This is a genomic window from Haemophilus influenzae, from assembly GCF_001457655.1.
Lineage (GTDB): Bacteria > Pseudomonadota > Gammaproteobacteria > Enterobacterales > Pasteurellaceae > Haemophilus > Haemophilus influenzae.
In genome coordinates, this window is sequence record NZ_LN831035.1 from 1 (window position 1) to 922,746 (window position 922,746).

Here is a 922,746-nt window from a genome sequence, read left to right on the forward strand (position 1 = left end):
GTGACTCTCTCAAATCTTTGGCAAAGTTGCCTGTTACAACTTCAAGATCAAGTTTCAGCCAGCGATCTTAGCACTTGGCTTCGTCCTTTACAGGCTGATGTAGTATCAAATAACCACATTGTTTTATATGCTTCTAATATGTTTGTGAAAGGTTGGGTGGAAACCCATTATCTCGCACAAATCCAGCAAATTTGTCAAACACTTGCACAAAATCCTGAACTGCGTATTTCTTTAAAAGAAGGGGTCAAGCCTGCACCCAAGATAGTGGAAAGTACACCAAATACAACACTTAGATCAGAAAGTGCGGTAGATTTTCAAACAGAATCTAATACGCCAATAAAATTTGAATCCCATCTCAATACTAAACATTTATTTGATAACTTTGTTGAAGGTAAATCGAACCAACTGGCACGTGCAGTCGGTCAAAAACTTGCTCAAGCACCGGGCGAACCATCAGCCAATCCTTTCTTTTTATATGGCGGCACTGGTTTAGGGAAAACTCACTTGTTACACGCCATTGGCAACGGCATTTTAGCCAATAAACCGAATGCGCGAGTGCTTTATATTCACGCCAACAACTTTATGCAGCATATGGTAAAAGCAGTGCGTGATAATAAAATGGATCAGTTTAAAAAATTCTATCGTTCTCTTGATGCGCTTTTAGTGGATGACATTCAATTTTTCGCTGAAAAAGAAAAAACCCAAGAAGAATTCTTCCATATATTCAATAACTTATTTGAAACGGGTCGCCAAATTATCTTAACTTCGGATCGTTATCCTAAAGAAATTGAAAAAATTGAAGAACGTTTAAAATCACGTTTTGGCTGGGGCTTAACAACAGCCATTGAGCCGCCCGATCTTGAAACTCGCGTAGCGATTTTATTGAAAAAGGCGGAAGAACATAATATGAACTTGCCAGAAGAAGTTGCTTTCTTCATTGCTCAACGCTTACGTACCAACGTGCGTGAACTTGAGGGTGCATTAAATCGCGTGAAAGCAATGCAAGACTTCAAAGGCGGCGACATTGATATTGATTTCGTGCGAGATACCTTAAAAGATATTTTGGCTCTACAAGAACGCTTGGTTACCATTGAAAATATTCAAAAAGTGGTAGCTGAATATTATCGAATCAAGGTTTCAGATTTAAAATCAAAAAGTCGCGCACGTTCAGTCACTCGTCCACGCCAAATTGCAATGGCGTTAGCAAAAGAATTAACAAACCGCAGTTTGCCTGAAATCGGTCGTGCATTTGACCGTGATCACACGACCGTATTAAACGCTTGCCGCGAAGTGCCAAAATTCCGCGAGCAAGACAATAGCATTCAAGAAGATTGGGCGAATTTAATCCGCACTTTGTCTGCATAATCTAAAATTGAAAAAGATATAAAACAGCAAAGAACTTTTCGCTAGACAAATACCTTGCCTTCCCCTGCTTGCGGGAGGACAAAACACAAAGTGTTTTGAGCGTTGGCTTTGCCAACGACCCCGAAGGGGCGAGCGTAGCGAGTAACGTGCCCATAGGGCGGAAGGGGGCTGGTTAATCCCCCCTCAGCCTTCGGCAGCTCCCCCCAGAAATGGGTGGAGCCAAGAAATACAATAAATCCTGCATAAAAGGAGAACGCAATGCAATTTAGCATTTCAAGAGAAAATTTATTAAAACCGTTGCAACAAGTATGTGGCGTATTGAGTAATCGCCCAAATATTCCTGTATTAAACAACGTATTGTTGCAAATTGAAGACAATCGTCTGACTATCACTGGTACAGATTTAGAAGTTGAACTCTCTAGTCAAACTCAGCTTTCATCGTCTTCTGAAAATGGCACTTTTACCATTCCAGCAAAAAAATTCTTAGATATTTGCCGCACTTTATCTGATGATTCAGAAATCACGGTGACTTTTGAACAAGATCGTGCATTAGTGCAATCGGGGCGTAGCCGTTTTACGCTGACAACCCAACCTGCCGAAGAATATCCAAACCTCACAGATTGGCAGTCTGAAGTGGATTTTGAACTACCGCAAAATACCTTACGCCGTTTAATTGAATCCACTCAATTTTCTATGGCAAACCAAGATGCGCGCTATTTCTTAAATGGTATGAAATTTGAAACAGAGGGCAATTTATTGCGAACGGTGGCAACAGATGGTCATAGACTTGCGGTGTGTACTATCTCACTTGAACAAGAATTACAAAATCATTCTGTGATTTTACCGCGTAAAGGCGTGTTAGAACTTGTTCGTTTATTAGAAACAAACGATGAACCAGCACGTTTACAAATTGGCACCAACAATTTACGTGTCCATTTAAAAAACACGGTATTTACATCAAAATTAATTGATGGTCGCTTTCCTGACTATCGCCGAGTATTGCCTCGTAATGCCACAAAAATTGTCGAAGGCAATTGGGAAATGCTGAAACAGGCTTTTGTTCGTGCGTCCATTTTATCTAATGAACGCGCACGCAGTGTACGTTTAAGCTTAAAGGAAAACCAGCTTAAAATTACTGCCTCAAACACAGAACACGAAGAAGCAGAAGAAATTGTCGATGTCAATTACAATGGCGAAGAATTAGAAGTGGGCTTTAATGTCACCTATATTCTTGATGTACTGAATGCACTTAAATGTAATCAAGTGCGAATGCGCTTAACTGATGCGTTCTCCAGCTGCTTAATTGAAAACTGTGAAGACAGCAGCAGCGAATATGTCATTATGCCAATGCGTTTATAATATGGCGATTTCTCGTTTACTGGTCGAAAAGTTTCGTAACTTAACAGCAGTGGATCTTGATTTTGATCCCTGCTTTAACTTTTTAATCGGCAACAACGGCAGCGGAAAAACCAGCTTATTAGAAGCCATTTTTTATCTTGGTCACGGGCGTTCATTTAAAAGTGCGGTCACAAATCGCATCATTTCTTACGACCAACCGCACTTTACCCTATTTGGACAAATCCAAGAAAGCCAACATCAATGGTCTGTCGGCTTACAAAAACTGCGTCAAGGCAGCACCTTAGTAAAAATTAACGGCGAAGATGGCAATAAAATTTCCGATCTTGCCCATCTTCTGCCAATGCAATTAATCACGCCAGAGGGCTTAACCTTACTCAACGGCGGGCCAAGTTATCGCCGAGCGTTTTTAGATTGGGGATTATTCCACCACCAAACAAGTTTCTATTCCGCTTGGAGCAATCTCAATCGATTACTTAAACAACGAAATGCCGCCCTTGCACAAAATCAGCCTTACTCTGCCATAAAAATTTGGGATGTTGAACTTGCCAAACTTGCCCACCAAGTAAGTCAATGGCGTGCCGAATATGCAGAAGCTCTCCGCCCTGAAATTGAACAAACTTGCCAACTTTTTTTGCCTGAATTAGAAATTAATGTCAGCTTTCATCAAGGGTGGGAAAAAAATGCTGATTATTATGAAATTCTTCAACAAAATTTTGAACGAGATCGTGCCTTAAATTACACCTTTGCTGGCCCTCAAAAAGCGGATTTTCGTTTCAAAGCACAAGGATTGCCAGTGGAAGATGTGCTTTCTCGTGGACAACTTAAACTTTTAATGTGTGCATTAAGACTAGCGCAGGGCGAGCATTTAATGAAAGAAAAGCAACGCCATTGTATTTTTTTGATCGATGATTTTGCCTCGGAATTAGATCAATACAAACGTGCCTTGTTGGCAGAACGATTACAACAAAGTGGCTCACAAGTGTTTGTTACCGCCATTACGCAAAGACAACTAAAAGAAATGCAAGTGGAAAACAAAAAAATGTTTTCTGTTCATAATGGCATCATTAACGCCTTAAATTAGCCAAAAGTGCGGTGGAAAATACGCCAATTTTTTAAAAATATCAAAAATTATTATCATTACCTCGTAAATGTAATTCAAGTTTTGAGCGATTTATGCTATAAAGCTCGCTCATTATAAAGATGAAGACAACTTGCAAATTATCAACGCAACACAGCCAAAATTTGAATCAACTTGTAACCGTATATCAAATTGTGTCCTATCAAATCTACTTTTTAAACTTAATTAATAAGGACAGCTTCTATGCTAAATAAAAAATTCAAACTCAATTTTATTGCGCTTACTGTCGCCTACGCATTAACCCCTTATACAGAAGCTGCGTTAGTGAGAGACGATGTGGATTATCAAATATTTCGTGATTTTGCAGAAAATAAAGGGAGATTTTCTGTTGGTGCAACAAATGTGGAAGTGAGAGATAAAAATAACCACTCTTTAGGCAATGCTTTACCTAATGGCATTCCGATGATTGATTTTAGTGTTGTGGATGTAGATAAAAGAATTGCCACGTTGGTGAATCCACAATATGTAGTAGGCGTAAAACACGTTAGTAACGGCGTGAGTGAACTACATTTTGGTAACTTAAACGGCAATATGAATAATGGCAATGCCAAGGCACACCGAGATGTATCCTCTGAAGAAAACCGATATTACACCGTTGAAAAAAATGATTTTCCTTCAGAATTAAAGGGGCAGGCTACAACTGGAGAAGAAAAAGCTCAAAAACGCCGTGAAGACTACTATATGCCACGTCTTGATAAATTTGTTACCGAAGTTGCACCAATAGAGGCTTCAACTGCAAGTAGTGATGCTGGCACATATAATGATCAGAATAAATATCCTGCTTTTGTAAGACTAGGAAGTGGTACCCAATTTATCTACGAAAAAGGAGCTTATTACAAATTAATCTTGTCGCAAAAAGATAACAAAGGAAATCTGTTGAAAAACTGGGATATTGGTGGAGATAATCTCAAACTAGTTGGTAATGCTTATACCTATGGCATTGCAGGCACACCTTATAAAGTAAACCACGAAAACAATGGGCTTATCGGCTTTGGAAACTCAAATAATGAACACATCGATCCAAAAGGAATATTATCTCAAGATCCGCTTACCAATTATGCTGTTTTAGGCGACAGTGGCTCCCCATTATTTGTATATGATAGAGAAAAAGGGAAATGGCTTTTTCTTGGGTCTTATGATTTTTGGGCGGGTTATAACAAAAAATCTTGGCAAGAATGGAATATTTATAAACCTGAATTTGCAAAAACTGTTCTAGATAAAGATACTGCGGGTTCTTTAACTGGTTCTAACACCCAATATAGTTGGAAAGCCACTGGTAGTACAAGTACGATTACGGGGGGAATAAAACCTTTAAGTGTTGATTTATTTGATAACACAAAAAAAACTGATGGAGAAAAAGCTAACCATGGAAAAAGTATTACTCTTAAAGGAAATGGAACGCTTACCTTAAATAATAATATCGATCAAGGCGCAGGCGGCTTGTTCTTTGAAGGAGATTATGAAGTTAAAGGCACTTCTGATAGTACCACTTGGAAAGGAGCTGGCGTTTCTGTTGCTGATGGAAAAACAGTAACGTGGAAAGTACATAACCCACAATCTGATCGTTTAGCTAAAATCGGCAAAGGAACATTAATTGTAGAAGGAAAGGGAGAAAATAAAGGATTGCTTAAAGTAGGTGACGGTACTGTTATCTTAAAACAACAAGCTGATGCCAATAATAAAGTTAAAGCCTTTTCACAAGTAGGTATAGTGAGTGGTCGCTCAACTGTTGTACTTAATGATGATAAGCAAGTAGATCCAAATTCAATTTACTTTGGTTTTAGAGGCGGTCGATTAGATTTAAATGGTAATTCACTTAAATTTGATCACATTAGAAATATTGATGAGGGGGCTAGATTAGTTAATCACAATACCAGTAAATCCTCTACTGTAACAATTACTGGGGATAATTTGATTACAGATCCAAATACGGTTTCTATATATTATGTAAAACCACGAGATGAAGATGCTCCTTATTATACCTTTCGACAAATACAATATGGATACCAACTCTATTTTAATGAAGAAAATAGAACTTATTATGCGTTAAAAAAAGGTGCTAGCATTCGCTCAGAATTTCCTCAAAACAGAGGAGAAAGCAATGATAGTTGGCTATATATGGGAACTGAGAAACTAGACGCTCAAAAAAATGTAATGAACCATATCAACAACGAGCGTATGAATGGCTTTAACGGTTATTTTGGCGAGGAAGAAAATAAGGCAGATCAAAACGGCAAATTAAACGTTACCTTTAGTGGCAAAACCGATCAAAATCGCTTTTTATTAACAGGCGGTACAAACCTTAATGGCGATTTAAAGGTTGAAAAAGGCACCTTATTCCTTTCAGGCAGACCAACACCGCACGCAAGAGATATTGCAGGTATTTCTTCGACAAATAAAGATCCTCACTTTGCTGAAAATAATGAAGTGGTGGTAGAAGACGACTGGATTAACCGCAATTTTAAAGCAACAAATATTAATGTAACCAATAACGCAACCCTTTATTCAGGTCGCAATGTTGCAAACATTACTTCAAATATCACAGCTTCTAATAATGCAAAAGTACATATTGGCTATAAAGCAGGCGATACCGTTTGTGTACGTTCTGACTATACGGGCTATGTGACTTGTACTACTGACAAATTATCCGATAAAGCCCTTAATAGCTTTAACGCCACCAATGTATCTGGCAATGTAAATTTATCAGGTAATGCAAACTTTGTTTTAGGCAAGGCTAACTTATTCGGCACAATTCAAAGCACGGGAACTAGCCAAGTTAATTTAAAAGAAAATAGCCATTGGCATTTAACAGGAAATAGTGATGTTCATCAACTAGATCTAGCAAATGGACATATTCATTTAAATTCAGCAGACAATTCAAACAATGTGACAAAATATAACACACTGACTGTGAATAGCTTATCAGGCAATGGTTCTTTCTATTATTGGGTTGATTTTACCAATAATAAAAATGACAAAGTTGTTGTAACCAAATCCGCCACAGGTAACTTTACATTACAAGTAGCAAATAAAACAGGCGAGCCTACAAAAAATGAACTCACGCTTTTTGATGCTTCAAATGCAACAAGAAGTAATTTAGAAGTGACATTAGCAAATGGCAGTGTTGATCGAGGTGCTTGGAAATATACGTTGAAACAAGATAGTGGACGTTATTACTTGCATAACCCAGAGGCGGAAAAAAGAAACCTAACTGTCGATACGCCAAGTATTGCAACACCTAATAATATGCAAGCTGATGTACCTAGCGTATCAAGTAACAATGAAGAAATAGCTCGTCTTAAAGCACCAGTTCCACCACCAGCACCACCTGCACCTGCTACAACAAATGTAGCACCGCGAACTCAAGGTAGTTTTGGTGTTACGGTTACCCATAGAGATCCTAATGGTAAGATGTTAGACGAAAAAGCTGTATTAAAATCAGACTTTGAAAAATCAGTCGATAAACACAAACTTCATTTTAATGGATACGTTACAGATAAAATCTCAGAAGAAAAAGTGAATACTTACGTTATTACTTACAAAAAAGTAGACGAAGTTATGCCAGCAGACGAAGCTATGCCAAATGATGTACCTAGTACTTCTGTTACTGAACCAGCAATGGCAAACGAGCAACCAGAAACTCGTCCTGTAGAAACCACTCAACCAGCGATGGAAGAGGCAAATACTGCTAACTCAACGGAAACTGCTCCAAAATCTGATACCGCAACACAAGCTGAAAATCCAAATTCAGAAAGTGTTCCATCAGAGACAACTAAAACAGTGGCTGAAAATAGTAAGCAAGAAAGTGAAACAGTAGAGAAAAACGAGCAAAAAGCCGCCGAAACAACACCTCAAAATGATGAAGTTGCAAAAGAAACTCAATCAAGTGCAGAAACTAAGACTAAAACAAATGAAGTGGCTCAAAGTGGAAGTGAAGCCGAGGAAACTCAAGAGGCTGAAACTACTCGCGAGCCTGAAATAAATTCTACTGAAGAAACAGTAGTGAAAGATGCTTCAGAAAACAATAAACCAAAAAGTAGAGGTAGAAGAAGTGTTAGCTTGCCTTCAAATAATATAAATCCAACAGGAACAGAGGATACTGATAAAGTAGAAACAAAGAAAACTCAAGAAGCCCCACAAGTGACTTCTCAAGTGTCTCCGAAACAAGCAGAGCCTGCTCCTGAAAAAGTTCCGACTGATACAAATACAGAAGAAGCTCAAGTTCAAGCTCAAACACAACCGACAACTGTTGTTGCGGCAGAGACGACTTCGCCAAACAGTAAACCAGCGGAAGAAACTCAACAACCAAGTGAAAAAACTAACGCTGAACCTGTAACGCCTGTAGTATCAGAAAACCAAGCAGAAAATAAAGCTTCTCAACCAACAGAAACAGAGAAAACGGCTAAAGTAGAAAAAGAGAAAACTCAAGAAGCACCTCAAATGGCTTCTCAAGCGTCTCCGAAACAGGAACAGTCTGAAACTGTTCAACCGCAAGCAGAGCTTGAAAGTGAAAAGGTTCCGACTGTTAAGAATGCAGAAGAAGTTCAAGCTCAACTGCAAACACAACCAAGTGCAACAGTAAGCACTGAACAACCTGCGAAAGAGACTAGCTCAAATGTTGAACAACCTGCACCAGAGAATTCAATAAATACTGGATCTGCAACCGCAATGACAGAAACTGCTGAAAAATCCGATAAACCACAAATGGAAACTGTGACCGAAAATGATCGTCAGCCTGAAGCTAATACTGTTGCGGATAATTCTGTAGCAAATAATTCAGAAAGCAGTGAGTCAAAGAGTAGACGTAGAAGAAGTGTTAGCCAGCCTAAAGAGACTTCTACTGAAGAAACAACAGTAACTTCTACTGACAAAACAACAGTAGCTGATAATTCAAAAAGCAGTAAGCCAAATCGTAGACATAGAAGAAGTGTTAGCCAGCCTCAAGAGACTTCTACTGAAAAAACAACAGTAGCTGATAATTCAGAAAGTAATAAGACAAATAGTAGACGTAGAAGTAGAAGAAATGTTAGCTCGGAACCAACTGTTACAAGTGACAGCGATCGTTCTGCAGTACCATTGCGCGATCTCACAAGTACAAACACAAATGCGGTAATTTCTGATGCAAGGGCAAAAGCACAATTTGTTGCATTAAATGTAGGGAAAGCAGTTTCTCAACATATTAGCCAGTTAGAAATGAATAACGAGGGGCAATATAACGTTTGGGTATCTAATACTTCAATGAACAAAAATTATTCCTCAGAGCAATATCGTCGTTTTAGTTCTAAAAGTACGCAAACTCAACTTGGTTGGGATCAAACAATCTCAAACAATGTTCAGTTAGGTGGCGTGTTTACTTATGTTCGCAATAGTAACAACTTTGATAAGGCAAGCAGTAAAAATACTCTAGCACAAGTTAATTTCTATTCTAAATATTATGCGGATAATCATTGGTATTTAGCGGTGGATTTAGGCTATGGTAATTTCCAAAGCAACTTACAAACTAATCATAATGCGAAATTTGCTCGCCATACTGCACAATTTGGTTTAACCGCAGGCAAAGCATTTAATCTTGGCAATTTTGCTGTTAAACCAACTGTAGGGGTTCGTTATAGTTACTTATCAAACGCTAATTTTGCATTAGATCAAGATCGCATTAAAGTAAATCCAATATCTGTCAAAACAGCCTTTGCTCAAGTTGATTTAAGTTATACTTATCACTTAGGCGAGTTTTCCATTACGCCAATTTTGTCTGCTCGATATGATGCAAATCAAGGCAGCGGCAAAATTAATGTAGATAGATATGATTTTGCTTACAACGTGGAAAATCAACAGCAATATAACGCGGGACTTAAATTGAAATATCATAATGTGAAATTAAGTCTAATCGGTGGATTAACAAAAGCAAAACAAGCGGAAAAACAAAAAACAGCGGAAGTGAAACTAAGTTTTAGTTTTTAATAAGCCTGTTTGAATTAGCGTTATAGACGACAAAGCCCTGTGTATTACAGGGCTTTATTTTTGAATGAAATTCAGTGATTAAGTGCGGTGAAAAATCAGCTCATTTTTTATTTTTAACGTAAAAACGCTGGAATATTTTTTTCGTATGCTGAGATTTTGTCTTCGTGCTGTAGAGTTAAGCCGATATTATCTAAACCGTTTAGCAAACAATGACGGCGGAATTCATCCAGTTCAAAGTGATAAACTTTATCCCCTACAGTGACCGTCATCGCTTCTAAATCTACGTGGATTTGTTTGCCATCATTTGCCCATACCCATTGGAAGATTTCTTCTACTTCTTCTTCGCTTAAACGAATCGGTAACATGTGGTTGTTTAAGCTGTTGTTATAGAAAATATCTGCAAAACTTGGGGCGATCATTACTTTAAAGCCGTAGTCTGCTAATGCCCAAGGGGCATGTTCACGAGAAGAACCACAACCAAGATTTTTACGTGCGAGCAAAATCGTCGCACCTTGATATCGTGGATAATTCAAGACAAATTCTGGATTTGGCTTAGTGCCGTCCACATCTAAATAACGCCATTCGTGGAATAAATGTTTGCCGAAACCTACGCGAGTGATGGCTTGTAAAAATTGTTTTGGAATAATTGCATCAGTATCTACATTCGCCGCATCCAATGGAACGACTAAGCCTGAAAGTTGTTTAAATCCTGCCATTTTTCTTTTTCCTCTTATTGAGCCTTAATTTAATGCCACTTCACGAATATCAACAAATTTACCGAACATTCCTGCCGCCGCTGCCATTGCAGGACTTACTAAATGGGTACGCCCATTACGACCTTGACGCCCTTCAAAGTTACGGTTTGACGTGGAAGCACAGCGTTCCCATTCGCCTAAACGGTCGTCGTTCATTCCTAAGCACATTGAACAACCTGGATTACGCCATTCTGCACCTGCGGCAATAAAGATTTTATCCAAGCCCTCTTTTTCCGCTTGTTCTTTCACTAAGCCAGAACCCGGTACTACTAAAATACGTTTTACATTATCCGCTTTTTTACGACCTTTCATTACAGCCGCTGCTGCGCGTAAATCTTCAATACGCGAGTTGGTGCAAGATCCGATAAATACTTGATCAACTTTAATATCTTTTAAATTAGTGCCAGCTTCCAAGCCAATATAATGTAAGGCTTTTTCTGCCGAAGCACGTTGTACAGGATCTGCCATTTCTTGCGGATTTGGTATGGTTTCATTCACAGAAATTACCTGCCCTGGGTTTGTCCCCCAAGTGACTTGTGGTGCGATGTCTTTTGCTTCTAGCGTTACCACAGTGTCAAATTGTGCATCATCGTCAGATTTTAAGGTTTTCCAATAAGCAACCGCATCATCCCAATCCTTGCCTTTCGGCGCGTGTGGACGATCTTTCAAATATGCAAATGTGGTTTCATCTGGTGCAATCAAGCCTGCTTTTGCACCCATTTCAATCGCCATATTACATACAGTCATACGCCCCTCCATAGAAAGGTCTCGGATCGCTTCGCCGCAGAATTCTACAACGTGTCCTGTTCCGCCTGCCATAGTGGTTTTACCGATAATGGCAAGAATAATATCTTTTGCCGTAATACCTGATGCGACTTTACCACGCACTTCAATTTTCATACTTTTTGCGCGAGCCTGTTTTAAAGTTTGAGTGGCTAATACGTGTTCTACTTCAGAAGTACCAATACCAAAAGCCAAGGCACCAAATGCACCGTGCGTTGCGGTGTGTGAATCGCCACAAACAATTGTCATACCCGGTAAGGTTAAACCTTGTTCAGGCCCCATAACGTGTACAATGCCTTGCTCTTTGGTTGTTATATCAAATAATTTAATACCTGTTGCTTTGGTATTTTTATCCAATTCTAACACTTGAATTTTCGCTTGACCTTCAAGTTTATTGACGTCTCGTACTTGAGTAGAAATGCTGTGATCCATTGTGCCGAAAGTTTTGTTTACTTGACGTACTTGGCGATTTGCGACGCGTAACCCATCAAAGGCCTGCGGGCTGGTTACTTCGTGAATCAAATGACGGTTGATATACAAAATCGGCGTTTCGCCCTCTGCTTCATACACAATGTGTGAATCAAATAATTTTTCGTAAAGTGTTTTTGCCATAATATTTTTCTCTATTCGTTAAGGGAAGTGCGGTTAAAATTCGACGTGTTTTTCAGCCGCACTTTAAATACTTTGTCCCCCTGTTTATTGGGGATATTTCTAAATAACTAAGAGTGGGAGATTGCCCCCCTTCCGCCCTTCGGGCACCTTCCCCCGTAAACGGAGGAAGGCAAGTATTAAATTGCTTGTGTAATCAATGTACCCATTTCTGCCGTTGAAACTGGTGTGGAATCATCTGCTAAATCAGCGGTGCGATGACCACTTGCCAAGACTTTTTGAACCGCACTTTCAATAGCATCTGCTGCTTCATTTAAGTTGAAGCTGTAACGCAACATCATCGCGGCAGAAAGAATTTGTGCGATTGGGTTGGCAATGCCTTTGCCTGCAATATCAGGGGCAGAACCACCAGCAGGCTCGTATAAACCAAAACCTTCTTCGTTGAGGCTTGCAGATGGCAACATTCCCATAGAACCTGTGATCATAGCCGCTTCGTCAGAAATAATATCGCCGAAAATGTTAGAGCAAAGTAAAACATCAAAAGATTCTGGTGCCTTGATTAATTGCATTGTGGCGTTATCGATATAGATATGCTCTAAAGTCACTTCTGGATAGTCTTTTGCCATTTCTGTCACGGTTTCACGCCATAAAATAGAAGACTGTAATACGTTAGCTTTATCCACAGAAGTGACTTTTTTATTGCGTTTCATTGCTGCATCAAAAGCCGCACGTGCAATGCGTTCGATTTCATATTTGTAATACACTTCGGTATCAAATGCTTTGGTTTGTGTACCATCCCCCTCACGGCCTTTAGGCTGACCAAAATAAATTCCGCCCGTTAATTCACGTACTACCACCATATCAAAGCCTTTTGCGGCAATATCTGCACGTAATGGACAGAATTTTTCGAGTCCTTTATAAAGGGTAGCAGGGCGAAGATTACAGAATAATTTGAAATATTTACGCAAAGGCAATAATGCACCACGTTCTGGCTGTTGATCTGGCGGTAAATTTGTCCATTTAGGGCCGCCCACAGAGCCAAACAAAATCGCATCCGCTTCATCACAGCCTTTTAAGGTTTCTGCTGGTAATGGATAACCGCAATGATCAATGGCAGCACCGCCCACAAAAAACTCGTTAAAGTTAAGTTTAAAACCAAATTTTTCTTGAACTTTGTTTAATACTTTAATGGCTTCAGCCATTACTTCGGGGCCGATACCATCGCCTGCTAATACTGCTATATTGTATGATTGCATATTATTTTTCCTATTTTTTACTTCAAAAGTGCGGTTAGTTTTTTCGTATTTTTCCCCTCTTTGCGAAAAAGGGGAACTCGATAGATTAATGCTGTTTATGATTCTTAATATCTGCCACTTTATGCGCTCGATAAATGGCATTGATAGCGTGGACTAAAGCAAGTGCGGAAGATTCAACAATATCTGTTGCTAAACCGACACCGTGGAATTTACGCCCTTTGTGTTCCACCACAATATCCACTTGCCCTAATGCTTCTGCACCCTCGCCTTTAGCGGTTAAGTTATAGTGAGACATTTTGATTTCTAAGCCAGTTAAATTTAAGATGGCGTTGTAAACCGCATCCACTGGGCCATTGCCGCCAATTGAAGACGTACTTAATTTTTCGCCATCCAACTTCAATTGAACAAAGGCTGTTGCTGGATATTCTTTCGTTGAATGAGCAGAAAGTTTATCTAATACTAAGCGATCCTCGTCCCCTTGTTGCATATCGATAAACGCCAAGGCTTCCAAGTCATAATCGAACACTTGACCTTTTTTATCCGCCAATTTTAAGAACGCGTCATACAATTTATCCAAATCATAATCTTGTTCGTTATAGCCCATATCCGTCATATGACCTTTCACAGCTGCGCGACCAGAACGGGCAGTTAAATTCAATTTTTCTTTTTTCAATCCAATGGTTTCTGGAGACATGATTTCGTAGGTATTTTTGTTTTTCAACATACCATCTTGATGGATACCAGAAGAATGAGCAAAAGCATTTGAACCCACAATGGCTTTATTCGGTTGAATCGGCATATTGCAAAGTTGGCTAACCATTTGGCTGACACGATGAATTTCTTGGGTATTGATACGAGTATCCACGCCCATAAAATCCTGACGAACTTTCATTGCCATGACTACTTCTTCAAGGGAAGTATTGCCCGCACGTTCCCCAATTCCATTAATAGTACATTCAATTTGACGCGCACCATTTTGCACTGCCGTTAAAGAATTAGCGGTTGCCATACCTAAGTCATTGTGGCAATGCACAGAAATCACAGCTTTGTCGATATTCGGCACGCGATTACGCACTTGAGCAATAATGTTGCCATATTCATTTGGTAAGCAGAAACCGACTGTATCGGGAATATTTACTGTAGTTGCACCTGCATTGATTGCGGCTTCAACAATACGACAGATATTATCAATGCCTGTACGCCCCGCATCTTCGCAAGAAAACTCAACATCATCCGTATAATTACGTGCGCGTTTCACTGCTGCAACTGCCATTCCTACTACATCATCAAAAGAACGTTTTAATTTCGCTTCAACGTGCAATGCGGAACTTGCAATAAACGTATGAATACGGAATGCTTCAGCAACTTTCAATGCTTCGTATGCGGCATCAATGTCTTTATCTACGGCTCGAGATAACGCGGCAACACGGGCGTTTTTAATATGGCGTGCAATGGTTTGAACAGATTCAAAATCTCCTTGAGAAGAAACGGGGAACCCCACTTCCATTACATCCACGCCTAAGCGTTCAAGTGCTAAAGCGATCTGTAATTTTTCTTTTACCGTTAAACTTGCTTTTAACGCCTGTTCCCCATCACGCAAGGTGGTATCAAAAATAATAACGCGATCTGTCATAACAATATCCTTACTAAAAGTTCCTCTAAAATCACTCCAAAAGTGCGGTGCGTTTTTCCTGTATTTTTTAGACAAAAAACCCGCGACTTATAAAGTGCGGGTTTAAAATTGGGTATTTACATCTGACTGTTTTTTATCCACAACTTAGCCGCACGCAAAATGTGAGAGCAGCAGGTTGAGAGATAAAGAAACAATACGAGACATAAATAAAAATCCTTCTGTGTAAAACGTTTTCCATATTACGAATAAAAAACTGGCTGTCAAACTATTTTTTGGCATTTTATATTAAAAATAAACCTGCTTACACTTCATAAAATATACATTTAACTAATAAATTTAATAAAATTAGCACATTTAACCAATACCATCTTAATCAACAAATTTTTCTTATTGGATTTTTTATATTTTCAAAATAAGAAAAATTTTGCAATTTTTTATTCATTAAAAAGAATTTTTGCGATCTGCATCGCAAAATGCTTTTAAATTAATCGTTTCTCTCCCTCGTTTTTTCCATACTAGATTTTCAAATAAAAAGGAAAAAATATGAATGACATTACCTACACATTACTCCGTTTAATGCAAGTACCTAAACTTGGCGGCGTTGGCATTGATAAAATTTTGTCCAATATTACCTTAAATGAATTACTTAATTATGATGATGTTGCTTTCCGACAAATGGGATGGGGAGCCATTCAAATTCGCCGTTGGTTCAAACCTGAAGCAAAATTTATTGAGCCAGCACTCGCGTGGTCACAAAAAGAGGGAAATCATTTAGTAAATTATTTTTCCCCTTTTTATCCCTTTTTATTGAAACAAACCGCAAACTTTCCGCCACTATTATTTGTAAAAGGAAATTTAACCGCACTTTCACAACGCCAAATGGCAATGGTTGGGAGCCGTTATTGCACGACTTATGGAGAATATTGGGCAAAACATTTTGCAACAGAACTTTCATTAGCGGGTTTTACCATAACAAGCGGTTTAGCATTAGGAATTGATGGTCATTGTCATCAGGCTGTCGTTAATATTCAAGGGCAAACTATTGCGGTCTTAGGCAGTGGATTAGAACAAATCTATCCCTCTAAACATCAAAGATTATCAGCACAAATCATCGAAAATAATGGTGCATTAGTCTCTGAATTTTTACCAAACCAAGCACCTATTGCTGCTAATTTTCCACGTCGTAATCGGATTATTAGTGGGCTTTCAGTCGGCACGCTTGTTGTTGAAGCCACCGAAAAAAGCGGATCACTTATTACTGCACGGTATGCGTTGGAACAAAACCGAGAGGTTTTTGCTGTGCCAGGCAATATTCAAAATGAATCAAGTCAAGGTTGTCATCGCCTAATTAAACAAGGTGCAATGTTGGTAGAAAATGCTAAAGATATTTTGGAAACCCTCTATCAACATTCAATCCATAGCCAAACTGAAATTGATTTTGACCAGATCGCCGTGCCTAATTACACGCCACCACCTGATCCTCGCCGATTAGTAGAAGCACCAAGCCACCCGAAACTTTACTCGCGTATTGGTTACACGCCTGTGAGCATTGATGATTTAGCGGAAGAATTTAACTTGAGTGTCGATGTTTTGCTTGTTCAGTTGCTCGATCTTGAGTTGCAAGATCTTATCATAAGTGAAAATGGCTTATATAAACGCGTTTAACGTAAATTTTTATGCTAAGATACGCCCATTCTTTTTTCATAAAAGGACGATTATGTTAGCGATTATCTCCCCTGCCAAAACCCTTGATTTTGAAAGTGCGGTAAAAAATTTTCCTGTTTCTCAACCGCACTTTACCGATTACAGCGAACAACTTATTGAGGTTTGTCGTAAACTTTCTCCGCAAGATCTTTCATCATTAATGTCTATCAGCGATAAGTTGGCAGGTTTAAATGCCGCACGCTTTGCAGAATGGACAAAAATTCACAATGAAGACAATTCTCGCCCTGCACTCTTTGCATTTAAAGGCGATGTTTATACAGGTTTAGATGCTGATTCCCTTTCGGAAGATGATGTCATTTTTGCGCAATCCCATTTACGTATGCTGTCTGGGCTTTATGGACTTTTAAAACCGCTTGATTTAATGCAACCTTACCGATTAGAAATGGGGACAAAATTAGCCAATCCGAAAGGAAAAGATCTGTATGCCTTTTGGGGAAATGTGATTACCCAAGCAGTTCAACAAGCTATTGATGCACAAGGCGATAATGTATTAGTCAATCTAGCCTCTGATGAATATTATAAATCTGTTAAAGAAAACCAACTTAACGCCAAAATTATCAAGCCAGTTTTCTTAGACAATAAAAATGGAAAATACAAAGTAATTAGCTTTTATGCTAAAAAAGCACGAGGCTTAATGTGCCGTTATCTTATTCAACATCGTTTAACCAACATTGAACAATTAAAAGAATTTGATTTAGCTGGTTATTGGTTTGATTCAGCATCCTCCACTGAAACTGAATTTGTCTTTAAGCGAGATATTAATGAATAAAATTTTTGTTATTTTGACCGCACTTATACTTTCAGGCTGTGCAACTAAGCTGACCCAATTAAATGTGCCTACGCAGTTAGAATATAATGGCAAACATTATGTACTTACTGGCAGCCAAGATTTAGGAACCATTGCACGCTATGCGTATATATCTAAGCCAGATACGCTAGAAAATTGGCAATCTGAAATTGAAATTCTTTTTGATCGCAATCAACCAGCGCGTTCAATTAAAGAACGCATTGCATTGAGAGAACGCATTTATCGCAATACAGACGTGAAAGATTTTCATTTTGATACTATTCCAGAAAATTCGACCAATCCAAATGAATTAAATGGATATGTCATCTATTCGCCAACGAAGGAAAATCCATCTTGGCAAGTCAATGTAATGAAAGGACGACAATTGCCCCAATGTGGCTTTGTGCAATTTCAATATTCACAGAAAATACAGCAACCAACGCGTTCTAAACATTTATCTGTCGATAAAGTACAACAACATTTGCAAAAATACGTTGTGGATATAGAAAGAAAACATTTACAAAATTTGAAATGGCAACTGTTCTGTGAAAAATAATGTAGATCAAAATCTCGTCAAATTTTGCTAGAGCAGATTCTTTGAATGATGTAATCTTATGCCCATTTTCAATTATGGTTAAAAGTAGGTAAATTATGATTAAAAAAATTGCAGTTTTAACAAGTGGTGGCGATGCGCCAGGTATGAATGCCGCAATTCGTGGCGTAGTACGTTCTGCACTTGCAGAAGGCTTGGAAGTGTTTGGTATCTATGATGGTTACCAAGGTTTATACAATAATAAAATCAAACAATTAAATCGCTATAGCGTATCTGATGTCATTAATCGTGGCGGTACTTTTTTAGGCTCTGCACGTTTTCCTGAATTTAAAGATCCTAATATTCGGGCAAAATGTGCGGAAATTTTACGTTCTCACGGCATTGATGCACTTGTGGTTATCGGTGGTGACGGTTCTTATATGGGGGCAAAATTATTAACCGAAGAACACTGTTTCCCTTGTGTTGGATTACCCGGTACTATTGATAATGATGTGGCAGGTACTGACTATACCATCGGTTATCAAACCGCATTACAAACTGCAGTGGATGCAATCGACCGTTTACGTGATACATCAAGCTCACACCAACGTATTTCTATCGTTGAAATTATGGGTCGCCATTGTAGTGACTTAACGATTTCTGCGGGGATCGCTGGCGGTTGCGAATATATCGTCGCATCAGAAATTGAATTTAATCGCGAAGAATTAATTCAACAAATTGAACGTAGCATTATTCGCGGTAAACGCCACGCTATTATTGCTATCACTGAACTTTTAACTGATGTTCATTCTCTGGCAAAAGAAATTGAAGCTCGCGTAGGCCACGAAACTCGCGCAACCGTTTTAGGGCATATTCAACGTGGTGGTTCTCCTTGTGCTTTTGACCGTATTCTTGCCTCACGTATGGGCGCATACGCAGTAGATTTATTGCTACAAGGCAAGGGCGGCTATTGCGTAGGTATCCAAAATGAACAGCTCGTTCATCACGATATTATTGATGCCATTAATAATATGCAGCGTGTATTTAAGGCTGATTGGCTTAAAGTGGCAAAACGTTTGGAATAATCCTTTATTCACTATATAAATCACTAACACTTAATTCATCTTTTTATCTTTCTCAAACAGACACAACAATGTGTCTGTTTTTTCTTAAAAAGTGCGGTCAGTTTTTCTCTTATTTTCTACAAATCATTTATTTTTAAAGATTGAAAATAAATGCGACTGCCAGTTCTACCTAGATGATCTTTTTGCTATCAAAATAGAGATCCGATAAAATGCCTCAGGCAAAATAAGGGATAAAATTATGACAAAGAAAAAAGTAAAACCCAATTCAAATACTATCGCACTGAATAAACGTGCAAGACACGATTATTTTATTGAAGATGAAATTGAAGCAGGTCTTGAATTACAAGGCTGGGAAGTCAAATCTATACGCGCAGGCAAGGCAAATATTAGTGATAGTTATGTTATTTTTAAAAATGGCGAAGCCTTTTTATTCGGCGCAAGCATTCAGCCATTAAATGTTGCATCAACGCATATTGTTTGTGATCCAACTCGCACTCGTAAGTTATTGTTAAATAAACGCGAATTAGCATCCCTATTTGGCAAAGCAAACCGAGACGGTTTTACCATAGTTGCACTTTCTCTTTACTGGAAAAGTGCGTGGGCAAAAGTCAAAATTGGTTTAGCCAAAGGTAAAAAACAACAGGATAAACGTGATGATATTAAAGAACGTGAATGGAAAGTAACAAAAGATCGCATTATGAAAAATGCACATCGAAGATCTTAAATTGTAATAATAAATTAGCCCCAAATTACTTGGGGCTAATTTTTAAAATAGAATGAAAAACATTCAATCTTTTTGTTAATAAAAGAATATCGCCTTATCCCATACCGTATTTTTTTAATTTTTTACGTAATGTACCACGGTTGATACCAAGCATATTTGCTGCACGGGTTTGATTACCACGAGTATATTGCATAATCATATCTAACATAGGGTGTTCAACTTCCGCTAATACTAGCTCGTAAAGATCATTCACATCTTGACCATCTAATTGTGCTAAATAATTACGCAACGCTTGTTTGACTGAATCGCGTAATGGTTTGCTGGTCACTTGTGATTGCGCATTTAATACTGATACCGTTAAGGCATCGGCAGAATTACGTTGTTGTTCTAACATTTTTCTTTATCCAAAATTAAATTGAAAAAATCTTCCAATACAATCAGCTGCTCTTTTGGATCACTAATTGCATTAAAAGTCTGTTTAAAAACGGAATCAGGTTGAATTCCCTGTAAATACCAAGCTACGTGTTTACGCGCAATGCGATAGCCTTTTTGTTCGCCATAGAATTGATGTAATTCTTGAATATGACGCAAAATCTGACCACACTTTTCTTTTAAACTTGGCATTTGACTTATCGAGTTATGCTCAATTAGGTTTTCTACCGCTTGAAATAACCAAGGGTTACCTAAGGCAGCACGACCGATCATAATGGCATCCGCTCCAGTATAATCAAGAACGAATTTTGCTTTCCGAGCAGAATCAATATCGCCATTAGCTATAACTGGTATAGCAATCGCTTGTTTAACGGCTTTAATGTTATCGTACTCCGCTTCACCTTCAAAAAGACAAGCGCGTGTACGACCATGCACCGTTAATGCTTGTATGCCACATTGTTCTGCAATTTTGCCGATTTGAACGCAATTTCGATTAGATTTATCCCAGCCTGTACGAATTTTTAAGGTCACTGGCACATTGACGGCGGACACTACTTCTCGCAAGATTTTTTCCACCAAATAAGGAAATTGCAACAACGCAGAGCCTGCGAGTTTGCGATTTACTTTTTTGGCAGGGCATCCCATATTAATGTCAATGATTTGAGCGCCATATTCCACGTTAATAGCAGCGGCTTGCGCCATCTCGAGTGGATCACTACCTGCAATTTGCACCGCATTGAGACCTAAATCTTCGCTATGTGCCAAACGCAATTTGGATTTTTCGGTATGCCAAACTTGCGGATTTGTGGACATCATTTCTGAAAATGTAAGCCCCGCACCATAATATGCACAAAGACGGCGGAAAGGCTGGTCGGTAATACCTGCCATTGGTGCAAGTAAAACACGATTTTTTAATTGGTATGAACCGATTCGCATTTTACGTTCCTTTCCTAGCAAGCCTAAATCTAATTTATATCGAACTGCTCGACAACCGACAAGGCTGGCTATAATACGCATTTTGCCTTGCTTTGCAAAGTGAAATTTGTTTAAAAAATACACTTTTTTTGATTGACAAAAAGAAATTAAAGCGTTTTTAGCTTACCCGTAATTCGGCACCATTCTTCTCTCGCCGCGACTGGCTCTAACGCAAATGTTTGCGTATAGGCATCGCATACCGATTGAGCTTGAGTTTCTAAAATGCCCGATAAACCAAGATCGCCATTCGGCTTAACAAGTTGGCTAATGATTGGGTAAAGTTCTTTGAGAGGGCCAGCAAGAATATTCGCCACCACGACATCTGCTTTTAAATCAGAGGGTTTTTCATCAGATAAGAACAGCTGTAGGCGATCTGCCACGCCATTTTGCTCAGCATTATTGCGACTGGCCAGAATGGCTTGTGGATCGATGTCAATTCCCACCGCACTTTTCGCACCAAGTTTTAATGCTGCAATGGCTAAAATACCAGATCCACAACCAAAATCGATGACGCTTTTATCTTTTAAATCAAGACCATCTAGCCATTCTAAACATAGTGCGGTTGTAGGATGAGTGCCTGTACCAAATGCTAAACCTGGGTCAAGCATAACATTGACGGCATTTTCATCAGGCACATCACGCCAACTTGGACAAATCCATAAACGCTTACCAAATTGCATTGGGTGGAAGTTATCCATCCACTCACGTTCCCAGTCTTTATCTTCTATTTGTTCAATTTTGTATGCCGTATTGCTATCTAAGTGTTTTGCTTCTTTTAATAAGCGGACAATTTCTGCCATATCTGTTTCTGCATCAAATAGTGCAATAACATCGGTATTACCCCATAAACGCGTTTCGCCCGGCAAAGGCTCAAAAATCGGTGTATCTTGACTATCCATAAAAGTTACAGAGACGGAGCCGATTTCTTCTAAAAAATCACTCATTTGTTCTGCTTTTTCATTGGTGCTGTTCAGGCGAATTTGAATCCAAGCCATTTGTTTTTTCCTTTATTTCATAAAATGGGGCATATTATACCGATTTTTTTAAAAGTTTCGGCAGTAAAGTCGAGCCAAGTGTGGCGAGCATGATGATTGTTATACCAAGTGCGGCTGAAAATGATAGCGTTTCGCCAAGTAATGATACAGCAAATAAGATGCCGAATAGCGGTTCAAGTGCGACTAAAACACCGGAGATATTGGCATCCACACTATTAAGGCCTTTATTCCATAACCAATAGGCAAGCCAGCTACAGCCAATGGCAAGATATAATAAACCTGCAATACCAGTAGAATTTAATGATATTTGCCAGTTTTCTGTGAGTAATAGCGTAAATGGCAATGTTGTGATGGTGCCAAGAACAATGCTGACGGAGGTATAAGCCTGCGTTGAGACTTTGGCTACAACTCGCTGTGTCCAACGTAATACGGCAGCGAAAATGATCCCAGCACTTAGTACTAATAAACAGCCGAATAAACTGATGTTATCAATGCCTTCATTATTTTTTCCGCCATTAATTAAAATTGCCACGCCAATAAATGCCATTGCACCGAATAGCCAGTGAAACCATTTTGCTTTGTCTTTAAAGAAGAAATGCCCGACAAATACAACGAGCAGCGGTTCTAGCCCAATCATGGTGACTGCACTGGACGCAGATGTATATTTTAGTCCGATGAATTGCAATAAAAATACGGCGGTATAGTTAAAGAATGCCAACCACCAAAGCTGTTTACGCATTGGTTTATCAATTTTTTTCCAACGACGTAAAAAGAGTGGCATGACAATAATCATTGCAATAATTAACCGCACTTGCACAACAAGCACAGGATCCATCATCGAATAAGTGAGCTTACCGACGATTAATGAACTGCTCCAAATAAGTAGCGCAAGAATTTGATAGAGCATTGATGTATCCCTGTGAATTGTTCCAATTCTATGTTTTAGCGTAGAAATTGCTGAAAGTGAGAAAATTAAATATCACCTTCCTCTCATTTAGAAGAAGGTGACAGCATATTGATTAATACTTAAAGTGCGGTAACTTTTAATTGAGTTTTTTCAATACGACGTTCGCCCAATTTATTACCCACTAAAAAGGCAATTAATCCAAATACTAATGACGGCACGATTTGATGGAAGTTAAATAATTTTATGCCAAGTTGAGTGAGCAAGATATAACTCCCCAAGCCGATAATCATTGAGCTTAACGCACCATAAGCATTTGCTTTATCCCAGTAAATACCCAGCACAATTACCCATAAAAATGCGGCTTCCAGTCCGCCAAAGGCAAATAGGTTTAACCAAATAATCATATCTGGTGGATTGAGGGCGGCAAAGATTAAAAGTGCGGTCAAAATCAGCGTAATAATTGATGAAAAATAGCTCACTTTTTTCTCATTTTTTGCGGCCTCTGGTTTCGCAGAAAGGTATAAATCTTTGACAAAAATAGAAGAAGATTGAATAAGTTGTGCATCAATTGTGGACATAATCGCAGACATCGGTGCAGCTAAGAAAATCCCCGCAACAATAGGCGGCAATACTTTTATCATTAATGTTGGAATTACTTGATCTGATACCGTTAAATTTGGAATAACCGCTCTGCCAAGCGCACCAGCTAAGTGCATACCCAACATAATAATTGAAAGTACAATGGTTCCAATCAGCATACCGCGATGTAAGGCTTTACTGTCTTTAAATGCCATACATCGAACTGCGGTATGTGGAAGACCAACCACCCCGAAACAGACAAGTATCCAGAAAGAAGCCATAAATTGGAAATCTAACATTCCATTTGGCCCGTAAGGCGTGACTAAGTCAGGATCAATTTCAGTTAATTTATTAACCGCACTTTCTACACCACCGAGGGCATAAATCGTGCCAATAAGGAGGATTATAGTCCCAAAAATCATTACGGTACCTTGAATGGTATCCGTCAGTACGACGGCACGGAAGCCCCCGATAAAAGTATAGATACCTACCGTTAAAGCAAATAAGAGTAATGCTTGAGTATAAGAAATGCCGATGGTTGTTTCTAATAAACGCGCACCACCAATAAATTGCACGGTCATAGCCGCAAAAAATGCGAGAAGAAGAGCAAGGCTTGATAGCCAAACTAAATATTTGTTTTTATAGCGATAAAAGAAAAGATCATTAATAGTTAAAGCATTGGTTTCTCTTGATAATAGCGCGAATTTTTTACCTAATGCACCTAATGCAAGCCATACGACTGGCACTTGAATCATCGCAAGTAATACCCAACCTAATCCGTATTTATAAGCTGCGCCTGGCCCTCCGACAAAAGAACTTGCACTGGCATAAGTTGATGCAGTTGTCATTGCGAGCACAAAACCAGTCATCGAACGATTTCCCACATAATATTCTGTTAAAAAATCGCCTTTTGTACGTTTTACATAGGCAAAAATTGCCGCACCAAAAACAAAAGTGAGATAAATAATTAAAGGAAGAATAATACCTAGATTCATTTCTGACTCTCCTGATCGTTAATTTCAAGAGAAATATCCTGAAAAATAATTTTGATAATCCAATAACCAATTACAATAAACAGAATAGGCAAATAAATACAAGAGAGTTCGAACCAGAGGGGGAAACCAATCGGCCCTTGAGTTTCTTTAGGTAAATAAGCACATAAGCACCAACCTATCACATATAAAATAGATAAGCTCAATGCCCAACTGGCTTCTTTACCAGCTTGTTGATAACGTTGTTTTAATGTCATATTTTTTCCTTAAATTTTTATAAGTGAAAGTATATTTTTTGAATGGTATAAGAGGCGCATATATCCTACGCTCCTTATACTTATTCATATTACAACTTTTTTGAATAATTCAAAATGTTTTGCTCGTTTTAGTTTTTATTATCATTAAATAAATATCGGAATATATAAAAAATGGCTAACCTTTGTTAGCCATTTAACGTTTAATTATTCATGCATACCTAATTTTTTCTCCAAATAGTGGATGTTTGTTCCACCTTTTTGGAAATTCTCATCTTCAAGAATTAATTCATGAAGTGGAATATTGGTTTTAATACCATCAATAATTGTTTCAGATAAAGCATTTTGCATACGACGGATTGCCACTTCACGTGTATCGCCGTAAGTGATAAGTTTTGCGATCATCGAGTCGTAATGTGGAGGCACAGTATAGCCGCCATAAACGTGAGAATCCCAACGAACGCCCAAACCGCCAGGCGAATGTAAGTGATTTACTTTGCCCGGAGATGGTAAGAATGTTTTTGGATCTTCTGCGTTAATGCGGCATTCTATTGCATGGCCTTTAACTTTAATGTCCTCTTGTTTAAAGGAAATTGGCAAGCCTGCCGCAATGCGCAATTGCTCTTTCACTAAATCTACACCTGTGATCATTTCTGTTACTGGGTGTTCTACTTGGATACGGGTATTCATTTCAATAAAGTAGAATTCGCCATTTTCATATAAGAATTCAAAGGTTCCCGCTCCGCGATAGCCGATTTCTACGCAAGCTTTTGCACAGCGTGAGCCAATATCGCGGCGAACTTCTTCTGTGATACCTGGCGCTGGTGCTTCTTCCACAACTTTTTGGTGACGACGCTGCATTGAGCAGTCGCGTTCAGCCAAATAAACCGCATTACCGTGAGTATCTGATAACACTTGAATTTCCACGTGACGTGGATTTTCTAAGTATTTTTCCATATAAACCATATCATTGTTGAATGCAGCTTTCGCTTCTGCTTTGGTCATCGCGATAGATTCTTCTAATGCGTCTTCGCTACGAACAACACGCATTCCTCGGCCACCGCCGCCGCCAGATGCTTTGATGATGATTGGATAACCAATACGTTTGGCGATTTCTTTATTTTTAGCAATATCATTACCTACAGGGCCATCCGAACCCGGTACACAAGGCACACCTGCTTTTTTCATTGCTTTAATAGCTGAAACTTTATCGCCCATTAAACGAATAACATCTGCAGTTGGGCCGATGAAAGTGAAACCTGAACGTTCAACTTGTTCAGCAAAGTCAGCGTTTTCAGATAAGAAACCGTATCCAGGATGAATTGCATCCGCACCTGTTACTTCGGCGGCAGCAATGATAGCTGGAATATTTAAATAACTTTTTGCGGAAGGTGCTGGACCGATACAAACGGTTTCATCAGCGAGTAAAACGTGTTTTAAATCACGATCAGCAGTGGAGTGAACTGCCACAGTTTTAATACCTAATTCTTTACAAGCACGTAAAATGCGTAGAGCAATTTCACCGCGGTTAGCAATCACAACTTTTTCTAACATAAAAGAGTCCGTTTAGTCAGATAGACGTGAATTTTTATGTAGGCTCTTGAAATATTGTTCTCCCTATAAAATTTGGCGTGAACAGATTTCAATTTATATCGCCTACGATAAATTCGCTCTAATTGTTTGTATATGAAATAGGCGGACTAAAGTCCGCCCGACAAAAATATTGGAAATTATTCAATAACGATTAATGGTTCGTTAAATTCAACGGCGTTACCGTCGTTGATAAGAATCGCTTTTACAACGCCAGCTTTGTCCGCTTCAATGCGGTTCATCATTTTCATTGCTTCAACGATACAAAGCGCATCGCCAACTTTCACTGATTGCCCCACTTCAACGAATGCTTTTGCTTCTGGGCTTGGGCTGCGATAGAAGGTTCCCACCATTGGAGAACGTACAAGATGGCCTGATAATTCATCCGATGCGGCTGGTGCGGATGTCGCAGCTGCTGGAACTTGAGCTGGTGCAGCGGCAGGAGTTGGTGCTACTACTGGTGCTGCAGCATATTGAACGGCTGCAGGAGCAATTACTGGCGCAGCACGGCTAATACGTACTGTACCCTCTTCTTCTTGCACTTCTAATTCAGTAATGCCCGATTCTTCTACTAATTCGATTAATTTTTTGATTTTACGAATGTCCATACGTTCTTCCTAAAAAGATTGAAATTTTAACCGCACTTTTAAAGGAAAAAGTGCGGTTATGAATAAACTTACTTTTGTGTTGCAAAGATTACCTTAATTTTTTCAAATTTGCGATAAAATTCTGTGAATTTCGCCAAAAATGCTCGATTTTCTATTTTTTAGCAAGGTAATCCATAGCAAATAAAAAGGCAAACTCGTAACCTTTTGCGCCCAAACCGCAAATAACAGCTTCAGCCACATCGCTAAAATAAGAATGATGACGAAATGGTTCACGTTTATGCACGTTAGATAAATGAATCTCCACAAAAGGAATTGAAACAGCTAAAAGTGCATCGCGCAATGCTACACTGGTATGGGTGTAAGCCGCAGGATTAATTAAAATAAAATCGACTTGTTGAAAACTTTCGTGGATCTTATTAATTAATTTTTCTTCACTATTGGCTTGAAAACATTCCACTTTTACATTGTGTTGAGTGGCTAAAGTTTGTATTTTCGCTTCAATGGATTCAAGAGAAATACTGCCATAATGTTTTGGCTCGCGAGCCCCTAACATATTTAAGTTCGGGCCATTTAACAGCAAAATTCTGTGTGTTTGCGACATTTTTAATCCTTTTTGTGTGGCGCATTATACTGGTTTTTTCGATTTTTGGTGGTCGAATCAGATAATTTTAGTGATAAATTCAGATTCTAAATCCACAATAGGTAAATTAGAACTAGGCCAAGCACGTAGTACCTGATATTCCATCAAATCTAAAGTATCTAAGCCTGGAGTTGCATTCGGAGTGTATTGTTGTGCAATTCGCGCGAGCTGAGAGAGCCCTAAACTGCTTTCGATACTTGAACTTATAACCGCTTTTAGGCCTAACGAATGTGCTTGGTTAATGAGCTCAGCACAACGTTGAATTGAACCAATTAAAGTGGGTTTGATGACGACAGCCGATAAGTGCGGTTCTTTTTCTAGACAAAAATTAGGCTCTCGCACGGATTCATCCCACGCAATAGCAATGTCGGTTTGAGCTGCAAATTCACGGCTGAGTTCTTGTGTTTTACAAGGTTCTTCTAAAAATTGAATACGTTTTCTATGTTGCAGTTTGACTTGAGCGGCAAACTGTAACGCTTTTTCTAACGACCAATGGCGGTTTGCATCAAGCCGTAATTGTAAATCAGGAATGGCTTCTAAAAACATATCGGCAATTAATCCATCGCGATTGGCTTCGTATATGCCCACTTTCATCTTTGCCACCTTTTCGCCTTCCATGCTCGCAAGTTTGGCGTACAATTCATCTGGATCGCCATAACAAAGTGGTGCTGTATGGTAATTGCCTTCAGCTTGTAAATAACCTTTCATTTCATCCATTGCGCAACTGATACCAAAAGCAACGGAGGGATAGGTGCCATCTAATGGTACGCGAGGTGCGTCACAGCTTGCATTGCACCATGTTGTTAGCCATTCAATTGCTTGTTCTTGAGCTTGGTCTAAGGTTTCTTCGCTAAAACCAGGTAGCGGAGCGATTTCTCCCCAACCGTCTCGGCTGCAACTCACTCTTACGATTAAGCCTTCACGGCGTTTTAAAAAACGATCACGCAGAATAAGTTGGCTATCAACGGGGATGGAATAACGGTAAAGATTAAATGATTTTTCAGCCATGCTTGCTCTCAATACAAAAGTGCGGTCAAAATTCACGAAGATTTTTAACCGCACTTTAGAACGATAAATTAAGGGTTACGTCTGAATTTACTGAAGTCTGGGGCGCGTTTTTCGTTAAACGCATTGCGACCTTCTTGACCCTCTTCAGTCATATAGAACAACATTGTTGCGTTACCCGCTAATTCTTGAAGACCAGCTTGACCATCACAATCCGCATTTAATGCTGCTTTCAAACAACGGATTGCGATTGGGCTATTGCGTAACATTTCACGACACCAACGCACGGTTTCTTTTTCAAGATCAGCGTAAGGCACAACCGTATTGACTAAGCCCATGTCTAATGCTTCTTGTGCATTATATTGACGGCATAAGAACCAAATTTCACGCGCTTTTTTCTGCCCCACTAAACGAGCCATATAGCTTGCGCCCCAACCGCCATCGAATGAACCGACTTTTGGCCCAGTTTGCCCGAAAATGGCATTTTCAGCAGCAATCGTTAAGTCGCAAAGCATATGTAATACATGACCGCCACCAATTGCATAACCAGCCACCATTGCTACAACTGGTTTTGGACAAGAACGAATATCGCGTTGGAAATCTAATACATTTAAGTGATGTACGCCGCTGTCATCTTTGTAACCACCGTAATTGCCACGCACTTTTTGGTCACCACCAGAACAGAATGCTTTTTCGCCTTCGCCAGTTAATACAATGACACCAATGTTTTCATCGAAACGTGCATCGGAAAATGCAGTGATCATTTCTTTCACTGTTTGTGGGCGGAACGCATTACGAACTTCTGGGCGGTTAATGGTAATTTTTGCAATGCCATCAGTGGATTTATGATAGCGAATATCGCTATAGCCTTCACTGTGATCGACCCATTCAACAGGCGCATATAACACATCATCTTTTAGATTTTGCATAAGAATTCCTTTTAATTAACGTAAAAAAGTGCGGTCATTATAGCGGAAGTTTTTCAGATCAGGAAAACTAAATTCATTTGCTGCTTTATCTGTTGTGAAGATATTGCTAGAATTTTGTGCATTCTCACTTTTATAAGGATCAAATGTGAAATTAATTGCAACCTTAGGTATGGCAGCATTGCTGTCTGGCTGTTCAATGTTTGATAGTCAACAATCCGCAATTCCAGCGGAATTTGCTGGGGCTGATTACCAACTTTCCGATCAACATGCAAAACAATGGGCGATTGCAAGTAAGCAAGTAGAACAATGCGTTTACCCAAATTTAACTCGAATTTTGCAACAGCATTTTTCAAAAGAAGATAGCTATATTCACTCACAATATGTCTTTTTCTATCCGTTGGAAAAAATTATTGGCGAACAATATGTGAAGATTATCCAAGCCGATGAAAAATCAATGAATTATGCAAGCTATCAGTTTAAAAAATTCCGTACCAAAGTGAGCAATGTTGAACCTTTAACTAAACAGTCTTGTTTGAAGTTGCGTAACGAAGCGCACGATGATTTGGCTGTCGTGAAAGGTCAATATAAAAATGGTATGGTGGAAGTGCAAAAAAATGAAGATGGCACACCAAAAAATTCTGATGGCATTGCAACCAATCAAAATAAATTCTTCTTTGATATTATCAAATGGGGATCGATGTTGTTACTTTAGTCTAAAATTCGATGCAATAAAAAACCGCACTTTAAAGTGCGGTTTTATTTTTCATTCTTTCTAGCTAAAAATTACGCTAATTTTTTGATTTGTGCAGCTAATTTAGATTTGTGGTTTGCTGCTTTATTAGCGTGGATTAAGCCTTTAGAAGCCATACGGTCTACAACTTTTTGCATTTCAACGAATGCTGATTCAGCTGCTGATTTTTCGCCTGCTGCCACTTGAGCATATACTTTTTTGATATAAGTACGCATCATAGAGCGTTGGCTTGCGTTGTGTTGGCGACGTTTTTCAGATTGAACCGCGCGTTTTTTTGCTGACTTGATATTAGCCAAGGTCAAACTCCTAAAATTTCTGTTGATTGATAGACAAAATAAAGGGCGTCAATATGCCGATTTTTTATACTTTTGTCAATGGAAAATTTGTGTTGATTTCGGTGAGACACAACCGAAAGTAAGTATCGTTATTTTTACAAGCTCTTTCAATATAGGCTCACACAAACGATGTGCGGCGGATTTTATCAGTTTTTTTTCACGGAATATAGCGTAAAAACAAAATTTCTATACAATTAGGCAAAAATTTTAGGCTTGAGAAGAATATTTTGAGTAAACGACTTTTAAAATCTAGCATTGTTGTTAGTTCTATGACTTTATTATCAAGAGTGTTAGGTCTTGTGCGCGATGTAGTTATCGCTCATCTCATTGGGGCTGGCGCTGCGGCGGATGTTTTTTTATTTGCTAATCGTATCCCAAATTTTCTTCGTCGTTTATTTGCTGAAGGGGCCTTTTCTCAGGCTTTTGTCCCTGTTCTCGCAGAATATCAACAATCTGGCGATATGAATAAAACCCGTGAATTTATTGGAAAAGTTTCTGGTACCCTTGGGGGATTGGTGAGTATTGTTACGATCCTTGCGATGGTTGGATCGCCTGTCGTTGCCGCTTTATTTGGGATGGGCTGGTTTACCGATTGGATGAATGATGGCCCTGATGCACATAAATTTGAACAAGCCTCTCTTCTTCTTAAAATAACTTTTCCTTATTTATGGTTTGTTACTTTTGTGGCATTTTCTGGTTCTGTGCTTAACACGATTGGAAAATTCGGCGTGATGTCCTTTTCACCCGTGTTATTAAATATAGCGATGATTGCCACCGCACTTTTCCTTGCACCACAAATGGATAACCCAGATCTTGCACTGGCTATCGGGATTTTTCTTGGCGGATTATTACAGTTCTTATTCCAAATTCCATTTATGAAACAAGCTGGTTTACTGGTGAAACCAAAATGGGCTTGGCGGGATGAAGGCGTAACCAAAATTCGTAAATTAATGATCCCTGCGTTATTTGGTGTATCGGTAAGTCAAATTAATCTTTTGCTGGATACAGTGATTGCGAGCTTCTTAATGACGGGCTCTATTAGCTGGTTGTATTATTCCGACCGCTTACTGGAATTTCCTCTCGGTTTATTTGGCATTGCGATTTCTACCGTAATTTTACCAACGCTTGCTCGCCACCACGTCAATCGTGAAGGCGATTCAGATAAAAGTGCGGTTGATTTTCGTAATACAATGGATTGGGGCGTGCGAATGATTTTATTACTTGGCGTTCCTGCTGCCATTGGTATTGCTGTATTGGCTCAGCCAATGTTACTTACGCTCTTTATGCGTGGAAATTTTATGCTAAATGATGTTTATGCCGCCTCTTATTCTTTATGGGCGTTTAATGCGGGTTTGCTTAGCTTTATGTTGATTAAAATCCTCGCCAATGGCTATTACGCTCGCCAAGATACCAAAACCCCAGTAAAAATCGGCATTATTGCCATGGTGAGTAATATGGGCTTTAACCTATTGGCAATTCCTTTCAGTTATGTGGGTTTAGCTATTGCTTCAGCGATGTCCGCAACTCTTAACGCCTATTTGCTCTATCGCGGCTTAGCCAAAGCGGATGTGTACCATTTTTCACGTAAAAGTGCGGTCTTTTTTGTCAAAGTTTTATTGGCAGCAATCACAATGGGTGCGGCAGTTTGGTATTACGTGCCTGAAATCAACCAATGGGCGAAAATGGATTTCTTTATGCGTGTTTATTGGCTTGTTTGGTTGATTGTCTTAGCCGCGATAGTTTATGGCACAACGTTGATTTTATTAGGCGTTCGCAAGCACCATTTGCTGACAAAAAACTAACTTCTCGCTATAATGCCGAAATTCTCTTATTTTCATGGATAAGGACATGCAATTAATTCGTGGGCTTCATAATGCAAATCGTGTTTTACAAGGTTGTGCGCTAACGATCGGCAACTTTGATGGTGTGCATTTAGGGCATCAAGCAGTCCTCCGCCATTTACGCCAAAAAGCTGACGAATTAAATTTACCCATGGCGGTATTGTTATTTGAATCTCAGCCGCGTGAATATTTTATGGGGGAAAATGCACCTGCGCGTTTAATGCGTTTGCGTGACAAAATTTATTATCTCGAAAAGGCTAAGGTCGATGTCGTAATTGTGGCGAAATTTGACCGCACTTTTGCTGAACAACCAGCTGATGTTTTTATTGAACAAACGCTTGTTAATCATCTACATGTGAAATTTTTAAGTATTGGCGATGATTTCAAATTCGGCTCAAAACGCCAAGGTAATTTTGCCATGTTGCAAGCAGCTAGTAAGCGTTTTGGTTTTATTGTTGAAGATAACCGTAGTTTTTGTCTAGATGCACAGCGAATTAGTAGCACGGCAATTCGCGAAGCGTTAGCGAATGATGACTTACAACTTGCAGAAAATTTACTCGGTAAACCTTATCGTATTTTCGGGCGTGTGATTCATGGAAATAAATTAGGCAGAACAATAGGATTTCCAACGGCCAATATTCGTTTGCATAGACAAGTAAATCCAATCAAAGGCGTTTATGCCGTAAAAGTGCGGTTAAAATCGGGGGAGATTTTTAACGGCGTGGCAAACATGGGAAAACGTCCAACTATAAATGGATTAATGCAATTATTAGAAGTCCATTTATTTGATTTTTCTCAGAATATTTATGGCCAAATGGTGGAAGTGGAATTCTGCCACAAGATTAGAAACGAGATTAAATTCCCGTCTTTTGATGATTTGAAAGTGCAAATTGAGAAAGATGTAGAAACTGCGAAAGCGTTTTTTAACAGTTAATTTTAAAATGTAAAAATTGGAAAATAAAATGACAGTCGATTACAAAAACACTCTTAACCTACCGGAAACCAGCTTTCCAATGCGCGGTGATTTAGCTAAGCGCGAACCTGATATGTTGAAAAATTGGTACGAGAAAAATCTTTACCAAAAAATTCGTAAAGCGAGTAAGGGCAAAAAATCTTTTATTCTGCACGATGGCCCTCCGTATGCGAATGGTAACATTCATATTGGTCACGCTGTAAACAAGATTCTGAAAGATATTATTATTAAATCCAAAACGGCGTTAGGTTTTGATTCGCCTTATATCCCGGGTTGGGACTGCCACGGCTTGCCAATTGAATTAAAAGTAGAAGGTTTAGTGGGCAAACCAAACGAGAAAATTTCTGCGGCTGAATTTCGTCAAAAATGTCGTGAATATGCCTCGGAACAAGTAGAAGGTCAGAAAAAAGACTTTATCCGTTTAGGTGTGTTGGGCGATTGGGATAATCCATATCTCACGATGAATTTCGATACCGAAGCGAATATTATCCGCACTTTAGGTAAAGTGATTGAAAATGGTCATTTGTATAAAGGCTCAAAACCAGTTCACTGGTGTTTGGATTGCGGTTCTTCTTTAGCAGAAGCAGAAGTGGAATATGAAGACAAAGTTTCTCCGTCAATTTACGTTCGTTTCCCTGCGGAAAGTGCGGTTGAAATTGAAGCTAAATTTTCTGCACAAGGTAGAGGACAAGGTAAATTATCAGCCATCATTTGGACTACCACACCTTGGACGATGCCGTCTAACCGTGCGATTGCGGTGAATGCAGACTTAGAATACAACTTAGTCCAACTTGGCGATGAGCGCGTGATTTTAGCTGCTGAATTAGTTGAGTCAGTGGCAAAAGCGGTGGGCGTAGAACAAGTTGAAATTCTGGGTTCTGTAAAAGGTGCTGATCTTGAATTAAGCCGTTTCCATCATCCATTCTATGATTTTACTGTACCAGTAATTTTAGGCGATCACGTAACCACTGATGGCGGCACGGGTTTAGTACATACCGCACCTGATCACGGTTTAGACGACTTTATCGTGGGTAAACAATATGATTTACCAATGGCGGGTCTTGTATCGAATGATGGTAAATTTATTTCAACGACCGAATTCTTTGCAGGCAAAGGCGTATTTGAAGCAAATCCGCTTGTGATAGAAAAATTACAAGAAGTAGGTAACTTATTAAAAGTTGAGAAAATCAAACACAGCTATCCACACTGCTGGCGTCACAAAACGCCAATTATTTTCCGTGCAACACCGCAATGGTTTATCGGCATGGAAACGCAAGGTTTACGCCAACAAGCATTAGGCGAAATCAAACAAGTTCGCTGGATTCCAGATTGGGGTCAAGCACGTATCGAGAAAATGGTTGAAAACCGCCCAGACTGGTGTATTTCACGCCAACGTACTTGGGGTGTGCCGATGACCTTGTTCGTGCATAAAGAAACCGAAGAACTTCATCCGCGTACCTTAGAGCTACTTGAAGAAGTGGCGAAACGTGTAGAAAGAGCGGGTATTCAAGCGTGGTGGGATTTAGACGAAAAAGAATTATTAGGGGCGGATGCAGAAACCTATCGCAAAGTGCCAGATACCCTTGACGTATGGTTTGACTCAGGATCAACCTATTCTTCTGTTGTTGCAAATCGCCTAGAATTTAATGGTCAAGATATTGATATGTATTTAGAAGGTTCCGACCAACACCGTGGCTGGTTTATGTCTTCTTTAATGCTTTCTACTGCAACAAACAGCAAAGCACCATACAAGCAAGTATTAACTCACGGTTTCACTGTGGATGGTCAAGGCCGTAAGATGTCAAAATCTATCGGTAACATAGTGACGCCACAAGAAGTCATGGATAAATTCGGTGGTGATATTTTACGTTTATGGGTTGCTTCAACAGACTATACAGGCGAAATGACCGTTTCTGATGAGATCTTAAAACGTGCAGCGGACAGCTATCGTCGTATTCGTAACACCGCTCGTTTCTTATTAGCAAACTTGAATGGTTTTGATCCAAAACGTGATTTAGTCAAACCAGAAGAAATGATTAGCCTAGATCGTTGGGCGGTAGCTTGTGCATTAGATGCACAAAATGAAATTAAAGATGCATACGATAACTATCAATTCCACACTGTGGTACAACGTTTAATGCGTTTCTGTTCGGTAGAAATGGGGTCATTCTATTTAGATATTATCAAAGATCGTCAATATACAACCAAAGCAGACAGCCTTGCGCGTCGTAGCTGTCAAACTGCGTTATGGCATATTGCTGAAGCATTAGTTCGTTGGATGGCACCGATCTTATCTTTCACTGCCGATGAAATTTGGCAACACTTGCCACAAACTGAAAGTGCTCGTGCGGAATTCGTATTTACTGAAGAATTCTATCAAGGCTTATTTGGTTTAGGCGAGGATGAAAAATTAGATGATGCTTACTGGCAACAACTGATTAAAGTTCGTTCAGAAGTAAACCGTGTATTAGAAATTTCTCGTAACAATAAAGAAATAGGCGGCGGTTTAGAAGCAGAAGTGACCGTTTATGCTAATGACGAATATCGTGCATTGTTAGCACAATTAGGTAATGAATTACGTTTCGTATTAATTACCTCAAAAGTAGATGTAAAATCTTTATCGGAAAAACCTGCTGATTTAGCGGACAGCGAATTAGAGGGTATTGCGGTAAGCGTAACACGTTCTAACGCAGAAAAATGCCCTCGTTGCTGGCATTATTCTGACGAAATTGGGGTAAGCCCAGGACATCCAACACTTTGTGCACGTTGTGTAGAAAATGTAGTGGGCAATGGAGAAGTTCGATACTTTGCATAATTAAATTCATTGTAAAACAAAAAGTGCGATTGATTTGCTCTGTCCTTAAAAGTTAGACTAAATAAGCAACAATTATGGACAGGTTAATTCGCCGCACTTTTTATAGGGAGCAAACAATGGCAGAAGAAACAATTTTTAGTAAAATTATCCGTAAAGAAATTCCGGCAAATATCGTCTATCAAGATGAATTAGTCACTGCATTTCGTGATATTTCCCCTCAAGCTAAAACACATATTTTGATTATTCCAAATAAAGTCATTCCCACAGTGAATGATGTGACGGAGCAAGATGAAGTAGCGCTAGGTCGATTATTTAGCGTAGCGGCTAAACTCGCTAAAGAAGAAGGTGTTGCGGAAGATGGTTACCGCCTAATTGTGAATTGTAATAAACATGGTGGGCAAGAAGTATTCCATTTACATATGCATTTAGTTGGTGGAGAACCTTTAGGTAGAATGTTAGCGAAATAATGAAAAAATATTTTCTAATTTTAGCGAGCTTCATGCTCGTGGCTTGTTCAAGTTCAGAACAAAACTTAACTTATTCAACAAAGCCGATTTTGAATATTACGTCGTCTCTTTCGCCTTTGATTCAAGTTGAAACGACTCAAAAATCAGCGGTTATAAAAAATAAAAGTCAGCAACTTTTGAATATAAGTTACCATTTGTATTGGTACGATCATTTAGGGGTAACCCAAATTTGGGAAAATCAGCAAGAAAGCTATTCCGCTCAATTTTTGCTAAAACCACAAGAGCAAAAATCAATTGATTTAACTAAACCTACTGTAGAAAGTAAAAATTATCGCCTTTATTTAAAATAATTTATGAGCTCGTTGTTAATTGATTTAAACGGAAAAGAGTTGGAACAAGAGGAAGTTGAGTTACTTTCTCACCCTCTTGTTGCAGGATTAATTTTATTTACTCGAAATTTTGAAAACAGAGAACAAATTCAAGAATTAATTCGTTCTGTTCGCCAACGAGTGAAAAAGCCTTTATTAATTACGGTGGATCAAGAAGGTGGACGAGTTCAACGTTTCCGTGATGGATTTACAATGTTGCCTTCAATGCAGGCTTTTCAAGAAACTCTGTCAGCAACTGAACAAGTGAGTTTTGCTAAAGAAGCAGGTTGGCAAATGGCAGCAGAAATGATTGCCTTGGATATTGACTTGAGTTTTGCTCCTGTGTTGGATTTGGGGCATGAATGTCGAGCGATTGGCGATCGCAGTTTTTCATCTGATATAAAAAGTGCGGTAAATTTAGCCACCGCTTTTATTGATGGTATGCATCAAGCAGGTATGGCATCTACAGGTAAACATTTTCCCGGTCATGGCCATGTATTAGCCGATTCTCATTTAGAAACACCTTATGATGATCGCACAAAAGACGAAATTTTTAGTTTCGATCTCCAACCTTTCCAACAGTTGATTTCACAAAATAAACTCGATGCGATTATGCCTGCTCACGTAATTTATTCGCAATGTGATAGTCAGCCTGCAAGTGGTTCAAAATATTGGTTGAAAGAAATTTTACGCAAGAAATTAAATTTCCAAGGTACAATTTTTTCCGATGATCTAGGAATGAAAGGCGCGGGAGTAATGGGGAATTTTGTAGAGCGTAGTAAAAAAGCACTCAATGCAGGTTGCGATCTTTTATTACTGTGTAATGAACGTGAGGGTGTCATTCAAGTATTAGATAATCTAAAACTTACTGAAAATCAACCGCACTTTATGGCTCGTCAAGCTCGCTTACAAAGTTTATTTAAACGTAGAGTGATTAATTGGAACGACTTAATTTCAGATCAACGTTGGAGACTTAATTATCAAAAATTAGCTGATATTCAAAGCCGTTGGTTAGACATTCAGGCAGCAAAAAATGATTGATTGTCGATACTATCAACAAAATAAATGTCGTTCTTGCCAATTGCTTGAAATACCTTATAGTCAGCAGCTAACTGAAAAACAATATCATTTAAAGCAGCAACTGATTTCTATTAATTACGATGAAGCTCAATGGGTGGCTCCTTTTCAATCTAATGAACAAGGCTTTCGTAATAAAGCTAAAATGGTTGTTAGTGGTAGTGTTGAACGCCCGATACTTGGCATTTTAAAAAATAATGATCCACAAAGTGCGATTGATTTGTGTGATTGTCCTCTTTATCCTACACATTTTTCAGCAATTTTTTCAATTCTCAAAGATTTTATTGGTCGCGCAGGTTTAGTACCTTATAACATTGCTAAACAAAAAGGCGAGCTTAAATATATTTTGCTGACAGAAAGTATCGCGACGGAAAAATTGATGTTGCGTTTTGTGTTACGTACAGAAAATAAATTGCCATTAATTCGTCGAGAATTGCCCAAATTATTGGAAAAATTACCGCACTTAGAAGTGATTAGTATTAATTTACAACCACAGCACGCGGCTATTTTAGAGGGCGAACAAGAAATTTTTCTGACAGAACAACAATTTTTGCCTGAAAATTTTAACGGTATTCCACTCTTTATTCGTCCACAAGGCTTCTTTCAAACTAACCCTAAAGTGGCTGCAGGTTTATATGCAACCGCTCAACAATGGGTGGCTGAATTCCCTATTTATAACCTGTGGGATTTATTTTGTGGCGTAGGGGGATTTGGCTTACATTGTGCTAAAGCGTTGCAGGAAAAATGGGGAAAACCCATTAAATTAACAGGAATTGAAATTTCTTCCTCTGCTATTTTGGCAGCCAGTCATTCTGCGAAAATATTAGGTTTAGAACATGTAAATTTCCAATCTCTAGATGCAGCAAGCGTGATTGAAAATAAAAATAAAAATAAGCCAGATCTTGTGATTGTAAATCCGCCGCGTCGTGGAATTGGAAAGGAATTAAGTGAATTTCTCAACCAAATTCAACCGCACTTTATCTTGTATTCCAGCTGTAATGCCATGACAATGGGTAAAGATTTACAGCATCTAACTTGTTATAAACCATTGAAAATTCAACTTTTTGATATGTTTCCGCAAACATCTCACTATGAAGTATTAGTTTTACTAGAAAGAAAAAAGATTAATTAAGGTAAGCTAGAAAAGGCTAGGGAATTTGAAAGAAGGGTGGTGGAACTAAGCAGAATTGGTCTTAACAGCAAGTGGCTTACTGCACGCATCCCTGCGGGATTTCTACCCAGTCCACCATAGATTAAAAAATGCATCTCGGTGTTCTAGCTTTTGCAGCATAAAACTATGCAATAAGGTTTAAACCTTTAAAGCCACTATATCAGGAGACCAATCCTGTCTTCCTACAATATCCGTAAGAATTGGAGCAATGATAAAATCCTTTATATTAATTGTCAATTAATGTTTTGAATATTATTTCCAATTAAACAAAAACCACCCAAATTAATTTCGGATGGTTTTATTTTGAATAAATTATGATGAAAAATTATCTTGCGCCATATACAACGATTGTTTTTCCATGAGCGTGGATAAGATTCTGATCCTCCAACATCTTAATAATGCGCCCCACAGTTTCTCGTGAACAACCCACCATTTGCCCTATTTCTTGGCGTGTAATTTTGATTTGCATACCATCAGGATGCGTCATTGCTTCAGGCTGTTTAGCTAAGTTCATTAAAGTTTGAGCGATGCGACCTGCGACGTCTAAAAATGCCAAATTCGTGACTTGACGTGATGTATTTTGCAAACGTCTTGCCAATTGTGCAGTGAGAAACATTAAGATTTCAGGGTTTGCCTGAATCAACTGGCGATATTTCTTATAGGAAATTTCAGCAATTTCACATGTTGTTTTTGTTTTTACCCAAGCTGATCGTTTTGAACCTTCATCAAATAATCCCGCTTCGCCAAAAAATTGTCCTGCTCCTAAGTAAGTGAGGATCATCTCTTTGCCTTCATCATCTTTTGAAGATACCATTACAGAACCTTTAATTACATAATACAGCGTGGTCGCATCTTCCCCAGCATGAATTAAAGTTGATTTTGCAGGATATTTATGCAAATGGCAATGAGTAAGAAACCAATCTAAAACGGGATCTCGTTGAGTTGCTTCTTCTTGAGAGGAGGTTACAACTTCATCAATTTCGGTTAATTCATTTGACATTCTTGCTCCTTACATTCCTGTTTCAAAAATTCCGTTTTATTTTTGATGTCAATGGATTCATGTAATTCAGACCATACAATCAACGCAATTCCATTGCGAATTTGAGTCAGTAAAAGTTGTTTTTTCTGGTTGAGTGAAAGTTCTTCTATACCGTAATCGGTTCCTTCGCGTAAAATCACGCTTTCTACGATATTATCTAATGTTTCTGCTTCCAGTTCTTGCCAAGGAATAATCATATATTTACTCGGTAAAGTCAATTAGGCAAAAAGTGGCTCGATAAAACGCCATTGTTGTTCAAAAGACTGACTTGAATTCAGACGGAAATTTGTACGAACATAGCGCATAAATTGTCCTTCGCAGAGTGTCACTAAATGTGAGGCAATTATACGTTCATCCACGTTGAAAGCACGCCCTTCACGTAATTTACGCATTTGCAAAATATTGACAAACTGCATCTCAAGACGATCGAAAAATTGTGCCACACGTGCTTGTAATTGCGCTTCTTCAAACATTAACGCGTGACCTGTTAGAACACGTGTTAAGCCGGGATTTTTTCGAGCAAAATCCAAAATTGTTTGTAAAATGTCGTGAATGCGATTCATTGTTTGAGTTTCGTTACGCATTGACGCTGTAATTCGGCTCAGCAAAGTACTTTCAATATGTTCAATTAGTGCTTCAAACATTTTTGTTTTGCTTGGAAAGTAACGATATAACGCAGCTTCCGACACACCAACTTCTTTTGCTAGACGAGCGGTTGTCATTCTTTCCATTCCACGTTCAGAATGAAGCATATGTATCAATACTGTAAGCACTTGCTGACGACGTTCTTTTACCGTTCTTTTTTCAATTTTCGGTGTTTCAATTTTAGGCGCAATTTCTTCTACGCCTGATAAAGATAATTGTTCTTCTACCATAAATTATTGTTTACCTGAATGACCGAAACCGCCTTCTCCACGTTCGGTTTGTTGAAAATCTTCTACAATATTAAATTCAGCTTGTACTACTGGCACGAAAACAAGTTGAGCAATACGATCGCCGACTTCAATTTTGAATGGTTCATTTCCACGGTTCCACATTGATACCATTAATGGCCCTTGATAATCGGAGTCAATTAATCCCACAAGGTTTCCTAACACAATGCCGTGTTTATGGCCAAGACCCGAGCGAGGCAAAATCACGGCAGCTAAATTGGGATCCGCAATATAAATTGATAGCCCTGTCGGAATTAATTTGGTTTCGCCTGGTTGAATTTCAAAGCTTTCATCGATCAACGCACGTAAATCAAGACCTGCTGAACCTTCAGTTGCGTAAGTTGGCAGAGGAAATTCATTTCCAATGCGAGAATCTAAAATTTTTACGTCAATTTTTTTCATTTAATACTCCGTTTGAAATTCATTTTTAGGTAAAAGTGCGGTTGGAATTATAAGGTTTTTTGATAGCGTTCGATGATTTCATTGACTAAATCAGCGGCAAGTTCTACTTTTGATTTTAGCGATAATTTTTTATGACCATTTTTCCAAAAAAGCTGCAAGGCATTTTCATCCGCGTTAAAAACTTGTCCGCCAGATACATCGTTGGCACAAATCATATCAAGATTTTTGCGTTCAAGTTTATCTTTTGCATAATCATCAATATTTTGGGTTTCGGCTGCAAATCCAACAGTAAAAGGACGATGTGTTTTTAAATGTCCTACATCTGAGATAATATCGGGATTTTTAATTAACTTGATAGATATTTCATCGCCAGATTTTTTGATTTTTTGTTCTGCAACTTCAGCTACTCTGTAATCAGCAACAGCCGCACAACCAATAAAAATTTGATTTTTTACCGCACTTTCAAGAGAGGCTTGCCACATTTCTTGTGCTGAGATGACATTAATTCGATTTACATTTTTTGGTGTTGTTAAATTCACTGGGCCTGAAATCAGTGTGACGTTTGCCCCACGTTTGGCAAATGCTTCAGCAATCGCAAATCCCATTTTCCCTGAACTATGGTTAGAAATATAACGAACGGGATCGATTGCCTCACGCGTTGGGCCTGCTGTAATGGCGACATTTAATCCTTGTAGATCTTGTTTTTGAGAGAAAAAGTCAGAAAGTGCGGTAAAAATTTCCTCTGGTTCTGACATACGCCCTTTCCCCATATCGCCGCAAGCTTGAAAACCACTATTGGGGCCGATAAGCTCAATCCCACGTGTTTGAAGAGTCGTTAAATTTTGTTGAGTAATGGATTGGTGATACATCTGCTGATTCATTGCTGGCACAAGAAAAATTGGCGCATCAGTTGCAAGACAAATTGTTGAAAGTAAATCATTCGCCATGCCTACAGTAAGACGGGCAATAAAGTCTGCACTAGCTGGCGCAATAATAATGGCATCAGCCCATTTGGCAAGTTCAATATGCCCCATTGCCAGCTCTGCTTGTGGATCAAGTAAAGATTGCGATACAGCATTGCCAGAAATGGCTTGAAGTGTCAAAGGAGTAACAAATTCTGCTGCAGCTGGGGTTAATACTACACGTACTTCAGCTTCTGCTTTGCGTAATAAACGAATCAACTCTATTGTTTTATAGGCTGCAATGCCGCCCGTAATACCGACGACAACACGTTTTCCGTTTAAATTCATTTTCTTCCCTTGTTAGTACTTAACCACAATTTCGTTATTTTACTTTAATTTTATTGAATGCCCAACGCTATTTTTACGATATGCATCGCAGATTTTGAATCACTTGCTCGTCAAACCTAAAAAGTGCGGTCAAAATCTTTCTTATTTTTCTTTTATAAATATATGGAAAACAATGATGAATTAATGCCACGGGAAAAATTGCTGGCATTCGGAGCAAAAGCATTAAGTGATTATGAACTACTTGCGATTTTTTTACGTACTGGTATCAAAGATTGTCCTGTTATGTCACTTTCTAAAAATGTATTAACGCATTTTGGCTCCTTGCACGCTTTACTTTCCGCAGATAAAAAAGCTTTCTGTTCTGTAAAAGGCTTAGGTATTACGCAATTTATTCAACTGCAAGCGATTACGGAAATGACCAAGCGTTATTTAAAGCAAGAGATGTTAAGTACGCCGATTATTAATGATCTTGAAACGGTAAAACTTTTTTTACTCACTGAATTGCAACACGAGGAAAGAGAAGTATTTATGGTTTTATTTTTAGATAATCAACATCGTTTGATTAAAAAAGAGCGGTTATTTTTAGGTACAATTAATGTATCAGCGGTTTATCCGCGAGAAATTATTAAAGAAGCACTCTATTGTAATGCGGCAGCTTTAATTTTGGCACATAATCATCCTTCAGGTATAACGGAGCCGAGTTATTCGGATCAACTTATTACTAAAAAAATTCAAGATGCGGCTGAACTAATGGAAATTCGCGTGCTTGATCATTTAATTGTAGGGAAAAGCGATTGTTATTCTTTCGCGGAGAATTGTTTATTATAAATTTTTATAATATTGACCATTTTTTTACCGATTACATTCAGGAAAATCGCATTTACACTTGAGAAATGAAAACAAAGTCAGTATAATTTGCGACCTTTAATATAGTAAGCGGGTCGGATTAGCGCGACCTGACGAGGTAGCAAGCTAGGTTTAACCAGCTTTAAACAATCCGAACCGTAAGCTCGAGCTTATATTTAATTATTGGAGATTATTATGTCTAGAGTTTGTCAAGTAACAGGCAAGCGTCCAGCTGTGGGTAATAACCGCTCACACGCAATGAATGCGACACGTCGTCGTTTTCTTCCAAACCTTCACACTCACCGTTTCTGGGTTGAAAGTGAAAACCGTTTCGTAACCTTACGTTTAACTGCGAAAGGTATGCGTATTATTGATAAAAAAGGCATTGATGCAGTATTAGCTGAAATCCGTGCTCGTGGCGAAAAAATCTAAGGAGCTAAAAAATGGCAGCTAAAGGTGCTCGTGAGAAAATCCGTTTAGTTTCTACTGCAGAGACAGGTCACTTCTACACAACTGATAAAAACAAACGTAATATGCCTGAAAAAATGGAAATCAAAAAATTTGATCCAGTAGTGCGTAAACACGTTATCTATAAAGAAGCAAAAATCAAATAATATTGATTTAATTATTTTAAACCCGAGTAGAAACTCGGGTTTTTTATTTGTTCTTATTAGAAACGTTTGCTTTTTATTTAGCCGTTTGACTCGTAAGAAGCTAAATTTGCTTTTCATATTGCAAAAAGAATATACAATTGTCCCCGTTTTGACGTAACCCTACATCAAAACCTGTTTCCAACCTAGCCCGTCCAATGGGCAAACTAGGGTAAAAACAAAAAAGCTGAAACGCTTTTTTTAATAAGTAGCGAGTCAAATGCCCTATGTGTCTGTTTTATAAACAGTAAATTTATCGCAAGGCACCCGACTTATTTTTTTCACCTCTTTTAGAAGGTTTTAATCAAAAATGACAATGATTACCCCTGTACAAGCAATTCTTGCTTCAAACCAACATTTTTTAGATCGCCAAGATGTAATGGAATCCAACGTACGTAGTTATCCTCGCAAATTACCTTTTGCCTATGCAAAAGCACAAGGCTGTTGGGTTACTGATGTTGAAGGTAATGAATACCTAGACTTTTTAGCAGGCGCAGGAACCCTTGCATTAGGACATAATCATCCTATATTAATGCAAGCCATTAAAGACGTATTAGATAGCGGATTGCCGTTACACACTTTAGATTTAACCACTCCACTTAAAGATGCGTTTAGTGAAGAATTATTGTCATTCTTCCCGAAAGATAAATATATCTTACAATTCACAGGCCCTTCTGGTGCAGATGCAAATGAAGCAGCCATCAAATTAGCCAAAACTTACACAGGGCGTGGCAATATCATTGCTTTCTCTGGCGGTTTTCACGGTATGACCCAAGGGGCATTAGCCTTAACGGGTAATCTTGGTGCAAAAAATGCCGTTGAAAATTTAATGCCTGGCGTACAATTTATGCCATATCCACACGAATACCGCTGCCCATTTGGCATTGGTGGCGAAGCAGGCGCGAAAGCAGTTGAACATTACTTTGAGAACTTCATCGAAGATGTAGAAAGTGGCGTAGTAAAACCAGCTGCAGTAATTTTAGAAGCAATCCAAGGAGAAGGCGGCGTTGTTCCAGCACCAATAAGCTTCTTACAAAAAGTACGTGAAGTAACCCAAAAACACGGCATTTTAATGATCGTCGATGAAGTGCAAGCGGGTTTCTGCCGTTCTGGAAGAATGTTCGCCTTTGAACACGCAGGCATTGAGCCTGATATTATTGTGATGTCAAAAGCAGTTGGTGGCAGCTTACCATTAGCTGTATTAGCTATTCGTAAAGAATTTGATGCTTGGCAACCTGCAGGACATACAGGTACATTTCGTGGCAATCAATTAGCGATGGCGACAGGTTACGCTTCACTTAAAATTATGCGTGATGAAAACCTCGCACAAAATGCCCAAGAGCGTGGTGAATACTTAACCAACGCATTACGTGAATTAAGCAAAGAATATCCGTGCATCGGCAACGTACGTGGTCGTGGCTTAATGATGGGGATCGATATTGTAGACGAACGCCAAGCGAAAGATGCGATAGGGGCTTACCCGCGCGATTGTGAATTAGCGGCAGCAATCCAAAAAGCTTGCTTCAAAAACAAACTCTTGCTCGAACGTGGCGGACGCGGTGGCAACGTGGTTCGCGTGCTTTGTGCGGTAAACATCAACCAAAGTGAATGTGAAGAGTTCATCAAACGCTTCAAACAATCTGTTGTAGACGCATTGAAAGTGGTGCGTAGTTAATTAAAAGCGGTCTGATTTTGCAAATGTTTTGCGAATTTTGACCGCTTGTAAATTCAAAATGGTAGGGAAATCCCACCTTTTTTCTACTCAACTGTATAAAACTGGGATATACTTATGCTATATACAATTAAGCATAAGGAATAACTATGATTGAAGCCTCTGTTTTTATGACTAATCGAAGTCAAGCTGTGCGTTTGCCCGCTGAAGTTCGCTTTTCTGAAGAAATCAAAAAATTATCGGTTCGTGTATCGGGCAGTGATCGGATTTTATCGCCTCTCAACCAATCTTGGGATAGTTTTTTCTTGAATGATCAAGCAGTTAGCGATGATTTTATGAATGAACGAGAAATTGCATTTCAACCAGAGCGTGAGGCTTTATAGTGTTGAAATATATGCTTGATACTAACATTGTGATTTACGTGATTAAGCGTAGGCCATTGGAAATTCTTTCTCGCTTTAATCAAAATGCAGGAAAAATGTGCGTGAGTAGCATTACTGTGGCTGAACTCTATTATGGAGCTGAAAAAAGCGAATATCCCGAAAGAAACATTGCGGTTATTGAAGATTTCTTATCACGCCTCACCATTTTAGATTACCAACCAAAGCATGCAGCTCATTTCGGCAATATTAAAGCTGAACTCTCTAAACAAGGGAAATTGATTGGCGAAAATGATATTCATATAGCTGCTCATGCTCGTAGTGAAGGGTTAATTCTGGTTAGTAACAATTTAAGAGAATTTGAGCGAGTTATAGCATTACGTACAGAAAATTGGGTGTAATTCATATCTAGGAATAATTATGTCAAACCTCAAACAACACAAACAAGCTTTGTTTTGCAACGATAACGAAGCCATTAACGATTATGAAACAGCGATGTATAATGCGGTGCAAGCAGTCTCTGCTTGGCTGAAAAATGAAAAAATGTACACAGGCGGTTCAATCAAACAAATGCGAGCCTTAATAAGCGGTTTTAATCCGACGAAAGAGGGTATGGGTGTACAGAAATCACTCGATCATTTGGTAAAAATTTTCCTTAATCCAAGCCTTAAAGTACATCATCCACACTCACTTGCCCATTTACATTGCCCAACGATGGTAACAAGCCAAATTGCGGAAGTACTGATTAATGCGACCAACCAATCAATGGATTCATGGGATCAAAGCCCAGCAGGTTCAATTATGGAGGAGCATTTGATCAACTGGCTACGCCAAAAAGCAGGCTATGGCGAAGGCACATCAGGCGTGTTCACTTCTGGTGGTACTCAATCTAACTTAATGGGCGTATTGTTGGCACGCGATTGGGCGATTGCAAACCACTGGAAAAACGAAGACGGCTCTGAATGGTCAGTACAACGTGATGGTATTCCAGCAGAAGCAATGCAAAAAGTGAAAGTGATTTGTTCAGAAAACGCACATTTCTCTGTACAAAAAAATATGGCAATGATGGGCATGGGGTTCCAATCGGTCGTGACCGTGCCATCAAATGCCAATGCACAAATGGATCTTATTGCACTTAAACAAACACTTGCACAGCTTAAAGCTGATGGCAAAATTACTGCCTGTATTGTCGCTACCGCAGGCACAACAGATGCTGGCGCAATTGATGATTTAAAAGCAATCCGCAAACTTGCCGATGAATATCAAGCGTGGTTACACGTTGATGCCGCTTGGGGTGGCGCATTATTGCTTTCCAAAGATTATCGCTATTTCTTAGATGGTATTGAATTAACTGATTCCATCACGCTTGATTTCCACAAACACTTCTTCCAAACGATCTCGTGTGGGGCGTTCTTGTTGAAAGATCCTGAGAACTATCGCTTTATCAATTACAAAGCGGATTATCTCAATTCGGAATATGATGAAGCTCACGGCGTGCCAAACTTAGTGGCAAAATCGCTACAAACAACTCGTCGTTTCGACGCATTAAAATTATGGTTTACCCTTGAAGCATTGGGCGAAGATCTTTACGCTTCAATGATCGATCACGGCGTAAAACTGACCAAAGAAGTCGAGCAATACATCAACGATACTCCTGCCTTAGAAATGCTTGTGCCAAGTCAGTTTGCATCGGTGTTATTCCGTGTCGTACCAAAAGACTATCCAGCTGAATTTATTGATGCACTAAACCAAAACGTGGCAGATGAACTCTTTGCTCGAGGAGAAGCGAATATTGGCGTGACTAAAGTAGGCGACAAACAATCACTGAAAATGACTACCCTAAGCCCGATTGCAACATTGGAAAATGTTAAAGCGTTATTAACTCAAGTACTAACAGAAGCAAATCGCATTAAAGATGACATCAAAAATGGCACTTACACACCACCCATTGATTAATTAGTTAGTCAATTAACACAAAAAATAACCGCTTGTATCTGAAAACAGGCGGCTATTCTGTAAAATAAAAATCTTTTAGCATAGATCAAACGAGATATATAAATTTTATCCATTAGATAACTACCTATATTTTTGAAATATTCATCATTTTAATTTTCAAAGAATATAAAAAAATGGTAAAACTAACCGCACTTTATATCATTATTCTATCCACTTACTAAGTTGAAAATCATGCCAGAACTTCCTGAAGTCGAAACTGCACTACGTGGTATTAGCCCTTATCTTAAGAATTTTACGATTGAGAAAGTTGTCGTGCGCAAGCCTAAATTGCGCTGGGCTGTATCAGAAGAATTAATAACGCTAAAAAATGTAAAAATTGTCGATCTCACTCGTCGAGCAAAATATTTGATTATTCACACGGAAAAAGGCTATATCATCGGGCATTTAGGTATGTCTGGATCTGTTCGAATCGTGCCACAGGATAGTGCAATAGATAAACATGATCATATTGATATTGTAGTGAATAATGGCAAGTTATTACGCTATAACGATCCTCGCCGTTTCGGTGCTTGGTTGTGGACGGAGAATCTAGATGACTTTCATCTTTTCTTAAAGTTAGGCCCTGAACCACTTTCTGATGAATTTAATGCAGAATATTTATTCAAAAAATCTCGTCAAAAATCTACCGCACTTAAAACTTTCTTGATGGATAACGCTGTGGTAGTGGGCGTTGGAAATATTTATGCGAATGAAAGTTTGTTTATTTGTGGCATTCATCCCCTTAAACTCGCTAAAAATTTGACGCGCAATCAATGTTTCTCTTTAGTGAACACGATTAAAGATGTTTTGAGAAAAGCCATTATTCAAGGTGGAACAACACTTAAAGATTTTTTACAGCCCGATGGTCGCCCAGGTTATTTTGCACAAGAATTATTGGTATATGGCAATAAAGATAAACCTTGTCCAAAGTGCGGTGGAAAAATTGAAAGTTTAATTATTGGACAGCGTAATAGTTTCTTTTGCCCGAAATGTCAGAAAAGGGGTTAGAACAAATAAATTTTCAAATTGAAAAGAAAGTATTAAATATAATGAAAACAGCGGTCAAAATAGACCGCTATTTTTAATTTACTGGAAATTCTTCAATAACAACTGGAATTTGTAAGATTTTGCCTAATCGTAGAATGGTGACGAGAACTTTTGAATTAGGTTTTGTATTTGCGATAATTTGCATCATTTCTCTGGCTGAAATCCCCTCTTGATTATTTAATTTCAAAATCACATCGCCAACTTGAATACCTGATTTCGCAGCTGGGCTGTTCGGGCTTACGTCTGTGATAACTATGCCTTCTTCACTACTTGAACTAATATCACTTTGTACACCAAAATAACCTCGAATCACACGTCCATCACGCATAATTTTACGTAGTACATCATTTGCAATATCTATTGGAATGGCAAAATTTAGTCCTTCTGCGATTTCATTGGCGGTTTTGCCAATACTTAGCGTGCTAATTCCAACCAATTCCCCAGCAGAATTAATTAATGCGCCACCTGAGTTGCCGCGGTTAATTGAAGCATCAGTTTGAATAAAATTTTGTCTGCCCACCGAATCGCCTACCGCATTACGACCGATTGCGCTAATGATTCCTTGAGACACGCTTTGTCCTAAGTTGTAGGGATTACCGATTGCTAATACCACATCGCCGACGTGAGCTTGACGCGCTGAATTTTGTGGAATAGTTGAAAGATTATCTGCACGAATTTTAAGAACAGCGAGATCAGTGAGATCATCTGAACCAACAAGACTGGCCTCAAAAATATTTCCGTTTTGCAACGCTACTACAATTTGATCTGCATTTTGGATGACGTGTTTATTCGTCAGAATATAGCCATCTTTACTCATAATCACACCAGAACCTAAGTTATTCACTTGTAGCTGATCATTATCATTAATGCTGGCGGAAGAAAAAGAGCGGTTATAAACATTCACTACTGCTGGAGAGGCAATACGCACGGCATTTTTGAACGATATAATATCGTCTGAAGTGAAGATATTGCTGTTATTCAGTCTTGGAACCGCAAACAAAATCACGCCCGCAGCAGCCAAGCCCCAAAGTGCGGAATGGAAAAGTTTTTTAAGCATTTAGACTCCTTTCGGTGTGTAAGTTAATTTTATATCGTCACCGATTTGTTCTAATTCATTGAGTTGCCATAATGGTGCATCGGCAAGTTTAGTTAAATTCGGTAATTGGCATAGACCACGAGCATTGTCTCCAAGTAATTTTGGCGCAATGTAAATAATCAATTCATCCACTAATTTCGCATCAATTAAACTGCCCGCTAAATTTGCTCCAGCTTCTACCCAAAGGGTATTGATTTGTCGTTTTCCCAGCTCTCGCATTAATTCTTTTAGTAAATTTTCTTTCGGAAGAATAATTTGTTCACAAAAATCAGGAAAGCCTGTTAAATCTCGTGTTTCACTAGAGACTAACCAAACGGGAGAATGGGTTAAAAAAAGTTTATGAGTCGGCTGAATGCGATGTTGTGAATCTAAAATGACTCGCACAGGCTGGCGAAGCCATTCTTTTTTATATTCTGTTTTAAGATTTTCAGGAAATTCGTCCCAGCGTACATTAAGGCTTGGATCATCTGCAAGTACTGTCGCAGAAGTAGATAAAAGTGCGGATGATTTTGCTCGCATTTTTTGTACGTCCGAACGAGCATCTGGGCCCGTAATCCATTTACTTTCTCCACTTGCCATTGCAGTTCGTCCATCTAAACTCATGGCAAGTTTTAGTTGAACAAAAGGCATACCTTGACGCATTCGTTTTAAAAAGCCTTTATTTATTTTTTCCGCTTGATCGTTTAATAGATTCACTGCACTTTCGATACCAGCATCAGACAACATTTTCAAACCTTTTCCTGCGACTTGAGGATTCGGATCTTGCATAGCCGCAATGACTTTCACTACGCCCGCCTCAATTAATCCTAATGCACAAGGTGGTGTTCTCCCATAGTGAGAACAAGGCTCTAAGGTGACGTAAGCGGTTGCTCCTTTAGCATTTTCACCAGCTTGAGCTAAAGCAACGCGTTCAGCATGAGGTTGTCCTGCCTTAAAATGAAAGCCCTCCCCCACAATTTCACCATTTTTAACCAATACGCATCCCACCGATGGGTTCGGTGTAGTGGTATATTGACCTTTGGCGGCTAAATCTAAGGCACGTTGCATAAATACGCAATCTTGTGAGGAGAATTCAAGCATAATTAATCCTTTAATTTTTCAATTTCGATAGTGAATTGATCAATATCATCAAAACTTAAATAGACTGATGCAAAACGAATATAAGCCACTTTATCGAGTTTTTTTAATTCATTCATCGCAAGTTTACCCACTAACTTACTTGGCACTTCACGTTCTCCAGTTGCACGCAGTTGAAGAATTATGTGATTAATTGCTTTTTCTACATCATCTGCACTTACAGGACGTTTTTCTAAGGCGTGTTGAATACCGCTGCGCAATTTATCTTCATTGAATGGCTCACGTGTACCATCAGTTTTGATAATTTTCGGTATGATTAATTCTGCCATTTCAAAAGTAGTAAAACGTTCGTGACAATGACCGCACTCACGGCGGCGGCGAACTTGATAACCATCAGATACTAAACGGCTATCAATGACTTTAGTTTCTTCTGTATCACAAAATGGACAGTGCATAGATAATTCTCCATAAAAGGGTGTTATTCTACTAAAAAATAGGTTATTTGACGATTAGCTTTGTGCCTTTCTTGTCTTCTTTTGTGCGAATAATAAGCCAAACCAAGCTTTTGTTTGTTTTAATAATTTCGCAATATTTTCAGGTTGTTTAAATCTTGAGGTCTGCGCTAATACTCGTGACCAATATGGATCGGCTTTTGACCCGAAACCATTACTTTCAGTTAATTCCTGAAGTTTTTCAGAAACGGAATTTTCATCACTTACAATAAAATCACTTATATTTCTTACTGTTGGCACCAATTGTATTTCTATTTGGCTTTGTAAATAATCTTTTACGTAAATTTGTAATTGAGCAAGCGCAACTTCACGCTCAATAGGCGGTAATTCGAGAACCTTATCTTGCGTAATTAATTTTGCTGGTACCGCATTTTCTTGTGTAACACATTGAATTAAATAATAAATCCAAGGACGAATACAATAACGATCTTTGTATTTCGCAAAATGCCAGTGAATGACTTGTGAATTATCGCCAAATAAAGCCTCCATATAACCAAATAAACGGATTTTTTGATTTTCGTTTTGCCAATCTACGGCAATATTAAAATCTATAGAAGCCTGTTTAGGCTCGCCAAGATCGGCTATTTTCTCTTTAAATTCTAAAACATTATCGCGAATATTTTCAGCATAAACCTTTCCAAACTCTGCGCGCGGTAACACGCCTTTTACTTCTGCTTGTCTAAAATAATCAGCAAAATTTTGTTCATCAAGGTAAATTAAGTCATTATTGAGAGAATAATTATCTAACCCACTTAAAGTGAAGTTTTCACTGTCAGCAATGCGTTCATCTTTATCGCGGAAATAAACACCAAGTTGTTTTTCAAAGAAAAATTTCACTGGATTTTCCACAAAGCTGACTAAAGAATCCAGTTCAACTTCTTCGATTTTTTCTGGGTTTTCTGTCATAGTGACGGCAAATTCCGAATTACTTGCACTTGCGTCAAATTGAGCCATTGGCAACCATTTTGTCGCAAAAGAGCGGGTAAATTTCTCGTTATATTTGAAATTATCTGGGCTAAATGCGGTCATTGGATGTTCAATGACAGTAAGGACATTTTCCTTTTGCCCTTGATTAATATAATCCACGAGTTGGCTTACCAATACGGAGGGTTCTTTCGGTTGATTATCGGTAATGGAACGCCCAATATAGCTGATATAGCAATAATTACGTGCGGCTAATAAGGCCTCTAAGAACAAATAACGATCATCATCACGGCGAACACGGTCGCCTTTTTGATAATGATATTGCATTAAGTCAAAACTGTTTGGTGTTTGTGTTCTTGGGTAATCGGCATCATTCATTCCAAGTAAACAAACCACTTTGAATGGCACTGAACGAATTGGTAATAAGGTGCAGAAGTTTACTTTCCCTGCAAGGAATTTGAGGCTATTTGGCGCATCTTCCAATTTCATTGTGATGACATCGGCAATCACATCTGCTTGTAATTTTTCAGTAAAATGGAGCATTTTTAGATGCTCAGCTAATTCATTAATTTTCTCTTGAATATAGAAAATCGTGTCGCTAGTGTCTTCATTTTGTACGAAGAAATCTGATAAAAGTGCGGTTAAAATTTCTTGCCATTTTTCGATGGAATGTGCTTGTTGCAGGGTTTCATGCAGCAAGGAAAGTGCGGTGAAAAAGTACGATAAATTTCCAGCAAGTTCACCTTTTAAGCCATAGCTGCTGTTTAACCCCAAACTATCTTGCCAAATACCCTGCTCTTCACGCATCGCATAGCCTAAAATCATTCTTTCTAATCCAGCTTGCCAAGAATTAAAATTGATGCCATCTTGATTTTTTTGCAAACCGAAACGAATCCCTGAATCCGCCACCCATTCTCGCACTAATGGTAAATCAGCAAGAGAAATATTAAATCGTTCTCGCGTCGCAGGAATATCCAACAACGCTAACACATCTTCCGCACTAAAATTGCTTTCTTTTAAGCGTAATAAAGTTAAGTAACTTGAGACCAACACATCGCTTTCTGAAAGTTTATTATCTGAAAGTGAAAATGGAATTTGTGGAGCATTTCTATTTTTTTGCCCGAAAACGGCCTGAATATAAGGCGTGTATTGATTTATATCTGCCACCATAACAACTACATCTTTTGGCGTAAGGTTAGGATCTTGATTGAATAAATCGAGTAAATAATCGTGCAAGACTTCCACTTCCCGCATAGCACTGTGGCAAGAATGTAGAGTTAAAGTGCGGTCATTTTTTGCGATATTTAACGGTTTATTTTCTAAATGCAGAATTTGAGATTGCAATTGTCCAAGTAAACTGTTCGATTTAATTTCTTGATAAGCATTGACGGGATAAGTTGGAATATGTTCTTCATCTCGCACTAAGGTATAGAGAAAATCTCGTCCCATTTTCCCCCAAGCCGCCAGCAATGGATTGCCTACTTGAAGGTTTTCATTTTGATAAGTGACGTCAAACTGAGCGTTTTCTAGTTGAGAAAGTTGTTCCTCAGAAAAGAGCGGTTGATTTTCATTTTGTTTATTGAATTGATAACGCTGACGAGAACGCAAATAATCAAGGCGTAGATCACTAATATCCCCCCAATATTCTTGGCAAGGATTATTAAAAAATAAATGAATATCCACTTCAGAGGATATCGCTTGCAAAATATTGAGATAAGCAGTTGGAAGCGCTGGAATACCAAAAATAAATATGCGTGAAGGTAATTTTTTCGGTGCTTTTTTATCCGCAAGCAAGGCTAAGAACTGATTATGCAAAGCCGCTCGATGTGTAGCATCATCAACATCTGATTTAACATCGACGACCAACGCACGCCATAGCTCCCCTTGCCATTTTATATTGCCTTGAATTTGCTCAAACAACGTATCGTTTAGGTTAGGTTGTTGCTTTCGTATTTGCGCAGTGATTTGTTCATCTTCGCCTTTTTCCCAAGCAAAAATCCATTCAGCTCGGTAAACTAAATATTGGTCAAATAAGTCGGCTATTTTACTGCTAAGTTGATAAAGTTTGTATTGTTCAGAATGTGGCGAAGATGCTAAATAATTTCGTAAAGGCAAAAAATTTTCTTTCTCGAGAAAAGTCGGGATTAAGCGTATTAAACGCCACATCATTGAATCTTTATCAAAAGGGTTTTCCAATGCCGTTGCGGGTAAATTTTGAGCATAAAGCTGCCAAATAAAACTTGCTGGCATAGGAAATTTTAGGTTCGCTGAAATGCCTGTTTCTTTGGCGAGTTCAATTTGTAGCCATTGTGCCATATTAGGGCTTTGCACCAAAATAATATCTTGTTGAAAAGGATCTTCAGGTGGTAAAGATTTGAATAAAGAAGAAAGAATTTCTTTTTGTTTTTCAAGCTGATTGGAATAATAAATAATGAACACAATGGCGACCTTTTGATGATTTAACCTAGAAAAAACAACGCCATTTTACTGAGTTTTTATCAAAATTTCACTCGTAGGATAACGCACAATAATGCGTTCATTTTCACATCGAATACGAAAAGTTAAGCCATTTTGTTGTATCAATTGTTCACAAGCTAACCCTAAAAATTGGCGTTGAGCTTGATTCTCTGCAATTTGTGTTGCCTGAAAATCTTGATAAATTTTTACCGCACTTTTTCGCTGTTCTGCCGTCCATTGATTAAAAACAAGAAATAAAACGCTAAATAAAGCTAAAGAAAATAACAATGTAATAAGAGACATTCCTTTATTCATCCTGAACATTAAAATCACTCCAACTTTTTTCTGCTAACTTCCACTGACTATATTGTTGCACTAAAGCGACCACCGTCTTTTTCCCATAAGCTAAAGTTACGCCATCTAAAGTTAAATTCCCGTTGGTAATCACTGCGCCACTAATCCTCCCTTTGCCAGTCAATTTTAAATCGCCCTCTGCAATTAATACGGCAGACACCGTGCCATTAATTTCAACCTCTGCTTGTGAATCTGAAAACCAATAAAGTTTAGGCGTTTTATTCGCGTTTAAAATTCTGGGCGGAGAAGAAAAGTGCGGTCGAAAATAGGCAAGTTTTTCGCCACTCACAAAATCTTTCAATGCGCCTTGATTATCTCCCTTTTTAGGCGATTTTTTAAATAGGCTCATTCTTTCACACCAAAGAAAATATTGAATTGAATCTGTGGCACCATCAAGCGTAATGCTGATTTGCTTTACACTTTCATCATTATTTAATGATAAATCAAGGCAGGCAGTTTGTTTTTTCAAGGCTGTTATTCTTTGTAATTGTAATGTTCTTTCCACATACAGTTTTCGTTGATTTTGTTGCGCCCGAAAAAAACTTAAATTGCTATCATCTAACAATAAGATTACGCTTAATAAGCCTGAAATAAAAATCAGAATAGTCAGCGTAATAATACCTTTTTGTATTGTCATTGTTTTTGATTCCAAAGAGCAACGACAAGGGAGGTTTCATAACTGATATTTGGGGTTTGTTTTAAATTTCCTTTTAGCTTGATTTCTAATCCTTTGCCTTCAATTAACCAATTAAATTGTAACCTAGTGATTTCATATTCGTTGTTATCTAATAAATCTGCCCATCCACCACCAGCGTTACAAGCGGTTTGTTGAAAAGCACGTTTACAAGTTTCTGCCGTGCAATTAGTAGGAATAACACTTTGATAAGTCAGTTTGGTTTTTATCATTTTGTTACTCACTTTATAGCCGAATAATTCTTCAGTACTACTTTTAGATGTATTTTTACCTTTTTTCATACAGGTTTTCGGCGAACCTTTGCCAATACACCCATTTTTATTTAAATCATAAAAGAACAACACGCAGCTATTAGGTGGTGCATTATCTTCTTGGCTAATAAAAATAGCTGTGCCTTGTTCATCTAATTCAAATAAAGATAAATTGCTTTCCGTCAGTTTTGCATTTAATGCTCGAAATCCTAATCGGCGAAGATCTTTACCTATTAACTGTAATGTTCGTTGTAATTCAGCTTGTAATTTTAAATGTAATAACATCTGTTGATTTTGCGTTTGTATTTGCACATAAAAATGCGAAATGCTTAGCAATAATAAAGACGACAATGCTAGTGAAATCATCAGCGCTAATAGGGTTTGCCCTTTTAATAATACTTTCATCATTAATTACAAGCACTATCAAATTGATTAGTTTTCAAACGAATACTGCCAACATTGAAAAATAAAAATAACGTACGTTCATTTTCCGCTTGTAGAATAAAGCAACGAGTAACGATAGTATTACGAATGCCATCAAATCTCGTGATTTCTTTTGGATAAATATGATGACTTTGAATCATCGTTTTGTTAGGAAAATAAGGGTAATAAAAATGAGCATAAACCTCTTTCGGGCAATTTATCGGATTTAAACAATCACAAGTTTGGTTATTTTTTACTTGTGCCGTTAAGCACCATTGCTGTGTCGCAAGATTACGATTGATAAGTAAAAACCACACTTCCGATGAATTTTCTGCCCGAGCCTGAATTTGGCGTAGAAATAAATACAGGCGATGTTGCTCTTTGGCTAAAATCGTTTTAGGCGAATCGGTTTTCCATAATGGTACTGCAAAATTCAGCACAATACTGATAATGGCTAACCCAATCAATAATTCCACTAATGTCATACCTTTCTGCATAAAACGCTCCAATTTTCTACCGCACTTTAATGGCAAATAATTAATGGAAAAATCACTTCATACTATTTTTGCGATCTGTATCGCAAAGTTTTTCTGAAAACCTATAAAAACCATTGTTTTATGATTTTCAACTGGTTATTTTGGCAAATCTCGCTATAATGGCACAGAATTTTTCTGTTCTTTAAAAGCTGGTGGAAATATGAATCCAATGTTAAATATCGCTATTCGTGCGGCACGAAAAGCGGGCAATGTGATTGCTAAAAATTATGAACGCCGTGATGCTATCGAAAGCACACAAAAAGGTATTAATGATTATGTAACAAACGTTGATAAAGCGTCTGAAGCAGAAATCATTGAAGTTATTCGTAAATCTTATCCTGATCACACAATTATTACGGAAGAAACAGGCGCAATTGAAGGCAAAGATAGCGATGTACAATGGATTATTGATCCGCTAGATGGTACTCGTAATTTTATGACAGGGCTTCCCCACTTTTCTGTGTCTATCGCAGTTCGTGTAAAAAATCGCACTGAAGTCGGGGTTGTTTACGATCCAATCCGTAATGAATTATTTACCGCTGTGCGTGGCGAAGGTGCAAAATTAAATGAAGTACGTTTACGTGTAGATAGTAAACGTGAAATTCAAGGTTCAATTTTAGCCACTGGTTTCCCATTCAAACAACCAAAATTAATGCCAGCTCAATTTGCAATGATGAATGCCTTAATTGAAGATGCTGCGGATTTCCGTCGCACGGGTTCTGCTGCATTGGATTTATGCTATGTGGCGTCAAACCGTATTGATGGTTATTTTGAAATGGGCTTAAAAGCATGGGATTGTGCTGCTGGCGATTTAATCGTGCGTGAAGCAGGTGGCTTAGTCTGTGATTTTGATGCTGGTAATGGCTATTTACGCAGTGGCAATATCATTGCTGCTCCATCACGCGTAATTAAAGAAATGTTAAATAAAATTCGCCCTTGTTTAGGTGCTGAATTTAATCATTAATTTTTAGAAGCACAATAGCACCTATCAAGGTGCTATTTTTAATTTTATTAATGAAACATACTTGATTAGCGACTTTATCTGCGCATCAACGAAAAAACGACGACATTATGCTTCCAGAACTTGGCTTTTTCCTTCTTTTACTCGCAACAGCTAGCGCGTTTTTTCTTGCGTTAGTGCCTCAATTTGGGTTATTCAAAAAAAATTCGACTTTAATTAATGCTGCTTGGCCGCTTAGTTATATTTTTACCCTTGCGACGACGTTCTCAATTGGTTTGCTTGCTTATTCTTTTGCGGTGGATGATTTCACCCTTGAATATGTCGCGGCACATTCTAATTCCCAATTACCTACATTTTTTAAAATGGCTGCCACTTGGGGAGGACATGAAGGTTCAATGTTGTTTTGGTTATTTTCATTGAGTTTATGGCTTGCTGCTTTTGCTTTTTTTAATCGAAAAAATGACCGCACTTTTTCCGCTCAATCTTTATCTTTATTGGGATTGATTTGCTTTGGTTTTGCGGTATTTATTTTATTTTATTCCAATCCATTTGGACGCATTTTCCCTGCTCCCGCAGAAGGGCGCGATCTCAATCCAATGTTGCAAGATGTGGGATTAATTTTCCATCCGCCGTTATTATATGTTGGCTATGTGGGCTTTGCGGTAAATTTTGCAATGAGTTTGAGTGCGTTGATTTATAACCAATCTGCACGACAAATTGCCCGCTCAATGCGTGGATGGGTGTTGGTTTCTTGGTTGTTTTTAACCATTGGTATTGTGCTTGGTGCGTGGTGGGCTTATTACGAACTTGGCTGGGGCGGTTGGTGGTTCTGGGATCCCGTAGAAAATGCGTCTTTAATGCCTTGGTTGCTTGGTTTGGCGTTATTGCACAGTTTAATGGCGACGGAAAAACAAGGCGTATTTAGTTATTGGACAACGCTTTTTTCTCTGCTTGCTTTTGCCTTTAGCGTATTAGGCACGTTTATTGTTCGTTCTGGTGCGCTTACTTCTGTGCACGCCTTTGCATTGGATAACACGCGCGGTTATGTGTTGTTATTAATTTTCTTTGTTTTGACAGCGTTAGCCTTTGGTTTATTCGCTTTACGAGCGGGAAGTTCATCAGAAAGTGCGGTGAAATTTCAGTTCATTTCTAAATCGGGTGGCATTTTATTACTGAATATTTTGCTGACCATTGCGACGGTTTCTACCTTTTTAGGTACTTTTTACCCGATGTTATTCCAAGCGATGAATTGGGGCTCAATTTCGGTGGGAAGTCCTTATTTTAATAGTATTTTCTTCCCCATTATTACGGCGATTTTAATCTTAATGGTAATTGTGCTTAGCATACGTAAGGGGCAATTTGATCGCACATTATTGATACGTTGTGGGTGGTTGCTTATTCCGTCTTTGATTCTTGCAGGCCTAATGATTTGGCAACAGCTACGCCATAATTCTGCGTTGAATTTTCACGCTTTCGCCTTTGTGTTATTAACTCTTGCGATTTGGCTTTTATTCGTCACGTTATGGCAAAATTGGCGACAAATTCGCTTGTCTCAATTTGGGATGATTTTAGCGCATTGTGGCGTGGCGATTGTGACTATTGGTGCGGTGATGACTGGGTATTTTGGCAGTGAAATTGGTGTGCGTTTAGCACCGCAACAAAGTCAAACGCTGGGGCAATATGAATTTCATTATCGCCAATTTTCTAATGAAATTGGGCCAAATTTTACGGCAGAAGTCGCCTTTTTTGACGTAACTAAAAATGGTAAACCTTATGCAGAAATTATCCCAGAACGCCGTTATTACGATGTACGAACAATGACAATGAGTGAAGTGGGGCTTGATGGTGGTTTTTGGGGCGATTTATATATTGTGATGGGCGATTCTCTTGGCAAAGGGGAATTTACTTTCCGCTTACATTATAAACCACTGATTCGTTGGCTTTGGGCGGGCGGTATTTTAATGGCCTTTGGCGCACTTTTTAGCGTTTTCGGATTACGCAGAAAACAGGAAAAATAATGAACAAAAAACTTATCTTTTTTACACCTCTCTTTGTGCTTTTAGGCGTGTGTATATTATTAATTGCAGGGTTAAATCAAGATCCGAAAAAAATTGCTTCGGCTTTAATTGATAAACCTGTTCCAGAGTTTTATCAGGCTAATTTACATGAGCCATCACAAATCGTAAGCCCGAACGAGTTTCCTAAACAGCCATTTTTATTAAATGTTTGGGGAAGTTGGTGTGGTTATTGCAAAGAAGAACATCCTCTGTTAATTGAGATTGCAAAAACGTTGCCTATTGTGGGCGTGGATTACCGTGATAATCCGCAAAATGGCATTGAAATGCTTAAGCGAATGGGCAATCCGTTCGTCTTGACCATTGATGATAGTCATGGGAAATTGGGATTAAAATTGGGCGTGGATGGCGCGCCAGAAACTTACCTTGTGGATGAAAATGGTGTGATTCGTTATCGCCATTCTGGTTTACTGGATAAAGAAACTTGGCAAACAGTATTTTTGCCGAAAATTAAAGCATTGAAGAACAAATGAAAAGCATATTAGATATTTTTACTCGCGGTTTTATTCAGGTTCAAAAAACAGTCTTTTTTGCAACCGCACTTTTATTCGCATTTTCCTTATTCGCCCAAGCGGAAATGGTGGATACCTATCAATTTCAAAATCAAGATGATCGTACTCGCGCCGTAGAGTTGGCAAAATCTTTACGCTGTCCACAATGTCAGAACCAAAATTTGGTGGAATCTAATTCTCCAATTGCTTATGACTTGCGTCTTGAAGTGTACAAAATGGTGGATGAGGGCAAAAGTAATCAGCAAATTATCGATCAAATGACGGCTAGATTTGGTGATTTTGTGAATTACAAACCGCCATTCAAATGGAATACGGCGTTGTTATGGTTATTGCCAGTCGCCCTTTTAATTCTAGCTGCAGTATTGCTTTATTTCTCAAATAGGAAAAAACAGTTTTCAGAAAAAGTGGTTGCACAACAACTAGAGAATGATGAAATAATTTCCCTCCCCTCAACCTTTGGCAGCTCCCCCCGCAAGCAAGGGGAGCCAAGTAAACTTTCTAAGAGAAAAGTGAATAGCAAAATTTATTTTGTGCTTTTTACTTTACTCATCGCTATTCCAACTGCTTATTATTTTTCTCTTGATCGTTTTAGTCGTGTTCAACAAGGCGAGCAATCGATGATTGAGCAACATAATCAAAATGTTGAAATGAATGATGAACACAAAAATCAAAATGTGATTGAGAAGATCCAAAATAAACTGCGTATCGATCCAAATAATGCGGAAACTTGGCTTCAACTTGGGGAAGCCTATGTGCAAAATAATGAATTTGATAGTGCGCTTGTGGCTTATTCTAATGCGGAAAAATTGTCAGGCAGTAAACCTAATATTTTAGGCTTGGCAGCCACCGCACTTTATTATCAAGCAGGCCAGCAAATGACCCAAAAAGTAGAACAACTTTTGAATGAAGCTTTGGCAAAAGATAAAAATGAAGTATCTAGTCTTTCTTTGTTGGCGACAATTGCCTTAGAAAATCGCCAATATCAACAAGCTGGTATGTATTTACAGCAGTTATTAGATTCAGGTAATGCGGCAGTGGATCGTCGTTCAGTTATTCAACGGATGAAGATGTTGGATTTTTTACAACGTGGTGAAAAAGGACAAAATCCGTGAGCCAATATTCTGAAAACATTATTATTGGTGCGGGTGCGGCAGGATTATTTTGCGCGGCACAGTTGGCTAAGCTAGGCAAGTCGGTGACAGTTTTCGACAACGGCAAAAAAATCGGACGTAAGATTTTGATGTCGGGCGGTGGGTTTTGTAATTTCACCAATTTAGAGGTTACGCCAGCTCATTATCTTTCGCAAAATCCTCATTTCGTCAAATCGGCACTTGCTCGTTATACCAATTGGGATTTTATTTCTTTAGTGGCGGAGCAAGGGATTGCTTATCACGAAAAGGAATTGGGGCAATTATTTTGCGATGAGGGTGCAGAACAAATCGTTGAAATGCTGAAATCTGAATGCGATAAATATGGTGCTAAGATTTTATTGCGTAGCGAAGTTTCTCAAGTTGAACGGATTCAAAATGATGAAAAAGTGCGGTTTGTTTTACAGGTAAATTCAACCCAATGGCAATGTAAAAATTTGATTGTTGCGACAGGTGGGCTTTCTATGCCTGGGCTTGGCGCAACGCCATTTGGTTATCAAATTGCGGAACAATTTGGCATTCCTGTTATTCCGCCTCGTGCGAGTTTAGTGCCTTTTACTTATCGAGAAACAGATAAATTTTTAACCGCACTTTCAGGTATTAGCTTGCCTGTCACTATCACGGCACTGTGCGGAAAATCTTTTTACAACCAGCTTTTGTTTACTCATCGTGGTATTTCAGGCCCTGCGGTGTTACAAATTTCTAATTATTGGCAGCCCACTGAGTCAGTGGAAATCGATTTATTACCGAACCACAATGTGGAAGAGGAAATTAATCAAGCAAAACAACATTCACCAAAACAAATGTTGAAAACCATCTTGGTTCGATTATTGCCGAAAAAATTGGTCGAACTTTGGATTGAACAAGGCATTGTGCAAGATGAAGTTAGCGCTAACATCAGCAAAGTGCGGGTAAAAAATCTGGTGGATTTTATTCATCACTGGGAATTTACTCCAAATGGCACAGAGGGCTATCGTACAGCTGAAGTCACAATGGGTGGGGTGGATACTAAAGTAATTTCTTCTAAAACAATGGAAAGCAACCAAGTCAGCGGTTTATATTTTATTGGTGAAGTATTGGATGTGACGGGCTGGCTCGGTGGTTATAACTTCCAGTGGGCGTGGAGCTCGGCTTATGCCTGCGCTCTAAGTATCTCAAGACAATAAATAGATAAAGATCAAAGCATACGCATTTTTTACAAGACAAAATCTCAAAATAGCTTTATCATATCGCCTGTTTTAGGCTCGCCTAACCCGTTTTAATTAACTTAATTGAGGAAAATAAAAATGGCAAAAATCGTTAAAGTGATTGGTCGCGAAATCATCGACTCACGCGGTAATCCAACTGTTGAAGCTGAAGTTCATCTTGAAGGTGGTTTTGTTGGTTTAGCAGCAGCTCCATCTGGTGCATCAACTGGTTCTCGTGAAGCATTAGAATTACGTGACGGCGACAAATCTCGTTTCTTAGGTAAAGGCGTATTAAAAGCTGTGGCGGCAGTGAACAACGAAATTGCACAAGCTATCGTTGGTAAAGATGCAACAAACCAAGCTGAAATCGACCAAATCATGATCGATTTAGACGGAACCGAAAACAAATCTAACTTTGGTGCAAATGCAATCTTGGCGGTATCTTTAGCAAACGCAAAAGCAGCTGCAGCATCTAAAGGTTTACCACTTTACGCTTACATTGCAGAATTAAATGGCACTGCTGGTGTTTATTCTATGCCATTACCAATGATGAACATCATTAACGGTGGCGAACATGCAGATAACAACGTTGATATCCAAGAATTCATGATTCAACCAGTTGGTGCGAAAACATTACGTGAAGCACTTCGTATCGGTGCTGAAGTATTCCACAACCTTGCAAAAGTATTAAAATCTAAAGGCATGAGCACTGCAGTTGGTGACGAAGGTGGTTTCGCACCAAACTTAGCCTCTAACGCAGACGCTTTAGCCTGTATCAAAGAAGCAGTAGAAAAAGCAGGTTATGTATTAGGTAAAGACGTTACTTTAGCGATGGACTGCGCATCTTCTGAGTTCTATAACAAAGAAAATGGTATGTACGAAATGAAAGGTGAAGGTAAATCATTCACTTCTCAAGAGTTCACACACTATCTTGAAGAATTAACTAAACAATACCCAATCGTGTCTATCGAAGATGGTCAAGATGAATCTGACTGGGAAGGTTTTGCATACCAAACTAAAGTGTTAGGCGACCGTGTTCAATTAGTGGGCGATGATTTATTCGTAACTAACACCAAAATCTTAAAAGAAGGTATCGAAAAAGGTATCGCAAACTCTATCTTAATCAAATTCAATCAAATCGGTTCTTTAACTGAAACTTTAGCAGCAATTAAAATGGCGAAAGATGCAGGTTACACCGCTGTAATCTCTCACCGTTCAGGCGAAACTGAAGATGCAACTATCGCTGATTTAGCGGTGGGTACAGCAGCAGGTCAAATCAAAACTGGTTCTATGAGCCGTTCTGACCGTATTGCGAAATACAACCAATTAATCCGTATCGAAGAAGCATTAGAACGCGCTGGTACTCCAGCAGCATTCCCAGGCTTAAAAGCGGTTAAAGGTCAAGCGTAATTCACGCTGAATTTACTGTAAAATCTCACCGCACTTTGTATAAAAGTGCGGTGTTTTTATATCTAATATTTAAAGGAAAGAGAATGTTACATTTAACTTTAGAGGACGAACTCTTTTTAGGAACGCCAAAGCAAGTGGGAACACATTCGACAGTATTTGAGCATTTTGCCGTAATGTTTGAAGATGACGGCGAAACTGGCTATTTTTATGCGCTCGATATGCGTCAAAATGCTCAACCGATAGTGGATATGTTGCACGTGTATAATGTTGATTCAACCTCTAATCATCATGAAGCACGCAAACTTGAAATTTGTTGGGATGAGAGTGGTTATTTAGCCTTGTTGCTTATTAATGGCTATCCTCATGCTGTATTTGATTTTGCCCGTTTAGTCGGCTATAACAGCAATAAATATCCACAACCAGATTTAATGAGTATGTGGACTCGTGAAGAAATTACTAATAAACAGGCTGAGCAATGGCTAGGCGTAAAAACCATTCGATAAAAATTGAGAACAATGAAAAAGAAAAATCAGATTTTAGTTAGTTTATCTATTGTGGCCTTATTAGGAGGCTGTTCAGAAGAGCAAGTACAACGTGATGTGTATCAGTCTTTAGACGATTGTTTAGCGGATTGGAAAAAAATTGAGCTTTGTGAGGCAGATAAAAATACTGAAAGTACTCAGAAAACTGAAACTACACCACAGCAGGGGCTTGGTTTAAATATTCGTGATAATGGTAATGCAGAAAGTGCGGTAAAAAATCCAGCTGAAAATAATGTACAAGCTAATCAAAGCGAGAACAATGCTGAATCAACTGCAAAAGCTGAAAGTACCGATCCTTCTTTAGGAGCCGCAATTGCTGGTGGCGTTATAGGGTATATGGCGGCTCGTGCAATTAGTAGTTTCCTTGGCCCAAGCTATCATCCTGGAAATCGAGCTGTCACCACACCAACAGGGCAAGTTGTGCAACCTCAAACGAATCGTTCTGTTGGAAAACCAATGCTCGTGAAAGGAAATGCAGGAAGCATGAATAGCAAACCTGTATCTCGTGGTGGTTTTAGTAGCCCAAATAATACTCATCGTAGCAGTGGGGGCTAAATGAAACGTGTAACTGGGTTTCCTACTCGACCAAATATGGTGCAACAGCTACTTAATGTTGGATTTGATTATTATAACTTGCCTTCCAGTGATGGATCTCATTATTGGTCTGATAATGTTGCCTATGAATTTACCTTAGCGGAAATTGATCGCATTGAGGATACAACTAATGAATTGCATTCAATATGTTTAGATTTTGCGGCGGATGAAATTAAAAAAGGCGATTATGAAAATTATCATTTTACGGAGTTGCAAAAACAGCTTGTTGAAACCTCTTGGCGTAATCAAGATCCTTATTTATATGGACGCTTTGATTTTGGCTATGATGGCAACAACCTAAAAATGTTTGAATATAACGCCGATACACCAACATCTTTGTTGGAGGCAGCGATTGTCCAATGGCAGTGGTTGGAGCAAATTGAGGGCTTGAAACATCGTGATCAATTTAACTGGATTCATGAAGAATTAATAAAACATTTCCAATTTTTGAAACAACAAAGTGGCAAAACAGATTTCCATTTGAGTGCCATGCAGGATGCTGGCCGTGAAGATTGGGGCAATGTGGATTATTTAGCTGATGTGGCTTATAACGCAGGTTGGAATATTCATCAATTAGCGGTGGAAGATATTGGCTATAACAGCGAAACAAAAAAATTTGTAGATTTAAATGATCAACCTATTGAAATGTTATTTAAATTGTATCCGCTAGAATGGCTAAGCCACGCTGAGTTTGCTCGCCATATTACAACGGCTGAAACACGATTTATTGAACCAGCGTGGAAAATGTTGTTAAGTAATAAAGCACTATTGGCAAAACTTTGGGCGCGTTATCCTAATCATCCGAATTTATTGCCTGCTTATTTTACGCCTTTTGAATTACCAAAAGATTTATTGATGTGGGTGAAAAAACCATTGTTAGGTCGAGAAGGTGCCAATGTTTTCTATTATGAGAAAAATAATGGTGTAGAATTTGCAGCGAAAGGAAGCGAACACTCAACGTTTTATGCTAATTCAGGTTATGTTTATCAACAAAAATTTGAATTGCCAAGTTTTGATGGAATGTATCCAATTATCGGCTCTTGGGTTGTGGGGGATGTGGCTTGCGGTATGGGATTACGCGAAGATTTTACTGCAGTGACGGGGAATGATAGCCATTTTATACCTCATTATTTTGTGCCATGATATATATTTAGCATTACTTAAATACAATATTTACCATAAAAAATGGAAGCTATTATAGGTTATTTTTACATTCAAATTTTTGAACGATTACAAAATCGTTCAAGTATTATGTAATGAATTAGTAATATTTCATTGAAAAAAATCTGCACCCTAATCAGTTAAACCTTAGCCTAACTTTTGGGTGCAGATTCATTACTACTATTATTTATTTAAAATAATTAACTCGAAAGATTATAACAATCCACCTTGACCTAATGCAGGATCAGTATCACGAGCTTTTAATGCATCTTCAACGGTTAAACCTAATGCTTTCGCAACGCCTTCACCGTATGCGGCATCACACCAGTGGCAGTTACGAATATGACGATATTTGATGAAATCAGGTGCATCGCCCATTGCAGCTGCAGTGTTGTTGAATAACGCTTGTTTTTGCTCTGCACTCATTAAGTTAAATAATGCACGCGGTTGGCTGAAGTAATCCTTATCATCGTTACGATAATCCCAGTGTGCCGCATCGCCATTGATACGAAGTGGTGGTTCAGCAAAGTCTGGTTGTTGTTGCCATTGGCTGAAGCTGTTTGGCTCGTAGTGTGGCAAGCTGCCGTAGTTACCATCTACACGACCTTGACCATCACGTTGGTTGCTATGAACAGGGCAACGTGGACGGTTTACTGGAATTTGACGGTAGTTCACACCTAAACGGTAACGTTGTGCATCCGCATAGTTAAATAAACGAGCTTGTAACATTCTGTCAGGGCTTGCGCCAATACCCGGAACCAAGTTACTTGGTGCAAATGCAGATTGTTCTACATCAGCGAAGAAGTTTTCTGGGTTACGGTTTAATTCAAACTCGCCGACTTCAATTAATGGATAGTCTTTTTTCGGCCATACTTTAGTTAAGTCGAATGGGTGATAAGGCACTTTTTCCGCATCTGCTTCCGACATAATTTGTACAAATAATGTCCATTTAGGGAAATCGCCACGTTCAATCGCTTCATATAAATCACGTTGATGGCTTTCACGATCATTTGCGATGACTGCAGCCGCTTCTGCATCAGTTAAGTTTTTGATGCCTTGTTGTGTATGGAAGTGGAATTTTACCCAAAAACGTTCGCCCGCTTCGTTCCAGAAACTATAAGTGTGAGAACCGAAACCGTGCATATGACGATAACTTGCTGGAATACCACGATCACTCATTACAACAGTGACTTGGTGTAATGCTTCTGGTAATAATGTCCAGAAATCCCAGTTATTAGTTGCTGAACGCATATTAGTGCGAGGATCACGTTTTACTGCTTTATTTAAATCTGGGAATTTACGTGGATCACGTAAGAAGAATACTGGCGTATTGTTACCTACTAAATCCCAGTTACCTTCTTCAGTATAGAATTTTAATGCAAAACCACGAATATCACGCTCAGCATCTGCTGCACCACGTTCGCCTGCCACGGTAGTAAAACGTGCGAACATTTCCGTTTTTTTACCCACTTCACTAAAAATTTTTGCACGAGTATATTTAGTAATATCGTGTGTGACAGTAAAAGTACCAAATGCACCAGAACCTTTAGCGTGCATACGACGCTCTGGGATCACTTCACGTACGAAATCAGCTAATTTTTCATTAAGCCATAAATCTTGTGCAAGTAATGGACCACGCGGACCAGCTGTTAAGCTGTTTTGGTTATCAGCAACGGGTGCACCGTTACCCATTGTTAAGTTTGTTGCAGCTAAGTGCGAGAAAGGACATTGAGAACTCATTGTAGACTCCTTGTGAAGTTAATAAATTTAGTTAGGTTGAAATGAATTTCTTGCGTATCATATAGAAAGGTTTAAACAATCGAAATCTATTAAATTAATCAAAAAAAACTATAATTAAAAAAACTTAAAATCTACCTAAATATTCCAAATTACTTACTTGATATCTTTATAAAGCCTGATTTTCAACCGCATTTTTCGCCTTTATCCCTTTTACGGATTCAAGTATAATACCAACATTTTTAATCACATTAGATCAACGATTATGAGTACAAAATTTAACGTAAAAACATTCCAAGGTATGATTTTAGCCCTGCAAGAATATTGGGCAAACCAAGGCTGCACCATTGTGCAACCTTTTGATATGGAAGTGGGCGCAGGTACTTCTCACCCAATGACCGCATTGCGCGCATTAGGCCCAGAGCCAATGGCATTTGCTTATGTTCAACCTTCACGCCGCCCAACGGACGGTCGCTACGGTGAAAACCCAAACCGTTTACAACACTACTATCAATTCCAAGTAGTGATCAAACCTTCTCCAGATAATATTCAAGAACTTTATTTAGGCTCGCTTGAAATGCTCGGTTTCGATCCAACACAAAACGACATCCGTTTCGTGGAAGATAACTGGGAAAACCCAACATTAGGTGCATGGGGCTTGGGTTGGGAAGTATGGCTAAACGGTATGGAAGTAACCCAGTTTACCTATTTCCAACAAGTGGGTGGCTTAGAATGTAAACCCGTAACAGGTGAAGTGACTTACGGTTTAGAGCGTTTAGCGATGTACATTCAAGGCGTAGATTCTGTGTATGACTTAGTTTGGTCTGACGGTCCATTAGGCAAAACCACTTATGGCGATGTTTTCCATCAAAATGAAGTTGAGCAATCAACCTATAACTTTGAACACGCAAACACCGATTTCTTATTCTACTGCTTCGATCAATACGAAAAAGAAGCACAAGAGTTATTAGCCTTAGAAAAACCGTTACCATTGCCAGCTTATGAACGTATTTTGAAAGCAGCACACAGCTTTAACTTATTAGATGCGCGTAAAGCAATTTCGGTCACCGAACGCCAGCGCTATATTTTACGCATTCGTGCCTTAACCAAAGGCGTGGCGGAAGCCTATTATGCAAGCCGTGAAGCCTTAGGTTTCCCAGGTTGTAAAAAATAACATTTAAAGGTAATTCAAAAAAGTGCGGTGAAATTTGACCGCACTTTAGGAGAGCAAAATGAGCAAACCCATTCTTTTTTATGCAGAAACATGCCCAGATACCGCGCCATTTGTCGCGGAGTTGGATCGCTTAGGTGTGGATTACGATGAAGTAGAAATTATGACTTCATTACCTAATCTCAAACAATTCATTCGTTTACGCGATAGCAGTGCAGAATTTGATAACTCGAAAGCAAATGGCTATTTAGGCATTCCTGCATTGTTATTACCAAATGGCGATGTTGTTTTAGACCTATCAAAGTTAAAAGTAATTTTTTAAGTTTTGGGAAAGATAGAACAGCAGTTTTCATGCAACCCTATGAAAAATACTTAAAGCTGAATTCGCAGAAACTGCGAGCGGATCAAACGGATACAGAAAGAAAGCTATGGCAACGCATCAATCGAGATCAATTATTAGGATTTCGATTTAATCGACAAAAGCCACTTTTAAGTTATATCGTTGATTTTTATTGTGCAAAGACAAAGCTGATTATTGAATTAGATGGTAGTCAGCACTATAAACCTGATTATCAGGAAAAAGATGCATTGCGAGATGCAGAATTAAATTCACTTGGTTTTACAGTGATGCGGTTTAGCAATGATGAAGTCATGCGTAAAATTGAAGCGGTAGTAGAGCAGATTTATTTGTTTTTAGAGAATGTAAGGACTGATTGAGTATGAGGTTGGATTAACCTCTGCCACAAACGCTTGCGTTTGTGGCAGAAGTTAAACGAAGAAAACAATTAAATCGTGTGTGAGCTATTAAAATTCTCACTCCACATTGAATCAATTATATTAATCTAAGGAAAATGCTATGACATTACAGAAATTTTTGTTACCCCCATTATTATTTTTATCAATAAATACCTTTGCAGCACCAGCATATTTGCTTTTTGGTGGAGATAATCATGATAAATTTTTAGGCTGTTTGAACTGTAGTAAACATGATAACTCATCAATTTGGAATAAATATGGTGAATTCGGCTCTAAATATAATAGCGATAGTATTTGGAATAAATACGGAACTTATGGCTCTAAGTATAACAGTGAAAGTCCTTGGAATAAGTATTCTACAAGTGGGCCAGTGATTGTTGATAATGAAGGTAACTTTTATGGTAAATTCACAACTAATAAGTATGATAATCAGACAAGAATTAAATCTCTTCTTTGGATTTTAGAAAATCATGAATATATTATTGAAAATATTAATGATGTGATAGATAAAATGTAAATAAGTAATCAATGCAGCAAGTTGCACCTTACCAGAGAAAACAAAATGACAACCCAAAACTTCCTTGTAGAAATCGGCACAGAAGAGCTGCCACCAAAAGCTCTCAAAACATTAGCGACCTCTTTTGCGGATAACGTTGAGGCGGAATTGAATCAAGCAGGTTTATCATTCGATAAAATCGAATGGTTTGCGGCACCGCGTCGTTTAGCCGTAAAAGTGTTGAACTTAGCAACCCAACAACCGAGCAAAGAAATCGAAAAACGAGGGCCTGCAGTATCAGCCGCCTTTGATGCGGAAGGTAAACCAACTAAAGCGGCAGAAGGCTGGGCGCGTGGTTGTGGCATTACTGTTGAGCAAGCAGAACGCATTGCAACTGATAAAGGCGAATGGCTCGTTCACCGTGCAAAAATTAAAGGTCAGCCGACCAAAAACTTACTTAACGATATTGTGGCAAATGCGTTAGCGAAATTGCCAATTCCAAAACCAATGCGTTGGGCAGATAAAACCGTGCAATTTATCCGCCCAGTTCACACTGTGACTATGTTGTTAGGTGATGAGTTAATCGAAGGCGAAATTTTAGGTGTGGCAAGTGCTCGCACCATTCGCGGTCACCGCTTCTTAGGCGAGAAAGAATTTGACATTCAACATGCAGACCAATATCCGCAATTATTGCGTGATAAAGGTTCTGTGGTGGCAGATTTCAATGAGCGTAAAGCAGAAATTTTGGCAAAATCTCAAGCAAAAGCGACCGCACTTGGTGGCGTGGCTGACATTGAAGAAAGCCTGCTTGAAGAAGTCACTTCCTTGGTGGAATATCCAAATGTTTTAGCGGCAAAATTTGAAGAACGCTTCTTAGCGGTGCCTGCGGAAGCCTTGGTTTACACCATGAAAGGAGACCAAAAATATTTCCCGATTTATGATAAAGACGGCAGATTATTACCGCACTTTATCTTTGTCTCGAACATCAACCCAGAAGATCCAACCGCGATTATCGAAGGGAACGAAAAAGTGGTTCGTCCACGTTTAACCGATGCGGAATTCTTCTTCAAAACCGACTTAAAACAAAAACTGGTTGATCGTTTACCACGTTTAGAAACCGTGTTGTTCCAACAACAACTTGGCACATTGAAAGACAAAACTGACCGCATTGAACAACTTGCAGGCGAAATTGCAAAACAAATCGGCGCAGATGAAGCGAAAGCAAAACGTGCGGGTTTACTGTCAAAATGTGATTTGATGACCAACATGGTATTCGAATTCACTGATACGCAAGGCGTAATGGGTATGCATTATGCTCGTCACGACGGTGAAGATGAAGAAGTGGCAGTGGCGTTAAACGAACAATATATGCCACGCTTTGCGGGTGATGAATTACCTAAGTCTTTAGTGGCAAGTGCGGTCGCTTTAGCGGATAAATTTGACACCTTAACGGGTATCTTCGGCATCGGCCAAGCACCAAAAGGTAGCGCAGACCCATTTGCATTACGTCGTGCGGCATTAGGTGCATTACGTATTATCGTTGAGAAAAATTTGCCTCTTGATCTGAATGACATTATTAGCAAAGCATTTGATTTATATAAAGAACTTGATAACGAAAGACTACGTAATGCACCTATTGCCAAAACAAGAGGTGGATTTAGTGAATACCCAGAAGGTTATGTTTCATTCTTTACACGTGGTGATGATTTAGTTCCAAAACAAAAAATCCTTGATGAGGTAGTAGACTTCATGCTCGGTCGTTTCCGTGCATGGTATCAAGATGAAGGCATTGCGGTGGATGTAATTCAAGCGGTATTGGCACGTCGTCCAACTCGCCCTGCTGATTTTGATGCGCGCGTGCGTGCGGTTTCACACTTCCGTACTTTAGATTCAGCGGAAGCGTTAGCAGCAGCAAATAAACGTGTTAGCAACATCTTAGCGAAAGCAGGTGCGGCAATTGGCGAGATCAATTTAACCGCTTGCGTAGAGCCAGCAGAAAAAGCCCTTGCTGAAGCGGTACTGGCATTACGCACTGAAGTACAACCGCTTATCGCACAAGGCGATTACACCGCAGTATTGGATAAATTAGCAAACTTACGTGCGCCAGTAGACAGTTTCTTTGATAACGTGATGGTAAATGCTGAAGATCCAGCACTACGCCAAAACCGATTAGCGATTTTAAATACGTTACAAGGGTTATTCTTACAAGTAGCTGATATTTCAGTGCTTCAATAATGTAAAAAGGGATGGTTGATTTTTCGTCAATCATCCCTTCTTTTATAGACTTCAAGTGATTATTTCTCTATAATTACCGCACTCTCCCCCCTTAGCTCAGTCGGTTAGAGCAGGCGACTCATAATCGCTTGGTCACTGGTTCAAGTCCGGTAGGGGGGACCATTTTTCCAGCAAAAAATTTCTTTTTTATCAAAAATCTTATTTCAATATTGTCTATTTTATTTGCCTTGTGACTACAAACAAATTTTTACAGATAAATCAGCGAGTTTGATCCACACTTCATCACTAAATTCTTGTTTAGCAAGGCGTTCAATATTGGCGAGTTCTTGGATAATTTCGTAGAGCTTTTGGTAGGTTAAACGTTGAATTGCACTTAAAAAGAGCGGTCGGCGATTTTGCCAGATTTTTAGACGATCAAATTCAGCCTTAATTTGTTGAGTTGGAAGTTTTTCCGTTGTCATAATACGTTGCTGTGGTTTTGTGAGTTCAAGCAACGTAAATAATTCTCGCTGTAGTGTGCGTAATAAAATAACAGGTTGCACATCTTCAGCTTGTAAACCTTTTAAAATACGTTTAGCACGATTTGCTTTTCCCACTAGCAAAGCATCAATCCATTGAAATGGTGTAAAAATTGAGGATTGTTCCACCGCGCTAATGACACGATTGTAGTTAAGTTTATGATCAGGATAGAGCAAATCTAAAAGCTGCAGAGCTTGTTTAAGAGCGAACAGGTTATTTTCATAACTATAACAAAGTTGTTGAATTGCTTCATTATCGGCATCTAATCCCATTGCTTTAGTACGATTTTTTACCCAACGTGGCAAGTTTTCTACCGTCGGTGTTTGACAATTTATCAGTATTACATTTGGTTCATATTGATTAAGTGCAATAAACCACGCTTGCTTTTCAATCGCTTTAGTCAATTTTGCTACCTGTAAAATAAGCAAGACATCTTTATTCAATACGGATATAAGTTCTTGCAGGTTTTTCTGCAAAAGTGCGGTGAAATTTTCAGGTAAATTCAAGCTTAGTATTTGTTTACTAAAAAATAACCCCATAGATTGACAAGATTCTATAAGTTGCACCCAATCAGTTTGGCTATCAACCTGAATGCTATTTTTTTCATCAAAACCTTGCTGGTTTGCCACTTGACAAATAGTATCCTCAGTTTCACTAAGTAATAAAGGATCTTGCCCATGCGAGAGATAAACTCTAGCTAAACCTTGAGCAAGATTATAATTTAGTTGCTCTGGAAAAATACGGTTCATTATTTGCTTTTTATTTGATTTTGTAACGCAATTATTTTTACGATTAATTGACGCGCTACTTGCTCGCGCATATCATTCCAAATTACCTCACGTTCTTCTGATTTGGCTAATGCTGCACGTGCATTATCAAAGAAAGTACGGTTTACTTTCGCATTGATTGGATAGCTTTCGCCATTAGCAAGGCGAAAAGTGGCTTCAACTTCCAATATTAAAAGTTTTTCTGCTTCACGTCCGTGCTTAAAAATAGATGCGACTTGATCTGAAGTAATCTGTTTATTAATACGTAAAATGGGAATATTTTGTTTTACATTAACAATATTAACCTGATTTTCCTGTAACTTGCGACGCATAATAACAGTGAAATCATTATAAGGGTCATCACTTTCAAGGGCTAATGTTCGCCATTCATTTGGCATAGTAACCGACTGTTGAAAATGCCAACCGCAAGCAGAAAGAATTGCTAATGTTGCGATAAGCAGTAAAGTCTTGATTGATTTGATCATAAAAACTACCTTTAATTGTAGGACGTGTAAAATGTAAATATTTCACGTACGTATAAAAAATGGTGCGTGAATTTTGAATTCACACACCCCACGTATTATGGTTTCACTACTACGTTTAATAATTTACCTGCGACATAAATCACTTTGACAATATGTTGATTATCAACAAATTTCTTCACATTTTCATCCGCGAAAGCAATCGTTTTGACTGTTTCTTCATCTGCATCTGCCGCAACGGTAACTTTGCCACGAACCTTACCGTTTACTTGTACCACAATAAGTTTTTCGTCTTCTACCATTGCATCTTCGTCGGCTTTTACCCATTCTGCGGTATCAATAGCACTTTCATTGCCAAGAGCTTGCCATAATTCAAAACAGATATGTGGCGTAATTGGATAAAGCATACGAACAACTGCACTTAATGCTTCCGCCATGACTGCTCGATCTTGATCGCTTTCTAAGGAAGCCTTAGTCAGTTTATTCATCAACTCCATTACTGCTGCAATCGCAGTATTAAATGTTTGACGACGACCAATATCATCACTCACTTTCGCAATTGTTTTATGTACTTCACGACGAAGCGATTTTTGCGCGGCTGAAAGTGCGGTGATATCTAGGCTAGTTTTTGCTGGATTCTGTTGATATTGATATACCAAATTCCAAACACGTCCTAAGAAACGTTTCGCACCTTCTACGCCAGATTCTTGCCATTCCAAGGTCATTTCTGCTGGAGAGGCAAACATCATAAAGAGACGAACAGTATCGGCACCATATTTTTCTACCATTTCTTGTGGGTCAATACCGTTATTTTTAGATTTCGACATTTTGGTCATGCCACTGTGGACTAGTTCACGCCCTTCAGGATCGGTGGCTTTAATAATTCTGCCTTTTTCATCACGCTCAAGGGTCACTTGGGTTGGGCTTACCCAAATACGCTCGTTGGTTGGGCTGGTGTAGTAGAAAGCATCTGCAAGCACCATACCTTGACATAATAATTTATCGGCTGGTTCCTCACTGGTTACAAATCCTGCATCGCGTAACAATTTGTGGAAGAAACGGAAGTAGAGCAAGTGCATTGTTGCATGTTCAATACCACCGATATATTGATCCACTGGTAACCAATAGTTTGCTTCTTCCGCATCAAGCATGCCATTTTGATATTGTGGACAAGTGTAGCGCGCGTAATACCAAGAGGATTCCATAAAGGTATCAAAGGTATCCGTTTCTTTTAATGCAGGTACACCGTTGAAAGTGGTTTTCGCCCAGTTTGGATCCGCTTTAATTGGGCTTTTCACGCCATCCATTACCACATCTTCAGGCAGAATAATAGGTAAATCTTCTAACGGTGCAGGCACAACATCGCCATTTTCAAGGGTTAGCATCGGAATTGGTGCACCCCAATAACGTTGGCGAGAAACGCCCCAGTCACGTAAACGGTAATTAACTTGACGTTTTCCAACACCTAATTTTTCTAATTTATCTGCAATGCCGTTGAATGCGCCATCAAAGTCTTTACCATCAAATTCAGCTGAGTTCACTAATTTACCGTGCTCAACGAAAGCTTGTTTAGTTAAATCAATTTCTTCATCTGCAAGCGGTGCGATCACTTGTTTAATTGGCAAACTGTATTTTTGAGCAAATTCAAAGTCACGTTGGTCGTGAGCTGGAACCGCCATTACTGCGCCAGTACCGTAGTGCATTAACACGAAATTAGCGACCCAAATCGGTAATTTATCCCCCGTCAATGGATGAATGGCGAACAAGCCCGTTGCCATTCCTTTTTTCTCCATTGTCGCAAGATCAGCTTCTGCCACTTTGGCGTTTTTCGCTTCTTGGATAAAGGCGGCTAATTCAGGATTATTTTGAGCCGCTAAACTTGCTAATGGATGTGCTGCAGCAATGCCTAAATAACTCACGCCGTAAAAGGTATCTGGACGCGTGGTGTAAACCGCCACTTTTTCGTTGGTATTTGCAACATCAAAGGTAATTTCTACCCCTTCAGAACGACCAATCCAGTTACGTTGCATGGTTTTTACCATATCAGGCCATTGCGGAAGGGTATCTAAACCACCTAATAATTGCTCTGCATAGTCAGTAATTTTGATAAACCATTGTGGGATTTCTTTTTGTTCCACCGGTGTATCACAACGCCAGCAACAACCTTCGTGTACTTGCTCGTTTGCGAGCACTGTTTCATCATTCGGGCACCAGTTTACGGTTGAGGTTTTTTTGTACACTAAGCCTTTTTTGTAAAGCTCTGTGAAGAACCATTGTTCCCATTTGTAGTATTCTGGTTTACAGGTTGCGATTTCACGATCCCAGTCGAAACCAAAGCCTAAAAGCTGAAGTTGTTTTTTCATGTAGGCAATGTTTTCGTATGTCCATTTAGCAGGCGCAGTTTTGTTTTTGATTGCAGCACCTTCTGCTGGTAAGCCGAAAGCATCCCAACCAAAGGGTTGCAACACGTTTTTACCTAACATGCGTTGATAACGAGAAATGACATCACCAATAGTATAGTTACGTACATGCCCCATATGCAGGCGGCCAGAAGGATATGGGAACATAGAAAGACAGTAATATTTTTCTTTAGATTCGTCTTTGATTGCTTTGAAAACTTTATTTTCTGCCCAATATTGTTGAACCTTTGGTTCGATCATATCGGGGCGATATTGTTCTTGCATAAAATCACCTTAAATTTTAACCGCACTTTTGCAGCATTTTGACAATAGAAAATGTGCCATAGAATACCGTAAAATGGCAAAAATTAATAGGGAGAGAAATAAAAAGTGCGGTGGTTTTTTAGTTGTTTTTCACAATAAATTTTCAATTTTTGCAGAACAGATTAGAACAAAGGAATCCATGGCAAGCCAATATAACTTATGATATAGTTTACCACCAAATTTATAGAGGTCTCTCAATAATAAAAATAATGATAGAGTTGGATCAAACAAATATACCAAAACACGTTGCCATTATTATGGATGGTAATGGTCGTTGGGCAAAACAGAAAAATAAAATGCGAATTTTTGGACACACCAATGGCGTTACTGCAGTACGCAAGGCAGTGGCTTATGCACGACAAATCGGTGTGAAAGTACTCACACTTTATGCCTTTAGTAGCGAAAATTGGAGTCGCCCAGAACAAGAAATCAGCGCGTTAATGTCGCTTTTTATGCAAGCCTTAGATCGAGAAGTAAAAAAATTACATAAAAATAATATTTGTCTGAAAATTATTGGCGATGTATCTCGTTTTAGTGAAACTTTACAAGAAAAAATCAAAAAAGCGGAAAATTTAACAGAAAAAAATACCGCACTTACGCTCAATATTGCGGCAAATTACGGCGGTTGTTGGGATATTGTTCAAGCAGCTAAACAAATTGCAGAAAAAGTTAAAAAAGAAGAAATGTCAGTTTCAGATATTAATAACTCGACGTTTCAACATCATCTTGCAACGCAAAATGCACCACCTGTAGATTTATTAATTCGCACCAGTGGAGAACAGCGCATAAGCAACTTTTTATTATGGCAAATTGCCTATGCGGAATTATATTTTTCCGATGTACTTTGGCCCGATTTTAATCAATTAGAATTTAATCGTGCTATTGCAAGTTATCAACAACGTCATCGCCGTTTTGGTGGGACAGAATAATTCAACGGATTAAAATTATGCTTAAACAACGAGTTTTATCTGCTATTGTGTTAATTGCTGCAGTTTTATGTGCACTATTTTTATTCACACCTTTTTATTTTGCCCTTGCGTTAGGTATGGTAGCTGCTTTGGGGATCTGGGAATGGACTCAATTTGCTCGTCTTAAACAACCTTTGATACGTTTTTTTGTGACTACCTTTTTAGGCGTATTTATCTTCTTATGGCTCTATACTGAGGGTAACTATTTAGATGCAGGGCGTGTGTTTGAACAACATCTTCAGCTTTTATTGATAAATGCTGTTAGCTGGTGGGGTTTAGCTTTGTTACTTGTGATCAGTTACCCTAAATCAGCTAAATTTTGGTCTAAAAATCCACTTTTACAACTTTTATTTGCCTTTTCTACGTTGATTCCATTTATCGCAGGTGTATTACGTTTACGTTTAGAACACTATACCCATGATCCTTATCACGGCTTATTTTTATTACTTTACGTATTTATACTTGTTTGGGCGGCTGATTCTGGTGCTTATTTTAGCGGACGTGCCTTTGGCAAACGTAAACTTGCCCCTAAAGTATCGCCAGGTAAAAGTTGGGAAGGGGTCATTGGTGGCTTAATTACAGCATTAGTGCTTGCTTTTATCTTTATTCATTTCTCTAACAATACTTTAGTAGGCGATCGAAATATTACTGGATTTATCATTCTTTCTGTAGCGACAGTTGCAATTTCAGTATTGGGCGATTTAACTGAAAGTATGTTTAAACGTGAGTCAGGAGTTAAAGACAGTAGCCAATTGATTCCTGGTCATGGCGGTGTGTTAGATCGCATTGATAGCTTGACTGCCGCAGTACCTTTTTTCAGCTATTTCTATTTCTTTGTCTTATAAGGATTTTTAATGTCATTTTTGTGGTCACTAGGTTCTTTTATCATTGCTATTGCTGTATTAGTATCCGTTCACGAATATGGTCACTTTTGGGCAGCGAGAAAGTGCGGTATAAAAGTCCATCGTTTTTCCATTGGTTTTGGAAAAGTAATTTGGAAACGCATTGACAAATATGGTACAGAATTTGCGATTTCAATGATTCCTTTAGGCGGCTATGTAAAAATGCTTGATGGACGTAATGAAGTAGTTCCTGCTGAGCAAAAATCACAAGCATTTGACAGTAAAAGCGTATTACAACGGTCATTTGTAATTATTGCAGGCCCTTTAGCTAATTTTATTTTTGCAATTTTTGCTTATTGGATCATCTACCTTTATGGAATGCCAATGGTTAAACCTGTGATTGAATTAATAACACCAAACTCAATCGCAGCACAAGCCCACATTGAACCCAATACGCAAATTCTTACAATTGATGGCGAAGAAACTCAAGATTGGGAAACCATCAATATGCTACTTGCCACAAAAATGGGGGAACCTAATGTTAAGATTAGCCTTTCTCCTTTCAATTCTAATGTTGAACAACAACGGACTTTAAATCTTACAAATTGGATATTCGATCCTGAAAAAGAAAGTGCTTTTGAGGCATTAGGGATTATGCCTATGCGTCCTAAAATTGAAATGGTGCTTTCTAAAGTTGTTCAAAATTCTCCCGCTGAGAAAGCTGGTTTACAAATCGGTGATAAAATTTTAACAGAAAATTTAACCGCACTTCCTTGGCAAGATTTTATAAAACAGGTCGAACAAGGCGAATCTTTTTCTATTAAAGTTGAACGTAATGGGGAAACGCTTGACAAAATTATCACTCCAGTGCGTAATCAAAATGGCAAATGGTTTGTTGGGGTTAGCCCAACCTTAACAAAATTAGCGGATGAATACCGTACTGAATTAAAATATGGTATTCTTGAATCTTTACAAAAAGGCATTGAAAAAACAGGACAGCTTTCCCTTTTAACCTTGAAAATATTAGGGAAATTACTTACTGGCGATTTGTCATTAAATAATTTAAGTGGGCCAATTTCTATTGCAAAAGGTGCTGGTGCATCAGCAAATATTGGATTGGTGTATTTTTTAAGTTTTATGGCATTGATTAGTGTAAATTTAGGGATTATGAATTTATTTCCATTACCAGTATTAGATGGCGGTCATTTAGTTTTTTTAACAATGGAAGCTGTTAAAGGAAAACCTGTTTCTGAGCGGGTGCAAAGCATCTGTTATCGAATTGGCGCAGCACTGTTATTAAGCTTAACGGTGTTTGCATTATTTAATGATTTTTTACGTCTATAATTTATATAGGATACAATCGATGAAAAAACTTCTAATCGCAAGTTTATTATTCGGTACGACAACGACTGTGTTTGCCGCACCTTTTGTGGCAAAAGATATTCGTGTGGATGGTGTTCAAGGTGACTTAGAACAACAAATCCGAGCAAGTTTACCTGTTCGTGCCGGTCAGCGTGTGACTGACAATGATGTGGCTAATATTGTCCGCTCTTTATTCGTAAGTGGTCGATTCGATGATGTGAAAGCGCATCAAGAAGGCGATGTGCTTGTTGTTAGCGTTGTGGCTAAATCGATCATTTCAGATGTTAAAATCAAAGGTAACTCTATTATTCCCACTGAAGCACTAAAACAAAACTTAGATGCTAACGGGTTTAAAGTTGGCGATGTTTTAATTCGAGAAAAATTAAATGAATTTGCCAAAAGTGTAAAAGAGCACTATGCAAGTGTAGGTCGCTATAACGCAACCGTTGAACCTATTGTCAATACGCTACCAAATAATCGCGCTGAAATTTTAATTCAAATCAATGAAGATGATAAAGCAAAATTGGCATCATTAACTTTCAAGGGGAACGAATCTGTTAGTAGCAGTACATTACAAGAACAAATGGAATTACAACCTGATTCTTGGTGGAAATTATGGGGAAATAAATTTGAAGGTGCGCAATTCGAGAAAGATTTGCAGTCAATTCGTGATTATTATTTAAATAATGGCTATGCCAAAGCACAAATTACTAAAACGGATGTTCAGCTAAATGATGAAAAAACAAAAGTTAATGTAACCATTGATGTAAATGAAGGTTTACAGTATGACCTTCGTAGTGCACGCATTATAGGTAATCTGGGAGGTATGTCTGCCGAGCTTGAACCTTTACTTTCAGCATTACATTTAAATGATACTTTCCGCCGTAGTGATATTGCAGATGTAGAAAATGCAATTAAAGCAAAACTTGGAGAACGCGGTTACGGTAGCGCAACGGTAAATTCAGTACCTGATTTTGATGATGCAAATAAAACATTAGCGATAACCCTTGTTGTTGATGCTGGACGACGTTTAACTGTTCGCCAACTTCGCTTTGAAGGAAATACCGTTTCTGCTGATAGCACTTTACGTCAGGAAATGCGCCAACAAGAAGGAACTTGGTATAATTCACAATTAGTTGAGTTAGGAAAAATTCGCTTAGATCGTACAGGTTTCTTCGAAACAGTCGAAAACCGAATTGATCCTATCAATGGTAGTAATGATGAAGTGGATGTCGTATATAAAGTCAAAGAACGTAACACGGGTAGTATCAACTTTGGTATTGGTTACGGTACAGAGAGTGGTATTAGTTATCAAGCAAGTATTAAACAAGATAATTTCTTAGGAACAGGGGCGGCAGTAAGTATAGCTGGTACGAAAAATGATTATGGTACGAGTGTCAATTTGGGTTATACCGAGCCCTATTTTACTAAAGATGGTGTAAGTCTTGGTGGAAATGTTTTCTTTGAAAACTACGATAACTCTAAAAGTGATACATCCTCTAACTATAAGCGTACGACTTATGGAAGTAATGTTACTTTAGGTTTCCCTGTAAATGAAAATAACTCCTATTATGTAGGATTAGGCCATACCTATAATAAAATTAGTAACTTTGCTCTAGAATATAACCGTAATTTATATATTCAATCAATGAAATTTAAAGGTAATGGCATTAAAACAAATGACTTTGATTTTTCTTTTGGTTGGAACTATAACAGCCTTAATAGAGGCTATTTCCCAACTAAAGGGGTTAAAGCAAGTCTTGGTGGACGAGTTACAATTCCAGGTTCTGATAACAAATACTACAAACTAAGTGCAGACGTACAGGGTTTCTACCCATTAGACAGAGATCACCTCTGGGTTGTATCTGCAAAAGCATCTGCAGGATATGCAAATGGTTTCGGAAACAAGCGTTTACCGTTCTATCAAACTTATACAGCGGGTGGCATCGGCTCATTACGTGGTTTTGCTTATGGTAGTATTGGTCCTAACGCAATTTACCAAGATCAAAATAATAATAATAATAATAAAAAAAATAATAATAATAAATTTACAAAAGTCAGCTCAGATGTTGTTGGTGGCAATGCAATTGCAACCGCAACTGCAGAATTAATTGTGCCAACTCCATTTGTGAGCGATAAAAGCCAAAATACAGTCCGAACCTCCCTATTTGTTGATGCGGCAAGTGTTTGGAATACAAAATGGAAATCAGATAAAACTGGATTAGATAGCAATGTATTAGCAAGATTGCCTGATTATGGCAAATCAAGCCGTATTCGCGCCTCTACAGGTGTCGGATTCCAATGGCAATCTCCTATTGGACCATTGGTATTTTCTTATGCTAAACCAATTAAAAAATATGAAAATGATGATGTCGAACAGTTCCAATTTAGTATTGGGGGTTCTTTCTAATAAATTGAACTTTTTTCTTCATCAGAACTCAAAAACAACGTTCTCTGTCTAATTTAATTGGGCAGAGAAAATATTAAACCCATCATTTAATTAAGGATATTTATCAAATGAAAAACATCGCAAAAGTAACCGCACTTGCTTTAGGTATTGCACTTGCTTCAGGCTATGCTTCCGCTGAAGAAAAAATTGCTTTCATTAATGCAGGTTATATTTTTCAACATCACCCAGATCGCCAAGCGGTAGCAGATAAACTTGATGCTGAATTTAAACCTGTAGCTGAAAAATTAGCAGCAAGCAAAAAAGAAGTTGATGATAAAATTGCTGCTGCTCGTAAAAAAGTAGAAGCAAAAGTTGCGGCTTTAGAAAAAGATGCACCTCGCTTACGTCAAGCTGATATTCAAAAACGCCAACAGGAAATTAATAAATTAGGTGCGGCTGAAGATGCTGAATTACAAAAATTAATGCAAGAACAAGATAAAAAAGTTCAAGAATTCCAAGCTCAAAATGAAAAACGTCAAGCTGAAGAACGTGGTAAATTATTAGATAGCATTCAAACTGCGACAAATAATTTAGCAAAAGCAAAAGGTTATACTTATGTGCTTGATGCAAATTCAGTTGTATTTGCGGTAGAAGGTAAAGATATTACTGAAGAAGTATTAAAATCTATTCCTGCTTCTGAAAAAGCACAAGAGAAAAAATAATAGGTTCTCATAATGCAAAAATCCTATTCTTTACAAGAATTGGCAACTCAAATCGGCGCTACCGTTCGCGGTAACGCCGATGTTGTTGTTGAGAATATCGCGCCTCTCGATAAAGCCCAATCAAATCAACTCACTTTTATTTCTAACATAAAATTTCGTGCATTATTGAAAGATTCTAAAGCAGGGATTTTGGTTGTTTCTGAAGAGGATGTTGAACACTGTTCTCCAGAAAGCAATTTACTTATTGTTAAAGATCCTTATGTGGCTTACGCAATTTTAGCTCAATATATGGATAGCACGCCAAAAGCAGCACAAGGAATCGCAAAAAGTGCGGTCATTTTTGATGACGTTTTATTGGGCGAAAATGTATCTATTGGTGCGAACGCAGTGATTGAAGAAGGTGTTGTACTTGGTGATAACGTGATCATTGGTGCAAATTGCTTTGTTGGTAAAAATACCAAGATAGATTCAGGCACTCAGCTCTGGGCTAATGTCACTGTTTACCATAACGTTGAGATTGGAGCTAATTGCTTAATTCAATCAGGAACAGTTATCGGTAGTGATGGTTTTGGTTATGCAAATGATCGTGGTCGTTGGATTAAAATTCCACAAGTTGGTCAAGTAATAATTGGTAATAACGTTGAGATTGGTGCGAATACCTGTATTGACAGAGGTGCATTAGATGCCACGATTATTGAAGATAACGTTATTATCGATAACCTTTGTCAAATTGCGCATAATGTTCATATTGGCACTGGTACAGCGGTTGCGGGTGGAGTTATTATGGCAGGTAGCTTAACTGTTGGTCGCTATTGCTTAATTGGTGGTGCAAGTGTGATTAATGGTCATATGGAAATTTGTGATAAAGTAACCATTACTGGAATGGGAATGGTTATGCGCCCAATTACAGAGCCTGGCGTATATTCCTCTGGTATTCCATTGCAAACGAATAAAGAATGGCGTAAAACGGCAGCTCTAACATTAGGCATTGATGGCATACATAAACGCTTAAAAGCATTAGAAAAGAAAATTTCTTAATTGATACCCCATCATTACAAGTTTAATAACTGATTAAAATGCAGATTTTTATGTGTATAAAATTTACTTAACGAAATAAGTTGAAATTCTTTTAAAAATAAATAAGCCCAACTTTAAATTGGGCTTACAAGCATACATTTTTTATCGTTAAAGAATTATGCGTTACCGCCAGTGATTTTTGCAACTTCAGCAGCAAAATCTTCTTCTTTTTTCTCAATACCTTCGCCTACTTCTAAACGAATGAAGTTAGAAACAGAAGTATTTACTGATTTTAAGAAATCCCCTACAGATACAGAAGGATCCATTACAAATGCTTGACCTGTTAATGAAACTTCACCAGTGAATTTCTTCATACGACCTTCAACCATTTTCTCTGCGATTTCTTTTGGTTTACCAGAGTTGATCGCAATATCGATTTGGATTTGGCGTTCGTGTTCAACCACTTCAGCAGATACATCTTCTGGGTTCACGAATTCAGGTTTAGATGCAGCTACGTGCATTGCTACTTTTTTCAGTTCATCAGCAGAACCTTCGCCCGCAACTAATACGCCAATTTTTGCACCGTGTAAGTATTGTGCAATTACTTGACCATCTAGGTAAGCAACACGACGAATATTCATGTTCTCACCGATTTTAGCAACTAATGCAGCACGTTTTTCTTCAAATTGCGCTTGTAATGCTTCGATAGTGGTACCTTTGTTTGCTGCTGCGAAATCAGCTACTTCGTTTGCTAAACCTAAGAAACCTGCATCTTTTGCTACGAAGTCAGTTTCACAGTTCATTTCAACTAATACACCGAAACCATTTTCTACACGAGCAAGGATAACACCTTCAGCTGCAACACGGCCTGCTTTTTTAGCTGCTTTAGCTTGACCAGATTTACGCATATTGTCGATTGCTAACTCAATATCACCGTTTGCTTCAACTAATGCTTTTTTACATTCCATCATACCTGCGCCAGTACGGTCACGAAGTTCTTTTACTAATGATGCTGTGATTTCAGCCATTTTTAAAATCCTCTGTCGAAAATGCGGTTTATTTTGACCGCACTTTTAGATAAAAATATAGGGGCTAAATTTTAGCCCCTATGCCAATTAATCGCTTGATTATTAAGGGCTTCGCCTTATTGCAAAACTTAAATTATTCTGCGTCAGCTGCTAATTCTTCAGCAACTTGAGCTTCGTTACCACGACCTTCTTTAACCGCTGCTGCAGCTGCAGAAACGTAAAGTTGGATAGCACGAGTCGCATCATCGTTACCAGGGATAACGAAATCTACGCCAGCTGGTGTTGAGTTAGTATCAACGATAGCAAATACAGGAATACCTAGGTTGTTTGCTTCTTTAACAGCGATATGTTCGTGGTCTGCACCGATAACGAATAACGCATCTGGTAAGCCGCCCATATCTTTGATACCGCCAAGGCTTAATTCAAGTTTTTCCATCTCACGGCTACGCATTAACGCTTCTTTTTTGGTTAATTTATCAAAAGTACCGTCTTGAGATTGGGTTTCTAAATCTTTTAAACGTTTAATTGATTGACGAACGGTTTTCCAGTTAGTCAACATACCACCTAACCAACGGTGGTTTACGTAATATTGCTGACAATCTAATGCTGCTGCTTGAACTGCTTCAGACGCTGCACGTTTTGTACCAACGAATAATACTTTACCGTTGTTGCTAGCAATGCGAGTTAATTCCGCTAAAGCTTCGTTGAATAAAGGTAAAGTTTTTTCAAGATTGATGATGTGAACACCGTTACGAGCACCAAAAATGAAAGGTTTCATTTGTGGGTTCCAGTAACGAGTTTGGTGTCCGAAGTGTACGCCTGCGTTGATCATGTCGCGCATTGAAACTTGTGCCATAATATTTTCCTTTTGTTGGGGTTGAGCCTCCACATATCAGCTAATCGACCGTTTGGCACCCCGATTAAGCCTTGTTAATATGTGTGTGTTGTTAGTAATTAAAAAACTGCTTTTGAAAGGCAAAAACAGCGGGGCGATTTATACCATAAAGTGCGGTTAAAAACCAGTTTATTTTGTTTATTTCTCCACTTTTCTTGCTTTGATAAATAACAATGGTGGTCGGTGTGATAAATCTTTAAATTCATTATGCCATTGCGGTTGGTCAGCAAGCATGGGTTCTTCCATTTGCTCAATTTGAAACCTTGCATGAATTAAATTATTGATAATTGTTGCTGTTGTTCGATGATAGGTTTGAAAAGGTTGTTTGAACCAATTTCTATTGCGTTCGCCCTCTTCTCGGTAATGATTTAAACGATAAGCGACTTGCTGTTTTTTGTCATTTTTTTCCCAGCGTTCTCCCTCTTTATGGCAGGTAGTTATCGGATGTTCTTGTGAGAAAATTAATGTGCCATTAGACGAGAGTTTGTCATGGATCGTTGATAATAATGTCGGAAAATTTTCAATATAATGAAAGGCAAAAGAGCTAGTAATCACATCGAAATGACTTTCTGGTAACTCAGCTAATTTTTCTATTGGTAAGTGATATAAGGAAAAACGCCCTGAAAATTGACCGCACTTTTGAAGATCTTTTTCAGCTTGTTCGAGCATTTTTTCGGAAAGATCAGTTCCAATTACTTTAGCCGCCCCTCGTTCTAAATAAAGTTGTAAATGCCCTCCCGTACCACAGCCTAAATCGAGTAATTTCTTCCCTTTTAAATTAGGCAACAATGAAAGCATGGTGGGCTTTTCGATAATTTCATTGAGGCTAATTGGATTTGCACGGAGTTTCTGATAAAGCTCAAAGAAATTATCTTTATCATAAACACTAATTTTATTATTCATTTATTGCCTTAAAATAAAAATTTACGTGATTTAAATCACTCAAAAGTAAATACTTAAACGAGAAGTTAAAATTTAATATTTTTATAGATAAAAAATAATTTTATGAATGATCATTTGATATTTCTTCTTCAATTTTCTCACTTAGAATTTCTTCTGTTTCTTTATTTAATGCTTTTGTATCAAGATGCGGTTTAATAAATGGTCTTGGTGTCCAATATTTTTTTACTATTTCATTCGAAAAACCGTGTAAAACTTCTTCATTTAACCGTTCTTGATCCAATGTTCGTACTTCCTTAATAATTTCTTCCGCTTCAATTTTATCAATACCTAATTTCATCAATGTTGCTCGACTAAGTGTAATTGCTGATTCAAAAGTTTCACGCACAATAAAATCTACATCCTGCTTAATCAAACTAACTGTTGTTTTTCTGTCATAAGTTCGGGTTAAAATCGGTAAATTTGGATAAGCCTCTTTCATTTGACTGACAATATGTTCAATTCTTTGTGTATCGTTAATACCTAATACGACACATTTCGCCTTTTCAATTCCTGCGGCTCGTAAAACATCTAATCGAATACCATCGCCATAATAAACTTTAAAACCAAACTTTGCGGCAGCACGGATATTTTCGATATTACGATCAATCACTGAAACGCTAATTCCACGAATTAATAATGTTTGGCAGACAATTTGACTAAAACGTCCAAAACCAATAACTAAAACGTTATCTTCCAAATCCACGATGGTGTCTAGATCATTTTCATCAAGTTGATCAAGATGTTTAGGCTCTGTACGCTGTATAAGTTTGCGAGCAATTTGAGCGATAATAGGCGAAAAAAGCATCGAAATAATCACTGCAGCAGTGAATGTCGCTTGTTCTTCATTACTGATTACTTCTGCAGTTGCTGCGGCTGAAAAAAGAACGAAAGCAAATTCACCACCGTGTGCCATCAAAGACATTCGCCCTATGGCTTCTCGATGATCAAGACGGGTAATTCGGGCAATAATATAAACAGCACTGGCTTTTCCAAGTATATAAAGAAAAACAATTCCAAGTAGCAATATCCAATGATTAAACACTAAATGCAAATCTAAGGACATTCCTACGCCCATAAAAAATAATCCAAGTAATAAACCGCGAAATGGTTCTATATCCGCTTCAAGCTGATGGCGAAAAGCTGATTCAGACATCATCACACCAGCAACAAACGCGCCCATTGCCATTGAAAGCCCGCCAATTTCCATTGCTAATGCCGCACCTAAAACGACCAATAATGCACCAGCTGTCATCATTTCACGAATACGTGCTTTAGAAATTAAACGAAATAGTGGGTTCATTAACCATTTTCCAGCCACAATTAACCCCACAACAGCACTTAATGCTATGCCAATTGATACCCAATCAGTGTGTGGTGTAGCTTCTTTCGAATGGGGAGCAAGAAAAGCGACAGACGCCAAAAGTGGTACGATAGCAATATCTTCAAAAATTAATGTCGAAATTACACGTTGTCCTTTTGACGTAGAAGTAAGCCCCCTTTCTTCTAGTGATTGCATTACAATAGCAGTAGAGGAAAGCGTGAAACCCATACCAGCAATAAATGCAACTTCTTTTGTTAATCCTAATAAATAAATACCCGAAAAAGTGAGTAAGCAACCACATAATCCAACTTGTAACAAACCTCTGCCGAAAATAGCTTTACGCATTGCCCAAAGGCGTTCTGGATACATTTCAAGCCCGATAATAAAAAGAAACATTACCACACCTAATTCCGCTAAATGTACCACTGCTGTTGGATCTTGCACTATGCCAAAAACAGATGGGCCGATCAAACAACCTGCGACTAAATAACCTAGCACGCTACCCAACCCGAGTCTTTTAAATAACGGCACAATTGTTACACTAGATGCGAGTAAAATAACGACTTTAATCAGTTCTGGATTGGCAAGTTGAGACATAATGGCTCCCATAATGCAAAAAATACAAATATTTTGGCTAGTATATTAAAAAGTTATATGTGATAAATCATACTACATCTTTTAATATAACTTTAAACTACATTCATTTTATATGAAATTGTGAGTTTCATTTAGTAACCGATGAATTAATTTTGCATTCGCAGGTGGAAACTGTCCTGCATCTAGTTCGCGTTGTTCGATCCAAAAACCTTCTTGCCCCTCTCGCCCAAAAGGTTCGCCAATCCATTCATCTACCAGATAAAAGAAAAAAGAAATAATCTTTGTTGGATATTCAAATTGAAAACGTTCATAAAGTTCAGCATTTAATGCAACGATGCCTATTTCCTCTTCCAGTTCACGTTTTAAAGCCTGTTCTGAGGTCTCTCCCGCATCTACTTTTCCACCAGGGAATTCTAAAGATTGGGCAAAATCCTGTCCTTCTAAACGCTGCGTTAAATAGATCTGACCAAATTCATTACGAATAATCCCCGCAGCAACTTGTATAATTTTTTTATCCATTTTTCTATCCAATGTAGAGGTATGAAAAAAGTGCGGTGAAAAATCACCGCACTTTGATTGTTCATTAGTGGCGTGCCACACGACTGCCGTGACAATGCTTATATTTTTTACCCGACCCACAAGGACAAGGCTCGTTGCGTCCAATGCGACGATCTGAATAATCTTCAGTCTCTGAATTTTGAGTTGTCTGACTATTTTCATCCACAGGTAAATTATTTTGATTGATACGAGCAGCCATTTCTTGACGAGCACGTTCAGCTTCTTCCATTTCTTCTTGAGTACGCACACGTACACGGGTTAAAGTCGTGATAACGTGGTGTTTTAAGGAATCTAGCATTTCCGTAAACATACGGAAAGATTCTTTTTTATACTCTTGTTTTGGATCTTTTTGCGCATAGCCACGTAAATGAATACCTTGGCGTAAATAATCCATCGAAGCTAAATGTTCTTTCCAAAGTTCATCTAAGGTTTGTAACATAACACCTTTTTCAAAGTGGCGCATAGCGTCTTCGCCAGCCAAAACCTCTTTTTCTTTGTATTCCTTTTCTGCAATTTCCACAATGCGTTCGCGCAAACTTTCTTCGTGAAGATTATTATCTTCTTCTAACCAATTAGAAATCGGTAATTCCATACCAAACTCTTGGGCTAAACGTTCTTCAAGCCCTTTAATATCCCATTGTTCTTCCAAAGATTGCGGTGGAATATATTGATCAATCACACCATTAAACACATCGTGGCGAATGGCATTGATGGTTTCAGAAATATCATCATTATCAAGCAAATAATTGCGTTGCTCATAAATGGCATGACGTTGGTCATTTGCCACATCATCATATTCAAGTAGGTTTTTACGACCATCGAAATGGAAAGCTTCAACTTTTGCTTGAGCGGATGCAATCACTTTCGCCAACATTTTCGATTCCATTGCCTCGCCCGGTACAGTAAACGCTTTACGCATTAAATTGAGCTTACCCTCATTCAAATAAATGCGCATTAAACCATCTTCTAAAGAAAGATAGAAACGAGAAGAACCGGGGTCACCTTGACGACCTGAACGGCCACGTAACTGGTTATCAATACGGCGAGATTCGTGACGCTCTGTACCGATAATATGCAACCCACCTGCTTTCATTACAATTTCGTGGTTTTTCTCCCACTCTGCTTTAAGGGCTTCAATTTGTTCTTGAGTTGGATTTTCTAATTTAGCAGCCTGCGCTTTCCAGTTACCACCAAGAATAATATCCGTACCTCGCCCAGCCATATTCGTTGCGATAGTCACCGCACCAGGATAACCAGCTTCTGCCACGATTTCAGCTTCTTGTTGGTGGAATTTCGCATTCAACACATTGTGTTTGATGCCCGCTTTATCTAACGCTTTAGATAATTCTTCTGATTTTTCGACTGAAATCGTCCCCACTAATACTGGTTGCTGGCGTTCTACACAATCTTTAATATCTTCAATAATCGCATTAAATTTATATTGTTCATTTTCAAACATCACATCAGTGCGATCATCACGAATCATTGGACGATTTGTTGGAATTACAACAGTTTCCAAGCCGTAAATTTGTTGGAACTCAAACGCTTCAGTATCCGCAGTCCCCGTCATACCTGCAAGACGCTCATATAAACGGAAGTAGTTTTGGTAAGAAATTGACGCGACAGTTTGGTTTTCGCTCTTAATATCCACCCCTTCTTTTGCCTCAATGGCTTGGTGCAAACCATCTGACCAACGACGCCCCGCCATTGTACGACCAGTGTGTTCATCAACAATCACGATTTCACCGTCCTTCACAATGTAATCGACATCTTTTTCAAACAATGTGTGCGCACGCAATGCAGCCATAACGTGATGAAGCAATACAATTCGACTAGGAGAATACAAAGAGTCCCCCTCAGGCATTAAACCTTGCGTAATTAACCAATCTTCTACTTTTTCTTGACCACGTTCGGTTAAATGCGCCTGTTTAGATTTCAAATCTAAAGTGAAATCGCCCTCTCCTTGATATTCTTCCGTATCTTCTTTTTCTTGTTTAATTAAACTTGGGATCAATTTATTTACCGCAATATAAAGCTCTGAACTGTTTTCTGCCTGGCCAGAAATAATCAATGGCGTACGTGCTTCATCGATTAAGATAGAATCCACTTCATCCACCAACGCATAGCCTAAAGTACGTTGGAAACGCTCTTCTTTTGAGTGGGCTAAGTTGTCACGTAAATAATCAAAACCAAGTTCACTATTGGTTGCATAAGTAATATCTGCCGCATAAGCTGCACGTTTTTCTTCTGGCGATAAACCAGGAATATTGACGCCTACGCTCATACCCAAAAATTCAAATAACGGACGGTTTGTTTCTGCATCTCGGCGAGCAAGATAATCATTCACCGTGACAACATGAACGCCTTTACCTTCAAGAGCGATTAAATAACAAGGAAGAGTCGCCGTTAATGTTTTACCTTCACCAGTACGCATTTCTGCGATACAGCGGTTAGTCAATACCATCCCACCGATAAGCTGCACATCAAAATGGCGCATACCAAGCACACGCTTACTTGCTTCGCGTACCGTTGCGAATGCTTCTGGTAAAATTTGTTGCAAAGTTTCGCCACCACTTAAACGATCACGAAACTCTTGTGTTTTTGCTTTTAATTCATCATCACTTAATGCCTCAAAAGCAGGCTCCATTTTATTAATTTTTACGACTTGTTTTTTTAATTTACGTAAAACGCGTTCATTACGACTACCAAAAATTCTTGTTAAAATGCTCATAATTTCTCTTTTTAAATATATAAGTTAAATAGTTAAATGCTTATGAAATACTTTATTTCATGCACAATAATTTTTTAAAATATCGCTATTTCAATAGCAATATTCTTCACAAAAAACAGAAAAATTAAATAAGTAAGGGGCCTGCTCGAATTGGCGCACTAAGATTCAATACATCCGCTAAAAAGTGCGGTTGAATTTTAGGTTGTTTTTCAGTTTGACGGGAAATTGAAGGTTGAGGAATGGCTTGTCGTTGCACTTCACGAGCAACTTTTACCGTTTCTAACGCTTGTTGAATGGAAACACTTGAGGAATAATTTTCCGTATTATTTTGATTTTCAAAACTTTGTGCGTTAGGCAAAGCAAAAATCGCGATGATACTTAAAAGTAATCGCGACCAAAAATTCGGTTTGACAGTGCCTGAAATCATTCGTCTCATTGTTTATTATGAAAATTGCGTGTATTGTAGCGGAAATCTAAACTGATGTCATTTACTGGGGGCTGACTTTATGGAAAACAAGGCTGATCGTTATCAAAAAGCAGTCAATATTATGGATGTGCTTGAGCAATCGCCCTTTGCCAAAATAATCAAAAAAGGTCTTGCCATCAATGAACTTAATCAAAAATTTAACCGCATTTTTCCACAGGAATTTCACGGCAAATTTCGTATTGGCAACATAACAGATCATTTAATTTTTATTGAAGTGTCTAATGCTATTGTTCGGCAGGGGATTCTATTTAAACAAATTGAATTATTAACACTAATTCAAGAAGAATTTCCGCAAGTAACAGGGTTTGAGATAACGATCAATCCTGGATTTTAAGTTTCAAATATAAGGAAAAATAAAGAATTACTTATCAATCAAACTTTTTAATAATGCTTTCTCTATTTTTTTCTCCTCGCGTCTTTTCTGAAAAAATGTACTCAATTTTTGACTACACTCTTCTGCCAATACGCCAGATGTAATCTCTAAAGTATGATTCATCTTGTAATCATCAAAAAAATGAAAACGTGATCCAATCGCGCCAGTTTTATAATCAGATGCACCGAACACAAGGCGTTTAATACGGCTATGCAAAATTGCCCCTGCACACATTGTGCAAGGCTCTAATGTCACATAAAGCGTGCTATTCAGTAGGCGATAATTTTGAATATTTTTCGCGCCATTACGCAAAGCGATAATTTCAGCATGTGCGGTAGGATCGCTTTGAACAATGGAGAGATTCCAACCTTCTCCAATAATATTTCTAGCGTCATCAACCAAAACCGCCCCCACAGGAATCTCACCTAACGCTTCCGCTTTATCGGCAAGCTCAAGGGCGTAGCGCATCATTTTCTCGTCAAATTCTGACCGCACTTTTGCTGCATCCATTAGACGGAAAAAGGATATTTAATTGGCTCATGAGATTGATAGCCAACGACTTTAAAATCATCCATCGTGACCCAAGTTTCTAAATCTTCAAGGCTTTTTATATCTGGATTGATTTCTAATTTTGGCAAGGGGAAAGGCTTGCGTTTAAGTTGCACATCACGCATTAACTCAAGCTGATCTTCATAAATGTGCGCATTCACAATTTTATGATATGCCTTACCTGCTCTTTTACCCGTAATCTGAGCCATCAGAGCCAAGAAAGTAAACACCTGAATTTGATTGAAATTCAATCCAAGCGGAACATCACAGGAACGTTGATAACTAGTAAGATGTAAAGTATCGCCCACAAGAGAAAAAGTATGCGTGTGCATACAAGGACGAAGACAACCAAGATCAAATTCCCCAGGGTTAAAAAAAGTTAAAATCTCTCCTCTATCATCAATACCTTTCGTTAAGTTATTAACAATTTTACGTAGCTGATCTATGGTTTCTCCATTAGGCTTACGCCATGCTCTGCCTTGCACACCATATACGCGCCCCATATCATCAACGCCTCTACGATGCGGATTTGCAAGCCAAGCTGCATTTACATTCGCATTAGCATCCCAAGTTTTCGTGCCAAGTGCGCGGAAATCAGCGGCATTGTCATATCCACGAATATAACCTAGAAATTCAGCAATGGCCGCTTTCCAATAACTTTTACGGGTAGTAATCAGCGGAAATTGATTATTCGCCACATCATATTCTAAATCTGCATTAATGACCGTGAGGCAATGCTTACCTGTACGTTCATTAGCAACCCACTCCCCTTCACTAACAATGCGGCGACAAAGATCAAGATATTGCTTCATAAAAATCTCCTATTTTATGACCGCACTTTTGCGTGAATAAGCCCAAGCCATAATGAAAGCACCACCAATAATCATTGGTAAGCAAAGGGCTTGCCCTCGTGTAATAATCCCAAAGAAATTTTCAACTTCAGGTTCACGCACATATTCCACAATAAAACGGAAGACACCATAACCAATTAAGAATAAACCTGCAACAGAAGCCATTGGACGTGGCTTTTTAATAAAAATATTCAGAATCGCAAACAACACCAGGCCTTCTAAAAAGGCTTCATAAAGTTGTGATGGATGACGAGGCAGTAAAAGAGGATCATTCGGGAAAATCATTGCCCAAGGCACATTCGTTTCGCGTCCCCATAGTTCAAGATTAATGAAATTACCAATTCTGCCTAAACCTAAACCAAACGGAATCAAAGGCGCAACAAAATCAGCCGTTTGCCAAAAATTACGTTTTTGTGAATAGGATGTCCAAATCATAGCAACAATTACACCAATTAAGCCACCGTGGAACGACATTCCACCTTCCCAAACGCGGAATAAATAAAGTGGTTCTTGTAAGAAATGATCGAGATTATAGAAAAATACATCGCCAACACGTCCGCCAATAAACACCCCCATAAAACCATTGAAAAGTAAGGTATCAACTTGATCTACTGTCCAACCGCTATTTGGGCGATTAGCACGGCGAACCGCAAGCCAACGTGCAAAAACAAAACCTAAAAGGTACATCAAACCATACCAACGTAAGCCGATATTACTATCGCCAAGCGTAAAAATACTCGGATCAAAGTGGGGAAGAAGTAAATAATTTGAATTCATAATTTTCCTTATTTCAGAAACATATTGATCGCAACCACAATTAAGAAAAGGGCGAAACCTTTTTTTAAGGTTGAAACAGGCAATTTAGCGGTTGCACTTGCGCCTAATTTGGAAGTAAAAAATGAAGTGGCAGTAATACCTAACACTGCGGGAAGATAAATATAACCGAGCGAATATTCAGGCATTAATGGATTTCCCCAACCACTCACTATAAAACTAAACATCCCTGATATACCCAATAACATCCCACAAAATGCGGAAGAACCGATAGCTTGTTTGATATTAATGCCACGAGCAGTTAAAAACGGTACAATAAATCCACCACCGCCAATTCCCGCAGCACTAGATGCCATACCAATCAAAATACCGCCGATTACGGAAGCAAGGGGGGTAAGTGGTTTTGTTGTGACTTGATCTTTTTTAATCGAAAGTACCATTTTTGTGGCTAAATATACCACTAAGCAAGCAAAAATTTTGGCAGAAATTTCACGATCAAGTCTTCCAATGAATAAACCACAAATAAAAACAGAAAACATAATAACCGGAGCTAAAATGCGAACTGCCTGCCAGACTATGTTACCTAATTTATGATGACGTTGTGCCGATCCAATGCCAGTAATCACAATGGTAGCAAATGATGTTCCAAGTGCGGTAGACATCAACAAAGACTCTGGTACATCTACAATAGGCAGTAAATACACTAACGTTGGCACAATTACTAACCCACCGCCGATACCAAATAATCCTGCAAGAAAACCCGCTAATGCACCAACAAGTAAACAAAGAAGAATAAAAGTGAACATTATTGGCCTCTTGATTTATAAAAATGGCGTTTCGTGTATTTTGCCTGAGAATATTTTTTGTTTGCCGAATAATGCTGTGAATTTGCTTCACGAGATGCGGAAAATATTAGTGGATTGTCCGTAAATAGTATCGAAGCAAACTCTTTCATTACCTTTCGATAAACATCTCGCTTAAAAGACACAACTTGACGAACAGGATACCAAAAACTTACCCAACGCCACCCGTCAAATTCTGGCGATTTAGTTGTTTGCATATTGATGTTTTTTTCATCGCTAACAAGCTGTAGCAAAAACCAGCGTTGTTTCTGCCCAATACACATCGGCTTGCTATCATAACGCAATAAACGCTTTGGCAATTTATAGCGTAACCAATGTTTAGAAACATATAACAGACGCACATCTTTAGGTTGTAAACCAACTTCCTCGTGTAGTTCGCGATACATCGCTTGCTCAGCACTTTCATTATCATTAATGCCACCTTGCGGAAACTGCCACGAATTTTGCCCACAACGCTTCGCCCAAAGCACTTGCCCTTTGCGATTACAAATCACAATACCCACATTTGGACGGTAGCCATCAAAATCGATCACTATCGTTTTACCTTAAATTTTTCCTATAAAAATAGCTCAAGATTGTTTCATAAATCAGTGCTTTTATCAACCAAAGGACATTATGACAAAATAATCATATCATCACGATGCATTGCCACCGCGCCATATTCATAGCCTAAAACATTCTCAATGTCTGCTGATTTTCTGCCCTTAATTAATTGTAGAGCATCGCTGTTATAGCGTGGCATACCCAGCGCAATGTCTTTACCTGATTGAGTGCGTATTTTGACTACTTCACCACGCGAAAAACGCCCTTCCACGTTAATAATACCAGCGGGTAATAAAGATTTATTTTGTTCAAGAATGGCATTTTGCGCACCGTTATCAATGGTAATAATACCTGCCGATGGTGCGGCGAAAAGCCATTGTTTGCGGCTTTCTAATCGATCAGATTGGTGTGCAATAAATTTTGTACCAATATTTTGTTCATAAGCAAGATCTGCAATTACATTTGGGCGATTACCTGGAGCAATAATGGTTTCAATTCCAGAGCGAGTCGCAACATCGGCAGCAATGATTTTGGTCATCATTCCACCAGTACCAAGATTTGTACCACTTCCTCCTGCAATTGATCGAATATGATCGGTGATTTGTTCTACAACTGGAATTAATTTCGCTTCAGAATTTTTACGCGGATCACTATCAAATAAACCTTGTTGATCAGTCAATAAATAAAGCTGTTCCGCTTGCACAAGAATAGCGACTAATGCCGATAAATTGTCATTGTCACCTACTTTAATTTCCGCAGTCGCCACTGCGTCATTTTCATTAATCACAGGAATAATGTGGTTATCTAAAAGTGCGTGTAAAGTATCTCGCGCATTTAAAAAACGTTCGCGATCTTCAATATCTGCACGAGTTAATAAAAGTTGCCCGATATGGATATCATAAATAGCAAATAATTTTTCCCAAGCCTGAATTAATTGGCTTTGACCAACCGCTGCAAGCAGTTGCTTTGAGGCGATAGTGGGTGGTAATTGAGGATGATTTAAATAATGGCGACCCGCTGCAATCGCACCAGAAGTCACGATCACTATACGAAATCCATCATTATGCAATTGTGCAATTTGACGAACGATTTCCATCATGTGCGGTGAATTCAGTTTTGGCGAACCCTGAGTTAGCGTGCTTGTACCGAATTTCACAACGATTGTTTTTTTGTTCATAATCCTTTCCAAGTTCTTAAAATTGGCATTAACGTTATCACTAAATCAATGAAAAATCACTTAATATCAGGTATAGTAACGGCAAATTTTAGGGGGATTTATGACATTTAGTTTAATTGTGGCGACAACATTAAATAATGTGATTGGTAAAGATAACCAAATGCCTTGGCACTTGCCTGCAGATTTAGCTTGGTTTCGTCAGAACACCACTGGTAAACCTGTCATTATGGGGCGTAAAACCTTTGAAAGTATTGGTCGTCCACTACCTAAACGTACCAATATCGTACTTTCTCGCCAGCTTTTTGAACACGACGGTGTGGTATGGAAAGATAGCCTTGAAAGTGCGGTCAATTTTGTCAGAGATTTTGATGAAATTATGTTGATTGGTGGGGGAGAGTTATTCAAACAATATTTACCCAAAGCAGATAAGTTATACCTTACTCAAATTCAAACAGAACTAGATGGCGATACTTTTTTCCCTCAATTGAATTGGGAGGAGTGGGAAATTGAATTTGATGAATATCGTAAGGCGGATGAACAAAATCGCTATGATTGCCGATTTTTAATTCTTACCCGAAAATAAATCAAATAAATGAAACAATACTTCTAGAACATTCATTAATCTAGCAAAAACAAAGAGATGACAATTTCCCCTTGAGTTCCCCTTTTTAAAGTTTCATAATGACCTTTCATTTTATTTTTGATAGTTTTAAATATCCCATTTTTAAACATTATCCCAGCTTAGGGAAGGCATTATGACGCAAATTGCAACTGAAAACCCATCAACTAAATCTGTATCAAATAAAACTGACCGTAAAAAAGGCTTAAGCATTTTTATTCTTGTCCTGCTTATTATTGGTATTGCTTGTGCTTTGTATTGGTTTTTCTTCTTGAAGGATTTTGAAGAAACAGAAGATGCTTATGTGGGTGGTAATCAAGTGATGGTGTCATCACAAGTTGCAGGTAATGTGGCGAAGATTAATGCTGACAATATGGATAAAGTCCATTCAGGCGATGTACTAATTGAATTAGATGATACCAATGCAAAACTTAGTTTTGAACAAGCAAAAAGCAATCTCGCCAATGCGGTGCGTCAAATAGAACAACTGGGTTTTACTGTGCAGCAATTGCAATCCGCTGTGCACGCCAATGAAATTTCTTTAGCTCAAGCACAAGGCAATTTGACACGCCGAGTTCAACTTGAAAAAATGGGCGCAATTGATAAAGAATCTTTCCAACACGCAAAAGAAGCTGTCGAGCTTGCCAAAGCAAATTTAAATGCCTCTAAAAATCAATTGGCTGCTAATCAGGCTTTATTGCGTAACGTTCCATTACGTGAACAACCGCAAATACAGAATGCAATTAGTTCACTCAAACAGGCTTGGTTAAATTTGCAACGTACAAAAATTAGAAGTCCAATTGATGGCTATGTAGCGCGTCGTAATGCTCAAGTAGGGCAAGCCGTTTCAGTGGGCGGCACATTAATGGCGGTGGTTTCTAATGAACAAATGTGGTTAGAAGCTAACTTCAAAGAAACCCAATTAACGAATATGCGCATTGGCCAGCCGGTGAAAATTCATTTTGATTTATACGGTAAAAATAAAGAATTTGATGGCGTGATAAATGGTATTGAAATGGGGACTGGTAATGCGTTTTCTCTCTTACCTTCACAAAATGCTACTGGTAACTGGATTAAAGTGGTGCAACGTGTACCTGTGCGAATTAAATTAGATCCACAACAATTTGCCGAAATGCCATTGAGAATTGGTCTTTCTGCAACGGCAAAAGTAAGAATTGCAGATTCATCTGGCCCAATGTTACGAGAAAAATCAGAACAGAAAACTTTATTTGCTACTGATACACTTAAATATGATGAAAGTGCGGTAGAAGATTTAATTGAATCTATCATTCAGCAAAACAGCCATTAAGGCAGTGCTATGGACAATTCCGCAAAAAAATTCCCACCTATTCAAGGTGGTGCCCTGATTTTATTAACGCTGGCTTTATCTCTCGCCACCTTTATGCAGGTATTAGATTCTACGATTGCAAATGTGGCGATTCCTACTATTGCCGGCGATTTAGGCGCATCTTTTAGTCAAGGTACGTGGGTAATTACTTCTTTTGGTGTGGCAAACGCGATTTCTATTCCAATAACAGGTTGGTTAGCAAAACGTTTTGGCGAAGTGCGGTTATTTTTAGTCTCAACTTTTTTATTCGTTGTCTCTTCTTGGCTTTGTGGGATTGCAGATAGTCTTGAGGCATTAATTATTTTTCGCGTCATTCAAGGTGCTGTCGCAGGCCCCGTGATCCCTCTTTCGCAAAGTTTATTATTAAATAATTATCCTCCAGAAAAACGCGGAATGGCATTGGCGTTTTGGTCAATGACTATTGTTGTTGCACCTATTTTTGGCCCAATTTTAGGCGGATGGATTAGTGATAATATCCACTGGGGATGGATTTTCTTTATCAATGTTCCGATTGGTTTGCTAGTTGTGCTAATCAGTTGGAAGATTTTGGGTAGCCGAGAAAGTGAAATTGTTCATCAACCTATTGATAAAGTTGGTTTAGTCTTACTTGTCTTAGGTGTGGGATCTTTGCAATTAATGCTTGATCAGGGTCGTGAGCAAGATTGGTTTAATTCTAATGAAATCATTATATTAGCGGTGGTTGCTGCGGTTTGTCTGATTGCATTAATTATTTGGGAACTAACAGATGACAATCCTGTAGTGGATATTTCGCTTTTCCATTCTCGTAATTTTAGCGTAGGGTGTTTATGTACTAGTTTAGCCTTTTTGATTTATCTAGGTTCTGTGGTATTAATTCCGCTCTTGCTACAACAAGTCTTCCATTACACCGCGACGTGGGCAGGGCTTGCGGCTTCCCCAGTTGGATTATTCCCAATTTTGCTTTCACCGATTATTGGGCGTTTCGGTTATAAGATCGATATGCGAATTTTAGTGACGATAAGCTTTATTGTATATGCAATAACATTTTATTGGCGAGCGGTAACTTTCGAGCCATCAATGACATTTGTTGATGTAGCTTTACCACAATTAGTGCAAGGTTTAGCGGTGTCCTGTTTCTTTATGCCACTTACTACAATAACGCTGTCTGGCTTGCCTGCGCATAAAATGGCTTCAGCCTCTAGCTTATTTAACTTTTTGAGAACTTTAGCGGGTTCTGTAGGAACATCTTTGACCACATTTATGTGGTATAACCGTGAAGCTGTTCACCACACTCAATTAACAGAACACATTAATCCTTATAACCCGATTTCCCAAAGTTTTTACCATCAAATGAATCAATTTGGTTTAAGTGATACGCAAACTTCAGCTTACCTCGCTCAACAAATAACATCGCAAGGATTTATTATTGGCGCAAATGAAATATTTTGGTTATCAGCTATGGGATTCTTAGGATTGCTTATTGTGATTTGGTTTGCAAAACCACCTTTTAGTACTCAGCATTAAAATAAATATATATTACATACCAATCACAACACAATCGGTAACAGTTTTAGCTCTACTTTGCGCCTGTACTGCAAGCTCTCGAGTATCAAAACTTGCTACACGAACACGGTTCCATTCGCCGTTAGTTTGTATTTGAGCATTTAATCCTGTCATCTGTAAACGACCTTGCAAATTTTCAGCTTGCGCTCGATTTTTAAAAGCACCGCATTGTAAACCAAATTTCTTGCTATCCCGTACATTATTAACCGTTTTTATTTGTTCTACTTTTTTTGCGCTTTCAATTTTCTGTGAGTCTTGCTTTTTAATTGATTCCAATTTTACGATTTCTGACTCTGTATTTTTCATATCTTCCGTTTTTTTGGATTGAGTTCTCGTTGCATCTTCTATTCTCTGTTGCTCAGCCAGTTTTCTAGCTTCATCAGCCGCTTTTTGATCTCTTTCTATTTGAATTAAAACTTGACGTTGTTCTTCTGTTAAACGCATATTTTGTTCTACACTCGCTGGATTATTATCTACAGGTACAGTACGCGTTTCTAAGGCTTTAATATAACTCCACACTTCCTCTGGACGATTAGGTAACACACTTTTAGGTTGAGCTTTTTCCTGTTGTGTTATAGCTTGCTGCACGCTTACCTTACTGTTCTGATTTTTCAACAAATAAAGTCCAACAACAAAAACTAGAACAATAAATAAAGCAAGAAAAATCAAGACATTTGTATTCTTTTTCTTATTTTTTTTCTTATTATTTGAGCTACGACGCGCAGCAAAATCTCGATGTGCCACAATAAATTCCTAGATTTGAAGTGATAATTTTAATAATTCAACAAAATTCGCTAAGTTTACTGAAAAATAGTCTTTAAATAAAGACTAACATAAGTGGATTATTTATATAATTAACAGAATAAAAAAATACCGCACTTATACAGGTTATGCTCAAAAAAGTTGGATAAAACAACTATTTATAAGTACAAATTACGTAAGATAACCTAAGTGCGGTTTGTTTTTTCTATGTTTTAATTAGTGGGTTGTTTTATTTTCATCAAAAACCGGTAATGGTTTGTGTTCAGTTGCGATATAGCTATATACCACAGGCAAGACGAACAAGGTGAAAATAGTACCAATGGATAATCCCGCTACAATCACTATCCCAATACTAAAGCGAGATACCGCTCCCGCACCTGTTGCATAGAGTAATGGAATTAAGCCAGCTACCATTGCCGCCGTTGTCATTAGAATTGGACGCAAACGCACTTTTGCCGCGTGAGTGATTGCCTCAATTCGAGTTTTACCATAGTTTAGCTGTTCTTCTTTTGCCACTTCACACATTAAGATACCGTGTTTAGTGATTAATCCCACGAGAGTAATCAACCCAACTTGAGAGTAGATATTTAATGTTGTTCCTGCGATGCTAAAGAAGGATAAAATATTTAAGCTCACCAATGCACCACTTACGGCTAATGGTACGGAAATCATAATTACCATTGGGTCACGTATAGATTCAAACTGAATGGCAAGCACCAAGAAAATAATTACAACAGCAAGAATGAAAGTCGTCGTAAGTGCATTACCCTCTTGTACTAATTGACGAGCTTCGGATTTGAAATCATAAGTGTATCCTTGTGGCAAATTATCATTTGCCTGTTGTTGAAGCCAAGCAATGGCATCACCACTTGATATACCCGGCATTGGTACAGCACTGATTTCAGCCGAATTTAATTGGCTGAAACGCGGTAATGATGTTGGCTGAGTTTCTAATTTCATACTAATAACACTACTTAATGGCACTGATTGACCATTAGATGCAGTTAAATAATAATTTTGGAAACTTTCTGGCGATAAGCGATCATCTCGTTTTACCTGCGAAATGACTTTATAAGCGCGTCCATCCGCATCCACACGCGTAACTGTCGCACCAGATAAGAAACTCCCTAAAGTATTACTGATTTGTTGCATCGTGATGCCGTAAGTACCAGCTTTCTCTTTATCTACTGAAATTGTCATTTGCGCCGTGTCATAGGTCAAATCTAAATTTGTATAAATAAATTTGCCAGAGGCTTTCATCGCACTGAGGAATTTCTCTGCGGTGTTTGCCAAAGATTTATAATCTTGCGCAGTTTTCAATACAATAGAGACTGGAGCGCCTTGTTCCCCTGTATCAATTTCAGGAATGTTAAATGCTGATACTGACACTTCTGGAATTGATTTTGCTTTTTCATTAATTTCATTCATTATTGCGGATTGTTTACGTGAACGTTCTTTCCAATCTTTCAATGTGATGATATTTAACGAGCTATTAGAAGTTGGCGCACCAGCAATGCTCATACCAAAAGAGACTTCGGGTGTTTCCATTACATTTTTCATATATGGTTGCATTGCATTTTGAATGTAATCCACATTTACGCTAGATGGCGCGTTACCAATTGCAATAAATGCGCCTTTATCTTCATTTGGCGTTAATTCACTAGAAAGTGAATTAAACAAAAATGGGAGCGTTGAGAAAATCACGACCGCAAAAGCCAGCATTGATTTACGATTGAGCATAACGAGATCAAGCATGTATTCGTAAACACGATTTACTTTACCTAAGGTATGTTCTACGCGTTCTTCCATCCATGTTGGTTTAGCATTGGATTTGAGTAACTTACTACTCATCATTGGCGATAACGTTAATGCCACAACACCAGAAATAAATACTGCACCAGCAAGGGTTAAAGCAAACTCTTTAAACAATGTGCCAGTAATCCCCCCCATTAAAGCCATTGGTGAGTAAACTGCGATCAATGCGATAGTCATAGAAATTACAGGCACGGCAATTTCACGCGTACCAATAATCGCCGCTCGGAATGGCGTTTCTCCCGCTTTAATATGACGATCAATATTCTCCAGCACCACAATAGCATCATCTACAACTAAACCTATGGCAAGAATTAAAGCAAGCAAGGTCATTAAATTAATAGAAAAGTTGAAACTTTGTAGCAGCATTAATACGCCAATAAGAGAAATTGGAATAGCCAATATTGGAATTAAAATAGCACGGAACGAACCGATAAACATTAAAATTACCACTAAAACGATCAAAGTAGCTTCACCAATAGTTTTTATGACCTCGTGAATAGAGCTATTAATGGCAATAGTGCGGTCATAAAGAATATCGCTTTCCATACTGTCTGGCAGTTGTGTTTTTATACTTTCATATAAAGGGCGAATTTTTTCTGCGACAGTCAAAGGGTTTGCTGTCGAGGTTGGATTGATGGCTAACACAACGGACTCTGCACCATTTGCCGTAGCACGCGAATTATCATTTTCTTTATTTAATTCAACGGTTGCAATATCACGCAAACGCACTAAATCATCGCCATTTGATGAAATAATTAAGTTGCTGAGTTGTTCCACTGATTTCGTTGTAGTCTCTACTTTATTACGATAACTCACATAATAGCCATTATCGTTCCCCGCAGCCGTTTGTACATTATTTGCAGAAAGGGCAGACATCACTGTTGGCACAGAAAGATTTTGAGCTGCCATTTTTTGTGGATCTAGCCAAATACGTAATGCATACTCAGCCGCACCAAATACTTGTACTTCTGCCACGCCTTCAATCGTAAAGAATTGAGGTTTGACTACACGATTGATGTAATCAGTTACCTGACTAGAATCTAGTTTTTTAGATCGGAAACTGATATACATAATACCGCTCCCACCTGAAGAAGAGGATACACTAGGATCTTCAATACCATTTGGTAATGCTGACTTTACTGCATTCACTTTGGCTAACACATCTGCTAACGTGCCTGCAGGATCGGTATTTAATTTCATTTTTATTGTAATAGTCGAACTACTAGGCGCACTAGTCGAAGACATATAATCAATATTATCGGCTTGCGCGATAGATTCTTCCAATTTTGACGTAACAAATGCTTGGATTAAATTCGCATCTGCCCCTGGATATGCGGTACTCACTGTAATGACTGTAGTAGTCATTTTAGGGTATTCACGCACTGCCAATTTCGAGATTGCTTGCAACCCTAAAATAATCATTAACAAACTAATTGAAACTGCTAAAACAGGACGGCGAATAAATATATCGGTAAATTTCATTCGGATTTCCTCATACATTAAAGTGGTGTTTTATGTGCAGGCTCTACTGCACCCACAATGTCTTTTTTAATCCATTCCACAAGACTTCCATTACCAATACCTTGCTGACCGCCTGTAATAATTTTATCTCCCGCTTTAACTTCATTTCCCTGTAATTGAGCATAAACACCTTGACGATCTTTAGTAAATACGGTGATCTGTTTCGCACGATAGAGACGATCCAATTTTTCATTACCTGACATTTTTCCTTTTTCTTCTTCAGATAATGGTTCAAGTAAATAGGCAATTTCGCCATACATATTGTAGCTAATAGCTACTTGTGGAACGACAACTTGATTTGTTTCAGTTGGTAGCGCAATGCGTAAACGAGAGAACATACCTGAAAGCAATTTATGCCCATCTTCAGGATTAAATGTAGCTTGAACATCAACTAAACCTGTTGATGAATTAATGGCAGGTTCAATAGCCGTAATTCGAGCTGAAAATGTTTCGCCCAAGCGAGCATCTGTTGTCGCTGTAACGCGCTGACCGATATGTAATTTATCTAAATCATTTTGTGAAAGAGCAAAATCCACTTTCATTGAGCTAGTATCTTCTACACGCACAATTTCTGTTCCAACATTCACATATTGTCCAACATTGATTTTCACAATACCTGCTTTGCCATCAAATGGCGCAACAATTTTACGGCGCTCAATTACTGCTTTTAAAGATTCGATATTGGCTAGTTGAGCGTCATAAGCCGCTTTTGCGTTATCCATTTCTTGACGTGATACAGCATTGCTGTTTAATAAACCCACATAACGCTGGTAAGTTTGACGAAGTGCTGATAATTGTGCCTGAGCAGCTTGTAGATTAGCTCGTTCAACAGAACTATCAAGTTCCACAAGCACCTCACCTTTTTTCACATTTTGTCCATTTTGCACAAGTACTTGAGAAATCGTACCTGCATTTTGTGTACTGAGCAATGCGCCTTGATTTGGACGCACAAGACCTGTTGTGTTAATAACTGGCGTCCATTCACGCGGTTGAACTTCAAGTGCGGTTACTGGGCTTGAAGATTCTGGCATTTCTGCAATGGCTCGGCTTATCATTACGCCTTTTATTATATTAAAACCGATGACACCGACAAAAATTAAGACAAATACCACTAAAATTATTTTCATCAAGAAAATATGTGAGCGTTTTGGTCTTTGATGTTGAGTTTGACTCATGTTTAAAGCTCCGTTATAAAAATAACAACAATTATTTCTGAATCGCACGCCAAGAGCGTTCAATCACAGATTCTAAAATTTCAGGCTTAAGATCGAAATCGATAAATTTTGCATCAGAGGCTAAATTTATCGCCGTTTTCAAACTTAATAAAAAGAGAATATCTTCAGATAATTCCGCTAATAAGCCAGCTTTTTTGGCTTGGTCACAAAATAAATCCCAACGACAATTTTTAACGTTTTTACAAATATCCTTGAAATTAGGCAAAGATTCATATTGCTTTAAATTGGATAGAATGGTGGGATTTTCTTGTAAGAAATACCAAATATTTTTCCACATTTGTCGATACTGTTCGAAAAAAGGCTTAGATTCATCAAAATCTTTTTCAAGTGTTGCCATAAACATTGAAAACACTCTATGTGCAAATTGTTCAAGCAACTCATCTTTGTTTTTGAAATAAAGGTAAATCGTTCCTGCTGCTACATTTGCCTCTTTTGCGATTTTATGCATAGAAAGCCGATCTAAACCTTCTTTTGCCATTAAACGATCGGTAGCAAGAAAAATTTGTTCGGCTAAATCAGTTTTAGCTTGTCGCATAAGATCCTTGAGTAAAATAAGGAGCAATAATTGCTCAAAAATGAATGGACGTTCATTTTATTTATTTTTTATTTTTTGGCAAGTTAAAAAACAAAAAGCGTAACAATACTTATCTGTAGGTAATCCGTAAACCCATAAGATGAATGATAAACAAAGGAGGATATAAAAAATAGGAATATAAAATGCAGTCAAAATTAACCGCACTTTTCATCATCAAATCAAGGTGTAGAATGAGGCTACCTTATTTTGTGTGATAAGAACGATGTCTTGTATGCCCTTGCGGTGGTACTGCACGTTTTAACCGATACGGTTTCGGCAGTTCAAGCAAGGCTTCTGTTTCATATTGGCTCACTGGGATAGAATGGCCAATATATTCTTCAATTCCTGGTAAATTCATCGCATATTCTTCGCAAGCAAAACTAATCGAAACGCCACTTTCCCCTGCTCGTCCAGTACGGCCAATTCGGTGAACGTAATCTTCCCTATCATCAGGTAAATCATAATTGAAAACATGCGTCACATCAGAAATATGCAAGCCACGAGCAGCCACATCTGTTGCTACTAAAATATCTAAATCACCGTCGGTAAATTGTTTTAATAACGATAAACGTTTTTTCTGGGCTACATCGCCAGTCAGTAAACCAACACGATGTCCATCAGCCGCCAAATAACCCCAAATTTCTTCACAACGATGTTTTGTATTCGCAAACACAATACAGCGCTCAGGCCATTCATCTTCCATTAAGGTTAAGAGAAGTGCCATTTTATCCTGATTAGATGGATAAAAAAGTTCTTCTTTAATACGATGACCTGTTTTTTGTTCCGGTTCTATTTCAATATATTCAGGATCATTCATATCCTCAAATGCTAATTCACGCACTTTATAAGAAAGCGTCGCTGAAAATAACATCGTTAAACGCGCTTGCGGAGCGGGGCATTTACGCAATAAATAACGAATATCACGGATAAACCCAAGATCAAACATTCGATCCGCTTCATCTAGCACGACAACTTGGATTTCATCTAAACCAATTACGCCTTGTTTTACATAATCAATGACTCGCCCCGTCGTACCAATCAAAATATCTACGCCACGCTCAATCACTTGTAGTTGTTTATCATAACCATCGCCACCATAGGCAAGTGCGGTCTTTAATCCACTCGCTTTTGCAAGAAATTCTGCGTCATTACTAATCTGTACCGCTAATTCTCGAGTAGGTGCTAAAATCAAAGCTCTTGGGTGAGGATATTCAAGATTAGGATCTTGGTGAGTTAAAAGATGGTGAAAAGTAGCCGTTAAAAAAGCCATTGTCTTGCCTGTACCCGTTTGAGCTTGTCCTGCAACATCTCGTCCATTTAAACTGATAGGCAAGGATAAAGCCTGAATTGGGGTACAAAAATCAAAGCCTTTTTTTGCCAAAGCACCTCGCACAATCGGATGTAGAGGAAGAGCGGAGAATCGTTGTTGGCTTAAATAATCTTGTTGCATAAAAATCACATTTTAGAATAATAAAATCACGTTTAGCATAGCATTTTTAGGAAAAATCCTCAAAAAAAGCACCGCACTTATAAAAATTAACCGATAGGGTTTCCTATCGGTTAATCTCTATTTAATGCTCCATCCGTCACTCACATTTGGATCCATTGCAAAATCAGCAGTATCACTTGGAATCGCTTTTTCTTCAGCCGCCCATTCGCCAAGATCAATTAACTGGCAACGTTTGCTACAAAAAGGTCGAAAAGTACTTTCATTTATCCAAGGCACCGATTTTTGGCAAATCGGACAAGGTACTTCAATCATTTCGTCAGGCATTTTTATTTTCCGCTTGTTGTAAATAAAACTGGTGCAATTCTAGCACCTTTTGCTGCAAGTGCGGTAAGTTTTGGGCCAGTTCAGAATCATTGTTAATCACATCATCTGCCCATTTTAAACGCTCTTGTTGAGAAACTTGAGAATTCATAATTCGTTGAATTTGCTCAAAATTATTGTTATCTCGTTGTGATGAACGAGCAAGTTGAGTTTGTGGACTCACATCCACCACCAAAATACGATCACAAAGTGCGGTCAATTTATTTTCTATTAATAAAGGGACGACAAATAATGTGTAAGGCGCAGTTTGTTCAGCTAATTTTTGTTTCATTCGTTCACGAATAGCGGGATGTAGAAGGTTATTTAACCACAATTTATCTTCATCATGGTTAAACACTCGCTCTCGTAAAGCCGCGCGATTAAGCTCGCCTTGTTCCGTTAAAATTTGAGCCCCAAAATGTTCAACAATTTTTGACAATAAGGGGGAATCTTTCGCGACGACTTCTCTAGCAACCACATCCGCATCCACTAGAGGTACGCCAAGATCGGTAAATAAATTAGCAATCGTTGTTTTACCACTACCAATGCCACCAGTTAAGCCAACAATATAAGTCATATAATTTCCCATAAAAAATAAGCGGCGATATTAATCGCCGCTAAACATATAATCAACGAAAGAAAATAAATCATTTCGGATAAACTGGAAGACGTTTACAAATTGCTAATACTTTTTCTTTAGTTTCAGCAATCACTTGTTCTTCATTTTCTTTGCCTAAAGCATCTAAAACATCACACATCCAGCCAGCTAATTCACGCACATCATTTTCATTGAAACCACGGCGAGTCACAGATGGTGTACCTACACGGATGCCAGAAGTGACGAATGGTTTTTGCGGATCGTTTGGTACAGCATTTTTATTCACTGTAATATTTGCTTTGCCTAATGCCGCATCAGCTGCTTTACCTGTTAATCCTTGTTTAATAAAACTTACTAAGAACAAGTGGTTTTCAGTGCCATTTGACACAACGTCATAACCACGTTGTTTAAATACCTCAACCATTGCTTTCGCATTTTTGATTACATTTGCTTGGTATTCTTTATATTGAGGCTCTAATGCTTCTTTAAAGCAAACTGCTTTTGCCGCAATAATATGAACTAATGGACCACCTTGATTTGCAGGGAATACGGATGATTGTAATTTTTTGTAGATTTCTTCATCGCCACAAGATGAAAGAATTAAACCACCACGCGGACCGCCCAACGTTTTATGGGTTGTTGTTGTCACAACATGTGCATGAGGGAGTGGATTTAGATATAAACCCGCTGCAATTAATCCCGCTACATGCGCCATATCCACAAATAAATACGCACCAACTTCATCTGCGATTTCACGCATTTTCGCCCAATCCACAACTTGTGAATAAGCCGAGAAACCAGCAACGATAAGTTTTGGTTTACATTCTAATGCTTTTTGACGAACATCTTCATAATCAATTAAGCCATCCGCAGTAATTCCATAAAGTACGGAGTTATAAATTTTGCCAGAGAAACTGACTTTTGCACCGTGAGTTAAATGACCACCGTGAGCCAAATCCATACCTAAAATAGTATCGCCTGCATTAATCAATGCACCATACACCGCAGCATTCGCTTGTGATCCAGAGTGCGGTTGAACATTCACGTAATCTGCACCAAATAATTCTTTCGCACGGTCAATTGCTAACTGTTCCACAATGTCCGCATACTCACAACCACCGTAATAACGTTTACCTGGATAGCCTTCCGCATATTTATTAGTGAATTGTGAACCTTGCGCTTCCATCACACGTGGACTCGCATAGTTTTCAGATGCAATGAGTTCGATATGTTCTTCTTGACGACGATTTTCATCTTGGATCGCTTGCCACAATACTGGATCGTAATCAGCGATAGTCATATTTCTTGTAAACATTGTGTTCTCCTGTTATGTAATTTATGGCAGATAGTTTAACTGTTTATGGATAAAAACTTAATTAAAATTTCATTCCTAAATTTTCATTACTTAAATGAAATTAATTCATCATAGCGTCTAATTTAATGAACATACTCTTGTTTACCATTAGATTCTATTTTTAGGTATCCAGCATCACCTGTGAGAATATTTCCATTAACAACCCCCTTATCGCAAGTGCTAACTGAATAGTTATATCCCATTATATTAATAATAAAGCTAGATAACTGATTATGAAATGAAATCTTACATGATTCAAAATTGTCCAACACTAGTTTCTGTATTTCTTCATTTGGACTATATAGAACTAATGGCACAATATAATTATCTTCATCAAATGTCCCTTGCTTATAAGTGTCGCCTTTTACATATTGACCATGATCTGATGTATAGGCAATTATCCAATCTTTAGAAGATTTATTAGATAAGTAATGGTAAACCTCTGAGATAAAGTTATCAGTATTTAGAATAGTATTATCATAATTATCTGTTGCGTTATTTTTTCCAAACACCTTCTCTTTTTCATCTAATAATGCCCCATAGGGAATATGACTCCCTCTATGATGTAAAACAACAAAATGATAACCATTATCTAAATTAATATTTTTAAAAGCAGGAAGTAATTTATTATCAGGCATTGAATCTCTTAAAGAATACCCTTCATTATCTGGAAAACGAATATCATCAATCCAAGCTCCTCCTAAAAAATTGATCATATGCATATCATCCCTAGCTTGAGCTGAATAAAAATATGTCTGAAAGCCTTGCTCTTTCGCTAAATTAAATAAATTCGTATCTCCTTTAGCTATCTGTTGTATTCCATTTGGATAAGGAATTGCATTAAAAAACATTGGTAAAGAAATTGCTGTTAGCTTTCCTCCTGAATAAGTTTTACCAACAAGAGCTCCTGATTTATATTTTAAGCTATCTAAAAAAGGAGATGTTTTTCTCCCGTAACCAAAAGCACTAAAATGACTTGAGGTCGCACTTTCCCCCATAATTAAAATTATATTCTTAATTTTCGGAGAGCCCGATTTCATAGGCTTAGATTTATGATAAAGAGGAATATTAGATAAAGAAAATATCTCATAAGGAACAATTCGTCCTATAAAATAACCCAACGATAAATAATTGGATTTTAATCGAGAATAAACAGTGTTAGGTGAAATAAAACGCTCATGGGATTTTGTTGTATACGCTCGAACAAAAACATACATCATCACAGCATAAAAAATAAAGTCAAAAATCCAAGAAAGTTTATATACTTTTCTTTTTATGAAACTTAAACTTAAAAACACAGCAACTTCAAATAAACCAAATAACAATGGATATATGAATTTATCTATCATTGTTAAGCCAGCATTTGTTATCTCATTAATTTCTTTAAATGCAAGTGAGTAATTAACAGGTCCAATCCAAGATTGGTATACTGCATAATGTACATTATTAACAACAATACTTATTGCAAATAAAGCGCCAACTAATATTCTTGTAATTCTATATTTTGAAAAAACAAACAAACAAACAAACAAACAAACAGACAAATAACTTTCAGTGTATCTCTCAATACTAGAAATATTAAATAATTTTCTATAAATAACTTCTAATGAAAGAAGAATTGCAGAATATAATACTACGATGACAAATTGTCGCATAAGTTGATATAACCTCATAAAGTAACAAAATAATAATTCTAATTTATTGTCAGAGCAATCGTAAACGTTGCCCTAACAAAATCCTAAATCCTAGGAAAATACAATTCTACCCTGTACAATATTTTTTATCTAATTAAATTCAACAAGATTTCTAACTATTTTGCTTGTTCTCGTTCCACAGCCCTGTAACCAATGTCTCGACGATAAAAACGCCCAGACCATTGAATTTGCTCAGCCAATTTTAACGCTTTTTGTTGTGCTTCAAATACACTTTCGCCTAACGCAGTCACACAAAGTACACGACCGCCGTTTGTGACTAGCTTGCCTTCTTGTTCTGCGACACCCGCTAAGAAAACTTTCTCGTTTTTGACCGCACTTTTAGGCAATCCGCTGATTTCATCGCCTTTGCGATAATCCTTTGGATATCCCTCTGCAGCCAATACGATACCTAAAGAAGCTCGTGGATCCCATTGTGATATTACTTCATCTAATTTGCCGTCACATGCTTTAAGACAGAGTTCAACAAGGTCTGATTTGAGACGTAGCATTATTGGCTGCGTTTCTGGATCACCAAAACGACAATTAAATTCGATCACTTTCGGCTGCCCATTTGGCATAATCATTAATCCTGCATATAGGAAACCCGTGTAAACACTGCCTTCCGCTGCCATGCCATTAACGGTTGGGTAAATCACTTCCTTCATAATGCGACTATGAATTTCGGGTGTTATTACTGGTGCAGGCGAATACGCGCCCATACCGCCTGTATTTAACCCCGTATCATTTTCGCCCACGCGTTTATGATCTTGGCTAGTAGCCATAGGTTCTACGTTTTTACCATCTACCATGACGATAAAACTTGCTTCTTCGCCATCTAGAAATTCTTCAATCACTACTCGGCTGCCCGCTTCGCCAAAGGCATTACCAGAAAGCATATCGCGTACTGCATCTTCGGCTTCTTGCAATGTCATCGCAACGATTACGCCTTTACCCGCCGCCAAGCCATCCGCTTTAACGACAATTGGTGTGCCTTTTTCACGCAAGTAAGTCAATGCAGGTTCGACTTCGGTGAAGTTTTGATATTCCGCTGTTGGAATTTTATGACGAGCGAGAAAATCTTTAGTGAATGCCTTTGAACCTTCCAATTGCGCAGCCGCTTTAGCTGGCCCAAAAATCTTCAATCCAGCTTCACGAAATGCATCAACTACCCCAATCACTAAGGGGGCTTCAGGACCAACAATGGTTAATCCAATTTGTTTATCTTGAGCAAATTTCACTAATGCTGGAATATCTGTCGCAGAAATATTCACGTTTTCTACTTTGTGTTCCAATGCAGTACCAGCGTTACCCGGTGCGACAAAAACTTTATCTGCTAATGGAGATTGTGCAACTTTCCAAGCCAAGGCGTGTTCACGACCGCCGTTTCCGATGATGAGGATGTTCATGTTGTAGTCCTTGCGTATGCCTAATTTAAAAAAAGTACGGCTATTTTTTACCTGCAATTCCCCCTCTTTTGTAAAGAGGGGGATAGTTAGATAAATTAATGTCTAAAATGTCGCATTCCAGTCAATACCATTACCATATTATGTTCATCCGCCGCATCGATGACTTCTTGATCGCGCATTGAACCACCTGGATGGATCACACATTGAATTCCCACTTTCGCTGCAGCATCAATGCCATCACGGAATGGGAAGAACGCATCAGATGCCATCACACAACCTGCCACGGTCAAGCCTTCATCCTGTGCTTTGATACCTGCAATTTTGGCCGAATACACACGGCTCATTTGACCTGCACCAATGCCGATAGTTTGATTGTCTTTGGCGTAAACAATGGCATTCGATTTCACAAATTTTGCCACTTTCCAGCAGAATAATAAGTCTTTTAATTCTTGTTCAGTTGGCTGACGTTTACTCACGACTTTTAAATCATCCACGCCAACCATACCTAAATCCGCATCTTGTACTAATAAACCGCCGTTTACACGTTTGAAATCCAAACGTTCGGAACGAGAAGTCCATTCACCACATTCAAGCAAACGCACATTTTTCTTACGCTTCATTACTTCTTGCGCTTCAGCAGAAACTTTCGGTGCGATAATCACTTCAACGAATTGGCGTTCCACAATTTCATTCGCCGTTTTTTCGTCTAATTCACGGTTAAAAGCAATAATGCCGCCAAAAGCAGACGTTGGATCGGTTTGGTAAGCGCGATTATAAGCGTCTAAAATATCCTTACCTAACGCCACGCCACATGGATTGGCATGTTTAACGATTACGCAAGCTGGATCGTCAAATTCTTTCACGCATTCAAGTGCTGCATCAGTGTCGGCAATATTATTGTAAGACAAGGCTTTACCTTGCAGTTGATTAGCTGTAGCCACGCTCGCTTCTTTCACATTTAAATCAACATAAAATGCCGCATTTTGATGGGCGTTTTCGCCGTAACGCATAGTTTGTTTACGCACGAAGTTAAGGTTTAAAGTCCGTGGGAATTGACCGCACTTCGCATTCGCCTCTTCTTCCTCTGCAATATGATAAGGTTTTACTAGCTGACCGAAATAGTTGGCAATCATAGAATCATATTGAGCGGTATGTTCAAATGCTTTAATCGCAAGGTCAAAACGAGTTTCAAAAGTTAGGCTGTTTTGATGTTGATCCATTTCGGCTAGAATTGCGTTGAAATCATTGTTATTAACTACGATCGCCACATCTTTGTGGTTTTTCGCTGCAGAACGCACCATGGTAGGCCCCCCAATATCGATATTTTCTACCGCATCAGTCAAGGTGCAATCAGATTTTGCCACAGTGGCAGCAAAGGGATATAAATTCACCACCACCATATCAATGCCTTCAATGGCATGTTGCTGCATGATGGCATCATCTGTACCACGACGACCAAGAATCCCGCCATGTACTTTGGGATGTAAGGTTTTCACTCGACCGTCCATCATTTCTGGGAAACCTGTGTAATCAGACACTTCCATTACAGGTAAAGCATTTTGTGCTAAAAGTTTTGCCGTTCCACCTGTTGAAAGTAGTTTTACACCACGTTTAACTAAACCTTGAGCAAACTCTACAATACCCGTTTTATCAGACACACTCAGTAAAGCCTGACGAATTGGACGATCTGCCATTGTATTTTCCTTTCATTAAATAGTTAAAAATAAGCGATGAGAATTATAACGCAAACGTTTGCTTAAATATAGAAAAGATTAAATATAATTTCTTAAAGTGCGGTAAAAATACGATAAATTTCAGGCATAAAAAAGCCCACATAAATGTGGGCAAAAATAAGGATAAAATTATGAAACTACAACTAAACTACTTTTTAAAAAACTTATTATCTAAAGCACAAGCACCTGCGCCAGAAAATACAAAATATAGAAAGAGAAGTGAGTAAAGTAATGCAAGCTCACCGCCATTTGCAATTGGGAAAAATAGGTTTCCTTTTCCTGCTACGTGGAGAAAGAAATAGGCATATGCCATTTCCACTGACAAAATAAACGCGGCTTGGCGTGTAAATAAACCTAAGATTAATAAAATGGAACCAACAATTTCAATTACGCCTGCCACTAGTAGCATTGGATCGCCTACTGCACCATTTCCTCCAGTCATAGAAATTGGAAATTCCAAAAATTTTGCCGTGCCGTGTAAAATAAACATATAAGCGACAACGATACGTAAAAATGCCAAGAAATACGGGCGATATTTTTCAAGATTGTTCATTTGCTTTCCTTTTGTTTAAAGATGAATTAAAACGGCGTCATATTAATCTTTAACGGGTAGTTAAACAATAATTAAAATTGAAAAATACTTTTTACCAAAAGTAAAAAATAACTAAAGTAGCTTTTCAATCCAATTAGAAAAAGCATCAGCATCCATAAAGCCCGTTACTCTACTTCCTTTAATTTCATTATTTTGCTGATCAAAAAATAAAATCGTAGGCAATCCCATCACATTAAAGCGTTCCATTAATGCTTTATTTTCTGGGCTATTCTTTGTCATATTCACTTGTAACAATAAGATATTTTGAAATTGCTGTTGCACTTGTGGATCTGAAAACGTCAGCTTTTCAAATTCTTTACAAGCAACACACCAATCCGCGTATAAATCCAACATAGCAATTGAATGCGGATTTTCCGCTAAAGTGCGGTCAAGTTCTTCAGTATTTTTAATTTGCTTAAATTTAACTTGAGAAACAGGCATATTTTCTACCGCACTTTGTGTTGTAGTTTGAGTTTGCCAAATCCAATTTTGCAGGGGTTGTACAGTAACCATAGCCAACGCAAAACTAATAATTTTAATAGCATAGCCAAAACCGTTCTTAGACATCTGCAACGCAAACCAAATAAAAAATACTGTCGCTAATCCAGCCCATAAGCGTGGCTCCCATACTTCAGGCAAAATACGAGAAAGTAAAAATACAGGTAACGCCAACATCACAAAGCCGAATGTTTGTTTTACGGTATTCATCCACTCACCTGATTTGGGCAAAATTTTATTACCAAACAATGTGATTAACATTAGCGGCACGCCCATACCAAGTGCGAGCAAATAAAGGGTTACTGCGCCTGTAAATAAATCGCCACTTTGTGCCACATAAAGTAAAGCACCAGAAAGTGGCGCAGATGTGCAAGGCGATGCCACCAGCCCAGCAATCATTCCCATCGCAAAGGCACCGCCAAAAGCACCCGAGGTTTGTTTTTGGCTCCATGTATTCAATTTATTTTGTAAGCTATTTGGCAATTGAATGGTAAATAAGCCAAACATTGAAAGGGCAAGAGCAACAAATAAAATAGAAAGCCCGATCATCACATAAGGATGTTGCAAGGCGATTTGAAACGGTAAACCGATGGCTGCCACTGCAAGACCTAACAAAGTGTAAGTCAGAGCCATGCCTTGAACATAAAGAAAAGCTAAACTAAACGCTCGCATCATATTTGGACGTTGTTGCTGACCGATAACAATAGCAGAAAGCAACGGTAACATTGGCAATACGCAAGGCGTAAAAGCCAGTCCCAATCCTAATACAAAGAAACCAAAAATTGCCCATTTACTATGGAATAAACCATCAGCTAAACGATCTTGTTCAGATAAAAGTGCGGTATTTTTTTCAACTGTTTTTTCGACAATTTGCTTTTGAGAAACGGCTAAATCCCCAATTCGTAATACTTTAGTTTCAGGCGGATAGCAAAAACCTTCGGTACATCCTTGATAAGTGATTTCAACCTTATCATCAGCATTATTAAATGCGCCCCTAAATATGCCATCAATTGAGTGAGTAAAAACTTTTACTTCGCCAAAATAAGGATCTTGATGTAATTCCGCCGCCTGTTGGGTATGTAAAGAGAGAGGATTTGATTTACCGACTAACTCAGCACTAATTTTATCTTGATACAAATAATAGCCATCGGCAATATCCCAATGGGCTTGTAACTGGCTTTTATCTGTAGATAAAGTAGCAGAAAAAGCAAAAGCATCATCTACTTTTAAGAAGGTTTGTTTTTTATCGAATAAACCTGAATTAGCCGCAAAAGCGGTGAAAATCAGCGTAAAAAAAAGAAAGAGTTTTTTCATAGAATTGAGTGTAAAAATATAGATGCTCGAAATTCTATCACAAAGAAAGTTGAATACCTAAAACTATGATTTAGATCACAAAAAGGAAAATCAGGTAAAAAATCACCGCACTTTTTTATTGTTACAATAATGTTGCACAGATAGAATGATAGCTTTGATAGCATACGCCAAAATAAGTATAAGGATGGAAAATGACTACTCCAAAAATTCTCGTTGTTGAAGATGAAATTGTCACTCGAAATACGCTTAAAGGGATTTTTGAAGCGGAAGGATATGATGTGTTTGAAGCAGAAAATGGTGTTGAAATGCATCATATATTGGCAAATCATAATATTAATTTGGTTGTGATGGATATTAATTTACCAGGTAAAAACGGCTTATTATTGGCAAGAGAACTCCGTGAAGAATTAAGCTTACCTCTTATTTTTTTAACTGGTCGAGATAATGAAGTGGATAAAATTTTAGGTCTGGAAATTGGTGCCGACGATTATTTAACCAAACCTTTTAACCCTAGAGAACTGACTATCCGCGCACGTAATCTATTGCATCGCACAATGCCGCATCAAGAAAAAGAAAATACATTTGGTCGAGAATTCTATCGTTTTAATGGTTGGAAATTAGACCTAAATAGCCACAGTTTAATTACACCAGAAGGACAAGAATTCAAACTTCCTCGCAGTGAATTTCGTGCAATGTTACATTTCTGTGAAAATCCAGGAAAATTGCAAACGCGCGAAGAATTGCTGAAAAAAATGACGGGACGAGAGTTAAAACCTCAGGATCGTACCGTAGATGTCACAATTCGACGTATCAGAAAACATTTTGAAGATCATCCAAATACTCCAAATATCATTATGACTATACATGGAGAAGGCTATCGTTTTTGTGGAGATATTGAATAAAGTGATTTTTCTACAGAAAAATTCCTTTTTGAAATTCACTTCCTGTTTTGTTAGAATTCGCACACTTTTCAATATCTAATGGAAAGTGAGTTCGGATGAAGGTAGCTGGAGAGCGGGGAATTGACCCCACACCGACGATGTAAAATCTTTCAGGTGCGATGGCAGGGACTGTTACTGGACGAACCCTTGGAGAGATCCATTTTAGAAATGGACGCCGAAGGCGCAAAAGAGCGGTTAATTTTTCAATCGTTTTTCAAACGCTCAGGCAAAAGGACAGGGGCAAAAGACAATCTATTGTAAGTGTGGAAATTATTTATTTTTTACGGCACTTTCTTTTCCATTGTATCTTTTCGTCTTCTTGTCGTGTTTATTTTTGATTTAAACGACGAGGAATCACAATGACAATTGAGTCAATTCTTTCAGCTATTGATAGCTTTATTTGGGGTGCACCTCTACTCATACTCTTATCGGGCACGGGGCTCTATTTAACGTTACGCTTAGGCTTTATTCAAATTCGCTATTTACCACGTGCACTAGGTTATTTATTTAAAAAAGATAAAGGTGGAAAGGGGGACGTTTCCTCTTTTGCCGCACTTTGTACTGCATTAGCAGCAACAATTGGAACGGGTAATATTGTGGGCGTGGCAACTGCGGTACAAGCAGGTGGGCCAGGGGCTATTTTTTGGATGTGGCTGGTTGCTTTGTTAGGAATGGCAACAAAATATGCTGAATGTTTACTCGCGGTTAAATACCGTGTTCGCGATAAAAATGGCTTTATGGCTGGCGGCCCGATGTATTACATTGAACGTGGACTAGGTATCAAATGGTTAGCAAAATTATTTGCATTATTTGGTGTGATGGTGGCCTTTTTCGGGATCGGCACATTCCCACAGGTCAATGCGATTACCCATGCAATGCAAGATACTTTTAATATTCCAGTTTTAGTTACTGCAATTATTGTGACGCTTTTAGTCGGCTTAATTATTCTTGGCGGTGTAAAACGTATTGCAACCGCATCATCGGTAATTGTGCCGTTTATGGCGATTTTATACGTCACGACTTCACTGGTTATTATCCTTTTAAATATAGAAAAAGTACCAGATGCGATTTTATTGATTATTGATAGTGCTTTTGATCCGCAAGCTGCGCTAGGTGGGGCTGTTGGCTTTACCGTAATGAAGGCTATTCAATCAGGCGTTGCACGCGGCATTTTCTCCAATGAATCAGGTTTAGGAAGCGCACCAATTGCAGCTGCAGCGGCACAAACTCGTGAACCTGTTCGACAAGGCTTAATTTCCATGACAGGTACATTCTTAGATACCATCATCGTCTGTACAATGACAGGTATTGTATTGGTATTAACGGGAGCGTGGAACAATCCTGAATTAGCGGGTGCTACCGTCACAAACTATGCCTTTGCACAAGGTTTAGGCACATCAATTGGTGCAACGATTGTAACAGTTGGTTTATTATTTTTTGCATTCACGACTATTTTAGGTTGGTGTTACTACGGTGAACGTTGCTTTGTTTATCTCGTCGGTATTCGTGGCGTAAAACTATATCGTCTAGCTTATATTATGTTGGTTGGTTTAGGGGCATTCTTACACTTAAATTTAATATGGATTATCGCCGATATTGTAAATGGTTTGATGGCTTTCCCAAATCTTATCGCGCTTATTGGATTGCGAAAAGTGATCATTGAAGAAACAAAAGATTATTTTCAACGTTTAAAAATTAATCATTATGATCAAGATGAAGTGATAAAATAGTGAAATAAAAGGTGCTGTTCAGCAAATTCTGTGAAACAACACCTTTATTTTTCTATTTTTAATCAGCACTATAATACAATTTTCCGATTTCAATTTTTTGACGACCCGTCTCTTCTCGCCATTTATTACTATCACGTAAAGAATACACACAACCGCAATATTCCTGTTGATAAAACCGCTCACGCTTACTAATTTCAATCATGCGTTGCGAGCCACCTTCTTTTCGCCAGTTATAATCCCAATAAATAACATCATCATATTTTTCCGCCGCACGATGTCCACAGCCATTGATTTGATTCATATCTTTCCAGCGAGAAATTCCCAAGCAACTAGTAAATACAGGGAAACCATGTTCATGAGCATATTCAGCAGCTTTTTCAAAGCGCATATCAAAACACATTGTGCAGCGAATACCTCTTTCAGGCTCCCATTCCATACCCTTAGCACGATCAAACCAATTTTGACGATCGTAATCAGCATCAATAAATGGAATACCAAATTTTTTTGCAAAACGGATATTTTCTTCTTTACGAATCAAATATTCTTTGAGTGGATGAATGTTTGGATTATAAAAATAAATTGTAAATTCAATGCCTGATGCAAGAATTGCTTCCATCACTTCGCCAGAGCAAGGCGCACAACAAGAATGCAAAAGGAGCTTATTGTGTCCATCTGGCAACTCAAGTTTTTCACGAATAAAAGGTGCGTTAGGATCCTTACGGATTTTTTGTTTTCGCGGTTTAGCTTGAAAATTGACCGCACTTTTTTCTAGTTTAGGTTGAAGTTCTGTATTCATAAAGTTTAATTAAAATTAATGGGTATCAAGTATATAAGCTAAATTATAGACTAATAATTTCTATCTACAGACAAATATGCCAATGAAATCAACGCTTGTTTATATTCACTTTCTGGCAAAATTTCGATTGCATCCACTGCTTTTTGAGCCTCTTCTTTTGCACGATTCATTGCGTAATCTAAAGACTTATGCTCAGTCATAATAGCTAATACTTCATCAATTGCTTCACGTTTACCACCTTGCTCAATCGCTTCGCGAATTAAAGCTGCCTGTTGAGCATTTCCATGACGCATAGCGTGTAGTAGAGGAAGGGTTGGTTTTCCTTCAGCTAAATCATCGCCTACATTTTTACCTAGAGCTTGTGCATTTGCACTATAATCCAATACATCATCCACGAGCTGAAATGCAGTGCCAAGATAACGCCCATAATCTTGTAAAGCCTTTTCTTGAGCTTCTGTTCCACCGGCGACAATTGCCGCAGCCTGACCAGCCACTTCAAACAAACGGGCAGTTTTGCTATAAATTACACGCATATAATTAGCTTCGCTCGTTTCGGGATCATTAACATTCATTAACTGCTGAACTTCGCCTTCCGCTAAAACATTAGTCGCATCAGCCATAATACTTAAAATTTTTAATGATTCTAACTGTGCAACTAATTGAAATGCACGCGTATAAATAAAATCGCCTACCAACACACTCGCCGCATTGCCAAATTCAGCATTCGCCGTAGCACGCCCACGACGCATATCAGACTCATCTACGACATCATCGTGTAACAAAGAAGCGGTATGAATAAATTCAACAAAAGTAGCACAAGTAATTGAATTAGATCCTTCAAACCCTAAAGATCGTGCTGCGAGAACTGCGATCAACGGGCGGATCCGCTTACCACCACCTTGAACAATATAAAAACCTAACTGTCCTATTAGCGGTACATCTGAATTAAGCTGAGCAAGAATATTTTGATTAACTTTTTGCATATCTGGATCTGCAAGTTTCTGGATCTCGTCTATGCTCATAAGATCTTGTTTCTTCATTTTTCATCATTTATCAGTCAAAAGTGCGGTGCATTTTACCCGAATTTTCAGACTTTCTGAAATCAATCCGCAAATGAAGGGAATTTTTTTATTTTATTATAAATAAATTCTTGCCATAGGTAGGATTTTTCCGTAGAATTTGCGACCTATTTATATGAATTTTTAAGTGTGGACTGCTAAGAAGCAGGAAAACACAATTAAGCGGAGTATTTATGTACGCAGTTTTCCAAAGTGGCGGTAAACAACACCGTGTGAGCGAAGGTCAAGTTGTTCGTTTAGAAAAACTTGAACTTGCAACTGGCGCAACAGTTGAGTTCGATTCTGTGTTGATGGTCGTTAATGGTGAAGATGTTAAAATTGGTGCACCAGTAGTTGCTGGCGCAAAAGTAGTGGCTGAAGTAGTTGCACAAGGTCGTGGCGAGAAAGTTAAAATCGTTAAATTCCGTCGTCGCAAACACAGCCGTAAACAACAAGGTCATCGTCAGTGGTTCACAGAAGTGAAAATCACTGGGATTCAAGCATAATTTCAGAGGAGATCAAGTAGATGGCAACTAAAAAAGCTGGTGGTTCAACTCGTAACGGTCGCGATTCTGAAGCTAAACGCCTTGGTGTTAAACGTTTCGGTGGCGAATCTGTATTAGCAGGTAGCATTATTGTTCGCCAACGTGGTACTAAATTCCACGCAGGTAACAACGTAGGAATGGGAAGAGATCACACCTTATTCGCAACCGCAGATGGTAAAGTTAAATTTGAAGTAAAAGGCGAGAAAAGCCGTAAATACGTAAGTATTGTTACTGAATAATTTAAAATCTATTCCATTGAAACGCCCTACAAATTTTGTGGGGCGTTTTGTCTTTCTTAATTTCACATAAGTGAGAACGCAATGAAACAACAACCTTTACTAGGCTTTACCTTTGCGCTTATTACCGCTATGGCTTGGGGGTCATTGCCTATTGCCTTGAAACAAGTTTTGTCTGTAATGAATGCGCAAACTATCGTATGGTATCGTTTCATTATTGCTGCAGTTTCATTATTGGCTTTACTTGCTTATAAAAAACAATTACCTGAGTTAATGAAAGTTCGCCAATATGCGTGGATTATGCTTATTGGAGTAATTGGTCTTACCAGCAATTTTCTATTATTTAGTAGCTCGCTGAATTACATTGAACCGTCAGTTGCACAAATTTTTATTCATTTATCCTCTTTTGGAATGCTCATCTGTGGTGTACTGATTTTCAAAGAAAAATTAGGGTTGCACCAAAAGATCGGACTTTTCTTATTATTAATTGGTTTAGGCTTATTCTTTAATGATCGTTTTGATGCATTTGCTGGACTAAATCAGTATTCAACAGGTGTCATTTTAGGTGTAGGGGGTGCTCTTATTTGGGTCGCTTATGGAATGGCGCAAAAATTAATGTTACGTAAATTTAATTCACAACAAATCTTGCTAATGATGTATTTAGGTTGTGCCATAGCCTTTATGCCGATGGCTGAATTCTCGCAAGTACAAGAACTCACACCTTTAGCTCTGATTTGTTTTATTTACTGCTGTTTAAATACCTTAATTGGATACGGCTCTTATGCGGAAGCACTTAATCGTTGGGATGTATCAAAAGTCAGTGTTGTTATCACACTTGTACCTCTTTTCACAATTCTATTTTCCCATATTGCGCATTATTTTAGCCCAACAGATTTCGCGGCACCAGAATTGAATAATATTAGCTATATTGGTGCATTTGTTGTAGTATGCGGGGCAATTTTATCCGCGATTGGACATAAATTATTACCGCATAAAACTCATTAAAGTGCGGTTTATTTTGGAGAAGTTTTAATGAAATTTATTGATGAATCCCTTATTCGAATTGAGGCTGGAGATGGTGGCAACGGTTGCGTAAGTTTCCGTCGAGAGAAATTTATACCGAAAGGTGGCCCTGATGGTGGTGACGGTGGCGATGGTGGCGATGTCTATTTACAGGCTGATGAAAACCTCAATACCTTAATTGACTACCGTTTTAATAAACGCTTTGCCGCAGAGCGTGGTGAGAATGGACGGAGTTCAGATTGTACAGGACGTCGCGGTAAAGATATTATTTTACCTGTTCCCGTAGGAACTCGCGCTATTGATAATGATACCAAAGAAACCTTGGGAGATTTAACCCAACACGGTCAAAAAATGTTGGTAGCCAAAGGTGGTTATCACGGTTTAGGGAATACCCGTTTCAAATCATCGGTAAACCGTGCACCGCGTCAAAAAACAATGGGAACACCGGGTGAAAAACGCGATTTATTATTGGAATTAATGCTACTTGCTGATGTGGGAATGCTCGGTTTTCCTAATGCAGGTAAATCCACTTTTATTCGTGCCGTTTCAGCCGCCAAACCAAAAGTTGCAGATTATCCATTTACTACCTTAGTACCAAGTCTCGGTGTTGTGAAAGTAGACGATTCGCACAGTTTCGTAGTCGCTGATATTCCTGGATTAATTGAGGGCGCAGCAGATGGTGCAGGGCTAGGAATTCGCTTTTTAAAACATTTAGAACGTTGTAGAGTGCTTATTCATTTAGTTGATATAGCCCCAATTGATGGATCTAATCCAGCAGATAATGTCGCTATTATTGAATCTGAACTTTTCCAATACAGTGAAAAATTATCAGAAAAGCCACGTTGGTTAGTATTCAATAAAATTGATACGATGAGCGATGAAGAAGCTGAAGAGCGAGTTCGAGAAATCACTGAACAATTAGGTTGGGAAGAAGACTATTACCTGATTTCAGCTGCAACAGGGAAAAATGTTCCGCCACTTTGTCGTGATATTATGGACTTTATCATAGCAAATCCACGCGAAGCTGAAATACAACAAGTTGCACCTGAAGAAGTGAAATTCAAATGGGAAGATTATCATCAAGAACAACTAGCGGAGCATCAATTTGATGATGACGAAGATTGGGATGATGATTGGACTGAAGAAGATGATGAAGGAATTGAGTTCATCTATAAACCTTAAGAAAGTCTAATTTTGTAAGCATTAAAAATTTAAAAGCACCTAAAACTTTTAGGTGCTTTTTGCTATCAATTAACTCTCAAAAATTTCACAATCAGTAAAGAAATAAGCAATTTCACGATTTGCATTTTCTATACTATCTGATCCGTGAACCGAATTCTCACGCTGACTTAATGCAAAATCTTTACGAATTGTCCCTTCTTCTGCAGTTTCTGGATTAGTTGTACCAATCAAAGTGCGGTAATCTTTCACTGCATTTTCTTTTTCAAGAACAGAAACCACTATCGGCGAAGACATCATATATTCAACTAAAGGCGCAAAAAATTCTTTGCCTTGATGCTCTGCATAAAAGCCTTCAGCCTGCTCACGAGTTAGGCGTACCATTTTAGAGGCTATGATTTTAAAGCCATTTTGCTCAAAACGAGTTAAGATTGCTCCAATTAGATTACGCTTTACCGCATCAGGTTTAATAATCGAAAAAGTTCTTTCTGTCATCATATCTCCTTACTTCAATGATTTTGATAACATTAAATTTGCTAAAGTTTGCACACCAATCCCTGTCGCCCCAACAGCCCATAAATCACTACTAGATTTACGATAAGTTGCGGAACAATCAATATGCAACCAATTTTGTTGATAATTTTTTACAAAATACGATAAAAATGCCGTTGCTGTACTTGCCCCCGCCCCAACTGGAACAGAACCAATATTAGCAATATCTGCAAAAGATGAATTAATTTGTGAGCGATGAAAATCTTCAAATGGTAAACGCCAGAAAGGTTCATTTTCTTCTTGTGCTGATTGGAAAAGATTCTTCACGAGATCATCATCCATAGATAATACCGAATGATAGTCATTTCCTACAGCCATTTTTGCTGCGCCAGTTAAAGTTGCACAATCAATAATAAAATTTGGATTTTGGTTGTCCGCTTCAATCAATCCATCAGCCAACACCAAACGCCCTTCCGCATCAGTATTCAGCACTTCTGCTGTCACGCCATTTTTATAAGTAATAATATCGCCTAGTTTAAAGGCATTATTGCTTATCAAATTCTCTGCGCAACATAAATACAGTTTAACGCGTTGATTTAATCCGCGAGCGATAGCGAAACCTAAAGCCCCCGTTAATAATGCTGCCCCACCCATATCGGTTCGCATTGTGCTCATTCCATCACTTGGTTTGATACTGTAGCCGCCACTGTCAAAAGTAATCCCCTTACCAACTAAACAAGCTAACACTGGCGCATTCGGATCTTGTGTTGGATTGAAATCAAGTTGCAACATAGCTGGCAAGTTAGCTGAGCCTTTACCCACAGTCCAAATTCCGTGATAACCTTGTTGCTCAAGTTCCTCACCAGAAATAATCTTAAAACTTACCGCACTTTTTTCATTATAAATATCAGCTTGGTTTAAGATAAATTCAGCCGCACGTTCTGCTAATTTTACTGGTGTTAGGCTTTGTGCTGGCTCATTAATAATCCCACGCACAAAATCGCCACATTCGATACGCGCTAATAATTCATCTTGTAGATCATGATCCAAATGAGGAAACTCAATCCCGTAATCTTGTTTTGCGGTATAAAAACCTTGATAAAACGCCCAGCAAAATTCTAAATCCCATTCTTCACCGAGCAATTCCACATTTTTAATTCCCTGCCCACGCAATTTACGAGCAGCTTGTTGAACTAAAGTGCGGTCAGTTTTTTCATTATTTTTTAAATGAATTGTTGCTTTATTAGAGTCAAAGCTCAAAATAGCATTTTTTCCCCAAGCATCATTCGCTAAGTTATTTGAAAGTGTAATTTGCATATTTATTCCCCCATGTATAAACAAAATAAATTTAGAAACTATACCAGCTTTATTTCTAATAGTTAATTATTTGACCTTATTCACTCACTTTTTGACACCATTCTTGATGATTTAAATACCAAATTACCGTTTTTCTTAATCCCGATTCAAAAGTTTCTTTAGGTATCCAGCCTAGTTTATGATTGATTTTACTTGTATCAAGCGCATAACGAAGATCGTGACCTGGTCTATCTTGCACATAGCAAATTAAATCTTCATATTTATCAATATGTTTTGGTTTATTAGGTAAAAATTCTTCCAGCAAAGAACAAATAGAACGCACTACATCAATATTGGACTTTTCATTATTTCCGCCAATATTATAGGTTTCCCCAATATTTCCTTTCATCAAAACGTTATATAGTGCATCAATATGATCTTCAACAAATAACCAATCTCTAATTTGCAAACCATCGCCATAAATAGGCAGTGTTTTTCCCTCTATCGCATTTAAAATCATCAATGGAATTAATTTTTCAGGGTACTGATACGGGCCATAATTATTTGAACTATGTGTAATAATTGTCGGTAACCCATATGTTCTATACCAAGCCTGCACGAGATGATCGCTTGCCGCCTTTGAAGCAGAATAAGGGCTGCTAGGTTTATAAGCTGATGTTTCAGTAAATAAACCCTCATTACTTTTTAAATCCCCATAAACTTCATCGGTGGAAATATGTAAGAATCGGAAGCTGGATTTTTTTTGATTATCTAAACGATGCCAGTAATCTAGAGTTGATTCAAGTAGGCAGTAAGTGCCTACAATATTGGTTTGTATAAACTCCGAAGAAGCATTTATAGAACGATCAACATGGCTTTCAGCGGCAAGATGGATAACAGCATCAGGTTGATATTGTGAAAAAATATAAGACAACGCTTTAGTATCACAAATATCTGCTTGTACAAAAGCATAACGTGGATGGTTTCCTACGGTTTTAAGTGAGGCTAAATTTCCTGCATAAGTCAGCTTATCAACATTTACGATTTTATTATGTGTCTTTTCAAGAAGATAATGGACAAGCGCAGAACCAATAAACCCCGCTCCACCAGTCACTAGAATTGTTCTATTTGTATTCGACATTTTTACCCGAGTCTCGTTATAAACAATTTCAAACGAAAAGTGCGGTAAATTCTACCGCACTTTTAAAAATGATTACGTCAATGACATTACGCATAATACATTTCAAATTCAACTGGATGTGGTGCCATATTTAAACGTTCCACTTCTTTACGTTTGATACTGATAAACGCATCAATAAAATCTTTAGCAAATACGCCACCTTGGGTTAAAAATTCATAGTCTTTTTCTAATGAATTCAATGCTTCTTCTAAAGAGCTTGCAACAGCTGGAATATCTTTTAATTCTTCTGGAGGAAGATCGTAAAGATTTTTATCCATCGCATCGCCTGGGTGGATTTTGTTTACCACGCCATCAAGACCTGCCATTAATAATGCAGCAAATGCTAAATATGGGTTTGCCAATGGATCTGGGAAACGCGCTTCTACGCGAATCGCTTTCGGATTGGTTACAGCAGGAATACGAATTGAGGCTGAACGATTGCTTGCAGAGTAAGCCAACAATACTGGTGCTTCATAACCAGGCACTAAACGTTTATATGAATTAGTACTTGGATTAGTGAACGCATTTAAGGCTTTAGCGTGCTTAATGATACCGCCGATGTAGTAAAGTGCGGTTTCAGAAAGGCCTGCATATTTATCGCCTTGGAAAATATTTTTTCCGTCTTTACTTAACGACATATTACAGTGCATACCCGAACCATTATCTCCAGTAATTGGTTTTGGCATAAAACACGCCGTTTTACCATGCTCCAATGCCACATTTTGCACCACATATTTATAGATTTGAGTTTCATCCGCTTTTAAAGTTAGCGTATTGAATTTAGTCGCAATTTCGTTTTGCCCTGCAGTAGCCACTTCATGATGATGGGCTTCGATGACTAATCCCATTTCTTCTAAAATCAAGCACATTTCAGAACGAATATCGTGCGCACTATCAATCGGTGCAACGGCACAATATCCACCTTTTTTCAATGGGCGATAAGCGTTATTGCCTTCTTCATATTTTTTATTCGTGTTCCAAGCAGCTTCTATATCATCAATAGAAAAAGACGCTTTATTCATTGATACATTAAAACGCACATCATCAAATAAGAAGAATTCAGGCTCTGGACCAAAAAAAGCTTGATCAGCAATACCTGTTGAACGCATATAATTTTCTGCACGAATTGCAATAGAGCGCGGATCGCGATCATAGCTTTGCATTGTCGTTGGTTCATAAACACTACAACGAATAGAAAGTGTCGGAATTTGTGCGAATGGATCGACAACCGCCGTTTCAGCTATTGGCATAAGCAACATATCGGCTTTATTAATGGTTTTCCAACCTTCAACAGAGGAGCCATCAAACATCTTGCCGTCTTCAAACATATCTTCATCAACAAGGCTAACTGGGATAGAAACACCATGTTCTTTACCTTTAATGTCAGTAAAACGAAGCAATACAAACCTAATATCATTCTCTTCGATCAATTTAAACACGGAAGCAATGGCATTTGACATAGTAGATCCTCTTTCTATATAAAAAATTAAGGAAGTATTATAGTCTAATCAAATTAGACTTTCATTAGATTTGTTGTGGCGTTATAGTAAAAAGCACAGAAAGCCTGTATAATAGCTACTATTAAAAATAAGTTATATTTTATTCAATGAACGGTACAATATGCCCAATCAATCAATCAATCAATCAATCAATCAATCAATCAATCAATCAATCAATCAATCAATCAATCAATCAATCAATCAATCAATCAATCAATCAATCAATCAATCAATCAAAGCCTGTCATTATTGCAGGTAATGGAACAAGTTTAAAATCAATTGACTATAGTTTATTACCTAAAGATTATGATGTTTTCCGTTGCAATCAATTTTATTTTGAGGATCATTATTTTCTTGGTAAGAAAATAAAAAAGGTATTTTTTAATTGTTCTGTAATTTTTGAACAATACTATACGTTTATGCAATTAATTAAAAATAATGAATATGAATATGCTGATATTATTCTATCATCTTTTCTGAATTTAGGGGATTCAGAATTAAAGAAAATCCAGCGTTTAGAAAAATTACTACCACAAATCGATCTTGGTCATAGCTATTTAAAAAAACTACGAGCTTTTGATGCTCATTTACAATATCACGAACTATATGAGAATAAGAGGATTACATCAGGCGTTTATATGTGTGCAGTGGCAACTGCTATGGGTTATAAAGATCTTTATTTGACAGGCATTGATTTTTATCAAGAAAAAGGGAATCCTTACGCATTTCATCATCAAAAAGAAAATATTATTAAATTATTACCTTCTTTTTCACAAAATAAAAGTCAAAATGATATCCATTCTATGGAATATGATTTAAATGCACTTTATTTCTTACAAAAACATTATGGTGTAAATATTTACTGTATTTCGCCAGAAAGTCCTCTATGTAATTATTTTCCTTTATCACCACTGAATAACCCATTTACTTTTATTCCCGAAGAAAAGAAAAATTACACACAAGATATTTTAATTCCGCCAGAGTCAGTGTATAAAAAAATTGGTATATATTCCAAACCAAGAATTTACCAAAATCTGGTTTTTCGGTTGATCTGGGATATATTACGTTTACCTAATGATATAAAAAAAGCTTTGAAAGCAAAGAAAATGAGACTACGCAAATAAACCTGAGGTATAATGCCTCGTTTTCTTCAACATAAGACAACAACCTATATTAGGATTAGGTGCAGTAAATTGCACCTTTTTTATAAAATCATATACCGTGCAAAATTGCACCTTACTCGAAGCATTAGATAATGAAAAACGAAATCAATATTAAAAAACTCCGTAACATCGCAATCATTGCGCACGTAGACCATGGTAAAACCACTCTTGTAGATAAACTTCTGCAACAATCTGGTACTTTTGAATCTGCACGTGGTGATGTAGATGAACGCGTTATGGACTCAAATGATCTTGAAAAAGAACGTGGCATTACAATTCTTGCAAAAAATACCGCGATTAACTGGAATGACTACCGTATTAACATCGTGGATACTCCAGGACACGCCGACTTCGGTGGCGAAGTTGAACGTGTGCTTTCTATGGTAGATTCTGTTCTATTAGTTGTTGATGCGTTTGACGGCCCAATGCCACAAACGCGTTTCGTGACTCAAAAAGCATTTGCTCACGGATTAAAACCAATCGTCGTGATCAATAAAGTTGATCGCCCTGGTGCGCGTCCTGACTGGGTTGTAGATCAAGTATTTGATTTATTTGTCAATCTTGGTGCAAGCGATGAACAGTTAGACTTCCCAATTATCTATGCTTCAGCATTAAATGGTGTTGCAGGTCTTGAACACGAAGATTTAGCCGAAGATATGACGCCATTATTTGAAGCTATTGTGAAATATGTAGAACCGCCCAAAGTAGAACTTGATGCGCCATTCCAAATGCAAATTTCACAATTAGACTATAACAACTATGTAGGTGTCATCGGCATTGGTCGTATTAAGCGCGGTGCGATTAAACCAAATCAACCTGTTACTATCATCAATAGTGAAGGAAAAACTCGTCAAGGTCGTATCGGTCAAGTACTTGGTCATCTTGGTTTACAACGTTATGAAGAAGACGTTGCTTATGCAGGCGATATTGTTGCGATCACTGGTTTAGGAGAATTAAACATTTCAGATACGATTTGTGATATTAACGCAGTGGAAGCATTGCCATCATTAACGGTTGATGAACCAACAGTCACCATGTTCTTCTGTGTAAACACCTCTCCATTTGCAGGGCAAGAAGGAAAATATGTCACATCGCGTCAAATTCTTGAACGCTTAAATAAAGAATTGGTTCACAACGTAGCGTTACGCGTAGAAGAAACCCCAAACCCAGATGAATTCCGTGTTTCTGGTCGTGGAGAATTACATCTTTCTGTGTTAATCGAAAATATGCGTCGTGAAGGTTATGAACTTGCGGTTTCTCGCCCTAAAGTAATCTATCGTGATATTGACGGTAAAAAACAAGAGCCATACGAACAAGTAACTATCGATGTGGAAGAACAGCATCAAGGTTCTGTAATGGAAGCATTGGGTATTCGTAAAGGCGAAGTTCGTGATATGTTGCCAGATGGCAAAGGCCGTGTTCGTTTAGAATACATTATTCCTAGCCGCGGATTAATTGGCTTCCGTGGTGACTTTATGACGATGACTTCTGGCACAGGCTTACTTTACTCAAGTTTTAGCCACTATGATGAAATTAAAGGTGGAGATATTGGCCAACGTAAAAATGGTGTATTAATCTCGAACGCAACAGGTAAAGCACTGGGTTATGCATTATTTGGCTTACAAGAACGTGGTAAGTTAATGATTGATGCAAACGTGGAAGTTTATGAAGGTCAAATTATCGGTATTCATAGCCGTTCAAACGACTTAACTGTAAACTGCTTGCAAGGTAAAAAACTGACGAATATGCGTGCTTCAGGTAAAGACGATGCGATTGTGCTGACTACACCTGTAAAATTCAGTCTTGAACAAGCCATTGAATTTATCGATGACGATGAATTAGTGGAAGTGACACCTGAGTCGATTCGTATCCGTAAAAAACTTTTAACGGAAAACGATCGTAAACGTGCAAATCGTACAACGACAAGTACTAGCACGCATTAATAAATAAAGCTAAACGCTAAAATTTAGAAAAAATTAACCGCACTTTGGGGATACAACTAAAGTGCGGTTATTTTATGCTCAATTTACTAAGGAGAAAGTCTTTCTCTAATCCAATTATCACTTTCTTTACGATAACGAATGCGATCATGTAAACGGCTTGGACGCCCCTGCCAAAATTCCACGGTTTCTGGCACAACTAAATAGCCGCCCCAATAATCTGGTCGAGGCACCTTTAACGGATGTTTAGCTGCAACCAATGCTGCTTTTGCTAGCAACGATTTATAATTAGAAATCACCGCACTTTGCTCACTTGCCCAAGCTCCTATACGACTGGTATAAGGTCGGGTAGCAAAATATTTATCGGATTGTTCTGCTGGAATTTTAACCGCCTTACCTTCAATCCGCACTTGGCGTTCCAATTCAGGCCAAAAGAAAGTCAGCGCGACATAAGGATTGCGCTCAATACAACCGCCTTTTCGACTAAGATAATTCGTAAAAAAGACAAAACCTTGCTCATTGACTTCTTTTAACAAAACCATTCGGCTATTTGGGCGACCTTGTTCATCAACAGTCGCAATATTCATTGCGGTTGGCTCATTGACTTGAGCATGAATAGCCTCTTTCTGCCACTGTTCAAATTGCGAAATTGGATTTTTATGGCAATCATGTTGTGAAAGCACTCGTTTAGTATATTCATCACGAATATTGTGTAACTCCATTTTCTCTCCTTTCAAATTTGATGAAAAACGCAAATAGAATAAAGGCTGTAAAATCATTCGTCAATTTTCACAAAATATAAAACTCAAATGTCATCGACTCTTGCAATTATTAGAAATATGCGTATCATCTAACCCCCTATATTCAACCTCGGGTTCCCTAACCCCGATTTATTTAAACTAAAAAGGTACAACATGAAATTAACCTCTCCGATCTTTAATGATCAACAAAAACGTCGTGCAATCATCTGGCTCAGCTTTTTCCACATATTCATCATTGCAGCGAGCAATTACTTTGTACAAATCCCTTTTGAAATCACGCTAAAATTAACCGCACTTGGTGCAGCAAACGATTTTTCTTTCCACAGCACTTGGGGAACGCTCACATTCCCATTTATCTTTTTAGCTACCGATTTAACCGTACGCATTTTCGGTGCGGAAGATGCGAGAAAAATCATCTTCGTGGTGATGTTTCCTGCACTTATTGTAAGTTACGTCATATCTGTTTTATTCTCTGAAAGCAAATTCCAAGGTTTCGAATCATTAACGCATTTTGATCTGTTTGTATTCCGTATTGCTATTGCGAGCTTTGCCGCTTACGTTATAGGACAATTGCTTGATGTGATCGTATTTAACCGCTTACGCCAGTTAAAAACTTGGTGGGTGGCGCCAACTAGCTCAATGACATTTGGCTCAATGGCGGATACATTCGTTTTCTTCAGTGTAGCCTTCTATCAAAGTGCAGATCCGTTCATGGCTGAACACTGGGCACAACTCGGTTTTGTAGATTACCTATTTAAGCTATTTGTCGGCATTATATTATTCGTACCAGCCTATGGCGTAGTATTAAATGTTATTTTACGAAAATTACAAATGCTCGTAACAGAACACGTTCCTGCATAAAATTTTTACCGCGCTTTTCATACTTTAAAAATATCTATAAAAAGTCATCACTGTTATAGTGCTGGGGAAAGATCGTTAAGTTCTTCAATTTTAAAATATCCTTAAAATATACAGTGATAATTTTATCCCCGTCTTGCATTATCCTCCTTACAGTGTCAAACTCTCCGCACTTTTTAAAACTGTAAAAAATAATGACAAAAAAACGTAAAAACTTAATCAGCCAAGATCCTCATTACAAACGAGAATTGGAAAAATACGGCAATCCAATCCCGAGCCGTGAATTTATTTTAAGCGTTATTCGAGACAATAATGCACCGATGAATCGGGATGAAATTTTGACCGCACTTTCCATTCGAAATGAAGAGCAAATAGAAGCGATGCGTCGCCGATTACGCGCGATGGAAAATGACGGACAATTAGTGTTCACCAAACGTAAACGCTATGCCTTACCAGAAAAATTAGATTTATTTAAAGGCACGGTCATTGGTCATCGCGAAGGTTTTGGTTTTTTACAGGTCGATGGCAAAAAGGATGATTTATTCATTCCAAACCATCAAATGCAAAGAGTCATGCATGGAGATTTTGTCTTAGCGCAACCTGCTGGATTAGATCGTCGTGGTCGCCGTGAAGTGCGAATTGTGCGCGTATTAGAAAGCCGTAAAAAACAAATTGTGGGTCGTTTTTTCTTAGAAAACGGTTTTGGCTATGTGGTGCCTGATGATAGCAGAATTGGTAGAGATATTCTCGTGCCAAATGAACATCGTAATGGCGCACGTATGGGACAAGTTGTCGTTGTCGAATTGCAAGAACGTTCTGCCAGTTTTAACCAGCCAATTGGCGCTATCACTGAAATTCTAGGCGATAATATGGCGAAAGGAATGGAAGTGGAAATCGCCTTGCGTAACCACGATATCCCCCATAAGTTTCCAAATGCGGTGGAAAAATACGTAAAAAAATTTACTGAAGAAGTCCCTGAAGATGCCAAAAAAGGTCGTGTGGATTTACGAAATTTACCGCTTGTGACAATTGATGGTGAAGATGCTCGTGATTTTGACGATGCTGTTTATTGTGAAAAACATAACAAAGGCTGGAAACTTTGGGTCGCGATTGCGGATGTCAGTTATTACGTACGTTTACGTTCCGCTTTGGATGTAGAAGCGCATAATCGTGGTAACTCGGTCTATTTTCCGAACCGAGTGGTACCAATGCTACCTGAAATTTTATCCAACGGCTTATGCTCTCTAAACCCACAAGTGGATCGTTTGTGTATGGTGTGTGAGATGCAAATTTCTGCCAAAGGTAAGCTCATAGATTATCGCTTTTATGAAGCAGTGATGAATTCTCACGCCCGCCTCACTTATACCAAAGTAGCCAAAATGCTTGAAGGCGATGAAGAATTACGCGCTCGTTATTCTACGCTTGTACCTCATTTAGAAGATCTTTATAAACTCTATCAAGCGTTGCTTGGTGCACGTCATCAACGTGGTGCGATCGATTTTGAAACCATTGAAACCAAGTTTATTTTCAATGCAATGGGGAGAATTGAGCGTATTGAACCCGTTGTTCGTAATGATGCCCACAAAATCATTGAGGAATGTATGATTCTTGCGAATATCGCAGCAGCTAATTTTATGGAAAAACATAAAGAGCCAGCGTTATATCGCATTCATGCCACCCCGAGCGAAGAAAAATTAACATCGTTCCGCACTTTCTTAAGTGAGTTTGGTTTAACTTTAGAAGGCGGATTAAAACCAACTACAAAAGACTATGCTGCTCTCTTAGAAAAAGTTAAAGAACGGCCTGATCATGAACTTATTCAAACAATGTTGCTACGTTCATTAAGTCAAGCCGTCTATCATGCTGATAATATTGGGCACTTTGGCTTGGCTTTGGAAGAATATGCTCACTTTACTTCGCCAATTCGCCGTTATCCAGACTTAACACTTCATCGAGGTATCAAATATTTACTCGCTAAAGAACAAGGCGCTAAACGTAAAACCACCGATACAGGCGGTTATCATTACTCTTTTGATGAAATGGATTTACTTGGCAATCACTGTTCAATGACCGAACGCCGTGCCGACGACGCTACTCGTGAAGTGGCAGATTGGCTGAAATGTGAATATATGCAAGATCATATTGGCGGTGAATTTAGCGGTGTTATTTCATCTGTGACGGGATTTGGTTTATTTGTACGCTTAGATGATTTATTCATCGATGGTTTAGTCCATATTTCCACCTTAGAAAACGATTATTACCAATTCGATGCAGCAAAACAGCGTTTAATCGGCGAAAATAGCGGAATGCAATATCGCTTAGGCGATAAAGTTCGCATCAAAGTTGAAGCAGTACATTTAGAAAATAAAATGGTCGATTTCTCGCTAATAGGTAGTGAACGTAAGCCTCGTCGAGCTGGAAAAACGGCGAAAGAAAAAGCTAAGAAAGTTTTTAAAGAGCTACCGTCCAAAGCCTCCAAAAAACGAAAAAGTGCGGTAAAAAAGAAAGAAGTTTCGAAGAAAACATCTAGAAAACGAAAATAATTCACTTCCTATTTTAAGAATGAATTAAAAATTCAAATAAGAAAAAGAGAAATTTATGTCAGAACAAATCTACGGCATTCATGCTGTTAATAGTATTTTAACCCATTCACCAGAGCGTCTAATTGAAGTCTTCGTACTTAAAAGACGTGAAGATAAACGCCTACAGCCACTCTTAAATGAGCTTTATTCCCTGGGAATTGGTGTGCAATTTGTTAATCGACAAACACTTGATAAAAAAGCCGATGGTGAGGTTCATCAGGGTGTCATTGCTCGAGTACAAGCGGCAAAAGAACTCAATGAAAATGATCTTGATGAAATTCTTGCGAATAAACAAAATCCGCTTTTATTAGTTTTGGATGGCGTGACGGATCCACACAATTTGGGAGCATGTTTGCGAACAGCGGATGCAGCGGGCGCAGTGGCAGTGATCGTACCGAAAGATAAATCTGCACAATTAACATCTATTGCACGTAAAGTTGCTTGTGGCGCGGCAGAAACCGTGCCGTTAATTCGTGTAACCAATCTTTCTCGCACACTACGCGATTTACAACAAAACCATAATATTTGGGTGGTTGGCACTGCTGGCGAAGCCACTGAAACCATTTATCAAAGCAAACTGACAGGACCACTAGCACTTGTTATGGGAGCTGAAGGCGAAGGAATGCGTCGTTTAACGCGTGAACATTGCGATCAACTGATTAGTATTCCAATGGCTGGTTCAGTTTCATCATTAAATGTATCTGTCGCAACAGGGGTATGTTTATTTGAAATTGTACGCCAGCGTTTAGGTTCATAAGAAAAGTGCGGTAAATTTACCGCACTTTTTTAATACCTATTGTCTCGCTTGAACTTCTGCGTTGGCATAATCAATGGTAACAACCTTACCAGGTAATAACGCACCAGATAGAATTTGTTGTGCCAGGCTGTTTTCAATTTCTTGTTGAATAGCACGTTTCAATGGACGTGCACCATAAATTGGGTCATACCCCACTTCACCAATGAAATCTAATAAAGCATCGGTAAACACTAATTCATAGCCACGAGTTTCCATACGTTTTGCTAAGCGTTCTAATTGGATACTTGCAATCGCACGGATATTTTCTTTACCAAGTGGATGGAATACCACCGTTTCGTCAATACGGTTGATGAATTCGGGACGGAAATGTTGGCTTACCACTGACATCACTAAGGCTTTCATTTCGCTATAGCTTTCGTCTTTATTACCTTGGATTAAATCAGAACCCAAGTTAGAGGTCATAATTACCACCGTATTACGAAAATCTACGGTTCTGCCTTGACCATCAGTCAAACGACCATCATCCAATACTTGTAATAAGATATTGAATACATCCGCATGTGCTTTTTCAACTTCATCTAATAAGATCACTGAATATGGACGACGACGAACAGCTTCAGTTAAATAACCACCTTCTTCATAACCAACATAGCCTGGAGGTGCACCAACTAAGCGAGAGACACTGTGTTTTTCCATAAACTCTGACATATCAATGCGCACCATCGCATCTTCACTATCAAACAAGAATTTAGCCAAAGTTTTGCAAAGTTCTGTTTTACCTACACCTGTTGGCCCTAGGAACAAGAAAGAACCAATTGGGCGATTAGGATCGGAAAGACCTGCACGGCTACGACGAATCGCATTTGCTACCGCATCAACTGCTTCTTCTTGACCAATCACTCGTTTATGTAGTTCATCTTCCATGCGCAAGAGTTTTTCTTTTTCGCCTTCCATCATTTTGGATACAGGAATACCTGTGGCTTTAGAAAGCACTTCTGCGATTTCTTCATCTGTGACGCGATAGCGTAAAAGCGTCATTTCTTTTCCTTCGCTGGTTTCAGCTTGCTCAAGTTGCTTTTCAAGATCAGGGATGCGGCCATATTGCAACTCTGACATTTTCGCTAAATCACCCGCGCGACGAGCTTGTTCTAGTTCGGTTTTTGCAGTATCTAACTCTTGTTTAATATGTTGAGAGCCAGAAAGCGTTGCTTTTTCAGATTTCCACACTTCTTCAAGTTCGGCATATTCACGTTCTTTTTCAGCCAATTCTTTCTCTAACATTTCTAAACGTTTGCGACTTGCTTCGTCTTCTTCTTTTTGTAACGCCTGTTGTTCCAATTTTAGTTGGATAATTCGACGTTCAAGGCGATCAAGCGGTTCAGGTTTAGAATCTATTTCCATACGAATGCTAGACGCCGCTTCATCGATCAAATCAATGGCTTTATCCGGCAATTGACGATCGGAAATATAACGATGTGAAAGCGTTGCGGCAGCGACAATCGCAGGGTCAGTAATATCCACGTGATGATGAATTTCATAGCGTTCTTTCAAACCACGTAAGATAGCAATGGTATCTTCTACACTTGGTTCGTCCACAAATACTTTTTGGAAACGGCGCTCAAGTGCGGCATCTTTTTCGATATATTGACGATATTCGTCTAACGTTGTTGCACCCACGCAATGTAATTCACCGCGCGCTAAACTTGGTTTTAATAAGTTACCCGCATCCATCGCACCATCGGTTTTACCCGCGCCGACCATAGTATGAATTTCATCAATAAAGAGGATCACGCGACCTTCTTCTTTAGAAAGTTCATTGAGCACCGCTTTTAAACGTTCTTCAAATTCTCCGCGATATTTTGCACCAGCAATCAATGCGCCCATATCTAATGAAAGCACACGTTTATTTTTCAAACCTTCTGGCACTTCGCCGTTTACGATACGCTGTGCCAAGCCTTCGACAATCGCCGTTTTCCCTACACCTGGTTCACCAATTAACACAGGGTTATTTTTGGTACGACGTTGTAATACTTGAATGGCTCGACGAATTTCTTCATCACGCCCAATTACAGGATCAAGTTTGCCACTTTCTGCACGAGCGGTTAAATCAATCGTATATTTTTCAAGAGCTTGTCTGCTTTCTTCTGCATTTTGATCGTTCACGTTTTGTCCCCCTCTAATGTGCTGAATAGCTTGCGAAATTTGTTCTTTTTTCGCACCGCACTTTTTCAAAATATCGCTGATCGTTCCTCGTTCTTCTAAAGCTGCAAGCAAAAACAATTCGCTCGAAATAAATTTATCTTGGTTTTGCTGTGCGAATTTATCGCATAGATTAAGTAAATTAATAAGCTGGCGTGAAAGTTGTACATCTCCACCATTGCCAATCACTTGCGGCAATTTATTTAGTTCTGTCTTTAATTCATTACGCAATAAAGCCACATTTACGCCACTTGCTGTCAAAATTGGCGCAATAGAGCCGCCCTGTTGATTTAAAAGTGCGGTCAATAAATGCACGGGTTCAATAAATTGATTGTCTTTTCCGATAGCAAGTGATTGTGCTTCGCTTAACGCTTCTTGGAATTTTGTCGTAAATTTTTCAATGTTCATACGCTTTCCTCAATTTGATTTCGGCTTTCGCCATTCGCATAAACTAAGTAAGCTCGGTTGAATAAATTTCAAGAGAAAAAATGAAATATTTTGATTTTATCTATCAATAAGATTTTGATGATAGGTTTTAATCCACCAAAATATCAAACAGTGGCACATCCCAATGCTCAGTGGGAAGATTTTCTACTTGCTGACATTGGTGCGCTAAACCAACTGGAATAAAAGACTTATTTTGCCAATTCTGCAACGTGCGATCATAAAATCCACCGCCCATACCAAGGCGATTTCCTTTTTTATCAAAAGCCACCAATGGCGTAAATAAAATATCCAGTTCATTTAATGGCAAAACATTTTGAACATTTAGCTTTGGCTCCCAAATGCCAAACTGATTTTGTTTCATTGGCGTATCAGGTAAATAGCGTAAAAACAATAAATAGTGTTTAGTAAAAGGATGTAAAACAGGCAAATACACATTTTTATTTTGCATCCACAGGGATTGGATTAAGGCTTTTGTTGAAATTTCACCATCAAAAGAAAAATATAATGCAATATTTTTGGCTTGTCGTTGCTCGATAAGATTTAACGCCTGTTGGGTCACTGATTGTGCTGCTTGTTGCTGTTGAAGTGCGGTTAAATTTGCGCGTATTTTTCGAATTTCAGCGCGGATTTGCTGGCGTTTTTGAGTATTCATAGAAATGAAAGGAGAAGATAGGACCCAGAGTGCCGCTGCGGGCAGTAGTCCTTGAACCCGACGGTTCAAGGAAATCAGTTGATACCGTTTTCAGGTTTCTTAGCCCAATGAACGAGTCAAAGGTTAAGCCTACACACCAACGATAGGAAACCAATTTATAAGATTTAAAGTATCGGCTCAGGGACATAGCCTACTGACGAACACTCCAGGTAATTCTTATGGGTTTATACTAGCCCAAATTCTCAGTATTGACTAGCATTTATTTGTCAAATTTAACGAGTTGCTTATAAAACGACAAAATGACTCTAATTTGATCATTAATTTAATGCGGTTCTTTTGTAACACGAATATTTTCTAATGAATGATCTAATTGTTGGATACCCGTTCTCAATACCTCTTCAATTTTAGCCGTTTTATTTTTTTCTTGGCTTAATTCAAAACTCAAATTGAGTGCCACAATAGAGAGCACACGATCAAGCTGAATAAGGCCTGTCTTTTCTTTCATTTCGGAAACCAATATATCTAAATTACGCGCAGCTTGGCGCAGTAATTCTTCTTGTTCAATGGGTACATTTAAACGCAAAACCTGACCCAAAACTAAAATTTCGACCAATTTTAACGACATTTGATTTCCTTAAATTAAATATTTGAATGGCTGATATTATGCCATAGCAAAAAATATTCGTCATAAATTTTACATTAAACCCGCCATTCGCTCATCACCATAAATTACGCTATAATGCCCACATTTTTCAGTTTAAAACGAGATTTTTATGGCCCAAATTGCAACAAATCCGCTTGTGCTAGTGGATGGTTCTTCTTATTTATATCGTGCATTTCATGCCTTTCCTTCTTTAACTAATGCCGCAGGTGAGCCAACAAACGCGATGTACGGCGTGTTAAATATGTTAAAACGCCTCATCTCACAAGTACAGCCCACTCATATAGCCGTTGTTTTTGATGCAAAAGGGAAAACATTTCGCGATGAAATGTTTGAACAGTATAAATCTCATCGCCCGCCAATGCCTGATGATTTACGCAAACAAATTCAGCCTTTGCACGATATGATTCGTGCATTGGGCATTCCGCTTTTAGTGGTGGAAGGGATTGAGGCAGATGATGTGATCGGTACTCTCGCACTACAAGCATCAAGTTTGGGTAAAAAAGTGCTCATTAGTACTGGCGATAAAGATATGGCACAGTTGGTGGATGACAATATTATGCTCATCAACACCATGAATAATAGCCTATTGGATCGTGAGGGTGTGATTGAAAAATACGGTATTCCACCTGAACTCATTATTGATTATCTCGCACTTATGGGCGATAGTGCAGATAACATTCCTGGCGTTGCTGGCGTGGGCGAAAAAACCGCACTTGGTTTACTACAAGGCATAGGAAGCATGGCTGAAATTTATGCCAATCTTGAAAAAGTAGCGGAACTGCCAATTCGTGGGGCGAAAAAACTAGGTGAAAAATTATTGGCTGAAAAACCCAATGCCGATCTTTCTTATACATTAGCAACCATCAAAACGGATGTTGAACTTAACGTGACAACAGATCAATTGTTGCTTGGAGAAAGCCAAAAGGATCAACTCATTGAATATTTTGCTCGCTACGAATTTAAACGCTGGCTTAATGAAGTGATGAATGGTGCTGACTCCATAACCCAAACCACTGAACAGCCAGTGAAAATGAACCAGTATCAGGCGACCTCACAAGATCAAAGTGCGGTGGAAAATACGCCTAAAATTCAAATCGATCGTACAAAATATGAAACCTTACTCACTCAAGCGGATTTAACGCGCTGGATTGAAAAACTCAATACAGCAAAACTCATTGCAGTGGATACTGAAACAGATGGCCTCGATTATATGTCTGCTAATTTAGTGGGTATATCTTTTGCTCTTGAAAATGGCGAAGCCGCTTATTTACCATTGCAATTGGATTATTTGGATGCGCCAAAAACACTCGAAAAATCGACCGCACTTGCGGCTATCAAACCCATTTTAGAAAATCCTGACATTCACAAAATTGGACAAAATATTAAATTTGATGAAAGCATTTTTGCCCGTCATGGCATTGAATTACAAGGTGTTGAATTTGATACGATGTTGCTTTCTTATACGCTAAATAGTACGGGTCGTCATAATATGGACGATTTAGCCAAACGTTATTTAGGTCATGAAACTATCGCATTTGAAAGCATCGCTGGAAAAGGAAAAAATCAGCTTACGTTTAATCAAATTCCATTAGAACAAGCCACTGAATACGCAGCAGAAGATGCGGATGTGACAATGAAATTACAACAAGCACTGTGGTTGAAATTGCAACAAGAACCAACGCTTGTTGAATTGTATAAAACAATGGAATTACCATTACTTCATGTGCTTTCTCGCATGGAACGTACAGGCGTTTTGATTGATAGTAATGCCCTCTTTATGCAATCTAACGAAATTGCCACAAGATTAACCGCACTTGAAGAACAAGCTTACGAATTAGCAGGTCAGCCATTTAATTTGGCTTCCACCAAACAATTACAAGAAATTTTGTTCGATAAACTTGGCCTACCTATTTTACAAAAAACGCCAAAAGGTGCGCCATCAACGAATGAAGAAGTATTGGAAGAATTAGCCTATAGCCACGAATTACCCAAAATTTTGGTCGAACATCGTGGGTTGAGCAAACTTAAATCCACTTACACGGATAAACTGCCTCAAATGGTCAACTCACAAACGGGACGAGTGCATACCTCTTATCATCAAGCGGTGACAGCGACAGGACGTTTATCATCAAGTGATCCAAACTTACAAAATATCCCGATTCGGAATGAAGAAGGTCGTCGTATTCGACAAGCATTTATCGCACGTGAAGGTTATTCTATTGTCGCTGCTGACTATTCTCAAATTGAGCTACGCATTATGGCACATCTTTCTGGCGATCAAGGCTTAATTAACGCCTTCTCTCAAGGCAAGGATATTCATCGCTCCACGGCTGCTGAAATCTTCGGTGTATCATTAGATGAAGTCACCAGCGAGCAACGTCGCAATGCTAAAGCGATTAATTTCGGCTTAATTTATGGGATGTCCGCGTTTGGACTTTCACGCCAACTTGATATTTCTCGTCCTGATGCAAAAAAATACATGGATTTATATTTCCAACGCTATCCGAGTGTACAGCAATTTATGACCGATATCCGTGAAAAAGCGAAAGCACAAGGCTATGTGGAAACGTTATTTGGTCGCCGTTTATATTTACCTGATATCAATTCTAGCAACGCAATGCGTCGTAAAGGGGCAGAACGCGTAGCGATAAATGCACCGATGCAAGGCACAGCTGCGGATATTATTAAACGAGCGATGATTAAACTTGATGAAGTAATCTATCACGATCCCGACATTGAAATGATTATGCAAGTACACGATGAATTAGTGTTTGAAGTGCGGTCAGAAAAAGTCGAGTTTTTCCGTGAACAAATTAAACAACAAATGGAAGATGCATCGGAATTAGTTGTTCCGTTGATCGTAGAAGTCGGTGTAGGTCAAAATTGGGATGAAGCGCATTAATTGGATAAGTAAGAATGAATTTAGAAAGACTTAACGAAATTGAAAAACCATTACTCCACATCGTTAAACACGATGTTGTGCCAGCCCTAGGCTGTACCGAACCCATTTCTCTTGCACTCGCATCTGCTACAGCGGCGAAATATTTAGGCAAAACACCTGAACGCATTGAAGTAAAAGTTTCGCCTAATCTGATGAAAAATGGATTGGGCGTTGCAGTGCCAGGAACAGGTATGGTTGGATTGCCTATTGCTGCGGCAATGAAGGTATTGTCGAACACGATCTTGATCGAACTATTGATAATCTCTGCGCTATTGCATCAAAAAGTATGCAGCATATCGACAGACAGGTTATCGAAATTATAGTAAGCAAGCCTTGTCCTTAATGAAAATAAAGTGCGGTAAAAAAATAAAGAAATTTCAATTTCACTCGAACTTATCGTAAACAAAAGGGGTGAGTATAAATTTACACTCAACCCTTTATCTTCATTAAGAGACAATATTATTTATCACTTTCTTTTTCATGTGGATTGCCTTTGACACCAATATGAGAAATTTCCCCATTAGCATCAATCAAATAAGCTTGGCCAAAACCTCTTACAAAACGACCTGTTCCAAATGTAAGTTCAACTAAATCAAAATCAGTAAATTCACGAATTGTTTTAATTCCGCCTACATCATTCATAGTTTCGGCTAATTTATCTAAGACTTTTTCAACAATTGGATCTTCACGAGGAATAAAACGTGCACTTGCTTTATAACGTAAGCGAGTACGCACAATAATTGACTTCGCTTTGTTTTCATCTTCTAAAAACATCACTTCTACTTGATTTGGATTGCGTTTTAAATTCTCATAATGCTCTGCAATGGCACTGATATAAATATAATATTTTCCATCAAAGAAAATAATTGGTGCATAAGACGCCATCGGTAAGCCATCTTTATCTAAAGTAGAAAGCACACAGCTTTTAAACTCTTGACGAAATTCATCAATTTTAGCCTTAATACGATCGTAATTTGCTACTGGTTTATTTTCTACACAAAGATTGATGATAGCTTGCTTAATTGAACCTGCGTCAGCTTGTTGTGGAAATTCCACACGTAATGTTTTGCCACCATTATATTTAAAATCTAAACCAGCAAAATCTACATTAACTAACGTCACATCTGTGATTTCCTTTTCGCCACCAAATTTTTTACAAAGGGCAGCCATATCATCTTGATGATGATCATTCATATGAGTGATAATTCGATTGAAATCCATTTTTGTTCCTTATATTAACAATTAATTTTTATTATTCTACGGAATCATATCCGATAGAAATAATGCAGAGCATTATACTCAAGTTAAAGTTATTTAACATATTTTTTACAGAATAATCCTTGATAAATAAAAAGCCCTTATAAATAAGGGCTTAAAATAAGTAAATCAATATGAATTATTTACCATCAACACTCACACCATAAAAAGCGTCATAGCCAAATGGGCTTTGTACATAACCTTTTACACGAGGACTAAGTGGCGCAAAACCAACAGAGTGGGCAACTGGAATCCAAGGTGCTTGATTATGGACAATAACTTGAGCTTGTTTATAAAGTTTCGCACGTTCTTCCTTATTGGTTAATCCAATAGCCTCATTGAGTAAAGCATCAAATTCTGAATTATTGAAACGTGCCATATTAGAATTACCTATATTTGAGCTACCTAATAATGGGGATAAGAAATTATCAGGATCGCCATTGTCGCCAGACCAACCAAAGATACCCGCAGTTAATTCTCCCTCTTTTGCTCGTTTTCTATAATCAGCCCATTCATAAGTCACTGGGTTAGTTTTTACACCAATTTTCGCCCAATCCGCCATAATTAATTCAGCCATACGTTTTGGATTTGGATTAGAAGCACGAATAATAGGTTGAATCCAGAAATCAGTTTCAAAACCATTTGGATAACCCGCTTCTGCTAAAAGTTGTTTTGCTTTTTCTGGATCGTACGGATAATCTTGGATTTCATCATTATAACTCCAAATTGTTGGAGGAAGTGGGTTTTTAGCTGATATTCCTGCGCCTTGATAAACCGCTTCAATAATCGCTTTTTTATCCACTGCGTAATTCAACGCTTGGCGCACTTTGACATTATCAAACGGTGCTTTTTCGGTATTGAATGCGATATACGCTACGTTCAAACCTTTTTGTTCCAAAAGTTGTACTTTTGGATCGGTTTTCATTTTGGCTAAATCCGCTACATTTGGGAATAAAATTAAATCGCAAGTACCCGCCTGTAATTTTGCATAACGTGTTGTTGCATCAGGCACAATGCTAATGACTAAACGATCTAAAGGTGTTCTACCTTTCCAATAATTTTCATGCGCAACATATTGTATGGCTTGATCTGTTTTATAATCCACAAAAACAAAAGGGCCTGTCCCCACTGGGCGACTATCAAGTGTTTCTGGTTTACCCGCTTTCAGCATTGAATCAGCATATTCTGCAGAATAAATAGAAATAAAATCCATACCAAGACTAGCCAAGAAAGTCGCATCTGTCTTGTTTAAGGTAATACGAATTGTGTTATCGTCTACTTTCTCCACTGATTTCAACAATTCAGGGAATTTCATTGCTTTAAAATATGGATAAGTCCCCTTAGATACATTGTGATATGGATGATTTGGATCTAACTGACGTTGGAATGAAAATACAACATCATCTGCATTAAAATCACGTGTCGGGGTAAATTCTTTTGTTGTATGGAATTTAACACCCTTTCTTAAATGAAAAGTATAACTTAAACCATCATCGCTAATTTCCCAGCTTTCAGCTAAAGCTGGTTCAATATCCGTTGAGCCTTTTTTAAATTCAACTAAGCGGTTATACACTTGTTGTGAGCTTGCATTATAAGAAGTACCTTCAATTATTAACGCAGGGCTAAATCCCAATGGAGCTTTCGCTGTGCAATAAACGAAAGTATTATTTGACGAGGATTTTGCTTCAGTTTGAGCAGTAGATTTATTTGCCGAGCTAGATTGATCACAAGCTGCCAAAACAAGAGTTGCAGCGGCGAGAGTTAATGTTGCTTTTAGTTTCATAAGCATACCTCAATGTTAGGCAGGGAATGCCCTACCATTTATGGTTAAACGATGGAGCTATCTCCACCAACAAGAAATATCAATAAGATATAAGCAAATTTCCCTTTTTTTAAATAAAAAAATTCTATGGATTATAACAAATTAATCTAAGGCATTTTTCGTAAATGATCGCCATCATTTTTGTGTAATTTCATAAGCGACCAAACAAGGGCGATTACAAAAAGTGATGAAGTTAAAAAAGTATAGCTGAATGCCTGTTGTAAGCAATCACTTGCGTTAAAGAAATGTCGATAAAGATTTAAGATTATTGATGACACAGCAATACCAAATCCAATCCCAACTTGCTGTACAATACTTAATACGGTAGAGCCTGTGCCAGACTGTTGTTTTGAAAGATCGCCTACAGCCAGCGTATTAATTGAAGTAAAAATGATCGACATACAAGCCCCATACCACATAAGATTACAAATAATCCAAGTTAGAGAGCTTTGTTTATCTAACCAAGCCATTGAAATCACAGAACCTGCCATCAAAAGTGCGGATGAAATTAACGTGGTTTTATAACCCCAACGATTTAAAATTCGTCCAATTAATATTTTCAACATCACAGAAATTAACGCAATCGGTGCTAATAGCCAGCCAGACATTTCAGCACTGTAACCGAAAGATAATTGGAACATCAAAGGCAATAAAAAGGGCACACCAGATGCAGATAATCGGATAAAAATATTAGCAATAATACCTAATCTGAATGTACGAGTTCGGAAAAGGGATAAAGGTAAAATGGCATTTTCATTGTTTTTAGCATAGCCACAATAAGTTACGAGTAACAGAATACCAACAACTAATATGCTATAAGTTACACTTGAATTATGCTGACTTTCTCCGAGTAAATCCAAACCAAGCGTAATACCAACTAACCCCAATGCAAAGAGTAAAAAACCTGTCCAATCTAATTTCTCTGCCTTGCCCTTGATATTGTTCATCACGCTGCCCGATGCCAAAATTCCTAGCACACCAATTGGAATATTAATTAAAAAAATCCAGTGCCAACTGGCGTGAATGACTAACCATCCACCTAAAATAGGCCCTAGAATTGGCCCAATCAAACCTGCAGTTGCCATTAAATTCCAAGCATTCACTAATTGTTGTTTGGGGACAGCTTGAATAATAGCTAAACGCGCAACGGGCATCATAAAGGCACCGCCTATCCCCTGAATCACTCGGGCTAAAATAAGGCTCTCTAAATTAGAGGCCGCGGCACAAGCAACTGAACCTAAAATAAACGTGAAAACTGCACCACGAAAAACAGTCAATGTCCCAAATTTTGCCGCAGCCCAAGCGGTAAGAGGAATAAATAATGCAACAGCTAAAGAATAAGCGATGATCGCCATTTGCATTTCAAAGGCGGGTTTATGTAAATCGGAAGATATCGCGGGTAAAGCTGTATTTAGAATGGTCGCATCGAGGCTTTGCATAAAAAGTGCCATTGCTGCTACCCAAGCTAAACCGCGATAGGCATTGGATTCAGTAGTCATCGTGCTCCGTGAAAATGGTGCAACCAATTTTCAATAAAATCGGCAATTTGCGGAATGCGGTTAATATCCAACAAAGTGCGGTCAATTTCAAGGGAATAATTCGTTGCAACTGCGAGCACATATTCGTCAATTTCGGGTAAAGGTTTTGTCATTTCTTGACGATGGAGCAAAATCTTTGGAATTGGCTCTTGTTTAAAGCCTTCCACCAACACTAAATCCGTTAAAGTGCGGTCAAATTGTTGCGCTAAATAATCCAATGAAACAGGTTTTGGCGTTTCCGTCATAATCGCCCAGCGTTCATCATTCGCTACAATGACTTGAGAAGAACCCGCCTCTTTCATACGCCAGCTATCTTTTCCTTCTTTATCAACTTGCATATTGTGATGGCTATGTTTAATCACTGAAACGCGAATGTGACGAGCGATCAGTTCTGGAATAAGTTTTTCTAATAATGTTGTTTTACCACTACCGCTATAACCGGTAATTCCAAGTAAAGGAATCTGATTGTTCATAAAAATAACCTTAAAAATCACCGCACTTTAGATACGGAAAACCCCGAAAGATCGGGGTTAATAAATTAAGAATGTTTTGCTACATAATTGGCAAAAATAAGTCCGCCAATAGCAAGAAGCGAAACAATGCCAAGCCCTATAGTAAGCCACATATTATTTTCCCTCCACTAATTGACGAAATTTACGCCCCATCACAAGGCAAGCATAAGCAATAATGAGCAAAAAAATAATATTTCATCCTTTTAGGAAAAGCGGTTGCTCGCCATAGAGTATAACAGGCATTGCTAGAATAGCAACTTTTGCCACATCATCACTAAGTTTGACCAAGCCTCTAAAGAGCTTTTTTCAATGGGTAATTTAAATAACTAGCTTTATAGTTTGCGATCTAGATCGCAGAAATAATAAAAAGCGAATAAAAAACTTAAGATAATATGCGCAATAAAACAGGCTGAAATTCTGTTTGTTGCCCTAATTTTCTGCTATAAGATTTTACAAAAATGAAAGAAAGTGCGGTTAATCCAAAGATTAAAATGGCACGCAGAATTTCATTATCGCTTATGTAATCGGACAACATAGTCACAATCAATAAGGTCAAAAGCGGTACAACATACATCAATAATGCCGACAACAACATCGACTTTTCTTCTAATCCAATTTCAACAATTTGACCTTCGCGTAATGGCATTAATGTTTCCACATTAAAAATATGCTCGCCACGTTTACCGTTTAATTCGGAAAGGCTTGATGTTCCACAACTGTTTTTAGCTGCACATTGGCCACAGGCACTTTGGGATTGGCATTTCACTTTGGCAATGCCATTTTCATAGCTAATAACAACGGCACTTTCTCTTAGCATTGGGATGCTCCCATATAAATATCAAAGCGATGATTTTTCGTTTCACGGCTAAAGTGCGGTTGTTTTCCACAAAGAAATTCCGCATAGTCAGGACGCTTCACGACCACACGTTTTTTAGCTAATTGGAGTGCAGGTAAAAGCAATTCATCAGCATCTAAATCAGCCCCGACTAAATGCTGGAATACACGCATTTCCTTTTTTACTAGTGCAGATTTTTGTTTATGCGGATACATTGGATCGAGATAAACCACATCGGCATAATCGCTATTAGGATCAAGTTCATTAATATGCTGAACATTCAGCAAGTGCAAATTTTGTTGCAACATCTCGCCGATTTCCTCATCTTGATAAGCACGATTTAAACCATCTTGCAGAAGTAAAAAAACAACAGGATGGCGTTCTACTAAACGAACTTGGCAGCCAATTGCGGCTAACACAAAGGCATCACGTCCTAGACCAGCTGTTGCATCAATAACCGTTGGCAATGCCGAACCTTTAATCCCTACTGCTTTCGCTACGGCTTCTCCACGTCCACCACCGAATTTACGACGGTGAGCCATTGTGCCACCAACAAAATCAACATAAACCGCTCCGAGTTTAGGTTCGTCTAGTTTACGAAGTTCTAAACGGTCATCGGTTTGAACAAGTGCAAGTGGGCTCTTTTCATTATGAATAATGTTGTGTTCAGCACAAAGTGCGATCAATTCTGCTAATGTTTTTTCTGTCGATTCAGAAATCAGCTGAATTCCTACTTGCGAATGAGCCATAGGCCGCTTTCCATGTGGTCAGTGTAAGGGAATTGGTCAAATAACGCCGCTTTTTCAATGCGGTGCGTTTTTGATAGTTCAACAAGATTATCACACAGCGTATGTGGATTACAGGAAATATACAAAATGCGATCGTAATTTTGTACAAGTTTCACTGTATCAGGATCAAGCCCCGCACGAGGCGGATCGACAAAAATGGTATTACATTCATAAGATTTTAAATCAATCCCTTTCAAGCGGTTAAAGGCTCTAACCCCATTCATTGCCTGCGTAAATTCCTCTGCCGACATACGGATAATTTGTAAATTATCCACTTTATTTTCAGCAATATTAAATTGTGCGGCGGCTACGGAAGGTTTGGCGATTTCTGTTGCCAATACCTTACGGAAATTTTGTGCAAGTGCGATAGAAAAATTACCGTTTCCGCAGTAAAGCTCTAATAAATCACCTTCGCTATTTTGGGTACAATCAATTGCCCATTCAAGCATTTTGCAGTTTACCGTTGCGTTTGGCTGGGTAAAACTATTCTCGACTTGGCGATAGACATAATTTCTGCCATTCACAGGTAAAACTTCGTCCACATAATCTTGCTCAAAACAGATTTTTTGTTTACTTGCACGCCCGATTATTTGCACATCAAAATCTTGCTTTTCGAGTAAATCTTTCAAATTTTTAGCCGCACTTTCCCATTCTTCAGTGAGTGTTTTATGATAAAGCAAGCTCACAATAATCTTATTACTCAAGGTGCTAAGGTAATCAATTTGGAATAATTTTTTGTGTAGCACTTCTTGTTGTTTTAACAAAGGTAATAAGGTTTGCATCATACGATTAATTAGCATGCTGGCGATTGGAAATTCATCCACGCGATAACGCTGCAGCGTCGCTTGATCAAACATAATATGGTAAAAATCATCTTGCTCGTGCCAAATACGAAACTCCGCACGCATGCGATAATGACTTGTTGGAGAGTCAAAAACTTGAATATCTGGTGCATTAAAAGGGTGTAAAAGTGCGGTTAATTTTTCAAGTTTTTTTTGTAGCAGTTCGTTGTATTGAGAAATCGGTAATTGCATAGAAATTAGTATTCATAGGGTGTATGAATACGAATCGTTCATACAAAGATAGGAGAATAAAGTTATCAGCCGTGAATTACGCGTGATTTCACAAGCTATTCAAAAACAAAAGGCAGACTTCCGCCTGCCTTATTTAACGTATCTTATTCGCCGGAATAATCTTCACCGCCAGAGGCAGCTTCACTCACATCACTAGATAAGGTGTAAACACGTTTTTTAGTGTTAATACGAGTACGATATTTATTCCAAGTTTTTTCAAAGAAAGTCTCTGCTGCGCGCTCACCACGGCAAAATGCGACGAAATCTTTTTCTTCTTTAGTCGCTGGCTCACGTTCCCCTAAGTCTAATGCTTTGAACGCTTGACCATATTGCTCAAGCACCTGTGATTCTTTAATTGTGTAATCACCGTGACGGGAAAAACCACGAGGGTAGTTTTTGTCGTCAAAGAAACGACGCGTTACGCTAAAACTTGCAGCCATAATATTCTCTCTTCTTTCATTAATATTTACAAAATAGGGCTGGCATTAAACCAATTTTTCGTTATTTTTGCAATAAACCTTTTACGGTTTGCACATAATCTTTCACGAAATCATCATAATTTAACCCTTCAGGGTTTACACGGAATTTTCCATTTACATAAAAATCAGGTACGCCACGCACTTTAAATTGTTCTGCTGCATTCACTTGTTTATTAACTAAACCATTTACTGCAAAACTATTAATGCCACCATCAAATTGCTCGGCGGTTATGCCATTCGATAAGAAGATAGCTCGAATATCATCCATTGATTTCAAGGCATCCTTTTGAGCCGCTTCAAATAATGGTGATTTTACTTTACTTTCTGCACCTAATGCCATTGCTAACGCCCAAGCACGTGTTAAGTTTTCAGATTGATGACCTAAGAAATTTACATGATATTGTTTAAATTTCACATCTTTTGGTAAAGCATCTACGACTTGTTGTGGAATTTTGTATTCCATTTCAAAGGCGTAACAATGCGGGCAATAGAATGAGAAAAACTCAATCACTTCTTTTTGCTGTGAAGCCTGTTGACTCACTTGAACATATTGTTTGCCTTCTTGTAAATCTGCGGCAAAACTATTTACAGACATAAGCGTGCTGACACCTAAACCTAACGCAAGTAATACTTTTTTCATTTCTTTCCTCTTATTTAATGATACCGCGAGCACGGAGCAATGCGGTTTTAAAATCTTCTTCGTAATCTTTTTTGAGACCAGGAATTGGCTCATATTTATCTGTACCATCCATTTTTAACTGATAAATAATCACTTCATCAGTTAATTCATTTAATGGTTTTTGGAAACCTGATTCATTGGCAATTTTTTGCAAAATTTCCATTAAACTCAAATCCGAGTCTTTAGACCAATAAAACTGTAAAAGTTCCAAAACTTCATTTAAACGCTTACATTTCATTGCTATTTCCGTTTTAATCGTAAAAAATAGGCAAATGATACTTGAAATAATGATAGATTAAAATATGACAATTACAATAAGTGCGGTAATTTTGGCAGGTGGCAAAGCACGCAGAATAGGCGGGCAAGATAAAGGATTACAGATTTTAGGTAAACAATCTTTAATTGAACATGTTATTAATCGCTTACAACCACAAATTCATCAGATTTCAATTAACACTAACCGAAATCAAACAGAATATGCAAAATTTGGCTTTCCTGTTTTCTCCGATGAACTGCCCGATTTTCAAGGGCCATTAAGTGGCATGCTAACAGCTCTAGAAAAGAAAAAAAGTGACTTTATCCTTTTTACACCTTGTGATACGCCTTTTTTTCCTATGAATCTTTTAGATAAACTCAAAAGTGCGGTTAAAAATGACCGCACTTTAATTGCGTATGCTTGCGATGAAGAACGTGAACATCCCGTTTTTTGTTTAATGTCCGTTCAGCTAAAGGAAAAATTGCGACACTATTTAGCATCGGGTGAACGACGCCTTTTACAATTTATGAAAGAAAATGGCGGGATTTCAGTAAAATTCACGCAAGAAGAAGGTAACTTCGAGAATTTTAATACGCTAGATGATTTAAAGAAAACAGTCATCTAACCGAACACTAACAAAAGTGCGGTTTATTTTTATTATTTACGAGCACCAAATATCGCAATCAATTCTTTCACTTTTACGCGTTTTTCTGGGTTTTAAAATAGTTATGGTAACTAGCTGGCTTAAACCCACCATACGCAACTAAATTAGCTCTAGTCCTAACACTTTACGACCGTTAATACTTGCGATATTGACCATTTCATCTAAGTGAGGGAAACGGCAACCCGCAGCTAATAGGCTTAATTCTTGCCATAAATCGCCTTCACATAGAGGAACCATGTAATCACAAATATTATCTGTGCCTAGGGCAACAGTGATACCTTCGGGAATCATTTCATCTGCTGGCGTGAGTGCATTATGGAATGGCATAAGATCTTCTTTGCGATTACTGTCAATCCATGCCATAGGACAGGCTATCATCATCATTTTGGCTTTACGCATTTTTTCGTAAAGTTTGTAGCGATATTCTTTTGAATGTGAGCCAATGGAAATACCATGGATACCTACAACTCGCCCCTCCATTCCGTGTTCAATGGTTTTGTCGCAAAGTTGCTCGGTTTCTTTTTCACTTGGATTGTTGAATTGGTCTACATGTACATGACACATAATTCCAAGAGATTTGGCCTTATCTAACAAGATATCCATCGCTTCTAAGCCACGTCCATAATCCAATTCATCACGATATGGTAAGCCGCCAATCATATCTACCATTTCTGCACCAATATCAAACCATTTACGCGCAGTGGGTTCTATTACCCCTTTTAAAGTTTGATTGGCAAATTTTAAAATAATGTCATGTTTATACACTTCGCGGGCTTTGTGTGCGGCAATAATTGCACGATCTTCACAAATTGGGTCTATATCGACAAAAGTACCAAATGCGGTTACACCTTGGGATATCATTAATTCAATAGATTGGCAAAAACGTGCGTAATAATCATCAACACTGGAAGTGCGTTTTACTTCATCCACTAAATCCCATTTTTGTTGCAAATTACTACTATGATAAATCCCAATTTTCTCTGGCGTCATCGTAAAAGCGCGGTCAGCATGAGCATGGGCATTTACCCACCCGCCTTTTTTGATAATTTCATCGCGAATATAGGTTTTAAAACTACGAACATGGCTTTTCATACAAACTCCGTAAAAAAGAAAGGATAAAAAGACGAGAATGTATATTAATTGAAAGGTACTGTAAGTACGGCGAGAAGCATTATGATAATGTTATGAAAAACTCACGGATTTTCATTAATAACATTTTTCAGTCTTAAACTGAGGCGTGAGTATAAAGACTTAAGGGCAAAAAATCCATTCTTTTGTGCACTTATAGATTATTTTTCAAAGAAGAAATTTTGTAATTGGAAGGCTTCTAAAAAAATTCCAAGTGGCGGTCTGTCTGAAGATTGCTCAATATAATCTTTATCGAATTTTTTGTAATTCCCTTTGCGATCAATGTGATATTGTGTTCCATCAGGTTGAATCACCACATTCCAGCGGAAATTCGAGGCAAGTACCCAGTCATCTCCTTTAAGATCAAAGAGATTGCGTCCCTGACTATAATCCATCAACGGGTTTTCTACACGGAATACTGTCTGCATTAATGCAGAGAAAATATCCGCATGATTACTTAATCCATTCTGTTTACCTACTGGTAAATCTTTCCAATATACAAGCAATGGCACTTGAATTTCATCACGCCCAAAGTAGTTTTCTCGCTCTTTTTGATTCATTTCATTAAAGGTTAAACCATGCTCTGACGTGATTATGACTAATGTATTTTCAAGCGGTGTACTTTCTAACGCTTTTGTTAAAAGAGAATCAATGTCTTGCAAAGTGCGGTCATAATCTGATGGGTTTTTAGCATCCAAGGCTAAATCCAAATAAGCAAACCAAGGTGAGTCAGTTTTTTGTGCTTTAATAAAATCATTGAGATTTTTTACCGCACTTTCATTATTTGGTTTGTTGGTTTTATTCGATGAAAGTTTTATTTCACGAAATAATGCTTGGCGGAAGATGCTATCTTTGAAATTCGTAGCAGAAAATAAACCCAATTGATAATTTTCAGCACGTAATTTTTCGATTAAAACAGATTGGGTATGATTGCTTAAAATGCTATCGGTGTAATTTGCATTTAGCCCGTAAAATAACCCAATTAAGCCTGCGTTATTACTATTGCCTGTGCTGTAATGATTAGTAAATTCCGTTGAGCTTGTTGCAAATTTAGCAAGTTTTGGCATCTTTTCATTAGAAATCGCATCATGGCGTAAACCCGAAACCGTTACGAGCAGAATATTAGGTTTGTGCGTAATTGGTGCATAAGTGAGTTCTTTTTTCGGATAATCAATTTTTAAGGCATCTAAACGACCTTCTTGCGCCAATTTTTGCGTATATTCTTCCCCATCCAAGAAACCGTGTTTTTCTAAAAAAGAACGAGCTGTCATTGGATAAGATAAAGGGAAATTAGAGCGTTGCATAGTGATCGGACGATACAAATAAGCATCTGCCCAAGCATAAATTAAATGCGTCGCGATGAATGTTGTGGTTAAGAATATACCAGTGCCTTTTAGCCATTTTTGGCGTTCAAGACTACGTAATTTTTCCCAACTCCAGCGAGAAAATAACATTTGTGCCAGTAAAATTATTGGCATTGGTGCAAAGAAAATTTGCCAATCGCGTGACATTTCACCATTTTCTGGATTGACCAGCAAATTCCATACAACAGAGGATAAATGCAGATTAAAACGATTGAAAACGGCGGTATCAAATAATAATAAGGTTGTGCAAATGGTGGAAAAAATTACGGTTAATCCGCGAAAAGTGCGGTGATTTTTAACAATAAAACTCAGTGGAAAGACCACGAGTAAGTACAACGCAAAAACGTTGAAACTGAAATGCCCGAGCAAACTCACAAAGAAATAAAGTTTTCCTGCGAGAGTATCTGGCCAGTCAATGATAAAGGCATAACGTGCGCCAATAAGAATAGCAACAATGATATTAAAAAAGGCAAACCAATGGCCCCACGAAATTTTTCGTGAAACGTCATCGCGGTATTGTTTGCCGCTGAAGGTGCCTTTTTTAATCCATTTCATATTAACGTGTTTTTACCGCATTAATTAAGGAATTCGAAAATGCTTGAGCTAATGCCTCACGTTGAGTTTGTGGCACGCTGGTGGTTAATAAATTACTTGCCATGTTACCCAATGCGATTAAGGATAGATCTACAGGGGCTTTATGTTTTTCTAATACTGCGATCATATCGTTTACAATCGCACTTAATTGAGCATCAGAATATTTAGAATGTTGAGCCATAATGTTAAAAATAAAAAAAATTTGGCTTATGATACCCGATTATTTGGTAGAACCTAAATAATTTCTTTTTTCTTGCTTAAAAAGTGCGGTTATAATTTGCGGCAAATTTTTCAAAGGTGACAAAAATGAGTATTACCGTTAATCAAATTGTTTTGCATCAGTTAGTCAAAAATGTGGATGGCGACAGTATAAAAATGGAAAGCGTATTACGCGACGAGTTGCTGTCCATTACACCAGAAGTAGAACAAATGATGTTGCAATTGCATCAAGGCTATCAAAATAAAGCTAAGGCTTTTGGCGTGTTTCAGGAAAAGTCTATATTTGCACAACATTTAAATCGTTTATTAGAGCAAGAAATTGAATTTTTAGGTTTTAGTCAATATTCAACAAAATTGCTTGCAGATGAGCTAGGTAAATATAACTTTGCTGAAAGTGGCACCTTGATTTTATGTCAATATAATTTCTTAGCGACAGATTATTTGTTTATTGCATTGCTTGATAGCCGTCATAGTATGTTAGTCGATGAGCATTTAGATATTCGCCGTACAGAATATTTGGATATTACTCAGTTTGATATTGCGGCACGGATAAATTTGACGGATTTGCAAGTAAACGCGAACTCTAATCGTTATTTAACCTTTATAAAAGGCCGTGTTGGTCGCAAAATTAGTGATTTTTTTATGGATTTTTTAGGTGCCGAAGAAGGATTAAATCCACAAGTTCAAAATCAATGTTTATTGCAAGCTGTGAGTGATTACTGCGATCAAGGCGAACTCAACAAAGAGCAAACTCAAGCGGTAAAAAAACAAGTGTTTGAATATTGTAAAGGTCAGCTTTCAAATGGTAACAATATTGAATTAAGGGAACTTTCTGATTCATTACCCACTCTAAACGAACAGCCTTTTGTCGTCTTTACGGAAGAACAGAATTATGGTTTGGAAGAGAGTATTCCACCAATACGTTCAACATTGAAATCGCTAACAAAATTCTCTGGGTCAGGAAAGGGCGTTACCCTAAGTTTTGATGCGGAATTATTGAATACACGTATTCAATGGGATCCTATGACAGATACCCTAACCATCAAAGGCTTACCACCAAATTTAAAAGATCAATTACAAAAGGCTTTACAATCAGAGAATTAATTTGGAAATACACCCAATTTTGGATATTATTTGACAGAACTTTTGCACAAATTAAGGTAAAGAAAATGCAAGTTAAAACACTTTTAGGCGCAACCTTTTTAGCATTAAGCCTCGCTTCTTGTTCCACCGTTGAAAAAGTTGTATATCGAATTGATGTACCGCAAGGCAACTATTTAGAGGCGACTACCGTTGCGCAAGTTAAAGAAGGCATGACTTCTCAACAAGTACAATATTTGTTGGGAACACCAATATTAATCGACCCTTATAATAACTACACTTGGTACTACGTATTCTTACAACAACGTGCCTATGAAACGCCAGTTCAACATACTTTCACAGTAAAATTTGATCAACGTGGGATTGTGACAGAAACCCATCTTGATAAACCTTTACCACAGGTTTCACAACAAGGCGAAAATAACACCATTATTGAAACAGGTGAGAAACCAAAATCAAGCTGGTGGAAATTCTGGAAATAATCTTTTTATTTTCACCGCACTACAATAAGAATAATTGGTAAAAGGAATCTCCAATGTCAAAACTCTTACTCGTTGATGATGATATTGAATTAACTGAACTACTTTCTACACTTTTAGAACTTGAGGGTTTTGACGTTGAAACTGCAAATAATGGATTAGAAGCATTACAAAAACTCAATGAAAGCTATAAACTGGTTTTACTTGATGTAATGATGCCAAAGTTAAATGGTATCGAAACATTAAAAGAAATTCGTAAAGTCTCTAACGTGCCAGTGATGATGCTAACAGCAAGAGGCGAAGACATTGATCGCGTATTAGGCTTAGAATTGGGAGCGGATGATTGTTTACCCAAGCCTTTTAACGATCGTGAGCTTATTGCAAGAATTAAGGCGATTTTGCGTCGTAGTGTATCTCCTTCAAATAATACCGCAAATGTAGAAATCCTTTCTTTTGACGGAATTACTCTCCACTTTTCTCACGGAATTGCAACCTATAATGAAGAAAATCTAAATTTAACGGATTATGAATTTAAGATTCTTTGTTTATTGCTTAAATCTAAGGGAAATGTGGTAAGTCGAGAAGAATTAAGTTTAGAAGTGATGGAAAAACCACTCACTCCATTTGACCGTTCTCTTGATATGCACATCTCTAATTTAAGACGCAAATTACCAGAACGAAAAAACAAGCCCTCTTGGTTTAAAACTTTACGCGGAAAAGGATACGCTTTAGTCACCTAATTTTTATGAAATTAGGTTATTTTTTCAATTTAAATCAACTCACTATCCAAACATTTCTTATGTTTTGGTTTTCTTTTTTTCATAATGATGAGCCTTGTGATCACTGTACCTAATTTCGATCTCAGAATTTATTCCCCCATTAAAAGAAGCGAATATTGTTAATTATCAAAAAGAAATATTAGGCGGGCTATCAATGAATATAAAATTGCCATTATGGATCACCCATTAAATAAAAATGATAACAATTTTTACCGCACTTTTACCTTTAAGCATTGTCCACAGCAAAAGAAATGACGTCATTAATTTTTTCACAATCTAAAGCGATCATCATTAAACGATCTATTCCTAATGCGACACCTGAAGCATCTGGCATACCCGCTTCTAAGGCAGCAAGAAAGCGTTCATCAATTTCTCGAGTAGGCAATTCACATTTTTGTCTTTGTTGATTATCTAATTCAAAGCGATGACGTTGTTCTTGCGCATCGGCAAGTTCGTGAAAACCATTGGCTAATTCTAAACCTTTATAATAGAACTCAAAGCGTTCTGCTACCCGCTGATCTTCTGGGCTTACTTGTGCTAGAGCTGCTTGTGTTGAAGGGAAATGATACACGGCAATAGGTCGTTCTTTTCCAATTTGAGGCTCAACGACTTCACTAAATAAAAACTGTAATAACGTATCGCGATCTTCATTATCTTCAGCCATAAAATTATGTTTACGTGCTGCTTCAATTAATTCTGAACGTTCTGCTGACAAGGGATCTAAGCCTACATATTCTTGGAAAACAAATTGGTAGCTTAAACTTTCTGCAGGTGGACAATCTAAAATTTGTTGGAGCAAATCATCTACTTCATTAATTAAACGATGCATATGAAAGTGCGGTCGATACCATTCCAACATAGTAAATTCTGGATTATGGCGATTTCCAGCTTCTTCATTGCGAAACACTTTACTGATTTGGAATATCGGCCCACTCCCTGCTGCAAGCAAGCGTTTCATATGATATTCAGGGCTTGTAGAAAGCCAAAGTGTTTTGGATTGTTCACCGAAAGGCGCAAGAAATTCCGTGCTAAAGGTGGAGAGATGTAAATCAGTGACGCCAAATTCACTTAGAACAGGGGTCTCTACTTCAAGCAAACCGCGTTCTGTAAAAAATTGACGAATTTCAGCAATAATTTTTGCCCGTTTAAGAAGATTTTTTATATCGGCAGAAGGTTGCCAATGATTAAGTGCGGTCATTTTTAATCCTGTTTTAAAAATTTTGCACATTGTAAACGAGAGCTACTCTCAACTCAATCTTAGCTTTTTTGAGGTAGATCACAAAATACGATCTTTTCCATCTTTAGACATAAAAAACGTTATTAATTTGTAACAAAAAATGGCACAATGCCCACACAATATTACCCTTTTAGGGGATTTATTTTTACTTTCTATTGATTGGAGGATATCGTGCAAACAGTTAATGTCGATATTGCGATTGTTGGTGCTGGTGGCGGTGGTTTACGTGCAGCGATTGCCGCAGCAGAAGCAAATCCTAACTTAAAAATTGCATTAGTTTCTAAAGTATACCCGATGCGTAGCCATACTGTAGCAGCAGAAGGTGGTGCAGCGGCAGTTATCAAAGAAGAAGATTCTTACGATAAACACTTCCAAGATACCGTTGCTGGTGGGGACTGGCTTTGTGAGCAAGATGTAGTGGAATATTTCGTGCAACATTCCCCTGTAGAAATGACTCAATTAGAACGTTGGGGATGTCCTTGGAGCCGTAAAGCTGATGGCGATGTAAACGTACGCCGTTTCGGTGGAATGAAAATTGAGCGCACTTGGTTCGCTGCAGATAAAACAGGTTTCCACTTATTACACACGCTTTTCCAAACTTCTATTCAATATCCACAAATCCAACGTTTTGATGAACACTTCGTATTAGATATTCTTGTTGATGATGGCCATGCTCGTGGTATGGTTGCAATGAACATGATGGAAGGTTCGCTTGTTCAAATTAATGCCAATGCGGTTGTTATTGCAACTGGTGGTGGTTGTCGTGCATTTAAATTTAATACCAATGGCGGCATTGTAACAGGTGACGGCTTATCTATGGCATATCGTCACGGTGTACCACTTCGTGATATGGAGTTTGTTCAATATCATCCAACAGGCTTACCTAATACGGGTATTTTAATGACCGAAGGTTGTCGTGGCGAAGGCGGTATCTTAGTGAATAAAGATGACTATCGCTATCTTCAAGATTACGGTCTAGGTCCTGAAACGCCAATTGGCAAACCGCAAAATAAATATATGGAACTTGGCCCTCGTGATAAGGTTTCTCAAGCATTCTGGCAAGAATGGAAAAAAGGTAATACCTTAAAAACTGCGAAAGGCGTAGATGTGGTGCATTTAGATTTACGTCATCTTGGTGAAAAATATTTACATGAGCGTCTGCCATTCATTTGTGAATTAGCAAGTGCTTATGAAGGTGTAAATCCAGTAAATGAACCAATTCCAGTTCGTCCAGTTGTTCACTACACCATGGGCGGTATTGAAGTCGATTTCAATAGCGAAACACGTATCAAAGGTTTATTTGCTGTAGGAGAATGCGCATCTTCAGGTTTACATGGTGCAAATCGTTTAGGATCTAACTCTTTAGCTGAACTTGTTGTGTTAGGTCGCGTTGCAGGGGAATATGCGGCACAACGTGCAGTTGAAGCTCAATCGGTAAATCAAAGTGCGGTTGATGCTCAAGCAAAAGATGTTGTTGCTCGCCTAGAAGCTCTTCACAAACAAGAAGGTAATGAATCTTGGTCTGAAATCCGTGATGAAATGGGTACCGTGATGGAAGAAGGCTGTGGTATTTACCGTGACCAAGCAAGTATGCAAAAAGCAGTAGATAAAATTGCAGAGTTAAAAGAACGTTACAAACGTATTCGCGTATCAGATAATTCAAGCGTGTTCAATACAGATGTACTTTACACCGTTGAGTTGGGTTACATTCTAGATGTTGCACAATCTATTGCAAATTCAGCGATTGAACGTAAAGAATCTCGTGGTGCTCACCAACGCTTAGATTACACAGAACGTGACGATGTCAATTATTTAAAACACACACTTGCTTTCTACAATGAGAATGGTGCGCCGCGCATTGAATACAGTCCGGTGAAAATTACTAAATCTCAACCTGCAAAACGTGTTTACGGTGCGGAAGCAGAAGCTCAAGAAGCAGCTGCGAAAGCTAAGGAGCAAGCAAATGGCTAATTCACCAGTAATGAATGTTGAAGTATTACGCTACAATCCTGAAATCGATCAAGAGCCACATTTAAGCACCTATCAAGTACCTTATGATAATCAAACTTCATTGCTTGATGCGTTAGGCTATATTAAGGATAAACTTGAACCATCTCTTTCTTATCGTTGGTCTTGCCGTATGGCGATCTGCGGTTCTTGCGGGATGATGGTAAATAACAAACCAAAATTGGCTTGTAAAACGTTCTTACGTGATTACAGCGGCCATATGCGTATTGAGCCGTTAGCAAACTTCCCAATTGAACGTGACTTAGTGGTTGATTTAAGCCACTTTATCGAAAGTTTAGAGGCAATTAAGCCTTATATTATTGGTAACGAAGCACCAGCATTAGATGGTAAACCACATCCATCGAAAGAATTGCAAGTTAGCCGTACTAAACAAACGCCAGCACAGCTTGAGAAATATCGTCAATTCTCAATGTGTATCAACTGTGGTTTATGCTATGCCGCTTGCCCTCAATTTGGTTTAAATCCTGAATTCTTAGGCCCTGCAGCTATTACGATGGCTCACCGTTATAATCTTGATAACCGTGACCATGGTAAAGCAAAACGTATGTCATTATTAAATGGTAAAAACGGGGTTTGGAGTTGTACTTTCGTTGGCTATTGCTCAGAAGTTTGTCCAAAACATGTGGATCCTGCTTCTGCAATTAACCAAGGCAAAGTGGAAAGTGCCAAAGATTATGTTATCTCTATGCTAAAACCAAAAGGCTAAGGGGGAAGGAATGTCAGTAACAGTGAGTAAACGTAAAAAATATGTTCGTCCAATGACAGCGACTTGGTGGCAAAAATTGGACTTCTACAAAGCTTATATGCTACGTGAAGCGACTTCAGTCTTTGCTGTATGGTTTTGTATTGTATTGCTTTATGGTGTTCTTTGCCTTGCAAGCAATCCAATGCCAGGCTTAGGCATCTTGAGCTTTATTGAGTTTTTAAGAAACCCTATTGTAGTGTTCTTAAATATTATTACGCTTATCGCAACGCTTTATCATACGGTGACATATTTCTTAATGACACCAAAAGTGATGAATATCATTGTGAAAAATGAACGCTTACCACACACAGTTGTAAGAAATGCACTTTGGGCGGTAACCGCATTAGTTAGCGTGATTGCGTTAGTTTTAGTTTATATTTAAGGGAGAGAAAAAATGGTTGATCAAAATCCAAAACGCTCCGGCGAACCGCCAGTATGGTTAATGTTCGGTGCGGGCGGCACAGTGAGTGCAATTTTCCTTCCTGTCGTTATTCTAATCATCGGTTTGTTATTACCATTTGGTTTAGTCGATGTGCATAATTTAATTACTTTTGCTTATTCTTGGATTGGTAAATTAGTTATTTTAGTGCTTACTATTTTCCCAATGTGGTGTGGTTTACACCGTATTCATCACGGTATGCACGATCTTAAAGTGCATGTGCCAGCTGGTGGATTTATCTTTTATGGTTTAGCCACAATTTATACCGTTTGGGTATTATTTGCGGTAATAAACCTGTAATAAAAATGTTATAAATAAAAAAACGAGTCTTAGATTCGTTTTTTTATTTTGTGTATTAAGTAAATATTTTTTATTTTGTGTATTAAGTAAATATTTTTAGTTTGTTGTACTTTAGAAATTCGATTGCATTTTTTATAAATCGCTCAAGTATTCAGTGCCTAAATTTCCCATTTGTCTCAAAATCCAAGCTTGTTTTTTACGAACTAATAAGCTTGGCTTATTTACTTTATAAATGATTGGATTGGGCAACACAGCAGCTAAAAGTGCGGCTTCATTTTGAGATAAATTTTTAGCTGATTTTTTAAAGTAATAGCGACTTGCCGCTTCCACACCAAAAATGCCGTTTCCAAATTCCGCAATATTTAAATACACTTCTAAAATACGTTTTTTCGACCAAGTCAGCTCAAGCAACATAGTCGCTGGAACTTCTAAACCTTTTCGTAGCCAATTTTGTCCGTGCCAAAGCATTAAGTTTTTAGCAGTTTGCTGGGAAATAGTTGATGCCCCTCGGATTCCTTTGTTAGATTTTTCGTTATACCGAATTGCTCGTTGGATAGCCTCAAAATCAAAGCCTAAATGTTCAGGAAAACGCTGATCTTCTGATGAAATCACAGCTAATTGAATGTTTGGAGAGATATTTTCTAGGCTGACCCAGTTATATTGGATTTGATATCGAAAATCACCTTGTAAAAGATTAGCGATTTTTTGTTGTACCATATAAGCGGAAAATGGAATAGGTACAAAGCGAAAAATCAGCAACAAAGCAAAAACGGCGAAAAAAAAACAAAAGACAACTCGCTGCCAGTTTTTTTTCCACCATTTAGGACTAAATAAGTGAGAAAGTGCGGTAAAAATTCGCTTAGTTTTTTTCAATGAGATCAAGATGTTGTTTCATCCATTGCATAAAATCAGGATCCATCGTTTTAATCATATTGGAACCTCGAGTGATTGTGGCGGCACTTGTATTCAGATTTTGTTGAATTTCACGCTGAGGCATATTTTTATCAATCAGCTGAGAGACAATCTGCAAGCGTAATCCTACAGCATCTCGTTCGTCTGCAGTTAATAATAAAGTTAGAAATTCCTGCGCTTTATTTTCTTCAAAGGCGATTTTTAGCATTTGAAGAAATGCATTCCATTGTTCTAAATTACGGCTGATATACATAATTACGCTCCCATTTTACACTATTAAACTAGTGCATTTAGTATAGCCGATTCAATTCTTCTTGGCTAAAGATTTGTGGGTTTTCTTTATTTTGCAAAATTTGATAGTAAAAATCATAAGCGACTACATTTTGCACATAACCACGAGTTTCATAAAAAGGAATAGATGCAACAAATTCATCTAATGCTAATTTTCCACTCGCACGACTTAACCATTTTTCTACTCGATTTGCCCCTGCATTATAAGCGGCTGCAATCAATATTCGATTATTAGGATATTTTCCATTGAGTTCATTAAGATGTGCGGTACCTAGCAAAATATTATTCAATGGTTTGAATAAATCTTGTTCGCCTTGATAAGGTAGTTGATTATTCTCTGCAGTCAATTTTGCCGTACTTGGCAAAAGCTGCATTAAGCCTCGAGCATTTGCTGAAGATTGTGCCATTGGATTCCAAGCACTTTCTTGACGAGCGATTGCCATAGCAAAAGTTTTGCTGATATTCAAATTCTGTAATGCAGCATTGAAGTATTCAGAATAAGCATTTGGCAGACGAAGAGACAGGTAATCCCACGCTTTTGCCACAATAGAAGCATCAACAGCTAATTCAAACCATTGCTGATTTTTGGCATATTCAGAAAGTTTTAGCTGAGTTGTAAAATCAACATTATCAAGTAAAATTCGCCAACGTTGTTTTGCTAAACCATTTCGTCCAAGTTCTCTTAATTCTGTAATCATTGCAAAAACTTGCTTAAAAGGAAGTTGTCCAGCTTGAGTAAAACTTGGCACAATAGGGACATTCAGTTGATATGCTTGTTTTAATTGTGTAGCCGCTAACATTGGATAAAAGCCACGCTCTTTTGAAAGTGCGGTCAGTTTTTTGGTATTTTTTAATATATCTTGTTTAGCTTCCCAATAACGCCATTCTTGCTTACTTTTTGATTCGGCAGAAAGCAAATTTAGCCAAGAGGTTAATTCAGTTTTTTGCCAAATAGCCATTCGTAAACGGCGTTCGGTTAAATTATCAGTCTGTAATTGTCGGATTTGTTCATCACGCCATTTTTGAAAATCAGCGTTTTCATTATCAAAAAAACGATTTAAAAAGGCGATTTTCCACTGTTTGATTTCATCTTCTGAGAGAAGCCAAGTATTTGCCCATTTTTGATAGGATTCAAAACTTAGGTTATTCATTTGTTCAGGTAGCGTTTTAAGATAACGTGGGAAAGCATCAATTAATACGGTTTTATCTAAAGTGTTAGGATCACTTTTTCTTACAATTTCAGCAAGTTGTTTAGGATTTTCTAATTGATTTTGTTCTTTTTGAACCCTGTTATTTTCTCTAGCATTATCTGAAGTTGCTGATGTTTGTTGTTCGTTTAACGTGGATAGTTTTTGTAATAAGGCTTGAAATGCTGGTGTCACAAAAGGGTAATTTTGTTGCACTAACGCATTGAGTTCATTTATTGCTTGTTGTTTTCCTTGAATATCATCATTCTGCAAAAAGGCGATTTTTGTCTCCCAAAATCGAGCAAGCAGATCATATTGCAAAGGGTAGCCTTGCAATGAGTCTATTAAGGTTTTTGTGATATTTTGAGTCGCTTCAGAAAATTGCTGTTTTTTTACCGCACTTTTTAGCAAACCTTCAACTTGCAAAAAGACTTCACGTTGTTTTAGACGTTTTAAGTAGTCTTGATGCTGTATTGACGCCCAGTTTTGTTTCTCTTGCTCAAGATTGATTGATGCTGTTGCCGTATTAGGAAAATCGGCAAAAGCAGAAAGTGCGGTAAAAATACAGAGAGAAATTAAGGCGACTTTTTTCATATTACGTTATTTAAATTAAAAGACTTTTTTAAACGGCTTTACAATAACATCCGCATATACACCAGCCTCTACATAAGGATCTTGTGCTGCCCAGTCTTTTGCCGCTTGTAGATTTTCAAATTGAGCAATAACGGTTGAACCTGTAAAACCAGCTTCACTCGGATTTTCATCATCAATTGCAGGATTTGGGCCTGCTGTCAGTAAGCGATTTTCCGCTTGAAGTTGTTTTAAACGAGCCAAGTGTTGCTCGCGTACGGCAAGACGCTTTTCTAACGTATTGGGAATATCTTGGGCAAAAATGACATAGTACATAATGATTTCCTTTTATTTACAAGGGTTGTTCTGAAATTAAGGCTAATGCTTTTTCTAACTCTTGGTTATTTTCACGGGGAATCGTGCGAGAGCGACCATTATTATCAACTGCAACAAAAGTAAATACCGCATCGGTGACACAATAACGTTCACCAATTGGCTCACTCGCCACTTTTTTTACCCATACTTCTACTTTAATTTTAATGGAAGAACGCCCAACTTTGAGACATTCACCGTAGCAACAAACAACATCGCCCACAGAGATTGGTTTGATAAAATTCATACTTTCAACGGCAACAGTAACCACGCGTCCGTGTGCGATTTCTTTCGCTAAAATCGCGCCGCCCATATCCATTTGAGACATAATCCAGCCACCAAAAATATCTCCGTTAGCATTGGTGTCAGAAGGCATCGCCAAAGTTCGTAGTAAAAGAACTCCTTTTGATTGGCGACCATTTTTATCAGTAAAATTGGCAGACATTATTTCTCTCCGTCTTTTGAATTTGAGCCATCTTTAGGCAAATAACGATAAATATAAACTCCCGAAATAATGGTTGCAATCACTGTCATACCAATAATTCCAAAAGATTTGAAATCAACCCAAGCTTCTTCCGACATATTATGGCTGATATAAATATTCACCAACATGCAAATAATAAAGAATAATGCCCAGCCAAGGTTAAGTGTATTCCAAGCCTTTTCGGGCAGTTGTAGCTCTTTACCAAGTAACTTTTTGATTAATGGGGTTTTAAATTGAAATTGTGCGACGAGCAAAACAATAGCAAATAAGCCATTGATAATTGTCACTTTCCATTGCAAATAGCGGATTTCATTAAAGTAAGCGGTTAAAAGTCCAAAAAAAACGACCGCACTTGCCATAATTTTTTGTTGTTTTTCAACCATTCCGTATTTCCATTTTAAAATCACGATCTGCAAAATTGTTGCAACCACTAATACGATGGCTGCTTCACGTACACCACCGAGTTTGTAAGTGATAAAAAATAAAATTAAAGGGATAAAGTCAAGGAGTTGTTTCATATTGATTAATCCTTCATAAATAAGCTGTAGAAACGATAAGTCACTACTAGCATGAAAATATTAAGTAATGCGGTGAAAATGCCTATTACCATATCAAATATAGCATTATTGGAAAATGCGCTTAATTGGAAAATAAGAATTGGCACGAAAAAATAAACCAGTAGGGTGTAAATAAACAATACGCCTTTTCGAGTATTTCCTCGCATCCAAATTTTTCGGATAGTTTGCGAAAGTGCCTCTTGAGTAGAAAGATAATGTACTACCGTTAAATTTAAACGGACAAAGAACCAAACGCCAACAAGCATCGCGATAAGTGACATAATAGAGGGCGATTTTTTTGTGAGTAATGCAGCAAAGGCTTCACCAAGACCAAGTAACATTGGTGCAACCATTAATAGATCTAACACAATTACGCCTGCAAAACGGCGCAAGGTAAGTGAGAAGGTTTCACCTAAAGTGCGATAATTTTGTAGGCTAATTTTATGGATTGAGGTTAATCCCCAAGCTGCAATAAAGCTCGTTAAAATTTGAGTGATTGCAACTGAAAATATAAAACTTGTGATATCTGTATTGGCGAGATTTAATACATCATTTTTATTTTCATCATTAACTGAAAAACTTAAAAGTGCACTCGCGCTTTGCACAATAAATAAAATTGCGACAAATTGCAGCATAATTTTTTTCTGATTACGGAAGAAATTCCAACTGTCTTGCAATACTTGTGTAAAGTTAATTAGCATTTTTTTCTCTCTATGAAAATGGTGGCGCAATTATACAGGGTTTGCCGATTATTGCATAAATATCCTTAATTCAGAATTGAATAGATAAAACAAAAGTGGACAAATTTGCCCACTTTTCATTCATTTTATTAAGATTGCGTCAGCTTTATTTTTTCTTCGCATATTTTAACGAGTCAATGGCTACCGCTAGAATGATAATGCTACCTTTAATGATGTATTGCCAGTAAGGGTTTACACCGATGTAAGTTAAACCGTAGTTGATAACAGTAAAGATAATAACCCCAGTGATAACACCAATTACTGTACCTACCCCACCAGCAAAAGATACGCCACCCACTACGCAAGCGGCGATAGCATCTAATTCATACATAAAACCTAAGTTGTTAGTTGCAGAACCGATACGACCCGCTTCAAGCATACCACCAAAGGCATAGAACATACCTGCAATCATATAGATTGCAACTAAGTTACGAGCAACATTCACGCCTGAAACTTTAGCTGCTTCTGGGTTACCCCCAATAGCAAATACGTTTTTACCGAAACGAGTTTTGTTCCACATAATCCATACTAATAATGCTGCAATAGCTGCATAAATCGTGATGTAAGAGAGTTTAAAGCTGCCGACTCGGAAGAATCCTTGAGCAAATGTTGAGAAATTTTCACTAAAACCTGCGATTGGAGAACCACCTACAGCATCATAGTATAGTGAGTTGAAACCATATATGATGATCATTGTACCCATGGTTGCGATGAATGGAGTTACATTTAAGTAAGCGATAACTAAACCATTCACTAAACCAATTACTGCACCGATAGCACAAACTGCGAGAATAACCACTGGAATTGGTATTTGTCCCATTTCAGGGAACACGCGGTTAATATTTTCCATTGATTGCAACATTGTTGCAGAGATAACTGCAGACAAACCAACTTGACGACCTGCAGATAAGTCAGTCCCTTGTGTAATCAATAAACCCGCAACCCCTAAAGCAATAATTAAACGTACAGAAGATTGGGTTAAGATGTTACTGAAATTGACTAAATTTAAGAATGTCGGATCTTGTGCAATGATGATGCCGAGCAAAATCAATAACACAAAATAAATCGCATTTTGTTTTAAGAGATCAAAGGATTTGTTTTTTTCTAAGGCACTCATAATTCATTCCTTATGTTTATAAATATTTTGCCGCGAGTTGCAAAATTTCTTCTTGCGATGTTTTTGCGCTTTCAACGATACCTGCTAATTTACCGTTACTCATTACTAAAATGCGATCAGTCACACCCAGTAATTCTGGCATTTCTGATGAAATCATAATAATGCCTTTATCTTTTTTAGCGAGTTCTTGAATAAGTTGGTAAATTTCAAATTTTGCCCCAATATCGATACCACGAGTCGGCTCATCTAGCATCAAAATTTCAGGTTGAGTTAAAAGCCAACGACCAATAATGACTTTTTGTTGGTTACCACCAGAAAGAGAACCAATTGTAGTTCTGTGTGATGGTGTTTTAACATTCATTGAATCAATTACCCACTGGGTATCACTTTTCATCTTCTTCGTGCTAAGTAATTTCCACGGAGTGAGATAAGATTTCATATTTGAAATCAATGAATTAAACTCAATACTTAAATTAGAATAAATCCCCGTTGAACGACGCTCTTCAGTAACCAATGCAAAGCCATTATTAATCGCTTCAAGTGCGGTATGATTTTTCACAGTTTTTCCGTGTAACTTAATCGTTCCTTCGATTAATTCACGTACGCCAAAAATAGCTTCAACGATATCGGTACGTTTAGCCCCCACAAGTCCTGCAATACCGAGAATTTCACCTTTGCGTAATTCAAAAGATACGTCTTGAATGGATGGTTGATTTTTAGCGGTAAGATTTTCCACCTGCAAAATAACTTCTTTTGGCACGTTGGTTTTTTCAGGGAAACGCTGTGTTAATTCACGCCCTACCATCATTCCAACAATTTGTTCCATTGTGGATTCTTTCACGTTTACCGTGTTGATCCATTTACCGTCGCGTAAAATAGTAATTTCATCACAGATCTTGAAGATTTCATCCATTTTGTGAGAAATATAAATAATGCCGCAACCGCGTTGTTTTAATTTGTCGATAATTTTAAACAGATGCTCAACTTCTTTTTCAGAAAGCGAGGATGTTGGTTCATCCATGATTACGATTTTAGCGTTATACGAGAACGCCTTCGCAATTTCGATCATCTGCATTTGAGAAACTGAAAGTTTGGCGACTTTTTCTTTCGGATCTACATCAATATCCAATTCATCAAAAATCGCTTTAGTATCACGGTACATTTTGGCGTGATCAACAAAAGGACCTTTAAGTGGATAGCGTCCAAGCCATAAATTATCCATTACGCTAGTTTGGCGCACGAGATTGAGTTCTTGGTGCACCATTGAAATACCATTTTCAAGGGCTTCTTTAGATGTTTTGAAATTGACGGGTTCGCCTAAGAAAAGAATTTCGCCTTCATCTTTGGCATAAATACCGAATAAACATTTTAGTAATGTAGATTTGCCCGCGCCATTCTCACCCATTAAGGCATGAACAGAATGTGATCGAACCGTTAAGTTTGCGTTATCTAAGGCTTTTACGCCCGGAAAGGACTTGCAGACATTGGTCATTGTGAGCAGCACTTGGCTGTCTTGACATTGAGTTTGAGCTGTCATATCCAACCTCTTTAAAAAGGGGAAGATCCACTTCCCCTTAGACTACAACAAAAATTGATGGAAAATTATTTTAAAAAGTCACCTAAGTTGTCTTTATCCACACCAACATAAGGAATGCGTACAACACGGTCTTTTAATTCCCATTTTGTGCCTTCAGTTGCAGATTTACCTTGTGCTAAATTGTTAGATAATTGAACAACTGCTTTACCTTGGTTTACACTATCGTTTAATACTGTACCCGCAAGTTCGCCTTTACTAATCAATTGTAATGCTTCTGGTAACGCATCCACACCAAAGATAGGTAATTTTTTACCGTGCGCTTTTGTTGCTTCTAACGCACCTAATGCCATACCATCGTTGTTAGAAATAATGACTTCAATGTCGTTCGCTTTAGAGCTAGATAACCAAGCATCTACTTTATCTTTCGCCATTGCAGCATCCCACATACCAGTATCAATAAATAATTGTTCAGTTTGGATACCTTTCGCATTAAGTTCTTCTACAACATATTTTGTACGCACTTCCGCATCTGGATGACCAGGTTCGCCTTTTAATAATACAAATTGGATTTTGCCATCTTTATTTAAGTCAAGAGCTGGATTCGCTTTCCATTGTTTTGCAATTAAATCCCCTTGAATTAAGCCTGATTCTTTTGGATCAGTACCTACATAGTAAGCCTGTTCATAAGAACCGATAGCTTTTGCACCAGGGTCTTTGTTAAAGAATACGACAGGAATATTATCTGATTTTGCCTTGCCAATAATAGTTGGAGCTGCCGCTGGGTCCACCAAGTTAATCGCAAGTGCTTTCACGCCTTTAGAGAGTAAGATATCAACTTGGTCATTTTGAATAGATTGTGCATTTTGAGAGTCATTCATTAAGAGTTTAATGCCACCGACTACTTTAGCTTCTTTATCAATTTCTTTGCGCATTAAAGACATAAAGTTATCATCATATTTATAAATCGTTACCCCAATACGATTATCTGCAGCAAAACTTGCAGATGCTGAACCTAATGCAATAGCGAAAGCGACGGTACTTAACACGGCTGTTTTTTTCATAATAACACTCCTATTTGGAAGGTTGATGTGGATAGATAAGGTTGTGTACATCATAAATAAATTATCGTAATTAATCTATGAGCAAATTTGCAAAAATGAAAATGATTACATAAAAAATTATGAATTTGTGATCCATGTCACAAATTAGCGCGATTCCACCGAAAAACGGCGTACCAAAGTAGGGTTAAATTGAACTACTGGAGGTGTAATTATTTTCTCGTCAGTTAGACTTAATGCTAATTTAGCCGCATAAGTTGCCATTAAATCAATAGGATAGCGAATTGTGGTTAGTTTTGGGATCAAATAACGGGCAATCGGCATATCATCAAAACCAATAATTGAAAATTGGCTTGGTACGCTGATATTGTTTTCATTGAGAACTGAAATGGCTCCCGCCGCCATTGAATCGTTATAAGCAACGACAGCCGTAAGATTTTTGTTATAACTAAGTAAATCAATCATTGCTTTTTCGCCGCCTTCAAAGTCTGGACTATTGAGTGTTATCGCCTGTTCAATGATGGGATAATTGTGATCTTTTAATGCGGCAAGATAACCATTTCTTCTTTCAACTTCATCAAAAATGGCGTGATTTGAACCGATATATGCAATATGTTGATGCCCATAACGAATAAGCATTTCCGTGGCTAAATAAGTGCCTTTTTGGTTATCTAAACTGACACAACGATGTTCATAACCTTTAATAACACGGTTAATGATTACCATTCCTTGCACAGTATTTAAATAATGGCTTAATTCATCATCAGATAAGGCTTTAGAATGTACAACAAGAGAACTACAACGCTTACGTAATAAGGTATTAATTGCTTCCCGCTCTTTTTCCGCATGATGATAACCAATACCGATAAGAATCGTTTTTTGATGCGCTTCTGCTACTTTATCCACCGCTTTCACTAAAATCGCAAAAAAAGCATCCGTCACATCGGTTACCACCACGCCAATTGTATCGGTGTTCTGCACGGCAAGGGCTTGAGCATTTGCATTAGGTTGATAAGCTAACTGTGCAATAGCTTGTTCCACCGCAAGGCGTGTATTTTCACTAACAGAAAGAGAGTGATTTAATACTCGGGATACGGTAGCGACAGATACATTGGCTAATTTAGCGACATCTCGAATAGTACTCATAACTTTTTCCTTGTTATAATCTATAAATCTTATATTTTGATCATAAATAATTTACGATAAATTGAAAACGGTTACTTTCATAAGTATGAACTAAATCATAAAAAATTTTGCTTATTTTCTTATTTTGTGACAAAGATCACGGTTTATTTACAATAATTTAGTATAAATTAATGTAATCGCTTACATTGATAAAAAACAGGAGTCAAAATGACCGCACTTTTTGAACCTACAGAACATCCACATCGTCGCTACAATCCGTTAATCGATCAATGGGTTTTAGTTTCGCCACATCGTGCCAAACGCCCGTGGCAAGGGCAACAGGAAAAAGTCAATGAAGAACAAAAACCAAGTTATGATCCAACTTGTTATCTTTGTCCGAGTAATAAGCGTATTACAGGGGAATTAAATCCAGATTATCGTAAACCTTATGTATTTAAAAATGATTTTTCCGCGCTTTTAGAAGATACGCCAGCCCCTGAAAAATCCTCCGATCCTCTTTTCCAAAGTTCTCAAGCTCGTGGGGAAAGTCGAGTCATTTGTTTCTCTCCCGATCATAGTAAAACATTGCCATTATTGACCGCACTTGAGATTGAAGAAGTGATTAAAGTATGGCAGGAACAACTTCGTGAACTTGGTGCGAAATACCAATGGGTGCAAATTTTTGAAAACAAAGGGGCTGCAATGGGGTGTTCTAACCCTCATCCGCATGGTCAAATTTGGGCAAATAGTTTCTTGCCAAATGAAGTTGCTCGTGAAGATCGTACACAACGTGATTATTTGCTAAAACATGGCTCAGTAATGTTGGTTGATTATGTAAAACGAGAATTGGCGTTGAAAGAACGTATTGTCGTTGAAACTGAACATTGGGTCGCTTTAGTACCTTATTGGGCTATTTGGCCATTTGAAACATTGCTTCTACCAAAAACTCATGTAAAACGTTTAACTGAATTAAGTGACGAACAATCAAAAGATCTTGCGGTTATTTTGAAAAAATTGACGACCAAATACGACAATCTCTTTGAAACCTCTTTCCCATATTCAATGGGATTTCATGCGGCACCGTTTAATGGCGAAGATAACGAACATTGGCAGCTACATGCTCATTTTTACCCTCCTCTTTTGCGTTCAGCAACTGTGCGTAAATTTATGGTGGGGTATGAAATGTTAGGCGAAAACCAACGCGATTTAACGGCAGAACAGGCAGCGGAGCGATTACGTGCTTTGAGTGAAGTTCATTATAAAGAAAGAACTAAATAATATAGTCAGTTCCCCTCTTTAGCTTTAGCAAAGAGTGGTGCAGATCGAGTATAGATTTAATATAAAGGATAGAAATATGACCCCAATCCAAAATGCTCAACAAATTTTCAATAGACAGCATAAAAATTTGCCAGAAATTACCGTCTATGCCCCTGGTCGAGTAAATATTATCGGCGAACATACTGACTACAACGACGGCTTTGTTATGCCTTGCGCAATTAATTTTGGTACGGCCGTTTCTGGTACAAAACGAGATGATCATATTTGGAATGTTTATGCTGCAGATCTTGATGAAACTGATGAATTTTCTCTCAATGTTGAAATTCCTAAGAGTGAACACAAATGGGCTAATTATGTGCGTGGGGTGGTAAAATTTATCCAAGAACGTTACCCGCACTTTCAACAAGGTGCAAATTTAGTGATTTCTGGTAATGTGCCGCTTTCTTCTGGATTAAGTTCTTCTGCAGCGTTAGAAGTTGCGGTGGGTAAATTCTGCCAACAACTTGGCGATTTACCGCTTTCTCACACGGATATTGCATTGAATGGGCAAAAGGCTGAAAACCAATTTGTCGGTGCTAATTGTGGCAATATGGATCAGTTAATTTCTGCGCTTGGGCAGGAAAATCACTTACTGATGATCGATTGTCGTAGTCTTGAAACTATTCCAACACCAGTGCCACAAGATGTCGCCGTGATTATTGTGAATTCAAACGTACCGCACGATTTAGTAACAGGCGAATACAATACTCGCCGTCAGCAATGTGAAGAGGCAGTAAAATTTTTTGGCGCGAAAGCATTACGAGATGTTTCAGTTGAGCAATTCCAAAAAAGAGAAGCAGAATTGACCGCACTTTCTCCGTTAGCAGCAAAACGTGCTCGTCATGTCGTAACAGAAAATCAACGAGTACTTGATGCGGTAGAAGCATTGAAGAACAATGATTTGACTTGTTTAGGTAAACTAATGGAAGCATCTCACGATTCAATGCGTGATGATTTTGAAATCACCGTGCCACAAATTGATTATTTAGTTGAATTGGCTCAACTTGTTATTGGCAAAAGTGGCGGTGCACGTATGACGGGCGGCGGTTTTGGTGGCTGTATTGTCGCACTTACGCCGCATGATAAAGTCGATGCAGTTCGTAAAATTATTGCGGATAATTACGAGAAAACGACTGGTTTAAAAGAAACTTTTTATGTGTGTACCGCATCACAAGGTGTGCGAGTGATTTAAGAGAAAATGATGTTAGAACAAACCACTTTTAATGCGCCTGATGGTGCACCTTATCAGCTTATAACCCTACAAAATGAAAATGGGATGCGTGTTCAATTTCTGGATTGGGGCGCAACTTGGCTTTCTTGTAAAGTGCCAGTAAATGACACATTACGCGAGGTTTTATTGGGTTGTAAGGTAGAGAATTATCCCACTCATCAAAGCTATTTAGGCGCAAGCGTAGGGCGTTATGCAAATCGTATTGCAAATGCACAATTTGAATTGAATGGCGAACTTATTAAATTAAGTAGTAATCAAGGAAAGCACCAGCTTCATGGTGGAGAGGGTTTTGATAAACGTCGTTGGAAAATTCAAGAGTGCGGTGAGAATTTTGTGTGTTTTTCATTACAGTCAGAGCATGGTGATCAAGGTTTTCCTGGTAATGTGGATGTGTCTGTAACCTATACGCTAACAGATGATAATAGCGTAAAAATTGAATATGCAGGGATTTGTGATAAGGATACCGCATTGAACTTAACGAATCATGCCTATTTCAATTTAGAAAATGCAGAGCAAGGCAGTGACGTGCGTGAACATACATTACGTTTAAATGCTGATTTTTATCTGCCTGTAGATAATGAGGGGATTCCTAATTCTCCATTAAAGCACGTGGTGAATACAAGTTTTGACTTCCGTATTGCTAAACCCATCAAGCAAGATTTTTTACAAGGGGATCAGCAAGCAACAAAAGGTTACGATCATTCCTTTATTGTCAATAAGGCTTGGCAAAAGCCTTGTGTGTTACTAACCTCTCCAACTGGCGATTTAAGTTTGGAAGTAAGAACCTCGCAAGCTGCATTGCAGGTTTATACGGGTAATTATCTTGCAGGTACACCAACGAGAAATGGCGAATTATATGCCGATTTTTCTGGCATAGCACTAGAAACCCAATGTTTACCAGATACGCCAAATCATCCTGAATGGCAAAATTACGGCGGAATTCAAAAAGCAAGCGAACAATATTATCAATGGACAGAGTTTAAATTTAAATAAACCATTATTTATAATAAAAATGTCATTACAAGATCTATAAATTAGGTTCATTTCTAGCATTAAAAGCTGTGACACACCACCAGCCTCTTAATCTAATTTAATTGGTCAAGCGATGGCTTTTTTATTTACAAAGGTTTACACTAATTTCAAATTTACTCAGGAAATCTATTATGCTCATTTCTCATTCTGACCTTAACCAACAACTTAAATCTGCTGGAATCGGCTTTAATGCAACAGAACTACACGGCTTTTTAAGCGGTTTACTTTGTGGTGGATTAAAAGATCAAAGTTGGCTACCGCTCTTATATCAATTCAGCAATGATAATCACGCTTACCCAACAGCATTAGTTCAACCCGTTACAGAACTTTATGAACAAATTAGTCAAACCTTATCAGATGTTGAAGGCTTTACCTTTGAACTTGGTTTAAGTGAAAATGAAAATGTCTTTGCACAAGCGGATAGCTTATCCGATTGGGCAAACCAATTCTTACTTGGTCTTGGCTTAGCACAACCTGAATTAGCAAAAGAAAAAGGTGAAATTGGCGAAGCGGTAGATGATTTACAAGATATTTGCCAACTTGGTTATAATGAAGATGATAATGAAGAAGAACTAGCGGAAGCACTAGAAGAAATCATTGAATATGTTCGCACCATTGCAATGTTGTTCTATTCTCATTTCAACGAAGAAGAAATTGAGAGCAAACCTGTATTACATTAAGGAGATCTAGGATGGAATTGGCTTATATGGCTAAATTGCCTAAAGAAGAATTTGAGGAACGTCGCACACGAGTATTCGCTCAAATGCAACCTAATTCAGCATTATTGCTTTTTTCTGAAATCGAAAAACGCCGTAATAATGATTGTACCTATCCTTTCCGTCAAGATAGCTATTTTTGGTATTTAACAGGCTTTAATGAACCGAATGCAGCTCTGTTATTACTGAAAACAGAACAAGTAGAAAAAGCCATTATTTTTCTTCGTCCACGCGATCCGTTACTTGAAACTTGGAATGGTCGCCGATTAGGTGTTGAGCGTGCACCACAGCAACTTAATGTAAATGAAGCCTATTCTATTGAAGAGTTCGCTACCGTACTGCCAAAAATACTGAAAAATTTGACCGCACTTTACCATGTGCCAGAAATTCATACTTGGGGTGATACATTGGTGTCAGAAAGTGCGGTGAATTTTAGCGAGATTTTAGATTGGCGACCAATGCTCAGCGAAATGCGCCTTATAAAATCGCCGAATGAAATCCGCTTAATACAACAAGCGGGACAAATTACGGCACTTGGGCATATTAAAGCGATGCAAACAACACGCCCAAATCGCTTTGAATATGAAATTGAAAGCGATATTTTGCATGAATTTAATCGCCATTGCGCCAGATTTCCTTCTTACAATTCCATTGTTGCAGGAGGAAGTAACGCCTGTATTTTGCACTACACAGAAAATGATCGCCCACTAAATGATGGGGATTTAGTGCTGATTGACGCTGGCTGTGAATTTGCCATGTATGCAGGCGATATCACCCGCACTTTTCCTGTAAATGGAAAATTTAGCCCGCCTCAACGTGAAATTTATGAGTTAGTTTTAAAAGCCCAAAAACGTGCGATTGAATTACTTGTACCGGGCAATTCCATTAAGCAAGCCAATGATGAAGTTATTCGTATTAAAACCCAAGGATTAGTGGATTTAGGCATCTTAAAAGGAGATGTGGATACACTTATTGAACAACAAGCTTATCGCCAATTTTATATGCATGGATTAGGGCACTGGCTAGGGTTAGATGTGCATGATGTGGGTAGTTATGGCCAAGATAAACAACGGATACTCGAAATCGGTATGGTAATTACCGTTGAGCCTGGTATTTATATTTCAGAAGATGCAGATGTGCCAGAGCAATACAAAGGCATTGGCGTGCGCATTGAGGATAATTTACTCATGACTGAATATGGTAATAAAATCCTAACCGCTGCTGTCCCTAAAGAAATTGCAGACATTGAAAATTTAATGAATTTTTAATAAAAATGTTTAAATTGTGATCTAGTACACAGTTTTTTATTGCTCAAAATGTTAGCATTGGAGCCAGTTAAAAACCGAACCAATCAGTTAAGGAGTCGATTATGTACAAACACGTTTTAGTAGCAGTAGATCTTTCTGAAGAAAGTCCAATTTTACTTAAAAAAGCAGTTGGGATTGCTAAACGCCACGACGCAAAACTTTCTATCATCCACGTTGATGTGAACTTCTCGGATCTTTATACTGGATTGATTGATGTGAATATGTCTTCAATGCAAGACAGGATTTCCACGGAAACACAAAAAGCCTTATTAGATTTAGCTGAAAGTGTGGATTATCCAATTTCAGAAAAATTGAGTGGCAGCGGCGATTTAGGACAAGTTTTAAGTGATGCCATCGAACAATATGATGTGGATTTATTAGTGACGGGACATCATCAGGATTTTTGGAGTAAGTTAATGTCTTCAACACGTCAAGTGATGAATACGATTAAAATTGATATGTTGGTTGTTCCGCTTAGAGATGAATAATTAACAAGAAATTGTTTTTTGAATAATCTGAAATAACTTAAATTTTAACCGCACTTCTCAAATAGCGTCGTGAAGTGCGGTTTTATTTTGGGGTTTTGGCAAAAAGCCTTTTTATAAATTTCAAAAATATGCAAAAATAGGGCGATTTAGTTTTTATTTTATTATGGGTAACAAGGATTCTTTTTAATGAAAACAACAGCAGAAATAAGACAATCATTCCTTGATTTTTTCCATAGCAAAGGTCACCAAGTAGTTGAGAGTAGCTCACTTGTGCCGGAAAATGATCCGACTTTGCTTTTCACGAACGCTGGGATGAACCAATTTAAGGATGTATTCCTTGGAATGGATAAACGCCCTTATTCTCGAGCCACCACCGCACAACGTTGCGTGCGTGCTGGTGGTAAGCATAACGACTTAGAAAATGTTGGTTATACCGCGCGTCACCATACTTTCTTTGAAATGCTCGGTAACTTCAGTTTTGGTGATTACTTTAAACAGGATGCGATTAATTTTGCTTGGGAATATTTAACTTCTCCACAATGGCTTGGTTTACCTAAAGAAAAACTCTGGGTAACCGTGTATGAAACTGACGACGAAGCCTATAATATTTGGAATAAAGATGTTGGTGTTCCTGCTGAACGCATTATTCGCATTGGTGACAATAAAGGCTCACCTTACGCATCAGACAACTTCTGGGCAATGGGCGACACAGGTCCTTGCGGTCCTTGTACTGAAATTTTCTACGATCACGGCGATCATATTTGGGGCGGACCTCCAGGCTCACCAGAAGAAGATGGCGACCGTTATATTGAAATCTGGAACGTTGTGTTTATGCAGTTCAACCGTTTAGCAGATGGCACAATGGAAAAATTACCTCGTCCGTCTGTTGATACAGGTATGGGTTTAGAGCGTATTTCTGCTGTGTTGCAACATGTGAACTCAAACTACGAGATTGATATTTTCAAAACATTAATCGCAAAAACGGCGGAAATTGTAGGCGCAACAGATTTAACTAACAAATCACTACGTGTTATTGCTGACCATATTCGTTCTTGTGCATATTTAATCGCCGATGGCGTTATCCCATCAAATGAAGGGCGTGGTTATGTCTTACGTCGTATTATTCGCCGCGCAGTTCGTCACGGTCATCTATTAGGTGCCAAAGAATCCTTTTTCTATAAACTCGTGCCAACTCTAATTGAAGTAATGGCTGAAGCTGGAAAAGATGTAAAAGCAAAACAAACAAATGTTGAAAAACTATTACGTCTAGAAGAAGAACAATTTGCTCGTACTCTAGAGCGTGGCTTGAGCTTATTAGATGAAGCACTTTCTCAAGTGAAAGATGGCATTCTTTCAGGTGAAGTTGCATTCAAACTTTATGATACTTATGGTTTCCCATTGGATTTAACGGCTGATGTATGCCGTGAGCGTAACATTACTATTGATGAACAAGCGTTTGACCGTGAAATGGAAGCACAACGTACTCGTGCTCAAGCAGCGAGCCAGTTTGGTGTGGACTACAACAGCGTTATTCGTGTAGATGGCGAAACTAAGTTTGAAGGCTATACTGAAGTAGAATCTCAGGCAAAAATTACCGCACTTTTCTATGATGGTAAATCAGTGGAAAGTATCGAAGTAGGTCAAAGTGCGGTCGTTATTTTAGAAAATACGCCATTTTATGCAGAATCAGGTGGTCAGATTGGCGATAGCGGATATTTAAGCACACAAGGTGTAACCTTTAATGTGAAAGATACCCAAAAATATGGGCAAGTATTTGGACACATTGGGGAATTAACGCAAGGAAGTTTAAAAGTTGGACAATCAGTGAATGCGATTGTGGACGCTAAACGTCGCCACAACACATCACTCAATCACTCAGCGACACACTTATTGCACGCTGCCTTACGTCAAATTCTAGGTTTACACGTTGTGCAAAAAGGTTCGCTTGTTTCAGATAAAGCCTTACGTTTTGACTTTGCGCAACCAGAAGCCATTACCAAAGAGCAATTGAGTGAAATTGAAACATTAGTAAACCAAAAAATCCGCGCTAACTTTCCAGTTCAAACGGATATTATGGATATTGATTCCGCAAAAGCGAAAGGAGCAATGGCTCTCTTTGGCGAAAAATATGGCGATAAGGTTCGTGTATTAACGATGGGCGATTTCTCAATTGAGCTGTGTGGCGGTATTCACGCAAAACGCACAGGCGATATTGGTTTATTTAAAATTATTACTGAAAACGCAGTGGCTGCAGGCATTCGTCGTATTGAAGCTGTAACAGGTCAAAATGCCATTGACTGGTTACATAATCAACAACGCATTCTGACCCAAAGCGCAGACTTATTAAAATCAGACGTAAATACCTTAGTGGAAAAAATCCAACAACTTCAAGACAAAACGAAGAAAGTGGAAAAAGAATTACAAGGTCTAAAAGAAAAAGCCGCAATGCAGGCTGGTTCTGATTTTGTAAAAAGTGCGGTCAAAATCAACGGTGTTTCTGTTATTGCACAACAATTAGATGGTATAGAAACAAAATCATTACGCGTAATGGTCGATGATTTAAAAAATCAACTCGGATCAGGCGTAATTGCATTTGCATCAATATTAGATGAAAAAGTTAATCTCGTCGTTGGAGTGACAAATGATTTAACCGCCAAAATAAAAGCTGGAGAACTTGTTAATTTAATGGCTCAACAAGTTGGAGGAAAAGGCGGTGGCCGTCCAGATATGGCAATGGCAGGAGGTTCCCAACCAGAAAATGTGGCACAAGCAATTAAAGTGGCACAAGACTGGTTAAACAAAAATCTGTAGTACAAGCTGGTTGGTGGAATGCCAACCGTTCCTTGATTGATAGGATATCTAATAAATGCAAACTAAGGAGATAAAAGATGTTAATCTTAACTCGTAAAGTTGGCGAAAGTGTACTTATTGGAGATGATATTTCTATCACGGTTTTGAGTGTACGTGGAAACCAAGTTAAACTCGGTGTTGAAGCACCTAAAGAAGTATCCGTTCACCGAGAAGAAATTTACCAACGAATTAAACAAACGAAAGATGAACCCTATTTAGGTTCCTCTTAGTTAAACAATGGATATAATAATATGAAAGCAATTATTCCTGTCGCCGGTCTTGGCACACGTATGTTGCCCGCCACGAAGGCGATTCCGAAGGAAATGCTCACTTTGGTGGATAAACCGTTAATTCAATACGTGGTAAATGAATGTGTAGCTGCTGGCATAAAAGAAATTGTGCTGGTAACACATTCATCAAAAAATGCTATCGAAAACCATTTTGATACATCTTTTGAATTAGAAACAATGCTGGAAAAACGTGTGAAGCGTCAGCTTCTAGAAGAAGTTCGTTCTATCTGTCCAAAAAATGTAACCATTATGCACGTTCGTCAAGGTAATGCGAAAGGTTTAGGTCACGCCGTGTTATGCGGTCGTCCTTTAGTAGGAAATGAATCTTTTGCCGTTATGTTACCAGATGTATTATTAGCTGAATTTAGTGCAGATCAGAAAAAAGAAAATCTTGCTGCAATGATTCAACGCTTTAATGAAACTGGCGCAAGCCAAATTATGGTAACCCCAGTTCCGCAAGAAAATGTGAGTAGCTATGGTGTTGCAGATTGTGGTGGCATTGAGCTTAATGGCGGCGAAAGTGCAAAAATTAATAGTATTGTTGAAAAACCTTCTATTGAAGACGCACCATCAAATCTTGCTGTGGTTGGGCGTTATGTTTTTTCAGCAGCAATTTGGGATTTGTTAGAAAAAACACCAATTGGTGTTGGCGATGAAATCCAATTAACCGATGCTATTGATATGCTCATTGAAAAAGAAACCGTTGAAGCATTTCATATGACAGGGGAAACTTTTGATTGTGGCGATAAAATTGGTTATATGGAAGCTTTCGTAGAATATGGTATTCGTCACGAAAAATTAGGTAAAGAATTTAAATCCTTTATCAAAAATTTGGCAAAAACGCTATAAATAGCACTAATACAAATAAAATGGACAAAATGAAAGATTTTGTCCATTTTTGTTTTATTATTAATATAGAATATTGCTTTATGAATAAATATGCACAATAATAGAATAATTAATTAAAACAAAAAGGAAAAATTATGGCACTTTGGGGTGGGCGTTTTACACAAGCCGCAGATAAGCGTTTTAAAGATTTTAATGACTCATTACGTTTTGACTATCGTTTGGCAGAACAGGATATTCAAGGCTCAATTGGCTGGTCCAAGGCCTTAGTAAAAGTGAATGTATTAACTGTTGAAGAACAGCATCAACTTGAGCAAGCACTAAATGAATTACTTGTTGAAGTGCGGTCAAATCCGCAAGCAATTTTACAAGATGATGCTGAAGATATTCATAGTTGGGTTGAGAGTAAGCTAATTGATAAAGTAGGCAACCTTGGTAAAAAATTACATACTGGTCGTAGCCGCAACGATCAAGTGGCAGTAGATATAAAACTGTGGTGCAAACAGCGTGTGGTTGAATTACAAGAATCCGTGCGTAATTTGCAACGCCACTTAGTTCAAACCGCAGAAAACACACAACAAGCAGTAATGCCTGGCTACACCCATTTACAACGAGCTCAACCAATCACTTTTGCCCATTGGTGTATGGCATATGTGGAAATGTTCGACCGCGACTATTCACGTTTAACAGATGCGTATAATCGTATGAATACTTGTCCACTTGGTAGTGGTGCGCTGGCTGGTACGGCTTATGCTGTAGATCGTGATTCACTTGCGCACGATCTTAGTTTTGCTTTCGCAACTAGAAATAGCTTAGATAGCGTCTCTGATCGCGATCATATCGTAGAATTACTTTCTATCGCCTCTCTTAGTATGGCACATCTTTCCCGCTTTGCTGAAGATATGATTATCTTTAACAGCGGAGAAGCAAATTTCGTGGAACTATCCGATCGTGTGACTTCTGGTTCATCATTAATGCCACAAAAGAAAAATCCTGATGCTTGTGAGTTAATTCGGGGCAAAACGGGGAGAGTAATTGGTTCATTAACATCTATGTTAATCACCTTAAAAGGCTTGCCACTTGCGTATAATAAAGATATGCAAGAAGACAAAGAGGGCATTTTTGATGCCTTAGATACTTGGCAAAACTGTGTAGATATGGCAACGTTCGTCTTAGATGAATTGAAAGTAAATGTTGAACGTACTCGTGAAGCTGCGTTAAAAGGATATTCAAACGCAACTGAATTAGCGGATTATTTAGTCTCTAAAGGCGTACCTTTCCGAGATTCCCATCATATCGTGGGCGAAACAGTGGTTTATGCAATCGAGAAAGGCAAAGGATTAGAAGATCTGACTATCCCTGAATTCCGCCAATTTAGTGAAGTAGTGGGAGATGACGTTTACGAGATTCTTTCTCTCCAATCTTGCTTAGACAAACGTTGTGCAAAAGGTGGCGTATCGCCATTGCGTGTTGCCGAAGCTATTGCAGAAGCCAAAACAAGATTTGCTTAATTAATATTATAACTTAGAGATCACATTGGATTTTACAAGCCTCTAAGTACCACCTATTTATAAGCAAAAACACTTAAATAAGATGATAAAAACAAAAAGTGCGGAAAAAACCACCGCACTTTTTATCTCAATTAGGAATAATCAATGACCAATCAACAAGACTATACTCAAGACAATGACAAACTTTACCGTTATCTTTTCCAACATCGTGCAGTTCGTGGAGAATGGGTTCGCTTAAATAAAACATTTACTGATACATTAAATACCCATCAGTATCCTAAAGCAGTACAGGATTTATTGGGAGAAATGATGGTAGCGACTAATTTACTCACTGCCACACTAAAATTTGCCGGCAATATTACCGTACAAATTCAAGGCGATGGCCCATTACGCTTAGCATTAGTAAATGGTAATGATCAACAACAAATCCGCGCCCTTGCTCGAGTGGATGGCAACATCACTGAAAATATGAGTCTGCATAATATGATTGGTAAAGGCGTATTGGTCATTACTATTGCACCAAAAGAAGGCGAACGCTATCAAGGTGTAATTAGCTTGGATAAACCCACGATCACGGAATGCTTAGAAGATTATTTTGTACGCTCAGAACAGCTTCAAACTCAATTAATTATTCGTACTGGAGAATATGAAGGCAAGCCAGTGGCAGCAGGTATGTTATTACAAATTATGCCTGATGGTTCTGGTACACCAGAAGATTTTGAGCATTTAACTACGCTCGCAGCAACAGTAAAAGATGAAGAATTATTTGGTCTCCCTGCAGAAGAGTTACTCTATCGTTTATATCACGAAGAAACCGTCAATCTTTATCCAGCACAAGATGTACAATTTTTCTGTGGCTGCTCTGCTGAGCGTTCTAGTTCTGCATTACTGCTCATCTCTGATGAAGAAATTGACGAAATATTAGCCGAACATAAAGGCAGTATTGATATGCAATGTGAGTGTTGTGGTACACACTACTTCTTTAATAAAGAAGCGATTGAAAAATTAAAATCAACAAGAGTTTAAAAACAATCCCGACACAATGTCGGGATTTTTGCTCTATATCACAATATCACTAAAAAGAGGTAAAGTTCTTAAAAAAATGTTTAAAAATGAGATCTACTTAACATTTTTTTATATTGACATCCATTATAATAAGCCACAGTTAAATTTTAATCTTATATATTAGAGGTGACTTATGACAGACTTAAATAAAGTGGTAAAAGAACTTGAAGCTCTTGGCATTTATGACGTAAAAGAAGTTGTTTACAATCCAAGCTACGAGCAATTGTTCGAAGAAGAAACTAAACCAGGCTTAGAAGGCTTTGAAAAAGGTACTTTAACTACGACTGGTGCAGTGGCAGTAGATACAGGTATCTTCACAGGTCGTTCTCCAAAAGATAAATATATCGTGTTAGATGAAAAAACAAAAGATACTGTTTGGTGGACATCTGAAACAGCAAAAAACGACAACAAGCCAATGAACCAAGCTACATGGCAAAGCTTAAAAGACTTGGTAACTAACCAACTTTCTCGTAAACGCTTATTTGTAGTTGATGGTTTCTGTGGTGCGAGCGAACACGACCGTATTGCAGTACGTATTGTCACTGAAGTAGCGTGGCAAGCACATTTTGTAAAAAATATGTTTATTCGCCCAACTGAAGAACAACTCAAAAATTTTGAACCAGATTTCGTTGTAATGAACGGTTCTAAAGTAACCAATCCAAACTGGAAAGAACAAGGTTTAAATTCAGAAAACTTTGTTGCTTTCAACTTGACTGAACGCATTCAATTAATCGGCGGTACTTGGTACGGCGGCGAAATGAAAAAAGGTATGTTCTCAATGATGAACTACTTCCTACCTCTCAAAGGTGTTGGTGCAATGCACTGCTCAGCTAACGTTGGTAAAGATGGCGATGTAGCAATCTTCTTCGGCTTATCTGGCACAGGTAAAACAACCCTTTCAACGGATCCAAAACGTGAATTAATCGGAGATGATGAACACGGTTGGGATGATGTTGGTATCTTTAACTTTGAAGGTGGTTGTTATGCGAAAACCATTCATCTTTCAGAAGAAAATGAACCAGATATTTACCGCGCTATCCGTCGCGACGCATTATTAGAAAACGTGGTTGTTCGTTCAGATGGTTCTGTTGATTTCGATGATGGTTCAAAAACAGAAAACACTCGCGTGTCTTACCCAATTTATCACATCGATAACATTGTAAAACCAGTTTCTCGTGCAGGTCACGCAACTAAAGTGATTTTCTTAACTGCAGATGCATTTGGCGTATTACCACCAGTATCTAAATTGACACCAGAACAAACTAAATACTACTTCTTATCTGGTTTCACAGCGAAATTAGCAGGGACTGAACGTGGTATTACTGAACCAACGCCAACTTTCTCAGCATGTTTCGGTGCAGCATTTTTAACGCTTCATCCAACTCAATATGCAGAAGTGTTAGTAAAACGTATGCAAGCAGCAGGTGCTGAAGCTTACTTAGTGAATACTGGTTGGAATGGCACAGGCAAACGTATCTCAATCAAAGATACTCGCGGAATCATTGATGCAATCTTAGATGGCTCAATTGAAAAAGCTGAAATGGGCGAATTGCCAATCTTCAACTTAGCAATTCCTAAAGCATTACCAGGTGTAGATTCTGCAATCTTAGATCCTCGCGATACTTACGCAGATAAAGCACAATGGCAATCAAAAGCTGAAGACTTAGCAGGTCGTTTTGTGAAAAACTTTGTTAAATATGCAACTAACGAAGAAGGCAAAGCTTTAATTGCAGCTGGTCCTAAAGCTTAATTAAAAATACTAAAAATATTAACCGCACTTTGGGTAACTGAAGTGCGGTCATTTTTTATCTGTTTTCAAGCTGATAAATGTATTCAAAAATTTAAAAAAATCCAGTAAAATCACGGCGTTCTAACTTTCATCAATTAAAAAGGACAATGCAATGCTTAACCAAATTAAAAAAGATGCTCAAGATCGTATGGAAAAAAGCCTTGAAGCATTAAAAGGTCATATTTCAAAAATTCGTACTGGTCGTGCTCAACCGAGTTTACTTGATGCAATTCAAGTTGAATATTACGGTGCGGCGACCCCACTTCGCCAATTAGCAAACGTAGTGGCAGAAGATGCGCGTACTTTAGCCGTAACTGTTTTTGATCGTTCTTTAATCTCTGCGGTAGAAAAAGCAATTTTAACCTCAGATTTAGGTTTAAACCCATCTTCAGCGGGTACCACAATCCGTGTTCCGCTTCCGCCATTAACAGAAGAACGTCGTCGCGATTTAATCAAGATCGTAAAAGGCGAAGGTGAACAAGGTAAAGTTGCGATTCGTAATGTGCGTCGTGATGCGAATGATAAAATCAAAGCATTATTAAAAGACAAAGAAATCAGCGAAAACGAACAACATAAAGCAGAAGAAGAAATCCAAAAAATCACAGATATTTACATTAAAAAAGTAGATGAAGTATTAGCGGATAAAGAAAAAGAATTAATGGATTTCTAATCATCAAAAAATACGAAAGGCAGACAGTTTTGTCTGCCTTTATTTTATTAGGTATGCGAATTTAGACGTACCAATGAAAATATAATCAACAAAGTGCGGTAAAGATTCTATGCAAAAACAAAACATTGTCATTCTTGGTTCAACGGGATCAATCGGTAAGAGTACCCTTTCTGTTATCGAAAATAACCCTCAGAAATATCATGCATTTGCACTCGTCGGCGGAAAAAATGTAGAAGCAATGTTTGAACAATGTATCAAATTCCGACCGCACTTTGCGGCTCTTGATGATGTAAATGCGGCTAAAATTTTACGTGAAAAATTAATTGCGCATCATATTCCAACGAAAGTATTAGCAGGACGACGAGCTATTTGCGAACTCGCAGCACACCCAGATGCCGATCAGATAATGGCGTCGATTGTTGGTGCAGCAGGATTGTTACCGACTCTTTCAGCGGTTAAAGCAGGTAAACGGGTATTACTGGCAAATAAAGAATCACTGGTAACCTGCGGACAGCTTTTTATTGATGCCGTAAAAAACTATGGCTCGAAGCTTTTACCAGTAGATAGTGAACATAATGCTATCTTTCAATCATTACCGCCAGAAGCACAAGAAAAAATCGGTTTTTGCCCACTTTCTGAATTAGGTGTAAGTAAAATTATACTCACTGGTTCTGGCGGACCATTCCGTTACACGCCACTTGAACAATTCACCAACATAACACCAGAACAAGCAGTTGCGCACCCTAATTGGTCTATGGGTAAAAAAATTTCTGTCGATTCAGCTACAATGATGAATAAAGGCTTAGAATACATTGAGGCTCGCTGGCTTTTCAATGCAAGTGCGGAAGAAATGGAAGTCATTATTCATCCACAATCAATTATTCATTCTATGGTGCGTTATGTTGATGGCTCAGTCATAGCTCAAATGGGAAATCCAGATATGCGTACACCAATTGCAGAAACTATGGCATATCCTCACCGCACTTTTGCTGGAGTAGAACCACTCGATTTCTTTAAAATCAAAGAACTGACTTTTATTGAACCTGATTTTAATCGCTATCCGAATTTAAAACTGGCTATTGATGCCTTTGCTGCGGGTCAATATGCGACAACAGCAATGAATGCAGCTAATGAAATTGCCGTACAAGCATTTTTAGATCGTCAAATTAGTTTTATGGATATTGCAAAAATTAATTCGAAAACAATTGAGAGAATTTCGCCTTATACCATTCAAAATATTGATGATGTACTCGAAATTGATGCACAAGCAAGAGAGATTGCGAAAACACTAATTAGAGAATAGACCTAGAATAACTAGGTCTAGTTTATTCGATTTAATGGAATACAAATTCCAAAATGCACATATAGGCTGCAATACAAAATAAAATAATCGCCAATAATTTTCTTGTTAAAACTGGATTCATTAATCCACGCAATTTCATTGAGAAGAAACTCATTCCAAATGAACCCAAGGTAACGACACCAACTACAAGAAAGTTTACATATCCTAGTTGGCCACTTAGGCTGATATCATAGGGAAAAGCTCTAGTGAGATAGCCGTATAGATTACCAATACCACCAATAATCATCATATAGTTCGTATAAACGGCAATTTGTTGCGTTTTTACCCCCTTTAATTGCCCGACAAGGGGCGCAAGAATAGAACCGCCTCCAATACCTGTAATACCCGCAATTAAGCCTCCTCCACAAAAACTAATACTACCTTTAGCTCGTTCTATAGGAGACATATTAAACACTTCTATTTGTATTCTCGATCTGTTCAAAAATGTTTTAATCGCTAGTGCACTTAAACTAACCGTAAAAATTAAACTAATTATCGCTGTAGAAAAATAAAAACTTAATTCAAAACCAATTTGCACCCCAATCACCATAGCAATAGACCATAAAATCATATTGATATAATCAATTTTAATTTTTTGCTTATGGAAAAATAATAAATTAATCAATGCGGTACACATCACAATGGTGAGTGACGTAGCTGAAATAACTTGAATCGGTAACGCAGGAAACAATGTACGTAAAATTGGCACCATCAATACCCCACCGCCAATACCAAAAATAGCAGAAACCATATTGGTACAAATACCGCAAATCAGTAAGATAAAAATTGTACTAAACGCCATCTTAGATCCTATTTAAAAATTCATTTAATCATACTTCATTTTGACGTAAGAGCATATGCGCAACTTATGATCGCTATCATATACAGTTAAAATTATTCTGCTATGATAAAAAGAATAAGGAGGATACGTAGATATGAATTCATTTCAATTAATGGCAAAACCTACTGGTTCAATTTGTAATTTAGATTGTAAATATTGCTTTTACTTGGAAAAACCTCACTTAAATCAACGGGCTATGACTAATGAAGTATTAGAAGCCTATATCAAATCCTATATTGAAGCAACGCCTCAACAACAAGTTACTTTCCTATGGCAAGGCGGCGAGCCAACCCTAGCAGGTCTTGATTTCTACAAAAGAGCGGTCAATTTTTAATTAATATTTTTGATGAATGGTATGCCAATGATGTCGGCAAAATTGGTATTCAATTTATTGAACAATGGTTTATGGCTTACCTTGGTTTACAACCAAGTTTATGTATTTTTCGTGAAACCTGCGGCGATCAATTGGTTATTGAACAAAATGGCGATATTTATAGTTGCGATCATTATGTTTATCCTGAATATAAACTCGGAAATCTTATTGAAACCCCTCTAATACAGCTCCTTGATAATAATACTAAACAAAAGAATTTTGGTGCAGCGAAATCTTTTCTTTCCGAACAGTGTAAAATCTGTAAGTTTCGCTTTGCATGTCACGGAGGATGTCCAAAACATCGTACAATTCAAGGATTTGGTAAAGCACATAATCAACTTTGTGAGGCATATTATTCAGCACTTTCTCATATGGATCCATATTTAAAGTCATTTGCAAAATCATTTGGCAAAATAAAATAATATTTATCTAGTTCAAAATTTTGTTAAACACTTCACATTTTCATAATTTGCTTATAGAAGAAAAATATAGAAATTTGTATAGTAATCTAAAGTTATTGATATATTAAAAGACGCCTTTATGTTTACATTGTCCTATTATCTACCACAAAACTTAAATAAATGTATTATTTCTGAGAGTAAAACTCTAGAAAAAAACAGCTTAATTTATGCACAAGGCGAGAAGCCTAAAGAATTTTATTTTTTAAAACAAGGGCTAGTTGGTCTGTATCATAGTCTGGAAAATGGCAAAGAAACATTGACTCGACTTTATCACGCTAATGAATATTTTGGTTTTCGTACTATTTTTAGTGAAACATCTTATCATTGCAGTGCAAAAGTATTAATGGAAGCCGATATAGTTAGAATATTTCCTGGTAATCACGCAAATTTTATTGCAAATAACCCTGATTTTTCTTGTTATCTTATGAAACAACTTTCTAATGAATTATATGATGCAGAACACCGAATAAGTAATACAGCTTATAAGCGTAGTTACGAACGTATTATTGATGCCATTGAAAATTTAACTGAAAGTTATCCCGATTATCCTTGGACCTACCGAGAAGTAGCGGAATTTTGTGGATGTGAAACTGAAACCGCAATTCGTATTAGTAGAGAGCTTAAAAAACAAGGAATTTTAGATAAAAATACACGACATCTACGAATATGCTCTTAAAATTTACCACTGCTCGCTGATTGTAAATAATATATCTAAGTAATGATTAAATCAGATAAAGATTTTTGTAATATATAAAATAAAAAAGCCCACTATATAAAGTGAGCTTCTTTTTAGAATTAATTTTTATTCCTCAGTTGTTGCCTCAGCAACTTCTGGACGATCAACTAACTCAATGTATGCCATTGGTGCATTATCGCCTGCACGGAAACCACATTTCAAAATGCGAGTGTAACCACCTGCACGTTGAGCAAAACGTGGACCTAATTCATTAAATAATTTTGCAACAGTTTCAACGTTGCGAGTACGAGCGAATGCTAAACGACGGTTAGCAACGCTATCTACTTTTGCTAATGTAATTAACGGTTCAACTACACGGCGTAATTCTTTAGCTTTAGGCAAAGTAGTCTTAATGATTTCATGACTAACTAAAGCACTTGCTAAGTTACGGAACATCGCTTGACGATGACTACTATTACGGTTTAGTTGACGACCACTCTTACGATGGCGCATGATCTTATCCTTCTCAGAAAAATCTTAACCTATGACCAAACTAGTCTTCAGCAATACTTGCTGGCGGCCAATTTTCAAGGCGCATACCAAGTGACAAGCCACGAGAAGCAAGAACATCCTTAATTTCAGTAAGAGATTTCTTACCAAGATTAGGGGTTTTTAATAATTCTACTTCAGTACGTTGCACTAAATCACCGATATAATGAATTGTTTCTGCTTTCAAACAGTTAGCAGAACGAACTGTCAGCTCTAAATCATCTACAGGACGTAATAAAATCGGATCAAATTCCGGTTTTTCTTCCTTAATCTCAGGCTGACGAACATCACGTAAATCAACGAATGCATCAAGTTGCTCCGCCAAGATTGTTGCTGCACGACGAATTGCTTCTTCTGGCTCAAGTGCACCATTAGTTTCTAACTCAATAACGAGCTTATCCAAATCTGTACGCTGCTCAACACGAGCTGCCTCTACATTATACGCAATTCGTTCAACCGGACTATAACAAGCATCAACAAGCAAACGACCAATTGGACGTTCTTCTTGCGTATGTGTACGAGATGAAGCAGGAACATATCCTCTACCACGCTGAACACGTATACGCATACTAATTGAAGCGTTTTCATCAGTTAAATGACAAATCACATGATCTGGATTTACAATTTCAACATCACCATCATGGGTAATGTCCGCTGCAACAACAGGGCCAATTCCAGATTTATTTAATGTCAGAATAACGTCATCTTTATTCTGTACTTTAACCGCTAGACCTTTAAGGTTCAAAAGTACTTCAAGAATATCTTCTTGAACACCTTCCTTACTACTATATTCATGCAATACGCCATCAATTTCTACTTCAGTTACAGCACAACCTGGCATTGAAGACAGAAGGATACGACGCAATGCATTACCTAGAGTATGACCAAAACCACGCTCTAACGGTTCTAAGATCACTTTAGCATGTGTTGAACTAATTTGTTCAATATCTACTAAACGTGGTTTTAAAAATTCTGTAACAGAACCCTGCATTTTATCCTCTCTTTGGTTTTAAGCTTAACTATTATTTAGAGTAAAGCTCAACGATCAGATGTTCGTTAATGTCTGCTGATAAATCAGAACGTTCAGGAACACGTTTGAATACACCTTCCATTTTTGCAGAATCAACTTCTAACCATGTTGGTTTTTCTCTTTGCTCTGCTAATTCTAATGATGCTTTAATACGAGCTTGTTTTTTCGATTTTTCACGAATAGCAACTACATCATTTACAGAAACTTGGAAAGATGGAATATTAACAACACGACCATTCACAACAATTGCTTTATGACTCACTAATTGACGAGCCTCTGCACGAGTTGCAGCAAATCCCATGCGATAAACAACGTTATCCAATCTACCTTCTAATAACACTAATAAATTTTCACCAGTGTTACCTTTCAAACGGTTTGCTTCTTTATAGTAGTTACGGAATTGACGTTCTAAAATACCATAGATACGACGAACTTTTTGTTTTTCACGTAACTGACTACCATAGTCAGACAAACGCGGTTTACGAGCACCGTGCTGACCTGGTGCTGTATCAATTTTACATTTTGAATCAATCGCACGCACGCCTGATTTAAGGAATAAATCAGTGCCTTCACGACGGCTGAGCTTGAGTTTAGGACCCAAATATCTTGCCATTTTCTTTCTCCAACTATCCTATACGTCTTAAACACGACGTTTTTTCGGTGGACGACAACCGTTATGAGGAATCGGAGTCACATCAGTAATATTCGTGATACGGAAACCCGCTGCGTTTAACGCACGAATTGTAGATTCACGACCTGGACCCGGACCTTTAACCATAACTTCCAAGTTCTTTAAGCCAAATTCTTTAACGATTTCAGCACAACGCTCTGCCGCAACTTGCGCTGCGAACGGAGTTGATTTACGAGAACCACGGAAACCTGAACCACCTGCAGTTGCCCAAGCTAGAGCATTACCTTGACGGTCAGTAATAGTAACGATTGTATTATTGAAAGATGCGTGAATATGTGCTACGCCATCTACAACTTGTTTTTTTACACGTTTACGTGCACGAACTGGTGTTTTAGCCATTCTTATTTACCCCGACTATTTTTTGATCGGCTTACGTGGACCCTTACGGGTACGCGCATTAGTTTTAGTACGTTGACCACGTACTGGTAAACTACGACGATGACGTAAACCACGATAGCATCCTAAGTCTAAAAGACGTTTGATGTTTAGTGTTACTTCACGACGTAAGTCACCTTCAACGGTAAATTTACCAACTTCGTCACGCAGTTTGTCAATCTGCTCTTCAGACAATTCTCTGATCTTAACATCTTCAGCAATACCCGCTGCTGCACAAATAGCTTGTGAACGAGTTTTACCAATACCGTAAATGGCAGTTAAAGCGATTACAGCGTGTTTATGATCAGGAATGTTAATGCCTGCAATACGGGCCACTATGCACTCCTATATTTTAATTAATTTGATATTCTGATCTTGAAAAGCCCGTTTTCAGGATACTCAAACAGAATATCAAGGACATAAATGAGTTGAGCAGTATAACTACTCAACTGGTTCTTGGCAAGAAAAATGTTAATTAACCTTGACGTTGTTTATGTTTAGGGTCGCTACACAATACGCGTACAACACCCTCACGTTTAACAATCTTACAGTTACGACACATTTTCTTTACGGAAGCACGAACTTTCATTGCTTATCCTTTTACTTTAAATGAACAATTATTGTCCAAAACCCTTAAGGTTTGCTTTTTTCAACGCAGATTCATATTGAGAAGACATTAAATGACTTTGAACCTGAACGATGAAATCCATAATTACAACGACTACAATTAAAAGAGATGTTCCACCGAAGTAAAATTTAACATCCCAAGCCGATGTCATAATATAAGGAACTAAACATACAAACGTTACATAGAGACCGCCAATTAATGTAAGACGAGTCATCACTTTATCAATATAACGTGATGTTTGTTCACCGGGTCTAATTCCTGGAATAAATGCACCAGATTTTTTTAGATTATCTGCTGTATCACGAGGATTATATTGCATTGCTGTATAGAAAAAACTGAAGAAAATAATTGCAACAGCATAAACAAGCAAATAAAGTGGTTGACCAGGATTCAATAACATTGATAAATTATTTAACCATTCAAATTTATCATTTTGCCCAAACCATTGTGTTAATGTAGCTGGGAATAAAATAATACTTGAAGCAAAAATTGCTGGCATTACATTTGCCATATTCACTTTCAATGGTAAATGTGTTGAATGACCACCTAAAATTTGACGACCTTGCTGACGCTTCGCATATTCAACGCGAATTCTACGTTGTCCTCTTTCAACAAAAACAACAAAATAAGTTACTGCAAATACAATAGCTGCGATCAGAAGAAGAACTAATGGATGCATCTGTCCTTGACGAGCCTGCTCAATAGTTTGAAGAATGGCCGATGGTAAACCAGCTACAATACCGCCAAAAACAAGAATTGAAATACCGTTACCAATACCTCTTTCAGTTATTTGCTCACCCAACCACATAAGGAACATTGTCCCAGTGACTAAACTAACAACTGAAGTGAAGTAAAAACTAAATCCAACATTTGGCACTAAGCCAGACAACATATTTGGTAAGCCTGTTGAAATAGCTACTGCCTGAATCGTTGCAAAAACAACTGTCGCATAACGAGTATATTTAGAAATTTTACGCTGACCAGCAGCACCTTCTTTCTTTAATTCTGCTAAAGCAGGAGAAACCGTTGCAAGCAATTGAATTACAATAGATGCCGATATATATGGCATGATTCCTAATGCTAAAATGGATGCACGGCTTAGAGCACCACCAGAGAACATGTTAAACATGTCAATGATAGTGCCTTTTTGTTGTTCAACTAATTGAGCTAGAACAGTCGCATCAATACCAGGAACCGGAATGAATGAACCAATTCGATAAACGATAAGTGCACCTAAAACGAAAAGTAATCGGCTTTTTAATTCACCTTTACCGCTATTAGTACTTCTTGCTTGATAACCTGGTTGTTTAGCCATTTGCTAATTATTCCTCAATTGAACCGCCAGCAGCTTCAATTGCTGCTTTTGCACCTTTAGTTACACGTAAACCGCGTACCGTTACTGCAGATTTCACTTCTCCAGCTAAAATTACTTTAGCGAATTGGATATCTTTAGTTAAGATATTTGCTGCTTTTAATGTTTCTAAAGTTACTACATTACCTTCAACTTTGGTTAATTCATTTAAACGAACTTCTGCAGTCACTGCAGATTTCATTGAAGTAAAACCAAATTTTGGTAAACGACGGTATAACGGCATTTGACCACCTTCGAAACCGCGACGAACACCGCTACCAGTACGAGATTTTTGACCTTTATGACCGCGGCCACCAGTCTTGCCTAAACCTGAACCAATACCACGACCGAGGCGTTTAGCACTATGCTTTGCACCTTCAGCCGGAGATAGAGTATTTAAACGCATCTCTTACTCCTCCACTTTAACCATGTATGAAACTTGGTTAATCATACCACGTACTGCAGGCGTATCAATTAACTCAACAGTGTGGTGCATATGGCGAAGACCAAGACCACGCAAGGTAGCTTTATGCTTCGGTAAACGAGCAATTGAGCTACGAACTTGTGTTACTTTAATAGTTTTAGCCATTATTCATTACCCCAAGATTTCATCAACAGTTTTACCGCGTTTTGCAGCAACCATTTCTGGTGATTTCATATTTGCTAATGCATCAATAGTTGCACGAACAACGTTAATCGGGTTGGTAGAACCATACGCTTTAGAAAGAACGTTACGTACACCTGCAACTTCCAATACCGCACGCATTGCACCACCAGCGATGATACCTGTACCTTCACTTGCTGGCTGCATAAATACACGTGAACCAGTATGAACACCTTTAACTGGATGTTGTAATGTACCTTCATTTAAAGCGACATTAATCATATTGCGACGTGCTTTTTCCATCGCTTTTTGGATCGCTGCTGGAACTTCGCGAGCTTTACCATAACCAAAACCTACTCGGCCATTACCATCGCCCACCACAGTTAATGCAGTGAAACTCATAATACGACCACCTTTTACAGTTTTTGATACACGGTTTACTGCGATTAGCTTCTCTTGCAGTTCACCAACTTGTTTTTCGATGTTTGACATCTCAATTTACCTCATTAGAACTGTAGACCAGCTTCACGTGCAGCGTCCGCTAAAGTTTGGACACGACCATGATATTTAAAACCGGAACGATCAAAAGCAACAGCTTGAACGCCTTTTGCTAATGCGCGTTCTGCAACAGCTTTACCGACTGCTGCAGCAGCATCTTTATTACCGGTGTATTTTACTTGCTCACGAATTGCTTTCTCAACAGTTGAAGCAGCGGCAAGCACTTCTGAACCGTTTGGTGCAATAACTTGTGCATAAATATGACGTGGAGTGCGGTGAATAACTAAACGAGTTACACCTTGCTCTCTCATCATATGACGTGCACGAGCTGCACGACGGATACGAGCTGATTTCTTATCCATAGTGTTACCTTAATTATTTCTTCTTAGCCTCTTTGATACGTACCACTTCATCAGCGTAACGTACCCCTTTACCTTTATAAGGCTCAGGACGGCGATAAGCACGAATATCTGCTGCAACTTGACCGATCAACTGTTTGTCTGCACCTTTCAACACTATTTCGGTTTGAGATGGACATTCTGCAGTAATACCTACCGGCAAAGTGTGCTCTACTGGGTGAGAATAGCCTAAACTTAATGCAATTGCGTTACCTTTAAGTTGAGCTCTGTAACCTACACCCACCAATACTAATTTTTTAGTGAAACCTTCAGTAACACCGATAACCATTGCATTAACTAATGCACGTGCAGTACCCGATTGAGCATTTGCTTCAACAAAACCTTCACGTGGAGTGAACGTAAATTGTCCGTTATCTTGTTTTACTTCAACTGATTCATGAATTTTGCGAGATAACTCGCCATTTTTACCTTTTACTGTTAATAGCTGACCGTCGAGTTTAACTTCAACGCCGGCAGGAATATTAACAGGTGCCTTTGCAACACGAGACATTTTCCTACCTCTCTATTAAGCTACATAACAGATGATCTCACCGCCTAAACCTGCTTGACGAGCAGCACGGTCAGTCATAACACCTTTAGATGTAGAAATAACTGCAACACCTAAACCGCCCATAACTTTTGGTAATTCATCTTTACGTTTGTAAATACGAAGACCAGGACGACTTACACGTTGGATGCTTTCTACAACTGGTTTGCCTTGGAAATATTTTAAAGTAATTTCCAATTCAGGTTTAGCACCTTCTAAAACTTTTACGCTTTCGATATAACCTTCAGCAGCTAATACGTTGGCAATTGCCACTTTTAGCTTGGAAGAAGGCATATTGATTGCAACTTTGTTCGCAGCTTGACCGTTACGAATACGGGTCAGCATATCTGCGATTGGATCTTGCATACTCATTGTACTTTTTCTCCGATTCCAAAATAAAGTGGTATATTACCAGCTCGCTTTTTTAAGGCCTGGGATTTCACCGCGCATTGCAGCTTCACGAACCTTAATTCGGCTTAAACCAAACTTACGTAAAACGCCATGAGGACGTCCAGTTTGGCGGCAACGGTTACGTTGACGAGATGGGCTAGAATCACGTGGTAAAGTTTGTAACTTTAACACTGCATCCCAACGATCTTCATCAGAGGCATTGACATCAGAAATGATTTTCTTTAATTCAACACGTTTTGCGTAGAATTTTTCAGCCAATTTAACGCGTTTTACATCGCGTGCTTTCATTGATTGTTTAGCCATTATAACCTGCCTTATTTACGGAATGGGAAATTAAAGGCAGCAAGTAGTGCTTGACCTTCTTCATCATTCTTAGCAGTAGTTGTGATAGTGATATCTAAACCACGTACACGATCTACTTTATCGTAATCGATTTCAGGGAAGATGATTTGTTCACGCACACCCATGCTATAGTTACCACGACCATCGAATGATTTCGCACTTAAGCCGCGGAAGTCACGAATACGTGGAACAGCAATTGTAATCAAACGTTCAAAGAACTCCCACATACGCTCACCGCGTAGTGTTACTTTACAACCGATTGGATATCCCTGACGGATTTTAAAGCCAGCAACAGATTTACGAGCTTTAGTTACTAAAGGTTTTTGACCGCTGATTGCTGCTAAGTCCGCTACTGCGTTGTCTAGCAATTTTTTGTCGGTCAATGCTTCACCCACACCCATATTCAGGGTAATCTTTTCGATTCGTGGGACTTGCATGACAGATTTGTAGCCGAATTTATTTTTTAATTCGCTTACTACTTGATCTCTGTAGTAATCATGCAGTTTCGCCATCGCATTACTCCAGTTTGTTAGATAATTTCATTGTTAGATTTGAAGAAACGTACTTTTTTGCCGTCTTCGAATCTAAAACCTACACGGTCAGCTTTATTTGTTTTAGGATTGAAAATCGCAACATTTGAAGCGTCAATTGCAGCTTCTTTTTTCACCAAACCACCAGCCTTTCCTAATGCAGGAACTGGTTTTTCATGCTTAGTAATGATGTTGATACCTTCAACAAACACTTTACCGTTTGGTAACACTTTAGTTACCTTGCCACGCTTGCCCTTATCTTTACCAGTAAGAACAATTACTTCATCATTTTGACGGATTTTAGCAGCCATTACATTCCCCTTACAGTACTTCTGGAGCTAAAGAAATGATCTTCATGAATTTCTCAGAACGAAGTTCACGAGTCACTGGTCCAAAAATACGAGTACCGATTGGTTGCTCAGTGTTATTATTTAAAATTACACAAGCGTTACCATCGAAACGAATAACTGAGCCATCTGGGCGACGAACACCCTTCTTGGTGCGCACAACAACTGCTTTTAATACATCACCTTTTTTTACTTTACCGCGTGGAATTGCTTCTTTTACAGTAATTTTGATGATGTCACCAATCGCAGCATAACGACGGTGCGATCCACCTAGAACCTTGATACACATTACGCTGCGAGCGCCTGAATTATCAGCAACATCCAGCATAGTCTGTTCTTGGATCATATTAGTGCTCCGTTAAGATTAAAAAAACACCCTTTCGGGACGAACCCATCCACACTATTCAGATAGAATGGCAGATAGGCGGCGGATTTTATCAAAAGAAAAAGAGAAAGGCAATGATAATTTAGCTTCCTCTTATTGATCTATTTACTAAATAATCCAGTTAAAATTTACCGCACTTTTGGAATTATAAAAATATCCTCATCCTCTCAAAAATTTATCGAATGAAAAATAAACTGCAGAAAAAATGAAACGCTCTCTTCTCTTACCTTAGATAAATTCATCAGTTTTCAGATTTTGGGAAAATTTCCTTGCCTAAAAGCCAAAGATACAGATCGAGCTCTTTTAAGTTAAATCTTTCTAATTTATAAAATCTTTGAAAATCTATCAAAATCTCTTTAAATTTTCTGTAATTTTTTAAATCTTTCCTTTTAAAGGCTGAAAATTTATCTACTTTATTAAAATAGAGGAGATCTTGCTCCACATAGCTATCATAAATTGGGAAAGCAATTGGATTATGATGACTACAATATTTAGTTGCAAAAGAGTAAAAATACTTCTCCTTACCACCAATTGTTACTTCTCCTAATTCACGAACTAATTCAATATCACCAGATTTTAAACGTTTATCTAGATCTTTAATACCCAAAATATGCTTTGCAACATGATGAATAGCAAATATATTTGTACTATAAACATTGTTAGGAATATTTATATTATCAAGCACTGGCTCTATAAAAGTATCATCTAACAAATATAATCCTGTTACATATTCTCCTAATAAGATTCTAAAAGTCTCTCGATCATATATATCTGCTTCTGTATCCAAATCATTTTCATCATAAAACTCTGTGATGTCAATCTCCTCTTCTTGATAAGGAAGATCATGTATTAATATATACTTCATTGTATCAGATAAATGACACCACCAATCCCAATCTTCATTAGAAATATTCCCAGTAGTATCTGTATCATTGATAAGTTCTTCTGGGAATTTATCCTCTGCTAATTTTGACGTTTCTTTACGGGTATCAACGCCGTTGATGAAATTAATTAATCTATGTCCCAAATAACGAGTATTCCACTCATCAGAATATTCAAAACCAAGATCTTCAGAAATTTCTCTTAAGTACCATTATTAAAAATATTTTTTTCAGTATTTGTTTAGGTGTTATGTCAATAACACCTAAAAGAAAAAGTGCGGTTAAAATTCATTGAATTTTAACCGCACTTTAAAAACAAAAAAGCCAATAGATTTACACTATTGGCTTTTATTTTATTACTCTTTGTTATTAATTAAGCAATAACTGCTTTCTCAACAACACGAACTAAAGTCCAAGATTTGGTTTTTGATAGAGGGCGACATTCGCGAATCTCTACGGTATCACCAACTTTGGCTTCATTGTTCTCATCGTGTACGTGTAATTTAGTTGTACGACGGATAAATTTACCATATAAAGGGTGTTTTACCTTACGTTCAATAGCAACAACGAAAGATTTTTCCATTTTGTCGCTAACAACTTTACCTTGTACGCTACGAATTTTATCAGTCATTACTCACCCGCCTTTTCGGTTAATACAGTTTTTACACGTGCAATATCACGACGCACTTGCTTAGCCTGATGGGTTTGTTGAAGCTGACCGGTGGCTGTCTGCATACGCAACTTGAATTGTTCACCTAAAAGGTTTACTAATTCAGCATTCAGCTCTTCAACACTTTTTGTACGTAAATCTTGAGCTTTCATTACATCACCGTCTTAGTTACGAAAGTGGTCTTAACTGGCAATTTAGCAGCTGCTAATGCAAATGCGTTTCTTGCTACTTCTTCAGACACACCATCCATTTCATAAAGCACTTTACCCGGTTGGATTAAGGCTACCCAGTACTCAACGTTACCTTTACCTTTACCCATACGGACTTCTAATGGTTTTTCAGTAATTGGTTTATCTGGGAATACACGAATCCAGATTTTACCTTGACGTTTTACTGCACGTGACATTGCACGACGTGCCGCTTCGATTTGACGAGCGGTTAAACGACAACGACCAACTGCTTTTAAACCGTAAGTACCGAAACTAACTTCAGTACCGCTCGCGATACCACGGTTGCGGCCTTTGTGAACTTTACGGAATTTTGTACGTTTTGGTTGCAACATTTAGCGTTTCTCCTTACTTACGACCTTTACCGCGAGGAGCCTTTTTAGGCTTGTCGGCAGGTTGTTGTTCTGATTGCGCAACGGCAGCCATTCCACCAAGAATTTCACCTTTGAAGATCCACACTTTAACGCCGATTACGCCGTAAGTTGTATGAGCTTCTGCAGTGTTATAATCGATGTCCGCACGAAGAGTATGTAGAGGTACGCGACCTTCACGATACCATTCTGAACGTGCGATTTCTGCACCACCTAAACGACCGCTAACCTCAACTTTGATACCTTTAGCACCTAAACGCATAGCACTTTGTACCGCACGTTTCATTGCACGACGGAACATTACACGACGTTCTAATTGAGAAGCGATGCTATCTGCAACTAATTTCGCATCTAATTCAGGTTTTTTCACTTCAGCAATGTTAATTTGAGCAGGAACGCCAGCGATTTTAGACACTGCGTTACGTAATTTTTCAACATCTTCGCCTTTTTTACCGATTACGATACCAGGACGAGCTGTGTGAATAGTTACACGAATACTTTTAGCTGGACGCTCAATAGTAATACGTGAAACTGAAGCATTTGCTAATTCTTTATTTAAGAATTTGCGTACTTTGAAATCGCCTTCAAGATTGTCAGCGAAGTCTTGTGTATTCGCGAACCAAGTAGAGCTCCAAGGTTTAACAATACCTAGGCGAATACCATGTGGATGTACTTTTTGACCCATTGCTATTCCTCTACTTATTAACGATCTGACACAACCACAGTAATGTGGCTAGTACGTTTTAAAATACGATCTGCACGACCTTTAGCACGTGGCATAACACGTTTCATGCTAGGACCTTCATCAACGAAGATTTTAGCAACTTTAAGATCATCAATATCTGCACCGTCATTGTGCTCTGCATTTGCAATAGCTGATTCTAAAACTTTCTTCACTAAAGCTGCTGCTTTTTTGTTAGTGAAAGTTAAAATTTCTAATGCTTGCGCAACTTTTTTACCACGAATTAAATCGGCAACTAAGCGAGCTTTTTGGGCAGAAGTGCGAGCGTAACGATGTTTTGCGATAGTTTCCATCTCTTTACCTCTTATTTCTTAGCTTTCTTATCTGCCGCGTGACCGCGGTATGTACGAGTCGGTGCAAATTCACCAAGCTTATGACCGATCATTTCATCAGATACATAAACAGGAACGTGCTGACGACCATTATGGACTGCGATGGTCAATCCGATCATTGATGGAATGATCATTGAACGACGGGACCAAGTTTTAATTGGTTTTTTATCCCCGCTTTCCACCGCCTTCTCTACCTTCTTCAACAAGTGTAGGTCAAGGAAAGGACCCTTCTTGAGAGAACGTGGCATGGCTAATCCTCTTTAATTTAATCTATTATTTGCCACGACGACGTACGATATATTTATCAGTACGTTTGTTGTGACGAGTTTTCTTACCTTTAGTTTGAACGCCCCAAGGAGTTACTGGGTGTTTACCAAAGTTACGACCTTCACCACCACCGTGTGGGTGATCTACTGGGTTCATTGCAGTACCACGAACTGTAGGGCGAATGCCTCTCCAGCGGTTAGCACCAGCTTTACCCAATACGCGAAGCATATGTTCTGAGTTACCAACTTCACCGATTGTAGCAACACATTCAGCTAATACTTTACGCATTTCGCCAGAACGTAAACGTAAAGTTACATAGTTGCCTTCACGTGCGATGATTTGTACATAAGCACCAGCAGAACGAGCGATTTGACCGCCTTTACCTGGTTTTAATTCAACGTTATGTACTGTTGAACCAACTGGGATATTACGCATTGGTAATGAGTTACCCACTTTAATTGGTGAGTTTATGCCAGCTTGGATTTGATCGCCTACTGACAAACCTTTAGGTGCTAAAATATAACGGCGTTCACCATCTTTATAAAGCACTAAAGCAATGTTAGCAGAACGGTTTGGATCATATTCTAAACGCTCAACAACCGCTGGAATGTCTAACTTGTTACGTTTGAAATCTATTAAACGGTAGTGTTGTTTGTGACCGCCACCAATGTGACGAGTAGTAATACGACCATAGTTGTTACGACCACCAGTTTTAGATTTAGTATCTAGAAGAGGTGCGTAAGGTTTACCCTTGTGTAATTCAGGGTTCACGATTTTAACAACGTGACGACGACCAGCGGAGGTCGGCTTACATTTAACGATAGCCATTCTCTAATTTCCTCCGATTACTCTGCACTGTCCACGAAGTCCAAGTTTTGGCCTTCGGCTAAAGTTACATAAGCTTTTTTCCAGTCGCTGCGACGACCCATTTTGTTACCACGGCGTTTAGTTTTACCTTTAACAACCACAGTACGAACTGAATCTACTTTTACTTCAAATAATTGAGCAACCGCAGCAGCAATTTCAGCTTTGTTCGCATCTAAAGCAACTTTAAGTACAACAGTGTTAGATTTTTCAGCATTGTTAGTTGCTTTTTCAGAGATGTGCGGTGCACGTAGCACACTTAGCAAACGTTCTTGACTCATGCTAGGATCTCCTCAATTTGTTTCACAGCATCAACAGTAACAATCACTTTATCGAAAGCGATTAAGCTAACTGGATCGATACCTTGAACATCACGTACATCAACTTTATATAAGTTACGTGCGGCTAAGAATAGATTTTCATCTAAACTTGCTGTGATAATTAACGCATCTTCAACGGCTAAATCTTTTAATTTTTGTACTAAAACTTTAGTTTTTGGTGCATCTAATTCAAATTTTTCCACCACAACCAAACGGTCTTGACGAACTAATTCAGAAAGAATGCTTTTGATAGCACCACGGTACATTTTCTTGTTCACTTTTTGGCTGTGATCTTGTGGTTTAGCCGCGAAGGTTGTACCACCAGAACGCCAGATTGGTGATTTAATATCACCAGCACGAGCACGACCTGTACCTTTTTGACGCCAAGGTTTTTTACCCGAACCAGACACTTCAGCACGAGTTTTTTGCGCACGAGTACCTTGACGCGCACCTGCTGCATAAGCAACAACAACTTGGTGGATCAACGCTTCGTTAAACTCACGTCCGAAGGTAGTTTCAGAAACAGTGAGTGCGTTTGCACCTACAACTTGTAATTCCATCTCTATCTCCTAGACTTATGCTTTAACTGCCGGCTTAACGATAACATCGCCATTGATAGCACCAGGTACAGAACCTTTTACTAATAGCAATTTACGCTCAGCATCTACACGAACAACTTCAAGTGATTGAACAGTTACACGTTCAGCACCTAAATGTCCTGCCATTTTTTTACCTTTAAACACACGACCTGGTGTTTGGTTTTGACCAATAGAACCAAGTACACGATGTGATAAAGAGTTACCGTGTGTAGCATCTTGAGTACGGAAGTTCCAACGTTTAACACCACCTTGGAAACCTTTACCTTTAGAAGTACCAGTAACATCTACTTTTTTAACATCTGCGAAGATGTCTACATTGATTTCTTGACCTAAAGTGAATTCTTCACCTTCAGTACGAAATTCCCATAAACCGCGACCAGCTTCAACACCTGCTTTCACGAAATGACCTGCTTCAGGTTTAGTTACACGATTCGCTTTTTTAGAACCAGTAGTAACTTGAACTGCAGTATAGCCATCGTTTTCAAGAGTTTTAACTTGAGTTACGCGGTTGGCTTCAATTTCGATAACGGTAACTGGTACTGACACGCCGTCTTCATTGAAGATACGGGTCATACCAACTTTACGACCGACTAAACCAATCATTGTAATAACCTCTTAATTAACCTAGGCTGATCTGCACGTCCACGCCGGCAGCCAAATCTAAACGCATTAATGCATCAACAGTTTTTTCTGTTGGCTCTACGATATCTACTAAACGTTTGTGAGTACGAATTTCGTATTGGTCACGTGCGTCTTTGTTTACGTGTGGAGAAATCAACACGGTGAAACGCTCTTTACGAGTTGGTAAAGGAATTGGACCACGAACTTGTGCGCCAGTACGTTTAGCTGTTTCTACGATCTCCGCAGTAGATTGATCGATCAAACGGTGATCGAAAGCTTTTAAGCGGATACGGATTCTTTGGTTCTGCATTAGACCAGAGCTCCAATAAAATTTAGCTAATAAAAAAACTAACACCAATCACAATTCTAACTTCAAATATAGAAAAGGAGGTGCAAGTTACCTGTTATATAGTCTCCAAATCGGAAACATTGTTAGCCTGACATATCGTCATGCCCGTTCAATAAATGATTACATTAAACGGCTCTCATATTGAGAGTCCGTGTATTCTATAGAAAGACAACCCTATTTGCAAGCTTTTATTTTAACTATTTTGTTGGCCTAAAAGCCTCTAATAATTTATCAAAAATATATTCTTCAAGGTGTGTGTAAACCGTTTTTCTTTGACGACATAGTGTCACTTTCCACGGAACAGGACTTTCGATTTTACGACACAAAAATTCTTTTGAATGATAAAGCTCAGCCATAGGTAACGGTAGAATAGTTAATAATTCTTTGTTTGTTTTGACCGCACTTAGCAGAAAATCCCAACAACTCGAATCCAAAACAATATCTGGATAACAATTATTGCGCTCAAAAGCTTCCTTCAAATGATGATGAATCATAAATGTTTGATCAAAAATTGCCATTTTCTGCTGATGTAAATCAGCCCATGTGATTTGTTGTTTTTTTGCTAAGACATGCTTTGGTGAAAGAAATAAGGCTAATTCAGAACTATGAATTTCAATTGAATCAATAATATTTTTTGATATTCGCTCGGGATATAACAACACGGCTAAATCAACTTTATCTAAAAGAAGTTCACTCTTTAGAGCATAAGCTCCAATTTCTTTAATAATAAAATTAATATCTGGATTCTTAAGAATAAGATGAGGCAATACAGAAGAGAACACGGCTGATAAAACTAAGGGAGGAATACCAATTGTTATCGTGCCTTTCTTACAATCTTTTGATTTATAAAGATTTGTTCTCATATCATTGTAACGCTTGATCACTTCTTTTGCATCACGATAATAATTTTCCCCCGCAAAGGTTAGTCCAATAATTTTTCCTGATGCCCGTTTAAATATCTGAATATTTTCACGATTCTCAAACTCCGTAATCATCATACTTAATGCAGGTTGAGACACATATAAATTTTGAGACGCTCGGCTTAAATTAAAATCATTATCTACGATTGAAACAAAATATCTTAGATGCCTAATATCCATCATTTTCACCCCCCTAAGGACTGCCATTTTTACAAAATATAGCACAAGGATTGTTTAAAACACTATCAAAATAACTTATACCCGCCTAAGAAAGATGTATTTCTTTTACGAAATTTTTTTTGCTATTTTTAATATCAATCTAGTTCCTTTATTGCCTATCAAGGATCATCACAAGAAACATATCCATTTGAAATATAAGATACTTATTTGTTGATATTCTTTCTTTTAATCTCGTTATTAGGAGGTCTCTATGACACAAAAACATCTTAAGCTTAATAATCTAAATCAACACCTACATGATGGTATGAGCATCATGTTTGGTGGATTTATGGGTATCGGCACTCCAGCCAAACTTGTCCAACAAATCTTAGATTCTGGCGTAAAGGATCTCACACTCATAGGCAATGACACAGCCTTTATTGACACTGGCGTAGGGCCTTTAATTGTAAATAATCGAGTCAAACGTTTAATTACATCCCATATTGGTACAAATCCAGAAACTGGCAAAAAAATGATTGCTGGTGAAATAGATGTAGAACTCGTTCCACAGGGTACCTTAGCTGAACGGATTCGTGCAGGTGGCGCCGGATTAGGTGGTATTTTAACACCAACGGGTGTCGGCACTGTTGTTGAAGAAGGAAAACAAAAAATTCAAATTGATGGCAAAGAATATTTACTTGAACTCCCACTAAAAGCTGATATTGCCATTATCCATGCTCAAAAAGGTGACATGAATGGCAATTTAGCTTATGAATTATCTGCTAGGAACTTTAATCCACTAGTTGCTTTAGCAGCCAAAACTGTCATTGCCCAAGTTGATAATCTACTAGAGGTCGGTCAGTTACCCCCAGATGAAGTCATCACGCCAGCCGCATTAATTGATTACATTGTTTGTTCAGAATAAGGAGAACGCCATGAATGCAAAAGAATTAATCGCTCGCCGAATTGCGATGGAATTACATGATGGAGATATTGTTAATCTCGGTATTGGTTTACCAACACAGGTTGTTAATTATTTACCTGATAATGTCAATATTACACTTCAATCAGAAAATGGCTTTCTTGGTTTAACTGCATTTGACCCAGAAAATGCTAATTCAAACTTAGTAAATGCTGGTGGTCAGCCTTGTGGAATTAAAAAAGGCGGCGCTACTTTTGATAGTGCTTTTTCTTTCGCTTTAATTCGTGGCGGTCATGTTGATGCCTGTGTGCTAGGTGGACTTGAAGTTGATCAAGAAGCAAATCTCGCTAACTGGATGGTGCCTGGCAAAATGGTACCAGGAATGGGCGGAGCAATGGACTTAGTGACTGGTGCAAAAAAAGTGATTATTGGCATGGAACATTGTGCCAAGTCAGGTTCCTCAAAAATTCTAAAGAAATGTACATTACCGCTCACAGCAAGTAAAAAAGTTGCCATGGTGGTTACCGAATTGGCAGTATTTAACTTCATTGAAGGCAGATTAGTTCTAAAAGAACATGCTCCTCATGTGGATTTAGAAACAATTAAAGCCAAAACAGAAGCCGATTTCATTGTTGCCGATGATTTCAAAGAAATGCAAATCAGCCAGAAAGGACTTTAATTATGATTAGTCGCGTTTCTCGTTTTATGACGACATTCGTCAGTAAATACCTGCCAGACCCACTTATTTTTGCCGTGTTACGCACCTTTGTCACATTCATTTGTGCTTGGGGATTAACCGATAGTACACCTGTTGATTTAGTTAATATGTGGGGTAATGGCTTTTGGAATTTACTTGGTTTTGGTATGCAAATGGCATTAATTGTCGTAACTGGTAATGCTCTTGCAACCTCACCACAAATTCGTAAGTTTCTTTCTACAATCGCTTCAATAGCAAAAACACCAGCACAAGGTGTTGTCTTAGTTACGTTTATGGGTTCAATTGCCTGTATCATTAACTGGGGCTTCGGTTTGGTCGTTGGTGCGATGTTTGCAAAAGAAGTCGCGCGGAGAATAAAAGGCAGTGACTACGCCTTACTGATTGCCTGCGCCTATATTGCATTTATGACATGGGGTGGAGGTTTTTCAGGCTCAATGCCACTTTTAGCCGCAACACCAGGCAACCCAGTTGCTCATTTAATGGTGAGCGAAAGCAACCCACAAGGTATTATTCCTGCAGTTAGTACGCTTTTCTCTGGGTACAATATTTTTATCACGTTAAGTTTAGTCATTTGCTTGCCTTTCATTACCTATATGATGATGCCCAAAAATGGCGAAGCAAAAAGTATTGATCCAAAACTTATTGCGCCCGATCCAACATTTGATAAAAAATTGGATAAAGATGCAACACTTGCTGAAAAAATGGAAGAAAGCCGCTTCTTAGCCTATACAATCGGGGCATTAGGATATAGTTACCTCGGTATGTATTTCTACAAAAACGGATTCAATCTCACAATTAATAATGTAAACCTTATTTTCTTAATCACAGGAATTGTGCTTCATGGCTCGCCAATGGCCTATATGCGAGCAATTATTAATGCCACAAGAAGCACAGCAGGGATCTTAGTGCAATTCCCATTCTATGCGGGTGTGCAACTAATGATGGAGCATTCAGGCTTAGGTGGTTTAATCACAGAATTCTTTATCAATGTTGCTAACAAAGATTCTTTCCCATTATTAACCTTCTTTAGTTCTGCCTTTATTAACTTTGCAGTGCCTTCTGGTGGCGGTCACTGGGTCATCCAAGGACCATTTGTTATCCCTGCTGCTCAAGCATTAGGTACAGATCTGGGTAAGTCTACAATGGCAATTGCCTATGGTGAGCAATGGATGAACATGGCTCAGCCATTTTGGGCATTACCAGCACTGGGTATCGCAGGGCTTGGCGTGAGAGATATTATGGGCTTCTGTATGACCGCACTTATCTTCACCGCACCAATTTTTATTATTGGTTTATATTTCTTATAGAAAAGGAGTTAAAAATGGAAAATGTTGTTATTGTTAGTGCAGTTAGAACACCGATCGGCAGCTTTAATGGTGCATTATCTTCCGTAAGTGCGGTTGATTTAGGCGCAATTGTGATACAAGAAGCCATCAAACGTGCCAACATTGAAAGTGCATTAGTTAATGAAGTCATCATGGGGAACGTATTACAAGCAGGACTAGGGCAAAATCCAGCCCGTCAAGCAGCATTAAAAGCAGGAATAGAGAAAGAAATCCCTTCTTTAACAATCAATAAAGTATGTGGATCTGGTCTAAAAAGTGTCGCATTAGGTGCACAGTCTATTATCAGTGGTGATGCTGATATTGTTGTTGTGGGTGGCATGGAAAATATGAGCCAAGCACCTTATCTTTTAGATAGCAAAGTACGACAAGGCGTCAAAATGGGTAATCTCACATTAAGGGACACAATGATTGAAGACGGACTAACTTGTGCTAGCAATCACTATCATATGGGGATTACTGCCGAAAATATTGCAGAACAATATGGTATTAGCCGCCAAGCACAAGATGCACTCGCATTACGTTCACAAACCTTAGCATCTCAAGCCGTGCAATTAGGTGTATTTGATAAGGAAATTATCCCTGTTATGGTAAAAACTCGCAAAGGTGACATTATTGTTTCACGAGACGAGTATCCTAAAGCAGATACTACAGCTGAAGGTTTAGCTAAATTAAAACCTGCTTTCAAAAAAGAGGGTACTGTCACCGCAGGTAACGCTTCTGGCATTAATGATGGTGCTGCAGCACTTATTTTAGTTAGCGAAAGCAAAGCTCATGCACTTGGATTAAAAGCCATTGCAAAAATTAGAAGCTATGCCAGCGGTGGGGTAGATCCATCTGTTATGGGATTAGGTCCAGTTCCAGCAACGCAAAAAGCATTGAAAAAAGCAGGAATAAATCTTGATGATATCGATCTGATAGAAGCAAATGAAGCCTTTGCCTCACAGTTCTTAGGTGTTGGCAAAGATCTCAATTTGGATATGAATAAAACCAATATTCATGGTGGAGCTATCGCACTTGGGCATCCAATCGGCGCGAGTGGTGCAAGGATTTTAGTAACGTTATTGCACAATCTTATCGAAAAAGATAAAAAACTTGGACTTGCTACACTTTGTATTGGCGGTGGTCAAGGTATTTCTATGATTGTAGAACGCTTATAACTATTTACTTCCTAAACTACAACAGCGAAATATTTCACTTCTAACTAAAAAAGCGAATTTCTTTTAAGAAATTCGCTTTTCTTTTGATATCCAATTATTCTTTCCTCTCCATCATCGCAATATGCCTTGTTGCGGCAATCCACGCCCCAACATAGCCCATAATTAAACAGCACACTAATAAGAATACAAATTCGCCAACGCCTAATCCATTCAAACTGAATTGGACGGCAAAAATATCCGTTACATATTTCACCGCAGAAGTAAAATAGCTGATAATAAAGCTACTAAAAATTGCTGCAACTAACCCACCTAACAGGGCATAAATCATCCCAGTATAAAGATAAGGACGAAGGATAAACTGATCTGTTGCACCAAGCAATTTCATCACATCAATACTTGAGCGGCTACTGTACACATCAGAGCGAATACTGTTACCAATAACTAAAAATACCGCTATCGTCATTAATACAGTGCAGAAAATTGCCACATGGGCGATTAACCATGAAAGTGCGGTTAATTTTTCCATCCAATCGTTATCTAAGCGAACTTCTTGCACGCCTTTAATTTTATTTAAATTGGTACGTAATTCGTCACGTTTTTCTGAAACATTAAATTCGCTCGTCGGTTTTACAATAACGACCGCAGGCAATGGATTATCATCTAAAATTTCTAATTCTTCGCCAAAGCCAGACCAGCTTTTAAATTCCTTTAAACTTTCTTGACGAGAAACATAATTCAGCGATTCTACGCCTTTTTGCTGGCGGATTTTTTCTACCACTAAATTCGCGTTTTCCTCACTTAAATTTTTATGAAGATAAATAGTCAATTCACTTTCAGGATAAAATTGAGTGGTGGCTAAATGCAAATTTTTCCACATTAAATAGCTCACAGTTGGGATCGTAAGCGAAACGGCAATCACTAAAATCGTGAGCAGCGTGCCAAATTTACGTTGCCATAAATCCGCCCATACTGCACGCAAAGTATAGGCTGTTTGAACAAAAACAGATGCATCCGTTGATCGGCTCATGATTATTCCTTAATAACGTAAATAACCTTGTTCAAGCACAAGACAAGGTTTTGGTTTTTGTTGAATTAAATTAATGTCGTGAGTAGCAATTAACACAGTCATTCCTAGACGATTAAATTCTTCAAACAAATTAAAAATCCCCACGGAAAGTTCATCGTCTAAATTACCCGTTGGTTCATCTGCCAATAAGAGTTGAGGTTTATGCACAATCGCACGCGCAATATCAACGCGTTGCTGTTCTCCGCCAGAAATTTGCGGAGGCAAATAGTGGGCTTTATTACGCAATCCTACACGATCTAAAGATGCCATTGCTCGAGTATTTGCATCTTTTGGATGCATACCTGCAATAATCAACGGCAATGCCACATTTTCCACTACAGTACGATCTGTTAATAAACGATAATCTTGATGAACCATACCAATTTGGCGACGCAGAAATGGAATTTCATATTTTGACAAGCGAGTAATATCATGCCCGTTAAACCAAATTTGACCCGCGTTGGCTTTTTCCATCCCCATAATAAGCTTGAGTAATGTACTTTTCCCTGCGCCTGAATGCCCAACTAAGTAAGTCATACTTCCCACTGGAAGATGAAAATTCAAGCCTTGTAAGGCGGGCTGTGTTGCACCATGATAGGCTTTAGAAACATTTGAGAACTTAATCACAATTTTTCCTTATTCTTTTTATTCTTCATGAATGAATAATGCCTCAATAAATTCTTTCGCATTAAACTCACGTAAATCTTCAATTTTCTCGCCTACACCGATATAGCGAATAGGCAACTTAAACTGATCGGCTATGGCAAAAATCACGCCACCTTTTGCCGTGCCATCTAATTTAGTTAGAGAGATTCCTGTTAAACCCACAGCCTCATTAAATAACTTCGCTTGGCTAATGGCATTTTGTCCCGTACCAGCATCCAGCGTAAGCATAATTTCATGTGGCGCAGTTTCATCATATTTTTTCATAACACGAACAATTTTTTTCAGTTCGTCCATTAAGTTATTTTTATTTTGTAAACGACCCGCCGTATCCGCAATAAGAATATCAATATTGCGTGCAGCCGCTGATTGCATCGCATCAAAAATCACAGACGCAGAATCAGAGCCCGTGCTTTGCGCAACAACTGGAATATGATTGCGTTCTCCCCAAACTTGAAGCTGCTCAACAGCCGCTGCGCGGAAAGTATCACCTGCTGCGAGCATCACCGATTTTCCTTCAGCCTGAAATTTACGTGCGAGCTTACCAATTGTCGTTGTTTTACCCACGCCATTTACGCCCACCATTAAAATCACATAAGGTTTTTTCGTGCTATCAATCTCTAAAGGTTGTGCTACTGGCTCAAGAATATCCGCCATTTCTACTTTTAATTGTTGATATAAAAGCTCAGCATCTTGTAATTCTTTGCGACTTGCGTGTTCAGTCAAATTTTTGATGATTTTACTTGTTGTCGGCACGCCAATATCCGCAATCAACAGTTGTTCTTCTAATTCTTCAAACAACTCATCATCAATTTTCTTTCCTAAGAAAAAACTACGAAAACCTGCACCAATATTTTGTTTAGTTTTCAGTAATCCCTTAACCAAACGACTAAAAAAGCCCCCTTCACTTGGCTTTTCGCGAGTTTCAATTTCAGCAACAGGCTGAAGCTCATCTTCTAACTTTTTCGCTTCGATGATTTCTTCAATCGGCTCAAGTGCGGTTGAAATTTCCTGTATTTTTTCTTCTTCGACTAAATCATTAGCTTCAAATTTTTCAATAGACGGCTCGATATCTGTAATCTTTTCTTCTTCAATTATTGGCTCAATTTTAGGTTCATCTTGCTTTTTATTACGTCCAAATAACGATGCCCAAAATCCGCCTTTTTTATTTTCTTCAGCCATAAAATGCTCTCTTAACTGTAATCCGATAAAAATGTCGTTCATTCTAGCAAAAAATCGTCTAAACTAAGCACAATTTTCAATAAAAATCGAATCTTTATGAAAAAAATACAAACGCCAAATGCAAAGGGCGAGGTTCGCATTATTGCAGGGCTATGGCGAGGGCGAAAACTTCCTGTATTAAATTCTGAAGGCTTACGCCCAACTGGCGATAGAGTGAAAGAAACGCTTTTTAATTGGTTAATGCCTTATATCCACCAATCTGAATGTTTAGATGGCTTTGCGGGGAGTGGTTCGTTAGGTTTTGAAGCACTTTCTCGCCAAGCAAAAAAGGTGACTTTTTTAGAATTAGATAAAACCGTTGCCAATCAATTAAAAAAGAATTTACAAACGCTCAAATGCTCATCAGAACAGGCTGAAGTGATTAATCAAAGTAGTTTGGATTTTCTAAAACAGCCACAAAATCAACCGCACTTTGATGTCGTGTTTTTGGATCCACCCTTTCATTTTAATTTGGCAGAACAAGCAATTAACTTGCTTTGTGAAAATAATTGGCTAAAACCCAATGCGTTAATTTACGTAGAAACAGAGAAAGACAAACCACTCACCACGCCTGAAAACTGGACGTTATTGAAAGAAAAAACCACAGGAATGGTGAGTTATCGTTTATATCAGAATTAGAGAAAAATTATGTTAGATATTGTTTTATATGAACCAGAAATCCCACAAAATACGGGGAACATTATTCGCCTTTGTGCCAATACAGGATTTCGCTTGCACTTAATTGAACCCCTAGGTTTCACTTGGGATGATAAACGCTTACGCCGCTCAGGTTTGGATTATCACGAATTTGCGGAAATCAAACGCCACAAAACCTTTGAAGCCTTTTTAGAAAGCGAAAAACCCAAACGCCTTTTTGCACTTACAACAAAAGGCAGTCCAGCTCATAGCCAAGTGAAATTTGAACTTGGGGATTATTTAATGTTTGGCCCAGAAACTCGTGGCATTCCGATGTCAATTTTAAATGAAATGCCGATGGAACAAAAAATCCGCATTCCAATGACAGCCAATAGCCGCAGTATGAACTTGTCTAATTCGGTTGCAGTAACGGTTTATGAAGCGTGGCGACAATTAGGCTATAAAGGTGCGGTAAATTTACCAGAAGTAAAATAAACAAAAAAGTGCGGTTAAAATTTAATAAGATTTTTAACCGCACTTTTGTTATTTAAATGGAACTTGTTTTCCAAACATTTTTCTTTTTACTCGTCCAAATTCGTTTTTAATTTTTTCTAAAATAGAGAACTTGCGTTGATTTCCGTGTACTCTAGCTCGTCCTTCTTTTAAACTACTTTCAAAAGGATTCTCTGGATGCAACACAAAATCTTGAACGCAAATACCGGGGGAAAGTTGTACTATTTTATAATCTTTAAAATGTAAAAAATCCTCAAAAACAAGGGAATCAACTGCTACATCAAGTGGTTTATTTTTTACTAATTCAAGTAAATATTTAGCCCCTTTCGCTGTAACAGTATATCCCGCACATCCTGATTGTTTCACTGTCATAGGATAAATATTTCTATCGCATTTTACAGATTGTGGCTGTTTAAAGAACATTTTGCCATTTGCTTCTAATTTTAAGACATGAATATCATCAGAAATATAATCAATTTCTAATAATTCTTTAGCATTTTCTCCGAGATGAATATCATCTTCAAAGATATTGATATAGTTTAAATTATTTTCTAATGCTACATCCCATAAAACAATATGGCTTAATGCACAACCAATTTCTTCATCCGATAACTTGGCTTTAGGAGAACGATCTAATGTAATATTAAATTTTTTAGCAGTTTCTTCAATAATTTCGGGCGTGATAGCATCAAAAAATGCGAAAGGAATATTCTGCTTACCGAATTCTTCTGTAATATGTTTTCGGCGTTTTTGTTCAGTCGTTAAACTAATAACATAATTGTGCTGTGCTGTACTGTGCATAAAAGTTACCAAAATAAATAAAAAGATGGAACGATATAGTATAACAAGTGCAGTGAAAAATCATAGAAATTTTAACCGCACTTTTCTCTCTAAAATTAAATATTATGTGCTAAACGATATTCAACCAAATCTTCAATGGTAAGCACAGAATAACCAAATTTCTTTGCAAATTCTACAATTTCGGGGGTGCGCCCCATTGTGCCGTCGTCATTCGTGATTTCACAAATAACGCTTGCTTCTTTAAATCCTGCCAGACGCGCTAAATCAACGGAAGCTTCTGTGTGTCCGCGACGAGTAAGTACGCCACCATTTGCGGCTCGAAGTGGGAAGACATGACCGGGACGATGTAAATCTGTTGGAACTGCATTATCCGCAATCGCGGTTTTAATGGTTGTGACTCGGTCTGCGGCAGATACGCCTGTAGAAACACCTTTCGCGGCTTCAATCGTCACAGTAAAAGCCGTTTTGTTTACGCTATTATTGTGTTCTACCATTGGCGGTAAATCGAGTTGTTGGCAACGTTCATCAGTAATGCATAAACAAACAATGCCACTGCCATAACGAATTAATTTTGCCATTTGTTCTGGCGTGATTGTTTCTGCTGGGAAAATTAAATCGCCTTCATTTTCACGATCTTCATCATCTAAAACTAATACGCCAGTTCCATTTTTAAAGGCATTAATTGCATTAAGTACGCGTTCTTCAGCGGTGTTGCCGAATGGAGATAAAATTGACTGATTCATAGTAATTTCCTAATTTGAGATTTCAATTAAATACCAGAATCAGGGCTGAGAAATGCAAATAAAATGAACGATTTGGGAACCCAACTCGTTTTATTCTCTTTCATCCAGACTTTACTGTCGGCTTTGGAATTTCACCAAATCTGCTGACTTTAAAAGTGAAAATTAGGACAATTTAGCTGGAAAAATTTGCCAAAAATTGACCGCACTTTTAAACGCTCGTGGGCTTTACCACCGGTAGGGAATTTCACCCTGCCCTGAGAATGCGAGCTAAGTATAACGCAAAATACCTAGGCACTAAATCAGAACGTGAAAAATATTTTCATTTAGCCTACAATAAACACACTCAATTCTTACGCTATCAAGAGCAGATTATGTCAAAAACAAAAGAGAAAAAAGTCGGTGTCATTTTCGGGAAATTTTATCCTGTACACACAGGTCATATAAATATGATTTATGAAGCGTTCAGTAAAGTCGATGAACTACACGTTATCGTGTGTAGTGACACGGTGCGCGATTTGAAATTATTTTACGATAGTAAAATGAAACGCATGCCAACCGTGCAAGATCGTTTGCGTTGGATGCAGCAAATTTTCAAATATCAAAAAAATCAGATTTTTATTCATCATTTGATTGAAGACGGTATTCCAAGTTATCCAAACGGCTGGCAATCTTGGAGTGAAGCAGTTAAAACCCTATTTCATGAAAAACATTTTGAACCTTCAATCGTATTTAGTAGCGAACCTCAAGATAAAGCGCCTTACGAGAAATACTTAGGTTTAGAAGTTTCGTTAGTCGATCCTGACCGCACTTTCTTTAATGTGTCCGCCACAAAAATTCGCACCACTCCATTCCAATATTGGAAGTTTATTCCGAAAGAAGCTCGTCCTTTCTTTGCCAAAACGGTGGCGATTTTAGGGGGAGAAAGCAGTGGTAAAAGCGTGCTTGTGAATAAGTTAGCCGCCGTATTTAATACCACTTCTGCGTGGGAATACGGGCGTGAATTTGTATTTGAAAAGCTCGGTGGCGACGAGCAAGCGATGCAATATTCTGACTATCCGCAAATGGCGCTTGGTCATCAACGATACATTGATTATGCCGTGCGCCATTCTCATAAAATTGCATTTATTGATACGGATTTCATTACCACGCAAGCGTTCTGCATTCAATATGAAGGAAAAGCTCATCCATTTTTAGACTCAATGATTAAAGAATATCCCTTCGATGTCACTATTTTACTTAAAAATAATACTGAATGGGTGGATGATGGCTTGCGCAGCTTAGGCTCACAAAAACAACGCCAACAATTTCAACAACTACTCAAAAAACTGTTAGATAAATATAAAGTTCCTTATATAGAGATTGAATCTCCAAGTTATCTTGATCGCTATAACCAAGTTAAAGCAGTCATTGAGAAAGTGTTAAATGAAGAGGAAATCAGTGAATTACAAAACACAACCTTTCCTATAAAAGGGACATCTCAATGATTTTATTTGCTGGTGATCCGCACGGAAGCTATGATCACATTTACCCTTTTATAAAAGAACAGGAAAATGTCGCACTGATAATTTTAGGCGATTTACAGCTCACGACAGCAGATGAGTTGGATAAACTTGCGCAACATTGTGATATTTGGTTTATTCATGGAAATCATGATAGCAAAACCATTAGTGCTTTTAATGCAATTTGGGGTTCTAAGTGGCAATCACGCAATTTACACAATCGCGTAGTTGATATTCAAGGAACTCGCATTGCGGGATTAGGCGGTGTATTCCGTGGGCAAATTTGGATGCCACCAAATCGCCCCATGTTTTTTGATCCTATTCATTATTGCCAATATAGCCCACAGGAGAAGATTTGGCGAGGCGGTGTGCCTTTGCGTCATCGCACGTCAATTTTTCCATCAGATATTGAAATCTTAGAAAACCAACAAGCAGATGTGTTGATTTGTCACGAAGCCCCTAAACCACATCCGATGGGTTTCCAAGTAATTAATGATTTGGCAATGAAGATGGGGGTTAAGCTAGTATTCCACGGACATCATCACGAAAACTTTACTTATCGAACAAAGTATCCCTACAAAATCACGAATGTAGGTTTCCGCAGTCTTGCTGATGCAGAGGGAAATTATTTGCTACAAACCATCGACGATCGTGAAAAATAAATCTATTCCAAAATAAAAGCCGATTCATTTTTCTTCTTTAAGTTAAACGCAAGCGACTTAGGTCGCTTGTAACATCAAAAATAAGAAGGCTCTCGCTCATTGATACGCCATTGATACGCCATTTTGAATTTTGATGCCTAGTTATAGTTACAAGACTAGAGAAGATTATATATTTTATATATAAGAAAGCAAAAAGCCGCTAAATCTCTTTAGCGGCCTTTCTAAATTTGGCTCCTCCTGCGGGACTCGAACCTGCGACATATGGATTAACAGTCCACCGTTCTACCGACTGAACTAAGGAGGAAATGGTGCCTCGAGGCGGAATCGAACCACCGACACGGGGATTTTCAATCCCCTGCTCTACCGACTGAGCTATCGAGGCGTTATCGTTATTGGCTACTGCCTGACAACGGGGCGTATTAAACTATTTTTTCGGTTTTCGGTCAATAACTAAATTCAAAAAAAATGGAAAAAACATTTCGTTTGAATAGTTAATCATCAATATGTTTATTAAAACAACGAAATAATAAAAACTATTTTAAAATTTACCGCACTTTTTTAATAAAAAATGCTCAATGGTGTTAGCCAGCGAGCATTTTTGATTATCTGAAAAAATTCAATTATCGTCTAACACGGAATTTTTTCTGTGCCTTATCAACTTTCAACAAATAATTGCGTGCTTGTGATGATGGGTGAACTGTCGTTAGAATGCGATAAACTTGTTCTGGATACATTTGATTGATTTTGTAAATCGCCGTATCCTTATCATTATCAAAAACACGTAACACTGCGCCTGCACCACTATTATATGCAGAAATCATGGCGAAACGTTTTGAGGTTGGATTCGTAATTCCATCTAAATATTGATTTTGCAAAATCCATAAATAAGACACACCAGCATCAATATTATTCGCAGGATCATATAAATAACGCGTTGATGGCTGTCCACCTTTGCCTTTCATTGCAAATACATCTCGACCTGCTGTATGAGGCACAACTTGCATTAATCCAATAGCATTTGCGTAGCTAATCGCATATGGGTTAAAACTTGATTCTGTTTGCATAATGCCCAAAATCAAACTTTCATCAATGCCATAACGTTGTGCAGCTTTACGAATTAATGGTAAATATTTTCGTGCACGCACTTCTACGTGGTTTGCAATCATAGGAACAGAAACAAATTGCACGGTATGCCCATTCTGTAACCGACGTGTTTGCAATTTATTTTGAATCAAATAAGTGGCGAAATTACTTGCGATAACTTGATTAGCAATTTGTTGCCCTTGATGATCTACAACCTGCCCCAAAAGAAATGGACGAGAGCTAATCGGCACATCACCAGATGCAAATAAATCAATACCTTTTGCATCCGCTCCCATTAACAAGGTATGAACAATAGCATTATGTAATCGATTTAAATCTTGCTGGGTTTCAATAACGATATTACCTTCATCAAAACTCACATGGCTACGCGTATAAAAAGAATCTGTATATTTCACATAATCTTTACGGCTTGCCACTAACAATTCATTGACGCCCCAAATGCGGTCAATATTATGCGAGAATTGCCCTGTGAGAATATCTAACCCTTGCGTGTCTTTAGCAAAGGCTTCATCATAGTTAATACCTTGATTCGATGAATTACTACAAGCATACAAAAAAGGCAATAATGCCAATAATAAATATTTTTTCATTGTAGGATAGATAACTAATTTGATGGTGGAACATAACCTTCAATATGAACATCTTTACCTTCAAACAAAAAATTAACCATTTCTTGTTCTAATAATTTACGGTGCTCTGCATTCATCATATTAAGTTTTTTTTCATTCACAAGCATCGTTTGTTTCTTAATCCATTCGCCCCAAGCCTGTTTACTTACTGAATCAAAAATACGCTTCCCCAACTCTCCTGGATAAAGTTGAAAATCTAAGCCTTCCGCTTCTTTTTTGAGATATTCACAAAATACTGTTCTTGCCATAATGATTCCTTACAAATTGTATTAAAAGATTTTTCACAGGCTGAGCCAGCCCGATCGGTTCAGGATTTTGTGGATCATACCAATATTTGACCGCACTTGATAGGTTTGATTGGTATTCTTTTGTGCTTTCCATCACTTTTCGCCAGTCTAAATTAGCCTGCTCTACGCATAAAGTGCTCTCCATTTCAGCATAAATTGGATGAATATCTAAATGAAAATGGCTAAATGTATGTCGAAAACTCGGCCATTCTTGATAATGCGTGACTTTTTCTTGGGCTAAAAAATGAAGCAACGAGGATTTATCTTCAAATTGTGGAAAACAAAATAATCCGCCCCATAATCCTGAGTTTTCTCGCTGTTCCAAACATACTTTGCCATTTTTCGACAAAATTAAAAAATAGGTAGTTTTTTCTGGCATCGCTTTTTTAGGTTTTTTAGCTGGAAATTTTTCCCAGTTTGCATTTTTATAAGCCAAACAATCTATATTTAACGGACAAAGATCGCATTTGGGCTTAGTTCGCGTGCAAACCATTGCACCAATGTCCATCATTGCTTGATTAAAATCTGCCACACGCATCGTAGGTGTAACTTGCTCCGTTAATGCCCACAAGCGATTTTCTACTTTTTTCTCGCCACTCCATCCCTCAATAGCAAAATAACGCGCCAACACACGTTTAACATTACCATCTAAAATTGGATAAGGCTGATTTAAAACAGAAGATAAAATGGCACCAGCAGTTGAACGTCCCACTCCAGATAACGCCCAAACTTGCTCAAAATTTGTTGGGAAATTTCCATTAAATTCATCCCGCACTTTTTGAGCGGCTTTATGTAAATTACGCGCTCGTGCATAATAGCCTAAACCCGTCCATAAATGTAACACTTCATCTTGTGAAACATTGGCAAGTGCGGTGATATTTGGAAATGTTTTGATAAACCGCTCAAAATAAGGAATTACCGTCGCAACTTGCGTTTGTTGCAACATCACTTCAGAAAGCCATACACCATAAAGCGTTTTATTTTGCTGCCAAGGTAAATGCTTGCGTCCAAACTTGTCGTACCAAGCTAAAACAGATTTGGCAAATGGCGCATTGATGGAAGATTTTGCTAACATAAAAAGAAAAGTGCGGTTAAAAATGCTGATGATTTTACACGAAAATAGAGCTTGTTTATCTGCATTTTTTCAGTATAATTCGCAACCTATTTGGTGCCAATTATGGCGTATTATTCACTCACGCGGTGTGGGGAGAAAGTTCCTATAGCGGCGTGGCTTCATTTTGAGGTTTTTCTATGAAACAAGGTATTCATCCAGAATATAAAGAAATTACTGCGACTTGTTCTTGCGGTAATGTGATCAAAACACGTTCAACTTTAGGCAAAGACATCAATCTTGATGTGTGTGGTAACTGCCACCCATTCTATACTGGTAAACAACGTGTTGTTGATACTGGTGGTCGTGTTGAGCGTTTCAACAGCCGTTTCAAAATTCCAAGCACAAAATAATTTGGACTTGTTTAAAAACCCCGCCAATTTGCGGGGGTTTGTTTTATAAAGCTAGCACTACAATACGTTGAACTTAATTAAAGATAATAATGTTCTACGTAATTTAATTTATCATCAAGTTTTAAAACTAAAGGCTGACCTGTTGGAATTTCAAAATCCATAATTTCAGCATCAGAAATACCAATAATATGTTTTGCCAACGCACGGAGTGAGTTACCGTGAGCAACCACTAAAACACGTTTGCCAGAAAGCATTGCCGGCGCAATTTGATCTTCCCAGAATGGAAGTGCGCGTTCTAATGTTAATTTTAAATTTTCTGCGTTTGGCACTACGTCAGATGGAATATTTGCGTAACGACGGTCATTGTGTGCAGAATTTGGATCTTGCGGATCTAAATCTGGTGGAGAAATATCATAAGAACGACGCCAAATATGAACTTGTTCGTCACCGTATTGCTCCGCAGTAGCTTTTTTATCTAAACCTTGCAAAGCACCGTAGTGACGCTCATTTAAACGCCAGTTTTTCACTTGCGGAATCCATAATTGGTGGGATTCTTCTAATACAATATTACAAGTTTTGATTGCTCGAGTTAAAACAGAGGTAAATGCGATGTCGAATTCATAACCTTTTTCTAACAGTTTTTTACCCGCAGCTTTTGCTTCTTCCACACCGCGTTCAGTTAAATTCACATCACGCCAACCCGTGAATAAATTTTTTGCATTCCATTCACTAAAACCGTGACGGATAAATACTAATTCCATAAGAATCTCCTAATGTTTTCAAATAAAAAGAATGCACATTTTATAGCAAAAAATCCTTAGCTTTAAAAGTTAAAAGGAATGATTTCCTGATCTTTAGCAAAAAATAACCATCAAACTTTTTCGACTTTTCACAAATATGATAAGATTTGCGAGTTTTACGGATTTAGGATGAATTATGTTGCGTTTAGGCGTTAATCAAAAAACATCATTATTATTAACCGCACTTTTAAGCTGCGGTTTATTAATATTTTCGCCTGTCAGCCAATCTTCCGATCTCAATCAAATTCAAAAACAAATTAAGCAACAAGAATCTAAAATTGAGAAGCAAAAACGTGAGCAAGCTAAGTTGCAAGCGAATTTAAAAAAACACGAGAGTAAAATTAACACTGTTAAGGGAGAACTGCTTGAAACCCAAATAAGTTTAAAGGAAATTCGTAAGCAAATTGCCGATGCAGATAAGCAGCTCAAACAATTAGAAAAACAGGAACGTGAGCAAAAAACACGATTAGCTAAACAAATGGATATAATTTACCGTTCAGGCATTAATCCATCGCTGATTGAACGAATGTTTGCCCAAGATCCAACAAAAGCAGAGCGAATGAAAGTTTATTATCAGCATTTAAATCAAGTTCGGATTGAAATGATTGATAATTTAAAAGCAACGCAAGCACAAATTGCAGTACAAAAAAAGGCGATTCTCTCTCAACAAAAGAATCACCGAAATCAACTTTCCACACAAAAAAAACAACAACAAGCATTGCAAAAAGCACAGCAAGAGCATCAATCTACGCTGAATGAACTCAATAAAAATTTAGCCCTAGATCAAGATAAATTGAATGCACTAAAAGCAAACGAACAAGCACTTCGTCAAGAAATACAACGAGCTGAACAAGCAGCGCGCGAACAAGAAAAACGTGAAAGAGAGGCACTTGCTCAACGCCAAAAAGCTGAAGAAAAACGAACATCAAAACCTTATCAACCAACTGTGCAAGAACGCCAATTACTTAATAGTACAAACGGTTTAGGGGCGGCAAAAAAACAATATTCCTCACCAGTTTCTGGTTCAATTTTGCATACTTTTGGTTCTATCCAAGCAGGCGAAGTACGTTGGAAAGGTATGGTAATTGGCGCATCAGCAGGCACGCCTGTTAAAGCAATTGCTGCTGGACGCGTCATTTTAGCGGGATATTTAAATGGTTATGGTTATATGGTTATTGTTAAACACGGCGAAACTGATTTAAGTTTATATGGCTTCAATCAAGCTGTATCAGTGAAAGTTGGTCAGCTTGTTTCAGCAGGGCAGGTTATTGCTCAAGTAGGAAATACAGGGGAAATATCACGTTCTGCGCTTTATTTTGGTATTAGCCGTAAAGGAACGCCAGTAAATCCTGCAGGGTGGGTTCGTTGATGAATATTCTGATAAAAAGTGCGGTAAAAAATTTCATTGTTTTTTCTACCGCACTTTATGCCTCTTTTTCTTTTGCTCAAAGTAAACTTGCTATTGTGATTGATGATGTAGGCTATCATCTCAAAGAAGATGCGGCAATTTTTGCGATGCCACGTGAAATTTCCGTAGCAATTATTCCTGCTGCGCCCTATGCTCGAGCACGTAATCAAGAAGCAAAATCTCAAGGTAGAGATATTTTAATCCATATGCCGATGCAACCAGTAAGTGCAGTGAAAATAGAAGACGGTGGGCTGCATTTAGGAATGTCTGCAGCACAAGTAAATGATCGCGTTAATACGGCTAAAAATATTGTGCGTGATGCCATCGGTATGAACAATCATATGGGGAGTGCAGCAACGGCAGATCCCCAATTAATGACTTATTTAATGACCGCACTTCAAGAAAAACATTTATTCTTTTTAGATAGTCGAACAATAGGAAAATCTGTAGCTGGGAAAATAGCAAAAGAACAAGGCGTGCGTTCATTAGATCGCCATATATTTTTAGATGATAGTAACGAATTCGCAGACGTTCAACGTCAATTTAAAGCAGCAATTCACTATGCTAGAAAACACGGCTCCGCCATTGCAATAGGTCATCCTCGCCAAAATACGATTGCAGTTTTACAAGCAGGACTTCGTAATTTACCCGAAGATATTCAATTAGTCGGAATGGGAAATTTATGGCGAAATGAAAAAGTTATTCCGCCCAAGCCATTTATTTTATTATTCAGCGAAGTGCCTGCGCCAACTTCTATAGAACCTTTTGAGCCTGTAGGATTATTGCGTGGAATTCCAAAATAAAACAGTTGCTAATATTTAAAAATAAACATTAACAACTGCTTTGTCTACTATATCAATTTATCAATGGAATAAGTTATAAATACGTCTTTTAATATTAGTTTTTAGATTAAACAACTCTCTCATAATCACTATTTTTAATGATCTCCGTTTCTTTTGTTTCTCATAAATAGTTGATTCTATCTCGCCATCATCTTCTAAGCAAAATGGTACTATTGCATAAGGTGGCACTTTATTCTCAAAAAAACGATCCATTGTCACATCCACGGTTAAATACCACTCCTTGCTTTGTGTTAAAAATTTCCTTGCTGCTTGGGGAGTTAAATAATAACCTGTAGTACCAGCAAATCCTTTACTAAATTGATATATCGAAAGATTACCGAAATTAGAGATCAATTTTCTTTTATTTTTCAAACGATCAGGTTGTAACCAGAAAAATTCAAACGTATTTTTATCGCTATTAATAAAATCAAGTACTTCTAAGAAATTATTTTTAAATTTAGCATCATCTTCTAATACAATAATAGGGTAATCTAATTCTACACATTTCTCCCACATAGAATAATGGCTCGCATAACAGCCTAATTGACCCAAGGTTAAAGGATACCCCTTTGCATTCAACCGCTTATTTTCATTGTAACGTTGAAACAATGGGTGATTCGGATTTGATTTGCCATAAATAGCATCAAAAAAGTGAATTTCTTGTATTAAATTATTCGAAAATAACTGTTCAAACTGTGCTTGCATATAAGCTTTTCGATCTGTAGATTTTTCTAGATTAATAATGAAGATAGGTGTAATAAACATAATCTCTCCATAGTTATTTAAATGGAACGATAAATTTCTGCTTATTTTGTTTAGCAGTAATTCTTTTATGTTTAGTAAACAATCTTATTATTTTTTCTAATATTGTTCTCTTTTCTTTTACCTTATTTATTTCTTGAAGAATAATTTGTTTGCTTTGTGATGTACTATTTAAGTCACTCTTTGCTTGCTTGCCAAGACTATCTAAAATTTCATTTCTTATTATCAAGTTATTATTAATATGTGTTAATGTGATTAACATAATTCCACCTTCATAAAATATTTATTTATAAAAAGACAAATCGTAAACGATGTGATTTGTTTAGTTATGGTAGATAATTATACCCCTACCTATTCATTTTACAAATACGTAAATTCCGTTTTAAAAGTAACGCACACAGTGAAAATCTGTTAGATTTCCACCGCACTTTTTTAGCGTTCAACTCCATTTATTTCTCTAAAATACCATTCTTGCATTTCTGAATAATCTCATCCACGCGCCGTCTTCTGTCCAGTTTTCTGGGTGCCAAGAGTTACTCACAGCACGGAACACGCGTTCAGGGTGTGGCATCATAATAGCAACTCGCCCATCCAGATTTGTAATTGCAGTAATGCCCTCCACAGAGCCATTCGGATTGGCAGGATATAGTTCGGTAGGATTACCGTTATTGTCGATGTATTGTGCAGCAATGATGCCTTGTGCTTTTAAGCCTACAAGCTGTTCAGCTGATTTAAACTTAACTTGCCCTTCCCCGTGGGAAACCGCAATGGGCATATGTGAGCCAGCCATTCCTGCAAACCAAACTGAAGCCACTTCATTAATTTTCACTAAACTCACACGAGCTTCAAAGCGTTCAGATTTGTTGCGTACAAAATGCGGCCAGTTTTCTGTACCTGGGATAATTTCCGCCAAGTTAGAGATCATTTGACAGCCATTACATACACCTAAGGTCAGTGTGTTTGGATTGATAAAAAACTGGCTGAATTGCTCGTGTAATTTCGGGTTAAATAAGATGGATTTTGCCCAACCACCCCCTGCGCCAAGCACATCCCCGTAAGAGAAACCGCCACAAGCAACCATTGCATTGAATTCAGCTAAATTGCGACGGCCAGTCATTAAATCAGACATATGCACGTCAATTGCATTAAAGCCTGCACGATCAAATGCTGCTGCCATTTCATAATGGCTATTTACACCTTGTTCACGCAAAATTGCAATGGTTGGTTTTACACCTTTATTGATAAATGGTGCAGTAATATCTTCGTTCACATCGTAAGTCAAAAATGCGGATAAACCTTTGTCGTCAGGGTTTTTCTTAGCTTCAAACTCTTGCTCAGCACAATCTGGATTATCGCGTAAGCGTTGCATTTGGTAAGTTAATTCCGCCCAAATACTACGTAATTCAGTGCGTTTTTCGCTGAATAATTTATGGCTGCCGCGGCTGATCTCAAAGCGATCATCAGCAGTTACCGTACCTAATTGGTGGGTAATACCAAGCAAATTGTGAGCTTTCAACACCTCACGTACACTTTCTAATTGGCTATCGGCAACTTGGATAACCGCTCCCAGTTCTTCGTTAAATAATACCGCTAAATCGTTGTCGCCTAAAGCTGAAATATCAACTTCTACCCCACAATGCCCTGCAAACGCCATTTCTGCAAGAGTTGTGATTAAACCGCCGTCCGAACGGTCGTGATAAGCCAACAATTTATCTTCTGCCACTAAAGTTTGCATTGCATTGTAAAAATCTTTTAAGCGTTGAACCTTTACCACATCGGCAGGCTTGTCTCCTAACTGTTTGTACACTTGAGCAAGTGCAGTCGCACCTAATCGATTATGCCCTTCGCCTAAATCAATTAGCAATAAACTCGATAAACCTTTGTCGGTACGAAGTTGTGGCGTAAGCGTTTTACGTACATCTTCTACACGAGCAAAAGCGGAAATTACTAATGAAAGTGGGGCAGTCACTGATTTTTGTTCGCCATTATCGATCCAAGTGGTTTTCATCGACATTGAGTCTTTACCCACAGGAATAGTTAAACCTAACGCAGGACAAAGTTCTTCGCCCACAGCTTTTACTGCTTCATAAAGTCCCGCATCTTCGCCTGTGTGACCTGCTGCACTCATCCAGTTGGCAGAAAGTTTAATACGTTTCATCTCGCCAATGTGGGTGCCAGCAATGTTAGTAATCGCCTCCGCCACAGCTAAGCGTGCCGAAGCCGAGAAATTTAGCAAGGCAACTGGAGAGCGTTCGCCCATTGCCATTGCTTCGCCGTGGTAGCTATCCAGTGAAGCAGTAGTAACAGCCACATCAGACACGGGGATTTGCCAAGGACCCACCATTTGATCTCGTGCCACCATACCTGTTACAGAACGGTCGCCAATAGTAATTAAGAAAGTTTTTTCTGCAACAACGGGTAAACGTAATACACGATGGAATGCTTCTTTTAATTGAATACCTTCTGTTTTAAGTGATTGATTTTCCACTGTTTTTGATAAAACCTCACGCGTCATTTTCGGCGTTTTGCCTAATAACACATTCATTGGTAAATCAATCGGATTATTATCGAAATGACTATCGTGCAAGATTAAATGTTCTGCTTGTGTTGCTTCGCCAATCACTGCAAAAGGGGCACGTTCACGCTCACAAAGTGCGGTAAATAATTCGAGGTTTTCTGGCGCAACGGCTAATACATAACGTTCTTGCGATTCATTACACCAAATTTCCAATGGCGACATACCTTTTTCATCACAAAGAATAGAACGCAGATCGAATTTTCCTCCACGCCTGCCATCATGTACCAATTCAGGCATTGCATTAGATAAACCACCCGCCCCCACATCGTGAATAAACAGGATTGGATTTTCTTCGCCTAATTGCCAACAGCGGTCAATAACTTCTTGGCAGCGGCGTTCCATTTCCGGATTTTCACGTTGAACAGAAGCAAAATCTAAATCTTCTTTTGATTTACCACTGTCCATCGAAGAAGCAGCACCACCACCTAAACCGATGTTCATTGCTGCCCCACCCAACACGATCAATTTAGCACCGATTGGAATTTCGCCTTTTTGAACCTGTTCGCCACGAATATTACCGATTCCTCCCGCTAACATAATCGGCTTGTGATAACCGCGTACTTCTTTTCCTGCAAAACTATTTACTTTTTCTTCATAAGTACGGAAATAACCTAATAATGCTGGGCGACCAAATTCATTATTAAATGCCGCACTACCTAAAGGCGCATCTATCATAATATCTAAGGCAGAAGCAATGCGATTTGGTTTAGACAATGGATTTTCCCAAGGTTGTTCAAAGTTTGGAATAACGAGGTTAGACACCGAGAAACCTGTTAAACCTGCTTTGGGTTTTGCCCCACGCCCCGTTGCCCCTTCATCACGAATCTCCCCGCCAGAGCCTGTTGCAGCACCAGGAAATGGCGAAATTGCTGTGGGATGGTTATGCGTTTCCACTTTCATTAAAATGTGCGCATCTTCTTGATGAACACGATATTGTCCATCAGGATCAGGAAACCAACGGCCGACTTTCGAACCTTCCATTACTGCAGCATTATCTTTATAAGCAGAAAGCACAAAATCAGGCGTTTGCTCAAAGGTATTTTTGATCATTTTAAACAGCGATTTATCCTGTTTTTTGCCATCAATAATCCAATCGGCATTAAAAATTTTATGGCGACAATGCTCTGAATTCGCTTGTGCAAACATATAAAGCTCCACATCCTGTGGATTACGCTTTAAGGCAGTAAAACTTTCCACTAAATAATCCATCTCATCATCTGCCAACGCTAAACCCAAGGCAATATTCGCCCGTTCTAATGCTTGACGGCCACCATTTAAAATATCAATGGTAGTTAATGCTTTGGGTTCTTGTTGAGTAAAAAGCAAGGCTGCTTCTGTTTCGTGATTTAACACGGTTTCTAACATACGGTCGTGTAATAAATCTTTCAGCGTAGCCAATTCTGCTTCGGTTAAATCACGCTCAATATTGAAGTAATAGGCTATACCACGTTCAATACGATTTACCTTCGACAAACCACAATTGTGAGCGATGTCTGTCGCTTTTGAAGACCAAGAGGAAATTGTCCCCACTCGTGGAGTCACAATTAAACAATATCCTGCAGGCTTGAGTTCAGAAAACATTGACCCATAATGCAATAATGCTTGTAATTTAACGATTTCATCTTCTACAAGCGATGTTTTTTGTTCAACAAAATGCAAATACTCTGCATAAACTGACGTAATAGGCAATTGATATTGCTGGCATTTTTGTTGAAGTTGAGTTAAACGAAATTCAGAAAGAGCAGGCGAGCCACGAAAGGTTTTGACAGTCATATTGCAGTTCCGTATAAAAGAAAAATAAAAAAACAGACGTATTATAACGAACAAAGCAAACGTTTGCATTCAAAATAAAACAATAAGATTTATGTTCAAACATACTCCCTATTTTCAAGTAATACAAAGCTTATACTCGCTCTACAACCGCTAAAAAATCAATCAATTTATCTATTGCTAATAAATTTTAAAACCTTATGAACAGCCAGCCAAAGATAACCCAATTGAAGTATTTTTGTTTGATAATGTGATATAACAGACGTAAAATTACACACTTTCATAAACTCGGAAATTTTTATACTTTTAATTAATTTAAGGATACAACAATGAGCTTATTTTCAGAACCATCTAAACGTCGTTATGGCGTTGCAATTTTTTGCAGGTTTTATCTCTGCTTTCGTTAAATGGGGAGCGGAGCATCCTTTTCCACCGAGCAGCCCTATTGATTTCACGGATTTAACTGGATTGGGGTAACGCACATACTGTTTTCATTAGTCTTTGCTATTGGTTATTGTGTGGTGGCTGAAATTTTCCCGAAAATCAAATTCTGGATAGCTTTAATTGGTGGAAATAATTAGAAAGCGTGGTATAGTTTAAACACTTTTCACTTAATCTAAATAAAGAGGATTTTATGACAGTTACATTAGCAGGAAACCCTATTGAAGTTGGCGGACATTTCCCTCAAGTGGGCGAAATAGTAGAAAACTTTATTTTAGTCGGTAATGATTTAGCCGATGTTGCATTAAACGATTTTGCAGGTAAACGCAAAGTCCTAAATATTTTTCCAAGCATCGACACAGGTGTGTGTGCGACTTCAGTACGTAAATTTAACCAACAAGCGGTAAAATTAAGTAATACTGTTGTGCTTTGTATTTCAGCAGACTTGCCCTTTGCTCAAGCTCGTTTTTGTGGAGCTGAAGGGATTGAAAATGCCAAAACAGTTTCGACTTTCCGTAACCACGCATTACACTCACAATTAGGCGTAGATATTCAAACTGGCCCGTTGGCAGGTTTAACTTCTCGTGCGGTTATTGTGTTAGATGAACAAAACAATGTTTTACACAGCCAGTTAGTTGAAGAAATTAAAGAAGAGCCAAACTATGAAGCTGCATTGGCAGTGTTAGCGTAGTAGATAAAAGATTTAAAACAAGAACCGCCGAGAGGCGGTTTTTTATTATGCTAATAATCTATTTCTTTAAGTAAAAAATCTAGAGATTGTATGAAAAATGCTTGTTCTGATTACTTAAAGTTATCAAACAGCTCAATAAAAATATATTTAGATACAAAATGTTTACGCTAATTTAAGAAAAACGCCCCATCTTTTTTAAGATAAATGGGGAAAAAATATTAAAGAGTTATAAACCCATCATAAATATGGGTCGCCTCGCCTGTCATATAAAGTGGATGACCAACACCATTCCATTCGATCATGAGCGAACCGCCCGGTAAATCTACTTGGACATTGTTGTTTAATAAGCCTTGCATAATTCCAACTGCAACAGCTGCACAAGCACCACTTCCACAGGCTTGAGTTTCGCCAGCACCACGTTCATAAACTCTAAGCTTAATATGTTCTTTGTTGATGATTTGCATAAAACCAGCATTGACACGCTCAGGAAAACGTTCGTGGCTTTCTAACAAAGGACCAAGCTGTTCAACATTTGCTGTTTGAATATCATCTACTTGTACAACACAATGAGGATTCCCCATTGAAACTGCACCACATAGTACGGTTTGAATATCTGTACGCAGAATATAATTTTTCTCAAATTTATTTGCGGTAAATGGAATTTTTGCTGGTTCCCAAATTGGTTCGCCCATATTCACACGAATTTGATTATCATCTTTTACCGTCAAAACCATATTACCCTTTTGTGTGCTAACCGAGATGTCTTTTTTGTTAGTTAGCCCTTTTAATGTCACAAACCGAGCAAAACAACGAGCACCATTTCCGCATTGCGAAACTTCGCTTCCATCAGCATTAAAAATTCTATAATGAAAGTCGAGTTCAGGATCGTAAGGAGCTTCAACAATTAAAAGTTGATCAAACCCAATTCCACAATGGCGATTGGCTAAACGTCGGATCGTTTCTGGAGTAAAAAACACATTTTGAGTGACTCCATCAACCACAACAAAATCGTTACCTAATCCGTGCATTTTGGAAAACTGCATTTTTCCATCCTTTGTATAAATTCAAGATTTTTGCATTATAAAGAGCGGCAAAAATCATGGCAAATAAAGCACTCTAGTATAAGCAAAGTGCGGTAAAAATACCGTAAATTTTTACCGCACTTTATTCATTCTTGGTACCAGATTACATCCAAGCGTTATTGCGAATAATGCCTACTGCAATACCTTCAATTTCAAAATTTTTTTGTTCTTCAAGATTGACTACTATAGGATCAAATTCTTCATTTTCTGCGTGTAGATAAATGATAGAACCTTTTTTCTCAAGACGTTTTACTGTTACTTCATCTTCAATACGTGCAACCACAATTTGTCCGTTACGTACATCCTTAGTACTATGCACAGCTAATAAATCACCATCTAAGATACCAACATTTTTCATTGATAAACCATAAACTTTAAGTAAGAAGTCAGCCTGTGGTTTAAACATATCTGCATCTACTCGATATGTCGCTTCAATATGCTGCTCTGCAAGAATCGGTTCTCCAGCAGCCACGCGCCCTACAAGCGGTAAACCGTCAAATTCATCATTCGAACTATTGTCTAAAATACGAATACCACGAGATGCGCCGGGAATGATTTCGATTGCACCTTTACGTGAAAGTGCTTTCAAATGTTCTTCTGCGGCATTTGCAGATTTGAAACCTAATTCTCGAGATATTTCTGCTCGTGTTGGTGGCATACCTGTTGTTTCCAAATGGCGTTTTAATAAATCCAACACTTCTTGTTGGCGTGCGGTTAATGGTCTCATATACACTCCTGTTTTTAAATACAGATAACTGGTATTGTATACAGATTGTGTAAAGTTGCAACTGTTATTTTTTAAATCTGTGTATTAAGTCACATTTTGTCGCCAAATTTTCTAAATTAGTTGAGATCGGATGTGTTAAAATATTTGAGTTTTTGGACGATAAAAACACCAAAGGGCTAAAAATAGTTCTATTCACAAACTGCTTTTTAAACGTCTATAAGATCTACAAACTTATAACAAAGAGAAAATTTATTATGGCAAATTTTATAAATATGTATCGCCAATTATTGAGCTTGCCGCTGTCTGCATTGGTGAAAAATAATCCTATTCCCGCCAATCCAATAGAAGAGCTTTCACTTAATATTCATCAACCTATTGTTTATGTTTTGCCTTATACATCTCAAACTGATTTCGTTATTTTCCGCCGAAATTGCTTAGCGTTAGGCTTGCCCGATCCCGCAGAGAAAAATGAAATTAATGGCGTTAAGTTACCACGTTATGTATATTTAGACGAAGGTCGCCGAATTTTTAAATCAAAAGGTGCAAAAGACGAAACCACTACCATTTTCAATAAATATCTTGAATTACACCGCACTTCTGAAAGTTTAGATGTGCAACTTATTCCTGTTTCTGTTCTTTGGGGACGTTCTCCTGGACAAGAAGATAAATCAGATTTGCCTAATTTGCGTTTATTAAATGGTATACAAAAAACATTTGCAGCAATTTGGTTTGGACGTGATACTTTTGTGCGTTTTTCTCAAGCGGTTTCATTACGTTATATGGTAGTTGAACATGGCTCAGATGAAAAAATTGCACAAAAGCTGGCTCGAGTTGCAAAAATGCACTTCGCAAAACAACGTATTTCAGCGACAGGCCCTCGTTTACCAAATCGTCAAGCAATGTTTAATAAATTATTGCAATCAGAAGCAATCCGACGAGCAATTGAAGATGAAGCAAAATCAAAAAATATCAGTATTGAAAAAGCACAAAAAGAAGCATATAAAATTTTGGATGAAATTGCAGCTGATGTCAGCCATTCAAGTTTACGTGCAGTAGATCGTTTTTTACGTTGGCTTTGGAATAAACTTTATTCAGGTATTGATGTACAAAATTCGAATCGTGTCCGTAAATTAGCGTTAGAAGGTCATGAAATTGTTTATGTGCCTTGCCACCGTAGTCATATTGATTACTTATTGCTTTCTTATGTGCTTTATCATCAAGGTCTTGTTCCGCCACATATCGCGGCAGGGATTAACTTAAATTTCTGGCCTATAGGTAGAATGTTTCGTAGTTGGGGGGCATTCTTTATTCGCCGCACTTTTAAGGGAAATCGACTATATTCTGCCATTTTTCGCGAATATTTATCAGAACTATTCCATCGAGGCTATTCCGTCGAATATTTTATTGAGGGCGGTCGTTCTCGTACAGGTCGTTTACTGGCACCAAAAACAGGTATGATGTCAATGACACTTCAAGCATTGCAACATAGTCAAACTCGCCCCATTTCGATTGTTCCTGTTTACGTTGGTTATGAACACGTATTAGAAGTAGACACTTATGCTAAGGAATTACGTGGTGCAGCGAAAGAAAAAGAAAATGCGGGTTTAGTACTTCGTGTAATTAAAAAATTACGTAATCTTGGTCAAGGTTTTGTAAATTTTGGTGAGCCAATTACGCTTTCAAACTATTTGAGCCAACATTTCCCTGATTGGAAAGAGCAAAATCACGAAGAAAAACCACAATGGTTTACACCTGCGGTAAATAATATTTCTAAACAAGTAATGATTAATATTAACAAAGCAGCGGCAGTTAATTCAATGAACCTTGTGGGTACAGCACTACTTTCATCTCGTCAGCGAGCACTTTCACGTGAGCAACTGTTAGAACAACTTAGTAGTTATCAACAATTGTTACAAAATGTCCCTTATTCTACGGACGTAGTGCTACCAAATGTGACACCGCAAGCAATGTTAGAACACGTATTAGCTTTAGATCGTATAGGTGTGTTAATTGAAAAAGATAATTTTGGCGAAATTGTACGCTTAGAACGTTCATCTGCTGTACTAATGACTTATTATCGTAATAATATTCAGCATCTATTCGTATTACCATCTTTAGTTGCGAGTATTATTTTGCATTACGAAGCGATCCAAAAAGATTTATTATTAGACGCGATTAGAAAAATTTACCCTTTCTTACAAGGCGAATTGTTCTTACATTTCAATGAAGATGAATTGAATGTACAAATCCATCAAATCATTAATGAATTTGCACGCCAAAGCGTTATTAATTCAAATGATAACTTCTTATCTATTAATAAATCAAAAGTACGAATTTTACAGCTTTGGTCTGCGGGAACGCGGGAAATCTTGCAACGTTATTACATTACTGTCACTATTTTACAAAAACAACCTGCTATTTCTCGAGCTGAACTTGAAAAAGAAAGCCAGCTTGTTGCTCAACGTTTATCAGTATTACACGGCATAAATGCACCAGAATTCTTTGATAAAGCGGTTTTTTCAAGCTTTATTGCAAACTTGAAAGAGCAACGTTACTTTGATGAATCTGGTTATACTGTTCTTGATAAAATAGAAGAATTAGCTTCAACGCTTTCCCATTTGATTTCAACAGAAATTTGCTTAACGGTGAAAGGAACAATTGAAAAATCCGAAGATCTTTCTTCATAAAACAATACTGAGGGCATCATTGATGCCCTTTCTTTTATATAAATGATTTAGATCGCATTTAACGAAAAATTATACTTAATCAATGCAATTTTAATCTTGGTTTTAAATAACGATTCAATTTATCAACGAGAATAATCAAACCAATTTTAATACAACCGTGCAAAGCATGTTGGTGCATTCGATACAAAGACACATAAGCAAACTGCGCAAATTTACCTTGAACGGTAAGTGGATTTTTACCAAACTTATTGGTTAGACTACCAAGTGCGGTAAAATTTGACAGAGAAACTAAAGTACCTTTATCGTTATATTTAAAAGATTTCAGTGGTTTATTTTCAAACAATGCAAAAATATTTTTTGCACAAGCCTTTGCCATTTGATGTGCAGCTTGCGCTCTTGGCGGAACCAATTTACCATTTGATTGTATTAATGCAGCACAATCGCCAATCGCAAAAATACTATCATCAACGGTAGTTTGAAGTGTATCTTTAACCACTAATTGATTGATACGATTAATTTCTAATCCATCAAATTGCTGCGTTACTGTTGAGGCGCGAACTCCTGCTGCCCAAACAATAAGATCAGCTTTAATCTCCCCGCCATCTTTGGTAATAAGTGTATTTGGCTGCGCCTCAGTAATCATTGTGTTTAATTGCACATTGGTGCCCATTTCCTTTAATTCATCTAACACTGCAGCAGATAAATTTTCAGGTAATGCTGGCAATAAACGTGTTCCTGCTTCGACTAAAGTAACTTGTAAGCAAGAACTATCAATTTTACCATAACCGTAAGAAGACAAATCTTCAGCCGCATGATAAAGTTCTGCGGTTAATTCCACACCAGTAGCACCACCTCCCACAATAGCAATATTTACTTTATTTTCATCCACTAACTTTTGTTTAAATTCTTCTTCGCCAATGTCATCTAATGCGCGGTTTTCTGAAAATTTTAAAAATAATTCCAACAGTTTATGTTGAAAACGTAAAGCCTGTTTTGAACTATCTAAAAAAATACAATTATCAGCCACCCCTTTTGTGTTGAAATCATTAGATTTACTGCCAATGGCAATCACTAAATAATCGTAAGGAATTCGACGAGCAATGACAAGCATATCGCCCTCTTGTCCATAAACAGGTGCAAGTTCAACATATTTTTGCTCGCGATTAATACGTATAATTGAACCTTGCTCAAAACTGAAAAAATGATTTTTACCGTGCGCACGATAACTTAAAGAATCAACGCCATCATCCATTACGCCTGTTGCAATTTCATGCAATAAGGGTTTCCATAAATGGGTGGCATTGCGATCAACCAGCGTTACTTTAGCTTGTTTTTGACGACCTAATTTATTACCCAAAAATGTTGCTAATTCAATACCGCCAGCACCCCCACCAACGATCACGACGTTTTTCATAAAGCTCTCCTAAAAGTTTAAATTGTTAAAAATGTTACATTAATGTAATGATAACATAACAACGAAACAGGGCGGAAAACTTTCATAAAAATAACCGCACTTATATATCAAAGTGCGGTTATTTTTTTGAGTTATTTTAAGTTGATATTAGAATAACAAAAACGGTGCTATTTCAGCACCGTTCTTTGTTATCGAATCACATTTTAAAGAATAACGTGAGAAAGACCTAAACCGATTAATAAGCAGAAAAACATGCTCAATAAACCTGGAAGCATAAAGCTGTGGTTTAAAATGTATTTACCGATTTTGGTTGTACCTGTGGTATCGAAGTCAAGAGATGCAATGATTGGACCATAGTTAGGGATGAAGAAGTAACCATTTACAGCAACAAATACACCGATTAATACAGGTGCAGGGATACCTAATGCGATACCAAGAGGGAACAATGTCGCTACTGTTGCACCTTGGCTGTTTACTAATACTGAAAGTACAAATAGCGCAAAAGCAAATGCCCATGGTGCAGTTTCAACTAAGCCTTTCACCATTTCTTTTACTTCAGTAATGTGTGCCTGCATTAAAGTGTCACCTAACCAAGCAATACCGAAGATTGCGATTACTGCACGCATACCTGCATGGAATACAGAACCTTTGGTAATCGCTGTGCCATCTGGTTTACAAGTTAAGATAATCAATGCACCAATAGAAAGCATAATAATTTCAATGGTATGTGCCATTCCCATTGGTTTTCCATCAAAAACAGGTCGAATAGAAGGAGCTGCACCCATTAACACGACAAGTAAAGCTCCAAATAAGAATAAAGAAACAGAAATTTTAGCTGTTTTGCTCACTTCTACTTCTTTGACTAAAGTGGTAGAAGCAAAAATATCTGCATATTTTGGATCATTCAAACGACGTTGATATTCTGGATCATCTTTTAATTCTTTACCCATTTTATTAACAAATAAGCAAGCAAGGAAAAGTCCTAGAATAGTTGAAGGAATGGTTACCATTAAAACATCGCCAAGATGAATACCTTGTGGCTCAAGGTAAGCAACCACAGCCACCACTGCTGCAGCGATTGGGCTTGCTACGATAGCAAATTGTGATGCAATTACCGCCATTGACATTGGGCGTTCAGGACGGATACCGTTTTGACGGCTCACTTCAGCGATAACTGGCAATACAGAATATGCCACGTGACCAGTACCCGCTAAGAGAGTGAATAACCAAGTTACTGCTGGCGCAATAAACGTAATGTGTTTAGGATTACGACGTAAGATTTTGGTTGCGATTTTGATCATGTAGTCTAAACCGCCAGCTGCTTGCATTGCTGCCGCGGCTGCCACTACAGCCATAATCATAAACATAACATCAATAGGTAAACCTGCTGGTTTCAAGCCAAAGCCAAAAGAAAGAATGGCAAGACCTAAACCACCAAATACACCTAAACCGATACCACCTACACGTGCACCCACAAAGATACACAATAATACGATGGCAAATTGTAGTAAAAACATTGCAGACATACTGCCCCCCTAAGTTAATAAAAAAACACTTTATTTTATTTGTTGAAACGGCGTGTAATATAGCAACAAATAGGTAGAGATTCCATAACTTGGATCAATAAATAATGTTGAAAAATTCTGTTATTTTCCATCAGCTGAAATAAAGATAATTTAATGTATTCTATATTTTGAATATTTTTTTGAAAGATAACCCAAGTGCGGTTATACTTGAGCCCTATTTTGACGTACTTAATCAGTAGAGAAAACAATGCAAGAATTTATCTCAATGGCAACAGAGTTTGCTCAAAAACATACGCTTTTAGCAGTTTCTTGGTTTGCGATTTTCGTGATGGTGATTTATACCTTCTACAAAGGCGCAACGAGTAAATTTAAAGTAATTACGCACAATGAAGTTATTCGGTTAATAAATTCCGATGAAGCCATTGTGGTAGATTTACGTAGTCTTGAAGAATTTCAACGTGGACATATCATTAATAGTATTAATGTGCTTCCAAGCGAAATTAAAAATCAAAATATCGGAAAATTAGAGTCGCATAAAGAGAAAGCTCTTATATTAGTCGATACAAATGGTACTTCAGCCTCTGCTTCTGCAGTATTTTTAACCAAACAAGGTTTTAATTCTGTATTTGTGTTGAAAGAAGGCCTTTCCGCGTGGGTAGCAGCAAATTTACCTTTAGTTAAAAAACATAAATAATAAGGAATAGAAAATGTCAGAACAAAAACAAGACGTTGCAGCAACAGAAGAACAACAACCCGTTCTCCAAATTCAACGTATTTATGTGAAAGATGTGTCTTTTGAAGCTCCAAATCTTCCACATATTTTCCAACAAGAATGGAAACCAAAACTTGGTTTTGATTTAAGCACCGAAACAACCCAAGTTGGCGATGACTTATATGAAGTGGTATTAAACATTTCTGTTGAAACTACACTTGAAGATAGTGGTGATGTCGCATTTATTTGTGAAGTAAAACAAGCGGGCGTATTCACTATTAGCGGTTTAGAAGATGTTCAAATGGCGCATTGTTTAACCTCTCAATGCCCGAATATGCTTTTCCCTTATGCACGTGAATTAGTGTCTAACCTAGTCAATCGCGGTACGTTCCCTGCATTAAACTTATCTCCAGTAAACTTTGATGCATTGTTTGTTGAATATATGAATCGCCAACAAGCAGAAAATGCAGAAGAAAAATCTGAGGAAGAACAAACTAAACATTAATTAAATGGTAAAACAAAAGGCAAGCTAGAAATGATCTGCACCCCAAAAGCTGGACTAAATAACCAACTAAGGTGCAGATTTTTTATGACCAAATACCACACCCTTTGCAAACAACAAGTCAATGCACCGTTTGACGTATCCACATCCCATTGTGCAATTAGCAGTCTTGTTTGCCATAAGCATCTTGGCGAAGAATATGACGCACACCTTCATCAAATTCTGCTAATACGCAATCTGCATCTTTCGGATCTTTACCGCACGCATCTAAGTAGAATTTAATTTTTGGTTCAGTACCTGAAGGACGAGCAATTAAGCGTCCGCCATTTTCCAAGTTAAATACAAGGATATCGCTTTGACGATCTGTTTTAATATGGTCGATAAATTGTGCCACTTTTACGCCAGCGATTTCTGCTGGTGGATTGTTACGAAGTGCGGTCATTAATTTTCCAATTTCTGAAAGATCGCTGACTCGAATAGAGATTTGTCCACTCACATAAGCACCAAATTCTTTGGTAAATTCATCAGCATAATCTGCTAAAGTTTTGCCTTGTTTTTTCAAGTTACGCACAAGATCTAAGAACACGATTGCTGCAGAAATACCGTCTTTATCGCGTACTTTGTCTGGATCCACTAGATAGCCCAATGCCTCTTCAAAACCAAACAATAAGCCAGATACTTTACCGATATATTTGAAACCAGTTAAGGTTTCTTCTGATTGGAAACCGTATTTTTTCGCAATTTCAGCAAGTGCTGGAGAAGAAACAAGTGAGCAAGCCAATGTGCCTTGTTTACCTTGATATTGTTTTGCTAAGTACCAACCTAAGAAACAGCCTACTACGTTGCCGTGTAATGATTTCCAGTTGCCTTGTTCATCAGGCACAGCAACGGCTAAACGGTCTGCATCTGGGTCATTCGCAATGATAAATTCAGCGTTCTTTTCTTTTGCCACTTTAATTGCTAAATCCAATGCGCCTTTTTCTTCTGGATTTGGGAAATTCACCGTTGGGAATGTGCCATCTGGCCAAACTTGATCTGCCACTACGTGGGGTTGTGGTAATCCTGCTTTTGCCAGTGTTTTACTTAAAACTTCATAGCCCACACCGTGCATAGCGGTATAAACATAGTTAATGTCGCAAGCGGGTTCTTTAGCTAATGATGCAGTTTTTGTAATGTACGCATCTACCACTTCATCATTTAACACCACATAATTATCGCTACGTGGTAAATCTTGGATATTGCCAGCCGCAACTTTATCAATTAATGCTGCGATGTCTTTATCTGCCGGTGAAACGATTTGACCGCCACCATTTGCTTTACCTAAATACACTTTGTAGCCATTATCTTCTGGTGGGTTATGGCTTGCTGTTACCATTACACCTGCAGTGGTATCAAAATATTGGATAGCATAGGCTAAAACTGGCGTAGGTAATTTGCGTGGTAATAAATAAGCTTTTACGCCTGCACCCACCATAATTTCAGCGGTGTCACGGGCAAAAACATCAGAGTTTTTACGGCCATCGTAACCAATAACGATTGATGGTTCTTTATCGTAACCTTTTAAATATTCCGCTAAACCACCAGCAGCTTGAGAAACTAACACTCGGTTCATCCCCATTGAGCCAGCTTGTAAACGACCACGTAAACCTGCCGTACCAAATTGTAAACGACCATCAAAACGCGCATGTAATTCTACTTCTGCCGCTTTATCTCCGCCTTTTGCTGCATCTAAAAGTGCGGTTAATTCTGCACGAGTTTCTGTGTCAGGATCTTGGTTTAACCAATGTTGTGCAACCTCAAAAAGTGTTGTCATAGCGTTATCCTTATTCGTTGAAATAAATAAAAAATCGCCGTTAGACTAGCGGAAATCTAACAAAATGAAAACGGCTAATTATCAATTTTTTGATCTACTTAACATTTTTTATTCACGCAATCGGTTATCCGAGCCAATTTGGGAACACTATTTGTAGCATAAGCATTTGTTTGAAAAATTCGCTATAATACCGCTTTAATATTTACGGCAAAATTTAACCGCATTTTAAGGATTTTCAATGTCATTCCAACCTCGCTTCGTCCATCTTCGCACACACACAGATTTTTCGATGATTGACAGTATCGTCAAAGTAAAACCTCTTGTGAAAGCTTGTGCTGCCAATGAAATGGTTGCTATGGGATTAACGGATTTTACTAATTTTTGTGGTGTGGTTAGTTTTTATAGCGAAATGCTTTCTTCGGGTATGAAGCCCATTATCGGGGCAGATGTAAAAGTAAAAAGCCCATTATGTGGCGATGAATACTTTGATCTTACTTTGCTGGCTAAAAATAATGAAGGCTATAGAAATATTACTTTATTGTTATCAAAGGCTTATCAACGCGGTTATAACGATTTACCTTATATTGATCAAGATTGGTTAATTGAACATCGCGACGGCGTGATTATTTTATCAGGGGGAACGCAAGGCGATGTGGGTAAAAAATTGTTGAAAGAAAACGTAGCCGAAATTGAAAGTGCGGTCGCTTTTTACCAAGAATTTTTTGCCGATCATTTTTATTTAGCATTAAGTCGTACAGGTCGCCCAAATGAAGAACGTTACATTCAAGCAGCATTGAAATTAGCAGAACGTTGTGATTTACCATTGGTCGCAACTAATGATGTGATGTTTTTGAATGCAGAGGATTTTGAAGCCCACGAAATTCGCGTAGCGATTCACGATGGCTATACTTTAGACGATCCTAAACGTCCGAAATGTTATACCTCACAGCAATATTTTCGTAGTGAAGAAGATATGTGTAAGCTGTTTGCAGACATTCCTTCCGCTCTCGAAAATACCTTATTAATTGCGCAACGTTGTAGTGTGACTTTGCGCCTTGGTCAATATTTCTTACCTCAATTTCCAACTGGCGATTTAAGTACAGAAGATTTCTTAGTGCAAAAATCCAAAGAGGGCTTGGAAGAACGTTTAGTTTTTTTATTCCCTGATGAAAAAGTGCGGTTAGAAAAACGACCAAAATATGATGAACGCTTGCAAGTTGAGCTAGATGTAATTAACCAAATGGGGTTCCCAGGTTATTTCTTGATCGTAATGGAATTTATTCAATGGTCTAAGGATAACGATATTCCAGTAGGGCCAGGTCGTGGTTCTGGTGCGGGTTCATTAGTGGCTTATGCATTAAAAATCACTGATTTAGATCCGTTAGAGTTTGATTTGCTATTTGAACGTTTCTTAAATCCAGAACGTGTGTCTATGCCCGATTTCGACGTGGATTTCTGTATGGATGGTCGCGATCGCGTGATTGAGCACGTTGCAGAAACCTATGGTCGTGGCGCGGTATCACAAATTATTACCTTTGGCACAATGGCGGCGAAAGCGGTTATTCGAGATGTAGGGCGAGTGCTGGGGCATCCTTATGGTTTCGTTGATCGTATTTCTAAATTGATTCCGCCAGATCCAGGTATGACGCTTGCCAAAGCGTTTGAGACCGAGCCGCAATTACAGACTGCCTACGATAGCGATGAAGAAGTGCGAGCATTGATTAACATGGCGCGCAAGCTGGAAGGTGTGACACGTAATGCAGGTAAACATGCAGGTGGCGTGGTCATTTCGCCAACCTTAATTACTGATTTCGCACCACTCTATTGTGATAATGAAGGCTTACATCCGGTTACTCACTTTGATAAAAATGATGTGGAATATGCAGGGCTTGTGAAATTTGACTTCCTAGGCTTGCGTACTCTCACTATCATTAAATGGGCATTGGATATAATTAATGTTCGTATGGTGCGTGAAGGCAAGCCTCGAGTAGATATTGCCGCCATTCCACTTGATGATCCTGAATCTTTTGAATTACTTAAACGTTCCGAAACCACCGCTGTGTTCCAGTTGGAATCACGAGGTATGAAAGATTTGATCAAACGCCTGCAACCTGACTGTTTTGAAGATATTATCGCATTGGTAGCATTGTTCCGTCCGGGTCCGTTACAATCGGGTATGGTAGATAACTTTATCGACCGTAAACACGGGAGAGAAGAAGTATCTTACCCTGACGCAGAATATCAACATGCAAGTTTGAAACCTATTCTTGAGCCGACTTACGGCATTATTTTGTATCAAGAACAAGTGATGCAAATTGCGCAGGTGTTGGCTGGCTATACGCTGGGTGGGGCTGACTTATTGCGTCGAGCAATGGGTAAAAAGAAACCAGAAGAAATGGCAAAACAGCGTTTAGTGTTTAAAGAGGGGGCTGAGAAAAACGGTGTTGATGGCGAGCTATCTATGAAGATTTTCGACTTGGTGGAAAAATTTGCTGGCTATGGTTTTAATAAATCTCACTCCGCTGCTTATGCCTTGGTGTCTTACCAAACTCTTTGGCTTAAAACTCATTTCCCTGCAGAATTTATGGCTGCAGTGATGACATCTGAAATGGATAATACGGATAAAATCGTAGGTTTGTACGACGAATGTTTGCGTATGGGCTTAAAAGTGACGCCACCAGATATTAATATCGGAAAACACCATTTTAGTGTCAATGAACAAGGCGAAATTGTGTATGGGATTGGCGCGATTAAAGGCGTGGGGGAAGGCCCGATTGAAGCACTTGTGGCGGCAAGAAATGAAGGGGGGATTTTCAAAGATTTATTCGATTTATGCGCTCGTGTAGATTTGAAAAAAATTAACCGCCGTACTTTTGAAAGCCTAATTATGTCGGGTGCCTTTGATAAATTAGGCCCACATCGCGCCGCACTTTCTAAGAATTTGGAAGATGCACTTAGAGCTTCCGATCAGCATGCGAAAGATGAAGCAATGGGACAAACGGATATGTTCGGTGTGCTGACTGAAACCCATGAAGACGTGGAAAATGCCTATGCTAATACACCACCTTACACTGAAAAACAAATCCTTGATGGCGAACGAGAAACCTTGGGGCTTTATTTAAGTAGCCATCCTGTTAGCCGTTATTTGAAAGAACTTTCTCATTACACATCAACGCGGTTGAAAGATCTCGCACCAAATCGCCGTGGACAAATTAGCACTGTGGCGGGGCTAGTCGTGGCATCGAGAATTGCGATGACGAAAAAAGGCAATCGTCTAGGTATTGCAACATTGGACGATCGTTCAGGTCGCTTAGATTTAACATTATTTGGTGAAAGCCTAGAACAATTTGGTGAGAAATTACAAAAAGATACAGTGATTGTTGCTTCAGGGCAGGTGAGCTTTGATGATTTCTCTGGTGGCTTGAAAATGACGGTGCGCGAGTTAATGACCTTAGATGAGGCACGTTCTCGTTATGTCAAATCCTTGGCTATTAGTCTTTCTGAGCATCAAATTACACCAAGTTTCATTAAACAATTTAAAGCATTACTTGAGCCAGTGAGTGGTGGAACATTGCCTATTAACGTGTATTATCAAAGTCCGAAAGGTCGTGCGTTGTTACGTTTAGGCGTGCAATGGTCGATCATTCCAACAGATGAAATTCTGACGGAATTGGTGAATTTACTCGGCGAAAGTGCGGTGGAATTAGAGTTTGAATAAGACAAAGGCGTGAAAAATATCACGCCTTTTTATAAGATTAACGTAAGAAATAACGATAAGATTTGCTTTCTGTTACATCTTCAAAAACATAATTGAGTTGGGCAAGTGCCTGTTCAAATTCTGCTTGTTCGCGTTCTTCAATTTGGAACCCAGCAAGGATATTTCCATAGTCCGCACCGTGGGCACGATAGTGAAATAATGAAATATTCCAACGATTTTGCAAGGTTTCCAAGAATTTTAATAAGGCACCTTTTTGCTCTGGGAATTCGAAGGTATATAAACGTTCGTTATCATTTGATGCTCGACCACCCATTAAATAGCGAACATGCGTTTTCGCAATATCATCATCAGACATATCCTCAACATCAAAACCATTTTTCGTGAGGTCTGCAATAATATCTGCTTTTTCTTGCTCATTTGTCGTTCTTACCCCAACAAACACGCAAGCACGTTTATCATCTGCATAACGATAACTGAATTCGGTTACAGCTCTGTTACCTAATACATAAGCAAATTTTAAGAAACTACCTGGTTGTTCAGGCATGGTCACGGCTAATAAAGCCTCTCGATTTTCACCAATTTCACAACGTTCAGATACATAACGTAATGTGTGGAAATTCAAGTTCGCGCCAGACAAAATTGCCGCCATATTTTTGCCTTCAATATGGTTTTGTTTCGCATATTTTTTCAAACCAGCCAAACCTAATGCACCTGATGGTTCTGCAACAGCACGAACGTTCTCAAACAAATCTTTCATTGCTGCGCATACTTCGTCACTATCGACCAATACCATATCATCAAGATATTGTTGGCATAGGCGGAATGTTTCGTCGCCAATGCGTTTTACGGCAACGCCATCGGCAAATAATCCAACATGGGTTAAATCTGTTGGTTCGCCTTTATCGAGAGCGGCTTTTAAGCATGCAGAATCCTTTGATTCTACACCGATGATTTTAATTTCTGGCATAAATTGCTTAAGCAAAATTGCCACACCCGCAGCTAAGCCACCACCACCGACTTGTACAAACACATAATCCAAATCTGCCACTTGTTGTAGCATTTCCATCGCTAACGTGCCTTGTCCAGCGATTACCAATGGATGATCGAATGGTGGAATAAATGTCATATTTTTTTCTTTTGAAAGCTCGATGGCTTTTGCTTTGGCTTCATCGAAATTAGCACCGTGCAACAACACCTCACCACCAAAACCACGCACTGCATCCACTTTAATGCTTGGGGTGTTTTGTGGCATAACAATTAATGCTTTTAAGCCTAATTGTTTCGCTGATAATGCCACGCCTTGTGCATGGTTACCTGCAGATGCCGCTATTACGCCTGCTGCTTTTTGTTCCTCTGAAAGGCTAGAAATCATTGCGTAAGCACCGCGTAGTTTAAAGCTATTTACTGGCTGACGGTCTTCTCGTTTAATCCAGATATTATTGTGCAGTCGTTCAGAAAGTTTTCCCATTTTTTGTAAAGGGGTCACTTGTGCAGCTTCATATACGCGCGAACCAAGTTTAACAATGGCATTGATATAATCTGATTGAGAGGGTTGAGGATTGGTGAGTAGATTTTTCATAGTGTTTGTTTTGATGATAAAGTGCGGTTAGTTTTTCCTTTGTTTTATCCCCCTCTTATGAAAGAGGGGAACCGTTAAATTATTTTAATAATGTTTTATCGCGTACCGCACCTTTGTCCGCTGAGGTCGCAAAGTGACCGAATACTTTTAAAGCGAAAGATACTTCACGTTCACGGTTAGCTGGCTGCCAACCTTTTTGATCTTGTTCGGCTCTGCGTGCTGCGAGTTCATCATTACTGATTTCTAAGTTAATTGCACGATTTGGAATATCAATGTTGATAATATCGCCATCGCGTACTAAGCCGATTGCACCGCCAGAAGCAGCTTCTGGTGAAGCATGTCCAATAGACAAGCCTGATGTACCGCCAGAGAAGCGACCATCCGTTAATAAAGCGCATTTTTTGCCCAAGCCCATCGATTTTAAGTAACTGGTTGGGTATAACATTTCTTGCATACCTGGTCCGCCTTTAGGCCCTTCGTAACGGATAACAACAACATGACCTTCTTTGACTTTGCCACCTAAAATGCCTGCAACCGCATCTTCTTGGCTTTCAAATACGATTGCTGTGCCAGTGAATTTCCAAATAGATTCATCTACACCAGCGGTTTTAACGATACATCCGTCTTCAGCGAGATTACCGAATAATACGGCTAAGCCACCTTCTTGTGAAATCGCATTTTCTTTATTGCGAATACAACCGTTTACACGATCATTATCAACGGTATCCCAGCGGCAATCTTGTGAGAATGCTTGAGTTGTGCGGATACCTGCAGGGCCTGCACGGAAGAATTTATGTAATTCTTCATCTTGATTGCGAATAATATCGTATTGGTCTAGTTGCTCTCCCATGCTCATTCCAAGCACGGTGTGTGTATTTTTATGAATTAATCCAGCGCGATCTAATTCACCCAACAATCCCATAATACCGCCTGCACGGTGTACGTCTTCCATATGATATTTATTGGTGTTTGGTGCAATTCTGCTTAAACAAGGCACTTTGCGCGATAAACGGTCAATATCTTCCATTTTAAAATCCACGCCTGCTTCTTGTGCTGCCGCTAATAAGTGTAAAACAGTGTTACTTGAACCACCCATTGCGATATCGAGGCTCATTGCATTTTCAAAGGCATCAAAAGTACCGATTGAACGAGGCAATACGCTTGCATCATCTTGTTCATAATAGCGTTTGCAAAGCTCGACAATTTGACGACCTGCTTTTAAGAATAATTCTTTGCGGTCTGCGTGAGTGGCTAACATAGAACCATTACCAGGTAAAGATAAACCTAAGGCTTCAGTTAAGCAGTTCATTGAGTTAGCGGTAAACATGCCAGAGCAAGAACCACAAGTTGGGCAAGCGCTACGCTCAATCGCATCAATACGCTCATCGCTTACATTTGGATCGGCTGCCTCAATCATCGCATCTACTAAATCTAAGCGGATTAATTGATCAGAAAGTTTAGTTTTACCTGCTTCCATCGGGCCGCCTGAAACGAAGATAGTTGGAATATTTAAACGCATTGCCGCCATTAACATTCCTGGAGTGATTTTGTCACAGTTGGAAATACACACCATCGCATCAGCACAGTGCGCATTGACCATATATTCCACGCTATCAGCGATTAAATCACGGCTTGGTAAGGAATAAAGCATCCCACCGTGTCCCATCGCGATACCATCATCCACCGCAATGGTGTTAAATTCTTTTGCTACGCCGCCCGCTTTTTCAATTTCTGCGGCAACAAGCTGTCCCATATCTTTTAAATGCACATGCCCTGGTACGAATTGCGTGAAAGAGTTCACCACCGCAATAATCGGTTTACCAAAGTCATTTTCCTTCATTCCTGTTGCACGCCATAAGGCACGTGCGCCTGCCATATTACGACCTTGTGTGCTGGTCGCTGAACGTAGTTTGGGCATAAATAATCTCTCCGAGTAAAATTTAGGGTTCGTTTGTATGATTAATTAACCATTAAAACATCCGGCAGCTTAACCAACTGATTCACTAATAGATCTAAAGTGCGGTCAGATTTTACAGTGATTTTTAACCGCACTTGGGTTTCAATGAGTGTCATTTCCATTGTTGTAACGGTAAATCCGCAGTGACGTGCTACGCGTAAAATGTGTTGCACTGACCACATTTGATGCTGACCCACATCAGTACAAATTATCGCATTATTTGGTTTGCGATTAGATAGGCTGTTGAGTAATGCCCAAGGATCAATCGGGCGATTGCCTTGATTTTCAACATAAGTGAAATCTAATTTTGCTTTGAAATTTCTGATTTGTTCACGCCAAGGTTCAATAGTGACAACTGGAATGGAGTCCATCATGGCATCGCCTAATCCAATAACTAAATTAGTGGCACCAGAGCCTGATGCTGCAATACAGACGCCCACTTTTCCCGTGGAGCGAGCATAGCCAATCGCAGCCATTGCAGTCCCTTGTTCATTACGACAAAGTAAGTGATCTAAGCCTGCGTCATAAAGGGCATCGTAGGTTGGCATAATTGCGCCACCGGGATAGCCGAAAAGAGTCGTGACATGATGTGCTTTCAAGCACGCCATGATAAGTTGTGCACCTGTCATTGTGTTTGTTTCCTGTTATTTTTATTTTGGGATAAGTTTAGCATTGTAGCGAAATTTCGAGTCATTGGTAGGGCTTGGAGAGAAAAAAACGAAAAAAAGTGCGGTGAAAATTGGCTTATTTTGAATATTCCTGTTCTTCCCCTAAAAAATTTAGTGAATTTTTACCGCTCTTTAAGCTTGCTTATTGACTGATTGTTAGATTTCATTATATTGAAACTCTTTTCATTTTTTTACATAGGATAATTTATGGTGCACTCAGCTCCAAAAGCACAAAAGCGTGAGACTTTTTCTGGTCGTCGCGCATTTATTCTGGCAGCAATTGGTTCTGCCGTTGGTCTTGGTAATATTTGGCGTTTTCCTTACACCACTTATGAAAACGGTGGTGGCGCATTTATCATCCCTTACCTTATTGCATTATTAACCGCAGGGATTCCTCTTTTATTCCTAGATTATGCCATTGGGCACCGTCATCGTGGTGGTGCGCCACTTTCTTATCGTCGTGTTAGCCCGCACTTTGAAGTGTTTGGCTGGTGGCAAATGATGGTGAATGTCATCATCGGATTATATTACGCTGTAGTGTTAGGCTGGGCAGCAAGCTACACATATTTTTCTTTCACTGGTGCGTGGGGCGATAAACCCATTGATTTCTTCATCGGTGAATTTTTAAAAATGGGCGATATTAAAAACGGTATCAGCTTTGAATTTGTTGGTATGGTAACCGCACCATTAATTGCGATGTGGATTGTTGCCTTAGGCGTGCTTTCTATGGGTGTTCAAAAAGGAATTGCTAAGGTCTCTTCCGTATTAATGCCAGTGCTCGTCGTGATGTTTATGGTGCTTGTGATTTATTCCTTATTCTTACCAGGTGCGGCAAAAGGTTTAGATGCATTATTTACACCAGATTGGACAAAATTATCCAACCCGAGTGTGTGGATTGCCGCCTATGGGCAAATCTTCTTCTCTCTTTCAATCGGCTTTGGGATTATGGTGACTTACGCCTCTTATCTTAAAAAAGAATCCGATTTGACGGGTAGTGGCTTGGTTGTAGGTTTTGCTAACAGTAGCTTTGAAGTGTTAGCAGGTATCGGCGTATTTGCAGCATTAGGTTTTATTGCAACAGCGCAAGGTCAAGAAGTTAGCGAAGTAGCAAAAGGCGGAATTGGTTTAGCATTTTTCGCATTCCCAACCATCATCAACAAAGCTCCATTTGGCGAAGTGCTAGGCATGTTATTCTTTGGTGCATTAACCTTTGCCGCATTGACTTCATTCATCTCAGTTATCGAAGTAATTATTTCCGCAATTCAAGATAAAATTCGTATTAGCCGTGGAAAAGTGACATTCATCGTGGGTGTACCAATGATGCTAGTTTCTGTCATCTTATTCGGTACAACAACTGGCTTACCGATGTTAGATGTGTTCGATAAATTTGTGAACTATTTCGGTATTGTTGCCGTAGCATTTGCGTCTTTAATTGCGATTGTAGCAAATGAAAAACTCGGTTTATTGGGTAATCACTTAAATGAAACGTCATCTTTCAAAGTGGGTTTCTTCTGGCGTTTATGCATTGTATTAACGAGTGGTGTTTTAGCATTTATGCTTTTCAGCGAAGGGGCAAAAGTCTTCTCTGAAGGTTACGAAGGCTATCCAAACTGGTTTGTAAATACCTTTGGTTGGGGAATGTCGATTAGCTTACTTGTCGTGGCATTTTTCCTTTCTCGCTTAAAATGGAAAAGCGAAACCAAATTAACGATTGATGAAACTAAAGGAGAATAAAATGACTACTGGCGCAATTATTATGATGATCATAGCCCTTACTTTATTGTGGGGAGGATTAATTTACGCGTCGCTTCGCTTACCGAAAGAAAACTAATCCTAAAATTAACCGCACTTTTATCTGTATCTAAAAGTTGGGCTTATCCACCAGCTTTTAGGTACGATTTTATGGATAAGTATTATTCTAGTATCATTAAGTAAAATAACGAGTTTTTGCTTTACCGCACTTCTAATCTTTAATAAAACCAAATTCTCCGCTTTCATCCATTTTTAAAATTGATGCGTAATTTTTTCGCCAATCCCCTAATACAATTCGGGTAAATTCTTCTTGTTGATGAATCGCCTCACGGTGTGTGTGTCCGTGAATTAATAAATTTACATCAAACTCTTGTACTTTTTCTGCCGTGAAGGCTTGGTTTACATCCATAATTTCCTGTGATTTCGCTTGTTTATCTTGATTGCTCTTTGCTCGAATTTTCTCCGCAATTATCACCCGCACTTTTAATGGCAAGCACAAAAACAAACGTTGCAGCCATTTTTGATGCACTCTACGGCGAAATTGTTGGTAAGCCTCATCATCAATACAAAGCGTATCGCCATGACAAAGTAAGATTTTTTTATCATAAAGTGTGATTAATTGATAATCAGGTAAAAGCTGAACACCTGTATCTTTCGCAAAACGTTCACCAATTAAGAAATCACGGTTACCGTGCTGAAAATAACATTGCACACCTTGATTACTTACAGACTTAATTAAATCTTTAACTTGTTGAATCAATGCAGATTGCTCATCATCACCAATCCAAAAATCAAAAAGATCACCTAAAATGTAAAGCCGTTCAGCCTGTGGGGCAAGATTCTGCATAAAATCGACAAAAAGTGCGGTCAATTCTGGCTGAGTTTCGCTTAAATGCAAATCAGAAATAAAATAGCTATGTTTCATAAAAATTCCACGATTTTTGTTTAGATTAACACATATTGATATTGAATTTGCTATACTTTAACGAAATTTTGTATAGGGCATCCTTATGTTAAAACTACTTCGAATTTTCCTCGTATTAATCTGCTGTATTCTAATTTGTGTACTGGGTACGATTTATTCTTTTATCCGCTTTAAAAATCCAAGCAACGTAGGCATTGTTGCTCGTTGGTTTGGACGCTTATATCCACTTTTTGGCTTAAAGGTAGAACATCGTATTCCTCAAGATCAGAAGCAAATTAGCCGCGCCATTTATATCGGTAATCATCAAAATAATTATGATATGGTAACAATCTCTTATATGGTGCAACCTCGCACAGTAAGTGTGGGTAAAAAAAGCTTAATTTGGATACCCTTCTTCGGCATTTTATATTGGGTAACGGGTAATATTTTCTTGGATAGAGAAAACCGCACAAAAGCGCATAATACGATGTCACAGCTTGCACGACGAATTAATGAAGATAATTTATCAATTTGGATGTTCCCAGAAGGCACTCGCAATCGCGGTCGCGGTTTATTACCCTTTAAAACGGGTGCATTCCATGCGGCGATTTCAGCAGGTGTACCAATTATTCCAGTGGTGTGTTCAAGCACGCATAACAAAATTAATTTAAATCGTTGGGATAATGGCAAAGTGATTTGCGAAATAATGGATCCAATCGATGTTTCAGGCTATACCAAAGACAATGTTCGCGATCTTGCGGCTTATTGTCATGATCTAATGGAAAAACGCATTGCCGAACTTGATGAAGAGATAGCAAAAGGAAACTAAAATGCCACGCCTTTCCCGCCGTCAATTATTAAAAACAGCTGCGATTTCTACCGCACTTTCCACCGTGCCAGCACCATTGTTAGCGGCAAGCCGTGAAAAACTAGTTGTGCCGCCACTAATTGAAGTTCGTCGCGGTCGCCCGATTGTATTAACCATGCAGGAAACGAATTATCCGTTAGATGGCTCACACAATGTGACGGTATGGGGATTCAACGGTAATTATCTTGGCCCAACCATTAAAATCAAATCAGGTAGCTTTGCCAAACTTAATTATCATAACAATTTGCCACAATCCGTTGCCTTGTCTATTCAAGGTTTACAAGCATCAGGCGAACTGTTTGGCGGGGCAGCTCGAGTTCTCAAAAAAGGCGAATCTTGGGCACCCATCGTGCCTATTGAACAACCTGCAGCAAGCTGCTGGTATCGTTCCGCGACATTAGCCAACTCAGCCTATCAAACCTATCGTGGCTTAGCTGGAATGTGGTTAATTGAAGATGAGCAAAGCCTAAAAGCTAATCTTCCCAATAAATACGGCGTAGATGATATTCCATTGATTTTACAAGATATGGAATTTAACAATGATGGTCTCCAATTATTCAAACAAAATCAACCGCACTTTGTAGGCAATCGCTTATTAGTGAATGGTATTGAAGCACCATATTTAGATGTTGCACGGGGTTGGATTCGTTTACGTTTGCTCAATGCCTCATTAGCGCGTGCTTATGATTTACGCTTGGATAATGATCAAGAAATGCTACTTATTGCACAAGATTTAAGTTTCTTACCCAAAGCGAAATCAGTCAAATCTTTGGTTCTCTCGCCAGGAGAACGCGCAGAAATACTGGTTAATATGAATGAAATTGACAACGTATCTCTCATTAGCGGAAGTAAACGTAGCTTGTACGAAAAAATAAAAAATATGTTGTTCTCAGGCGATGAACTCGCTAATAACACCGTCCTTGAATTACGTGCTCAAGGACAACTATCCGCATTTAACAAACAACCGAATCTAACTTTCGAAACGGATGCACCAGCAATATTACAACAAGCCGTTGCACAAACTCGAGAATTTAATATTGATGTCACAAACGGTTTAATTAATCAAAGACGTTTTGACCCGCGCAAGGTTGATGTTATGGCTCGTAAAGGCACCATTGAACGCTGGATTTTAAATGCAAGTTTACCTGTTGGATTTACTATTCAAGGTGCCAAATTTGTGGTGGAAAGCCAAGGAGAACATCAATTACAAGCTGAAGAATTAGCTTGGAAAGATACCGTTTGGGTAAAAAACAAAACTCAAATTTTAGTGAAATTTGATCAAGCATCTTCTGGCAACTTCCCATTCTTATTTGGGGTATCGAATTTAATGTTAGAAGATATGGGCTGTCTTGGCGTATTGATGGTTCAATAGACAAAAAATTTAATCATAACCCAGTGGATATTCTATTAATAATCACTTCTTGAAAAATATTACTAGCCTTGCACTTTTTCCAGTATAATCTGACCAATTTTCTGACAAATTAAAACAAGACGATGAATAAAAAACACACTTTAATTTCACTTGCTATTTTGACCGCACTTTATAGCCAACAAAGTTTGGCAGATTTGCACGAACAATGTTTAATGGGCGTGCCAAAATTTAGCGGTGAAGTCGTGACGGGTGATGTGAATTCTCTGCCTGTATATATTGAAGCGGATAACGCAGAAATTAATCAGCCAAATGATGCGACCTATCAAGGTAATGTAGATTTGAAACAAGGCAATCGCCATTTGTTAGCACAATCCGTGCAGGTCAAACAATCTGGAAACCAATCAACACCTTTACGCATGGCTTATGTCCGCAATGGATTTGATTATAAAGATAATCAGATCAATATGTTGGGTAAAGATGCAGAGTTTAATTTAGATAGTCACGATGGTAATTTAACAAATTCAGAATATGAATTTGTCGGTCGTCAAGGACGTGGTAAAGCTGATAATATAACACTGCATAATAATTATCGTGTAATGAAGAATGCAACCTTTACGTCATGTTTGCACGGCGACAATGCTTGGGCTGTAGATGCGTCAGAAATTCGTCAATACGTGAAAGAAGAATATGCTGAAATGTGGCATGCTCGCTTTAAAATACATGGTGTTCCCGTCTTTTATACCCCTTACTTACAATTACCCATTGGAGATCGTCGTCGTTCTGGTTTATTGATTCCAAGCGCGGGAACATCTAACCGAGATGGTCTTTGGTATGCACAACCAATTTATTGGAATATCGCTCCTAATTATGATCTTACTTTCACCCCGAAATATATGTCTCGCCGTGGTTGGCAAGCAAATGGGGAATTTCGCTATTTAACCTCCATTGGCGAAGGTAAAGTGGCAGGAGAATATTTAGGTAAGGATCGTTACTCTGAATATGCTAGTGATAATCGAAAACGTCATTTGTTCTATTGGAATCACAATTCTAGCTTTTTACAAAATTGGCGTCTAAATATTAATTACACCCGAGTAAGCGATAAACGTTATTTCAACGACTTTGATTCTATTTATGGACGCAGTACCGATGGTTATGCGAACCAATATGCTCGCATAGCTTATTATCAACCAAATTATAATTTTTCTCTTTCTGCACATCAGTTCCAAATTTTTGATGATATTGTAAACATCGGCCCTTACCGTGCAGTACCACAATTAGATTTCAACTATCACAAATATGATTTAGCGAATGGATGGTTAAATTTCAAATTACATTCACAAGCAGTTCGTTTTGATAATGACAGTAAATTGATGCCAACTGCATGGCGTTTCCATGCAGAACCTAGCCTAAATTCTTTAATGTCAAATAAATACGGCAGTTTGAATATTGAAACGAAACTTTATGCGACTCGTTACGAGCAGAAAAAAGGTTCAGGAAAAAATGCAGAGGACGTGCAAAAAACGGTAAATCGAGTTATTCCACAATTTAAAGTTGATTTACAAAGTGTATTATCACGCGATATAACGTTCTTAAAAGAGTATACACAAACCTTCGAACCGCACGTGCAGTATTTATATCGTCCTTACCGAAATCAAAGCAATATTGGTTCAACACTTAATAATGATTATTTGGGATTTGGTTACGATTCAGCATTAGTACAGCAAGATTACTATTCGCTATTCCGTGATCGCCGTTATAGTGGTTTAGATCGAATTTCATCGGCAAATCAAGTTACCTTGGGTGGCACAACGCGTTTTTATGATATTGCTGGCGAAGAACGATTTAATTTATCTGCAGGTCAAATTTATTACTTAAGTAATTCTCGTATTGATGAAAACCCTGCGAATAAAACACCAACTTCATCATCTGCTTGGGCATTAGAATCTAATTGGAAAATAAGTAATAAATGGTATTGGCGTGGTAGCTATCAATTTGATACTCATACCAATTCAACATCATTAGCGAATACATCACTAGAATATAATCCTGAAAAAAATAATTTAATTCAGTTAAATTATCGATATGTGAACCAAGAATATATTGACCAAAACTTAGGTAAATCGGCTAACGCCTATCAACAAGATATCCAACAAGTGGGATTAGTTGTAGGCTGGGAAATTGCCAATAATTGGGCTGTAGTAGGACGCTATTATCAAGATCTCGCCTTACAAAAACCAGTAGAACAATATCTAGGCGTTCAATATAACAGTTGCTGTTGGGCTGCAAGTGTTGGTGTAAAACGCAATGTCACAAACCACCAAAACCAAACACGTAATGAAATTGTTTATGATAATAGCATTGGCATAACCTTAGAATTAAGGGGGTTAGGCAGCAATGACCATCAAAGCGGTATTCAAGAGATGTTAGAAAAAGGAAAACTACCTTATATTCGAGCATTTAGTTTGGATTAAACATTGTTCAATATAAACGTTAGATCAACAAAAAGAGCGGCTATTTTTAACCGCTCTTTTGTCACAATATACAAAATAAAATACTGATTAGAGATTACCTAACTTTTCGTTTAAAACACTGAGCAATTTATCTTTACTAATCATTTCTTTTTCACCGGTACGACGATTCTTATATTCAATTTCACCGTTGTCTAGGTTTTTCTCACCGATTACCACCATATGCGGTATACCGATAAGTTCCATGTCTGCAAACATCACGCCTGGGCGTTCTTTACGATCATCAAAAATCACATCTACGCCTTGCGATTGTAAAGTGCGGTAAAGTTCTTCAGCGTATTTTTGCACGGCTTCAGATTTGTGCATGTTCATTGGCACAATCGCCACAGTGAATGGGGCGATTTCGTCTGATGGCCAGATGATACCGCGATCATCATGATGCTGTTCAATCGCTGAAGCCACCACACGAGTTACACCAATACCGTAGCAACCCATCGTCATCACAAGTGGTTTACCATCTTCGCCTTGAACGGTCGCTTTCATCGCTTCAGAGTATTTTTTACCCAGTTGGAAAATATGCCCCACTTCAATACCACGTTTGATTTGAAGCGTGCCTTTGCCATCTGGACTAGGATCGCCTTCTACTACGTTACGTAAATCAAATACTTCAGGCATTGCTACATCGCGTACCCAGTTCACATTGAAATAATGTTTTCCATCAATATTCGCACCACAACTAAAATCAGACATTAACGCCACAGTGCGGTCAATAATTGCAGGAATATTAAGATTTACCGCGCCTAACGATCCCACGCCCGCACCAATTTTCGCTTTGATTTCAGTTTCGTCCGCAAACTCAAGGGGATCTGCCACTAACGGGTGTTTTTGTGCTTTGATCTCGTTTAATTCATGGTCGCCGCGAATAATCAACGCAACAAGCGGTTGATTTTCGTCTGCACCTTTCACAATCAAAGTTTTTACGGTTTTCTCGATTGGTAAATTGAATTGCTCCACCAACTCCGCAATAGTTTTCGCATTTGGTGTATCAACTAAACACATTTCAGCGGTTGGAGCTTGGCGTTCGCCTATAGCAATTGCTTCTGCAAGCTCAATATTCGCGGCAAAATCCGATTCCGTTGAGAACACAACATCATCTTCCCCGCTTGAAGCTAACACTTGGAATTCGTGAGAAGCTGAACCCCCGATTGAACCTGTATCCGCTTGCACCGCACGGAAATCTAAGCCTAAACGTCTAAAAATGTTACTGTATACTTGATACATCACATCATAGGTTGCTTGCAAACTTTCTTGTGTCGTGTGGAAAGAATACGCATCTTTCATAATAAATTCACGCGAACGCATTACACCAAAACGAGGGCGCACTTCATCACGGAATTTAGTTTGAATTTGGTATAAATTAAGTGGAAGTTGTTTGTATGAAGAAACTTCTCGGCGGACTAAATCTGTAATCACTTCCTCGTGAGTTGGCCCAAGTACAAAGTTACGGTTTCCACGGTCTTCAAAACGAAGCAATTCAGGGCCATATTGATCCCAACGACCAGACTCTTCCCATAATTCCGCAGGTTGCACAACTGGCATTAATACCTCAATGGCACCACCTTTGTTCATCTCTTCGCGAACAACTTTTTCCACTTTTTTCAATACGCGAATACCCGTCGGTAACCAGTTATATAAACCTGATGCCATTGGGCGAATCATACCTGCACGCAACATTAATTGGTGGCTCACAACCTGAGCATCATTTGGCGTTTCTTTTAGGGTGGAAAATAAATATTGACTTGTACGCATTGTTTAACCTTAAATTCTAAGAACTGAAAAAATTGGCGCAAGTATAACAAAAAGTGCGGTCATTTTTAACCGCACTTTTAACACTTAGTCATTATTTTGCGCATTCGCCAAAATTGCCTTATGTTCTTGAATCAATGCCATAAACGGCTGCCCAAACCGCTCTAATTTGATAGAGCCCACGCCATTAATTTGCAACATTTCAATATTGCTTGTCGGCATATATTGTGCCATTTCTTGCAACGTCGCATCATTAAAGACAATGTACGGCGGAATATTTTCTTTATCGGCAATTTGTTTGCGTAGGAAACGCAAGCGTGCAAATAAATCCTTATCGTAATTTGCAACACCTTGACGTTGTGGATTATGGGCAATTTTACTGATTGAAGAAATACGAGGCATTGCCAATTCTAACGGTTCTTCGCCTTTCAAAATCACTTTCGCACTTTCAGTAAGTTGCAACGTTGGATTTAATTCACTAATAACCTGTTGCACAAAACCCAAATGAATAAGCTGACGAATAACAGACTGCCAATGCTCTTTGCTTTTATCTTTTCCAATGCCATATACTGAAAGTTTATGGTGTTGGCGTTCAATAATTTTCTGATTGTGCATGCCACGCAACACCGCAATCACATAATGTGCACCAAAACATTGTCCCACTCGATAAATAGTAGACATTACTTTTTGCGCATCGACTAAGCCATCATATTTTTTAGGAGGATCAAGGCAAATATCACAGTTATTACATGGTGTTTGTCGATGCTCGCCAAAATAATTGAGAAGAACTAAACGGCGACAAGTCTGGCTTTCCGCAAATTCCCCAATAGCTTCTAATTTATGCTGCTCAATCTGACGCTGTGGCGTTTCTGGTTTTTCGAAGAGAATTTTTTGTAACCAAGCGTAATCAGCTGGTTCATAAAACAAAACCGCCTCGGCAGGCAAATCATCACGTCCTGCTCGACCTGTTTCTTGATAGTAAGATTCAATGCTACGTGGTAAATCAAAATGGGCAACAAAGCGCACATTGGATTTATTAATCCCCATTCCAAAAGCAATGGTTGCGACTACTACTTGAACATTATCACGCTGAAAATCCTGTTGCACACGTTCACGAATTGCCGTTTCCATTCCTGCGTGGTAAGCAGCAGCAGAGACACCTTTATTGCGTAAACTTTCCGCAATTCGCTCAACCTTATTTCTGCTGTTGCAATAAATAATCCCACTCTTACCCTTTTGAGCCAACACAAAACGTGTCAGTTGCTCCATAGGTTTGTATTTTTCTTCCAAGGTATAACGAATATTTGGTCGATCAAAACTACCAATATATTTGTGCAGATTTTTCAGATTAAGATGCCGCAGAATATCTTTTTGAGTCGCATAATCTGCCGTTGCCGTAAGTGCCATAATCGGCGCATCAGGGAAACTGGCTTTTAAACCGCCAAGCTGGGTATATTCAGGGCGAAAGTCATGCCCCCATTGAGAAATACAATGTGCTTCATCAATCGCAATAAAGCAGACTTTGCTATAAGAAATAAGTTGAAAGAAACTGTTCGTCATCACTTTTTCTGGCGACACATAAAGTAGTTTAAGTTGCCCAGAAATAAGCTTATTTTGTACTTGTTGCTGCTGTTCTAAAGTCTGACTAGAATTAAGAAAATCCGCCTCAATTCCATTAGCTTGCAGCTGATCCACTTGATCTTTCATCAAGGAAATCAGCGGAGAAATCACTAAAGTTAAACCATCAAAACAAAGTGCGGGAATTTGGTAACAAAGCGATTTGCCATTCCCCGTTGCCATTACCACCAACGCATCTTGTCCATTTAAAGCAGCATTAATAACTTCTTCCTGCCCTTTACGGAAAGATTGATAACCGAAAACCGATTTCAAAACAGAAAGTGCGGTCGGTTTTTCTATTATTTTTGATGGTAAAGGAGAATCCAGCATTTTAGAACTGCACGTTCTCGCCATGTGCAGCACAGGCTTCAACGAAACAATCCCAAAAACGTTGTCCGTCATTAGAAACCCAGTCGCCATTTTTAAAAGCAAAATGGAAACCGCCTAATTTACTTGCAATCCAAAGCTCAAGCAGCGGTTCTTGCTTGTTAATCACTATTTGTGTGCGATTATCAAAGGTGATTGTAAATACTGAACCTTGCGTTTCACAATCTACATCTGCACCTTGGTTTTCCAATTCTTCTTCAATTTTTTGCCAAACTTGTTCAATATTTTGGTGAAATTCTGCAATATTCATAAAATGTTCCTGTTTAAATCTGATAAAATGTGGCAAATTATAAAGCCTTTCTCAAGCTTGTGAAAGGCGGATTTACCGATAAGTGAGAGAGAGAAAAATGAAAAAACTACTATCAATTTTAGTGCTTAGTGCAATTTGCATTGTGACAACAGGATGCGGCGTAAAAGGTTCTTTATATTTTCCTGAAAAAGATCAAGCTCAACAAACTCAATAATCTATTATCTAATATCATTCCCAAAATAACTAAAACAGGCACACAACATGAATTTCTTCCAATATAAACATAACAAACTTTATGCCGAAGATATGCCAGTTCAACAACTTGCTGAACAATTCGGTACACCTCTTTATGTATATTCTCGCGCGACACTAGAACGTCATTGGCACGCTTTTGACTCAGCTTTCGGTAAGCGTCCTCACTTAATTTGCTTTGCCGTGAAATCTTGCTCAAATATTGGCGTGTTAAATATTATGGCAAAACTTGGTTCAGGTTTCGATATTGTCTCACAAGGCGAACTTGAGCGTGTACTGGCAGCAGGTGGCGATGCGTCAAAAGTAGTCTTTTCTGGCGTTGCGAAATCTCGAGAAGAAATTATGCGCGCATTAGAAGTTGGAATCCGTTGCTTTAATGTGGAATCAGTTTCTGAGCTCAAGCACATTAACCAAATCGCGGGAGAAATGGGTAAAATCGCACCTATTTCTTTACGTGTAAATCCAGATGTTGATGCTCATACACACCCTTATATTTCAACAGGATTAAAAGAAAATAAATTTGGTGTAAGCGTAAATGAAGCTCGAGAGGTATATAAATTAGCCTCAACGCTACCAAACATAAAAATAACAGGGATGGATTGCCACATAGGCTCACAGCTCACCGAATTACAACCATTCTTAGATGCAACAGATCGATTAATTGTCCTAATGGAACAATTAAAAGAAGATGGAATTACATTAAAACATCTCGATCTGGGCGGTGGTTTAGGCGTGACTTATACGGATGAAACACCACCGCATCCAAGCGATTACGCAAATGCGTTATTAGAAAAACTAAAAAATTATCCCGAACTTGAAATTATTCTTGAACCCGGCAGAGCAATTTCTGCAAATGCAGGAATTCTAGTAGCAAAAGTACAATACTTAAAAAGTAATGAAAGCCGTAATTTCGCCATTACCGATACAGGAATGAACGATATGATCCGACCAGCATTGTATGAGGCTTACATGAACATCGTCGAAATTGACCGCACTTTAGAAAGAGAAAAAGCCATTTATGATGTTGTAGGGCCTGTTTGCGAAACGTCTGATTTCTTAGGCAAACAACGGGAACTTTCAATTGCTGAAGGGGATTATATTGCTCAATGTTCTGCTGGTGCCTATGGAGCAAGTATGTCATCAAACTATAATTCAAGAGCCCGCACTGCAGAAGTTTTAGTAGATGGCGATCAATCCTATCTAATTCGTCGTCGAGAAACCTTACAGGAACTTTGGGCATTAGAATCGACCATTTAATATTTCTTATCTTAAAAAAGAGCGGTAAAAAATTATCTATTTTTCTACCGCACTTTTTCTATTTTTATCCATCAATAAACCTACCTCAAATAGTAAGTTTGTGATATAAATCAAATTTTTTTCTATTCTAGATTGGCATAGAATTGAATTCTTTATAAAATGTCATGCTTTTTAAAGTGGACTTCTAACCACTAAAGGAGAAATTATGCAAGATAAGCTAAAAGTTTTATTGATTGACGACCATCCGTTAATGCGTCGTGGCATTAAACAACTTGTAGAATTAGACGATAACTTTGAAGTAGTGGCTGACGTAAGCAGCGGCACAGAAGGGATTTCTGTGGCATTACAAACATCACCTGATGTGATCATTTTAGATCTCAACATGAAAGGACTTTCTGGGTTAGATACGCTCAAAGGATTACGTGCAGAAGGCGTTGATGCGCGAATTTTAATTTTAACAGTGTCTGATGCAAAAAATGATATTTATACTCTAATTGATGCAGGTGCAGATGGTTATTTGTTAAAAGATACTGAACCTGATACATTGCTAGACCAAATCAAGCGCATAGCACAAGGCGAAGTCATTCTGAGTGATTCTATTAAAAATTTATTATTAGAACGTACTCACGAAGATAATCCGTTAGACAGCTTAACGGATCGTGAAATGGGCGTACTTCGTCAAATTGCAACTGGCTTATCAAACAAACAAATTGCAGCACAACTGTTTATTTCAGAAGAAACCGTAAAAGTACATATCCGTAATTTATTACGTAAATTAAATGTTCATTCTCGTGTTGCAGCAACGGTATTATTTTTTGAACAAAATCGTTAAAAATAATCATAAAAAATGCGCTAGGAGAGACTTAGCGCATTTTTCTTTAAAATTATAATATTTAAATTAGCTCAATAGATTTAATATCTTCTAATAAAATATACAATTCTTGTTTAATATTTTTTTCAAACTGTGCTTCTGCACTTTCTCGAGCTAAATCCAGACGCATTCTTTCTCTTTTCTCAAGTAGTTTACGGTCATCATGTGTAGGCATATCACGCACCACTTCATATAAATTAGCCATCGCAGGATAAGATGATAAATTCTTACCAAAAGGCCTTAATAGCATAGTAAGACGAATTACGCCTTCAGAAAGATTACATTCTCCAGACTGCATTGCACGAGCAATAATATCAATGCTCTCTTTTAATCGTATAACCCGATTATTCTTAGCTTTAGCAATCAATTCCTTTTGAACTTTTAACTGCTTTAATAAACGGATTGCATATAGAGTCAATCCAGTTACCAAGAAAAGTGCGATGACAAAAAATATCCAAATCATAGATTACCTAAATTGATTAATATCCATACGCTCGAAAGTGCGGTATAAATCATCTTCGCTTTCATCTTCGTCTTCAATGCCAAGTTCTTCCATTAACTCAGAAATTCGATCTAAGCATTCATCTACAAATTGTTGATCTGATTTACTAATAGTTTTACCCGCATCTAAAGCATCCAATAATTCATTAAGAATTTCATTATTTTCCAGATTTTCAAGCTCTTTCATTGGATCTTGTTTTTTCACCTGTTTTATTACAGGAATTACTTGACCTTTTTCAGGCTTATTAACAAATTCAACAACCAACGGTATCTTTTTCTTACTACCAATTTTTGGATCTTTAATTTCATTTTGAAGTTTATTCGCTTTTTCTTCAACCGCACTATGACGAGATCCTGAAGCTAAACCTTTATGCTTACGTTTTTTCTTATCTTCACGAGCTTTAGCATCCAATTCATAACGAGTAAGCTTTTTACCAGAGCGTGCTTTTGTTATATCTATTTTTTTATCTGCTTTGCGAATTGGCATAATATCTGTAATTCGACGTGTTTTTTTCTTACGAGCCATAGGGTACCTTTCTTAAAATTTTGTGGATTGTATCACTAGTGCGTATTTTTCTCACTAACAAACATAAACTTTATCTAAACTTATTTTGTTAAAGTATAAACTTCTAAAAAACAAAAACCCCATATCTTTCGACACGGGGTTCTTCTGTTTTTATTTAACTTAGATAAGTATTTGGTAACCTGGCGGTGCCCTACTCTCACATGGGGAAACCCCACACTACCATCGGCATTACAGCGTTTCACTTCTGAGTTCGGTATGGTCTCAGGTGGTTCCACCGCACTATCGCCGCCAAGATAATTCTTTGATAACTCGTCTTCTCTTTTATCTCTCGTCTCTTTTATCTCTCGTTACTCAGTCTTTACTCTACCTTTCACTCGTTCTTATTGGTCACAAGCTGAACTCAATTTTCTCTCTATTAAGTCTTCTATATTTACTTTTCTTTGTTTAGTCTTTTACTTCGGTTTCCGCTCTACTTTTATTTGCTTCGCTTTTCATCTCTTACTTCACTTAGCTCCCAAAAACACTTGAGCGTTGTATAGTTAAGCCTCTCGGGCAATTAGTATCTGTTAGCTCAATGTATCACTACACTTACACACCTGACCTATCTACGTCGTAGTCTACAACAACCCTTACTGACTTAAAGTCAGGGATGACTCATCTCTTGGCAAGTTTCGTGCTTAGATGCTTTCAGCACTTATCTCTTCCGCATTTAGCTACCCAGCAATGCCTCTGGCGAGACAACTGGAACACCAGTGATGCGTCCACTCCGGTCCTCTCGTACTAGGAGCAGCCCCAATCAATCATCCAACGCCCACGGCAGATAGGGACCGAACTGTCTCACGACGTTCTAAACCCAGCTCGCGTACCACTTTAAATGGCGAACAGCCATACCCTTGGGACCTACTTCAGCCCCAGGATGTGATGAGCCGACATCGAGGTGCCAAACACCGCCGTCGATATGAACTCTTGGGCGGTATCAGCCTGTTATCCCCGGAGTACCTTTTATCCGTTGAGCGATGGCCCTTCCATTCAGAACCACCGGATCACTATGACCTACTTTCGTACCTGCTCGACTTGTCTGTCTCGCAGTTAAGCTTGCTTATACCATTGCACTAACCTCACGATGTCCGACCGTGATTAGCAAACCTTCGTGCTCCTCCGTTACGCTTTGGGAGGAGACCGCCCCAGTCAAACTACCCACCAGACACTGTCCGAGACCACGTTTCGTCATCTTCGTTAGAACATCAAACGTTAAAGGGTGGTATTTCAAGGTCGCCTCCACAATGACTGGCGTCACTGCTTCAAAGGCTCCCACCTATCCTACACATCAAAATTCAATGTTCAGTGTCAAGCTATAGTAAAGGTTCACGGGGTCTTTCCGTCTAGCCGCGGGTACACCGCATCTTCACGGCGATTTCAATTTCACTGAGTCTCGGGTGGAGACAGCCTGGCCATCATTATGCCATTCGTGCAGGTCGGAACTTACCCGACAAGGAATTTCGCTACCTTAGGACCGTTATAGTTACGGCCGCCGTTTACTGGGGCTTCGATCAGGTGCTTCTCTTGCGATGACACCATCAATTAACCTTCCAGCACCGGGCAGGCATCACACCCTATACGTCCACTTTCGTGTTTGCAGAGTGCTGTGTTTTTAATAAACAGTTGCAGCCAGCTGGTATCTTCGACCGGTTCAACCTTCGCCCGCTAGGGACTACAATCTACGCCGGCGCACCTTCTCCCGAAGTTACGGTGCTATTTTGCCTAGTTCCTTCACCCGAGTTCTCTCAAGCGCCTGAGTATTCTCTACCTGACCACCTGTGTCGGTTTTCAGTACGGTTTAGTAAAGCCTTTCGCTTAGTGGCTTTTCCTGGAAGTGTGGTATCAGTTACTTCAGCTCCGTAGAGCCTCGTCATCATCTCTCTGTGTTAAGGAAGTCCGGATTTGCCTAAACTTCCCACCTACCAACTTAAACGCACATATCCAACAGTGCGATAACCTAACCTACTCCGTCCCCACATCGCAGCTTTACCAAGTACAGGAATATTAACCTGTTTCCCATCGACTACGCTTTTCAGCCTCGCCTTAGGAGCCGACTCACCCTGCCCCGATTAACGTTGGACAGGAACCCTTGGTCTTCCGGCGAACGGGTTTTTCACCCGTTTTATCGTTACTTATGTCAGCATTCGCACTTGTGATACGTCCAGCTAACCTCTCGATTAACCTTCATCCGCTTACACAACGCTCCCCTACCCAACAGGCGTATCACTAATAATCCTTACTTCAAAAATACCCCGACTCAACGTTCGGGTTGCTTGAACAACCTTTCATGCCGCTTCGCGCCATTCTAGCTTGTTAATCGTAAGGCGTATTAGTGATACGCCTGATGCCGCAGCTTCGGTGCTATATTTCAGCCCCGTTACATCTTCCGCGCAGGCCGACTCGACTAGTGAGCTATTACGCTTTCTTTAAATGATGGCTGCTTCTAAGCCAACATCCTAGCTGTCTAAGCCTTCCCACTTCGTTTCCCACTTAATATAGACTTGGGGACCTTAGCTGGCGGTCTGGGTTGTTTCCCTCTCCACGACGGACGTTAGCACCCGCCGTGTGTCTCCTGAGTATCACTCTTTGGTATTCGTAGTTTGCATCGGGTTGGTAATCCGGGATGGACCCCTAGCCGAAACAGTGCTCTACCCCCAAAGGTGTCACCTCAAGGCTCTACCTAAATAGATTTCGGGGAGAACCAGCTATCTCCCGGTTTGATTGGCCTTTCACCCCCAGCCACAAGTCATCCGCTAATTTTTCAACATTAGTCGGTTCGGTCCTCCAGTTAGTGTTACCCAACCTTCAACCTGCCCATGGCTAGATCACCGGGTTTCGGGTCTATACCTTGCAACTATTCGCCCAGTTAAGACTCGGTTTCCCTTCGGCTCCCCTATTCGGTTAACCTCGCTACAAAATATAAGTCGCTGACCCATTATACAAAAGGTACGCAGTCACCCCATCACTTAATCCCACTGCTTCTTTTGGGTGGTTTGACTCGCTTCGCTCCTCTTACCATTGTTTAAGTGCGGTTGCTTTTCATCACCTTCCAATCGGATTAAGTGATGGGGCTCCCACTGCTTGTACGTACAAGGTTTCAGGTTCTATTTCACTCCCCTCACCGGGGTTCTTTTCGCCTTTCCTTCACAGTACTGGTTCACTATCGGTCAATCAGGAGTATTTAGCCTTGGAGGATGGTCCCCCCTTCTTCAAACAGGATATCACGTGTCCCGCCCTACTTCTCGTTAGCTTAGTACCACAATATGGTTTTTAGATACGGGATTATCACCCTCTTTGATTGTGCTTCCCAACACATTCTCCTAACCATACTGTTATCACTTACTGGCTCTTTCGCTTTCGCTCGCCGCTACTGACGAAATCTCGGTTGATTTCTTTTCCTCGGGGTACTTAGATGTTTCAGTTCTCCCGGTTTGCCTCAACAAGCTATGAATTCACTTGTTGATAGTAGATTCTTCATCTACTGGGTTTCCCCATTCGGATATCTTGGATTAAACGCCTCTTATCGACTCATCCAAGCTTTTCGCAGATTAGCACGTCCTTCTTCGCCTCTGATTGCCAAGGCATCCACCTTGTACGCTTAGTCACTTAACTATACAACCTCAAATGTTTTCAATCACTTTAAGTTTTCACTTCAAAGTGCGGTCAATTTGATGCGTATTTTCATTCAACTAAACACTTGATTGCTTTTGTTCAATCAAGATTTTATGCAAAACAGGTTTTGTTTTTAGAGTTCCCTTTTCAGTTCCCTCCTCTCACTTTCCTATCTTGCCTACTCAGACTTTCTCTCGAAAATCTCTTGTTTTCAGCTTGTTTCCAATTTTTTAAAGAACAGTTGATAAAACTTTTCAGTTATCATCGTTAAATAAACTAAAACTAAAACAAAATTAAATTTAAAATTAAACTTAAAATAACCTAATATTTAAAATAGCTTCATCACTACCTTAATACTTTATTAATTTGTCTTTTTCTAATTTATTTAACGATGATAAGTGGTGGAGATAAGCGGGATCGAACCGCTGACCTCCTGCGTGCAAGGCAGGCGCTCTCCCAGCTGAGCTATATCCCCATTTCATCATAATTTAATAACTAATTATTTACCTTTTAGTTATTATTTATTTACACTACACCTTTCGCTTCACTCACTCTCAGAGTGGTGGGTCTGAGTGGACTTGAACCACCGACCTCACCCTTATCAGGGGTGCGCTCTAACCACCTGAGCTACAGACCCAAGGGTAATGTTTTCTTCTGCTCATTTGTCTACAACTATCAGCCAATCTGTGTGAGCACTCGCTGTCTCTCGTCTTTGGTAAGGAGGTGATCCAACCGCAGGTTCCCCTACGGTTACCTTGTTACGACTTCACCCCAGTCATGAATCATACCGTGGTAAACGCCCTCCAAAAGGTTAAGCTATCTACTTCTGGTACAACCCACTCCCATGGTGTGACGGGCGGTGTGTACAAGGCCCGGGAACGTATTCACCGCGACATTCTGATTCGCGATTACTAGCGATTCCGACTTCATGGAGTCGAGTTGCAGACTCCAATCCGGACTTAGACGTACTTTATGAGATTCGCTCCACCTCGCAGCTTCGCTTCCCTCTGTATACGCCATTGTAGCACGTGTGTAGCCCTACTCGTAAGGGCCATGATGACTTGACGTCATCCCCACCTTCCTCCAGTTTATCACTGGCAGTCTCCTTTGAGTTCCCGACCAAGTCGCTGGCAACAAAGGATAAGGGTTGCGCTCGTTGCGGGACTTAACCCAACATTTCACAACACGAGCTGACGACAGCCATGCAGCACCTGTCTCTAAGTTCCCGAAGGCACAAGCTCATCTCTGAGCTCTTCTTAGGATGTCAAGAGTAGGTAAGGTTCTTCGCGTTGCATCGAATTAAACCACATGCTCCACCGCTTGTGCGGGCCCCCGTCAATTCATTTGAGTTTTAACCTTGCGGCCGTACTCCCCAGGCGGTCGATTTATCACGTTAGCTACGGGTGCCAGAGTTAAACCCCAACCCCCAAATCGACAGCGTTTACAGCGTGGACTACCAGGGTATCTAATCCTGTTTGCTCCCCACGCTTTCGCACATGAGCGTCAGTACATTCCCAAGGGGCTGCCTTCGCCTTCGGTATTCCTCCACATCTCTACGCATTTCACCGCTACACGTGGAATTCTACCCCTCCCTAAAGTACTCTAGTTACCCAGTCTGAAATGCAATTCCCAGGTTAAGCCCGGGGCTTTCACACCTCACTTAAATAACCGCCTGCGTGCCCTTTACGCCCAGTTATTCCGATTAACGCTCGCACCCTCCGTATTACCGCGGCTGCTGGCACGGAGTTAGCCGGTGCTTCTTCTGTATTTAACGTCAATTTGATGTGCTATTAACACATCAACCTTCCTCAATACCGAAAGAACTTTACAACCCGAAGGCCTTCTTCATTCACGCGGCATGGCTGCGTCAGGGTTCCCCCCATTGCGCAATATTCCCCACTGCTGCCTCCCGTAGGAGTCTGGACCGTGTCTCAGTTCCAGTGTGGCTGGTCATCCTCTCAGACCAGCTAGAGATCGCAGGCTTGGTAGGCATTTACCCCACCAACTACCTAATCCCACTTGGGCTCATCCTATGGCATGCGGCCTCTCAGTCCCGCACTTTCATCTTCCGATAATACGCGGTATTAGCGACAGTTTCCCGTCGTTATCCCCCTCCATAAGCCAGATTCCCAAGCATTACTCACCCGTCCGCCACTCGTCAGCAAGAAAGCAAGCTTTCTCCTGCTACCGTTCGACTTGCATGTGTTAAGCCTGCCGCCAGCGTTCAATCTGAGCCATGATCAAACTCTTCAATTCAAGTTCAATCGCTCAATAAACTGCTTAGCTATAAATAAAACACTACTTAAAAAAGTAATGATGAATTTTCAGTTAAGCACCTATTAAGACTTCAAAATTAAAATATTTTTAAAACAAGTCAATCAACAAGTGCCCACACAGATTGTCTGATATATTGTTAAAGAGCAAAAAATAACGACGCACTTGGAAACTTAAAAAACTTCACAACAGTGCGTCGTTGTGTGCGGTGCATTATAGGGATTTTCAAATCCCTTGCAAGTACTTTTTTGTAAAAATATTTAAAAAAATGATCTTTTGATTAAAGTACAAGCGATTAGAGCAAAATATAGATCTTTTTGGCTATTTTTTTAAGCGTTTTAAAATTCTCGGAAGATCTACGATAGAATCTAACACATAATCCGCTATTCCTTCTCCTTCCCCTGTTACTGGTTTACCAGTACGAACTAATACGTTCATTTTTACCTTCGCACCAATCCCCGCTTTTAGGTCTTCAACTTTATCTCCAACCATAATAGATTGCGTAGGATCGATCTTTAATTCTTTGATCGCTTGCAATAACATTCCCGATTTAGGCTTCCGACAATCACAATCTTCTTTATATTCGCCCTTTCCCTCAGAATGATGTGGACAATAGTAAATGCCATCCAAATCCACATCTTGTTCAGCTAACGACCAATCCATCCATTCTGTTAATTGTAAAAACTGATCCTCAGAAAAATAACCACGTGCAATGCCCGACTGGTTGGTCACTAATACCAACATATATCCCATTTTCTTTAATTCTCGCAATGCATCAATCGCACCATCAATAAATTTAAAGTTATCAATTTCGTGTACATAACCATAATCAATATTTAACGTGCCATCGCGATCTAAAAAAATAGCCTTATTCATTCTCTTGCCTTTTATACATGTCAAATTGACGAAAATTATCTATTTAATCCAAGCAATTAGCAAATATAAGTCATAACTAATCTGTCTAAAAAAGATAATCTGACATATTGACATAGCAATCTAGACATCTAGAATACCAAAACAGATTTAAAAACAATAAATAAAAAGGGCTTATATGATTAAGCTAAATAATATTACGAAAATTTTTGAGCTACCGAACAAAAAATTGACTGCGCTTGATAATGTTTCGTTGAATATCGAAAAAGGTCAAATCTGTGGCGTAATTGGTGCATCTGGTGCAGGAAAAAGTACATTAATTCGCTGTGTGAACTTATTAGAAAAACCGACAAGCGGTTCCGTTATTGTTGATGGCGTAGAATTAACAAAACTTTCTGATCGCGAATTAGTACTTGCTCGTCGTCAAATTGGAATGATTTTTCAGCATTTCAATTTACTAAGTTCTCGCACCGTATTTGAAAACGTGGCATTACCCTTAGAATTGGAAAGTGAGTCAAAAGCAAAAATCCAAGAAAAAATTACCGCACTTTTAGATCTTGTTGGTTTAAGTGAAAAACGTGATGCTTACCCAAGCAATCTTTCTGGCGGGCAAAAACAACGCGTAGCCATTGCACGTGCCTTAGCGAGCGATCCTAAAGTCTTATTATGTGATGAAGCAACGAGCGCATTAGATCCTGCAACGACGCAATCTATTCTGCAATTATTAAAAGAAATTAACCGCACTTTAGGTATTACAATTTTGTTGATTACCCATGAAATGGAAGTTGTTAAACAGATTTGTGATCAAGTTGCTGTCATTGATCAAGGTCGCCTAGTTGAACAAGGTACTGTCGGTGAAATTTTTGCAAACCCTAAAACAGAATTAGCACAAGAGTTTATTCGTTCGACCTTCCACATCAGTCTACCTGATGAATATTTGGAAAATCTTACTGATACACCGAAACACAGCAAAGCGTATCCAATCATCAAATTTGAGTTTACGGGTCGCTCAGTCGATGCACCGTTACTTTCTCAAGCATCAAAAAAATTTGGCGTGGAGCTCAGTATCTTAACCTCACAAATTGATTATGCTGGAGGCGTGAAATTTGGTTATACCATTGCTGAAGTAGAAGGCGATGAAGATGCCATTACGCAAACCAAAGTTTATTTAATGGAAAACAACGTGCGCGTGGAGGTGCTTGGTTATGTTCAATGATTTCTTGGCAACATTCAGCCAGCAATTAACACCTCAAATGTGGGGTGTTGTCGCAACAGCAACTTATGAAACTGTTTATATCAGCTTTGCATCTACTTTACTTGCCGTAGTAGTCGGCGTGCCTGTGGGTGTATGGACTTTCTTAACTGGAAAAAATGAGATTTTACAAAACAACCGCACTCATTTTATGTTAAACACGATTATTAATATTGGGCGTTCCATTCCATTTATTATTTTGCTCCTAATCTTATTACCTGTAACTCGTTTCATCGTGGGAACCGTATTAGGTACAACAGCAGCAATTATTCCATTGAGTATTTGTGCAATGCCATTCGTGGCTCGCTTAACTGCTAATGCACTAATGGAAATTCCAAATGGTTTAACCGAAGCAGCTCAAGCAATGGGGGCTACTAAATGGCAAATTGTTCGTAAATTCTATTTGTCAGAAGCTCTACCTACGCTAATTAATGGCATCACGCTCACGCTAGTCACTTTAGTTGGTTACTCAGCAATGGCGGGGACGCAAGGCGGCGGTGGTTTAGGTAGCCTCGCTATCAACTACGGCGTATATCGCAATATGCCTTATGTCACTTGGATGGCAACCATTATTATTGTGCTATTCGTTATGATTAGCCAAAAACTCGGCGATACACTGGCTAGAAAAGTGGATCATCGTTAATTAAATGCAACTCTTAACTTAAACAGGAAGGGAATCCTATGAAATTAAAACAACTTTTTGCAATCACTGCAATCGCATCAGCTCTCGTTTTAACAGGCTGTAAAGAAGACAAAAAACCTGAAGCTGCAGCAGCACCGCTTAAAATCAAAGTTGGTGTAATGTCTGGTCCTGAGCATCAAGTTGCAGAAATTGCAGCAAAAGTCGCTAAAGAAAAATACGGTTTAGACGTTCAATTCGTTGAATTCAATGACTACGCATTACCAAATGAAGCTGTATCTAAAGGTGATTTAGATGCAAACGCAATGCAACATAAACCTTATTTAGATGAAGATGCAAAAGCGAAAAATTTAAATAACTTAGTTATCGTGGGTAATACTTTCGTCTATCCATTAGCGGGTTATTCTAAAAAAATCAAAAATGTGAATGAATTACAAGACGGTGCTAAAGTTGTTGTTCCTAACGATCCAACAAACCGTGGTCGTGCATTAATTCTTCTTGAAAAACAAGGTTTAATCAAATTAAAAGATGCAAATAACCTTCTTTCAACTGTATTAGATATTGTTGAAAATCCGAAAAAATTAAACATCACTGAAGTAGATACTTCTGTTGCGGCACGCGCATTAGACGACGTTGATTTAGCTGTAGTAAACAATACTTATGCGGGTCAAGTAGGCTTAAATGCTCAAGATGACGGTGTATTTGTAGAAGATAAAGATTCGCCATATGTGAACATTATCGTTTCTCGTACCGATAACAAAGACAGCAAAGCTGTTCAAGATTTCGTAAAATCTTACCAAACAGAAGAAGTTTACCAAGAAGCTCAAAAACACTTTAAAGATGGCGTTGTAAAAGGTTGGTAATTTCTACCGCACTTTAACCCATTACTAAATCCCTTGCCCAGCAAGGGATTTTCTTATCTAAGCTCGGAATGTTTTAAAGAATATTGGTAGCTAAAAATAATTAGATAATACAGAAATATGAAATTTCTTTAATTGATTAAAAAAGCAAGATACTTTTACGCTTGGAAATGTTTAATTATAGAAAAGACAATAATTCAGCGAGAGAATATTTAGATTACTTTTAGATAAATTTCAATTAAATCAAAAATTAAGAGTAATAGCTTCTTTTATCGACAAATTAATAAGAAAATCAAAGATATTTTTACCGCACTTTACCATTACATAAAACCAATTTCGTTTTCTGCTCTTTCAAATAATTGACAATGCCCTCAGGAACATCACCTGTAAACAAATATTCCACATCACTTAATTCGCCCAAGCGAACAATCGCTTGGCGAGTAAATTTAGAGTGATCGGCCACTAATAAGGTCTGACGTGAACTTTCAATAATCGCTCGTTTTACTTGTACTTCATGGTAATCATAATCCAATAATGAACCATCTGCATCAATCGCACTAATCCCTAAAATACCGAAATCTAGGCGAAATTGAGAAATAAAATTTACCGTAGCTTCGCCGATAATTCCACCATCCATTCGTAATGATCCGCCCGCCATAACAATATCAAAACTTTCATTTTGGCGTAAAAGATGAGCGGCATTCAGATTGTTCGTCACAATTCTGAGTTTTTCGTGGCCAAGCAACGCATTGGCAACAGCCTCTGGCGTCGTACCAATATCAATAAACAACGATGCACCGTTAGGAATCAACTTTGCAACTTCCTGTGCAATATTATTTTTTTGTAATGAAAAGAATTGTTTACGATCCACGTAATCAGAATTTTCTGCAGAAGATGGCGATGCCGCACCACCGTGATGGCGGCGAATTAAATCTAACTCCGCCAAAATATTCAAATCACGACGAATCGTTTGAGGGCTAACATCTAAGGCAGCAACCAATTCTTCCGTGCTTAAATAGCCAGATTGTTCCACCAGTTTAATAATTTTTTGATGGCGTAACGATTGTTTCATAGCGAATCCTTTATCCAAATTAAACGGACTTACTCTAGCGAATTTTTGCGCAATTTGCTATCAATAAATCCCCAAATCAAGCCGACAATCAAGCCTGAAATATGTGCAGCATTTCCCATTTCAACACCAAATAAGGGGCTAATAAAACCTAATGCGATCCCCACCAATAACATTGTGAAAAAACCTTCTGGCAGATCAAATAAATGATGATTCAATTTATCACGTATAAATACATAACCTAGAACCGCATATACAACACCAGAAAGCCCAAAGAAAGCGGGGCCAGACACATAATTTTGCACATATCCTGTTATGGCAGATGCTACAACATACAACATCAATAATTTGACCGAACCAAAAGTGCGTTCAATCATTCCACCGAAAATAAGAAACCAAGACAGATTAAACAAAATATGCAAATTAGATAAATGTACCAATGTATGTGAAATATAACGCCACACTTCACTATCTTGCTCTTCGTAAGCGGGGTAATGCATCAAATACATAATATCGTCTTCAAAACCCAGCTGTTGAGCAAGATAAATAAGCACACAAAGTGCGGTGAGAATTAGCGTGATTTTTCCTTGTTGAGCTAAAAAGTTTTTCATTCGTGATCTCGTGCTTATGCGTAAATTTAAAAATCGGACTTCGCATTAAAAGTCATTGTTTCCCCTGTAATGGGGTGGGTAATCGTCAATTCTTCTGCGTGCAAGCATAATCTTGGCGACATAACTTTAGCCTGTGGATGAGAATAAAATTTATCACCTAGAATTGGATGCCCCAATGCTAACATGTGCAAGCGTAATTGATGAGATCTGCCTGTCACGGGCGTCAGTTTCACGCGAGTACTGTTATTCGGCAAACGTGCTAAAACTTCAAATTTTGTGACCGCTCTTTTTCCTAAAACGAAATCCAAACGTTGGCGAGGTCGATTTTCCCAATCACAAATCATTGGCAAATTTACCTCGCCATAATCGTTCTCCAAATGCCCCCAAACAATCGCTTGATAGTGTTTTTTCGGTTCACGTTCGCGAAATTGACGTTTTAATTCACGATCCGCCGCCTTACTTAAAGCAAACACAATAATACCGCTCGTTGCCATATCCAAACGATGCGCAGGCTCACAAAAACCGAATTTTTCTTTTACTCGACTCATTACGCTATCGTAATATTGTGGTTGATTACCCGGCACAGAAAGCAAACCGCTAGGTTTGTTCACCACGCACAAATGATTATCTTGATAAATAATATCCAAATAAGGTTCAAGGGGCGGATTGTATTCAATCAATGCCATTTTTATTCCTTGTTCGTCACAATGACACGCAAGCAATCCAAACGCCAATTTGCTTTAGAAAGCTCGTCCAGTGATTGTGTTCGTTGTTGTTCCAAAATATCAATTTCGCTTTGGCGAATATTTTTATTCACTGCTCGCAAAGCCTGCAAACGGTTAATTTCTGCGCTTAATTGTTGATCTGCTTGATTTTTAGCTTCAGCAATAATCGGTTCTGCCAAGGATTTTACCAGTTGATCACCTCGCGTGATCAAGGATTCAATGTTGCTCCGTGCCATTTTTACCATTTGATTAGCAATATTTTTACCAAGTGGTTTCAATTTGCTATGCAATGTTTCAAAGGCAACCTGCTCACCCATGTTATTTCCTTTGTTATCAAGCAGCAGACGAATAGGCGTTGGTGGCAAGAAACGATTGAGCTGTAACCCTTTTGGCGATTGGCTTTCCACCACGTAAATCAATTCAATTAATAAGGTTCCAGCGGGCAGTTGTTTATTCACAAGCAATGCCATTGCGGCTTTGCCAATATCCCCCGAAGCAACAAGATCAATACCTTGACGAATCATAGGATGATCCCAAGTCAAGAATTCCATTTCTTCGCGGGCAAGGGCAAGTTCTCGATCAAAGGTAACCGTCACACCTTCTTCTTTTAAACCTGGAAAATCGGGCACAAGCATTGTCCCAGTTGGACTAATTACAATACTATTAGCCCCAAGATCTTCTTGCTCTACGCCAATAATATCAAATAATTTTAAAGCAAAATTCACAAGCTCTGGCGAATTATCTTCATCAGCGATTTGATCCGCTAACGCTTGTGCTTGCTCACCGCCATGAGAATTTAGCTCTAATAAACGATCGCGACCTTTTTCTAACTCAATCTTGAGTTTTTCCCGTGCGGTTTTAGTTTGTTTTAATAATCCAGAAAATTCATTCTCTGAAAGTGCGGTAGAATTTGACCGCACTTTTTCCAACTCATCGGCAAACTGAGAAAATAATGCCATTCCCATTGGACAAGTTTGTTCAAAAGCATTCAATCCCTCATTGTACCAACGTGCTAAACGACTTTGAGGTGAATCTTTCGCACAAGGCATATAAATTTGCACATCACGTTTTTGTCCAATACGATCTAATCGGCCAATACATTGTTCCAATAAATCAGGATTTGTCGGTAAATCAAATAACACTAAATTTGCTGCGAATTGGAAGTTACGCCCTTCCGAGCCAATACTCGAGCTCAGTAAAACCTGCGCGCCGTTTTCTAAATCCGCAAAATAAGCCGCGGCTCTATCCCGTTCGATAATCGACATTTTTTCGTGAAACACTGCGGCGCGAATCGCCTCACGTTCACGTAAAATTTGTTCTAACTGAATCGCAGTTGCCGCCGTCTGGCAAATCACAAAGATTTTTTCATCGCGATGTAGTTTGAGGAAATCAATCAGCCAATCAATTTTATCATTCTCTTCAGAGAGAGTAATTTGATGATAAACACGGTGCGGAAAACCTTTCACGCCTTGACGTGTATTGCGGAATAACATTCGCCCCGTGCCGTGACGATCAATTAAGGCTTGAATCAATTCCTGACGGGCACGCTGTTGTTCTTCATCATTATTTGATGCAATTGCTTTAAAAAGTGGCTCGACATCTTGTTCAAGCAATAAATCAGAAATATGATTTTTTTCGACCGCACTTAATGCCTTATTTGCCAACAAAGATTCAACGGCATTAACCACAGGTTGATAGTGTTCCTGCTCTTTCACAAAGGTTTGATAATCAAAGAAACGTTCTGGATCCAGTAAGCGCAAACGAGCAAAATGACTTTCTTGCCCAAGTTGTTCTGGAGTTGCAGTGAGTAACAAGACGGATGGAATGATACGAGCAAGCTGTTCAACGAATAAATAAGCTGCACTTGGCGAGGTTTCAGACCACACCAGATGATGTGCTTCGTCCACAATTAAGCAATCAAATTGAGCATCAAGTGCCTGCTCTACTCGGTTTGGATGCGTTTCTAACCAATTCAGCGAACAAATAATTAAGCTTTCAGTTGTAAACGGATTAACGGCATCAAGATCAAAATCGTTGCAACGTTCTTCATCAAAAAGTGCAAAATGCAAATTAAAACGACGAAGCATTTCCACCAGCCATTGATGTTGCAAGGTTTCTGGCACGATAATAAGAACACGTTGCACTTTCTCAGCAAAAAGTTGATTCTGCAAAATCATTCCTGCTTCAATGGTTTTCCCTAAACCAACCTCATCCGCCAATAACACGCGAGGATTAACTCGATTACCGACTTCAGCTGCAATATGAAGCTGATGGGGAATTAAACTTGCACGCGTTCCGCGTAAACCACGCAATGGCGATTTAAATTGTGCTTGCTGATGACAAAGCGTGCGATAACGCAATGCAAAATGAGTACTGCGATCAATTTGCGCTGAAAAGAGGCGATCTTTTGCTTGGCTAAAAGAAATAATCGGCGAAATATCACGTTCTTGCACAATAACATCTTCATCTTGTGGATTTTTAACTAAATAAAACAACAAACCGTTCATATTTTGAACGTCTAAAATCTCGCCTTGCCAGCCAGCTTGATGGGATAAGGTTTCACCTTTACTAAATACAATTCGGCTTAAAGGCGCTTGCGCTATAGCATATATCCTCGTTTCATCTGCTGCGGGGAAATAAATAGTAACAGTTCGTTGATCTAATGCGGTAATAACACCTAATCCTAAAGCGTTTTCACTTTCACTTAACCAACGCTGACCAATAGCAAAGGGCATAATTATTCTCTTTCTGATTTACATTGATAAAACTTGGGAGCGTATTGTAGCTTGCATACTCTTGAAAAGAAACTCACAAAAAATTGACCGCACTTTTAGGAAGATATACGTCACCCCCAATATAATTTATCCTTGGATTTTCAATATACTCAAGCGTAAACTAGAATCTCGACTAAATCCACCGTATAGGGAAAAGAGATGAATTATCGTGATGAATTAATTTTACAATGGGTAAATCAACAAGGAAAAGCCAGCGTAATAGAACTTGCACAGCATTGTGATATTTCGGTGGAAACCATTCGTCGCGATTTGAACAAATTAGCGAACAAAGGCTTATTGCACCGAACCCACGGAGGAGCAGTGAGTAATAAAACCAAAGATTTAGGTTCATTTTTCCAAACTCGAAAACATATTAATGCAACAGCTAAACGACATATTGCCCAAAAAGCCTTGGATTTGCTATATGAAAATGCCGTTATAGGTTTAGATGCAAGCTCAACAAGTTGGTATTTTGCTTATTTAATGCCCGATATTCCTTGTACAGTAGTAACCAATTCAATGTTTAACATTAATGCCCTAGTTAATAAATCCAATGTTAAAACTATTGTTACTGGCGGAGTTTATTCAGCAAAATATGAAGCATTTTACGGTCCCTTATCTGAGTACTTATTACAACGATTACATATTAATTTTTCAGTGTTTTCTTGTTCAGGAATTGATAAAAACGGTAATATCTGGGAATCAAACGAGCTGAATGCCTCTTTAAAACGAAAAATGATGGAAGCTTCAGAACGTGCTTATTTGTTAATTGATTCTTCTAAATTTGAAAAAACAAGTTTGATTCAACTTGCCGATTTAAGCAAAATTAATACCATTTTTTCTGATCGGTCACTTCCCGATAACTTACAAAAATATTGTGAGCAACACGATATAATGACCGTTTTATAAAAATAGATGACCATTTTGACCGAAAATTACTAAAAATTGAAAGAATCGGTCATATACATTTCCTTAAATATAGTCAATTTTTGTGATCTGCTTCGCAGTTTTGCAACAAAATTTCATTTCTTACTGTTTTCCTTATCATTTTTCTTTCACACTCTAATTCAATGAAAACACCATTTGTTCTGCAGTGATTTCATCATTCTTACTTAAGCACAAACAAAGGAGTGTAACTATTGCTCTTGCTACTCAATCAAATCGTATAAAAATCGGTATTCGTCCAACTATTGATGGTCGTCGAATGGGGGTTCGAGAATCTCTTGAAACCCAAACAATACGTATGGCTCAATCTGTTGCTCAATTATTACAAACACATATTCGTCATACAGATGGTACTTTCGTTGAATGTGTAGTTGCAGATAGCACTATCGGCGGTGTAACCGAAGCAGCCGCCTGTGCGGATAAATTTAAACGCGAAAACGTTGGATTAACCATTACCGTTACCCCTTGTTGGTGTTATGGCTCAGAAACCATTGATATGGATCCTCACATGCCTAAAGCAATTTGGGGATTTAACGGTACGGAACGCCCAGGTGCGGTTTACTTGGCTGCCGCCCTTGCTGGTCATTCTCAATTAGGACTACCAGCCTTTTCCATTTACGGCACAGAAGTTCAAGAAGCCGATGACACAAACATTCCTGAAGATGTAAAAGAAAAATTATTGCGTTTTGCTCGTGCTGGGCTTGCTGTTGCAAGTATTCGAGGAAAATCCTATTTATCTATTGGGTCAGTTTCCATGGGAATTGCAGGTTCTATTGTAAATCAAGCTTTCTTCCAAGAATATTTAGGTATGCGTAATGAATATGTGGATATGATGGAAATTAAACGCCGTTTAGACCGCAAAATTTATGATCAAGAAGAAGTTGATTTAGCCTTGAGTTGGGTTAAACAATATTGCAAAGAAGGGGTTGATGTAAATAGCCTAGAGAATCAACGCAATGCGGAAGAGCGTGCAGAACTTTGGGAAAATGTTGTGAAAATGACCATTATCACTCGTGATTTGATGGTAGGAAATCCAAAATTAGCAACATTAAATTATGCAGAAGAAGCCTTAGGTCATAATGCCATTGCAGCAGGTTTTCAAGGGCAGCGTCATTGGACTGATCATTTGCCAAACGGCGATTTTATGGAGGCAATGCTCAATTCAACTTATGACTGGAATGGCGTGCGTCCACCTTATATTCTTGCCACGGAAAATGATAGTTTAAATGCAATAGGAATGTTATTTGGGCATCAATTAACTGGCAAAGCTCAAATTTTCGCAGATGTGCGTACTTATTGGAGTCAAGATTCGGTTGAGCGTGTTACTGGATGGCGACCTGAAAGTGGATTCATTCATTTAATCAATTCAGGTTCAGCTGCACTTGATGGAACGGGAGAACATCAAGATGCTCAAGGCAATCCAACTTTAAAACCAGCATGGGATGTTACCGAAGAAGAAGCAAAACGCTGCTTAGAAAATACACGTTGGTGCCCTGCTGTTCACGAATATTTTCGAGGGGGCGGTTTATCTTCTCAATTCCTAACCAAAGGTGGCATACCGTTTACAATGCACCGTATTAATCTTATTAAAGGTTTAGGTCCCGTTTTACAAATTGCGGAAGGCTGGTCAATCGACTTACCTCAAGATGTACATAATAAATTAAATCAACGTACTAATGAAACTTGGCCAACAACATGGTTTGTTCCACGTTTAACTGGAAAAGGTGCATTTACTGATGTGTATTCAGTCATGGCAAATTGGGGAGCAAATCACTGTGTAGCGACTCACGGTCATGTGGGGGCTGATCTAATCACTCTTGCTTCAATGTTACGCATTCCAGTCTGTATGCATAATGTATCAGAGAAAAATATTTTCCGCCCTAGCGCTTGGAATGGATTTGGTCAAGACAAGGAAGGGCAAGATTATCGAGCTTGCCAAAACTTTGGTCCGCTTTATAAATAACCCCTAATTTGTTTTTATAAAAAAGTGCGGTCAAAAACATAAGGATTTTTGACTGCACTGAGGAGAGTTTTTATGGCTATCGCATTGATTTTTGACTGTGGTGCAACAAATTTACGCACCATTGCGATAAATGAAAAAGGACAAATTCTTGCCTCTCATCACCTTGCTAATAATACAAAACAAGGAATCGAATCATCTGATTATCATATTTGGGATATTGAAGAAATCTGGCAAAAATTAATCTCTTGTGCAACTCAAACCTTCAATCAATTAATACAACAAGGCATTGATTTAAAAGATATTGTAGGAATATCTGTTACCACTTTCGGCGTGGATGGCGCACCTTTTGATAAAAATGATCAACAACTTTATCCGATTATTTCATGGAAATGCCCACGGACCATACCAGTAATGGAAAATCTATCTAATCAATTAGATATCAAATCTCTTTATCAACGTAACGGCATTGGTCAATACAGTTTTAATACTTTATTTAAATTACATTGGTTAAAAACACACAAGCCAGATGTTTTCCAAAAAATGGCTAAATTCGTTTTTATTTCGTCAATGCTCACTCAACGCTTAACTGGTCAATTCACTACAGATCACACAATGGCGGGAACATCAATGATGACAAACCTTACTAGCGGTAATTGGGATCCATCGATTTTAGCATCGCTGGGTTTAAGTAATAACCATTTCCCTCCTATGCGTTATGCAGGTGAAAAAGTTGGAAAATTACGTACACCGTTAGCCCAGAAATGGGGATTAAATCCCGTACCTGTCATTTCTTGTGGACATGATACTCAATTTGCTGTGTTTGGGTCTGGTGCAGGGCTGAATCAGCCTGTGTTAAGTTCTGGCACCTGGGAAATCTTAATGGCTAGAACCCAGCACGCAGAACCTAGATTTGAGTTTGTTTCTCAAGGCTTAACCACTGAATTTGATGCACAATCCAATTGCTTTAATCCAGCGGTACAATGGGTGGGTTCTGGCGTCATAGAATGGTTAGGTAAATTATTATTTTCCGATGTTTATGGTAGCGATCACTATTACACCACAATGATCAAAGAGGGAGAAAAAGCTTTTAATGCGGGAAAAAGAGCGGTCAATTTTGAAGGTATTTTTAGCCAAAAAGGACAAGGTAATATCAGTGGACTTTCCATGTTTGCTACTCGTGGAGAAATTTATGTCAGCGCATTACAACATATGGCAAATAAACTCAAAAACGGTTTATCCGTGCTACATCAAGTCAGTCAGTTCCAAGCTAAAAGCTTAATTTGTGTTGGGGGTGGTTCAAAAAATGTATTGTGGAATCAAATCCGTGCAAACACCTTAAATTTACCGATTGATGTTGTGGACATTTCTGAAAGTACTGTACTTGGTGCCGCAATGTTTACCTTTGCAGGCGTAGGCATTTACGAAAATGTAAACGCGGCACAGCAAGCGATGCAACCAACAAGAAAACGAATTTACCCAAACTAGAAGGAACAACAAAATGCTAAAAGGTATTCACCCAGCTCTTTCTCCTGAATTACTAAAAACCCTCGCCGAAATGGGGCATGGCGATGAGATAGTTCTAGCTGACGCCCATTTTCCCGCACATTCACTACATAAAAATGTAATACGTGCAGATGGTATATCTATAGATATTTTACTTGAAGCAATAACTCCCTTATTCGAATTTGACGCTTATGTTGATGCCCCTCTGTTGATGATGAAAGCAGTTGAGGGAGATTCTTTAGATCCGAATGTTGAAACTCGTTACTTAAATGCGATTGAAAGTGCGGTCGGTTTCACACCAAATTTAACCAGTCTAGAACGCTTCGATTTTTATACACGTGCTAAACAGGCTTATGCTGTTGTTGTCAGTGGTGAGATCGCAAAATATGGCAACATTATCATTAAAAAAGGGGTTACTCCCATTTTATAAACAATAGAGGTACTACAAAATGAACAGAGCAGAATTATCACAAAAAATCATTGATACTTGTCTTGAAATGACAAAATTAGGTTTAAATCAAGGCACAGCGGGAAACGTTAGTGTTCGTTATAAAGATGGAATGCTGATTACCCCGACAGGTATGCCATATCACTTAATGAAGACAGAAAATATTGTTTATGTTGATGGAAATGGCAAACACGAAGAAAATAAATTACCATCAAGCGAATGGCAATTTCACTTGAGTGTTTATCATACTCGCCCTGAAGCAAATGCCGTTGTCCACAATCATTCCATTCACTGTGCAGGCTTATCCATTCTCGAAAAACCTATTCCTGCAATTCATTACATGGTAGCCGTAAGCGGCACAGATCATATTCCTTGTGTACCTTATGCAACATTTGGTAGTCACGAATTAGCTAGTTATGTCGCAACGGGAATCAAAGAAAGCAAAGCCATTTTACTAGCACACCATGGTTTAATCACTTGCGGAGAAAACCTAGATAAAGCCTTATGGCTCGCACAAGAAGTAGAAGTATTAGCGTCTTGGTATTTGAAATTACTCTCTACAGGCTTAGAAATTCCACTGCTCAGCAAAGAGCAAATGCAGGTAGTGTTAGGTAAATTCCACACCTATGGATTACGTATTGAAGAATCCTAAATCTTGTTATACCCCATCACTTACATGAGGAAAACATTATGAACGCCAAAGTTTTAGAAAAGAAATTCATCGTCCCCTTTGTGCTTATTACTAGCTTATTTGCTCTTTGGGGATTTGCCAACGACATTACCAATCCGATGGTTGCGGTATTTCAAACAGTAATGGAAATTCCAGCCTCAGAAGCGGCATTGGTACAATTAGCTTTTTATGGAGGATACGGCACAATGGCTATTCCTGCGGCATTATTTGCCAGTCGCTATAGCTACAAAGCGGGGATTCTTCTGGGGCTTGCTCTTTATGCAATAGGTGCATTTTTATTTTGGCCAGCTGCGCAATATGAAATATTTAATTTCTTTTTAGTCTCCCTTTATATTTTAACCTTTGGGCTCGCTTTTTTGGAAACCACTGCCAATCCTTATATTCTCGCAATGGGAGATCCTCAAACAGCTACTCGACGTTTAAATTTCGCACAATCATTTAATCCACTTGGTTCAATTACAGGTATGTTTGTTGCTTCCCAGTTAGTCCTAACTAATCTTGAATCTGACAAACGTGATGCTGCAGGTAATTTGATTTTCCACACCCTGTCTGAAGCAGAAAAAATGAGTATTCGCACCCATGATTTAGCTGAAATTCGCGATCCTTACATAGCACTCGGTTTTGTCGTGGTTGCAGTGTTTATTATCATTGGATTGAAAAAAATGCCTGCTGTAAAAGTAGAAGAAAGTGGACAAATTAGCTTTAAAAGTGCAATAAGCAAACTGGCTAAAAAAGCTAAATATCGTGAGGGTGTGATCGCACAAGCCTTTTACGTGGGTGTTCAAATTATGTGTTGGACATTTATCGTACAATATGCTGAACGTTTAGGCTTCACTAAAGCTGAGGGGCAAAACTTTAACATCATTGCTATGGCTATTTTTATTAGCAGTCGCTTTATTAGCACGGCATTAATGAAATATTTAAAAGCAGAATTTATGCTGATGCTCTTTGCTATTGGTGGTTTTTTAAGTATTCTCGGAGTTATCTTTATTGACGGTGTATGGGGTCTATACTGCCTAATTTTAACCTCAGGTTTTATGTCTTTAATGTTCCCTACCATTTATGGTATTGCCCTCTATGGCTTAAAAGAGGAATCGACATTAGGAGCTGCAGGTTTAGTAATGGCTATTGTAGGCGGCGCATTAATGCCACCACTACAAGGAATGATTATTGACCAAGGCGAAGTTATGGGACTTCCAGCAGTAAATTTCTCCTTTATCCTACCATTAATCTGTTTTGTAGTAATTGCCATTTATGGCTTCAGAGCTTGGAAAATACTTAAATAGCCAAAATATTGTTTTTATCTGCATCATTAAGAGTGTATTTAAGCTTCTTCACTCAAATGATGCAGATTATGAGCATAAAATCTAACAGACTGAAAGTGCTTATATTTGAAAAAACTAAACAGGATCTAGTTAAACAGACAACGAATGGCACGCCCTAAAGGATTCGAACCTTTGACCCACGCCTTAGAAGGGCGTTGCTCTATCCAGCTGAGCTAAGGGCGCATTCAAAGGATTTCTTTTATAAAAATTTCAAGAAAATACGAAAGAAGTGGTCGGCGAGATAGGATTTGAACCTACGACCCACTGGTCCCAAACCAGTTGCGCTACCAAGCTGCGCTACTCGCCGATAAGTGCGGTCAATTATAAGTTTGTTTTTATTTCAGTCAATGAAATTTTTGATTTTTCAACTTAATTGTTCAAAATTATTCCACTTTAAGAAATATCCCCCTTTTTCATTGTAAAAAAATCATTGTTCGTTAAAATAGCAAACGCTTTCTTTTTCATCACATAATATCAAGGATAGCTCAATGGCCGCAAAAATCATCTCTGGTACTGAACTTTCAAAACAAATTAAAGCTAATTTAGCAGATAAAATAACCCATTATATTGAACAAGGAAAACGCGCTCCAGGACTTGCTGTAATCCTCGTTGGTGCTGATCCTGCTTCGCAAATTTATGTGGGCAATAAACGTAAAAGTTGCGAGGAAGTCGGTATTCTCTCTAAATCTTATGACCTCCCTGAAACAACCACGCAAAATGAATTATTAGCGATTATTGACCAACTTAACGCAGATAAAAATATTGACGGTATTTTGGTGCAACTCCCCTTGCCAAAACAAATTAATGCGGAAGCTATTATTGAACGTATCGATCCTAAAAAAGATGTAGATGGCTTTCATCCTTATAATGTTGGGCGGTTATGCCAACGTATTCCAACTTTACGTGCTTGTACACCTTATGGTGTGATGAAACTATTAGAAACAACGGGTATTGATTTACACGGCAAGCACGCAGTAATTGTAGGCGCATCCAATATTGTTGGCCGCCCAATGTCTTTAGAATTATTATTAGCAGGGGCAACCGTCACAGTAACACATAGATTCACTAAAAATTTGGAAAATCACGTTCGCCAAGCAGATATACTTGTCGTTGCGGTAGGTAAACCAAATTTAATTTCTGGCGATTGGATCAAAGAAAGTGCGGTCGTAATTGATGTTGGAATTAACCGAGTAGATGGAAAATTAGTAGGCGATGTAGAGTTTGATAAAGCAGCCGAAAAAGCGGCTTACATTACACCAGTCCCTGGTGGCGTTGGGCCAATGACCGTTGCAATGTTGATGAGCAATACGCTTTATGCTTATGAACACAATAAATAGATTTGTATAGAACGGTTATGAAAAATGGGTTAAAGCTTCATTTGCTTTAACCCATTTATTTAAATGGCTTTATTGTACTTCTTACGTTTAAATTTATGATCTTCAATCATCATTTATTAAAAGTAAACAATTCTATATTATTTAAGCCAGAACATATAACCCATAGTGGCAATAACTACAACACAGACTAAATTCAGTAAGAAACCAACTTTGACCATTTCACTTTGTTTTACTTGACCAGAGCCAAATACAATCGCATTTGGTGGTGTCGCTACTGGTAGCATAAAGGCACAGGATGCACCAATACCAATAATTAATGCTAAACCAATTTCTGGCATACCCAATGATTGAGCGATAGAAATAAAGATAGGTACAAGTAACGCCGCACTCGCTGTATTAGAAGTAAATTCAGTTAAGAAAATAATGAACGCCGCAACTAATAAACCAATAAGATAGAAATGTTGTCCATCAATCATAAAAACAATACTATCCGCTAAAATTTTACTTGCACCAGAATCCTTCAACACCGCACTTAATGTTAATCCACCACCGAAAAGCATTAATACGCCCCAATCGGTATTTGATTGAATTTGTTTCCAACTTGCAACGCCTGTTGAACAAATAACAATTGCCGCCAATAAGGCTACGATACTATCAAAACTTGCAATGTTTTTTTGTAATCCTAGTAATCCTGAAATAAACGGATTAATTTTACCGCTAAATATCCACGTTAAAGCAATGACTGAAAAAATAATAAACGTCAATATACGCATAGGATTCATTTCAATATTTTCAAAGGTCTGTTCAAAATTGAGATGAAGTTTTGGTTTGAAAATAATATAAAGAATCCCAATCATCAACGGCAACAAAATAATCATTATTGGTAAGCCATACCATAACCAATCAGAAAAAGTTAAATTTAAATTACTTGCTACAATTGCATTTGGTGGGCTTCCTACAAGGGTTCCCATACCACCAATTGATGCACTGTAAGCAATCCCTAACAGCACAAACACATAGGTGTTATGATCTTTTTCGCGATCAAGCTGGCTTAAAATACCCATGGCGAGGGGTAACATCATTGCAGCAGTTGCCGTGTTACTCATCCACATAGAAAGAAAGGCTGTAATCAAAAAGAGATAAATAACTGCGATAAATAAATTACCGCGTGCTAGTGCCATAATCTTATTGGCAATCAATTTATCAAGTTTTTGAATATGCAATGCCGTCGCCAAGGAAAAGCCACCAAAAAATAAAAATATTGTCGGATCAGCAAAACCAACTAAAGCTTGTTTGGTACTAACTAATCCCAATGCCACAGCCAAAAGTGGAACTAATAATGCAGTAATAGTAACGTGTAATGCTTCACTTAACCAAAGCACCGCGATAAAAGCTAATAATGCCAAACCAGAATTAGCTTTTGGTTCAAAAGGTAATACATTTAATAACACAAAAAACAGCACAATATCTAAAATAAAAATAATGCCATTTTTATGACTTCTTAAAGATGCCATCTCACCCATAAAGTTCCTCCGTTAGAGCTATCACTTAAATAGGGTTCAATGTTAAATGAATGTTATAAAGATGCAACGAGCAATATTCAGAAATGTGATCGAGAGCAACAAATTTTAATAAAAACACAATGTACCATATCTTTATTTCAAAATTTTGTTCGAGCAAACGCCGCAGCTTCAGCGATTAATTCATCGCTTGGGCGTTGATGCGTATAAAGTTCAAATTGTTCTACAGCCTGAAGTACAATCACTTCTGCACCAGAAATAGTTTGTTTTCCTCGTGCTTGAGCATAACGAATAAAGGGCGTTTCAACAGGCATAGCCACTACATCAAACGCGACACTAGCATTATCAATGAACGCTTTTGGAAAGGCTAAATCCATTTCTTCCTTGCCCCCTTTCATGCCGATTGGCGTAACATTGACTAAAATATCTGCCTGTTGGTTTTCTAAAGAATTAATGTATGCGTAGCCATAAAGTGCGGCGAGATATTGACCTGTTTTTACGTTGCGTGCGTAAATTTTTAATTTCTCAAAACCTGAATTTTTAAAGGCAGCCACAACGGCTTTTGCCATACCACCACTGCCATGAACAATGACTTTAGCATTTTTATTTAAATGATATTTTTCAATTAATTTTACGATGGCAATGTAATCAGTGTTATATGCACGCAAAAAGCCATTATCGTTCACGATGGTATTTACGGATTCAATGGCTTGTGCTGACGGATGAATTTCATCTAAAAATGGCATACAAGTTTCTTTGAATGGCATTGAAACAGCACAACCACGGATGCCTAATGCGCGAACGCCTTTGATGGCGTGCTCAATATCTTGCGTGGTGAATGCTTTATAAATGAAATTTAACCCTAGCTTGTCGTACAAATAATTGTGAAAGGTAGTACCGAAATTACTCGGACGACCTGATAAAGACATGCAGAGTTGGGTATCTTTGTTGATCATGGTGTCTCCTTATATATTTAAATTCATTCCATCATCAATGCCGATAAAATATTGGTTCATATCGAAAGCAGGTTTTGCTGCTTTATCTTGACTTACAATTCGAGCTGGCACGCCAGCCGCTGTGGCATATTCAGGAACGGGGTTAAGCACAACAGAGTTTGCCCCAATTTTGGCGTATTTACCCACTTCAATATTACCGAGAATTTTTGCACCCGCCCCAATCATAACACCCTCGCGTACTTTGGGATGACGATCGCCTGATTCTTTTCCCGTACCGCCAAGTGTTACCCCTTGCAAAATTGAAACATCATTTTCGATTACAGATGTTTCACCCACAACAATACCTGTTGCATGGTCGAACATGATTCCGTGGCCAATTTTCGCCGCTGGGTGAATATCTACATCGAAAGCTACTGAAATTTGGTTTTGTAAATAAAGGGCAAGGGATTTACGATTTTGATTCCATAAATAATGGGTAATTCGATAGCTTTGAATTGCGTGGAAACCTTTTAAATAAAGCAATGGAGTGGACCACAATTCTACAGCGGGATCTCGGTGGCGGACAGCTTGGATATCGCAAGCAGCGCAATCAATAATCGAAGGATTAGATTGATAGGCTTCCTCAATAATTTCACGGAGAGAAATAGCTGGCATAATAGGATTGGCTAATTTGTTAGCCAATAAATAACTTAGCGCACCACCCAGATTTTGATGCTTTAAAATTGTAGAGTGAAAAAAACTAGCAAGCATAGGTTCGTTTTCAGCAAGTTCTTTGGCTTCTTGGCGAATATGTTGCCACACATCTAATGTCATAATTTCTCCTTTTATTTTATTCGCCTTTACATGCTCGCCCCAAAAGGCTGATTGCTACATCTTGTGCGTTTTTGCCACAAAACAGCATTTGATAAATTTGTTCTGTAATCGGCATTTCCACACCTTGTCTTTGTGCAAGCAAATAGGCTTCTTTTGTATTATAAAAACCTTCTACGACTTGCCCGATATTTTCCATAGCCATTTGGGCATCTAATCCTTTACCTAGCATTAATCCAAAACGTCGATTGCGCGATTGATTATCGGTGCAAGTTAGCACTAAATCGCCCAATCCAGACATTCCCATAAATGTATTGGTATTTGCACCGAGCGAGATACCTAAGCGGGTAATTTCTGCAATACCTCGAGTAATCAGTGCTGTGCGAGCATTTGCGCCAAATCCCATACCGTCTGAAATACCCGCACCAATTGCGATCACATTTTTAATTGCACCACCAAGTTGAACGCCAGTCATATCCGAATTTATATAAACTCGGAAACCTTTACTACAATGAATACGAGACTGAAATTCCCGCGCGAATTGCTCGTTATTGGCAGCAAGCGTAATAGCTGATGGTAGACCTTGCGCTAATTCTTTTGCAAAAGTTGGGCCAGAAAGTACAGCTAGTGGATATTGCGTTCCGAGTTGTTCTTCAACTACGGTTTGTAGTAAACGCCCTGTGTTACGCTCCAGACCTTTTGTTGCCCAAATTAATCGGTGATGGGCTTTTAAGTGCGGTTTAATTTTTATAAGAATTTCACCGAAAGCATGGCTTGGCACCACGATTAAAATATCTTGAGAATATTCCATTGCTTGTGCAAGATTACTTTCTAAATGAAGATCCTCAGGAAAGATGACATCCGGCAAAAAACGATAATTTTGTCGTTCTGTCTGCATTTGTGCGATATGGACGGGATTGTGCCCCCATAAGTGAGTGGGAGAACCATTGCGAGAAAAGGTAATTGCCAGCGCAGTTCCATAAGATCCCGCACCTAGCACAGTGATTGGTGTTTGCGAAGTTATCATATCTACAATTTATCTAGTAAAAGAGGAAATAAGTATAGATATCTTTCGGTAACCTATCAACCACAGGAAAATATTACTTATTCATTTGGCGGAATTTAAACGGCACGATGGATATGCCATTTTTTCCATTTTGTAGTTGATAAAATTGAGGGTAGTTAAAATTATGTTGAACGATATTGTAAGGATTTTTATCGCCTTCCTGTTTGGCGTTTTGATAAAGTTGATTAATCTCCCGCACTTTTTCATCTTTTTCACCATCGCAGTGGCGATAGATTTCGAGATGATTAGATTCATCTAAAATATAAACATTGAAGCTGTGATCAGAATTATCTTCAAAAAAGAATTGTAGGAATCCTTCACTTGCGAAGGCATCCATTTCTGGTGGATAGCGACGACTTTCTTGGTTTGTCTCGCCATCTTCAATTGGTGTTTGTAAAACTTCGTCAAAATCCACCGCACTTTCAGCGTCATTACAGACCGATTCATTTCCGATTTCTTGTAAGCTGATGCCGCGATCTTCAAAAAATAATTGCCAGTTTTTACCCGCTACGCGTAAACGTGACGTTTGGCAAGGTTGTTGAATATCGCCGACTTGGATGCTAACGCATCGATTGACTAATCCCATCACTAATTGACGTAAATCTTGGCGATAACGTTCACTATAACAATAGACTTGGATGGAATCTGGGCGATTAACGCCACGATAAATTTTGTTAGAAAGCACTTTTAGTGCAAGCAAAATGGCATTTTGCCCTTCAAAATGGAGCGTTCGGATTTCGTTCCACACGTTACGATAAGTAAAATCAATACTGCCCACAAGGCTTTGCTCAAGCGATCCAAAACTAAATAAATCTCGCGATGAAATACCCGTTAATACTTCTTCTACTTTGGATGTTGGATCGGTCGTGAGATTTATGGCAATAAACAAGCTACGAATTTCACATTGATTCAATAAATCGCTATTTTTAGGTTGTTTGGCGATGGTGCTTGGAAAAGACTGACGTAAGTTAGTGACAAAGCGTTGCAATGTGCTTAAAGTCACATTCTTGCTAAAAATTGACAATTCGGTTTTTTCTGTGAGTAAATGATTGAAATAAGCCCAAGAAACTAATTTATTCAGGCTTTCTCCGTATTCGATCACCCGTTCTTTGGAGAACATAATATGGTGTATTGGTTGATTGATAAGGTACCAACCATCTTTAAAATGTTTATTGCCACGAACTTCCACAAAAGTCAGGTGTGCTTCTGATAAATTGTGAGATATCTGTGTGTTGAGTAAGGACACTTTGCCGGGAAGTTCTTCAAAAGCAGTATAAAGTTTACGAGAAAGAATGTTGATATCTTGTGGCACGACGCTCGAGTGAATATGATGCTTTCGAGCAAATTCCACTAAATTACGATAACTCAACATTAAAAATTTCATTATGTTATCGTGGTTTTCTTTTACTGCCTTAATTTTCCAAAATGGACGCTTATTGAGATGTTTTACCGTTTCTGCAGACCATCCCCATTCTTGCGCAAGGATTTCCATATAACGAATACGCCAATTATTGGCTTGGTAACGTGCAAAATCTTCCGTTGCTTTCACATAGAAACAACGGTGCACAAAATCCAAACGTTTAAATTCAGAAAGTGCGGTTAAATATTGGGTTACTTTTGCAAGAATGGCAATGTAAGGATCAAAATGGTGATCAGGATTGGTATTGCCTGAAAGTAAATCTCGCTTAAAAGTGCGGGCAATTAAGCAAGTGTTTGGGTATTCCTTGGAATAGGCTTCCAACAACAAAATTTTGAGCACAGATTTATAAGGTGAATCAATCCCTTTATAAAGATGCCATAAACTGGCACCGAAATATTCGTTTGCAGAAAATTGTCCTAAACCGCCGAAATCCACCCAATCATTTGGATCTATTTCCCCTTCAGTAATTAAACGCGCCACCTGTTTTTCATAGTCTTTTTCATTTTCCACCCATAAATGCAACCAAAGTAGAGGTTTACCAGCCAAGCGTACGGCGGAGCGATAGAACTCATCAAGCAATAACATATATTGCGCAGAGCCGCTATTTTCAATAGTCAGTGGGTCAGCATAATGTTCATTGCGGAAACGTTGTTGATCCATCAAATAAAAATTAATTTCCACATTAAATTGCATTGCCCATTCACTAATCCGCTTGGCTTTTTGAGTAAGAAGTGTATATTCATCTGGACTCAAGCCATCACGGACACAAATCCAAGTATCAAGATCTGAAGAAGAGGTTTGACTTATTGAGCCAAAGCTACCCATTACATAAACGCCTAGAATTGGTGGTAAAACTTCGTGAAAATTTACCGCACTTTTGAGTGTTGATGGCTTATGATCGGCATAGTGAATACTGTATTCATTGGTGAGCCATTTTTTTTGATAATCAGAAGCAAGGAAATTCGCAATGCCAGAGGGGGCGTGAATAACATAGCCGGGAAGTTGCGGATGGTTTAGGTGTAGAAGTAAAGGTGCAATCGCTAAAACGTGTTGGAATGCATCGCCTGAACCTTGTAATGCACGCTCAAAACGGCGTTGATCCAAGGCGCTAACCCATTGTTTTGCTTGTGCTAGATTACATTCCACGTGGTGTCCCTACCAGAACAACAAAAATTGGCGAACAATTTACCACTTAGGGAGTATAAATGCAAAAAAATGTGACATAAATCACAATTTTTTTAAAATATATTATAAGTTTTACCTATCAACAATCAAAATGACTTTTTTACCTAAGAGTGGTAGGATAGCACCTAATTTTATTGCGTAAATAGCTTAATTCTGCCGATATAAAAATCTATATTTTCTATTATTAGTGGATAGCTTGATATTTTTCTTATCAACGCAAAGTATTATAAAATACCTTACTCAATATCACTTATTAAGGAATTGATATGGCAAAAGAGCAACCTAACGACCTCACTGAACAACTTACAGATACGCCCAAAACAGCTGTTGAACAAGCTGAAACAATGCAGTCTGTTCCGCAAACTATTGTGAAAAAAACGGGTACAGCATTGAGTTTATTAGCAATACTTGTTGCGCTAGGTATTGGTGGAGCTGGATACTATTTTGGTCAGCAACAAATAGCTGAAATTCAACAGAAATTAACCGCACTTGAAAATCAAACGGGAGCAAATCTTTCCTCAAATAACACCAATAACAATAAACGACTTACACAATTAGAACAGAGTTTAAAAACTGCACAAGAAAATATAGCTCAACTGGAACAATTAATTGTAAGCAAAACAGGGGAAATAACATCCTTACAAACTCAAATGAAACAAGTAAGTCAGCTTGCCATCGCACAACAACCAAGCGATTGGTTATTTTCCGAAGCTGATTTTTTACTAAATAATGCCCTGCGTAAACTTGTTTTAGATAACGATGTTGATACAGCGGTTTCTTTATTAAAATTAGCTGATGAAACCCTCGTCAAGGTTAATAATTCACAAGCAAATGAAATTCGTAGTGCAATCAATCAAGATTTAAAACAACTTCTTTCGCTTTCAAGTGTGGATCAAAATGCGATAATGCAAAAACTGTCACAGCTTGCAAACACAGTCGATGAATTACAGGCTTTGAATGTAAATTTTGATGAAACATCTAAAAATAATGATAAATTATCCAACAACATTACTGACTGGCAACAAAATATTGAAAAAAGTGCAACCTCTTTCCTAAATCATTTTATTCGTATTTCGCCAAAACAAAATTCAAATAAAAAAGAATTACTTGCACCAAATCAAGATATTTATCTTCGTGAGAACATTCGTCTACGTTTACAGCTTGCGATTATGGCAGTTCCTCGTCAGCAAAATGAACTTTATAAGCAATCTCTAGAAGCTGTTTCTTCTTGGGTTCGTAGCTATTTTGATACAAACGCTGAAGTAACACAAAATTTCTTAAAATTAGTAGATGGATTGACTGATACTTCTATTTATGTAGATGTACCAGAGCAATTAAAAAGTTTAACATTACTTGACAAATATCTTAATCGTACAGCTTTAGATCTACAAAAAGTGGAAATTGAAGCAGACAAGGCGATTGATACAATGCCTAAAGTAGAAGCTGTTAAACCAACACAATCTGAATCACAACAATAAGGATAAGTCTATGTTTAGAGTGCTCTTTTTAATGCTGACATTGCTTGTAGGACTTGTAGCAGGGCCTTATATTTCTGGTCAGCAAGGTTATGTGCGCATTGAGACAGCAAATCGTATTATAGAAATGTCCATCACTACCTTAGTGATTTTTTTCATTATTTCTTTAGCAATAATTTATGCTTTTGAATGGGGCATCACTCGTTTCTTTCGTTTAAGTCGTAGCTCTTATCAATGGTTTTCTAATCGCAAACGTGTAAAAGCGCAAAAACAAACCCTTGAAGGCTTGGTAAAAATGAATGAAGGGGATTACGCTAAAGCAGAAAAATTAATTGGCAAAAATGCTAAACATTCTGCTGAACCTGTACTAAATCTCATCAAAGCAGCAGAAGCTGCTCAACAACGTGGCGACGAATTTAGTGCAAATCGCTATTTAATTGAAGCGACAGAATTAGCCGGCTCTGATAATTTGCTCGTGGAAATTGCCCGTACTCGCATTTTATTGCAACAAAACAAGTTACCTGCAGCACGCAGTTCTGTAGATAGCTTATTAGAAATGGCTCGTCGCAATAAAGAAGTATTAAAACTCGCGGTAGAAATTTATCTTCGCTCTAAAGCCTATCAAGCTCTAGATAAAATTTTAGACAATGTTGCGAATAGCGGTTTATTCAATGATGAAGAATTCAAAGATCTTCGATCTAAAACCGAAAATGGTTTACTCGACGAGAAAATGAACGAAGAAGGAATTGATGGCTTACTAACTTGGTGGAATCAGCAACCTCGTCATCGCCGTAACAATATTGAACTTAAAATTAGCCTTATTCAACGTTTAATTGACTGTAATGATCATGAATCAGCTACTGAATTGACATTTGAAATACTGAAAAAACTCGGTGACAATACAGCAATCAGTTTACCTCTTTGTACTCAAATTACACGTTTACAACCAGAAGATAACAGTAAACTTCTCAAGCTAATAGAAAAACGTGCAAAACGTGTGGATGAAAAACAAAAATGCTGTATCAATCGTGCTTTGGGTTATTTATATGTTCGTAACAATGAATTTATTAAAGCAGCAGATGTATTCAAAAACGTGATCGCTTGCCCTGAACAATTAGAACAAAATGATTTGATGATGGCATCTTATGTATTTGAACAAGCGGGCGATAAAGCATTAGCTGAACAAGTTCGCCAAGAGAGTTTGAAATCAGTGATGGCAATTCAGGATGTCATTCCAGAAAGTGCGGAAGAAAAAACAGAAGAAAATTCAACCGCACTTTTAGAAAGCAAATCTGAGTAGCTCAACTAAAAAGACAAAACGCACTTCAAGTGAAGTGCGTTTTTTGTTGTTTTGAATCTAAAACTATATATTTTTCAGTTTATTAGAATATAACACCAAACAGAGTGCGATCACCATAATCAAAATTGCGCCTGCAAATAAGATGGTATCCACCGAGCTTTCATGATTAACAATGATTAAACGCAACATCGCAGTGATCCCAGCATAAATAAAATAGCGTAAAGGGAAGTGATATCCGCTTTTAAAATACTGCACAATCAAACCAATAAACCCGAAATATAAGAAAAACATTACTGCTTGTTCAGCAACATCATAAGGTACAACAGACGAAGTGTTAAGCACCATCATAGATAAAGTATAAGTTATTTTTACAAGGGCAATAATAAGCACAATCGCTAGCGCAATCAACGCTGTACAAAGCACAATTTTCAATACATCAGTAATGATTCGTGGCAATTTTTCTAATTCTAGGGACTCTTCCATTTTTATTCCTTACAACAAAATTAAGACTCGTATACTAATGTAAAATTATAAAACTGGTCAAAATTATTTAAAAATAATTATTAGAAATTATTATATTCCTACGCATTTAAATGCGATCACATAATAAAGTTTATGAATAAATGTCACATTTACACTACAAGAATAGGATTATTTCTCACAAGAAAATTTTTACAATGTAGTAAATTATTGAAAATGAAAGGTTTTTTAATGGCAGGGGCGGAGAGGCTCGAACTCCCAACACCCGGTTTTGGAGACCGGTGCTCTACCAATTGAACTACGCCCCTATTGGTATCAATAAACTATGATATGAATTGGCGGAATGGACGGGACTCGAACCCGCGACCCCCTGCGTGACAGGCAGGTATTCTAACCAGCTGAACTACCACTCCGCTAAAAATGATGATTGGCAGTGCCTTACTCTCACATGGGGAAACCCCACACTACCATCAGCGTTACAACATTTCACTTCTGAGTTCGGTATGGTATCAGGTGGATCTATTGCACTATCTCTGCCAAAAATTTTTTATTTTTTTAATTTACTCAATGAATAAACTAAAAAAATAAAACCTGGCGGTGCCCTACTCTCACATGGGGAAACCCCACACTACCATCGGCATTACAGCGTTTCACTTCTGAGTTCGGTATGGTCTCAGGTGGTTCCACCGCACTATCGCCGCCAAGATAATTCTTTGATAACTCGTCTTCTCTTTTATCTCTCGTCTCTTTTATCTCTCGTTACTCAGTCTTTACTCTACCTTTCACTCGTTCTTATTGGTCACAAGCTGAACTCAATTTTCTCTCTATTAAGTCTTCTATATTTACTTTTCTTTGTTTAGTCTTTTACTTCGGTTTCCGCTCTACTTTTATTTGCTTCGCTTTTCATCTCTTACTTCACTTAGCTCCCAAAAACACTTGAGCGTTGTATAGTTAAGCCTCTCGGGCAATTAGTATCTGTTAGCTCAATGTATCACTACACTTACACACCTGACCTATCTACGTCGTAGTCTACAACAACCCTTACTGACTTAAAGTCAGGGATGACTCATCTCTTGGCAAGTTTCGTGCTTAGATGCTTTCAGCACTTATCTCTTCCGCATTTAGCTACCCAGCAATGCCTCTGGCGAGACAACTGGAACACCAGTGATGCGTCCACTCCGGTCCTCTCGTACTAGGAGCAGCCCCAATCAATCATCCAACGCCCACGGCAGATAGGGACCGAACTGTCTCACGACGTTCTAAACCCAGCTCGCGTACCACTTTAAATGGCGAACAGCCATACCCTTGGGACCTACTTCAGCCCCAGGATGTGATGAGCCGACATCGAGGTGCCAAACACCGCCGTCGATATGAACTCTTGGGCGGTATCAGCCTGTTATCCCCGGAGTACCTTTTATCCGTTGAGCGATGGCCCTTCCATTCAGAACCACCGGATCACTATGACCTACTTTCGTACCTGCTCGACTTGTCTGTCTCGCAGTTAAGCTTGCTTATACCATTGCACTAACCTCACGATGTCCGACCGTGATTAGCAAACCTTCGTGCTCCTCCGTTACGCTTTGGGAGGAGACCGCCCCAGTCAAACTACCCACCAGACACTGTCCGAGACCACGTTTCGTCATCTTCGTTAGAACATCAAACGTTAAAGGGTGGTATTTCAAGGTCGCCTCCACAATGACTGGCGTCACTGCTTCAAAGGCTCCCACCTATCCTACACATCAAAATTCAATGTTCAGTGTCAAGCTATAGTAAAGGTTCACGGGGTCTTTCCGTCTAGCCGCGGGTACACCGCATCTTCACGGCGATTTCAATTTCACTGAGTCTCGGGTGGAGACAGCCTGGCCATCATTATGCCATTCGTGCAGGTCGGAACTTACCCGACAAGGAATTTCGCTACCTTAGGACCGTTATAGTTACGGCCGCCGTTTACTGGGGCTTCGATCAGGTGCTTCTCTTGCGATGACACCATCAATTAACCTTCCAGCACCGGGCAGGCATCACACCCTATACGTCCACTTTCGTGTTTGCAGAGTGCTGTGTTTTTAATAAACAGTTGCAGCCAGCTGGTATCTTCGACCGGTTCAACCTTCGCCCGCTAGGGACTACAATCTACGCCGGCGCACCTTCTCCCGAAGTTACGGTGCTATTTTGCCTAGTTCCTTCACCCGAGTTCTCTCAAGCGCCTGAGTATTCTCTACCTGACCACCTGTGTCGGTTTTCAGTACGGTTTAGTAAAGCCTTTCGCTTAGTGGCTTTTCCTGGAAGTGTGGTATCAGTTACTTCAGCTCCGTAGAGCCTCGTCATCATCTCTCTGTGTTAAGGAAGTCCGGATTTGCCTAAACTTCCCACCTACCAACTTAAACGCACATATCCAACAGTGCGATAACCTAACCTACTCCGTCCCCACATCGCAGCTTTACCAAGTACAGGAATATTAACCTGTTTCCCATCGACTACGCTTTTCAGCCTCGCCTTAGGAGCCGACTCACCCTGCCCCGATTAACGTTGGACAGGAACCCTTGGTCTTCCGGCGAACGGGTTTTTCACCCGTTTTATCGTTACTTATGTCAGCATTCGCACTTGTGATACGTCCAGCTAACCTCTCGATTAACCTTCATCCGCTTACACAACGCTCCCCTACCCAACAGGCGTATCACTAATAATCCTTACTTCAAAAATACCCCGACTCAACGTTCGGGTTGCTTGAACAACCTTTCATGCCGCTTCGCGCCATTCTAGCTTGTTAATCGTAAGGCGTATTAGTGATACGCCTGATGCCGCAGCTTCGGTGCTATATTTCAGCCCCGTTACATCTTCCGCGCAGGCCGACTCGACTAGTGAGCTATTACGCTTTCTTTAAATGATGGCTGCTTCTAAGCCAACATCCTAGCTGTCTAAGCCTTCCCACTTCGTTTCCCACTTAATATAGACTTGGGGACCTTAGCTGGCGGTCTGGGTTGTTTCCCTCTCCACGACGGACGTTAGCACCCGCCGTGTGTCTCCTGAGTATCACTCTTTGGTATTCGTAGTTTGCATCGGGTTGGTAATCCGGGATGGACCCCTAGCCGAAACAGTGCTCTACCCCCAAAGGTGTCACCTCAAGGCTCTACCTAAATAGATTTCGGGGAGAACCAGCTATCTCCCGGTTTGATTGGCCTTTCACCCCCAGCCACAAGTCATCCGCTAATTTTTCAACATTAGTCGGTTCGGTCCTCCAGTTAGTGTTACCCAACCTTCAACCTGCCCATGGCTAGATCACCGGGTTTCGGGTCTATACCTTGCAACTATTCGCCCAGTTAAGACTCGGTTTCCCTTCGGCTCCCCTATTCGGTTAACCTCGCTACAAAATATAAGTCGCTGACCCATTATACAAAAGGTACGCAGTCACCCCATCACTTAATCCCACTGCTTCTTTTGGGTGGTTTGACTCGCTTCGCTCCTCTTACCATTGTTTAAGTGCGGTTGCTTTTCATCACCTTCCAATCGGATTAAGTGATGGGGCTCCCACTGCTTGTACGTACAAGGTTTCAGGTTCTATTTCACTCCCCTCACCGGGGTTCTTTTCGCCTTTCCTTCACAGTACTGGTTCACTATCGGTCAATCAGGAGTATTTAGCCTTGGAGGATGGTCCCCCCTTCTTCAAACAGGATATCACGTGTCCCGCCCTACTTCTCGTTAGCTTAGTACCACAATATGGTTTTTAGATACGGGATTATCACCCTCTTTGATTGTGCTTCCCAACACATTCTCCTAACCATACTGTTATCACTTACTGGCTCTTTCGCTTTCGCTCGCCGCTACTGACGAAATCTCGGTTGATTTCTTTTCCTCGGGGTACTTAGATGTTTCAGTTCTCCCGGTTTGCCTCAACAAGCTATGAATTCACTTGTTGATAGTAGATTCTTCATCTACTGGGTTTCCCCATTCGGATATCTTGGATTAAACGCCTCTTATCGACTCATCCAAGCTTTTCGCAGATTAGCACGTCCTTCTTCGCCTCTGATTGCCAAGGCATCCACCTTGTACGCTTAGTCACTTAACTATACAACCTCAAATGTTTTCAATCACTTTAAGTTTTCACTTCAAAGTGCGGTCAATTTGATGCGTATTTTCATTCAACTAAACACTTGATTGCTTTTGTTCAATCAAGATTTTATGCAAAACAGGTTTTGTTTTTAGAGTTCCCTTTTCAGTTCCCTCCTCTCACTTTCCTATCTTGCCTACTCAGACTTTCTCTCGAAAATCTCTTGTTTTCAGCTTGTTTCCAATTTTTTAAAGAACAGTTGATAAAACTTTTCAGTTATCATCGTTAAATAAACTAAAACTAAAACAAAATTAAATTTAAAATTAAACTTAAAATAACCTAATATTTAAAATAGCTTCATCACTACCTTAATACTTTATTAATTTGTCTTTTTCTAATTTATTTAACGATGATAAGTGGTGGAGATAAGCGGGATCGAACCGCTGACCTCCTGCGTGCAAGGCAGGCGCTCTCCCAGCTGAGCTATATCCCCATTTCATCATAATTTAATAACTAATTATTTACCTTTTAGTTATTATTTATTTACACTACACCTTTCGCTTCACTCACTCTCAGAGTGGTGGGTCTGAGTGGACTTGAACCACCGACCTCACCCTTATCAGGGGTGCGCTCTAACCACCTGAGCTACAGACCCAAGGGTAATGTTTTCTTCTGCTCATTTGTCTACAACTATCAGCCAATCTGTGTGAGCACTCGCTGTCTCTCGTCTTTGGTAAGGAGGTGATCCAACCGCAGGTTCCCCTACGGTTACCTTGTTACGACTTCACCCCAGTCATGAATCATACCGTGGTAAACGCCCTCCAAAAGGTTAAGCTATCTACTTCTGGTACAACCCACTCCCATGGTGTGACGGGCGGTGTGTACAAGGCCCGGGAACGTATTCACCGCGACATTCTGATTCGCGATTACTAGCGATTCCGACTTCATGGAGTCGAGTTGCAGACTCCAATCCGGACTTAGACGTACTTTATGAGATTCGCTCCACCTCGCAGCTTCGCTTCCCTCTGTATACGCCATTGTAGCACGTGTGTAGCCCTACTCGTAAGGGCCATGATGACTTGACGTCATCCCCACCTTCCTCCAGTTTATCACTGGCAGTCTCCTTTGAGTTCCCGACCAAGTCGCTGGCAACAAAGGATAAGGGTTGCGCTCGTTGCGGGACTTAACCCAACATTTCACAACACGAGCTGACGACAGCCATGCAGCACCTGTCTCTAAGTTCCCGAAGGCACAAGCTCATCTCTGAGCTCTTCTTAGGATGTCAAGAGTAGGTAAGGTTCTTCGCGTTGCATCGAATTAAACCACATGCTCCACCGCTTGTGCGGGCCCCCGTCAATTCATTTGAGTTTTAACCTTGCGGCCGTACTCCCCAGGCGGTCGATTTATCACGTTAGCTACGGGTGCCAGAGTTAAACCCCAACCCCCAAATCGACAGCGTTTACAGCGTGGACTACCAGGGTATCTAATCCTGTTTGCTCCCCACGCTTTCGCACATGAGCGTCAGTACATTCCCAAGGGGCTGCCTTCGCCTTCGGTATTCCTCCACATCTCTACGCATTTCACCGCTACACGTGGAATTCTACCCCTCCCTAAAGTACTCTAGTTACCCAGTCTGAAATGCAATTCCCAGGTTAAGCCCGGGGCTTTCACACCTCACTTAAATAACCGCCTGCGTGCCCTTTACGCCCAGTTATTCCGATTAACGCTCGCACCCTCCGTATTACCGCGGCTGCTGGCACGGAGTTAGCCGGTGCTTCTTCTGTATTTAACGTCAATTTGATGTGCTATTAACACATCAACCTTCCTCAATACCGAAAGAACTTTACAACCCGAAGGCCTTCTTCATTCACGCGGCATGGCTGCGTCAGGGTTCCCCCCATTGCGCAATATTCCCCACTGCTGCCTCCCGTAGGAGTCTGGACCGTGTCTCAGTTCCAGTGTGGCTGGTCATCCTCTCAGACCAGCTAGAGATCGCAGGCTTGGTAGGCATTTACCCCACCAACTACCTAATCCCACTTGGGCTCATCCTATGGCATGCGGCCTCTCAGTCCCGCACTTTCATCTTCCGATAATACGCGGTATTAGCGACAGTTTCCCGTCGTTATCCCCCTCCATAAGCCAGATTCCCAAGCATTACTCACCCGTCCGCCACTCGTCAGCAAGAAAGCAAGCTTTCTCCTGCTACCGTTCGACTTGCATGTGTTAAGCCTGCCGCCAGCGTTCAATCTGAGCCATGATCAAACTCTTCAATTCAAGTTCAATCGCTCAATAAACTGCTTAGCTATAAATAAAACACTACTTAAAAAAGTAATGATGAATTTTCAGTTAAGCACCTATTAAGACTTCAAAATTAAAATATTTTTAAAACAAGTCAATCAACAAGTGCCCACACAGATTGTCTGATATATTGTTAAAGAGCAAAAAATAACGACGCACTTGGAAACTTAAAAAACTTCACAACAGTGCGTCGTTGTGTGCGGTGCATTATAGGGATTTTCAAATCCCTTGCAAGTACTTTTTGTAAAAATATTTAAAAAAATGATCTTTTGATGGAAATATAAACATTTTATTAAAAAGTGCGGTCAAAAATACAATAATTTTCCAATTATTATTATTTTTTCCAATAGCTTGGAATAAACAGCACGATTAATGAAAACATTTCTAAACGTCCACAGATCATAGCAAAACTAAAGACTAATTTAGCACTTTCTGGAACACCAATAAAACTTTCGTGAATAAAACCAAGTCCCGGTCCTGCATTCGTTAATGTGGCGAATACGGCTCCCATCGCATCAAAAGTATTCATTCCACAAAGAATAACAGCAAAAACACACCCCCAATAAACCAGTATAAAAATAATGAAAAATGCCCAAATACTTTCTATCATTCTTGGTGCTAGACGATTTTTACCTATTCGAATTGGTTGTACTAAATTTGGATGGATTAAACTATGCAGTTCTCGATCGATTTGTTTCCACAATATAAGTGTCCGTATCGCTTTTAATCCCCCAGTTGTTGAACCACCACAACCACCAATTACCGCAGAAATTACCAGTAAAAGCCCAATAAAAGGCGGAAGATTATCAATATCAAAAATCGTATAACCAGCAGTCATTGACATTGATGTTAATTGTAATGCACCTTTTGTTACTGCCTCGTTTATATCTGAAACTAAACCATAACCATATAAAGATAGAGATACAATACCAATAAAAATAATTTGCATCGTTAGAAAAAAACGAAATTCGGGATCTTTCCAATAATTTCGCCAAATATTTCTTTTACCTAGTGCAAGAAAAGCGGAAATATGTAAACTAAAATTAACACCACCAATCAGCATAAAAATTGTTGTAACCCAATAAATGGAAGCTTGATTAAAATAGCCAATACTTGCATCGTGCGTTGAAAATCCGCCATTTGAAATTGTTGAAAAACTATGCCCAATGGCATCAAAAAGATTCATTCCTGATAGCCAATATGCAATGGCACAAAGAACAGTTAATGAAGCATAAATAATCCATAGCGCTTTCGCCACTTCTGAAATTTTAGGCAAAGATTTTTGATCTTTAAGAGGGCCTGAAGATTCTGCTCGATATAATTGTGTCCCACCAATTCCCAACAGCGGAATTATCGCCACAGCCAATACGATAATCCCCATACCACCTAACCATTGTAAAAACTGACGATAAAACAAAATAGATTTAGGTAAATTATCCAGCCCCGTCATTACCGTTGCACCAGTAGTAGTTAAGCCAGAAAATGCTTCAAATACGGCTGAAGCAATAGTTAAATGTGGTGAATCGAACAATAAAAGAGGCAATGTTGCCAAGCTTCCTAAAACTAACCAAAAAGCCACAACAATCAAAAAACCATCACGGGATCGTAATTCTTGTTTATGGTGATGGCATGGCCACCAAAGCAATGTGCCCGCTGTCAAGCTCAACATAAAAGCCTGCATAAATGCCTTGCCGCCCCCATCACCATAAATCAGAGCAACAAATGCAGGAACTAGCATCGTACCTGAAAAACACATCACAAGAATACCAATAATTCGGATAATCGATAAAATACGCACAACTATTCGCCTATCTCTAAAAGTTGAATAACCAATCTACCTGAAGACTTTTCCGTTAATTCTGAAGAAAACGCCTCTATTGTTTTTTCACTAATACCTAAAATCAAATGAATATTTGCCTGAAAACCTTGAGATAAAATCTCAACCTGATATTTTTCACAAAGTTGTTGAACCAACCTTAACTGACCATAGTCACAATCAAGTTTGAAAGGGGTTCGTTCAACTTTAATTTCGCTTTCAATCAGCTTTAACGCTTGTTGTACGCCATTGCCGTAAGCACGAACTAATCCGCCCGTTCCAAGCAAAATGCCGCCATAATAGCGAACCACCACCGCACTGATTTCACCTAATTGACTACCTTGCAATGCACTCAACATTGGCTTTCCTGCCGTTCCAGCAGGTTCGCCATCATCAGAAAAACCAAGTTGTAGAGAATCTGTTGGCTTGCCTGCTACGGCAGCCCAACAATGATGCCGAGCATTTGGATGTTCTTGTTTAATCTTTGCCCAAAAAGCTCTTGCGTCTTCTAAACCTTCGGTGTGCTGTAAATAAGTAATAAAACGGCTTTTCTTAATTTCTTCTTCAAAAACAACCGCACTTTTAGGAACGAGGTATTCCGCCATTTCTTTTTTCAAGGTAATTTCAATGACACTAGTCTATCACTGATGACTGGGATTTGTCGAAATTTTGCCGTAAGTGCGGTATGATATGGCTCTGTTTTTCAAAAGAAAAAAGAATATGTCTGAAATTTCCGTCACACAAACCCTAAATACTTTAGGATTACGTTGCCCAGAACCTGTCATGCTTGTTCGTAAAAATATTCGTCATCTTAACGATGGAGAAATACTTTTGATTATTGCTGACGATCCTGCAACAACAAGAGATATTCCAAGTTTCTGTCAATTTATGGATCACACATTACTGCAAAGTGAAGTGGAAAAGCCCCCGTTCAAATATTGGGTGAAAAGAGGAAAATAAAACATCGACCTCATTAAAGTGCGGTCGATTTTTTATAATTTTTAAAGATTACGTAAGGCTTCAATACGCTTTTCGAGTGGTGGATGGCTCATAAAGAGTTCACTGCGTTTACCATTAATCATAAAGGCATTTAAAGAACCTTCGAGATTTTGTGGTTCGTGAAGTTGTTGCAAACGTTGCAATGCCATGATCATTTTTTCTTTGCCTACTAAACTTGCTGAACCAGCATCTGCACGGAATTCGCGGTAGCGTGAGAACCACATTGCGATAATACTCGCAAGCACACCAAAGAGCATTTCCAATACCATCGAAACCAAGAAATAAATACCTGAACTGCGCGTTTCCTCTCCATTATTGTTACGCGAACTTGCCACCGCCGTTGCAATAACGCGAGATAAGAAAATCACGAAAGTATTCAATACGCCTTGCAATAACGCCATCGTCACCATATCCCCATTGGAAATATGAGAAATTTCGTGCGCTAAAACAGCTTCAGCTTCAGCCTCCGTCATGTTGTTTAATAATCCCGTACTCACTGCCACTAAAGAATTGCTTTTCGTTGCACCTGTAGCAAAAGCATTCACATCGGGAGAATGATAAATCGCCACGTCTGGCATGGGAATACCCGCTTTCTGCGCTTGGCGACTAACGGTATCAATTAACCAACGTTCAGTTTGATTACGAGGTTGAGTAATCACCTCTCCGTCTACAGAACGTAATGCCATCGTTTTAGACAGGAATAAGGAAATTAATGAGCCAGCAAAACCAAATAGCAAAGCCATAATTAAAATGCCGCCAGTGCTATTTCCTGCAATTCCAGTCACACTTAAAATAATACCTAATACCAGCATTACAGCCATATTGGTTGCCAAGAAAAGAAGAATACGCATCATAATGTGTTCTCTCAAAGTTAGGGTTAAGTATTTCCTTAGTGGGGAAAATTCATAAAAAATTCAAGGTGTAATGTAAAATTTTTGCTATCAGCAGATAAACAAAAAGTGCGGTCAAAAACATGCGAGTTTATGACCGCACTTTTAAGCAGGGATTACCAAACAGAAAATTATTTTCTTACAGCAATCGCTTCAATTTCTAATCCCACATCTTTTGGTAAACGCGCAACTTCTACGCAAGAACGAGCAGGGAAGTTAGGATGATTATTTTCTTTAAAGAAACGTTCGTATTCTGCATTAACCGCAGCAAAATCATTAAGATCTTTCACGAAAACCGTTGTTTTTACAATATCGGCTGCGGTTAAACCTGCTTTCTCGATAATCGCTTTCACGTTTTCTAAAGATTGGCGTGCTTGTGCAACGATGTCAGCTGGCACTTCGCCTGTTGCAGGATTCACTGGAATTTGCCCTGAGGTTAAAACTAGATTGCCAAGATCAACCGCTTGAACATAAGGGCCAATGGCTGCTGGTGCTTTTTCAGTATGAATAATTTGAGTCATCATTTTCTCCTTAGTTGATAAAAAATTGGGTAATTTTTACCGCACTTTTCTGTTTATTAATCAATTTCTTTTAGTATGTCATCGGGAAGTGATTCTTTGCTTTCGACTAATTTCCCATCGTTTACTTTAAATTGTAAATTTTGGTAATAAGCTTCTCGGAACGTGATATATGGATCTTGAGCTTGACGTAACAATTCTGCATTATTGAGATTTTTCGCACGGGCATCCACTGCTTGCACACCATATTTCACTAATGCCCACGGACCACCAACCCATTGCCAGAATGGATACATATAAGCCGCATCAACCACTGCACCCGTTAATTGGCGTGGTGTTGTTGCATTATAAATCGGTAGCACAATATAAGTGCCAGCATCTACGCCGTAGCTACCTAAAGTTTCCCCAAATCCACGTTGATTATCTATGCGTAATTCTTTGCTTGCGCTCGCAAAATCAATAAAACCACCTAGTCCAAATACAGTGTTAATCCAAAAGCGATTAAAGTGAACAAATGCTTTTTTCGGTTCACCTTCAATTAATCGGTTTATGAAACTGACTGGCTCATCAAGATTATTTGCGATGCCAGCAAGACCAGAAGAAATCGGCTTAGGCACATAGTTATTCCAACCTTTTGCAGCGGGTTCTAGCACATAGCGATCTATAACATTATAGTTAAATTTCCACATTGTTCGATTGAAGTCTTCAAGGGAATCATTACGCTCACTTGCTTGTTTCGTGGCGTTGTGATTTGCACAACCTGTTAGTGCAATGGCACTCAAAAGTGCGGTCAAAATTACCTTTGTTTTCATTTTTGATCCTTACATAAATATGGGATTATTCTACCTAATTTGTGAAATAACAACAAATTTTGCGTATAAAAACACTCTTTTATGCTGTTTCAACAAACATTAAAAACAAAAAACCGCACTACAAAAGTGCGGTTATATTTTAATCATTTCTTAGTGTATTTTTTCAACTTGACCAAATTCAAGCTCAACTGGTGTAGCACGGCCAAAGATTGATACAGACACTTTTAAGCGACCTTTTTCATAATCCACTTCTTCTACTGTACCATTAAAATCAGCAAATGGCCCTTCAGTCACACGAACTTCCTCTCCCGGATGATATTCATTACGATGACGAGGTTTATCAGTATTTTGTTCAAGACGATTTAAAATAGTATCCGCTTCACGTTTGGAAATAGGTGCAGGTTTATCTGGTGTACCACCGATAAAACCCATCACTCTTGGCACACTTTTTACTAAATGCCAAGTTTCATCATTCATTTCCATTTCTACAAGTACATAACCTGGAAAAAATTTACGTTCACTTTTGCGACGTTTACCTGCTACATTTTCCACCACTTCTTCAGTTGGCACTAAAACTTCACCAAATTGATCTTCCATTTGTTGTTGTTTTATGTATTCACGTAAAGTTAGAGCTACACGACTTTCAAAGCCAGAAAACGCTTGTAATACATACCAACGTTTTTTTGATACTGTTGTTTCTTCAGTCATTTTAGAATCTCAAATCAGTTAAGAAATTAATCACTGTCACAATAATCGAATCTACTGCCCAAAAGAAGAGAGAAGCAATCATTGTTACCCCGATAACGATCAATGTTGTTTGACGCGCTTCAGCACGGGTTGGCCATACGACTTTACGCGCTTCTGTACGAGAGTCATTAAAGAACGCACGTGCTTTTGTTCCTTGATTAGTAATTGCCGCTAAAATAAATGCAATGACTAATGCAATAGCCATACCAATAACACGAATCGGTAAAGAATAGATTTGTTGGAAATAAATATTCCCAATTGCCGCAGCAGCAAAAAAGATCACAACTAAAACCCAAAGGAATGTATTTAAACCTTTAGATTTGCCTTCAACGATCACTTCTTGCGTATTTTTCTTTTTATCAACAATTTCGGTTGCCATAGAATTGAATCCGTTTTAAATGGAAATGTAAAAAATAATGCCATAAGAACGTGCGATTGTAGCATTTTCTTTTCGCCTTGCCTATTGAAAATAAGCATCAACATAGAAAATCTGGCGAAAACAACCGCACTTTTGCGATTAAATCTAATATTCTAATTTTGGCGCAAGATTATCTACAATTGTCGATTCATCAACGATAACTTTTTGTAAATTCTCAAGAGACGGTAGATCATACATTGTATCTAACAACACTGCTTCTACGATAGAACGTAAGCCACGCGCACCCGTTTTTCTTTCAAGTGCTTTTTTCGCCATTGCTTTTAATGCTTCTGGTGTGAAATCCAATTCTACTTTTTCCAATCCAAATAAGGCTTGATATTGTTTAATTAATGCGTTTTTTGGTTTTGTGAGAATTTGTATCAGCGCATCTTCGTCTAATTCACTTAATGGGGCAATCATTGGCAAGCGTCCGATAAATTCTGGAATTAAACCAAATTTCATCAAATCATCAGGTTCAACTTGACGGAATAATTCAGAAAGAGATTGTTGTTTTTCATCTTTTTCAACTTTGGCATTAAAACCAATACTCGTACTGGTTTGAGTGCGTTTATCAATAATTTTATCTAATCCTGCAAATGCACCGCCGCAAATAAAGAGAATTTTAGACGTATCCAATTTTACCATTTCTTGTTGTGGATGTTTACGACCGCCTTGAGGTGGAATGGAAGCTATTGTACCTTCAATAAGTTTTAATAAAGCCTGTTGCACCCCCTCTCCTGAAACATCTCGAGTAATTGATGCGCCTTCCGATTTACGGCTAATTTTATCAATTTCATCAATATAAATAATGCCTTTCTCTGCTTTTTCAGTATCGTATTCACAATTTTGCAAAAGTTTCTGTAATACATTCTCTACATCTTCTCCCACATAACCAGCTTCCGTTAATGTGGTTGCATCTGCCATCGCAAAGGGTACATTTAAACGACGAGCTAATGTTTGCGCAAGTAACGTTTTTCCGCTACCTGTAGGGCCTATAAGTAAAATATTACTTTTGCCAAGCTCTACATCATTGCTTTCATAGTTAGTTCGCAAGCGTTTATAATGATTATAAACTGCCACAGAAAGCACTTTTTTCGCATAATCTTGACCAATAACATAATCATCCAGATGGGCGCGAATTTCGTGAGGCGTTGGCAATTTATCTTTATTTTCGACCGCACTTTCCTCTAGGTTTTCATCATTACTTTCTTCAAGCATTGAGTGACAAAGTTCAATACATTCATTACAAATATAACCGCCTGTGCCAGCAATTAATTTATCTACTTCGCCTTTTTCTTTTCCGCAAAAAGAGCAGTGCAAATCTTTATCTTTGTCTGTCATTGTATACCCTTAACGTTTAACCAAGACTTCATCCACCAAACCATACGCTTGTGCTTCTTCAGCTGACATAAAATTATCGCGGTCGGTATCTTTCTCAATACGCTCAATACTTTGTCCAGTATGGAATGCTAAACGATCATTTAAGGTGTGTTTAATTTTCAAAATTTCTTGTGCGTGAATTTGAATATCCGATGCTTGACCACGGAAACCACCCAAAGGTTGATGAATCATCACTCGTGCATTAGGCAATGCAGCTCGTTTGCCAGCAGTTCCGCCAGCAAGCAAGAATGCGCCCATTGAACAGGCTTGACCAATACAAAGAGTGCGAATATCTGGCTTAATAAATTGCATTGTGTCGTAAATTGCCATACCTGCGGTCACAGAACCGCCTGGAGAGTTGATATAAATATTGATGTCTTTAGTTGGATCTTCCGATTCTAAAAAAAGAAGCTGTGCCACAATTAAATTTGCCATACGATCTTCCACTTCTCCACTTAGGAAAATCACACGTTCTTTTAATAAACGGGAATAAATGTCGTACGAACGTTCGCCACGCGAAGTCTGTTCAACGACCATAGGAATTACACTCATTTTCTTACCTTTTTCATTAAAACTGCTAATTATTTTATCGTAAATAACCCACAAATAAAAATGCGATCGCTTTTATTAAAAAGAGCGACCGCACTTTTATTCAATCATAATAATATTACTTATTATGCTTGTGGATTCATAATTTCATCGAATGAAGAAACTTTTTCTGTTACTTGTGCTTTTGCAAGTACTGCATCAACAGCTTGTTCTTCCAATACTACATTGCGAATATTATTCATTAACTCTTCGTTTTTGCTGTAATATTCCACAACTTCTGCTGGCTGCTCGTAAGCTGATGCAATATCTGCAATCATTGCTTTAGCGCGTTCTTCATCAGCTTTTAATTCATTAGATTTAATCACTTCAGAGAATAATAAACCTACTTGAACACGACGAGTTGCTTCAGCTTCAAATAATTCACGTGGTAACTGTGCAGTTTGTTGTGCATTACCGCCAAAACGTTGAGCTGCTTGATTGCGTAATACATTAATTTCTTCTTCTACTGCAGAAGCTGGCACATCAATCGGATTTTGTTCAATTAAACCATTGATTACTTGTTGTTTAACACGAGAAACTAACGCATTTTTCAATTCACGTTCCATATTTTTACGGATTTCTGCACGCAAATCAGCAACAGACTTAGTATTAGGACCAAATTTAGCAACAAATTCATCTGTTAATTCAGGCAACACCATATTTTCGATTTTTTTCAAAGTGATCGCAAATTTTGCAGCTTTACCTTTCAAGTTTTCTGCGTGGTATTCCGCTGGGAAAGTCACATCAATATCAAATTGCTCACCTGCTTTATGACCAACAATTCCTTCTTCAAAACCTGGAATCATACGACCTTGACCCATAAATAATACGAAGTCAGTAGCTTTACCACCTTCAAATTCTTCGCCATCTACAGAGCCAACAAAATCAATAGTGACACGATCATCTGCTTTTACAACATCTTGACTTTCAGCCCAAGTAGCTTGTTGTTTACGTAACACATCGATCATTTTATCAATGTCAGCTTCCGTGATTTCAACAGTTGGTTTTTCAACTTTGATATTTTCTAAACCTTGTAATTTAACTTCTGGATAAACCTCAAAAGTGGCAGTGAAAACTAAGTCTTTACCTTCTTCAAAAGTTTCAATAGCAAAAGTTGGACGACCTGCAATATTAATTTTTTCTGCAATAACAGCATCAAAAAAATGACGTGGTAATAAATCGTTTAATACATCTTGACGAATTGACGCACCAAAACGTTGTTCAATGATATGGGCAGGCACATGACCTTTACGGAAACCATCTACGCGTACATTTTTTGCAGCACGTTTAAATTCTTCACGAACGGCTTTAGAGACAATTTCAGTTGGAACGGTAATCGCTACGCGGCGTTCTAAACCTTGAGTTGTTTCAATATTTAATGACATTTGTTACCTCAATTAATTTGCACTCGGTCAAAATCCACACCGAACACGTTTGTTAAATAAAAAGACGCTCAATTATAACGAAAGAAATCTACGCAGTCGATAAAAGAGTGATTAAAAATTAAATTTTGATGATTTTAAAATATGACTTACAAACAAAAGTGCGGTCAAAAATGATTTTCTTTTCTGCTCATACAAAGCAATTCGGATTTTGTACTTATTATACTTTTTTTTGATATTGATTAAATAAATTCAATTATTTAATATGTATAATAATTATTATCATTAAAAAATAAGGAAACCTATGACCAACTTTAAATTCAGCCTGCTTGCTTGCTCTATTGCATTTGCATTAAATGCAAGCACAGTCTATGCAGCCCAACCAACCAACCAACCAACCAACCAACCAACCAACCAACCAACCAACCAACCAACCAACCAACCAACCAACCAACCAACCAACCAACCAACCAACCAACCAACCAACCAACCAAAATAGTAATGTTTCTGAACAACTAGAACAAATTAATGTTTCAGGCTCATCAGAAAATATTAATATCAAAGAGAAAAAAGTCGGGGAAACCCAAATTTCAGCCAAAAAATTAGCGAAACAGCAGGCGTCTGATTCTCGTGATCTCGTTCGCTATGAAACAGGTATTACGGTAGTTGAAACTGGTAGAACAGGCGCAAGTGGTTATGCAGTTCGAGGGGTTGATGAAAACCGCGTAGGTATTATGGTTGATGGACTTCGTCAAGCTGAAACTTTAAGCTCTCAAGGATTTAAGGAGTTATTTGAAGGCTATGGCAATTTTAATAATACTCGTAATAGCATTGAAATTGAAAATGTTAAAACAGCAACTATTACCAAAGGTGCTGACTCCTTAAAATCTGGTAGTGGCGCATTGGGTGGCTCTGTTATATTTGAAACTAAAGATGCTCGAGATTATCTGCTAGATAAAGATTATTATCTTTCCTATAAACGTGGCTATCAAACAATGAATAATCAAAACCTTAAGACACTTACATTAGCAGGACGTTCTAAAAAATTTGATATTTTAGTCGTTGATACAACGCGTGATGGGCACGAAATAGAAAACTACGATTATAAAATTTATCCCAACAAACAGGCTGATTTAAGTAAGGTTGGTCCTACCCGTGAAAAAGCTGATCCTTATCAAATTACCCGCCAAAGCACATTAATAAAATTGGGCTTTCAACCTAATGAAAACCATCGCTTGAGTGTGGCATTAGATGATTCCACTTTAGAAACAAAGGGTATGGATTTGTCTTATGTTTTTAGACCATGCAAGGATACATCATGCGCGGAAACACACGGTGAGCGAGTTATTAATGATCAATCTAAAAGAAAAAATATCCAATTTAGTTATGAAAATTTCAGTCAAACCCCTTTTTGGGATCATATTAAACTAAGTTATTCCTCACAAAAAATTACCAATAAAGCACGTTCTGATGAGTATTGTCATCAATCTACCTGTGTACATATCCAAAATCCGCAAGGGCTAAATTTAGTAGAAGAAGGGGGAACTTATAAGATTAAAGATAAATATAATAAAGATTTTAAATATGTAGAAGACAATAGTGGTTATTATACTTCTTATGAATTACACAACTCTAACAATGAAAAAATTAGTAGTGGCGTAAATACAGAGGGAAATCCTCTTGATTCTGTTTTAATTAATTGCGAAAAATTAAATTGTGAAGGGAAAAAATTTAGAATTTATCAAGAATACGATGAAAACTACAATAAAAAATACACTTATCAGGATAGACCAATAGAAGTTGGAACATTACCTAACGGGAAAAAATATGGCAAAATCCCACTAAAATCAACAAAAAATAGTTATGGATCAACCCAAGATGAAACTGCTAGATTTTTATTTCCAAAAAGCTTTGGCTACAGCACAGACTTCGTTAATGACCGTGATTTAAACACCCATACCCAACAAATTAAACTTGATTTAGACAAAGAATTTCACCTATGGCATACCCAACACCAACTAAAATATGGTGGACTTTATGAAAAAACACTAAAAAGTATGGTTAATCACCAATACAACACCGCAGCCAATGTGCAATGGTGGGCTGACTACTTTTTCTGTGCTAGAGCAGACAATGGAAATCTTGGTGTAGAGAAAAAACCACAACCTAATGTCAGCGTAGCTGGTTGTACCAATGGTACACCAATTCATTCCGACATAGGCAAAGATTCCTATTTAATCCCTGTTACCACTAAAAATAATGTGTTGTATTTTGGAGATAATGTGCAACTTACCTCTTGGCTAGGGTTAGATTTAAATTATCGCTATGACCATGTGAAATATTTGCCTAGTTATGACGAAAACATTCCAGTTCCTAATGGATTAATTACTGGGCTATTTAAGAAATTTAAGTCAACAGACTATGTTTATGGTAGTGAATATTCAATGCCTAAAAATAAAGGATATACTTATTGCGCTTACGACACACCGTGTTATAAACAAAATTTTAAAGACAATCTTGCCCTGTTATTACGCAAAACTGACTATAAACATCATTCTTACAATTTAGGGTTAAATCTTGATCCCACAGATTGGCTTCGTGTACAGCTTAAATACGCCAATGGTTTTCGTGCGCCAACCTCTGATGAAATTTATATGACATTTAAACATCCACAATTTTCCATTCAGCCTAACACAGATTTAAAAGCGGAAACCTCCAAAACAAAAGAAGTCGCGTTCACTTTTTATAAAAACAGTAGTTATATTACGTTAAATGCGTTTCAAAACGATTACCGTAATTTTATTGACTTAGTAGAAGTAGGCGAACGTCCTATTGAAGAAGGCTCTGTTGTCCGTTATCCGTTCCATCAAAACCAAAATCGAGATCGAGCAAGAGTCAGAGGTATCGAAATTGCTTCACGTCTTGAAATGGGTGATTTGTTTGAAAAACTACAAGGATTCCATTTGGGTTATAAATTCACCTATCAAAAAGGCAGAATTAAAGACAATGGATTAAATCCAAAATATAAAGAATTTTTGGACTTGAATAAAGCTGCACATCCAGAATATGAAGCCATTGCTCGTAAACCTCAACCAATGAATGCCTTACAACCAACCACATCGGTATACAATATTGGCTATGATGCACCAAGCCAAAAATGGGGCGTGGATATGTATATCACTAATGTTGCAGCCAAAAAAGCAAAAGATAGCTTTAATTCTCAATGGACAAGTATGGTTAAACGAAAAGAAAAGATTTATGGCAATGAAAAAGATGCGGAAGCATCAACAGCAAACGGCAAAGAAGTAAAAGATTCTCGCGGATTATGGCGTAATAATCGCTATACAGTGATCGATACGATTGCCTATTGGAAACCAATTAAAAATCTTACATTTACCGCTGGTGTATATAATTTAACCAACAAAAAATATCTCACTTGGGACTCTGCTCGCTCTGTTCGACATCTTGGCACAATTAACCGAGTAGAAACAGCAACAGGTAAAGGCTTAAACCGCTTCTACGCACCAGGCAGAAATTACAGAATGTCTGTTCAGTTTGAATTTTAATCCTATGTAAAAATAATCCGCACATTTTACGTGCGGATTATTGTTTAAGATTACTTCTATTTTAAAGCGGTTTGTGAGTGTGTATTTAAACGAGAAAATTTCAATTCATCAAATTCATCAAATTCATCAAATTCATCAAATTCATCGCGTATAACGTATTGGTAAATCAGTACCAAATTGCCTTGAATATAGCAATCTCGATAACCTTTCCACTCTCCTACTAATGCGTGATCTTGGTAGTTTTCGGGTAAAGGTAAACGATTTAATAAACAGTATATTGCAGTAATGTATTTTGAGCCAATTAACACATTGGGGGAGCGTTTAGCTAAATCAGTTAAATCTCTTACAAATTGTTTTGAATAGCTTACTTTTAATGGCTTCTCTTCTGACATTATTGACCACCATTAAGAATGCGTTTTGTAAATTCTTCGGCAGAATAATTTTCACTAGCTTCAATAAAAAAGCTCTCTGCGTTACCACTATCTAATTCATCAATAGCTGCTAGGGTTTCTTTATTTGGGCGAAGATAATTCAAATCAATAGGGATAGAGCGAGTCTTGGCAATTTGAGCCAAAAACATATTGAATACTTGTGATGGGGTAAGTCCATATTGTTCAATAACTTGATAAGCTTCTGATTTTGTTTGCTCAACTGTTCTAAAGCTGATAGAGGAATTCGTAAGTGCCATAATTTTTCTCCTTAGTATTACATTGAAAGACTATTATAATAAAGATGAAGTGCAAAATCTATAGTCTCTCATTTTTAATGTAATTAGGGATTTTGATTGCTATTCAAAAGTTAAAGGATTTAAATATCATTACCCTGTCTAAATTCTGGTTTAAATAATTCTTCTAGTTGCCCAAAATGGAGCATTAAATCCTGCTCTCCTGCTGCGTAAGGGGCAATTTCATAAACATCATAAATAAAATGTACACCTTTTGAATCTAAGTAAATATTGTTCGATAAACTAAAACTATCGGCTTCAATAATAGGTTCATATTCCTTATTGCTATTATTATATTGTTCCCATAAAAGCGTTTTTACTTTCGGTAAATCTTTTTCATTAAATAAATCATTTAATGTCAAAATATGGCGTGTAGTTAGATCAATTGTGAAATAGCGATTACCTTCTATCCCATGAGCACCACCTTCATAGTCATAAAAACTAATCGCAAAGGTTGCAAGTTTTTCTTTTTGCCCGATAAAATTTGTCCATATAGAATGAGAAATTCCAAAAGATGGTGTTTCTTTCGCCTCTTTTTTGTCTTCCTCAAAAGCGGTTTGATAACGTGCTACAAATTGTTCGCGAGAAATAGTTTTCGTTTCTTCGTTTTCAGTCAATTTTTTCCACAATAGATCATTAAGCCAATCAATATTGGTTTTTATTGTTGAAATTGAATACTCAATTTTGGTTTCTTCAGGCTGGTAATCTTCTTTCGATTTAGGATGTTTAATAATTTCAGATTGATTAAATATTTCATCATTTTCCACAAAAATTGCTGGGATTGTTTTTTCTATTTGATCTTTTAATTTGGTATTTTCAGCACTAAGTTGTGCTACTGTTTGATTTAGTTGTTTTATTTTTGCTTCAGTATCTTTATCTTGGCAGCCTGTGAGTAAGATGGCAGAACTAATTAATGCGGCAACGAGCGTTTTTTTCATACTTTTTTCCTTTTTAAATCATAAATCAAAAACATTCTTATCGCGTAGAATATGGCTATTGCCTTTGCGACGTAAAAATCCCATTCGGTCGAAATATTCCATCAGTTGAACGGTAAGTTTGCGTCCGAAATTTAATTTATCACGTACTTCATTTACGGAAACTTTTCCTTGTTCTTCTGCGATTTGTTTGATGAGTCTCGCATAAGCATAGATGGTTTCAGTTAAGAAAAATCTATCTTTCACGATTGGCGTGAGGTAACCCAATTTCCCAGCTTTATACATAAAATTACGCATAATTGATTCATCAATAGCGAGAGCATTTGCCATATCACGTACCCAAATGGCTTGACCTTGGGCTTTTTCAAATTCATCGAGTACACTTGACCAATATTTTTGTTCTTCTTGGCTAAATTGGATTTTATGTTCGGGTAAGTGAAGCCAACCTCGAGTTTGCTGTAATCTTCCCTCTTCTAACATTTCATCAATAAAATGATTGATCAAGTTTTCAGGCTGGTTTAAGGCGGTCATTCGATATAATCTGGCTTTGCTTACACCAAGTTGATCATTATGCTGCTCGTGATAAGTATTAAGTGCGGTTAAAATTTGCTGCGTTTTTTCTTGTATGTAATTAGTATTAAAACACCAATCTTGATAACGTACGGCGTCCCGCTCGACGAGTGCTTTATCTAATTGCAAGGAAGTCAGTTGTTCCGTCCACATTAATTGGCGTGCTGTTGTCGCATTATGTTTAAGGGTAAGCGCAATACGTTGCGAAGCGTTCTCTGCCAATGCTAAATTCGCTAGGAAATTTAACCGCACTTCAGTACGTTTATGACGTTTTGGCGAGTTAATTTCCAATACTCGTGCGCCGGCAATTAAGGTTTTTGTATCGCCACTGCGTAAAATAAGTTTGTCTCCAAAAGCCAAGAATAATGGCGAATCTAATATGATTTCAGCTAAAGTGCGGTCATTTTTTGCGGCATTTTTTCCCTGTAATAAGGTGAGTTTACCCGTAGTGCGACTTGCGCCGTGATAAATATGCACTGGTTGGCTTTCATTTAATGGTACTTCAGCCAAAATTTGTACACTGATGCGATCTGTTGGTGGAAGTGGCTCATTCTGCAATAACCAATCACCTCGTTTCATTGATGTGCGGTCTAAATCAGCATTTAAATTTAACGCTAAACGTTGCCCCGCAATACCTTGTTCGCTTGATGTATTTTGTGCGTGAATCGCTTTTATACGAACTTTCTGTCCAGTGGAAAGGTAAATTTCATCGTTTACTTTCACTGTTCCTGAAAAGGCTGTGCCTGTCACGACGGTACCCGCCCCTTTTACGTTGAATACTCGATCTATTGCGTAGCGGAAAGGTTTCTGGGTATCAGATAATTCAGGTAGATTAGCTAAGTAATGACGTAATTCACTGATGCCTTGTCCTGTTTCTGCTGAGGTAACGAAGTAATTAGCATCACGTAAAAAACTATAATTTTGTTTAATTTCTTGGATTAACGATTCTATTTGCGCTGAATTTGCACGATCTGCTTTTGTGATAATAACAATAATTTCGTGGAATTGAAGTTGGCGTAATATCGCTAAATGTTCTTTTGTTTGCGTCGCAACCCCTTCATCCGCAGCGACAATTAACATTGCATAATGCACACCACCTAAACCTGCCAGCATATTTGACAAGAATTTTTCATGCCCCGGCACATCAATAAAGCCAAGTACTTTGTTTTCTAACGGCAGATAGGCATACCCCAAATCAATGGTCATTCCGCGTTTTTTTTCTTCTGGTAAATGTGCGGTACTTGTGCCAGTTAATGCTTTTAATAATGCTGTTTTGCCGTGATCAACGTGACCTGAAGTAACAATAATCATAGTTCATCCAATGTATTTAATAATGTTTCAATAGCTGCAAGGCTACGTAAATCTAGCCAAATTTTTCCGTTTTCCATTCGCCCAATAATAGGTTGGGAAAGTTGTTTAAAACGAGCTGAAAGTGCGGAAAGTTTTACGTTTGTTTTTTCTGCAATAGTAACAGCCACGGAAGGGATTCTTTCCATTGGTTGTGAGCCACTACCGATTTGTGCTTGGCTAGCTTCAATTTGAATATCAAATTGTGAATTTAAGCGAGATTCTAACCGCTCTTTGAGACGCATAGCATTTATTTTGAGTTGTTTTAATGGTTGCGTGAGTAAGTACAAAGTTGGTAATTTTTCAGTTAATTTTTCAGGATTTAAATACAAACGTAATGTGGCTTCTAAGCCAGCTAAAATGACTTTATCGCAACGTAATGCACGCTTGAGAGGATGGGCTTGTAATTGTTCGATCCATTCTTTTTTACCCACAATAATGCCTGCTTGCACGCCACCAAGCAATTTATCGCCAGAGAAAGAGACCAAACCCACACCTTGTGCGACTTTTTCTTGCACAGTTGATTCTTTTGGTAAGCCATATTGGCTTAAATCTATCAATGCGCCGCTACCTAAATCAGTGACTACTGGTACATTCATTTCTCGGCCTAGTTCCGCAAGCTCTTCTTCTGAAACTGAAGAGGTAAAACCACAAATTTGATAATTGCTGCTATGCACTTTCATTAAAAAAGCCGTATTTTCAGTGATAGCATTACGATAATCTTTCAGATGGGTACGATTAGTGGTGCCCACTTCCACTAAATAGCATCCAGCTTGTTCCATAATATCTGGAATACGAAATGCACCGCCGATTTCAATTAATTCGCCACGAGAAATAATTACTTCTTTACCTTGAGCAAAGGTCGCTAACATTAACAATACCGCAGCAGCGTTGTTATTCACTATGCAGGCAGCTTCAGCACCTGTGAGTTTGCATAATAATTCACTGATGTAATTATCGCGATGACTACGCTTACCTTTATCTAAATCATATTCAAGCGAAACATTTTTTTGCATCACAGAAAGCGCTGCTTGTTGTGCTGCTTCAGACCAAAGTGCCCGCCCAAGATTTGTGTGCAATACCGTACCTGTCAGATTATGCACCGCTTTGATTTGTACTTGGTTTTGTTTTTGTAGGCGAGAATGAATTTCTACAAAAGTGCGGTCAAAATTAGAAAAATATTCAGGAAGTTGATTGTTTTTTTTTATAAATTGACGAGCTTGGGTTAATAATTCTCGACATGTTGCCACGACTGCAGTGTGACCAAATTCGGTAATAAGTTGTAGACCTTGAGGTGTTTTGAGAATTTTATCAACGGAAGGTAGTTGTTGAAAAAGTGCGGTCATTTTTGAATCCGTTTAAAATAACGTTGAACTGCTGATTAATTTACGCTAAAGTAACTGCAATTTCAACCACGGAGGGGCGTCATCTCCGGTGAGGTGGCAGGATTTCAAATCCTGTTGAGGACGCCAGCGTTCTTGGGTGGGTTCAACTCCCATTCCCCTCCGCCAATCCATATAAACCTTTGAATTTATCGCTAGGATATAATATTTACCCCAACATTTTCTTTAACTGATACAAATACGCCAAGGCTTGTTTAGGGCTTAAATCATCGGGATCCAGTTTTTCAATAGCCTCTCTTAGTGCATCCGTTTCTTGTTCAAACAATAATTCGCCCTGATTGTGATTGGCTTCACGCAACGCTTGAATTTGCTGTTCGGCTGAATAGCTTGAGTTTTTTTCTAATTGTGTCAATTTCTGTTTTGCTAGTTTAATGACGGATTGTGGCACGCCTGCCAAAGCCGCGACTGCCAAACCATAACTTTTATTTGCAGCGCCATCTTGTACGGCGTGCATAAAGGCGATGGTGTTGTTATGCTCAAGGGCATCTAAATGAATATTCGCGATGCCTTCTAGCTGTTCTGGCAATGCAGTTAATTCAAAATAATGGGTGGCAAATAATGTAAGCGAGCGGATTTTTTTGGCTAACCATTCCGCACAAGCCCAAGCTAAGGATAAGCCATCATAAGTGGATGTGCCACGACCGATTTCATCAATAAGCACGAGACTTTGCTCAGTGGCTTGGTGAAGAATATTTGCCATTTCCGTCATTTCCACCATAAAGGTTGAACGCCCCGAGGCTAAATCATCAGACGCACCAATTCGAGTAAAAATACGATCAATCGGCCCAATTCGCGCACTGTCTGCTGGCACAAAGCTACCGATATACGCAAGCAATGTAATTAATGCGGTTTGACGCATATAAGTACTTTTACCACCCATATTTGGCCCAGTGATAATTAACAAATGACGGTTGTGATTTAACTCCACTGGATTGGCAATGAAAGGATCTTTCAATACTTGTTCCACAACAGGATGGCGACCATTTTCAATTTTCACACTCACTTCATCACAGAATGTTGGCATAACGTAATTGAGGGTATCTGCGCACTCAGCAAGATTGACTAACACATCCAATTCAGAGAGTGCAAGGCTAGCCAGTTGTAATGAACCTAAGTGCGGTAATAATAAATCAAACAATTCATCGTAAAGCTGCTTTTCTAATGCTAACGCTGCACCTTTCGATTTCAGCACTTTGTCTTCATATTCTTTGAGTTCAGGAATAATGTAACGCTCAGCATTTTTCAGAGTTTGACGGCGAACATAATGAATTGGGGCTTTATGCGCTTGGCCTTGGCTAATTTGAATGTAATAACCATGCACTGCATTAAAACCGATTTTTAGCGTATCAATACCTGTACTTTCACGTTCACGTTTTTCGAGATTTTCCAAATATTGCGTTGCACCATCAGACAGCATACGCCATTCGTCCAACTCCGCATGGTAACCTTCAGCAATTACACCACCATCCCGAATTAAAAGCGGAGGCGTTTCAATCAATGCACGTTGCAATAAATCCCATTGCTCACTGAAATCGGCAATTTGGCTGAAAAGTGCGGTTAAAAATGGCGATGTTTTTTGTTGCACAATCGTGCGTAATGCAGGAATTTGTTCTAAGGCTGTGCGTAAGCGAGTGAGATCGCGAGGACGCGCTGAACGCAGAGCCACACGCGCTAAAATACGTTCCATATCGCCGACTAATTGCAAATAAGGTTGGAGTTCATCGACTAAATCAAAATTCAGAATTTCCGCAATCGCTTGTTGGCGTTGTTTTAATTTTTCCACATCACGAATAGGCTGATGAATCCAACGTTTCAGCAAACGACTGCCCATTGGCGTAACGCATTTATCCAAGACAGAGGCTAACGTATTTTCTGTGCCACCCGAAAGATTTTGTGTTAATTCAAGATTTCTGCGCGTGGCGGCATCTAACTGAATGCAGTCTTGGTTTTGAATTAAGCTAATGCTTTGAATATGAGGTAATGCGGTACGTTGGGTTTCTTTTGCATATTGCAATAAACAACCTGCCGCACTTAAGCCGAGAGGGGATTTTTCTACACCAAAGGCGCGTAAATCTTTTGTGCCAAATTGACGATTTAATAACGTAATGGCAGTGCTAAGTTCAAATTCCCAAATCGGGCGACGGCGTAATCCTTTACAATGTTCTATGGCTGCCATTTCATTAAATTCTTCACAATACAGCAATTCTACAGGCACAATACGTTGCAATTCCGCACGCAATGTTTCTTTATCTGCAGGTTCACAAAGCTGAAAACGCCCAGAAGTCATATCTAAAGTGGCTAATCCAAATTTTTCTTTTTCTTGATATACCGCAGCAATCAGATTGTCTTGGCGTTCAGGCAACAGTGCTTCATCACTGACCGTACCGGGCGTAACAATTCGCACAATTTGACGTTCTACAGGTCCTTTGCTTGTAGATGGATCACCAATCTGTTCACAAATCGCCACAGATTCGCCTAACTGCACTAATTTTGCTAAATAACCTTCCACCGCGTGATAAGGCATTCCTGCCATTGGAATGGGCTGTCCTGCAGATTGCCCTCGTTTCGTCAAAGAAATATCCAACAATGCCGCCGCTTTTTTCGCATCGTCATAAAACAACTCGTAAAAATCCCCCATGCGATAAAACAACAAAATATCTGGATTCTCTGCTTTGAGTTTTAGATATTGTTGCATCATTGGCGTGTGCTGTTGGAAATTTTCTTCGGAAATCATCTAATTACCTGCTTTGAAACTGAATAAAGATAGGTTTTATGGCGGCTATTTTAGGTGCCGAAAGGGGAAAAAGCCAGATAAAAAAGTGCGGTAAAAATTTGTTGAGATTTTTTACCGCACTTAAAATTGATATTTTCCCCTTAGAACTTAAAGAAAGGTAAGCAGCCAAACATTGCAAGAAAATGGAAAATAGCTACAAAAACACCAAATAATGCAATAAAGATTATTAAACCATTTCCACCACACACTCGGAATGTTGCAGCTGTATTTATTTTGCGGGATTTATAGGCAAGAAGAGCAGGAATTATACTTGTCCAAATCGTAGCTACCGCACCAGCATACCCAATAGCTTTTAAGAAACCCAATGGAAATAAAATTGACATAATTAGTGGAGGTAGGAAAGTCACAGCCCATGACTTTGTTCGTCCAATTTTACAATTATCAAATTTAAAGAAATCAGCCAAATAATCAAATACGCCTAATCCTACGCCAATAAAAGATGATAAAATTGCGGCGATAGAAAAGGCATTAATCATTTGTTTAACCGTGTTAGATTCGATTACTCCACCTAATGTGTTAAGTAAAATATCTAAATTACCATCACTGGCAATTACTGGAGCAAATTGATCTCGCGGTAAGTTGCCAAAAATAGAGAAAATCCAAAGTAAATAAAGCGTAAGAGCAATTGCTGTTCCACCTAAGATAGCGTATTTTGCTTTTTTTTCTTCCCCATAGTAAGCTCGCATCGTACAAACAGAATGATGATAGCCAAAAGATGTTAATGCAACGGGAAACATTCCTACCGCATATTTTGCATAATTTGTCTCCTTTCCACCAATATCTAATAAAGTGTCTAAACTAATATTAGTTGCTAATCCATAAGTACTAAAAATAAAAGTAAAACCCATGCATACAATCAATAAAACAGATATTCTGTCTACAATGCGAGTGGAGTGCCAAACAAAGAAGGAAAAAACTAATACAAATACAGTGGAACAAATTGCCAATGTAGATGAACCAAAATCAATCCACGGTTTAATAAGGTTTTCTAGTATACCGCCAGATGCAGTGGTATAAGCATAAAGTAAAATACCCCCGACAAAATATACCGCAAGATTATTAATAGAATTGACAGTTGAACCGAGCATATCTTTAGTTACAGTACTAAATGAAGCTCTTAAATCATAAGTAGAGTAGGCCTCAAGTAATAACCAGCCTGACAATGTCATGACTATCATTGTTAAGCAAATTACTAATACTGACCATATTGTCCAAGCACCCGCGCCAGATGTCGGCAAACCAAGCATTCCTGCCCCAACACAAACACTAGCAATAATACACGCACCACCAAAGATGGAAGGTTGTTTTTTCATAGAACATCCTTATCAATAACAAATTATTGAGTTAGCTGTTGATAAAAAAATGCAGTTCAAAATGAACTGCATTTTTCGTGATATTATTCAACTTCTTTTAAACGTGCCGTAAAGTGGCGGAGAACTTTTGGTTCATAAGTAAAGGTTAAACCCTTAATATTCTCTGCATTTTCTTTCACTTTTTGGAATGCCTCAATAATGAAATCCATATGCGTTTGCGTATAAGTTGCACGTGGTATAGTTAAGCGTAAAAGCTCCGCTGGACATGGTAGTTGTTTACCCGTCTTCGGATCTCGTCCTAATAAAAATGAGCCAATTTCTACCGCTCTTATACCTGCAACTTTATAAAGTTCGCAAGAAAGTGCTTGTGCTGGGAATTGGTCGGCTGGAATATGTGGTAATAATTTACCTGCATCTACGAACGCTGCGTGGCCACCTGGTTGTTGGCAAGGCACACCAATTTTTTCTAAGCCTGCAACCAAATATTCAATTTGTGCGATACGATAAGCCAGCCATTCTTGGCGCATACCATCATGCAAGCCAACAGCCAAGCGTTCCATTGCCCCCCCTTCTAAACCCCCATAAGTAGGGAACCCTTCTTGCACAACACAAAGCGTTCTACATTCGTGATAGACTTCCTCCATTGATTTATCTTTAAACGCTAAAATACCTCCCATTGGCACCATAGCATCTTTTTTGGCGGACATCGCTAAACCATCAGCATAGCGATAGCTTTCGTAAGTAATTTGTTCAATAGTCCAGTCTTTATAAGCTTCTTCACGTTGTTGAACAAAATAGGCGTTTTCTGCAAAACGAGCTGAATCCATGATGACTGGAATGTCGTATTTACGCGCAATTTCATACATGCCTTTTAAGTTTGCAATAGAAACCGGCTGACCACCCGCAGAGTTACAAGTAATGGTACATACAATGTAAGGTACATTATGTGCTCCCGCCTCTTGAATGCCTTTTTCTAATTTTTCTAAATCGAAATTACCCTTAAATGGATGTTTTGCTGTTGTATCAAATGCCTCTTTGATATAAACATTGCGAACCGTTGCCCCATTAATTTGGCTATGTCCTTGTGTGGTATCAAAGAAATAGTTAGAGAAAACCACCATTTTGCTGCGATCTAAACCTTTCTCACGTTCACGTTTAGCAATCAATACTGGAATATAAATTTGTTCAGCACCGCGGCCTTGATGAGTAGGAATTGTATATTCATAACCAAAAATATCTTTCACTGCTTTAGCTAACGCATAATAACTGCGACTGCCACTATAGGCTTCATCGCCACGTAACATTGCAGCTTGCATATCTTGTGTAACAGCGCCAGTACCGCTATCTGTGAGTAAGTCAATGAAAATATCTTCACTATCTAATAAAAATGGATTCATGCCTGATTTTAAGATCGCTTGTTCACGATACTCACGAGTAGTTCTTTTTACTGGTTCAATAACACGAATGCGGAAAGGTTCAGGTAAATGTTTAAAATTTTCCATAGCAAAATCCCCAAAAATTAATTTGCTTAGTTTAAATAAAAAATTATTTTCTAAAATGAAAACACGTTGATGGTTAATAAGAAAGGATTAATAAATTATGGGAAAATAAAAAGATAATCTTGGATCAACAAGAACCCAAGTTTGGTTAGGAGAGAGCAAGTTGAGCATATTAAACTCCTTTTAAGAGAAGAGATACTTAATAAAACTTAACACTGACTTCTAACTACGAAGCATTATCAGAATAATATAAAATTTAACATTGTCATCTATTATTTTTTGATTTTGTGATACTCCTCACAGAATATTTTTAATAAAAAAGTGCGGTAAAAATTTGTTGAGATTTTTTACCGCACTTTCTAAAGAGATCTTAACGTTTTGGTAGATAACGCACTGGATCTACTGATTTGCCTTTGTAGCGAATTTCAAAGTGGAGTTTCACGGTATTTGTACCAGAGCTACCCATTTTTGCGATGTCTTGACCAGCTTTGACTTCTTGTTGATCAGCGACAAGAATTTTGTCGTTATGCGCATAAGCACTTAAGAAATCATCATTATGTTTGATGATGATTAAATTACCGTAACCACGTAAAGCATTGCCAGCATACACTATTCGCCCTGCTGCAGCCGCTTTTACAGCTTGTCCTCGTGAACCGCTAATATCAATCCCTTTGTTACCGCCATCTGTGCTTGAGAAACCTTGAATAATATTACCTGAAGTCGGCCATTGCCACGCAACATTTGAGGCGATTGGTGCAACGACATTTGCATTAATCGGTGTGCTATTCGCATTATTTACAGATGATGTAACCTGTGTTGATGAAGTTGCCACAGATACACTAGACGATATGCCAGCCTCTGATTTAATGGGGCCAATAATAGTACCGTCAGATCCTATTTGAGTACCGTTTGCACCCGGAGTATAAGTGACGGCTGGTTTAGCTGGCATTGCTGTTGATGCCGTGACTGCAGGTTGTTTTACAGAAACCGTTGTAGTAACCGTTTTTGTGCCACAATTAGAAATCTTTAAAACTTGCCCTAAACTTAAATTATAAGGTTCGGATAGGTTATTCAACGCTGCCAATTCTTTTACATCAATTCCTGCTAAGTAAGCAATCAAGAACATTGTATCGCCTTTGTTTACTTTATAGGTATTGCCTTTGTAAGAGCCTTTTGAAATTTTGCTGTAATCTGGTGCATTGGTATTTGGATTACGTGGGATATTAATATGCTGTCCATCTACACAATCAGCAATTGTTTTGGTAACTGTTTTTGTTTGTACTGTGCTAACTACCGTTTTCGGAGAGGGTTGAAATGCAGGTTGCGCAGGTGCTGTTGGCATTGCTGGTTGTTGATTAATCGGTTGAAAATTTGGTTGTGGCGTGACCATATTTCCCATTGTAGGTAATGAATTTTTTTGAATTTCAGGTTGCCAAGCACCACCTACATTATTGCCATTTACAGATTGCACTACACTAGGGGAAAGATTTCCATCTGCATCAGAAATAGGTGCAGGAGAATTAGAGGTACAAGCCGATAATACAACAAGACTTAAAGGGAGTAAGAGAAACGATTTGTTCATAGTTATTCCTTATTGTTCCGTTATTATTTCATTTTTATTTCATTTGTGTTGGTATCGTATTTTTTTGAATTTCTGGCATAAAACTACCGCCAGCAACGGCACCTGTGCCTTCTACTGGTTGCATAATGCCATTTGGTAATGCATCTGGATCTTTAACTGGTTCTGATGCACATCCAACCAAAAGAAATCCAGCTACTAAAACAAGACTTAATTTGTTCATTTTCTATCCTAGTTTTTCAGTATAAAGTAAGCGATGACAGCCAGTACAACCACTGACCAGCCAATAATCTCAATAGATTTTCGCAATTTTGCTGCGAATTTCTCCCCACCCCACGCGGCTAATTTTGCCACCAGCAAGAAACGCGCTAAACGTGAAATAAATGCGGTGATGACAAAAGGGAAAAATGCCATTTGCATCACGCCAGAGCAGAGAGTAAACACCTTGTAAGGAATTGGGCTAAAACCTGCCACAAACACAACTAATACGCCCCATTGCTTAAACCAACTGACGGCTTTTGCCCAATGCACAGCATATCCCCATTGTTGTACAATGTTTTCCACCCAGTCCGTTGCATAAAAACCAATTGCATAACCAATAACTCCACCGATGACAGAAGCAATTGCCGTATAAAATGCAAATTTAACTGCACTTTTAGGCTTTGACATAGACATTGGGATCAACATCACATCGGGCGGAATAGGAAAAAATATCGCCTCGATAAAACTGACAAAAGAGAGCCAAAAAACAGCAAAACGATGTTTTGACCATTCCATCGTTTTATCGTACATCGTGCCGAAAATTTTCATATTTTTCTCTATTTGGTAAATTCCTGATCTAACCAATTTTGTAAAGAAAGCAATGAATGATGCGCGGTAAGATCCGCTTGAATTGGCGTAATAGACACATAGCCATTCTTCACGGCATAAAAATCTGTTCCCTCGCTTTCATCTTCGGGTAATGCTGAAGGACCAATCCAATAAATGGTTTCATCACGCGGATCTCTTTGTTTAATCACTTCAACGGAAGATGAACGATAACCTAATCGACATACTTTATATCCTTTTAATTCTTCAAAAGGTAAGTCTGGTACATTGATGTTAATCACTTCACGAGGGTTTAATAATTGATGCTGTAATTTAGGAATAAGATCACATACCACTCGTGCTGCTGTTTCATAATGCTGACGACCATCTAACGAAACCGCAATAGCGGGCAAACCTAAATGACGCCCCTCAAGGGCAGCAGCCAAAGTGCCAGAATAAATCGTATCATCGCCCATATTACAACCTGCGTTAATGCCTGATACCACTAAATCTACTTGGCCAGATAAAAATCCGTTTAACGCTAAATGTACACAATCTGCTGGTGTGCCGTTCACACAATAATCGCCATTGTCTAAATGGCGTGGGCGAAGTGGCTCCACTAATGTGAGCGAGCTTGATGCTGCACTTCGATTACGATCGGGTGCAACAATAATGACTTCTGCAATTTTTCTTAATTCCATTGCTAAAACTTGAATGCCTTCCGCATGAAAACCATCATCATTACTAACTAAAATTCGCATTATATTTCCTTATTCTTCTGTGTAATTTACTAACTCACGAACTAATGCCGTGGCATAACTGCCTGCTGGCAAATAAAATTTTAAACGCAAGCCTTCTGGCTCAAATGCCCAAGAAAACCCTTTTGCTTTCATTAACAATGGGCGACGCACTGCTTTCATTCTTTCTTGTTTCATTAAAGAATCGAAAGCTGAATGTTGATTTACGATTTCATTTTCAATATCGCTTGCTGCTAAAATATCTTCGCCAATTAAAGGAGCAGTGAGTAAAATATCTTGATTTTCTAACCGCACTTGCAAGGCAGTTAAGTCTTCTTTTTCATCCGCTTTGAACCAACTGTGCGAACCTGCTAATTGCACAATATCATTTGGTAAAACTTGATTTGTTGCGCCCTTTGCAATACGCGCAGCCACAACCAGATTAAAAATTTCACTGCGCGCGGCGGAAAGATAAAAACTGCGTTTTTTGCGATCTTTTACCTTGATTTCCCCTTGAGCCCAACGCAATGCTTGCGTGAGGTTATGACCTTCCCGACCAAAACGTTGTTCCGTAAAATAATTTGGGAAACCAAAATTTGCCACAAAATCTAACCGCACTTTAAGCTCATCAGATTCTTCTGCACCGCGTAATAAAATATCGAAATAATTTCCTTCAAGGCTACCCGTGCGAATTTTTCGGTTATGTCGAGTAACCGTTAAAATCTCTACGCCATCTAATTCAAATTGACTGAAATCGGGCGTTTCCATTCCTGGCATTTGCAAGCAAAACCATTGTTCTGTCACCGCTCGACGATCTTTCAACCCTGCATATCCCATATTGCGTTCAGAAACACCAGCAAATTTAGCTAATTTTTCGCCAACAAATAAGGTGTTGCAATCTGTTTTTCGTACATACAATGCAACAAACTCTCCATCGCCCGACATTTCATAGCCTAAATGCTCTTTTACAATAAAATCCGCGCATTCAGCCTTTAAAAGTGCGGTGGTTTTTGGCGGAGTTTTTAATGCCAAATAAGGGAGTTGTTCGAGCATGGTTAAGGGTTCTTTTTTATCGAAAATAATTGTGCGAAATTCTATGCGACTTTTGGTGATTTATCCACTAAAATAACCGCACTTTTGTTCTTGTTGAAGGATTTTATTATGTCAAAATTGGCTGAATTACAAGCAGAAACCCGTGAAATTATCGAAGATTTACTTAATGATGGCAGTGATCCAAATGCGCTTTACATTATTGAGCATCACATCGCACACCACGATTTTGATTTGTTAGAAAAAATTGCGGTTGATGCGTTTAAAGCGGGCTATGAAGTTTCCGAAGCGGAAGAATTTAAAGATGATGACGGTAAACCAATTTTCTGTTTTGACATCATCAGTGAAGTAGAATTAAAAGCTGAAATTATCGATGCACAACAAAAACAAATCCTTCCATTGTTAGAAAAACATAAAGGCATTTATGATGGTTGGGGCACCTATTTTGAAGACCCAAATGCCGATGACGATGAATACGGTGACGATGGGGAATTTTTTGATGATGAAGATGAAGAAGAGCCTCGTGTTCATTAATCCGTAAAGTCTTGCGCGTGGAATAATTTTCGTTACAATGATACGGCTTTTTAACCGATTTTTATAAGGAAAACATAATGAAAGTAGAAAAAAATGTAGTGGTGAGCATTTCTTACCAAGTTCGCACACAAGATGGCGTATTGGTAGATGAAGCTCCAGCAAATCAACCACTAGAATATTTACAAGGTCACAATAATTTAGTAGTCGGTCTTGAAAAAGCACTTGAAGGTAAAGAAGTTGGCGACAAATTTGAAGTACGTGTACAACCTGAAGAAGGTTATGGTGCGTACAGCGAAAATATGGTTCAACGTGTACCAAAAGATGTATTCCAAGGTGTTGATGAACTTGAAGTCGGTATGCGTTTCTTAGCGGATACTGACATTGGCCCAGTTCCAGTGGTGATTACTGAAATCGATGGCGATGAAGTTGTAGTTGATGGAAACCATATGTTAGCGGGGCAAGAATTACATTTCACGGTTGAAGTTGTTGCAGCACGTGAAGCAACGTTAGAAGAAATTGCTCACGGCCACGTTCACGGTGCACACAGCCACGATGATGACGAAGAAGGTCACGGTTGTGGCTGTGGTGGTCATCATCACGAACATAATCACGGCAGCTGTGGTTGCGGCGGTCACTAATTAAAACAGCTCAAAAATTTACCGCACTTTGGCAATGAAGTGCGGTATTTTTTATGAAAAAACCGACAAAATGCACTGAAAATATTGGATCCTAACGAACTTCTCGGTAGACTATAGTGCAATTTACTTAGAAAATTTTAACCCCTTAAAATGAAGAAAAAATCGCTAAAACTCACCGCACTTTTTTTAGCATTAAGTTGCTTTCCCGCATTTGCTGAACAAACTGTTGATATTGAAGTTCAAGGCATTCGTGGTTTCCGTGCTGTGCGTAATACAGATCTCAATGTTAATTTGATTAATAAAGAAGAAATGGATGGCTCCGAACGCTATCAACATTTGGTAACCAAAGCCGTGGATCGTGGTTTGCGTGTGTTTGGTTATTATGAATCTTCCGTGCGTTTTGAACGAAAACAGCGTCAAGGCAAACGCGATTTATTGATTGCTCATGTTACACCAGGCGAGCCAACAAAAATTGCGGGGACTGATGTGCAAATTGAGGGGGAAGCCGCACAAGATGAAAATTTTAATGCATTGCGTAAAAACTTACCGAAAGATGGCGTTTTGGTTGAGCACCAAACTTACGATGATTACAAAACAGCGATTTCACGCTTGGCATTAAATCGTGGGTATTTTGATGGGAACTTTAAAATTTCACGTTTAGAAATCAGCCCTGAAACCCATCAAGCATGGTGGCGAATGTTATTTGATAGTGGTGTCCGTTATCATTATGGCAATATTACTTTTAGCCATTCACAAATTCGGGATGATTACTTAAATAATATTCTTAACATCAAATCTGGTGATCCGTATTTAATGAATAATTTGTCGGATTTAACCAGCGATTTTTCATCTTCAAATTGGTTTAGCTCAGTATTAGTTCAGCCTAATATCAATCATAAAAGTAAAACGGTAGATATAGAAATCATTCTTTATCCACGTAAAAAAAATGCGATGGAACTCGGTGTGGGCTTTGCTACTGATGGCGGCGTTCACGGACAAATAGGCTGGACAAAACCTTGGATTAATAGCCGTGGACATAGTTTGCGTTCAAATCTTTATCTCTCTGCACCAAAACAAACTCTAGAGGCAACTTATCGAATGCCACTGCTTAAAAATCCATTAAATTATTACTATGATTTTGCCGTCGGTTGGGAAGGGGAAAAAGAGAACGATACCAATACGAGAGTGCTTACGTTGTCAGCGTTACGTTATTGGAATAATGCGCATGGTTGGCAATATTTTGGCGGACTTCGTACGCGATACGACAGTTTTACACAAGCGGATATCACTGATAAAACCTTACTTCTTTATCCAACTGTTGGATTTACTCGTACTCGATTACGTGGTGGTTCCTTTGCCACTTGGGGCGATGTGCAAAAAATTACTTTTGATTTAAGCAAACGAATTTGGCTATCAGAATCTTCTTTTATAAAAGTGCAAGCATCTAGCGCGTGGGTTCGTACTTATGCAGAAAATCATCGTATCGTTGCTCGTGCTGAAATCGGGTATTTACATACAAAAGGTATTGAAAAAATTCCGCCTACACTGCGTTTCTTTGCTGGTGGCGATCGTAGTGTGCGCGGTTACGGCTATAAAAAAATTGCGCCTAAAAATAAAAACGGAAAATTAGTTGGTGGTTCGCGATTGCTTACCGCTTCTTTAGAATATCAATATCAAGTCTATCCAAATTGGTGGGCGGCAACTTTTGCAGATAGTGGATTAGCTGCCGATAATTACACGGCAAAAGAATTGCGTTATGGTGCAGGCGTTGGTGTGCGTTGGGCATCGCCAGTTGGTGCGATTAAATTTGATATTGCCACACCCATTCGTGATAAAGATAACAGCAAAAATATTCAATTTTACATTGGACTTGGTACAGAAATTTAAGGTGAATTTATGACAGAACAACTACAACCATCAGAAACTTCACCAAAATTACCTGAGAAACCTAATAAAAAACATTGGGTACGCAAGGCTGTTTGTATCGGAAGTGCGGTCATTTTTATACCTGTTTTAGGTGTTGCTGGAGTGCTTTCTTTCGATGCGGGGCAAAGAGGTTTAATTCAACTTGTCGATAAAATGCTTGATAGTTTTTCCGTTGAGCAAATTGAAGGCGGATTACAAAATGGCTTGGTGTTAAAGAATGTTCGTTATCAAACCGCTGGGATTGAGACACATATTGCACAAGCACGTTTACAGCTCGATTTTGGTTGTTTGCTTTCACGTGAAGTTTGTTTACGAGACTTCACCTTAAATAAACCGACCATTGCGATTAATACTGCATTATTGCCTCCATCGGCACCTGATAATTCAAAGTCTGGCTCAATGAAGCGTATTTCCTTGCCAATTAGTATCAATGCAGAAAATTTGGTGGTGCAAGATTTATCTGTAAACATTGATCAGACTAATATTACGCTTGGAAATTTTAAAAGTGCGGTAAGTTTAAATAATGAAAAAGGCTTAACTATTGCGCCGACTGAAATTAACGATATTTCAGTGATTGCAAAAAAATTGCCCGAAGGTAAACCTGAGCTGAAAGCCAAACAGCCGAATAAACCTGTAGATTGGGCTGCGATTGAGCAATCTTTAACGCCTGCTTTTTTAGGCAATGTATCAGACATAATTCTTCCTTTTGATTTACATATTCCTGAAATTTCAGGCAAAAACTGGCAGTATCAAGCAGTGAATGAAAAAGACGAAACGCTTCAATCTGTTGAAATGTCTAGTTTAATTGCACAGGCGGATACCGTCGATAACCAACTGCAATTACAAAAATTAGCGGTAGAAAGCTCGTTGGGTAATCTTTCTTCACAAGGTAAATTACAACTCGATGGCGATATGCCGCTAGATTTAACTTTAAAATCCCATTTGGAGCCGTTGAAATCCGCTGGAAAAGAAATTCTGCCAGAGAGTGATGTGGATCTTACGCTTTCGGGATCATTGAAAAAATCCACCGCACTTTCTGTGAAAACAAAAGGCGTATTAGATGCTGAACTGAATGGCAACGTGCAATTAGCACAAGATAAAATGCCCTTAAACCTCACATTAAACGTGGCAAAAGGACAATACACTTTTGTAAACACAATGACGCCACTCAAAATTAATGATGTGACGCTTAAACTCACGGGGGATTTACTGAATTATCACGCCGAATTTAAGGGCAATGTGGCAGGAATGAATTATATTCCCGCATCTCAAGTAGACTTTAATGCCGACGGCAAACTTTATGAAATAACCGTAAATAAATTGGGGATAGCTTCATTAGACGGTAAAAGTGAATTTGTGGGTAATGCAAATTGGAAAAATGGTGCAAACTGGGATATTCAAGCCGATTTAGAAAAAATGAATATTGGTTTTTTTGTTCCAGTTATGCCTGCCATATTATCGGGTAAATTACATTCTCGCGGTTTTGCGGACTCTCAAGGTTGGCAAGTGGAAGTGCCTACAGCTGATTTAAATGGAATATTGTCTGCAAAACCAATTAGCTTGAAAGGTTCTGCAACGCTTAATCAAAATGTACTTCTAACCGTGCCTGATTTACAGATTAGATATGGCGAAAATTATCTTAAAGCCAGTGGCGTATTAGATGATCATTCTGATTTTGTGCTAGATATAGATGCACCAAATTTACGTGGTTTATGGTCAGATTTAAAAGGGCGAGTAGCGATTTCTGGTCAAATTACGACACCTAATCTTGATCTTGATTTAACTTCATCCAATTTACATTTACAAGGTTTTCAGTTAGCTAAAGCAAGTATAAAAGGTCATATAAACAATACCCCACTCTCGAGTGGAAAATTGAATATTAAATCAGAACAACTTCATTATGGCGAAAATATTAAACTCCATTTACTTGATCTTGATTTATCAGGCGATGAACAAAATCACAAATTAATCCTAAAATCTCAAGGCGAGCCTGTTGCTGCAAATTTACAAATTAACGGCCATTTTGACCGCACTTTGGAACAGTGGAAAGGCACACTTTCCCAAGCAAAATTTGAAACCCCAATTGGCGATGTAAAATCTAACCAAGCTATTGCGGTGTCTTACGATAACAAACAAACACAAGCCAATATTGCCGCACATTGCTGGCAAAACACAGATATAGAATTATGTTTCCCACAAGCATTCAATGCAGGCAAGCAAGGTAATATCCCTTTCCAATTCAAACGTGTTAATTTGGATTTAATGAATAAACTTATCGAACAAGATAGCCTCAAAGGAAACTTGCAAGCGCAAGGTAATGTGGCTTGGTTTACGGATAAACCATTCCAATTTAGCACAAAAGTAGATGGCAATCATTTAGCTTTCTCTCAAAAATTGGATTACCGCACGTTTAAATTAGATATTCCAAAATTAACCCTTAATGCCGACATTCAAAATAATAATTTGGTTTTAAAAACAGACATCAATTTGCATAATCAAGGCAGAATTGTAGGCGATATTCGTTTAAATGATTTTGTTAAAACTCGCCAACTTGGCGGAACCCTTGCGATAGAACGATTAAACTTGTCGATCGCAAATCAGCTACTTACTAGCGGTGAATCAGTGAATGGTAAGGTAGTCTCGAAGTTGAGTTTCGGCGGGAATTTAGAGAAACCATTATTAAATGGTGACTTCAATATTCGTAATATTCGTACCAAATTGAAATCTATGCCAGTCAATATTACAGATGGCGATATTGCCCTACGCTTTAATGGTAACCGTTCAACATTGCAAGGGAAAATCGAAACAGTAGATAGTCACTTAAACTTAACTGGACGTGCAAACTGGGCGAATATTGAACATTGGACGACAGAATTGAATGCACAAGCAAATAATTTCAACGTGGATATTCCATCTATGGCGAAGCTACGTTTCAGTCCAGATATCACGATAAAAGCCAATCCTAAGGAATTGAATTTAAGCGGAACAGTGGATATTCCTTGGGCACGTATTAAAATTGACAGTCTGCCAGATACTGCTGAGCCAGTCAGCGAAGATGAAGTGATTTTAAACGGCCCGCACAAGAGCAAAGAAGAACTGATTAAACGTGAATTTGCCGCAAAAACGAAATCAGGAATGGATATTCGCTCTGATTTACGCATCAATATTGGTAAAGACGTCAGCCTTGATGCCTATGGCTTAAAAACCAATCTTGATGGTTTACTTTCTGTGAAACAAGACAAAGGCAATTTAGGTTTATTCGGGCAAATCAATTTAACCAAAGGTCGCTATGCTTCTTTCGGACAAGATTTACTCATTCGTAAAGGGCTTATTAGTTTTTCTGGGCAAGCGGCACAACCTACGTTGAATATTGAGGCTATTCGTAATCCTGAAACAATGGAAGACAGCAAAATTACTGCTGGAGTGAGAGTGATTGGCATAGCCGATAGCCCAGAAGTCACTATTTTCAGTGAACCAAGCAAACCACAAGATCAAGCACTTTCTTATTTATTAACAGGTCGTTCGTTAGAAAGTAGTGGAGAAGTGGGTTCAACGGGATCAGTTGGTGCAGCATTAATTGGTTTAGGCATTTCAAAGAGCGGTAAATTAGTGGGCAGTATTGGCGAAGTTTTTGGTATTCAAGACTTAAACCTTGGTACATCTGGCGTGGGCGATAAATCTAAGGTTACAGTAAGTGGCAATATTACCAATCGCTTACAAATAAAATATGGCGTAGGTTTATTTGATGGGTTAGCAGAAGTTACATTACGTTATCGCCTAATGCCACAGCTTTATTTTCAATCCGTTTCTAGCACAAACCAAGTGTTTGATTTACTTTATAAATTTGAATTTTAGGAATGTTATGAATGACGCTATTTTAGAACCCAAACATCGTGGCAATGTACGTGAAATTGCCGCAATTGATCTTGGCTCAAACAGCTTTCATATGATTGTTGCGCGTATTGTAAACGGCTCAATCCAAGTGCTTTCGCGCTTAAAACAAAAAGTTAAACTCGCGGAAGGCTTAGATGAAAATGCGGTGCTTAATCAAGAGGCTATCACACGTGGCGTGAATTGCTTAGCCTTATTTGCCGAACGTTTACAAGGTTTTCCTATGGAAAACGTCAATGTAGTTGGCACTTATACGTTACGAAGAGCGGTGAATAATGACGAATTTTTACGTCAAGCAGCCAAAGTTTTCCCCTATCCCATTAATATTATTAGTGGGCAAACGGAAGCTAAAACCATCTACGCTGGCGTATGCCATACTCAGCCAGAAAAAGGCAGAAAGCTTGTTATAGATATTGGTGGCGGCTCGACAGAAATGATTATCGGCGATGATTTCACGCCGCTTATGGCTGAAAGCCGACATATGGGATGCGTGAGTTTTGCGACTCAATTTTTTTACCGATGGCATCATTTCCCCAGAAAACTTTCAACGCGCGCGCCAAAGTGCGGTCAATAAAATCGAAGATTTAGGCTTTGAATATCGCAAATTAGGTTGGCAATCTGTGCTCGGCTCATCGGGGACGATTAAAACTGTTGCGCAAGTCATTGCGACTAATCTCGATCCAAATGGAACCATTACAGCCGAGCGATTAAATGCTCTAATTGAACAAACACTACAAGCCAAGCATTTTACCGAGCTAAATATTAACGGTTTAAACCAAGACCGTGTGGATGTTTTTGTACCCGGTTTAGCGATTTTAAGTGCAGTGTTTGAGGTTTTTCATATTCAACAAATGCGCTATTCTGACGGTGCATTGCGCGAAGGCGTCATTTATAGCCTAGAAAAAACTTCCAAGTTGCAGATATTCGAGCGTGCACCGCTTGAGGGTTAAGTGAGCAATTCAATATTGACCAAGCTCAAGCTCATCGCGTTGCGGATAGTGCTAATTTACTCAGTGCGCAATATTTATGGGAGAAAAATTTAGGGCAAGCTAAATACTTGCCCTATTTTTATAATTTGACGGTCTGAAATAACGCTTTTATTTCATCCAATGATAATAATCTAAATGAGCCATTTTCTAATCCATTAATAGATAATGAGCCCATACTCACTCTCACTAATCGTAAAGTGGGGAAACCAATATGCGCAGTCATTCTCCGCACTTGGCGGTTGCGCCCTTCACTAATCTTAATTTCTAACCAGCTTGTGGGAATATTTTTCCGTTCTCGGATAGGTGGATTGCGTTCCCATAAATTTGGCTCTGAAATTAACCGCACTTGAGCCTGTTTAGTCATACCATCTTTGAGTTCTACACCCTTTCTGAGTTGTGCTAAATCGGTTTCTTCAGGGATACCTTCCACTTGCACCCAATAAGTTTTTTCTGTTTTAAATTTTGGATCTGCCAAACGATGTTGTAATTCGCCATTATTGGTTAAAATCAGTAACCCTTCACTGTCTCTATCTAATCGACCTGCCGCATAAACATTTGGAATTGAGATAAAATCTTTTAAAGTGGCGCGCCCTTGTTCGTCGGTAAATTGCGTGAGTACATCAAAAGGTTTATTGAATAACACAGCTTTGGTTTCATCCAATGACAACGTTTTAGGTTTTGATTTTGGCTTAAAAGTGCGGTGAAAATTAACCGCACTTTTTCCTTTAGACGGCAATTTTCCTGCCGAAAAATTTTTCTTCATTGAATTAGATTTCTATTTTGAAAGATTTGTAACATCATAACAAAACTTCGGCCTGTAGTAATGATGATTACTTGAGTGAACCTGAAAAACTAAAAAGGCTAAGCCAGTAAAAAACTGAGCTTAGCCCCCAAACTAAATTTTTAGAATCGATATTTAAATCGATCTTTTTAATGGAAAATTATTTGCCATCCCAAGCTTGTACTGCATCTAAACGAGCTTTGATTTGGCCTTGTGTATCTTTTTTGAAATACCCTTCAGCTAAACCGCCTTCCCAGCCACCGTAGTTTGCGTTAGGTAACATGATGAAAGTTTTACCAAATTTGCCTTGGTTTTGATCAACGAATGCACGGCGGTCAGCGTTTAATTTGCCATATACGGTATTACCGAAGTCATCTAAGTTATCGCCTACATAAAGTACGATTTCATAGCCTTGTTTTTCAATTTCTGCAAAACGAGCCGCTTTAGCTGATTTGTCTTTTTTCAAATAAAATGCAGATTCTTCCACGCCATTGAAACCTAAGCGTTTCATATCATCAATAGTGCCTGCTTTTTCAGAGCTGTCTTTGCGGTTTGTTACGTAGAACACTTTACCTTTGTGGCTGTTTACATAATTATTAAATTCTACCGCACCCGGAACGGCACGAGATTGACGTGCGTCTACCCAACGAGTCCAATCTTTACCATCGAATGGTTTGTTATTTTGAACTTGCCAGCCAGCATAAGGGCTGTTGTCTAACATAGTTTCATCTAAATCAGCCACAACCGCTTTTTTCTTACCTTTTGCCACTTTTGCGTGATCAAATGCAACTTTTGCCGCATTGTACGCTTGATAAGCTAATGCTTTATATTCGCCAGAATCTTGCATCCAGTTTAAGCCAAGAACAGCTTGTTGTTGTAATTGCATATTTGCTTGTTCTTCTGATTTCATTTGGTGTGCACCACAGCCAGCTAAGACAAGAGCAGAAAGAGCCGTAAGTGCGGTCATTTTTAACGTTGTTTTCATATTATGTTCCTATTCATTAAGGATATAGTAAGTCTTTCTGAAAAACACTTTTCAATTGAAAAGATAATTTCATCATAGACGGCATTAATAACCGTAAGTAAACTTACCTACGGTTATAATAGAAATTATTTTATTCCTTTTAAGAATTCCACGCAAGTATCTGGGAAATCAGTAAATACACCTGTTACCCCTGATTTATTCAATAAGGCATCATACATTTGATTTACGTCTGTGAAAAACGCGGGTAGTGCATCTTTACGCAAAATTTAAACTAAGGTGCAATTATGAGCGAAAAATATGTGGTAACTTGGGATATGTTTCAAATGCATGCCCGAAAATTATCAGAACGTTTACTTCCAGCTTCTCAATGGAAAGGTATTATTGCGGTGAGTCGCGGTGGTTTATTTCCAGCGGCTGTATTGGCTCGTGAATTGGGTCTTCGTCATATTGAAACCGTTTGTATCGCAAGTTATCACGATCATAACAACCAGGGAGAACTACAAGTTCTTCATGCAGCCCAAGTGCCAAATGGTGGCGAAGGATTTATCGTGGTAGATGATTTAGTTGATACGGGTAATACTGCGCGTGCGATTCGTCAAATGTACCCTAATGCAAAATTTGTCACTGTATTTGCAAAACCTGCAGGTGCGGAATTAGTGGATGATTACGTAATTGATATTCCACAAAATACTTGGATTGAGCAACCTTGGGATTTAGGTTTAACCTTTGTTCCACCTCTCTCTAGAAAATAATTTTTATACAGATACAGAATAAAAGAGCGGTCAAAATAAAAGAAGTTTTGACCGCTCTTTTTGTATGAGAATTAATTTATAAATTATTCTTCATCTTCTTTTGCCCATTCTAATGAGCGTTTAACTGCTTTTTTCCAGCCTTTGTAGCGACGTTCACGTTTTTCATTGTCGCTGTCTGGGCTGAAAGTGCGTTCTACACGGGCTTTATCGCGAAGCTCGTCTAAATCTTTCCAGAAGCCTGTTGCTAAACCAGCAAGATAAGCTGCACCTAGAGCGGTCACTTCTTTCACAACTGGGCGCTCTACATTTACATCTAAAATGTCAGCTTGGAATTGCATTAAGAAGTTATTGTTTGTCGCACCACCATCTACACGGAGATATTGTAATCGTTCACCCGAATCTGATTGCATAGCCTCTAAGACATCACGGGTTTGGTAAGCAATAGATTGTAAGGTTGCTCGAACAATATGATTACAGTTTGCACCGCGAGAAAGACCAAAAATCGCACCGCGCGCATATGGATCCCAATATGGTGCACCTAAGCCTGTGAAAGCTGGAACAACATATACGCCATTACTATCAGTCACTTTTTGTGCAAAGTATTCAGAGTCAAAACTATCGTGAACAGTTTTGAGTTCATCACGGAGCCATTGGATTGATGCACCCGCGATAAATACTGAACCTTCTAAGGCATATTCTGGTTCGCCTTTTGCATTACAAGCAATGGTTGTGAGTAGTCCATTTTTGGATGTAATAGCTTTGTTACCCGTGTGGAGTAACATAAAGCAACCTGTGCCGTAAGTGTTTTTGGCTTGGCCTGCATGTACGCAAAGATGTCCGTAAAGAGCGGCTTGTTGGTCACCAGCAATCCCTGCAACAGGAATACGCACACCACCTTTACCACCGATATTGGTTTGGCCGTAAATTTCAGAAGAATTACGTACTTCAGGTAATATTGAACGAGGAATATTCAAGATTTCAAGCATCTTGTCATCCCATTGTTTAGTATGGATGTTAAATAACATGGTACGAGATGCGTTGGTATAATCGGTTACGTGCACTCGGCCTTGAGTCAATTTCCATACAAGCCAAGTATCAACGGTACCAAATAATAATTCGCCTCGTTCAGCTTTTTCTCGTGCGCCTTCAACGTTATCCAAAATCCATTTTACTTTTGTACCAGAGAAGTAAGGGTCAACCACTAAGCCTGTGGTATTACGAATATATTCTTCATGGCCATCGGCTTTTAATTTATCGGTAATGTCTGCAGTACGGCGGCATTGCCAAACGATCGCGTTGTAAACAGGTGTACCGGTTGATTTTTCCCATACAATGGTGGTTTCACGTTGGTTGGTGATACCGATAGCAGCGATTTCATCAGATGTAATGCCCGCTTTTGCAACGACTTCGTTTAAGGTTGAGCTTTGAGTTGCCCAAATTTCCATTGGGTTATGTTCTACCCAACCAGCTCGAGGGTAGATTTGGGTAAATTCACGTTGTGCAATTTCAACCACATTCGCATTATGATCTAATAATACTGCGCGAGAGCTTGTTGTGCCTTGGTCTAATGCAATGATGTATTTTTTGTCTGTCATAGTATTACTCCTTCAAATAATTATTCGCAGCCGCAATTACAAGGTAAATTGCCGCCAATTGCTTTTTTGTATAACCATGCACCAGCTAATGCGCCTAAAACAGGTGCAACCATTGGAACGATAAAATAAGGGATTTCGCGTCCGCCAGTTAAAGCGAGTTCGCCCCAGCCAGCGAGATAAGCAAAGAATTTTGGTCCGAAGTCACGTGCTGGATTCATGGCAAAACCAGTTAATGGTCCCATAGCACCACCAATAACGGCTATCAAGATACCGATTAATAATGGGGCAAGCGGACCACGAGGTACTCCGTTTCCATCGTCAGTTAATGCCATAATTAATGCCATAAGAATTGCAGTAATCACGAATTCCACAGCAAAGGCGCCACCAATGCTTAAACTTGGATGAGGATAAGTGGAGAATGTACCCGCAAGGCTTAAACTTTCTTGTGTACCACGAACAATATTGTGGACTGTTTCATAATCGATAAAAACATTGCGGTATAAGGCATAAACTAATGCGGCAGCAAAGAATGCGCCGAGCATTTGTGAAATGATGTAAGGAATTACTTTTTTGCCATCAAAGCAAGCAAATTTCCAAAGGGCAATGGTTACTGCAGGGTTTAAATGTGCGCCAGATAAACCCGCTGTTGCATATACTGCAAGTGCAACGCCCATCCCCCACATAATGCTGATTTCCCACAAGCCAAAACTAGCGCCTGCTACTTTTAGTGCTGCAACGCAGCCCACACCAAAGAAAATCAATAAGGCTGTACCTAAAAACTCGCCAATACAGTTCGCTTTTAATGATTTATCCATAGATCACTCCTTAGAAGTGCGGTTGAAATGAAGAGTGTTTTCCCTAAGTAAAGGGAAGAGAATTTATTAAAAAAGAATACGGAGTGTTTTGAAATAGCCTCCTTATTTGAATTCTAGGTTAGAACACCTAGATTGATTATGATGTTACTCTGTTAGAGTAGATTTTTAGTTTCTACGATATAGAAACCTAGTTAACCGTGGGTATGTTTACCCACGGTTGTGAGGGATATTATTTTATTCCTTTTAAGAATTCCACGCCAGTATCTGGGAAATCAGTAAATACACCTGTTGCCCCTGATTTATTCAATAAGGCATCATACATTTGATTTACGTCTGTGAAAAACTCGGGCAGTGCATCTTTACGCACGGTGTAAGGATGCACTTCCACATTATATTGTGCAAGTTCTTTTACCAACGGAGTGTACACAATATTATCAGGTTTGGATTCTTCTTTATTAACTAACATATACCAACCTGGGCCAACACCATCGGCATATTTAACCACTTCTGCCATTGCACCAGGTTTAAACATCCAATCGTAATTATAGTTTACCCAATAACCCTTTGGGTCTTTTTCTTGTGTTTCTTTCCAATCTGTATAAGCAATTAATTGAACTAATTTCAAATCCATTCCCATTTGTGGAAGTAATTCCGTTTTGATACGTTTTAATTCATTAAAATCGAAAGTTTGTAAGTAAACCATATCGGTTTTCTTATCATAGCCATATTTTTTTAACACTTTGAGCGTTTCAGCAGCAATATCTTTACCATTTTGATGGTGGAACCAAGGTGCTTTGATTTCTGGATAAATCCCTACTTTTTTGCCAGTGGATTTTTCTAAGCCTTGGATAAATTCAATTTCATCTTCAAAGGTATGAATTCTAAAATGTGATTTCCAAAGAGGGAAACGATTAGGATAAACTTGCGCTTGTTTGCCATCTTTGGTTTCAAAGTTTTCTGTCATTTCTAAACTTTGAATTTCTTTTAAGGTAAAGTCGATGACATAGTAACGGCCATCTTTACGATGACGATGTGGGAATTTTTTCGCAACATCAGTCAAGCCATCTAAAAAGTGATCGTGAATAACCACTAAACGACCATCCTTAGTCATTGCTAAATCTTGCTCTAAATAATCAGCCTGTTGTGCAAACGCAAGTGCTTTAGATTCTAACGTATGCTCTGGTAAATAACCGCTAGCACCACGGTGAGCAATAATGATTTTGTCTGATTTCATTTGGGTATTCGCCATATTTGATGAATGGCTGCTACAACCTGCTAGTACGCCAGCTGCTAATAAAGAAAGGGCTAAAGTTTTAAGTTTCATAAGTATTTTCTCCTTAAGAGTGCGGTAAATTTTTATAGAGTTTTTAGATTTTAGTTACAAAAAAGGCGACTAAGCAATTTGCCCACCGCCTTTTTTAAGCTAATTATTTAGTACCGTAAGTATCGCCTAATTTCGCTTTGTGTTTTCCTTCTTCAACCATTACGATTAAGAGTAATAACACCGCTAATACGCCACCGCCGATCATTACGTAGAAACCACCGTCCCATCCGTAATGTTGAGCTGCCCAACCAATAACTGCTGAAGCTGATACAGTACCACCTAAGTAACCGAATAAACCAGTGAAACCTGCTGCAGTACCTGCTGCTTTTTTCGGTGCAAGCTCAAGAGCATGTAAACCGATTAACATTACAGGACCGTAGATTAAGAAACCGATTAAGGTCATTAATACGAAATCAGTTAATTGATATGGGTTTTCATACCAAGCTGAGTAGTTTGCAAGCTCTGCTTCTGGTGTAGCTGGGTTCATCCAGTACGCAACAACCGCTGCAGTGGTTAAGATCATAAAGATGAAACCAGTTAAACCACGTTTACCTTTAAACACTTTATCTGATACCCAACCACATAATAATGTACCTGGAACCGCTGCTAATTCATAGATTGTGTATGCCCATGCAGTACCTTTGATGTTGAAGTGTTTCACTTCACTCAAGTAAACTGGAGACCATTTTAATACACCGTAGCGGATTAAATAGACGAACACATTAGCAATCGCGATATACCATAACAATTTGTTTTTTAATACATAAGTTACGAAGATTTCTTTTGCAGTTAAATCGTTTTCGTAAGTTTTTTCGTTATAGTCATCTGGGTAGTCATTACGCCATTTTTCGATTGATGGTAAACCACAAGATTGTGGAGTATCACGCATCACGAAGTACACAGGAATTGCAAAGATCATCGCAGCAATACCAGGGAAGTATAATGATTGTTGCCAAACATCTTTCGCCTGCGCTTCAATACCGTGAGTACTGAAGAAAATTGCACTAGCTAATAACACCATTGCACCAGGCACCATACCACCGATATTATGTGCCGTATTCCAAATTGACACGATAGTACCGCGTTCAGATTTAGACCACCAATGCACCATAGTACGACCACATGGAGGCCAACCCATACCTTGGAACCAACCATTTAAGAAGATCATTACCCACATAATGGCAATGCCTGAAGTTGCCCATGGGAATAAACCCATTAAGGTCATACATAAACCAGAGAGCAATAAACCAAATGGTAAGAATACACGAGGGTTAGAACGGTCAGACATACCTGCCATAACGAATTTTGATAAACCGTAAGCAAGACCAGCCGCTGAGCCGATAACACCTAATTCCGCTTTTGAGTACAAGCCAGCTTGAATTAAACCAGGTTGTGCTAAGTCAAAGTTTGCACGCACAAAATAATATGCAGCATAACCGAAGAAGATCCCTGCAAACACTTGCCAACGTAAGCGTTTATACGTGGAATCAATTTTTTCCGCTGGAAGTTCCGCAATATGCGGAGCGGGTTTGAATGGTCCAAACATAATTTTTTCTCCAACTTTTTAATTATGTGTCATCTAAATTTACCCTTTTGAAACAGTAAGGGATTTGCGAATCATAAAAGAAAATAAAAAAATAAGAAAGTAAAAAAAATCAAAAATGTGAAGTGTTTCACAAATCTTTACACCGTTTGAGCGAATGCGAAAATTATTGTGATCAATATCACAAAATCGCTTTCTTTTACACTCAAAATGTTGTTAATTTTGCCGCACTTCTCTACAATGATTACACTTTTTATATTATTTTTTCTTACATTTTGGGAATCGGGGGTAAACAATGGGATTATCGCCTAGTATCTATAAAGATGTTGGAGATCTTTCGTCACTTAGCACTGATGTGATCATTATCGGTGGTGGCGCAACAGGAGCAGGTATTGTGCGCGATTGCGCACTTCGTGGCATTGATTGTATTTTATTGGAACGTCGAGATATTGCGACAGGAGCCACAGGACGTAACCACGGATTATTACACAGTGGTGCACGTTACGCCGTGAACGACCAAGAATCTGCTGAAGAATGTATTAAAGAAAACCGCATTTTGCGCAAAATTGCGCGTCATTGCGTAGATGAAACGGAAGGCTTATTTATCACTTTGCCTGAAGATTCGCTCGACTATCAAAAAACCTTCCTTGAGAGCTGTGCAAAATCTGGAATTGATGCACAAGCTATTGATCCTGATTTAGCTAAAATTATGGAGCCTTCTGTAAACCCTGATTTAGTGGGCGCTGTTGTTGTGCCAGATGGTTCTATTGACCCATTCCGTTTAACCGCCTCTAATATGATGGACGCCACAGAAAACGGCGCAAAAATGTTCACTTATTGCGAAGTAAAAAATTTGATTCGTGAAGGTGGAAAAGTGATTGGCGTGAATGTGTACGATCACAAAAATCGCAGAGAACGCCAATTTTTTGCACCGCTTGTTGTAAATGCTGGTGGTATTTGGGGACAAGGGATTGCGGAATATGCCGATCTCAAAATTAAAATGTTCCCTGCAAAAGGCGCATTACTCGTAATGGGTCATCGCATTAATAAACTTGTAATTAACCGCTGCCGTAAACCTGCTGATGCGGATATTCTCGTCCCTGGCGATACAATTTGTGTGATCGGAACAACATCTAGCCGCATTCCTTATGATCAAATTGATAATATGGAAGTAACACCAGAGGAAGTGGATATTCTTTTCCGTGAAGGTGAAAAACTCGCACCTAGCTTGCGTCATACTCGCGTATTACGTGCTTATGCTGGGGTGCGACCATTAGTTGCAAGCGATGATGATCCATCAGGTCGAAATGTGAGTCGTGGTATCGTGCTACTTGACCACGCAGAACGTGATGGCTTAGATGGCTTTATTACTATCACTGGCGGTAAGTTAATGACTTATCGTTTAATGGCTGAATGGGCGACTGACCTTGTTTGTAAAAAACTCAATAAAACGGCACGTTGTGTGACTGCAGAGCAACCTTTGCCAGGCTCTACTGAAAGTCGTCAAGAGACCAATCAAAAAGTCATTTCATTACCAAGTACTATTCGTTATTCTGCCGTATATCGTCACGGTTCACGGGCTACTCGTTTGCTTGAAAAAGAACGTTTAGATCGTTCAATGGTTTGCGAATGTGAAGCGGTAACAGCGGGGGAAGTTCGTTACGCTATTGATGAACTGGATGTAAATAATCTCGTCGATTTACGTCGTCGCTCCCGAGTTGGAATGGGAACTTGTCAAGCTGAACTCTGTGCGTGTCGTGCCGCAGGACTAATGAATCGTTTTGAAGTGGCAACACCACGTCAATCAACTACTCAACTTTCCGCCTTTATGGAAGAACGCTGGCGTGGTATTGAACCGATTGCTTGGGGGGAAGCTATTCGCGAAGCCGAATTTACCTCTTGGATGTATGGTAGTGTATTAGGTTTAAATGATGTGAAACCGCTTGATGAACAAGCACAACAAGGGACGGATAGCAATGAATTTTGATGTAGCCATTATTGGCGGTGGTTTGGCGGGTTTAACCTGTGGCATCGCCCTTCAACAATGCGGCAAACGTTGCGTGATTATCAACAACGGTCAAGCGGCCATTGATTTTGCATCTGGCTCTTTAGATTTATTAAGCCGTATGCCATCAACGACATATGGGGAAAATCGCGCAGTAGAAAATTTAAAAGAAAATATTACCGCACTTCGCAATGAATTACCTGCCCACCCTTATAGTTTATTGGGTGCAGAGAAAGTGCTTGCTAAAGCACAAGATTTTGAACGTTTAGCCAATGAATTAAATCTTGATTTAATTGGTTCTACGGAAAAAAATCACTGGCGTGTAACAGGCTTAGGCAGTTTACGCGGTGCGTGGCTTTCGCCAAATAGCGTGCCAACTGTGCAAGGTAATGAACCTTTTCCGCATAAACGTATTGCAGTGCTTGGTATTGAAGGTTATCACGATTTTCAACCTCAACTTTTAGCGGCAAATTTAGTGTTAAACCCACAATTTGAACATTGTGAAGTAACGAGTGGTTTCTTAAATATTCCACAATTAGATGAACTTCGCAAAAATGCTCGTGAGTTCCGTAGTGTAAATATCTCTCAACTTCTAGAGCACAAACTTGCGTTCAATGATCTTGTTAAAGAAATCATTGAATCAGCACAAGGTGCAGAAGCGGTCTTTTTACCTGCTTGCTTTGGTTTAGAAAACCAAGAATTTATGACCGCACTTCGTGATGCAACTAAACTTGCATTATTTGAATTACCAACACTGCCACCATCATTACTTGGTATGCGCCAACGTATTCAATTACGTCATAAATTTGAATCCCTTGGTGGTTTAATGATTAATGGCGACAGTGCATTGAGCGCAACATTTGAAGGAAATCAAGTACTTTGTATCAACACTCGCTTGCTCGAAGATGAAGAAATTACTGCAGATAATTTTGTATTGGCGTCAGGAAGTTTCTTCAGCAAAGGGCTTATTTCCGAATTTGATAAAATTTATGAGCCAGTTTTTGAATCCGATATTATCGGTGTTGAAGGGTTTAACGATAAAGATCGTTTCACTTGGACTGCTCATCGCTTTGCTCATCCACAACCTTATCAATCAGCAGGCGTAGCGATTAATGCCCTGTGCCAAGTGAAAAAGTGCGGTCAATATTTAACGAATTTATATGCCGTCGGTAATGTGATTGGTGGTTTTAATGCCCTTGAGCTTGGTTGTGGTTCGGGTGTCGCAGTTGTAACTGCCTTGGCGGTTGCTGATGAAATCTTGGCGAAATAAGGGGGAATAATATGGATAATAATATTCAACGACTCATTGATAGTGCAAAACAATCCCTTAATTCGCCTGAAAGCTATAAATATATTGATGAAAGTTTTGAAAGCTGTATTAAATGTACTGCTTGTACTGCTGTTTGTCCTGTTTCACGTAATAATCCGCTTTATCCAGGGCCAAAACAATCAGGGCCTGATGGCGAGCGTTTACGCTTAAAATCTGCTGAACTTTATGATGAAGCACTTAAATATTGCACTAACTGTAAACGTTGTGAAGTGGCTTGTCCGTCTGATGTGAAAATTGGCGATTTAATTGTACGTGCACGTAATAATCACTTAGCGCAGTCTAAAAAACCGTTAATGAATAAATTGCGTGATGCGATTTTAAGTAACACAGATGTAATGGGGAAAATCAATACTCCACTTGCCCCCATTGTGAACACCATTACGGGTCTGAAAGCCACCAGATTTATGTTGGAAAAAACCCTTAATATCAGTAAGAAACGTACTTTACCTAAATATGCGTTTGGTACGTTCCGTAGCTGGTATATGAAAAATGCGTTACAAGACCAACAAAAATTTGAGCGAAAAGTAGCATATTTCCACGGTTGTTATGTTAATTATAATAATCCACAGCTTGGCAAAGAATTCCTTAAAGTGTTCAATGCGATGAACATTGGGGTAATGTTATTAGAAAAAGAAAAATGCTGTGGCTTACCATTAATGGTAAACGGTTTTCCTAATCGCGCTCGTAATATTGCACAATTCAATACCGATTACATTGGAAAAATGGTAGATGAAAATGGAATAGATGTGATTAGTGAGGCATCAAGTTGTTCACTTAATCTGCGTGACGAATACCATCATATTTTAGGTATCGATAACGCCAAAGTCCGTCCGCATATCCATATGGTAACCCCATTTTTATATCAGCTTTTCAAAGAGGGTAAAACATTACCGTTGAAACCACTTAAACTTAGAGTGGCTTATCACACTGCCTGTCACGTAGATAAAGCAGGTTGGGCACCTTATACTTTGGAAGTGTTGAAAAAAATTCCGGGTTTAGAAATCATTATGTTACCTAGCCAATGCTGTGGTATTGCAGGGACTTACGGTTTTAAATCAGAAAACTATGAAATTTCACAATCTATTGGTAAAAATCTATTCGATAATATTAACGAGGGTGGATTTGATTACGTTATATCTGAATGTCAAACCTGTAAATGGCAAATTGATATGTCATCTAACGTGACTTGTATTCATCCATTAACTTTACTTTGTATGTCGATGAATGCTTAAATAAGAAAAATGCATGTTGTAATTAACGTGCATTTTTATGATTAATTTTATCTATGAAAAAACCGACTTTATATTGATAAAGTCGGTTTTTAATTCAGTTCAATTTAACATTAACCTGCGACTGCGATACGTTTCATATCTGTCATATAACCACGTAATTCTTGACCGATTAATTCAACAGGGTGGTTGCGAATTGCATCGTTTACATCGCGTAAGGTAATGTTATCGACTTCCACTGCTGGAGTTGGCTCGCCCAAATCGCCTTTTTGAAGGTTAGGGATAATTTCTTTTGCAAGAATTGGGGTCGCTACGTTAGAGAATAAATAGTTACCATATTCTGCAGTATCAGAAATTACCACGTTCATTTCGTATAAGCGTTTACGTGCGATAGTGTTCGCAATTAATGGCAATTCGTGAAGTGATTCGTAGTAAGCTGATTCTTCATAAATACCGCTTGCAACCATTGCTTCAAAAGCTAATTCCACGCCCGCTTTCACCATTGCGATCATTAATACACCATTATCAAAATATTCTTGTTCGCTAATTTTGCCATCATATTTTGGCGCATTTTCAAAGGCTGTTTTACCTGTTGCTTCACGCCATGCGAATAAATCTTTGTCGCCATTTGCCCAGTCTGCCATCATTGTTGCAGAGAAGTGACCGCTAATGATGTCATCCATGTGTTTGTAATATAAGAAACCAAGGCTTTCTTTGATTTGTTCAGCTAGTTCAAATGCACGTAATTTTGCACTGTTTGACAAGCGATCCATCATTAATGTGATACCGCCTTGTTTTAATGCCTCGGTAATGGTTTCCCAACCGTATTGGATTAATTTACCTGCGTATGCAGGATCTTTACCATCTGCCACTAATTTGTCATAACATACGATAGAACCTGCTTGTAACATACCGCAAAGGATAGTTTGCTCACCCATTAAGTCAGATTTTACTTCTGCCACGAATGAAGATTCTAAAACACCTGCTTTATGACCGCCAGTTGCAGCAGCCCATGCTTTTGCGATCGCCATGCCTTCGCCTTTCGGGTCATTTTCAGGGTGAACCGCAATTAATGTTGGCACGCCGAAACCACGTTTGTATTCTTCACGTACTTCAGTACCTGGACATTTTGGTGCAACCATCACAACCGTAATATCTTTACGGATTTCTTCTCCAACTTCAACAATGTTGAAACCGTGTGAATAACCAAATGCAGAGTCTTTTTTCATTAAAGGCATGACATCGGCAACTACTTTAGAGTGTTGTTTGTCTGGTGTTAAGTTTACGACTAAATCTGCAGTTGGGATTAATTCTTCATAAGTACCCACTTTAAAACCATTTTCGGTTGCACGTTGGAATGACGCACGTTTTTCAGCAATTGCTTCAGGGCGTAAGGCATAGCTAATATCTAAGCCAGAATCACGCATATTCAAACCTTGGTTTAAACCTTGCGCACCACAGCCCACGATAACGATTTTTTTGCCTTTTAAGAAGTTTGCTTCATCTGCAAATTCTTCGCGATCCATAAAACGACAACGACCTAATTGGTCTAATTTTTGACGTAAATTTAATGTGTTGAAATAGTTAGCCATTTTGTTGTCCTTAATTGTGTAAGGTTGATAATTGTATGATGTTGTGTTTGCATATTTTTGTTGTGGGTGGGATTATAAAGTTTTTTGTGGTTGCGTAAAGTGATATTATGGGAATGTAATGTTGCGATTTGTGCAATTATGTTGTTTTTTTGTGGATTGCATCGTATTTCGCTCGATGAGCGACCTACTTTCTTTTACTCGTGTAAAAGAAAGTAGGCAAAGAAAACACGCCCCAATTAAATCGCAGCTCTTTGCTTTGTTTCAATTTTCTTAACGGCAATTTGCTGAACTCGCTACGCTCAAACAAACGCAAATTGCCTGAAAATTGAAAGTCGCAAAGGCGATTTATATGGGGCTCAGAATATATCAGAGCGTTATTAAAAAGTGCGGTTAGTTTTCTGGTATTTTTTTAAATACGCTAAATTTTACCCGCACTTTAAATTGAAGAAAGAACAAATTAGTTCCCTTCTTTGCCGCCTGAGAAATTGGAAACTTGTAGGAAATTTTCGTCTGTTTGAGCGTAGCGAGTTCAGAAAATTTCCGTTAAGCAAGTTTTCAATTTCTCAGGAAATAAGGCAAAGCAGGGCGTGTTTTCTTTTTGCCTACTTTTGCTTTGCATGAGCAAAGAAAAAGTAGGTCGCCATCGGCGAAACCCGAAATTAAATAAAATAAAAGAAGAAATTATGGAATTTACCGACCTACAAATATTCATCCACCTCAGTGATACAAAAAACTTCGCCAAAACTGCCACCCAAAACCACATGTCTCCCTCTACCCTTTCCCGTCAAATTCAACGATTGGAAGACGAGTTAGGGAAGACACTTTTTATCCGTGATAATCGCCAAGTCAAACTTACTGAATATGGCGAGAAATTTTTGCAATTTGCTAAAACAGAATGGCAAAACTGGCAACAATTTAAACAACAACTGAAAGATAAATCCGATGAATTTTGCGGTGAAATTAAACTTTTTTGTTCTGTAACCGCATCTTATAGCCATCTTCCTCACGTACTTAAAGAATTTCGCCAGCGTTATCCTAAAGTGGAAATTCAACTGACTACGGGTGATCCAGCGTTAGCACTAGAATTAATTCAAGCGCAACAAGTCGATCTCGCGCTTGCGGGGAAACCAAATAATCTGCCTTCTAGTGTAGTGTTTCATAAAATAGATGATATTAGTTTGTCCCTAATTGCCCCGCGAGTGGCTTGTTTGGCGACACAATTATTGCAAGAAAAACCTATTGATTGGCAGCAAATGCCTTTTATTTTTCCCGTTGAAGGTCACGCACGGCAGCGAATTGAACAATGGTTAAGGGAGAAACAAATTAAACACCCGAAAATTTATGCTACTGTTGCAGGACACGAAGGAATTGTGCCAATGGTGGGATTAGGATTTGGATTAGCAATGTTGCCTGATGCAGTAATTGACAGCAGCCCAATGAATAACCAAATTTCCAGACTTAATCTTGATAAACCTATTGAGCCTTTTGAATTAGGTATTTGCACCCAAAAAAGAAATCTCGAACAGCCCCTAGTCCGTGCATTTTGGGCGATGTTAGAATAGAATAAATAATGGTTTAAAATAAGGATTTCTTATGTTTAAAGGTATTCTCGTTTCATTATTAGCCTCGTTTTTATTTGGCTATATGTATTATTTTTCTACGTTACTAAAACCTTTGAGTGGCACAGATATTTTCGGTTATCGGATGATATTTACTTTTCCTTTTGTCCTGTTGTCCGTCACATTATTTAAACAAAAAGCAGCTTTAATTGAACGTTTAAAACGCATTCAAAAACGACCGCACTTAGCATTGTCATATTTACTTTGCGGATTATTAATGGGTTTTCAAATGTGGCTTTTTCTTTGGGCACCGAATAATGGCAGTTCATTAAGTGTATCTTTTGGTTATTTACTTTTACCAATTGTAATGGTGGCGGCAGGTCGCGTGTTTTTTAAAGAACGCATTTCAACATTCAAATTTATTGCCGTTATCATTGCAACATTAGGCGTAATTTCTAATATTGTGCTAAAAGGCGGTCTTTCTTGGGAAGCCATTGTTATCTGTTTAGGTTACACCGCATATTTTTCTATCCGAAAAGCATTAAAAAATACCGATCTTGCCTCCTTTTGTTTAGAAATGTTAAGCCTTATGCCTGTCAGTATTTATTTTGCTTTACAAACAGATTTCGCGACAGTACAACAAACCAATCCGTTTATTTGGGGGCTGCTTGTATTACTAGGATTAATCAGCGGTACTGCGTTAATTGCCTATGTAATAGCCAGTAATATGCTTCCTATGAATTTACTCGGTCTGCTTGGCTATGTTGAAACTATTATGATGCTATGCGTATCATTTTTGATCGGAGAACAAATTGATAGCGGAAGCTACCCACTTTTTATTTGTTTAGTTATCGCGATGATTCTTGTTATGGTTGATGGCGTTTACAAACAACACGCAAAAGGAAGTTTATAAATGTCATTTAAAGAAATAACTCCACAGCAAGCTTGGGAAATGATGCAACAAGGCGCAATATTAGTCGATATTCGAGATAATATGCGCTTTGCTTATTCACATCCTAAAGGTGCTTTTCATTTAACAAACCAAAGTTTTTTGCAATTTGAAGAACTAGCAGATTTTGATTCGCCTATTATTGTGAGTTGTTATCACGGCGTGAGCAGTCGAAATGTAGCGACTTTTCTCGTGGAACAAGGCTATAAAAATGTATTTAGTATGATTGGCGGATTTGATGGATGGTGCAGAGCAGAATTGCCGATTGATACCACTTACTAACCCATTCATCAAAAATATAAGATATAAAAAAGTGCGGTAAAAATTTACCGCACTTTTGTTGTTATTCTAATTAACTGAAAATTAGTTTTTCGCTGCAGCTGCTGCTTTAACAATTACTGCAAATGCAGGGGCTTTTAATGATGCGCCACCCACTAATGCACCATCGATGTCTGGCTGAGTAAATAATTCAGCGGCATTTGCATCATTTACAGAACCGCCGTATTGAATAATTACTTGCTCTGCCACGGCTTGTGATTTCGCTGCGATGTGACCACGGATAAATGCATGAACGGCTTGTGCTTGTGCTGGAGTTGCAGATTTACCCGTGCCAATTGCCCAGATTGGTTCGTATGCGATCACTGCACCGTTGAATGCTTCTACGCCTAATGCATTGATGACTGCATCAATTTGACGCGCACATACTTCTTCTGTTTTGCCTGCTTCGTTTTCTGCTTCAGATTCACCAATACATAATACTGGCACTAAACCAGCTTCTTTTAATGCACCAAATTTTTTCGCCACAAATTCGTCGCTTTCTTTATGATAAGTGCGGCGTTCAGAGTGGCCAATAATGATATATTTTGCACCGAAATCTTTTAACATTTCGCTAGAAATATCACCAGTAAATGCACCTTTCACATTGATATCTACGTTTTGTGCACCTAATTGAATCACACTTTTACCGCCACAGCTGCAACCACAACCAGAAAGTGCTGCTTCAGCCGTACCTAAATACATAACGGGGGGGGCAATTGCTACATCACAACCTGTTACATCATGTAATTCCGCTTTTAATCCCTCGATTAATTCTTTCGTGAATGCTTTGCTACCGTTTAATTTCCAGTTACCCATAACTAAAGGACGACGTGCCATTTTTGTTTCTCCATAGTTGATAAAATTAACTTGCTTACTATACCAAAATTTCGCCCCTATTCTTTGCAGAAGATCATAAAATTAAAAAAATTCTCACAGAAAGATGATTATCTTGAGCTAAAAAGCTACAATTACCTGTATGGAACCAATAAAAAATAACCAATTATGAAACTTTTCAAAGCTGAACAATGGAATATTGAAGTGCTTCTTCCTCTTTTTGAAGCCTATCGCCAAGCCTATGGGCAAGCAGAGAATCCAGAACGTACCTTAGCTTTTTTAACTAATCGTATGCGTTTTAATGAAAGCCTGTTTTTTATTGCGGTGGATGAAAATGAAAAGGCTATTGGCTTTGTGCAGCTTTTCCCTCGCCTTTCTTCTTTACAATTGCAACGTTATTGGCAAATCACCGATATTTTTGTGTTGGAACATGCGCAACAAACAGAAATTTATGCGGCGTTGATTTCTAAAGCAAAAGACTTTGTGCATTTCACGCAATCCAATCGTTTAGTGGCAGAATTAGCGCAAAATCAATATTCAATGTTGGAATCGGAAGGGTTTAAATTGAACCCAAAAGAACGTTTATTTGAATTGAGTTTGTCATGCTAACAGCGTTAAATCGTTATTGGGATTATTTGCGGATTGAACGCCAAATGAGTCCTCACACAATCACTAATTATCAACATCAGCTTGATGCCACCATCAAAATCTTAGCGCAACAAGATATTCATTCTTGGACACAAGTGACGCCTAGCGTGGTGCGCTTTATTTTAGCGGAAAGCAAAAAACAAGGCTTAAAAGAAAAAAGCTTGGCTTTGCGTTTATCCGCATTACGTCGATTTCTCAGTTTTTTAGTGCAACAAGGCGAATTAAAAGTAAATCCTGCCACAGGCATTTCTGCACCGAAACAAGGCTGGCATTTACCGAAAAATATGGATGGCGAGCAAATTCAACAATTGCTTGCCAACGATAGCAAAGAACCTATTGATATTCGTGATCGTGCTATTTTGGAATTAATGTATAGTTCAGGTTTGCGTTTATCTGAATTACAAGGCTTAGATTTAAACAGCATTAATACCCGTGTGCGGGAAGTACGCGTTATTGGAAAAGGTAACAAAGAACGAGTTGTGCCGTTTGGACGTTATGCTTCGCATGCTATTCAAGAATGGTTAAAAGTGCGGGCATTATTTAACCCAAAAGATGAGGCATTATTTGTTAGCCAGCTTGGAAATCGTATTTCTCATCGAGCCATTCAAAAACGTTTAGAAACTTGGGGTATTCGTCAAGGCTTAAATAGCCATCTTAATCCGCACAAATTACGTCATTCTTTTGCGACGCATATGTTGGAAGCCAGTTCTGATTTACGCGCCGTGCAAGAATTGCTTGGGCATAGCAACCTTTCCACCACACAAATTTATACTCACTTAAATTTCCAACATCTAGCAGAAGTGTACGATCAGGCGCACCCAAGAGCGAAACGAAAAAAATAAAAGAGCGGTTAAAACAAAAGAAATTTTAACCGCACTTTTAATTAATATTAGATTACTTCGCAGGAATATCGGCAAGTACTCTTGTCAATAAATCCCAATAGGTTTGTACTGTTGCGATTTCCACTTTTTCATCTGGCGAGTGAGCATTTCGGATTGTTGGCCCAACAGAAATCATTTCAATGTGTGGATAATGTTCTTTTAAAAGACCACATTCTAATCCTGCGTGAATGACTTTCACTACAGGTTGCTCGCCTAGCACTTCAGCATAATGTTTGCGAGTAACGTCTAAGATAGTTGAGTCATTTACCGGTTGCCAGCCTGGATAAGGCGCAGAAAACTCGACTTTTGCATTTGCTAAGATTGCAAGTGAGCTAAGCATTTCAGTTACGTAATATTTACCGCTTTCAATTAATGAACGAATTAAAATGGTGCTTTTTACCGCGTTACCTTCTGTTTTCAATACGCCAACGCTTAATGAGCTTTCTACAACATTTTTAACTACATCACTATTGCGGATTACGCCGTTTGGCAATACGTTGAGTGCATTAATTACCGTTTGAGTACTTTGTGCTGTGAATACTGTTGCAGATTTTTCTACAAATTCTACAAAAAGTGTGAGATTAGGTTCGGCAATGGCTAATTCTTCTTTAAGCACAACCGCGAGATTTTCTACCGCACTTTCTATGGCTTTTACATCGCCATTAAAGGCTAATACAGCCACAGCTTCTCGAGGAATTGCATTACGAATTGAGCCACCACGAATTTCAGAGAGAGTAAAGTGCGGTTCATTTTGAGAGAGTTTTGCTAATACTCGCGCTAACACTTTAATTGCATTTGCACGTCCTGTATGAATATCAACACCAGAATGGCCGCCACGTAAACCTTTAAGGGTGATTTGTACACTATGCTCAAACGTATTGGTTTCATATTGAACTGGAATTTCAAAGTTTGCGTTAATGCCGCCCGCACAACCAATGTAAATTTCGCCAATTTCTTCGGTATCTGTATTGATTAAAATTTCAGATTGTAACCAGTTATGACGCAGGTCTTTCGCACCATCCATCCCCGTTTCTTCTGTCATTGTTAAAAGCACTTCAAGAGGTGGATGCGCTAAATCATTGCTTTCTAACACAGCTAGAGTAGAGGCTAAACCGATACCATTGTCAGATCCTAATGTTGTACCTCGCGCTTTCACCCATTCCCCATCAATATAAGGTTGAATAGGATCTTTGGTAAAATCATGTGGGTTGCCTTCATTAGCCTGTGGCACCATATCTAAGTGCGCTTGTAGCACAACAGGTGTGTGATTTTCCATTCCTTTCGTCGCAGGTTTACGAATGAGAACATTGCCTACTTCATCGCGTTCCACAAAAAAATGCTTTTCTTTCGCCCAATTTACAATAAAGTTAGCTAACGCATCTTCATAATGAGAAGGATGAGGGATTGCACAAATTTGATCAAACCATTTCCATAACAATGAGGGTTGAAGTGTTGTAATTTCAGACATAGTTGCTCCTTTTTACTGAAAAAATTTACGAAATAATAGCATAAAACGCCATTTCGGGTTATCCTTACGCAATTTTTTATTTCTCGATAAATTTAAACTAAGGTGCAATTATGAGCGAAAAATATGTGGTAACTTGGGATATGTTTCAAATGCATGCCCGCAAATTATCAGAACGTTTACTTCCAGCTTCCCAATGGAAAGGTATTATTGCGGTGAGTCGCGGTGGTTTGTTTCCAGCGGCTGTGTTGGCTAGAGAATTAGGTCTTCGCCATATTGAAACCGTTTGTATCGCAAGCTATCACGATCATAACAATCAGGGAGAACTACAAGTTCTGCATGCAGCCCAAGTGCCAAATGGCGGCGAAGGGTTTATCGTAGTAGATGATTTAGTTGATACGGGTAATACAGCGCGTGCGATTCGTCAAATGTACCCTAATGCAAAATTTGTCACTGTATTTGCAAAACCTGCAGGTGCAGAATTAGTAGATGACTATGTGATTGATATTCCACAAAATACTTGGATTGAGCAACCTTGGGATTTAGGTTTAACCTTTGTGCCACCTCTCTCTAGAAAATAATTTTTATACAAAAAAGTGCGGTTAAAATAAAAGAATTTTTAACCGCACTTTCTTTCATTTTATCGTTTTTCCTAATTTTTCACGGTAAACTGGTTAAAATTTTACTCACAACAAATATCCGTATGCGACTTCTTATTTTAATCCTCCTTTCAGTATTAGTATTGTTTCAATATGATTTTTGGTTTGGCAGTAACGGCTTTTTAGATTATCGTCAAAATGCTGAGAAAATTAAGGAAAATCAAGCAGAAAATGAAAAGCTATCTCAACGTAATCAGCGTATTAATGCAGAAATTCAAGGATTAACAAAAGGTTTTGAAGCGATCGAAGAACGCGCACGAATGCAACATGGCTTAGTGAAAGAAAATGAAGTGTTCTATCATATTGTAAAAGAGAGTAAATAATGGCTCGTTCAATTATTGCGGTCTTGCCTGCGGCTGGTGTTGGTTCACGGATGCAAGCGGATAAACCTAAACAATATTTAACGCTGCTTGGCAAAACACTGCTTGAACATACACTCGATGTGATGCTTTCTTATCCTGCCGTATCTAAAATTATTTTGGCTGTAAGCAAAGATGATCCTTATATTTCTACACTATCGCTCGATCCTAAAATTCAGCTAGTGGAAGGTGGCGCAACGCGAGCAGAATCTGTCTTAAATGGTTTAAATGCAATTGCGGAAAAAAATGCGTGGGTGCTTGTTCACGATGCTGCTCGCCCTTGTTTACAACATGCTGATATTGATAAATTGTTAGCTATTGAAGATAAACAGGGTGCGATTTTGGCAATCCCAGCAACAGATACGATTAAACGGGCGGATAATCAGCAATGTATTGTGAAAACAGAAGATCGTAGCCAGCTTTGGCAAGCAATGACACCGCAGTTTTTCCCAGTAGATATATTAAGAGATGCGCTTTCCACAGGAATTCAACGAGGTGCGAATATAACAGATGAAGCATCAGCAATGGAACTGGCAGGATTTCGACCGCACTTAGTGGCTGGACGTAGCGATAATTTAAAAGTGACTCGTCCAGAAGATTTAGCATTAGCAGAATTTTATTTAACAAGGAATAAATTATGATCAGAATTGGACACGGCTTTGATGTTCACGCTTTTGGCGAAGATCGTCCATTAATTATTGGTGGTGTAGAAGTGCCTTATCACACTGGCTTTATTGCGCACTCAGATGGAGATGTGGCACTACACGCATTAACTGATGCAATCTTGGGGGCAGCGGCTTTAGGCGATATTGGAAAACTTTTCCCAGATACCGATATGCAATATAAAAATGCGGATAGTCGAGGCTTACTGCGTGAAGCGTTTCGTCAAGTGCAAAAAAAGGGATATAAAATTGGTAATGTCGATGTCACTATCATTGCACAAGCACCTAAAATGCGTCCACATATTGATGCAATGCGTGCTAAAATAGCTGAAGATCTCCAATGCGATATTGAGCAAGTTAATGTAAAAGCAACGACTACCGAAAAATTAGGCTTTACAGGAAGACAAGAGGGGATTGCTTGTGAAGCCGTTGCTCTTTTAATTCGACAATAATTTACTATTCTTATATTCTTAAAAGTGCGGTGCAATTTGAAAAGAATTTCATCGCATTTTTATTAGTGAAATAATAAGCGATTGCTCGTTATTATTAAGTGACCATTGGTGAAAGGAGACGCCCATTTATGGGTGAGGGAGCAATGGAGGGCTTCAGTCCGCCTTTTTGCTTACCAACCTTGTTGAATATATGGTTCATTATTAATTGATGGAATTTATACGCTTTAACGAGAATATTCCATTAACTAAACCATTTAATAAAACAAATGTAAAACAGTGAGCTTATTGCCAACTTAGATTTTCTTATTATACATTTAACCAAAACGTCACAGGCCCATCATTTGTTAAGCTCACTTGCATATCCGCTGCAAATTGCCCTGTTGAAACAGGTAATTTCTCTGCGCACTTTTGGATAAAGTATTCATATAATTCATTAGCCAATGCTGGGGACGCACCTTTTGAAAAACTCGGGCGTAAACCTTTTTGCGTATCCGCTGCTAATGTAAATTGCGAAACGATAAGTAATTCCCCCTGCGCTTGTTGAACATTTAAATTCATCTTGTCATTTTCATCACTGAAAATTCGATAATTAAGCACTTTTTCAGCGAGTTTATCCGCTTTTTCTCGGTTATCTTCTTTTTCTACACCAAGCAAAACTAACAAACCTTTGCCAATTTTCCCTATTGTTTCGCCCTTTACATTCACTTTTGCTTGAGACACACGCTGAATTAGGGCGATCATTTCAATCCCTCAATAAAACTCGGTAACCATTCTTCAGCATAACTTTCTTGATCATCCACGTTTAACACGTCAATTTTTAAAGTCTCACAAATTTTTACCGCACTTTTTGCTTGAAGTGTTTGCTCCACTTTGTCCGCTGCATAGCAAAAAGTATCATAATCAGAACTACCTAATCCAACGACCGCAAAGCGAACATCTGAAAAATCCTTTTGGCTATTCGCTAATTCATCAAATAGGGGTTTTAAATTGTCTGGCAATTCGCCTACACCGTGCGTTGAAGTGACAATCAGCCAAATTTTCTCGTTTTCAATGTCAGATAAATTTGGTCCGTGAAAAAGTGCGGTGGAAAAACCTTGAGTTTCTAAAACATCGTTTAAATGCTCGGCAACATATTCCGCCCCACCTAAAGTGCTGCCTGAAAGAATACAAATGTGCATTTTATTATCCTATATTTATTTTCTTCTCAAAGAGAAAAGAAAATTATTGAAATGATTAATAATAAAAAGGCTTAGAAAATCTAAGCCTTTTATTACGATTAAACGTTATCAAACTTACCAAGTAATGAACGAATATGCTCTTGCCAGTTACGATGTTCGTTTTTCAGCTGTTCATTTTCAGTTTGTAAGTTTTCGATATTTCTTTGAGATTCTGCGTTTTTCTCTTTTAATTCTTCAACTTCTAATTGAAGTAATTGGATAGTTTCTACCGCTTGTTTAATTTTTTCTTCAAGCTGGTCTAAAATTTCTAAAGACATAATGATTTCCTTTTAAATATGGGTAAGTTTAGGGGTATTTTACCCAGTAAATTTACCTTTTTAAAGCATTGAATAAAAATTTATTATGCAAACGATTACTCAGTGATAGAATGATGCTATTTTTGCCATAATCTTGAAAAATAAGCAGAAGGAGAATAATAATGAATCGAGCATTAGCCATTGAATTTTCACGAGTAACAGAAGCAGCCGCTCTAGCAGCTTACACGTGGCTTGGTCGAGGAGATAAAAATGCGGCAGACGATGCAGCGGTAAAAGCGATGCGTTATATGCTGAATTTGATTCATATGGACGCTGAAATCGTTATAGGAGAGGGCGAAATTGATGAAGCCCCAATGCTTTATGTTGGCGAAAAAGTCGGTTCTGGCTTAGGGGAATTAGTTTCTATCGCAGTAGATCCTATTGATGGTACACGTATGACCGCAATGGGGCAATCTAATGCTATTTCTGTCTTGGCTGCAGGTGGCAAAAATACCTTTTTAAAAGCACCTGATATGTATATGGAAAAATTAGTGGTGGGTTCAAATGTAAAAGGCATCATTGATTTAAATTTACCACTGGAACAAAATCTTCGCCGCATCGCATCTAAGCTAGGAAAATCCCTTTCTGACCTTACCGTAATGGTATTAGCCAAACCACGTCACGATGCCGTAATTAAACAAATACATAACTTGGGCGCGAAAGTATTGGCAATTCCTGATGGCGATGTGGCAGGTTCTGTGCTTTGCTGCTTACCTGATGCTGAAGTCGATCTTCTTTATGGAATTGGTGGTGCGCCAGAAGGCGTGGCAGCTGCTGCAGCCATTCGAGCATTAGGTGGTGATATGCAAGCTCGTTTAATCCCACGCAATGAAGTAAAAAGCGACACCGAAGAAAATAAAAAAATTGCAGCTAATGAGATTCAACGCTGTGCAGCATTGGGCGTAAAAGTGAATGAAGTGTTAAAACTTGAAGATCTCGTGCGTGATGACAATCTTGTATTTACTGCAACAGGCATTACCAATGGCGATTTGCTTAAAGGCATTTCCCGAAAAGGCAATTTAGCCAGTACTGAAACCATTTTAATTCGAGGAAAATCCCGCACAATTCGTAAAATTCAATCTATTCATTATTTGGATGACCTTTATAAAATTTTGAATATTTAGTATTAGAAACAAAAAAAATCGCACCTTTAACAGTGCGATTTTTTGTTGTCTTAGTTTAGGACATTCTGCCGTTTTCTATGCCAATTACCTGATCGCAAATAGCCATGGTAGATTGGCGGTGGCTGACGAGAATAATCAATTTTTCAGCTTTCACATCGAGTAATGATTTCAAAATCATTGCTTCGTTTAAGCTATCCAAATTACTGGTTGGCTCATCGAGTAAAATAATCGGTGCATTATGCAAGAATGCTCGGGCAATACCGATACGCTGTTTTTCACCGTCAGAGAGATTGCCGCCCAATTCTGTCATTTTTGTTTGATAACCTTGTGGTAAGCTTAAAATGAAATCATGAATTGAAGCTTTCTTCGCTGCTTCCATAATTTCTTCTAAGGTTGCATCACGGCGAGCAAGACGGATATTTTCCTCGATGGTTTCGTTGAAAATATAGGTTTGCTGAGTAATGTACGCCATATTGTCACGTAAGCTACGGGTGTTGATATTTGGCAAAGTTTCACCGTTAATTTTAATGCTACCTGATTTAGGATCGTAAAAACGCATCAGCAATTTCAATAAGGTACTTTTACCGCTACCACTTCTGCCGTGAATACCTAAGATTTCGCCTTTTTTCACAGATAAGCTGACATCCGATAAAATTTGTTCTTCGCCGTAAGCGAAGTTTACATTCTCAACATCAATGCAAGAAACATCTTTTAAATCTACCGCACTTTCTACATCTTTTAACTCTGGCTCTTCCGCTAATAAACTTAATACTCGTTCGCCAGAAGCCAAAGTTTGTAATAAGTTGCTTGAAAGGTTACTTAAGGCGATAACTGGCCCATAGCTCGACATCAATAAAATCACGCCAACTAAAAAGGCAGCGAAATCAATTTTATCTAAGCTAAATAAAATTAAGCCAGTAAACAGCATAATAATGTTGAAAACAGATACTGCCACTTCAGTATAAACACGAACTTTCGCTTCTTGGTCTTTAATACGCTCAAACGCCGTATCGATTTTTTGGCTGCGTTGTTGAATTTCTGCTAAACGTTGTTGTGCATAACCGAAAAGCTGAATTTCTTTCATACCACGCACGCTGTCGAGGAAGAAGTCGTTCATTTCGCCCACTAATTCACGATAACGTCTGCCATCTTCACGTGCCAATTTGGTGGTAATAATCGGTAAAATCACGCCAACTGTTAAATAAGCAGCCAATGCCACAAGTACAAACCAGCTTGAAAGCTGGGCAAAGACCAACAATAAAATCGCAGAGGTAAAGAATGCGATCATAATTGGTGCAATGGTGTGCGCATAAAACACTTCGAGTAACTCAATATCATTGGTGACTAATGACACTAATTGCCCCGCTTGTTTATCTTGCAACTTCACAAAAGCTAGGCGACGCAAAGAAGAAAACACTTTGTCACGCAATAATGCCAATAATTTAAAGGCGATATAATGCCCAGACATTTGCTCTAAATAACGCAATGCTCCACGAGCCACCGCCAATACGATAAGTGCGGTCAAAATGCCAGAGAAACTTAAATAGGTGTCAAAGTTAAGAAGATTCACTAACCCCATCGCACCCAGCACCATAATAAAGATGGCAGCTAGGAAACCGAGCGTACCCATAGTAATGGTAAACGCCATAATGTGCGCAAGTGGAGTCACTAATTTCAACAAATGCCCCATTACAACAAAACCATTTTTACGCATTTGCCACCTCTCTAATTTGTTCTAAATCTTTTTGTTGTTGGAACATTTCAGCATACGCACCTTGTTTTGCCATTAAGCTTTCGTGTGTGCCTTGCTCAATCAATTTGCCTTGGTCAAGTACGTTAATACAGTCCGCATTTACCGCATTCGCCAAGCGGTGAGAAATCATCACAATGGTTTTTTGTTGTTTAAATTGCTGAATGAACTGCAAAATAATTTCTTCGCTTTCCACATCAATGTTACTGGTCGCTTCATCAAAAATATAAAGCTCGGCATTGTGTAATAAAGCACGCGCTAAGGCTAAACGTTGAATTTGACCGCCCGATAAATTCGCACCTCGGCTTAAGAGTTGCATATCTAATCCGCCATTTTCGCGTACAAATTGGGCAAGATTCACTTGTTCTAAACACGCATAAATTTGTTCATCTGTAGCATCAATTTTCGCCATCGTCATATTTTCACGCAGTGAGCCTTTAAACACATAACTGCTATGGCTCACCAATGATACTTTTTGATAGAAAGAAGTGCAGTCAATATTGAGGGCGTTTTGTCCATTAAACAAAATCTCTCCTTGTTGCGCTTTATTAAAGCCCATCAATAACGAAACTAAAGTTGATTTACCGCAACCACTTTTACCCACAAATACAGAAAGTTGGTTTGGTAAGATACTCAAATCTAAACCTGTAATTGCTGGTTTTTCTTCACTATAAGAAAAATGCAGATCTTTAATTTCCACTTGAAGGTTATTTTTTGCCTCAAAATTTACCGCACTTTGTTGGGTTTCCACTGGCGTATCAAGCAATGTGAAGATCTTATCTGAAGCCGCTTTACCATTCATCGCAACATGGAAGAATGAACCAAGCAAACGAAGTGGAATAAAGAACTCAGAAGAAAGGAGAATAAATAAAATCACGCCTAACACGCTGAGTTGTGCATCTTGGAATTGCAATAATGCAGTTAAAATCCCAATTGCCGCGCCGCCATAAGCGAGTAAATCCATAAGAGAAACCGAGTTAAGCTGCATAGTAAGCACTTTCATGGTTATTTTGCGGAAATGCTCAGCCTCTTTATCCATCGCTTTCGCTTTATAAGTATCGTCTTGATAGATTTTTAGCGTAATTAAACCCTGTAAGTTATCTAAAAAGCTACTGCCTAATCCCACATAAATCGACCAATATTTTGCCAAAAGTTTTTTCGCAATTTTATTCACCGCAATAATTGACATAGGGATAAGCGGCACACAAATCAACAAAATCACGGCAGTTTTAAAACTGAAAAAAATCAGGAAAGCAAAGAGTGTAAGCGGTGCAAGCAAGCTATAAAAAAGCTGCGGCAAATAACGCCCAAAGTAGATTTCAAGCTGTTCTACACCTTCTGATGCCACTTGGATAATGCTTGAAGTGGATTGCTGATTCACTTGGTTAAGCGGCATAGAAGCCAATTTACGATAAATAAGGCTACGCAATTCATGCTTCACTTTTGTGCTGGCAAAATAAGACGCCTGCACTGATTTTTTACCCGCAAAAGCACGTAATGCCAATGCTGCAATCAAAAGGATGCCCAAAATGACCGCACTTAACGGGCTTAATTCGTGAAAATAAGCAGCTTGTAAAATATAAGAAAACACGACAGCACTAATAATCCCGCCAACTAACGCCACCCAATTCCACAACACTGTGACGCCAATCCATTTTTTGCTGTCAGCCACCGTGTTAATTAGGCGTTTATCTATCATCATAATGATTGCTCCTAAAATAAAAAGAAGCACGCATAGAATGATGCGTACTTAATGTAGGGTGGGCTTCAGCCCACCAAAATATCACGATTGTTTGTTGGTGGGCTGAAGCCCAGCCTACAACTACTAATCAACAATCAACGGCTCGCATTATAGGAAACAAGCAGGTTTAAATACAGAAAATAATAAGAATAGTTTTTATTTCTTGATTTTTATCAAAAATCAATCTTTATTGTTGTGAGAAAATGCTTCCTCGTATAATATATTTGAGAATTATTATTATTTTTTTATAGGATTAAATATGACCAATTTTAGATTAAACGTGCTTGCCTATTCCGTTATGCTTGGGCTAACGGCAAGTGTTGCTTATGCTGATGAGCCAACCAACCAACCAACCAACCAACCAACCAACCAACCAACCAACCAACCAACCAACCAACCAACCAACCAACCAACCAACCAACCAACCAACCAACCAACCAACCAACCAACCAACCAAAATAGTAATGCTTCTGAACAACTAGAGCAAATTAATGTATCTGGCTCTACCGAAAATACTGATACGAAAGCTCCGCCAAAAATTGCCGAAACTGTAAAAACGGCTAAAACGCTAGAAAGAGAACAAGCAAACAACATTAAAGACATCGTTAAATACGAGACTGGCGTTACTGTTGTTGAAGCTGGGCGTTTTGGACAAAGCGGTTTTGCGATTAGAGGGGTAGATGAAAATCGTGTAGCGATTAATATTGATGGATTACGTCAAGCTGAAACCTTATCTTCTCAAGGCTTTAAAGAGCTTTTTGAAGGTTATGGTAACTTCAATAATACGCGTAATGGTGCAGAAATTGAAACATTAAAAGAAGTAAATATCACAAAAGGTGCTGATTCTATTAAGAATGGTAGTGGTTCCTTAGGTGGTTCTGTAATTTATAAAACAAAAGATGCGAGAGATTATCTCATAAACAAGGATTACTATGTAAGTTACAAAAAGGGATACGCTACGGAAAATAATCAATCATTCAATACCCTTACTCTTGCAGGACGTTATAAAAAGTTCGATGTGCTAGTGGTTACAACAAGCAGAAATGGGCATGAACTTGAGAACTATGGTTATAAAAATTATAACGATAAAATTCAAGGTAAAAAAAGAGAAAAAGCAGATCCATATAAAATTGAACAAGATAGTACATTATTAAAATTATCTTTCAATCCTACAGAAAATCATCGTTTTACCCTTGCAGCAGATTTATATGAACATCGTTCTCGTGGGCAAGATTTATCCTATACATTAAAATATCAAAAAACAAATCCTGATTTAGCCGAAGTTGATTCTAGACACACCAATGATAAAACAAAGAGACGTAATATTTCCTTTAGCTATGAAAATTTCTCTCAAACGCCATTTTGGGATACGTTAAAAATCACTTATTCTGATCAACGAATTAAAACTCGTGCACGCACAGATGACTATTGTGATGCAGGTGTAAGGTATTGTGCAGGCACAGACAATCCTACGGGACTAAAATTAACAAATGGGAAAATAACACGTCGAGATGGAACACCCCTTCAATTTAAAGAAAAAGACAACACAGCTAATACTAATAGTAGTGATAAAACCTATGACTCCGATAAATTTATTGATACTGATAATCAAGTAATAGAAGGTAAACTAACCCTAAGGCGCGCCTCTGAAACTTGGTACCATTGTTCAATATTTGATTGTGATGGTAAAATAAAAGCTTTTAGGAGTGAACCTTGGTATAGCAAGTCTGGAAAATGGGAAGAATTTGAACTTGAAAAAAAAGACTTAAATGGCAAAACATTCGCTAGAATAAAGAATCATAATGATAATAAAATAAAACCTATTCTTCCCTCTTCACCGGGTTATTTAGTACGCGACTGGCAAGAGCGAGATTTAGACACCAACACCCAACAATTAAATTTAGATTTAACCAAAGACTTCAAAACTTGGCATATTGAACATAATCTACAATATGGTGGATCATATAATACCGCGATGAAGCGAATGGTTAATCGTGCTGGCTATGATGCTTATGATGTGCAATGGTGGGCTGAACGTACTTTAGGCTTTAAAACAAGCTGGTCCGCACCAAAAGACACTCCAGAAACCTGTGAAGGATCATATACCTGGAATGCCTTTCTTTGCCCTAGAGTTGATCCTGAATTTTCTTACTTATTACCCATTAAAACAACAGGAAAATCAGTCTATCTCTTTGATAATGTTGTTATAACTGATTATTTATCTTTTGATTTAGGTTATCGTTATGACAATATCCATTATCAACCAAAATATAAACACGGTATCACACCTAAGTTACCCGATGATATTGTGAAAGGATTATTTATTCCATTACCAGATAATCCAGATGATAAGAAAGTTAAGGAAAACGTACAACAAAATATTGACTATATCGCCAAACAGAACAAAAAATATAAAGCACATTCTTATAGTTTTGTTTCAACGATTGATCCAACGAGTTTTCTTCGTTTACAACTAAAATATTCTAAAGGTTTTAGAACACCAACTTCAGATGAAATGTATTTCACCTTTAAACACCCTGATTTCACTATTTTGCCAAATACTGATTTAAAACCAGAAATAGCAAAAACCAAAGAAATTGCTTTCACATTACATAATGATGATTGGGGATTTATCTCGACAAGTCTGTTTAAGACTAACTATAAAAACTTTATTGACCTAATATTTAAAGAGCAAAGAGATTTTAAAGTAGGCCCTGGAGGAGGTAGCACATTACCATTTTCTCTTTATCAAAATATAAATAGAGATAATGCGTCTTTAAAAGGTATTGAAATTAATTCAAAAGTATTCCTTGGTAAAATGGCAAAATTTATGGATGGATTTAACCTAAGCTATAAATATACCTATCAAAAAGGCAGAATGAATGGCAATATTCCTATGAATGCGATTCAACCTAAAACGATGGTATATGGTTTAGGATATGATCATCCAAATCATAAATTTGGTTTCGATTTCTATACGACACATGTAGCAAGTAAAAATCCAGAAGATACTTATAATATGTTCTATAAAGAAGAAAATAAAAAAGACAGCACAATTAAATGGAGAAGCAAATCTTATACTATTCTAGATTTAATTGGATATGTGCAACCAATTAAAAACTTAACCATAAGAGCTGGTGTATATAATCTTACAAACCGTAAATATATTACTTGGGATTCTGCGCGTTCAATTCGTTCATTTGGTACAAGTAATGTTATAGAACAAACAACAGGATTAGGCATTAATCGTTTCTACGCACCAGGTAGAAATTATAAAATGTCAGTTCAGTTTGAATTTTAAACCTATCTAAAATCAAAAGTGCGGTAAATTTTTACCGCACTTTTTCTTAAGAAAGGATCTACCTTTTACTCTCTCTTTCAAAGCCAATGTTCAAACATCGGCATTTGTGCAAAATCTCCTTGAAAATCAAGCTCTTTTTGCTATTTTAGACGGTGAAATTTGGGAACTTCGCCCAATTCGGGATCGCATCTTGTTTGCAAGATTAATGGACGGTCGCTTTGTCTTACTACATCAATTTATGAAGAAAACACAAAAAACGCCAAAACGAGAAATCCAAACTGCCCAACAACGCTTAAGTGAATTAAAAGAGAGATTGAAAAATGAATAAAATCAGCCCATTAGGTTCAAATTGGAATGAGTTTGAACAGCAAATTTTCAATGAAGAAGAAATCCGAGAAAGTAATTTGCGTGTAGCCTTAATTAAAGAATTGATTACTTCTCGTCAGCAACTTGGGATTTCCCAAAAACAACTTGAAACCTTAAGCGGTGTGAAGCAACCTATGATTGCACGCATTGAAAAAGGACAAACGAATCCTCAACTTGAAACGTTGTTAAAATTGCTCGCTCCTTTAGGGAAAACCCTGTCGATTGTGCCTCTAAGGGTAAAAAATGCCTAAGATATACCCATTATTTTCATATTGACTTGTTATATTTTCATTAAGTTTTCTCAATAAATAGTTTTTATTGCACCTTATTATACGTGGCTTTTTTGACTAGAAAATCGATAAAATCGGAATAGACTGTTCCGAGAAAAGAAAAAATATTGCAAAATAGCCTCAAATTAAGACCTATGTAGAAAAATGATTATATTTAGTAACTTATCCCTAAAACGAGGGCAAACGGAACTTCTCGAAAATGCTTCAGCTACCATTAATCCTAAGCAAAAAGTCGGTTTGGTGGGGAAGAATGGTTGTGGAAAATCTTCTCTTTTTTCCTTATTAAAAAAAGAATTAACGCCAGAGGGCGGAGAGGTAAATTATCCAGCAAATTGGCGAGTATCTTGGGTGAATCAAGAAACGCCAGCATTGGATATTTCAGCAATTGATTATGTAATTCAAGGGGATCGTGAATATTGCCGTTTGCAACAAGAGCTTGAACAAGCAAATGAATGCAATGACGGTAACGCCATTGCGCGTATTCACGGGCAATTAGAAATGTTGGATGCGTGGACAATTCAATCTCGTGCCGCTTCTTTATTGCATGGTTTAGGATTTAGTCAAGAAGAAACAACACAGCCAGTGAAAGCCTTTTCGGGCGGTTGGCGGATGCGTTTGAATTTGGCACAAGCTCTGCTTTGTCCGTCAGATTTATTATTACTGGATGAACCGACCAACCATTTGGATTTGGATGCGGTTATTTGGTTGGAGCGTTGGTTAGTGCAATATCAAGGCACCTTGGTATTAATTTCTCACGACCGTGATTTTCTCGATCCGATTGTGACAAAAATCCTTCATATCGAAAATCAGAAGCTCAACGAATACACGGGCGATTATTCTTCTTTTGAGGTGCAACGAGCCACTAAATTGGCTCAACAAACAGCGATGTATCGTCAGCAACAACAAAAGATTTCCCATTTACAAAAATATATTGATCGCTTTAAAGCCAAAGCCACCAAAGCCAAACAGGCACAAAGCCGTATGAAAGCATTGGAAAGAATGGAGCTGATTGCGCCTGCTTATGTGGATAATCCTTTTACCTTTGAATTTCGTCCACCGCAATCTTTGCCAAATCCCTTAGTGATGATTGAGCAGGCGAGTGCAGGTTATGGTTGCGGAGAAAGTGCGGTAGAAATTTTAAGTAAAATTAAACTGAATTTGGTGCCAGGTTCACGGATTGGTTTACTCGGTAAAAATGGTGCAGGTAAATCAACCTTAATTAAATTATTAGCGGGAGAACTGACCGCACTTTCAGGCACCGTGCAGTTGGCTAAAGGCGTGCAGCTTGGCTATTTTGCTCAGCATCAATTAGATACTTTACGCGCAGACGAATCTGCTCTGTGGCATATGCAAAAACTCGCACCAGAACAAACGGAGCAACAAGTTCGAGATTATTTAGGCAGTTTTGCGTTTCACGGCGATAAAGTAAATCAAGCAGTGAAATCTTTTTCTGGAGGAGAAAAAGCTCGTTTGGTGTTGGCTTTGATTGTTTGGCAACGCCCGAATTTATTACTACTTGATGAACCGACTAACCATTTGGATTTGGATATGCGTCAAGCATTAACGGAAGCATTGGTAGATTACGAAGGTTCTTTGGTGGTGGTGTCGCACGATCGTCATTTATTACGCAATACCGTGGAAGAATTTTATTTAGTTCACGATAAAAAAGTGGAAGAATTTAAAGGCGATTTAGAAGACTATCAAAAATGGCTGAATGAACAAAATAGCACATCTGAAAATAAAGTTTCGGAAAAAGTGGGCGATAATGAAAATTCGGTTCAAAATCGTAAGGAACAAAAACGCCGTGAAGCAGAGTTACGCCAACAAACTGCACCATTACGTAAAAAAATCACGCAATTAGAAGAAAAAATGAATAAATTTTCTTCTGAGCTTGCGAACATAGAAAATCAACTGGCAGATACTGAATTATATAATGCGGAAAATAAAGAAAAATTGACCGCACTTTTGGCTCAACAAGTGGATGTGAAGAAAGCATTAGATGATGTAGAAACGGAATGGATGACTGCACAGGAAGAATTGGAAGAAATGCTTCAAGCGTAAGGATAGATTATGAATCAAAGCCTTTTTCATCATAGCAAACAACAGGAATATTGCCCTCAATGTGGTGCGCTTTTGCAAATTAAACAAGGCAAAAAAGGGCTGTTTTTAGGTTGCTCTGCTTATCCTGAATGTGATTATTTGCGTCCTTTGCAACGATCGGAGCATAAAGTATTAAAAACATTTGATGAAATTTGCCCGAAGTGCGGTAATTTATTGCAGTTGAAACAAGGCAGTTTTGGGATGTTTATTGGTTGTAGCCATTATCCTGAATGCGATTTTGTGGTGCGGGAAGAATCTGAATCTGAGGAAAAAATTACTTGTCCTGAATGTAAAACGGGGCATTTGATTTCTCGTCGTGGTCGCCAAGGAAAGATTTTTTACGGCTGTGATAATTTCCCTAAATGTAAATTTTCTTTGCCTGCCAAGCCTTATTCCGTGCCTTGCCCAACGTGCCATTTTCCTCTTTCTTTGTTAAAAAGCGAAAATGGGGAAAAACAAATTTTCCAGTGTGCAAATAAAACTTGCCGTCATATTTTTGAGCAATAAAAGTAAAAGAATGAAATGAATAGAGAACAAATCGCCGAAGCCCTTCGACAAAATCAAGTGGTTGCTTATCCCACTGAAGCTGTGTTTGGTTTGGGCTGTAATCCGCAAAGTGAAAGTGCGGTAAAAAAATTACTCGATTTAAAGCAACGTCCAGTGGAAAAAGGGCTGATTTTAGTCGCTCCTAGCTTGGATTTTTTCCGTCCTTTTGTCGATTTTGAGCAGATTAACGATGAACAGCTTTCTCATCTGCAAGGTAAATATGAACGTCCAACGACTTGGATTGTGCCAGCTAAATCCACCACCTCGCATTTTCTCACAGGAAAATTTGATAGCATTGCAATACGTTTGTGCGATCACCCATCTGTGAAAGCCTTATGTGAACTCACGGGTTTTGCATTAACTTCGACTAGCGCAAACCTAACAGGAGAGCCACCTTGCCGTACCGCCGATGAAGTGCGGTTACAATTCGGTGCAGATTTTCCTGTATTGGATGAAATTGTGGGAGATGCACGCAATCCATCTGAAATTCGAGACTTACGCACAAATCAACTTTTTAGACAGGGATAATTTATGGATCTTTATGCTGTATGGGGCAATCCGATTACGCAAAGTAAATCGCCATTAATTCAACGTCAGTTAGCCGCGCAAACCCATCAAACTATGGAATACATCGCAAAATTAGGCAATCTTGATTCTTTTGAACAACAGCTTTTGGCATTTTTTGAGGAGGGTGCGAAAGGTTGCAATATTACTTCGCCTTTTAAAGAACGTGCCTATCAACTGGCAGACGAATATAGCCAACGAGCAAAATTGGCGGAAGCCTGTAATACGCTAAAAAAACTCGATGATGGAAAACTTTATGCGGATAACACCGATGGGATTGGTTTAGTGACGGATTTGGAGCGTTTAAATTGGCTTCGTCCAAATCAACACGTATTAATCTTGGGGGCAGGCGGAGCAACAAAAGGCGTATTATTGCCACTTTTACAAGCTCAACAAAACATTGTGCTTGCTAACCGCACTTTTTCGAAAACCAAAGAATTAGCTGAAAGATTTCAGCCTTACGGCAATATTCAAGCTGTCTCTATGGATTCGATTCCACTACAAACCTATGATGTAGTGATTAATGCAACTTCCGCTGGATTAAGTGGTGGAACTGCTCCAGTTGATGTTGAAATTTTAAAATTAGGCTTAGCTTTTTACGATATGCAATATGCGAAAGGCACAGACACGCCATTTATCGCATTATGCAAAAGTTTAGGTTTAACCAATGTTAGCGATGGCTTTGGAATGTTAGTCGCGCAAGCAGCACATTCTTTCCATTTATGGCGAGGCGTAATGCCAGATTTTGTCGCGGTTTATGAGCAATTAAAATAAGGTAATTGGCAATGGAAAATAAATACAGCGATTTTATGGTGTATGTCGATGAAAGTGGAGATCACAGTTTACAGTCAATTGATAAAAACTATCCTGTGTTTGTACTTGCATTCTGTATTTTTTATAAAGACCATTATCGAAATAATATTGTTCCACAGATACAGAAGATAAAATTTGATTATTTTGGTCATGATATGGTGATATTGCATGAGCATGAAATCCGCAAAGAAAAAGGCGATTTTAATATTTTCACTTCTCGTGAACAGCGTGAAGGTTTTATGGAACGTATTTCATCTATTATTGAAAATACTAATTTTATTCTTGCTGCCTGTGTGATTGATAAGCGAAAAACGCCACAAAATGAAACAACACACCCTTATCATTTTTCACTCAAACATTGTTTAGAAACCCTATACGAATTTGTTTGTGAAAAGCATCAAGAAGATAAAATCACTTTTGTTGCCGTGGAAAGCCGTGGACGTAATGAGGATAGAGAGTTAGAGCTGGAATTTTTACGTATTTGTGATGGACAAAATAAATTTAAAAAGTCCTTGCCTTTTCAAGTAAAGATTGTGCCAAAACAAATTAATTCTGTGGGGTTGCAAGTTGCGGATTTAGTGGCAAGACCTATCGGGAGACATATTTTAGATAGTAATCAACCAAATCGAGCCTTTGAGATCCTTAAAAAGAAATTTTATTGTGAAGGTGGAAGAAAAATACTGGGGGAAAATTTTGATCAAAAAGGACTGAAACATTTCCCTTAGCCCTAAAAAGCGAAAAGCCTCAATGAAACTCACTGAAGCTATAACGCCGACCAAGCACCCTCGATCCACTTGGCTCGGAATATATCAAAATGTTTTATTTTGTCAAGTTTTAATATGCAACAAATAACCAGATGCCCTTGGGTTGGCGAACAACCTATTTATATTGATTATCATGACAAGGAATGGGGAAAGCCTGAATTCGACAGCCAAAAGCTATTTGAAAAAATTTGTTTGGAAGGGCAGCAAGCGGGACTTTCGTGGATTACGGTTTTGAAAAAACGTGAATCTTACCGTGCAGCCTTTCATCAATTTGATCCGAAAAAAATCGCAAAAATGACCGCACTTGATATTGATGCTTGCATGCAAAATTCAGGATTAATTCGCCATCGAGCCAAGTTAGAAGCCATTGTCAAAAATGCGAAAGCTTATTTGGCAATGGAAAAGTGCGGTGAAAATTTCAGTAATTTTATTTGGTCATTTGTGAATCATAAACCGATTGTCAATGATGTGCCTGATTTGCGATCTGTGCCAACTAAAACAGAAGTATCGAAAGCACTTTCTCAAGCCTTAAAAAAACGTGGTTTCGTCTTTGTTGGCGAAACCACGTGCTATGCGTTTATGCAATCTATGGGGCTGGTGGACGATCATTTAAATGATTGTCCTTGCAAAACTCACTAGTGTTTATGCTGATCTCGCTCCCATAAATCGGCGTATTTTACAAAGGTTGAATGCGCTGATAACACCGCTAATAAAAATCCTTGTTTGCCATCTAAAAAACCCGCTTTTAACAAATACATCTTCACAAAACAACCAAGCGCGTGCGAAATTCCTTGCCAAAGTGTGGCTTTTTTTCCTTTAGCTTGGCGTTGGTCTGCCCAGGCTTTGGCATAACCTGCGGATTTCACTAGATAATGATGAATACTTTTATAAGTGAAATGCTCTAAATCCCCTGTCAATTTTTCTACTTTTGTGCCAGCTGGAAATTCCACTTTTTCATGTACAAGTGAATCATTATATTGCGCATAGTTTGTGCGATAGAGACGAACTACATAATCGGGATACCAGCCTGAATGGCGAATTTCACGCCCAAATACTTCACTCACTCGTGGAATTTCATAAACGGTATTTTCTCGATCATTTTTAACCGCACTTAAGATAGCCTGTTGTAACTTGGGCGTAACGCGTTCGTCAGCATCTAACCAGAGTACATAATCACTGGTTACATATTGTTGGGCTAATTGGCGTTGTTTACCAAATCCTTGCCAGTCGCTATTTTCATAGAATTTAGCCCCATAACTGAGCGCAATTTCTTTAGTGTTATCTGTGCTACCAGAATCTAGAATGATAATCTCATCCACCCAATCTTTTACGGTGTCTAAGCAATTGGCGAGGTCTTGTGCTTCATTTTTTACAATCATCGCAACGCTAATTGTAGGCATATTTTCAATCCTTTTTTTGCTATACTAGCCGAAATTTTTTCAAGTATAACCGAATTTCATTTATGTGGCGTTTTTTTTATACCAGCTTGCTTTTAATTTGCCAGCCGTTGATATTGTGTTTTATTGGCTTGCTCAGTGTTAAATCTCCACGTTATCGTCAGCGTTTGGCTGAACGTTATGGTTTTTATGGCAATGTGCCTTGTCCACCACCACAAGGAATCTTTATCCACGCAGCCTCCGTAGGGGAAGTGATTGCTGCGATACCGCTGGTTCGTCAATTGCAACAAGATTATCCGCATTTATCCATTACTTTTACGACTTTTACGCCAACAGGTTCAGAGCGCGTCAAAGCCACTTTTGGAGACAGCGTTTTTCATTATTATCTCCCCCTTGATTTACCTTTTTCGATCCATCGTTTTATTAATTTTGTACAACCTAAATTATGTATCGTGATGGAAACAGAACTTTGGCCTAATCTTATTCATCAATTATTTTTACGCAATATTCCATTTGTTATCGCTAATGCACGTTTATCTGCGCGTTCTGCACATCGTTACGGAAAAATAAAAGCGCACTTACAAACAATGTGGTCGCAAATTAGCTTGATTGCAGCGCAGGATAACATTAGTGGAAAACGCTATGCCACTTTGGGCTATCCAAAGGAAAAATTGAATATCACGGGCAATATTAAATATGATCTCAATACGAATGATGAACTATTACGTAAAATTGATTCATTGCGAACGCTTTGGAAACAAGATCGCCCAATATGGATTGCTGCCAGCACGCATAATGGAGAAGATGAAATCATTTTAAAATCTCACCGCGCTTTGTTAGCAAAATACCCAAATTTATTGTTATTGCTCGTTCCGCGCCATCCAGAGCGTTTTAATGTGGTGGCTGATTTACTTAAAAAGGAAAAATTTCAATTTATTCGTCGTTCCACAAATGAATTACCAAATGAAAATACCCAAGTGATTTTGGGCGATAGTATGGGCGAACTGATGTTGATGTATGGCATTTCCGATATTGCTTTTGTGGGTGGAAGCCTTGTGAAACACGGGGGGCATAATCCACTGGAACCTCTTGCGTTTAAAATGCCTGTAATTACTGGCAAGCATACTTTTAATTTTCCCGAGATATTTAGAATGTTGGTGGAAGTGCAAGGTGTGTTGGAAGTTAATTCAACCGCAGATTCCTTAGAACGCGCCGTAGAAGCCTTATTAAACTCAAAAGAAGCCCGCGAACGTTTAGGCAATGCTGGCTATGAAGTGCTGATGGAAAACCGAGGGGCATTACAGCGTTTGTTAGATTTATTAAAACCTTATTTGGAGCGCAATGTATGACGAGCGTGATTTATCCTGGTACTTTTGATCCGATTACGAACGGTCATTTAGACATTATTGAAAGAAGTGCGGTAATTTTTCCTCGTGTTTTAGTGGCGGTGGCGAATAGCCCAAGTAAAAAGCCACTATTTTCGTTGGAGGAACGCGTGGAGCTTGTTCGTCAATCTGTTGCACATTTATCCAATGTGGAGGTGTTTGGCTTTTCTGATTTGTTGGCAAATGTGATTAAACAGCACAATATTTCTGCCATTATTCGCGGCGTACGCACAACAACAGATTTTGAATATGAACTGCAATTGGCCGCCCTTAATCGTTTACTCACAAAAGGCGTAGATAGTCTGTTTTTCCCACCAGCAGAAAAATGGGCGTTTGTTTCTTCTACCATTGTGCGTGAAATTTATTTACATGGCGGAGATGTCGCTGAGCTAGTTCCTGAGCCTGTATTCAATGCGTTAAAAGCACGATGATAAAAACCTTTATTTTTTTAACCGCACTTATCGTTTTATCTGGTTGTGGTTCCGTGGTCAAACTTATCGATCCAACAGAAAAATATACCGCCTATGCAGGGGTTGCTTATGATCTTGAAATGGCGCAACAATGGGGATTGCCAATCTTAGATTTGCCTCTCTCATTTTTATTAGACACTGTATTACTGCCCTATGCGTGGGCTCAATAATTCTTATGAAACTCAATCCTCAACAACAACAAGCCGTTGAATATGTGACAGGCCCTTGCCTTGTGCTTGCTGGCGCTGGTTCAGGCAAAACTCGCGTAATCATTAATAAAATCGCCCATTTAATTGAAAAGTGCGGGTATTCTCCGAAACAAATTGCCGCCGTCACTTTTACGAATAAAGCCGCACGCGAGATGAAAGAGCGTGTGGCACATTCCATTGGCAAAGAACAATCCAAAGGATTGCTTGTTTCCACTTTTCATACGCTCGGTTTTGACATTATTAAGCGTGAATATAAAGCGTTGGGCTTTAAATCAAATATGACCTTGTTTGATGAGCACGATCAATTTGCGTTGTTAAAAGAGCTAACCGCTGATGTGTTAAAAGAAGATAAGGATTTATTGCGCGAGTTAATTTCAGTGATTTCTAACTGGAAGAACGATTTGATTTCGCCAAAACAGGCATTTGCCTTGGCACGTGATGCTAAATATCAAACTTTCGCAAAATGTTATGAGCGTTACGCCACACAAATTCGAGCTTACAACGCTCTCGATTTTGATGATTTGATTATGCTGCCGACATTATTGTTCAAGCAAAATGAAGAAGTGCGGTCAAAATGGCAGGCAAAAATTCGTTATTTGTTGGTGGATGAATATCAAGACACCAACACCAGTCAATATGAACTGATTAAACTTTTAGTGGGTGAGCGTGCTTGTTTCACTGTGGTGGGCGATGATGACCAATCTATTTATTCGTGGCGTGGCGCACGACCAGAAAATATGGTGCGTTTACGCGATGATTTTCCTCGTTTGAACGTGATTAAGCTAGAGCAAAATTACCGTTCAACCCAGCGTATTTTGCATTGTGCCAATATTTTGATTGATAACAATGAGCACGTGTTTGATAAGAAACTTTTTTCAACCATTGGTACAGGGGAAAAATTGCTTGTCATCGAAGCAAAAAATGAAGAACACGAAGCAGAGCGGATTGTCGCCGAGTTGATCGCCCATCGTTTTAGCCGTAAAACCAAATATAAAGATTATGCGATTTTGTATCGAGGCAATCATCAATCCCGATTACTCGAAAAAGTACTGATGCAAAACCGTATTCCTTACAAAATTTCGGGCGGTACTTCTTTTTTCTCTCGTGCAGAAATCAAAGATATGATGGCGTATTTGCGCTTGGTGGTAAATCAAGATGATGACGGAGCATTCCTGCGTATTGTGAATACACCGAAGCGTGAAATTGGCACCGCAACCTTACAAAAACTTGGAGAGTTGGCTCAAGAAAAACACATCAGTTTGTTTGATGCTATTTTTGAGTTTGAACTTATTCAACGCATTACACCAAAAGCCTATGATTCATTGCAAAAATTTGGCCGTTGGATTGTAGAACTTAATGATGAAATTCAACGTTCTGAACCAGAACGTGCGGTACGTTCTATGTTATCTGCGATTCATTATGAAGAATATTTGTACGAATACGCGACAAGCCCTAAAGCGGCAGAAATGCAAAGTAAGAATGTTGCCACGTTATTTGACTGGGTTGCGGATATGTTAAAAGGCGATGAAACCAATGAGCCGATGAACCTTAATCAAGTAGTAACCCACCTGACATTACGGGATATGTTAGAGCTAGGCGAAGACGATGACGACAGCGATCAAGTTCAACTGATGACATTACACGCATCTAAAGGATTAGAATTTCCTTATGTTTATTTGATTGGTATGGAAGAGGGCATTTTGCCTCACCAAACTAGCATTGATGAAGACAACGTGGAAGAAGAACGCCGCTTGGCTTATGTGGGGATCACAAGAGCGCAAAAAGAACTCACTTTTTCCTTATGTCGTGAGCGTCGTCAATATGGCGAATTAGTTCGCCCAGAACCAAGCCGATTTTTAGCTGAATTACCTAATGACGATGTGCTATGGGAACGCGATAAACCAAAATTCACCACCGAGCAAAAACAAGAAAAAACACAAAATCAACTAGATCGATTAAGGGCGATTTTGAAAGGAGGTTAGAAAATCTAGATTGTAATGAAAAGACAGCAGGACAAGTGCGGTCAGGTTTTAAAGTATTTTTGCAAATTGACTTTAAAATTCAATGCTATGAATTTTAATTATCCCCTTAGCTCTTCTACTAAAAAGTCTAAAAACACACGTAGGCGAAGGTTGACTGCTTTATCGCTGTAGTAAACAGCATTGAAGGGGAGCGTTTTATTGGCGGTTTGTTCAGTAAGTAAGGGAATTAATTTTCCTTCAGCGATGTCATTGTCTACCAAAAAATCTGATAAGCAAGCAATACCACAACCTGAAAGGCACAATGACCGTAAAATTTCACCGCTGCTGGCGGTAAAGTGCGGTGAGATTTTATAGGGATTTCCTTGAGCATCTAAAACTGTCCATGTATTTAGTGAACTAGGCTCAGTGAAGCCTAAACATTGATGGTTGGCAAGAGCTTCAGTTGATTGTGGCGTGCCGTGTTTTGCCAAGTAGTCTGGACTGGCGATTACGCGGAAGTGGCTATCAAATAGATGACGAGCACGCAGCCCAGAATCATCCAATTCTCCAGCTCGTAAGGCAATATCGACTTTGCGTTCTATCAGATTGATATAGCCTTCGGAAGAAACTAACGAAAGTTGGATATGCGGATAGCGTTCGTTGAATTTTGCTGCCAGTGGCACTAGCAGATGTAACACCATCGGCATGGCTGAATCTACGCGTAGTATGCCTTGTGGGACTTCGTGCACTGCCAACATTTCAGCTTCAGCTGCAGCCATATCTTGCAGAATTTTCTGTACGCGACGAAAATATTGTAAGCCTTCTTCTGTTAGTCTAAGCTGTCTAGTAGTGCGGTTGATTAGGTTCACACCCAATTTTTCTTCTAGCCTTTTCACCACACGACTTACCGCAGAATTTGCCATTGATAGCTGCTTGGCTGCACGGCTGAAACTGCCATTTTCGACTACTTGCACAAATACCGTTAATTCTTCAGAAGTTGTTTTCATTTTATTATTCCGCTTAGCGCAAAAGAGTTTTTTATTTTTGCACTTTTAAAGTATAAAGTAAAACAGCATAATAAAATCCCTTTTTTAATTATTTATTTTAGGAGCAAAAAGATGAATATTTTATTATTAGACGGCGGTAAGGCGTTTGGTCATTCTCACGGCGAATTGAACCACACGCTTCACAAAAAAGCGAAAGAAGTTTTGACCGCACTTGGACACAATGTCAAAGAAACTGTAATTGATGCTGGTTATGACGTTGAAGCTGAAATCGAAAAATTCTTGTGGATGGATGCCGTGATTTGGCAAATGCCGAGCTGGTGGATGCATGAGCCTTGGACAGTGAAAAAATACATAGACGAAGTATTAACCAGTGGGCACGGCAAGTTATATCACAGTGATGGCAGACACAGCGTTAATCCAACCGAGGGCTATGGCACAGGCGGCTTATTGCAAGGAAAAAAACACATGCTTTCACTGACTTGGAATGCACCGATTGAAGCCTTTACTCGCGAAGGCGATTTCTTTGAAGGCAAAGGCGTGGATGTTTTGTATATGCATTTCCACAAACTCAACGAGTTCCTCGGTTTGACTCGCCTGCCGACATTCTTATGTAACGATGTGGTTAAAAGTCCGCAAGTAGAACAATACTTAGCAGACTACCAAGCACACTTGGAAAAAGTGTTCGGCTAATAAAAAAATCCATCTTCAATACGAAGATGGATTTTTTGTTTATTTCGTTAAGATTCGTTCAGAATCGACTAAGTTTTTTGGGCAGCCAAGGCTTACAAAGCCAATGCTTGGGGTTGAATTTTGCATAAAATAACCGTTCTTTCGCTCTATAAAATTTCAAACGCAAGATTCTACTCAATTTTCGCAAGAAAGGCGATAAATTAAAGGCTTGGAAGGGTAAAGATTTTAAGCTAAGTGATGTAGAATAGACGAGTATGTCGGACTTATTTTTATCATTATGGAAAATTCATCTTTACTTTTAACCGCACTTTTCGATCCTGATCACTTAATTATTTTTAGCAAAATGCTATTAGCGATGGTGCTTGGCAGTATTATTGGCTTAGAACGTGAACTTAAACGTAAGCCTGTGGGTGTAAAAACTTGCGCCATTATTGCCGTTACCACTTGTGTGCTAACCATTGTTTCAATTCAAGCCGCAGAGCATTATGCACAAGTTTCAGAAAATATTCGTACGGATCCGATGCGCCTTGCGGCTCAAGTGATTAGTGGCATCGGTTTTTTAGGTGCTGGTGTGATTTTGCATAAGAAAAATGATGCGATTTCAGGTTTAACCACTGCGGCGATTATTTGGGCTTCTGCGGGGATCGGTATTGCTGCTGGGGCGGGTTTCGTGTTTGATGCGGTCATCGCCACTGTGATGATTTTGGTGTCTATTCGATTAAGTCCGTTGGTTCAACGTTGGGTTCATCGTAAATCACAACGTCGTCGGACGAAATTCAATATTCTTGTCAATGATGCGGAAAGCATAGGGAAAGTTACCCAATTGTTAGTAAATAATCAGTATCGTATTGAACATATACAAGTCAAAGATCAAAGTAGTGGAGAAGTGCGGTTACAAATTCGTTGCTTTTCCATTGATTCCACAATGTTGAAAGATGCGTATGCTTTACTTAAAGCAGAAGATGGCGTAATAAGTGTTGAAGTAGATAACTAGAAAAAGAGTGATTAAATTAAATTTTCTTTTAAATTAACCACACTTTTTTATTTTTTATTTAATTTCTTTCACAAAAGATCAATTTTCATTAAAAATACTTGATTTTGCTAACGCTATCTTGTAATTAATAATGCTATTCAAGCACAACAAACTAAGGAAACAACAATGAAAAATGTAGGCTTTATCGGCTGGCGCGGAATGGTGGGTTCCGTATTAATGGATCGTATGTCGCAGGAAAATGATTTTGAAAATCTTAATCCCGTATTTTTTACAACTTCACAAGCAGGTCAAAAAGCACCTGTATTTGGTGGCAAGGATGCAGGCGACCTGAAAAGTGCATTCGATATTGAAGAACTTAAAAAATTAGACATTATCGTGACTTGCCAAGGTGGCGATTACACCAATGAAGTCTATCCAAAATTAAAAGCAACAGGCTGGGATGGTTATTGGGTTGATGCAGCGTCTGCACTACGTATGAAAGATGATGCAATTATCGTACTTGATCCAGTAAACCAACACGTGATTTCTGAAGGTTTGAAAAAAGGCATTAAAACCTTCGTGGGCGGTAACTGTACCGTAAGCTTAATGTTAATGGCTATCGGCGGTCTATTTGAAAAAGATTTGGTGGAATGGATTTCTGTGGCAACTTATCAAGCGGCTTCAGGTGCTGGCGCAAAAAATATGCGTGAATTACTTTCACAAATGGGTTTATTAGAACAAGCAGTTTCAAGTGAATTAAAAGACCCTGCTTCATCTATTTTAGATATTGAACGTAAAGTGACTGCAAAAATGCGTGCTGATAATTTCCCAACGGATAACTTTGGCGCGGCATTGGGCGGTAGCTTAATCCCTTGGATTGACAAACTTCTTCCTGAAACAGGGCAAACTAAAGAAGAATGGAAAGGTTATGCAGAAACCAACAAAATTTTAGGTTTAAGCGACAATCCAATTCCTGTTGATGGTTTATGTGTGCGTATCGGTGCATTACGTTGCCACAGCCAAGCGTTTACCATTAAATTGAAAAAAGACTTACCATTAGAAGAAATCGAACAAATTATTGCATCACATAATGAATGGGTAAAAGTAATTCCAAATGACAAAGAAACCACATTACGTGAATTAACGCCAGCGAAAGTAACAGGTACATTAAGCGTGCCAGTGGGGCGTTTACGTAAATTGGCTATGGGGCCTGAATATTTGGCAGCTTTTACCGTGGGTGACCAATTATTATGGGGTGCGGCAGAGCCAGTTCGCCGTATCTTAAAACAATTAGTGGCATAAATTTTACTTTCACTACAAAGGGCGTATTTACTACGCCCTTTTCATTAAAAAATTATGATCAGAGAACCTTATTTTCATCAATTTGCTCTTGCAGAATTATTGCCTTTTTTTGAGCAATTTCCTACCCAATATCTTTCTGGTAAACGAAATATAAAATTAGCTTATCGTCATTTGATTCAACCTGAAAGTGCGGTCAGAAAATTGATGATTTTAGTAAATGGTCGAGCAGAAAATATGCTGAAATGGTCAGAGCTCGCTTATGATTTTTATCATCAAGGTTATGATGTATTGCTATTTGATCATCGCGGTCAAGGCTATTCACAGCGTATTATTCCTCAAAAAGGGCATTTAGACGAATTTCGTTTCTATGTCGATGATATGGCGAAAATCATCGAAAAAGTAACCGCACTTTTCAGCTATTCAACGCAGCATTTGCTTGCTCATTCAATGGGCGCATTGATTGCAACCTATTATTTGGCAAATTATGATCATCACATTAATAAAGCGGTACTTTCTTCGCCCTTTTACGGTATTCTTTTAAAACATCCCATTAGAGATGAACTGATTATTGCCCTAATGAATATTTTAGGACAAGGCGAGCGTTATGTTTTTGGTAAAGGGCCTTATCAACAAGCCCACTTGGAATACAATGAATTAACTTTCTGTAAAACCAGAATGAAATGGATGAATCGTGTAAATCGTAAAAATCCAGCAATTAATCTTGGTGGGCCAACATTCCGTTGGGTACATTTGTGTTTGAACGCAATTAAACGCTTGCCGAAAGTTATTCCTAAGATTGAAATTCCAATCCTAATTTTACAAGCCGAAAAAGAAAAAATAGTAGATAACAACAATCTTGAAAAATTAACCGCACTTTTTCCGAATGCTAGATGTGAAGTCATATTAAATGCTAAACATGAGGTGTTATTTGAAAAAGATAATGTTCGAAGAAATGTACTTAAAAGTGTTAATCATTTTCTAAATGTGCAAAGTTGATACTAATCGTTATTTATTGATTTATATAATATTTTTCTTCAGCTTATAACATTTTTTCTTGAGAAATATCATAGTTTTTGATTTACAAAACCTCTACAATCAACCCTAACTATAAGTAGTTATGGTTGTTTTTTTATTATTTTATTGGAGTGGCTATGTCAAAAATGAAAAAAATAGTAACCGCACTTTGTTTAGTCGGTGTTGGTGCAACTGCCTTATTGGGTTCTCAGTGGATAATGCACAAAACGAGTACACCAGAGTTTTGTGCTAGTTGTCATTCAATGAGTTATCCACAACAGGAGTGGGAAGGTTCTAGCCATTTTGCTAATGCAAAAGGGGTTAGAGCACAATGTTCAGATTGTCATATTCCAAAAGAAGGTTGGCATTATGTCAAGGCTAAATTTATTGCTTTAAAAGACTTGTGGTATGAAGCACAAGGTAAGATTGAGAATAAAGAAAAATATGAAGCTCATCGTGCAGAAATGGCACAACGAGTGTGGAAGGATATGAAAGCCAATGATTCAGAAACCTGTCGTAGCTGTCACAGTTTTGATGCAATGGAGCTTTCAAAACAAACTAAATTAGCAAAACAAACTCATACGGAGGCGCAAACAAACGGTCAAACTTGTATTGATTGTCACAAGGGCATTGTTCACTTCCTACCTGAAGTGCATGGCGATCAAAATACACAAAAATCCTCTGCAGTACAAGGTGGTACTCTCTCTGATGGCTCAGCTATTTTTGCCACTGAAATGGTGAAAGCGACCAATGATAAAGGAAATGAGGTTCGCTTAATGCCTTATGCTGAATTAATGCAATGGAAAGTAAATGGTGATCAAATTCAAGGTACTTTACATGGTTGGCAACAAGTGGGGGCTGAAGCAGTTGTGTATCAAGAATTAGGTAAACGTATCACGCTTGCTTTAATGGACGAAGATGCACGTAATCATGTTCAAGTATTAAAAACAGTTCATGATGCAGTAACAGATTCTGATTGGAAAGAAATCAGTGTTGCGGTGAATGTAGCTAAAGAAAAAATGACATCAGATTTAACCACGCTTAATCAATACGGTAATCAGTTAAACCAAACTCAATGTAGTGGTTGTCACGCAGCAATTGGTGCAGATCATTACACGGCTAACCAATGGATTGGTGTGGTGAATTCTATGAAAGACCGTACATCAATGAAAAAAGATGAAGTACGTGCATTAACTATTTATCTGCAACGCAATGCCAAAGATATGGCAAAACAATAATGAATTAACTATCTAAAACGAGGCTGAAATGAAAAAGAATAACGTAAATGAACAACGTCGTGATTTTCTGAAAAAAACATCTTTAGGCGTGGCTGGTAGTGCCCTTTCTGGTGGTATGGTGGGCGTTGTATCAAAAAGTGCGGTAGCAAAAGAAGCTGAAATGAAAACGGTAGTGACTGCCGCTCACTGGGGATCTATTGGGGTTGTTGTACAAGATGGTAAGGTCGTGAAATCTGGTCCTGCTATTGAGCCTGCAGTGCCGAACGAATTGCAAACAGTTGTTGCCGATCAATTGTATAGCGAAGCTCGCGTGAAATATCCAATGGTGCGTAAAGGCTTTTTAGCTAATCCAGGAAAAAGCGATACTACAATGCGTGGTCGTGATGAATGGGTGCGCGTTTCTTGGGATGAAGCGTTAGATTTAGTACACAATCAGCTTAAACGTGTGCGTGACGAACATGGATCAACAGGTATTTTTGCTGGTTCTTATGGTTGGTTTAGTTGCGGTTCATTACATGCATCTCGTACGTTATTACAGCGTTACATGAACGCTACAGGTGGTTTTGTGGGACACAAAGGGGATTACTCTACGGGTGCTGCACAAGTAATTATGCCACATGTATTAGGCACGATTGAGGTGTACGAACAACAAACCAGCTGGGAATCCATATTAGAAAGTAGTGATATTATTGTGCTTTGGTCTGCAAATCCACTCACAACAATGCGTATTGCTTGGATGTCCACTGACCAAAAAGGGATTGAATATTTCAATAAATTCCAAGCGAGTGGTAAACGTATTATTTGTATCGACCCACAAAAAAGCGAAACTTGCCAAATGTTGAATGCAGAATGGATTCCAGTGAATACAGCAACGGATGTGCCATTAATGCTTGGTATTGCGCATACTTTAGTTGAACAAGGCAAGCACGATAAAGATTTCTTGAAAAAATATACGTCAGGTTACGCTAAATTCGAAGAATATTTATTAGGTAAAACTGATGGACAGCCAAAAACAGCGGAATGGGCGGCTAAAATTTGTGGTGTGCCAGCAGAAACCATTAAGCAACTTGCAGCTGATTTCTCCAGTAAACGTACCATGTTAATGGGTGGCTGGGGGATGCAACGCCAACGCCATGGTGAACAAACCCACTGGATGTTAGTAACCCTTGCATCTATGTTAGGACAAATTGGGTTACCGGGTGGCGGTTTTGGCTTGAGTTATCATTATTCAAATGGTGGGGTACCAACGGCGACAGGCGGTATTATCGGCTCAATTACGGCAAGTCCATCAGGCAAAGCGGGGGCAAAAACATGGTTGGATGATACGTCTAAATCCGCGTTCCCATTAGCGCGTATTGCTGATGTGTTACTCCATCCAGGCAAAAAGATTCAGTATAACGGTACTGAAATTACTTATCCTGACATCAAAGCGGTATATTGGGCAGGTGGTAACCCGTTTGTTCACCATCAAGATACCAATACCTTAGTGAAAGCTTTCCAGAAACCTGATGTAGTGATTGTCAATGAGGTGAACTGGACGCCAACTGCACGCATGGCAGATATTGTGTTACCAGCTACGACGAGTTATGAACGTAATGACTTAACCATGGCTGGCGACTACTCTATGATGAGTGTTTACCCGATGAAACAAGTGGTTCCACCACAATTTGAAGCAAAAAATGACTACGATATTTTCGTTGAGCTTGCTAAACGTGCCGGTGTGGAAGAACAATACACTGAAGGTAAAACTGAAATGGAGTGGCTGGAAGAATTCTATAATGCAGCCTTTAGTGCTGCACGTGCAAATCGTGTAGCAATGCCACGTTTTGACAAATTCTGGGCAGAAAATAAACCATTAAGTTTTGAGGCGGGTGAAGCTGCGAAGAAATGGGTGCGTTATGGTGAATTCCGTGAAGATCCATTGCTCAATCCGCTTGGCACACCGTCAGGTAAAATTGAAATTTTCTCTGATGTTGTTGAGAAAATGAATTATAACGATTGTAAGGGGCATCCTAGTTGGATGGAACCTGAAGAGTTTGCGGGTAATGTGACGGAAGAATATCCGTTAGCTTTAGTGACACCACATCCTTACTATCGTTTACACAGTCAATTGGCGCATACTTCATTACGTCAAAAATATGCGGTAAATGATCGTGAGCCAGTGATGGTTCACCCTGAAGATGCGGCTGCTCGTGGTATTAAAGACGGTGATATTGTTCGCATTCATAGCAAACGCGGTCAAGTGCTTGCAGGTGCAGTTGTAACAAAAAATATCATCAAAGGTACTGTCGCTCTCCATGAAGGCGCATGGTATGATCCAATGTACTTAGGTGAAAGTGAAAAACCATTATGTAAAAATGGTTGTGCAAATGTGTTAACTCGAGATGAAGGTACATCTAAATTGGCACAAGGCAATTCACCAAATACTTGTATCGTTCAGATTGAGAAATTTACAGGCGTAGCACCAGAAGTTACGGTATTTAAACAACCTAAACAGGTGGCGTAAAACTATTAAAAATATAACCGCACTTCAAAAAGTGCGGTTCTTTTTTTAATAATAGAACGAAGGGACCATTAACAGCACTAAATTCTAAACATGAGATGTTATTTGAGCAAGATGAATTAAGATGGGAAACAATATCTAAGATTTTAGTATTTTTGAATGATGAGTAGATTTTTATTCAATAATATATTTAATGTGTAGATAAAATATTCAAACAGGTGTGTTTTTCAAAAAATGGTTTGACATATTTTCTAAAAAACGTATTATACCGCTCACACTGATTGTGGTGAGATGGCCGAGCAGGCTGAAGGCGCTCCCCTGCTAAGGGAGTATGGGGTTAAAAAGCTCCATCGAGGGTTCGAATCCCTCTCTCACCGCCATTGTTTGTTTTATTTATTCTGCACCCGTAGCTCAGCTGGATAGAGTACTCGGCTACGAACCGAGCGGTCAGAGGTTCGAATCCTCTCGGGTGCGCCATTTTTAAAACGGCTCTATCTTATTAAAGTGGTTATGAATAGTTAAAGCATCATCTACGCACCCGTAGCTCAGCTGGATAGAGTACTCGGCTACGAACCGAGCGGTCAAAGGTTCGAATCCTTTCGGGTGCGCCATTTCTACATTGTTACTTTCATTAAAATATTCTTTACTATTCAATATATTTATTATATTTCTTTCTTGTATCTATTTATTTTTAATTATTTAAAATATGAAAAAACAATCTTTACCAACTAAATTTAGTCCATTTTCTTGGGGTCTTGCTGCCTTTTGTTCGCCTATATTATTGTGTCCAATGGCATTATTAATTTCTACAGTATTTAGTAAAAATCCCTATCTATCAAGCTGGCAAATCAATTTATTTTCAACGCTTTTTTGGGTTTATCCCTTTATTCTAGCTGTTACAGCTAGAATGCTATACCGTCTTCATCAACATAAACCTAAACTAGCAAATAAATTATTAACATTAAGTGCGGTCATTTTTTATGTGATTTTAATTACGATTTGTAAAATTGGTTTATAAAAAAATCCTACGATAATACGTAGGATTTTTTTATTCTATTTTATTTTTTCTTTATTGGTCGTTGCCAATCTTGAATATGGCGTTGAGCAACTCGTGTAATCACTAATTCATTTTCGCCAACATCACGTGTAATTGTAGTCCCAGCACCAATAGTTGCGCCATTTGCGACTTTCACTGGCGCAACTAATTGTGTATCAGATCCCACAAACACATTATCACCGATGATCGTTTTAAATTTATTTGCACCATCGTAGTTGCAGGTTATGACACCCGCTCCAATATTACAATTTGAGCCAATTTCTGAATCGCCAACATAGGTCAGGTGATTTACTTTAGAACCTTTACCAACGGTAGATTTTTTAATTTCTACAAAGTTTCCAATATGCGTTTCAGCTGCGAGTTCTGCACCTGGGCGTAAACGAGAAAATGGGCCAATTGCGGCTTTTTCTCCTACTATAGAATCCTCTAGCACTGAATAGGGTTTTATTTCTACATCATTGCCAATAACAACATTTTTCAATACGCAACCTGCGCCAATTTTTACGCGATCACCGAGTTTAACATTACCTTCGATAATAACATTAACATCGATTTCCACATCTTTTCCATGCTCTAATGTTCCACGTAGGTTAAAACGAGCGGGATCGTAGATCATTACGCCTTCAAGTAATAATTTGGAGGCTTGTTTATTTTGGAGATAACGTTCAAGTGCAGCTAATTGTAAGCGATTATTTGCACCTTCAACTTCCATGACATCTGTTGCTTGTACAGCAACAACTTGGCAATTATCTTGGTTTGCGAGAGCAATAAGATCCGTTAAGTAATATTCGCCTTGAGCATTATTATTGCCTACACGCGCGAGCCATTTTTTGAAACTTGCACCATCAGATACCATAACGCCAGTATTGACTTCTTTAATATTTAGTTGCTCTGCATTTGAATCTTTTTGTTCTACAATGGCTACAACGTTCCCATTTTCACGGATAATTCGTCCATAGCCTGTTGGGTTATCTAAATTTACGGTAAGTAATGCAATGCCATTTTCTGGTTTCGCTTCAATTAATTTTTCTAATGTTTCTTTAGTTATTAATGGTGCATCGCCGTAAAGTACAACAATATTTTCGTTATCTTTAAAGAAAGGTGCCGCTTGTTGAACTGCATGTGCTGTGCCAAGTTGTTCTGTTTGTAATACCCAATTTACTTGTTCATTTGCAAGATGGGTACGCATTAAGTCCCCACCGTGACCATAGATTAAATGAATATTTTCTGCGCCTAATTGATGGGCAGTATCAATCACGTGTTTTACCATTGGTTTACCCGCGATTGTATGTAGAACTTTAGGTAAATCGGAATACATGCGCGTGCCTTTTCCAGCTGCTAAAATTACCGCACTTAATGCTTTTTTTGTCATAGATTTTCTCTTTATTCATCAATAATGGGTAATATTCTATCGTAGAAAGATAGCGAATGGTAAGTTTTTAAGTAAAAGCTATAACAGACTTTTAGATAAGAAAAAAACCGATGGTTTCCCATCGGTTTTTTGAATTTTAAAGTGGTTAAAATAGAAATTATTTAACTTCTACTTCTGCGCCCGCTTCTTCTAATTCTTTCTTAAGTGCTTCAGCTTCTTCTTTAGAAACACCTTCTTTTAAGTTAGCTGGAGCAGATTCAACTAAATCTTTAGCTTCTTTTAAGCCTAAACCAGTTGCACCACGTACTGCTTTAATTACTGCTACTTTGTTCGCACCTGCAGATTTAAGTACAACGTCGAATTCAGTTTTTTCTTCTGCTGCCGCTGCGCCGCCTGCTGCTGGAGCTGCTGCTACTGCTGCCGCTGCTGAAACACCGAATTTTTCTTCCATCGCTGCGATTAATTCAACGATTTCAGTTACAGTTTTTGAAGCAATCGCTTCAATGATTTGTTCGTTAGTTAATGACATAACAATCAATTCCTAAAATAAATAAAGTTAGATGAAGTAAGAAACGCTTAATGATTAAGCTGCTTCTTGTAATTTGTCGCGTAATGCCGCGAAGGTGCGAGCAAGTTTGCCTGCTGCAGCTTCTTTCATTGTGCCCATTAAACGTGCAATCGCTTCTTCGTAAGTTGGTAATGTTGCCAAGAATTCAACATCTTGGATTTTACCTTCAAAGGCTGCACCTTTAATTTCAAACTTATCGTTTGCTTTAGCAAACTCTTTGAACAAACGAGCAGCTGCGCCCGGGTGTTCGTTAGAGAACGCGATAAGTGTTGGACCTACAAACGTATCTTTTAAGCATTCGTAATCTGTGCCTTCAACTGCGCGACGTAATAAAGTATTACGAACTACACGCATTGTAACGCCAGCTTCACGTGCTGATTTACGTAATTCAGTCATTTTCTCAACAGTTACACCGCGAGAATCCGCGATTACTACTGAAAGTGCACCTTTGGCTGCTTCATTTACTTCAGCAACAATTGCTTGTTTGTCTTGAAGATTTAATGCCATTGGCTTTTAGCTCCTGAATACACTCCGATTACTCGGAATTAATTTACCTAATCCTAAGACTAGGATGACTTCGGCGCCCAGAAGCAAGAAAAATTCTTATTCTGTTCACCATCTACGTAGGATAATTAAGATTACTCCCCTACGGTCTTGGATGGGGCTTGAATAGGTCAAGCACCAACCAGAAATTTGTTAGATTGACTAACACAGGCGCAGGATTATAGAGAAAAGCTATGTTCTTGTAAAGAATATTGTTGGAAAAAGAGCCAAATTCCTATGATAGCTTCTCTACTAATTCCACTGCAGCCCCAATATAAGTAGTGGGTGTTAATTTTTGTAAACGTAATTTTTCTTCTTGTGGAATAGCCAACTTATCAATGAATTCACGCATAGCTTGTTCTGTCACTCGTTTACCTCGCGTTAATTCTTTTAATTTTTCGTAAGGTTTTTCTATTCCGTAGCGGCGCATTACGGTTTGAATTGGTTCAGCCAAAACTTCCCAGTTTTGATTGAGTTCTTCTAATAAGTGCGGTTGATTTACTTCAAGTTTACTAATGCCTTTGCGTGTTGAAGCATAAGCGATCAAACAATAACCTAATCCTACGCCTAAATTACGTAATACGGTTGAATCCGTTAAGTCACGCTGCCAGCGAGAAATTGGTAACTTTTGACCTAAGTGAGTCATTACAGCATTGGCTAACCCTAGATTGCCCTCTGAGTTTTCAAAATCAATTGGATTGACTTTATGTGGCATGGTAGAAGAACCAATTTCGCCTGCAATAGTTCGTTGTTTAAAGTGATTTAATGCAATGTATCCCCATAAATCCCGATCAAAATCAATGATAATGGTATTAAAGCGAACTACAGCATCAAAAAATTCAGCGATGTAATCGTGCGGTTCAATTTGAGTGGTATAAGGATTCCATTGAATACCTAATGAAGTGACAAATTCTTCGCTGAATTTATGCCAATCAATATTAGGATATGCTGATAAATGCGCATTGTAGTTACCTACCGCACCATTGATTTTACCTAAGATTTCTGCGTTCTGAAGTTGTTTAAATTGACGTTTTAGGCGATAAACGACATTCGCCATTTCTTTGCCCACTGTGCTTGGTGAAGCTGGCTGGCCATGTGTGCGAGAAAGTAGTGGAATCGTTTTATATTCTTCTGCAAGACGAGTGATTTCATCAATCAGTTTTTGCCATTCTGGTAAAATCACTTCATCACGAGCGGTGCTTAACATTAATGCGTGAGAGAGGTTGTTAATATCTTCCGAGGTGCAAGCGAAGTGAATAAATTCGGAAATGTTTACTAGTTCCACTTCATTTTGAATTTTCTCTTTCAGAAAATATTCAACGGCCTTTACATCGTGATTAGTTGTGCGTTCAATTTCTTTAATACGCGCAGCATCTGTCTCATTAAAATTAGCCACAATTCCATCTAAAAAAGCATTTGCTTGCATAGAAAATGTCGGTACTTCAGTAATGTCTGCCGTTGAAGCTAATTTTTGTAACCAACGAACTTCCACAGCTACACGGAATTTCATTAACCCGAATTCGCTAAAAATAGTGCGTAATGGAGTTACTTTATCTTGATAACGACCATCAAGAGGGGAAAGTGCGGTCAGTGTAGAGAGTTGCATAAATGTTTGCTCCAGAATTGTATTAATAAATAGAAGAATAAATCTGTTTTGCGGTGGCAAGTAATTTTCTGCGGAAAAATAAAATTTGCCATTTTGTTCCGCCCATTTGTTTCCACAGCACGGCAGATCGAATTCCCGCAAGTAAAACTGCACGGATTTTATTTTGCACTAGTTCTTGTCGCAAATAATCAGGCGAGCCTAGTATGTGAATTTTTTTGCCCAATGGGCTAATAACGTCGCTGTAAATATTTGCCATAATAGATAGCATTGTTTCACTATCGCGAGCGTAATGAATTTCCTGTTCTTTTAGGCGAGAAATTCGATTGCCTAATGTTTGTTTGGCATCGGGATTTTTCGATAATTTCCCTTCTAATGCCAAAAGGCTTAGCCAATAGCGAGTTAAATTTTGATCGCCTTGTGCATTGAGCTGATGAATTAAGGTTTCTAGACCTAATTTTAAATGACGAACTTCTCCACCAAAAACATCTTCGATTCGTTGTGGTTGGGTAATGAAAAGGCTATTAAGTGCGGTTAAAAATGTATCTGAATCTGCTCGACTTTCTGTTGCAAGTTGATGAACCAATTTTGCTGATTGGCACACTCCAGCAAGGGCAAGAACAATATCGTGGTAGTTTTTCATTAGAAAATATTAGGAAAACGTTTCCGTTAAATATAACATTTTTAACCTAGCTTTTGAACTCGAACATTAAAAAAGCCTAGAGTTTCTGATATGATGAGCGAACAGTTTTAAGGTATTAAGGATTGATTATGGCAAAACCAATTGTTTTTAGTGGCGTGCAGCCTTCTGGTGAATTAACTATCGGAAATTATTTGGGCGCGTTGCGCAACTGGGTGAAAATGCAAGAGGATTATGAATGTATTTTCTGCGTAGTTGATTTACATGCGATCACTGTGCGTCAAGATCCTGTTGCCCTTCGTAAAGCAACGCTTGATGTGCTTGCACTCTATTTGGCATGTGGAATTGATCCAAATAAAAGTACTATTTTTGTTCAATCTCACGTTCCAGAACACACGCAATTAAGCTGGGTGTTAAACTGTTACACCTATTTCGGTGAAATGAGCCGAATGACGCAATTTAAAGATAAATCAGCGCGTTATGCAGAAAATATTAACGTGGGTTTGTTTGATTACCCAGTGTTAATGGCGGCGGATATTTTACTTTATCAAGCAAAAAGCGTGCCTGTTGGCGATGACCAAAAACAACACTTAGAAATTACGCGTGATATTGCAAACCGCTTTAATGCGCTTTATGGCAATATTTTCACTATTCCTGAAATTTTCATTGGAAAAGCAGGCGCGCGTATTATGTCATTGCAAGATCCTGAAAAGAAAATGTCAAAATCAGATGATAACCGCAACAACGTGGTGACACTTTTAGAAGATCCAAAATCTGTGGCGAAGAAAATTAAACGTGCCGTAACGGATTCAGATGAGCCGCCTGTTGTTCGTTATGATGTGCAAAATAAAGCGGGAGTATCCAATCTTTTAGATATTCTTTCTGCGGTTACAGATAAGCCAATAGCTGATCTTGAAAAAGAATTTGAAGGTAAAATGTACGGACATTTAAAAACTGCAGTAGCGGATGAAGTCTCAACCTTACTTACTGGTTTACAAGAGCGTTTCCATCAATATCGTAATGATGAAGCTTTATTAGATAATATCTTACGACAAGGTGCGGAAAAAGCGCGTGCAAAAGCTCAAGAAACCTTGGCTAAAGTGTATGAAGCAGTGGGTTTTGTCGCTGCAAAATAATCTGAATAAAAGGATAATATTATGGCAATTCAAACTGAAAAACCGATTGAATGTGTAGGTTGTAATACTTTTGATATGAAATCACTTTTCGATAATCGTGATTGTAGTCAGGTTATTGAATATATTTATGACAGTGAAGAACAAGCTCAAGAAGCACTCGCATTTTTTACTCAGAAAGCGCGTGATGTAGAAAGTGAACCTTGTGAAATTCAATCTGAAATTACAAAAGTGGATGATGGCTATTTATTAAAGGCAGATTTCACTTTCTGTTGCCAAGCTGAATTGGTGATTTTTCAAATGCGTATTGCGTAAGAAAAACAGCTGAAAAATAGGCCGCACTTTTGCGGCTTATTTTGTTTTTTAGGATTCGTTTTCTACAAAGCTTAGGGCGGTTTCAACCACTTCAACTCCCGCACCTTGTTTAAACGCATTTTCGCTTAAATAGCGTCGCCATTGACGGGCACCTTTGCAATTTTGGAATGCGCCTAGCATATGGCGGACGATATGATTAAGGTGTATTCCTTGGTTAAGTTGTTGTTCAATATAAGGAAGCATTGACTGTACCGCTTCATGAGCGGTAACAATTGCAGCGTTAGGATCAAATAAGGCTTGGTCAATTTGCCCAAGTAAACTTGGATTTTGATAGGCCTCTCGCCCAACCATCACGCCGTCCACATATTGCAAATGTTGTTTCATTTCTTCAATGGTTTTTATGCCGCCATTAATTGCGATAGTTAGATGTGGAAAATCACGTTTTAGTTGATACACTCGAGCATAATCTAATGGTGGAATTTCTCGATTTTCTTTGGGACTTAACCCTGAAAGCCAAGCTTTTCGTGCATGGATAATAAACTCTTGGCAACCTTTTCCTTGAACCTTCTCAATAAAATCACATAAAAATTCATAGCTGTCTAATTCATCAATACCAATACGTGTTTTCACTGTGACTGGAATTTTGACCGCACTTTGCATTTGTTCTACACAGTCGGCCACCAAATCTGCTTTCGCCATTAAGCAGGCGCCAAACATTCCATTTTGTACGCGATCAGAAGGGCATCCTACATTAAGATTAATTTCGTGATAACCTCGTTCCTCAGCAAGTTTTGCACAATATTTGAGTTGTTCAGGATCACTTCCTCCCAGCTGTAACGCAACGGGATTTTCTTGTAAATAAAAATCCAAGTGATCGTATTTGGCATGGATAATCGCAGGCGCAGTGACCATTTCGGTGTAAAGTAATGCGTGCTTTGAAAATTGGCGATGAAAATAACGACAATGGCGTGTTGTCCAATCTAACATTGGCGCAACAGAAAAACGGCCGCGGTAAAAGTGCGGTAGATTTTGAGGCATTTTTATTTCTCTTGTTTGGTTTTGCTGCGTAATTCTTCGGCTTGACGAGCTTGCATTTGCTGGCGAAAACGGCCTGCAGCAAAGTGGTAAAATGGTTTAGGACTAAATTGGCGCGAGATTATGGATGCAATAATGCTGGAAATCAAGAGCCAAATGAGAACGAGTTGCGCGCCTGTCATTTCCACTCCAACAGTGCGGCAAGCACTAAACCCAATAATAAAGCAATATAAATAGGATGTTGGCGAACCCAGCCACGCCATTTTTCAGGTGATAATCCTGCGATACCTTTTGCTAATAATCGTCCAAATATGCCACCTAGAATGCCATAACCCACCCCACAAATTGCAAGCCAAAGATAGAGACAAGAAACCGATGTTGCCCCTTGATAACGTGGAAAATAAGGGCTGTTTCCTTGAATCGCGACAAGAATAAAACCAGTAGCTAATACGCCCAACTGATACACCGATAAGCATAGCCAAAAAGGTAAGAGGAATTTTCCAAATAGTTTGGCTGAATTCAACTAATTTGGTTTTATAGCTACTATGAGGAAGATTAATTGATGCAATCACTTGTGGAATACCACTTCCTCCAACATATGGAGTATATTTTTTCGTAAACCAAGTCAGGCAAGCCATGCCTATGATTAGGCAGATAAATTCTAAACTTTTGTGGGAAATTCTGTATGTTTGACGTAATTTCTTATGGAAAAAATAGCGTAAGTGAAATTTGAGTGGACATAACATAGTAGTTTATTTGATTAATGCCAATTAATTAAAAATTATAGAAGTGTCATTTATAAGGAGCAATGTATTTATTGTTCTAGGAATCAAATAAATGACTTATTATCTAAAATCTATTAACTTAATAAATATTTAAACGAATTATCAAATATAGAATAAAAAAGTGCGGAGAATTTTCTCCGCACTTTTCTTTTTACTTCTTCTGTCTTTTATCTTTAAGACATTCAAGAGTTCATCTATTATTTGATGATTTTCGCAACAACGCCTGCACCTACTGTACGGCCACCTTCACGGATTGCGAAACGTAAACCTTGATCCATCGCGATTGGGTGGATTAAGCTTACTGTCATCTTGATGTTATCCCCTGGCATTACCATTTCCACGCCTTCTGGTAATTCGATAGTACCAGTCACGTCTGTTGTACGGAAATAGAATTGTGGACGGTAACCTTTGAAGAATGGAGTATGACGACCACCTTCATCTTTTGATAATACGTACACTTCTGATTCGAAGTCAGTGTGTGGTGTGATTGAACCTGGTTTCGCTAATACTTGACCACGTTCGATTTCTTCACGTTTGGTACCACGTAATAATGCACCGATGTTTTCACCTGCACGACCTTCGTCAAGTAATTTACGGAACATTTCAACACCAGTTACAGTAGTTTTCGCTGTATCTTTGATACCGACGATTTCTACTTCATCACCTGTACGGATGATACCACGTTCTACACGACCTGTTACTACAGTACCACGACCTGAGATTGAGAACACATCTTCGATTGGAAGAAGGAACGGTTGGTCAATCGCACGTTCTGGTTCTGGAATATAAGTATCTAAGTGGTTTGCTAACTCAAGGATTTTTTCTTCCCATTCTGCTACGCCGTTTAACGCTTGTAATGCTGAACCACGTACGATTGGTGTATCGTCACCTGGGAAGTCATATTGAGATAGAAGTTCACGAACTTCCATTTCTACTAATTCTAATAACTCTTCGTCATCTACCATGTCGCATTTGTTTAAGAATACGATGATGTATGGAACACCTACTTGGCGACCTAATAAGATGTGTTCACGAGTTTGTGGCATAGGACCATCTGTTGCTGCTACTACTAAAATAGCACCATCCATTTGAGCCGCACCAGTAATCATATTTTTAACATAGTCGGCGTGTCCCGGACAGTCTACGTGTGCGTAGTGGCGAGTCGGTGTATCGTATTCAACGTGTGAAGTGTTGATGGTAATACCACGCGCTTTTTCTTCTGGCGCGTTATCAATTTGGTCAAATGCACGCGCTGCACCACCGTAGTGTTTTGCTAATACGGTTGTGATTGCTGCTGTTAAAGTTGTTTTACCGTGGTCAACGTGGCCGATTGTACCCACGTTTACGTGCGGTTTTGTACGTTCAAATTTTTCTTTAGACATTGCTAATGTTTCCTAAGAAGTGCGGTATAAAACAATCATATTTTACACCGCTGGTTTACAAAAATTATTTTTTACGCGCTTCAATTACTGCAGCTGCCACACTTGTTGGAGCTTCAGCATATTTTAACGGTTCCATTGAGTATGATGCACGACCTTGAGTTTGTGAACGTAAATCTGTTGCATAACCGAACATCTCAGAAAGTGGAACTTCAGCATCGATCTTAACAACAAACTCGTTCGCTTCTTGACCGTTAACCATAGCACGACGACGGCTTAAATCACCAATTACATCACCAACATATTCAGGTGGAGTTTCAACTTCAACTTTCATAATTGGCTCAAGTAATACTGGGTTTGCTTTTGAGAATGCTGCTTTAAATGCTAAAGACGCAGCAAGTTTAAATGCTAACTCAGATGAATCCACATCATGGTATGAACCGAAGTGTAAACGTACACCAAGATCAACTACTGGGTAACCAGCTAATGGACCAGATTTAAGTTGTTCTTGAATACCTTTATCAACGGCTGGAATGTATTCACCAGGAATTACACCACCTTTGATTTCGTTTACAAATTCATAACCAGGGCCTTCTGGATCTAATGGATATAAGTCAATAACAACGTGACCATATTGACCGCGACCACCAGATTGTTTAGCGTGTTTACCTTCTACATCATTAACACGAGTACGGATAGTTTCACGGTATGATACTTGTGGTTTACCAATATTGGCTTCCACTTTGAACTCACGTTTCATACGATCAACAATGATATCTAAGTGCAACTCACCCATACCAGAAATAATGGTTTCACCAGATTCCTCATCTGTGTGAACACGGAATGAAGGGTCTTCTTGTGCTAAACGACCTAATGCTAAGCCCATTTTTTCTTGGTCAGCTTTAGTTTTTGGTTCTACCGCAACAGAGATTACTGGCTCTGGGAATTCCATACGCTCAAGGATAATTGGCGCATCAATTGCACATAATGTATCACCAGTAGTTACATCTTTTAATCCGATAGCAGCTGCGATGTCACCTGCACGAACTTCTTTAATTTCTTCACGTTTATTAGCGTGCATCTGTACGATACGACCAAAACGTTCACGTTTTTGACGTACAGAATTCAATACTGTATCTCCAGAATTAATCACTCCAGAATATACACGGAAGAATGTTAAGTTACCTACGAATGGGTCAGTTGCAATTTTAAATGCTAATGAAGAGAATGGTTCTTCATCACTTGCGTGACGCTCACCTTCAGTTTCATCTGGATTGATACCTTTAATAGCAGGAATATCAGTTGGTGCTGGTAGGTATTCAACAACTGCATCAAGCATTGCTTGAACACCTTTGTTTTTGAACGCAGAACCACAGGTTACCAAAATAATTTCATTTGCTAATACACGCTGACGTAATGCTGACTTAATTTCTTCTTCAGTTAAGTCTTCGCCACCTAAGTATTTTTCCATTAATTCTTCTGACGCTTCAGCTGCCGCTTCAACAAGGTTTTGACGCCATTCTTCACAGTCTGCTTGCATATTAGCAGGCACTTCTTCATAAGTGAAAGTCATACCTTGGTCTGCTTCATTCCAATTGATCGCTTTCATTTTGATCAAATCAACTACACCTGTGAAGTTTTCTTCTGCACCAACAGGGAGTTGAAGAGGAATAGCATTAGCACCTAAGCGAGTTTTTAATTGTTCAACAACACGTAAGAAGTTCGCACCAGTACGGTCCATTTTATTTACGAACGCAATACGTGGAACTTCATACTTGTTAGCTTGACGCCATACGGTTTCAGATTGTGGTTGAACACCACCAACCGCACAGTAAACCATTACTGCGCCATCAAGAACACGCATAGAACGTTCTACTTCAACAGTAAAGTCCACGTGTCCCGGAGTATCGATAACATTGATACGATGTTGTGGGAATTGTTGTGACATACCAGACCAGAATGCAGTTGTTGCCGCAGAGGTAATGGTGATACCACGCTCTTGTTCTTGTTCCATCCAGTCCATCGTTGCTGCACCATCGTGCACTTCACCGATTTTGTGGCTAACACCAGTATAGAATAAGATACGCTCAGTAGTAGTGGTTTTACCCGCATCAATGTGCGCACTGATACCGATATTACGATATCTTTCAATAGGGGTTGTACGAGCCATTATTATAACCTTGTTTATTTAATATCAGTTTATATAAGGGTAAGGCTTCATCAATGATGAAGCCCTTTAAATTCAAAAACTTATTACCAACGGTAGTGAGCAAATGCTTTGTTAGCTTCAGCCATGCGGTGAACGTCTTCACGTTTTTTAACTGCTGCACCTTTATTATCTGAAGCATCAGATAATTCGTTTGCAAGGCGTAAAGCCATTGATTTATCACCACGTTTACGTGCTGCTTCAACGATCCAACGCATACCTAATGCGTTACGACGTACAGGGCGCACTTCAACTGGTACTTGGTAAGTAGAACCACCAACACGACGAGATTTAACCTCAACAGTTGGACGTACGTTTTCAAGTGCAACTTCAAACGCTTCTAAAGGTTCTTTACCTGTGCGTTGTGCTAAAGTTTCTAAAGCACCATAAACGATTGATTCAGCAACGGATTTTTTACCGTCTACCATGATTACATTAATAAATTTTGCAAGTAATTCTGAACCGAACTTCGGATCTGGAAGAATCTTGCGTGCTTCAATACTACGACGACGTGGCATTGCGAATTTCTCCGTATTTTAATCTTCAGGATATCCAAAACCCATCAGCAATATTTCTCTTTGAGAAAATTTGCAGCACAAAGTGCTTTTTGACTGGAGTTTATGGTTTAAATTTTTTTGCTAATTTAGACGTTTGGCCTTACTTAACGGAGAACCATTAAGCTTTAGGACGTTTAACGCCGTATTTAGAACGACCTTGTTTACGATCTTTAACGCCTGCGCAGTCTAATGCACCGCGTACTGTGTGGTAACGCACACCTGGTAAGTCTTTAACACGACCACCACGGATTAATACAACACTGTGTTCTTGAAGGTTGTGACCTTCACCACCAATATAAGAAGTTACTTCAAAACCGTTAGTTAAGCGGATACGACATACTTTACGTAACGCTGAGTTTGGTTTTTTAGGAGTTGTAGTATATACACGAGTACATACACCACGTTTCTGCGGGCAAGCCTCTAATGCAGGAACGTTGCTTTTTACAACCTTTTTCACACGCGGTTTGCGTACTAGCTGGTTGATAGTTGCCATTAAAAAAGCTCCAGTTTAAATGTTATTCAATAATAGAATGTTGTTCAAAAAATCTACTTCTATACAGAAATAGACGGCGAATTCTAATAGTTTTACGCTTTATTGTCAATAATTAAACAATATACTCCAGGCTTAAAACTAGATTAAAATTTACCGCACTTTTGTTTTTCAATAAAAAACTTTATTCCCCACGTTTTAGCATGCCTTGTTTTTTCAAATTAATCAGAATAATTGAAATAGCAGCAGGCGTTATACCTGAAATTCGGCTCGCTTGACCAATGGAAACCGGACGATGTAGTTCCAATTTCGCACGTACTTCATTAGATAAACCAGACACTTTGCTGTAATCAAAGTTAGCTGGAATAGCCGTATTTTCGTGGCGTTTTTGTTTTTTAATTTCTTCTTGTTGATGCTCAATATAGCCTTGATATTTAATAGCAATTTCTACTTGTTCTACGGCTTCTCTATCTTCCATTGCCGGTTTGTATGGCGTTAAAGAAGTCAAAATATCGTAGGTCATTTCTGGACGGCGTAATAAATCTTCACCGCTGGCTTCACGCACAAGTGGACTGCCAAGCACTTTATTGGCTTCTTCTAAATATTCAGAACGCGGATGCAGCCAAATGCTGCGTAAGCGCTGGCGTTCTTGCTCAATCTTTTCCATTTTTTGATTAAAGCGTGCCCAGCGAGCCTCATCAATCAAACCTAATTCATGGGCAATTGGCGTTAAACGAATATCCGCATTGTCTTCACGTAATAACAAACGGTATTCAGCACGAGAAGTGAATACACGATATGGTTCTTTGGTACCGAGCGTACAAAGGTCATCAACCAATACTCCAGTATAAGATTGATCACGACGTGGATACCATGCCTCTTTCTCTTGTACATAAAGACCTGCGTTAATCCCCGCCAATAAGCCTTGTGCCGCTGCTTCTTCATAACCGGTTGTACCGTTAATTTGGCCTGCGAAGAATAAACCTGAAATAGCTTTTGTTTCTAACGTTGGTTTTAAATCACGTGGATCAAAATAATCATATTCAATGGCATAACCCGGTTTAATGATACGAGCTTTTTCCAAACCTTTCATGGAATTTACAATGCCCATTTGTACGTCAAACGGCAAACTGGTAGAAATCCCATTTGGATACACTTCGTTACTGGTTAATCCTTCTGGTTCCAAATAGATTTGATGTGAATTACGATCTGCAAAACGCATTACTTTATCTTCAATAGATGGGCAATAACGTGGACCGATCCCTTCAATCACACCTGTATACATTGGACTGCGATCCAAGTTATTACGGATCACTTCATGGGTTTGTTCATTAGTGTGGGTGATATAACAAGGAATTTGTTGCGGGTGATCAGATACCGATCCCATAAAAGAAAATACAGGTAACACCGCATCACCATGCTGTTTAGCTAAAATATCAAAATTGATCGTGCGTGCATCAATACGCGGTGGTGTACCTGTTTTAAGGCGATCTACACGTAATCCGAGATCCCTTAATCGATGTGAAAGATTTACAGAAGCAGGATCTCCAGCACGACCACCTTCATAATTTTCCAAACCAATATGAATTTTACCGGCTAAGAAAGTACCTGCAGTTAATACCACTGATTTAGCACGAAAAATTAATCCCATTTTTGTGCTAACACCTGTAACTCGATCTTGATCAATTAGAATATCTGTCGCTTCTTGTTGGAAAATATCTAAATTAGGTTGATTTTCTAATGCAGTACGAACAGCTTGACGATATAAAACTCTGTCAGCTTGAGCTCGAGTAGCACGTACTGCTGGACCTTTACTACTATTTAAAGTACGAAATTGAATTCCTGCTTTATCTGCAGCATGCGCCATCAAACCACCCATAGCATCTATTTCTTTTACTAAATGACCTTTACCGATCCCACCAATTGCAGGATTACAAGACATTTGCCCTAAAGTATCTACATTATGTGTTAATAAAAGGGTTTTTAATCCCATTCGAGCTGGTGCAAGCGCAGCTTCTGTACCCGCATGGCCACCACCGATCACAATCACATCATAAGTTTCAGTGTAAAACATATCTATCTCTATTTATTCGGATCAAAAAATTGGCGTTATTCTACAGAAATTTAAAACACCTGACAAAAAAAGAATGGATCTATTGATCCTTTGAAAGATCAGGTTTGTATTAGTAAATAAGATCTCTTTTTATATATAAAGATCTTATTATTGTTACTATTAAGATCCTTTGTGATTGTGAGTAACCTTATTAGATCCTTACGGAAACTGGTGTTATAGGATCTAAAGATCTTGTGAAAATGCGATCATTTTCTTTAAAAATCTTGTGTGTAAAATAGAAAGTTATTAACAACTTTATTTTTTCTTAAAGTTACTAAATGAGTAAAAACAGTTTTATGACAGGTTTTTATAAAGTTATCCACAATAAAAATTTTATTGATGCTGAGCTTTTTCTAATGAGAGTTAATGACTTGTACTGTAAGTTACTATAAACTATCTTCTTCTTGAAGAATAAATAAAATAGTGATGGAAACAAAATAGAAGAAGTTTCTACAGTATAAAATAATCTCTCCAAAAAATGCCAGAAATGTGTTGTTTGCCTCTATAGCCAAATTTCTAAAAATAGAATGGTATTGTGCATTAGTTTTATAATTATTACTTTTTATATGGTAGTTCAGATAGCTATTTACATCTTTATTGAACCTATAATAGGTTGTTAGGCTTCGATAGAAATAGTCTCTTTATCAAAGTTAGCGGCAGCTTTGCTGGGGGTTGGGATTAATTTGTAAAATAAAGATAGATTGTGAATTGAGCAAAAATCTTTAAAAATTTAACCGCACTTTGGGAAGAAAAAATGCCGCCTAAATTTTAATTTTTAGACAGCATTTTATTTTACTAATTATTATTTAGATAAATCAATTTGATATACAGCAAATCCAACTTCATCTGTACCCACTTGTTTCATTGGATACTGTGCTTTTTCTTTGATGAATTGAGTTGCTTGTTCGCTTGGTGAGGTTTCAAAACGAACATCTAATTTATCGTTACCTGTGATAGGAACAAAACGCCAGTTTTTATCTGCATTTGGATTTATAGCACCCTCTTTTTCGCTGGTTGATTTAATATAATCTGCCAAAATTTGACGGCTTTCATCTGGTGAAGCGTAAACAATATGTTTATCACCAGTACCTGGGAATTTATTACCGTAAGCACGATAGTTATTGGTTGCAATCAAAAATTCTGCTTTTGGATCAACTGGTTTACCTTGATAGGTTAAATTTACTACGCGGTGCGATTCTGGATTGATTAGCTTACATTCTCCATCATAACGAGCTGGTTTGGTTAAATCATATTCATAATTGACCCCGTCGATAACATCAAAGTTGTAAGTGCGGAAACCTTCCCAATCAATCAATGATTGTGGTTTGTCACTTGCTGGATCAATTTGTTTAAACATACCTGCACTACATTCTAACCATTCTTTTAATTGCTCGCCTGTCGCTTTAACAACCACTAATGTATTTGGATAGAGATATAAGTCTGCCGCATTACGGAAAGTTAATTCACCTTTATTTACTTCGGTATAACCTGTTGGGTCATTTTTACGACCACCAGCTTTAAATGGTGCTCCTGCACTTAAAATAGGTAAGCCAGCCATTGCTGCAACACTTGGTGCAACTTTTTCTACATACGCTTTTTGTGCTTGGTTCACTATTTGGATGGTTGGATCATCTTGCACTAATGCAAGATAGCTGTACATATTGTCTGTGGCTTTACCAATAGGTTGAGAAACAAACTTACGTGTAGCTTCGTGAACTGGTTTTAAAAGTGCGGTAATTTCTGGGTCATTTTCTGCAAGCACTTTTTTATTTTTAGCATCATAGATTGGACGAAGTACCGCTTTTCCAGAGGTAACAATCCATTTGCCTTTGTGTTCTGTTAAGCCTAAATCCACCACGCTGATATTATTTGCCCAGTAACCAGCCATACTTTCTGGTACGCCTTTTACGGTACCATTTACGATGTCTGCATTTGGTGATTTCGCAAATTCTTTATTTGGGAATAAACGGTGTGAGTGACCAAAAATAACGGCGTCAATATGTGGTACATCAGCTAGATAGAATGCTGAGTTTTCAGCACCTTCTTGATAAGGTTCATCAGATGGGCCTGTGTGAGCTAATGCAACGATAATATCAGCCCCTTTTTTCTTCATTTCAGGGACATATTTTTGCGCTGTTTTTACAATATCATGGGTTTCCACTTTACCTTGAAGGTTCGCTTTATCCCAAACCATAATTTGCGGTGGCACAAAGCCGATGTAACCAATTTTTAATTTATGTGTTTTGCCATTATTATCCACCACAGATTTTTCTTGAATGACATAAGGTGTGAAATAAGGTTCTTCTGTCCCCGCTTTTACTACGTTCGCATTCACAATTTGGAATTTAGCTTGTTTGATGGCATCTGCAAGATAATTGAGACCATAGTTAAATTCGTGGTTACCTAATGTACCCACTTCATAATTCATCGCATTTAAACAATCGACCGCAGGGTTAGATTTACCCTCTTTATAGCCTTGTGCAGCTTGATAGTCTGCAATTGGATTACCTTGAATTAGGTCACCGTTATCTACTAATACACTATTTTTCACTTCAGCACGTGCTTGACGAATAAGGCTTGCTGCACGAGTAAAACCGAATTTATCGGTTGGTGCATCTTTATAATAGTCAAAATCGGTCAAGAAGCTATGAACATCTGTTGTTGCCACAATGCGTAAATCAACATCGCTCTTTCCTTTTGCCATCGCAAAACGGTTTGCACTTAACGCTAGGATGCTAGTTGCTCCAATTTGAATAAAATGACGTCTATTAATCATTGAGTTTTCCTTATAAGGTGGGTAAATATTGCCTTTATTCTAAGAAAAATAGCGGATTCTTAAAAGAAAGGAGTAAAAATATTTTTATTTAATTAAGATAATAATTTCTGTACTAAGGAAGTATAAATATTAACCCCAGTAAGTAATTGATTTTCATCAAAATCAAATTCAGCTTCGTGATGACCTGCTGTGCGATCTGCACCAAGAATGAAGTAAATAGCTTTGCCCCCATGTTCTTGTACACGTCTACCTAAAATAGTCGCATCTTCACTTGCATTGAAAGCATAATCTGAATTTACGTTATTTATTTGTGGTTGTTCAAGAGATATTTCTTCGATGAGTTTTATAAGTTCAACATCGTTATTCATATCCACGGCTTCACCTACAATTTCAGTTTCATATGCGACATCAAAACTTATGGAGATACCTTTAGCTATTTGCATGACTTGTTCAGTCATGTATTCATTAATTGCTTTATTTTCTCCCCGCACTTCTAATTGTAATTCAGCAGAGGATGGAATGACATTTCTTCCTTCACCCGCTTTTAGCACACCCACATTAATTCTTGTCATGCCTTCACCATGGCGTGCAATACCATGAAGTTGAGTGACTGTATGCGCTGCAGCTAATAAAGCATTACGACCTAAATGGGGGGCAGCACCTGCATGTGTAGGTTTACCTTTATAGCGAATATCAATTTTTGTTGTGGAAAGAAAATTTCTTGGATTAGCAATAATAGTGCCTGTATTCGCACAAAAACTAATGTGTGAAGAAGCAAAATAATCTGCATCATCAATTATGCCACTTTGTGCAATGGCTGCTGCACCTCGAACACCTTCTTCTGCTGGTTGGAATACAATTTTTACTTTTCCAGTGAGTTTATCTTTGTTCTGAGCGATCCATAATGCAACACCTAAACCTATTGTAATATGTGAATCATGTCCACAAGCATGCATAAAACCATCGTTAATTGAGGCAAAACCTTCTTTATTTGGAATATGCTCTGGTGAGCGAGTTTCCGTTACATTCACACAGTCGATATCAAAACGTAATGCGATGGTTTTTCCTGGTTTACCTGAATCAAATAATGCCACACAACCAGTGTATCCTTCCATTTTTTCTAGCCATTTTTCATTGGCTCCATAGGCTTTTGCATTAGCTAAACCTTTATCTACTACGGCTTGTTTTCGTCCACGAACAAAGTCTGGATTTATAATTTGTTTGCCAAGAAAAATTTCAAAACAATCTAAGTCTTCCAAGTAATCCGCAATGCGAGAAGTTGTCCAAAATTCACTCCAGCCAATTTCTGGAAAACGATGAAATTCACGACGCCATTTAACAAGTTGATTTAAATCTAAGTTCATTTTTTTCTTCCTTTAAAAGGCTATAAAAACAGACCGCACTTAAATAAAGTGCGGTCAATTTTTTACTATTTTTACAACATAAATAATGCTAAGAATAAAACAGCAAGTATCATGCCTGGTGCGGTACGTTTTACCATTTCTACTGGGCTTACCATCGCAAGGCCTGCACAAACAATGGTTACACCTGCAATTGGTGAAGCTGTACGACCAATTGCACCAGCAATGGCTGCTGCCATACCAAGATTTACATGAGTGTAACCGAGTTCTACAGCATGTGGCGTGACGGCAGTGTTAAAGGCAATCGCTGCTGCATCGCCAGAACCTGTAATTAAGCCCATTAAGAATGGTCCAATTGTTGCACCCCAACGTACAAATTCGTTGGATTCTTTTAAGAAAGAAATTGCAGCATCCACTGCGCCCGTAGATTTTAATCCTGCCACAAATACACTGGCTGCAATGATAATACCAAGTACGTTTGCATAAGAATTTCCCATACCATTGAAAAATTCTTCAGTGATTTTTACTGGGGAAATACGAGTGACGATAATGCCATAAATTGCACCAATTAGCATCGCTTGAGGCACACCCATTTTAGTCCATTCAAGACCTGGCACTTGTTGTAATGATGTTCCACCAATCACTAAAATAACTAATGGTATTAATGGTGCAAGGGCATAAAGTACATTGACGCCTTCAACAACTTTAATTTCACTTTCTTTTTGTTCTGCAAGATAAGCTTGGCGATGTTGTTCACCATAATCTTTAAAAACAAGCGCAAGAATTGTTAAAACAACCGCACCTATTGCTCCCGCAATCATGTTATATGGTGCATGTGAAAGGTTTACTTGAGTGATAGTTAAGCCTGACATTTCACTAATCATTGCTGAGTGAGAAGAACCTGGGCTCATCATTGATCCAAAAGTCCCTGCTAAAATAGCTGCACCAGCAGTAGCTGGTCGAACACCCGCACTTTTTAAAACGGGAATTAATGTTGCACCAACCGCAGCAGCACAACCAGCAGCAGAAGGAATAGCAATATTGATGAAAAAGGTGATGACTGTTGCAATTGGAATTAAGAAGAATTTTAATCCGCTTAATGGTTTGGTAAGTAAATGTACCAGATGAGTATCACATTGAGTGTATTTCATTACATAAGCAAAACCCATACTGGAACAAATAGCCATAATTAATCCGCCAGATGTCATGCTTTTGGCAAAAGCATCTAATGCACCCATTGGATTCAGCGTTAGAATGGACATTATTAAACCGACACCAATCAAAACAGTTCGGGTTTCGGCTTTTTTAATCAGAAAATAAATTGTGGCAATAATGCCGATCACTGCAACGATGGATTTAAATAATTCCATTATATGTTCCCTTTAAGTTAATAAGAAAAAGTTGTATTGATATCAAATGTGCCACATTCCATATTTTCACTGAAGCACAAAATAGGATTTTCGCCCAATACGGTTGCCATTTCATTTTGTATATGAAGCGCAGAACCCTCAGGTAATGCATATACAAGTGCGGTTGGATTAACGAGTAAAAATTCTGCCAAACGTTCTTCTCGGCTTTCACCATTGTGGCCTTGTATTTTACCTGAAATAAAGTGCGGATTAATTTGATGAGGAAAAAGTTGTAATGCTTGAAATGAAGGAGGATAAGTAATCGGCATATCATTAGTTGTCATAATAGATGAGCCAGCTACATTGGCCCCAGCACTCCAACCAAAATAAGGCGTACCGTTATTTACTTTTTCACGAATGATATCAATCAAATTATGTTCATAAAGTTGTTTTAACAAACAAAATGTGTTTCCACCGCCTATAGCGATGATATCTGCTTGTTCAATAATATCCCGATGCTGTTTGCCATGATGAACGGAAACAATATTCATCCCTAAATCAGAAAGTGCATTTTGCACAGTTTTTTCATATTCATCAAAAGTGCGGCTCACCCCAGCATAAGGTACAAAAGCAATTGTTTTACTACGATAATCAGCCAAGAAATTTTGTAACCAAGGTATGGTGTGTTCAAGATAACCTGTGTTCTTGTATTTTGAGCTACTGAGCAGTAACATGTTTTTCATATTTATAATCCTTTATTAGGGATGAAAAGTTATTGCTATTATGCCTAAGCTAAAAACAAAATCCAGCATAAAAGCTGGATTTTTATGGATTGCGTAGCATTATTGATTTAGTTGAAAACGATGCTTTTCAGGAATTAAAAATGACAAAAGCCACCTTTTAGGTGGCCTTGTCTCAATATTGTAGGGGGGGTTTGATAATGCTATCAGTGACCAACGTTCCCTATCGTCGGGGCGGAGTCTATGGTAAAATAATTCAAATGTCAAGTGATAAGTAGGATTATATGTTATCAGCAACGCAATTTCTTGTTTTAGAAAAAGCACTTAGTAAGGAAAGATTATCTACATACAAAAACTATGTGAAAAATAAAACTTCAGAAAGTATTAATGATAACATCGTTGCTTTATATAAATGGAATTCTGAAATAGCGGGCTATTTTCTTGAATTATGTAATATATATGAGGTTTCATTAAGAAATGCTATTTATAGATCAATAGATTCGTATGATCATTATGGTATCAGACAGAGACAAATACTTAGACAAAGTCCTAAATTAAGAGAAAAAGTTGAAGAATTAGGTAGAAATGCGACTGATGGAAAAATCATATCTAGTTTACATTTTCACTTTTGGGAAGGTTTTTTGAAGAAGTTTTTCTTGTGGAATTCTCGTGAGCTTCACAGAATGCCTCTTTTATATGCTTATAGAATAATTTCTTTTGAAAACTCAAATAAAGATAAGGATATATTATTTATTATAAAAGTCACAAAGAATTTGAGAGTGAATATAAGAAACAGAATTTGTCATCACGATCCCATCTTCAATAAAGATTTAAAGAAAATTCTGAAACAAGTTATGTGGGTATTTAGTAAAATTGATTATGATTTATACTTAGTTATTAACAATCTATATTCCAATAAAATTATCAATCTTTTAAATAAGAAGCCAATCTGACTACAAATGTAGAAGATCAGACCTCATCTGACAAATCACAATAAAAAACGAGCATTTCCTGTTTAGTATATGAGTGTCAAACTCAATCTAAACAAGAAATCCTCGTATTTTATTTTTACAACAGATTAGAATTCAAACTGAACTGACATTCTATAGTTTCGTTCAGGTGCATAGAAACGGTTGATACCTAAGCCAGTATCTTGATTAATCATATTACTTGTACCAAATGGTCGAATTGATCTCGCTGAATCCCAAGTAATATATTTTCTATTAGTTAAATTATACACACCAGCTCTTAAAGTAAGATTTTTAATTGGTTTGATATATCCCAACAAATCAATGGTTGTATAAGATTCACTTCTCCATTTGATTGTAGTTTCTTTTTTACCTTCTTCTTTATAGAACATATTATAAGTATCTTCTGCATTTTTAGCTGATGCATGAGAGATATAAAGATCTAGACCATATTTATCATCAGGGTGAACATAACTTACTCCATAAACAGCTGTTCTAGGCTGAATTGCATTCATTGGTATATTGCCATTTATTCTGCCTTTTTGATAGGTGTATTTATAGCTTAAACTGAAACCATTGAATAATTTAGTAATATTTCCTAAGGATATTTGTGAAGCAATTTCAAAACCAGTTACTTTAGCATTTGGTCTATTTACATTTTGATAAAAATGAAATGGTATTAGTTTTGAGTGCCCATGAACCTTACGACTCCCTTGATAGGATAAATCAATAAAGTTTTGATATCGGGTATCAAAAACAGAAGTTGTAATATATCCCATGTCATTATGCACAGTTAAAGATAACTCTTTGGTTTTTGCTGTTTCTGGTTGAAGATCTCTATTTGGTCGAATAGAAAAATCTGGATGTTTGAATGTAAAGTAGATTTCATCACTTGTTGGTGCTCGGAATCCCTTACTATATTTTGCTTGTAAACGTAACCAATTTAACGGATCAAGTGTTGTACCAAAAGAGTAGGAACTTGCAGAAAATTTTTTCGGTTGTGCAATTTCTTTAATATTTGCTGCAGCATTGGCTTCTTTTTTTGATAATTCATCAGGATCTGAATCTGCTTTACTTGCATCAAATTCTGGCGTTTTTATATAAAGATTTGTCACCATATCATCAGGGATTTTTGGTATTTTACCTGGAGTATATTCTGGTTTATATTTGACTCTGTCATATCGGTAACCTAGATTAAAGGCAAGATAGTCATTAATTCTAAAATCGTCAATAAAATATAAAGCACCTGTTTTAGTTTTTACAGGTATTAAAAATGAGAAAGTATTTTTATTATCACATAATGTATGTGTACGATCTGAATTAAGTTTGCCATTGACATAAGTATCACAAGTTTCAGGTAGATCAACAAACCATGTTTGATCAAGAGGTTGATCTCCGGAAATATTTACCATTGATTTTTTCATTTGTGACCATAATCCACCATAAGAAAAATCATGCTCTGTATTAAATAAGACTTTATGTTTAGTTAAGTCTATATTGAGTTGTTTAGTTTGACTTATAAGATCACGCTGTGACCATAAGTTAGTTTGGTAACCTATAGATCCTGGCATAATAAGATAGTCTGCTGTTTCTGGATTTTTTTGACATCCATTTTCATTCCAGCAACCATTCTCATATCTTTTATTAAACTGCTTATCTATATAAGCAACATTTTTTCCTTTAAATTTCTTAATTGTGAATGGAATATCAATTGATTCACCATTAATTTTATATCCAGAAATCATTTTTTTATCACAATTGATTCCATCACAAGAAATAATATGTCGTTCATGATCACGCCATTTATCAATAAGTTTACTATTTTTAGGATCTGTTAGATCATAAGTTATCCCATTAGCCTCTAATGTTTCAACATTTAGTGATGAGTTTACGCCAATTTCACATAATCCATCATGATTAGGTTGTTTATGCCATCGAGTCTTACAAAAAGAAGGATTCAATGAAGAATCTAGCACATACAAGCCATCCTCGGTAGGCTTAATTCCCATTTTATCTGCATCTTCTTTAGGTACGCCACGATTATAATACTGCTTATATTTTTCTTCAGTAACATAGTAATAATCTCTCTTTGGAATATCTTTTTTATTATATACAACAGGATTATTATTTTTATCTACCAGTTTATTCTCATTATTGTAATGTAACCCAAGTTTATTATTGACCAAGTCGCATTTTTCATTCCCATCGCAATAATCGTCCGTTCTTGCTGTTGTAGTAATTTTTTGGTGGGAATAGGTGATTTTTAACGTATCCCAAAATGGTGTTTCAGTAAAATTCTCATAAACAAAAGCGATGTTTTTACGCTCTACTTTATCATTAGTATGACGCAATTCTTTTTCATCATATGTCATGTACTGTGTATTTGGTTTTAGAGTATAAGAAAAATCATGACCTTTAGAAGTTTGTTTATATAAATCTGCAATAATTGAGAAACGGTGATTTTCTGTTGGTTGAAAAGCAACTTTTAAAAGAGCACTATCTTGGGTTCTTCTATAAGGATCTGCTTTTTCTCTAGTTTTTCCTTGAATTTTATCGTTATAATTTTTATAACCATAGTTTTCTAATTCATGGCCTTTACGTGATGTAATTACCGCAATTGCATCAAAATACTTATAACGCCCAGCAAGAGTGAGCGTTTGAAGATTTTGGTTATCTGCTGTGTTATAGCCTCTTTTATAGGAAGCGTAGTAATTTTTGTTAAGTAAATAATCTCTTGCATCTTTTGTATCAAAACTAACAGAACCACCTAATGCGCCACTACCAGATTTTAAAGAATCAGCTCCTTTTCGAATTGTAACTTGTTTTAGCGTTTCTATTTCTGCGCTATTACGCGTATTATTAAAATTTCCATATCCTTCAAATAATTCTTTAAACCCTTGTGAAGAGATAGTTTCCGCTTGATGAAGTCCATCTATTTGAACGGCTACACGGTTTTCTTCCACTCCTCGAACTGCAAAGCCACTATTTCCAAAGCGTCCTGCTTCTACGACAGTAATTCCTGTTTCATAACGCACGAGATCTTTAACATCTTGCGCTTGTTCTTTTTCTAATTTTTTAGCTGTTTTTACAGTTTCGGCAATTTTTGGCGGAGCTTTCGTATCAGTATTTTCGGTTGAGCCAGATACATTTATTTGCTCTAGTTGTTCAGAAGCATTACTATTTTGGTTGGTTGGTTGGTTGGTTGGTTGGTTGGTTGGTTGGTTGGTTGGTTGGTTGGTTGGTTGGTTGGTTGGTTGGTTGGTTGGTTGGTTGGTTGGTTGGTTGGTTGGTTGGCTCAGCATAAGCAACACTTGCCGTTAGCCCAAGCATAACGGAATAGGCAAGCACGTTTAATCTAAAATTGGTCATATTTAGTCCTATAAAAAAATAATAATAATTCTCAAATATATTATACGAGGAAGTATTTTCTCACAACAATAAAGATTGATTTTTGATAAAAATCAAGAAATAAAAACTATTCTTATTATTTTCTGTATTTAAACCTGCTTGTTTCCTATAATGCGAACCGTTGATTGTTGATTAGTAGTTGTAGGGTGGGCTTTAGCCCACCAACAAACAATCGCGAGATATTTTGGTGGGCTAAAGCCCACCCTACATTAAGTACGCATCATTCTATGCGTGCTTCTTTTTATTTTAGGAGCAATCATTATGATGATTTTATAAAGGCAATTCAGTTGTTGATTTGACCGTTTTTAGAGTAACTTCTGATTTTAAGGTTTTAATGCCAAGCCTAGAATTAAGATAGGTATTTTTGACTAATTAAACACTATATAAAGATACTTGTACTACTAATAAAATGGAACCAATTAGCAATAAGCATCCAATCATTGGCATGACGAATTTAACCCATCTATCAAATGGAATATGCAACATTTGGAGTGTCACTAAAACTAATCCTGTCGGTGCCAAGAATAGCATTGCATATTGTCCCCAGTTGTAAGCTGAAACCACGATATCGCGTGGAATACCCACTGAGTCAGCAAGTGGTGCCATAATTGGCATTGAAAGTACGGCTAAGCCAGAAGAAGACGGCACTATTAAACCTAGGAAAATAAATACGACTAATTGACCTAAGATGAATACGCTACCTGGCATACCACTAACCACATTAGACATATAATCAAGGATAGTGTCAGAAATCATACCTTGTTCGAGCACTAAGTTCACGCCACGAGCAAGACCGATGATTAAGGATACGCCTACTAATTCTGATGCACCTTCAGTGAAAGATTCCACAACATCTTTTTCAGACAATCCACTAATAAACATAATGATGATGGTAATGGCAAGGAAAGATGCAGCCATTTGAGGGAACCACCATCCGCCAACCATTACACCCCAAATCATAATAGGGAATGAGATGCAGAAAAGCGTTAAGATTAATTTGCGACGAGCTGAGAATGGGATAGTTGTGTTTGGATCAAAGTTTTTCATATAACGTTGACGGAATTCTTCGCGATCGTCGTAAGTATAAGAAAAACTTGGGTCAGCTTTGATTTTTTTACAGTACCAATAAAGATATGCGATTACGCAAGTTGCCCCTAAAACTAAACCTAGAGCACGGAAACCAATACCTTCAGTAAATTGAATACCAGCCGCATTTGATGCGATAACAACGGAGAATGGGTTAATTGTAGAGAATGCAGTTCCCATAGATGCAGCAAGGAATATAGCCCCTACGCAGACTATCGCATCATATCCCAGAGCCAAGAATACTGGCACCAGAATCGGGTAGAATGCCACTGCTTCTTCTTCGATACCACAGGTTGTGCCGCCTAACACCATTAAGACGGATACGCAGAATACAATAAAAAACTCATTGCCTTTGGTTTTCTTCACGAGAGCCATCAAACCAGCATTAAAAGAACCAGTACGGTTAATGACACCAATCATACCACCTAATACAAAGATAAAGACCATAACATCAACGGCTTCAATGGTACCTTCCACCATACTTTTGGTAATGTCTTCAATGCCTTTGTGGTGTTGTTCTACACGTTGATAAGTACCAGGAATAGCGATTGGTTTTTTGATCACGCCTTCAGTGAAGTTGGAGAGTTTAATTTTGATATTGAGATTATCAAGAGTGTCTGTTGTGGTGGGATAAGTTTTATCATCAACGCCATAAGCTTTGACGACAAAAACATTATCAGTAGAGTTATATGTTAATTTTGAATATGAACCAGATGGAATAACCCAGGTTAATCCAACAGCGAGAATTAATATTGCAAATAAAATGGTAAACGCTGATGGGAAATTAAACGTTTTCTTCTTTTTGGACGCATCCATAGCGAGCTCCTTATGTTTAACGTTTAAAGTGCGGTTGGTAAAACATTGGTTAAACCAACCGCACTTTTTACCTTGAGAATGGCTTCCCAAAGTTCCTTTATTATTTAAGCATAATAGGATATGCCTTCAGCTTTTTTCGTAATACGAGTACCAGCTTTGCCTTTCACAATGTCCACAATATCAGATAAAGATCCTATTACTGCATCTTTTCCTGTTTGTTTCGCAAAGTTGATCGCGGCTTGTACTTTCGGCCCCATGGAACCTGAAGCGAAACCAAGTTCTGAAATGGCTTCAGGTGAGGCAACTGAAATTGCTTTTTGATTAGGTTTACCCCAATCTACGAAAGTTGCGGAAACATCAGTTGCGATGATGAATAAATCAGCGTCAAGATTTTCTGCAAGTAAAGCTGAACATAAATCTTTGTCGATAACGGCTTCAACACCTTGTAAATTATGGTGTTCATCATAATAGGTTGGAATGCCACCGCCCCCCGCACAAATTACGATACTGCCTTTTTCAAGCAACCATTTGACCGGACGAATTTCAAAAATACGTTTTGGTAATGGGCTTGGCACAACGCGACGATATTTATCACCATCTTGTGCGATAGACCAATTTTTTTCTTTTGCCAAACGTTCAGCTTCTTCTTTTGTATAAACAGGACCTATTGGCTTAGTTGGATTTTTGAAAGCTGGGTCGTTGATATCAACTTCTACTTGAGATAATAACGTTGCAAATGGCACTTCAAATGGAACTAAATTACCGAGTTCTTGTTGAATCATATAACCAATCATTCCAGCTGTTTCTGCTCCCAATACATCTAAAGGATAGGTTGGCACATCAGTATAGGCAGCACCTTGTAAGGCGAGCAAACCCACTTGTGGGCCATTACCGTGTGCTATCACTAATTCATTATTTGGCCAAATCTTAGCAATTTGCTCACAAGCAATGCGAACATTTTGTCGTTGATTTTCGGCTGTCATTGGTTCTCCGCGTCGTAATAATGCATTACCGCCTAATGCAATCACTATTCTCATACGTTCTCCTTATGCCAAACTTGCTACCATTACCGCTTTAATTGTGTGCATACGGTTTTCTGCTTGTTCAAATGCAATGTTCATTGGCGATTCAAATACCTCTTCAGTTACTTCAATACCATTAGCTAATTCAGGATATTTTTCAGCAATTTGACGACCAACTTTGGTTTCGCTGTTATGGAAGGCAGGTAGGCAGTGCATAAATTTCACTTTTGGATTACCAGTGCGTTTCATTAATTCAGGTGTGACTTGATAAGGAAGTAATAATTTAATGCGTTCGCCCCAGGTTTCTAATGGTTCACCCATTGAAACCCACACATCAGTATGGATAAAATCTACGCCTTTCACCGCTTTGTCGATATCTTCAGTTACAGTAATACGAGCTCCACTTTCTTTCGCAAATTTTTCGCACATTTCCACAAGATTTGCTTCTGGTAATAATGCTTTAGGTCCACAAATACGAACATCCATACCTAATTTTGCACCAATTAATAAAAGTGAATTACCCATGTTATTGCGAGCATCCCCAATATATACATAGCTAATTTCACTTAATGGTTTGTCGCAATGTTCAATCATGGTAAGTACGTCGGCAAGCATTTGTGTTGGGTGGAATTCATCGGTTAAACCATTGAATACTGGCACTCCAGCATAATCAGCCAGTTCTTGAACGATACTTTGTTTAAAGCCACGATATTCAATACCATCATACATTCTGCCTAATACGCGGGCGGTATCTTTCATACTTTCTTTGTGGCCAATTTGAGAGGAATTAGGGTCGATGTAGGTGACTTGTGCGCCTTGATCATAAGCGGCGACTTCAAATGCACAGCGTGTGCGGGTGGAGGTTTTTTCAAAGATGAGCGCGATATTTTTGCCTTTTAATTTTTGTTGTTCTGTGCCGGCATATTTGGCTCGTTTCAAATCTCGGGAGAGATCTAAGAGATATTTAATTTCACGTTCTGTGTGATGAACAAGACTAAGTAAATGTCTATTTTTCATATTGAAAGCCATAATAATCTCCTTGTGTTTTGACTATACATTGGGGAATAAACATACATCATTCGAGATACTGCTTGTTGTTCGAACAGTTGCATTATAAGAGAGGTAAAATGAAATTTGTTGTCGTTTTTCAACTGGTAATGCCAGTATGTAGAATTTTATTGCGAGATTTTTAGTATTATTAGAATTTAATAAAAATAATCTAACTCTTTATTGTTATTTGTTTGATTTCTAATAGTAGATGAATTTAAACGAAAATATGTTTTAGTTTATTTTTGATGAAGAGGAATGTGTCTATCTATACTTAATAAAAGTGCGGTTATTTTTATTGCAGTTTTTAATATATTGATCTTCAGCAAGTACCATTTGTATATTTAGTGATATGATAAACATAGTTTATTTTTTGAGGTTTTTATGAATTTACCTTTTCGAGCAATGGTGTCTGATTTAGATGGCACGCTTTTAACACCTGAACATTTAGTGGGTGATCTTACCATTGATACGCTGAGAGCATTAGAGCAAAAAGGCGTAGATATTATTTTGGCAACAGGACGCAATCATACCGATGTGTCATCCATTCTTGGAAAAATTGGTGCGGAACGTGCGGTTATGATTACATCAAACGGTGCTCGTGTACGGGATTTACAGGGTAATTTGCTTTATAGCAATAGTTTGCCTGAAGAATTAGTTCTTGAGCTTTACAAAACGCCATTTGATACTTCCAAAGTATGCATGAATAGCTATCAAGATGAAGGTTGGTTTACTAATAAAGATATTCCTGCAATGCGTCAGTTCCATAAAGAATCTGGATTCGATTATAACGTTGTCGATTTTTCTAAACATCATGGACGTGGGACAGAAAAAGTCTTTTTTATTGGTAAAACTCCAGAGGATTTAGTTGCAGTAGAAACTTATTTACGAGATAAGTTTGGTGACGTAACGACAATTGTTTATTCAGCATTAGCTTGTTTGGAAGTAATGAATAAGAATGTTTCAAAAGGGGATGCATTAAAACATTTACTCGAATCACGCGAGTATCAGTTAAAAGACTGTATTGCTTTTGGTGATGGAATGAATGATGTAGAAATGCTTTCTTGGGCTGGAACAGGTTGCATTATGAAAGATGCTGATATTCGTTTAAAAATGGCTTGTCCAGAGTTAGAAGTTATTGGCTCAAATAAAGAAGAATCAGTCGCTCGTTATTTGCGAACCCTATTTGGATTAGATTATTAATGCAGGCATTATTATTCATAAGTTATGGTGCAATATTAGGCGCGTCATTACGTTGGGCTATAGGATTGTTATTTAATCCTTTATTTTCCTCATTTGCTTTTGGGACTTTAATCGCTAATTTGCTTGGTTGTTTAATTATTGGTGTATTACTTGGGTTTTTTTGGCAATTTCCACAAATTAGTTCTGAATGGCGGTTATTTTTAATTACGGGTTTTTTAGGATCGCTAACCACATTTTCGTCTTTTTCTTCCGAAGTTGTGGAATTATTTTTTAATGACAAGTGGTTAAATGGATTTTGTGTATTAATGATGCATTTATTCGGATGTTTAGCTATGACTGTGTTAGGCATTTGGATATATAAAATTTGTTCTCAACTTTTATCTTAATCCCATTCACTTTGGTTTTGCCCAATTAAATCAGCAAATTCATCGCTACGAAATCCGTGTGATAGCATATATTGCCAAATTTTTTGTTTCATTTTAGACGTTTGCTGTTCGTTATAATTTGGGAATTTTTTACGTAACAAGTTCTCAGCCATTTCATACCAATCAATTTCTGATTCCATTAAAACTTCATCAATAATATCAGAAGACACACCTTTTAATTGGCGTAATTCTTGTCGAATTCTTCCTACACCACAACCTTTTTGTGAGCGTGAATTTAGATAATTTTCTGAAAAACGACGATCGCTTTGCCAATTTTTTGCTTGGCATAAAGATAATGCATCATCAATTTCTTCTTCCGAAAAGTTCTTTTCCTGCATTTTATTGCGGAGCTCGAATTCACTATATTCTCTGCGGGAAAGAAGATTAACTATGTAATTAAAAGCAAGAGATGACAAGGATTTATTCCTTCATTTTATTGAATCGATATAAAGTGCGGTCATTTTTAACCGCACTTTTGGCATTTGTAATTTTCTTTATTCAAAATCACTTTCTGATTCAGTATTATTTTCAGATTGTTCAATATCCGCCATTAAGGCTTGTTCTGGATTGGCCACTAATTCAGCACGTAAACGAGCTTCTAATTCATCTGATTTCTCTATATTTTCGTTAAGCCATTTCATTGAATTAGCCTTTCCTTGACCAATTTTTTCGCCATTATAGGAATACCATGCGCCTGATTTTTCTACAAGTTTGTGTTTTACACCAAGTTCTAATAATTCTCCTGCTTTTGAAATGCCTTCTCCATAGAGAATTTGGAAATCCACTTGGCGGAACGGTGCCGCTAATTTGTTTTTCACTACTTTTACGCGAGTTTCATTTCCAATAATATTTTCGCCATCTTTTACAGAACCTGTACGGCGAATATCTAAGCGAACAGAAGAATAGAATTTTAATGCATTACCGCCTGTGGTGGTTTCAGGATTACCAAACATCACGCCTATTTTCATACGGATTTGGTTAATAAACACAACTAGACAGTTTGCATTTTTAATTTGACCTGTGAGTTTACGCAAAGCTTGAGACATTAAACGTGCTTGCAGACCCATATGAGAATCGCCCATATCGCCTTCAATTTCAGCTTTTGGTGTCAGTGCGGCAACGGAGTCCACAATAATTACATCAATTGCACCTGAGCGAACTAATGCATCACAGATTTCAAGTGCCTGTTCCCCATTATCTGGTTGAGAAACAAAAAGTTCTTTTACATCTACACCAAGTTTTGCTGCATAAATAGGATCAAGTGCGTGTTCTGCATCAATAAATGCACAGGTTTTTCCTGCTTTTTGCGCTTGAGCAATGACGGAAAGAGTTAATGTTGTTTTACCCGATGATTCAGGCCCGAAAATTTCTACAATTCGACCCATAGGCAAACCACCAATCCCAAGCGCAACATCTAACCCAAGTGATCCAGTAGAAATAGACTCTACATCCAACGTTTTGGTATCGCCTAATTTCATAATTGAGCCTTTACCAAATTGTTTTTCGATTTGCCCTAGTGCAGCCGCTAGGGCTTTTTGTTTTTCTTCTTGAGTTGCCATAATTAAAATCCTGTTTGAATGTTCAAATTTTTGTGATTATATCTGTATTGATGTACAGGTCAAGAAAAATATTTATATTAATAAAAAAATATGGGGTATATATTTCAGTAAAGAGGATGGGGAAGGCTTAAAATAAAAGTTTTTAACAGAGAATTAGATTAAATTATATACAAAAATAATCTCAGAAAAAGTTTTAAATATAGTATATTTATATATAAACCAATCGTTTAGATAAAAATAAATTTTAAATTTACGATCTGGCTCACAAATCTGACATTTATATTTAGGTGTAGTAAAAATTTCATGATATAAATGAAATCAGAAGTACTTCTACTGACTCTTTTAAAATAATTATTCATTGGAGGTTTAATATGAATATAAAGGATGAGCATATAGATAGCGTTTGCTCCTTGTTAGATCAGTTAGTAGGAAATGTTTCCTTTAAAAATCTTTTTACTGGTTACGGTTTGTTTCACAAGGAAGAGACAATGTTTGCTATTTGGCAAAATAAAAAACTTTATTTACGCGGTGAGGGTGTTCTCGCAATTCAATTAACTAAATTAGGTTGTGAACCTTTTACAACGAATGAATTGAATAAACGGTTTGTGCTTTCACAATATTATGCACTTTCTGATCAGATTTTACGTAGTAATAGATTGTGTAGAAAATTGATTATTCTTTCTATTAAGCAGATTCTTGAGCGGAAGCTAGAATGTACGTTAAGAAAATTGAATCGATTAAAGGATTTACCCAATTTAACGATTAAACATGAAAGAGCTTTAATAAAAGTTGGTATTACAAATGTTGCGATGCTAAGAGAGATTGGCGCAGAAAATGCATTGGTGGAATTAAAGAAAAGTGGCAGTGGTGCTACGCTTGATTTTTATTGGAAATTAGTATGTGCTTTGCAAAATAAAAATAGTCAGATGTTAAGTCAAGCTGAAAAAGAGCGTTTATTGAAGAAATTAAACGAAGTTTTGAGAAAAAATGGCTTAAAAGGCTATAGAAAATTAGATGATGAATAAAATTTGTTCATTCAAATAATTTTTTGCAAAAAGTACTTGCAAGGGATTTGAAAATCCCTATAATGCACCGCACACAACGACGCACTGTTGTGAAGTTTTTTAAGTTTCCAAGTGCGTCGTTATTTTTTGCTCTTTAACAATATATCAGACAATCTGTGTGGGCACTTGTTGATTGACTTGTTTTAAAAATATTTTTTAATTTTGAAGTCTTAATAGGTGCTTAACTGAAAATTCATCATTACTTTTTTAAGTAGTGTTTTATTTATAGCTAAGTAGTTTATTGAGCGATTGAACTTGAATTGAAGAGTTTGATCATGGCTCAGATTGAACGCTGGCGGCAGGCTTAACACATGCAAGTCGAACGGTAGCAGGAGAAAGCTTGCTTTCTTGCTGACGAGTGGCGGACGGGTGAGTAATGCTTGGGAATCTGGCTTATGGAGGGGGATAACGACGGGAAACTGTCGCTAATACCGCGTATTATCGGAAGATGAAAGTGCGGGACTGAGAGGCCGCATGCCATAGGATGAGCCCAAGTGGGATTAGGTAGTTGGTGGGGTAAATGCCTACCAAGCCTGCGATCTCTAGCTGGTCTGAGAGGATGACCAGCCACACTGGAACTGAGACACGGTCCAGACTCCTACGGGAGGCAGCAGTGGGGAATATTGCGCAATGGGGGGAACCCTGACGCAGCCATGCCGCGTGAATGAAGAAGGCCTTCGGGTTGTAAAGTTCTTTCGGTATTGAGGAAGGTTGATGTGTTAATAGCACATCAAATTGACGTTAAATACAGAAGAAGCACCGGCTAACTCCGTGCCAGCAGCCGCGGTAATACGGAGGGTGCGAGCGTTAATCGGAATAACTGGGCGTAAAGGGCACGCAGGCGGTTATTTAAGTGAGGTGTGAAAGCCCCGGGCTTAACCTGGGAATTGCATTTCAGACTGGGTAACTAGAGTACTTTAGGGAGGGGTAGAATTCCACGTGTAGCGGTGAAATGCGTAGAGATGTGGAGGAATACCGAAGGCGAAGGCAGCCCCTTGGGAATGTACTGACGCTCATGTGCGAAAGCGTGGGGAGCAAACAGGATTAGATACCCTGGTAGTCCACGCTGTAAACGCTGTCGATTTGGGGGTTGGGGTTTAACTCTGGCACCCGTAGCTAACGTGATAAATCGACCGCCTGGGGAGTACGGCCGCAAGGTTAAAACTCAAATGAATTGACGGGGGCCCGCACAAGCGGTGGAGCATGTGGTTTAATTCGATGCAACGCGAAGAACCTTACCTACTCTTGACATCCTAAGAAGAGCTCAGAGATGAGCTTGTGCCTTCGGGAACTTAGAGACAGGTGCTGCATGGCTGTCGTCAGCTCGTGTTGTGAAATGTTGGGTTAAGTCCCGCAACGAGCGCAACCCTTATCCTTTGTTGCCAGCGACTTGGTCGGGAACTCAAAGGAGACTGCCAGTGATAAACTGGAGGAAGGTGGGGATGACGTCAAGTCATCATGGCCCTTACGAGTAGGGCTACACACGTGCTACAATGGCGTATACAGAGGGAAGCGAAGCTGCGAGGTGGAGCGAATCTCATAAAGTACGTCTAAGTCCGGATTGGAGTCTGCAACTCGACTCCATGAAGTCGGAATCGCTAGTAATCGCGAATCAGAATGTCGCGGTGAATACGTTCCCGGGCCTTGTACACACCGCCCGTCACACCATGGGAGTGGGTTGTACCAGAAGTAGATAGCTTAACCTTTTGGAGGGCGTTTACCACGGTATGATTCATGACTGGGGTGAAGTCGTAACAAGGTAACCGTAGGGGAACCTGCGGTTGGATCACCTCCTTACTGAAGACGAGAGACAGCGAGTGCTCACACAGATTGGCTGATAGTTGTAGACAAGATTAAAAACGAAGCGAAAGCAACGTTGAAAAATAAACGTTAAAAGATAAAAAGAAAATAGAGTATCTTTAATTGATGTCCCCATCGTCTAGAGGCCTAGGACATCGCCCTTTCACGGCGGTAACCGGGGTTCGAATCCCCGTGGGGACGCCAATTAAAGATAACTTTATTAGATTGTCTTACTGTTCTTTAAAAAATTGGAAACAAGCTGAAAACAAGAGATTTTCGAGAGAAAGTCTGAGTAGGCAAGATAGGAAAGTGAGAGGAGGGAACTGAAAAGGGAACTCTAAAAACAAAACCTGTTTTGCATAAAATCTTGATTGAACAAAAGCAATCAAGTGTTTAGTTGAATGAAAATACGCATCAAATTGACCGCACTTTGAAGTGAAAACTTAAAGTGATTGAAAACATTTGAGGTTGTATAGTTAAGTGACTAAGCGTACAAGGTGGATGCCTTGGCAATCAGAGGCGAAGAAGGACGTGCTAATCTGCGAAAAGCTTGGATGAGTCGATAAGAGGCGTTTAATCCAAGATATCCGAATGGGGAAACCCAGTAGATGAAGAATCTACTATCAACAAGTGAATTCATAGCTTGTTGAGGCAAACCGGGAGAACTGAAACATCTAAGTACCCCGAGGAAAAGAAATCAACCGAGATTTCGTCAGTAGCGGCGAGCGAAAGCGAAAGAGCCAGTAAGTGATAACAGTATGGTTAGGAGAATGTGTTGGGAAGCACAATCAAAGAGGGTGATAATCCCGTATCTAAAAACCATATTGTGGTACTAAGCTAACGAGAAGTAGGGCGGGACACGTGATATCCTGTTTGAAGAAGGGGGGACCATCCTCCAAGGCTAAATACTCCTGATTGACCGATAGTGAACCAGTACTGTGAAGGAAAGGCGAAAAGAACCCCGGTGAGGGGAGTGAAATAGAACCTGAAACCTTGTACGTACAAGCAGTGGGAGCCCCATCACTTAATCCGATTGGAAGGTGATGAAAAGCAACCGCACTTAAACAATGGTAAGAGGAGCGAAGCGAGTCAAACCACCCAAAAGAAGCAGTGGGATTAAGTGATGGGGTGACTGCGTACCTTTTGTATAATGGGTCAGCGACTTATATTTTGTAGCGAGGTTAACCGAATAGGGGAGCCGAAGGGAAACCGAGTCTTAACTGGGCGAATAGTTGCAAGGTATAGACCCGAAACCCGGTGATCTAGCCATGGGCAGGTTGAAGGTTGGGTAACACTAACTGGAGGACCGAACCGACTAATGTTGAAAAATTAGCGGATGACTTGTGGCTGGGGGTGAAAGGCCAATCAAACCGGGAGATAGCTGGTTCTCCCCGAAATCTATTTAGGTAGAGCCTTGAGGTGACACCTTTGGGGGTAGAGCACTGTTTCGGCTAGGGGTCCATCCCGGATTACCAACCCGATGCAAACTACGAATACCAAAGAGTGATACTCAGGAGACACACGGCGGGTGCTAACGTCCGTCGTGGAGAGGGAAACAACCCAGACCGCCAGCTAAGGTCCCCAAGTCTATATTAAGTGGGAAACGAAGTGGGAAGGCTTAGACAGCTAGGATGTTGGCTTAGAAGCAGCCATCATTTAAAGAAAGCGTAATAGCTCACTAGTCGAGTCGGCCTGCGCGGAAGATGTAACGGGGCTGAAATATAGCACCGAAGCTGCGGCATCAGGCGTATCACTAATACGCCTTACGATTAACAAGCTAGAATGGCGCGAAGCGGCATGAAAGGTTGTTCAAGCAACCCGAACGTTGAGTCGGGGTATTTTTGAAGTAAGGATTATTAGTGATACGCCTGTTGGGTAGGGGAGCGTTGTGTAAGCGGATGAAGGTTAATCGAGAGGTTAGCTGGACGTATCACAAGTGCGAATGCTGACATAAGTAACGATAAAACGGGTGAAAAACCCGTTCGCCGGAAGACCAAGGGTTCCTGTCCAACGTTAATCGGGGCAGGGTGAGTCGGCTCCTAAGGCGAGGCTGAAAAGCGTAGTCGATGGGAAACAGGTTAATATTCCTGTACTTGGTAAAGCTGCGATGTGGGGACGGAGTAGGTTAGGTTATCGCACTGTTGGATATGTGCGTTTAAGTTGGTAGGTGGGAAGTTTAGGCAAATCCGGACTTCCTTAACACAGAGAGATGATGACGAGGCTCTACGGAGCTGAAGTAACTGATACCACACTTCCAGGAAAAGCCACTAAGCGAAAGGCTTTACTAAACCGTACTGAAAACCGACACAGGTGGTCAGGTAGAGAATACTCAGGCGCTTGAGAGAACTCGGGTGAAGGAACTAGGCAAAATAGCACCGTAACTTCGGGAGAAGGTGCGCCGGCGTAGATTGTAGTCCCTAGCGGGCGAAGGTTGAACCGGTCGAAGATACCAGCTGGCTGCAACTGTTTATTAAAAACACAGCACTCTGCAAACACGAAAGTGGACGTATAGGGTGTGATGCCTGCCCGGTGCTGGAAGGTTAATTGATGGTGTCATCGCAAGAGAAGCACCTGATCGAAGCCCCAGTAAACGGCGGCCGTAACTATAACGGTCCTAAGGTAGCGAAATTCCTTGTCGGGTAAGTTCCGACCTGCACGAATGGCATAATGATGGCCAGGCTGTCTCCACCCGAGACTCAGTGAAATTGAAATCGCCGTGAAGATGCGGTGTACCCGCGGCTAGACGGAAAGACCCCGTGAACCTTTACTATAGCTTGACACTGAACATTGAATTTTGATGTGTAGGATAGGTGGGAGCCTTTGAAGCAGTGACGCCAGTCATTGTGGAGGCGACCTTGAAATACCACCCTTTAACGTTTGATGTTCTAACGAAGATGACGAAACGTGGTCTCGGACAGTGTCTGGTGGGTAGTTTGACTGGGGCGGTCTCCTCCCAAAGCGTAACGGAGGAGCACGAAGGTTTGCTAATCACGGTCGGACATCGTGAGGTTAGTGCAATGGTATAAGCAAGCTTAACTGCGAGACAGACAAGTCGAGCAGGTACGAAAGTAGGTCATAGTGATCCGGTGGTTCTGAATGGAAGGGCCATCGCTCAACGGATAAAAGGTACTCCGGGGATAACAGGCTGATACCGCCCAAGAGTTCATATCGACGGCGGTGTTTGGCACCTCGATGTCGGCTCATCACATCCTGGGGCTGAAGTAGGTCCCAAGGGTATGGCTGTTCGCCATTTAAAGTGGTACGCGAGCTGGGTTTAGAACGTCGTGAGACAGTTCGGTCCCTATCTGCCGTGGGCGTTGGATGATTGATTGGGGCTGCTCCTAGTACGAGAGGACCGGAGTGGACGCATCACTGGTGTTCCAGTTGTCTCGCCAGAGGCATTGCTGGGTAGCTAAATGCGGAAGAGATAAGTGCTGAAAGCATCTAAGCACGAAACTTGCCAAGAGATGAGTCATCCCTGACTTTAAGTCAGTAAGGGTTGTTGTAGACTACGACGTAGATAGGTCAGGTGTGTAAGTGTAGTGATACATTGAGCTAACAGATACTAATTGCCCGAGAGGCTTAACTATACAACGCTCAAGTGTTTTTGGGAGCTAAGTGAAGTAAGAGATGAAAAGCGAAGCAAATAAAAGTAGAGCGGAAACCGAAGTAAAAGACTAAACAAAGAAAAGTAAATATAGAAGACTTAATAGAGAGAAAATTGAGTTCAGCTTGTGACCAATAAGAACGAGTGAAAGGTAGAGGAAAGACTGAGTAACGAGAGATAAAAGAGACGAGAGATAAAAGAGAAAAGACGAGTTATCAAAGAATTATCCTGGCGGCGATAGTGCGGTGGAACCACCTGAGACCATACCGAACTCAGAAGTGAAACGCTGTAATGCCGATGGTAGTGTGGGGTTTCCCCATGTGAGAGTAGGGCACCGCCAGGTTAGCAAATACATAAATAGAATAAAGCAGAGTAGAATAAAAGATAAGAACCCCCAGTCGAAAGGCTGGGGGTTTTTCTATCTTTAAATTTCAAAAAATTAGTAAAACAGTATTTGTGTTTACCGATTACTCAATAGCAATACTGGGCAGAGACGGGGATACCTCTTGTCCTTACACCAGTACCTTATTTACTAAGATAGAATAAAAAATAATCAATTTACTCTCATTATAATGAACTTAAAGCAGGAGAAAAGTGTATGCTTATCCCAATTTTTGAAAATGGTAAGAAAATATATCAAGATAGCTCTGGTAATAAGTACCAGTATGATTTAACCAATTCAATGGATCAATTCTCTTATTCTACAGATCTCAGTGCACAAATGCGTGATAAATCATCTATTACGGCAACACGAAATCCAAATGGAGGGGGAATTTATGAGTAATTTCTTTAATTCTTTATTTTCTGATAAAGGAGAAATTAAAGGTATTGATAATCAATATTCTGTATCTGAAATCGTAGATATTCTTAAGGAAGAAGGTTATTCTATTAATGTAATACAAGATAATTTTTTGGTGTTTAGATTACAAGGTACGAATGTTGTAGTTGTTCCCCATGATGGAGGTGATATTCAATTTTTTATCATGTATGACGATGATGAGAACCGCTTTTCATTAAGAAAAGTGAATAAAATAAATATTGATTATAGACTCGGAAAATTTTATTTAACAGATGATGATAAATTAGGAATCGAGCTTCTTTTGCGCAATGATGGTAATGGTGTAACTAAGTCTCAAATTATTCAAGGACTATCAGATATTTCTTTATTAAATGGATTAGCTAAGAAAGAATTTTGGTAAGTTATTAGTTCCATATCCTAAGATCAAATCAAATATGCTGCAGGTTATTTTACATCTGTCTTAGAGGGAATTAAAAAAGTCTCCCAAATTCGAGTATTAATCTAAGCCCCATTTGGGGCTTTTCTACACATTCTTTCTTAGCTGTGCTATAATCCCGCTAAAATTCTACCCTTAAAAACAAGAGAAATTATGACCGCACTTAATGTATTAATTTATCCTGATGATCACTTAAAGGTTGTCTGTGAGCCTGTTACTGAAGTTAATGATGCAATTCGTAAAATTGTTGATGATATGTTTGATACGATGTATCAAGAGAAAGGTATTGGTTTAGCTGCACCTCAGGTGGATATTTTGCAACGTATTATTACTATTGATGTTGAAGGCGATAAACAGAATCAGTTTGTTTTGATTAACCCTGAAATTTTGGCTTCAGAAGGCGAAACGGGAATTGAAGAGGGGTGTTTATCCATTCCAGGGTTCCGTGCGTTGGTTCCTCGTAAAGAAAAAGTGACAGTGAGAGCGTTAGATCGTGATGGTAAAGAATTTACTTTAGATGCGGATGGTTTGCTTGCGATCTGTATTCAGCACGAGATCGATCATCTTAATGGAATTTTATTTGTTGATTATCTTTCTCCACTTAAACGCCAACGTATTAAAGAAAAGTTGATTAAATACAAGAAGCAGATTGCGAAAAGCTAAAACGTAGGGTGGGCTTTAGCCCAGCAATCATTTCAAAAAACGGTGGGCTTAAGCCCACCCTACTTCCTTTTTCCTATCAATTACCATAACGTAGGACATTATGAAATCACTTAATATTATTTTTGCGGGTACGCCAGATTTTGCTGCACAGCATTTACAAGCCATTCTAAATTCTCAACATAACGTGATCGCTGTTTATACGCAATCTGATAAACCAGCTGGTCGCGGTAAGAAATTGCAAGCAAGTCCTGTCAAGCAACTTGCTGAGCAAAATAACATTCCCGTTTATCAACCTAAATCCTTACGTAAAGAAGAAGCACAGTCTGAATTAAAAGCGTTAAATGCAGATGTAATGGTTGTTGTCGCTTATGGATTAATTTTACCGAAAGCTGTATTAGATGCCCCTCGTTTAGGTTGTTTGAATGTGCATGGTTCTATTCTTCCACGTTGGCGAGGTGCAGCACCAATTCAGCGTTCAATTTGGGCTGGCGATGTACAAACGGGTGTAACCATTATGCAAATGGATGAAGGTTTAGATACAGGCGATATGTTACATAAAGTCTATTGTGATATTTTACCGACTGAAACTTCAACGAGTCTTTATAACAAACTGGCAGAGCTTGCTCCATCAGTATTAATCGATGTTTTAGATAATCTTGAAAACAGTAAATTTATAGCGGAAAAACAAGATGGCAGCCAAAGTAATTATGCAGAAAAACTTTCCAAAGAAGAGGCACAATTAGATTGGTCACTTCCTGCAATGCAACTTGAGCGTAATATCCGCGCTTTTAATCCTTGGCCAATTGCCTATTTTTCAACAGAAGACAAGGATGGCAATGCACAAACTTTAAAAGTGTATCAAGCGGAAGTGTTGCCTCATCAAGATAAACCAGCGGGAACTATTTTAAGTGCGGATAAAAATGGCATTCAAATTGCGACTGTCGATGGCGTCTTAAACTTATTGCAATTACAACCTGCAGGTAAAAAGCCTATGTCTGCACAAGATTTATTAAATGGCCGTGCAGAATGGTTTACTATTGGTAAGGTGCTTGCATAATGAAAAAATTTTCTTCTAAAACTATCAAAGTAAAAAATTCAGTAAAAATGACCGCACTTTCGACCAGGGCTATTGCAGCAAACTTAATTTTGCAAGCATTGGATGAAGGTAAATCCTTGTCGGCGTTAATTCCAGAAGTGCAACTTTCTGTAAAAGCCCAAGATTTGCCCTTGCTACAAGAAATTTGTTTTGGCGTGTGTCGAGTATTGCCTCGCTTAGAGCAAATTATCAAACGTCTTGTGGATAAGCCGCTTAAAGGTAAAACTCGCATTGTTCATTGCCTGTTACTTGTAGGGTTATACCAATTGCTTTATATGCGAGTGCCTGCTCATGCGGCAGTTGATGAAGTTGTGAACGCAACAAAATCATTAAAATCTGATAGTTTTAGAGGATTAGTGAATGCGGTTTTGCGTAGATTTTTACGTGAACAAGATGAAATTTTGGCAATTATCGATAAAAATTGGCAAACGCTTCATCCTGAATGGTTCGTGAATAAATTAAAAAAAGCCTATCCGAATTGGCGTGAGATCATTGAGGCGAACAATCAGAAACCACCAATGTGGCTACGTGTGAATTCACAAAAAAATGCCCTCGAAACTTACCGCACTTTACTTGAGGAACAAGGTATTTCTGCAAAAACAAGTCACCATCCTAATGCGCTATGTTTAGATATACCGATTGCGGTGCAAAAATTACCGCACTTTGAAGAAGGTGCTGTAACGGTACAAGATTTGAGTGCGCAATGGGCGGCAATGTTGCTTGAGCCTAAAAATGAGGAATGGATCCTTGATGCTTGCGCTGCACCCGGTGGTAAGACGACCCATATTTTAGAACTGGCACCTCAAGCTAATGTGATTGCATTAGATGTAGAATCTCATCGCTTAAAACGAGTAGAAGAAAATCTTGCACGTTTAAATCAGCAAGCGATAGTGGTTTGCGGCGATGCGAGTAAACCTGACGAATGGTTAGCTGAAATTGGTAAAAGTGCGGTGAAATTTGACCGAATTTTACTTGATGCACCTTGTTCTGCTACAGGGGTAATTCGACGCCACCCCGATATAAAATGGTTACGCAAAGAAACCGATATCGCTCAGCTTGTCGAATTACAGAAGAAAATCCTGAGTGCACTTTGGGAAAAACTGAAGCCAAACGGTGTTTTGCTTTATGCGACTTGTTCTGTATTGCCAGAAGAAAATTGCGAACAAATCCAAGCATTTTTAAATGCTCACGCAGATGCGGAGTTATTGCCATTACCTGTTAGTGATGATAAAAGTGCGGTGGGTTTTCAATTCATTCCGCAACCAAATAGTGGCGATGGGTTCTATTATGCTAAATTGCTTAAACGAGCATAAAGGAGAGCGATAATGAAAATCATCATTTTGGGTGCAGGTCAGGTAGGAACGACGCTTGCAGAAAACTTAGTCAGTGAAGATAACGATATTACCTTAGTGGATAATGAATCTCCTCAGTTACAAACATTGCAAGAAAAGCACGATTTGCGTGTGGTACAAGGCTCTCCATCATCTCCAAAAGTGCTTCGTGACGCAGGCGCGGCAGATGCCGATTTAATGGTTGCCGTGACAGCCTCCGATGAAATCAATATGGTCGCTTGCCAAATGGGCTATACATTATTTAATACGCCAACGCGAATTGCACGTATCCGTAATTCAGAATATTTACGTGAAAAAGACAAGTTGTTCAACAATGAAAATATACCTATTGATCATTTAATTTCGCCTGAAAATCTTGTCACTGATGAAATTACGCGTTTAATTGCTTATCCAGGCGCATTACAAGTTGCCCATTTTGCCAATAATCGTATTAGTATTGTTGTAGTGAAAGCTTATTATGGGGGGGCTTTGGTTGGATATGCACTTTCCGCATTTCGCGAACATATGCCACATATTGATTGTCGTATTATGTCTATTTTACGTAATGGCAAACCGATTCGTCCACAAGGCTCAACCATTGTAGAAGCTGGCGATGAAATCACGTTTATTTGCGCTACTGAACATATTAAGGCGGTAATGGGAGAGTTACAACGTTTGGAGAAACCTTATAAGCGAGTAATGATTGTTGGTGGAGGAAATGTTGCTTTTGGCGTAGCAAAACGTTTGGAAAATTCTTGTACTGTAAAGCTTATTGAACGAGATTCAAACAGAGCGCAAGCCTTAGCAGAAAAGTTGCCAAAAACGTTAGTATTTAATGGAGATGCCTCAGACCAAAACTTGCTTTTTGAAGAACATATTGAAAGTGTGGATGTATTTCTTTCATTAAGTAGCGACGATGAAGCGAATATTATGTCAGCTTTGTTAGCCAAGCGTTTAGGTGCGAAAAAAGCAATGGTACTGATTCAACGGATTGCTTATATTAATCTTATTCAGGGAGGCACGATTGATATTGCGGTTTCTCCACAACAAGTAACGATTTCTGCTTTGTTAGGTCACGTGCGTAAAGGCGATGTAAAAAATGTGGCAACATTACGACATGGCATTGCCGAAGCCATTGAAATTGTTGCACACGGTAATGTGAATACTTCAAATATAGTAGGGCGAAAAATTGGTGAGTTGCGTTTGCCGATGGGAACCATTATTGGTGCTTTATTACGAGGGAATGATGTAATTATTGCTCGTCGTCAAGTGATTATTGAAGAAGGCGATCATATAGTGATTTATTTAAGTGATAAGAAAAATGTGCCAGAAATTGAGAAATTATTCCAACCAAGCGCATTCTTTATTTAGTTTTTTTACTTTTCAGAGTGATTTATTATAATAGTCGCTCTTTTTATGTAATTTTTGAAGGGGAACATTATTATGAATTTTATTAAAGAATTTCGCGAATTTGCAATGCGTGGCAATGTCGTAGATATGGCTATCGGTGTGATTATTGGTAGCGCATTTGGCAAGATCGTAAGTTCACTTGTTAGTGATATTTTTACGCCCGTGTTGGGGATTTTAACTGGTGGTATTGATTTCAAAGACATGAAATTTGTATTAGCACAAGCACAAGGCGATGTTCCTGCTGTTACTTTAAATTATGGTTTGTTTATTCAAAATGTGATTGATTTTATTATTATTGCTTTTGCAATCTTTATGATGATCAAAGTAATCAATAAGGTAAGAAAACCAGAGGAGAAAAAAACTGCACCAAAGGCAGAAACATTGCTTACTGAAATCCGTGATTTATTAAAGAATAAATAATATTTAAAGAATGAAAGTTAGCAGAAATGCTGACTTTTTTTATTACTATTTTTTAAGCTATAATCAGCCCTCAATTTTAGGGAAATAAAATGGAAAAATATAATAAACTTCGCATTGAATGGGATTGTCGCCGAGGAATGTTAGAGTTAGATAAAATCATAATGCCTTTTTATTTGAAGCATTTTGATGAATTAACAGATGACAAAAAAGATATATTTATTCGTTTATTAGCAAGTACAGATCTGCAGCTGTTTTCTTGGTTTTTTAATCGTGGTAAATCATCAGATTCAGAAATTCAATCTATGGTAGAGTATATCCAAAACGTACAAAAAATCACAACTAATTAAAATTATTAAGATACGTATGAACTTTTTTCACACACCTGTGTCTGAGATTGCAGCAAGAGCTTGCTGTCTTGAATATTAAGGCGTGTTAGATATTGGCATAGGAGAAATATGGCTGAACAGCTAACAGATCAGGCTTTGGTAGAAAGAGTGCAGCAAGGGGATAAGAAAGCCTTCAATTTGTTGGTTTCGCGTTATCAGAATAAAGTGGCGGGGCTTTTGACTCGCTATGTATCACGTAACGATATTCCTGATGTGGTGCAAGAATCCTTTATAAAAGCTTATCGCTCAATTGAATCTTTTCGTGGCGAAAGTGCTTTCTATACATGGCTTTATCGAATTGCCGTTAATACGGCAAAAAATTATTTAACGGCTCAAGGTCGCCGTCCACCAAATGAAGATATTTTGGCAGAAGATGCTGAAAATTATGATGTGGGTACGCACTTGCGGGATGTGGATACACCCGAAAATGAAATGTTGTCTAGTGAGTTAGAAAGAATTGTTTTTGATACTATTCATAACTTACCAGAAGATTTAAAAACCGCGATTACGTTACGAGAGCTAGAAGGTTTAAGTTACGAAGAGATTGCAGAAATTATGGATTGTCCTGTTGGTACGGTTCGTTCCCGAATCTTCCGAGCAAGGGAAATGATCGAAAATAAAATTCAACCTCTAATGTAGAGCGAATAAAAATTGGAGTTTACTATGCAAAAAGAGCAGCTTTCAGCCTATATGGATGGCGAACAAGTCAAAACTGACTTGACAGATGCTTTATTAAGAGACGAAGAATTACAAGCGTCTTGGCATTCATTTCATACCGTTCGTTCAGTAATGCGTAAAGAAAGTGCGGTCTTTTTAGGGGGGGATTTTACCGCTAAAATGGCAGATTTGATTGAGTTAGAAGACGTGAAGAAAGTCGATGTCATTGCGGTGTCTCAACCTGAACCAGAAGATGCACATAATTCTGCATTTATGCAAAAATTAAAGGCATTTTTTGCGCCAATGACGCAAGTTGCTGTTGCTGCTGGTGTATGTTTAGTGGCAGTACTTGGTGTTCAATCTTTCAATAGTAAAAACGAAGCGTCTAATTTACCTGAGGCTCCAGTATTGCAAACCTTGCCATTTAATAATGCGGTTCAAGAGGTTAGCTATAATGCGCCAAGTAAAGATACATTGACTTCAGATCAGCTTGAGAAAAAAAGTCGTCGTATTGGTGCAATGTTGCAAAACTATGAATTGCAACGTCGTATGCACTCTGATGCTAGCAGTCAAGTAAGATAAATTGGTTTCCTTTGTTCAGATTATTGATTCACCACCTAATTGTTATTTAGTGTGGTGAATTTTTATCCTTTAGATTTCTATGAAAAAAATCGCATTAAAATTTACCGCACTTTCTCTTTCTTTGCTATTAAGTAGCATTGCTTCTGCTGAAGAGCTTTCTGCGAAGCAGTCTTTAGATAAAATGACACAAGCATTGGATAATCTCAATTATGAAATTGCCTTTGTGCAAACTACTCCAGCAAATATGGATTCATTTCGTTATCGACATATCAAACAAGATAACAAAACCTACGCACAATTAGTTACTTTAGATGGTCGCCAGCAAGAAATTATTCAACGTGATAATTTAGTCAGTTATTTTCAGCCAAATGCTCAAGCATTTACGCTTAATAGTGGCAATATAGTTGATGCGATGCCTGCGGTTGTGCGTGCAAATTTTGATAAGCTTTCTTCTGATTATGATTTCGTAAAATTAGGTAAAGATCGCGTTGCTGGGCGTTTCGCTGATACGATTAGAATTGTTCCTAAAGATGATTTTCGGTATCAATATTTGGTGTTTATCGATGAAGAAAATGGCTTGTTATTACGCAGTGATATGCTTGATCGCGAAGGCAAGCTACTTGATCAATTTAGAGTTGTAACACTTTACATCGATGACAGATTGAGAGGATTAACGGATTATATTAACAAGGTATCATTGCCCCCTTTATTGAAAGAAAGTAAAAATGAACAAAGTTCAGATATAACTTGGTCTGCAGGTTGGTTGCCACAAGGTTTTTCTTTAATTCGATATACTCAAGAAATATTAGAAAATGAAATCATAGATAGCGCATTATATAGTGATGGCTTATTTACTTTTACGTTGTTTGTCTCTAATGTAAGCTCTAATGACCTACCAGAAAATACTTGGAAACAAGGGGCTTATACGATTTATAGCGAGGTCATCGGAGGAAAAGAAATTACTTTTATTGGGCAATTACCAATCTCGACGGCAAAACGCATTGTACAAGAAGTCAAATTTAGATAAAAAGTGCGGTAATTTTTTACGATATTTTTATCAATAACTGATTTTGAGTTAGGCATTGACTAAGATTCGCACGTTTTTACGTGCGAATTTTTATTTTCTTAATTTTATTAATTCTACTTGGTGATTGTGACCTTTTTTTAGAATTAGATTTGCTCGCTCACGAGTTGGAAGAATATTTTGATTAAGGTTTAACCCGTTAATTTCATCCCAAATTTTACTAGCGGTGGTAATGGATTCTTCTTTCGATAAATTGGCATAATGTTTAAAGTAAGAATTAGGATCGTTGAATGCGCTTTCGCGGAATTTCAGAAACCGTTTGATATACCATTCTTTCAATAATTTTTCTTCTGCATCAACATAAATAGAGAAATCAACAAAATCTGATACGAATGTTTGATTGGTTTTATTATTACCTGTTTGAAGTACATTCAAGCCCTCTAAAATAAGAATGTCAGGTTTATTTATCACATTAAATTTATCAGGAATAATATCATAGGTTAAATGCGAATAGATTGGTGCTTCCACCTCAGTTTTGCCAGATTTCACATCAGCTAAAAAATGAATAAGTTTGGGCGTATCATAAGAAATAGGGAAACCTTTTTTGTGTAAAAGATGATCTTTTTTTAGTTTTTCTAATGGATATAAAAAACCATCAGTAGTTATAAGATCTACTTTGCGCTCCGCTGGCCAATGGGAAAGAAGTGATTGGAGTATTCGTGCTGAAGTGCTTTTCCCTACCGCTACGCTACCTGCAATGCTAATGATATAAGGTACTTTTGTTTTATTACGCCCTAAAAAACGGTGTAAAACAGCTTGTCTGCGAAGGTTTTCGTCAATGTAATAATTAATTAAACGAGCTAATGGTAAATAAATCATACTGACTTCATCCAAAGATAGCTCTTCATTAAAACCTAAAAGCGGTTTAAGATCTTGTTCTGTAAGTTTTAGGGGGACAGATTTACGCAATTCTGCCCATTGTTTGCGGTTAAAACTTAAAAAAGGGGTTAGATTCATTGAGATATTATTGAGTCAAATAGACAATTGGAGAAAAATATACGCTATAAATAAAAATTTAGCATTCATTTTTCATTAAATGTGCACTAATTTGATTAAAAAATCACTTTTTTGATTGTGATTTAAACGAATAATCAAAAAAATAAACTTTTTTATAAAAAATACTTGTCAGTTAAAGTTTTTTCCATATAATACGCCTCACTTGCTTACGACACGCCGACTTAGCTCAGTAGGTAGAGCAACTGACTTGTAATCAGTAGGTCATCAGTTCGATTCCGATAGTCGGCACCATTCTTTCGTATCAAGTATTCATTTAGTGTGGAGGGGTTCCCGAGCGGCCAAAGGGGGCAGACTGTAAATCTGTTGGCTCAGCCTTCGAAGGTTCGAATCCTTCTCCCTCCACCATCTTTTAGATGGATCCTGATGGGACAGACGAATTTAGGACTTGCGGGCATCGTATAATGGCTATTACCTTAGCCTTCCAAGCTAATGATGCGGGTTCGATTCCCGCTGCCCGCTCCAGACGCTGATATAGCTCAGTTGGTAGAGTGCACCCTTGGTAAGGGTGAGGTCGGCGGTTCAAATCCGCCTATCAGCACCAGTCTTATAATTCCTCATCCTTATATCAATCAGCAAATAAATTTATTGGTTAATGTGGTTTAATTTACCCATCGATAACCGTGTCTATTTAGAGGGACTATTTCAATGTCTAAAGAAAAATTTGAACGTACAAAACCGCACGTAAACGTGGGTACAATCGGCCACGTTGACCACGGTAAAACAACTTTAACAGCAGCAATCACAACCGTATTAGCAAAACACTACGGTGGTGCAGCGCGTGCATTTGACCAAATTGATAACGCGCCAGAAGAAAAAGCGCGTGGTATTACCATCAACACTTCACACGTTGAATACGATACACCGACTCGCCACTACGCACACGTAGACTGTCCGGGACACGCCGACTATGTTAAAAATATGATTACTGGTGCGGCTCAAATGGATGGTGCTATTTTAGTAGTAGCAGCAACAGATGGTCCTATGCCACAAACTCGTGAACACATCTTATTAGGTCGCCAAGTAGGTGTTCCATACATCATCGTATTCTTAAACAAATGCGACATGGTAGATGACGAAGAGTTATTAGAATTAGTAGAAATGGAAGTTCGTGAACTTCTATCTCAATATGACTTCCCAGGTGACGATACACCAATCGTACGTGGTTCAGCATTACAAGCGTTAAACGGCGTAGCAGAATGGGAAGAAAAAATCCTTGAGTTAGCAAACCACTTAGATACTTATATTCCAGAACCAGAACGTGCGATTGACCAACCGTTCCTTCTTCCAATCGAAGATGTGTTCTCAATCTCAGGTCGTGGTACTGTAGTAACAGGTCGTGTAGAACGTGGTATCATCCGTACAGGTGATGAAGTAGAAATCGTCGGTATCAAAGATACAGCGAAAACTACTGTAACTGGTGTTGAAATGTTCCGTAAATTACTTGACGAAGGTCGTGCAGGTGAAAACATCGGTGCATTATTACGTGGTACCAAACGTGAAGAAATCGAACGTGGTCAAGTATTAGCGAAACCAGGTTCAATCACACCACACACTGACTTCGAATCAGAAGTGTACGTATTATCAAAAGATGAAGGTGGTCGTCATACTCCATTCTTCAAAGGTTACCGTCCACAATTCTATTTCCGTACAACAGACGTGACTGGTACTATCGAATTACCAGAAGGCGTGGAAATGGTAATGCCAGGGGATAACATCAAGATGACAGTAAGCTTAATCCACCCAATCGCGATGGATCAAGGTTTACGTTTCGCAATCCGTGAAGGTGGCCGTACAGTAGGTGCAGGCGTTGTTGCGAAAATCATCAAATAATAGATGAACTCTTGAATGTCTTAAAGATAAAAGACAGAAGAAGTAAAAAGAAAAGTGCGGAGAAAATTCTCCGCATTTTTTTATTCTATATCTGATACTTTGCTTGAGTATTTACTAAATTATTTGATTTTTATAGTGATAGCTGTGGTAAATAATTTTCAGTGATTCCAACAAGTTCTTCTATTGATATTAATTTTATCTTGCTGCTTTGAGGTAAAAGTGCGGTGAGATTTCTTGCTAAAATATCTTGTTTTAATATCATGCAATTCCCTTTACATTTGGCAAAATAATCAGGATATTTTATTGCCAATAACACACCGTCTTGCCACAGTACTACCGCATCTTTTTCTGTAATATATGAAAAATAGTCATCGAGTTCAGTTTTGGGATAATCTGATTGAGAAAATGTATAAAGCATAATATTCCTTAGAAAGTAAACAATTTTTCTGCTTGATTAAGCTTTTCTAGCAATAAAGAGCGGTTAATTTTTTCACAAGATAGGATAAGTTCTCTATTATCTAATTTAAATTTCTGCAAAGACGCTGTGCAGATAAAGCGTTGTTCTACATCATATAAATCTAATAATTTAAAGGTTCTAATGAAATCTTTTTGTTGAATGATTTCGGGTTGTTGGTTATCGATAAGATTTAATACGCCATCATTGATAAAAAATATCCCAATATCATTGGGTTCACAAAAAGCTGTCGCGGCAAGAATTGCATCTAAGCCTTCTCGTGAAATGGATGTGCCATGTGGAGATGTGCGAAATAAAAAGGCTATCTTCATAGGGTTATTACTCGATCTGCGTTTAAACTTGCTGCTATAAATTCTCCAAGACCTGCAATTATAAATCCCTCTGCAAGATTGTAGTGAGCTGTAGTTGGTGTAGTTAAGTTATCAACAACACCTCGTCTTTGAGATGCCGCAACACATAAATGCAAAGGAACATTGTGGGTGATGGAAAACATTTGCCAATGTTTTTGTAAATTAACTTCATCATTGGCTGGATACACTAATGCATTTCCGTTACTCACTCCATCTTGAAAGAAAAAAATCTGTGAGATTTCGTGTCCTTTTTTGATTAAGGCATCTGCAAATTGATAAGCTAAAAATGCCCCTTGTTTTCCGTAAATAGGGCTTTTGACGGCGATAACATAGCGCATTATTCTTGCTCTTGTTTGATTTGGCGGATGTACAGGTAAACCGTATGTCGGGAAATATCTAAGCGTTCTGCGACTAAATTAATCGCATCTTTAATATCAAAAATGCCTTTTTCGTAAAGAGAAAGGACGATTTGTCGGTTTTTAGTATTATTGGCAACAGCGCGATCCGTATTGACTTCTTCTATTGTTTTTTCAATAGTCTGCGCAACCAAGTCTTCCACTGAATTCGCAAAGTTCACTGAAGATGTTTCATTCGTATGCTCCGTTGGCATAAAGCATTGCAAAAATTGAGACATGGGTACATCTAAATTGATATTGATGCAAAGCAAACCAATAATACGTTGAGTTTTATTACGAATGGCAATAGTAACTGATTTCATCAGTACGCTGCCTTTTGCTCGTGTAAAATAAGGCTTTGAAACACTTTCGCTTTGCATATTTCGGAGCGAACGTAAGGCAAGATCGGTGATTGGCGAACCAACTTGCCGATTAGTGTTATGTCCGTTGGCAATACAAATAGCAGAATGTTCAATATTTTCCAGAGAATGAAGCACTATTTCGCAGTGCTCGCCAATCAGCGCGCTGACACCATCAACGACTGCTTTGTAGGAATTTATGATAGCCTGATCTTCATCAGTGAAAGGATATTTATCGTTTAATGTCATAGCGTTAGGTTAAAAGTGCGGTAAAAATTCCGCTCGTTTTTTATAATAAAAAGCACGCGTTAAAGAACGCGCGCTATTAAACTTATCCATTATTTTTCAGATTTCGGATTGACGTCCAATACTTCCACATCAAAAATTAATGTTGAATTTGGTGGAATAGATGCACCAGCACCTTGTTCGCCATAGCCTAATTCAGGTGCAATAACTAATTGAATTTTTCCGCCTTTTTTCACTAATTGAAGACCTTCAGTCCAGCCTTTAATTACTTGATCAAGTTGGAATTCTACAGGTTGTCCGCGCTCGACAGAGCTATCAAATACTTTTCCATTTGGTAATTTACCCGTGTAATGTACTTTAACGGTATCCGTTGATTTGATTGTATCGCCTTTACCTGCACTTTCAATTTTATACATTAAACCAGATTGCGTCGTTTTTACATCTTTCCCTTTAGCAAATTCAGCACGGAATTTATCGCCTTCTTCTTTTGCTTGTTTAGCAATCGCTTCTGCTTTTGCTTTTGATGCAGCCACTAATTTTGCTTCAATAGATTCTAAGGTTTTTTGGATTTTTTCATCTTTACGAACATCCACTTTGCCTTCTAAAGCATCTTTTAAGCCATCTAAAATACGCGCATTATCATATTTAATGACTTCTTTGTGGGAATCAACAAGATCTTTCATTTGACTGCCCATTAACGTACCTACTGCATAAGATGCCGCTTTCTCATCGAATGTGTTATCTTCTGCAAAAACTTGGCCAGAAATCACCGCACTTACCATTAATGCTGCAATAGATAATTTTTGAATTTTTAACATATAAGTTAATCCTTTATAATGAATGGAATAATACAGGGAATAGATTAAATGGCTTTCTATCTATTCTCAACTTTTTTTTAGAATTTAGAGAAAATTTATGCAAATTCAACAAATGTTAGAAAATCGCATCGAAGAACTTGAAATGAAAATTGCATTTCAGGAACAGTTATTAGATGAATTAAATCACGCTTTAGTTCAACAGCAATTTGATATAGATAAAATGCAAGTCCAATTGCGTTATATGGCAAATAAATTAAAAGACTTTCAACCGTCTAACATTGCAAGTCAATCTGAAGAAACGCCACCGCCCCATTATTGATTTTTGCAATAAATTCGTACAAATGAAAAGGGCGCTTAATGCGCCCTTTAAATTACATTCTCAAATAATAATCAGCTAAATACTTGCCTGCTTATGCAAAGTATTTTTCCAAATCGTCGCTACCGCCAATGTGTTTACCACCGATAAACACTTGTGGAACAGTAGCACGACCTGAAACTGCACGTACGCTCACGATTGTTGCATCGTGACCTAATATGATTTCTTCAAAGCTTAAGCCTTTATCGTGTAAAAGTTGTTTTGCTTTTGCACAGAAAGGACAGCCAGGTTTTGTAAAGATTGAAATAGACTCTTGCACTTGGTGTTGTGGTGCAAGGTATTTCAACATAGTGTCAGCATCGGATACTTTGAACGGATCGCCTGGTTCGTTTGGTTCGATAAACATTTTTTCAACTACGCCGTTTTTCACAAGCATAGAATAACGCCATGAACGTTTACCGAAGCCTAAATCTTCTTTACCAACTAACATACCCATGCCTTCGGTAAATTCACCATTACCATCTGGAATGAAAGTGATGTTTTCAGATTTTTCATCTTCTTTCCATGCGTTCATTACGAAAGTATCATTTACAGATACAACAAGAATATCGTCTACACCGTATTTTTTGAATACTGGCGCTAATTCGTTGTAACGTGGTAAGTGTGATGATGAGCAAGTTGGAGTGAATGCGCCCGGTAATGAGAACACGATCACTGTTTTGTTATCAAATAACTCTGAGGTAGTTACATCAACCCATTTATCACCCTGACGAGTGCGGAATGTCACTTGAGGGACTTTTTTTCCTTCCATACTAGACATTGTTTTTTCTCCTATTGGTTGTTAATTTAAATTTTACGTGCTGTATTATAGGGAAAATTATGATATAGTCATAATCAATTAATTCTATTCTTTTAATTGAATTTTTCTATAGGGAAAATCTCATGAATATCCGTGATCTAGAATATCTTGTTGCCTTATCTGAATATAAACATTTCCGCCGTGCTGCCGATTCTTGTAATGTGAGTCAACCAACATTAAGTGGGCAAATTCGTAAGTTAGAAGATGAGCTTGGTATTATTTTGTTAGAACGTACTAGCCGTAAAGTGTTGTTTACTCAATCTGGGATGTTATTGGTTGATCAGGCTCGTACAGTTCTTCGAGAAGTAAAATTATTGAAAGAAATGGCGAGTAATCAAGGTAAAGAAATGACCGGGCCATTACACATCGGTTTAATTCCAACGGTTGGTCCTTATTTGCTCCCTTATATTGTGCCAATGTTAAAAGCGGCATTCCCTGATTTAGAAGTGTTTCTTTATGAAGCGCAAACGCATCAATTATTAGAACAATTGGAAACGGGGCGTTTAGATTGTGCTATCGTTGCCACTGTTCCAGAAACTGAGGCTTTTATTGAAGTACCTATTTTCAACGAGAAAATGTTACTCGCCGTATCAGAGCATCATCCTTGGGCTCAAGAAAGTAAACTTCCAATGAACCAATTAAATGGTCAAGAAATGTTAATGCTTGATGATGGTCATTGTTTGCGTAATCAAGCGCTAGATTATTGCTTCACTGCTGGTGCAAAAGAAAATTCCCATTTCCAAGCAACTAGTCTTGAAACTTTGCGCAATATGGTGGCAGCGAATGCTGGTATCACTTTTATGCCTGAATTAGCGGTACTGAATGAAGGTACGCGCAAAGGTGTGAAATATATTCCTTGTTATTCGCCAGAGCCATCACGCACCATTGCGTTGGTTTATCGTCCTGGTTCGCCATTACGTAATCGTTATGAGCGTGTGGCAAGTGCGGTCAGCGATGAAGTTAAATCTATTCTAGATGGGTTGAAATAATGGCTGGTGTTCGTGCTGTTCAAAAAGAAAAGACTCGTCGCGCTTTAGTGGATGCAGCATTTAATCAACTTAGCGCAGAAAAAAGTTTTTCTAATTTAAGTTTACGAGAAGTGGCGCGCGAGGCTGGTATTGCGCCTACCTCTTTCTATCGCCATTTTAGTGATATGGATGAACTTGGCTTAGAAATGGTGGATGAAGCAGGTTTGATGTTGCGCCAATTAATGCGTCAAGCGCGTAAACGTATTGATGCGGGCGGTAGTGTTATTTCTGTTTCTGTGGATACATTTTTTGAATTTATTACTAATAGCACGAACGTTTTTCGCTTGTTATTACGCGAAAGTTCAGGCACTTCTCAAGCTTTTCGTACTGCGGCAGCACGCGAAATTAAGCATTTTGTTGATGAGTTAGCAGAATATATTTCCTACAAACATCAATATTCGCAATATGTTGCTTATGTTCAAGCGGAAGGCATCGTAACAATCGTATTCACTGCAGGGGCGAATGCTTTAGATATGAGTAAAGCTGAGCGTGAGCAACTTAAAGCTCGTGTGATTTTGCAGTTGAGAATGCTTGCAAAAGGTGCTGATTTTGCAGCGAATAAGGAAAGAGGCAAGTAAGATAGTTTATATCTAGCCTATTAGTTTTCTCTTTGTGCTTAGGTATTTGCTATCTTTTATTCTTCCAAGTTATTTTTCATACCAAATTTTATTTATATAAAGGGTAATAAATCCTGATGGCGTTTCTACCCGCACTTCGTCGTCTAATGTTTTTCCGATTAAAGCTCGAGCAACTGGGGAATCAATGGATATCCAATTTTTCGCAGGGGCAAATTCATCACAACCGACGATACGGTATTGCTTAATTTCACCTTCTTCATTTTCTAATTCCACCCACGCACCGAAGAAAACTTTTCCCTCTTGCTTTGGGTTGTAATCGACAATTTGTAGCACTTCCAATCTTTTAGTTAAAAAACGCACGCGGCGATCAATTTCACGTAAACGACGTTTACCATAAATATATTCGGCATTTTCGCTACGATCGCCTAGCGCAGCTGCATCTGAAACGGCTTGAGTGACTTTTGGGCGTTCTTCTTTCCACAAAAACTTGAGTTCTTGGTCAAGCACAAGCCAGCCTTGACGGGTAATATAATTTGATTTTGCCATAATAAAAATAAAAGAAAGTTTTTTGAATTATATTTGAGCCAGCCCACTAAAACCAGTATTCTATCTTCGTTTTTTTATAATAAAGAAGTACGACAATGTTAAATCAACAAATTAGCCAAATTATTGCGGCAGAATTAACCGTTCAACCCCAACAAATTCTTGCTGCCATTCAATTATTAGATGATGGCAACACCATTCCATTTATCGCCCGTTATCGTAAAGAAGCCACAGGGGGCTTAGATGACACCCAGCTTCGCCATTTTGAAACCCGTTTAATTTATTTACGTGAATTAGAAGAACGTCGTCAAACCATCTTGAAATCTATTGAAGAGCAAGGAAAATTGACCGATGAATTGCGTGACAAAATTCATGCGACACAAAGCAAAACCGAATTAGAAGATTTATATTTGCCGTACAAACCTAAACGTCGCACCAAAGGGCAAATTGCCATTGAAGCTGGTCTTGAGCCATTGGCTAATTTACTTTGGAATGAGCCAAAAAATGATCCAGAATCAACCGCACTTTCCTTTGTGGATGCTGATAAAGGCGTGACAGACACCAAAGTAGCCCTTGATGGTGCACGCTATATTTTAATGGAACGTTTTGCTGAAGATGCAGGTTTATTAGCGAAAGTTCGTGATTATTTAGCAAAAAATGCCGTTATCGTATCAAAAGTGATCGAAGGCAAAGAAACGGAAGGCGCAAAATTCCAAGATTATTTCGATCATCAAGAATTATTGAAAAATGTGCCTTCTCATCGTGCATTGGCTATGTTCCGTGGACGTAATGAGGGCATTTTACAATTAAGTTTAAATGCTGATCCTGATGCGGAAGAAGGAAGTCGCCAAAGCTATTGTGAAGAGATTATTCGTGATTATTTAGATGTGCGTTTCACGGGACAGCCAGCAGATAAATGGCGTGAGCAAGTGATTGCGTGGACGTGGAAAATCAAAGTTTCGTTGCATTTAGAAACGGAATTAATGGCAAGTTTACGTGAAAAAGCGGAAGAAGAAGCCATTGATGTTTTCGCTCGAAATCTGACCGCACTTTTAATGGCGGCACCGGCTGGTGCGAAAAGTACTATGGGCTTGGACCCAGGCTTACGTACAGGTGTTAAAGTCGCGGTGGTGGATAACACAGGTAAATTATTAGATACCACTACCATTTATCCACACACGGGGCGTGAAGCTGAAGCACAAGTGGCGATTTTCAGCTTAATCCGCAAACATAACGTGGAATTAATTGCCATTGGTAATGGTACGGCTTCTCGTGAAACAGAACGTTTTGCGAAAGACGTGATTAAAGAAATTAAAGAAAATAAGCCACAAACCGTTGTGGTGAGTGAAGCTGGCGCGTCCGTTTATTCAGCTTCTGAATTTGCGGCAAATGAATTCCCGAATTTAGATGTATTTTTACGTGGTGCGGTATCAATTGCGCGTCGTTTACAAGATCCATTGGCAGAATTAGTGAAAATCGAACCGAAAGCCATTGGTGTAGGGCAATATCAACATGATGTAAACCAAACCCAACTTGCACGTAAACTCGATGCAGTAGTGGAAGACTGTGTAAACGCAGTAGGTGTGGATTTGAATACGGCATCCGCACCATTGCTCGCTCGCGTGGCTGGAATGACGAAAACCTTAGCGCAAAACATTGTGGTATATCGTGATGAAAATGGTCGTTTTGAAAGTCGTAGCGAATTGAAAAAAGTGCCACGTTTAGGGCCAAAAGCCTTTGAGCAATGTGCAGGCTTTATGCGTATTGCTGAAGGGAAAAATCCACTTGATGCTTCAGGTGTTCACCCAGAAGCTTATCCTGTGGTCGAAAAAATTTTGCAAGCTACCGCGCAATCTATTCAAGATTTAATGGGTAATGCGGGTGTGGTACGTCAGCTTGATGCAAAACAATTCATTGATGAGCAATTTGGTTTACCGACCGTCCAAGATATTTTCAAAGAGTTGGAAAAACCAGGGCGTGATCCACGTGGCGAGTTCAAAACCGCTGTATTTGCTGAGGGCGTGGAAGAAATAACGGATTTAAAATCTGGAATGATTTTAGAAGGAACAGTGACTAATGTAACTAATTTTGGCGCATTTGTGGATATTGGTGTTCATCAAGATGGTTTAGTGCATATTTCATCATTAAGCGATAAATTCGTGGAAGATCCCCTCCAAGTGGTAAAAACAGGCAACATTGTAAAAGTCAAAGTGTTAGAAGTGGATGTGCTGCGTAAACGCATTGCATTGACGATGCGATTAGATGAAAGTGCGGTCAAAAATGATAGCAAATCTGACCGCACTTTATCCGCAAGACCTCGTGGAAATATGCAACGAGAGGCGCGTAATTCAAGAGGTAATAATGCGATGGGCAATGCCTTTGCTGATGCACTAAAAAATTGGAAAAAATAACAAGTTATAGGGCGAAATTATTCGCCCTTTTTTTATCGTTTTCCTTTCCCGAAAAGCATCGCCAAAACGGCGATTTTTTGCTATAATCTCGCCCAATTTTTATTTACAAAAGAATGAGATAAATTATGTCAGAAACGACCAATGATAACTATGGTGCATCGAGCATTAAAGTATTAAAAGGCCTTGATGCGGTGCGTAAACGTCCAGGTATGTATATCGGCGATACCGATGACGGTACTGGTTTGCACCATATGGTATTTGAAGTGGTGGATAATGCCATTGATGAAGCCCTCGCTGGCCATTGTTCCGATATTATCGTGACAATTCACGATGATAATTCTGTATCGGTGCAAGATGATGGGCGCGGGATTCCTGTGGATATTCATCCTGAAGAAGGCGTTTCTGCAGCAGAAGTTATTATGACTGTGCTTCACGCAGGCGGTAAATTTGACGATAACTCTTATAAAGTATCGGGCGGTTTACACGGCGTGGGCGTATCTGTAGTGAATGCGCTTTCTGATAAGTTACAATTAACCATTCGTCGTCAAGGTCACGTTCACGAGCAGTTTTATCATTTAGGGGAGCCTCAATCGCCATTAACAGTGATTGGCGAAACAGAGGCAACGGGGACAACGGTTCGTTTCTGGCCAAGCTCAGATATTTTTGCTATCACAACCTTTGATTACAAAATCTTAGCAAAACGCTTACGTGAGCTTTCTTTCTTGAATTCTGGCGTATCTATTCGTTTAATCGATAAACGTGATGGATCTGAAGATCATTTCCATTATGAAGGCGGTATTCAAGCATTCGTAGAATATTTGAACAAAAATAAAAACCCAATTCATCCAAAGCCATTTTATTTTACCGCTGAGAAAGATGGCATCGGCGTAGAAGTTGCATTGCAGTGGAATGATGGTGTAAATGAAAACGTGTATTGCTTTACCAATAACATTCCTCAACGTGATGGCGGTACTCACTTAGCTGGTTTTCGTGGAGCTTTAACCCGTAGCTTAAATAGCTATATGGAAAACGAAGGCATGCTGAAAAAAGAAAAAGTGGCGACTTCAGGTGATGATGCACGTGAAGGTTTAGTGGCGATTATTTCAGTTAAAGTGCCAGATCCAAAATTCTCATCGCAAACGAAAGACAAACTCGTGTCTTCAGAAGTTAAAAGTGCGGTGGAATCAGCGATGAATGAAAAAATGCAGGAATATTTATTAGAAAATCCTACAGATGCAAAAATCATTGTAAACCAAATTATTATGGCTGCTCGTGCGCGTGAAGCAGCACGTAAAGCGCGTGAAATGACGCGCCGTAAAGGGGCATTAGATATTGCAGGTTTACCAGGTAAACTTGCAGACTGCCAAGAAAAAGATCCTGCACTTTCTGAACTTTACTTGGTGGAGGGGGACTCCGCGGGTGGTTCTGCAAAAGTTGGTCGTGATCGTAAAACTCAAGCAATTTTGCCATTGAAAGGTAAAATATTAAACGTAGAAAAAGCACGTTTCGACAAAATGTTGTCTTCCCAAGAGGTGGGCACATTAATTACTGCTTTAGGTTGTGGTATTGGTCGTGATGAATATAACCCTGATAAATTACGCTATCATCATATTATCATTATGACCGATGCTGATGTGGATGGTTCTCACATACGTACATTGCTTTTAACGTTTTTCTATCGTCAAATGCCTGAGCTGATTGAGCGTGGTTATGTTTACATTGCTCAGCCGCCACTTTACAAAGTGAAAAAAGGAAAACAAGAACGCTACATTAAAGATGCGGATGAAATGGAGCAATATGAATTAACCCTTGCGTTAGATGGCGCAGAATTACATATCAGTGCAAATGCACCAGCAATGAATGCCCTTGTATTTGAAAAATTGGTGGCAGAATATAACAGCGTACAAAAACTTATCGGTCGTTTAAACCGTCATTACCCAACTCCAGTGTTGCAAGGATTAATTTATCAGTCGCCAATTTCTGTTGAAATGATGAAAAACGAAAGTGCGGTTGAAAATTGGGGTAAATCTTTTGTTGAACAACTGACTGCAAAAGAAACAGAAGCGCATCAATATTCAGTGCGTACACAATTTAATGCGGAACGCCAAGTGTATGAAGCGGTGATTACTGTTCGCAAACACGGTATTGATACTGATTATTTCTTGAATTTTGATTTTGTTCACGGCAATGAATACGCGAAAATTGTTTCTCTTAATAAACAACTCAATGGTTTATTAGAAGAGGGTGCTTATGTTATTCGTGGCGAAAAAGTACAACCAGTACGTAGTTTTGAACAAGCCGTTGAATGGCTGGTGAAAGAATCTCGTAAAGGCCTTGAAGTACAACGTTATAAAGGGCTTGGTGAAATGAACGCAGATCAACTTTGGGAAACCACAATGGATCCAAATTCACGTCGTATGTTGAAAGTTTCTATTAAAGATGCTGTTGCAGCAGATCAACTCTTCACGACCTTAATGGGAGATGAAGTTGAGCCACGTCGTGAGTTCATTGAGCTGAATGCGTTAAGAGCAAATCTGGACGTGTAAATTTTCGTCTATTTATATTCATGACTGAAAGGGCATTTAGATGCCCTTTCTTTGTTTATCTTGTTATTTCATATAAGGATTACTATTGGTTTTTTGAACTTAAGTGAGTAAACTAAATGCACTCATTTTCTCAACGGAGAACCTTTATGAAACCTTATCTTATCGCCCCATCAATTCTTTCTGCCGATCTCGCTCGTCTTGGTAATGATGTACAAAACGTACTTAATGCAGGTGCGGATGTTATTCATTTTGATGTTATGGATAATCATTATGTACCTAATCTCACTTTTGGGCCTGCGGTATGTCAAGCTTTACGTGATTATGGCATTACCGCACCGATAGATGTGCATTTAATGGTAAAACCGATCGATCGCATTATTCCCGATTTTGCTAAAGCAGGTGCGAATTACATCACTTTTCACCCAGAATCTAGCGAACATATTGACCGCTCTTTGCAGCTTATTCGCGATTGTGGTTGTAAATCTGGATTAGTTTTTAATCCTGCGACGCCGTTGAGCTATTTAGATTACGTTTTGGATAAAGTGGATGTGGTTTTATTAATGTCAGTTAATCCCGGATTTGGCGGACAATCTTTTATTCCAGCAACATTGAAGAAATTACAACAGGCTCGTAAGATCATTGATGAAAGTGGTTATGACATTCGTCTTGAAGTAGATGGTGGCGTGAAGGTTGATAACATCGCAGAAATAGCCGCGGCAGGTGCTGATATGTTTGTGGCAGGTTCCGCAATTTTTGGTAAGCCAGATTATAAACAAGTTATTGACCAAATGCGTACACAGTTAGCAAGTGTTAGCGCATAACCGTTATTTTAATAAAATACGATCGTAATAGAACAGAGAAAAACAATGAACACACAATTTAAACTTATTGGCTTTGATTTAGATGGCACCTTGGTAAATAGCCTGCCTGATTTAGCGTTATCCGTAAATTCTGCTTTGGCTGAATTTGATTTACCGAAAGCGCCAGAAGAATTAGTTTTAACTTGGATCGGTAATGGCGCGCCTGTATTAATTGCTCGAGCGTTAGATTGGGCGAAAAAACAAACAGGAAAAGTGCTAACTGAAACAGAGGTTAAGCAAGTAACAGAACGTTTTAATTTTTATTATGGCGAGAATTTATGTAATGTCAGCCGCTTGTATCCAAATGTAAAAGAAACTTTAGAAATCCTGAAAGAAAAAGGCTATGTCCTAGCAGTTGTTACCAATAAACCCACAAAACATGTTCAACCTGTGTTGGCAGCATTTGGCATTGATCATTTATTTAGTGAAATGTTAGGTGGCCAGTCTTTACCTGTCATTAAACCACATCCAGGTCCGCTTTATTATTTATGCGGAAAATTTGGTTTTGAACCACGCCAAGTGCTTTTCGTAGGCGATTCTAAAAATGATATTATCGCAGGCCACGCTGCAGGCTGTGCAGTTGTTGGTTTAACTTACGGCTACAATTACAATATCCCTATCACTGAATCCAATCCAGATTGGGTGTTTGATGATTTTGCCCAGCTATTAAGTATTCTTTAAGTTTTCCATCTAATAAAAAGTGCGGTTAATTTTTACCGCACTTTTGTTATCTACTTAATTGATTTTAAAGAATGTTTGAAAATTCTTCTAACATTTCTTTTGGCCATACGCTTGATTGCACTTCACCGATATGTTTTTTACGAAGTAAAAGCATCGCTAAGCGAGATTGACCGATACCACCGCCGATAGTTAATGGCAATTTCCCGTTTAATAAATCTTGGTGCCAATCCATTTTTAAATGGTCTTCATCGCCTGTTAAGCCAACTTGTAAGCGTAATGCACTTTCATCTACGCGGATACCCATTGAGGAAAGTTCAAAGGCTTTGCCTAATTGGTCGTTCCATACCAAAATGTCGCCGTTTAAACCTTTGTAGCCATTTTCAGATTCTGTTGTCCAGTCATCATAATCTGGTGCACGACCATCATGAGGTTTGCCATCTGAAAGTTTGCCGCCAATCCCGATTAAGAATACTGCACCGTATTCTTTACAAATTGCGTTTTCACGCTCTTTACTGCTTAAATCTGGATAGCGTTTTACTAAATCTTCGCTATGCACAAAGGTAATCTGTTTTGGAAGAATGGAAGGAATATCAAAACGTGCTTCTACGGCTAATTCTGTTAAACGAATAGCACGATAAATAGAATTTACTGTTTCTTTTAAGTATGCAAAATTACGACGACCTTCAGGAATCACTTTTTCCCAGTCCCATTGATCTACATAAACAGAGTGCGTGGGATCAAGAGAATCTTCATCGGGACGCAATGCTTTCATATGAACAAACAAGCCTTCGTCTTCTTTAAAGTTGAAACGAGCTAATGTATGGCGTTTCCATTTCGCAAGAGAATGCACAACTTCAAACACCGCATTTGGAATACATTTCACATTAACCTGTACGGCTTTTTCAATGCCTGATAGGTTATCTTGCATTCCGTTACCCACTTGGCTCAAAATTGGGCCTTGCACTTCAATAATGCCAAGTTGCTCAATAAGATTTTGGGTAAAAGTGTTCTTCACAAAGCTGATTTCTTGTTGTTGTAAAATAAATGTCTTTTTCATTTTGATAACCTTTTTTAACGAGGAGTAATATTTTTGAGTATTATTCAGTAAATAATGATTTTATTTCAAGTATTTTATTTACTTTCTTTTCTTGGTTAAATATCATCTAATTCATTGTGAAAAAATTAAATAAAATCTAAAGGAGGAAGTTTTATGCACAACATTGATAGTTTAGATCAAAAAATATTACGTGTACTCACTAAAGATGCGAGAACACCATACGCAGAAATGGCTAAAAATTTTGGTGTTAGTCCAGGAACGATTCACGTTCGGGTCGAAAAAATGCGTCAATCGGGCATTATTAAAGGCACAAAAGTAATTATTGATGAACGTAAATTAGGCTATGATGTATGTTGTTTTATCGGCATTATTCTAAAAAGCGCAAAAGATTATGAAAAAGTGATCAAAAAGCTAGAAAGTTTTGATGAAGTAGTCGAGGCCTATTATACAACGGGCAATTACTCGATTTTCTTAAAGGTGATGACACACACAATTGCAGAATTACATTCCGTTTTGGCGACCAAGATTCAGTTAATTGATGAAATTCAATCCACTGAAACCTTGATTTCAATGCAAAATCCAATTTTGCGAGATATTAAACCTTAAGAACATAGAAAGTGCGGTGAAATTTTTATTCAAATTTATCTTGGTGTTTAAATTTCAATAAATCTCTCCGCTCTTTTTTATTTGGGCGACGATCAGGATGGGGCATTGAAAGGGAATTATTTTTTCTTGCCCACTCGATTTCTTCTCTTTTTTTCACGCTACTTTCGGTTTCTTGATAGAGTAATTGTGCTTCTGGCGCACCTCGGCGTTGATCGCTTAAGGCGATAATTTTTATTTCTTTTTCTTCGTTTCCCTGGCGAAGTTTTAACATTGCGCCCACTTCCACAATTTTACTTACTTTCGCACGTTGATTGTTGTAATGCACTTTACCACTTTCAATCATCGCTTTAGCAATGCTCCGTGTTTTGTAAAATCGGGCAGCCCACAACCATTTATCTAATCTGACTTCTTTTTCTGCCATTATTTTTTCCTTATTTTGATAAGACAAAATAGTACCACAAAGTATGCTAATGAACTGTTATTAAAAATTTTATTCTTTAATAGGATTTTTATTAAATGAAAAAAAATAAAAACAGGTTAATTTAAACATTTTTCAATAAAACAAATTTTATGTTAAAAAAACTTGAAAAATAGTCAAATTTTTGACAAGGTTGAGCGGTTTTCTTTTTTTAAGCTCAAGGAACAATTTATGCATAACGAAAACTTAAAAGAATTGACCGTTCGAGGAATTATCCTCGGTGCATTGATTACGGTAATTTTCACTGCATCCAATGTGTATCTCGGTCTAAAAGTGGGGGTGATATTTGCGTCATCTATTCCAGCGGCCGTCATTTCTATGGCAGTACTCAAATTTTTCAAAGATTCTAGCATTCTTGAAAATAATATGGTGCAAACTCAAGCATCTTCAGCAGGTACGCTTTCTTCGGTGATCTTCGTCTTGCCTGGTTTATTAATGATGGGCTACTGGCAAGATTTCCCATTCTGGCAAACGATGTTGATTTGTGCAGCTGGTGGTACATTGGGCGTGTTATTCACTATTCCATTACGCCGTGCAATGGTGGTAAATAGTAATTTACCTTATCCTGAAGGGGTAGCCGCTGCAGAAATTTTGAAAGCAGGTAATCATGCAGATGGCGACAGCGGTGTGAAAGATATTGCTTACGGTGGTGTTTTAGCAGGATTAGTGGCATTTTTAACTAATGGTTTACGCGTGATGGCTGATGGTGCAAGTGCTTGGATTCAAACAGGAAAAGCGGCGTTCCAATTACCAATGGGCTTTTCACTTGCCTTACTCGGTGCGGGTTATTTAATTGGTATCGTGGGCGGTATCGCAATGTTGATCGGTGTTATTTTGACTTGGGGTGTGGCAGTGCCATATTTCACAATGTCAGAAGATATTGCCGCGGATGCAAGTTTAATTGATTCTGCGATGACTGTTTGGAAAACCAAAGTGCGTTATATTGGTGTGGGTACAATTGGCATTGCTGCGATTTGGACATTGCTGATTTTAATGAAACCAATGATTGAAGGAATGGTTCATTCTTTCCGTATGCTGAAAGGTGGGCAAGAGGCATCAGAACATCGTATTGATATTGACCTTTCTCCAAAAACAATGATTTATATCTTAATTGCGACGGTTGCGCTAATTGTTATTTCATTACATCACTTTATTGCGGCGGCACCAATTTCGCCTGAGCTTTCCATTTTATTAGTGGTAGTTTGTACTTTCTTAGCGGTATTTATCGGCTTCTTTGTGGCAGCGGCTTCTGGTTATATGGCTGGTTTAGTGGGTTCATCTTCAAGCCCAATTTCTGGTATCGGAATTATTTCTGTTATCGTGATTTCATTAGTATTGGTGTCAATCGGTAATGCCTCGGGCTTATTTGAAACTGTAGATGGTCAGAAATTTTTAACCGCACTTACATTGTTTACGGCATCTATCGTAATCACTACAGCTTGTATTTCTAATGATAATCTACAAGATTTAAAAACGGGTTTATTAGTTGAAGCAACACCTTGGCGACAACAAGTTGCATTAATTATCGGCTGCTTTGTCGGTGCACTTGTTATTGCGCCAGTATTAGAAATCTTATATCACGCGTATGGTTTCAGTGGTGCATTGCCACGTCCAGATATGGATCCTTCACAAGCCTTATCTGCACCACAAGCAACGTTAATGACCGCCATTTCTCAAGGTATTTTCACAAATAAATTGGAATGGACTTACATCTTAACTGGTGTGGGTTTAGGTGCTGTGTTAATTACGATTGATGCATTTTTGAAAAAAGTCAGCAACAAAGTCTTTAGCTTGCCAGTTATTGCTGTGGGGATTGGTATTTACTTACCACCATCAATTAATACGCCTGTGATTGTTGGTGCATTCCTAGCGTGGATTATGGCTCGCCATATTGCAAAACTTGGTAACAAAGAAGTGTCAGCTAAAGCAGAACGTTTCGGTACGCTTTTCTCTGCAGGTTTAATTGTAGGCGAAAGTTTAATGGGTGTCATTTTAGCATTCATTATTGCGGCTTCTGTTACCACTGGTGGTTCTGAAGCGCCATTATCCTTAAATCTTGAAAACTGGGATACAATTGGCGAGTGGTTCGGTTTAATCGTATTTATCGTGGGCATTGTGATTTTTGCATCTCGCGTATTACGTGCGAAAAAAATCTGATTAATCCTTAAATTTATTTTAGAATAGGTTATCTTCTGGATAACCTATTTTTCACTATGAAATCTTACTTAAAAACACTTATTTTTTTTCCTCTGATTTTACAGATAGTCGTCACCGCACTTTTGATTTGGTTCGATGATGACTCAAGTGGCGTTATCGTTCCTTTTTCTAGCTATGCTCTCACAGCATTTCTTCTCGCCACAATTCCCGCATTTTTAACCGCACTTTTAGCCGCAAAATTCCGTTACACACGTTATAACATTGCTTCGATTGTATTAGTTTCATCGATCATTTCATTTGTTTATTGCAATATGGCATCTTATTTTTATTTGTTATTACTCGGCGAACAAGACACTTCCTTTTGGGGCTGGTTGACCGAAGGGGGATTGTCCCTCGGGTTAATAAGCACATGCGGAATGGTTTTTTATGCTCTATTTGTAATGCCTTGGTTGCTGCCAAAAACAAGAGAATAATTTTATGCTGACGCTAAACGAACATTTACTTAACCAAGTATTGCTGATTGCTTACCAAGCGGGTAAGCATTTGCAACAGTTTTATCAAAAACAGGTTCATGTTGAATTGAAAGAAGACAACACGCCTGTGACGGAAGCGGATCTTTTTGTGAGCCAATTTTTAACCGAAAAATTGACCGCACTTTTCCCTAATGTCCCTGTTCTTTCGGAAGAAAATTGCCATATTTCCTTTGAAGAACGTAAAAATTGGAAAGAATATTGGTTGATTGATCCTCTTGATGGCACACAACAATTTATTAATCGTACCGATCAATTTTCTGTGTTGATAACCTTAGTTCGTAAAAATAAACCCGTGTTAAGCATTATTCATGCGCCAATTTTATCAATAACTTATTATGCAATGCGTGATTTCGGAGCGTTTAAAAAACAACTGGATCAGGTAAAAAAACTCACTAAAAACACGACGAATTTTGACCGCCCTTTACGAATTGCGGTAGGTGCAACCACTTCACAAGAAAAAGTGCGGTCGATTTTGCCGAAGGATTTTACTTGTGAATTTGTTGTGGTTGGTTCAAGTAGCTTAAAAAGCGGTTTGGTGGCTGAAGGTGCAGTAGATTGTTATGTTCGTTTAGGACAAACAGGCGAATGGGATACCGCTGGCGCAGAAGTGTTGCTGAATGAAACTCACGGTGCCATTTTTGACTCTCATTTTGAGCCTTTAACCTATAACCAACGCGAAACATTGATTAATCCGCATTTTGTTATGGTGGGCGATCAATCGTTCGATTGGCGTTCTGTCTTTCAATTTAATTGATTGGTTCGATTGGTTTTTTTCTCTAGAATACGGCATTATTTTCGACATTACTCGGAAGCCGAATAAGGAATAATTATGCAAACTGATAATAATTGTATCGTCATTTTTGGCGCGTCTGGTGACTTAACTCATCGTAAACTCATTCCAGCCCTTTATAATCTCTACAAAATCGGGCGTTTGAGTGAAAACTTTTCCGTTCTTGGTGTTGCACGTTCTGACTTGAACGATGAAACTTTCCGCAAAAAAATGCGTGAGGCGTTAATTCATAATGAAGAAACAACACCTGACACTTTAGATGCTTTCTGCTCTCATCTTTATTACCAAGCAGTGAATACTTCGGATGCTCAAGATTACGGCAAACTTGTTCCACGTTTAGACGAACTTCACGATAAATATCAAACCTGTGGTAACACCCTTTACTATATGTCCACTCCGCCAAGTCTTTATGGCGTGATTCCTGAGTGTTTGGCTGCACATGGTTTAAATACGGAAGAATATGGCTGGAAACGTATTATCGTTGAAAAACCTTTTGGTTACGATGAAAAAACAGCGCAAGCATTAGACGTACAAATCCACCGTTTCTTTGAAGAACACCAAATTTATCGTATCGACCATTATTTAGGTAAAGAAACCGTTCAAAACTTGCTCGTATTACGTTTTTCAAATGGTTGGTTTGAACCGCTTTGGAACCGTAATTTCATTGATTATGTAGAAATTACTGGTGCAGAATCTATTGGCGTGGAAGAGCGCGGGGGCTATTATGATGGTTCTGGCGCAATGCGAGATATGTTCCAAAACCATTTATTACAAGTCCTTGCTATGGTTGCAATGGAGCCGCCAGCGATTATTAACGCGAATTCAATGCGTGATGAAGTGGCAAAAGTGATGCATAGTTTGCGTCCATTAACTTCGGAGGATATGGAGAATAACCTTGTTTTGGGTCAATACACTGCGGCTGAAATTAACGGCAAAATGGAAAAAGGCTATCTAGAAGAAAAAGGTGTGCCTGCAGATTCTCGTACTGAAACCTACATCTCATTGCGTTGTGAAATTGAAAACTGGCGTTGGGCTGGCGTGCCGTTCTATGTTCGTACGGGTAAACGCTTACCAGCTCGTGTGACTGAAATTGTGATCCATTTTAAAACTACGCCACATCCTGTATTCAGCCAAAATGCACCAGAGAATAAATTGATTATTCGTATTCAACCTGATGAAGCTATTTCAATGCGTTTTGGTTTGAAAAAACCAGGTGCAGGTTTTGAGGCGAAAGAAGTATCAATGGATTTCCGTTATGCAGATTTAGCAGGCACGCAAGTATTAACCGCTTATGAACGTTTATTGTTGGATGCGATGAAAGGCGATGCAACCTTGTTTGCTCGTACTGATGCTGTGCATGCTGCATGGAAATTTGTGCAACCGATTTTAGATTACAAAGCCAATGGTGGTCGTATTCACGAATATGAAGCTGGCACTTGGGGGCCTGTTGCAGCTGATAAATTAATCGCAAAACAAGGCAAAGTGTGGCGTAAACCAAGTGGATTGATGAAGAAAAAAGTTTAACTAATCTAATGTAGGGTGGGCTTTAGCCCACCGATCTTACTATCTAACATAATAAATTGTGGGCTAAAGCCCAACGGAAAATCAATGAACTATATCAGCTTCCCAACTGCTCAACATGCAGTCGATAAAATTGCACAAGAATTTGTGATTTATAGTCAATTAAATCATCCTGTACATATTTCCCTTTCTGGTGGTTCGACGCCTAAGTTATTATTTAAAACCCTAGCCAAATCACCTTATGCGGAACAAATTAACTGGAAAAATCTGCATTTTTGGTGGGGAGATGATCGTATGGTTCCGCCATCTGATCCTGAAAGTAACTATGGCGAAGTGCAAAAACTTTTATTCGATCATATTCAAATTCCAATGGAAAATATCCATCGAATTCGTGGCGAAAATGAACCGCACTTTGAACTAAAACGTTTCGAAGAAGAATTAAGTGCGGTCATTCCAAACGGTGTTTTTGATTGGATTATTTTAGGCATGGGGACAGACGGTCATACTGCTTCTCTCTTCCCACATCAAACTAGTTTTGATGATGAAAACCGAGCTGTCATTGCTAAGCATCCTGAAAGTGGTCAAATTCGCATTTCTAAAACAGCTAAACTCATTGAACAAGCCAAACGCATTACCTATTTGGTAACGGGTGAAAGCAAGGCGGATATTTTAAAAGAAATCCAAACGACTCCAGTTGATAACCTACCTTACCCTGCTGCCAAAATTAAAGCAAAAAATGGGGTGACGGAGTGGTATTTGGATAAAGCAGCGGCAAGGCTGCTCTAATGGAAATTTTAGCTCATATTTTAACTTGCACTTGTCACCCTTGAACATTGGTTGCCTGCAGTGTTGGCAATAGTTTTGTAAATGGTTGCATAAAATTGATCGCTTGTAGGGGCAAATTACATTTGCCCTATAAAAACAATTACAGCGGAATGTATGACTACGAAATATAATGCAGGTATTCATCATCGAAGATCGATTCGTTTAAAACATTATAATTATCGTTCTGAAGGATTTTATTTCATCACCATTTGTTGTAAAAATAAAGAATGTCTATTTGGGCATATCATTAATCAACAAATGCAATTAAATGATTTAGGGAATTACGTAAAACAGTGTTGGGAAAATATTCCAATGTTCTTTCCACAAGTACGAATTGATGAATTTGTTATTATGCCAAATCATTTACACGGTATTATTGAAATTATTGAACAGGTAAAGGGCAAATGTAATTTGCCCCTACAATTGAGAGCAACACAGTTGCCACAAAAGGGAACATCTCAAACAATTGGCTCAATAGTTCGTGGATTTAAAGCAGGTGTAACATCTTGGGCAAGAAAAAATAGTGAAATTTTTGATGTTTGGCAGCGAAATTATTATGAACATATTATTCGTGATGAAAAATCCTATTTGCAGATTTATGAATATATTCAAAATAATCCTATTTTATGGGAACAAGATCAATTATATGTAGATTAAAAGGGCGAATGTAATTCCCTCCTACAATTTATCTACATCATAGACAAACATGTAGGGGCTAATTATATTAGCCCTCATCATAAACAAAGATTCAGTATGCAGATTTATGAATATATTCAAAATAATCCTATTTTATGGGAACAAGATCAATCATATGTAGATTAAAAGGGCAAATGTAATTCCCTCCTACAATTTATCTACATCATAGACAAACATGTAGGGGCTAATTATATTAGCCCCCATCATAAACAAAGATTCAGTAATCCAACAGGAGAAAACAATGTCAGTAAAAGGCGACATCGGTGTTATCGGCTTAGCCGTAATGGGGCAAAACCTCATTTTAAATATGAATGATCATGGCTTTAAAGTTGTGGCGTATAATCGTACCACCTCAAAAGTGGATGAATTTTTACAAGGTGCAGCAAAAGGCACGAATATTATCGGTGCATACTCTTTAGAAGATTTAACCGCTAAATTAGAAAAACCACGTAAAGTGATGTTAATGGTGCGCGCAGGCGATGTGGTGGATCAATTTATTGACGCATTATTACCACATTTAGAAGAAGGCGACATCATTATTGATGGCGGTAACTCAAACTATCCAGATACGAACCGTCGAGTGAAAGCCTTGGCGGAGAAAGGTATTCGCTTTATCGGTTCGGGTGTGTCTGGTGGCGAAGAAGGGGCGCGTCACGGGCCTTCAATTATGCCGGGCGGTAATCAAGAAGCGTGGCAGTATGTGAAACCTATTTTCCAAGCAATCTCAGCTAAAACAGAACAAGGCGAACCTTGTTGTGACTGGGTCGGCGGCGAAGGTGCTGGTCATTTTGTGAAAATGGTTCACAATGGTATTGAATATGGCGATATGCAGTTAATTTGCGAAGCATACCAATTCTTAAAAGAAGGTTTAGGCTTAAGCTATGAAGAAATGCAAGCCATCTTCGCAGAATGGAAAAATACTGAACTTGATAGCTATTTAATCGATATCACCACTGACATTCTTGGCTATAAAGATGCAAGTGGAGAACCTTTAGTCGAAAAAATCTTGGATACTGCGGGTCAAAAAGGGACAGGTAAATGGACAGGTATCAATGCGTTAGATTTTGGTATTCCATTAACTTTAATCACTGAATCCGTTTTTGCACGCTGCGTGTCTTCCTTTAAAGATCAACGTGTTGCGGCTAATCAATTATTCGGCAAAACTATTACACCAGTTGAAGGCGACAAAAAAGTATGGATTGAAGCGGTACGTAAGGCATTATTAGCGTCAAAAATTATTTCTTACGCACAAGGCTTTATGCTGATTCGTGAAGCCTCTGAACAATTTGGTTGGGATATTAACTATGGTGCAACTGCGTTGTTATGGCGTGAAGGTTGTATCATTCGTAGCCGTTTCTTAGGTAATATTCGCGATGCTTATGAAGCAAATCCAAATCTTGTTTTCTTAGGTTCAGATAGCTACTTCAAAGGCATTTTAGAAAACGCATTAAGTGACTGGCGTAAAGTGGTGGCAAAATCTATCGAAGTGGGTATCCCAATGCCTTGTATGGCGTCTGCGATTACTTTCTTAGATGGCTATACTTCAGCACGTTTACCAGCAAACTTATTGCAAGCACAACGCGACTACTTCGGTGCTCATACTTATGAACGCACAGATAAACCTCGTGGCGAGTTTTTCCACACCAACTGGACTGGTCGTGGCGGTAATACAGCATCAACTACTTATGATGTGTAGTTAAAAACATCAATAAGAATTACCGCACTTTAAACTATTGCTATAAATTTGGATAGTTTATTAATTTGCTGAAATATTGGGCTCTGCATAATGTAGAGCTCAATTATTTATACTAAGGGTATACTTTATTGATGGCAGCGATCGTAAAGCGGTTGTAATTGTTGAATGGTGTGTGTAATAAATAAAACGGGATCTATTTGATTTAATTCGGCTTTTTCAATACTTTTCCCAATGCACCAAAAATCCTCATCTGAACGTAAGATCAGATTTTTTTCAGAAATGACCTTCACTTGGCGAAAATCATCATATTCACTTTCATCCTCTCGCCAAATCTCAAAATCAGCAAATTTTTTGGAATCAAATTGATCAAGCCACTGATTATATTGTTGCACATTAATTTGTGAGCGATCTGCACGATAGCAATGCCAATCTAAACACACTCTTAGTCGGCGACGATTTAATAGCACAGAAAAGATTGCGGCAGAATTTTGGTTAAACTCGTATTTAAAATAAGCGAAGAAATGAGCCCGCACTTGCCAACCATTGCTCCAGCTTTCAATATACGGTTTCGCAAAAGGCGTACCGAGTTGTGCTGAAACAGATTGAATTATCGCTTTCCAATTATCCCAATGTAATTTGTAATCCGCTTTAATCGCTGGAATATCTTCTGGGCAGAATTTTTTCATTTGGGCGAATTGGTAGAAAGGAATGTTGAACAGTTCGCAAGATTCAGTCGTAAGCGAGAGCATAGTGTTTCCTTAAAAATCACTGTAATTTTTGACCGCACTTTGTGTGAAGAGCTGTTTGTCTTCCCAACGCAACATAGTCATTCGATTATTCCACACACAACCCGTATCTAAGGCATAAATACCTTTTGGAGTAGGCTCATCGACTAAACTTGCCCAATGTCCAAAGACAATGGGAATCTGTTTATAAAGTGGATTATCTAAATTAAACCAAGGCGTGAGCTCCGCTGGCGCATCTTTTAAAGGGGATTTACAGGCAAAATCAAAGCGATGATCCAAATAGCAAAAACGCATTCGAGTGAAAGCATTAATAATGTAACGATGACGCACTAAGCCCTGTAAATCAGGCGACCAGCGATCAGGCTGTTCAGAATACATATTTTCAATAAGATAATGAAAATCGCCGTACTGTAAAATTTGTTCAACTTCAGCCGCACAAGATTTCGCAGTTTCCAAATCCCAATCAGGCGAAATACCGGCATGTGCCATCAGGAAGTTTAACTCTTCACTATGGACAAGTAATGGCTGATGACGTAACCAATGAATCAGCTCATCAAAATCGGGAGCATTAAAAATGGCATCAACACGATCATGCGGTTTCACTTTTTTAATGTCCAGTGCGGTCGCAATTAAATGTAAATCGTGATTCCCTAGTACGGTTTGCGCTGCATTACCAAGTGATTTTACAAAACGAAGACATTCAAGTGATTTATCCCCACGCGCCACAAGATCCCCCACAAGATAAAGTTTATCTTGCGTAGGATTGAAATCTACACGTTCTAATAAAAGCTGTAATTCATCATAACAGCCTTGCAAATCACCGACAAAATAGGTTGCCATTTTTGACCGCTCTTTTATAAATAAATTTTGAGAATTTTAACACAGACTTTTATTGTTGATTTATTCTTTTTGTATAGTAGAATGCAAAAAACTTAGTTATTTCCATTTTTATTTAAATATGAGTATTATTGAAAATATTGTCATTAGTATGGAAAATGCAACTGAACGTCGCAAACATATTACTGAGCAATTTGAATCAAAAAAACTTTCATTTAGTTTTTTTAATGCGTACACTTATCAATCAATCAATCAATCAATCAATCAATCAATCAATCAATCAATCAATCAATCAATCAATCAATCAATCAATCAATCAATCAATCAATCAATCAATCAATCAATCAATCAATCAATCAAACTCCATATTACATAATATAGAGGAATCTAGAATACTTACTAAAGGAGAAAAAGGCTGTTTAATTAGCCATTTCTTATTATGGAATAAGTGTGTGAATGAAAATTTGGAATATCTCAAAATTTTTGAAGATGATGTAATTCTTGGCGAGAATGCGGAAGTGTTTTTGGCACAAGATGAATGGTTAAAAACACGTTTTGATTTTAATGATATTTTTATTATTCGTTTAGAAACTTTTTTACGGCCAGTTAAACTTGAGAAACAAACTAAAATTCCACCTTTTAATTCTAGGAACTTTGATATTTTAAAATCAACTCACTGGGGGACGGCAGGTTATATTATTTCTCAAGGTGCGGCTAAATATGTAATTGAATATTTAAAGAATATTCCTTCTGATGAAATTGTTGCAGTTGATGAACTTATTTTTAATAAATTAGTTGATGTTGATAATTATATTGTCTATCAACTTAATCCAGCAATTTGTATTCAAGAACTCCAAGCGAATCAAAGTAAAAGTGTATTAACAAGCGGATTGGAAAAAGAACGACAAAAACGTCCAAAAATCCGTAAGAAAAAGACATTGAAACAGCGTTTAACTCGAATAAAAGAAAATATTATACGAGCTTTAAATAGAAAAAAATGGAAAGAACAACAACGTATTAAAGAAATGCAAGGTAAAGAAATTGTTCGTTTTATGTAGAAAGCCAAGGTGTAACAAGGGTTACACCTTTATTATTTTTACTCTTCTGAATCTAAGATTTCATCTTTATTGATATCGGCTGGTGGATTATCCGCCAACCAGTTCGCTAAACGTGCATAATCTGCGATAGCCAAATTTTCTGCACGTGCATTTAAATCAATACCAAGTGCGGTCAGATTTTCAGGTGAAAATAGCGTTGAGAGCGCATTGCGTAATGTTTTACGACGTTGATTAAACGCTTGGGAGCAAACACGGTTCAACCAATATAAATCTTTTACAGGGTGCGGCAATTCCTTATGCGGAATTAAACGCACAACGGCTGAATCTACTTTCGGTGCAGGTTTAAATGCAGAAGGCGGTACTTCAAGCACAGGCATCACTTGGCAGAAATATTGCGCCATAATCGTTAAACGACCATAAGCTTTGCTATTTGGTGCGGCACATAGGCGTTTTACCACTTCTTTTTGCAGCATAAAGTGCATATCTTGAATCACATCATGATATTTAAACAAGTGGAACATCAATGGCGTAGAAATGTTGTAAGGTAAGTTACCAAACACACGTAATTTTTGCTCTTTTTCTGCTAAATTTTCTTTTGTGTAAAGCGCACCAAAATCAAATTGCATCGCATCCGTTTCAATAACAGTGAGTTTTTGATGTAAAAATGGATGGTGACGTAAACGTTCTGCAAGGTCTCGGTCAAGCTCTACCACAGTCAGATGATCGACTAGTTCACCAACTGGCTCTGTTAATGCGCCAAGCCCTGGGCCAATTTCCACTAAGAATTGATTAGGTTGTGGGTAAATCGCCGCCACGATACCTTGAATGACAGAAGTATCATGTAAAAAGTTTTGACCAAAGCGTTTACGCGCCGTATGACCTAAGTGTTTTTTTGAATTCATAAGTACTATTTAATAAGAAAAGTGCGGTTATTATAGGGGTTGTTTTAGCTTTGTAAATCATTGTTAGGTTATGCCAAATTGAGTTTTTCATGAACAATATTATTTTTTCTTTCGTAGAAAGCTAAAAACGGCTATAATCCGCCCGTTTTTCTTAACTTTTCCGCCTAAAGTGCGGATAAAAAATCGATTATTTTTAGAGGATACAATGGCGAAAGAAGATTGCATTGAGATGCAAGGCACAATTTTAGAGACTTTACCGAATACTATGTTCCGCGTGGAGTTGGAAAACGGTCACGTGGTTACTGCGCATATTTCAGGAAAAATGCGTAAAAACTATATCCGTATTTTGACTGGGGATAAAGTGACTGTAGAAATGACCCCTTATGATTTAAGTAAAGGTCGTATTATTTTCCGTAGTCGTTAATTACAGAAGATTTGAGATAGGCCGATATTGTTATAATATCGGTCTTCTTTTTTTGCTCAAAAAGAACTCAAATTGGTTGCGGAACGTAAAAAAATCAGTATAATCCGCAACCCTTAGCCACATTGAATTTTTCGTTCCTTGCCTTTGCAGATTGGTGGCTGATCTACGTCAAAGGCTGATTAACCCGTAAGGAGCAGTAATGCGTCACTACGAAATCGTGTTTATGGTTCATCCGGACCAAAGCGAGCAAGTACCAGGTATGATCGAACGTTACACCGGTTCTGTAAAAGAAGCTGGTGGTCAAGTTCATCGCCTAGAAGATTGGGGTCGTCGCCAATTAGCGTACCCAATTAATAAATTACACAAAGCACATTATGTGCTTATGAATGTAGAAGCGCCTCAACAAGTCATCGACGAGCTAGAAACGACTTTCCGTTATAACGATGCTGTATTACGCAGTCTTGTTATCCATACTAAGCACGCCGTAACAGAAGCGTCCCCAATGAAAGCGGCTAAAGAAGAACGTAAACCTTTAGCTGAAGTTGAAAACAACGATTTTGAGGATGCTGAAGAGTAATTTGAAAATTGATAATCGTTTTTCGGTTATGGGAGTCGTTTCTCAGTTACCAAAGCGATTAAAAAGCCCTAGTGGAATTGAGCATTGCAAGTTTTTGTTAGAACATCGTTCTGATCAGATTGAAAGTGGTTTCACTCGTCAAGCGTGGTTAAAAATGCCAGTTCAAATTAGTGGTAATCAATTGATAGAAAAAACTCAAAGCATTACGGTCGGTAGTAAAATTTTGGTGGTGGGATTTATTACATCACATAAAACCCAAAGTGGGTTATGCCAATTAGTTTTACATGCCGAGCAAATCGAATTTATAGATTAGGAGACTAGCCAAATGGCACGTTATTTCCGTCGTCGTAAGTTCTGCCGTTTCACAGCGGAAAATGTTGTTGAAATCGATTACAAAGATATCGCTACATTAAAGAACTATATTTCAGAAAGCGGCAAAATTGTACCTAGCCGTATTACCGGTACTCGTGCGAAGTACCAACGTCAATTAGCTCGTGCAATCAAACGCGCTCGCTATTTAGCGTTACTTCCATACACTGACAATCATCAGTAATTAAGGAGACACGGTAATGCAAGTAATTCTTTTAGATAAAATTGTTCACTTAGGTCAAGTGGGCGATCAAGTAAATGTTAAATCAGGTTTTGCACGTAACTTCTTAATCCCACAAGGTAAAGCAGTTATGGCAACTAAAGCTAACATTGAACACTTTGAAGCACGTCGTGCAGAATTAGAAGCGACAGCGGCAGCAAATCTTGCAGCAGCTCAAGCTCGTGCAGCAGAAGTTACTGCATTAGGTTCTGTGACTATCGCATCTAAAGCAGGTGATGAAGGTCGTTTATTCGGCGCAATCACTACTCGTGATGTGGCAGAGGCAGTAACTGCAGCAGGCGTTAAAATTGCGAAAAGTGAAGTTCGTTTACCAAACGGTCCAATCCGTACTCTTGGTGACCACGATGTTCGTTTCCAACTTCACGGTGAAGTATTTGCAACATTAGATGTAATCGTTGTTGCAGAATAATTTATCCAATAGATAAAATAAAACCCAGTTTAAAAACTGGGTTTTTTTATTTTTATCATATATAAATTTAGAATAGGGTAATAAAAAATATCCCCTATTTTAGTAGATTTGAGCCCTAAGTCATATAGAGCTCAAATTTTCTGTTGGGATAGATTTTTTACTCGTATAAGCGAATTACATCATTCCGCCCATTCCACCCATACCGCCCATTCCAGCAGCACCTAAATCGGCTTTATCATCTTTTGGAAGATCAGTTACCATACATTCAGTGGTAATCATTAAGCCTGCTACGGATGCCGCGAATTGTAATGCAGAGCGAGTTACTTTAGTTGGATCTAAGATACCCATTTCGATCATATCGCCGTATTGTTCTGTACCTGCGTTATAACCAAAGTTTCCTTCTCCATTTTTAACCGCACTTGCCACAACAGATGCTTCTTCGCCTGAGTTAGTGACGATTTGACGTAAAGGTGCTTCCATCGCACGTAATGCAAGTTTGATACCCACATTTTGTTCTTCGTTGTCACCTTTTAGGCTTGCTGCAACTTTCGCTGCTGCGCGAACTAATGCAACGCCACCACCGGCAACGATACCTTCTTCAACCGCAGCACGAGTTGCATGTAATGCGTCATCTACACGGTCTTTTTTCTCTTTCATTTCAACTTCAGTTGCTGCGCCCACTTTGATTACAGCCACGCCGCCAGCTAATTTAGCAACGCGTTCTTGGAGTTTTTCTTTGTCGTAGTCAGAAGTTGATTCTTCGATTTGCTGACGAATTTGAGCCACACGACCTTTGATTTGTGCTTCATCGCCGATACCATCAATAATGGTTGTGTTATCTTTATTGATAACAACGCGTTTTGCTTGACCTAGATCTTCCAATGTTGCTTTTTCAAGCTCCATACCAATTTCTTCAGAAATCACAGTACCCGCTGTTAAAATTGCAATATCTTGTAACATCGCTTTACGACGATCACCAAAACCTGGTGCTTTCACTGCTGCAACTTTCACGATACCGCGCATAGTGTTTACTACTAAGGTTGCAAGCGCTTCGCCTTCCACATCTTCAGCGATGATTAATAACGGTTTACCTGCTTTCGCTACACCTTCTAACACAGGAAGTAATTCACGAATGTTAGAGATTTTTTTATCTACAAGAAGAAGATATGGATTATCTAATTCAACCGTTGCAGTTTCTGGTTTGTTGATGAAATATGGAGAAAGGTAACCACGGTCGAATTGCATGCCTTCAACCACATCTAATTCATCTTCAAGACCCGTACCATCTTCAACAGTAATTACCCCTTCCTTGCCCACTTTTTCCATCGCTTGTGAGATTAATTGACCCACAATGCTGTCAGAGTTTGCAGAAATGGTACCTACTTGTTCAATTTCTTTTGCTGTTTCACAAGGTTTAGATAAATTTTTAAGTTCAGAAACAACCGCACTTACTGCTTTATCAATACCACGTTTTAAATCCATTGGATTCATACCTGCAGCTACTGCTTTCAAGCCTTCATTTACGATAGCTTGCGCAAGTACAGTTGCAGTAGTTGTACCGTCACCTGCAGCATCATTTGCTTTAGATGCCACTTCTTTCACCATTTGTGCCCCCATGTTTTCGAATTTATCTTCTAATTCGATTTCACGAGCAACAGACACACCATCTTTAGTGATAGTTGGTGCGCCAAATGATTTATCTAAAATTACATTACGACCTTTCGGGCCAAGGGTTACTTTTACTGCATCCGCTAATACATTCACGCCTTTAAGCATTTTTACGCGTGCATCGTTACCAAATTTTACGTCTTTTGCTGCCATTTTCTTTTTTCCTTAATTTAAATTATTCCACAATCGCCAAAATATCGTTTTCAGAAATGATTAACACTTCTTCACCATCAATTTTTTCTGCTTTCACGCCGTAACCGTCGTTGAAAATTACGGTATCGCCAACTTTAACATCTAAAGGTTGAACGGTGCCATTTTCTAAAATACGACCTTTACCCACAGCTAATACTTTCGCGCGGGTTGATTTAGTCGCTGCTGAACCGGTTAATACGATACCGCCAGCTGAACGGGTTTCGACTTCTTCACGTTTAATAATTACACGATCGTGTAAAGGACGAATATTCATGATTAATTTCCTTCTTAAGAATTTGTAAGTGCGGTTTCTATATAAGGAGGATTTTTTTTCTTTCAAGGGGCTTACAAAAAATTCTGACAAAATATTTTTCCTATTTTAGATTTTTTACGTAAAATTCGCTGACTTTCGTATAATAAATTAAGGAATGAAAATATGCACTTAACTTCCAGAGAACAAGAAAAACTGATGCTTTTCCTCGCGGGCGAACTTGCGGCAAAACGCAAAGCACGCGGCGTTAAATTAAATTATCCAGAAACCATTGCTTATATTGCGAGCCATTTACAAGAGGCTGCAAGAGACGGAATGAGTGTAGCGGAAGTGATGCAATATGGCGCAACACTTTTAACTGTTGATGATGTCATGGAAGGTGTGGCAGAAATGGTTCATGAAGTCCAGATTGAAGCTACTTTCCCCGATGGCACGAAACTTGTTACCGTGCATAATCCAATCAGATAACCGTAGGGTGGGCTTTAGCCCACCAAAATAAAAATATCAATGGTGGGCTAAAGCCCACCCTACAAGGAACAAAGATATGATCCCAGGCGAATACCAATTAGCCGAAGGCGATATTCTCGCTAATGTCGGCAGAAAAACCGTAAAAATCGAAGTAACAAATTCAGGCGACCGCCCAATTCAAGTTGGCTCGCATTACCATTTTTTTGAAACCAATAATGCCCTTAAATTTGACCGCACTTTGGCGCGTGGAATGCACTTAAATGTGCCATCAGGCAATGCGGTGCGTTTTGAACCAGGTGAAGTGAAATCAGTAGAATTAGTTGCTTTTGGTGGTAACCAAATCATTTATGGTTTCCATAATCAAATTGATGGCAAATTATAAGGTAGGGCAGAATGGCATTAACAATTTCAAGAGCACAATATGTAGCAACTTATGGCCCAACCGTTGGCGATAAAGTCCGTTTAGGCGATACCAATTTATGGGCAACCATTGAACAAGATTTATTGACCAAAGGTGATGAGTGTAAATTTGGTGGCGGTAAAAGCGTGCGTGATGGTATGGCTCAAAGCGGTACGGCAACTCGCGACAATCCGAATGTATTGGATTTTGTGATTACCAACGTGATGATCATTGATGCTAAATTAGGCATTATCAAAGCAGATATTGGTATTCGTGATGGGCGTATTGTGGGCATTGGACAAGCAGGTAACCCTGACACCATGGATAACGTCACGCCAAACATGATTATCGGTGCTAGCACAGAAGTTCATAACGGTGCACATTTAATTGCAACCGCTGGCGGTATTGATACCCACATTCACTTTATTTGTCCGCAACAAGCACAACATGCGATTGAAAGTGGCGTTACCACGTTAATTGGCGGTGGGACTGGCCCTGCTGATGGTACGCACGCAACCACTTGTACCCCTGGCGCATGGTATATGGAACGTATGTTTCAAGCGGCAGAAGCCTTGCCTGTAAACGTCGGATTTTTTGGTAAAGGCAACTGTTCAACCCTAGATCCTCTGCGTGAGCAAATTGAAGCGGGTGCATTAGGTTTAAAAATCCACGAAGACTGGGGTGCAACGCCTGCCGTGATTGATTCTGCCTTAAAAGTAGCAGATGAAATGGATATTCAAGTGGCCATTCACACAGACACGCTAAATGAAAGTGGCTTTTTGGAAGACACGATGAAAGCGATTGATGGACGTGTCATTCATACTTTCCATACGGAGGGCGCAGGTGGTGGTCATGCACCTGACATCATTAAAGCAGCGATGTATTCAAACGTATTACCTGCTTCAACCAACCCGACTCGTCCGTTTACCAAAAACACCATTGATGAACATTTGGATATGTTGATGGTTTGCCATCACTTAGATAAACGCGTGCCGGAAGACGTAGCTTTTGCCGATAGCCGTATCCGCCCTGAAACCATTGCAGCAGAAGATATTTTGCATGATATGGGCGTCTTCTCCATTATGAGTTCAGACTCTCAAGCAATGGGACGTATTGGAGAAGTCGTTATTCGTACATGGCAAACTGCAGATAAGATGAAAATGCAACGTGGTGAGCTAGGTAATGAAGGAAACGATAACTTCCGTATTAAACGCTACATTGCGAAATATACTATCAACCCAGCAATTGCACATGGTATTGCGGAGCATATTGGCTCGTTAGAAGTGGGTAAAATCGCAGATATCGTGTTATGGAAACCGATGTTCTTTGGGGTAAAACCTGAAGTCGTCATTAAAAAAGGTTTTATTAGCTACGCCAAAATGGGCGACCCAAATGCCTCAATTCCAACGCCACAACCTGTATTCTACCGTCCAATGTACGGTGCACAAGGCTTAGCAACGGCACAAACAGCGGTATTTTTTGTTTCACAAGCCGCTGAAAAAGCCGATATTCGTGAAAAATTCGGTTTACACAAAGAAACCATTGCTGTGAAAGGCTGCCGCAACGTAGGTAAAAAAGATCTGGTTCATAATGATGTAACACCAAACATTACTGTTGATGCTGAACGTTATGAAGTTCGAGTGGATGGAGAGTTAATTACCTGTGAACCAGTGGATAGCGTACCATTGGGTCAGCGATATTTCCTATTCTAAAGGACTGTTTTCATAGACGAATTAGTGTAAAAAGGCGTGTACGATACGCCTCTTACTTGATAAATAAGAAATCATTGTAGCTGTAGTTTTTCTTTCGAAGAGAAGAAAGTGGATTTATAGAGGAAAGATGAAAATAATTAACCCAATTCTCCCTATTATAGAAAATATCTTGGGAAATTTAACCGCACTTCAAGCAGAGGGCAAAATTACCACACAGCCCATTGAACGCGTGGCATTGCAGTGGTATGAAAGCGAACGCAATATTTTGCGTAAAACTACAAATACGGGGCGTGAAGTAGCATTTCGCTTGCTAAAAGAGGGGCAACGCTTGAAACACGATGATGTAGTGTTTATCAGCGATGAATTAGTGATTGCGATTGAAATTTTACCGAGTGACGTGATTGTGCTGTCGCCGAAAACCTTGCCTGAAATGGCTCGAGCTTGTTATGAAATCGGCAACAAACATTCGCCGCTTTTTTTAGATGGCGATGAAGTAACATTACCTTACGATAAGCCGATGTTTGAATGGCTGCAAGCTGCGGGATTTCATCCGCAAAAAGCAGAACGCCGTTTAAGCCAAGCGTTAAGAGCAAATTCTGCACAAGGGCATGGACATTCTCATAGCCATTCGCATGATCATCATGGCTATCATCATCACGGAGATGGACATTGGCACAAACATTAAACCGCTCTTTAACGGATTTAGGTGCGTTGTTGCACTTGGTCGATCCCACCTTGCCGATTGGTGGATTTAACCATTCCAATGGCTTGGAAACCTTCGTCCAGCAACGTGTGGTAGAAAGCAAAGCGACCCTAGAAGAATATGTGCAAACCCAGCTTTTACAAAACTGGATTTACAACGACGGGGCGTATCTTTCTCTTGCCTTCGATGCAATGTGTGAGGGGAATTTTGACCGCTTGTGCGAACTGGATTGGCAACTTTCCGCCACCAAAGTGGCACGCGAAAGTCGTGAAGGGAGTTTCAAACTCGGCGTACGATTGTTGAAAATTTTTATTCGCTATGAAACACATACGTTGCTCACAGCTTACCAGCAAGCGATTGCAGAAAAACGCGTGCAGGGCTATTTCCCGATAGTGTTTGCAATGGTTGCTCAAGCCATGGGTTTAAGCAAAGCCGATACGCTCTATGCGTTCTACTACAACGCAGCAGTCGGTGCGATCACTAACGGCGTGAAGCTAATTCCTCTCAGCCAAATGGATGGGCAAGATATTCTGTTTGACTTGCGTGGCTCGCTCGTACAAGCGGTGGAATTAAGCTTTGACCCTGACGAAGAATGGCTTGGTGCGGCAACGCTGGCGAATGATATTCGGGCTATGCAACACGAAGTGCTTTATACGCGACTTTATATGTCGTAAGTGCGGTTATTTTTTATTGAGATTTTACTTGTAGGGGCAAATCACATTTGCCCTTGAACATTCGTTGATATATAGGGGCAAATGTAACTTGCCCCTACACCCATGAGCAACACAGTTGCTACGATGATAAACAAAAGGAACATTATGCGTAACTACATTAAAATTGGCGTAGCAGGTCCTGTTGGCGCAGGCAAAACCGCGTTAATTGAAAAACTCACTCGTGAAATAGCGTCAAAATATAGCGTAGCAGTCATTACTAACGATATTTACACCCAAGAAGATGCGGAATTTTTAACGAAAAATAGTTTGCTTCCACCAGAGCGAATTATGGGCGTGGAAACGGGCGGTTGCCCGCACACAGCAATTCGTGAAGATGCCTCGATGAATTTAGAAGCCGTGGACGAAATGGTGACTCGTTTCCCTGATGTGGAAATCGTGTTCATTGAATCAGGTGGCGATAACCTTTCAGCGACTTTTAGCCCTGATTTGGCAGACGTGACAATTTTCGTGATTGACGTGGCTCAAGGGGAAAAAATCCCTCGTAAAGGTGGGCCGGGTATCACTCGTTCAGATTTACTTGTGATCAACAAAACTGATCTTGCTCCATTCGTTGGTGTTGACTTAAGCGTCATGGAACGTGATGCTCGTCGTATGCGTAACGGTCAGCCGTTTATTTTCACTAACCTGATGAAAAAAGAAAATCTGGATGGCGTGATCGGTTGGATCGAAAAATATGCGTTGTTGAAGAATGTGGAAGAACCTGCATCTTTGGTTCGTTAATCGTAGGGGCAAATTACATTTGCCCAATTATTGGTGAAATATCGGGGCTAATGTAATTAGCCCCTACAAAATCTATGAACAGCAAATTATCCCTTTCCACCAAACTTTCCTCCAGCGGTAAAACCCAGCTTGCTGAATACTTTGCGACGCCACCGTTTAAAGTGATAACGTTGCCAAGTTACGATGATGCGTGGGCGAATGGCTTGAATGCGATGCAGATGTCCTCCTCCCCTGGGGTGCTGGCGGGCGATCTGTTAGAGATTGATATTTCGTTGGCAAAATTGACCGCACTTTCTTTAAATACGCAGGCATTTACTCGGGTGCAGGCGATGAATGAAGGCGACAGTGCGATGCAAACAACCCATATTTTGCTTGCGGAAAACAGTCGTTTATTCTATTTGCCGCATCCGTTGGTGTTACATAAAGATTCCGTTTTTAAGCAGCAAACCCAGATTGAAATGGGCGAACAAAGCGAGCTGATTTACGGTGAAATCGTGGCGATTGGGCGGGTGTTGAATGATGAACGTTTTGCCTTCCGCCAGTTTTCTTCCCATTTGAAGATTTATACTTTGAAAGACGATGGCAAAAAACGACCGCTTGTCAGTGATTGTATCCAGTGGCTGCCGTCTAAAATGAATCTTACCGCTTTGAGTCAGATGGAAAATTATTCCCATCAAGGTTCGCTGACTTATCTAAATTTGGCGAAAAATAATGCGGAAATCAAACAACAGGTGCAAGCCTTGCAGCAACAAAGTACGGAAGAAAAAGATCTACTGATAGGCATATCACAACTCAATGAATATGGTTTAATGGTGCGGGTACTCGGGTGTCGTGCAGAGCAAATTCAGAAATTATTTGAGAAAATTGGTAGGCTATTGAAATCTGTGTAAGATTGATAGATAGAACATTTTTCCCTAAAAAAACTAATCCGAAAAATGAAAATATGTCTTGAGAGCATTTTTTGAAAATGTGATCTTCATCAAGTTTTTTCTTCTTGAAATTTCTATAATGACGATAAATTAACTAACCCAAAAAGGTGATTAAAATGACTCAATTTAGAAAAGAAGTAGATTTACTTGGCGAACGTGATGTGCCTGCAGAAGCATACTGGGGGATTCATACATTAAGAGCGGTAGAAAATTTCAATATTTCTAACGTAACCATTTCTGACGTGCCTGAGTTTGTACGTGGTATGGTAATGGTAAAAAAAGCAACGGCTTTAGCCAATGGCGAATTAGGTGCAATTCCAAGTGATATTGCAAAAGCGATTGTAGCAGCTTGTGATGAAATCCTTACCACTGGAAAATGCTTAGATCAATTCCCATCAGATGTATATCAAGGTGGTGCAGGTACGTCTGTCAATATGAATACTAATGAAGTGGTTGCTAATCTTGCCCTTGAAAAAATTGGTCATAAAAAAGGCGAATATAACGTGATTAATCCGATGGATCACGTTAATGCAAGCCAATCAACCAACGATGCGTATCCTACTGGTTTCCGTATTGCAGTGTATAACAGCATCTTAAAATTGATCGATAAAATTCAATATTTACACGACGGTTTTGATAATAAAGCAAAAGAGTTTGCAAATATCTTAAAAATGGGTCGTACCCAATTGCAAGATGCGGTGCCAATGACTGTTGGTCAAGAATTCAAAGCTTTCTCCGTATTACTTGAAGAAGAAGTGCGTAACTTAAAACGTACAGCAGGTTTATTACTTGAAGTAAACCTTGGTGCGACTGCAATCGGTACTGGTTTAAATACGCCACAAGGCTATACAGAATTAGTTGTAAAACACCTTGCTGAAGTGACTGGATTAGCTTGTGTACCAGCAGAAAACTTAATTGAAGCAACATCTGACTGTGGTGCTTATGTCATGGTTCACGGTGCATTAAAACGTACTGCAGTGAAACTTTCTAAAGTATGTAATGACTTGCGTTTACTTTCTTCTGGCCCACGTGCAGGTTTAAAAGAAATTAATCTTCCTGAATTACAAGCGGGTTCTTCTATTATGCCAGCAAAAGTAAACCCAGTTGTTCCAGAAGTGGTGAACCAAGTATGCTTTAAAGTAATTGGTAACGATACCACTGTGACCTTCGCATCTGAAGCAGGTCAATTACAATTAAACGTAATGGAACCCGTGATTGGTCAAGCAATGTTCGAATCTATCGACATCTTAACCAATGCTTGTGTGAACTTACGTGATAAATGTGTGGATGGCATCACTGTAAACAAAGAAATTTGTGAAAACTACGTGTTTAATTCAATCGGTATCGTGACTTACTTGAACCCATTTATTGGTCACCACAACGGCGACTTAGTGGGTAAAATCTGTGCGCAAACAGGCAAAGGCGTACGTGAAGTTGTGTTAGAAAAAGGTTTATTAACAGAAGAGCAATTGGATGACATTCTTTCTGTAGAAAACTTAATGAATCCAACTTACAAAGCGAAATTAAATAAATAATTTACGCCAAATATCAAAAAAATTTACCGCACTTTAATCTGTGCCTTAAAGCTGAATAAATAAACCAGCTAATTGGGGCGCAGATTTTTTTATGATTAAAATGTTTTAAATAACCAATATTTGTTGCCATTGTTAAATGTTAATGGCTTATCTAACTAAAATAGTTGAAATTTGAATGCATATTAATGCGGTGCTTTAAGTAAAAGTAAAAGGACTAAATTCTGCGGATTATAGAATTTAGTCCTTAAACAAATGTATCTGATTTTTTAAGATTAGATCGATTTTTCTCTTTTATGTTTCTCTCTATTCATCTAAAAAACTTCTCAGTGTTTCAGAACGGCTAGGATGACGTAATTTACGTAATGCTTTTGCTTCAATTTGACGAATACGTTCGCGTGTTACATCGAATTGTTTACCCACTTCTTCAAGTGTATGGTCGGTATTCATATCAATGCCAAAACGCATACGTAATACTTTTGCTTCACGTGGCGTCAAGCCTTCTAGCACTTCGTGAGTTGCAACTTTTAAACTTTGTGCTGTGGCAGAATCAAGAGGAAGTTCTAAGGTTGAATCTTCAATAAAATCCCCTAAATGCGAATCATCGTCATCGCCAATAGGTGTTTCCATAGAAATCGGCTCTTTTGCAATTTTCAGTACTTTACGGATTTTATCTTCTGGCATTCCCATACGTTCTGCCAATTCTTCTGGTGTTGCTTCCCGTCCCATTTCTTGTAACAACTGGCGAGAAATACGATTAAGTTTATTGATTGTTTCAATCATATGCACAGGAATACGGATTGTACGCGCTTGATCCGCAATAGAGCGAGTGATTGCTTGACGAATCCACCAAGTAGCATATGTAGAGAATTTGTAGCCACGTCGATATTCAAATTTATCTACCGCTTTCATTAAACCGATATTCCCTTCTTGAATTAAATCTAAGAATTGTAAACCTCGATTTGTGTATTTTTTCGCGATGGAAATTACTAAACGCAAGTTAGCTTCAACCATTTCTTTTTTAGCTCGACGTGCTTTTTGTTCGCCTCGTGCGACTGCATCGCAGATGTCACGCATTTGAGTAATGGTAAGTTTAGTATTTTCTTCTGTTATCGCTAGATTGTTTAAGGCTTCATAAATACGATCTTCATATTTAATTAAACGTTTAGCCCAAGGTTTGCTAGATTTTAATGCTTTTGCTACCCATTCACTGTTACTGCCATTAGTGGTAATAATTTTTTCAAAATCATCCTTTGGCATTCCTGCTATATCCACTAATATTTTTTGTAGCTGACGTTCTTGGTAGCGCACACGTTTCATCATTTCTTTCATTGATAGAACGAGTAAATCAAATTGTTTTGGTACTAAACGGAATTGTTTAAAAATTTCGCCAAGTAGTGCAATTTGATCTTGGGCACGTTTTCCAGAGCGACCGTGTTTTTCAATAACAGCAAGGGTTTTAGAGTGCTGTTCTCTTAATTGCTGAAATTTTTCGCGAGCAACTTCAGGATCAATACTGTTATCAGAGTCGCTTGAATCTGATGTAGATTCTGATTCATTGTCTTCTTCATCTTCATTGTCTTCCACATCTGCATTACTAGATTCTTCTTCATCATCTTCGTCAGAAAAGTCTTCATCAAGTCCGTTGTGTTCTTCTATTTCGGCATTTGGATCAACAAAACCCGTAATTAAATCGGTCAAACGGAAATTACCTTTTTCTACATCATCATAATTTTTTAGTAATCCATTTAATGCTTCAGGATAGGCTGCGATAGAGGTTTGAACTTCATCAATCCCTCCTTCAATACGTTTTGCAATGCTAATTTCATCTTCACGAGTAAGAAGATCCACCGTTCCCATTTCGCGCATATACATGCGTACGGGATCCGTTGTTCGACCGATTTCAGATTCTACATTTGAAAGAATTTGAGTTGCTTCTTCCACTGCATCTTCATCAGGGATGGTATCACTCAACATCATATCATCGCTTTCTGGTGCTTCATCTAATACAGGGATACCTGCATCATTTTGCAATGTTTGTAGCAATTTGTCGTAATATTCTGGATCAATAGCATCTTCGGGCAATAAGTCATTGATTTCAGCAAAAGTTAAATACCCTTGTGTACGACCTAGCTCCATCAATTGCTCAATTTGTTCTGAATATTGTTCAGCCGTAGATTGTTGATTTTTTTCCATTTTTATACTCATTTTGCTTGATGTGATTGAGAAGATAAGATTTTTTATGAACTTGAGATTCTACCATTGTTATAGCGGATTCACTAACTGTTTTTTCTGCTGTTCTTTACCAGCTAAAAGATGTACAAGTACCGTTTTTTCTTCATTAGTGAGACCCTCTGTTCGTTCTTTAGCAATAAGCATTTCAATATCGCGCTCAATAGCTTGAATATTTAAGCGACGGTAATTTTGAGAAAATGCGTTGATTATGTCGGATTCGTCTAATAAATGATCCCAAGTTGCCAGTATTTCAAGGGGATTACTGTAAGATGTATTGCGGAAGTATTCCAAAATTTGCCCCGTAGTAATGCCCTCTCGTTGGCGACAAAGTGCGGTCAATTTTTCCAGAATTTCAAACCCTGCTTCTGCACGTAATGCTTGCACGCCGCTTTCAGACATACGTTTTACTAACTCAGGATTTTGCAGAAGCAATGAAATGACCATTCGCATTGGTGTCTTCTTGATCTTATTATGAGTGACTTTTTGTTGTGTATTGGCTTGTTCTAATTGTTTGGGAATAAGATTTTCCAGCTGAGTTTGATCAAAAATCCCAAGTTTTTGAGCAAGCATATTGCGTAGCGATAAGCGAAGCATTTCTCCTGGAATTTGGTGAATTAACGGCGCAGCTAGCGCAACTAATTTTCCGCGCCCTTCTTTAGTGGAAAAATCAACCTGAGGACTTAAATGTGCAAACATAAACTCGCTTAAAGATTGCGCACTTTCGATGTATTCTTCAAATTTTTCTTTGCCGTATTGACGAATGTAAGTATCAGGATCTTCTCCATCTGGCAAGAAAATAAATTTGAGTTGTCTGCCATCTTCTAAGTAAGGCAACGCATTTTCTAGTGCTCGCCAAGCAGCATCACGTCCTGCACGGTCACCATCGTAACAACAAACAACCTGTTCGGTCGAACGAAAAATAAGTTGAATTTGTTCTGATGTCGTGGACGTACCTAAAGAAGCGACCGCATAATCCACGCCAAATTGTGCTAATGCCACCACGTCCATATAACCTTCAACAACAAGTAATTGTTTGGGTTCATCGTTGGTTTGTAAGGCTTCATACAAACCATAAAGCTCCTTACCTTTATGATAAGTAATGGTTTCTGGCGAATTCAGATATTTCGGTTTTTCATCTGTTAATACACGCCCACCAAAAGCCACTGTGCGACCACGTTTATCACGAATCGGAAACATGATGCGATTTCGGAATTTATCGTAAATATTGCCACGATCATTTCGAGAAAGCATGCCTAATTCAATGAGTTTTTGTTGTTCTTCACGATTAACACCAAATTTACGCAGTACAGTATCCATTGCATTCGGCACAAACCCAATTTGGAAACGCTCAATAATTTCAGGTGAAAGCCCACGTTGTTGTAAATATTCTTGTGCTTGAGTATTTAATGGTAATTGGTTTTGATAAAACGTGGCAATCTCTTGCATTAATTCATAGAGATTTCGTTTGGTTTGGTAATTAGCTTGAGGTTTTCCGCTGTGATTAGCGCGTTTTTCGTAAGGTATTTCAAGCCCTGCCATTGCTGCAAGTTCTTCAATCGCCTCTATAAATTCAAGTTTGTCATAATCCATTAAAAAGGAAATCGCATTACCATGTGCACCACAACCAAAGCAATGATAAAACTGTTTCTTTTGGCTAACTGTGAAGGATGGTGTTTTTTCGTGATGGAAAGGGCAGCAGGCTTGATAATCGCGGCCAGCTTTTTTTAGTTTTACGCGCGTGTTAATCACATCGACAATATCGGACTTTGTCAGCAAATCATCAATAAAGGGGCGTGGAATAGAACCTTTCATTGTCGAGCCTCCGTGATCGTGGTGTGAAAGTGCGGTCGTTTTTGGCGTAGATTTTTATTGTGCTTAAAGTAACAAAACCGTGAGTCCAAAGGATTCACGGTTTGTCTTAACTCGAGTCAGAAAATACTATAAATTAGTATAAACGGGTATTGCGCGCGTTTTCGCGAGCGTTGCGTTTTGCGTGACGTTTTGCAAGTGTTGCATTTTCACGTTTACGAATTGTAGTTGGTTTTTCGTAAAATTCGCGAGCGCGTACTTCAGCTAAGATTCCCGCTTTTTCGCAAGAGCGTTTGAAACGACGTAAAGCTACGTCAAATGATTCGTTTTCACGTACTTTAATTACAGGCATAAGCCAATCACCTCAATGAGTTTAATTTAATTGCAATTTAAAATTTTATTTTTGCCAAAGCACCTGTGTGTAAATGACAAATTTAATAAAGGACGCAATTCTAATCTATTTTTAGGGAAAAAGTAAAGGATAGAATGCCAATTAACCTTAATATTTGTGGTTTCAACTGGTTAAAACCGCTTAAACAGGGTAAAATCGCGCAACATTTTAGGTAATAAATTAAGAAAATCAATGAAAATCTTAGGCATTGAAACTTCCTGTGATGAAACGGGCGTGGCGATTTATGATGAAGAAAAAGGGTTAATTGCTAATCAACTTTATACTCAAATTGCCCTGCATGCAGATTATGGTGGTGTGGTTCCTGAATTAGCATCACGTGATCATATTCGGAAAACAGCGCCTCTTATTAAAGCGGCATTAGAGGAAGCCAATTTAACCGCAAGCGATATTGATGGTATTGCTTATACTAGTGGCCCTGGGCTTGTCGGCGCATTGCTTGTTGGTGCTACGATTGCACGTTCTTTAGCCTATGCTTGGAATGTGCCAGCGATTGGTGTTCATCATATGGAAGGGCATTTACTTGCGCCAATGCTTGATGAAAATTCACCGCACTTTCCTTTTGTTGCTCTGTTGGTATCGGGTGGCCACACTCAATTAGTGCGTGTCGATGGTGTAGGAAAATATGAAGTGATAGGAGAATCTATTGATGATGCTGCTGGCGAAGCCTTTGATAAAACAGCAAAATTACTTGGATTAGATTATCCAGGCGGCGCGGCACTTTCTCGTTTAGCGGAAAAAGGCACGCCAAATCGCTTTATATTTCCACGTCCAATGACAGATCGTGCAGGCCTTGATTTTAGTTTTTCTGGTTTAAAAACATTTGCCGCAAATACAGTTAATCAAGCAATTAAAAACGAGGGCGAACTGACAGAACAAACTAAATCGGATATTGCTTATGCTTTCCAAGATGCGGTGGTGGATACTCTTGCCATTAAATGTAAGCGCGCATTAAAAGAAACTGGCTATAAACGTTTAGTGATTGCGGGAGGAGTGAGTGCAAATAAAAAACTCCGAGAAACGCTTGCGCACTTAATGCAAAATTTAGGTGGCGAAGTGTTTTATCCTCAACCTCAATTTTGTACAGATAATGGCGCAATGATTGCTTACACAGGTTTTTTACGTTTAAAACAAGGTCAGCATAGCGATCTGGCTATTGATGTTAAACCTCGTTGGGCAATGACGGAATTACCGGCAATTTAGGAGAAAAAATGGCGAAACTCTACTTCTATTACTCCACAATGAACGCTGGAAAATCAACGACGTTGCTACAATCTTCCTATAACTATCGTGAGCGTGATATGAGCACATTAGTTTATACGGCTGCGATTGATGATCGTTTTGGCGTGGGAAAAGTCACATCGCGTATTGGCATTTCGCAAGATGCCTTTTTATTTCGCTCGGAAACCAATTTGTTTGATGAAATCAATGAGCACTTAAAAAAAGAAAAAGTGCATTGCGTGTTGGTGGATGAAGCTCAATTTCTTAGCAAACAACAAGTTTACCAGTTGAGTGATGTTGTTGATAAACTCAAAATCCCTGTGCTTTGTTATGGCTTGCGTACAGATTTCCAAGCGGAACTTTTTGAAGGAAGTAAATATTTACTGGCTTGGGCGGATCAACTCGAAGAATTAAAAACAATTTGTTATTGTGGCCGCAAGGCTAATTTTGTTTTGCGTTTAAATGATCAGGGCGAGGTCATTAAAGAAGGTGCACAAATTCAAATTGGGGGCAATGATTCTTATCTTTCTGTTTGCCGTTTACACTATAAAGAAAAGTGCGGTCAAATTTAAATTAGTTTTTAAACACAACATTATAAGGACAATTTTATGCTAAAAAACAAAACTTTTGGGAGTGCGCTGATTATTGCAGGCACAACCATTGGAGCAGGTATGCTTGCTATGCCGCTTACATCAGCGGGTATGGGCTTTGGTTATACCCTGTTATTGCTCGTTGGCTTGTGGGCTTTGTTGGTTTACAGCGGATTGTTGTTTGTAGAAGTGTATCAAACAGCGGATCAGTTGGATGATGGTGTCGCCACGCTCGCTGAAAAATATTTTGGGGTTCCTGGGCGAATTTTCGCCACGTTGAGTTTGTTAGTTTTACTTTATGCACTTTCAGCCGCTTATATTACTGGTGGTGGATCTTTACTTTCAGGCTTGCCAACGGCTTTTGGAATGGACGCAATCTCACTTAAAACGGCGATTATTATCTTTACTGTTGTATTAGGTTCTTTCGTGGTTGTAGGAACGAAAGGCGTGGATGGTTTAACTCGCGTGTTATTTATTGGTAAGTTAGTCGCTTTTGCTTTTGTACTGTTTATGATGCTTCCCAAAGTGGCAACAGATAATTTAATGGCATTGCCTTTGGATTATGCTTTTGTGGTTTCTGCGGCACCAATATTTTTTACTTCTTTCGGTTTCCACGTTATAATGGCGAGTGTGAATAGCTACTTAGGTGGAAGTGTTGATAAATTTCGTCGTGCCATTTTGATTGGTACTGCGATTCCATTAGCTGCTTACCTTGTATGGCAGTTAGCAACTCATGGTGTATTAAGTCAAAGTGAATTTGTGCATATTTTACAAGCTGACCCAACGCTAAATGGCTTAGTGAATGCAACACGTGAAATTACAGGTTCTCATTTTATGGGAGAGGTTGTACGTGTGTTCTCATCACTTGCTTTAATTACTTCATTCTTAGGCGTAATGCTTGGTGTATTTGAAGGCTTAGGTGATTTATTCAAACGCTATCATTTGCCAAATAATCGCTTTGTATTAACTGTAGCCGCATTTTTACCGCCACTTGTATTTGCATTGTTTTATCCTGAAGGATTTATTACAGCATTAAGTTACGCAGGTTTGTTGTGTGCGTTCTATTGCTTAATTTTACCAATTAGCTTGGCATGGCGTACACGTATTGAAAATCCAACATTGCCATATCGTGTTTCTGGCGGTAATTTCGCTTTGGTGTTTGCGTTATTAATTGGCGTCGTGATTATGCTCATTCCATTTTTAATTCAATGGGGATATTTACCAGTGGTGGCGGGGTAATATTTGATTTTTCCCTAGAGAAAACACTTTTCTTCCTCTGTTTGCAGGGGAGCTGCCGAAGGTTGAGGGGAGATATAGAAAGCCCCCTTCCGTCCTTCGGGCATCTTCCCCCACAAGTAAGGGAAGTTATTTTCTACAATTTATCCGAATGATGAATCATTACAAAGCGTTCCCAAAGCTGTTCTTCGGTTTCTTGATGTTCAGGATCGGGCTTAATACAGTTAGTGATTGGGCAAACTTTTTGGCAGGTTGGGGTGTCGTAATGGCCGACACATTCCGTGCAAAGTATAGGATCGATCACATAAATCTCATCGCCAATGGAAATGGCTTCGTTTGGGCATTCAGGCAAGCACATATCGCAGTTGGTACATTTGCTAGTGATGAATAATGCCATTGTGATCCTTAATAGAAAGTTGAAAGCGGCGAATTATAGCCGACAAAAACTTGATTGACAAAAACTAAACAAAATTTATGAAAAAACTTACTTCCATTCTTTCTCTTATTGTTCTCGTTATATTAGCAATTTGGCAATATTTTACCGATACAACCAAAACTAAACATCAATCATCCTCGCCCGTAATTGAGCAGACGAAGCAAACAAAAGTATCTGAGCCTAAATTTGAACCTAAATTCGAGCCTCAATTTGAGACAAAGCGGACGGATATTGAAAAAAGTGCGGTAAAAAATCCAGATGTTTTTGCAAACTATGATGTGATTATGCGCAATGATCATATTGGGCAAAACGCAAAGGCACCGGTCGATTATTATATGTTGGCATTATCTTGGTCGCCTGGATTTTGTGATATTCAGCGTGAAAAATATGGCGATCAGTTGCCTTATTCCTCTCAATATCAATGTGGAAATAACCGCACTTTTGGTTGGGTTGTACATGGGCTATGGCCACAAAATGCAAATGCTCGCGCTGTTTCAGATCATCCTCGTTTTTGCAAAGGCGATTTACCCGCCTTGCCAAAAGGTTTATTAGCACAATATTTGGCGATTTCTCCGGGCGAGAAATTATTGCAAGGCGAATGGGAAAAACACGGTAGTTGCGCCTTTGATTCTGCCCAGCAATATTTTGCTAAGGAGCAGGAATTATTTAACGCATTAAAATTACCGAATCAAAAATTAAGTAGAGATGAACTTTTTGGTTGGATGAAGCAACATAATCCACAATTAAAAAATGCGTATTTGAGGGCTAGTCGAAATGAATTATTTATTTGTTATGATAAAAAATGGCAGGTAATGAATTGCCAAAGCAAATAAGAATTTCTTTGATCTAAATCGTTACAACCTAGTACGAAGTAGGTATAATACGAAAAGTTTTCAATTTTAATTTTAACTTAACAAGAGGATAGATTATGTCAGTAATCAAAATGACCGATTTAGATTTAGCGGGTAAACGTGTATTTATCCGTGCAGATCTTAATGTGCCAGTAAAAGATGGCAAAGTGACCTCAGATGCGCGTATTCGTGCGACCATTCCTACTTTAAAATTAGCCTTAGAAAAAGGCGCGAAAGTGATGGTAACTTCTCACTTAGGTCGTCCAACTGAAGGAGAATTCACACCAGAAGATTCTTTACAACCAGTTGTTGATTACTTAAAAAACGCAGGCTTTAATGTGCGTTTAGAACAAGATTATTTAAATGGTGTGGATGTTAAAGATGGCGAAATCGTTGTTTTAGAAAACGTACGCATAAACAAAGGCGAAAAGAAAAATGATCCAGAATTAGGTAAAAAATATGCCGCACTTTGCGATGTATTTGTAATGGATGCCTTTGGTACAGCGCACCGCGCGCAAGCATCAACTTACGGCGTTGCAGAATTTGCACCGATCGCTTGTGCAGGCCCATTATTAGCCGCTGAATTAGATGCATTAGGTAAAGCATTAAAAGAACCTGCTCGTCCAATGGTCGCGATCGTAGGCGGTTCTAAAGTTTCAACTAAATTAGAAGTATTAAATTCTCTTTCAAAAATCGCTGACCAAATTATTGTGGGCGGTGGCATTGCAAATACTTTCATCGCGGCAGCTGGTCACAATGTAGGTAAATCTTTATATGAAGCTGATTTAATGCCAGTTGCGAAAGAATTAGCCGCAAATACAGATATTCCAGTTCCAGTTGATGTGCGTGTAGGTTTAGAGTTCTCTGAAACGGCAGCAGCAACAGAAAAAGCGGTAAATGAAGTGAAAGATGATGAATCTATTTTTGATATTGGCGATAAATCAGCAGAACAATTGGCTGAAATTATCAAAAATGCAAAAACCGTTTTGTGGAATGGCCCAGTTGGTGTGTTTGAGTTCCCTCACTTCCGTAAAGGGACTGAAATCATTTCTCACGCCATTGCAAACAGCGATGCATTCTCTATTGCTGGCGGCGGCGATACCTTAGCGGCTATTGATTTATTCGGTATTGCTGACAAGATCTCTTACATTTCAACGGGTGGCGGTGCGTTCTTAGAATTTGTAGAAGGCAAAGTATTACCTGCAGTAGAAATTCTTGAAAAACGTGCGAAAAACTAACCGCACTTTTCCTCTATAACATATTGATGGTGGCATCAAAAATGCCATCATCAATATAAATTCTTCAAATTGCGGGCTTGTCTCGCTAAACATAAAAAAGGAAACACAAGTATGGCTAAATTATTAGATATCGTGAAACCTGGTGTTGTAACAGGCGAAGATGTGCAAAAAGTTTTTGCTTATGCAAAAGAGCATAACTTTGCTATTCCTGCGGTAAACTGTGTGGGTTCTGACTCTGTTAATGCTGTGTTAGAAACTGCTGCTCGCGTAAAAGCGCCAGTGATTATTCAATTCTCAAATGGTGGCGCAGCTTTCTATGCAGGTAAAGGTATCAAACCAACGAGTGGTACTCGTCCTGATGTACTTGGTGCAATCGCTGGTGCGAAACAGGTTCATACTTTAGCGAAAGAATACGGTGTGCCTGTTATTCTTCACACTGACCACGCAGCGAAAAAATTATTACCTTGGATCGACGGTTTATTAGATGCAGGCGAAAAACATTTTGCTGAAACGGGTCGCCCACTTTTCTCTTCACATATGATTGATTTATCAGAAGAACCAATGGAAGAAAATATGGCGATTTGCCGTGAATATCTTGCTCGTATGGATAAAATGGGGATGACCCTTGAAATCGAAATTGGCATTACTGGTGGCGAAGAAGACGGCGTAGATAATTCTGATGTTGATGAATCACGTTTATATACACAACCCTCTGACGTACTTTATGTTTATGACCAATTACACCCAGTAAGCCCTAGCTTTACCGTTGCTGCAGCATTCGGTAACGTACACGGTGTTTACAAACCAGGTAACGTGAAATTAAAACCATCTATTTTAGGCGCGTCACAAGAGTTCGTTGCGAAAGAACGCAATCTTCCTGCGAAACCAATTAATTTCGTATTCCACGGTGGTTCTGGTTCTAGCCGCGAAGAAATCCGCGAAGCAATTGGCTATGGTGCAATCAAAATGAACATTGATACCGATACGCAATGGGCGTCTTGGAATGGTATTTTGAACTTCTACAAAGCAAATGAAGCATATCTTCAAGGTCAATTAGGTAATCCTGAAGGTCCAGATGCACCAAACAAAAAATACTACGACCCACGTGTTTGGTTACGTAAAATGGAAGAATCTATGTCTAAACGCTTAGAACAATCTTTCGAAGACTTAAACTGTGTTGATGTTTTATAATCTATAAAAATAACATAAAATACGACCGCACTTTATTAGTGCGGTTTTTTATTTTAGCGGAGAAATTATGGAAAAGATCTTAGTTATTCGTAACGATAAATTAGGCGATTTTATGCAAGCATGGCCTGCTTTTGCAATGTTGAAGTTATCAAATCCTTCTTTAAAATTAACCGCACTTGTGCCGAGTTACACTGCACCTCTAGCGGAAGTTTGTCCGTTTATTGATGATGTTATTATTGATAGCAAAAAAAATGATAAAACGGATTTCAATCGTCTTGTGCAGGAAATCAAAGCGCAGCAGTTTGATGGAATGATTAGTTTCTTTTCTAATACCCATAATGGAAAACTTGCTTGGAAAAGTGGGATTAAATATCGCCTTGCACCTGCGACTAAATGGGTTCAAATTCTCTATAATCACCGCTTAACACAACGCCGTTCTCGTTCTGAAAAATCGGAGGCTGAATACAATCAAGATTTAGTCCGCGCTTTTTTGCAAAAGCATAATATGCCAATTGTTGAACCTAAACCGCCTTATTTAACTTTCGAGAAAAGTGCGGTAGAAAATCAACGAATTTTATTGCAAGAGAGTTTAGGGCTTTCTGCGAATAAAAAATGGATCTTTGTGCATAGTGGTTCTGGCGGCTCAGCAACGAATCTTTCTTTAGCGCAATATGCGGATTTAATTAAAGGCTTATTGGCTGAATTTGATTGCAATGTTGTGCTGACAGCAGGGCCTGGCGAAAGTGAAAACGCCCATAAATTGGCAGCTCTTGTGAATGATTTATGTGTAGTTGTTTACGATAAGAATAAAGGTTTAGTGGATTTTGCTCATTCTTTGGCTTGTGCGGATTTATTTATTGCGGGATCTACAGGACCATTGCATTTGAGCAGCGCGTTTAATATTCCGACTATCGGATTTTATCCAAACAGCCGTTCTTCCCAGCCGAGACGTTGGAAACCGATTAATGATGTAGATAAGCATCTTGCATTTTGCCCACCCGAGGGAAAAGAGACTCAAATGAATTTAGAGTTAATTTCAATAGACAATGCGTTAGCTGAAATATCACTTTTCATACGGAATATGTGGCAAACGAGCAATAATATTTAAGAAGAATTGAACAACGCTGCCTATGCTAGTGGCGAAAAGGACAGTACCCAAGCCAACGACACCACCAAGTAAAAAACCAAGTAAACAAACCGAGATTTCAAGGCTTGAGCGTACCACGTTGATGCTTAAATGAAAACGTTGGCAAATACCAACCATTAATCCGTCTCGAGGGCCTGCGCCTAAGTGACAAGTGAGATATAAGGCAGTTCCAAAACCATAGAGTAATATACCGATCAGACAGAAGATCATTCGTGAAAAAAGTGCGGTTGGCGGCGTCAGTATTTTTGTTGTGATCCCTAGAAATAGAGCAATAATGATAATATTTAATAATGTCCCAAGCCCAAGGCGTAATTTGAGTGGTTTCCATACCAACATTACTGCGCAACTAATTAAAAAAGATGACCAGCCAATGTCAAAATTTGTCTGTATTGCTATACCTTGTGAAAGTACAGTCCAAGGTGTCGATCCTAAACCTGATAATACAATAAGCCCATCTCCAATACCTAAAATAGAAAGAGCAAAAAGTAAGATTGAAATGGTTTTATATTGCACTGTCCATAATGATGTGGCTGCCCAAGATGTGTGGGGGATAACGCGTGCTTTTTTCTTCATATTTATTACCTTTTATATTCCGTTTTATCATAAAAGGAAAGACGCAAAAACAGAAATAATTTTGTCAGTTCATTTATATCAAAAACATATTATTTATTTTGAGTAACCGTTTGCATAATGTTTATTTTCTAAAACTGTGATCTTCCTCACGTTTTCAAAATTGTCTATTTTGTTACCATTGCGTACAATACAAAACCATTTTTAAAGGGGACGTTATGTTAGCTTCACTTCAAGATATTCTCGATACGGTTAAAGCCAATAATCTGACTTATCATCAAAAATTAATGACATTAGGCAATATTGCTGAGCGTTTATTTGATCCTCGTGATTTGCTTGGCTATACCGATGAAGAATGGGGCTTTTTACAGAATCAGATGATCTGTGATTTATGTGAAGGTTACGCAATTTATCGTCCTCGCTATATCCTGCCTGATTACAATGTGTATATTCAAAAAGGCTGCGAATTTTTAGAGTTGCCGCCACCAAAAGATCTTGATGAAGCGCTTGATGGATTATTGATTCTTTACTCCCACGTGCCATCCATTACAACTTATCCTGTTTATATTGGGCGTCTTGATGTGTTGCTCGAACCGTTCATTACTGATGAAGAAAAAGATTACATCAAAATTAAACGCTTTTTAAATCATATCGACAAAACTGTGCCTGATTCATTCTGTCATGCCAATATTGGACCTTATGACACGAAAGCGGGTCGCTTGATTTTACGCGCAGTGATTGAGCTTGAAGCACCAACACCGAATATGACTATTCGTTATGACAAATCTAAAACGAGCCGTGAGTTTGCTGAACTTGCAGCAAAAGCCTGTTTGTTGGTTTCTAAACCATCTTTTGCAAACGATGCTTATTATATTTCCGATCTAGGCGAAGAATATGGTGTAGCAAGTTGCTATAACGCACTGCCTGAATGTGGCGGCGCTTACACATTAACGCGTTTACGTTTAGGTACGATTGCTCGCGCCTGTAAAAGTGTGGATGAAATGGTAAATAAATTATTACCACGAGTGGCGAAATGTGCTCTTTCAACCATGGATAAACGACACAAATTTGTCGTGGAAGAAAGTAATTTCTTTAACAGTTCATTCCTCGAAAAAGAAGGCTTTATCAAACGTACTAATTTTACGGGGATGTTCGCAATTGTGGGCTTGGCTGATGCTACAAATCACTTATTACAATGTGAAGGCTTAAATGAAACCTTTGGTAAGAGCGTTCGTGGCGATGAAATTGCGACAGCGATTATGGATAAATTGAAAGAAATTACTGATGCGCACGAAGGAGTTTATGCAGAACGCACTGGCAATCGTTATTTATTACATGCGCAAGTGGGCGCAAGCAACCACGAAGAAGACAAACGCAACGCACCGGCTCATCGTATTCGTGTAGGCGAAGAACCGACTTTACTTGCGCATTTGAAACAGTCTGCACCGTTCCATAAATATTTCCCATCTGGTACAGGGGATTTATTCGCCTTTGATCAAACCTATGTAGATCACTGCGATGCGGTGGTAGATATTATTGATGGTGCATTTTCCTTAGGTTATCGCTACATTACCACCTATTTGAAAAATACAGATTTAATTCGTGTTACAGGTTATTTAGTGAAGAAAAGCGAAGTTGAAAAATATCGCAAAGGCGAAGTCGCATTACGCGATACAACTTGGTATGGCTCGGGTACGGATGAATGTGCCAACGTGTTTGATCGCCAATTACGCGATGAAAAAGATGTCACTGCTGAAAAATAATTGAAAAAATGACCGCACTTTCTGAGATTTTTGTGCCGTTGCATCGGATTATTCCGTTTTCAAATGTAGAAGGGCAAGGCAATCGTACCAGTATTTTTTTACAAGGCTGTAAACTAAATTGCTTGTATTGCCATAATCCAGAAACCATTCCACGTTATACGGAAAGTGCAAAATTAGTCAGTTTACAGTACTTATATGATCAAGTGATGGAAGCTACTCCCTTTATTCGAGGTGTAACGGTTTCTGGTGGAGAACCCACTATTCATCACAAAAAACTTGGGCCACTCTTTAAGGCTTTACGTTCAAAAGGATTGACTTGTTATTTGGATAGTAGTGGCTTTTTTGAATTTGATCGCATTCGTTCGTTAATTGATGTTACTGACAAATTTTTATTCGATCTGAAAGGAGAGGGGGTTGGCTTGCAAACACTTTGTTTCGATCGGAAAAATCAAGCAGGAATCGTACCACAGCAAGTGATGCCAGAACGTTTACATATAAAAAACGACAAACTGGAGCGGAATTTGCAAAATTTAGCTACCTTATTGCCATTAAATAAAGTGGAAGAAGTGCGGTTGGTTTTTTTAAAGCATTTTTTTGATGCGGAACATTTAGTGAGCAAAGCTGCTCAACTACTACGAAATTATCCAGACGTGGCATTAAAAATTATCCGTGTGCATAGTAAAGGTGCGCGTGATGAATCAGGGTTATCAGCATATATTCCAAGTGTGGAAGAAACTAATGCCCTAGCTGCTTATGCACGTCAATGTGGAATTAACAAGGTTTTGACTATTTTATAGACGTTTACAAAAAGTGCGGTGAAAATTCGCCGACTTTTCATAAGAAAACAAGTAGAATAAGCCGAATTTTATTAACTTAACTAATCTAGGGGAATCAAAAATGAGTGTGTTAAGCAGCATTTTGGGAATGGTCGTATTAATCGCTATTGCCGTGTTACTGTCCAATAATCGTAAAGCGATTAGTATTCGAACCGTAATGGGGGCGTTAGCAATCCAAGTAGGATTTGCCGCCCTTATTTTATATGTGCCAGCAGGTAAACAGGCGTTGGGTGCCGCTGCGGATATGGTATCTAACGTTATTGCCTATGGTAACGACGGGATTAATTTCGTTTTCGGCGGATTAGCAGATCCAAGTAAACCATCAGGTTTCATTTTTGCAGTGAAAGTATTACCGATTGTCGTGTTCTTCTCTGGCTTAATTTCTGTGCTTTACTATCTCGGCATTATGCAAGTCGTGATTAAAGTATTAGGTGGTGCATTGCAAAAAGCATTGGGTACGTCAAAAGCAGAATCAATGTCAGCGGCGGCGAATATTTTCGTTGGTCAAACTGAAGCTCCATTGGTTGTTCGCCCTTACATTAAAAATATGACCCAATCTGAATTATTTGCCATTATGGTGGGCGGTACAGCCTCTATCGCGGGTTCAGTAATGGCGGGTTACGCAGGAATGGGCGTGCCATTGACATACTTAATCGCAGCATCATTTATGGCAGCACCAGCAGGTTTATTATTTGCGAAATTAATGTTCCCACAAACTGAACAATTCACAGATAAACAACCAGAAGACAATGATTCAGAAAAACCAACTAACGTACTTGAAGCAATGGCGGGCGGTGCGAGTGCAGGTATGCAACTTGCATTAAACGTAGGTGCAATGTTAATCGCATTTGTTGGTTTAATTGCATTAATTAATGGTATTTTAAGTGGCGTTGGTGGCTGGTTTGGCTATGGCGACTTAACGTTACAATCTATCTTTGGTTTAATTTTCAAGCCATTAGCATACTTAATCGGTGTAACAGATGGTGCTGAAGCAGGTATTGCAGGACAAATGATCGGGATGAAATTAGCGGTTAATGAATTTGTGGGTTATCTTGAATTTGCAAAATACTTACAACCAGATTCTGCGATTGTATTAACTGAAAAAACTAAAGCGATTATTACTTTCGCGCTTTGTGGTTTTGCTAACTTCAGCTCAATTGCAATCTTAATTGGTGGTTTAGGTGGTATGGCACCAAGCCGTCGTAGTGATGTTGCTCGTTTAGGTATCAAAGCCGTTATCGCTGGTACTCTCGCTAACTTAATGAGTGCAACTATTGCTGGTTTATTTATCGGCTTAGGTGCTGCAGCACTTTAATTTATCTTAATCAATTAAAAAGTGCGGTAAAAATGACCGCACTTTATTCATTTTTATTCATTATCAAAAATTAAGGAAAAATTATGACTCCACATATTAACGCGCCTGAAGGTGCATTTGCTGATGTTGTTTTAATGCCTGGCGATCCACTTCGTGCAAAATACATTGCGGAAACCTTTTTACAAGATGTAGTTGAAGTAACGAATGTTCGTAATATGCTTGGTTTTACTGGAACTTACAAAGGTCGTAAAATTTCTATTATGGGACACGGTATGGGGATCCCATCTTGCTCTATTTACGCGAAAGAATTAATCACTGAATATGGCGTGAAAAAAATCATCCGTGTAGGGTCTTGTGGTGCTGTTCGTATGGACGTAAAAGTGCGCGATGTGATTATCGGTTTAGGTGCATGTACTGATTCGAAAGTAAACCGTATTCGTTTCAAAGATAACGACTTTGCAGCTATTGCCGACTTCGATATGGCACAAGCCGCTGTTCAAGCTGCAAAAGAAAAAGGCAAAGCCGTTCGTGTCGGTAACCTATTCTCCGCTGATTTATTCTATACACCTGATGTTGAAATGTTCGATGTAATGGAAAAATACGGCATCTTAGGCGTGGAAATGGAAGCTGCTGGAATTTATGGTGTGGCTGCAGAATATGGTGTGAAAGCATTAACGATTTGTACTGTGTCTGACCATATTCGTACACATGAACAAACCACAGCAGAAGAACGTCAATTAACATTCAATGATATGATTGAAATTGCATTGGATTCAGTATTAATTGGTGATGCACAATAATATCTTCTAGCAGATTTAAGAAGTGCTTGAAAAACAACCGCACTTTTTATATAATCCGTGCCCATTATGAGCCGTTCGCGACTCATATTTTTGTGTGGTGCAATGAATTTTGCACTAAAAATTATCGGGGAGCTATTTAATAGCGTTATTACCCAATTAGAGGAAAACTAAAATGGCAAAAAAAGTCCAAGCCTACGTTAAGTTGCAAGTTGCAGCTGGTATGGCAAACCCATCACCACCAGTTGGTCCTGCATTAGGTCAACAAGGTGTGAACATCATGGAATTCTGTAAAGCATTCAACGCTCGTACTGAGAGCTTAGAAAAAGGTTTACCAATTCCAGTTGTTATCACTGTATATGCAGACCGTTCATTTACTTTCGTCACTAAAACTCCACCAGCAGCAGTATTATTGAAAAAAGCTGCAGGTATCAAATCTGGTTCTGGTAAACCGAACAAAGATAAAGTGGGTAAAGTAACTTTAGATCAAGTTCGTCAAATCGCTGAAACTAAAGCAGCAGATATGACTGGTGCGACTATCGAAACGAAAATGAAATCAATCGCTGGTACTGCTCGTTCAATGGGCTTAGTGGTGGAGGAATAATACGATGGCTAAATTGACTAAAAAAATGAAAGCAATCAAAGCTGGCGTAGATTCTACTAAAGCATACGAAATTAACGAAGCAATCGCGGTATTAAAACAATTCGCAACGGCTAAATTCGTTGAAAGTGTTGATGTTGCAGTAAACTTAGGTATCGATCCTCGTAAATCTGACCAAAACGTTCGTGGTGCAACAGTATTACCACACGGTACTGGTCGTGAAGTACGTGTAGCTGTGTTCACTCAAGGTGCTAACGCAGATGCAGCTAAAGAAGCTGGTGCTGATTTAGTGGGTATGGAAGATTTAGCAGAGCAAATCAAAAAAGGCGAAATGAACTTTGATGTTGTTATCGCTTCTCCTGATGCAATGCGTGTTGTTGGTCAATTAGGTCAAGTATTAGGCCCACGTGGTTTAATGCCAAACCCTAAAGTTGGTACTGTAACACCAAACGTTGCTGAAGCAGTTAAAAATGCTAAATCTGGTCAGATCCGTTATCGTAATGATAAAAACGGTATTATCCACACCACTATCGGTAAAGCAAACTTCTCTGAAGTTCAATTAAAAGAAAATCTTCAAGCATTATTGGCTGCTTTAAATAAAGCAAAACCAACTACTGCTAAAGGTATTTTCATCAAGAAAGTAAGCATCTCTACCACTATGGGTGCAGGTGTTGCTGTTGATCAAACTTCTTTATAATTTAAAGAATTGATAGATTTTAAACCGCACTTTTTGAAAGTGCGGTTTTTTTGTTTCATAAAATTTCTATATAAGTTTTAAACTTGACGAGAAAGCTGCATTCATTTAAAATTTACCGCCTTGAAATTAGCAAAGATTTAGATTGATTTTTAATCAATTTTGACCTTTTATTGCTTAATTTAACCGTGTTTTTGATAGAAAGCACATCCACACAATGACAAATTCACCGTTATTTGTCGTTGTTTTGCTCAAGTTGTCGTTCTATGTAATTTGAGTTGTCACCCCACTATAGAAGTAAGGTTCAGAGTGCGGTCATTTTAACGGTCATTCACGTCACAGTTAGTTTGTGGCTAGGTCACTGAACAGTTAGCAGAGGAAAACCAATGGGTTACTCCTATTCTGAAAAAAAACGAATTCGTAAAGATTTCGGTAAACGTCCGCAAGTTTTAAATGTTCCTTATTTATTAACCATTCAGTTGGATTCTTTTGATAAATTTATTCAAAAAGATCCTGAAGGTCAGCAAGGTTTAGAAGCGGCATTCCGTTCTGTATTTCCTATTGTAAGCAATAATGGCTATACAGAATTACAATATGTAGATTATCGTTTAGAAGAGCCAGAGTTTGATGTACGTGAGTGCCAAATTCGTGGCTCAACTTATGCAGCAGGCTTACGTGTAAAATTACGTTTAGTGAGCTACGATAAAGAATCTTCTTCACGCGCAGTTAAAGATATTAAAGAAAATGAAGTTTATATGGGGGAAATCCCATTAATGACTGATAACGGTACTTTTGTAATTAATGGTACCGAGCGTGTTATCGTTTCACAATTACACCGTAGTCCAGGTGTATTCTTTGATTCTGACAAAGGTAAAACCCATTCTTCAGGTAAAGTGCTTTATAACGCACGCATTATTCCTTACCGTGGTTCTTGGTTAGATTTTGAATTCGATCCAAAAGATAACTTATTTGCGCGCATTGACCGTCGCCGTAAATTACCGGCAACAATTATTCTTCGTGCATTAGGCTATACCACTGAAGAAATCTTAAACTTATTCTTTGATAAAATTACCTTTGAAATCGCTGGCGATAAATTGTTAATGACTTTAGTGCCAGAACGTTTACGTGGTGAAACGGCTTCTTTTGATATTGAAGCAAATGGCAAAGTGTATGTTGAACGTGGTCGTCGCATCACTGCTCGTCACATTAAAGCATTAGAAAAAGATAATATCTCACAAGTGGTTGTGCCTTCTGAATATATTTTAGGTAAAGTTGCGTCGAAAGATTATGTTGATTTAGAGTCTGGCGAAATTATTTGTCCTGCAAATGGCGAAATTTCGTTAGAAACCCTCGCAAAATTAGCACAAGCTGGTTACACCACGATCGAAACTTTATTTACTAATGATTTAGATTACGGTCCATATATTTCTGAAACGCTACGTGTCGATCCAACTTATGACAAAACCAGTGCGCTTTACGAAATTTATCGTATGATGCGTCCGGGCGAGCCACCAACACCAGAATCTTCAGAAGCGTTATTCAATAATTTATTCTTCTCTGCAGAACGTTATGATTTATCTACAGTAGGTCGTATGAAGTTCAACCGTTCTTTAGCTTTTCCAGAAGGGGAAGGTGCTGGTATTTTAAGCAATGAAGATATTATTGCGGTAATGCGTAAATTGATCGACATCCGTAATGGTCGTGGCGAAGTAGACGATATTGACCATTTGGGTAACCGTCGTATCCGTAGCGTGGGCGAAATGGCTGAAAACCAATTCCGTATCGGTTTAGTGCGTGTTGAAAGAGCGGTCAAAGAACGTCTATCTTTAGGCGATTTAGATGCGATCACGCCACAAGACTTAATTAACCCGAAACCGATTTCTGCGGCAGTAAAAGAATTCTTTGGTTCTTCACAGCTTTCGCAATTTATGGATCAAAACAACCCATTGTCAGAAGTGACACACAAACGTCGTATTTCTGCATTAGGTCCGGGCGGTTTAACGCGTGAGCGTGCAGGCTTTGAAGTGCGTGACGTACATAATACTCACTATGGTCGTTTATGTCCGATTGAAACCCCTGAAGGTCCAAACATCGGTTTGATCAACTCACTTTCTGCTTTTGCACGTACTAATGATTATGGTTTCTTAGAAACACCATATCGTAAAGTGGTTGATGGTCAAGTTACTGAAGAAATTGAATACTTATCTGTAATTGATGAAGCAAACTACATCATTGCACAGGCAAACTCAAACTTAGACGAAAATAACCGTTTTACTGATGCTTTCGTTACTGCTCGTGGTGAACGTGGTGAATCTGGTTTATATAAACCTGAAGATATTCACTATATGGATGTTTCGACACAACAAGTGGTATCTGTTGCGGCTGCATTAATTCCATTCCTTGAGCATGACGATGCGAACCGTGCGTTGATGGGTGCGAACATGCAACGTCAAGCAGTTCCAACATTACGTGCGGATAAACCATTAGTTGGTACAGGTATGGAAAAACCAATCGCACTTGACTCAGGTGTTGCGGTTGTTGCAAAACGTGGTGGTACCGTTCAGTACGTTGATGCGTCTCGTATTGTGATTAAAGTAAATGAAGATGAAACCATTGCAGGTGAAGCTGGTATTGATATTTATAATTTAATTAAATACACCCGCTCTAACCAAAATACTTGTATTAACCAAATTCCTTGTGTGAATTTAGGCGATCCAATTAATCGTGGCGAAGTATTAGCAGATGGTCCTTCAACTGATTTAGGGGAACTTGCATTAGGTCAAAATATTCGCGTGGCGTTCATGCCTTGGAACGGCTATAACTTCGAAGACTCAATGTTAGTTTCTGAACGTGTTGTTCAACAAGACCGTTTCACTACGATCCATATTCAAGAATTATCTTGTGTTGCGCGTGATACTAAGTTAGGTGCAGAAGAAATTACTGCGGATATTCCAAACGTAGGTGAATCAGCGTTAAGCAAACTTGATGAATCTGGTATCGTTTATGTCGGTGCTGAGGTTAAAGGTGGCGACATCTTAGTAGGTAAAGTAACCCCTAAAGGCGAAACTCAATTAACCCCAGAAGAAAAATTGTTACGTGCAATCTTTGGGGAAAAAGCTTCCGATGTGAAAGATTCTTCATTACGCGTGCCAAATGGTACATCAGGTACGGTTATTGATGTTCAAGTCTTCACTCGTGATGGCGTAGAAAAAGATAAACGTGCATTAGAAATCGAAGAAATGCAACTTCGTGAAGCGAAAAAAGATTTAACTGAAGAGTTAGAGATTTTAGAAGCTGGTTTATTTGCTCGTGTGCGTAATCTTCTTATTTCTAGTGGTGCGGATGCAGCACAATTAGATAAAGTAGATCGCACTAAATGGTTAGAACAAACCATTGCAGATGAAGAAAAACAAAACCAATTAGAACAGCTTGCTGAGCAATACGAAGAACTTCGTAAAGAGTTTGAACATAAACTTGAAGTGAAACGTAAGAAAATCATTAAAGGCGATGATCTTGCACCGGGCGTATTAAAAGTTGTGAAAGTTTACCTTGCAGTGAAACGTCAAATCCAGCCGGGGGATAAAATGGCGGGTCGTCACGGTAACAAAGGTGTTATCTCGAAAATTAACCCAGTTGAAGATATGCCATACGATGAAAATGGTCAGCCAGTTGAAATCGTATTAAACCCACTGGGCGTACCGTCTCGTATGAACATCGGTCAGATCCTTGAAACTCACTTAGGTTTAGCTGCAAAAGGTATTGGTGATCAAATCAATGCAATGCTTAAACAAAAACAAGAAGTGGAAAAATTACGTAGCTATATCCAAAAAGCATACGATTTATTAGGTAATGGTTCACAAAAAGTGGATTTAAGCACTTTTACTGATGAAGAAGTATTGCGTTTAGCGGGAAATTTACGTAAGGGCTTACCAGTTGCAACGCCAGTGTTCGATGGTGCAGACGAAGCGGAAATCAAAGAGCTATTAAAACTTGGTGGATTACCAACTTCAGGTCAAATAACCCTTTACGATGGTCGTACTGGCGAGAAATTTGAACGTCCAGTAACCGTGGGTTATATGTACATGCTAAAATTGAACCACTTAGTTGATGATAAAATGCACGCTCGTTCAACAGGTTCTTATAGCCTTGTTACACAACAGCCACTGGGTGGTAAAGCACAATTTGGTGGTCAGCGTTTCGGTGAGATGGAGGTATGGGCACTTGAAGCATATGGTGCAGCCTACACCTTACAAGAAATGCTAACTGTGAAATCCGATGATGTGAATGGTCGTACGAAGATGTATAAAAATATCGTAAGTGGCAACCAACATATGGAGCCAGGCACACCGGAATCTTTCAACGTAATTATGAAAGAAATCCGCTCACTTGGTTTAAATATCGAGTTAGACGAAGAGTAATTTCATTCTTGCCTTCCCCTGCTTGTGGGGGAAGGTGCCCGAAGGGCGGAAGGGGGAAATTCCCCCCTCAGCCTGCGGCAGCTCCCCCCGTAAACAGGGGGAGCGAAGAGAAAAAATGACGAAACAATAAATCGCCGAAGTGCGGTCAAAATTCTCCGAAATTTTTAACCGCACTTTAAACCTTTAACTCCGACAGGAGAACATTTGTGAAAGACTTAGTTAAGTTTTTAAAAGCACAATCAAAAACCAGTGAAGATTTTGATGTGATTAAAATTGGGTTAGCTTCCCCAGATATGATCCGTTCTTGGTCATTTGGTGAAGTGAAGAAACCTGAAACCATTAACTACCGTACGTTCAAACCTGAACGTGATGGTCTTTTCTGTGCGCGTATCTTCGGGCCTGTAAAAGATTACGAATGTTTATGTGGTAAATATAAACGTTTAAAACACCGTGGTGTGATTTGTGAAAAATGTGGTGTTGAAGTCACTCAAACTAAAGTTCGTCGTGAACGTATGGGTCATATTGAACTTGCATCGCCAGTTGCACATATTTGGTTCTTAAAATCATTGCCGTCTCGTATCGGTTTACTTTTAGATATGCCATTGCGCGACATCGAACGTGTACTTTATTTTGAAATGTACATCGTGACCGAACCAGGTATGACGGACTTAGAGCGCGGTCAATTATTAACAGAAGAACAATACCTTGACGCTGAAGATCGCTGGCAAGATGAATTTGAAGCGAAAATGGGTGCCGAAGCGATTCAAGATCTCTTAAAAGGTATGGATCTTGAAGCTGAATGTGAAAAATTACGTGAAGAATTACAAGAAACTAACTCTGAAACTAAACGTAAAAAAATCACTAAACGCTTAAAATTATTAGAAGCATTTGTTCAATCTGGTAATAAACCAGAATGGATGGTGATGACGGTATTGCCAGTTCTTCCACCAGATTTACGCCCATTAGTACCACTTGATGGCGGTCGTTTTGCGACTTCAGATCTGAACGATTTATATCGTCGTGTAATCAACCGTAACAATCGTTTAAAACGTTTATTAGATTTAATTGCGCCAGATATTATTGTGCGCAACGAAAAACGTATGTTACAAGAATCTGTTGATGCCTTATTAGATAATGGTCGTCGCGGTCGTGCAATTACGGGTTCTAACCGTCGTCCATTAAAATCATTAGCGGATATGATCAAAGGTAAACAAGGTCGTTTCCGTCAAAATTTATTAGGTAAACGTGTTGATTACTCTGGTCGTTCTGTAATCACTGTTGGCCCATACTTGCACTTACACCAATGTGGTTTACCGAAGAAAATGGCATTGGAATTATTCCGTCCGTTTATCTATGCGAAATTAGAAAGCCGTGGTTATGCTACGACAATCAAAGCGGCTAAGAAAATGGTTGAGCGTGAAGAGGCGATCGTTTGGGATATTCTTGCAGAAGTTATTCGTGAACACCCAATTCTATTGAACCGTGCGCCAACACTTCACCGTTTGGGTATCCAAGCGTTTGAACCGATCTTAATCGAAGGTAAAGCGATTCAATTACACCCACTCGTTTGTGCGGCGTTTAACGCAGACTTCGATGGTGACCAAATGGCGGTACATGTTCCATTAACCCTTGAAGCGCAATTAGAAGCTCGTGCGTTGATGATGTCCACCAATAACGTGCTTTCTCCAGCAAACGGTGATCCTATTATCGTTCCATCACAAGACGTGGTATTAGGTCTTTACTATATGACCCGCGAAAAAGTGAACGGTAAAGGCGAAGGTATGTTATTGCAAGATCCTCGCGAAGCTGAAAAAGCATATCGTACAGGCGAAGCAGAATTACATTCTCGTGTGAAAGTACGTATTACTGAATATGTGAAAAATGAAGCGGGCGAATTTGATGCGAAAACCACGCTGACTGATACAACTATCGGTCGTGCAATCTTATGGATGATCGCGCCGAAAGGCATGCCTTATTCATTGTTCAACCAAACATTAGGTAAAAAAGCCATTTCTAAACTGATTAACGAAGCATATCGTCGTTTAGGTTTAAAAGAAGCGGTAATGTTTGCTGACCAAATTATGTATACCGGTTTTGCGTATGCGGCACGTTCTGGTTCATCAGTTGGTATTGATGATATGGAAATTCCAGCGAAGAAATACGAAATTATTTCTGCAGCGGAAGAAGAAGTAGCTGAGATCCAAGAACAATTCCAATCAGGTCTTGTGACGGCAGGCGAACGCTATAATAAAGTAATCGATATTTGGGCTGCCGCGAATGAGCGCGTAGCGAAAGCGATGATGGAAAACTTATCTCAAGAAGAAGTCATCAATCGTGAAGGTAATCCTGAAAAACAAGCGTCCTTTAACAGTATCTTTATGATGGCTGATTCTGGTGCGCGTGGTTCTGCAGCGCAGATTCGTCAGTTAGCAGGTATGCGTGGTTTGATGGCTCGTCCAGATGGCTCGATCATTGAAACCCCAATTACAGCAAACTTCCGTGAAGGTTTGAACGTATTACAGTACTTTATTTCAACCCACGGTGCTCGTAAAGGTTTGGCGGATACCGCATTAAAAACAGCGAACTCAGGTTACTTAACTCGTCGTTTAGTTGATGTGGCACAAGACTTAGTGATTGTAGAAGATGACTGTGGTACGCACGAAGGCTTAGTCATGACCCCATTAATTGAAGGTGGAGATGAAAAAGTGCCACTTCGTGAATTAGTATTAGGTCGTGTTGCTGCAGAAGATATTTTAAAACCGGGTGCAGAAGAAGTATTAATTCCGCGTAACACCTTATTAGATGAAAAACTCTGTGATGTGTTGGATGCAAACTCTGTAGATAGCGTAAAAGTACGTTCTGTTGTAACTTGTGATACTGACTTTGGCGTGTGTGCGAAATGTTATGGTCGTGATCTTGCGCGTGGTCATTTAATCAACCAAGGCGAAGCGGTGGGGGTTATTGCCGCTCAATCTATCGGTGAGCCGGGTACACAGCTAACAATGCGTACGTTCCATATTGGTGGTGCGGCATCTGCGGCAGCGAAAGAATCTAGTGTGCAAGTTAAAAACACTGGTACAGTGCATTTAATGAATGCAAAATTCGTGACTAACGATGAAAGCAAACTAGTATTAACTTCTCGTAACACGGAATTAACTATTACTGATGCATTTGGTCGTACTAAAGAACATTATAAAGTGCCTTATGGTGCGGTATTAAGCAAAGGTGACGGTCAAGAAGTCACTGCAGGCGAAACTATCGCAAATTGGGATCCACATACAATGCCAGTTGTCTCTGAAGTATCTGGTTTTGTGAAATTTGTAGACATTATTGATGGTTTAACTGTGACGCGTCAAACAGATGAATTAACAGGTTTATCATCAATCGTGGTTCAAGATGTGGGTGAACGTGCAACTGCGGGTAAAGATTTACGTCCAACTATTAAATTAGTTGATGCAAATGGCAACGATATTTTCTTACCTGAAACTGATGTTCTTGCACAATACTTCTTACCTGGTAAAGCAATTGTAAGTTTAGACGATGGCGCAGCAGTGAAAGTAGGGGAACCATTAGCACGTATTCCACAAGAATCTGTGGGTACTAAAGATATTACTGGTGGTCTACCGCGCGTTGCAGATTTATTTGAAGCACGTAAACCAAAAGAACCAGCTATCTTGGCTGAAATTTCTGGTATCGTGTCTTTCGGTAAAGAAACCAAAGGTAAACGCCGTTTATTAATTACTCCTGCGGAAGGCGAAACTTACGAAGAAATGATTCCAAAATGGCGTCAGCTTAACGTATTTGAAGGCGAAATGGTACAACGTGGCGATGTAATTTCTGATGGTGCTGAAACACCACACGACATTTTACGTTTACGTGGCGTGCGTGCAGTAACTGAATACATCGTGAACGAAGTGCAAGATGTTTACCGCTTACAAGGGGTAAAAATCAACGATAAACATATCGAAGTTATCGTTCGTCAAATGTTACGTAAAGCGGTAATTACTAAAGCTTACGACTCAGAATTCCTTGAGGGAGAACAAGTCGAAGTGGCTCGCGTGAAAATTGTTAATCGCCAACGTGAAGCAGAAGGTAAACCACCAGTTGAATTTGAACGTGAATTATTGGGTATCACCAAAGCGTCTCTTGCGACTGAATCCTTCATCTCTGCCGCATCGTTCCAAGAAACTACTCGTGTTCTTACCGAAGCAGCAGTGGCAGGTAAACGTGATGAATTACGTGGCTTGAAAGAGAACGTAATAGTAGGTCGATTAATTCCTGCGGGTACAGGTTTTGCGTATCATCAAAATCGTCACAAACATCGTTTAGTTGATGATGTCGTAGCGAAATTATCTGAAGAAGATGAAGCTGCTATCGCTGATGAATTTGTTATGACTGCAGATGATGCAAGTGCGAACTTAGCTGAAATGCTTAACATGGCAGATGATGCGGAATAATTAATTCCCTGTATGAGAAAACCCGAATGAAAGTTCGGGTTTTTTATTTTTATGAAAATGGGTAGAGGTTTTATGCCAGAACAACAAGTATGTTTCTTCATAGAAATTCACAAAAATTTGAGACTTTTAGAAAAGTCTGTTGTTGATAGTTATGTTACACTTTGCTCATATTTTTCAAAATAAGGATCATACTATGAATATAACAAAGCCTTTTCCTCTTCCAACAGGATATTTCGGTATTCCTCTTGGTTTAGCAGCCTTATCTTTAGCTTGGTTTCATTTAGAAAACTTATTTCCTGCTGCGCGAATGGTAAGTGATGTTCTTGGCATTGTAGCAAGTGTGGTCTGGATTTTATTTATTTTAATGTATGCGTATAAACTTCGTTATTACTTTGAGGAAGTTCGTGCAGAGTATCATAGCCCAGTTCGTTTTTCCTTTATTGCATTGATTCCTATTACAACTATGTTGGTAGGCGATATTCTTTATCGTTGGAATCCTTTAATTGCTGAAGTTTTAATTTGGATTGGAACGATTGGTCAATTACTTTTCTCAACATTACGTGTCAGTGAATTATGGCAAGGTGGTGTATTTGAGCAAAAATCTACTCATCCTCCGTTTTATTTGCCTGCGGTAGCTGCTAATTTTACCAGCGCAAGTTCATTAGCATTACTTGGCTACCATGATTTAGCCTACTTATTCTTTGGCGCAGGAATGATTGCTTGGATTATTTTTGAACCTGTATTATTACAACATTTACGTATTTCATCTCTTGAGCCACAATTTAGAGCCACAATAGGGATTGTTTTAGCACCTGCGTTTGTGTGTGTATCTGCTTATTTATCGATCAATCACTGCGAGGTGGATACGTTAGCTAAAATCCTTTGGGGATATGGATTTTTGCAATTATTTTTCTTATTGCGATTATTCCCTTGGATTGTGGAAAAAGGACTTAACATTGGCTTATGGACATTCTCATTCGGATTAGCGTCTATGGCAAACAGTGCTACCGCTTTCTATCATGGCAATGTTTTACAAGGCGTGTCTATTTTTGCCTTTGTTTTCTCAAATGTAATGATTGGCTTATTGGTTTTAATGACAATATATAAATTAACTAAAGGGCAGTTTTTCCTAAAATAAGGCATTTAAATTAACTAAGGCAGGGATTCCCTGCCTTATTTACATATTACATCTATTTGTCTTTTTCTATTTCAATCACTTCTACACAATTTACCGTACCCGCTTTAATTCGCCATTTCACATTAAATTCGTACAAACTTGTTCCATAAATACGATCACTCGGTTTACCTTGTTGATAGGCTGGGCGAGGATCTTGCTCTAGCACTTGGCGAATAAAACGACTTAAGTGCGGTCGTTTTTCTTCTCGTTTTTTTACCGCACTTTTGGCTTGCTCGGTAAATTCAACAGTCAGTTTTACTGGTGGTTTTTCTTGAGCAAAGCTCGATTGTGCATTTGGCTCACTATCCGCATAGGCAATATAGGGTTTGATATCGAAAATGGGCGTGCCATCCACTAAATCCACCGCACCTAAATGGAGAAAAATGTTACCGTTGATGCATTCTACTTGACGTAATTCGACTTTGGATAAACCAAGAGGATTTGGGCGGTGCGTTGCGCGTGAAGCAAACACTCCAATTCGTTGATTACCGCCTAACCGAGGAGGGCGTACGGTGGGTTGCCATTTCCCTTGTTGGATTTGGTCGAATTGAAAAATTAACCAAAGATGACTGAATTGTTCTAATCCTCTCACGGCTTCAGGCGAATTATAAGGCGGTAAGAGTTCTACAATGCCTACTCCGTCTTCAACTAACTTAGGTTGGCGTGGTACGGAGAATTTTTCTTTATAAGGCGTGTGGATAATGGCGATAGGCGATAAGGTTAAATCATTCATAAATTGGGTGTCTTAGTGTAGAATACGCGGCTTATTGTAATCAAAAGTGCGGTCAAAAAAAATGATAAATGAAAAATTGAAAATGTGGTGGGAAACGGCTCGACCGAAAACTTTGCCCTTAGCGTTGGCATCGATTTTCACGGGTTCGGCATTAGGTTATTGGGCGAATCCACAAGGTTTTAATGGGCTTGTAATGGTGCTTTGTTTACTCACGACAATTTTATTGCAGGTGCTTTCTAATTTTGCCAATGATTATGGGGATCATCAAAAAGGTTCAGATACTGAAGAACGTATTGGGCCATTACGTGGCATTCAAAAAGGCGCAATTTCAGCAAAAGAACTGAAATGGGGATTAATTCTAATGGTGATGGCAAGTTTTCTTTCAGGAAGTTTCTTGATTGGAATCGCTTATGAAAATCTCTCAGATTTATTCGCTTTCGCTGGGCTTGGAATTTTAGCTATTGTTGCTGCCATTACTTACACTGTTGGGGCAAAACCTTATGGCTATATGGGATTAGGCGATATTTCTGTATTAGTATTTTTTGGTTTGCTTGGCGTTGGCGGCACTTATTATTTGCAAACTCACAGTATTGCTAGCCACATTATTTTGCCTGCTATTGGTTCTGGCTTATTGGCAAGTGCGGTATTAAATATCAATAATTTACGTGATATTGAACAGGATGCGAAAGCTAGCAAAAATACCCTAGCCGTTCGTTTAGGTGCATATAAAGGGCGTGTTTATCATTGTATTTTATTAAGTGTGGCGGCTCTATGTTATTTGGCATTTGCGGTGGCAACGGCCACGGCCACTTCTTGGACAAATTATTTATTTGTATTAGCAATGCCATTGTTAGCTAAACACGCGATCTTTGTTTATCGTAGTCAGCAGCCAAGTGAATTGCGTCCAATGTTGGCTCAAATGTCTATGATTTCGTTATTAATCAATATCTTGTTTAGTTTAGGCTTGCTTATCGGCTAAATCGGCATATACTAAAGCAAACAAAATTTCAACAATCGATAGGGGAAAGTTATGTTTATTGATACTTCAGAACTTTGCGATCTTTATGCAGAACAAGTGGATGTCGTGGAGCCAATTTTTTCAAGCTTTGGTGGCGTAAGTCATTTTTACGGTAAAGTCACTACAGTAAAATGCTTTGAAAGTAATGGATTAATTGCTGAAGTATTAGAAGAAAACGGCGAAGGTCGAGTGCTTGTCATTGATGGCGGTGGTGCGGTACGCCGTGGTTTGATTGATGCAGAATTGGCTCAACTTGCCGTTGATAATGGTTGGGAAGGCATTATTGTATATGGTGCAGTACGCCAAATTCAGCAATTAGAAAACCTCGATATTGGTATTCATGCCCTTGCGCCAATTCCAGTCAGTGCAGATGAAAGCAGTGCTGGCGAGAGTGATATTCCAGTGAATTTTGGTGGCGTAACCTTTTTCCCAGAAGATTATATTTACGCAGATCTGACAGGAATTATACTTTCGCAAGAGCCTCTAGATTTAGAAGATTAATTTCTACTTGATTAACATCTTAGTATTTTATTTAAGCTTTCCTATTCTAAACGGCGTATCATACTAAAAAATTAAATTGTAACTATATGATATATAAAACCCCGTTCAATTTGAACGGGGTTAAAAGTGCGGTAAATTTTTAATGTGTTTTATGGCTTGTGCTATACAAAATTTTGTCCGTATAAGCTAAAGCAATTGCCGACACTAAAAAGCCCAAGTGCAACAATAATTGCCACATCATCGTTTTTTCTGGCATATTGCTTGCATTCACAAAAGTTTGCAACATATGGATAGATGAAATGCCGATAATAGACATAGAAAGTTTAACTTTCAACACGGTGGCATTTACGTGGCTCATCCATTCAGGTTGATCGGGGTGATTACGTGTACGCAATTTAGATACAAAGATTTCATAGCCACCGATAGTCACCATCACAAGTAAGTTGGCGATCATCACGACATCAATCAAATTCAACACGCCTAACATAATTGTGTTGGAATCCATATCATTTACATTAATCACTAACTCCCATAATCCTTTGATAAATTTATAAGAGTAGATTGCAAGGGTGACAATCAAGCCCAAATAAATCGGCACTTGCAACCAGCGACTAGCAAAAATTATTTTCGCGATAATATTCGATTGTTCGTTATATTTCGCATAAGGATCAACAGGTTTGTTTTCTTTCATAAGATTTTATTCCTAAATTAAACAGTGGGTTAAATAAACAAAAAAACCGCAAGAAAATAGCAGTTTTTTTGAAAATAGCAATAAGGAAATTGAGTTATTCTAATTTTATTTGAAACTGTAAATAGACTCTCTTAACACACAAGTCGGTTCTAACACCAAAGTGAGGTAATTTTCATTAGGATTTTTAATTCGTTGCAATAGTGTTTCAACAGCGAGTTTGCCAAGTTCAGCTTTCGGTTGGCAAATGGTGGAGAGAGGAGGCGAGAGATAACGAGCCAATTCAATGTCATCATAGCCCATAATTGAAAGATCTTGCGGAATACGTAAGCCTTGTTGCTGAATAGCTTGGTATGCACCGACAGCAATGGTGTCACTACAACAAAAAACTGCTGTTGGACGTGAAGATTGAGTAAGTAAAGATTGTATGCCAAGTACACCGCCTTCAAAGTCAAAATGACTTTCGACAATCCAATGAGGATTTAACGCAATTTTTGCTTCCGACAGCGCATTTTTATAACCTTGCAAACGATTTTGTGCGACAGATTTTTTGAGATTTCCCGTAATAATGCCAATTTTACGATGTCCTGCATCAATTAATGCTTTTGTCGCCAAATAGCCACCAAGTGCTGAATTTTCGAGTATTTTATCTGCATTTAACTCAGTAAACCACCAGTCCATCACAACCAGTGGCAGCGAAATGGCTAACTCTATATCAGCCTGAAAACGGCTATCACCACACATCAAAAGCAAACCATCCACTTGTTTGTGCATTAGAGTTTGCAGATTTTGTTGTAGGCGTTTGGCATCTCCACCCGTTGTAGCAATAATAAGATTATATTGATTTTTCTGACAATATTGCTCCACGCCAGCCATCACTTCCGCAAAGAAGGGATTATTTGTTGCGGTGACAAGTAGCCCGATAGTTTTGGTTTCGCGCACCTTAAGGCTTCGTGCAACAGCTGAAGGGGTGTAATTCAGTTCAGCGACAATACGCATCACTTTCTCACGAATTTCATCGCTAACAAAACGCGATCCATTAATGACATGTGAAACTGTAGAAGTCGAAACTTGCGCCAGTCGTGCAATATCTTTCATTGTCGCCATAAAAACACCCTAAAAATTCACCGCACTTTAAGCGTGTTCAAGAAATTCCAAAGTTTCTTGACGCGTTGGAATAGAGGATTGAGCCCCTTTTTTCGTCACACTAATCGCAGCGGCAGCTTGACCAAAACGAATGGCTTCATCAAAGGATTTTTCTTCCAATAAAGCCGTAACAAAACCGCCATTAAATGTATCACCAGCTGCGGTAGTATCTATTGCTTGCACACAAAAGCCCTTAATGATGCGGCTTTTACCTTTTCGACTGACAAACACACCTTTCGCGCCAAGGGTAATCATTACGGTTTCAATGCCTTTATCGTGAAAAACACTCGCAGCTTTCACCGCACTTTGCTCGTCGGCTACCGCTACCCCCGTCAGGATTTCAGCTTCTGTTTCATTTGGTGTAATAATATCAATCAAACTCAATAATTCGTCCGATAAAATCTGCGCTGGAGCAGGATTTAGCACAACCTTAACACCATTTTTCTTAGCGATTTGAGCAGCCAGCTCCACACCAGAAAGTGGGGTTTCTAATTGCATTAACAAGCAATCCGATTGTGCAATTTGCGCCTCACTTTGACGAACGACCATCTCACCCAAATGTGCATTTGCACCGCTAGCCAACACAATACTGTTCTCACTAGACTTGGCGACTTGAATAAATGCCATTCCTGTCATTTCCTGTGAAACGGTATTAATATGGGTTGTATCAATTCCTTCTTGCTCAAACGCATTTTTCATTGTTTTGCCTATGCTATCTGATCCAATGCAACTAATGAACGCTACCTTTGCACCTAAACGAGCGGCTGCCACTGCTTGATTGGCACCTTTGCCACCATAGGCAATTTGATAATTTTGACCTGTTAGCGTTTCACCGGGTTTAGCAAAGTAAGGCACAGAAATAACGTGATCAGCATTGATACTACCGAGAACCGTGAGGGTTTTTTTCATTATTTTATCCTGTATTGTTATATTTTTTCTTTCTACACAATGGGACAAATATAATTTGCCCCATAATGTGATATAACGAGCTTATTTAGTAGATAGATTATTCACTTATTACTTTCAAATCTACTGGAATTTTCGCTTCAACTTTTTCGCCCTTTAAGATTTTATCAGCGGTAACAACACCTAATGAACCAATAAGCTCGGGTTGTTGTGCGATAGTTGCTGCCATTTTGCCACTTTTTACCGCTTTAACACCATCATCGGTACCATCAAAACCTACGATAAGGACTTTTTTATTTGCGGCTTTCACCGCACGTAATGCACCTAATGCCATTTCATCATTTTGCGCAAAAATTGCTTGAACATCACCTTTAGATGCCAACAAATTTTCCGTTACATTCAAACCTTTTGTTCGATCAAAATCTGCTGGCTGACTGGCAAGCACATTGAATTTATGAGCATCAATAGCTTGTTTGAAACCCTCACCTCGTTCGCGTGCCGCAGATGTTCCTGCAATACCTTCAAGTTGAATCACCTTGGCATTATCGCCTAATTTCTGTGCGATAAAATCACCTGCCATTTTACCACCTGCGATATTGTCAGATGCAATATGGCTCACTACGTTTCCTTTAGCTGCGCCACGATCTAATGTAATTACTGGAATATGCTTACGGTTTGCAATCGCCACTGCGTTGCCAACTGCTTCAGAATCAGTTGGATTGATCAATAATATTTTTGCACCACGCACAGTTAAATCTTCGACATTAGCTAATTCTTTAGCAGGGTCATTTTGTGAATCAAGCACCACTAACTTATAACCTAATTCATCCGCTTTTTTCTGTGCGCCATCTTTTAACGTTACAAAAAATGGGTTATCTAATGTAGATACTGCCAAAGCGATTGTGTCTTGTGCAGAAGCAGAGCCAGAAACAGCCAAACCTAATAATACAGCAGAAGTAAGTGCGGTTAGTTTTTTCATAGTTTCTCCTTAAAGTGAGTTACAGTTTTTTTGTACCAAGATAGTTATCGGCTAAAACAGCAACCAAAATAACCAACGCTTTTGCTATCATTTGATAGTAAGATGAAATATCTAATAAATTTAATGCATTGTTTAAAAATCCGATGATTAATGCACCGATGAGAGTTCCCATTACACGACCTTTCCCCCCCATCAAACTGGTTCCACCGACTACCACGGCGGCAATTGCATCTAATTCATAAGATACGCCAGCAGTGGGTTGAGCGGAAGATAAACGTGAAGTTACAATTAAACCCGCCAGCGCAGAAAGAAATCCACTCACCGCAAAAACAAATACTTTGATTTTATTGACGTTAATACCAGAAAGTTGGGTCGCTGCCTCATTTCCACCTAAAGCATAAATATAGCGACCGATTGGTGTGTGTTTTAAAATATACCAAGCAACCGCAAACACGATACTCATAATCCAAATTGGTACTGGGATACCTAAAACATAGCCTGTACCAATGCTAGCAAATAGATCAGCATTATCCGAAAAACCTGTCGTAATAGGACGACCATCTGTATAAACCATTGTTATACCACGCAGTAAGGTCATGGTAACCAAGGTAGCAATAAAAGCCTGAACTTTCCCTTTTGCCACAATTACACCACTTATGCCACCAAGAAGTGTTCCAATCAATAAAACCACAGGAATGACTAAAAAAATAGGCAATTCGATACTCACCATTGAAGCGGCGATTGCACCTGTCAATGCCAATACAGATCCAACAGAAAGATCTATACCTGCAATTAAAATAACGAAAGTCATACCCACTGCAATAATCGCATTAACCGAAGTTTGGCGTAAAATATTCAAAATATTATCTACGCTAAAAAAATCAGGATTAATCATTGATACAATCGCGATAAGAATAATCAACGCAATAAAAGAACGCTGTTCAATCAAAAATCTTCCTATTTGAAAATTAGATGTTTCATTTTTCATCATACTTACCTACTCTTATTTACCAATAGCTGCTGCTAATAATTTTTCTTGAGTTGCGTCTTTGCGAGAAAATTCTGCACTAATTTTACCTTCACGCATTACCAACACTCTATCGCTCATACCAAGCACTTCTGGCATATCAGATGAGATCATTAAAATACTCAAGCCCTCTTTCTTAAATTCGTTAATCAACTGATAAATTTCTTTCTTCGCGCCAACATCTACGCCACGAGTTGGTTCATCTAAAATCAACACATTTGGGCGAGTCATTAATCCACGAGCAATTGCCACTTTTTGTTGATTTCCACCAGATAGCAAACCTACTTGTTGATCACGATTAGGTGTTTTAATGTTAAACATCAGAATAAAGTCATCTACTGTCATTTTTTCCGCTTGATGACGAATACTGCCTTTTTGTGAAAAATGATCGAGCGATGTGAGCGACATATTTTCTTTTACTGACATTCCTAAAACCAAGCCATCACCTTTACGATCTTCAGAAATATATACAATACCATTATCCAAACCATCTTGCGGACTGAGATTCTCAATCTCTTGATTTTTTAACCGCACTTTTCCCGCCGTTTTTGGCAAAGCACCGTAAAGTAGCTTGCCGAGTTCCGTTCTACCCGCACCCATTAAGCCCGAGACACCAACAATTTCACCGGCATGCAATTTGAAGGAAACATCATCAATACCGCTTCCGCTCACATTTTTCACATCCAATACACATTCGCCTTTTTCTTGTGATAAATGCGGATATTGTTCATCAAGACGACGACCAACCATCATTTCAATTAAATCATCTTCTGTAATTTCTGCCACAATGCGTTCACCGATAAATTGACCATCGCGTAAAACCGTCACATCATCACAAATTTGGAAAATTTCTTTTAAACGATGAGAGATATAAACAATGCCACGATTTTCTGCTTTGAGTTCACGAATCACATTGAATAGGGCTTCGGTCTCCGTATCTGTGAGCGCATCGGTTGGTTCATCCATAATGATAACTTTGGATTCAAAACTTAAGGCTTTGGCTATCTCCACCATTTGTTGCTCACCAATAGAAAGTTCAGCGCAAAGCTGTTTACTGCTGTGAGTTACCCCCAAACGCGCAAGTAGCTTGTCTGCTTCTTGGTGCATTTTCTGCCAGTTAATCGCTCCCCACGAGGTTTTAAATTCACGACCAAGGAAAATGTTTTCTGCAATCGTGAGATTACCGACCAAATTCAGTTCTTGGTGAATAATACTAATGCCAGCTTCCTGTGAGGCTTTAGGTCCATTGAAATTAACTGATCGATTAAGATACTCAATTGTGCCTGCATCTTTAGAATAAATACCAGTAAGCACCTTCATCAAAGTCGATTTACCCGCCCCATTTTCCCCCATCAATGCCATTACGCGTCCAGCGTAAACAGATAAACAGGCATTATTCAAGGCTTTCACACCTGGAAATGACTTATCAACACCACTAATTTTGAGTAAAGTTTCCATAATTTCACCCTGATTAAAATGGCACGCCAGAATATAAAATCACATTGGCATAAGGTGAACATTCGCCAGTACGAACAATAGCTTTACTTTCGAGGGTGAATTTTTTAAAAGTTTCGTGCGATACAAATTCCACTTGTATTTGATTACCCTGATGGCTTTCAAGTTGTTGAAGTTGTGTTAAAAGTGCGGTCAATATTTCTGGATTTTTTTCTTTAATTTCTTCTGCAATAACAACGCGTTCAACATACATTTCATTCGTTACTACATTCAACGTTTGTAGAAAACTTGGTACACCCGCAGTTAATGCGAGATCGATACGTTCCACACTTAACGGAATTGGAAGTCCCGCATCGCAAATCGTCAAACTTTCTGTGTGACCAACAGAAGCGATACAACGAGAAAGTTGTGCATTTAATAACATTGTTTTTTTCATATATTTCCTCTTTCCACCTTTATCGAAACGTTTCGATAAGATAAATATAAAGAACAAAAATAGAAAAACAACTAAGAAATTTCAAATTTGGGATATTGATCACAAAATTTCTAGATAGGATAAAAAATTCTCCGATCAAATTTACATTCAATCGGAGAATAAATTATTGAAGATTTTCTTGATTTAAGACATTCAATCTAGCCAAATCCAGCTGATTATTCAATAAGTCCACATCGGGCATCGTTTTATTAGCTTTTGCGGAAAGGGTTTTAAATCGTTCTACTTTGCCTACTAACCCTTGTTGGCCAACAAGTGCGGTGACGGTGCTGTTGTATTGGTTGCTGACAGTGGAAAGCGTATTGCCGAGTTTGTTTAAACGCTCTGCCACCAAACAAATTTGGTTATAGATTTCGCCCGCTTTTTCAGCAATTTCTTTGGCTTCAGCATTACCACGTTCGATACGCCAGAGGTTTGCCACGGTGCGTAAAATCGGCATTAGCGTAGTGTGAGAAACCATAATTACATTGCGTTCATAACCGTAATTAAATAAGGCAGGATCAGCTTTTAAAGCCTCAATATACGCAGGTTCCACCGCAATAAACATAAGAACAAAATTCGGACTACGCATGCCAATCAGATTGCTGTAATCTTTTTTATGCAGATCGTTAATATGGGTTTTTAATGCGGAAATATGCTCTTTGAGTAAACGCTCTCGTTCAAAATCATCCTCAGAATTCACCGCACTTTCGTAAGCCACGAGCGACATTTTGCTGTCGATAATTAAGTGTTTTTCATCAGGTAAATTCAACACAAAATCAGGGTAATTACGCCCGCCTTGTTCATCTTTAAAATGAGCTTGAGCACGGTAATGTACATTTTCTTCAAGTCCTGCCAGTTGCAATGCTCGTTCTAATTGCACTTCGCCCCAGTTGCCTAACGTTTTCTTTTCGCCTTTCAGCGCAGAAGTTAAATTACTCGCCTCTTGCGACATATTCAGACCAATTTCCAGCACTTTTTTAATTTCCGCTTCCAATCCAGCATTGCCTTTCACGGATTCGGAGTGAATTTCATTGACCCGTTTTTGGAAACCTTCAATTTGCTCACGGAAAGGCTTGAGCAAGGTTTCCAATGCCGTTTGATTTGATTGACTAAATGATCGACTTTTTTCATCCAAAATACGATTTGCTAGGTTTTGAAATTCCACACTCAACTGCAGCTTAGATTGTTCAAAGTTCTGTTGTTGTGCGGAAAAATATTTTTCTTTCTCTGTTAAGGTTGTTTGTAACCCCGTTAATTCTTGAGAAAGTGCGGTCAATTTTTCAGTCAAATTTTGTCGTTCTTGTGTGAGATGATGTATTTGTTCATCACGTTCAGTTAAACGATATTGCAGTCCTTGATTTTCAGTCTGTACTTTAATTGTTTGTTGTTCAAACTGGTTTTTAATGCTACTCAGTTCATCAAATTTACTGGCAAGCTGATTATAATCTTGAGTCGTTTTCGATAATTCTTGATGAAGATGTGTATATTTTTGCTGGCGTAGAATAAGTAATAAAATCAATATAATAACAACAGCTAACAAGCTGAAAAGTAACAAATTTTCTGACATATTTCTCTCTTAATGGAAAACACAAATTGTAGCAAAAAATATTATTTTAATTCTGCTTTAAAGTGCGGTAAATTTTTTAACTGATTTAGAATTTATATCCATACAAAATTTAATTATTTTAGTCAATTTTGATGGCAATGCTTTAGAAAAACATTGTTGTATTTTAACGGTATTTATCTAAAAACTTGTAATACCGCACACCAATCTTTGTCGCAAGATCTTTGATAATTCGACCACCATAAACAGAAGGGACTTTCAGTCCTTCAAAAATAGATAAACGTTCATCGTCACCCAAAATCGCCTCCGCTACAATTCGCCCCGCAAGACCAGTCAAAGCAACACCGTGACCAGAATAACCATGAGCAAAATAAATATGCGGAGAAATACGACCAAAATGTGGCGTTGAGTTTAAGGTCATATCAATCGGGCCAGCCCAGCCATAATCGATTTTTACATTTTCAAGTTGCGGGAATACACACAACATATTTTTCCGCATAATCGCGACCATATCTTTTTCTGAGCTAGAATCACTACCAAAAAGCAAGCGATTGTCAGCACTTAAACGATAATAGTCTAATAATAAATTGTTATCACACACCGACATGCCATTATTAATGACAGAATCAGCAACCGCTTGGCTTAACGGCTCTGTGGCGATAATAAAACTTTCCACAGGTAATATTTTACGATTAATGCCGTGATGAATAGATTTCGGGAGCGCATCAATATAAGCATTGGTGGCTAAAATAACGTCTTGAGAAATAACCGCACTTTTAGCTGTTTTAACCTCAATGCAACCATTTTTCTCAACCATATCCACGACAGGAGATTGTTCAAAAATCTGAACACCCAGATCGACACAAGCTTTCGCTAAACCTAAGCAATAATTAAGTGGATGCAAATGCCCTGAATTACTATCAAATAGCCCCCCCACATAAATATCACTGCCTAAGTGCTGTTTTAATTTAGTTTTATCCCAAAGTTGCATATTCTGATAGCCAAAATTTTTATGACTTTCTTTTTCCATTTCAATTAAGTCATCCATTCGGCGTTCATTTAATGCTAATGTGGCATAGCCTTTTTTCCAGTCGCATTGAATGCTATATTTTTCAATACGTTCATCAATAATATCAATGGTCTCTAATGACATATTCCAAAGTTTATGTGCTTTATCTTCGCCAACTTGTTTAACGTATTCATCAATGCCTTCTTCAAAGCCATTAATTGCCTGCCCACCACTGCGACCAGAAGCACCAAAGCCTACTCTTGCACCCTCTAAGACAATGACTTTTTTTCCTTTCTCCGCCAGTTCTAATGCTGCAGATAAACCAAAAAATCCAGCCCCGATCACACATACATCAGCATGTTCAATTTGAGTGAGCGGCGGGAATTGAAAATCTTGGTTACGAGAGTCGAAATAATAAGAGCGAACGTGTTCTTGATAGGCAAAATTAAGCATAAAAAATCCCTTAGGAAAAAACTGGCAAAATCTTACCCCGAAAGGGAAATATGTCAAACCTTTTAGAAAAAATGCTATACTGCGCGCACGCAAAATTTGCGTGTTTTATGATGAACGATAACCCTCGGAGGTCAATAAATTGAAAAAATTCTTTGCTCACTCACTCAAAAATCTTTTCCTTTCCACCACCGCACTTTTTGCGGCTTCCGCTTTTGCCAATAACAAACTTTACGTCTATAACTGGACAGACTATGTGCCTTCTGATTTAGTCGCACAGTTCTCTAAAGAAACTGGCATCGAGGTAATTTATTCTACCTTTGAAAGTAACGAAGAAATGTATGCGAAACTTAAACTTACTCAGAATACTGGTTCTAGCTATGATTTGGTGTTTCCATCAAGTTACTACATAAATAAAATGATTAAGGAAAAGATGCTTCAACCGATTGATCAAAGTAAATTGACCAATATTCATCAAATCCCTAAACATTTATTAAATAAAGAATTCGACCCAGAAAATAAATATTCATTACCTTACGTTTACGGCTTAACTGGTATTGAAGTTAATGCGGATGAGATTGATCCTAAAACCATCACTAGCTGGGCGGATTTATGGAAACCTGAATTTAAAGGCAAAGTTCTCATGACCAGTGATGCGCGTGAAGTGTTCCACGTAGCATTATTACTGGATGGTAAATCGCCAAATACCACCAATGAAGAAGACATCAAAACAGCTTATGAGCGTTTAGAAAAACTGTTACCAAATGTAGCGACTTTTAACTCTGATTCTCCTGAAGTCCCTTACGTACAAGGCGAAGTTGCAATTGGTATGATTTGGAATGGTTCAGCTTATTTAGCGCAGAAAGAAAATCAATCTCTTCAATTTGTGTATCCAAAAGAAGGCGCAATTTTCTGGATGGATAATTATGCTATTCCGAATTCCGCTCAAAACGTGGAAGGGGCGTATAAGTTCATCGACTTTTTACTTCGCCCTGAAAATGCAAAAATTGTTATCGAACGCATGGGCTTTTCTATGCCAAATAATGGGGCGAAAACATTGCTAAGCGCGGAAGTTGCTAATGATCCAAAATTATTTCCACCAGCGGAAGAAGTAGAAAAAGGAATTATGCAAGGCGATGTAGGAGAAGCTGTTGATATTTATGAAAAATATTGGAGTAAATTAAAAACTAATTAGTTTCTCAATTTAGAAAACAAAAAAGTGCGGTAAAAATTTACCGCACTTTTATATGTAAAATTTTTATCTTTAAAGAATAAAACGGCTCAAATCTTCATTTTCAACCACTTCGCCAAGTGCATCCGCAACATAAGCCGCATCAATATTGACCGTTTGACCATTCATATCGCTTGCGCTGAAAGAAATTTTATCCATCAAACGTTCCATTACCGTATGTAAACGACGTGCACCGATATTTTCCGTTTTTTCATTCACTCGGAATGCAGCCTCAGCAATTTTCTTAACCGCCTCTGTTGTAAATTCAATATTCACCCCTTCTGTTGCCATCAAGGCTTTATATTGTTCGGTTAAAGAGGCGTGAGGTTCTGTTAAAATGCGCTCGAAATCCGCCGCACTTAATGCGGTAAGTTCAACACGAATCGGCAAACGCCCTTGTAGTTCAGGGATTAAATCTGAAGGACGAGCAACTTGGAATGCACCAGATGCAATAAATAAGATATGATCAGTTTTAACCATTCCGTGCTTGGTGCTAACTGTCGAGCCTTCCACTAACGGAAGTAAATCACGTTGCACACCTTCACGCGATACATCAGCACCACTGTATTCACCTTTCTTACAAATTTTGTCGATTTCATCGATAAAGACGATACCATTTTGTTCCACAGCATCAATGGCTTTTTGTTTAAGTTCTTCAGGGTTAATTAATTTCGCTGCTTCATCATCAATCAACGTTTTCAACGCATCTTTAATTTTCATTTTGCGTTTTTTCGTTTTGTCTGAACCCAAATTTTGGAACAATGATTGCAGTTGATTTGTCATTTCTTCCATGCCTGGAGGAGCCATAATTTCAACCCCCATAGACACGCCAGCAGACACATCAATTTCGATTTCTTTATCATCTAATTGACCTTCACGTAATTTTTTACGGAACGCTTGGCGAGTACTGCTGTGACTATCATGGTTTTCAACTTCGCCCCACTGATTTTTTGCTGGAGGAAGTAAAGCATCCAAAATACGCTCTTCAGCCGCGTCTTCAGCTCTTGCTCTGTTCTTCGCAATTTCTTGTTGGCGAACAAGTTTCATCGCACTATCCGTTAAATCACGAATAATGGAATCCACCTCTTTCCCCACGTAACCCACTTCGGTAAATTTCGTTGCTTCCACTTTGATAAATGGCGCATTAGCTAATTTTGCTAAACGGCGCGCAATTTCAGTTTTACCCACACCAGTTGGGCCAATCATCAGGATATTTTTTGGGGTTACTTCGTGACGCAGAGGTTCTTGAAGCTGCATACGACGCCAACGGTTACGCAACGCAATCGCCACAGCACGTTTTGCATCGGCTTGACCAATAATATGTTGATCTAATTCAGAAACTATTTCGCGAGGAGTCATTTCAGACATAGCTTTTTCCTTAATTCGGTAATTCTTCAATAGTGAAATTGGTATTTGTGAACACGCAAACATCACCCGCAATTTTCAAAGATTTTTCAACAATTTCACGAGCAGAAAGTTCGGTGTTTTCCACCAACGCACGTGCTGCAGACAACGCATAGTTACCACCCGATCCGATTGCTAAAATTTGATCTTCTTCGGGCTGAACCACATCGCCAATACCCGTGATGATTAAACTTTCTTTTTCATCCGCCACAATTAACATCGCTTCTAACTTACGAAGTGCACGATCTGTACGCCAATCTTTCGCTAATTCCACCGCACTTTTTAGCAAATGCCCTTGATGCATTTCAAGTTTACGTTCAAATAATTCAAAAAGTGTAAATGCATCTGCCGTTCCACCCGCAAAACCAGCAAGTACCTTACCATTATATAAACGGCGTACTTTACGAGCATTACCTTTCATTACGGTATTGCCTAAAGAAACTTGTCCATCACCGCCTACGACGACTTGCCCATTGCGACGTACGCTTACAATCGTTGTCATTGTTCTGTCCTTTATAAAGTGAAAAGTTGTTCGTTATATGGCGACAAATTGATTAAATTCAAGAGGGAAATTTATATTGTAGATTTATTCTTCACTCATAAATAAAAAATGTGAAGTTGATCATATTTTGAGATGGCAAACGATTGCCAATTATTGAATATAAGCTAAAAAAATGTATGATCTGAGCGGTTTTTAAATCAACGTTTGTGAGGAAAGGCAATGAAAAACGGCATAAAATTATCTGTCATCGCACTTTTAACTGCAGCTGCAGTTCCAGCGATGGCAGGCAAAACAGAACCTTATACTCAATCTGGCACTAATGCTCGTGAAATGTTACAAGAGCAAGCAATTCATTGGATTAGTGTTGATCAAATCAAACAAAGTTTAGAAGGTAAAGCACCAATTAATGTAAGCTTTGATATTGATGATACCGTGCTTTTCAGTAGCCCTTGCTTTTACCACGGACAACAAAAATTCTCACCAGGTAAACACGATTATTTGAAAAACCAAGATTTCTGGAATGAAGTAAATGCAGGTTGCGATAAATATTCTATTCCTAAACAAATTGCCATAGATTTAATTAATATGCACCAAGCACGTGGCGACCAAGTTTACTTTTTCACTGGCCGTACTGCTGGCAAAGTGGATGGTGTAACCCCAATTTTAGAAAAAACGTTCAATATTAAGAATATGCACCCAGTTGAATTTATGGGCAGCCGTGAACGTACAACAAAATATAACAAAACGCCTGCAATCATTTCACATAAAGTGAGTATTCACTATGGCGACAGCGATGATGATGTACTAGCAGCTAAAGAAGCAGGTGTTCGTGGTATTCGTTTAATGCGTGCCGCAAACTCTACTTATCAACCAATGCCAACTTTAGGCGGCTATGGCGAAGAAGTGTTAATCAATTCAAGCTATTAATTGACCGCAAGTTGGGATTTATCTTCCCCCAAAAAGTTAGATTGATTTAGTTCAAGGACTGAGTTCTGTCATTCACAGGGCTCAGCCCTTTTAGTTTCCCTGAATGTGATCATGGTTGTAATAATGAATATACTCATGAGTTGTTTTTTCAGTTGTTTGAACGTCTCAAATCGTTTGTCGTAATAACATTCAGTTTTTAATCGTCCAAAGAAGTTTTCCATCGCATTGTTATCTAAATAATTTCCTTTCCTTGACATATTCTGCTGAATGCTATTCTCTCGTAAAATCGCCTGATAACCGACCATTTGATACAGCCAACCTTGGTCGGAATGTAAAATTGGGTTTTGCGTCTTCAAGTCTTTTTTGTTGGTTGAGTTCTTGCAACTTTTTTAGAATTGCGTTCTCCGCACGTAGTAAATTTTCCAATTCTAGTTCTTCCCCTCATGTTTTCGGTTTAGGTGGCATCTTAGGGTATTTCGGTTTCATGATTGGACGACTTTTAGGTTTGAGGATTAAGCCGTTTATACCTTGTTTTTCAAAGGCTTGCAGCCATTGATTAACAACGCCTGAATTGGTAATGCCAAAATGTAAATATGCGGCTTCTGCAGAAAATTGCCCATTTTTAACCGCTTGTATTATGTTAAGTTTAAATTCAGGTAAGTAATTTTGCTTCTTACTAAGTACGGATAATCTATTGATTTAACTATGATTAATTGGTTAATCCAACGTTTTAGTGTTATTTAGGCAAGTTGAAAATACCTGCGGGTAAGTGAACGATTTTTACCATTTTGAAGATCAAATTCGATGACTTGTTGTTTGAAAAGAGTGTTGTATTTGGTCATAAAAAATCTACACCTTAGTTGGTTATTTAGTCAATTTTTGGGGTGTAGATCATAAAATGCGTTTTTTACTACTAACTTTTTTAGGTTAATCAAGCGTCTTCCTATTTTAATAAGGAATTATCGAGTGACAAATCTTCATTTTTATTTACACCTATACCGCGTGCGATAACATTTTTGGCAATTTCGTGTGCATCTTCTAAGGAATGTTCCGTATAGCTTCCGCATTGATAGATATTTAATTCGGGAATAGAAGCTTGATCTTGTACACCTAAAACATCTTGCATTGAAGCTAACCAAGCCTCAGACACTTCCTGTTCATTTGGTGTGCCAATCAAAGACATATAAAATCCCGTGCGACATCCCATCGGAGAAATATCAATAATTTCTATGCTATCGCCATTTAAATGATCGCGCATAAATCCAGCAAATAAATGTTCAAGTGTATGAATGCCTTTTGGGGAAAGAATTTCTTTGTTTGGAATACAAAAACGTAAATCAAAAACAGTAATATTATCGCCTTTTGGCGTGCACATCGTTTTTGCAATGCGTACTGCAGGTGCGTTCATTTTTGTGTGATCCACTTTAAAACTATCAAGTAATGGCATAAATTTTCCTTATAAATCAGTTGGTTAAGAAATAATTGAATAAATATTTATTTTTTACAAATTTTAATGAACTTTATAGTAAGGTTCATTGTCTTATAGAACAAGCAACTTGCAGTTGTTTTAATAAAATTGGTTCCTTAGGTTATTTGCCCCACATTTATTGTGGGGTTTTTTCTTGCTCATTTTATAATAAGAATGGTGTACTCAAAAACAATAACGCAACATAACGAACCATTTTTCCCAGAAAGATAAAGAGACTACTCGTTACAAAATTTAATCTTAACCAACCAGCTATGGCACAAAATAAATCGCCAACTACAGGCAGCCAGCTCAAAAGTAAAACAATCGCCCCATAACGCCGTAGCTGATTTATTGCCCATAAAGTGCGGTAATTTTTGGGATCGAATTTTGGCATCCATCGTCCAATTCCGTAAGTGGTTAAACTTCCTAAGCTATTTCCAGCGGTTGCAATCAATATTAGAGCTAATATATCTGCGTTAAATAAAGAACCTAACATTAATTTAGGTACAGCAAGCGCAACAAATATAACTTCTGAATTACCTGGTAATACTGTTGCACTCAAAAACGCGCTGATAAACATAAAGCATAAGCTATTAGCCTGCCAAAAATCAGCACTAAAAAATGAAAAAATATCCATTATCTTGGCGAAATAATTTCTCGTGTGCGAACATCAAACACATCCATTCCCGCACTTAATCCTGCTTGCACGCCTAAATCCGCATCTTCAAATACGATACAACGACTTGGATTTGCTTGAATTAACTCCGCACAGCGTAAAAAAGTTTCTGGATGTGGTTTATGTTCTTTTACATCATCTGCACTGACAATGGCATTAAAGTAAGGTGCGATAGCCAGTTTATCCATCAACATATCAATAATTTTACGGTGTGAGCCAGAACCTAAAGCAATCGGCTTTTTCTGATGGAAGGATTTAACAATTTCAAAGGTTGGCAATAACTTTGATTGGGTCGGAATAAGTTGATAAGACAACTCACGTTTTGCAGCCAGCACATCCTCAATTCGATCTAGTGGCATATTCGCCGCTTTCATCATTTCCCCCGCGATAGTTCGAACCGTCGCCCCGCCGAAGTTATACATAATTTGAAAATCAAATTCATAGCCAAATTTCTTTCCCACCATTGTCCAAGCCTGCGCATGCACGGGCATTGTATCAATTAAAGTTCCATCCATATCAAAAATCAATCCTTCATATGGATTGAAGATCTCGTAATCTAACATTTTTACATCCTTACAAATTTTTTTACCATTTTGCTACAAAACTGTGATCTATGCACTGTTTTATTTCAGTAAAGTGCGGTAAATTAGCGAACAAATTTTGAACTAACAAAAACAAATGCGGTTATTTAAGCAACTAGAACGTTGGAAAACTCGCAGGCAAATAAATCAATCTATTATTGATGTGGTATTTCGTTTACGAGATCGATTAGCTCATTACTGGCAAGCTGATGTGAATACGCCTCAAGTGGATTTTATGCTGCTACACATTGCTTGCAGCTTAGGTCGGATAGAACGAGGAGGTTGTGTTTCTTCGCTTTATTCAGAAATGCTCGAAGAAATGCAAAGTGCGGTCATTTTTCCACAAGTTTTAGCTATTCATCAAGATTTACTCAAGTTAATGCCATTTTCCATTCCTGAAGCAGAACAAACTTATTTTTTAGCGAACATTCATTCTTTGGTTCTTGAACAGAAGCAATTAAAGCCTTTGAAATGAATTATGCGGAGGTGCATTCAATTTATGGTGTAAAACTGGACATTGATTCGGTAAATAATTCATCAAATTACTAAAAACATTAAGGAAATTTACCTCACTTTTAAGTAAAATAGCGTAATTTTTCAAAGAGATAATAAATATGAAAGCCAAATTAGTCAGTTTACTTGCGCAAGCAAATATAAAAATAAGTGATCAACAAATTCAGCAGTTGATTAATCTGGTCAATTTACTCAATAAATGGAATAAAGCTTATAATTTGACGTCAGTTCGTGATCCGCAAGAAATGTTAGTTAAACATATTTTAGATAGTCTTGTTGTAAGTCCTTATTTACAAGGTGATCGTTTTATTGATGTCGGTACAGGGCCTGGTTTGCCTGGTTTACCTTTGGCAATTATTAATCCTTCCAAACAATTTGTCCTCCTTGATAGCTTAGGTAAGCGTATTAGTTTTATTCGAAATGCTATACGTGAGCTTAGACTAACTAATGTAACCCCCGTTTTAAGTCGAGTAGAAGAATATCAACCTGAAGATAAATTTGATGGTGTATTAAGCCGTGCTTTTGCTTCACTAAAAGATATGACAGATTGGTGCCATCATTTACCAAAAGAAAATGGATATTTTTATGCATTAAAAGGGATTTATCAGGAAGATGAAATTAATGAATTGAATAAAAAATATACTATTCAAAAAGTGATTGAATTATCTGTTCCTGAACTTATAGGCGAACGACATTTAATCGTTTTACGTTAAAAAGTAACAAATAGATAAATTATTTTCTAAAAGTGTGATTTATATAACACTTTTTATGTGTTTTTAAGTTGAATCTAAAGCCAGCAAAGGTATAATCGGCGGGCTAAAATTATTTTGTAAAAGTGATGTCGCGCATTTTATCTCACGCTAAAAAAAACTACAGAAAAGCTATTATTATTGAGAGTCTTTTGCTTGTAGTTTTTTATTTGCTTATTTATGGATGGCAACGCCAAAGTGCGGTAGATTTTAGCTACGGTTTTTTAAGTGCCTTTTTGCCTTTTTGTACATTTATATTTATCATTTTTTACAGAAAACAAAATTTTTCAACAAAACTGACCGCACTTTATCGTGCTGAAGCAATAAAGTTTATTTTAACGATGGTTTTTATCATTATTGCCATCAAATGGTTATTCGTTATCAATTTTATTGCGTTTTTTGTTGGTTTTTTATTGGCATTAGTGCTGAATAATATTATTCCACTTATTCTCAATAAAATTTAACTTTGGGTTATTCTTCTTCAGAACAAAGGATCGATTATGTCTGGACAAACAACATCGGAATACATTAGCCACCATTTATCCTTTCTCAAAACAGGGGATGGATTTTGGAATGTTCATATAGATACGTTGTTCTTTTCTATTCTTGCTGCGGTTATTTTCCTATTTGTTTTTTCTCGAGTAGGGAAAAAAGCAACAACTGGCGTTCCAGGAAAAATGCAATGCTTAGTTGAAATTGTTGTGGAATGGGTTAATGGAATCGTGAAAGAAAATTTTCATGGTCCACGTAACGTAGTTGCGCCACTTGCATTAACAATTTTCTGTTGGGTATTCATCATGAATGCTATCGACTTAATTCCTGTTGATTTCTTACCTCAATTTGCAGGTTTGTTCGGTATTCATTATCTTCGTGCAGTGCCGACAGCAGATATTAGCGCAACTTTGGGTATGTCCATTTGTGTTTTCTTTTTAATTCTTTTTTATACAATAAAATCTAAAGGATTCAAAGGTTTAGTTAAAGAATATACGCTTCATCCATTCAATCATTGGGCGTTTATTCCTGTTAATTTTATTCTTGAAACGGTGACTTTATTGGCTAAACCAATTTCACTTGCTTTCCGTTTGTTCGGTAACATGTATGCAGGGGAGTTGATCTTTATTCTTATCGCTGTAATGTATTCCGCTAATATGGCCATTGCAGCATTAGGGATTCCGTTACATCTTGCTTGGGCTATTTTCCATATTTTGGTTATTACCTTGCAGGCTTTCATCTTTATGATGTTGACGGTTGTTTATTTAAGTATTGCTTATAACAAAGCAGATCATTAATCGTTTTTTATTAACCAGCTCTAGGGCTAAAACTTAACTTCTATTGGAGAAAATTATGGAAACTGTAATTACAGCGACAATCATCGGTGCATCAATTCTTCTTGCATTTGCTGCATTAGGTACTGCAATTGGCTTTGCTATTCTAGGTGGTAAATTCTTAGAATCATCAGCTCGCCAACCAGAATTAGCATCTAGCTTACAAACTAAAATGTTTATCGTAGCTGGTCTTTTAGATGCGATTGCAATGATTGCTGTTGGTATTTCATTACTTTTCATTTTCGCAAACCCATTCATCGGTTTATTAAACTAATCACCTTATTTGCTTATCAACGTAAAACAAGCATAGTAAGGAGGACGTTGTGAATTTAAATGCAACATTGATTGGTCAACTTATAGCATTCGCACTTTTTGTGTGGTTTTGCATGAAGTTTGTTTGGCCACCAATTATTAATGCGATTGAAACACGTCAAAGCCAAATTGCGAACGCTTTAGCGTCAGCTGAAGCAGCTAAAAAAGAGCAAGCAGATACGAAAAATCTTGTTGAACAAGAACTTTCAGCTGCAAAATTACAAGCTCAAGACATTTTAGATGCTGCGAATAAACGTCGCAATGAAGTATTAGACGAAGTGAAGGCAGAAGCCGAAGAACTAAAAGCAAAAATTATTGCACAAGGTTATGCTGAAGTAGAAGCAGAACGTAAACGTGTTCAAGAAGAATTACGTCTTAAAGTAGCTTCATTGGCAGTAGCTGGTGCTGAGAAAATTGTGGGTCGTTCTATTGATGAAGCGGCAAACAATGACATTATTGATAAATTAGTTGCAGAGTTATAAGAGGCTTAGCTTATGTCAGAATTAACTACAATAGCTCGCCCTTATGCAAAAGCTGCATTCGACTTTGCCATTGAACAAAGTGCGGTCGAAAAATGGACTGAAATGTTAGGTTTTGCTGCTGCCGTAGCTGAAGATGAAACGGTAAAAGCTTACTTAAGTAGTTCTCTTTCTGCACAGAAATTAGCTGATACAGTAATTTCTATTTGTGGCGAACAATTGGATCAATATGGGCAAAATCTTATTCGGTTAATGGCTGAAAATAAGCGTTTGAGTGCTATTCCTGCGGTGTTTGAAGAATTTAAACATCACGTAGAGGAACACCAAGCTATTGCAGAAGTTGAAGTAACATCTGCGCAACCATTGAATGCAACACAAATCGAAAAAATTGCAGCTGCAATGGAAAAAAGATTAGCTCGCAAAGTGAAATTAAATTGCAACGTGGATAACGCACTTATTGCTGGTGTGATTGTTCGTACTGAAGACTTTGTGATTGACGGAAGTAGCCGTGGGCAACTTACTCGTCTCGCAAACGAGTTGCAATTATAAGAGGAATACAAGATGCAACTAAATTCAACTGAAATTAGTGAATTGATTAAAAAACGCATCGCTCAATTCGACGTGGTCAGTGAAGCGCGTAATACAGGGACAATTGTTTCTGTAAGCGATGGTATTATTCGCATCCACGGTTTAAGCGATGTGATGCAAGGTGAAATGATCGCCTTACCAGGTAATCGTTATGCGATGGCACTTAACCTTGAACGCGATTCTGTTGGTGCTGTAGTTATGGGACCTTACGCAGATTTAGCGGAAGGTATGGAAGTTCAATGTACAGGTCGTATTCTTGAAGTACCAGTTGGTCGTGGTTTATTAGGTCGTGTAGTTAATACGCTTGGTCAGCCAATCGATGGTAAAGGCGAAATTGAAAATGATGATTTCTCACCAGTAGAAGTGATTGCGCCAGGTGTTATCGATCGTCGTTCTGTTGATCAACCTGTTCAAACTGGTTATAAAGCTGTCGATTCCATGGTACCGATTGGTCGTGGTCAGCGTGAGTTAATCATCGGTGACCGTCAAACGGGTAAAACTGCGTTAGCAATTGACGCTATTATTAATCAACGTAATTCAGGTATTAAATGTATCTATGTTGCGATTGGTCAAAAAGCCTCTACTATTGCAAACGTCGTGCGTAAATTAGAAGAACATGGTGCGCTTGCAAATACTATCGTGGTAGCTGCATCTGCATCTGAATCAGCAGCGTTACAATATTTAGCCCCTTATGCTGGTTGTGCGATGGGGGAATATTTCCGTGATCGCGGCGAAGATGCGTTAATTGTTTATGATGATTTATCAAAACAAGCCGTAGCTTATCGTCAAATTTCATTATTATTACGTCGTCCACCAGGTCGTGAAGCCTATCCAGGTGATGTGTTCTATTTACATTCTCGTTTACTAGAACGTGCTTCTCGTGTAAATGAAGATTATGTAGAAAAATTCACTAAAGGCGAAGTAAAAGGGAAAACAGGTTCTTTAACCGCACTTCCGATTATTGAAACCCAAGCTGGTGACGTATCTGCGTTTGTTCCAACCAACGTAATTTCTATTACCGATGGTCAGATTTTCTTAGAATCTAACTTGTTTAACTCAGGTATTCGTCCTGCGGTAAACCCAGGTATTTCGGTATCTCGTGTTGGTGGTTCAGCGCAAACTAAAGTTATTAAGAAATTAGCGGGTGGTATTCGTACTGCACTAGCTCAATATCGTGAATTAGCAGCGTTTGCACAGTTTGCATCAGATCTAGATGATGCGACTCGTAAGCAACTTTCTCACGGTGAAAAAGTAACTGAATTATTAAAACAAAAACAATTCGCGCCATTATCTGTTGCAGAACAAGCGGTTATATTGTTTGCTGTTGAATTTGGTTATTTGGATGACGTGGAATTATCAAAAATTGCAAGTTTTGAGACCGCACTTTTAGATTATTCTAACCGTAATCACGCTGAATTTATGCAAGAGCTTAATAAAACCGGTAACTATAATGATGAAATCAAAGATACGTTAAAAAGTATTTTAGATGGTTTTAAAGCGAATAGTGCTTGGTAGTAACGGAGAGATAAGATGGCAGGTGCAAAAGAGATAAAAACCAAAATTGCCAGTGTACAAAGTACACAAAAAATCACTAAGGCAATGGAAATGGTGGCAACCTCGAAAATGCGTAAAACGCAGGATCGTATGGCTGCATCTCGTCCGTATTCTGAAACTATCCGTAACGTTATTAGTCATGTGTCTAAGGCAAGTATCGGTTATAAACATCCGTTCTTAGTTGAGCGCGAAGTGAAGAAAATCGGTATCTTGGTTATTTCAACAGATCGTGGGATGTGTGGTGGGTTAAATGTTAATTTATTCAAAACCACACTTAACCAAATAAAAAATTGGAAAGAACAAAATATTTCTACAGATTTGGGCTTAATAGGTTCAAAAGGGATTAGTTTTTTCCGTTCCTTTGGATTTAATATCAAAGGTCAGCTTTCTGGTTTAGGCGATACGCCCGCTCTAGAAGAGTTAATTGGTGTGGCAAATACAATGTTTGATGCTTATCGTAATGGTGAAATTGATGCAGTTTATATTGCATACAATAAATTTGTTAATACGATGTCGCAAAAACCTGTTGTGCAACAGTTAGTTCCTTTACCAGAATCTAAAGACGATCATTTAAATGAAAGACAACAGACTTGGGATTATCTTTATGAGCCAGAACCAAAGGCACTTTTAGATAGCCTTTTAGTTCGTTATTTAGAGTCCCAAATTTATCAAGCGGTTGTAGATAATTTAGCTTCAGAACAAGCGGCTCGAATGGTAGCAATGAAAGCAGCAACGGATAATGCAGGTAATTTAATTAATGATCTGCGGTTGGTGTACAACAAAGCTCGTCAAGCAAGTATCACAAATGAATTGAATGAAATCGTAGCCGGTGCGGCGGCGATTTAAGAAAAGAGGAACGGTAATGTCAGCAGGAAAAATTGTACAAATCATCGGTGCGGTGATTGATGTTGAATTTCCACAAGATGCGGTGCCAAAAGTTTACGATGCATTAAAAGTTGAATCAGGTTTAACACTTGAGGTGCAACAACAATTAGGTGGCGGAGTAGTTCGTTGTATTGCATTGGGTACATCTGATGGTTTAAAACGTGGCTTAAAAGTAGAAAACACAAATAACCCAATTCAAGTACCAGTAGGCACAAAAACACTTGGTCGTATTATGAATGTGTTGGGCGAACCAATTGACGAACAAGGAGCAATTGGTGAAGAAGAGCGTTGGGCTATCCACCGTTCGGCACCGAGCTATGAAGAACAATCAAACAGTACGGAATTATTAGAAACTGGTATCAAAGTGATCGACTTAATTTGTCCATTCGCAAAAGGTGGTAAAGTTGGTTTATTCGGCGGTGCAGGTGTAGGTAAAACCGTAAATATGATGGAGTTGATTCGTAATATTGCGATTGAGCATTCAGGTTACTCTGTATTTGCGGGTGTAGGCGAACGTACTCGTGAAGGTAATGACTTCTATCATGAAATGAAAGATTCTAACGTATTAGATAAAGTATCTTTGGTTTATGGTCAAATGAACGAGCCACCAGGTAACCGTTTACGTGTTGCATTGACTGGTTTAACTATGGCTGAAAAATTCCGTGATGAAGGTCGAGATGTATTATTCTTTGTGGATAATATCTATCGTTATACCCTTGCTGGTACGGAAGTATCTGCGTTATTAGGTCGTATGCCATCCGCGGTAGGTTACCAACCGACATTGGCAGAAGAAATGGGTGTGTTACAAGAACGTATCACTTCAACCAAAACAGGTTCTATCACTTCTGTGCAAGCGGTGTACGTACCAGCGGATGACTTAACTGACCCATCTCCAGCAACAACTTTCGCACATTTAGACTCAACTGTTGTATTAAGTCGTCAAATCGCATCTTTAGGTATTTACCCTGCAGTTGATCCATTAGATTCAACTTCACGTCAGTTAGACCCGCTTGTTGTTGGTCAAGAACATTATGATGTTGCTCGTGGTGTACAAGGTATTTTACAACGTTATAAAGAATTGAAAGATATTATCGCAATTCTTGGTATGGATGAATTATCTGAAGAAGATAAACTAGTGGTAGCACGTGCACGTAAAATTGAACGTTTCTTATCACAACCATTCTTTGTTGCAGAAGTCTTCACAGGTTCACCAGGTAAATACGTGACATTAAAAGACACCATCCGTGGCTTCAAAGGTATCTTAGATGGCGAATATGACCATATTCCTGAACAAGCGTTCTATATGGTTGGTTCAATCGATGAAGTGTTAGAAAAAGCCAAAAATATGTAATCACTTCAAGTCATTTGAAGGAGAACAAAATGGCGACATTTAATTTAACAATAGTAAGCGCAGAGCAGAAAATCTTTGAAGGTGAAGTAAAACAAATTCAGGTAACTGGTGTGGAAGGGGAGCTTGGTATTTTGCCCGGACATACGCCATTGCTAACAGCAATTAAGCCTGGGATTGTTAAATTTACTCTTAAAGATGGGAATGAAGAAGTTATCTATGTTTCTGGTGGTTTTTTAGAAGTTCAACCAAATATTGTGACAGTATTAGCAGATATTGCTATTCGAGGTAGTGAATTAGATGCAGATCGTATTCACGAAGCAAAACGTAAAGCAGAAGAAAATATAGTATCTCGCGGATCTGATGCAGATCACGACTTACTTGTTGCAAAACTTTCTAAAGAGTTAGCAAAACTTCGAGCTTATGAACTCACTGAAAAACTATTGAAAACAAGACGATAATTGAAAGTATAATATAGATGAAGTGAACTTCATTTAGTTTAAGGGCTAAGTTCTATAATTTTAGAACTTAGCCTTTTTGTTGTATGAGATTAATGATAAGTTTTGTCTGAAATTTTTATCTAAATTAATTAGGATAATATTTACTCTTTTTTAGATAAAAAGTGCGGTAAATTTTTAGTTTGTTTTTAACCTACAACAAAGGGTAAATAACCCGCACGAATCGCAAATGGAATGGATGTAATGATCACGCCTAATACCAATACGATAATTAAAGTCAGATTTCCTCCCCACACTTTGTATGGCAAATTAGCGTGGGCACGACGAGCTTTCCAAACAAGGCTAACTGGCAATACTACGGCGTAGAATGCAAACATTTGACCTGCGTAGCCTAGTGCTAAAATAAAACCTTCTGGGTAAAATAATGCAAAAACAAGTGGTGGAATAAAAGTCAGTAAACCAAGTGAAATTCTGCCTGCTGTAACGTTAAATGAACGTTTTAGTAAATCTTCAATACATTCTAACAATCCTAATCCCACACCTAAGAAAGAAGTGATAAGTGCTAATGTAGAAAATAATTTTACCGCACTTGCGATCACATTGCTTCCAGTGATGGCGAAGGTTGCTTTTACTAAGCCATTTAAAGTCGCATCTTCTTTTAAGATTTGTAAAAATTCATTTTGTGTAAGCAAGCCGTGCGTGGATAGTTGCCATAGAATATAAGCACAAAGTGTTATGGCAGAGCCGACCAAAATAGAGAAGCGCAATGCTTTTACATTGCCATCTAAGTATTTATTTAAACTTGGAATGGAACCGTGGAAACCAAACGCCGTGAAAAATACAGGGCTTGCAGAGATAATTAAAGCCTTATCAATTGGCGTCGCCATTAAGTTATCAAATTTGATTTCTGGCAACATTAAGCTTAACACCACGGCAAAGGCAGCAAGCATAACGAAAAATAACACGCGATTAATTTTATCTACGCTATGTGTGCCGATGACAATAAATGAACCGAAAATCACGGTAAATAATAAGACGCTAACTTTATCGCCAAAACTTTCTGGTAATAAATCTTTTAGTAGTGAACCGCCACCGCTGATATAAGCGGCAATTAATGCGTATAAGAAAATAATTAGCACGGCTGTGGCAATAATGCGTCCTGTTTTACCAAAATATTGTTCTGCAAGTGTGCCGATACCTGCATCACTTTCCGCAGTTTGATAGAGTTCAACGAATAAAAGTGCGCTAAAAGTTAATAATGCCCAAAGCCCCAATAACAAGACTAAAGTAAAGCCGAAGCCAATGCCAGCGGAAGTGAGTGGCATAGCCAACATTCCCGCGCCAATCATCGTACCAGCAACAAGAAGTGTGCTGCCTACAGTTTTGTTCATTTTTGTTTCCTTATGATGTAATAAAAAATTTACGATAATTGTATTGTATAATTTACAGTCTGTAAATAAAATTTATAAATTGTGAATTTTTTACTATCTTCCTTGCTATATTGTTGCTTAAGAAGAAGGAATAAAATGATATTTCCTAAATTTTGTTGTTTATCAATACATTTAATTACCATAGTTTCACTGTATTTTACGATGATATTGAATTGCCCAAACAAATCTTCTAATTGCTCACTTAATATTGCCTGACAATTTTCTTATTTATTTCCTCCTTCTGGATGTAATCCAATCCCTTGATGGCGTTCTTGTAGTTTTGCGATAATTTCGTACCACTGAAGATCTTGATTGTGTAATAATACGGTTAAGTGATAGACCAAATCTGTAGCTTCAGAAATGACTTCCGCTTTATCTTGTGCGACCGCAGCCAAGGCAGTTTCCACACCTTCTTCCCCCACTTTTTGGGCGATTTTTTTGGTACCTTTTGCGTGTAATGTTGCAGTATAAGAATTAGAAGGATCTGCATTTTTCTTTTCTTTTAAATGTTGTTCTAATTTTATAAACCACGCCCAATTTGCAAATTGTTGCTTCTTGTTCTCTGATTGTGGAGAGGTAAATTGATGGAAGCAGCTGTATTCACCTGTGTGGCAAGTTGCCCCAATGGGATCAACTAAAATGAGCAAAGTGTCGTTATCGCAATCTAAGCTCATTTCTTCCACATTTAAAAAATTGCCCGAGATTTCTCCTTTTGTCCATAATCGTTGTTTGGTACGAGAGAAGAAAGTTACTTTACGTTCTTTGATGGTTTTTGTAAGGGCTTCTTCATTCATATAGCCAAGCATTAGTACCTCACGAGTACTTATATTTTGAATAATAACAGGAAGAAGACCATTAACTTTTTGCCAGTCTATTTTAGTAATATTCATTATTCACTCCGAATCTCGATGGCTGATTGCACAAGGTAGGATTTTAACTCGCCAATTTCAATAATCTGTTTATGGAATACGCTGGCAGCTAATGCCCCATCTACTTTTGCTTCAATAAAAGCATCACGAAAATGTACCATTTTACCCGCACCGCCAGATGCAATTAGAGGTACTCTACATACTCCTCGCACCAGCTTGAGCTGGGCTAAATCGTACCCGTTTCGTAAACCATCTTGATTCATCATATTTAGCACGATTTCTCCTGCACCGCATTGTTGTACTTCTTTTACCCAATCTAACAACTGCCAATGAGTTTGTCGGGTACGTGTTTCATCGCCTGTATATTGGTTTACCCAATACTTACCTGTTTCCTGTTCAAACCAACTATCAATACCTACTACAATCGCTTGTACGCCAAAACGATCTGCTAAGCGAGAAATGAGCGTTGGATCAGCGAGAGCAGGGGAATTAATCGAAATTTTATCCGCCCCAAATGCAAACAATTTTTCCGCATCTTCAATGGTTTTAATCCCACCTGCTACGCAAAACGGAATATCAATTACCTGAGCGATTCGTTCTACCCAACTTTTATCCACGGTACGACCGTCTGATGAAGCCGTAATATCATAAAATACCAATTCATCAGCTCCTTCTTGCGCATAGCGTTGAGCAAGTGGCACAATATCGCCAATAATTTCGTGGTTACGGAATTGTACCCCTTTTACCACCTGTCCATCACGTACATCCAAACAAGGAATTATCCGTTTTGCCAACATTTGATTGCCTCCGAAAGCGTAAATTTTCCTTCTAATAAAGCGCGACCTACAATTACACCTGACACACCTGTGCCTTTTAGAGCCTCAATATCAGCCAGTGAACCAATCCCTCCAGAAGATTGAAACTGAATAGGTGGATATTTCTCACAAATTTCTTGATAAAGTCCAATATTTGAACCTGTCAAGGTGCCATCGCGTGAAATATCGGTACATAAAACTTGTTGTAAGCCAACGGTTTGGAAATCTTCGATCAACGTTTCTAATAGTACACCACTTTCTTCCTGCCAACCGCTAATCGCAACGATTTTCTGACCGCTTGCATTAATATTCACGTCTAATGCTAGAACAAATTTTTCCGCACCATATTTGATGAACCAGTTTTTCACCATTGAACGATGAGTTACGGCGGTTGAACCAATCACCACGCGATTCGCACCCACAGCCAATAAATCTGCCACATCTTGCTCTGTACGAATGCCTCCTCCCACTTGTACTTTACATTGTGTTGCTTCAACGATTTTTCCAATAAGTGCGGTTTGTCTTGACTGGGGATTTTTCGCTCCCGTTAAATCGACTAGATGTAGTTGTTTTGCTCCTTGACGTACATAATTATCAAATTGCTTAATTGGATTGTCAGAATAGGTAGTTTGCTTGGCATAATCGCCTTGGTGTAACCGCACAACTTGACCATTGATAAGATCAAGAGCAGGGATAATAATAGATTGTTTCATTGTGTTTGATCCTGTATGACTATATGATCTAGTGATTAAAACGGTACTTTTTCCACAAAATTTTTTAGCAACAACGCACCATTTTTACCCGAACGTTCGGGATGAAATTGTACACCGTAAAAATTCTCTTTCGCTATCGCAGCAGAAAAATTCACACCATAATTGCTTATTGCCACCGAATGTTCATTCGGGCTAACTGCATAACTATGCACAAAATAGAAGTGACTATTTTGCACAATACCATCAAATAACGGACAGTTTTTTACAAATTGCACGCGATTCCATCCCATTTGAGGTAACGGTAAACCCGTATCGGGAATTCGATTAGTTTTTCCGCTTATTAGGTTTAAGGTCGGCACATTACCCTCTTCGGAAAATTCGGTCATTAACTGCATACCCAAACAAATTCCTAGCACTGGTTGAGTTAGATTTTGAATGGTTTCGATCAATTGACGTTCTTGTAAATTATACATTGCTGCATTTGCAGTGCCTACGCCAGGTAAAATCAGCTTATCGGCAGATTTGATTTTATTGAGATCAAAAGTGATCTCGGTATTGTAACCTAATCGGTCAAAGGCGAATTTTACAGAAGAAAGGTTGGCACAACCTGTGTCTATAATCGTGATGTTTGTCATTTTTTTATCCTTTTACAATCGGTCGAATTTTGCAAAAATACGACAAAAATTAACCGCTCTTTCAACTATAAAACTCCTTTTGAACTTGGCATTTCATTTCCTTCAATCCGAATCGCCTGTCTTAATGTTCTCCCAAAGGCTTTAAATAAGCTCTCTATTTTATGATGATCGTTATTACCCGTGACATTTAAATGAATCGTGGCAAGCATTGAAAATGCCAAAGATTGAAAGAAATGTTCAGTGAGTTCCGTACTAAAATCGCCCACTTTATCGCGTTTAAAGCAGGCATTGAATTTGATCCAAGGTCTGCCCGATAAATCTAAAGCACATTCTGCTTTACATTCGTCCATTGGAAGCACAAAGCCGAAACGGGCAATACCACGTTTGTCACCAATGGCTTGTTTCAGTGCTTGTCCAAGGGCGAGAGCGGTGTCCTCCACCGTGTGATGTTCGTCAATCCATAAATCGCCTTTACACTGCACGTTCATTCTAAACCCACCGTGTGTGGCGATTTGATCGAGCATATGGTCAAAAAAACCAACGCCAGTTTTGATTTCATTTACACCAGCTTCATCTAGCCAAATCTGCACTTTAATATCGGTCTCTTTAGTTTGACGAATTACTTCTGCAAAACGTGGCGGACGTTTGCCACAGTTTGTGACCGTTTCCCCCAACAATTTTTCTGCAATCAGATCCCAATTCATTTTCTGTGGATCGTATTGAATAGCTCGAATACCTAGATTTTCTGCTAATTGCACATCGGTCTCTCGGTCACCAATGACAAAAGAGCGGTCAATATCGAATAAATTTTTACGAATATAGTGATCAAGCAACTTAATTTTTGGTTTGCGACATAGACAATTTTCTTCGGGCTTATGCGGGCAAATGAGTACTTCATCAAAGGTAATGCCCTGAGATTCAAATAATGCCATCATTACATTGTGGGGCTTATCAAAATTTGTTTGCGGAAAAGCATCCGTACCAAGCCCATCTTGATTAGAAACTATCACAAAACGGTATTTCGCTTTCAGTCTGAGGAGTGCGGGAATCACTTTCGGTTCTAATTTTAGTTTCTCTAAACTGTCAATTTGGAAATCAGTTTTTGGTTCATCAATTAATGTGCCGTCTCGGTCGATAAAAAGAGTAGGTTGCATATTTTTCTCCGTGTATGTTATATGAATGGTATGAGGTTTATCATTTGCTTTATACAAACAGTATAAAACTAAATAATCTCGAATCGCTCTGTGACTTAAATAGGAGGTGGTTCATTTTACCTCCTTAATTGCTTCAACAACTTTCTCACACTCATTCCTTGTTCCCACAGTAATGCGAATACAATTTTGTAAATGCAATGTCTTATTCTGGTCTCTTAAAATAATTCCTTGTTCCCACAATGCCTTAAACACAGCTTGCCCGTTTTGACATTTGATCAACAGATAATTAGCTTCACTTTCATACACTTTTTCCACTTGATGTAAAACTAAAAGAGCTTTAGCAAGCCATTGACGATTGGAAAGAAGTTCTTGTGTGAGAGCTTGAACAGTGGCGATGTTCGCAGGTCTTAACGCTTGTTCCGCAAGATCAGCACTCGGCACAGGGATAGGATATGGAGCGATTACCTTACTTAAGATGTCAATTAGCTCAGGGTTTGCTAACACAAAACCACAACGCAATCCAGCTAAAGCAAAGGCTTTAGAGAGCGTGCGGATAATTGCTAAGTGCGGGTAATTTTTAAGCAAATTAATAACGCTTGCTTCAGGACAGAACTCAATATAGGCTTCGTCCACCACCACAATCGCTTTGCCTGCCGTGATTTGCAAAAGATCGAGTATATCTGATTGCTTGAGCAAATTACCTGTCGGATTATTTGGGCTGCATACAAAGACTACTTTTACATCATTAAGATGATTTTTGATTTCTGGCAAATTAAGCTGAAAATCGTCAGTTAAAGGCACGGTCTTACTTAGCACACCTGCCGTTTCAGCACTCACTGCATACATTCCGTAAGTCGGAGGACAGAATAAAATGGCATCTTGTTTGGGTTCGCAAAAAGTGTGGATTATCAATTCAATGCCTTCATCACCGCCACGAGTAACGAGTACATTTTCAGTTGAAACGCCCGCATAATTCGCATAAGCCTGTACCACTCTTTGAGGCTGAGGTTCGGGGTAGCGGTTTAAATCCTTACCCGAAAGCTGAAATTCAGGCGAGGTTGGATATTCATTTGCATTCAGCCAAATCGTACCATTGCCGCCGAGTTTTCGAGCGGATTGATATGGCGTTAAGGCTTGTATATTTTGTCGGGATAAAGTTGTGATTGTCATTATTGTTTTCTTCCATTGTAAAATGTGCGAATTGTAATCATTCATACATATTTCGTATTGTTGTATGAAAATTTGACTGCTTACGTGTCGTGCTTAGATCTACAATTAATATCTTAGATATTGAGTTTCGCCAATCTTACACTTACTGCCATTTTATGTGCTGCCAATTGCTCAGCTTCTGCCATCACTTCCACCGTTTCAGCAAGGTTTTTAAAACCTTTTGGTGTGAGTTCTTGTACTGTCATTCGCTTACTAAAATCAGCTAATCCTAGACTAGAATAAGTTTTGGTGTAACCATAAGTAGGCAAAACGTGGTTTGTGCCACTGGCATAATCGCCCATACTTTCAGGCGAATATGCACCTAAGAAAATTGAGCCTGCGTTATCTAAATATGGTAATAATTTACGGGCGTTTTTTGTTTGCACAATTAAATGTTCAGGGGCATATTCATTGCTAATTTCTACCGCTTGTTCAAGGCTTTCTGCTATAAAAATACGGCTGTGGTTTAACGCTTTTCGAGCGGTTTCAGCACGAGGTAATAGAGCAAGTTGGCGTTCAATCGCAAGTGCGGTCTCTTTTGCCAGAGTTTCACAGGTCGCCACCAAAATCACTTGGCTATCTGCCCCATGTTCCGCTTGAGAGAGTAAATCGCTTGCCACAAATTCAGGATCTGCCGATTCATCTGCAATTACTAACACTTCTGAAGGTCCCGCTGGCATATCAATCGCCGTACTATTTTGTGCTACCTGACGTTTTGCTTCTGTCACAAATGCGTTTCCAGGTCCGAAAATTTTATCTACTTTCGCCACACTTTCCGTGCCTTGAGCCATCGCAAAAACTGCTTGAGCACCACCTATAGCGTAGATAGTTTCCACACCGCAAAGATGAGCAGTGTAGAGAATTTCATCTGAGATCGGTGGCGGTGAACAAAGCACGATTTTTTTACAACCTGCAATTTTAGCAGGAATAGCTAACATCAATACGGTGGAAAACAGCGGTGCTGAACCACCCGGAATATAAAGCCCTACACAAGAAATTGGACGAGTCACAACTTGGCAACGCACGCCTTCTTGGATCTCTAGGTCAATTTCCTGATTTTGCTGTGCTTTGTGAAAGGCTTCAATGTTCGTTTTGGCTTGCTCAATCGCATTGCGAAGTTTTACAGAAATCCGACTGCTTGCCGCTTGAATTTCATCTGCCGAAACAATGAGTTTATCTAACTTCACGCCATCAAATTTTTCACAGAGTTCAAATAACGCCCGATCGCCATTGTATGCCACATTTTCACGAATGGCATTAACTGCCTGCTGAATGTTTTCCCCATTTTGTTGGACTGGACGCATAATGACTTTGCGTTTTTCAGTTTCTGATAAATGATTCCAAATAATTGTTTGCATTGTTTATTTTCCTTTGTATCCGTAAAATGGATGATAACCCACCATTTTGAGATATTGATTATTTAAATGGCGAGTCAAAGCTCGCACTACATTTACTCCATCATCTTCTCAATTGGTAACACTAAAATTGAACTAGCTCCTGCCTCTTTTAACTGTTCCATTGTTTCCCAAAATAAATTTTCTTGGCTCACTACGTGCATTGCTACCCGAGTTGTATCACTGGCTAATGGTAAAATGGTCGGATTTTCAACGCCAGGTAAAAGCGCAGTGATTTTTTCAAGTTTTTCTTTCGGAGCGTGGAGCATAATATATTTACTTTCTGCTGCCTGCTGTACACCTTGAATACGAGTGAGTAGTTTATCCACAAGAGCTTGTTTAGTTGATTCAAGCGGTTCAGCACGCTGAATTAAACAAGCTTTAGAACGATAAATCACGTCCACTTCTTTTAAGCCATTTGCTTCAAGCGTTGCCCCTGATGATACTAAATCGCAAATCGCATAAGCAATACCCGCACTAGGTGCGACTTCTACTGAACCATTTAATAAACAACTTTTAAACGACACCCCATTCTCATTCATATAACGTTTGAGCAAATGCGGGTAAGAAGTTGCAATACGCCTATTAGCAAGATCTTTCACATTCTCATAATGACAATCGCGATCAACCGCAAGTGATAGACGACAATCACCAAAATCAAGTTGGCGAAGTTTTTTGTATGTAACTGTTTCATTTGCTGCACGGCGACCAAGCTCTTCCTCTTCTAACACATTTTCGCCAATAATCCCAAGATCCACTACGCCATCAAAAATCAATCCAGGAATATCATCATCACGTACGCGAAGAATTTCAATCGGCAAATTTTCCGCATAAGCGATTAAACGTTGTTCATTCCAATTAATTTTCACGCCACATTGTTTAAGTAATATGGCACAATCCTGGCTTAAACGCCCTTTTTTTTGCAAAGCAATACGAAGGCGGTTTGGTTGCATTGTTGTGTTTGTCATAATGTTTTTCCTATTTTAAAGTTGAGATAAAAGAAAACCCCTCGAAAATTGCCTTCCGAGGGGGTATTTATTGCTTTTACACTGATTTTTATTACACTCGGAAGATATTTTATTATCTTCCAAACATACAATCACGCCTGAAAGATAATCAGGTGTGGTGATGATGGTAAGTGCAGATAAAATTCATATTGTATATGCTCGCTCAAATGTTATTAGATTTTATATTGCCTTAAAAATACACTTTAAAATTAAAAAAAGCAATTTTTTTGAAAAAAATTGTGTTTTTAGTACATTTTTACTATCGTTAAAATTTATCAAAAATGTTTACTTAAGAGGTATAATTTTCTAGATTTTTATTGTGTTAATTTTCTTTTCCCTTTCTGTGTTCATCTCGTTACAATACTTAGCGAATCAACTAAGACAAAGCTAAGACAAAATAGGAGAGCTTATGATTTACAGTATGACCGCTTTTGCACGCCTTGAAGTGAAAAAAGATTGGGGCGATGCGGTATGGGAAATTCGTTCCGTCAATCAACGTTATTTAGAAAACTTTTTCCGTTTACCCGAGCAATTTCGCGGATTAGAAAACACGTTGCGTGAGAAACTTCGTCAAAGTCTTACTCGCGGGAAAATTGAATGTTCTTTGCGTATTGAAACAAAAAAACAAACAAATGCTGAATTGAATTTAAATAAAGAACTTGCGAATCAAGTCATTCAATCTTTGCAATGGATTAAAACTCAAGCTGGAGAAGGTGAAATTAATTTGACAGACGTGTTGCGTTATCCGGGGGTGGTGGAAGCGCAAGAGCAAGATTTAGATGCGATTAGTCAAGATTTATTGACAGCCTTTGATGATTTACTGACCGATTTTATTGCAATGCGTGGTCGTGAAGGGGAAAAACTGAACGATATTATTCAACAACGCTTAGATGCCATTGCAGTAGAAGCGGATAAAGTGCGATCACAAATGCCAGCAGTTTTACAATGGCAGCGTGAACGGTTATTGCAACGTTTTGAAGATGCTCAACTTAATCTTGATCCACAGCGTGTGGAACAAGAAATGATTTTACTCGCTCAACGTGTTGATGTGGCGGAAGAACTCGATCGTTTACAAATGCACGTGAAAGAAACCACGAATATTTTGAAAAAAGGCGGTGCAGTTGGTCGTAAATTAGATTTTATGATGCAAGAATTGAATCGTGAATCCAATACCCTTGCGTCTAAATCCATTAATGCGGATATCACGGCTTCTGCGGTGGAATTAAAAGTGCTTATCGAACAAATGCGTGAGCAAATTCAGAATTTAGAATAGGAAAGCAGAATGTCTCAATTTATTTCTCTTACTCAATATCAACTGATTGAAGTACAGGGTGCGGATGTAGAAAAATATTTGCAAGGGCAATTAACTTCTGATGTTGTGCGATTAGCGAGTGGCGCAACGACGCTTACAGCTCACTGCGACCCAAAAGGTAAAATGAATGCAATTTACCGTTTGTTTAAAGTAAGTAGTGAACAAGTCTTTTTGCTCGTTAAGAAAGATATTTTGCCAAGCGCTCTGGATGCTTTGAAAAAATATGCGGTATTTTCCAAAGTTAGTTTTGATTTACGTGATTGGCAAATCATCGGCGTAATAGGTGAAAAATGTGGAAAAATTACACCGCACTTTTCATTGGAAATTGATGGACAGCGTTCAATTTTATTAAATGAAACTGAATTACCCGTGAATTTTAATGGCGATGAAAAAATTTGGGAAGTAGCCGATATTCAAGCAGGATTGCCAAATTTAAGTCCGCAAACACAAAATGAATTTATCCCACAAGCACTAAATTTACAGGCCGTTGAGCAAGCAATTTCTTTTACCAAAGGCTGTTATATTGGGCAAGAAACCGTGGCACGTGCGAAATATCGTGGGGCAAACAAACGTGCAATGTTTATTTTTAAAGCGCAAACTCAGCAGGAAGTGGAAATTGGCAGTGAAATCGAAATGCAGCTTGAAGCCAATTGGCGTAAGACTGGCACGATTACAAGTGCGGTCAATTTAGACGGTATTTTATGGTTGCAAGTTGTGATGAATAATGACATGGATTCAGAGCAACAATTTAGATTGCCGAGTAATGAAATACTGTTAGAGCGAGTGCAGTTACCTTATTCGATTACTGAATAAGAAAGCAAAAAAGATCAGGCATTACCCTGATCTTTTTTCTATTTAGTAAAGTACTCTAGCACGAATTGTGCCATCAATTTCCTTCAATTTTGTCAGTAATGGTGATGCATCATTCGTTTCTACATCAACGACAACGTAACCAATTTTCGGGTCAGTTTGTAAATATTGTGCGGCAATATTGAGGTTGGCTTCGACGAAAATTTGGTTCAGTTTGTTCAATATACCAGGGCGATTTTCATGAATATGCAATAAGCGTTTTGTTCCCTCGTGCTCTGGTAAAGAGACTTCTGGGAAGTTTACCGAAGAAAGGGTTGAGCCATTATCTGAATATTTAACAAATTTGCCTGCCACTTCAAAACCGATATTTTCTTGTGCTTCCGCTGTTGAGCCGCCAATATGTGGCGTTAAAATCACATTATCAAATTCGCGTAATGGCGAGACAAATTCTTCATTAATTGAAGCAGGTTCAACGGGGAATACATCAATTGCGGCACCCTGAAGTTTCCCGTCTTTTAAGGCTTGAGCGAGAGCATCAATATCTACCACAGTGCCACGCGCAGCATTGATCAAAATTGCCCCTTGTTTTAATTGTGCGATACGCGTTGCGTTCATTAAGTTTTTGGTGGAGGGCAGTTCTGGCACATGTAATGAAACCACATCGCAAGAACTGAGTAATTCTTCAAGGCTACGAACCTGTTTTGCATTACCGAGCGGAAGTTTATTTTCAATATCATAGAAATACACATCCATGCCTAATGATTCGGCAATAATACTTAATTGTGAACCAATGTGGCCGTAACCAATAATGCCTAATTTTTTACCCCGCACTTCATAAGAGCCAGTCGCGGATTTATTCCAAACACCACGATGTACTTCGGCATTAGCCTGTGGCACATTACGCATAAGTAATAAAATCTCGCCTAATACAAGTTCTGCGACGGAACGAGTGTTTGAGAATGGCGCATTAAATACAGGAATACCACGTGCTTTTGCTGCATTTAAATCCACTTGGTTGGTGCCAATACAGAAACAGCCTACTGCGATTAATTTGGGTGCGGCTTCAATCATTTCTGCGGTTAAATGGGTGCGAGAACGTAATCCGATAAAATGTGCATCTTTAATGGCTTCTTTTAATTCATCACCATCCAGTGCTTTTTTATAGTAATCAATATTGCTATAGCCTGCCGCGTGGAGCGTATCAAGTGCGCTTTGATGCACACCTTCAAACAATACAAATTTAATTTTTGATTTGTCGAGTGAAACTTTGTTTGTCATATTTGCTTCCTTATGATTTTTATTATGAATTAGTCAATAATTTTGGCACCTTCAGGCGTGCCGACGATTACAACATCTGCGCCACGCAATGCGAATATCCCATTAGTGACGACACCTGCAACATTGTTTAATTCTTTTTCCATTTCAACTGGATTTAAAATACTGAAGTTGTGTACATCTAAAATCACATTGCCATTATCTGTAACCACGCCTTCACGATACTCAGGTGCGCCACCAAGTGCGACTAATTTTCTGCCCACTTGTGAACGAGCCATTGGAATAACTTCAACTGGCAATGGGAAAGTCGAACCTAACACATCTACTTGTTTACTAGAATCTACAATACAAATAAATTTTTTCGCTAATGCCGCAACGATTTTTTCACGAGTAAGTGCCGCACCGCCGCCTTTAATCATCATTTTTTGTGGATTGATTTCATCTGCACCATCCACATAAATATCTAAGCTAGAGACATCATTTGCATTAAATACTTCGATCCCTTGTTTACGTAATAATTCTTCTGATGCTTTTGAAGCCGCAACTGCGCCTTGAATTTTATTTTTGATTGTACCCAAAGCTTCAATAAAGCAGTTCACTGTGGAGCCACTGCCCACGCCAACAATTGTGTCAGCTGTTACATATTCTAATGCAGCTTGTGCGGCGAGTTTTTTCATTTCTAATTGATTCATTTCTTTTCCTTATTTCAATAAGTAAACGATTGCGTTACTTTATTACGAGCCTATCTAATAAACAAGTATAATTTTTTAGCGGGCGTTTTTCTCAAGCAATGTTCTTTCACGACTAGACTATTTCACGATTAGGCTATTCTTCAGTTAAAAATAATTCCAATAGTTCATTGAGAAATAACTTGCCGTGCTCAGTGATTTGCCAAGAATCAGCGTTTTCCACAATATAGTTTTGTTGAATGGCAAAATCAATTTGATTTTTCACCGCACTTTGCGACAAGCCTGTGTAATCTTCAAATTCTTGTTTGGGAACCGCTTCTAACAAACGAAAGCGATTCATAAAAAACTCAAAAGGGCGGTCAATTTCTGGCACGTTTTTTTCTTCGTAAAGATATTCGCCACGCAAATAACCTTTCGGGTGCTTGGTTTTAGAAAAGCGAGTAATCTCGCCAGTCGGAAACGTCAATTTCCCGTGTGCGCCACAGCCAATGGCTAAATAATCCCCAAATCGCCAATAATTCAAATTATGTTTACATTGAAAACCCGCTTTTGCGTAAGCAGACGTTTCATATTGCTGGTAGCCTGCCATCGTTAAAAGTTGGTGACCTTGCTCAAAAATGTCCCAAAGTGCGTCATCATCTGGTAATTTAGGTGGGCGATAAGCAAACATCGTATTTGGTTCAATAGTCAGCTGATACCAAGAAATATGGGGAGGAGATAGCTCAATTGCTTGACGAAGATCATCTAAGGCTTCTTCCAACGTTTGGTTAGGCAAACCGTGCATTAAATCTAAATTGAAACTTTTTAGCCCAGAAACTTTCGCTAAATTGACCGCACTTTTTGCCTCTGCTGCATTATGAATCCGCCCAAGACGTTGTAATTTATCATCATTGAAACTTTGAATTCCCATAGAAATTCGCATAATGCCTGCGGATACATAACCTTTAAAACGTTCAGCTTCTACCGTGCCAGGATTAGCTTCTAATGTGATTTCAATATTATCTTCAAAATCAATCTGTTTTTTTATTTCTTTTAAGAGATACGCAATGCTTTCTGCCGAGAACAAACTTGGTGTACCGCCACCAATAAAAATTGAATGGAGTTTTCGTTGTTGAATAGAATCTTTAAAGCGTTGCAAATCAGCCTGCAAATCTTGCAGAAGATGATAAATATAGTCTTGTTCTGGTATATCGCCTTTTTGTGCGTGCGAATTAAAATCACAATAAGGGCATTTTTGAACGCACCAAGGAATGTGTATATAAAGGGAAAGTGGGGGAAGTTTTAGCATTGTGTTATTAACAAGTTTTCAATTTGGAAAAGTATAAATTAACCTTGTGTAAAGATGAAATTATCATCTCTAAAATCAATAAAAGGGCTTGTTTTCACAAGCCCTAAAACATTCAATTAATTGACCGCTCTTTCTGATTTACTCGTCACTTTACGGCGTGGTGCTTTAGGTTTAGCCTTCACTTTAACAAACTCAATGCCCTCTGGTGGATTTTCCAATGCAAAACCAAGCACTTCATCAATGGTTTCTACCGCATGAATTGCAAGATTTTGTTTTACGTTTTCTGGAATTTCTTCAAGATCTTTAACGTTCTCTTTTGGAATTAATACGGTTTTAATTCCGCCACGATGTGCCGCAAGAAGTTTTTCTTTTAATCCACCGATTGGTAATACTTTACCACGTAAACTGATTTCTCCTGTCATTGCCACATCAGCACGCACAGGATTACCTGTTAAACAAGAAATTAATGCAGTACACATTGCAATACCTGCACTTGGGCCATCTTTTGGTGTTGCACCATCTGGCACGTGAATGTGAATGTCACGTTTTTCGTGGAATTCAGCATTGATACCCAGTTTATCCGCACGAGCACGCACAACGGTCATTGCCGCTTGAATGGATTCTTTCATCACATCGCCTAATGAACCAGTGAAAGAAAGTTTTCCTTTGCCCACAACAGAGGCAGTTTCAATAGTGAGTAAATCGCCGCCCACTTCTGTCCAAGCTAAACCAGTTACTTCGCCAATACGGTTTTGCGTGTCAGCTTTACCAAATTCAAAACGTTTTACGCCAAGATAATCGTGCAGATTATCTGAATTTACCGTGATAGATTTAAGTTTTGGATTTACTAATAAATTTTTCACGGCTTTACGGCAGATTTTTGAAATTTCACGTTCTAATCCACGTACGCCCGCTTCACGTGTGTAATAGCGGATAATATCTAAAATTGCACTTTCTTCTACGGTAAGTTCGCCTTTCTTCAAACCATTACGTTCAATTTGTTTTGCTAATAAATGGCGCATTGCGATATTAAGTTTTTCATCTTCTGTATAACCAGAAAGACGAATAACTTCCATACGATCCAATAATGGGCCTGGAATATTCATAGAGTTTGATGTTGCCACAAACATCACATCAGAAAGATCATAATCCACTTCTAAATAGTGATCGTTAAACGTGGTGTTTTGCTCGGGATCTAATACTTCAAGCAACGCTGATGCAGGATCACCTCGCATATCGGATGCCATTTTGTCGATTTCATCAAGCAAGAATAATGGATTTTTTACGCCCACTTTTGCCATCTTTTGAATTAATTTACCTGGCAATGCACCAATATAGGTTTTACGGTGACCACGGATTTCTGCTTCATCACGCACGCCGCCTAATGCCATACGTACATATTTACGACCAGTAGCATTGGCAATAGACTGACCAAGAGAAGTTTTACCTACACCTGGAGGGCCAACTAAACAAAGAATCGGGCCTTTCACTTTGTTTAAACGCGCTTGTACTGCTAAATATTCAAGAATGCGTTCTTTTACGCGATCTAAACCATAGTGATCGGTATCTAAAACTTGCTGTGCTTTAACAATGTCTTTTTTCACTTTAGAACGTTGATGCCAAGGCACTTGGATCATCCATTCAATATAACTGCGTATTACCGTTGCTTCAGAAGACATGGCAGACATCATTTTAAGTTTTTGTAATTCATTTTCTACTTTGTCACGCACATCAGCTGGCATGCCTGCCGCTTCCACCTTTTGATGCAGTTGTTCAACTTCATCAATGGTATCTTCATTTTCGCCACCATCCATTTCTTTACGAATGGCTTTAATTTGCTCGTTCAAATAATAGTTACGCTGGCTTTTCTCCATTTGTTTTTTTACACGACCGCGAATCCGTTTTTCCACTTGGAGAATATCAGCCTCTGATTCCATCATACCAAGCAAATATTCTAAACGTTCTTGCACATTAGCGAGTTCTAACGCATTTTGTTTATGGCGAATGCTTACAGGGAGATGGGCAGCCATTGTGTCAGCTAAGCGATCAACATCATCAATACGTTGAAGGGCATTGAGAATATCTGTAGGCACTTTTTTGTTGAGGGTAAGATAATTTTCAAACTCAGAAAGTACCGCACTTTTTGCCACCACTAACTCTTGTTCATCGCCATAAGTGGTTTCGATAGGGGTAATTTGGGCGGAAAAGCACTTTTCGCCGTCTTCAAGACTGTTAATTTTCGCGCGATTTTGACCTTCAACTAGCACTTTTACTGTGCCATCAGGTAATTTTAATAACTGAATAATGTTAGCAATGGTACCCACATCAAATAAATCTTCAGGGGTAGGTTCTTCCAAATCAGCTTCTCTTTGGGATACCAAAAGAATCTGTTTGTCATCGTTCATCGCTTCTTCAAGGGCATTAATTGATTTTACGCGCCCTACAAAAAGTGGCATCACCATATAAGGAAAAACGACAACATCGCGTAATGGCAATACGGGCATTGTACGTTGGGTATTCTTCGCCATAATTGGTCTCTCTTATAATTTCGTTCCGATAATTTGGGTAAATATTGGGGTAGGGAAAAAGGAATTCAAGGAAAAGATTATAACAAAATCTGAGTTATAAAGTGGGTTTTAAACAAAAAAGAATTTTGGCAAATGAAGTGATAATGGCTAAAATAACGAAAAATTTTATTAAATTTCACAAAATATTGAGTTATGTCCACGAAAAATCATTTTATTTTCCCCACTTACGTTCAAATGTATCCTTATTCTAAGGATCGCCCTTTTCTTAAACAAGTGCGGGAAAAATTACGCTATTATGGCTATAAATGGTTATATCAAAAGCAATGTCATCAATTAGTGGATTTCCTTAATACAGAAACGCAATGGCAGTCTTTATTTACACAAGATTATTATCGTACTAATACAATTCTGACGACCTTTTGCGATAAACGTTTTTCTGCTTCAGAACGTTTAACGGCGATTACGGAGAATTTACGTTTGGCAGAAGAAAAAATGGGACGTTCGCTTTGCCAACAATTATTAGATCAACAACATATCGTGCTAACCCAATTAACTGAGGATTTGCGTTTATCGTTGAGTATTAATCATATCGATCCCTTTGAAGGATATTTTTCTATTAATATTCGCAATCAAAATAACGAACGAGTATATGATGCGTCTTTCACTTTTTTAAGCCCGAATAAATTGCTTATCGCCTCAATTCAAGGCCCCTCAAGCGACAATGCACAAGAACTTGTGAAACAGGCTACGAAAGCATTACACGGTATGCGACCAATGTTTATGTTGGTTAATGCGTTCAAAATGCTTGCTGAAAAATGGCAATGTGAGTTAGTGGGCATTCCGCACAAAGCACAAGGAAAATACCGTCTTTCTGCTCGCAGTAAGATTTTGTTTAATTACGATGAATTTTGGCAAGAAAACCAAGGAGAATATCGCCATAACTATTGGCAATTACCTTTGCATATTGAACGCAAACAATTAGAAGATATCGCAAGTAAAAAACGTTCTATGTATCGTAAACGTTATGAAATGCTAGACCAAATGGCACTGGATATTCAGCAACTTTAACGAAGAAAGTGCGGTAAAAAATGAGAGAAATTTTTACCGCACTTCTCAATTAGTTTTCTTGTTTTTTCACTTCATCCCATAACAAATCTAATTCAATAAGTGGCACATTATTCACTTGCTTACCTTGTTGTTGAACCGCTTGCTCTACTGCTCGAAAACGACGTTCAAATTTTAAATTTGCTTTCCGCAATGCATCTTCAGGATCACATTTTAAGTGGCGAGCAAGATTGACGGTTGCGAACAATAAATCGCCGATTTCCTCTTCCACTTTATTTTGTTCAATCGAAGTGCGGTTAATTTCAGCTTGAACTTCTTCTAATTCTTCCCGCACTTTGTCAAATACGGGTGAAATTTCTTCCCAATCAAACCCTACTTTTGAACAACGTTTTTGTAATTTTGCCGCTCGCGTAAGAGAAGGCAAAGCACGAGGCACATTATCTAAAATAGAGGTTTCTTCACTTTTACCTTGTTTTTCTTTGGCTTTCATTTCGTTCCAACGGGAAAGGGCTTCTGTTTCGTCCCCCGCTTTTGCATCACCAAACACGTGAGGATGACGGCGTACAATTTTTTCAGCGATATCTTGTAACACATCGTCAAAAGTAAAGTATTTATCTTCCGTTGCAAGCTGGCTGAAGAAAACGACTTGCAACAATAAATCCCCTAATTCTTCACGTAAATTTGGTATGTCTTTTTTCTCAATGGCTTCGATTACTTCGTAAGTTTCTTCCGTTAAACAAGGAATCATGGATTCATAATTTTGTTTTAAATCCCAAGGGCATCCGCCATTTGGATTGCGAAGTTGGGCGATGAGTTGAATAAAATCTTGAATAGAGTAGTGCATAATTTTATTTCCTTTGATGGAATGTTTTGGATAGTATAACGAACAAGAAACATGGTGCAAATGCCGTCGCTTTTTAGGCGTATTTTCTTTATACTTTGTGCATTGAAATACTATTGATAAAGCTGGGAAAAATGGAAAAAATTATTATTGATCATGATCGTTTTCTTCGCACAATTTCGCGTATTTCTCACGAAATTATTGAAAAACATCAAACCTTAGATGATCTTGTTATTGTTGGAATTAAACGCCGTGGCGCGGAAATTGCAGAATTATTACAACGTCGAGTTGAAGAGTTAAGTGGTATAAATTTACCTTCAATGGAACTGGATATTACCTTTTATCGAGATGATTTAACTTTGGTTGATCAGGAAGATAAAATGCCAGTTTATAGTGGTTCATCACAATATTTGAATATTCAAGATAAAACCGTCATTTTGGTTGATGATGTGTTGTTTACTGGTCGAACCATTCGAGCGGCAATGGATGCGCTTACTGATTTTGGTCGTGCTGCAAAAATTGAATTAGTGATTTTTGTTGATCGTGGCCATCGTGAATTACCCATTCGTGCTGATTACGTAGGTAAAAATGTGCCAACAAGCCGTGATGAACTTGTACAAGTTCGTACTGAAAAACAAGATGGCTGTTACGAAGTTGCTATTCTAGGGAAATAAATCTTATCTATTGTGAACCTTCAATAGAATTGTTACTCTAACCAACGTTATGGACTCTTTTTTGATGAGATGAAAATGAAAAAATTTATTCTAAAATCTTTTTTATTGGCTACTTTAGGTTGTGTTGCTTTTACTTCTATGGCACAAGCGGAGGAACGTGTTGTCGCGACAGTAGATGGTATTCCTATTTTAGAAAGCCAAGTTCGTGCCAATATGGGTAAAAAAGGCGATCGCCAAAGTGCACTTGATAAAATTATTGATGATCTTTTAGTGCAAAAAGCGATTCAAGAATCTGGTGTGAAAATTGATCCTCGTGAAATCGATCGTGTTGTGGAAGACACTGCAGCTAGAAATGGCTTAACTTATGGTCAATTTTTGGATGCGTTAGATTATCAAGGCATTTCATTAAATACATTCCGTCAGCAAATTGCCAATCAAATGGTGATGGGGGCTGTACGTAACAAAGCTATTCAAGAAAGTATTGATGTAACGCGTGAAGAAGTGGTTGCACTTGGTCAAAAAATGTTGGATGAGGCAAAATCACAAGGCACTGCACAAAAAGTTACAGGTAAAGAATACGAAGTGCGTCACATTTTGTTAAAACTTAATCCATTGTTAAATGATGCTCAAGCAAAAAAACAATTAGCTAAAATTCGTTCTGATATTATTGCAGGTAAAACAACTTTTGCTGATGCGGCTTTAAAATATTCTAAAGATTATTTATCGGGTGCGAATGGCGGTAGTTTAGGTTATGCGTTCCCAGAAACTTATGCACCACAGTTTGCGCAAACCGTCATGAAAAGTAAACAAGGTGTGATTTCTGCACCATTTAAAACTGAGTTTGGTTGGCATATTTTGGAAGTAACTGGCGTACGTGATGGCGATCTTACAGCAGAAGCCTACACACAAAAAGCATATGAACGTTTAGTAAATACTCAATTACAAGATGCGACGAACGATTGGGTTAAAGCATTGCGTAAAAGAGCGAATATTCAGTATTTTAATAAATAACAAAGTATCAAAAATAAAGGGGCTTAATTGCCCCTTTTGTTGTTTTTTATTTTCTCTTTCTTATAGCTTATGAAGAAATTTTTAATTGCGATTTTACTTTTAATTTTTATTTTAGCGGGCGTGGCGAGTTTTGCTTATTACAAAATGACTGAATTTGTAAAAACACCAGTAAATGTGCAGGCAGATCAACTTTTAACTATTGAACGTGGCACAACAGGTTTAAAATTAGCCGCACTTTTTGAGCAAGAAAAGTTAATTGATGATGGGAAATTATTGCCTTATTTGCTTAAGTTGAAACCTGAGCTAAATAAAATAAAAGCAGGGACTTATTCTCTTGAGAATGTTAAAACTGTGCAAGATTTACTGGATTTGCTCAATTCCGGTAAAGAAGTGCAGTTCAATGTAAAATGGATTGAAGGAAAAACCTTTAAAGATTGGCGAAAAGATCTTGAAAATGCACCGCACTTGGTGCAAACCTTGAAAGATAAGAGTAACGAAGAAATTTTCACATTACTTGACTTGCCTGATATTGGTCAAAATCTTGAACTAAAAAATGTGGAAGGTTGGCTTTATCCTGATACTTATAATTATACGCCTAAATCCACAGACTTAGAGCTACTTAAGCGATCGGCTGAGCGAATGAAAAAGGCGTTAAATAAGGCTTGGAACGAGCGCGACGAGGATTTACCTTTGGCGAACCCTTATGAAATGTTGATTTTGGCTTCTATCGTGGAAAAAGAAACGGGTATTGCTAATGAGAGGGCAAAAGTAGCCTCTGTATTTATCAACCGCTTAAAAGCAAAAATGAAATTACAAACGGATCCAACGGTAATTTATGGTATGGGTGAGAATTACAGCGGTAATATTCGTAAAAAAGATTTAGAAACCCCAACGCCTTATAATACTTATGTGATTGATGGATTGCCGCCAACGCCTATTGCTATGCCAAGTGAAAGTTCGTTACAGGCTGTTGCAAAACCTGAAAAAACAGATTTCTATTATTTTGTGGCAGATGGTTCTGGTGGGCATAAATTTACCCGAAATTTGAATGAACATAACAAAGCGGTGCAAGAATATTTACGCTGGTATCGCAGCCAGAAAAATGCCAAATAAAAGTGCGGAAGAAAATATGAAAGGAAAGTTTATTGTCATTGAGGGCTTAGAAGGTGCGGGGAAAAGCTCCGCTCATCAGTCTGTTGTGCAAGTCTTGCATGAACTTGGTATTCAAGATGTCGTGTTTACACGCGAACCGGGTGGAACGCCACTGGCTGAGAAATTACGTCATCTCATCAAACATGAAACCGAAGAACCCGTGACAGATAAAGCAGAGTTATTAATGCTTTATGCGGCTCGTATTCAGTTGGTGGATAACATAATTAAACCTGCGTTAATGCAAGGGAAATGGGTGGTGGGCGATCGTCACGATATGTCATCTCAGGCGTATCAAGGTGGCGGACGTCAATTAGATCCGCATTTTATGCTTACTTTGAAAGAAACCGTATTAGGTGATTTTGAGCCAGATCTCACAATTTATTTGGATATAGATCCAATTGTCGGTTTAGCGCGAGCTCGTGGACGTGGTGAATTAGATCGTATTGAGCAAATGGATTTAGATTTTTTCCATCGCACTCGAGCACGCTATTTAGCGTTAGTAAAAGAGAATCCAAAAGCAGTCGTAATTAATGCTGAGCAGAGTATTGAACTTGTTCAAGCTGATATCGAAAGAGCGGTAAAAAATTGGTGGAAATCAAACGAAAAATGACCGCACTTTTAAAATAAAAAATCGGCAGAAAATTTCCTGCCGATTTTTTTGTTACAACTTAACTTAAAACGTCCACTGTAAATTCAGCGCACCTTGTTTAGCGTGATGATGTTTGCCTGTTTGGCGATTGAATGTAGCTTGTAAGGTTAAGCTCGTAGGGTGGGCGTAAGCCCACGAAAAAAAAGAATATTATTAATAATACGCGTGGGCTTACGCCCACCCTACATTGGCTGATATCGAAATAGCGGTAAAAAATTGGTGGAAATAAAACGAAAAATGACCGCACTTTCAGAATAAAAAAATCGGCAGAAGATTTTCCTGCCGATTTTTTTGTTACTACTAAACTTAAAACGTCCACTGTAAATTCAACGCGCCTTGTTTAGCGTGGTGATGTTTGCCTGTTTGGCGATTGAATGTTGCTTGTAAGGTTAACCTTGTAGGGTGGGCGTAAGCCCACGAAAAAAAGAATGTTATTAATAATACGCGTGGGCTTACGCCCACCCTACATTGGCTGGAATTGAAAATTCGGTAAAAAATTGGTGGAAATCAAACGAAAAATGACCGCACTTTTAAAATAAAAAATCGGCAGAGAATTTCCTGCCGATTTTATTTTGTTACAACTTAACTTAAAACGTCCACTGTAAATTCAGCGCGCCTTGTTTAGCGTGGCGATGTTTGCCTGTTTGGCGATTGAATGTCGCTTATAAGGTTAAGCTCGTAGGGTGGGCGTAAGCCCACGAAAAAAAGAATGTTATTAATAATACGCGTGGGCTTACGCCCACCCTACATTGGCTGGAATTGAAAATTCGGTAAAAAATTGGTGGAAATCAAACGAAAAATGACCGCACTTTTAAAATAAAAAATCGGCAGAAAATTTTCCTGCCGATTTTTTTGTTACTACTAAGCTTAAAACGTCCACTGTAAATTCAACGCACCTTGTTTAGCGTGGTGATGTTTGCCTGTTTGGCGATTGAATGTGGCTTGTAAAGTTAAGTGAGATTTGATTTTCACTGCTATACCAAATTGGCTTTCAATCGCGGTTTTGTTGTTTATTACTCGACGCTCTCCGTCTATTTCCACGCCGAACGGTTTGCTGTGGTAAAGCGTGTTCACAGCGGCGAAAGGCTGAATGACGATATTTTTATTGAGTAAAAATTGCGCTTTAGCTTGAACGCCCACTCGGCTTTGTAATTGGCGAGAGCCAAGTAAATTCACTTTACTATTACCACTATCGGTTAAGCCGCCATTTACACCCAAATAAGTCAATTGTGCCTGTGGTTGTAGGTAAAAACGAATTTGAGTGCCTTTCCCCGTTAAGTGTTCTGCTAATAACGCGTTGTAACCCGCTTCAATTGAGGCGGTGATACCTTTTGAAGTAAAACTTTCTGTGCCATCTTCAGTGTTAATGCGGTGGCGGAAGCGTTGATATTGTACCCAGCTGTCAATATATGCCCCTGTTTGCTTATCTTGAAGCTGATGCCAAGTGACATAAACGCCTGCGCCAAAGCCTTTCATACTTCCTGTTGTAACATTGCCTGTATCTGGATTACGAAAAGTACTACGTTGTTCTGCTTGTCCACCCATTAAACCAAAGGAAAATTGGTAGTCTTGATTCTGTAAGGAGAAAACATCGCCACCAAGTTGTATGCCTTTACGATTTCCTTCTACTGGCGCGGTTTTACCTTGTACATCTTGACTTAAGTGACCGCTAATTAAACGCAACCACAAGCCTTTGCGTGGCAAAGTGCGGTCAAAAATATCGCTGTTTTTGTCGTTCAAACGCAAGGCGAATAAGGTATTGGCGGCTTGGGCTTGTTGTGCATAGGAGGCGACAAGATGAGTTGGAATTGCGAGTTTTTCTACACCGATACAAAAACCGTTTGGACATTGTTGTAAAAATAAACGATATCTGCCTTTTTTATATTCTTCTAAAAGATAAAACGCATTCGGTTCAACATCGGTTTCTGTTTTGATGAGTTGTCGGTAAGTCAGGTTTTTTAAATTGTTTAAGGCTTTTTCTTCAAAAACAATAGCCGTTTTCCCTGTTACTTTGCTTTTTAACGTTAATACGGGCTTGTCAGCCTCTCTTTCGCTTAAATCATAAGCAAAGTGAATACTCGAATAATCCGCATAATGGTCTTCCGAGCTATTCTGATAAATGTATTCTGAGTTACTATGATAACCTATATCATTGCCTTCTCTTTTCAAAGATTTTTCGGGTAATAAGGCATTATCGGGGGTTGGTCTAATGCGACTTTCGCCTACAACAAGGCTGTCATTTTTGGTATTAAAACGAATATGACCATTGTTTAAATTCAAATAACTGACATCAGAATCCCAACGAGGCTCCCAAAGAGAATTCTCTAAGTCTACTCGGTAAAGATGAATAATTTGCCCAATGACATGGGAATTTTCGGAAACTTTTAATCTAGGAAGGGGGAGAGTGAGTATAGACCAATCTGCATATAACGGTATTGGACTACGTATGTAGTGTTTATAATACAAATCAGCAACATTACCAACAGCAAGAATTTCACTGTTAATATTGCTATGTTTTACTACTTTATAAGAATTGAAAATATCATTCTTATAAAATTCATACAGCCAGGTGTAGGGCATTCCATCTGAATAAAAAAATCCTAACGAATGGAAGTAAGTACCTTTTTTTAATCTTGTTCTAAATTCATCGATAAATTGTTTAGCTTGTTCTTCCGTATTGCCATTTCTTTCTTTAACGCCAAATCCCTGTACGAAAGCAGCCGTGTAGCCGGGTGTATAAGGGCTGTCGAAAAAAGAGATCTTTTTGTCAGGATCAATAGGTTTATCATTATAGTATGAACCAATAACTGGATACGAGAAATTTCCTGTTGCTGCCCCCTTAATGTCATGACGGAGACCAGTTTCTTTTGGTATATCAAGCCTGAATAGATCATCTTTCCAATATTCACTATTTCTATCGCGGAGTTTTTTTAAGCGGGTAATTTCATCATCAGTGAGCTTGGTTTTGTCGTAAACGTAATCAACAGCCAAAAGCGGAGAGGTATAAAGAATAGAAAAAAATAGACTTACAATAAATGATTTTTTAAACTTCTGCTTGCTTGCTTGCTTGCTTGCTTGCTTGCTTGCTTGCTTGCTTGCTTGCTTGCTTGCTTGCTTGCTTGCTTGCTTGCTTCGAGTTTCATAATAAATTTTCCTTTGTCAAGTAAAAATAAATGGGGCGTGAATTCTAGTATAAAACTGAACAAAAAAATACCATTTGGTTCAAATTTTCTCTATTTATTTCTTATTTATTAAAAGTAAACGTTTGCTTTTTGCTATTTTGTCAAGCCAGTTTGAAAATGTGTATAATTGCCCTCGTTATTCACAAAAATTTCTGGAAAAATGACCGCACTTTACCCTTGGCTAATGCCAATTTATCATCAAATTGCTCAAACCTTTGACGAAGGGTTGGGGCATCATGCTGTGCTAATTAAAGCTGATTCTGGTTTAGGCGTAGAGAGTTTATTTAATGCACTTGCACAGAAAATAATGTGTGTAGCTCAAGGCGATAAACCTTGTGGTCAATGCCATTCTTGTCATTTAATGCAAGCCCATAGCCATCCAGATTATCACGAATTAAGCCCCATTGACGGTAAGGATATTGGCGTCGATCAAGTACGCGACATTAATGAAATTGTTGCGCAGCACGCACAACAAAATGGCAATAAAGTGGTGTATGTGCAAGGTGCGGAACGTTTAACGGAGGCGGCTGCTAATGCATTATTGAAAACATTAGAAGAGCCTCGTCCAAATACTTATTTTTTGCTTCAAGCGGATAGTTCGGCAAGTTTGTTAGCAACTATTTACAGTCGATGCCAAGTGTGGAATCTTTCCGTGCCTAATGAACAAACGGCTGTTGATTGGTTGAAATCAGAAAGTGCGGTAGAAAATCAGGAAATTTTGACCGCACTTGCGATGAATCTTGGGCGTCCGCTTTTAGCATTAGAAACGTTACAAGAAGGATTTATTGAACAGCGTAAAAACTTCTTACGTCAATTTTGGGTGTTCTATCGCCGACGTTCGCCATTGGAATTGCTTCCGTTGTTTGATAAAGAACGCTATGTTCAGCAAGTGGATTGGATTTTGGCTTTTCTTTCCGATTGTTTAAAACATAAACTTGAAATTGATAGCTATCGACAAGTTGCGGATCTTGGCCGTGGCATCGAACAATTCAGCGATGAGCAAACCGCTCTTGGTTTATTACAAGCCATTAAAATTATGCAAAAAGTGCGGTCAGATTTGCTGACGATTAATGGTGTGAATGTTGAATTAATGCTATTAGATGGCTTGACGCGATTAGTTACTGAAGTATTTGAAACGCAATAAGTTAAATATATCGTCTATGGCGTTCAAGCCTTAGGCATAAGGAAAAATAATTATGTTCATTGTAGATTCCCACTGCCATTTAGATGCGTTGGATTATGAAAATTTACACAAAAACATCGCGGATGTGGTGGAAAAAGCGCGCACGCGTGATGTGAAACATTTGCTCGCGATTGGTGTAACCTTAAGCCGTTTTGAGCAGGCTTATGACTCTTTACGGGAATTTAATAATGTCTCGCTTGCTTGCGGTGTCCATCCCCTTGATTTTGAAGAAGAACCTTATGACGTAGAGCGTTTATTGCGTTTAGCACAAGATCCGAAAGTGATTGCTATTGGCGAAATTGGCTTAGATTATTATTACAGTGCGGACAATAAAGCGGCGCAACAAGCGGTGTTTGGCAGCCAAATCGATATTGCAAACCAATTAGATAAGCCTGTGATTATTCATACACGTTCTGCAGGCGATGACACCATTGCAATGTTACGCCAACACCGTGCTGAAAAGTGCGGTGGCGTTATTCATTGTTTTACGGAAACTATGGAATTTGCGAAAAAAGCGTTGGATTTAGGATTTTACATTTCTTGTTCTGGCATTGTAACCTTTAAAAATGCCGAAGCGATTCGTGAGGTTATTCGTTATGTACCAATGGAACGCTTATTGGTGGAAACGGATTCGCCTTATCTTGCGCCTGTGCCTTACAGAGGTAAAGAAAATCAACCCGCTTATACGAGAGAAGTATGTGAATACGTGGCAACCTTAAAGGGCGTTTCTGCAGAGGCGTTTGCTCAAATCACTACACAAAATTTCGAGCGTTTATTTAAAATTCGTGTAGAATAAATGCACAGTTCTGACAAGGGAAAAGTATGCGAAAGTTTTTTAAATATTTCTTATTTATTGTTGTTTTTTTATTCCACGGTTTTATGTTTTCTGTGGTGAATTATGTATTTCCTCATTACGATGTGACACGTGTTACTGGCGTAGAAGTTAAACGTGTTGATAAAGATGGCCCCATCACAAAATCAAATCCAGCTGATGGCCCAACACGTGATGTGTATTACATCAATACGCAAAATGACGATGGCAAAATTATGGTGTATCGCAACGAAGATACACGTTGGGGTTTCCCATTCTACTTCAAATTTGGCTCAGCCAATTTACAGGCTGAATCACAGGCTTTGGGTAATGACAACAAACTTGTGCAAATTAAATACTATGGTTGGCGTATTACGATGGTGGATGAATATCGTAATGCAACCTCAATTAAAGAAATTACGGCTGATGATACACCAAGCAATCCGATTGTTTCGTGGATTTTATATGTATTCTTGCTGGCGACATTATTTTTGTCTATCCAATTTATTCGCGGCTGGTTTGACAGCGATAAGTAATATCCCAAACGGTCGCAAAGTGCGGTCGTTTTCTTTTATATTTTTGAGTAATGATTATGGAATTATTTCATACTATTTTGGCAATTGTGGCTTTAATTTTAAGTAGCGCAGTTGTTTCTTCTGCTGAAATTTCTCTGGCGAGTTCTCGTAAGTTAAAATTACAATCTCTTGCAAATAAAGGCGACGTGCGTGCGCTTCAAGTGCTTAAATTACAAGAGCATCCTGGTCGTTTTATTACGGTGGTTCAAATTTTGTTGAATATGGTGGCGATTTTGGGTGGGGGAATTGGCGAAAGTGCGCTAAGTCCTTACATTGCAGATATTTTAAATCGTTCTTTTGAAGGAAGTTGGATTGAGCCAACCGCCTCTACAATCGCTTTTATATTAGTGACTTGTTTGTTTATTTTATTTGCTGATCTTATTCCAAAACGTATTGCTATTACTTATCCTGAAATGGTGGCGTTGAGCGTTGTGGGTATTATGAATTTTAGTATGTATGTGTTTAAACCGCTTGTGTGGTTTTTTGATACTATTGCTAATGTATTTTTCCGCTTATTTCGCATTTCTACTGTGCGTGAAGATGGCATGACCTCTGAAGATATTTTCGCCGTAGTTGAAGCAGGCGCAGAAGCTGGTGTATTAAAAACTCAAGAGCATTATTTGATCGAAAATATTTTCGATATGCAAGCCCGTACGGTAACTTCCACAATGACAACCCGTGAAAACATCGTATATTTAGACCGCACTTTTTCTCGCCAAGAAGTGATGGATACGCTTTCTCGTGATTCTCATTCTAAAATTGTGATTTGTGACAATGGCCTCGACAAAATCTTAGGTTATATCGAATCCCATACTTTGCTAACTATGTATTTGCAGAATGAAAATGTGGTGCTCACAGATCCTAAACTACTCCGTAAAGCCTTATTTGTGCCTGATACGCTTTCTCTTTACGAAGTGTTGGAATTGTTTAAATCTACTGGCGAAGATTTTGCGATTATTGTGAATGAATATGCTCTTGTGGTGGGTATTGTTACGCTAAATGATGTGATGAGTATTGTTATGGGGGAATTGGTTTCTAACGAAGAAGAATATATTGTGAGCCGTGATGAAAACTCGTGGCTGATTGATGGCGCAACGCCATTAAAAGAGGTAACTCGAGTATTAGATATTGCTTATTTTCCCGATGAAGAAAACTACGAAACTATCAGTGGTTTTATGATGTATATGTTACGTAAAATCCCGAAAAAAACCGATTCTGTGGTTTACGGAAAATACAAGTTTGAAGTGATTGATACGGAAAACTTTAAAATCGATCAGATTTTGGTGTCTTTAGTAAAAGAGCAGGAGTAGAAGTGCGGTAAATTTTTATCCATTTCTCTACAAAATTATGTTATAAAACCATAAAAAATTTGAGGTTAAATATGGAACTAAGACAACAAATTCCAACAGGCTGTATTAAGCAATTCGGGCAATTTGGCGTGCCTTATGTGGTTGGCGAGGTTGCGGAATTTTTGCCAGATGGTGATGTGTTGGTAAATATCACATTGTTACAATCTGGAGAAAAAGACATTTATCGCTTATCTTACCTACTTGAAGATCCCGAAGCTGAATAAGGAAAATTATGTACGCGATTGCTTTTGATTTAGTTGTAAAAGACACTCAAGATTATCATCCAAAGGGCGTTCAAGAGGCTTATACAGACATTGGCGCAGTTTTAGCAAAATTTGGTTTTGTTAGAACACAAGGAAGTTTATATACCAACATGAATGAAGATATGGCGAATCTCTTTCAGGCAATGAATGCACTAAAACAGTTGGCGTGGATTTCTCAGTCGGTACGAGATATTCGCGCTTTTCGTATTGAGCAATGGTCTGATTTTACTGATTTTATACGAAATTAACATTTGCCTAGATAAGCCTTACAGGCTTCCTTGCTTAATCCCCTTCAGACAGTATAATGGCGGCGTTTTATTAACTTTAATCAGGTATGACTATGTTTAAAAAAATCTCTGTTTTATTTTTTACGTTAATATTGGCAGGTTGTTCTTCTTGGTCATCGGTTACTAACCATATTCCATTTATGGGGAACGATAAAAAAGTGATTGATTTAGATAAAGATAAAATCGATCAAAAATCTTATGCAGCTGCTTATGAAGCGACTGTGGCGACATATAAAGGTCGCGTGAATGAAAATTTCTTTGTAGATAATTTTGCAAGTGGTGCGAATGACTGGTATTTAGGCCGTATTTTAGTTCCAGTGAAACAAATTCAGGATAAACTTTACACTGGCAGCCATGATTCTGATGTATATGCCTATTATAGCGGCGTGTTACATGCGGAAGCATTGCAAGCGAACCTTAAACGTTTGAGCGCAAATTGTTGGGAAAAAGTGGATTCGCAAAGTATGGCTCAAGGTATTTATGATGCGATGCGTGATTTACAAAAAGGCGAAGCGCGCGGAGAAAATGATGAATATATTGTGCAAGGTAGTGAAGCGCTGCTGAAAGCCTGTACATCTAAATAATTGTTTTTCAATAAGCTGCTGGTCGATTTGTTTCATCCGCAGCTTTCTTTTTAAATTATTAAGGAGCAAGAATGTTAGAACTTTCGGAAAGCAACATTCATTTAAATGCTAATGCAATTGATAAACAACAAGCGATCGAAATGGCAGCGTCCGCATTGGTTCAAGCAGGCAATGTTGAAAATGGTTACTTGCAAGGAATGTTAGTGCGCGAGCTGCAAACCTCAACCTTTTTAGGCAATGGCATCGCTATTCCTCATGGCACCTTGGATACTCGTTTGATGGTAAAGAAAACGGGCGTGCAAGTGTTTCAATTTCCTCAAGGCATAGAATGGGGCGAAGGAAATATTGCTTATGTCGTGATTGGTATTGCGGCGCGATCTGATGAGCATTTGTCCTTATTACGCCAACTAACCCATGTATTGAGCGATGAAGATACTGCAGCAAAATTAGCAAAAATAACTGATGTGGCTGAATTTTGCGCGATTTTAATGGGCGAGACAATTGATCCATTTGAAATTCCTGCTGCCAATATCAGTTTAGATGTAAATACCCAAAGTTTATTAACTTTAGTTGCGATTAATGCGGGGCAATTACAGGTGCAAAGTGCGGTAGAAAATCGCTTTATTTCTGAAGTGATAAATAATGCGGCATTACCACTTGGCAAAGGGTTATGGGTAACGGACTCTGTCGTAGGAAATGTGAAAAATGCCTTAGCATTTAGTCGTGCCAAAACGATTTTTAGCCACAATGGCAAGGCCGTAAAAGGCGTGATAACCGTTTCAGCCGTCGGTGATCAAATTAATCCAACTTTGGCGCGTTTATTAGATGACGATGTCCAAACAACCTTGCTCAATGGAAATTCAACAGAAATTTTGACCGCACTTTTGGGTTCATCGAGTGATGTTGAAACTCAATCTGTAGAAGGTGCTGTTGTAGGAACCTTTACGATTCGTAATGAACACGGCTTACATGCACGCCCAAGTGCAAATTTGGTTAATGAAGTGAAAAAATTCACTTCTAAAATAACCATGCAAAATCTTACTCGTGAAAGTGAAGTCGTCAGCGCAAAAAGTTTGATGAAGATTGTTGCGCTTGGTGTAACACAAGGACATCGTTTACGTTTTGTGGCAGAGGGGGAAGATGCAAAACAAGCAATTGAATCATTGGGCAAAGCGATAGCCAATGGCTTGGGCGAGAATGTTTCGGTAGTGCCACCGTCTGAACCCGATACCATTGAGATTATGGGCGATCAAATTCACACACCTGCGGTAACAGAAGATGATAATTTGCCGGCAAATGCCATTGAAGCCGTATTTGTGATTAAAAACGAGCAAGGTTTGCATGCTCGTCCAAGTGCAATATTGGTAAATGAAGTGAAGAAATATAATGCTTCCGTAGCAGTTCAAAACCTTGATCGTAATTCTCAATTAGTCAGTGCTAAAAGTTTGATGAAAATTGTAGCATTAGGCGTAGTCAAAGGGACTCGTTTACGTTTTGTTGCGACGGGCGAAGAAGCGCAACAAGCTATTGACGGAATCAGCGCTGTGATCGAATCGGGTTTAGGGGAATAGTATGGCAAGCGTCGTAACCATTACCTTAAATGCCGCCTATGATTTAGTTGGGCGTTTAAATCGTATTCAACTTGGCGAAGTAAATACGGTAGAAACATTGGGCTTATTCCCTGCTGGAAAAGGCATTAATGTCGCAAAAGTACTAAAAGATTTAGGCGTTAATGTTGCAGTAGGCGGTTTCTTGGGCAAGGATAATTCAGCTGATTTCGAGCAAATGTTTAATCAGCACGGTTTGAAAGATAAATTCCACCGTGTTAATGGCAAAACACGTATCAATGTAAAAATTACCGAGACTGAAGCGGATGTGACAGATTTAAATTTCTTGGGATATCAAATAAGCCCACAAATTTGGCAACAATTTGTGACGGATTCTTTGGCTTATTGTTTAGATTATGACATTGTCGCAGTTTGTGGCAGTTTACCTCGAGGTGTGTCTCCTGAATTGTTTGCTGATTGGTTAAATCAGCTTCATCAAGCTGGCGTTAAAGTGGTGCTTGATAGTAGCAATGCTGCGCTTACCGCTGGATTAAAAGCGAAACCTTGGCTAGTAAAACCCAATCATCGAGAACTTGAGGCTTGGGTTGGTCATTCATTAAATAGTCTTGAAGAAATTATTGCCGCTGCACAGCAACTCAAAGCGGAAGGCATTGAAAACGTGATTATTTCAATGGGCGCAAAAGGTTCTTTATGGATTAATAATGAAGGCGTGCTTAAAGCCGAACCAGCAAAATGTGAAAATGTCGTGAGTACCGTTGGAGCAGGGGATTCAATGGTAGCAGGCTTAATCTATGGTTTTGAAAAAGGTTTATCGAAAACAGAAACCTTAGCTTTTGCTACGGCTGTGTCCGCTTTTGCGGTATCTCAGAGTAACGTCGGTGTGAGTGATTTGAGTTTACTTGACCCCATTTTAGAAAAAGTACAAATAACGATGATTGAAGGATAGTATGAAGTTATTTTTAACCCAATCAGCTAATGTAGGCGATGCGAAAGCCTATTTATTACATGAAGTTTTTCGAGCAGCTGCACAAAAAGCAAATGTCTCTATTGTAGAAACACCAGCCGAAGCAGATCTTGTTCTTGTATTTGGTTCTGTATTACCAAATAACCCTGCGTTAGTTGGTAAAAAAGTCTTTATTATCGGCGAAGCTATCGCCATGATTTCTCCTGAAGTAACATTGGCAAATGCCTTAGCGAATGGGGCTGATTATGTTGCACCGAAAAGTGCGGTGAGTTTTACAGGTGTTTCTGGTGTAAAAAATATTGTTGCGGTAACGGCTTGTCCAACTGGCGTTGCACATACGTTTATGTCAGCCGAAGCGATTGAAGCCTATGCGAAAAAACAAGGTTGGAATGTAAAAGTTGAAACCCGTGGTCAAGTTGGGGCTGGCAATGAAATTACTGCAGAAGAAGTCGCGGCGGCTGATTTGGTATTTGTTGCAGCAGATATTGACGTGCCTTTAGATAAATTTAAAGGTAAACCAATATACCGCACTTCAACAGGATTAGCCTTGAAGAAAACTGAGCAAGAATTTGATAAGGCATTTAAAGAAGCCAAAATTTTTGATGGTGGAAATAATGCGGGAACGAAAGAAGAAAGCCGTGAGAAAAAAGGTGTGTACAAACACTTAATGACTGGTGTTTCTCATATGTTACCGTTAGTGGTTGCTGGTGGATTGTTGATCGCGATTTCCTTTATGTTCAGTTTTAATGTAATTGAAAATACAGGAGTTTTTCAAGATCTTCCTAATATGTTGATTAATATCGGTAGTGGTGTGGCGTTCAAGTTAATGATTGCCGTGTTTGCTGGTTACGTTGCATTTTCTATCGCTGATCGTCCAGGACTTGCAGTTGGTTTGATTGCAGGGATGCTGGCAAGTGAAGCGGGTGCAGGGATTCTTGGCGGTATTATTGCAGGTTTCTTAGCCGGCTATGTGGTGAAAGGGCTAAATGTGATTATTCGATTGCCAGCAAGCCTGACTTCATTAAAACCGATTTTAATTTTACCGCTCTTGGGTTCGATGATTGTTGGTTTGACGATGATTTACCTCATCAATCCACCAGTGGCTGAAATTATGAAAGAGCTAAGTAATTGGCTTACTTCAATGGGCGAAGTGAATGCGATTGTGTTAGGCGTAATTATCGGCGCAATGATGTGTATCGATATGGGCGGACCAGTAAATAAAGCAGCGTACACTTTTTCTGTTGGATTGATTACCTCCCAAGTTTATACACCAATGGCTGCGGCAATGGCCGCAGGTATGGTTCCTCCAATTGGTATGACAGTTGCGACTTGGATTGCTCGCAATAAATTTACCGTTAGCCAACGCGATGCGGGGAAAGCATCATTTGTTCTTGGTTTATGTTTTATTTCTGAAGGTGCATTACCATTTGTGGCAGCAGATCCAATTCGAGTCATTATTAGCTCTGTGATTGGTGGTGCGGTGGCTGGTGCGATTTCAATGGGATTAAATATTACCTTACAAGCTCCGCACGGCGGATTATTTGTCATTCCATTTGTATCTGAGCCGTTGAAATATCTTGGTGCAATTGCGATTGGTGCTTTATCAACAGGTGTGGTTTACGCCATTATTAAATCGAAAAACAATGCGGAATAATACCGCACTTTGAATGTAAAAAATAATTTTCATTGAAAAAGTTAGACTATGAAATCAAGGACTAAGCTCTGTAATCTACAGGGCTTAGTCCTTTTAGTTATGGATGTATTCGTGAATCGTTTGTAAAAGTAGGAGCAATCTTTTTCTTTCAGTTTTGCTTTTTTAATTTGGGCGTCAGAAAGCGGATTTGTTAAGTATGCCATAAAATAGCCCTACTTAGTAATATAACAAACTAGGCGTTAATCCTAGTATTTACAAGTCTCTATGCTGTTTTAGTAATAGATTTTTTTGCCTTAGCGTGAATATATTATTAAGTCTATTACTAAGATTCTAAGGTTCGATAGTATTTTATAGTGGAGTATAGGGAATAAAAAAGCCTTGATTTCAGTAGAATCAAGGCTTTGTAATGCTTTTAGTGCTGTATATTTTTAATTTGGTGCTCTGGGCGAGACTTGAACTCGCACGACCTGTGGTCACTACCCCCTCAAGATAGCGTGTCTACCAATTCCACCACCAGAGCTTTAATTTTTATGCTAATCCTATTTTATTGTGGGATGTCGCTATTTTTATTGTCTTTCGCTGGAGCTGCTTGTTGTTGCTGAACTTGCTCTGCAGCTTGTGATAAATCGTCAAAAGTACCTTTTTGAACATTGCCTTTATGTGAATTCATATTACCTAAAACAAGAGCAATAACAAAAAATGCGGTTGCTAAAATCGCGCTAGTACGTGTTAAAAAGTTACCTGCACCAGCAGAGCCAAACATTGTACCTGATGCGCCACCACCAAAAGATGCACCAGCGTTCGCTCCTTTACCTTGTTGAACGAGAATAAACCCGATCAAGGCAATCGCGACAACAACATAAATAAATAAAAGAACTTGATACATTTTTTCTCTCTAATTTGCAATTTTGCAAGAAAACTGGTCGTGAATGTTATAGAAAATTCAATTTTCTCGCAAGTGCTTTGCATAAAAAAAATATTAATTGGTTTAACTTTAATCAGTTTCACCGTTTGATTTACTCGATTTTTTTACCGCACTTTTAGGTTTCACTCTATCGGATTTAATCATTTTAATGCGGCTTAATTGTCTTAATGCATTAAGATCTACAAAACGGACTAAATCAGGTAACATTTGATTCAAGTTATGCATAAATTGTTGATAGGTTGCTTGTTTTTGACTAATGTCTGTGAGTTGCGATTCCCAATGAGCCGTCATATCTGGTTGGGTGGCAATATCTGGTAATGCCTGAATTAAAATTCTTCCAGTTTCTGTACTGTGAATATTTCGCCCTTTTTTAGTTAAAAAACTGCGTTTAAAAAGTAATTCAATGATGCCAGCACGAGTAGCCTCTGTACCCAATCCATCGGTTTCTCGCAGGATTTTTTTGAGTTCTTTATCCTGCACAAATCGCGCAATGCCCGTCATTGCTGAAAGCAAGGTTGCATCGGTGAAAGGCTTTGGCGGCTGAGTTTTTTTACTCATCACTTCTCCTCGTTCACAATGCAAAATTTGACCTTTCTTTACTATTGGTAATAAGGGTTCTTGATTTTCTGTGTCGTCTTCTTTGCCTAACAATTCTTTCCACCCAGCCGTTTGTAAATTTCGCGCTTGGGCTATAAAAGTACCGCCAGCGATATTTAATGTGATTTTACTTTTACGATATTCTGCGTCAGGACAAAATTGCATTAAATATTGGCGAGCGATAAGGCTGTAAATATTACGTTCTTCTTGTGTTAGATTTACTGGACGATTTTTGGCAGTAGGAATGATTGCGTGGTGAGCCTCTACTTTTTTATCATTCCAACAGCGATTTCTCTGTTCAGTTGAAATGACATTTGGTAAGCGTTGATAAGCTTCACAATGGGTTGAAATTGCATTTAATACATTGTGGCGTTCGGCAAAATGTTCTTCGGGTAAATAGCGACAATCAGAACGCGGATAAGTAATTAAACGATGAGTTTCATACAGGCGTTGGCATGCATCTAATACGGCTTGAGCGGACATACCGAATCGCTTTGCTGCATCAATTTGTAACGCAGAAAGTGAATAAGGCAAGGGCGCCGTTTCTTTTTCACGAACGTCTTTGTATTCGGTGACTTCTGCTGGTTGATTTGTAATACGTTTTACAACGTTTTCTGCTAATCCTTTAGAGAGCACCCTGCCGTCATCATCTTGGTAATCCTCGCAAGCTTTGCTAGGTTGCCATAAGGCACTGAAAAGTGCGGTTGATTTTTCTGGAGTTTTTTCTTCTTTGCTCTCTGGATTAACCCAAGCCTGTACTTCAAAGAAGTCTTTGGGCTGGAAATGCTCAATTTCTAAATCTCGACGTACAATTAAACCTAGCACAGGGGTTTGCACTCGTCCAACAGAAAGCACGCCATCATAGCCAGTTTGTCTACCTCGAATGGTATAAGCTCTGGTCATATTAATGCCATAAAGCCAATCGGCACGAGCTCGTGCGAGTGCGGATGTGGCAAGAGGAATAAAATTACGGTTGGGTTGTAATTTTTTAACCGCTTTTTCTACCGCACTTGGATTTAGGTCGCTAATCAAGCAGCGTAAAATTTTATCGCGTTTTTCGGCAGATAAATTGGCATAACTGAAGACTTCATCTACAAGTAATTGTCCTTCTCTATCTGGGTCTCCTGCATTAACAAGTGTATCCGCTTGATGGATTAGTTTTTCTACCACAGAAAGTTGTTTTTTTACTTCTTTTCGCGGTAAAAGTTGCCATTTTTCAGGAATGATAGGGAGATGTTCTAAACGCCATTGTTTGAATTTAGGATCATAGGCATCGGGTTCTGCTTGCTCGAGCAAATGCCCTACACACCAAGTTACCACATCATTATCGCCACATTTAATAAAACCATCCCCACGTTGATGGGGTTTGGGTAGCACATCTGCAATAGCACGAGCTAGGCTTGGTTTTTCGGCGATAAATAAACGCATAATGGTATGAGAAGATTAGTCGATTTGACGACGACCTAGAAAAGAGTGAGTAAGCGTTGTGCCGTCCACAGTTTCTAGTTCACCACCGACAGGGATACCGTGAGCGATACGACTCACTTTGATATTATGTTGGCGGCACATTTCAGCAATGTAGTTTGCCGTCGCATCGCCCTCCACTGTTGGATTTGTTGCAAGAATCACTTCGTGGAAAGATTCTTCTACTAAGCGTTTTTGCAGTAAATCTAAGCCAATTTCACGAGGCCCAATACCATCAAGTGGAGACAAATGTCCCATTAAAACAAAATAACGTCCTGAAAATTGCCCCGTTTGCTCAATCGCTTGAATATCTGCGGGCATTTCAACGACACAAAGCAAACCTGAATTTTGACGGCGTGGATTATTGCAAATGTTGCAAGTGTCTTCTTCCGTAAAGTCTCGACATTGTGAACAATGACCAATTTTAGACATAGCTTCTGTGAGTGCTCGAGCTAAATTCATTCCACCGCTACGATTACGCTGTAAAAGATGATAAGCCATACGTTGCGCAGATTTAGGCCCTACGCCTGGAAGACAACGTAAGTTTTCAATAAGGTGTTCTAAAAGTGGACTGCTTTGCATAATTTGAGATGAAATATAAGGCTACTTTCCGCTCCCTCTATTTACGGGGGAATACCGAAGACTTAGGGGGAACCCCCTTCCGTCGCTTTGCGACACCTTCCCTCGCAAGCAGGGGAAGACAAGTGTTCGATTAAAACGGAAACTTCATTCCTGGTGGTAATGGCATTCCAGCGGTAACTGATGCCATTTTTTCTTTTTGTAATTCTTCTGCACGACGCACCGCATCGTTAAAAGCAGCTGCGATTAAATCTTCTAACATTTCTTTATCGTCTTCCATTAAAGAAGGATCAATGTCAATACGGCGGCAGTTATGTGCACCATTAATCGTGATTTTCACTAAACCTGCACCAGATTCACCCGTTACTTCTAGTTGTGCGATTTCTTCCTGCATTTTTTGCATTTTTTCTTGCATTTGTTGGGCTTGTTTCATCAAGCCGCCTAAACCGCCTTTTCCAAACATAATGTTATCCTTTATTAAGTCAAAAATTGCGTGCATTCTAGCGAAAAAATGGGCTTTTGGGAACAGTAGGGTTAATGATTTTGGGGATTTAAAATCTCAGAAAATTTCACCGCACTTTTGAAGTCAAGTGCGGTGAAATTTAGTGGTGTTTAGAATGGGAAGAGACGGTTATTCAGGGGTAATCCATTCGACAGTCCAGCTTCCAGTACCTTCTGGAACTAATGTTTTTGTGAGATAAGGCAAAATTTCTTTCATTTGGGTTTCTAATGTCCAAGGTGGATTAATTACCACCATACCGCTCGCAGTCATTCCTCGTTGATCGCTATCTGGGCGAACAGCGAGCTCAATTCTTAGAATTTTTCTAATTCCCGTTGCTTCTAAACCCTTAAAAATACGTTTAGTTTGTTGGCGTAATACAACAGGATACCAAATCGCATAAGTGCCAGTGGCAAAACGTTTATAGCCCTCTTCAATGGCTTTAACAACGAGATCATAATCATCTTTTAATTCATAAGGCGGATCGATGAGTACTAAGCCCCGGCGTTCTTTTGGCGGAAGCGTTGCTTTGACTTGTTGAAAACCATTGTCACATTTTACGGTGACATTTTTGTCGTCGCTAAAATTATTGCGAAGAATTGGATAATCGCTAGGATGAAGCTCGGTCAATAGTGCGCGATCTTGTGGGCGCAACAATTCTGCAGCAATTAACGGTGAGCCAGCATAATAACGTAGTTCTTTGCCACCATAATTGAGTTTTTTGATCATTTTTACATAACGGGCAACATCTTCGGGTAAGTCTGTTTGATCCCACAAGCGTCCAATACCTTCTTTATATTCCCCCGTTTTTTTTGATTCGTTTGAAGATAAACGATAACGACCTACACCAGAGTGCGTATCCAAATAAAAAAAGCCTTTTTCTTTAAGTTTAAGGTTTTCCAAAATAAGCATTAAGACGATATGTTTTAAGACATCAGCATGATTGCCTGCGTGAAATGAGTGACGATAACTCAGCATAATATATCCTTTGTTTTATAACGAAGGCGAGCCAATTGACTCGCCCGATTTCACACTAAAGTGCGGTCATTTTTAGAAGAGTTCTTGTGGTTGCGTCGCTGGCGTATTGCCTTCATTATTTAAGCGTTGCTGTAACTCTGTAGGAACGTAATAACCACGCTCTTGCATTTCCGAAAGATAGGTACGTGTCGGTTCTGTTCCCACAATAAAATATTCTTTGCGCCCACCGTTTGGAGAAAGCAAACCTGTCAAAGTATCAATGTTTTTTTCCACAATTTTTGGCGGCAGTGGCAATTTACGTTCAGGTTTATCACTCAAAGCCATTTTCATATAAGTGATCCAAGCTGGCATGGCTGTTTTCGCACCCGCTTCTCCACGCCCAAGTACTCGTTTGTTATCATCAAACCCAACATAAGTTGTAGTGACTAAGTTTGCACCAAATCCCGCATACCAAGCCACTTTTGAACTGTTGGTAGTACCTGTTTTACCGCCTATATCGCTACGTTTAATACTTTGTGCAATGCGCCAGCTGGTGCCTTTCCAGTCTAAACCTTGTTCGCCATAAATTGCCGTATTTAAGGCACTACGAATGAGAAAAGCAAGTTCGCCACTAATGACACGTGGCGCATATTCTATTTTCGACGAGGCATTTTTTGCAGCAGCCATTAAATCAATCGCATCTTCTTTAAGTGCGGTGAAATTTGATTGTAATTCTGGCAGTTCAGGCACAGTTTCAGGTTGTTGATCTAATTCTTCGCCATTGGTGCTGTCATCTGTTGGTTTTAAGGCACTCTCGCCTAAAGGAATATTGGCAAAGCCGTTGATTTTGTCTTTGGTTTCGCCATAAATTACAGGTATATCATTACATTCAATGCAAGCAATTTTAGGGTTTGCAATAAATAAGTCTTTACCCGTGTTATCTTGAATTTTTTCAATGATATAAGGTTCAATGAGGAAACCGCCATTATCAAACACCGCATAAGCTCGCGCCATTTCTAATGGTGTGAAAGAGGCTGCGCCAAGTGCTAAGGCTTCGCTAGCAAAATATTGATCACGTTTAAAACCAAAACGTTGTAAAAATTCTGCTGTGAAATCAATACCTGCTGTTTGGATCGCACGAATAGCAATCATATTTTTGGATTGACCTAATCCTACGCGTAAACGCATCGGGCCATCATAACGATCAGGCGAGTTTTTCGGTTGCCACATTTTTTGTCCCGGTTTTTGAATAGAAATCGGGCTGTCTTGTAATACACTAGAAAGCGTTAAGCCTTTTTCTAATGCTGCCGCGTAAATAAATGGTTTAATAGAAGAACCCACTTGAACTAAAGACTGTGTGGCTCGATTGAATTTACTTTGTTCATAACTAAATCCGCCCACCACTGCTTCAATCGCGCCATTATCTGAATTAAGAGAAACTAATGCTGAATTTGCTGCGGGAATTTGTCCTAATTGCCATTCCCCATTAGCACGCTGACGAATCCAAATTTGCTCGCCGACTTTCACAGGATTGCTTCTGCCTGTCCAACGCATTGCATTGGTTGATAAGGTCATTTTTTCCCCAGAAGCGAGCAATATATCAGCACCGCCTTTTGCAATTTCAATCACTGCCGCAGGAATAAATGGCTCTGAATCAGGTAGCTTGCGTAGAAAACCGACAATGCGATCATTGTCCCAAGCGGCTTCATTTTTTTGCCATAATGGCGCGCCACTGCGATAACCGTGACGCATATCATAATCAATCAAGTTATTACGCACAGCTTTTTGGGCTTCAGCTTGGTCTTTTGAAAGTACAGTGGTAAATACTTTATAACCACTGGTGTAAGCATTTTCTTCGCCAAAACGACGCACCATTTCTTGACGCACCATTTCAGTGACATAATCAGCACGAAATTCAAATTTTGCGCCGTGATAACTCGCCACAATCGGCTCTTTCAATGCAGCATCATATTCTTCTTTGCTGATGTATTTTTCATCTAACATACGGCTTAGCACCACATTGCGACGTTCTTCTGAACGTTTTAGCGAATAAAGCGGATTCATTGTTGAAGGTGCTTTAGGTAAACCAGCAATAATCGCCATTTCAGATAAGGTCAATTCATTCAATGCTTTACCGAAATAGGTTTGTGCCGCTGCTGCAACACCATAAGAACGATAGCCTAAAAAGATTTTGTTTAAATAAAGCTCTAAGATTTCTTGTTTGTTGAGGGTATTTTCAATTTCTACCGCAAGCACCGCTTCACGGGCTTTACGAATAATGGTTTTTTCTGGGGTTAAGAAAAAGTTACGCGCTAATTGTTGAGTAATCGTACTTGCACCTTGTGATGCACCGCCATTACTCACTGCGACAAACAATGCACGAGCAATGCCGATAGGGTCTAATCCGTGATGATCGTAAAAACGATTGTCTTCCGTTGCTAAAAATGCGTCAATTAAGCGTTGTGGCACATCGGCTAATTTCACTGGAATACGGCGTTGCTCGCCCACTTCGCCAATTAATTTACCGTCAGCCGTATAAATCTGCATTGGTTGTTGTAATTCAACGGTTCTTAATGTTTCTACTGAGGGCAATTCCGATTTTAGGTGGAAATACAACATTCCGCCAGCCACTAAACCTAAAATACATAAAGTTAATAGGGTGTTTAATATTAATTTTGCGATCCGCATCGTAAAATTCTCGCTTGGTTAATGAATATTCTTGTCAAGAGACCTATGATTTAGTTGTTAAGTATAAAAGATTCAGCCTTTAAAGAATAGGAAAGAATATGCAATTCTCCCTGAAAAATTACCGCACTTTACAAATCGGCATTCATCGTAAGCAGGGTTATTTTGATTTTGTGTGGTTTGATGATCTTGAACAGCCACAAAGTTATCAAATTTTTGTTAATGATCGTGATTTTAAAAATCGTTTTTTACAACAGCTAAAAACACAATATCAAGGGAAAACCTTTCCTTTACAGTTTGTGGCAAGCATTCCCGCTCACTTAACTTGGTCGAAAGTATTAATGTTGCCACAAGTGTTAAATGCGCAAGAATGTCATCAACAATGTAAATTTGTGATTGAAAAAGAGCTGCCTATTTCTTTAAATGAATTATGGTTTGATTATCGTTCTACCTCGTTAAAGCAAGGTTTTCGATTAGACGTTACTGCAATTCGTAAAAGTACTGCTCAAACTTATTTGCAAGATTTTCAGCCATTTAAAATTAATGTATTGGATGTTGCGTCAAATGCTATTTTGCGTGCATTTCAGTATTTGTTGAATGAACAAGTGCGGTCAGAAAATACCTTATTTTTATTTCAAGAAGATGACTATTGTTTGGCGATCTGTGAAAGATCGCAGCAATCGCAAATTTTACAATCTCACGAAAATTTGACCGCACTTTATGAACAATTTACCGAACGTTTTGAAGGACAACTTGAACAAGTTTTTGTTTATCAAATTCCCTCAAGTCATACACCATTACCCGAAAACTGGCAGCGAGTAGAAACAGAACTCCCTTTTATTGCGCTTGGCAACGCGCTATGGCAAAAAGATTTACATCAACAAAAAGTGGGTGGTTAAATGTCGATGAATTTATTGCCTTGGCGTACTTATCAACATCAAAAGCGTTTACGTCGTTTAGCTTTTTATATCGCTTTATTTATCTTGCTTGCTATTAATTTAATGTTGGCTTTTAGCAATTTGATTGAACAACAGAAACAAAATTTGCAAGCGCAGCAAACATCTTTTGAACAACTTAATCAGCAACTTCACAAAACTACCATGCAAATTGATCAGTTACGCAGTGCGGTGAAAGTTGGTGAAGTTTTGACATCTATTCCCAACGAGCAAGTAAAAAAGAGTTTACAACAGCTAAGTGAATTACCTTTCAACAAGGAGAACTGAATAAATTTAAACAAGATGCCAATAACTTAAGTTTGGAAGGTAACGCGCAAGATCAAACAGAATTTGAACTGATTCATCAATTTTTAAAGAAACATTTTCCCAATGTGAAATTAAGTCAGGTTCAACCTGAACAAGATACATTGTTTTTTCACTTTGATGTGGAACAAGGGGCGGAAAAATGAAAGCTTTTTTTAACGATCCTTTTACTCCTTTTGGAAAATGGCTAAGTCAGCCTTTTTATGTGCACGGTTTAACCTTTTTATTGCTATTAAGTGCGGTGATTTTTCGCCCCGTTTTAGATTATATCGAGGGGAGTTCACGTTTCCATGAAATTGAAAATGAGTTAGCGGTGAAACGTTCAGAATTGTTGCATCAACAGAAAATTTTAACTTCTTTACAGCAGCAGTCGGAAAGTCGAAAACTTTCTCCAGAACTGGCTGCACAAATTATTCCTTTGAATAAACAAATTCAACGTTTAGCTGCGCGTAACGGTTTATCTCAGCATTTACGTTGGGAAATGGGGCAAAAGCCTATTTTGCATTTACAGCTTACAGGTCATTTTGAGAAAACGAAGACATTTTTAACCGCACTTTTGGCTAATTCGTCACAGCTTTCAGTGAGTCGCTTGCAGTTTATCAAACCCGAAGACAACCCATTGCAAACCGAGATCATTTTTCAGCTAGATAAGGAAACAAAATGAAACATTGGTTTTTCCTGATTATATTATTTTTTATGAATTGCAGTTGGGGACAAGATCCTTTCGATAAAACACAGCGTAACCGTTCTCAGTTTGATAACGCACAAACAGTAATGGAGCAGACAGAAATAATTTCCTCAGATGTACCTAATAATCTATGCGGAGCGGATGAAAATCGCCAAGCGGCTGAAATTCCTTTGAACGCTTTAAAATTGGTGGGCGTAGTGATTTCTAAAGATAAAGCCTTTGCCTTGTTGCAAGATCAAGGTTTGCAAATTTACAGCGTTTTAGAGGGCGTTGATGTGGCTCAAGAGGGCTATATTGTAGAAAAAATCAACCAAAACAATGTTCAATTTATGCGTAAGCTCGGAGAGCAATGTGATAGTAGTGAATGGAAAAAATTAAGTTTTTAAAGGAAGATTATGAAGAAATATTTTTTAAAGTGCGGTTATTTTTTAGTGTGTTTTTGTTTGCCATTAATCGTTTTTGCTAATCCTAAAACAGATAACGAATGTTTTTTTATTCGTTTATCGCAAGCACCTTTAGCTCAAACACTGGAGCAATTAGCTTTTCAACAAGATGTGAATTTAGTGATGGGTGAGAGGTTAGAAGGCAATATTTCTTTGAAATTAAACAATATTGATATGCCACGTTTGCTAAAAATAATCGCAAAAAGTAAGCATCTTACTTTGAATAAAGATGATGGGGTTTATTATTTAAACGGCAGTCAATCTGGCAAAGGTCAAGTTGCAGGAAATCTTACGACAAATGAACCGCACTTAGTCAGCCACACGGTAAAACTTCATTTTGCTAAAGCCTCTGAATTAATGAAATCCTTAACAACAGGAAGTGGATCTTTGCTTTCTTCTGCGGGGAGCATTACCTTTGATGATCGCAGTAATTTGCTGGTTATTCAGGATGAACCTCGTTTTGTGCAAAATATCAAAAAACTGATTGCTGAAATGGATAAGCCTATTGAACAGATCGCTATTGAAGCGCGAATTGTGACAATTACGGATGAGAGTTTGAAAGAACTTGGCGTTCGGTGGGGGATTTTTAATCCAACTGAAAATGCAAGACGAGTTGCGGGCAGCCTTACAGGCAATAGCTTTGAAAATATTGCGGATAATCTTAATGTAAATTTTGCGACAACGACGACACCTGCTGGCTCTATAGCATTACAAGTCGCGAAAATTAATGGGCGATTGCTTGATTTAGAATTGAGTGCGTTGGAGCGTGAAAATAATGTAGAAATTATTGCAAGTCCTCGCTTACTCACTACCAATAAGAAAAGTGCGAGCATTAAACAGGGGACAGAAATTCCTTACATCGTGAGTAATACTCGTAACGATACGCAATCTGTGGAATTTCGTGAGGCAGTACTTGGTTTGGAAGTGACGCCACATATTTCTAAAGATAACAATATCTTACTTGATTTATTGGTAAGTCAAAATTCCCCTGGTTCTCGTGTCGCTTATGGACAAAATGAGGTGGTTTCTATTGATAAGCAAGAAATTAATACTCAGGTTTTTGCCAAAGATGGGGAAACCATTGTGCTTGGCGGCGTATTTCACGACACAATCACGAAAAGCGAAGATAAAGTGCCATTGCTTGGCGATATACCCGTTATTAAACGATTATTTAGCAAAGAAAGTGAACGACATCAAAAACGTGAGCTCGTGATTTTCGTCACGCCGCATATTTTAAAAGCAGGAGAAACGTTAGAGGCGTTGAAACAAAAAAGTGCGGGGAAAAAATAACTTTTTTAGACGATGAATTTTTTTAATTTTCGCTGTATCCACTGTCGTGGCAATCTTCATATTGCAAAAAATGGGCTATGTTCAGGTTGCCAAAAACAAATTAAATCTTTTCCTTATTGCGGTCATTGTGGTGCGGAATTGCAATATTATGCGCAGCATTGTGGTAATTGTCTTAAACAAGAACCAAGTTGGGATAAGATGGTCATTATTGGGCATTATATTGAACCTCTTTCGATATTGATTCACCGTTTTAAATTTCAAAATCAATTTTGGATTGACCGCACTTTAGCTCGGCTTTTATATCTTGCGGTGCGTGATGCTAAACGAACGCATCAACTTAAATTGCCAGAAGCAATCATTCCAGTGCCTTTATATCATTTTCGTCAGTGGCGACGGGGTTATAATCAGGCAGATTTATTATCTCGGCAATTAAGTCGCTGGCTGGATATTCCTAATTTGAGCAATATCGTAAAGCGTGTGAAACACACCTATACTCAACGTGGTTTGAGTGCAAAAGATCGTCGTCAGAATTTAAAAAATGCCTTTTCTCTTGTTGTTTCGAAAAATGAATTTCCTTATCGCCGTGTTGCGTTGGTGGATGATGTGATTACTACTGGTTCTACACTCAATGAAATCTCAAAATTGTTGCGAAAATTAGGTGTGGAGGAGATTCAAGTGTGGGGGCTGGCACGAGCTTAATATAAAGCACTGGAAAAAAAAGCGCGATAAGCGTATTATTCCCGATACTTTCTCTCAAGTATTTAGGACATAATTATGGAACAAGCAACCCAGCAAATCGCTATTTCTGATGCCGCACAAGCGCATTTTCGAAAACTTTTAGACACCCAAGAAGAAGGAACGAATATTCGTATTTTCGTCGTTAATCCGGGTACGCCTAATGCGGAATGTGGCGTATCTTATTGCCCCCCGAATGCCGTGGAAGAAAGCGATATTGAAATGAAATATAATACTTTTTCTGCATTTATTGATGAAGTGAGTTTGCCTTTCTTAGAAGAAGCAGAAATTGATTATGTTACCGAAGAGCTTGGTGCGCAACTGACCTTAAAAGCACCGAATGCCAAAATGCGTAAGGTGGCTGATGATGCGCCATTGATTGAACGTGTTGAATATGTAATTCAAACTCAAATTAACCCACAGCTTGCAAATCACGGTGGACGTATAACCTTAATTGAAATTACTGAAGATGGTTACGCAGTTTTACAATTTGGTGGTGGCTGTAACGGTTGTTCAATGGTGGATGTTACGTTAAAAGATGGCGTAGAAAAACAACTTGTTAGCTTATTCCCGAATGAATTAAAAGGTGCAAAAGATATAACTGAGCATCAACGTGGCGAACATTCTTATTATTAGTGAGTTATAAAAGAAGATTTATAATGACCGCACTTTTGAAAGTGCGGTTATTTTTATGGAGAAAAAATGAAAATACTTCAACAAGATGATTTTGGTTATTGGTTGCTTACACAAGGTTCTAATCTGTATTTAGTGAATAATGAATTGCCTTTTGGTATCGCTAAAGATATTGATTTGGAAGGATTACAGGCAATGCAAATTGGAGAATGGAAAAATCATCCGTTGTGGCTTGTGGCTGAGCAAGAAAGTGATGAACGAGAATATGTGAGTTTGCGTAACTTGCTTTCACTGCCAGAGGATGAATTCCATATATTAAGCCGAGGTGTGGAAATTAATCATTTTCTGAAAACCCATAAATTTTGTGGAAAGTGCGGTCATAAAACACAACAAACTCAAGATGAACTTGCAGTGCAATGTATTCACTGTGGGTATCAAACTTATCCTGTGATTTGCCCATCAATTATTGTTGCGGTTCGTCGTGGTCACGAAATTCTATTGGCAAATCATAAGCGACATTATAGTCCTAACGGAGGAATATACACGACGCTTGCAGGTTTTGTCGAAGTAGGGGAAACATTTGAACAAGCGGTGCAGAGAGAGGTTTTTGAAGAAACAGGGATTTCAATAAAAAATCTTCGTTATTTCGGTAGCCAACCTTGGGCATTTCCAAATTCTCAAATGGTCGGTTTTCTGGCTGATTATGAAAGCGGAGAAATAACATTGCAGGAAAGTGAAATTCATGATGCACAATGGTTTTCTTATGATCAACCCTTGCCAGAATTACCGCCAACGGGTACTATCGCTCGCAAATTAATTCATGTGACGCTTGAACTTTGTAAAGCGGAACATAAATGCGATTAATAAATATTCCAACTCTTACGAATTAAGGAAATAAGATGCGAAATCCGATTCATAAACGCTTAGAAAACTTAGACAGTTGGCAACATCTTACTTTTATGGCTGCTTTATGTGAACGTATGGCACCAAATTTTAAATTGTTCTGTCAAATGAACGAGCTTAGCGTTGAAACCAAAACGTATCAAAATATTCTCAATTTGGTGTGGGAATATTTAACAATTAAAGATGTCAAAATCAACTTTGAAAATCAGTTGGAGAAATTAGAAAGCATTATTCCTGATGTGAATGATTATGATAGTTTTGGTGTTGTGCCAGCGTTAGATGCCTGTCAGGCTTTAGCTGAAATTTTACACGCCATTATTGCGGGCGAAACCTTAGAAAAAGCGGTGGAAATAAGCCTAATTTCGTTGGGAACAGTAAGGGCATTATTGGAAACAGAAACTGGACGAGATTGGTCAGAAAGTAAACTAAAAGAAAATGAAGATATTCAAACAGAACTTGATGTGCAATGGCAAGTTTATCGTTTGCTTAAAGAATGTGAAAAACGTGATATTGAATTAATTTTAGCTTTAAAAAATGAAATTCGGACTGAGGGTATATCTAACATTGGTATAGAATTTCATCAATAACGTGAGATTTGTCACAATTTTTATAAATCATGCTTTTAATTCATCTCAAGTTAGATTATCCTTTGCACAGTTTTTGCGACAAATTCGCAAAGATACTTTTAAAGAATCAAACTTTTTATTTAACAGAAGGTACAAATTTATGAACAAAACAGATTTAATTGATGCAATTGCAAACGCTGCAGAGTTAAACAAAAAACAAGCTAAAGCAGCGTTAGAAGCGACTTTAGATGCAATTACTGCGAGCCTAAAAGAAGGTGAGCCTGTACAATTAATCGGCTTCGGTACATTTAAAGTAAATGAACGTGCTGCTCGTACTGGTCGTAACCCACAAACTGGTGCTGAAATCCAAATCGCAGCATCTAAAGTGCCAGCATTTGTATCTGGTAAAGCATTAAAAGATGCAATCAAATAATTGATAACATCAATGAAATGAAGCCCTGTCGATTGCGCAGGGTTTTTTTTATTGTGTAAACGCGTGGCAAATGTAAAAACAAACTTAGTAATAGGATAAATAAGGAAAACTTATGTGTGGTATTGTCGGTGCAGTAGCGCAACGAGATGTAGCGGAAATCTTAATTAATGGTTTACATCGTTTAGAATATCGTGGTTATGATTCAGCTGGTGTTGCAGTAATCAATAAACAAAATGAATTACAACGTATTCGTTGTTTAGGCAAAGTTAAAGCTTTAGATGAAGCCGTATCAGAAAAACCATTAATTGGTGGAACGGGAATTGCACATACTCGCTGGGCAACTCACGGCGAACCATCAGAAACTAATGCGCATCCGCATTCATCAGGTACTTTTGCTGTAGTACATAACGGTATTATTGAAAATCACGAAGAACTTCGCGAATTATTAAAATCTCGTGGTTATGTCTTTTTATCACAAACAGATACTGAAGTGATCGCTCACCTCGTTGAATGGGAAATGCGTAGCACGGATTCCCTTTTAGAGGCTGTGCAGAAATCGGTAAAACAACTCACGGGCGCATATGGTATGGTGGTAATGGACAGCCGTCATCCTGAACATTTAGTGGCAGCTCGTTCTGGTAGTCCACTTGTGATTGGCTTAGGTATCGGTGAAAATTTCTTAGCTTCAGATCAACTTGCGCTTTTAAGTGTTACTCGCCGTTTTATCTTTTTAGAAGAAGGAGATATTGCAGAAATTACACGTCGTACAGTTGATATTTATGATACTCACGGTAATAAGGCTAAACGTGAAATTCACGAGTCTAATCTTGAAAATGACGCTGCAGAGAAAGGTAAATTCCGTCATTTTATGCAGAAAGAAATTTACGAACAGCCAACTGCACTTATTAATACAATGGAAGGGCGTATTAATCACGAAAATGTGATTGTTGATTCAATCGGTAATGGTGCAAAAGGCATTTTAGAAAAAGTTGAGCATATTCAAATTGTTGCTTGTGGTACATCTTATAATGCAGGTATGGTGGCGCGTTATTGGTTTGAATCTTTAGCTGGCGTGAGCTGTGATGTTGAAATTGCATCAGAATTTCGTTATCGCAAATTTGTTACCCGTCCAAATAGCTTATTGATTACCCTTTCTCAATCTGGCGAAACAGCCGATACTTTAGCTGCACTTCGTTTAGCGAAAGAAAAGGGCTACATGGCAGCATTAACAATTTGTAATGTTGCTGGCTCTTCGCTCGTACGCGAATCAGATCTTGCATTTATGACTCGTGCTGGTGTTGAAGTTGGGGTGGCATCGACAAAAGCATTTACGACACAGCTCGCTGCATTATTAATGCTGGTAACGGCACTTGGTAAAGTTAAAGGTCATATTTCTGTAGAAAAAGAACGTGAAATTATTAAAGCAATGCAATCTTTACCTGCTGAAATTGAAAAAGCGTTAGCCTTTGATAGAGAAATTGAAGCTTTAGCAGAGGATTTTGCTGAAAAACATCATGCGCTTTTCTTAGGCCGTGGTGCGTTTTATCCAATTGCGGTAGAGGCTTCTTTGAAATTGAAAGAGATTTCTTATATTCACGCTGAGGCCTATGCGGCAGGAGAATTGAAACACGGGCCATTAGCGTTAATTGATGCTGATATGCCAGTGATTGTCGTTGCACCAAATAATGAATTATTAGAAAAAGTAAAATCGAACATTGAGGAAGTGCGAGCTCGTGGTGGTCAATTATACGTATTTGCCGATAAAGAAGCAGGATTTACGCCAAGTGAAGGAATGAAAATCATCACGATGCCAAAAGTCAATGATATTGTTGCACCGATTTTTTATACCATTCCAATGCAATTACTTTCTTATTATGTGGCTTTAATTAAAGGCACTGATGTAGATCAACCTCGTAACTTAGCAAAATCAGTTACCGTTGAATAAAGTGCGGTTGATTTTAATGTAATAAAAAAAACGGTGAAATTTCACCGTATTTTTTTAGTTAAATAATCTTCTTTGTTTCCGTGTTTTAATCACTTGTGCGATTAACAATAATGTGAGAATAACCACATATAGTGAAAAAATAACCACTAGCCATTGCACCATCGTTAAACCAAATAATGACCATTGGCTTTCATTACAAGAGCCAGTTGGGTTAAATATAAATGGAAACCATTGATGAAATGGTAAAGTCTCGGGAAAATTTGGAATAAACTCACATTGTTTCCAAGGAGCTGGATTCATTTGCAAATCAAGATGACGAAATGAAATCAATAAGCCCTTAATACTGCTGAATAAACCTAAAGCCAAGGCGATTAATCGAAGTATGAAAGCAAGAGGTTGAAGTAATGCAATAATGCCCGCTACAAATAAGCCAATCATTGCTAAACGTTCATAAACACAGAGCACACAAGGTTGTAAGCCCATTCCATATTGGAAGTAAAGTGCGGTGGATTCTAAGGCTAAACTTGAAAAAGCCAATAAAAACCACACAAAACGTTTTTCGGAAAATTGTTTTAATAGCGCGAGCATTTTTTCTCCTTAAATTGGCAAAATTAAACCTAAACTTGCTAACCAAATTGTGGCAGCTGGTAAAATAAATTCAATAGCCAGTAAACCAATGATTGAAAGTACAATCGTGTAAGGTAAAGCCATATAAACCATTCTGCCATAAGAAAGGCGAATTAATGGCGAAATTGATGAAGTCAATAAGAATAAGAAAGCAGCTTGCCCATTTGGTGTTGCAACTGATGGTAAGTTTGTACCTGTATTAATGGCAACAGAAAGCAATTCAAATTGATGCGGTGCAATTACTCCATTTGTCAGTGCAGCTTTAGCTTCATTAATATAAACCGTTGCAACAAATACATTATCAGAAATAGAAGAAAGCAAGCCATTAAACAAATAGAATAAAGCAAGTTGTGTATTTTCTTCCGCAGAAAGAACGAAGTGAATAATTGGTGAAAAAAGTTTTTGATCAATAATTACTGCAACAACAGAAAAGAATACAACGAGCAATGCAGTAAAGGGTAAAGATTCCTGAAAGGCTTTACCGATAGTATGTTCATCCGTCACACCAGTGAAAGACGTAGCAAAAATGATGATACTTAAACCAATTAAACCGACTGCGGCAAGATGGAATGCTAATCCAAGAATTAACCAAATTGCGATTAACGCTTGCATACCTAATTTAATTTTATCTTGTTTAGACATTTTTTCTGAATTAGTGCGATCTAAGTCTGATAAGACTTTCCACACTTCGTCTGGTAATTTCTCGCCATAACCAAATAATTTGAATTTTTCGACCAAGAAACAAGTGAGTAATCCGCAGATAAACACAGGAATAGTCACGGGTGCCATACGGAGGAAAAATTCCATAAAGTTCCATTTTGCTTGTTCTGCAATAATTAAGTTTTGTGGTTCTCCAACAACGGTCATTACACCACCGAGTGCAGTTCCTACACCCGCATGCATCATTAAACTACGTAAGAATGCACGGAATTTTTCTAAGATTTCGTGCTGTTGTTCAATAATTTTTCTATCGTCTGAAATATCAACCGCATCAATTAAATTATTGCCTGATGCAACTTTGTGATACACACCATAAAATCCCATTGCGACACTAATGATAACAGCAACAACCGTTAAAGCATCGAGAAAAGCCGATAAAAAAGCAGCACTAAAACAAAAGGCAATAGAAAGTGCAATTTTAGAACGAATTTTGACAAGTAATTTAGTAAATACATAAAGCAGTAATTGTTTCATAAAGAAAATACCTGCCACCATAAATATCAGTAGCAAGATCACTTCAAAGTTTGCCATAATTTCTGCTTTGACGTGTTTGGCATTTGTCATTCCAATAATAATAGCTTCAATTGCTAATAGACCACCTGGTTGAAGAGGGTAGCATTTTAATGCCATTGCCAATGTGAAAATAAATTCTGCAACCAGTAACCAACCCGCAATAAAAGGACTAATAAAAAAGAAAACAATTGGATTTATAATAAGAAAAACTACAATGGCAAGTTTGTACCATTCTGGACTTGCCCCAAGAAAGTTTTTCATAAAAGCCTGAATGTTTGTCATAGTGAACTCCATTATTTTTATCACGCGAACATTGTAATATATCCCCCTTTAAAGGATAATAAAAACCAAGTAATTTTTTTATAAAATTGCATTTTTTTTGATTTTTATCTGATTTTTAATTGTAATGCAAAACAATAACGACATTTTAAAAGCCCAAAGTCCAGCAGCTTTAGCAGAGGAATATATTGTAAAGAGTATTTGGCAAGATGTTTTTCCTTCGGGCAGTAATTTGCCATCAGAACGTGATTTAGCCGATAAGATTGGTGTAACTCGCACCACCCTACGTGAAGTTTTACAACGTTTGGCTCGTGATGGTTGGCTAACAATTCAGCACGGCAAACCCACCAAAGTAAATAATATTTGGGATGCTGCAGGGCCGAATATTATTGAAACCCTAATTGCTTTGGATATGCAGTCCGCGCCCTTAATTATTGATAATATGCTCTCTTTACGTAGTAAAATGTCGGAATCTTACATTTATGAAGCAGTAAAAAATTCCCCTCAAAAATCAACCGCACTTTTTGCTGAATTAGAGCAATTACAAAACACAGCACAAGATTACACAGAATTTGATTACCAATTATTTCGTCAATTTACTGTTGTTGCCAACAAACCCTTTTATCGTTTAATTTTCAATAGTTTAAAAGGCGTTTATCAGCGAATAGGGTTGTTATTTTTTAAAGAAAAAAAACACCGTGAATTAACAAAGCAATTTTATTTAGAAATGCAACAAATTTGTCTTGAGGGAAATGCAGATGCAGTAGTGGATTGCATCCGTAAACATAATTTACGTTCTTCAACCTATTGGAAAGCCATTTTAGAACGATTGCCACAAAATTTATCAGATTAATACTGGAAGCGAATTTAAGAAAAAAACATAAAACTTTTCTTATAATTACAAAATCATTTTCACCAATTTATCTGCTTTAATTCGTGCAAATTTTTTCAAAAGTTTTTGCACTGGTTCTGGGTATTGATTCAATTCTTCTAATTCAGAGTAATGTTTTAATACTTTTGTATGTTGGCGAATTTGGTTTTGCTCTTTTTCCACTTGGGCTAAAAGCTGTTGTTGTGGATCGTAAATTAATAAGCCATTTTCTGCATCCAAACGCCATGCTCGAGGGTTAAGATTATTGCCCGTCAATAAAATATAACGGTCATCTACCCACACACCTTTTAAGTGGTAGGTATTATCGCCATCACGCCATAAACGCACCACAAGCTGACCATTTTCAATTTGAGTCTCAAATTTTTCACAGAAACGGCGAAGATTACTTTCATAAAGATAAGGTAATGCCCCCGCCATTTTGAATGGTTGTTCTGGTGGAATGTAAAAATCGTTTGCGACTTTATCGCCAACAATAATTTCTACTTGTTTACCGCTTTCCAATAATGTTGCTATTTTATGTTGCAATGTGCGTGGGAAATTAAAATATGGCGTACAAATCACCAATTTTTCTTGTACTTGTAAGAATAAATCTTCAATTACTTGATTTAATTCGTTGCCCGATGCGCCTAAGCCAAACAGTGGCGATACGCTTAAAACATTCGGTAATTTCACCGCACTTTTTAATGAATATTCTCCATTTTGAGCAAGGTCTTTACGATAAGCTCGAATATTACCGCGGATCTCTTTAGTACGAGGGCGGTTGGTCACATCAAGTGGATAAACTGCACTGAAATCTAACAAGTAATCATTGATGAAATTTACCATTGAATCAGCTAATTCGGCATGAGTGATTTTTTGATAGCGGTCGTAACGATATTTTTCAAATTGATGAAGATAGACATTATTAATACTTGCACCGCTATAAAGCACCGTATCATCAAATACAAAGCCTTTGACATGCAATACACCAAAAACTTCTCGCGTATTAATTGGCACGCCAAAGAACATATTCGGATCATCAGGTAACTGATAAGTTTGGCGTTGCTCGCAATACCAGTCTGCATTAGTGGCAGATTTTTCCGCCCCTAATAAATTGCGTTGTGCACGATGCCAATCTATGAGAATTTTTACATCCAAGTGTGGATTTTCTTGCTTCACGCGATAAATTTCATCGAGAATTTCCTGTCCCGCTTCGTCTTTTTGCCAATAAAGTGCGGTGACATAAATACGTTTTTTTGCGTTTCTGATTAATTCAATAATTTGAGTTTTAAATTCAGCCGAGCTACCCAAAAATTCAATTTGCTCAGCTTGCAAAGCAAGGAATGGCAAATTATTTAAATTTTGTTCAGCTCGTTTGGTTTTATTGATTAACATAATCCATCTCGTGATTAAAGACTAGTGCGTTAGTTTACAATATTTCACGTGCTTATTAATAGAAAAAAGGCTTTTTTTCGTTATAATGCTCACAAATTTTAGCATTTTTTGGCTAAAAAACAGCCATTTTTACTCAGGGAAACCCTATGAACGACAAACGCAAACCGTCTTTTCAATCCGCAGGCAAAACCTTTCAAGAACGCTCAGTAGGTGAAAAATACAGAGAAAAACCAAGCCAAAATCGACCGCACTTTAATGATAAATTTAATGGAAATAGAAACGAAAAATCTCGTTTTCCTCGTGATAAACAAGAAGTGAAAGAAACTAGAATTAAGCAACTTTCTTTATCTCGCGCACCATCAAATAAAAATACAGAACAACCTAAGGTTCAAGTGACAATAAAAAGTACGGGTACGGTTTATAAAACGAAAGAAAAGAAAACTGGTGCGCTTTCTCCTCGTGCGCCTGAAAAAATTAAGAAAAACCGTGCGGAAGAAATGAAGGTTTACGGTGAAAATGCCTGTTTAGCTTTATTTGCAGAGCGTCCTGAAAGTATTGTTCGATTGTGGGCAACCGTGCAAATGTCACACAAAATTGGCGAGGTATTGAGTTATTTAGCCGAAAACAAGAAGGCTTATCACGTTGTAGATAGTGAAGAATTAGCCCGAGTGAGCGGAACAGAACATCACGGTGGCATTTGCTTATTGGTGAAGAAACCGCGTGCTTTCACGTTGCAAGGGTATTTGGATATTCCTCATAAAGAAGATTGTTTAGTGCTATTGGACAACGTGAATAATGCACAAAATATCGGAGGTGTATTGCGTACTTGTGCTTATTTTGGCGTGAAAAATATTGTCGCCGATAATGTGGAAAATCTGTATTCGGGAGCCTCTATGCGTGTAGCAGAAGGTGGCGCAGAATATATTCGTGTGTTAGAAACGGATGATATTGATTCGGCTTTGATGCACTTGCGTAAATCAGGCTATCAAATTATTCACGTATCGCACAATAAACAAGGCGACCCATTGGATAAAGTGCGGTTAAAAAATAAAGTGGTTTTTGTGCTAAGTGAAAGTTCTACGGAAAGTTTAGCGACGCCAGAAGATACACAAGTGCGTTTAACGCTCGCAAGTCCAATTAAATCAGGCTTAAACATTGCAGTGAATGCGGGTGTGTTGTTAGCGAAGTGGTATTTTAGATAGTGTATGATTAAAGGGGAAACGATTTCCCCTTTAAAATTTCAAATAAAAGTCTTTAGTCAATTCAATAAACGCTTCAGTGTATTGATTATCCGCATCATAAATTACCAATTGATCTTGCATTAAAACTTCGGGTTGTTTGGCAAAGGTAAGCAACATTCTCTGGGGCGTTTTTCCTATTTTAGTGATGACATTCGTCTGTTTTATGCAAAAAAGTGCGGTGGATTTTGTGAGCGTTTTGCCTGCATCATAAGGCAAAACAAAACTTATTTTCCCATTTTCCGACAAGCGTGTTGCAGCCCATTCTAACCAATTTAAGTGGCTTTGCTTGGTATAACGAGCCAATTCTCGTTCTTCATTTTTACAAGCGATACCTTGTTCAAAATAAGGTGGATTTGCCACAATTAAATCAAAGGTTTGTTCAGTGGTTTGTAAAAAATGTTGTATATCCGCTTGAGTAAGTTGAATGCGATTTTTCCACACTGAATTATTGATGTTTTCTTGTGCTTGTTTTGCTGCAATGGGATCCAACTCAACCGCTTGAATTTGACAGTTTTCTTCAGTTCGTTGTGCTAACATTAAAGTCAATAATCCTGTGCCACTGCCCATATCTAAAATATTTTTACAATGCTTTACATCAGCCCAAGCACCTAACAAAATGCCATCAGTGCCGACTTTCATGGCACAAGAATCTTGATTGATATGGAATTGTTTAAAGGTAAATCCGCTCATAAATTTTTCGTAAATTGACCGCACTTTCAGGTATAATCCTCGACGATTTTAACAAAGAACCGCACAATAATGAATTTATCCCAATTTGAACAATTCGATCTTTCTCCAGAACTTTTAAAGGCACTTGAGAAAAAAGGTTATTCCCGCCCAACAGCTATTCAGATGGAAGCCATTCCTGCCGCAATGGAAGAGCGTGATGTATTAGGCTCTGCACCAACGGGAACAGGGAAAACCGCTGCTTTTTTATTACCTGCGCTACAACATTTATTGGATTATCCACGCCGTAAACCAGGGCCACCGTGTATTTTGATATTAACACCAACCCGAGAACTGGCAATGCAAGTGGCTGAACAAGCGGAAGAATTAGCGCAGTTCACCCATTTAAATATTGCGACAATTACAGGTGGTGTGGCGTATCAAAATCACGGTGATGTATTCAATACCAATCAAGATTTGGTGGTGGCTACGCCAGGTCGTTTATTGCAATACATTAAGGAAGAAAATTTTGATTGCCGTTCCGTTGAAATGCTGATTTTTGATGAAGCCGATAGAATGTTACAAATGGGATTTGGGCAAGATGCGGAAAAAATTGCAGCTGAAACCCGTTGGCGGAAACAAACTTTGTTGTTTTCTGCAACCTTAGAAGGAGAGTTATTGGTCGATTTTGCGGAGCGTTTGTTGAATGATCCTGTGAAAGTAGATGCGGAACCAAGTCGCCGTGAAAGAAAAAAAATCAACCAATGGTATTATCACGCAGACAGCAATGAACATAAAATCAAATTGCTCGCGCGTTTTATTGAAACTGAAAAAGTAACCCGTGGAATTGTATTTGTTCGCCGTCGTGAAGATGCGCGTGAAGTTTCTGAAACATTGCGTAAACGAGGCATTCGTTCCGCATATTTAGAAGGCGAAATGGCACAAACTCAACGTAACAATGCCATTGATAAATTGAAATCAGGTATTGTGACGGTATTGGTTGCAACAGATGTGGCTGCGCGTGGTATTGATATTGATGATGTAAGCCACGTGATGAATTTTGATTTGCCCTATAGTGCGGATACTTATTTGCATCGAATTGGACGTACCGCGCGAGCTGGCAAAAAAGGCACGGCAGTCTCTTTTGTCGAAGCGCATGATTACAAGTTGCTAGGTAAAATCAAACGTTATACTGAGGAAATTTTAAAGGCGCGCATTTTAGCAGGTTTAGAACCTCGCACTAAGCCACCAAAAGATGGCGAAGTGAAATCTGTCAGCAAAAAACAAAAGGCACGCATTAAAGAAAAACGTGAAGAAAAGAAAAAAACAGAGGCAAAGAAAAAAGTAAAATTGCGTCATAAGGATACGAAAAATATCGGCAAACGACGCAAGCCAAGTAACAGTAATGTTTAATTAGGTATGATTTAAATTCTGTTTTATATCACACTAGCAATGTGGGTTTCTTGTATTGGTATTAACTAAATTACGCATTAATAAAGCGTAATTTAAGTTAATATCTTGTGGTACATTTAAGAATACAAAATGCCCATCACCTAGTGCTGCATCAACCGTTTCATTTTTACGATTTAGCATTTTTTCAATTTTGAAATTAATATTGCCTTGTGGTGTCATCATTTCTACATTGTCGCCAAGTAAGAATTTGTTTTTTACTGCTACTTCAGCCATACCTTGTTCGTTACGTTTGCCCGTAAATTCACCGACAAATTGCTGACGATCAGAAATAGAATAGCCATATTCGTAGTTTTGGTATTCATCGTGCGTATGGCGACGTAAGAAACCTTCGGTATAACCACGATGCGCAAGGGATTCTAACGTATCCATTAAGCTTTCATCAAATGGTTTGCCTGCGGCTGCATCATCAATGGCTTTGCGGTAAACTTGAGCCGTTCTTGCACAATAATAAAATGATTTAGTACGGCCTTCGATTTTTAAAGAATGCACACCAAGTTCGGTCAGTTTTTCCACATGTTGTACGGCACATAGATCTTTTGAATTCATAAAGTAGGTGCCGTGTTCATCTTCAAACGCTGTCATTTGTTCGTCAGGCTTTTGTGATTCGGTATAAAGGAAGACTTTATCTGTTACTGTGCCATCGCCTAAGGTTGGTGCTACATTTTTCACTTCGATTTGTTGAGCAGGATCGATTTTCGGCACGATGTTGCCTACTTCATCCGTCGTGCCTTCTTCCATTTTGTATTCCCAACGGCAAGCATTGGTGCAAGTGCCTTGATTTGGATCGCGTTTGTTGATATAGCCAGAAAGTAAGCAACGGCCAGAATACGCCATGCACAACGCACCATGTACGAAAATTTCGAGTTCAATATCTGGCACTTGTTGGCGAATTTCAGCAATTTCATCTATTGAAAGTTCGCGCGATAAAATCACACGAGTTAATCCCATTTGTTTCCAGAATTTCACTGTTGCCCAGTTTACCGCATTGGCTTGCACAGAAAGATGAATATCAATATTAGGGAAATTTTCACGCACCAACATAATTAAGCCTGGATCAGACATAATTAAAGCATCTGGTTTCATATCGATGACAGGTTGTAAATCTTTAATAAAAGTTTTGAGTTTGGAATTATGGGGTGCAATGTTTACCACTACATAGAATTTTTTGCCAAGGGAATGGGCTTCATCGATCCCGATTTTCAAATTGGCGTGATTAAATTCATTATTGCGTACACGTAAGCTATAACGAGGTTGGCCTGCATAAACCGCATCTGCACCATAAGCAAACGCATAGCGCATATTTTTAAGAGAGCCTGCAGGGGAAAGTAATTCTGGTTTGAATTGGGTTGTCATAATATTCTCTTTTGTCTGATTTCAGGTCAGGGATTTACTCAAGGTAAATCGTTAGGTGGGGTATTGTAGAGAAAATATTTGGCTTGTAAAGGAAAGTGCGGTTAAATTCTTAGTAGAATTTTATGTAAAATTTAACCGCTTAATAGGTTGTATTTAATTCCTCAAATCTTAGGATAGTAATTTATCTTTCGTTTCTGAAATAAACCATAATCCAATCAAGCTCAATACAGCGTTTAGGGTTAAATAAATCCCCACACCTTTTAAGCCGTAGTGAGCATTCAGCGGTAAGGCAATGATTGCCGCAACACTTGCCCCGAATAAACCTGCAATATTATAGGTTAAAGAAGCACCTGAATAGCGGGCGTGAGTAGGGAAGAGTTCAGGTAAAAAACTTGCTAATGGTCCATAGCCCATTCCAATTAACCCCATACCGATGAATAAAAACCAAAACAGACTGGTAGTTGTACCGTTTTCGAGAAATAACGGCAAGGATAAACCAAAAATCGCAACGCCAACGGTTGTCCAAATGAGCCAAATACGGCGACCAATTTTGTCGATATATTTGCCCGAAGCGGCAATGGTAATAGCCAAAGAAACCGCACTTGCCATCAATAAAGCGGTAAAAATTTGCGGAGAAAATCCTAATCCCATTGCGTATCCTGCCTCTGAAACCGTTGGGGCAGATTTGGCGTAAATTTGGCTAAAGGCAATCATAATGTAGAACAGCACATAGCCAGCAATGCAAACCAACATTCCTAAGAAAAACGGCTTGAAATAAGTAGTGACAACTTCCAACATTGGTAAGCGTTTTGGCTGCGGTTTATTGAGTGCCGCAAGGAAAATCGGGGCTTCAGTCAGTTTTAGGCGAACATATAAGCCAATTGCCACTAAGATAACGGAAGATAAAAATGGTATCCGCCACGCCCATTCAGTCATAGCTTCTTGCCCGAAAATCGCAGTAATGCCTAAGAATACGCCATTTGCCAACAACAAGCCAAGCGGGGCTCCCAGTTGTGGGAAAGTACCATACCAACCTCGTTTACCTTCTGGAGCATTTTCAACCGCAACTAACGCAGCACCGCCCCACTCTCCGCCTAAACCGATACCTTGCCCAATACGGCATAAACAGAGCAAAATTGTCGCCCAAATACCGATGCTGTCATAGGTTGGCAACAAACCGATAACCACAGTGGAAATACCCATCAACAGCAAGCTCATCACAAAAGTATTTTTCCGCCCGAAACGGTCACCGAAATGCCCGAACAATATTGCTCCCAAAGGGCGAGCAATAAAAGTAAGTGCTAAAGTGGAAAGTGCCGCAATCTGCCCTGAAAGTGGATCTGCGGCATGGAAGAATTGATGGTTAAATACCAATACCGCTGCCATTGCGTAAATGTAGTTATCGAAATACTCAATTGCAGTGCCGACCATCGTCGCTGTTGCTACTTGCTTTAAACTATTTTGCGTATTCATCACTTGCCTCCCGTAATGCTTTTGTTGCGGCTTGCACATTATCGGCGTGCGTAATTGCAGTAATCACTGCCACACCATCCGCCCCAAATTCTCGTAAGGTTTTAACGTGAGCTAATTTCACCCCACCAATTGCCACAAGCGGTTTAGTTATGCCCACATTTCGCAAAGTTTGAATAAATGCCATTCCTAGTGTTGGTTTGGGATTTTCTTTTGATTGCGTTGGGAAAATCGGGCCAATTCCAAAATAATCAATTTCCGCTAAATTTTCCCCAATTTTTGCCTCGTCTAAACGATTCACCGACCAACCAATAATTAGCGGTTTATCTGTTTTAGCGCGAATCTCTTGCACAGGCATATCGCTTTGCCCAACGTGAATGCCATCCGCCTCGATTGCCAACGCCAAATCAACGTTGTCGTCTACAATAAACGGTACGCCATATTCACGGCACAAATCACGACAACTCATCGCCAGTGCCTTCTGTGCTGAGGGCGTATGTTCTAACGAAAATTTGCCTTTATCCCGAAATTGAAAGCAGGTAATTCCGCCTTCTAACGCTTGTTTAAGCACGAATAATAAATTTTCTGATAAGTTCTCGCCCAAATGACGGCAATCTTGCGTGCCTGCCACAAAGTAAAGCGGTAAGATTTTTTGAATATTTTTCATCTTTCAATCCTTAAAGGCGACTGTAAGCCCAATGATTTGTCGGCCCGTGTCCTTGCCCAATATTCAACGGGTGAGAAATCGCAGCGGTAATAAAATCTTTCGCTGTTTTTACCGCACTTTGCAACGGTTCGCCTTTCGCCAACTCTGCGGTTAAACAGGCAGAAAAGGTACAGCCCGTACCATGTGTATGCGGCGTGTTGAAACGGGGGCTTTGCAAAGTAAAATGACGACCATCTGCAAGTAAAACCCAATCTTGGCACAGCTCACTTTGCGAATTGAGCGAATGTCCGCCCTTAATAATCACATTCTTCGCTCCCTGTTTTTGCAATGCTTTTGCGGCTTGTTGAATACTGATGTCGTCCACAATCGCAATCCCCGTTAATGCTTCCGCTTCGGGAATGTTTGGTGTAATCACGTCCGCCAACGGCAGCAATTTTTGGCTTAACGCACTCACCGCTTGCTGTTGCAATAAGGGTGCACCGCCTTTGGCGATCATTACAGGATCTAGCACTAGCGTGCCGAAAGGTTTATCAGCAAGAAAATCTGCAACGCATTCAATAATTTCTGCATTGCCCAACATACCAATTTTGCAACTTGCAATCTGGAAATCATTTTTGACCGCTTCCAGTTGCGCTTGAATTGTTTTCAGTGGAATAGGGTGAATATCAAATACGCCAAGTGTGTTTTGTGCAGTAACAGCTGTAATTACGGATGTACCAAACACGCCGCGCATTTGGAAGGTTTTAAGATCCGCTTGAATGCCTGCACCACCGCCACTGTCTGACCCTGCGATGGTTAAAACTTGTTTCACATTACTCATTGATGCGCCCTCTTTGTCCAATGGTTTCAGGGGAAAGGGCAGCAAGCTCGTCCAACAAACGGATTTGGAACTGTCCCACTTGTGTGGTTAAGCCTTGCGCCGCACACTCGCCTGCAATGGTGTATGCTACACAGGCTTCTAATGTCGCAGAAAAATAATTTCCTTCACTTACCGCTAAAAAAGCCGCACACACGGCACTCAATAAACAGCCCGAAGCCGTAACTTTCGGGAACAATGACGTGCCGTTGTGAACGGTCGCAGTTTGTGTGCCATCGCTGACAATATCCACCGCCCCGCTAATCAACACCGTACAGCCATAGCGTTGAGCCACTTTCTCGGCAACGGCTTTTAAATCCACTTCGCCTTGCCCTGCATCTACACCTTTTGCCTGCCACGTCTCGCCTGCAATGGCAGCCAGTTCACCTGCATTACCACGAATAAGTGCGAATTTTACTTCTGCCAGCAATTGGCGAATGGTCTCACGGCGATAGCTCGTTGCCCCCACACCAACAGGATCTAACACTACAGGAATTCCAACCTCATTTGCCGTTTTTCCTGCCTGCAACATTGCCTCCCGATCTTTACCAATCAGCGTACCAATATTAATGACCAATACTTGACTGATTTTCGGTACTTCCTGCATTTCTTCGATATTCGCCGACATCAAAGGCGAAGCTCCTAATGCCAACAAACCATTGGCACTAAAATTCGCTGCCACAATGTTGGTGATGTTATGAATGAGCGGATTCTGCTCACGGATTTTGGCGAGATAAATTGATTGCATAAGCATTCCTTGTGTTGAATATAAAATAAACAAAAATGCCCGCTATTCACTGTGAGCAATTAGCAGGTGTAATAAAATGTAGAAAATTGGGAAAATAAACAGGATAAAATCGTGATAGAGAAAGGTTGAATATGTGGCATATTAGTTTCCTACGTCAGTGCTAACTGTTTCAGGTTCACGGGTATCATCTCAGCCTTTCGGCACCCCGACTAAAAATTGCATGAAGTTTACGCTTCTTTTCAAGAAAAAACAAGCGGTCAAATTTTTCCCTCATTTTGCAAATAATGAGAAGAATTTGACCGCTTAAATAGAAAACTAAATTTGTTTAATTAAAAACGGTAACGTACACCGAAAGAGGCTTCATGAGTTTTAAAACGCACGTTTTCTAAACGTCCCCAGTCGTTATAACGATAACCTAAGTCTAAGGTAATATTCGGTGTAATATCATAGCCAATACCACCAATAAAACCAAAGCCAATGCGTTTTATGCTTCTAGAACCTGATGTTTCCTGATCCGCCTTCACATCTCCGCCTATTGGCATATTGTTAGTCTTAAATGTAAGTTTTGTTGTAAATTCATCTTTTGTGTAACCGCTGGTAGCAACATGCCCAACTTACTCTGTTCTATAATATAAGTAAAAATGTTTTAATTAAAGCATAAAATAACAGCAAAATTTGACTGATTGGTTTTTTATGCTTTCAATCAAACTGTATTTATAAAATAAAAAGAATTGACGTAATTTTGGTTACGTCAATTCTATTTTTATTTTTGATTATTCTGATTTTGCGCGGGTTGGTTCAGAATAAACGTGGCTAATTGCACAATGATGTCCTGCCGCGCCTTTTCCATAGAAATAATAACGAGAATCCTGCCAAGCCCTAATTGGGAAAGCCTCTGGCATTTCATCATTTGCTTTCGCTAAAGTCATCTCCGCTTTTGTATGGGGCTCTGAAGAAATTGTACCTAAACGTCCATTAAATTCATAAGTGCGGACAAATTTTGATACTTTCTCGAGCGTTTCAGGTTCATCTACATTAATTGCTGGATCAATAGATTCAACAACTTCTTGAGGTTTATATGAACTTAAACGATCTAAAGATTCTTGTACTTTTTTCTGTACCGATTCATTAGCTGGTTGAGTAATAAAATCTAATGCAGGTTTTACATCAGGGGATTTTTCTTCAATGACAATTCCCATTGCTGGCGTGATAAACCCTTTTTTAGTTTTCTCTTGCTCAAGCAATTCATCCACAGATAAGAAATGATTTTCTTTTGTCAGATTTACCGTTGAATAATCAATCCAAGCCTTGCCACTTGCCAATTCAGGCGAAACCACCGCAGCAAATAATGGCATTGGCGATTTTGGCTCTTGATTACGGCGACGACGCTGATTATTCGCTGCACGTAAATGACGTGGAGTACGACGCTGACGCTCTTGACGTTCAGAACGCTGGTTCTGATGAACGGGTTTTTCATCATTATTTTGAACCGTAATTACATCCACTTCTGGCATTTTTTCAGTCGTGCTGAAGTTATTTTCAACAACTGTTTCATTATCTTCAACGCGCACGCGTTTACGTAAATCACGGCGTTGGCGGCGTTGAGTTACAGGCTCAGTTCTTTCTTCTTTAGCCTCAAAAACAGGTGTAGAATTTACCGCACTTTCAGCGATACTTTCTTCCACTAAGTTACGGCGCGGACGGCGTTGATTACGCTCACGGACATTACGAACCTGTTCTTCGGTTCTTTCTGTTTCGTTATTTTCAGAACGTGGACGACGAGAAGAACGACGATCCTGTGAACGGCGTTGATTACGATTAGGATTGCGCGAAGTGCGGTTATTTTTCGGTTTGTTTTCTTCAGATTTAGTCGCAAATAAACCTTTAATCTTCGCAATAATTTTAGCTAACAAAGAGGGTTCATTTGATTTACGCTCAACTGGCGTTGGGGCTGCTTCTGAAATAGAAAGCGCAACTACTGCACTTTCAACCGCTGGTTGTTCAATAACAGCTGTTGTTTCCACATTACGAGAAACCAGTGATTCTTCAGTATTTTCATCTTTCTCACAGTGAATTTTCGCTAAATTATAGCTTAATTCATTTACTTCTTCGCCATCACGTAAGCGGAAAACGCTAAAGTGCGGTGTTTCCATTGCTTCATTTGGGGCAACAATAATATCGACATTATGACGCTTTTCAATATTGCTGATTGCTTTGCGTTTTTCATTAAGAAGATAAGAGGCAATTTGTACTGGCACAATGGTATGCACTTGCTTAGTGTTTTCTTTTAATGCTTCTTCTTCCAGCAAACGCAAAATAGATAAAGAAAGAGATTCATTATCACGCACTTTGCCTGTTCCTTGACAACGAGGGCAAATATGGTGCGAAGATTCGCCCAATGATGGGCTTAAACGCTGACGTGACATTTCTAACAAACCAAAACGAGAAATTCGGCTAATTTGAATACGGGCGCGATCTGGACGAACCGCATCACGAATACGATTTTCTACTTCACGTTGATGGCGGATTGGTGTCATATCAATGAAATCGATAACAACTAAACCACCTAAGTCACGTAAACGTAATTGACGCGCGATTTCATCTGCCGCTTCAAGGTTGGTATTTAATGCCGTTTCTTCAATATCGCCACCACGAGTAGAACGTGCGGAGTTAATATCAATGGCGGTTAATGCTTCAGTTACATCAATAACGATTGAACCGCCAGAAGGTAAACGCACTTCACGTTGGAATGCGGATTCAATTTGAGATTCAATTTGATAGTGGCTGAAAAGTGGCACTTCGCCTTGATAAAGTTTCACGCGATTGATGAAATCAGGACGCACAAGTTTGATATGCTCTTTCGCTTTCTCAAAAATTTTTGGGCTATCAATCAGGATCTCACCAATATCACGACGCAAATAATCGCGAATAGCGCGTACAATCACATCGCTTTCTTGATGAATTAAAAATGGAGCTGGACGACTTTGTGAAGCTTGTTTGATCGCTTCCCAATGATGTAATAATACTTTTAAATCCCATTGTAATTCTTCTGGCGATTTTCCCACACCAGCAGTACGGACGATTAAGCCTACACCGTCAGGCACATCTAATGAACTTAATGCCTCTTTTAGTTCAGTACGTTCATCGCCCTCAATACGGCGAGAAATTCCTCCTGCCCGTGGATTATTCGGCATAAACACCAAATAACTACCGGCAAGAGAAACAAAAGTAGTTAAGGCTGCACCTTTGTTTCCTCTTTCTTCTTTATTAACTTGAACGATAACTTCCTGTCCTTCAGTCAAAATATCGCGAATATTCGGACGACCTTGAAAAACATAATCATCAGGAAAATATTCACGGGCAATTTCTTTTAAAGGTAAAAAACCGTGACGTTCTGCACCATAATCTACAAAAGCCGCTTCTAAGCTTGGCTCAACGCGAGTAATTTTTCCTTTGTAGATATTCGCTTTTTTTTGTTCGTGTCCTGGACTTTCAATGTCCAAGTCAAAAAGGCGTTGTCCATCGACAAGCGCGACACGCAACTCTTCTTTTTGAGTTGCATTGATTAACATTCTTTTCATTGTCAATTCTCTTATTAAATATTTAAAAAAAACTCAAAATAAACCGCACTTTGCTTCGTTATCGACCTCGTGTTTCTCGCGCCAGTCAATCTCACGACTGTATGTTGCTGGGTGCATTGATAACGTTATTAAGCATAAATATTTGCTTGATAAAACAACGCGATATTCCGCACGCGTTGCAAATGGCTGATTTATTTTAAGAAAAATGTTGATTATCAATGTCTTATGCCAATTGCTGCATTGAGTTTTTACCAACAAAACTTATCCTTTTTTACGCAAATTCTTAGGCGCAAAAAGAGGCTCTATTATCCATAGAAAACGATTAATTAGCAAGGCGAATTTGCGTTCATAGAGTGACGTTCATATTACGTTTATAGTGCCTTTATGATATGATTTGCAGCGATTTTCAAAAGGAAAAAAAATGACAAAACAAAATGAAAAAATCATTAATTCATCCGTAAAAATGCTGACAATTAGTGAAGATGAAAGTGGACAACGAATTGATAATTATTTATTAGCAAAACTCAAAGGTGTACCCAAAAGTTTAATTTATCGCATTGTGCGTAAAGGCGAAGTGCGAGTAAACAAAGGCAGAATTAAACCAGAATATAAATTGCAAACAGGCGATGTTGTACGCATTCCACCTGTGCGTGTGGCTGAAAAAAATGATGTGCCGATTTCAAAAAATCTCAATAAAGTTGCCGCACTTGAAAACCAAATTTTGTTTGAAGATGATTGCTTGATTATTTTAAATAAACCCTCAGGAATCGCGGTGCATGGCGGAAGTGGTTTAAATTTTGGTGTGATTGAAGCCTTACGAGCATTACGCCCAGAAGCACGCTTTTTAGAACTGGTTCATCGTTTAGATCGCGATACATCAGGCATTTTATTAATTGCCAAAAAACGTTCAGCATTACGCAATTTGCACGAACAACTTCGCGTCAAAACCGTTCAAAAAGATTATTTAGCGTTAGTACGTGGGCAATGGCAATCCCATATAAAAGTTATTCAAGCCTCTCTTTTGAAAAATGAATTATCTAGCGGAGAGCGCATTGTGCGTGTCAGCGAGCAAGGAAAACCATCTGAAACCCGCTTCAGCATTGAAGAACGCTATATAAATGCTACGCTTGTGAAGGCTTCACCAGTCACAGGGCGAACCCATCAAATTCGTGTGCATACACAATATGCTGGGCATCCTATTGCATTAGATGATAAATACGGCGATAAAGATTTTGATAAACAAATGAATGAATTAGGATTAAATCGTTTGTTTTTGCACGCTTTTTCAATTCGGTTTGAACACCCTAAAAATGGCGAAACACTACGTTTCAATGCACCACTAGATCATCAAATGAAAGCAATTTTGCAAAAGTTGCGGGAAAGCAAATAGACAATATTTCTGTTTATTGCTACACTTACACACGGAGACAACTCGTTTCTATCAACAAATTTCATAATAACGACAACAAAGGATAGCAAAATGGCAAAAGGACAATCTTTACAAGATCCTTATTTAAATGCGCTTCGTCGTGAACGCATTCCTGTATCAATTTACCTTGTAAACGGAATTAAACTTCAAGGTCAAATTGAATCATTCGATCAATTCGTGATTTTATTAAAAAACACAGTGAACCAAATGGTATATAAACACGCAATTTCAACGGTTGTACCTGCTCGTTCAGTTTCGCATCACAATAATAATCATCATACTGCTCCAACAGAAGCAGTTGAAAACGTGGAAACTCAAGCAGAGTAATCACAACACCATTAATGGACAATCAATATTTATTAAGTGCGGTTGAAAATTCTTAGGAAATTTCAACCGCACTTTTTCCATTTCAAATCGGAAAATTATTTTCCAATTCCATATTGTTTCAATTTATTCGCAATCGCAGTATGGGAAACGCCTAAACGTTGAGCTAATTTTCGCGTGCTTGGATATTCTGCATAAAATAATTTTAGAACTTGTGCTTCATAAGATCCGATGATTTCATCTAAGGTTTTATTTCCAAATTCATCCAAAGAAATTACCGCACTTTGTGGCGGAGCAAGATTTAAACTTTCGATAGTCAAATGATTATCTTGTACCAGAGAGCAGGCACGATAAAGGGTGTTATAAAGCTCACGAACATTCCCTTTCCAATCATATTTCTGCAAATAAAGAAGAAAATCTTTATCGAAAGTTGGTTTTGCAATTTTTAATTCTTCACTGATTTCCTGTAAAAAACCTTGTGCCAGTGGCTCAATATCTGCAACGCGATTGCGTAATGCAGGCACATTAATAGTGAGAACATTTAAGCGATGAAATAAATCAGCACGAACTTTACCTTGCTCAACAAGCAAATGGAGTGGAACCTGTGATGTGCAAATCACGCGCACATTTGCATAATGCTCCTTTTCTTCGCCTACTCGACGGAAAGATCCATCCGTTAAAAAACGCAATAATTTAGCCTGCAAACCCAATGAAAGTTCAGCAATACCATCGAGTAAAACTGTACCCTCATTTGCGTATTCAAAAAAACCAATGGTTTCACTGTCGCCAACTTTTCGACCAAACATTTCACTTTCCGCATCTTCATCAGGCAATCCTGCACAGTTTACTGCGATAAATTTTTTATCTCGACGTAAACTCTGATAATGGCAGGCTTTCGCTAACAAATCCTTTCCTGTCCCCGTTTCGCCTTGAATTAACAAAGGCACATCAAACATAGCAAAACGTTTCGCGTTTTCTACCGCACTTTTCATCGCTTCACTTTGTACAACAAAACAATCGAAGGGTTTTTGAGGATCAAATTTAGAAATCGTCATATTCAGGGAATGGAAATAATTAAGATATGGCTATGATAATTTCTTTACAACAAAGTGTAAATATTATTTTACAAGGTAAAAATGCGACCATTTTTGACCGCACTTTATATAGCTAAGGTTTTAACATTTTTTCTGCTTCACGAACACGAACAAGGAATTGTTTACGTTCAGCTGAACTCATACCGCTGCTAGTACCGGGTAATTTAACAGTAAGAGGATTCACTGCTCGACCGTTAATACGAAATTCATAATGTAAATGCGGCCCCGTAGAAATGCCCGTGTTACCAGAAAGCGCAATACGTTCGCCTTTTTTAACGGTTTGCCCTGCTTTTACTAAGGATTTGCTCAAGTGCATATAAACAGTTTGATATTCACGCCCGTGACGCAACATAACATAACGCCCAGCACCGCCAGCCTGATAAGCGACCTTTTCAACTGTACCATCTGCTGGTGCAATAACTGGTGTGCCTTGAGAAACAGAGAAATCCACGCCTTTATGGGGACGAACACGTCCTGTTACTGGATGGCGACGATTTGGATTAAAAGGGGAGGAAACTCGCGCTTGTCGCTGCAATGGATAACGAGCAAAACCTTTGCCTAAAGTTTCCCCTTGCTGATTATAATAACGACCATTTGCCGCTTGCACTGCATAATAATTTTTACCACCAGATGAAATACGTAACGCTTCAACATTACCTTGACCTGTAAGTTTATCGCCTAAATATTCACGAGAAACTAAAATGGCAAATTGAGTGCCTTTTTTTAGTTTTCGTAAACTCACTTGCCATTGTAAGGCGTTACTAAGTTGGCTAATTTGTCGCGTATCAAGACCTTGTTCTCTTAAACTACTATTTAAAGAATTTTGAATCTCGCCTTTTAATACTTCTTTTCGCCAAATACTTTTCTTTTCAATAACTTGGCGTTTAAATTTCCCATCTTCGAGACGTTCATAAATACGTTCTTCTTTTTCAGAAACCAGCCAATTTAAATATTCCAAGTTATCATTTTTATTTAAAATCCAGTAAAATTGCTGACCTGCTTTTAAGTGGGCTAATTCGGGATCAAGCTTAATCAACGGTTGTACTGATGAATCATCTAAACCAGATAAAACTAAAACATCTTTTAACGTATCCCCTTCGGTTACCGTATAGCTAAATTGATCAGTAATTCTTATGGCTTGATCGGCCGCGTCTAATAAACCATTGAGTGCGTCTTGTGCGTGTTGAGGTAAAGTACCGAGATCATCTGAAGATAGTTTTACTTCATCAACTTCATCATCTTTTGCTTGCAGTTCATCATCATAAGAGGTGGCATCTTCATCAGGTTGAAGTGCGGTGGAATTTTTATTTGGCGATGTATTTAACTCGTGATATTCCCCACTGTCAGAGGTGGAAAATATGGGATTTTCTTCAGATTTGTCTTTTATTGTAAGTAAAATGCCTGTCAAAATAAGCAGAATAGCAACAAAAAACACGCCTACTTTTATATATGTGCGTTTTTTTCGTCTATCTCGAGCTAATTTTACGTGTTGCACTGGCATCCCTAAAATAAAAAAGTTTTCAGCATTCAGACTACAGATTATAAAGAAAATTCATTCCTATGGAAAAAGCATTATTCAAATGCTTAAATATTCGACACAAGAGAGAAAATCTTGAGAATTCTATAAAAATGCGTTATTTTCCCCAACCATTGTTGAAAACACGGCGATTTTATGAATATCACAGCCATTCGCAACGAGCAAAACCAACAACCGCTCATTCAATTAAAAAATATCAATGTGGTTTTCGCACAAAAAACCGCTCTGCAAGATATTAATTTAAATATCTATCCCAATTCTATTATTACCATTGTGGGGCCAAATGGTGGCGGAAAATCAACGTTATTAAAAACCTTATTAAAACTACAAACGCCCACTTCTGGCGAAGTCATTTATAGTAAAAATGTTCGTATTGGTTATGTTCCACAAAAAATCCATTTAGATCATAGTTTACCCATCACGGTTGAGCGATTTCTTTCGCTAAAAAAAGGCATTAAAACACAAGAAATATCCACCGCACTTGAGCAACTTTCTATTTCACATTTACGCAAAAATAATATGCAAAAACTATCTGGTGGCGAAATGCAACGGGTATTATTGGCGCGTGCAATTTTAAATAAACCAAATTTACTTGTGCTAGACGAACCCACTCAAGGCGTAGATATTACTGGGCAGGCAGAACTTTATCAGCTCATTCATCAAACCCAACAAAAATTAAATTGTGCTGTATTGATGGTATCACACGATTTACACATTGTGATGGCAGACAGTAAAGAAGTATTGTGTATTAACCAACATATTTGTTGTGCAGGTACGCCTGATGTTCTCTCAAATGATCCAACATTTATGCGTTTATGGGGAAATCAGATCGCACAAAATATCGGCTTTTATACCCATCATCACAATCATCATCACACTTTACACGGAGATGTGTGCGGTTGTAATTCATCAGCAGTGCATTGTCAAAATAAGGATAAATAATGTTTGAAATTTTATTTCCAGCCTTTTTAACAGGCATTTTGCTTTCACTTATTACTGCGCCACTTGGCGTATTTGTAGTGTGGCGGAAAATGGCTTATTTTGGCGACACACTTTCTCACTCTGCCTTGCTCGGTGTGGCGTTAGGGATTTTCTTACAAGTCAATCCTTACATTGCGATTGTGGTGCTGACCTTAATTCTTGCTATCGCAATGGTGTGGTTAGAAAGCAATACGCAATTTTCTATTGATACCTTGCTCGGCATTATCGCCCATAGCTGTTTATCTCTCGGCGTTGTGACAGTAGGATTATTACGGAATGTACGGGTAGATTTAATGAATTATTTATTTGGGGATTTGCTCGCAATTAATTATACCGATTTAATTTATATTGGCATTGGCGTGATAATTGTGCTTTCAACATTAATTTACTTTTGGCAATCCTTACTTTCCACCACCGTATCGCCAGAACTCGCGCAAGTTGAAGGCATTAATATCAAAAAAATGCGTTTTATTTTAATGATATTAACCGCATTGACTATTGCCTTGAGTATGAAATTTGTCGGTGCATTAATAATCACATCCTTATTAATAATCCCTGCGGCAACCGCTCGTCGCTTTGCGAGAACACCTGAATCTATGGTGGGCTGGGCGATTGTAGTCAGTATGTTGTCAATTATAGCTGGGCTAATCTTATCAGCCTTTTATGATACCGCTGCTGGGCCTTCCGTTGTGATTTGTTCAGCGTTTTTATTTGTCTTATCACTCTTCAAAAAAGAGCGATTATGAGCTTGCCCAACCAGTGAAAACCATTTGCGCCACAGTTTAATTCTTGATAAAGTGCGGTCGATTTTTACGGTCTTTTTAGGATAACAAAATGAACCAAGAATATTTAGATTTTGAATTGCCGATTGCAGAATTAGAAGCAAAAATTGAAGCATTACATGCAGCATCGGATGATAAAGTTGATTTAACTGATGAAATCAAACGCTTACAAAAGAAAAGTAACGAACTCACTAAAAAAACCTTTGCTAACCTTGATGCTTGGCAAGTTTCACGTATGGCACGTCATCCAAACCGCCCTTATACATTAGATTATATTGAACATATTTTTACGGAATTTGAAGAACTTGCTGGCGACCGCGCTTTTGCTGATGATAAAGCGATTGTTGGTGGCTTGGCACGTTTAGATGGTCGCCCAGTGATGGTTATCGGTCATCAAAAAGGTCGTTCTGTAAAAGAAAAAGTACAACGCAATTTTGGTATGCCAGCCCCCGAAGGCTATCGTAAAGCGTTACGTTTAATGGAAATGGCTGAACGTTTTAAATTGCCAATTATTACATTTATTGATACTCCAGGGGCTTATCCAGGTATTGGCGCAGAAGAACGTGGTCAAGCGGAAGCTATTGCTCGCAACTTACGCGAAATGGCACAACTTACCGTTCCTGTTATTTGTACCGTTATCGGCGAAGGCGGTTCGGGCGGTGCATTAGCTATTGGCGTGGGCGATAAAGTGAATATGTTGCAGTATTCCACTTATTCTGTTATCTCGCCTGAAGGTTGCGCTTCTATTCTTTGGAAAAGTGCGGAAAAAGCATCGACTGCAGCGGAAGTAATGGGATTAACTGCAAGCCGTTTGAAAGAATTAAATCTTATCGATAGCATTGTGCAAGAACCTTTAGGTGGTGCGCATCGTAATTATCTAGAAATAGCTGAAAACTTAAAACTTCGTTTAAAAGAAGATTTATCAGAACTTGACGGACTAAGCAAAGAAGAATTATTAAATAGACGTTATGAACGTTTAATGTCTTACGGTTATTGCTAACTAACATTCTAAAAGAGCGGTGATTTTTGCCGCTCTTTTTTGATCTAAATATACAACAAAGGAGAAAACACAATGAAAACCACCTTTGAACTGGGTTCTTACGAGTTACAAACCATTGCTGCACGTTTTGAAATTCTTAATCCAAGCAGTAACTATAAAGCTGAAAAAGTTGCCTAATGGATTTACTTTCAGACATTGAAAAACAACTCCAAAAAGCCACCGCTCAAGGGTTTCTTATCGCCTTGAGTGGTGGTTTGGATTCTACTGTACTTCTTTCTTTATTTGCAAAACTTCGTCAAAAACAACCGCACTTACCGCCTTTATCAGTACGAGCTATCCACATTCATCACGGATTAAGCCCCAATGCCGACAGTTGGGCTAAACATTGCCAAGACTTATGCGATCAATTTCAAATTCCGTTGATTATTGAGCGAGTACAAGTAGATAAAACCAATGGCATTGAGGCTGGGGCGCGTGAAGCACGCTATCAAGCCATAAAAAAACATCTTCAAACGAAAGAAATGCTGGTTACAGCACATCATCTAAACGATCAAACAGAAACATTTTTCTTAGCACTAAAACGTGGCAGTGGGCTACAAGGCTTAGGCGCAATGCAACAACAAAGCGTATTATTCGGCATGCCAATTTTACGCCCGTTGTTAAGTTTTACTCGCCCACAGTTAGAAGATTATGCTCAAAAAGAAAAACTCAACTGGATTACAGATGAAAGTAATAAAGATAATCGATTTGATCGCAATTTCTTACGCAATGAAATTTTGCCAGAATTACGTGAACGCTGGGCTTATTTTGATTTAGCCGTGCAACGTTCCGCACAACATTGTTTTGAGCAACAACAGTTAATTAATGATTTATTGAGTGAAGCCTTTGCACAACATTGTCAAATTAAAAACCAATTTAAACTGTGCCAGTTCCGCCAATATTCTCTCGCAAAACAAACCGCACTTTTGCGTATGTGGCTTGCGGAAAACCAACTTGAAATGCCAAGTAAACGCCAACTTACACAGCTTATTAATGATGTCGTTTTTGCAAAAGAAGAGGCAAATCCTCAATTTCAGCTTGTAAATAAAGTTATTCGACGTTATCAAGATAGTTTATATTTAACTAAGCCGTTTTCTGATCTAACCAAATGCTCCCTAAAATTAGAACAAAATACGCTAAATTTACCTGATAATTTAGGCAATCTCACTGTTCAAGAAAATGAACATAATCTGATTTTCTACTGGCAGGATTACTCTGTTACGCTGGAAAAAACGAACTTGCCTATTTCTATTCGTTTTGGCTATTCGGGCAAAGTGAAACATCATCCGAAACGCCCAAGAGAAGATATAAAAAAAATCTGGCAAGAATTAAGCGTACCACCTTGGGAACGAAATCGGATCCCTTTAATTTTTTATGGCAACGAGCTAAAAAGTGCGGTCGGTTTTTTTCGTGTTTTTGACGAGTTTTAAAATCAAGTTAAAGCGACTTTGTTTCTAAAAATACGTTCAGAATTTGAGCGGTGAATTCTTTTCTTAGATAAAAACCCAAAGGCAAGGTATCTATAATTTCGCCATTTTTTCCTATGCCTTTTGTCACTGCGCGACTATTTGCCCCCTTAGGGCGAAGTTGCATAACTTCCCCAATTCGAGCGGTAATTTGCTCCAATTTGCCAAGTACAATTAAATCCATCAATTCTTCCCAATCTTGTTTTAATTGACGTTCTTGCTCAGCGGTTGGCTTCCATAAAATTGGCGCGCCAATATGGCGTTCACGTAATGGAATATGACGGCTGCCTTCAATTGGCATCCAAAGTACACAAGAAAGTTTATGACAAACGTGAGAATTTTCCCATTTAACCCCTGAATTTTGTACCAATGGGGCAAGGCTCACAAAGGTCGTTTCAAGAGGATAACCCTCAGCATTAATCGGCAATGTTTTAAGCTCAACGCCTAAATGGGAAAAGTCCTGCTCTGCTTTACTGCCAGCTGTCGCCCCTAATGCAGTTTCAAGTAACATCCCCACCCAGCCTTTGTCTCGTTTTAAATCAATCGGAACAGGAATATGCAGTTCATCAGCTAACTCCCCAAAAGTTAAGCCTGCAATTGATTGCGCTTGGGAAAGTAATTGTTCAAGGGTTTGTGGAATCATTCGTGATATTTCTTAAAAAAGCGAGGCTTAGTATTTTCAGTGCCTTTATCAATATAGGGAATTTTTTCTAACTGTAATAAAAAACGTTTTGCCTCTAAGCCACCACCAAAACCAGTTAAAGTCCGATCTTTACCTAAAATACGATGACAAGGAATAATAATACTAATGGGATTACTGCCCACAGCACCGCCCACGGCACGAACAGCTTTAGGATTATTAATACGTAACGCCAGCTCTCCATAAGTGGAAAGCTCGCCATAAGCAATTTTTCGCAAGGCTTGCCAAATGGCTTGTTGAAATACTGTGCCTTCTGGTTTTAAAGGAATGTTTGAAAAACACTCAACTTCCCCATTAAAATATCGTTCAAAAGCTAACCGCACTTTTTGAAAAACAGGCAATTCATCTTGCTTGTGCCATTTTGGATTAGGCGCATATTGCTCTTTTTCAAAATCAATATGTGTAATGCTCTCGCCGTCAGATAAAATCAAAAGCTGTCCGACGGGGGAAGGGTAATAAGTGTAATAAAGTGCGGTCATTTTTCGCCTTGTTTTATAAAAGAAAAGCACACTTGGTGTGAAAGTGTGCTTTATTATGCTAAATTTTTTAACGGATTAGAAACTATAATTTAAGTTTAAGCCGTAAAGATTTGCATGTGCTTGAGAAGTATAATTTGCAGTTGTATTAAATGTCAATGCACGTTGTTCACCTATTGTTTTTACTTCTTTAAAGTGAACTTTTTTGCCTTTTAAGTAAGCATAGCCAAGATCAACAGATAAGTTCGGCGTGAATTTATAGGTTGCCCCTAAACTATACCAAGTGCGATCGGTATCTGGAATTGCAGCACTACGCTGATGACGAGATGCCGCTTGATCGTAAGCAATACCTGCACGTAAGGTCAATTTTTCATCAAGATTATAACTTGCCCCTAATGCAACACGAGAGTTATTACTGTATTGTAATTCTTTATCAAACGCTTTTTTACCATTTTCAGAGCTAGCGTATAATCTTGTTAAACGACTCCAATGGGTATATTTATAACTATAATGCACGGCAAGTTTGTCAGTTAATTGATGGAAACCAGAAAGTTCTAAGTAATCTGGCAATGTAAGGGTTAAATCACCTTTTTTACCTTCTTTGATGACATTTGCTTCTAAACTAGTGGCAGTGCGGTCAGTAAAATCAATGTCCACTTTAGAATGATAGGCTAAACCAATTCGGTTAGCTTCATTAAATTGATACATTACACCTGCATTCCAGCCAAAGCCCCAAGCTGCTCTATCTTGTAATGACACAACAGATTTGTCTTTAGAGGGCAAATGCTGAGGAAGGTTTTTGTATGGTTCGCCCAGTGTTGCGAGTGCTCCTGTTACTTGGCCATCCTTAACAGTATCCACAAGAATACCAGCATTCCGTTCAACTTGGGCTTTAGCATAAACCGCATTTACCCCTAAACCTGCGCTCAAGCCTTCTGTTACTCGATAAGCACCACTTAAATTTAAGTTGATAGCAGTCAAGTCAGTTTTTCCACCAAATACACCAGCATCATAACTATCGTCATATTCACTTTTTAGACCGAAATTGACATTCATTCCTGCGCCCAGCGCGAATTTATCATTCACTGGTGCAACGAAATAAAGATTTGGCACAAAAGCACCAGGAACAACATTACGCGCTGAAGCTGAGCCGTACTTTGTTGCTGTCATTCCACTAGTTGCTATTATTGTAGCAGAAGAAGTTACATCACCATTCATATTAATTCTAGAATCAATATAAACGCCACCTGTGGAAAACTGTGCCGTTTTAAATAAACTCATCAAAGCTGGGTTAGTTGCCACGACAGAAGCATTATCTGCAATCGCCGCTTCACCTGCATAGGCACGACCAAGCCCAGAAGTAGACACTTCCGCCAATTGAAACGCCGCCGCATTTGCACCACCTGCAGCCAACAACATTGCAGTTGCTAATAGAGATTGATTAAATTTTTTCATTTGGAACCCTTTGTTATAAATAAAAATCTGGGCAATTATAAAGCCCGAATCTATTGAGTGCAACTCTATTCCTTATTTTTATTAGAGCTACGACTAGTTAGCAGGAGCTTTTTGCATTTAATGGATTGTTTTGTTCAATTTTTGTCATTTATGGGGAACAAGAAAAATGATAAAATGCACAAAAACATTCATATAAGGAAAAGAAAATGACCGTAAAATGCAAAGCAGAAGAATCCTTAACTTGTAGCTGTGTTGATGTAGGCACGATTATTGATGGCTCTGACTGTAGCGTAGAAGTACATCAATTTTATAGCACAGAAGCTGATGCCAATGCAGCGCTTGAGCGATTAACGAAGAAAGCGCGCGATATAGAAAGCGATCCTTGCGAAATTAAAAGCGAAATCGTGGCAGTTGAAAACGGCGTTCAATTAAATGCTTCTTTCACTTTTAGTTGCCAAGCAGAAGCGATGATTTTTGAACTGGCGAATCGTTAAAAACAATTAAAAATTTGACCGCACTTTTATTGGGTTAGAATAGTGGACGTTTTAAAAATGCTTACTATGAAAGTGATTTTTAAAACGTCCACAAAATTTAATATCCATCTTCTTGCATATTCGGCAAAAATTCCGCTTGCTGAATACGTTTCACTTGGGTACGAATTGAACCATCTGAATGTAGCTCAATTTCACGCCAACCAGGCTGTAAGGTATCAAGAGAAAAATACTGGCAATCAGGTTTAAATTGAATACAAGTCGCTGGTGTTGCCATCACTTGATAACCATTCCATTCACTATTTACTTCTTGATGAATATGCCCATATAAAATAGCTTTCACATTACTAAAAGGCGCAAGCACTTCTGCCAATTCGTGAGAATTACGAAGGTTATGTTGATCAAGCCACGCGGAATTAGTTGGTAATAAATGGTGATGTAATACAATCAAGGTATAGCGTTCAGGATTTTTTTCTAAGGTTTCTTTTAATAAATCGAGTTGATGCTGGCTTAGTTGTCCGTGCGGTACACCGTAAACTTGGCTATCTAACAATAAGGCTTGCCAATGCTCGCCCAATAGAAGATGTTTTGCCACGTTCATTGGTGGCTGATTTAAAAATTCTGCCATTTTAGGCTGAAAATCGTGATTTCCCGGAATCCAAAATACAGGTTTATTGAAAGGTTTCATCATTTCTACAAAACGAATGTAACCTTCATCGCTACTATCCTGCACAAGATCGCCTGTAACAAGAATTACATCAAATTGGTTATTTTCTTGCTGAATTTCCTTTAATACTTGAGCAAAACTTGCTTGTGTATTTACCCCCAATAATTCCGCACTTTCATCTTTAAATAAATGGGGATCCGTAATTTGTAATAATTTAATAACAGGCTTTTCCGCCTGATAAACAAACGTATTTTTCATTAATGCCCCCTAACTACATTTCCAACTTTGTTGTAACTGAGCATAATTTAATTGAAGCCACTGCAATCCAATCACTGCAATGCCATTATCAATTTTCCCCTCGCACATCCATTGATACGCCTGTTCACGTTTTACTACCTGTACTCGAATATCTTCATTTTCTTCAGCCAAACCGTGAATACCTTTTGCTTGTGAGCTATCCACTTCACCTGCAAATAAATGAATTCGCTCCACTATGCCACCTGGGCTATCCCACACACTTAAACAATGCGTTAAATTTTTGACTTGAATTCCCGCTTCTTCTTCACTCTCACGCAAAGCAACTTCTTCTGGCTTTTCGCCTTTTTCTACCATACCCGCAATTAGTTCGAGTAACCAAGGCGAACGATTAGATTCGGGATGATAAGCCGCGCCAATACGAACTTGTTCAACTAAAATCACAGAATCTTCTTTTGGATCATAAGCGATAACTGCTGAGGCGGCACCTTTAATCAGTAATTCTCGGGTTACGATGCCACTTTGCCCTCCAGCAAAAAGTTTATGTTTAAATTGGATTTGTTTAAGCGTGAAAAAACCTTCATACAAAGTTTGTTCGCCCAATATTTCTATATCTTGTTGGCTAAAATGTTGAATTTCTGACATCTGTTTTCTCCAAAACTGAACGCAAAATCATACGCTTAAAAGACTACAAAAAAAATAGAAGGTTTCCACTTTTTGTTGAAAGTTTGAAGTGAGTCACAAAATAAAATACCGTGATAATTTATCAATAATCACGGCATTCTTTTTTCAGAAGTATGTAAGATAATGTTTTACTCCGTTTTTACAAAACAGATATTCTACAAAACCTTACTCACAATTTTTCCATCAGCCACTTGGGTTGTAATGAAGTCCCCTTGATTGACATCTTTCACACTAACAATGGCTTTACCTTGCGAGTTTTCCGCAATGGAATAACCTCTTGCCAAGACTTTCAACGGGCTTAAACCATCTAATTTTCCGCATAACGTTGCCAGTTTATTTTGACGCTCCGTCACTTGGCGATTTACGCAAAAATTTAACCGCACTTGCAACTGCTCTAAGCGTTGTTGATGACGTTGCACTTGATATGGCAATGGATTTTGTTTTAAACGAGAAGAAAGTGCGGTCAATTTTTGTTGTGTATTTTCAAACTGACGTAACATAGCAAGTTGCAAGCGATGCGTAAGCTGTGCATTTTTTGCTTGTTGAACGCGTAACTGATTCTGTGGATGTTGATTTTGCAATCGTAAAATTAGCTGTTTCAAACGCTGGCTTTTTCGCGTAAATAAACGATCAAATGCCATATCTAAACGTTGCTGTTGATGGCGAAGTTGTTGCAATAATTCATCTTGATTACGACTAACTAATTCAGCCGCAGCAGAAGGGGTCGGCGCACGAAGATCTGCCACAAAATCGGCAATCGTCACATCTGTTTCGTGTCCCACCGCACTGATAATAGGTAAGGTTGAACGAAAAATTGCTCGCGCCACTTCTTCTTCATTAAAACACCAAAGATCTTCTAAAGAACCGCCACCACGCCCAACAATTAATACATCCACTTCTTGTCGCACATTAGCAAGTTCAATCATTTGCACAATTTCTGCGGTCGCCTCTTTGCCTTGAACCGCAGTGGGATAAATAACAACTTTTAAACTTGGATCACGGCGTGCCAAGATATGCAAAATATCTTGCAATGCTGCACCTGTAGAAGAAGTAATAATCCCAACTGCTTTACTAAAGTGCGGTAGATTTTTCTTGAGATTTTGAGCAAACAATCCCTCCGTAGCCAGCTTCATTTTTAACGCTTCAAATTGCTGTTGCAACAAACCCTCGCCAGCTGGGTGCATAGAATCAATAATAAGTTGATAATCGCCACGAGGCTCATATAAACTCACATTGGCACGCACAAGCACTTGCATTCCATTTTGTGGACGAAAAGCTACACGCAAATTTTTCATACGAAACATTGCACAACGCACCTGTGCATTTTCATCTTTCAGCGTTAAATACCAATGTCCAGACACGGGTTGGGTAAAATTGGAAATTTCCCCCGTTAGCCAAATTTGGGAAAAATTACCCTCCAACATCTGACGTGCGGCAGAATTTAGTTGAGAGACGGAATAAATATTGTCTGACATATTATTCAATTAACGCCCACCCATCATCAACCCAGTTACAAATGGAATCCAACAACAAATCCATTGAAGTTTCGGGATCTTCGGTTTCATTCACTAAATTAGATAAAAACGCCCAATCCAAACTTTCGCCGTCAGACAAGCGTTTTAATACTTCGCTCTCAATTATATTAAGTTCATCTAACCATTCGCCGTTCGCATAAATTCGCAACGGATTTTCGGTGTAAAGCAATTTACAATTGTTGTCTTGAGAAAGGAATGCGCCATCTTCTTCTAAAATTGACCGCACTTCATCGGGATCGCACATTTCATCAGAAACCAATAACTCATAACGACGAGAACTTACCGCACTTGCTACGGCTTGTTTAAATAACGTATCAAAAGCTTCTGAATGAGCCAATTTATCTAATAAAAGCTGTTTCATCGCTTGAATATTTTCATCTGCAAGTTTACCTGTAGCTTGTACAGACTGGCTTAAACGTAGTGGCAAATCAAACTCGCTTAAATTCAAATCAGGATCTTGATGACAAAAACCTTTGCTTATGCCATCAATCAAATTGCTTAAATTTGGATAACGCAAGCCAAAAGAAAAGGTTAAACAATCATCTTCAGCTACGCCATAATGTGCTATACGCGCTGGAATATACAAAATATCCCCTGGATTCATCACTTCATCAATGACTAATTCGCCCATATCATCAAAAATTCGGATCGATTGATTGGGTTTAAATTCAGTGCTTGCATCACACCATTTACCCACTTGCCAACGACGATGACCATAGCCTTGCACTAAAAATACATCATATTCATCATAATGCTTACCGACAGAACCACCTTTCGGCGCATAAGACACCATAATATCGTCACGTTGCCATTGAGGAATAAAGCCAAATTTATTCCAAAGTTGTCCTAATTCAGGCGACCATTGCTCCAAATTTTGAACTAACACCGACCATTTTTCTGGCAATTGTTGGAAATCCTTTTCGCTCAAAGGGCTAAAAAAAACTTTCCAATCATCATCAGAAAATGTCTTCACTAAACGAGCTGTCACATCTTCATTTTGCGCGAGCTCAATAATATCTTGTGGCTCAAACTGCCCAACGATTTCAGGCAAACCGTTCCGAATCACAAGTGGCTTTTTCTGCCAATAATCACGTAGAAAAATTTCTGGCGTGATATGTTCAGGTAAACAAAAATCAACAGATGAAAGTGCGGTCATTTTTAAGCTCCTTTTTCTTTGTCTTTGGCTGCAGCTTGCTCTGCTGCACGCTTACGGCGAATTTCTTTCGGATCTGCAAGTAATGGACGATAAATTTCAATACGATCGCCCTCTTTTAATACATCAGTCAATTTTATTGGACGACTGAAAATCCCAATTTTATTTGTGCTCAAATCAATCTCTGGAAATTGGCTTAAAATCCCTGATTGCGTAATCGCCGTTTGCACGGTAATTCCTTCATCAACTTGAAAAGATTTCAAATAATAACGTTCGGGAAAAGCATAAGCGATTTCAATGTTAATCTGATTCATTTTTATTTCTTTGTTAAAAAATTTTAGCCATTATAACGGAAAAGTGCGGTGACTTTTAATGATAAATCACGAGCAATAAATTACCTCTTTGTTTCCGCCTTATAGATTGAGAATTTAAGGCTTTTTCGCTACAATACGCCACTATTTTTTACATCATCAAATTTTTACATCATCAAATAAAAATGTCAGAAATAAAACTTATTGTTGGTTTAGGCAACCCAGGCGAAAAATATGCCGATACACGCCATAATGCAGGCGAATGGCTTATTGAACGCTTGGCACGTCGTTTTAATGTTTCGTTAAATCCTGAAAATAAATTCTTCGGAAAAACTGCCCGCACTTTATTGAATGGAAAAGAAGTACGCCTTTTAGTGCCAACAACTTTTATGAATTTAAGCGGTAAAGCAGTTGGCGCATTGGCAAGTTTTTATCGTATTAAACCTGAAGAAATTTTAGTGATTCATGATGAATTAGATTTACCACCAGGCACTGCGAAACTCAAACAAGGCGGTGGACATGGTGGGCATAACGGCTTAAAAGATATTGTGGCTCAATTAGGCAATAACAATAATTTCTACCGTTTACGTATTGGCATTGGGCATCCTGGTCATCGTGATTTAGTGGCAGGTTATGTTTTAAATAAACCATCTCCAGCAGATCGCGATGCACTTGAAAAAGTGTTAGATGAGGCAACTGATTGTGTAGAAATAATTTTCAAAGATGGAATGATCAAAGCGACCAATCGTTTAAACAGTTTTAAAATTTAAAAGTGCGGTTAGTTTTACAACCGTTTTACTCAAAATAAGGAAAAATTATGGGATTCAAATGTGGTATTGTGGGATTGCCAAATGTGGGCAAATCTACTCTTTTTAACGCACTCACTAAAGCTGGCATTGAAGCCGCAAACTATCCATTCTGTACTATCGAACCAAATACGGGTGTCGTGCCAATGCCAGATCCACGTTTAGACGCATTGGCAGAAATCGTTAAGCCTGAACGCATATTACCTACTACGATGGAATTCGTGGACATCGCAGGCTTAGTTGCGGGAGCAAGTAAAGGCGAGGGCTTGGGTAATAAATTCCTCGCTAATATTCGTGAAACCGATGCGATAGGTCACGTAGTGCGTTGTTTTGAAAACGATGACATTGTACACGTTGCAGGGAAAATTGATCCGCTTGATGATATTGAAACTATCAACACTGAATTAGCTTTAGCAGACTTAGACAGCTGTGAACGAGCAATCCAACGTTTACAAAAACGTGCAAAAGGTGGCGATAAAGAAGCTAAATTTGAACTTTCCGTTATGGAAAAAATCCTTCCTGTGCTTGAAAATGCTGGAATGATTCGTTCTGTTGGGTTAGATAAAGAAGAATTGCAAGCAATCAAGAGTTACAACTTCTTAACGTTAAAACCAACAATGTATATCGCAAACGTAAATGAAGATGGTTTTGAAAATAATCCATACTTAGATTGCGTTCGTGAAATTGCTGAAAAAGAAGGGGCAGTGGTCGTTCCAGTATGTGCTGCGATTGAATCTGAAATTGCAGAACTTGACGATGAAGAAAAAGTCGAGTTTTTACAAGATTTAGGCATTGAAGAACCAGGATTGAACCGAGTAATTCGTGCTGGTTATGCACTTTTAAATCTTCAAACTTATTTCACTGCTGGCGTAAAAGAAGTACGAGCTTGGACAGTTTCAGTCGGTGCAACCGCACCAAAAGCAGCAGCTGTAATCCACACCGACTTTGAAAAAGGCTTTATCCGAGCAGAAGTTATCGCTTACCAAGACTTTATCCAATTCAACGGTGAAAACGGTGCAAAAGAAGCGGGTAAATGGCGTTTAGAAGGCAAAGATTACATCGTACAAGATGGCGATGTAATGCACTTTCGATTCAACGTGTAAAAACACATAAAAAAATAACCGCACTTTTGACGCAGAAATAAAGGTGCGGTTTATATTTTTATTAAAGGAATATTATGTCATCTATTAAATATCGTCCAGAAATTGATGGACTACGCGCAATTGCTGTTATTTCAGTCATTATTTATCATCTTAATGAAAACTGGTTATCTGGTGGTTTTCTTGGGGTGGATATTTTCTTTGTTATTTCTGGTTTTCTGATTACGGGTATTATTATCACAGAAATTCAACAGAATTCTTTTTCGCTTAAACAATTTTATACTCGACGTATTAAACGAATTTATCCTGCTTTTATTACAGTGATGGCATTAGTGTCTTTCATTGCGTCTGTTATTTTTATTTATAATGATTTCAATAAATTAAGAAAAACCATTGAATTAGCTATTGCATTCCTATCTAATTTCTATCTAGGATTAACACAAGGTTATTTTGATTTAAGTGCAAATGAAAACCCTGTATTACATATTTGGTCATTAGCCGTAGAAGAACAATACTATCTTATTTTTCCACTTATCCTCATTTTAGCTTATAAAAAATTTAGAGAAATTAAAGTATTGTTTATTATAACGCTAATTTTGTTTTTTATTTTACTTGCGACATCTTTTGTTTCAGCTAACTTTTACAAAGAAGTATTGCATCAGCCTAATATTTATTATCTCTCTAACCTAAGATTTCCCGAATTACTTGTAGGATCTTTGTTGGCAATTTATCATAATCTTTCAAACAAGGTTCAATTGAGTAAGCAAGTAAATAATATTCTGGCTATCTTAAGTACATTACTATTATTTTCCTGCTTATTTTTAATGAATAATGATATTGCATATATTCCAGGTATTACTTTAATTCTCCCTTGTATTTTTACAGCATTAATTACACATCACAAAATAACATCGTTAAATTATGTTTATCTAATAAAGCAATAGTGTTTATTGGAAAAATTTCTTATTCTCTTTATTTATATCATTGGATTTTTATTGCGTTTGCTTATTATATAACGGGCGAAAAACAAATTAATAATCAATCTATCGCTATAGTAATAGTATTAACAATAATTTTTTCAGTTCTAAGTTATTATTTAATCGAACAGCCAATTAGAAAATCAAAACTAAACTTTAAACAAAGTTTTCTTTATATTTATTTTATTCCTTCTCTTTTACTCTTAGGATTTAATCTTTATAAAAGACAAACAATACGAGCTGAAAAAGAACACATTGAACAATCAATTCCTGTTTCTAATGAAAATCATTATCCTGCTAAGGTCATTATTTTAGGCGATTCTCATTCTTCACATTTAGAAGCTTTTCTAAACTATGTGGGAAATAAAGAAGGCTGGAAAGCAGATATTTTCAAAGATAAATTTGAATGTAGCTTTATTGTGAATGAACAATATCAATTAGATCCTAATTGCCAATCTGTATGGCAGAAAGATTCTCAATATAAAGCGATATTTATTTCAGCATTTTATGACTTGAGAATGGGCGGACAGCCAGTACCTCGTTTTAGACCCGAAACTTTCATTGAACCAGACTTTAAAGCGCGTTTTAAAAACACAGTGAAACAACTAGCGATGCAAAAGCCCGTATATGTTTTTGCTAATAATAGCTCAGTAAGTCGTTCTCCGCTGCGTGGTTATTTATTAGAAAATTATGGACTTGAAAAATATTTAACGCCAATTCATCGTATGGGCGATATTGATGCGAGTAACAAAATCATTCACGATTTAATCAAAGATATTCCTAATGTTTATTGGGTAGATGCTCAACAGTATTTACCAAAAGATAGCGTTATGGCAGAAGGAAAATATTTGTATGGAGATCAAGATCACTTAACAAATTTTGGTGCTTACTATATGGCAAAAGAATTTAGTAAATATCAACGAGTGATGACACCTGAACAAGTGAAAAAACTCTACGAGTAAAAACTAAAAGCGTTGAGCTATTTGCCCAACGCTTTTTTATATTTACTTAAGTACATCAACTAACTTCTCACCAATAGGTTTTCGCCAGCCAATCAGCAATTCTGGTAGTTTATCTTGAGAACAATCATATTTCCAAACCCATTTAATTAATTCATCCAAAGTGCGTTTACTCGCAACAATTTCAGGGGATAAACCTGCTGGTGTTAAGCTATTCACTTTTTCTTGCAACAATCGAATTGTTTTTTTATAACGAGGATCTTCAGAAATACGTTCAATAGGTTTTGGATAGTCATTAGAAGAAATACGTCTTGCTTGAGCAAGTAATTGCAAAATCTTCTTACCACGTACACGCACTTCATTTTCAGTTAATCCCATTTCCAACATTTCCGATATATTACGCGGATTATTCTTTGCCACTTTCCAAAGATTATCTGATTTCACAATATAAGAAAGTGCTAAATCACGCTCTATTGCCACGTTTTGTCGCCACTTCGCCAAAATTCTTAAACGAGACAATTCTAATGGATTTAATTTCCAAGCATTTGGAATATCTAAATACGCTTTTTCTGAATCTCGCTCTTGTAATTTATGCGTTTTAGAAAGAGCCAGTTCGCAATCATCACTTACGGCTTTTTCCCAAGGTGTTTTCGCTAACTCTTTTTCAAGAATATGATAAAGCGGTAACAAATACCAAACATCGCCTGCGGCATATTGAAGTTGAATATCAGAAAGGGGGCGTTTGATCCAATTGGTACGAGTTGCACCTTTATCGATTTCTATATTTAAATATTGTTGTGCTAATTTTGCCAAGCCTGCTGATGCGCCCAGCCCAATAAAGCGTGCCATAATTTGCGTATCAATCATTGGGCGTGGAAGCTGATCAAATTCTTGTAAGAAAACCAATAAATCTTCACTACAAGAATGTAAGATTTTTAATACCTTAGGATTGGCTAATAGTGCAATAAAAGGCGAAAAATCCGTAATCGCTAAAGGATCAATTAAAGAAACACGCTCGCCATCATAAAGTTGGATTAATCCCAACTTAGGAAAATAAGTGGAAACACGCATAAATTCTGTATCTAAGGCGACCGCACTTTTCTGTTGGGCTAAATTACAAACTTCTAATAGCGTAGCATTATCCGCAATGACCCTAAAGTGCGGTGGATTTTGACATTCTTTTATCATAGTGATTTTTTATTTGAAAAGAACAAAAATGGGATATTGCTATCCCATTTTGACATTAATGTTTTGAACGTTTTGCGATCTCTTCATCGCGTAAAACCCGACGTAAAATCTTACCTACATTGGTTTTTGGCAGTTCGTCTCGGAACTCAATTTCTTTTGGTATTTTATAGCCAGTGAGATATTGACGACAATGGTTGCGAAGTTCATCACGAGTTAAAGTATCGTCTTTTTTCACGACAAAGATTTTTATCGTTTCGCCAGAAACTGCGTGAGGAACACCAATTGCTACAGCCTCTGCTACTTTGTAATTCAGCATAACGACATCTTCAATTTCATTTGGATAGACATTAAAGCCAGAAACCAAAATCATATCTTTTTTACGATCTACAATGCGTAAACTATATGATTCATCCATAATGATAATATCGCCTGTTGCCATCCAACCATCTTTTAACACTTCACTCGTTGCTTCTGGTCGTTGCCAATAACCTCGCATTACTTGCTCGCCTTTAACCCATAATTCGCCAGCTTCGCCAATTTTTGCATCAGAACCATCATCTTTAATGATTTTTATATCAGTATTTGGCACTGGCACACCAATAGTACCATTATGTTTCACAACATTAATCGGACAAGCAGCGATTAATGGCGAACACTCTGTCATTCCATAACCCTCAATGATGTTACAGCCCGTTAATTCGTGCCAACGTGTTGCTACAGACTGTTGAATAGCCATACCGCCACCCACAGAAAGTTTCAACGCAGAAAAATCAACTTCTTTGAAATTTTCATTATTTAACAAAGCATTAAATAAGGTATTTACACCAGTGATTGCTTCAAAACGGTATTTTTTCAACTCTTTCACAAATCCTTCAATATCTCTCGGATTAGTAATTAAGATCGCCGTGACGCCTAATTCCAAAAATAATAAGCAGTTTACCGTTAAGGCAAATACGTGATAAAGAGGCAAGGCTAAAATAGCTGAACGAGTGCGAGAATGATCGCCAATAAAAGGCTCTGCAATCCATTTTGCTTGGAAGACATTGGTTATAATATTTCCGTGTGTCAGCATTGCACCTTTCGCCATGCCAGTTGTGCCGCCTGTGTATTGTAAAAAGGCTAAATCCTCACGCGACATTTCTGGACGAACATATTGGCGATATTTACCAATACTCAATACTTCACGGAATGTTACTGCGTGCGGTAATTTGTATTTCGGCACGAGTTTTTTCACATATTTCACAACAAAATTAATCAAAGTACGTTTACCAAATGAAAGTTGATCGCCCATTCGGGTAAGAATAACGTGTTTGACATTAGTATTGAAAACAACTTTTTCTAAGGTAGAAGCAAAATTTGATACCACGACAATCGCTACCGCACCACTATCTTGCAACTGATGTTCTAATTCTCTCGGTGTATAAAGTGGATTGACATTTACTGCAATTAAGCCAGCACGCAAAATGCCAAAAAGTGCGATGGGATATTGCAATAAATTTGGCATCATCAATGCCACGCGATCGCCACGTTGAAGTTTAAATTCATTTTGCAAATACGCGGCAAATGCACGACTGCGCTCTTCTAATTTACGGAAAGTAAGTACTTGCCCCATATTAATGTAAGCAGGGCGATCTGGATGTTCACGCACAGCTTTGTCGAACATATCCAAAATAGATTCATATTTTGAGGTATCCAGAAATTTTTCAGAACCTTCTGGATAATTTTGAAACCAAATTTTTTCCATTTTTTATCCTAATTTGTTGGAAAATCTTCAAGATTTTATCATTTAATTCAAATAATAGTGAATTTCAGGCTGAACATACCAAGGGCGATGTCGCCATCTAAAAAATCCCCAATCATCATCTTCATCCCAATCATCTGTTGGATAATTATAAGTGGTGCTGAGTGTCCAAATTCGATATTTATCAGCTTGAACAACAGGATAAGTATAATCAGCTTGTTCGATCTTGCCTTTCTCCGTCCCTGTTAATTGCCCACCCACCGTAATATAGCGTTCTTTTAAATTTTCAGGCTCAACAAAACCGTTGAAATAGACGATAAAGCGACCATCGGATTGAAATTCAACAAATGGTTTACCTGAAATTGATGATACGGGTAAACTTAACACTTCAATTTTTGTTTGATTTGCTAAAACGGTAGTATTGATAATTTTTCCTCCAAGTCGAACCGTTTTACAATGGCAGGTTAAATCCTGAGGAGAAATCTCGCGATAGGAATTAATAGAGAATCGCTCTTTTTCTAACCCTTTTGGTGGTGCAATACAGCCCGTTAATCCGAAACAAAGTGCGGTAAAAAATAAGGTGATTTTTCCTTTCATTTTCTATCCTCCAGTTATTTAAACTTATTCACGTCCTGGTAATTTTTTCCAAGTAACCTCGTTTCGCAAATAAATCGGTTCAATCTCTAAAGCTGAAATTGTGTGTTTTTGCAAAAATTCTACTCGTGCAAGTTCTAACATATATAAGGCATTAGGTAGTTCTATATCTGAGCCAGTTAGATTTTTTTCAGTAAATTGAGAATAAGCAGCCCAACCTGTCCCGACTCTAAATGCGTTATCATTTTGAAGCTGATTAATCGCTTGTTTTGGAGAACAAACTTGTTCGCTAATGATTTCTCGCCATTGAAAAACTTCCCCAAAATCTGACCGCACTTTTTCTCTCACTACTTGAGAAAAATAGACTTCATTCATTCTGGCATCAATTGCGGCAACGACATTTTCTGCTTGATGTAATTCAAATGCCGCCTGTGCCATTGCGGTTAAATTTGAAATTGGAATGACAGGCAAATCCGCACCAAACGCTAAACCTTGTGCAATCCCCGCACCAACACGAACGCCAGTAAAACTACCAGGCCCACGCCCAAAAGCTAAAGCATCAACTTGATTTAAACCTAAACCCGAATTTGCCAAAATTTCATCGATCATAGGTAAAATTCGTTTAGTGTGTGTGCGTTGTGCTAGTTCATTAATATGTGTTTTCTCACCACGATACAATAAAGCGACTGAACAGGCTTCAGTAGAGGTGTCCAACGCCAATAAAGTTAAATTTTGCATTATTATTCTCGTTTACTTATTTTGTAAGAATTGTATCACTTTGTTGAGATCACGGGTACGACTTGAGTTAGGTAAACTTTTCAAAAAAGTTTCGCCATAATTGCGCATCACTAATCGATTATCACAAATAATCACAACGCCACGATCTGTAACATCACGAATTAAACGTCCAACGCCTTGTTTCAAGGTAATTACCGCTTCAGGAATTTGAATATCATTGAATGGATCGCCACCTTGTAAACGACAATCCTCAATGCGAGCTTTCAACAAAGGCTCATCTGGCGCAGTAAAAGGAAGTTTATCAATAATCACTAAAGAAAGTGCATCGCCTCGCACATCTACACCTTCCCAAAAGCTAGAAGTTGCCACCAAAACGCTATGCGTTTCTTTTATAAATTGTTCGAGTAATTTGCCTTTTGAGGTTTCGCCTTGTAATAAAATCGAAAGATGACTTTTTTCACGGAAATATTCAGCTAAACCACGCATCATTGAATAAGAAGTGCAAAGAACAAAGCAACGCCCTTTGTTTGCTTCAATCACGGGTAATAACATTTCGCCTAGTGAATTTAATGTATTCACTTGATTAGTATTCGGCAAATATCGAGGCACACAAAGCAAAGACTGCTCAGAATAATTAAAGGGACTATATAAAATTTTTTGTGTCGCATTTTCAATGCCTAAACGTTGGCAGAAATGATTAAAAGTTCCCCCCACTTCTAATGTCGCAGATGTGAATATCCAAGCGGCTTCTTTCGCTTCGAGCTGAGCACCAAATTTATCGGCCACTGTCAATGGCGTAATATGTAAACCAAACTGGCGACCATTTCCTTCATACCAATAACAATAACCTACAATATTTGTTTCAGATAAACGCTTAAGCTGAATTTTAATGGACTCAACACGCTCAAAAATACTGTCTAAAGTTTGGGAACGACCAAGTGCTAATTTAATTACTTCAGATAAAAAATCTATTTTCTCTTGTAATAATTCAAAGGCTTTTTTCACCGCACTTTGCCTGTAAAGCTCACGCCAATTTCCTCGAACATTACTCCCATTACCCAGTAATAAACGAAAATCTTGTACCACTTTCAGTAAGGTATCAGATGTTGTGCCAAGCTGCTGCATATCTTTGAGCTCTGTGCGATAGACAATATTAATATCCTTGCATAAATCAAAAAGCTGGAGTGATGTTAAAGATTGACCAAAATATTGACTGGCAATATCTGGCAGCTGATGAGCTTCGTCAAAAATAATCACTTCTGCATTTGGAATAAGTTCGCCAAAACCACTTTCTTTTACAGCCATATCAGCAAAAAATAAATGATGATTAACTACAACCAAATCAGCATTTAATGCTTTTTTACGCGCACTTGCTACATAACATTCTGAATAATTAGGGCAATCGGTGCCTAAACAACTTTCAGCTGTACTCGTCAGTTGAGGAATAATTGGGCTATCTTCTGCAAGCTCGATACATTCTGTGAAATCGCCTGTTTTAGTACTATTGTTCCATTTTCGTACTTTACTTAATTCAGCTAAAACAGACTTATCTCCAAGCACACCTTGAGCAATCACTTGATCTAAACGCTCTAAACAAAGATAGTTTGCCCGACCTTTTAGCAACGCAATTTTTCCCGTGAAATTAAGGGCTTTTTTAATAGCTGGAAGATCTCGATTAAAAAGCTGATCTTGAAGATTTTTAGATCCTGTAGAAATAATGGTTTTTTTACCAAAAACTAAAGCAGGCGCCAGATATGCAAAGGTTTTTCCTGTCCCCGTTCCAGCTTCAACTACAAGAGAAGATTTATTTTGAATTGCTTTACCTACAGCATGTGCCATTTCAAGTTGTTCAGCTCGAGGACGAAAACCTTTGATATTTTGGCTTAATTCGCCATTTAGTGAGAAAATATTGGCAATTTGATTTTCGTAATCCATCTAGTAAAACATATTTTTAAAGTAAATAACTGCGAAGATTGTCGCATAGAAACGCTAAATATCAAGAATAAAAAATACTGGTGGTTTAAGATTACATAGAGGCTATTTTTAAAGAACGGTTATGCTTTGAATGGTTTTTGCTCAATGAGAAAGGTTAAAAATGATTTGTCATTACCTTATCTTTTGCTAGTCAGGCTAAAAGTGCGGTAAAAATTTTAGATGTTTTAAAATGAATAAAATCTTATTGAGTTTTTTCATAGATAGCTTGCTTATCCCAAAAACTGGTTCTAGAATACAGGGTTTATTGCGACCAATTGGGTGAGAATATGTTGGATAATTGCTTTTCTTTTCCTGTTCGTGTGTATTATGAAGATACTGATGCAGGTGGCGTAGTGTATCACGCTCGCTATTTGCATTTTTTTGAACGAGCAAGAACAGAATATTTGCGTACATTAAATTTTACGCAACAAACCTTACTAGAGGAACAACAACTCGCATTTGTTGTCAAAACGCTCGCCATTGATTATTGCGTGGCAGCAAAATTGGATGATTTACTTATGGTGGAAACAGAGGTTTCAGAAGTAAAAGGGGCTACAATCCTTTTTGAACAGAGACTGATGCGCAACACCCTGATGTTATCAAAGGCTACTGTTAAGGTAGCCTGTGTTGATCTAGGCAAGATGAAACCTGTGGCGTTTCCCAAAGAAGTTAAAGCGGCGTTTCATCACTTAAAATAATTTTTCGGAGTATGCAATGACTGCAGAATTGAATTTTTTAGATCTTTTTCTAAAAGCAAGTATTGTTGTGCAACTGGTAATTGTGATTTTGATTTCTTTCTCAATCATATCTTGGGCAATTATTATTCAACGTAGCCGTATTTTAACGAATGCCTTAAAAGAAGCACGTACGTTTGAAGATCGTTTCTGGTCAGGAGAAGATTTAAATAAACTTTATGAAGGGCTATCTAATCGTCGCGATGGATTAACGGGTAGCGAACAAATTTTTTGCGTGGGATTTAAAGAATTTTCACGTTTAAAACAAGTAAATCCAGACGCACCTGAAGCGATTATTAAAGGCACAATGCGCGCGATGAATCTTGCGATGAACCGTGAGATTGAAAGTTTGGAAAACCGAGTTCCATTCTTAGCCACAGTGGCATCTGTTAGCCCTTATATTGGTTTATTCGGAACTGTTTGGGGTATCATGCACGCTTTTATGGCATTAAGTGGTGCAAAACAAGCAACGTTACAGATGGTGGCACCAGGTATCGCTGAGGCCTTGATTGCCACTGCGATTGGTTTATTTGCCGCAATTCCTGCAGTAATGGCTTATAACCGTTTAAGCTTACGAGTGAATGCCATTGAACAAGATTACGGTAATTTTATTGATGAATTTACGACGATTTTACACCGTCAAGCCTTTGGTAAAGCCCCTCACTAAAAATAGGGAAAATTGACCGCACTTTGAAGAAAAAGTGCGGTAAAAATAAGTTAAAATTTTAGAGGAATATATGGCTCGTCGTCAGCGTAAAGCAATTAAATCTGAAATTAATATTGTGCCTTTTTTGGATGTGCTTTTAGTTTTAGTGTTAATTTTTATGGCAACCGCCCCTATTATTAGTCAAAGCGTTCAAGTTGAATTGCCTGATTCTGTGCAAAGCCAAGAGGTTTCTAATGAAGATAAAGTCCCCGTCATTCTTGAAGTGGCAGGCATTGGAAAATATGCGATTTCTATTGGCGGAGAACGTCAAGAAGGTTTAACAGAAGAAATGGTTACTCAATTATCTAGACAGGAATTTGATAAGAATAATAATACACTATTTTTAGTAGGCGGAGCTAAAGAAGTGCCTTATGAAGAAGTGATTAAGGCATTGAATTTACTTCATCTTGCAGGCATTAAATCTGTAGGTTTAATGACAAATCCCATTTAGCTAAGTAGGTAACACGTGCAAAATAATCGACAAAAGAAAGGAATCAATGCTTTTGCTATTTCTATCCTTTTGCACTTTATCTTGTTTGGCTTATTGATTTTAAGTTCACTTTATCACACTGTTGAAATTATGGGTGGTGGAGAAGGTGAAGGAGATGTAATAGGGGCAGTGATTGTTGATACGGGTACGGCTGCTCAGGAATGGGGGCGTATTCAACAACAAAAAAAAGGGCAAGCGGATAAACAAAAACGCCCAGAACCTGTTGTGGAAGAAAAACCACCTGAGCCTAATCAAGAAGAGATTAAGCATCAACAAGAAGTTCAACGACAAGAAGAGTTAAAACGTCAGCAAGAACAGCAACGTCAGCAAGAACAGCAACGTCAGCAAGAACAGCAACGTCAGCAAGAACAACAACGTCAGCAAGAAATAAAAAAACAACAAGAGCAAGCTCGTCAAGAAGCGTTGGAAAAACAGAAGCAAGCTGAAGAGGCTAAGGCTAAACAAGCGGCTGAAGCTGCAAAATTAAAAGCAGATGCAGAGGCTAAACGTTTAGCTGCTGCGGCAAAACAAGCTGAAGAAGAGGCTAAAGCGAAAGCCGCAGAAATTGCTGCTCAAAAAGCAAAACAAGAGGCGGAAGCTAAGGCAAAACTAGAAGCGGAAGCTAAGGCAAAAGCCGCCGCTGAAGCTAAAGCAAAGGCTGAAGCGGAGGCAAAAGCGAAAGCTGATGCAGAAGCTAAGGCAAAACTAGAAGCGGAAGCTAAGGCAAAAGCCGCCGCTGAAGCTAAAGCAAAGGCTGAAGCGGAGGCAAAAGCAAAAGCTGATGCAGAAGCTAAAGCGAAAGCCGCTGCTGAGGCAAAAGCTAAAGCTGCTACGGAAGCGAAACGTAAAGCAGATCAAGCAAGCCTAGATGATTTCTTAAATGGCGGAGATATTGGTGGCGGCAGTGCATCTAAAGGGGGAAACACAAATAAAGGTGGAACTCAAGGTAGCGGTGCTGCACTTGGCTCTGGCGATGGTGGTAAGGTTGGGGATCAATACGCAGGTGTAATTAAGAAAGAGATTCAACGTCGTTTCTTAAAAGATCCAAATTTTGCAGGAAAGGTTTGTCGTATTAAAATTCAATTAGGTCGAGATGGCACAATCTTGGGGTATCAAAAAATTTCAGGCTCTGATGATATTTGTTCAGCTGCATTAAGTGCGGTGGCTAGAACGAAAAAAGTTCCAGCTGCGCCATCAGATGAAATTTATGAAAAATATAAATCACCAATTATTGACTTTGATATTCGATAATTCTTTAGAAAAATTTATTGTTAAATTTTAAAGGTAACAAAATGAAATTATTAAAACGTTTAGTGAGCGTATTTGCGATTGTACTTGCTGTTGGAAGCAATGCATTCGCTGGCGATGAAGTACGCATTGTCATTGATGAAGGGGTTGATGGTGCGCGCCCTATTGCTGTCGTGCCATTTGTTGGTTCTGCACCAGAAGATATTAGCAAAATAGTTGCAGATGATTTACGTAACAGTGGTAAGTTTAATCCTATTGCGGTGTCTCAAATGCCTCAACGCCCAACTTCAGCAGCAGAGGTAAATCCTGAGGCTTGGTCGAATATTGGAATTGACGCAATTGTAATTGGACAAGTGGTTCCATCGGGTAATGGTTATAGTATTACTTATCAATTAATTGATACGGTTGGTGCATCAGGTACGCCAGGGGCTGTATTAATGCAAAATAGCTATACAGTGACAAATAAATGGTTACGCTATGGAGCGCATACTGTGAGTGATGAAGTTTTTGAAAAATTAACTGCGATCCGTGGTGCCTTTAGAACTCGTATCGCTTATGTTGTGCAAAAAAATGGCGGTTCGCAACCTTATGAAGTTCGTGTAGCAGATTATGATGGCTATAATCAATTTATCGTCAATCGTAGTGCCCAACCAATTATGTCTCCAGCTTGGTCTCCAGACGGCCAGCGTTTGGCTTATGTATCGTTTGAAAATAAAAAATCACAACTTGTTGTACAGGATTTAAATTCTGGCGCACGTAAAGTAGTGGCATCTTTTCAAGGGCATAATGGCGCACCAGCCTTTTCGCCAGATGGTTCTCGTTTAGCTTTTGCTTCTTCTCGTGATGGTGTTCTGAATATTTACGTTATGGGAGCAAATGGCGGTACACCTACTCAATTGACGAGTGGTGCGGGTAATAATACTGAACCAGCGTGGTCGCCAGACGGAAATTCAATTTTATTTACATCCGATAGAAGTGGTTCGCCACAAGTTTATCGAATGGATGCAAGCGGAGGTAGTGCAACAGCAGTGGGTGGTCGCGGCAGCGCGCAAATTAGTGCAGATGGAAAAACACTTGTGATGATTAATGGTAACAATAATGTAGTTAAACAAGATCTCACAACGGGCGTTTCAGAGGTACTTAGTACATCTTTTCTAGGCGAAAGTCCAAGCCTCTCTCCAAATGGAATTATGATTATTTATAGTTCTACACAGGGCTTAGGAAAGGTGCTACAATTGGTTTCTGCAGATGGTCGCTTTAAGGCGAGCCTTCCAGGAAGTGATGGTCAAGTTAAATTTCCAGCTTGGTCTCCATACTTAACTAAATAAAAAACTCATTTAGGAGAAATCTAATGAACAAATTTGTTAAATCATTATTAGTTGCAGGTTCTGTAGCTGCATTAGCAGCTTGTAGTTCATCTAACAACGATGCTGCAGGCAATGGTGCTGCTCAAACTTTTGGCGGTTACTCTGTTGCTGATCTTCAACAACGTTACAATACCGTTTATTTCGGTTTTGATAAATATGACATTACTGGTGAATACGTTCAAATCTTAGATGCGCACGCTGCATATTTAAATGCAACGCCAGCTGCTAAAGTATTAGTAGAAGGTAACACTGATGAACGTGGTACACCAGAATACAACATCGCATTAGGCCAACGTCGTGCAGATGCAGTTAAAGGTTATTTAGCTGGTAAAGGTGTTGATGCTGGTAAATTAGGCACAGTATCTTACGGTGAAGAAAAACCTGCAGTATTAGGTCATGATGAAGCTGCATATTCTAAAAACCGTCGTGCAGTGTTAGCGTACTAATTCTTAGTATTTCTAATACTTGAAAAACAGGATCCATTTTTTATTGGATTCTGTTTTGTTTTCATCGTTTGTAATTTAACCAATTAGCTTGAACGAATGAATTTATTCTTTCGATTCTAGAGCAAATGCGTTATCATAAATCCATTAGTACAGTGGGTCGTTAGCTCAGTCGGTAGAGCAGCGGACTTTTAATCCGTTGGTCGAAGGTTCGAATCCTTCACGACCCACCACTCTCTGATTTAGTTGTCCAGTTGGGTTGTTAGCTCAGTTGGTAGAGTAGCGGACTCTTAATCCGTCGGTCGAGAGTTCGAGCCTCTCACAACCTACCAAATAGAGTTTTCTAAGTATTGTAAGTTTTCTCTTTAGAATTAATAACTTACGTACTTTTTGTTTCTGGATAATCATCCAGTTTGTCGTTTTCTGCTATTCTGCTTTACCTAGCAAGGCGAGTGTTTGACGAGAATTTGACTTGATTCACGTATGACAATAAATGGTCGGCATTTAGGTGTGCATACTTCTGAACCATTTCTATCGTTTCCCATCCGCCTAACTCTTTGAGTACCATTAGCGGTGTTCCGCGTTGGATATGCCAGCTTGCCCAAGTGTGACGTAAATCATGAAATCGGAAATTCTTAATATTGGCTCGCTGCAAGGCGCGCTTAAAATCCCTTCGTGAAATATCATCACGTAGTTTCCCTGTTCCGCTATGAAAAACATAGGGAGACACTTGATATTTCATCCTTTCTTTGATTAGATTAATTGCGTCATCACTTAAAGGCAGAGAACGTCCACGTCCAGATTTTGCAATATCGCCAGTAACTATTGCCATTTTGTTAGCAAAATTAATTTTATCCCACGTCATTGACAAAATCTCCGTCATTCTAGCCCCCGTCAATAAGGCGAACTGGCAGACATCTTTCATCCAATTAAGATTTAAGCTATCTAATAATCGCTCTGCTTCCTTTTCAGTAATCCAGCGGATGCGTTTTTTGGGTTCGCTATTTTTAGCGATATAAGGCACGACATCAATCCAACCAGCTTGCTTTGCCAGATTGATTGCCCGCATAATGGACGAACGATAGCGGTTTTGGGTTGCTGGGGAAAGTATTTTCCCTGTGCGTACAACGTGCGTAGGAATCGCATTTTGAATATCTTCACTTGTTAAAGAACTAAGCAGCTTGTTCCCGATTTCATCGCACCAATATTTGGCGTGCTGAATTTTGGTGAGTTTGTCTTTTTTATGCTCTGCGTCTTTGAGCAATAAAATTAAGGCTTGCTCCACCGTTTTTTCGGGCTTTTTGTTAAGCTGCTCCACTTGCCATGCTTCGTGCTTGAGCTTATCGTGGAGATGTTGAGCTAATTTTTTGTCAGTTGTTTTACTACTGCATCGAACTCGCTCGCCGCTTGGTGTGGTAAAATCGATTTGCCACACGCCATTTTTATTTTTGCGGATCGGCATTTTTGTTTCTCCTGTGTATCACCGACCTTCGCATATAGATCGCTGAGATTTTCAGCTTTTTTGCGATTGCGATCAAGATCGGATTTAAAAACTCGCCACATTCTAGACCCTTCCATTTGGAAAAATCCCCACTTTAATTTATTTTTCCGCACGGTTGTTTCGCTAAGGTTCAAGCACTTTGCAACATCGCGAATAGTGAGCGTTTGTTCCATATTTCCTCCAATAAAAAACCGCCCATAAGAGCGGTTATAATGATTTATTTTAGTTAGCCCACTTCATCTAACTTATTCATCTTTTTGTAAAGAGGATAGGGCGATTTAATGGGTTGTAAATGGGTTTTAAAAATCGTTCGGGTCGTCGTCTTCCTCTAGCTCTATCACATCAAGCCGTTGAATAACTTCAAATTTAGCTAAAAAACGCAGTCTGTTCTCAAAATCACCATCTCTCCATACATACATAACTTCGCGTTCCGGTTCTTCAAACATATCCCAGGAATAAGCGTTTTCTTTCGCGATATGTAAAGCGACATTATCAAAACACCTACTTTCATCTTCCCATGTATTTCCATCATCATTGTTTGTAGGATTGTTACTTTCCAATGCGTAACGATATAAATATTTAGCCATAATTTATTCCTCCGGTGGTTGTGGTAGCGGTTGCCAATAAATAACCTCCACTTCCTCGCCAGGGTTTTCATCCGATTCCCAATACGGAATTAAACAACCTTCACAATCCGACTTATCGTCATATAAATACCAGCCAAGACCAACAGCCCAATGATCACCATCCTCAGTAAAATAAATTAGGTGTTTGTTAGTTGCATTACGATACTCTAAGTCGGTAGAAAATGGTTCTGGTAGTTCGTTTGCACAATTAATCCAGCCATTATTTTCACTCATTTTTCCCCTCCAAAATTGCTTTGCGTTTTGCTTTAATAATTGGCGTAACTACCCGTTTAATCGCCAGTTGCAATTCACCTATAAAGGTCTCATCTTTCATATTGTCAAATGCAATACCCATCAACTTCGTCAAACACACCACCTTCCCAGTCTAATAGCACGATATTTCCGCCTAACACTTGCGTATTTTTTGATATTTTAAGTTGATCACGTTGGTAGTCGTCCATTTCAACTTCGATTGTTATGCGGACTTTTTGGGTTATTTCATTGCTCATTTCCTACTCCTTTTCCTTTGTAACTTGGATATTCAGATCTCAAAATCCGATAACAATTTGTTTTTAACTCAAAAATGCTTCTCGGCAGAGCGTTAATAGGCAATGTTTTACAGGCTCTCCCGGTGTCGTCCATACCATACGGCACACCGATTGCGCGCCAACATCGTGCGGCATGTACCGCTGCGTCTTTAACCACATCCGAGTTAATCACAAAGCTATTCGGCCCAATGCGTTGCAACAAAACACCTTGTGCCATAAGCTTTTTAACCCGCCGTCTAAATTGACTTTCGCTTAATCCAGAGCCTTCAATAAGGTGTCTTACACTCAATATTGCAAAGTCTTCTGCTCTTTTCTCTGCATGATCATCGCTATACGTGCCAACACTGCCACCGATATACGTTACCAAGGTGTGTTGTGCGATGCGGTCTAATGTTTCATCCCAGATATACTCAAGGATATGTTCGTCTAGCACTTTCATATCTTCCCCAATCTCATTCTCATCCCTGACAACCGCTCCGAACATTTAATCCATTCGCTCATATCACACCACCAATACATATAATAGCCATTCTGTGAATCCTTTCATGCTTACTCCTAATATAAATCTTCTGAGAACAGAATATCTGAGTTTGGTGAACCAGATAAACGAATTACTTGGTTCTGAGCTTTAGCAATTTCCATTGCTTCTTTACGACCTACAAAACGACCTTTATTAGTTAGAAACCCTTGTTCCCAATCTAAAAGAGCATACTTGTATTGTTTTTCTAATTCTTTAATCTGCTTACGCATGAATGGGTCATAGTGTCTTAAACCATATACTTCATGGATAATCTCACCGCCATCTTCATTTGTACCATCTCTTTCATCTACAAACACTTGGCAAGCAGAGCATACAATTCTTTCAGGAATATCTACATATTCTCTTTTTTGGTTTAAGAGTTTAATAAATTCATTGAATAATGTTTGTCTTTCTTCAGGCGTTTGTTGTTTGATTAAATTAATAATATCCATCACTTACTCCATCATACTCTTCATAAAATCAAGCCATTTTTGAGCATCTTCTTTTGTGCGGAAACATTGACCATTTATCATCAAGTTAGCTGCACAATCTGCATAAAACGAAAAATATCTAATCACTCCATCGCTTAAATAGAAAAACTCATCGCCAATATGTGGTTTAAACGGCTTAGGTAAAGTGCTTGTGTCGAATTTTGGATCAAGTTTTTTTACAAAGAACCATTCCATGGTCAGATTAGCGAGCCATGGTTGGATGATGCCATCTTCCGGCTGCATCACAAACTCGCCGTTTTTAGTTTTGGCGATAACTTTTAGAGGTAAATCAGGATTACCATCACATAGCACTAGAAAATTCTCCTTGTAAGCCTTTTCCAACACTTGTTCTGAGGTTAGTTTATGTTCTTCCCACATTCCGACAATATCAAGACCACCTTGACATGAACAGTAAGCACCGCAATCTTTCCAGTTTTCCGATGCGCCCTTGATAGTACCATCTTTATTAAAAATAATGCCTAGCAATGGATAAATTTCAGTGGATCCGCCCGGATATGAAAATTCATCAGGAATGCGGTAATAAACTATAGCTTTCAAACCATTACGTAATTTAACAGGCTCGCCATTTAAAGCTGCATCTAAGTTAAATTCTTTCATTTTCTATCTCCATTAAAACAAAAGGCACTCACTTGGAACGCCTATTGGATTTATTTGTTTAAATAATTAATCATTCTTTCCCCGATCCACTTAATAACCGGTACAGCCATACTATTGCCGATAGCTTTATAGCGCGGGCTATCCGGGCAATCTTCGGCTGGTTTATTTCGATACGATATTTGCGTATAACCTGGAGGAAAACCTTGTAATTTTTCGCATTCTGAAGGGGTAAGTTTGCGAATGTTTTGGTTGATGCTCATGCATGGAATGTTATTCCCACCTGTCCCCATTCTTGCGGTAAGTGTTGGCGTAGTGCCGTCCTTTTGTATGCGCACAACATCGCGTCGGTCTGAAATATCGAACAAAACATTTTCCTGCCCATTATTGCGCCCTAGGCAGTGGGCAGTTGATGTTGAAATAATCGGGTCTTGCGTACCATGTACTACAATAGTTTCAGAGCCACCACCAAGCGCCCCACCACTAGCTTTTACTAGCCCCCCCAATACGGATTGGCGATACGTTCCAAAGCTTCCCTCAGCGTAGCAGGTAAAACCTTGTTGCGTTTTTCCGCACGATTGAGAATACCCTTGCAAGCTTTTGCGCTCAAAAAGTATTTGGGCGACGCTTCTTTCTCTAGCACTTGCCACAAGGAACACGCGCTTGCGTCGTTGGGCGAGTCCGAAGTATTGAGCATTGAGTGTTCGCCACGCGACAGTTCGAGCTGAATGCAATAAACCTGCGTTTGTCCATTTTCGCCCTGTTGGCTGCAATGGCTGACGTTCTTGAACCAGTCCAGCCAAAAAGTGTCCGAATGCGTTGTCCTTGGTGGATAGTACACCCGGAACGTTTTCCCACAACAAAACGCACGGCTGCTTACCGTCTTGGTATCTAACATAATCAATAGCCTCTAATATGTGTATTAAAGTTAACGTGAGATTTCCGCGGTCGTCATCTAACGAGTTTCGCAAACCAGCGACAGAAAATGCTTGACAAGGAGTACCACCAACAAGCACATCAGGCGCAGGAATTTCACGGTTTAAGATTTTTTCGGGTAAGGTGGTCATATCACCAAGATTTGGGATGTTGGGATAATGATAAGCAAGCACGGCGCAAGGAAAAGGCTCAATTTCGCTAAACCACAGCGGTTTACTTAAGCCTTTCCATGCCACGCTTACCGCTTCAATCCCTGAACAGATTGAACCGTAGGTAAACATAGTGCGGTTATTTTTTCCTCTGTTTTGGATTAATCACAGGCAACACAGGTACAAGTGGTTTTGCTGTTGTAACTGTTGTTGATGTGCTGCTGCGGCTTTCATTTATCCAGTCAAATAGTTCCTCCCACGAATCGTAGTCAAGTTTGTGGAATGCGTTATTTCGGTCGCTTGCCCAGCGTTTCAGATGCTCATTAATATCGCGAGTAATTACCTCTCGAGTATTACTGCTTAACACGCTCCAGTAGGTTTTAACATCGTGAATAGTTTCGCTAACGATATAAGTATGTCGTGGCAAGCTGTATCGGACGTGACTAATCATTAAATTTTGGAATTTATGTAAGGGGAGTTTGATGTTAATTTCATTCATTTTCGTTTGCTTTTCTTTTTACGTTTACTAAAAATACGTTCTTGTTTTATTGCTCTAAGCTCAGTTTCAAGCGTCGCATTTTCTCGTTTTAGTTGATTGTTCTCAGCTTCCAGACTTTTAATTAATTCACCCAATTTTCGTAGCTTCAATTCATGGAGTTCGATAGATTTATCAATATGTTTATCCAATCGTCTAAGATCGTCTATCAGGACTTTTTCAGCTAGCCGTTTAAGTAATCTCATAATCTATCCCTAATCCCGCCAAATTCTTTTATTAGGCTATCCACTGTTTTACCAAGCACGCTCGCCATTAAGACAAAGTCTACATCAAAACGAGCAGTTACATCTTCTTTTACAATATCATCGTTCTGCTCGGTGATATTGTCGTCAAATTTCAGGCGTTTAAGCGTGCCATCTTCAACCAAGATAAATTTAAGGTTGTTTTCCCACTCAAGCGCGAGTTTAGAGATCAAGCCATTTTGAACAAGATCGATAATTTCCTCGTCTTCAATATCTTTTTGTTTACAGTGGATAACGCCAAGATCTTCTTTTTCGCGGATTTCCACTTCCTTACGCAAGATTAGCCAATCAGGTGCAGTATCTGTAACCCATCTTGTCATTACTTCACACGGCGCACAGTTAAACGCCAACGGTACTACTGGCAAGCTGCCAAGCGATTTACGCAAAAGTGCAAGTACATCTTCGGCTGTTTTACTTGATGCTGTATCAACAAAGATAAGTTGTTTCAACGTGTCGATATAAAGTGCGGTCGTTTTGATACGAGAAAACGCTTGCGGAAGTAGGGTAGCTATCACATCATCTTTTAAAGATGATCGTTCTACTTTCTTTAATTTTCGCTGTTCTTTTTCTTCAAGTGCAGTGATTCGTTTATTGAGTTCACGATTCACAACTTCCACAGGCAAAATCTTCTCTTCTCGTTTAGCTACAAGTAAGATTTTTCCGTTCGCTTGATGTGCTAAATTTTCGCTGGTGACGAGCGGAGCAGACCAACCGAAATGGCTAACATCTGCTGAACCACACGGAGTAAATTCACATTCTTTGAGTTGTTTTTCGATATTCTCAAAGTCTATTTGTTTTGTTAATTGGTAAATAATTGCATTTCTGAACCAGTACATTTTTATTATTCCTCATAAATAAAAGCCGCTAATTAATAGCGGCAGATTTTAAGCATCATCTTCGTAGTAGTGTTCTTCAACCACGAATCTATCACTACCATAGATAGGTTCTCTATATGGTTTTTTAGTCGTCTTTAACCTCAACAAACTCACCTATCTCATCTAACGTGTACCAAGTATCAGCTTTGATGTTATTTTCACCGACTTTTGATGCTTTGATATGGATTAGCTCGCCATCATGATTGCGATATACACAAACAATAGCACCATTAATACTCGCCTTAGCTTTAGATTGCCAACCAAGCGCAACAGCTATAGATTGCTTGCCAGATACTTCCGCTACCGACTGATCGCCTGCATTAGTCGCTGCCGACTGATCGCCTGTATTAGTCGCTACCGACTGATCGCCTGTATTAGTCGCTGCCGACTGATCGCCAGTATTAGTCGCTACCGACCGATAGCCTGTATTAGTCGCTGCCGACTGATAGCCTGTATTAGTCGCTGCCGACCAATAGCCTGTATTAGTCGCTGCCGACCGATAGCCTGTATTAGTCGCTGCCGACCAATAGCCTGTATTAGTCGCTGCCGACTGATCGCCTGTATTAGTCGCTGCCGACCAATAGCCTGTATTAGTCGCTGCCGACCGATAGCCTGTATTAGTCGCTGCCGACCAATAGCCTGTATTAGTCGCTGCCGACCGATCGCCTGTATTAGTCGCTGCCGACCAATAGCCTGTATTAGTCGCTGCCGACTGATCGCCTGTATTAGTCGCTACCGACCGATAGCCTGTATTAGTCGCTACCGACCGATAGCCTGTATTAGTCGCTGCCGACTGATCGCCTGTATTGGACACCTTGGCAGCATCCCAATCAACTTTACCTTTTATCCATTCAACGGCTTTTTTTATCATTTCCGGTAAGTTAATTTCGGTTTCGATCGTGATTTTTGCAGATGCAATTTTTGTATCATCACTATCTTTTGATGTTTCGCCGCTCATTTTAACTACAGCAAATTTACTTACCGCTGGACTGTAATAGCTAAGCACATCAAGCGGGTATTCGCAGGCGTGGAATCCACTCTCACAAGCCTTAACATTACCTTTATGCTCATACGTTTTGCCTACCTCATACTGATAACCTCGACAAGTCCAGTCTTGCTTAAACCCTTTATAAGCTATAATTTCTTTGTTTTCTTCAGCCATTTTTATCTCTCAAATTTAGATAATAAAAAAGCCACTATTGGTTAGTGGCTTGTGGTGTAACTCAAAACGGAACATCATCATTAAACCCGTCTTGTTCAGCCGCTGCGTTTAATGGGTCGGGTTTTTCTTTGTCTTTGTTGGCTGTTGTGTTTCATTGTTTGCCTTGCTGTCTAGCATTTCAAAGGATTGTGTCGCTACTTTAAGTGCGGTGCGGTTATTGCCGTTTTGGTCTTGCCAGCTTTCCTGTACTAGTTTTCCTGTTACGCAGATTTTTGAGCCTTTTTGCAGATATTGTCTTGCTACATCAGCAGAGTTGCCGTGTACCACAATGGGTATCCAATGCGTACGTTTAACTGTATTACCTTGTTTATCTCGGTAATCATCGCCGATAGCAAGATTAAATGTGGCAATTTGCCCGCCATTTTGGAATTGGCGGATTTCTGGGTCACTGCCTAAATGACCGACTAATATCACGGTGTTGGTATTACGTGCCATTAGCGCATCTCCTGTATAAGTTGTTGATAATATTCTTGAGCAATTTCTACTCGCTCTTTGATTTTCTCGATGATTTTCTCATCACGTTTAATTGTGACCGTCGTGATACGTTTTTCTTGGGGGATTTGCTCAACCAAGTCAATGTATCTGTTTGGATCGTCATAGCTTGATAATTGCTCGTAAGGGGTAGGGAGGAGGACAAAATCAATCTGTGCCTCACTACAATCCCATAGCCACATATAGCCTTGCATTTGTGCGTCATACCCAGCTTTTTTAGCTTTTTCTTCCGCCTCATCAGCAAAAAAAGGGTGTGAGCCAATATCCCAAGAACATTTAGTGTCTATGATTAATTTTCGACTTGGCACATAAATATCGCACTCGCCTGTAATCCAATCGTTTTCACGTCTTTCCGTGTTCTTTTTAAGTGGTAAGCCACGTTTACGACCGCTTAACTTAATAGCTTGTTCTTCTAGTGCGATACCTTTCTCGGTGTATTTATTGCCTTCGAAATCTTGATAGCCAAACAGGTCATATTTAACTATCTTTCTTACCGCACTTTTTGCGGTCGCCGATATTCCATTACCGCTTTTAGGCTTTACCATTAAATCAGCCAAGCCAGAGCATTTAGCTTTGAGTTGGTACATTTCCATTCTCAATTGCCTCCAACTCCGCAATCTGCTCTTGGCTAAATTCATACGCCCCACTATCACAAAGTTCTTGTAGGGTGGTTTCGCCGTTAGCAATGCTTTGTTTGCATCGCTCGAATGTATTGCTATCTACGCTTGAATTTATAATTGGCTTTTCAGGTTCAAAATCGAACCAGTCTTTAGGGTGTGACATACCGTCTCTTAACGATTGATAAATGGTTCTTAATTGGACGACTTGGGCAGGGCGCAATGATTCAAATTTACATTGATAACGCTTTCCAATCATGTCCTGCGTTACTCCAAAGTTATCAAAGAAAATACCAGCCATTTTCTTTAATCCTTCTGGGGAAACATCTTCATTTGCTTTCAATGTAACTGAGCATTGTTTAACTGCGGCCTCTATTACATCGCCAGGGATAACCCCTAAAATACAAGCTCTTAATCGTCTAGAGCCATTATTTGCTACTACTTCATATATATCTCTAGGGTCTGTAAGAATTTGTTTTCCTTTTTTTGTATATCTAACGTGTGGTACTTGAAAGACCTTAACTTGTCTTGTATTTGTTTGAATATCCCAAGCAAAAGCCTCAACAGTACTTTCTCCATTAGATTGACTTAATTCTCTGATACCGAATTGAATATTTCCCCATTCTTGAGCCAATGTCTCAGCTAGTCGGATTGATGGACCTTCTACTGATTGTCCTCCTCTAGGGTAGGAGTAAACCGCACTTTGAGCCAAAGTCTTTCTTGTACAAGATTTTAAAATTCGGTCCATTGCATCAATTGGATCGCGTGGGAATCGTTTCGCTATAACCATCATAGCCTGTACTTCTTGGCTTTCTCTTGCCGATTGAGTATCAATCATCCCATTGTGTTGTTCATTTTCTTTTATTTCTGTAGAGAAAATGTTTGCTATTTCCACCATATCTCATCTCCATTAATCTGGGTCATAATCATTCATTCTTGCGTGCAATTCACGCTCGGCAATTTTCTTAATCGCCTCTTGTCTATAAGGCTCATAACTTGCACCGCTACCAATAGCAAGCCAGAAATTATCGTTATCACACAGCATTTCCGTGAGTTCGTGATAATGCGTTTGATCGCCTTGTTTTAAATCATTGTCGATTTCAGTAGCGACTTCATCTAAAGCGATTTCATAGCCTGCTTGCCAATCCACTTTACGTTGGTGAGCCGCATCAAGTTGAGCGTAGTGATCAGCGTAAGGTTTCATTGTTTACTCCAAGTGCGGTTAATTTCTGCTTGTTTTTGTGCGGTGTAATCCTGCAGTTCTTTTTCTGCTGCCAGTGTAAGATTAGGCGGTAAACATACACCGTTTTCATATATGCCCCCTTTCAGTTCACATCGGGTTTCTTGTTGGATTTGTTGGCTTAATTCGTTATCGTGCCAATCGGTGGGGTGGGCATTGGCGTGTAGGCTAATCCCACCCACAATCATGGCAATAATCAAGGCGGCGAGAAAATAGCAGATTCTGTTTAGCCATTTTTCACTGCCTTTCATAAAGTGCGTGAAGCTTTGTTTTTCTTGGCGTAATGGGGTTTTCGAGTGTTTCATTTGGGGCTCCTTGTTAGATATTAAGCATTTTTTCTTTTGCGATTTTGCAGCTGTCTTTTTTGATTTCAAAGCCATAGGACGGGCGGTTAAGCTCTCGTGCGGCGCGTAGCGTGGATGCACTGCCAGCAACTGGATCAATCACTACATCGCCCTCATCGGTAAAGATTTCGATGAGGCGTTTTAACACGGCAATGGGCTTTTGTGTCGGGTGCAGTTTAGGGATTTCCTTGCGGTTGTCCTTTTCCCATTCGAACCAGTTTTTAATCATTTTGCCGTTGTTGTTAAATTTCGGCAGTTTATCGCGGTATAAAATCAAGGCATATTCTGTTGCGCCGACGACTTTCATATTCGCTTTGAGCACCTGTGGTGATGATGATTTAATAAACACCAAAGGGATGTGATTTTTAAAGCCGTGCTGCTTGGCGTAATCAATCACCATTGAGATTTGCTGGAAAGCGCAGAACACAATCATACAAGGGGCTTTGCCGCGTTCTTTCGGTTCTTTGATGAGCATTTTTGAACAAAAATGCATAAATTCGGCAATGCGGAAATCTTTATCTGTATCAAAAAAACTACTGTTGGCTTTGTCGCTTTCGCCGTTTTTGTTATCGCCGTTTACATACCATTCAGGGTTTGAAGCGTAAGCATTATTACCGAGATTGTAGGGAATGTCGGCGATGACTAGCTGCGCTTTTGGGATGTGGTAGCGTTTGTAGTTTTGGAAGTGATCGTTGAATAATTCGGTTTTCATTTTTGTTTCCTTTTTAGTCGATTTGTTGAATTTTGGGTGTAATAATCCGCCACACGATTTTTCAAAAGTGCGGTCGGATTTTTTGCTGTTTTATAGAATTTCTAATTGAAAACCCGTTTTTTTAGGATCGTAGGCGCGAAGATATTTTAATACGCGCCAGTTATTTCCTTGCTCGCATTCAAATTGCTCTGTAATGCGTGTCAATACGTTATGGGCGTGACGGAGAGTACTGCGATATTCGTAAGCTATGTCATAAACGGAAGCAGCGTAGTGCGAACCAATTTGTTTTAGTGCGGGGTGAAGCACTTGGCAAAGTTCCGTGCCACGCAATAAAGCAAACCACGCCCACGCCATTGTTTGCAATTCGTGTTCGGTAAATTCAAACGTAAATGTTGTCGGTTCCTGCGTGGCAATATTGGGGGATTGATTTTCTTCCATATCTTTCTCTTTTTTACGTTGATTTATGCCTTCTTTGAGTTTTACAAAGGCGGAAAAGGTGGGTTTAATTTCATCATTGAGTTGGTGATACTGTAATTTCTTTCGCCAAGCCATTTCAACACGTGAAATTAATTCGAGATTTTCAAGGGTGCAATTTCTTGAATTGCCGTCTTTGTAATCAATAATATGTCCACGCGGAATTTTTCTACCGGCTTTGCGCCAGAGATAATGCGATTTCCGTTCATAACGTTTAATGCTTGCTTTTATTAACCAACATTTTGCATTTTTACAATATCGCTCAAAGCCAATCGGTTTTAAATTTTCACCTTTCTCAAATCGACCGCTTCGTCCGGTTAGCCATTGTCTCTTCACGCGCAAAACCTTTAACGCGTGTGGATTAAATGGTTTATTGAAATAAACTTCCATTTTTTGAGCCAAGATTCTTTCATTTAACGTGCAATTCGCTTTAATGAACGCAAGTTCTTCTTTGCTGTAACGATTAGCATGCTTAAGGCTTGGAATATTGTGTTTCTTTTTTAATTTATAGAAAACATTACGATTTATTAATAAATCAAACTGTTGCTGAAACAATTTAATTAGATCAGATGGCTTTTTATCCCAATGTAAGCGAATAAACGCAATATGTTCATCGGTGAATTTAAATCGTTCCGCATTAGAGGTCATCGCCTTGCGCCTTAGATATTCTTAGAAAATCAGGGGATTCTCTTTCAATTTGACGATTTTCAAACAATGTCATTGCTTTAAGCGAAATCGCATTGCTTGCGATAATATTTGCCGCAATGCCTGATACGGCATTGGCACGTTTAATTTCTCGATTAAGTTCTTCATCGGTTAAGTCTTCATCAAGCAGTTTTTCTAACTGGGAAAATAAATGATTGTTTAAGTCTGTGATTTTATTTTTCATTTTAAATACTCTTAAAAAACCGCCCTTTCGAGCTGTAACTGGAGTAGTGCAATCAGTCTATGCTGATTTTGTTGAGATGTTATCAAAACGCTTTGAAGCATTAGATGATAGCGTATCACTTCCTCATATTCTCAATGCTTATAAGAATCAATCAGATAAATAGCATCACAAATTGATTTGGCTAGTTTATCTGGGGGAAAATTAGTATTTTTTGCTGCACTTTCTAATACAGCCTGTTTGATTAGTTCTTTATCGTTATCAGATAGGCTGTTTTCTTGTTTTTCTTCCATTTTTAACCTCGTTTGTTTTATTGTTACCATTTCAAAACACACTTCATCTATCATTCGCAACGGTTTCACATGCCGCTGTGTCTCTGTACTAGCAAATGTGTTTTGAAATATCCACATTGGGATATTCGCCTGCTTGAGCTCCACTTTCGGCAACTGCACCGTTTTTCACTGGCTTTGCATGGGCAGACTTTAAAACTCACTCTTAACTAAGTAGGTTAGGGCTTTCAATCTAACGACCGCTTAGCACCGTTGGGCTTCCGTCTGCGCTTCCGCCGAGTGAGTTTCTTTAACCAAATTGTTTAAAATTTGTGATGAAAGTCACTGACTTACATAAACTTTTTAGCTATTCTTGTAATCAACCTTGATACTTTCGATAGCGGATTTTCAGGAATGTAAACTGAAAGGTGAATCTCGCCGTCAACAGTACCTTGGGACATTGCTTTTAGCTTTTCTTCCGCTTCTTCGAATGAATGGGCGTAAACATCTGTCGCCCACCTTTTGCCGTCGAAGTAATAAGAAATCGCATAGCGTTTCATTTCATCTTGCATAAGGAATTACCTATATGTATTTTCAAATATTTAAAGGTGTAAATAATCAGTGGTATTGGCGACTAAAAGCCGCTAATCACGAAATCATTGCCGTTAGTGAAGGTTATACAACCAAACAGAACTGCCTACATTGCATTCATCTTGTTATGGACACTAATCGCAATACACCAATTTATGAATCTTAGTAACCTAGCCCTGTTTATCGGGGCTTTTTTCATCACAAATTTTTAAAGAGCATTGAGATTGTGTATCTCGTTTTGATGGATGTATGATATAGCTAAAGTTTTATTATGTAAATAGCTAAGGTTGTATTTTTTATTAAAAATATATAGCTTTCTGTTTAAGTGGTTGTTTTTGTTGATAATAAAATTCACAAAAATTTGTCTATTTGCTTATTTTTTGAGCGATTTAGTATTGATTTTTTGGTAGTAAGGCGGTTTTTCCTCGATTTTTTATCGCTTTTGCGATCTGTATCGCAAATTTAATAGCTAAAAATAGACCGCACTTTTGATTAAGGTATGATTAACGAGGAAAGGAGGTGCGCTATGAAAGAAAAGTTTAAATTGTGGTTAATCTCGCTAAATTGTGAGTTGATTAATGATTTAGGTATTGATGAGATTGTGTCTAGAGTGGATGATAGACTGGAGGTTGTAATTGCAAACAAAGAGGAGAGAGTAGTTCTTGAGGATTTAATTAAGTGCTTTAACTCATAAAAGAAAACCGCCTTAATGGCGGTTTGATTATTTTGAATATTTACAGCAACGATTATCAAATTTATCTTTTAGTTTTAATAATTTTTCTTTCGATGCTGGTTTCGGCAAGTTGTTTCTAACATTGCTTCGCTTTTGCGCTCTGGCAATTTTATCACCAAAATATCTAACAAATAATTCATAGTCCGGTTTAGCTTCAGGTTCTATTTGGTAGTAGGCAATTTTGCCATAAATTGCACATAGCCAGTCAGCACACTGAATCGTTTGATAAAGCTCGCTATCTACTTGCATAGGAGCTTCTATAAGTTGATACCTTCCGTTTTGGTGCATTTCATATATTGACCTTTTCACCAAATCAGCACTTCCTTCGCTATCGTCCATGAAGATTAAAAAATGTGCTTCTTCAGAATGAAATTCATCATCTAATCTTTTTATTATCTCTGTTAGGCTAGATTTATAAACCTCTTGTGGGTTATGCTGCTCTGGGTTTCTAAATTTAGCCTCACCAACATAAAATAAAAAACCGCCCTTTGACGTTATCCTATTAATTATTCTTGAAGTTGATTCAACAATGAGTTGTTTATATTTTTTTAAGTTGATCACTGAATATTGTTTAGAGCCTTTCTTTTCCCATGTGGATAATTGAAATCTCTCGCCTTTACTTCTTGCTTTTTCTTTCGCTTGTTTTATATCAAAATTTTCAAATAACTTAAGCTTTAACTCAAAAAAGAATGAGGAAAACGGGCGAACAGCGTTAATAGGTAAGACAAAACCACCAAGACCGAAAGCAGGGTGAGTGTTATGTTTTGGATGAGTTGATGATAAGTAAGGGCCTATATGACCAAATTCATCAAGATAGACGATGTAGGTTTTAGACATGATTTTGATTCCAAATACACGGAAGCCCAATCTAAAATGATCGGGCCCCGGAATCAGCAGCAAACATAACATTTCAGTTACATCTGCCTCTGACCACGAATATTAAACATGCAGTTTTAATTTGTCAAGCTAAATTTAGCTTTATTTTTAATTGCACGTTTGCCTTTAATATTTAATTATAACTATTTAATTATAACTATTTAATTATAACTATTTAATTATAACTATTGTGTTAATCATTGATGGCAACCATTGACTGCACCATTTAGAGCAGTTAAAGGTTTACTGCCTCTATATGGATAGTGCGGATAAATCTACCAATGAATTTAGCGTTTTCGCACACATCATCGCTTATCTGTTCTGGTGGATATATTTCATTGTCCGAAATCATACGATAACCGCCTCCGATCATCTTCTGAATACGTTTAATGAATAATGCACCGTCAATAGCAAAAGCATATATGCCATCGCCACAATAAGCATTTACTTTAGTGTCAAGGAACACAATATCGCCTTTTCTAATAGTAGGATCCATTGAATCTGTTGGCACGTTTACAAGGCAAATTCCATCTGCCGACTTCTTACCCACTAATTGAGCAATGCCCTCATCTGTCAAAAATAGACTAGAGATTATTTCAGGGTAATCAGAGTTCTCAAATCCGTTCAATCCTGCCGCCGCTCTTACATCATAGTAATCAATGCGGTGCTTGTGTAACAAATCAGGCTCACTGCTTACAAGCTGCTTATCAAGACCGCTATTATCAACAATATCATCGTCACGGTCACCAACGCCAATGCTTAACCAAGCAACACTAACGCCAAGAGCAGAGGCAAGTTTCGCTATATGTATTGTATTTCCGCCATTTTCAATCTTAGTGATTGAGTTCTGACTAATTCCAACTAGATCCCCAAGTTCCTTTTGAGTAATACCAAGCTCCATTCGTCTAGCTTTTACACGTTCGCCTAGAGTTTTCATTTTGTACTCCTGTTGTTTGCTTAGGATTTCGCAAAGTCTAAAACTAAAGTTTTAAAAAATCAAACAACTTTTTGTGTTTTAGTTGTTTACAAATAAAAACTAAGGCTATAAAATATAGCCATAAGTTAAAAAATGAAACAGAGGGCTATTGATGAACAAGACAATTTTGAAAGCTATCAAGATTTTCAAATCTCAACAAGCATTAGCCGCAGCCTGTGGAGTTAGTCAGAACGCTGTTAGTAAATGGCTTAATGGTGGCTCAATCTCTTTGGAAAATGCTTTGAAAATCGAAAAAGCAACCAATGGAAAGGTAAAAGCGGAAATGTTTTCAAAAGAGTTTTCTAGTTTATTAGCTAGAAATTAGGCGACAAAAAAGCCCCTGCTGGAACAGAGGCTATGTATAAGTAAATCTAAATCAATACAAATACTAGGCAATTATGACAAATTTAATTCCAATTAGCAACAATCACATTTCAGGCAATGAAGTTAAAACTGTGAACGCAAGAGAATTGCATTTATTTCTTGACGTATCCACGCGTTTTTCAGATTGGATCCAAAGACGAATTTCTGAATATGGATTTGTTGAAAATCAAGACTTTGTGGTTTTACTCAAAAATGAGAAAAACCCTATTGGCGGTCGCCCATCAAGAGAATGGTTTATTTCCATCGATATGGCAAAAGAATTATCAATGGTTGAGCGAAACGAAAAAGGAAAGCAAGCCAGACAATATTTTATTGAGATGGAAAAAGTTGCTAAAAATCAACAAAAACCAACTGCACTTATTCCGCAATCTTTTTCTGAGGCGTTGATGTTAGCCGCTCAGTTACAAGCAGAAAAAGAGCGTAATGCGCCTAAAGTCGCTTTTGTTGATCACTATGTGGAAGTAGGGACGAGTAAATCATTTCGTGAGACGGCGAAGATTTTAAAAATGCCTGAGCGTGCATTGGTCAATCGCTTGGTGGAAGATAAATATTTGTATCGTCAATCGGGCGTGCTTTTGCCTTATCAATCGGCACACACCAAAGATCTTTTTACGGTTAAAACAGGTACCGCTGAACACGGTCACAATTACACACAGACACGCGTAACAAGCAAAGGCATTGAATTTATTGCGTCACGTTATGCTTCGGAGTTGATGCTATGAGTATGCGATTAATGGTTCAAGCAATGAATTGTAAGGTTGGCAATCCTGCTAGAAAACTTGTGCTTTTAAAACTAGCTGATAATGCCAATGATGATGGAATTTGTTTCCCAAGTTATCAATACATTGCCGATAAATGCGAAATGTCAAAACGTAGCGCGATTAGTCACATTGATGATTTAATCAAAATGGGATTGGTCACCAAAAAAGCGCGAAAAAATAAAGATGGTTCAAGTGCAAATTTATATCTTTTACACCTTGAGCAGGGTAGTGAAAAATCTGCACTAGGGGGTGAAAATATTTCACTAGGTAGTGAAATATTTGCACTAGGGGGTAGTGAAAAATTTGCACCCATAACCAGTCACTCTTTAGAACCAGTCAATGAACCTAAAAAAACTACGCAAAAAAGCGAATCTGAAATTTTGCTTGAGCGGTTTGGCATAACAGGACAGCTTGCTAAAGATTTTATTACGCATCGTAAAACCAAGCGAGGGGCAATTAGCGAAACGCAACTTAGCCGTTTGCAAAAACAAGCGGACAAAGCAGGAATTTCGATTTGTGAAGTGGTGGAGATTTGCATCGAACGCAATTGGCAGGGATTTAACGCATCTTGGGATTGGCGTGATGAGAAGCTGCGACCAAATTCACCGCACTTAGGGCAATCACACCGCAACAAACCCAAATTTGACGATACGCAGACAGGCTGGTCTGCAGGAATGAATTTCATAGTGGACGGTACACAATGGCAAATTCCATAACACAAAACCAAATTAACACGCTCCCACCAGAACGCACACAGCGTGCGGAAGAGACGATTAACTGGCTCTTTCAAGAGCTTAAATCGATTTTTCCTGGTTGGCGTGCAGCCTTTGAAACCGAAGCGGATTATCTCTCTGCTAAAAAAACTTGGTTGCGTGTGTTGGTACGAGAAAAAATTACGAGACCTCAGTTGGAGAATGGGATTTGTGAAGCGGAAAAATCGCTTGATAAATTTTTACCTAGCGTAGGGTTGTTTGTTTATTGGTGCAAAGCCTACGACTATCACGCACTAGGTTTACCGAACGAAGCGGAACTATACCAACGTTATAACACTTTCTTAGGCTATGCCCGATTCAATCGGGATGAATTTCAATATCGTTCAAAAGTGGAATTTTGGTTGCTTAAAAATCTGTACGAAAAGTGCAAGAAAAAATCGGAAGAGGACACGTTGAAAGCTATTCCGAAATTACTCATAGAAGCGGCAGAAAAAGTGCGGTCGAATTTTCCTTTTGAGGATATTCCGAAAATGATTCCAGTAAAACCAAGTTTTTACGATAAAGCGAAGGCTGATAAGGCGCGCGATAGCTTGATGGCAATGATGAAAGGGGTATTGCAATGACAAGCTACAAATGCCCAAAGTGCGGTGCGGAATTAGAGGATTTTTATACGCCAGATTATTTTATATCGAGCAGCGAATGGGATGACGATCGTTTTCGTTGTAACGGTCACTTAATTGAGCCGATACCGTTTCCGCAGGTAAGTAAATACAGCGCAGTAAATCGAACAAAATCTTGCGGTTATTTTGGGTTGGAAGATTTAGGTGTGGAGTATAAAGAATGAGTATTGCGATGTTATTCAAGCGTTGGGAATGATGTTATGAGCCAATACAAACCTTTCTTTTTACGCGATCAACGCATTAAAAATAATTGCTTGGATTTAATCAAAGAGCTGCCAACGGACGATAAAAAGCCGTTGGTAGTGAAAATCCAACCGATAACACGCTCACTTGAGCAGAACTCAAAACTTCACGCACTACTAAGCGATATATCAAAACAGTGCGAATTTAACGGTAAAAAGCGAGACATCGACACTTGGAAGATGATTATGGTATCGGCTCACAAAATTGCAACAGGTGGACAGGCTGAAATGGTAATCGGATTAGAGGGTGAAGTAATCAACCTACGAGAAAGTACCGCTCAAATGAGCGTAAAACGATTAGCAAGCCTTATCGAATATGTTCAATCATGGGGCGTGCAAAATGGCGTGAGATTTAACGATAGATGGGGATTTAAATGAAACGCTTAAACGATGATGAGATTTTGGAGTTAAAAATTGTACTTTTGATTGCGGCAGTTTGGGTTATTTTTAATATGGTATTTGGCTAATGGCGAAAGAGTATAAATGCAAAGTTTGTGGCAAAGCGTTTGTAAAAACCTTTAGCTCGACACAAAAAGTTTGCTCGCCTGAATGTGCGATTAAATTAGCCCGAGATAATGCGCAAAAAGCACAGGAACGAGCAGAGAAGAAAAAGCAAAGGGAACGTAAGGCTAAATTAAAAAGTCGTTCAGAATGGCTGAAAGAGGCGCAATCAGCATTTAATAAATTTATCCGTCTGAGAGATAAAAACGAACCCTGTATCAGTTGCGGTCGGTATCATCAAGGGCAATACCACGCAGGGCATTATCGGAGTGTGGGGGCTTGCCCTGAATTACGATTTTGTGAGCTAAACGTACACAAACAATGTGCACCCTGTAATGATCACAAAAGCGGAAATATCATTGAGTACCGAATCAATCTCGTCAATAAAATCGGTGCGGATAAGGTGGCTTGGTTAGAACGGCAAGACCACGAACCGAAGAAATACACCATTGAAGATTGCAAGGCGATGATTAAGTATTACAAGGCAAAATTAAGGAGTTAGAGGAATAAATGCGTAAATTTAGCGAATTATCAGAACTAACGATTGAACAAGAAGAATTTGTTGACCGTTATATGTATCAATGGGGTGCTTGGGTGCGCAGCGGTAGGCTTGATAAACCGCAATTAAATATTATTGCAAAACTAATGCAATCAGTCATTCCTGCAGAGCCAAATGAACCAATTTGCGATGATGAAACTGGGTTTATGATTAGTCAAACCATTGAAATGTTTTTTAAGAAAAATGACCAAATCTTACACTTTATTGTGTTTGCTTATTATGTAAACAAAAGAACAATCAATTTTATAGCAGAACACCTACACGGCAAATCCAAAGCTAAGGAAATGAGACCTTGTGCAGGTAAATCTAACGTAAGAGTGCCAAGTTTTAGGACAATCTATCGTGAAGTCGAAAAAGAGATACACTTTGCAAAAGCAATAATTCACGAACTGCTTATAACTTGCTTTATTATTCAGAGAACTAGCAGGGAACGTGCAACAAATATCAAAAAAATCAAAATTACATATTGACATATTTGGCAAAGTGTCATACTATTTAGATGTATGGTGGTCGCAGTATAAGTAGTGAACACCTAAATTGATTTTTACAGCCCTGATCGGAAACGGTCGGGGCTTTTTGTTATCAAACTATAAGGGCGTAGTCTAATGGTAAGACAGCGGTCTCCAAAACCGCTAATTGAGGTTCGATTCCTTGCGCCTTTGCCACATCACAAGCTCACGTTAATGCGTGGGCTTTTTTTATCAGCCCTGTAAATGGGTGGAGTGTAAAAATGTTAAAAGATGCAGGAAGCCAAAGTATTTTTTGGTCTGGCTTTGGTGCGTTCTGGGCAATGTATTCATTTCAAGAATGGCTGGCTATTATGGGGCTTGTTATAGGTTTAATAAGTGGTCTCGTGAATATGTATGCTAAATGCCAAGAAGGGAAAGTTAGAAAAAATGAAGAACGGCGTGCAGAAGAAATACACCGTGTGAAAATGAAACGATTGTCTTTAGGATTTGATGATGATTTTGACAAAAACTAGGAAAGCTCTTGGTGTTTGTTCTGTGATTACGGTAATGGGATTAATGTATGCTCAGTTCGGTGGCGAGCTAAGATTAAGTCCTGTAGGTGCTGAAATTATTGGGAATGCCGAGGGTTGCAGACGTGATCCGTATCAATGCCCTGCGGATGTTTTGACCGTTGGAATTGGTTCAACTGAATATGGTGGTAAGAAAATCAATCCAAAACACCGTTACACAGATTTGGAAATTGCCGAACGTTGGAAGAATGATATTGTGATTGCTGAACGATGTGTGAATAAATATGGTAATGGCGAGATGTTACCGCAATCGGTATTTGATTCTGCGGTGTCAATCACTTTTAATGTGGGTTGTGGGGCAGTAAGCAAATCTACGATGTTTAAATATCTTCGAGCAAAACAATATGAAAAGGCTTGTGGCGAATTTCCTAGATGGGTGTATGCCAGTGGTAAAAAATTAGCAGGTTTGGTGGTTCGCCGAGAAAAAGAGAAAGCATTATGTTTAGCCGATTTGAAACTGCCATAAAATTGACCGCACTTTGTTTGATTTTGGGCTTGTGTGGTTGGACTTGGTTTCAATCTCAGAAGATAAGTAGTTTAAAAGCCGAGAACCAAGCTCAAGCCCAAACTATCCAGCAGCAAGAAGATGCGAACAAGGCATTGGCTATTACGCTACAACAAGAGCGTGATGCAGTTATTGAGCAACAAGAGCGTAATAATGAGATAGAAAGGATAGCAACAGAAAATGCTGAATCAGTTAAAACAATCATTAAGACTCAACCTTGCGCTCACACTCGTTTGCCTCAGTCTGTTCTTGACCGCTTGTACAAATAAAATCACGACTAAAGCAGAATATATTTATCCGCCTCAAGCCTATACTGTACCTTGTGTCAAAACAGCATTTACTGGGGAAACATACGGCGATGTAGTCATACAGTTAGTTAAGGTAACCGCAGAGCGAGATAAGTGTGCAAGCCAAGTAGATAATCTTAATAAGTGGATTAACCAAACCAAGACCGCCAATTAAAGTGCGGTCTTTTTTTATTGGCATATACAGACACATACATTAGGACTGACTGACTATCTGATGATAGCTCGATGGTAGTCCTAAGCTATGTTTTATGGATAAAACAAAAATATATCGAGTGATTTTTATAAAGAATCGTGACGGCAAAAGGTACTCCTGAGGGGATACCCCTTTCCACGGGGTTTCGGGCGCGCGGTTTTCGACAGTTTTTTAGGTTTCTAGTCATCATCATCTTTTCCCTTTTTTGGGCATTTTAACGGTCTCGGCTATGGATAATTTATACGACTTAAAACTCAATATAAATCAGATCGCCGAACTGGTCGGAATGCATCGGCAAACCGTGTCACAAAGGCTTGCAGGACTAACGCCAGCTATTGGCAGTAATTCCAAATTAAAGCTCTATGCACTATCTGATTTAATCAAAATCGGACTTGCCGAAAAAATGACGGCGGATGTTGATAGCTTGTCACCTGTTGAGAGACGAGCATTTTGGCAAGCGGAAAACGAAAGACTAAAATACGAGCGAGATACAGGCGAACTGGTGCCATCATTTGAAGTTGCTCAAGAGATGGGATTTTTGGCTAAAGCTGTTGTGCAATCACTTGATACATTGCCAGATATTTTAGAGCGTGATTGTGCGTTAACTCCAGCACAATTAACTCGTGTAATACAGGTGATTGATGACGTTAAATCGCAAATGTCATTACATATACAGGCTGGCGATAATAAATCAGAGGAGTAGTCATGTTTGCATCAGCTAAAGATATTAGGCGAGATATTGCAAATCTACTTAAACCGCCTCGCCGAATGAAAGTGTCGGAAGCCGTAGCGGAATATATGCGCGTGCCTGTTGGTGGGGGTAACTCTGTTAAATGGGATAAAGATACTGCTGCATATATGTTAGATCCGATGGACTGCCTAAACTCTCGTGAGTATGACGCAGTTATTTTTGTTGGACCAGCTCGTACTGGTAAAACAATCGGATTGATTGATGGCTGGATAACCTATGCGATTATTTGCGATCCGTCAGATTTCCTCTTGGTGCAACTTACACAAGAGAAAGCCAGTGAGCATAGTCGTAAACGTTTAGACCGCACTTTTAGATGCTCGCCTGAGATTGCAAAAAGATTAAGCCCGCGTAAAAACGATAACAATGTCCACGATAAATATTTTAGGGCAGGTAATCTATTAAAAATTGGCTGGCCGTCAATCAACGTATTGTCATCATCAGATTATAAATACGTTGCATTAACAGACTATGACCGATGGCCCGATGATGTGGACGGCGAGGGTGACGGATTTAGTTTAGCGTCCAAACGGACGACTACATTTATGAGTGCCGGTATGACACTTGTAGAGAGTTCGCCAGGAAAGGATATTGTTGATATAAAACATCATCCAAAAACTACTCACGAGGCACCGCCAACAACAGGTATTTTGTCACTATATAACCGTGGCGATAGACGCAGATTCTATTGGCAATATCCACATTGTAAAGAATGGTTTGAGCCATCAATGGCAAATATGGTCGGCTATCGAGATGATACTGATTATGTTAAGGCAAGCGAAAACGCTCGTTTACAATGCCCGCATTGTCAATCTCTCGTAGATCCTGACAAGAAACGCGCATTAAACATTGGCGGCAAATGGCTAAAAGAAGGACAAACGATAGATAAAGACGGTGTAATCCATGGCGAGGGAAGAAACTCTCGTATTGCATCATTTTGGCTGGAAGGCCCTGCCGCCGCTTATCAAACATGGGCGCAATTAACTTATAAATTACTCACTGCTGAACATGAATTTGAAATGACTGGCAGTGAAGAAACGCTAAAGGCAGTAACAAATACAGACTGGGGATTGCCTTATTTACCACGCTCCGCACTTGAGCAACGCCGAAGTGATGAGCTGATGGAGCGGCGAGAAGATACAGAAAAAAGAACGGTACCTTATGGGTGCCGTTTTTTATTGGCTGCAGTTGATGTACAGGGTGGGCGGAATCGCCGTTTTGTCGTCCAAATTGTTGGATATGGTGAAAACAGCGAACGGTGGCTCATTGATAGATACAACATTAAATCATCAATGCGGAGCAATTCCGATGGAGAAAGTCTCCCGATTGATCCGTCCGCCTACCCTGAGGATTGGGATTTACTCATCAGTGATGTGCTTAATAAGCAATATCGTATTGAGGGATTAGACGGAGGAGTCATGCCAATCCTTGCAATGGCGGTGGATAGTGGCGGTGAGGACGGTGTAACAGATAACGCCTATAAGTTTTGGCGTAGATGCAAACGAGATGGCATATCAAAACAAGTGTATCTCGTTAAAGGTGATAGTACCAAACGCCAAAAACTGATTTCTCGAACTTATCCTGATAACACCTCACGGTCAGATCGTCATGCTAAAGCACGAGGTGATGTGCCGCTATACCTACTTCAAACAGACCAACTCAAAGATCGCATTAGTAACGCACTAAGCCGTGAGACTATCGGGGCTAACTATATCCATTTTCCGTCGTGGCTTGGCGAATGGTTTTTTGATGAATTGACCTATGAGGAGCGAGGACAAGACGGTAAGTGGCGCAAACCAGGCAAAGGTAACAATGAGGCATTTGACTTATTTTGCTATGCCCATGCGATCGCTATTTTGCGTGGTTATGAGCGTATTAAGTGGGGCGATGAGGACAATGTCCCATACTGGGCGAAATTGCCAAGTGTAAACCCTAACGTGATCCGCAAAGAATCATCCGCACCAGAAGAAGCTGAAAGTGCGGTAGAAATTGAACAAGTAAAACCAAAGCCACAGCCTAAACCTAAGCAAAAAAATAGCTGGTTAAGCGGTGGTGACAAGAAATCTGGAGGATGGCTGTGAGCCGAAGCGAACAAATTGAACAAGTGCAGTTAATGCTCGAAGCGTGCGATAAAGCAATCCTTGACGTGCTAGCGGGGAAAACCGTTACATTTAACGGACGCAGCGTTACGCGCGAATCATTATCCGAAATCCGGAAGACGCGACAAACACTTAGAGAGGAGCTTGTCGAGTTAAAACGATTAGGCTCCGGTCGTAGTCGTTTTAAATACGCAAACCTTAATCCACGGTTTTAAAAATGAATATCTTTGAAAAAACAATAGCTTTTTTTGCCCCTGCGCAAGCGGCAAAGAGGGCGAAAAGCCGTTATGTGCTGAATGCGTATGAGGCGGCTATGCCAAACCGTACGCACAAAGCAAAACGCGAAAGCCAAGGCGCTAACGTATCGACCAAACAAAGTGCAGTCAGTTTGCGAGAACAAGCTCGAGCATTAGACCAAAATCACGATATTGTGATCGGGATTTTGGACAAGATGGAAGAACGTGTTATTGGCTCGCGAGGTATCCACATTGAACCACAGCCGATGAATTTAAACGGTGATGTGAATGAAACCTTAGCTGAACAAATCCGCAAAAAATGGGCGGAATGGTCTATCTGTCCTGAAGTGACAGGACAATTTACTCGCCCCGAACTTGAGCGGATGTTGTTACGCACGTGGCTCCGTGATGGGGAAGTGTTTATCCAACTTGTGCGAGGCAGTGTAGCTGGTCTCAATCACAGTACTAAAATCGCATTTAGCCTTGAGGCGTTAGAGCCTGATTTTGTGCCGATGAATACTCTTGATACGGCAAATTTAATTCAAGGGGTAGAGCTTGACGCATGGCGTCGTCCTAAGTCGTACCGTGTTTACATGGACAACCCCCAAGAAAATAACCGCACTTACGGGCGAGTTAAATCGGTGCCGGCAGAAAATATGTTGCACCTTGCGTTTAAAAAACGCTTGCACCAGTTGCGTGGCGTATCGATGTTGCACGGTGTAATTATCCGACTTGCTGACCTTAAAGATTATGAGGAAAGCGAGCGTGTGGCCGCACGAATTGCCGCCGCCTTTACGATGTACATCAAAAAAGGTGATGCCGCACTCTACGGAGATAATGAGGATTACAGTGCAGACAGTCCGGAGCGAGATTTTGAGATTGCTCCCGGTGCAATCATTGATGATTTAAAACCCGGTGAGGACATCGGGTTAATCAATTCTAATCGCCCAAATGTGAACCTAGAAACCTTTAGGAATGGACAATTAAGAGCAACAGCAGCGGGGACTCGCTCAAGTTACTCAAGCATTGCTCGTGACTATAACGGGACTTACTCAAGCCAGCGCCAAGAGTTGGTGGAGAGCTTTGAGGGTTACTCCGTTTTACAAGATACCTTTGTTGCGCACATCTCACGCCCGATATACAGAGAATGGCTAAAAATGGCGATTGTCAGCGGTGAAATTGATGTGCCAGTCGATATTGATCCTGCATCACTTTATAACGCTGTTTATAGTGGCCCAGTGATGCCGTGGATAGACCCGACAAAAGAGGCGCAAGCGTGGAAAGAGCGCATCAAAGGTGGATTAGCGACCGAAAGCCAAGCAGTACGAGCAAGCGGCAGCAACCCGGCAGAAGTTAAACGCAGACGTAGAGTTGAGGTTGAGGAAAACCGCAAATTTGGTCTCAAGTTTGACACTGATTTAACTAACACAGGTACGACAAATGACAAAACAAAAAATGATTCTGTCGCCGGTGGCGATGGCAACGAGCGCAACAAAGACGAATAACCAGTCTTGGTACTCAATCAAAGCCAAAGCCAACGATACGGCAGAGATCTCAATTTACGATGAGATCGGATTTTGGGGCGTATCTGCTGCGAGCTTTGCGCAGGATTTAAAAGACTGCGGAAACAACATTAAGCAGATTAACCTACACATCCACTCACCAGGTGGTGATGTTTTTGATGGGATCGCGATTTACAACTTGCTAAAAAATCACCCTGCAAAGGTGACAGTTTACATTGACGGCTTGGCGGCAAGTATGGCGAGCGTTATTGCGATGGCGGGCAATGAGGTAATCATGCCGGAAAATGCAATGATGATGATCCACAAGCCTTGGGGCATCCAAGGTGGCGATGCTGAGGATATGCGCAAGTATGCCGACTTATTAGACAAGGTCGAAAATACGCTAATCCCAGCTTATGCAAGCAAAACAGGAAAAACACCTGAAGAATTAGCAGAAATGCTATCAGCAGAAACTTGGCTCAACGGAAAAGAATGTGTTGAACAAGGATTTGCAGACAAACTAGCCGAACCACTTGTGGCGATGGCGTCTATTAAATCAAGAAAATTAGAGGACTTTGAAAATATGCCAAAAGCAATGAAAGACATGTTGTTTAAGCCACAAGGCAACGCTGGCGCATCCGCACCACAAGCAACACCAACTCCTGCACAACCAGCACCAACTGAACCGGTAAATCAAGCGCCGACAGCTCCGGTAGATAACACCGCACAAGTGCAGGCTGAATTAAATAAACGTAACGCCGACATTAAAGCGGTATTTGCACCGTTTGGTACTACGCACAATGATTTGTTAGTGGAGTGTTTAGGTGATTTATCAATTACCGCAGATCAAGCCAAAGACAAATTATTAGCAAAACTTGGTGCAGGCACAACCCCAAGTGCAGCAGTAACGCCTTATGCCGATAACGGTAACATTGTTGGTGATAGCGTGAAACAATCCTTATTGGCTCGTGCAGGTATCGACAAAGACAAAGTAAATGCTAAAGACAACGCCTACAATGCGATGACATTGCGTGAGCTTGCTCGTGCATCATTGGTTGATCGAGGTATTAGTGTATCGAGTCAAAATGCAATGAGCATGGTTGGTTTGGCATTTACTCACTCAAGCTCTGACTTTGGTCAGATCTTAATTGATGTAGCGCACAAATCCTTGCTTAAAGGTTGGGAAACCGCAGCGGAAAACTTTGATCAGTTTACATCTCGTGGCACATTAACCGACTTCCGCGCGGCGAAACGTGTTGGATTAGGTGACTTTGGTTACTTACCACAAGTCGGTGAGGGTGAGGAGTACACCTACGGCACAATCGGCGATGAGGGCGCTAGCGTTGCATTAGCGACTTACGGGCAATTATTTAGCATTACTCGTCAAGCAATCATCAATGACGATATGCACTTGTTGACAAAAATCCCTGAAAAAATGGGACAAGCTGCACGTGCGACAATCGCTAAATTAGTGTTTGCGTTATTAACCGGTAACGCGATTGCACAAGACGGCAAAGCGTTATTTGACGCATCTCACAAAAACACTTTAACCGGTGCCGCATTAGATGTAACCAATATTGATAAAGCAATTCAAATGATGAATGGATTTGTCAATACTCGTGGTGAACCATTAGCGATTGAGCCTGATTTTATGTTGTTACCAACCTCACTTTATACTCGTGCTAAACAAGTTCTAGGTTCGGCAAGTGTGGAGGGGGCTGATATCAATTCTGGCATTATCAATCCAATCCGTGACATTGTGCCGACAGTTAAATCCGCACGTTTACAAGTTGCCGATCCAAAATCTTGGTACTTAATCAACAAAGAGGCTATTGAAGTTTCTTACCTTGACGGCATTGATACGCCATACATGGAGCAACAACAAGGTTTCACTGTTGATGGCGTATCTACCAAGGTGCGCATTGATGCAGGTGTTAATGTAATTGACTACCGTGGCATTGTAAAAGTTACCAATAAGTAACTTAAATCGCCCTAAATAACGACCGCACTTTTAAGCGAGGTGCGGTTTTTTATTATCAAAATTAAAGGATCATTAAATATGGCTAAAAACTATATGCAAGACGGAAACACCGTGCGTTTTACCGCTGCCGCTGCCGTAAAAAGCGGTGATGTAGTGATGTTAGAAAACCTTGCGGCGATTGCTGTTGCCGACGTGGAAAAATCCGCCGTTGGTGTTGGTTTGACTACCGGTGTATTTACCGTTAAAGCAAAAGCGGCTGACGACATCAAACAAGGTGCGATCGTGTACTGGTCTGCAACTGACGGAGCAACAACTACCGCAGGTAGTAACAAGCGTTTAGGTATTGCTTGGCATGCTAGTGGCGTATCGATGGGCACTGTAGATGTCAAGATCAACGCTTAGTCCGTTTGATGACGCACTCGCACAGGCGGACAAAGTCATATCAGATGTGATGATGTCCGTCTATGTTATCAACGGCAAAAAATACAAAGCGGTGCTTGATGAAAGCCCAAAACTAATGAGTGGCAATTACACCGATGATTACTTAATTAATGGCACGACGCGTACTCTCACTCTTTTTAAAGCATCAGGATATAAGCCAAAACTTGGAGATATCATTATTTCTTCAACAGAGGAATATGTTGTGCGAGGGTTTAGTTTTGAAGATGGGAAGATCGTGCTGCAATTGGAGTAAATATGGCGGTGAAAATTGAAGGGATGGCAGCATTACAAGCTAATATCCAAAAACTGGCTAATCAAGTCGCGCCTAAAGCGGCAGCAAAAGCGATTAATAAGGTGGCGAGAAGTGCAATCAAAAATGGAACAAAAAATGTATCCAAAGAGATTCATGTGCCAGCTAAATTAATCCGTAAGCGAACTCGATTATCCCAAAAAGCAACAGCGAATCGACCAGTTGCAAAAATACGAGTTGATAGAAGAAATTTACCATTAATTCGATTATTGGAAAACCCTAGACGAACCATGCGAGCGAGTAAAGGGCAAATTAGAATAGGCAAATATCAAATACAACGCGGTTTTATTCAAACTCTAGCAAATGGTCGTAAACACGTTATGCAGCGACAAGGTAAAGAGCGGTATTCAATTGATGTTGTTAAGATTCCGTTATCTAGACCATTAACAACGGCTTTCCATAATGAGTTAAAAGATTATTCAAGTCAGATCAAAGTCGAACTGACAAGAGAGTTGAGTGACATTTTAAAAAAATAGAGGATTAAATGCTAATTCATAAGAAGATTCGGCATCAAGTGTCGGATATGCTCAAAAGCAGTATAAAGGGTGTTGAGAATATTTATTCTGGGCGCCCTTTATTTATTGATATTGACCAAGAAAAAACAGCTATTGCAGTTTTTCTTGATGAGATTTCGTGCGAAGAGGTAGATCTCTGTCATCACGAATATACCGCAGCATTAAATATCGCAATTTATCTGAAAACAGCTTTAGGCGACGACACATTAGATGATATTGCAGACAAAATCAAAGAGCGATTAAGCGTAGCTATATCTAATGATGAATTATCGGAAAACATTTCCGAAATGACTCTTATTAGCTACGAATACGAGCAAGATACGACAAATCGTACTTGGTTCGTTTCTAACCTTAAATATCAAATTAAGTATGAGGACTAGATATGCCTACACAAACAACACCTTTTCAAGGCACTAAATTTTATTTGGGCACTGGTCTAACCGAAGGCAAAGCAGTCACAGCCGTAACGGTTAAGCCTAATGCAACCATTACATCAGCAGGGCATGGTGCCAAAGTAGGGGATTTTATTAAGCTAACTGGTCTAGGTGCGCTTGATGGTTTTTATCCTGTGAAATCTATTGCAACAGATAAAATCACTCTTGCTGATGAGGTCGATTGGAGCGGTCAAGATGCACCAACGGATTTTTCATCCGCAAAAGTGGCTGTCGTTAAATGGTCATCTAACTTTTGTGCCATTAAACAAATTGAAGGTGATGGTGACACTCTCGGCGAGGAGGATATTACAACAATGTGCTCCGAGGGTACAGAAACAGAAGCAGGTGAGATTGAGTATGGCTCAATTAAATTAACATTCTTCTATGCACCAGGTACTGCAATGCAAGCTGACTTGCGCAAGAAGTTTTATGCTAAAGAAACCTTCCCTTGGATGATGATATTGAAAAATGGTCAAGGTTCTCTTTACGGCACAGGATTTATCCAAACCTCACCAAATTTCAGTGGTGAAGTAAAAGGTAAATTTGAATCTGGTGTAACGATTAAAAAAGCAAAACGCGATTATCACTTACCAGCATAGCCGCAAAGTGCGGTGAATTTTGACTGCACTTTATAAAAACTAAAACCCCGAAAGCAGCGAACTCTCGGGGTTTTTCATTCCAATTAAACCATACTTAAAAGGAATAAACTTCATTGGAAATTATAACTAACTTTCTTCCTTTATTCAAGGAGCAAGCTATGCAATATGGGTTATGGGAAACGACCTTAGCTTATTTAGTGTTAGGCGTATGTTTCATCATCGCTTGGCGACTCCCAAATATTATTAATTCAATTAAAAACAAAGGTGATAAATAATGAATCTACGTGAAAAACTTTTAGCCAATAAGCCTAAAATTACCCCAATCATTATTAATGGCGAGAATTATTATATCCGTGAAATTACTGTTGGTGAAATGAATCGTGTGCTTTATGGGCAACAACAAGAATTGGTGCACATTGCAGAGAGTCAAGGTATTGAATTGAACTTCAATGATGAAAAACACCTTACTGAGCAACTTGCTAAAATTTATGACCCGAATCGATTAACGCGTACGCTTGCTATGCGGTTGTGCGATCAAGATGGTAAAAATCTTTTTGATATGGATAATCCTGATGATTTAACCGCACTTTCCAAATTAGATAAGGTTGTATTTGAGCAATTAACGCAAGCTATTGTGGAAGATGAACCAAAAAACTCTCAAGCCGAAGAAAGTTCCAAATAAACCTCTCACTTTCTCTCGGCAAAACACTTGAAGAAATTGAGCAAATGCCAGAGCGTCATCTCCAAGAATACGAAATTTTTTATCAGGAACAGCCTTTTGGATTATGGCGAGAGGATTATCGTACTGCACAAGTTTCACATTTGCTTGCTATGATAAATCGAGACCCTAAGTCTAAGCCTCCAGAGTTATCTGATTTTATGCCGTTTTACCAAGAAAAAATGGATGATGAAGATGATGATGACGGAGTGGCTGATTATTTAGCAAATCGTTAAATTATCTATTGCTTCTGAATCTTATATAGATTAAAATCTATATAAATAATAAGAAAGGTAATAGCTGTATGAAACAAGAATGGGAAGTAATTTTACAAGACCCACTTTTGAACTGGTTAGAAACGCTGGCAGAAGATGACGTATTAAAAATCTATGCGGCGTTGGAATTATTATCAACAGAAGGTCCACAATTAAGCAGACCTTATGCGGATACGCTGCAAGGCTCTAAATATACCAATTTAAAAGAATTGCGAGTACAGTCTAAATTATCGGTATTCCGTTTATTTTATATTTTCGACCCTGTCAGACAAGCGATTGTTTTATGTGGCGGAGATAAAAAAGGCAAGAAAGAAAAACTCTTTTACAAAGAGATGATTGCCCTAGCGGAACAAACCTATGATGATTACCTTTCTGAATTAACTAAGGAGCAAGAAAATGAGCGTGAAATTTAAAGATCTGATGAATAATCTTCCAGCTGAAAAGCAAGCGAAAGTGAAAGCTATGGCAGACGATATGCGAATGGAGTTACAACTTTACCGTATTCGTGAAGAATTAGAGCTTTCACAAAAGCAAATGGCAGAAGCATTAAGTATTTCTCAGCCGTCAGTTGTCGCCCTTGAAAAACGTGGCAATGACATTAAATTATCATCAGTTAAACGTTACATTGAAGCAATGGGTGGTGTGTTAAATTTATCGGTTGAATTACCCACAGGAAAAACAGTTACTTTCAACTTATAGAAGGTGGTAAGTATGTTGCGTGATTTTATTCAATTTACAGCAAAATGCTTTTTTATACTGCTTATTGCATTAGGGACATTATTCCTTTTATTTGCTGTTGATTTTATTTATATTCTCGCTTTTATTGGTGTATATGTTGCTATTTTCGCAACTTGTCTTGTTGTAGCTATTATTAAAGAAAATAACCGTATTAAGAAACTAAGGATAGTTGAACAAGATAAGAATCGTGTGAAATATGTTATTATTAATTAAATTATAAGTTTCTAAAAGCTCGCTTCGGCGGGCTTTTTTTATGAGGTGAATATGTCAAGTTTAGGTTCGTTAAATATTCTTTTGAGTTTGGACTCAATTCAGTTTAATCAGGCGCTTGATAAATCATCCTATCAAACGCAAAAGTTCGCAAAACAATTTGAATTGAATTTTACAAAAGCGCAGGCCAAAGCAAAACAATTCTCAGAGCGTACTACTCAATATTTGAATAACATAGAGAAAGCGGCAAATACAATTAATAAAACGACAAGCCGTACTTTTTGGGCGGGCATTGTAAGTTCGGGCGGTTCCTATTTATCATCTGGTATTTCTGATGTGATAAAATACGCGGATAGTTATACTGAATTGCAAAACCGTATTCGCTTAGTAACAAATAGCCAAACAGCTATGGTGGTTGCGACAGAATCGGTGTTTGATATTTCTTTGAAAACCAATCAAGCTGTGGGCGCTACTGCACAAATCTATCAACGCTTTGCACAAAATGCAGATAGATTGAATTTATCTCAATTGCAAGTCTCCGAATTAACGGAGACTGTTGCAAAATCTGTTGCAATATCAGGTGCTAGTGCAGGTGCAGCTGAAGCAGCATTAATGCAATTTGGGCAAGCATTAGGAAGTGCAGAATTACGCGGTGATGAGCTTAATTCTGTGATTGAGCAGACTCCAGGTCTTGCTGACGCAATAGCTAAAGGGCTTGGCGTAACAACTGGCGAGCTGAAAAACTTAGCTAAAGCAGGGCAATTGGACATTCACACCGTTATCCAAGCTTTAGTAAAAGCACGAGATACGGTTGATAATGACTTTAATAAACGCGTGAAAACGCTTTCAATGTCTTTTACAAATTTAGAGACATCGATAACTAAGTTTTCAGGTGAAGCAAATAGTGCGTTAGGTGTTACGCAAAAACTAGCTACTGGGGTCGATTTTGTTAGCGATCATCTCCAAGAATTAATTATTGGGCTTGGATCGCTGACAGCTGCACTTGCTATCGGTCATCTTAGCAAATACGGCTTGGAACTATTAAAAACGGGTTATGCTAGTGCAAAAAATGCTCTAGCGCATATTGCAGAGGCAAAAGCCATAGCAACAAAAGCTACTGCAATGCGTACAGCGGCTCAGGTTGAAATGGCAAGCTTAAACGCACAATTTAAACTTGCACAATCTGAACAAACACGCTTTGCATTGCGTGAAAGAATGAAAGTGCAGTCTGCTCAAATTATTGCACTTGCACAAGCTGAAGCCACTGCAAAACGAAACCTTGCTACAGCAACTAATCTTGCAACGATGGCGGCAAAAGGTTTGCAAAGTGTAATGGCTTTACTTGGTGGCCCTGCTGGTGTAATTGGGATAGCTGCTACATCATTAATTTTCTTTAGCTCGCAAGCTGCACAAGCAAGACAGTGGGCACTTGATACTACAACTGCAAACCAAGGATTAGCAGAAAGTTACAATGAATTAAGTGAAGCTGCATTATCCTTAAAAGTAGAAAAGCAACTCGAAGATATTGAGAAATATTACAAGGAAATCGAAAAAGCTAAAGCTAGTGCAAAATCAAAAAACATTAATGGCGATTTTGATGGTTTCACAGTCGTTAATAGTATTAGTGATAAAGAGTTGGAGCACCTACAAAACGAAATCAAGTCTATCGAAGAAAATGCAAGTTTAGCAGAAAAAGCCCTCGTAAAAATGCTTGCTCCTCTAGCTGAAAACATGTTGCGTTCAGGTAAAAGTCTTGATGATGTCCGACAAAAATTCAAATTACTTGGTATTGATGCAGTAACTGCGAATAATATTATCGCAACTTTACCAAAAAGTTTCTCTGACGCGGCAAACGGTGCAAAGAACGCCACAGATAAAACTTTAGATTTAAAAGATGCAATTGATAAGTTAAATGGTAAATCAACAACGCTTGCTCAAAAATTAGAGGTTGCGAAGTTAAAACAACAAGGGCAAGCAAAATCTGCGTATGTTTTAGCAGGTCTTTATGAATTGCTTGGGAAAGAGGGTGCTGAATATAATGAAGTATTGATCGGCATTGCGACAGGTACAATTACCGCAGCTAATGCAGCAGATAAAGCTGTTGGTTTATCAGTTGAAACACTAAATAAGATCATAGCCGGAAAAGCAACATTAGAAAAAATGTTTTCCGATGAAACCAAAGTGACAACAATTGAAACACAAATCAAAGAAAGTCACAAAAAATCAGGTGAAAATGCTCGTGATAGTTGGCTTAATTTCTACGATGAAATTCGCAAGAAAAACAGCTCTAGTCTAGGCGAAATCGAGTTAGAGCAAGCGCGAATGTTCCAACGGTTGGAAGAACACAATAAAAAAGGTGTGGTATCGTATCAAGAATATGAAACCGCAAAAACGGCTATTGCAGAACGCTTTGCTCGCCAACGTTTAGAGCTTGCTGGCAAATATGCGCCAGAAAAGTTGTTGAAAGCTAATCGTGATAATGAACTAAAATCTATTCAGGAATTATACGAGAAAGGGCAGCTCAACCAAAGTGAAGCAGTGAAAGCCTCGACTCGAGTACAGTTTGACTATGCGCAACAGGTGTCACAAAGTGCGGTCGATCCATTGGCACAATTACGTGCACTTTATGACCCACAACAAGAGTTAATTAATCAACAAACGCAAGAGCTTGCTCAGCTTCAATCATTTAACGATCAAAAGTTAATCACGGAAGAAGAATTCCAACAACGCAAACAGCAAATTATTGAAAAATACAGAAATAATCAGTTTCAAGAGCAAATGGGACTTTATGCTACTGGATTAAATGATCTTGGTAATGCGTTTGGGACTTTAACATCAATCGTTGAACAATCAGCCGGTAAGCAATCAGCAGCCTATAAGGCGATGTTTGCAATCTCAAAAGCCTTTGCCATTGCAGAAGCTACAGTGAAGTTATCTCAAGCGATCGCACAAGCACTTGCCGATCCAACCGCTCTTACGCCAGCACAGAAATTCGCTAATATGGCAGCAGTGGCAAGTGCTGGTGTTAATTTAGTGTCTCAAATTACCAGTGTTGGTTTTGCTACAGGTGGTTATACAGGTGATGGGGGAAAATATACGCCAGCTGGTATTGTACATAAGGGCGAATACGTCATAACAAAAGAAGCCACTGCTCGTTTGGGTCGTGGCTTTTTAGATCATCTTAATTACGGTTCTGTTCGTCGTGGTTTTGCTAATGGTGGTGGAGTCGGTGTACCAAGATTGCCAACTATGGCTTATCAACCTAAATCATCAGGGAATATAGCGGTTAAGGTGATTAATAACGGTGAACCGATGGATGCAACGGTAAGCCAACAATCAAAAAATGGACAGCTTGAAATCACCGTGGAATTAGTGCAACAAATTGCGCAAGCAGAAGCGGGAACAATGTTGCAGAAGAATATGCGCCCTGGCGGATTGTTATCTTAGGAGTAAACATGGCATTAAAAACATTATCTTGGTGTCCTCAGCCTAAATACACTGTAGAGGAAGAACCTAGACGAAAAGTGCTTAATTTTGGCGATGGTTATCAACAGCGAATGGTGGACGGACTAAATCCGCTGCTCCGCAAATTTAACCTGACATACAAGCTCAATCACAAAAGTGCGGTCGAATTTGACCGCTTTTTAACGTCGCATGGTGGCGTCACGGCATTTTTCTTTCGTGAATACGAAAATGGCGATTTAATCAAAGTCGTTTGCCCGAAATGGTCAAAAACCGTCACTAAAAGACACACGGAAATCAGCTGCACCTTTGAAGAAGTGGTGTAGTTTTTAGATAAAAAAACAAACCCCGAACACTCGCAATGTTCGGGGTTTTTATTTACCCCTTATTCCAAGTTTAACCAACTAAGGAGCAATTTTGATTAAGTATACACCAAAACATCAAGTTAAGGTAGGTGGAAAAATGAGTGAAAAAGATGCAGGCATTGCAGGGAAAATGCTAGCAAGTGCAGCAATTATTGCAGCGGTTGGTTTTGCCATTGGCGCAGCGTGCTTCGGGATTAGCTTTATTCTATGAAATGTTAGAAGTAATTGATAAGTCTAAGAGAGCGCGCCAATTTGCATACACATTTTTATTTCTGGCTTTTATTTTTGGAATACGTCCAGCTGACCTTTGGTAGCCTTCGAACCACACGTTATGACGCTTAAAGTGAGGTTAAATTAAGTAAAGTTTTGTGACGGAGATCGCAAAAATAGAAAATTTCTGATTAAAAATCTTAAAGAATATATTTTTATTTCATAGAATGGATATCAAATTTATTCTAGAGGAAATAAAAATGAGCGATCAAATTTTTAAAGAGAGAATTTTAGCTCACTCCCAACATGTAATGAGAGTGGGGCAACATTGTTCAACTGAGGAAACAACAAAGCAAGCTTTAATTCTTCCTTTCCTTGATATTTTAGGGTTTTCAGCTTATGACCCTACTAAGGTAAAGGCTGAGTATGCAGCCGATTTTGTTGGAGCAAAGAATGGTGAACGGGTAGATTATGCCTTATTTTGTCATGATGTTCCCGTTATGTTTATTGAGGCTAAATCTTACAATGAAGATCTCTCAAACCATTCTCCACAATTAGCACGCTATTTCAATGCAACTCCAGAAGTTGCAGTTGCAGCAATTAGTAATGGTCGTGAATGGCGATTTTTCACAGATCTAAAAGATAAAAATATTATGGATGATGTGCCATTTTTGCGCATTAATTTTGAATCGCTTGACGAAACCAAAATATTCCAATTATCTCAATTTTGTCATGATAAATTTCAGCCTGAAGCGTTACGAACATTGGCTGAAGAAAGTATATATCTATCAACATTTACAAAAACAATATCTTCGTCATTAAAAGAGGTTGATTGTGAGTTTGTCCGTTATATAGCTAGCCGTTCCAATATTGGAAGACAGTTGAATCAGCGGTTTATTGAATCTATAACACCAATAGTAAGACAAGCAGTTGAAAAGGCTGTTAGTGATATGGTTGTTTCTGGATTATCAAAAAAACCTATTGATATAGAACCTGTTGAGGTTACTGAGGTGGAATATAATGATGAAAAAGCAGACGTTGTAGATCCTGATAACTGTAAAATTGTCACCACATATACCGAAAGACAAGTTTTAGAGTATGTCACAATGATTATTGGTAGCGATACAGATTTAGTTGCCAAAGATACCGAGAGTTATTTTGGTATTTTATATCAAGGAAAATCTAATAGATGGATTTTACGTTACTATGATAATAAGCAACGCCCTTCAATCGTTATCCCTATTGACTTAACTTCTGAGCATCAAAAAGAAATTATTAGAGCTGGGTTAGAGATTTCAGGCAACCAAATTATTATTGATTACCCAGAGAATATTTTAAGATTAAGTGGCATTATTCGTGATTGTTTCGAGTATTGCATTAATGACGAAAATTTTAGAAAAAAATCGCAATAAAGCTCTCAAAAGCCTGTTTACAAAGCAGGCTTTTTTCATTATTATTTTCATTAAGGCTCGTAACCTTAAAACAAAGCGGAAGTCCGCACCCGATAGCATAGCGGTTTTTTATGCGTGAAATTTAGCAACCTTGTTTGTTTATTGCCATTAAACATTCATTACGCATAACCACATCTTATCTATGCCGAGAGGGCGGAGAATAAAATACCCGAAAGGGGAATAATCCCGGCCGTTCTTTGTTTCGGTTTACGAACCTCTTGGCGACCCTATTAGGTCAAATCTTCGTAAAATAAAACAAAGGAGTCAGAAATGGCTAATCAAATCTCAACTCAAACAGTATCTTTTAACAATCAATCCTTGATTACCATTGAACAAAACGGCGTACATTATGTTGCAATGAAGCCTATTTGTGAAAATATCGGCATTCAATGGGAATCGCAATACAATCGAATTAGACGTGACGATGTGCTAAATTCAGTTATATTCATCATGAATATGACTGGAAGCGATAGTAAGAATTATCAAATGATCTGCTTACCAATCGAATACCTAAACGGCTGGCTATTTGGTATTGATATTAATCGTTGTAACCCAGAAATCCGTGACACATTAATCAAATACAAAAAAGAGTGTTACCAAGCGTTACATGATTATTGGTTTAATGGTAAAGCTGAACGTAAAACCACGGTAGATGATCGCACAGGATTACGCAATGCCGTGAATATGCTCGTGAGCAAAAAGGGATTAATTTATTCCGACGCCTACCATTTAATCCACCACCGCTTTAATGTGGAATCAATCGAAGATTTGACATTAGAGCAGCTACCGCAAGCGGTGGAGTATGTTCACAGAATCGTGCTTGAGGGAGAGTTGATTACAACGCCTAAAAAAGATGAGTGCTTTAATTTTGAATTTACCGAGCATGAACTCCAACAGCTTGTGTGGGCATGGTTTGCTTTATTGCGAGGCACGGAACTTTGCCAAGTACTTCATCCCGCATTAAAACAAATTGGTTCGCACTACGCTGCTTCCGTTTATGGCGTGGCTTACGAATATCGCAGTACTCTCCGTCAGGCCCATAACGTATTGACACGCATTACAGAGCAATTTGAATGCGAGCAAGGAAATAACTGGCGCGTATTAAAATACCTTCGAGCCTACAACCCTAAAGCAACAGGATTTCAGTTAGACATTCTATAAAACAACGAAAAATCCGACCGCACTTTTCCCAAAGAAATCCGTGCGGCGGATTGCTACACCCAAAATTCACAAAAAAGGACAAATTATGTTCAGAATTTTACTTGTGGTGGCGTTGTTATGGGCCACCTATCATTTAGACTTAAATCAAGATTGCGATGGGTATATTTGCCAAGTTGAACAGTCTCATCAAAAGGTGATTATAAATTGACTTAACCCTAAATTTGCATTACTATTTCTAACAATAGCCGAATTGTAGCAATGCAGTTCGGCTTTTTTATTGAAATTTTACAACCCGCTTGAATTGGCGGGTTTTTTATTGCCTGTAAGATAGCGATGTACACGTGACAAGCGGTGTTTCCTTTCTCCACTCACTGCTTCTTACAGGCCACCTTTTTGTGGAGAAAACAGGAGAAGATATGCAAACGTTAACCGCAGAATTTTTAGGTAAAGAAGTTACTTTAGTGGACAACAACGGCATTGCTTATGTGGCAATGCGTGAGATTGTGGAAGGAATTGGTTTGGCGTGGAAACCACAATACAAAAAACTAACTGACTACAGTCAAAAATTCAGTTGTTACCATATGACCACAACTGGAAAAGACGGCAAAAAATACGAAATGCTTTGTATGCCAATCAAAAAATTAAATGGCTGGCTGTTTAGCATTAACCCAAACAAAGTGCGTGCCGATTTAAAAGAACGCTTGGAAAATTACCAAGAGGAATGTTTCTTAGCTTTATGGGATTACTGGACAGAGGGTATTGCTCGCCGTGATGAAGTCAAAAACAAGTTGGCATTGTGGCAACAAAAGAAAGCCGAATATACGCAACGAGCTGGTGAACGGGGAAAATTATTGCAGCAATGCAAATCAGAAAAGCAAGACCTTGAGCGTGAGCTTTTACAAATTAAACAGTTAGATCTTTTCGTGAACTTATAACCGCACAATCTTTTAGAAAGTGCGGTTTTTTATTGGAGAAAATATGAGTATTTACGGACAACTGCAACAATATGCCTCTCATGGTTGGATAGAATTATTTGAACTCGATCTCACTAAATTTGGCGATATTGTTTATCGTTTCCACGATGGATTAAATCCATTAGGTCAAGCTATTGTGTGGCAAGGGCAAGAATATACGCCTTATCCAGTCAAAGCTGAGGGATTTGCAGTTGATGGGTTAAATCCTGTTAGACCAAGGATTACATTTTCCAATTTAGGTGGGGCGATTACATTAGTCTTGGCAAAATTAAAAGGCATTGAGGGCGCTCGACTTACTCGCAAACGAACGAAAATAATCTATCTTGATGCGGTAAATTTTGAAAATGGAAATTTGACTGCCGACCCAAACGCACATTTACCCGATGATATATTTTATATATCGCAAAAAACATCGGAAGACCATTTAACCGTTAGTTTCGAGCTATTACCTGCCACTGATTTAGAAGGGGTGAAATTACCCCGTCGGCAGATTGTGGCTCAATATTGCACTCATAAATATAAGGGGCAGTTTTGCGGATATACAGGTGATAAAGCAACTTGCGCTAAAACACTTGCTGACTGTAAAGCACATTTTGGTGAGCGCTCTGAATTGCCTTTTGGTGGTTTCCCTAGTGCGGCATATATGAGGATTTAAAATGAAACATATTGATGATGCAATAGCACACGCCAAACAAAGTTATCCGCACGAAAGTTGCGGTTTTTTTGTGCTTAAAAATGGCAAATTGCAGTATGTCGCCTGTACCAATTTAGCAGCAGAAACAGAAGATGAATTTTTGATTGGCATAGAAGATTATGCCAGAGCGGAAGGAGTGGGGGAAATTAGAACCGTTGTTCATTCCCATCCAGACGAGAGCTGTTTACCAAGCATTGCAGATCAAGACGCACATAAAATGAGTGGATTGGAATGGTGCATTATTGGACTAGAGGGCGATGAGGTATCTACGCATTTTATGCCTGCACTTACAGAGGTGCCTGATTTGTATGGGCGTAAGTTTATCCATGGCATGACTGACTGCTACGGATTTGTGCGTGATTGGTATCGCCAAGAACTGGGTATTAATCTCCCAAACTACAATCGCATAGATGGCTGGTGGGATAATGGTGGCAATCTCTATGTTGATAACTTTGAGGACGCTGGATTTTATCCAGTCAAAGACTTAAAAATAGGCGACATGATTGTGATGCAAATTAACGCAAATGTACCTAATCATGCTGGTGTTTATCTTGGTGATGGTTTAATTGGCCATCACCTATACGGACGACTATCAAGTAAGGATGTATATGGACAATTCTACCGCGAACGAACAACGCACATCATGCGACATAAGAAAAATACGCCTTAAAGGCGAGTTAGGCAAACGCTTTGGGAAAGTCCATAAGCTGGCAGTAAAAACACCAGCGGAAGCCATCCGAGCCTTATGTGTTTTAAAAAGAGGATTTAAAGAGTTTCTTCTAGAGTCTGAAAGACACGGAATAGTTTATCGGTTCTTGGTGCAGCGAGAAGAGCTGACAACATCATCTGATGAATTTCAAATGCGGTATGGCGCTCAAGCCGAATTTCACCTTATTCCAGTCATTAGAGGTTCTAAGCGAGGGGGATTCTTTTAGCTCATAGCGGGGGCTGCGATGATTGGTCTTGCATTTTGGAACCCTTTAGGATGGGCTACTATAGGCGGTACAGGCTTTTTAAGCAGCGCGGCAACCTTGCCACTTACGATTGGTGCATCACTTGTACTTGGCGGCATCAGCCAATTACTCGTCCCTGTGCCAAAAGTAAGTGGACCACAAGAACGTCCAGAGAATAAGCCGTCTTATTTATTTAATGGTGCGGTAAATACAACCGAGCAAGGACAACCTATTCCATTATTATATGGTGAATTAATAGTTGGATCTGCTGTTGTATCGGCAGGTCTTACCGATAAAGAAATTCCTATCAGAACAAACTCTACATCAAACAATGAAACTAGAGGAAAACTTAAATTTAAACGAGTTTCGGGGTGATAAATGCAGATAGTCGGTAGAAAAGGCGGAGGAAAAGGTGGTGGCGGAGGTGGTAGAGCACCAGTTGAAGCCCCTGATTCACTCAAGTCTTGTTCCTATGCAAAATTTATTGATGTTATTTCTTGTGGCGAAATTGAAGGACCAGTAAATGGACTGAACTCAGTTTACTTTGGTGATGTACAGTTGCAAGATGAAAAAGGCAAATTCAATTTTAATAATGTTGCTATTGAGTGGCGACCTGGAAGTGTGAGACAAGCACCGTCAGAAATTTGCCAAACCAATGAAGTGACAACAGATGTTAATACCGAAGTAAAAAAAGACAAACCTATCACCCGCTCTATTATTGCACCAGAAGCAGATATTGTTAGAGTAACCATTACTGTACCTGGATTAAGTCATCAAAATAAAAGCAATGGAGATATTAACGGTACAAAGGTTGAGCTAAAAGTCGAATATCAAGCTAACGGTAGCCAGTGGATAGATGCAGGTAATATCGTTATCGAGGGTAAAACCACATCATCATATAATCGCGAACATAGCTTTAGATTAACAGGCGAAGCTCCCTGGAATATAAAAGTGACACGGTTAACTGATGATTCAGATAGCCAGGTTTTACAAAACAAAACCATTTTTTCGAAAATCACAACGGTTTTTGAGGAAAAATTAACTTATCCTGGTGTGGCATATGTTGGCGTGCAAATAGATGCCGAGCAATTTAGCTCAATACCATCTCGTGGGTATCATTGCCGTGGCATCAAACTAAAAGTGCCCTCAAACTACAATCCAGAAACTCGAGAATATAGTGGTGATTGGGACGGTACATTTATTGTCAAATACTCAAATAACCCTGTTTGGATTTATTTTGATTTACTCACTAACGAGGAATATGGGGCAGGGGAATACATCAAAGAGGATATGCTAGATAAATGGTCGATGTACCAAATAGCAAAATATTGCGATGAATTAGTCCCTGATGGATTTGGTGGCCGTGAACCTCGCTTTACCTGCAATGTTTACATCCAAACCAAACAAGAAGCCTTTAAGCTGTTACGAGATTTAACATCGGTATTTAGAGCAATGAGTTATTGGAGTAGCGGCACTCAAATGCTTGTCCAAGACTCACCCAAAGAGCCTATTTATCAGTTTAATAATACCAATGTTATCGGCGGTAAATTCAGCCGCTCAGGCTCGAATATTAAAACTCGTCACAATGTTGTATTAGTGACGTGGAACGACCCGAAAAAGTACTTTAAACAATCTGTAGAGTACATCGAGGACTCGGAGGCGATTGTTAAGATGGGGTACATATCCCAAACGGAAGTTGTGGCGTTCGGCTGTACATCGAGAGGGCAAGCGAGACGACTAGGGAAATGGCTACTTTATACTGAGCAATACGAAAGCGAAGTTATTACGTTTTCTTGCGGACAAGATGGTGCCATACCCATCCCTGGAGAAGTGATACAAGTATCTGACATCCATCGTTCAGGGGAGAGACGCGGTGGGCGAGTTAAAGACGGCTCAACAGTCAATCGAATCATTCTCGATGCGGAAGTTGAAATCACAAAAGAATCAACGATTAGCATTGTGAATGAGAAAGGGGAGTTAGAACAAAGAGCAATTACACAACGTGGAAAACTCACTGAGATTGACGTAAGACCAGTCTTTACCTCTGTTACAGAAAATAGCACATGGATTATTGCTAGTTCAGATATAAAACCTGAATTTTATCGAGTTATCTCCATTGTTGAGAGTGATGACGGCTCATATACTATCACTGCATCTGATTACAATCCCTCTAAGTTTGAGCATATTGAAAATGGGAATGAACTCATTGAATATGACACAACAAACAATACGCTAGATACTGGTGTAAAAAATGTAGTGATTACCGATGAAATTTATCGTGGGCTTGGGGGAAGTATCCAAACCAAAATTGTTGTAAGTTATGAACCTGCAACATCACTCACATCTCGATACCAAATTGAGTATCGCGAGGGCAATGGCAACTGGAAACAGATGGAGCCAACGACCTTAACATCGGTTGATATTCCTAATGTAAAAGATGGTGTGTTATATCAAATCCGCATCAAAACAAGCAATGTATTAGGTGTATGGTCCGATAATCCAATCCAAAACTATGAGCCAATAGGTAGATTACGCCCTCCGCATAATGTTTCTAATTTAAGACACAAGGCTATTGCCCAAGAAGGAGCTTTTTTAATTTGGGATTTATCGCCCGATATAGATTTAGAGTATTACGAGATTAAAAAAGGCGACACCTATGAAATTTCTAAACCAGTTGGGAAAATCAAGGCAAACGAATTTAATCTTGGTTTTATTCGCGCTGGTGAGCATAAGTATTGGCTAAGCGCGGTGGATTCTTCCGATGTTCGCTCTGAATCGCCCACTGCAGTAACGTTTAATATTTCAGGCGGACAGGTAGAAAACTTAGTTGCAGAAATTGTCGGCGATGAAGTTTTGATGACTTGGGGTGAGACAAAAAACAACTCTTTTTCGACTGAGCTCTACGAGGTTAAAAAAGATGATGACGTGCTGGCTTTAGTTAAAAGTACATCATTTAAATTTAAGGCTGATTTTAACGGCAATAAAAAATTTACCGTTACTGCAATTGACTTAGGCGGAAATCGGAGCGAATCCGCTCAAGCGCAGCTAATTGTCCATCGACCGACACCTGTCTCTATATCTCAACAAGTTATCGATAACTACGTCATGTTGCGTTGGCAAAGTGCCAAGGCTACCTTGCCGATTGTCTATTATGAGTTGCGGAAAGGGGAAACAATAGAAAATTCAGAGTTTATCACAAATATTGATGGGTTAGCGTTTCCACAGTTTGAAACTGTAGGAGGGTTATATAAATACTGGATTATTGGTGTTGATAGTGCAGGTAACAGAAGTGAGCCGCAATATACGCTATCCAATGTTGCACAACCGCCAGATTATATCCTTAAATACGACTACAACAGCTCGTATGACGGAATTAAAAATGGTTCGGATAAAATCGATGGCAAGTTATATCTACCAGTCAGACGAGATACATGGGCAGAGCATTTTAGATCCAATAATCTCGCTACTCCAAAATCTCAAATTAATAGAGGTTTCCCGTTGTACCTCCAGCCAATAGACGAGAGCGGATATTATGAGGAGGAAATGGATTACGGCACGGTATTAGCATCATCCAAAATTACTCTTACCCCTAAGGTGATAAGCTCTGGCAGTTATGATATTAACTATCATATAGCAGTAAAAGAAAACGCTAAAGATAATTGGCGCGAACACGACCAACAATCCGTTTATGAAACCAACTTTAGATATGTTAAGTTTAGAATTACAGTGAGCAATGCACAGAAACCTGTCGTAATAGAGTCACTTAATCTAAAACTCGATCAAAAACAAAAAACTGACGGAGGAACCGTACAGGCAAATGCGTCAGATATAAAAGGCACATGGGTAAACTTTGCAACAGAGTTTATCGATGCGTCTGTCCCGGTTTTAACACCACAATCTAAACAACCACTTTTTGCAACATCTGACTTTAAGGATGAGCCAAAACCTAAAGGCTTTTACGTATTTTTATTTGATAAAAATGGGAATCGTGTAAGCGGTAAAGTTGGCTGGGTTGTAAAAGGAGTGTAAAGGAGCAAAAATGGCAGATTTTAACAAACCAACTGTCGATAGCGAATATACGCAATTCCCAACCGAAATTAGAGCCGCCATTAGTGCGGCTTTATCATTTTTGGATGGGGAGCACACTAATGTCCCGCTAAAAGCAAAACGCTGGAATCCATCGACAAAAATTTTTGAAGAATATAATGGTGCTCAATGGGTACCCATGGCTACAGAGTATAAACTACCCGTTGATTATAACTCACTCAAAAACAAGCCACTCCCAAACTCTGCTGTTGACGACGAAAGTGACACAAAGTTTGCGAGTTCAGCAGCCGTTAAAACGGCTTATGATAAAGCGGCGGAAGCAAAAGAAGCTGCTAGCGCTAAACAATCCCCAGCCACAACCTTAGCAGGCTATGGTATTGGAAATTTCAAAGTAGAACAAGGGCAGGGCGATGCTAATGGCTATAAAACCGATGGCAATTATTACTTAGCAAGCGGTCAAAATCTACCCGAAAATGGGGAATGGCATATTGAAGTAGTTAGCGGTGGGGCAACAAATGCGGTGCGTCAAATTGCACGTAAAGCGAATGATAACAAAATCAAAACACGCTTTTTTAATGGCTCAAATTGGTCAGAATGGAAAGATGCAGGCGGCGACGGCGTGCCTATTGGTGCAGTTGTATCATTCCCTCGCTCAGTAACTAATCCCGTTGGTTTTTTACGTGCTGATGGTTTAACGTTCAGCCAACAATCCTTTCCCGATTTATACCGCACTTTGGGCGACAGCAACCAACTTCCTGATTTAACTCGTAGTGATGTGGGGATGACGGCTTATTTTGCCGTGGATAACATTCCCACTGGCTGGATTGCTTTTGATAGCATTCGCTCAACAGTCACACAGCAAAATTACCCAGAGTTATATCGTCACTTAGTCGGTAAATATGGTTCTCTTTCAAATGTACCACTTGCGGAAGACCGATTTATTAGAAATACAGGGAATGGATTAAATATCGGTCAGACACAAAGTGACGAAATTAAAAAGCACGTACATAAAGTTAGAACACACTGGGTTAATTCAAGTGATAGTAATGTTTTTTATGACAAAACGAAAACTGTTATAGACTCACGATTACGCTCTGCAACTGTAACTGATGACAATCTCGGTGATAATGGATTTATGCATCCGCTTTTAGATAGCCCGATGGCTACGGGGGGAGCTGAAACAAGACCGCGAGCGATTGCTCTCAAACTTTGTATAAAAGCAAAAAACACATTTGATGACGTTCAATTTTGGGTTAAAGCATTCGGCGTTGTTGAGAACGCAGGAATTTTAGATGCGGGTACACTTGTGCAAAATATGCAAGCGTTATCTGCGAGGGTTGAACAAAAAATAAAAGAAAATAAACAATCTACTTTACTAGAAATAAACAATGCAAAAGCTGATATAAATCAGAAATTTTTACAGGCGCAAGAGAGTTTATCTCAAATTAGTACATTAAAAACAGTGTGGCAAGGTAATGTAAGTTCTGGGCGTATTGATATTTCAGAAAAGTGTTTTGGTAAAACACTTATTTTGTATCTTCAGTCATCAGAAAGCCACAGCCTTGATGATAATAACAATATTGAACCCGTCAGTTTTGAAGTGGGTGCAGAAATTGAAGGTAAAAGGGGCGGTGGAGTTTATTTTAGTAGTATTCGTCAAGTAATTCCACACAATTCTGGTGGAACTAGGGTGTATCATGTAGAAGTCAAGAAATTCGCTGTGACTGTTGATAGAAACGGTACAACAATACACATTGAAGAACTTGCTGGTCGTTTTGTAAAACGTATTGATATTCGATGAAGGAGTGATTAATGAAAGTCTATTTTTTAAAAGAAAATTTGAATAGTTATCAAATTTTCCCTATTCCGCAAAACTTAAATGATTTTGTGGAAATGGAAGTAGAAAACGAATCAGAGCTTGAGACTAAACAACTTATTGATTTTAAAAGTCAATACATTCTAGTTGATAGACAACCAACAGAATTACACATATGGAATGGAAATAGCTGGGTTATTGATGAGGAGAAGCAAACTGAAATTAAGCGTGAACTCATTAAAAGACTAGTTGATAGCATTGATGATACAGCAGCTAGTATTAGTGCGAAGTGGACTCGATTTGCCGAGGAATACAAAGAACGTGAATCTGCAGCTCTGGCATTTAAAGAAGCGAATTTTACTGGCGAAGTAAGCATCTATATATCAAGTTTTGCAACTGTCGCAGGACTTGATAATAAATCAGCAACATTGCTAATTTTAAAACAGGCTGAAGGATTACGAACACTGCAAGAACAACTCGCGGTGCAGCGTATGCGTAAGTATGAGCTCAAGCACGAAGAATTGAGTGAAGAAGAATTACAGCAAATTCATAATGACATTATCAGAAAAATGAAAGCATTAACGGAGGTGCAACAATGACGGAAGGTAAGGTTTATTTAGCGTTGTATAAAGGCAAGAAAACAGGCTGGACACCTAAAGCGATCTTGGCTCGATTATCAGATTGGTTAACTCGTAAGCTTACTAAAGGTTTATATAGCCATTGTGAAATTGTCGTAAATAAAGGTTTTAAGGTCTGCTATTCGTCATCAATACGAGATGGTGGAGTACGTAGTAAGATCATGTACTTAGAACATGAGAAGTGGGATTTAATTGAACTGCAAAACATAACGGAAGAGCGGATTAAGGCTTATTTCGAGCAAACTAAAAACATGAGGTATGACTGGTGGGGTGCGCTAGGAATCGTACTTGGAATCAAACAAAAACGCTCAAAATATTTTTGTAGCGAATGGTGTTTTAATGCGATTTGCGGTGGGGAAAATGGCTGGCGATTTAGTCCGAATCAATTAGGGGCAATGTTTAAACATGATGACTAAAGACAAACCGATCATTAATTTCCACTGGAAATTTTATGCGATTTACCCCATACCACGCAGACCCTAAAATAAAAGGCAATGAGGCAATACCTGACATTGGCCCCAAAAATCTAAGACCGCCAGCCATGATGTGGACAACGTCCGACCCTTGGCCAGATAGAGTTTAAGACAAGCGGTGGGGAATTTCGCTGTTTCTTATATCTAATTTAAACGCCCTTTAATGATGATTTAAAGGGCGTTTTTATTTCTCAAATTTAGCGGGCGGTTACACCTAAAGCGCGATGAAAATTCACCGAACTTTCTAAATACTGTTTATCATTAACTCAATGATCAGCTAGGATTAAATGATTTTAGTTTGACGAGAATTTGACAAGATAGGTGTAAAAAGGTATGGAAGGTTGATAGGACTAATGGATAAATATATAATATCTATATGCGTAAGTGGTTGATTTATAATTTATTATTGATTAATATCTATTATAACTGGTTCGGACTCTTAATCCGTCAGTCGAGAGTTCGAGTCTCTCACAACCCACCATTTTTATTATTCATCTCTAATATTTTAAGTTTCTTTAATTTGCTTAAATTCTTGACTATTTTTAGCGGTTATTGTGGTAGAATACCCTTAAATTTTAGTCGGGCATCATTATGTTGGAAAATATTCGTATTGTTTTAATTGAAACTTCGCACAGTGGTAATATTGGTTCTGCGGCTAGAGCAATGAAAACGATGGGATTGACCCAGCTTTGTCTTGTTTCACCTAAATCTGTTGATGAACAATCTTATGCCCTTTCAGCTGGCGCAGAAAATATTGTAAAAAATGCTAGGGTTGTCGATAGTTTTGATGAAGCCGTCGATGATTGCTCTTTGGTAATTGGAACAAGTGCTCGCTTACGTCATTTACAAAATACATTGATCGAGCCTCGAGAATGCGCGGAGAAAGTTGTAGCGTATAAAGGCAAGATAGCTATTGTGTTTGGTCGTGAGCGTATTGGATTAACCAATGAAGAACTGCTGAAATGTCATTATCACTTGAATATTCCAGCGAATCCTGATTATTCTTCTTTAAATTTAGCAATGGCTGTGCAACTGGTAAGTTATGAATTGCGTATGGCTTTCTTAGTTCAAAATAATAAGAAAAATTCACTTTCTTTAATAGAGAAAAACTATCCAACAACAGATCAGTTAGCTTATTTTTTTGACTACACAGAACGTATATATCAGTCTCTTGGATTTATTCAAAATCAAGGAGTTATGCGTAAATTAAAGCGTTTATACTATCGTGCAAAATTAGAGAAAAACGAATTAAATATTTTAAATGGTATGCTAAGTGCGGTTGAAAAACGAATTGATTTAACAAAAGAGAATAATTGACTAAATTAGTCAGATATGTAAGTATTGTGCAATTAATTTTTAGGGATTCTTTATGAAACTTACATCGAAAGGTCGTTATGCAGTTACAGCCGTTTTAGATATTGCTTTAAATGCAGATGGCGGGCCTGTAAGCCTTGCGGATATTTCTGAACGCCAACATATTTCCTTATCTTATTTAGAGCAACTTTTTGCTAAATTACGTAAAGACGGTTTAGTCAAAAGTGTTCGCGGGCCAGGAGGTGGTTATCAGTTAGGGCTACCAAGTGAACAAATTTCTGTAGGAATGATTATTGCGGCAGTAAATGAAAATATTCACGTAACGAAATGTCTGGGGCGTGAAAATTGTAAAAATGGTGTGGAATGTTTAACTCACGAACTTTGGGAAGATTTAAGTTTACGTATTGAAAGTTTTTTAAATGAGATTACGTTAGCAGAGCTGGTAAATAAGCGTAATGTAAAACGTCAATCTCATCGTGATTTTAGTAATTTATTAGTTAATCAATAAAAAGGATAAGCAGTATATTTTTTAATAAAAAAGTGCGGTTATATTTAGCATAATTTAGGAGTGAAAATGAAATTACCTATTTATTTAGACTACGCAGCGACCTGTCCAGTCGATGAACGTGTTGCGAAAAAAATGATGGCGTTTCTAACCATCGATGGCACATTTGGCAATCCAGCCTCTCGCTCACATAAATTTGGTTGGCAAGCAGAAGAAGCTGTTGATATTGCGCGTAATCAAATCGCTGATCTCATTGGCTCAGATTCTCGTGAAATTGTCTTTACTTCTGGTGCGACAGAATCTGACAACCTCGCAATTAAAGGTGCGGCGCATTTCTATCAAACTAAAGGTAAACACATTATTACCTGTAAAACTGAACATAAAGCAGTGTTAGATACTTGCCGTCAATTAGAAAGAGAAGGTTTTGAAGTCACTTATTTGTCTCCAGAAGCTGATGGTTTAATTGATTTAGAAAAATTCAAAGCTGCGCTTCGTCCAGATACAATTCTAGCTTCAATTATGCACGCTAATAATGAAATTGGTGTGTTACAAGATATTAAAGCTATTGGCGAACTTTGTCGTGCAAATAAAACAATTTTCCATGTGGATGCAACTCAAAGTGTTGGTAAAGTTGAAATTAATTTGGAAGAATTAGCTGTTGATTTAATGTCGATGTCTAGCCATAAACTTTACGGGCCAAAAGGTGTTGGCGCATTGTATGTTCGTCGTAAACCTCGCATACGTTTAGAGGCGATTATTCATGGTGGTGGTCACGAACGTGGCATGCGTTCAGGTACATTACCTGTTCATCAAATCGTAGGAATGGGAGAGGCATATCGAATTGCAAAAGAAGAAATGGCATCAGAAATGCCGCGTTTAAAAGCACTTCGTGATCGTTTATATAATGGCTTAAAAGATATTGAAGAAACTTATGTAAATGGTTCAATGGAACATCGTTTAGATAGCAATTTAAATATTAGTTTTAACTATGTTGAGGGAGAGTCCTTAATGATGGCGTTGCGCGATATTGCTGTCTCTTCTGGTTCTGCTTGTACATCTGCTAGCTTAGAGCCATCTTATGTATTGCGCGCACTTGGCTTAAATGATGAATTGGCGCACAGTTCAATTCGTTTCACATTAGGTCGTTATACTACTGAAGAAGAAATTGATTACACAATTAATTTAATGAAGGGTGCGGTAGAAAAACTTCGTGCATTATCGCCATTATGGGATATGTTTAAAGAAGGTATTGATTTAAATACCATTGAGTGGTCAGCTCACTAATATTTAGTTGCCATTATCTGACAATGGCATTTACTAGAATTGAAAAAAGGAAAGTTAAAATGGCTTATAGCGAAAAAGTAATTGATCATTATGAAAATCCACGTAATGTGGGATCATTGGATAAAAAAGATAGCAATGTTGGTACTGGAATGGTCGGTGCGCCAGCTTGTGGTGATGTTATGCAACTACAAATCAAGGTAGATGATAATGGCATTATTGAAGATGCAAAATTCAAAACTTACGGCTGTGGTTCTGCGATTGCATCTAGTTCATTAATTACTGAGTGGGTAAAAGGTAAATCTTTAGAAGAAGCTGGGGCAATTAAAAATAGCCAAATTGCTGAAGAATTAGAATTGCCGCCAGTAAAAGTGCATTGCTCTATTTTAGCAGAAGATGCAATTAAAGCAGCAATTGCTGATTATAAAGCAAAACAAGGCTAATCATGTGAAAAAGTGCGGTCAATTTTGACCGCATTTTTAGCGGTGTTTGGGGGATAGATGGGTATTACATTAACAGAAAAAGCAGCTCAGCGAGTGAAAGCCTTTTTGGATAATCGTGGTAAAGGTATTGGATTACGTTTAGGTGTGAAAACATCAGGTTGTTCAGGCTTAGCTTATGTACTTGAGTTTGTAGATGTTTTAAATTCCGAAGATCAAGTTTTTGAGCAGCACGGTGTTAATATTATTGTCGATCCAAAAAGTCTCGTTTATCTCAATGGCATTGAGCTGGATTATGTAAAAGAAGGCCTAAATGAAGGCTTTAAATATAATAATCCAAATGTAAAAGAATCTTGTGGTTGTGGCGAAAGTTTCCACGTTTAAGGTAATAATCTGATGTTCAATCCTTTTCAAATTTTTGATTTGCCAGTTGATTTTCAGCTGGATGAAAAAGTACTAAATGCACGTTATTTAAAATTACAAAAGGCCCTACATCCAGATAATTTTGTCTCAAGTAGTGCTTTAGAGCAACGTGTTGCGATGCAAAAATCTACCGAAGTGAATGATGCCTTAAAAACGTTAAAAGACCCAATTTTGCGAGCTGAAGCGATCATTGCTCTTAATACTGGTGAGCAGTTAGATCTTGAACAAAAAAGCACGCAAGATGTGGCGTTTTTAATGCAACAATTACAATGGCGCGAACAATTAGAAGATGTTGAAAGCCAGCAAGATGAAAGAGCATTAAATGTTTTTGCGAAAGAAATTAAACAAGAAACTCAATCATTATTGACCGCACTTTTTGAGAGTTTGAAATCTCAACAATGGGCGAGAGCATCTCAATACTGTGATAAATTACGTTTTACCCATAAACTTTCTGAAGAAATTGAACGTGTGGAAGAACGAATTTTTGAATTAGATTAAATCTGGGGGCAAATGTAATTTGCCCCTACGAGATGTGAATAAATAACACTATGCAAACTCTTGAACAGCTCACTAGTCCAGAACATTCTGCTTGGATAACCCTTTCCCAATGGATTGATAACGCTCGCAATCATTGTGAAGTAATTAAAAAAGATCAATCCAGTGCGGAGCGTGAGCTTTTTACTATGCAAATGCCAACATCCTCGCCAATGGGTGCAGTAATCTATGAAACAGGTGGAATTTTAATTCATTATGGTTGGTTACGTATTTTAGGTTCTGGAAGTTTTAAATTACCGCGTGGCTTGATGGATTGGAATTTCAGTAAATCTTTTAGTGAGTCAGGCGAAAAACCAAAATATTTATTAGTTGCAGATGATGTGATTGGTGGTTATTTTGCGTTAAATGGTGGTTCGTTAGGCAATAATATTGGAAAAATTTATTACTATTCATCAAAAGATCTTACTTGGCATAATTTAAATTTTACTTACACAGAATTTTTAGCTTGGGCATTGAATGGCGATGTAGAGGCCTTTTATCAAGGGCTATTTTGGAAAAATTGGCAAGATGATGTAAAACAATTAGATGGTAACCAAGTTTTTGTATTTACGCCTGATTTAAACCAAGACAGAAAAATAGCAATTGATGAACGTCAAAAACAGGAAGTCAATATTGAAACCCATTACCAAGCAAACTTTGCAGAAAAAAATAAATTTGATTTGGCGTATTCCGTCGCATAACTAGTAGAAAAATAGCATATGGCATTATTACAAATTGCAGAACCAGGACAAGCTGCGGCACCGCATCAACATCGTTTAGCCGTTGGGATTGATTTGGGAACAACCAATTCTTTGGTTGCATCCGTGCGTAGTGGGCAATCCGTGATTCTTAATGATGAACAAGAACGCAGTCTTGTGCCGTCAGTTGTTCATTATGGCGTTGAAGAGAAGAAAGTTGGTTTAGAAGCCTTTGAGCAAGCCTCACTTGATCCAAAAAATACGGTGATTTCAGTAAAACGCTTAATTGGTCGCAGCCTTCCTGATGTTCAGTCTCGTTATTCTAGTTTGCCTTATGAATTTGTGGCGAGTGAAAATGGATTACCTTTAATTATTACGGCACAGGGGCCTAAAAGTCCAATTGAAGTGTCTTCAGATATTTTATCGCGCTTAAATCACATTGCAGAACAACGCCTTGGAGGTGAGCTTTCTGGGGTTGTGATTACAGTTCCAGCTTATTTCGATGATGCTCAACGTCAAAGCACTAAAGATGCTGCGCGTTTAGCTGGGCTAAATGTATTACGTTTATTGAATGAACCTACTGCAGCTGCACTTGCTTATGGATTGGATAGTGGGCAAGAAGGCATTATTGCGGTTTATGATTTAGGCGGTGGCACATTTGATATTTCAATTTTACGTTTATCAAAAGGTATCTTTGAAGTTTTAGCAACGGGGGGAGACACTGCATTAGGTGGAGATGATTTTGATCATTTAATTGCAGATTGGGTAATAGAACAAACTAAGCTAAAACCACAAACAGCAAATCAACAGCGTGAGCTAATAACCCTTGCCAACCAAGCTAAAATTACCTTGACTAATGAAAAAAGTGCGGTTATTTCTTGGCAAGATTTTTCAGTAGAGATTTCGCGGGAACAATTCAATGAATTAATTTATCCGCTTGTAAAACGTTCATTGCTAACTTGTCGTCGGGCATTGAAAGATGCCAATGTGGAATCCGAAGAAGTACAAGCCGTAGTAATGGTTGGTGGTTCAACTCGCGTGCCTTATGTAAGAGAACAAGTTGGCGAGTTTTTTGGTAAAACACCATTAACCTCAATCGATCCTGATAAAGTTGTGGCACTTGGTGCTGCAATTCAAGCAGATATTTTAGTCGGGAATAAAACTGATTCTGATATGTTATTACTTGATGTTGTCCCGCTTTCCTTAGGCATTGAGACGATGGGCGGATTAGTGGAAAAAATTATTCCACGTAATACAACAATTCCTGTGGCTCGTGCGCAAGAGTTTACTACTTTTAAAGATGGGCAAACGGCAATGAGTGTTCATGTGCTACAAGGCGAACGAGAGCTAGTCGATGATTGTCGTTCTTTAGGACGCTTTACTCTACGAGGTATTCCGCCAATGGCGGCGGGGGCAGCCCATATTAGAGTGACTTATCAAGTGGATGCAGATGGTTTATTAAGCGTTACAGCGATGGAAAAATCGACAAAAGTACAGGCTTCAATACAAATTAAACCATCTTATGGATTAACTGATGAAGAAGTAACCGCAATGATTAAATCTTCTTTTGATAATGCACAAGAAGATTTACAAGCACGTGAATTGGCAGAGCAGCGTGTGGAAGCAGATCGTGTTATTGAAAGCGTGATTGTTGCACTACAAGCAGATGGGGCTGAATTGCTTAGCACAGATGAATTTCATCATATTGAAACTGTGTTAAAACAATTAATGGATGTAAAACAAGGTTCAGATCGCGATGCAATTGCGCAAGGAATTAAAGCCTTAGACACTGCTACCCAAGAATTTGCTGCTCGCCGAATGAATGCATCAATTAATAAAGCTTTGACAGGTAAAAATCTGTCAGACATTGAAAATCCGTAAAACTGCAGTCAGATATTAAATAATTTTGAGGAAAGTATTATGCCAAAAGTGATTTTTTTACCTAATGAAGATTTTTGTCCTGAAGGTATGGTCGTTGATGCTGCAACAGGAGATAACTTATTAGAAGTTGCTCACAATGCGGGAGTAGAAATTCATCACGCTTGTGATGGTTCTTGTGCTTGTACAACTTGCCACGTGATTGTTCGTGAGGGGTTTGATTCTTTAAATGAAACGAGTGATCAAGAAGAAGATATGCTAGATAAGGCTTGGGGATTAGAAATGGATAGCCGTTTATCTTGTCAATGCGTCGTGGGAAATGAAGATCTTGTGGTAGAAATTCCAAAATATAACCTTAATCACGCAAATGAGGCGGCTCACTAATGAAATGGACAGACGCCCAATTAATTGCAGAAGAACTTTACGATCGTAATCCAGATTTAGATCCAAAAACAGTTCGTTTTACTGATTTACATAAATGGATTTGTGAACTTGAAGATTTTGATGACGATCCGAATAAATCAAATGAATCAATTCTTGAGGCTATTTTATTAAAATGGCTGGATGAATTTGAATAATCAGAAATTTGATTGAAAAAATACCCGCACTTTGATGCGGGTATTATTTTTTAAAGGTTGTTTAATTTCATTTTTGCCATTTGTTGTTCTAATTGGCTACCACTTTGTTGTGCTTGCTCAAAGCTGTTTTTCGCCGCAACTTTATCTCCTTTTGCAACTTGGATATCGCCCGTTAAAATCGCTTTGCGAGCATTAAAACTTTCGCCTTTCACTTGGTTTAAGGTGGTTAAAGCATTGTCTAATTGACCCAATTGAAATTGTACTGCACTGAGACGTAATGCAACAATAGATGTTAATACTTCATCTTGAGATTGGGTTAATGCTTGGTTTAAATTTGCTTCTGCTGCTGAAAAATCTTGTTTTTGAGTGGCTTTTTTCGCTTCATCTAACAAAGCAAATACAGCGTATGCAGTTTTGCTATTCGCTTGCACAAATTGTTCTATATTTGCTTTTTTAGCCTGTTCGTCTTGTTGCACAGAATTAATTAAAGTATCGTATTGTGCAGAAGCTTGAGCGATTTGTTCTGCTTGGTGCGATTGCCAATAACGCCATCCAAACATACCACCCACACCTAAGATAAAAGCGACAATAATTGTTTTGCCATTCTCTTTCCACCAGTCTTTTAACTGGTTAATCTCTTGTTCTTCTTCAATGGAATAAGCCATGTTTTTCCCCTTTTAAATTAAAATTGAGTTTGAAGATAGTCGATTATATTCACTAAATCTAAGGTTTGCTGATCTGTGCCACCTTGTAAGTGTTTAACAACGACTTGTTTATTTTGTACTTCGCTTTCGCCGATAACTAATGCCAATGTTGCACCAGATTTATCTGCACGTTTAAATTGTTTTTTAAAATTACCGCCAGAGCAGTGCAACATGGTATTTAAGTGCGGTAATTCCGAGCGTACTTTTTCCGCTAATTCAAAAGCGACTAATGTTGCGCCTTCGCCTTGATAAACAACATAAATATCCACCGCACTTTTCGCAGGAACATTTGGATTAACTTCTTGTACCAACAAGACTAAACGCTCTAATCCCATCGCAAATCCGATACTTGGCGTTGCGTGTCCGCCAAGTTGTTCCACTAAACCGTCATAACGACCGCCACCACACACGGTACCTTGTGCACCAAGAGCGGAGGTTACCCATTCAAATACAGTTTTGTTGTAATAATCTAAACCACGAACGAGTTTAGGATTAATTTCATATTGAATACCAACAGCATCTAATAATGAACATAATTGTTCAAAATGCGCACGGCTTTCATCATCTAAATAATCAAGTAATTTAGGCGCGTTATCTAATACTTTTTGTAATTCTGGATTTTTTGTATCCAAAATACGAAGCGGATTTCTTACTAAACGCTCTTTTTCTTCATCGCTCATTAAATCTTGATGGTTTTCTAAGAATCCAACTAAAGCTGAACGATAATTTGCTCGAGCTTCTAAAGAACCAATTGAGTTAAGTTGAAGTGTAACATGTTGATCGATACCTAACGCTTTCCATAAACGATAGGTAAGCATGATTAATTCGGCATCGATTTCTGGATTCGCAATACCGAATACCTCAACACCTACTTGATGGAATTGACGGTAACGCCCTTTTTGTGGACGTTCGTGACGGAACATTGGCCCGATATACCATAAGCGTTGTTCATTATTATAGATCCAACCGTGTTCAATGGCTGCTCGCACACAACCTGCTGTGCCTTCAGGGCGTAAGGTTAATTGTTCATCGTTATCCCAAAAGGTGTACATTTCTTTTGAGACAACATCAGTTACTTCGCCGATTGCACGCGCAAACAATGGCGTACTTTCTACAATTGGCATACGCACTTCCGAATAGCCATAACTATTTAATACATTGCGTACTTGTGCTTCAATCCATTGCCATAATGGAGATTCTGTTGGGGCGCAATCGTTCATACCACGAATTGCTTGAATTGTTTTTGCCACGCGCTTTCCTTAAATAATTCTGTTTTTTGGATCTTGTCGTGCGACTTTCGCACGAATTTTTGCTTCTAATTGGTTCACTATATCTTCGTTATCAAAACGCTCTTTTTGGCGTTCGCCGTCAAGATAATAACCGCTTTTTTTGTTACCGCCCGTTACGCCGAGATCGGAGATGAGTGCCTCGCCAGGACCATTCACTACACAACCGATAATAGATACATCCATTGGTGTAATAATATCTTCAAGGCGTTGTTCTAGCGCATTTACTGTACCGATTACATCAAATTCTTGGCGAGAACAGGTTGGGCAAGCAATAAAGTTAATTCCTCTTGAACGAATCCGTAAAGATTTCAAAATATCAAAACCGACTTTGATTTCCTCTATGGGATCTGCCGCCAAAGAGATGCGCAGTGTATCACCAATGCCCTCAGCTAATAACATTCCTAAACCCACCGCAGATTTTACTGCGCCAGCGCGTGCGCCACCTGCTTCTGTAATGCCTAAATGTAAAGGCTGTTTAATTGCTTTAGCCAGTAAACGATAAGATTCAACCGCTAAGAATACATCGGAGGCTTTTACGCTCACTTTAAACTGATCGAAGTTAAGACGATCTAGAATTTCTACATGACGCAATGCGGATTCTAACAAGGCTTCTGGCGTTGGTTCGCCATATTTTTCTTGCAAATCTTTTTCTAAAGAGCCTGCATTTACACCAATACGAATCGGAATATTTTTGTCTTGCGCACAATCAACAACGGCACGGACGCGATCTTCACGACCAATGTTGCCAGGATTGATACGTAAACAATCCACTCCATATTCTGCGACTTTTAACGCAATACGATAGTCAAAATGAATATCTGCTACGAGCGGGACATTCACTTGTTGTTTAATTTGTTTAAATGCTTCCGCAGCATCCATTGTTGGAACAGATACACGAACAATATCTGCACCAACACGTTCTAATGATTTAATTTGAGCAACTGTCGCTTCCACATCAGTGGTGCGAGTATTTGTCATTGATTGCACGGCAATCGGTGCATCCCCACCAATTGGTACATTTCCCACATAAATTTTTGTCGATTCACGACGCTTAATAGTTGGCTGAAAAGCTGACATTATTTTTCCTAAGGTTGTGAAAGCTTGAATTTTGCTACGCGACCATCCACTTTGAGAGGATAATTCTCGCCTTTGTAAGTGATACGCACATTGCTTGGTGCGCCTACAATTAATGAAAATTCATTGCCATTAAAGGTTAATATTTCGCCTTGTTTATATTCTTTTTGTGCTAATACGTGGCGAGCGTTATCTTTTACACTAATCCAACTGCTATTTGCTAGTATTTCAATCACTAAATCGCCTTTTGCTATAGGTAACGTTGGAGAAATACTTGGATTTTCGACCGCACTTTGAATATCTGAAACTGATTTTTCATCGTTTTTGGGTTGTGAAACGCTATTTTCTTGTGCTATTTCTGGTAACAGATTATTTGTTATTTCTACTGGTTGTGAGACTGGTGCTGCTGTTTCTGGTGCAGATTTATTAGTTTCTTCTGTTGTCACAAGAGCGGTGGTGGGCTGATTGTTTTCGGTAGAGGCAACATAGCTTTGCACTAAATCATCGCGTTCTTGAGTATTTTGTTGATAACTTTGCCACCACCAAAGCCCAGTCATACCAATTACCATCACGAATACTATTGCGGTTAAACGCCCGATCCAACGATTGTGAGAAGAATATTGATTAACGGCACGGGTTGAACGTGCATTTTTCCCTAAATCATTTTTTTCGGTTTCAGCAAAAACAATATTTTCCCACACAGAATCTGGCAAACGTAAGAATTTTGCATAGCTGCGAACATAACCTTTGACAAATATAGAAGGCGTTGATTTTTGAATAAATTCATTATTTTCAAGTTGCTCTAATATAGAAGGGCGTAGCGTGATTTCTTTAGCGACATCTTCAAGAGAAAGATTTAAGGCTTCGCGTGTTTGACGAAAAATCTCACCAGGAGAAAGCACTTGCTCAGTAGTTGGATTCATAAAGTTAATCAAATAATTAGGCGGTAAATAAGGGCTAAATTTTAAAGTCCAATACTTGATTTGGCAATGCTTTATTTTAGACTATTGAATTTTTCCGCACGTTTTCCATTGATTTGACGTAATTTTTCTAATGTTTGCTGATAAATATCCATTTTTTTCGCGGAATAAGCACAAAGCGCGATATTTTCAAATGTATCTGCTTGATGATAATAATTCGGCGAATTAAGGGCTAATTCAAATTATTGCTGGGCTTGCTCAAATTTCTTTTGACTACATAGAAACGTACCAAAATTATTATGTACATCGCCTTGTTTATGATTAAGTTTTACGGCTATTTCATACTCACGAAAGGCATTTTCTATTTGCCCTTGTTGTTGATAATAATGTGCAAGTGCTGAATGTACGAGATAGTAATTTTTATCGTGTTGAAGTGCTTTGTCTAAATTGATTTTAGCCAGTTGAGGATTATTTTGCTGAAGATAGCTCAAAGCGAGTTCCACTCGCGCTTTGGCGGCAGCTTGATGATCTAAGCTAGACGCAGATTGTGAAACGCAGGCAGAAAAAATGAAAGGGAAAATAACCGCACTTAGTTGTTTACTTATTGTTTGCATTTTTCTCCTTTTAACAGGGGCAGTCGAAATATTTAATATGCTTTAATTTGTATGAAAACATAGGGCATGTGAACTTGATTAATTCACATGCCTAGAATATTAATTAACTTCTGTTACCCCAATATTTTGTCCAAATTGGCGTTTCATTGCCGTACGTTTAGTACGATCGATCACATCTCCAGCTAGCTGTCCGCAAGCCGCATCAATATCATCGCCACGGGTTTTACGGATAATCACGGTAAAGCCATATTCCATTAATGTTTTTTGGAAGCGGTCGATACGCGTATTCGAGCTTTTTGCATAAGGTGCCTCTGGGAACGGATTCCACGGAATTAAATTAATTTTACAAGGTGTATTTTTTAATACTTCTGCAAGTTGATGAGCGTGTTCAATGCCATCATTTACATGATCGAGCATCACATACTCAATCGTCACTTTGCCGTGGTTTGCATTTGATACATTTAAATAACGATTTACTGAGTCAATCAAGGTTTTGATATTATATTTTTTGTTGATTGGCACAATTTCATCACGTAATTCATCATTTGGTGCATGTAATGAAATTGCCAGTGCCACATCGATCATTTTGCTCAAATTATCTAGTGCTGGCACAACCCCAGAAGTTGATAAAGTGACACGACGTTTTGATAAACCGTAAGCAAAGTCATCTAACATAATTTCCATTGCAGGAACAACGTTTGCGACATTTAATAAGGGTTCGCCCATTCCCATCATTACCACATTTGTAATGGGTCTAACGCCAGTTACGCCAAAGTTACCAATAATTTTAGAGGCTCGCCATACTTGACCGATAATTTCTGAAACCGTTAAATTGCGATTAAATCCTTGTTGTGCTGTTGAACAAAATGTACAAGCTAAGGCACAGCCAACTTGGGAAGATACACAAAGCGTCGCGCGATCTGCTTCGGGAATATACACAGTTTCAACTTGCTGCTCGCCCACTTGCATTGCCCATTTTATCGTGCCATCGGCTGAACGCTGTTCAACGGCAACTTCTGGGGCTTTAATTTCTGCAACCGCCTTAAGTTTTTCACGTAATTTTTTATTAATGTTTGTCATATTGTCGAAGTTATCTTCGCCAAAATGATAAATCCATTTAACTAACTGATCTGCTCGAAATGGTTTTTCGCCGAGTTCTTTAAAAAATTCGCGCATTTGTTGGCGCGTTAAATCCATTAGATTAATTTTTTTAGCGGGTGCATCTGATTGCACTGACAATAATTCTGACATTTTAGCCTCGTTATTACACATTGTGGCGATAGCATTGTGCAGGTGTTTTTATCAAAAACTCACAACGAAAAATTCGCAATTAAAAAATGAACGGCGATTGTACAGATTTGTCACCGCATAATCTAGCGGAATTGAAAAACGATGGAAAATCTTACCGCACTTTTTTGCGATCTAGGTCGCAAATATTTTCAATTACAGCGGAAAAAGTGCGGTAAAATGCGAGCTTATTTTCTAAGGTGTCCAATAATGTTTAAAAAAGCTTTATTTATTTTATCTTTGTGTCCTTCTTTTTCGCTGGCACAGTCTTATGTTGTGTATGATTTTACCCATAATCGAGTATTGGAAAGCCATGCGCCTGATAGTATTCAGCCTATTGCCTCTGTAACAAAATTAATGACGGCTAATGTATTTTTAGAGAATAATAAAAATCCTAATTGTCGAATCGCAATCACAAAAGAGGATACGGATCGAATTAAAGGCACTGGAACAAAATTACCTAAAAATATTCCTATCTCTTGTAACGAATTATTGAAAGCAATGCTTGTCCATTCTGATAACTATGCTGCCCACGCGCTTTCTCGTGCAGCGGGAATAAGTCGTCGCCAATTTATTAATAAAATGAACGAAAAAGCCCATCAACTTGGTATGTATTCTACTCGTTTTCACGATAGTTCAGGATTATCTAGCTATAATATTTCCAGCCCAATGGATTTAGTTAAGCTCGCCAAATATTCATTAAATAAATCGGACATTAAACGTTTATCTAATCTTAGTGCAACTTATATCCAAGCAGGGAAACACAAACTTTATATTAAAAATACCAATAAGTTAGTGCGTGATGAAATTTTTGATGCGGCAGTGAATAAAACAGGCTACATTCAAGAATCTGGTTATAATCTCGTTTTCATTAATAAACACCGATGCAAAAATGCAACTATTGGCGTAATTAGTTTAAATAACACTTCCTCTGCGTATCGTTCTAGTTTTACTAAAAGCAAATTAGAAAAATTCGGCTGCACGGCATTAAATGGAAGAACAATTCGTGATGTAGCAGGAGAAGCCCAATATGAAGATGGCTATGATGAAGTGGGATTTAATACGCTAATTCAGAAATTATCAAAATAATGTTCATAAACATAAAAATGCGAGATAACAGTTTGTTTTATCTCGCGTTTTTTAGCTGATGAGCAGGCTGTTCAATAGTGACTTTTTCTTGGTCAGTTGTTTTGGTTTGTTCTGTCATTTTAGGTTTATCATCACAAGCAGCCAAGACTATTGCTGAACTTAATACTAACCAAAATGTTTTGTTCTTTTTTCATAAATTCAATACATTTTGTACGAAATAATTATAAATAAATCTATTATTTTGATAATCATTCCTATTCCAAAACAATATAAAAAGTAGTACTATTATCTCCGATGAATAATTGTTGAGCTATTGAACAATTATTCAGGCATTCAATCTATCTTTTTTTAAATAAGGACATCTTATGCGAAATTCATTCAAAATTATGACCGCACTTGCACTTGGTTTATTTGCAATGCAAGCTAACGCAAAATTTAAAGTAGTTACCACCTTCACCGTGATTCAAGATATTGCGCAAAATGTGGCAGGCAATGCGGCAACGGTGGAATCTCTTACTAAACCTGGCGCAGAAATTCACGAATATGAACCAACGCCAAAAGACATTGTAAAAGCGCAATCTGCTGATTTAATTTTATGGAATGGCTTAAATTTGGAACGTTGGTTTGAGCGTTTCTTCCAAAATGTTAAAGATAAACCTGCTGTGGTAGTAACAGAAGGTATTCAACCATTATCTATTTATGAAGGCCCGTATAAAGATGCGCCTAATCCACATGCGTGGATGTCGCCATCTAATGCTTTAATTTATATTGAAAATATTAAAAATGCGTTAGTGAAATACGATCCACAAAATGCAGCTGTATATGAAAAAAATGCCGCTGACTATGCTCAAAAAATTAAACAACTTGATGAACCGCTTCGTGCAAAATTAGCACAAATTCCAGAAGAGCAACGCTGGCTTGTAACAAGTGAGGGGGCTTTCAGTTATTTGGCGAAAGATTACAACTTAAAAGAAGGTTATTTATGGCCAATCAATGCTGAACAACAAGGCTCACCACAACAAGTGCGTAAAGTGATTGATTTAGTTCGTAAAAACAATATTCCAGTTGTGTTTAGTGAAAGTACAATTTCAGCGAAACCTGCACAACAAGTAGCGAAAGAAAGTGGCACAAAATACGGTGGCGTATTGTATGTTGATTCACTTTCTGCGAAAGAAGGTCCAGTGCCAACTTATATTGATTTGCTTAACGTCACTGTATCAACCATTGTTAAAGGATTCGGAAAATAATGGACTCTTTCTCGACATCAATTTGGGTTAATGATGTAACTGTTCGTTACAACAATGGTCATACTGCTATTCACAATATGACGTTCTCACTCAATAGTGGAACTATTTGTGCGTTGGTTGGCGTGAATGGAAGTGGTAAGTCCACATTATTTAAAAGCATAATGGGACTTGTAAAGCCACAACAAGGCGAAATTAAACTTTGTGATTTGCCAATTTCCCAAGCATTGAAACGTAATTTGGTTGCTTATGTACCACAATCAGAAGAAGTGGATTGGCAATTTCCTGTGTCAGTGTATGATGTCGTGATGATGGGACGTTATGGGTATATGAATTTTCTTCGTATCCCCAAAGCGATTGATAAACAAAAAGTTCAAGAGGCGATGCAGCGAGTAAATATTGAGCATCTTGCGCATCGTCAAATTGGTGAGTTATCTGGCGGGCAGAAAAAACGCGTGTTTTTAGCCCGCGCTTTAGCACAACAAAGTCCCATTATTTTATTGGATGAACCTTTTACTGGCGTTGATGTGAAAACTGAAAATGCCATTATTGATCTTCTTCAACAGCTTCGGGAAGAAGGTCATCTTATTCTTGTTTCAACCCATAACTTAGGTTCTGTTCCTGATTTTTGTGATCAAGTGGTAATGATTAATCGCACGGTCATCGCCGCAGGAAAAACAGAAGACACCTTTAACCAACATAATTTGGAAATTGTATTTGGTGGGGTGTTACGTCATATTAAATTATTGGGCGAAAATTTACATAATGATGAAGATAAACGTTCTGTTACTGTCTTAACAGATGATGAAAAAGCCGTTGTATTCTATGGCGAAACTAAGCAAGATCCACCTGCGCCAACAACACAAAATTGTCATTTTGAAGATTACCCTTATAAAAGTGCGGTTAAAAATAAGAGGGATTAGGTAATGTTAGATTTATTGCTCGAACCTTTTTCCTATGATTATATGCTCAAGGCGATGATCTTGAGTACCGCAGTTGGTGGGATTTGTGCGTTTTTGTCTTCATATTTAATGCTCAAAGGTTGGTCTCTAATTGGCGATGCACTTTCCCATTCAGTCGTACCTGGTGTTGCAATTGCCTATGCTTTTGCCTTGCCTTACGCACTTGGTGCATTTTTCGCTGGAATTTTAGCCGCACTTTCCATTCTTTGGATTAAATCCATTTCTAAACTGAAAGAAGATGCCGTTATCGGGTTTATTTTCAGTACTTTCTTTGCATTAGGTCTATTGATTATTTCTTTAAATCCAACCGCAGTAAATGTGCAAAATATCATTTTAGGTAATATTTTAGGCATTGCCGATGAAGATATTTACCAAGTCGCAATTATTATCGGTGTTTGTTTAGTATTACTTTTATTATTTTGGAAGGATTTACTGCTGATTTTTTTCGATGAAACTCAAGCGATTACAGTCGGTCTTTCCCCATTATTTTATAAAATCTTATTTTTCACATTATTAAGTGCTTGTGTGGTAGCTGCCTTGCAAACTGTAGGCGCGATTTTAGTGATTGCGATGGTTATTACCCCAGGTGCAACAGCATATTTACTAACGGATAAATTCAAAACCTTGTCAATCATCGCTATTATTTTAGGGGCGGTGACAAGTTTTGTTGGAGTCTATATTAGCTATTATTTAGATGGTGCCACAGGCGGTGTGATTGTGACATTGCAAACATTATTATTCTTGGTTGCCTTCTTGTTTTCACCAAAATATGGCTTACTCACTCGTAATAAAAAGGCGGTAGAAAATGTTTGATTGGATTTTAGAACCGCTACAATTTGAGTTTATGCAAAATGCCTTATTGACCGCATTGATTGTTTCAATTATTTGTGCGTTGCTTTCTTGTTATTTAGTCTTGAAAGGTTGGTCATTAATGGGTGATGCGATTTCTCACGCTGTATTACCTGGTATTGTACTTGCTTATTTGGCAGGAATCCCTTTAGCGATTGGTGCATTTTTTTCAGGCATTTTTTGCTCGCTTGGTGTGGGATATTTAAAAGAAAATAGTCGTATAAAAGAAGATACCGCAATGGGCATTGTATTTTCTGGAATGTTTGCTATTGGTTTGGTTATGTTTACCAAAATTCAAACAGAACAGCATTTAAGCCATATTTTGTTTGGTAATGTGTTGGGTGTAAGTCATCAAGAGCTGATTCAAAGTGCGGTCATTTCTGCGATAATTTTTTGTCTGATTGTCTTTAAACGTAAAGACTTTTTGCTTTATTGTTTTGACCCAAACCACGCCCGTGTTGCAGGGCTTTCTCCTAAAATTTTACATTATGGTTTGTTAATGCTGCTTGCTTTAACTATTGTAAGCACCATGCAAGTGGTCGGCGTTATTTTGGTGGTGGCAATGTTAATTGCGCCAGGAATTACTGCACTTACGCTAACAAAATCTTTTGATAAAATGCTATGGATTGCTATTGTCAGTTCCATCACATTAAGTCTAATAGGCGTAATATTGAGCTATCATTTTGATGCCTCAACAGGTGCTTGTATTATTCTTCTGCAAGCCGCATTTTTTGTTATAGCATTAGCTTATAGCAAGATTAGAATAAGATAATTTTTCTACCCCTCTTTTCTCAAAGAGGAGGTAGAAAATCGCAATAAATTTATCCGTTGGGAGATAAATAAAGTCATTCGTCTAATCGCCAATCTAAGCCTAGGCCAAATCCAACCCCATTTGCCAAAACGCAATTTCCATTCTAGTTGCGGTGGTGAAAATCTGTTGAATCTCAGCAAGCTGGCTTGGGTTTAGTGGTTTGCAAAGTGCGGTAAGAAAATCAACGGTTTCTTGGGCGGCTTGTTGAAATTCCTCACTCGCATAGGTGTCAATCCACGTTTGATAAGGATTGTTCGGTAAGCGAGGATAATGCTGAGTAATGTAACGAGCAACTTGAGCGTAACCCAAAGCACAAGGGGTTACAGCTGCATAAAGCTCAGCCAAACTGCCCGTCATGCCACAATCAAGCAAATAGCGGGTGTAAGCAATACAAGCGGCACTTTCTTGAGTAGCAAAAATCTCTTGCTCACTAATTCCCCACTCACGGCAATAATCCAAATGTAATTGCACTTCTTGACAGATAACCTCCAACGTTTGACGAGGAATTTCCATTTCCGCAAAATTTTTTGCTTTATATACGCCCAAAGCAAAGGCTCGACTATAGTGGAACAGATAGAGGTAATCCTGCTTTAAATAATGCTGAAAACAAGCTTTTGGTAGCGTACCTTTTGCGAGCTGTTGCACAAATTCGTGTTCAATATATTGTTGCCAATAAGGCTGAGCTTGTTGAATGAGTTGTTCAATCATCTTTTTTCCTTATTCAATTTCTACCGCATATTCTTTCAACGCTAAGGCTTTTGGAATTAAGCCTTTTTGTTGCATAAATTCTGCCATTTGTTGATAACGTTTAGTGTCTAATTGGCGAGGTTTATTGGCTAACAAGGGGAGCGTGTCTTTCCACGCCAGTTGGTTTAATGGCGTGTTAAGTTCGTTTGGTTTATAGCTGACAAAGGCTTGCCACGCTTCATTGGGGTGAGCTTGTAGATAGCTTGTGGCTTGTTCAAGTGCGGTCAAAAATGCCGATGTTTTTTTATCTGTTACGTTGTTTTTATTAGCAACTAAAATCAACTCATCATAAGCAGGCACGCCATATTGTTCAGGGAAGAATGCGATACCTTCTTGCTTTTCTAAAGCAAGCTGATTGAGTTCAAAATTACGAAATGCACCAATCACAGCATCCACTTGTCCAGTTAAAAGAGAGGGCGAAAGCGACCAATTTACATTCACTAATTCCACATCTTTATTGCTTAAACCAATAGAATGAAGCATTGTATCAAGTAATCCATCTTCAAAACCGCTGACAGAATACCCCACTTTTTTACCTTTTAAATCAGCAAGGCTTTTCAAATTGCTCTTTTTTAGTACCACTACGCTATTTAATGGATTTGAAATCAGTGAACCCACTCGCACTAAAGGCAAGCCTTCTGCCACTTGTTGATAAAGCTGAGGCTGATAACTCACGGCTAAATCAACTTTTCCTGCCGCCGCTAATTTCGGCGGTAATGCAGGATCAGCAGGTTCGATAATTTCAACCTCCAAGTTATTTTTTTCAAAAAAGCCTTTTTGTTGAGCCACAATGATGGCTGCATGATCGGGGTTTACATACCAATCTAGCATTACGCTGATTTTCTCTTTTGCAAAGCTAGGAAGCGTGAGCATTAGCCCCATTACAAAGCTGAAATAACGGATGATTATCTTCATCTTTTTCTCCTTTAATGAAAAGTTAAACAGACCAAATAAAACGGTGTAATAGCCAATCAATGCTGAAATATAAACAGAGTGAAATTGACACTAAAATCAGTAAGGCGGCAAACATTAAATCGACTTGCATTCGGGCATTGGCGTGAATCATCAAATACCCCAACCCTTCAGATGAACCTACCCATTCGCCCACCACCGCACCAATCGGGGCGACCGAAACCGCAATTCGCAAGCCCGAAGCAAAAGCAGGCAAAGCCGCAGGTAATCGCACTTTAAGCAATAAACGCAAGGGGGAAATGTTAAAGGTTTTCGCCAAATCGAGCCACGCTTGTGGGGTGTTGCGTAGTCCATCATAACAAGCTGCCGTGACGGGGAAGTAGATAATCAGCACCGACATCACAATTTTGGATGCCATTCCATAGCCAAACCACAACACCAACAACGGCGCAATAGCAAACACGGGAATCGCTTGCGAAATGACCAAAATCGGCAATAACACGGCAGAAATTTGACGAGAAAATGAGAGCAACAACGCCGAAATCAGCCCAAATAGAAAGCCTAACAACAGCCCTAAGCAGATTTCTAACAACGTAACTTGCGTATGCTGCCAAAGCAGTTCAGCGTGTGTGAACAACTGCTGCCCTACAGCTTGCGGTGAGGGAAAAATGTAGTGTGGAAAGCTACCCAAGGTTGCGACCATTTGCCAGATCATCAACAACACGACTACAATTAAAAGCGGTTTAAGTAGGCGAATTTTCATTGTTCGCCCCCTAATTCCCGCAATAATTGTTGCTGCAACGCCCATAAATTGGCTTGATGCAACTCACGCGGGGTGTTACCTTCGGGCAAAATTACCTCCGATAATGCTGTTTGATGAGATTCAGGCGAACGCAACACAAAAATACGCTGACTTAGCCGTAATGCCTCTTGCGGATCGTGGGTCACGAGCAGCACTGATTTATCTTCGAGCAGTTCAAAGGCTAAATCTTGAAGTTGATGGCGACTGATGGCATCAAGAGCGGAAAAAGGCTCATCAAGCAAAATCAAATCCGCCTCTTGCATTAAGGTGCGTGCCAAGGCAACCCGCTGTTTTTGCCCGCCCGAAAGCTGCGAACAAGGCTTGTGCCAATGTGCTGCCATTCCCACTTTTTCAAGCAACATTTTAGCTTTTTCAGTGGTTTTTACAGATTTTCGTCCAAATAAGACCGCTTGCAACTGCACGTTATCGACAATTGACAACCACGGATAAAGTGTCTCTTTTTGAGGCAACCACGCAATACGAATTTTCGGTTCAAATAGGATTTTCCCCTGCACCACACCTTGCGTTTCAATGCCCGCCAGTAGTCGCAAAAGTGTCGATTTCCCCACGCCTGAACTGCCCAATAAGCTCACCCATTCGTTCGGCAACAGGGTTAAATTAAGATGCTCAAATAACGTTTGTTCATTAAAGGCAAGACTCAAATCTTGAATACGCACCATCGCTCGCCTCAATGATTAAAGGGAATGCGTAATAAAAAAGAAAGGATAAGAAATGGAATGAAAAGAAAATGGATTTTTTGGCATATTAGTTTCCTACGTCAGTACTAACTGTTTCAGGTTCACGGGTATCATCTCAGCCTTTCGGCACCCCGACTAAAAATTGTTGGTAAGTTTACGCTTGTTTGGTAGAAAAAACAAGCGATTAGGTTTCTATCCGAATGGAACAAGAAAAGCATTTTTAAATTTTTCTTGCTAAGATACAACGGAGATAGTACAACTGATATTAGATAATAATTTTAGGACGGTATAATCAATGTTTAGTAAAAAGTTCTATAAATCTATATAATGTTTATTATTTTTTAGGGATAACTTCTATTTTATTCAATGAACGGTACAATATGTCAATCAATCAATCAATCAATCAATCAATCAATCAATCAATCAATCAATCAATCAATCAATCAATCAATCAATCAATCAATCAATCAATCAATCAATCAATCAAAGTCTGTCATTATTGCAGGTAATGGAACAAGTTTAAAATCAATTGACTATAGTTTATTACCTAAAGATTATGATGTTTTCCGTTGCAATCAATTTTATTTTGAAGATCATTATTTTCTTGGCAAGAAAATAAAAAAAGTATTTTTTAATTGCTCTGTAATTTTTGAACAATACTATACTTTTATGCAATTAATTAAAAATAATGAATATAAATATGAATATGCTGATATTATTTTATCATCTTTTGTCAATTTAGGAGATTCAGAATTAAAGAAAATTAAAAATGTACAAAAATTACTAACACAAGTTGATATTGGACATTATTATTTAAACAAGCTACCCGCCTTTGATGCCTATTTACAATATAACGAATTATATGAAAATAAGAGAATTACATCAGGTGTTTATATGTGTGCAGTGGCAACTGCAATGGGTTATAAAGATCTTTATTTAACAGGTATTGATTTTTATCAAGAAAAAGGGAATCCTTACGCATTTCATCATCAAAAAGAAAATATTATTAAATTATTACCTTATTTTTCACAAAATAAAAGTCAAAGCGATATCCATTCTATGGAATATGATTTAAATGCACTTTATTTTTTACAAAAACATTATGGAGTAAATATTTATTGCATTTCGCCAGAAAGTCCTCTATGTAATTATTTTCCTTTATCACCACTGAATAACCCAATTACTTTTATTCTCGAAGAAAAGAAAAATTACACACAAGATATTTTAATTCCGCCGAAGTTTGTATATAAAAAAATTGGTATATATTCCAAACCAAGAATTTACCAAAATCTGATTTTTCGGTTGTTCTGGGATATATTACGTTTACCTAATGATATAAAACACGCCTTAAAATCAAGAAAATGGGATTAGATAACCTTATATCACACAACTAATGGACATAGCCCTAAATATGAGAGGTTATCTCACTCGCTACAACAATACTTTTTAGCAACAGGTTTTTTATTTTATTGAAAATCACCATTCTTACCACACAAAATAGTGATATAATTTTTTAGTCTCAATAATTAACAAGGAAATCATTATGGCCATTTTAGTGACAGGTGGCGCCGGTTATATCGGTTCTCACACAGTTGTAGAATTATTAAATGTTGGCAAAGAGGTGGTGGTATTAGATAATCTTTGCAATTCATCGCCAAAATCCCTTGAGCGTGTAAAACAAATTACAGGCAAAGAAGCAAAGTTTTATGAAGGCGATATTTTAGATCGTGCTTTGTTACAAAAAATTTTTGCAGAAAATGAGATTAACTCGGTTATTCATTTTGCAGGGTTAAAAGCCGTAGGGGAAAGTGTTCAAAAGCCGACAGAATATTACATGAACAATGTCGCTGGCACCCTTGTATTAATTCAAGAAATGAAAAGAGCGGGTGTTTGGAACTTTGTATTTAGCTCATCTGCAACGGTTTACGGCGATCCAAAAATTATTCCAATTACAGAAGATTGTGAAGTCGGCGGTACAACCAACCCTTATGGTACATCTAAATATATGGTTGAACAGATTTTACGCGATACAGCAAAAGCGGAACCAAAATTTAGCATGACAATCTTGCGTTATTTTAATCCAGTTGGGGCACATGAAAGTGGCTTAATTGGGGAAGATCCAAATGGTATTCCAAATAATTTATTACCTTATATTAGCCAAGTTGCTATCGGTAAATTAGCACAACTTTCTGTATTTGGTAGTGATTACGACACTCATGATGGAACAGGTGTGCGTGATTATATTCATGTAGTGGATTTAGCTGTGGGGCATTTAAAAGCGCTTCAACGTCATGAAAATGACGCTGGTTTACATATTTATAACCTTGGTACGGGCCATGGTTATTCCGTATTAGATATGGTAAAAGCCTTTGAAAAAGCCAATAATATTACAATTGCATATAAACTTGTAGAACGCCGCTCTGGCGATATTGCTACTTGCTATTCTGATCCTAGTTTAGCGGCAAAAGAGCTTGGTTGGGTGGCAGAACGTGGTCTTGAAAAAATGATGCAAGACACGTGGAACTGGCAGAAAAATAATCCAAAAGGGTATAGAGATTAATATTCTCTAATATTTGTTTTTCTTTTTTAGGAAGAAGAATGCTAAACATTGGGGGAATGATTAAAAATCCCCTAATTTTTACAAAAATCCTTTAATTGAAAGGCGAAATTTCTAAAATACAACTAAAATTAACCGCACTTTATGTCAAATTCCCTTTCTTCCCAAATTTTTACGCGCAAGATGTTAATTTGCGCCTTCACAGGTTTTAATTCTGGTTTGCCATTATTTGTATTGTCGCAAATGTTGCCTGTTTGGCTGACAGATAAACATCTTTCAATTGAGCTTATTGGTGCAGTAACTGGAGTGATGTTGCCTTATGGATTGAAATTTTTGTGGGCGCCATTATTGGATCGTTATTTCCCGAGTTTTTTAGGGCGTCGTCGTAGCTGGATGTTGCTTTCACAAGTGGCATTATTGATTTTACTTTACATCATTAGCCTGTTTGATCCGCTCACACAACTGGGTACAGTAGCAAATATTGCGTTGCTTATCGCCTTTTTTTCAGCCACACAAGATATCGTGTTGGATGCGTATCGTCGTGAAATTTTGAGTGATCATGAATTAGGTTTAGGAAACACTATTCATATTAATGCTTATCGAATTGCGGGATTAATTCCAGGGGGATTATCGCTATATTTGGCGGCGATTTATCCTTGGGAAAGCGTCTTTTTATGGACCGCACTTTGTATGTTAGCAGGCATCTTCATGACACTATTTTTAGCAAAAGAGCCAAAAATAGACATGCAGCAAACTAATCAGCCGTTCTATCAAGCGTTTTGGATTCCATTACAAGAATTTTTCCAACGTAAGGGCGTTATTCAGGCTATCGGTTTTTTACTATTTTTGTTTTTGTATAAGTTCGGGGATTCTTTTGCCACAACGTTACAAACCAAATTTATTTATGACATGGGATTTAGCAAAGAGGATATTGCTATTGTTGTAAAAAGTACCGCACTTTGGTCAAGCATTTTATCTGGGCTTGCTGGTGGTATGATAATGCTAAAACTGGGTATTAACCGTGCATTGTGGCTATTTGGGCTTGTACAAATGGTAACAATTGGTGGGTTTATTTGGTTGTCTGCTTTCGGTCATTTTGATGTTATTACATCTGCCGAGTTATGGAAACTAGGTATTGTGATTGCAGCTGAATATATCGGCGTTGGACTTGGTACCGCAGCTTTTGTGGCTTTTATGGCGCGTGAGAGTAATCCTCTTTATACTGCAACACAGCTTGCACTTTTTACAAGCCTTTCAGCTTTGCCAAGTAAAGTTTTAGGTATACTTTCTGGTTATGTTGTGGGAGCAGTGGGGTATTATCAGTATTTTTGGTTTTGTTTATTTTTAGCGATTCCCGGCATGCTTTGTTTATTTTGGGTAGCACCTTTGAAGCAAGAAAATAATAAGACCAGCTCAGTATAAAAGTGCGGTAAAAATTATAAAAAATTTGACCGCACTATGCTTTATCAGTATCTTAATCACGTTTTGTATTAATGGAGATTTTTTATGAAAATTATTCTTTTAGGTGCACCGGGTGCAGGTAAAGGCACTCAAGCACAATTTATTATGAACAAATTTGGTATCCCGCAAATTTCAACTGGTGATATGTTCCGTGCTGCAATCAAAGCGGGGACTGAACTTGGCAAACAAGCTAAAGCATTAATGGATGAAGGTAAATTAGTGCCAGATGAATTAACCGTTGCCCTTGTAAAAGATCGTATTGCTCAAGCTGACTGCACAAATGGTTTCTTGTTAGATGGTTTCCCTCGTACTATTCCACAAGCGGATGCACTGAAAGATTCAGGTGTTAAAATTGACTTTGTTTTAGAATTTGATGTGCCAGACGAAGTGATTGTTGAACGTATGAGTGGCCGTCGCGTACACCAAGCGTCTGGCCGTTCTTACCACATCGTTTATAATCCACCAAAAGTGGAAGGTAAAGATGATGTAACAGGCGAAGATTTAATTATTCGTGCAGACGATAAACCAGAAACTGTATTAGATCGTTTAGCCGTATATCATAAACAAACTAGCCCATTAATTGATTATTACCAAGCAGAAGCGAAAGCGGGGAATACTCAATATTTCCGTTTAGACGGTACACAAAAAGTAGAAGAAGTTAGCCAAGAGTTAGATAAAATCTTAGGCTAAAAATAATCTAAAAATTAACCGCACTTTAGAAAATATAATTAATCTGCACCTTAAAGGCTGAATAAATCAGCGAATTAAAGTGCAGATTTTTTTATAAACTACCCAAATTTATAATAGGCTGAAAAAAGTGCGGTATTTTTTCAGCCTATTTTTAGAAAATCACTTCTCGTCTTTGAAGCCTGACTCAACGCCACTCATATCAGGTAATTGGTGTGCAATACCTTTGTGACAGTCGATACAAGTTTTACCTTCAGTTTTCATTTTTTGGTGCATACGTGCCGCCACAGAACGTTGATCATTGAAGTTCATACGATCTACATTATGGCAATTACGACATTCTTTAGAATCGTTAGCTTTCATACGCGCCCATTCATTTTGAGCCATTTCTAAACGATGCGCATTGAATTTTTCTAAGGTATCCACTTTTCCAGTATAGTGCGCATATACTTCTTTAGCTGCAATAATTTTACGTTTCATTTTTGCACCAAATTCGTGTGGTACGTGACAATCTGGACAACTTGCCCCCACACCAGTACGAGTTTGATAATGCACGCTATGTAAATATTCTGGATAAGCATCTTGCATATGGCAGCTTGCACAGAACTGTTCAGTGTTGGTTTTTTCTAAACCATAGTTAAAACCAACCCAAGAAAGAATACCGCCAATAGCCGATAAGATAATAATTGTACCTATCGCCATACGGCTTGGTTTTCTAAACCATTGCCAGAAACGCTTTAAGATATTTGGTTTTTTCTCAGACATATAGACCTCTTAAATTAGTTTCCGTAACCTTTCATCGGTTTGAAATCATTTGGAACAATAGGATCTACGTTTGCTTGAGAAACGTGACATTGTAAACAGAAATAACGACGTGGCGATGAACTTGAACCTACTTTTCCATCACGATCCATAAAGTGAGTTGGGCTGATTCGAGTTGCACCGCTCAAACGAGAATTTTCTGGGCTGTGGCAATTTAAACATTGATTTACATTTTTTGTCACTTGATAGTTTGCCACACTATGTGGAACCATTGGAGGCTGATTTACATAGTTCAATGCGGGTAATTCGCCTTGACGCGGTGCATTATGAAATGCGGGTGGAATATTTTCTGCCGCTTGAGTTAAATCTTTTCCCACTGCTGGTGCATCAGATGCCATCAGTGAGCCAGCAAAAAGTGCGGTAAATAATCCCGCTAAAATTTTAGATACCTGTTTAGTCATATTAATCACTCCCCTGAATGATCGAATCTGGTCGAAAATTTAAAAACTTTTTCAGCGCAAACGTCAATACAACGTCCGCAGCTGATGCAATCTTTGGAAAGCACTAGTAGGCTTTCGTCTTTTTTTCCGTGTAAAGGCGAACGTAACACTTGGGCTTCGGGACAAACATTGTAACAATCCATACAATTATCGCATTTAGCACGATCAATCACTTTAATACGGATTAAACTTTTTGCACCAATCACACCATAAGCAGCACCAATTGGGCAAAGATGTCCACACCAGCCGTGTTCAGCAATCAATAAATCAAAAAGAAAAATAACAAGTAATAACCAGCCTGTTGCACCAAAACCAAATACAAAGGCGCGACCAAGAGCAGCCACTGGATTAACCCACTCCCAAAGCAACATTCCGCTGACACTACTGCCTAGTAAAATAAGCACAAGAATACCATAACGTAAACCGCGCGAAATTTTTGCTGTTTGGCGAATGCCTAACTTACGGCGAAGCCACGCTGCACAGTCAGTCACAACATTTAGTGGGCATACCCAACCACAAAACACTTTACTACCAAGTACTGCGTAAAATAACACAATAATTGCAGCACCAATTAAAGTGAGAGCATCTGGTAAATGTCTTGCAGCCAAGCTTTCAGCGGTAATTAGAGGATCACTTAGTGGAATAGTATCGAGTAATAAACTACCACTATAATTACCTTTTAAAATCCACACGCCAAAATAAGGGCCACTCAAAAACATCGCAAGAATGCTAAGTTGGCTTAATCGACGCCAAAACAAAAAGCGGTTTGCATACCACCAGCCCCATTTTTCTCGAGCCTCTTTCCCTGCAAATTTTGGTGCATTTGCCATTATTTTCCGCCCCCTAAAATTGGTGCGAGCACGGGTTCTGCTGGTTCAGGAATTACAGTTGTCCCTTCTGGTGTTCGAGTTGGCAATGAAATCATATCTTTAGGTGCAAGAGAATGGCCAGCTTTCGCTTTTTCTTCCCAACCTAAACGATAATGTTTACCTAACATACCTTTTGCCAGATCCATTGGTAAAATCTTAATCGCTGCTTCTTCTAACACACAAGCTTGCTCACATTTTCCACATCCCGTGCAGGCATCAGAATGTACTGTTGGAATAAATAAGGCATGCTTATCAGAACGTGGATTATGTTGTGTTTCCAATGTAATCGCTTTATCGATTAATGGACAAACTCGATAACAAACATCACAACGTAATCCTTGATAATTTAAGCAAGTTTCGTGATCTAACAGTACTGACAGCCCCATACGCGATTCATTAATATCTGTTGCTTGACGATCTAATGCACCACTAGGACAGGCTTTTGCACAAGGAATATCAGGACACATTTCACAAGGTTTATCACGCGCAATAAAATACGGCGTTCCCGCTTCTACTGGCGATAATAAAGAGGCTAAATGCAGCATGTCATAAGGACAGGCTTGAACACATTGTCCGCAACGAATACAAGCGGCAGAAAACGCTTTCGCATCTTGCAAAGCAAATGGAGGGCGTAATGGCACACCTTCGCGCGCAAGACTTTGATTTTGCTGCAATCCCAACAAAATCCCAACGCCAGCTAAACCACCCGCAGTACGGGTTGCTTCTTTAAGAAATTTTCTACGTTCAGGATTAAGGGCGGGTTTCTTCATTTTCTTTTTAGATTTTAACCGCACTTTCATCTTCCTCTTTTATTGATGGGAGAAATAAAGTGCGGTTGATTTTTACATGGTTTTTACGCAGCCTTTTCCACTTTTACCGCACATTTTTTGAAGTCGGTTTCTTTTGAAATTGGGTCTGTCGCATCTAGTGTTAAGCTATTTGCAAGCTGACCTGCATCAAAGAAAGTGGTAAATACTAAGCCACGAGGTGGTTTATTACGTCCGCGAGTATCTAAATAAGAAATCATTTCGCCTCGACGAGATGAAATCTTAATTTTATCGCCATGACGTAAACCACGAGCTTGTGCATCTAATGGGTGCATCCATACTAAATTATTTGGAAATGCTCGATGCAATTCTGGTACACGGCGTGTCATTGTCCCCGTATGCCAATGTTCAAGAACACGACCTGTTGATAACCATAAATCGTATTCATTATCGGGTGACTCAGCTGGTGGTTCATAAGGCACCGCAAGAATAATCGCTTTCTTATCAGGATAACCGTAGAAAGCCACGCCTTCCCCTTCTTTAACATACGGATCATAGCCTTCACGGTAACGCCATAAGGTTTCTTTACCCTCCACAACTGGCCAACGTAAACCATGCGCTTTATGATACATATCAAATGGAGCTAAATCGTGACCGTGACCGCGACCAAATTCAGCGTATTCTTCAAATAAACCTTTGTGAACGTAGTAACCAAAATATTCTGATTCATCGTTTAATTGGCCTTCAGCAAGTTCGCTCAATGGGAATTTATCTACTTGACCATTTTTGAAAAGCACTTCATATAAAGTTTTACCTCTATATTCAGGCATTTGTGTAAGTAAGTCTTCTGTCCACATTTCATCCGTCGTGAAGTATTTTGCGAACTCCATTAATTGCCATAAGTCTGATTTTGCTTCGCCCGGTGCTTTGACTTGCTGACGCCAGAATTGGGTACGACGTTCTGCATTGCCGTAAGCCCCTTCTTTTTCCACCCACATTGCCGTTGGAAGAATTAAGTCAGCAGAAAGTGCGGATACAGTTGGGTAAGGATCTGAAACAATCACGAAGTTGCCTTCTTTACGCCAGCCTGGCAAACGCTCTTGATTAATGTTTGGTCCTGCTTGCATATTATTGTTACACATTTGCCATAACACATTCATTTCGCCATCATTCATTGCACGGTCTTGTGCAATTGTGTGTAACCCCACTTTTTCAGAAACCGTCCCCTTTGGTAATTTCCAAATACGTTCCGCTGTTTCACGGTGTTTAGGATTAGTTACCACTAAGTCGGCAGGTAAACGATGAGGGAATGAACCTACTTCACGCGCCGTACCACAAGCAGAAGGCTGACCAGTTAATGAAAATGGCCCACAACCTGGGATTGAAATTTTTCCAGTAAGTAAATGAATATTGTAGATTAATTGGTTTACCCACACACCACGTGTATGTTGGTTAAAGCCCATTGTCCAGTAGGAAACCACTTTCTTCGTTGGATCAGCATAAAGTTTCGCTAAAGTTTCTAACTGGACTTTATCTAACCCAGACATTTTCGATACTTTTTCCACTGTATATTCTGATACAAGTTGCTTTAATTCTTCAAAAGAAGAATCGTGCATTTTCCCAGCTGTTGCACGATTCGTGTCTTTTTCTAATGGATGCTCTGGACGTAAACCATAGCCAATATTCGTTTCTCCGCGTTTAAATTTGGTATGTTTATTAACAAAATCCCAATTAATCGCATTATTTTGAATAAGATAATTGATGATGTAGTTCATAATTGCCAAATCAGTTTGCGGTGTAAATATCAAACCGTGATCGGCAAGTTCAAAACTACGATGTTCGTAAGTAGAAAGCACAGTAACACGAACATCAGGATTAGAAATACGGCGATCAGTAATACGCGACCACAAAATTGGGTGCATTTCCGCCATATTTGAGCCCCAAAGAACAAAAGCATCTGCCTGTTCAATATCATCATAACAACCCATTGGTTCATCCATACCAAAAGTACGCATAAATGCAACCGCTGCAGATGCCATACAGTGACGCGCATTCGGGTCTACGTTGTTAGAACGAAAACCTGCTTTCCAAAGTTTGTTCTTCGCATAGCCTTCCCAAATGGTAGACTGACCAGAACTAAACATACCTACTGCATTTTGACCGTTCTTTTTGAACGCTTCTTTGAATTTTTCAGCCATTGTTTTGAACGCAAAATCCCAAGAAACTGGCGCAAAATCGCCGTTCTTATCAAATTTTCCGTTTGTCATACGTAAAAGCGGCTGCGTTAAACGGTCTTTACCGTACATAATTTTTGGCAAGAAGTAACCTTTAATACAGTTTAAACCACGGTTTACTTCTGCATCAGGATCGCCTTGAGATGCCACAACACGTCCATCTTTAGTACCAACTAATACTGCACAACCAGTACCACAGAAACGACATACTGCTTTATCCCATTTAATTTCGGATTCAGCCGCAACCACATTTTTGACTGGGATGGTTAGCCCCGCTGCCGTTGCGGCTGCCATAGCCGCATTGGCTTTCATAAAGTCTCGACGACTTAAATTCATCGCGTTTTCCCCCACGTTAAACGTTTGATTTTAAAATTATTTATTTTGTTCATCTTGCTCGTGATACACCAACGATACATTAATCACACCGTCGATATCTTTCACACTTTCCATTTTTTCAAGCAAGAGATGCTGATCGTTCGATTGCATTACCACCACAAATTTTCCAAGTTTTTCATCAAAAGTCGGAATTTCAGTATGCTCAATCGCTAAAAGTGCGGTTTGAATTGCTGATAATTTTTTTGGATTACCTTGCACGATCAATCCAACAACGTGCCAATCCCTCGCATTTTCTAATATTAAATTTGTATTATTCATTTTGTTTTAGATCGTTCATTGTTATTGCATTCACAGGGCAGCCTTGTACACAAGCCCCACAGCCATTACAAGCATCGAAATTAACTAAAGGTTGTGCTACGCCACCCATTTGTAATTTGAAACGAATCGCATTAGCTGGACAATTATCTTGGCAAGTTCGGCATTCAATACGGTGCAATGTTAAACAAGCTACGCCAATGTCGATTTTATGTGACCAAGGTAACTGGTCACGAGGATAAAAAATAGGCTGTTTACAGGCATCTACACATTTCCCACAAAAAGTACATTCGCCATTATCAAAGCGCACTTCAGGAAAACCAGCATCGTCCTTTACCAAAATATTGGTTTCACAGACAGAAAGACAGTCGCCACAGCGCGTACATTGTGCTACAAAAATAGAATTTTCCACAGACCAAGGCGGTCTAATACCCACAAAATTCTGTTTTTGATTATTTTCTAAACAGCTCAATGTTGAAAATTTACCGCGTAAAAATTGTCTGCGAGGTAAATTTTCAACGGTCATAATGTCTTTAAAATATTTCTGAATGCTTCTGTAGATGAAGGATTATGTGTTTACGATGAATGAATGAGAACAACCCAAAATAGGTAGTTTGTCAATTATTTGAACTTTATTTGTTATAGATCAAAAAATTTAAGGTTTAATGAATTTTGCAAGGGATTAAAACAAAACAGCATAGCAATTTTTGTTATGCTGCTTTCAATTTAGATTATTCAGCTTTTGCTGGATATTCCCACCAAATATCAAATAATTCGCTTACTTCAATTTGTTGCAAACCATTTGTTTCTAACCATTTTTTCACAGTTTCACGGTGGCTTTCATCGCATTTGCCAATTTTTTCTAGGCAAACTAAACCTTCCCAATGTAAATACCCGCTACCTTCATAAGCTAGACCATTTGGTTGGATCACTTCGTTAATAAAACGATCAACGATTTCATCTACAGTTTCAATCGCAGTGCCTTCTGCAAATTGGAAATTTACAAGAAAACCCAGTTCTTGAAATTCCGCAAGATGAAGTTTTTTGCGTTGGCGTTGATTGTAAGATTTAGACATTTTATTTCTCCTATTAAGGTTATATTCAAACGTGTATTTTATATTAAATTCATAAATTAGGTATTGGGTTTAGTTAAAATCCGCTTATTTCTTCACAAAATATAAATCCCAAACACCATGTCCAAGTTTGTAACCTCTGGCTTCAAATTTAGTTAAAGGTCTAAAATCTGGTCTTGGAATATAATCGCCATTTTTCGAGGTGTTCACTAAATCGGTGTTTGCGCTTAATACTTCTAGCATTTGCTCTGCATAATTTTCCCAGTCTGTCGCCATATGGATAAAACCATTTTTACCTAATTTTTGTATAACTTGTGTCACAAAGTGCGGTTGAACAATACGACGTTTATGATGTTTTGCTTTATGCCAAGGATCGGGGAAAAATAACTGCAAACCGCCAAGCGCACCATCAGCAATACTGTCTCGTAAAATTTCCGTTGCATCGTGGCAAATCACGCGTAAATTCGTTACGCCTTTTTCCACTGCATAAGCAATACAAGCACCAACGCCAGGAGTATGAACTTCAATGCCAAGGTAATTTTTGTCAGGATTAGCAAAAGCCATATCCACAAGCGATTTTCCCATTCCAAAGCCAATTTCTAATACAACTGGATTATCATTGCCATAAATCTTAGCAAAATCAAAAGGTTCCGTTTGATAATCTAAACCAAGTGTTCCCCAGTTATCATTCATCATATTTCTTTGAAATTCGCTCAAACGACCTGTGCGGAGAACAAAACTACGGACTTTGCGCTTATAGCGGCCATCTTCGGTAAATTCTGCGGTTTCAACGGTTTTACGTTTTTGATCGGCAAAAGTTTGTGTCATAAAAATCTTGTTCGTGAAAAAAATTGGCGGCGATTATACCAATTTTTCTCGTATAATAGGGCAAATTTTTTCCCAAGGTTGATTATGAAAATTGTCCGAGTGGCACTGGCTGTGCCGCTTCCTCGCTTATTTGATTATTTCGTCCCCGATGATGTTTCATTACAAATCGGTATGTGTGTTCTTGTGCCTTTTGGCACTCAAAAACGTGTCGCCATTGTGGCTGATTTTCCGACAAAATCGGACGTGCCAGAGGATAAACTCAAGGCTATTCTTCAACCATTGGATTTAGCCCCACTTTTTACGCCCATTTATTGGGATTGGCTTCACTGGGCAGCAAATTATTATCAAGCGGGATTAGGCGATGTGTTATTTCAAGCCTTGCCTGTGAAATTGCGTAACGGCGAAAGTGCGGTAAAAAATGACCGCACTTTTTGGCGAATTACGGATGCGGGGAAAAATGCCCTTGAACAAGGCGAATTAAAACGCTCGAAAAAGCAAGCTGAAGCCCTACAATGCTTATCTGAAACTGATCTTGAAAAAGGCAATAATAATTTTTCCTCTGCCATTTGGTCTGCCTTAAAAGCCAAAGGGTTTATTGAAGAAATTACTATCCAAACAAATCCCCTAAGCTGGCAACAAAGATTAGGCAATAACCCAATAGTCAATGCTGAAAATCGTTTAACCTTAAATAAGCAGCAAGCCTTAGCCTTCAGCCAACTGCTCTTCCATTCTGGTTTCAATGTATGGCTGCTCGATGGCGTGACTGGTTCAGGTAAAACAGAAATTTATCTGCAGTATATTGAAGAAATTTTAAAATCGGGTAAGCAAGTATTAGTGCTTGTACCCGAAATCGGGCTAACACCTCAAACGGTGCAACGTTTTAAAGCACGTTTTAATGTAGAAATTGATGTACTGCATTCTAATTTAACCGATACGCAACGGCTTTATGTATGGGATCGCGCCCGCTCTGGACAAAGTGCCATTGTGATTGGCACGAGATCGGCATTGTTCACGCAATTTTCTAATCTTGGTGCAATTATTTTGGACGAGGAACACGATTCGTCTTACAAACAACAAGACAGTTGGCGTTACCATGCGCGAGACTTGGCGATTGTGCTGGCTCAAAAACTAAATATTGCGGTATTAATGGGCTCCGCCACGCCAAGTTTAGAAAGTATTAATAATGTACAAAACGGCAAATACCAACATTTAGTTTTATCAAAAAGAGCGGGAAATTCTACCGCACTTCGTCATTTCGTTATTGATTTGAAAAATCAAAATATACAAAACGGGTTATCAAAACCCTTGTTGGAACGAATGAAAGCCCATCTCGAAAAAGGCAATCAAGTGTTGCTTTTCTTAAATCGTCGTGGCTTTGCACCCGTATTGCTTTGCCATGAATGTGGTTGGATCGCACAATGCCCTCATTGTGAAAAACCTTATACCTATCATCAGCATCAAAATGTATTGCGTTGTCATCATTGTGGCGCACAAAAAACTATTCCTCGCCAATGTGGCGATTGCGGTTCTACCCATTTAGTTACTACTGGTCTAGGCACAGAACAATTAGAAGAAACCTTGAAAACGCTATTTCCTCATTATTCTGTAGCGCGAATCGACCGCGATAGCACGGCACGTAAAGGAAAATTGGAAGGTTATTTAGAAGATATTCAACAAGGCAAAAGCCAAATTTTGATTGGCACACAAATGCTCGCGAAAGGACATCATTTTCCGAATGTTACTCTCGTTGCCTTAGTGAATGTAGATAGTGCATTATTTTCACTGGATTTTCGTGCAGAAGAACGTTTAGCTCAACTTTATATTCAAGTTGCTGGACGTGCAGGACGTGCCGATAAACAAGGTGAAGTTGTGCTACAAACACATTATCCTGATCATCCTTTGCTTACCACTTTATTGGCAAATGGCTACCAAGCTTTTGCAAAAGAAACCTTACAATTACGCCATTCAATGGGATTGCCGCCTTTTACTTTTCAGGCGTTATTCAAAGCACAGGCTCGACATTCTGATCTTGCAGAAAATTGCTTAAGCCAAATTGCAGATTTTTTTCAATCGAAGCAAATTACGGGATTACAAATGCTTGGCCCAATGCCTGCACCGTTCAGCAAAAAAGCGGGGCAATATCGCTGGCAGTTATTATTGCAACATCCGTCAAGAATGACGTTGCAAAAAGCATTAAGAGAATATCAACAAGCCGAACTTGAAAAAAACAGCCTAGTGCGGTTAATTTTGGACGTCGATCCGCAAGACTTATCATAAAAAAATGCGGTGAAAATTCACCGCACTTTTATCTCTAAAATCTATTTGAAATCTTCGACATCTCCTAATAGACAGGCATATTTCGCTGTATTGGGACTGGACTCCAAGGCAATTTTTAATGCCATCGTCAAAGGAACAGACAGTAGCATTCCCACTGTTCCAAGCAGCCATCCCCAAAACAATAATGAAAGGAACACCACTAAGGTTGAAAGCCCTAATCGTTGCCCCATCATTTTAGGTTCAATAATGTTACCGACAACCATATTAATCGCAATAACACCGATTGCTACGCCAAAGCCAATGCCAAAACCATTCAGTAATAAGGCTTGCACAATAATCGGAATAGCCGCGATGATAGAACCTATATTGGGAATATAATTCAGCAAGAAACTCAAGGTTGCCCACAAAATGGCATATTGAACCCCACAGGCTTCCAACAAAATAAACACTCCGACGCCAGTCAGTAAACTCGTGATGCTTTTGATGCCAAGATAACCAATTACGCCTTGCAAAACGCGATCAATATGGCGTTCTTCTTTGGCTGCATCATGAGGGGTTGAACTAATTACCATTGCAAATTTATGTTTCATCGTTGGTGCTTCGGCAAGCATAAAAATCACAACCAACACTAAAACAAACACATTACTCACTACACCAGAGAAATTCAGCAATACTCGGCTTACAAAATTCATAATGATGCTTGGGTCAAAATTTTCTTGGATGGTTTCACGCGAAAGCGTGAAAGGCAGATTGAAACGTTGCAACAATCCAGTTAAATCACTCACACGTTGTGAAAGCAAAACTTTATATTGTGGAATAGATTGGGTAAATTCTCTTGCCGTGCTGTTAATCAACCCGACTAAGAAGAAAAATACCAAAGAAATCAAGACAAAAAGCAAAGTAATGGCTAACCAATGCGGGACGCGGCGTTGGGTCATCGCCTTAATTATCGGCGAACAAATTATCGCGATAAAGAGTGATAGCAAGAATGGCACCACGATTTCTGCCGCCAATTTTACGCCAGCTAAGATAATAATCACCGCAGCAATGCCAAGCAAAGTGCGGTGTAAATTTAAATTATTTTGCACTAAATCGCATCCTCGTTTTCTTCGCCCGTGCGAATGCGGATCGCTCGCTCAACGTGATAAACAAAAATTTTGCCGTCACCGATTTTGCCTGTTTGTGCCGTTTCAACAATCGCTTCAATACATTGATCCACAAGTTCATCAGGAACCACTACTTCCAATTTCACTTTCGGCAGAAAATCCACCATATATTCCGCACCACGATAAAGTTCTGTATGACCTTTTTGGCGACCAAATCCGCGTACTTCCGTGATTGTCATACCTGAAATACCAATATCTGAAAGACTTTCTCGCACATCGTCTAATTTAAAGGGTTTAATCATTGCTTCGATTTTTTTCATGCTATTTCTCCAGATTTTCGCGTCTTGCGGATTTAGGACGGAAACTTTCGATGATTTCAGGCTTGGTATCAATATATAAGCCGTTAATCAGTTGCAAACAATAAGGCACTGCGCTAAAAATGCCTTTTACAAGCACATTTCCCTCTTTATCTTTCACGCCTTCCAAGGTTTCTTTAATCGCTTTAGGCTGACCAGGAAGATTTAAAATCAAGCTTTCCTTACGAATTACACCCACTTGGCGGGATAAAATTGCGGTAGGCACAAAATGCAAACTCACTTGACGCATTTGTTCGCCAAAACCTGGCATTTCTCGATCTGCTACCGCAAGGGTTGCATCAGGCGTTACATCGCGTTTTGCTGGCCCAGTTCCACCAGTTGTCAGCACTAAATGGCAACCTTGTTCATCCACCAGCTCTTTTAAGGTTTGTTCAATAATCGGTTGTTCATCAGGGATTAATCTTGTTTCCAAATGGAAAGGATCTACTAACGCTTGTTCTAACCAAGCCTGTAATTCTGGGATACCTTGATCTTGATATACGCCTGCTGATGCGCGATCAGAAACAGACACCAGACCAATTTTTAAAAGTGCGGTCATATTTTTCCTTATTTTTATAAATAATTTTGACGTGATTGGATAAATCAAAAATGCGGTAAAAACTTACCGCACTTTTGGAGGGTTAGAAGAATAAAATTCCGCCCCAAACGATACCGACAATACAAAGGGCAATAAATACCGATGCAGAGCCTTGATCTTTCGCACGTCCTGAAAGTTCGTGGCGTTCTGTACCAATGCGATCAACAACTGCCTCTACCGCACTGTTTAAAAGTTCTAACGCCATCACAAGCAAAACAGAAGAAATCATCAATATAATTTCAATTTTTGTTTCGCCTAAAAAGAAAGTAAGAGGAATTAAAATGCAGGCTAAAAAACATTCGTGGCGAAAAGCCGTTTCATTTTTAAACGCACTTTTTAAGCCTTGTAATGAATATTTCGTGGAATTGATTAAATGGGTTAGCCCCGTCGTTTTATACATAAATTTTCCTATTTTTATAAACGCTTCGCTTCGATAACATCATCTAATTTTGCTAATCGAGCCAATATTTTACTCAAACTTTCAACATTATGAAGTTCAATTTCCATATCAATAGTAGCAAGCTGTTTTTTGGTATCAGCACGGCTTGAGACCCCTAATACGCTAATTTTTTCATTTGCTAGAACCGTCGTAATATCACGCAATAAGCCATTGCGATCGCCTGCCACAATACGGATATTAATATGGAAACCACTTGCGTAATTTTCGCCCCAAATTGATTCCACTACGCGTTCTGGATGAGCCGCTTGCAAATCTAAGAATTGTTCACAATCCGCTCGGTGAATAGAAATACCACGTCCCATTGTAATATAGCCAACAATCGCATCGCCTGGTATCGGCTGGCAGCAACGCGCAATATGATGCATAAGATTGTCCACACCCTCCACAATCACATAGCCATTGTTCTTTTCAGATTTCTGCTGAGAATTGACCGCACTTTTGTTAGCAACATGACGTAAAATCTCTTGATCTGCTTCTTCAGCAGTCACTTTAATCAATTTACTTTGCAAGAAATTGATTAAGTTATTTAAACGAATATCACCACTGCCAATGCCCGCATAAAGATCGTCCAAATTTTTCAAGTTATAGCGTGGTAACGCATAAGGTTCCACTTGCTTAATACTTAAATTCAAAAGCGCGAGTTCATTATCGAGTAATTCTTTACCCGCTGGAATATTTTTATCGCGATCTTGTTTTTTAAACCACGCTTGAATTTTGGCTCGAGATTTTGCGGTGTGAGTAAATCCTAAATTTGGGTTTAGCCAGTCACGGCTCGGGTTCGGATTTTTCTGGGTAATAATATCAATTTGATCACCCATTTGTAGCTGATAGGTAAATGGCACAATACGCCCCGCAACTTTTGCCCCGATACAGCGATGACCAATTTCACTATGAATGGCGTAAGCAAAATCTAATGGTGTAGATCCCGTTGGCAAATCCACCACTTCGCCCTTTGGCGTAAACACATATACACGGTCATCAAACACTTGGCTACGCAACTCTGCCAGCACTTCGCCTGAATCCGTAATATCATCTTGCCAAGCTAACAATTTACGCAACCACGCAATTTTTTCTTCATAGGCAGACATACTGCCTGTATTGCCTTCTTTATATTTCCAGTGTGCCGCCATACCTAACTCTGCATCATCATGCATTTGTTGGGTTCGAATTTGTACTTCAATTGGCTTGCCACCTTTACCTAAAACAACAGTATGAATAGATTGATAACCGTTCGGTTTCGGGTTCGCGACATAATCGTCAAATTCTTTGGGTAAGTGTTTAAATTGAGTATGCACAATCCCAAGTGCGGTGTAACAATCTTGCAATTTTTGCACGATAATTCTGACCGCTCTTACATCATATAAACCGCTGAACTCAAGATTCTTTTTCTGCATTTTGCGCCAAATGCTGTAAATATGTTTCGGACGGCCATAGACTTCCACTTGCTTGATATTTTCACGTAAATAACTGCTCAACTCACTGACGAAATCAGCAATGTAATGTTCACGATCAAGACGACGTTCCTGCAATAATTTAGCAATAGCGCGATATTGTTCAGGATGAAGATAACGGAAGCAGTAATCTTCTAACTCCCATTTCAGCTGACCAATTCCAAGACGATTGGCAAGAGGGGCATAAATATAAGAACATTCTTTGACGGCAAGGACTTTGTCTTCCTCTGCACAACGATACTCTGCATCACGCAAGAAAGTAATACGTTCGGCAAGTTTGATGATCACGCAGCGGAAATCGTCCACCATTGCCAACAACATACGGCGAACATTATCCACTTGCAGAGCGTTAGCGGAATGACTGGCATTAAGTTGGCGAATATTATCCATCTCCAACACGCCTTTAAGTAATTTAGTAATTTTCGCACCAAATTTTTCTTTTAGACTTTCCCAGTCTGTTAATTTATTTGCAACAATAGGAAACAACATGGCAGTAAGCAATGTTTCCGCATCCATATTAAGTTCGTGCAAAATTTCTACCATTTCCACGCCAGACTGCAGCATTAAGGTCGCATTCTTCATTTCATCGGGATAGGCATTCATTAAATCACGTGCGTAATACCACGCATCGATCAAACTTTTTTCTGTTTGTTCTGCTAGTTTTAAGCCAGTGCACCATTGTTCAATCACAAAATTCTGCGGATTTAACAAATGAGAACCACGAACAGCAACCATAATACCCCCTTGTTGATGAAGAGCAAGCAACTTCCTGTCGCTTTTATTTTGGGTGGATATTGTACCGAATAACCGAGTTATTTTGTAGTGAATAAGGTTATCGATTCCAAATGCCCCGTATGAGGGAACATATCTATCACCGCACTTTTTTCAATCTTGTAGCCAAAATCACATAAAATTTCCGCATCACGCACTAATGTTGCAGGATTACAAGACACATATAAAATTTTCTCTGCTTTCAGCTCGCACAAAGCATTTAACGCGAAAGCTGCGCCACTGCGTGGAGGATCAAGCAAAATTTTATTGAACGACTGATTAGCCCAAGGTTGTTCAACAAAGGATTGGTCAAGATCGGCTTGGAAAAATTCAATATTTTTGATTTGGTTTCTTGCGGCATTTTGCGCCGCTTTTTGTACCATTTCAAAAACGCCTTCAATTCCTACCGCACTTTTCACGCGTTTGGCAAGAGGAAGCGTAAAATTTCCCATGCCGCAAAATAAATCTAACACGCAATCTTGTTGGCTCAATTCAAGCCAATCCAACGCTGTATTGATCATACGTTCATTTAATGCACTATTTACTTGAATAAAATCACGAATATCAAAATGTAATTTTATGCCATCAGAAAATTGATAATAAGGCGCATCGCCATAGATTTGTTCAATGCCTTTGTCGCTTTGTAAAAACAGCATTAATTTTTCTTGTTCAGCAAATTTGAGCAATAAAGTGCGGTCAATTTCCGCAAGGTTTTTCGTGTAACGTAACAACATTGCGACGCCATTATCGGCAGCCACCAATTCAATATGCCCAAGCTGTTTCGGTGTGGAAAATTTTTCTAAAAGTGCGGTTAATTTAGGCAGTAAATAATTAATTGCAGGTTCTGCTACTTCGCAAGATTGAACGGGTATTAAATCGTTGGTATTTTTCTGACGAAAGCCCATGTCGATTTGTTTTGTGTTTGGATTAAACCATAAACTCAAACGCACACGACGACGATACGCCCAAGCATCGCCACAAATCATAGGTTGAAATGAAATCGGTTCTGACTGTAATTTACTTAACCGCTTAAACAATGCGGATTGTTTCGCTTTCCTCTGCATTTCAATAGGAATATGCTGTCCTTGGCAACCACCACAACGCATAAAATGAGCACATTTAGGTTCTAAACGTTCAGAACTTTTTACTCGCCATTTTTTTGCCGTAGCATGCCCATATTGGCGTTTATCTTCCAAAATACGACATTCCACTTTTTCGTGCGGAAGCGCATTTTCAATAAACCAAGTTTTACCATTAATTTTCGCCACGCCTAAACCTTGATAATCTAAATCAAGAATATCAGCCGTAATGGTTTGAACATTGTTTGTTTTTTGCTTTGGGGTATAAAGAAGAACCATTATTTTAAAAGTAAAATATTTTGAGTGAATAACTCTCGGCTTTTTAGCGGTTTATCGCCAAGATAAGGTTTCAGCGCAATACGAGTGAAGCGTTTTGCTGCTTGACGTACCGCATCATCGGAAAAATCGAGGGCTTCAAAGGCTAACAAATCTCTGCCGTAAAACGTGAGATTATCTTTCACTAAAGACGCAACGAAACCTTTTTCCTCACGATAACGGTATGTCATTGAGAAATCCACTGGCTCGCCAGACCCCGCACAATGCAGAAAATCCACGCCGTAACCGAGCATTTGTAAAAGTTGAAATTCAAAAAGACGCAACGTTGGCTCAACGTTAGTTTCCGTTGCCAAGCCAGTTAAGCATTTTAAATAATGTTGAAAAAGCGCAGGATTTGGAGTTTCAGACTCAATAACACGAGTGAGTAATTCATTTACATAAAATCCACTATAAAGGGCAATTTGTTGTAAAGGCAGTGTAATTGCGGCAGGTTCAGCTTTAGTGAGGGTTTTCAATGTGCTTTTTCCCGTCCAACGCAACAATAAAGGTGTGAAAGGTTGCAAAACCGATTTCCAAGATGAACGCTTTGCACGCGCCCCTTTTGCAATCACGGTTAAACGCCCACTTTCTTCAGTGAATAAATCTACCAATAAGCTCGTTTCACTATAAGGGCGACGATGCAAAACAAAACCACGTTGAAGTTCGCTTTGCACGATTATTGTCCAGATAAGCGTTCACTTGTTTGTGAGACACATTGCGTTGCTAAAATTTCGCCGAGATTCGTTTTTAGCGTACTAAAATCATCACGCTCTTGCCACATCCAACGAATATTGGCGTAATTTTTACCACGTTCAGAAATCATTAAGGTTAGTTTTTCTGATACGCCTTGAAAAGTGACGGTAACATAATGCAAATTTTTTTTGTATTTTTTATGCGTGGCGTGTACAACACGAACAACTTTATCATCTTGACATAAATATCGGTCAGCTTCGCCTTTTTGTAAGGCTTTATCCACTTTTTCTACTTGCATTTTTTGCGTTTGAGGTGTTGTCACATTCGCATTTTGCGCACAGCCAGCCAGTAAAAGTGCGGTAAAAATAAGAGATGTTTTTTTCAACATAAATCCTACCTTGAGAAAATAACTTAAAAAGAAAAAAGGCGATTACTCGCCCAAAAAATTATTTTTTATATTGATAAGAACCATCAGACTGACGCACAAAACGCGCACCATTGGATAAACGCATTTCATTTACTCGCCCTTGATTATTCACAGATACCGTTACTTTATCGCCAGATTTAAAGCTACTTAAAACATTGCCCGCCCCTGCTGCTTTGCTCATTGCGTTTACATCGGAAATATTAAGTTGATTATCACGGAAGACTTGCATCAGCGAAACACCTTTCGGCACAGTTAATGTTTTCGCAGAAAGACGAGAGGCTGCAGATTTACTCACAGGTTTTGCATCAACGATTTGAACTTTCTTTTCTTTTTTTACTTGAACAGGTTTTGCATCAACGATTTGAACTTTCTTTTCTTTTTTTACTTGAACAGGTTTGGCTTCAACAATCGGTGCGTTTCCTGCTGTTTTAGCGACGTTTTGTTCCGTTGCTTTTGATGGAGCCTGTGCATTCTCCGCCACTTTCACTTCTTTTTTCACAGTATCTTTATGCGCAACTTGTGGCTCTACCGCTTTTTTCATCGGCTGAACTGGCACAGTTGCTTTTGGCTGTTCCGCTTGAGCTGGTTGCATAGGCATAACAGATGCCGCAGCCATTTCATTTGGCATTTGACTTGGAGATTGAACAACATTTTGTTGCATTGGCGCATTTTCTACTAATGGGTTTTGAGCCGTCGTATTATTCGCCGCTTCCTCTGCTTTTGGTGCAAATTCAGATTGGTTAGCTTGTTCTACAGCCATTTGATTTTGTGCAGGAGGATTATCTAAAATCGTGGTTTCCAGTGGCTGACTTTGATCTAACGATTGGAACTGCACAGGAACTTCATTGCTGTTAGATTGAGTAAAAGACTCAACGGTGTCAGAACTTGGTTTTAATGCGAAGAAAATAATCAATAAAATAACCAACACAAAAATAGCCATAAATAAACGGCGATGTTTTGCTGGCAATACTTGTAATATTTTCCATTTTTCTGGTTGAGCTAAAATAGGTTTTTCAGCCTTTTCGACGGGTTCATCCGCGTTATTTTCAGCACTGATTTCTTCATCAACCGCAGAAATATTTTCTTCTGTGGAAGAAGTTTGAAGAACAGGCTTTTGCACTTTTTTCAAATTTTCACTCGGAATTAAAGGATCATTTTCTTGCGTTGATGAATCGCCAAAAGTAGGTTCTTTACGTTGCTGAAAGTTAGTTTGCACGTGATTTTTTTTGGCAAATAACCCTTTTGCTTTACCTAAAATTGACGAACTTGGCTGAATTGTTTTCTTTGGTGTAATTGGCTCTTGATTAAGCCCTAAATCCAATTCATTTTGAGATGATTGTTGATTTTTATCCATAGAATTCACTGGATTGCCTCTGATGCTTGTTCTTATTTATATTAATTAGCCACAAAATTGAGAAGCTCAAAAGTGCGGCGAAAAAATTATGTGTATTTTATCGGATCTTATTCTGCGTATAAAGTCTTATTTGGCTCGCCCGCAATTTCTCGTGCAAGTTTAGGAACAAGATAGCCAGAAGTCAGAGATTGCAAGGTTTTATAGATTTGCATAGCTTCAATATCGCTAATCAAAAAATGGCTCGCCCCTTGAACTTTATCCAGCAAATGCAAGTAATAAGGCAAAATGCCTGTTTGAAAAAGTTTATCGCTCAATATTTTTAGAATTTGCGCATCATCATTCACGCCTTTTAGCAAAACAGATTGATTCAAAAGCGTGACATTCACGGCGTTTAATTTTTGCATCGCATGAGCAAAAATTTGATCAATTTCATTCGGGTGATTAATGTGTGTCACCATAACTGTTTGCAAACGAGTTTCTGCTAATAAAGTGCAAAATTCATCAGTAATCCGTTGCGGAATCACAACAGGCAAACGGGTGTGAATACGCAAACGTTGTAAGTGCGGTATATTTTCCAAATGTTTTATTAACCACGCTAATTCGTGATCTTTCGCCATTAAAGGATCGCCACCTGAAAAAATCACTTCTTCTATTTCAGAATGTGCCGCAATGTAATCTAACGCCAGTTGCCAGCTTTTTTTATTTCCTGGGTTTTCATCGTAAGGAAAATGTCGGCGAAAGCAATAACGACAATTCACCGCACAACCGCCTTTTGCCATAAAGAGCAAGCGATTTCTATATTTATGAAGAATATTTGGCACCGCATTGGCATTTTTTTCTTCTAAGGGATCCGTACTAAATCCCTCCGCTTGCACAAACTCTAAATCAGAACACATCACTTGCAAGAAAAGGGGATCTTGCGGATTACCTTTTTCTATTTTATCAATGAAAGGTTGTGGCACGCGGAGCGAAAAAAGTTTCCGCGCAGCAATGGATTGCTCAAAATCATCTTCTGGTAAATTTAAGGCTTTTAGTAATAATTTAGGATCTGAAATGGCATTTTTTAGAATTGTGAGCCAATTTTGTTCTTCTCTAATGACGGGTTCTTGGGGTAAAATACGCACTTTTCAAACCATCTCTCATTTTTAGGATATTTCAAATATGGCTACATATACTACCAGTGATTTCAAACCAGGTCTAAAATTTATGCAAGACGGCGAGCCTTGTGTCATCGTTGAAAATGAATTTGTAAAACCAGGCAAAGGTCAGGCATTCACTCGTACTCGTATTCGTAAATTAATTTCAGGCAAAGTATTAGACGTAAACTTTAAATCTGGCACTTCGGTTGAAGCAGCTGATGTTATGGATCTTAACTTAACTTATTCATACAAAGACGATGCATTCTGGTACTTTATGCACCCAGAAACATTTGAACAGTACTCTGCAGATGCAAAAGCCGTAGGCGATGCAGAAAAATGGTTATTAGACCAAGCAGATTGTATCGTGACTTTATGGAATGGCGCACCAATTACTGTTACGCCACCAAACTTTGTTGAATTAGAAATCGTCGATACAGACCCAGGTCTTAAAGGCGATACCGCAGGCACTGGCGGTAAACCTGCAACATTAAGCACAGGCGCAGTTGTAAAAGTGCCGCTTTTCGTCCAAATCGGCGAAGTTATCAGAGTTGATACCCGCTCTGGCGAATACGTCTCTCGCGTAAAATAATTGTTTAGATGACAAAAGTGCGGTTAATTTCTGCGATATATTGTAGTAATAAAAAGCACTGAAATTCATTCAACAAAAATGCCTTTCCGTTCATAAATAGGAAAGGCATTTTTTATAAGCTGTGGTAAAAATAATCACTTGATAAAAATGAGATTATTTCTACTTGACGGTTTTTATTAGAGAACGTATTATTCACGCTCGTTAAATCACGGAGGAATGGTCGAGTGGTTGAAGGCACCGGTCTTGAAAACCGGCGAGGGTTTACGCCCTCCTAGGGTTCGAATCCCTATTCCTCCGCCATCAATTTTTACGAGCTAACTAATTCGGAAGAATTAGTTTTTTATTTCTAATCATTTGTTTTCCGTATTTTCACGGTTTTCCACTTCTTCTTTAAACACCAAATATTCTTCTAAAAGATCGATTGCATCTTGGCATTTTTGCTGGCGTTTTTTATAAACTTCTGCAAGTTGAGCATAACGTATTTTCTCATCATTATTTTTTTCAGCTTGTGCTAAATCTTTATGCTGTCGATAAAGATTATTCAATTGTTCTCGTGCTTCGTAATATTTTTCTAGGCGTTCTCTTGGTGGTAATTTATGAATGCTATGTTGAGATTTTTGAATGGTTTGTTTCGTTGTTGTTTGGGATTCAGTTAGATGAGTATTTTTGCGAACTAAAGCTTCCGAAAGAACGGAACATTGGGCGAGTAAACGCTCAGCTAGAAAATTATAGTGATTAGAATCGTTAGACTCTAATGTCTTTATTCTATCTAGCGTTTGATTGATTTCTTTTAGATAAAAGGAAACATTTTGTCCATTTTCACTAAATAAAGTGCGGTCAAATTTGGCGAAGATTTTTTCTTCTCGTTTGGATAAATGAGCTTGATAAAGTTGTTGAACTTTTTGATCTAAGCGTTGGATAAGTTGTTGAACAGTCATAAAAAAATCCCCCAAGTGGGGGATTATAATCGTTAAAGGTACATTGCTGCAATCCAGCCGAATACCAATAATGGAATATTATAGTGAATAAAGGTAGGTACAACAGAATCCCAAATGTGATCGTGTTTGCCATCCATATTCAAGCCAGATGTTGGGCCTAATGTTGAGTCTGATGCGGGCGAACCTGCATCTCCTAAAGCCGCTGCTACGCCTACAATAGAAATTGTCGCTAATGGAGAAAAACCAAAAGATAAACAGAGTGGTACGTAAATTGATGTAATAATCGGTACTGTAGAGAATGATGAGCCAATACCCATTGTAATTAATAAACCAACGACAAGCATTAATAATGCGGCAATACCTTTACTTTGCACAACACCAGAACTTAGGCTTTGTACTAAATCTGTTACGCCAGTGGTGGCATTAATCACATTTGCAAAACCTGAAGCAGCAATCATTACAAAGCCAATCATTGCCATTAAGCGCAAGCCTTGTTGAAAAATATCGTTGCTTTCTTTTAGTTTGAAAATGCCACATAGTACGAAAATAATTAAGCCAATTAAACCGCCAATGATAGTTGAACTTGTGACTAATTGTGTTGCGAAGGTCGCGACAATCGCGATTAAACTTGCAACAATTTGTTTTGGTTTAATATTAGCAATGTGAGCTTCAATATCTTTAGTTGTTGCCTCTTCAACATTGATATTGTATTCACGTGGTTTACGGTAGGTAATAAATATGGCTGTGAGTAAGCCTAAAATCATTCCAATAACAGGTAACAACATTGCTAAAGAAACTTGTGCTACATTTGTTTGTAAACCTAAGGTTGCGCCAGCTTGATTAATGTTTTTAACTAAAATACTTTCAATAAAGATTTTTCCAAAGCCTACTGGTAATAATATATAGGTAGCAGTTAAACCAAATGTAAGTACGCAAGCTACTGCACGGCGGTCAATTTTTAAACGGTTAAAGATTGAAAGTAGTGGTGGTACAACGATTGGAATAAAAGCAATATGCACTGGAAGTAAGTTTTGAGAGGAGATGGCAAACAATGCCAATACCGCAAAAATGAAATATTTAAACCAAGTTAAATTGCCAGCAGTTGGTGTTTTATTCATTTTTGTGATGATTTTATAAGCGATTAAATCAGTAATTCCTGATTTAGAAATAGCAATGGCGAACGCTCCAAGTATTGCATAGTTCATTGCGACTTCAGCACCGCCACCTAAGCCGCCTGTAAAGGTTTCGATGGTTTTAGTTAAACCTAAATCACCGATAAATCCTGCGGTAAGCGCAGCAATCACCAGTGCGATAATAACGTTGATGCGTAGCAAACTAAGTGCCAGCAAAACGATGATTGAGATAACAACAGGGTTTGATAACATTGTGTTTTTCCTTGTAAATTAAATGATAAATACTTTACTTTAAAATTTTTATTGAATAAAGAATAACGCTAAATTAATGCCTCCTATATCGTAAATAAAACAAAACCCCTCGAAAGTTGCCTTCCGAGGGGTAAGATTTTTATTATCCTGTCAGCTCGGAAGAAATCTTCCAAGCACACCAAAAACCTGAAAGATTATTCAGTTGAATGGTGATGATGGTGACGACGGATAATGTTCATTTTTTATCTCCAAATAAGAATTGCTTTTAAACTACTGGAAAAATAAAACGATTGCAACCAGTTTTTTATTTTTCTTAAAGTGCGGTCTCTTTTTCAGTTGTTTTTTCCTGTTCTAGTTCAGAAGCAATATGTGGGAAACCACCTAAATCTTTTAAATGATTGACCATATAGCAGAATAATTTCGCCGTGCGTTCGGTATCATATAACGCTGAATGGGCTTGTTTACCATCAAAAGGAATTTTTGCGGCTTGACAGGCTTTAACGAGAACAGTCTGACCAAACATCAATCCTGCTAAACTTGCGGTATCAAACATGCCAAAAGGGTGGAAGGGATTACGCTTTACGCCAGTACGTTCAGCGGCAGCCATCACAAAACTTTGGTCAAAAGTGGCATTGTGCGCCACAATGATAGAACGTTGGCAATCTGCATCTTTTTGTCCTCGACGCACCATTTGAAATAATCCCGTGATTGCATCAAGTTCAGACACCGCGCCACGTAGTGGATTGTGAATATCAATACCATTAAATTTCAAGGATTCTGGATTAATATTTGCGCCTTCAAAAGGCTTGATATGAAAATGGCATTTCTGATCAGGATGCAAATAACCGTTTTCATCCATTTTTAATGTGATGGCGGCTAGTTCGAGTAACGCATCTTTTTTTGCATCAAAACCTGCAGTTTCAACATCAATAATGACGGGGAAATAGCCACGAAAGCGATTTTTTAATTGGTTGTGATAAGGGATTTCTTGAGAATCGGACATAATCTATCTCTTAAAAATAAAATAACGTAGGAATCCCTACGTTATTAAAAATACAATAAAAATTGACCGCACTTTAGTTGCCTAAACCAGATTTAGTACTTTTGTTTTCGATAAATTCAATTTTATAACCATCTGGATCTTCAACAAAAGCAATGACGGTTGATCCACCTTTCACTGGCCCTGCTTCGCGAGTAACGTTACCACCGCTCGCGCGAACGGCTTCACAAGTGGCATAAATATCATCTACGCCGATAGCGATATGTCCATATGCTGTGCCATGTTCATATTTATCTACGCCCCAGTTGTATGTTAATTCAATTTCTGCCGCACTTTCGCCATCTTCGTAACCTAAAAAAGCCAGCGTATATTTGTATTCTGGATTTTCACTGGTGCGTAATAAACGCATACCTAAAACATCTTGATAAAATTTGATTGAACGATCTAAATCGCCCACGCGTAACATAGTGTGTAAAATTTGCATTGGTTTGTCCTTTTTTAGTTGAGTTAAACAGATTATGTCATAAGTAAAATAAAAAATCAGAATTATCTATTTTGTCCAATCTTGCCACTGAAGATCTGTAATTCGCTGAAATTCTTTTACATTATGTGTAATAAGAACGGCATTTAAACTCAATGCGTGACAAGCGATCCATAGATCATTATTTCCGATAGGTCGCCCTTGTTTTTTGAGTGTATTTGCCCATTTGCCATAATGTAAACAGATTTGTTCATTGGGATATAGTACATTCACTCGTTCAGTAAGTAATTCTATTGCTCGTATTGATTGCTCATAATTTTGACTACCAAAGGCGCCTTTAATAAGTTCAGCATAAGTAATAAAGCTCATAACTAAGCGATCATTAGGCAATAATTGTGATACTCGTTCGGCAATAATTTTGGGGCGATTTTTCATTAAATAAATAATGATATTGGTGTCTAACATATAAATCATAAATTTTCTCGCTCCTGAGGCGGTAAATCATCACGCGCTTCAAGTGCTTGAATAAAGGTCTCATCAAATCCTTCAAATAACGCAAGAAAATCATCTGTTTTTTTAGAAACTGGGCGTAATACCACATCCCCATTTTCCTTTCGGAAAATTTCTACGGTATCGACGTCAAAACGAAAGTCCATCGGGATCCGAACAGCTTGGCTGTTACCACTTTGAAACACTTTAGTAAGCATATTTACCCTCTCGTATATACTATGTATTTAATAAGTATATACTAATCATTTCAATTGCTGTATGCAAGCAAGAAGATCAAATTACCGTTGTTTTATTTAACCGCAATCATCGAGCCAAAATTAAAGCATTGGAACCAAAGTTCTACTTGTGAAAATCCTACGTTTTTTAACCGCACTTTGTGTGTCTCAATAGAATCTGTACGCATCACATTTTCAAGTGCGGTGCGTTTTTGGCTCACTTCTAATTCGCTATAACCATTGGCTCGCTTGAATTGGTGGTGCAAGTCAATGAGTAAATGATCAATTTTAGTATCTTCAAAACGGAATTTTTCAGAAAGTACTAATACGCCATTTGGATTTAATCCTTCATAAATCTTCGTGAGCAATGCCACGCGATCTTCAGGCGGTAAAAATTGCAAGGTGAAGTTGAGAATGACCATTGAGGCATTTTTAATTTCAACGTGGCGAATATCGTCACAGAGAATTTCTACAGGTACCTCACTATGATATGCCGCAATATGTTGGCGACAACGTTCAACCATCGGTTGAGAATTATCGATACCAATAATTTTTACGTTGGGTTGATGAATATTTCGACGTGCAGAAAGTGTGGCAGCTCCTCGTGAGCAACCTAGATCATAAACGTTACTATCAGCCGTGACGAAACGTTCTGCCAGCATACCGATTGCCGTAATAATGTTGGAATAGCCAGGCACGGAACGTTGAATCATATCTGGAAAGACTTCAGCAACGTTCTCGTCAAAGATGAAATCCCCCAATTTAGCAATGGGGGTAGAAAATAGAGTATCTTTTACCATAATGTGTTAAAGGCAGAGAGAAAGAGTCGTTATTCTAGAAGAAATTTATAAATTATGATTTAGGAAATAAATGCGACATGGCACTCTCTTCTTGTTTAATACGCACGGCTAAGATAAGCAAATAAATAGGTAGTCCAACCAATGCGGTATATTTAGCCTGACAGAAAAGCGATAAACCAATTAATTCGGGAATAATGTTTAAGAAATAATTTGGGTGACGTACGTATTTAAACAAGAAAGAGCGATTAATTTGATGTTCTGGTAAAATATAAATTTTTACTGTCCAAATCTCTTTTAGCTCATAAATCACATAAAATAGCATTGCAATAGCAAAAATTAAAATCGCCAACCCTATTTGTGAAGTGCTATTAAATGACAGGTTTTGCTTATTAGCCTCAATGATCGCCGCAAAATAAAATGCAACATGGGCAATGGACAACAGTGTGGAATTGCGTTTACCATACTGTATTGCACCCTTTGCAATGAGTGCTTTTTCATGACGAATTGAAATAGACAGACTGTAAAAACGGATCGCTAAAATACAGGCAAAAGTAATATTGATAAATAACATGTGGTTATCCTTAACGTAATTTAATCTCAACAAGCCGCATAATATAACAAAAAATCTGATGATATGGCACAAAAAAGCCTTTATTTTGAACATTTATTACTTTTCTTTGCTTTTTTGATTGATTTGTCAGCATAAATAACCTTTTTATCTCTCTTGGTTTTCCGCTATAATTGCGACAGATTTTTGAGCATAATTAAAAGAGTACAAAGGATTTTGAAATGATGCGTACACATTATTGCGGAGCATTAAACCGTAACAATATCGGACAAGACGTAACATTAAGCGGTTGGGTTCATCGCCGTCGTGATTTAGGTGGCTTGATTTTTATTGATATGCGCGATCGTGATGGCATTGTGCAAGTTTGTTTTGATCCTAAATATCAAGATGCATTGACAGCGGCTGCTGGGTTACGTAATGAATTCTGTATTCAAATTAAAGGTGAAGTGATTGCGCGTCCTGAAAACCAAATCAATAAAAATATGGCTACGGGCGAAGTGGAAGTGTTAGCGAAAGAATTACGCATCTACAATGCTTCTGATGTTTTACCATTAGACTTCAACCAAAATAACACCGAAGAACAACGTTTAAAATACCGTTATTTAGATTTACGTCGTCCTGAAATGGCGCAGCGTTTGAAAACCCGTGCAAAAATCACCAGCTTTGTGCGTCGCTTTATGGATGATAATGGTTTCCTTGATATTGAAACTCCAATGCTTACCAAAGCAACGCCAGAAGGCGCGCGCGACTATTTAGTGCCAAGCCGTGTGCATAAAGGCAAATTCTATGCATTGCCGCAATCACCACAGCTTTTCAAACAGCTTTTAATGATGTCTGGTTTTGACCGCTATTATCAAATCGTAAAATGTTTCCGTGATGAAGATTTGCGAGCAGACCGTCAGCCTGAGTTTACTCAAATCGATGTGGAAACTTCTTTCCTAACTGCGCCAGAAGTCCGCGAAATTATGGAACGTATGGTGCACGACTTATGGCTTGATACCATTGGTGTAGATTTAGGTAAGTTCCCAGTGATGACTTGGCAAGAAGCAATGCGTCGTTTTGGTTCGGATAAGCCAGATTTGCGTAATCCATTAGAAATGGTAGATGTAGCAGATATTGTCAAAGATGTTGAATTTAAAGTATTTAATGAGCCAGCAAACAATCCAAATGGCCGTGTTGCAGTCATTCGAGTACCAAATGGTGCAGAAATTACTCGTAAACAAATTGATGAATATACACAATTTGTAGGCATCTACGGTGCAAAAGGTTTGGCTTGGGCAAAAGTAAACGATATTAATGCTGGTCTTGAAGGCGTGCAAAGTCCGATTGCGAAATTCTTAAATGAAGAGGTATGGAAAGCGTTAGCAGAACGTGTGAATGCACAAACTGGCGATATTTTATTCTTCGGTGCAGACAAATGGCAAACGACCACTGATGCAATGGGTGCGTTACGTTTGAAATTAGGTTGTGATCTTGGCTTAACTCGTTTAGACGAATGGCAACCGCTTTGGGTCATTGATTTCCCAATGTTTGAACGTGATGAAGAAGGTAATCTTGCAGCAATGCACCATCCATTCACTTCACCAAAAGATTTCAGCCCAGAGCAATTAGAGGCTGATCCAACAAGTGCGGTAGCCAATGCTTACGATATGGTCATCAACGGCTACGAAGTGGGTGGTGGTTCTGTGCGTATTTTTGATCCGAAAATGCAACAAACTGTGTTCCGTATTCTTGGTATTGACGAAGAACAACAACGCGAGAAATTCGGTTTCTTATTAGATGCATTAAAATTCGGTACTCCACCGCATGCTGGTTTAGCATTCGGTTTAGACCGTTTAACCATGCTTTTAACTGGAACAGAAAACATTCGTGATGTAATTGCCTTCCCGAAAACCACGGCAGCAGCGTGCTTAATGACGGAAGCCCCGAGTTTTGTAAATCCGCAAGCATTGGAAGAGTTGGCAATTTCTGTCGTTAAAGCAGAATAAGTTTGGAATATTAGGAATGAAGTGCGGTCAGATTTGACCGCATTTTTAATGATGCAATACAAAAATAATCAATCTGTTCTTGTTGTAATTTACGCTAAAAATACAAACCGAGTTTTAATGCTCCAACGCCAAGATGATCCTGATTTTTGGCAGTCTGTTACTGGCACCATTGAAAGTGGTGAGACACCAAAAAAAACAGCAATTCGTGAGCTATGGGAAGAAGTGCGGTTAGAAATTTCGGAAAATTCCACCGCGCTTTTTGATTGCAATGAGAGCATAGAATTTGAAATTTTTCCACATTTCCGCTATAAATACGCACCGAATATTACTCACTGCAAAGAACATTTGTTTTTGTGTGAGGCGGAAAAAGAATTTATTCCAGTATTGAGTGAGCATTTGGCATATCAATGGGTTTCCCCTGAACAAGCAATCCAAATGACAAAATCTTCCAATAATGCGGAAGCAATTAGAAAATATATTCTTAAAGATAAATAGAAGGAAATAAAATGGCAGGTCATAGTAAGTGGGCTAATATTAAACACCGCAAAGCAGCACAAGATGCACAACGCGGTAAAATTTTTACTAAATTAATTCGTGAACTTGTTACCGCAGCTAAAATTGGTGGTGGCGATGTGAGTGCTAACCCGCGTTTACGTGCAGCAGTAGATAAAGCACTTAGCAACAATATGACGCGCGATACTATCAACCGTGCTATTGATCGTGGCGTAGGTGGTGGCGATGATACCAATATGGAAACCAAAATCTATGAAGGTTATGGCCCAGGCGGTACAGCGGTTATGGTGGAATGTTTAAGTGATAATGCAAACCGTACGATCTCACAAGTACGCCCAAGTTTTACTAAATGTGGTGGTAACTTGGGAACAGAAGGTTCTGTGGGTTATTTATTTAGCAAAAAAGGTTTAATCTTAATCGCAGAAGCGGATGAAGATGCCTTAACTGAAGCGGCAATCGAAGCGGGTGCTGATGATATTCAACCACAAGATGATGGTTCATTTGAAATCTATACTGCTTGGGAAGATTTAGGTTCAGTGCGCGATGGCATTGAAGCAGCTGGTTTTAAAGTACAAGAAGCTGAAGTAACGATGATTCCATCAACAACCGTCGATCTTGATATTGAAACTGCACCAAAATTACTTCGTTTAATTGATATGTTGGAAGATTGTGATGACGTACAAAACGTATATCACAACGGAGAAATCTGTGACGAAGTGGCATCTCAACTTTAATAATGCAATAAATGGGTAATTTAATTACCTATTTTTTATAGAAATTATGAGCATTATTTTAGGTATTGACCCCGGCTCTCGCGTAACGGGTTACGGTGTGATTCGCCAAACAGGGAGACATTTAGAATATCTCGGTAGTGGCGCAATTCGTACTCAAGTTGAAGATTTACCCACCCGTTTGAAACGCATTTATGCTGGAGTAACTGAAATCATCACGCAATTTCAACCTAATATGTTTGCGATTGAGCAAGTGTTTATGGCGAAGAATGCGGATTCAGCATTGAAACTTGGGCAGGCTCGCGGCACGGCGATTGTTGCAGCGGTAAATAATGATTTACCTGTTTTTGAATATGCCGCACGTTTAGTAAAACAAACGGTTGTGGGCATTGGTTCTGCTGATAAAGTACAAGTGCAAGAAATGGTGACTCGTATTTTGAAGTTATCAGATAAACCTCAAGCCGATGCCGCGGATGCGTTGGCTATTGCGATTACACACGCTCATTCTATTCAACATTCTTTACATATTGCCAATTCTGTGAAAATGACAGAAACGCAAGAAAAAATGACCGCACTTTTAAAGACCAGATATAGCCGAGGACGCTTTAGATTAAAAATTTAACTGGATGTTCGTCCAGTTTTATTTTATTCTATGCGTTAATTTTTTTATCATTCGGAAGAATTATGATCGGTCGCTTACAAGGCATTCTTTTAGAAAAACAACCTCCAGAAATTTTACTCAATGTGCAAGGCGTAGGCTATGAATTGCTTTTGCCTATGACGAGTTTCTATGATTTACCAGAAATTGGACAAGAAACAACTTTATTCACCCATCTTGTTGTTCGTGAAGATGCTCACTTACTCTTTGGATTTGCCCAGAAAACAGACCGCACTTTATTTCGTGAATTAATTAAAACAAATGGGGTTGGGCCTAAATTAGCCTTAGCGATTTTATCCGCCATGTCGGTCGAACAATTTGCCTATGCAATAGAGAGAGAAGAACTTTCTAAACTCACTAAAATTCCAGGTGTTGGCAAAAAAACAGCTGAACGTTTGTTAGTTGAACTCAAAGGTAAATTTAAAGGCGTAAAACAAAGCGATTTCTTTGTAGAAAGTACGCATATTCCATTATCCCCATCTATTGAATCCCACTCGGAAAGTTCATCTGATGAAGCAATTTCAGCCTTGATTGCTTTAGGTTATAAACCTGCAGAAGCAGAAAAAATGGTAAAATGCGTTGCTAAACCTGAATTAACCAGTGAACAAGTTATTCGTGAAGCATTAAAAGCCGCATTGTAGGAAAAATATGATTGAAGCAGATAGAATTATTAGCGGGCAAGCTAAGCTTGATGAAGATGTTATCGACCGTGCTATTCGTCCTAAACTATTAGCAGATTATGTTGGGCAGCCGCAAGTACGCGAGCAGATGGATATTTTCATCAAGGCAGCCAAACTACGTCAAGATGCCTTAGATCATTTATTGATTTTTGGCCCTCCTGGCTTGGGAAAAACAACGCTTGCTAATATTGTGGCAAATGAAATGGGCGTGAATATTCGTACGACGTCAGGGCCTGTATTAGAAAAAGCGGGCGATTTGGCTGCAATGCTTACTAATCTTGAACCGCATGATGTGTTATTTATTGATGAAATCCATCGACTTTCCCCTGCTATTGAAGAAGTCCTTTATCCAGCAATGGAAGACTATCAGTTGGATATTATGATTGGCGAAGGACCCGCTGCTCGTTCCATTAAATTAGATTTGCCCCCTTTTACTTTGGTTGGTGCGACCACTAGAGCGGGTTCTTTGACTTCTCCATTGCGTGATCGTTTTGGTATTGTGCAACGTTTGGAATTCTATTCTGTAGAAGATTTAACATCTATCGTTGCAAGAAGTGCGGACTGTTTAAATCTTGAATTAGAACAACAAGCCGCTTTTGAGGTGGCTCGTCGTTCACGAGGCACGCCTCGAATTGCAAACCGTTTATTACGACGTGTGCGTGATTATGCAGATGTACGTAATGGCGGTATTATTTCTATAAATGTGGCAAAACAAGCGCTTTCAATGCTAGATGTAGACGATGCTGGATTTGATTATTTAGATAGAAAGTTGTTGTCTGCAGTTATTGAGCGTTTTGATGGTGGCCCTGTGGGGCTAGATAATCTTGCTGCTGCAATTGGCGAAGAACGTGATACCATTGAAGATGTTTTAGAGCCTTATTTGATTCAACAGGGGTTTCTACAAAGAACGCCGCGTGGCCGTATTGCAACATCGCAAACTTATCGTCATTTTGGTTTGCAGAAATTATCAGACTAGATAAATTTAACCACTAAAAAAGCCTTATTGTACTCAATAAGGCTTTTTTAATTACTCACTATAACTTTTCAAGTTACTTAATTTTGCTAAACCCACTTCACAACTTTTTAACTGAGTCGCTAATTCCATTTGAAGAATTTGTTGTTTGCTTTGGTTTAGTTTACTTTTGATTTTATTTACTTGAATGTGGGTTCCAGGTTGTTTTTCTGCTTGGGCAATCAAATTCTCTGTTTCTTTAAATAGTTGTTCACATTGTTTAGGTATTGAATTAGGTTCGGCTAAAACAGAAGTTGAAAATAAGCATAAAAGTGCGGTAAAAAAAAGCGTGATTTTTTTCATTTTAGAATCCAAAATTACTTTTCGATAGAACAAATGTCGAAATTCTTCGCAAGATAGCAAAATATGCTTGAGCTGTCTAATTTTTTATTCAAAATTTGTGATGCGTGTCAAATTAATTAATCAATAAGAAATCCACAATCAATCTTTAAAACTATAAAAATTTACCCCGAAATTATCCTCTAGGATGAAATCTTTCATGCAATCGTTTCAATCTTTCTTTTGCCACGTGAGTATAAATCTGTGTTGTAGATAAATCTGTATGACCCAACAACATTTGCACCACGCGTAAATCCGCACCGTGATTTACTAAATGGGTGGCAAAAGCATGGCGAAGAACGTGAGGGGAAAGTGCATCAGCATCAATATCCGCGAGAATGGCATAATGTTTTACACGATGCCAGAAAGTTTGACGAGTCATTTGCTGTGCGCGCTGACTTGGAAACACAACATCAGAACTCTGCCCATTTAATAGCACAGGACGACCATAAAGCATAAATTGACGAACCCAATAAGCAGCTTCTTCCCCCATTGGCACAATACGTTCCTTGTTCCCTTTACCAATCACTCGCACCACGCCTTGTTGCACGCTCATGTTTTCAATCGTAAGCGAAACTAACTCTGTTACACGAAGCCCCGTCGCATAAAGCAACTCTAACATTGCTTTATCACGCAATTCCAAAGGGACTTTAACATCTGGCGTATTGAGCAAATCTGACACTTGTTGCTCGGTTAAATATTTTGGCAAGCGACTGGGTAATTTAGGCGAACTTAGCACCGCACTTGGATCATCCACTCGATATTTTTCCCGATATAAATATTGGAAAAGTTTACGCATTGCACTTAACATTCGTGCGGTGCTCGTGGCTTTGTAACCTTTCTCCAAACGCTCTCCTAGAAAACCTTGCAAATCAACAGCATCTAAAGTTTCCAAAGACAAGTCGTTTTTATCCAACCAATCACAAAGTGCGGTTAAATCCAAACGATAAGATTGAACAGTATTTTCTGAAAGCCCTTTTTCAATCCAATATTCGTTAAGAAACAAATCAATGAGCGCAAGATTTTTCATATTACTTTTTTAAAAGGAAAGCGATACGTCCTATTTATGCTGAACAATCAAAAAGGCATTTAACTTGCGTGGAATCACAAAAAATGCTGCAGCTGCAATGATACTCATAAATACAAATGTCATCGCTGGCGACGTTGGATAAATCATGCCAGCAATCGCAGTGAAAATAGCAATGAGCACACCATTGGATAAACCATTATACAAACCTTGTAACTTCGCAATATGGCTTTGCGGTTGCGTGGTGATATAGCGAACAATCGCATAATGGCAAACGGCATAGGTTAAACTGTGTATAAGTTGCAATAAGAATATCAACCAGAAATCGTCAATATATCCTATTACAGCCCAGCGTCCGATGCACGCAAGCGCAGAAATATAAAGCAGTACGCTGATAGAAATATTTTGAAATAAACGACGAGAGAAGAAAAATAATACAATTTCCGCTAATACGCCAATGCCCCAAAGTAAGCTAGTTTGAGAAACGGAGATCCCAATACTTGTCCAATAAATCGTGCTGTAAACATAATAAGCCGCATGAGAGCCTTGAATCAGCCCTACTGCAACCATGACTCGTAATGTCATCGGATTTTTCAGTAAAGCAATAAAACCAACATCATTTTGAACGCCACCTTCAGGTATTTCATCTTTTGGGGGAATGGTCGGTTTTAAAAGCTGAATGATGGTATAGAAAGATAAAAGTGCGGTTAAAATCCACACGATATTTTGCTCGCCAACCCAGCCAATCATGCCACCAAATACTACTACACCAAGAATAAAAGCAGCAGAACCAATCAAACGGACTTTGCCGTAATCCAAGCCGATTTGGCGTTGCCAAGTGGATGCCAACGAATCCCCAATCGGCATTCCTGCTGAATTCACAGAAGCATACAAACCGATAGCAATAAACAACAACCAAAAATTATGCGCAACTAAACTCATAGCCGCCATAATAATTGCCGATGCTAACGCCAATAGGCGTAAGGAAATAATAATATGATTGGCTTTTTTAATCAGCGATGAAAAAAATAATCCGCCCGCAAATCGGAAAATATAAGCACTGCCGATAACCAAACCAATCATTTCCTCCCCATATTGTTGTGATTTTAACCATGCGGGAAAGAAAGGCAAAAATACGCCATAAGCGCAGTAGTAACCTAGAAAGCTCAGTGCGAGCCAATAAAAAGGACGAACTTGCATCAGAATAAAGTTTCCATTTCTTGTGAACGAGACAAACAAGCCTGCATAGCTTGCTCTATTGTTTGATTAAAATGTTGTGCGTCAAATACTGCTAACGCTGCCGCAGTGGTGCCACCTTTCGAGGTAACATTTTCACGCAAAGTTGAAAGTGCAATTTGCGGATTTTCTATCACCATTTTGGCTGTACCAAGCATAGATTGCTGCACTAATTCACGCGCAGTTTTTTCATCTATATTCATTTTGATTAAGGCTTGTTGCATCGCTTCCAGCATTAAAAAGAAATAGGCTGGACTACTTCCTGACGCGGCAGTGACTGCGTGCATTTGAGTTTCATCATCCACCCAAACCGTTCTTCCCACTGCTCCCAATAAATCTTGTGAAAAAGTGCGGTAATTTTCACTCGTATTTTTCGGTGCAAACAACCCCGCCATGCCTTCGCCCACTAATGCTGGCGTATTTGGCATGACGCGCACTATCGATTTTACGCTTGGAATTAATGCGTTCAAGCATTCAGTTGAAATGCCCGCAGCAATGGAAATTAATAATTTGTCGGAAAAATCCACCGCACTTAGTGGCGAACAAACTTCAGCCATCATTTGAGGTTTTACCGCAAGCAACACAACTTCCGCTTTAATTACGCTTTCCACATTATTTTCTGAAGTTGCCATGCCAAGATTGGCAAAAAATGCTCTTTTTTCTTCATTTGGATCATTCACAATAATTTGCTCGGCAGGATAACCTTGTTTCAATAATCCAAGAATAATAGCTTGTGCCATATTGCCGCCACCAATAAAGGCAATCAATTTGTGTTGCATCGTTTTTCCTACTTTTATGGGCTATAATACCGCACATTCTACCCTATATTGAAGGAAGTGTTACGATGTGGTTCAAAAATTTAATGACTTATAGACTGACTAAAGTGCTAGATTGGGATCTTGCACAGCTACAAACTCAACTGGAAGATTGTCAATTTCATCCTTGCGGTGCTCAAGATCAAAGTAAATTTGGTTGGTCTGCGCCATTAAGAGGTTCTGATTTACTCTATTTTTCTGTTGGAAAACAAATTCTATTAATCGCCAAAAAAGAAGAAAAAATCTTGCCGGCAAATGTGGTCAAACGTGAATTAGATGACCGCATTGAAAGCCTCGAACAAAAAGAAAACCGCAAACTTAAAAAGGTAGAAAAACAAACATTAAAAGATGATGTTGTTATGAATTTATTGCCTCGTGCGTTTAGTAAAAATCAGCATACGGCGCTATGGATTGATACGGAAAATAATCTTGTTCATGTTGATGCCGCATCAAGTAAACGCGCGGAAGATGCGCTTGCATTACTGCGGAAATCCTTAGGTTCGCTCCCTGTCGTGCCTTTAGCCTTTGCTAATGAACCCAGCACGATTTTAACCAATTGGATCCTTCAAGATACTTTACCGCATTGGTTACTTGCATTAGAAGAAGCCGAGCTTCGTGGCAGTCAGGAAGACAGCGTTATTCGTTGTAAAAAACAACCTTTAGAAAATGAAGAAATTCTCGCTCTTCTGCAAGATGGCAAAAAAGTAGTAAGTAAATTAGCCTTAGAATGGGAGGATACCTTAACTTTCGTTTTTAACGAGGATTGCACAATCAAACGTTTAAAATTTGCAGATACTGTACGGGAAAAAAATGATGATATTCTGAAAGAAGATTTTGCACAGCGTTTCGATGCAGATTTTGTACTGATGACTGGTATTTTAGCCAAACTCACCGAAAATTTATTAGATGAATTTGGTGGCGAAAAAGCGAGATTATAAAATCGCACTTTAATCATTCTAACATGAAGTTTATTTTTACAATGTGAATCTAATATTCAGCGTATTCAAACCAGCTCTCTAAAATTAAACAAGCTGACACTCCATCGATTTTGCCTTTTTTTAATGCTTTAAAACCACCACGTTCAAAAATCTCACTACGAGCTTGCGTGGTGGTTAATCGTTCATCTTGTAAATGAACATTAACGCCAAAACGACCTTGTAAACGATTTGCAAATTTACGAGCACGTAGAGTGAGATCTTGTTCTGTTCCGTCCATATTTAAAGGAAGACCAACAATGACAACATCTGGTTTCCATTCTTTCAAACATTTTTCGATCGCTTCCCAATTTGGGATGCCATCTTGCGCCTTAAAAGCGGGTAAGGCCTGTGCTGTACCAGTAATACTTTGTCCTATGGCACAACCGATACTTTTAGTGCCAAAATCAAAAGCCAGAGCGGTAATTCCCATTAACTATGCCCTACTTGTGCTAACGCAAAATTATAAGGATGAATACCAAGTAACTGATTGGCTGCAGCATAACGATCTTCATAGGGCATATCAAATAAAATTTGATCGTTAGATGACACCACCAACCACGCATTATCTCTGATTTCTTTTTCTAATTGACCAGCCTCCCAGCTTGAACATCCTAGCGCAACAAGATATTTTTCAGGCGCAAAAGTTGAACCTAGCGTTTCCACCACATCAGCGGAGGTTGTCATTGAAAGTTCCTCTGTGACTTTGTAAGTATGTTGAAAAGCATTAAGCGTATTCTTATGTAAAATAAACCCTCTTTCTGTATGCACAGGGCCACCCGCAACCACCATTTCATTACCAAAAGTGCGGTCATTTTTCATCATAAAATTGAGTTTTGAATAAAGTTCCGCAATGCTTAAATCTGTCGGCTGATTAATTACCAAACCCATTGAACCCTGTTCATTATGCTCACACATAAACACCACCGTGCGATTAAAATAATCGTCTAAATGTGGCATTGCGATCAAAAATTTTCCTTGTAATTCCATCATTCGCCTAAATCCCCAAAACAAATTTGCAATGCACTTATCGCTGCAAGTGATGCAGTTTCAGTGCGTAAAACACGTTTTCCTAATAAAATTTCTGTAAATCCTTGCTGTTCAGTTTGGGCAATTTCTTGTGCTGATAATCCACCTTCCGAGCCAATTAATAAACGAACACCCTCAGCAGGAATAGTCGGTAAGGTTTTAATAGAATAGTGCGCGCGTGGATGTAAATTCAATTTCAATGCGCCATCATTTTCTGCACACCAATCTTGCAATTTCATCAATGGACGAATTTCTGGCACGCTATTACGACCGCATTGCTCACAAGCTGCAATCGCAATTTTTTGCCATTGTTGGATTTTTTTATCCATCCGCTCTGCGTCAAGTTTTACGCCACAGCGTTCTGACCATAATGGCGTAATCACATTTACCCCTAATTCTACGGATTTTTGAATAGTAAATTCCATTCGTTCTCCGCGAGAAATCACTTGTCCTAAATGGATTTTTAAATGGGATTCTTTATCCGCAAGCTCACGCCCCAAAATCTCTACTTTTACGGACTTTTTATTTGACTCAATAATTTTTGCTGGATAAATATGATTAGAACCATCAAAGAGTTCAAGCTGTTCGCCTTCTGTCATTCTTAATACTCGAGCAACGTGGTTTGCCGCGTCTTCCGAAAGAAGACATTGAGTTTGATTTTCAAGGGATATTGGATGATAAATTCTTGGTATGCGCATAATGTTTATTTATATGAATGAAAAAGTGCGGTCATTTTAACTGGTGTTTTTGTCAGATATTCATCTTACGACGAATAAACGCCATCATACTGTGCAAGAGTAAAAACAATAAAGACAAAGCATACAAAGGCATATTTCCTAATACAGAATAAGGGGTTTTGCCTTCTGTAGGTGCAATCTTATAAGTCAAAGTTGTTTCAATAAATTGTGGTGCCTGCGCTAATACCTTACCTTGCGCATCAACGAAAACTGAAATCCCCGTATTCGTTGCACGAATAAGCGGTTTGCCTAACTCTAAAGCACGCATTCTTGCCATCTGTAAATGTTGCCAAGGCCCGATAGAATCGCCAAACCACGCATCATTAGATAACGTGAGCAAATAATCCGTATCTTGTTTCAAATTTTGTCGCACTTGCTCGCCGAAAATAATTTCATAACAAATTGCTGGCGAAAAAGCACGTTTTTTTGCGATTAAAGAGGGTTGAACAGCCTCTCCACTTTGAAATGCTGACATTGGTAAATTAAACACTGAATTAAGTGGTCGCAAAATACTTTCTAGCGGAACATATTCCCCGAAAGGCACAAGATGATGTTTATTATAACGATTTTGCGTATTTGGTTGATAAGGAAAATCTGGGTTTCCTGCAGTCATAATTGAATTTAATAACTTACCAGATTTCGTATCTTGGAATACAGTTCCAACCATAATTTCCGTTTTCGTTTCTTTAGCTGCAAGCTCTAATCCCTCAAAAAATGGCGTAATCGCATTTTCAAGCGTTGGCAAAGCTGATTCAGGCAAAATAATTAAATCGGTTTTACCAAGATTTTCTGTGATTAATTTTTGATAAATCGCCAAAGTAGAATAGAAATAATTAGGATCCCATTTAAGATTTTGTTCAATATTACCTTGCGCAAGCGTGACTGAAATTGCCTTATCTTCAACAGATTTTACAAAGTGAATTTGGGATGAATAAGCACTTAATCCCCCCACGATGATCAATAACAAAGCATTCGCTAAAACTAATTTAAGGTTTTTCGTTTTAAACAAAGAGGAAACGAGATTAAAAATTACCGCACTTGCCCAAACAGTAAAGAACGTTAATCCTGTTACGCCAAAAATAGGGGCAATGCCATAAAATGGGCTGTCAATTTGTGTATAACCAAATTGAAGCCAAGGAAAACCAGTAAAAATCCAACCCCGTAAAAATTCTGTCAATGTCCAAATCACGGCAAAAATTACCGCACTTTGCACTTTGAAACGCTGAACCAAATAGGTAAATAGCATTGGATATAGTGCAAGATAAGCCGCAAGTAAACCGACAAGGAAATAACTTACCCCTAAAGACGCACCACCAAATTGATGAATGCTGACATTAAGCCAACTTACTCCAAAGCAGAAAAATCCCATCGCCCACAAGAAAGTGGATAAAAGTGCGGTGGATTTTTTAGGATTTTTAGCGACATAAAGTAAACCGAGTAAAGAAACATAGGCTAAAGGCCAATAATCAAATGGCGAAAAGGCAAAAACGCCGAGTAAACCTGATATAATCGCAATAAGATAAGTAAAATATTTATTCATAAATTTAATTGATAATAAAATCCTATTCAGATTTTTCATCTACATTATTCATTTCTGCCAAATGTTCATCTGGCACTGTGACTCGAAGTTGAATTAATCGACGGCTATCTGCAGAAGTCACTTTAAATTGAAGATTTTTCAAAATAATTTCTTCCCCACGTTTTGGTAAATAACCAAAAGTCTGCATAATCAGACCGCCAATGGTATCTACTTCTTCATCATCAAAATCCGTATTAAATTGCCCATTGAAATCATCAATATCGGTGAGCGCACGCACTGCATAAGTATGACGAGAAAGCTGACGAATATCCGCAATCTCTTCTTCATCAAATTCATCTTCAATATCGCCAACAATTTGTTCCAAAATATCTTCAATAGTAACAAGCCCCGACACTGCACCAAATTCATCCACCACAATGGCCATATGGAAACGCTCAGAGCGAAAATCTTTTAACATACGATCCACTCTTTTGCTTTCTGGCACAATCACGACGGGGCGCAATAATGAAGATAAATCAAATGCTTCGGCATCTTCACGTAAAAATTTTAATAAATCTTTTGCGTGCAAAATGCCCACGATATTATCGCGGTCATCGGCATCGGCAATCACAGGAAAACGAGAATGTGCGGATTCAATAATTGTGTTTAAACAAGTATTTAAATCTTGTTGATCTTCAATAAAAATAATTTGTGAACGAGGAATCATAATATCACGAACACGAAGTTCCGCAATTTCCATCACGCCTTCAATCATTTCACGCGTATTTTGATCAATTAGATCGTTTTGTTCTGAATCGCGAATCACTTCCACAAGTTCTTCACGATTTTTTAATTCGCCTTGAAAAAAGCGACCGAATAAAGATTGGAAAAAAGGTTTTTTCGTATTTTCAGGTTGGTTTGAATTTTGCTGTTCGTCGTTCATATTGATTTGTGTTTGATGTCTTATTGACGGCGAAAAAGTATCATATTTTAAAAAAAAGAGCAAAAAGCGAAAAGAGGAAAATCAATAAAAATAACTGCACATTGGGTTTGAACCTAAAGTGCGGTTAAAAATACACAATTTTACGGAGAGGGGAAACTTCTAGACAACAAAATATTCTTATTTTGTTTATATGACGAAAAGTACCTATGTTGTGGATAACATTGTGAATAACGGATTTCTGATTGTGAATTGATCTCGTAAAAACAGGCAAAGATCCTTATCACATCAAACTTCAAAATAAATTGAGTTATTTACAACCAAAAGATCTTAAACAAAAATAAACCGCACTTTTCACATTCAAAATGGAAGAAAGTGCGGTAAAAAAATACAATTTTTAAAACAGTTTTATTCACAAAAGATCTTTTTATCATCTCTTTGAGTTATTCAATATTTCTGTGGATAAAATTGTGGTTGAGAAAATCTATAATGTTGTATAACTCAAATTAACTTTTTTAATAAAATTTCAGATTTAAATTTATTCCTTTTAATTCAACTAGTTAGAATTAAAAGAGTGAACGCATTTATAATACACAGAATACATCAAAATTTGATGTTTAATTTTTATACAGTTTGTTTTACACTGGATAAATAACGTTCCCAATCAAAATATTGACCAGGATCGATCTTACGTCCTGGCGAAATATCGCAATGTCCAACAATTCGATCTTTTGTAATCTTCGGGTAACTTTTCATTATTACGTTAGTAAGCTCTTGCAATGAAAAATATTGAGCGTCGGTAAAAGGCTGTTCATTACTCCCCTCCAGCTCAATTCCAATGGCAAAATCATTACATTTTTCTCGTCCTTGAAAATTAGATACGCCTGCGTGCCAAGCGCGATCATTAAAATTGACATATTGCGTAATTCGCCCATTTCGTTCGATCAAACAATGTGCTGAAACACGCATTTGATAAATTTCTGCAAAATAAGGATGAATCTTAGGATCTAATTTTCCTTGAAAAAAATCATCCACATATCCGCCGCCAAATTGTTCTGGCGGCAGACTAATATAATGAATAACCAATAAGGAAATATCCTGTGGATTTGGGCGTTTATCGAAGTGAGGTGACTGAATTTGCCGACAATCCAATATACCTTGTTCAATATCTTTTAGTTTTTGCATACTTTTTTCCTTTTTTTGCGATCAGGATCGCAGAAAAAGTGCGGTCAATTTTACAAACAAATTTTTCCTTTTCACAATGTCGTCGCTAACAAAGGCTTAATAAAAGGAAAATGAATGAAACTAACAACACAGCAAACCTTGAAAAAAGGGTTTACATTAATAGAGCTAATGATTGTGATTGCAATTATTGCTATTTTAGCCACTATCGCAATTCCCTCTTATCAAAATTATACTAAAAAAGCAGCGGTATCTGAATTACTGCAAGCGTCAGCGCCTTATAAGGCTGATGTGGAATTATGTGTATATAGCACAAATGAAACAACAAACTGTACGGGTGGAAAAAATGGTATTGCAGCAGATATAACCACAGCAAAAGGCTATGTAAAATCAGTGACAACAAGCAACGGTGCAATAACAGTAAAAGGGGATGGCACATTGGCAAATATGGAATATATTTTGCAAGCTACAGGTAATGCTGCAACAGGTGTAACTTGGACAACAACTTGCAAAGGAACGGATGCCTCTTTATTTCCAGCAAATTTTTGCGGAAGTGTCACACAATGACGAGCTATGCTTTACTTCATACTCAGCGTGTAACCGCTCAAAATGGCGAGATCTTTACGATCTCGCCAGATTTATGGGAACGCAATCAGCAGCAACAATCCTTGCTCTTGCGGTATTTTGCTTTGCCACTTAAAGAAGAAAATAATCGTCTTTGGCTAGGGGTTGATTCTCTCTCCAATCTTTCAGCTTGTGAAACCATTGCGTTTATAACAGGAAAACCTGTCGAACCAATTTTGTTAGAAAGCAGCCAACTCAAAGAACTGTTACAACAACTTACTCCGCACCAAATGCAAGTGGAAGAGCAAGTTAAATTCTATCAACATCAAGAAACCCATTTTGAACAAGAAGATGATGAACCTGTTATCCGCTTACTTAATCAGATTTTTGAATCTGCCTTACAAAAAAATGCCTCTGATATTCATTTAGAAACCTTGGCTGATCAGTTTCAAGTGCGGTTTAGAATTGATGGTGTTTTACAACCACAACCCTTAATAAGCAAAATATTCGCCAATCGTATTATTTCACGCTTAAAATTACTGGCTAAATTAGATATTAGTGAAAATCGACTTCCACAAGATGGACGATTTCAATTTAAAACCACTTTTTCCGATATTCTTGATTTTCGCCTTTCAACCTTACCAACCCATTGGGGCGAAAAAATCGTGTTGCGAGCGCAACAAAATAAACCTGTAGAACTTAGCTTTGCTGAACTGGGTATGACCGAAAATCAGCAACAAGCATTTCAACGCTCACTTAGCCAGCCACAAGGATTAATTTTAGTAACCGGCCCCACAGGAAGTGGGAAAAGTATCTCGCTTTACACCGCACTTCAGTGGCTAAATACGCCTGATAAACATATTATGACCGCTGAAGATCCCATTGAAATTGAACTTGATGGTATTATTCAAAGCCAAATTAATCCGCAGATTGGATTAGATTTTAGCCGTCTATTGCGTGCTTTTTTACGTCAAGATCCCGACATCATTATGCTAGGTGAAATTCGAGATGAAGAAAGTGCAAGGATTGCACTACGTGCCGCTCAAACGGGACATTTGGTGCTTTCAACTTTACATACCAATGATGCAATATCTGCCATTTCTCGCTTACAACAACTCGGTATTCAACAACATGAAATTGAAAACAGTTTACTACTCGTCATTGCACAGCGTCTTGTACGAAAAATCTGTCCAAAGTGCGGTGGAAATTTAATAAATTCTTGTGATTGCCATCAAGGTTATCGAGGGCGAATCGGCGTGTATCAATTTCTACATTGGCAACAGAATGGCTATCAAACGGATTTTGAGAATTTACGAGAGAGTGGTTTGGAAAAAGTTAGCCAAGGCATAACAGATGAGAAAGAAATTGAACGTGTGTTAGGTAAAACTCATGACTAAAAAACTCTTTTATTATCAAGGTAGTAACGCATTAAATCAGAAACAAAAAGGCTCAATTATTGCGGATACGAAACAACAAGCGCACTTTCAGTTAATAAGCCGCGGGCTTACTCACATCAAATTACAACAAAACTGGCAATTTGGGGCAAAACCCAAAAATTCAGAAATCAGTGAATTACTCAATCAATTAGCGACATTGCTACAGTCCGTAATTCCGTTAAAAAACAGCCTACAAATTTTGCAACAAAATTGTACTCAAATTATGCTCAACAAATGGCTTGAACGACTGCTTCAATCCATTGAATCTGGCTTAGCATTCTCACAAGCCATTGAACAACAAGGAAAATATCTCACACAACAAGAAATTCAACTGATTCAAGTGGGAGAAATGACAGGAAAACTTGCCGTAGTTTGTAAAAAAATAGCCACGCACCGTAGTCAATCTTTGGCTTTACAACGCAAATTACAGAAAATTATGTTATATCCCTCAATGGTATTGGGAATTTCTCTATTATTGACACTCGCATTACTGCTTTTTATCGCGCCTCAATTTGCTGAAATGTACAGTGGCAATAATGCGGAGTTACCAACAATAACCGCAATATTGCTCTCAATATCTAATTTCCTTAAGCAAAATATTGGCATTTTGCTATTTTTCGTTTTGAGTTTTTTTCTATTTTATTATTTCTATCTAAAACGCCAGACTTGGTTTCATCAAAAGAAAAATCAACTTATTTCTATCACGCCTATTTTTGGCACAATTCAAAAGCTTTCACGTTTAGTGAACTTTAGTCAAAGTTTACAAATTATGTTGCAGGCCGGCGTACCGCTTAATCAGGCACTAGACAGTTTTCTTCCTCGCACACAAACTTGGCAAACCAAGAAAACGCTTGTAAACGATATGGTATTAGATAAAGAAGTGCGGTCAATTTTGCAATGGGTTTCTCAAGGCTATGCGTTTTCTAATAGCGTAAGTAGCGATCTTTTCCCGATGGAAGCACAACAAATGCTACAAATTGGCGAACAAAGCGGAAAACTCGCTTTGATGCTAGAGCATATCGCAGATAATTACCAAGAAAAACTTAATCATCAAATTGACTTACTCTCACAAATGCTAGAACCATTAATGATGGTAATCATCGGCAGTCTGATTGGGATTATTATGATGGGAATGTATTTACCTATCTTTAATATGGGATCAGTTATTCAATGATTTACTTCACAATGTTTTTATTAGGCGGCATCTTAGGGATCGCATTGTGGTTCTACCTATCTGGTTTTATTACGCATTTGCAGCAAGAGATTTATGCGACTTACGTTGAATTATTTCCACAAAACAGTTCTCCATTTCAACCGCACTTTGCCTCTATTCAACAAAAAAAGTGCGGTCATATTTTGAGGTATTTTTTTAGTATTGGGGTTGGATTTATATTTTTACAAATTGCCTTCAAAGATTCTATTTTTACTGTATGGATCGGACTCACACTTATTATTCTTTGGACAATCAGTTATCTTGATTGGCACTATCAACTTATTTCTACGACACCCTGTTTATGGTTACTTACTCTAGGATTATTTGGCACAGACAATAACTTTTCATTGCTAACGTTATCTGAAAGCATAAAAAGTGCGGCTATTTTTTTTATTGTTTTCTACGCAATCTATTGGATTGCAAAATGTTATTACAGAAAAGAAGCCTTTGGACGGGGAGATTATTGGCTAGCAATGGCATTAGGAAGTTTTATTCATTTAGAAACCTTACCGCACTTTTTATTATTAGCCTCAGTTCTTGGAATATGTTTTTCGCTTATTCATAGAAAGAAAAAAGAATTTTTACCTTTTGCCCCTTTTATGAACTTATCAGCTGTCATCATTTATTTCGTCAAATATTACGGATATTAAAAAGGGGAAAACATAATATTTTCCCCTTGTTCTTCATAGAAGTGCGGTTGCTTTTACGAACGTTTCATCACTTCAAAAAACTCTTCGTTGGTTTTCGCCATCATCAGCTTATCAATCAAGAATTCCATTGCATCCACTTCATCCATTGGATTAAGAATCTTACGAAGAATCCACATTTTTTGTAATTCATCAGATGTTGTGAGTAAGTCTTCTTTACGAGTACCAGAGCGTTTAAAGTCAATGGCTGGGAATACGCGTCTTTCTGCAATTTTACGAGAAAGGTGTAATTCCATATTACCTGTACCTTTAAATTCTTCGAAAATAACTTCATCCATTTTCGAACCTGTATCAACTAGTGCTGTGGCAATAATCGTTAAACTGCCGCCTTCTTCCACATTACGTGCAGCTCCAAAGAAACGTTTTGGACGATGCAACGCATTAGCATCCACACCACCAGACAAAATTTTACCCGAAGCTGGGGTTACCGTATTGTAAGCGCGCGCTAAACGAGTAATAGAATCAAGCAAAATGACCACATCTTTTTTATGCTCTACTGAACGTTTCGCTTTTTCGATTACCATTTCTGCCACTTGAACGTGACGAGTTGCAGGCTCGTCAAAAGTAGACGCAATGACTTCGCCTTTTACTGAACGTTGCATTTCTGTCACTTCTTCTGGGCGTTCATCAATCAGTAATACGATAAGTTCCACATCAGGATAATTATGCGTGATACTTTGTGCAATATTTTGCAACAACATTGTTTTACCCGCTTTTGGTGGTGCTACGATTAACCCACGTTGGCCTTTACCAATTGGCGAGGCTAAATCCAAAATACGGGCAGTTAAATCTTCTGTTGAGCCATTGCCACGTTCCATTCTTAAACGCGAATTAGCGTGCAATGGCGTTAAGTTTTCAAATAAGATTTTGCTACGGGACACTTCAGGTTTGTCATCATTAACTTGATCAACTTTTAAAAGTGCGAAATAACGTTCTCCTTCTTTTGGTGGACGAATTTTACCCTCGATTTTATCCCCAGTTTGAAGATTAAAACGACGGATTTGACTTGGGGAAACATAAATATCATCAGGGCCTGCAAGATAGGAACTGTCGGCAGAACGAAGGAAACCAAAACCATCTGGTAAAATTTCTAACACACCACCGCCGAAAATATCTTCGCCACTTTTGGCGTGCTGTTTTAAGATTGCAAAGACAATATCTTGTTTACGCAAACGAGCTAAATTTTCTAAGCCCATTTGCTCCTCACCGAGTTTCACAAGATCAGAAACAGGCGTATTTTTAAGTTCTGTTAAATGCATAATGAATAAATGTTGGAATTAATAAGAATTGATTATTCGAATGGTGGGCTTGCACCCTTTGAATGGCGCGTAAATTACCACTAAAACCCTACGCTGTCTAGCTTTTATTAGCATTTAATATAAAAAATTACCGCACTTTTTTTAAGAACTTATTTTGGAAGTTTAGCCGTCTAGATTGTTATTTATTTGATTTTTAATTAGAATACGGACAATTTGTAAGGTTATCAATAAGCACTTAAGGGAAATTATGGCGAATTGGGACGGAAAATATATCAGCCCTTATGCAGAACATGGCAAAAAAAGTGAGCAAGTAAAAAAAATTACAGTATCCATTCCCATTAAAGTACTGGAAATTTTGACGAATGAACGCACTCGCCGCCAATTAAAAAGTTTACGTCACGCAACTAACAGTGAATTGCTTTGTGAAGCGTTCTTGCATGCATTCACAGGACAGCCTTTACCCACCGATGCAGATTTAATGAAAGAGCGTAATGATGAAATCCCTGAAGATGCCAAAGTGCTTATGCGTGAATTAGGTGTCGATCCAGAAAGCTGGGAATATTAACCGCACTTTTCACTTATCCGTTCAAGCCATTCAAAATTGAACATCCAGGGTTGTCATTGCCCTGACAACTGTCGTGCCAGTGCTGCAATTTTTGTACCATTTTTTGTAACTGTTCTATTTGTTGATTTAATGTCGCAATATGTTGAGCAGTTAGCACTTTCACTTCTCGGCAGCTACGCTTAGGATTATCTTGTAGTGCTAATAATTGTGCGATTTGATGTAACGAAAACCCAACATTGCGTGAGTGTCGAATAAAATGCAACCTTTCTAAATCACTTTCTCCATAATTTCGATAGCCTGACAAACTGCGAACAGCGGGTTTAATTAACCCTATTTTTTCATAATCACGGATTTGTTTTGTAGATAAACCTACTAATTTTGCGGCTTCACTAATATTCATAAAAAACTTCTTGACCTTAACCTTATGTAAAGGTTTATAGTTTAACCATCAATAAAACAACTAACAAGGAGTAAAAATGAAAACTATCACATTAAACATAAAAGGCATACATTGCGGCTGTTGCGTAAAAAGTCTTACTCAAGTTTTAACTGAATTAGATGGTGTACAATCTGCTGATGTGCAATTAGAGGGTAAAGCAAATATTACTTTTGATGAAAATCGAGTCAATGTTGCACAGCTGATTGAGGTCATTGAAGATGCTGGATTTGACGCCACAGAGTAAAAAAATTTCAATTCAGATTGGTGGGATGTCCTGCCAATCGCATTCATCAATAAAACAACTAACAAGGAGTAAAAATGAAAACTATCACATTAAACATAAAAGGCATACATTGCGGCTGTTGCGTAAAAAGTCTTACTCAAGTTTTAACTGAATTAGATGGTGTACAATCTGCTGATGTGCAATTAGAGGGTAAATCAAATATTACTTTTGATGAAAATCGAGTCAATGTTGCACAGCTGATTGAGGTCATTGAAGATGCTGGATTTGACGCCACAGAGTAAAAAATTTCAATTCAGATTGGTGGGATGGCCTGCCAATCGCATTCATCAATAAAACAACTAACAAGGAGTAAAAATGAAAACTATCACATTAAACATAAAAGGCATACATTGCGGCTGTTGCGTAAAAAGTCTTACTCAAGTTTTAACTGAATTAGATGGTGTACAATCTGCTGATGTGCAATTAGAGGGTAAATCAAATATTACTTTTGATGAAAATCGAGTCAATGTTGCACAGCTGATTGAGGTCATTGAAGATGCTGGATTTGACGCCACAGAGTAAAAAATTTCAATTCAGATTGGTGGGATGGCCTGCCAATCGCATTCATCAATAAAACAACTAACAAGGAGTAAAAATGAAAACTATCACATTAAACATAAAAGGCATACATTGCGGCTGTTGCGTAAAAAGTCTTACTCAAGTTTTAACTGAATTAGATGGTGTACAATCTGCTGATGTGCAATTAGAGGGTAAAGCAAATATTACTTTTGATGAAAATCGAGTCAATGTTGCACAGCTGATTGAGGTCATTGAAGATGCTGGATTTGACGCCACAGAGTAAAAAAATTTCAATTCAGATTGGTGGGATGTCCTGCCAATCGCATTCATCAATAAAACAACTAACAAGGAGTAAAAATGAAAACTATCACATTAAACATAAAAGGCATACATTGCGGCTGTTGCGTAAAAAGTCTTACTCAAGTTTTAACTGAATTAGATGGTGTACAATCTGCTGATGTGCAATTAGAGGGTAAATCAAATATTACTTTTGATGAAAATCGAGTCAATGTTGCACAGCTGATTGAGGTCATTGAAGATGCTGGATTTGACGCCACAGAGTAAAAAATTTCAATTCAGATTGGTGGGATGGCCTGCCAATCGCATTCATCAATAAAACAACTAACAAGGAGTAAAAATGAAAACTATCACATTAAACATAAAAGGCATACATTGCGGCTGTTGCGTAAAAAGTCTTACTCAAGTTTTAACTGAATTAGATGGTGTACAATCTGCTGATGTGCAATTAGAGGGTAAATCAAATATTACTTTTGATGAAAATCGAGTCAATGTTGCACAGCTGATTGAGGTCATTGAAGATGCTGGATTTGACGCCACAGAGTAAAAAATTTCAATTCAGATTGGTGGGATGGCCTGCCAATCGCATTCATCAATAAAACAACTAACAAGGAGTAAAAATGAAAACTATCACATTAAACATAAAAGGCATACATTGCGGCTGTTGCGTAAAAAGTCTTACTCAAGTTTTAACTGAATTAGATGGTGTACAATCTGCTGATGTGCAATTAGAGGGTAAATCAAATATTACTTTTGATGAAAATCGAGTCAATGTTGCACAGCTGATTGAGGTCATTGAAGATGCTGGATTTGACGCCACAGAGTAAAAAATTTCAATTCAGATTGGTGGGATGGCCTGCCAATCGCATTCATCAATAAAACAACTAACAAGGAGTAAAAATGAAAACTATCACATTAAACATAAAAGGCATACATTGCGGCTGTTGCGTAAAAAGTCTTACTCAAGTTTTAACTGAATTAGATGGTGTACAATCTGCTGATGTGCAATTAGAGGGTAAATCAAATATTACTTTTGATGAAAATCGAGTCAATGTTGCACAGTTGATTGAGGTCATTGAAGATGCTGGATTTGATGCCACAGAGTAAAAAAATTTCAATTCAGATTGGTGGGATGACCTGCCAATCTTGTGCCAATCGCATTGAAAAAGTTTTAAATAAAAAACCATTTGTGCAACAAGCGGGAGTGAATTTTGCCGTCGAAGAAGCACAAGTTGTATTTGACGCTACGCAAGCAAGCGAAACTCAAATTATCGAGATTATCCATAAAACAGGTTTTTCTGCTCATATCAAACAAGCCAATGAATTACCAATAGAAGAAAATACATCAATCCCTTGGCGATTAATCATACTTTGGATAATCAATATTCCATTTCTGATTGGTATGCTTGGCATGATGAGTGGCTCACATCACTTGATGTTACCCCCTATTTGGCAATTTGTATTAGCGAGCATTGTGCAACTTTGGTTAGCCATTCCATTTTATCGCGGAGCAATCGGTAGTATTCGTGGTGGACTTGCCAATATGGATGTACTGGTCAGCACAGGAACGCTCACTATTTATCTTTATTCTGCTTTTATGCTGTTTTACCACGCCGATCATGCAATGGGGCATGTGTATTTTGAAGCTTCTGTAATGGTAATTGGTTTTGTCAGTCTTGGAAAATTTCTTGAAGATCGCACTAAAAAGCACAGCCTAAATAGTTTGAGTATGCTCTTGCAGCTGACACCGAAAAAAGTCACTGTTTTACGTAATGAAAAATGGACTGAAATTGCTCTTGACCAAGTCAATATCGGCGAAATCATTCGTGCGAATCAAGGCGAACGTATTGCGGCAGACGGCATAATTGAAAGTGGAAATGGATGGTGTGATGAAAGCCATTTAACGGGCGAGTCTCGTCCAGAAGAAAAACAGAAAGGTGGAAAAGTATTAGCGGGGGCGATGGTAACAGAAGGTTCTATTATCTATCGAGCAAATCAGCTTGGTAGCCAAACCTTACTTGGCGATATGATGAATGCATTATCAGATGCACAAGGTTCAAAAGCACCCATTGCTCGATTTGCTGACAAAGTTGCTTCCGTGTTTGTGCCTGTCGTTTTAGTGATTTCACTTGTTACTTTCGCGTTCACTTACGTTCTGACTAATGATAGTGTGTCTTCACTCATTCACGCGGTATCCGTGCTTGTGATTGCTTGCCCTTGTGCCTTGGGATTAGCCACACCAGCTGCCATAATGGTTGGTTTAGGTAAAGCGGTTAATGCTGGCGTATGGTTTAAAGATGCAGCAGCAATGGAGGAAACTGCCCACGTGGATACCGTTGTACTTGATAAAACTGGTACATTAACAAAAGGAGAGCTTGAAATTTCAGCACTATGGCAGCCACAAAGTGCGGTGTATTCTGAAGAAGATTTGTATCGTTTTGCCGCAGCCGTTGAACGACAAGCTAACCACCCAATTGCAAAAGCCATTGTGCAAGCAGCGGAACAAAAAATGTTAGAAATTCCTACCGCACTTTTTTCAAAGATGGAAGTGGGTCAAGGTATTCAAGCTGAATTAGAACAAGTGGGAACAATAAAAGTCGGTAAACCCGATTATTGCGGTTTAATCTTGCCTAAAAATTTAGAGGATATCTGGCAAATTGCGAGCATTGTCGCAGTATCTATAAATGATAAACCCATTGGTGCATTTGCCCTGACGGATACCTTAAAAAACGATAGCTTGCACGCTATTCAACGCTTACAACGGCAAAATGTCGATGTCGTAATTATGAGTGGCGATCAACAATCTGTGGTAGATTACATAGCGAAACAGCTCGGCATTAAGAAAGCCTTTGGTGGACTCAGCCCTAGAGATAAGGCGGAACAAATCCAAAAGCTGAAAGCTCAAGGTCATATTGTCGCAATGGTAGGCGATGGAATAAATGATGCGCCTGCTTTAGCCGCGGCAAACGTCAGTTTTGCGATGAAATCAGGTTCAGATATTGCAGAACAAACTGCCTCTGCAACGCTTATGCAACATTCGGTGAATCAACTTGTGGATGCACTTTTTATTGCAATAGCAACCTTGAAAAATATCAAACAAAATCTATTTTTTGCTTTGATTTACAATATTCTCGGCATACCCCTTGCAGCTTTCGGTTTTCTTAGCCCTATAATCGCTGGTGCTGCTATGGCGTTGAGCTCAATTTCCGTATTGATGAACGCCTTAAGATTGAAAAAAGTGCGGTTCTAATTTCATTTATTTTTATACGCAATCGGTGTCGTCATCGCACCGATTTTTTTGTCGCTGAAAATTACCGCACTTTTTATAAAAAAATTTTAACTTGATCACAATTTTAGAATTTTCTCTTTGAGATTCTCTATTTATCGGCATAACATAATACTCAAATTTTGTTAGGGCATATTTTGCTCTACAAATTGACAAATTTAAGTAATTTATGCTTTGGAGCAAACTATGAAATCAACAGAAAAACTCAAATGGAACAAATTTGATGCAACATGGATGTTAAACCTTTTCGGTACGGCGGTTGGCGCGGGCGTATTGTTCTTGCCGATTAACGCAGGGATGGGTGGATTTTGGCCGTTAGTTTTAATGGCAATTATCGTCGGGCCAATGACTTATTTTGCTCACCGTGGCTTAGCCTACTTTGTACTTTCATCAAAAAATCCTGGCAGCGATATTACTGAAGTAGTGGAAGAACACTTTGGTAAAACAGCGGGTAAACTTATTACCTTACTTTATTTTTTCGCGATTTTCCCTATTCTGTTGATTTACGGTAACGGTATTACTAACACCGTAGATTCTTTTATTGTAAATCAACTTGGTATGGCATCACCAAATCGAGTCATTCTCTCTTTTGTATTAATTGCGGTATTGATTTCCGTGATGTTATTTAATGAAAAAGTGATGTTAAAAATCACAGAATGGCTTGTTTATCCATTAGTCTTAATTTTATTTGTTCTTTCTATTTACTTAATTCCTGAATGGAATAGTGCCGTATTATATGAACTTCCAACAGCAGGCGGTTTCTTAACAACTTTATGGCTAACCATTCCCGTATTAGTATTTTCATTTAACCATTCACCAGCAATTTCATCTTTCACTTGCTCACAATTCCGTGAATACAAAACGTTTGAGGGTGCAGAACGCCATATCAGCCATACAGAAAAAGGCGCCTCAACGATTTTGTTATTCTTTGTAATGTTCTTCGTATTTAGCTGTGTATTAACATTAACACCTGAAGAATTAGTGGCAGCAAAAGAACAGAATATTAGTATCTTGTCTTTCTTAGCGAATAAATTTGATAATCCATATATCTCTTATTTTGGCCCGCTTGTTGCATTCTTAGCGATTACTAGTTCATTCTTCGGTCACTATATGGGTGCGCGTGAAGGCTTAGAAGGTTTATATTTAAAAATGAAAGGTGAAGCAGTAAATCGTAAAAAACTCAATTATGCGACCGCACTTTTCTTCTTATTAACGTTATGGGGCGTTGCGATTATTAATCCAAGTATCTTAGGCTTAATCGAATCTCTTGGTGGCCCAATCATTGCGATGATTTTGTTTATCATGCCAATGTACGCGATTCGAAAAATCCCAGCAATGAAACGCTACAGCGGACGTTTCAGTAATGTATTTGTAACAATTATGGGGCTGATTGCTATTTCTGCAGTTGTTTATGGATTATTATAATCGCCTTTAATTTTTAACGAATTTTGAGAAATTTATGATTAGCGTATTTGATATGTTTAAGGTGGGAATAGGGCCATCCAGTTCCCACACGGTCGGTCCGATGAAAGCGGGTAAACAATTTATAGACGACTTAATTAAACGAAATCAATTTGAACAAACTACTGAAATTCACGTAGATGTGTACGGTTCTCTTTCAATGACAGGACGAGGACACAGTACAGATATTGCCATTATTATGGGGTTAGCGGGTTATTTACCACATAATGTGGATATTGATATGATTTCAGGCTTCATCGAGAAAGTGAAACAAACTGCGCTTTTACCCATTAATGTCGGTCAAAAGATAGTAAAATTTGATTTTGAAAATAATCTCATTTTCCACCGCACTTTTTTAAAATTGCACGAAAATGGCATGACAATTACCGCTCTTGATGAAAATCGCACAGAGCTTTATCGCCAAACCTATTATTCGATTGGGGGTGGTTTTATTGTCGATGAAGCCCATTTTGGCAAAGAAGAAAAAAACACAGTCCAAGTGCCTTATCCTTACAAAAATGCCGAAGATATTTTGAAACATTGTAGTGATAACGGCTTAATGCTTTCCACTGTTATGTTGGAAAATGAAATCGCATTGAATGGCAAAGAGGCTGTTAGTGTTCATCTAGAGAATGTCTGGAAAACGATGCAGGCTTGTATTGAACACGGCATTCACACAGAGGGTATTTTACCCGGCCCATTAAGAGTACCACGTCGTGCAGCTTCACTTTATCGTGCGTTGCAAGCAAATACGAATTTATCTAACGATCCAATGCGCGTAATCGACTGGGTCAATATGTTTGCGCTTGCTGTCAATGAAGAAAATGCAGCGGGCGGGCGCGTGGTTACGGCACCAACTAACGGTGCGTGCGGGATTATTCCAGCGGTATTAGCTTACTACGAAAAATTCATCTCGCCATTAACACCTGAAATCATTGAACGCTATTTATTAGCCGCAGGGATGATTGGTTCACTTTATAAGATGAACGCTTCTATTTCTGGTGCAGAAGTGGGTTGTCAAGGCGAAGTGGGTGTAGCCTGTTCAATGGCTGCTGCGGGACTAGCTGAAATTTTGGGTGGCAATCCACTACAAGTATGCATCGCAGCTGAAATTGCAATGGAGCATAATTTAGGATTAACTTGCGACCCTGTCGGCGGTCAAGTTCAAGTACCTTGTATCGAACGCAATGCAATTGCTTCAGTTAAAGCGATCAATGCATCGCGTATGGCTTTACGCCGCACCACCAATCCAAGAGTAAGCTTAGATAAAGTGATTGAAACAATGTACGAAACAGGCAAAGATATGAATGCTAAGTATCGCGAAACATCTCAAGGCGGACTTGCAGTTAAGATTGTTTGTAACTAATAAAAAGTAAAATAATTAAGGGCTGATCTGCACGAATCAGTTGGACTACATAACCCACTGTTAAAGTGCAGATCGCTATTTAATAATTTAAATTTATTTTTTAAAACTTACCCAGTAAAACTTGCAAACCAACCTAAGTTTGCCCCAATTTGCGCCGCAATATTTAATATGCCAAATAACATTACAAAACCAATCATAAAATTTCCGTCGTATACTTTATAACTTGCTTGTGGGAATTTTTGACGGCTTGCTTTGGCAAGAAGTGCGGGGACAAGTGCAGCCCAAATTGTTGCTGCCAATCCAGCGTAACCAATGGCAATCACAAATCCATAAGGAAATTGCAGGCTTAGCAATAATGGCGGTAAAAAAGTAACAAGTGTTGTTTTTGTTCTGCCCAATAAGCTATCGTCAAATTTAAATAGATCCGCAATATAGTCAAATAACCCTAAAGTGACGCCTAAGAATGAAGTAGAAATTGCCATATAAGCAAAGAAATTTAATGCGACGGAAAGGTATTCCACTTCAATATATTTATGTAAAGCCTCTAATAATGCAGAAACATCGCCGCCTTTTTCAATGACTGGCGCAAATTCAGTGCGTGGTAAATTACCTTGTACAGCGAGCTGCCATAAGATGTAAATCACTAATGCTAAGCCCGTACCAATAAAGATCGATTTCATCACGCGACGACCATCACGATCGTAATATTTGACGAGACTCGGGACATTTCCGTGGAAACCAAACGACACGAGACAAACTGGAAGTGCGGCCAATAAATAAGGTAAATATGTTTGCTCACTTTCAGCAACGGTATTGAATAAAACTGCTGTTTTTACAGAGCTTAATAAACCAGTAGTAGAAAGGAAAAAAGCAACCACCATCCCGACAATTAACACGGTTGTGAAACGATCCACTGCTTTGGTTGAAAGCCATACAAAGGCTGCAAGAATAAGACAGAAAATTAAAGATCCTGAAGTTCGCCCAATATCTACCGCACTTTCAGCAGAACTGAATGCTTGGTTGAGCAGATTCTGTGTAATGCCTCCACCTGAGGTTATGTAGGCATAAGTCAAAATATACAAGACGAAAGCAACGGAAAGACCATTGATAGTATTCCAACTTTTTCCTAATAAATCTTTAACGATAGTGTCAAAACTTGAACCTGTTGGATAATGTAGATTAGCTTCTAGGATCATTAATCCTGAGGTTGTCATACAAAACCAAGTATAAATTAAAGCAAGAATTGAACCGATAAACCATACACCTGCCGTTGAAGTTGGGTTAGCCAGCATGCCTGCACCAATCGCTGTACCTGCAATGATCATTGCACCGCCTAAGAGAGAAGGAGATTTTTGTTGTATCATAAAATGCCTCTAAAATAAATTTGCACTATTATAATAGTACGCAAGGAAAGTGCAATATATTTATATCGATAAAAAGGGGACATTTAGTCCCCTTTGTAATGTTGTCAAAGCATTCATTATTGACGGTAATCCGACAAAAATCTTGCTAACTTTGTAATGGCTTCTTCAAGCTGATTCACATAAGGAAGGGTGACAACACGGAAGTGATCTGGCGAATGCCAATTAAATCCTTTACCGTGCACAAGTAGCACTTTTTCTTGGCGGAGTAAATCCAGCACCATTTTTTCATCACTGCGAATATTGAATTTTTTCACATCAATTTTCGGGAACATATACATCGCCCCCATTGGTTTCACGCAAGTAATGCCGGGTATTTGAGTGATGAGATCATAGGCTTTGTTTCGTTGCTCAAGTAATCGACCGCCCGGTAAAATAAATTCATTAATACTTTGATAGCCACCAAGTGCGGTTTGAATTGCATGTTGCATTGGTACGTTGGCACATAAACGCATTGATGCCAGCATATCCAAGCCTTCAATATAACCTTTCGCATTATGTTTTGGACCGTTTAAAATCATCCAGCCTTGGCGGAAGCCTGCAACTCGATAAGCTTTTGATAACCCATTCAGCGTAACGGTTAATAAATCAGGAGCTAGTGCGGCAATGTGATGATGCACCGCGCCATCATATAAAATTTTGTCGTAGATTTCGTCTGCGAAGATAATCAAATTATTTTGACGCGCGATTTCCACTATTTCTTGTAATAATTCTTTGCTATACACAGCACCCGTTGGGTTGTTCGGGTTGATGATAACAATCGCTTTAGTTTTCGCATTCACCTTTGCTTTAATATCATCAATAGCGGGAAACCAATTTGCTTCTTCATCACAGAGATAATGCACTGCTTTACCGCCAGAAAGGGTTACCGCAGCAGTCCAAAGCGGATAATCAGGCATCGGCACGAGTACTTCATCGCCATCATTGAGCAGTGCTTGCATAGCCATTGTGATAAGCTCAGATACGCCGTTACCAATATACACATCATTGACGGTCGCGCCGAGAATCCCTTTTGATTGGTAATATTGAACAATGGCTTTACGAGCAGAATATAACCCTTTTGAATCACAGTAGCCTTGAGCTGATGGCAAATTACGTAGCACATCCACTAAAATTTCATCTGGTGCTTCAAAACCGAAAGGGGCTGGGTTGCCGATATTAAGTTTTAAAATTTTATTGCCTTCTTCTTCTAAGCGTAGTGCTTCTTTATGCACAGGCCCGCGAATGTCATAACATACGTGTTCTAATTTGTCGGATTTTGGGAATAATCGCATAGTGAAATCCTTTTGTTTCTAATAAATTTTTCGAGAAAAGTGCGGTTAATTTACGCTGAATTTTTAATATTGAAAAGATTTTGTAAAAAAATTTTTTGTCATTAACAATCTGCGGTAGAATACGGCTAATTTTTTGTGTATTTAAAACAAAATCTAATGAGTTATTTAGCGCAGGCAATAGGCGAGTTAAAATCGCAAATTCACGCATATTTACAGCAATCAACGAATGAACTTGTCCGTTTTCAGGTGAAACTGGACAAGGTCGATTTGTTGGCGTGGCTGAAAGGTCAATCTGCGTATCCTCAATTTTATTTACATTTTCGTGATGAAGAAAAAGCACTGGCTGCGCTTGGGGCAGTGCAGTCATTTTCACAGTTAAATTTAGCGCAAGAGTTTATTGAAGAAAGTGGTTTTCCACTGGTAGGCGGTTTGCAATTTCAAGGCACTGCACAATTTGTATTACCTAAAATGCTTGTTGAACAGGATAATAAAGGCACGTTGGTATCCTTTTTTGTGAAAGATGAGCAAAGTGCGAATGATACTTTAGCCCACCTCAAAACTTTTGAAAATCTCACCGCACTTTCTGCGTTACCAAAACAAATTCCTTTGCATACAGAGCCTCGAGCTAATGAAAGAACTTGGTGTGATTGGGTAAATCAGGCTTTGGTGGAAATTAAAAGTGGAGAGCTGACAAAAATTGTGTTAGCCAATGAAACCACTTTTCATTTAAAGCAAGCGATTAATGCGTACGATTTTTTAGCAGAAAGCGAAAAACAAAATCAAGGTTGTTATCATTTTTTATGGGCTGAAAATTCTCATTCGGTTTTTGTTGGTTCTACGCCAGAACGCCTATTTGCTCGTGAGTATAATTTGTTGCTAACCGAAGCTTTGGCGGGGACAGCATCGGTTTCTGAAAGTGAGGAAGAAACGCAATCTCAAGCCAATTGGTTGTTAAATGATGAGAAAAATTTAAAAGAAAATTGGTTGGTCGTAGAAGATATTTCGCAGAATTTACGTAAGCAAGTAGAAAGTTTTGATGTAAGCAATGTGGAATTGAAACCGTTACGTAAAGTACAACATTTGATTCGTAAAATTCGCGCAAATTTGACCGCACATTATGCAGATGTAAATATATTAAAAGCGATTCATCCTACAGCTGCAGTATCTGGTTTGCCACAGCAACAAGCCAAAATGATTTTGTCAGAAATCGAAACCTTTGATCGAGGCTGGTATGCGGGAACATTGGGCGTGATGAGCGATGTATGTTCAGAGTTTTGTGTGGCGATTCGTTCTGCTTTTATTGAAGGTCATCGTATTCGTGTATTTGCTGGCGCGGGCATTGTGGCAGGCTCGCAGCCATTGGAAGAATGGAAAGAAATTGAACGTAAAGCAGCAGGGTTAATTTCCTTGTTTGCAGAAGAAAAATGATAACGGAGAAAAAAAATGTCGGTAAGCGTGTTTAATCGTTGTTGGTCGAAAGTGATTTTAGAAACCTTGGTGCGCCAAGGCGTTTCTCACGTTTGTATCGCGCCAGGTTCGCGTTCGACACCTTTAACTCTAGAAGCCGTACGTTTGCAAAATGCAGGTTCAGTCACTTGTCATACGCATTTTGATGAACGCGGTTTAGGTTTTTTTGCACTTGGTATTGCTAAGGCAACTCAATCACCTGTTGCCATTATTGTGACATCAGGCACGGCGACTGCAAACCTTTATCCAGCAATTATTGAAGCGCGCCAAACCGGTGTGAATTTATTTGTTTTAACTGCTGATCGTCCACCAGAACTTTGGGAGTGCGGTGCAAATCAAGCTATTTTGCAACAAAATATGTTTGGTCAGTATCCAGTTGCAAATGTTAATTTACCTAAACCGAACGCTGATTATTCTGCGCAGTGGTTGATTTCTCTACTTGAACAGGCAGCTTTCCAACAAAAACAACAAGGTGGCGTTGTTCATATTAATGTGCCATTTACCGAGCCACTTTATGATGCAACTGATGAGGAAGTAAATTCCCATAGTTGGCTACAGCCGTTACAACGCTGGTTAATTCAAAACAAGTCTTGGATAAATGTAGAAGTCCAACAAAACGAAGTATTAATGCATGAAAATTGGGATCATTGGCGTACCAAACGTGGTGTCGTTGTGGTTGGTCAATTACCTGCAGAACAAGCGATGGGCATTAATTCTTGGGCAAGTGCTATGGGCTGGGTGTTACTGACGGATATTCAATCTGGTGTTGTTCCAACGACGCCTTATGAAGATATTTGGCTAGCAAACCAAACTGTTCGTGAAAAACTTCTACAAGCTGATATTGTGATTCAATTTGGCGCGCGTTTTATTAGTAAACGCATTAATCAATTCTTGCAGGCGTTTAAAGGGGAATTTTGGCTAGTTGAACAAAGCGGTAAAGCACTAGATCCTTACCATCATTCATTGACAAGATTCAATGCTAAAGCGCATCATTGGTTACGTGCGCATCCACCTTTACGCCAAAAGCCTTGGTTGCTTGAGCCGTTAGCTTTATCTAAGTTCTGTGCGACCTTTATTGAACAGCAAGTGGGCGGAAATTTAACGGAAGCCTCGCTAGCATTACGTTTACCAACACTTTTACCTTATAACGGTGTTTTATTTTTAGGTAATAGTTTACTTGTTCGTCTGGTTGATGCGCTAACGCAATTACCCGAAAGTTATCCCGTTTATACCAATCGTGGTGCGAGTGGAATTGATGGTTTGTTGGCTACTGCTGCTGGAATAGGTATTGGTTCAAATAAACCTGTTGTTGCGGTGATTGGCGATACGTCCACTTTATATGATCTAAATTCTTTCGCATTATTCAAAAATGTTACGCAACCAACGCTAATCTTTGTGATCAATAATAATGGTGGTGCGATTTTTGATATGTTACCTGTGGATGAACAAGTCAAAGATCAGTTCTATCGATTACCGCATAATGGCGATTTTTCTCAAATCGCGGCAATGTTCGATCTCAAATACGCTCATCCTTATACTTGGGCGGATCTCAATTCCGTTGTTAAACAGGCTTATAGTCGTCGCAAGGCAACGTTAATTGAAATTAAAACGAATCCGAGTGATGGTAGTAGTTTGTATAAACGCTTAATCGATCAAATTAGTCACGCCGTGATTGGTGCTTAAATATTCTGTAGGCGGGCTTTAGTCCGCCATATTTTATTATTTCTATCAATAATCCCTTCAATGATAAACATCATTTTTCTTCACGGACTTCTTGGTACAAAAAATGACTGGCAAAAAGTCATTGAAAATCTACCGCACTTTAATTGTATTGCGCTAGATTTGCCTTTTCACGGGCAAGCTAGAGATATTGAAGTCACAAATTTTGAAGAAACGGCTGAGTATTTGGCTAAGCAAATTAAAAGTGCGGTGAAAAATGAACCCTATTTTCTTGTTGGGTATTCTCTAGGTGGAAGGATCGCTTTGTATTATGCGCTGAAAGCTCAGGTGGAACGATCTAATTTGCAAGGCGTTATTTTAGAAGGAGCGAATCTAGGTTTAAAAACTGACGAAGAAAAGCAGGCTCGTTTTCAGCAGGATTTTGCTTGGGCGCAACGTTTTATACAAGAACCACCAGAAAAAGTGTTGAATGATTGGTATCAACAACCTGTGTTTTCTCATTTGACTGCAGAAGAAAGATTACAGTTGGTTGAAAAACGAAAATCAAATTGTGGGGAAAATATTGGCAAAATGCTGCTGGCGACAAGTCTATCCAAACAACCTGATTTTAGTGAAAAAGTGCGGTTAAGTTCTTTGCCATTTTTTTATTTTTGTGGCGAAAGAGATCATAAGTTCCAAGTATTAGCCAAAGAAAATCAAATTGATTTAGTGACAATTCCCTGCGCTGGACATAACTCACATTTAGAAAACTCAAAATATTTCTCTAAAAAAATAGAAAATTGCATATTAAAAATTGTTAGACCTTAGTTAAAATGCTAGGATTCAATCCTTTCTCTTTATAATAAACTTCTAAGGAAACACAATGTCTACACAACTTCGTAATAATCCGATGAAAGTGGCGTTAGCCTCGATGGTCGGTACGGCAATCGAATTTTTTGATTATTATATCTATGCGGCTGCCGCTGTATTAGTTTTCAATACGCAATTCTTTCATAGCGATGATCCGCTTTCTAATGATTTACTTTCTCTTTCTACGCTTGCTTTAGCATTTTTTGCGCGTCCTATTGGTTCGGCATTATTCGGTCACTTTGGCGATAAAATTGGTCGTAAAAAAACCTTGGTTGCCTCTCTTGTTTTAATGGGTGGTTCAACGGTAGTAATTGGTTTACTTCCTAATTATGCTCAAATTGGTATCTGGGCACCGATTTTGCTTTGTGTATGTCGCGTAGGTCAAGGAATTGGACTTGGTGGAGAATGGGGAGGTGCAGCGTTAGTCGCAACAGAAAATGCACCAGAAGGAAAACGAGCTTGGTACGGTACTTTTCCTCAATTAGGCGCACCAATTGGTTTATTTGTCGCTAATGGAACGTTCTTCTTAGCTAGCTATTTACTTGGTCATAATGCACTTGTTGAATGGGCGTGGCGTATTCCATTTGTATCTTCCATTTTATTAGTTGCAGTTGGTTTATATGTTCGCTTAACTTTGCACGAAAGCCACGTATTTGTGGAAGCAGAGCAAAAAGGCAAAAAATTGAATGCACCAGTGAGTGTTGTGTTTACCAAACACTTAAAACCAATGATCATTGGTACATTTATTATGGTGGCAACTTATTCTTTGTTTTACATTATGACGGCTTTTGCACAGGCATATTCTCGAACCGTGCCAAAGCTTTCTGAAGCAGGTTATGCGCTTGGTTTAGGAATCCCAGCAAATACATTTACTGGCTTGTTATTAATTAGTGCCATTGTATTTGGTATTTTTATCAGTATTTCCGGTTTTTATGCAGATAAAATCGGTCGTCGTAAATGGTTGATTTGGGTGACTATTGCTATCGGCGTGCTTGGTTTAGCAATGCCGTTATTCTTAGAAAATGGCACTCCAGTTAGCGTATTTGCATTTTTAGTGATTGGTATGGCGATTATGGGAATGACATTTGGTCCAATGGCTGCGCTATTACCAGAATTATTCCCAACAGAAGTCCGTTATTCAGGTGCCTCTCTTGCGTATAATTTAGCATCAATTATTGGTGCAACAATTGCAGCAATGATTTCTTTAAAAATTAACGCGTCATTCGGTGTAATGGGCGTAGGAATTTATTTAGCAATCAATGCATTAATGACTTTCTTGGCATTATTAGCCTCAAAAGAGACTAAAAATGTAGATTTAACAGAAATCTAATTTTAGTCGTAAATATTTTAGGTTATTTAGCCTTTAGAAGTAGTTTATTTAGAACTTATATCAAGTTTAGGTTTCAATGCCAACAAGTAAATAGACTACTTTGATTAAATTGATCAGAAGATCGCAGTTTATTAATAAAAAAATCTGCACCTTACTTCGTTAGAAAATAAATCTAATTAAGGTGCAGAATAAAATAAAGTTTTATTGTTTCAAATAAATATTAATTTAACTTAACAACGCTTGTGCAGCTGCGATCACAACAGACACCGCTTTTTCTTCTGTTTGTTTTATCGTTGCTTCATTTGGAATTTCTTGTTGAGTGCGGTTTACAATCACGCCTGCAACCATTCCTGCACGCAAACCTAATGCGCTACACATAGTAAACAATGTTGAAGATTCCATTTCGTAATTCATGACATTCAAATCTTGCCATTGTTTAAGCAAACCTTGGTAATCACGATATACTTTACCACTATAAGTATCGTAACGTTCTTGACCTGGATAGAATGTATCAGATGATACGGTTACACCTACATAAGGCTCAATACCTTTTGCTTTCGCTGCATTATAAAGTGCGGTTGTACATTCAAAGTTTGCCACAGCTGGATATTCTAATGGTACAAAATGACAGCTTGCACCATCTAAGCGAACAGCAGCAGTTGTGATAAGAACATCGCCTACATTAATGTGCGGTTGAATTGCCCCCGTTGTGCCAATACGTAAGAAAGTGCGAACACCAAGTTGAGCAAGTTCTTCCACACAAATTGATGTTGATGGGCCACCAATACCCGTAGAACATACAACAATAGGCTGACCATTGATATAACCTAACCACGATGTAAATTCACGCGTGCTTGTAAGAAACTCTGGATTATCAAGTTGTTTCGCAATACGCTCACTACGCGCAGGATCGCCAGGAACAATAGCGAGTGTTGCACCTTTAAGTTGTGCTTTAGTGAGGTTTAGGTGGAATACGTCTGACATAATAAATCTCCTTATTATCATTGAACGTGATGATTTCGCCCTTAGGAAAAATCTTATTTTCAAGAAAAGAAATAAAATATTTTTAGAAAATTTTTTTTCTCTTTCAAACATTTTTATTATTTCTTTTTTGTTTTTCTGATAACGAATAATAAGTAAAAAAAGAAGTGCGGTCAAAAAGTTAAACGTTTTCGGTTATAATTCCACGTAAATTTTTTCTAGAACAAGCGAAAAATAAAATGAATGCAAAAATTTTAGTTATAAAAGTGGGACAAGTTGAAACCCTAACCTTTTCCGATGGAAGCCAGTATGAAAGCGCGATTCGTAAAAAAGTTGTGCCATCGGTAAAAATTCATTCTCTTGGTGCGGAAGGAAACGATGTTGGTTTAAAAAAACATCACGGTGGTGTAGATAAAGCTCTCTTTTTTATGTCGGCAGATTCTTTTAATGAATTAAATACTTTATTAAATAAAGATTTTTCTTATATGGATACTGCGATATACGGAGAAAATTTTGTCGTGTCAGGCTTGAATGAAGACAATGTATGTATTGGCGATCGTTATCAAATCGGCTCAACCATTTTAGAAGTATCTCAACCACGTAAACCTTGTGAGCGTTTATCAAAAAACACGGAAAACGAAGATACTCGCGATATTGTTTATCAAACTGGGCTTAGTGGATGGTATGTTCGTATTATTGAAACAGGAACAATTAAGCAAAAGGATGAACTAAAATTACTCGCCCGTCCTTATCCGCAAATAACAATTCGTCATTTAAATCGCTTGTTATCTGCGCCCGAAAATGAAGCTGAATTAGATGCAGCATTAGAGATTGAAGTATTAGCTGAAGCCTTTAAACGCTCAATTCGATCGCAAATATCGAAATTCAAACAACAGGGATAAATATGTCAGAAATTTCAACCGCACTTTCTTTAGAAAATTGTCCATGTCAATCTAGTCATCATTACGCAGATTGTTGTGGCAAATTTCATTTGAGACAAGCATTTCCCGAAACGGCAGAGCAACTTATGCGTTCACGTTATACGGCTTATGTGTTAAAAAATATTCCCTATATTGTTGTAACAACTGCGCCAAGCCAACAAACTTTATTAAAGCCTAGGTTATTGCAAGAATGGGCGGACAACACTACGTGGCTAGGATTAGAAATTCTAAAAACGGAAAGCCTTACAAAAACTCAAAGTGCGGTAGAATTTAAGGCGATTTTTCAAGGCGAAGAGGGAGAACTAGCCCATCAAGAACGGTCAATTTTTGTAAAAATTGAAAACCGTTGGTATTTTGTTGATCCGACCGTATCATTACCGACAATGAAACAACCTTGTGTATGTGGTTCTGGTAAAAAATTTAAACATTGTTGTGGGGGATTTCTATGATTTCATTAAAAAATTTTGGATTATTATTTTGGAAACGTTTTTCAGAAAATAAACTTAATCAAGTCGCTGGTGCATTGACTTATAGCACAATGTTAGCAATAGTTCCTTTAGTTATGGTTATTTTTTCTATTTTCTCTGCTTTTCCTGTATTCAATGAAGTGACGGGAGAATTAAAAGAAATGATTTTTACTAATTTTGCACCATCAGCGAGTGATATGGTGGGCGAATATATCGATCAATTTGTATCAAACTCAAAGAAAATGAGTGCGGTGGGAATTGTGAGTTTAATTGCCGTTGCCTTGATGCTAATTAATAACATCGACCGAACACTAAATAGTATTTGGCACAATAGTCAATCTCGCTCTCCGCTTTCTTCTTTTGCGATTTATTGGATGATTTTGACACTTGGCCCACTTATTATTGGCGTGAGTATTGGGATTAGTTCGTATATTAAAATAATGTTTGAGCAATCGGAACATTTATCATTAGGCTTAAAATTGCTCAGTTTTGTGCCTTTTTTATTTACTTGGTTTATTTTTACGCTTATTTATACGGTTGTACCGAATAAAAAAGTGAAAATTAAGCATTCAGCTTACGGTGCATTTCTTGCCGCGATTTTTTTCACTCTTGGTAAACAAGCATTTACTTGGTATGTCGTCACTTTTCCCTCTTATCAATTAATTTACGGTGCAATGGCAACTTTACCAATTATGTTATTGTGGATTCAAATAAGTTGGCTTGTGGTATTAGTTGGTGCACAATTAGCTTCAACCTTAGATGAAATTGGCGAGCAGATCGAGCAATAATGCTCGATCTAAGAAAATTATCTGGCAATCGCCAATGTTTGATATAAATAATGGCGATAATCATTGAGTAGCTGAATATCAGAAGAATCTTCTAATTTTCCGTGACTTAGTTTACACATTGCCATATTCGCTTTCATAAATTCATCTTCTGCTGATAATCCAGCTACATTCATCAAGACGCCTCCAGCAAAAGCAAGATCTAAAAACTTTTGTTCTTGCTTAAATTGACTTGCATAATTACTTCTTACAACAAATTGCGTCACATAATCGGGCTGTGCATAATCCCCTTTCTTCGGAGGGATAGCATTATCAAATGCCACTTGGTGATCACCGAAATAACCTAGCACAAAAGGCTTTTTACGTTCTTGTAAATAGTTATTCATTCCTTCAATCGCATCATTTAATGCAACAATACGTTGAGTATAGTCATTCAATGCAGAAATACTTTTAGCCCCTAAATTAGGCATTTGAAGATTAAATATATTTTCCATGCCCAATTCGTATGGGCCATGTTCTCGCATAGTCAATACATAAACAAACATTGGCTGATCTACATTTTCTAGTGCAGGATGCTGCTTTTCTAAAATCATTCGGGTGTACTTCATCATTTCTTCACTACTAATATCCCAAAGATTTTTACTAATAGGCGCAGGATAACCAAGATCTTGCGGCTGTAACATTAAATCAAAACCGAAATGATCATAAGCGGATTTCGCATTGTAATTACCTTTTGTAAAAGGCGACAAAGCAACACAAAAATATCCTTGTGCTTTTAGATTTTTCACTAAACCTGATTGCAAGTGCGGTACAACAGAATAAAAAACGCCACTTGCTAACGCACCAAAATCGGTTGAAGGTACACCGGCTAAAAAAGCAAATTCTGATTTCCACGTTGCACCAGCAAAAGTATGTACACGCAACGGCGAAGCAAATACTGTATCACTTTGAGACTCAAACATGGAAAGTGGTGGAATAGATTGCTGACTAAAAGCAAATTGATGAGGGTTCAGCGTGGATTCCATTAATGTTACAACAATATCGGGTTTTGTTTCAGATAGGTTGTTTGTATCAGATGAAAGTGCGGTCATTTTTTCAATAAAATTTTGGCTATTGCCATCAAAATTTGGCACTTTGAAAAAAATACCGCGACAAGACATTGGTAAATTTAAAAACACATCACGACCATCATCAGGCAAAGAATCTAACCAAACTTGCACCGCACTTGGATTTTTAGAATAATGCCACATCAAGCTAAAGCTAACGATAAACAATAAAGCACCAATGCTGTTACCCAATACCCCTAAAGACTCGACATCATTAAAACCAAAAATCGCATAACCTAATAACGCCAGTAGCCCAATAACGCCAAACAACGCACCTTTATAATGAATTAAGGTTTCCCAATTTCGCCAATCCACCACAAGAAAGAAATCTGAAATTAACAAAGGCTGTTTGTAATAATGAATTTTTAAACGATGAAATAACATCAGCACTACAAAAAGCACTGATGAAAAATTTAAAGCACGTTGCCATTGGCTGGAAACCATAAGCATGCCGCCAAATAAAAAAGTAAAAAGCGTAATAGCAAAGAAATAAGTCCAACGATAATGGGAGTTTACAATAAAAATCACTGCCGCAATCGTGAATAAAGCTAAGAAAATATAAGCGATCATAAATTTTCCCTATGATATATAAACAGTTTAAAATTAGATATGACAATGCCTGCGCACTTTATCACGTAAACGTAATGGATTGAACGGGAAAAGAAAATTATTTGGATAATTTGAAAATAAAGTGGTGGGCGATACCGGTCTCGAACCAGTGACCCCCTCCTTGTAAGGGAGGTGCTCTCCCAACTGAGCTAATCGCCCGATAATATTAAGGCAAAACCTTAAATTTTCGGTTTATTTAAACACTTTTAAGTGGTGGGCGATACCGGTCTCGAACCAGTGACCCCCTCCTTGTAAGGGAGGTGCTCTCCCAACTGAGCTAATCGCCCACTAGAAAGCGTTTAAATATAAAGGGAAAGTTTGAGCGGAAAGGACACTTTAGAAAAGTGGTGGGCGATACCGGTCTCGAACCAGTGACCCCCTCCTTGTAAGGGAGGTGCTCTCCCAACTGAGCTAATCGCCCGCTTGGTCAAACTTAGTAACATTAAGAACACTTTTTAGAGAAGTGGTGGGCGATACCGGTCTCGAACCAGTGACCCCCTCCTTGTAAGGGAGGTGCTCTCCCAACTGAGCTAATCGCCCTTAATGTTGTGGGTTGGCATTATAGGGAGAATGCATTTTCAGTCAATACCTTTTTATTAAATTTTGTTTAATTGTCGTAAAAATAAGCATAAAATCCGCTTTTTTATTTAGAAGTCAAACAAGTCGTAGTAGAATAACGACTAATATTTTATTGAAGATAGGTTATAAAGATGAAACTAGATGCTCCTTTTAATTTAGATCCAAATGTAAAAGTGCGTACTCGTTTTGCTCCTAGCCCTACAGGTTATTTACATGTAGGTGGCGCACGTACCGCACTTTATTCTTGGTTATACGCAAAACATAATAACGGCGAATTTGTATTACGAATTGAAGACACTGATTTAGAGCGTTCAACACCAGAAGCAACGGCTGCCATTATTGAAGGCATGGAATGGTTAAATCTTCCGTGGGAGCATGGCCCTTATTACCAAACTAAACGCTTTGATCGTTATAACCAAGTGATCGATGAAATGATTGAACAAGGCTTAGCATATCGTTGTTATTGTACTAAAGAACACTTAGAAGAACTTCGTCATACTCAAGAACAAAATAAAGAAAAACCACGTTATGACCGTCACTGCTTACACGATCACAACCATTCACCTGATGAACCCCATGTTGTACGTTTTAAAAATCCAACTGAAGGCTCGGTAGTATTTGATGATGCCGTACGTGGCCGTATTGAAATCAGCAACAGTGAGCTTGATGATCTTATTATTCGCCGCACAGACGGTTCTCCAACTTATAACTTCTGTGTAGTTGTAGATGACTGGGACATGGGTATCACACATGTTGTACGTGGCGAAGATCATATCAACAACACGCCTCGTCAAATTAACATTTTAAAAGCGATTGGTGCCCCAATTCCAACCTATGCACACGTTTCTATGATTAATGGCGATGATGGTCAAAAACTCTCTAAACGACATGGCGCAGTGAGCGTAATGCAATATCGTGATGATGGTTACTTACCCGAAGCTTTAATTAACTATCTTGTTCGTTTAGGCTGGGGACATGGCGACCAAGAAATTTTTAGTCGCGAAGAAATGATCAACTATTTCGAATTAGATCACGTTAGCAAATCAGCTAGCGCATTTAATACCGAAAAATTACAATGGTTGAATCAACATTATATCCGCGAATTACCGCCAGAATATGTGGCTAAACATCTTGAATGGCATTACAAAGATCAAAGCATTGATACAAGCAATGGTCCTGCATTAACTGATATTGTCTCCATGCTTGCGGAACGTTGCAAAACCTTAAAAGAAATGGCAAGTTCAAGCCGCTACTTCTTTGAAGAGTTTGAAACCTTTGATGAAGCCGCAGCGAAAAAACATTTCAAAGGCAATGCTGCTGAAGCGCTTGCAAAAGTGAAAGAAAAATTAACCGCACTTTCTAGCTGGAATTTACATTCTATTCACGAAGCCATTGAGCAAACAGCTGCTGAACTAGAAGTGGGCATGGGTAAAGTTGGCATGCCATTACGTGTCGCTGTGACAGGTTCTGGTCAATCGCCATCAATGGATGTTACCCTAGTCGGTATCGGCAGAGATCGCGTACTTGTGCGTATTCAGCGCGCTATTGATTTTATTCATGCACAAAACGCTTAATATTTAATCGGATAACAAACGCATAATAAAATCGTATTGACAGCCACATAGTCAAATTTTATCATGTCGCTGTCTTTTATGGGGATATAGCTCAGTTGGGAGAGCGCTTGAATGGCATTCAAGAGGTCGTCGGTTCGATCCCGATTATCTCCACCAAATTAATAAAGCAAGGTTATTTACCTTGCTTTTTTATTATCAATAATCAATATCTTAGCGAATTTTAACAAAAATAAAAACTAAAGCGTGCTAGAATAGTGCGCTTTTTTATTACATCGTTCGAAATCATATCAAGGAATAATTATGCGTCCAAATAATCGAGAAAATAATCAACCCCGCCAAATTAAAATTACCCGTAACTACACCAAGCATGCTGAAGGTTCTGTGCTTGTTGAATTTGGGGACACCAAAGTGCTTTGTACTGCAACAGTGGAAGATGCTGTGCCACGTTTCTTAAAAGGACAAGGGCAAGGTTGGGTAACGGCTGAATATGGAATGTTGCCACGTTCAACACATAGTCGTATGCAACGTGAGGCGGCTAAAGGTAAACAAGGTGGACGCACAATGGAAATTCAACGCTTAATTGCCCGCTCTTTGCGCGCCATGGTGGATCTTAAAGCACTGGGTGAACGTGCGATTACTTTAGATTGTGATGTTATTCAAGCGGATGGCGGCACACGAACTGCATCCATTACTGGTGCTGCAGTCGCATTATGTGATGCGATCAATGGTTTAATTGAGAATGGCACGTTAAAAACTAATCCAATTAAAGGGCTAGTTTCGGCAATTTCTGTAGGGATTGTTGATGGTCAAGCTGTTTGTGATTTGGAATATGTGGAAGATTCTGCAGCGGAAACCGATATGAATGTTGTGATGATGGAAGATGGTCGAATGATTGAGGTGCAAGGCACTGCAGAAGGCGAGCCATTTAGCCATGAAGAATTATTAACATTATTAGATTTAGCGAAACAAGGCTGTAATCAAATTTTTATCGCTCAACGCGAAGCGTTAGGCTTATAAACACAGTTTATAGGAGTTAAAAAATGGAACAATATAAACGCGATTTTATCGAATTTGCTTTAAGCCGAAATGTATTGAAATTCGGCGAGTTTACTTTGAAATCGGGGCGTAAAAGTCCGTATTTCTTTAATGCAGGTTTGTTCAATACGGGGGCAGATTTAGCGCGTTTAGGCGAGTTCTATGCTGCGGCAATTCAAGCAAGTGCGGTAGATTTTGATGTGGTTTTTGGCCCTGCTTACAAAGGCATTCCAATTGGCACTTCAGTTTCGGTGGCGTTATTTAATCGTTATGGTATTGATAAACCCGTGTGTTTTAATCGCAAAGAAGTGAAAGATCACGGAGAGGGCGGCAATTTAATTGGTAGCCCATTGCAAGGAAAAATTTTGCTTGTGGATGACGTGATTACGGCTGGCACTGCAATTCGTGAATCTATGGAATTAATCAGTGCAAATAAGGCAGAGCTTGCGGCGGTATTGATCGCTCTAAACCGTAAGGAACGAGGAAAAGGCGAGCTTTCTGCAATTCAAGAAGTAGAACGTGATTATCAATGCCAAGTGCTATCAATCATTGATTTAGATGATTTGATGCAATTTATCGAACAAGATCCTCGATACAGTAGCCATTTGCCAGAAATGCGTGCTTATCGTGCCGAATTTGGCGTATAAAACTTGAGAAATAAATTTTTATCATCATTATAAATAACATTATAAAAATAACCGCACTTTGACTTAACAGGGGAAAGAATGGGATTTATTGGGAAAATTATAGGCGTATTTTTAGGTTGGAAAGTTGGTGGATTTTTTGGTGCGATTGCTGGTCTCATTTTAGGCTCTATTGCAGATAAAAAATTGTATGAGCTTGGCTCGGTAAGTTCTAGTTTCTTTAAAAAGAAAACAACACGTCAAGACTTGTTTATGCAAACCACCTTTGCGGTGTTAGGACATTTAAGTAAATCGAAAGGGCGTGTAACAGAAGAAGATATTCAATTAGCTAATCAATTAATGATTCAGCTTAAACTGGATGATGCTGGGCGTAAATTAGCGCAAGATGCGTTTCGTCGTGGTAAAGAATCTGATTTCCCGATTCGTCAAGTTATCCGTGAATTTCGCATTGGTTGTGGGCAACGTGCTGATTTATTGCGAATGTTCTTACAAGTGCAAGTTCAAGCGGCTTTTGCCGATTCAGAACTTCACGAAAATGAGAAAGAAGTGCTTTATGTGATCGCTGAAGAACTTGGGCTTTCTCGTATGCAATTTGAACAAATGATTGCGATGGAAATGGCTGCTCGAGCTTTTACTCAAGGCGGTTTTTATCAGCAATATCAACAAGGTGCATATCAAGGTGGCTACCAATATCAACAACAAAATAGTGGTGGTTACCAACATGCTTCTGGCCCAACTTTAAATGATGCCTATAAAGTATTGGGTGTGACTGAGTCCGACGAGCAAAGCACGGTTAAGCGTGCTTATCGTCGTTTAATGAATGAACATCATCCAGATAAACTTGTGGCGAAAGGTTTACCGCCAGAAATGATGGAAATGGCAAAAGAAAAAACTCAACAGATTCAAGCCGCTTACGATTTAATTTGTAAAGCAAAAGGCTGGAAATAGTGCGTGTTATTCTTGCGCCTATGCAAGGGGTTCTAGATCCCTTTGTACGCCAACTTCTCACCGAAGTGAATGACTACGATTTATGTATAACAGAATTTGTTCGCGTAGTTGATCAATTTCTCCCTGAAAAAGTATTTTATCGTTTATGCCCTGAATTAAAAAATCAGGGCTTTACTTCTTCTGGTACGCCTGTGCGAGTGCAGTTGCTAGGGCAGCATCCAGAATGCCTTGGTATGAGATTCAAAAAATCTTGCAAAAATATGCTAATGTCGAAAATGAATATGACAGCGGTTTTTACCATGTGGCACGAATTAAACAGTGGTTACGTTATTTGAATAAGGAATATGACGAGGCGAACCAAGTGTTTGATAAGATTAAGACCTGCCAAACTGCTGAAGATTTGAAATTACGGTTAAATGAGAAATAAAAAACCTGCTAATCAGCAGGTTTTCTTTTTCTAAATTATTTAAAAATTCACCGCACTTTTTAATTTTTTCAGTGCATTAGTTTCTAATTGACGAATACGTTCCGCAGAGACATTATATTTTGCTGCCAAATCGTGCAATGTGGCTTTGTTATCATCTAACCAACGAGCTTTGATAATATCCTGACTACGTGCATCTAGACTTTGTAACGCTGCACCTAATTGCTCGGTTGCTTGGCTTTCAAAGTTTTCATTTTCAAGCTCTGCTGCGAAATTAGAACTTTTATCTTCCAAATAAAGGGCTGGAGAATAGGTCTCTGTTTCTGCATCATCAGTAGGTAAATCAAAACCGACATCCGCACCGCTCATTCGAGACTCCATTTCGATCACATCTTCTTTGGAAACACCCAATTCATTTGCGACCATATCAACTTCATTTTCATTGAACCAACCTAAACGTTGTTTAGTTTTACGTAGGTTGAAAAATAATTTACGTTGAGCTTTCGTGGTTGCGACTTTTACGATACGCCAGTTACGAAGAACATATTCGTGGATCTCAGCTTTAATCCAATGCACGGCGAATGACACCAAGCGTACACCAACTTCAGGGTTAAAACGTTTGACCGCTTTCATTAAACCGATATTGCCCTCTTGGATTAAGTCAGCTTGTGGCAAACCATAGCCAGAATAGCCACGTGCAACATGGATCACGAAACGAAGATGCGACAAAATGAGTTTTTTCGCTGCATCTAAATCCTCGTGATAATACAAACGTTCTGCCAATTCCTTTTCTTCCTCTGCGGTCAGCATCGGATATTCATTTGCTGCACGAATATAACCTTCGATACTGCCTTGAGGAACTAACATCATTTGTGTTTCTTTATCCATCGTTTCCCTTCTTTATTTTGGCTTTTGCCAATCAATGTACTTAGTTATAGCACAATAAGCTATCTTATTGAACTAATTTGTCAATAAGACAGATTTTATCAATTGAAAGTTCAATTATTATAAAATTACGTGATAATTTGCTCGCTATTTACTTCGCCAGTTGCACTGATAAATCTTACTTCAGGTTGCAAATATACACCGAATTTTTCTGCAACAGTTTGGCGAACGTGATGGGCAAGTTTAACTACGTCTTGTCCTGTTGCCCCACTTTTGTTAATTAACACTAATGCTTGTTTTTTATGAACCGCAGCCCCTCCTATTTGAAAACCTTTAAGATTACATTGATCAATCAGCCAGCCTGCCGCTAATTTCACTGAGCCATCTGCTTGTGGAAAGTGCGGTAGATTTTTGTGATGTTTTTTGATTTCCTCAAAATGTTCTGAACTGACAACTGGATTTTTAAAGAAACTCCCTGCATTACCCGTTTCATTTGGATCAGGTAATTTACTTTGACGGATATGACAGACTTCATCAAAAATTTGTTTAGCCGTGATAGTTTTTGGATCGAAGTCTACAAGCGAACCATATTTTAGAATAGGCTGCCAATCTTTTTTAAGCTTTAATCCAACCGCTGTAATCACGTAACCTTGCTGATAACGATGTTTAAAAGTACTTTCACGATAACCAAATTCACATTGTTCTGTGTCGAGTCTAAAGGTTTCATTCGTGTTTAAATTAAGTACATCCACATAATCGCACACATCTTTAAATTCAACGCCATAAGCACCGATATTTTGAATAGGCGCAGATCCTGCACAGCCAGGAATTAAAGCCAGATTTTCTAAGCCATAAATACCATTATTAATAGACCATTCCACCAATTTATGCCAATTTTCGCCGCCATTGACGTGAAGATAGTGAAAATTTGCATCTTGTTCGTGCGTAATCCCCATTAAACGATTTAAAACCACCACGCCATTAAAATCATCCAGAAACAGAACATTACTGCCTTGACCTAAAAAAAGTACGGGTAAATTTTCTGATTTAGAATTCGCCCACACTTGTTGTAGCTGTTCGATACTATGTGCTTCAATAATTTCACGAGCATTAGACTGAATGTGGAAAGTGTGAAAAGGTTGTAAATTTTGCATTTTGATGTCCTAATATAATGTATGTGGCAAGGTAATTTTGACTTGTGTGCCGCCTTGTTCTCGGCGATGAATATGCAATTGTGCATTAAGCTGACGGCAACGTTCCGCCATAATATTCAAGCCGTAATGCCCTTCAGGCTCCTCAAGGTTTGGAATGCCAACCCCATCATCTTCAACTAAAATTTCATACTCGCCTTCCGCATTAATTCTTGCGCTAATTTCAATTACCGTGCCTTGAGAATGTTTGATCGCATTGGTGGTGGCTTCACGTACAATTTGCAGAACGTGAACCAGCTGTTGAGGGTTCAAACTTTGCGATGGTAATTGACAATTCACATTCATTTGCATTGTTGTTTGTGAGCGTAATGAATCAATCACTTGTTTTAGTGCAAGCTGTAAATTCGCTTCTTGTATAGTTAAACGGAAAGTGGCTAAAAGCTCACGTAACTGTGCATAACCACCAGAAAGGGCTTGTTCAAAATTGGCAATAATTGCCAAACTCTTTTCTTTTGATTGTTCGTCTTCTTTCTTCAGGTTATGTTTGAGCAAAGTAAGTTGAATTTGTAAAAATGATAAGACTTGAGCCAAAGAATCGTGCAACTCTCGCGCAATAATTGAGCGTTCTTCCATTAATAAAATCTGTTCTTTCTGACGTAAATTTTTATGGAAATAAAGCGCACGAGCAAGCATTTGCGCTAAATTTTGCATAATTCGGGGATCTGGACAAGGTAATCCTGCTTGCCAAGACAGTACACCTAATTCTTCGTTATCCACAGAAAGGGTTTCGATTTGTAGTTCATTATTAGCATCTTGCTTACCCAATGTAATATCCCAATGTTCAGCCCCCATCACTTCCACTTTAACGAAGTTCAAATGGTCGCTAATAAAAATGTAATGCAAAACTTGATTTAAAATTTTATCGTTAATTGTGTTTGTATTCAGAAGTTGAGCACTTTGATAAAGAGTGCTTAAAGTGCGGTTAGTTTGACGCAACTTTTGCGTTTTTTCGTTTACCGCTTCTTCTAAACGCGAATAAAGCTGTCCCAGTTCTGTGGACATTTGTGTAAATACGCGAGCCAGTGTGCCAAGTTCATTTTGTTTCCTTGTGTCAAGTGGAATATGATTGAATTGACGCATTTGCACTTGCATACTGGCTTTTGTCATTAAATGCAAAGGTTTCACAACTTCTCGGTTTGTGTACCAAATCACATAAGACACCATCAGCAAAATTAACAACATCGCAAAACCTAATACTGAAACGCCTAAAATCCATTTCTGCTCACTAAAACGTTGTAATTCAAACACAAAATAATCAACATCTGCAACATAGTTAGTAAGCTGCTTACTATAGTTTTTTACATCCTGTTGGCGTGCATATTTTTCCATGTTCGTCCAACGTTGCAAAATGTTTTGATAGGAATGTTTTAATACATTCGGTGTGAAAAATTGATTTTGAACTTCCAATAAAGCAGATGAATGAAGACTTATATGATAACGACGTAAGTTCGTTTCCACGCTTCCTGGTTGGTCTTGCATTTCATAAAGCAAACGATAACTTTGCATTCGTAATGAACCAGAAATATTAATAGCTTTCGCATCATATTTATTACTACTTATAATCGCTAAACTCAGAGAACTAATCACGCCAGCAACAATTAAAATAATAAATAAATATTTAGCAATACGAGTTGAAACAGAACGCTTGGTATGCACAGAAAACTCCAGTGGAAATTAAAAAAGTGCGGTAGAATTTTTATTTCTTTTTAAATTTAGCCCAAACTTTATCTTCTTGACCACGCCATAAGCGTTGAATGTTATCGTGATGACGATAAATTAATAGGCAACATACCAAGGCAACAGGAAAAGTAAATTCTGGTTTAAACCACCACACATAAAAAGGCACGAGTAACGCCGTAAGTACCGCACTTAATGAAGAATAGCCACTAATAAGAAAAACAAGGATCCAAGTACCAAACATTGAACCTGCAACAGCCCAAGAAATCGGTGCGATTGCTCCAAAGGCAGTTGCAACACCTTTGCCACCTTTAAATTGAAAGAAAATGGGGAAAATATGCCCTAAACAAGCACCAAGTGCGACCATCCCTAATTCAAATTGGGTTAAACCTAAATAATAACCTGCCCATACAGGAATCATCCCTTTTAACATATCAAAAATAAGCACCGCCAAGGCAGACTTACGATTTCCAATACGTAATACATTCGTCGCACCAGGATTGTGTGAACCATTTTGACGAGGATCAGGCAATCCAGTAAGGCGACAAATTAAAATCGCACTGGAAATAGAGCCTAAAAGATAGGCAAAAAGCATATAAAAAAGGGCGAAAAGGCTCATTTTGTACTCCAGCAAGAAAAACTGTTCGTTATTTTACCCAAAGTTGATAGCATACGCCTACAATAATTTTAGAGGAAACCTTATGGATCGTATTTTTATTGAAGAATTGACTGTTTTTGCACAAATCGGTGTATATGATTGGGAACAGCAAATAAAGCAAAAACTCGTGTTTGATTTGGAAATGGCGTGGGATTGTAAACAAGCAGCAGAAACGGATGATGTTGCATATTGTTTAAATTATGCTGAAGTGAGCCAAGTGATAATTGATTATGTGGAAAGTAAACCTTTCTTGTTGATTGAGCGAGTGGCTTATGAAGTGGCAGAGTTGCTTGAATCACGTTATCAACTTCAAGGATTAAAAATTAAACTGAGTAAACCAAAAGCTGTCGCACAAGCTAGAAATGTTGGCGTGTTGGTTGTTCGTGGTTGTTTAAAATAATGTAGCGACAATGGCTATTAAAAAATCTGACAGGCACGCAATTTAATTGGTGTCTGTCAGATTGGCTTTACACTTTTACCTTGTGTTCTGAATAGTTATTGTTCAGCTTCTAACTCTCCAACACTCACTTTAGTATTATTACCTTTATCGCCGAATTGTTGTTCTTCGCAACCGTTACCTGCATCACAAACTGCAACAGAAACAAGTTTTTCAACATCTAAGCTACTCACTAAATTTGTATTAATGATTTTTTCGCTTGCGTCCGTCACATTCAATTGCTCAGCAGACAAGTTGCTGGCTCGCACACCGTTAATTTTGTCATAAAGTCTAGCAAAACCACGTTCACTGAGTTTGGTAGAATCGCCGTTAATTTTTGTTTGATTAAAGTTTTTCTCACGAGGAAGTTCAAAGAATGTGAAATTTGAATTTGATTTTACCTCAATTTCTACCCCTTTGGAGCTTAAATAAGCTGTCCCACCGTTTGGTGCTAAGGCAGTGATGTCGGCATTTTCAATGGTTGTTTTGGTATTTGCGTTATCACCAATAGTAAATGCCATATTGGCAATATTCGCATCATTATCAATTGAGCCAGGCGCACCATTAATGATCACTTCTTTCCCAGTTCTTCCACCAGTGTTAATTGCGGTAATTTTCAAGTCATCTTTACTGTATTTACCTGCAATTTTTGTATCGCCATCAGTTCTAAAGGTGTAACCCTGATGAGATTTCACAAAAATAGAACTTTTTTCTCCTATTAATTCCCCGATTAAAAACATCGTAGCATAAGGTGCTTTTGCAGATATATCGCTTTTCTCATCGCCCACGATTTTAATATGTGAGTTTACCATTGAGACTTTACCATTCATTCCTAAACGGTTAATTTGACTTGAAATATCTTCTGAATTATCTTTATCAAAAGTAATATCAATCTTGCTCTTATCTAACTTAATTTTTTCTGCCAGTAAATGTACAAATCCATTTTTCAGATTAATCTTACTGTTAGAAATATTAATTTCTGTATCTTTAATAGTTGATCGCCCCGTATTTTTGCTGGCAAACATATCAAAACGATGCCAATAGGCTCTATTCATATCTAAATCTAAATTATAATAATATTTCCAACGGCGTTTGCGTTGATCTAACGAAGATAACTGCGTACGTTCGTCTAAATCTAACACACCGTATTCATATTTTGAAGACTTACCATTTCTATTACGGGATACCCCCCCATCAATGTAAAAATTCGTTTTTCCTGTGGCAACGATGTGATCTAAATTAACTTTTGCAAATCCACCTGCTACAACCACATCATCAACCTGATCAAATACTACATTACGCATATGAACATTAAACTTCTTGCGTTGTGAGTATTCTGTTTTCTGATATCGGTTATCATAATCATCTGGATCGGCACTACGCCCCAATCCCATAGCTCCGTTACCAAGATTTATTTTGCTGTCAGTAATGGTAATATCTGATTGAAAATCTTTCTCATTCTGCAAACTGGTTATAAAAAATAAACGACCTTTTGAATTAATATCCGCATTATTGATCTTAATATGACCTTTGTTAGTTAGCTTTAATAGCGAATCTGAGTCTTTAAAGGAAGCTATATTAATATTTCCTGAAATATTAACCTCATTTCCTTTAAGAGTTACTTTTCCATTATTAGCTAGTAATGAACTTAACGCATCTGTTTGTATAAATGAACCCGTACTATCTTTATCTTCATCTTCAATATTCGCAATACGAATATTTTCATCGTCTGGCACGTCAATATTAACTTCTGTTTTTAATGTTTTATGCTCATCGTTATAGTGTGCTTTACTATCGTCACGCCCAAAGTTACCATTGATATTAACACTTTTGCCTTTAAAATCGATTTTAGGCGAGGTAACTTTTGAGCCAGTTTGAGAAGTGATTTTTATATTGTCTTTAAGTTCCTTATTTGAGGTAACATCAGCCACAAAACTAACCATATCCCCTTTAATATTACTTTTATCATCTAACTTAATTTCATCAGCAGATAACACAACCTTGCCGTTTTTATTGCTAACTTTAGTTGCTTCTAACACACCATTATTCATAACCAAGCTATCTAATGCTTGTTTACGCCCTTTCGCACTTAACGTAATCTCTCCTGCTTTAATGCTCCCTTCATTTTGAACAATACTCTGTACTGCATTATCTTCTAGTGCCACACTTATGCTGCTATCTGGTAAGGTAAATGTGAAATTATAGTCTGAGGATAAATATACTTTGCCATTTGTAGCGTCAATTTCCCCTTCATTGATAACTTTATCGCCATTAAGTACCACGAAATCTTTCGCCTCAATTTTCCCTTCATTGAGAACTTTACCTTCTTTTAGCTCCTGACCATCTTTTGTTTTACGGGTAAATTGATAGCTATTGCCATTGCCATTTTCACTGATTTTCTCTAAATCTTTGGTCGTTGCAAGTAAACCAGCTACATTAATTTGTGCCCCTTTGGTAATAATAACCCCATTAGGGTTTGCTAAATAAACTTTACCGTTTGCCGTCAATTTCCCTTGAATTTGGCTAGCATTGCCGCCAATTACACGGTTATATGCCACAGCATGTTCGCTAGGCTGTATAAATTGCACTTCTTTATCTTTGCCGATGTCAAAACTCTTCCAATTTATTTGAGTTGTAGGTTTTTTTTGAGTAATCGTCATTTTATCTGCAGTTTGAGAAAAATCTGCCTCCCCAACAACTACCTCGTGATCTTGTGGCAAACCCTGTGTAGAGGCATATGCCGCACCAGTGTAAGTGGTCAAAATCATAAGAGAAATTACATTTAATTTATACATAGCATACCTCCTTAGAAAGTTTTAATCATAGAAAGCCAAAATTGGTGCTTATCGGCATTATCAATATTGTTATCAAGCGGTTTGGCGACACTGACATTGATGGCATAGCTGCCAGCATCTGAAAAAGAAAGTCCTGCACCAACGCTTTGTAATTTCACGTTATTTTTCACGCTTTGTGCGAGAGATTGGCTATTTTTATAATATTTCCCGAAACCATAGTCATAGAACAATGAACTAACTAGCACACTTTGGGAAAAGACTGGTAAATAATGTTTGAATTCTGTTTGTATCAAATGCCCTTCATCCACAGAAGCCGCACCAGCTTGATGTCCACGTACTCCAGACAAACCACCAAGCAACATTTTCTGTGAGCTTTCAAGGGTTTTATCGGCAAACTGACCGTTTATACCAATATTGAAAGCAAAAGATTTTGGTAAAATTTGCTCGTGAGACAAGCGGTAGTTATATACCGTAAAATGCGATTGTGGTTGAAAATTCTCTACTGCATTATGTTGTTTTTCACTAGTTTGATTCGCTAAATTACCGAACAAGGTAGATAATGAAAAATAAGTTGTCCCATCTTTAATAAGATTCCAAGAACCGTCAATCCCTGCAGTTAAACTGTTTATTTTCCGTTTTTGTTTCGCATAAACCGCTTGTTGTTTATCCGTAAGGTTTTGATGATTAAAGCTCACTTTAGTACTTAAACGAAAATTTGGTGTACGGATTGTTGGGTGCAACAAATAAGCCCCTAAGGTATGGGAATGCCCTTGAGATTGTAATGATTTAAAATTACCACCTAATTTGTAGTCGAGATAGTTAGCAGTTACACCAAAACGCGTAGAATAACCATCAATTAAAGAGGAATAATCTATACGAGCATTTTTTAAATTAGCCTGATTAGAACTCATTAAATCCAGTTTCAATTCATCGCCCCAGCCATTCAAATTACTGACTTTTGTCCCCGCAGCCAAACGGTAACGCCCTGTATATTTGTTGCCTTGGTTATCTACTGAAACATAACTAGAAAAACGTTTTGCATCGTTAATCTTAATCAGTAAATTCGCTTCGCCGACTTTTTTGCCTGCGGAGAGTTGCAAACCAGCATTTACCCCTGGAACATCGTTTATTGTTAAAGCAAATTTTTCTAACTCATCTTTCAAAATAAATTCGGACGCATTCACTGTTGTATTAGAGAGACGGGATACAAATTTATTGCTTAATGCACTGTGATTTTGCAAGCGTATTTCGCCTACATTACCTTTGAGTAACAAAATTTTTACCGTACCTTGCTCAATTTCCTGCGGTGGTAAAATTGCTTTTGCCACTAAATAATTATTATGACGATAAAATTCGCTGATCTCATTTGCTAAATTACTTAAATCTGACAGCGATACCTCTTTTCCTACATAATTTTTTAAAATATGTGCAAGCTCGTCTGTGACGACTTCTTGATTGTTTCGATCTAAAATCTGTACTTGCTTAAGTGGAAATTTCAGTCCTTGTTTATACTGTGCAGTATAAGGCGAATTTGCCGTTTGATTAAATAATTCGCCACTAGGTTTGGCTTCTGATTGAATTTGACGTTGTTCTAGTTCACGGTTCAATGATCCAGTATCTGGCCGATCTAATGCCATCACTGATTTACTCAAAACAAAGCCTAAACTGACCGCACTTGCAATAACCGAATAACGAGGTCTCATTTTCATTCCTTATGTCCTATTAATTGATAAAATTACAAAAATTGAGGGAAAACAGCTTTAGGGCGTTTTTCCAAAGTAAATTTAGAAGCTATAAACTGCACTAATTTTCGCATTACGACCAGTGCCTTCCATTAAACTAAACGCGGGTTGATATTTTCTATCAAACAAGTTTTCCAGTGCAAAATCTAAACGCAGGTTTTTCCATTCGCCTTTTAATGGCGCATAGGTAGCACGAAGATCGGTCAGTATATAACTTGGGTAGGTAACACTATGATCTTTAGGCACTCGGCGTTGAGCAGCGTAATGGATTACTGTCGCTCCCACCGTGAATTTGTCTTTTACTAAAGCATAATTTACCCCTACGCCGATTTTACTTGCGGCAATGTTTGATAAAGCTTCGCCACTATCTTTATCTTTACCTTTGGTGCTGCCATAGTTAGTAAACAGTGTTAAACGTTCTGTTTGGTATTGAGCTTGCAACTCAATACCGCTTAAACGGGCATTAGTTATGTTTTGATACTGGGATTTTGTTGGCAATGGCAACAATGCTCCATTTGCACTTGCACTTTTATTTGTATTTGCATCATTAAATATTTTTAAGTTAATAAAATCTTTCACATCATTACGGAAATAAGTCGCTTCAATTTTGAATTTATCGCCTTGTTTAAACAGACTATCAAAATGTAGATTTGCGGTAATTTCTTTATTTTTCGCTGTTTCAGGGCGCAAATTTGGATTTGCTACAAATCTATTGATTGTATCTAGCCCTCCAATAAGACTTGCCCCAAAGTGAGCACCACTCACAAACCGCTCTTGCATAGATGGTGCTCGGAAAGCTTCATTATATTTGGCAGTAAAATCTAACCAATTGGTCACTATCCAAGTCAATTTTGTGGCAGGAGATAAATGATTATCCTTGTATTTTACAGTTTTACTTGAGGTATCGTAGTGGTCATAACGTACACTTGGCGAAAGTAGCAATTTTTCCCCAAATAGCGGAATATGGGCGATTAAATAAACGCCTGTAGTGTTTGAATTCGCATTATAGGGGTCCGCTCGAAACTTCGCATCATTACTGTTTTTGCCTCGTTCGGTACGGATTTTATCTCGCATATAATCCACCCCATAAACAAAGGAAATGTGAGATAATTCGGAAGAATTACGTAAATTTATACCTCGGGTAGTCAATTTAGTCTGATCTTTCACACCACTGACTTTACGCTGTTCTTTCTCAATAGTTTTATTGTTATACAGCGCGATATGCGTATTTAGATAAGGATTATCTGGCGTTAAATAATAGTTAAATACCGTGCTTTGATCAGGAATTTGTTGATCAGTTAAATAACTGACACTACCTAAACGTGTTTTCACTCCAGAGTAAAACTCTTCTAGTGATGGTTTGGTTTTCTTTGAACTGTGATACTCTCCGATTTGATCTGTAATTTGTTTATTAGTAAGTTCGTTTTCCACCTCATTATTGCTTGGTGCTGTTTGTTTAAAACGAGTTTCGCGGTGGGATAATTCCACGCGGTTCGCATCATTAATTTGCCAACCAAACTTTGCTAAGCCCCCAAACTGTTTATAGGCGGTATTATTCAGCTTATTGCCTCTACCAGTGCGTAAATTATCCGCATTATTATAGAAACCACTAAGAAGAACATCGAATTTGTCATTTGCCGCAAATACAGACACATCCCTTTCCGATAAATTATTAGCAGTTTGATAACCTTGGCGAATTTTAACTCCGAATTTGTCATTATTTTTCAACAAATCCAAAGCATTTGGCGTACGCATTGCCACAACACCACCCAATGCACCGCTACCCCATAAGGAGCTACTTGGTCCTTTGATTACTTCAATTTCTTGAATAAGTGACATTGGAAGAAAATAAGAACCTCTATGTGCTAAATCAAAATTTTGTCTCACGCCATCAATGACTTGCACAACACGATTATCACTTAACCCTCGGATATTAGGTTTTTGAGCAATGCTTCTCGAACCGCCTCTAACATCAACATTTGGAATGTCTTCTAACGCAGCTGCAACACTAGTAGCTTGTTTGGAAAGAAGACTATCTTTAGATTGTTTTTGTGGCGTATAAGCAAACCTACTTGGATCTCGTGTCGCAATAACGTTGATAGAGTCTAATTCAGTGGATTGTGCTAGCACATTTGCTGTCACTAAGGTTGTTGTAATTGCAAGGGAAAGTTTAGAAAATCGCATCTGTTTTCCTTATTGTAATAATTAAAAATAGGAGAATGGCGATGATAATAATGATGATTATAATAATAATCAATAGGTTTATTTATAATCATTTGCATTTAATTGCGTAAAATTCAAACTAATTTTGGATTTCAATCTGTACCTGCAAAAATTGGACTAAATAAGCAAGAGATTAAGGTATAGATTTTTATGACTAAATATAATTATTTTGACAACAAGTTATTGATTTTTAACTTAAAAAAACTAAAGTTCTTACTTTCCAAAAACAACTTTCAAGTTGGCTATATTAAAACGTTTAACTTAACCATCTAACCTTTGAGATGCAGATCATTTTTTCAAAATAATCCTAATTTTTTCATTTGTTCAATGACGGGTTCGACTTGAATCTCTGCCATCAAATTTTTTCCTTTTAGTTTGGTTGCCCAAGGTAGTTCAGAAGAGGGTTTGCCAAATTCTTTTTGGGCATTTTCTTCATATACAGATACCACGTTATCTAAATTATTATAAGGTGCAGTACGCAAAGGATTGTGATAGGCATACAAGCCAATAACGGGTGTACCTTGTGTTGTCGCAATATGGGCAGGGCCAGAATCTGGCGAAAGTACCAGATCGACCTTAGAAATTAAAGCGGTAAGCTGTTTTAGGTTTGTTTTTCCTGCAATATTGGTTGGCGTGAAATGGCAAAGTGCGGTAATTTTTTCGACTATTTCTAATTCACGTTTCGCTGGCGAACTGCAGAAAATCACATTGATATTATGCTGATGGGCAATATTGGCAATTTCTGCATAACGTTCAATTAGCCAATCTTTTTCTGCTTTGCTAGAGCAAGGGGAAATCAATAAATTTTTACGAGAGAAATCAATAAATTGATCGGCAAATTTATAATCATCTTCTGAAATAGCTAATTCCCATTTCGGTTCTGATTTTGGTACGCCAATATATTCAGCGAAAGCCATAAATCCATCTAATACGTGAGGGGAAAAAGGATCTGTAATACGACGATTTACAAATAGCCATTGTCCTTCGCGAGAACGTTTTTCTCCAAATCCAATTTTGAATTTTGCTTTAATTCCTAAAGAAAGGATTGATGCACGAAATGCTGTTTGCATATTTAATAGCGCATCAAACTGTTTATTTTTTAGTTGTTTCCAGAGTGATAAAATACCTTTCCATCCTGCTTTTTTATCGTAAGGAATGAGCGTGATATTAGGAATGCCCGAAAGCAAACCCATTTCAGTTTTGCCTACAATCCAAGTCATTTCTGTTTGTGGATAATATGCCTGAATGTGCTGAACCACCGCTAAGGCGTGGCAAACATCGCCTACAGCTGACAATCGGAGAATACAAAGGGATTTTGGAGCTTCGGTAAAAAGTGGCATTAACGTTCCTTTATCATTTAATTTGTGCTTATTTTAAAGTAGAATAAGCCCATTTTCTATATCATAACAACGTTCCAATGCACCAATTCCAACAAGATAACCAATATTTTATCTTTAATTTTGACCGCACTTTTGAGCAAGCAACCGAGTTTTTCCAAGTGGAATTTTGGCAAAAACAAGAACGAGTGATAGGAAGTGCAAAAGGTCGAGGCACGACTTATTTCTTGCAAACGGAAGATTGGTTTGGCGTAAATTGTGCTTTGCGTCATTATTATCGCGGTGGAATTTGGGGTAAACTGAACAAAGATCGTTATCGTTTTTCTGCTCTTGAAACTACCCGTAGTTTTGCTGAGTTTCATTTGTTGCAACGTTTGTATGAAGCAGGTTTGCCTGTGCCTAAACCCATTGCCGCACGTATTCAAAAAGGCAAGTTAGGTATTTGCTATCAAGCGGATATTTTGACCGAGAAAATCGAAAATTCGCAGGATTTAACCGCACTTTTACAAACACAAACATTGCCAAAAGAAACTTGGAGGCAAATTGGTCGTTTGATTCGAAAACTACATGATTTACAGATTTGTCATACTGACTTGAATGCACACAATATTTTGCTTCAACAAGCTGAACAAGAGCAAAAATGTTGGTTGATTGATTTTGATAAGTGCGGTAAAAAATCAGGGGATTTTTGGAAAGCACAAAATCTGAACCGTTTAAAACGTTCCTTTGAAAAAGAAGTTGGACGAATGAATATTCAATTTACCGAGCAAAACTGGGCTGATTTAACGGCAGCTTATCATCAATAAAAGGACTAATTATGAAACAAAAAATCGTACTTGCTACAGGCAATAAAGGCAAAGTGAAAGAAATGGCTGATGTTCTATCTGATTTTGGCTTTGAAGTGATTGCGCAAACAGATTTAGGCATTGAAAGCCCAGAAGAAACAGGCTTAACTTTTGTCGAAAATGCGTTATTAAAAGCACGTTATGCATCAGAAAAATCAGGTTTACCTGCTATTGCGGATGATTCTGGCTTGGTGGTTTACGCACTTAATGGCGCACCAGGTCTGTATTCTGCACGTTATGCTGGTGAAGAGGGCAATGATGCTAAAAACCGTGAGAAATTATTGGCAGAGCTTGCTCATGTTGCACAAGATCAACGCCAAGCTAAATTTGTGAGCTGTATCGTGTTTTTACAACATCCAACAGATCCATCGCCAATTATCGCCGAAGGTGAGTGTTGTGGCGTGATTGGTTTTGAAGAAAAAGGCGAAAATGGTTTTGGTTATGACAGTTTATTCTTTAGCCCAGAACAAGGTTGCACATTTGCTGAATTAGAAACGGTTGAGAAGAAAAAAATTTCTCATAGAGCAAAGGCATTGAGTGTTTTAAAAAGTAAATTATAAAGTAAATAAAATTATTTAATCTATCAAAAAAATAACCCAAAAAATAATAATTCACACGTTAATCAGAGATAATTTCATGACAGACAGACAGACAGACAGACAGACAGACAGACAGACAGACAGACAGACAGACAGACAGACAGACAGACAGACAGACAGACAGACAGACAGACAGACAGACAGACAGACAGACAGACAGACAGACAGACAGACAGACAATGAATATTATATTTTCGTCTGACAACTATTATGCACCTTATTTAGCTGTAAGTATTTTTAGTATTATTAAAAACACACCTGAAAAAATGAATTTTTATATTCTTGATATGAAAATAAATCAGGAAAATAAGACCATAATAAATAATTTAGCAAGCGAATATTCTTGTAAAGTATTTTTCTTGCCAGTCTGTGAGTCAGATTTTCAAAACTTTCCAAAAACAATAGATTATATATCTTTAGCTACTTACGCTAGACTAAATTTAACTAAATACATAAAGGATATAGAAAAAGCTATTTATATTGATGTGGACACATTAACAAACTCTTCACTTCAAGAACTTTGGAATATAGATATAACGAACTATTATTTGGCAGCATGTCGAGATACTTTTATTGATGTAAAAAATGAAGCTTATAAAAAAACAATTGGTTTAGAAGGAGATTTTTATTTTAATGCGGGCATATTATTAATTAATTTAAATAAATGGAAAGAAGAAAATATTTTCCAAAAATCAATAAATTGGATGAATAAATACAATAATGTTATGAAATACCAAGATCAAGATATTCTAAATGGTATCTGTAAAGGAAAAGTAAAATTTATTAATAATAGATTTAATTTTACACCAACGGATCGAGATTTGATTAAAAAGGAAAATTTATTATACGTAAAAATGCCAATAGTTATTTCTCATTATTGTGGTCCAAATAAATTTTGGCACAAAAAATGCAGTCACTTAAATTGTCATATAGGAAATTTACTTTTAAAAGAAATGGATAAAATTATTGATATACCATCATCTTGGTATGATCATTTTGAGAAAATCCCTTTTTTAATTAAAATAAAAAGGTTAAGAAAGAGAATAAGAGATAAATTAATATATGGTATCTATTAAAATCAACTGTTTTAATAATTATCAAGGTTACATCTTACTAAATTATTAGTATCTTCTAACTCTGAATTAGCTCAATAGCTTTTATTGCCTATTTTTTAACTAATCTTTTAAAGATTTTTATTTTTTAGAGTAAAAAACTTGACTAAACCAGAGTAAATCTTTATAGTTTGCGAACCTTTTACGGTGAGATGTCCGAGTGGTTGAAGGAGCACGCCTGGAAAGCGTGTATGTGGGAAACTGCATCAAGGGTTCAAATCCCTTTCTCACCGCCATTAATCCCGTCAAATAATATCTATCTCGTTAAAAAATATAAATTTAATCTGTATCTTTCATTAGTCTCTATTTTTATTAAAAGCAATTTAAGAAAAAATTAATCAAACGCTTAGGAAATTCATACGTATTTGCCGATCGGTTTTTTAGATTTTTTGGTGTGTTTTATAAAATAAAATTTCGCTCTGTAGGGCATTGTTTAAGTTTATGAAGTTATTGAAGATAAAGTTGTCGTTTATGTTCTTGTAGTGGATAAGCGTGAATGTACTGAAGTTTACATCGCCTTGCACGATAGGTTAAATCAATCTATATTTAATAAAATATTATTAATATTTTATTAAATATCATCAATTTTTAGTGATTTAATTGTTTCATCTAAAATTAATCTGACAGACATATTATTTTACAATAAGACTGCCAGATTAGATTTTATCTACAGTATTTAGTTTTCAAAAGAATCCTTTAAACGTTCATCAGCTCGGCGAGATTCACTTTTATGTTGAAGTTTATTAAGCTGACGTTCTAATTTTTCTTCCACTTCATTAATTGCTTTATACATATCATCTGAAGTTGCACTGGCTAATAAATTGCCTAAGGGTGTGCCAATAGAGGCTTCGACACTAAATCCATTAGGTACTTTGTTTAAAACAAAATGTGGGCTAATTAACTGCGTTTGCCACTTACCTAACTTCGCAAGTCTTTCCTCCAAGTGTTCACGAATTGCAGGAGTGATGTCCATTTGTTTACTGGTAATATTAAGTGTCATAGCATTTACCTCTTTGTTGCGTGATTTAAATTCTAGTTAATAACAAAATAGTGTTCTTATGTTAGATTTTCAAGTGTTTTAAAGATAAATATCAGAGTAATTTTCAAAAGGATGATCTATGTCTCATGTTTAAATATTTATTATTTTAGAGAAATTATTATATGACGCCCCCTATTGAATTAAAGTACTTTATAAATCCTGTAATTGTTTGTTATACGCGGTAGTGAGTGTTAAAACAATGCGATTTAAACGTTCCGAAGTATAATATTGTTTATCTGATACATTTGGTGTAAAAATAATACCATCTCGGCGCATATGTAAAATAGATACGGTAAGCGCACTTACATCAGCTGTCATAACTTGTTCTATTTGATATTTTATTTCTATAGATTTATCGCCAATTCGTTCTGTTTTTGCCCAATCAGTTGTTAAAATCGAACCATCTGTTGTTGATGAAATACCCTCATCTTTCAATAAACGCTTAACTTGCTGAAGATTATATAGTTTTGCCTGTTGTTTTGGATAGACAATCAACGAACGCTCGCCATCAAATTTTGTTATTGAATTTTGAATAATAGCGAGAGGGATTAATGGTGGGCGAATATCAATATCTTCCCCTTTTTTCACTTCAATATTAGGTAATGAATAGGCATCATCAGCTTTTGGTAACTGTACACCTCCAGTAGCCAAAGGGGAAAAATGGGGAATGCTCGTCTCAGATTTTTGAAATGAATCGTTGGTTGCTTTTAAGGTTTCAGGATTAGACGAACAACCAGCTAGAATAATAGCCGTTACTAAATTCAATATTATTTTTTTCATATATTAACCTTAACTAAATTGAAAATTTGATAAATTCTGACCGCACTTTTTGATCATTTTACTGATCTATAATACATAAAAGTGAGGGGTAATTACTTACCCCTTTATTTTTATAACAATCCTGCGATTTTTAGCGCATCTTCTACTTTTGGTTGAATTTCTTCACTAAGTGTTGTAAGTGGCAAGCGTAAATGTGGCGATTTAATTAAGCCTAAGCGATAAGCTGCCCACTTCACTGGAATTGGATTAGATTCAATGAACAGGTCGTGATGTAAACGCATTAAACGAGCATCAATTTCTTCCGCTTTATCAAAATCTCCCGCAAGTGCATAACGGCACATATCAGCCATATCTTTTGCTGCAATGTTATTTGTTACTGATATTACTCCCTCAGCACCTAATTTTATTGCTTCTAAGCCTGTTGCATCATTGCCACTTAAAACAATAAAATTCTTACCTGCAAGCTGCTTAATTTTAACTATTCGGCTAACATCTCCCGTTGCTTCCTTAATGCCTACAATATTTTCAATTTCAGCTAAACGAGCAACTGTTTCTGGTTTCATATCACTGCCTGTGCGAATAGGAACATTATAAAGAATCTGCGGTAAATCAGTACATTCCGCAATGGCTTTAAAATGTTGATACATTCCCTCTTGGGTTGGTTTATTATAATAAGGCACAACAGATAAACATCCTGCTACACCACTGTCTCGTAATAATTTGGTCATTGTAATTGCTTCACTCGTCGCATTTGCACCCGCTCCCGCAATAATAGGAATACGTCCTTTGGCAAATTCAACAGTCTTTTCAATGACTTTTACATTTTCTTCAATACTTAGCGTGGCGGATTCTCCCGTTGTACCCACAGAAACAAGCGCATTAGAACCAGCTTCAATATGATGTTCTACTAATTTTTCTAAACAGGAAAAATCGACTTCGCCATAATGATTCATTGGCGTAACAAGGGCAACTATGCTACCCGAAAATAAAGGATTTTGCGCTGACATATAACCTCCGTCGGTTTTTAATTTTATTATTTGGTTTCACTTGTTATAGTCGCTAAAATAACGTTAATTTGCAAATTTTTTTTCATTAAAGGAGTTTTTTATGAATCCATTATCTGTTGGTAATCAAGCACCTGCTTTTACCTTATTAAATCAACAAGAAAAATTTGTTTCTTTAAATGATTTTCGTGGTAAAAAAGTTTTAATTTATTTTTATCCAAAGGCTCTCACTCCAGGCTGTACCACACAAGCCTGCGGATTGCGCGACAGTAAATCTGAATTAGATGCACTAGGTTTAGTTGTACTTGGTATTAGTCCTGATGCCCCGAAAAAATTAGCTCAATTTATTGAGAAAAAAGAACTTAATTTCACATTGCTTTCTGATCCTGATCATCAAGTTGCGGAGCAATTTGGCGTATGGGGCGAAAAAAAATTTATGGGGAGAACTTACGACGGTATTCATCGAATTAGTTTTTTAATCAATGAAAGCGGAAATATTATGCAAGTATTTGATAAATTTAAGATAAAAGACCATCATCAAATGATCATTGATTATCTTCGTTCCCTATAATATTTCAAAAAATAACCGCACTTTTCCACATAAAGTGCGGTAAAAAATTCAGAAATTTTTAAATTCAAGGTTTACGCATTATTCAGCCTTTGCTAGAATTCCCCGAGTGATTGAAATTCATTCTCAATTATATTCTCAAAAAAATTTCTCAAATAACAAGGAAAAAAAATGGTACAACTTTTTGATTTTTTACAACAGTACAGTGATTATTTTATCATCGGTTTATTATTACTGATGAGCATTATTATGCTTGCGATGGTAATTGAACGTTATCTTTTTTTAAGAAAGGTAAGCGTGGCACATTATTCTACTATTCATGCATTAGATATTGATTTAAACCGTAATATGACAGTGATTTCTACCATCGGTGCAAATGCGCCTTATGTTGGATTACTTGGTACAGTTATCGGGATTTTATTAACTTTCTATCAAATCGGTCACGGCGGTGGCGACATTGATCCAAGTGTAATTATGTTGCACTTATCTTTAGCATTAAAAGCAACTGCATTAGGTATTCTAGTGGCTATTCCCTCTATGGTGTTTTATAACGGTTTGGGGCGTAAAGTTGAAGTTAATCGTTTAAAATGGAAAGTATTAAGCGAACAAAAAGATAAGGAATAATTCGTGAAAAAATTCGATGAAATCAACATTATCCCTTTCATTGATATTATGTTGGTGCTACTTACTGTGGTGCTTATTACTGCATCTTTTATCTCTCAAGGTAAAATTCAAGTAAATGTACCAAAAGCTAGTACAGCGGTCGCATTTAAATCTGACGAGCTAGCTAAATTATTGACAGTGACAGCGGATAAACAACTCTATTTTAATGATAAACCTATTTCTCAAGAAGCTCTAGAGGCAGAAATTGCTCAATGGAATAAAGATCAGAAAGTAACTTTAAAAATTGATGCCGAAGCCTCTTTCCAAGATTTTGTGACGATTACAGATATGCTTTCTAAAAATGAAATCAAAAATGTGGCAATTGTTTCTATGAAAGATAAGGGAAAAAGTGCGGGTGAAAATTCTCAAGAATCTACTCCTTCCCAATCTGTACCAACTACGCCGTAAGGAATAATTATGCAGCAAACAAAACGTTCGCTATTGGGTTTGCTTATTTCTTTGATCGTACACGGTATTGTTATAGGATTTATCTTATGGAATTGGAATGAGCCAAGTGATAGTGCAAATAGCGCACAAGGCGATATATCTACAAGTATTTCTATGGAACTATTACAGGGCATGGTGTTGGAAGAACCTGCTCCAGAGCCAGAAGATGTACAAAAAGAGCCAGAGCCTGAGCCAGAAGATGTACAAAAAGAGCCAGAGCCTGAGCCAGAAAATGTACAAAAAGAGCCAGAACCAGAAAAACAAGAAATTGTAGAAGATCCAACAATAAAACCTGAACCGAAAAAAATCAAAGAACCAGAAAAGGAAAAGCCAAAACCAAAAGAAAAGCCGAAGAATAAACCTAAAAAAGAGGTTAAACCACAAAAGAAACCAATCAATAAAGAGCTACCAAAAGGCGATGAAAATATTGATTCAAGTGCCAACGTAAATGATAAAGCAAGTACAACAAGTGCAGCTAATAGCAATGCACAGGTAGCAGGAAGTGGAACGGATACGAGTGAAATAGCGGCTTACCGTTCTGCAATCCGCCGTGAAATTGAAAGCCATAAACGTTATCCAACTCGAGCGAAGATAATGCGCAAACAAGGAAAAGTGAGTGTATCTTTTAATGTAGGAGCTGATGGTTCATTAAGTGGTGCTAAGGTTACAAAATCCTCAGGCGATGAAAGTTTAGATAAGGCGGCATTAGACGCTATTAACGTATCTCGCTCTGTTGGAACAAGACCCGCAGGATTCCCTTCGAGTTTAAGTGTGCAAATTAGTTTTACTCTTCAATAAAATGTGATATGGAAGATAAATGGTAGCAATTAATCTTCCCTAAAACTAAAGCTATAAAATTAAGGACTAAATCTATAATCATAGATTTAGTCCTTTTAATTAGTAAAATAAAAAGAGAAGCTCTCTTTTATTCAGCTTCTCTCTGATTTTTATCATTTACTTTTCAATCTATGTCATTTAGAACGGAATATCGTCATCAAATCCATCCATTGGTGGTTCAGCCTGTGGTGCAGATTGTTGTGGAGCTGGGCGAGATGATTGATAACTATTACCATTGTTAGTTTGACGAGCTTGGTAAGAAGATTGTGGCGTACCGCCCATATCATTACCAGAACCACTTGCGTTTTGATTACGTCCACCAAGCATTTGCATTACATCGCCTTGAATTTCTGTGGTGTAACGATCTTGACCGTTTTGATCTTGCCATTTACGCGTTTTTAAACGACCCTCCACATATACTTGAGAACCTTTACGTAAATATTCGCCGCAAATCTCTGCTTGACGACGATAGAATACAATGCGGTGCCATTCTGTTACTTCACGGCGTTCGCCAGTATTACGATCGTTCCAGCTTTCACTGGTTGCTACGCTGATATTTGCAACGGCATCGCCGTTTGGCATAGTACGAATTTCAGGATCATTACCTAAATGACCTACAATAATGACTTTATTAATTCCAGCCATAAAAAAACCTCATTTTTTATCTAAAAAAGTGCGGTTATTTTGCCTGAAATTTTTTAAAAGATCTATATATTTTAACTGGATATTTGCACAGATATTAAAATATGCGATAATGATCGCAAAATTTACATTTATTTCATACTTTTGAGTTATTTTATGGAAAATATCGATATTCGCGGGGCTAGAACCCATAACCTGAAAAATATTAATTTAACTATTCCACGCAATAAACTTGTGGTGATTACTGGGCTTTCAGGTTCGGGAAAATCCTCTTTAGCCTTTGATACACTTTATGCGGAAGGGCAACGCCGCTATGTTGAATCTCTTTCGGCGTATGCACGCCAGTTTTTATCTTTAATGGAAAAGCCTGATGTGGATTCTATTGAGGGACTTTCCCCTGCAATTTCCATTGAACAAAAATCTACCTCACACAATCCACGTTCTACGGTGGGAACAATTACGGAAATTTATGATTATTTACGTTTATTGTTTGCACGAGTAGGGGAGCCACGTTGTCCCGATCATAATGTTCCATTAACGGCACAAACGATTAGTCAAATGGTGGATAAAGTATTAAGTTTGCCAGAAGACAGCAAGATGATGTTACTTGCACCAGTTGTCAAAAATCGAAAAGGCGAACATCTCAAGATTTTAGAAAATATTGCTGCGCAAGGTTATATTCGTGCGCGTATTGATGGCGAAATTTGCGATTTATCTGATCCGCCAAAATTAGCCTTACAGAAAAAACATACTATTGAAGTAGTGGTTGATCGTTTTAAAGTGCGGTCAGATTTAGCAACACGTTTAGCAGAGTCTTTTGAAACCGCATTAGAGCTTTCAGGTGGCACTGCAATTGTGGCAGAAATGGATAATCCGAAAGCAGAAGAATTAGTTTTTTCAGCAAATTTTGCTTGTCCGCATTGTGGTTATTCTGTGCCAGAATTAGAGCCTCGTTTATTTTCCTTTAACAATCCTGCAGGTGCTTGCCCAACTTGTGATGGCTTGGGTGTGCAGCAATATTTTGATGAAGATCGTGTGGTGCAAAATCCAACTATTTCTCTTGCTGGTGGTGCGGTAAAAGGTTGGGATCGTCGTAATTTCTATTATTATCAAATGCTTACATCATTGGCGAAACATTATCATTTTGATGTTGAAGCCCCTTATGAATCTTTGCCAAAGAAAATTCAACACATCATTATGCAGGGCTCAGGAAAAGAGGAAATTGAATTCCAATATATGAATGATCGTGGCGATGTGGTTATTCGCAAGCATCCTTTTGAAGGGATTTTGAATAATATGGCTCGCCGATATAAAGAAACGGAATCAATGTCGGTGCGTGAAGAATTAGCGAAAAATATTAGCAATCGACCTTGTATAGATTGTGGCGGCTCTCGTTTGCGACCCGAAGCGCGTAATGTGTATATTGGAAAAACCAATTTGCCGATAATTGCGGAAAAAAGCATTGGCGAAACCCTCGAATTTTTTACCGCACTTTCTCTCACAGGTCAAAAAGCACAAATTGCGGAAAAAATTCTTAAAGAAATCCACGAGCGTTTGCAGTTTTTAGTGAATGTAGGTTTGAATTATCTTTCTCTTTCTCGTTCAGCTGAAACTCTTTCAGGTGGGGAAGCGCAACGTATTCGCCTTGCGAGTCAAATTGGTGCGGGACTTGTTGGCGTAATGTATGTATTAGATGAACCCTCTATTGGCTTGCACCAACGTGATAATGAACGCTTACTTAATACGTTAATTCATTTGCGTAATCTTGGTAATACGGTAATTGTCGTGGAACACGATGAAGACGCGATTCGTGCAGCTGACCATATTATTGATATTGGGCCTGGTGCTGGCGTGCATGGCGGACAAGTTATTGCGCAAGGAAATGCCGATGAAATTATGCTCAATCCAAATTCCATCACGGGAAAATTTTTATCGGGCGCAGATAAAATCGAAATTCCTAAAAAACGCACCGCACTTGATAAGAAAAAATGGCTCAAACTTAAAGGTGCATCAGGTAATAACTTAAAAAATGTGAATTTAGATATTCCCGTTGGTTTGTTTACTTGCGTAACTGGTGTGTCTGGTTCGGGAAAATCCACACTTATTAATGACACCTTATTTCCACTTGCGCAAAATGCATTAAATAGAGCGGAAAAAACCGATTACGCACCTTATCAATCTATTGAGGGATTAGAACATTTCGATAAAGTTATTGATATTAACCAAAGCCCGATTGGGCGTACGCCACGTTCAAATCCAGCCACTTATACAGGCTTATTTACCCCAATTCGCGAGCTTTTTGCAGGGGTGCCAGAGGCACGTGCGCGCGGTTATAATCCAGGACGTTTTAGCTTTAACGTGCGAGGTGGACGCTGTGAAGCCTGTCAGGGCGATGGTGTACTCAAAGTTGAAATGCACTTTTTACCCGATGTTTATGTTCCTTGCGATCAATGTAAAGGTAAACGCTATAATCGCGAAACCTTAGAAATTCGTTATAAAGGCAAAACCATCCATCAAGTTTTAGATATGACGGTGGAAGAAGCTCGCGAGTTTTTTGATGCGATTCCAATGATTGCAAGAAAATTACAAACCTTGATGGATGTGGGATTATCCTATATTCGATTAGGTCAATCTTCCACAACACTTTCAGGCGGCGAAGCCCAGCGCGTTAAGCTAGCGACTGAGCTTTCTAAACGTGATACAGGTAAAACCTTATATATTTTAGATGAACCGACGACTGGTTTGCATTTCGCTGACATTAAGCAATTACTTGAAGTACTGCATCGATTACGCGACCAAGGAAATACTATTGTCGTCATTGAACACAATCTTGATGTGATTAAAACCGCAGACTGGATTGTCGATCTTGGCCCAGAGGGAGGCAGTGGCGGCGGACAAATTATTGCGACGGGTACACCAGAGCAAGTTGCCAAAGTAGAAAGTTCCCACACCGCCCGCTTCCTTAAACCGATTTTAGAAAAACCTTAGAAAAAATGACCGCACTTTCAGAGAAAACTCACATAAAGTGCGGTTATTTTATTAGTGATATTGTTTTAATTTTAGTTATCTGTATAAATTACATACAATATTAATCCATCGCAAGATTAGATTACCCACTAAGTATTAAGCAAAAACCTAGAAATTTTGGCTTAATTACTATATAGTTTTACTCATTTATTTTCTTTTGTGCCTTTTAGTTCGTTTTTTTAGCTGAAATCCCTTAGAAAATCACCGCACTTTTATTGTTCAATAGTCGTTTAACCACGTATTTTTTAATACGAAAAATTACTTAATTAAATAAACATTATGAAAAAAACTGTATTTCGTCTGAATTTTTTAACCGCTTGTGTTTCATTAGGGATAGTGTCGCAAGCGTGGGCAGGTCATACTTATTTTGGGATTGACTACCAATATTATCGTGATTTTGCTGAGAATAAAGGGAAGTTCACAGTTGGGGCTAAAAATATTGAGGTTTATAACAAAGAAGGGAAAATGATAGGTACGATGATGAAAGATGTGCCTATGCCTGATTTATCTCCCATGGTTCGTGGTGGTTATTCAACATTGATAAGTGAGCAGCATTTAATTAGCGTCGCACATAATGTAGGGTATGATGGCGTTGATTTTGGTATGGAGGGGGGAAATCCAGACCAACATCGTTTTAAATATAAAGTCGTCAAACGTTATAACTATAAAAATGATAGTACGCACCGTTATATGACCGACTATCAACATCCAAGACTTGCTAAATTTGTCACGGAAGTGGCGCCTATTGAAATGGTTTCATATATGAATGGTAATACTTATATTGACTTGGAAAGGTATCCAATTCGGGTCCGTGCTGGTAGTGGTCATCAATATTGGAAAGATGATAAAAACAATACTAAAGCAGACTTAGCCTATGGCGGTGCTTGGCTTACAGGTGGTAATACCTTTATGGATGGTGGTACTGGTAATGGTTACTTATATTTGAATGGAAGAGTACAGACACCTAATAAATATGGTCCACTACCCATTGCAGGTGCGGCAGGGGATAGTGGCTCTCCTTTATTTATTTATGATAAAAAGCAAGAAAAATGGCTTTTAAATGGTGTATTGCGAGAGGGACATCCAACCGCAGCAGTTGGGAATGGTTATCAAATTGCACGAAAAGACTACTTTCAGGAAGTATTTGATAATGATATGGCAGCAAACTTTTTTGATACCAATGCAGAATATACCTTTAAAATTGGAGAAAGTCATAATGGTATAGTAACTACAATTCAAAGTTCATTACCTGTACGTGCAAAACAACCACCACAAACAGTAGGACTATATGATATCAGTAAACCTTATGATTTAAGAGGCGGTAATAAAGGCGATGAATCTCCCTCTTATAAAGGTCCTAATCCATGGTCGCCAGCATTACATCATGGGAAAAGTATTTACTTTGGTGATCAAGGAACAGGAATTTTAACAATTGAAAATAATATAAATCAAGGTGCTGGCGGATTGTACTTTGAAGGTAATTTTGTTGTAAAAGGCAGTCAAAATAATATAACTTGGCAAGGTGCTGGCGTATCTATTGGACAAGATGCAACTGTTGAATGGAAAGTTCACAATCCTGAAAATGATCGCCTATCTAAAATTGGTACAGGCACTTTATTAGTCAATGGTAAGGGAAAGAATTTAGGAAGTTTAAGTGCGGGTAATGGTCGCGTCATTTTAGATCAACAAGCAGATGAAGCGGGTCAAAAACAAGCCTTTAAAGAAGTTGGCATTGTAAGTGGTAGAGCTACCGTTCAACTAAATAGTGCAGATCAAGTTGATCCTAACAATATCTATTTCGGATTTCGTGGTGGTCGCTTAGATCTTAACGGGCATTCATTAACCTTTAAACGTATCCAAAATACGGACGAGGGCGCGATGATTGTTAATCACAATGCCACAACAGAATCTACAGTGACCATTACTGGCAGCGACACCATTAATAACAACACAGGCGATTTAACCAATAAACGTGATATTGCTTTTAATGGTTGGTTTGGTGATAAAGATGATACTAAAAATACTGGCCGTTTGAATGTTAATTACAATCCGCTTAACAAAGATAATCACTTCCTTCTATCAGGTGGAACAAATTTAAAAGGCAATATTACTCAAGAAGGCGGCACTTTAGTGTTTAGTGGTCGCCCAACGCCACACGCTTACAACCATTTAAATCGCCCAAACGAGCTCGGACGACCTCAAGGCGAAGTGGTTATTGATGACGATTGGATCAACCGCACATTTAAAGCTGAAAACTTCCAAATTAAAGGCGGAAGTGCGGTGGTTTCTCGCAATGTTTCTTCAATTGAGGGAAATTGGACAGTCAGCAATAATGCAAATGCCACATTTGGTGTTGTGCCAAATCAGCAAAATACCATTTGCACGCGTTCAGATTGGACAGGATTAACGACTTGTAAAACAGTTAATTTAACCGATAAAAAAGTTATTGATTCCATACCGACAACACAAATTAATGGTTCTATTAATTTAACTGATAATGCAACAGTGAATATTAATGGTTTAGCAAAACTTAATGGTAATGTCACTTTAATAGATCACAGCCAATTTACATTGAGCAACAATGCCACCCAAATAGGCAATATCAAACTTTCAAATCACGCAAATGCAACAGTAGATAATGCCACGTTAAATGGTAATGTGAATTTAACGGATTCTGCTCAATTTTCTTTAAAAAACAGCCATTTTTCGCACCAAATTCAGGGCGACAAAGGCACAACAGTGACGTTGGAAAATGCGACTTGGACAATGCCTAGCGATGCCACATTGCAGAATTTAACGCTAAATAATAGTACTGTTACGTTAAATTCAGCTTATTCAGCTAGCTCAAATAATGCGCCACGTCACCGCCGTTCATTAGAGACGGAAACAACGCCAACATCGGCAGAACATCGTTTCAACACATTGACAGTAAATGGTAAATTGAGCGGGCAAGGCACATTCCAATTTACTTCATCTTTATTTGGCTATAAAAGCGATAAATTAAAATTATCCAATGACGCTGAGGGCGATTACACATTATCTGTTCGCAACACAGGCAAAGAACCCGAAGCCCTTGAGCAATTAACTTTGGTTGAAAGCAAAGATAATCAACCGTTATCAGACAAACTCAAATTTACTTTAGAAAATGACCACGTTGATGCAGGTGCATTACGTTATAAATTAGTGAAGAATAAGGGCGAATTCCGCTTGCATAACCCAATCAAAGAGCAGGAATTGCGCAATGATTTAGTAAGAGCAGAGCAAGCAGAACGAACATTAGAAGCCAAACAAGTTGAACAGACTGCTAAAACACAAACAAGTAAGGCAAGAGTGCGGTCAAGAAGAGCGGTGTTTTCTGATCCCCTGCCTGCTCAAAGCCTGTTAAACGCATTAGAAGCCAAACAAGCTCTGACTACTGAAACACAAACAAGTAAGGCAAAAAAAGTGCGGTCAAAAAGAGCTGCGAGAGAGTTTTCTGATACCCTGCCTGATCAAATATTACAAGCCGCACTTGAGGTTATTGATGCCCAACAGCAAGTGAAAAAAGAACCTCAAACTCAAGAGGAAGAAGAGAAAAGACAACGCAAACAAAAAGAATTGATCAGCCGTTACTCAAATAGTGCGTTATCGGAGTTGTCTGCGACAGTAAATAGTATGCTTTCCGTTCAAGATGAATTGGATCGTCTTTTTGTAGATCAAGCACAATCTGCCGTGTGGACAAATATCGCACAGGATAAAAGACGCTATGATTCTGATGCGTTCCGTGCTTATCAGCAGAAAACGAACTTGCGTCAAATTGGGGTGCAAAAAGCCTTAGATAATGGACGAATTGGGGCGGTTTTCTCGCATAGCCGTTCAGATAATACCTTTGACGAACAGGTTAAAAATCACGCGACATTAGCGATGATGTCTGGTTTTGCCCAATATCAATGGGGCGATTTACAATTTGGTGTAAACGTGGGTGCGGGAATTAGTGCGAGTAAAATGGCTGAAGAACAAAGCCGAAAAATTCATCGAAAAGCGATAAATTATGGTGTGAATGCAAGTTATCAGTTCCGTTTAGGGCAATTGGGTATTCAGCCTTATTTGGGTGTTAATCGATATTTTATTGAACGTGAAAATTATCAATCTGAAGAAGTGAAAGTGCAAACACCGAGCCTTGTATTTAATCGCTATAATGCTGGCATTCGAGTTGATTATACATTTACCCCGACAGATAATATCAGCATTAAGCCTTATTTCTTCGTCAATTATGTTGATGTTTCAAACGCTAACGTACAAACCACTGTAAATCGCACGATGTTGCAACAATCATTTGGGCGTTATTGGCAAAAAGAAGTGGGATTAAAGGCAGAAATTTTACATTTCCAACTTTCCGCTTTTATCTCAAAATCTCAAGGTTCACAACTCGGCAAACAGCAAAATGTGGGCGTGAAATTGGGGTATCGTTGGTAAAAATCAACATAATTTTATCGTTTATTGATAAACAAGGTGGGGCAGATCAAATCCCACCTTTTTTATTCCAATAATGGAACTTTATTTTATTAAAGGTATCTAAGTAGCACCCTATATAGGGATTAATTAAGAGGATTTAATAATGAATTTAACTAAAATTTTACCCACATTTGCTGCTGTAGTCGTATTATCTGCTTGTGCAAAGGATGCACCTGAAATGACAAAATCATCTGCGCAAATAGCTGAAATGCAAACACTTCCAACAATAACTGATAAAACAGTTGTATATTCCTGCAATAAACAAACGGTGACTGCTGTGTATCAATTTGAAAACCAAGAACCAGTTGCCGCAATGGTAAGTGTGGGCGATGGCATTATTGCCAAAGATTTTACTCGTGATAAATCACAAAATGACTTTACAAGTTTCGTTTCTGGGGATTATGTTTGGAATGTAGATAGTGGCTTAACGTTAGATAAATTTGATTCTGTTGTGCCTGTAAATTTAATTCAAAAAGGTAAATCTAGCGATAACATCATCGTTAAAAATTGTGATGTAAACGTAAAAGCAACTAAAAAAGCAAATTTATAATTAATCCCAAATAACCAGCATAATTGCTGGTTATTTTATCTTCCCCGAGGAAAGTTTTTTTCTTGAGATCATTTTCAATTCAAACTAGACTTACCGCCTATTTTATTTAACCTAAATTTTATTATGCGTGTTTCAGACTTTAACTTTGATTTACCCGATGAATTAATTGCTCGTTATCCTAAAACTGATCGTGTTTCTTGTCGTTTATTACAGTTAAATGGTGAAAACGGAGAAATTTTTCACCGCACTTTTTCTGATGTATTAGATTTAATTGATGAAGGCGATTTGTTGATTTTTAATAATACGCGCGTTATTCCTGCAAGAATGTTTGGGCGTAAAGCCAGTGGTGGCAAAATTGAAGTTTTAGTTGAGAGAATGTTAGATGAACATCGTTTCTTAGCGCATATTCGTTCATCGAAATCACCCAAAGAAGGGGCGGAATTATTTTTAGGTGAAGATAAATTAGGCGAAAATAATGGTATTAAAGCAGTAATGAAAGCTCGTCATAGCTCGTTGTTTGAAGTGGAATTAAGTGATAAATCAACCGCTCTTTTAGATGTGTTGCAAATCATTGGGCATATGCCATTACCGCCTTATATTGACCGTCCAGATGAAGAAGCCGATAAAGAATGTTATCAAACGGTTTATAGTAAAGTACCAGGTGCGGTAGCAGCACCAACGGCTGGTTTGCATTTTGATGAAAATTTACTTGAAAAACTCAAAGCAAAAGGCGTGAATTTTGAATTTGTTACATTGCATGTGGGCGCGGGAACATTTCAGCCAGTTCGTGTAGAAAATATTGAAGATCATGTGATGCATGCAGAATATGTAGAAGTTTCTCAAGAAGTTTGCAATGCGATTATCGCAACAAAAAAAGCCGGCAAACGTGTAATTGCAGTGGGAACTACTTCTGTTCGTTCTATTGAAAGTGCGGCACTTTCTGCGGAAGAATTTGGTAATCCAGATTTAATTGAGCCTTATTTTTCTGATACCTCTATTTTTATTTATCCGGGTAAAAAATTCCGAGTGGTGGATTGCTTAATTACTAATTTCCACTTACCTGAAAGCACTTTGATTATGTTAGTTTCAGCTTTTGCTGGTTATAAAAATACCATGAATGCGTATAAGCATGCAGTGCAAGAAAAATATCGTTTCTTTAGTTATGGCGATGCGATGTTTATTAATAAAAATTCTAATGTGAGAGAGTTGGAATAAGTTGTTTGACTTGTAATTAGTCAGCACCTACAATAAAGAACAAGAGATGGCGGTAACCATCTCTTGTCGGCATCAACTACTAATAGCCAGTGCTACTTTTCAATAACAGGCAAAGTAGAATAATGATGACCAACTTAATCATAAATTTAGTCATATTTTTATCCTTAGTATGATTAACAAACTCAGGATCTACGAAATAGCCCGACAGCGGCAACTGGCGGACTATCTTAGTAGATCCGCCTCTGCTCAAAGAGCATTGAAAATATGATATCACAAAGCCTGTATTTTTTAACAGGCTTTTTTGTTCAAAAAAATCTTCGAACTGTTTATTCGTTGGAGCAAAAATGAAGTATGAATTAGATAAAACAAGCGGCAATGCTCGTCGCGGTCGCTTGGTGTTTGAACGTCCACAAGGCACGTTCAGTGTAGAAACCCCTGCGTTTATGCCAGTGGGTACTTATGGCACGGTAAAAGGCATGACACCAGAAGAAGTGCGTGCGACAGGTGCAGAAATTTTACTGGGTAACACCTTCCATTTATGGCTTCGTCCAGGACAGGAAGTGATGCGTAAACACGGTGATTTGCACGATTTTATGCAATGGCATCGCCCGATTTTGACTGACAGTGGCGGTTTCCAAGTATTCAGTTTAGGTAAATTACGTAAAATTACCGAAGAAGGCGTAAAATTCCAAAACCCAATTAACGGTGAGCGAATCTTCCTTTCGCCTGAAAAATCCATGGAAATTCAATATGATTTGGGTTCTGATATCGTAATGATTTTCGATGAATGTACGCCTTATCCAGCGACTTTCGATTATGCGAAAAAATCTATGGAAATGTCACTTCGTTGGGCAAAACGCAGCCGCGATCGCTTTGATGAATTAGGCAATAAAAATGCCCTATTTGGTATTATCCAAGGCGGTGTATTTGAAGAATTACGTAAAGTCTCATTAGAAGGCTTAGTCAATATTGGTTTTGACGGTTATGCGGTGGGCGGTTTAGCGGTAGGCGAACCAAAAGAAGATATGCACCGCATTTTAGAATACATCTGCCCACAAATCCCAGCTGACAAACCACGTTATTTAATGGGCGTGGGTAAACCAGAAGATTTAGTGGAAGGCGTGCGTCGTGGCATTGATATGTTTGACTGCGTAATGCCAACCCGTAACGCACGTAATGGCCATTTATTTGTGACAGACGGCATTGTCAAAATCCGTAATGCAAAATATCGTGATGATACCAGCCCGTTAGATCCTGAATGTGATTGCTACACCTGTAAAAACTACACCAAAGCGTATTTATATCATTTAGATAAATGCGGTGAAATTTTAGGTGCACGCTTAAATACCATTCACAATTTACGCTATTATCAACGTTTAATGGCGGAAATTCGTCAAGCGATTGAAGACGATCGTTTTGATGATTTTGTGGTGGAATTCTATGCTCGCATGGGCAAACCTGTTCCGCCATTACAATTAGCGGATAAATCATAATTGATGAAAGTGCGGTAGAAAAATAAAACGTTTTTTGACCGCACTTTTTAATAAAGGAAATCTTATGCAAATTCTTGAACCTCAACAATTCGCCACATGGAATGAACCTATTGAAATGCTTTATGCTTGTCATAGTAAAGTAAAACGTTTTTGTCGTCAGTTAAGCATTTTGCCTGATTATCTAGAAAAACACGGCTATACTCAGGCTGTGTTAAATGATGTTGAGCAAATTTTAACTTATTTCAATCGTGCCGCACCGTTACATCACGATGATGAAGAATCAGATTTTTTCCCTCAATTAGTCAAAGTGGCTCCGCAAGCACAAACTTCCATTGATGAATTAGAAAAACAGCACGAATATTTGCATGAAAATTGGAATGCATTATCTGTGCAGTTAGAAGAGCTTATTTCTGAACAACGTCAAAATATTGATGAATATTTAATTGAACGCTTTATTCAAGGTTATGATCGTCATATTGCGTTAGAAGAGCCGTTATTTGAAATGGGGCGTGAATGCTTAAGTGCGGATATTTTGACTGAAATGGGCAAGCGCATGAGTGCTCGTCGTCAAGTTAAAGAATGAAATATCAGCTCAATTTAACCGCACTTCGATGCCCCATTCCTCTTTTAAGTGCCAAAAAAGCCTTAAAAAATTTGAATAAAAATGATGAGCTAATGTTGATCTTAAACCTTGAAAGTGCGGTGGAAAATTTTTCTATTTTTGCCGAAGAAAATTCTGTTGCTTTAGTCGAGCAATATTACGCTTCGGAAAAAGAATTTATCGTTATCTTGAAAAAATAAAATTAATCGCCATAACGTAGGATATTGGGCTTAGTTCGCCTTTCCCAATGAAGCAATTTATGGTATTTTACGCAAAATTTTTAACTTAAATTAATAAGGAAAACACAATGGAAGCACAAAGTCCAATGTCCACGCTATTTATTTTCGTGATCTTTGGTTTAATTTTCTACTTTATGATTTATCGCCCGCAAGCTAAACGCAATAAAGAACACAAAAAATTGATGTCTGAGCTTGCAAAAGGTACTGAAGTTTTAACTGCTGGTGGTTTAATAGGCAAAATTACTAAAGTAACCGAAGGTAGTGATAGCATCGTGATTGCGTTAAACGACACGACAGAAATTACGATTAATCGTAACTACATTGTGAGCGTTCTTCCTAAAGGTTCATTAAAATCACTTTAAGAGTAACGTTAAATTATTTTCCAGAGCCACGCATTGTGGCTCTGTGCGTTAGAAAAGAAAAGGAAAACTATGTTAAACCGTTATCCATTATGGAAGAATTTGATGGTTATTTTTATTGTGGCCATCGGGATTTTATATTCTCTTCCAAATATTTATGGTGAAGATCCTGCGGTGCAAATTTCCGGTACGCGCGGTCAAGAAGCAAATACTAGCGTGCTTGGACAAGTTCAAGATGTGCTTAAAACCAATAATCTTCCAACCAAATCTATCGTGCTTGAGAATGGCTCAATTCTAGCTCGTTTTACTAATACCGATGATCAACTTCTTGCTAAAGATAAAATTGCTGAACGTCTTGGCAATAATTACACCACCGCATTAAATCTTGCTCCAGCCACTCCAGCTTGGTTAAGTATGTTTGGTGCGAATCCTATGAAATGGGGATTAGACTTACGCGGTGGGGTTCGTTTTTTGATGGAAGTCGATATGAATGCCGCACTTGTAAAACGCCAAGAGCAATTACAAGACAGTTTGCGTGGCGAACTTCGCAAAGAAAAAATTCAATATACTGCCATTAAAAATACAGAGCATTTTGGTACGTTGATAACCTTAGCTAATGTGAGCCAGCGTGCTAAAGCTGAGCGAATTATTCGCCAATTACATCCAACATTAGACATTACTGAGCCTGATGCTGATAGTATTAATTTAGGGCTATCTACTGCAGCATTAAATGAAGCACGCGACTTAGCCATTGAGCAAAACTTAACGATTTTACGTAAACGTGTTGCTGAATTAGGTGTTGCAGAAGCGGTAATTCAACGTCAAGGTGCTGAACGTATTGTGATTGAATTACCAGGTGTTCAAGACACTGCACGCGCAAAAGAAATTTTAGGGGCAACGGCAACACTTGAGTTTCGTATCGTAAATCAAAATGTTACAGCTGATGCTATTTCTCGTAATATGTTACCAGCTGATTCGGAAGTTAAATATGATCGCCAAGGGCATCCTGTTGCATTATTTAAACGTGCCGTATTAGGTGGGGAGCATATCATTAATTCAAGCTCTGGTTTAGATCAGCATTCAAGCACGCCGCAAGTGAGTGTAACCTTGGATAGCGAAGGTGGCGAGATTATGTCTCAGACCACTAAAAAATATTACAAAAAACCAATGGCAACGCTTTATGTTGAATATAAAGATAATGGCAAAAAAGATGAAAATGGCAAAACCATTTTAGAAAAGCATGAAGAAGTTATTAATGTTGCAACAATTCAAGGTCGTTTTGGTTCTAATTTCCAAATTACTGGTGTTGATAGTATTGCCGAAGCACATAATCTTTCTACCTTGTTGAAATCTGGCGCATTAATTGCACCAATTCAAATTGTTGAAGAACGCACAATTGGCCCATCATTAGGTGCACAAAACGTAGAGCAAGGGATTAATGCGAGTCTTTGGGGATTAGTTGCTGTTATTGCCTTTATGTTGTTTTACTACAAAATGTTTGGTGTGATTGCAAGTTTTGCACTTGTTATTAATATCGTATTACTTGTGGGATTAATGTCTATTTTACCCGGCGCGACACTTTCAATGCCGGGTATTGCGGGTATCGTTTTAACTTTAGGTATGTCAGTAGATGCGAATGTATTGATTTTTGAACGTATTAAAGAAGAAATTCGTAATGGTCGTTCAATTCAGCAAGCCATTAATGAAGGTTATAACGGTGCATTTACTTCTATTTTTGATGCTAACTTAACCACAATCTTAACCGCAATTATTCTATACGCGGTAGGAACAGGCCCAATTCAAGGTTTTGCGATTACGCTTTCACTTGGTGTTGCGATTTCTATGTTTACCGCGATTACTGGAACTCGCGCATTAGTTAATGCCCTTTACGGCGGCAAACAACTTAAAAAATTATTAATTTAGGCGGGAAATGATGAAACTTTTTACAAAAGATAAAGACGGACATTTTATCCGTGAAATCAATGGGATAAAGCTCCCGTTCCCATTGACTGAATTTATGAAAGTGCGTAAATGGGGTTATATATTATCCGCACTTTTAATGGTAATTTCTCTATTTTTTATTATTACCAAAGGATTTAACTGGGGCTTAGATTTTACTGGTGGAGTGGTATTTGATACTCACTTCTCGCAGTCCGCTAACCTTGAACAAATTCGTAGTAAACTTCACGAAAATGGAATTGAAAGTCCAGTTGTTCAAACCACAGGATCGGTTCAGGATGTGATGATTCGTTTACCTGCAAGTAATAATGATTCTACCATTGGTGAACACGTCAAAAGTATGCTACAGAATGTAGATAAAGACATTCAAATTCGCAGTATTGAGTTCGTTGGCCCAAATGTTGGTGAAGAATTAGCACAAGGTGCGGTATATGCGACTTTAGCGACATTAGCAATGGTGCTTATTTATGTGGGGTCACGTTTTGAATGGCGTTTAGGCTTTGGCAGTATCGCTTCTCTTGCGCACGACGTAATTATTACGCTAGGGGTATTCTCTGCATTACAAATTGAAATTGATCTTACTTTTGTCGCAGCGATTTTATCTGTGGTGGGTTACTCCATCAACGATAGTATTGTGGTATTTGACCGAGTTCGTGAAAATTTCCGAAAAATTAGACGATTGGATACGATTGATATTATTGATATTTCTTTAACGCAAACTTTATCAAGAACTATCATTACTTCGGTTACTACATTAGTTGTCGTGATGGCATTGTTCTTCTTTGGTGGTCCTTCCATTCATAACTTTTCACTTGCTTTACTCGTAGGTATTGGATTTGGTACTTATTCCTCGATTTTTGTTGCCATCGCCATTGCATACGATGTTGGTTTACGTCGTGAACATATGATCCCACCTAAAGTAGATAAAGAAATTGATGAATTACCTTAGTTGATTTACTTTTAGAATAAATTAAAAAAATAGTTAATCGAAAATTTACGATTAACTATTTTTTATTTATATAAATCTCTAATTAAATAAAGTACTTAAAATTCAAAGATTATTTAATCTTGAGGTAAGGCATTTATTACGGCCTTTACTAAAGTGGCTAAAGGAATGGCAAAGAATACACCCCAAAATCCCCATAAACCGCCAAAAATTAATACTGAAATGATAATAATTAGTGGATGTAAATTGACGGCTTCAGAAAATAAATAAGGCACAAGGAGATTTCCATCTAAAAGTTGGCTTACAGCAAAAGCAATAATGATGTACCAAAATGTTGGGCTGATTCCAAACTGGAATAAAGCAACCAATGCAACAGGAATCGTGACAATAACTGCGCCAATATAGGGGACGAGAACTGAAAGACCCACCGCAAAAGCCAATAAGAGTGGATAATTTAGCCCGAAAATTAAGAAAATAATATAAGTGATTAAAGTGACAATCAGTATTTCTAATAATTTTCCGTGAATGTAATTAGAAATTTGCTGTTGCATTTCTTTCCATACTTTAAATGCGAGATTTCTATTTTTTGGTAAGAATCGACTTACCCCTTGTAAAAGTTCTGATTTATCTTTCAACATAAAAAACATCATTAATGGCACTAAAAAGGCATAAATCCCTAAAGAAACCAAGTTCATAATAGAGGCTAAAGAAAGTTTTACAGCAGATTCGCCAAAACCAAGGATTTTTTCTCGCACAGAATTGAAAATAGAATCAACCATTGAATAATCAATAAGTTCAGGATAATTTTTGGGTAAATTGAGTAGCCATTCATTAGATTTATTAAACATAGCGGGCAAATCACTTAATAAGGAAATAGTTTGATTCCACAACATTGGCACCAATACCAAAAAGAAAACTGCTGCTAGACCAATAAAACTACCGAAAATAAGAATTGTCGCTAACATTCTTGGGCATTTTAAATATTGATTTAAAAAATTGATTGGCATTTCAAGTAAATAGGATAGTACTAGAGCAATCAACAAAGGCGCAATTAAATCTCCAAAAAAATAAATGGAGATAAAGCCAAATAATAATATTGCTAATAGTCCCATCGCTTGAGGATCACTTAAACGGCGAGAGTACCAGCTTTTTAACATTTCTAGCATAATTTCTTTTCCTATAAGTATTTTTTTGCCATTATAAGTTAAAATTTACAGTGTTTATAGCTACTAAGAGGAAATCCTATGTCTGTTATTATTTATCACAACCCACATTGCTCAAAAAGCCGTGAAACGCTAGCATTATTAGAAAATAAAGGTATTCAGCCGATTATTGAACTGTATTTGCAAAAGCAGTATTCCGTTAATGAATTACAAAGCATTGCCAAAAAATTAGGAATTGATGATGTTCGCCAAATGATGCGCACGAAAGATGAACTATATAAAAGCTTAAATTTAGATAATTTAGATCTTTCTCAAGCAGAATTATTTAAAGCGATGAGTGAACATTCAGCACTTATTGAACGCCCAATTGTTATTAATGGCGATAAAGCTAAAATCGGGCGTCCGCCAGAAACTGTACTTGAGATTTTGTAATTTAAACGTTTGCATGTATAATACACCAGCCGTGGAAATCCTTCCGCGGCTTTTTTAAGGAAAATTTATGAGAAAGAAACAAAAAAGTGCGGTTGAAAATGAAACCGTTTATTTGCACACTCGAGGCGTGATAAAAGATAATGCAGTGATGGCATTGCTAGGCGATAAATTATTTCGTCAGCGTGTTGAGAAAAAACGTAAAGGGAAAGGCAGTTACCAACGTAAGGCGAAACACCCAGGGAAAATATTTGAAAAGCCCGATTATAAATTTTTTTGATTACAGAAACTTTATAATCGGGTTTTTCTTAGGTTAAAAATAGCAAGGAGTAAAATATGTCAAAACAGCCTCAAATTCTACTTAATAATACGTGGAATGTGCGTATTAGTGATCCCGGAGAGGAGGGGGCCAAAAGCCATTTCTTTGAAACGATTTATTTAACTCTAACAGCTTATTTTGAAGAAAATAACATACGCTATGAATTTGTGCGTAAAGTGGAGGATCAAATAAAAATTCAGCGTTCTTTTACAGAGTTAAATGAATTGTTCAAATTTTTAGGGGATTATTTTGATCCCGTCTCGATTGGTCTAGTCGGTGTGAAAATTGGAAACTTAGGGATAAAATTAGAATAAAATATTGATTAATCTATAAAATTTCACACTATATTTTACGATTATTGTAAAACAAAGATCGCACTTTAATGATATAAATTACATAAAAAAGTGCGGTTATTTTTTCTTTATTTTGATAAGAAAAATAGATTACTTAGCAACAAATTTCTTGTACGACAAATTGTAATGAATGTCTCGAAAATTGTTGTTGTTTGCGGTGTTTTAAACGTCTTAAACGTAGATTACGTGATAAAGAACTTTGTTGTAAATTAGCTTTCTTTTTAAGAAAAGTTTTACGTTTTAACATTTTATTAATCCTTATTTTCTTTTATTTCTTCTAAATTTTTAACCGCACTTTCGTTGTTGGCATTATCATTCGTTGTTTGATTTTCTTGGACTCGATGATAATTTACGATGCTATTCATATAGCGGCGAATATTTTCTACATATTGATAGGCTTCATAGCCTCTTGCATAGCCGTATTTCAGTTGGGAATAATAGCGTTTTTCTGCTAATAAAGGCAGATTTTTTTTCACATTGAGCCAATTATCTGGATTTCCTCCAAGATTTTGAGTTAAACGGCGTGCATCAATTAAGTGACCGAGTCCTATGTTATAGGCAACTAAGGCAAACCAAATTCTTTCTTCCTTTTCAATGCTTTCAGGAAGCTGACTAATCAACCAGTGTAAATATTCTGAACCAGCTTTAATACTTTGTTCAGGATCTGTTCTATCACTGATTTTCATATGTTGTGCGGTATTTTTGGTGAGCATCATTATGCCACGTACTCCAGTTGGCGATGTTGCGTCAGGATTCCAATGAGATTCTTGATAAGCCACTGCTGCGAGTAGTCGCCAATCTAATTCACCTTTGTATTTTTCAAAGAGCGGTGAGAATTGTGGCAGGGTATTTTCAATTGCGTTCATATAAGAGCGCGTATCCACGTAATCAAATTGTGAAATATGTCCTAAATATTTTTCTTTTAAATTATCTAAAAGTCCCGTTTCTTCGGCATTATTCATAAAATTGAGTAAAGCCGTTTGTAGATCGCGGTAGGGGCTATTGGGTAAATACCAGTGAACGTTTGCTTCATCAGTAATATCAAAGGCAATGGCTAATTCTGGTTTGATTTGTTGAATTGCAGCAATATCAATAGAATTTGCAATAACGTAAGGAATTTTGCCTTCAGCCAGTTGTAGTAATAGTTCTTCTTGAGTAAGTGCTTGATTTCTTTTCCAAGTTAATTGTGGATATTGTTTTTGTAATTCTTTTAGCGTTTCTTCTAATGCTAAATTATTTGAGATATAAATATCTTTCTTTACGTTACCTAAATTTTTAGGACGATTTTCATTTTTTCGATAAGCTAATTGCCATGAAGCAGAATGATATGCAGGACCTATTTGGAAACGTTCTGCATTTTTAGGATGGTATAAAAGGTGGGCGGCAGCTAAATCAATATTGTGTTTATCAAGTTCATCAAATAACTGCTCTTGATTATCGAAAATTTTCATTTCGAGTTCTACGCCTAAAGTATCAGCAAATGCTTTGGCTAATTCATATTCAAAGCCTCGTTCGCTATCTTTATTAATAAAATAAGAAATCTGGTTATTTATTGTTCCTACATAAAGTGATCCCCTAGCTTGAATTGCAGTATAATGATTTTCTTCAGTATGACGTAAAAATTGCCATGGGAACACCATATCAATAGCCCAAAATAATAACGCTAGAGCAGTAATAATACGTAAAAAAAGACCTTTCAATGATTTTTCCTATATAAAAAAGTTATGGGATTGTAGCCAAAACTTTCACTATAGGCAATAAAAAGCCCCTTGAGGTTCAAGGGGCTAAGTGTATGTAAAATATCAGACGATTTATTTTTAGAATGATGATCTACGATCACGGCGTGGTTTGTCGCTAAAAGTGCGGTTACTTTTTTCATTAAATTTACGATTGCCACGATTATCATTGCCTCGTTCACGTCCGCGCTCTCCACGGAAATCGCCACCACGACCTTTACGTTTACCGTTAAAATCATCGCTGCCACGGGAATTATCGGATTTTACTGCACCTAAGAAAGACATTTGCATTTGTTTATTCAATACGCGTGTTTTAGCGAATTGTTGCAATAATTCTTTCGGCATACCTTGTGGCAATTCAACGGTAGTGTAGTCATCATAAAGTTTAATATGACCAATATAACGGCTGTTAATATCGCCTTCGTTAGCAATCGCACCAACGATATGGCGAACTTCTACACCATCTGCACGACCGACTTCGATACGATATAAATCCATTGGTTGTGGATTTCCATAGCCTTTACGTTCGCCACGACGTTCAGCTGAACGTGGATTTTCACGGCGATCACCGCGATCATTACGTTCACGACGACGTTTTTCCATTGGCGGATCAGGTGGAAGAATTAATTTTTGTTTGCCTTGAAGCAGCATCAACATTGCTGCAGCAATATCTTCTTGATCCTGATCGGCTGTGAATAAGTCTTCTAATAAACTACGATATTGTTCTAAATCGTGATGCTCGAGTTGTTTCGTAATTTTGGCGACAAATTTTTTGCGGCGGCATTCTTGTAACACAAGATGATTTGGCAATTCTACTTCATTGATACCTTTTTTCATTAGGTGTTCAATATTACGAAGTAAACGACGCTCGCGAGGTTCAACAAATAATAAAGCACGACCAGAACGACCAGCACGACCAGTACGCCCAATTCGGTGTACATAAGATTCTGCATCAAGCGGAATGTCGTAGTTCACCACAAGGCTGATACGTTCAATATCAATACCGCGTGCAGCCACATCGGTTGCCACAACAATATCTAAACTGCCGTTACGTAAGCGATCGAGGGTTTGTTCGCGTAATTGTTGTGTCATATCGCCATTAAGTGCGGCAGAACGGAAACCATTTTTTTCAAGTAGTTCTGTAATGTCTAAAGTACCAGTTTTAGTGCGAGCAAAAATAATCGCTGCATCAAAATCTTCCACTTCTAAGAAACGAAGAAGAGCTTCGTTTTTACGCACGCCGTGTACATACCAACAACTTTGGTCGATATCTGGGGCATTTTCGTTATTCACTTTGATCTTCACTTCTTGTGGATCATTCATAAAACGTTTCGTAATACGACGGATCGGTTCAGGCATTGTTGCAGAGAATAACGCAGTTTGATGATTTTCTGGTAATTCTGCCATGACGGTTTCTACATCATCAATGAAACCCATGCGTAGCATTTCATCGGCTTCATCTAATACGATAAAACGAAGTTCAGAAAGATTTAATGTTCTGCGACGAATATGGTCAAGAATACGGCCTGGTGTACCCACAACCACTTGTGCGCCTTGTTTTAATGCACGAAGTTGGATGTCATAACGTTGGCCACCATATAAGGTAACAATGCGAGTGCCCTGTGCATATTTAACAAATAGTTCGCACGCATCGGCAACTTGAATAGCAAGTTCGCGTGTAGGTGCCATCACTAACATTTGTGGATGTTTTTCACTTGGATCGATTTGCGCGAGTAAAGGCAGTGCAAAGGCAGCGGTTTTACCACTACCCGTTTGTGCCATACCTAGCACATCATTGCCATTGAGCAAATGTGGGATACAAGATTGTTGAATTGGAGAAGGTGTTTCAAAACCTAAGTCAGAAACAGCTTTTAAGATGAACTCAGGTAAGCCTAAGTCATTAAAAGTAATTTTGTCAGTCATTAAAATACTCGAATATAAATAAGGAAAGCTCAACGGGCTTTCGGTTTATTAAGTTGAGCAGAGCGAATGAATTTTTCTATTCGTTCTACTGCAAAGAGCGGTAAGTTTTGGATTGATTTTTAGAAAACAATCGCTTTTGTTACCGCACTTTTCTCTTCTTTTTCGTCTTCTGTTTGAACCGGTTTTAATTTCATGAGTTCAAACGCGGCAAAACGATACTCAACAAAGTTATAAACCTGATTTGCCATGGCTAGTTTAAATAAAGCTGCTGCTTCATCTACTAGCCCTACATTGAGTTTTTGTTTTGCTAGATAAAAATAGGTTTCTGTGAGAATTTCAGCATATTGTTGTGAATTTTCGGCAAATTCACTTGCACGTTGTTGTAATTCTTCTACAGAGATGTGTCCTAAGTAATATTGAACGATGTGTGTACCCCAGAAGTCCTCTGATAGCCCTTTTGCTCGTTCAACAAGGTTTGTTTGGGCTTCTTGTGGTTTTAATTTTTGTTCGTTCAAATATAGCCATAAGACACGATAGGGATCTTTTTTATCGGCTTGGTAGAACTGTAAGAAATCTTGCTGAGCAAGATGGTAGCGCCCTACATAATAAAAATTTAAACCACGATTAAGGTGGGTATAGTCATAACCTGAATCTAATTCAAACACCGTATTGAAAGCATCCAATGCGCCGTCATAATCTTCTTCAAGCAATAAATAAAGCCCTAAGTAATTGTACACAGATGCCATTTTCGGCTGTAATGCAAGGGCTTGAGTAAGATCATAACGAGCAAGTCCCCATAATCCAAGAGAATCATAGAGTACGCCACGTTCAAAATGTAGCGATGCACGTTCTTCATTACTCATTTTTCCAACCAGTAGTACTTGGCTTAATCGCACGATCATCACTTCTTGTTCAAAGTGAGTATTCGGGTTTTGTTCAGCCAACACGACATGATTTTTAGACACAAAACCGCCCCTAGACTGAACACAGCCAGCAAGGAGTAAGATCGCACATAAGCTAAATAAATAGACTATAAAATGGCGAGATAAGCGAAAACACCGCATTTGCTTTCTTTATGCCTAAAAGTTGGAAAACAACAAAACTTGGCAGCGAATGCTACCAAGTTTTGATTCTATATTCCAAGATTATTCCTGTTCTTCGACAGGATCTTCTTGGTTAATTTCAGTTTCTTGTTTTGGAGCCAAGTCTTTCATTGTTAAACGAATACGACCTTGACGATCGATTTCAACAACTTTTACGTTTACTTCTTGACCCACTTGAAGGTAATCGCTAACTTTTTCTACACGCTCTTCAGCAATTTGAGAAATATGAACCAAACCTTCTTTATTTCCAACGATTGCGACGAATGCACCAAAATCAGCAAGACGAGTGACTTTACCTTTGTAAATTGCGCCAGCTTCAACTTCTGCAACGATTTCCTCAATACGTCCCATTACGTTTTTCGCTGCATTGCTATCTACTGCAGCAATTTTCACTGTACCATCGTCATCAATATCAATTGATGTACCAGTTTCTTCAGTTAGTGAACGGATTGTTGCACCACCTTTACCAATCACATCTTTGATTTTCTTAGGATCGATTTTCATTGTATAGATGCGCGGTGCGTAATCTGAAATATCCGCACGTGGAGCTGGGATTGCTTGTTCCATGACACCAAGAATGTGCATACGTGCACTTTTCGCTTGGTTTAATGCAATTTGCATAATTTCAGGGGTGATACCTTCAATTTTGATATCCATTTGAAGGGCGGTTACACCTTCGCGTGTACCAGCTACTTTAAAGTCCATATCGCCTAAATGGTCTTCATCACCTAAGATATCTGAAAGCACCACGAATTTCTCTTCTTCTTTCACTAAACCCATTGCGATACCTGCAACAGCAGCTTTGATTGGAACGCCTGCATCCATTAATGCTAAAGACGCACCACATACAGATGCCATAGAAGAAGAACCGTTAGATTCAGTGATTTCAGATACTACACGCACAACATACGGGAATTCTGCAAGGCTTGGCATAACAGCCGCTACACCACGTTTTGCTAAACGACCGTGACCGATCTCACGACGTTTTGGCGAGCCGATCATACCTGTTTCGCCTACAGAATATGGAGGGAAATTATAATGGAATAAGAAGTGATCTTGACGTTCACCCGTTAATTCATCAATGATTTGTGCATCACGTTCGGTACCTAAGGTTGCAACAGCTAATGCTTGCGTTTCGCCACGAGTAAAAATCGCAGAACCGTGAGTACGTGGTAATACACCAGTGCAAATATCTAATGCACGAACAGTATCAACGGTACGACCATCAATACGTGGTTCGCCTGCAATGATACGACCACGCACGATTTGGCTTTCAAGTGCGGTAAAAATATCCACGATTTTACTTTCGCTGATTTCTTCATCTTCAGCTGTGATTTGCGCAATTACATCCGCTTTAATCGCATCGATCTGTTCGTAACGAGCTTGTTTTTCAGTAATGCGGTATGCATCGCCTAAACGTGCTTCAGCAATCGCTTTTACTTTGTTGATTAAATCTGTGTTTGGTTGTGGAGCAACCCAATCCCAACGTGGTTTGCCCGCTTCTTTTGCAAATTCTTTGACTGCTTCAATCACAACTTGTTGTTGTTGATGACCGAATACGACTGCCGCTAACATTTGTTCTTCAGTTAAAATATCAGCTTCAGATTCAACCATTAATACGGCTTTGTCAGTACCTGCAACCACTAAGTCCAAACGGCTTTGTTTTTGTTCAGCCATAGTTGGGTTTAATACGAATTGGTTGTCGATAAAACCAACACGCGCTGCACCGATAGGACCATTGAAAGGCACGCCAGATAAGGTTAATGCTGCAGAAGCACCGATCATTGCCACTAAGTCAGGGCTGATTTGTGGGTTTACAGAAACCACAGTTGCCACAACTTGGATTTCATTGAAGAAACCTTCTGGGAATAATGGACGAATTGGACGGTCAATTAAACGTGCAATTAAAGTTTCGCCTTCAGATGGACGACCTTCACGCTTGAAGAAACCACCTGGGATTTTACCCGCTGCATAAGTACGCTCTTGGTAGTTTACGGTTAATGGGAAGAAGTCTTGACCTTCTTTCACATCTTTTTTAGCAACAACAGTCACGAATACCGTGGTATCGTCCATGCTTGCCATAACCGCAGCCGTTGCTTGACGTGCAATCGCGCCAGTTTCTAGAGTAACGGTATGCTGACCGTATTTAAATTGTTTAACAATTGGATTCACAATGTTTTCCTTAAAATTTATATTAAAAACAATGCCTTATTTCCCAGATTGCGACTAGCAAAAGAAATCTTTCGAAAAAATGACCGCACTTTGGGCGTTTAAAAATTTCTTTTGATAGCCGCACGCTAATGTAGAAAATAAAGCCCGTGCATTATACAGGATGTTTGGCTTTAATGGCTAACTTTATTTCACATTACCAACTTCTTATCATTGTTTCGACAGTATTTTCCTCCTAAAAATTGATTGTTCTCTCTGAAATTAGGTTCTTTTATATGAAATATAATGTAATGATGGCTAGTGATGCTAATTATCTTCCTTATGTAGAAATCACACTGAAATCTTTATTAATGCACAATGAAAATCTCTCTGTTTTTATTTTACATACAGGAGATATTTCTGAATCGTGGCAAAATGATCTTCAACTTTATTTTGCTAAACGCTATTCAACATTACAATTAGTTCATATGATTTCAATTAATACTCTTGATATTTCTCTTGTTATTTTTCATTTTACAGGTCCTCATAAGCCTCTTGATAATATTTTTTCTGAAAATGCTTGTGTTAATGCCGTAATTTCATTGTTTAGACTTTATGCGTCAATAAGTTGGCAAATATTTGCTCTCTTTCACTCGGTACTACAAGAGCTAATTGGATTAATCAAGAGAGATGATGTAATCGGTGGCTTTATTTCATTTAACCGACTTGGTATCATAGTGTAACTTTTATCCACTATAAGGAAAATTCTATGATTATTAGCAGTTTAACCAACCCAAATTTTAAAGTTGGTTTGCCAAAAGTGATTGCTGAAGTATGTGATTATTTAAATACGTTAGATTTGAATGCGTTAGAGAATGGTCGCCATGATATTAACGATCAAATTTATATGAACGTAATGGAACCAGAAACTGCAGAACCAAGCAGTAAAAAAGCAGAATTACATCATGAATACTTAGATGTACAAGTGCTTATTCGTGGCACGGAAAATATCGAAGTGGGCGCAACCTATCCGAATTTATCTAAGTATGAAGATTACAACGAAGCGGATGATTATCAACTTTGTGCAGATATTGATGATAAATTCACCGTCACAATGAAACCAAAAATGTTCGCTGTATTCTATCCTTATGAACCGCACAAGCCTTGCTGTGTAGTGAATGGAAAAACAGAAAAAATTAAAAAATTAGTCGTAAAAGTACCTGTTAAATTAATTTAATTTTTGAAAAAGTGCGGTTAGAAATTTATCAGCCCTGTGCCTTATATCTCCGCCCTGAAGGACGGAGTTTTACGGCACAGGGCTGATAAATAAAACACTTTGTGAGATTAAGAATGGGTTTTATGCAATGCTTTTCCAATAAAAATGCTTGCAACTAACATTACTAAAGTCGGAACCAACCAAGCCATTCCTTCAGATGAAAGAGGGAAGTGTTTCAATAATGAATTGATGCTTTCTGGTAACATTTTAACGTTATTTAAGCTGTCACATAAACTAAAACAAACCGTAACGAGCAATGTACTATTGTATGTAAATTTTATTGATGGAAGTTTTTTTCGTAAGAATTGCAATAAAACAAGCACAATAGCTACTGGGTAAATTAATAACAAAGCTGGGATCGTTATGCGAAGTAGATCCGTTAAACCATATTGTGAAACAGTGATTGTCATTGCGGTAAAAAGTGCGGCCCAGAATGGATAAGAAAAACGCACAGAGAATTTTGAAAAATAATCAGCAGATGCGCTAGTTACACCAACAAGTGTTGTTAAGCTCGCTAATACAATAATACCCGCCATAATCCAAGTCCCAGCTGAACCGAATAAGACATTTACATAACGAGAGAAAATTTGTCCACCATTCGTTGCCCCTTCTGCAACTGCAGCACTAGTTGCACCTAGATAGAAAAGCGAAAAATATAAACTGGCGAGTAAAATGACAGAAACAAATCCGGCTGAAATGGTGTATTTCACAATATCTTTGGTTTTTGTCACATTTTTCGCTGATAATGCTCGGGCGACAATTCCACCGAAAGCGATGGCTGCAAGTACATCCATGGTTTGATAACCACTGGTTAAGCCGATTAATAAAGAATGGCTATTTTCATAAGCATTACTTGGTGCTTGAATTTCAGATAAAGGCGAAATAAATACGGTAATTGCCACAGCAATAAGTAACACTAATAAAGCTGGTGTCATAAATTTACCCACGCTTGAAATGATCGTATTTGGGCTAATCATAAAGCCCATCGCGATTAAGTTAAAAATTAGTGAGAATACAAAACGAACATTCGCATTATTTTCTGTTAAGCCTAAAGGCAACCACGCCATTTCATAAGCAACATTAGTGATGCGGGGCATTGCAAAGGTAGAGCCAATGGTTAAATAAAGTATAACGAGGAAACCTGTGCCAGCCCATTTTGGTAAATCTTTAGTAAGTTCTTCGCCACGACCTAAAATCGCTACCACAACAAGCGTAATAAATGGCATTAAAACGCCAGTTAAAACAAAGCCTAAGGAAGCACTCGTCCAATGTTGTCCTGAGGAAAATCCTTCCATAGGCGGAAAAATGATATTACCCGCACCTAAAAATAAGGCGAAGATCATCATTCCTAAAATAATAATATCTTTGCGTGAAAACATAGTTTTTGATTCTAAAAATAAAAGGTCCGCATTCTACTACAAAGTAGATAAAATCTCTATTGCGTAAAATTAAAAATGTGAATTTTGTCACAATATATGGCATTTTATCGACAATTCGCTAAAAATCCCGACAAAATCTACCGCACTTTTTCCTTTAACTTCGAAAATATGCTAGGATGCTTCCTTTGTGAATTTTTTGCTATGTATTTTTAAAGGGGTTTATGTGATAAAACTGATCCAACGTTTTTTTAAATTAGAATCTGCTGGCGGTATATTATTGCTTTTTTCAGCTGTTGTTGCGATGTTGCTGGCTAATTCGCCGTTAAGCAACCAATATAATGATTTTTTAAATTTGCCTGTAAGTTTACAAATTGGTAGTTTCTCAATTAATAAAACCTTAATTCACTGGATTAACGATGGTTTTATGGCGGTGTTTTTTGTATTAGTGGGAATGGAAGTCAAAAAAGAATTATTTGAAGGCGCGCTTTCTACCTATCAGCAAGCTATTTTCCCTGCTATTGCAGCTATTGGCGGAATGGTTATACCGGCTGTAGTTTATTGGTTTATCGCTAAACAAGATCCAAGTTTAGCTAATGGCTGGGCAATTCCAATGGCAACAGACATTGCTTTTGCACTGGGAATTATGGCGTTATTGAGTAAACAAGTGCCACTTCCACTGAAAATATTTTTACTTGCCCTTGCTATTATTGATGACCTCGGTGCGATAGTTGTTATTGCATTATTTTTCTCGCACGGATTGAGTGTACAAGCACTAATTTTTTCTGCCGTGGCAATTATTGTGCTGATATTACTAAATCGTTTCAAAGTTTCCGCACTTTGCGCTTATATGGTCGTAGGTGCAATTTTATGGGCTTCCGTATTAAAGTCTGGTGTGCATGCTACTTTAGCAGGCGTTATTATTGGTTTTAGCATTCCATTGAAAGGTAAAAAAGGAGAACGCCCATTAGATGATTTCGAGCATATTTTATCCTCTTGGTCATCTTTCGTTATTTTACCACTTTTCGCATTTGCCAATGCTGGTGTGAGTTTTGCTGGCATAGATGTGAATATGATTTCGTCGCCATTATTATTGGCTATAGCAAGCGGTTTAATTATTGGTAAACCAGTCGGTATATTTGGATTTAGTTATCTTTCTGTTAAATTGGGATTAGCTAAATTACCAGATGGAATTAATTTTAAACAAATTTTTGCTGTTGCGGTTTTATGTGGAATCGGTTTTACGATGTCAATGTTCTTAGCAAGCCTTGCGTTTGATGCTAATGCGGGGGAAAGTGTCAATACTCTTTCTCGTTTAGGTATTCTACTTGGATCAACTGTTTCGGCAATACTTGGTTATTTATTCTTAAAACAGACGACAAAACTAAGTTAATCATACACAAAGTGCGGTAAAAATTTACCGCACTTGTTCTATAAGATAATTCCACTATCTGCTTTGGTAAAATTCATTACAAATAAACTTTTATAAGTTCTTACATGAAATTCACCCGTCAATACTCGGCGTGTGAATGCGTGATAGCTTTCCATATCTTTTGCATGGAGTAGCAACATAAAATCATAGTCCCCTGAGATTTCGTAACAGCTTACCACTTCGTCTTCTTGACGCATTTTCCGTTCAAATTGCTCTTGATAATAAGAATGTTGATTATCCATTTCGACCATGACAAATACGCTAATCGTACGCCCAACGGCTTTTGGGGAAACAACTGCAACTCGTTTTGTAATAACGCCTGAATCAGTTAATGATTGCACACGTCGTTGACAGGTTGCAACGGAACTATTCACTTTCTCTGACAGTTCTTTTAACGGAATCATGGCATCTTGTTGTAATACATTCAAAATATGACGATCTAATTTATCCAGTGTTTGCATAAGATAATTTCTCAAAAATGTAACTATCGAGAAAAATATTATCACAATAAAAAATAAAGTTGAGATTTTTTATTGTCTTGGGATTTTATAATAATCACATTGATGAGATGAGGTTCAAAATGAAAGTAGTTACTCAAGGTGTATTATTGTGCATTTTTTCACAATGTTTATTTGGCATATTGTATTTATTTAGTATATGGCTCCAACCACTTAGCGGAACGGATGTTTTTGCGTGGCGTATGCTGACCATGATCTTTGGGTTACTTTTAATTTTATTCCCGACTATTGGTTGCCGCTCTCTTTTGTCTCTTATCACGACAACGTTAGGAAAAAGTTGGACGCGTTGGGTTTTATTTTTACTGGGGACATTAGATGCGGGAAGTCAATTCTGGCTCTTTATGTGGGCTCCGCTAAATGGTGAAGGGATAAATATTGCGATGGGATATTTTCTTTTTCCGCTGATTATGGCTGTTTTAGGATGGGCTTGGTTAAAAGAACGTTTATCATTTATTCAGAAAATCGCGCTTTTACTGGCTGCCTGCGGTGTTGCACATGAATTATGGCACACTCAAAGTTTTTCATGGACAAGTTTGTGGGTTTGTACGGTTTATCCATTTTATTATCTAAGCCGTAAATTGATGAAAATCCCTGCTCTACAAGGAATTACATTGGATATTATTTTAATTTCGATTCCTTGTTTTATTTATATTCTTTCTCAAAGCGATACGCTTTCTTTGGTTACGCAAGAATATCGTTATTGGTTATTGCTACCAGCACTTGGTATTGTGAGTGCGATTTCGCTTTCAGCCAACTTAAAATCCAGCCAACAAATTCCAGTTAGTATTTTTGCGGTGTTGAGTTATATTGAACCCATACTGCTTTTTTTAATAGCTGTCTTTGTGCTGGATAATCAAATAACCACAAGCGACTATTTTACTTATGTGCCTATTTGGTTAAGTCTCATTGTGATTGGCATAGAAGGGCTTTTAAACAAAAATAAAGTGCGGTAAAAATTAACCGCACTTATTAAAGTTACTGAAATAATTAGAAATTATCTGAAATAGAGATTTTCTATTCCCACTCGATTGTCGCTGGTGGTTTTCCGCTGATGTCGTACACGACGCGGGAAATGCCGTTCACTTCGTTAATGATGCGGTTAGACACTTTGCCTAATAAATCATAAGGCAAATGTGCCCAATGTGCGGTCATAAAATCGATTGTTTCTACTGCGCGTAGGGAAATAACCCAATCGTATTTACGACCATCGCCCATCACTCCAACAGATTTCACAGGCAGGAACACACTGAATGCTTGGCTGGTTTTTTCATACCAACCGCTGTTGCGTAATTCTTCGATAAAGATCGCATCCGCACGGCGTAATAAATCACAGTATTCTTTTTTCACTTCGCCTAATACTCGCACGCCTAAACCAGGGCCAGGGAATGGATGGCGGTTGATCATTTCAGCTGGCAAGCCTAATGCCAAACCGATTTTACGTACTTCATCTTTAAACAATTCACGTAATGGTTCAACCAAGCCAAGTTTCATATAGTCTGGTAAGCCACCTACGTTATGGTGTGATTTAATGACGTGGGCTTTGCCTGTTTTGCTGGCTGCAGATTCGATGACATCAGGGTAAATCGTACCTTGTGCTAACCATTTCACATTAGTGAGTTTTTTCGATTCATCATCAAATACATCAACAAATACTTTACCGATAATTTTACGTTTTGCTTCAGGATCAGATACGCCTGCAAGTTCGCCTAAGAAACGGCTTTCAGCATCAACACGGGTAATATTTAAACCGAATTTATCGCCAAACATTTCCATGACTTGATCGCCTTCGTGTAAGCGGAGTAAACCGTTATCCACAAATACGCAGTGTAAGTTTTTGCCGATAGCACGGTGTAAAAGTAATGCAACCACAGAAGAGTCCACACCACCAGATAAACCTAAAATCACTTCATCATCGCCTACTTGCTCTTTAATGCGAGCAACGGCATCTTCGATAATGTTTTCTGCTGTCCATTTGGTTTCGCAACCACAGATGTTTACTACGAAGTTGGTTAATAATTCCAAGCCTTTTTTAGTATGCGTTACTTCAGGGTGGAATTGTACGCCGTAGAAACGACGATTTTCATCCGACATTGCAGCAATTGGGCAGGTTGGCGTTGTGCCAGTTACTTTGAAGTTTTCTGGTAAGCGCGTTACTTTATCGCCGTGGCTCATCCAAACGTCTAACTTCGGCTCAGAAGCGGTCGAATTATCGTTTAAATTTGCAAAAAGTGCGGTGGAATTTTCAAGAGAAACTGAAGCATAGCCGAACTCTCGGTGGTCAGAAGTTTCGGTTAAACCGCCAAGTTGCATCGCCATAGTTTGCATTCCATAGCAAATGCCTAATACTGGTACACTAGCATTAAACACATATTCAGGTGCACGAGGGCTGTTTTCTTCAGTTGTGCTTTCAGGGCTGCCAGAAAGAATGATACCCGTTGGAGCAAATTCACGGATTTGTTGTTCGGTTACATCCCAAGCCCAAAGTTCACAGTACACACCGATTTCACGCACACGACGCGCAATCAGTTGAGTATATTGTGAACCGAAGTCGAGGATTAGGATTTTGTGATTGTGGATATTTGTCATTTATAATGCTCTTATTATTGATAGTGTAAGCGGTTCATATTATTTAAAACTTTGCAAAAACCAACCGCACTTTAAACAGCAAAAGGCAGGCTAAAGCCCACCTTAAAGATTAGCCCATACGATAGTTCGGTGCTTCTTTAGTAATAGCAACATCATGAACGTGGCTTTCTTTAATGCCTGCACCGCTAATGCGAACAAATTCCGCTTTGGTGCGTAGTTCATCAATAGTTGCGCAGCCAGTTAAGCCCATGCAAGAACGTAAGCCACCCATTTGTTGGTGGATGATTTCTTTTAAGTAACCTTTATATGGAATACGACCTTCAATACCTTCCGGTACGAGTTTATCTGCCGCGTTATCCGATTGGAAATAACGGTCTGAAGAGCCTTTAGCCATCGCACCTAATGAGCCCATACCACGGTAAGATTTAAATGCACGACCTTGATAAAGTTCGATTTCACCTGGTGCTTCTTCAGTACCCGCAAACATAGAACCAACCATTACACAGCTTGCGCCTGCAGCGATGGCTTTTGCAATATCACCAGAGAAACGGATACCACCGTCAGCAATAACTGGAATGCCACGATCTTTTAATGCTGCTGCTGCATCTGCGATAGCCGTGATTTGTGGAACACCTACGCCAGTTACAATACGAGTTGTACAAATTGAACCAGGACCAATACCTACTTTTACCGCACTTGCGCCTGCGTCTGCTAATGCAATTGCGCCTTCAGCCGTTGCTACGTTACCTGCAACGATAGGCAAATTTGGATACTTTGCACGAGTTTCACGAACACGTTGTAATACGCCTTCTGAGTGACCGTGAGAAGAGTCGATTAACAACACATCCACCCCAGCTTTTACTAATGCATCAATACGTTCTTCGTTACCTGGGCCTGCACCTACAGCCGCACCGACACGTAAACGACCAAATTCATCTTTACACGCATTTGGTTTTTGTTCTGCTTTTTGGAAGTCTTTAACGGTAATCATACCTTTAAGTTTGAAACTATCATTAACCACTAATACTTTTTCAACACGGTGTTGATGCATTAATTCCAAAATTTCTTCGCGACTCGCCCCTTCTTTTACGGTCACCAAGTCTTCTTTTTTCGTCATTACTTGTGAAACTGTTTTGCTTAAATCTTTTACGAAACGTGTATCACGGCCAGTAATGATACCGATTAAGTTATTTTCCTCATCTACAACAGGGTAGCCCGCAAATCCGTTTTTCTTCACCATTTCAGCAAGTTCGGCAAGCGTTAAATTTGGTAAAACAGTTACTGGTTCAGAAACGATACCACTTTCGAATTTTTTTACTTTACGAACACGATCTGCTTGGCGTTCGATCGTCATATTTTTATGAATAAAGCCAATACCGCCTTCTTGTGCTAAAGAGATCGCAAGTTTGGTTTCAGTTACGGTATCCATTGCTGCTGAAAGCATTGGGATATTTAAACGAATTTCTTTAGTGAGTTTGGTTGAAAGATTGGCTGTATTTGGAAGCACAGTTGAGTGAGCTGGGACAAGTAGAACATCGTCAAAAGTAAGGGCTTCTTGTTTAATGCGTAATGACATTGCAATATTCTCGCTAAGTTGAAGTTAAAAAATATTGCAACGAGATTATACAGATTTCACTTTATTTTGAAAACGAAATTTTAGGATTTATGCTATGATTTTCATACTATTTGCCATAAGGGATGAATGATGAATTTTACGTTATTGACATATTTAGCGGATTGTCAGACAAAAGTGCGGTCTGAATTGGAAAAATTTTCTAAAAATCTAGAGGAAGATATTCAACAATTACGTGAAATTGGTTTGGATATTCTCGTTGATGGACAAGATTATCGCTTAGTGCCAATGCTTCCTTTATTAAATCCTCAGCAAATTTCAACCGCACTTTTTCCTTATGGCATCCATTATCAGCCGATAATTTCCTCTACAAATGAATGGATACTACAAAATATTCTTTCATTAAAAAAAGGCGATCTTTGTGTGGCTGAATATCAAACTGCAGGGCGCGGTCGGCGTGGTCGCCAATGGTTATCGCCTTTTGCTGGGCAAATCATGTTTAGTTTTTATTGGACGTTTGATCCTAAAAAATCAATTGAGGGGTTAAGTTTAGTCATCGGTTTGGCGATTGCGGAAGTGCTAAATGTACAAGTGAAATGGCCAAATGATATTTTGTTTGATGAAAGAAAGTTAGGTGGCATTTTAGTTGAAATTGCTAATCATAAAAATGGCATGCTCAATTTAGTGATTGGCATAGGTATTAATGTGTCGTTGTCAAAACAAACAGAAATTAGTCAGCCTTATGCGGAAGTGTGTGAAATTGATCCTGATGTAGAGCGACAAACTTTATTACCCAAACTTATACAACATTTATATACACGTTTAAATATCTTTGAGCAAAATGGTATTGATGAGGAATTTGAACAAGCATGGCAATCATATAATGCGTTTTCAAATAGTGAAGTAAATGTGCTTACTGAGCAAGGCGTTATTTCAGGTATTGAACAAGGCATAGATGAACGCGGTTATTTAAAAGTATTATGTGGCAATAAAATTCAGATGTTTAATAGTGGAGAAGTTTCATTACGTAAGAAATAATAGCAATAAAAGTTTGACCATTCTAACCGCACTTTTTAATAAAATGTTTATATTTCCATCAAAAGAACATTTTTTTAAATATTTTTGCAAAAAGTACTTGCAAGGGCTTTGAAAATCCCTATAATGCACCGCACACAACGACGCACTGTTGTGAAGTTTTTTAAGTTTCCAAGTGCGTCGTTATTTTTTGCTCTTTAACAATATATCAGACAATCTGTGTGGGCACTTGTTGATTGACTTGTTTTAAAAATATTTTTTAATTTTGAAGTCTTAATAGGTGCTTAACTGAAAATTCATCATTACTTTTTTAAGTAGTGTTTTATTTATAGCTAAGTAGTTTATTGAGCGATTGAACTTGAATTGAAGAGTTTGATCATGGCTCAGATTGAACGCTGGCGGCAGGCTTAACACATGCAAGTCGAACGGTAGCAGGAGAAAGCTTGCTTTCTTGCTGACGAGTGGCGGACGGGTGAGTAATGCTTGGGAATCTGGCTTATGGAGGGGGATAACGACGGGAAACTGTCGCTAATACCGCGTATTATCGGAAGATGAAAGTGCGGGACTGAGAGGCCGCATGCCATAGGATGAGCCCAAGTGGGATTAGGTAGTTGGTGGGGTAAATGCCTACCAAGCCTGCGATCTCTAGCTGGTCTGAGAGGATGACCAGCCACACTGGAACTGAGACACGGTCCAGACTCCTACGGGAGGCAGCAGTGGGGAATATTGCGCAATGGGGGGAACCCTGACGCAGCCATGCCGCGTGAATGAAGAAGGCCTTCGGGTTGTAAAGTTCTTTCGGTATTGAGGAAGGTTGATGTGTTAATAGCACATCAAATTGACGTTAAATACAGAAGAAGCACCGGCTAACTCCGTGCCAGCAGCCGCGGTAATACGGAGGGTGCGAGCGTTAATCGGAATAACTGGGCGTAAAGGGCACGCAGGCGGTTATTTAAGTGAGGTGTGAAAGCCCCGGGCTTAACCTGGGAATTGCATTTCAGACTGGGTAACTAGAGTACTTTAGGGAGGGGTAGAATTCCACGTGTAGCGGTGAAATGCGTAGAGATGTGGAGGAATACCGAAGGCGAAGGCAGCCCCTTGGGAATGTACTGACGCTCATGTGCGAAAGCGTGGGGAGCAAACAGGATTAGATACCCTGGTAGTCCACGCTGTAAACGCTGTCGATTTGGGGGTTGGGGTTTAACTCTGGCACCCGTAGCTAACGTGATAAATCGACCGCCTGGGGAGTACGGCCGCAAGGTTAAAACTCAAATGAATTGACGGGGGCCCGCACAAGCGGTGGAGCATGTGGTTTAATTCGATGCAACGCGAAGAACCTTACCTACTCTTGACATCCTAAGAAGAGCTCAGAGATGAGCTTGTGCCTTCGGGAACTTAGAGACAGGTGCTGCATGGCTGTCGTCAGCTCGTGTTGTGAAATGTTGGGTTAAGTCCCGCAACGAGCGCAACCCTTATCCTTTGTTGCCAGCGACTTGGTCGGGAACTCAAAGGAGACTGCCAGTGATAAACTGGAGGAAGGTGGGGATGACGTCAAGTCATCATGGCCCTTACGAGTAGGGCTACACACGTGCTACAATGGCGTATACAGAGGGAAGCGAAGCTGCGAGGTGGAGCGAATCTCATAAAGTACGTCTAAGTCCGGATTGGAGTCTGCAACTCGACTCCATGAAGTCGGAATCGCTAGTAATCGCGAATCAGAATGTCGCGGTGAATACGTTCCCGGGCCTTGTACACACCGCCCGTCACACCATGGGAGTGGGTTGTACCAGAAGTAGATAGCTTAACCTTTTGGAGGGCGTTTACCACGGTATGATTCATGACTGGGGTGAAGTCGTAACAAGGTAACCGTAGGGGAACCTGCGGTTGGATCACCTCCTTACTGAAGACGAGAGACAGCGAGTGCTCACACAGATTGGCTGATAGTTGTAGACAAGATTAAAAACGAAGCGAAAGCAACGTTGAAAAATAAACGTTAAAAGATAAAAAGAAAATAGAGTATCTTTAATTGATGTCCCCATCGTCTAGAGGCCTAGGACATCGCCCTTTCACGGCGGTAACCGGGGTTCGAATCCCCGTGGGGACGCCAATTAAAGATAACTTTATTAGATTGTCTTACTGTTCTTTAAAAAATTGGAAACAAGCTGAAAACAAGAGATTTTCGAGAGAAAGTCTGAGTAGGCAAGACAGGAAAGTGAAAGAGAGAACTGAAAAGGAAACTCTAAAAACAAACCTGTTTTGTAAAAAAATCTTGATTGAACAAAAGCAATCAAGTGTTTAGTTGAATAAAAATACGCATCAAATTGACCGCACTTTGAAGTGAAAACTTAAAGTGGTTGAAAACATTTGAGGTTGTATAGTTAAGTGACTAAGCGTACAAGGTGGATGCCTTGGCAATCAGAGGCGAAGAAGGACGTGCTAATCTGCGAAAAGCTTGGATGAGTCGATAAGAGGCGTTTAATCCAAGATATCCGAATGGGGAAACCCAGTAGATGAAGAATCTACTATCAACAAGTGAATTCATAGCTTGTTGAGGCAAACCGGGAGAACTGAAACATCTAAGTACCCCGAGGAAAAGAAATCAACCGAGATTTCGTCAGTAGCGGCGAGCGAAAGCGAAAGAGCCAGTAAGTGATAACAGTATGGTTAGGAGAATGTGTTGGGAAGCACAATCAAAGAGGGTGATAATCCCGTATCTAAAAACCATATTGTGGTACTAAGCTAACGAGAAGTAGGGCGGGACACGTGATATCCTGTTTGAAGAAGGGGGGACCATCCTCCAAGGCTAAATACTCCTGATTGACCGATAGTGAACCAGTACTGTGAAGGAAAGGCGAAAAGAACCCCGGTGAGGGGAGTGAAATAGAACCTGAAACCTTGTACGTACAAGCAGTGGGAGCCCCATCACTTAATCCGATTGGAAGGTGATGAAAAGCAACCGCACTTAAACAATGGTAAGAGGAGCGAAGCGAGTCAAACCACCCAAAAGAAGCAGTGGGATTAAGTGATGGGGTGACTGCGTACCTTTTGTATAATGGGTCAGCGACTTATATTTTGTAGCGAGGTTAACCGAATAGGGGAGCCGAAGGGAAACCGAGTCTTAACTGGGCGAATAGTTGCAAGGTATAGACCCGAAACCCGGTGATCTAGCCATGGGCAGGTTGAAGGTTGGGTAACACTAACTGGAGGACCGAACCGACTAATGTTGAAAAATTAGCGGATGACTTGTGGCTGGGGGTGAAAGGCCAATCAAACCGGGAGATAGCTGGTTCTCCCCGAAATCTATTTAGGTAGAGCCTTGAGGTGACACCTTTGGGGGTAGAGCACTGTTTCGGCTAGGGGTCCATCCCGGATTACCAACCCGATGCAAACTACGAATACCAAAGAGTGATACTCAGGAGACACACGGCGGGTGCTAACGTCCGTCGTGGAGAGGGAAACAACCCAGACCGCCAGCTAAGGTCCCCAAGTCTATATTAAGTGGGAAACGAAGTGGGAAGGCTTAGACAGCTAGGATGTTGGCTTAGAAGCAGCCATCATTTAAAGAAAGCGTAATAGCTCACTAGTCGAGTCGGCCTGCGCGGAAGATGTAACGGGGCTGAAATATAGCACCGAAGCTGCGGCATCAGGCGTATCACTAATACGCCTTACGATTAACAAGCTAGAATGGCGCGAAGCGGCATGAAAGGTTGTTCAAGCAACCCGAACGTTGAGTCGGGGTATTTTTGAAGTAAGGATTATTAGTGATACGCCTGTTGGGTAGGGGAGCGTTGTGTAAGCGGATGAAGGTTAATCGAGAGGTTAGCTGGACGTATCACAAGTGCGAATGCTGACATAAGTAACGATAAAACGGGTGAAAAACCCGTTCGCCGGAAGACCAAGGGTTCCTGTCCAACGTTAATCGGGGCAGGGTGAGTCGGCTCCTAAGGCGAGGCTGAAAAGCGTAGTCGATGGGAAACAGGTTAATATTCCTGTACTTGGTAAAGCTGCGATGTGGGGACGGAGTAGGTTAGGTTATCGCACTGTTGGATATGTGCGTTTAAGTTGGTAGGTGGGAAGTTTAGGCAAATCCGGACTTCCTTAACACAGAGAGATGATGACGAGGCTCTACGGAGCTGAAGTAACTGATACCACACTTCCAGGAAAAGCCACTAAGCGAAAGGCTTTACTAAACCGTACTGAAAACCGACACAGGTGGTCAGGTAGAGAATACTCAGGCGCTTGAGAGAACTCGGGTGAAGGAACTAGGCAAAATAGCACCGTAACTTCGGGAGAAGGTGCGCCGGCGTAGATTGTAGTCCCTAGCGGGCGAAGGTTGAACCGGTCGAAGATACCAGCTGGCTGCAACTGTTTATTAAAAACACAGCACTCTGCAAACACGAAAGTGGACGTATAGGGTGTGATGCCTGCCCGGTGCTGGAAGGTTAATTGATGGTGTCATCGCAAGAGAAGCACCTGATCGAAGCCCCAGTAAACGGCGGCCGTAACTATAACGGTCCTAAGGTAGCGAAATTCCTTGTCGGGTAAGTTCCGACCTGCACGAATGGCATAATGATGGCCAGGCTGTCTCCACCCGAGACTCAGTGAAATTGAAATCGCCGTGAAGATGCGGTGTACCCGCGGCTAGACGGAAAGACCCCGTGAACCTTTACTATAGCTTGACACTGAACATTGAATTTTGATGTGTAGGATAGGTGGGAGCCTTTGAAGCAGTGACGCCAGTCATTGTGGAGGCGACCTTGAAATACCACCCTTTAACGTTTGATGTTCTAACGAAGATGACGAAACGTGGTCTCGGACAGTGTCTGGTGGGTAGTTTGACTGGGGCGGTCTCCTCCCAAAGCGTAACGGAGGAGCACGAAGGTTTGCTAATCACGGTCGGACATCGTGAGGTTAGTGCAATGGTATAAGCAAGCTTAACTGCGAGACAGACAAGTCGAGCAGGTACGAAAGTAGGTCATAGTGATCCGGTGGTTCTGAATGGAAGGGCCATCGCTCAACGGATAAAAGGTACTCCGGGGATAACAGGCTGATACCGCCCAAGAGTTCATATCGACGGCGGTGTTTGGCACCTCGATGTCGGCTCATCACATCCTGGGGCTGAAGTAGGTCCCAAGGGTATGGCTGTTCGCCATTTAAAGTGGTACGCGAGCTGGGTTTAGAACGTCGTGAGACAGTTCGGTCCCTATCTGCCGTGGGCGTTGGATGATTGATTGGGGCTGCTCCTAGTACGAGAGGACCGGAGTGGACGCATCACTGGTGTTCCAGTTGTCTCGCCAGAGGCATTGCTGGGTAGCTAAATGCGGAAGAGATAAGTGCTGAAAGCATCTAAGCACGAAACTTGCCAAGAGATGAGTCATCCCTGACTTTAAGTCAGTAAGGGTTGTTGTAGACTACGACGTAGATAGGTCAGGTGTGTAAGTGTAGTGATACATTGAGCTAACAGATACTAATTGCCCGAGAGGCTTAACTATACAACGCTCAAGTGTTTTTGGGAGCTAAGTGAAGTAAGAGATGAAAAGCGAAGCAAATAAAAGTAGAGCGGAAACCGAAGTAAAAGACTAAACAAAGAAAAGTAAATATAGAAGACTTAATAGAAAGAAAATCGGATTCAGCTTGTGACCAATAAGAACGAGTGAAAGGTATAGGAAAGACTGAGTAACGAGAGATAAAAGAGACGAGAGATAAAAGAGAAAAGACGAGTTATCAAAGAATTATCCTGGCGGCGATAGTGCGGTGGACCCACCTGAGACCATACCGAACTCAGAAGTGAAACGCTGTAATGCCGATGGTAGTGTGGGGTTTCCCCATGTGAGAGTAGGGCACCGCCAGGTTATCAAATGCTTATCTAAGTTAAATAAAAACAGAAGAACCCCGTGTCGAAAGATATGGGGTTTTAGCTTTTGGGAATTTACTCATTATTTCATGAAAAGGATTAAAGTAGAAAATAGAGATTGTATTTCAATATCAAGTTTTTAGTTTTGTATTGCCTACAATATAGTTTTAATAAATATACCTATTTACATCATTTAGAGTTTTGATTTTTCATATTTTTCAAATAGACTTTATATATTCATTTCTAATCTCCTTCATTATGCTTAAAAATTTAGACGAAATAACTTCAAGTATTATCGCTGATCCTCAAAATAAAGATTTTACAGAACGTGGAATTTTCCCTTTATTTTCGGCGCCTAAAACAGCTCGAATTAATATTGTTGGTCAAGCTCCTGGGTTAAAAGCTGAGCAATCTCGTTTGTATTGGAATGATAAAAGCGGTGATCGTCTGCGAGAATGGTTGGGAGTAGATTACGATTATTTTTATAATTCTGGGATATTTGCGGTTCTTCCCATGGATTTCTATTATCCTGGAAAAGGTAAATCGGGTGATTTACCACCTCGTCAAGGTTTTGCAGAAAGATGGCATCCAATGATTTTAGGGAATCTACCTAATATTCAGCTCACTATTCTTATTGGGCAATATGCACAGAAATATTATTTACCCGAAAATAAAGATAATGTAACTAACACTGTTAAAAATTATCGTCAATTCTTACCGCACTTTATGCCTCTCGTGCACCCTTCCCCACGTAATCAGCTTTGGGCAACAAAGAATCCTTGGTTTGAAGAGCAAGTTATTCCTGAATTACAAATTTTAGTCAAACAGATAATTAATAAAGATTAAGTTTTTCATTTCTTACGCACACATAGTAATAACAATCTCTTTTACTTTATGGATATAATAAAGCCTATATGCACAGGTTTTTTTATAACGATAATAATGTTTTAGGAGATTTGATGAAAAATTTCAAATATTTTGCTCAGAGTTATGTGGATTGGGTTATTCGTCTTGGGCGTCTTCGTTTTTCTCTTTTAGGCGTGATGATTCTCGCGGTTTTAGCCCTTTGTACTCAGATTTTATTTAGTCTATTTATTGTTCATCAGATATCTTGGGTAGATATTTTTCGTTCTGTAACTTTTGGCTTACTCACTGCGCCTTTTGTTATTTATTTTTTCACTTTATTAGTAGAAAAACTTGAACATTCTCGTCTTGATCTTTCTAGCTCGGTTAATCGATTGGAAAATGAGGTCGCCGAGCGAATTGCTGCTCAGAAAAAATTATCCCAAGCATTGGAAAAGTTAGAAAAAAATAGCCGTGATAAAAGTACCTTACTTGCCACAATAAGCCATGAATTTCGCACGCCATTGAATGGGATTGTCGGGCTTAGTCAAATTTTACTTGATGATGAATTGGATGATCTCCAGCGTAATTATTTAAAAACTATCAACATAAGTGCGGTCAGTTTAGGCTATATTTTTAGCGATATTATTGATTTGGAAAAAATTGATGCCAGCCGAATTGAATTAAATCGCCAGCCAACAGATTTCCCCGCCTTATTAAACGATATTTATAATTTTGCTAGTTTCCTCGCCAAAGAAAAAAATCTTATTTTTTCTTTAGAGCTTGAACCTAATTTGCCTAATTGGTTGAATCTTGATCGTGTTCGCTTGAGCCAAATTTTGTGGAACTTAATTAGTAATGCGGTGAAGTTTACGGATCAGGGAAATATTATTCTTAAAATTATGAGAAATCAGGATTGTTACCATTTTATTGTGAAAGATACAGGAATGGGGATTTCACCTGAAGAACAAAAACATATTTTTGAAATGTATTATCAAGTGAAAGAAAGCCGTCAGCAAAGTGCGGGTAGCGGTATTGGGTTGGCTATTTCTAAAAATCTCGCTCAGTTAATGGAAGGGGATTTAACAGTTGAAAGTGAGCGAGGAAAAGGCGCGACTTTCCATCTTACTCTCCACGCTCAGGAAATTTCTGAAAAAGAATCTGTTAAGAAAAATATACCATCCTTGAATATTCTTTTAGTGGAAGATGTTGATCTCAATATTATGGTTGCAAAAACTATTTTAGAAAAACTTGGGCATCATGTTGATGTTGCGACAAATGGCAAGCAGGCGATTACTTTATTTGAGAAAAATGTTTACGACATTCTATTGCTCGATATTAAATTACCAGATATGAGTGGTTTTGAAATTGCCCAATATTTGCGAGAGAACTATGAAAACGGTATTTATGATTTTTTACCGCCAATGATTGCTTTTACCGCGAATGTTATGCAAAGCGAGCAAGAATATTTAGAAATGGGCATGGATGGCGTATTACGTAAACCCATTTCAATTAAGGATTTACACCATTGTCTACAGCAATTTTTTGCAGATGAAAGCGAATCTATTATAGAAATGAATGATGATAATGAGCTTTCAGAACAGTTTGATTTAGCGCTGATAGAAACACTTGGAAAAAAACAAATTTTAGAAAATTTATCTTTATTCAAACAAACTATGCCAAATTATCTGGCTCAATTATCAAAAGATAATATGAAAGAAACAGAAGATACCGCCCATAAAATTAAAGGCGCAGCGGCATCGGTAGGGTTAAATCATTTACGTCAATTAGCGGATACTTTAGAAAGTGCGGCTAAAAATTCTGATGTTTTTAATTGTGGAGAATTGATTGATGAAATTGGAAATCTTTGGTTAGAAGATGTGGAGGATTTGCTTAAATTTTGTAAATTTTAATATCATAAGGTAGTTGTGTAAAGATTATTTAAATGTGATTTAAAGATAATAAATAGGCTTAAAATGGGAAAATCAAATTTTATTTTAATTAGTAAAACTTTTCAAATTTCTCCGTTATTTACCTTTATATTAAAGGGAATTGATTTTGCTTTTTAATATTAAAGCGAGTAGAATTAGGCTCTCAATTTTATTTACTTTTATGTGGAAATTTATATGTCAGTATTTAATACATTTGTTGAATTTGTCGCGAGAATTGTTGCACCAATGCAGCGTCAATTTATTAATTTTATCCGTATTGCTATTTTTATTGTAATGGCATGGATCGGTGGTTTGAAAGTTTGTCAATATGAGGCAGATGGAATTGCCCACTTTGTATCAAATAGCCCATTTTTTAGCTATATGTATGAAAAAGGGCCAAATTTAGTGCCGAATGATAAAGGAGAGTTAGTGATGGAATATACACTACACAAAAATCCTGAAGGAAAGATGGTTGCAAAAAACATCGAATGGCATAAAGAAAATGGCACCTATACGGCTTCTTACATTATTGGAGCAATTATTGTTACTGTTGGTATTCTTACTTTAGCTGGTATTTGGAATGCAACGGCAGGTTTAGCAGGAGGCCTACTGACATTTGGCATGTCAATAGTCACGCTGTCATTTTTAATCACAACGCCCGAGGCTTGGGTGCCTAATCTAGGTGGAGATTTACCAACGCCAGCCTATGGTTTCCCTTATTTATCTGGAGTTGGTCGTTTAGTGATTAAAGATATTATTATGATGGCAGGTGGCTTAACAGCTGCAGCAGAGTGTGCAAATCGAATTTTAGCACGTAAAAAATAAGTTTATCGATATAAAAACAGCTCCAAGTATAAATTGGAGCTGTTTTTATTATCACGACTAGTTAAATATTGATCATTACGTTTTGTATTATTAATTCATAATGCCTTTATGTCTTAATAAGATGTCTAATTGTTGATATATTAAATTTAAATCTTTCCACCAACCCCTTTAAATTTCTCTACAAATGCAGCAATTTTTTGGAAAATTGTCTGCTTTTTAGTGAGATATTGTGGAGTAAGTGGACTCATTTTTGGCAATACTTCATTTAACGCTGTGCCGTTTTCACTGGCATATTCGCGTTTTAATGAAGTGCTGATATAGCGTTTTGCTGCATCGACATTCAAATTTTCTTCTTGAATTAAGGATTCTGCTTCTTTTCGCTGTTCTGCTTGAGCAAATAGGAAGAATGAGTCAATTAAAGTCGCTTTATCGGGAATATCATCTAAATTTGTTTGGTTGATAAAATCGACAATCAAGCTCTCTTTAGCACGGTTACCTAAACTTGAACGAACTGTGCGGCGGATTTCATCAATTAACACCTCTTTGTCTTGGTTTTTCTTATGATGCTCGAAAATTAACGCAAGAATATAATCCAAATTGATTTCTTGAGATTTTAATAAATCCACTTCAAATACGACATCGTCCCAATTTATCGGCGAATTATCTTTATCATTCCCTTCTTTTCTTTGGCGTAGCCAATCGCGAATATCATTATAAGTTGAACGATAATCTTGCTCCGCTCTTACTGGTAAAGTGGGTACTTTCAGCATTTCTGCAATTTGTTCATCATTCACATAATGTACTTGCTTGAATTTCTCCATTGCAATCGGATCATTTAAATCGACCGCTTGTAAGGCTTGCAATGCTGCAAACTCATCGTAATTCTGCAAAATATTTTCGACACGTAGATATTCGCCAAATAATTTTACAAACTCTTTTTTATCTTGCTCTGTTTCGATTTCTGTTGGATTAGGAAAGCGATTTTGTAGCTCTTGAACAACCTCTAAATAACCACGTTGATTTTCATCACCATTAAAATAGGTTTCGTAGCTTTTCTCTAAAACCATATTTTTGGTATTGTCATCGCCAAATAGCGTGATTGCATCAATGGTATTTTGTTCCAAATCGCGGAAAGTGACGATATTCCCAAAGGTTTTAGTTGTGTCATAAATGCGGTTGGTGCGAGAAAAAGCCTGCATTAATCCGTGATAACGCAAGTTTTTGTCCACGAAAAGAGTATTCAACGTAGGGGCATCAAAGCCTGTTAAGAACATTCCGACTACAATCAGTAAATCCACTTCCTGATTTTTCACACGTTTGGCAAGATCGCGATAGTAATTTTGGAATGATTGACTATCTACGCCATAATTCGTGCCAAAGTAGTGATTGTAATCATCAATGGCTTTTGTTAAAAATTCTTTTGCCGTACTGTTTAGAGCAGTGGGTTCAAAGGTCTCATCTGGAATATCGCCAATTGCATCTTGTTCTTCATTGGCGGCAAACGAAAAGATTGTTGCAATTTTTAACGGATGCTCCTGCTCTGCCTGTAAATTTTGTAAGGTTTCGTAATAACGTTTTGCTGCTTCCACACTGCTTACCGCAAACATTGCATTAAAGCCTTTACCTGTGGCATTCAAGCGGTGGGTTTTTTGTTTAAAATTGTTAAGCAAATATTGCGAGATTTCTTTAATACGCTCAGGGTGTAAAAAGGCTTGTTTCTGCTCAAGTGCGGTTAATTTTTCAGGATCTTTTTCTGTTTCTAAGGCTTTAAATTGTGGGCGGACATCGTTGTAATCGACCTTGAATTTCAGTACTTTGTCATCACGAATAGCATCGGTAATCACATAAGAATGCAATTCCGTACCGAACACACTTGTTGTCGTTTCCGCACCTAATGCGTTTTCAGGGAAAATAGGTGTGCCAGTAAAACCAAATTGATAGAATTTTTTGAATTTACGTTTTAGATTTTTTTGTGCTTCGCCAAATTGGGAGCGATGTGCTTCATCGAAAATAAAGACCACCTGTTTTTGATAAATAGACAGGTTTTCTTCACTTTTCATTAAATTATTCAATTTTTGAATGGTGGTTACGATAATTTTGTTATCATCTTTTTCAATATTGCGTTTAAGCCCAGCGGTACTTTCCGACCCATTCACGCTATCAGGCGAAAAACGCTGATATTCTTTCATCGTTTGGTAGTCTAAGTCTTTACGATCGACCACAAAAAAGACTTTATCAATAAAATCAAGTTCAGTCGCAAGACGAGATGCTTTAAAACTGGTGAGGGTTTTGCCTGAGCCTGTGGTATGCCAAATATAGCCACCACTTTCTTTGTTGCTCCAATTTTTGGCGTGATATGAACTTTTGATTTTCCATAAAATACGCTCAGTGGCGGCAATTTGATACGGACGCATAATCAATAGAGTGTCGGAAACATCAAACACGCAGTAATTTACCAACACATTGAGCAAAGTATTCTTTTGCAAGAAAGTTGCGGTAAAATCCTTTAAATCTTTAATCAGAGTATTTTTTGCCGTTGCCCAATTCATTGTGAAGTCGTAGCTATTCTTATTGCGTTTAGTCGTATTAGCAAAATAGCGAGTATCCGTGCCATTAGAAATGACAAAAATCTGAATATATTTAAAGAGAGAATTTTCTTTATTGAAACTTTCTTTGCTGTAACGGTGAATTTGGTTAAAGGCTTCACGAATCGCCACGCCACGTTTTTTCAGTTCAATATGCACAAGGGGTAAACCATTCACCAAAATTGTCACATCATAACGATTATCATAGCTGCCTGTTTGCTCAAATTGATTGATGACTTGCAGAGAATTATTGGCAAGATTTTTCTTATCTAGCAAATAGATATTCTGAATGCGTCCGTTATCGAACACAAAATCATAAATATAATCATCGTGAATTTTGCGGGTTTTCTCAATCAGATTATCGCTCGGTTTATCCAAATATTCCTCTAAAAAACGTTGCCATTCTGCATCGGAGAAAATAACATTATTCAACCGTTGTAATTGAACACGTAAGTTTTTAATCAGTTCATCGTGATTATTAAGCCCTTGTAAATACTCATAGCCTTGAGCCTGTAAATCACGAATAAACTCACGCTCAAGGCTCCCTTCCGTTTGGTAACCAGCATTAGGTTCTTCCACAAATTTATTATATTGATCTAAAACGATAAAATTATTGGATTCAGCGATAGTTTTGTATTGGGTCATAAGTAGTTCCTTAATGCTTTTGCTTTTTCAGATCTTTCTGCCAGTTTTCTAAAATTTCTAAATCTTCATTATCAGCTTGTATGCGTTTTTGTTGTTTTCTGACCTGATCAAATAAGGCATATTGTTCTTTGGTAAAGGTTTCCATTTGTTTTACGGTTCGGGTTCCATTACCGATAAGCAACGGAAAACCGTTAAATTCAATTAAATTATCGACATTATTACGCCAGAAATTTAATGTGAGATCTTGACGATTTTTAACGCGTAATTCAGCACTTTCTAAAAAGATCATCACTAAACGATTCAAAGAATCTAATTCATCATGAGTTAAATAGTTTTTAGCGGTAATAATATCGCCTTTACGTACAACAGCACCTTTCCAAGAGGTAAGACCCATATTAGGCAATTTGGCATTTGCACGCGTACAAATAAGCTCTGCGGCGGTTTGTTGTGTAATGGCATAAATCAACTTATTTTGTGTTTCTGCAAAAAACATTTGAGTGACTTTATCTGTTTTATCGTAGTCACTGGATAATTTAAATAACTCTCGTACTTTTTGATAAAACCGCAATTCACTGGCTCGAATTTCGCGAATTTGTTCCAGTAATTCATCAAAATGATCAAATCGACCTTGAGGATTTTTCAACCGCTCTTTATCTAATAGAAAACCTTTATCTAAATAAGTACGTAATTGCGTATTCGCCCAACGACGAAACTGTACACCACGAGGGCTGCGCACACGAAAGCCGATGGCGAGAATCATATCAAGGGAATAATGTTTTACTTGATATTGTTTGCTATCTTGGGCAGTTATTAAGTAATCCTTAATAACTGAAAACTCATCTAACTCTTTGTCTTGTAATATGTTTTTTATATGAGTGGTTATATTTGGTACAGAGGTGTCAAAAAGTTCCGCAAGCTGATTTTGAGTCAGCCAAGCCTCATTTTCGATAACTAATAAAGCAACGTGAGATTTACCATCGTCAGTGTTGTAGATGATTAAGTCGTTCATATTTTTACTCTGTTATATTATCAGTTTGTGGGTCTTTAATATTTTCTTCTATATAGAAACCATAATTATTAATTAGATGTTCAAGTAAATATTTAACAATCTTCTTTTCGGCATCTGTTGGCTCAGCGATTATCTCATTTGATAACGTAGAGTGACTAGTAAAATTGATTATACGAGTGTAATAGCTTTGTCTTGCATCATCATTGGGTAATAGATTTGACCATCCTGAATAACCAAGAAAGTTAGCAGCTTTTTCATATAAATTTCTCAGTAACATGAAGTGATATTTTTGAATATCTTTAGGTTCAACTTCTTCAAGTAGATTTTTTAGAAAAAGATGATAGGAGAAACTCTTGTTTGAACCACCTTGTTTCACCTCAAGATCAAATCTTTCTTTTTCATTCTTATTTTCATCTTTTCTTAGAATATAACCATTTTTTGCTCCAAGTTCATTGTATAAAACGTTATAAAATAAAGGATTGTGTGTGGTGATAATAAATTTTATAGTATCGGGACTATCTTTGACTAATTCTGCTAAATCAACAGCTAATTGAATAAGATGATTTTCATCCAATGAACTTACTGGATCATCAATAAAGATATATTTAAGTTCATCAAATTCATTAGTAGTGCGTTCACTAGGCTCTGAGATATTTAATTCTGCAACAACTTGTTCAATTAACGTATGAAAAATACTCCAAATAAAATTACTTTCTTCCCCCTTCGATAGTTTTATATTTTCTTCAGGCGTATCATCTCCACGTGCAAAACTGAATGTAATTTGATTATTTTCTATATCAAATTTAGGCATAAGTTTTTCATCACAATAATGATGAAATTTTCCAATTACTTTACCTTCATCCCCTTGATCTCTAATCAACCAGCGAATAAAAGAATTTGGTTGAATCTTTAATTTTGGTTCTGTGTCATTAAGTAGATCATTATCCCAATAGAATAAATCTTCGGTAAAGGCATTGAAATAAAGAATTTTTCTTCGTGTTAGATCTTCTTCATTGTCATGATTTTCTTTAGGTGCAATAAGATTCTTAAAGACTTTTGATAAACGGGTTTTTCCACTTCCATTAAAGGCGTAAATTAGATTAACCTTTTTATCAGAATCTCTTAATTGTTTTGCAATTTTGTCTAAACTTTTAGTCATATTATTCTCTGCCAGGGAAATTCAATAATAATTCTCGGTAATATTCATACCGCTTTTGGCTTTGTTCAATCGCTAAAGGCAATCCTTCGGTGATGGAATTGGTTAAGTTTTCAAATTTGTCCAAAATTTTTACGATTTCGGTTTGGACAGAGAGTGGGGGGATGGGGAGTCTAAATGAATCCATTACTTTTGAATTTAAATTATTAATAGTTGAGCTATTTAATACTTCATTCAAATAATCTTGGAATATGCTACTTGTAAATATGTGAAATAAGTAACGAGAGTTTACGTTATTGTTACATCTTATAACCCCCATGAAACCACCAAAATAATAATCAATATCTTGATATATAAAGGCTACTTTTCCTACATGCTCCCGACTTCCACTTGCAGCACTAATTAAAATATCATTTTTGTAAAGCATTTGAGAGCTTTTTACTTTTGTATCAAATTTAATTACTTTTATGTCATCAAAGTTAAGGGTATTACTTGATAAAGTTATATTATTTGCTCTTAAGATTTTATAGCCAATATTGTTAGGGCTTTCATTTGTTTTATTGTATGTTACACCACGGATATACTCTGCTATTTCTTTTAGAGGCTTCCACTCAAACCCAACCTTCCCAAGTTCTTCTTCACTTAACAATTTCTCCCTATAGTATTCATACTGCTTCTGGCGTAGTATAAGTTCGCTGGTAAGTTCGCTGGTAAGTTCGCTGGTAAGCGCTGTCAATGCGTCCAAAATTTTTACGATTTCGATTTGGACGGAGAGTGGGGGGATGGGGATTTTAAGATTCTCAATTTGCCCTGCTTTTAAATAACCTTGATTAGATGAGTTTTTCTTAGATAGTAAACTATTTAAAATAAATGGTGCTGTAAAATAATATAAAAAGAATTTATAATTAACTAATTTATTATTTAATCGCAAAATATACATGTTTTGCCCATAAAAAAATAAATCTTCTTTTTTTACAATTACAGCTTCGCCAATAGTTCCAATCATACTTATCAGAATATCATTTTCTATAATGCACCTAGTTCTAGATAATTCTTGATAAACATGCTTATTGATATATTTTGTATTTTGGAAATCAATTTTTCCACCTTTAATATTTTTGGAAGTGATATATGGAATAGTTCCATTATCATCAAATTCTGGAGTAGCTGGCATTAACCAAAAATTATCGTTACAAAGGGATTTAACAGTCTTCCACTCAACCTCAGCCCCATCCAATAATTTTTCTAAAAAAGTGCGGTTATTTTTCATTGTATTTTTTATTGTTCCTCGTAGGGTGGGCTTTAGCCCACCATGTGTTATCGTAAATTGGTGGGCTAAAGCCCACCCTACATTTTACCCCTCAATCTCCGCCACAATCTTATCAATCTCGGCACGCAAGCGGTCGATATTGGCTACAGTTTTGCGAATTTGAGCATTGAGTTCATCAATATTAATCACTTCACGAGTGTCTTTTTGTTCCACATACGAACTTACTGCAAGGTTGTAGTCATTTTGGGCGATTTCTTCAAAGGATATGGATTTTGCCAAATGCGGCACATCCTCTTTATCGGCAAACAGTTTGAGGATTTGCTCGATATGTTCCTCTTCTAAAATGTTGTTATTAGTGGCAGATTTAAATAAACCGCTGGCGTCGATAAATTGAGTTTGCGTATTGGGTTTGTGTTTGGAAAGCACCAAAATATTTACGGCAATACTGGTGCCAAAAAAGAGATTTGGCGCAAGCGCAATCACCGCGTCCACATAGTTATTATCCACCAAATATTGACGAATTTTTTGCTCGGCACCGCCACGATAAAAAATACCAGGGAAGGAAACAATCGCCGCGCGGCCTTTTGCTGAAAGATAACTTAACGCATGTAAAATAAAGGCAAAGTCCGCTTTAGATTTCGGTGCAAGCACACCTGCGGGGGCAAATCGTTCATCGTTAATCAGTGTTGGATCGTCGGAGCCAGCCCATTTCACGGAGTAAGGCGGGTTAGAAACGATGGCATCGAAAGGTTTATCATCGCCAAATTGTGGTTCCATTAAGGTGTTACCTAAAGCAATATCAAACTTGTCGTAGTTGATGTTATGTAAAAACATATTCATACGGGCAAGGTTATAAGTGGTGTGATTAATTTCCTGCCCGAAGAATCCTTCTTCAATGATGTGTTCATCAAATTGTTTTTTCGCTTGCAACAATAAAGAACCCGAACCAGCAGCAGGGTCATAAATTTTATTGACTTTGTCTTGTCCATATAAAGCCAGTCGAGCAATTAGCTTGGAAACGCATTGTGGTGTAAAGAACTCGCCACCTGATTTACCAGCATTAGCAGCATAGTTGGAAATTAAAAACTCGTAAGCATCACCGAATAAATCAATATGATTATCTTCAAAGTCACCAAAATCTAACTCGGCAACGCCTTTTAATACGGCAGCGAGACGGCTGTTTTTATCGGTAACGGTATTGCCCAGACGGTTGCTGGTGGTATCAAAATCAGCAAATAAGCCTTTGATGTCCTGTTCGGAAGGATAGCCAGTAGCGGAGTTTTCAATATCGCTAAAAATTTGTTTAAGTTCAGTATTAAGGTTTGGATTGGTGTTCGCAGTCGCCACTACGTTTTTGAATAGCTGACTTGGATAAATAAAATACCCTTTCGTTTTAATGGCATCTGTTTTAATGTCAGGTGTAATGATTTCATCAGGTAATTGGGCATAATTTACGCTTTCATCGCCCGCTTCAATGTAATTGGCAAAATTTTCGCTAATAAAACGGTAAAAAAGTGTGCCAAGCACATATTGTTTGAAATCCCAGCCATCGACTGAGCCTCGCACATCATTAGCAATTTGCCAAATACGACGTTGAAGTTCGGCACGTTGTTGAATTGCAGCAGCCATAAAATCCTCAGAATATTTTGTGTAATGAGTTGGATAGATATGTGAAAAATTATACAGGAAATTAGTCTATTCTGCGTGAATTTCTATGAGTTTATCTTACAGCTATTTGTAAAAATAATGTCTCGTTTGCAGGTTTTGTCTAGATAAAGTGCGGTTAAAATTTACTATGTTTTTATGTCGAGGAAAATATTTGAGAAAGGGCATGTTGTGCATGCCCTATAGTTTGACGTATTAGTTCATAATTCCTTTATGTCTTAATAGTGCATCTAATTGCGGTTCACGACCACGGAAGCGTTTGAAGAGTTCCATTGGTTCTTCTGAGCCTCCACGCGTGAGAATTTCATCTAAGAATGATTTGCCGGTGATTGGGTTGAAAATACCTTCTTCTTCAAAGCGAGAATAAGCATCAGCCGATAAGACTTCAGCCCATAAATAGCTGTAATAACCTGCGGCGTAGCCCCCTGCAAAAATATGGCTGAAGCTGTGTGGCGCTCTTGCCCAATCTACGCCTTTTATGACGGCAACTTGTGATTTCACTGATTTAAGTGTATCCAAAATTTGATTGGTTTTTTCCGCATCAAAGGTGTGATGTAAACGGAAATCAAAAATACCAAATTCAAGCTGACGTAAGATAAACATCGCAGCTTGGAAATTTTTCGCTTTTAATAATTGCGTGAGTTTTTCTTTTGGCAACGGCTCGCCTGTTTCGTAATGTCCTGAAATAAACGCCAAAGCCTCTTCTTCCCAGCACCAGTTTTCCATAAATTGACTTGGTAATTCCACAGCATCCCAAGGCACGCCATTTATACCCGCCACATCGGATACATCAATTTGCGTGAGCATATGATGGATTCCGTGCCCAAATTCGTGGAATAGCGTGGTGACTTCATTGTGAGTAAATAACGCTGGTTTATTCCCTATCGGTGCATTGAAGTTACAGGTTAAATAAGCCACTGGCGTTTGAATGCTGCCATCTAGTTTACGCTTACGTCCGATATAGTCATCCATCCATGCACCACCACGTTTGTGTTCGCGTGCATATAAATCAAGATAGAAACTGCCACGGAGTTGATCATTTTCATCAATTAAATCAAAGAAGCGCACATCTTTATGCCAAGTATCCACGCCTTTGCGTTCAACTGCACGAATATTAAAAATGCGTTTAATTAATTCAAACAATCCCGAAATCACGCGATTTTCAGGAAAATATGGGCGAAGTTCTTCATCATTAATGGCGTATAAATGTTGTTTTTGTTTTTCGCTGTAAAAACCAATATCCCAAGGTGCAAGTTCCGTGACACCAAATTCTTTTTCGCAGTAATTTTTCAATTCTTGCAGTTCTTTTTCGCCTTGTGGTTTTGCACGTTCGGCAAGATGATCTAAGAAATCAAGCACTTGTTGTGGATTTTCTGCCATTTTGGTGGCAAGTGAAAGTTCGGTGTAAGTATTAAAACCGAGTAATTTCGCCAGTTCCACGCGTAATGTAAGAATTTCTTCCATAACTTTACTATTGTCCCATTTGCCTGCATTAGGGCCTTGTTCAGAGGCACGTGTCGCATAAGCATGGTACATTTCTTCACGTAATGTACGATTTTCGCAGTAAGTCATCACAGGCAAATAACTTGGGATTTCTAACGTAAAACGATAACCTTTCAATCCTTTACTTTCGGCAGATTGTTGTGCTGCCTGTAGTGCGGATTCAGGTAAGCCAGCAAGTTCTGCTTCATTTTCAATGAGTTTTTCCCAACCCATTGTGGCATCTAATACATTATTGCTAAATTGTGAATTTAATTCCGATAAGCGTGCCACAATTTCGCCATAACGTTGTTGTTTCTCTTCGGAAAGCCCAATGCCTGAAAGTTCAAAATCACGCAGTGAATTTTCAATGGCTTTCTTTTGTGCAATAGAATAATCGGCAAATTCAGCACTATTTTTTAACGCTAAATAAGCATTATAAAGCCCTTTATGCTGCCCAACCCAAGTGCTGTATTCAGAAAGTAAAGGTAAACACTCTTGATAGGCTTCACGTAATTCAGCACTATTTTTTACTGAATTGAGATGAGAAACGGGTGACCAAGCACGATTTAACCGATCATTAGTTTCCGTTAAAGGCAAAATGAAATTTTCCCAAGTAAAGTGCGGTTGTTTTAACACTTGTTCTATTGTGTTGCGACAATCTTGAATTAATTTTTCAACAGCTGGTTGAATGTGTTCTGGCTTGATTTGTGAAAATGGCGGTAAGGCTTGAATGTTAAGTAATGGATTTGACATAGACATAAATGTTCCTTTTTTGAAAACTGTTTTTTTATGTGACGGCAAATTCTATAATATCAAGGTTGAAAAATCTAAAAAATCAGTAATAATAGTTTGCATTTTCTTTTTTATTAGGAACATTATGAAAATTATTTACATTATTTTAGGTTTTCTTTCACTTGCAATTGGCATCATTGGGATTTTCCTTCCTCTTTTGCCTACCACGCCTTTTTTATTACTTACTTTATTTTTCTTCACAAAAGGTTCAAAACGCTTAGAACAATGGTTTTTAGGCACAAGTATTTATCAAAAACATCTCAAGTCCTTTCATGAAAATCGATCATTAAAGAAAAATACCAAAATTTGTATTTTGACTTTTGTTACCACAATGCTACTAATTGGTTTTTATTTCACGCCAAGTGTAATAGGGCGTAGTGTTATTGTTGCGTTGATTTGTATTAAGTTTTGGTTCTTCTTATTTTGGATTAAAACCGAAAATGAATAATTTGTTCGCCTTGTGCCAACGAAGTGCGGTTATTTTTTCCATCATTTTTACGATGATGGCTTGTGATAAATTGGATAGTCCCAAGCCTATTTCGCCACAAGTTGAAACGCCAAAAAATCCTCAATTAGAGTCCAACCGTGTTGAATTAAAACGTGGTGTTTATGGCGATTTGACTTTGCAACCTTGGCAAGCACAAAGCGAAGAACAAACTCAATTATTACGAGATCTTTTTGAAGGATTAACAGCTTATGATGCTCAGGGCAATCTTGTTCCAGCTGTAGCAGAAAGTTGGCAAACTGAAGACAATAAAACTTGGATTTTCACTTTGCGTGAAAATGCTAAATGGTCAAATGGCGAGCCTATCACTGCATCAGATTTTGTACAATCTTGGCAAACACTTTCTCAATCTGAAAGCCCAATTAAAAATTATTTGGCTTTTATGAATCTGAAAAATGCGAAGGCAGTATTGGAGAAAACGCTAGCTGTTGAATCCCTTGGATTGTTTGCCGAAAATGACCGCACTTTACGCATTGAATTAGATAAAGCATCGCCATATTTACCTTCTATGCTGGCACATGTCAGTCTTTTGCCTCGCTATGCTAAATCGACTGAAACATTTATCAGCAATGGCGCATATCAGTTACAAAGTCAGTCTGAAAATCAGCATATTTTAATTGCCAATCCTTATTATTGGGCAAAAGAAAAAGTGATATTTCAACAAGTGAAGTATCAAAAAATTGTAGCAGATGCAGATTTGTCTGATTTTGATGTTGTAATGAATCCGAAAAAAGTCGATCAGAATATCCAAGATTATCCGCAACTTTGTACTTATTTTTACGAATTTAATCTTTCGGATCCAACATTGCAAAAAAGTGCGGTAAGAAAAGCGATTGTTTCGATGATTTCTACCAAGAATTTGGTTGCAGATATTGCTCATCTTCATCCTAACAATACTTTTTTGCCAAAATCGATGCTAGGTGAGCAAGAATCTGTTTGGGAGCCAGTTGTTGCAGAACAGCTCTTTTCCCAAAATCAAATTAGTGAAACTCGTCCATTGAAATTACGTATTCGTTATGATGATTCATCTCTGAATCAAACCATTGCAATGCGATTAAATCATCAATTATCACAATCTGATTTATTACGAGTTGAAAATCAAGGGATGAGCTGGCAAGAATTGCAAACCGCCCGCACAAAAGGCGATTTTCAATTAATTCGTTCTGGCTGGTGTGCTGATTTTAATGATCCTGCAGCATTTCTAAATTTATTCTATTCAAAAAGCCCAGATAACAAAAATGGCTATAAAAATGCGGAATTTGATCGTTTATTTGAAAGTGCAATGACGACGACATCCGAAAAAGTGCGGTTAGAAAATTACGCGAAATTAAAAGGGATAGTTCAACAAGAGCATTTAGTGTTACCTATTTTTCAATATAGTACGCCAGTTTATCTCGCGCCAAGTATAATGGGTGCACAAGTAAATTCTGTCGGTGCCATTTATAGTAAAGATTTGTGGAGAAAGGTTCAAAGTCAATAATTGCCCTTGCAATCAAGGAAAGAATTCTTTAAGATTGGAGGCATTGGGGACAACTCCTACATCGTCCCCTTGCGATTATCTTAGATAACTGTTCCGGAACAGCTAACTAAACAACAGATAATCAAGAAAATGAAAAAGGCAATTTTTTTCATTTTACTTACTCCTGATAAGCCCCGCTCTTTGGAATACGAGACGGGGTTTCTCGTTTTTAGCAATATGCTAAAAAATCTTTTGATTATTCCATAACATAAAGTTTAAATAAAAAAGCCATACTGTTCAATATAACAGTATGGCTTTTTTAACATATCTTATTTGTTAAATAATCTCTTCCTGGCAATGTGGACAGGTCATTAAATGTTGTTCGTCATTGTTATGCACAATGTAATGCCCCATTTTTTTCGCTTTTGTATCAAGATATTTTGTGTTGTAGCGGTTTTCGCCTACATTAAGCGGTACTCGTTCAACCACGTTGATACCTGCTTTTTTCATGGTTTCTACTTTTTCTGGGTTGTTGGTCATTAAGCGAACTTTTTTTACACCAAGTAGCTCAAACATATCGGCACAGACTTCAAAGTTGCGTTCATCCGCTTTGAAACCTAAAGCAAGATTAGCTTCAATGGTATCCATTCCTTTATCTTGTAAAGAATAAGCACGGATTTTATTAATCAAACCAATTCCGCGACCTTCTTCACGATGATAAATTAAGACTCCGCGACCTTCTTCTTGAATTTGTTTTAATGCTGTCGCCAGTTGGAACCCACAATCGCATTTTAAGCTGTGAAGCGCATCGCCAGTTAAACATTCAGAATGGATACGTGCTAATACAGGTTCATCAGCATTAGAAATATCGCCCATCACTAAGGCTACATGTTCTTTTTTTGTATCTGGGAATTCAAATCCCACCATTTTGAAAATACCGTATTCAGTGGGTAAATTGGCTTGCGCAACTAGCTGAATTTTTGCCATAAAGTGATCCTTATTCGTAGTCATTTCTGTTAGAATGCGCGCGTTATTTTTTATTATCAAGGGGCGAGCATGTTCAAAAGGCTGTCATTATATACGTTATTACTTTGTCTTGTACCATTTTTTATTTGGGGTATTTCCTATCAATGGCATGGTAATAGCCAATTAACTCAAGCTGATTATTGGCTTTATTTGCTCACTGAAACGGGTAGCGTACCTTATGCGTTGATTACCTGTGTGTTATTTACGCTTTTGTTTGCGTTTTTATTTAAAAATCCAAAACAATGGCTATTAGGCGTAATTGTGATGGGGATTTCAGTTATTGCAACTCAAGCGGCAAAAACAGGGGCAAAAGCATTATTTGAAGAACCTCGTCCGTTTACCGTTTATCTAGCTGAGCAAACTCATTCAACGCCTGAAAACTTTTATAAAAATGACCGCACTTTGCGTGCTGAAATAGCTAAGAATTTTTATTCGATGGATGCTATCACACCAGCTTGGTTAGTTCATCATTATGAGAATGAAACGGGGTATTCGTTCCCTTCTGGACATACGATTTTTGCGGCAACTTGGCTAATGCTTGCTGTTGGCTTTACCCAATTATTGGGTAACCGTTCTTTTAAAGCAAAATTGCTGGTGGTGGGTATTGCAGTGTGGGGCTTATTGATGTTGATTAGCCGTGTGCGATTAGGCATGCATTACCCAATAGATTTATTGGTGGCGACATTACTGGCATGGTTGATTAATGGCATTATTTTTGCCTTTTTAAAGAAAAAGGCGATCTTCGTCATGAAATAGTATTAGGTGCTGACTTGTCTATACAAAATTGTGTGTTTTAAACCACCGTTCTATATTTTGAATAATAAATTGGGGAAGTAATATTTCTTGTTCTAAGAAAGTTTTATCCATGATGAAATAATTCATGTTTTTTAGATTTATTTCTGAAGGTTTTCTTTGTTTCCCTGATAGGTAATAATAGGTTGTCCACAATACTGGTAAAGAACTATTATTCCAAATATCTTCATATCTTTGAATTGAAGCATCAAACCAAAATCTAAACCAGCAGTGACGTTTATTTTTATATGTTCCTTTTTGGTTAGGACAGTCTGCTAATGTTAATAGAATATAAGGAATTTGATACTCTTCAAGTTTATTGTATTCCCAAATTTTTTGTTGATTAGCTAATATAATAAATTCAATAGGTTATAAGTTTTTTGCCGAAAAACTAATTTGACGATAATATTTTTGCCAATTTTTTCTGAATGAATTTTTTAATTCAGTCCATGCGTTTTATTTGGTGATAATGGAAAATATGATTGGTATAAATTGCTTTAGTTTAATTTTATGGGGCAGAATTCGCTTTTTGGGTAATTAGAAAAATTGCTATTAGAGGATGGCACTGTATTAACATTTTTCTCAAATAAAACTTGAGCACAAATAGGGCAGTGGCATTTGGGTGTAGTATCTTTTAAACCTAACGGTTTATTACCAAATTCAATAATGTACTCCTTGACAGTGATTAAAATTTCTTTGCTTGGATGGTTTTGCTTTTTCCATTTTTATCCTATTTGTTATACACTAAAGAATAAAGCATAACAGGCTTAAATTTTGATGAATTATCCACAGTACAAATAAGGCGTTATTAAAATAATTTACATTCTACTATAGGATAATAATTATTCTGATGATTGGATGAGTTTTCTAGATAATCATTCTGATAAAACAAAAGGATTACAGGTAAAATTACAGACTTGTGAGTATTTTGGGTTAGTATCAAAAAAGTATATAGGTACTGTAAGAGATAAATGGTAATACACAATATATTATTTTATTGTGGTTTTAAAATTACGATTTTGGTACTTTTAGTATAAAGTAAGGGCTATTTTTATTATTTACGAGCACCAAATATCGCAATCAATTCTTTCACTTTTACGCGTTTTTCTGGGTTTTGGCTAATAGAACGTTGGACTTTTACCCGTTTAAATTTAGCACCGTTATAAATTTCACGCGTAAATTTAGTATCGTGATTCGAGATCAATATCGAAATTTGTTTTTCTTTTTGTATAGATTTCGCTAAATCTGCCAAAGCACGTTGCTGCACTAGTCCAAACTCATTCCCTGCATAACCAGTAAAATTAGTCTCTTGTTGTAGCGGAGCATAAGGTGGATCACAATAAATCACCGAATCCTTATCGGCAAATTCAAAAGTTTTTTGAAAATCACAGCATAAAAATACCGCACTTTGCGCTTTATGAGCGAAATAACGTAATTCATCTTCTGGAAAATAATGAGTTTTGTAAGCTCCAAAAGGCACATTAAATTCATTCTTGCTGTTATAACGGCATAATCCGTTAAACCCAAAACGGTTCAAATATAAAAAAATAATCGAACGTTCGAAAGGATCTGTTGATGCATTGAATTGGCGACGTTTAGCATAGTAATAATCGGGTGTATTGGCATCATCAGCGAAGAAAATCGGCTTACAATCTTCAATATAACCCTCTACATTTTCTTTAACAATATTGAATAGATTGATTAAATCAGGGTTGATATCTGCCAAAATATAGCGTTCAAAATTAGAATTCAGAAATATCGCTCCAGCACCCACAAATGGCTCAATTAAGCAGTTTTTTTTGTTTGGAAAGGCTTTATTTATCTCGTCCGTTAAACGAAATTTTCCCCCCGCCCATTTTAAAAATGGACGGTGTTTTAACTTAGGTTTTAAAGATTGTTTTTTCGGACGTAACATCTTAATCCGTTTGAGTACAACGACGAATTGCGTTTAACACGAGGGTATGATCGGTATCATTCGCCACATAAGCTTGGCCTAGAGATTTGAGTAACACCAGACGCAATTTACCCGATAGAACTTTTTTATCACGCATCATATGCGGTAAATAGTCTTCTGGCTGCATCGTATCCGGTGATACGGTGGGCAAATTGGCACGAGCAAGTAATTTTTCAAGGCGAGACACATCTGCAATAGAAATATCTCCAAGTTCTTCCGAAAGCACCGCTGCCATCATCATTCCCGTCGAAACAGCTTCACCATGAAGCCAGTTTCCATAACCTAAGTGAGTTTCAATGGCATGTCCAAAAGTATGTCCAAGATTAAGCAATGCACGATCGCCTTTTTCTGTTTCATCTCTCGCAACAACATCTGCTTTAATTTGGCAACAACGAGAAATACAATGTTGAAGCGCCTCAGGATGCAAAGCGACAAGTTCATCAATATGTTGCTCTAGCCATTCAAAAAATTCGTAATCTAAAATGGCACCATATTTGATAACTTCGGCAAGCCCCGCGTTTACTTCACGTTTAGGAAGCGTATTAAGCGTGAGCGTATCAATAATAACCATTGATGGCTGATAGAACGCGCCAATCATATTTTTGCCTAATTCATGATTAACCGCCGTTTTACCGCCCACTGAAGAATCCACTTGTGAAAGCAATGTGGTTGGCATTTGAATTAAACGCACACCGCGCTGATAACTTGCCGCCACAAAGCCAGCAACATCGCCAATTACGCCGCCGCCCAATGCAATAATCGTGGTATCTCGCCCATGATTATCTTGCAAAAGTGCGGTGAAAATTAAGTTTAAAGATTCAAGTGTTTTGTATTTTTCGCCATCTGGCAATAAAACATGATCGACTACGCAACCACGTTTTTCCAACGCATAGATGACTGTATCAAGATAAAACTGTGCAACCGTGGGATTCGTTACAATCATCACGCGATCCCCACGTTTAATCGGGTAACTACGTTCATCTTGTAACAATCCGCTACCAATTAAAATAGGATAGCGACGCTCTTGCAATTCCACATTGACGCACAACATAATTTATCCTTAGGTGTGTTTAAAGCGCACCATTTAATCCATTCATATTATCAATTAAATCAACAATTTGATTTACCATTACTTTGGCATTTTGTTCATCAGTTGGCAAAGTGATGTCCGCAATTTCTTCATAAAGCGGATTGCGAATTTTTGCTAAATCTTCCAATACTTGACGAGGATTCTCTGCATCTTGGAGCAATGGACGTTTTTTATCACGTTGAGTGCGTTGGAATTGTTTTTCCACCGTTGTTTCTAAATAAATTACAATACCACGTGCTGATAAATAATTACGGTTTTCCTTAGAAAGCACTGCTCCCCCACCAGTTGAAAGTACAATACCTTGCATTTGTGTGAGTTCGTTAATAATGCGTTCTTCACGTTTTCGGAAGCCGTCTTCGCCTTCCAAATCAAAAATCCAGCTAATATCCGCGCCCGTACGTTCTTCAATCACTGCATCGGAATCAATAAAATCCATATTAAGCTGTTGTGCTAATTGACGACCGATAGTACTTTTACCTGCACCCATTGGTCCTACTAAAAAAATATTACGTTTTTCCGCCATTGTTTTTTATCTAATTAAATTAAAAGTGAAATAAAATTCGATCATTTCTAATGAAAATAAACTGCGTAAAAATGCAGAAGATAGAAAGATCTCCCAAAAAATGGGGTAGATTATCGCAATAAATCACCCTATTTTTCAACCTTTATAGGGAATTTATTTTCCACGAGAAAGCATCTAAATATGGAATAGTTAAAATTCTTAATCATCTATGAAGTCTTCAAACCTAGGACTAATAACAAAAATAGCGCGTTAAATACGCGCTATTTTTAGCCTATTTTTCAATTTTATTTTTTAGGTAATGCATCAGTTGAAGCATTAAATTTCACATTTGATGAAGTGTAAGCCTCAAAGTGCGGATGTTTTTTCATAAATTTTATGAAACTTTCTGCATCAGGCAAGTAGGTATCAACGCCTTCATATTTTGGATCGTTAAATAATTTACCAAAGGTTTTATAACCGTCTTTACCGCCTGCAACATAAGCATTTGTTCCGACAAGATAACGTTTGTTATCATCAATCGGTTCCCATTGTTGGGTTTGTTTATTCAAGACTTCAACACTCACTAAACGTTTACCTTCCGCATTTGGTGTTTCATTCGCTTCATAACGAATACCTGCACCATAAGGGAATGCGCCTGTAGAGCCATCAACCAAAGCAAATTGCATCGCATCTTCAAGCACTTGTTTCACTAACGAACCTTCCATTTTATAGGTATATAACGTATTCCCGAAAGGTAAGAAAGTATAAGCATCGTTAAAGGTTACATTGCCCGGTAAAATATCTGCGCGTACACCGCCAGCATTTTGAATAGTTAAATCCACTGTTTTGAGTTCGTTATACATTGTTTCTGCAATAAAACGCGTTGCAATAGAACCTTCTGGATTAGATCCTGCTTTATTTGGGATACGGTTTGCTGAACCACCTGGCATTGCAGAACCAGTGATAACGCCCACAATTTCTTGTGCTAAGCGATCTTTTTCACTTTTATATTTAGCAATAAGCTTATCGGTTTTTGCATCGTGATCATCAAGTGAAATACTTTTCATTGATTTTAAAGTATCAAGTGCTTTTTTACGTTCATCGCCAGTTAATTCAGCCCATTTACCTTCCGAATTTTTCACTTGAAGTTTATGAGAACTCATTAACACGTGAGGAATTTTACGAGTAATAGACGCTATACCTTCAGGACTGAATTTAACACCTAAATCCCCCACCACGGCAGAATAAGCCCAGCCTTCCATTACAAATACAGGCTCTCCATTTGGATTTTTAAATTCAAGTGGATATTCATAGATTACTGGAAGTTTTAAACTACGTAATTCATCATTTCCGTATAAATAATGTGAATCGCCAGTAACGATCACATCAATATCATTTACTTTTTGAGCAATTTCGATATTTTTTTCACTACCTGCGTGTGAAAGTAGGATAATTTTATTAATTCCTTGCTGTTTTAGCGCATTTGCCATAATTTGTGCAGTAGCAATTTCATCATAAAACTTCACATCCTTACCCGGAGAAGAGGAATTCACTGTTTTATTCACGGTATCTAAACCGATAATGGCAATTTTTTCTCCATCCACAGTGAAAATATCGTAAGGTTTCCATTTGTTATACAAAATTGAACTTTTATCAGGAATCACATTAGCTGAAAGCACAGGGATTTTTAATGGTTCAAGCAGTTTTAATAACCCTTCATTACCTGCGTCAAATTCATGATTACCTAAAGTAAAATAATGAAAATTACCTGCGTTCATCACAGCTGCATCTGCAGAACCACCAAACAGCGTGAAGTAAAGCGTACCAGTAATGGCATCGCCTGCATGCAGTACCAATGGATTTTTGTATTTTTTACGCAATTTGTTAAGTTTTGCATTGACAGCAGAAAAACCACCAATATCCACTTTGGTTTGCTGACCATTTAAATTAATCCGTGTTTCGTGCGGTTCTAAATAAGAATGGTGATCATTGATGTGCAAAATACTTAATTCCACAGCTTTGTGAGCTTGTGGTGCCTCTTTGGCAAGAGCTACACTAGTGAAAAGCATCGCAAATGTACTGAGTGCAAAGGTAGCTGATTTTTTGGATAAAAGCATAAAAACTCCTATTGGTAAGGGATTAATTTAAACCTTCTAGCATTGCTTGAAAGGTTTTGTAACGAATTGCATCATTATTGTGCTGTAAATTTTCTCGAGGTTGATCTAAATACGAGAAATCATCAACTTCCACACCTTTAAATTGGCGATTGAACATCATATTTGCTAAAGCAAGGCGAGACTTAATTTCTGAAGAAGGAGTAATCAAACTAATACGATTTTCAGTAATCGAAAAAATAGTCTGATTCGGAAAATCTTGACGTATTTGTTCAATAATTTTTTGAAATATACCTTTGGCATTCAAAGACAGTAATATAATTTGATCTGCTTTTGCTCCCCGCTCCATTAAAGTCTGAACAAATTGCTCTGAATTATCTGTTTGACGAATATAAATTTTTGCCTGATCATTTGCTAAAAAAGACACCAGTAAGTTTTTCTTCATTTCCTGAATTAAATTAGCATCAACAGTATTTATTGGCTCAAAGTATAAGTAATCAAGAAATTTAGGCGTGAGATTTTTATCTGTTTTAAAAATGCGAGTGAGGATTTTTTCGCTTATTTGGATCTGATTATCAAGAAATTGGGGAGGTAAAGAAAAAAGTGCGGTAAGTTTTTTTTGTAAATTTGTAATTTGTTGTTTGTCTTGTTTAGCTAAAGCCATTGAAAATTGTTGCTTCAAAGCCTCAGCTGATTCAGTGGATATTGATTGATGAGAAGATGGACTAGCTATTACACCTTGTTGAACACCAATAAATGATGCTAATCCAATTAACACAGAATGAAAACTAATTTTCATAATAAACCTCATTTAACTGATATTTTATCAAGCTAAAATACCGCTATACGCGTAAATTTGACCTAAAACAGCTGGATGCCTCGTATTATATCGCAAAACAAAATAAATTGTGAATGATAATTAAAAGGAATACAACCTACTTTATGCATACAAAACTTGCAATTTTGCTTGAAAAGTATAAAATTCGCAGGCTTTTTGTCTATATATACAGAGAAAAAAGTAAGCTATATTCTCAAATCACTTTCGAATTTGAGAATATTCTTTTAGTAATTAAACATTTAGAGGAAGGTTATGGTAACCATTCGTTTATCTCGTGGCGGAGCTAAAAAACGCCCATTTTATCAAATCGTAGTCGCTGACAGTCGTTCACCTCGTGACGGTCGCTTCATTGAACGTGTAGGTTTCTTCAATCCAATTGCACAAGGTAATGCAGAACGTCTTCGCATTAATCTTGAGCGTGTAAATCACTGGGTTGCTCAAGGTGCTTCACTTTCTGATCGTGTTGCGAGCTTGGTAAAAGAAGCACAAAAAGCAGCATAATTTTGCTTTTTGATTTAGTTCTCAAACTAAGATAGGTGAAAAATATGGAACAACAACATATTGAAGTTGTGGGCAAATTAGGCTCAACCTACGGTATTCGTGGGTGGTTGCGTATTTATTCATCAACAGAACAAGCTGAAAGCATTTTTGATTATCAACCTTGGTTTTTAAAAATCAAAGGTGAATGGCAATCAATTGAATTAGAAAACTGGCGTTATCATAATCACGAAATCATCGTTAAATTAAAAGGCGTTGATGACCGTGAAACTGCACAAATTTTAGCGAATGTTGAAATTGGTGTAGATTTATCTGTTTTCCCAGAACTAGAAGAGGGCGATTATTACTGGCACGATTTAATCGGTTGTACAGTCGTAAACTTAGAAGGTTATACAATGGGAACAGTAACAGAAATGATGGAAACGGGTTCTAATGATGTATTAGTGGTTAAAGCCAATACCAAAGATGCTTTTGGAAAACAAGAGCGGTTAATTCCGTTTTTGTATGAACAAGTAGTTAAAAGAGTCGATCTCACCACAAAAACAATTGAAGTGGATTGGGACGCTGGTTTCTAATCTCAAGTATGCACAAACGTAATGTAGTAGGCTTTTTATGTGGATAGGGGTAATTTCATTATTCCCCGAAATGTTTAAAGCGATTACGGAATTTGGGGTTACAGGTAGAGCCGTAAAACATAATCTTCTGAAAGTTGAATGTTGGAATCCAAGAAATTTTACATTCGACAAGCATAAAACTGTGGACGATCGCCCTTATGGTGGTGGCCCAGGAATGCTGATGATGGTGCAACCTTTACGGGATGCGATTCATACTGCAAAAGCAGCGGCAGGAGAAGGCGCAAAGGTGATTTACCTTTCGCCACAAGGACGTAAACTTGATCAAGACGGCGTAACCGAGCTTGCTCAAAATCAGAAATTGATTTTAGTATGTGGACGTTACGAAGGGATTGATGAACGGTTGATTCAAACTGAAATTGATGAAGAATGGTCAATCGGCGATTACGTTCTAACTGGTGGGGAATTGCCGGCAATGACATTAATTGATGCTGTTGCACGTTTTATTCCTGGTGTATTAGGCAAACAAGCCTCCGCAGAAGAAGATTCTTTTGCAGATGGTTTATTAGATTGCCCGCATTACACCAGACCGGAAGTGTTAGAAGGATTAACTGTACCACCCGTGCTGATGTCGGGACATCACGAAGAAATTCGGAAATGGCGATTAAAACAATCGCTACAGAGAACGTGGTTCCGACGCCCTGAGCTCTTAGAAGGCCTAGCTCTGACTGACGAACAACGTAAGCTGTTAAAAGAGGCGCAAGCCGAGCATAACAGTTAGTTTCAGTTACATCTAGGATCAATAAAGGATCAAACAATGTCTAACATTATCAAACAACTTGAACAAGAACAATTAAAACAAAACGTACCTAGCTTCCGCCCAGGTGATACTTTAGAAGTTAAAGTATGGGTAGTTGAAGGTAGCAAACGTCGTTTGCAAGCATTCGAAGGCGTGGTTATTGCAATTCGTAACCGTGGCTTGCACTCAGCATTTACTTTGCGTAAAGTATCTAACGGCGTAGGCGTTGAGCGTGTATTCCAAACTCACTCTCCAGCTGTAGATTCTATCGCAGTTAAACGTAAAGGTGCGGTACGTAAAGCTAAACTTTACTACTTACGTGAACGTTCAGGTAAATCAGCTCGTATTAAAGAGCGTTTAGGCGCATAATTCCATTATATTTAATGATAATCTAAAAAACCTTGGGATATTCCAAGGTTTTTTGCTATGTGGATCATGGTAATTTAATTAATCATTAGGATGATCGATTAAAATTCCTTATTTTACTTCAACAACGATATCGGATTCTGATTTAGGTTTCAATTTACCCACTTCATATAAATCAATGCCAGTATCTTTGGCTATTTCAATTATAGTTTGAACGCTATTAGGCTCAACAGCCACTAATAAACCACCTGATGTTTGAGGATCGCACAAAATCGCTTTTTGTTCTTCCGTTAATGCGCCAACTTTATGTCCATAACTTTCAAAATTACGCCCTGTTCCACCGGGTACGCAACCTTGAGCAATATAATCTTTTACTCCGTCCAAGGTTTTAATTTTGTCCGAAAAAACTACCGCACTTAGATTTGAACCTTCACAGATTTCAATTAAATGGCCAAGTAAACCAAATCCAGTGACATCCGTCATTGCTGTGACGCCATCCACTTGGGAAAATTGACTGCCAATAGAATTCATTTGGCACATAGCGGCAGTGGCTAAACCTTGATGTTCTGGCTTAAGTTTTCCTTTTTTCTCCGCCGTCGTCAAAATACCAATACCAAGCGGTTTTGTCATATAAAGCTTACAACCTGATTTTGCAGAAGCATTACGTTTTACTTTTTCAGTGTCAATCACACCTGTCACGGCTAAACCAAAAATAGGTTCAGGCGAATCAATGGAATGTCCACCCGCCAAAGCAATACCCGCTTGATGGCAAGCAAAACGACCACCATCAACAATTTTCTGTGCAACTTCTGCAGGTAATACATTGGTTGGAAAACCTAAAATAGCGATTCCCATAATCGGCTTACCGCCCATAGCAAAAATGTCACTAATGGCATTGGTCGCGGCAATTCGTCCAAAATCAAAAGGATCATCTACAATCGGCATAAAAAAGTCTGTGGTACTGATAATTGCAGTTCCATTACCAAGATCATACACCGCCGCATCGTCTGCAGTTTCATTGCCAACGAGCAAATTTGGATCATAAAATTTTTCCAGTTCTGAATGTAAAATTGTCCCTAACACCTTAGGCGAAATTTTACAGCCTCAACCTGCACCATGGCTGTATTGCGTCAGCCGAATTTTTTCTTCCATTTCTTATTTACCTTATTGAATATCCGTTTTCGAGAATATGACTTTCAAACCCTATTTTTAATCGTAAAGATCCTCACCATCTTTCCTTGTACGCAATAATTGCAAAATCCAAACATATTGCTCTGGAGATGGTGTAACAAAAGATTCTATTTCTTCGTTCATTGCTCGGGCTGATTGTTCAGGATCATCACTTAAATTCATTGCAGGATGAATTTCCATTTCATATTTGCCCGTTTCAGCGTTATAACGAGGAAACATTGGAATAACAACGGCTTTAGAAAGTTTTGCCATTTTATTTAACCCTGGCAATGTCGCTTTATAAGTCCCAAAGAAATCAACAAATACGCTTTGTTCCACCCCAAAATCTTCATCTGGTAAGTAATAACCCATTTCGCCTTTACGAACATGATTTAAAAAAGGTTTAATACCATTTTGGCGTGCGTGCATTTTTCCGCCGAAACGTTGGCGTGCAATCGTCCAAAGCCAATCCACCAATGGATTACGGTGTGGATTATACATAGAAGTCATTGGCATGCCTTGAGTGTGCAAAATAATGCCAGACGCATCAATCGCCCAGCCATGTGGCACCATAAGAATAATATTCTTTCCTTCAGCTTTTGCCTGTTCGATATGTTCAAGACCGATAAATTCGCTTCGTTTTTGCAAATGTTTCTTTGAACGGATTGCAATCTCACCAATTCCAAACATAACTTGTGTAACAACCGTAAACATTTTATCAATCACTTGCTCACGTTGTTGTTCAGTCCAATGAGGGAAACAATATTGCAAGTTAGTTTGTGCACGCGTACGCTGTTTCTTTGCTTTATGCCCAATCCAAATACCTAATTTTCCCGCAAATTTATCGCGCAGACGAAAAGGCACAAATGCTAACAACAATAAAAAGAAAATACCAAGCCAAATCCCCCAATATTGAGGCTTTAAATACGACCATGAAAAGTGCGCTTCATAGCCCACTCTCGCCGTCAAACGTAAATTTTGTTGATTATCCGACATAATAAAATGTAATTAATTTTAACCGCACTTTTGCGCGCTTTCCGAATTAAAAATGAAACCAACCCTGATCGTAAATCATTTTAGCCGTCATCATAAAAGACATGATAACAACCATCGGTCGAATCAAGGTTTTACCTTTCGTCATCACCATTTTGGCACCTAAATTTGCACCTAAAATGCTCCCAGCCATCATCACGAAACCCACTTTCCAAAGAATTTGTCCACCCAATAAGAAAAGCGCAAAAGAAGCAAGGTTCGAAGTGAAGTTCATCACTTTTGCATGTGCCGTCGCTTTCGGGAGATTAAATCCTAGCAAAGTAACACAGGCTAAACTCATGATTGAGCCAGTCCCTGGTCCAAAGAAGCCATCATAAAAACCTAAAAATGGGCTAACTAAAAGACCAAATAACATGTAACTTAAACGCTGTTTTCGATCTTCATCACCTAATTTAGGGGTAAATAAAAAATATAGACCAATAGCTAAAATCAAAAAAGGCAGCATTTTTTTGAAAATCGCCACGTCAATTGATTGAATTAATAATGTACCTAGGGCTGAACCTAAGAAAACCCAAATCAAAATAAACCAAATATCGCGTAAATTGACCGCTCTTTTTCGCAAGAAATAAAGGCTTGCGGATAATGCACCGCCCATAGCTTGCAATTTGTTGGTGCCTAACGCCATTGCTGGTGGCATGCCAGTCATAAGCAACGCTGGAATAGTAATTAATCCACCACCGCCAGCAATTGCATCGATAAATGATGCGACAAAACCAACACAAAACAATATTGCTAAAAGATCAATGCCGATATCCATATTGATTTACCTTAATGCTATTCTAACCATTCACTCCGATTCGGGGAATTTAAAATTTGTTGGCACAAAAACGGCTCAGGCGGTGTAACTTTAGGTTTGCTCACTGAAGCACCTGGTTTTGGCGGTTCAAACCAAGAATATAATTCGTCTCCACAACCATCACCAGCAGGCACAGGCGCTTGATTTTCACAATAAGATGCATCTGCGGGGCAAGTTAAACGAACATGAAAATGAGAGTTGTGTCCATACCAAGGACGAACTTTGTGTAGCCAACCGCGATCATTGCCAGCGGTTTGACATAATTTTACCTTAATCGCAGGATTAACAAAAATACGCGTCACATTTGGATCTTGTGCGGCTAACTTGATTAACGTCGCATGATTGCTATTCCATACTCGTTCATCCACTCGTTGCGCCTTTCTATCTACAACTAATAAACCTTTACCATCAGAATTCAGCGCATCGGCGTCTGACATTTCGCCCATTCTTAACCAAATATCCGCATCTAATCCCATCTGATGGCTAGCATGACCCGTTAAAAACCGCCCGCCACCCGGCATGGCAATATCACCCACTAACATAGTTGGTAACCCAGCAGCTTTAGCTCGCTGCCCCAAACGTTCAATATACTGAATCATATTTGGATGACCATAATAACGATTGCGATTCATACGAATAACTTGGTAACCTTCACCTTTCGGCGGTAATGCTTGCGCTCCAATAATACACCCGTTGGTATAACTACCAATAGGACTTGCTTTACCATCTTCACTTGGAATAGGGCGTTTCACTTTTTTCCAATCTAGAGGAGACGCAACAACGTTCAGAGAGAAAAGTGCGGTAAAAATTATGGTTGTTTTTAATAAAATTTTATTCATTCTAAAGTTTTGCTGTAGGTAAGTATATCCTAGGTCTTGCCGTGGGTAAGTATATCCTAGGTTTTACCGTGGGTAAGTATATCCTAGGTTTTGCCGTGGGTAAGTATACCCACGGTTAGAAAAATAGTTCCCCTTTGGGGAACTTTACACTTACCCCAAAGGGGTAGCATCAAACTAACCTAGGGTATACCTACCCTAGGCACAGACTCCCATCTTATACTAAGATTATTTACACTGAGCCTTAAAACGTAAGAGATGATCTAATAAGACAATCGCCACCATAGCTTCCGCAATTGGCACAGCACGAATCCCCACACAAGGATCGTGACGACCTTTTGTTACAACTTCTACGGGTTTACCATTAAGATTGATTGAACGACCAGGAATCGTAATGCTTGAAGTTGGTTTTAGTGCAATAGTGGCGATAATTGGCTGTCCTGAACTAATTCCGCCTAAAATGCCGCCTGCGTGATTACTTTCAAAGCCATTAGGTGTCATTTCATCACGATGTTCCGAACCACGTTGTTCAACCACTGCAAAACCATCACCAATTTCGACGCCTTTTACTGCATTAATTCCCATTAATGCGTGAGCAAGATCTGCATCTAAACGGTCAAATACTGGCTCGCCCAATCCTACAGGTACATTTTCTGCAATAACAGTAAGTTTTGCACCAATAGAATCTCCTTCTTTTTTAAGTTCACGGATCAATTCATCGAATTTTTCTACCGCACTTTCATCAGGGCAAAAGAATGGATTGCTGTTTACCTTTTCCCAATCAATTTCTCCGATGATCTGTGGCGAAATTTTCACATGACCGATTTGACTTAAAAAACCACGGACTTCAATACCAAAATGTTCGCGTAAATATTTTTTTGCAATCGCTCCCGCTGCAACTCGCATCGCTGTTTCACGCGCTGAAGAACGCCCACCGCCACGGTAATCACGGATGCCATATTTTTGCTGATAGGTAAAGTCTGCATGACCAGGGCGAAAACGATCTTTAATCTCGCCATAATCTTGCGAACGCTGATCAGCATTTTTAATGATCATCCCAATACTTGTGCCTGTAGTTTTTCCTTCAAACACACCAGATAAAATTTGAACTTCATCGTCTTCACGACGCGGCGTGGTATATCGTGATGTCCCAGGTTTACGACGATCTAAATCTGGCTGAATATCTTGCTCAGATAATTCAAGATTTGGCGGTACCCCATCAACGATACAGCCTAATGCAATCCCATGTGACTCCCCAAAGGTCGTCACACGAAAAAGTTGTCCAATTGTATTACCTGCCATAATTTCCCCTTATTTTTTTACATCAACAAAGGGAATTTCTTCGCCAGTGTCATTATTTTTGATAAATACATCTAATTGATTAAAGGCAATATCAATATTATGTTCTGCAAATAATTCATTAATACGGCGATTAATAGCATCTGTAGTACTGGTACGATCTCCAACTTGTTCTACATAAACACGTAATTCGTGATCCAAAGTACTTGCACCAAAAGTTAAAAAATAAGCAGATGGTTTAGGATCGCGTAAAACAGTCGGCTGTTCATCAGCTGCTTGAAGTAATAATTGACGAACGAGTGTTAAATCAGAACCATAAGCAACACCAACACTAATCACTAAACGTGTCATCGTGCTAGATAATGCCCAATTGGTTACTTGACCTGTCACAAAAGATTTATTTGGCACAATAATTTCTTTGCGATCAAAATCAATTAATGTAATTGCACGAATACGAATTTTCGCTACAGTACCGCTCACTCCATTAATGGTTACGACATCGCCAACTCGGATTGGGCGTTCAAATAGCAAAATAATGCCCGACACAAAGTTTGCAAAAATTTCTTGCATACCAAAACCAAGACCAACGGAAAGTGCGGCAAATAACCATTGTAATTTTGACCAAGACATTCCTAAGGTTGCAAATGCCCACGCACCACCAATGGCGATAAAAATATAAGTGAGCAATGTCGTAATCGTATAAGGCGTACCTTGTGAAAGATTCACGCGAGAGAAAATTAATACTTCCAAAATACCTGAAATATTACGAACCAACACATAAGTAATTCCTAGGATAACCAAAGCAACAAGAAGATTAAATAAAGTAATGCTTTCTATTACAGTGCCAGCATCGGTTGTCGTGGTTTGTTGCCAAAGTGTAATTTCACGTAAATAGCTCACTACTGTGACTAAATCTGACCATACATAGTAGAAAATCCCCAATAATGCTGTCCAAATAAAGAGATCTACAAAACGTAATAATTGGCTACGCACATCATTTAACGCTAAACCTTCCTCTGGCTCTCCCACTGCAACCACATCATCAGAGGAAATATTTTCATAATTATTTTCAAGTGCTTTTTGACGACGTTTTTCTGCTAAACGGCGATGTGCTAAACGACGAGAAGAAACCGTAATACCACGGTAAATCGTATTACGTACTAACCACCATACACACCAAGCAATATAAGAATGAATAAAATGCTCAATTAAATTTAAAGCAGTGTAATAATAGCCTAAAACAATAAGTACGATTAGTCCCACAGGAATTAATCTTAAACCAATTTGTACAATTCTTATTAACCAATGATGTTTATTTGTTTCAGGTTCATAAGAGCGAAGTACTCGATTAAAGCGAGGAGCAATAATCGCCGCACAGAAAATTAGAGCTGTAATAGTATTAATTTGACCTAACACATCATTAGCTAAACCTGCATCAGTGACATTGCTAAACACAGAAGTATTTAAAAGCAATACAATCACAATAATAATGCGTTGGATAACACCACGAAAACGTTGTGCATTCTCTTTTGAAGATTCAAAATGATTAACAAAAATACCATTTGGACGGAACAATGAAATCCAAAATGTAAAGAACCACCAATAACCTGCCATACTAAATGACCAATGCCAAAATTCTTCTGGATTTTTGAAGAAAAAGAAGCCGATCATTTGGCAAACGGCTAAAAACCAAAGTGTACTAGAAAGCGTTAAAAACGCAGTTAATAACAGGGCAAGTGGAGTACTCCACTGACTATCTGTATCTAAGCGATGTATTTCACGATTAATTTTGTTTAATTGTTGTTTAATACGATTTTTAAATTTAAAAATTGCACCACCTACAATAAATAACCCTAAGAAATACATAAGTAAATAAGGTAAATTGTCATAATTAGTTGGAAAACCTAATTTTTTCAACATACCATTAAACTGTTCAATTAAAGCTCTTGGCAGCATTTTTATCCAATCTAAATTAATGGGATTATTACTTTTCACCCAAAAACTTTGCTGCTCTAATTTAGATTGAATTTGATCACTGATTTGTGTAATTTGCTGCTGCGTTAATTCCAAAGAAATCGCGAGATTTAATTGATTATTTAAAGATTTAATCAGATCAGATGTCATTTTTCGACGCTCAGTTAATAGCGTTTTAACCTGCGTTCTTTCTGCCTCAGTAAATTGTTTTCCATCTTCACTTTCAACTTTATTAATATAGTTATTTAGATCATAAAGTTCATTGCGTTTTTGAGTAATGTCAAAAATATGCACACGCAAATCGGCAATTTGTTTTGATAAACCTTGAATATTTAAGTTAGTCGGTAATTTTTGTTTTTGTTGCTGGATAATACGTGAAAGAACTAACGTGCCTTGTAATGCACTAATTTGTTCATCAATAGTATGTTGAGTTTGAGTGAGGCTATCTAAAATATTCCGCATTCTTAACTCATCTTGAGTTAATGAATTCGCTTTTTCTGTTTGTTGTAATAGATACTGACCAAGCTGTGCATTGCGATCAAGTTCTTTTTGAATGTAATCATTTTGCACAGTTTTTTGCTGTTGCTGCTGAGCTTGTTCTAGTTGATTTTGTGATTGCTGAAGATTTTTTTGATTAATGACTTCTTGAATCGCAATAATATTTTGTTGTTGCACCTGCAAACGTAAATTCAATAGGTCGTAACGACTTTGATAAAGTAAAGAAAGCTGATCATTATTTTTTAATAAATTTTGATTATAACTATTCTTTAAATCAATCAGTTGTAATTCAATCTGATATTGTTTTCGTAATGCGCTACCAATATCATTATTGGCCAATTGTTGATTAATTTGCTGAGTGCGTACAACATTTTCCGTTAATGCCGCTTGAGCTCGTTCAGAAATAGAATTTTGCCCTGCCAATTGTGCATTTGCCGCGCCTAATGCGTTTTGCGTATCTTGTAATTGATCATTTAACTTAGCGAGACTATTTTGTAAATCGTCCTGTGACTGTGCATTATAATCAGTACTTGTTGCTGTTTCTTGTTGTTTTTTTAATGCTTGAATTTCTGCATTATTCTTTCTAATTTCACTCTCTGAATGGCTTAATGTTGTTTGCAATGCATCATTGATTTTTTGTTGAGCTTGAATTTGCTGCAATAAATCAATTGATGTTTGTAATTCTGCTAACAACGTATTTTTTGCTTCCCCCTCACTCATTTTTTGAGCGTTAGCCAAATCGGCTTTAAGCGATTGCTCCGTTGGTAATACATTTGTTGAATTTGCCCCTAATGCCCCTTGTGAAACACTAAGGGTAAACATTGCCGAGGCAAAAAGTACGGTAAAAAATGGAGGTGTTTTCATAAGTTTCCTAATCATTATTTTTTCCTAATCTAAATGGTAAAATTAATTTATCTTATCTTGCTTTGCCAGCCAATCGGCAAGCTGTTTACGTGAGATCTTAATGCCTTTCCCAAGCATCAGTGGTAAAGGATAATATGCAATAGGTTGTTTAAAACGTGCGAGTTTATCTTGTAAAAAAAACATTAAATTTTCAACCGCACTTTTGCTAAAGGATTCATTAAAATCCACTAAAGCGACAGGACGCTGACCAAATTCTTTGTTTTTTTGTGGTAAAACAAACACTTGATTAACTGAAGAATGTTGAATAATCACTTGTTCAATTTCTTCTGGCTGAATATTTTCGCCACCAGAAATAAACATATTATCAAGTCGTCCGATAATAACAAGTTCGCCCTCTTGCCAAACACCTTTATCTTTTGTCGGAAGCCAACCTTGGTTATTCGTTAATGAAACAATTTGTCGATCCTTCCAATAACCCATCGCCAAACCCGCACCTTTCAGCCAAACTTCATCATTTACTAAGCGATATTCTCTGCCTAAGAGCGGTTGCCCCACACCTTGTTTTTCATCAGATTTTTTGGCAAAAACTGTCGAAGCCATTTCCGTCATTCCGTAGCCAGAATAAGTTTCAATACCATATTTCACTATTTTTTTCGTGAGTTCAGCAGGAATATGCGTACCACCAAGTAAAATATGACGTGTAGAAAATGAAATAATCGAATTTTCCTGTAAATAATCTAACAAACGTTGTAATTGCGTTGGCACAAGAGAAACGTGGGTCGTTTCTAATAATGAAGCATAAAAATCATCTTTTGGGAAATGTAATTGTGCACCACAATATAACCAACGCCAAACAATACCTTGTCCTGAAACGTGATATAAGGGTAATGAAAGTAACCAAGATTGATTACAATCAAACTTCATTAAGTTACATACCCCTTTTGCATTATCCAAATGCGCTTGGACATTATGCACAACTGCTTTTGGTAAGCCTGTAGAACCAGAGGTTAGCGTCATCGTCGCAGGACGAAAAAAATTAGCTTTTTGTGTAAAAGCATCAATTTCTTGCAAATTCAGCAAATCTTTATCATAAAAACAAAAATCAATTTGATAAAACTCACATAATTCTGCAATTTTTTCTTGTGGAAAAGCAGGATTGATGCCTAAAACTTTTGCGCCAAGCTGAATTGTCGCCAGATATAAAAATAAAATTTTCTCTGAATTTTTTCCCACAAAAGCAACCGCACTTTCCGCATTTACGCCTTTTTTTTGTAAAAAAGCCACCGTTTGGTTAATCTTTGTAGTTAATTCTATCCAAGTAAGCGCATCGCTCTGCGTAGTACGTAAAGCGATTTTATCTGAGAAATCAGGTTGAATAGCAAAATTTTGCCAAGGATACATTATTAATTTACCGTGAAATATGATCGCACTTCATCAATCAATGTTTCAGGTAATTCCATAGATTGCATTGCACCTTCTAGCATCAACATTTTTCGTCCACTATTTGTATTGGTAATAACCCAATAAGGCGTATCTGGAATTTGTTTTGGTTTTGTATGATTGCCAGCCATTAATAATGTCGCTTCGTCACGTGCAAAGTAAACTCGAGTACGTCCTTGTAAAGATTCCGTTGCTTGCGCAAAACTTTCAGGATTTGTACGATAAAGCACACGTAAAATCGCTAAGAAACGCACCACCGCCTTACTTTCTTCTTGAAATTCAGTTGAATTTAATAAAGTTTGGACTTTTTCTACTATCTGATTAATTGCGGTTATTGATTGCTTTTTTGTTGTTTTGATATTTACTTCTTTCACATTAATAGCCTGTTCTGGCTTTTGATCTGCGGATTTGTTAGTTTCTGCTGAAGTAAGAACTAAATCATCAACACTTGAAGTATGCACAGGTAAACTAAGCAAACGGCGTAAAATATCCGAAGCACTTTCCCCAATAGAGCGGGTTTGGCTCGCAATATATTGGTATAATTCTTCATCTACTTCAATGATCTTCATTTTTATCTCTCTGTTTGCTAAAATTTTTTTCAATTATAACGACTTCTTTACAAATTCTCACGTAAAAATTATGGCAAAATCATTACTCAATTATCAATTTCATCAAGTAAAACAAACGATTAATACACCTGTTTTAATTTTTATTCACGGTTTATTCGGCGATATGGATAATCTCGGCGTTATCGCGAGAGCTTTTAGTGAACATTACAGTATTTTACGTATTGATTTACGCAATCACGGCCATAGTTTTCATTCGGAAAAAATGAATTATCAACTGATGGCTGAAGATGTTATCGCAGTAATCCGCCACTTAAATTTATCCAAAGTGATATTAATTGGTCATTCTATGGGGGGAAAAACCGCCATGAAAATCACCGCACTTTGCCCAGAATTAGTCGAAAAATTAATCGTAATTGATATGTCCCCTATGCTTTATGAGGGATTTGGTCATAAAGATGTTTTTAATGGCCTATTTGCGGTAAAAAATGCAAAGCCTGAAAATCGTCAGCAAGCCAAACCGATTTTAAAACAAGAAATTAATGATGAAGACGTTGTACAATTTATGTTGAAATCTTTTGATGTTAATTCAGCTGATTGTTTTCGTTTTAATCTTACCGCACTTTTTAACAATTATGCCAATATTATGGATTGGGAAAAAGTACGTGTATTTACGCCAACTCTTTTTATTAAGGGTGGAAATTCCTCTTATATAAAAATAGAAAATAGCGAAAAAATTCTAGAACAATTTCCTAATGCAACTGCCTTTACGATTAATGGCAGTGGACACTGGGTTCACGCCGAAAAACCTGATTTTGTTATTCGTGCAATTAAACGATTTCTAAATAAGAATTAAGTAGTTTAAGTGAGAATGCTTTTATGATATAGTTCGCCAAATTTGGATAAGCCTTATAATCGATAGATTAAATTTAATATAAAAAAGGAAATAAAAATGGCAATAGTTGGTCTTTTTTATGGTAGTGATACTGGAAACACTGAAAACATCGCAAAACAAATCCAAAAACAATTAGGTAGTGATTTAATTGATATTCGTGATATTGCCAAAAGTAGCAAAGAAGATATTGAAGCATACGATTTCTTGCTTTTCGGTATTCCAACTTGGTATTACGGCGAAGCACAAGCAGACTGGGATGACTTTTTCCCAACACTCGAAGAAATCGATTTTACAGATAAACTTGTAGGTATTTTCGGTTGTGGCGATCAAGAAGATTATGCAGATTATTTCTGTGATGCTATCGGAACTGTGCGCGATATTATAGAGCCACACGGTGCAATTGTGGTAGGAAATTGGCCAACAGAAGGCTATAATTTTGAAGCTTCGAAAGCCTTATTGGAAGATGGCACTTTCATCGGATTATGTATTGATGAAGATCGCCAACCAGAGCTTACCGCAGAGCGTGTAGAAAAATGGTGTAAACAAATTTATGATGAAATGTGCTTAGCTGAATTGGCTTAGTATGTTGTGCATAATAGGAAGAAAAATTATGTCTGAAGAAAATATTAAATTACTCAAAAAAGTGGGATTAAAAATTACAGAGCCTCGCTTAACTATTCTCGCTTTAATGCAAAATCATAAAAATGAACATTTTTCTGCAGAAGATGTTTATAAAATTTTGCTGGAACAAGGTTGTGAAATTGGATTAGCCACAGTTTATCGTGTGCTTAATCAATTTGATGAAGCACATATTGTAATCCGTCATAATTTTGAGGGAAATAAATCCGTTTTTGAGCTTGCTCCAACAGAACATCACGATCATATTATTTGTGAAGATTGCGGTAAAGTATTTGAATTTACGGATAATATTATTGAACAACGTCAGCGTGAAATCAGTGAAAAATACGGCATAAAATTAAAAACGCATAACGTGTATCTTTACGGCAAATGCAGTGATATTAATCATTGTGACGAAAACAATTCAAAATAAATAATATCTAAGGCGACAAAATGTCGCCTTTCTTATATTCAAATTTCATCCTAAAAAATAACCGCACTTTATTACAGTGCGGTTATTTAGTTTAACTTTTTTATTTGTTAATAAACGCCTTGGGCTAACATTGCATCAGCCACCTTAACAAAGCCTGCTACATTTGCCCCAACAACATAGTTAATGTTTTCTTGACCTTCAATTGTGCCGTATTTTTTACAGTTTGCGTGAATATCTAACATAATGCGATGTAATTGAGCGTCCACTTCTTCTGCTGTCCAATATAAACGTTGTGAACTTTGTGCCATTTCTAAACCAGAAGTAGCAACACCACCAGCGTTGGCAGCTTTACCCGGGCCAAATAATACATCTGCAGCTAATAATGCTTCTGTTGCTTCAATTGTTGTTGGCATATTCGCACCTTCAGCCACTAATTTCACACCATTTTTAATTAAACGTTGTGCATCAGAAAGTTCTAATTCATTTTGAGTTGCACAAGGAAGCGCAATATCAACTTGCACTTCCCAAGGGCGTTTACCTTCAAAATATTGCAAACCAAACAGTTCTGCATAATCTTTCACACGACCACGTTTTACATTTTTAATTTCTAAAAGTGCGGCTAATTTTTCAGTAGTAAATCCATTTGGATCATAAACATAACCTGATGAATCAGAACAAGTTACTACTTTTGCACCAAGAGATAATGCTTTTTCAATAGCATATTGTGCTACATTACCAGAACCAGAAACTGAAACTACTTTACCTGCAAAACTATCGCCTTTTTCAGCAAGCATTGCTTGAGCAAAATAAATTAATCCATATCCCGTTGCTTCCGGACGAATTAAACTACCACCGAAAGAAAGACCGCGACCAGTGAAAACACAGGCTGATTGGTTTGATAATTTTTTCATATAGCCAGCTAAATAGCCAACTTCGCGCCCACCAACACCTATATCGCCTGCGGGAACATCTGTATCAGCTCCTACGTGACGATAAAGTTCAGCCATTAATGCTTGGCAAAAACGCATAACTTCAGCATCAGATTTGCCTTTAGGATCAAAATCTGAACCGCCTTTTGCTCCGCCCATAGGCAATGTTGTTAAAGCATTTTTAAAGATTTGCTCAAAACCTAAGAATTTTAAGATAGATAAATTTACTGATGGATGGAAACGCATTCCCCCTTTAAATGGGCCTATGGCACTATTAAATTGTACACGAAATGCTCTGTTTACTTGCACTTGCCCTTTATCGTCAGTCCACGCCACACGGAATTGAAATGCACGTTCAGGCTCAACTAAACGTTCTAATAATGCTTCTGAACGATATTTAGGATTGGCTTCTAAAAAAGGCCAAATTGATGTGAATACCTCGCGAACCGCTTGTAAAAATTCAGGTTGATAACCATCGCGTTGAGCAACTTTTGTTAAAAATGCGTCTAAGGAAGCAACTTTTGACATAATGAATTTCCCTCTTTGTTGATGTTGTGTGTATTGTATTTTTTATTGTATACGCCTCGTGAAGCGCATAGACAATATGCAATGGCTAATTTAATCTTGCAACCATTTTTATAAAGGAAATTTAAAGAAAAGGAAAAAGTAAAGAAATTATCTAAAAAATATCGTATTTATTAGATAAAAAATAAAAAACGACAGAAAACCATCAGGTAATGATATTTTCAATAAAAATATAGAGCAGACTACAAATCATATTTCTAGTAAATCACTACGAAAATATGTTTTATGAAAAAACAAAATTAGGGTTATATCAATATAATAAAAACGGGGGCAAAGCTCCCATACTATTAACAATTAAGTTCATCATTGTGTTTTTTCTGATTCATCATTATTTTTAACCGCACTTTCGTCGTCTTTTGGTTGATAAAATCGAGCGACCAATAGACCGAGCTCAAACAGCAAGCACATCGGTATGGCAAGCAAAGTTTGTGAAAAAACATCAGGAGGCGTTAAAAGCATTCCAATAAAAAATGCTGCAACAATAATATAAGGGCGTTTTTCGGAAAGAGCCTTTACAGTGGTAATACCAGTCCAGCAAAGTAGAATAATCGCAATTGGCACTTCAAAACAAACGCCAAAAGCTAAAAATAACGCTAAAGCAAAATCTAAATAACTACTAATATCTGTTGCGATGGTAACGCCTTCTGGGGCTGTTTGTGTAAAGAAGCTGAATACAAGAGGAAAGACGACATAGTAAGCAAAAGCAACACCGCAATAAAATAAAATCGTACTGGAAAATAACAACGGATAAATCATCCGTTTTTCGTGCTGATATAAAGCAGGTGCAATAAAAGCCCAAATTTGATAAAGCAAATAAGGGACAGAAATAAAAATTGCAACAATCGCAGTTAATTTAATTGGCGTAAAGAAAGGAGTTTGAATATTGGTTGCAATCATTGTTGCGCCTTTTGGCATAACAGCCGTTAAAGGTGCAGCAACAAAATGATAAATATCATTGGAAAAATACACCAAAGCAACAAAAACCAACACTACACAAATCACACAGCGTAATAAACGGTTTCTTAGTTCAACAAGGTGCGTAATTAAAGGTTGAGATTCATCCACATTACTCATAAAAACTCGCTATGATTTAGTTTTTGAAGATTGAGATTTTGACGCTGGAGCGATTTCAATATCATCAGGAGGATAATAGCTAGATAAATGTGTGTTCAGTTCTACTTTCTCGTGAGTTTCAAGTGCGGTCAAATCTGTAGGTGTTTTTTCTGCTTCAGATAAAGTTTCTGCAGCCTCCTCAACTGAGATTGCATTTTGAGGTTTTTCTGCATTTTCAGCCGCATTTTTGATTTCTTTGATTTGATCTTCCACCGTTGTACCAGCTTGAGCTGCTTTATCTTCTAGCTCCGCTTTCATCTTATCTGCTTGAGCTTTTAATTCTTCCACCGTTTTACTCAATTCTGGTGAAAGGGCTTGCAAGTTAAGGGATTCCGCTTTTTTAATACTATCTTGTAATTCTTGCAATTTTAGCTCTTGTTTCAACTCATTTTGAACGTTAGCAGCTAAACCACGAATTGTTTTTACCCAATCCATTACAGTGCGAATTGCTATAGGCAAACGTTTCGGGCCTAATACAACCAATCCCAAAACCATTAGTAAAATAAGTTCTGAAAAACCAATATCAAACACGGATTAAGCCTGCTCTTTCTCTTTTATATTTTCTTTTTTTGCAGACGCTGTTTCATTATCTATAGACTTAAATTCCGCATCTTTTACTTTTTCATCTTCTTTCATCGCCTTTTTGAAACCTTTCACTGCTGCACCAAGATCTGAGCCAGCATTTCTTAATTTTTTCGTGCCAAAAATCAATAAAATAACGACTAATAAAATAATCAGTTGAGCGGGGGATAAACCAAACATAATAAACTCCGTTCTGTAAAAAAGAAAAAATTTGGCTCGGAATATACTCTTTTTAGCCATTTAGAACAATAGCTATAGGAGATTATTTTTATGTTATCCTGATCTTGATCACAAAACCTGATTTTTAACTTATTGATGTAATAAAAAAGTTAAAATTTATCTATCTCTAAAAATTGTATTTTTCTTCTAATTCTGTGATGTGAGCACTTTTATCCTTTTAGCTCGTTTCAGGAATTTGCGGTAAATTCACAGCTTTTACCGAGCCTAGTGCTTTCGCTTTTTGGTAAAACGCTAATTTGTATTCAAGCAAATCTAAATAACGTTTTAATTCGGCAATTTGACACTTTACATTTTTTGTTTGATTTTCAAATAAGGAAAGGCGTTCTTCAATAGTATCGTCGCCAATGATGGTACATTCTGCAAAGCGTTTGATGTCTTTTAAGCTCATTCCTGTATTTTTCAAGCATTGTAATAAACTCAACCATTGCAAATCCTTGTCGGTAAAACGGCGATTACCGTATTCATCACGTCCGACATTAGGTAACAAGCCTTCTTTGTCATAAAAGCGTAAGGTGTAGGCGGAAATGCCTATTTTTTCAGCAGCTTTAGCGGTGGTGTAAGTCACTTTTTATTCCCTTTAAACAAAAATGGTAAAAAAACACTTGCTTTAGAGTGAACTCTAAAGTGTAAACTGTTGCTATCTTGCTTACGTAAGGCAACTTTGTCAATGGATTAAGAGGAAAAACAATGGAAATTAAACAAATCAACTCAACCATCAAATCTCGTGCGGCGGTAGCATTCGCCCCAAATCAACCCTTACAAATTGTGGAAATCGACGTAGAAATGCCTCGCAAAGGCGAAGTGTTAATTCGTAACACGCACACGGGCGTTTGCCATACTGATGCGTTTACGTTATCAGGAAGCGATCCTGAAGGGGTATTCCCTGTGGTGCTAGGACACGAAGGTGCGGGTGTGGTTGTTGCGGTTGGCGAAGGTGTGTTAAGCGTAAAACCGGGCGATCACGTCATTCCTCTTTATACTGCTGAATGTGGCGAATGTGAGTTTTGTCGCTCGGGTAAAACCAACCTATGCGTCTCAGTGCGTGACACGCAAGGTAAAGGCTTAATGCCTGATTGCACGACACGTTTTTCTTATCAAGGTCAGCCGATCTATCACTATATGGGCTGTTCGACTTTCAGTGAATACTCAGTTGTTGCAGAAGTTTCACTGGCGAAAATCAACCCAGAAGCCAACCACGAACAAGTATGTTTACTTGGCTGTGGCGTTACCACAGGTATTGGTGCGGTACATAATACGGCAAAAGTGCAAGAAGGCGACTCTGTTGCCGTGTTTGGCTTGGGTGCGATTGGTTTAGCGGTAGTGCAAGGTGCACGTCAAGCCAAAGCCGGCCGTATTATCGCCATTGATACCAATCCTGCAAAATTTGAGTTGGCAAAACAGTTTGGTGCAACGGATTGTTTAAACCCTAATGATTACGATAAGCCGATCAAAGATGTGTTGTTAGATATTAATAAATGGGGCATTGACCATACCTTTGAATGTATCGGTAATGTAAACGTAATGCGTCAAGCATTAGAAAGTGCTCACCGTGGCTGGGGACAATCCATTATCATCGGCGTAGCGGGTGCAGGACAAGAAATTTCAACGCGTCCGTTCCAATTGGTAACAGGCCGTGTTTGGAAAGGCTCGGCATTTGGTGGCGTGAAAGGTCGCTCTGAACTTCCGCAAATGGTGGAAGATTCAATGAAAGGCGACATCCAGTTAGAACCGTTTGTGACTCACACAATGCCACTTGATCAAATTAATGAAGCCTTTGAATTAATGCACGAAGGTAAATCAATCCGTACTGTTATTCACTACTAAGGTACGCTATGAAACTAATTGAACAACATCAAATTTTTGGCGGTTCACAGCAAGTTTGGGCACATAATGCCCAAACACTTCAATGTGAAATGAAATTTGCCGTCTATTTGCCAAATAATCCGGAGAATCGACCTCTTGGCGTGATTTATTGGCTTTCTGGCTTAACTTGTACAGAACAAAATTTCATTACCAAATCAGGCTTTCAACGTTATGCCGCAGAACATCAAGTGATTGTGGTTGCCCCCGATACTAGCCCTCGCGGAGAGCAAGTGCCGAATGATGCGGCTTACGATTTAGGGCAGGGAGCGGGCTTTTATCTTAATGCGACCGAGCAGCCTTGGGCGACGAATTATCAAATGTATGATTATATCTTGAATGAATTGCCTGATTTGATTGAAGCAAATTTCCCTACTAACGGCAAACGTTCCATTATGGGACATTCAATGGGCGGACACGGTGCATTGGTATTGGCACTGCGAAATCGGGAACGTTATCAAAGTGTTTCTGCCTTTTCGCCTATTTTATCGCCAAGCCAGGTGCCTTGGGGAGAAAAAGCCTTTTCTACCTATTTAGGGGAAGATCGTGAAAAATGGCAGCAATATGATGCCAGCTCGCTCATTCAACAAGGCTATAAAGTGCAAGGTATGCGCATTGAGCAGGGCTTGGAAGATGAGTTTTTGCCTACACAATTGCGTACCGAAGATTTTATCGAAACCTGTCGAGTGGCAAGTCAGCCTGTCGATGTGCGCTTCCATAAAGGCTATGATCACAGCTATTACTTCATCGCCAGTTTTATTGGCGAGCATATTGCCTATCATGCGGAATTTTTGAAGTAAGCTAAAGAGCGGTCAGTTTTCAAAGCAGTTTGGGATAGCCGGCACGAGGGCGGTAAAAAGTGCTGGCAATAGTTTATTCAGTCTGAACTAGAAGAACCAAGCCTGAAACAATATCAAAAAATTTCTTTAAATAATAATCTAACTCTTTGGAAAGGTAGATAATCTCTTTCTAGCCATTTTATCTTTATTTCCAAATGCGGGAATCAAATATTTTCTTACGTAATTCAGGGTATTCATCAATTTTAAACTCTGGCGTTTTTCCTTCTTTAAGCTGGCGTTGATAATCCTTCATTAATTTCCATACGATTGGCGACAACATCAAAATTGCGATCAAGTTAATGATTGCCATGACAGCCATCACCGTATCTGCGAAATTCCACACCACATTGCCAGAGCGAACCGCACCGAAATACACGAAAAATAGCACCATTAAACGGAACAAAAATACAAACCAAGGTTTATTTTTTATAAAACGGATATTGCTTTCCGCATAAGCATAGTTACCAATAATAGAAGAATAAGCGAATAACAATAAGATAAACGCCAGGAAATGCACCCCAAATTCACCTATGTGGTATTGCAAAGCATTTTGCGTAAGTGAGATACTTTTGAGCGTTTCGCTACCATAATTATTCGAAAGCAAAATAATAACGGCAGTACAAGTACAAACGATCATTGTATCAACAAACACACCGAGCATTTGCACTAAACCTTGGCTAACTGGATGCTTAACGTGAGCTGCTGCAGCCGAATTAGGCGCAGATCCCATCCCCGCTTCGTTTGAGAATAAACCACGTTTAATCCCCATCATCATTGCTTTCGATACCAATGCACCAAACATTCCGCCAGCGGCAGCATCAAAACTAAATGCACTTTGAACAATACGATGAATCACGGAAGGGATCATATCAATATGCATGCCAAGAATAATTACTGCTATAATCAAATAGAAAAGTGCCATCATTGGTACAAGGTTGCTCGAAATAATCGCAATACGCTTAACGCCACCGAAAATAATAAGTGCGGTAAAAATTACTAATGAAATACCGACATATTCCCCTTTCCAATTCCACGCATTACTCGTTGCTTCAACAATAGAGTTTGCCTGCACAGAATTAAAGGCAAAACCAAATGTAAAAATTAATGCAAGTGCAAAAGCCACTGCCATACAACGTGATTTTAAACCTTGAACAATATAATAAGCAGGGCCACCGCGGAATGATCCATCTTTATCTTGAATTTTAAATAATTGAGCAAGGGTAGATTCAGCGAAAGCACTCGACATACCAATAAATGCCGTTACCCACATCCAAAACACTGCGCCTTCGCCTCCCAAGGCGATTGCCGTTGCAACCCCACCAATGTTACCCACACCAACGCGGCTCGCAAGACCTGTCGTAAATGCTTGGAAAGGTGTTAACGAACTACCCTCCACCGCACGACCAAACCACATTTCACGAAGACTTGCTGGGAATAAACGGAACTGCACAAATCCTGTTGTAATGGTAAAAAATAGACCAGTCCCAAGCAAAATAATAATTGTGACATCCCATAAAGGCCCGTCAAGGTGTGCGACTATCCAAGTTAGCACTTCTTCTAACATTTTTGAAAATTCAAAGTCCATAATCATCCCTCAAGCGATAAATAATTTGATTGTATGGTTTTTCAATGAAAAGGCGAGATTTTTTAATAATTTCTCTAAAGAAAAGAAAAACAAAAAAGAAAAAATCTAATAAATTTAGAATATTCTAAATATTTTTCAAAAACAAAGGGCATATTATTTGAATACGCCCCACTAGTTTGTTGAATTATTTGGTTAAAAACAACGCTGCCGCGCCACGCACACCACCAGAATCGCCGTGTTTCGCTTTTTTAATTGGTGGAACTTTTGCTGTCCGCATCAAGTGAGGCGGTAATGCTTTTGGTAAAGCCTCATAAAGGTAATCAAAATTAGATAATCCACCGCCGAGTACAATCATATGCGGATCAAATGCCGTAATGATATTGCCAATAGAAATCGCCGCCAACTCAACAAAAAGATTCACAAAATCTACCGCACTTTCATTGCCTTGATAGAACAAATCAATAATTTCACGAGCAGATAATGTTTCGCCTTTCAAATCTCGATAAAGCATTTCAAAACCGCGACCAGACAAATAATTATCCAAACAAGCCTTGTTGCCACAACCACATTGATAAATAGGGGCGTTATCCCATCCCAATAATTTCAAGGCATGATAATTTAGTTGTAAATGACCAAGCTCTCCCGCCATTCCCACTTGACCTGAATGAACTTTACCATTTAAGACAAAGCCGCCACCAAAACCAGTTCCAAGAATTAAACCAAGTACAGTCGGATATTGCTGATTTTCCGTATCCCACGCTTCAGATAATGCAAAACAATTTGCATCATTTTCTGCCCGCACTTCACGGTCTAAACGCACAGACAAATCGCGTAAAATCGGTTTATTATCTGCCACACGAATATTGGTAATTTCGGCTAATCCAGTTTGTTGATTAACAAAACCAGGTACGCCCAAACCTACGGTGCCCACTTCACCAAACTTTTCATCAGCACGATTCACTAAATCCACAATCGTGTTAAGCCATTCTTCATAGTCGGTTTTAGGTGTTGGCACCCGTTCAGAATATAATTTTTCTAATTCTTCATTGAATACGGCAAGCTCTATTTTCGTGCCACCAATATCTAAACCATAATACATAATCTGCTCCTGTATAAAGAAGTGCACTTAAAATTAACCAAAATTTTAACCGCACTTAAATCATTATTTTATGACAAAGATCGCCTTTTTCTTCAAAAAGATCAAAATAATGCTATTAATTACTCAAAATAGCAAGTCTATACACTTAATCTGGTTCGTTTGAAAAAATTATGAATTTGCCTGTTGTGAATAATCAAGGTTTTGGAAAAGTGGATGATTATCTGGGGGAATTCACGGTATTACGCGAATAAAACAAGTTTCAAATTAAGTGCTTTACTTACTCTGAATGTATGAAATTGAGCGAATATTAATATGGGAATTTTGTCTTTAATTAAACAAACCTTGCAAAATATCAAAGTTTGTTGAAATAATTTTTGCTTTTCTTTGCAATGAAAGGGGAGGAGAGTAAAATAGCACCAATTATAGAAGTATTTGTAGTCGTAAACTTGTTAAAAGTATTAAATTTTCATCAACTTTTTCAATGTCAATAGTTGGAGTTTGATTATGGCATCAGAAAATCAAAAACTATCTTCTGTTGCGCTCACACCTGTTGAAGCAACGGATTATGCAGAAAATACAGCAACTTATAAAGCAAATAAACGTCCATTTTTATCGTTTATGTCTGGTATTAGTGCTGGTGCTTGTATTGCCTTAGCCTTTGTATTTTACACGACAACACAAACTGCTAGTGCAGGCGCACCTTGGGGATTAACCAAGTTAGTAGGTGGGTTAGTATTCTCCTTGGGCGTAATTATGGTGGTGATTTTAGGATCTGAATTATTCACTTCTTCTACTTTAACTTTAGTCGCCCGTGTAGGCGGTAGAATCACCACGACACAAATGATTCGAAATTGGATCGTAGTATATTTGGGCAACTTCGTTGGTGGTTTATTTATTGCGGCTGTTATTTGGTTTAGTGGACAAACAATGGCAGCAAATGGTCAATGGGGTTTAACAATTCTTGCAACCGCCCAACATAAAATTCATCACACTTGGTTTGAAGCTTTTAACCTAGGTATTTTATGTAACATTATGGTGTGTGTGGCGGTTTGGATGTCTTATTCTGGTAAGACTGTTACAGACAAAGCATTTATTATGATTATGCCGATTGGTTTGTTTGTTGCATCAGGATTTGAACACTGTGTGGCTAATATGTTTATGATTCCGATGGGAATTATTACCGCACATTTTAGTACACCTGAATTTTGGCAACAAATCGGCGTTGATCCGATGAAATACGCAGATTTAGATTTGTACCATTTCATCGTGAAGAATTTAATCCCTGTAACGTTGGGAAATATTGTCGGCGGGGCAATTTGTATTGGTGTATTCCAACGTTATTTAACCAAAACGCATTAAAGATTTACTTATTTATTAATTAACAAAGGAAATGACTATGTCAGAACTTAATGAAATGCAAAAATTGGCGTGGGCTGGTTTTGCTGGTGGCGATTGGCAAGAAAATGTCAATGTACGTGACTTTATCCAAAAAAACTATACCCCTTATGAAGGCGATGACTCTTTCTTAGCAGGTCCAACCGAAGCAACAACCAAGCTTTGGGAATCTGTAATGGAAGGAATTAAAATTGAAAACCGTACTCACGCGCCATTAGATTTTGATGAACATACACCATCTACCATTATCTCTCACGCACCCGGTTACATTAACAAAGATTTAGAAAAAATCGTTGGTCTTCAAACTGATGAACCTTTAAAACGTGCCATTATGCCATTCGGTGGTATCAAAATGGTGGAAGGTTCTTGTAAAGTTTATGGTCGTGAACTTGATCCAAAAGTGAAAAAAATCTTCACTGAATACCGTAAAACACATAACCAAGGTGTATTCGATGTTTACACGCCAGATATTTTACGTTGCCGTAAATCTGGGGTATTAACTGGTCTTCCAGATGCTTATGGTCGTGGTCGTATCATCGGTGACTACCGTCGTGTAGCACTTTATGGTGTAGATTTCTTAATGAAAGATAAATATGCACAATTCTCTTCTTTACAAAAAGATTTAGAAGATGGCGTAAATCTTGAAGCAACAATTCGTTTACGTGAAGAAATCGCAGAACAACACCGTGCATTAGGTCAATTAAAACAAATGGCAGCAAGCTATGGTTATGATATTTCTAACCCAGCAACTAATGCTCAAGAAGCCATTCAATGGATGTACTTTGCTTATCTTGCTGCAATAAAATCACAAAATGGTGCTGCAATGTCATTCGGTCGTACCGCAACCTTTATTGACGTGTACATTGAGCGTGATTTAAAAGCAGGAAAAATTACTGAAACTGAAGCGCAAGAATTAGTTGACCACTTAGTTATGAAACTTCGTATGGTTCGTTTCTTACGTACACCTGAATACGATCAATTATTCTCAGGCGACCCAATGTGGGCAACTGAAACCATCGCAGGTATGGGTTTAGATGGTCGTACATTAGTAACCAAAAATACATTCCGTATTTTACACACCCTTTACAACATGGGTACTTCCCCAGAGCCAAACTTAACCATTCTTTGGTCTGAACAATTACCTGAAAACTTCAAACGTTTCTGTGCAAAAGTATCGATTGATACCTCATCAGTTCAATACGAAAACGATGATTTAATGCGTCCAGACTTCAACAATGATGACTACGCAATCGCATGTTGTGTATCACCAATGATTGTGGGTAAACAAATGCAATTCTTCGGTGCACGTGCAAACTTAGCGAAAACATTGTTATACGCAATCAACGGCGGTATTGATGAAAAATTAGGTATGCAAGTAGGCCCGAAAACTGCACCAATTACTGATGAAGTATTAGATTTCGATACAGTAATGACTCGTATGGATAGCTTTATGGATTGGTTGGCTAAACAATATGTGACTGCCTTAAACGTAATCCACTATATGCACGATAAATATTCATACGAAGCCGCATTAATGGCATTACATGATCGTGATGTATACCGTACCATGGCTTGTGGTATCGCAGGTCTTTCTGTTGCGGCTGACTCACTTTCAGCAATCAAATATGCAAAAGTTAAACCAGTTCGTGGCGACATCAAAGATAAAGATGGCAATGTTGTTGCAACTAACGTAGCAATCGACTTTGAAATTGAAGGTGAATATCCACAATATGGTAATAACGATAACCGTGTTGATGACATCGCTTGTGACTTAGTTGAACGTTTCATGAAGAAAATTCAAAAACTTAAAACTTACCGCAATGCAGTGCCTACACAATCTGTATTAACCATTACTTCTAACGTAGTTTATGGTAAGAAAACGGGCAACACCCCAGATGGCCGTCGTGCTGGTGCACCATTCGGACCAGGTGCGAACCCAATGCACGGACGTGACCAAAAAGGTGCGGTAGCATCATTAACTTCTGTAGCTAAACTTCCATTTGCTTACGCGAAAGATGGTATTTCTTATACCTTCTCAATCGTACCAAATGCGTTAGGTAAAGATGCCGAAGCACAACGTCGCAACCTTGCTGGCTTAATGGATGGTTACTTCCACCACGAAGCAACGGTTGAAGGTGGCCAACACTTAAATGTGAACGTGTTAAACCGTGAAATGTTGTTAGATGCAATGGAAAATCCGGATAAATATCCACAATTGACTATCCGTGTATCTGGTTACGCAGTACGTTTTAACTCTTTAACTAAAGAGCAACAACAAGACGTAATTACTAGAACTTTCACAGAGTCAATGTAAAAACATTTTTATTTTTGACCGCACTTTGGTGGGAACATAATGAGCCTGATTTAAATCAGGCTCATTTTTTATAGACTAAATATTTGGTAAAATTTAGCTATATCTAATTTTAGGAAATTTATGTATGTCAGTTCTTGGACGAATTCACTCTTTTGAATCCTGTGGCACTGTAGATGGGCCAGGTATTCGTTTTATTTTATTTATGCAAGGCTGCTTGATGCGCTGCAAATATTGCCACAATCGTGATACTTGGGATCTTGAAGGGGGGAAAGAAATCAGTGTCGAAGATTTAATGAAAGAAGTCGTGACTTATCGCCATTTTATGAATGCTACTGGCGGTGGTGTTACGGCATCTGGTGGCGAGGCTGTGTTACAAGCAGAGTTTGTACGCGATTGGTTCCGAGCTTGTAAAGCGGAAGGGATTAATACTTGCTTGGATACAAATGGTTTTGTACGTCATTATAATCATATTATTGATGAATTATTAGATGTAACAGATCTTGTTTTACTCGATTTAAAAGAGCTTAATGATCAAGTTCATCAAAATCTTATTGGGGTACCCAATAAACGTACCCTTGAATTTGCAAAATATTTGCAAAAACGTAATCAACATACCTGGATTCGTTATGTTGTGGTTCCTGGTTATACTGATAGCGATCACGATGTGCATTTATTAGGTCAGTTTATTGAAGGTATGACCAATATTGAAAAAGTTGAGCTTCTTCCTTATCATCGATTAGGTGCACATAAATGGAAAACCCTTGGGTTAGATTATGAGCTTGAAGATGTATTACCGCCAACTAAAGAATCCTTAGAGCATATTAAAACAATCCTAGAAGGTTATGGGCACACTGTAAAATTCTAGAATAAATGTCAGCTAACATAAGGAGTAAATAATGAAAAAAATTATTTTAACATTATCACTTGGGTTACTTACTGCCTGTTCTGCTCAAATCCAAAAGGCTAAACAAAATGATGTGAAGCTGGCACCGCCGACTGATGTACGAAGCGGATATATACGTTTGGTAAAGAATGTGAATTATTACATCGATAGTGAATCGATCTGGGTGGATAACCAAGAGCCACAAATTGTACATTTTGATGCAGTGGTGAATTTAGATAAGGGATTGTATGTTTATCCTGAGCCTAAACGTTATGCACGTTCTGTTCGTCAGTATAAGATCTTGAATTGTGCAAATTATCATTTAACTCAAGTACGAACTGATTTCTATGATGAATTTTGGGGACAGGGTTTGCGGGCAGCACCTAAAAAGCAAAAGAAACATACGTTAAGTTTAACACCTGATACAACGCTTTATAATGCTGCTCAGATTATTTGTGCGAATTATGGTGAAGCATTTTCAGTTGATAAAAAATAAAAAAATCTGCACCTTAATTAGTTTAAATTTTATTCAACTTTTAGGTGCAGAGAGTATTCGATTTTTCTGCAGTTATTGCTATTTTACTGCTGGCACTTTTAAGTCTGGCTCGTTTGGTTTTTCAATTGGTGCAAAAGTTTTATCTTTATTCGCATCAATAATTTTTTGAGTATCATTTGCTAATGCGGTTAAACCCATTTTTTCATAAGCTTCCTGCATCAGAAATAATCCTTCATAAGTTGCTTTAGTATCAGGATATTGTTTTAACATTCCTACCACACGATTTGCAACTGCTACCCACGCTTTACGTTTTGCATAGAATTTTGCAATCTCTAATTCGTGACGAGCCAGTGCATCTTTAATATAAGCCATACGCGCTAAAGCATCTTGAGCATAAGGGCTATTAGGGAATACACGAACTAAGTTTTGGAAATTAGAAAAAGCGGTACGCATAGAGGTTGTTTCACGTGTAGCACGGTCAATTCCAAAAAAATCTTGAATGAAATTATCGCCTGTTGCTGCATTAGTTAAGCCAGCCATATATACCGCATAGGCTTGATTTGGGCTTTGTGGAAATTGATGTAAAAAGCTATCTACCATCAATAATACTTGCGTATAATCTTGAGTTTTATAATTTGCATAAATTAAATCTAACATTGCTTGTTCTTGATAAACGCTACCTGGAAAACGCTCAGTCGTCGCTTTTAAATAGCGAATGGCTTCAGAGTAACTACCTTCTTGTAATGATGTTGTACCTTTTGTGTATAATTCATTTACCGATGCTTGTTCAACATCTTTTGAACCACTTGAACATCCAATAACCAATGCTGCCACGGCAAGCAATGCCAAAGATTTTATTTTACGCATTGTTTTTTCCTTAATTTTTACGAAAACCAATAAATAAGATACAATTGTCCGCTATTGTATAGAACATTAATCAATAAGCCAACTTTTAAAATTTTTGAGAGCTATTTATGCCACAAATTACCCTTTCGGCTGAAGTGCAGCCAGAACAAATGGGACAACGTTTAGACCAAACACTTGCAGAGTTGTTCCCTGAATATTCTCGTTCCCGATTAAAAACATGGATTGAAGCCGATCTCGTAAAACTTAACGACCGCATTACTAATATTCCGCGTGAGAAAGTGTTTGGAGGAGAGAGAATAGAGATTATTGTTGAAGTGGAAGATGAAACACGTTTTGAAGCAGAAAATATTCCATTGAATATTGTGTATGAAGATGATGATATTATTGTGATTAACAAACCAAAAGATCTTGTGGTACACCCCGGTGCTGGCAATCCAAATGGAACTGTACTCAATGCGTTACTCTATCATTATCCACCGATATCAGAAGTACCGAGAGCAGGAATTGTGCATCGATTAGATAAAGATACAACAGGTCTAATGGTTGTTGCTAAAACCATTCCAGCACAAACTAAGTTAGTGCGAGACTTACAAAAACGCAAAATTACGCGCGAATATGAAGCAGTCGCTTCAGGCATTATGACTAAAGGCGGCACAGTAGATCAACCTATGGCTCGTCATGCAACCAAACGTACTTTAATGGCTGTTCATCCAATGGGAAAACCAGCTGTTACTCATTATCGTATTATGGAAAATTACCGTAACTACACCCGTTTACGTTTACGTTTAGAAACGGGGCGCACGCATCAAATCCGCGTTCATATGGCACATATTGCCCATCCATTGCTAGGCGATCAAACCTATGGCGGACGCCCTCGTCCACCCAAAAATGCGAGTGAAGACTTTATGGAAGTATTGCGTAATTTCAAACGCCAAGCTTTACATGCGGTCATGTTACGCTTAGCTCATCCAATCACAGGGGAAATTATGGAATGGTATGCACCATTACCAGATGACTTTGTTGAATTGCTTAATGCACTCAAAGCCGACTATCTCAAACATCAAGATGAGTTAGATTATTAATATGCAAGCAATTAACCCAAATTGGAATGTTCCAAAGAATATTCATGCCTTTACCACTACTCGTGAAGGGGGCGTGAGCTTAGCGCCTTATTTGAGTTTCAACTTAGGCGATCATGTCGGTGATGATAAAAGTGCGGTAAAAACTAACCGCACTTTATTAGTCGAAAAATTTGGCTTGCCACAAAAACCTATATTTTTAACGCAAACACACAGCACTCGAGTACTTCAATTACCTTATTCAGGACAAAATCTTGAAGCGGATGCAGTTTATACAAATGTTCCCAATCAAGTTTGCGTTGTTATGACTGCAGACTGTTTGCCAGTTCTATTCACTACAACATCTGGCAATGAAGTGGCTGCAACACATGCTGGCTGGCGTGGTTTATGCGATGGCGTACTAGAAGAAACAGTGAAATATTTTCAAGCTAAACCTGAAGATATTATTGCGTGGTTTGGCCCTGCAATAGGTCCAAAGGCCTTTCAAGTTGGGATTGATGTTGTAGAAAAGTTTGTTGCAGTAGATGAAAAAGCCAAACTCGCCTTTCAACCTGATGCAATCGAAGAAGGTAAATACTTGAGTAATCTTTATCAAATTGCAACTCAGCGATTAAACAATCTAGGTATTACGCAAATTTATGGTGGAAATCACTGTACATTCAACGAAAAAGAAAAGTTCTTTTCTTATCGCAGGGACAATCAAACGGGACGAATGGCGAGTGTCATTTGGTTTGAATAAATAGTTTAAAAGCGCATTTTACGCGCTTTTAGTCATCTTTGTTTTATATTCTTTCTGCGATAATACCGCCACCCAAACAAACTTCGCCAAGGTAAAATACGGCAGATTGCCCTGGGGTTACTGCTGATTGAGGTTCATCAAAAATCACTCGAATAGTTTCATCATCAATTGGTTCAATCACACAAGGAATATCTTGTTGGCGATAACGTGTTTTCACCGTGCAACGTAATGACTCTCGAATTGGTTCGCGATCAACCCAATGTAATTGGCTAGCAATCAATCCTTTTGAAAATAAACGAGGATGATCGTGACCTTGCGCGACAATAAGTTCATTATTTTCTACATCTTTATCTACTACATACCAAGCTTCATCTCCCGCATTTTTTAGACCACCAATGCCCAATCCTTTGCGTTGTCCCAATGTGTGATACATTAATCCATCATGACGACCAATAATTTCATCATCTACAGTGCGAATATTACCTGGTTGAGCTGGTAAATAGCGTGCTAAGAAATCCTTAAATTTACGCTCACCAATAAAACAAATACCGGTAGAATCTTTTTTCTTCGCCGTAATTAAGCCAAGATCTTCAGCAATAGCGCGAACAATGGGCTTCTCGATTTCACCAACGGGGAATAAACTTTGCCCCACTTGTTTATGGCTTAAAGTATAAAGAAAATAACTTTGATCTTTATTGGCATCTAAACCACGTAATAGTTTTGCATTTTCATTATCTCCCGCTCTACGTACATAATGCCCTGTTGCAATATAATCTGCACCGAGATCTTCAGCTGCATATTCTAAAAATGCTTTAAATTTAATTTCTTTATTACATAGAATATCTGGGTTCGGCGTGCGTCCTGCTTTATATTCAGTTAAAAAATGCTCAAAGACATTATCCCAATATTCTGCCGCAAAATTAATTTTATGTAGTTTGATCCCTAATTTATCGCATACTGCTTGAGCATCTGCAAGATCAGCTGCGGCAGTACAATAATCAGTATCGTCATCTTCTTCCCAGTTTTTCATAAACAGGCCTTCCACTTGATAGCCTTGCTGTTGAAGAATAAAAGCTGACACAGAAGAATCCACGCCACCAGACATACCACAAATCACTTTTTTTGTCGCATTTCTCGCAAGCTGTTCTTGCGTCAGTTGAGGAAAGTGTTGATTATAAGTATTTGAAATTAACATAGTTCTCCCGTAACTTCGGTTAAGGCGAAGCACATTGGTCATTGAATTAGAAAACGGCAAAATAATTTTGCCGTTAATTTTATTTTGCACATAAAGTGCGGTCAGTTTTGAGCAAGTTATTTCACTTCATAAAATTGCGAGTTATCATCTTTTTTCGCAAATTTTTGCTCATATTCAGCTTTTGCTTGTTCATCGCCTGCATCTAATTTTGATTGAAGCGTGTCGCAAGGTTTATCACAATCACAAGCTTTGTCAATACCAAGGCTAGATAAACCACCGCAGCTGCCTTTTAAACTTTGTTTTTTGATAATAAAGCCGATAGACATCAACAATATAATTGCGACGAAAGCGATTAAAGTAAAAAATAAAGTTTGCATAACTATTCTTTTGTTTCTGTTAATTTTTTGAAAGCAGAGGATGATTTGGTAACAAAACCATTATCTGTTCTAATGATTAAATAAACGGCAAGATTATTTTTCTCAGCCACTTCTAACGCCTTGTCTTCCCCCAGCACAAATAACCCTGTAGATAAGCCATCTGCAGTCATTGAGGTTGGTGCAAGTACCGTAATTGAGGCTAAATGATGCTGAATTGGATAACCTGTTTTCGGATCAATTTCATGAGCAAAGCGTTTGCCATTTTCTTCAAAGTAAATACGGTAATCGCCAGAACTTGCCATTCCCATATTGTTTAATCCAATGACAGCTTCAGCCGCTCTTTCGCCTGTTGTAGTTGGTTTTTCAATGGCAATCTGCCAAGGTTTACCTTCAATATTTTTTCCTTTCGCACGAATTTCACCGCCGATTTCAACCATGTAATTCTGAGCATTTAGTTGTTCTAACTTTTCAGCCACCTGATCAACGCCAAAACCTTTAGCAATTGACGATAAATCTACGTAAACTTGAGGAAGTGCTTTGCTTAATGTCGGTTTTGCACCACTCATATCAAGGGCAATTTTATCAATGCCAACCCAGGCTTGGCGTTCAGCTAATTGTTCTGGTGTAGGTTGTTTTTCGGGGCGTTTTTCAGGACCAAATCCCCATAAATTTACAACTGGACCAACAGTTACATCCAACGCGCCTTCGGTCACTTTATTTAAACGAATCGCTTCAGCTAATACTTTGGCAAAATCTGCTGAAATCTCAATCGGTGTGTTCACTTGGGTATTTTGATTGAAGCGGCTCAATTCCGAATCTTTTTTGTAAGTGGACATTTTCGCATTCACATCTTTTAAGATTGCTTCAATTTCTTCATGCGTCTTTTCAGATGTTGCTTTTATTGAACCATCATCAAGGTATTTAACATGATAAGTTGTCCCCATTGTTTTACCGCTTAAAGAGATAACTTTTGTTTCTTTTTGACAAGCAGCAAGACTTAATGCCATTGCTACCGCTATGATACCGCTTATTAATTTTTTCATCTGGATTTCCTAAATTTGTGAATTACTGGCAAACTCAACAAAACTTACCTGTAATCATAGAAAATTTTTAAAAACATCTTAAATTTTGACCGCACTTTATCACAAAGTGCGGTCAGCTTTTATGATGAATTGATTAACTAAAATCAGCCACCAAAGTCATCTAATAAAATGTTTTCATCTTCAACACCAAGATCTTTCAACATTTTAATTACAGCTGCATTCATCACTGGAGGCCCACACATATAGTATTCACAGTCTTCTGGTGCTTCATGATTTTTCAAGTAGTTTTCATAAAGTACATTGTGAATAAAGCCTGTATAGCCAGTCCAATTATCTTCAGGCAATGCATCTGAAAGTGCCACGTGCCATACAAAGTTTGGATTTTCAGCTTGTAATTGGTCAAAGTCTTCTTGATAGAATATTTCACGTTTAGAACGTGCACCATACCAGAACGACATTTTACGTTTAGAATGTAAACGTTTTAATTGGTCGAAGATATGTGAACGCATTGGAGCCATACCCGCACCACCACCGATAAATACCATTTCTGCATTAGTTTCTTTCGCGAAGAATTCACCAAATGGACCAGAAATTGTGACTTTATCTCCTGCTTTTAATGACCAAATGTAAGAAGACATTTGACCTGGAGGCGCATCAGGTTGGCGTGGTGGTGGAGTCGCAATACGAACGTTAAGCATAATGATACCTTTCTCTTCAGGGTATGAAGCCATTGAGTAAGCACGGATAATATGCTCGTCCACTTTAGAGACATAACGCCATAAATCGTATTTATCCCAGTCTTCGTGGTATTCTTCAGGAATATCGAAATCTTTATAGTTCACCACATGTGGCTCAGCTTCGATTTGGATATAACCACCTGCGCGGAAAGGCACTTCCTCGCCTTCAGGGATCGCTAATTTAAGTTCTTTAATAAAAGTTGCTTTGTTATCGTTAGAAATAACAGTACATTCCCATTTTTTCACGCCGAAGATTTCTTCTGGAAGTTCAACTTCCATATTACCTTTTACATTAACTTGACAAGCTAGACGATAACCTTCTTTTGCTTCACGTTTGTTAATGTGAGAAAGTTCGGTTGGAAGAATTTCTCCACCGCCATTTTTCACTTTAACAATACATTGACCACAAGAGCCACCGCCACCGCAAGCAGAAGACACGAAAATACCTTTACTTGCTAAAGCCCCTAATAATTTGCCACCTGCAGGTAATGTGATCGCTTTTTCAGGATCGTCATTGATGTCGATAGTAATATCACCAGAATCGACTAATTTTGATTTCGCAAATAAGATGATTGCCACTAACACTAATACAATAACCGTGAATGCGGCAATACCGAGTGCAAGAATTACTGAATCGCTCATTGATTACACTCCTTATAATTGAATACCAGAGAAAGACATAAAGCCTAGTGCCATTAAACCAACAGAGATAAAGGTAATACCTAAACCTTTTAATCCAGCAGGAATATCAGCGTATTTCATTTTTTCCGTTAAGCCAGCAAGCGCTACAATCGCTAACATCCAACCTAAACCTGAGCCGAAACCATACACGATAGATTCAGGGAAATTGTAATCACGTTGAACCATGAAAGATACCCCACCAAAGATCGCACAGTTTACTGCGATTAAAGGTAAGAAAATCCCTAATGCGTTATAAAGAGATGGCATAAATTTATCTAACACCATTTCAAGAATTTGCACTAAACCAGCAATAACCCCAATGAAAGTGATGAAGTTTAAGAATGATAAATCTACACCTTCAATTAAAGCATTTTCTTTTAGTACATTTGCATAAATTAATTGGTTTACTGGCACTGCGATACCAAGAACGAAAGTTACCGCAATCCCAAGACCAAACGCAGTGGACACCTTTTTAGATACCGCTAAGAAAGTACACATTCCTAAGAAGAAAGAAAGTGCCATATTTTCAATGAAGACTGCCTTAACAAATAGGCTAATATAATGTTCCATTGATTACTTCTCCTGTTGTTCTGGTTTCCAAGTTCTTAATCCCCAGATCACAAATCCGATGATAAAGAATGCACTTGGTGCAAGTAGGAATAAACCATTTGCTTGATACCAGCCACCATTTTGAATAGTTTCGAAAATAGTCATACCAAATAATTTACCTGAACCGATAAGTTCACGGAAAAATGCTACGATAATTAACATCGAACCATAACCTAAGCCATTTCCGATACCATCTACAAAACTTTCAACTGGAGGGGATTTCATCGCAAATGCTTCAGCACGCCCCATTACGATACAGTTAGTAATAATCAAACCAACGAATACTGAAAGTTGTTTAGATAAACCATAAGCATAGGCTTTTAGAATTTGATCCACTACGATAACAAGCGAAGCGATGATTGCGAGCTGTACAATAATACGAATGCTGTTAGGGATATAATTGCGGATTAGGGAAACAAATAAGTTTGATAATCCAGTTACTAAGGTAACTGCAATCGCCATAACAAAAGCAGTTTCTAATTTTGTTGTTACAGCTAATGCAGAACAAATCCCTAAGATTTGCAATGCAATAGGGTTGTTTTTAGCAATTGGCGCTAACAACAGATCTTTATAACTTGTTTTTCCAGACATTAGTTTGCTCCTGAATGAAGTTTTTCAAGATATGGACCAAAGCCATCTTTGCTGAACCAATAATTAAAGGTACCTTGAACACCATTACCTGTTAAAGTTGCACCAGATAAACCATCAATGCTATGTTCATCTTGTGGAGCTTGACCTTTTACAATACGAATGGCAGGTTGATGTTGCTCATCAAATAATTTTTTACCTTTAAATAGACTTGCCCAGTTTGGATTTTCAATTTCTCCGCCCAATCCCGGTGTTTCTCCGTGTTGATAGTAAGTGATTCCATTAATAGTATTACCATCTGGTTGAACAGATACTAAGCCATACATCACTGACCACAAGCCAGTGCCATAAATTGGTAAAATAACTTGTTGAGTTTGACCCTGTTCATCTTTTACAAGATAAACTTCAGTTGTTTTGCTACGAGAACGAATACGTGCTTTATCCGCATCAGCAGGAATTGCTTGTTGGCTATCATCTGCTTGTTGTGTGTATTCACCCGTTGCTAAATCAACGAAACGCGGCTCAATAAATTTTGCATAAGTTTCTTTTACATTCGTATTTGCTTGTAAAAGACCAGCTACATTTAAAATATTTTTTTGTTTATCAAGCAATTTTTGTTCTTCTTGTGCAGGCTTTAACATTACTGCGGAACCAGCAACAATAATGGAACAAACTAAACTCAGTAGTAGCACAACAAGGATTGTGCCGCCTACGCTGTCTTTATTAAACTTAGCCATTTGTTCTTGCTCTCCGACGTTTGATATTTGCTTGAACAACGATGTAGTCGAAAATCGGTGCAAATAAGTTTGCAAATAAAATCGCTAACATCATTCCTTCTGGATAGGCTGGGTTTACAGTACGAATTAATACAGCCATTACGCCAATTAATGCACCGTACCACCATTTACCAGTATTAGTAAAAGATGCTGAAACAGGATCGGTCGCCATAAATACCATACCCAATGCAAACCCACCTAAAACAAAGTGCCAATGCCAAGGCATTGAGAACATAGGGTTAGTCTCTGAGCCAATTAGGTTAAACAAGGTTGAGGTTGCAATCATGCCAATCATCACACCAGCAATAATGCGCCAAGCTGCAATGCGAGTGAATACAATAACAGCACCGCCAATTAAAATTGCAAGGGTAGAAACTTCCCCCATTGAACCAGGTAAGTTACCAACAAAAGCATCCATCCAAGTAATTGGAGCGCCTGTTACGGTATGTTGCAATGCACCTTGACCACCTTGTGACCACTGTGAAAGTGCGGTTGCACCAGAGAAACCATCTGCGGCAGTCCAAACCGTATCGCCTGAAATTTGAGCTGGATATGCGAAGAATAAGAACGCACGACCAGCAAGTGCAGGGTTCATAAAGTTACGACCTACGCCACCAAAAATTTCTTTTGCAACAATGATACCAAAAGTAATACCTAATGCGGCTTGCCATAGTGGCAATGTTGGTGGAACGATCAAGGCAAATAAAATGGTTGAAACGAACATTCCTTCATTTACTTCGTGACCACGAACCACAGAGAATAACAATTCCCAAATAGTACAAACGGTAAATACCACTAAGTAAATTGGTAAAAAGAAAATTGCTCCAAGAGCCATTTTAGAGCCCCAAGTTGCATTGGCAGTTAAATCTAAACCTAATGAACTTGCAAGAGCATAGTGCCAATCGTTAGCAATTAGTTGATCTAAATTGCCTAATTGATTTAACGCTGGAATCGCTTGGTTACCCACATTGTACATCCCATAGAAAATCGCAGGGAACAACGCAAGGAAAACCGTAATCATCATACGTTTTGAATCTAACGCATCACGAACGTGAGTGTTTTTGTGCGTTACCGTACCAGGTGTATAAAGCAAGGTATAAATCGATTCAAAGATCGGATAAAGCTTGCTGTATTTACCACCGGGTAAAAACGCGGGTTCCATTTTTTCAAAAAGATTTTTCAAACCCATTTTTAACCTTCCTTCTCAATCTTATCTAAGACTTGACGCAAGATTGAACCGTATTCATATTTGCCTGGACAAACGAAAGAACATAACGCCAAGTCTTCTTCGTCTAATTCCAGACAACCTAACTCTTGAGCGCCATCAGTATCGCCCACGATTAAATCACGTAATAATAATGTAGGTAAAATGTCCAACGGCATTACGCGCTCATAGCTACCGATTGGCACCATTGCACGTTCGCCACCATTTTCTGAAGTAGTAAAATTAAACAATTTTTTACTGAAGTGGCCTAATACGGTACGAGTCACAGAATATTTATTGGCTTGTGGCATAATCCAACCAAAAAATTCTTTTTCATTACCTTCAGCGATTACTGATACTTGCAGAGCATAGCGACCTAAATAATCATGTGAATCTTTTGCTATTTGACCACAAAGAACTGAGCCAGAAATTACACGATTTTTACCCGCACTTAATTCATTTTGGGTTAATTGAGAAAGATTAGCACCGATTATTGTACGTACTAAACGAGGTTCTTTCACTTGAGGACCTGCAAGAGAAATTACTCGTTCTGAATAAAGTTCGCCTGTTGTAAATAATTTACCTACAGCGATCACATCTTGATAATTGATATGCCATACAGTTTTTTGAATACCGACAGGATCAATAAAGTGAATATGCGTCCCTACAAGACCAGCTGGATGAACACCAGTAAAATCATGAATCTGTAAATTTTCAAGATCAGCAGTGGGAATATTAGAATCGCCCGCTTTACATAAGTGTAATGGTTTTGAAGGGAATAGACGACTTAATACGGTTAAACCGTTAGTGAAGTCTTGCGAATATTCTTTTAATACGACAGAGGGATCGGCTGCTAATGGATTGGTATCCATCGCGTTTACAAAAATAGAAGATGCTTCACTTTCAATGGATGGAACTTTACTAAATGGACGAGTACGTAATGCCGTCCATAAGCCAGATTCTATCAAGTTTTGTTTTACTTGTTCAGAAGAAAGTGTATTCAATTGTTCTGTGCTATATTTTGCAAAAGTGATTTTTTCATCACCTTCTACATTAATAACAACAGATTGTAATACCCGTTTTTCGCCACGATTGATTGCAGTGATGGTACCGCTTGCAGGGGCTGTAAAAATTACACCAGGATTTTTTTTGTCTTCAAAAAGTACTTGACCTTTTTTCACAACATCGCCTTCGCGTACCTTCATTGAAGGACGCATCCCCACATACTCCTCACCTAGAATCGCAACTTGATTCACAGCGTTGCCGCTATGGATTACTTGTGCTGGTTTTCCCGCGATTGGGAGATCCAAACCTTTCTTAATTGTAATCATACTATTTGCACTACTTTTCAAGGTTAAAAATACAATTGCTAATATAGTAAAAATACCCTAGAAGCAATCTCACGTTTGAGTGTGACAAACCGCTAAAAAAACATTAATGTCACAAAATAAAAAACTCAAATGGATTGATTTCACAGTTAATAATTTTACCGAGAAATCGAATTTGGACTAAATTAAACGCCTCATTCTAGCGAAAATCTCTGTTTTTCGCTACTTAAACAGAGGGTTTTTTGTTAGAACTTTTTGCGATATATCAAAAATGTTACATTTTTATAACAAAATTAACGCCCAATACCTGCACATTTTGTTGAGTGCGGTACAGTTTCATTTTGTGCTTTCCATTCTTCTGGAGTGAATAAATGTAATGCTAATGCGTGAATACTATGATTTAATTCTTAGTTCAATAATTGATAAATACGCTGATGACGTTGTACTTTTCGAATATTTTTAAAGTCTGCGCTGACAATAACGCATTTAAAATGTGATTCAGAACCTCGATTAGAGTGATGTAAATGGCTTTCATTTTCTATTGCTAAAAAGTGCGGTTGAAATTTTTTTTGAATTTTTTGCTCAATAATTTGTTGAATTGACACTATAAGTTCTCCACAAAAACTAAAATGAAACGCTATACATTAATAAGGAAGTTTGTAAGAATAGCACAATTCTAATTGATTTATGGGGAAATTATGGCATTAGTAAACAAAATTAAAACATTATCATCAGTAGGTATTCTAGCTGCTACATTATTTCTTGCAGGCTGCCAAGCACAATCAAATATATTAGCATTTACACCGCCTGTGCCAAGTGCTTCAATGAATGTTAATCGAACTGCCGTTGTATCTGTTACAACAAAAGATAGCCGCACAATACAAGAGATTGCGAGTTATACGAAACACGGGGAACTGATTAAATTAAATGCATCCCCAAGTGTTACACAATTATTTCAGCAAGTGATGCAGCAAAATTTAATTAGTAAAGGCTTTAGAATTGGGCAATTAAATGGTTCAAATGCGTGGGTAACTGTAGATGTGCATGAATTTGGTACGCAAGTAGAACAAGGTAATCTTCGTTATAAACTTAATACTAAAATTCAAGCGACAGTTTATGTACAAGGTGCGAAAGGTTCGTATAATAAATCATTTAATGTCACGCGTTCACAAGAGGGCGTATTTAATGCGGACAATGATGAAATTCATAAAGTGCTATCTCAAACTTTTAATGATATTGTGAACAATATTTATCAAGATCAAGAAGTTGCGGCTGCGATTAACCAATATTCTAATTAATCACATATCTACAGTGAGGAAGATTGAACAATCTTCCTCTTTTTCTATCACGCTATTTCATTCTACATACTAGGCTTCACATAAAATTATTTCAAACTAATCATCTGTTCAAAAGAATAAAAAATATTCATAAAACCAATTAAATCAATTTATAGCATTCTTTATAAAAATTAGGCAAAATACGGAAAATTTTTGAGTTCAAAAAGGATCAAACTATGACTAAACATTATGATTATATTGCTATTGGCGGTGGCAGTGGCGGTATTGCGTCTCTAAATCGAGCAGCAAGCTATGGAAAAAAATGTGCAATCATTGAAGCAAAACATCTTGGAGGCACTTGTGTAAATGTAGGTTGCGTACCTAAAAAAGTAATGTTTTATGGCGCGCATATTGCAGAAGCAATCAACAATTATGCGCCAGATTATGGTTTTGATGTTGAAGTGAAAAAATTTGATTTTTCAAAACTGATTGAAAGTCGCCAAGCCTATATTAGTCGTATCCATACATCTTATAATAATGTATTAGCGAAAAATAATATTGATGTAATTAATGGTTTCGGAAAATTTGTCGATGCCCATACTATTGAAGTAACACTTGCTGATGGTACAAAAGAGCAAGTAACCGCAGATCATATTTTAATCGCAACTGGTGGCCGCCCATATCGTCCAAATATTAAAGGACAAGAATACGGCATTGATTCGGATGGTTTCTTTGCATTAACCGAATTACCAAAACGTGCTGTTGTTATTGGTGCAGGCTATATTGCTGTTGAACTTTCTGGCGTATTAAACAGCTTAGGCGTGGAAACACATTTATTAGTGCGTCGCCATGCGCCAATGCGTAATCAGGATCCATTAATCGTAGAAACATTAGTGGAAGTGCTTGCGCAAGATGGAATTCAATTACATACCAATTCTACCCCATCTGAAATTGTAAAAAATGCAGATGGTTCACTTACTGTAAAATGTGATGGTCAATCTGATGTTACCGTAGATTGCGTTATTTGGGCGGCAGGTCGTGTTCCAGCGACAGATAAAATTGGCTTAGAAAATGCAGGTGTAGAAACAAATGAACACGGCTATGTCAAAGTAGATAAATATCAAAATACTAATGTGAAAGGCATTTATGCGGTAGGCGATATTATTGAAAACGGCATTGAATTAACACCAGTTGCAGTTGCAGCAGGTCGTCGCCTTTCTGAGCGTTTATTTAATAATAAACCGACTGAATATTTAGATTACAGTTTAGTTCCAACCGTTGTATTTAGCCATCCGCCTATCGGCACTGTAGGTTTAACTGAACCGCAAGCGATTGAGCAGTACGGCGCAGAAAATGTTAAGGTATATAAATCTTTTTTCACAGCGATGTACACTGCGGTAACTCAACATCGCCAACCGTGCAAAATGAAATTAGTTTGTGTGGGTAAAGATGAAAAAGTTGTGGGTTTACATGGTATTGGTTTCGGTGTAGATGAAATGATTCAAGGATTTGCAGTAGCAATCAAAATGGGCGCAACAAAAGCTGATTTTGACAATACGGTGGCAATTCATCCAACAGGTTCAGAAGAATTTGTAACAATGCGTTAATTGTTCAAATGAAAGAAGAAAAAGGCAGTAAGGTTATACTGCCTTTAAAGAAGTGAGAAATATCTATTTTCAGGATTTGTTTCTGTCATTTATGGAAATAAATCCTGTTTATTTTTTATATGCCAAGATTTCGCCCATGCGAACAGGTTCATTTACGCTTAAATGATCAGCCAAACGCACTTGATTGGCTTGGAATAAATTAATTACTGTTGAACCAAGTTGGAACCAACCCATTTCTTGACCTTTCAATAATTTGACCGCACTTTCGCCTTCATAAGTCCAAGTTTTCACTTCGTTGTGGCGTGGTGGATTAATTACGCCTGCCCAAGTTGTGCCAATACTTGCAGTGATGGTTGCACCCACTAAAATTTGTACCATTGTGCCAAATTCAGTATCAAATACACAAATCACACGTTCATTACGTGCAAATAAATTTGGTACATGTTGGGCTAAAAATGGATTCACAGAGAATAAATCACCCGGCACATAAATCATTTTGCGTAGCGTAGCATCGCACGGCATATGCACTCGGTGATAATCACGAGGAGAAAGATAAGTAGTAGCAAATTCCCCATTTTTAAAGGTTTCCACTAATTCTTTATCTTCTGCCAGTAAGTCTTCTAGGCTGAAAAAATGCCCCTTAGCTTGCAATAAAAGATTATCGTCAATATGACCGCACTCACTAATGCGACCGTCTGCTGGTAAACAAAGTGTGGTTGGATTTTGATTAATTGGACGCGCGTTTTCTTTTAACGGACGAATAAAAAATTCATTAAAACTTGCGTAATCAGAAAATTGTTCTTTTTGCGCAATGCTCATATCAATGTTGTATTTTTTCGCAAAAGCTTTAATTACAAAATGTGTTGTTTTGCCCCATTTTTGTTTAGCAAACCAGCCAGCAATTTGAGTTAAATAAATTTGCGGCATGACATATTGAAATGCCACTTTTAAGCGTTGCCAATAAGAATTTGAAGTCATCATTATCTTTCCTTGTTAAAAAAAGAGGCGTGATTATAGCAATTTTTATCAAAGTGCCAACTTTTTTGGTAATTAGAAATTTTTCTCTCGTTATTATCCAATAAAAATGTGATTTCCCTTTGACTATCTTCGTAACAACAGGTAATATTCACGCCCTATGCAAAAGGTAAAACTACCCCTAACCGTTGATCCGGTAAAAGATGCTCAAAGACGGCTTGATTATGTTGGTTATTATTCGGCAAATCAGCTTGAGCGTTTGGCGGAATCAGTGGTAAACGTGCTCAGCGATGCACAGGTAACATTATCGTTTTATGTTGATCCACAAAAATTAGTGGTGATGAAAGGTAAAGTACAGATTGATATCGAGCTTGAATGTCAGCGTTGTAACGAACCTTACAAACAAACATTGGAATGTGAGTTTACTTATAGTCCAGTGGCTAATTGGGATCAGGCTGATGACTTGCCCGAAATTTATGAGCCAATCGAGTTCAATGAGTTTGGCGAAATAGATTTAATTGGCACGGTGGAAGATGAGCTAATTTTAGCTTTGCCGCTTGTACCAATGCATTCATCTGAACACTGTGAAGTGTCCGCGCAGGAACAGGTTTTTGGCGAATTGCCTGAAGAATTGGCAAAAAAACCGAACCCGTTCGCTGTATTAGCTAATTTAAAGCAAAAGTAAATTAAATTTAGGAGTATAGCCAATGGCTGTTCAACAAAACAAAAAATCTCGTTCACGTCGTGATATGCGTCGTTCACACGATGCTTTAACAACTGCTGCTGTATCAGTAGATAAAGCAAGCGGTGAAACTCACTTACGCCACCACGTAACTGCAGACGGTTACTATCGTGGTCGTAAAGTGATCAATAAGTAATTTTTTACTTATAGGTGTTCACTTGAACCGTCTAACCTTGGCGTTAGATGTGATGGGCGGGGACGTTGGTCCCCGTATTACTATCTGCATTCCATTAACATCGGAAAATAATCCGGTGTCGTCTTATCTCTTACTTGGCGATAGTCCATAGATTTTTTTCCTTTTTAATCGCTTATCTTATTGAGTATGAATAGTAGAATTTTATCCACCGGTAGCTATCTGCCGAGTCATATTCGCACAAATGCGGATTTAGAAAAAATGGTTGATACATCAGATGAATGGATTGTCACTCGTTCTGGTATCCGTGAACGTCGTATCGCAGCGGCAGATGAAACTGTTGCAACAATGGGATTTGAAGCGGCAAAAAATGCGATCGAAGCTGCTCAAATTAATCCTCAAGATATTGAACTAATTATTGTTGCAACTACAAGTCACTCACATGCTTATCCAAGTGCGGCTTGCCAAGTGCAAGGTTTATTAAATATTGATGATGCGATTTCTTTTGATTTAGCCGCAGCTTGCACAGGCTTTGTCTATGCTTTGAGCGTAGCTGATCAATTTATTCGTGCAGGCAAAGTGAAAAAAGCCTTAGTGATAGGCTCAGATCTCAATTCTCGTAAATTAGATGAAACAGATCGCAGCACTGTTGTGCTATTTGGTGATGGTGCGGGTGCTGTAATTTTAGAAGCGAGTGAACAAGAAGGAATTATCTCCACCCATTTACACGCTTCAGCAGATAAAAATAATGCCCTTGTTTTAGCTCAGCCAGAACGTGGTATAGAAAAATCTGGCTATATCGAGATGCAAGGTAATGAAACGTTCAAATTGGCAGTTCGTGAACTTTCAAATGTGGTGGAAGAAACACTTTTAGCAAATAATTTAGATAAAAAAGATTTAGACTGGCTTGTGCCACACCAAGCAAATTTACGTATTATTACAGCAACAGCTAAAAAATTAGAAATGGATATGTCGCAAGTGGTGGTAACGTTAGATAAATACGCTAACAACAGTGCAGCAACTGTTCCTGTCGCTTTAGATGAGGCTATTCGAGATGGTCGTATTCAACGTGGGCAGTTACTATTATTAGAAGCCTTTGGCGGTGGTTGGACTTGGGGTTCAGCGTTAGTGAGATTTTAGTTGATTTGATATAATTATTGATGATTTTAAAGTGCGGTAAAAATTGACCGCACTTTTTGTGTTAAATGTCAGGGGTTCGCCTGACGGCGACCTACTTTCTTTTACTCGTGTAAAAGAAAGTAGGCAAAGAAAACACGCCCCAGTTAAATCGCTGTTCTTTGCTTTGTTTCAATTTTCTTAACGGCAATTTGCTGAACTCGCTACGCTCAAACAGACGCAAATTGCCTAAAAATTGAAAGTCGCAAAGGCGATTTATATGGGGCCCCGAATTTATCAGAGCATTATTTAAAAAGTGCGGTTAATTTTAAATTCATTTTAAGAACAAAAAATATTTTGAGTTTTGACCGCACTTTAAATCGGATAAAGAACAAATTGGGTTCCCTTCTTTTTGCTTACTTTTTCTTTGGCGAAGCAAAGAAAAAGTAAGTCGCCATCGGCGAAACCCGATTTTAATTACCGAAGAAGAATTTTCAATTAAAAAACAATAGGACAAAACATAATGAAAAAATTCGCAATGGTCTTCCCAGGTCAAGGCTCCCAAACTGTCGGTATGCTTGCTGATCTTGCCACTGAATATCCAATCGTTATTGAAACATTTAAACAAGCATCTGATGCGCTTGGTTATGATTTATGGTATCTTGTTCAACAAGGTCCAGCTGAAGAACTTAATAAAACTTGGCAAACTCAGCCCGCACTTTTAGCTGCTTCAGTCGCTATTTATCGCGTATGGCAAGAAAA

The 922,746-nt window shown here is 38.4% G+C and carries 878 protein-coding genes, 32 tRNA genes, 13 rRNA genes, 1 other RNA gene, 18 pseudogenes, 4 riboswitches and 2 other annotated features (1 of these 948 only partly in view); of the genes and pseudogenes, 466 read left to right on the forward strand and 476 right to left on the reverse strand.

Annotation, left to right across the window (positions count from 1 at the left end; all coding sequences use genetic code 11):
- From dnaA to AT683_RS00025, 4 genes are all read left to right on the forward strand, one after another.
- Complete coding sequence (dnaA, locus tag AT683_RS00005; protein ID WP_058222135.1) at nucleotides 1-1,365, forward strand: chromosomal replication initiator protein DnaA; 1,365 nt, start codon at nucleotides 1-3, stop codon at nucleotides 1,363-1,365.
- A 258-nt stretch (nucleotides 1,366-1,623) separates the two neighbouring features.
- Nucleotides 1,624-2,724, forward strand: coding sequence for a DNA polymerase III subunit beta (dnaN, locus tag AT683_RS00015; protein WP_005669701.1), 1,101 nt, complete (start codon nucleotides 1,624-1,626; stop codon nucleotides 2,722-2,724).
- 1 nt (nucleotide 2,725) lies between these two features.
- Entirely contained in the window at nucleotides 2,726-3,805 is a 1,080-nt protein-coding gene (gene recF, locus AT683_RS00020) for a DNA replication/repair protein RecF (protein ID WP_058222239.1), read from the forward strand.
- A 240-nt stretch (nucleotides 3,806-4,045) separates the two neighbouring features.
- Nucleotides 4,046-9,820, forward strand: coding sequence for a S6 family peptidase (locus AT683_RS00025; RefSeq protein WP_038440277.1), 5,775 nt, complete (start codon nucleotides 4,046-4,048; stop codon nucleotides 9,818-9,820).
- A gap of 113 nt (nucleotides 9,821-9,933) precedes the next feature.
- Here the strand turns inward: AT683_RS00025 and leuD are convergent, their stop codons facing one another.
- The 4 genes from leuD to leuA all read right to left on the reverse strand — a co-directional run bounded on the left by leuD (nucleotide 9,934) and on the right by leuA (nucleotide 14,856).
- A complete protein-coding gene (gene leuD, locus AT683_RS00030) occupies nucleotides 9,934-10,536 on the reverse strand; it encodes a 3-isopropylmalate dehydratase small subunit (protein ID WP_038440278.1) in 603 nt (200 codons plus the stop codon).
- 24 nt (nucleotides 10,537-10,560) lie between these two features.
- The gene (gene leuC, locus AT683_RS00035) at nucleotides 10,561-11,970 is read right to left on the reverse strand and encodes a 3-isopropylmalate dehydratase large subunit (RefSeq protein WP_011272333.1); all 1,410 of its coding nucleotides are present in this window, start codon (nucleotides 11,968-11,970) and stop codon (nucleotides 10,561-10,563) included.
- A gap of 176 nt (nucleotides 11,971-12,146) precedes the next feature.
- Nucleotides 12,147-13,223, reverse strand: coding sequence for a 3-isopropylmalate dehydrogenase (leuB, locus tag AT683_RS00040; protein ID WP_038440279.1), 1,077 nt, complete (start codon nucleotides 13,221-13,223; stop codon nucleotides 12,147-12,149).
- 85 nt (nucleotides 13,224-13,308) lie between these two features.
- Nucleotides 13,309-14,856, reverse strand: a complete 1,548-nt coding sequence (leuA, locus tag AT683_RS00045) for a 2-isopropylmalate synthase (RefSeq protein WP_038440280.1) — start codon at nucleotides 14,854-14,856, stop codon at nucleotides 13,309-13,311.
- Nucleotides 14,857-15,399: 543 nt separating this feature from the next.
- Here leuA and dprA point away from each other — a divergent pair.
- The 5 genes from dprA (at nucleotide 15,400) to smpB (ending at nucleotide 19,709) form a co-directional block, all read left to right on the forward strand.
- Nucleotides 15,400-16,521 carry a DNA-processing protein DprA gene (gene dprA / locus AT683_RS00050; RefSeq protein WP_012055334.1) on the forward strand — a complete coding sequence of 374 codons (1,122 nt, stop codon included), beginning with the start codon at nucleotides 15,400-15,402 and terminating at the stop codon, nucleotides 16,519-16,521.
- Nucleotides 16,522-16,573: 52 nt separating this feature from the next.
- Nucleotides 16,574-17,350, forward strand: coding sequence for a peroxide stress protein YaaA (gene yaaA, locus AT683_RS00055; protein WP_005688368.1), 777 nt, complete (start codon nucleotides 16,574-16,576; stop codon nucleotides 17,348-17,350).
- Nucleotides 17,343-17,924, forward strand: coding sequence for a hypothetical protein (locus tag AT683_RS00060; RefSeq protein WP_005651586.1), 582 nt, complete (start codon nucleotides 17,343-17,345; stop codon nucleotides 17,922-17,924). The genes yaaA and AT683_RS00060 overlap by 8 nt, the downstream gene beginning before the upstream one ends.
- A gap of 95 nt (nucleotides 17,925-18,019) precedes the next feature.
- Nucleotides 18,020-18,985, forward strand: coding sequence for a 6-phosphofructokinase (gene pfkA / locus AT683_RS00065; protein ID WP_005659252.1), 966 nt, complete (start codon nucleotides 18,020-18,022; stop codon nucleotides 18,983-18,985).
- A gap of 238 nt (nucleotides 18,986-19,223) precedes the next feature.
- Entirely contained in the window at nucleotides 19,224-19,709 is a 486-nt protein-coding gene (gene smpB / locus AT683_RS00070; protein ID WP_005659251.1) for an SsrA-binding protein SmpB, read from the forward strand.
- Nucleotides 19,710-19,803: 94 nt separating this feature from the next.
- Here smpB and fis read toward each other — a convergent pair whose 3' ends face one another.
- The 11 genes from fis to menB all read right to left on the reverse strand — a co-directional run bounded on the left by fis (nucleotide 19,804) and on the right by menB (nucleotide 29,615).
- Nucleotides 19,804-20,103 carry a DNA-binding transcriptional regulator Fis gene (gene fis / locus AT683_RS00075; protein ID WP_005651583.1) on the reverse strand — a complete coding sequence of 100 codons (300 nt, stop codon included), beginning with the start codon at nucleotides 20,101-20,103 and terminating at the stop codon, nucleotides 19,804-19,806.
- Nucleotides 20,097-21,077, reverse strand: a complete 981-nt coding sequence (gene dusB, locus AT683_RS00080; protein ID WP_012055332.1) for a tRNA dihydrouridine synthase DusB — start codon at nucleotides 21,075-21,077, stop codon at nucleotides 20,097-20,099. Before dusB ends, fis begins: the two co-directional genes overlap by 7 nt.
- Before the next feature lie 146 nt (nucleotides 21,078-21,223).
- A complete protein-coding gene (gene prmA, locus AT683_RS00085) occupies nucleotides 21,224-22,111 on the reverse strand; it encodes a 50S ribosomal protein L11 methyltransferase (protein ID WP_005647969.1) in 888 nt (295 codons plus the stop codon).
- Nucleotides 22,112-22,145: 34 nt separating this feature from the next.
- Entirely contained in the window at nucleotides 22,146-23,018 is an 873-nt protein-coding gene (locus AT683_RS00090) for a DMT family transporter (RefSeq protein WP_005664204.1), read from the reverse strand.
- 119 nt (nucleotides 23,019-23,137) lie between these two features.
- The gene (panF, locus tag AT683_RS00095; protein WP_005647973.1) at nucleotides 23,138-24,592 is read right to left on the reverse strand and encodes a sodium/pantothenate symporter; all 1,455 of its coding nucleotides are present in this window, start codon (nucleotides 24,590-24,592) and stop codon (nucleotides 23,138-23,140) included.
- A complete protein-coding gene (locus AT683_RS00100) occupies nucleotides 24,589-24,846 on the reverse strand; it encodes a YhdT family protein (protein ID WP_005659242.1) in 258 nt (85 codons plus the stop codon). Before AT683_RS00100 ends, panF begins: the two co-directional genes overlap by 4 nt.
- A gap of 204 nt (nucleotides 24,847-25,050) precedes the next feature.
- Nucleotides 25,051-26,397 (reverse strand): acetyl-CoA carboxylase biotin carboxylase subunit, encoded by a 1,347-nt coding sequence (gene accC, locus AT683_RS00105; protein ID WP_050845851.1) that lies wholly within the window; start codon nucleotides 26,395-26,397, stop codon nucleotides 25,051-25,053.
- 176 nt (nucleotides 26,398-26,573) lie between these two features.
- Nucleotides 26,574-27,041, reverse strand: a complete 468-nt coding sequence (gene accB / locus AT683_RS00110) for an acetyl-CoA carboxylase biotin carboxyl carrier protein (protein WP_050845850.1) — start codon at nucleotides 27,039-27,041, stop codon at nucleotides 26,574-26,576.
- 151 nt (nucleotides 27,042-27,192) lie between these two features.
- A complete protein-coding gene (aroQ, locus tag AT683_RS09585; protein ID WP_038440285.1) occupies nucleotides 27,193-27,642 on the reverse strand; it encodes a type II 3-dehydroquinate dehydratase in 450 nt (149 codons plus the stop codon).
- A gap of 57 nt (nucleotides 27,643-27,699) precedes the next feature.
- A complete protein-coding gene (gene menC / locus AT683_RS09590; RefSeq protein ID WP_048950087.1) occupies nucleotides 27,700-28,689 on the reverse strand; it encodes an o-succinylbenzoate synthase in 990 nt (329 codons plus the stop codon).
- A gap of 68 nt (nucleotides 28,690-28,757) precedes the next feature.
- Nucleotides 28,758-29,615 carry a 1,4-dihydroxy-2-naphthoyl-CoA synthase gene (gene menB, locus AT683_RS00125; RefSeq protein WP_050845849.1) on the reverse strand — a complete coding sequence of 286 codons (858 nt, stop codon included), beginning with the start codon at nucleotides 29,613-29,615 and terminating at the stop codon, nucleotides 28,758-28,760.
- Nucleotides 29,616-29,760: 145 nt separating this feature from the next.
- Here menB and AT683_RS00135 point away from each other — a divergent pair, with 145 nt between their 5' ends.
- Complete coding sequence (locus tag AT683_RS00135; protein ID WP_011272316.1) at nucleotides 29,761-30,327, forward strand: DUF5358 domain-containing protein; 567 nt, start codon at nucleotides 29,761-29,763, stop codon at nucleotides 30,325-30,327.
- Between the two features lie 71 nt (nucleotides 30,328-30,398).
- Here the strand turns inward: AT683_RS00135 and rpsT are convergent, their stop codons facing one another.
- Nucleotides 30,399-30,662 carry a 30S ribosomal protein S20 gene (rpsT, locus tag AT683_RS00140; protein WP_011272315.1) on the reverse strand — a complete coding sequence of 88 codons (264 nt, stop codon included), beginning with the start codon at nucleotides 30,660-30,662 and terminating at the stop codon, nucleotides 30,399-30,401.
- A gap of 266 nt (nucleotides 30,663-30,928) precedes the next feature.
- Between rpsT and murJ the strand changes: the two genes are divergently transcribed.
- From murJ to rlmC, 7 genes are all read left to right on the forward strand, one after another.
- Nucleotides 30,929-32,503 (forward strand): murein biosynthesis integral membrane protein MurJ, encoded by a 1,575-nt coding sequence (gene murJ, locus AT683_RS00145; protein ID WP_044364463.1) that lies wholly within the window; start codon nucleotides 30,929-30,931, stop codon nucleotides 32,501-32,503.
- A 46-nt stretch (nucleotides 32,504-32,549) separates the two neighbouring features.
- Nucleotides 32,550-33,476, forward strand: a complete 927-nt coding sequence (ribF, locus tag AT683_RS00150) for a bifunctional riboflavin kinase/FAD synthetase (protein WP_005688371.1) — start codon at nucleotides 32,550-32,552, stop codon at nucleotides 33,474-33,476.
- 28 nt (nucleotides 33,477-33,504) lie between these two features.
- On the forward strand, nucleotides 33,505-36,330 hold the full coding sequence (gene ileS / locus AT683_RS00155) for an isoleucine--tRNA ligase (RefSeq protein WP_011272312.1): 2,826 nt from the start codon (nucleotides 33,505-33,507) through the stop codon (nucleotides 36,328-36,330).
- A gap of 116 nt (nucleotides 36,331-36,446) precedes the next feature.
- Entirely contained in the window at nucleotides 36,447-36,797 is a 351-nt protein-coding gene (gene hinT / locus AT683_RS00160; protein ID WP_005627389.1) for a purine nucleoside phosphoramidase, read from the forward strand.
- Nucleotides 36,797-37,147 carry a YcfL family putative periplasmic lipoprotein gene (locus AT683_RS00165; RefSeq protein ID WP_005647993.1) on the forward strand — a complete coding sequence of 117 codons (351 nt, stop codon included), beginning with the start codon at nucleotides 36,797-36,799 and terminating at the stop codon, nucleotides 37,145-37,147. The genes hinT and AT683_RS00165 overlap by 1 nt, the downstream gene beginning before the upstream one ends.
- A gap of 3 nt (nucleotides 37,148-37,150) precedes the next feature.
- On the forward strand, nucleotides 37,151-38,206 hold the full coding sequence (nagZ, locus tag AT683_RS00170; protein ID WP_021034786.1) for a beta-N-acetylhexosaminidase: 1,056 nt from the start codon (nucleotides 37,151-37,153) through the stop codon (nucleotides 38,204-38,206).
- Entirely contained in the window at nucleotides 38,199-39,374 is a 1,176-nt protein-coding gene (rlmC, locus tag AT683_RS00175; protein ID WP_021034785.1) for a 23S rRNA (uracil(747)-C(5))-methyltransferase RlmC, read from the forward strand. The genes nagZ and rlmC overlap by 8 nt, the downstream gene beginning before the upstream one ends.
- A gap of 364 nt (nucleotides 39,375-39,738) precedes the next feature.
- On the opposite strand, the gene crp is transcribed toward rlmC, so the two are convergent.
- Genes crp through coaBC form a run of 5 tightly spaced genes read right to left on the reverse strand, consistent with a single transcriptional unit; the run spans nucleotide 39,739 to nucleotide 43,036 of the window.
- Nucleotides 39,739-40,413: a cAMP-activated global transcriptional regulator CRP gene (crp, locus tag AT683_RS00180; RefSeq protein ID WP_005647998.1), complete on the reverse strand. Its 675-nt coding sequence runs from the start codon at nucleotides 40,411-40,413 to the stop codon at nucleotides 39,739-39,741.
- Nucleotides 40,398-40,649: a YheU family protein gene (locus AT683_RS00185; RefSeq protein WP_005647999.1), complete on the reverse strand. Its 252-nt coding sequence runs from the start codon at nucleotides 40,647-40,649 to the stop codon at nucleotides 40,398-40,400. Before AT683_RS00185 ends, crp begins: the two co-directional genes overlap by 16 nt.
- 21 nt (nucleotides 40,650-40,670) lie before the next feature.
- The gene (slmA, locus tag AT683_RS00190; protein ID WP_005648000.1) at nucleotides 40,671-41,327 is read right to left on the reverse strand and encodes a nucleoid occlusion factor SlmA; all 657 of its coding nucleotides are present in this window, start codon (nucleotides 41,325-41,327) and stop codon (nucleotides 40,671-40,673) included.
- A gap of 3 nt (nucleotides 41,328-41,330) precedes the next feature.
- Nucleotides 41,331-41,786, reverse strand: coding sequence for a dUTP diphosphatase (gene dut / locus AT683_RS00195; protein ID WP_005631431.1), 456 nt, complete (start codon nucleotides 41,784-41,786; stop codon nucleotides 41,331-41,333).
- A gap of 47 nt (nucleotides 41,787-41,833) precedes the next feature.
- Entirely contained in the window at nucleotides 41,834-43,036 is a 1,203-nt protein-coding gene (gene coaBC / locus AT683_RS00200; RefSeq protein ID WP_011272308.1) for a bifunctional phosphopantothenoylcysteine decarboxylase/phosphopantothenate--cysteine ligase CoaBC, read from the reverse strand.
- Between the two features lie 162 nt (nucleotides 43,037-43,198).
- Here coaBC and radC point away from each other — a divergent pair, with 162 nt between their 5' ends.
- The 8 genes from radC (at nucleotide 43,199) to mutM (ending at nucleotide 49,587) form a co-directional block, all read left to right on the forward strand.
- Nucleotides 43,199-43,864 (forward strand): RadC family protein, encoded by a 666-nt coding sequence (radC, locus tag AT683_RS00205; RefSeq protein WP_013526173.1) that lies wholly within the window; start codon nucleotides 43,199-43,201, stop codon nucleotides 43,862-43,864.
- Between the two features lie 213 nt (nucleotides 43,865-44,077).
- On the forward strand, nucleotides 44,078-44,314 hold the full coding sequence (gene rpmB, locus AT683_RS00210; protein ID WP_005542826.1) for a 50S ribosomal protein L28: 237 nt from the start codon (nucleotides 44,078-44,080) through the stop codon (nucleotides 44,312-44,314).
- An 11-nt stretch (nucleotides 44,315-44,325) separates the two neighbouring features.
- On the forward strand, nucleotides 44,326-44,496 hold the full coding sequence (gene rpmG / locus AT683_RS00215) for a 50S ribosomal protein L33 (RefSeq protein ID WP_005613503.1): 171 nt from the start codon (nucleotides 44,326-44,328) through the stop codon (nucleotides 44,494-44,496).
- Between the two features lie 346 nt (nucleotides 44,497-44,842).
- Nucleotides 44,843-46,207: a diaminobutyrate--2-oxoglutarate transaminase gene (locus AT683_RS00220; protein WP_005651563.1), complete on the forward strand. Its 1,365-nt coding sequence runs from the start codon at nucleotides 44,843-44,845 to the stop codon at nucleotides 46,205-46,207.
- A gap of 146 nt (nucleotides 46,208-46,353) precedes the next feature.
- Nucleotides 46,354-46,587 (forward strand): type II toxin-antitoxin system antitoxin VapB2, encoded by a 234-nt coding sequence (gene vapB2, locus AT683_RS00225; RefSeq protein ID WP_005648011.1) that lies wholly within the window; start codon nucleotides 46,354-46,356, stop codon nucleotides 46,585-46,587.
- A complete protein-coding gene (gene vapC / locus AT683_RS00230) occupies nucleotides 46,587-46,985 on the forward strand; it encodes a type II toxin-antitoxin system tRNA(fMet)-specific endonuclease VapC (protein WP_005651560.1) in 399 nt (132 codons plus the stop codon). Before vapB2 ends, vapC begins: the two co-directional genes overlap by 1 nt.
- Nucleotides 46,986-47,004: 19 nt before the next feature.
- Complete coding sequence (ddc, locus tag AT683_RS00235; RefSeq protein WP_011272306.1) at nucleotides 47,005-48,540, forward strand: L-2,4-diaminobutyrate decarboxylase; 1,536 nt, start codon at nucleotides 47,005-47,007, stop codon at nucleotides 48,538-48,540.
- A gap of 231 nt (nucleotides 48,541-48,771) precedes the next feature.
- The gene (mutM, locus tag AT683_RS00240; RefSeq protein WP_011272305.1) at nucleotides 48,772-49,587 is read left to right on the forward strand and encodes a DNA-formamidopyrimidine glycosylase; all 816 of its coding nucleotides are present in this window, start codon (nucleotides 48,772-48,774) and stop codon (nucleotides 49,585-49,587) included.
- Nucleotides 49,588-49,660: 73 nt separating this feature from the next.
- On the opposite strand, the gene degS is transcribed toward mutM, so the two are convergent.
- Genes degS through AT683_RS00280 form a run of 8 tightly spaced genes read right to left on the reverse strand, consistent with a single transcriptional unit; the run spans nucleotide 49,661 to nucleotide 57,911 of the window.
- Nucleotides 49,661-50,683: an outer membrane-stress sensor serine endopeptidase DegS gene (degS, locus tag AT683_RS00245; RefSeq protein ID WP_005693292.1), complete on the reverse strand. Its 1,023-nt coding sequence runs from the start codon at nucleotides 50,681-50,683 to the stop codon at nucleotides 49,661-49,663.
- On the reverse strand, nucleotides 50,684-51,802 hold the full coding sequence (ribD, locus tag AT683_RS00250; protein ID WP_011272304.1) for a bifunctional diaminohydroxyphosphoribosylaminopyrimidine deaminase/5-amino-6-(5-phosphoribosylamino)uracil reductase RibD: 1,119 nt from the start codon (nucleotides 51,800-51,802) through the stop codon (nucleotides 50,684-50,686).
- Between the two features lie 2 nt (nucleotides 51,803-51,804).
- Nucleotides 51,805-52,254, reverse strand: a complete 450-nt coding sequence (nrdR, locus tag AT683_RS00255; RefSeq protein WP_005648026.1) for a transcriptional regulator NrdR — start codon at nucleotides 52,252-52,254, stop codon at nucleotides 51,805-51,807.
- A gap of 54 nt (nucleotides 52,255-52,308) precedes the next feature.
- Entirely contained in the window at nucleotides 52,309-55,674 is a 3,366-nt protein-coding gene (gene recC, locus AT683_RS00260; protein ID WP_050845847.1) for an exodeoxyribonuclease V subunit gamma, read from the reverse strand.
- Nucleotides 55,675-55,719: 45 nt separating this feature from the next.
- Nucleotides 55,720-56,007, reverse strand: a complete 288-nt coding sequence (locus AT683_RS00265; RefSeq protein WP_021034778.1) for a DUF5374 domain-containing protein — start codon at nucleotides 56,005-56,007, stop codon at nucleotides 55,720-55,722.
- Nucleotides 56,000-56,683: a DUF2572 family protein gene (locus AT683_RS00270; RefSeq protein WP_011272301.1), complete on the reverse strand. Its 684-nt coding sequence runs from the start codon at nucleotides 56,681-56,683 to the stop codon at nucleotides 56,000-56,002. Before AT683_RS00270 ends, AT683_RS00265 begins: the two co-directional genes overlap by 8 nt.
- Nucleotides 56,680-57,399, reverse strand: a complete 720-nt coding sequence (locus tag AT683_RS00275) for a PulJ/GspJ family protein (protein WP_050845846.1) — start codon at nucleotides 57,397-57,399, stop codon at nucleotides 56,680-56,682. Before AT683_RS00275 ends, AT683_RS00270 begins: the two co-directional genes overlap by 4 nt.
- The gene (locus AT683_RS00280; protein WP_005651545.1) at nucleotides 57,399-57,911 is read right to left on the reverse strand and encodes a pilus assembly FimT family protein; all 513 of its coding nucleotides are present in this window, start codon (nucleotides 57,909-57,911) and stop codon (nucleotides 57,399-57,401) included. The genes AT683_RS00275 and AT683_RS00280 overlap by 1 nt, the downstream gene beginning before the upstream one ends.
- A 199-nt stretch (nucleotides 57,912-58,110) precedes the next feature.
- Between AT683_RS00280 and suhB the strand changes: the two genes are divergently transcribed.
- The 9 genes from suhB (at nucleotide 58,111) to AT683_RS00325 (ending at nucleotide 67,522) form a co-directional block, all read left to right on the forward strand.
- On the forward strand, nucleotides 58,111-58,914 hold the full coding sequence (suhB, locus tag AT683_RS00285) for an inositol-1-monophosphatase (RefSeq protein WP_005664157.1): 804 nt from the start codon (nucleotides 58,111-58,113) through the stop codon (nucleotides 58,912-58,914).
- A 107-nt stretch (nucleotides 58,915-59,021) separates the two neighbouring features.
- Nucleotides 59,022-60,929, forward strand: a complete 1,908-nt coding sequence (gene nrfE / locus AT683_RS00290; RefSeq protein WP_050845845.1) for a heme lyase NrfEFG subunit NrfE — start codon at nucleotides 59,022-59,024, stop codon at nucleotides 60,927-60,929.
- A complete protein-coding gene (locus AT683_RS00295) occupies nucleotides 60,929-61,459 on the forward strand; it encodes a DsbE family thiol:disulfide interchange protein (protein ID WP_050845844.1) in 531 nt (176 codons plus the stop codon). Before nrfE ends, AT683_RS00295 begins: the two co-directional genes overlap by 1 nt.
- Complete coding sequence (nrfF, locus tag AT683_RS00300; protein WP_050845843.1) at nucleotides 61,456-62,610, forward strand: heme lyase NrfEFG subunit NrfF; 1,155 nt, start codon at nucleotides 61,456-61,458, stop codon at nucleotides 62,608-62,610. Before AT683_RS00295 ends, nrfF begins: the two co-directional genes overlap by 4 nt.
- Nucleotides 62,607-63,812, forward strand: coding sequence for a BaiN/RdsA family NAD(P)/FAD-dependent oxidoreductase (locus AT683_RS00305; protein WP_050845842.1), 1,206 nt, complete (start codon nucleotides 62,607-62,609; stop codon nucleotides 63,810-63,812). Before nrfF ends, AT683_RS00305 begins: the two co-directional genes overlap by 4 nt.
- Before the next feature lie 120 nt (nucleotides 63,813-63,932).
- A complete protein-coding gene (gene eno, locus AT683_RS00310) occupies nucleotides 63,933-65,243 on the forward strand; it encodes a phosphopyruvate hydratase (protein WP_005655903.1) in 1,311 nt (436 codons plus the stop codon).
- Nucleotides 65,244-65,326: 83 nt separating this feature from the next.
- The gene (locus AT683_RS00315; protein ID WP_005636440.1) at nucleotides 65,327-65,746 is read left to right on the forward strand and encodes a DUF2251 domain-containing protein; all 420 of its coding nucleotides are present in this window, start codon (nucleotides 65,327-65,329) and stop codon (nucleotides 65,744-65,746) included.
- Between the two features lie 12 nt (nucleotides 65,747-65,758).
- A complete protein-coding gene (locus tag AT683_RS00320; protein ID WP_005655898.1) occupies nucleotides 65,759-66,340 on the forward strand; it encodes a DUF1190 domain-containing protein in 582 nt (193 codons plus the stop codon).
- Nucleotides 66,341-67,522, forward strand: coding sequence for a glutathionylspermidine synthase family protein (locus AT683_RS00325; protein WP_011272295.1), 1,182 nt, complete (start codon nucleotides 66,341-66,343; stop codon nucleotides 67,520-67,522). It abuts the gene before it with no gap.
- A 231-nt stretch (nucleotides 67,523-67,753) separates the two neighbouring features.
- On the opposite strand, the gene AT683_RS00330 is transcribed toward AT683_RS00325, so the two are convergent.
- Nucleotides 67,754-69,280, reverse strand: coding sequence for a catalase (locus AT683_RS00330; protein ID WP_038440292.1), 1,527 nt, complete (start codon nucleotides 69,278-69,280; stop codon nucleotides 67,754-67,756).
- A 262-nt stretch (nucleotides 69,281-69,542) separates the two neighbouring features.
- Between AT683_RS00330 and glyQ the strand changes: the two genes are divergently transcribed.
- The 6 genes from glyQ to AT683_RS00360 all read left to right on the forward strand — a co-directional run bounded on the left by glyQ (nucleotide 69,543) and on the right by AT683_RS00360 (nucleotide 74,097).
- A complete protein-coding gene (glyQ, locus tag AT683_RS00335; protein WP_005632923.1) occupies nucleotides 69,543-70,451 on the forward strand; it encodes a glycine--tRNA ligase subunit alpha in 909 nt (302 codons plus the stop codon).
- 58 nt (nucleotides 70,452-70,509) lie between these two features.
- A complete protein-coding gene (locus AT683_RS00340; protein ID WP_005693272.1) occupies nucleotides 70,510-70,770 on the forward strand; it encodes a hypothetical protein in 261 nt (86 codons plus the stop codon).
- Nucleotides 70,771-70,799: 29 nt separating this feature from the next.
- Complete coding sequence (locus AT683_RS00345; RefSeq protein WP_038440293.1) at nucleotides 70,800-71,165, forward strand: endonuclease domain-containing protein; 366 nt, start codon at nucleotides 70,800-70,802, stop codon at nucleotides 71,163-71,165.
- 139 nt (nucleotides 71,166-71,304) lie between these two features.
- Entirely contained in the window at nucleotides 71,305-71,721 is a 417-nt protein-coding gene (locus AT683_RS00350) for a hypothetical protein (RefSeq protein WP_005655886.1), read from the forward strand.
- Between the two features lie 45 nt (nucleotides 71,722-71,766).
- Nucleotides 71,767-73,935: a glycine--tRNA ligase subunit beta gene (glyS, locus tag AT683_RS00355; protein ID WP_038440294.1), complete on the forward strand. Its 2,169-nt coding sequence runs from the start codon at nucleotides 71,767-71,769 to the stop codon at nucleotides 73,933-73,935.
- Nucleotides 73,936-74,020: 85 nt separating this feature from the next.
- A tRNA-Ile gene (locus AT683_RS00360) sits at nucleotides 74,021-74,097 on the forward strand.
- Between the two features lie 71 nt (nucleotides 74,098-74,168).
- Here AT683_RS00360 and holA read toward each other — a convergent pair.
- The 3 genes from holA to leuS form a co-directional block, all read right to left on the reverse strand.
- Complete coding sequence (gene holA / locus AT683_RS00365; protein ID WP_038440295.1) at nucleotides 74,169-75,203, reverse strand: DNA polymerase III subunit delta; 1,035 nt, start codon at nucleotides 75,201-75,203, stop codon at nucleotides 74,169-74,171.
- The gene (locus AT683_RS00370) at nucleotides 75,203-75,706 is read right to left on the reverse strand and encodes an LPS-assembly lipoprotein LptE (RefSeq protein WP_038440296.1); all 504 of its coding nucleotides are present in this window, start codon (nucleotides 75,704-75,706) and stop codon (nucleotides 75,203-75,205) included. The genes holA and AT683_RS00370 overlap by 1 nt, the downstream gene beginning before the upstream one ends.
- A 95-nt stretch (nucleotides 75,707-75,801) precedes the next feature.
- Nucleotides 75,802-78,387 (reverse strand): leucine--tRNA ligase, encoded by a 2,586-nt coding sequence (leuS, locus tag AT683_RS00375; RefSeq protein WP_038440297.1) that lies wholly within the window; start codon nucleotides 78,385-78,387, stop codon nucleotides 75,802-75,804.
- A gap of 248 nt (nucleotides 78,388-78,635) precedes the next feature.
- On the opposite strand from leuS, the gene uppS reads away from it, so the two are divergent.
- From uppS to lpxD, 6 genes are all read left to right on the forward strand, one after another.
- Nucleotides 78,636-79,355 (forward strand): polyprenyl diphosphate synthase, encoded by a 720-nt coding sequence (uppS, locus tag AT683_RS00380; RefSeq protein WP_058222136.1) that lies wholly within the window; start codon nucleotides 78,636-78,638, stop codon nucleotides 79,353-79,355.
- A gap of 17 nt (nucleotides 79,356-79,372) precedes the next feature.
- Nucleotides 79,373-80,239 (forward strand): phosphatidate cytidylyltransferase, encoded by an 867-nt coding sequence (locus AT683_RS00385; RefSeq protein ID WP_058222137.1) that lies wholly within the window; start codon nucleotides 79,373-79,375, stop codon nucleotides 80,237-80,239.
- A 9-nt stretch (nucleotides 80,240-80,248) separates the two neighbouring features.
- Nucleotides 80,249-81,580 (forward strand): RIP metalloprotease RseP, encoded by a 1,332-nt coding sequence (gene rseP, locus AT683_RS00390; RefSeq protein WP_058222138.1) that lies wholly within the window; start codon nucleotides 80,249-80,251, stop codon nucleotides 81,578-81,580.
- 19 nt (nucleotides 81,581-81,599) lie between these two features.
- Nucleotides 81,600-84,008: an outer membrane protein assembly factor BamA gene (gene bamA, locus AT683_RS00395; RefSeq protein ID WP_058222139.1), complete on the forward strand. Its 2,409-nt coding sequence runs from the start codon at nucleotides 81,600-81,602 to the stop codon at nucleotides 84,006-84,008.
- A 107-nt stretch (nucleotides 84,009-84,115) separates the two neighbouring features.
- Nucleotides 84,116-84,709 (forward strand): OmpH/Skp family outer membrane protein, encoded by a 594-nt coding sequence (locus AT683_RS00400; RefSeq protein WP_005648089.1) that lies wholly within the window; start codon nucleotides 84,116-84,118, stop codon nucleotides 84,707-84,709.
- Nucleotides 84,710-84,721: 12 nt separating this feature from the next.
- On the forward strand, nucleotides 84,722-85,747 hold the full coding sequence (gene lpxD / locus AT683_RS00405) for a UDP-3-O-(3-hydroxymyristoyl)glucosamine N-acyltransferase (protein WP_038440300.1): 1,026 nt from the start codon (nucleotides 84,722-84,724) through the stop codon (nucleotides 85,745-85,747).
- Nucleotides 85,748-85,902: 155 nt separating this feature from the next.
- On the opposite strand, the gene tsf is transcribed toward lpxD, so the two are convergent.
- The 7 genes from tsf to secM all read right to left on the reverse strand — a co-directional run bounded on the left by tsf (nucleotide 85,903) and on the right by secM (nucleotide 94,225).
- Nucleotides 85,903-86,754 carry a translation elongation factor Ts gene (tsf, locus tag AT683_RS00410; RefSeq protein ID WP_005648092.1) on the reverse strand — a complete coding sequence of 284 codons (852 nt, stop codon included), beginning with the start codon at nucleotides 86,752-86,754 and terminating at the stop codon, nucleotides 85,903-85,905.
- Nucleotides 86,755-86,887: 133 nt separating this feature from the next.
- Nucleotides 86,888-87,610: a 30S ribosomal protein S2 gene (gene rpsB / locus AT683_RS00415; protein WP_005645552.1), complete on the reverse strand. Its 723-nt coding sequence runs from the start codon at nucleotides 87,608-87,610 to the stop codon at nucleotides 86,888-86,890.
- Nucleotides 87,611-87,787: 177 nt separating this feature from the next.
- Nucleotides 87,788-88,552: a class I SAM-dependent methyltransferase gene (locus AT683_RS00420; RefSeq protein ID WP_011272284.1), complete on the reverse strand. Its 765-nt coding sequence runs from the start codon at nucleotides 88,550-88,552 to the stop codon at nucleotides 87,788-87,790.
- A 100-nt stretch (nucleotides 88,553-88,652) separates the two neighbouring features.
- Nucleotides 88,653-90,509, reverse strand: a complete 1,857-nt coding sequence (locus AT683_RS00425) for a monovalent cation:proton antiporter-2 (CPA2) family protein (protein WP_038440301.1) — start codon at nucleotides 90,507-90,509, stop codon at nucleotides 88,653-88,655.
- A gap of 108 nt (nucleotides 90,510-90,617) precedes the next feature.
- Complete coding sequence (mutT, locus tag AT683_RS00430) at nucleotides 90,618-91,028, reverse strand: 8-oxo-dGTP diphosphatase MutT (RefSeq protein ID WP_058222140.1); 411 nt, start codon at nucleotides 91,026-91,028, stop codon at nucleotides 90,618-90,620.
- 64 nt (nucleotides 91,029-91,092) lie between these two features.
- The gene (secA, locus tag AT683_RS00435) at nucleotides 91,093-93,798 is read right to left on the reverse strand and encodes a preprotein translocase subunit SecA (protein WP_038440303.1); all 2,706 of its coding nucleotides are present in this window, start codon (nucleotides 93,796-93,798) and stop codon (nucleotides 91,093-91,095) included.
- 124 nt (nucleotides 93,799-93,922) lie between these two features.
- The gene (gene secM, locus AT683_RS00440) at nucleotides 93,923-94,225 is read right to left on the reverse strand and encodes a secA translation cis-regulator SecM (RefSeq protein WP_005651471.1); all 303 of its coding nucleotides are present in this window, start codon (nucleotides 94,223-94,225) and stop codon (nucleotides 93,923-93,925) included.
- Nucleotides 94,226-94,304: 79 nt separating this feature from the next.
- Between secM and AT683_RS00445 the strand changes: the two genes are divergently transcribed.
- Nucleotides 94,305-94,619: a DUF721 domain-containing protein gene (locus tag AT683_RS00445; protein WP_011272280.1), complete on the forward strand. Its 315-nt coding sequence runs from the start codon at nucleotides 94,305-94,307 to the stop codon at nucleotides 94,617-94,619.
- 27 nt (nucleotides 94,620-94,646) lie between these two features.
- Here AT683_RS00445 and tadA read toward each other — a convergent pair whose 3' ends face one another.
- The 6 genes from tadA to proB form a co-directional block, all read right to left on the reverse strand.
- Complete coding sequence (tadA, locus tag AT683_RS00450) at nucleotides 94,647-95,168, reverse strand: tRNA adenosine(34) deaminase TadA (protein WP_038440304.1); 522 nt, start codon at nucleotides 95,166-95,168, stop codon at nucleotides 94,647-94,649.
- Entirely contained in the window at nucleotides 95,168-96,019 is an 852-nt protein-coding gene (locus AT683_RS00455; protein WP_013527284.1) for a thymidylate synthase, read from the reverse strand. The genes tadA and AT683_RS00455 overlap by 1 nt, the downstream gene beginning before the upstream one ends.
- Nucleotides 96,020-96,028: 9 nt before the next feature.
- Nucleotides 96,029-96,835 carry a prolipoprotein diacylglyceryl transferase gene (gene lgt, locus AT683_RS00460; protein WP_011272278.1) on the reverse strand — a complete coding sequence of 269 codons (807 nt, stop codon included), beginning with the start codon at nucleotides 96,833-96,835 and terminating at the stop codon, nucleotides 96,029-96,031.
- An 8-nt stretch (nucleotides 96,836-96,843) separates the two neighbouring features.
- Complete coding sequence (locus AT683_RS00465) at nucleotides 96,844-97,638, reverse strand: sulfite exporter TauE/SafE family protein (RefSeq protein WP_013527285.1); 795 nt, start codon at nucleotides 97,636-97,638, stop codon at nucleotides 96,844-96,846.
- Complete coding sequence (gene rppH, locus AT683_RS00470; protein WP_038440307.1) at nucleotides 97,638-98,228, reverse strand: RNA pyrophosphohydrolase; 591 nt, start codon at nucleotides 98,226-98,228, stop codon at nucleotides 97,638-97,640. Before rppH ends, AT683_RS00465 begins: the two co-directional genes overlap by 1 nt.
- A gap of 80 nt (nucleotides 98,229-98,308) precedes the next feature.
- Nucleotides 98,309-99,415: a glutamate 5-kinase gene (gene proB, locus AT683_RS00475; protein WP_005663647.1), complete on the reverse strand. Its 1,107-nt coding sequence runs from the start codon at nucleotides 99,413-99,415 to the stop codon at nucleotides 98,309-98,311.
- A 100-nt stretch (nucleotides 99,416-99,515) separates the two neighbouring features.
- Between proB and folA the strand changes: the two genes are divergently transcribed.
- The 3 genes from folA to AT683_RS00490 all read left to right on the forward strand — a co-directional run bounded on the left by folA (nucleotide 99,516) and on the right by AT683_RS00490 (nucleotide 102,885).
- Nucleotides 99,516-99,998: a type 3 dihydrofolate reductase gene (folA, locus tag AT683_RS00480; RefSeq protein WP_038440308.1), complete on the forward strand. Its 483-nt coding sequence runs from the start codon at nucleotides 99,516-99,518 to the stop codon at nucleotides 99,996-99,998.
- 172 nt (nucleotides 99,999-100,170) lie between these two features.
- Nucleotides 100,171-101,343, forward strand: a complete 1,173-nt coding sequence (locus AT683_RS00485) for an EmrA/EmrK family multidrug efflux transporter periplasmic adaptor subunit (RefSeq protein WP_038440309.1) — start codon at nucleotides 100,171-100,173, stop codon at nucleotides 101,341-101,343.
- Nucleotides 101,344-101,352: 9 nt separating this feature from the next.
- Nucleotides 101,353-102,885, forward strand: a complete 1,533-nt coding sequence (locus AT683_RS00490) for a DHA2 family efflux MFS transporter permease subunit (RefSeq protein ID WP_038440310.1) — start codon at nucleotides 101,353-101,355, stop codon at nucleotides 102,883-102,885.
- A 12-nt stretch (nucleotides 102,886-102,897) separates the two neighbouring features.
- On the opposite strand, the gene ftsN is transcribed toward AT683_RS00490, so the two are convergent.
- The 13 genes from ftsN to AT683_RS00555 all read right to left on the reverse strand — a co-directional run bounded on the left by ftsN (nucleotide 102,898) and on the right by AT683_RS00555 (nucleotide 119,830).
- The gene (gene ftsN, locus AT683_RS00495) at nucleotides 102,898-103,668 is read right to left on the reverse strand and encodes a cell division protein FtsN (RefSeq protein WP_038440311.1); all 771 of its coding nucleotides are present in this window, start codon (nucleotides 103,666-103,668) and stop codon (nucleotides 102,898-102,900) included.
- Between the two features lie 234 nt (nucleotides 103,669-103,902).
- A complete protein-coding gene (acrB, locus tag AT683_RS00500; RefSeq protein WP_058222141.1) occupies nucleotides 103,903-106,983 on the reverse strand; it encodes a multidrug efflux RND transporter permease subunit AcrB in 3,081 nt (1,026 codons plus the stop codon).
- Between the two features lie 17 nt (nucleotides 106,984-107,000).
- Nucleotides 107,001-108,197, reverse strand: coding sequence for a multidrug efflux RND transporter periplasmic adaptor subunit AcrA (acrA, locus tag AT683_RS00505; protein ID WP_011272269.1), 1,197 nt, complete (start codon nucleotides 108,195-108,197; stop codon nucleotides 107,001-107,003).
- A 31-nt stretch (nucleotides 108,198-108,228) separates the two neighbouring features.
- The gene (acrR, locus tag AT683_RS00510) at nucleotides 108,229-108,792 is read right to left on the reverse strand and encodes an efflux transporter AcrAB transcriptional repressor AcrR (RefSeq protein WP_011272268.1); all 564 of its coding nucleotides are present in this window, start codon (nucleotides 108,790-108,792) and stop codon (nucleotides 108,229-108,231) included.
- A gap of 241 nt (nucleotides 108,793-109,033) precedes the next feature.
- Nucleotides 109,034-110,281: an ATP-dependent RNA helicase RhlB gene (gene rhlB, locus AT683_RS00515; protein ID WP_038440313.1), complete on the reverse strand. Its 1,248-nt coding sequence runs from the start codon at nucleotides 110,279-110,281 to the stop codon at nucleotides 109,034-109,036.
- A 117-nt stretch (nucleotides 110,282-110,398) separates the two neighbouring features.
- Nucleotides 110,399-110,605 (reverse strand): DNA gyrase inhibitor YacG, encoded by a 207-nt coding sequence (gene yacG / locus AT683_RS00520; RefSeq protein ID WP_011272266.1) that lies wholly within the window; start codon nucleotides 110,603-110,605, stop codon nucleotides 110,399-110,401.
- Nucleotides 110,598-111,218: a dephospho-CoA kinase gene (gene coaE / locus AT683_RS00525; protein WP_038440314.1), complete on the reverse strand. Its 621-nt coding sequence runs from the start codon at nucleotides 111,216-111,218 to the stop codon at nucleotides 110,598-110,600. Before coaE ends, yacG begins: the two co-directional genes overlap by 8 nt.
- A gap of 70 nt (nucleotides 111,219-111,288) precedes the next feature.
- The gene (glyA, locus tag AT683_RS00530; protein ID WP_011272264.1) at nucleotides 111,289-112,554 is read right to left on the reverse strand and encodes a serine hydroxymethyltransferase; all 1,266 of its coding nucleotides are present in this window, start codon (nucleotides 112,552-112,554) and stop codon (nucleotides 111,289-111,291) included.
- 122 nt (nucleotides 112,555-112,676) lie between these two features.
- Nucleotides 112,677-114,248 carry a phosphoethanolamine transferase gene (locus tag AT683_RS00535; protein WP_042594392.1) on the reverse strand — a complete coding sequence of 524 codons (1,572 nt, stop codon included), beginning with the start codon at nucleotides 114,246-114,248 and terminating at the stop codon, nucleotides 112,677-112,679.
- A gap of 155 nt (nucleotides 114,249-114,403) precedes the next feature.
- Nucleotides 114,404-115,693, reverse strand: a complete 1,290-nt coding sequence (purD, locus tag AT683_RS00540; protein WP_011272263.1) for a phosphoribosylamine--glycine ligase — start codon at nucleotides 115,691-115,693, stop codon at nucleotides 114,404-114,406.
- A 95-nt stretch (nucleotides 115,694-115,788) separates the two neighbouring features.
- Nucleotides 115,789-117,387, reverse strand: coding sequence for a bifunctional phosphoribosylaminoimidazolecarboxamide formyltransferase/IMP cyclohydrolase (gene purH, locus AT683_RS00545; RefSeq protein ID WP_038440317.1), 1,599 nt, complete (start codon nucleotides 117,385-117,387; stop codon nucleotides 115,789-115,791).
- Between the two features lie 187 nt (nucleotides 117,388-117,574).
- Entirely contained in the window at nucleotides 117,575-117,979 is a 405-nt protein-coding gene (locus AT683_RS00550) for a DoxX family protein (protein WP_005693236.1), read from the reverse strand.
- Nucleotides 117,980-118,090: 111 nt separating this feature from the next.
- Nucleotides 118,091-119,830 carry a protein-disulfide reductase DsbD gene (locus tag AT683_RS00555; RefSeq protein WP_038440318.1) on the reverse strand — a complete coding sequence of 580 codons (1,740 nt, stop codon included), beginning with the start codon at nucleotides 119,828-119,830 and terminating at the stop codon, nucleotides 118,091-118,093.
- Nucleotides 119,831-120,021: 191 nt separating this feature from the next.
- Between AT683_RS00555 and arcA the strand changes: the two genes are divergently transcribed.
- Both arcA and AT683_RS00565 read left to right on the forward strand, forming a co-directional pair.
- On the forward strand, nucleotides 120,022-120,732 hold the full coding sequence (gene arcA / locus AT683_RS00560; protein ID WP_015701912.1) for a two-component system response regulator ArcA: 711 nt from the start codon (nucleotides 120,022-120,024) through the stop codon (nucleotides 120,730-120,732).
- Between the two features lie 176 nt (nucleotides 120,733-120,908).
- Nucleotides 120,909-121,019, forward strand: a riboswitch (glycine riboswitch).
- A 111-nt stretch (nucleotides 121,020-121,130) separates the two neighbouring features.
- On the forward strand, nucleotides 121,131-122,501 hold the full coding sequence (locus AT683_RS00565; RefSeq protein WP_038440319.1) for an alanine/glycine:cation symporter family protein: 1,371 nt from the start codon (nucleotides 121,131-121,133) through the stop codon (nucleotides 122,499-122,501).
- Nucleotides 122,502-122,559: 58 nt separating this feature from the next.
- Here the strand turns inward: AT683_RS00565 and AT683_RS00570 are convergent, their stop codons facing one another.
- Both AT683_RS00570 and ispB read right to left on the reverse strand, forming a co-directional pair.
- Nucleotides 122,560-123,297: an epoxyqueuosine reductase QueH gene (locus AT683_RS00570; RefSeq protein ID WP_044331057.1), complete on the reverse strand. Its 738-nt coding sequence runs from the start codon at nucleotides 123,295-123,297 to the stop codon at nucleotides 122,560-122,562.
- Between the two features lie 50 nt (nucleotides 123,298-123,347).
- Nucleotides 123,348-124,337 carry an octaprenyl diphosphate synthase gene (ispB, locus tag AT683_RS00575; protein ID WP_006995542.1) on the reverse strand — a complete coding sequence of 330 codons (990 nt, stop codon included), beginning with the start codon at nucleotides 124,335-124,337 and terminating at the stop codon, nucleotides 123,348-123,350.
- 212 nt (nucleotides 124,338-124,549) lie between these two features.
- On the opposite strand from ispB, the gene rplU reads away from it, so the two are divergent.
- The 4 genes from rplU (at nucleotide 124,550) to cgtA (ending at nucleotide 127,341) form a co-directional block, all read left to right on the forward strand.
- Nucleotides 124,550-124,861 (forward strand): 50S ribosomal protein L21, encoded by a 312-nt coding sequence (gene rplU, locus AT683_RS00580; RefSeq protein ID WP_005626416.1) that lies wholly within the window; start codon nucleotides 124,550-124,552, stop codon nucleotides 124,859-124,861.
- Between the two features lie 20 nt (nucleotides 124,862-124,881).
- On the forward strand, nucleotides 124,882-125,139 hold the full coding sequence (gene rpmA / locus AT683_RS00585) for a 50S ribosomal protein L27 (RefSeq protein WP_005539872.1): 258 nt from the start codon (nucleotides 124,882-124,884) through the stop codon (nucleotides 125,137-125,139).
- An 81-nt stretch (nucleotides 125,140-125,220) separates the two neighbouring features.
- Nucleotides 125,221-126,141 carry a DMT family transporter gene (locus tag AT683_RS00590; RefSeq protein WP_005659066.1) on the forward strand — a complete coding sequence of 307 codons (921 nt, stop codon included), beginning with the start codon at nucleotides 125,221-125,223 and terminating at the stop codon, nucleotides 126,139-126,141.
- A 27-nt stretch (nucleotides 126,142-126,168) separates the two neighbouring features.
- Nucleotides 126,169-127,341, forward strand: coding sequence for an Obg family GTPase CgtA (gene cgtA, locus AT683_RS00595; RefSeq protein WP_005659064.1), 1,173 nt, complete (start codon nucleotides 126,169-126,171; stop codon nucleotides 127,339-127,341).
- A 69-nt stretch (nucleotides 127,342-127,410) separates the two neighbouring features.
- Here cgtA and ndk read toward each other — a convergent pair whose 3' ends face one another.
- The 4 genes from ndk to glnA form a co-directional block, all read right to left on the reverse strand.
- Entirely contained in the window at nucleotides 127,411-127,833 is a 423-nt protein-coding gene (ndk, locus tag AT683_RS00600; RefSeq protein WP_005659061.1) for a nucleoside-diphosphate kinase, read from the reverse strand.
- Nucleotides 127,834-127,842: 9 nt separating this feature from the next.
- Nucleotides 127,843-129,147 (reverse strand): aminopeptidase PepB, encoded by a 1,305-nt coding sequence (gene pepB / locus AT683_RS00605; RefSeq protein WP_038440322.1) that lies wholly within the window; start codon nucleotides 129,145-129,147, stop codon nucleotides 127,843-127,845.
- A gap of 76 nt (nucleotides 129,148-129,223) precedes the next feature.
- Entirely contained in the window at nucleotides 129,224-130,267 is a 1,044-nt protein-coding gene (gene rfbB / locus AT683_RS00610) for a dTDP-glucose 4,6-dehydratase (RefSeq protein ID WP_038440323.1), read from the reverse strand.
- Nucleotides 130,268-130,353: 86 nt separating this feature from the next.
- Nucleotides 130,354-131,766 (reverse strand): glutamate--ammonia ligase, encoded by a 1,413-nt coding sequence (gene glnA / locus AT683_RS00615; protein ID WP_011272255.1) that lies wholly within the window; start codon nucleotides 131,764-131,766, stop codon nucleotides 130,354-130,356.
- A gap of 146 nt (nucleotides 131,767-131,912) precedes the next feature.
- Between glnA and AT683_RS00620 the strand changes: the two genes are divergently transcribed.
- Both AT683_RS00620 and typA read left to right on the forward strand, forming a co-directional pair.
- Complete coding sequence (locus tag AT683_RS00620) at nucleotides 131,913-132,929, forward strand: alpha-2,3-sialyltransferase (RefSeq protein ID WP_058222142.1); 1,017 nt, start codon at nucleotides 131,913-131,915, stop codon at nucleotides 132,927-132,929.
- Nucleotides 132,930-133,060: 131 nt separating this feature from the next.
- Nucleotides 133,061-134,911: a translational GTPase TypA gene (gene typA / locus AT683_RS00625; protein ID WP_005660047.1), complete on the forward strand. Its 1,851-nt coding sequence runs from the start codon at nucleotides 133,061-133,063 to the stop codon at nucleotides 134,909-134,911.
- 86 nt (nucleotides 134,912-134,997) lie between these two features.
- Here typA and pdxH read toward each other — a convergent pair whose 3' ends face one another.
- Nucleotides 134,998-135,630, reverse strand: coding sequence for a pyridoxamine 5'-phosphate oxidase (pdxH, locus tag AT683_RS00630; protein ID WP_038440325.1), 633 nt, complete (start codon nucleotides 135,628-135,630; stop codon nucleotides 134,998-135,000).
- Nucleotides 135,631-135,822: 192 nt separating this feature from the next.
- Here pdxH and AT683_RS00635 point away from each other — a divergent pair, with 192 nt between their 5' ends.
- The 3 genes from AT683_RS00635 (at nucleotide 135,823) to rlmB (ending at nucleotide 139,866) form a co-directional block, all read left to right on the forward strand.
- Nucleotides 135,823-136,530: a 7-cyano-7-deazaguanine/7-aminomethyl-7-deazaguanine transporter gene (locus tag AT683_RS00635; protein WP_038440326.1), complete on the forward strand. Its 708-nt coding sequence runs from the start codon at nucleotides 135,823-135,825 to the stop codon at nucleotides 136,528-136,530.
- A gap of 191 nt (nucleotides 136,531-136,721) precedes the next feature.
- Nucleotides 136,722-139,070, forward strand: coding sequence for a ribonuclease R (gene rnr / locus AT683_RS00645; RefSeq protein ID WP_058222143.1), 2,349 nt, complete (start codon nucleotides 136,722-136,724; stop codon nucleotides 139,068-139,070).
- A 55-nt stretch (nucleotides 139,071-139,125) separates the two neighbouring features.
- Entirely contained in the window at nucleotides 139,126-139,866 is a 741-nt protein-coding gene (rlmB, locus tag AT683_RS00650; protein ID WP_058222144.1) for a 23S rRNA (guanosine(2251)-2'-O)-methyltransferase RlmB, read from the forward strand.
- Nucleotides 139,867-139,902: 36 nt separating this feature from the next.
- Here rlmB and clpB read toward each other — a convergent pair whose 3' ends face one another.
- The 4 genes from clpB to AT683_RS00665 all read right to left on the reverse strand — a co-directional run bounded on the left by clpB (nucleotide 139,903) and on the right by AT683_RS00665 (nucleotide 143,789).
- A complete protein-coding gene (clpB, locus tag AT683_RS00655) occupies nucleotides 139,903-142,473 on the reverse strand; it encodes an ATP-dependent chaperone ClpB (RefSeq protein WP_005651368.1) in 2,571 nt (856 codons plus the stop codon).
- A gap of 127 nt (nucleotides 142,474-142,600) precedes the next feature.
- A complete protein-coding gene (locus AT683_RS00660) occupies nucleotides 142,601-143,164 on the reverse strand; it encodes a 5-formyltetrahydrofolate cyclo-ligase (protein WP_011272248.1) in 564 nt (187 codons plus the stop codon).
- A gap of 17 nt (nucleotides 143,165-143,181) precedes the next feature.
- Nucleotides 143,182-143,379: non-coding RNA, 6S RNA (gene ssrS / locus AT683_RS09300), on the reverse strand.
- Nucleotides 143,380-143,486: 107 nt separating this feature from the next.
- Nucleotides 143,487-143,789 (reverse strand): cell division protein ZapA, encoded by a 303-nt coding sequence (locus tag AT683_RS00665; RefSeq protein ID WP_005651366.1) that lies wholly within the window; start codon nucleotides 143,787-143,789, stop codon nucleotides 143,487-143,489.
- A gap of 148 nt (nucleotides 143,790-143,937) precedes the next feature.
- Here AT683_RS00665 and polA point away from each other — a divergent pair, with 148 nt between their 5' ends.
- Nucleotides 143,938-146,730 (forward strand): DNA polymerase I, encoded by a 2,793-nt coding sequence (gene polA / locus AT683_RS00670; protein ID WP_038440330.1) that lies wholly within the window; start codon nucleotides 143,938-143,940, stop codon nucleotides 146,728-146,730.
- Nucleotides 146,731-146,744: 14 nt separating this feature from the next.
- Nucleotides 146,745-147,092, forward strand: coding sequence for a hypothetical protein (locus AT683_RS00675; RefSeq protein WP_011272246.1), 348 nt, complete (start codon nucleotides 146,745-146,747; stop codon nucleotides 147,090-147,092).
- 136 nt (nucleotides 147,093-147,228) lie between these two features.
- Here AT683_RS00675 and AT683_RS00680 read toward each other — a convergent pair whose 3' ends face one another.
- From AT683_RS00680 to AT683_RS00725, 11 genes and pseudogenes are all read right to left on the reverse strand, one after another.
- Entirely contained in the window at nucleotides 147,229-147,990 is a 762-nt protein-coding gene (locus AT683_RS00680) for a HugZ family heme oxygenase (protein WP_005652481.1), read from the reverse strand.
- Between the two features lie 175 nt (nucleotides 147,991-148,165).
- Nucleotides 148,166-149,809: an ABC transporter substrate-binding protein gene (locus AT683_RS00685; RefSeq protein WP_038440331.1), complete on the reverse strand. Its 1,644-nt coding sequence runs from the start codon at nucleotides 149,807-149,809 to the stop codon at nucleotides 148,166-148,168.
- A 146-nt stretch (nucleotides 149,810-149,955) separates the two neighbouring features.
- Nucleotides 149,956-151,347, reverse strand: coding sequence for an MDR family MFS transporter (locus tag AT683_RS00690; protein WP_011272244.1), 1,392 nt, complete (start codon nucleotides 151,345-151,347; stop codon nucleotides 149,956-149,958).
- Nucleotides 151,344-151,859 carry a molybdopterin-guanine dinucleotide biosynthesis protein MobB gene (gene mobB, locus AT683_RS00695; protein ID WP_038440332.1) on the reverse strand — a complete coding sequence of 172 codons (516 nt, stop codon included), beginning with the start codon at nucleotides 151,857-151,859 and terminating at the stop codon, nucleotides 151,344-151,346. The genes AT683_RS00690 and mobB overlap by 4 nt, the downstream gene beginning before the upstream one ends.
- Before the next feature lie 153 nt (nucleotides 151,860-152,012).
- Nucleotides 152,013-152,209 (reverse strand): annotated as a pseudogene (locus tag AT683_RS09795) (hypothetical protein).
- A gap of 71 nt (nucleotides 152,210-152,280) precedes the next feature.
- A complete protein-coding gene (locus tag AT683_RS00700) occupies nucleotides 152,281-152,715 on the reverse strand; it encodes a SoxR reducing system RseC family protein (RefSeq protein WP_005648296.1) in 435 nt (144 codons plus the stop codon).
- On the reverse strand, nucleotides 152,709-153,482 hold the full coding sequence (locus AT683_RS00705; RefSeq protein WP_038440334.1) for a class I SAM-dependent methyltransferase: 774 nt from the start codon (nucleotides 153,480-153,482) through the stop codon (nucleotides 152,709-152,711). Before AT683_RS00705 ends, AT683_RS00700 begins: the two co-directional genes overlap by 7 nt.
- On the reverse strand, nucleotides 153,464-154,555 hold the full coding sequence (gene trmA, locus AT683_RS00710) for a tRNA (uridine(54)-C5)-methyltransferase TrmA (RefSeq protein WP_005693197.1): 1,092 nt from the start codon (nucleotides 154,553-154,555) through the stop codon (nucleotides 153,464-153,466). Before trmA ends, AT683_RS00705 begins: the two co-directional genes overlap by 19 nt.
- 143 nt (nucleotides 154,556-154,698) lie before the next feature.
- Nucleotides 154,699-155,034 carry a MaoP family protein gene (locus AT683_RS00715; RefSeq protein WP_005648303.1) on the reverse strand — a complete coding sequence of 112 codons (336 nt, stop codon included), beginning with the start codon at nucleotides 155,032-155,034 and terminating at the stop codon, nucleotides 154,699-154,701.
- Nucleotides 155,035-155,095: 61 nt separating this feature from the next.
- On the reverse strand, nucleotides 155,096-155,713 hold the full coding sequence (gene dsbA, locus AT683_RS00720) for a thiol:disulfide interchange protein DsbA (RefSeq protein ID WP_005693196.1): 618 nt from the start codon (nucleotides 155,711-155,713) through the stop codon (nucleotides 155,096-155,098).
- A 10-nt stretch (nucleotides 155,714-155,723) separates the two neighbouring features.
- A complete protein-coding gene (locus AT683_RS00725; protein ID WP_005648308.1) occupies nucleotides 155,724-155,990 on the reverse strand; it encodes a YihD family protein in 267 nt (88 codons plus the stop codon).
- Between the two features lie 64 nt (nucleotides 155,991-156,054).
- Here AT683_RS00725 and mobA point away from each other — a divergent pair, with 64 nt between their 5' ends.
- Nucleotides 156,055-156,633 carry a molybdenum cofactor guanylyltransferase MobA gene (gene mobA / locus AT683_RS00730; RefSeq protein ID WP_058222145.1) on the forward strand — a complete coding sequence of 193 codons (579 nt, stop codon included), beginning with the start codon at nucleotides 156,055-156,057 and terminating at the stop codon, nucleotides 156,631-156,633.
- Nucleotides 156,634-156,771: 138 nt separating this feature from the next.
- Here the strand turns inward: mobA and AT683_RS00735 are convergent, their stop codons facing one another.
- The 3 genes from AT683_RS00735 to AT683_RS00745 form a co-directional block, all read right to left on the reverse strand.
- Nucleotides 156,772-157,764 carry an amidohydrolase family protein gene (locus tag AT683_RS00735; protein WP_005648312.1) on the reverse strand — a complete coding sequence of 331 codons (993 nt, stop codon included), beginning with the start codon at nucleotides 157,762-157,764 and terminating at the stop codon, nucleotides 156,772-156,774.
- 197 nt (nucleotides 157,765-157,961) lie between these two features.
- Complete coding sequence (locus AT683_RS00740) at nucleotides 157,962-159,719, reverse strand: DUF3413 domain-containing protein (protein ID WP_011272240.1); 1,758 nt, start codon at nucleotides 159,717-159,719, stop codon at nucleotides 157,962-157,964.
- A 1-nt stretch (nucleotide 159,720) separates the two neighbouring features.
- On the reverse strand, nucleotides 159,721-159,939 hold the full coding sequence (locus AT683_RS00745; RefSeq protein WP_005625990.1) for a YejL family protein: 219 nt from the start codon (nucleotides 159,937-159,939) through the stop codon (nucleotides 159,721-159,723).
- A 125-nt stretch (nucleotides 159,940-160,064) separates the two neighbouring features.
- Here AT683_RS00745 and yejK point away from each other — a divergent pair, with 125 nt between their 5' ends.
- From yejK to AT683_RS00760, 3 genes are all read left to right on the forward strand, one after another.
- Entirely contained in the window at nucleotides 160,065-161,081 is a 1,017-nt protein-coding gene (gene yejK / locus AT683_RS00750; protein ID WP_005690461.1) for a nucleoid-associated protein YejK, read from the forward strand.
- A gap of 65 nt (nucleotides 161,082-161,146) precedes the next feature.
- Nucleotides 161,147-161,560 (forward strand): outer membrane protein assembly factor BamE, encoded by a 414-nt coding sequence (gene bamE / locus AT683_RS00755; protein WP_011272238.1) that lies wholly within the window; start codon nucleotides 161,147-161,149, stop codon nucleotides 161,558-161,560.
- A gap of 53 nt (nucleotides 161,561-161,613) precedes the next feature.
- Complete coding sequence (locus AT683_RS00760; protein ID WP_011272237.1) at nucleotides 161,614-162,297, forward strand: response regulator; 684 nt, start codon at nucleotides 161,614-161,616, stop codon at nucleotides 162,295-162,297.
- Nucleotides 162,298-162,562: 265 nt separating this feature from the next.
- On the opposite strand, the gene epmA is transcribed toward AT683_RS00760, so the two are convergent.
- The gene (gene epmA, locus AT683_RS00765) at nucleotides 162,563-163,534 is read right to left on the reverse strand and encodes an elongation factor P--(R)-beta-lysine ligase (RefSeq protein WP_005648321.1); all 972 of its coding nucleotides are present in this window, start codon (nucleotides 163,532-163,534) and stop codon (nucleotides 162,563-162,565) included.
- A 210-nt stretch (nucleotides 163,535-163,744) separates the two neighbouring features.
- Here epmA and frdA point away from each other — a divergent pair, with 210 nt between their 5' ends.
- From frdA to frdD, 4 genes are read left to right on the forward strand one after another with little or no spacing between them, the layout of a single operon-like run.
- Complete coding sequence (gene frdA / locus AT683_RS00770; RefSeq protein ID WP_058222146.1) at nucleotides 163,745-165,544, forward strand: fumarate reductase (quinol) flavoprotein subunit; 1,800 nt, start codon at nucleotides 163,745-163,747, stop codon at nucleotides 165,542-165,544.
- Nucleotides 165,537-166,307 (forward strand): succinate dehydrogenase/fumarate reductase iron-sulfur subunit, encoded by a 771-nt coding sequence (locus tag AT683_RS00775; RefSeq protein ID WP_005639269.1) that lies wholly within the window; start codon nucleotides 165,537-165,539, stop codon nucleotides 166,305-166,307. Before frdA ends, AT683_RS00775 begins: the two co-directional genes overlap by 8 nt.
- Before the next feature lie 10 nt (nucleotides 166,308-166,317).
- Nucleotides 166,318-166,728: a fumarate reductase subunit FrdC gene (gene frdC / locus AT683_RS00780; RefSeq protein ID WP_005652451.1), complete on the forward strand. Its 411-nt coding sequence runs from the start codon at nucleotides 166,318-166,320 to the stop codon at nucleotides 166,726-166,728.
- A gap of 12 nt (nucleotides 166,729-166,740) precedes the next feature.
- Nucleotides 166,741-167,085, forward strand: a complete 345-nt coding sequence (frdD, locus tag AT683_RS00785; protein ID WP_005648338.1) for a fumarate reductase subunit FrdD — start codon at nucleotides 166,741-166,743, stop codon at nucleotides 167,083-167,085.
- A 132-nt stretch (nucleotides 167,086-167,217) separates the two neighbouring features.
- Here the strand turns inward: frdD and mtgA are convergent, their stop codons facing one another.
- From mtgA to AT683_RS00840, 11 genes are all read right to left on the reverse strand, one after another.
- Entirely contained in the window at nucleotides 167,218-167,958 is a 741-nt protein-coding gene (mtgA, locus tag AT683_RS00790; RefSeq protein ID WP_038440336.1) for a monofunctional biosynthetic peptidoglycan transglycosylase, read from the reverse strand.
- On the reverse strand, nucleotides 167,945-168,250 hold the full coding sequence (gene trpR, locus AT683_RS00795; protein WP_005629736.1) for a trp operon repressor: 306 nt from the start codon (nucleotides 168,248-168,250) through the stop codon (nucleotides 167,945-167,947). The genes mtgA and trpR overlap by 14 nt, the downstream gene beginning before the upstream one ends.
- Nucleotides 168,251-168,287: 37 nt before the next feature.
- On the reverse strand, nucleotides 168,288-170,069 hold the full coding sequence (locus AT683_RS00800) for a transglycosylase SLT domain-containing protein (RefSeq protein ID WP_038440337.1): 1,782 nt from the start codon (nucleotides 170,067-170,069) through the stop codon (nucleotides 168,288-168,290).
- A 15-nt stretch (nucleotides 170,070-170,084) separates the two neighbouring features.
- Complete coding sequence (locus AT683_RS00805; protein ID WP_005648344.1) at nucleotides 170,085-170,381, reverse strand: YciI family protein; 297 nt, start codon at nucleotides 170,379-170,381, stop codon at nucleotides 170,085-170,087.
- Nucleotides 170,382-170,397: 16 nt separating this feature from the next.
- Complete coding sequence (gene yciA / locus AT683_RS00810) at nucleotides 170,398-170,862, reverse strand: acyl-CoA thioester hydrolase YciA (RefSeq protein ID WP_005652441.1); 465 nt, start codon at nucleotides 170,860-170,862, stop codon at nucleotides 170,398-170,400.
- The gene (locus AT683_RS00815; protein WP_005652439.1) at nucleotides 170,862-171,419 is read right to left on the reverse strand and encodes a septation protein A; all 558 of its coding nucleotides are present in this window, start codon (nucleotides 171,417-171,419) and stop codon (nucleotides 170,862-170,864) included. The genes yciA and AT683_RS00815 overlap by 1 nt, the downstream gene beginning before the upstream one ends.
- A 5-nt stretch (nucleotides 171,420-171,424) precedes the next feature.
- Nucleotides 171,425-172,159 carry a hypothetical protein gene (locus AT683_RS00820; protein WP_005652437.1) on the reverse strand — a complete coding sequence of 245 codons (735 nt, stop codon included), beginning with the start codon at nucleotides 172,157-172,159 and terminating at the stop codon, nucleotides 171,425-171,427.
- A gap of 145 nt (nucleotides 172,160-172,304) precedes the next feature.
- On the reverse strand, nucleotides 172,305-173,315 hold the full coding sequence (gene mglC, locus AT683_RS00825; RefSeq protein ID WP_005663072.1) for a galactose/methyl galactoside ABC transporter permease MglC: 1,011 nt from the start codon (nucleotides 173,313-173,315) through the stop codon (nucleotides 172,305-172,307).
- Between the two features lie 16 nt (nucleotides 173,316-173,331).
- On the reverse strand, nucleotides 173,332-174,852 hold the full coding sequence (mglA, locus tag AT683_RS00830) for a galactose/methyl galactoside ABC transporter ATP-binding protein MglA (RefSeq protein WP_005652432.1): 1,521 nt from the start codon (nucleotides 174,850-174,852) through the stop codon (nucleotides 173,332-173,334).
- A 65-nt stretch (nucleotides 174,853-174,917) separates the two neighbouring features.
- Nucleotides 174,918-175,913 (reverse strand): galactose/glucose ABC transporter substrate-binding protein MglB, encoded by a 996-nt coding sequence (gene mglB / locus AT683_RS00835; RefSeq protein ID WP_005663075.1) that lies wholly within the window; start codon nucleotides 175,911-175,913, stop codon nucleotides 174,918-174,920.
- A 144-nt stretch (nucleotides 175,914-176,057) separates the two neighbouring features.
- Entirely contained in the window at nucleotides 176,058-177,056 is a 999-nt protein-coding gene (locus tag AT683_RS00840; protein ID WP_005652428.1) for a substrate-binding domain-containing protein, read from the reverse strand.
- 207 nt (nucleotides 177,057-177,263) lie between these two features.
- On the opposite strand from AT683_RS00840, the gene galT reads away from it, so the two are divergent.
- The 14 genes from galT (at nucleotide 177,264) to ispC (ending at nucleotide 193,450) form a co-directional block, all read left to right on the forward strand.
- Entirely contained in the window at nucleotides 177,264-178,313 is a 1,050-nt protein-coding gene (gene galT / locus AT683_RS00845; protein WP_005666161.1) for a galactose-1-phosphate uridylyltransferase, read from the forward strand.
- Between the two features lie 76 nt (nucleotides 178,314-178,389).
- Nucleotides 178,390-179,544, forward strand: a complete 1,155-nt coding sequence (galK, locus tag AT683_RS00850; protein WP_038440339.1) for a galactokinase — start codon at nucleotides 178,390-178,392, stop codon at nucleotides 179,542-179,544.
- A gap of 9 nt (nucleotides 179,545-179,553) precedes the next feature.
- A complete protein-coding gene (gene galM / locus AT683_RS00855; protein WP_038440340.1) occupies nucleotides 179,554-180,576 on the forward strand; it encodes a galactose-1-epimerase in 1,023 nt (340 codons plus the stop codon).
- A 170-nt stretch (nucleotides 180,577-180,746) separates the two neighbouring features.
- Nucleotides 180,747-181,295: a YecA/YgfB family protein gene (locus AT683_RS00860; protein WP_038440341.1), complete on the forward strand. Its 549-nt coding sequence runs from the start codon at nucleotides 180,747-180,749 to the stop codon at nucleotides 181,293-181,295.
- Nucleotides 181,296-181,306: 11 nt separating this feature from the next.
- The gene (pepP, locus tag AT683_RS00865; RefSeq protein ID WP_038440342.1) at nucleotides 181,307-182,599 is read left to right on the forward strand and encodes a Xaa-Pro aminopeptidase; all 1,293 of its coding nucleotides are present in this window, start codon (nucleotides 181,307-181,309) and stop codon (nucleotides 182,597-182,599) included.
- A 101-nt stretch (nucleotides 182,600-182,700) separates the two neighbouring features.
- Nucleotides 182,701-183,126, forward strand: coding sequence for a universal stress protein UspA (gene uspA, locus AT683_RS00870; protein ID WP_011272226.1), 426 nt, complete (start codon nucleotides 182,701-182,703; stop codon nucleotides 183,124-183,126).
- A 186-nt stretch (nucleotides 183,127-183,312) separates the two neighbouring features.
- On the forward strand, nucleotides 183,313-185,937 hold the full coding sequence (alaS, locus tag AT683_RS00875) for an alanine--tRNA ligase (RefSeq protein ID WP_011272225.1): 2,625 nt from the start codon (nucleotides 183,313-183,315) through the stop codon (nucleotides 185,935-185,937).
- A 77-nt stretch (nucleotides 185,938-186,014) separates the two neighbouring features.
- Entirely contained in the window at nucleotides 186,015-186,206 is a 192-nt protein-coding gene (csrA, locus tag AT683_RS00880) for a carbon storage regulator CsrA (RefSeq protein ID WP_005632782.1), read from the forward strand.
- 21 nt (nucleotides 186,207-186,227) lie between these two features.
- The gene (gene galU / locus AT683_RS00885) at nucleotides 186,228-187,115 is read left to right on the forward strand and encodes a UTP--glucose-1-phosphate uridylyltransferase GalU (RefSeq protein WP_005652408.1); all 888 of its coding nucleotides are present in this window, start codon (nucleotides 186,228-186,230) and stop codon (nucleotides 187,113-187,115) included.
- Nucleotides 187,116-187,249: 134 nt separating this feature from the next.
- Nucleotides 187,250-188,623, forward strand: a complete 1,374-nt coding sequence (gene argH, locus AT683_RS00890) for an argininosuccinate lyase (protein ID WP_011272224.1) — start codon at nucleotides 187,250-187,252, stop codon at nucleotides 188,621-188,623.
- A gap of 144 nt (nucleotides 188,624-188,767) precedes the next feature.
- Nucleotides 188,768-189,649, forward strand: a complete 882-nt coding sequence (gene hslO / locus AT683_RS00895; RefSeq protein ID WP_005670099.1) for an Hsp33 family molecular chaperone HslO — start codon at nucleotides 188,768-188,770, stop codon at nucleotides 189,647-189,649.
- A 172-nt stretch (nucleotides 189,650-189,821) separates the two neighbouring features.
- On the forward strand, nucleotides 189,822-191,438 hold the full coding sequence (gene pckA / locus AT683_RS00900) for a phosphoenolpyruvate carboxykinase (ATP) (protein ID WP_005648384.1): 1,617 nt from the start codon (nucleotides 189,822-189,824) through the stop codon (nucleotides 191,436-191,438).
- Between the two features lie 151 nt (nucleotides 191,439-191,589).
- Nucleotides 191,590-192,147, forward strand: coding sequence for a ribosome recycling factor (frr, locus tag AT683_RS00905; protein WP_005652401.1), 558 nt, complete (start codon nucleotides 191,590-191,592; stop codon nucleotides 192,145-192,147).
- Nucleotides 192,148-192,256: 109 nt separating this feature from the next.
- Nucleotides 192,257-193,450 (forward strand): 1-deoxy-D-xylulose-5-phosphate reductoisomerase, encoded by a 1,194-nt coding sequence (ispC, locus tag AT683_RS00910; RefSeq protein ID WP_011272222.1) that lies wholly within the window; start codon nucleotides 192,257-192,259, stop codon nucleotides 193,448-193,450.
- A 31-nt stretch (nucleotides 193,451-193,481) separates the two neighbouring features.
- Here the strand turns inward: ispC and AT683_RS00915 are convergent, their stop codons facing one another.
- Nucleotides 193,482-194,291, reverse strand: coding sequence for a sulfite exporter TauE/SafE family protein (locus AT683_RS00915; RefSeq protein ID WP_011272221.1), 810 nt, complete (start codon nucleotides 194,289-194,291; stop codon nucleotides 193,482-193,484).
- Nucleotides 194,292-194,424: 133 nt separating this feature from the next.
- On the opposite strand from AT683_RS00915, the pseudogene AT683_RS09595 reads away from it, so the two are divergent.
- Nucleotides 194,425-195,125, forward strand: a pseudogene (locus tag AT683_RS09595) (SPASM domain-containing protein).
- 118 nt (nucleotides 195,126-195,243) lie between these two features.
- Nucleotides 195,244-195,840 carry a Crp/Fnr family transcriptional regulator gene (locus AT683_RS00925; protein ID WP_005670086.1) on the forward strand — a complete coding sequence of 199 codons (597 nt, stop codon included), beginning with the start codon at nucleotides 195,244-195,246 and terminating at the stop codon, nucleotides 195,838-195,840.
- Nucleotides 195,841-195,966: 126 nt separating this feature from the next.
- Here the strand turns inward: AT683_RS00925 and rplQ are convergent, their stop codons facing one another.
- The 30 genes from rplQ to AT683_RS01075 form a co-directional block, all read right to left on the reverse strand.
- Nucleotides 195,967-196,353 (reverse strand): 50S ribosomal protein L17, encoded by a 387-nt coding sequence (gene rplQ, locus AT683_RS00930; protein WP_005648400.1) that lies wholly within the window; start codon nucleotides 196,351-196,353, stop codon nucleotides 195,967-195,969.
- Between the two features lie 40 nt (nucleotides 196,354-196,393).
- Complete coding sequence (locus AT683_RS00935) at nucleotides 196,394-197,380, reverse strand: DNA-directed RNA polymerase subunit alpha (protein WP_005648402.1); 987 nt, start codon at nucleotides 197,378-197,380, stop codon at nucleotides 196,394-196,396.
- A 31-nt stretch (nucleotides 197,381-197,411) separates the two neighbouring features.
- Entirely contained in the window at nucleotides 197,412-198,032 is a 621-nt protein-coding gene (gene rpsD / locus AT683_RS00940; RefSeq protein WP_005648404.1) for a 30S ribosomal protein S4, read from the reverse strand.
- Nucleotides 198,033-198,059: 27 nt separating this feature from the next.
- Nucleotides 198,060-198,449, reverse strand: coding sequence for a 30S ribosomal protein S11 (rpsK, locus tag AT683_RS00945; RefSeq protein ID WP_005543603.1), 390 nt, complete (start codon nucleotides 198,447-198,449; stop codon nucleotides 198,060-198,062).
- Nucleotides 198,450-198,464: 15 nt separating this feature from the next.
- Complete coding sequence (gene rpsM / locus AT683_RS00950; RefSeq protein WP_005648406.1) at nucleotides 198,465-198,821, reverse strand: 30S ribosomal protein S13; 357 nt, start codon at nucleotides 198,819-198,821, stop codon at nucleotides 198,465-198,467.
- 139 nt (nucleotides 198,822-198,960) lie between these two features.
- A complete protein-coding gene (rpmJ, locus tag AT683_RS00955; protein WP_005625868.1) occupies nucleotides 198,961-199,074 on the reverse strand; it encodes a 50S ribosomal protein L36 in 114 nt (37 codons plus the stop codon).
- 28 nt (nucleotides 199,075-199,102) lie between these two features.
- A complete protein-coding gene (gene secY, locus AT683_RS00960) occupies nucleotides 199,103-200,428 on the reverse strand; it encodes a preprotein translocase subunit SecY (RefSeq protein ID WP_011272220.1) in 1,326 nt (441 codons plus the stop codon).
- A 7-nt stretch (nucleotides 200,429-200,435) separates the two neighbouring features.
- Nucleotides 200,436-200,870, reverse strand: a complete 435-nt coding sequence (gene rplO, locus AT683_RS00965; protein WP_011272219.1) for a 50S ribosomal protein L15 — start codon at nucleotides 200,868-200,870, stop codon at nucleotides 200,436-200,438.
- A gap of 3 nt (nucleotides 200,871-200,873) precedes the next feature.
- Entirely contained in the window at nucleotides 200,874-201,053 is a 180-nt protein-coding gene (rpmD, locus tag AT683_RS00970; protein WP_005543631.1) for a 50S ribosomal protein L30, read from the reverse strand.
- Between the two features lie 6 nt (nucleotides 201,054-201,059).
- Nucleotides 201,060-201,560 carry a 30S ribosomal protein S5 gene (gene rpsE / locus AT683_RS00975; RefSeq protein ID WP_005625871.1) on the reverse strand — a complete coding sequence of 167 codons (501 nt, stop codon included), beginning with the start codon at nucleotides 201,558-201,560 and terminating at the stop codon, nucleotides 201,060-201,062.
- 14 nt (nucleotides 201,561-201,574) lie between these two features.
- Nucleotides 201,575-201,928, reverse strand: a complete 354-nt coding sequence (rplR, locus tag AT683_RS00980) for a 50S ribosomal protein L18 (protein ID WP_005625873.1) — start codon at nucleotides 201,926-201,928, stop codon at nucleotides 201,575-201,577.
- A 13-nt stretch (nucleotides 201,929-201,941) separates the two neighbouring features.
- A complete protein-coding gene (gene rplF, locus AT683_RS00985) occupies nucleotides 201,942-202,475 on the reverse strand; it encodes a 50S ribosomal protein L6 (protein WP_005655593.1) in 534 nt (177 codons plus the stop codon).
- Nucleotides 202,476-202,490: 15 nt separating this feature from the next.
- Nucleotides 202,491-202,883, reverse strand: a complete 393-nt coding sequence (gene rpsH / locus AT683_RS00990) for a 30S ribosomal protein S8 (RefSeq protein ID WP_005625877.1) — start codon at nucleotides 202,881-202,883, stop codon at nucleotides 202,491-202,493.
- Between the two features lie 36 nt (nucleotides 202,884-202,919).
- Entirely contained in the window at nucleotides 202,920-203,225 is a 306-nt protein-coding gene (gene rpsN / locus AT683_RS00995; protein ID WP_005625879.1) for a 30S ribosomal protein S14, read from the reverse strand.
- A gap of 11 nt (nucleotides 203,226-203,236) precedes the next feature.
- Entirely contained in the window at nucleotides 203,237-203,776 is a 540-nt protein-coding gene (gene rplE / locus AT683_RS01000) for a 50S ribosomal protein L5 (protein ID WP_005625881.1), read from the reverse strand.
- Nucleotides 203,777-203,793: 17 nt separating this feature from the next.
- Complete coding sequence (gene rplX, locus AT683_RS01005) at nucleotides 203,794-204,105, reverse strand: 50S ribosomal protein L24 (RefSeq protein WP_005635734.1); 312 nt, start codon at nucleotides 204,103-204,105, stop codon at nucleotides 203,794-203,796.
- Between the two features lie 10 nt (nucleotides 204,106-204,115).
- Nucleotides 204,116-204,487: a 50S ribosomal protein L14 gene (rplN, locus tag AT683_RS01010; RefSeq protein ID WP_005548786.1), complete on the reverse strand. Its 372-nt coding sequence runs from the start codon at nucleotides 204,485-204,487 to the stop codon at nucleotides 204,116-204,118.
- A 280-nt stretch (nucleotides 204,488-204,767) separates the two neighbouring features.
- Entirely contained in the window at nucleotides 204,768-205,391 is a 624-nt protein-coding gene (locus tag AT683_RS01015; RefSeq protein WP_058222240.1) for a hypothetical protein, read from the reverse strand.
- A 389-nt stretch (nucleotides 205,392-205,780) separates the two neighbouring features.
- On the reverse strand, nucleotides 205,781-206,038 hold the full coding sequence (gene rpsQ, locus AT683_RS01020; RefSeq protein ID WP_005625886.1) for a 30S ribosomal protein S17: 258 nt from the start codon (nucleotides 206,036-206,038) through the stop codon (nucleotides 205,781-205,783).
- Nucleotides 206,038-206,229 carry a 50S ribosomal protein L29 gene (gene rpmC / locus AT683_RS01025; protein ID WP_005625888.1) on the reverse strand — a complete coding sequence of 64 codons (192 nt, stop codon included), beginning with the start codon at nucleotides 206,227-206,229 and terminating at the stop codon, nucleotides 206,038-206,040. The genes rpsQ and rpmC overlap by 1 nt, the downstream gene beginning before the upstream one ends.
- Entirely contained in the window at nucleotides 206,229-206,639 is a 411-nt protein-coding gene (gene rplP, locus AT683_RS01030) for a 50S ribosomal protein L16 (protein WP_005648425.1), read from the reverse strand. Before rplP ends, rpmC begins: the two co-directional genes overlap by 1 nt.
- A gap of 13 nt (nucleotides 206,640-206,652) precedes the next feature.
- Nucleotides 206,653-207,360, reverse strand: a complete 708-nt coding sequence (gene rpsC / locus AT683_RS01035) for a 30S ribosomal protein S3 (protein WP_005625894.1) — start codon at nucleotides 207,358-207,360, stop codon at nucleotides 206,653-206,655.
- A 17-nt stretch (nucleotides 207,361-207,377) separates the two neighbouring features.
- On the reverse strand, nucleotides 207,378-207,710 hold the full coding sequence (gene rplV, locus AT683_RS01040) for a 50S ribosomal protein L22 (RefSeq protein WP_005625897.1): 333 nt from the start codon (nucleotides 207,708-207,710) through the stop codon (nucleotides 207,378-207,380).
- Between the two features lie 11 nt (nucleotides 207,711-207,721).
- Entirely contained in the window at nucleotides 207,722-207,997 is a 276-nt protein-coding gene (rpsS, locus tag AT683_RS01045; protein WP_005539416.1) for a 30S ribosomal protein S19, read from the reverse strand.
- Nucleotides 207,998-208,022: 25 nt separating this feature from the next.
- Nucleotides 208,023-208,844: a 50S ribosomal protein L2 gene (gene rplB, locus AT683_RS01050; protein WP_005652371.1), complete on the reverse strand. Its 822-nt coding sequence runs from the start codon at nucleotides 208,842-208,844 to the stop codon at nucleotides 208,023-208,025.
- A 17-nt stretch (nucleotides 208,845-208,861) separates the two neighbouring features.
- Nucleotides 208,862-209,161 carry a 50S ribosomal protein L23 gene (rplW, locus tag AT683_RS01055; RefSeq protein WP_005632756.1) on the reverse strand — a complete coding sequence of 100 codons (300 nt, stop codon included), beginning with the start codon at nucleotides 209,159-209,161 and terminating at the stop codon, nucleotides 208,862-208,864.
- Entirely contained in the window at nucleotides 209,158-209,760 is a 603-nt protein-coding gene (rplD, locus tag AT683_RS01060; RefSeq protein WP_005652369.1) for a 50S ribosomal protein L4, read from the reverse strand. Before rplD ends, rplW begins: the two co-directional genes overlap by 4 nt.
- A gap of 15 nt (nucleotides 209,761-209,775) precedes the next feature.
- Complete coding sequence (gene rplC / locus AT683_RS01065; protein ID WP_005632753.1) at nucleotides 209,776-210,402, reverse strand: 50S ribosomal protein L3; 627 nt, start codon at nucleotides 210,400-210,402, stop codon at nucleotides 209,776-209,778.
- Between the two features lie 16 nt (nucleotides 210,403-210,418).
- Nucleotides 210,419-210,730: a 30S ribosomal protein S10 gene (rpsJ, locus tag AT683_RS01070; RefSeq protein ID WP_001181005.1), complete on the reverse strand. Its 312-nt coding sequence runs from the start codon at nucleotides 210,728-210,730 to the stop codon at nucleotides 210,419-210,421.
- 236 nt (nucleotides 210,731-210,966) lie between these two features.
- Nucleotides 210,967-211,869 carry a LysR family transcriptional regulator gene (locus AT683_RS01075; RefSeq protein WP_032821878.1) on the reverse strand — a complete coding sequence of 301 codons (903 nt, stop codon included), beginning with the start codon at nucleotides 211,867-211,869 and terminating at the stop codon, nucleotides 210,967-210,969.
- Nucleotides 211,870-212,119: 250 nt separating this feature from the next.
- Between AT683_RS01075 and atoD the strand changes: the two genes are divergently transcribed.
- Genes atoD through AT683_RS01095 form a run of 4 tightly spaced genes read left to right on the forward strand, consistent with a single transcriptional unit; the run spans nucleotide 212,120 to nucleotide 215,991 of the window.
- A complete protein-coding gene (gene atoD, locus AT683_RS01080) occupies nucleotides 212,120-212,773 on the forward strand; it encodes an acetate CoA-transferase subunit alpha (RefSeq protein ID WP_005648442.1) in 654 nt (217 codons plus the stop codon).
- 10 nt (nucleotides 212,774-212,783) lie between these two features.
- Nucleotides 212,784-213,449 (forward strand): 3-oxoacid CoA-transferase subunit B, encoded by a 666-nt coding sequence (locus AT683_RS01085; RefSeq protein ID WP_005660145.1) that lies wholly within the window; start codon nucleotides 212,784-212,786, stop codon nucleotides 213,447-213,449.
- 2 nt (nucleotides 213,450-213,451) lie between these two features.
- Nucleotides 213,452-214,795 carry a TIGR00366 family protein gene (locus AT683_RS01090; protein ID WP_005660147.1) on the forward strand — a complete coding sequence of 448 codons (1,344 nt, stop codon included), beginning with the start codon at nucleotides 213,452-213,454 and terminating at the stop codon, nucleotides 214,793-214,795.
- A 14-nt stretch (nucleotides 214,796-214,809) separates the two neighbouring features.
- The gene (locus AT683_RS01095; RefSeq protein WP_050845996.1) at nucleotides 214,810-215,991 is read left to right on the forward strand and encodes an acetyl-CoA C-acetyltransferase; all 1,182 of its coding nucleotides are present in this window, start codon (nucleotides 214,810-214,812) and stop codon (nucleotides 215,989-215,991) included.
- 94 nt (nucleotides 215,992-216,085) lie between these two features.
- On the opposite strand, the gene ftsX is transcribed toward AT683_RS01095, so the two are convergent.
- From ftsX to ftsY, 3 genes are read right to left on the reverse strand one after another with little or no spacing between them, the layout of a single operon-like run.
- Nucleotides 216,086-217,018, reverse strand: a complete 933-nt coding sequence (ftsX, locus tag AT683_RS01100) for a permease-like cell division protein FtsX (protein WP_005660149.1) — start codon at nucleotides 217,016-217,018, stop codon at nucleotides 216,086-216,088.
- Between the two features lie 9 nt (nucleotides 217,019-217,027).
- Nucleotides 217,028-217,684, reverse strand: a complete 657-nt coding sequence (gene ftsE / locus AT683_RS01105; protein ID WP_005648452.1) for a cell division ATP-binding protein FtsE — start codon at nucleotides 217,682-217,684, stop codon at nucleotides 217,028-217,030.
- An 18-nt stretch (nucleotides 217,685-217,702) separates the two neighbouring features.
- On the reverse strand, nucleotides 217,703-218,902 hold the full coding sequence (gene ftsY / locus AT683_RS01110) for a signal recognition particle-docking protein FtsY (protein ID WP_038440345.1): 1,200 nt from the start codon (nucleotides 218,900-218,902) through the stop codon (nucleotides 217,703-217,705).
- Nucleotides 218,903-218,998: 96 nt separating this feature from the next.
- On the opposite strand from ftsY, the gene rsmD reads away from it, so the two are divergent.
- Both rsmD and trmL read left to right on the forward strand, forming a co-directional pair.
- On the forward strand, nucleotides 218,999-219,580 hold the full coding sequence (gene rsmD, locus AT683_RS01115; RefSeq protein ID WP_006995466.1) for a 16S rRNA (guanine(966)-N(2))-methyltransferase RsmD: 582 nt from the start codon (nucleotides 218,999-219,001) through the stop codon (nucleotides 219,578-219,580).
- A gap of 9 nt (nucleotides 219,581-219,589) precedes the next feature.
- Nucleotides 219,590-220,072, forward strand: coding sequence for a tRNA (uridine(34)/cytosine(34)/5-carboxymethylaminomethyluridine(34)-2'-O)-methyltransferase TrmL (gene trmL / locus AT683_RS01120; protein WP_005644428.1), 483 nt, complete (start codon nucleotides 219,590-219,592; stop codon nucleotides 220,070-220,072).
- A 48-nt stretch (nucleotides 220,073-220,120) separates the two neighbouring features.
- On the opposite strand, the gene AT683_RS01125 is transcribed toward trmL, so the two are convergent.
- Complete coding sequence (locus tag AT683_RS01125; protein WP_038440349.1) at nucleotides 220,121-220,891, reverse strand: glycosyltransferase family 25 protein; 771 nt, start codon at nucleotides 220,889-220,891, stop codon at nucleotides 220,121-220,123.
- A gap of 95 nt (nucleotides 220,892-220,986) precedes the next feature.
- Nucleotides 220,987-221,634, reverse strand: a complete 648-nt coding sequence (gene ribB, locus AT683_RS01130) for a 3,4-dihydroxy-2-butanone-4-phosphate synthase (protein WP_038440351.1) — start codon at nucleotides 221,632-221,634, stop codon at nucleotides 220,987-220,989.
- A gap of 88 nt (nucleotides 221,635-221,722) precedes the next feature.
- Nucleotides 221,723-221,900: riboswitch (FMN riboswitch) on the reverse strand.
- Between ribB and nadR the strand changes: the two are divergent.
- Nucleotides 221,877-223,118 (forward strand): annotated as a pseudogene (gene nadR / locus AT683_RS01135) (multifunctional transcriptional regulator/nicotinamide-nucleotide adenylyltransferase/ribosylnicotinamide kinase NadR); the annotation flags it as partial. (Overlaps the previous riboswitch by 24 nt.)
- Nucleotides 223,115-223,795: a metallophosphoesterase family protein gene (locus AT683_RS01140; RefSeq protein WP_005655549.1), complete on the forward strand. Its 681-nt coding sequence runs from the start codon at nucleotides 223,115-223,117 to the stop codon at nucleotides 223,793-223,795. The pseudogene nadR and the gene AT683_RS01140, both read left to right, overlap by 4 nt.
- A gap of 228 nt (nucleotides 223,796-224,023) precedes the next feature.
- On the opposite strand, the gene AT683_RS01145 is transcribed toward AT683_RS01140, so the two are convergent.
- From AT683_RS01145 to mutY, 5 genes are all read right to left on the reverse strand, one after another.
- Nucleotides 224,024-224,099, reverse strand: a tRNA-Asn gene (locus AT683_RS01145).
- Nucleotides 224,100-224,101: 2 nt separating this feature from the next.
- Nucleotides 224,102-224,177, reverse strand: a tRNA-Phe gene (locus AT683_RS01150).
- Between the two features lie 238 nt (nucleotides 224,178-224,415).
- Nucleotides 224,416-225,489 carry a membrane-bound lytic murein transglycosylase MltC gene (mltC, locus tag AT683_RS01155; RefSeq protein WP_005648474.1) on the reverse strand — a complete coding sequence of 358 codons (1,074 nt, stop codon included), beginning with the start codon at nucleotides 225,487-225,489 and terminating at the stop codon, nucleotides 224,416-224,418.
- A gap of 14 nt (nucleotides 225,490-225,503) precedes the next feature.
- A complete protein-coding gene (locus AT683_RS01160; protein WP_005648477.1) occupies nucleotides 225,504-225,776 on the reverse strand; it encodes an oxidative damage protection protein in 273 nt (90 codons plus the stop codon).
- Complete coding sequence (mutY, locus tag AT683_RS01165; protein WP_038440353.1) at nucleotides 225,754-226,890, reverse strand: A/G-specific adenine glycosylase; 1,137 nt, start codon at nucleotides 226,888-226,890, stop codon at nucleotides 225,754-225,756. Before mutY ends, AT683_RS01160 begins: the two co-directional genes overlap by 23 nt.
- Nucleotides 226,891-227,066: 176 nt before the next feature.
- On the opposite strand from mutY, the gene rpmE reads away from it, so the two are divergent.
- Nucleotides 227,067-227,279, forward strand: a complete 213-nt coding sequence (rpmE, locus tag AT683_RS01170) for a 50S ribosomal protein L31 (RefSeq protein WP_005625828.1) — start codon at nucleotides 227,067-227,069, stop codon at nucleotides 227,277-227,279.
- Nucleotides 227,280-227,356: 77 nt separating this feature from the next.
- Here rpmE and AT683_RS01175 read toward each other — a convergent pair whose 3' ends face one another.
- Nucleotides 227,357-228,040 carry a 2,3-diphosphoglycerate-dependent phosphoglycerate mutase gene (locus AT683_RS01175; protein ID WP_038440356.1) on the reverse strand — a complete coding sequence of 228 codons (684 nt, stop codon included), beginning with the start codon at nucleotides 228,038-228,040 and terminating at the stop codon, nucleotides 227,357-227,359.
- A gap of 175 nt (nucleotides 228,041-228,215) precedes the next feature.
- Between AT683_RS01175 and envC the strand changes: the two genes are divergently transcribed.
- Both envC and AT683_RS01185 read left to right on the forward strand, forming a co-directional pair.
- Entirely contained in the window at nucleotides 228,216-229,448 is a 1,233-nt protein-coding gene (gene envC, locus AT683_RS01180; RefSeq protein ID WP_038440358.1) for a murein hydrolase activator EnvC, read from the forward strand.
- Complete coding sequence (locus AT683_RS01185) at nucleotides 229,448-230,290, forward strand: divergent polysaccharide deacetylase family protein (protein ID WP_038440360.1); 843 nt, start codon at nucleotides 229,448-229,450, stop codon at nucleotides 230,288-230,290. Before envC ends, AT683_RS01185 begins: the two co-directional genes overlap by 1 nt.
- 60 nt (nucleotides 230,291-230,350) lie before the next feature.
- Here the strand turns inward: AT683_RS01185 and AT683_RS01190 are convergent, their stop codons facing one another.
- The 3 genes from AT683_RS01190 to purL form a co-directional block, all read right to left on the reverse strand.
- On the reverse strand, nucleotides 230,351-231,094 hold the full coding sequence (locus AT683_RS01190; RefSeq protein ID WP_038440363.1) for a glycosyltransferase family 25 protein: 744 nt from the start codon (nucleotides 231,092-231,094) through the stop codon (nucleotides 230,351-230,353).
- A 13-nt stretch (nucleotides 231,095-231,107) separates the two neighbouring features.
- On the reverse strand, nucleotides 231,108-231,353 hold the full coding sequence (locus AT683_RS01195; protein ID WP_044364591.1) for a hypothetical protein: 246 nt from the start codon (nucleotides 231,351-231,353) through the stop codon (nucleotides 231,108-231,110).
- A gap of 195 nt (nucleotides 231,354-231,548) precedes the next feature.
- Nucleotides 231,549-235,442 carry a phosphoribosylformylglycinamidine synthase gene (gene purL / locus AT683_RS01200; protein ID WP_044364594.1) on the reverse strand — a complete coding sequence of 1,298 codons (3,894 nt, stop codon included), beginning with the start codon at nucleotides 235,440-235,442 and terminating at the stop codon, nucleotides 231,549-231,551.
- 326 nt (nucleotides 235,443-235,768) lie between these two features.
- Between purL and AT683_RS09320 the strand changes: the two are divergent.
- Both AT683_RS09320 and tpx read left to right on the forward strand, forming a co-directional pair.
- Nucleotides 235,769-236,011: pseudogene (locus AT683_RS09320) on the forward strand (hypothetical protein); the annotation flags it as partial.
- 62 nt (nucleotides 236,012-236,073) lie between these two features.
- On the forward strand, nucleotides 236,074-236,571 hold the full coding sequence (gene tpx / locus AT683_RS01205) for a thiol peroxidase (protein WP_005655523.1): 498 nt from the start codon (nucleotides 236,074-236,076) through the stop codon (nucleotides 236,569-236,571).
- A 218-nt stretch (nucleotides 236,572-236,789) separates the two neighbouring features.
- Here tpx and dapF read toward each other — a convergent pair whose 3' ends face one another.
- Nucleotides 236,790-237,614, reverse strand: a complete 825-nt coding sequence (dapF, locus tag AT683_RS01210; RefSeq protein ID WP_005655521.1) for a diaminopimelate epimerase — start codon at nucleotides 237,612-237,614, stop codon at nucleotides 236,790-236,792.
- Nucleotides 237,615-237,756: 142 nt separating this feature from the next.
- Nucleotides 237,757-238,380: a transcriptional repressor LexA gene (gene lexA / locus AT683_RS01215; protein WP_005648504.1), complete on the reverse strand. Its 624-nt coding sequence runs from the start codon at nucleotides 238,378-238,380 to the stop codon at nucleotides 237,757-237,759.
- A 254-nt stretch (nucleotides 238,381-238,634) separates the two neighbouring features.
- On the opposite strand from lexA, the gene plsB reads away from it, so the two are divergent.
- Nucleotides 238,635-241,067, forward strand: a complete 2,433-nt coding sequence (plsB, locus tag AT683_RS01220; RefSeq protein ID WP_011272204.1) for a glycerol-3-phosphate 1-O-acyltransferase PlsB — start codon at nucleotides 238,635-238,637, stop codon at nucleotides 241,065-241,067.
- Nucleotides 241,068-241,146: 79 nt separating this feature from the next.
- On the opposite strand, the gene AT683_RS01225 is transcribed toward plsB, so the two are convergent.
- Together AT683_RS01225 and AT683_RS01230 are read right to left on the reverse strand one after the other, a co-directional pair.
- Nucleotides 241,147-242,481 carry an NAD(P)/FAD-dependent oxidoreductase gene (locus AT683_RS01225; protein ID WP_005693148.1) on the reverse strand — a complete coding sequence of 445 codons (1,335 nt, stop codon included), beginning with the start codon at nucleotides 242,479-242,481 and terminating at the stop codon, nucleotides 241,147-241,149.
- 203 nt (nucleotides 242,482-242,684) lie between these two features.
- Entirely contained in the window at nucleotides 242,685-244,007 is a 1,323-nt protein-coding gene (locus AT683_RS01230) for an anaerobic C4-dicarboxylate transporter (protein WP_005689035.1), read from the reverse strand.
- Between the two features lie 247 nt (nucleotides 244,008-244,254).
- Between AT683_RS01230 and AT683_RS01235 the strand changes: the two genes are divergently transcribed.
- Nucleotides 244,255-244,701, forward strand: a complete 447-nt coding sequence (locus AT683_RS01235; RefSeq protein ID WP_005648518.1) for a rhodanese-like domain-containing protein — start codon at nucleotides 244,255-244,257, stop codon at nucleotides 244,699-244,701.
- 13 nt (nucleotides 244,702-244,714) lie between these two features.
- Entirely contained in the window at nucleotides 244,715-245,224 is a 510-nt protein-coding gene (secB, locus tag AT683_RS01240) for a protein-export chaperone SecB (protein WP_005630575.1), read from the forward strand.
- Nucleotides 245,225-245,381: 157 nt separating this feature from the next.
- On the opposite strand, the gene AT683_RS01245 is transcribed toward secB, so the two are convergent.
- Nucleotides 245,382-247,034, reverse strand: a complete 1,653-nt coding sequence (locus AT683_RS01245) for a phospho-sugar mutase (RefSeq protein ID WP_058222147.1) — start codon at nucleotides 247,032-247,034, stop codon at nucleotides 245,382-245,384.
- 238 nt (nucleotides 247,035-247,272) lie between these two features.
- Here AT683_RS01245 and dnaE point away from each other — a divergent pair, with 238 nt between their 5' ends.
- A complete protein-coding gene (dnaE, locus tag AT683_RS01250) occupies nucleotides 247,273-250,752 on the forward strand; it encodes a DNA polymerase III subunit alpha (protein ID WP_011272202.1) in 3,480 nt (1,159 codons plus the stop codon).
- Between the two features lie 37 nt (nucleotides 250,753-250,789).
- Here dnaE and ilvA read toward each other — a convergent pair whose 3' ends face one another.
- The 3 genes from ilvA to AT683_RS01265 all read right to left on the reverse strand — a co-directional run bounded on the left by ilvA (nucleotide 250,790) and on the right by AT683_RS01265 (nucleotide 254,917).
- Nucleotides 250,790-252,331, reverse strand: coding sequence for a threonine ammonia-lyase, biosynthetic (gene ilvA, locus AT683_RS01255; protein WP_005692663.1), 1,542 nt, complete (start codon nucleotides 252,329-252,331; stop codon nucleotides 250,790-250,792).
- A 79-nt stretch (nucleotides 252,332-252,410) separates the two neighbouring features.
- The gene (ilvD, locus tag AT683_RS01260; protein WP_058222148.1) at nucleotides 252,411-254,249 is read right to left on the reverse strand and encodes a dihydroxy-acid dehydratase; all 1,839 of its coding nucleotides are present in this window, start codon (nucleotides 254,247-254,249) and stop codon (nucleotides 252,411-252,413) included.
- A gap of 41 nt (nucleotides 254,250-254,290) precedes the next feature.
- On the reverse strand, nucleotides 254,291-254,917 hold the full coding sequence (locus AT683_RS01265) for an ACT domain-containing protein (RefSeq protein ID WP_011272201.1): 627 nt from the start codon (nucleotides 254,915-254,917) through the stop codon (nucleotides 254,291-254,293).
- A gap of 246 nt (nucleotides 254,918-255,163) precedes the next feature.
- Between AT683_RS01265 and AT683_RS01270 the strand changes: the two genes are divergently transcribed.
- A complete protein-coding gene (locus tag AT683_RS01270) occupies nucleotides 255,164-256,690 on the forward strand; it encodes a sodium-dependent transporter (RefSeq protein ID WP_011272200.1) in 1,527 nt (508 codons plus the stop codon).
- A gap of 1 nt (nucleotide 256,691) precedes the next feature.
- A complete protein-coding gene (locus AT683_RS09335; RefSeq protein WP_005689027.1) occupies nucleotides 256,692-256,787 on the forward strand; it encodes a methionine/alanine import family NSS transporter small subunit in 96 nt (31 codons plus the stop codon).
- Nucleotides 256,788-256,919: 132 nt separating this feature from the next.
- Here AT683_RS09335 and lpxH read toward each other — a convergent pair whose 3' ends face one another.
- Entirely contained in the window at nucleotides 256,920-257,633 is a 714-nt protein-coding gene (lpxH, locus tag AT683_RS01275) for a UDP-2,3-diacylglucosamine diphosphatase (RefSeq protein WP_005689025.1), read from the reverse strand.
- Nucleotides 257,634-257,718: 85 nt separating this feature from the next.
- Between lpxH and AT683_RS01280 the strand changes: the two genes are divergently transcribed.
- The 3 genes from AT683_RS01280 (at nucleotide 257,719) to lptD (ending at nucleotide 262,323) form a co-directional block, all read left to right on the forward strand.
- Nucleotides 257,719-258,441, forward strand: a complete 723-nt coding sequence (locus AT683_RS01280) for a 1-acylglycerol-3-phosphate O-acyltransferase (RefSeq protein WP_005689023.1) — start codon at nucleotides 257,719-257,721, stop codon at nucleotides 258,439-258,441.
- Nucleotide 258,442: 1 nt separating this feature from the next.
- Complete coding sequence (locus tag AT683_RS01285) at nucleotides 258,443-259,852, forward strand: multicopper oxidase domain-containing protein (protein WP_005689021.1); 1,410 nt, start codon at nucleotides 258,443-258,445, stop codon at nucleotides 259,850-259,852.
- 122 nt (nucleotides 259,853-259,974) lie between these two features.
- Nucleotides 259,975-262,323, forward strand: coding sequence for an LPS assembly protein LptD (gene lptD, locus AT683_RS01290; RefSeq protein WP_005689018.1), 2,349 nt, complete (start codon nucleotides 259,975-259,977; stop codon nucleotides 262,321-262,323).
- An 87-nt stretch (nucleotides 262,324-262,410) separates the two neighbouring features.
- On the opposite strand, the gene proS is transcribed toward lptD, so the two are convergent.
- The 3 genes from proS to cyaY all read right to left on the reverse strand — a co-directional run bounded on the left by proS (nucleotide 262,411) and on the right by cyaY (nucleotide 266,380).
- Nucleotides 262,411-264,129, reverse strand: coding sequence for a proline--tRNA ligase (gene proS, locus AT683_RS01295; protein WP_005689016.1), 1,719 nt, complete (start codon nucleotides 264,127-264,129; stop codon nucleotides 262,411-262,413).
- An 84-nt stretch (nucleotides 264,130-264,213) separates the two neighbouring features.
- A complete protein-coding gene (gene recQ / locus AT683_RS01300; RefSeq protein ID WP_005689013.1) occupies nucleotides 264,214-266,073 on the reverse strand; it encodes a DNA helicase RecQ in 1,860 nt (619 codons plus the stop codon).
- 1 nt (nucleotide 266,074) lies between these two features.
- A complete protein-coding gene (gene cyaY, locus AT683_RS01305) occupies nucleotides 266,075-266,380 on the reverse strand; it encodes an iron donor protein CyaY (protein WP_005655473.1) in 306 nt (101 codons plus the stop codon).
- A 97-nt stretch (nucleotides 266,381-266,477) separates the two neighbouring features.
- Here cyaY and lptM point away from each other — a divergent pair, with 97 nt between their 5' ends.
- The 3 genes from lptM (at nucleotide 266,478) to AT683_RS01315 (ending at nucleotide 268,721) form a co-directional block, all read left to right on the forward strand.
- Nucleotides 266,478-266,594 carry an LPS translocon maturation chaperone LptM gene (lptM, locus tag AT683_RS09340; RefSeq protein WP_005652274.1) on the forward strand — a complete coding sequence of 39 codons (117 nt, stop codon included), beginning with the start codon at nucleotides 266,478-266,480 and terminating at the stop codon, nucleotides 266,592-266,594.
- Nucleotides 266,595-266,641: 47 nt separating this feature from the next.
- Nucleotides 266,642-267,889 carry a diaminopimelate decarboxylase gene (gene lysA / locus AT683_RS01310; protein ID WP_011272198.1) on the forward strand — a complete coding sequence of 416 codons (1,248 nt, stop codon included), beginning with the start codon at nucleotides 266,642-266,644 and terminating at the stop codon, nucleotides 267,887-267,889.
- Between the two features lie 205 nt (nucleotides 267,890-268,094).
- Complete coding sequence (locus AT683_RS01315) at nucleotides 268,095-268,721, forward strand: response regulator (RefSeq protein WP_005648546.1); 627 nt, start codon at nucleotides 268,095-268,097, stop codon at nucleotides 268,719-268,721.
- Between the two features lie 61 nt (nucleotides 268,722-268,782).
- On the opposite strand, the gene AT683_RS01320 is transcribed toward AT683_RS01315, so the two are convergent.
- From AT683_RS01320 to gmhB, 8 genes are all read right to left on the reverse strand, one after another.
- Nucleotides 268,783-269,223, reverse strand: coding sequence for a DUF2489 domain-containing protein (locus AT683_RS01320; protein ID WP_005648547.1), 441 nt, complete (start codon nucleotides 269,221-269,223; stop codon nucleotides 268,783-268,785).
- 3 nt (nucleotides 269,224-269,226) lie between these two features.
- Nucleotides 269,227-269,787: a Der GTPase-activating protein YihI gene (gene yihI, locus AT683_RS01325; RefSeq protein WP_005648548.1), complete on the reverse strand. Its 561-nt coding sequence runs from the start codon at nucleotides 269,785-269,787 to the stop codon at nucleotides 269,227-269,229.
- 177 nt (nucleotides 269,788-269,964) lie between these two features.
- A 5S ribosomal RNA gene (gene rrf, locus AT683_RS01330) occupies nucleotides 269,965-270,080 on the reverse strand.
- A 242-nt stretch (nucleotides 270,081-270,322) separates the two neighbouring features.
- Nucleotides 270,323-273,438, reverse strand: a 23S ribosomal RNA gene (locus AT683_RS01335).
- Between the two features lie 399 nt (nucleotides 273,439-273,837).
- Nucleotides 273,838-273,913, reverse strand: a tRNA-Ala gene (locus AT683_RS01340).
- Between the two features lie 85 nt (nucleotides 273,914-273,998).
- Nucleotides 273,999-274,075: transfer RNA gene (locus AT683_RS01345), tRNA-Ile, on the reverse strand.
- A gap of 79 nt (nucleotides 274,076-274,154) precedes the next feature.
- Nucleotides 274,155-275,694: ribosomal RNA gene (locus AT683_RS01350) — 16S ribosomal RNA — on the reverse strand.
- Nucleotides 275,695-276,033: 339 nt separating this feature from the next.
- Entirely contained in the window at nucleotides 276,034-276,588 is a 555-nt protein-coding gene (gmhB, locus tag AT683_RS01355) for a D-glycero-beta-D-manno-heptose 1,7-bisphosphate 7-phosphatase (RefSeq protein ID WP_005654456.1), read from the reverse strand.
- A gap of 175 nt (nucleotides 276,589-276,763) precedes the next feature.
- Between gmhB and metN the strand changes: the two genes are divergently transcribed.
- From metN to AT683_RS01370, 3 genes are read left to right on the forward strand one after another with little or no spacing between them, the layout of a single operon-like run.
- Entirely contained in the window at nucleotides 276,764-277,801 is a 1,038-nt protein-coding gene (gene metN / locus AT683_RS01360) for a methionine ABC transporter ATP-binding protein MetN (RefSeq protein WP_005648552.1), read from the forward strand.
- Nucleotides 277,791-278,480 carry a methionine ABC transporter permease gene (locus tag AT683_RS01365; RefSeq protein WP_058222149.1) on the forward strand — a complete coding sequence of 230 codons (690 nt, stop codon included), beginning with the start codon at nucleotides 277,791-277,793 and terminating at the stop codon, nucleotides 278,478-278,480. The genes metN and AT683_RS01365 overlap by 11 nt, the downstream gene beginning before the upstream one ends.
- 38 nt (nucleotides 278,481-278,518) lie before the next feature.
- Nucleotides 278,519-279,340: a MetQ/NlpA family lipoprotein gene (locus AT683_RS01370; RefSeq protein WP_005654466.1), complete on the forward strand. Its 822-nt coding sequence runs from the start codon at nucleotides 278,519-278,521 to the stop codon at nucleotides 279,338-279,340.
- Nucleotides 279,341-279,641: 301 nt separating this feature from the next.
- On the opposite strand, the gene AT683_RS01375 is transcribed toward AT683_RS01370, so the two are convergent.
- Genes AT683_RS01375 through rapA form a run of 4 tightly spaced genes read right to left on the reverse strand, consistent with a single transcriptional unit; the run spans nucleotide 279,642 to nucleotide 284,477 of the window.
- The gene (locus tag AT683_RS01375) at nucleotides 279,642-280,409 is read right to left on the reverse strand and encodes a DeoR/GlpR family transcriptional regulator (protein WP_005661561.1); all 768 of its coding nucleotides are present in this window, start codon (nucleotides 280,407-280,409) and stop codon (nucleotides 279,642-279,644) included.
- A gap of 29 nt (nucleotides 280,410-280,438) precedes the next feature.
- Entirely contained in the window at nucleotides 280,439-281,017 is a 579-nt protein-coding gene (locus AT683_RS01380) for a rhomboid family intramembrane serine protease (RefSeq protein ID WP_005661557.1), read from the reverse strand.
- Nucleotides 281,018-281,043: 26 nt separating this feature from the next.
- Complete coding sequence (rluA, locus tag AT683_RS01385; protein WP_038440381.1) at nucleotides 281,044-281,703, reverse strand: bifunctional tRNA pseudouridine(32) synthase/23S rRNA pseudouridine(746) synthase RluA; 660 nt, start codon at nucleotides 281,701-281,703, stop codon at nucleotides 281,044-281,046.
- Nucleotides 281,704-281,705: 2 nt separating this feature from the next.
- Nucleotides 281,706-284,477: an RNA polymerase-associated protein RapA gene (rapA, locus tag AT683_RS01390; RefSeq protein ID WP_038440383.1), complete on the reverse strand. Its 2,772-nt coding sequence runs from the start codon at nucleotides 284,475-284,477 to the stop codon at nucleotides 281,706-281,708.
- A 198-nt stretch (nucleotides 284,478-284,675) separates the two neighbouring features.
- Between rapA and AT683_RS01395 the strand changes: the two genes are divergently transcribed.
- The 6 genes from AT683_RS01395 (at nucleotide 284,676) to fucP (ending at nucleotide 291,352) form a co-directional block, all read left to right on the forward strand.
- Nucleotides 284,676-285,425 carry a DeoR/GlpR family DNA-binding transcription regulator gene (locus AT683_RS01395; RefSeq protein WP_005661551.1) on the forward strand — a complete coding sequence of 250 codons (750 nt, stop codon included), beginning with the start codon at nucleotides 284,676-284,678 and terminating at the stop codon, nucleotides 285,423-285,425.
- 229 nt (nucleotides 285,426-285,654) lie between these two features.
- The gene (fucI, locus tag AT683_RS01400) at nucleotides 285,655-287,424 is read left to right on the forward strand and encodes an L-fucose isomerase (protein WP_005668629.1); all 1,770 of its coding nucleotides are present in this window, start codon (nucleotides 285,655-285,657) and stop codon (nucleotides 287,422-287,424) included.
- Between the two features lie 72 nt (nucleotides 287,425-287,496).
- Complete coding sequence (gene fucK / locus AT683_RS01405; protein ID WP_011272192.1) at nucleotides 287,497-288,909, forward strand: L-fuculokinase; 1,413 nt, start codon at nucleotides 287,497-287,499, stop codon at nucleotides 288,907-288,909.
- 13 nt (nucleotides 288,910-288,922) lie between these two features.
- Nucleotides 288,923-289,357: an L-fucose mutarotase gene (fucU, locus tag AT683_RS01410; protein WP_005654478.1), complete on the forward strand. Its 435-nt coding sequence runs from the start codon at nucleotides 288,923-288,925 to the stop codon at nucleotides 289,355-289,357.
- A gap of 19 nt (nucleotides 289,358-289,376) precedes the next feature.
- Nucleotides 289,377-290,027 (forward strand): L-fuculose-phosphate aldolase, encoded by a 651-nt coding sequence (fucA, locus tag AT683_RS01415; RefSeq protein ID WP_005648575.1) that lies wholly within the window; start codon nucleotides 289,377-289,379, stop codon nucleotides 290,025-290,027.
- Nucleotides 290,028-290,065: 38 nt separating this feature from the next.
- Nucleotides 290,066-291,352, forward strand: a complete 1,287-nt coding sequence (gene fucP / locus AT683_RS01420) for an L-fucose:H+ symporter permease (RefSeq protein ID WP_011272191.1) — start codon at nucleotides 290,066-290,068, stop codon at nucleotides 291,350-291,352.
- Between the two features lie 145 nt (nucleotides 291,353-291,497).
- Here the strand turns inward: fucP and AT683_RS01425 are convergent.
- A tRNA-Arg gene (locus AT683_RS01425) sits at nucleotides 291,498-291,574 on the reverse strand.
- 47 nt (nucleotides 291,575-291,621) lie between these two features.
- Nucleotides 291,622-291,698, reverse strand: a tRNA-Pro gene (locus AT683_RS01430).
- Between the two features lie 181 nt (nucleotides 291,699-291,879).
- On the opposite strand from AT683_RS01430, the gene folD reads away from it, so the two are divergent.
- Nucleotides 291,880-292,728 (forward strand): bifunctional methylenetetrahydrofolate dehydrogenase/methenyltetrahydrofolate cyclohydrolase FolD, encoded by an 849-nt coding sequence (gene folD / locus AT683_RS01435; protein WP_005654480.1) that lies wholly within the window; start codon nucleotides 291,880-291,882, stop codon nucleotides 292,726-292,728.
- A 137-nt stretch (nucleotides 292,729-292,865) separates the two neighbouring features.
- Here folD and AT683_RS01440 read toward each other — a convergent pair whose 3' ends face one another.
- The 5 genes from AT683_RS01440 to AT683_RS01460 form a co-directional block, all read right to left on the reverse strand.
- Nucleotides 292,866-294,251, reverse strand: a complete 1,386-nt coding sequence (locus tag AT683_RS01440) for a DASS family sodium-coupled anion symporter (RefSeq protein WP_005688232.1) — start codon at nucleotides 294,249-294,251, stop codon at nucleotides 292,866-292,868.
- Between the two features lie 137 nt (nucleotides 294,252-294,388).
- Nucleotides 294,389-295,204: a shikimate 5-dehydrogenase gene (locus AT683_RS01445; RefSeq protein ID WP_005692744.1), complete on the reverse strand. Its 816-nt coding sequence runs from the start codon at nucleotides 295,202-295,204 to the stop codon at nucleotides 294,389-294,391.
- 9 nt (nucleotides 295,205-295,213) lie between these two features.
- Nucleotides 295,214-296,017 carry a serine O-acetyltransferase gene (gene cysE / locus AT683_RS01450; protein ID WP_005694542.1) on the reverse strand — a complete coding sequence of 268 codons (804 nt, stop codon included), beginning with the start codon at nucleotides 296,015-296,017 and terminating at the stop codon, nucleotides 295,214-295,216.
- Between the two features lie 16 nt (nucleotides 296,018-296,033).
- Nucleotides 296,034-297,041 (reverse strand): NAD(P)H-dependent glycerol-3-phosphate dehydrogenase, encoded by a 1,008-nt coding sequence (gpsA, locus tag AT683_RS01455; protein ID WP_011272190.1) that lies wholly within the window; start codon nucleotides 297,039-297,041, stop codon nucleotides 296,034-296,036.
- A 73-nt stretch (nucleotides 297,042-297,114) separates the two neighbouring features.
- Nucleotides 297,115-299,646: a class I adenylate cyclase gene (locus tag AT683_RS01460; RefSeq protein ID WP_038440388.1), complete on the reverse strand. Its 2,532-nt coding sequence runs from the start codon at nucleotides 299,644-299,646 to the stop codon at nucleotides 297,115-297,117.
- Nucleotides 299,647-299,951: 305 nt separating this feature from the next.
- Here AT683_RS01460 and AT683_RS01465 point away from each other — a divergent pair, with 305 nt between their 5' ends.
- Together AT683_RS01465 and AT683_RS01470 are read left to right on the forward strand one after the other, a co-directional pair.
- On the forward strand, nucleotides 299,952-301,163 hold the full coding sequence (locus AT683_RS01465; protein ID WP_005668488.1) for a uroporphyrinogen-III C-methyltransferase: 1,212 nt from the start codon (nucleotides 299,952-299,954) through the stop codon (nucleotides 301,161-301,163).
- A 10-nt stretch (nucleotides 301,164-301,173) separates the two neighbouring features.
- Nucleotides 301,174-302,460, forward strand: coding sequence for a heme biosynthesis protein HemY (locus AT683_RS01470; RefSeq protein WP_005661525.1), 1,287 nt, complete (start codon nucleotides 301,174-301,176; stop codon nucleotides 302,458-302,460).
- A gap of 63 nt (nucleotides 302,461-302,523) precedes the next feature.
- Here the strand turns inward: AT683_RS01470 and psiE are convergent, their stop codons facing one another.
- The 11 genes from psiE to AT683_RS01525 form a co-directional block, all read right to left on the reverse strand.
- Nucleotides 302,524-302,943: a phosphate-starvation-inducible protein PsiE gene (psiE, locus tag AT683_RS01475; protein WP_005661523.1), complete on the reverse strand. Its 420-nt coding sequence runs from the start codon at nucleotides 302,941-302,943 to the stop codon at nucleotides 302,524-302,526.
- A gap of 229 nt (nucleotides 302,944-303,172) precedes the next feature.
- Nucleotides 303,173-303,248 (reverse strand) — tRNA-Trp (locus AT683_RS01480).
- A gap of 28 nt (nucleotides 303,249-303,276) precedes the next feature.
- A tRNA-Asp gene (locus tag AT683_RS01485) sits at nucleotides 303,277-303,353 on the reverse strand.
- A gap of 12 nt (nucleotides 303,354-303,365) precedes the next feature.
- Nucleotides 303,366-303,481 (reverse strand): 5S ribosomal RNA (gene rrf / locus AT683_RS01490).
- A 48-nt stretch (nucleotides 303,482-303,529) separates the two neighbouring features.
- Nucleotides 303,530-303,645, reverse strand: a 5S ribosomal RNA gene (gene rrf, locus AT683_RS01495).
- 242 nt (nucleotides 303,646-303,887) lie between these two features.
- Nucleotides 303,888-307,003, reverse strand: a 23S ribosomal RNA gene (locus AT683_RS01500).
- Between the two features lie 399 nt (nucleotides 307,004-307,402).
- A tRNA-Ala gene (locus AT683_RS01505) sits at nucleotides 307,403-307,478 on the reverse strand.
- An 85-nt stretch (nucleotides 307,479-307,563) separates the two neighbouring features.
- A tRNA-Ile gene (locus AT683_RS01510) sits at nucleotides 307,564-307,640 on the reverse strand.
- Between the two features lie 79 nt (nucleotides 307,641-307,719).
- Nucleotides 307,720-309,259: ribosomal RNA gene (locus AT683_RS01515) — 16S ribosomal RNA — on the reverse strand.
- 358 nt (nucleotides 309,260-309,617) lie between these two features.
- Nucleotides 309,618-311,081 (reverse strand): TrkH family potassium uptake protein, encoded by a 1,464-nt coding sequence (locus AT683_RS01520; protein WP_005658606.1) that lies wholly within the window; start codon nucleotides 311,079-311,081, stop codon nucleotides 309,618-309,620.
- Nucleotides 311,082-311,083: 2 nt separating this feature from the next.
- Nucleotides 311,084-311,704 carry a YigZ family protein gene (locus AT683_RS01525; RefSeq protein ID WP_011272188.1) on the reverse strand — a complete coding sequence of 207 codons (621 nt, stop codon included), beginning with the start codon at nucleotides 311,702-311,704 and terminating at the stop codon, nucleotides 311,084-311,086.
- Between the two features lie 115 nt (nucleotides 311,705-311,819).
- Between AT683_RS01525 and tusA the strand changes: the two genes are divergently transcribed.
- The gene (gene tusA / locus AT683_RS01530; protein ID WP_005665561.1) at nucleotides 311,820-312,059 is read left to right on the forward strand and encodes a sulfurtransferase TusA; all 240 of its coding nucleotides are present in this window, start codon (nucleotides 311,820-311,822) and stop codon (nucleotides 312,057-312,059) included.
- A 41-nt stretch (nucleotides 312,060-312,100) separates the two neighbouring features.
- Here the strand turns inward: tusA and htpX are convergent, their stop codons facing one another.
- From htpX to tig, 8 genes are all read right to left on the reverse strand, one after another.
- Nucleotides 312,101-312,955, reverse strand: coding sequence for a protease HtpX (gene htpX / locus AT683_RS01535; RefSeq protein ID WP_162837812.1), 855 nt, complete (start codon nucleotides 312,953-312,955; stop codon nucleotides 312,101-312,103).
- A 164-nt stretch (nucleotides 312,956-313,119) separates the two neighbouring features.
- Entirely contained in the window at nucleotides 313,120-313,509 is a 390-nt protein-coding gene (locus tag AT683_RS01540; RefSeq protein WP_005630808.1) for a RidA family protein, read from the reverse strand.
- A gap of 56 nt (nucleotides 313,510-313,565) precedes the next feature.
- Nucleotides 313,566-314,318: an MlaA family lipoprotein gene (locus tag AT683_RS01545; protein WP_005648600.1), complete on the reverse strand. Its 753-nt coding sequence runs from the start codon at nucleotides 314,316-314,318 to the stop codon at nucleotides 313,566-313,568.
- Nucleotides 314,319-314,468: 150 nt separating this feature from the next.
- A complete protein-coding gene (nusG, locus tag AT683_RS01550; RefSeq protein ID WP_005648601.1) occupies nucleotides 314,469-315,026 on the reverse strand; it encodes a transcription termination/antitermination protein NusG in 558 nt (185 codons plus the stop codon).
- A 1-nt stretch (nucleotide 315,027) separates the two neighbouring features.
- Nucleotides 315,028-315,444 carry a preprotein translocase subunit SecE gene (gene secE / locus AT683_RS01555; RefSeq protein WP_005658616.1) on the reverse strand — a complete coding sequence of 139 codons (417 nt, stop codon included), beginning with the start codon at nucleotides 315,442-315,444 and terminating at the stop codon, nucleotides 315,028-315,030.
- A gap of 144 nt (nucleotides 315,445-315,588) precedes the next feature.
- Nucleotides 315,589-316,824, reverse strand: coding sequence for an ATP-dependent protease ATP-binding subunit ClpX (gene clpX / locus AT683_RS01560; RefSeq protein ID WP_005658618.1), 1,236 nt, complete (start codon nucleotides 316,822-316,824; stop codon nucleotides 315,589-315,591).
- Between the two features lie 9 nt (nucleotides 316,825-316,833).
- Nucleotides 316,834-317,445 carry an ATP-dependent Clp endopeptidase proteolytic subunit ClpP gene (gene clpP, locus AT683_RS01565; protein WP_257003823.1) on the reverse strand — a complete coding sequence of 204 codons (612 nt, stop codon included), beginning with the start codon at nucleotides 317,443-317,445 and terminating at the stop codon, nucleotides 316,834-316,836.
- A gap of 92 nt (nucleotides 317,446-317,537) precedes the next feature.
- Nucleotides 317,538-318,836 (reverse strand): trigger factor, encoded by a 1,299-nt coding sequence (gene tig, locus AT683_RS01570; RefSeq protein WP_006995277.1) that lies wholly within the window; start codon nucleotides 318,834-318,836, stop codon nucleotides 317,538-317,540.
- A 301-nt stretch (nucleotides 318,837-319,137) separates the two neighbouring features.
- Between tig and AT683_RS09800 the strand changes: the two genes are divergently transcribed.
- Together AT683_RS09800 and AT683_RS01575 are read left to right on the forward strand one after the other, a co-directional pair.
- Nucleotides 319,138-319,332, forward strand: a complete 195-nt coding sequence (locus AT683_RS09800; RefSeq protein WP_239990537.1) for a PT domain-containing protein — start codon at nucleotides 319,138-319,140, stop codon at nucleotides 319,330-319,332.
- Between the two features lie 58 nt (nucleotides 319,333-319,390).
- Nucleotides 319,391-322,399 (forward strand): TonB-dependent hemoglobin/transferrin/lactoferrin family receptor, encoded by a 3,009-nt coding sequence (locus AT683_RS01575; RefSeq protein ID WP_425402586.1) that lies wholly within the window; start codon nucleotides 319,391-319,393, stop codon nucleotides 322,397-322,399.
- 56 nt (nucleotides 322,400-322,455) lie between these two features.
- On the opposite strand, the gene AT683_RS01580 is transcribed toward AT683_RS01575, so the two are convergent.
- From AT683_RS01580 to selA, 5 genes are all read right to left on the reverse strand, one after another.
- Nucleotides 322,456-322,791, reverse strand: a complete 336-nt coding sequence (locus AT683_RS01580; RefSeq protein ID WP_058222150.1) for a YafQ family addiction module toxin — start codon at nucleotides 322,789-322,791, stop codon at nucleotides 322,456-322,458.
- Complete coding sequence (locus tag AT683_RS01585) at nucleotides 322,791-323,087, reverse strand: type II toxin-antitoxin system RelB/DinJ family antitoxin (protein ID WP_005692346.1); 297 nt, start codon at nucleotides 323,085-323,087, stop codon at nucleotides 322,791-322,793. Before AT683_RS01585 ends, AT683_RS01580 begins: the two co-directional genes overlap by 1 nt.
- Before the next feature lie 119 nt (nucleotides 323,088-323,206).
- Nucleotides 323,207-324,061 (reverse strand): DUF3298 domain-containing protein, encoded by an 855-nt coding sequence (locus AT683_RS01590; protein WP_058222151.1) that lies wholly within the window; start codon nucleotides 324,059-324,061, stop codon nucleotides 323,207-323,209.
- Nucleotides 324,062-324,079: 18 nt separating this feature from the next.
- Nucleotides 324,080-325,939 (reverse strand): selenocysteine-specific translation elongation factor, encoded by a 1,860-nt coding sequence (gene selB / locus AT683_RS01595; RefSeq protein ID WP_058222152.1) that lies wholly within the window; start codon nucleotides 325,937-325,939, stop codon nucleotides 324,080-324,082.
- Complete coding sequence (selA, locus tag AT683_RS01600) at nucleotides 325,936-327,321, reverse strand: L-seryl-tRNA(Sec) selenium transferase (RefSeq protein WP_038440401.1); 1,386 nt, start codon at nucleotides 327,319-327,321, stop codon at nucleotides 325,936-325,938. Before selA ends, selB begins: the two co-directional genes overlap by 4 nt.
- Nucleotides 327,322-327,391: 70 nt before the next feature.
- Here selA and AT683_RS01605 point away from each other — a divergent pair.
- Nucleotides 327,392-327,486: transfer RNA gene (locus AT683_RS01605), tRNA-Sec, on the forward strand.
- 40 nt (nucleotides 327,487-327,526) lie between these two features.
- On the opposite strand, the gene mutS is transcribed toward AT683_RS01605, so the two are convergent.
- From mutS to truD, 9 genes are all read right to left on the reverse strand, one after another.
- Nucleotides 327,527-330,112 (reverse strand): DNA mismatch repair protein MutS, encoded by a 2,586-nt coding sequence (mutS, locus tag AT683_RS01610; protein ID WP_058222153.1) that lies wholly within the window; start codon nucleotides 330,110-330,112, stop codon nucleotides 327,527-327,529.
- A gap of 140 nt (nucleotides 330,113-330,252) precedes the next feature.
- Nucleotides 330,253-331,485 (reverse strand): aromatic amino acid transporter, encoded by a 1,233-nt coding sequence (locus AT683_RS01615; protein WP_005671879.1) that lies wholly within the window; start codon nucleotides 331,483-331,485, stop codon nucleotides 330,253-330,255.
- Between the two features lie 83 nt (nucleotides 331,486-331,568).
- Nucleotides 331,569-332,987 (reverse strand): tryptophanase, encoded by a 1,419-nt coding sequence (tnaA, locus tag AT683_RS01620; protein WP_038440405.1) that lies wholly within the window; start codon nucleotides 332,985-332,987, stop codon nucleotides 331,569-331,571.
- A gap of 87 nt (nucleotides 332,988-333,074) precedes the next feature.
- Complete coding sequence (gene tnaC / locus AT683_RS10030; protein ID WP_074031114.1) at nucleotides 333,075-333,155, reverse strand: tryptophanase leader peptide; 81 nt, start codon at nucleotides 333,153-333,155, stop codon at nucleotides 333,075-333,077.
- A 199-nt stretch (nucleotides 333,156-333,354) separates the two neighbouring features.
- The gene (nlpD, locus tag AT683_RS01625; RefSeq protein ID WP_038440407.1) at nucleotides 333,355-334,566 is read right to left on the reverse strand and encodes a murein hydrolase activator NlpD; all 1,212 of its coding nucleotides are present in this window, start codon (nucleotides 334,564-334,566) and stop codon (nucleotides 333,355-333,357) included.
- A gap of 34 nt (nucleotides 334,567-334,600) precedes the next feature.
- Complete coding sequence (locus tag AT683_RS01630) at nucleotides 334,601-334,786, reverse strand: hypothetical protein (protein ID WP_005654318.1); 186 nt, start codon at nucleotides 334,784-334,786, stop codon at nucleotides 334,601-334,603.
- An 8-nt stretch (nucleotides 334,787-334,794) separates the two neighbouring features.
- Nucleotides 334,795-335,373, reverse strand: a complete 579-nt coding sequence (locus AT683_RS01635) for a YqaA family protein (protein ID WP_005654317.1) — start codon at nucleotides 335,371-335,373, stop codon at nucleotides 334,795-334,797.
- A gap of 8 nt (nucleotides 335,374-335,381) precedes the next feature.
- On the reverse strand, nucleotides 335,382-336,131 hold the full coding sequence (gene surE, locus AT683_RS01640) for a 5'/3'-nucleotidase SurE (RefSeq protein WP_050846039.1): 750 nt from the start codon (nucleotides 336,129-336,131) through the stop codon (nucleotides 335,382-335,384).
- 9 nt (nucleotides 336,132-336,140) lie between these two features.
- Complete coding sequence (truD, locus tag AT683_RS01645) at nucleotides 336,141-337,160, reverse strand: tRNA pseudouridine(13) synthase TruD (RefSeq protein ID WP_038440413.1); 1,020 nt, start codon at nucleotides 337,158-337,160, stop codon at nucleotides 336,141-336,143.
- 108 nt (nucleotides 337,161-337,268) lie between these two features.
- Between truD and rraB the strand changes: the two genes are divergently transcribed.
- The 5 genes and pseudogenes from rraB to ppx all read left to right on the forward strand — a co-directional run.
- On the forward strand, nucleotides 337,269-337,691 hold the full coding sequence (gene rraB / locus AT683_RS01650; RefSeq protein ID WP_011272176.1) for a ribonuclease E inhibitor RraB: 423 nt from the start codon (nucleotides 337,269-337,271) through the stop codon (nucleotides 337,689-337,691).
- Nucleotides 337,692-337,768: 77 nt separating this feature from the next.
- Nucleotides 337,769-338,329 (forward strand): peptidylprolyl isomerase, encoded by a 561-nt coding sequence (gene slyD / locus AT683_RS01655; RefSeq protein ID WP_005650761.1) that lies wholly within the window; start codon nucleotides 337,769-337,771, stop codon nucleotides 338,327-338,329.
- Between the two features lie 150 nt (nucleotides 338,330-338,479).
- On the forward strand, nucleotides 338,480-340,216 hold the full coding sequence (gene tamA / locus AT683_RS01660) for an autotransporter assembly complex protein TamA (RefSeq protein WP_011272174.1): 1,737 nt from the start codon (nucleotides 338,480-338,482) through the stop codon (nucleotides 340,214-340,216).
- A 9-nt stretch (nucleotides 340,217-340,225) separates the two neighbouring features.
- Complete coding sequence (tamB, locus tag AT683_RS01665) at nucleotides 340,226-344,110, forward strand: autotransporter assembly complex protein TamB (RefSeq protein ID WP_011272173.1); 3,885 nt, start codon at nucleotides 340,226-340,228, stop codon at nucleotides 344,108-344,110.
- A 7-nt stretch (nucleotides 344,111-344,117) separates the two neighbouring features.
- Nucleotides 344,118-345,170, forward strand: a pseudogene (ppx, locus tag AT683_RS01670) (exopolyphosphatase); the annotation flags it as partial.
- Between the two features lie 44 nt (nucleotides 345,171-345,214).
- Here ppx and AT683_RS01675 read toward each other — a convergent pair.
- The 3 genes and pseudogenes from AT683_RS01675 to AT683_RS09350 all read right to left on the reverse strand — a co-directional run.
- Nucleotides 345,215-345,898, reverse strand: coding sequence for an rRNA large subunit pseudouridine synthase E (locus AT683_RS01675; RefSeq protein ID WP_038440417.1), 684 nt, complete (start codon nucleotides 345,896-345,898; stop codon nucleotides 345,215-345,217).
- 178 nt (nucleotides 345,899-346,076) lie between these two features.
- Entirely contained in the window at nucleotides 346,077-346,901 is an 825-nt protein-coding gene (gene hel / locus AT683_RS01680; protein ID WP_011272171.1) for a lipoprotein e(P4), read from the reverse strand.
- A gap of 125 nt (nucleotides 346,902-347,026) precedes the next feature.
- Nucleotides 347,027-347,164, reverse strand: a pseudogene (locus AT683_RS09350) (glycerophosphodiester phosphodiesterase family protein); the annotation flags it as partial.
- A gap of 21 nt (nucleotides 347,165-347,185) precedes the next feature.
- Between AT683_RS09350 and gpt (AT683_RS01685) the strand changes: the two are divergent.
- Nucleotides 347,186-347,653 (forward strand): xanthine phosphoribosyltransferase, encoded by a 468-nt coding sequence (gene gpt, locus AT683_RS01685; RefSeq protein WP_005632242.1) that lies wholly within the window; start codon nucleotides 347,186-347,188, stop codon nucleotides 347,651-347,653.
- Nucleotides 347,654-347,736: 83 nt separating this feature from the next.
- Here gpt (AT683_RS01685) and glpK read toward each other — a convergent pair whose 3' ends face one another.
- From glpK to glpT, 4 genes are all read right to left on the reverse strand, one after another.
- On the reverse strand, nucleotides 347,737-349,248 hold the full coding sequence (gene glpK / locus AT683_RS01690) for a glycerol kinase GlpK (protein WP_011272170.1): 1,512 nt from the start codon (nucleotides 349,246-349,248) through the stop codon (nucleotides 347,737-347,739).
- Between the two features lie 20 nt (nucleotides 349,249-349,268).
- Complete coding sequence (locus tag AT683_RS01695; protein ID WP_005689987.1) at nucleotides 349,269-350,063, reverse strand: MIP/aquaporin family protein; 795 nt, start codon at nucleotides 350,061-350,063, stop codon at nucleotides 349,269-349,271.
- Nucleotides 350,064-350,292: 229 nt separating this feature from the next.
- Entirely contained in the window at nucleotides 350,293-351,387 is a 1,095-nt protein-coding gene (gene glpQ, locus AT683_RS01700) for a glycerophosphodiester phosphodiesterase (protein ID WP_005661229.1), read from the reverse strand.
- Between the two features lie 103 nt (nucleotides 351,388-351,490).
- Nucleotides 351,491-352,933 carry a glycerol-3-phosphate transporter gene (gene glpT / locus AT683_RS01705; protein ID WP_005650782.1) on the reverse strand — a complete coding sequence of 481 codons (1,443 nt, stop codon included), beginning with the start codon at nucleotides 352,931-352,933 and terminating at the stop codon, nucleotides 351,491-351,493.
- A 292-nt stretch (nucleotides 352,934-353,225) separates the two neighbouring features.
- On the opposite strand from glpT, the gene glpA reads away from it, so the two are divergent.
- Genes glpA through glpC form a run of 3 tightly spaced genes read left to right on the forward strand, consistent with a single transcriptional unit; the run spans nucleotide 353,226 to nucleotide 357,497 of the window.
- Nucleotides 353,226-354,917: an anaerobic glycerol-3-phosphate dehydrogenase subunit A gene (gene glpA, locus AT683_RS01710; protein ID WP_005658425.1), complete on the forward strand. Its 1,692-nt coding sequence runs from the start codon at nucleotides 353,226-353,228 to the stop codon at nucleotides 354,915-354,917.
- Nucleotides 354,907-356,205: a glycerol-3-phosphate dehydrogenase subunit GlpB gene (gene glpB, locus AT683_RS01715; RefSeq protein WP_005658424.1), complete on the forward strand. Its 1,299-nt coding sequence runs from the start codon at nucleotides 354,907-354,909 to the stop codon at nucleotides 356,203-356,205. Before glpA ends, glpB begins: the two co-directional genes overlap by 11 nt.
- Before the next feature lie 11 nt (nucleotides 356,206-356,216).
- Entirely contained in the window at nucleotides 356,217-357,497 is a 1,281-nt protein-coding gene (gene glpC, locus AT683_RS01720) for an anaerobic glycerol-3-phosphate dehydrogenase subunit GlpC (protein WP_005658423.1), read from the forward strand.
- Between the two features lie 110 nt (nucleotides 357,498-357,607).
- On the opposite strand, the gene ilvC is transcribed toward glpC, so the two are convergent.
- Nucleotides 357,608-359,086 carry a ketol-acid reductoisomerase gene (ilvC, locus tag AT683_RS01725; RefSeq protein WP_005671921.1) on the reverse strand — a complete coding sequence of 493 codons (1,479 nt, stop codon included), beginning with the start codon at nucleotides 359,084-359,086 and terminating at the stop codon, nucleotides 357,608-357,610.
- A gap of 683 nt (nucleotides 359,087-359,769) precedes the next feature.
- Between ilvC and ilvY the strand changes: the two genes are divergently transcribed.
- From ilvY to glpE, 3 genes are read left to right on the forward strand one after another with little or no spacing between them, the layout of a single operon-like run.
- Nucleotides 359,770-360,648: an HTH-type transcriptional activator IlvY gene (ilvY, locus tag AT683_RS01730; protein ID WP_011272165.1), complete on the forward strand. Its 879-nt coding sequence runs from the start codon at nucleotides 359,770-359,772 to the stop codon at nucleotides 360,646-360,648.
- Between the two features lie 31 nt (nucleotides 360,649-360,679).
- Nucleotides 360,680-361,558, forward strand: a complete 879-nt coding sequence (gene rarD / locus AT683_RS01735) for an EamA family transporter RarD (RefSeq protein WP_011272164.1) — start codon at nucleotides 360,680-360,682, stop codon at nucleotides 361,556-361,558.
- Nucleotides 361,559-361,876 (forward strand): thiosulfate sulfurtransferase GlpE, encoded by a 318-nt coding sequence (gene glpE / locus AT683_RS01740; RefSeq protein ID WP_005658417.1) that lies wholly within the window; start codon nucleotides 361,559-361,561, stop codon nucleotides 361,874-361,876. It begins immediately after the preceding gene.
- Between the two features lie 81 nt (nucleotides 361,877-361,957).
- On the opposite strand, the gene tpiA is transcribed toward glpE, so the two are convergent.
- Complete coding sequence (gene tpiA / locus AT683_RS01745; protein WP_005650804.1) at nucleotides 361,958-362,749, reverse strand: triose-phosphate isomerase; 792 nt, start codon at nucleotides 362,747-362,749, stop codon at nucleotides 361,958-361,960.
- A gap of 165 nt (nucleotides 362,750-362,914) precedes the next feature.
- Between tpiA and AT683_RS01750 the strand changes: the two genes are divergently transcribed.
- A complete protein-coding gene (locus AT683_RS01750) occupies nucleotides 362,915-363,355 on the forward strand; it encodes a GNAT family N-acetyltransferase (protein ID WP_005655034.1) in 441 nt (146 codons plus the stop codon).
- Nucleotides 363,349-364,236 carry a tyrosine recombinase XerC gene (gene xerC, locus AT683_RS01755; protein WP_011272163.1) on the forward strand — a complete coding sequence of 296 codons (888 nt, stop codon included), beginning with the start codon at nucleotides 363,349-363,351 and terminating at the stop codon, nucleotides 364,234-364,236. Before AT683_RS01750 ends, xerC begins: the two co-directional genes overlap by 7 nt.
- A gap of 52 nt (nucleotides 364,237-364,288) precedes the next feature.
- On the opposite strand, the gene pepD is transcribed toward xerC, so the two are convergent.
- Nucleotides 364,289-365,743 (reverse strand): aminoacyl-histidine dipeptidase, encoded by a 1,455-nt coding sequence (gene pepD, locus AT683_RS01760; RefSeq protein WP_021034588.1) that lies wholly within the window; start codon nucleotides 365,741-365,743, stop codon nucleotides 364,289-364,291.
- Nucleotides 365,744-365,853: 110 nt separating this feature from the next.
- On the opposite strand from pepD, the gene gpt (AT683_RS01765) reads away from it, so the two are divergent.
- The 4 genes from gpt (AT683_RS01765) (at nucleotide 365,854) to ispF (ending at nucleotide 367,872) form a co-directional block, all read left to right on the forward strand.
- A complete protein-coding gene (gpt, locus tag AT683_RS01765; protein ID WP_005632242.1) occupies nucleotides 365,854-366,321 on the forward strand; it encodes a xanthine phosphoribosyltransferase in 468 nt (155 codons plus the stop codon).
- Between the two features lie 122 nt (nucleotides 366,322-366,443).
- Nucleotides 366,444-366,722 carry a cell division protein FtsB gene (gene ftsB, locus AT683_RS01770; RefSeq protein WP_005658968.1) on the forward strand — a complete coding sequence of 93 codons (279 nt, stop codon included), beginning with the start codon at nucleotides 366,444-366,446 and terminating at the stop codon, nucleotides 366,720-366,722.
- A complete protein-coding gene (gene ispD / locus AT683_RS01775; protein WP_050846042.1) occupies nucleotides 366,722-367,399 on the forward strand; it encodes a 2-C-methyl-D-erythritol 4-phosphate cytidylyltransferase in 678 nt (225 codons plus the stop codon). The genes ftsB and ispD overlap by 1 nt, the downstream gene beginning before the upstream one ends.
- Entirely contained in the window at nucleotides 367,396-367,872 is a 477-nt protein-coding gene (gene ispF / locus AT683_RS01780; protein ID WP_005658971.1) for a 2-C-methyl-D-erythritol 2,4-cyclodiphosphate synthase, read from the forward strand. The genes ispD and ispF overlap by 4 nt, the downstream gene beginning before the upstream one ends.
- 306 nt (nucleotides 367,873-368,178) lie before the next feature.
- Here the strand turns inward: ispF and dtd are convergent, their stop codons facing one another.
- The 3 genes from dtd to AT683_RS01795 all read right to left on the reverse strand — a co-directional run bounded on the left by dtd (nucleotide 368,179) and on the right by AT683_RS01795 (nucleotide 369,367).
- Nucleotides 368,179-368,613 (reverse strand): D-aminoacyl-tRNA deacylase, encoded by a 435-nt coding sequence (dtd, locus tag AT683_RS01785; RefSeq protein ID WP_005650818.1) that lies wholly within the window; start codon nucleotides 368,611-368,613, stop codon nucleotides 368,179-368,181.
- Nucleotides 368,610-369,050 carry an FMN-binding protein MioC gene (gene mioC, locus AT683_RS01790; protein WP_058222154.1) on the reverse strand — a complete coding sequence of 147 codons (441 nt, stop codon included), beginning with the start codon at nucleotides 369,048-369,050 and terminating at the stop codon, nucleotides 368,610-368,612. Before mioC ends, dtd begins: the two co-directional genes overlap by 4 nt.
- Nucleotides 369,051-369,148: 98 nt before the next feature.
- Nucleotides 369,149-369,367, reverse strand: a complete 219-nt coding sequence (locus tag AT683_RS01795; RefSeq protein ID WP_005650820.1) for a cell division protein ZapB — start codon at nucleotides 369,365-369,367, stop codon at nucleotides 369,149-369,151.
- 161 nt (nucleotides 369,368-369,528) lie between these two features.
- On the opposite strand from AT683_RS01795, the gene glpX reads away from it, so the two are divergent.
- Nucleotides 369,529-370,530, forward strand: a complete 1,002-nt coding sequence (gene glpX, locus AT683_RS01800) for a class II fructose-bisphosphatase (protein ID WP_005690169.1) — start codon at nucleotides 369,529-369,531, stop codon at nucleotides 370,528-370,530.
- A 55-nt stretch (nucleotides 370,531-370,585) separates the two neighbouring features.
- On the opposite strand, the gene cydC is transcribed toward glpX, so the two are convergent.
- Together cydC and AT683_RS01810 are read right to left on the reverse strand one after the other, a co-directional pair.
- Nucleotides 370,586-372,244 carry a thiol reductant ABC exporter subunit CydC gene (gene cydC / locus AT683_RS01805; protein ID WP_048950191.1) on the reverse strand — a complete coding sequence of 553 codons (1,659 nt, stop codon included), beginning with the start codon at nucleotides 372,242-372,244 and terminating at the stop codon, nucleotides 370,586-370,588.
- On the reverse strand, nucleotides 372,237-373,982 hold the full coding sequence (locus AT683_RS01810; protein ID WP_005690161.1) for an ABC transporter ATP-binding protein/permease: 1,746 nt from the start codon (nucleotides 373,980-373,982) through the stop codon (nucleotides 372,237-372,239). Before AT683_RS01810 ends, cydC begins: the two co-directional genes overlap by 8 nt.
- A 298-nt stretch (nucleotides 373,983-374,280) precedes the next feature.
- Between AT683_RS01810 and AT683_RS01815 the strand changes: the two genes are divergently transcribed.
- From AT683_RS01815 to AT683_RS01855, 9 genes are all read left to right on the forward strand, one after another.
- Nucleotides 374,281-377,322, forward strand: a complete 3,042-nt coding sequence (locus AT683_RS01815; protein ID WP_058222155.1) for a TonB-dependent hemoglobin/transferrin/lactoferrin family receptor — start codon at nucleotides 374,281-374,283, stop codon at nucleotides 377,320-377,322.
- Between the two features lie 106 nt (nucleotides 377,323-377,428).
- Nucleotides 377,429-377,650, forward strand: coding sequence for a type II toxin-antitoxin system RelE/ParE family toxin (locus tag AT683_RS01820; RefSeq protein ID WP_038439526.1), 222 nt, complete (start codon nucleotides 377,429-377,431; stop codon nucleotides 377,648-377,650).
- Nucleotides 377,643-377,939, forward strand: a complete 297-nt coding sequence (toxA, locus tag AT683_RS01825; protein ID WP_005650837.1) for a type II toxin-antitoxin system antitoxin ToxA — start codon at nucleotides 377,643-377,645, stop codon at nucleotides 377,937-377,939. Before AT683_RS01820 ends, toxA begins: the two co-directional genes overlap by 8 nt.
- A gap of 183 nt (nucleotides 377,940-378,122) precedes the next feature.
- Entirely contained in the window at nucleotides 378,123-380,039 is a 1,917-nt protein-coding gene (locus AT683_RS01830) for an ABC transporter ATP-binding protein (protein ID WP_038440439.1), read from the forward strand.
- Nucleotides 380,040-380,048: 9 nt separating this feature from the next.
- On the forward strand, nucleotides 380,049-380,585 hold the full coding sequence (locus AT683_RS01835; RefSeq protein ID WP_011272152.1) for a DNA topoisomerase family protein: 537 nt from the start codon (nucleotides 380,049-380,051) through the stop codon (nucleotides 380,583-380,585).
- 15 nt (nucleotides 380,586-380,600) lie between these two features.
- Nucleotides 380,601-381,152: an L-threonylcarbamoyladenylate synthase type 1 TsaC gene (gene tsaC / locus AT683_RS01840; protein WP_011272151.1), complete on the forward strand. Its 552-nt coding sequence runs from the start codon at nucleotides 380,601-380,603 to the stop codon at nucleotides 381,150-381,152.
- Nucleotides 381,153-381,155: 3 nt separating this feature from the next.
- Nucleotides 381,156-381,962: a shikimate dehydrogenase gene (aroE, locus tag AT683_RS01845; protein WP_011272150.1), complete on the forward strand. Its 807-nt coding sequence runs from the start codon at nucleotides 381,156-381,158 to the stop codon at nucleotides 381,960-381,962.
- A gap of 11 nt (nucleotides 381,963-381,973) precedes the next feature.
- A complete protein-coding gene (locus AT683_RS01850) occupies nucleotides 381,974-382,726 on the forward strand; it encodes a DUF3800 domain-containing protein (protein ID WP_011272149.1) in 753 nt (250 codons plus the stop codon).
- A gap of 114 nt (nucleotides 382,727-382,840) precedes the next feature.
- Nucleotides 382,841-383,404, forward strand: coding sequence for a DNA-3-methyladenine glycosylase I (locus tag AT683_RS01855; protein WP_050845964.1), 564 nt, complete (start codon nucleotides 382,841-382,843; stop codon nucleotides 383,402-383,404).
- Here the strand turns inward: AT683_RS01855 and AT683_RS01860 are convergent.
- A complete protein-coding gene (locus AT683_RS01860) occupies nucleotides 383,401-384,165 on the reverse strand; it encodes a glycosyltransferase family 2 protein (protein WP_011272147.1) in 765 nt (254 codons plus the stop codon). The genes AT683_RS01855 and AT683_RS01860 overlap by 4 nt on opposite strands.
- 62 nt (nucleotides 384,166-384,227) lie before the next feature.
- On the opposite strand from AT683_RS01860, the gene waaA reads away from it, so the two are divergent.
- Genes waaA through rep form a run of 4 tightly spaced genes read left to right on the forward strand, consistent with a single transcriptional unit; the run spans nucleotide 384,228 to nucleotide 388,208 of the window.
- On the forward strand, nucleotides 384,228-385,511 hold the full coding sequence (waaA, locus tag AT683_RS01865) for a lipid IV(A) 3-deoxy-D-manno-octulosonic acid transferase (RefSeq protein WP_011272146.1): 1,284 nt from the start codon (nucleotides 384,228-384,230) through the stop codon (nucleotides 385,509-385,511).
- Entirely contained in the window at nucleotides 385,508-385,978 is a 471-nt protein-coding gene (gene coaD / locus AT683_RS01870; protein ID WP_011272145.1) for a pantetheine-phosphate adenylyltransferase, read from the forward strand. Before waaA ends, coaD begins: the two co-directional genes overlap by 4 nt.
- Nucleotides 385,975-386,187 carry a YceK/YidQ family lipoprotein gene (locus AT683_RS01875; protein WP_005654525.1) on the forward strand — a complete coding sequence of 71 codons (213 nt, stop codon included), beginning with the start codon at nucleotides 385,975-385,977 and terminating at the stop codon, nucleotides 386,185-386,187. The genes coaD and AT683_RS01875 overlap by 4 nt, the downstream gene beginning before the upstream one ends.
- 5 nt (nucleotides 386,188-386,192) lie before the next feature.
- The gene (gene rep / locus AT683_RS01880) at nucleotides 386,193-388,208 is read left to right on the forward strand and encodes a DNA helicase Rep (protein ID WP_038440442.1); all 2,016 of its coding nucleotides are present in this window, start codon (nucleotides 386,193-386,195) and stop codon (nucleotides 388,206-388,208) included.
- Between the two features lie 98 nt (nucleotides 388,209-388,306).
- Here rep and yafC read toward each other — a convergent pair whose 3' ends face one another.
- Nucleotides 388,307-389,194 carry a DNA-binding transcriptional regulator YafC gene (gene yafC / locus AT683_RS01885; protein WP_005654520.1) on the reverse strand — a complete coding sequence of 296 codons (888 nt, stop codon included), beginning with the start codon at nucleotides 389,192-389,194 and terminating at the stop codon, nucleotides 388,307-388,309.
- Between the two features lie 111 nt (nucleotides 389,195-389,305).
- Between yafC and AT683_RS01890 the strand changes: the two genes are divergently transcribed.
- The 10 genes from AT683_RS01890 (at nucleotide 389,306) to AT683_RS01935 (ending at nucleotide 397,932) form a co-directional block, all read left to right on the forward strand.
- Nucleotides 389,306-389,884, forward strand: a complete 579-nt coding sequence (locus AT683_RS01890; RefSeq protein WP_038440444.1) for an NAD(P)H-dependent oxidoreductase — start codon at nucleotides 389,306-389,308, stop codon at nucleotides 389,882-389,884.
- 277 nt (nucleotides 389,885-390,161) lie between these two features.
- A complete protein-coding gene (locus AT683_RS01895) occupies nucleotides 390,162-390,878 on the forward strand; it encodes an MgtC/SapB family protein (protein WP_038440447.1) in 717 nt (238 codons plus the stop codon).
- Nucleotides 390,879-391,043: 165 nt separating this feature from the next.
- Nucleotides 391,044-392,159, forward strand: a complete 1,116-nt coding sequence (gene asd / locus AT683_RS01900) for an aspartate-semialdehyde dehydrogenase (RefSeq protein ID WP_042594701.1) — start codon at nucleotides 391,044-391,046, stop codon at nucleotides 392,157-392,159.
- 54 nt (nucleotides 392,160-392,213) lie between these two features.
- On the forward strand, nucleotides 392,214-393,155 hold the full coding sequence (locus tag AT683_RS01905; RefSeq protein WP_042594700.1) for an alpha/beta fold hydrolase: 942 nt from the start codon (nucleotides 392,214-392,216) through the stop codon (nucleotides 393,153-393,155).
- A gap of 155 nt (nucleotides 393,156-393,310) precedes the next feature.
- On the forward strand, nucleotides 393,311-394,411 hold the full coding sequence (locus tag AT683_RS01910) for a NapC/NirT family cytochrome c (protein ID WP_042594698.1): 1,101 nt from the start codon (nucleotides 393,311-393,313) through the stop codon (nucleotides 394,409-394,411).
- Nucleotides 394,412-394,439: 28 nt separating this feature from the next.
- Complete coding sequence (torA, locus tag AT683_RS01915) at nucleotides 394,440-396,917, forward strand: trimethylamine-N-oxide reductase TorA (RefSeq protein WP_048950172.1); 2,478 nt, start codon at nucleotides 394,440-394,442, stop codon at nucleotides 396,915-396,917.
- Between the two features lie 282 nt (nucleotides 396,918-397,199).
- Nucleotides 397,200-397,294: transfer RNA gene (locus AT683_RS01920), tRNA-Ser, on the forward strand.
- Between the two features lie 20 nt (nucleotides 397,295-397,314).
- A tRNA-Arg gene (locus AT683_RS01925) sits at nucleotides 397,315-397,391 on the forward strand.
- 57 nt (nucleotides 397,392-397,448) lie between these two features.
- Nucleotides 397,449-397,525, forward strand: a tRNA-Arg gene (locus AT683_RS01930).
- A gap of 95 nt (nucleotides 397,526-397,620) precedes the next feature.
- Nucleotides 397,621-397,932: a DUF5389 family protein gene (locus AT683_RS01935; protein ID WP_038440457.1), complete on the forward strand. Its 312-nt coding sequence runs from the start codon at nucleotides 397,621-397,623 to the stop codon at nucleotides 397,930-397,932.
- 40 nt (nucleotides 397,933-397,972) lie between these two features.
- Here AT683_RS01935 and glmU read toward each other — a convergent pair whose 3' ends face one another.
- The 5 genes from glmU to hflD form a co-directional block, all read right to left on the reverse strand.
- On the reverse strand, nucleotides 397,973-399,343 hold the full coding sequence (gene glmU, locus AT683_RS01940; RefSeq protein WP_038440459.1) for a bifunctional UDP-N-acetylglucosamine diphosphorylase/glucosamine-1-phosphate N-acetyltransferase GlmU: 1,371 nt from the start codon (nucleotides 399,341-399,343) through the stop codon (nucleotides 397,973-397,975).
- 157 nt (nucleotides 399,344-399,500) lie between these two features.
- Nucleotides 399,501-399,872, reverse strand: coding sequence for a 50S ribosomal protein L7/L12 (rplL, locus tag AT683_RS01945; protein ID WP_005650892.1), 372 nt, complete (start codon nucleotides 399,870-399,872; stop codon nucleotides 399,501-399,503).
- A 54-nt stretch (nucleotides 399,873-399,926) separates the two neighbouring features.
- Nucleotides 399,927-400,418, reverse strand: a complete 492-nt coding sequence (gene rplJ / locus AT683_RS01950) for a 50S ribosomal protein L10 (RefSeq protein ID WP_038440469.1) — start codon at nucleotides 400,416-400,418, stop codon at nucleotides 399,927-399,929.
- Between the two features lie 271 nt (nucleotides 400,419-400,689).
- Nucleotides 400,690-402,060, reverse strand: coding sequence for an adenylosuccinate lyase (gene purB, locus AT683_RS01955; protein ID WP_038440471.1), 1,371 nt, complete (start codon nucleotides 402,058-402,060; stop codon nucleotides 400,690-400,692).
- A gap of 22 nt (nucleotides 402,061-402,082) precedes the next feature.
- Nucleotides 402,083-402,700, reverse strand: coding sequence for a high frequency lysogenization protein HflD (hflD, locus tag AT683_RS01960; RefSeq protein WP_005638526.1), 618 nt, complete (start codon nucleotides 402,698-402,700; stop codon nucleotides 402,083-402,085).
- Between the two features lie 128 nt (nucleotides 402,701-402,828).
- On the opposite strand from hflD, the gene trpS reads away from it, so the two are divergent.
- Entirely contained in the window at nucleotides 402,829-403,833 is a 1,005-nt protein-coding gene (gene trpS, locus AT683_RS01965) for a tryptophan--tRNA ligase (RefSeq protein WP_038440474.1), read from the forward strand.
- A 21-nt stretch (nucleotides 403,834-403,854) separates the two neighbouring features.
- The gene (locus tag AT683_RS01970; RefSeq protein WP_005636074.1) at nucleotides 403,855-404,145 is read left to right on the forward strand and encodes a YfcZ/YiiS family protein; all 291 of its coding nucleotides are present in this window, start codon (nucleotides 403,855-403,857) and stop codon (nucleotides 404,143-404,145) included.
- Between the two features lie 48 nt (nucleotides 404,146-404,193).
- On the opposite strand, the gene dusA is transcribed toward AT683_RS01970, so the two are convergent.
- The 13 genes and pseudogenes from dusA to pepE form a co-directional block, all read right to left on the reverse strand.
- Nucleotides 404,194-405,183 carry a tRNA dihydrouridine(20/20a) synthase DusA gene (gene dusA / locus AT683_RS01975; RefSeq protein WP_058222156.1) on the reverse strand — a complete coding sequence of 330 codons (990 nt, stop codon included), beginning with the start codon at nucleotides 405,181-405,183 and terminating at the stop codon, nucleotides 404,194-404,196.
- 2 nt (nucleotides 405,184-405,185) lie between these two features.
- The gene (locus AT683_RS09805) at nucleotides 405,186-405,362 is read right to left on the reverse strand and encodes a hypothetical protein (protein ID WP_005688121.1); all 177 of its coding nucleotides are present in this window, start codon (nucleotides 405,360-405,362) and stop codon (nucleotides 405,186-405,188) included.
- Entirely contained in the window at nucleotides 405,359-405,646 is a 288-nt protein-coding gene (locus AT683_RS09810; RefSeq protein ID WP_229380874.1) for a chloride channel protein, read from the reverse strand. Before AT683_RS09810 ends, AT683_RS09805 begins: the two co-directional genes overlap by 4 nt.
- A 43-nt stretch (nucleotides 405,647-405,689) precedes the next feature.
- Nucleotides 405,690-405,926 (reverse strand): annotated as a pseudogene (locus tag AT683_RS09990) (chloride channel protein); the annotation flags it as partial.
- Nucleotides 405,927-406,162: 236 nt separating this feature from the next.
- A complete protein-coding gene (tuf, locus tag AT683_RS01990; RefSeq protein WP_005667564.1) occupies nucleotides 406,163-407,347 on the reverse strand; it encodes an elongation factor Tu in 1,185 nt (394 codons plus the stop codon).
- A gap of 64 nt (nucleotides 407,348-407,411) precedes the next feature.
- Nucleotides 407,412-409,514 carry an elongation factor G gene (fusA, locus tag AT683_RS01995; protein WP_005651039.1) on the reverse strand — a complete coding sequence of 701 codons (2,103 nt, stop codon included), beginning with the start codon at nucleotides 409,512-409,514 and terminating at the stop codon, nucleotides 407,412-407,414.
- Between the two features lie 83 nt (nucleotides 409,515-409,597).
- Nucleotides 409,598-410,068, reverse strand: coding sequence for a 30S ribosomal protein S7 (gene rpsG / locus AT683_RS02000; protein WP_038440497.1), 471 nt, complete (start codon nucleotides 410,066-410,068; stop codon nucleotides 409,598-409,600).
- Nucleotides 410,069-410,225: 157 nt separating this feature from the next.
- Nucleotides 410,226-410,600, reverse strand: coding sequence for a 30S ribosomal protein S12 (rpsL, locus tag AT683_RS02005; RefSeq protein WP_005543325.1), 375 nt, complete (start codon nucleotides 410,598-410,600; stop codon nucleotides 410,226-410,228).
- A 181-nt stretch (nucleotides 410,601-410,781) separates the two neighbouring features.
- Nucleotides 410,782-412,671, reverse strand: coding sequence for a tRNA uridine-5-carboxymethylaminomethyl(34) synthesis enzyme MnmG (mnmG, locus tag AT683_RS02010; protein WP_050845999.1), 1,890 nt, complete (start codon nucleotides 412,669-412,671; stop codon nucleotides 410,782-410,784).
- 841 nt (nucleotides 412,672-413,512) lie between these two features.
- A complete protein-coding gene (gene cpdB / locus AT683_RS02015; RefSeq protein WP_038440493.1) occupies nucleotides 413,513-415,486 on the reverse strand; it encodes a 2',3'-cyclic-nucleotide 2'-phosphodiesterase in 1,974 nt (657 codons plus the stop codon).
- A 92-nt stretch (nucleotides 415,487-415,578) separates the two neighbouring features.
- The gene (locus tag AT683_RS02020) at nucleotides 415,579-416,850 is read right to left on the reverse strand and encodes a M20 family metallo-hydrolase (RefSeq protein WP_038440490.1); all 1,272 of its coding nucleotides are present in this window, start codon (nucleotides 416,848-416,850) and stop codon (nucleotides 415,579-415,581) included.
- A gap of 71 nt (nucleotides 416,851-416,921) precedes the next feature.
- On the reverse strand, nucleotides 416,922-418,217 hold the full coding sequence (gene dcuC, locus AT683_RS02025; RefSeq protein ID WP_005688115.1) for a C4-dicarboxylate transporter DcuC: 1,296 nt from the start codon (nucleotides 418,215-418,217) through the stop codon (nucleotides 416,922-416,924).
- Nucleotides 418,218-418,234: 17 nt separating this feature from the next.
- On the reverse strand, nucleotides 418,235-418,939 hold the full coding sequence (pepE, locus tag AT683_RS02030; RefSeq protein ID WP_038440488.1) for a dipeptidase PepE: 705 nt from the start codon (nucleotides 418,937-418,939) through the stop codon (nucleotides 418,235-418,237).
- A 281-nt stretch (nucleotides 418,940-419,220) separates the two neighbouring features.
- Between pepE and AT683_RS02035 the strand changes: the two genes are divergently transcribed.
- Nucleotides 419,221-419,889 (forward strand): Abi family protein, encoded by a 669-nt coding sequence (locus AT683_RS02035; RefSeq protein ID WP_038440486.1) that lies wholly within the window; start codon nucleotides 419,221-419,223, stop codon nucleotides 419,887-419,889.
- Between the two features lie 125 nt (nucleotides 419,890-420,014).
- On the opposite strand, the gene AT683_RS09960 is transcribed toward AT683_RS02035, so the two are convergent.
- The 6 genes and pseudogenes from AT683_RS09960 to AT683_RS02055 form a co-directional block, all read right to left on the reverse strand.
- Nucleotides 420,015-423,056, reverse strand: coding sequence for a TonB-dependent hemoglobin/transferrin/lactoferrin family receptor (locus tag AT683_RS09960; RefSeq protein WP_407648381.1), 3,042 nt, complete (start codon nucleotides 423,054-423,056; stop codon nucleotides 420,015-420,017).
- A gap of 25 nt (nucleotides 423,057-423,081) precedes the next feature.
- The gene (locus tag AT683_RS10035; protein WP_406808624.1) at nucleotides 423,082-423,273 is read right to left on the reverse strand and encodes a PT domain-containing protein; all 192 of its coding nucleotides are present in this window, start codon (nucleotides 423,271-423,273) and stop codon (nucleotides 423,082-423,084) included.
- A gap of 309 nt (nucleotides 423,274-423,582) precedes the next feature.
- Nucleotides 423,583-423,681: pseudogene (locus AT683_RS10040) on the reverse strand (Lrp/AsnC ligand binding domain-containing protein); the annotation flags it as partial.
- Nucleotides 423,682-423,684: 3 nt separating this feature from the next.
- Nucleotides 423,685-425,214 carry a YfcC family protein gene (locus tag AT683_RS02045; protein ID WP_038440482.1) on the reverse strand — a complete coding sequence of 510 codons (1,530 nt, stop codon included), beginning with the start codon at nucleotides 425,212-425,214 and terminating at the stop codon, nucleotides 423,685-423,687.
- 104 nt (nucleotides 425,215-425,318) lie between these two features.
- Complete coding sequence (gene arcC, locus AT683_RS02050; RefSeq protein WP_005661976.1) at nucleotides 425,319-426,251, reverse strand: carbamate kinase; 933 nt, start codon at nucleotides 426,249-426,251, stop codon at nucleotides 425,319-425,321.
- Between the two features lie 9 nt (nucleotides 426,252-426,260).
- Nucleotides 426,261-427,265, reverse strand: coding sequence for an ornithine carbamoyltransferase (locus tag AT683_RS02055; RefSeq protein ID WP_005651072.1), 1,005 nt, complete (start codon nucleotides 427,263-427,265; stop codon nucleotides 426,261-426,263).
- Nucleotides 427,266-427,667: 402 nt separating this feature from the next.
- Between AT683_RS02055 and AT683_RS02060 the strand changes: the two genes are divergently transcribed.
- On the forward strand, nucleotides 427,668-428,486 hold the full coding sequence (locus tag AT683_RS02060) for a Cof-type HAD-IIB family hydrolase (RefSeq protein WP_011272123.1): 819 nt from the start codon (nucleotides 427,668-427,670) through the stop codon (nucleotides 428,484-428,486).
- Nucleotides 428,486-428,872, forward strand: coding sequence for a fluoride efflux transporter CrcB (gene crcB, locus AT683_RS02065; RefSeq protein WP_011272122.1), 387 nt, complete (start codon nucleotides 428,486-428,488; stop codon nucleotides 428,870-428,872). Before AT683_RS02060 ends, crcB begins: the two co-directional genes overlap by 1 nt.
- Here the strand turns inward: crcB and recX are convergent.
- Nucleotides 428,869-429,327 carry a recombination regulator RecX gene (recX, locus tag AT683_RS02070; protein ID WP_011272121.1) on the reverse strand — a complete coding sequence of 153 codons (459 nt, stop codon included), beginning with the start codon at nucleotides 429,325-429,327 and terminating at the stop codon, nucleotides 428,869-428,871. The two genes, crcB and recX, sit on opposite strands and share 4 nt — an antisense overlap.
- A gap of 78 nt (nucleotides 429,328-429,405) precedes the next feature.
- On the reverse strand, nucleotides 429,406-430,470 hold the full coding sequence (gene recA, locus AT683_RS02075) for a recombinase RecA (protein WP_005654959.1): 1,065 nt from the start codon (nucleotides 430,468-430,470) through the stop codon (nucleotides 429,406-429,408).
- Nucleotides 430,471-430,841: 371 nt separating this feature from the next.
- Between recA and tfoX the strand changes: the two genes are divergently transcribed.
- From tfoX to rseB, 16 genes are all read left to right on the forward strand, one after another.
- Complete coding sequence (tfoX, locus tag AT683_RS02080; RefSeq protein WP_005692773.1) at nucleotides 430,842-431,495, forward strand: DNA transformation protein TfoX; 654 nt, start codon at nucleotides 430,842-430,844, stop codon at nucleotides 431,493-431,495.
- Between the two features lie 296 nt (nucleotides 431,496-431,791).
- A 16S ribosomal RNA gene (locus tag AT683_RS02085) occupies nucleotides 431,792-433,331 on the forward strand.
- A gap of 131 nt (nucleotides 433,332-433,462) precedes the next feature.
- Nucleotides 433,463-433,538, forward strand: a tRNA-Glu gene (locus AT683_RS02090).
- 270 nt (nucleotides 433,539-433,808) lie between these two features.
- Nucleotides 433,809-436,924, forward strand: a 23S ribosomal RNA gene (locus tag AT683_RS02095).
- Nucleotides 436,925-437,168: 244 nt separating this feature from the next.
- Nucleotides 437,169-437,284 (forward strand): 5S ribosomal RNA (rrf, locus tag AT683_RS02100).
- 255 nt (nucleotides 437,285-437,539) lie between these two features.
- Nucleotides 437,540-437,725, forward strand: a complete 186-nt coding sequence (locus tag AT683_RS02105; protein ID WP_011272120.1) for a hypothetical protein — start codon at nucleotides 437,540-437,542, stop codon at nucleotides 437,723-437,725.
- Nucleotides 437,718-438,140, forward strand: a complete 423-nt coding sequence (locus AT683_RS02110; protein ID WP_005667551.1) for a YbjN domain-containing protein — start codon at nucleotides 437,718-437,720, stop codon at nucleotides 438,138-438,140. Before AT683_RS02105 ends, AT683_RS02110 begins: the two co-directional genes overlap by 8 nt.
- Before the next feature lie 189 nt (nucleotides 438,141-438,329).
- Complete coding sequence (gene def, locus AT683_RS02115) at nucleotides 438,330-438,839, forward strand: peptide deformylase (RefSeq protein ID WP_005630900.1); 510 nt, start codon at nucleotides 438,330-438,332, stop codon at nucleotides 438,837-438,839.
- 100 nt (nucleotides 438,840-438,939) lie between these two features.
- Nucleotides 438,940-439,896 carry a methionyl-tRNA formyltransferase gene (fmt, locus tag AT683_RS02120; RefSeq protein ID WP_011272118.1) on the forward strand — a complete coding sequence of 319 codons (957 nt, stop codon included), beginning with the start codon at nucleotides 438,940-438,942 and terminating at the stop codon, nucleotides 439,894-439,896.
- A complete protein-coding gene (gene rsmB, locus AT683_RS02125) occupies nucleotides 439,896-441,248 on the forward strand; it encodes a 16S rRNA (cytosine(967)-C(5))-methyltransferase RsmB (protein WP_011272117.1) in 1,353 nt (450 codons plus the stop codon). Before fmt ends, rsmB begins: the two co-directional genes overlap by 1 nt.
- Before the next feature lie 12 nt (nucleotides 441,249-441,260).
- Nucleotides 441,261-442,637 carry a Trk system potassium transporter TrkA gene (gene trkA, locus AT683_RS02130; RefSeq protein ID WP_005655192.1) on the forward strand — a complete coding sequence of 459 codons (1,377 nt, stop codon included), beginning with the start codon at nucleotides 441,261-441,263 and terminating at the stop codon, nucleotides 442,635-442,637.
- Between the two features lie 72 nt (nucleotides 442,638-442,709).
- The gene (gene mscL / locus AT683_RS02135) at nucleotides 442,710-443,096 is read left to right on the forward strand and encodes a large-conductance mechanosensitive channel protein MscL (RefSeq protein ID WP_005651263.1); all 387 of its coding nucleotides are present in this window, start codon (nucleotides 442,710-442,712) and stop codon (nucleotides 443,094-443,096) included.
- A gap of 89 nt (nucleotides 443,097-443,185) precedes the next feature.
- Complete coding sequence (locus tag AT683_RS02140; RefSeq protein ID WP_005672506.1) at nucleotides 443,186-443,443, forward strand: FAD assembly factor SdhE; 258 nt, start codon at nucleotides 443,186-443,188, stop codon at nucleotides 443,441-443,443.
- Nucleotides 443,444-443,551: 108 nt separating this feature from the next.
- The gene (gene rpoE / locus AT683_RS02145; RefSeq protein ID WP_005655198.1) at nucleotides 443,552-444,121 is read left to right on the forward strand and encodes an RNA polymerase sigma factor RpoE; all 570 of its coding nucleotides are present in this window, start codon (nucleotides 443,552-443,554) and stop codon (nucleotides 444,119-444,121) included.
- Between the two features lie 24 nt (nucleotides 444,122-444,145).
- Nucleotides 444,146-444,721, forward strand: coding sequence for a sigma-E factor negative regulatory protein (locus AT683_RS02150; protein ID WP_011272116.1), 576 nt, complete (start codon nucleotides 444,146-444,148; stop codon nucleotides 444,719-444,721).
- Between the two features lie 79 nt (nucleotides 444,722-444,800).
- Entirely contained in the window at nucleotides 444,801-445,748 is a 948-nt protein-coding gene (gene rseB / locus AT683_RS02155; protein ID WP_011272115.1) for a sigma-E factor regulatory protein RseB, read from the forward strand.
- A 90-nt stretch (nucleotides 445,749-445,838) separates the two neighbouring features.
- Here the strand turns inward: rseB and coaA are convergent, their stop codons facing one another.
- Entirely contained in the window at nucleotides 445,839-446,762 is a 924-nt protein-coding gene (gene coaA / locus AT683_RS02160; protein WP_005655205.1) for a type I pantothenate kinase, read from the reverse strand.
- A gap of 215 nt (nucleotides 446,763-446,977) precedes the next feature.
- On the opposite strand from coaA, the gene AT683_RS02165 reads away from it, so the two are divergent.
- The 5 genes from AT683_RS02165 to tuf (AT683_RS02185) all read left to right on the forward strand — a co-directional run bounded on the left by AT683_RS02165 (nucleotide 446,978) and on the right by tuf (AT683_RS02185) (nucleotide 448,652).
- Nucleotides 446,978-447,053 (forward strand) — tRNA-Thr (locus AT683_RS02165).
- A 29-nt stretch (nucleotides 447,054-447,082) separates the two neighbouring features.
- A tRNA-Tyr gene (locus AT683_RS02170) sits at nucleotides 447,083-447,167 on the forward strand.
- 42 nt (nucleotides 447,168-447,209) lie between these two features.
- Nucleotides 447,210-447,284: transfer RNA gene (locus AT683_RS02175), tRNA-Gly, on the forward strand.
- A 3-nt stretch (nucleotides 447,285-447,287) separates the two neighbouring features.
- Nucleotides 447,288-447,363, forward strand: a tRNA-Thr gene (locus AT683_RS02180).
- A gap of 104 nt (nucleotides 447,364-447,467) precedes the next feature.
- Nucleotides 447,468-448,652: an elongation factor Tu gene (tuf, locus tag AT683_RS02185; protein ID WP_005667564.1), complete on the forward strand. Its 1,185-nt coding sequence runs from the start codon at nucleotides 447,468-447,470 to the stop codon at nucleotides 448,650-448,652.
- A 130-nt stretch (nucleotides 448,653-448,782) separates the two neighbouring features.
- On the opposite strand, the gene AT683_RS02190 is transcribed toward tuf (AT683_RS02185), so the two are convergent.
- From AT683_RS02190 to fkpA, 5 genes are all read right to left on the reverse strand, one after another.
- On the reverse strand, nucleotides 448,783-449,070 hold the full coding sequence (locus AT683_RS02190) for a DsrH/TusB family sulfur relay protein (protein ID WP_005649577.1): 288 nt from the start codon (nucleotides 449,068-449,070) through the stop codon (nucleotides 448,783-448,785).
- Between the two features lie 8 nt (nucleotides 449,071-449,078).
- The gene (gene tusC / locus AT683_RS02195) at nucleotides 449,079-449,438 is read right to left on the reverse strand and encodes a sulfurtransferase complex subunit TusC (protein ID WP_038440499.1); all 360 of its coding nucleotides are present in this window, start codon (nucleotides 449,436-449,438) and stop codon (nucleotides 449,079-449,081) included.
- Entirely contained in the window at nucleotides 449,435-449,815 is a 381-nt protein-coding gene (tusD, locus tag AT683_RS02200) for a sulfurtransferase complex subunit TusD (RefSeq protein WP_005660941.1), read from the reverse strand. The genes tusC and tusD overlap by 4 nt, the downstream gene beginning before the upstream one ends.
- The gene (locus tag AT683_RS02205) at nucleotides 449,815-450,480 is read right to left on the reverse strand and encodes a helix-turn-helix transcriptional regulator (RefSeq protein WP_005660943.1); all 666 of its coding nucleotides are present in this window, start codon (nucleotides 450,478-450,480) and stop codon (nucleotides 449,815-449,817) included. The genes tusD and AT683_RS02205 overlap by 1 nt, the downstream gene beginning before the upstream one ends.
- Before the next feature lie 89 nt (nucleotides 450,481-450,569).
- The gene (gene fkpA, locus AT683_RS02210) at nucleotides 450,570-451,295 is read right to left on the reverse strand and encodes an FKBP-type peptidyl-prolyl cis-trans isomerase (RefSeq protein ID WP_005657915.1); all 726 of its coding nucleotides are present in this window, start codon (nucleotides 451,293-451,295) and stop codon (nucleotides 450,570-450,572) included.
- A gap of 97 nt (nucleotides 451,296-451,392) precedes the next feature.
- Between fkpA and AT683_RS02215 the strand changes: the two genes are divergently transcribed.
- On the forward strand, nucleotides 451,393-451,614 hold the full coding sequence (locus AT683_RS02215; protein WP_005649565.1) for a SlyX family protein: 222 nt from the start codon (nucleotides 451,393-451,395) through the stop codon (nucleotides 451,612-451,614).
- 91 nt (nucleotides 451,615-451,705) lie between these two features.
- Here AT683_RS02215 and pgdx read toward each other — a convergent pair whose 3' ends face one another.
- A complete protein-coding gene (pgdx, locus tag AT683_RS02220) occupies nucleotides 451,706-452,431 on the reverse strand; it encodes a hybrid peroxiredoxin PGdx (RefSeq protein ID WP_005649562.1) in 726 nt (241 codons plus the stop codon).
- 122 nt (nucleotides 452,432-452,553) lie between these two features.
- On the opposite strand from pgdx, the gene oxyR reads away from it, so the two are divergent.
- Nucleotides 452,554-453,459, forward strand: a complete 906-nt coding sequence (gene oxyR, locus AT683_RS02225) for a DNA-binding transcriptional regulator OxyR (protein WP_005649559.1) — start codon at nucleotides 452,554-452,556, stop codon at nucleotides 453,457-453,459.
- The gene (gene fabR, locus AT683_RS02230) at nucleotides 453,459-454,076 is read left to right on the forward strand and encodes an HTH-type transcriptional repressor FabR (protein ID WP_005629669.1); all 618 of its coding nucleotides are present in this window, start codon (nucleotides 453,459-453,461) and stop codon (nucleotides 454,074-454,076) included. Before oxyR ends, fabR begins: the two co-directional genes overlap by 1 nt.
- Nucleotides 454,077-454,145: 69 nt before the next feature.
- Here the strand turns inward: fabR and greB are convergent, their stop codons facing one another.
- Complete coding sequence (gene greB / locus AT683_RS02235; RefSeq protein WP_011272114.1) at nucleotides 454,146-454,622, reverse strand: transcription elongation factor GreB; 477 nt, start codon at nucleotides 454,620-454,622, stop codon at nucleotides 454,146-454,148.
- A 95-nt stretch (nucleotides 454,623-454,717) separates the two neighbouring features.
- Between greB and AT683_RS02240 the strand changes: the two genes are divergently transcribed.
- From AT683_RS02240 to AT683_RS02255, 4 genes are all read left to right on the forward strand, one after another.
- On the forward strand, nucleotides 454,718-457,030 hold the full coding sequence (locus tag AT683_RS02240) for a Tex family protein (protein WP_038440501.1): 2,313 nt from the start codon (nucleotides 454,718-454,720) through the stop codon (nucleotides 457,028-457,030).
- A 125-nt stretch (nucleotides 457,031-457,155) separates the two neighbouring features.
- On the forward strand, nucleotides 457,156-459,576 hold the full coding sequence (gene gyrB / locus AT683_RS02245) for a DNA topoisomerase (ATP-hydrolyzing) subunit B (RefSeq protein WP_038440502.1): 2,421 nt from the start codon (nucleotides 457,156-457,158) through the stop codon (nucleotides 459,574-459,576).
- A 146-nt stretch (nucleotides 459,577-459,722) separates the two neighbouring features.
- Nucleotides 459,723-460,397 carry a ribulose-phosphate 3-epimerase gene (rpe, locus tag AT683_RS02250; protein WP_005666358.1) on the forward strand — a complete coding sequence of 225 codons (675 nt, stop codon included), beginning with the start codon at nucleotides 459,723-459,725 and terminating at the stop codon, nucleotides 460,395-460,397.
- A 45-nt stretch (nucleotides 460,398-460,442) separates the two neighbouring features.
- A complete protein-coding gene (locus AT683_RS02255) occupies nucleotides 460,443-461,117 on the forward strand; it encodes a phosphoglycolate phosphatase (protein ID WP_038440504.1) in 675 nt (224 codons plus the stop codon).
- Nucleotides 461,118-461,181: 64 nt separating this feature from the next.
- On the opposite strand, the gene asnA is transcribed toward AT683_RS02255, so the two are convergent.
- On the reverse strand, nucleotides 461,182-462,174 hold the full coding sequence (asnA, locus tag AT683_RS02260) for an aspartate--ammonia ligase (RefSeq protein WP_005654693.1): 993 nt from the start codon (nucleotides 462,172-462,174) through the stop codon (nucleotides 461,182-461,184).
- A 153-nt stretch (nucleotides 462,175-462,327) separates the two neighbouring features.
- On the opposite strand from asnA, the gene asnC reads away from it, so the two are divergent.
- A complete protein-coding gene (asnC, locus tag AT683_RS02265; protein WP_005649540.1) occupies nucleotides 462,328-462,780 on the forward strand; it encodes a transcriptional regulator AsnC in 453 nt (150 codons plus the stop codon).
- Between the two features lie 25 nt (nucleotides 462,781-462,805).
- Here asnC and hslR read toward each other — a convergent pair whose 3' ends face one another.
- Entirely contained in the window at nucleotides 462,806-463,201 is a 396-nt protein-coding gene (gene hslR / locus AT683_RS02270; RefSeq protein WP_038440506.1) for a ribosome-associated heat shock protein Hsp15, read from the reverse strand.
- Between the two features lie 228 nt (nucleotides 463,202-463,429).
- Between hslR and AT683_RS02275 the strand changes: the two genes are divergently transcribed.
- The 7 genes from AT683_RS02275 to gnd all read left to right on the forward strand — a co-directional run bounded on the left by AT683_RS02275 (nucleotide 463,430) and on the right by gnd (nucleotide 471,476).
- Nucleotides 463,430-465,415, forward strand: coding sequence for an OPT family oligopeptide transporter (locus AT683_RS02275; RefSeq protein ID WP_058222158.1), 1,986 nt, complete (start codon nucleotides 463,430-463,432; stop codon nucleotides 465,413-465,415).
- Nucleotides 465,416-465,471: 56 nt separating this feature from the next.
- Nucleotides 465,472-465,888, forward strand: a complete 417-nt coding sequence (locus AT683_RS02280) for a hypothetical protein (RefSeq protein ID WP_005690245.1) — start codon at nucleotides 465,472-465,474, stop codon at nucleotides 465,886-465,888.
- A gap of 4 nt (nucleotides 465,889-465,892) precedes the next feature.
- On the forward strand, nucleotides 465,893-466,702 hold the full coding sequence (gene cysQ / locus AT683_RS02285; RefSeq protein WP_005690243.1) for a 3'(2'),5'-bisphosphate nucleotidase CysQ: 810 nt from the start codon (nucleotides 465,893-465,895) through the stop codon (nucleotides 466,700-466,702).
- 75 nt (nucleotides 466,703-466,777) lie between these two features.
- A complete protein-coding gene (zwf, locus tag AT683_RS02290) occupies nucleotides 466,778-468,262 on the forward strand; it encodes a glucose-6-phosphate dehydrogenase (protein WP_011272106.1) in 1,485 nt (494 codons plus the stop codon).
- A gap of 84 nt (nucleotides 468,263-468,346) precedes the next feature.
- Nucleotides 468,347-469,045, forward strand: coding sequence for a 6-phosphogluconolactonase (gene pgl, locus AT683_RS02295; protein WP_042599431.1), 699 nt, complete (start codon nucleotides 468,347-468,349; stop codon nucleotides 469,043-469,045).
- A gap of 153 nt (nucleotides 469,046-469,198) precedes the next feature.
- Nucleotides 469,199-469,741: a transposase gene (locus AT683_RS02300; RefSeq protein ID WP_042594744.1), complete on the forward strand. Its 543-nt coding sequence runs from the start codon at nucleotides 469,199-469,201 to the stop codon at nucleotides 469,739-469,741.
- A gap of 280 nt (nucleotides 469,742-470,021) precedes the next feature.
- Nucleotides 470,022-471,476 (forward strand): decarboxylating NADP(+)-dependent phosphogluconate dehydrogenase, encoded by a 1,455-nt coding sequence (gnd, locus tag AT683_RS02305; RefSeq protein WP_042593290.1) that lies wholly within the window; start codon nucleotides 470,022-470,024, stop codon nucleotides 471,474-471,476.
- Nucleotides 471,477-471,601: 125 nt separating this feature from the next.
- On the opposite strand, the gene AT683_RS02310 is transcribed toward gnd, so the two are convergent.
- Nucleotides 471,602-472,225: a glucose-6-phosphate 1-dehydrogenase family protein gene (locus tag AT683_RS02310; RefSeq protein ID WP_058222159.1), complete on the reverse strand. Its 624-nt coding sequence runs from the start codon at nucleotides 472,223-472,225 to the stop codon at nucleotides 471,602-471,604.
- 9 nt (nucleotides 472,226-472,234) lie between these two features.
- The gene (gene apaH, locus AT683_RS02315) at nucleotides 472,235-473,062 is read right to left on the reverse strand and encodes a bis(5'-nucleosyl)-tetraphosphatase (symmetrical) ApaH (protein WP_048950238.1); all 828 of its coding nucleotides are present in this window, start codon (nucleotides 473,060-473,062) and stop codon (nucleotides 472,235-472,237) included.
- Nucleotides 473,063-473,180: 118 nt separating this feature from the next.
- On the opposite strand from apaH, the gene AT683_RS09965 reads away from it, so the two are divergent.
- Nucleotides 473,181-473,435, forward strand: coding sequence for a glycosyltransferase family 25 protein (locus tag AT683_RS09965; protein ID WP_265576985.1), 255 nt, complete (start codon nucleotides 473,181-473,183; stop codon nucleotides 473,433-473,435).
- Complete coding sequence (locus AT683_RS02320) at nucleotides 473,383-474,117, forward strand: glycosyltransferase family 25 protein (protein ID WP_281175485.1); 735 nt, start codon at nucleotides 473,383-473,385, stop codon at nucleotides 474,115-474,117. Before AT683_RS09965 ends, AT683_RS02320 begins: the two co-directional genes overlap by 53 nt.
- A gap of 38 nt (nucleotides 474,118-474,155) precedes the next feature.
- On the opposite strand, the gene rsmA is transcribed toward AT683_RS02320, so the two are convergent.
- The gene (gene rsmA / locus AT683_RS02325) at nucleotides 474,156-475,019 is read right to left on the reverse strand and encodes a 16S rRNA (adenine(1518)-N(6)/adenine(1519)-N(6))-dimethyltransferase RsmA (protein ID WP_044364711.1); all 864 of its coding nucleotides are present in this window, start codon (nucleotides 475,017-475,019) and stop codon (nucleotides 474,156-474,158) included.
- A 205-nt stretch (nucleotides 475,020-475,224) separates the two neighbouring features.
- Here rsmA and infA point away from each other — a divergent pair, with 205 nt between their 5' ends.
- From infA to rplI, 5 genes are all read left to right on the forward strand, one after another.
- Nucleotides 475,225-475,443: a translation initiation factor IF-1 gene (infA, locus tag AT683_RS02330; protein WP_005627617.1), complete on the forward strand. Its 219-nt coding sequence runs from the start codon at nucleotides 475,225-475,227 to the stop codon at nucleotides 475,441-475,443.
- Between the two features lie 199 nt (nucleotides 475,444-475,642).
- Nucleotides 475,643-476,020: a 30S ribosomal protein S6 gene (rpsF, locus tag AT683_RS02335; RefSeq protein ID WP_005627620.1), complete on the forward strand. Its 378-nt coding sequence runs from the start codon at nucleotides 475,643-475,645 to the stop codon at nucleotides 476,018-476,020.
- Entirely contained in the window at nucleotides 476,007-476,333 is a 327-nt protein-coding gene (gene priB, locus AT683_RS02340) for a primosomal replication protein N (protein WP_005639404.1), read from the forward strand. Before rpsF ends, priB begins: the two co-directional genes overlap by 14 nt.
- 12 nt (nucleotides 476,334-476,345) lie before the next feature.
- Nucleotides 476,346-476,573 (forward strand): 30S ribosomal protein S18, encoded by a 228-nt coding sequence (gene rpsR, locus AT683_RS02345; RefSeq protein WP_005598105.1) that lies wholly within the window; start codon nucleotides 476,346-476,348, stop codon nucleotides 476,571-476,573.
- 16 nt (nucleotides 476,574-476,589) lie between these two features.
- Nucleotides 476,590-477,039: a 50S ribosomal protein L9 gene (rplI, locus tag AT683_RS02350; protein WP_005669433.1), complete on the forward strand. Its 450-nt coding sequence runs from the start codon at nucleotides 476,590-476,592 to the stop codon at nucleotides 477,037-477,039.
- A 174-nt stretch (nucleotides 477,040-477,213) separates the two neighbouring features.
- Here rplI and groL read toward each other — a convergent pair whose 3' ends face one another.
- Together groL and AT683_RS02360 are read right to left on the reverse strand one after the other, a co-directional pair.
- On the reverse strand, nucleotides 477,214-478,860 hold the full coding sequence (gene groL, locus AT683_RS02355; protein WP_044364717.1) for a chaperonin GroEL: 1,647 nt from the start codon (nucleotides 478,858-478,860) through the stop codon (nucleotides 477,214-477,216).
- Between the two features lie 22 nt (nucleotides 478,861-478,882).
- Entirely contained in the window at nucleotides 478,883-479,173 is a 291-nt protein-coding gene (locus tag AT683_RS02360) for a co-chaperone GroES (protein ID WP_005717461.1), read from the reverse strand.
- Nucleotides 479,174-479,335: 162 nt separating this feature from the next.
- On the opposite strand from AT683_RS02360, the gene ureA reads away from it, so the two are divergent.
- The 8 genes from ureA (at nucleotide 479,336) to aspA (ending at nucleotide 486,371) form a co-directional block, all read left to right on the forward strand.
- A complete protein-coding gene (gene ureA / locus AT683_RS02365; RefSeq protein WP_005651922.1) occupies nucleotides 479,336-479,638 on the forward strand; it encodes an urease subunit gamma in 303 nt (100 codons plus the stop codon).
- Between the two features lie 76 nt (nucleotides 479,639-479,714).
- Nucleotides 479,715-480,020 carry an urease subunit beta gene (gene ureB / locus AT683_RS02370; protein WP_038440533.1) on the forward strand — a complete coding sequence of 102 codons (306 nt, stop codon included), beginning with the start codon at nucleotides 479,715-479,717 and terminating at the stop codon, nucleotides 480,018-480,020.
- Between the two features lie 11 nt (nucleotides 480,021-480,031).
- A complete protein-coding gene (ureC, locus tag AT683_RS02375; protein ID WP_005688620.1) occupies nucleotides 480,032-481,750 on the forward strand; it encodes an urease subunit alpha in 1,719 nt (572 codons plus the stop codon).
- A 127-nt stretch (nucleotides 481,751-481,877) separates the two neighbouring features.
- The gene (gene ureE / locus AT683_RS02380) at nucleotides 481,878-482,435 is read left to right on the forward strand and encodes an urease accessory protein UreE (RefSeq protein ID WP_005688622.1); all 558 of its coding nucleotides are present in this window, start codon (nucleotides 481,878-481,880) and stop codon (nucleotides 482,433-482,435) included.
- Nucleotides 482,420-483,127, forward strand: coding sequence for an urease accessory protein UreF (locus tag AT683_RS02385; RefSeq protein ID WP_005688623.1), 708 nt, complete (start codon nucleotides 482,420-482,422; stop codon nucleotides 483,125-483,127). The genes ureE and AT683_RS02385 overlap by 16 nt, the downstream gene beginning before the upstream one ends.
- Nucleotides 483,128-483,229: 102 nt before the next feature.
- Nucleotides 483,230-483,907: an urease accessory protein UreG gene (gene ureG, locus AT683_RS02390; protein ID WP_011272103.1), complete on the forward strand. Its 678-nt coding sequence runs from the start codon at nucleotides 483,230-483,232 to the stop codon at nucleotides 483,905-483,907.
- A 74-nt stretch (nucleotides 483,908-483,981) separates the two neighbouring features.
- Nucleotides 483,982-484,797: an urease accessory protein UreD gene (locus AT683_RS02395; protein ID WP_005660991.1), complete on the forward strand. Its 816-nt coding sequence runs from the start codon at nucleotides 483,982-483,984 to the stop codon at nucleotides 484,795-484,797.
- A gap of 155 nt (nucleotides 484,798-484,952) precedes the next feature.
- On the forward strand, nucleotides 484,953-486,371 hold the full coding sequence (aspA, locus tag AT683_RS02400) for an aspartate ammonia-lyase (RefSeq protein ID WP_005687030.1): 1,419 nt from the start codon (nucleotides 484,953-484,955) through the stop codon (nucleotides 486,369-486,371).
- A gap of 303 nt (nucleotides 486,372-486,674) precedes the next feature.
- Here the strand turns inward: aspA and rpoD are convergent, their stop codons facing one another.
- From rpoD to rpsU, 3 genes are all read right to left on the reverse strand, one after another.
- Nucleotides 486,675-488,564, reverse strand: a complete 1,890-nt coding sequence (rpoD, locus tag AT683_RS02405; protein WP_005666402.1) for an RNA polymerase sigma factor RpoD — start codon at nucleotides 488,562-488,564, stop codon at nucleotides 486,675-486,677.
- 69 nt (nucleotides 488,565-488,633) lie between these two features.
- Nucleotides 488,634-490,415 carry a DNA primase gene (gene dnaG, locus AT683_RS02410; RefSeq protein WP_005660997.1) on the reverse strand — a complete coding sequence of 594 codons (1,782 nt, stop codon included), beginning with the start codon at nucleotides 490,413-490,415 and terminating at the stop codon, nucleotides 488,634-488,636.
- A gap of 133 nt (nucleotides 490,416-490,548) precedes the next feature.
- Nucleotides 490,549-490,764 carry a 30S ribosomal protein S21 gene (gene rpsU, locus AT683_RS02415; RefSeq protein ID WP_005627632.1) on the reverse strand — a complete coding sequence of 72 codons (216 nt, stop codon included), beginning with the start codon at nucleotides 490,762-490,764 and terminating at the stop codon, nucleotides 490,549-490,551.
- A gap of 231 nt (nucleotides 490,765-490,995) precedes the next feature.
- Here rpsU and tsaD point away from each other — a divergent pair, with 231 nt between their 5' ends.
- From tsaD to AT683_RS02430, 3 genes are read left to right on the forward strand one after another with little or no spacing between them, the layout of a single operon-like run.
- The gene (tsaD, locus tag AT683_RS02420; RefSeq protein WP_005651947.1) at nucleotides 490,996-492,024 is read left to right on the forward strand and encodes a tRNA (adenosine(37)-N6)-threonylcarbamoyltransferase complex transferase subunit TsaD; all 1,029 of its coding nucleotides are present in this window, start codon (nucleotides 490,996-490,998) and stop codon (nucleotides 492,022-492,024) included.
- An 8-nt stretch (nucleotides 492,025-492,032) separates the two neighbouring features.
- On the forward strand, nucleotides 492,033-492,614 hold the full coding sequence (locus tag AT683_RS02425; RefSeq protein WP_005651950.1) for a thymidine kinase: 582 nt from the start codon (nucleotides 492,033-492,035) through the stop codon (nucleotides 492,612-492,614).
- A 36-nt stretch (nucleotides 492,615-492,650) separates the two neighbouring features.
- Entirely contained in the window at nucleotides 492,651-493,871 is a 1,221-nt protein-coding gene (locus AT683_RS02430; RefSeq protein ID WP_011272100.1) for an aromatic amino acid transport family protein, read from the forward strand.
- A 133-nt stretch (nucleotides 493,872-494,004) separates the two neighbouring features.
- On the opposite strand, the gene AT683_RS02435 is transcribed toward AT683_RS02430, so the two are convergent.
- Nucleotides 494,005-494,265 carry a YfhL family 4Fe-4S dicluster ferredoxin gene (locus AT683_RS02435; protein ID WP_005651954.1) on the reverse strand — a complete coding sequence of 87 codons (261 nt, stop codon included), beginning with the start codon at nucleotides 494,263-494,265 and terminating at the stop codon, nucleotides 494,005-494,007.
- A 77-nt stretch (nucleotides 494,266-494,342) separates the two neighbouring features.
- On the opposite strand from AT683_RS02435, the gene AT683_RS02440 reads away from it, so the two are divergent.
- The 4 genes from AT683_RS02440 (at nucleotide 494,343) to AT683_RS02455 (ending at nucleotide 498,692) form a co-directional block, all read left to right on the forward strand.
- Nucleotides 494,343-495,137 carry a ribonuclease T2 family protein gene (locus AT683_RS02440; protein ID WP_006995195.1) on the forward strand — a complete coding sequence of 265 codons (795 nt, stop codon included), beginning with the start codon at nucleotides 494,343-494,345 and terminating at the stop codon, nucleotides 495,135-495,137.
- A 95-nt stretch (nucleotides 495,138-495,232) separates the two neighbouring features.
- Nucleotides 495,233-496,393 carry a phosphoglycerate kinase gene (gene pgk / locus AT683_RS02445; protein ID WP_011272099.1) on the forward strand — a complete coding sequence of 387 codons (1,161 nt, stop codon included), beginning with the start codon at nucleotides 495,233-495,235 and terminating at the stop codon, nucleotides 496,391-496,393.
- A gap of 111 nt (nucleotides 496,394-496,504) precedes the next feature.
- Entirely contained in the window at nucleotides 496,505-497,584 is a 1,080-nt protein-coding gene (gene fbaA, locus AT683_RS02450; RefSeq protein WP_058222160.1) for a class II fructose-bisphosphate aldolase, read from the forward strand.
- 67 nt (nucleotides 497,585-497,651) lie between these two features.
- The gene (locus AT683_RS02455) at nucleotides 497,652-498,692 is read left to right on the forward strand and encodes a glycosyltransferase family 9 protein (RefSeq protein WP_058222161.1); all 1,041 of its coding nucleotides are present in this window, start codon (nucleotides 497,652-497,654) and stop codon (nucleotides 498,690-498,692) included.
- Here AT683_RS02455 and yczE read toward each other — a convergent pair.
- Nucleotides 498,648-499,304, reverse strand: coding sequence for a membrane protein YczE (gene yczE, locus AT683_RS02460; RefSeq protein WP_005658016.1), 657 nt, complete (start codon nucleotides 499,302-499,304; stop codon nucleotides 498,648-498,650). The genes AT683_RS02455 and yczE overlap by 45 nt on opposite strands.
- A gap of 215 nt (nucleotides 499,305-499,519) precedes the next feature.
- Between yczE and AT683_RS02465 the strand changes: the two genes are divergently transcribed.
- The 9 genes from AT683_RS02465 to tehA all read left to right on the forward strand — a co-directional run bounded on the left by AT683_RS02465 (nucleotide 499,520) and on the right by tehA (nucleotide 515,320).
- Nucleotides 499,520-501,064, forward strand: coding sequence for a YjjI family glycine radical enzyme (locus tag AT683_RS02465; protein ID WP_058222162.1), 1,545 nt, complete (start codon nucleotides 499,520-499,522; stop codon nucleotides 501,062-501,064).
- 8 nt (nucleotides 501,065-501,072) lie between these two features.
- Nucleotides 501,073-501,861 (forward strand): 4Fe-4S cluster-binding domain-containing protein, encoded by a 789-nt coding sequence (locus tag AT683_RS02470; protein WP_058222163.1) that lies wholly within the window; start codon nucleotides 501,073-501,075, stop codon nucleotides 501,859-501,861.
- A gap of 100 nt (nucleotides 501,862-501,961) precedes the next feature.
- On the forward strand, nucleotides 501,962-503,215 hold the full coding sequence (locus AT683_RS02475) for a NupC/NupG family nucleoside CNT transporter (protein WP_005651972.1): 1,254 nt from the start codon (nucleotides 501,962-501,964) through the stop codon (nucleotides 503,213-503,215).
- An 83-nt stretch (nucleotides 503,216-503,298) separates the two neighbouring features.
- Nucleotides 503,299-504,015, forward strand: coding sequence for a purine-nucleoside phosphorylase (gene deoD, locus AT683_RS02480; RefSeq protein WP_048950228.1), 717 nt, complete (start codon nucleotides 503,299-503,301; stop codon nucleotides 504,013-504,015).
- 172 nt (nucleotides 504,016-504,187) lie between these two features.
- Entirely contained in the window at nucleotides 504,188-504,616 is a 429-nt protein-coding gene (gene rplK, locus AT683_RS02485) for a 50S ribosomal protein L11 (RefSeq protein ID WP_005630840.1), read from the forward strand.
- Between the two features lie 4 nt (nucleotides 504,617-504,620).
- Nucleotides 504,621-505,310 (forward strand): 50S ribosomal protein L1, encoded by a 690-nt coding sequence (rplA, locus tag AT683_RS02490; protein ID WP_005627655.1) that lies wholly within the window; start codon nucleotides 504,621-504,623, stop codon nucleotides 505,308-505,310.
- Nucleotides 505,311-505,693: 383 nt separating this feature from the next.
- Nucleotides 505,694-509,725 carry a DNA-directed RNA polymerase subunit beta gene (rpoB, locus tag AT683_RS02495; RefSeq protein ID WP_011272094.1) on the forward strand — a complete coding sequence of 1,344 codons (4,032 nt, stop codon included), beginning with the start codon at nucleotides 505,694-505,696 and terminating at the stop codon, nucleotides 509,723-509,725.
- A gap of 206 nt (nucleotides 509,726-509,931) precedes the next feature.
- Nucleotides 509,932-514,182 (forward strand): DNA-directed RNA polymerase subunit beta', encoded by a 4,251-nt coding sequence (rpoC, locus tag AT683_RS02500; protein ID WP_005659731.1) that lies wholly within the window; start codon nucleotides 509,932-509,934, stop codon nucleotides 514,180-514,182.
- 193 nt (nucleotides 514,183-514,375) lie between these two features.
- On the forward strand, nucleotides 514,376-515,320 hold the full coding sequence (tehA, locus tag AT683_RS02505; RefSeq protein ID WP_005659732.1) for a dicarboxylate transporter/tellurite-resistance protein TehA: 945 nt from the start codon (nucleotides 514,376-514,378) through the stop codon (nucleotides 515,318-515,320).
- A gap of 52 nt (nucleotides 515,321-515,372) precedes the next feature.
- On the opposite strand, the gene tsaA is transcribed toward tehA, so the two are convergent.
- Nucleotides 515,373-516,092 (reverse strand): tRNA (N6-threonylcarbamoyladenosine(37)-N6)-methyltransferase TrmO, encoded by a 720-nt coding sequence (gene tsaA / locus AT683_RS02510; protein WP_011272092.1) that lies wholly within the window; start codon nucleotides 516,090-516,092, stop codon nucleotides 515,373-515,375.
- A gap of 61 nt (nucleotides 516,093-516,153) precedes the next feature.
- On the opposite strand from tsaA, the gene menA reads away from it, so the two are divergent.
- Entirely contained in the window at nucleotides 516,154-517,071 is a 918-nt protein-coding gene (gene menA, locus AT683_RS02515; RefSeq protein WP_032827535.1) for a 1,4-dihydroxy-2-naphthoate octaprenyltransferase, read from the forward strand.
- Between the two features lie 51 nt (nucleotides 517,072-517,122).
- On the forward strand, nucleotides 517,123-517,611 hold the full coding sequence (gene rraA / locus AT683_RS02520; protein ID WP_005649446.1) for a ribonuclease E activity regulator RraA: 489 nt from the start codon (nucleotides 517,123-517,125) through the stop codon (nucleotides 517,609-517,611).
- Nucleotides 517,612-517,750: 139 nt separating this feature from the next.
- On the opposite strand, the gene AT683_RS02525 is transcribed toward rraA, so the two are convergent.
- The 9 genes from AT683_RS02525 to AT683_RS02565 form a co-directional block, all read right to left on the reverse strand.
- A complete protein-coding gene (locus tag AT683_RS02525; protein WP_005649445.1) occupies nucleotides 517,751-518,302 on the reverse strand; it encodes a TIGR00645 family protein in 552 nt (183 codons plus the stop codon).
- Nucleotides 518,303-518,407: 105 nt separating this feature from the next.
- Nucleotides 518,408-519,406, reverse strand: coding sequence for a substrate-binding domain-containing protein (locus tag AT683_RS02530; protein WP_005659739.1), 999 nt, complete (start codon nucleotides 519,404-519,406; stop codon nucleotides 518,408-518,410).
- Between the two features lie 27 nt (nucleotides 519,407-519,433).
- Nucleotides 519,434-520,354, reverse strand: a complete 921-nt coding sequence (gene rbsK, locus AT683_RS02535; RefSeq protein ID WP_011272090.1) for a ribokinase — start codon at nucleotides 520,352-520,354, stop codon at nucleotides 519,434-519,436.
- A 97-nt stretch (nucleotides 520,355-520,451) separates the two neighbouring features.
- Entirely contained in the window at nucleotides 520,452-521,330 is an 879-nt protein-coding gene (gene rbsB / locus AT683_RS02540) for a ribose ABC transporter substrate-binding protein RbsB (protein WP_005639843.1), read from the reverse strand.
- A 19-nt stretch (nucleotides 521,331-521,349) separates the two neighbouring features.
- Nucleotides 521,350-522,318, reverse strand: a complete 969-nt coding sequence (gene rbsC / locus AT683_RS02545) for a ribose ABC transporter permease (protein ID WP_005664522.1) — start codon at nucleotides 522,316-522,318, stop codon at nucleotides 521,350-521,352.
- A gap of 15 nt (nucleotides 522,319-522,333) precedes the next feature.
- On the reverse strand, nucleotides 522,334-523,815 hold the full coding sequence (rbsA, locus tag AT683_RS02550) for a ribose ABC transporter ATP-binding protein RbsA (protein WP_011272089.1): 1,482 nt from the start codon (nucleotides 523,813-523,815) through the stop codon (nucleotides 522,334-522,336).
- A gap of 13 nt (nucleotides 523,816-523,828) precedes the next feature.
- Complete coding sequence (gene rbsD, locus AT683_RS02555) at nucleotides 523,829-524,248, reverse strand: D-ribose pyranase (RefSeq protein ID WP_005664526.1); 420 nt, start codon at nucleotides 524,246-524,248, stop codon at nucleotides 523,829-523,831.
- Nucleotides 524,249-524,411: 163 nt separating this feature from the next.
- On the reverse strand, nucleotides 524,412-525,854 hold the full coding sequence (locus AT683_RS02560) for a DNA recombination protein RmuC (RefSeq protein ID WP_038440556.1): 1,443 nt from the start codon (nucleotides 525,852-525,854) through the stop codon (nucleotides 524,412-524,414).
- Nucleotides 525,855-526,017: 163 nt separating this feature from the next.
- Nucleotides 526,018-527,313 carry an NAD(P)/FAD-dependent oxidoreductase gene (locus AT683_RS02565; RefSeq protein ID WP_011272087.1) on the reverse strand — a complete coding sequence of 432 codons (1,296 nt, stop codon included), beginning with the start codon at nucleotides 527,311-527,313 and terminating at the stop codon, nucleotides 526,018-526,020.
- Between the two features lie 139 nt (nucleotides 527,314-527,452).
- Here AT683_RS02565 and AT683_RS02570 point away from each other — a divergent pair, with 139 nt between their 5' ends.
- Nucleotides 527,453-528,505: an extracellular solute-binding protein gene (locus tag AT683_RS02570; protein WP_005691316.1), complete on the forward strand. Its 1,053-nt coding sequence runs from the start codon at nucleotides 527,453-527,455 to the stop codon at nucleotides 528,503-528,505.
- A 69-nt stretch (nucleotides 528,506-528,574) separates the two neighbouring features.
- On the opposite strand, the gene hslU is transcribed toward AT683_RS02570, so the two are convergent.
- Together hslU and hslV are read right to left on the reverse strand one after the other, a co-directional pair.
- Nucleotides 528,575-529,909, reverse strand: a complete 1,335-nt coding sequence (gene hslU / locus AT683_RS02575; RefSeq protein WP_005666443.1) for an ATP-dependent protease ATPase subunit HslU — start codon at nucleotides 529,907-529,909, stop codon at nucleotides 528,575-528,577.
- A gap of 10 nt (nucleotides 529,910-529,919) precedes the next feature.
- On the reverse strand, nucleotides 529,920-530,447 hold the full coding sequence (hslV, locus tag AT683_RS02580; RefSeq protein WP_011272086.1) for an ATP-dependent protease subunit HslV: 528 nt from the start codon (nucleotides 530,445-530,447) through the stop codon (nucleotides 529,920-529,922).
- 219 nt (nucleotides 530,448-530,666) lie between these two features.
- Between hslV and aphA the strand changes: the two genes are divergently transcribed.
- Nucleotides 530,667-531,374 carry an acid phosphatase AphA gene (gene aphA / locus AT683_RS02585; RefSeq protein ID WP_005652021.1) on the forward strand — a complete coding sequence of 236 codons (708 nt, stop codon included), beginning with the start codon at nucleotides 530,667-530,669 and terminating at the stop codon, nucleotides 531,372-531,374.
- 46 nt (nucleotides 531,375-531,420) lie between these two features.
- Here the strand turns inward: aphA and AT683_RS09605 are convergent.
- The 4 genes and pseudogenes from AT683_RS09605 to AT683_RS02610 all read right to left on the reverse strand — a co-directional run bounded on the left by AT683_RS09605 (nucleotide 531,421) and on the right by AT683_RS02610 (nucleotide 534,081).
- Nucleotides 531,421-532,216, reverse strand: a pseudogene (locus tag AT683_RS09605) (IS3 family transposase).
- Nucleotides 532,217-532,317: 101 nt separating this feature from the next.
- The gene (gene luxS, locus AT683_RS02600; protein WP_011272085.1) at nucleotides 532,318-532,821 is read right to left on the reverse strand and encodes an S-ribosylhomocysteine lyase; all 504 of its coding nucleotides are present in this window, start codon (nucleotides 532,819-532,821) and stop codon (nucleotides 532,318-532,320) included.
- 184 nt (nucleotides 532,822-533,005) lie between these two features.
- Nucleotides 533,006-533,479 (reverse strand): YqaA family protein, encoded by a 474-nt coding sequence (locus AT683_RS02605; protein ID WP_011272084.1) that lies wholly within the window; start codon nucleotides 533,477-533,479, stop codon nucleotides 533,006-533,008.
- Nucleotides 533,479-534,081: a beta-phosphoglucomutase family hydrolase gene (locus AT683_RS02610; protein WP_005652027.1), complete on the reverse strand. Its 603-nt coding sequence runs from the start codon at nucleotides 534,079-534,081 to the stop codon at nucleotides 533,479-533,481. Before AT683_RS02610 ends, AT683_RS02605 begins: the two co-directional genes overlap by 1 nt.
- Before the next feature lie 115 nt (nucleotides 534,082-534,196).
- Between AT683_RS02610 and AT683_RS02615 the strand changes: the two genes are divergently transcribed.
- The 11 genes from AT683_RS02615 to AT683_RS02665 all read left to right on the forward strand — a co-directional run bounded on the left by AT683_RS02615 (nucleotide 534,197) and on the right by AT683_RS02665 (nucleotide 542,313).
- The gene (locus tag AT683_RS02615; protein ID WP_011272083.1) at nucleotides 534,197-534,574 is read left to right on the forward strand and encodes a PRD domain-containing protein; all 378 of its coding nucleotides are present in this window, start codon (nucleotides 534,197-534,199) and stop codon (nucleotides 534,572-534,574) included.
- 139 nt (nucleotides 534,575-534,713) lie between these two features.
- Nucleotides 534,714-535,325 carry a 16S rRNA (guanine(527)-N(7))-methyltransferase RsmG gene (gene rsmG, locus AT683_RS02620; RefSeq protein WP_005652031.1) on the forward strand — a complete coding sequence of 204 codons (612 nt, stop codon included), beginning with the start codon at nucleotides 534,714-534,716 and terminating at the stop codon, nucleotides 535,323-535,325.
- Nucleotides 535,326-535,450: 125 nt separating this feature from the next.
- Nucleotides 535,451-535,825, forward strand: a complete 375-nt coding sequence (locus tag AT683_RS02625) for an ATP synthase subunit I (protein ID WP_011272082.1) — start codon at nucleotides 535,451-535,453, stop codon at nucleotides 535,823-535,825.
- A gap of 36 nt (nucleotides 535,826-535,861) precedes the next feature.
- Nucleotides 535,862-536,650 (forward strand): F0F1 ATP synthase subunit A, encoded by a 789-nt coding sequence (atpB, locus tag AT683_RS02630; protein ID WP_005629251.1) that lies wholly within the window; start codon nucleotides 535,862-535,864, stop codon nucleotides 536,648-536,650.
- Between the two features lie 55 nt (nucleotides 536,651-536,705).
- The gene (atpE, locus tag AT683_RS02635) at nucleotides 536,706-536,960 is read left to right on the forward strand and encodes a F0F1 ATP synthase subunit C (protein ID WP_005652035.1); all 255 of its coding nucleotides are present in this window, start codon (nucleotides 536,706-536,708) and stop codon (nucleotides 536,958-536,960) included.
- A 49-nt stretch (nucleotides 536,961-537,009) separates the two neighbouring features.
- Nucleotides 537,010-537,480: a F0F1 ATP synthase subunit B gene (gene atpF / locus AT683_RS02640; protein ID WP_005629246.1), complete on the forward strand. Its 471-nt coding sequence runs from the start codon at nucleotides 537,010-537,012 to the stop codon at nucleotides 537,478-537,480.
- 12 nt (nucleotides 537,481-537,492) lie between these two features.
- Nucleotides 537,493-538,026: a F0F1 ATP synthase subunit delta gene (gene atpH, locus AT683_RS02645; RefSeq protein WP_005642563.1), complete on the forward strand. Its 534-nt coding sequence runs from the start codon at nucleotides 537,493-537,495 to the stop codon at nucleotides 538,024-538,026.
- Between the two features lie 12 nt (nucleotides 538,027-538,038).
- Nucleotides 538,039-539,580 (forward strand): F0F1 ATP synthase subunit alpha, encoded by a 1,542-nt coding sequence (gene atpA / locus AT683_RS02650; protein ID WP_038440564.1) that lies wholly within the window; start codon nucleotides 538,039-538,041, stop codon nucleotides 539,578-539,580.
- 15 nt (nucleotides 539,581-539,595) lie between these two features.
- Nucleotides 539,596-540,465 (forward strand): F0F1 ATP synthase subunit gamma, encoded by an 870-nt coding sequence (atpG, locus tag AT683_RS02655; protein ID WP_032824011.1) that lies wholly within the window; start codon nucleotides 539,596-539,598, stop codon nucleotides 540,463-540,465.
- A gap of 16 nt (nucleotides 540,466-540,481) precedes the next feature.
- On the forward strand, nucleotides 540,482-541,855 hold the full coding sequence (atpD, locus tag AT683_RS02660) for a F0F1 ATP synthase subunit beta (protein ID WP_005649402.1): 1,374 nt from the start codon (nucleotides 540,482-540,484) through the stop codon (nucleotides 541,853-541,855).
- Between the two features lie 29 nt (nucleotides 541,856-541,884).
- Complete coding sequence (locus AT683_RS02665; RefSeq protein ID WP_005649396.1) at nucleotides 541,885-542,313, forward strand: F0F1 ATP synthase subunit epsilon; 429 nt, start codon at nucleotides 541,885-541,887, stop codon at nucleotides 542,311-542,313.
- A gap of 185 nt (nucleotides 542,314-542,498) precedes the next feature.
- Here AT683_RS02665 and AT683_RS02670 read toward each other — a convergent pair whose 3' ends face one another.
- The 9 genes from AT683_RS02670 to hisG form a co-directional block, all read right to left on the reverse strand.
- Entirely contained in the window at nucleotides 542,499-543,701 is a 1,203-nt protein-coding gene (locus AT683_RS02670; RefSeq protein ID WP_011272079.1) for an aromatic amino acid transporter, read from the reverse strand.
- A gap of 263 nt (nucleotides 543,702-543,964) precedes the next feature.
- Nucleotides 543,965-544,630, reverse strand: coding sequence for a bifunctional phosphoribosyl-AMP cyclohydrolase/phosphoribosyl-ATP diphosphatase HisIE (hisIE, locus tag AT683_RS02675; RefSeq protein WP_005649391.1), 666 nt, complete (start codon nucleotides 544,628-544,630; stop codon nucleotides 543,965-543,967).
- Complete coding sequence (hisF, locus tag AT683_RS02680; protein WP_005693688.1) at nucleotides 544,630-545,406, reverse strand: imidazole glycerol phosphate synthase subunit HisF; 777 nt, start codon at nucleotides 545,404-545,406, stop codon at nucleotides 544,630-544,632. Before hisF ends, hisIE begins: the two co-directional genes overlap by 1 nt.
- A complete protein-coding gene (gene hisA / locus AT683_RS02685; RefSeq protein ID WP_005649383.1) occupies nucleotides 545,388-546,137 on the reverse strand; it encodes a 1-(5-phosphoribosyl)-5-[(5-phosphoribosylamino)methylideneamino]imidazole-4-carboxamide isomerase in 750 nt (249 codons plus the stop codon). Before hisA ends, hisF begins: the two co-directional genes overlap by 19 nt.
- 35 nt (nucleotides 546,138-546,172) lie before the next feature.
- Nucleotides 546,173-546,772: an imidazole glycerol phosphate synthase subunit HisH gene (gene hisH / locus AT683_RS02690; RefSeq protein ID WP_005649382.1), complete on the reverse strand. Its 600-nt coding sequence runs from the start codon at nucleotides 546,770-546,772 to the stop codon at nucleotides 546,173-546,175.
- Between the two features lie 65 nt (nucleotides 546,773-546,837).
- Nucleotides 546,838-547,926, reverse strand: a complete 1,089-nt coding sequence (hisB, locus tag AT683_RS02695) for a bifunctional histidinol-phosphatase/imidazoleglycerol-phosphate dehydratase HisB (protein ID WP_011272078.1) — start codon at nucleotides 547,924-547,926, stop codon at nucleotides 546,838-546,840.
- 111 nt (nucleotides 547,927-548,037) lie between these two features.
- On the reverse strand, nucleotides 548,038-549,096 hold the full coding sequence (hisC, locus tag AT683_RS02700; protein WP_005686956.1) for a histidinol-phosphate transaminase: 1,059 nt from the start codon (nucleotides 549,094-549,096) through the stop codon (nucleotides 548,038-548,040).
- A gap of 113 nt (nucleotides 549,097-549,209) precedes the next feature.
- Nucleotides 549,210-550,493, reverse strand: a complete 1,284-nt coding sequence (hisD, locus tag AT683_RS02705; protein ID WP_011272076.1) for a histidinol dehydrogenase — start codon at nucleotides 550,491-550,493, stop codon at nucleotides 549,210-549,212.
- Nucleotides 550,494-550,585: 92 nt separating this feature from the next.
- Entirely contained in the window at nucleotides 550,586-551,497 is a 912-nt protein-coding gene (gene hisG, locus AT683_RS02710) for an ATP phosphoribosyltransferase (RefSeq protein WP_005656529.1), read from the reverse strand.
- Nucleotides 551,498-551,526: 29 nt separating this feature from the next.
- Nucleotides 551,527-551,664 (reverse strand) — a sequence feature (His leader region).
- Between the two features lie 281 nt (nucleotides 551,665-551,945).
- On the opposite strand from hisG, the gene AT683_RS02720 reads away from it, so the two are divergent.
- A complete protein-coding gene (locus AT683_RS02720) occupies nucleotides 551,946-552,809 on the forward strand; it encodes a YicC/YloC family endoribonuclease (RefSeq protein WP_011272075.1) in 864 nt (287 codons plus the stop codon).
- A 9-nt stretch (nucleotides 552,810-552,818) separates the two neighbouring features.
- Nucleotides 552,819-553,661: a CAF17-like 4Fe-4S cluster assembly/insertion protein YgfZ gene (gene ygfZ, locus AT683_RS02725; RefSeq protein ID WP_011272074.1), complete on the forward strand. Its 843-nt coding sequence runs from the start codon at nucleotides 552,819-552,821 to the stop codon at nucleotides 553,659-553,661.
- Between the two features lie 42 nt (nucleotides 553,662-553,703).
- On the opposite strand, the gene serA is transcribed toward ygfZ, so the two are convergent.
- From serA to lon, 4 genes are all read right to left on the reverse strand, one after another.
- Entirely contained in the window at nucleotides 553,704-554,936 is a 1,233-nt protein-coding gene (serA, locus tag AT683_RS02730) for a phosphoglycerate dehydrogenase (RefSeq protein ID WP_011272073.1), read from the reverse strand.
- 29 nt (nucleotides 554,937-554,965) lie between these two features.
- Nucleotides 554,966-555,625: a ribose-5-phosphate isomerase RpiA gene (gene rpiA / locus AT683_RS02735; RefSeq protein WP_038440569.1), complete on the reverse strand. Its 660-nt coding sequence runs from the start codon at nucleotides 555,623-555,625 to the stop codon at nucleotides 554,966-554,968.
- Nucleotides 555,626-555,758: 133 nt separating this feature from the next.
- Entirely contained in the window at nucleotides 555,759-556,910 is a 1,152-nt protein-coding gene (gene hemW / locus AT683_RS02740) for a radical SAM family heme chaperone HemW (protein ID WP_011272071.1), read from the reverse strand.
- A 116-nt stretch (nucleotides 556,911-557,026) separates the two neighbouring features.
- Nucleotides 557,027-559,438, reverse strand: a complete 2,412-nt coding sequence (gene lon / locus AT683_RS02745) for an endopeptidase La (protein ID WP_042593312.1) — start codon at nucleotides 559,436-559,438, stop codon at nucleotides 557,027-557,029.
- Between the two features lie 192 nt (nucleotides 559,439-559,630).
- On the opposite strand from lon, the gene AT683_RS02750 reads away from it, so the two are divergent.
- A complete protein-coding gene (locus tag AT683_RS02750; protein WP_011272069.1) occupies nucleotides 559,631-560,506 on the forward strand; it encodes a VirK/YbjX family protein in 876 nt (291 codons plus the stop codon).
- 49 nt (nucleotides 560,507-560,555) lie between these two features.
- Here AT683_RS02750 and mazG read toward each other — a convergent pair whose 3' ends face one another.
- On the reverse strand, nucleotides 560,556-561,347 hold the full coding sequence (mazG, locus tag AT683_RS02755) for a nucleoside triphosphate pyrophosphohydrolase (protein WP_011272068.1): 792 nt from the start codon (nucleotides 561,345-561,347) through the stop codon (nucleotides 560,556-560,558).
- A 131-nt stretch (nucleotides 561,348-561,478) separates the two neighbouring features.
- Here mazG and pyrR point away from each other — a divergent pair, with 131 nt between their 5' ends.
- The 4 genes from pyrR (at nucleotide 561,479) to tmk (ending at nucleotide 564,791) form a co-directional block, all read left to right on the forward strand.
- Nucleotides 561,479-562,018, forward strand: a complete 540-nt coding sequence (pyrR, locus tag AT683_RS02760; protein WP_005626142.1) for a bifunctional pyr operon transcriptional regulator/uracil phosphoribosyltransferase PyrR — start codon at nucleotides 561,479-561,481, stop codon at nucleotides 562,016-562,018.
- Nucleotides 562,019-562,093: 75 nt separating this feature from the next.
- Nucleotides 562,094-563,029, forward strand: a complete 936-nt coding sequence (locus AT683_RS02765; protein ID WP_038440577.1) for a peptidylprolyl isomerase — start codon at nucleotides 562,094-562,096, stop codon at nucleotides 563,027-563,029.
- 69 nt (nucleotides 563,030-563,098) lie between these two features.
- The gene (mltG, locus tag AT683_RS02770; RefSeq protein ID WP_011272066.1) at nucleotides 563,099-564,142 is read left to right on the forward strand and encodes an endolytic transglycosylase MltG; all 1,044 of its coding nucleotides are present in this window, start codon (nucleotides 563,099-563,101) and stop codon (nucleotides 564,140-564,142) included.
- A gap of 16 nt (nucleotides 564,143-564,158) precedes the next feature.
- Nucleotides 564,159-564,791 carry a dTMP kinase gene (gene tmk / locus AT683_RS02775; RefSeq protein WP_038441426.1) on the forward strand — a complete coding sequence of 211 codons (633 nt, stop codon included), beginning with the start codon at nucleotides 564,159-564,161 and terminating at the stop codon, nucleotides 564,789-564,791.
- Nucleotides 564,792-565,697: 906 nt separating this feature from the next.
- Here the strand turns inward: tmk and AT683_RS09970 are convergent.
- Nucleotides 565,698-567,863: an autotransporter outer membrane beta-barrel domain-containing protein gene (locus AT683_RS09970; RefSeq protein ID WP_219843482.1), complete on the reverse strand. Its 2,166-nt coding sequence runs from the start codon at nucleotides 567,861-567,863 to the stop codon at nucleotides 565,698-565,700.
- A 309-nt stretch (nucleotides 567,864-568,172) separates the two neighbouring features.
- On the opposite strand from AT683_RS09970, the gene AT683_RS02785 reads away from it, so the two are divergent.
- The 10 genes from AT683_RS02785 to AT683_RS02830 all read left to right on the forward strand — a co-directional run bounded on the left by AT683_RS02785 (nucleotide 568,173) and on the right by AT683_RS02830 (nucleotide 577,250).
- On the forward strand, nucleotides 568,173-569,156 hold the full coding sequence (locus AT683_RS02785; protein ID WP_038440579.1) for a DNA polymerase III subunit delta': 984 nt from the start codon (nucleotides 568,173-568,175) through the stop codon (nucleotides 569,154-569,156).
- Nucleotides 569,157-569,208: 52 nt separating this feature from the next.
- Entirely contained in the window at nucleotides 569,209-569,991 is a 783-nt protein-coding gene (locus tag AT683_RS02790) for a TatD family hydrolase (RefSeq protein ID WP_038440581.1), read from the forward strand.
- A 26-nt stretch (nucleotides 569,992-570,017) separates the two neighbouring features.
- Entirely contained in the window at nucleotides 570,018-570,542 is a 525-nt protein-coding gene (locus AT683_RS02795) for a DUF1523 family protein (protein WP_038440582.1), read from the forward strand.
- Nucleotides 570,543-570,592: 50 nt separating this feature from the next.
- Entirely contained in the window at nucleotides 570,593-571,891 is a 1,299-nt protein-coding gene (paeA, locus tag AT683_RS02800) for a polyamine export protein PaeA (protein ID WP_005691371.1), read from the forward strand.
- Nucleotides 571,892-571,962: 71 nt separating this feature from the next.
- Nucleotides 571,963-572,154, forward strand: coding sequence for a DUF5397 family protein (locus tag AT683_RS02805; RefSeq protein WP_011272059.1), 192 nt, complete (start codon nucleotides 571,963-571,965; stop codon nucleotides 572,152-572,154).
- An 8-nt stretch (nucleotides 572,155-572,162) separates the two neighbouring features.
- Nucleotides 572,163-572,441, forward strand: coding sequence for a virulence-associated protein VapD (gene vapD / locus AT683_RS02810; RefSeq protein ID WP_011272058.1), 279 nt, complete (start codon nucleotides 572,163-572,165; stop codon nucleotides 572,439-572,441).
- 92 nt (nucleotides 572,442-572,533) lie between these two features.
- Nucleotides 572,534-573,064, forward strand: a complete 531-nt coding sequence (locus tag AT683_RS02815) for a hypothetical protein (protein ID WP_038440586.1) — start codon at nucleotides 572,534-572,536, stop codon at nucleotides 573,062-573,064.
- 71 nt (nucleotides 573,065-573,135) lie between these two features.
- Nucleotides 573,136-574,635, forward strand: coding sequence for a fused PTS fructose transporter subunit IIA/HPr protein (gene fruB, locus AT683_RS02820; protein ID WP_058222164.1), 1,500 nt, complete (start codon nucleotides 573,136-573,138; stop codon nucleotides 574,633-574,635).
- Nucleotide 574,636: 1 nt separating this feature from the next.
- Nucleotides 574,637-575,578, forward strand: coding sequence for a 1-phosphofructokinase (gene fruK / locus AT683_RS02825; protein WP_011272055.1), 942 nt, complete (start codon nucleotides 574,637-574,639; stop codon nucleotides 575,576-575,578).
- Nucleotide 575,579: 1 nt separating this feature from the next.
- A complete protein-coding gene (locus tag AT683_RS02830; protein WP_058222165.1) occupies nucleotides 575,580-577,250 on the forward strand; it encodes a fructose-specific PTS transporter subunit EIIC in 1,671 nt (556 codons plus the stop codon).
- 434 nt (nucleotides 577,251-577,684) lie between these two features.
- On the opposite strand, the gene AT683_RS02835 is transcribed toward AT683_RS02830, so the two are convergent.
- The 7 genes from AT683_RS02835 to AT683_RS02865 form a co-directional block, all read right to left on the reverse strand.
- Nucleotides 577,685-577,770: transfer RNA gene (locus AT683_RS02835), tRNA-Leu, on the reverse strand.
- A 24-nt stretch (nucleotides 577,771-577,794) separates the two neighbouring features.
- A complete protein-coding gene (gene secG, locus AT683_RS02840; protein WP_005649335.1) occupies nucleotides 577,795-578,136 on the reverse strand; it encodes a preprotein translocase subunit SecG in 342 nt (113 codons plus the stop codon).
- Nucleotides 578,137-578,244: 108 nt separating this feature from the next.
- Nucleotides 578,245-580,200 carry a DNA topoisomerase III gene (locus AT683_RS02845; RefSeq protein WP_011272053.1) on the reverse strand — a complete coding sequence of 652 codons (1,956 nt, stop codon included), beginning with the start codon at nucleotides 580,198-580,200 and terminating at the stop codon, nucleotides 578,245-578,247.
- A 15-nt stretch (nucleotides 580,201-580,215) separates the two neighbouring features.
- Complete coding sequence (gene recR, locus AT683_RS02850; protein ID WP_005626527.1) at nucleotides 580,216-580,818, reverse strand: recombination mediator RecR; 603 nt, start codon at nucleotides 580,816-580,818, stop codon at nucleotides 580,216-580,218.
- Between the two features lie 130 nt (nucleotides 580,819-580,948).
- A complete protein-coding gene (locus AT683_RS02855; protein ID WP_005629464.1) occupies nucleotides 580,949-581,278 on the reverse strand; it encodes a YbaB/EbfC family nucleoid-associated protein in 330 nt (109 codons plus the stop codon).
- 168 nt (nucleotides 581,279-581,446) lie between these two features.
- Nucleotides 581,447-582,292, reverse strand: a complete 846-nt coding sequence (locus AT683_RS02860) for a 23S rRNA (adenine(2030)-N(6))-methyltransferase RlmJ (protein WP_011272052.1) — start codon at nucleotides 582,290-582,292, stop codon at nucleotides 581,447-581,449.
- 72 nt (nucleotides 582,293-582,364) lie between these two features.
- Complete coding sequence (locus tag AT683_RS02865) at nucleotides 582,365-584,959, reverse strand: penicillin-binding protein 1A (protein WP_011272051.1); 2,595 nt, start codon at nucleotides 584,957-584,959, stop codon at nucleotides 582,365-582,367.
- Nucleotides 584,960-585,057: 98 nt separating this feature from the next.
- Here AT683_RS02865 and AT683_RS02870 point away from each other — a divergent pair, with 98 nt between their 5' ends.
- The 11 genes and pseudogenes from AT683_RS02870 (at nucleotide 585,058) to glmS (ending at nucleotide 593,851) form a co-directional block, all read left to right on the forward strand.
- Entirely contained in the window at nucleotides 585,058-585,855 is a 798-nt protein-coding gene (locus AT683_RS02870; RefSeq protein ID WP_011272050.1) for a type IV pilus biogenesis protein PilM, read from the forward strand.
- Nucleotides 585,856-586,361 (forward strand): annotated as a pseudogene (gene comB, locus AT683_RS02875) (competence protein ComB).
- Nucleotides 586,358-586,879: a competence protein ComC gene (gene comC / locus AT683_RS02880; protein ID WP_011272048.1), complete on the forward strand. Its 522-nt coding sequence runs from the start codon at nucleotides 586,358-586,360 to the stop codon at nucleotides 586,877-586,879. The pseudogene comB and the gene comC overlap by 4 nt, the downstream one beginning before the upstream one ends.
- A complete protein-coding gene (locus AT683_RS02885; RefSeq protein WP_011272047.1) occupies nucleotides 586,876-587,289 on the forward strand; it encodes a pilus assembly protein PilP in 414 nt (137 codons plus the stop codon). Before comC ends, AT683_RS02885 begins: the two co-directional genes overlap by 4 nt.
- 9 nt (nucleotides 587,290-587,298) lie before the next feature.
- Complete coding sequence (gene pilQ, locus AT683_RS02890; protein WP_011272046.1) at nucleotides 587,299-588,636, forward strand: type IV pilus secretin PilQ; 1,338 nt, start codon at nucleotides 587,299-587,301, stop codon at nucleotides 588,634-588,636.
- Between the two features lie 12 nt (nucleotides 588,637-588,648).
- Nucleotides 588,649-589,335, forward strand: coding sequence for a ComF family protein (locus tag AT683_RS02895; RefSeq protein WP_011272045.1), 687 nt, complete (start codon nucleotides 588,649-588,651; stop codon nucleotides 589,333-589,335).
- 75 nt (nucleotides 589,336-589,410) lie between these two features.
- Nucleotides 589,411-590,007 carry a Fe-S biogenesis protein NfuA gene (nfuA, locus tag AT683_RS02900; RefSeq protein WP_005649300.1) on the forward strand — a complete coding sequence of 199 codons (597 nt, stop codon included), beginning with the start codon at nucleotides 589,411-589,413 and terminating at the stop codon, nucleotides 590,005-590,007.
- Between the two features lie 66 nt (nucleotides 590,008-590,073).
- Entirely contained in the window at nucleotides 590,074-590,868 is a 795-nt protein-coding gene (gene nudC / locus AT683_RS02905) for an NAD(+) diphosphatase (protein WP_005686893.1), read from the forward strand.
- 35 nt (nucleotides 590,869-590,903) lie between these two features.
- The gene (locus AT683_RS02910) at nucleotides 590,904-591,494 is read left to right on the forward strand and encodes a YjaG family protein (RefSeq protein WP_005686892.1); all 591 of its coding nucleotides are present in this window, start codon (nucleotides 590,904-590,906) and stop codon (nucleotides 591,492-591,494) included.
- Nucleotides 591,495-591,633: 139 nt separating this feature from the next.
- Nucleotides 591,634-591,906 (forward strand): HU family DNA-binding protein, encoded by a 273-nt coding sequence (locus AT683_RS02915; protein ID WP_005630954.1) that lies wholly within the window; start codon nucleotides 591,634-591,636, stop codon nucleotides 591,904-591,906.
- 112 nt (nucleotides 591,907-592,018) lie between these two features.
- Nucleotides 592,019-593,851, forward strand: a complete 1,833-nt coding sequence (gene glmS, locus AT683_RS02920) for a glutamine--fructose-6-phosphate transaminase (isomerizing) (protein WP_005686891.1) — start codon at nucleotides 592,019-592,021, stop codon at nucleotides 593,849-593,851.
- Nucleotides 593,852-593,905: 54 nt separating this feature from the next.
- On the opposite strand, the gene dsbB is transcribed toward glmS, so the two are convergent.
- On the reverse strand, nucleotides 593,906-594,439 hold the full coding sequence (gene dsbB / locus AT683_RS02925) for a disulfide bond formation protein DsbB (RefSeq protein WP_011272043.1): 534 nt from the start codon (nucleotides 594,437-594,439) through the stop codon (nucleotides 593,906-593,908).
- 9 nt (nucleotides 594,440-594,448) lie between these two features.
- Nucleotides 594,449-595,993: a Na(+)/H(+) antiporter NhaB gene (gene nhaB / locus AT683_RS02930; RefSeq protein WP_038440590.1), complete on the reverse strand. Its 1,545-nt coding sequence runs from the start codon at nucleotides 595,991-595,993 to the stop codon at nucleotides 594,449-594,451.
- Nucleotides 595,994-596,117: 124 nt separating this feature from the next.
- Between nhaB and fadR the strand changes: the two genes are divergently transcribed.
- Nucleotides 596,118-596,843 carry a fatty acid metabolism transcriptional regulator FadR gene (fadR, locus tag AT683_RS02935; protein ID WP_005659812.1) on the forward strand — a complete coding sequence of 242 codons (726 nt, stop codon included), beginning with the start codon at nucleotides 596,118-596,120 and terminating at the stop codon, nucleotides 596,841-596,843.
- Nucleotides 596,844-596,888: 45 nt separating this feature from the next.
- On the opposite strand, the gene pssA is transcribed toward fadR, so the two are convergent.
- Entirely contained in the window at nucleotides 596,889-598,256 is a 1,368-nt protein-coding gene (gene pssA / locus AT683_RS02940; protein WP_005686888.1) for a CDP-diacylglycerol--serine O-phosphatidyltransferase, read from the reverse strand.
- A 146-nt stretch (nucleotides 598,257-598,402) separates the two neighbouring features.
- Here pssA and AT683_RS02945 point away from each other — a divergent pair, with 146 nt between their 5' ends.
- Nucleotides 598,403-599,458: a tRNA/rRNA methyltransferase gene (locus AT683_RS02945; protein ID WP_005686886.1), complete on the forward strand. Its 1,056-nt coding sequence runs from the start codon at nucleotides 598,403-598,405 to the stop codon at nucleotides 599,456-599,458.
- Nucleotides 599,459-599,488: 30 nt separating this feature from the next.
- Here the strand turns inward: AT683_RS02945 and AT683_RS02950 are convergent, their stop codons facing one another.
- Nucleotides 599,489-600,187, reverse strand: a complete 699-nt coding sequence (locus AT683_RS02950; RefSeq protein WP_005656441.1) for a tRNA1(Val) (adenine(37)-N6)-methyltransferase — start codon at nucleotides 600,185-600,187, stop codon at nucleotides 599,489-599,491.
- 69 nt (nucleotides 600,188-600,256) lie between these two features.
- Between AT683_RS02950 and srmB the strand changes: the two genes are divergently transcribed.
- A complete protein-coding gene (srmB, locus tag AT683_RS02955) occupies nucleotides 600,257-601,576 on the forward strand; it encodes an ATP-dependent RNA helicase SrmB (RefSeq protein ID WP_005656439.1) in 1,320 nt (439 codons plus the stop codon).
- A gap of 33 nt (nucleotides 601,577-601,609) precedes the next feature.
- Here srmB and trhP read toward each other — a convergent pair whose 3' ends face one another.
- From trhP to rne, 7 genes are all read right to left on the reverse strand, one after another.
- Nucleotides 601,610-602,989 carry a prephenate-dependent tRNA uridine(34) hydroxylase TrhP gene (gene trhP / locus AT683_RS02960; protein ID WP_038440595.1) on the reverse strand — a complete coding sequence of 460 codons (1,380 nt, stop codon included), beginning with the start codon at nucleotides 602,987-602,989 and terminating at the stop codon, nucleotides 601,610-601,612.
- A 168-nt stretch (nucleotides 602,990-603,157) separates the two neighbouring features.
- Nucleotides 603,158-604,462 carry an MFS transporter gene (locus tag AT683_RS02965; RefSeq protein WP_005686884.1) on the reverse strand — a complete coding sequence of 435 codons (1,305 nt, stop codon included), beginning with the start codon at nucleotides 604,460-604,462 and terminating at the stop codon, nucleotides 603,158-603,160.
- Nucleotides 604,446-605,126: a thiamine phosphate synthase gene (thiE, locus tag AT683_RS02970; RefSeq protein ID WP_005686883.1), complete on the reverse strand. Its 681-nt coding sequence runs from the start codon at nucleotides 605,124-605,126 to the stop codon at nucleotides 604,446-604,448. Before thiE ends, AT683_RS02965 begins: the two co-directional genes overlap by 17 nt.
- 10 nt (nucleotides 605,127-605,136) lie before the next feature.
- Nucleotides 605,137-605,946 carry a bifunctional hydroxymethylpyrimidine kinase/phosphomethylpyrimidine kinase gene (gene thiD, locus AT683_RS02975; protein ID WP_005686881.1) on the reverse strand — a complete coding sequence of 270 codons (810 nt, stop codon included), beginning with the start codon at nucleotides 605,944-605,946 and terminating at the stop codon, nucleotides 605,137-605,139.
- Nucleotides 605,939-606,730, reverse strand: coding sequence for a hydroxyethylthiazole kinase (gene thiM, locus AT683_RS02980; protein WP_038440597.1), 792 nt, complete (start codon nucleotides 606,728-606,730; stop codon nucleotides 605,939-605,941). Before thiM ends, thiD begins: the two co-directional genes overlap by 8 nt.
- Nucleotides 606,731-606,859: 129 nt before the next feature.
- A riboswitch (TPP riboswitch) is annotated at nucleotides 606,860-606,948 on the reverse strand.
- 111 nt (nucleotides 606,949-607,059) lie between these two features.
- Nucleotides 607,060-607,272 (reverse strand): opacity family porin, encoded by a 213-nt coding sequence (locus tag AT683_RS09755; RefSeq protein WP_005693751.1) that lies wholly within the window; start codon nucleotides 607,270-607,272, stop codon nucleotides 607,060-607,062.
- Between the two features lie 231 nt (nucleotides 607,273-607,503).
- Nucleotides 607,504-610,311: a ribonuclease E gene (gene rne, locus AT683_RS02990; protein WP_058222166.1), complete on the reverse strand. Its 2,808-nt coding sequence runs from the start codon at nucleotides 610,309-610,311 to the stop codon at nucleotides 607,504-607,506.
- 421 nt (nucleotides 610,312-610,732) lie between these two features.
- Between rne and rluC the strand changes: the two genes are divergently transcribed.
- Both rluC and hfq read left to right on the forward strand, forming a co-directional pair.
- Nucleotides 610,733-611,701, forward strand: coding sequence for a 23S rRNA pseudouridine(955/2504/2580) synthase RluC (rluC, locus tag AT683_RS02995; protein ID WP_038440601.1), 969 nt, complete (start codon nucleotides 610,733-610,735; stop codon nucleotides 611,699-611,701).
- 90 nt (nucleotides 611,702-611,791) lie between these two features.
- Nucleotides 611,792-612,067, forward strand: a complete 276-nt coding sequence (hfq, locus tag AT683_RS03000) for an RNA chaperone Hfq (RefSeq protein ID WP_005693756.1) — start codon at nucleotides 611,792-611,794, stop codon at nucleotides 612,065-612,067.
- Nucleotides 612,068-612,162: 95 nt separating this feature from the next.
- Here hfq and AT683_RS03005 read toward each other — a convergent pair whose 3' ends face one another.
- Together AT683_RS03005 and mepM are read right to left on the reverse strand one after the other, a co-directional pair.
- Nucleotides 612,163-613,119: a sigma 54-interacting transcriptional regulator gene (locus tag AT683_RS03005; RefSeq protein WP_038440604.1), complete on the reverse strand. Its 957-nt coding sequence runs from the start codon at nucleotides 613,117-613,119 to the stop codon at nucleotides 612,163-612,165.
- A 112-nt stretch (nucleotides 613,120-613,231) separates the two neighbouring features.
- Nucleotides 613,232-614,653 carry a murein DD-endopeptidase MepM gene (mepM, locus tag AT683_RS03010; protein WP_038440606.1) on the reverse strand — a complete coding sequence of 474 codons (1,422 nt, stop codon included), beginning with the start codon at nucleotides 614,651-614,653 and terminating at the stop codon, nucleotides 613,232-613,234.
- A 177-nt stretch (nucleotides 614,654-614,830) separates the two neighbouring features.
- On the opposite strand from mepM, the gene znuC reads away from it, so the two are divergent.
- The 5 genes and pseudogenes from znuC (at nucleotide 614,831) to tilS (ending at nucleotide 618,927) form a co-directional block, all read left to right on the forward strand.
- A complete protein-coding gene (gene znuC / locus AT683_RS03015) occupies nucleotides 614,831-615,637 on the forward strand; it encodes a zinc ABC transporter ATP-binding protein ZnuC (RefSeq protein WP_005656411.1) in 807 nt (268 codons plus the stop codon).
- Entirely contained in the window at nucleotides 615,637-616,422 is a 786-nt protein-coding gene (gene znuB, locus AT683_RS03020) for a zinc ABC transporter permease subunit ZnuB (RefSeq protein WP_005686871.1), read from the forward strand. Before znuC ends, znuB begins: the two co-directional genes overlap by 1 nt.
- An 88-nt stretch (nucleotides 616,423-616,510) precedes the next feature.
- Entirely contained in the window at nucleotides 616,511-617,458 is a 948-nt protein-coding gene (gene accA / locus AT683_RS03025; protein ID WP_005686868.1) for an acetyl-CoA carboxylase carboxyl transferase subunit alpha, read from the forward strand.
- Between the two features lie 69 nt (nucleotides 617,459-617,527).
- Nucleotides 617,528-617,635, forward strand: a pseudogene (locus AT683_RS09380) (pyridoxal kinase); the annotation flags it as partial.
- Nucleotides 617,635-618,927, forward strand: coding sequence for a tRNA lysidine(34) synthetase TilS (tilS, locus tag AT683_RS03030; protein ID WP_048946922.1), 1,293 nt, complete (start codon nucleotides 617,635-617,637; stop codon nucleotides 618,925-618,927). The pseudogene AT683_RS09380 and the gene tilS, both read left to right, overlap by 1 nt.
- Nucleotides 618,928-618,934: 7 nt before the next feature.
- On the opposite strand, the gene mutH is transcribed toward tilS, so the two are convergent.
- The 3 genes from mutH to AT683_RS03045 form a co-directional block, all read right to left on the reverse strand.
- On the reverse strand, nucleotides 618,935-619,606 hold the full coding sequence (gene mutH / locus AT683_RS03035; RefSeq protein ID WP_048946921.1) for a DNA mismatch repair endonuclease MutH: 672 nt from the start codon (nucleotides 619,604-619,606) through the stop codon (nucleotides 618,935-618,937).
- Nucleotides 619,603-620,142 carry a methylated-DNA--[protein]-cysteine S-methyltransferase gene (locus tag AT683_RS03040; protein WP_058222167.1) on the reverse strand — a complete coding sequence of 180 codons (540 nt, stop codon included), beginning with the start codon at nucleotides 620,140-620,142 and terminating at the stop codon, nucleotides 619,603-619,605. The genes mutH and AT683_RS03040 overlap by 4 nt, the downstream gene beginning before the upstream one ends.
- Nucleotides 620,143-620,217: 75 nt before the next feature.
- A complete protein-coding gene (locus AT683_RS03045) occupies nucleotides 620,218-621,594 on the reverse strand; it encodes an outer membrane protein transport protein (RefSeq protein WP_058222168.1) in 1,377 nt (458 codons plus the stop codon).
- Nucleotides 621,595-621,800: 206 nt separating this feature from the next.
- Between AT683_RS03045 and AT683_RS03050 the strand changes: the two genes are divergently transcribed.
- The gene (locus AT683_RS03050) at nucleotides 621,801-622,088 is read left to right on the forward strand and encodes a YfcZ/YiiS family protein (RefSeq protein WP_005691446.1); all 288 of its coding nucleotides are present in this window, start codon (nucleotides 621,801-621,803) and stop codon (nucleotides 622,086-622,088) included.
- A 97-nt stretch (nucleotides 622,089-622,185) separates the two neighbouring features.
- Here AT683_RS03050 and cpdA read toward each other — a convergent pair whose 3' ends face one another.
- The 5 genes from cpdA to AT683_RS03075 form a co-directional block, all read right to left on the reverse strand.
- Nucleotides 622,186-623,010: a 3',5'-cyclic-AMP phosphodiesterase gene (gene cpdA, locus AT683_RS03055; protein ID WP_038440617.1), complete on the reverse strand. Its 825-nt coding sequence runs from the start codon at nucleotides 623,008-623,010 to the stop codon at nucleotides 622,186-622,188.
- A 9-nt stretch (nucleotides 623,011-623,019) separates the two neighbouring features.
- Complete coding sequence (gene nudF, locus AT683_RS03060) at nucleotides 623,020-623,652, reverse strand: ADP-ribose diphosphatase (protein ID WP_021035668.1); 633 nt, start codon at nucleotides 623,650-623,652, stop codon at nucleotides 623,020-623,022.
- Nucleotides 623,653-623,846: 194 nt separating this feature from the next.
- Complete coding sequence (gene xseA, locus AT683_RS03065; RefSeq protein WP_058222169.1) at nucleotides 623,847-625,166, reverse strand: exodeoxyribonuclease VII large subunit; 1,320 nt, start codon at nucleotides 625,164-625,166, stop codon at nucleotides 623,847-623,849.
- Nucleotide 625,167: 1 nt separating this feature from the next.
- A complete protein-coding gene (locus tag AT683_RS03070) occupies nucleotides 625,168-626,382 on the reverse strand; it encodes a ribosomal protein uL16 3-hydroxylase (RefSeq protein ID WP_058222170.1) in 1,215 nt (404 codons plus the stop codon).
- Nucleotides 626,383-626,384: 2 nt separating this feature from the next.
- Nucleotides 626,385-626,693, reverse strand: coding sequence for an RnfH family protein (locus AT683_RS03075; protein WP_005649214.1), 309 nt, complete (start codon nucleotides 626,691-626,693; stop codon nucleotides 626,385-626,387).
- Nucleotides 626,694-626,875: 182 nt separating this feature from the next.
- On the opposite strand from AT683_RS03075, the gene pth reads away from it, so the two are divergent.
- From pth to AT683_RS03090, 3 genes and pseudogenes are all read left to right on the forward strand, one after another.
- On the forward strand, nucleotides 626,876-627,460 hold the full coding sequence (gene pth / locus AT683_RS03080; RefSeq protein ID WP_058222171.1) for an aminoacyl-tRNA hydrolase: 585 nt from the start codon (nucleotides 626,876-626,878) through the stop codon (nucleotides 627,458-627,460).
- A 47-nt stretch (nucleotides 627,461-627,507) separates the two neighbouring features.
- On the forward strand, nucleotides 627,508-628,599 hold the full coding sequence (gene ychF / locus AT683_RS03085) for a redox-regulated ATPase YchF (protein ID WP_058222172.1): 1,092 nt from the start codon (nucleotides 627,508-627,510) through the stop codon (nucleotides 628,597-628,599).
- A gap of 74 nt (nucleotides 628,600-628,673) precedes the next feature.
- A pseudogene (locus tag AT683_RS03090) lies at nucleotides 628,674-630,535 on the forward strand (acyltransferase family protein).
- A 42-nt stretch (nucleotides 630,536-630,577) separates the two neighbouring features.
- Here the strand turns inward: AT683_RS03090 and rnd are convergent.
- The 5 genes from rnd to yoaA are packed head-to-tail and all read right to left on the reverse strand — an operon-like array spanning nucleotide 630,578 to nucleotide 636,728.
- On the reverse strand, nucleotides 630,578-631,720 hold the full coding sequence (gene rnd, locus AT683_RS03095) for a ribonuclease D (protein ID WP_011961709.1): 1,143 nt from the start codon (nucleotides 631,718-631,720) through the stop codon (nucleotides 630,578-630,580).
- Nucleotides 631,721-631,775: 55 nt separating this feature from the next.
- Complete coding sequence (gene fadD / locus AT683_RS03100) at nucleotides 631,776-633,464, reverse strand: long-chain-fatty-acid--CoA ligase FadD (RefSeq protein WP_011961710.1); 1,689 nt, start codon at nucleotides 633,462-633,464, stop codon at nucleotides 631,776-631,778.
- A gap of 42 nt (nucleotides 633,465-633,506) precedes the next feature.
- Nucleotides 633,507-634,058 (reverse strand): Slp family lipoprotein, encoded by a 552-nt coding sequence (locus AT683_RS03105; RefSeq protein WP_005686834.1) that lies wholly within the window; start codon nucleotides 634,056-634,058, stop codon nucleotides 633,507-633,509.
- Nucleotides 634,059-634,082: 24 nt separating this feature from the next.
- Complete coding sequence (tsaB, locus tag AT683_RS03110) at nucleotides 634,083-634,793, reverse strand: tRNA (adenosine(37)-N6)-threonylcarbamoyltransferase complex dimerization subunit type 1 TsaB (RefSeq protein ID WP_058222173.1); 711 nt, start codon at nucleotides 634,791-634,793, stop codon at nucleotides 634,083-634,085.
- Between the two features lie 12 nt (nucleotides 634,794-634,805).
- Nucleotides 634,806-636,728 carry a DNA repair helicase YoaA gene (yoaA, locus tag AT683_RS03115; protein WP_011961712.1) on the reverse strand — a complete coding sequence of 641 codons (1,923 nt, stop codon included), beginning with the start codon at nucleotides 636,726-636,728 and terminating at the stop codon, nucleotides 634,806-634,808.
- 326 nt (nucleotides 636,729-637,054) lie between these two features.
- Here yoaA and ybgC point away from each other — a divergent pair, with 326 nt between their 5' ends.
- From ybgC to AT683_RS03155, 8 genes are all read left to right on the forward strand, one after another.
- Complete coding sequence (gene ybgC, locus AT683_RS03120) at nucleotides 637,055-637,465, forward strand: tol-pal system-associated acyl-CoA thioesterase (RefSeq protein ID WP_005649192.1); 411 nt, start codon at nucleotides 637,055-637,057, stop codon at nucleotides 637,463-637,465.
- A 16-nt stretch (nucleotides 637,466-637,481) separates the two neighbouring features.
- On the forward strand, nucleotides 637,482-638,168 hold the full coding sequence (gene tolQ, locus AT683_RS03125) for a protein TolQ (RefSeq protein ID WP_005649191.1): 687 nt from the start codon (nucleotides 637,482-637,484) through the stop codon (nucleotides 638,166-638,168).
- Nucleotides 638,169-638,238: 70 nt separating this feature from the next.
- Nucleotides 638,239-638,658, forward strand: coding sequence for a colicin uptake protein TolR (gene tolR / locus AT683_RS03130; protein WP_011961713.1), 420 nt, complete (start codon nucleotides 638,239-638,241; stop codon nucleotides 638,656-638,658).
- A gap of 15 nt (nucleotides 638,659-638,673) precedes the next feature.
- On the forward strand, nucleotides 638,674-639,948 hold the full coding sequence (gene tolA, locus AT683_RS03135) for a cell envelope integrity protein TolA (protein WP_058222174.1): 1,275 nt from the start codon (nucleotides 638,674-638,676) through the stop codon (nucleotides 639,946-639,948).
- 41 nt (nucleotides 639,949-639,989) lie between these two features.
- Nucleotides 639,990-641,273, forward strand: a complete 1,284-nt coding sequence (gene tolB / locus AT683_RS03140) for a Tol-Pal system beta propeller repeat protein TolB (RefSeq protein ID WP_011272014.1) — start codon at nucleotides 639,990-639,992, stop codon at nucleotides 641,271-641,273.
- 23 nt (nucleotides 641,274-641,296) lie between these two features.
- Nucleotides 641,297-641,758 carry a peptidoglycan-associated lipoprotein Pal gene (pal, locus tag AT683_RS03145; protein ID WP_005652235.1) on the forward strand — a complete coding sequence of 154 codons (462 nt, stop codon included), beginning with the start codon at nucleotides 641,297-641,299 and terminating at the stop codon, nucleotides 641,756-641,758.
- A 154-nt stretch (nucleotides 641,759-641,912) separates the two neighbouring features.
- Nucleotides 641,913-641,988: transfer RNA gene (locus AT683_RS03150), tRNA-Lys, on the forward strand.
- A gap of 23 nt (nucleotides 641,989-642,011) precedes the next feature.
- Nucleotides 642,012-642,087, forward strand: a tRNA-Lys gene (locus AT683_RS03155).
- A gap of 104 nt (nucleotides 642,088-642,191) precedes the next feature.
- On the opposite strand, the gene AT683_RS03160 is transcribed toward AT683_RS03155, so the two are convergent.
- The 24 genes and pseudogenes from AT683_RS03160 to AT683_RS03270 form a co-directional block, all read right to left on the reverse strand.
- A complete protein-coding gene (locus tag AT683_RS03160; RefSeq protein ID WP_050845889.1) occupies nucleotides 642,192-643,217 on the reverse strand; it encodes a tyrosine-type recombinase/integrase in 1,026 nt (341 codons plus the stop codon).
- A complete protein-coding gene (locus tag AT683_RS09650) occupies nucleotides 643,115-643,429 on the reverse strand; it encodes a helix-turn-helix domain-containing protein (protein WP_005651299.1) in 315 nt (104 codons plus the stop codon). Before AT683_RS09650 ends, AT683_RS03160 begins: the two co-directional genes overlap by 103 nt.
- Nucleotides 643,430-643,555: 126 nt before the next feature.
- Nucleotides 643,556-643,843 carry a hypothetical protein gene (locus AT683_RS03170; protein ID WP_005668273.1) on the reverse strand — a complete coding sequence of 96 codons (288 nt, stop codon included), beginning with the start codon at nucleotides 643,841-643,843 and terminating at the stop codon, nucleotides 643,556-643,558.
- Nucleotides 643,844-643,846: 3 nt separating this feature from the next.
- Nucleotides 643,847-644,116 carry a DUF551 domain-containing protein gene (locus tag AT683_RS03175; protein ID WP_005668271.1) on the reverse strand — a complete coding sequence of 90 codons (270 nt, stop codon included), beginning with the start codon at nucleotides 644,114-644,116 and terminating at the stop codon, nucleotides 643,847-643,849.
- Nucleotides 644,109-644,237: a hypothetical protein gene (locus AT683_RS09975; protein WP_005668269.1), complete on the reverse strand. Its 129-nt coding sequence runs from the start codon at nucleotides 644,235-644,237 to the stop codon at nucleotides 644,109-644,111. The genes AT683_RS03175 and AT683_RS09975 overlap by 8 nt, the downstream gene beginning before the upstream one ends.
- Complete coding sequence (locus AT683_RS09845; protein WP_005668267.1) at nucleotides 644,221-644,391, reverse strand: hypothetical protein; 171 nt, start codon at nucleotides 644,389-644,391, stop codon at nucleotides 644,221-644,223. Before AT683_RS09845 ends, AT683_RS09975 begins: the two co-directional genes overlap by 17 nt.
- Complete coding sequence (locus AT683_RS03185) at nucleotides 644,381-644,914, reverse strand: hypothetical protein (protein WP_005668266.1); 534 nt, start codon at nucleotides 644,912-644,914, stop codon at nucleotides 644,381-644,383. Before AT683_RS03185 ends, AT683_RS09845 begins: the two co-directional genes overlap by 11 nt.
- A 71-nt stretch (nucleotides 644,915-644,985) precedes the next feature.
- On the reverse strand, nucleotides 644,986-645,402 hold the full coding sequence (locus tag AT683_RS03190) for a Y16D family protein (RefSeq protein ID WP_005651292.1): 417 nt from the start codon (nucleotides 645,400-645,402) through the stop codon (nucleotides 644,986-644,988).
- Between the two features lie 3 nt (nucleotides 645,403-645,405).
- Nucleotides 645,406-646,059, reverse strand: coding sequence for a hypothetical protein (locus AT683_RS03195; RefSeq protein WP_038440643.1), 654 nt, complete (start codon nucleotides 646,057-646,059; stop codon nucleotides 645,406-645,408).
- A 50-nt stretch (nucleotides 646,060-646,109) separates the two neighbouring features.
- Complete coding sequence (locus AT683_RS03200) at nucleotides 646,110-647,273, reverse strand: DNA cytosine methyltransferase (protein ID WP_038440645.1); 1,164 nt, start codon at nucleotides 647,271-647,273, stop codon at nucleotides 646,110-646,112.
- 7 nt (nucleotides 647,274-647,280) lie between these two features.
- Nucleotides 647,281-647,640, reverse strand: a complete 360-nt coding sequence (locus AT683_RS03205; RefSeq protein ID WP_038440647.1) for a hypothetical protein — start codon at nucleotides 647,638-647,640, stop codon at nucleotides 647,281-647,283.
- Nucleotides 647,637-647,882, reverse strand: a complete 246-nt coding sequence (locus AT683_RS03210) for a hypothetical protein (protein ID WP_005668254.1) — start codon at nucleotides 647,880-647,882, stop codon at nucleotides 647,637-647,639. Before AT683_RS03210 ends, AT683_RS03205 begins: the two co-directional genes overlap by 4 nt.
- A complete protein-coding gene (gene rdgC / locus AT683_RS03215; RefSeq protein WP_038440649.1) occupies nucleotides 647,879-648,775 on the reverse strand; it encodes a recombination-associated protein RdgC in 897 nt (298 codons plus the stop codon). Before rdgC (AT683_RS03215) ends, AT683_RS03210 begins: the two co-directional genes overlap by 4 nt.
- Before the next feature lie 124 nt (nucleotides 648,776-648,899).
- Nucleotides 648,900-649,976, reverse strand: coding sequence for a DUF7666 domain-containing protein (locus tag AT683_RS03220; RefSeq protein WP_058222175.1), 1,077 nt, complete (start codon nucleotides 649,974-649,976; stop codon nucleotides 648,900-648,902).
- A gap of 61 nt (nucleotides 649,977-650,037) precedes the next feature.
- Nucleotides 650,038-650,471 (reverse strand): annotated as a pseudogene (locus tag AT683_RS03225) (single-stranded DNA-binding protein).
- The gene (locus tag AT683_RS03230) at nucleotides 650,471-651,121 is read right to left on the reverse strand and encodes a translocation protein TolB precursor (protein WP_042599564.1); all 651 of its coding nucleotides are present in this window, start codon (nucleotides 651,119-651,121) and stop codon (nucleotides 650,471-650,473) included. Before AT683_RS03230 ends, AT683_RS03225 begins: the two are co-directional and overlap by 1 nt.
- Nucleotides 651,096-652,043, reverse strand: a complete 948-nt coding sequence (locus tag AT683_RS09850; RefSeq protein ID WP_042599563.1) for a hypothetical protein — start codon at nucleotides 652,041-652,043, stop codon at nucleotides 651,096-651,098. The genes AT683_RS03230 and AT683_RS09850 overlap by 26 nt, the downstream gene beginning before the upstream one ends.
- A gap of 12 nt (nucleotides 652,044-652,055) precedes the next feature.
- A complete protein-coding gene (locus AT683_RS03240; protein ID WP_042599562.1) occupies nucleotides 652,056-652,349 on the reverse strand; it encodes a hypothetical protein in 294 nt (97 codons plus the stop codon).
- On the reverse strand, nucleotides 652,346-652,690 hold the full coding sequence (locus AT683_RS03245; RefSeq protein WP_005651091.1) for a hypothetical protein: 345 nt from the start codon (nucleotides 652,688-652,690) through the stop codon (nucleotides 652,346-652,348). Before AT683_RS03245 ends, AT683_RS03240 begins: the two co-directional genes overlap by 4 nt.
- Before the next feature lie 13 nt (nucleotides 652,691-652,703).
- Nucleotides 652,704-653,441 (reverse strand): DNA-methyltransferase, encoded by a 738-nt coding sequence (locus AT683_RS03250; protein WP_005651093.1) that lies wholly within the window; start codon nucleotides 653,439-653,441, stop codon nucleotides 652,704-652,706.
- A 90-nt stretch (nucleotides 653,442-653,531) separates the two neighbouring features.
- Nucleotides 653,532-654,563 (reverse strand): P22AR C-terminal domain-containing protein, encoded by a 1,032-nt coding sequence (locus AT683_RS03255; protein WP_012054990.1) that lies wholly within the window; start codon nucleotides 654,561-654,563, stop codon nucleotides 653,532-653,534.
- Entirely contained in the window at nucleotides 654,553-654,804 is a 252-nt protein-coding gene (locus AT683_RS03260) for a hypothetical protein (RefSeq protein WP_005688811.1), read from the reverse strand. The genes AT683_RS03255 and AT683_RS03260 overlap by 11 nt, the downstream gene beginning before the upstream one ends.
- 131 nt (nucleotides 654,805-654,935) lie before the next feature.
- Entirely contained in the window at nucleotides 654,936-655,094 is a 159-nt protein-coding gene (locus tag AT683_RS09660; RefSeq protein WP_005668691.1) for a hypothetical protein, read from the reverse strand.
- Between the two features lie 326 nt (nucleotides 655,095-655,420).
- Entirely contained in the window at nucleotides 655,421-655,642 is a 222-nt protein-coding gene (locus tag AT683_RS03270) for a hypothetical protein (RefSeq protein ID WP_005688815.1), read from the reverse strand.
- Nucleotides 655,643-655,656: 14 nt separating this feature from the next.
- Between AT683_RS03270 and AT683_RS09390 the strand changes: the two genes are divergently transcribed.
- On the forward strand, nucleotides 655,657-655,827 hold the full coding sequence (locus AT683_RS09390; protein WP_005655314.1) for a YegP family protein: 171 nt from the start codon (nucleotides 655,657-655,659) through the stop codon (nucleotides 655,825-655,827).
- A gap of 360 nt (nucleotides 655,828-656,187) precedes the next feature.
- Nucleotides 656,188-656,355 (forward strand): hypothetical protein, encoded by a 168-nt coding sequence (locus AT683_RS09665; protein ID WP_162877571.1) that lies wholly within the window; start codon nucleotides 656,188-656,190, stop codon nucleotides 656,353-656,355.
- Nucleotides 656,356-656,382: 27 nt separating this feature from the next.
- Here AT683_RS09665 and AT683_RS03275 read toward each other — a convergent pair whose 3' ends face one another.
- Both AT683_RS03275 and AT683_RS03280 read right to left on the reverse strand, forming a co-directional pair.
- Nucleotides 656,383-657,231: a DUF3800 domain-containing protein gene (locus AT683_RS03275; protein WP_038440670.1), complete on the reverse strand. Its 849-nt coding sequence runs from the start codon at nucleotides 657,229-657,231 to the stop codon at nucleotides 656,383-656,385.
- Nucleotides 657,232-657,505: 274 nt separating this feature from the next.
- Nucleotides 657,506-658,207, reverse strand: a complete 702-nt coding sequence (locus AT683_RS03280) for an XRE family transcriptional regulator (RefSeq protein ID WP_038440672.1) — start codon at nucleotides 658,205-658,207, stop codon at nucleotides 657,506-657,508.
- A 151-nt stretch (nucleotides 658,208-658,358) separates the two neighbouring features.
- On the opposite strand from AT683_RS03280, the gene AT683_RS03285 reads away from it, so the two are divergent.
- The 50 genes from AT683_RS03285 (at nucleotide 658,359) to iscX (ending at nucleotide 698,832) form a co-directional block, all read left to right on the forward strand.
- Nucleotides 658,359-658,571: a transcriptional regulator gene (locus AT683_RS03285; protein WP_373420590.1), complete on the forward strand. Its 213-nt coding sequence runs from the start codon at nucleotides 658,359-658,361 to the stop codon at nucleotides 658,569-658,571.
- Between the two features lie 73 nt (nucleotides 658,572-658,644).
- On the forward strand, nucleotides 658,645-659,352 hold the full coding sequence (locus tag AT683_RS09855; protein ID WP_080291955.1) for an antA/AntB antirepressor family protein: 708 nt from the start codon (nucleotides 658,645-658,647) through the stop codon (nucleotides 659,350-659,352).
- Nucleotides 659,349-660,107 (forward strand): helix-turn-helix domain-containing protein, encoded by a 759-nt coding sequence (locus AT683_RS03295; RefSeq protein WP_058222176.1) that lies wholly within the window; start codon nucleotides 659,349-659,351, stop codon nucleotides 660,105-660,107. Before AT683_RS09855 ends, AT683_RS03295 begins: the two co-directional genes overlap by 4 nt.
- Nucleotides 660,092-660,727, forward strand: a complete 636-nt coding sequence (locus AT683_RS03300; RefSeq protein ID WP_038440679.1) for a replication protein P — start codon at nucleotides 660,092-660,094, stop codon at nucleotides 660,725-660,727. The genes AT683_RS03295 and AT683_RS03300 overlap by 16 nt, the downstream gene beginning before the upstream one ends.
- Entirely contained in the window at nucleotides 660,724-660,948 is a 225-nt protein-coding gene (locus AT683_RS03305; protein ID WP_005633909.1) for a hypothetical protein, read from the forward strand. Before AT683_RS03300 ends, AT683_RS03305 begins: the two co-directional genes overlap by 4 nt.
- Nucleotides 660,949-660,984: 36 nt before the next feature.
- A complete protein-coding gene (locus AT683_RS03310) occupies nucleotides 660,985-661,404 on the forward strand; it encodes a recombination protein NinB (protein ID WP_038440680.1) in 420 nt (139 codons plus the stop codon).
- Between the two features lie 88 nt (nucleotides 661,405-661,492).
- Nucleotides 661,493-662,029, forward strand: coding sequence for a recombination protein NinG (locus tag AT683_RS03315; RefSeq protein WP_038440682.1), 537 nt, complete (start codon nucleotides 661,493-661,495; stop codon nucleotides 662,027-662,029).
- A gap of 8 nt (nucleotides 662,030-662,037) precedes the next feature.
- The gene (locus AT683_RS03320) at nucleotides 662,038-662,556 is read left to right on the forward strand and encodes an antiterminator Q family protein (protein ID WP_005651339.1); all 519 of its coding nucleotides are present in this window, start codon (nucleotides 662,038-662,040) and stop codon (nucleotides 662,554-662,556) included.
- Nucleotides 662,557-662,677: 121 nt separating this feature from the next.
- Nucleotides 662,678-662,751, forward strand: a tRNA-Trp gene (locus AT683_RS03325).
- Nucleotides 662,752-662,816: 65 nt separating this feature from the next.
- Nucleotides 662,817-663,068 carry a phage holin family protein gene (locus AT683_RS03330; RefSeq protein ID WP_005688862.1) on the forward strand — a complete coding sequence of 84 codons (252 nt, stop codon included), beginning with the start codon at nucleotides 662,817-662,819 and terminating at the stop codon, nucleotides 663,066-663,068.
- Nucleotides 663,049-663,591, forward strand: a complete 543-nt coding sequence (locus AT683_RS03335) for a lysozyme (protein WP_005654589.1) — start codon at nucleotides 663,049-663,051, stop codon at nucleotides 663,589-663,591. The genes AT683_RS03330 and AT683_RS03335 overlap by 20 nt, the downstream gene beginning before the upstream one ends.
- Nucleotides 663,564-663,899, forward strand: a complete 336-nt coding sequence (locus AT683_RS03340; RefSeq protein WP_048940722.1) for a DUF2570 family protein — start codon at nucleotides 663,564-663,566, stop codon at nucleotides 663,897-663,899. The genes AT683_RS03335 and AT683_RS03340 overlap by 28 nt, the downstream gene beginning before the upstream one ends.
- Nucleotides 663,811-664,092 (forward strand): Rz1-like lysis system protein LysC, encoded by a 282-nt coding sequence (gene lysC, locus AT683_RS09395; protein WP_042599556.1) that lies wholly within the window; start codon nucleotides 663,811-663,813, stop codon nucleotides 664,090-664,092. Before AT683_RS03340 ends, lysC begins: the two co-directional genes overlap by 89 nt.
- A 268-nt stretch (nucleotides 664,093-664,360) precedes the next feature.
- Nucleotides 664,361-664,834, forward strand: coding sequence for a DUF1441 family protein (locus tag AT683_RS03345; RefSeq protein WP_005668561.1), 474 nt, complete (start codon nucleotides 664,361-664,363; stop codon nucleotides 664,832-664,834).
- A 2-nt stretch (nucleotides 664,835-664,836) separates the two neighbouring features.
- Nucleotides 664,837-666,960 carry a phage terminase large subunit family protein gene (locus tag AT683_RS03350; RefSeq protein ID WP_058222177.1) on the forward strand — a complete coding sequence of 708 codons (2,124 nt, stop codon included), beginning with the start codon at nucleotides 664,837-664,839 and terminating at the stop codon, nucleotides 666,958-666,960.
- A 235-nt stretch (nucleotides 666,961-667,195) separates the two neighbouring features.
- Nucleotides 667,196-668,719: a phage portal protein gene (locus tag AT683_RS03360; RefSeq protein WP_048950252.1), complete on the forward strand. Its 1,524-nt coding sequence runs from the start codon at nucleotides 667,196-667,198 to the stop codon at nucleotides 668,717-668,719.
- The gene (locus AT683_RS03365) at nucleotides 668,655-670,697 is read left to right on the forward strand and encodes a ClpP-like prohead protease/major capsid protein fusion protein (RefSeq protein ID WP_172644167.1); all 2,043 of its coding nucleotides are present in this window, start codon (nucleotides 668,655-668,657) and stop codon (nucleotides 670,695-670,697) included. Before AT683_RS03360 ends, AT683_RS03365 begins: the two co-directional genes overlap by 65 nt.
- A 78-nt stretch (nucleotides 670,698-670,775) precedes the next feature.
- Nucleotides 670,776-671,099: a DUF2190 family protein gene (locus tag AT683_RS03370; protein ID WP_015701510.1), complete on the forward strand. Its 324-nt coding sequence runs from the start codon at nucleotides 670,776-670,778 to the stop codon at nucleotides 671,097-671,099.
- Nucleotides 671,080-671,391, forward strand: a complete 312-nt coding sequence (locus AT683_RS03375) for a hypothetical protein (protein WP_015701509.1) — start codon at nucleotides 671,080-671,082, stop codon at nucleotides 671,389-671,391. The genes AT683_RS03370 and AT683_RS03375 overlap by 20 nt, the downstream gene beginning before the upstream one ends.
- Before the next feature lie 2 nt (nucleotides 671,392-671,393).
- Entirely contained in the window at nucleotides 671,394-671,924 is a 531-nt protein-coding gene (locus tag AT683_RS03380) for a phage tail protein (RefSeq protein ID WP_015701508.1), read from the forward strand.
- Nucleotides 671,925-671,932: 8 nt separating this feature from the next.
- Complete coding sequence (gpU, locus tag AT683_RS03385) at nucleotides 671,933-672,343, forward strand: phage tail terminator protein (RefSeq protein WP_038440699.1); 411 nt, start codon at nucleotides 671,933-671,935, stop codon at nucleotides 672,341-672,343.
- A gap of 2 nt (nucleotides 672,344-672,345) precedes the next feature.
- Entirely contained in the window at nucleotides 672,346-672,996 is a 651-nt protein-coding gene (locus AT683_RS03390; RefSeq protein WP_050846007.1) for a hypothetical protein, read from the forward strand.
- Nucleotides 672,997-673,270: 274 nt separating this feature from the next.
- The gene (locus AT683_RS03395; RefSeq protein WP_038440705.1) at nucleotides 673,271-673,678 is read left to right on the forward strand and encodes a hypothetical protein; all 408 of its coding nucleotides are present in this window, start codon (nucleotides 673,271-673,273) and stop codon (nucleotides 673,676-673,678) included.
- Between the two features lie 44 nt (nucleotides 673,679-673,722).
- Nucleotides 673,723-673,950: a phage tail assembly protein T gene (locus AT683_RS03400; protein WP_058222178.1), complete on the forward strand. Its 228-nt coding sequence runs from the start codon at nucleotides 673,723-673,725 to the stop codon at nucleotides 673,948-673,950.
- 68 nt (nucleotides 673,951-674,018) lie between these two features.
- Nucleotides 674,019-674,402 (forward strand): type II toxin-antitoxin system RelE/ParE family toxin, encoded by a 384-nt coding sequence (locus AT683_RS03405; protein WP_015701504.1) that lies wholly within the window; start codon nucleotides 674,019-674,021, stop codon nucleotides 674,400-674,402.
- The gene (locus tag AT683_RS03410) at nucleotides 674,386-674,688 is read left to right on the forward strand and encodes a helix-turn-helix domain-containing protein (protein WP_005651224.1); all 303 of its coding nucleotides are present in this window, start codon (nucleotides 674,386-674,388) and stop codon (nucleotides 674,686-674,688) included. The genes AT683_RS03405 and AT683_RS03410 overlap by 17 nt, the downstream gene beginning before the upstream one ends.
- A 12-nt stretch (nucleotides 674,689-674,700) precedes the next feature.
- The gene (locus AT683_RS03415; RefSeq protein WP_015701503.1) at nucleotides 674,701-674,940 is read left to right on the forward strand and encodes a hypothetical protein; all 240 of its coding nucleotides are present in this window, start codon (nucleotides 674,701-674,703) and stop codon (nucleotides 674,938-674,940) included.
- A 51-nt stretch (nucleotides 674,941-674,991) separates the two neighbouring features.
- Nucleotides 674,992-678,384, forward strand: coding sequence for a tape measure protein (locus AT683_RS03420; protein WP_058222179.1), 3,393 nt, complete (start codon nucleotides 674,992-674,994; stop codon nucleotides 678,382-678,384).
- An 8-nt stretch (nucleotides 678,385-678,392) separates the two neighbouring features.
- A complete protein-coding gene (locus tag AT683_RS03425; RefSeq protein ID WP_038440713.1) occupies nucleotides 678,393-678,725 on the forward strand; it encodes a phage tail protein in 333 nt (110 codons plus the stop codon).
- Nucleotides 678,726-678,816: 91 nt separating this feature from the next.
- Nucleotides 678,817-678,975 carry a hypothetical protein gene (locus AT683_RS09670; protein ID WP_005651234.1) on the forward strand — a complete coding sequence of 53 codons (159 nt, stop codon included), beginning with the start codon at nucleotides 678,817-678,819 and terminating at the stop codon, nucleotides 678,973-678,975.
- 259 nt (nucleotides 678,976-679,234) lie between these two features.
- The gene (locus tag AT683_RS03430) at nucleotides 679,235-680,386 is read left to right on the forward strand and encodes a type I restriction endonuclease (RefSeq protein WP_050846004.1); all 1,152 of its coding nucleotides are present in this window, start codon (nucleotides 679,235-679,237) and stop codon (nucleotides 680,384-680,386) included.
- A 309-nt stretch (nucleotides 680,387-680,695) separates the two neighbouring features.
- Nucleotides 680,696-681,586 carry a phage antirepressor N-terminal domain-containing protein gene (locus AT683_RS03435; protein WP_058222180.1) on the forward strand — a complete coding sequence of 297 codons (891 nt, stop codon included), beginning with the start codon at nucleotides 680,696-680,698 and terminating at the stop codon, nucleotides 681,584-681,586.
- Between the two features lie 416 nt (nucleotides 681,587-682,002).
- On the forward strand, nucleotides 682,003-682,521 hold the full coding sequence (locus AT683_RS03440) for a phage antirepressor N-terminal domain-containing protein (protein WP_058222181.1): 519 nt from the start codon (nucleotides 682,003-682,005) through the stop codon (nucleotides 682,519-682,521).
- A 43-nt stretch (nucleotides 682,522-682,564) separates the two neighbouring features.
- Nucleotides 682,565-683,215: a phage minor tail protein L gene (locus AT683_RS03445; RefSeq protein ID WP_058222182.1), complete on the forward strand. Its 651-nt coding sequence runs from the start codon at nucleotides 682,565-682,567 to the stop codon at nucleotides 683,213-683,215.
- Nucleotide 683,216: 1 nt separating this feature from the next.
- Nucleotides 683,217-683,924 (forward strand): C40 family peptidase, encoded by a 708-nt coding sequence (locus AT683_RS03450; RefSeq protein WP_058222183.1) that lies wholly within the window; start codon nucleotides 683,217-683,219, stop codon nucleotides 683,922-683,924.
- Between the two features lie 283 nt (nucleotides 683,925-684,207).
- Nucleotides 684,208-684,582: a tail assembly protein gene (locus tag AT683_RS09865; protein ID WP_005661757.1), complete on the forward strand. Its 375-nt coding sequence runs from the start codon at nucleotides 684,208-684,210 to the stop codon at nucleotides 684,580-684,582.
- 3 nt (nucleotides 684,583-684,585) lie between these two features.
- The gene (locus tag AT683_RS03460) at nucleotides 684,586-688,236 is read left to right on the forward strand and encodes a TipJ family phage tail tip protein (protein ID WP_058222184.1); all 3,651 of its coding nucleotides are present in this window, start codon (nucleotides 684,586-684,588) and stop codon (nucleotides 688,234-688,236) included.
- 10 nt (nucleotides 688,237-688,246) lie between these two features.
- Complete coding sequence (locus tag AT683_RS03465; RefSeq protein ID WP_227990540.1) at nucleotides 688,247-690,055, forward strand: pyocin knob domain-containing protein; 1,809 nt, start codon at nucleotides 688,247-688,249, stop codon at nucleotides 690,053-690,055.
- Between the two features lie 11 nt (nucleotides 690,056-690,066).
- Entirely contained in the window at nucleotides 690,067-690,669 is a 603-nt protein-coding gene (locus AT683_RS03470) for a hypothetical protein (protein WP_038440732.1), read from the forward strand.
- The gene (locus AT683_RS03475; protein WP_013525579.1) at nucleotides 690,666-691,124 is read left to right on the forward strand and encodes a hypothetical protein; all 459 of its coding nucleotides are present in this window, start codon (nucleotides 690,666-690,668) and stop codon (nucleotides 691,122-691,124) included. Before AT683_RS03470 ends, AT683_RS03475 begins: the two co-directional genes overlap by 4 nt.
- 648 nt (nucleotides 691,125-691,772) lie before the next feature.
- Entirely contained in the window at nucleotides 691,773-692,498 is a 726-nt protein-coding gene (gene trmJ / locus AT683_RS03480) for a tRNA (cytosine(32)/uridine(32)-2'-O)-methyltransferase TrmJ (RefSeq protein WP_005654873.1), read from the forward strand.
- Nucleotides 692,499-692,550: 52 nt separating this feature from the next.
- Entirely contained in the window at nucleotides 692,551-693,003 is a 453-nt protein-coding gene (gene iscR, locus AT683_RS03485) for a Fe-S cluster assembly transcriptional regulator IscR (RefSeq protein WP_005654871.1), read from the forward strand.
- Between the two features lie 66 nt (nucleotides 693,004-693,069).
- The gene (locus tag AT683_RS03490; RefSeq protein ID WP_005649169.1) at nucleotides 693,070-694,284 is read left to right on the forward strand and encodes an IscS subfamily cysteine desulfurase; all 1,215 of its coding nucleotides are present in this window, start codon (nucleotides 693,070-693,072) and stop codon (nucleotides 694,282-694,284) included.
- A 59-nt stretch (nucleotides 694,285-694,343) separates the two neighbouring features.
- Nucleotides 694,344-694,724 (forward strand): Fe-S cluster assembly scaffold IscU, encoded by a 381-nt coding sequence (iscU, locus tag AT683_RS03495; protein WP_005654861.1) that lies wholly within the window; start codon nucleotides 694,344-694,346, stop codon nucleotides 694,722-694,724.
- A gap of 57 nt (nucleotides 694,725-694,781) precedes the next feature.
- Entirely contained in the window at nucleotides 694,782-695,105 is a 324-nt protein-coding gene (iscA, locus tag AT683_RS03500) for an iron-sulfur cluster assembly protein IscA (protein WP_005649164.1), read from the forward strand.
- 12 nt (nucleotides 695,106-695,117) lie between these two features.
- Nucleotides 695,118-695,642, forward strand: a complete 525-nt coding sequence (gene hscB, locus AT683_RS03505; protein WP_011272012.1) for a Fe-S protein assembly co-chaperone HscB — start codon at nucleotides 695,118-695,120, stop codon at nucleotides 695,640-695,642.
- 50 nt (nucleotides 695,643-695,692) lie between these two features.
- Nucleotides 695,693-696,379, forward strand: a complete 687-nt coding sequence (locus AT683_RS03510; protein ID WP_005669116.1) for a DUF2625 domain-containing protein — start codon at nucleotides 695,693-695,695, stop codon at nucleotides 696,377-696,379.
- Nucleotides 696,380-696,397: 18 nt separating this feature from the next.
- Nucleotides 696,398-698,257, forward strand: a complete 1,860-nt coding sequence (gene hscA / locus AT683_RS03515; protein WP_011272011.1) for a Fe-S protein assembly chaperone HscA — start codon at nucleotides 696,398-696,400, stop codon at nucleotides 698,255-698,257.
- 39 nt (nucleotides 698,258-698,296) lie between these two features.
- The gene (fdx, locus tag AT683_RS03520) at nucleotides 698,297-698,638 is read left to right on the forward strand and encodes an ISC system 2Fe-2S type ferredoxin (RefSeq protein ID WP_005656373.1); all 342 of its coding nucleotides are present in this window, start codon (nucleotides 698,297-698,299) and stop codon (nucleotides 698,636-698,638) included.
- Nucleotides 698,638-698,832: a Fe-S cluster assembly protein IscX gene (iscX, locus tag AT683_RS03525; protein ID WP_005659903.1), complete on the forward strand. Its 195-nt coding sequence runs from the start codon at nucleotides 698,638-698,640 to the stop codon at nucleotides 698,830-698,832. Before fdx ends, iscX begins: the two co-directional genes overlap by 1 nt.
- 50 nt (nucleotides 698,833-698,882) lie before the next feature.
- Here iscX and AT683_RS03530 read toward each other — a convergent pair whose 3' ends face one another.
- The 6 genes and pseudogenes from AT683_RS03530 to rlmN all read right to left on the reverse strand — a co-directional run bounded on the left by AT683_RS03530 (nucleotide 698,883) and on the right by rlmN (nucleotide 704,684).
- Entirely contained in the window at nucleotides 698,883-699,497 is a 615-nt protein-coding gene (locus tag AT683_RS03530; RefSeq protein WP_011272010.1) for a YfgM family protein, read from the reverse strand.
- Nucleotides 699,498-699,514: 17 nt separating this feature from the next.
- Complete coding sequence (hisS, locus tag AT683_RS03535) at nucleotides 699,515-700,786, reverse strand: histidine--tRNA ligase (RefSeq protein WP_038440737.1); 1,272 nt, start codon at nucleotides 700,784-700,786, stop codon at nucleotides 699,515-699,517.
- A 9-nt stretch (nucleotides 700,787-700,795) separates the two neighbouring features.
- Entirely contained in the window at nucleotides 700,796-701,902 is a 1,107-nt protein-coding gene (gene ispG / locus AT683_RS03540; protein ID WP_011272008.1) for a flavodoxin-dependent (E)-4-hydroxy-3-methylbut-2-enyl-diphosphate synthase, read from the reverse strand.
- 8 nt (nucleotides 701,903-701,910) lie between these two features.
- Nucleotides 701,911-702,822, reverse strand: a complete 912-nt coding sequence (locus tag AT683_RS03545; protein ID WP_011272007.1) for a RodZ domain-containing protein — start codon at nucleotides 702,820-702,822, stop codon at nucleotides 701,911-701,913.
- A 71-nt stretch (nucleotides 702,823-702,893) separates the two neighbouring features.
- Nucleotides 702,894-703,433: pseudogene (pilW, locus tag AT683_RS03550) on the reverse strand (type IV pilus biogenesis/stability protein PilW).
- Between the two features lie 99 nt (nucleotides 703,434-703,532).
- Entirely contained in the window at nucleotides 703,533-704,684 is a 1,152-nt protein-coding gene (gene rlmN / locus AT683_RS03555; protein WP_042599461.1) for a dual-specificity RNA methyltransferase RlmN, read from the reverse strand.
- 246 nt (nucleotides 704,685-704,930) lie between these two features.
- Between rlmN and AT683_RS03560 the strand changes: the two genes are divergently transcribed.
- From AT683_RS03560 to AT683_RS03580, 5 genes are all read left to right on the forward strand, one after another.
- Nucleotides 704,931-705,809 (forward strand): D-alanyl-D-alanine carboxypeptidase family protein, encoded by an 879-nt coding sequence (locus tag AT683_RS03560; protein ID WP_038440739.1) that lies wholly within the window; start codon nucleotides 704,931-704,933, stop codon nucleotides 705,807-705,809.
- Nucleotides 705,810-706,174: 365 nt separating this feature from the next.
- The gene (locus AT683_RS03565) at nucleotides 706,175-707,056 is read left to right on the forward strand and encodes a metal ABC transporter substrate-binding protein (protein ID WP_058222185.1); all 882 of its coding nucleotides are present in this window, start codon (nucleotides 706,175-706,177) and stop codon (nucleotides 707,054-707,056) included.
- On the forward strand, nucleotides 707,056-707,976 hold the full coding sequence (locus AT683_RS03570; RefSeq protein WP_005662663.1) for an ATP-binding cassette domain-containing protein: 921 nt from the start codon (nucleotides 707,056-707,058) through the stop codon (nucleotides 707,974-707,976). The genes AT683_RS03565 and AT683_RS03570 overlap by 1 nt, the downstream gene beginning before the upstream one ends.
- Before the next feature lie 3 nt (nucleotides 707,977-707,979).
- On the forward strand, nucleotides 707,980-708,828 hold the full coding sequence (locus AT683_RS03575) for a metal ABC transporter permease (protein WP_005654833.1): 849 nt from the start codon (nucleotides 707,980-707,982) through the stop codon (nucleotides 708,826-708,828).
- Entirely contained in the window at nucleotides 708,821-709,636 is an 816-nt protein-coding gene (locus AT683_RS03580) for a metal ABC transporter permease (protein WP_012054973.1), read from the forward strand. The genes AT683_RS03575 and AT683_RS03580 overlap by 8 nt, the downstream gene beginning before the upstream one ends.
- A gap of 99 nt (nucleotides 709,637-709,735) precedes the next feature.
- On the opposite strand, the gene tenA is transcribed toward AT683_RS03580, so the two are convergent.
- Genes tenA through AT683_RS03600 form a run of 4 tightly spaced genes read right to left on the reverse strand, consistent with a single transcriptional unit; the run spans nucleotide 709,736 to nucleotide 712,816 of the window.
- Nucleotides 709,736-710,383 carry a thiaminase II gene (tenA, locus tag AT683_RS03585; protein ID WP_005669087.1) on the reverse strand — a complete coding sequence of 216 codons (648 nt, stop codon included), beginning with the start codon at nucleotides 710,381-710,383 and terminating at the stop codon, nucleotides 709,736-709,738.
- 9 nt (nucleotides 710,384-710,392) lie between these two features.
- Nucleotides 710,393-711,337 (reverse strand): ABC transporter substrate-binding protein, encoded by a 945-nt coding sequence (locus tag AT683_RS03590; protein WP_050845988.1) that lies wholly within the window; start codon nucleotides 711,335-711,337, stop codon nucleotides 710,393-710,395.
- Between the two features lie 22 nt (nucleotides 711,338-711,359).
- Nucleotides 711,360-712,097 carry an ABC transporter permease gene (locus tag AT683_RS03595; protein WP_042611736.1) on the reverse strand — a complete coding sequence of 246 codons (738 nt, stop codon included), beginning with the start codon at nucleotides 712,095-712,097 and terminating at the stop codon, nucleotides 711,360-711,362.
- Nucleotides 712,094-712,816 (reverse strand): ABC transporter ATP-binding protein, encoded by a 723-nt coding sequence (locus tag AT683_RS03600; RefSeq protein ID WP_042611735.1) that lies wholly within the window; start codon nucleotides 712,814-712,816, stop codon nucleotides 712,094-712,096. The genes AT683_RS03595 and AT683_RS03600 overlap by 4 nt, the downstream gene beginning before the upstream one ends.
- A gap of 73 nt (nucleotides 712,817-712,889) precedes the next feature.
- Nucleotides 712,890-712,978, reverse strand: a riboswitch (TPP riboswitch).
- Between the two features lie 222 nt (nucleotides 712,979-713,200).
- Here AT683_RS03600 and AT683_RS03605 point away from each other — a divergent pair.
- From AT683_RS03605 to adk, 4 genes are all read left to right on the forward strand, one after another.
- Nucleotides 713,201-714,205, forward strand: coding sequence for an alpha-2,3-sialyltransferase (locus AT683_RS03605; protein ID WP_058222186.1), 1,005 nt, complete (start codon nucleotides 713,201-713,203; stop codon nucleotides 714,203-714,205).
- A gap of 172 nt (nucleotides 714,206-714,377) precedes the next feature.
- A complete protein-coding gene (gene galE, locus AT683_RS03610) occupies nucleotides 714,378-715,394 on the forward strand; it encodes a UDP-glucose 4-epimerase GalE (RefSeq protein WP_050845969.1) in 1,017 nt (338 codons plus the stop codon).
- A gap of 141 nt (nucleotides 715,395-715,535) precedes the next feature.
- Entirely contained in the window at nucleotides 715,536-716,813 is a 1,278-nt protein-coding gene (locus tag AT683_RS03615) for an MFS transporter (protein WP_080358745.1), read from the forward strand.
- Nucleotides 716,814-716,897: 84 nt separating this feature from the next.
- Nucleotides 716,898-717,542: an adenylate kinase gene (gene adk, locus AT683_RS03620; RefSeq protein ID WP_005649108.1), complete on the forward strand. Its 645-nt coding sequence runs from the start codon at nucleotides 716,898-716,900 to the stop codon at nucleotides 717,540-717,542.
- A 159-nt stretch (nucleotides 717,543-717,701) separates the two neighbouring features.
- Here the strand turns inward: adk and AT683_RS03625 are convergent, their stop codons facing one another.
- The 9 genes from AT683_RS03625 to trmB all read right to left on the reverse strand — a co-directional run bounded on the left by AT683_RS03625 (nucleotide 717,702) and on the right by trmB (nucleotide 725,223).
- Nucleotides 717,702-718,304, reverse strand: coding sequence for a cytochrome c3 family protein (locus AT683_RS03625; RefSeq protein WP_005649107.1), 603 nt, complete (start codon nucleotides 718,302-718,304; stop codon nucleotides 717,702-717,704).
- 14 nt (nucleotides 718,305-718,318) lie between these two features.
- Entirely contained in the window at nucleotides 718,319-718,762 is a 444-nt protein-coding gene (locus tag AT683_RS03630; protein ID WP_005649106.1) for a nitrate reductase cytochrome c-type subunit, read from the reverse strand.
- 5 nt (nucleotides 718,763-718,767) lie between these two features.
- Entirely contained in the window at nucleotides 718,768-719,631 is an 864-nt protein-coding gene (gene napH, locus AT683_RS03635) for a quinol dehydrogenase ferredoxin subunit NapH (protein WP_011271996.1), read from the reverse strand.
- A complete protein-coding gene (napG, locus tag AT683_RS03640; RefSeq protein WP_005666637.1) occupies nucleotides 719,631-720,470 on the reverse strand; it encodes a ferredoxin-type protein NapG in 840 nt (279 codons plus the stop codon). Before napG ends, napH begins: the two co-directional genes overlap by 1 nt.
- Before the next feature lie 53 nt (nucleotides 720,471-720,523).
- The gene (gene napA / locus AT683_RS03645) at nucleotides 720,524-723,007 is read right to left on the reverse strand and encodes a nitrate reductase catalytic subunit NapA (protein ID WP_041174733.1); all 2,484 of its coding nucleotides are present in this window, start codon (nucleotides 723,005-723,007) and stop codon (nucleotides 720,524-720,526) included.
- Between the two features lie 36 nt (nucleotides 723,008-723,043).
- Nucleotides 723,044-723,325 carry a chaperone NapD gene (locus tag AT683_RS03650; protein WP_005656333.1) on the reverse strand — a complete coding sequence of 94 codons (282 nt, stop codon included), beginning with the start codon at nucleotides 723,323-723,325 and terminating at the stop codon, nucleotides 723,044-723,046.
- Complete coding sequence (napF, locus tag AT683_RS03655) at nucleotides 723,318-723,848, reverse strand: ferredoxin-type protein NapF (protein WP_005666641.1); 531 nt, start codon at nucleotides 723,846-723,848, stop codon at nucleotides 723,318-723,320. The genes AT683_RS03650 and napF overlap by 8 nt, the downstream gene beginning before the upstream one ends.
- Nucleotides 723,849-724,053: 205 nt before the next feature.
- Nucleotides 724,054-724,398 carry a YggL family protein gene (locus tag AT683_RS03660; RefSeq protein ID WP_005632159.1) on the reverse strand — a complete coding sequence of 115 codons (345 nt, stop codon included), beginning with the start codon at nucleotides 724,396-724,398 and terminating at the stop codon, nucleotides 724,054-724,056.
- Nucleotides 724,399-724,482: 84 nt separating this feature from the next.
- The gene (gene trmB / locus AT683_RS03665) at nucleotides 724,483-725,223 is read right to left on the reverse strand and encodes a tRNA (guanosine(46)-N7)-methyltransferase TrmB (protein ID WP_005666644.1); all 741 of its coding nucleotides are present in this window, start codon (nucleotides 725,221-725,223) and stop codon (nucleotides 724,483-724,485) included.
- Between the two features lie 84 nt (nucleotides 725,224-725,307).
- On the opposite strand from trmB, the gene priA reads away from it, so the two are divergent.
- Nucleotides 725,308-727,500, forward strand: coding sequence for a primosomal protein N' (gene priA, locus AT683_RS03670; protein WP_058222187.1), 2,193 nt, complete (start codon nucleotides 725,308-725,310; stop codon nucleotides 727,498-727,500).
- Nucleotides 727,501-727,541: 41 nt separating this feature from the next.
- On the opposite strand, the gene AT683_RS03675 is transcribed toward priA, so the two are convergent.
- The 10 genes from AT683_RS03675 to epmB all read right to left on the reverse strand — a co-directional run bounded on the left by AT683_RS03675 (nucleotide 727,542) and on the right by epmB (nucleotide 737,234).
- Entirely contained in the window at nucleotides 727,542-728,588 is a 1,047-nt protein-coding gene (locus AT683_RS03675; RefSeq protein WP_005649088.1) for an AI-2E family transporter, read from the reverse strand.
- Complete coding sequence (gene glnB / locus AT683_RS03680) at nucleotides 728,588-728,926, reverse strand: nitrogen regulatory protein P-II (protein WP_005649085.1); 339 nt, start codon at nucleotides 728,924-728,926, stop codon at nucleotides 728,588-728,590. Before glnB ends, AT683_RS03675 begins: the two co-directional genes overlap by 1 nt.
- A gap of 1 nt (nucleotide 728,927) precedes the next feature.
- Nucleotides 728,928-729,521, reverse strand: coding sequence for a molybdopterin adenylyltransferase (mog, locus tag AT683_RS03685; protein WP_005635167.1), 594 nt, complete (start codon nucleotides 729,519-729,521; stop codon nucleotides 728,928-728,930).
- Between the two features lie 82 nt (nucleotides 729,522-729,603).
- Nucleotides 729,604-729,960 carry a diacylglycerol kinase gene (locus tag AT683_RS03690; protein WP_005632174.1) on the reverse strand — a complete coding sequence of 119 codons (357 nt, stop codon included), beginning with the start codon at nucleotides 729,958-729,960 and terminating at the stop codon, nucleotides 729,604-729,606.
- Nucleotides 729,961-729,974: 14 nt separating this feature from the next.
- Nucleotides 729,975-732,206 carry a GTP diphosphokinase gene (relA, locus tag AT683_RS03695; RefSeq protein WP_011271992.1) on the reverse strand — a complete coding sequence of 744 codons (2,232 nt, stop codon included), beginning with the start codon at nucleotides 732,204-732,206 and terminating at the stop codon, nucleotides 729,975-729,977.
- Between the two features lie 77 nt (nucleotides 732,207-732,283).
- Complete coding sequence (rlmD, locus tag AT683_RS03700; protein WP_011271991.1) at nucleotides 732,284-733,600, reverse strand: 23S rRNA (uracil(1939)-C(5))-methyltransferase RlmD; 1,317 nt, start codon at nucleotides 733,598-733,600, stop codon at nucleotides 732,284-732,286.
- Nucleotides 733,600-734,310, reverse strand: a complete 711-nt coding sequence (recO, locus tag AT683_RS03705) for a DNA repair protein RecO (protein WP_011271990.1) — start codon at nucleotides 734,308-734,310, stop codon at nucleotides 733,600-733,602. The genes rlmD and recO overlap by 1 nt, the downstream gene beginning before the upstream one ends.
- A gap of 2 nt (nucleotides 734,311-734,312) precedes the next feature.
- Nucleotides 734,313-734,717: an MliC family protein gene (locus AT683_RS03710; RefSeq protein ID WP_005688971.1), complete on the reverse strand. Its 405-nt coding sequence runs from the start codon at nucleotides 734,715-734,717 to the stop codon at nucleotides 734,313-734,315.
- A gap of 58 nt (nucleotides 734,718-734,775) precedes the next feature.
- A complete protein-coding gene (oapA, locus tag AT683_RS03715; protein ID WP_080291957.1) occupies nucleotides 734,776-736,119 on the reverse strand; it encodes an opacity-associated protein OapA in 1,344 nt (447 codons plus the stop codon).
- A gap of 98 nt (nucleotides 736,120-736,217) precedes the next feature.
- Nucleotides 736,218-737,234: an EF-P beta-lysylation protein EpmB gene (gene epmB, locus AT683_RS03720; protein WP_005691796.1), complete on the reverse strand. Its 1,017-nt coding sequence runs from the start codon at nucleotides 737,232-737,234 to the stop codon at nucleotides 736,218-736,220.
- Between the two features lie 37 nt (nucleotides 737,235-737,271).
- Here epmB and efp point away from each other — a divergent pair, with 37 nt between their 5' ends.
- Complete coding sequence (efp, locus tag AT683_RS03725; protein WP_005544066.1) at nucleotides 737,272-737,838, forward strand: elongation factor P; 567 nt, start codon at nucleotides 737,272-737,274, stop codon at nucleotides 737,836-737,838.
- A gap of 210 nt (nucleotides 737,839-738,048) precedes the next feature.
- A tRNA-Ser gene (locus tag AT683_RS03730) sits at nucleotides 738,049-738,138 on the forward strand.
- Nucleotides 738,139-738,188: 50 nt separating this feature from the next.
- Here AT683_RS03730 and priC read toward each other — a convergent pair.
- The 8 genes from priC to AT683_RS03770 form a co-directional block, all read right to left on the reverse strand.
- Nucleotides 738,189-738,776: a primosomal replication protein PriC gene (gene priC, locus AT683_RS03735; protein WP_005654063.1), complete on the reverse strand. Its 588-nt coding sequence runs from the start codon at nucleotides 738,774-738,776 to the stop codon at nucleotides 738,189-738,191.
- 32 nt (nucleotides 738,777-738,808) lie between these two features.
- Complete coding sequence (locus tag AT683_RS03740; RefSeq protein ID WP_005694344.1) at nucleotides 738,809-740,161, reverse strand: Na+/H+ antiporter family protein; 1,353 nt, start codon at nucleotides 740,159-740,161, stop codon at nucleotides 738,809-738,811.
- A 97-nt stretch (nucleotides 740,162-740,258) separates the two neighbouring features.
- Nucleotides 740,259-740,380: a sequence feature (His leader region), on the reverse strand.
- 94 nt (nucleotides 740,381-740,474) lie between these two features.
- The gene (gene rnt, locus AT683_RS03745) at nucleotides 740,475-741,164 is read right to left on the reverse strand and encodes a ribonuclease T (protein WP_011271988.1); all 690 of its coding nucleotides are present in this window, start codon (nucleotides 741,162-741,164) and stop codon (nucleotides 740,475-740,477) included.
- Nucleotides 741,165-741,237: 73 nt separating this feature from the next.
- Entirely contained in the window at nucleotides 741,238-741,645 is a 408-nt protein-coding gene (gene gloA, locus AT683_RS03750) for a lactoylglutathione lyase (protein WP_005688980.1), read from the reverse strand.
- A gap of 66 nt (nucleotides 741,646-741,711) precedes the next feature.
- Nucleotides 741,712-742,116: a type II toxin-antitoxin system VapC family toxin gene (locus AT683_RS03755; protein ID WP_005649049.1), complete on the reverse strand. Its 405-nt coding sequence runs from the start codon at nucleotides 742,114-742,116 to the stop codon at nucleotides 741,712-741,714.
- A complete protein-coding gene (locus AT683_RS03760) occupies nucleotides 742,113-742,349 on the reverse strand; it encodes an antitoxin (protein WP_005649046.1) in 237 nt (78 codons plus the stop codon). The genes AT683_RS03755 and AT683_RS03760 overlap by 4 nt, the downstream gene beginning before the upstream one ends.
- Before the next feature lie 92 nt (nucleotides 742,350-742,441).
- Nucleotides 742,442-743,167 (reverse strand): carboxy-S-adenosyl-L-methionine synthase CmoA, encoded by a 726-nt coding sequence (cmoA, locus tag AT683_RS03765; RefSeq protein ID WP_011271987.1) that lies wholly within the window; start codon nucleotides 743,165-743,167, stop codon nucleotides 742,442-742,444.
- A 52-nt stretch (nucleotides 743,168-743,219) separates the two neighbouring features.
- The gene (locus tag AT683_RS03770) at nucleotides 743,220-743,738 is read right to left on the reverse strand and encodes an isoprenylcysteine carboxyl methyltransferase family protein (RefSeq protein ID WP_005649040.1); all 519 of its coding nucleotides are present in this window, start codon (nucleotides 743,736-743,738) and stop codon (nucleotides 743,220-743,222) included.
- Between the two features lie 218 nt (nucleotides 743,739-743,956).
- On the opposite strand from AT683_RS03770, the gene aspS reads away from it, so the two are divergent.
- The 6 genes from aspS to ruvB all read left to right on the forward strand — a co-directional run bounded on the left by aspS (nucleotide 743,957) and on the right by ruvB (nucleotide 749,281).
- Nucleotides 743,957-745,723, forward strand: a complete 1,767-nt coding sequence (gene aspS / locus AT683_RS03775; protein ID WP_011271986.1) for an aspartate--tRNA ligase — start codon at nucleotides 743,957-743,959, stop codon at nucleotides 745,721-745,723.
- A gap of 21 nt (nucleotides 745,724-745,744) precedes the next feature.
- The gene (nudB, locus tag AT683_RS03780) at nucleotides 745,745-746,218 is read left to right on the forward strand and encodes a dihydroneopterin triphosphate diphosphatase (protein WP_011271985.1); all 474 of its coding nucleotides are present in this window, start codon (nucleotides 745,745-745,747) and stop codon (nucleotides 746,216-746,218) included.
- Between the two features lie 11 nt (nucleotides 746,219-746,229).
- Nucleotides 746,230-746,970, forward strand: a complete 741-nt coding sequence (locus AT683_RS03785) for a YebC/PmpR family DNA-binding transcriptional regulator (RefSeq protein WP_005649034.1) — start codon at nucleotides 746,230-746,232, stop codon at nucleotides 746,968-746,970.
- 46 nt (nucleotides 746,971-747,016) lie between these two features.
- Nucleotides 747,017-747,589, forward strand: coding sequence for a crossover junction endodeoxyribonuclease RuvC (gene ruvC / locus AT683_RS03790; protein ID WP_011271984.1), 573 nt, complete (start codon nucleotides 747,017-747,019; stop codon nucleotides 747,587-747,589).
- A gap of 62 nt (nucleotides 747,590-747,651) precedes the next feature.
- The gene (gene ruvA, locus AT683_RS03795) at nucleotides 747,652-748,266 is read left to right on the forward strand and encodes a Holliday junction branch migration protein RuvA (RefSeq protein WP_038440774.1); all 615 of its coding nucleotides are present in this window, start codon (nucleotides 747,652-747,654) and stop codon (nucleotides 748,264-748,266) included.
- Nucleotides 748,267-748,273: 7 nt separating this feature from the next.
- Nucleotides 748,274-749,281: a Holliday junction branch migration DNA helicase RuvB gene (gene ruvB, locus AT683_RS03800; protein ID WP_038440776.1), complete on the forward strand. Its 1,008-nt coding sequence runs from the start codon at nucleotides 748,274-748,276 to the stop codon at nucleotides 749,279-749,281.
- 51 nt (nucleotides 749,282-749,332) lie between these two features.
- Here ruvB and AT683_RS03805 read toward each other — a convergent pair whose 3' ends face one another.
- The 4 genes from AT683_RS03805 to proC form a co-directional block, all read right to left on the reverse strand.
- On the reverse strand, nucleotides 749,333-749,620 hold the full coding sequence (locus AT683_RS03805) for a DUF5339 domain-containing protein (protein ID WP_011271982.1): 288 nt from the start codon (nucleotides 749,618-749,620) through the stop codon (nucleotides 749,333-749,335).
- 172 nt (nucleotides 749,621-749,792) lie between these two features.
- Nucleotides 749,793-750,686 (reverse strand): site-specific tyrosine recombinase XerD, encoded by an 894-nt coding sequence (xerD, locus tag AT683_RS03810; protein WP_011271981.1) that lies wholly within the window; start codon nucleotides 750,684-750,686, stop codon nucleotides 749,793-749,795.
- A 30-nt stretch (nucleotides 750,687-750,716) separates the two neighbouring features.
- Nucleotides 750,717-751,883, reverse strand: a complete 1,167-nt coding sequence (locus tag AT683_RS03815) for a 3-phenylpropionate MFS transporter (RefSeq protein ID WP_011271980.1) — start codon at nucleotides 751,881-751,883, stop codon at nucleotides 750,717-750,719.
- Nucleotides 751,883-752,698, reverse strand: a complete 816-nt coding sequence (gene proC, locus AT683_RS03820) for a pyrroline-5-carboxylate reductase (RefSeq protein ID WP_038440778.1) — start codon at nucleotides 752,696-752,698, stop codon at nucleotides 751,883-751,885. The genes AT683_RS03815 and proC overlap by 1 nt, the downstream gene beginning before the upstream one ends.
- Before the next feature lie 65 nt (nucleotides 752,699-752,763).
- Between proC and rdgC (AT683_RS03825) the strand changes: the two genes are divergently transcribed.
- On the forward strand, nucleotides 752,764-753,672 hold the full coding sequence (gene rdgC / locus AT683_RS03825; protein WP_050845967.1) for a recombination-associated protein RdgC: 909 nt from the start codon (nucleotides 752,764-752,766) through the stop codon (nucleotides 753,670-753,672).
- Between the two features lie 49 nt (nucleotides 753,673-753,721).
- Here rdgC (AT683_RS03825) and ruvX read toward each other — a convergent pair whose 3' ends face one another.
- The 6 genes from ruvX to ampD all read right to left on the reverse strand — a co-directional run bounded on the left by ruvX (nucleotide 753,722) and on the right by ampD (nucleotide 759,118).
- Nucleotides 753,722-754,141, reverse strand: a complete 420-nt coding sequence (gene ruvX, locus AT683_RS03830; protein WP_005648994.1) for a Holliday junction resolvase RuvX — start codon at nucleotides 754,139-754,141, stop codon at nucleotides 753,722-753,724.
- Complete coding sequence (locus AT683_RS03835) at nucleotides 754,141-754,701, reverse strand: YqgE/AlgH family protein (RefSeq protein WP_038440780.1); 561 nt, start codon at nucleotides 754,699-754,701, stop codon at nucleotides 754,141-754,143. The genes ruvX and AT683_RS03835 overlap by 1 nt, the downstream gene beginning before the upstream one ends.
- Nucleotides 754,698-755,435 carry a 16S rRNA (uracil(1498)-N(3))-methyltransferase gene (gene rsmE / locus AT683_RS03840; RefSeq protein WP_038440782.1) on the reverse strand — a complete coding sequence of 246 codons (738 nt, stop codon included), beginning with the start codon at nucleotides 755,433-755,435 and terminating at the stop codon, nucleotides 754,698-754,700. The genes AT683_RS03835 and rsmE overlap by 4 nt, the downstream gene beginning before the upstream one ends.
- A gap of 52 nt (nucleotides 755,436-755,487) precedes the next feature.
- Complete coding sequence (lnt, locus tag AT683_RS03845; protein WP_080291958.1) at nucleotides 755,488-757,014, reverse strand: apolipoprotein N-acyltransferase; 1,527 nt, start codon at nucleotides 757,012-757,014, stop codon at nucleotides 755,488-755,490.
- A 22-nt stretch (nucleotides 757,015-757,036) separates the two neighbouring features.
- Nucleotides 757,037-757,936 carry a CNNM family magnesium/cobalt transport protein CorC gene (corC, locus tag AT683_RS03850; protein WP_005656283.1) on the reverse strand — a complete coding sequence of 300 codons (900 nt, stop codon included), beginning with the start codon at nucleotides 757,934-757,936 and terminating at the stop codon, nucleotides 757,037-757,039.
- 621 nt (nucleotides 757,937-758,557) lie between these two features.
- On the reverse strand, nucleotides 758,558-759,118 hold the full coding sequence (gene ampD / locus AT683_RS03855; protein WP_011271974.1) for a 1,6-anhydro-N-acetylmuramyl-L-alanine amidase AmpD: 561 nt from the start codon (nucleotides 759,116-759,118) through the stop codon (nucleotides 758,558-758,560).
- Nucleotides 759,119-759,232: 114 nt separating this feature from the next.
- Between ampD and AT683_RS03860 the strand changes: the two genes are divergently transcribed.
- The 4 genes from AT683_RS03860 to AT683_RS03875 are packed head-to-tail and all read left to right on the forward strand — an operon-like array spanning nucleotide 759,233 to nucleotide 762,978.
- Nucleotides 759,233-759,682, forward strand: a complete 450-nt coding sequence (locus AT683_RS03860) for a prepilin-type N-terminal cleavage/methylation domain-containing protein (protein ID WP_011271973.1) — start codon at nucleotides 759,233-759,235, stop codon at nucleotides 759,680-759,682.
- Nucleotides 759,679-761,076 (forward strand): GspE/PulE family protein, encoded by a 1,398-nt coding sequence (locus AT683_RS03865; RefSeq protein WP_038440787.1) that lies wholly within the window; start codon nucleotides 759,679-759,681, stop codon nucleotides 761,074-761,076. The genes AT683_RS03860 and AT683_RS03865 overlap by 4 nt, the downstream gene beginning before the upstream one ends.
- On the forward strand, nucleotides 761,069-762,289 hold the full coding sequence (locus AT683_RS03870) for a type II secretion system F family protein (RefSeq protein WP_011271971.1): 1,221 nt from the start codon (nucleotides 761,069-761,071) through the stop codon (nucleotides 762,287-762,289). Before AT683_RS03865 ends, AT683_RS03870 begins: the two co-directional genes overlap by 8 nt.
- The gene (locus AT683_RS03875) at nucleotides 762,286-762,978 is read left to right on the forward strand and encodes a prepilin peptidase (RefSeq protein WP_038440789.1); all 693 of its coding nucleotides are present in this window, start codon (nucleotides 762,286-762,288) and stop codon (nucleotides 762,976-762,978) included. The genes AT683_RS03870 and AT683_RS03875 overlap by 4 nt, the downstream gene beginning before the upstream one ends.
- A 53-nt stretch (nucleotides 762,979-763,031) precedes the next feature.
- Here the strand turns inward: AT683_RS03875 and rho are convergent, their stop codons facing one another.
- Nucleotides 763,032-764,294 (reverse strand): transcription termination factor Rho, encoded by a 1,263-nt coding sequence (gene rho, locus AT683_RS03880; RefSeq protein ID WP_005629550.1) that lies wholly within the window; start codon nucleotides 764,292-764,294, stop codon nucleotides 763,032-763,034.
- Nucleotides 764,295-764,541: 247 nt separating this feature from the next.
- On the opposite strand from rho, the gene metJ reads away from it, so the two are divergent.
- Nucleotides 764,542-764,859 (forward strand): met regulon transcriptional regulator MetJ, encoded by a 318-nt coding sequence (gene metJ, locus AT683_RS03885; protein WP_005631186.1) that lies wholly within the window; start codon nucleotides 764,542-764,544, stop codon nucleotides 764,857-764,859.
- A gap of 13 nt (nucleotides 764,860-764,872) precedes the next feature.
- On the opposite strand, the gene cueR is transcribed toward metJ, so the two are convergent.
- Nucleotides 764,873-765,259: a Cu(I)-responsive transcriptional regulator gene (gene cueR, locus AT683_RS03890; RefSeq protein WP_005663006.1), complete on the reverse strand. Its 387-nt coding sequence runs from the start codon at nucleotides 765,257-765,259 to the stop codon at nucleotides 764,873-764,875.
- Nucleotides 765,260-765,335: 76 nt separating this feature from the next.
- On the opposite strand from cueR, the gene AT683_RS03895 reads away from it, so the two are divergent.
- The 11 genes from AT683_RS03895 to AT683_RS03945 all read left to right on the forward strand — a co-directional run bounded on the left by AT683_RS03895 (nucleotide 765,336) and on the right by AT683_RS03945 (nucleotide 772,510).
- A complete protein-coding gene (locus tag AT683_RS03895) occupies nucleotides 765,336-765,542 on the forward strand; it encodes a heavy-metal-associated domain-containing protein (protein WP_005631184.1) in 207 nt (68 codons plus the stop codon).
- A 74-nt stretch (nucleotides 765,543-765,616) separates the two neighbouring features.
- Nucleotides 765,617-765,823: a heavy-metal-associated domain-containing protein gene (locus AT683_RS03900; RefSeq protein ID WP_005686717.1), complete on the forward strand. Its 207-nt coding sequence runs from the start codon at nucleotides 765,617-765,619 to the stop codon at nucleotides 765,821-765,823.
- Between the two features lie 73 nt (nucleotides 765,824-765,896).
- Nucleotides 765,897-766,103, forward strand: coding sequence for a heavy-metal-associated domain-containing protein (locus AT683_RS03905; RefSeq protein WP_005686717.1), 207 nt, complete (start codon nucleotides 765,897-765,899; stop codon nucleotides 766,101-766,103).
- Nucleotides 766,104-766,176: 73 nt separating this feature from the next.
- Nucleotides 766,177-766,383 (forward strand): heavy-metal-associated domain-containing protein, encoded by a 207-nt coding sequence (locus tag AT683_RS03910; RefSeq protein WP_005631184.1) that lies wholly within the window; start codon nucleotides 766,177-766,179, stop codon nucleotides 766,381-766,383.
- Nucleotides 766,384-766,457: 74 nt separating this feature from the next.
- Complete coding sequence (locus AT683_RS03915; RefSeq protein WP_005686717.1) at nucleotides 766,458-766,664, forward strand: heavy-metal-associated domain-containing protein; 207 nt, start codon at nucleotides 766,458-766,460, stop codon at nucleotides 766,662-766,664.
- 73 nt (nucleotides 766,665-766,737) lie between these two features.
- Entirely contained in the window at nucleotides 766,738-766,944 is a 207-nt protein-coding gene (locus AT683_RS03920; RefSeq protein ID WP_005686717.1) for a heavy-metal-associated domain-containing protein, read from the forward strand.
- 73 nt (nucleotides 766,945-767,017) lie between these two features.
- Nucleotides 767,018-767,224 carry a heavy-metal-associated domain-containing protein gene (locus AT683_RS03925; protein WP_005686717.1) on the forward strand — a complete coding sequence of 69 codons (207 nt, stop codon included), beginning with the start codon at nucleotides 767,018-767,020 and terminating at the stop codon, nucleotides 767,222-767,224.
- Between the two features lie 73 nt (nucleotides 767,225-767,297).
- Nucleotides 767,298-767,504 carry a heavy-metal-associated domain-containing protein gene (locus AT683_RS03930; RefSeq protein ID WP_005686717.1) on the forward strand — a complete coding sequence of 69 codons (207 nt, stop codon included), beginning with the start codon at nucleotides 767,298-767,300 and terminating at the stop codon, nucleotides 767,502-767,504.
- Nucleotides 767,479-769,647 (forward strand): heavy metal translocating P-type ATPase, encoded by a 2,169-nt coding sequence (locus AT683_RS03935; protein ID WP_038440794.1) that lies wholly within the window; start codon nucleotides 767,479-767,481, stop codon nucleotides 769,645-769,647. The genes AT683_RS03930 and AT683_RS03935 overlap by 26 nt, the downstream gene beginning before the upstream one ends.
- Nucleotides 769,648-769,869: 222 nt before the next feature.
- Nucleotides 769,870-771,108, forward strand: coding sequence for an HAAAP family serine/threonine permease (locus tag AT683_RS03940; RefSeq protein WP_005648945.1), 1,239 nt, complete (start codon nucleotides 769,870-769,872; stop codon nucleotides 771,106-771,108).
- 34 nt (nucleotides 771,109-771,142) lie between these two features.
- Nucleotides 771,143-772,510: an L-serine ammonia-lyase gene (locus tag AT683_RS03945; protein WP_005656248.1), complete on the forward strand. Its 1,368-nt coding sequence runs from the start codon at nucleotides 771,143-771,145 to the stop codon at nucleotides 772,508-772,510.
- 107 nt (nucleotides 772,511-772,617) lie between these two features.
- Here AT683_RS03945 and mtr read toward each other — a convergent pair whose 3' ends face one another.
- Together mtr and AT683_RS03955 are read right to left on the reverse strand one after the other, a co-directional pair.
- Entirely contained in the window at nucleotides 772,618-773,874 is a 1,257-nt protein-coding gene (gene mtr, locus AT683_RS03950; RefSeq protein WP_038440798.1) for a tryptophan permease, read from the reverse strand.
- A 116-nt stretch (nucleotides 773,875-773,990) separates the two neighbouring features.
- On the reverse strand, nucleotides 773,991-775,205 hold the full coding sequence (locus AT683_RS03955) for a pyridoxal phosphate-dependent aminotransferase (protein WP_011271965.1): 1,215 nt from the start codon (nucleotides 775,203-775,205) through the stop codon (nucleotides 773,991-773,993).
- Between the two features lie 156 nt (nucleotides 775,206-775,361).
- Here AT683_RS03955 and AT683_RS03965 point away from each other — a divergent pair, with 156 nt between their 5' ends.
- The 4 genes from AT683_RS03965 to AT683_RS03980 are packed head-to-tail and all read left to right on the forward strand — an operon-like array spanning nucleotide 775,362 to nucleotide 780,531.
- On the forward strand, nucleotides 775,362-776,633 hold the full coding sequence (locus tag AT683_RS03965) for an isochorismate synthase (protein WP_011271964.1): 1,272 nt from the start codon (nucleotides 775,362-775,364) through the stop codon (nucleotides 776,631-776,633).
- Nucleotides 776,634-776,648: 15 nt separating this feature from the next.
- Nucleotides 776,649-778,355: a 2-succinyl-5-enolpyruvyl-6-hydroxy-3-cyclohexene-1-carboxylic-acid synthase gene (gene menD, locus AT683_RS03970; RefSeq protein ID WP_011271963.1), complete on the forward strand. Its 1,707-nt coding sequence runs from the start codon at nucleotides 776,649-776,651 to the stop codon at nucleotides 778,353-778,355.
- A 60-nt stretch (nucleotides 778,356-778,415) separates the two neighbouring features.
- Nucleotides 778,416-779,159: a 2-succinyl-6-hydroxy-2,4-cyclohexadiene-1-carboxylate synthase gene (gene menH, locus AT683_RS03975; protein WP_011271962.1), complete on the forward strand. Its 744-nt coding sequence runs from the start codon at nucleotides 778,416-778,418 to the stop codon at nucleotides 779,157-779,159.
- Between the two features lie 55 nt (nucleotides 779,160-779,214).
- Nucleotides 779,215-780,531 (forward strand): MFS transporter, encoded by a 1,317-nt coding sequence (locus AT683_RS03980; RefSeq protein ID WP_011271961.1) that lies wholly within the window; start codon nucleotides 779,215-779,217, stop codon nucleotides 780,529-780,531.
- A 225-nt stretch (nucleotides 780,532-780,756) separates the two neighbouring features.
- Here AT683_RS03980 and udp read toward each other — a convergent pair whose 3' ends face one another.
- Nucleotides 780,757-781,515: a uridine phosphorylase gene (gene udp, locus AT683_RS03985; protein ID WP_005648921.1), complete on the reverse strand. Its 759-nt coding sequence runs from the start codon at nucleotides 781,513-781,515 to the stop codon at nucleotides 780,757-780,759.
- 236 nt (nucleotides 781,516-781,751) lie between these two features.
- On the opposite strand from udp, the gene AT683_RS03990 reads away from it, so the two are divergent.
- Genes AT683_RS03990 through AT683_RS04000 form a run of 3 tightly spaced genes read left to right on the forward strand, consistent with a single transcriptional unit; the run spans nucleotide 781,752 to nucleotide 783,708 of the window.
- A complete protein-coding gene (locus tag AT683_RS03990; RefSeq protein WP_005648919.1) occupies nucleotides 781,752-782,414 on the forward strand; it encodes an MOSC domain-containing protein in 663 nt (220 codons plus the stop codon).
- A 2-nt stretch (nucleotides 782,415-782,416) separates the two neighbouring features.
- Nucleotides 782,417-782,902, forward strand: coding sequence for a YchJ family protein (locus tag AT683_RS03995; RefSeq protein ID WP_005648917.1), 486 nt, complete (start codon nucleotides 782,417-782,419; stop codon nucleotides 782,900-782,902).
- On the forward strand, nucleotides 782,899-783,708 hold the full coding sequence (locus AT683_RS04000) for a virulence factor BrkB family protein (RefSeq protein WP_005648916.1): 810 nt from the start codon (nucleotides 782,899-782,901) through the stop codon (nucleotides 783,706-783,708). The genes AT683_RS03995 and AT683_RS04000 overlap by 4 nt, the downstream gene beginning before the upstream one ends.
- Before the next feature lie 17 nt (nucleotides 783,709-783,725).
- Here the strand turns inward: AT683_RS04000 and lpt6 are convergent, their stop codons facing one another.
- The 5 genes from lpt6 to AT683_RS04025 all read right to left on the reverse strand — a co-directional run bounded on the left by lpt6 (nucleotide 783,726) and on the right by AT683_RS04025 (nucleotide 785,960).
- Entirely contained in the window at nucleotides 783,726-785,381 is a 1,656-nt protein-coding gene (lpt6, locus tag AT683_RS04005; protein ID WP_011271959.1) for a phosphoethanolamine transferase Lpt6, read from the reverse strand.
- Nucleotides 785,382-785,503: 122 nt separating this feature from the next.
- A tRNA-Val gene (locus AT683_RS04010) sits at nucleotides 785,504-785,579 on the reverse strand.
- 52 nt (nucleotides 785,580-785,631) lie between these two features.
- Nucleotides 785,632-785,707: transfer RNA gene (locus AT683_RS04015), tRNA-Val, on the reverse strand.
- Nucleotides 785,708-785,765: 58 nt separating this feature from the next.
- Nucleotides 785,766-785,841 (reverse strand) — tRNA-Val (locus AT683_RS04020).
- 43 nt (nucleotides 785,842-785,884) lie between these two features.
- A tRNA-Val gene (locus tag AT683_RS04025) sits at nucleotides 785,885-785,960 on the reverse strand.
- 170 nt (nucleotides 785,961-786,130) lie between these two features.
- Between AT683_RS04025 and gltX the strand changes: the two genes are divergently transcribed.
- The 6 genes and pseudogenes from gltX (at nucleotide 786,131) to AT683_RS04055 (ending at nucleotide 790,627) form a co-directional block, all read left to right on the forward strand.
- Nucleotides 786,131-787,573 (forward strand): glutamate--tRNA ligase, encoded by a 1,443-nt coding sequence (gltX, locus tag AT683_RS04030; protein WP_011271958.1) that lies wholly within the window; start codon nucleotides 786,131-786,133, stop codon nucleotides 787,571-787,573.
- An 80-nt stretch (nucleotides 787,574-787,653) separates the two neighbouring features.
- A tRNA-Ala gene (locus AT683_RS04035) sits at nucleotides 787,654-787,729 on the forward strand.
- A 144-nt stretch (nucleotides 787,730-787,873) separates the two neighbouring features.
- Nucleotides 787,874-788,590, forward strand: coding sequence for a ribonuclease PH (gene rph, locus AT683_RS04040; protein ID WP_005632808.1), 717 nt, complete (start codon nucleotides 787,874-787,876; stop codon nucleotides 788,588-788,590).
- Between the two features lie 23 nt (nucleotides 788,591-788,613).
- Nucleotides 788,614-789,255, forward strand: a complete 642-nt coding sequence (gene pyrE, locus AT683_RS04045; protein WP_005644452.1) for an orotate phosphoribosyltransferase — start codon at nucleotides 788,614-788,616, stop codon at nucleotides 789,253-789,255.
- Between the two features lie 78 nt (nucleotides 789,256-789,333).
- Nucleotides 789,334-790,200: a co-chaperone DjlA gene (gene djlA / locus AT683_RS04050; protein ID WP_005686695.1), complete on the forward strand. Its 867-nt coding sequence runs from the start codon at nucleotides 789,334-789,336 to the stop codon at nucleotides 790,198-790,200.
- A pseudogene (locus AT683_RS04055) lies at nucleotides 790,200-790,627 on the forward strand (tRNA-dihydrouridine synthase). Before djlA ends, AT683_RS04055 begins: the two are co-directional and overlap by 1 nt.
- 39 nt (nucleotides 790,628-790,666) lie before the next feature.
- Here the strand turns inward: AT683_RS04055 and rpoH are convergent.
- The 4 genes from rpoH to plsY form a co-directional block, all read right to left on the reverse strand.
- Nucleotides 790,667-791,512: an RNA polymerase sigma factor RpoH gene (gene rpoH, locus AT683_RS04060; protein WP_005694033.1), complete on the reverse strand. Its 846-nt coding sequence runs from the start codon at nucleotides 791,510-791,512 to the stop codon at nucleotides 790,667-790,669.
- 125 nt (nucleotides 791,513-791,637) lie between these two features.
- Nucleotides 791,638-792,663: a UDP-N-acetylmuramate dehydrogenase gene (gene murB, locus AT683_RS04065; protein ID WP_011271957.1), complete on the reverse strand. Its 1,026-nt coding sequence runs from the start codon at nucleotides 792,661-792,663 to the stop codon at nucleotides 791,638-791,640.
- A gap of 9 nt (nucleotides 792,664-792,672) precedes the next feature.
- Entirely contained in the window at nucleotides 792,673-794,376 is a 1,704-nt protein-coding gene (gene narQ, locus AT683_RS04070) for a nitrate/nitrite two-component system sensor histidine kinase NarQ (protein ID WP_058222188.1), read from the reverse strand.
- A gap of 40 nt (nucleotides 794,377-794,416) precedes the next feature.
- A complete protein-coding gene (plsY, locus tag AT683_RS04075) occupies nucleotides 794,417-795,016 on the reverse strand; it encodes a glycerol-3-phosphate 1-O-acyltransferase PlsY (protein WP_050838121.1) in 600 nt (199 codons plus the stop codon).
- A gap of 82 nt (nucleotides 795,017-795,098) precedes the next feature.
- Here plsY and folB point away from each other — a divergent pair, with 82 nt between their 5' ends.
- Entirely contained in the window at nucleotides 795,099-795,455 is a 357-nt protein-coding gene (folB, locus tag AT683_RS04080) for a dihydroneopterin aldolase (protein WP_050846032.1), read from the forward strand.
- A gap of 95 nt (nucleotides 795,456-795,550) precedes the next feature.
- Here folB and AT683_RS04085 read toward each other — a convergent pair whose 3' ends face one another.
- From AT683_RS04085 to AT683_RS04100, 4 genes are all read right to left on the reverse strand, one after another.
- Nucleotides 795,551-798,286 (reverse strand): filamentous hemagglutinin N-terminal domain-containing protein, encoded by a 2,736-nt coding sequence (locus AT683_RS04085; protein WP_050846031.1) that lies wholly within the window; start codon nucleotides 798,284-798,286, stop codon nucleotides 795,551-795,553.
- Between the two features lie 11 nt (nucleotides 798,287-798,297).
- Complete coding sequence (gene hxuB, locus AT683_RS04090; protein ID WP_050846030.1) at nucleotides 798,298-799,995, reverse strand: heme/hemopexin-binding protein HxuB; 1,698 nt, start codon at nucleotides 799,993-799,995, stop codon at nucleotides 798,298-798,300.
- Nucleotides 799,996-800,070: 75 nt separating this feature from the next.
- Entirely contained in the window at nucleotides 800,071-802,212 is a 2,142-nt protein-coding gene (locus AT683_RS04095) for a TonB-dependent hemoglobin/transferrin/lactoferrin family receptor (RefSeq protein WP_050846029.1), read from the reverse strand.
- Between the two features lie 335 nt (nucleotides 802,213-802,547).
- Nucleotides 802,548-803,591, reverse strand: coding sequence for a glycosyltransferase family 9 protein (locus AT683_RS04100; RefSeq protein ID WP_021034358.1), 1,044 nt, complete (start codon nucleotides 803,589-803,591; stop codon nucleotides 802,548-802,550).
- A 77-nt stretch (nucleotides 803,592-803,668) separates the two neighbouring features.
- Between AT683_RS04100 and AT683_RS04105 the strand changes: the two genes are divergently transcribed.
- The 4 genes from AT683_RS04105 to AT683_RS04120 all read left to right on the forward strand — a co-directional run bounded on the left by AT683_RS04105 (nucleotide 803,669) and on the right by AT683_RS04120 (nucleotide 806,380).
- The gene (locus AT683_RS04105) at nucleotides 803,669-804,394 is read left to right on the forward strand and encodes a 3-deoxy-D-manno-octulosonic acid kinase (protein ID WP_050829076.1); all 726 of its coding nucleotides are present in this window, start codon (nucleotides 803,669-803,671) and stop codon (nucleotides 804,392-804,394) included.
- Nucleotides 804,395-804,405: 11 nt separating this feature from the next.
- Nucleotides 804,406-804,993 (forward strand): RdgB/HAM1 family non-canonical purine NTP pyrophosphatase, encoded by a 588-nt coding sequence (rdgB, locus tag AT683_RS04110; protein ID WP_050846028.1) that lies wholly within the window; start codon nucleotides 804,406-804,408, stop codon nucleotides 804,991-804,993.
- A 218-nt stretch (nucleotides 804,994-805,211) separates the two neighbouring features.
- Entirely contained in the window at nucleotides 805,212-806,108 is an 897-nt protein-coding gene (locus AT683_RS04115; RefSeq protein WP_058222189.1) for a glycosyltransferase family 8 protein, read from the forward strand.
- Nucleotides 806,109-806,290: 182 nt separating this feature from the next.
- Nucleotides 806,291-806,380, forward strand: a tRNA-Ser gene (locus AT683_RS04120).
- A 440-nt stretch (nucleotides 806,381-806,820) separates the two neighbouring features.
- Here the strand turns inward: AT683_RS04120 and hpf are convergent.
- From hpf to dapA, 3 genes are all read right to left on the reverse strand, one after another.
- Entirely contained in the window at nucleotides 806,821-807,144 is a 324-nt protein-coding gene (hpf, locus tag AT683_RS04125; protein ID WP_005653397.1) for a ribosome hibernation-promoting factor, HPF/YfiA family, read from the reverse strand.
- 189 nt (nucleotides 807,145-807,333) lie between these two features.
- Nucleotides 807,334-807,963, reverse strand: a complete 630-nt coding sequence (gene bamC / locus AT683_RS04130) for an outer membrane protein assembly factor BamC (protein WP_038439193.1) — start codon at nucleotides 807,961-807,963, stop codon at nucleotides 807,334-807,336.
- A 110-nt stretch (nucleotides 807,964-808,073) separates the two neighbouring features.
- On the reverse strand, nucleotides 808,074-808,970 hold the full coding sequence (gene dapA, locus AT683_RS04135; protein WP_050846026.1) for a 4-hydroxy-tetrahydrodipicolinate synthase: 897 nt from the start codon (nucleotides 808,968-808,970) through the stop codon (nucleotides 808,074-808,076).
- A gap of 100 nt (nucleotides 808,971-809,070) precedes the next feature.
- Here dapA and bcp point away from each other — a divergent pair, with 100 nt between their 5' ends.
- From bcp to AT683_RS04155, 4 genes are all read left to right on the forward strand, one after another.
- Nucleotides 809,071-809,538 carry a thioredoxin-dependent thiol peroxidase gene (gene bcp, locus AT683_RS04140; protein ID WP_005668209.1) on the forward strand — a complete coding sequence of 156 codons (468 nt, stop codon included), beginning with the start codon at nucleotides 809,071-809,073 and terminating at the stop codon, nucleotides 809,536-809,538.
- Between the two features lie 168 nt (nucleotides 809,539-809,706).
- On the forward strand, nucleotides 809,707-810,159 hold the full coding sequence (gene exbB, locus AT683_RS04145; RefSeq protein ID WP_005648856.1) for a TonB-system energizer ExbB: 453 nt from the start codon (nucleotides 809,707-809,709) through the stop codon (nucleotides 810,157-810,159).
- A 3-nt stretch (nucleotides 810,160-810,162) separates the two neighbouring features.
- Nucleotides 810,163-810,606 carry a TonB system transport protein ExbD gene (gene exbD, locus AT683_RS04150; protein ID WP_005648853.1) on the forward strand — a complete coding sequence of 148 codons (444 nt, stop codon included), beginning with the start codon at nucleotides 810,163-810,165 and terminating at the stop codon, nucleotides 810,604-810,606.
- A gap of 9 nt (nucleotides 810,607-810,615) precedes the next feature.
- A complete protein-coding gene (locus AT683_RS04155; RefSeq protein ID WP_058222190.1) occupies nucleotides 810,616-811,443 on the forward strand; it encodes an energy transducer TonB in 828 nt (275 codons plus the stop codon).
- A gap of 177 nt (nucleotides 811,444-811,620) precedes the next feature.
- Here the strand turns inward: AT683_RS04155 and AT683_RS04160 are convergent, their stop codons facing one another.
- Entirely contained in the window at nucleotides 811,621-812,127 is a 507-nt protein-coding gene (locus tag AT683_RS04160) for a single-stranded DNA-binding protein (RefSeq protein ID WP_042593471.1), read from the reverse strand.
- 153 nt (nucleotides 812,128-812,280) lie between these two features.
- Here AT683_RS04160 and uvrA point away from each other — a divergent pair, with 153 nt between their 5' ends.
- From uvrA to secF, 10 genes are all read left to right on the forward strand, one after another.
- Nucleotides 812,281-815,112, forward strand: a complete 2,832-nt coding sequence (uvrA, locus tag AT683_RS04165; RefSeq protein WP_058222191.1) for an excinuclease ABC subunit UvrA — start codon at nucleotides 812,281-812,283, stop codon at nucleotides 815,110-815,112.
- A gap of 318 nt (nucleotides 815,113-815,430) precedes the next feature.
- The gene (hap, locus tag AT683_RS04170) at nucleotides 815,431-819,606 is read left to right on the forward strand and encodes an adhesion and penetration autotransporter Hap (RefSeq protein ID WP_038440834.1); all 4,176 of its coding nucleotides are present in this window, start codon (nucleotides 815,431-815,433) and stop codon (nucleotides 819,604-819,606) included.
- 142 nt (nucleotides 819,607-819,748) lie between these two features.
- The gene (locus tag AT683_RS04175; protein WP_005660622.1) at nucleotides 819,749-820,195 is read left to right on the forward strand and encodes a hypothetical protein; all 447 of its coding nucleotides are present in this window, start codon (nucleotides 819,749-819,751) and stop codon (nucleotides 820,193-820,195) included.
- A gap of 123 nt (nucleotides 820,196-820,318) precedes the next feature.
- Nucleotides 820,319-821,410: a tRNA preQ1(34) S-adenosylmethionine ribosyltransferase-isomerase QueA gene (queA, locus tag AT683_RS04180; protein WP_005660620.1), complete on the forward strand. Its 1,092-nt coding sequence runs from the start codon at nucleotides 820,319-820,321 to the stop codon at nucleotides 821,408-821,410.
- 344 nt (nucleotides 821,411-821,754) lie between these two features.
- Entirely contained in the window at nucleotides 821,755-822,903 is a 1,149-nt protein-coding gene (gene tgt / locus AT683_RS04185; RefSeq protein WP_005645731.1) for a tRNA guanosine(34) transglycosylase Tgt, read from the forward strand.
- A 64-nt stretch (nucleotides 822,904-822,967) separates the two neighbouring features.
- On the forward strand, nucleotides 822,968-823,486 hold the full coding sequence (locus AT683_RS04190; RefSeq protein WP_005656166.1) for a hemerythrin domain-containing protein: 519 nt from the start codon (nucleotides 822,968-822,970) through the stop codon (nucleotides 823,484-823,486).
- Nucleotides 823,483-823,704, forward strand: a complete 222-nt coding sequence (locus AT683_RS04195; RefSeq protein WP_005653410.1) for a sulfurtransferase TusA family protein — start codon at nucleotides 823,483-823,485, stop codon at nucleotides 823,702-823,704. Before AT683_RS04190 ends, AT683_RS04195 begins: the two co-directional genes overlap by 4 nt.
- Nucleotides 823,705-823,811: 107 nt before the next feature.
- A complete protein-coding gene (gene yajC, locus AT683_RS04200; RefSeq protein WP_005645638.1) occupies nucleotides 823,812-824,105 on the forward strand; it encodes a preprotein translocase subunit YajC in 294 nt (97 codons plus the stop codon).
- A 69-nt stretch (nucleotides 824,106-824,174) separates the two neighbouring features.
- Nucleotides 824,175-826,025: a protein translocase subunit SecD gene (secD, locus tag AT683_RS04205; protein WP_005653411.1), complete on the forward strand. Its 1,851-nt coding sequence runs from the start codon at nucleotides 824,175-824,177 to the stop codon at nucleotides 826,023-826,025.
- A 10-nt stretch (nucleotides 826,026-826,035) separates the two neighbouring features.
- Nucleotides 826,036-827,010 carry a protein translocase subunit SecF gene (gene secF / locus AT683_RS04210; RefSeq protein WP_005656163.1) on the forward strand — a complete coding sequence of 325 codons (975 nt, stop codon included), beginning with the start codon at nucleotides 826,036-826,038 and terminating at the stop codon, nucleotides 827,008-827,010.
- Nucleotides 827,011-827,123: 113 nt separating this feature from the next.
- Here the strand turns inward: secF and AT683_RS04215 are convergent, their stop codons facing one another.
- On the reverse strand, nucleotides 827,124-828,173 hold the full coding sequence (locus AT683_RS04215; RefSeq protein WP_005656162.1) for an AI-2E family transporter: 1,050 nt from the start codon (nucleotides 828,171-828,173) through the stop codon (nucleotides 827,124-827,126).
- Between the two features lie 78 nt (nucleotides 828,174-828,251).
- On the opposite strand from AT683_RS04215, the gene arsC reads away from it, so the two are divergent.
- The 3 genes and pseudogenes from arsC (at nucleotide 828,252) to AT683_RS04230 (ending at nucleotide 829,232) form a co-directional block, all read left to right on the forward strand.
- Entirely contained in the window at nucleotides 828,252-828,602 is a 351-nt protein-coding gene (gene arsC / locus AT683_RS04220) for an arsenate reductase (glutaredoxin) (RefSeq protein WP_005648814.1), read from the forward strand.
- A gap of 67 nt (nucleotides 828,603-828,669) precedes the next feature.
- Nucleotides 828,670-828,916 (forward strand): annotated as a pseudogene (locus AT683_RS04225) (alternative ribosome-rescue factor A).
- 19 nt (nucleotides 828,917-828,935) lie between these two features.
- Complete coding sequence (locus tag AT683_RS04230) at nucleotides 828,936-829,232, forward strand: DUF5377 family protein (RefSeq protein ID WP_005648811.1); 297 nt, start codon at nucleotides 828,936-828,938, stop codon at nucleotides 829,230-829,232.
- A gap of 133 nt (nucleotides 829,233-829,365) precedes the next feature.
- Here the strand turns inward: AT683_RS04230 and AT683_RS09675 are convergent, their stop codons facing one another.
- The 5 genes from AT683_RS09675 to pnp all read right to left on the reverse strand — a co-directional run bounded on the left by AT683_RS09675 (nucleotide 829,366) and on the right by pnp (nucleotide 836,205).
- Nucleotides 829,366-829,518 (reverse strand): hypothetical protein, encoded by a 153-nt coding sequence (locus tag AT683_RS09675; RefSeq protein WP_005648810.1) that lies wholly within the window; start codon nucleotides 829,516-829,518, stop codon nucleotides 829,366-829,368.
- 4 nt (nucleotides 829,519-829,522) lie between these two features.
- Nucleotides 829,523-830,971 (reverse strand): membrane-bound lytic murein transglycosylase MltF, encoded by a 1,449-nt coding sequence (gene mltF / locus AT683_RS04235; RefSeq protein ID WP_038440844.1) that lies wholly within the window; start codon nucleotides 830,969-830,971, stop codon nucleotides 829,523-829,525.
- Between the two features lie 117 nt (nucleotides 830,972-831,088).
- Nucleotides 831,089-832,930: a DEAD/DEAH box helicase gene (locus tag AT683_RS04240; RefSeq protein ID WP_005689404.1), complete on the reverse strand. Its 1,842-nt coding sequence runs from the start codon at nucleotides 832,928-832,930 to the stop codon at nucleotides 831,089-831,091.
- A gap of 119 nt (nucleotides 832,931-833,049) precedes the next feature.
- Nucleotides 833,050-833,994, reverse strand: a complete 945-nt coding sequence (gene nlpI, locus AT683_RS04245; RefSeq protein WP_005694062.1) for a lipoprotein NlpI — start codon at nucleotides 833,992-833,994, stop codon at nucleotides 833,050-833,052.
- A gap of 81 nt (nucleotides 833,995-834,075) precedes the next feature.
- Nucleotides 834,076-836,205, reverse strand: a complete 2,130-nt coding sequence (gene pnp / locus AT683_RS04250; protein ID WP_005660601.1) for a polyribonucleotide nucleotidyltransferase — start codon at nucleotides 836,203-836,205, stop codon at nucleotides 834,076-834,078.
- 272 nt (nucleotides 836,206-836,477) lie between these two features.
- Here pnp and AT683_RS04255 point away from each other — a divergent pair, with 272 nt between their 5' ends.
- Together AT683_RS04255 and nanQ are read left to right on the forward strand one after the other, a co-directional pair.
- The gene (locus tag AT683_RS04255) at nucleotides 836,478-836,924 is read left to right on the forward strand and encodes a glycosyltransferase family protein (protein ID WP_005660599.1); all 447 of its coding nucleotides are present in this window, start codon (nucleotides 836,478-836,480) and stop codon (nucleotides 836,922-836,924) included.
- A gap of 26 nt (nucleotides 836,925-836,950) precedes the next feature.
- Nucleotides 836,951-837,418, forward strand: coding sequence for an N-acetylneuraminate anomerase (nanQ, locus tag AT683_RS04260; protein ID WP_005660595.1), 468 nt, complete (start codon nucleotides 836,951-836,953; stop codon nucleotides 837,416-837,418).
- A gap of 107 nt (nucleotides 837,419-837,525) precedes the next feature.
- Here nanQ and brnQ read toward each other — a convergent pair whose 3' ends face one another.
- Nucleotides 837,526-838,836, reverse strand: coding sequence for a branched-chain amino acid transport system II carrier protein (gene brnQ / locus AT683_RS04265; protein WP_005648793.1), 1,311 nt, complete (start codon nucleotides 838,834-838,836; stop codon nucleotides 837,526-837,528).
- A 187-nt stretch (nucleotides 838,837-839,023) separates the two neighbouring features.
- Here brnQ and nhaA point away from each other — a divergent pair, with 187 nt between their 5' ends.
- A complete protein-coding gene (gene nhaA, locus AT683_RS04270) occupies nucleotides 839,024-840,226 on the forward strand; it encodes a Na+/H+ antiporter NhaA (RefSeq protein WP_005660593.1) in 1,203 nt (400 codons plus the stop codon).
- A 38-nt stretch (nucleotides 840,227-840,264) separates the two neighbouring features.
- Here the strand turns inward: nhaA and AT683_RS04275 are convergent, their stop codons facing one another.
- Entirely contained in the window at nucleotides 840,265-840,726 is a 462-nt protein-coding gene (locus AT683_RS04275) for an Lrp/AsnC family transcriptional regulator (RefSeq protein ID WP_005648788.1), read from the reverse strand.
- A gap of 119 nt (nucleotides 840,727-840,845) precedes the next feature.
- Here AT683_RS04275 and rarD (AT683_RS04280) point away from each other — a divergent pair, with 119 nt between their 5' ends.
- The gene (gene rarD, locus AT683_RS04280) at nucleotides 840,846-841,736 is read left to right on the forward strand and encodes an EamA family transporter RarD (protein WP_038440848.1); all 891 of its coding nucleotides are present in this window, start codon (nucleotides 840,846-840,848) and stop codon (nucleotides 841,734-841,736) included.
- 61 nt (nucleotides 841,737-841,797) lie between these two features.
- Here the strand turns inward: rarD (AT683_RS04280) and guaA are convergent, their stop codons facing one another.
- Nucleotides 841,798-843,369 carry a glutamine-hydrolyzing GMP synthase gene (gene guaA / locus AT683_RS04285; protein WP_005648785.1) on the reverse strand — a complete coding sequence of 524 codons (1,572 nt, stop codon included), beginning with the start codon at nucleotides 843,367-843,369 and terminating at the stop codon, nucleotides 841,798-841,800.
- Between the two features lie 109 nt (nucleotides 843,370-843,478).
- Nucleotides 843,479-844,945: an IMP dehydrogenase gene (guaB, locus tag AT683_RS04290; protein WP_005656135.1), complete on the reverse strand. Its 1,467-nt coding sequence runs from the start codon at nucleotides 844,943-844,945 to the stop codon at nucleotides 843,479-843,481.
- Nucleotides 844,946-845,074: 129 nt separating this feature from the next.
- On the opposite strand from guaB, the gene birA reads away from it, so the two are divergent.
- The 8 genes from birA (at nucleotide 845,075) to AT683_RS04330 (ending at nucleotide 855,430) form a co-directional block, all read left to right on the forward strand.
- The gene (birA, locus tag AT683_RS04295; protein ID WP_038440850.1) at nucleotides 845,075-845,980 is read left to right on the forward strand and encodes a bifunctional biotin--[acetyl-CoA-carboxylase] ligase/biotin operon repressor BirA; all 906 of its coding nucleotides are present in this window, start codon (nucleotides 845,075-845,077) and stop codon (nucleotides 845,978-845,980) included.
- Between the two features lie 357 nt (nucleotides 845,981-846,337).
- Nucleotides 846,338-847,877 (forward strand): 16S ribosomal RNA (locus AT683_RS04300).
- A 131-nt stretch (nucleotides 847,878-848,008) separates the two neighbouring features.
- A tRNA-Glu gene (locus AT683_RS04305) sits at nucleotides 848,009-848,084 on the forward strand.
- Nucleotides 848,085-848,353: 269 nt separating this feature from the next.
- Nucleotides 848,354-851,469 (forward strand): 23S ribosomal RNA (locus AT683_RS04310).
- 244 nt (nucleotides 851,470-851,713) lie between these two features.
- Nucleotides 851,714-851,829, forward strand: a 5S ribosomal RNA gene (rrf, locus tag AT683_RS04315).
- Nucleotides 851,830-852,089: 260 nt separating this feature from the next.
- Nucleotides 852,090-852,677, forward strand: coding sequence for a uracil-DNA glycosylase family protein (locus AT683_RS04320; protein ID WP_038440853.1), 588 nt, complete (start codon nucleotides 852,090-852,092; stop codon nucleotides 852,675-852,677).
- 113 nt (nucleotides 852,678-852,790) lie between these two features.
- Entirely contained in the window at nucleotides 852,791-854,587 is a 1,797-nt protein-coding gene (locus tag AT683_RS04325; RefSeq protein ID WP_038440855.1) for an ATP-binding protein, read from the forward strand.
- A gap of 213 nt (nucleotides 854,588-854,800) precedes the next feature.
- Complete coding sequence (locus AT683_RS04330) at nucleotides 854,801-855,430, forward strand: YkgB family protein (RefSeq protein WP_005658466.1); 630 nt, start codon at nucleotides 854,801-854,803, stop codon at nucleotides 855,428-855,430.
- Between the two features lie 146 nt (nucleotides 855,431-855,576).
- Here AT683_RS04330 and AT683_RS04335 read toward each other — a convergent pair whose 3' ends face one another.
- The 6 genes from AT683_RS04335 to prlC all read right to left on the reverse strand — a co-directional run bounded on the left by AT683_RS04335 (nucleotide 855,577) and on the right by prlC (nucleotide 865,995).
- Nucleotides 855,577-858,660 (reverse strand): type I restriction endonuclease subunit R, encoded by a 3,084-nt coding sequence (locus AT683_RS04335; RefSeq protein WP_011271929.1) that lies wholly within the window; start codon nucleotides 858,658-858,660, stop codon nucleotides 855,577-855,579.
- 10 nt (nucleotides 858,661-858,670) lie between these two features.
- The gene (locus AT683_RS04340; protein WP_038440857.1) at nucleotides 858,671-859,669 is read right to left on the reverse strand and encodes a virulence RhuM family protein; all 999 of its coding nucleotides are present in this window, start codon (nucleotides 859,667-859,669) and stop codon (nucleotides 858,671-858,673) included.
- A 4-nt stretch (nucleotides 859,670-859,673) separates the two neighbouring features.
- Nucleotides 859,674-860,828: an AAA family ATPase gene (locus AT683_RS04345; protein ID WP_038440859.1), complete on the reverse strand. Its 1,155-nt coding sequence runs from the start codon at nucleotides 860,826-860,828 to the stop codon at nucleotides 859,674-859,676.
- A gap of 1 nt (nucleotide 860,829) precedes the next feature.
- Entirely contained in the window at nucleotides 860,830-862,095 is a 1,266-nt protein-coding gene (locus tag AT683_RS04350; protein WP_050845962.1) for a restriction endonuclease subunit S, read from the reverse strand.
- Between the two features lie 84 nt (nucleotides 862,096-862,179).
- Complete coding sequence (locus AT683_RS04355; protein WP_044364928.1) at nucleotides 862,180-863,724, reverse strand: type I restriction-modification system subunit M; 1,545 nt, start codon at nucleotides 863,722-863,724, stop codon at nucleotides 862,180-862,182.
- 231 nt (nucleotides 863,725-863,955) lie between these two features.
- Entirely contained in the window at nucleotides 863,956-865,995 is a 2,040-nt protein-coding gene (prlC, locus tag AT683_RS04360; RefSeq protein WP_044365151.1) for an oligopeptidase A, read from the reverse strand.
- Between the two features lie 124 nt (nucleotides 865,996-866,119).
- Between prlC and AT683_RS04365 the strand changes: the two genes are divergently transcribed.
- Both AT683_RS04365 and AT683_RS04370 read left to right on the forward strand, forming a co-directional pair.
- Nucleotides 866,120-866,482, forward strand: coding sequence for a YbaN family protein (locus AT683_RS04365; RefSeq protein WP_021035560.1), 363 nt, complete (start codon nucleotides 866,120-866,122; stop codon nucleotides 866,480-866,482).
- Nucleotides 866,475-868,019, forward strand: a complete 1,545-nt coding sequence (locus AT683_RS04370; protein ID WP_050845960.1) for a peptide ABC transporter substrate-binding protein — start codon at nucleotides 866,475-866,477, stop codon at nucleotides 868,017-868,019. Before AT683_RS04365 ends, AT683_RS04370 begins: the two co-directional genes overlap by 8 nt.
- A gap of 315 nt (nucleotides 868,020-868,334) precedes the next feature.
- Here the strand turns inward: AT683_RS04370 and ribA are convergent, their stop codons facing one another.
- On the reverse strand, nucleotides 868,335-868,985 hold the full coding sequence (gene ribA, locus AT683_RS04375) for a GTP cyclohydrolase II (protein ID WP_005629111.1): 651 nt from the start codon (nucleotides 868,983-868,985) through the stop codon (nucleotides 868,335-868,337).
- A 69-nt stretch (nucleotides 868,986-869,054) separates the two neighbouring features.
- Here ribA and AT683_RS04380 point away from each other — a divergent pair, with 69 nt between their 5' ends.
- On the forward strand, nucleotides 869,055-869,780 hold the full coding sequence (locus AT683_RS04380) for a phosphatase PAP2 family protein (protein WP_011271925.1): 726 nt from the start codon (nucleotides 869,055-869,057) through the stop codon (nucleotides 869,778-869,780).
- Between the two features lie 1,090 nt (nucleotides 869,781-870,870).
- Here AT683_RS04380 and AT683_RS04385 read toward each other — a convergent pair.
- The 5 genes from AT683_RS04385 to AT683_RS04405 form a co-directional block, all read right to left on the reverse strand.
- The gene (locus AT683_RS04385; RefSeq protein WP_011271924.1) at nucleotides 870,871-871,731 is read right to left on the reverse strand and encodes a Dam family site-specific DNA-(adenine-N6)-methyltransferase; all 861 of its coding nucleotides are present in this window, start codon (nucleotides 871,729-871,731) and stop codon (nucleotides 870,871-870,873) included.
- A 1-nt stretch (nucleotide 871,732) separates the two neighbouring features.
- Nucleotides 871,733-872,821, reverse strand: a complete 1,089-nt coding sequence (gene aroB, locus AT683_RS04390) for a 3-dehydroquinate synthase (protein ID WP_005688099.1) — start codon at nucleotides 872,819-872,821, stop codon at nucleotides 871,733-871,735.
- A 19-nt stretch (nucleotides 872,822-872,840) separates the two neighbouring features.
- Nucleotides 872,841-873,383, reverse strand: coding sequence for a shikimate kinase AroK (gene aroK, locus AT683_RS04395; protein ID WP_005658483.1), 543 nt, complete (start codon nucleotides 873,381-873,383; stop codon nucleotides 872,841-872,843).
- A gap of 284 nt (nucleotides 873,384-873,667) precedes the next feature.
- Nucleotides 873,668-875,479: an NAD nucleotidase gene (gene nadN / locus AT683_RS04400; RefSeq protein WP_058222192.1), complete on the reverse strand. Its 1,812-nt coding sequence runs from the start codon at nucleotides 875,477-875,479 to the stop codon at nucleotides 873,668-873,670.
- A gap of 22 nt (nucleotides 875,480-875,501) precedes the next feature.
- Nucleotides 875,502-876,275: a hypothetical protein gene (locus AT683_RS04405; protein WP_005648742.1), complete on the reverse strand. Its 774-nt coding sequence runs from the start codon at nucleotides 876,273-876,275 to the stop codon at nucleotides 875,502-875,504.
- Between the two features lie 291 nt (nucleotides 876,276-876,566).
- On the opposite strand from AT683_RS04405, the gene rpsP reads away from it, so the two are divergent.
- From rpsP to rplS, 4 genes are read left to right on the forward strand one after another with little or no spacing between them, the layout of a single operon-like run.
- Nucleotides 876,567-876,815 (forward strand): 30S ribosomal protein S16, encoded by a 249-nt coding sequence (gene rpsP, locus AT683_RS04410; protein ID WP_005653865.1) that lies wholly within the window; start codon nucleotides 876,567-876,569, stop codon nucleotides 876,813-876,815.
- 44 nt (nucleotides 876,816-876,859) lie between these two features.
- Entirely contained in the window at nucleotides 876,860-877,387 is a 528-nt protein-coding gene (gene rimM, locus AT683_RS04415) for a ribosome maturation factor RimM (RefSeq protein WP_005658489.1), read from the forward strand.
- A 37-nt stretch (nucleotides 877,388-877,424) separates the two neighbouring features.
- Entirely contained in the window at nucleotides 877,425-878,165 is a 741-nt protein-coding gene (gene trmD, locus AT683_RS04420) for a tRNA (guanosine(37)-N1)-methyltransferase TrmD (RefSeq protein WP_011271922.1), read from the forward strand.
- A gap of 36 nt (nucleotides 878,166-878,201) precedes the next feature.
- A complete protein-coding gene (gene rplS, locus AT683_RS04425) occupies nucleotides 878,202-878,552 on the forward strand; it encodes a 50S ribosomal protein L19 (RefSeq protein WP_005648735.1) in 351 nt (116 codons plus the stop codon).
- A 108-nt stretch (nucleotides 878,553-878,660) separates the two neighbouring features.
- Here rplS and selD read toward each other — a convergent pair whose 3' ends face one another.
- From selD to seqA, 8 genes are all read right to left on the reverse strand, one after another.
- Nucleotides 878,661-879,701: a selenide, water dikinase SelD gene (selD, locus tag AT683_RS04430; RefSeq protein ID WP_079989920.1), complete on the reverse strand. Its 1,041-nt coding sequence runs from the start codon at nucleotides 879,699-879,701 to the stop codon at nucleotides 878,661-878,663.
- A 57-nt stretch (nucleotides 879,702-879,758) separates the two neighbouring features.
- Nucleotides 879,759-880,715 carry a lauroyl-Kdo(2)-lipid IV(A) myristoyltransferase gene (gene lpxM / locus AT683_RS04435; RefSeq protein ID WP_038440871.1) on the reverse strand — a complete coding sequence of 319 codons (957 nt, stop codon included), beginning with the start codon at nucleotides 880,713-880,715 and terminating at the stop codon, nucleotides 879,759-879,761.
- A gap of 46 nt (nucleotides 880,716-880,761) precedes the next feature.
- On the reverse strand, nucleotides 880,762-881,529 hold the full coding sequence (locus tag AT683_RS04440; RefSeq protein WP_005648731.1) for a TSUP family transporter: 768 nt from the start codon (nucleotides 881,527-881,529) through the stop codon (nucleotides 880,762-880,764).
- Nucleotides 881,530-881,546: 17 nt separating this feature from the next.
- Nucleotides 881,547-882,407, reverse strand: a complete 861-nt coding sequence (gene mepA / locus AT683_RS04445; RefSeq protein WP_038440873.1) for a penicillin-insensitive murein endopeptidase — start codon at nucleotides 882,405-882,407, stop codon at nucleotides 881,547-881,549.
- A 225-nt stretch (nucleotides 882,408-882,632) separates the two neighbouring features.
- On the reverse strand, nucleotides 882,633-883,706 hold the full coding sequence (gene aroC, locus AT683_RS04450; RefSeq protein WP_038440875.1) for a chorismate synthase: 1,074 nt from the start codon (nucleotides 883,704-883,706) through the stop codon (nucleotides 882,633-882,635).
- 9 nt (nucleotides 883,707-883,715) lie between these two features.
- Nucleotides 883,716-887,054, reverse strand: coding sequence for a mechanosensitive channel MscK (mscK, locus tag AT683_RS04455; RefSeq protein ID WP_011271917.1), 3,339 nt, complete (start codon nucleotides 887,052-887,054; stop codon nucleotides 883,716-883,718).
- 27 nt (nucleotides 887,055-887,081) lie between these two features.
- The gene (gene menE / locus AT683_RS04460; protein WP_011271916.1) at nucleotides 887,082-888,440 is read right to left on the reverse strand and encodes an o-succinylbenzoate--CoA ligase; all 1,359 of its coding nucleotides are present in this window, start codon (nucleotides 888,438-888,440) and stop codon (nucleotides 887,082-887,084) included.
- Between the two features lie 2 nt (nucleotides 888,441-888,442).
- On the reverse strand, nucleotides 888,443-889,048 hold the full coding sequence (gene seqA / locus AT683_RS04465) for a replication initiation negative regulator SeqA (RefSeq protein WP_011271915.1): 606 nt from the start codon (nucleotides 889,046-889,048) through the stop codon (nucleotides 888,443-888,445).
- A 70-nt stretch (nucleotides 889,049-889,118) separates the two neighbouring features.
- Here seqA and AT683_RS04470 point away from each other — a divergent pair, with 70 nt between their 5' ends.
- The 3 genes from AT683_RS04470 (at nucleotide 889,119) to fur (ending at nucleotide 890,991) form a co-directional block, all read left to right on the forward strand.
- The gene (locus AT683_RS04470) at nucleotides 889,119-889,901 is read left to right on the forward strand and encodes an alpha/beta fold hydrolase (protein ID WP_038440879.1); all 783 of its coding nucleotides are present in this window, start codon (nucleotides 889,119-889,121) and stop codon (nucleotides 889,899-889,901) included.
- A gap of 96 nt (nucleotides 889,902-889,997) precedes the next feature.
- Nucleotides 889,998-890,522, forward strand: a complete 525-nt coding sequence (fldA, locus tag AT683_RS04475) for a flavodoxin FldA (RefSeq protein WP_005648709.1) — start codon at nucleotides 889,998-890,000, stop codon at nucleotides 890,520-890,522.
- Between the two features lie 28 nt (nucleotides 890,523-890,550).
- Entirely contained in the window at nucleotides 890,551-890,991 is a 441-nt protein-coding gene (gene fur, locus AT683_RS04480) for a ferric iron uptake transcriptional regulator (RefSeq protein WP_005658517.1), read from the forward strand.
- A gap of 107 nt (nucleotides 890,992-891,098) precedes the next feature.
- On the opposite strand, the gene gdhA is transcribed toward fur, so the two are convergent.
- The 5 genes from gdhA to AT683_RS04505 all read right to left on the reverse strand — a co-directional run bounded on the left by gdhA (nucleotide 891,099) and on the right by AT683_RS04505 (nucleotide 895,005).
- Nucleotides 891,099-892,448, reverse strand: a complete 1,350-nt coding sequence (gene gdhA / locus AT683_RS04485; protein ID WP_005688084.1) for an NADP-specific glutamate dehydrogenase — start codon at nucleotides 892,446-892,448, stop codon at nucleotides 891,099-891,101.
- Between the two features lie 360 nt (nucleotides 892,449-892,808).
- On the reverse strand, nucleotides 892,809-893,579 hold the full coding sequence (gene tatC, locus AT683_RS04490; protein WP_005658522.1) for a twin-arginine translocase subunit TatC: 771 nt from the start codon (nucleotides 893,577-893,579) through the stop codon (nucleotides 892,809-892,811).
- Nucleotides 893,580-893,588: 9 nt separating this feature from the next.
- Complete coding sequence (tatB, locus tag AT683_RS04495; protein WP_005688082.1) at nucleotides 893,589-894,149, reverse strand: Sec-independent protein translocase protein TatB; 561 nt, start codon at nucleotides 894,147-894,149, stop codon at nucleotides 893,589-893,591.
- Nucleotides 894,150-894,152: 3 nt separating this feature from the next.
- Nucleotides 894,153-894,380, reverse strand: a complete 228-nt coding sequence (gene tatA, locus AT683_RS04500; protein ID WP_005648696.1) for a twin-arginine translocase TatA/TatE family subunit — start codon at nucleotides 894,378-894,380, stop codon at nucleotides 894,153-894,155.
- 217 nt (nucleotides 894,381-894,597) lie between these two features.
- Nucleotides 894,598-895,005 (reverse strand): MerR family transcriptional regulator, encoded by a 408-nt coding sequence (locus AT683_RS04505; RefSeq protein WP_005691542.1) that lies wholly within the window; start codon nucleotides 895,003-895,005, stop codon nucleotides 894,598-894,600.
- Nucleotides 895,006-895,127: 122 nt separating this feature from the next.
- Between AT683_RS04505 and AT683_RS04510 the strand changes: the two genes are divergently transcribed.
- Nucleotides 895,128-896,264: an S-(hydroxymethyl)glutathione dehydrogenase/class III alcohol dehydrogenase gene (locus tag AT683_RS04510; RefSeq protein ID WP_012054862.1), complete on the forward strand. Its 1,137-nt coding sequence runs from the start codon at nucleotides 895,128-895,130 to the stop codon at nucleotides 896,262-896,264.
- 8 nt (nucleotides 896,265-896,272) lie between these two features.
- Nucleotides 896,273-897,100 carry an S-formylglutathione hydrolase gene (gene fghA / locus AT683_RS04515; RefSeq protein ID WP_042599384.1) on the forward strand — a complete coding sequence of 276 codons (828 nt, stop codon included), beginning with the start codon at nucleotides 896,273-896,275 and terminating at the stop codon, nucleotides 897,098-897,100.
- Nucleotides 897,101-897,284: 184 nt separating this feature from the next.
- On the opposite strand, the gene AT683_RS04520 is transcribed toward fghA, so the two are convergent.
- Nucleotides 897,285-898,724, reverse strand: a complete 1,440-nt coding sequence (locus AT683_RS04520; protein WP_005664316.1) for an alanine/glycine:cation symporter family protein — start codon at nucleotides 898,722-898,724, stop codon at nucleotides 897,285-897,287.
- Nucleotides 898,725-898,908: 184 nt separating this feature from the next.
- The gene (gene nagK / locus AT683_RS04525) at nucleotides 898,909-899,823 is read right to left on the reverse strand and encodes an N-acetylglucosamine kinase (protein ID WP_038440884.1); all 915 of its coding nucleotides are present in this window, start codon (nucleotides 899,821-899,823) and stop codon (nucleotides 898,909-898,911) included.
- A 504-nt stretch (nucleotides 899,824-900,327) separates the two neighbouring features.
- On the opposite strand from nagK, the gene focA reads away from it, so the two are divergent.
- The 4 genes from focA (at nucleotide 900,328) to AT683_RS04545 (ending at nucleotide 904,911) form a co-directional block, all read left to right on the forward strand.
- A complete protein-coding gene (focA, locus tag AT683_RS04530) occupies nucleotides 900,328-901,182 on the forward strand; it encodes a formate transporter FocA (protein ID WP_005694105.1) in 855 nt (284 codons plus the stop codon).
- A 37-nt stretch (nucleotides 901,183-901,219) separates the two neighbouring features.
- Entirely contained in the window at nucleotides 901,220-903,532 is a 2,313-nt protein-coding gene (gene pflB, locus AT683_RS04535; RefSeq protein WP_005653814.1) for a formate C-acetyltransferase, read from the forward strand.
- A 124-nt stretch (nucleotides 903,533-903,656) separates the two neighbouring features.
- The gene (pflA, locus tag AT683_RS04540; RefSeq protein WP_005660851.1) at nucleotides 903,657-904,397 is read left to right on the forward strand and encodes a pyruvate formate lyase 1-activating protein; all 741 of its coding nucleotides are present in this window, start codon (nucleotides 903,657-903,659) and stop codon (nucleotides 904,395-904,397) included.
- 31 nt (nucleotides 904,398-904,428) lie between these two features.
- Nucleotides 904,429-904,911 (forward strand): surface-adhesin protein E, encoded by a 483-nt coding sequence (locus tag AT683_RS04545; protein WP_005660849.1) that lies wholly within the window; start codon nucleotides 904,429-904,431, stop codon nucleotides 904,909-904,911.
- Nucleotides 904,912-904,989: 78 nt separating this feature from the next.
- On the opposite strand, the gene AT683_RS04550 is transcribed toward AT683_RS04545, so the two are convergent.
- Entirely contained in the window at nucleotides 904,990-905,778 is a 789-nt protein-coding gene (locus AT683_RS04550) for an outer membrane protein assembly factor BamD (protein WP_011271910.1), read from the reverse strand.
- 107 nt (nucleotides 905,779-905,885) lie between these two features.
- Between AT683_RS04550 and rluD the strand changes: the two genes are divergently transcribed.
- Nucleotides 905,886-906,860, forward strand: coding sequence for a 23S rRNA pseudouridine(1911/1915/1917) synthase RluD (rluD, locus tag AT683_RS04555; RefSeq protein ID WP_005660845.1), 975 nt, complete (start codon nucleotides 905,886-905,888; stop codon nucleotides 906,858-906,860).
- A gap of 1 nt (nucleotide 906,861) precedes the next feature.
- Nucleotides 906,862-907,596: a peptidoglycan editing factor PgeF gene (gene pgeF / locus AT683_RS04560; protein WP_005660843.1), complete on the forward strand. Its 735-nt coding sequence runs from the start codon at nucleotides 906,862-906,864 to the stop codon at nucleotides 907,594-907,596.
- Nucleotides 907,597-907,639: 43 nt separating this feature from the next.
- Here pgeF and mnmA read toward each other — a convergent pair whose 3' ends face one another.
- The 10 genes and pseudogenes from mnmA to AT683_RS04610 all read right to left on the reverse strand — a co-directional run bounded on the left by mnmA (nucleotide 907,640) and on the right by AT683_RS04610 (nucleotide 916,739).
- Entirely contained in the window at nucleotides 907,640-908,791 is a 1,152-nt protein-coding gene (gene mnmA, locus AT683_RS04565) for a tRNA 2-thiouridine(34) synthase MnmA (RefSeq protein ID WP_005660840.1), read from the reverse strand.
- A gap of 116 nt (nucleotides 908,792-908,907) precedes the next feature.
- Nucleotides 908,908-909,168 carry a (Na+)-NQR maturation NqrM gene (gene nqrM, locus AT683_RS04570; protein WP_005660836.1) on the reverse strand — a complete coding sequence of 87 codons (261 nt, stop codon included), beginning with the start codon at nucleotides 909,166-909,168 and terminating at the stop codon, nucleotides 908,908-908,910.
- A 2-nt stretch (nucleotides 909,169-909,170) separates the two neighbouring features.
- Nucleotides 909,171-910,211: an FAD:protein FMN transferase gene (locus AT683_RS04575; protein ID WP_005660833.1), complete on the reverse strand. Its 1,041-nt coding sequence runs from the start codon at nucleotides 910,209-910,211 to the stop codon at nucleotides 909,171-909,173.
- Between the two features lie 143 nt (nucleotides 910,212-910,354).
- Nucleotides 910,355-911,590 (reverse strand): NADH:ubiquinone reductase (Na(+)-transporting) subunit F, encoded by a 1,236-nt coding sequence (gene nqrF, locus AT683_RS04580; protein ID WP_005660831.1) that lies wholly within the window; start codon nucleotides 911,588-911,590, stop codon nucleotides 910,355-910,357.
- Nucleotides 911,591-911,602: 12 nt separating this feature from the next.
- Nucleotides 911,603-912,199, reverse strand: coding sequence for an NADH:ubiquinone reductase (Na(+)-transporting) subunit E (gene nqrE / locus AT683_RS04585; RefSeq protein WP_005631374.1), 597 nt, complete (start codon nucleotides 912,197-912,199; stop codon nucleotides 911,603-911,605).
- 3 nt (nucleotides 912,200-912,202) lie between these two features.
- On the reverse strand, nucleotides 912,203-912,829 hold the full coding sequence (gene nqrD, locus AT683_RS04590) for an NADH:ubiquinone reductase (Na(+)-transporting) subunit D (RefSeq protein ID WP_005648665.1): 627 nt from the start codon (nucleotides 912,827-912,829) through the stop codon (nucleotides 912,203-912,205).
- On the reverse strand, nucleotides 912,829-913,563 hold the full coding sequence (locus AT683_RS04595) for a Na(+)-translocating NADH-quinone reductase subunit C (protein ID WP_005660827.1): 735 nt from the start codon (nucleotides 913,561-913,563) through the stop codon (nucleotides 912,829-912,831). Before AT683_RS04595 ends, nqrD begins: the two co-directional genes overlap by 1 nt.
- Nucleotides 913,556-914,791 carry an NADH:ubiquinone reductase (Na(+)-transporting) subunit B gene (locus AT683_RS04600; protein WP_005653793.1) on the reverse strand — a complete coding sequence of 412 codons (1,236 nt, stop codon included), beginning with the start codon at nucleotides 914,789-914,791 and terminating at the stop codon, nucleotides 913,556-913,558. Before AT683_RS04600 ends, AT683_RS04595 begins: the two co-directional genes overlap by 8 nt.
- A gap of 2 nt (nucleotides 914,792-914,793) precedes the next feature.
- The gene (locus AT683_RS04605; RefSeq protein ID WP_005671165.1) at nucleotides 914,794-916,137 is read right to left on the reverse strand and encodes a Na(+)-translocating NADH-quinone reductase subunit A; all 1,344 of its coding nucleotides are present in this window, start codon (nucleotides 916,135-916,137) and stop codon (nucleotides 914,794-914,796) included.
- Nucleotides 916,138-916,427: 290 nt separating this feature from the next.
- Nucleotides 916,428-916,739: pseudogene (locus AT683_RS04610) on the reverse strand (BolA family protein).
- 93 nt (nucleotides 916,740-916,832) lie between these two features.
- Between AT683_RS04610 and AT683_RS04615 the strand changes: the two are divergent.
- Together AT683_RS04615 and gorA are read left to right on the forward strand one after the other, a co-directional pair.
- Nucleotides 916,833-917,432 (forward strand): YajG family lipoprotein, encoded by a 600-nt coding sequence (locus tag AT683_RS04615; protein WP_005671163.1) that lies wholly within the window; start codon nucleotides 916,833-916,835, stop codon nucleotides 917,430-917,432.
- A 215-nt stretch (nucleotides 917,433-917,647) separates the two neighbouring features.
- Nucleotides 917,648-919,018: a glutathione-disulfide reductase gene (gene gorA, locus AT683_RS04620; protein ID WP_038440887.1), complete on the forward strand. Its 1,371-nt coding sequence runs from the start codon at nucleotides 917,648-917,650 to the stop codon at nucleotides 919,016-919,018.
- A 108-nt stretch (nucleotides 919,019-919,126) separates the two neighbouring features.
- Here gorA and asd (AT683_RS04625) read toward each other — a convergent pair whose 3' ends face one another.
- Nucleotides 919,127-919,996, reverse strand: a complete 870-nt coding sequence (gene asd, locus AT683_RS04625) for an archaetidylserine decarboxylase (RefSeq protein ID WP_005660859.1) — start codon at nucleotides 919,994-919,996, stop codon at nucleotides 919,127-919,129.
- Between the two features lie 157 nt (nucleotides 919,997-920,153).
- On the opposite strand from asd (AT683_RS04625), the gene yceD reads away from it, so the two are divergent.
- The 5 genes and pseudogenes from yceD to fabD all read left to right on the forward strand — a co-directional run.
- Nucleotides 920,154-920,678, forward strand: coding sequence for a 23S rRNA accumulation protein YceD (gene yceD, locus AT683_RS04630; protein ID WP_005660861.1), 525 nt, complete (start codon nucleotides 920,154-920,156; stop codon nucleotides 920,676-920,678).
- Between the two features lie 22 nt (nucleotides 920,679-920,700).
- Nucleotides 920,701-920,871, forward strand: coding sequence for a 50S ribosomal protein L32 (gene rpmF, locus AT683_RS04635; RefSeq protein WP_005544470.1), 171 nt, complete (start codon nucleotides 920,701-920,703; stop codon nucleotides 920,869-920,871).
- A gap of 22 nt (nucleotides 920,872-920,893) precedes the next feature.
- A pseudogene (locus AT683_RS09870) lies at nucleotides 920,894-921,016 on the forward strand (phosphate acyltransferase PlsX); the annotation flags it as partial.
- Between the two features lie 41 nt (nucleotides 921,017-921,057).
- Entirely contained in the window at nucleotides 921,058-922,008 is a 951-nt protein-coding gene (locus AT683_RS04640; RefSeq protein ID WP_005664283.1) for a beta-ketoacyl-ACP synthase III, read from the forward strand.
- A gap of 499 nt (nucleotides 922,009-922,507) precedes the next feature.
- Nucleotides 922,508-922,746 carry the beginning of an ACP S-malonyltransferase gene (gene fabD, locus AT683_RS04645; RefSeq protein WP_011271906.1) on the forward strand. 700 nt of this gene lie beyond the right edge of the window, so the window shows 239 of its 939 coding nt (coding positions 1-239); it begins with the start codon at nucleotides 922,508-922,510; its stop codon lies off the right edge, out of view.

What these genes read in the sequence shown, in the direction of transcription:
- dnaN (WP_005669701.1), top strand. Translation starts at nt 1,624, where the DNA reads ATGCAATTTAGCATTTCAAGAGAAAATTTATTAAAACCGTTGCAACAA.
- recF (WP_058222239.1), top strand. Translation starts at nt 2,726, where the DNA reads ATGGCGATTTCTCGTTTACTGGTCGAAAAGTTTCGTAACTTAACAGCA.
- AT683_RS00025 (WP_038440277.1), top strand. Translation starts at nt 4,046, where the DNA reads ATGCTAAATAAAAAATTCAAACTCAATTTTATTGCGCTTACTGTCGCC.
- leuD (WP_038440278.1), bottom strand. Translation starts at nt 10,536, where the DNA reads ATGGCAGGATTTAAACAACTTTCAGGCTTAGTCGTTCCATTGGATGCG.
- leuC (WP_011272333.1), bottom strand. Translation starts at nt 11,970, where the DNA reads ATGGCAAAAACACTTTACGAAAAATTATTTGATTCACACATTGTGTAT.
- leuB (WP_038440279.1), bottom strand. Translation starts at nt 13,223, where the DNA reads ATGCAATCATACAATATAGCAGTATTAGCAGGCGATGGTATCGGCCCC.
- leuA (WP_038440280.1), bottom strand. Translation starts at nt 14,856, where the DNA reads ATGACAGATCGCGTTATTATTTTTGATACCACCTTGCGTGATGGGGAA.
- dprA (WP_012055334.1), top strand. Translation starts at nt 15,400, where the DNA reads ATGAATGACATTACCTACACATTACTCCGTTTAATGCAAGTACCTAAA.
- yaaA (WP_005688368.1), top strand. Translation starts at nt 16,574, where the DNA reads ATGTTAGCGATTATCTCCCCTGCCAAAACCCTTGATTTTGAAAGTGCG.
- AT683_RS00060 (WP_005651586.1), top strand. Translation starts at nt 17,343, where the DNA reads ATGAATAAAATTTTTGTTATTTTGACCGCACTTATACTTTCAGGCTGT.
- pfkA (WP_005659252.1), top strand. Translation starts at nt 18,020, where the DNA reads ATGATTAAAAAAATTGCAGTTTTAACAAGTGGTGGCGATGCGCCAGGT.
- smpB (WP_005659251.1), top strand. Translation starts at nt 19,224, where the DNA reads ATGACAAAGAAAAAAGTAAAACCCAATTCAAATACTATCGCACTGAAT.
- fis (WP_005651583.1), bottom strand. Translation starts at nt 20,103, where the DNA reads ATGTTAGAACAACAACGTAATTCTGCCGATGCCTTAACGGTATCAGTA.
- dusB (WP_012055332.1), bottom strand. Translation starts at nt 21,077, where the DNA reads ATGCGAATCGGTTCATACCAATTAAAAAATCGTGTTTTACTTGCACCA.
- prmA (WP_005647969.1), bottom strand. Translation starts at nt 22,111, where the DNA reads ATGGCTTGGATTCAAATTCGCCTGAACAGCACCAATGAAAAAGCAGAA.
- AT683_RS00090 (WP_005664204.1), bottom strand. Translation starts at nt 23,018, where the DNA reads ATGCTCTATCAAATTCTTGCGCTACTTATTTGGAGCAGTTCATTAATC.
- panF (WP_005647973.1), bottom strand. Translation starts at nt 24,592, where the DNA reads ATGAATCTAGGTATTATTCTTCCTTTAATTATTTATCTCACTTTTGTT.
- AT683_RS00100 (WP_005659242.1), bottom strand. Translation starts at nt 24,846, where the DNA reads ATGACATTAAAACAACGTTATCAACAAGCTGGTAAAGAAGCCAGTTGG.
- accC (WP_050845851.1), bottom strand. Translation starts at nt 26,397, where the DNA reads ATGTTAGAAAAAGTTGTGATTGCTAACCGCGGTGAAATTGCTCTACGC.
- accB (WP_050845850.1), bottom strand. Translation starts at nt 27,041, where the DNA reads ATGGACATTCGTAAAATCAAAAAATTAATCGAATTAGTAGAAGAATCG.
- aroQ (WP_038440285.1), bottom strand. Translation starts at nt 27,642, where the DNA reads ATGTCGCAAACACACAGAATTTTGCTGTTAAATGGCCCGAACTTAAAT.
- menC (WP_048950087.1), bottom strand. Translation starts at nt 28,689, where the DNA reads ATGGCTGAAAAATCATTTAATCTTTACCGTTATTCCATCCCCGTTGAT.
- menB (WP_050845849.1), bottom strand. Translation starts at nt 29,615, where the DNA reads ATGCAAAATCTAAAAGATGATGTGTTATATGCGCCTGTTGAATGGGTC.
- ribF (WP_005688371.1), top strand. Translation starts at nt 32,550, where the DNA reads ATGCAATTAATTCGTGGGCTTCATAATGCAAATCGTGTTTTACAAGGT.
- ileS (WP_011272312.1), top strand. Translation starts at nt 33,505, where the DNA reads ATGACAGTCGATTACAAAAACACTCTTAACCTACCGGAAACCAGCTTT.
- hinT (WP_005627389.1), top strand. Translation starts at nt 36,447, where the DNA reads ATGGCAGAAGAAACAATTTTTAGTAAAATTATCCGTAAAGAAATTCCG.
- AT683_RS00165 (WP_005647993.1), top strand. Translation starts at nt 36,797, where the DNA reads ATGAAAAAATATTTTCTAATTTTAGCGAGCTTCATGCTCGTGGCTTGT.
- nagZ (WP_021034786.1), top strand. Translation starts at nt 37,151, where the DNA reads ATGAGCTCGTTGTTAATTGATTTAAACGGAAAAGAGTTGGAACAAGAG.
- rlmC (WP_021034785.1), top strand. Translation starts at nt 38,199, where the DNA reads ATGATTGATTGTCGATACTATCAACAAAATAAATGTCGTTCTTGCCAA.
- crp (WP_005647998.1), bottom strand. Translation starts at nt 40,413, where the DNA reads ATGTCAAATGAATTAACCGAAATTGATGAAGTTGTAACCTCCTCTCAA.
- AT683_RS00185 (WP_005647999.1), bottom strand. Translation starts at nt 40,649, where the DNA reads ATGATTATTCCTTGGCAAGAACTGGAAGCAGAAACATTAGATAATATC.
- slmA (WP_005648000.1), bottom strand. Translation starts at nt 41,327, where the DNA reads ATGGTAGAAGAACAATTATCTTTATCAGGCGTAGAAGAAATTGCGCCT.
- dut (WP_005631431.1), bottom strand. Translation starts at nt 41,786, where the DNA reads ATGAAAAAAATTGACGTAAAAATTTTAGATTCTCGCATTGGAAATGAA.
- coaBC (WP_011272308.1), bottom strand. Translation starts at nt 43,036, where the DNA reads ATGAATTTAAACGGAAAACGTGTTGTCGTCGGTATTACGGGCGGCATT.
- radC (WP_013526173.1), top strand. Translation starts at nt 43,199, where the DNA reads ATGGAAAACAATGATGAATTAATGCCACGGGAAAAATTGCTGGCATTC.
- rpmB (WP_005542826.1), top strand. Translation starts at nt 44,078, where the DNA reads ATGTCTAGAGTTTGTCAAGTAACAGGCAAGCGTCCAGCTGTGGGTAAT.
- rpmG (WP_005613503.1), top strand. Translation starts at nt 44,326, where the DNA reads ATGGCAGCTAAAGGTGCTCGTGAGAAAATCCGTTTAGTTTCTACTGCA.
- AT683_RS00220 (WP_005651563.1), top strand. Translation starts at nt 44,843, where the DNA reads ATGACAATGATTACCCCTGTACAAGCAATTCTTGCTTCAAACCAACAT.
- vapB2 (WP_005648011.1), top strand. Translation starts at nt 46,354, where the DNA reads ATGATTGAAGCCTCTGTTTTTATGACTAATCGAAGTCAAGCTGTGCGT.
- ddc (WP_011272306.1), top strand. Translation starts at nt 47,005, where the DNA reads ATGTCAAACCTCAAACAACACAAACAAGCTTTGTTTTGCAACGATAAC.
- mutM (WP_011272305.1), top strand. Translation starts at nt 48,772, where the DNA reads ATGCCAGAACTTCCTGAAGTCGAAACTGCACTACGTGGTATTAGCCCT.
- degS (WP_005693292.1), bottom strand. Translation starts at nt 50,683, where the DNA reads ATGCTTAAAAAACTTTTCCATTCCGCACTTTGGGGCTTGGCTGCTGCG.
- ribD (WP_011272304.1), bottom strand. Translation starts at nt 51,802, where the DNA reads ATGCTTGAATTCTCCTCACAAGATTGCGTATTTATGCAACGTGCCTTA.
- nrdR (WP_005648026.1), bottom strand. Translation starts at nt 52,254, where the DNA reads ATGCACTGTCCATTTTGTGATACAGAAGAAACTAAAGTCATTGATAGC.
- AT683_RS00265 (WP_021034778.1), bottom strand. Translation starts at nt 56,007, where the DNA reads ATGAATAAAGGAATGTCTCTTATTACATTGTTATTTTCTTTAGCTTTA.
- AT683_RS00270 (WP_011272301.1), bottom strand. Translation starts at nt 56,683, where the DNA reads ATGACAATACAAAAAGGTATTATTACGCTGACTATTCTGATTTTTATT.
- AT683_RS00275 (WP_050845846.1), bottom strand. Translation starts at nt 57,399, where the DNA reads ATGATGAAAGTATTATTAAAAGGGCAAACCCTATTAGCGCTGATGATT.
- AT683_RS00280 (WP_005651545.1), bottom strand. Translation starts at nt 57,911, where the DNA reads ATGCAGAAAGGTATGACATTAGTGGAATTATTGATTGGGTTAGCCATT.
- suhB (WP_005664157.1), top strand. Translation starts at nt 58,111, where the DNA reads ATGAATCCAATGTTAAATATCGCTATTCGTGCGGCACGAAAAGCGGGC.
- nrfE (WP_050845845.1), top strand. Translation starts at nt 59,022, where the DNA reads ATGCTTCCAGAACTTGGCTTTTTCCTTCTTTTACTCGCAACAGCTAGC.
- AT683_RS00295 (WP_050845844.1), top strand. Translation starts at nt 60,929, where the DNA reads ATGAACAAAAAACTTATCTTTTTTACACCTCTCTTTGTGCTTTTAGGC.
- nrfF (WP_050845843.1), top strand. Translation starts at nt 61,456, where the DNA reads ATGAAAAGCATATTAGATATTTTTACTCGCGGTTTTATTCAGGTTCAA.
- eno (WP_005655903.1), top strand. Translation starts at nt 63,933, where the DNA reads ATGGCAAAAATCGTTAAAGTGATTGGTCGCGAAATCATCGACTCACGC.
- AT683_RS00315 (WP_005636440.1), top strand. Translation starts at nt 65,327, where the DNA reads ATGTTACATTTAACTTTAGAGGACGAACTCTTTTTAGGAACGCCAAAG.
- AT683_RS00320 (WP_005655898.1), top strand. Translation starts at nt 65,759, where the DNA reads ATGAAAAAGAAAAATCAGATTTTAGTTAGTTTATCTATTGTGGCCTTA.
- AT683_RS00325 (WP_011272295.1), top strand. Translation starts at nt 66,341, where the DNA reads ATGAAACGTGTAACTGGGTTTCCTACTCGACCAAATATGGTGCAACAG.
- AT683_RS00330 (WP_038440292.1), bottom strand. Translation starts at nt 69,280, where the DNA reads ATGAGTTCTCAATGTCCTTTCTCGCACTTAGCTGCAACAAACTTAACA.
- glyQ (WP_005632923.1), top strand. Translation starts at nt 69,543, where the DNA reads ATGAGTACAAAATTTAACGTAAAAACATTCCAAGGTATGATTTTAGCC.
- AT683_RS00340 (WP_005693272.1), top strand. Translation starts at nt 70,510, where the DNA reads ATGAGCAAACCCATTCTTTTTTATGCAGAAACATGCCCAGATACCGCG.
- AT683_RS00345 (WP_038440293.1), top strand. Translation starts at nt 70,800, where the DNA reads ATGCAACCCTATGAAAAATACTTAAAGCTGAATTCGCAGAAACTGCGA.
- AT683_RS00350 (WP_005655886.1), top strand. Translation starts at nt 71,305, where the DNA reads ATGACATTACAGAAATTTTTGTTACCCCCATTATTATTTTTATCAATA.
- glyS (WP_038440294.1), top strand. Translation starts at nt 71,767, where the DNA reads ATGACAACCCAAAACTTCCTTGTAGAAATCGGCACAGAAGAGCTGCCA.
- holA (WP_038440295.1), bottom strand. Translation starts at nt 75,203, where the DNA reads ATGAACCGTATTTTTCCAGAGCAACTAAATTATAATCTTGCTCAAGGT.
- AT683_RS00370 (WP_038440296.1), bottom strand. Translation starts at nt 75,706, where the DNA reads ATGATCAAATCAATCAAGACTTTACTGCTTATCGCAACATTAGCAATT.
- leuS (WP_038440297.1), bottom strand. Translation starts at nt 78,387, where the DNA reads ATGCAAGAACAATATCGCCCCGATATGATCGAACCAAAGGTTCAACAA.
- uppS (WP_058222136.1), top strand. Translation starts at nt 78,636, where the DNA reads ATGATAGAGTTGGATCAAACAAATATACCAAAACACGTTGCCATTATT.
- AT683_RS00385 (WP_058222137.1), top strand. Translation starts at nt 79,373, where the DNA reads ATGCTTAAACAACGAGTTTTATCTGCTATTGTGTTAATTGCTGCAGTT.
- rseP (WP_058222138.1), top strand. Translation starts at nt 80,249, where the DNA reads ATGTCATTTTTGTGGTCACTAGGTTCTTTTATCATTGCTATTGCTGTA.
- bamA (WP_058222139.1), top strand. Translation starts at nt 81,600, where the DNA reads ATGAAAAAACTTCTAATCGCAAGTTTATTATTCGGTACGACAACGACT.
- AT683_RS00400 (WP_005648089.1), top strand. Translation starts at nt 84,116, where the DNA reads ATGAAAAACATCGCAAAAGTAACCGCACTTGCTTTAGGTATTGCACTT.
- lpxD (WP_038440300.1), top strand. Translation starts at nt 84,722, where the DNA reads ATGCAAAAATCCTATTCTTTACAAGAATTGGCAACTCAAATCGGCGCT.
- tsf (WP_005648092.1), bottom strand. Translation starts at nt 86,754, where the DNA reads ATGGCTGAAATCACAGCATCATTAGTAAAAGAACTTCGTGACCGTACT.
- rpsB (WP_005645552.1), bottom strand. Translation starts at nt 87,610, where the DNA reads ATGGCACAAGTTTCAATGCGCGACATGATCAACGCAGGCGTACACTTC.
- AT683_RS00420 (WP_011272284.1), bottom strand. Translation starts at nt 88,552, where the DNA reads ATGAATAATAAAATTAGTGTTTATGATAAAGATAATTTCTTTGAGCTT.
- AT683_RS00425 (WP_038440301.1), bottom strand. Translation starts at nt 90,509, where the DNA reads ATGTCTCAACTTGCCAATCCAGAACTGATTAAAGTCGTTATTTTACTC.
- mutT (WP_058222140.1), bottom strand. Translation starts at nt 91,028, where the DNA reads ATGGATAAAAAAATTATACAAGTTGCTGCGGGGATTATTCGTAATGAA.
- secA (WP_038440303.1), bottom strand. Translation starts at nt 93,798, where the DNA reads ATGAGCATTTTAACAAGAATTTTTGGTAGTCGTAATGAACGCGTTTTA.
- secM (WP_005651471.1), bottom strand. Translation starts at nt 94,225, where the DNA reads ATGATTTCAGGCACTGTCAAACCGAATTTTTGGTCGCGATTACTTTTA.
- AT683_RS00445 (WP_011272280.1), top strand. Translation starts at nt 94,305, where the DNA reads ATGGAAAACAAGGCTGATCGTTATCAAAAAGCAGTCAATATTATGGAT.
- tadA (WP_038440304.1), bottom strand. Translation starts at nt 95,168, where the DNA reads ATGGATGCAGCAAAAGTGCGGTCAGAATTTGACGAGAAAATGATGCGC.
- AT683_RS00455 (WP_013527284.1), bottom strand. Translation starts at nt 96,019, where the DNA reads ATGAAGCAATATCTTGATCTTTGTCGCCGCATTGTTAGTGAAGGGGAG.
- lgt (WP_011272278.1), bottom strand. Translation starts at nt 96,835, where the DNA reads ATGAATTCAAATTATTTACTTCTTCCCCACTTTGATCCGAGTATTTTT.
- AT683_RS00465 (WP_013527285.1), bottom strand. Translation starts at nt 97,638, where the DNA reads ATGTTCACTTTTATTCTTCTTTGTTTACTTGTTGGTGCATTAGCGGGT.
- proB (WP_005663647.1), bottom strand. Translation starts at nt 99,415, where the DNA reads ATGAACAAAAAAACAATCGTTGTGAAATTCGGTACAAGCACGCTAACT.
- folA (WP_038440308.1), top strand. Translation starts at nt 99,516, where the DNA reads ATGACATTTAGTTTAATTGTGGCGACAACATTAAATAATGTGATTGGT.
- AT683_RS00485 (WP_038440309.1), top strand. Translation starts at nt 100,171, where the DNA reads ATGACGCAAATTGCAACTGAAAACCCATCAACTAAATCTGTATCAAAT.
- AT683_RS00490 (WP_038440310.1), top strand. Translation starts at nt 101,353, where the DNA reads ATGGACAATTCCGCAAAAAAATTCCCACCTATTCAAGGTGGTGCCCTG.
- acrB (WP_058222141.1), bottom strand. Translation starts at nt 106,983, where the DNA reads ATGAAATTTACCGATATATTTATTCGCCGTCCTGTTTTAGCAGTTTCA.
- acrA (WP_011272269.1), bottom strand. Translation starts at nt 108,197, where the DNA reads ATGAGTCAAACTCAACATCAAAGACCAAAACGCTCACATATTTTCTTG.
- acrR (WP_011272268.1), bottom strand. Translation starts at nt 108,792, where the DNA reads ATGCGACAAGCTAAAACTGATTTAGCCGAACAAATTTTTCTTGCTACC.
- rhlB (WP_038440313.1), bottom strand. Translation starts at nt 110,281, where the DNA reads ATGCAACAAGATTATTTAAGCCAACAACGATTCTCCGCTCTTCCTCTA.
- yacG (WP_011272266.1), bottom strand. Translation starts at nt 110,605, where the DNA reads ATGCCTGACGAAATGATTGAAGTACCTTGTCCGATTTGCCAAAAATCG.
- coaE (WP_038440314.1), bottom strand. Translation starts at nt 111,218, where the DNA reads ATGACTTATATTGTTGGCTTAACTGGTGGCATTGGTAGTGGTAAAACA.
- glyA (WP_011272264.1), bottom strand. Translation starts at nt 112,554, where the DNA reads ATGTTTACAAGAAATATGACTATCGCTGATTACGATCCAGTATTGTGG.
- AT683_RS00535 (WP_042594392.1), bottom strand. Translation starts at nt 114,248, where the DNA reads ATGCGACAATTTGTCATCGTAGTATTATATTCTGCAATTCTTCTTTCA.
- purD (WP_011272263.1), bottom strand. Translation starts at nt 115,693, where the DNA reads ATGAACATCCTCATCATCGGAAACGGCGGTCGTGAACACGCCTTGGCT.
- purH (WP_038440317.1), bottom strand. Translation starts at nt 117,387, where the DNA reads ATGGCAGATCGTCCAATTCGTCAGGCTTTACTGAGTGTGTCTGATAAA.
- AT683_RS00550 (WP_005693236.1), bottom strand. Translation starts at nt 117,979, where the DNA reads ATGAACAATCTTGAAAAATATCGCCCGTATTTCTTGGCATTTTTACGT.
- AT683_RS00555 (WP_038440318.1), bottom strand. Translation starts at nt 119,830, where the DNA reads ATGAAAAAACTCTTTCTTTTTTTTACGCTGATTTTCACCGCTTTTGCG.
- arcA (WP_015701912.1), top strand. Translation starts at nt 120,022, where the DNA reads ATGACTACTCCAAAAATTCTCGTTGTTGAAGATGAAATTGTCACTCGA.
- AT683_RS00565 (WP_038440319.1), top strand. Translation starts at nt 121,131, where the DNA reads ATGACAATTGAGTCAATTCTTTCAGCTATTGATAGCTTTATTTGGGGT.
- AT683_RS00570 (WP_044331057.1), bottom strand. Translation starts at nt 123,297, where the DNA reads ATGAATACAGAACTTCAACCTAAACTAGAAAAAAGTGCGGTCAATTTT.
- ispB (WP_006995542.1), bottom strand. Translation starts at nt 124,337, where the DNA reads ATGAAGAAACAAGATCTTATGAGCATAGACGAGATCCAGAAACTTGCA.
- rplU (WP_005626416.1), top strand. Translation starts at nt 124,550, where the DNA reads ATGTACGCAGTTTTCCAAAGTGGCGGTAAACAACACCGTGTGAGCGAA.
- rpmA (WP_005539872.1), top strand. Translation starts at nt 124,882, where the DNA reads ATGGCAACTAAAAAAGCTGGTGGTTCAACTCGTAACGGTCGCGATTCT.
- AT683_RS00590 (WP_005659066.1), top strand. Translation starts at nt 125,221, where the DNA reads ATGAAACAACAACCTTTACTAGGCTTTACCTTTGCGCTTATTACCGCT.
- cgtA (WP_005659064.1), top strand. Translation starts at nt 126,169, where the DNA reads ATGAAATTTATTGATGAATCCCTTATTCGAATTGAGGCTGGAGATGGT.
- ndk (WP_005659061.1), bottom strand. Translation starts at nt 127,833, where the DNA reads ATGACAGAAAGAACTTTTTCGATTATTAAACCTGATGCGGTAAAGCGT.
- pepB (WP_038440322.1), bottom strand. Translation starts at nt 129,147, where the DNA reads ATGCAAATTACACTTTCAAATAACTTAGCGAATGATGCTTGGGGAAAA.
- rfbB (WP_038440323.1), bottom strand. Translation starts at nt 130,267, where the DNA reads ATGTCGAATACAAATAGAACAATTCTAGTGACTGGTGGAGCGGGGTTT.
- glnA (WP_011272255.1), bottom strand. Translation starts at nt 131,766, where the DNA reads ATGTCAAATGCCATTGCTTCCGTGTTTAAATTGATCGAAGAGAATGAT.
- AT683_RS00620 (WP_058222142.1), top strand. Translation starts at nt 131,913, where the DNA reads ATGAACGGTACAATATGCCCAATCAATCAATCAATCAATCAATCAATC.
- typA (WP_005660047.1), top strand. Translation starts at nt 133,061, where the DNA reads ATGAAAAACGAAATCAATATTAAAAAACTCCGTAACATCGCAATCATT.
- pdxH (WP_038440325.1), bottom strand. Translation starts at nt 135,630, where the DNA reads ATGGAGTTACACAATATTCGTGATGAATATACTAAACGAGTGCTTTCA.
- AT683_RS00635 (WP_038440326.1), top strand. Translation starts at nt 135,823, where the DNA reads ATGAAATTAACCTCTCCGATCTTTAATGATCAACAAAAACGTCGTGCA.
- rnr (WP_058222143.1), top strand. Translation starts at nt 136,722, where the DNA reads ATGACAAAAAAACGTAAAAACTTAATCAGCCAAGATCCTCATTACAAA.
- rlmB (WP_058222144.1), top strand. Translation starts at nt 139,126, where the DNA reads ATGTCAGAACAAATCTACGGCATTCATGCTGTTAATAGTATTTTAACC.
- clpB (WP_005651368.1), bottom strand. Translation starts at nt 142,473, where the DNA reads ATGAACATTGAAAAATTTACGACAAAATTCCAAGAAGCGTTAAGCGAA.
- AT683_RS00660 (WP_011272248.1), bottom strand. Translation starts at nt 143,164, where the DNA reads ATGAATACTCAAAAACGCCAGCAAATCCGCGCTGAAATTCGAAAAATA.
- AT683_RS00665 (WP_005651366.1), bottom strand. Translation starts at nt 143,789, where the DNA reads ATGTCGTTAAAATTGGTCGAAATTTTAGTTTTGGGTCAGGTTTTGCGT.
- polA (WP_038440330.1), top strand. Translation starts at nt 143,938, where the DNA reads ATGGCCCAAATTGCAACAAATCCGCTTGTGCTAGTGGATGGTTCTTCT.
- AT683_RS00675 (WP_011272246.1), top strand. Translation starts at nt 146,745, where the DNA reads ATGAATTTAGAAAGACTTAACGAAATTGAAAAACCATTACTCCACATC.
- AT683_RS00680 (WP_005652481.1), bottom strand. Translation starts at nt 147,990, where the DNA reads ATGGATTTCAATCGAATTATCACTCATATGAATGATCATCATCAAGAT.
- AT683_RS00685 (WP_038440331.1), bottom strand. Translation starts at nt 149,809, where the DNA reads ATGAAACTAAAAGCAACATTAACTCTCGCCGCTGCAACTCTTGTTTTG.
- AT683_RS00690 (WP_011272244.1), bottom strand. Translation starts at nt 151,347, where the DNA reads ATGACTACTGAATCCAATGCCTATCGCGGTTTAGCTTGGGTAGCAGCA.
- mobB (WP_038440332.1), bottom strand. Translation starts at nt 151,859, where the DNA reads ATGAACAATCAGATTCCTTTACTTGGAATTACCGGTTATAGCGGTAGT.
- AT683_RS00700 (WP_005648296.1), bottom strand. Translation starts at nt 152,715, where the DNA reads ATGCTAAGAGAAAGTGCCGTTGTTATTAGCTATGAAAATGGCATTGCC.
- AT683_RS00705 (WP_038440334.1), bottom strand. Translation starts at nt 153,482, where the DNA reads ATGGCTCATTCGCAAGTAGGAATTCAGCTGATTTCTGAATCGACAGAA.
- trmA (WP_005693197.1), bottom strand. Translation starts at nt 154,555, where the DNA reads ATGCAATTACCGATTTCTCAATACAACGAACTGCTACAAAAAAAACTT.
- AT683_RS00715 (WP_005648303.1), bottom strand. Translation starts at nt 155,034, where the DNA reads ATGGCTGCAAGTTTTAGCGTAACGCGTCGTTTCTTTGACGACAAAAAC.
- dsbA (WP_005693196.1), bottom strand. Translation starts at nt 155,713, where the DNA reads ATGAAAAAAGTATTACTTGCGTTAGGTTTAGGTGTCAGCACGCTTATG.
- AT683_RS00725 (WP_005648308.1), bottom strand. Translation starts at nt 155,990, where the DNA reads ATGAAATGTAAGCGTTTAAATGAAGTTTTGGAACTTTTACAGTTTTAT.
- mobA (WP_058222145.1), top strand. Translation starts at nt 156,055, where the DNA reads ATGACAATTACAATAAGTGCGGTAATTTTGGCAGGTGGCAAAGCACGC.
- AT683_RS00735 (WP_005648312.1), bottom strand. Translation starts at nt 157,764, where the DNA reads ATGAAAAGCCATGTTCGTAGTTTTAAAACCTATATTCGCGATGAAATT.
- AT683_RS00740 (WP_011272240.1), bottom strand. Translation starts at nt 159,719, where the DNA reads ATGAAATGGATTAAAAAAGGCACCTTCAGCGGCAAACAATACCGCGAT.
- AT683_RS00745 (WP_005625990.1), bottom strand. Translation starts at nt 159,939, where the DNA reads ATGGCTCAACATTCTAAATATTCTGATGCTCAATTAAGTGCGATTGTA.
- yejK (WP_005690461.1), top strand. Translation starts at nt 160,065, where the DNA reads ATGAGTATTACCGTTAATCAAATTGTTTTGCATCAGTTAGTCAAAAAT.
- bamE (WP_011272238.1), top strand. Translation starts at nt 161,147, where the DNA reads ATGCAAGTTAAAACACTTTTAGGCGCAACCTTTTTAGCATTAAGCCTC.
- AT683_RS00760 (WP_011272237.1), top strand. Translation starts at nt 161,614, where the DNA reads ATGTCAAAACTCTTACTCGTTGATGATGATATTGAATTAACTGAACTA.
- epmA (WP_005648321.1), bottom strand. Translation starts at nt 163,534, where the DNA reads ATGACCGCACTTAATCATTGGCAACCTTCTGCCGATATAAAAAATCTT.
- AT683_RS00775 (WP_005639269.1), top strand. Translation starts at nt 165,537, where the DNA reads ATGGCTAATTCACCAGTAATGAATGTTGAAGTATTACGCTACAATCCT.
- frdC (WP_005652451.1), top strand. Translation starts at nt 166,318, where the DNA reads ATGTCAGTAACAGTGAGTAAACGTAAAAAATATGTTCGTCCAATGACA.
- frdD (WP_005648338.1), top strand. Translation starts at nt 166,741, where the DNA reads ATGGTTGATCAAAATCCAAAACGCTCCGGCGAACCGCCAGTATGGTTA.
- trpR (WP_005629736.1), bottom strand. Translation starts at nt 168,250, where the DNA reads ATGTATATCAGCCGTAATTTAGAACAATGGAATGCATTTCTTCAAATG.
- AT683_RS00800 (WP_038440337.1), bottom strand. Translation starts at nt 170,069, where the DNA reads ATGAAAAAAGTCGCCTTAATTTCTCTCTGTATTTTTACCGCACTTTCT.
- AT683_RS00805 (WP_005648344.1), bottom strand. Translation starts at nt 170,381, where the DNA reads ATGTACTATGTCATTTTTGCCCAAGATATTCCCAATACGTTAGAAAAG.
- yciA (WP_005652441.1), bottom strand. Translation starts at nt 170,862, where the DNA reads ATGTCTGCCAATTTTACTGATAAAAATGGTCGCCAATCAAAAGGAGTT.
- AT683_RS00815 (WP_005652439.1), bottom strand. Translation starts at nt 171,419, where the DNA reads ATGAAACAACTCCTTGACTTTATCCCTTTAATTTTATTTTTTATCACT.
- AT683_RS00820 (WP_005652437.1), bottom strand. Translation starts at nt 172,159, where the DNA reads ATGCTAATTAACTTTACACAAGTATTGCAAGACAGTTGGAATTTCTTC.
- mglC (WP_005663072.1), bottom strand. Translation starts at nt 173,315, where the DNA reads ATGAGTGCCTTAGAAAAAAACAAATCCTTTGATCTCTTAAAACAAAAT.
- mglA (WP_005652432.1), bottom strand. Translation starts at nt 174,852, where the DNA reads ATGACAGCTCAAACTCAATGTCAAGACAGCCAAGTGCTGCTCACAATG.
- mglB (WP_005663075.1), bottom strand. Translation starts at nt 175,913, where the DNA reads ATGAAAAAAACAGCCGTGTTAAGTACCGTCGCTTTCGCTATTGCATTA.
- AT683_RS00840 (WP_005652428.1), bottom strand. Translation starts at nt 177,056, where the DNA reads ATGAGTACTATTCGAGATGTCGCTAAATTAGCCAATGTATCTGTCGCT.
- galT (WP_005666161.1), top strand. Translation starts at nt 177,264, where the DNA reads ATGACCGCACTTTTTGAACCTACAGAACATCCACATCGTCGCTACAAT.
- galK (WP_038440339.1), top strand. Translation starts at nt 178,390, where the DNA reads ATGACCCCAATCCAAAATGCTCAACAAATTTTCAATAGACAGCATAAA.
- galM (WP_038440340.1), top strand. Translation starts at nt 179,554, where the DNA reads ATGTTAGAACAAACCACTTTTAATGCGCCTGATGGTGCACCTTATCAG.
- AT683_RS00860 (WP_038440341.1), top strand. Translation starts at nt 180,747, where the DNA reads ATGCTCATTTCTCATTCTGACCTTAACCAACAACTTAAATCTGCTGGA.
- pepP (WP_038440342.1), top strand. Translation starts at nt 181,307, where the DNA reads ATGGAATTGGCTTATATGGCTAAATTGCCTAAAGAAGAATTTGAGGAA.
- uspA (WP_011272226.1), top strand. Translation starts at nt 182,701, where the DNA reads ATGTACAAACACGTTTTAGTAGCAGTAGATCTTTCTGAAGAAAGTCCA.
- alaS (WP_011272225.1), top strand. Translation starts at nt 183,313, where the DNA reads ATGAAAACAACAGCAGAAATAAGACAATCATTCCTTGATTTTTTCCAT.
- csrA (WP_005632782.1), top strand. Translation starts at nt 186,015, where the DNA reads ATGTTAATCTTAACTCGTAAAGTTGGCGAAAGTGTACTTATTGGAGAT.
- galU (WP_005652408.1), top strand. Translation starts at nt 186,228, where the DNA reads ATGAAAGCAATTATTCCTGTCGCCGGTCTTGGCACACGTATGTTGCCC.
- argH (WP_011272224.1), top strand. Translation starts at nt 187,250, where the DNA reads ATGGCACTTTGGGGTGGGCGTTTTACACAAGCCGCAGATAAGCGTTTT.
- hslO (WP_005670099.1), top strand. Translation starts at nt 188,768, where the DNA reads ATGACCAATCAACAAGACTATACTCAAGACAATGACAAACTTTACCGT.
- pckA (WP_005648384.1), top strand. Translation starts at nt 189,822, where the DNA reads ATGACAGACTTAAATAAAGTGGTAAAAGAACTTGAAGCTCTTGGCATT.
- frr (WP_005652401.1), top strand. Translation starts at nt 191,590, where the DNA reads ATGCTTAACCAAATTAAAAAAGATGCTCAAGATCGTATGGAAAAAAGC.
- ispC (WP_011272222.1), top strand. Translation starts at nt 192,257, where the DNA reads ATGCAAAAACAAAACATTGTCATTCTTGGTTCAACGGGATCAATCGGT.
- AT683_RS00915 (WP_011272221.1), bottom strand. Translation starts at nt 194,291, where the DNA reads ATGGCGTTTAGTACAATTTTTATCTTACTGATTTGCGGTATTTGTACC.
- AT683_RS00925 (WP_005670086.1), top strand. Translation starts at nt 195,244, where the DNA reads ATGTTTACATTGTCCTATTATCTACCACAAAACTTAAATAAATGTATT.
- rplQ (WP_005648400.1), bottom strand. Translation starts at nt 196,353, where the DNA reads ATGCGCCATCGTAAGAGTGGTCGTCAACTAAACCGTAATAGTAGTCAT.
- AT683_RS00935 (WP_005648402.1), bottom strand. Translation starts at nt 197,380, where the DNA reads ATGCAGGGTTCTGTTACAGAATTTTTAAAACCACGTTTAGTAGATATT.
- rpsD (WP_005648404.1), bottom strand. Translation starts at nt 198,032, where the DNA reads ATGGCAAGATATTTGGGTCCTAAACTCAAGCTCAGCCGTCGTGAAGGC.
- rpsK (WP_005543603.1), bottom strand. Translation starts at nt 198,449, where the DNA reads ATGGCTAAAACACCAGTTCGTGCACGTAAACGTGTAAAAAAACAAGTT.
- rpmJ (WP_005625868.1), bottom strand. Translation starts at nt 199,074, where the DNA reads ATGAAAGTTCGTGCTTCCGTAAAGAAAATGTGTCGTAACTGTAAGATT.
- secY (WP_011272220.1), bottom strand. Translation starts at nt 200,428, where the DNA reads ATGGCTAAACAACCAGGTTATCAAGCAAGAAGTACTAATAGCGGTAAA.
- rplO (WP_011272219.1), bottom strand. Translation starts at nt 200,870, where the DNA reads ATGCGTTTAAATACTCTATCTCCGGCTGAAGGTGCAAAGCATAGTGCT.
- rpmD (WP_005543631.1), bottom strand. Translation starts at nt 201,053, where the DNA reads ATGGCTAAAACTATTAAAGTAACACAAGTTCGTAGCTCAATTGCTCGT.
- rpsE (WP_005625871.1), bottom strand. Translation starts at nt 201,560, where the DNA reads ATGTCAAACATCGAAAAACAAGTTGGTGAACTGCAAGAGAAGCTAATC.
- rplR (WP_005625873.1), bottom strand. Translation starts at nt 201,928, where the DNA reads ATGGATAAGAAATCAGCTCGTATCCGTCGTGCAGCTCGTGCACGTCAT.
- rplF (WP_005655593.1), bottom strand. Translation starts at nt 202,475, where the DNA reads ATGTCTCGTGTTGCAAAGGCACCTGTTAATATTCCTGCCGGCGTTGAA.
- rpsH (WP_005625877.1), bottom strand. Translation starts at nt 202,883, where the DNA reads ATGAGTATGCAAGATCCAATCGCAGATATGCTGACCCGTATTCGTAAC.
- rpsN (WP_005625879.1), bottom strand. Translation starts at nt 203,225, where the DNA reads ATGGCTAAACAATCAATGAAAGCACGCGATGTAAAACGCGTTAAATTG.
- rplE (WP_005625881.1), bottom strand. Translation starts at nt 203,776, where the DNA reads ATGGCGAAACTGCATGATTACTACAGAGATCAAGTAGTAAGCGAATTA.
- rplX (WP_005635734.1), bottom strand. Translation starts at nt 204,105, where the DNA reads ATGGCTGCTAAAATCCGTCAAAATGATGAAGTAATTGTTCTTACTGGT.
- rplN (WP_005548786.1), bottom strand. Translation starts at nt 204,487, where the DNA reads ATGATCCAAGAACAGACTATGCTGGATGTTGCTGATAATTCAGGCGCT.
- AT683_RS01015 (WP_058222240.1), bottom strand. Translation starts at nt 205,391, where the DNA reads ATGAAGTATATATTAATACATGATCTTCCTTATCAAGAAGAGGAGATT.
- rpsQ (WP_005625886.1), bottom strand. Translation starts at nt 206,038, where the DNA reads ATGACTGATAAAATTCGTAGCGTACAAGGTAAAGTTGTTAGCGACAAA.
- rpmC (WP_005625888.1), bottom strand. Translation starts at nt 206,229, where the DNA reads ATGAAAGCTCAAGATTTACGTACAAAAAGTGTTGAAGAGCTGAATGCT.
- rplP (WP_005648425.1), bottom strand. Translation starts at nt 206,639, where the DNA reads ATGTTGCAACCAAAACGTACAAAATTCCGTAAAGTTCACAAAGGCCGC.
- rpsC (WP_005625894.1), bottom strand. Translation starts at nt 207,360, where the DNA reads ATGGGTCAAAAAGTACATCCACATGGTATTCGCCTAGGTATTGTTAAA.
- rplV (WP_005625897.1), bottom strand. Translation starts at nt 207,710, where the DNA reads ATGGAAACTATCGCAAAACATCGTTACGCTCGCACTTCTGCCCAAAAA.
- rpsS (WP_005539416.1), bottom strand. Translation starts at nt 207,997, where the DNA reads ATGCCACGTTCTCTCAAGAAGGGTCCTTTCCTTGACCTACACTTGTTG.
- rplB (WP_005652371.1), bottom strand. Translation starts at nt 208,844, where the DNA reads ATGGCTATCGTTAAATGTAAGCCGACCTCCGCTGGTCGTCGTCACGTT.
- rplW (WP_005632756.1), bottom strand. Translation starts at nt 209,161, where the DNA reads ATGAGTCAAGAACGTTTGCTAAGTGTGCTACGTGCACCGCACATCTCT.
- rplD (WP_005652369.1), bottom strand. Translation starts at nt 209,760, where the DNA reads ATGGAATTACAAGTTGTAGGTGCAAACGCACTCACTGTTTCTGAAACT.
- rplC (WP_005632753.1), bottom strand. Translation starts at nt 210,402, where the DNA reads ATGATTGGTTTAGTCGGTCGTAAAGTTGGTATGACCCGTATCTTCAAT.
- rpsJ (WP_001181005.1), bottom strand. Translation starts at nt 210,730, where the DNA reads ATGCAGAACCAAAGAATCCGTATCCGCTTAAAAGCTTTCGATCACCGT.
- AT683_RS01075 (WP_032821878.1), bottom strand. Translation starts at nt 211,869, where the DNA reads ATGGATATTAGGCATCTAAGATATTTTGTTTCAATCGTAGATAATGAT.
- atoD (WP_005648442.1), top strand. Translation starts at nt 212,120, where the DNA reads ATGACACAAAAACATCTTAAGCTTAATAATCTAAATCAACACCTACAT.
- AT683_RS01085 (WP_005660145.1), top strand. Translation starts at nt 212,784, where the DNA reads ATGAATGCAAAAGAATTAATCGCTCGCCGAATTGCGATGGAATTACAT.
- AT683_RS01090 (WP_005660147.1), top strand. Translation starts at nt 213,452, where the DNA reads ATGATTAGTCGCGTTTCTCGTTTTATGACGACATTCGTCAGTAAATAC.
- AT683_RS01095 (WP_050845996.1), top strand. Translation starts at nt 214,810, where the DNA reads ATGGAAAATGTTGTTATTGTTAGTGCAGTTAGAACACCGATCGGCAGC.
- ftsX (WP_005660149.1), bottom strand. Translation starts at nt 217,018, where the DNA reads ATGAGCCGATCAACGGATGCATCTGTTTTTGTTCAAACAGCCTATACT.
- ftsY (WP_038440345.1), bottom strand. Translation starts at nt 218,902, where the DNA reads ATGGCTGAAGAAAATAAAAAAGGCGGATTTTGGGCATCGTTATTTGGA.
- rsmD (WP_006995466.1), top strand. Translation starts at nt 218,999, where the DNA reads ATGAAAAAAATACAAACGCCAAATGCAAAGGGCGAGGTTCGCATTATT.
- trmL (WP_005644428.1), top strand. Translation starts at nt 219,590, where the DNA reads ATGTTAGATATTGTTTTATATGAACCAGAAATCCCACAAAATACGGGG.
- AT683_RS01125 (WP_038440349.1), bottom strand. Translation starts at nt 220,891, where the DNA reads ATGCACAGTACAGCACAGCACAATTATGTTATTAGTTTAACGACTGAA.
- ribB (WP_038440351.1), bottom strand. Translation starts at nt 221,634, where the DNA reads ATGAATCAGTCAATTTTATCTCCATTCGGCAACACCGCTGAAGAACGC.
- AT683_RS01140 (WP_005655549.1), top strand. Translation starts at nt 223,115, where the DNA reads ATGATTTTATTTGCTGGTGATCCGCACGGAAGCTATGATCACATTTAC.
- mltC (WP_005648474.1), bottom strand. Translation starts at nt 225,489, where the DNA reads ATGAAAAAATATTTATTATTGGCATTATTGCCTTTTTTGTATGCTTGT.
- AT683_RS01160 (WP_005648477.1), bottom strand. Translation starts at nt 225,776, where the DNA reads ATGGCAAGAACAGTATTTTGTGAATATCTCAAAAAAGAAGCGGAAGGC.
- mutY (WP_038440353.1), bottom strand. Translation starts at nt 226,890, where the DNA reads ATGTTAGCAAAATCTTCCATCAATGCGCCATTTGCCAAATCTGTTTTA.
- rpmE (WP_005625828.1), top strand. Translation starts at nt 227,067, where the DNA reads ATGAAACAAGGTATTCATCCAGAATATAAAGAAATTACTGCGACTTGT.
- AT683_RS01175 (WP_038440356.1), bottom strand. Translation starts at nt 228,040, where the DNA reads ATGGAATTAGTATTTATCCGTCACGGTTTTAGTGAATGGAATGCAAAA.
- envC (WP_038440358.1), top strand. Translation starts at nt 228,216, where the DNA reads ATGTTGCGTTTAGGCGTTAATCAAAAAACATCATTATTATTAACCGCA.
- AT683_RS01185 (WP_038440360.1), top strand. Translation starts at nt 229,448, where the DNA reads ATGAATATTCTGATAAAAAGTGCGGTAAAAAATTTCATTGTTTTTTCT.
- AT683_RS01190 (WP_038440363.1), bottom strand. Translation starts at nt 231,094, where the DNA reads ATGTTTATTACACCTATCTTCATTATTAATCTAGAAAAATCTACAGAT.
- AT683_RS01195 (WP_044364591.1), bottom strand. Translation starts at nt 231,353, where the DNA reads ATGTTAATCACATTAACACATATTAATAATAACTTGATAATAAGAAAT.
- purL (WP_044364594.1), bottom strand. Translation starts at nt 235,442, where the DNA reads ATGACTGTCAAAACCTTTCGTGGCTCGCCTGCTCTTTCTGAATTTCGT.
- tpx (WP_005655523.1), top strand. Translation starts at nt 236,074, where the DNA reads ATGACAGTTACATTAGCAGGAAACCCTATTGAAGTTGGCGGACATTTC.
- dapF (WP_005655521.1), bottom strand. Translation starts at nt 237,614, where the DNA reads ATGCAGTTTTCCAAAATGCACGGATTAGGTAACGATTTTGTTGTGGTT.
- lexA (WP_005648504.1), bottom strand. Translation starts at nt 238,380, where the DNA reads ATGAGACCATTAACCGCACGCCAACAAGAAGTGTTGGATTTATTAAAA.
- plsB (WP_011272204.1), top strand. Translation starts at nt 238,635, where the DNA reads ATGGCAAATTTTATAAATATGTATCGCCAATTATTGAGCTTGCCGCTG.
- AT683_RS01225 (WP_005693148.1), bottom strand. Translation starts at nt 242,481, where the DNA reads ATGAAAAACGTCGTGATCGTTGGTGGGGGTGCTGGCGGTATTGAATTA.
- AT683_RS01230 (WP_005689035.1), bottom strand. Translation starts at nt 244,007, where the DNA reads ATGTCTGCAATGTTTTTACTACAATTTGCCATCGTATTATTGTGTATC.
- AT683_RS01235 (WP_005648518.1), top strand. Translation starts at nt 244,255, where the DNA reads ATGCAAGAATTTATCTCAATGGCAACAGAGTTTGCTCAAAAACATACG.
- secB (WP_005630575.1), top strand. Translation starts at nt 244,715, where the DNA reads ATGTCAGAACAAAAACAAGACGTTGCAGCAACAGAAGAACAACAACCC.
- AT683_RS01245 (WP_058222147.1), bottom strand. Translation starts at nt 247,034, where the DNA reads ATGACAACACTTTTTGAGGTTGCACAACATTGGTTAAACCAAGATCCT.
- dnaE (WP_011272202.1), top strand. Translation starts at nt 247,273, where the DNA reads ATGTCATTCCAACCTCGCTTCGTCCATCTTCGCACACACACAGATTTT.
- ilvA (WP_005692663.1), bottom strand. Translation starts at nt 252,331, where the DNA reads ATGAAAAATCTACTCACCAATCCTCAACCCTCTCAATCAGATTATATC.
- ilvD (WP_058222148.1), bottom strand. Translation starts at nt 254,249, where the DNA reads ATGCCCAAACTACGTTCAGCGACCAGCACACAAGGTCGTAATATGGCA.
- AT683_RS01265 (WP_011272201.1), bottom strand. Translation starts at nt 254,917, where the DNA reads ATGACAGGTGCACAACTTATCATGGCGTGCTTGAAAGCACATCATGTC.
- AT683_RS01270 (WP_011272200.1), top strand. Translation starts at nt 255,164, where the DNA reads ATGGTGCACTCAGCTCCAAAAGCACAAAAGCGTGAGACTTTTTCTGGT.
- AT683_RS09335 (WP_005689027.1), top strand. Translation starts at nt 256,692, where the DNA reads ATGACTACTGGCGCAATTATTATGATGATCATAGCCCTTACTTTATTG.
- lpxH (WP_005689025.1), bottom strand. Translation starts at nt 257,633, where the DNA reads ATGAAACATAGCTATTTTATTTCTGATTTGCATTTAAGCGAAACTCAG.
- AT683_RS01280 (WP_005689023.1), top strand. Translation starts at nt 257,719, where the DNA reads ATGTTAAAACTACTTCGAATTTTCCTCGTATTAATCTGCTGTATTCTA.
- AT683_RS01285 (WP_005689021.1), top strand. Translation starts at nt 258,443, where the DNA reads ATGCCACGCCTTTCCCGCCGTCAATTATTAAAAACAGCTGCGATTTCT.
- lptD (WP_005689018.1), top strand. Translation starts at nt 259,975, where the DNA reads ATGAATAAAAAACACACTTTAATTTCACTTGCTATTTTGACCGCACTT.
- proS (WP_005689016.1), bottom strand. Translation starts at nt 264,129, where the DNA reads ATGCGTACAAGTCAATATTTATTTTCCACCCTAAAAGAAACGCCAAAT.
- recQ (WP_005689013.1), bottom strand. Translation starts at nt 266,073, where the DNA reads ATGCTGGATTCTCCTTTACCATCAAAAATAATAGAAAAACCGACCGCA.
- cyaY (WP_005655473.1), bottom strand. Translation starts at nt 266,380, where the DNA reads ATGAATATTGCAGAATTTCACCAAAATATTGAACAAGTTTGGCAAAAA.
- lptM (WP_005652274.1), top strand. Translation starts at nt 266,478, where the DNA reads ATGAAAAAACTACTATCAATTTTAGTGCTTAGTGCAATTTGCATTGTG.
- lysA (WP_011272198.1), top strand. Translation starts at nt 266,642, where the DNA reads ATGAATTTCTTCCAATATAAACATAACAAACTTTATGCCGAAGATATG.
- AT683_RS01315 (WP_005648546.1), top strand. Translation starts at nt 268,095, where the DNA reads ATGCAAGATAAGCTAAAAGTTTTATTGATTGACGACCATCCGTTAATG.
- AT683_RS01320 (WP_005648547.1), bottom strand. Translation starts at nt 269,223, where the DNA reads ATGATTTGGATATTTTTTGTCATCGCACTTTTCTTGGTAACTGGATTG.
- yihI (WP_005648548.1), bottom strand. Translation starts at nt 269,787, where the DNA reads ATGGCTCGTAAGAAAAAAACACGTCGAATTACAGATATTATGCCAATT.
- gmhB (WP_005654456.1), bottom strand. Translation starts at nt 276,588, where the DNA reads ATGAATAAGGCTATTTTTTTAGATCGCGATGGCACGTTAAATATTGAT.
- metN (WP_005648552.1), top strand. Translation starts at nt 276,764, where the DNA reads ATGATTAAGCTAAATAATATTACGAAAATTTTTGAGCTACCGAACAAA.
- AT683_RS01365 (WP_058222149.1), top strand. Translation starts at nt 277,791, where the DNA reads ATGTTCAATGATTTCTTGGCAACATTCAGCCAGCAATTAACACCTCAA.
- AT683_RS01370 (WP_005654466.1), top strand. Translation starts at nt 278,519, where the DNA reads ATGAAATTAAAACAACTTTTTGCAATCACTGCAATCGCATCAGCTCTC.
- AT683_RS01375 (WP_005661561.1), bottom strand. Translation starts at nt 280,409, where the DNA reads ATGAAACAATCGTTACGCCATCAAAAAATTATTAAACTGGTGGAACAA.
- AT683_RS01380 (WP_005661557.1), bottom strand. Translation starts at nt 281,017, where the DNA reads ATGAAAAACTTTTTAGCTCAACAAGGAAAAATCACGCTAATTCTCACC.
- rluA (WP_038440381.1), bottom strand. Translation starts at nt 281,703, where the DNA reads ATGGCATTGATTGAATACAATCCGCCCCTTGAACCTTATTTGGATATT.
- rapA (WP_038440383.1), bottom strand. Translation starts at nt 284,477, where the DNA reads ATGCCCTTTGCTATTGGTCAGCGTTGGTTAAGTGAAAGTGAAAACGCT.
- AT683_RS01395 (WP_005661551.1), top strand. Translation starts at nt 284,676, where the DNA reads ATGAATTATCGTGATGAATTAATTTTACAATGGGTAAATCAACAAGGA.
- fucK (WP_011272192.1), top strand. Translation starts at nt 287,497, where the DNA reads ATGGCTATCGCATTGATTTTTGACTGTGGTGCAACAAATTTACGCACC.
- fucU (WP_005654478.1), top strand. Translation starts at nt 288,923, where the DNA reads ATGCTAAAAGGTATTCACCCAGCTCTTTCTCCTGAATTACTAAAAACC.
- fucA (WP_005648575.1), top strand. Translation starts at nt 289,377, where the DNA reads ATGAACAGAGCAGAATTATCACAAAAAATCATTGATACTTGTCTTGAA.
- fucP (WP_011272191.1), top strand. Translation starts at nt 290,066, where the DNA reads ATGAACGCCAAAGTTTTAGAAAAGAAATTCATCGTCCCCTTTGTGCTT.
- folD (WP_005654480.1), top strand. Translation starts at nt 291,880, where the DNA reads ATGGCCGCAAAAATCATCTCTGGTACTGAACTTTCAAAACAAATTAAA.
- AT683_RS01440 (WP_005688232.1), bottom strand. Translation starts at nt 294,251, where the DNA reads ATGGGTGAGATGGCATCTTTAAGAAGTCATAAAAATGGCATTATTTTT.
- AT683_RS01445 (WP_005692744.1), bottom strand. Translation starts at nt 295,204, where the DNA reads ATGATCAACAAAGATACCCAACTCTGCATGTCTTTATCAGGTCGTCCG.
- cysE (WP_005694542.1), bottom strand. Translation starts at nt 296,017, where the DNA reads ATGACATTAGATGTGTGGCAACATATTCGCCAAGAAGCCAAAGAACTT.
- gpsA (WP_011272190.1), bottom strand. Translation starts at nt 297,041, where the DNA reads ATGATAACTTCGCAAACACCAATCACTGTGCTAGGTGCGGGATCTTAT.
- AT683_RS01465 (WP_005668488.1), top strand. Translation starts at nt 299,952, where the DNA reads ATGGCAAAAGAGCAACCTAACGACCTCACTGAACAACTTACAGATACG.
- AT683_RS01470 (WP_005661525.1), top strand. Translation starts at nt 301,174, where the DNA reads ATGTTTAGAGTGCTCTTTTTAATGCTGACATTGCTTGTAGGACTTGTA.
- psiE (WP_005661523.1), bottom strand. Translation starts at nt 302,943, where the DNA reads ATGGAAGAGTCCCTAGAATTAGAAAAATTGCCACGAATCATTACTGAT.
- AT683_RS01525 (WP_011272188.1), bottom strand. Translation starts at nt 311,704, where the DNA reads ATGGCGGAATACCTCGTTCCTAAAAGTGCGGTTGTTTTTGAAGAAGAA.
- tusA (WP_005665561.1), top strand. Translation starts at nt 311,820, where the DNA reads ATGTCTGAAATTTCCGTCACACAAACCCTAAATACTTTAGGATTACGT.
- AT683_RS01540 (WP_005630808.1), bottom strand. Translation starts at nt 313,509, where the DNA reads ATGACTCAAATTATTCATACTGAAAAAGCACCAGCAGCCATTGGCCCT.
- AT683_RS01545 (WP_005648600.1), bottom strand. Translation starts at nt 314,318, where the DNA reads ATGAAAACAAAGGTAATTTTGACCGCACTTTTGAGTGCCATTGCACTA.
- nusG (WP_005648601.1), bottom strand. Translation starts at nt 315,026, where the DNA reads ATGACTGAAGAAACAACAGTATCAAAAAAACGTTGGTATGTATTACAA.
- secE (WP_005658616.1), bottom strand. Translation starts at nt 315,444, where the DNA reads ATGGCAACCGAAATTGTTGATAAAAAGAAAAATACGCAAGAAGTGATC.
- clpX (WP_005658618.1), bottom strand. Translation starts at nt 316,824, where the DNA reads ATGACAGACAAAGATAAAGATTTGCACTGCTCTTTTTGCGGAAAAGAA.
- tig (WP_006995277.1), bottom strand. Translation starts at nt 318,836, where the DNA reads ATGTCATTAAATATTGAAACAACTCAAGGTTTAGAACGCCGCGTAGCG.
- AT683_RS09800 (WP_239990537.1), top strand. Translation starts at nt 319,138, where the DNA reads ATGACCAACTTTAAATTCAGCCTGCTTGCTTGCTCTATTGCATTTGCA.
- AT683_RS01580 (WP_058222150.1), bottom strand. Translation starts at nt 322,791, where the DNA reads ATGTCAGAAGAGAAGCCATTAAAAGTAAGCTATTCAAAACAATTTGTA.
- AT683_RS01585 (WP_005692346.1), bottom strand. Translation starts at nt 323,087, where the DNA reads ATGGCACTTACGAATTCCTCTATCAGCTTTAGAACAGTTGAGCAAACA.
- AT683_RS01590 (WP_058222151.1), bottom strand. Translation starts at nt 324,061, where the DNA reads ATGAAAAAAACGCTCGTTGCCGCATTAATTAGTTCTGCCATCTTACTC.
- selB (WP_058222152.1), bottom strand. Translation starts at nt 325,939, where the DNA reads ATGATTATTGTTACTTCAGGTCACGTTGATCACGGCAAAACAGCATTA.
- selA (WP_038440401.1), bottom strand. Translation starts at nt 327,321, where the DNA reads ATGACCGCACTTTTTCAACAACTACCTTCCGTTGATAAAATTCTCAAA.
- mutS (WP_058222153.1), bottom strand. Translation starts at nt 330,112, where the DNA reads ATGATTTCCGAAGAAAATTTCCAACAGCACACGCCAATGATGCAACAA.
- AT683_RS01615 (WP_005671879.1), bottom strand. Translation starts at nt 331,485, where the DNA reads ATGAAAAAACAACCTTCCATCTTTGGTGGTGCGTGTATTATTGCTAGT.
- tnaA (WP_038440405.1), bottom strand. Translation starts at nt 332,987, where the DNA reads ATGGAAAATTTTAAACATTTACCTGAACCTTTCCGCATTCGTGTTATT.
- tnaC (WP_074031114.1), bottom strand. Translation starts at nt 333,155, where the DNA reads ATGCTCAACTTGCTCTCTCCTAACCAAACTTGGGTTCTTGTTGATCCA.
- nlpD (WP_038440407.1), bottom strand. Translation starts at nt 334,566, where the DNA reads ATGAACAAATCGTTTCTCTTACTCCCTTTAAGTCTTGTTGTATTATCG.
- AT683_RS01630 (WP_005654318.1), bottom strand. Translation starts at nt 334,786, where the DNA reads ATGAACAAATTAAGTCTTGTTTTAGTAGCTGGATTTCTTTTGGTTGGA.
- AT683_RS01635 (WP_005654317.1), bottom strand. Translation starts at nt 335,373, where the DNA reads ATGAAAATTTTCGGCACGATGTACGATAAAACGATGGAATGGTCAAAA.
- surE (WP_050846039.1), bottom strand. Translation starts at nt 336,131, where the DNA reads ATGCGAATTTTAGTTAGTAATGATGATGGTTTTCATGCGGAAGGCATT.
- truD (WP_038440413.1), bottom strand. Translation starts at nt 337,160, where the DNA reads ATGCTCGAACAACTCCCTTATTTGGCATTAAAAACTCCGCCAAAAACC.
- rraB (WP_011272176.1), top strand. Translation starts at nt 337,269, where the DNA reads ATGTCAAAATTGGCTGAATTACAAGCAGAAACCCGTGAAATTATCGAA.
- slyD (WP_005650761.1), top strand. Translation starts at nt 337,769, where the DNA reads ATGAAAGTAGAAAAAAATGTAGTGGTGAGCATTTCTTACCAAGTTCGC.
- tamA (WP_011272174.1), top strand. Translation starts at nt 338,480, where the DNA reads ATGAAGAAAAAATCGCTAAAACTCACCGCACTTTTTTTAGCATTAAGT.
- tamB (WP_011272173.1), top strand. Translation starts at nt 340,226, where the DNA reads ATGACAGAACAACTACAACCATCAGAAACTTCACCAAAATTACCTGAG.
- AT683_RS01675 (WP_038440417.1), bottom strand. Translation starts at nt 345,898, where the DNA reads ATGAAGAAAAATTTTTCGGCAGGAAAATTGCCGTCTAAAGGAAAAAGT.
- hel (WP_011272171.1), bottom strand. Translation starts at nt 346,901, where the DNA reads ATGAAAACAACGTTAAAAATGACCGCACTTACGGCTCTTTCTGCTCTT.
- gpt (WP_005632242.1), top strand. Translation starts at nt 347,186, where the DNA reads ATGAGCGAAAAATATGTGGTAACTTGGGATATGTTTCAAATGCATGCC.
- glpK (WP_011272170.1), bottom strand. Translation starts at nt 349,248, where the DNA reads ATGACAGACAAAAAATACATCATTGCATTAGACCAAGGCACAACAAGC.
- AT683_RS01695 (WP_005689987.1), bottom strand. Translation starts at nt 350,063, where the DNA reads ATGGATAAATCATTAAAAGCGAACTGTATTGGCGAGTTTTTAGGTACA.
- glpQ (WP_005661229.1), bottom strand. Translation starts at nt 351,387, where the DNA reads ATGAAACTTAAAACTTTAGCCCTTTCTTTATTAGCAGCTGGCGTACTA.
- glpT (WP_005650782.1), bottom strand. Translation starts at nt 352,933, where the DNA reads ATGTTTGGACCATTCAAACCCGCTCCGCATATTGCGGAACTTCCAGCG.
- glpA (WP_005658425.1), top strand. Translation starts at nt 353,226, where the DNA reads ATGGGATTATCGCCTAGTATCTATAAAGATGTTGGAGATCTTTCGTCA.
- glpB (WP_005658424.1), top strand. Translation starts at nt 354,907, where the DNA reads ATGAATTTTGATGTAGCCATTATTGGCGGTGGTTTGGCGGGTTTAACC.
- glpC (WP_005658423.1), top strand. Translation starts at nt 356,217, where the DNA reads ATGGATAATAATATTCAACGACTCATTGATAGTGCAAAACAATCCCTT.
- ilvC (WP_005671921.1), bottom strand. Translation starts at nt 359,086, where the DNA reads ATGGCTAACTATTTCAACACATTAAATTTACGTCAAAAATTAGACCAA.
- ilvY (WP_011272165.1), top strand. Translation starts at nt 359,770, where the DNA reads ATGGAATTTACCGACCTACAAATATTCATCCACCTCAGTGATACAAAA.
- rarD (WP_011272164.1), top strand. Translation starts at nt 360,680, where the DNA reads ATGTTTAAAGGTATTCTCGTTTCATTATTAGCCTCGTTTTTATTTGGC.
- glpE (WP_005658417.1), top strand. Translation starts at nt 361,559, where the DNA reads ATGTCATTTAAAGAAATAACTCCACAGCAAGCTTGGGAAATGATGCAA.
- tpiA (WP_005650804.1), bottom strand. Translation starts at nt 362,749, where the DNA reads ATGGCACGTCGTCCTTTAGTTATGGGTAACTGGAAATTAAACGGTAGC.
- AT683_RS01750 (WP_005655034.1), top strand. Translation starts at nt 362,915, where the DNA reads ATGAAACTTTTCAAAGCTGAACAATGGAATATTGAAGTGCTTCTTCCT.
- xerC (WP_011272163.1), top strand. Translation starts at nt 363,349, where the DNA reads ATGCTAACAGCGTTAAATCGTTATTGGGATTATTTGCGGATTGAACGC.
- pepD (WP_021034588.1), bottom strand. Translation starts at nt 365,743, where the DNA reads ATGTCTGAAATTACAACACTTCAACCCTCATTGTTATGGAAATGGTTT.
- gpt (WP_005632242.1), top strand. Translation starts at nt 365,854, where the DNA reads ATGAGCGAAAAATATGTGGTAACTTGGGATATGTTTCAAATGCATGCC.
- ftsB (WP_005658968.1), top strand. Translation starts at nt 366,444, where the DNA reads ATGCGACTTCTTATTTTAATCCTCCTTTCAGTATTAGTATTGTTTCAA.
- ispD (WP_050846042.1), top strand. Translation starts at nt 366,722, where the DNA reads ATGGCTCGTTCAATTATTGCGGTCTTGCCTGCGGCTGGTGTTGGTTCA.
- ispF (WP_005658971.1), top strand. Translation starts at nt 367,396, where the DNA reads ATGATCAGAATTGGACACGGCTTTGATGTTCACGCTTTTGGCGAAGAT.
- dtd (WP_005650818.1), bottom strand. Translation starts at nt 368,613, where the DNA reads ATGATCGCCCTAATTCAGCGTGTGTCTCAAGCAAAAGTGAATGTAAAG.
- mioC (WP_058222154.1), bottom strand. Translation starts at nt 369,050, where the DNA reads ATGCACATTTGTATTCTTTCAGGCAGCACTTTAGGTGGGGCGGAATAT.
- AT683_RS01795 (WP_005650820.1), bottom strand. Translation starts at nt 369,367, where the DNA reads ATGTCTTTAGAAATTTTAGACCAGCTTGAAGAAAAAATTAAACAAGCG.
- glpX (WP_005690169.1), top strand. Translation starts at nt 369,529, where the DNA reads ATGAATCGAGCATTAGCCATTGAATTTTCACGAGTAACAGAAGCAGCC.
- cydC (WP_048950191.1), bottom strand. Translation starts at nt 372,244, where the DNA reads ATGCGTAAAAATGGTTTTGTTGTAATGGGGCATTTGTTGAAATTAGTG.
- AT683_RS01810 (WP_005690161.1), bottom strand. Translation starts at nt 373,982, where the DNA reads ATGATGATAGATAAACGCCTAATTAACACGGTGGCTGACAGCAAAAAA.
- AT683_RS01815 (WP_058222155.1), top strand. Translation starts at nt 374,281, where the DNA reads ATGACCAATTTTAGATTAAACGTGCTTGCCTATTCCGTTATGCTTGGG.
- toxA (WP_005650837.1), top strand. Translation starts at nt 377,643, where the DNA reads ATGAATAAAATCAGCCCATTAGGTTCAAATTGGAATGAGTTTGAACAG.
- AT683_RS01830 (WP_038440439.1), top strand. Translation starts at nt 378,123, where the DNA reads ATGATTATATTTAGTAACTTATCCCTAAAACGAGGGCAAACGGAACTT.
- AT683_RS01835 (WP_011272152.1), top strand. Translation starts at nt 380,049, where the DNA reads ATGAATCAAAGCCTTTTTCATCATAGCAAACAACAGGAATATTGCCCT.
- tsaC (WP_011272151.1), top strand. Translation starts at nt 380,601, where the DNA reads ATGAATAGAGAACAAATCGCCGAAGCCCTTCGACAAAATCAAGTGGTT.
- aroE (WP_011272150.1), top strand. Translation starts at nt 381,156, where the DNA reads ATGGATCTTTATGCTGTATGGGGCAATCCGATTACGCAAAGTAAATCG.
- AT683_RS01850 (WP_011272149.1), top strand. Translation starts at nt 381,974, where the DNA reads ATGGAAAATAAATACAGCGATTTTATGGTGTATGTCGATGAAAGTGGA.
- AT683_RS01855 (WP_050845964.1), top strand. Translation starts at nt 382,841, where the DNA reads ATGCAACAAATAACCAGATGCCCTTGGGTTGGCGAACAACCTATTTAT.
- AT683_RS01860 (WP_011272147.1), bottom strand. Translation starts at nt 384,165, where the DNA reads ATGCCTACAATTAGCGTTGCGATGATTGTAAAAAATGAAGCACAAGAC.
- waaA (WP_011272146.1), top strand. Translation starts at nt 384,228, where the DNA reads ATGTGGCGTTTTTTTTATACCAGCTTGCTTTTAATTTGCCAGCCGTTG.
- coaD (WP_011272145.1), top strand. Translation starts at nt 385,508, where the DNA reads ATGACGAGCGTGATTTATCCTGGTACTTTTGATCCGATTACGAACGGT.
- AT683_RS01875 (WP_005654525.1), top strand. Translation starts at nt 385,975, where the DNA reads ATGATAAAAACCTTTATTTTTTTAACCGCACTTATCGTTTTATCTGGT.
- rep (WP_038440442.1), top strand. Translation starts at nt 386,193, where the DNA reads ATGAAACTCAATCCTCAACAACAACAAGCCGTTGAATATGTGACAGGC.
- yafC (WP_005654520.1), bottom strand. Translation starts at nt 389,194, where the DNA reads ATGAAAACAACTTCTGAAGAATTAACGGTATTTGTGCAAGTAGTCGAA.
- AT683_RS01890 (WP_038440444.1), top strand. Translation starts at nt 389,306, where the DNA reads ATGAATATTTTATTATTAGACGGCGGTAAGGCGTTTGGTCATTCTCAC.
- AT683_RS01895 (WP_038440447.1), top strand. Translation starts at nt 390,162, where the DNA reads ATGGAAAATTCATCTTTACTTTTAACCGCACTTTTCGATCCTGATCAC.
- asd (WP_042594701.1), top strand. Translation starts at nt 391,044, where the DNA reads ATGAAAAATGTAGGCTTTATCGGCTGGCGCGGAATGGTGGGTTCCGTA.
- AT683_RS01905 (WP_042594700.1), top strand. Translation starts at nt 392,214, where the DNA reads ATGATCAGAGAACCTTATTTTCATCAATTTGCTCTTGCAGAATTATTG.
- AT683_RS01910 (WP_042594698.1), top strand. Translation starts at nt 393,311, where the DNA reads ATGTCAAAAATGAAAAAAATAGTAACCGCACTTTGTTTAGTCGGTGTT.
- torA (WP_048950172.1), top strand. Translation starts at nt 394,440, where the DNA reads ATGAAAAAGAATAACGTAAATGAACAACGTCGTGATTTTCTGAAAAAA.
- AT683_RS01935 (WP_038440457.1), top strand. Translation starts at nt 397,621, where the DNA reads ATGAAAAAACAATCTTTACCAACTAAATTTAGTCCATTTTCTTGGGGT.
- glmU (WP_038440459.1), bottom strand. Translation starts at nt 399,343, where the DNA reads ATGACAAAAAAAGCATTAAGTGCGGTAATTTTAGCAGCTGGAAAAGGC.
- rplL (WP_005650892.1), bottom strand. Translation starts at nt 399,872, where the DNA reads ATGTCATTAACTAACGAACAAATCATTGAAGCGATTGCTTCAAAAACT.
- rplJ (WP_038440469.1), bottom strand. Translation starts at nt 400,418, where the DNA reads ATGGCATTAAATCTTCAAGACAAACAAGCAATTGTTGCTGAAGTAAAT.
- purB (WP_038440471.1), bottom strand. Translation starts at nt 402,060, where the DNA reads ATGCAACTCTCTACACTGACCGCACTTTCCCCTCTTGATGGTCGTTAT.
- hflD (WP_005638526.1), bottom strand. Translation starts at nt 402,700, where the DNA reads ATGAAAAACTACCACGATATTGTTCTTGCCCTTGCTGGAGTGTGCCAA.
- trpS (WP_038440474.1), top strand. Translation starts at nt 402,829, where the DNA reads ATGGCAAAACCAATTGTTTTTAGTGGCGTGCAGCCTTCTGGTGAATTA.
- AT683_RS01970 (WP_005636074.1), top strand. Translation starts at nt 403,855, where the DNA reads ATGGCAATTCAAACTGAAAAACCGATTGAATGTGTAGGTTGTAATACT.
- dusA (WP_058222156.1), bottom strand. Translation starts at nt 405,183, where the DNA reads ATGCCTCAAAATCTACCGCACTTTTACCGCGGCCGTTTTTCTGTTGCG.
- AT683_RS09805 (WP_005688121.1), bottom strand. Translation starts at nt 405,362, where the DNA reads ATGACAGGCGCGCAACTCGTTCTCATTTGGCTCTTGATTTCCAGCATT.
- tuf (WP_005667564.1), bottom strand. Translation starts at nt 407,347, where the DNA reads ATGTCTAAAGAAAAATTTGAACGTACAAAACCGCACGTAAACGTGGGT.
- fusA (WP_005651039.1), bottom strand. Translation starts at nt 409,514, where the DNA reads ATGGCTCGTACAACCCCTATTGAAAGATATCGTAATATCGGTATCAGT.
- rpsG (WP_038440497.1), bottom strand. Translation starts at nt 410,068, where the DNA reads ATGCCACGTCGTCGTAGTATTGAAGCACGCAAGATTCTTCCAGATCCG.
- rpsL (WP_005543325.1), bottom strand. Translation starts at nt 410,600, where the DNA reads ATGGCAACTATCAACCAGCTAGTACGCAAACCGCGTGTGAAAAAGGTT.
- mnmG (WP_050845999.1), bottom strand. Translation starts at nt 412,671, where the DNA reads ATGTTTTACACTGAAACTTATGATGTGATTGTGATCGGTGGTGGCCAT.
- cpdB (WP_038440493.1), bottom strand. Translation starts at nt 415,486, where the DNA reads ATGATTAATAGACGTCATTTTATTCAAATTGGAGCAACTAGCATCCTA.
- AT683_RS02020 (WP_038440490.1), bottom strand. Translation starts at nt 416,850, where the DNA reads ATGAACTTAGATTTAAATCAACTTGTTAAATGGCGTCGTGAATTTCAT.
- dcuC (WP_005688115.1), bottom strand. Translation starts at nt 418,217, where the DNA reads ATGGAATTATTTAAATCCATCGTTGCAGTGATCGGCATTATTGCCACA.
- pepE (WP_038440488.1), bottom strand. Translation starts at nt 418,939, where the DNA reads ATGAAAAACATGTTACTGCTCAGTAGCTCAAAATACAAGAACACAGGT.
- AT683_RS02035 (WP_038440486.1), top strand. Translation starts at nt 419,221, where the DNA reads ATGTTATCAGCAACGCAATTTCTTGTTTTAGAAAAAGCACTTAGTAAG.
- AT683_RS10035 (WP_406808624.1), bottom strand. Translation starts at nt 423,273, where the DNA reads ATGACCAATTTTAGATTAAACGTGCTTGCCTATTCCGTTATGCTTGGG.
- AT683_RS02045 (WP_038440482.1), bottom strand. Translation starts at nt 425,214, where the DNA reads ATGGATGCGTCCAAAAAGAAGAAAACGTTTAATTTCCCATCAGCGTTT.
- arcC (WP_005661976.1), bottom strand. Translation starts at nt 426,251, where the DNA reads ATGAGAATAGTGATTGCATTAGGCGGTAATGCATTATTACGACGCGGA.
- AT683_RS02055 (WP_005651072.1), bottom strand. Translation starts at nt 427,265, where the DNA reads ATGGCTTTCAATATGAAAAATAGACATTTACTTAGTCTTGTTCATCAC.
- AT683_RS02060 (WP_011272123.1), top strand. Translation starts at nt 427,668, where the DNA reads ATGAATTTACCTTTTCGAGCAATGGTGTCTGATTTAGATGGCACGCTT.
- crcB (WP_011272122.1), top strand. Translation starts at nt 428,486, where the DNA reads ATGCAGGCATTATTATTCATAAGTTATGGTGCAATATTAGGCGCGTCA.
- recA (WP_005654959.1), bottom strand. Translation starts at nt 430,470, where the DNA reads ATGGCAACTCAAGAAGAAAAACAAAAAGCCCTAGCGGCTGCACTAGGG.
- tfoX (WP_005692773.1), top strand. Translation starts at nt 430,842, where the DNA reads ATGAATATAAAGGATGAGCATATAGATAGCGTTTGCTCCTTGTTAGAT.
- AT683_RS02105 (WP_011272120.1), top strand. Translation starts at nt 437,540, where the DNA reads ATGCTTATCCCAATTTTTGAAAATGGTAAGAAAATATATCAAGATAGC.
- AT683_RS02110 (WP_005667551.1), top strand. Translation starts at nt 437,718, where the DNA reads ATGAGTAATTTCTTTAATTCTTTATTTTCTGATAAAGGAGAAATTAAA.
- def (WP_005630900.1), top strand. Translation starts at nt 438,330, where the DNA reads ATGACCGCACTTAATGTATTAATTTATCCTGATGATCACTTAAAGGTT.
- fmt (WP_011272118.1), top strand. Translation starts at nt 438,940, where the DNA reads ATGAAATCACTTAATATTATTTTTGCGGGTACGCCAGATTTTGCTGCA.
- rsmB (WP_011272117.1), top strand. Translation starts at nt 439,896, where the DNA reads ATGAAAAAATTTTCTTCTAAAACTATCAAAGTAAAAAATTCAGTAAAA.
- trkA (WP_005655192.1), top strand. Translation starts at nt 441,261, where the DNA reads ATGAAAATCATCATTTTGGGTGCAGGTCAGGTAGGAACGACGCTTGCA.
- mscL (WP_005651263.1), top strand. Translation starts at nt 442,710, where the DNA reads ATGAATTTTATTAAAGAATTTCGCGAATTTGCAATGCGTGGCAATGTC.
- AT683_RS02140 (WP_005672506.1), top strand. Translation starts at nt 443,186, where the DNA reads ATGGAAAAATATAATAAACTTCGCATTGAATGGGATTGTCGCCGAGGA.
- rpoE (WP_005655198.1), top strand. Translation starts at nt 443,552, where the DNA reads ATGGCTGAACAGCTAACAGATCAGGCTTTGGTAGAAAGAGTGCAGCAA.
- AT683_RS02150 (WP_011272116.1), top strand. Translation starts at nt 444,146, where the DNA reads ATGCAAAAAGAGCAGCTTTCAGCCTATATGGATGGCGAACAAGTCAAA.
- rseB (WP_011272115.1), top strand. Translation starts at nt 444,801, where the DNA reads ATGAAAAAAATCGCATTAAAATTTACCGCACTTTCTCTTTCTTTGCTA.
- coaA (WP_005655205.1), bottom strand. Translation starts at nt 446,762, where the DNA reads ATGAATCTAACCCCTTTTTTAAGTTTTAACCGCAAACAATGGGCAGAA.
- tuf (WP_005667564.1), top strand. Translation starts at nt 447,468, where the DNA reads ATGTCTAAAGAAAAATTTGAACGTACAAAACCGCACGTAAACGTGGGT.
- AT683_RS02190 (WP_005649577.1), bottom strand. Translation starts at nt 449,070, where the DNA reads ATGCTTTATACATTTTCTCAATCAGATTATCCCAAAACTGAACTCGAT.
- tusC (WP_038440499.1), bottom strand. Translation starts at nt 449,438, where the DNA reads ATGAAGATAGCCTTTTTATTTCGCACATCTCCACATGGCACATCCATT.
- tusD (WP_005660941.1), bottom strand. Translation starts at nt 449,815, where the DNA reads ATGCGCTATGTTATCGCCGTCAAAAGCCCTATTTACGGAAAACAAGGG.
- AT683_RS02205 (WP_005660943.1), bottom strand. Translation starts at nt 450,480, where the DNA reads ATGACATTAAACGATAAATATCCTTTCACTGATGAAGATCAGGCTATC.
- fkpA (WP_005657915.1), bottom strand. Translation starts at nt 451,295, where the DNA reads ATGTTAAAAATTCAAAAATTATCTATTGCAGCATTAATGGTAAGTGCG.
- AT683_RS02215 (WP_005649565.1), top strand. Translation starts at nt 451,393, where the DNA reads ATGCAAATTCAACAAATGTTAGAAAATCGCATCGAAGAACTTGAAATG.
- pgdx (WP_005649562.1), bottom strand. Translation starts at nt 452,431, where the DNA reads ATGTCTAGTATGGAAGGAAAAAAAGTCCCTCAAGTGACATTCCGCACT.
- oxyR (WP_005649559.1), top strand. Translation starts at nt 452,554, where the DNA reads ATGAATATCCGTGATCTAGAATATCTTGTTGCCTTATCTGAATATAAA.
- fabR (WP_005629669.1), top strand. Translation starts at nt 453,459, where the DNA reads ATGGCTGGTGTTCGTGCTGTTCAAAAAGAAAAGACTCGTCGCGCTTTA.
- greB (WP_011272114.1), bottom strand. Translation starts at nt 454,622, where the DNA reads ATGGCAAAATCAAATTATATTACCCGTCAAGGCTGGCTTGTGCTTGAC.
- AT683_RS02240 (WP_038440501.1), top strand. Translation starts at nt 454,718, where the DNA reads ATGTTAAATCAACAAATTAGCCAAATTATTGCGGCAGAATTAACCGTT.
- gyrB (WP_038440502.1), top strand. Translation starts at nt 457,156, where the DNA reads ATGTCAGAAACGACCAATGATAACTATGGTGCATCGAGCATTAAAGTA.
- rpe (WP_005666358.1), top strand. Translation starts at nt 459,723, where the DNA reads ATGAAACCTTATCTTATCGCCCCATCAATTCTTTCTGCCGATCTCGCT.
- AT683_RS02255 (WP_038440504.1), top strand. Translation starts at nt 460,443, where the DNA reads ATGAACACACAATTTAAACTTATTGGCTTTGATTTAGATGGCACCTTG.
- asnA (WP_005654693.1), bottom strand. Translation starts at nt 462,174, where the DNA reads ATGAAAAAGACATTTATTTTACAACAACAAGAAATCAGCTTTGTGAAG.
- asnC (WP_005649540.1), top strand. Translation starts at nt 462,328, where the DNA reads ATGCACAACATTGATAGTTTAGATCAAAAAATATTACGTGTACTCACT.
- hslR (WP_038440506.1), bottom strand. Translation starts at nt 463,201, where the DNA reads ATGGCAGAAAAAGAAGTCAGATTAGATAAATGGTTGTGGGCTGCCCGA.
- AT683_RS02275 (WP_058222158.1), top strand. Translation starts at nt 463,430, where the DNA reads ATGCATAACGAAAACTTAAAAGAATTGACCGTTCGAGGAATTATCCTC.
- AT683_RS02280 (WP_005690245.1), top strand. Translation starts at nt 465,472, where the DNA reads ATGAAATCTTACTTAAAAACACTTATTTTTTTTCCTCTGATTTTACAG.
- cysQ (WP_005690243.1), top strand. Translation starts at nt 465,893, where the DNA reads ATGCTGACGCTAAACGAACATTTACTTAACCAAGTATTGCTGATTGCT.
- zwf (WP_011272106.1), top strand. Translation starts at nt 466,778, where the DNA reads ATGCAAACTGATAATAATTGTATCGTCATTTTTGGCGCGTCTGGTGAC.
- pgl (WP_042599431.1), top strand. Translation starts at nt 468,347, where the DNA reads ATGAACTATATCAGCTTCCCAACTGCTCAACATGCAGTCGATAAAATT.
- AT683_RS02300 (WP_042594744.1), top strand. Translation starts at nt 469,199, where the DNA reads ATGACTACGAAATATAATGCAGGTATTCATCATCGAAGATCGATTCGT.
- gnd (WP_042593290.1), top strand. Translation starts at nt 470,022, where the DNA reads ATGTCAGTAAAAGGCGACATCGGTGTTATCGGCTTAGCCGTAATGGGG.
- AT683_RS02310 (WP_058222159.1), bottom strand. Translation starts at nt 472,225, where the DNA reads ATGCTCTCGCTTACGACTGAATCTTGCGAACTGTTCAACATTCCTTTC.
- apaH (WP_048950238.1), bottom strand. Translation starts at nt 473,062, where the DNA reads ATGGCAACCTATTTTGTCGGTGATTTGCAAGGCTGTTATGATGAATTA.
- AT683_RS09965 (WP_265576985.1), top strand. Translation starts at nt 473,181, where the DNA reads ATGAGTATTATTGAAAATATTGTCATTAGTATGGAAAATGCAACTGAA.
- rsmA (WP_044364711.1), bottom strand. Translation starts at nt 475,019, where the DNA reads ATGAATTCAAAAAAACACTTAGGTCATACGGCGCGTAAACGCTTTGGT.
- infA (WP_005627617.1), top strand. Translation starts at nt 475,225, where the DNA reads ATGGCGAAAGAAGATTGCATTGAGATGCAAGGCACAATTTTAGAGACT.
- rpsF (WP_005627620.1), top strand. Translation starts at nt 475,643, where the DNA reads ATGCGTCACTACGAAATCGTGTTTATGGTTCATCCGGACCAAAGCGAG.
- priB (WP_005639404.1), top strand. Translation starts at nt 476,007, where the DNA reads ATGCTGAAGAGTAATTTGAAAATTGATAATCGTTTTTCGGTTATGGGA.
- rpsR (WP_005598105.1), top strand. Translation starts at nt 476,346, where the DNA reads ATGGCACGTTATTTCCGTCGTCGTAAGTTCTGCCGTTTCACAGCGGAA.
- rplI (WP_005669433.1), top strand. Translation starts at nt 476,590, where the DNA reads ATGCAAGTAATTCTTTTAGATAAAATTGTTCACTTAGGTCAAGTGGGC.
- groL (WP_044364717.1), bottom strand. Translation starts at nt 478,860, where the DNA reads ATGGCAGCAAAAGACGTAAAATTTGGTAACGATGCACGCGTAAAAATG.
- AT683_RS02360 (WP_005717461.1), bottom strand. Translation starts at nt 479,173, where the DNA reads ATGAATATTCGTCCTTTACACGATCGTGTAATTATTAAACGTGAAGAA.
- ureA (WP_005651922.1), top strand. Translation starts at nt 479,336, where the DNA reads ATGCACTTAACTTCCAGAGAACAAGAAAAACTGATGCTTTTCCTCGCG.
- ureB (WP_038440533.1), top strand. Translation starts at nt 479,715, where the DNA reads ATGATCCCAGGCGAATACCAATTAGCCGAAGGCGATATTCTCGCTAAT.
- ureC (WP_005688620.1), top strand. Translation starts at nt 480,032, where the DNA reads ATGGCATTAACAATTTCAAGAGCACAATATGTAGCAACTTATGGCCCA.
- ureE (WP_005688622.1), top strand. Translation starts at nt 481,878, where the DNA reads ATGAAAATAATTAACCCAATTCTCCCTATTATAGAAAATATCTTGGGA.
- ureG (WP_011272103.1), top strand. Translation starts at nt 483,230, where the DNA reads ATGAGCAACACAGTTGCTACGATGATAAACAAAAGGAACATTATGCGT.
- AT683_RS02395 (WP_005660991.1), top strand. Translation starts at nt 483,982, where the DNA reads ATGAACAGCAAATTATCCCTTTCCACCAAACTTTCCTCCAGCGGTAAA.
- aspA (WP_005687030.1), top strand. Translation starts at nt 484,953, where the DNA reads ATGACTCAATTTAGAAAAGAAGTAGATTTACTTGGCGAACGTGATGTG.
- rpoD (WP_005666402.1), bottom strand. Translation starts at nt 488,564, where the DNA reads ATGGAAAAAAATCAACAATCTACGGCTGAACAATATTCAGAACAAATT.
- dnaG (WP_005660997.1), bottom strand. Translation starts at nt 490,415, where the DNA reads ATGAAAGGTTCTATTCCACGCCCCTTTATTGATGATTTGCTGACAAAG.
- rpsU (WP_005627632.1), bottom strand. Translation starts at nt 490,764, where the DNA reads ATGCCTGTAATTAAAGTACGTGAAAACGAATCATTTGACGTAGCTTTA.
- tsaD (WP_005651947.1), top strand. Translation starts at nt 490,996, where the DNA reads ATGAAAATCTTAGGCATTGAAACTTCCTGTGATGAAACGGGCGTGGCG.
- AT683_RS02425 (WP_005651950.1), top strand. Translation starts at nt 492,033, where the DNA reads ATGGCGAAACTCTACTTCTATTACTCCACAATGAACGCTGGAAAATCA.
- AT683_RS02430 (WP_011272100.1), top strand. Translation starts at nt 492,651, where the DNA reads ATGCTAAAAAACAAAACTTTTGGGAGTGCGCTGATTATTGCAGGCACA.
- AT683_RS02435 (WP_005651954.1), bottom strand. Translation starts at nt 494,265, where the DNA reads ATGGCATTATTCATCACTAGCAAATGTACCAACTGCGATATGTGCTTG.
- AT683_RS02440 (WP_006995195.1), top strand. Translation starts at nt 494,343, where the DNA reads ATGAAAAAACTTACTTCCATTCTTTCTCTTATTGTTCTCGTTATATTA.
- pgk (WP_011272099.1), top strand. Translation starts at nt 495,233, where the DNA reads ATGTCAGTAATCAAAATGACCGATTTAGATTTAGCGGGTAAACGTGTA.
- fbaA (WP_058222160.1), top strand. Translation starts at nt 496,505, where the DNA reads ATGGCTAAATTATTAGATATCGTGAAACCTGGTGTTGTAACAGGCGAA.
- AT683_RS02455 (WP_058222161.1), top strand. Translation starts at nt 497,652, where the DNA reads ATGGAAAAGATCTTAGTTATTCGTAACGATAAATTAGGCGATTTTATG.
- yczE (WP_005658016.1), bottom strand. Translation starts at nt 499,304, where the DNA reads ATGAAGAAAAAAGCACGCGTTATCCCCCACACATCTTGGGCAGCCACA.
- AT683_RS02465 (WP_058222162.1), top strand. Translation starts at nt 499,520, where the DNA reads ATGTTAGCTTCACTTCAAGATATTCTCGATACGGTTAAAGCCAATAAT.
- AT683_RS02470 (WP_058222163.1), top strand. Translation starts at nt 501,073, where the DNA reads ATGACCGCACTTTCTGAGATTTTTGTGCCGTTGCATCGGATTATTCCG.
- AT683_RS02475 (WP_005651972.1), top strand. Translation starts at nt 501,962, where the DNA reads ATGAGTGTGTTAAGCAGCATTTTGGGAATGGTCGTATTAATCGCTATT.
- deoD (WP_048950228.1), top strand. Translation starts at nt 503,299, where the DNA reads ATGACTCCACATATTAACGCGCCTGAAGGTGCATTTGCTGATGTTGTT.
- rplK (WP_005630840.1), top strand. Translation starts at nt 504,188, where the DNA reads ATGGCAAAAAAAGTCCAAGCCTACGTTAAGTTGCAAGTTGCAGCTGGT.
- rplA (WP_005627655.1), top strand. Translation starts at nt 504,621, where the DNA reads ATGGCTAAATTGACTAAAAAAATGAAAGCAATCAAAGCTGGCGTAGAT.
- rpoB (WP_011272094.1), top strand. Translation starts at nt 505,694, where the DNA reads ATGGGTTACTCCTATTCTGAAAAAAAACGAATTCGTAAAGATTTCGGT.
- tehA (WP_005659732.1), top strand. Translation starts at nt 514,376, where the DNA reads ATGAATATAACAAAGCCTTTTCCTCTTCCAACAGGATATTTCGGTATT.
- tsaA (WP_011272092.1), bottom strand. Translation starts at nt 516,092, where the DNA reads ATGAATGATTTAACCTTATCGCCTATCGCCATTATCCACACGCCTTAT.
- menA (WP_032827535.1), top strand. Translation starts at nt 516,154, where the DNA reads ATGATAAATGAAAAATTGAAAATGTGGTGGGAAACGGCTCGACCGAAA.
- rraA (WP_005649446.1), top strand. Translation starts at nt 517,123, where the DNA reads ATGTTTATTGATACTTCAGAACTTTGCGATCTTTATGCAGAACAAGTG.
- AT683_RS02525 (WP_005649445.1), bottom strand. Translation starts at nt 518,302, where the DNA reads ATGAAAGAAAACAAACCTGTTGATCCTTATGCGAAATATAACGAACAA.
- AT683_RS02530 (WP_005659739.1), bottom strand. Translation starts at nt 519,406, where the DNA reads ATGGCGACAATGAAAGATATTGCACGACTGGCGCAAGTTTCGACTTCT.
- rbsK (WP_011272090.1), bottom strand. Translation starts at nt 520,354, where the DNA reads ATGAAAAAAACCCTCACGGTTCTCGGTAGTATCAATGCTGATCACGTT.
- rbsB (WP_005639843.1), bottom strand. Translation starts at nt 521,330, where the DNA reads ATGAAAAAACTAACCGCACTTACTTCTGCTGTATTATTAGGTTTGGCT.
- rbsC (WP_005664522.1), bottom strand. Translation starts at nt 522,318, where the DNA reads ATGAAAAATGAAACATCTAATTTTCAAATAGGAAGATTTTTGATTGAA.
- rbsA (WP_011272089.1), bottom strand. Translation starts at nt 523,815, where the DNA reads ATGGAAACTTTACTCAAAATTAGTGGTGTTGATAAGTCATTTCCAGGT.
- rbsD (WP_005664526.1), bottom strand. Translation starts at nt 524,248, where the DNA reads ATGAAAAAAACAATGTTATTAAATGCACAACTTTCTCGTTGTATCGCT.
- AT683_RS02560 (WP_038440556.1), bottom strand. Translation starts at nt 525,854, where the DNA reads ATGTCAGAAAATTTGTTACTTTTCAGCTTGTTAGCTGTTGTTATTATA.
- AT683_RS02565 (WP_011272087.1), bottom strand. Translation starts at nt 527,313, where the DNA reads ATGCTTAATTTTGCCTATCAAGAACACGTTCGCTCTTATTATTTCGAC.
- hslU (WP_005666443.1), bottom strand. Translation starts at nt 529,909, where the DNA reads ATGTCTGAAATGACTCCTCGCGAAATAGTTTCTGAATTAGATCAACAT.
- hslV (WP_011272086.1), bottom strand. Translation starts at nt 530,447, where the DNA reads ATGACAACGATTGTAAGCGTACGTCGCAATGGGCAAGTCGTCGTAGGC.
- aphA (WP_005652021.1), top strand. Translation starts at nt 530,667, where the DNA reads ATGAAAAACGGCATAAAATTATCTGTCATCGCACTTTTAACTGCAGCT.
- luxS (WP_011272085.1), bottom strand. Translation starts at nt 532,821, where the DNA reads ATGCCATTACTTGATAGTTTTAAAGTGGATCACACAAAAATGAACGCA.
- AT683_RS02605 (WP_011272084.1), bottom strand. Translation starts at nt 533,479, where the DNA reads ATGGATATTTTTTCATTTTTTAGTGCTGATTTTTGGCAGGCTAATAGC.
- AT683_RS02610 (WP_005652027.1), bottom strand. Translation starts at nt 534,081, where the DNA reads ATGTTAGATTACGAGATCTTCAATCCATATGAAGGATTGATTTTTGAT.
- AT683_RS02615 (WP_011272083.1), top strand. Translation starts at nt 534,197, where the DNA reads ATGCGGTTATTTAAGCAACTAGAACGTTGGAAAACTCGCAGGCAAATA.
- rsmG (WP_005652031.1), top strand. Translation starts at nt 534,714, where the DNA reads ATGAAAGCCAAATTAGTCAGTTTACTTGCGCAAGCAAATATAAAAATA.
- AT683_RS02625 (WP_011272082.1), top strand. Translation starts at nt 535,451, where the DNA reads ATGTCGCGCATTTTATCTCACGCTAAAAAAAACTACAGAAAAGCTATT.
- atpB (WP_005629251.1), top strand. Translation starts at nt 535,862, where the DNA reads ATGTCTGGACAAACAACATCGGAATACATTAGCCACCATTTATCCTTT.
- atpE (WP_005652035.1), top strand. Translation starts at nt 536,706, where the DNA reads ATGGAAACTGTAATTACAGCGACAATCATCGGTGCATCAATTCTTCTT.
- atpH (WP_005642563.1), top strand. Translation starts at nt 537,493, where the DNA reads ATGTCAGAATTAACTACAATAGCTCGCCCTTATGCAAAAGCTGCATTC.
- atpA (WP_038440564.1), top strand. Translation starts at nt 538,039, where the DNA reads ATGCAACTAAATTCAACTGAAATTAGTGAATTGATTAAAAAACGCATC.
- atpG (WP_032824011.1), top strand. Translation starts at nt 539,596, where the DNA reads ATGGCAGGTGCAAAAGAGATAAAAACCAAAATTGCCAGTGTACAAAGT.
- atpD (WP_005649402.1), top strand. Translation starts at nt 540,482, where the DNA reads ATGTCAGCAGGAAAAATTGTACAAATCATCGGTGCGGTGATTGATGTT.
- AT683_RS02665 (WP_005649396.1), top strand. Translation starts at nt 541,885, where the DNA reads ATGGCGACATTTAATTTAACAATAGTAAGCGCAGAGCAGAAAATCTTT.
- AT683_RS02670 (WP_011272079.1), bottom strand. Translation starts at nt 543,701, where the DNA reads ATGAACAAAACTGTAGGCAGCACACTTCTTGTTGCTGGTACGATGATT.
- hisIE (WP_005649391.1), bottom strand. Translation starts at nt 544,630, where the DNA reads ATGAATATTACTAAAATAGACTGGCAAAAAGTTAATGGTCTTCTTCCT.
- hisF (WP_005693688.1), bottom strand. Translation starts at nt 545,406, where the DNA reads ATGTTGGCAAAACGGATAATTCCTTGTTTGGATGTACGTGATGGACAG.
- hisA (WP_005649383.1), bottom strand. Translation starts at nt 546,137, where the DNA reads ATGAAACAATCTATTATTATCCCTGCTCTTGATCTTATCAATGGTCAA.
- hisH (WP_005649382.1), bottom strand. Translation starts at nt 546,772, where the DNA reads ATGACAAACATCACGATTATAGACACAGGTTGTGCCAACCTTTCTTCT.
- hisB (WP_011272078.1), bottom strand. Translation starts at nt 547,926, where the DNA reads ATGCAACCTACTCTTTTTATCGACCGAGACGGCACATTAATTGATGAA.
- hisC (WP_005686956.1), bottom strand. Translation starts at nt 549,096, where the DNA reads ATGACAATCACAACTTTATCCCGACAAAATATACAAGCCTTAACGCCA.
- hisD (WP_011272076.1), bottom strand. Translation starts at nt 550,493, where the DNA reads ATGCAAACAATTATTTGGAATCATTTATCAGAAACTGAAAAACGCAAA.
- hisG (WP_005656529.1), bottom strand. Translation starts at nt 551,497, where the DNA reads ATGACAAACACAACAATGCAACCAAACCGCCTTCGTATTGCTTTGCAA.
- AT683_RS02720 (WP_011272075.1), top strand. Translation starts at nt 551,946, where the DNA reads ATGATTTACAGTATGACCGCTTTTGCACGCCTTGAAGTGAAAAAAGAT.
- ygfZ (WP_011272074.1), top strand. Translation starts at nt 552,819, where the DNA reads ATGTCTCAATTTATTTCTCTTACTCAATATCAACTGATTGAAGTACAG.
- serA (WP_011272073.1), bottom strand. Translation starts at nt 554,936, where the DNA reads ATGACAAACAAAGTTTCACTCGACAAATCAAAAATTAAATTTGTATTG.
- rpiA (WP_038440569.1), bottom strand. Translation starts at nt 555,625, where the DNA reads ATGAATCAATTAGAAATGAAAAAACTCGCCGCACAAGCTGCATTAGAA.
- hemW (WP_011272071.1), bottom strand. Translation starts at nt 556,910, where the DNA reads ATGCTAAAACTTCCCCCACTTTCCCTTTATATACACATTCCTTGGTGC.
- lon (WP_042593312.1), bottom strand. Translation starts at nt 559,438, where the DNA reads ATGGCGAAGAATACCCAACGTACAATGCCCGTATTGCCATTACGCGAT.
- AT683_RS02750 (WP_011272069.1), top strand. Translation starts at nt 559,631, where the DNA reads ATGTCCACGAAAAATCATTTTATTTTCCCCACTTACGTTCAAATGTAT.
- mazG (WP_011272068.1), bottom strand. Translation starts at nt 561,347, where the DNA reads ATGCACTACTCTATTCAAGATTTTATTCAACTCATCGCCCAACTTCGC.
- pyrR (WP_005626142.1), top strand. Translation starts at nt 561,479, where the DNA reads ATGGAAAAAATTATTATTGATCATGATCGTTTTCTTCGCACAATTTCG.
- AT683_RS02765 (WP_038440577.1), top strand. Translation starts at nt 562,094, where the DNA reads ATGAAAAAATTTATTCTAAAATCTTTTTTATTGGCTACTTTAGGTTGT.
- mltG (WP_011272066.1), top strand. Translation starts at nt 563,099, where the DNA reads ATGAAGAAATTTTTAATTGCGATTTTACTTTTAATTTTTATTTTAGCG.
- tmk (WP_038441426.1), top strand. Translation starts at nt 564,159, where the DNA reads ATGAAAGGAAAGTTTATTGTCATTGAGGGCTTAGAAGGTGCGGGGAAA.
- AT683_RS02785 (WP_038440579.1), top strand. Translation starts at nt 568,173, where the DNA reads ATGACCGCACTTTACCCTTGGCTAATGCCAATTTATCATCAAATTGCT.
- AT683_RS02790 (WP_038440581.1), top strand. Translation starts at nt 569,209, where the DNA reads ATGTTCATTGTAGATTCCCACTGCCATTTAGATGCGTTGGATTATGAA.
- AT683_RS02795 (WP_038440582.1), top strand. Translation starts at nt 570,018, where the DNA reads ATGCGAAAGTTTTTTAAATATTTCTTATTTATTGTTGTTTTTTTATTC.
- paeA (WP_005691371.1), top strand. Translation starts at nt 570,593, where the DNA reads ATGATTATGGAATTATTTCATACTATTTTGGCAATTGTGGCTTTAATT.
- AT683_RS02805 (WP_011272059.1), top strand. Translation starts at nt 571,963, where the DNA reads ATGGAACTAAGACAACAAATTCCAACAGGCTGTATTAAGCAATTCGGG.
- vapD (WP_011272058.1), top strand. Translation starts at nt 572,163, where the DNA reads ATGTACGCGATTGCTTTTGATTTAGTTGTAAAAGACACTCAAGATTAT.
- AT683_RS02815 (WP_038440586.1), top strand. Translation starts at nt 572,534, where the DNA reads ATGTTTAAAAAAATCTCTGTTTTATTTTTTACGTTAATATTGGCAGGT.
- fruB (WP_058222164.1), top strand. Translation starts at nt 573,136, where the DNA reads ATGTTAGAACTTTCGGAAAGCAACATTCATTTAAATGCTAATGCAATT.
- fruK (WP_011272055.1), top strand. Translation starts at nt 574,637, where the DNA reads ATGGCAAGCGTCGTAACCATTACCTTAAATGCCGCCTATGATTTAGTT.
- AT683_RS02830 (WP_058222165.1), top strand. Translation starts at nt 575,580, where the DNA reads ATGAAGTTATTTTTAACCCAATCAGCTAATGTAGGCGATGCGAAAGCC.
- secG (WP_005649335.1), bottom strand. Translation starts at nt 578,136, where the DNA reads ATGTATCAAGTTCTTTTATTTATTTATGTTGTTGTCGCGATTGCCTTG.
- AT683_RS02845 (WP_011272053.1), bottom strand. Translation starts at nt 580,200, where the DNA reads ATGCGTTTATTTATCGCCGAAAAACCAAGCCTAGCTCGTGCTATTGCA.
- recR (WP_005626527.1), bottom strand. Translation starts at nt 580,818, where the DNA reads ATGCAAAGCAGTCCACTTTTAGAACACCTTATTGAAAACTTACGTTGT.
- AT683_RS02855 (WP_005629464.1), bottom strand. Translation starts at nt 581,278, where the DNA reads ATGTTTGGAAAAGGCGGTTTAGGCGGCTTGATGAAACAAGCCCAACAA.
- AT683_RS02860 (WP_011272052.1), bottom strand. Translation starts at nt 582,292, where the DNA reads ATGCTGAGTTATCGTCACTCATTTCACGCAGGCAATCATGCTGATGTC.
- AT683_RS02865 (WP_011272051.1), bottom strand. Translation starts at nt 584,959, where the DNA reads ATGCGGATCGCAAAATTAATATTAAACACCCTATTAACTTTATGTATT.
- AT683_RS02870 (WP_011272050.1), top strand. Translation starts at nt 585,058, where the DNA reads ATGCAATTCTCCCTGAAAAATTACCGCACTTTACAAATCGGCATTCAT.
- comC (WP_011272048.1), top strand. Translation starts at nt 586,358, where the DNA reads ATGAAAGCTTTTTTTAACGATCCTTTTACTCCTTTTGGAAAATGGCTA.
- AT683_RS02885 (WP_011272047.1), top strand. Translation starts at nt 586,876, where the DNA reads ATGAAACATTGGTTTTTCCTGATTATATTATTTTTTATGAATTGCAGT.
- pilQ (WP_011272046.1), top strand. Translation starts at nt 587,299, where the DNA reads ATGAAGAAATATTTTTTAAAGTGCGGTTATTTTTTAGTGTGTTTTTGT.
- AT683_RS02895 (WP_011272045.1), top strand. Translation starts at nt 588,649, where the DNA reads ATGAATTTTTTTAATTTTCGCTGTATCCACTGTCGTGGCAATCTTCAT.
- nfuA (WP_005649300.1), top strand. Translation starts at nt 589,411, where the DNA reads ATGGAACAAGCAACCCAGCAAATCGCTATTTCTGATGCCGCACAAGCG.
- nudC (WP_005686893.1), top strand. Translation starts at nt 590,074, where the DNA reads ATGAAAATACTTCAACAAGATGATTTTGGTTATTGGTTGCTTACACAA.
- AT683_RS02910 (WP_005686892.1), top strand. Translation starts at nt 590,904, where the DNA reads ATGCGAAATCCGATTCATAAACGCTTAGAAAACTTAGACAGTTGGCAA.
- AT683_RS02915 (WP_005630954.1), top strand. Translation starts at nt 591,634, where the DNA reads ATGAACAAAACAGATTTAATTGATGCAATTGCAAACGCTGCAGAGTTA.
- glmS (WP_005686891.1), top strand. Translation starts at nt 592,019, where the DNA reads ATGTGTGGTATTGTCGGTGCAGTAGCGCAACGAGATGTAGCGGAAATC.
- dsbB (WP_011272043.1), bottom strand. Translation starts at nt 594,439, where the DNA reads ATGCTCGCGCTATTAAAACAATTTTCCGAAAAACGTTTTGTGTGGTTT.
- nhaB (WP_038440590.1), bottom strand. Translation starts at nt 595,993, where the DNA reads ATGACAAACATTCAGGCTTTTATGAAAAACTTTCTTGGGGCAAGTCCA.
- fadR (WP_005659812.1), top strand. Translation starts at nt 596,118, where the DNA reads ATGCAAAACAATAACGACATTTTAAAAGCCCAAAGTCCAGCAGCTTTA.
- pssA (WP_005686888.1), bottom strand. Translation starts at nt 598,256, where the DNA reads ATGTTAATCAATAAAACCAAACGAGCTGAACAAAATTTAAATAATTTG.
- AT683_RS02945 (WP_005686886.1), top strand. Translation starts at nt 598,403, where the DNA reads ATGAACGACAAACGCAAACCGTCTTTTCAATCCGCAGGCAAAACCTTT.
- AT683_RS02950 (WP_005656441.1), bottom strand. Translation starts at nt 600,187, where the DNA reads ATGAGCGGATTTACCTTTAAACAATTCCATATCAATCAAGATTCTTGT.
- srmB (WP_005656439.1), top strand. Translation starts at nt 600,257, where the DNA reads ATGAATTTATCCCAATTTGAACAATTCGATCTTTCTCCAGAACTTTTA.
- trhP (WP_038440595.1), bottom strand. Translation starts at nt 602,989, where the DNA reads ATGACAACCCAATTCAAACCAGAATTACTTTCCCCTGCAGGCTCTCTT.
- AT683_RS02965 (WP_005686884.1), bottom strand. Translation starts at nt 604,462, where the DNA reads ATGAATACGCAAAATAGTTTAAAGCAAGTAGCAACAGCGACGATGGTC.
- thiE (WP_005686883.1), bottom strand. Translation starts at nt 605,126, where the DNA reads ATGAAAAATATTCAAAAAATCTTACCGCTTTACTTTGTGGCAGGCACG.
- thiD (WP_005686881.1), bottom strand. Translation starts at nt 605,946, where the DNA reads ATGAGTAATGTGAAACAAGTTTTAACCATCGCAGGGTCAGACAGTGGC.
- thiM (WP_038440597.1), bottom strand. Translation starts at nt 606,730, where the DNA reads ATGCAATCAATTTATCTCGCCAAAATCCGTGAGCAGAATCCGCTCATT.
- AT683_RS09755 (WP_005693751.1), bottom strand. Translation starts at nt 607,272, where the DNA reads ATGCCAATAGGCGGAGATGTGAAGGCGGATCAGGAAACATCAGGTTCT.
- rne (WP_058222166.1), bottom strand. Translation starts at nt 610,311, where the DNA reads ATGAAAAGAATGTTAATCAATGCAACTCAAAAAGAAGAGTTGCGTGTC.
- rluC (WP_038440601.1), top strand. Translation starts at nt 610,733, where the DNA reads ATGACAAAACAAAATGAAAAAATCATTAATTCATCCGTAAAAATGCTG.
- hfq (WP_005693756.1), top strand. Translation starts at nt 611,792, where the DNA reads ATGGCAAAAGGACAATCTTTACAAGATCCTTATTTAAATGCGCTTCGT.
- AT683_RS03005 (WP_038440604.1), bottom strand. Translation starts at nt 613,119, where the DNA reads ATGACGATTTCTAAATTTGATCCTCAAAAACCCTTCGATTGTTTTGTT.
- znuC (WP_005656411.1), top strand. Translation starts at nt 614,831, where the DNA reads ATGAATATCACAGCCATTCGCAACGAGCAAAACCAACAACCGCTCATT.
- znuB (WP_005686871.1), top strand. Translation starts at nt 615,637, where the DNA reads ATGTTTGAAATTTTATTTCCAGCCTTTTTAACAGGCATTTTGCTTTCA.
- accA (WP_005686868.1), top strand. Translation starts at nt 616,511, where the DNA reads ATGAACCAAGAATATTTAGATTTTGAATTGCCGATTGCAGAATTAGAA.
- tilS (WP_048946922.1), top strand. Translation starts at nt 617,635, where the DNA reads ATGGATTTACTTTCAGACATTGAAAAACAACTCCAAAAAGCCACCGCT.
- mutH (WP_048946921.1), bottom strand. Translation starts at nt 619,606, where the DNA reads ATGATTCCACAAACCCTTGAACAATTACTTTCCCAAGCGCAATCAATT.
- AT683_RS03040 (WP_058222167.1), bottom strand. Translation starts at nt 620,142, where the DNA reads ATGACCGCACTTTATTACACTTATTACCCTTCCCCCGTCGGACAGCTT.
- AT683_RS03045 (WP_058222168.1), bottom strand. Translation starts at nt 621,594, where the DNA reads ATGAAAAAATTTAATCAATCTCTATTAGCAACTGCAATGTTGTTGGCT.
- AT683_RS03050 (WP_005691446.1), top strand. Translation starts at nt 621,801, where the DNA reads ATGACCGTAAAATGCAAAGCAGAAGAATCCTTAACTTGTAGCTGTGTT.
- cpdA (WP_038440617.1), bottom strand. Translation starts at nt 623,010, where the DNA reads ATGAAAAATACGTTTGTTTATCAGGCGGAAAAGCCTGTTATTAAATTA.
- nudF (WP_021035668.1), bottom strand. Translation starts at nt 623,652, where the DNA reads ATGTCAGAAATTCAACATTTTAGCCAACAAGATATAGAAATATTGGGC.
- xseA (WP_058222169.1), bottom strand. Translation starts at nt 625,166, where the DNA reads ATGTCAGACAATATTTATTCCGTCTCTCAACTAAATTCTGCCGCACGT.
- AT683_RS03070 (WP_058222170.1), bottom strand. Translation starts at nt 626,382, where the DNA reads ATGACCGCACTTTCATCTGTTGATTTTTGTTTACCTGAACATATCACG.
- AT683_RS03075 (WP_005649214.1), bottom strand. Translation starts at nt 626,693, where the DNA reads ATGAATCAGATTAACATTGAAATCGCTTATGCTTTTCCCGAACGTTAT.
- pth (WP_058222171.1), top strand. Translation starts at nt 626,876, where the DNA reads ATGTCAGAAATAAAACTTATTGTTGGTTTAGGCAACCCAGGCGAAAAA.
- ychF (WP_058222172.1), top strand. Translation starts at nt 627,508, where the DNA reads ATGGGATTCAAATGTGGTATTGTGGGATTGCCAAATGTGGGCAAATCT.
- rnd (WP_011961709.1), bottom strand. Translation starts at nt 631,720, where the DNA reads ATGATAAAAGAATGTCAAAATCCACCGCACTTTAGGGTCATTGCGGAT.
- fadD (WP_011961710.1), bottom strand. Translation starts at nt 633,464, where the DNA reads ATGGAAAAAATTTGGTTTCAAAATTATCCAGAAGGTTCTGAAAAATTT.
- AT683_RS03105 (WP_005686834.1), bottom strand. Translation starts at nt 634,058, where the DNA reads ATGAAAGGAAAAATCACCTTATTTTTTACCGCACTTTGTTTCGGATTA.
- tsaB (WP_058222173.1), bottom strand. Translation starts at nt 634,793, where the DNA reads ATGCAAAATTTAACTTTATTGGCGTTGGACACCTCTACTGAAGCCTGT.
- yoaA (WP_011961712.1), bottom strand. Translation starts at nt 636,728, where the DNA reads ATGGATTACGAAAATCAAATTGCCAATATTTTCTCACTAAATGGCGAA.
- ybgC (WP_005649192.1), top strand. Translation starts at nt 637,055, where the DNA reads ATGTTGGATAATTGCTTTTCTTTTCCTGTTCGTGTGTATTATGAAGAT.
- tolQ (WP_005649191.1), top strand. Translation starts at nt 637,482, where the DNA reads ATGACTGCAGAATTGAATTTTTTAGATCTTTTTCTAAAAGCAAGTATT.
- tolR (WP_011961713.1), top strand. Translation starts at nt 638,239, where the DNA reads ATGGCTCGTCGTCAGCGTAAAGCAATTAAATCTGAAATTAATATTGTG.
- tolB (WP_011272014.1), top strand. Translation starts at nt 639,990, where the DNA reads ATGAAATTATTAAAACGTTTAGTGAGCGTATTTGCGATTGTACTTGCT.
- pal (WP_005652235.1), top strand. Translation starts at nt 641,297, where the DNA reads ATGAACAAATTTGTTAAATCATTATTAGTTGCAGGTTCTGTAGCTGCA.
- AT683_RS03160 (WP_050845889.1), bottom strand. Translation starts at nt 643,217, where the DNA reads ATGCCGATCCGCAAAAATAAAAATGGCGTGTGGCAAATCGATTTTACC.
- AT683_RS09650 (WP_005651299.1), bottom strand. Translation starts at nt 643,429, where the DNA reads ATGGAACAAACGCTCACTATTCGCGATGTTGCAAAGTGCTTGAACCTT.
- AT683_RS03170 (WP_005668273.1), bottom strand. Translation starts at nt 643,843, where the DNA reads ATGGCTAAATATTTATATCGTTACGCATTGGAAAGTAACAATCCTACA.
- AT683_RS03175 (WP_005668271.1), bottom strand. Translation starts at nt 644,116, where the DNA reads ATGAGTGAAAATAATGGCTGGATTAATTGTGCAAACGAACTACCAGAA.
- AT683_RS09975 (WP_005668269.1), bottom strand. Translation starts at nt 644,237, where the DNA reads ATGGGTATTGCATTTGACAATATGAAAGATGAGACCTTTATAGGTGAA.
- AT683_RS09845 (WP_005668267.1), bottom strand. Translation starts at nt 644,391, where the DNA reads ATGAGCAATGAAATAACCCAAAAAGTCCGCATAACAATCGAAGTTGAA.
- AT683_RS03185 (WP_005668266.1), bottom strand. Translation starts at nt 644,914, where the DNA reads ATGTTCGGAGCGGTTGTCAGGGATGAGAATGAGATTGGGGAAGATATG.
- AT683_RS03190 (WP_005651292.1), bottom strand. Translation starts at nt 645,402, where the DNA reads ATGGATATTATTAATTTAATCAAACAACAAACGCCTGAAGAAAGACAA.
- AT683_RS03195 (WP_038440643.1), bottom strand. Translation starts at nt 646,059, where the DNA reads ATGAAAGAATTTAACTTAGATGCAGCTTTAAATGGCGAGCCTGTTAAA.
- AT683_RS03200 (WP_038440645.1), bottom strand. Translation starts at nt 647,273, where the DNA reads ATGTTTACCTACGGTTCAATCTGTTCAGGGATTGAAGCGGTAAGCGTG.
- AT683_RS03205 (WP_038440647.1), bottom strand. Translation starts at nt 647,640, where the DNA reads ATGAATGAAATTAACATCAAACTCCCCTTACATAAATTCCAAAATTTA.
- AT683_RS03210 (WP_005668254.1), bottom strand. Translation starts at nt 647,882, where the DNA reads ATGAGATTACTTAAACGGCTAGCTGAAAAAGTCCTGATAGACGATCTT.
- rdgC (WP_038440649.1), bottom strand. Translation starts at nt 648,775, where the DNA reads ATGTACTGGTTCAGAAATGCAATTATTTACCAATTAACAAAACAAATA.
- AT683_RS03220 (WP_058222175.1), bottom strand. Translation starts at nt 649,976, where the DNA reads ATGGCTGAAGAAAACAAAGAAATTATAGCTTATAAAGGGTTTAAGCAA.
- AT683_RS03230 (WP_042599564.1), bottom strand. Translation starts at nt 651,121, where the DNA reads ATGGAAATGTACCAACTCAAAGCTAAATGCTCTGGCTTGGCTGATTTA.
- AT683_RS09850 (WP_042599563.1), bottom strand. Translation starts at nt 652,043, where the DNA reads ATGGTGGAAATAGCAAACATTTTCTCTACAGAAATAAAAGAAAATGAA.
- AT683_RS03240 (WP_042599562.1), bottom strand. Translation starts at nt 652,349, where the DNA reads ATGAAACCTTACGCTGATCACTACGCTCAACTTGATGCGGCTCACCAA.
- AT683_RS03245 (WP_005651091.1), bottom strand. Translation starts at nt 652,690, where the DNA reads ATGAAACACTCGAAAACCCCATTACGCCAAGAAAAACAAAGCTTCACG.
- AT683_RS03250 (WP_005651093.1), bottom strand. Translation starts at nt 653,441, where the DNA reads ATGAAAACCGAATTATTCAACGATCACTTCCAAAACTACAAACGCTAC.
- AT683_RS03255 (WP_012054990.1), bottom strand. Translation starts at nt 654,563, where the DNA reads ATGACCTCTAATGCGGAACGATTTAAATTCACCGATGAACATATTGCG.
- AT683_RS03260 (WP_005688811.1), bottom strand. Translation starts at nt 654,804, where the DNA reads ATGAAAAATAAAATCACAGACTTAAACAATCATTTATTTTCCCAGTTA.
- AT683_RS09660 (WP_005668691.1), bottom strand. Translation starts at nt 655,094, where the DNA reads ATGGAAGAAAAACAAGAAAACAGCCTATCTGATAACGATAAAGAACTA.
- AT683_RS03270 (WP_005688815.1), bottom strand. Translation starts at nt 655,642, where the DNA reads ATGCAAGATGAAATGAAACGCTATGCGATTTCTTATTACTTCGACGGC.
- AT683_RS09390 (WP_005655314.1), top strand. Translation starts at nt 655,657, where the DNA reads ATGTATTTTCAAATATTTAAAGGTGTAAATAATCAGTGGTATTGGCGA.
- AT683_RS09665 (WP_162877571.1), top strand. Translation starts at nt 656,188, where the DNA reads ATGAAAGAAAAGTTTAAATTGTGGTTAATCTCGCTAAATTGTGAGTTG.
- AT683_RS03275 (WP_038440670.1), bottom strand. Translation starts at nt 657,231, where the DNA reads ATGTCTAAAACCTACATCGTCTATCTTGATGAATTTGGTCATATAGGC.
- AT683_RS03280 (WP_038440672.1), bottom strand. Translation starts at nt 658,207, where the DNA reads ATGAAAACTCTAGGCGAACGTGTAAAAGCTAGACGAATGGAGCTTGGT.
- AT683_RS03285 (WP_373420590.1), top strand. Translation starts at nt 658,359, where the DNA reads ATGAACAAGACAATTTTGAAAGCTATCAAGATTTTCAAATCTCAACAA.
- AT683_RS09855 (WP_080291955.1), top strand. Translation starts at nt 658,645, where the DNA reads ATGACAAATTTAATTCCAATTAGCAACAATCACATTTCAGGCAATGAA.
- AT683_RS03295 (WP_058222176.1), top strand. Translation starts at nt 659,349, where the DNA reads ATGAGTATGCGATTAATGGTTCAAGCAATGAATTGTAAGGTTGGCAAT.
- AT683_RS03300 (WP_038440679.1), top strand. Translation starts at nt 660,092, where the DNA reads ATGGCAAATTCCATAACACAAAACCAAATTAACACGCTCCCACCAGAA.
- AT683_RS03305 (WP_005633909.1), top strand. Translation starts at nt 660,724, where the DNA reads ATGACAAGCTACAAATGCCCAAAGTGCGGTGCGGAATTAGAGGATTTT.
- AT683_RS03310 (WP_038440680.1), top strand. Translation starts at nt 660,985, where the DNA reads ATGAGCCAATACAAACCTTTCTTTTTACGCGATCAACGCATTAAAAAT.
- AT683_RS03315 (WP_038440682.1), top strand. Translation starts at nt 661,493, where the DNA reads ATGGCGAAAGAGTATAAATGCAAAGTTTGTGGCAAAGCGTTTGTAAAA.
- AT683_RS03320 (WP_005651339.1), top strand. Translation starts at nt 662,038, where the DNA reads ATGCGTAAATTTAGCGAATTATCAGAACTAACGATTGAACAAGAAGAA.
- AT683_RS03330 (WP_005688862.1), top strand. Translation starts at nt 662,817, where the DNA reads ATGTTAAAAGATGCAGGAAGCCAAAGTATTTTTTGGTCTGGCTTTGGT.
- AT683_RS03335 (WP_005654589.1), top strand. Translation starts at nt 663,049, where the DNA reads ATGATTTTGACAAAAACTAGGAAAGCTCTTGGTGTTTGTTCTGTGATT.
- AT683_RS03340 (WP_048940722.1), top strand. Translation starts at nt 663,564, where the DNA reads ATGTTTAGCCGATTTGAAACTGCCATAAAATTGACCGCACTTTGTTTG.
- lysC (WP_042599556.1), top strand. Translation starts at nt 663,811, where the DNA reads ATGCTGAATCAGTTAAAACAATCATTAAGACTCAACCTTGCGCTCACA.
- AT683_RS03345 (WP_005668561.1), top strand. Translation starts at nt 664,361, where the DNA reads ATGGATAATTTATACGACTTAAAACTCAATATAAATCAGATCGCCGAA.
- AT683_RS03350 (WP_058222177.1), top strand. Translation starts at nt 664,837, where the DNA reads ATGTTTGCATCAGCTAAAGATATTAGGCGAGATATTGCAAATCTACTT.
- AT683_RS03360 (WP_048950252.1), top strand. Translation starts at nt 667,196, where the DNA reads ATGAATATCTTTGAAAAAACAATAGCTTTTTTTGCCCCTGCGCAAGCG.
- AT683_RS03365 (WP_172644167.1), top strand. Translation starts at nt 668,655, where the DNA reads ATGACAAAACAAAAAATGATTCTGTCGCCGGTGGCGATGGCAACGAGC.
- AT683_RS03370 (WP_015701510.1), top strand. Translation starts at nt 670,776, where the DNA reads ATGGCTAAAAACTATATGCAAGACGGAAACACCGTGCGTTTTACCGCT.
- AT683_RS03375 (WP_015701509.1), top strand. Translation starts at nt 671,080, where the DNA reads ATGTCAAGATCAACGCTTAGTCCGTTTGATGACGCACTCGCACAGGCG.
- AT683_RS03380 (WP_015701508.1), top strand. Translation starts at nt 671,394, where the DNA reads ATGGCGGTGAAAATTGAAGGGATGGCAGCATTACAAGCTAATATCCAA.
- gpU (WP_038440699.1), top strand. Translation starts at nt 671,933, where the DNA reads ATGCTAATTCATAAGAAGATTCGGCATCAAGTGTCGGATATGCTCAAA.
- AT683_RS03390 (WP_050846007.1), top strand. Translation starts at nt 672,346, where the DNA reads ATGCCTACACAAACAACACCTTTTCAAGGCACTAAATTTTATTTGGGC.
- AT683_RS03395 (WP_038440705.1), top strand. Translation starts at nt 673,271, where the DNA reads ATGAATCTACGTGAAAAACTTTTAGCCAATAAGCCTAAAATTACCCCA.
- AT683_RS03400 (WP_058222178.1), top strand. Translation starts at nt 673,723, where the DNA reads ATGCCAGAGCGTCATCTCCAAGAATACGAAATTTTTTATCAGGAACAG.
- AT683_RS03405 (WP_015701504.1), top strand. Translation starts at nt 674,019, where the DNA reads ATGAAACAAGAATGGGAAGTAATTTTACAAGACCCACTTTTGAACTGG.
- AT683_RS03410 (WP_005651224.1), top strand. Translation starts at nt 674,386, where the DNA reads ATGAGCGTGAAATTTAAAGATCTGATGAATAATCTTCCAGCTGAAAAG.
- AT683_RS03415 (WP_015701503.1), top strand. Translation starts at nt 674,701, where the DNA reads ATGTTGCGTGATTTTATTCAATTTACAGCAAAATGCTTTTTTATACTG.
- AT683_RS03420 (WP_058222179.1), top strand. Translation starts at nt 674,992, where the DNA reads ATGTCAAGTTTAGGTTCGTTAAATATTCTTTTGAGTTTGGACTCAATT.
- AT683_RS03425 (WP_038440713.1), top strand. Translation starts at nt 678,393, where the DNA reads ATGGCATTAAAAACATTATCTTGGTGTCCTCAGCCTAAATACACTGTA.
- AT683_RS03430 (WP_050846004.1), top strand. Translation starts at nt 679,235, where the DNA reads ATGAGCGATCAAATTTTTAAAGAGAGAATTTTAGCTCACTCCCAACAT.
- AT683_RS03435 (WP_058222180.1), top strand. Translation starts at nt 680,696, where the DNA reads ATGGCTAATCAAATCTCAACTCAAACAGTATCTTTTAACAATCAATCC.
- AT683_RS03440 (WP_058222181.1), top strand. Translation starts at nt 682,003, where the DNA reads ATGCAAACGTTAACCGCAGAATTTTTAGGTAAAGAAGTTACTTTAGTG.
- AT683_RS03445 (WP_058222182.1), top strand. Translation starts at nt 682,565, where the DNA reads ATGAGTATTTACGGACAACTGCAACAATATGCCTCTCATGGTTGGATA.
- AT683_RS03450 (WP_058222183.1), top strand. Translation starts at nt 683,217, where the DNA reads ATGAAACATATTGATGATGCAATAGCACACGCCAAACAAAGTTATCCG.
- AT683_RS09865 (WP_005661757.1), top strand. Translation starts at nt 684,208, where the DNA reads ATGATTGGTCTTGCATTTTGGAACCCTTTAGGATGGGCTACTATAGGC.
- AT683_RS03460 (WP_058222184.1), top strand. Translation starts at nt 684,586, where the DNA reads ATGCAGATAGTCGGTAGAAAAGGCGGAGGAAAAGGTGGTGGCGGAGGT.
- AT683_RS03465 (WP_227990540.1), top strand. Translation starts at nt 688,247, where the DNA reads ATGGCAGATTTTAACAAACCAACTGTCGATAGCGAATATACGCAATTC.
- AT683_RS03470 (WP_038440732.1), top strand. Translation starts at nt 690,067, where the DNA reads ATGAAAGTCTATTTTTTAAAAGAAAATTTGAATAGTTATCAAATTTTC.
- AT683_RS03475 (WP_013525579.1), top strand. Translation starts at nt 690,666, where the DNA reads ATGACGGAAGGTAAGGTTTATTTAGCGTTGTATAAAGGCAAGAAAACA.
- trmJ (WP_005654873.1), top strand. Translation starts at nt 691,773, where the DNA reads ATGTTGGAAAATATTCGTATTGTTTTAATTGAAACTTCGCACAGTGGT.
- iscR (WP_005654871.1), top strand. Translation starts at nt 692,551, where the DNA reads ATGAAACTTACATCGAAAGGTCGTTATGCAGTTACAGCCGTTTTAGAT.
- AT683_RS03490 (WP_005649169.1), top strand. Translation starts at nt 693,070, where the DNA reads ATGAAATTACCTATTTATTTAGACTACGCAGCGACCTGTCCAGTCGAT.
- iscU (WP_005654861.1), top strand. Translation starts at nt 694,344, where the DNA reads ATGGCTTATAGCGAAAAAGTAATTGATCATTATGAAAATCCACGTAAT.
- iscA (WP_005649164.1), top strand. Translation starts at nt 694,782, where the DNA reads ATGGGTATTACATTAACAGAAAAAGCAGCTCAGCGAGTGAAAGCCTTT.
- hscB (WP_011272012.1), top strand. Translation starts at nt 695,118, where the DNA reads ATGTTCAATCCTTTTCAAATTTTTGATTTGCCAGTTGATTTTCAGCTG.
- AT683_RS03510 (WP_005669116.1), top strand. Translation starts at nt 695,693, where the DNA reads ATGCAAACTCTTGAACAGCTCACTAGTCCAGAACATTCTGCTTGGATA.
- hscA (WP_011272011.1), top strand. Translation starts at nt 696,398, where the DNA reads ATGGCATTATTACAAATTGCAGAACCAGGACAAGCTGCGGCACCGCAT.
- fdx (WP_005656373.1), top strand. Translation starts at nt 698,297, where the DNA reads ATGCCAAAAGTGATTTTTTTACCTAATGAAGATTTTTGTCCTGAAGGT.
- iscX (WP_005659903.1), top strand. Translation starts at nt 698,638, where the DNA reads ATGAAATGGACAGACGCCCAATTAATTGCAGAAGAACTTTACGATCGT.
- AT683_RS03530 (WP_011272010.1), bottom strand. Translation starts at nt 699,497, where the DNA reads ATGGCTTATTCCATTGAAGAAGAACAAGAGATTAACCAGTTAAAAGAC.
- ispG (WP_011272008.1), bottom strand. Translation starts at nt 701,902, where the DNA reads ATGTCAGCTTTTCAGCCAACTATTAAGCGTCGTGAATCGACAAAAATT.
- AT683_RS03545 (WP_011272007.1), bottom strand. Translation starts at nt 702,822, where the DNA reads ATGAATCCAACTACTGAGCAAGTGCTTTCTCCTGGTGAGATTTTTCGT.
- rlmN (WP_042599461.1), bottom strand. Translation starts at nt 704,684, where the DNA reads ATGTCAGAATTATTGTCAGTGCAATCAGATGCACCCGCTAAAAAAATT.
- AT683_RS03560 (WP_038440739.1), top strand. Translation starts at nt 704,931, where the DNA reads ATGTTTAAAAAAGCTTTATTTATTTTATCTTTGTGTCCTTCTTTTTCG.
- AT683_RS03565 (WP_058222185.1), top strand. Translation starts at nt 706,175, where the DNA reads ATGCGAAATTCATTCAAAATTATGACCGCACTTGCACTTGGTTTATTT.
- AT683_RS03570 (WP_005662663.1), top strand. Translation starts at nt 707,056, where the DNA reads ATGGACTCTTTCTCGACATCAATTTGGGTTAATGATGTAACTGTTCGT.
- AT683_RS03575 (WP_005654833.1), top strand. Translation starts at nt 707,980, where the DNA reads ATGTTAGATTTATTGCTCGAACCTTTTTCCTATGATTATATGCTCAAG.
- AT683_RS03580 (WP_012054973.1), top strand. Translation starts at nt 708,821, where the DNA reads ATGTTTGATTGGATTTTAGAACCGCTACAATTTGAGTTTATGCAAAAT.
- tenA (WP_005669087.1), bottom strand. Translation starts at nt 710,383, where the DNA reads ATGATTGAACAACTCATTCAACAAGCTCAGCCTTATTGGCAACAATAT.
- AT683_RS03590 (WP_050845988.1), bottom strand. Translation starts at nt 711,337, where the DNA reads ATGAAGATAATCATCCGTTATTTCAGCTTTGTAATGGGGCTAATGCTC.
- AT683_RS03595 (WP_042611736.1), bottom strand. Translation starts at nt 712,097, where the DNA reads ATGAAAATTCGCCTACTTAAACCGCTTTTAATTGTAGTCGTGTTGTTG.
- AT683_RS03600 (WP_042611735.1), bottom strand. Translation starts at nt 712,816, where the DNA reads ATGGTGCGTATTCAAGATTTGAGTCTTGCCTTTAATGAACAAACGTTA.
- AT683_RS03605 (WP_058222186.1), top strand. Translation starts at nt 713,201, where the DNA reads ATGAACGGTACAATATGTCAATCAATCAATCAATCAATCAATCAATCA.
- galE (WP_050845969.1), top strand. Translation starts at nt 714,378, where the DNA reads ATGGCCATTTTAGTGACAGGTGGCGCCGGTTATATCGGTTCTCACACA.
- AT683_RS03615 (WP_080358745.1), top strand. Translation starts at nt 715,536, where the DNA reads ATGTCAAATTCCCTTTCTTCCCAAATTTTTACGCGCAAGATGTTAATT.
- adk (WP_005649108.1), top strand. Translation starts at nt 716,898, where the DNA reads ATGAAAATTATTCTTTTAGGTGCACCGGGTGCAGGTAAAGGCACTCAA.
- AT683_RS03625 (WP_005649107.1), bottom strand. Translation starts at nt 718,304, where the DNA reads ATGTCTGAGAAAAAACCAAATATCTTAAAGCGTTTCTGGCAATGGTTT.
- AT683_RS03630 (WP_005649106.1), bottom strand. Translation starts at nt 718,762, where the DNA reads ATGACTAAACAGGTATCTAAAATTTTAGCGGGATTATTTACCGCACTT.
- napH (WP_011271996.1), bottom strand. Translation starts at nt 719,631, where the DNA reads ATGGCAAATGCACCAAAATTTGCAGGGAAAGAGGCTCGAGAAAAATGG.
- napG (WP_005666637.1), bottom strand. Translation starts at nt 720,470, where the DNA reads ATGAAAGTGCGGTTAAAATCTAAAAAGAAAATGAAGAAACCCGCCCTT.
- napA (WP_041174733.1), bottom strand. Translation starts at nt 723,007, where the DNA reads ATGAATTTAAGTCGTCGAGACTTTATGAAAGCCAATGCGGCTATGGCA.
- AT683_RS03650 (WP_005656333.1), bottom strand. Translation starts at nt 723,325, where the DNA reads ATGAATAATACAAATTTAATATTAGAAAATGCGAGGGATTGGCACGTT.
- napF (WP_005666641.1), bottom strand. Translation starts at nt 723,848, where the DNA reads ATGACCGTTGAAAATTTACCTCGCAGACAATTTTTACGCGGTAAATTT.
- AT683_RS03660 (WP_005632159.1), bottom strand. Translation starts at nt 724,398, where the DNA reads ATGTCTAAATCTTACAATCAACGCCAACGCAAAAAACTTCATCTTGCG.
- trmB (WP_005666644.1), bottom strand. Translation starts at nt 725,223, where the DNA reads ATGACACAAACTTTTGCCGATCAAAAACGTAAAACCGTTGAAACCGCA.
- priA (WP_058222187.1), top strand. Translation starts at nt 725,308, where the DNA reads ATGAAAATTGTCCGAGTGGCACTGGCTGTGCCGCTTCCTCGCTTATTT.
- glnB (WP_005649085.1), bottom strand. Translation starts at nt 728,926, where the DNA reads ATGAAAAAAATCGAAGCAATGATTAAACCCTTTAAATTAGACGATGTG.
- mog (WP_005635167.1), bottom strand. Translation starts at nt 729,521, where the DNA reads ATGACCGCACTTTTAAAAATTGGTCTGGTGTCTGTTTCTGATCGCGCA.
- AT683_RS03690 (WP_005632174.1), bottom strand. Translation starts at nt 729,960, where the DNA reads ATGTATAAAACGACGGGGCTAACCCATTTAATCAATTCCACGAAATAT.
- relA (WP_011271992.1), bottom strand. Translation starts at nt 732,206, where the DNA reads ATGGTTGCTGTTCGTGGTTCTCATTTGTTAAATCCGCAGAATTTTGTG.
- rlmD (WP_011271991.1), bottom strand. Translation starts at nt 733,600, where the DNA reads ATGGTTCTTCTTTATACCCCAAAGCAAAAAACAAACAATGTTCAAACC.
- AT683_RS03710 (WP_005688971.1), bottom strand. Translation starts at nt 734,717, where the DNA reads ATGTTGAAAAAAACATCTCTTATTTTTACCGCACTTTTACTGGCTGGC.
- efp (WP_005544066.1), top strand. Translation starts at nt 737,272, where the DNA reads ATGGCTACATATACTACCAGTGATTTCAAACCAGGTCTAAAATTTATG.
- priC (WP_005654063.1), bottom strand. Translation starts at nt 738,776, where the DNA reads ATGACTGTTCAACAACTTATCCAACGCTTAGATCAAAAAGTTCAACAA.
- AT683_RS03740 (WP_005694344.1), bottom strand. Translation starts at nt 740,161, where the DNA reads ATGTTATCAAACCCTGTTGTTATCTCAATCATCGTTTTGCTGGCACTT.
- rnt (WP_011271988.1), bottom strand. Translation starts at nt 741,164, where the DNA reads ATGTCCGATTCTCAAGAAATCCCTTATCACAACCAATTAAAAAATCGC.
- gloA (WP_005688980.1), bottom strand. Translation starts at nt 741,645, where the DNA reads ATGCAAATTTTACACACTATGTTACGCGTGGGCGATTTAGATCGTTCA.
- AT683_RS03755 (WP_005649049.1), bottom strand. Translation starts at nt 742,116, where the DNA reads ATGATTTATATGTTAGACACCAATATCATTATTTATTTAATGAAAAAT.
- AT683_RS03760 (WP_005649046.1), bottom strand. Translation starts at nt 742,349, where the DNA reads ATGCTTACTAAAGTGTTTCAAAGTGGTAACAGCCAAGCTGTTCGGATC.
- cmoA (WP_011271987.1), bottom strand. Translation starts at nt 743,167, where the DNA reads ATGGTAAAAGATACTCTATTTTCTACCCCCATTGCTAAATTGGGGGAT.
- AT683_RS03770 (WP_005649040.1), bottom strand. Translation starts at nt 743,738, where the DNA reads ATGTTATTTATCAATATTACTTTTGCCTGTATTTTAGCGATCCGTTTT.
- aspS (WP_011271986.1), top strand. Translation starts at nt 743,957, where the DNA reads ATGATGCGTACACATTATTGCGGAGCATTAAACCGTAACAATATCGGA.
- AT683_RS03785 (WP_005649034.1), top strand. Translation starts at nt 746,230, where the DNA reads ATGGCAGGTCATAGTAAGTGGGCTAATATTAAACACCGCAAAGCAGCA.
- ruvC (WP_011271984.1), top strand. Translation starts at nt 747,017, where the DNA reads ATGAGCATTATTTTAGGTATTGACCCCGGCTCTCGCGTAACGGGTTAC.
- ruvA (WP_038440774.1), top strand. Translation starts at nt 747,652, where the DNA reads ATGATCGGTCGCTTACAAGGCATTCTTTTAGAAAAACAACCTCCAGAA.
- ruvB (WP_038440776.1), top strand. Translation starts at nt 748,274, where the DNA reads ATGATTGAAGCAGATAGAATTATTAGCGGGCAAGCTAAGCTTGATGAA.
- AT683_RS03805 (WP_011271982.1), bottom strand. Translation starts at nt 749,620, where the DNA reads ATGAAAAAAATCACGCTTTTTTTTACCGCACTTTTATGCTTATTTTCA.
- xerD (WP_011271981.1), bottom strand. Translation starts at nt 750,686, where the DNA reads ATGAAAAATCTTGCGCTCATTGATTTGTTTCTTAACGAATATTGGATT.
- AT683_RS03815 (WP_011271980.1), bottom strand. Translation starts at nt 751,883, where the DNA reads ATGCAAGTTCGTCCTTTTTATTGGCTCGCACTGAGCTTTCTAGGTTAC.
- proC (WP_038440778.1), bottom strand. Translation starts at nt 752,698, where the DNA reads ATGCAACACAAATTGATTGCCTTTATTGGTGGCGGCAATATGGCACAA.
- rdgC (WP_050845967.1), top strand. Translation starts at nt 752,764, where the DNA reads ATGTGGTTCAAAAATTTAATGACTTATAGACTGACTAAAGTGCTAGAT.
- ruvX (WP_005648994.1), bottom strand. Translation starts at nt 754,141, where the DNA reads ATGGGAATTACCGCTCTGGCTTTTGATTTTGGCACTAAAAGTATCGGT.
- AT683_RS03835 (WP_038440780.1), bottom strand. Translation starts at nt 754,701, where the DNA reads ATGATGGAATTACAAGGAAAATTTTTGATCGCAATGCCACATTTAGAC.
- rsmE (WP_038440782.1), bottom strand. Translation starts at nt 755,435, where the DNA reads ATGCGCATACCAAGAATTTATCATCCAATATCCCTTGAAAATCAAACT.
- lnt (WP_080291958.1), bottom strand. Translation starts at nt 757,014, where the DNA reads ATGAATAAATATTTTACTTATCTTATTGCGATTATATCAGGTTTACTC.
- corC (WP_005656283.1), bottom strand. Translation starts at nt 757,936, where the DNA reads ATGAACGACGAACAGCAAAATTCAAACCAACCTGAAAATACGAAAAAA.
- ampD (WP_011271974.1), bottom strand. Translation starts at nt 759,118, where the DNA reads ATGCAAAAACTAAAAGATATTGAACAAGGTATATTGGATTGTCGGCAA.
- AT683_RS03860 (WP_011271973.1), top strand. Translation starts at nt 759,233, where the DNA reads ATGAAACTAACAACACAGCAAACCTTGAAAAAAGGGTTTACATTAATA.
- AT683_RS03865 (WP_038440787.1), top strand. Translation starts at nt 759,679, where the DNA reads ATGACGAGCTATGCTTTACTTCATACTCAGCGTGTAACCGCTCAAAAT.
- AT683_RS03870 (WP_011271971.1), top strand. Translation starts at nt 761,069, where the DNA reads ATGACTAAAAAACTCTTTTATTATCAAGGTAGTAACGCATTAAATCAG.
- AT683_RS03875 (WP_038440789.1), top strand. Translation starts at nt 762,286, where the DNA reads ATGATTTACTTCACAATGTTTTTATTAGGCGGCATCTTAGGGATCGCA.
- rho (WP_005629550.1), bottom strand. Translation starts at nt 764,294, where the DNA reads ATGCATTTAACAGAACTTAAAAATACGCCTGTTTCTGATCTTGTGAAA.
- metJ (WP_005631186.1), top strand. Translation starts at nt 764,542, where the DNA reads ATGGCGAATTGGGACGGAAAATATATCAGCCCTTATGCAGAACATGGC.
- cueR (WP_005663006.1), bottom strand. Translation starts at nt 765,259, where the DNA reads ATGAATATTAGTGAAGCCGCAAAATTAGTAGGTTTATCTACAAAACAA.
- AT683_RS03895 (WP_005631184.1), top strand. Translation starts at nt 765,336, where the DNA reads ATGAAAACTATCACATTAAACATAAAAGGCATACATTGCGGCTGTTGC.
- AT683_RS03900 (WP_005686717.1), top strand. Translation starts at nt 765,617, where the DNA reads ATGAAAACTATCACATTAAACATAAAAGGCATACATTGCGGCTGTTGC.
- AT683_RS03905 (WP_005686717.1), top strand. Translation starts at nt 765,897, where the DNA reads ATGAAAACTATCACATTAAACATAAAAGGCATACATTGCGGCTGTTGC.
- AT683_RS03910 (WP_005631184.1), top strand. Translation starts at nt 766,177, where the DNA reads ATGAAAACTATCACATTAAACATAAAAGGCATACATTGCGGCTGTTGC.
- AT683_RS03915 (WP_005686717.1), top strand. Translation starts at nt 766,458, where the DNA reads ATGAAAACTATCACATTAAACATAAAAGGCATACATTGCGGCTGTTGC.
- AT683_RS03920 (WP_005686717.1), top strand. Translation starts at nt 766,738, where the DNA reads ATGAAAACTATCACATTAAACATAAAAGGCATACATTGCGGCTGTTGC.
- AT683_RS03925 (WP_005686717.1), top strand. Translation starts at nt 767,018, where the DNA reads ATGAAAACTATCACATTAAACATAAAAGGCATACATTGCGGCTGTTGC.
- AT683_RS03930 (WP_005686717.1), top strand. Translation starts at nt 767,298, where the DNA reads ATGAAAACTATCACATTAAACATAAAAGGCATACATTGCGGCTGTTGC.
- AT683_RS03935 (WP_038440794.1), top strand. Translation starts at nt 767,479, where the DNA reads ATGCTGGATTTGATGCCACAGAGTAAAAAAATTTCAATTCAGATTGGT.
- AT683_RS03940 (WP_005648945.1), top strand. Translation starts at nt 769,870, where the DNA reads ATGAAATCAACAGAAAAACTCAAATGGAACAAATTTGATGCAACATGG.
- AT683_RS03945 (WP_005656248.1), top strand. Translation starts at nt 771,143, where the DNA reads ATGATTAGCGTATTTGATATGTTTAAGGTGGGAATAGGGCCATCCAGT.
- mtr (WP_038440798.1), bottom strand. Translation starts at nt 773,874, where the DNA reads ATGATACAACAAAAATCTCCTTCTCTCTTAGGCGGTGCAATGATCATT.
- AT683_RS03955 (WP_011271965.1), bottom strand. Translation starts at nt 775,205, where the DNA reads ATGCGATTATTCCCAAAATCCGACAAATTAGAACACGTATGTTATGAC.
- AT683_RS03965 (WP_011271964.1), top strand. Translation starts at nt 775,362, where the DNA reads ATGAGTTATTTAGCGCAGGCAATAGGCGAGTTAAAATCGCAAATTCAC.
- menD (WP_011271963.1), top strand. Translation starts at nt 776,649, where the DNA reads ATGTCGGTAAGCGTGTTTAATCGTTGTTGGTCGAAAGTGATTTTAGAA.
- menH (WP_011271962.1), top strand. Translation starts at nt 778,416, where the DNA reads ATGATAAACATCATTTTTCTTCACGGACTTCTTGGTACAAAAAATGAC.
- AT683_RS03980 (WP_011271961.1), top strand. Translation starts at nt 779,215, where the DNA reads ATGTCTACACAACTTCGTAATAATCCGATGAAAGTGGCGTTAGCCTCG.
- udp (WP_005648921.1), bottom strand. Translation starts at nt 781,515, where the DNA reads ATGTCAGACGTATTCCACCTAAACCTCACTAAAGCACAACTTAAAGGT.
- AT683_RS03990 (WP_005648919.1), top strand. Translation starts at nt 781,752, where the DNA reads ATGAATGCAAAAATTTTAGTTATAAAAGTGGGACAAGTTGAAACCCTA.
- AT683_RS03995 (WP_005648917.1), top strand. Translation starts at nt 782,417, where the DNA reads ATGTCAGAAATTTCAACCGCACTTTCTTTAGAAAATTGTCCATGTCAA.
- AT683_RS04000 (WP_005648916.1), top strand. Translation starts at nt 782,899, where the DNA reads ATGATTTCATTAAAAAATTTTGGATTATTATTTTGGAAACGTTTTTCA.
- lpt6 (WP_011271959.1), bottom strand. Translation starts at nt 785,381, where the DNA reads ATGATCGCTTATATTTTCTTAGCTTTATTCACGATTGCGGCAGTGATT.
- gltX (WP_011271958.1), top strand. Translation starts at nt 786,131, where the DNA reads ATGAAACTAGATGCTCCTTTTAATTTAGATCCAAATGTAAAAGTGCGT.
- rph (WP_005632808.1), top strand. Translation starts at nt 787,874, where the DNA reads ATGCGTCCAAATAATCGAGAAAATAATCAACCCCGCCAAATTAAAATT.
- pyrE (WP_005644452.1), top strand. Translation starts at nt 788,614, where the DNA reads ATGGAACAATATAAACGCGATTTTATCGAATTTGCTTTAAGCCGAAAT.
- djlA (WP_005686695.1), top strand. Translation starts at nt 789,334, where the DNA reads ATGGGATTTATTGGGAAAATTATAGGCGTATTTTTAGGTTGGAAAGTT.
- rpoH (WP_005694033.1), bottom strand. Translation starts at nt 791,512, where the DNA reads ATGGATAAAGAAACACAAATGATGTTAGTTCCTCAAGGCAGTATCGAA.
- murB (WP_011271957.1), bottom strand. Translation starts at nt 792,663, where the DNA reads ATGCAAAATTTACAACCTTTTCACACTTTCCACATTCAGTCTAATGCT.
- plsY (WP_050838121.1), bottom strand. Translation starts at nt 795,016, where the DNA reads ATGAGCCTTTTCGCCCTTTTTTATATGCTTTTTGCCTATCTTTTAGGC.
- folB (WP_050846032.1), top strand. Translation starts at nt 795,099, where the DNA reads ATGGATCGTATTTTTATTGAAGAATTGACTGTTTTTGCACAAATCGGT.
- AT683_RS04085 (WP_050846031.1), bottom strand. Translation starts at nt 798,286, where the DNA reads ATGTATAAATTAAATGTAATTTCTCTTATGATTTTGACCACTTACACT.
- hxuB (WP_050846030.1), bottom strand. Translation starts at nt 799,995, where the DNA reads ATGAAAATGAGACCTCGTTATTCGGTTATTGCAAGTGCGGTCAGTTTA.
- AT683_RS04095 (WP_050846029.1), bottom strand. Translation starts at nt 802,212, where the DNA reads ATGCGATTTTCTAAACTTTCCCTTGCAATTACAACAACCTTAGTGACA.
- AT683_RS04100 (WP_021034358.1), bottom strand. Translation starts at nt 803,591, where the DNA reads ATGCCACTTTTTACCGAAGCTCCAAAATCCCTTTGTATTCTCCGATTG.
- AT683_RS04105 (WP_050829076.1), top strand. Translation starts at nt 803,669, where the DNA reads ATGCACCAATTCCAACAAGATAACCAATATTTTATCTTTAATTTTGAC.
- rdgB (WP_050846028.1), top strand. Translation starts at nt 804,406, where the DNA reads ATGAAACAAAAAATCGTACTTGCTACAGGCAATAAAGGCAAAGTGAAA.
- AT683_RS04115 (WP_058222189.1), top strand. Translation starts at nt 805,212, where the DNA reads ATGAATATTATATTTTCGTCTGACAACTATTATGCACCTTATTTAGCT.
- hpf (WP_005653397.1), bottom strand. Translation starts at nt 807,144, where the DNA reads ATGACACTTAATATTACCAGTAAACAAATGGACATCACTCCTGCAATT.
- bamC (WP_038439193.1), bottom strand. Translation starts at nt 807,963, where the DNA reads ATGAAAAAAATAATATTGAATTTAGTAACGGCTATTATTCTAGCTGGT.
- dapA (WP_050846026.1), bottom strand. Translation starts at nt 808,970, where the DNA reads ATGTCAGCGCAAAATCCTTTATTTTCGGGTAGCATAGTTGCCCTTGTT.
- bcp (WP_005668209.1), top strand. Translation starts at nt 809,071, where the DNA reads ATGAATCCATTATCTGTTGGTAATCAAGCACCTGCTTTTACCTTATTA.
- exbB (WP_005648856.1), top strand. Translation starts at nt 809,707, where the DNA reads ATGGTACAACTTTTTGATTTTTTACAACAGTACAGTGATTATTTTATC.
- AT683_RS04155 (WP_058222190.1), top strand. Translation starts at nt 810,616, where the DNA reads ATGCAGCAAACAAAACGTTCGCTATTGGGTTTGCTTATTTCTTTGATC.
- AT683_RS04160 (WP_042593471.1), bottom strand. Translation starts at nt 812,127, where the DNA reads ATGGCTGGAATTAATAAAGTCATTATTGTAGGTCATTTAGGTAATGAT.
- uvrA (WP_058222191.1), top strand. Translation starts at nt 812,281, where the DNA reads ATGGAAAATATCGATATTCGCGGGGCTAGAACCCATAACCTGAAAAAT.
- hap (WP_038440834.1), top strand. Translation starts at nt 815,431, where the DNA reads ATGAAAAAAACTGTATTTCGTCTGAATTTTTTAACCGCTTGTGTTTCA.
- AT683_RS04175 (WP_005660622.1), top strand. Translation starts at nt 819,749, where the DNA reads ATGAATTTAACTAAAATTTTACCCACATTTGCTGCTGTAGTCGTATTA.
- queA (WP_005660620.1), top strand. Translation starts at nt 820,319, where the DNA reads ATGCGTGTTTCAGACTTTAACTTTGATTTACCCGATGAATTAATTGCT.
- tgt (WP_005645731.1), top strand. Translation starts at nt 821,755, where the DNA reads ATGAAGTATGAATTAGATAAAACAAGCGGCAATGCTCGTCGCGGTCGC.
- AT683_RS04190 (WP_005656166.1), top strand. Translation starts at nt 822,968, where the DNA reads ATGCAAATTCTTGAACCTCAACAATTCGCCACATGGAATGAACCTATT.
- AT683_RS04195 (WP_005653410.1), top strand. Translation starts at nt 823,483, where the DNA reads ATGAAATATCAGCTCAATTTAACCGCACTTCGATGCCCCATTCCTCTT.
- yajC (WP_005645638.1), top strand. Translation starts at nt 823,812, where the DNA reads ATGGAAGCACAAAGTCCAATGTCCACGCTATTTATTTTCGTGATCTTT.
- secD (WP_005653411.1), top strand. Translation starts at nt 824,175, where the DNA reads ATGTTAAACCGTTATCCATTATGGAAGAATTTGATGGTTATTTTTATT.
- secF (WP_005656163.1), top strand. Translation starts at nt 826,036, where the DNA reads ATGAAACTTTTTACAAAAGATAAAGACGGACATTTTATCCGTGAAATC.
- AT683_RS04215 (WP_005656162.1), bottom strand. Translation starts at nt 828,173, where the DNA reads ATGCTAGAAATGTTAAAAAGCTGGTACTCTCGCCGTTTAAGTGATCCT.
- arsC (WP_005648814.1), top strand. Translation starts at nt 828,252, where the DNA reads ATGTCTGTTATTATTTATCACAACCCACATTGCTCAAAAAGCCGTGAA.
- AT683_RS04230 (WP_005648811.1), top strand. Translation starts at nt 828,936, where the DNA reads ATGTCAAAACAGCCTCAAATTCTACTTAATAATACGTGGAATGTGCGT.
- AT683_RS09675 (WP_005648810.1), bottom strand. Translation starts at nt 829,518, where the DNA reads ATGTTAAAACGTAAAACTTTTCTTAAAAAGAAAGCTAATTTACAACAA.
- AT683_RS04240 (WP_005689404.1), bottom strand. Translation starts at nt 832,930, where the DNA reads ATGACTGACAAAATTACTTTTAATGACTTAGGCTTACCTGAGTTCATC.
- nlpI (WP_005694062.1), bottom strand. Translation starts at nt 833,994, where the DNA reads ATGCGGTGTTTTCGCTTATCTCGCCATTTTATAGTCTATTTATTTAGC.
- AT683_RS04255 (WP_005660599.1), top strand. Translation starts at nt 836,478, where the DNA reads ATGAAATATAATGTAATGATGGCTAGTGATGCTAATTATCTTCCTTAT.
- nanQ (WP_005660595.1), top strand. Translation starts at nt 836,951, where the DNA reads ATGATTATTAGCAGTTTAACCAACCCAAATTTTAAAGTTGGTTTGCCA.
- brnQ (WP_005648793.1), bottom strand. Translation starts at nt 838,836, where the DNA reads ATGTTTTCACGCAAAGATATTATTATTTTAGGAATGATGATCTTCGCC.
- AT683_RS04275 (WP_005648788.1), bottom strand. Translation starts at nt 840,726, where the DNA reads ATGCAAACACTGGATAAATTAGATCGTCATATTTTGAATGTATTACAA.
- rarD (WP_038440848.1), top strand. Translation starts at nt 840,846, where the DNA reads ATGAAAGTAGTTACTCAAGGTGTATTATTGTGCATTTTTTCACAATGT.
- guaA (WP_005648785.1), bottom strand. Translation starts at nt 843,369, where the DNA reads ATGACAAATATCCACAATCACAAAATCCTAATCCTCGACTTCGGTTCA.
- guaB (WP_005656135.1), bottom strand. Translation starts at nt 844,945, where the DNA reads ATGTCATTACGCATTAAACAAGAAGCCCTTACTTTTGACGATGTTCTA.
- birA (WP_038440850.1), top strand. Translation starts at nt 845,075, where the DNA reads ATGAATTTTACGTTATTGACATATTTAGCGGATTGTCAGACAAAAGTG.
- AT683_RS04320 (WP_038440853.1), top strand. Translation starts at nt 852,090, where the DNA reads ATGCTTAAAAATTTAGACGAAATAACTTCAAGTATTATCGCTGATCCT.
- AT683_RS04325 (WP_038440855.1), top strand. Translation starts at nt 852,791, where the DNA reads ATGAAAAATTTCAAATATTTTGCTCAGAGTTATGTGGATTGGGTTATT.
- AT683_RS04330 (WP_005658466.1), top strand. Translation starts at nt 854,801, where the DNA reads ATGTCAGTATTTAATACATTTGTTGAATTTGTCGCGAGAATTGTTGCA.
- AT683_RS04335 (WP_011271929.1), bottom strand. Translation starts at nt 858,660, where the DNA reads ATGACCCAATACAAAACTATCGCTGAATCCAATAATTTTATCGTTTTA.
- AT683_RS04340 (WP_038440857.1), bottom strand. Translation starts at nt 859,669, where the DNA reads ATGAACGACTTAATCATCTACAACACTGACGATGGTAAATCTCACGTT.
- AT683_RS04345 (WP_038440859.1), bottom strand. Translation starts at nt 860,828, where the DNA reads ATGACTAAAAGTTTAGACAAAATTGCAAAACAATTAAGAGATTCTGAT.
- AT683_RS04350 (WP_050845962.1), bottom strand. Translation starts at nt 862,095, where the DNA reads ATGAAAAATAACCGCACTTTTTTAGAAAAATTATTGGATGGGGCTGAG.
- AT683_RS04355 (WP_044364928.1), bottom strand. Translation starts at nt 863,724, where the DNA reads ATGGCTGCTGCAATTCAACAACGTGCCGAACTTCAACGTCGTATTTGG.
- prlC (WP_044365151.1), bottom strand. Translation starts at nt 865,995, where the DNA reads ATGTCAAATCCATTACTTAACATTCAAGCCTTACCGCCATTTTCACAA.
- AT683_RS04365 (WP_021035560.1), top strand. Translation starts at nt 866,120, where the DNA reads ATGAAAATTATTTACATTATTTTAGGTTTTCTTTCACTTGCAATTGGC.
- AT683_RS04370 (WP_050845960.1), top strand. Translation starts at nt 866,475, where the DNA reads ATGAATAATTTGTTCGCCTTGTGCCAACGAAGTGCGGTTATTTTTTCC.
- ribA (WP_005629111.1), bottom strand. Translation starts at nt 868,985, where the DNA reads ATGGCAAAAATTCAGCTAGTTGCGCAAGCCAATTTACCCACTGAATAC.
- AT683_RS04380 (WP_011271925.1), top strand. Translation starts at nt 869,055, where the DNA reads ATGTTCAAAAGGCTGTCATTATATACGTTATTACTTTGTCTTGTACCA.
- AT683_RS04385 (WP_011271924.1), bottom strand. Translation starts at nt 871,731, where the DNA reads ATGTTACGTCCGAAAAAACAATCTTTAAAACCTAAGTTAAAACACCGT.
- aroB (WP_005688099.1), bottom strand. Translation starts at nt 872,821, where the DNA reads ATGTTGTGCGTCAATGTGGAATTGCAAGAGCGTCGCTATCCTATTTTA.
- aroK (WP_005658483.1), bottom strand. Translation starts at nt 873,383, where the DNA reads ATGGCGGAAAAACGTAATATTTTTTTAGTAGGACCAATGGGTGCAGGT.
- nadN (WP_058222192.1), bottom strand. Translation starts at nt 875,479, where the DNA reads ATGCTTTTATCCAAAAAATCAGCTACCTTTGCACTCAGTACATTTGCG.
- AT683_RS04405 (WP_005648742.1), bottom strand. Translation starts at nt 876,275, where the DNA reads ATGAAAATTAGTTTTCATTCTGTGTTAATTGGATTAGCATCATTTATT.
- rpsP (WP_005653865.1), top strand. Translation starts at nt 876,567, where the DNA reads ATGGTAACCATTCGTTTATCTCGTGGCGGAGCTAAAAAACGCCCATTT.
- rimM (WP_005658489.1), top strand. Translation starts at nt 876,860, where the DNA reads ATGGAACAACAACATATTGAAGTTGTGGGCAAATTAGGCTCAACCTAC.
- trmD (WP_011271922.1), top strand. Translation starts at nt 877,425, where the DNA reads ATGTGGATAGGGGTAATTTCATTATTCCCCGAAATGTTTAAAGCGATT.
- rplS (WP_005648735.1), top strand. Translation starts at nt 878,202, where the DNA reads ATGTCTAACATTATCAAACAACTTGAACAAGAACAATTAAAACAAAAC.
- lpxM (WP_038440871.1), bottom strand. Translation starts at nt 880,715, where the DNA reads ATGTCGGATAATCAACAAAATTTACGTTTGACGGCGAGAGTGGGCTAT.
- AT683_RS04440 (WP_005648731.1), bottom strand. Translation starts at nt 881,529, where the DNA reads ATGGATATCGGCATTGATCTTTTAGCAATATTGTTTTGTGTTGGTTTT.
- mepA (WP_038440873.1), bottom strand. Translation starts at nt 882,407, where the DNA reads ATGAATAAAATTTTATTAAAAACAACCATAATTTTTACCGCACTTTTC.
- aroC (WP_038440875.1), bottom strand. Translation starts at nt 883,706, where the DNA reads ATGGCAGGTAATACAATTGGACAACTTTTTCGTGTGACGACCTTTGGG.
- mscK (WP_011271917.1), bottom strand. Translation starts at nt 887,054, where the DNA reads ATGATTAGGAAACTTATGAAAACACCTCCATTTTTTACCGTACTTTTT.
- menE (WP_011271916.1), bottom strand. Translation starts at nt 888,440, where the DNA reads ATGTATCCTTGGCAAAATTTTGCTATTCAACCTGATTTCTCAGATAAA.
- seqA (WP_011271915.1), bottom strand. Translation starts at nt 889,048, where the DNA reads ATGAAGATCATTGAAGTAGATGAAGAATTATACCAATATATTGCGAGC.
- AT683_RS04470 (WP_038440879.1), top strand. Translation starts at nt 889,119, where the DNA reads ATGGCAAAATCATTACTCAATTATCAATTTCATCAAGTAAAACAAACG.
- fldA (WP_005648709.1), top strand. Translation starts at nt 889,998, where the DNA reads ATGGCAATAGTTGGTCTTTTTTATGGTAGTGATACTGGAAACACTGAA.
- fur (WP_005658517.1), top strand. Translation starts at nt 890,551, where the DNA reads ATGTCTGAAGAAAATATTAAATTACTCAAAAAAGTGGGATTAAAAATT.
- gdhA (WP_005688084.1), bottom strand. Translation starts at nt 892,448, where the DNA reads ATGTCAAAAGTTGCTTCCTTAGACGCATTTTTAACAAAAGTTGCTCAA.
- tatC (WP_005658522.1), bottom strand. Translation starts at nt 893,579, where the DNA reads ATGAGTAATGTGGATGAATCTCAACCTTTAATTACGCACCTTGTTGAA.
- tatA (WP_005648696.1), bottom strand. Translation starts at nt 894,380, where the DNA reads ATGTTTGGTTTATCCCCCGCTCAACTGATTATTTTATTAGTCGTTATT.
- AT683_RS04510 (WP_012054862.1), top strand. Translation starts at nt 895,128, where the DNA reads ATGGAAATTAAACAAATCAACTCAACCATCAAATCTCGTGCGGCGGTA.
- fghA (WP_042599384.1), top strand. Translation starts at nt 896,273, where the DNA reads ATGAAACTAATTGAACAACATCAAATTTTTGGCGGTTCACAGCAAGTT.
- AT683_RS04520 (WP_005664316.1), bottom strand. Translation starts at nt 898,724, where the DNA reads ATGGACTTTGAATTTTCAAAAATGTTAGAAGAAGTGCTAACTTGGATA.
- nagK (WP_038440884.1), bottom strand. Translation starts at nt 899,823, where the DNA reads ATGTATTATGGTTTAGATATTGGTGGCACGAAAATAGAGCTTGCCGTA.
- focA (WP_005694105.1), top strand. Translation starts at nt 900,328, where the DNA reads ATGGCATCAGAAAATCAAAAACTATCTTCTGTTGCGCTCACACCTGTT.
- pflB (WP_005653814.1), top strand. Translation starts at nt 901,220, where the DNA reads ATGTCAGAACTTAATGAAATGCAAAAATTGGCGTGGGCTGGTTTTGCT.
- pflA (WP_005660851.1), top strand. Translation starts at nt 903,657, where the DNA reads ATGTCAGTTCTTGGACGAATTCACTCTTTTGAATCCTGTGGCACTGTA.
- AT683_RS04545 (WP_005660849.1), top strand. Translation starts at nt 904,429, where the DNA reads ATGAAAAAAATTATTTTAACATTATCACTTGGGTTACTTACTGCCTGT.
- AT683_RS04550 (WP_011271910.1), bottom strand. Translation starts at nt 905,778, where the DNA reads ATGCGTAAAATAAAATCTTTGGCATTGCTTGCCGTGGCAGCATTGGTT.
- rluD (WP_005660845.1), top strand. Translation starts at nt 905,886, where the DNA reads ATGCCACAAATTACCCTTTCGGCTGAAGTGCAGCCAGAACAAATGGGA.
- pgeF (WP_005660843.1), top strand. Translation starts at nt 906,862, where the DNA reads ATGCAAGCAATTAACCCAAATTGGAATGTTCCAAAGAATATTCATGCC.
- mnmA (WP_005660840.1), bottom strand. Translation starts at nt 908,791, where the DNA reads ATGTTAATTTCAAATACTTATAATCAACACTTTCCTCAACTGACGCAA.
- nqrM (WP_005660836.1), bottom strand. Translation starts at nt 909,168, where the DNA reads ATGCAAACTTTATTTTTTACTTTAATCGCTTTCGTCGCAATTATATTG.
- AT683_RS04575 (WP_005660833.1), bottom strand. Translation starts at nt 910,211, where the DNA reads ATGAAAAAATTAATAAGCGGTATCATAGCGGTAGCAATGGCATTAAGT.
- nqrF (WP_005660831.1), bottom strand. Translation starts at nt 911,590, where the DNA reads ATGAGCGATTCAGTAATTCTTGCACTCGGTATTGCCGCATTCACGGTT.
- nqrE (WP_005631374.1), bottom strand. Translation starts at nt 912,199, where the DNA reads ATGGAACATTATATTAGCCTATTTGTTAAGGCAGTCTTCATTGAAAAT.
- nqrD (WP_005648665.1), bottom strand. Translation starts at nt 912,829, where the DNA reads ATGTCTGGAAAAACAAGTTATAAAGATCTGTTGTTAGCGCCAATTGCT.
- AT683_RS04595 (WP_005660827.1), bottom strand. Translation starts at nt 913,563, where the DNA reads ATGGCTAAGTTTAATAAAGACAGCGTAGGCGGCACAATCCTTGTTGTG.
- AT683_RS04600 (WP_005653793.1), bottom strand. Translation starts at nt 914,791, where the DNA reads ATGGGTTTGAAAAATCTTTTTGAAAAAATGGAACCCGCGTTTTTACCC.
- AT683_RS04605 (WP_005671165.1), bottom strand. Translation starts at nt 916,137, where the DNA reads ATGATTACAATTAAGAAAGGTTTGGATCTCCCAATCGCGGGAAAACCA.
- AT683_RS04615 (WP_005671163.1), top strand. Translation starts at nt 916,833, where the DNA reads ATGGCATTAGTAAACAAAATTAAAACATTATCATCAGTAGGTATTCTA.
- gorA (WP_038440887.1), top strand. Translation starts at nt 917,648, where the DNA reads ATGACTAAACATTATGATTATATTGCTATTGGCGGTGGCAGTGGCGGT.
- asd (WP_005660859.1), bottom strand. Translation starts at nt 919,996, where the DNA reads ATGACTTCAAATTCTTATTGGCAACGCTTAAAAGTGGCATTTCAATAT.
- yceD (WP_005660861.1), top strand. Translation starts at nt 920,154, where the DNA reads ATGCAAAAGGTAAAACTACCCCTAACCGTTGATCCGGTAAAAGATGCT.
- rpmF (WP_005544470.1), top strand. Translation starts at nt 920,701, where the DNA reads ATGGCTGTTCAACAAAACAAAAAATCTCGTTCACGTCGTGATATGCGT.
- AT683_RS04640 (WP_005664283.1), top strand. Translation starts at nt 921,058, where the DNA reads ATGAATAGTAGAATTTTATCCACCGGTAGCTATCTGCCGAGTCATATT.